The 914,078-nt window shown below is 66.1% G+C and carries 841 protein-coding genes, 8 tRNA genes, 3 rRNA genes, 4 pseudogenes, 1 riboswitch and 2 other annotated features (1 of these 859 cut by a window edge); of the genes and pseudogenes, 387 read left to right on the top strand and 469 right to left on the bottom strand.

The genetic code is table 11. The features are described from left to right. Positions 1-110 precede the first annotated feature (110 nt). Positions 111-1,577: an amidase gene (locus BXA00_RS22145; protein ID WP_076520548.1), complete on the bottom strand. Its 1,467-nt coding sequence runs from the start codon at positions 1,575-1,577 to the stop codon at positions 111-113. Positions 1,578-1,831: 254 nt separating this feature from the next. Here BXA00_RS22145 and BXA00_RS22140 point away from each other — a divergent pair, with 254 nt between their 5' ends. After that, entirely contained in the window at positions 1,832-2,194 is a 363-nt protein-coding gene (locus BXA00_RS22140; protein WP_076522068.1) for a group III truncated hemoglobin, read from the top strand. An 11-nt stretch (positions 2,195-2,205) separates the two neighbouring features. Here BXA00_RS22140 and BXA00_RS22135 read toward each other — a convergent pair whose 3' ends face one another. The 5 genes from BXA00_RS22135 to BXA00_RS22115 all read right to left on the bottom strand — a co-directional run bounded on the left by BXA00_RS22135 (position 2,206) and on the right by BXA00_RS22115 (position 10,143). Further along, entirely contained in the window at positions 2,206-4,479 is a 2,274-nt protein-coding gene (locus BXA00_RS22135; RefSeq protein WP_076520547.1) for an ATP-dependent DNA helicase, read from the bottom strand. Continuing rightward, positions 4,476-6,122 carry a VRR-NUC domain-containing protein gene (locus tag BXA00_RS22130; RefSeq protein WP_076520546.1) on the bottom strand — a complete coding sequence of 549 codons (1,647 nt, stop codon included), beginning with the start codon at positions 6,120-6,122 and terminating at the stop codon, positions 4,476-4,478. The genes BXA00_RS22135 and BXA00_RS22130 overlap by 4 nt, the downstream gene beginning before the upstream one ends. Before the next feature lie 188 nt (positions 6,123-6,310). Then, positions 6,311-7,639, bottom strand: coding sequence for a cytochrome c (locus BXA00_RS22125; RefSeq protein WP_076520545.1), 1,329 nt, complete (start codon positions 7,637-7,639; stop codon positions 6,311-6,313). Between the two features lie 12 nt (positions 7,640-7,651). Next, positions 7,652-9,427 carry a GMC family oxidoreductase gene (locus BXA00_RS22120; RefSeq protein WP_076520544.1) on the bottom strand — a complete coding sequence of 592 codons (1,776 nt, stop codon included), beginning with the start codon at positions 9,425-9,427 and terminating at the stop codon, positions 7,652-7,654. 2 nt (positions 9,428-9,429) lie between these two features. Further along, positions 9,430-10,143 carry a gluconate 2-dehydrogenase subunit 3 family protein gene (locus BXA00_RS22115; protein ID WP_076522067.1) on the bottom strand — a complete coding sequence of 238 codons (714 nt, stop codon included), beginning with the start codon at positions 10,141-10,143 and terminating at the stop codon, positions 9,430-9,432. 442 nt (positions 10,144-10,585) lie between these two features. On the opposite strand from BXA00_RS22115, the gene BXA00_RS22110 reads away from it, so the two are divergent. Further along, positions 10,586-12,199: an NAD(P)/FAD-dependent oxidoreductase gene (locus BXA00_RS22110; protein WP_076520543.1), complete on the top strand. Its 1,614-nt coding sequence runs from the start codon at positions 10,586-10,588 to the stop codon at positions 12,197-12,199. Positions 12,200-12,233: 34 nt separating this feature from the next. Here BXA00_RS22110 and BXA00_RS22105 read toward each other — a convergent pair whose 3' ends face one another. Next, on the bottom strand, positions 12,234-13,046 hold the full coding sequence (locus BXA00_RS22105) for an SDR family NAD(P)-dependent oxidoreductase (RefSeq protein WP_076520542.1): 813 nt from the start codon (positions 13,044-13,046) through the stop codon (positions 12,234-12,236). A 90-nt stretch (positions 13,047-13,136) separates the two neighbouring features. Here BXA00_RS22105 and BXA00_RS22100 point away from each other — a divergent pair, with 90 nt between their 5' ends. Further along, the gene (locus BXA00_RS22100; protein WP_076520541.1) at positions 13,137-13,934 is read left to right on the top strand and encodes an aminoglycoside adenylyltransferase family protein; all 798 of its coding nucleotides are present in this window, start codon (positions 13,137-13,139) and stop codon (positions 13,932-13,934) included. Between the two features lie 48 nt (positions 13,935-13,982). Here BXA00_RS22100 and BXA00_RS22095 read toward each other — a convergent pair whose 3' ends face one another. Genes BXA00_RS22095 through BXA00_RS22085 form a run of 3 tightly spaced genes read right to left on the bottom strand, consistent with a single transcriptional unit; the run spans position 13,983 to position 17,181 of the window. Next, on the bottom strand, positions 13,983-15,287 hold the full coding sequence (locus BXA00_RS22095) for a hypothetical protein (protein ID WP_231952132.1): 1,305 nt from the start codon (positions 15,285-15,287) through the stop codon (positions 13,983-13,985). Between the two features lie 25 nt (positions 15,288-15,312). Beyond that, positions 15,313-16,209, bottom strand: coding sequence for a methylenetetrahydrofolate reductase (locus tag BXA00_RS22090; RefSeq protein WP_076520539.1), 897 nt, complete (start codon positions 16,207-16,209; stop codon positions 15,313-15,315). 54 nt (positions 16,210-16,263) lie between these two features. Next, complete coding sequence (locus tag BXA00_RS22085; protein WP_076520538.1) at positions 16,264-17,181, bottom strand: LysR family transcriptional regulator; 918 nt, start codon at positions 17,179-17,181, stop codon at positions 16,264-16,266. A gap of 216 nt (positions 17,182-17,397) precedes the next feature. On the opposite strand from BXA00_RS22085, the gene msuE reads away from it, so the two are divergent. From msuE to BXA00_RS22065, 4 genes are all read left to right on the top strand, one after another. Beyond that, positions 17,398-17,979: an FMN reductase gene (gene msuE / locus BXA00_RS22080; RefSeq protein WP_076520537.1), complete on the top strand. Its 582-nt coding sequence runs from the start codon at positions 17,398-17,400 to the stop codon at positions 17,977-17,979. Positions 17,980-18,148: 169 nt separating this feature from the next. Beyond that, positions 18,149-19,132, top strand: a complete 984-nt coding sequence (locus BXA00_RS22075) for a DUF1852 domain-containing protein (protein ID WP_076520536.1) — start codon at positions 18,149-18,151, stop codon at positions 19,130-19,132. 27 nt (positions 19,133-19,159) lie between these two features. Beyond that, positions 19,160-20,188, top strand: coding sequence for a methionine synthase (locus BXA00_RS22070; RefSeq protein ID WP_076520535.1), 1,029 nt, complete (start codon positions 19,160-19,162; stop codon positions 20,186-20,188). A gap of 218 nt (positions 20,189-20,406) precedes the next feature. Continuing rightward, positions 20,407-21,168 carry a trans-aconitate 2-methyltransferase gene (locus BXA00_RS22065; RefSeq protein ID WP_076520534.1) on the top strand — a complete coding sequence of 254 codons (762 nt, stop codon included), beginning with the start codon at positions 20,407-20,409 and terminating at the stop codon, positions 21,166-21,168. Between the two features lie 147 nt (positions 21,169-21,315). Here BXA00_RS22065 and guaA read toward each other — a convergent pair whose 3' ends face one another. Both guaA and guaB read right to left on the bottom strand, forming a co-directional pair. Beyond that, positions 21,316-22,908 carry a glutamine-hydrolyzing GMP synthase gene (gene guaA, locus BXA00_RS22060; RefSeq protein WP_076520533.1) on the bottom strand — a complete coding sequence of 531 codons (1,593 nt, stop codon included), beginning with the start codon at positions 22,906-22,908 and terminating at the stop codon, positions 21,316-21,318. Positions 22,909-23,008: 100 nt separating this feature from the next. Continuing rightward, complete coding sequence (gene guaB, locus BXA00_RS22055; RefSeq protein WP_076520532.1) at positions 23,009-24,469, bottom strand: IMP dehydrogenase; 1,461 nt, start codon at positions 24,467-24,469, stop codon at positions 23,009-23,011. 202 nt (positions 24,470-24,671) lie between these two features. On the opposite strand from guaB, the gene BXA00_RS22050 reads away from it, so the two are divergent. The 4 genes from BXA00_RS22050 to BXA00_RS22035 all read left to right on the top strand — a co-directional run bounded on the left by BXA00_RS22050 (position 24,672) and on the right by BXA00_RS22035 (position 26,821). Beyond that, positions 24,672-25,292 carry a DUF2239 family protein gene (locus BXA00_RS22050; RefSeq protein WP_076520531.1) on the top strand — a complete coding sequence of 207 codons (621 nt, stop codon included), beginning with the start codon at positions 24,672-24,674 and terminating at the stop codon, positions 25,290-25,292. 147 nt (positions 25,293-25,439) lie between these two features. Further along, on the top strand, positions 25,440-25,649 hold the full coding sequence (locus BXA00_RS22045) for a hypothetical protein (protein WP_076520530.1): 210 nt from the start codon (positions 25,440-25,442) through the stop codon (positions 25,647-25,649). A 221-nt stretch (positions 25,650-25,870) separates the two neighbouring features. Then, entirely contained in the window at positions 25,871-26,248 is a 378-nt protein-coding gene (locus tag BXA00_RS22040; protein ID WP_076522066.1) for a DCC1-like thiol-disulfide oxidoreductase family protein, read from the top strand. Positions 26,249-26,320: 72 nt separating this feature from the next. After that, a complete protein-coding gene (locus BXA00_RS22035; protein ID WP_076520529.1) occupies positions 26,321-26,821 on the top strand; it encodes a hypothetical protein in 501 nt (166 codons plus the stop codon). A gap of 63 nt (positions 26,822-26,884) precedes the next feature. Here BXA00_RS22035 and BXA00_RS22030 read toward each other — a convergent pair whose 3' ends face one another. Beyond that, positions 26,885-28,000: a PHB depolymerase family esterase gene (locus BXA00_RS22030; RefSeq protein WP_076520528.1), complete on the bottom strand. Its 1,116-nt coding sequence runs from the start codon at positions 27,998-28,000 to the stop codon at positions 26,885-26,887. Between the two features lie 27 nt (positions 28,001-28,027). Continuing rightward, positions 28,028-28,450, bottom strand: a complete 423-nt coding sequence (locus BXA00_RS22025; protein WP_076520527.1) for a CopG family transcriptional regulator — start codon at positions 28,448-28,450, stop codon at positions 28,028-28,030. A gap of 186 nt (positions 28,451-28,636) precedes the next feature. Between BXA00_RS22025 and BXA00_RS22020 the strand changes: the two genes are divergently transcribed. After that, entirely contained in the window at positions 28,637-29,020 is a 384-nt protein-coding gene (locus BXA00_RS22020; protein WP_076520526.1) for a hypothetical protein, read from the top strand. 13 nt (positions 29,021-29,033) lie between these two features. Here the strand turns inward: BXA00_RS22020 and BXA00_RS22015 are convergent, their stop codons facing one another. Next, complete coding sequence (locus tag BXA00_RS22015) at positions 29,034-29,945, bottom strand: LysR family transcriptional regulator (RefSeq protein WP_076520525.1); 912 nt, start codon at positions 29,943-29,945, stop codon at positions 29,034-29,036. Positions 29,946-30,118: 173 nt separating this feature from the next. Between BXA00_RS22015 and BXA00_RS22010 the strand changes: the two genes are divergently transcribed. From BXA00_RS22010 to BXA00_RS21920, 19 genes are all read left to right on the top strand, one after another. Then, positions 30,119-31,114 (top strand): tripartite tricarboxylate transporter substrate binding protein, encoded by a 996-nt coding sequence (locus tag BXA00_RS22010; RefSeq protein WP_076520524.1) that lies wholly within the window; start codon positions 30,119-30,121, stop codon positions 31,112-31,114. Positions 31,115-31,170: 56 nt separating this feature from the next. Further along, positions 31,171-32,136 carry a 2-hydroxyacid dehydrogenase gene (locus BXA00_RS22005; RefSeq protein WP_076520523.1) on the top strand — a complete coding sequence of 322 codons (966 nt, stop codon included), beginning with the start codon at positions 31,171-31,173 and terminating at the stop codon, positions 32,134-32,136. A 129-nt stretch (positions 32,137-32,265) separates the two neighbouring features. Beyond that, the gene (locus BXA00_RS22000) at positions 32,266-32,559 is read left to right on the top strand and encodes a hypothetical protein (RefSeq protein ID WP_076520522.1); all 294 of its coding nucleotides are present in this window, start codon (positions 32,266-32,268) and stop codon (positions 32,557-32,559) included. Positions 32,560-32,784: 225 nt separating this feature from the next. Then, positions 32,785-33,003, top strand: a complete 219-nt coding sequence (locus BXA00_RS21995) for a hypothetical protein (RefSeq protein ID WP_076520521.1) — start codon at positions 32,785-32,787, stop codon at positions 33,001-33,003. Between the two features lie 81 nt (positions 33,004-33,084). Continuing rightward, a complete protein-coding gene (locus BXA00_RS21990) occupies positions 33,085-33,765 on the top strand; it encodes a class I SAM-dependent methyltransferase (RefSeq protein ID WP_076520520.1) in 681 nt (226 codons plus the stop codon). A gap of 169 nt (positions 33,766-33,934) precedes the next feature. Next, positions 33,935-34,912: a LysR family transcriptional regulator gene (locus BXA00_RS21985; protein WP_076520519.1), complete on the top strand. Its 978-nt coding sequence runs from the start codon at positions 33,935-33,937 to the stop codon at positions 34,910-34,912. Further along, positions 34,909-36,378: an NAD(P)/FAD-dependent oxidoreductase gene (locus tag BXA00_RS21980; protein ID WP_076520518.1), complete on the top strand. Its 1,470-nt coding sequence runs from the start codon at positions 34,909-34,911 to the stop codon at positions 36,376-36,378. The genes BXA00_RS21985 and BXA00_RS21980 overlap by 4 nt, the downstream gene beginning before the upstream one ends. Next, the gene (locus tag BXA00_RS21975; protein ID WP_076520517.1) at positions 36,375-37,349 is read left to right on the top strand and encodes an ABC transporter permease; all 975 of its coding nucleotides are present in this window, start codon (positions 36,375-36,377) and stop codon (positions 37,347-37,349) included. The genes BXA00_RS21980 and BXA00_RS21975 overlap by 4 nt, the downstream gene beginning before the upstream one ends. Next, positions 37,346-38,263 (top strand): ABC transporter permease, encoded by a 918-nt coding sequence (locus tag BXA00_RS21970; protein ID WP_076520516.1) that lies wholly within the window; start codon positions 37,346-37,348, stop codon positions 38,261-38,263. The genes BXA00_RS21975 and BXA00_RS21970 overlap by 4 nt, the downstream gene beginning before the upstream one ends. Continuing rightward, complete coding sequence (locus BXA00_RS21965; protein WP_076520515.1) at positions 38,260-39,273, top strand: ABC transporter ATP-binding protein; 1,014 nt, start codon at positions 38,260-38,262, stop codon at positions 39,271-39,273. The genes BXA00_RS21970 and BXA00_RS21965 overlap by 4 nt, the downstream gene beginning before the upstream one ends. Further along, complete coding sequence (locus tag BXA00_RS21960; protein WP_076520514.1) at positions 39,270-40,289, top strand: ABC transporter ATP-binding protein; 1,020 nt, start codon at positions 39,270-39,272, stop codon at positions 40,287-40,289. The genes BXA00_RS21965 and BXA00_RS21960 overlap by 4 nt, the downstream gene beginning before the upstream one ends. 75 nt (positions 40,290-40,364) lie before the next feature. Further along, complete coding sequence (locus BXA00_RS21955; RefSeq protein WP_076520513.1) at positions 40,365-41,936, top strand: ABC transporter substrate-binding protein; 1,572 nt, start codon at positions 40,365-40,367, stop codon at positions 41,934-41,936. Positions 41,937-41,939: 3 nt separating this feature from the next. Beyond that, positions 41,940-43,256, top strand: coding sequence for an acyl-CoA thioester hydrolase/BAAT C-terminal domain-containing protein (locus BXA00_RS21950; RefSeq protein WP_076520512.1), 1,317 nt, complete (start codon positions 41,940-41,942; stop codon positions 43,254-43,256). A 20-nt stretch (positions 43,257-43,276) separates the two neighbouring features. After that, a complete protein-coding gene (locus BXA00_RS21945) occupies positions 43,277-44,446 on the top strand; it encodes a peroxidase-related enzyme (protein ID WP_076520511.1) in 1,170 nt (389 codons plus the stop codon). Between the two features lie 231 nt (positions 44,447-44,677). After that, positions 44,678-45,526, top strand: coding sequence for an SAM-dependent methyltransferase (locus BXA00_RS21940; protein ID WP_076520510.1), 849 nt, complete (start codon positions 44,678-44,680; stop codon positions 45,524-45,526). Positions 45,527-45,552: 26 nt separating this feature from the next. Further along, positions 45,553-46,107, top strand: coding sequence for an SMI1/KNR4 family protein (locus BXA00_RS21935; RefSeq protein ID WP_076520509.1), 555 nt, complete (start codon positions 45,553-45,555; stop codon positions 46,105-46,107). A gap of 116 nt (positions 46,108-46,223) precedes the next feature. Continuing rightward, on the top strand, positions 46,224-47,051 hold the full coding sequence (locus BXA00_RS28945) for an RNase A-like domain-containing protein (RefSeq protein WP_076520508.1): 828 nt from the start codon (positions 46,224-46,226) through the stop codon (positions 47,049-47,051). Further along, a complete protein-coding gene (locus tag BXA00_RS28940) occupies positions 47,051-47,341 on the top strand; it encodes a contact-dependent growth inhibition system immunity protein (protein WP_156902849.1) in 291 nt (96 codons plus the stop codon). The genes BXA00_RS28945 and BXA00_RS28940 overlap by 1 nt, the downstream gene beginning before the upstream one ends. A gap of 107 nt (positions 47,342-47,448) precedes the next feature. Further along, positions 47,449-47,772 (top strand): hypothetical protein, encoded by a 324-nt coding sequence (locus BXA00_RS21920; protein ID WP_076520506.1) that lies wholly within the window; start codon positions 47,449-47,451, stop codon positions 47,770-47,772. A 2-nt stretch (positions 47,773-47,774) separates the two neighbouring features. Here the strand turns inward: BXA00_RS21920 and BXA00_RS21915 are convergent, their stop codons facing one another. Both BXA00_RS21915 and BXA00_RS21910 read right to left on the bottom strand, forming a co-directional pair. After that, positions 47,775-48,566: an IclR family transcriptional regulator gene (locus BXA00_RS21915; RefSeq protein ID WP_076520505.1), complete on the bottom strand. Its 792-nt coding sequence runs from the start codon at positions 48,564-48,566 to the stop codon at positions 47,775-47,777. Further along, positions 48,563-49,195, bottom strand: coding sequence for a flavin reductase family protein (locus BXA00_RS21910; RefSeq protein ID WP_076520504.1), 633 nt, complete (start codon positions 49,193-49,195; stop codon positions 48,563-48,565). Before BXA00_RS21910 ends, BXA00_RS21915 begins: the two co-directional genes overlap by 4 nt. 242 nt (positions 49,196-49,437) lie before the next feature. Here BXA00_RS21910 and BXA00_RS21905 point away from each other — a divergent pair, with 242 nt between their 5' ends. From BXA00_RS21905 to BXA00_RS21880, 6 genes are all read left to right on the top strand, one after another. Then, positions 49,438-50,406: a tripartite tricarboxylate transporter substrate binding protein gene (locus tag BXA00_RS21905; protein ID WP_076520503.1), complete on the top strand. Its 969-nt coding sequence runs from the start codon at positions 49,438-49,440 to the stop codon at positions 50,404-50,406. A 126-nt stretch (positions 50,407-50,532) separates the two neighbouring features. Beyond that, positions 50,533-50,913, top strand: a complete 381-nt coding sequence (locus BXA00_RS21900; protein WP_076520502.1) for a RidA family protein — start codon at positions 50,533-50,535, stop codon at positions 50,911-50,913. A gap of 12 nt (positions 50,914-50,925) precedes the next feature. After that, complete coding sequence (locus tag BXA00_RS21895) at positions 50,926-51,798, top strand: amidohydrolase (RefSeq protein WP_076520501.1); 873 nt, start codon at positions 50,926-50,928, stop codon at positions 51,796-51,798. Then, positions 51,795-52,682 carry a fumarylacetoacetate hydrolase family protein gene (locus BXA00_RS21890; protein WP_076520500.1) on the top strand — a complete coding sequence of 296 codons (888 nt, stop codon included), beginning with the start codon at positions 51,795-51,797 and terminating at the stop codon, positions 52,680-52,682. Before BXA00_RS21895 ends, BXA00_RS21890 begins: the two co-directional genes overlap by 4 nt. Continuing rightward, the gene (hpaH, locus tag BXA00_RS21885) at positions 52,672-53,454 is read left to right on the top strand and encodes a 2-oxo-hept-4-ene-1,7-dioate hydratase (RefSeq protein WP_076520499.1); all 783 of its coding nucleotides are present in this window, start codon (positions 52,672-52,674) and stop codon (positions 53,452-53,454) included. The genes BXA00_RS21890 and hpaH overlap by 11 nt, the downstream gene beginning before the upstream one ends. 8 nt (positions 53,455-53,462) lie before the next feature. After that, positions 53,463-54,239: an HpcH/HpaI aldolase/citrate lyase family protein gene (locus BXA00_RS21880; protein ID WP_076520498.1), complete on the top strand. Its 777-nt coding sequence runs from the start codon at positions 53,463-53,465 to the stop codon at positions 54,237-54,239. A gap of 57 nt (positions 54,240-54,296) precedes the next feature. Here BXA00_RS21880 and BXA00_RS21875 read toward each other — a convergent pair whose 3' ends face one another. The 3 genes from BXA00_RS21875 to BXA00_RS21865 all read right to left on the bottom strand — a co-directional run bounded on the left by BXA00_RS21875 (position 54,297) and on the right by BXA00_RS21865 (position 56,104). After that, the gene (locus BXA00_RS21875) at positions 54,297-54,512 is read right to left on the bottom strand and encodes a hypothetical protein (protein WP_076520497.1); all 216 of its coding nucleotides are present in this window, start codon (positions 54,510-54,512) and stop codon (positions 54,297-54,299) included. 130 nt (positions 54,513-54,642) lie between these two features. Next, complete coding sequence (locus BXA00_RS21870) at positions 54,643-55,251, bottom strand: hypothetical protein (protein ID WP_076520496.1); 609 nt, start codon at positions 55,249-55,251, stop codon at positions 54,643-54,645. A gap of 103 nt (positions 55,252-55,354) precedes the next feature. Next, complete coding sequence (locus BXA00_RS21865; protein WP_076520495.1) at positions 55,355-56,104, bottom strand: SDR family oxidoreductase; 750 nt, start codon at positions 56,102-56,104, stop codon at positions 55,355-55,357. Positions 56,105-56,322: 218 nt separating this feature from the next. Here BXA00_RS21865 and BXA00_RS21860 point away from each other — a divergent pair, with 218 nt between their 5' ends. Further along, the gene (locus tag BXA00_RS21860; protein WP_156902848.1) at positions 56,323-58,239 is read left to right on the top strand and encodes a DUF4157 domain-containing protein; all 1,917 of its coding nucleotides are present in this window, start codon (positions 56,323-56,325) and stop codon (positions 58,237-58,239) included. Between the two features lie 42 nt (positions 58,240-58,281). Next, the gene (locus tag BXA00_RS21855; protein WP_076520493.1) at positions 58,282-58,704 is read left to right on the top strand and encodes a hypothetical protein; all 423 of its coding nucleotides are present in this window, start codon (positions 58,282-58,284) and stop codon (positions 58,702-58,704) included. 13 nt (positions 58,705-58,717) lie between these two features. On the opposite strand, the gene BXA00_RS21850 is transcribed toward BXA00_RS21855, so the two are convergent. Beyond that, complete coding sequence (locus tag BXA00_RS21850; protein ID WP_076520492.1) at positions 58,718-59,746, bottom strand: NADP-dependent oxidoreductase; 1,029 nt, start codon at positions 59,744-59,746, stop codon at positions 58,718-58,720. A 111-nt stretch (positions 59,747-59,857) separates the two neighbouring features. Here BXA00_RS21850 and BXA00_RS21845 point away from each other — a divergent pair, with 111 nt between their 5' ends. The 3 genes from BXA00_RS21845 (at position 59,858) to BXA00_RS21835 (ending at position 62,387) form a co-directional block, all read left to right on the top strand. Next, positions 59,858-60,757, top strand: coding sequence for a LysR family transcriptional regulator (locus BXA00_RS21845; protein ID WP_076520491.1), 900 nt, complete (start codon positions 59,858-59,860; stop codon positions 60,755-60,757). A gap of 190 nt (positions 60,758-60,947) precedes the next feature. After that, a complete protein-coding gene (locus BXA00_RS21840; RefSeq protein WP_156902945.1) occupies positions 60,948-61,691 on the top strand; it encodes a DUF899 domain-containing protein in 744 nt (247 codons plus the stop codon). Between the two features lie 117 nt (positions 61,692-61,808). Further along, positions 61,809-62,387 (top strand): hypothetical protein, encoded by a 579-nt coding sequence (locus BXA00_RS21835; protein ID WP_156902847.1) that lies wholly within the window; start codon positions 61,809-61,811, stop codon positions 62,385-62,387. A gap of 3 nt (positions 62,388-62,390) precedes the next feature. Here the strand turns inward: BXA00_RS21835 and BXA00_RS21830 are convergent, their stop codons facing one another. Next, positions 62,391-63,443: a hypothetical protein gene (locus BXA00_RS21830; RefSeq protein WP_231952131.1), complete on the bottom strand. Its 1,053-nt coding sequence runs from the start codon at positions 63,441-63,443 to the stop codon at positions 62,391-62,393. Positions 63,444-63,614: 171 nt separating this feature from the next. On the opposite strand from BXA00_RS21830, the gene BXA00_RS21825 reads away from it, so the two are divergent. The 3 genes from BXA00_RS21825 (at position 63,615) to BXA00_RS21815 (ending at position 65,431) form a co-directional block, all read left to right on the top strand. Further along, positions 63,615-64,118, top strand: coding sequence for a nucleoside deaminase (locus BXA00_RS21825; protein ID WP_076520488.1), 504 nt, complete (start codon positions 63,615-63,617; stop codon positions 64,116-64,118). Positions 64,119-64,293: 175 nt separating this feature from the next. Next, positions 64,294-64,935, top strand: coding sequence for a hypothetical protein (locus tag BXA00_RS21820; RefSeq protein ID WP_076520487.1), 642 nt, complete (start codon positions 64,294-64,296; stop codon positions 64,933-64,935). A gap of 13 nt (positions 64,936-64,948) precedes the next feature. Then, positions 64,949-65,431, top strand: a complete 483-nt coding sequence (locus BXA00_RS21815; protein WP_076520486.1) for a hypothetical protein — start codon at positions 64,949-64,951, stop codon at positions 65,429-65,431. On the opposite strand, the gene BXA00_RS21810 is transcribed toward BXA00_RS21815, so the two are convergent. Beyond that, the gene (locus BXA00_RS21810) at positions 65,337-66,416 is read right to left on the bottom strand and encodes a GlxA family transcriptional regulator (RefSeq protein WP_231952130.1); all 1,080 of its coding nucleotides are present in this window, start codon (positions 66,414-66,416) and stop codon (positions 65,337-65,339) included. The genes BXA00_RS21815 and BXA00_RS21810 overlap by 95 nt on opposite strands. A 105-nt stretch (positions 66,417-66,521) precedes the next feature. Between BXA00_RS21810 and BXA00_RS21805 the strand changes: the two genes are divergently transcribed. Together BXA00_RS21805 and BXA00_RS21800 are read left to right on the top strand one after the other, a co-directional pair. Next, the gene (locus BXA00_RS21805; protein ID WP_076520485.1) at positions 66,522-67,217 is read left to right on the top strand and encodes a GNAT family N-acetyltransferase; all 696 of its coding nucleotides are present in this window, start codon (positions 66,522-66,524) and stop codon (positions 67,215-67,217) included. An 87-nt stretch (positions 67,218-67,304) separates the two neighbouring features. Then, on the top strand, positions 67,305-68,138 hold the full coding sequence (locus tag BXA00_RS21800; protein ID WP_083714306.1) for a TetR/AcrR family transcriptional regulator: 834 nt from the start codon (positions 67,305-67,307) through the stop codon (positions 68,136-68,138). Here the strand turns inward: BXA00_RS21800 and BXA00_RS21795 are convergent. From BXA00_RS21795 to BXA00_RS21780, 4 genes are all read right to left on the bottom strand, one after another. After that, entirely contained in the window at positions 68,082-68,927 is an 846-nt protein-coding gene (locus tag BXA00_RS21795) for an enoyl-CoA hydratase/isomerase family protein (protein ID WP_076520484.1), read from the bottom strand. The genes BXA00_RS21800 and BXA00_RS21795 overlap by 57 nt on opposite strands. Before the next feature lie 88 nt (positions 68,928-69,015). Continuing rightward, positions 69,016-69,753, bottom strand: a complete 738-nt coding sequence (locus tag BXA00_RS21790) for an SDR family NAD(P)-dependent oxidoreductase (RefSeq protein WP_231952129.1) — start codon at positions 69,751-69,753, stop codon at positions 69,016-69,018. Between the two features lie 23 nt (positions 69,754-69,776). Continuing rightward, positions 69,777-71,423 (bottom strand): AMP-binding protein, encoded by a 1,647-nt coding sequence (locus BXA00_RS21785; protein WP_076520482.1) that lies wholly within the window; start codon positions 71,421-71,423, stop codon positions 69,777-69,779. 63 nt (positions 71,424-71,486) lie between these two features. Continuing rightward, complete coding sequence (locus BXA00_RS21780) at positions 71,487-73,145, bottom strand: MFS transporter (RefSeq protein ID WP_076520481.1); 1,659 nt, start codon at positions 73,143-73,145, stop codon at positions 71,487-71,489. 353 nt (positions 73,146-73,498) lie between these two features. On the opposite strand from BXA00_RS21780, the gene BXA00_RS21775 reads away from it, so the two are divergent. After that, on the top strand, positions 73,499-74,800 hold the full coding sequence (locus tag BXA00_RS21775) for a UDP-N-acetylglucosamine 1-carboxyvinyltransferase (RefSeq protein WP_076520480.1): 1,302 nt from the start codon (positions 73,499-73,501) through the stop codon (positions 74,798-74,800). A gap of 15 nt (positions 74,801-74,815) precedes the next feature. Here BXA00_RS21775 and BXA00_RS21770 read toward each other — a convergent pair whose 3' ends face one another. Then, a complete protein-coding gene (locus BXA00_RS21770) occupies positions 74,816-75,280 on the bottom strand; it encodes a cupin domain-containing protein (RefSeq protein WP_231952128.1) in 465 nt (154 codons plus the stop codon). A 92-nt stretch (positions 75,281-75,372) separates the two neighbouring features. On the opposite strand from BXA00_RS21770, the gene BXA00_RS21765 reads away from it, so the two are divergent. Then, positions 75,373-75,786, top strand: coding sequence for a MarR family winged helix-turn-helix transcriptional regulator (locus tag BXA00_RS21765; RefSeq protein ID WP_076520478.1), 414 nt, complete (start codon positions 75,373-75,375; stop codon positions 75,784-75,786). A 111-nt stretch (positions 75,787-75,897) separates the two neighbouring features. Continuing rightward, a complete protein-coding gene (locus BXA00_RS21760) occupies positions 75,898-76,482 on the top strand; it encodes a YceI family protein (protein WP_076520477.1) in 585 nt (194 codons plus the stop codon). 24 nt (positions 76,483-76,506) lie between these two features. Here the strand turns inward: BXA00_RS21760 and BXA00_RS21755 are convergent, their stop codons facing one another. The 8 genes from BXA00_RS21755 to BXA00_RS21720 all read right to left on the bottom strand — a co-directional run bounded on the left by BXA00_RS21755 (position 76,507) and on the right by BXA00_RS21720 (position 86,013). Continuing rightward, positions 76,507-77,811: an acyl-CoA thioesterase/bile acid-CoA:amino acid N-acyltransferase family protein gene (locus BXA00_RS21755; protein ID WP_076520476.1), complete on the bottom strand. Its 1,305-nt coding sequence runs from the start codon at positions 77,809-77,811 to the stop codon at positions 76,507-76,509. Between the two features lie 25 nt (positions 77,812-77,836). Continuing rightward, on the bottom strand, positions 77,837-78,826 hold the full coding sequence (locus BXA00_RS21750) for a tripartite tricarboxylate transporter substrate binding protein (protein ID WP_076520475.1): 990 nt from the start codon (positions 78,824-78,826) through the stop codon (positions 77,837-77,839). A 230-nt stretch (positions 78,827-79,056) separates the two neighbouring features. Continuing rightward, a complete protein-coding gene (locus BXA00_RS21745; protein WP_076520474.1) occupies positions 79,057-80,718 on the bottom strand; it encodes a TRAP transporter large permease subunit in 1,662 nt (553 codons plus the stop codon). A 2-nt stretch (positions 80,719-80,720) separates the two neighbouring features. After that, complete coding sequence (locus BXA00_RS21740) at positions 80,721-81,383, bottom strand: TRAP transporter small permease subunit (protein ID WP_076522063.1); 663 nt, start codon at positions 81,381-81,383, stop codon at positions 80,721-80,723. 121 nt (positions 81,384-81,504) lie between these two features. Continuing rightward, positions 81,505-82,599 (bottom strand): TRAP transporter substrate-binding protein, encoded by a 1,095-nt coding sequence (locus BXA00_RS21735; RefSeq protein ID WP_076520473.1) that lies wholly within the window; start codon positions 82,597-82,599, stop codon positions 81,505-81,507. 359 nt (positions 82,600-82,958) lie between these two features. Beyond that, complete coding sequence (locus BXA00_RS21730) at positions 82,959-83,516, bottom strand: DUF1415 domain-containing protein (protein ID WP_076520472.1); 558 nt, start codon at positions 83,514-83,516, stop codon at positions 82,959-82,961. Further along, positions 83,513-84,982: a M20 family metallopeptidase gene (locus tag BXA00_RS21725; RefSeq protein ID WP_076520471.1), complete on the bottom strand. Its 1,470-nt coding sequence runs from the start codon at positions 84,980-84,982 to the stop codon at positions 83,513-83,515. The genes BXA00_RS21730 and BXA00_RS21725 overlap by 4 nt, the downstream gene beginning before the upstream one ends. Before the next feature lie 113 nt (positions 84,983-85,095). Beyond that, positions 85,096-86,013, bottom strand: coding sequence for a LysR family transcriptional regulator (locus BXA00_RS21720; protein ID WP_076520470.1), 918 nt, complete (start codon positions 86,011-86,013; stop codon positions 85,096-85,098). 161 nt (positions 86,014-86,174) lie between these two features. Here BXA00_RS21720 and BXA00_RS21715 point away from each other — a divergent pair, with 161 nt between their 5' ends. Further along, a complete protein-coding gene (locus tag BXA00_RS21715; protein ID WP_076520469.1) occupies positions 86,175-87,131 on the top strand; it encodes an alpha/beta fold hydrolase in 957 nt (318 codons plus the stop codon). 19 nt (positions 87,132-87,150) lie between these two features. Continuing rightward, positions 87,151-88,134 (top strand): tripartite tricarboxylate transporter substrate binding protein, encoded by a 984-nt coding sequence (locus BXA00_RS21710; RefSeq protein ID WP_076520468.1) that lies wholly within the window; start codon positions 87,151-87,153, stop codon positions 88,132-88,134. A gap of 117 nt (positions 88,135-88,251) precedes the next feature. Here the strand turns inward: BXA00_RS21710 and BXA00_RS21705 are convergent, their stop codons facing one another. From BXA00_RS21705 to BXA00_RS21680, 6 genes are all read right to left on the bottom strand, one after another. Further along, entirely contained in the window at positions 88,252-89,883 is a 1,632-nt protein-coding gene (locus tag BXA00_RS21705; RefSeq protein WP_076520467.1) for a methyl-accepting chemotaxis protein, read from the bottom strand. Positions 89,884-90,069: 186 nt separating this feature from the next. Further along, positions 90,070-91,020, bottom strand: coding sequence for an NAD(P)-dependent oxidoreductase (locus BXA00_RS21700; RefSeq protein ID WP_076520466.1), 951 nt, complete (start codon positions 91,018-91,020; stop codon positions 90,070-90,072). 15 nt (positions 91,021-91,035) lie between these two features. Then, the gene (locus BXA00_RS21695; RefSeq protein WP_083714303.1) at positions 91,036-92,463 is read right to left on the bottom strand and encodes an aldehyde dehydrogenase family protein; all 1,428 of its coding nucleotides are present in this window, start codon (positions 92,461-92,463) and stop codon (positions 91,036-91,038) included. Positions 92,464-92,497: 34 nt separating this feature from the next. Continuing rightward, a complete protein-coding gene (locus tag BXA00_RS21690) occupies positions 92,498-93,094 on the bottom strand; it encodes a thiamine pyrophosphate-dependent enzyme (RefSeq protein ID WP_076520464.1) in 597 nt (198 codons plus the stop codon). 15 nt (positions 93,095-93,109) lie between these two features. Further along, a complete protein-coding gene (locus BXA00_RS21685) occupies positions 93,110-93,625 on the bottom strand; it encodes a thiamine pyrophosphate-binding protein (protein ID WP_076520463.1) in 516 nt (171 codons plus the stop codon). A 76-nt stretch (positions 93,626-93,701) separates the two neighbouring features. Continuing rightward, a complete protein-coding gene (locus tag BXA00_RS21680) occupies positions 93,702-94,913 on the bottom strand; it encodes an ABC transporter substrate-binding protein (protein WP_083714302.1) in 1,212 nt (403 codons plus the stop codon). A 171-nt stretch (positions 94,914-95,084) separates the two neighbouring features. Between BXA00_RS21680 and BXA00_RS21675 the strand changes: the two genes are divergently transcribed. After that, positions 95,085-96,008, top strand: a complete 924-nt coding sequence (locus BXA00_RS21675) for a LysR family transcriptional regulator (protein ID WP_076520462.1) — start codon at positions 95,085-95,087, stop codon at positions 96,006-96,008. A gap of 111 nt (positions 96,009-96,119) precedes the next feature. Here the strand turns inward: BXA00_RS21675 and purL are convergent, their stop codons facing one another. Then, complete coding sequence (gene purL / locus BXA00_RS21670; protein WP_076520461.1) at positions 96,120-100,169, bottom strand: phosphoribosylformylglycinamidine synthase; 4,050 nt, start codon at positions 100,167-100,169, stop codon at positions 96,120-96,122. Between the two features lie 359 nt (positions 100,170-100,528). Between purL and BXA00_RS21665 the strand changes: the two genes are divergently transcribed. The 3 genes from BXA00_RS21665 (at position 100,529) to BXA00_RS21655 (ending at position 103,475) form a co-directional block, all read left to right on the top strand. Then, on the top strand, positions 100,529-101,071 hold the full coding sequence (locus BXA00_RS21665) for a TRAP transporter small permease (RefSeq protein WP_076520460.1): 543 nt from the start codon (positions 100,529-100,531) through the stop codon (positions 101,069-101,071). Further along, positions 101,068-102,366 carry a TRAP transporter large permease gene (locus tag BXA00_RS21660; RefSeq protein WP_076520459.1) on the top strand — a complete coding sequence of 433 codons (1,299 nt, stop codon included), beginning with the start codon at positions 101,068-101,070 and terminating at the stop codon, positions 102,364-102,366. Before BXA00_RS21665 ends, BXA00_RS21660 begins: the two co-directional genes overlap by 4 nt. Positions 102,367-102,446: 80 nt before the next feature. Next, positions 102,447-103,475, top strand: coding sequence for a DctP family TRAP transporter solute-binding subunit (locus BXA00_RS21655; protein WP_076520458.1), 1,029 nt, complete (start codon positions 102,447-102,449; stop codon positions 103,473-103,475). Positions 103,476-103,604: 129 nt separating this feature from the next. Here the strand turns inward: BXA00_RS21655 and greB are convergent, their stop codons facing one another. From greB to BXA00_RS21640, 3 genes are all read right to left on the bottom strand, one after another. Continuing rightward, a complete protein-coding gene (gene greB / locus BXA00_RS21650; protein WP_076520457.1) occupies positions 103,605-104,156 on the bottom strand; it encodes a transcription elongation factor GreB in 552 nt (183 codons plus the stop codon). Between the two features lie 68 nt (positions 104,157-104,224). Then, positions 104,225-105,070, bottom strand: coding sequence for a 3',5'-nucleoside bisphosphate phosphatase (locus tag BXA00_RS21645; protein ID WP_076520456.1), 846 nt, complete (start codon positions 105,068-105,070; stop codon positions 104,225-104,227). A 68-nt stretch (positions 105,071-105,138) separates the two neighbouring features. Next, complete coding sequence (locus BXA00_RS21640) at positions 105,139-106,005, bottom strand: alpha/beta fold hydrolase (protein ID WP_231952293.1); 867 nt, start codon at positions 106,003-106,005, stop codon at positions 105,139-105,141. 335 nt (positions 106,006-106,340) lie between these two features. Here BXA00_RS21640 and cfa point away from each other — a divergent pair, with 335 nt between their 5' ends. The 6 genes from cfa to BXA00_RS21610 all read left to right on the top strand — a co-directional run bounded on the left by cfa (position 106,341) and on the right by BXA00_RS21610 (position 117,164). Then, positions 106,341-107,531 (top strand): cyclopropane fatty acyl phospholipid synthase, encoded by a 1,191-nt coding sequence (gene cfa, locus BXA00_RS21635; protein WP_083714301.1) that lies wholly within the window; start codon positions 106,341-106,343, stop codon positions 107,529-107,531. 390 nt (positions 107,532-107,921) lie between these two features. Next, a complete protein-coding gene (locus BXA00_RS21630) occupies positions 107,922-110,771 on the top strand; it encodes a type VI secretion system Vgr family protein (protein ID WP_083714300.1) in 2,850 nt (949 codons plus the stop codon). 86 nt (positions 110,772-110,857) lie between these two features. Continuing rightward, entirely contained in the window at positions 110,858-115,729 is a 4,872-nt protein-coding gene (locus BXA00_RS21625) for an RHS repeat-associated core domain-containing protein (RefSeq protein ID WP_231952127.1), read from the top strand. A 5-nt stretch (positions 115,730-115,734) separates the two neighbouring features. Continuing rightward, complete coding sequence (locus BXA00_RS29520) at positions 115,735-116,121, top strand: Imm50 family immunity protein (RefSeq protein WP_076520454.1); 387 nt, start codon at positions 115,735-115,737, stop codon at positions 116,119-116,121. Between the two features lie 148 nt (positions 116,122-116,269). Continuing rightward, entirely contained in the window at positions 116,270-116,557 is a 288-nt protein-coding gene (locus BXA00_RS21615; protein ID WP_076520453.1) for an Imm53 family immunity protein, read from the top strand. A 79-nt stretch (positions 116,558-116,636) separates the two neighbouring features. Beyond that, positions 116,637-117,164, top strand: a complete 528-nt coding sequence (locus BXA00_RS21610) for an Imm15 family immunity protein (RefSeq protein ID WP_076520452.1) — start codon at positions 116,637-116,639, stop codon at positions 117,162-117,164. Positions 117,165-117,299: 135 nt separating this feature from the next. On the opposite strand, the gene BXA00_RS21605 is transcribed toward BXA00_RS21610, so the two are convergent. Next, entirely contained in the window at positions 117,300-118,925 is a 1,626-nt protein-coding gene (locus tag BXA00_RS21605) for a GMC family oxidoreductase (RefSeq protein ID WP_076520451.1), read from the bottom strand. 247 nt (positions 118,926-119,172) lie between these two features. Between BXA00_RS21605 and BXA00_RS21600 the strand changes: the two genes are divergently transcribed. The 7 genes from BXA00_RS21600 to BXA00_RS21570 all read left to right on the top strand — a co-directional run bounded on the left by BXA00_RS21600 (position 119,173) and on the right by BXA00_RS21570 (position 128,073). Continuing rightward, the gene (locus tag BXA00_RS21600; protein WP_076520450.1) at positions 119,173-120,105 is read left to right on the top strand and encodes a LysR family transcriptional regulator; all 933 of its coding nucleotides are present in this window, start codon (positions 119,173-119,175) and stop codon (positions 120,103-120,105) included. Positions 120,106-120,445: 340 nt separating this feature from the next. Beyond that, positions 120,446-123,007, top strand: coding sequence for a nitrite reductase large subunit NirB (gene nirB / locus BXA00_RS21595; RefSeq protein WP_076520449.1), 2,562 nt, complete (start codon positions 120,446-120,448; stop codon positions 123,005-123,007). Beyond that, positions 123,007-123,357, top strand: a complete 351-nt coding sequence (gene nirD / locus BXA00_RS21590) for a nitrite reductase small subunit NirD (protein WP_076520448.1) — start codon at positions 123,007-123,009, stop codon at positions 123,355-123,357. Before nirB ends, nirD begins: the two co-directional genes overlap by 1 nt. 50 nt (positions 123,358-123,407) lie before the next feature. Beyond that, positions 123,408-124,220 carry a formate/nitrite transporter family protein gene (locus BXA00_RS21585; protein ID WP_076520447.1) on the top strand — a complete coding sequence of 271 codons (813 nt, stop codon included), beginning with the start codon at positions 123,408-123,410 and terminating at the stop codon, positions 124,218-124,220. Positions 124,221-124,233: 13 nt separating this feature from the next. Beyond that, positions 124,234-125,979, top strand: a complete 1,746-nt coding sequence (locus BXA00_RS21580; RefSeq protein WP_076522058.1) for a bifunctional protein-serine/threonine kinase/phosphatase — start codon at positions 124,234-124,236, stop codon at positions 125,977-125,979. Between the two features lie 12 nt (positions 125,980-125,991). After that, positions 125,992-126,768: a uroporphyrinogen-III C-methyltransferase gene (gene cobA / locus BXA00_RS21575; RefSeq protein WP_197685551.1), complete on the top strand. Its 777-nt coding sequence runs from the start codon at positions 125,992-125,994 to the stop codon at positions 126,766-126,768. Positions 126,769-126,810: 42 nt separating this feature from the next. Beyond that, a complete protein-coding gene (locus BXA00_RS21570) occupies positions 126,811-128,073 on the top strand; it encodes a nitrate- and nitrite sensing domain-containing protein (RefSeq protein WP_076520446.1) in 1,263 nt (420 codons plus the stop codon). A 10-nt stretch (positions 128,074-128,083) separates the two neighbouring features. On the opposite strand, the gene BXA00_RS21565 is transcribed toward BXA00_RS21570, so the two are convergent. From BXA00_RS21565 to BXA00_RS21555, 3 genes are all read right to left on the bottom strand, one after another. Further along, entirely contained in the window at positions 128,084-129,610 is a 1,527-nt protein-coding gene (locus BXA00_RS21565; protein ID WP_076520445.1) for an MFS transporter, read from the bottom strand. A gap of 112 nt (positions 129,611-129,722) precedes the next feature. After that, positions 129,723-130,184, bottom strand: coding sequence for a MarR family winged helix-turn-helix transcriptional regulator (locus BXA00_RS21560; protein ID WP_076520444.1), 462 nt, complete (start codon positions 130,182-130,184; stop codon positions 129,723-129,725). Between the two features lie 97 nt (positions 130,185-130,281). Further along, a complete protein-coding gene (locus tag BXA00_RS21555) occupies positions 130,282-132,282 on the bottom strand; it encodes a transcriptional regulator (RefSeq protein WP_231952126.1) in 2,001 nt (666 codons plus the stop codon). 149 nt (positions 132,283-132,431) lie between these two features. Here BXA00_RS21555 and BXA00_RS21550 point away from each other — a divergent pair, with 149 nt between their 5' ends. Continuing rightward, positions 132,432-133,280, top strand: coding sequence for a class I SAM-dependent methyltransferase (locus BXA00_RS21550; protein WP_076520442.1), 849 nt, complete (start codon positions 132,432-132,434; stop codon positions 133,278-133,280). A 263-nt stretch (positions 133,281-133,543) separates the two neighbouring features. Here BXA00_RS21550 and BXA00_RS21545 read toward each other — a convergent pair whose 3' ends face one another. Continuing rightward, complete coding sequence (locus BXA00_RS21545; protein ID WP_076520441.1) at positions 133,544-134,605, bottom strand: LacI family DNA-binding transcriptional regulator; 1,062 nt, start codon at positions 134,603-134,605, stop codon at positions 133,544-133,546. Positions 134,606-134,717: 112 nt separating this feature from the next. Between BXA00_RS21545 and BXA00_RS21540 the strand changes: the two genes are divergently transcribed. The 6 genes and pseudogenes from BXA00_RS21540 to BXA00_RS21515 form a co-directional block, all read left to right on the top strand. Beyond that, a complete protein-coding gene (locus tag BXA00_RS21540) occupies positions 134,718-135,740 on the top strand; it encodes a TRAP transporter substrate-binding protein (protein WP_076520440.1) in 1,023 nt (340 codons plus the stop codon). Between the two features lie 11 nt (positions 135,741-135,751). Then, entirely contained in the window at positions 135,752-137,632 is a 1,881-nt protein-coding gene (locus tag BXA00_RS21535; RefSeq protein WP_076520439.1) for a TRAP transporter large permease subunit, read from the top strand. Between the two features lie 59 nt (positions 137,633-137,691). Next, complete coding sequence (locus BXA00_RS21530; RefSeq protein WP_076520438.1) at positions 137,692-138,231, top strand: VOC family protein; 540 nt, start codon at positions 137,692-137,694, stop codon at positions 138,229-138,231. 25 nt (positions 138,232-138,256) lie between these two features. Further along, positions 138,257-139,534, top strand: a complete 1,278-nt coding sequence (locus BXA00_RS21525; RefSeq protein WP_076520437.1) for a ribulose-bisphosphate carboxylase large subunit family protein — start codon at positions 138,257-138,259, stop codon at positions 139,532-139,534. After that, positions 139,531-140,862, top strand: coding sequence for a four-carbon acid sugar kinase family protein (locus BXA00_RS21520; RefSeq protein ID WP_076520436.1), 1,332 nt, complete (start codon positions 139,531-139,533; stop codon positions 140,860-140,862). Before BXA00_RS21525 ends, BXA00_RS21520 begins: the two co-directional genes overlap by 4 nt. 48 nt (positions 140,863-140,910) lie before the next feature. Next, positions 140,911-141,354, top strand: a pseudogene (locus BXA00_RS21515) (transposase); the annotation flags it as partial. A 384-nt stretch (positions 141,355-141,738) separates the two neighbouring features. On the opposite strand, the gene BXA00_RS28935 reads toward BXA00_RS21515, so the two are convergent. The 3 genes from BXA00_RS28935 to BXA00_RS21505 form a co-directional block, all read right to left on the bottom strand. Then, complete coding sequence (locus BXA00_RS28935) at positions 141,739-142,350, bottom strand: hypothetical protein (protein WP_156902845.1); 612 nt, start codon at positions 142,348-142,350, stop codon at positions 141,739-141,741. Between the two features lie 944 nt (positions 142,351-143,294). Beyond that, positions 143,295-143,636, bottom strand: coding sequence for a hypothetical protein (locus tag BXA00_RS28930; protein WP_156902844.1), 342 nt, complete (start codon positions 143,634-143,636; stop codon positions 143,295-143,297). 227 nt (positions 143,637-143,863) lie between these two features. Further along, the gene (locus BXA00_RS21505; RefSeq protein ID WP_231952125.1) at positions 143,864-146,317 is read right to left on the bottom strand and encodes a DNA internalization-related competence protein ComEC/Rec2; all 2,454 of its coding nucleotides are present in this window, start codon (positions 146,315-146,317) and stop codon (positions 143,864-143,866) included. A 137-nt stretch (positions 146,318-146,454) separates the two neighbouring features. On the opposite strand from BXA00_RS21505, the gene BXA00_RS21500 reads away from it, so the two are divergent. The 4 genes from BXA00_RS21500 (at position 146,455) to BXA00_RS21485 (ending at position 150,386) form a co-directional block, all read left to right on the top strand. Beyond that, the gene (locus BXA00_RS21500; RefSeq protein ID WP_083714299.1) at positions 146,455-147,378 is read left to right on the top strand and encodes a LysR substrate-binding domain-containing protein; all 924 of its coding nucleotides are present in this window, start codon (positions 146,455-146,457) and stop codon (positions 147,376-147,378) included. A gap of 154 nt (positions 147,379-147,532) precedes the next feature. Beyond that, a complete protein-coding gene (locus tag BXA00_RS21495) occupies positions 147,533-148,510 on the top strand; it encodes a tripartite tricarboxylate transporter substrate binding protein (protein WP_076520433.1) in 978 nt (325 codons plus the stop codon). A 47-nt stretch (positions 148,511-148,557) separates the two neighbouring features. Then, complete coding sequence (locus BXA00_RS21490; protein WP_076520432.1) at positions 148,558-149,844, top strand: M28 family peptidase; 1,287 nt, start codon at positions 148,558-148,560, stop codon at positions 149,842-149,844. Between the two features lie 92 nt (positions 149,845-149,936). After that, on the top strand, positions 149,937-150,386 hold the full coding sequence (locus BXA00_RS21485) for a PA2169 family four-helix-bundle protein (RefSeq protein WP_076520431.1): 450 nt from the start codon (positions 149,937-149,939) through the stop codon (positions 150,384-150,386). 53 nt (positions 150,387-150,439) lie between these two features. Here BXA00_RS21485 and BXA00_RS21480 read toward each other — a convergent pair whose 3' ends face one another. After that, positions 150,440-152,143, bottom strand: coding sequence for a hypothetical protein (locus BXA00_RS21480; protein ID WP_076520430.1), 1,704 nt, complete (start codon positions 152,141-152,143; stop codon positions 150,440-150,442). A gap of 270 nt (positions 152,144-152,413) precedes the next feature. Between BXA00_RS21480 and BXA00_RS21475 the strand changes: the two genes are divergently transcribed. The 3 genes from BXA00_RS21475 to BXA00_RS21465 all read left to right on the top strand — a co-directional run bounded on the left by BXA00_RS21475 (position 152,414) and on the right by BXA00_RS21465 (position 156,152). Further along, a complete protein-coding gene (locus BXA00_RS21475; protein ID WP_083714298.1) occupies positions 152,414-152,893 on the top strand; it encodes a DUF2846 domain-containing protein in 480 nt (159 codons plus the stop codon). 95 nt (positions 152,894-152,988) lie between these two features. Further along, a riboswitch (TPP riboswitch) is annotated at positions 152,989-153,115 on the top strand. A 29-nt stretch (positions 153,116-153,144) separates the two neighbouring features. Further along, positions 153,145-153,960 carry a hydroxyethylthiazole kinase gene (gene thiM / locus BXA00_RS21470; RefSeq protein ID WP_076520429.1) on the top strand — a complete coding sequence of 272 codons (816 nt, stop codon included), beginning with the start codon at positions 153,145-153,147 and terminating at the stop codon, positions 153,958-153,960. 74 nt (positions 153,961-154,034) lie between these two features. Beyond that, positions 154,035-156,152 (top strand): 5'-nucleotidase C-terminal domain-containing protein, encoded by a 2,118-nt coding sequence (locus BXA00_RS21465; protein WP_076520428.1) that lies wholly within the window; start codon positions 154,035-154,037, stop codon positions 156,150-156,152. Positions 156,153-156,203: 51 nt separating this feature from the next. On the opposite strand, the gene BXA00_RS21460 is transcribed toward BXA00_RS21465, so the two are convergent. From BXA00_RS21460 to BXA00_RS21440, 5 genes are read right to left on the bottom strand one after another with little or no spacing between them, the layout of a single operon-like run. Further along, positions 156,204-156,962, bottom strand: coding sequence for an ABC transporter ATP-binding protein (locus BXA00_RS21460; protein WP_076520427.1), 759 nt, complete (start codon positions 156,960-156,962; stop codon positions 156,204-156,206). Further along, entirely contained in the window at positions 156,959-157,942 is a 984-nt protein-coding gene (locus tag BXA00_RS21455; RefSeq protein WP_172805882.1) for an iron chelate uptake ABC transporter family permease subunit, read from the bottom strand. Before BXA00_RS21455 ends, BXA00_RS21460 begins: the two co-directional genes overlap by 4 nt. Next, on the bottom strand, positions 157,935-158,927 hold the full coding sequence (locus BXA00_RS21450; protein WP_076520426.1) for an ABC transporter permease: 993 nt from the start codon (positions 158,925-158,927) through the stop codon (positions 157,935-157,937). The genes BXA00_RS21455 and BXA00_RS21450 overlap by 8 nt, the downstream gene beginning before the upstream one ends. 28 nt (positions 158,928-158,955) lie before the next feature. After that, positions 158,956-159,906: a siderophore ABC transporter substrate-binding protein gene (locus tag BXA00_RS21445; RefSeq protein WP_076520425.1), complete on the bottom strand. Its 951-nt coding sequence runs from the start codon at positions 159,904-159,906 to the stop codon at positions 158,956-158,958. A gap of 41 nt (positions 159,907-159,947) precedes the next feature. Further along, positions 159,948-161,969, bottom strand: coding sequence for a ligand-gated channel protein (locus BXA00_RS21440; RefSeq protein ID WP_076520424.1), 2,022 nt, complete (start codon positions 161,967-161,969; stop codon positions 159,948-159,950). A 212-nt stretch (positions 161,970-162,181) separates the two neighbouring features. Between BXA00_RS21440 and BXA00_RS21435 the strand changes: the two genes are divergently transcribed. Next, a complete protein-coding gene (locus BXA00_RS21435) occupies positions 162,182-162,895 on the top strand; it encodes a response regulator transcription factor (RefSeq protein WP_076520423.1) in 714 nt (237 codons plus the stop codon). Next, positions 162,895-164,301 (top strand): ATP-binding protein, encoded by a 1,407-nt coding sequence (locus BXA00_RS21430; RefSeq protein ID WP_076520422.1) that lies wholly within the window; start codon positions 162,895-162,897, stop codon positions 164,299-164,301. The genes BXA00_RS21435 and BXA00_RS21430 overlap by 1 nt, the downstream gene beginning before the upstream one ends. Before the next feature lie 37 nt (positions 164,302-164,338). Here the strand turns inward: BXA00_RS21430 and BXA00_RS21425 are convergent, their stop codons facing one another. From BXA00_RS21425 to BXA00_RS21415, 3 genes are all read right to left on the bottom strand, one after another. Continuing rightward, positions 164,339-165,157 (bottom strand): TatD family hydrolase, encoded by an 819-nt coding sequence (locus tag BXA00_RS21425; protein WP_076522053.1) that lies wholly within the window; start codon positions 165,155-165,157, stop codon positions 164,339-164,341. An 87-nt stretch (positions 165,158-165,244) separates the two neighbouring features. Next, positions 165,245-165,958, bottom strand: coding sequence for an ABC transporter ATP-binding protein (locus tag BXA00_RS21420; protein WP_076520421.1), 714 nt, complete (start codon positions 165,956-165,958; stop codon positions 165,245-165,247). Continuing rightward, entirely contained in the window at positions 165,951-167,183 is a 1,233-nt protein-coding gene (locus BXA00_RS21415) for a lipoprotein-releasing ABC transporter permease subunit (RefSeq protein WP_231952292.1), read from the bottom strand. The genes BXA00_RS21420 and BXA00_RS21415 overlap by 8 nt, the downstream gene beginning before the upstream one ends. A 178-nt stretch (positions 167,184-167,361) precedes the next feature. On the opposite strand from BXA00_RS21415, the gene BXA00_RS21410 reads away from it, so the two are divergent. The 6 genes from BXA00_RS21410 to BXA00_RS21385 all read left to right on the top strand — a co-directional run bounded on the left by BXA00_RS21410 (position 167,362) and on the right by BXA00_RS21385 (position 173,872). Further along, positions 167,362-168,312: a hypothetical protein gene (locus BXA00_RS21410; RefSeq protein ID WP_076520419.1), complete on the top strand. Its 951-nt coding sequence runs from the start codon at positions 167,362-167,364 to the stop codon at positions 168,310-168,312. Beyond that, complete coding sequence (gene recJ, locus BXA00_RS21405; RefSeq protein WP_076520418.1) at positions 168,294-169,994, top strand: single-stranded-DNA-specific exonuclease RecJ; 1,701 nt, start codon at positions 168,294-168,296, stop codon at positions 169,992-169,994. The genes BXA00_RS21410 and recJ overlap by 19 nt, the downstream gene beginning before the upstream one ends. A 103-nt stretch (positions 169,995-170,097) precedes the next feature. Then, positions 170,098-171,202 (top strand): peptide chain release factor 2 gene (gene prfB / locus BXA00_RS21400; protein WP_139208535.1). Its coding sequence is split into 2 segments (ribosomal slippage): positions 170,098-170,178 and positions 170,180-171,202, totalling 1,104 coding nucleotides; the frame shifts between segments, so codons are not numbered across the junction. A gap of 43 nt (positions 171,203-171,245) precedes the next feature. Then, positions 171,246-172,001 (top strand): SDR family oxidoreductase, encoded by a 756-nt coding sequence (locus BXA00_RS21395; RefSeq protein WP_076520417.1) that lies wholly within the window; start codon positions 171,246-171,248, stop codon positions 171,999-172,001. Between the two features lie 11 nt (positions 172,002-172,012). Continuing rightward, entirely contained in the window at positions 172,013-173,536 is a 1,524-nt protein-coding gene (gene lysS / locus BXA00_RS21390) for a lysine--tRNA ligase (protein WP_076520416.1), read from the top strand. A 15-nt stretch (positions 173,537-173,551) separates the two neighbouring features. Continuing rightward, positions 173,552-173,872 (top strand): preprotein translocase subunit TatB, encoded by a 321-nt coding sequence (locus BXA00_RS21385; RefSeq protein ID WP_076520415.1) that lies wholly within the window; start codon positions 173,552-173,554, stop codon positions 173,870-173,872. Here BXA00_RS21385 and BXA00_RS21380 read toward each other — a convergent pair. The 8 genes from BXA00_RS21380 to BXA00_RS21345 form a co-directional block, all read right to left on the bottom strand. Next, positions 173,856-174,506 (bottom strand): TetR/AcrR family transcriptional regulator, encoded by a 651-nt coding sequence (locus BXA00_RS21380; protein WP_076520414.1) that lies wholly within the window; start codon positions 174,504-174,506, stop codon positions 173,856-173,858. The two genes, BXA00_RS21385 and BXA00_RS21380, sit on opposite strands and share 17 nt — an antisense overlap. Before the next feature lie 5 nt (positions 174,507-174,511). Further along, entirely contained in the window at positions 174,512-175,666 is a 1,155-nt protein-coding gene (locus tag BXA00_RS21375; RefSeq protein ID WP_076520413.1) for a thiolase family protein, read from the bottom strand. Continuing rightward, positions 175,663-177,531 carry a long-chain fatty acid--CoA ligase gene (locus BXA00_RS21370; RefSeq protein WP_076520412.1) on the bottom strand — a complete coding sequence of 623 codons (1,869 nt, stop codon included), beginning with the start codon at positions 177,529-177,531 and terminating at the stop codon, positions 175,663-175,665. Before BXA00_RS21370 ends, BXA00_RS21375 begins: the two co-directional genes overlap by 4 nt. Beyond that, positions 177,528-178,322 (bottom strand): ABC transporter ATP-binding protein, encoded by a 795-nt coding sequence (locus tag BXA00_RS21365; protein ID WP_083714458.1) that lies wholly within the window; start codon positions 178,320-178,322, stop codon positions 177,528-177,530. The genes BXA00_RS21370 and BXA00_RS21365 overlap by 4 nt, the downstream gene beginning before the upstream one ends. Positions 178,323-178,386: 64 nt before the next feature. Then, positions 178,387-179,568 carry an ABC transporter substrate-binding protein gene (locus tag BXA00_RS21360; protein ID WP_076520411.1) on the bottom strand — a complete coding sequence of 394 codons (1,182 nt, stop codon included), beginning with the start codon at positions 179,566-179,568 and terminating at the stop codon, positions 178,387-178,389. A gap of 52 nt (positions 179,569-179,620) precedes the next feature. Beyond that, a complete protein-coding gene (locus BXA00_RS21355) occupies positions 179,621-180,658 on the bottom strand; it encodes a branched-chain amino acid ABC transporter permease (RefSeq protein ID WP_076520410.1) in 1,038 nt (345 codons plus the stop codon). Between the two features lie 3 nt (positions 180,659-180,661). Continuing rightward, positions 180,662-181,540, bottom strand: a complete 879-nt coding sequence (locus BXA00_RS21350; protein ID WP_008159212.1) for a branched-chain amino acid ABC transporter permease — start codon at positions 181,538-181,540, stop codon at positions 180,662-180,664. After that, positions 181,540-182,364 carry an ABC transporter ATP-binding protein gene (locus BXA00_RS21345; protein ID WP_076520409.1) on the bottom strand — a complete coding sequence of 275 codons (825 nt, stop codon included), beginning with the start codon at positions 182,362-182,364 and terminating at the stop codon, positions 181,540-181,542. Before BXA00_RS21345 ends, BXA00_RS21350 begins: the two co-directional genes overlap by 1 nt. Before the next feature lie 253 nt (positions 182,365-182,617). Here BXA00_RS21345 and BXA00_RS21340 point away from each other — a divergent pair, with 253 nt between their 5' ends. Then, on the top strand, positions 182,618-183,421 hold the full coding sequence (locus BXA00_RS21340; protein WP_076520408.1) for an enoyl-CoA hydratase/isomerase family protein: 804 nt from the start codon (positions 182,618-182,620) through the stop codon (positions 183,419-183,421). A gap of 27 nt (positions 183,422-183,448) precedes the next feature. Here BXA00_RS21340 and BXA00_RS21335 read toward each other — a convergent pair whose 3' ends face one another. The 11 genes from BXA00_RS21335 to uvrB form a co-directional block, all read right to left on the bottom strand. Next, positions 183,449-184,333, bottom strand: a complete 885-nt coding sequence (locus BXA00_RS21335) for a methylglyoxal synthase (protein WP_076520407.1) — start codon at positions 184,331-184,333, stop codon at positions 183,449-183,451. A 170-nt stretch (positions 184,334-184,503) separates the two neighbouring features. Continuing rightward, the gene (gene iscX / locus BXA00_RS21330) at positions 184,504-184,698 is read right to left on the bottom strand and encodes a Fe-S cluster assembly protein IscX (protein WP_076520406.1); all 195 of its coding nucleotides are present in this window, start codon (positions 184,696-184,698) and stop codon (positions 184,504-184,506) included. Next, on the bottom strand, positions 184,698-185,039 hold the full coding sequence (gene fdx, locus BXA00_RS21325) for an ISC system 2Fe-2S type ferredoxin (protein ID WP_076520405.1): 342 nt from the start codon (positions 185,037-185,039) through the stop codon (positions 184,698-184,700). Before fdx ends, iscX begins: the two co-directional genes overlap by 1 nt. A gap of 9 nt (positions 185,040-185,048) precedes the next feature. Then, entirely contained in the window at positions 185,049-186,911 is a 1,863-nt protein-coding gene (hscA, locus tag BXA00_RS21320) for a Fe-S protein assembly chaperone HscA (protein ID WP_076520404.1), read from the bottom strand. A gap of 73 nt (positions 186,912-186,984) precedes the next feature. Beyond that, the gene (gene hscB / locus BXA00_RS21315; RefSeq protein ID WP_076520403.1) at positions 186,985-187,497 is read right to left on the bottom strand and encodes a Fe-S protein assembly co-chaperone HscB; all 513 of its coding nucleotides are present in this window, start codon (positions 187,495-187,497) and stop codon (positions 186,985-186,987) included. A 3-nt stretch (positions 187,498-187,500) separates the two neighbouring features. Then, a complete protein-coding gene (gene iscA / locus BXA00_RS21310) occupies positions 187,501-187,824 on the bottom strand; it encodes an iron-sulfur cluster assembly protein IscA (RefSeq protein ID WP_076520402.1) in 324 nt (107 codons plus the stop codon). A 2-nt stretch (positions 187,825-187,826) separates the two neighbouring features. Further along, positions 187,827-188,231, bottom strand: coding sequence for a Fe-S cluster assembly scaffold IscU (gene iscU, locus BXA00_RS21305; RefSeq protein ID WP_076520401.1), 405 nt, complete (start codon positions 188,229-188,231; stop codon positions 187,827-187,829). A 33-nt stretch (positions 188,232-188,264) separates the two neighbouring features. Continuing rightward, positions 188,265-189,476, bottom strand: coding sequence for an IscS subfamily cysteine desulfurase (locus BXA00_RS21300; RefSeq protein WP_076520400.1), 1,212 nt, complete (start codon positions 189,474-189,476; stop codon positions 188,265-188,267). 21 nt (positions 189,477-189,497) lie between these two features. Further along, a complete protein-coding gene (iscR, locus tag BXA00_RS21295) occupies positions 189,498-190,037 on the bottom strand; it encodes a Fe-S cluster assembly transcriptional regulator IscR (RefSeq protein WP_076520399.1) in 540 nt (179 codons plus the stop codon). Positions 190,038-190,228: 191 nt separating this feature from the next. Then, entirely contained in the window at positions 190,229-190,720 is a 492-nt protein-coding gene (locus BXA00_RS21290; protein ID WP_006386176.1) for a low molecular weight protein-tyrosine-phosphatase, read from the bottom strand. A gap of 251 nt (positions 190,721-190,971) precedes the next feature. Next, the gene (gene uvrB, locus BXA00_RS21285) at positions 190,972-193,038 is read right to left on the bottom strand and encodes an excinuclease ABC subunit UvrB (RefSeq protein WP_076520398.1); all 2,067 of its coding nucleotides are present in this window, start codon (positions 193,036-193,038) and stop codon (positions 190,972-190,974) included. Between the two features lie 75 nt (positions 193,039-193,113). On the opposite strand from uvrB, the gene BXA00_RS21280 reads away from it, so the two are divergent. Both BXA00_RS21280 and lexA read left to right on the top strand, forming a co-directional pair. After that, positions 193,114-194,313 carry an amino acid aminotransferase gene (locus BXA00_RS21280; protein WP_076520397.1) on the top strand — a complete coding sequence of 400 codons (1,200 nt, stop codon included), beginning with the start codon at positions 193,114-193,116 and terminating at the stop codon, positions 194,311-194,313. 151 nt (positions 194,314-194,464) lie between these two features. Beyond that, positions 194,465-195,115: a transcriptional repressor LexA gene (gene lexA, locus BXA00_RS21275; RefSeq protein ID WP_076520396.1), complete on the top strand. Its 651-nt coding sequence runs from the start codon at positions 194,465-194,467 to the stop codon at positions 195,113-195,115. A 143-nt stretch (positions 195,116-195,258) separates the two neighbouring features. On the opposite strand, the gene lon is transcribed toward lexA, so the two are convergent. From lon to BXA00_RS21250, 5 genes are all read right to left on the bottom strand, one after another. Further along, a complete protein-coding gene (lon, locus tag BXA00_RS21270; RefSeq protein ID WP_076520395.1) occupies positions 195,259-197,709 on the bottom strand; it encodes an endopeptidase La in 2,451 nt (816 codons plus the stop codon). Positions 197,710-197,966: 257 nt separating this feature from the next. Next, positions 197,967-199,265, bottom strand: coding sequence for an ATP-dependent Clp protease ATP-binding subunit ClpX (clpX, locus tag BXA00_RS21265; protein ID WP_076520394.1), 1,299 nt, complete (start codon positions 199,263-199,265; stop codon positions 197,967-197,969). Between the two features lie 102 nt (positions 199,266-199,367). After that, entirely contained in the window at positions 199,368-200,021 is a 654-nt protein-coding gene (gene clpP / locus BXA00_RS21260) for an ATP-dependent Clp endopeptidase proteolytic subunit ClpP (protein WP_076520393.1), read from the bottom strand. A 4-nt stretch (positions 200,022-200,025) separates the two neighbouring features. After that, complete coding sequence (gene tig / locus BXA00_RS21255) at positions 200,026-201,336, bottom strand: trigger factor (RefSeq protein ID WP_076520392.1); 1,311 nt, start codon at positions 201,334-201,336, stop codon at positions 200,026-200,028. A gap of 164 nt (positions 201,337-201,500) precedes the next feature. Beyond that, on the bottom strand, positions 201,501-202,256 hold the full coding sequence (locus tag BXA00_RS21250; protein WP_076520391.1) for a M48 family metalloprotease: 756 nt from the start codon (positions 202,254-202,256) through the stop codon (positions 201,501-201,503). Between the two features lie 259 nt (positions 202,257-202,515). Here BXA00_RS21250 and BXA00_RS21245 point away from each other — a divergent pair, with 259 nt between their 5' ends. Beyond that, positions 202,516-203,058, top strand: coding sequence for a TIGR00645 family protein (locus BXA00_RS21245; protein ID WP_076520390.1), 543 nt, complete (start codon positions 202,516-202,518; stop codon positions 203,056-203,058). A gap of 145 nt (positions 203,059-203,203) precedes the next feature. Here the strand turns inward: BXA00_RS21245 and BXA00_RS21240 are convergent, their stop codons facing one another. The 5 genes from BXA00_RS21240 to BXA00_RS21220 form a co-directional block, all read right to left on the bottom strand. After that, positions 203,204-203,410 (bottom strand): cold-shock protein, encoded by a 207-nt coding sequence (locus tag BXA00_RS21240; RefSeq protein WP_042794090.1) that lies wholly within the window; start codon positions 203,408-203,410, stop codon positions 203,204-203,206. A 301-nt stretch (positions 203,411-203,711) separates the two neighbouring features. After that, positions 203,712-204,275, bottom strand: a complete 564-nt coding sequence (locus BXA00_RS21235; protein WP_076520389.1) for a DUF924 family protein — start codon at positions 204,273-204,275, stop codon at positions 203,712-203,714. A gap of 138 nt (positions 204,276-204,413) precedes the next feature. Beyond that, complete coding sequence (locus BXA00_RS21230) at positions 204,414-204,617, bottom strand: cold-shock protein (RefSeq protein WP_006220190.1); 204 nt, start codon at positions 204,615-204,617, stop codon at positions 204,414-204,416. Positions 204,618-204,987: 370 nt separating this feature from the next. Beyond that, positions 204,988-205,308 (bottom strand): hypothetical protein, encoded by a 321-nt coding sequence (locus BXA00_RS21225; protein ID WP_076520388.1) that lies wholly within the window; start codon positions 205,306-205,308, stop codon positions 204,988-204,990. Positions 205,309-205,400: 92 nt separating this feature from the next. Beyond that, entirely contained in the window at positions 205,401-205,799 is a 399-nt protein-coding gene (locus BXA00_RS21220; RefSeq protein ID WP_076520387.1) for a hypothetical protein, read from the bottom strand. A 124-nt stretch (positions 205,800-205,923) separates the two neighbouring features. Here BXA00_RS21220 and BXA00_RS21215 point away from each other — a divergent pair, with 124 nt between their 5' ends. Continuing rightward, positions 205,924-206,223, top strand: coding sequence for a DUF2513 domain-containing protein (locus BXA00_RS21215; RefSeq protein ID WP_076522051.1), 300 nt, complete (start codon positions 205,924-205,926; stop codon positions 206,221-206,223). Between the two features lie 7 nt (positions 206,224-206,230). On the opposite strand, the gene BXA00_RS21210 is transcribed toward BXA00_RS21215, so the two are convergent. From BXA00_RS21210 to BXA00_RS21200, 3 genes are all read right to left on the bottom strand, one after another. Beyond that, positions 206,231-206,518, bottom strand: coding sequence for a hypothetical protein (locus BXA00_RS21210; RefSeq protein ID WP_076520386.1), 288 nt, complete (start codon positions 206,516-206,518; stop codon positions 206,231-206,233). A gap of 107 nt (positions 206,519-206,625) precedes the next feature. Continuing rightward, positions 206,626-207,012, bottom strand: a complete 387-nt coding sequence (locus tag BXA00_RS21205; protein WP_076520385.1) for a RidA family protein — start codon at positions 207,010-207,012, stop codon at positions 206,626-206,628. 25 nt (positions 207,013-207,037) lie between these two features. Further along, the gene (locus BXA00_RS21200) at positions 207,038-208,195 is read right to left on the bottom strand and encodes a DSD1 family PLP-dependent enzyme (protein WP_076520384.1); all 1,158 of its coding nucleotides are present in this window, start codon (positions 208,193-208,195) and stop codon (positions 207,038-207,040) included. Between the two features lie 124 nt (positions 208,196-208,319). Between BXA00_RS21200 and BXA00_RS21195 the strand changes: the two genes are divergently transcribed. Beyond that, positions 208,320-209,234, top strand: a complete 915-nt coding sequence (locus BXA00_RS21195; protein ID WP_076520383.1) for a LysR family transcriptional regulator — start codon at positions 208,320-208,322, stop codon at positions 209,232-209,234. 17 nt (positions 209,235-209,251) lie between these two features. On the opposite strand, the gene BXA00_RS21190 is transcribed toward BXA00_RS21195, so the two are convergent. Continuing rightward, the gene (locus BXA00_RS21190) at positions 209,252-209,650 is read right to left on the bottom strand and encodes a RidA family protein (RefSeq protein ID WP_076520382.1); all 399 of its coding nucleotides are present in this window, start codon (positions 209,648-209,650) and stop codon (positions 209,252-209,254) included. Positions 209,651-209,803: 153 nt separating this feature from the next. On the opposite strand from BXA00_RS21190, the gene BXA00_RS21185 reads away from it, so the two are divergent. Further along, the gene (locus tag BXA00_RS21185) at positions 209,804-210,112 is read left to right on the top strand and encodes a hypothetical protein (RefSeq protein ID WP_076522050.1); all 309 of its coding nucleotides are present in this window, start codon (positions 209,804-209,806) and stop codon (positions 210,110-210,112) included. Between the two features lie 37 nt (positions 210,113-210,149). Here BXA00_RS21185 and BXA00_RS21180 read toward each other — a convergent pair whose 3' ends face one another. Next, positions 210,150-210,407: a hypothetical protein gene (locus BXA00_RS21180; RefSeq protein ID WP_076520381.1), complete on the bottom strand. Its 258-nt coding sequence runs from the start codon at positions 210,405-210,407 to the stop codon at positions 210,150-210,152. 104 nt (positions 210,408-210,511) lie between these two features. Next, positions 210,512-212,161 (bottom strand): intermembrane transport protein PqiB, encoded by a 1,650-nt coding sequence (locus BXA00_RS21175; protein ID WP_076520380.1) that lies wholly within the window; start codon positions 212,159-212,161, stop codon positions 210,512-210,514. A gap of 160 nt (positions 212,162-212,321) precedes the next feature. On the opposite strand from BXA00_RS21175, the gene BXA00_RS21170 reads away from it, so the two are divergent. After that, complete coding sequence (locus tag BXA00_RS21170) at positions 212,322-212,807, top strand: GNAT family N-acetyltransferase (RefSeq protein WP_076520379.1); 486 nt, start codon at positions 212,322-212,324, stop codon at positions 212,805-212,807. 13 nt (positions 212,808-212,820) lie between these two features. Here BXA00_RS21170 and BXA00_RS21165 read toward each other — a convergent pair whose 3' ends face one another. From BXA00_RS21165 to BXA00_RS21145, 5 genes are all read right to left on the bottom strand, one after another. Next, positions 212,821-213,129: a carbohydrate isomerase gene (locus tag BXA00_RS21165; protein ID WP_076520378.1), complete on the bottom strand. Its 309-nt coding sequence runs from the start codon at positions 213,127-213,129 to the stop codon at positions 212,821-212,823. A 66-nt stretch (positions 213,130-213,195) separates the two neighbouring features. Then, complete coding sequence (gene kdsA / locus BXA00_RS21160) at positions 213,196-214,053, bottom strand: 3-deoxy-8-phosphooctulonate synthase (protein ID WP_076520377.1); 858 nt, start codon at positions 214,051-214,053, stop codon at positions 213,196-213,198. A gap of 90 nt (positions 214,054-214,143) precedes the next feature. Next, entirely contained in the window at positions 214,144-214,857 is a 714-nt protein-coding gene (aqpZ, locus tag BXA00_RS21155) for an aquaporin Z (protein WP_076520376.1), read from the bottom strand. A 286-nt stretch (positions 214,858-215,143) separates the two neighbouring features. Beyond that, positions 215,144-215,353, bottom strand: coding sequence for a cold-shock protein (locus BXA00_RS21150; protein WP_076520375.1), 210 nt, complete (start codon positions 215,351-215,353; stop codon positions 215,144-215,146). Positions 215,354-215,729: 376 nt separating this feature from the next. Then, positions 215,730-215,816, bottom strand: a tRNA-Leu gene (locus BXA00_RS21145). A gap of 47 nt (positions 215,817-215,863) precedes the next feature. Here BXA00_RS21145 and dapC point away from each other — a divergent pair. From dapC to BXA00_RS21120, 5 genes are all read left to right on the top strand, one after another. Continuing rightward, positions 215,864-217,060 carry a succinyldiaminopimelate transaminase gene (gene dapC, locus BXA00_RS21140; protein ID WP_076520374.1) on the top strand — a complete coding sequence of 399 codons (1,197 nt, stop codon included), beginning with the start codon at positions 215,864-215,866 and terminating at the stop codon, positions 217,058-217,060. Positions 217,061-217,084: 24 nt separating this feature from the next. Continuing rightward, complete coding sequence (gene dapD / locus BXA00_RS21135) at positions 217,085-217,906, top strand: 2,3,4,5-tetrahydropyridine-2,6-dicarboxylate N-succinyltransferase (protein WP_076520373.1); 822 nt, start codon at positions 217,085-217,087, stop codon at positions 217,904-217,906. Beyond that, positions 217,906-219,045 (top strand): succinyl-diaminopimelate desuccinylase, encoded by a 1,140-nt coding sequence (gene dapE, locus BXA00_RS21130; protein ID WP_076520372.1) that lies wholly within the window; start codon positions 217,906-217,908, stop codon positions 219,043-219,045. Before dapD ends, dapE begins: the two co-directional genes overlap by 1 nt. Positions 219,046-219,150: 105 nt before the next feature. Continuing rightward, the gene (prmB, locus tag BXA00_RS21125; protein WP_076520371.1) at positions 219,151-220,047 is read left to right on the top strand and encodes a 50S ribosomal protein L3 N(5)-glutamine methyltransferase; all 897 of its coding nucleotides are present in this window, start codon (positions 219,151-219,153) and stop codon (positions 220,045-220,047) included. After that, entirely contained in the window at positions 220,044-221,975 is a 1,932-nt protein-coding gene (locus BXA00_RS21120; protein ID WP_156902841.1) for an ABC-F family ATP-binding cassette domain-containing protein, read from the top strand. Before prmB ends, BXA00_RS21120 begins: the two co-directional genes overlap by 4 nt. Before the next feature lie 72 nt (positions 221,976-222,047). On the opposite strand, the gene BXA00_RS21115 is transcribed toward BXA00_RS21120, so the two are convergent. The 3 genes from BXA00_RS21115 to BXA00_RS21105 are packed head-to-tail and all read right to left on the bottom strand — an operon-like array spanning position 222,048 to position 225,858. Continuing rightward, positions 222,048-222,353, bottom strand: a complete 306-nt coding sequence (locus BXA00_RS21115; protein ID WP_076520370.1) for a chorismate mutase — start codon at positions 222,351-222,353, stop codon at positions 222,048-222,050. A gap of 5 nt (positions 222,354-222,358) precedes the next feature. Continuing rightward, on the bottom strand, positions 222,359-224,653 hold the full coding sequence (locus tag BXA00_RS21110) for a UvrD-helicase domain-containing protein (RefSeq protein ID WP_076520369.1): 2,295 nt from the start codon (positions 224,651-224,653) through the stop codon (positions 222,359-222,361). Continuing rightward, the gene (locus BXA00_RS21105) at positions 224,650-225,858 is read right to left on the bottom strand and encodes a fatty acid desaturase (RefSeq protein WP_076520368.1); all 1,209 of its coding nucleotides are present in this window, start codon (positions 225,856-225,858) and stop codon (positions 224,650-224,652) included. Before BXA00_RS21105 ends, BXA00_RS21110 begins: the two co-directional genes overlap by 4 nt. 364 nt (positions 225,859-226,222) lie before the next feature. Between BXA00_RS21105 and BXA00_RS21100 the strand changes: the two genes are divergently transcribed. Further along, positions 226,223-226,603 carry a hypothetical protein gene (locus tag BXA00_RS21100; RefSeq protein WP_231952124.1) on the top strand — a complete coding sequence of 127 codons (381 nt, stop codon included), beginning with the start codon at positions 226,223-226,225 and terminating at the stop codon, positions 226,601-226,603. On the opposite strand, the gene BXA00_RS29515 is transcribed toward BXA00_RS21100, so the two are convergent. Further along, the gene (locus BXA00_RS29515) at positions 226,587-227,927 is read right to left on the bottom strand and encodes an RsmB/NOP family class I SAM-dependent RNA methyltransferase (RefSeq protein ID WP_076522048.1); all 1,341 of its coding nucleotides are present in this window, start codon (positions 227,925-227,927) and stop codon (positions 226,587-226,589) included. The genes BXA00_RS21100 and BXA00_RS29515 overlap by 17 nt on opposite strands. Positions 227,928-228,813: 886 nt before the next feature. Then, positions 228,814-229,470 carry a phosphoribosylglycinamide formyltransferase gene (gene purN / locus BXA00_RS21090; RefSeq protein ID WP_156902942.1) on the bottom strand — a complete coding sequence of 219 codons (657 nt, stop codon included), beginning with the start codon at positions 229,468-229,470 and terminating at the stop codon, positions 228,814-228,816. 125 nt (positions 229,471-229,595) lie between these two features. On the opposite strand from purN, the gene BXA00_RS21085 reads away from it, so the two are divergent. The 4 genes from BXA00_RS21085 to coaBC all read left to right on the top strand — a co-directional run bounded on the left by BXA00_RS21085 (position 229,596) and on the right by coaBC (position 235,299). After that, positions 229,596-230,561, top strand: coding sequence for a bifunctional riboflavin kinase/FAD synthetase (locus tag BXA00_RS21085; protein WP_076520366.1), 966 nt, complete (start codon positions 229,596-229,598; stop codon positions 230,559-230,561). Further along, on the top strand, positions 230,551-233,412 hold the full coding sequence (gene ileS / locus BXA00_RS21080) for an isoleucine--tRNA ligase (protein WP_076520365.1): 2,862 nt from the start codon (positions 230,551-230,553) through the stop codon (positions 233,410-233,412). Before BXA00_RS21085 ends, ileS begins: the two co-directional genes overlap by 11 nt. Positions 233,413-233,414: 2 nt before the next feature. Continuing rightward, entirely contained in the window at positions 233,415-233,945 is a 531-nt protein-coding gene (lspA, locus tag BXA00_RS21075; protein WP_076520364.1) for a signal peptidase II, read from the top strand. 157 nt (positions 233,946-234,102) lie between these two features. Continuing rightward, positions 234,103-235,299: a bifunctional phosphopantothenoylcysteine decarboxylase/phosphopantothenate--cysteine ligase CoaBC gene (gene coaBC, locus BXA00_RS21070; protein ID WP_076520363.1), complete on the top strand. Its 1,197-nt coding sequence runs from the start codon at positions 234,103-234,105 to the stop codon at positions 235,297-235,299. A 173-nt stretch (positions 235,300-235,472) separates the two neighbouring features. Here the strand turns inward: coaBC and BXA00_RS21065 are convergent, their stop codons facing one another. The 6 genes from BXA00_RS21065 to BXA00_RS21040 form a co-directional block, all read right to left on the bottom strand. Then, positions 235,473-236,462 carry a tripartite tricarboxylate transporter substrate binding protein gene (locus BXA00_RS21065; protein ID WP_076520362.1) on the bottom strand — a complete coding sequence of 330 codons (990 nt, stop codon included), beginning with the start codon at positions 236,460-236,462 and terminating at the stop codon, positions 235,473-235,475. A 112-nt stretch (positions 236,463-236,574) separates the two neighbouring features. Continuing rightward, positions 236,575-237,264 (bottom strand): AroM family protein, encoded by a 690-nt coding sequence (locus BXA00_RS21060; RefSeq protein ID WP_076520361.1) that lies wholly within the window; start codon positions 237,262-237,264, stop codon positions 236,575-236,577. Next, positions 237,261-238,190 (bottom strand): DUF1177 domain-containing protein, encoded by a 930-nt coding sequence (locus BXA00_RS21055; protein WP_076520360.1) that lies wholly within the window; start codon positions 238,188-238,190, stop codon positions 237,261-237,263. The genes BXA00_RS21060 and BXA00_RS21055 overlap by 4 nt, the downstream gene beginning before the upstream one ends. Further along, positions 238,187-238,891 carry a dipeptidase PepE gene (gene pepE / locus BXA00_RS21050; RefSeq protein WP_076520359.1) on the bottom strand — a complete coding sequence of 235 codons (705 nt, stop codon included), beginning with the start codon at positions 238,889-238,891 and terminating at the stop codon, positions 238,187-238,189. The genes BXA00_RS21055 and pepE overlap by 4 nt, the downstream gene beginning before the upstream one ends. A 100-nt stretch (positions 238,892-238,991) precedes the next feature. Then, positions 238,992-239,759 carry an IclR family transcriptional regulator gene (locus BXA00_RS21045; protein WP_076520358.1) on the bottom strand — a complete coding sequence of 256 codons (768 nt, stop codon included), beginning with the start codon at positions 239,757-239,759 and terminating at the stop codon, positions 238,992-238,994. 137 nt (positions 239,760-239,896) lie between these two features. After that, entirely contained in the window at positions 239,897-240,937 is a 1,041-nt protein-coding gene (locus BXA00_RS21040; protein ID WP_076520357.1) for a metal-dependent hydrolase, read from the bottom strand. Positions 240,938-241,043: 106 nt separating this feature from the next. On the opposite strand from BXA00_RS21040, the gene BXA00_RS21035 reads away from it, so the two are divergent. The 3 genes from BXA00_RS21035 to BXA00_RS21025 all read left to right on the top strand — a co-directional run bounded on the left by BXA00_RS21035 (position 241,044) and on the right by BXA00_RS21025 (position 243,006). Next, positions 241,044-241,682 (top strand): DedA family protein, encoded by a 639-nt coding sequence (locus BXA00_RS21035; protein ID WP_076520356.1) that lies wholly within the window; start codon positions 241,044-241,046, stop codon positions 241,680-241,682. Between the two features lie 13 nt (positions 241,683-241,695). Further along, entirely contained in the window at positions 241,696-242,235 is a 540-nt protein-coding gene (locus BXA00_RS21030; protein ID WP_076520355.1) for a hypothetical protein, read from the top strand. A gap of 120 nt (positions 242,236-242,355) precedes the next feature. Beyond that, positions 242,356-243,006 carry a dUTPase gene (locus tag BXA00_RS21025; protein WP_076520354.1) on the top strand — a complete coding sequence of 217 codons (651 nt, stop codon included), beginning with the start codon at positions 242,356-242,358 and terminating at the stop codon, positions 243,004-243,006. A 114-nt stretch (positions 243,007-243,120) separates the two neighbouring features. Here the strand turns inward: BXA00_RS21025 and BXA00_RS21020 are convergent, their stop codons facing one another. The 6 genes from BXA00_RS21020 to BXA00_RS20995 form a co-directional block, all read right to left on the bottom strand. After that, positions 243,121-244,233 carry an NADH:flavin oxidoreductase/NADH oxidase gene (locus tag BXA00_RS21020; RefSeq protein ID WP_076520353.1) on the bottom strand — a complete coding sequence of 371 codons (1,113 nt, stop codon included), beginning with the start codon at positions 244,231-244,233 and terminating at the stop codon, positions 243,121-243,123. 94 nt (positions 244,234-244,327) lie between these two features. Continuing rightward, positions 244,328-245,098 (bottom strand): ectoine/hydroxyectoine ABC transporter ATP-binding protein EhuA, encoded by a 771-nt coding sequence (gene ehuA, locus BXA00_RS21015; RefSeq protein WP_076520352.1) that lies wholly within the window; start codon positions 245,096-245,098, stop codon positions 244,328-244,330. Beyond that, positions 245,095-245,766, bottom strand: coding sequence for an ectoine/hydroxyectoine ABC transporter permease subunit EhuD (ehuD, locus tag BXA00_RS21010; protein ID WP_076520351.1), 672 nt, complete (start codon positions 245,764-245,766; stop codon positions 245,095-245,097). The genes ehuA and ehuD overlap by 4 nt, the downstream gene beginning before the upstream one ends. Beyond that, a complete protein-coding gene (gene ehuC, locus BXA00_RS21005) occupies positions 245,763-246,416 on the bottom strand; it encodes an ectoine/hydroxyectoine ABC transporter permease subunit EhuC (RefSeq protein ID WP_076520350.1) in 654 nt (217 codons plus the stop codon). The genes ehuD and ehuC overlap by 4 nt, the downstream gene beginning before the upstream one ends. Before the next feature lie 9 nt (positions 246,417-246,425). Continuing rightward, on the bottom strand, positions 246,426-247,340 hold the full coding sequence (ehuB, locus tag BXA00_RS21000) for an ectoine/hydroxyectoine ABC transporter substrate-binding protein EhuB (protein ID WP_083714297.1): 915 nt from the start codon (positions 247,338-247,340) through the stop codon (positions 246,426-246,428). Positions 247,341-247,516: 176 nt separating this feature from the next. After that, positions 247,517-248,671, bottom strand: a complete 1,155-nt coding sequence (locus BXA00_RS20995; protein WP_076520349.1) for an ABC transporter substrate-binding protein — start codon at positions 248,669-248,671, stop codon at positions 247,517-247,519. Positions 248,672-248,950: 279 nt separating this feature from the next. On the opposite strand from BXA00_RS20995, the gene BXA00_RS20990 reads away from it, so the two are divergent. Both BXA00_RS20990 and BXA00_RS20985 read left to right on the top strand, forming a co-directional pair. Continuing rightward, a complete protein-coding gene (locus BXA00_RS20990; RefSeq protein ID WP_076520348.1) occupies positions 248,951-249,376 on the top strand; it encodes an OsmC family protein in 426 nt (141 codons plus the stop codon). Positions 249,377-249,515: 139 nt separating this feature from the next. After that, on the top strand, positions 249,516-250,805 hold the full coding sequence (locus BXA00_RS20985) for an Nramp family divalent metal transporter (RefSeq protein WP_076520347.1): 1,290 nt from the start codon (positions 249,516-249,518) through the stop codon (positions 250,803-250,805). A gap of 77 nt (positions 250,806-250,882) precedes the next feature. Here BXA00_RS20985 and BXA00_RS20980 read toward each other — a convergent pair whose 3' ends face one another. Both BXA00_RS20980 and BXA00_RS20975 read right to left on the bottom strand, forming a co-directional pair. Beyond that, entirely contained in the window at positions 250,883-251,104 is a 222-nt protein-coding gene (locus BXA00_RS20980; RefSeq protein ID WP_076520346.1) for an XRE family transcriptional regulator, read from the bottom strand. Between the two features lie 181 nt (positions 251,105-251,285). Beyond that, positions 251,286-251,909 (bottom strand): TetR/AcrR family transcriptional regulator, encoded by a 624-nt coding sequence (locus BXA00_RS20975; protein WP_076520345.1) that lies wholly within the window; start codon positions 251,907-251,909, stop codon positions 251,286-251,288. 123 nt (positions 251,910-252,032) lie between these two features. Between BXA00_RS20975 and BXA00_RS20970 the strand changes: the two genes are divergently transcribed. Continuing rightward, positions 252,033-253,316, top strand: coding sequence for an MFS transporter (locus tag BXA00_RS20970; RefSeq protein ID WP_076520344.1), 1,284 nt, complete (start codon positions 252,033-252,035; stop codon positions 253,314-253,316). Between the two features lie 46 nt (positions 253,317-253,362). On the opposite strand, the gene BXA00_RS20965 is transcribed toward BXA00_RS20970, so the two are convergent. The 13 genes from BXA00_RS20965 to clpS form a co-directional block, all read right to left on the bottom strand. Further along, on the bottom strand, positions 253,363-254,091 hold the full coding sequence (locus BXA00_RS20965) for an ABC transporter ATP-binding protein (RefSeq protein ID WP_076520343.1): 729 nt from the start codon (positions 254,089-254,091) through the stop codon (positions 253,363-253,365). After that, positions 254,088-254,891, bottom strand: coding sequence for an ABC transporter ATP-binding protein (locus BXA00_RS20960; RefSeq protein ID WP_076520342.1), 804 nt, complete (start codon positions 254,889-254,891; stop codon positions 254,088-254,090). The genes BXA00_RS20965 and BXA00_RS20960 overlap by 4 nt, the downstream gene beginning before the upstream one ends. Beyond that, complete coding sequence (locus tag BXA00_RS20955) at positions 254,888-255,976, bottom strand: ABC transporter ATP-binding protein (RefSeq protein ID WP_076520341.1); 1,089 nt, start codon at positions 255,974-255,976, stop codon at positions 254,888-254,890. Before BXA00_RS20955 ends, BXA00_RS20960 begins: the two co-directional genes overlap by 4 nt. After that, entirely contained in the window at positions 255,973-256,824 is an 852-nt protein-coding gene (locus BXA00_RS20950) for a branched-chain amino acid ABC transporter permease (protein WP_369825618.1), read from the bottom strand. Before BXA00_RS20950 ends, BXA00_RS20955 begins: the two co-directional genes overlap by 4 nt. 228 nt (positions 256,825-257,052) lie before the next feature. Beyond that, entirely contained in the window at positions 257,053-258,198 is a 1,146-nt protein-coding gene (locus BXA00_RS20945; RefSeq protein WP_076520339.1) for a branched-chain amino acid ABC transporter substrate-binding protein, read from the bottom strand. Between the two features lie 243 nt (positions 258,199-258,441). Further along, positions 258,442-262,263: a trifunctional transcriptional regulator/proline dehydrogenase/L-glutamate gamma-semialdehyde dehydrogenase gene (gene putA, locus BXA00_RS20940; protein WP_076520338.1), complete on the bottom strand. Its 3,822-nt coding sequence runs from the start codon at positions 262,261-262,263 to the stop codon at positions 258,442-258,444. Between the two features lie 169 nt (positions 262,264-262,432). Further along, on the bottom strand, positions 262,433-263,128 hold the full coding sequence (locus BXA00_RS20935; RefSeq protein ID WP_083714454.1) for a PqiC family protein: 696 nt from the start codon (positions 263,126-263,128) through the stop codon (positions 262,433-262,435). 6 nt (positions 263,129-263,134) lie between these two features. After that, positions 263,135-264,799: an intermembrane transport protein PqiB gene (locus BXA00_RS20930; protein WP_076520336.1), complete on the bottom strand. Its 1,665-nt coding sequence runs from the start codon at positions 264,797-264,799 to the stop codon at positions 263,135-263,137. A gap of 47 nt (positions 264,800-264,846) precedes the next feature. Then, positions 264,847-266,181: a PqiA/YebS family transporter subunit gene (locus tag BXA00_RS20925; RefSeq protein WP_076520335.1), complete on the bottom strand. Its 1,335-nt coding sequence runs from the start codon at positions 266,179-266,181 to the stop codon at positions 264,847-264,849. Beyond that, a complete protein-coding gene (gene clpA / locus BXA00_RS20920) occupies positions 266,181-268,493 on the bottom strand; it encodes an ATP-dependent Clp protease ATP-binding subunit ClpA (RefSeq protein WP_076522044.1) in 2,313 nt (770 codons plus the stop codon). Before clpA ends, BXA00_RS20925 begins: the two co-directional genes overlap by 1 nt. A 55-nt stretch (positions 268,494-268,548) precedes the next feature. After that, the gene (gene pbpC, locus BXA00_RS20915) at positions 268,549-270,759 is read right to left on the bottom strand and encodes a penicillin-binding protein 1C (protein ID WP_076520334.1); all 2,211 of its coding nucleotides are present in this window, start codon (positions 270,757-270,759) and stop codon (positions 268,549-268,551) included. After that, the gene (locus BXA00_RS20910; protein WP_156902840.1) at positions 270,756-275,978 is read right to left on the bottom strand and encodes an alpha-2-macroglobulin; all 5,223 of its coding nucleotides are present in this window, start codon (positions 275,976-275,978) and stop codon (positions 270,756-270,758) included. Before BXA00_RS20910 ends, pbpC begins: the two co-directional genes overlap by 4 nt. Positions 275,979-276,144: 166 nt before the next feature. Then, the gene (gene clpS, locus BXA00_RS20905) at positions 276,145-276,459 is read right to left on the bottom strand and encodes an ATP-dependent Clp protease adapter ClpS (RefSeq protein ID WP_008168033.1); all 315 of its coding nucleotides are present in this window, start codon (positions 276,457-276,459) and stop codon (positions 276,145-276,147) included. Between the two features lie 226 nt (positions 276,460-276,685). Between clpS and BXA00_RS20900 the strand changes: the two genes are divergently transcribed. Then, positions 276,686-276,931 (top strand): cold-shock protein, encoded by a 246-nt coding sequence (locus BXA00_RS20900; RefSeq protein WP_006220277.1) that lies wholly within the window; start codon positions 276,686-276,688, stop codon positions 276,929-276,931. Positions 276,932-277,029: 98 nt separating this feature from the next. Next, complete coding sequence (locus BXA00_RS20895; protein ID WP_231952122.1) at positions 277,030-277,575, top strand: DUF192 domain-containing protein; 546 nt, start codon at positions 277,030-277,032, stop codon at positions 277,573-277,575. Between the two features lie 98 nt (positions 277,576-277,673). Here the strand turns inward: BXA00_RS20895 and pcaF are convergent, their stop codons facing one another. The 3 genes from pcaF to BXA00_RS20880 form a co-directional block, all read right to left on the bottom strand. Beyond that, on the bottom strand, positions 277,674-278,879 hold the full coding sequence (pcaF, locus tag BXA00_RS20890; protein WP_076520333.1) for a 3-oxoadipyl-CoA thiolase: 1,206 nt from the start codon (positions 278,877-278,879) through the stop codon (positions 277,674-277,676). Between the two features lie 166 nt (positions 278,880-279,045). Continuing rightward, a complete protein-coding gene (locus BXA00_RS20885; protein WP_083714296.1) occupies positions 279,046-280,440 on the bottom strand; it encodes a chloride channel protein in 1,395 nt (464 codons plus the stop codon). Between the two features lie 111 nt (positions 280,441-280,551). Beyond that, positions 280,552-282,258, bottom strand: a complete 1,707-nt coding sequence (locus BXA00_RS20880) for a methyl-accepting chemotaxis protein (RefSeq protein WP_076520332.1) — start codon at positions 282,256-282,258, stop codon at positions 280,552-280,554. On the opposite strand from BXA00_RS20880, the gene BXA00_RS29425 reads away from it, so the two are divergent. Continuing rightward, positions 282,230-282,364: a hypothetical protein gene (locus BXA00_RS29425; RefSeq protein ID WP_255376812.1), complete on the top strand. Its 135-nt coding sequence runs from the start codon at positions 282,230-282,232 to the stop codon at positions 282,362-282,364. The two genes, BXA00_RS20880 and BXA00_RS29425, sit on opposite strands and share 29 nt — an antisense overlap. 171 nt (positions 282,365-282,535) lie before the next feature. Here BXA00_RS29425 and sodB read toward each other — a convergent pair whose 3' ends face one another. Further along, a complete protein-coding gene (gene sodB, locus BXA00_RS20875) occupies positions 282,536-283,114 on the bottom strand; it encodes a superoxide dismutase [Fe] (protein ID WP_056324270.1) in 579 nt (192 codons plus the stop codon). 224 nt (positions 283,115-283,338) lie between these two features. After that, a complete protein-coding gene (gene xseA / locus BXA00_RS20870) occupies positions 283,339-284,706 on the bottom strand; it encodes an exodeoxyribonuclease VII large subunit (protein ID WP_076520331.1) in 1,368 nt (455 codons plus the stop codon). A 351-nt stretch (positions 284,707-285,057) separates the two neighbouring features. On the opposite strand from xseA, the gene BXA00_RS20865 reads away from it, so the two are divergent. The 10 genes from BXA00_RS20865 (at position 285,058) to rpsT (ending at position 293,207) form a co-directional block, all read left to right on the top strand. Further along, the gene (locus BXA00_RS20865) at positions 285,058-285,681 is read left to right on the top strand and encodes a MotA/TolQ/ExbB proton channel family protein (RefSeq protein ID WP_076520330.1); all 624 of its coding nucleotides are present in this window, start codon (positions 285,058-285,060) and stop codon (positions 285,679-285,681) included. Further along, positions 285,678-286,091, top strand: coding sequence for a biopolymer transporter ExbD (locus BXA00_RS20860; RefSeq protein ID WP_076520329.1), 414 nt, complete (start codon positions 285,678-285,680; stop codon positions 286,089-286,091). The genes BXA00_RS20865 and BXA00_RS20860 overlap by 4 nt, the downstream gene beginning before the upstream one ends. Further along, a complete protein-coding gene (gene lpxK / locus BXA00_RS20855; RefSeq protein WP_076520328.1) occupies positions 286,088-287,176 on the top strand; it encodes a tetraacyldisaccharide 4'-kinase in 1,089 nt (362 codons plus the stop codon). The genes BXA00_RS20860 and lpxK overlap by 4 nt, the downstream gene beginning before the upstream one ends. A 69-nt stretch (positions 287,177-287,245) precedes the next feature. Next, positions 287,246-287,443 (top strand): Trm112 family protein, encoded by a 198-nt coding sequence (locus tag BXA00_RS20850; RefSeq protein WP_076520327.1) that lies wholly within the window; start codon positions 287,246-287,248, stop codon positions 287,441-287,443. Then, complete coding sequence (kdsB, locus tag BXA00_RS20845; protein WP_076520326.1) at positions 287,440-288,204, top strand: 3-deoxy-manno-octulosonate cytidylyltransferase; 765 nt, start codon at positions 287,440-287,442, stop codon at positions 288,202-288,204. Before BXA00_RS20850 ends, kdsB begins: the two co-directional genes overlap by 4 nt. A gap of 91 nt (positions 288,205-288,295) precedes the next feature. Beyond that, positions 288,296-288,952, top strand: a complete 657-nt coding sequence (gene adk, locus BXA00_RS20840; RefSeq protein WP_076520325.1) for an adenylate kinase — start codon at positions 288,296-288,298, stop codon at positions 288,950-288,952. 134 nt (positions 288,953-289,086) lie between these two features. Next, the gene (locus BXA00_RS20835) at positions 289,087-289,845 is read left to right on the top strand and encodes a 3-hydroxyacyl-CoA dehydrogenase (protein ID WP_076520324.1); all 759 of its coding nucleotides are present in this window, start codon (positions 289,087-289,089) and stop codon (positions 289,843-289,845) included. A gap of 105 nt (positions 289,846-289,950) precedes the next feature. Continuing rightward, on the top strand, positions 289,951-291,510 hold the full coding sequence (murJ, locus tag BXA00_RS20830; protein WP_076520323.1) for a murein biosynthesis integral membrane protein MurJ: 1,560 nt from the start codon (positions 289,951-289,953) through the stop codon (positions 291,508-291,510). A gap of 196 nt (positions 291,511-291,706) precedes the next feature. Then, a complete protein-coding gene (locus tag BXA00_RS20825; RefSeq protein ID WP_076520322.1) occupies positions 291,707-292,666 on the top strand; it encodes a FecR domain-containing protein in 960 nt (319 codons plus the stop codon). Positions 292,667-292,943: 277 nt separating this feature from the next. Next, positions 292,944-293,207, top strand: a complete 264-nt coding sequence (rpsT, locus tag BXA00_RS20820) for a 30S ribosomal protein S20 (protein WP_043542310.1) — start codon at positions 292,944-292,946, stop codon at positions 293,205-293,207. 125 nt (positions 293,208-293,332) lie between these two features. Here rpsT and BXA00_RS20815 read toward each other — a convergent pair whose 3' ends face one another. Further along, positions 293,333-294,250: a LysR family transcriptional regulator gene (locus BXA00_RS20815; protein WP_076520321.1), complete on the bottom strand. Its 918-nt coding sequence runs from the start codon at positions 294,248-294,250 to the stop codon at positions 293,333-293,335. Between the two features lie 114 nt (positions 294,251-294,364). Between BXA00_RS20815 and lysA the strand changes: the two genes are divergently transcribed. Beyond that, a complete protein-coding gene (gene lysA / locus BXA00_RS20810; protein ID WP_076520320.1) occupies positions 294,365-295,597 on the top strand; it encodes a diaminopimelate decarboxylase in 1,233 nt (410 codons plus the stop codon). 105 nt (positions 295,598-295,702) lie between these two features. Here the strand turns inward: lysA and garL are convergent, their stop codons facing one another. From garL to BXA00_RS20785, 5 genes are all read right to left on the bottom strand, one after another. Then, on the bottom strand, positions 295,703-296,470 hold the full coding sequence (gene garL / locus BXA00_RS20805; RefSeq protein WP_076520319.1) for a 2-dehydro-3-deoxyglucarate aldolase: 768 nt from the start codon (positions 296,468-296,470) through the stop codon (positions 295,703-295,705). Positions 296,471-296,553: 83 nt separating this feature from the next. Then, the gene (gene araD, locus BXA00_RS20800; protein WP_076520318.1) at positions 296,554-298,299 is read right to left on the bottom strand and encodes an L-arabinonate dehydratase; all 1,746 of its coding nucleotides are present in this window, start codon (positions 298,297-298,299) and stop codon (positions 296,554-296,556) included. Between the two features lie 71 nt (positions 298,300-298,370). Next, positions 298,371-299,483, bottom strand: a complete 1,113-nt coding sequence (locus BXA00_RS20795) for an Ldh family oxidoreductase (protein ID WP_076520317.1) — start codon at positions 299,481-299,483, stop codon at positions 298,371-298,373. Between the two features lie 48 nt (positions 299,484-299,531). Next, positions 299,532-300,248, bottom strand: coding sequence for a FadR/GntR family transcriptional regulator (locus tag BXA00_RS20790; RefSeq protein WP_076522041.1), 717 nt, complete (start codon positions 300,246-300,248; stop codon positions 299,532-299,534). A 188-nt stretch (positions 300,249-300,436) separates the two neighbouring features. After that, the gene (locus BXA00_RS20785; protein WP_076520316.1) at positions 300,437-301,366 is read right to left on the bottom strand and encodes a dihydrodipicolinate synthase family protein; all 930 of its coding nucleotides are present in this window, start codon (positions 301,364-301,366) and stop codon (positions 300,437-300,439) included. Positions 301,367-301,647: 281 nt separating this feature from the next. Between BXA00_RS20785 and BXA00_RS20780 the strand changes: the two genes are divergently transcribed. The 3 genes from BXA00_RS20780 to BXA00_RS20770 all read left to right on the top strand — a co-directional run bounded on the left by BXA00_RS20780 (position 301,648) and on the right by BXA00_RS20770 (position 304,770). Further along, positions 301,648-302,649 carry a tripartite tricarboxylate transporter substrate binding protein gene (locus BXA00_RS20780; protein WP_076522040.1) on the top strand — a complete coding sequence of 334 codons (1,002 nt, stop codon included), beginning with the start codon at positions 301,648-301,650 and terminating at the stop codon, positions 302,647-302,649. Positions 302,650-302,723: 74 nt separating this feature from the next. Next, complete coding sequence (locus tag BXA00_RS20775) at positions 302,724-303,695, top strand: tripartite tricarboxylate transporter substrate binding protein (RefSeq protein ID WP_076520315.1); 972 nt, start codon at positions 302,724-302,726, stop codon at positions 303,693-303,695. A 118-nt stretch (positions 303,696-303,813) separates the two neighbouring features. After that, positions 303,814-304,770 carry a 2-hydroxyacid dehydrogenase gene (locus tag BXA00_RS20770; protein ID WP_076520314.1) on the top strand — a complete coding sequence of 319 codons (957 nt, stop codon included), beginning with the start codon at positions 303,814-303,816 and terminating at the stop codon, positions 304,768-304,770. A gap of 177 nt (positions 304,771-304,947) precedes the next feature. Here the strand turns inward: BXA00_RS20770 and BXA00_RS20765 are convergent, their stop codons facing one another. The 3 genes from BXA00_RS20765 to radA all read right to left on the bottom strand — a co-directional run bounded on the left by BXA00_RS20765 (position 304,948) and on the right by radA (position 307,538). Next, on the bottom strand, positions 304,948-305,172 hold the full coding sequence (locus BXA00_RS20765) for a hypothetical protein (RefSeq protein ID WP_076520313.1): 225 nt from the start codon (positions 305,170-305,172) through the stop codon (positions 304,948-304,950). Positions 305,173-305,368: 196 nt separating this feature from the next. Beyond that, positions 305,369-306,148, bottom strand: a complete 780-nt coding sequence (locus BXA00_RS20760) for a sulfite exporter TauE/SafE family protein (protein ID WP_076520312.1) — start codon at positions 306,146-306,148, stop codon at positions 305,369-305,371. A gap of 28 nt (positions 306,149-306,176) precedes the next feature. Next, on the bottom strand, positions 306,177-307,538 hold the full coding sequence (gene radA, locus BXA00_RS20755; RefSeq protein WP_076522039.1) for a DNA repair protein RadA: 1,362 nt from the start codon (positions 307,536-307,538) through the stop codon (positions 306,177-306,179). Between the two features lie 417 nt (positions 307,539-307,955). On the opposite strand from radA, the gene BXA00_RS20750 reads away from it, so the two are divergent. Genes BXA00_RS20750 through hpaI form a run of 3 tightly spaced genes read left to right on the top strand, consistent with a single transcriptional unit; the run spans position 307,956 to position 309,950 of the window. Then, on the top strand, positions 307,956-308,606 hold the full coding sequence (locus BXA00_RS20750) for a hypothetical protein (RefSeq protein ID WP_076520311.1): 651 nt from the start codon (positions 307,956-307,958) through the stop codon (positions 308,604-308,606). A 29-nt stretch (positions 308,607-308,635) separates the two neighbouring features. Next, complete coding sequence (gene hpaR, locus BXA00_RS20745; RefSeq protein ID WP_076520310.1) at positions 308,636-309,103, top strand: homoprotocatechuate degradation operon regulator HpaR; 468 nt, start codon at positions 308,636-308,638, stop codon at positions 309,101-309,103. Between the two features lie 46 nt (positions 309,104-309,149). Beyond that, positions 309,150-309,950, top strand: a complete 801-nt coding sequence (gene hpaI / locus BXA00_RS20740; protein WP_076520309.1) for a 4-hydroxy-2-oxoheptanedioate aldolase — start codon at positions 309,150-309,152, stop codon at positions 309,948-309,950. Between the two features lie 100 nt (positions 309,951-310,050). On the opposite strand, the gene BXA00_RS20735 is transcribed toward hpaI, so the two are convergent. Together BXA00_RS20735 and BXA00_RS20730 are read right to left on the bottom strand one after the other, a co-directional pair. Further along, positions 310,051-311,028 carry a tripartite tricarboxylate transporter substrate binding protein gene (locus BXA00_RS20735; protein WP_076520308.1) on the bottom strand — a complete coding sequence of 326 codons (978 nt, stop codon included), beginning with the start codon at positions 311,026-311,028 and terminating at the stop codon, positions 310,051-310,053. A gap of 61 nt (positions 311,029-311,089) precedes the next feature. Beyond that, positions 311,090-311,983, bottom strand: coding sequence for an MBL fold metallo-hydrolase (locus tag BXA00_RS20730; protein ID WP_076520307.1), 894 nt, complete (start codon positions 311,981-311,983; stop codon positions 311,090-311,092). Between the two features lie 124 nt (positions 311,984-312,107). On the opposite strand from BXA00_RS20730, the gene BXA00_RS20725 reads away from it, so the two are divergent. Continuing rightward, positions 312,108-313,094, top strand: a complete 987-nt coding sequence (locus tag BXA00_RS20725) for a LysR substrate-binding domain-containing protein (protein ID WP_076520306.1) — start codon at positions 312,108-312,110, stop codon at positions 313,092-313,094. A gap of 19 nt (positions 313,095-313,113) precedes the next feature. On the opposite strand, the gene BXA00_RS20720 is transcribed toward BXA00_RS20725, so the two are convergent. Together BXA00_RS20720 and alr are read right to left on the bottom strand one after the other, a co-directional pair. Continuing rightward, on the bottom strand, positions 313,114-313,833 hold the full coding sequence (locus tag BXA00_RS20720; RefSeq protein WP_076520305.1) for an SDR family oxidoreductase: 720 nt from the start codon (positions 313,831-313,833) through the stop codon (positions 313,114-313,116). A 155-nt stretch (positions 313,834-313,988) separates the two neighbouring features. Further along, the gene (gene alr / locus BXA00_RS20715) at positions 313,989-315,116 is read right to left on the bottom strand and encodes an alanine racemase (RefSeq protein ID WP_076520304.1); all 1,128 of its coding nucleotides are present in this window, start codon (positions 315,114-315,116) and stop codon (positions 313,989-313,991) included. A gap of 150 nt (positions 315,117-315,266) precedes the next feature. On the opposite strand from alr, the gene hpnC reads away from it, so the two are divergent. From hpnC to hpnE, 3 genes are read left to right on the top strand one after another with little or no spacing between them, the layout of a single operon-like run. After that, a complete protein-coding gene (gene hpnC / locus BXA00_RS20710; RefSeq protein ID WP_076520303.1) occupies positions 315,267-316,097 on the top strand; it encodes a squalene synthase HpnC in 831 nt (276 codons plus the stop codon). A gap of 13 nt (positions 316,098-316,110) precedes the next feature. Further along, the gene (gene hpnD / locus BXA00_RS20705; protein WP_076520302.1) at positions 316,111-316,974 is read left to right on the top strand and encodes a presqualene diphosphate synthase HpnD; all 864 of its coding nucleotides are present in this window, start codon (positions 316,111-316,113) and stop codon (positions 316,972-316,974) included. Then, positions 316,971-318,293, top strand: a complete 1,323-nt coding sequence (gene hpnE, locus BXA00_RS20700; RefSeq protein WP_076520301.1) for a hydroxysqualene dehydroxylase HpnE — start codon at positions 316,971-316,973, stop codon at positions 318,291-318,293. The genes hpnD and hpnE overlap by 4 nt, the downstream gene beginning before the upstream one ends. 21 nt (positions 318,294-318,314) lie before the next feature. Here hpnE and BXA00_RS20695 read toward each other — a convergent pair whose 3' ends face one another. The 5 genes from BXA00_RS20695 to BXA00_RS20675 all read right to left on the bottom strand — a co-directional run bounded on the left by BXA00_RS20695 (position 318,315) and on the right by BXA00_RS20675 (position 323,146). Next, positions 318,315-318,770, bottom strand: coding sequence for a carboxymuconolactone decarboxylase family protein (locus BXA00_RS20695; protein ID WP_076520300.1), 456 nt, complete (start codon positions 318,768-318,770; stop codon positions 318,315-318,317). Between the two features lie 78 nt (positions 318,771-318,848). Then, positions 318,849-319,835: a tripartite tricarboxylate transporter substrate binding protein gene (locus BXA00_RS20690; RefSeq protein WP_076520299.1), complete on the bottom strand. Its 987-nt coding sequence runs from the start codon at positions 319,833-319,835 to the stop codon at positions 318,849-318,851. Positions 319,836-319,908: 73 nt separating this feature from the next. Beyond that, a complete protein-coding gene (locus BXA00_RS20685) occupies positions 319,909-320,913 on the bottom strand; it encodes a cyclase family protein (RefSeq protein WP_076520298.1) in 1,005 nt (334 codons plus the stop codon). A gap of 52 nt (positions 320,914-320,965) precedes the next feature. Beyond that, positions 320,966-322,195 carry a CaiB/BaiF CoA transferase family protein gene (locus tag BXA00_RS20680; protein ID WP_369825580.1) on the bottom strand — a complete coding sequence of 410 codons (1,230 nt, stop codon included), beginning with the start codon at positions 322,193-322,195 and terminating at the stop codon, positions 320,966-320,968. 105 nt (positions 322,196-322,300) lie between these two features. Next, positions 322,301-323,146, bottom strand: coding sequence for a CoA ester lyase (locus BXA00_RS20675; RefSeq protein ID WP_076520297.1), 846 nt, complete (start codon positions 323,144-323,146; stop codon positions 322,301-322,303). Positions 323,147-323,231: 85 nt separating this feature from the next. Here BXA00_RS20675 and BXA00_RS20670 point away from each other — a divergent pair, with 85 nt between their 5' ends. From BXA00_RS20670 to BXA00_RS20660, 3 genes are all read left to right on the top strand, one after another. Continuing rightward, on the top strand, positions 323,232-324,113 hold the full coding sequence (locus BXA00_RS20670) for a LysR family transcriptional regulator (RefSeq protein ID WP_076520296.1): 882 nt from the start codon (positions 323,232-323,234) through the stop codon (positions 324,111-324,113). 80 nt (positions 324,114-324,193) lie between these two features. Beyond that, positions 324,194-325,159, top strand: a complete 966-nt coding sequence (locus tag BXA00_RS20665) for a tripartite tricarboxylate transporter substrate binding protein (protein WP_076520295.1) — start codon at positions 324,194-324,196, stop codon at positions 325,157-325,159. Positions 325,160-325,184: 25 nt separating this feature from the next. Continuing rightward, positions 325,185-325,973: a GntR family transcriptional regulator gene (locus tag BXA00_RS20660; RefSeq protein ID WP_076520294.1), complete on the top strand. Its 789-nt coding sequence runs from the start codon at positions 325,185-325,187 to the stop codon at positions 325,971-325,973. A gap of 10 nt (positions 325,974-325,983) precedes the next feature. Here BXA00_RS20660 and crcB read toward each other — a convergent pair whose 3' ends face one another. Together crcB and BXA00_RS20650 are read right to left on the bottom strand one after the other, a co-directional pair. Beyond that, positions 325,984-326,376, bottom strand: coding sequence for a fluoride efflux transporter CrcB (gene crcB / locus BXA00_RS20655; protein WP_076522037.1), 393 nt, complete (start codon positions 326,374-326,376; stop codon positions 325,984-325,986). A gap of 5 nt (positions 326,377-326,381) precedes the next feature. After that, the gene (locus tag BXA00_RS20650; RefSeq protein WP_076520293.1) at positions 326,382-326,936 is read right to left on the bottom strand and encodes an HdeD family acid-resistance protein; all 555 of its coding nucleotides are present in this window, start codon (positions 326,934-326,936) and stop codon (positions 326,382-326,384) included. Between the two features lie 200 nt (positions 326,937-327,136). Here BXA00_RS20650 and BXA00_RS20645 point away from each other — a divergent pair, with 200 nt between their 5' ends. From BXA00_RS20645 to BXA00_RS20625, 5 genes are read left to right on the top strand one after another with little or no spacing between them, the layout of a single operon-like run. Then, positions 327,137-327,763, top strand: coding sequence for a PepSY-associated TM helix domain-containing protein (locus BXA00_RS20645; RefSeq protein ID WP_076520292.1), 627 nt, complete (start codon positions 327,137-327,139; stop codon positions 327,761-327,763). Positions 327,764-327,790: 27 nt separating this feature from the next. Beyond that, entirely contained in the window at positions 327,791-328,306 is a 516-nt protein-coding gene (locus BXA00_RS20640; protein ID WP_076520291.1) for a DUF2271 domain-containing protein, read from the top strand. Between the two features lie 47 nt (positions 328,307-328,353). Further along, the gene (locus BXA00_RS20635; RefSeq protein WP_076520290.1) at positions 328,354-329,154 is read left to right on the top strand and encodes a DUF4198 domain-containing protein; all 801 of its coding nucleotides are present in this window, start codon (positions 328,354-328,356) and stop codon (positions 329,152-329,154) included. Positions 329,155-329,169: 15 nt separating this feature from the next. Beyond that, the gene (locus BXA00_RS20630) at positions 329,170-330,198 is read left to right on the top strand and encodes an FAD:protein FMN transferase (protein ID WP_083714295.1); all 1,029 of its coding nucleotides are present in this window, start codon (positions 329,170-329,172) and stop codon (positions 330,196-330,198) included. A 6-nt stretch (positions 330,199-330,204) separates the two neighbouring features. After that, positions 330,205-331,581, top strand: a complete 1,377-nt coding sequence (locus BXA00_RS20625; protein WP_076520289.1) for a sulfite reductase subunit alpha — start codon at positions 330,205-330,207, stop codon at positions 331,579-331,581. 94 nt (positions 331,582-331,675) lie between these two features. Here BXA00_RS20625 and BXA00_RS20620 read toward each other — a convergent pair whose 3' ends face one another. Together BXA00_RS20620 and BXA00_RS20615 are read right to left on the bottom strand one after the other, a co-directional pair. Then, complete coding sequence (locus tag BXA00_RS20620; RefSeq protein WP_076520288.1) at positions 331,676-332,635, bottom strand: tripartite tricarboxylate transporter substrate binding protein BugE; 960 nt, start codon at positions 332,633-332,635, stop codon at positions 331,676-331,678. 29 nt (positions 332,636-332,664) lie between these two features. Next, the gene (locus BXA00_RS20615) at positions 332,665-334,122 is read right to left on the bottom strand and encodes an amidohydrolase family protein (RefSeq protein WP_076520287.1); all 1,458 of its coding nucleotides are present in this window, start codon (positions 334,120-334,122) and stop codon (positions 332,665-332,667) included. Between the two features lie 89 nt (positions 334,123-334,211). Between BXA00_RS20615 and BXA00_RS20610 the strand changes: the two genes are divergently transcribed. Continuing rightward, complete coding sequence (locus BXA00_RS20610; RefSeq protein WP_076522035.1) at positions 334,212-335,177, top strand: LysR family transcriptional regulator; 966 nt, start codon at positions 334,212-334,214, stop codon at positions 335,175-335,177. 61 nt (positions 335,178-335,238) lie between these two features. Here BXA00_RS20610 and BXA00_RS20605 read toward each other — a convergent pair whose 3' ends face one another. Continuing rightward, positions 335,239-336,069: a phosphoenolpyruvate hydrolase family protein gene (locus BXA00_RS20605; RefSeq protein ID WP_076520286.1), complete on the bottom strand. Its 831-nt coding sequence runs from the start codon at positions 336,067-336,069 to the stop codon at positions 335,239-335,241. 11 nt (positions 336,070-336,080) lie between these two features. Then, the gene (locus BXA00_RS20600; RefSeq protein WP_076520285.1) at positions 336,081-337,292 is read right to left on the bottom strand and encodes a Tm-1-like ATP-binding domain-containing protein; all 1,212 of its coding nucleotides are present in this window, start codon (positions 337,290-337,292) and stop codon (positions 336,081-336,083) included. 163 nt (positions 337,293-337,455) lie between these two features. Here BXA00_RS20600 and BXA00_RS20595 point away from each other — a divergent pair, with 163 nt between their 5' ends. After that, positions 337,456-338,103, top strand: coding sequence for a TetR/AcrR family transcriptional regulator (locus BXA00_RS20595; RefSeq protein WP_076522034.1), 648 nt, complete (start codon positions 337,456-337,458; stop codon positions 338,101-338,103). A 106-nt stretch (positions 338,104-338,209) separates the two neighbouring features. Further along, positions 338,210-339,871, top strand: coding sequence for an S-layer protein (locus BXA00_RS20590; protein ID WP_076520284.1), 1,662 nt, complete (start codon positions 338,210-338,212; stop codon positions 339,869-339,871). A 120-nt stretch (positions 339,872-339,991) separates the two neighbouring features. On the opposite strand, the gene clpB is transcribed toward BXA00_RS20590, so the two are convergent. Further along, on the bottom strand, positions 339,992-342,598 hold the full coding sequence (gene clpB, locus BXA00_RS20585; RefSeq protein ID WP_076520283.1) for an ATP-dependent chaperone ClpB: 2,607 nt from the start codon (positions 342,596-342,598) through the stop codon (positions 339,992-339,994). 139 nt (positions 342,599-342,737) lie between these two features. On the opposite strand from clpB, the gene BXA00_RS20580 reads away from it, so the two are divergent. The 7 genes from BXA00_RS20580 to BXA00_RS20550 all read left to right on the top strand — a co-directional run bounded on the left by BXA00_RS20580 (position 342,738) and on the right by BXA00_RS20550 (position 347,280). After that, complete coding sequence (locus BXA00_RS20580; RefSeq protein ID WP_076520282.1) at positions 342,738-343,172, top strand: gamma-glutamylcyclotransferase; 435 nt, start codon at positions 342,738-342,740, stop codon at positions 343,170-343,172. A gap of 97 nt (positions 343,173-343,269) precedes the next feature. Beyond that, a complete protein-coding gene (locus BXA00_RS20575; RefSeq protein WP_076520281.1) occupies positions 343,270-343,998 on the top strand; it encodes a helix-turn-helix domain-containing protein in 729 nt (242 codons plus the stop codon). 14 nt (positions 343,999-344,012) lie between these two features. Then, the gene (locus BXA00_RS20570) at positions 344,013-345,182 is read left to right on the top strand and encodes a hypothetical protein (protein ID WP_076520280.1); all 1,170 of its coding nucleotides are present in this window, start codon (positions 344,013-344,015) and stop codon (positions 345,180-345,182) included. A gap of 83 nt (positions 345,183-345,265) precedes the next feature. Further along, positions 345,266-345,703, top strand: a complete 438-nt coding sequence (locus tag BXA00_RS20565; RefSeq protein WP_076520279.1) for a helix-turn-helix transcriptional regulator — start codon at positions 345,266-345,268, stop codon at positions 345,701-345,703. Then, positions 345,604-346,053, top strand: a complete 450-nt coding sequence (locus tag BXA00_RS20560) for an SRPBCC domain-containing protein (protein ID WP_076520278.1) — start codon at positions 345,604-345,606, stop codon at positions 346,051-346,053. The genes BXA00_RS20565 and BXA00_RS20560 overlap by 100 nt, the downstream gene beginning before the upstream one ends. 107 nt (positions 346,054-346,160) lie before the next feature. Then, positions 346,161-346,862: a thioredoxin family protein gene (locus BXA00_RS20555; protein WP_083714451.1), complete on the top strand. Its 702-nt coding sequence runs from the start codon at positions 346,161-346,163 to the stop codon at positions 346,860-346,862. 25 nt (positions 346,863-346,887) lie between these two features. Further along, a complete protein-coding gene (locus BXA00_RS20550; RefSeq protein WP_076520276.1) occupies positions 346,888-347,280 on the top strand; it encodes a hypothetical protein in 393 nt (130 codons plus the stop codon). Here BXA00_RS20550 and BXA00_RS20545 read toward each other — a convergent pair. The 6 genes from BXA00_RS20545 to BXA00_RS20520 form a co-directional block, all read right to left on the bottom strand. After that, positions 347,261-347,593 carry a 2Fe-2S iron-sulfur cluster-binding protein gene (locus tag BXA00_RS20545; RefSeq protein ID WP_076520275.1) on the bottom strand — a complete coding sequence of 111 codons (333 nt, stop codon included), beginning with the start codon at positions 347,591-347,593 and terminating at the stop codon, positions 347,261-347,263. The genes BXA00_RS20550 and BXA00_RS20545 overlap by 20 nt on opposite strands. 24 nt (positions 347,594-347,617) lie before the next feature. After that, entirely contained in the window at positions 347,618-348,205 is a 588-nt protein-coding gene (locus BXA00_RS20540; protein WP_076520274.1) for an NUDIX domain-containing protein, read from the bottom strand. 93 nt (positions 348,206-348,298) lie between these two features. Continuing rightward, positions 348,299-349,552 (bottom strand): Hsp70 family protein, encoded by a 1,254-nt coding sequence (locus BXA00_RS20535; protein WP_076520273.1) that lies wholly within the window; start codon positions 349,550-349,552, stop codon positions 348,299-348,301. A gap of 74 nt (positions 349,553-349,626) precedes the next feature. Beyond that, entirely contained in the window at positions 349,627-349,944 is a 318-nt protein-coding gene (locus BXA00_RS20530) for a hypothetical protein (RefSeq protein WP_076520272.1), read from the bottom strand. A gap of 154 nt (positions 349,945-350,098) precedes the next feature. Beyond that, positions 350,099-350,323 (bottom strand): DUF3820 family protein, encoded by a 225-nt coding sequence (locus BXA00_RS20525; protein ID WP_076520271.1) that lies wholly within the window; start codon positions 350,321-350,323, stop codon positions 350,099-350,101. Positions 350,324-350,404: 81 nt separating this feature from the next. After that, positions 350,405-350,878, bottom strand: coding sequence for an OsmC family protein (locus BXA00_RS20520; protein ID WP_076520270.1), 474 nt, complete (start codon positions 350,876-350,878; stop codon positions 350,405-350,407). 201 nt (positions 350,879-351,079) lie between these two features. Between BXA00_RS20520 and BXA00_RS20515 the strand changes: the two genes are divergently transcribed. Further along, positions 351,080-351,505, top strand: coding sequence for a copper resistance protein NlpE (locus BXA00_RS20515; RefSeq protein WP_076520269.1), 426 nt, complete (start codon positions 351,080-351,082; stop codon positions 351,503-351,505). Between the two features lie 81 nt (positions 351,506-351,586). Further along, the gene (locus tag BXA00_RS20510; RefSeq protein WP_076520268.1) at positions 351,587-352,336 is read left to right on the top strand and encodes an ABC transporter substrate-binding protein; all 750 of its coding nucleotides are present in this window, start codon (positions 351,587-351,589) and stop codon (positions 352,334-352,336) included. On the opposite strand, the gene aliA is transcribed toward BXA00_RS20510, so the two are convergent. From aliA to badH, 4 genes are all read right to left on the bottom strand, one after another. After that, positions 352,333-353,988 (bottom strand): cyclohexanecarboxylate-CoA ligase, encoded by a 1,656-nt coding sequence (gene aliA / locus BXA00_RS20505; RefSeq protein WP_076520267.1) that lies wholly within the window; start codon positions 353,986-353,988, stop codon positions 352,333-352,335. The two genes, BXA00_RS20510 and aliA, sit on opposite strands and share 4 nt — an antisense overlap. A 46-nt stretch (positions 353,989-354,034) precedes the next feature. Continuing rightward, complete coding sequence (gene aliB, locus BXA00_RS20500; RefSeq protein WP_076520266.1) at positions 354,035-355,186, bottom strand: cyclohexanecarboxyl-CoA dehydrogenase; 1,152 nt, start codon at positions 355,184-355,186, stop codon at positions 354,035-354,037. 82 nt (positions 355,187-355,268) lie between these two features. Continuing rightward, the gene (gene badI / locus BXA00_RS20495; protein WP_076520265.1) at positions 355,269-356,051 is read right to left on the bottom strand and encodes a 2-ketocyclohexanecarboxyl-CoA hydrolase; all 783 of its coding nucleotides are present in this window, start codon (positions 356,049-356,051) and stop codon (positions 355,269-355,271) included. Between the two features lie 35 nt (positions 356,052-356,086). Further along, positions 356,087-356,854, bottom strand: a complete 768-nt coding sequence (badH, locus tag BXA00_RS20490; RefSeq protein WP_076520264.1) for a 2-hydroxycyclohexanecarboxyl-CoA dehydrogenase — start codon at positions 356,852-356,854, stop codon at positions 356,087-356,089. 172 nt (positions 356,855-357,026) lie between these two features. Between badH and BXA00_RS20485 the strand changes: the two genes are divergently transcribed. Continuing rightward, entirely contained in the window at positions 357,027-357,494 is a 468-nt protein-coding gene (locus BXA00_RS20485; protein WP_092580110.1) for a MarR family winged helix-turn-helix transcriptional regulator, read from the top strand. A gap of 88 nt (positions 357,495-357,582) precedes the next feature. On the opposite strand, the gene BXA00_RS20480 is transcribed toward BXA00_RS20485, so the two are convergent. Continuing rightward, positions 357,583-357,915: an FmdB family zinc ribbon protein gene (locus BXA00_RS20480; protein WP_076520262.1), complete on the bottom strand. Its 333-nt coding sequence runs from the start codon at positions 357,913-357,915 to the stop codon at positions 357,583-357,585. Positions 357,916-357,926: 11 nt separating this feature from the next. Beyond that, positions 357,927-359,156: a formamidase gene (fmdA, locus tag BXA00_RS20475; protein ID WP_076520261.1), complete on the bottom strand. Its 1,230-nt coding sequence runs from the start codon at positions 359,154-359,156 to the stop codon at positions 357,927-357,929. A 266-nt stretch (positions 359,157-359,422) separates the two neighbouring features. Here fmdA and BXA00_RS20470 point away from each other — a divergent pair, with 266 nt between their 5' ends. Beyond that, positions 359,423-359,791: a hypothetical protein gene (locus tag BXA00_RS20470; protein ID WP_076520260.1), complete on the top strand. Its 369-nt coding sequence runs from the start codon at positions 359,423-359,425 to the stop codon at positions 359,789-359,791. A gap of 105 nt (positions 359,792-359,896) precedes the next feature. Here the strand turns inward: BXA00_RS20470 and BXA00_RS20465 are convergent, their stop codons facing one another. Continuing rightward, positions 359,897-361,387, bottom strand: a complete 1,491-nt coding sequence (locus tag BXA00_RS20465; protein ID WP_076520259.1) for an aminotransferase class V-fold PLP-dependent enzyme — start codon at positions 361,385-361,387, stop codon at positions 359,897-359,899. 111 nt (positions 361,388-361,498) lie between these two features. Here BXA00_RS20465 and BXA00_RS20460 point away from each other — a divergent pair, with 111 nt between their 5' ends. Beyond that, entirely contained in the window at positions 361,499-361,972 is a 474-nt protein-coding gene (locus tag BXA00_RS20460) for an Lrp/AsnC family transcriptional regulator (RefSeq protein WP_231952121.1), read from the top strand. 328 nt (positions 361,973-362,300) lie between these two features. Here BXA00_RS20460 and BXA00_RS20455 read toward each other — a convergent pair whose 3' ends face one another. From BXA00_RS20455 to BXA00_RS20435, 5 genes are all read right to left on the bottom strand, one after another. Then, on the bottom strand, positions 362,301-362,684 hold the full coding sequence (locus BXA00_RS20455) for a barstar family protein (RefSeq protein WP_076520257.1): 384 nt from the start codon (positions 362,682-362,684) through the stop codon (positions 362,301-362,303). Positions 362,685-362,695: 11 nt separating this feature from the next. After that, positions 362,696-367,423: a hemagglutinin repeat-containing protein gene (locus BXA00_RS20450; protein WP_076520256.1), complete on the bottom strand. Its 4,728-nt coding sequence runs from the start codon at positions 367,421-367,423 to the stop codon at positions 362,696-362,698. A gap of 210 nt (positions 367,424-367,633) precedes the next feature. Continuing rightward, a complete protein-coding gene (locus tag BXA00_RS28925; protein WP_076520255.1) occupies positions 367,634-368,038 on the bottom strand; it encodes a hypothetical protein in 405 nt (134 codons plus the stop codon). Beyond that, positions 368,035-378,501 (bottom strand): hemagglutinin repeat-containing protein, encoded by a 10,467-nt coding sequence (locus BXA00_RS20440; protein ID WP_076520254.1) that lies wholly within the window; start codon positions 378,499-378,501, stop codon positions 368,035-368,037. The genes BXA00_RS28925 and BXA00_RS20440 overlap by 4 nt, the downstream gene beginning before the upstream one ends. A gap of 25 nt (positions 378,502-378,526) precedes the next feature. Beyond that, positions 378,527-380,200, bottom strand: coding sequence for a ShlB/FhaC/HecB family hemolysin secretion/activation protein (locus tag BXA00_RS20435; RefSeq protein ID WP_076522033.1), 1,674 nt, complete (start codon positions 380,198-380,200; stop codon positions 378,527-378,529). 433 nt (positions 380,201-380,633) lie between these two features. Between BXA00_RS20435 and BXA00_RS20430 the strand changes: the two genes are divergently transcribed. From BXA00_RS20430 to BXA00_RS20400, 7 genes are all read left to right on the top strand, one after another. Next, complete coding sequence (locus BXA00_RS20430; RefSeq protein WP_063641272.1) at positions 380,634-381,146, top strand: winged helix DNA-binding protein; 513 nt, start codon at positions 380,634-380,636, stop codon at positions 381,144-381,146. A gap of 9 nt (positions 381,147-381,155) precedes the next feature. Continuing rightward, entirely contained in the window at positions 381,156-383,009 is a 1,854-nt protein-coding gene (locus tag BXA00_RS20425) for a dipeptide ABC transporter ATP-binding protein (protein ID WP_076520253.1), read from the top strand. Positions 383,010-383,060: 51 nt separating this feature from the next. Further along, positions 383,061-384,587, top strand: coding sequence for an ABC transporter substrate-binding protein (locus BXA00_RS20420; RefSeq protein WP_076520252.1), 1,527 nt, complete (start codon positions 383,061-383,063; stop codon positions 384,585-384,587). Positions 384,588-384,832: 245 nt separating this feature from the next. Beyond that, entirely contained in the window at positions 384,833-385,756 is a 924-nt protein-coding gene (locus BXA00_RS20415; protein ID WP_008160703.1) for an ABC transporter permease, read from the top strand. Between the two features lie 5 nt (positions 385,757-385,761). Continuing rightward, positions 385,762-386,628 carry an ABC transporter permease gene (locus BXA00_RS20410; protein ID WP_076520251.1) on the top strand — a complete coding sequence of 289 codons (867 nt, stop codon included), beginning with the start codon at positions 385,762-385,764 and terminating at the stop codon, positions 386,626-386,628. A gap of 40 nt (positions 386,629-386,668) precedes the next feature. After that, positions 386,669-388,408, top strand: a complete 1,740-nt coding sequence (locus BXA00_RS20405; protein WP_076520250.1) for a peptidase M14 — start codon at positions 386,669-386,671, stop codon at positions 388,406-388,408. A gap of 46 nt (positions 388,409-388,454) precedes the next feature. Continuing rightward, the gene (locus BXA00_RS20400) at positions 388,455-388,892 is read left to right on the top strand and encodes an acetyltransferase (RefSeq protein WP_076520249.1); all 438 of its coding nucleotides are present in this window, start codon (positions 388,455-388,457) and stop codon (positions 388,890-388,892) included. Between the two features lie 32 nt (positions 388,893-388,924). Here BXA00_RS20400 and BXA00_RS20395 read toward each other — a convergent pair whose 3' ends face one another. The 6 genes from BXA00_RS20395 to BXA00_RS20370 form a co-directional block, all read right to left on the bottom strand. Further along, complete coding sequence (locus tag BXA00_RS20395; protein WP_076520248.1) at positions 388,925-389,158, bottom strand: oxidoreductase-like domain-containing protein; 234 nt, start codon at positions 389,156-389,158, stop codon at positions 388,925-388,927. A 31-nt stretch (positions 389,159-389,189) separates the two neighbouring features. Next, positions 389,190-389,735 (bottom strand): GNAT family N-acetyltransferase, encoded by a 546-nt coding sequence (locus BXA00_RS20390; protein ID WP_076520247.1) that lies wholly within the window; start codon positions 389,733-389,735, stop codon positions 389,190-389,192. Positions 389,736-389,823: 88 nt separating this feature from the next. Next, positions 389,824-391,320 carry a lytic murein transglycosylase gene (locus BXA00_RS20385; protein ID WP_076520246.1) on the bottom strand — a complete coding sequence of 499 codons (1,497 nt, stop codon included), beginning with the start codon at positions 391,318-391,320 and terminating at the stop codon, positions 389,824-389,826. A gap of 81 nt (positions 391,321-391,401) precedes the next feature. Further along, complete coding sequence (locus tag BXA00_RS20380; protein WP_076520245.1) at positions 391,402-392,760, bottom strand: MATE family efflux transporter; 1,359 nt, start codon at positions 392,758-392,760, stop codon at positions 391,402-391,404. A 9-nt stretch (positions 392,761-392,769) separates the two neighbouring features. After that, positions 392,770-393,141 carry a hypothetical protein gene (locus BXA00_RS20375; RefSeq protein WP_076520244.1) on the bottom strand — a complete coding sequence of 124 codons (372 nt, stop codon included), beginning with the start codon at positions 393,139-393,141 and terminating at the stop codon, positions 392,770-392,772. A gap of 44 nt (positions 393,142-393,185) precedes the next feature. Further along, entirely contained in the window at positions 393,186-393,791 is a 606-nt protein-coding gene (locus tag BXA00_RS20370) for a hypothetical protein (protein WP_231952120.1), read from the bottom strand. Between the two features lie 378 nt (positions 393,792-394,169). On the opposite strand from BXA00_RS20370, the gene panB reads away from it, so the two are divergent. The 6 genes from panB to BXA00_RS20340 all read left to right on the top strand — a co-directional run bounded on the left by panB (position 394,170) and on the right by BXA00_RS20340 (position 400,464). Further along, a complete protein-coding gene (panB, locus tag BXA00_RS20365) occupies positions 394,170-395,075 on the top strand; it encodes a 3-methyl-2-oxobutanoate hydroxymethyltransferase (RefSeq protein WP_076520242.1) in 906 nt (301 codons plus the stop codon). Between the two features lie 64 nt (positions 395,076-395,139). Next, entirely contained in the window at positions 395,140-396,075 is a 936-nt protein-coding gene (locus BXA00_RS20360; RefSeq protein WP_076520241.1) for a LysR family transcriptional regulator, read from the top strand. Between the two features lie 48 nt (positions 396,076-396,123). Further along, the gene (locus BXA00_RS20355) at positions 396,124-397,074 is read left to right on the top strand and encodes an adenosine deaminase (protein ID WP_076520240.1); all 951 of its coding nucleotides are present in this window, start codon (positions 396,124-396,126) and stop codon (positions 397,072-397,074) included. Between the two features lie 138 nt (positions 397,075-397,212). Beyond that, positions 397,213-398,481, top strand: a complete 1,269-nt coding sequence (locus BXA00_RS20350; protein ID WP_076520239.1) for a carboxylesterase family protein — start codon at positions 397,213-397,215, stop codon at positions 398,479-398,481. A 69-nt stretch (positions 398,482-398,550) separates the two neighbouring features. Further along, positions 398,551-399,504 carry a tripartite tricarboxylate transporter substrate binding protein gene (locus BXA00_RS20345; protein ID WP_076520238.1) on the top strand — a complete coding sequence of 318 codons (954 nt, stop codon included), beginning with the start codon at positions 398,551-398,553 and terminating at the stop codon, positions 399,502-399,504. 156 nt (positions 399,505-399,660) lie between these two features. Next, entirely contained in the window at positions 399,661-400,464 is an 804-nt protein-coding gene (locus BXA00_RS20340; RefSeq protein ID WP_076520237.1) for an aspartate dehydrogenase, read from the top strand. Between the two features lie 60 nt (positions 400,465-400,524). On the opposite strand, the gene BXA00_RS20335 is transcribed toward BXA00_RS20340, so the two are convergent. Both BXA00_RS20335 and BXA00_RS20330 read right to left on the bottom strand, forming a co-directional pair. Beyond that, a complete protein-coding gene (locus BXA00_RS20335) occupies positions 400,525-402,360 on the bottom strand; it encodes an ABC transporter ATP-binding protein/permease (RefSeq protein WP_076520236.1) in 1,836 nt (611 codons plus the stop codon). Positions 402,361-402,492: 132 nt separating this feature from the next. After that, on the bottom strand, positions 402,493-403,383 hold the full coding sequence (locus BXA00_RS20330) for a LysR family transcriptional regulator (protein ID WP_076520235.1): 891 nt from the start codon (positions 403,381-403,383) through the stop codon (positions 402,493-402,495). A 109-nt stretch (positions 403,384-403,492) separates the two neighbouring features. On the opposite strand from BXA00_RS20330, the gene BXA00_RS20325 reads away from it, so the two are divergent. The 5 genes from BXA00_RS20325 (at position 403,493) to BXA00_RS20305 (ending at position 406,581) form a co-directional block, all read left to right on the top strand. Further along, entirely contained in the window at positions 403,493-404,347 is an 855-nt protein-coding gene (locus tag BXA00_RS20325) for an amidohydrolase (RefSeq protein WP_076520234.1), read from the top strand. Next, positions 404,344-405,333 (top strand): tripartite tricarboxylate transporter substrate binding protein, encoded by a 990-nt coding sequence (locus tag BXA00_RS20320; protein WP_076520233.1) that lies wholly within the window; start codon positions 404,344-404,346, stop codon positions 405,331-405,333. Before BXA00_RS20325 ends, BXA00_RS20320 begins: the two co-directional genes overlap by 4 nt. 132 nt (positions 405,334-405,465) lie before the next feature. Next, positions 405,466-405,849 (top strand): RNA-binding S4 domain-containing protein, encoded by a 384-nt coding sequence (locus BXA00_RS20315; protein ID WP_076520232.1) that lies wholly within the window; start codon positions 405,466-405,468, stop codon positions 405,847-405,849. Next, complete coding sequence (locus BXA00_RS20310; RefSeq protein WP_076520231.1) at positions 405,849-406,211, top strand: translation initiation factor Sui1; 363 nt, start codon at positions 405,849-405,851, stop codon at positions 406,209-406,211. Before BXA00_RS20315 ends, BXA00_RS20310 begins: the two co-directional genes overlap by 1 nt. A 16-nt stretch (positions 406,212-406,227) precedes the next feature. Beyond that, entirely contained in the window at positions 406,228-406,581 is a 354-nt protein-coding gene (locus tag BXA00_RS20305) for a DOPA 4,5-dioxygenase family protein (protein ID WP_076520230.1), read from the top strand. A gap of 92 nt (positions 406,582-406,673) precedes the next feature. Here BXA00_RS20305 and ppk2 read toward each other — a convergent pair whose 3' ends face one another. Next, positions 406,674-407,933: a polyphosphate kinase 2 gene (gene ppk2 / locus BXA00_RS20300; RefSeq protein WP_083714294.1), complete on the bottom strand. Its 1,260-nt coding sequence runs from the start codon at positions 407,931-407,933 to the stop codon at positions 406,674-406,676. Positions 407,934-408,118: 185 nt separating this feature from the next. Between ppk2 and BXA00_RS20295 the strand changes: the two genes are divergently transcribed. Both BXA00_RS20295 and BXA00_RS20290 read left to right on the top strand, forming a co-directional pair. Beyond that, entirely contained in the window at positions 408,119-408,562 is a 444-nt protein-coding gene (locus tag BXA00_RS20295; protein ID WP_076520229.1) for a hypothetical protein, read from the top strand. Positions 408,563-408,618: 56 nt separating this feature from the next. Further along, on the top strand, positions 408,619-409,641 hold the full coding sequence (locus tag BXA00_RS20290) for a hypothetical protein (RefSeq protein WP_076522031.1): 1,023 nt from the start codon (positions 408,619-408,621) through the stop codon (positions 409,639-409,641). Positions 409,642-409,684: 43 nt separating this feature from the next. On the opposite strand, the gene BXA00_RS20285 is transcribed toward BXA00_RS20290, so the two are convergent. The 14 genes from BXA00_RS20285 to BXA00_RS20220 form a co-directional block, all read right to left on the bottom strand. Then, positions 409,685-410,110 carry a CopD family protein gene (locus BXA00_RS20285; RefSeq protein WP_231952119.1) on the bottom strand — a complete coding sequence of 142 codons (426 nt, stop codon included), beginning with the start codon at positions 410,108-410,110 and terminating at the stop codon, positions 409,685-409,687. A gap of 121 nt (positions 410,111-410,231) precedes the next feature. Then, the gene (locus BXA00_RS20280; RefSeq protein WP_076520227.1) at positions 410,232-411,116 is read right to left on the bottom strand and encodes a DUF2242 domain-containing protein; all 885 of its coding nucleotides are present in this window, start codon (positions 411,114-411,116) and stop codon (positions 410,232-410,234) included. A 110-nt stretch (positions 411,117-411,226) separates the two neighbouring features. Continuing rightward, positions 411,227-412,201, bottom strand: a complete 975-nt coding sequence (locus BXA00_RS20275) for an ABC transporter ATP-binding protein (protein WP_076520226.1) — start codon at positions 412,199-412,201, stop codon at positions 411,227-411,229. Further along, entirely contained in the window at positions 412,198-413,250 is a 1,053-nt protein-coding gene (locus tag BXA00_RS20270; RefSeq protein ID WP_076520225.1) for an ABC transporter ATP-binding protein, read from the bottom strand. The genes BXA00_RS20275 and BXA00_RS20270 overlap by 4 nt, the downstream gene beginning before the upstream one ends. After that, positions 413,247-414,143 (bottom strand): ABC transporter permease, encoded by an 897-nt coding sequence (locus BXA00_RS20265; protein WP_076520224.1) that lies wholly within the window; start codon positions 414,141-414,143, stop codon positions 413,247-413,249. The genes BXA00_RS20270 and BXA00_RS20265 overlap by 4 nt, the downstream gene beginning before the upstream one ends. 4 nt (positions 414,144-414,147) lie before the next feature. Then, entirely contained in the window at positions 414,148-415,101 is a 954-nt protein-coding gene (locus BXA00_RS20260; RefSeq protein ID WP_076520223.1) for an ABC transporter permease, read from the bottom strand. Between the two features lie 104 nt (positions 415,102-415,205). Then, positions 415,206-416,873, bottom strand: a complete 1,668-nt coding sequence (locus tag BXA00_RS20255; RefSeq protein ID WP_076520222.1) for an ABC transporter substrate-binding protein — start codon at positions 416,871-416,873, stop codon at positions 415,206-415,208. 269 nt (positions 416,874-417,142) lie between these two features. Continuing rightward, positions 417,143-418,417, bottom strand: a complete 1,275-nt coding sequence (locus tag BXA00_RS20250; RefSeq protein ID WP_076520221.1) for a Zn-dependent hydrolase — start codon at positions 418,415-418,417, stop codon at positions 417,143-417,145. A gap of 123 nt (positions 418,418-418,540) precedes the next feature. Then, complete coding sequence (locus BXA00_RS20245) at positions 418,541-418,936, bottom strand: type II toxin-antitoxin system VapC family toxin (RefSeq protein WP_076520220.1); 396 nt, start codon at positions 418,934-418,936, stop codon at positions 418,541-418,543. Further along, positions 418,933-419,172, bottom strand: coding sequence for a type II toxin-antitoxin system Phd/YefM family antitoxin (locus BXA00_RS20240; protein ID WP_076520219.1), 240 nt, complete (start codon positions 419,170-419,172; stop codon positions 418,933-418,935). The genes BXA00_RS20245 and BXA00_RS20240 overlap by 4 nt, the downstream gene beginning before the upstream one ends. 124 nt (positions 419,173-419,296) lie before the next feature. Continuing rightward, positions 419,297-420,487, bottom strand: a complete 1,191-nt coding sequence (blaAMZ, locus tag BXA00_RS20235; RefSeq protein WP_076520218.1) for an AMZ family class C beta-lactamase — start codon at positions 420,485-420,487, stop codon at positions 419,297-419,299. A 150-nt stretch (positions 420,488-420,637) separates the two neighbouring features. Further along, positions 420,638-421,954: an amidohydrolase family protein gene (locus BXA00_RS20230; protein ID WP_076520217.1), complete on the bottom strand. Its 1,317-nt coding sequence runs from the start codon at positions 421,952-421,954 to the stop codon at positions 420,638-420,640. Positions 421,955-422,027: 73 nt separating this feature from the next. Continuing rightward, entirely contained in the window at positions 422,028-422,813 is a 786-nt protein-coding gene (locus BXA00_RS20225; protein WP_076520216.1) for an alpha/beta fold hydrolase, read from the bottom strand. Next, positions 422,810-423,703, bottom strand: coding sequence for a fumarylacetoacetate hydrolase family protein (locus BXA00_RS20220; RefSeq protein ID WP_369825578.1), 894 nt, complete (start codon positions 423,701-423,703; stop codon positions 422,810-422,812). Before BXA00_RS20220 ends, BXA00_RS20225 begins: the two co-directional genes overlap by 4 nt. 257 nt (positions 423,704-423,960) lie before the next feature. On the opposite strand from BXA00_RS20220, the gene BXA00_RS20215 reads away from it, so the two are divergent. Further along, entirely contained in the window at positions 423,961-424,815 is an 855-nt protein-coding gene (locus BXA00_RS20215; protein WP_076520215.1) for a helix-turn-helix domain-containing protein, read from the top strand. A gap of 40 nt (positions 424,816-424,855) precedes the next feature. On the opposite strand, the gene BXA00_RS20210 is transcribed toward BXA00_RS20215, so the two are convergent. After that, on the bottom strand, positions 424,856-425,644 hold the full coding sequence (locus BXA00_RS20210) for a PhzF family phenazine biosynthesis protein (RefSeq protein WP_076520214.1): 789 nt from the start codon (positions 425,642-425,644) through the stop codon (positions 424,856-424,858). Positions 425,645-425,860: 216 nt separating this feature from the next. Here BXA00_RS20210 and BXA00_RS20205 point away from each other — a divergent pair, with 216 nt between their 5' ends. Next, positions 425,861-426,280 (top strand): hypothetical protein, encoded by a 420-nt coding sequence (locus tag BXA00_RS20205; RefSeq protein WP_076520213.1) that lies wholly within the window; start codon positions 425,861-425,863, stop codon positions 426,278-426,280. A gap of 5 nt (positions 426,281-426,285) precedes the next feature. Here BXA00_RS20205 and BXA00_RS20200 read toward each other — a convergent pair whose 3' ends face one another. Then, positions 426,286-427,911 carry a methyl-accepting chemotaxis protein gene (locus BXA00_RS20200; protein ID WP_076520212.1) on the bottom strand — a complete coding sequence of 542 codons (1,626 nt, stop codon included), beginning with the start codon at positions 427,909-427,911 and terminating at the stop codon, positions 426,286-426,288. A 252-nt stretch (positions 427,912-428,163) separates the two neighbouring features. On the opposite strand from BXA00_RS20200, the gene BXA00_RS20195 reads away from it, so the two are divergent. Beyond that, complete coding sequence (locus BXA00_RS20195) at positions 428,164-428,616, top strand: GNAT family N-acetyltransferase (RefSeq protein ID WP_076520211.1); 453 nt, start codon at positions 428,164-428,166, stop codon at positions 428,614-428,616. 10 nt (positions 428,617-428,626) lie between these two features. On the opposite strand, the gene BXA00_RS20190 is transcribed toward BXA00_RS20195, so the two are convergent. After that, complete coding sequence (locus BXA00_RS20190) at positions 428,627-429,601, bottom strand: GlxA family transcriptional regulator (protein WP_076520210.1); 975 nt, start codon at positions 429,599-429,601, stop codon at positions 428,627-428,629. A 171-nt stretch (positions 429,602-429,772) separates the two neighbouring features. Between BXA00_RS20190 and BXA00_RS20185 the strand changes: the two genes are divergently transcribed. Both BXA00_RS20185 and BXA00_RS20180 read left to right on the top strand, forming a co-directional pair. Next, the gene (locus BXA00_RS20185) at positions 429,773-430,129 is read left to right on the top strand and encodes a DUF1428 domain-containing protein (protein ID WP_076520209.1); all 357 of its coding nucleotides are present in this window, start codon (positions 429,773-429,775) and stop codon (positions 430,127-430,129) included. A gap of 67 nt (positions 430,130-430,196) precedes the next feature. Continuing rightward, entirely contained in the window at positions 430,197-430,694 is a 498-nt protein-coding gene (locus tag BXA00_RS20180; RefSeq protein WP_076520208.1) for a VOC family protein, read from the top strand. Positions 430,695-430,751: 57 nt separating this feature from the next. Here the strand turns inward: BXA00_RS20180 and BXA00_RS20175 are convergent, their stop codons facing one another. After that, the gene (locus tag BXA00_RS20175; RefSeq protein ID WP_076520207.1) at positions 430,752-431,276 is read right to left on the bottom strand and encodes a DUF1993 family protein; all 525 of its coding nucleotides are present in this window, start codon (positions 431,274-431,276) and stop codon (positions 430,752-430,754) included. A 185-nt stretch (positions 431,277-431,461) separates the two neighbouring features. Continuing rightward, the gene (locus BXA00_RS20170; protein WP_076520206.1) at positions 431,462-432,598 is read right to left on the bottom strand and encodes a PHB depolymerase family esterase; all 1,137 of its coding nucleotides are present in this window, start codon (positions 432,596-432,598) and stop codon (positions 431,462-431,464) included. Between the two features lie 386 nt (positions 432,599-432,984). Between BXA00_RS20170 and BXA00_RS20165 the strand changes: the two genes are divergently transcribed. After that, on the top strand, positions 432,985-433,629 hold the full coding sequence (locus BXA00_RS20165; protein ID WP_076522029.1) for a hemolysin III family protein: 645 nt from the start codon (positions 432,985-432,987) through the stop codon (positions 433,627-433,629). Positions 433,630-433,708: 79 nt separating this feature from the next. On the opposite strand, the gene BXA00_RS20160 is transcribed toward BXA00_RS20165, so the two are convergent. Further along, positions 433,709-434,476: a helix-turn-helix domain-containing protein gene (locus tag BXA00_RS20160; RefSeq protein ID WP_076522028.1), complete on the bottom strand. Its 768-nt coding sequence runs from the start codon at positions 434,474-434,476 to the stop codon at positions 433,709-433,711. A 121-nt stretch (positions 434,477-434,597) separates the two neighbouring features. On the opposite strand from BXA00_RS20160, the gene BXA00_RS20155 reads away from it, so the two are divergent. From BXA00_RS20155 to BXA00_RS20145, 3 genes are all read left to right on the top strand, one after another. Continuing rightward, entirely contained in the window at positions 434,598-435,413 is an 816-nt protein-coding gene (locus BXA00_RS20155; RefSeq protein WP_076520205.1) for a sulfite exporter TauE/SafE family protein, read from the top strand. Positions 435,414-435,626: 213 nt separating this feature from the next. After that, complete coding sequence (locus BXA00_RS20150; RefSeq protein WP_076520204.1) at positions 435,627-436,049, top strand: DUF4168 domain-containing protein; 423 nt, start codon at positions 435,627-435,629, stop codon at positions 436,047-436,049. 165 nt (positions 436,050-436,214) lie between these two features. Next, the gene (locus BXA00_RS20145; protein ID WP_076520203.1) at positions 436,215-436,925 is read left to right on the top strand and encodes a glutathione S-transferase family protein; all 711 of its coding nucleotides are present in this window, start codon (positions 436,215-436,217) and stop codon (positions 436,923-436,925) included. Between the two features lie 60 nt (positions 436,926-436,985). Here the strand turns inward: BXA00_RS20145 and BXA00_RS20140 are convergent, their stop codons facing one another. The 11 genes from BXA00_RS20140 to BXA00_RS20090 all read right to left on the bottom strand — a co-directional run bounded on the left by BXA00_RS20140 (position 436,986) and on the right by BXA00_RS20090 (position 445,571). Continuing rightward, positions 436,986-437,747 carry an ABC transporter permease gene (locus BXA00_RS20140; RefSeq protein ID WP_076520202.1) on the bottom strand — a complete coding sequence of 254 codons (762 nt, stop codon included), beginning with the start codon at positions 437,745-437,747 and terminating at the stop codon, positions 436,986-436,988. Further along, positions 437,744-438,667 (bottom strand): ABC transporter ATP-binding protein, encoded by a 924-nt coding sequence (locus BXA00_RS20135; RefSeq protein WP_076522027.1) that lies wholly within the window; start codon positions 438,665-438,667, stop codon positions 437,744-437,746. The genes BXA00_RS20140 and BXA00_RS20135 overlap by 4 nt, the downstream gene beginning before the upstream one ends. Before the next feature lie 97 nt (positions 438,668-438,764). Then, positions 438,765-439,001 carry a hypothetical protein gene (locus tag BXA00_RS20130; RefSeq protein ID WP_076520201.1) on the bottom strand — a complete coding sequence of 79 codons (237 nt, stop codon included), beginning with the start codon at positions 438,999-439,001 and terminating at the stop codon, positions 438,765-438,767. Positions 439,002-439,017: 16 nt separating this feature from the next. Next, positions 439,018-439,290, bottom strand: coding sequence for a nitrogen fixation protein FixH (locus BXA00_RS20125; protein WP_076520200.1), 273 nt, complete (start codon positions 439,288-439,290; stop codon positions 439,018-439,020). Positions 439,291-439,327: 37 nt separating this feature from the next. Further along, complete coding sequence (gene ccoG, locus BXA00_RS20120) at positions 439,328-440,821, bottom strand: cytochrome c oxidase accessory protein CcoG (protein ID WP_076520199.1); 1,494 nt, start codon at positions 440,819-440,821, stop codon at positions 439,328-439,330. A 72-nt stretch (positions 440,822-440,893) separates the two neighbouring features. Then, positions 440,894-441,859 (bottom strand): cytochrome-c oxidase, cbb3-type subunit III, encoded by a 966-nt coding sequence (gene ccoP / locus BXA00_RS20115; protein WP_076520198.1) that lies wholly within the window; start codon positions 441,857-441,859, stop codon positions 440,894-440,896. Then, on the bottom strand, positions 441,856-442,032 hold the full coding sequence (locus BXA00_RS20110) for a cytochrome oxidase (protein ID WP_076520197.1): 177 nt from the start codon (positions 442,030-442,032) through the stop codon (positions 441,856-441,858). The genes ccoP and BXA00_RS20110 overlap by 4 nt, the downstream gene beginning before the upstream one ends. 2 nt (positions 442,033-442,034) lie before the next feature. Next, the gene (gene ccoO, locus BXA00_RS20105) at positions 442,035-442,763 is read right to left on the bottom strand and encodes a cytochrome-c oxidase, cbb3-type subunit II (RefSeq protein WP_076520196.1); all 729 of its coding nucleotides are present in this window, start codon (positions 442,761-442,763) and stop codon (positions 442,035-442,037) included. 10 nt (positions 442,764-442,773) lie between these two features. Further along, complete coding sequence (gene ccoN / locus BXA00_RS20100; protein ID WP_076520195.1) at positions 442,774-444,261, bottom strand: cytochrome-c oxidase, cbb3-type subunit I; 1,488 nt, start codon at positions 444,259-444,261, stop codon at positions 442,774-442,776. Positions 444,262-444,435: 174 nt separating this feature from the next. Continuing rightward, positions 444,436-444,597: a cbb3-type cytochrome oxidase assembly protein CcoS gene (ccoS, locus tag BXA00_RS20095; RefSeq protein WP_076520194.1), complete on the bottom strand. Its 162-nt coding sequence runs from the start codon at positions 444,595-444,597 to the stop codon at positions 444,436-444,438. Next, complete coding sequence (locus tag BXA00_RS20090; protein WP_076520193.1) at positions 444,594-445,571, bottom strand: hypothetical protein; 978 nt, start codon at positions 445,569-445,571, stop codon at positions 444,594-444,596. The genes ccoS and BXA00_RS20090 overlap by 4 nt, the downstream gene beginning before the upstream one ends. 216 nt (positions 445,572-445,787) lie before the next feature. Here BXA00_RS20090 and BXA00_RS29420 point away from each other — a divergent pair, with 216 nt between their 5' ends. From BXA00_RS29420 to BXA00_RS20075, 3 genes are all read left to right on the top strand, one after another. Continuing rightward, the gene (locus BXA00_RS29420; RefSeq protein WP_255376735.1) at positions 445,788-445,913 is read left to right on the top strand and encodes a hypothetical protein; all 126 of its coding nucleotides are present in this window, start codon (positions 445,788-445,790) and stop codon (positions 445,911-445,913) included. 71 nt (positions 445,914-445,984) lie between these two features. Then, a complete protein-coding gene (locus BXA00_RS20080) occupies positions 445,985-446,236 on the top strand; it encodes a type II toxin-antitoxin system ParD family antitoxin (RefSeq protein ID WP_076522026.1) in 252 nt (83 codons plus the stop codon). Beyond that, complete coding sequence (locus tag BXA00_RS20075) at positions 446,233-446,562, top strand: type II toxin-antitoxin system RelE/ParE family toxin (protein WP_076520191.1); 330 nt, start codon at positions 446,233-446,235, stop codon at positions 446,560-446,562. The genes BXA00_RS20080 and BXA00_RS20075 overlap by 4 nt, the downstream gene beginning before the upstream one ends. 32 nt (positions 446,563-446,594) lie before the next feature. Here the strand turns inward: BXA00_RS20075 and BXA00_RS20070 are convergent, their stop codons facing one another. Next, positions 446,595-447,479 carry a LysR family transcriptional regulator gene (locus BXA00_RS20070; protein ID WP_076520190.1) on the bottom strand — a complete coding sequence of 295 codons (885 nt, stop codon included), beginning with the start codon at positions 447,477-447,479 and terminating at the stop codon, positions 446,595-446,597. A gap of 105 nt (positions 447,480-447,584) precedes the next feature. Here BXA00_RS20070 and BXA00_RS20065 point away from each other — a divergent pair, with 105 nt between their 5' ends. After that, the gene (locus BXA00_RS20065; RefSeq protein WP_076520189.1) at positions 447,585-448,649 is read left to right on the top strand and encodes an NAD(P)-dependent alcohol dehydrogenase; all 1,065 of its coding nucleotides are present in this window, start codon (positions 447,585-447,587) and stop codon (positions 448,647-448,649) included. A 182-nt stretch (positions 448,650-448,831) separates the two neighbouring features. Here BXA00_RS20065 and aceA read toward each other — a convergent pair whose 3' ends face one another. Next, on the bottom strand, positions 448,832-450,151 hold the full coding sequence (aceA, locus tag BXA00_RS20060) for an isocitrate lyase (RefSeq protein ID WP_076520188.1): 1,320 nt from the start codon (positions 450,149-450,151) through the stop codon (positions 448,832-448,834). Positions 450,152-450,504: 353 nt separating this feature from the next. Between aceA and queF the strand changes: the two genes are divergently transcribed. After that, positions 450,505-451,329 (top strand): NADPH-dependent 7-cyano-7-deazaguanine reductase QueF, encoded by an 825-nt coding sequence (gene queF, locus BXA00_RS20055; RefSeq protein WP_076520187.1) that lies wholly within the window; start codon positions 450,505-450,507, stop codon positions 451,327-451,329. A 51-nt stretch (positions 451,330-451,380) separates the two neighbouring features. On the opposite strand, the gene BXA00_RS20050 is transcribed toward queF, so the two are convergent. The 13 genes from BXA00_RS20050 to BXA00_RS19990 all read right to left on the bottom strand — a co-directional run bounded on the left by BXA00_RS20050 (position 451,381) and on the right by BXA00_RS19990 (position 467,896). After that, positions 451,381-452,382 carry a cytochrome-c peroxidase gene (locus tag BXA00_RS20050; protein WP_076520186.1) on the bottom strand — a complete coding sequence of 334 codons (1,002 nt, stop codon included), beginning with the start codon at positions 452,380-452,382 and terminating at the stop codon, positions 451,381-451,383. A gap of 211 nt (positions 452,383-452,593) precedes the next feature. Continuing rightward, positions 452,594-453,901, bottom strand: coding sequence for an MFS transporter (locus BXA00_RS20045; RefSeq protein ID WP_076520185.1), 1,308 nt, complete (start codon positions 453,899-453,901; stop codon positions 452,594-452,596). 159 nt (positions 453,902-454,060) lie between these two features. Then, entirely contained in the window at positions 454,061-454,633 is a 573-nt protein-coding gene (gene pgsA, locus BXA00_RS20040; RefSeq protein WP_076520184.1) for a CDP-diacylglycerol--glycerol-3-phosphate 3-phosphatidyltransferase, read from the bottom strand. Positions 454,634-454,940: 307 nt separating this feature from the next. Then, on the bottom strand, positions 454,941-456,767 hold the full coding sequence (gene uvrC, locus BXA00_RS20035) for an excinuclease ABC subunit UvrC (protein ID WP_076520183.1): 1,827 nt from the start codon (positions 456,765-456,767) through the stop codon (positions 454,941-454,943). Continuing rightward, complete coding sequence (gene nagZ / locus BXA00_RS20030; RefSeq protein ID WP_076520182.1) at positions 456,730-457,788, bottom strand: beta-N-acetylhexosaminidase; 1,059 nt, start codon at positions 457,786-457,788, stop codon at positions 456,730-456,732. Before nagZ ends, uvrC begins: the two co-directional genes overlap by 38 nt. A gap of 50 nt (positions 457,789-457,838) precedes the next feature. Next, positions 457,839-458,267, bottom strand: coding sequence for a holo-ACP synthase (acpS, locus tag BXA00_RS20025; RefSeq protein ID WP_076522025.1), 429 nt, complete (start codon positions 458,265-458,267; stop codon positions 457,839-457,841). Between the two features lie 47 nt (positions 458,268-458,314). Further along, a complete protein-coding gene (gene pdxJ, locus BXA00_RS20020; RefSeq protein ID WP_076520181.1) occupies positions 458,315-459,055 on the bottom strand; it encodes a pyridoxine 5'-phosphate synthase in 741 nt (246 codons plus the stop codon). After that, positions 459,052-460,545, bottom strand: a complete 1,494-nt coding sequence (locus BXA00_RS20015; protein ID WP_076520180.1) for an efflux transporter outer membrane subunit — start codon at positions 460,543-460,545, stop codon at positions 459,052-459,054. The genes pdxJ and BXA00_RS20015 overlap by 4 nt, the downstream gene beginning before the upstream one ends. Further along, complete coding sequence (locus tag BXA00_RS20010) at positions 460,542-463,772, bottom strand: efflux RND transporter permease subunit (RefSeq protein WP_076520179.1); 3,231 nt, start codon at positions 463,770-463,772, stop codon at positions 460,542-460,544. The genes BXA00_RS20015 and BXA00_RS20010 overlap by 4 nt, the downstream gene beginning before the upstream one ends. Before the next feature lie 65 nt (positions 463,773-463,837). Beyond that, positions 463,838-465,118 (bottom strand): efflux RND transporter periplasmic adaptor subunit, encoded by a 1,281-nt coding sequence (locus BXA00_RS20005; RefSeq protein WP_076520178.1) that lies wholly within the window; start codon positions 465,116-465,118, stop codon positions 463,838-463,840. A gap of 209 nt (positions 465,119-465,327) precedes the next feature. After that, positions 465,328-465,840 (bottom strand): winged helix-turn-helix domain-containing protein, encoded by a 513-nt coding sequence (locus BXA00_RS29275; RefSeq protein WP_231952117.1) that lies wholly within the window; start codon positions 465,838-465,840, stop codon positions 465,328-465,330. Between the two features lie 181 nt (positions 465,841-466,021). Beyond that, a complete protein-coding gene (locus BXA00_RS19995; protein WP_076520177.1) occupies positions 466,022-467,254 on the bottom strand; it encodes a patatin-like phospholipase family protein in 1,233 nt (410 codons plus the stop codon). Between the two features lie 45 nt (positions 467,255-467,299). Beyond that, positions 467,300-467,896 (bottom strand): DUF4136 domain-containing protein, encoded by a 597-nt coding sequence (locus tag BXA00_RS19990; RefSeq protein ID WP_076520176.1) that lies wholly within the window; start codon positions 467,894-467,896, stop codon positions 467,300-467,302. 200 nt (positions 467,897-468,096) lie between these two features. On the opposite strand from BXA00_RS19990, the gene BXA00_RS19985 reads away from it, so the two are divergent. Continuing rightward, positions 468,097-468,891: a TOBE domain-containing protein gene (locus tag BXA00_RS19985; protein WP_076520175.1), complete on the top strand. Its 795-nt coding sequence runs from the start codon at positions 468,097-468,099 to the stop codon at positions 468,889-468,891. Positions 468,892-468,936: 45 nt separating this feature from the next. Here BXA00_RS19985 and BXA00_RS19980 read toward each other — a convergent pair whose 3' ends face one another. From BXA00_RS19980 to BXA00_RS19950, 8 genes are all read right to left on the bottom strand, one after another. After that, positions 468,937-469,623, bottom strand: coding sequence for an ATP-binding cassette domain-containing protein (locus tag BXA00_RS19980; protein WP_076520174.1), 687 nt, complete (start codon positions 469,621-469,623; stop codon positions 468,937-468,939). Further along, positions 469,620-470,306, bottom strand: a complete 687-nt coding sequence (gene modB, locus BXA00_RS19975) for a molybdate ABC transporter permease subunit (protein ID WP_076520173.1) — start codon at positions 470,304-470,306, stop codon at positions 469,620-469,622. The genes BXA00_RS19980 and modB overlap by 4 nt, the downstream gene beginning before the upstream one ends. Positions 470,307-470,330: 24 nt before the next feature. Continuing rightward, positions 470,331-471,089 carry a molybdate ABC transporter substrate-binding protein gene (modA, locus tag BXA00_RS19970; RefSeq protein WP_076520172.1) on the bottom strand — a complete coding sequence of 253 codons (759 nt, stop codon included), beginning with the start codon at positions 471,087-471,089 and terminating at the stop codon, positions 470,331-470,333. 129 nt (positions 471,090-471,218) lie between these two features. Next, positions 471,219-471,569, bottom strand: a complete 351-nt coding sequence (gene speD, locus BXA00_RS19965; RefSeq protein WP_076520171.1) for an adenosylmethionine decarboxylase — start codon at positions 471,567-471,569, stop codon at positions 471,219-471,221. Next, positions 471,566-471,730 (bottom strand): hypothetical protein, encoded by a 165-nt coding sequence (locus BXA00_RS29115; protein WP_172805881.1) that lies wholly within the window; start codon positions 471,728-471,730, stop codon positions 471,566-471,568. Before BXA00_RS29115 ends, speD begins: the two co-directional genes overlap by 4 nt. A gap of 1 nt (position 471,731) precedes the next feature. Then, complete coding sequence (locus BXA00_RS19960) at positions 471,732-473,207, bottom strand: DUF4178 domain-containing protein (RefSeq protein ID WP_076520170.1); 1,476 nt, start codon at positions 473,205-473,207, stop codon at positions 471,732-471,734. Between the two features lie 6 nt (positions 473,208-473,213). Then, positions 473,214-474,224, bottom strand: a complete 1,011-nt coding sequence (locus BXA00_RS19955) for an SPFH domain-containing protein (RefSeq protein ID WP_076520169.1) — start codon at positions 474,222-474,224, stop codon at positions 473,214-473,216. Positions 474,225-474,263: 39 nt separating this feature from the next. Next, positions 474,264-474,650, bottom strand: a complete 387-nt coding sequence (locus BXA00_RS19950; protein ID WP_076520168.1) for a DUF350 domain-containing protein — start codon at positions 474,648-474,650, stop codon at positions 474,264-474,266. Between the two features lie 89 nt (positions 474,651-474,739). Here BXA00_RS19950 and BXA00_RS19945 point away from each other — a divergent pair, with 89 nt between their 5' ends. From BXA00_RS19945 to BXA00_RS19935, 3 genes are read left to right on the top strand one after another with little or no spacing between them, the layout of a single operon-like run. After that, positions 474,740-476,251 (top strand): polyamine aminopropyltransferase, encoded by a 1,512-nt coding sequence (locus BXA00_RS19945; RefSeq protein WP_076520167.1) that lies wholly within the window; start codon positions 474,740-474,742, stop codon positions 476,249-476,251. Further along, the gene (locus BXA00_RS19940; protein WP_076520166.1) at positions 476,251-477,894 is read left to right on the top strand and encodes an NAD(P)/FAD-dependent oxidoreductase; all 1,644 of its coding nucleotides are present in this window, start codon (positions 476,251-476,253) and stop codon (positions 477,892-477,894) included. The genes BXA00_RS19945 and BXA00_RS19940 overlap by 1 nt, the downstream gene beginning before the upstream one ends. An 8-nt stretch (positions 477,895-477,902) precedes the next feature. After that, positions 477,903-479,147 carry an FAD-binding oxidoreductase gene (locus BXA00_RS19935; protein WP_076520165.1) on the top strand — a complete coding sequence of 415 codons (1,245 nt, stop codon included), beginning with the start codon at positions 477,903-477,905 and terminating at the stop codon, positions 479,145-479,147. A gap of 7 nt (positions 479,148-479,154) precedes the next feature. On the opposite strand, the gene BXA00_RS19930 is transcribed toward BXA00_RS19935, so the two are convergent. The 3 genes from BXA00_RS19930 to BXA00_RS19920 form a co-directional block, all read right to left on the bottom strand. Beyond that, on the bottom strand, positions 479,155-479,949 hold the full coding sequence (locus BXA00_RS19930) for an ABC transporter ATP-binding protein (RefSeq protein WP_076520164.1): 795 nt from the start codon (positions 479,947-479,949) through the stop codon (positions 479,155-479,157). A gap of 1 nt (position 479,950) precedes the next feature. Further along, entirely contained in the window at positions 479,951-480,841 is an 891-nt protein-coding gene (locus BXA00_RS19925) for an ABC transporter permease (RefSeq protein ID WP_076520163.1), read from the bottom strand. 245 nt (positions 480,842-481,086) lie between these two features. After that, the gene (locus tag BXA00_RS19920) at positions 481,087-482,058 is read right to left on the bottom strand and encodes an ABC transporter substrate-binding protein (protein WP_076520162.1); all 972 of its coding nucleotides are present in this window, start codon (positions 482,056-482,058) and stop codon (positions 481,087-481,089) included. Between the two features lie 266 nt (positions 482,059-482,324). Here BXA00_RS19920 and BXA00_RS19915 point away from each other — a divergent pair, with 266 nt between their 5' ends. After that, entirely contained in the window at positions 482,325-483,281 is a 957-nt protein-coding gene (locus BXA00_RS19915) for an aldo/keto reductase (protein ID WP_076520161.1), read from the top strand. Between the two features lie 4 nt (positions 483,282-483,285). Here the strand turns inward: BXA00_RS19915 and BXA00_RS19910 are convergent, their stop codons facing one another. The 5 genes from BXA00_RS19910 to BXA00_RS19890 form a co-directional block, all read right to left on the bottom strand. Then, the gene (locus tag BXA00_RS19910; protein WP_076520160.1) at positions 483,286-484,257 is read right to left on the bottom strand and encodes a tripartite tricarboxylate transporter substrate binding protein; all 972 of its coding nucleotides are present in this window, start codon (positions 484,255-484,257) and stop codon (positions 483,286-483,288) included. Positions 484,258-484,473: 216 nt separating this feature from the next. Next, entirely contained in the window at positions 484,474-486,015 is a 1,542-nt protein-coding gene (locus BXA00_RS19905) for a malonyl-CoA synthase (protein ID WP_076520159.1), read from the bottom strand. Positions 486,016-486,019: 4 nt separating this feature from the next. Further along, a complete protein-coding gene (locus tag BXA00_RS19900) occupies positions 486,020-486,817 on the bottom strand; it encodes an enoyl-CoA hydratase/isomerase family protein (protein WP_076520158.1) in 798 nt (265 codons plus the stop codon). 51 nt (positions 486,818-486,868) lie between these two features. Next, on the bottom strand, positions 486,869-488,185 hold the full coding sequence (locus BXA00_RS19895) for a malonyl-CoA decarboxylase domain-containing protein (protein ID WP_076520157.1): 1,317 nt from the start codon (positions 488,183-488,185) through the stop codon (positions 486,869-486,871). Beyond that, a complete protein-coding gene (locus tag BXA00_RS19890; RefSeq protein WP_076522023.1) occupies positions 488,136-488,888 on the bottom strand; it encodes a GntR family transcriptional regulator in 753 nt (250 codons plus the stop codon). Before BXA00_RS19890 ends, BXA00_RS19895 begins: the two co-directional genes overlap by 50 nt. A gap of 237 nt (positions 488,889-489,125) precedes the next feature. Here BXA00_RS19890 and BXA00_RS19885 point away from each other — a divergent pair, with 237 nt between their 5' ends. Together BXA00_RS19885 and BXA00_RS19880 are read left to right on the top strand one after the other, a co-directional pair. Then, positions 489,126-489,407 (top strand): type II toxin-antitoxin system Phd/YefM family antitoxin, encoded by a 282-nt coding sequence (locus BXA00_RS19885; protein WP_076520156.1) that lies wholly within the window; start codon positions 489,126-489,128, stop codon positions 489,405-489,407. Next, on the top strand, positions 489,404-489,730 hold the full coding sequence (locus BXA00_RS19880; RefSeq protein ID WP_076520155.1) for a type II toxin-antitoxin system RelE/ParE family toxin: 327 nt from the start codon (positions 489,404-489,406) through the stop codon (positions 489,728-489,730). Before BXA00_RS19885 ends, BXA00_RS19880 begins: the two co-directional genes overlap by 4 nt. Before the next feature lie 6 nt (positions 489,731-489,736). Here the strand turns inward: BXA00_RS19880 and BXA00_RS19875 are convergent, their stop codons facing one another. From BXA00_RS19875 to BXA00_RS19850, 6 genes are read right to left on the bottom strand one after another with little or no spacing between them, the layout of a single operon-like run. Beyond that, positions 489,737-490,507, bottom strand: coding sequence for a spermidine synthase (locus BXA00_RS19875; protein WP_076520154.1), 771 nt, complete (start codon positions 490,505-490,507; stop codon positions 489,737-489,739). Positions 490,508-490,544: 37 nt separating this feature from the next. Next, the gene (locus tag BXA00_RS19870) at positions 490,545-491,564 is read right to left on the bottom strand and encodes an acyl-CoA dehydrogenase family protein (protein ID WP_076520153.1); all 1,020 of its coding nucleotides are present in this window, start codon (positions 491,562-491,564) and stop codon (positions 490,545-490,547) included. 6 nt (positions 491,565-491,570) lie between these two features. After that, on the bottom strand, positions 491,571-492,806 hold the full coding sequence (locus BXA00_RS19865; protein WP_231952288.1) for an acyl-CoA dehydrogenase family protein: 1,236 nt from the start codon (positions 492,804-492,806) through the stop codon (positions 491,571-491,573). A 10-nt stretch (positions 492,807-492,816) separates the two neighbouring features. Next, positions 492,817-493,785 (bottom strand): tripartite tricarboxylate transporter substrate binding protein, encoded by a 969-nt coding sequence (locus BXA00_RS19860; protein ID WP_076520151.1) that lies wholly within the window; start codon positions 493,783-493,785, stop codon positions 492,817-492,819. 32 nt (positions 493,786-493,817) lie between these two features. Next, positions 493,818-495,902 (bottom strand): acetate--CoA ligase family protein, encoded by a 2,085-nt coding sequence (locus BXA00_RS19855; protein ID WP_076520150.1) that lies wholly within the window; start codon positions 495,900-495,902, stop codon positions 493,818-493,820. After that, positions 495,899-496,777, bottom strand: coding sequence for an enoyl-CoA hydratase (locus tag BXA00_RS19850; RefSeq protein ID WP_231952116.1), 879 nt, complete (start codon positions 496,775-496,777; stop codon positions 495,899-495,901). The genes BXA00_RS19855 and BXA00_RS19850 overlap by 4 nt, the downstream gene beginning before the upstream one ends. A 148-nt stretch (positions 496,778-496,925) precedes the next feature. On the opposite strand from BXA00_RS19850, the gene BXA00_RS19845 reads away from it, so the two are divergent. After that, a complete protein-coding gene (locus tag BXA00_RS19845; protein WP_172805880.1) occupies positions 496,926-497,669 on the top strand; it encodes an IclR family transcriptional regulator in 744 nt (247 codons plus the stop codon). Between the two features lie 58 nt (positions 497,670-497,727). On the opposite strand, the gene BXA00_RS19840 is transcribed toward BXA00_RS19845, so the two are convergent. The 3 genes from BXA00_RS19840 to BXA00_RS19830 form a co-directional block, all read right to left on the bottom strand. Further along, entirely contained in the window at positions 497,728-498,909 is a 1,182-nt protein-coding gene (locus tag BXA00_RS19840; RefSeq protein WP_076520148.1) for an acetyl-CoA C-acyltransferase family protein, read from the bottom strand. 89 nt (positions 498,910-498,998) lie between these two features. After that, positions 498,999-499,799, bottom strand: a complete 801-nt coding sequence (locus BXA00_RS19835) for a crotonase/enoyl-CoA hydratase family protein (RefSeq protein WP_076520147.1) — start codon at positions 499,797-499,799, stop codon at positions 498,999-499,001. Positions 499,800-499,825: 26 nt separating this feature from the next. Further along, positions 499,826-500,794, bottom strand: a complete 969-nt coding sequence (locus BXA00_RS19830) for a tripartite tricarboxylate transporter substrate binding protein (protein WP_076520146.1) — start codon at positions 500,792-500,794, stop codon at positions 499,826-499,828. A gap of 271 nt (positions 500,795-501,065) precedes the next feature. Here BXA00_RS19830 and BXA00_RS19825 point away from each other — a divergent pair, with 271 nt between their 5' ends. From BXA00_RS19825 to BXA00_RS19805, 5 genes are all read left to right on the top strand, one after another. Then, on the top strand, positions 501,066-502,214 hold the full coding sequence (locus BXA00_RS19825; protein WP_076520145.1) for an acyl-CoA dehydrogenase family protein: 1,149 nt from the start codon (positions 501,066-501,068) through the stop codon (positions 502,212-502,214). Between the two features lie 11 nt (positions 502,215-502,225). Beyond that, complete coding sequence (locus tag BXA00_RS19820; RefSeq protein ID WP_076520144.1) at positions 502,226-503,230, top strand: acyl-CoA dehydrogenase family protein; 1,005 nt, start codon at positions 502,226-502,228, stop codon at positions 503,228-503,230. Positions 503,231-503,262: 32 nt separating this feature from the next. Further along, positions 503,263-504,498, top strand: a complete 1,236-nt coding sequence (locus tag BXA00_RS19815) for a CaiB/BaiF CoA-transferase family protein (RefSeq protein WP_076522022.1) — start codon at positions 503,263-503,265, stop codon at positions 504,496-504,498. 61 nt (positions 504,499-504,559) lie between these two features. Beyond that, positions 504,560-505,465: a LysR family transcriptional regulator gene (locus BXA00_RS19810; RefSeq protein WP_076520143.1), complete on the top strand. Its 906-nt coding sequence runs from the start codon at positions 504,560-504,562 to the stop codon at positions 505,463-505,465. Between the two features lie 129 nt (positions 505,466-505,594). Next, positions 505,595-506,035, top strand: a complete 441-nt coding sequence (locus BXA00_RS19805; RefSeq protein WP_076520142.1) for a CBS domain-containing protein — start codon at positions 505,595-505,597, stop codon at positions 506,033-506,035. 90 nt (positions 506,036-506,125) lie between these two features. Here BXA00_RS19805 and BXA00_RS19800 read toward each other — a convergent pair whose 3' ends face one another. Then, positions 506,126-506,890: a TSUP family transporter gene (locus BXA00_RS19800; RefSeq protein ID WP_076520141.1), complete on the bottom strand. Its 765-nt coding sequence runs from the start codon at positions 506,888-506,890 to the stop codon at positions 506,126-506,128. Positions 506,891-507,225: 335 nt separating this feature from the next. Between BXA00_RS19800 and BXA00_RS19795 the strand changes: the two genes are divergently transcribed. The 4 genes from BXA00_RS19795 (at position 507,226) to BXA00_RS19780 (ending at position 512,622) form a co-directional block, all read left to right on the top strand. Continuing rightward, entirely contained in the window at positions 507,226-508,104 is an 879-nt protein-coding gene (locus tag BXA00_RS19795) for an FxLYD domain-containing protein (protein ID WP_076520140.1), read from the top strand. Further along, positions 508,094-508,996 (top strand): FxLYD domain-containing protein, encoded by a 903-nt coding sequence (locus tag BXA00_RS19790; RefSeq protein ID WP_076520139.1) that lies wholly within the window; start codon positions 508,094-508,096, stop codon positions 508,994-508,996. Before BXA00_RS19795 ends, BXA00_RS19790 begins: the two co-directional genes overlap by 11 nt. A gap of 220 nt (positions 508,997-509,216) precedes the next feature. After that, positions 509,217-511,808, top strand: a complete 2,592-nt coding sequence (gene acnB, locus BXA00_RS19785) for a bifunctional aconitate hydratase 2/2-methylisocitrate dehydratase (protein ID WP_076520138.1) — start codon at positions 509,217-509,219, stop codon at positions 511,806-511,808. A 217-nt stretch (positions 511,809-512,025) separates the two neighbouring features. Beyond that, positions 512,026-512,622: a hypothetical protein gene (locus BXA00_RS19780; protein ID WP_076520137.1), complete on the top strand. Its 597-nt coding sequence runs from the start codon at positions 512,026-512,028 to the stop codon at positions 512,620-512,622. A gap of 93 nt (positions 512,623-512,715) precedes the next feature. Here the strand turns inward: BXA00_RS19780 and BXA00_RS19775 are convergent, their stop codons facing one another. Both BXA00_RS19775 and BXA00_RS19770 read right to left on the bottom strand, forming a co-directional pair. Next, positions 512,716-514,932 carry a TonB-dependent siderophore receptor gene (locus BXA00_RS19775; protein ID WP_076520136.1) on the bottom strand — a complete coding sequence of 739 codons (2,217 nt, stop codon included), beginning with the start codon at positions 514,930-514,932 and terminating at the stop codon, positions 512,716-512,718. 256 nt (positions 514,933-515,188) lie between these two features. After that, positions 515,189-516,127 carry a pirin family protein gene (locus BXA00_RS19770; protein WP_076520135.1) on the bottom strand — a complete coding sequence of 313 codons (939 nt, stop codon included), beginning with the start codon at positions 516,125-516,127 and terminating at the stop codon, positions 515,189-515,191. A 147-nt stretch (positions 516,128-516,274) separates the two neighbouring features. Between BXA00_RS19770 and BXA00_RS19765 the strand changes: the two genes are divergently transcribed. Together BXA00_RS19765 and acnA are read left to right on the top strand one after the other, a co-directional pair. Next, positions 516,275-517,183, top strand: a complete 909-nt coding sequence (locus BXA00_RS19765; RefSeq protein ID WP_076520134.1) for a LysR substrate-binding domain-containing protein — start codon at positions 516,275-516,277, stop codon at positions 517,181-517,183. A 249-nt stretch (positions 517,184-517,432) separates the two neighbouring features. Continuing rightward, the gene (gene acnA, locus BXA00_RS19760) at positions 517,433-520,138 is read left to right on the top strand and encodes an aconitate hydratase AcnA (RefSeq protein ID WP_076520133.1); all 2,706 of its coding nucleotides are present in this window, start codon (positions 517,433-517,435) and stop codon (positions 520,136-520,138) included. A gap of 121 nt (positions 520,139-520,259) precedes the next feature. Here acnA and BXA00_RS19755 read toward each other — a convergent pair whose 3' ends face one another. Beyond that, positions 520,260-521,033: a class III extradiol ring-cleavage dioxygenase gene (locus tag BXA00_RS19755; protein ID WP_076520132.1), complete on the bottom strand. Its 774-nt coding sequence runs from the start codon at positions 521,031-521,033 to the stop codon at positions 520,260-520,262. A 257-nt stretch (positions 521,034-521,290) separates the two neighbouring features. On the opposite strand from BXA00_RS19755, the gene BXA00_RS19750 reads away from it, so the two are divergent. The 3 genes from BXA00_RS19750 (at position 521,291) to efp (ending at position 524,301) form a co-directional block, all read left to right on the top strand. Continuing rightward, complete coding sequence (locus tag BXA00_RS19750; RefSeq protein ID WP_076520131.1) at positions 521,291-522,493, top strand: DUF2863 family protein; 1,203 nt, start codon at positions 521,291-521,293, stop codon at positions 522,491-522,493. Positions 522,494-522,499: 6 nt separating this feature from the next. Then, positions 522,500-523,612 carry an elongation factor P maturation arginine rhamnosyltransferase EarP gene (gene earP / locus BXA00_RS19745; protein ID WP_076520130.1) on the top strand — a complete coding sequence of 371 codons (1,113 nt, stop codon included), beginning with the start codon at positions 522,500-522,502 and terminating at the stop codon, positions 523,610-523,612. Positions 523,613-523,740: 128 nt separating this feature from the next. Beyond that, positions 523,741-524,301 (top strand): elongation factor P, encoded by a 561-nt coding sequence (gene efp / locus BXA00_RS19740; RefSeq protein ID WP_006220534.1) that lies wholly within the window; start codon positions 523,741-523,743, stop codon positions 524,299-524,301. A gap of 66 nt (positions 524,302-524,367) precedes the next feature. Here efp and BXA00_RS19735 read toward each other — a convergent pair whose 3' ends face one another. The 10 genes from BXA00_RS19735 to BXA00_RS19690 all read right to left on the bottom strand — a co-directional run bounded on the left by BXA00_RS19735 (position 524,368) and on the right by BXA00_RS19690 (position 537,617). Beyond that, on the bottom strand, positions 524,368-525,276 hold the full coding sequence (locus BXA00_RS19735; protein ID WP_076520129.1) for a hypothetical protein: 909 nt from the start codon (positions 525,274-525,276) through the stop codon (positions 524,368-524,370). Beyond that, a complete protein-coding gene (locus tag BXA00_RS19730) occupies positions 525,276-526,355 on the bottom strand; it encodes a type IV toxin-antitoxin system AbiEi family antitoxin (RefSeq protein WP_076520128.1) in 1,080 nt (359 codons plus the stop codon). Before BXA00_RS19730 ends, BXA00_RS19735 begins: the two co-directional genes overlap by 1 nt. A gap of 143 nt (positions 526,356-526,498) precedes the next feature. After that, on the bottom strand, positions 526,499-526,957 hold the full coding sequence (locus tag BXA00_RS19725; protein ID WP_076520127.1) for a DUF1178 family protein: 459 nt from the start codon (positions 526,955-526,957) through the stop codon (positions 526,499-526,501). A 109-nt stretch (positions 526,958-527,066) separates the two neighbouring features. Then, positions 527,067-528,758, bottom strand: coding sequence for an ABC transporter ATP-binding protein (locus tag BXA00_RS19720; RefSeq protein ID WP_076520126.1), 1,692 nt, complete (start codon positions 528,756-528,758; stop codon positions 527,067-527,069). Then, complete coding sequence (locus BXA00_RS19715; protein ID WP_076520125.1) at positions 528,755-530,266, bottom strand: ABC transporter permease; 1,512 nt, start codon at positions 530,264-530,266, stop codon at positions 528,755-528,757. The genes BXA00_RS19720 and BXA00_RS19715 overlap by 4 nt, the downstream gene beginning before the upstream one ends. 5 nt (positions 530,267-530,271) lie before the next feature. After that, entirely contained in the window at positions 530,272-531,249 is a 978-nt protein-coding gene (locus BXA00_RS19710; protein ID WP_076520124.1) for an ABC transporter permease, read from the bottom strand. Next, the gene (locus BXA00_RS19705) at positions 531,246-533,489 is read right to left on the bottom strand and encodes an ABC transporter substrate-binding protein (RefSeq protein WP_076520123.1); all 2,244 of its coding nucleotides are present in this window, start codon (positions 533,487-533,489) and stop codon (positions 531,246-531,248) included. Before BXA00_RS19705 ends, BXA00_RS19710 begins: the two co-directional genes overlap by 4 nt. A gap of 121 nt (positions 533,490-533,610) precedes the next feature. Then, positions 533,611-534,279, bottom strand: a complete 669-nt coding sequence (locus BXA00_RS19700; protein WP_076520122.1) for a thermonuclease family protein — start codon at positions 534,277-534,279, stop codon at positions 533,611-533,613. Positions 534,280-534,392: 113 nt separating this feature from the next. Then, positions 534,393-535,403: a magnesium and cobalt transport protein CorA gene (locus BXA00_RS19695; RefSeq protein ID WP_076520121.1), complete on the bottom strand. Its 1,011-nt coding sequence runs from the start codon at positions 535,401-535,403 to the stop codon at positions 534,393-534,395. Between the two features lie 84 nt (positions 535,404-535,487). Continuing rightward, positions 535,488-537,617 (bottom strand): ATP-dependent helicase, encoded by a 2,130-nt coding sequence (locus tag BXA00_RS19690; protein ID WP_076522021.1) that lies wholly within the window; start codon positions 537,615-537,617, stop codon positions 535,488-535,490. A 116-nt stretch (positions 537,618-537,733) separates the two neighbouring features. Here BXA00_RS19690 and BXA00_RS19685 point away from each other — a divergent pair, with 116 nt between their 5' ends. Next, on the top strand, positions 537,734-538,648 hold the full coding sequence (locus BXA00_RS19685) for a DUF72 domain-containing protein (protein ID WP_076520120.1): 915 nt from the start codon (positions 537,734-537,736) through the stop codon (positions 538,646-538,648). Between the two features lie 68 nt (positions 538,649-538,716). Here the strand turns inward: BXA00_RS19685 and BXA00_RS19680 are convergent, their stop codons facing one another. Beyond that, positions 538,717-540,234 (bottom strand): PLP-dependent aminotransferase family protein, encoded by a 1,518-nt coding sequence (locus BXA00_RS19680; protein ID WP_369825577.1) that lies wholly within the window; start codon positions 540,232-540,234, stop codon positions 538,717-538,719. Between the two features lie 96 nt (positions 540,235-540,330). On the opposite strand from BXA00_RS19680, the gene BXA00_RS19675 reads away from it, so the two are divergent. The 3 genes from BXA00_RS19675 to BXA00_RS19665 all read left to right on the top strand — a co-directional run bounded on the left by BXA00_RS19675 (position 540,331) and on the right by BXA00_RS19665 (position 544,170). Then, positions 540,331-541,593 carry a 4-aminobutyrate--2-oxoglutarate transaminase gene (locus BXA00_RS19675; RefSeq protein ID WP_076520119.1) on the top strand — a complete coding sequence of 421 codons (1,263 nt, stop codon included), beginning with the start codon at positions 540,331-540,333 and terminating at the stop codon, positions 541,591-541,593. Between the two features lie 145 nt (positions 541,594-541,738). After that, entirely contained in the window at positions 541,739-543,208 is a 1,470-nt protein-coding gene (locus BXA00_RS19670; protein ID WP_076520118.1) for an NAD-dependent succinate-semialdehyde dehydrogenase, read from the top strand. Between the two features lie 107 nt (positions 543,209-543,315). Beyond that, positions 543,316-544,170 (top strand): inositol monophosphatase family protein, encoded by an 855-nt coding sequence (locus BXA00_RS19665; protein WP_076520117.1) that lies wholly within the window; start codon positions 543,316-543,318, stop codon positions 544,168-544,170. Positions 544,171-544,354: 184 nt separating this feature from the next. Here BXA00_RS19665 and BXA00_RS19660 read toward each other — a convergent pair whose 3' ends face one another. From BXA00_RS19660 to BXA00_RS19630, 7 genes are all read right to left on the bottom strand, one after another. After that, complete coding sequence (locus tag BXA00_RS19660) at positions 544,355-545,173, bottom strand: NAD-dependent protein deacetylase (protein WP_076520116.1); 819 nt, start codon at positions 545,171-545,173, stop codon at positions 544,355-544,357. Between the two features lie 41 nt (positions 545,174-545,214). Beyond that, the gene (epsC, locus tag BXA00_RS19655) at positions 545,215-546,162 is read right to left on the bottom strand and encodes a serine O-acetyltransferase EpsC (protein ID WP_076520115.1); all 948 of its coding nucleotides are present in this window, start codon (positions 546,160-546,162) and stop codon (positions 545,215-545,217) included. Between the two features lie 211 nt (positions 546,163-546,373). Next, positions 546,374-547,426 carry a UDP-glucose 4-epimerase GalE gene (gene galE / locus BXA00_RS19650; protein ID WP_076520114.1) on the bottom strand — a complete coding sequence of 351 codons (1,053 nt, stop codon included), beginning with the start codon at positions 547,424-547,426 and terminating at the stop codon, positions 546,374-546,376. A gap of 12 nt (positions 547,427-547,438) precedes the next feature. Beyond that, complete coding sequence (gene pgi / locus BXA00_RS19645; RefSeq protein WP_076520113.1) at positions 547,439-549,106, bottom strand: glucose-6-phosphate isomerase; 1,668 nt, start codon at positions 549,104-549,106, stop codon at positions 547,439-547,441. A gap of 13 nt (positions 549,107-549,119) precedes the next feature. Then, entirely contained in the window at positions 549,120-550,517 is a 1,398-nt protein-coding gene (locus tag BXA00_RS19640) for a phosphomannomutase/phosphoglucomutase (RefSeq protein ID WP_076520112.1), read from the bottom strand. Between the two features lie 21 nt (positions 550,518-550,538). After that, a complete protein-coding gene (locus tag BXA00_RS19635; protein WP_076520111.1) occupies positions 550,539-552,800 on the bottom strand; it encodes a GNVR domain-containing protein in 2,262 nt (753 codons plus the stop codon). A gap of 67 nt (positions 552,801-552,867) precedes the next feature. Then, positions 552,868-554,004: a polysaccharide biosynthesis/export family protein gene (locus tag BXA00_RS19630; RefSeq protein ID WP_076520110.1), complete on the bottom strand. Its 1,137-nt coding sequence runs from the start codon at positions 554,002-554,004 to the stop codon at positions 552,868-552,870. Positions 554,005-554,246: 242 nt separating this feature from the next. Here BXA00_RS19630 and BXA00_RS19625 point away from each other — a divergent pair, with 242 nt between their 5' ends. From BXA00_RS19625 to BXA00_RS19565, 13 genes are read left to right on the top strand one after another with little or no spacing between them, the layout of a single operon-like run. Beyond that, complete coding sequence (locus BXA00_RS19625; RefSeq protein ID WP_076520109.1) at positions 554,247-555,656, top strand: undecaprenyl-phosphate glucose phosphotransferase; 1,410 nt, start codon at positions 554,247-554,249, stop codon at positions 555,654-555,656. Continuing rightward, positions 555,646-556,155, top strand: a complete 510-nt coding sequence (locus tag BXA00_RS19620) for a GDP-mannose mannosyl hydrolase (RefSeq protein WP_369825576.1) — start codon at positions 555,646-555,648, stop codon at positions 556,153-556,155. Before BXA00_RS19625 ends, BXA00_RS19620 begins: the two co-directional genes overlap by 11 nt. A 5-nt stretch (positions 556,156-556,160) precedes the next feature. After that, complete coding sequence (locus BXA00_RS19615; RefSeq protein WP_076520108.1) at positions 556,161-557,591, top strand: mannose-1-phosphate guanylyltransferase/mannose-6-phosphate isomerase; 1,431 nt, start codon at positions 556,161-556,163, stop codon at positions 557,589-557,591. A 34-nt stretch (positions 557,592-557,625) separates the two neighbouring features. After that, the gene (locus tag BXA00_RS19610) at positions 557,626-557,988 is read left to right on the top strand and encodes a VanZ family protein (protein ID WP_076520107.1); all 363 of its coding nucleotides are present in this window, start codon (positions 557,626-557,628) and stop codon (positions 557,986-557,988) included. A gap of 10 nt (positions 557,989-557,998) precedes the next feature. Continuing rightward, positions 557,999-559,108: a GDP-mannose 4,6-dehydratase gene (gene gmd / locus BXA00_RS19605; protein WP_076520106.1), complete on the top strand. Its 1,110-nt coding sequence runs from the start codon at positions 557,999-558,001 to the stop codon at positions 559,106-559,108. 6 nt (positions 559,109-559,114) lie between these two features. Further along, positions 559,115-560,068: a GDP-L-fucose synthase gene (locus BXA00_RS19600; RefSeq protein WP_076520105.1), complete on the top strand. Its 954-nt coding sequence runs from the start codon at positions 559,115-559,117 to the stop codon at positions 560,066-560,068. Positions 560,069-560,112: 44 nt separating this feature from the next. Then, complete coding sequence (locus BXA00_RS19595) at positions 560,113-561,417, top strand: lipopolysaccharide biosynthesis protein (RefSeq protein WP_231952115.1); 1,305 nt, start codon at positions 560,113-560,115, stop codon at positions 561,415-561,417. A 5-nt stretch (positions 561,418-561,422) separates the two neighbouring features. After that, positions 561,423-562,340: a glycosyltransferase family 2 protein gene (locus BXA00_RS19590; protein WP_231952114.1), complete on the top strand. Its 918-nt coding sequence runs from the start codon at positions 561,423-561,425 to the stop codon at positions 562,338-562,340. A 28-nt stretch (positions 562,341-562,368) separates the two neighbouring features. Then, positions 562,369-563,658 carry an O-antigen ligase gene (locus BXA00_RS19585; RefSeq protein ID WP_076520102.1) on the top strand — a complete coding sequence of 430 codons (1,290 nt, stop codon included), beginning with the start codon at positions 562,369-562,371 and terminating at the stop codon, positions 563,656-563,658. Next, on the top strand, positions 563,651-564,781 hold the full coding sequence (locus tag BXA00_RS19580; RefSeq protein ID WP_076520101.1) for a glycosyltransferase: 1,131 nt from the start codon (positions 563,651-563,653) through the stop codon (positions 564,779-564,781). Before BXA00_RS19585 ends, BXA00_RS19580 begins: the two co-directional genes overlap by 8 nt. Positions 564,782-564,794: 13 nt before the next feature. Further along, on the top strand, positions 564,795-565,682 hold the full coding sequence (locus tag BXA00_RS19575; protein ID WP_076520100.1) for a glycosyltransferase family 2 protein: 888 nt from the start codon (positions 564,795-564,797) through the stop codon (positions 565,680-565,682). Further along, the gene (locus BXA00_RS19570) at positions 565,679-566,239 is read left to right on the top strand and encodes a putative colanic acid biosynthesis acetyltransferase (protein WP_076520099.1); all 561 of its coding nucleotides are present in this window, start codon (positions 565,679-565,681) and stop codon (positions 566,237-566,239) included. The genes BXA00_RS19575 and BXA00_RS19570 overlap by 4 nt, the downstream gene beginning before the upstream one ends. Continuing rightward, positions 566,236-567,507 (top strand): glycosyltransferase WbuB, encoded by a 1,272-nt coding sequence (locus BXA00_RS19565; RefSeq protein WP_076522018.1) that lies wholly within the window; start codon positions 566,236-566,238, stop codon positions 567,505-567,507. The genes BXA00_RS19570 and BXA00_RS19565 overlap by 4 nt, the downstream gene beginning before the upstream one ends. A gap of 233 nt (positions 567,508-567,740) precedes the next feature. Here the strand turns inward: BXA00_RS19565 and BXA00_RS19560 are convergent, their stop codons facing one another. From BXA00_RS19560 to BXA00_RS19550, 3 genes are all read right to left on the bottom strand, one after another. Next, positions 567,741-568,406 (bottom strand): response regulator transcription factor, encoded by a 666-nt coding sequence (locus tag BXA00_RS19560; protein ID WP_076520098.1) that lies wholly within the window; start codon positions 568,404-568,406, stop codon positions 567,741-567,743. A gap of 358 nt (positions 568,407-568,764) precedes the next feature. Next, positions 568,765-569,514: a response regulator transcription factor gene (locus tag BXA00_RS19555; RefSeq protein WP_076520097.1), complete on the bottom strand. Its 750-nt coding sequence runs from the start codon at positions 569,512-569,514 to the stop codon at positions 568,765-568,767. 563 nt (positions 569,515-570,077) lie between these two features. After that, positions 570,078-571,682 (bottom strand): hypothetical protein, encoded by a 1,605-nt coding sequence (locus BXA00_RS19550; RefSeq protein WP_076520096.1) that lies wholly within the window; start codon positions 571,680-571,682, stop codon positions 570,078-570,080. Positions 571,683-572,059: 377 nt separating this feature from the next. On the opposite strand from BXA00_RS19550, the gene BXA00_RS19545 reads away from it, so the two are divergent. From BXA00_RS19545 to BXA00_RS19475, 15 genes are all read left to right on the top strand, one after another. Then, positions 572,060-572,743, top strand: a complete 684-nt coding sequence (locus BXA00_RS19545; RefSeq protein ID WP_076520095.1) for a TetR/AcrR family transcriptional regulator — start codon at positions 572,060-572,062, stop codon at positions 572,741-572,743. An 88-nt stretch (positions 572,744-572,831) separates the two neighbouring features. Then, the gene (locus BXA00_RS19540; protein ID WP_076520094.1) at positions 572,832-575,180 is read left to right on the top strand and encodes an acyl-CoA dehydrogenase; all 2,349 of its coding nucleotides are present in this window, start codon (positions 572,832-572,834) and stop codon (positions 575,178-575,180) included. A gap of 11 nt (positions 575,181-575,191) precedes the next feature. After that, on the top strand, positions 575,192-576,484 hold the full coding sequence (locus BXA00_RS19535) for an acetyl-CoA C-acetyltransferase (protein ID WP_076520093.1): 1,293 nt from the start codon (positions 575,192-575,194) through the stop codon (positions 576,482-576,484). Beyond that, entirely contained in the window at positions 576,481-578,448 is a 1,968-nt protein-coding gene (locus tag BXA00_RS19530) for a 3-hydroxyacyl-CoA dehydrogenase NAD-binding domain-containing protein (RefSeq protein WP_076520092.1), read from the top strand. The genes BXA00_RS19535 and BXA00_RS19530 overlap by 4 nt, the downstream gene beginning before the upstream one ends. A gap of 59 nt (positions 578,449-578,507) precedes the next feature. Further along, positions 578,508-579,830, top strand: coding sequence for an OmpP1/FadL family transporter (locus BXA00_RS19525; protein WP_076520091.1), 1,323 nt, complete (start codon positions 578,508-578,510; stop codon positions 579,828-579,830). Positions 579,831-579,884: 54 nt separating this feature from the next. After that, entirely contained in the window at positions 579,885-582,275 is a 2,391-nt protein-coding gene (locus tag BXA00_RS19520) for a 3-hydroxyacyl-CoA dehydrogenase/enoyl-CoA hydratase family protein (protein WP_076520090.1), read from the top strand. A gap of 16 nt (positions 582,276-582,291) precedes the next feature. Next, positions 582,292-583,491, top strand: coding sequence for an acetyl-CoA C-acyltransferase (locus BXA00_RS19515; RefSeq protein ID WP_076520089.1), 1,200 nt, complete (start codon positions 582,292-582,294; stop codon positions 583,489-583,491). A 16-nt stretch (positions 583,492-583,507) separates the two neighbouring features. Further along, positions 583,508-584,053, top strand: coding sequence for a DUF4442 domain-containing protein (locus BXA00_RS19510; RefSeq protein ID WP_076520088.1), 546 nt, complete (start codon positions 583,508-583,510; stop codon positions 584,051-584,053). Further along, entirely contained in the window at positions 584,017-584,607 is a 591-nt protein-coding gene (locus tag BXA00_RS19505) for a chalcone isomerase family protein (RefSeq protein WP_076520087.1), read from the top strand. Before BXA00_RS19510 ends, BXA00_RS19505 begins: the two co-directional genes overlap by 37 nt. Before the next feature lie 29 nt (positions 584,608-584,636). Further along, a complete protein-coding gene (locus BXA00_RS19500) occupies positions 584,637-586,346 on the top strand; it encodes an AMP-binding protein (RefSeq protein ID WP_076520086.1) in 1,710 nt (569 codons plus the stop codon). 310 nt (positions 586,347-586,656) lie between these two features. Beyond that, positions 586,657-588,744 (top strand): TonB-dependent siderophore receptor, encoded by a 2,088-nt coding sequence (locus BXA00_RS19495; RefSeq protein WP_156902936.1) that lies wholly within the window; start codon positions 586,657-586,659, stop codon positions 588,742-588,744. Between the two features lie 194 nt (positions 588,745-588,938). Next, the gene (locus tag BXA00_RS19490) at positions 588,939-589,925 is read left to right on the top strand and encodes a 2-keto-3-deoxygluconate permease (RefSeq protein ID WP_369825617.1); all 987 of its coding nucleotides are present in this window, start codon (positions 588,939-588,941) and stop codon (positions 589,923-589,925) included. After that, positions 589,922-591,139, top strand: a complete 1,218-nt coding sequence (gene dtnK, locus BXA00_RS19485; protein WP_076520083.1) for a D-threonate kinase — start codon at positions 589,922-589,924, stop codon at positions 591,137-591,139. The genes BXA00_RS19490 and dtnK overlap by 4 nt, the downstream gene beginning before the upstream one ends. Further along, entirely contained in the window at positions 591,136-592,188 is a 1,053-nt protein-coding gene (gene pdxA, locus BXA00_RS19480) for a 4-hydroxythreonine-4-phosphate dehydrogenase PdxA (protein ID WP_076520082.1), read from the top strand. The genes dtnK and pdxA overlap by 4 nt, the downstream gene beginning before the upstream one ends. A gap of 5 nt (positions 592,189-592,193) precedes the next feature. Beyond that, positions 592,194-593,114: a GntR family transcriptional regulator gene (locus tag BXA00_RS19475; protein ID WP_076520081.1), complete on the top strand. Its 921-nt coding sequence runs from the start codon at positions 592,194-592,196 to the stop codon at positions 593,112-593,114. A gap of 58 nt (positions 593,115-593,172) precedes the next feature. Here BXA00_RS19475 and gudD read toward each other — a convergent pair whose 3' ends face one another. Beyond that, the gene (gene gudD / locus BXA00_RS19470; protein ID WP_076520080.1) at positions 593,173-594,522 is read right to left on the bottom strand and encodes a glucarate dehydratase; all 1,350 of its coding nucleotides are present in this window, start codon (positions 594,520-594,522) and stop codon (positions 593,173-593,175) included. Between the two features lie 46 nt (positions 594,523-594,568). After that, complete coding sequence (locus tag BXA00_RS19465) at positions 594,569-595,540, bottom strand: tripartite tricarboxylate transporter substrate binding protein (RefSeq protein ID WP_076520079.1); 972 nt, start codon at positions 595,538-595,540, stop codon at positions 594,569-594,571. A gap of 284 nt (positions 595,541-595,824) precedes the next feature. Between BXA00_RS19465 and BXA00_RS19460 the strand changes: the two genes are divergently transcribed. The 4 genes from BXA00_RS19460 (at position 595,825) to BXA00_RS19445 (ending at position 599,588) form a co-directional block, all read left to right on the top strand. Further along, a complete protein-coding gene (locus BXA00_RS19460) occupies positions 595,825-596,799 on the top strand; it encodes a LacI family DNA-binding transcriptional regulator (RefSeq protein ID WP_255376734.1) in 975 nt (324 codons plus the stop codon). A gap of 163 nt (positions 596,800-596,962) precedes the next feature. Further along, complete coding sequence (locus BXA00_RS19455; protein WP_076522017.1) at positions 596,963-597,841, top strand: RNA polymerase sigma-70 factor; 879 nt, start codon at positions 596,963-596,965, stop codon at positions 597,839-597,841. A gap of 157 nt (positions 597,842-597,998) precedes the next feature. Beyond that, positions 597,999-598,433, top strand: a complete 435-nt coding sequence (locus BXA00_RS19450) for a cupin domain-containing protein (RefSeq protein ID WP_076520077.1) — start codon at positions 597,999-598,001, stop codon at positions 598,431-598,433. Between the two features lie 150 nt (positions 598,434-598,583). Further along, the gene (locus tag BXA00_RS19445) at positions 598,584-599,588 is read left to right on the top strand and encodes a LysR family transcriptional regulator (RefSeq protein ID WP_076520076.1); all 1,005 of its coding nucleotides are present in this window, start codon (positions 598,584-598,586) and stop codon (positions 599,586-599,588) included. Between the two features lie 49 nt (positions 599,589-599,637). Here BXA00_RS19445 and BXA00_RS19440 read toward each other — a convergent pair whose 3' ends face one another. From BXA00_RS19440 to BXA00_RS19430, 3 genes are read right to left on the bottom strand one after another with little or no spacing between them, the layout of a single operon-like run. Then, positions 599,638-600,132 carry an Ohr family peroxiredoxin gene (locus BXA00_RS19440; protein WP_076520075.1) on the bottom strand — a complete coding sequence of 165 codons (495 nt, stop codon included), beginning with the start codon at positions 600,130-600,132 and terminating at the stop codon, positions 599,638-599,640. A gap of 20 nt (positions 600,133-600,152) precedes the next feature. Beyond that, positions 600,153-600,908 carry an SDR family oxidoreductase gene (locus BXA00_RS19435; RefSeq protein ID WP_076520074.1) on the bottom strand — a complete coding sequence of 252 codons (756 nt, stop codon included), beginning with the start codon at positions 600,906-600,908 and terminating at the stop codon, positions 600,153-600,155. Between the two features lie 49 nt (positions 600,909-600,957). After that, complete coding sequence (locus tag BXA00_RS19430) at positions 600,958-601,437, bottom strand: carboxymuconolactone decarboxylase family protein (RefSeq protein ID WP_076520073.1); 480 nt, start codon at positions 601,435-601,437, stop codon at positions 600,958-600,960. Between the two features lie 200 nt (positions 601,438-601,637). Between BXA00_RS19430 and BXA00_RS19425 the strand changes: the two genes are divergently transcribed. Further along, positions 601,638-602,525, top strand: coding sequence for a LysR family transcriptional regulator (locus BXA00_RS19425; protein ID WP_076520072.1), 888 nt, complete (start codon positions 601,638-601,640; stop codon positions 602,523-602,525). Positions 602,526-602,550: 25 nt separating this feature from the next. On the opposite strand, the gene BXA00_RS19420 is transcribed toward BXA00_RS19425, so the two are convergent. Then, positions 602,551-603,219 carry a FadR/GntR family transcriptional regulator gene (locus BXA00_RS19420; RefSeq protein WP_076520071.1) on the bottom strand — a complete coding sequence of 223 codons (669 nt, stop codon included), beginning with the start codon at positions 603,217-603,219 and terminating at the stop codon, positions 602,551-602,553. Positions 603,220-603,416: 197 nt separating this feature from the next. Between BXA00_RS19420 and BXA00_RS19415 the strand changes: the two genes are divergently transcribed. Together BXA00_RS19415 and BXA00_RS19410 are read left to right on the top strand one after the other, a co-directional pair. Then, the gene (locus tag BXA00_RS19415) at positions 603,417-604,286 is read left to right on the top strand and encodes a fumarylacetoacetate hydrolase family protein (protein WP_076520070.1); all 870 of its coding nucleotides are present in this window, start codon (positions 603,417-603,419) and stop codon (positions 604,284-604,286) included. A gap of 73 nt (positions 604,287-604,359) precedes the next feature. After that, positions 604,360-605,331, top strand: a complete 972-nt coding sequence (locus BXA00_RS19410; protein ID WP_076520069.1) for a tripartite tricarboxylate transporter substrate binding protein — start codon at positions 604,360-604,362, stop codon at positions 605,329-605,331. A 46-nt stretch (positions 605,332-605,377) separates the two neighbouring features. On the opposite strand, the gene BXA00_RS19405 is transcribed toward BXA00_RS19410, so the two are convergent. From BXA00_RS19405 to BXA00_RS19385, 5 genes are read right to left on the bottom strand one after another with little or no spacing between them, the layout of a single operon-like run. Beyond that, on the bottom strand, positions 605,378-606,868 hold the full coding sequence (locus BXA00_RS19405; protein ID WP_076520068.1) for a class I adenylate-forming enzyme family protein: 1,491 nt from the start codon (positions 606,866-606,868) through the stop codon (positions 605,378-605,380). Positions 606,869-606,897: 29 nt separating this feature from the next. Then, positions 606,898-607,632 carry a CoA-transferase subunit beta gene (locus tag BXA00_RS19400; RefSeq protein WP_076520067.1) on the bottom strand — a complete coding sequence of 245 codons (735 nt, stop codon included), beginning with the start codon at positions 607,630-607,632 and terminating at the stop codon, positions 606,898-606,900. Further along, a complete protein-coding gene (locus BXA00_RS19395) occupies positions 607,625-608,458 on the bottom strand; it encodes a CoA transferase subunit A (protein ID WP_076520066.1) in 834 nt (277 codons plus the stop codon). Before BXA00_RS19395 ends, BXA00_RS19400 begins: the two co-directional genes overlap by 8 nt. Positions 608,459-608,487: 29 nt before the next feature. Further along, positions 608,488-609,210 (bottom strand): enoyl-CoA hydratase/isomerase family protein, encoded by a 723-nt coding sequence (locus tag BXA00_RS19390; protein WP_076520065.1) that lies wholly within the window; start codon positions 609,208-609,210, stop codon positions 608,488-608,490. Then, positions 609,207-610,376, bottom strand: coding sequence for a CaiB/BaiF CoA-transferase family protein (locus BXA00_RS19385; RefSeq protein ID WP_076520064.1), 1,170 nt, complete (start codon positions 610,374-610,376; stop codon positions 609,207-609,209). The genes BXA00_RS19390 and BXA00_RS19385 overlap by 4 nt, the downstream gene beginning before the upstream one ends. Before the next feature lie 304 nt (positions 610,377-610,680). Here BXA00_RS19385 and BXA00_RS19380 point away from each other — a divergent pair, with 304 nt between their 5' ends. Together BXA00_RS19380 and BXA00_RS19375 are read left to right on the top strand one after the other, a co-directional pair. Then, on the top strand, positions 610,681-611,649 hold the full coding sequence (locus BXA00_RS19380; protein ID WP_076520063.1) for a tripartite tricarboxylate transporter substrate binding protein: 969 nt from the start codon (positions 610,681-610,683) through the stop codon (positions 611,647-611,649). Further along, positions 611,646-613,295 (top strand): FAD/NAD(P)-binding protein, encoded by a 1,650-nt coding sequence (locus tag BXA00_RS19375; protein WP_231952112.1) that lies wholly within the window; start codon positions 611,646-611,648, stop codon positions 613,293-613,295. Before BXA00_RS19380 ends, BXA00_RS19375 begins: the two co-directional genes overlap by 4 nt. Here BXA00_RS19375 and BXA00_RS19370 read toward each other — a convergent pair. Together BXA00_RS19370 and BXA00_RS19365 are read right to left on the bottom strand one after the other, a co-directional pair. Further along, complete coding sequence (locus BXA00_RS19370) at positions 613,204-613,968, bottom strand: IclR family transcriptional regulator (protein WP_076520062.1); 765 nt, start codon at positions 613,966-613,968, stop codon at positions 613,204-613,206. The genes BXA00_RS19375 and BXA00_RS19370 overlap by 92 nt on opposite strands. A gap of 81 nt (positions 613,969-614,049) precedes the next feature. After that, complete coding sequence (locus BXA00_RS19365) at positions 614,050-614,664, bottom strand: cysteine dioxygenase (RefSeq protein ID WP_076520061.1); 615 nt, start codon at positions 614,662-614,664, stop codon at positions 614,050-614,052. A 180-nt stretch (positions 614,665-614,844) separates the two neighbouring features. On the opposite strand from BXA00_RS19365, the gene BXA00_RS19360 reads away from it, so the two are divergent. From BXA00_RS19360 to BXA00_RS19350, 3 genes are all read left to right on the top strand, one after another. Beyond that, complete coding sequence (locus tag BXA00_RS19360; RefSeq protein ID WP_076520060.1) at positions 614,845-615,660, top strand: NAD-dependent protein deacylase; 816 nt, start codon at positions 614,845-614,847, stop codon at positions 615,658-615,660. Positions 615,661-615,770: 110 nt separating this feature from the next. Beyond that, entirely contained in the window at positions 615,771-616,373 is a 603-nt protein-coding gene (locus BXA00_RS19355) for a helix-turn-helix domain-containing protein (protein ID WP_076520059.1), read from the top strand. 95 nt (positions 616,374-616,468) lie between these two features. After that, the gene (locus tag BXA00_RS19350) at positions 616,469-616,717 is read left to right on the top strand and encodes a hypothetical protein (protein WP_172805879.1); all 249 of its coding nucleotides are present in this window, start codon (positions 616,469-616,471) and stop codon (positions 616,715-616,717) included. A gap of 111 nt (positions 616,718-616,828) precedes the next feature. Here BXA00_RS19350 and BXA00_RS19345 read toward each other — a convergent pair. Then, positions 616,829-616,905 (bottom strand) — tRNA-Arg (locus BXA00_RS19345). 165 nt (positions 616,906-617,070) lie between these two features. Between BXA00_RS19345 and BXA00_RS19340 the strand changes: the two genes are divergently transcribed. Next, a complete protein-coding gene (locus tag BXA00_RS19340) occupies positions 617,071-617,289 on the top strand; it encodes a DUF3079 domain-containing protein (protein ID WP_076520057.1) in 219 nt (72 codons plus the stop codon). 117 nt (positions 617,290-617,406) lie between these two features. Here BXA00_RS19340 and BXA00_RS19335 read toward each other — a convergent pair. Both BXA00_RS19335 and BXA00_RS19330 read right to left on the bottom strand, forming a co-directional pair. Continuing rightward, a tRNA-Arg gene (locus BXA00_RS19335) sits at positions 617,407-617,483 on the bottom strand. A 125-nt stretch (positions 617,484-617,608) separates the two neighbouring features. Then, a tRNA-Arg gene (locus BXA00_RS19330) sits at positions 617,609-617,685 on the bottom strand. Between the two features lie 219 nt (positions 617,686-617,904). Here BXA00_RS19330 and acpA point away from each other — a divergent pair. Together acpA and mnmH are read left to right on the top strand one after the other, a co-directional pair. Further along, on the top strand, positions 617,905-619,641 hold the full coding sequence (gene acpA, locus BXA00_RS19325; protein ID WP_076520056.1) for an acid phosphatase: 1,737 nt from the start codon (positions 617,905-617,907) through the stop codon (positions 619,639-619,641). 55 nt (positions 619,642-619,696) lie between these two features. Then, entirely contained in the window at positions 619,697-620,743 is a 1,047-nt protein-coding gene (gene mnmH / locus BXA00_RS19320; protein ID WP_076522015.1) for a tRNA 2-selenouridine(34) synthase MnmH, read from the top strand. A gap of 14 nt (positions 620,744-620,757) precedes the next feature. On the opposite strand, the gene BXA00_RS19315 is transcribed toward mnmH, so the two are convergent. From BXA00_RS19315 to cysS, 7 genes are all read right to left on the bottom strand, one after another. Further along, positions 620,758-621,312 (bottom strand): ureidoglycolate lyase, encoded by a 555-nt coding sequence (locus BXA00_RS19315; protein WP_231952111.1) that lies wholly within the window; start codon positions 621,310-621,312, stop codon positions 620,758-620,760. A gap of 169 nt (positions 621,313-621,481) precedes the next feature. Continuing rightward, positions 621,482-621,574: transfer RNA gene (locus tag BXA00_RS19310), tRNA-Ser, on the bottom strand. Between the two features lie 90 nt (positions 621,575-621,664). Next, on the bottom strand, positions 621,665-622,930 hold the full coding sequence (locus BXA00_RS19305; protein WP_076520055.1) for an aspartate kinase: 1,266 nt from the start codon (positions 622,928-622,930) through the stop codon (positions 621,665-621,667). Between the two features lie 141 nt (positions 622,931-623,071). Then, the gene (tilS, locus tag BXA00_RS19300) at positions 623,072-624,046 is read right to left on the bottom strand and encodes a tRNA lysidine(34) synthetase TilS (protein ID WP_369825616.1); all 975 of its coding nucleotides are present in this window, start codon (positions 624,044-624,046) and stop codon (positions 623,072-623,074) included. A 143-nt stretch (positions 624,047-624,189) separates the two neighbouring features. Beyond that, positions 624,190-625,155: an acetyl-CoA carboxylase carboxyltransferase subunit alpha gene (locus BXA00_RS19295; RefSeq protein ID WP_076520053.1), complete on the bottom strand. Its 966-nt coding sequence runs from the start codon at positions 625,153-625,155 to the stop codon at positions 624,190-624,192. A gap of 36 nt (positions 625,156-625,191) precedes the next feature. Then, on the bottom strand, positions 625,192-625,836 hold the full coding sequence (locus BXA00_RS19290) for a DNA-3-methyladenine glycosylase (protein ID WP_076522012.1): 645 nt from the start codon (positions 625,834-625,836) through the stop codon (positions 625,192-625,194). Positions 625,837-625,856: 20 nt separating this feature from the next. Beyond that, positions 625,857-627,311, bottom strand: a complete 1,455-nt coding sequence (gene cysS / locus BXA00_RS19285) for a cysteine--tRNA ligase (RefSeq protein ID WP_076522011.1) — start codon at positions 627,309-627,311, stop codon at positions 625,857-625,859. Positions 627,312-627,546: 235 nt separating this feature from the next. Between cysS and BXA00_RS19280 the strand changes: the two genes are divergently transcribed. From BXA00_RS19280 to BXA00_RS19270, 3 genes are all read left to right on the top strand, one after another. Continuing rightward, the gene (locus BXA00_RS19280) at positions 627,547-628,230 is read left to right on the top strand and encodes a tetratricopeptide repeat protein (protein ID WP_076522013.1); all 684 of its coding nucleotides are present in this window, start codon (positions 627,547-627,549) and stop codon (positions 628,228-628,230) included. Between the two features lie 134 nt (positions 628,231-628,364). Beyond that, the gene (locus BXA00_RS19275; RefSeq protein WP_056324586.1) at positions 628,365-628,874 is read left to right on the top strand and encodes a peptidylprolyl isomerase; all 510 of its coding nucleotides are present in this window, start codon (positions 628,365-628,367) and stop codon (positions 628,872-628,874) included. After that, the gene (locus tag BXA00_RS19270) at positions 628,867-629,640 is read left to right on the top strand and encodes a UDP-2,3-diacylglucosamine diphosphatase (protein ID WP_076520052.1); all 774 of its coding nucleotides are present in this window, start codon (positions 628,867-628,869) and stop codon (positions 629,638-629,640) included. Before BXA00_RS19275 ends, BXA00_RS19270 begins: the two co-directional genes overlap by 8 nt. An 87-nt stretch (positions 629,641-629,727) precedes the next feature. On the opposite strand, the gene BXA00_RS19265 is transcribed toward BXA00_RS19270, so the two are convergent. The 3 genes from BXA00_RS19265 to azu all read right to left on the bottom strand — a co-directional run bounded on the left by BXA00_RS19265 (position 629,728) and on the right by azu (position 632,899). Continuing rightward, complete coding sequence (locus tag BXA00_RS19265; RefSeq protein WP_076522010.1) at positions 629,728-630,591, bottom strand: undecaprenyl-diphosphate phosphatase; 864 nt, start codon at positions 630,589-630,591, stop codon at positions 629,728-629,730. 31 nt (positions 630,592-630,622) lie between these two features. Continuing rightward, the gene (locus BXA00_RS19260; protein WP_076520051.1) at positions 630,623-632,209 is read right to left on the bottom strand and encodes a TerC family protein; all 1,587 of its coding nucleotides are present in this window, start codon (positions 632,207-632,209) and stop codon (positions 630,623-630,625) included. 240 nt (positions 632,210-632,449) lie between these two features. After that, positions 632,450-632,899 (bottom strand): azurin, encoded by a 450-nt coding sequence (azu, locus tag BXA00_RS19255; protein ID WP_076520050.1) that lies wholly within the window; start codon positions 632,897-632,899, stop codon positions 632,450-632,452. 363 nt (positions 632,900-633,262) lie between these two features. On the opposite strand from azu, the gene BXA00_RS19250 reads away from it, so the two are divergent. The 7 genes from BXA00_RS19250 to BXA00_RS19220 are packed head-to-tail and all read left to right on the top strand — an operon-like array spanning position 633,263 to position 642,045. Next, positions 633,263-635,491: a NosR/NirI family protein gene (locus BXA00_RS19250; protein WP_076520049.1), complete on the top strand. Its 2,229-nt coding sequence runs from the start codon at positions 633,263-633,265 to the stop codon at positions 635,489-635,491. Positions 635,492-635,544: 53 nt separating this feature from the next. After that, complete coding sequence (gene nosZ / locus BXA00_RS19245) at positions 635,545-637,458, top strand: TAT-dependent nitrous-oxide reductase (RefSeq protein WP_076520048.1); 1,914 nt, start codon at positions 635,545-635,547, stop codon at positions 637,456-637,458. Between the two features lie 6 nt (positions 637,459-637,464). Continuing rightward, entirely contained in the window at positions 637,465-638,766 is a 1,302-nt protein-coding gene (locus BXA00_RS19240; RefSeq protein ID WP_076520047.1) for a nitrous oxide reductase family maturation protein NosD, read from the top strand. After that, positions 638,763-639,665 carry an ABC transporter ATP-binding protein gene (locus BXA00_RS19235; protein ID WP_076520046.1) on the top strand — a complete coding sequence of 301 codons (903 nt, stop codon included), beginning with the start codon at positions 638,763-638,765 and terminating at the stop codon, positions 639,663-639,665. Before BXA00_RS19240 ends, BXA00_RS19235 begins: the two co-directional genes overlap by 4 nt. Further along, the gene (locus BXA00_RS19230) at positions 639,662-640,492 is read left to right on the top strand and encodes an ABC transporter permease (RefSeq protein ID WP_076520045.1); all 831 of its coding nucleotides are present in this window, start codon (positions 639,662-639,664) and stop codon (positions 640,490-640,492) included. The genes BXA00_RS19235 and BXA00_RS19230 overlap by 4 nt, the downstream gene beginning before the upstream one ends. Next, positions 640,489-640,989, top strand: coding sequence for a nitrous oxide reductase accessory protein NosL (locus tag BXA00_RS19225; RefSeq protein ID WP_076520044.1), 501 nt, complete (start codon positions 640,489-640,491; stop codon positions 640,987-640,989). The genes BXA00_RS19230 and BXA00_RS19225 overlap by 4 nt, the downstream gene beginning before the upstream one ends. Before the next feature lie 57 nt (positions 640,990-641,046). After that, positions 641,047-642,045 carry an FAD:protein FMN transferase gene (locus BXA00_RS19220; protein ID WP_076520043.1) on the top strand — a complete coding sequence of 333 codons (999 nt, stop codon included), beginning with the start codon at positions 641,047-641,049 and terminating at the stop codon, positions 642,043-642,045. A 64-nt stretch (positions 642,046-642,109) separates the two neighbouring features. On the opposite strand, the gene BXA00_RS19215 is transcribed toward BXA00_RS19220, so the two are convergent. Next, positions 642,110-642,895 carry an inositol monophosphatase family protein gene (locus BXA00_RS19215; protein WP_076520042.1) on the bottom strand — a complete coding sequence of 262 codons (786 nt, stop codon included), beginning with the start codon at positions 642,893-642,895 and terminating at the stop codon, positions 642,110-642,112. Between the two features lie 129 nt (positions 642,896-643,024). On the opposite strand from BXA00_RS19215, the gene BXA00_RS19210 reads away from it, so the two are divergent. Beyond that, a complete protein-coding gene (locus BXA00_RS19210) occupies positions 643,025-643,801 on the top strand; it encodes an RNA methyltransferase (protein WP_076520041.1) in 777 nt (258 codons plus the stop codon). Between the two features lie 110 nt (positions 643,802-643,911). Here BXA00_RS19210 and BXA00_RS19205 read toward each other — a convergent pair whose 3' ends face one another. After that, the gene (locus tag BXA00_RS19205) at positions 643,912-644,901 is read right to left on the bottom strand and encodes a tripartite tricarboxylate transporter substrate binding protein (protein WP_076520040.1); all 990 of its coding nucleotides are present in this window, start codon (positions 644,899-644,901) and stop codon (positions 643,912-643,914) included. A 161-nt stretch (positions 644,902-645,062) separates the two neighbouring features. Between BXA00_RS19205 and BXA00_RS19200 the strand changes: the two genes are divergently transcribed. Next, positions 645,063-645,824 (top strand): IclR family transcriptional regulator, encoded by a 762-nt coding sequence (locus BXA00_RS19200; RefSeq protein WP_076520039.1) that lies wholly within the window; start codon positions 645,063-645,065, stop codon positions 645,822-645,824. Between the two features lie 106 nt (positions 645,825-645,930). Here the strand turns inward: BXA00_RS19200 and BXA00_RS19195 are convergent, their stop codons facing one another. The 5 genes from BXA00_RS19195 to BXA00_RS19175 all read right to left on the bottom strand — a co-directional run bounded on the left by BXA00_RS19195 (position 645,931) and on the right by BXA00_RS19175 (position 651,957). Then, positions 645,931-646,767, bottom strand: coding sequence for a mechanosensitive ion channel family protein (locus BXA00_RS19195; RefSeq protein ID WP_076520038.1), 837 nt, complete (start codon positions 646,765-646,767; stop codon positions 645,931-645,933). Between the two features lie 193 nt (positions 646,768-646,960). Continuing rightward, a complete protein-coding gene (locus BXA00_RS19190) occupies positions 646,961-648,070 on the bottom strand; it encodes a DUF1513 domain-containing protein (RefSeq protein ID WP_076520037.1) in 1,110 nt (369 codons plus the stop codon). Next, positions 648,060-649,148, bottom strand: a complete 1,089-nt coding sequence (locus BXA00_RS19185; RefSeq protein WP_076520036.1) for an imelysin family protein — start codon at positions 649,146-649,148, stop codon at positions 648,060-648,062. Before BXA00_RS19185 ends, BXA00_RS19190 begins: the two co-directional genes overlap by 11 nt. Continuing rightward, positions 649,148-650,662, bottom strand: coding sequence for a di-heme oxidoredictase family protein (locus BXA00_RS19180; protein ID WP_076520035.1), 1,515 nt, complete (start codon positions 650,660-650,662; stop codon positions 649,148-649,150). Before BXA00_RS19180 ends, BXA00_RS19185 begins: the two co-directional genes overlap by 1 nt. Then, positions 650,659-651,957: an imelysin family protein gene (locus BXA00_RS19175; protein ID WP_076520034.1), complete on the bottom strand. Its 1,299-nt coding sequence runs from the start codon at positions 651,955-651,957 to the stop codon at positions 650,659-650,661. The genes BXA00_RS19180 and BXA00_RS19175 overlap by 4 nt, the downstream gene beginning before the upstream one ends. Positions 651,958-652,160: 203 nt before the next feature. Here BXA00_RS19175 and BXA00_RS19170 point away from each other — a divergent pair, with 203 nt between their 5' ends. From BXA00_RS19170 to BXA00_RS19160, 3 genes are all read left to right on the top strand, one after another. Continuing rightward, positions 652,161-653,087 carry a LysR family transcriptional regulator gene (locus tag BXA00_RS19170; protein WP_076520033.1) on the top strand — a complete coding sequence of 309 codons (927 nt, stop codon included), beginning with the start codon at positions 652,161-652,163 and terminating at the stop codon, positions 653,085-653,087. Positions 653,088-653,193: 106 nt separating this feature from the next. Continuing rightward, the gene (locus BXA00_RS19165) at positions 653,194-653,994 is read left to right on the top strand and encodes a class II aldolase/adducin family protein (RefSeq protein WP_076520032.1); all 801 of its coding nucleotides are present in this window, start codon (positions 653,194-653,196) and stop codon (positions 653,992-653,994) included. A gap of 80 nt (positions 653,995-654,074) precedes the next feature. Further along, positions 654,075-655,034 (top strand): tripartite tricarboxylate transporter substrate binding protein, encoded by a 960-nt coding sequence (locus BXA00_RS19160; protein WP_076520031.1) that lies wholly within the window; start codon positions 654,075-654,077, stop codon positions 655,032-655,034. Between the two features lie 24 nt (positions 655,035-655,058). Here the strand turns inward: BXA00_RS19160 and BXA00_RS19155 are convergent, their stop codons facing one another. Together BXA00_RS19155 and BXA00_RS19150 are read right to left on the bottom strand one after the other, a co-directional pair. Further along, on the bottom strand, positions 655,059-655,727 hold the full coding sequence (locus tag BXA00_RS19155) for a DUF4286 family protein (protein WP_076520030.1): 669 nt from the start codon (positions 655,725-655,727) through the stop codon (positions 655,059-655,061). A gap of 124 nt (positions 655,728-655,851) precedes the next feature. Next, positions 655,852-656,763, bottom strand: coding sequence for a LysR family transcriptional regulator (locus tag BXA00_RS19150; RefSeq protein WP_076520029.1), 912 nt, complete (start codon positions 656,761-656,763; stop codon positions 655,852-655,854). A 264-nt stretch (positions 656,764-657,027) separates the two neighbouring features. On the opposite strand from BXA00_RS19150, the gene BXA00_RS19145 reads away from it, so the two are divergent. The 6 genes from BXA00_RS19145 to BXA00_RS19120 are packed head-to-tail and all read left to right on the top strand — an operon-like array spanning position 657,028 to position 662,053. Further along, positions 657,028-658,035 carry an ABC transporter substrate-binding protein gene (locus BXA00_RS19145; RefSeq protein WP_076520028.1) on the top strand — a complete coding sequence of 336 codons (1,008 nt, stop codon included), beginning with the start codon at positions 657,028-657,030 and terminating at the stop codon, positions 658,033-658,035. 2 nt (positions 658,036-658,037) lie between these two features. Continuing rightward, entirely contained in the window at positions 658,038-658,886 is an 849-nt protein-coding gene (locus tag BXA00_RS19140; RefSeq protein WP_083714290.1) for an ABC transporter permease, read from the top strand. Further along, positions 658,887-659,708: an ABC transporter ATP-binding protein gene (locus BXA00_RS19135; RefSeq protein ID WP_076520026.1), complete on the top strand. Its 822-nt coding sequence runs from the start codon at positions 658,887-658,889 to the stop codon at positions 659,706-659,708. Between the two features lie 28 nt (positions 659,709-659,736). After that, complete coding sequence (locus BXA00_RS19130) at positions 659,737-659,919, top strand: DUF4089 domain-containing protein (RefSeq protein WP_076520025.1); 183 nt, start codon at positions 659,737-659,739, stop codon at positions 659,917-659,919. After that, positions 659,916-661,304, top strand: coding sequence for an AtzE family amidohydrolase (locus tag BXA00_RS19125; protein WP_076520024.1), 1,389 nt, complete (start codon positions 659,916-659,918; stop codon positions 661,302-661,304). The genes BXA00_RS19130 and BXA00_RS19125 overlap by 4 nt, the downstream gene beginning before the upstream one ends. A gap of 41 nt (positions 661,305-661,345) precedes the next feature. Next, positions 661,346-662,053, top strand: a complete 708-nt coding sequence (locus tag BXA00_RS19120; RefSeq protein WP_076520023.1) for a GntR family transcriptional regulator — start codon at positions 661,346-661,348, stop codon at positions 662,051-662,053. Positions 662,054-662,086: 33 nt separating this feature from the next. Here the strand turns inward: BXA00_RS19120 and BXA00_RS19115 are convergent, their stop codons facing one another. Beyond that, entirely contained in the window at positions 662,087-662,626 is a 540-nt protein-coding gene (locus tag BXA00_RS19115) for an antibiotic biosynthesis monooxygenase (RefSeq protein WP_076520022.1), read from the bottom strand. Positions 662,627-662,829: 203 nt separating this feature from the next. Between BXA00_RS19115 and hpxZ the strand changes: the two genes are divergently transcribed. Together hpxZ and BXA00_RS19105 are read left to right on the top strand one after the other, a co-directional pair. Further along, positions 662,830-663,204: an oxalurate catabolism protein HpxZ gene (gene hpxZ, locus BXA00_RS19110; protein ID WP_076520021.1), complete on the top strand. Its 375-nt coding sequence runs from the start codon at positions 662,830-662,832 to the stop codon at positions 663,202-663,204. Between the two features lie 93 nt (positions 663,205-663,297). After that, a complete protein-coding gene (locus tag BXA00_RS19105; RefSeq protein WP_076520020.1) occupies positions 663,298-663,852 on the top strand; it encodes an NADPH-dependent FMN reductase in 555 nt (184 codons plus the stop codon). Between the two features lie 154 nt (positions 663,853-664,006). Here the strand turns inward: BXA00_RS19105 and BXA00_RS19100 are convergent, their stop codons facing one another. Beyond that, complete coding sequence (locus BXA00_RS19100; RefSeq protein WP_076520019.1) at positions 664,007-664,825, bottom strand: helix-turn-helix transcriptional regulator; 819 nt, start codon at positions 664,823-664,825, stop codon at positions 664,007-664,009. A 279-nt stretch (positions 664,826-665,104) separates the two neighbouring features. On the opposite strand from BXA00_RS19100, the gene BXA00_RS19095 reads away from it, so the two are divergent. Together BXA00_RS19095 and BXA00_RS19090 are read left to right on the top strand one after the other, a co-directional pair. Continuing rightward, a complete protein-coding gene (locus tag BXA00_RS19095; RefSeq protein WP_076520018.1) occupies positions 665,105-666,778 on the top strand; it encodes a 2-isopropylmalate synthase in 1,674 nt (557 codons plus the stop codon). 66 nt (positions 666,779-666,844) lie between these two features. Continuing rightward, entirely contained in the window at positions 666,845-667,444 is a 600-nt protein-coding gene (locus BXA00_RS19090; RefSeq protein WP_076520017.1) for a YSC84-related protein, read from the top strand. A 719-nt stretch (positions 667,445-668,163) separates the two neighbouring features. On the opposite strand, the gene BXA00_RS19085 is transcribed toward BXA00_RS19090, so the two are convergent. Further along, a complete protein-coding gene (locus tag BXA00_RS19085) occupies positions 668,164-668,379 on the bottom strand; it encodes a dodecin (protein ID WP_076520016.1) in 216 nt (71 codons plus the stop codon). Between the two features lie 188 nt (positions 668,380-668,567). On the opposite strand from BXA00_RS19085, the gene BXA00_RS19080 reads away from it, so the two are divergent. Further along, positions 668,568-669,089, top strand: a complete 522-nt coding sequence (locus tag BXA00_RS19080; protein ID WP_076520015.1) for a DUF6496 domain-containing protein — start codon at positions 668,568-668,570, stop codon at positions 669,087-669,089. A 79-nt stretch (positions 669,090-669,168) separates the two neighbouring features. Here BXA00_RS19080 and BXA00_RS19075 read toward each other — a convergent pair whose 3' ends face one another. Beyond that, positions 669,169-670,071, bottom strand: coding sequence for a LysR family transcriptional regulator (locus BXA00_RS19075; protein ID WP_076520014.1), 903 nt, complete (start codon positions 670,069-670,071; stop codon positions 669,169-669,171). 120 nt (positions 670,072-670,191) lie between these two features. Between BXA00_RS19075 and BXA00_RS19070 the strand changes: the two genes are divergently transcribed. Together BXA00_RS19070 and BXA00_RS19065 are read left to right on the top strand one after the other, a co-directional pair. Continuing rightward, positions 670,192-670,986 (top strand): SDR family NAD(P)-dependent oxidoreductase, encoded by a 795-nt coding sequence (locus tag BXA00_RS19070; RefSeq protein ID WP_076520013.1) that lies wholly within the window; start codon positions 670,192-670,194, stop codon positions 670,984-670,986. A 28-nt stretch (positions 670,987-671,014) separates the two neighbouring features. Further along, on the top strand, positions 671,015-672,028 hold the full coding sequence (locus tag BXA00_RS19065) for a zinc-binding alcohol dehydrogenase family protein (protein WP_076520012.1): 1,014 nt from the start codon (positions 671,015-671,017) through the stop codon (positions 672,026-672,028). 26 nt (positions 672,029-672,054) lie between these two features. On the opposite strand, the gene BXA00_RS19060 is transcribed toward BXA00_RS19065, so the two are convergent. From BXA00_RS19060 to BXA00_RS29415, 5 genes are all read right to left on the bottom strand, one after another. Further along, positions 672,055-672,411 carry a hypothetical protein gene (locus BXA00_RS19060; RefSeq protein ID WP_076520011.1) on the bottom strand — a complete coding sequence of 119 codons (357 nt, stop codon included), beginning with the start codon at positions 672,409-672,411 and terminating at the stop codon, positions 672,055-672,057. A 75-nt stretch (positions 672,412-672,486) separates the two neighbouring features. Further along, positions 672,487-673,389: an aldose epimerase gene (locus BXA00_RS19055; RefSeq protein ID WP_083714449.1), complete on the bottom strand. Its 903-nt coding sequence runs from the start codon at positions 673,387-673,389 to the stop codon at positions 672,487-672,489. Positions 673,390-673,459: 70 nt separating this feature from the next. Further along, positions 673,460-673,852: an STY0301 family protein gene (locus BXA00_RS19050; RefSeq protein ID WP_076520010.1), complete on the bottom strand. Its 393-nt coding sequence runs from the start codon at positions 673,850-673,852 to the stop codon at positions 673,460-673,462. A gap of 101 nt (positions 673,853-673,953) precedes the next feature. After that, positions 673,954-674,247, bottom strand: a complete 294-nt coding sequence (locus BXA00_RS28915) for a contact-dependent growth inhibition system immunity protein (protein ID WP_076520009.1) — start codon at positions 674,245-674,247, stop codon at positions 673,954-673,956. Next, positions 674,244-674,819, bottom strand: a complete 576-nt coding sequence (locus tag BXA00_RS29415) for an RNase A-like domain-containing protein (protein WP_255376807.1) — start codon at positions 674,817-674,819, stop codon at positions 674,244-674,246. Before BXA00_RS29415 ends, BXA00_RS28915 begins: the two co-directional genes overlap by 4 nt. Before the next feature lie 451 nt (positions 674,820-675,270). Between BXA00_RS29415 and BXA00_RS19035 the strand changes: the two genes are divergently transcribed. From BXA00_RS19035 to BXA00_RS19010, 4 genes and pseudogenes are all read left to right on the top strand, one after another. Further along, positions 675,271-675,918, top strand: coding sequence for an XRE family transcriptional regulator (locus tag BXA00_RS19035; RefSeq protein WP_255376733.1), 648 nt, complete (start codon positions 675,271-675,273; stop codon positions 675,916-675,918). 377 nt (positions 675,919-676,295) lie between these two features. Continuing rightward, positions 676,296-677,327: a hypothetical protein gene (locus BXA00_RS28910; protein WP_156902836.1), complete on the top strand. Its 1,032-nt coding sequence runs from the start codon at positions 676,296-676,298 to the stop codon at positions 677,325-677,327. 2 nt (positions 677,328-677,329) lie between these two features. After that, the gene (locus BXA00_RS19020; RefSeq protein ID WP_076520004.1) at positions 677,330-677,893 is read left to right on the top strand and encodes a hypothetical protein; all 564 of its coding nucleotides are present in this window, start codon (positions 677,330-677,332) and stop codon (positions 677,891-677,893) included. Positions 677,894-677,950: 57 nt separating this feature from the next. Beyond that, positions 677,951-679,200, top strand: a pseudogene (locus BXA00_RS19010) (IS3 family transposase). Further along, positions 678,244-678,360 (top strand) — a sequence feature (AL1L pseudoknot). Its footprint overlaps the pseudogene before it by 117 nt. Positions 679,201-679,230: 30 nt before the next feature. On the opposite strand, the gene BXA00_RS19005 reads toward BXA00_RS19010, so the two are convergent. Then, positions 679,231-679,737, bottom strand: a complete 507-nt coding sequence (locus tag BXA00_RS19005) for a hypothetical protein (RefSeq protein WP_076520002.1) — start codon at positions 679,735-679,737, stop codon at positions 679,231-679,233. Between the two features lie 793 nt (positions 679,738-680,530). Here BXA00_RS19005 and mutS point away from each other — a divergent pair. The 3 genes from mutS (at position 680,531) to BXA00_RS18990 (ending at position 684,812) form a co-directional block, all read left to right on the top strand. Beyond that, positions 680,531-683,185: a DNA mismatch repair protein MutS gene (gene mutS / locus BXA00_RS19000; RefSeq protein WP_076520001.1), complete on the top strand. Its 2,655-nt coding sequence runs from the start codon at positions 680,531-680,533 to the stop codon at positions 683,183-683,185. After that, positions 683,182-684,375 (top strand): cupin domain-containing protein, encoded by a 1,194-nt coding sequence (locus BXA00_RS18995; RefSeq protein WP_076520000.1) that lies wholly within the window; start codon positions 683,182-683,184, stop codon positions 684,373-684,375. The genes mutS and BXA00_RS18995 overlap by 4 nt, the downstream gene beginning before the upstream one ends. 218 nt (positions 684,376-684,593) lie before the next feature. Beyond that, complete coding sequence (locus BXA00_RS18990; protein ID WP_076519999.1) at positions 684,594-684,812, top strand: endopeptidase; 219 nt, start codon at positions 684,594-684,596, stop codon at positions 684,810-684,812. Positions 684,813-684,903: 91 nt separating this feature from the next. On the opposite strand, the gene bamC is transcribed toward BXA00_RS18990, so the two are convergent. From bamC to BXA00_RS18970, 4 genes are all read right to left on the bottom strand, one after another. After that, the gene (bamC, locus tag BXA00_RS18985) at positions 684,904-686,028 is read right to left on the bottom strand and encodes an outer membrane protein assembly factor BamC (protein WP_076519998.1); all 1,125 of its coding nucleotides are present in this window, start codon (positions 686,026-686,028) and stop codon (positions 684,904-684,906) included. A 16-nt stretch (positions 686,029-686,044) separates the two neighbouring features. Next, entirely contained in the window at positions 686,045-686,950 is a 906-nt protein-coding gene (gene dapA, locus BXA00_RS18980; RefSeq protein WP_076519997.1) for a 4-hydroxy-tetrahydrodipicolinate synthase, read from the bottom strand. Between the two features lie 88 nt (positions 686,951-687,038). Then, the gene (locus tag BXA00_RS18975; RefSeq protein WP_076519996.1) at positions 687,039-687,686 is read right to left on the bottom strand and encodes a site-2 protease family protein; all 648 of its coding nucleotides are present in this window, start codon (positions 687,684-687,686) and stop codon (positions 687,039-687,041) included. Between the two features lie 69 nt (positions 687,687-687,755). Then, positions 687,756-688,382 carry an L-threonylcarbamoyladenylate synthase gene (locus BXA00_RS18970; RefSeq protein ID WP_076519995.1) on the bottom strand — a complete coding sequence of 209 codons (627 nt, stop codon included), beginning with the start codon at positions 688,380-688,382 and terminating at the stop codon, positions 687,756-687,758. Between the two features lie 86 nt (positions 688,383-688,468). Between BXA00_RS18970 and BXA00_RS18965 the strand changes: the two genes are divergently transcribed. The 3 genes from BXA00_RS18965 (at position 688,469) to BXA00_RS18955 (ending at position 690,864) form a co-directional block, all read left to right on the top strand. Continuing rightward, on the top strand, positions 688,469-689,320 hold the full coding sequence (locus BXA00_RS18965) for a neutral zinc metallopeptidase (RefSeq protein ID WP_076519994.1): 852 nt from the start codon (positions 688,469-688,471) through the stop codon (positions 689,318-689,320). Positions 689,321-689,566: 246 nt separating this feature from the next. Continuing rightward, complete coding sequence (locus BXA00_RS18960) at positions 689,567-690,103, top strand: hypothetical protein (RefSeq protein ID WP_076519993.1); 537 nt, start codon at positions 689,567-689,569, stop codon at positions 690,101-690,103. Then, positions 690,100-690,864 carry a DUF1828 domain-containing protein gene (locus BXA00_RS18955; RefSeq protein WP_076519992.1) on the top strand — a complete coding sequence of 255 codons (765 nt, stop codon included), beginning with the start codon at positions 690,100-690,102 and terminating at the stop codon, positions 690,862-690,864. The genes BXA00_RS18960 and BXA00_RS18955 overlap by 4 nt, the downstream gene beginning before the upstream one ends. A gap of 59 nt (positions 690,865-690,923) precedes the next feature. Here BXA00_RS18955 and BXA00_RS18950 read toward each other — a convergent pair whose 3' ends face one another. The 3 genes from BXA00_RS18950 to BXA00_RS18940 form a co-directional block, all read right to left on the bottom strand. Then, positions 690,924-691,199, bottom strand: a complete 276-nt coding sequence (locus tag BXA00_RS18950) for a hypothetical protein (protein ID WP_076519991.1) — start codon at positions 691,197-691,199, stop codon at positions 690,924-690,926. Positions 691,200-691,429: 230 nt separating this feature from the next. Beyond that, on the bottom strand, positions 691,430-692,086 hold the full coding sequence (locus BXA00_RS18945; RefSeq protein WP_076519990.1) for an N-acetyltransferase: 657 nt from the start codon (positions 692,084-692,086) through the stop codon (positions 691,430-691,432). A gap of 175 nt (positions 692,087-692,261) precedes the next feature. Continuing rightward, positions 692,262-692,990, bottom strand: coding sequence for a helix-turn-helix transcriptional regulator (locus BXA00_RS18940; RefSeq protein ID WP_076519989.1), 729 nt, complete (start codon positions 692,988-692,990; stop codon positions 692,262-692,264). Between the two features lie 76 nt (positions 692,991-693,066). On the opposite strand from BXA00_RS18940, the gene BXA00_RS18935 reads away from it, so the two are divergent. Then, positions 693,067-694,329, top strand: coding sequence for an MFS transporter (locus BXA00_RS18935; protein WP_076519988.1), 1,263 nt, complete (start codon positions 693,067-693,069; stop codon positions 694,327-694,329). A gap of 11 nt (positions 694,330-694,340) precedes the next feature. Here BXA00_RS18935 and BXA00_RS18930 read toward each other — a convergent pair whose 3' ends face one another. Next, positions 694,341-694,973, bottom strand: a complete 633-nt coding sequence (locus BXA00_RS18930) for an FMN-binding negative transcriptional regulator (RefSeq protein WP_076519987.1) — start codon at positions 694,971-694,973, stop codon at positions 694,341-694,343. A 125-nt stretch (positions 694,974-695,098) separates the two neighbouring features. Continuing rightward, positions 695,099-695,293 (bottom strand): hypothetical protein, encoded by a 195-nt coding sequence (locus BXA00_RS18925; RefSeq protein ID WP_076519986.1) that lies wholly within the window; start codon positions 695,291-695,293, stop codon positions 695,099-695,101. Between the two features lie 199 nt (positions 695,294-695,492). On the opposite strand from BXA00_RS18925, the gene BXA00_RS29105 reads away from it, so the two are divergent. Beyond that, on the top strand, positions 695,493-695,660 hold the full coding sequence (locus BXA00_RS29105) for a hypothetical protein (RefSeq protein WP_172805878.1): 168 nt from the start codon (positions 695,493-695,495) through the stop codon (positions 695,658-695,660). A gap of 34 nt (positions 695,661-695,694) precedes the next feature. Here BXA00_RS29105 and BXA00_RS18920 read toward each other — a convergent pair whose 3' ends face one another. From BXA00_RS18920 to nadE, 11 genes are all read right to left on the bottom strand, one after another. Then, complete coding sequence (locus tag BXA00_RS18920) at positions 695,695-697,089, bottom strand: amidohydrolase family protein (RefSeq protein WP_083714289.1); 1,395 nt, start codon at positions 697,087-697,089, stop codon at positions 695,695-695,697. Positions 697,090-697,118: 29 nt separating this feature from the next. Next, positions 697,119-698,939 carry an SLC13 family permease gene (locus BXA00_RS18915; RefSeq protein ID WP_076519985.1) on the bottom strand — a complete coding sequence of 607 codons (1,821 nt, stop codon included), beginning with the start codon at positions 698,937-698,939 and terminating at the stop codon, positions 697,119-697,121. Positions 698,940-698,969: 30 nt separating this feature from the next. Further along, entirely contained in the window at positions 698,970-700,400 is a 1,431-nt protein-coding gene (locus BXA00_RS18910; RefSeq protein WP_255376732.1) for a basic amino acid/polyamine antiporter, read from the bottom strand. Between the two features lie 96 nt (positions 700,401-700,496). Beyond that, positions 700,497-701,738 carry an arginine deiminase gene (arcA, locus tag BXA00_RS18905; RefSeq protein ID WP_076519983.1) on the bottom strand — a complete coding sequence of 414 codons (1,242 nt, stop codon included), beginning with the start codon at positions 701,736-701,738 and terminating at the stop codon, positions 700,497-700,499. 16 nt (positions 701,739-701,754) lie between these two features. Continuing rightward, the gene (locus BXA00_RS18900; protein WP_076519982.1) at positions 701,755-703,176 is read right to left on the bottom strand and encodes a basic amino acid/polyamine antiporter; all 1,422 of its coding nucleotides are present in this window, start codon (positions 703,174-703,176) and stop codon (positions 701,755-701,757) included. 96 nt (positions 703,177-703,272) lie between these two features. Further along, complete coding sequence (locus tag BXA00_RS18895; protein WP_076519981.1) at positions 703,273-704,265, bottom strand: AI-2E family transporter; 993 nt, start codon at positions 704,263-704,265, stop codon at positions 703,273-703,275. Further along, complete coding sequence (locus BXA00_RS18890) at positions 704,262-705,746, bottom strand: carboxylesterase (protein WP_076519980.1); 1,485 nt, start codon at positions 705,744-705,746, stop codon at positions 704,262-704,264. The genes BXA00_RS18895 and BXA00_RS18890 overlap by 4 nt, the downstream gene beginning before the upstream one ends. After that, complete coding sequence (locus BXA00_RS18885) at positions 705,743-707,284, bottom strand: efflux transporter outer membrane subunit (RefSeq protein ID WP_083714288.1); 1,542 nt, start codon at positions 707,282-707,284, stop codon at positions 705,743-705,745. The genes BXA00_RS18890 and BXA00_RS18885 overlap by 4 nt, the downstream gene beginning before the upstream one ends. Further along, entirely contained in the window at positions 707,281-710,457 is a 3,177-nt protein-coding gene (locus BXA00_RS18880; protein ID WP_076519979.1) for a multidrug efflux RND transporter permease subunit, read from the bottom strand. The genes BXA00_RS18885 and BXA00_RS18880 overlap by 4 nt, the downstream gene beginning before the upstream one ends. Before the next feature lie 11 nt (positions 710,458-710,468). Beyond that, positions 710,469-711,509 carry an efflux RND transporter periplasmic adaptor subunit gene (locus tag BXA00_RS18875; RefSeq protein WP_231952108.1) on the bottom strand — a complete coding sequence of 347 codons (1,041 nt, stop codon included), beginning with the start codon at positions 711,507-711,509 and terminating at the stop codon, positions 710,469-710,471. Between the two features lie 722 nt (positions 711,510-712,231). Next, a complete protein-coding gene (nadE, locus tag BXA00_RS18865) occupies positions 712,232-713,071 on the bottom strand; it encodes an ammonia-dependent NAD(+) synthetase (RefSeq protein ID WP_076522007.1) in 840 nt (279 codons plus the stop codon). Between the two features lie 130 nt (positions 713,072-713,201). Here nadE and BXA00_RS18860 point away from each other — a divergent pair, with 130 nt between their 5' ends. Then, the gene (locus BXA00_RS18860; protein ID WP_076519976.1) at positions 713,202-713,684 is read left to right on the top strand and encodes a DUF421 domain-containing protein; all 483 of its coding nucleotides are present in this window, start codon (positions 713,202-713,204) and stop codon (positions 713,682-713,684) included. Positions 713,685-713,747: 63 nt separating this feature from the next. Here BXA00_RS18860 and BXA00_RS18855 read toward each other — a convergent pair whose 3' ends face one another. After that, positions 713,748-715,298 carry a PAS domain-containing sensor histidine kinase gene (locus BXA00_RS18855; protein ID WP_076519975.1) on the bottom strand — a complete coding sequence of 517 codons (1,551 nt, stop codon included), beginning with the start codon at positions 715,296-715,298 and terminating at the stop codon, positions 713,748-713,750. Positions 715,299-715,466: 168 nt separating this feature from the next. On the opposite strand from BXA00_RS18855, the gene galU reads away from it, so the two are divergent. Both galU and BXA00_RS18845 read left to right on the top strand, forming a co-directional pair. Then, complete coding sequence (gene galU, locus BXA00_RS18850) at positions 715,467-716,300, top strand: UTP--glucose-1-phosphate uridylyltransferase GalU (RefSeq protein WP_076519974.1); 834 nt, start codon at positions 715,467-715,469, stop codon at positions 716,298-716,300. 136 nt (positions 716,301-716,436) lie between these two features. After that, positions 716,437-716,664 (top strand): hypothetical protein, encoded by a 228-nt coding sequence (locus BXA00_RS18845; RefSeq protein ID WP_076519973.1) that lies wholly within the window; start codon positions 716,437-716,439, stop codon positions 716,662-716,664. Positions 716,665-716,739: 75 nt separating this feature from the next. Here BXA00_RS18845 and BXA00_RS28905 read toward each other — a convergent pair whose 3' ends face one another. Next, the gene (locus tag BXA00_RS28905) at positions 716,740-716,886 is read right to left on the bottom strand and encodes a hypothetical protein (RefSeq protein WP_156902834.1); all 147 of its coding nucleotides are present in this window, start codon (positions 716,884-716,886) and stop codon (positions 716,740-716,742) included. 33 nt (positions 716,887-716,919) lie between these two features. Further along, complete coding sequence (locus BXA00_RS18840) at positions 716,920-717,435, bottom strand: DUF4142 domain-containing protein (protein ID WP_076522006.1); 516 nt, start codon at positions 717,433-717,435, stop codon at positions 716,920-716,922. 310 nt (positions 717,436-717,745) lie between these two features. Between BXA00_RS18840 and BXA00_RS18835 the strand changes: the two genes are divergently transcribed. The 3 genes from BXA00_RS18835 (at position 717,746) to hdeA (ending at position 719,019) form a co-directional block, all read left to right on the top strand. Next, complete coding sequence (locus BXA00_RS18835) at positions 717,746-717,973, top strand: CrpP-related protein (RefSeq protein WP_076519972.1); 228 nt, start codon at positions 717,746-717,748, stop codon at positions 717,971-717,973. Between the two features lie 210 nt (positions 717,974-718,183). Beyond that, positions 718,184-718,438: a hypothetical protein gene (locus BXA00_RS18830; protein ID WP_076519971.1), complete on the top strand. Its 255-nt coding sequence runs from the start codon at positions 718,184-718,186 to the stop codon at positions 718,436-718,438. 281 nt (positions 718,439-718,719) lie between these two features. After that, complete coding sequence (hdeA, locus tag BXA00_RS18825) at positions 718,720-719,019, top strand: acid-activated periplasmic chaperone HdeA (RefSeq protein WP_076519970.1); 300 nt, start codon at positions 718,720-718,722, stop codon at positions 719,017-719,019. A gap of 24 nt (positions 719,020-719,043) precedes the next feature. Here hdeA and BXA00_RS18820 read toward each other — a convergent pair whose 3' ends face one another. Together BXA00_RS18820 and BXA00_RS18815 are read right to left on the bottom strand one after the other, a co-directional pair. After that, entirely contained in the window at positions 719,044-719,484 is a 441-nt protein-coding gene (locus BXA00_RS18820) for a hypothetical protein (protein ID WP_076519969.1), read from the bottom strand. Beyond that, positions 719,459-719,851: a phage holin family protein gene (locus tag BXA00_RS18815; protein WP_076519968.1), complete on the bottom strand. Its 393-nt coding sequence runs from the start codon at positions 719,849-719,851 to the stop codon at positions 719,459-719,461. Before BXA00_RS18815 ends, BXA00_RS18820 begins: the two co-directional genes overlap by 26 nt. 271 nt (positions 719,852-720,122) lie before the next feature. Here BXA00_RS18815 and BXA00_RS18810 point away from each other — a divergent pair, with 271 nt between their 5' ends. After that, complete coding sequence (locus BXA00_RS18810) at positions 720,123-722,648, top strand: arylsulfatase (protein ID WP_197685550.1); 2,526 nt, start codon at positions 720,123-720,125, stop codon at positions 722,646-722,648. A 20-nt stretch (positions 722,649-722,668) separates the two neighbouring features. Here the strand turns inward: BXA00_RS18810 and BXA00_RS18805 are convergent, their stop codons facing one another. After that, complete coding sequence (locus BXA00_RS18805) at positions 722,669-723,559, bottom strand: LysR family transcriptional regulator (protein ID WP_076519966.1); 891 nt, start codon at positions 723,557-723,559, stop codon at positions 722,669-722,671. Between the two features lie 242 nt (positions 723,560-723,801). On the opposite strand from BXA00_RS18805, the gene BXA00_RS18800 reads away from it, so the two are divergent. The 6 genes and pseudogenes from BXA00_RS18800 to BXA00_RS29510 all read left to right on the top strand — a co-directional run. Then, positions 723,802-724,455 (top strand): hydrolase, encoded by a 654-nt coding sequence (locus BXA00_RS18800; protein WP_076519965.1) that lies wholly within the window; start codon positions 723,802-723,804, stop codon positions 724,453-724,455. 636 nt (positions 724,456-725,091) lie between these two features. Further along, on the top strand, positions 725,092-725,589 hold the full coding sequence (locus BXA00_RS18795; protein WP_156902833.1) for a hypothetical protein: 498 nt from the start codon (positions 725,092-725,094) through the stop codon (positions 725,587-725,589). 35 nt (positions 725,590-725,624) lie between these two features. After that, positions 725,625-726,287, top strand: a complete 663-nt coding sequence (locus BXA00_RS18790) for an SOS response-associated peptidase (RefSeq protein ID WP_076519963.1) — start codon at positions 725,625-725,627, stop codon at positions 726,285-726,287. A 142-nt stretch (positions 726,288-726,429) separates the two neighbouring features. Then, positions 726,430-726,651, top strand: a complete 222-nt coding sequence (locus BXA00_RS18785) for a hypothetical protein (RefSeq protein WP_076519962.1) — start codon at positions 726,430-726,432, stop codon at positions 726,649-726,651. An 83-nt stretch (positions 726,652-726,734) separates the two neighbouring features. After that, the gene (locus tag BXA00_RS18780) at positions 726,735-728,093 is read left to right on the top strand and encodes a hypothetical protein (RefSeq protein WP_076519961.1); all 1,359 of its coding nucleotides are present in this window, start codon (positions 726,735-726,737) and stop codon (positions 728,091-728,093) included. Between the two features lie 323 nt (positions 728,094-728,416). Beyond that, positions 728,417-728,560 (top strand): annotated as a pseudogene (locus BXA00_RS29510) (DapH/DapD/GlmU-related protein); the annotation flags it as partial. 283 nt (positions 728,561-728,843) lie between these two features. Here BXA00_RS29510 and BXA00_RS18770 read toward each other — a convergent pair. The 36 genes from BXA00_RS18770 to BXA00_RS18575 form a co-directional block, all read right to left on the bottom strand. Next, positions 728,844-729,257 carry a hypothetical protein gene (locus BXA00_RS18770; RefSeq protein WP_076519959.1) on the bottom strand — a complete coding sequence of 138 codons (414 nt, stop codon included), beginning with the start codon at positions 729,255-729,257 and terminating at the stop codon, positions 728,844-728,846. Next, complete coding sequence (locus BXA00_RS18765; RefSeq protein WP_076519958.1) at positions 729,254-729,688, bottom strand: hypothetical protein; 435 nt, start codon at positions 729,686-729,688, stop codon at positions 729,254-729,256. Before BXA00_RS18765 ends, BXA00_RS18770 begins: the two co-directional genes overlap by 4 nt. Next, positions 729,672-730,025 carry a hypothetical protein gene (locus BXA00_RS18760; RefSeq protein WP_076519957.1) on the bottom strand — a complete coding sequence of 118 codons (354 nt, stop codon included), beginning with the start codon at positions 730,023-730,025 and terminating at the stop codon, positions 729,672-729,674. The genes BXA00_RS18765 and BXA00_RS18760 overlap by 17 nt, the downstream gene beginning before the upstream one ends. Positions 730,026-730,027: 2 nt before the next feature. Next, positions 730,028-730,513 (bottom strand): glycoside hydrolase family 104 protein, encoded by a 486-nt coding sequence (locus tag BXA00_RS18755; RefSeq protein ID WP_076519956.1) that lies wholly within the window; start codon positions 730,511-730,513, stop codon positions 730,028-730,030. A gap of 56 nt (positions 730,514-730,569) precedes the next feature. Then, complete coding sequence (locus BXA00_RS18750) at positions 730,570-732,765, bottom strand: right-handed parallel beta-helix repeat-containing protein (protein ID WP_076519955.1); 2,196 nt, start codon at positions 732,763-732,765, stop codon at positions 730,570-730,572. Positions 732,766-732,820: 55 nt separating this feature from the next. Then, positions 732,821-735,697, bottom strand: coding sequence for a host specificity factor TipJ family phage tail protein (locus BXA00_RS28900; RefSeq protein WP_255376806.1), 2,877 nt, complete (start codon positions 735,695-735,697; stop codon positions 732,821-732,823). 368 nt (positions 735,698-736,065) lie between these two features. After that, a protein-coding gene (locus BXA00_RS18735) for an IS3 family transposase (protein WP_156902714.1) occupies positions 736,066-737,306 on the bottom strand; the annotation gives its coding sequence in 2 pieces (ribosomal slippage) (positions 736,066-737,021 and positions 737,021-737,306; 1,242 coding nt in all). After that, positions 736,906-737,022, bottom strand: a sequence feature (AL1L pseudoknot). It overlaps the preceding gene by 117 nt. 65 nt (positions 737,307-737,371) lie before the next feature. Further along, the gene (locus tag BXA00_RS18725; protein ID WP_076519952.1) at positions 737,372-737,887 is read right to left on the bottom strand and encodes a DUF1833 family protein; all 516 of its coding nucleotides are present in this window, start codon (positions 737,885-737,887) and stop codon (positions 737,372-737,374) included. Beyond that, entirely contained in the window at positions 737,880-738,368 is a 489-nt protein-coding gene (locus tag BXA00_RS18720; RefSeq protein ID WP_076519951.1) for a hypothetical protein, read from the bottom strand. The genes BXA00_RS18725 and BXA00_RS18720 overlap by 8 nt, the downstream gene beginning before the upstream one ends. 2 nt (positions 738,369-738,370) lie before the next feature. Beyond that, positions 738,371-740,770 carry a phage tail length tape measure family protein gene (locus BXA00_RS18715; RefSeq protein WP_076519950.1) on the bottom strand — a complete coding sequence of 800 codons (2,400 nt, stop codon included), beginning with the start codon at positions 740,768-740,770 and terminating at the stop codon, positions 738,371-738,373. A gap of 304 nt (positions 740,771-741,074) precedes the next feature. Continuing rightward, positions 741,075-741,404 carry a hypothetical protein gene (locus BXA00_RS18705; RefSeq protein WP_076519948.1) on the bottom strand — a complete coding sequence of 110 codons (330 nt, stop codon included), beginning with the start codon at positions 741,402-741,404 and terminating at the stop codon, positions 741,075-741,077. 2 nt (positions 741,405-741,406) lie between these two features. Then, on the bottom strand, positions 741,407-741,889 hold the full coding sequence (locus tag BXA00_RS18700) for a phage tail tube protein (RefSeq protein ID WP_076519947.1): 483 nt from the start codon (positions 741,887-741,889) through the stop codon (positions 741,407-741,409). Positions 741,890-741,946: 57 nt separating this feature from the next. Then, on the bottom strand, positions 741,947-742,312 hold the full coding sequence (locus BXA00_RS18695; protein WP_076519946.1) for a DUF3168 domain-containing protein: 366 nt from the start codon (positions 742,310-742,312) through the stop codon (positions 741,947-741,949). 2 nt (positions 742,313-742,314) lie between these two features. Further along, entirely contained in the window at positions 742,315-742,812 is a 498-nt protein-coding gene (locus BXA00_RS18690) for an HK97-gp10 family putative phage morphogenesis protein (protein ID WP_076519945.1), read from the bottom strand. Next, positions 742,809-743,363 carry a class I SAM-dependent methyltransferase gene (locus tag BXA00_RS18685; protein WP_076519944.1) on the bottom strand — a complete coding sequence of 185 codons (555 nt, stop codon included), beginning with the start codon at positions 743,361-743,363 and terminating at the stop codon, positions 742,809-742,811. Before BXA00_RS18685 ends, BXA00_RS18690 begins: the two co-directional genes overlap by 4 nt. Before the next feature lie 7 nt (positions 743,364-743,370). Further along, positions 743,371-744,201, bottom strand: coding sequence for a hypothetical protein (locus tag BXA00_RS18680; protein WP_076519943.1), 831 nt, complete (start codon positions 744,199-744,201; stop codon positions 743,371-743,373). An 11-nt stretch (positions 744,202-744,212) separates the two neighbouring features. Beyond that, complete coding sequence (locus BXA00_RS18675; protein ID WP_156902831.1) at positions 744,213-744,671, bottom strand: hypothetical protein; 459 nt, start codon at positions 744,669-744,671, stop codon at positions 744,213-744,215. A 34-nt stretch (positions 744,672-744,705) separates the two neighbouring features. Continuing rightward, positions 744,706-745,038 (bottom strand): phage head closure protein, encoded by a 333-nt coding sequence (locus tag BXA00_RS18670; RefSeq protein ID WP_231952106.1) that lies wholly within the window; start codon positions 745,036-745,038, stop codon positions 744,706-744,708. Then, positions 745,038-745,394, bottom strand: coding sequence for a head-tail connector protein (locus BXA00_RS18665; protein WP_076519941.1), 357 nt, complete (start codon positions 745,392-745,394; stop codon positions 745,038-745,040). Before BXA00_RS18665 ends, BXA00_RS18670 begins: the two co-directional genes overlap by 1 nt. Continuing rightward, complete coding sequence (locus tag BXA00_RS18660) at positions 745,391-746,182, bottom strand: hypothetical protein (protein WP_076519940.1); 792 nt, start codon at positions 746,180-746,182, stop codon at positions 745,391-745,393. The genes BXA00_RS18665 and BXA00_RS18660 overlap by 4 nt, the downstream gene beginning before the upstream one ends. Further along, on the bottom strand, positions 746,175-747,560 hold the full coding sequence (locus tag BXA00_RS18655) for a phage portal protein (protein WP_076519939.1): 1,386 nt from the start codon (positions 747,558-747,560) through the stop codon (positions 746,175-746,177). Before BXA00_RS18655 ends, BXA00_RS18660 begins: the two co-directional genes overlap by 8 nt. Next, a complete protein-coding gene (locus tag BXA00_RS18650; protein WP_076519938.1) occupies positions 747,557-747,757 on the bottom strand; it encodes a hypothetical protein in 201 nt (66 codons plus the stop codon). Before BXA00_RS18650 ends, BXA00_RS18655 begins: the two co-directional genes overlap by 4 nt. 66 nt (positions 747,758-747,823) lie before the next feature. Then, positions 747,824-749,863, bottom strand: a complete 2,040-nt coding sequence (locus BXA00_RS18645) for a phage major capsid protein (protein WP_076519937.1) — start codon at positions 749,861-749,863, stop codon at positions 747,824-747,826. A gap of 57 nt (positions 749,864-749,920) precedes the next feature. Continuing rightward, positions 749,921-751,756, bottom strand: coding sequence for a terminase large subunit (locus tag BXA00_RS18640; protein WP_083714284.1), 1,836 nt, complete (start codon positions 751,754-751,756; stop codon positions 749,921-749,923). Further along, entirely contained in the window at positions 751,701-751,961 is a 261-nt protein-coding gene (locus BXA00_RS18635) for a hypothetical protein (RefSeq protein ID WP_100220479.1), read from the bottom strand. The genes BXA00_RS18640 and BXA00_RS18635 overlap by 56 nt, the downstream gene beginning before the upstream one ends. An 847-nt stretch (positions 751,962-752,808) precedes the next feature. Further along, the gene (locus tag BXA00_RS28895) at positions 752,809-753,054 is read right to left on the bottom strand and encodes a hypothetical protein (RefSeq protein ID WP_156902830.1); all 246 of its coding nucleotides are present in this window, start codon (positions 753,052-753,054) and stop codon (positions 752,809-752,811) included. A gap of 109 nt (positions 753,055-753,163) precedes the next feature. Then, entirely contained in the window at positions 753,164-753,697 is a 534-nt protein-coding gene (locus tag BXA00_RS18620; RefSeq protein ID WP_156902829.1) for a hypothetical protein, read from the bottom strand. Next, positions 753,697-754,056, bottom strand: a complete 360-nt coding sequence (locus BXA00_RS18615; protein ID WP_156902828.1) for a hypothetical protein — start codon at positions 754,054-754,056, stop codon at positions 753,697-753,699. Before BXA00_RS18615 ends, BXA00_RS18620 begins: the two co-directional genes overlap by 1 nt. Before the next feature lie 70 nt (positions 754,057-754,126). Then, positions 754,127-754,660: a hypothetical protein gene (locus BXA00_RS18610; RefSeq protein ID WP_197685549.1), complete on the bottom strand. Its 534-nt coding sequence runs from the start codon at positions 754,658-754,660 to the stop codon at positions 754,127-754,129. Between the two features lie 16 nt (positions 754,661-754,676). After that, positions 754,677-755,018: a winged helix-turn-helix domain-containing protein gene (locus BXA00_RS18605; protein WP_076519932.1), complete on the bottom strand. Its 342-nt coding sequence runs from the start codon at positions 755,016-755,018 to the stop codon at positions 754,677-754,679. Positions 755,019-755,033: 15 nt separating this feature from the next. Continuing rightward, the gene (locus tag BXA00_RS18600) at positions 755,034-756,812 is read right to left on the bottom strand and encodes a toprim domain-containing protein (protein WP_076519931.1); all 1,779 of its coding nucleotides are present in this window, start codon (positions 756,810-756,812) and stop codon (positions 755,034-755,036) included. After that, entirely contained in the window at positions 756,809-757,780 is a 972-nt protein-coding gene (locus tag BXA00_RS18595) for a conserved phage C-terminal domain-containing protein (RefSeq protein WP_076519930.1), read from the bottom strand. Before BXA00_RS18595 ends, BXA00_RS18600 begins: the two co-directional genes overlap by 4 nt. 105 nt (positions 757,781-757,885) lie before the next feature. Next, positions 757,886-758,338, bottom strand: coding sequence for a hypothetical protein (locus BXA00_RS18590; RefSeq protein ID WP_076519929.1), 453 nt, complete (start codon positions 758,336-758,338; stop codon positions 757,886-757,888). Next, positions 758,335-758,745, bottom strand: coding sequence for a recombination protein NinB (locus tag BXA00_RS18585; protein WP_076519928.1), 411 nt, complete (start codon positions 758,743-758,745; stop codon positions 758,335-758,337). The genes BXA00_RS18590 and BXA00_RS18585 overlap by 4 nt, the downstream gene beginning before the upstream one ends. Next, positions 758,745-759,260 carry a hypothetical protein gene (locus tag BXA00_RS18580; RefSeq protein WP_076519927.1) on the bottom strand — a complete coding sequence of 172 codons (516 nt, stop codon included), beginning with the start codon at positions 759,258-759,260 and terminating at the stop codon, positions 758,745-758,747. Before BXA00_RS18580 ends, BXA00_RS18585 begins: the two co-directional genes overlap by 1 nt. Positions 759,261-759,354: 94 nt before the next feature. Further along, positions 759,355-759,573, bottom strand: a complete 219-nt coding sequence (locus BXA00_RS18575) for a Cro/CI family transcriptional regulator (protein WP_076519926.1) — start codon at positions 759,571-759,573, stop codon at positions 759,355-759,357. 69 nt (positions 759,574-759,642) lie between these two features. Between BXA00_RS18575 and BXA00_RS18570 the strand changes: the two genes are divergently transcribed. From BXA00_RS18570 to BXA00_RS18480, 26 genes and pseudogenes are all read left to right on the top strand, one after another. Then, entirely contained in the window at positions 759,643-760,752 is a 1,110-nt protein-coding gene (locus tag BXA00_RS18570) for a S24 family peptidase (RefSeq protein ID WP_076519925.1), read from the top strand. 139 nt (positions 760,753-760,891) lie between these two features. Then, positions 760,892-761,110 (top strand): hypothetical protein, encoded by a 219-nt coding sequence (locus tag BXA00_RS28890; RefSeq protein ID WP_156902827.1) that lies wholly within the window; start codon positions 760,892-760,894, stop codon positions 761,108-761,110. Next, on the top strand, positions 761,076-761,486 hold the full coding sequence (locus BXA00_RS28885; RefSeq protein WP_156902826.1) for a phage holin family protein: 411 nt from the start codon (positions 761,076-761,078) through the stop codon (positions 761,484-761,486). Before BXA00_RS28890 ends, BXA00_RS28885 begins: the two co-directional genes overlap by 35 nt. Before the next feature lie 108 nt (positions 761,487-761,594). Next, the gene (locus BXA00_RS29265) at positions 761,595-761,762 is read left to right on the top strand and encodes a hypothetical protein (protein WP_231952105.1); all 168 of its coding nucleotides are present in this window, start codon (positions 761,595-761,597) and stop codon (positions 761,760-761,762) included. Between the two features lie 448 nt (positions 761,763-762,210). After that, positions 762,211-762,621 carry a hypothetical protein gene (locus tag BXA00_RS18560; protein ID WP_076519923.1) on the top strand — a complete coding sequence of 137 codons (411 nt, stop codon included), beginning with the start codon at positions 762,211-762,213 and terminating at the stop codon, positions 762,619-762,621. A 119-nt stretch (positions 762,622-762,740) separates the two neighbouring features. Beyond that, positions 762,741-763,331, top strand: a complete 591-nt coding sequence (locus BXA00_RS18555) for a hypothetical protein (protein ID WP_076519922.1) — start codon at positions 762,741-762,743, stop codon at positions 763,329-763,331. A gap of 39 nt (positions 763,332-763,370) precedes the next feature. Further along, the gene (locus tag BXA00_RS18550; RefSeq protein WP_076519921.1) at positions 763,371-763,583 is read left to right on the top strand and encodes a hypothetical protein; all 213 of its coding nucleotides are present in this window, start codon (positions 763,371-763,373) and stop codon (positions 763,581-763,583) included. A 49-nt stretch (positions 763,584-763,632) separates the two neighbouring features. Further along, entirely contained in the window at positions 763,633-763,761 is a 129-nt protein-coding gene (locus tag BXA00_RS29410; RefSeq protein ID WP_255376731.1) for a hypothetical protein, read from the top strand. Positions 763,762-764,320: 559 nt separating this feature from the next. After that, entirely contained in the window at positions 764,321-764,521 is a 201-nt protein-coding gene (locus BXA00_RS28880) for a DUF551 domain-containing protein (RefSeq protein ID WP_156902825.1), read from the top strand. Between the two features lie 414 nt (positions 764,522-764,935). Continuing rightward, complete coding sequence (locus BXA00_RS18545) at positions 764,936-765,181, top strand: hypothetical protein (RefSeq protein ID WP_076515165.1); 246 nt, start codon at positions 764,936-764,938, stop codon at positions 765,179-765,181. Positions 765,182-765,190: 9 nt separating this feature from the next. After that, a complete protein-coding gene (locus BXA00_RS18540) occupies positions 765,191-765,463 on the top strand; it encodes a hypothetical protein (protein WP_076515167.1) in 273 nt (90 codons plus the stop codon). Between the two features lie 3 nt (positions 765,464-765,466). Further along, positions 765,467-766,033: an NUMOD4 domain-containing protein gene (locus BXA00_RS18535; protein ID WP_076515169.1), complete on the top strand. Its 567-nt coding sequence runs from the start codon at positions 765,467-765,469 to the stop codon at positions 766,031-766,033. Positions 766,034-766,299: 266 nt separating this feature from the next. Continuing rightward, a complete protein-coding gene (locus BXA00_RS18530) occupies positions 766,300-766,950 on the top strand; it encodes an AAA family ATPase (RefSeq protein ID WP_076515171.1) in 651 nt (216 codons plus the stop codon). 11 nt (positions 766,951-766,961) lie between these two features. Then, entirely contained in the window at positions 766,962-767,558 is a 597-nt protein-coding gene (locus BXA00_RS18525) for a hypothetical protein (protein WP_076515172.1), read from the top strand. A gap of 3 nt (positions 767,559-767,561) precedes the next feature. Then, positions 767,562-768,065 carry a siphovirus Gp157 family protein gene (locus BXA00_RS18520; protein ID WP_076515175.1) on the top strand — a complete coding sequence of 168 codons (504 nt, stop codon included), beginning with the start codon at positions 767,562-767,564 and terminating at the stop codon, positions 768,063-768,065. Positions 768,066-768,309: 244 nt separating this feature from the next. Further along, entirely contained in the window at positions 768,310-768,474 is a 165-nt protein-coding gene (locus tag BXA00_RS28875) for a hypothetical protein (RefSeq protein WP_156902696.1), read from the top strand. After that, entirely contained in the window at positions 768,474-768,632 is a 159-nt protein-coding gene (locus tag BXA00_RS29100) for a hypothetical protein (RefSeq protein ID WP_156902697.1), read from the top strand. The genes BXA00_RS28875 and BXA00_RS29100 overlap by 1 nt, the downstream gene beginning before the upstream one ends. A 4-nt stretch (positions 768,633-768,636) precedes the next feature. Beyond that, positions 768,637-769,383: a DUF551 domain-containing protein gene (locus tag BXA00_RS18515; RefSeq protein ID WP_076515177.1), complete on the top strand. Its 747-nt coding sequence runs from the start codon at positions 768,637-768,639 to the stop codon at positions 769,381-769,383. Continuing rightward, the gene (locus BXA00_RS18510) at positions 769,380-769,619 is read left to right on the top strand and encodes a hypothetical protein (RefSeq protein ID WP_156902698.1); all 240 of its coding nucleotides are present in this window, start codon (positions 769,380-769,382) and stop codon (positions 769,617-769,619) included. The genes BXA00_RS18515 and BXA00_RS18510 overlap by 4 nt, the downstream gene beginning before the upstream one ends. Continuing rightward, entirely contained in the window at positions 769,619-769,966 is a 348-nt protein-coding gene (locus BXA00_RS18505; RefSeq protein ID WP_076515181.1) for a hypothetical protein, read from the top strand. Before BXA00_RS18510 ends, BXA00_RS18505 begins: the two co-directional genes overlap by 1 nt. Further along, positions 769,963-770,961 (top strand): hypothetical protein, encoded by a 999-nt coding sequence (locus BXA00_RS29155; protein WP_197685548.1) that lies wholly within the window; start codon positions 769,963-769,965, stop codon positions 770,959-770,961. Before BXA00_RS18505 ends, BXA00_RS29155 begins: the two co-directional genes overlap by 4 nt. Beyond that, a complete protein-coding gene (locus BXA00_RS18495) occupies positions 770,958-771,242 on the top strand; it encodes a hypothetical protein (RefSeq protein WP_156902699.1) in 285 nt (94 codons plus the stop codon). The genes BXA00_RS29155 and BXA00_RS18495 overlap by 4 nt, the downstream gene beginning before the upstream one ends. 164 nt (positions 771,243-771,406) lie before the next feature. Then, entirely contained in the window at positions 771,407-771,733 is a 327-nt protein-coding gene (locus tag BXA00_RS18490) for a hypothetical protein (RefSeq protein WP_076515184.1), read from the top strand. A 25-nt stretch (positions 771,734-771,758) separates the two neighbouring features. Further along, positions 771,759-771,932, top strand: coding sequence for a hypothetical protein (locus BXA00_RS29095; RefSeq protein ID WP_172805834.1), 174 nt, complete (start codon positions 771,759-771,761; stop codon positions 771,930-771,932). Between the two features lie 8 nt (positions 771,933-771,940). Beyond that, positions 771,941-772,075, top strand: a pseudogene (locus tag BXA00_RS29505) (helix-turn-helix domain-containing protein); the annotation flags it as partial. Between the two features lie 14 nt (positions 772,076-772,089). After that, entirely contained in the window at positions 772,090-773,085 is a 996-nt protein-coding gene (locus BXA00_RS18480) for a site-specific integrase (protein ID WP_076515185.1), read from the top strand. Between the two features lie 26 nt (positions 773,086-773,111). Here the strand turns inward: BXA00_RS18480 and BXA00_RS18475 are convergent. From BXA00_RS18475 to ndk, 20 genes are all read right to left on the bottom strand, one after another. Then, a tRNA-Ile gene (locus BXA00_RS18475) sits at positions 773,112-773,189 on the bottom strand. A gap of 8 nt (positions 773,190-773,197) precedes the next feature. Beyond that, entirely contained in the window at positions 773,198-775,465 is a 2,268-nt protein-coding gene (rpoD, locus tag BXA00_RS18470) for an RNA polymerase sigma factor RpoD (protein WP_076519919.1), read from the bottom strand. A gap of 724 nt (positions 775,466-776,189) precedes the next feature. After that, positions 776,190-778,265, bottom strand: coding sequence for a DNA primase (gene dnaG, locus BXA00_RS18465; RefSeq protein WP_076519918.1), 2,076 nt, complete (start codon positions 778,263-778,265; stop codon positions 776,190-776,192). Positions 778,266-778,284: 19 nt separating this feature from the next. Further along, positions 778,285-778,497 carry a 30S ribosomal protein S21 gene (rpsU, locus tag BXA00_RS18460; protein WP_006218592.1) on the bottom strand — a complete coding sequence of 71 codons (213 nt, stop codon included), beginning with the start codon at positions 778,495-778,497 and terminating at the stop codon, positions 778,285-778,287. Positions 778,498-778,849: 352 nt separating this feature from the next. Continuing rightward, positions 778,850-779,392 carry a phosphoribosyltransferase gene (locus BXA00_RS18455; RefSeq protein WP_076519917.1) on the bottom strand — a complete coding sequence of 181 codons (543 nt, stop codon included), beginning with the start codon at positions 779,390-779,392 and terminating at the stop codon, positions 778,850-778,852. Between the two features lie 81 nt (positions 779,393-779,473). Then, positions 779,474-780,769 carry an adenylosuccinate synthase gene (locus tag BXA00_RS18450; protein ID WP_056315722.1) on the bottom strand — a complete coding sequence of 432 codons (1,296 nt, stop codon included), beginning with the start codon at positions 780,767-780,769 and terminating at the stop codon, positions 779,474-779,476. 76 nt (positions 780,770-780,845) lie between these two features. Then, positions 780,846-782,003, bottom strand: a complete 1,158-nt coding sequence (locus BXA00_RS18445) for an ATP phosphoribosyltransferase regulatory subunit (RefSeq protein WP_076519916.1) — start codon at positions 782,001-782,003, stop codon at positions 780,846-780,848. 279 nt (positions 782,004-782,282) lie between these two features. Beyond that, entirely contained in the window at positions 782,283-783,185 is a 903-nt protein-coding gene (gene hflC, locus BXA00_RS18440; protein ID WP_076519915.1) for a protease modulator HflC, read from the bottom strand. An 18-nt stretch (positions 783,186-783,203) separates the two neighbouring features. Then, entirely contained in the window at positions 783,204-784,502 is a 1,299-nt protein-coding gene (hflK, locus tag BXA00_RS18435) for an FtsH protease activity modulator HflK (protein WP_076519914.1), read from the bottom strand. Next, complete coding sequence (gene hflX, locus BXA00_RS18430; RefSeq protein ID WP_076519913.1) at positions 784,468-785,574, bottom strand: GTPase HflX; 1,107 nt, start codon at positions 785,572-785,574, stop codon at positions 784,468-784,470. The genes hflK and hflX overlap by 35 nt, the downstream gene beginning before the upstream one ends. 84 nt (positions 785,575-785,658) lie before the next feature. Continuing rightward, positions 785,659-785,895: an RNA chaperone Hfq gene (hfq, locus tag BXA00_RS18425; RefSeq protein WP_006218585.1), complete on the bottom strand. Its 237-nt coding sequence runs from the start codon at positions 785,893-785,895 to the stop codon at positions 785,659-785,661. 157 nt (positions 785,896-786,052) lie between these two features. Beyond that, positions 786,053-787,126, bottom strand: coding sequence for a histidinol-phosphate transaminase (gene hisC / locus BXA00_RS18420; RefSeq protein WP_076519912.1), 1,074 nt, complete (start codon positions 787,124-787,126; stop codon positions 786,053-786,055). A 3-nt stretch (positions 787,127-787,129) separates the two neighbouring features. Then, positions 787,130-788,482, bottom strand: coding sequence for a ribosome biogenesis GTPase Der (gene der, locus BXA00_RS18415; protein WP_076519911.1), 1,353 nt, complete (start codon positions 788,480-788,482; stop codon positions 787,130-787,132). A gap of 26 nt (positions 788,483-788,508) precedes the next feature. Next, positions 788,509-789,666, bottom strand: a complete 1,158-nt coding sequence (gene bamB / locus BXA00_RS18410; protein WP_076519910.1) for an outer membrane protein assembly factor BamB — start codon at positions 789,664-789,666, stop codon at positions 788,509-788,511. Between the two features lie 5 nt (positions 789,667-789,671). Further along, positions 789,672-790,310 (bottom strand): tetratricopeptide repeat protein, encoded by a 639-nt coding sequence (locus BXA00_RS18405; protein WP_076519909.1) that lies wholly within the window; start codon positions 790,308-790,310, stop codon positions 789,672-789,674. A gap of 3 nt (positions 790,311-790,313) precedes the next feature. After that, complete coding sequence (gene hisS / locus BXA00_RS18400) at positions 790,314-791,600, bottom strand: histidine--tRNA ligase (protein WP_156902824.1); 1,287 nt, start codon at positions 791,598-791,600, stop codon at positions 790,314-790,316. Positions 791,601-791,654: 54 nt separating this feature from the next. Then, entirely contained in the window at positions 791,655-792,941 is a 1,287-nt protein-coding gene (gene ispG / locus BXA00_RS18395; RefSeq protein WP_056315698.1) for a flavodoxin-dependent (E)-4-hydroxy-3-methylbut-2-enyl-diphosphate synthase, read from the bottom strand. A gap of 14 nt (positions 792,942-792,955) precedes the next feature. Next, positions 792,956-793,450, bottom strand: a complete 495-nt coding sequence (locus tag BXA00_RS18390; protein WP_076519907.1) for a RodZ family helix-turn-helix domain-containing protein — start codon at positions 793,448-793,450, stop codon at positions 792,956-792,958. Further along, the gene (gene rlmN / locus BXA00_RS18385; RefSeq protein WP_076519906.1) at positions 793,447-794,601 is read right to left on the bottom strand and encodes a 23S rRNA (adenine(2503)-C(2))-methyltransferase RlmN; all 1,155 of its coding nucleotides are present in this window, start codon (positions 794,599-794,601) and stop codon (positions 793,447-793,449) included. The genes BXA00_RS18390 and rlmN overlap by 4 nt, the downstream gene beginning before the upstream one ends. Before the next feature lie 109 nt (positions 794,602-794,710). Continuing rightward, the gene (ndk, locus tag BXA00_RS18380) at positions 794,711-795,136 is read right to left on the bottom strand and encodes a nucleoside-diphosphate kinase (RefSeq protein WP_076519905.1); all 426 of its coding nucleotides are present in this window, start codon (positions 795,134-795,136) and stop codon (positions 794,711-794,713) included. Positions 795,137-795,558: 422 nt separating this feature from the next. Between ndk and BXA00_RS18375 the strand changes: the two genes are divergently transcribed. Continuing rightward, complete coding sequence (locus BXA00_RS18375; protein ID WP_076519904.1) at positions 795,559-798,453, top strand: valine--tRNA ligase; 2,895 nt, start codon at positions 795,559-795,561, stop codon at positions 798,451-798,453. Between the two features lie 186 nt (positions 798,454-798,639). Here the strand turns inward: BXA00_RS18375 and trmD are convergent, their stop codons facing one another. From trmD to rpsP, 3 genes are all read right to left on the bottom strand, one after another. Next, the gene (trmD, locus tag BXA00_RS18370; protein WP_076519903.1) at positions 798,640-799,512 is read right to left on the bottom strand and encodes a tRNA (guanosine(37)-N1)-methyltransferase TrmD; all 873 of its coding nucleotides are present in this window, start codon (positions 799,510-799,512) and stop codon (positions 798,640-798,642) included. Continuing rightward, complete coding sequence (gene rimM / locus BXA00_RS18365) at positions 799,512-800,129, bottom strand: ribosome maturation factor RimM (protein ID WP_076519902.1); 618 nt, start codon at positions 800,127-800,129, stop codon at positions 799,512-799,514. The genes trmD and rimM overlap by 1 nt, the downstream gene beginning before the upstream one ends. A gap of 146 nt (positions 800,130-800,275) precedes the next feature. Further along, positions 800,276-800,536: a 30S ribosomal protein S16 gene (gene rpsP, locus BXA00_RS18360; protein WP_008165084.1), complete on the bottom strand. Its 261-nt coding sequence runs from the start codon at positions 800,534-800,536 to the stop codon at positions 800,276-800,278. Positions 800,537-800,977: 441 nt separating this feature from the next. On the opposite strand from rpsP, the gene BXA00_RS18355 reads away from it, so the two are divergent. Beyond that, the gene (locus BXA00_RS18355; protein WP_076519901.1) at positions 800,978-801,559 is read left to right on the top strand and encodes a hypothetical protein; all 582 of its coding nucleotides are present in this window, start codon (positions 800,978-800,980) and stop codon (positions 801,557-801,559) included. A 67-nt stretch (positions 801,560-801,626) separates the two neighbouring features. Here the strand turns inward: BXA00_RS18355 and BXA00_RS18350 are convergent, their stop codons facing one another. The 14 genes from BXA00_RS18350 to panD all read right to left on the bottom strand — a co-directional run bounded on the left by BXA00_RS18350 (position 801,627) and on the right by panD (position 818,017). Continuing rightward, a complete protein-coding gene (locus tag BXA00_RS18350; RefSeq protein WP_076519900.1) occupies positions 801,627-801,896 on the bottom strand; it encodes a sulfurtransferase TusA family protein in 270 nt (89 codons plus the stop codon). Then, positions 801,896-804,520 (bottom strand): alanine--tRNA ligase, encoded by a 2,625-nt coding sequence (gene alaS / locus BXA00_RS18345; protein WP_076519899.1) that lies wholly within the window; start codon positions 804,518-804,520, stop codon positions 801,896-801,898. Before alaS ends, BXA00_RS18350 begins: the two co-directional genes overlap by 1 nt. Positions 804,521-804,599: 79 nt before the next feature. Beyond that, positions 804,600-805,679: a prepilin gene (locus BXA00_RS18340; protein ID WP_083714283.1), complete on the bottom strand. Its 1,080-nt coding sequence runs from the start codon at positions 805,677-805,679 to the stop codon at positions 804,600-804,602. Further along, positions 805,676-806,293 carry a type 4 pilus major pilin gene (locus tag BXA00_RS18335; protein WP_076519898.1) on the bottom strand — a complete coding sequence of 206 codons (618 nt, stop codon included), beginning with the start codon at positions 806,291-806,293 and terminating at the stop codon, positions 805,676-805,678. Before BXA00_RS18335 ends, BXA00_RS18340 begins: the two co-directional genes overlap by 4 nt. A 63-nt stretch (positions 806,294-806,356) precedes the next feature. Further along, a complete protein-coding gene (locus BXA00_RS18330; RefSeq protein ID WP_076522000.1) occupies positions 806,357-807,493 on the bottom strand; it encodes a general secretion pathway protein in 1,137 nt (378 codons plus the stop codon). Further along, a complete protein-coding gene (locus BXA00_RS18325; RefSeq protein WP_076519897.1) occupies positions 807,486-809,237 on the bottom strand; it encodes an ATPase, T2SS/T4P/T4SS family in 1,752 nt (583 codons plus the stop codon). The genes BXA00_RS18330 and BXA00_RS18325 overlap by 8 nt, the downstream gene beginning before the upstream one ends. Beyond that, positions 809,234-809,749: a hypothetical protein gene (locus tag BXA00_RS18320; RefSeq protein ID WP_076519896.1), complete on the bottom strand. Its 516-nt coding sequence runs from the start codon at positions 809,747-809,749 to the stop codon at positions 809,234-809,236. The genes BXA00_RS18325 and BXA00_RS18320 overlap by 4 nt, the downstream gene beginning before the upstream one ends. After that, the gene (locus tag BXA00_RS18315) at positions 809,736-811,073 is read right to left on the bottom strand and encodes a hypothetical protein (protein ID WP_231952104.1); all 1,338 of its coding nucleotides are present in this window, start codon (positions 811,071-811,073) and stop codon (positions 809,736-809,738) included. Before BXA00_RS18315 ends, BXA00_RS18320 begins: the two co-directional genes overlap by 14 nt. A 2-nt stretch (positions 811,074-811,075) precedes the next feature. Next, entirely contained in the window at positions 811,076-812,665 is a 1,590-nt protein-coding gene (locus BXA00_RS18310) for a hypothetical protein (RefSeq protein WP_076519895.1), read from the bottom strand. Further along, complete coding sequence (locus BXA00_RS18305; RefSeq protein WP_076519894.1) at positions 812,662-813,528, bottom strand: TcpQ domain-containing protein; 867 nt, start codon at positions 813,526-813,528, stop codon at positions 812,662-812,664. Before BXA00_RS18305 ends, BXA00_RS18310 begins: the two co-directional genes overlap by 4 nt. A gap of 276 nt (positions 813,529-813,804) precedes the next feature. Further along, entirely contained in the window at positions 813,805-815,145 is a 1,341-nt protein-coding gene (locus BXA00_RS18300) for an extracellular solute-binding protein (RefSeq protein WP_076519893.1), read from the bottom strand. A gap of 4 nt (positions 815,146-815,149) precedes the next feature. Then, positions 815,150-816,406 (bottom strand): D-amino acid dehydrogenase, encoded by a 1,257-nt coding sequence (locus BXA00_RS18295; RefSeq protein ID WP_076519892.1) that lies wholly within the window; start codon positions 816,404-816,406, stop codon positions 815,150-815,152. A 126-nt stretch (positions 816,407-816,532) separates the two neighbouring features. Beyond that, entirely contained in the window at positions 816,533-817,579 is a 1,047-nt protein-coding gene (locus BXA00_RS18290) for a CDP-6-deoxy-delta-3,4-glucoseen reductase (protein WP_076519891.1), read from the bottom strand. 69 nt (positions 817,580-817,648) lie between these two features. Next, positions 817,649-818,017: an aspartate 1-decarboxylase gene (panD, locus tag BXA00_RS18285; protein ID WP_050446262.1), complete on the bottom strand. Its 369-nt coding sequence runs from the start codon at positions 818,015-818,017 to the stop codon at positions 817,649-817,651. Positions 818,018-818,225: 208 nt separating this feature from the next. Between panD and sugE the strand changes: the two genes are divergently transcribed. Beyond that, positions 818,226-818,543, top strand: coding sequence for a quaternary ammonium compound efflux SMR transporter SugE (gene sugE / locus BXA00_RS18280; RefSeq protein ID WP_076519890.1), 318 nt, complete (start codon positions 818,226-818,228; stop codon positions 818,541-818,543). Between the two features lie 19 nt (positions 818,544-818,562). On the opposite strand, the gene BXA00_RS18275 is transcribed toward sugE, so the two are convergent. The 6 genes from BXA00_RS18275 to BXA00_RS18250 all read right to left on the bottom strand — a co-directional run bounded on the left by BXA00_RS18275 (position 818,563) and on the right by BXA00_RS18250 (position 823,434). Beyond that, complete coding sequence (locus BXA00_RS18275; RefSeq protein ID WP_076519889.1) at positions 818,563-819,435, bottom strand: MOSC domain-containing protein; 873 nt, start codon at positions 819,433-819,435, stop codon at positions 818,563-818,565. Between the two features lie 123 nt (positions 819,436-819,558). Next, complete coding sequence (gene thpD / locus BXA00_RS18270) at positions 819,559-820,485, bottom strand: ectoine hydroxylase (RefSeq protein WP_076519888.1); 927 nt, start codon at positions 820,483-820,485, stop codon at positions 819,559-819,561. Positions 820,486-820,500: 15 nt separating this feature from the next. After that, positions 820,501-820,899, bottom strand: a complete 399-nt coding sequence (locus tag BXA00_RS18265; RefSeq protein WP_076519887.1) for an ectoine synthase — start codon at positions 820,897-820,899, stop codon at positions 820,501-820,503. Further along, entirely contained in the window at positions 820,896-822,203 is a 1,308-nt protein-coding gene (gene ectB, locus BXA00_RS18260) for a diaminobutyrate--2-oxoglutarate transaminase (RefSeq protein WP_076519886.1), read from the bottom strand. Before ectB ends, BXA00_RS18265 begins: the two co-directional genes overlap by 4 nt. A gap of 125 nt (positions 822,204-822,328) precedes the next feature. Then, positions 822,329-822,889 (bottom strand): diaminobutyrate acetyltransferase, encoded by a 561-nt coding sequence (gene ectA / locus BXA00_RS18255; RefSeq protein ID WP_076519885.1) that lies wholly within the window; start codon positions 822,887-822,889, stop codon positions 822,329-822,331. Further along, positions 822,886-823,434 carry a MarR family winged helix-turn-helix transcriptional regulator gene (locus tag BXA00_RS18250; protein ID WP_076519884.1) on the bottom strand — a complete coding sequence of 183 codons (549 nt, stop codon included), beginning with the start codon at positions 823,432-823,434 and terminating at the stop codon, positions 822,886-822,888. The genes ectA and BXA00_RS18250 overlap by 4 nt, the downstream gene beginning before the upstream one ends. A 294-nt stretch (positions 823,435-823,728) precedes the next feature. On the opposite strand from BXA00_RS18250, the gene BXA00_RS18245 reads away from it, so the two are divergent. The 4 genes from BXA00_RS18245 (at position 823,729) to BXA00_RS18230 (ending at position 829,970) form a co-directional block, all read left to right on the top strand. Continuing rightward, on the top strand, positions 823,729-824,661 hold the full coding sequence (locus BXA00_RS18245; RefSeq protein ID WP_076519883.1) for a MurR/RpiR family transcriptional regulator: 933 nt from the start codon (positions 823,729-823,731) through the stop codon (positions 824,659-824,661). Positions 824,662-824,711: 50 nt separating this feature from the next. Beyond that, a complete protein-coding gene (locus BXA00_RS18240) occupies positions 824,712-826,052 on the top strand; it encodes an aspartate aminotransferase family protein (protein ID WP_076519882.1) in 1,341 nt (446 codons plus the stop codon). 156 nt (positions 826,053-826,208) lie between these two features. Continuing rightward, on the top strand, positions 826,209-827,213 hold the full coding sequence (locus BXA00_RS18235; RefSeq protein ID WP_076519881.1) for a TAXI family TRAP transporter solute-binding subunit: 1,005 nt from the start codon (positions 826,209-826,211) through the stop codon (positions 827,211-827,213). A 138-nt stretch (positions 827,214-827,351) separates the two neighbouring features. Beyond that, positions 827,352-829,970 (top strand): TRAP transporter fused permease subunit, encoded by a 2,619-nt coding sequence (locus tag BXA00_RS18230; RefSeq protein ID WP_076519880.1) that lies wholly within the window; start codon positions 827,352-827,354, stop codon positions 829,968-829,970. 4 nt (positions 829,971-829,974) lie between these two features. Here the strand turns inward: BXA00_RS18230 and BXA00_RS18225 are convergent, their stop codons facing one another. The 4 genes from BXA00_RS18225 to parE all read right to left on the bottom strand — a co-directional run bounded on the left by BXA00_RS18225 (position 829,975) and on the right by parE (position 836,187). Beyond that, complete coding sequence (locus BXA00_RS18225) at positions 829,975-831,174, bottom strand: DUF418 domain-containing protein (protein WP_076519879.1); 1,200 nt, start codon at positions 831,172-831,174, stop codon at positions 829,975-829,977. Positions 831,175-831,250: 76 nt separating this feature from the next. Further along, positions 831,251-833,581: a DNA topoisomerase IV subunit A gene (gene parC, locus BXA00_RS18220; protein WP_076519878.1), complete on the bottom strand. Its 2,331-nt coding sequence runs from the start codon at positions 833,579-833,581 to the stop codon at positions 831,251-831,253. A gap of 45 nt (positions 833,582-833,626) precedes the next feature. Then, positions 833,627-834,226 carry a YcxB family protein gene (locus BXA00_RS18215; protein ID WP_076519877.1) on the bottom strand — a complete coding sequence of 200 codons (600 nt, stop codon included), beginning with the start codon at positions 834,224-834,226 and terminating at the stop codon, positions 833,627-833,629. Beyond that, entirely contained in the window at positions 834,226-836,187 is a 1,962-nt protein-coding gene (gene parE, locus BXA00_RS18210; RefSeq protein WP_076519876.1) for a DNA topoisomerase IV subunit B, read from the bottom strand. Before parE ends, BXA00_RS18215 begins: the two co-directional genes overlap by 1 nt. Positions 836,188-836,510: 323 nt before the next feature. Between parE and trxA the strand changes: the two genes are divergently transcribed. Further along, positions 836,511-836,837, top strand: coding sequence for a thioredoxin TrxA (gene trxA / locus BXA00_RS18205; RefSeq protein WP_006218534.1), 327 nt, complete (start codon positions 836,511-836,513; stop codon positions 836,835-836,837). A gap of 117 nt (positions 836,838-836,954) precedes the next feature. Further along, positions 836,955-838,214: a transcription termination factor Rho gene (gene rho / locus BXA00_RS18200; protein ID WP_043541410.1), complete on the top strand. Its 1,260-nt coding sequence runs from the start codon at positions 836,955-836,957 to the stop codon at positions 838,212-838,214. 107 nt (positions 838,215-838,321) lie between these two features. Here the strand turns inward: rho and BXA00_RS18195 are convergent, their stop codons facing one another. Further along, on the bottom strand, positions 838,322-841,957 hold the full coding sequence (locus tag BXA00_RS18195) for a YhdP family protein (RefSeq protein WP_083714282.1): 3,636 nt from the start codon (positions 841,955-841,957) through the stop codon (positions 838,322-838,324). 103 nt (positions 841,958-842,060) lie between these two features. On the opposite strand from BXA00_RS18195, the gene glnE reads away from it, so the two are divergent. Both glnE and BXA00_RS18185 read left to right on the top strand, forming a co-directional pair. Continuing rightward, on the top strand, positions 842,061-844,841 hold the full coding sequence (gene glnE, locus BXA00_RS18190; protein WP_076519874.1) for a bifunctional [glutamate--ammonia ligase]-adenylyl-L-tyrosine phosphorylase/[glutamate--ammonia-ligase] adenylyltransferase: 2,781 nt from the start codon (positions 842,061-842,063) through the stop codon (positions 844,839-844,841). Between the two features lie 48 nt (positions 844,842-844,889). Further along, a complete protein-coding gene (locus tag BXA00_RS18185) occupies positions 844,890-845,564 on the top strand; it encodes an epoxyqueuosine reductase QueH (protein ID WP_076519873.1) in 675 nt (224 codons plus the stop codon). Between the two features lie 123 nt (positions 845,565-845,687). On the opposite strand, the gene BXA00_RS18180 is transcribed toward BXA00_RS18185, so the two are convergent. Next, positions 845,688-846,677: a quinone oxidoreductase gene (locus BXA00_RS18180; protein ID WP_076519872.1), complete on the bottom strand. Its 990-nt coding sequence runs from the start codon at positions 846,675-846,677 to the stop codon at positions 845,688-845,690. 90 nt (positions 846,678-846,767) lie between these two features. Continuing rightward, positions 846,768-847,745: a DMT family transporter gene (locus BXA00_RS18175; protein ID WP_076519871.1), complete on the bottom strand. Its 978-nt coding sequence runs from the start codon at positions 847,743-847,745 to the stop codon at positions 846,768-846,770. Between the two features lie 69 nt (positions 847,746-847,814). On the opposite strand from BXA00_RS18175, the gene BXA00_RS18170 reads away from it, so the two are divergent. The 5 genes from BXA00_RS18170 (at position 847,815) to BXA00_RS18150 (ending at position 853,592) form a co-directional block, all read left to right on the top strand. Further along, entirely contained in the window at positions 847,815-848,711 is an 897-nt protein-coding gene (locus tag BXA00_RS18170) for a DMT family transporter (RefSeq protein WP_076521999.1), read from the top strand. Between the two features lie 31 nt (positions 848,712-848,742). Further along, positions 848,743-849,258, top strand: a complete 516-nt coding sequence (locus BXA00_RS18165; RefSeq protein ID WP_076519870.1) for a MarR family winged helix-turn-helix transcriptional regulator — start codon at positions 848,743-848,745, stop codon at positions 849,256-849,258. Positions 849,259-849,351: 93 nt separating this feature from the next. Further along, a complete protein-coding gene (locus BXA00_RS18160; protein ID WP_076519869.1) occupies positions 849,352-850,767 on the top strand; it encodes an efflux transporter outer membrane subunit in 1,416 nt (471 codons plus the stop codon). Positions 850,768-850,788: 21 nt separating this feature from the next. After that, positions 850,789-851,982 carry an efflux RND transporter periplasmic adaptor subunit gene (locus BXA00_RS18155; protein ID WP_076519868.1) on the top strand — a complete coding sequence of 398 codons (1,194 nt, stop codon included), beginning with the start codon at positions 850,789-850,791 and terminating at the stop codon, positions 851,980-851,982. Then, positions 851,979-853,592, top strand: coding sequence for a DHA2 family efflux MFS transporter permease subunit (locus BXA00_RS18150; RefSeq protein ID WP_076519867.1), 1,614 nt, complete (start codon positions 851,979-851,981; stop codon positions 853,590-853,592). Before BXA00_RS18155 ends, BXA00_RS18150 begins: the two co-directional genes overlap by 4 nt. 65 nt (positions 853,593-853,657) lie before the next feature. On the opposite strand, the gene BXA00_RS18145 is transcribed toward BXA00_RS18150, so the two are convergent. The 3 genes from BXA00_RS18145 to BXA00_RS18135 form a co-directional block, all read right to left on the bottom strand. Next, positions 853,658-854,617: a hypothetical protein gene (locus tag BXA00_RS18145; RefSeq protein ID WP_076519866.1), complete on the bottom strand. Its 960-nt coding sequence runs from the start codon at positions 854,615-854,617 to the stop codon at positions 853,658-853,660. A gap of 33 nt (positions 854,618-854,650) precedes the next feature. Then, the gene (locus BXA00_RS18140) at positions 854,651-855,718 is read right to left on the bottom strand and encodes a tartrate dehydrogenase (protein ID WP_076519865.1); all 1,068 of its coding nucleotides are present in this window, start codon (positions 855,716-855,718) and stop codon (positions 854,651-854,653) included. Between the two features lie 121 nt (positions 855,719-855,839). Further along, positions 855,840-857,378, bottom strand: a complete 1,539-nt coding sequence (locus BXA00_RS18135) for a helicase HerA-like C-terminal domain-containing protein (protein ID WP_076519864.1) — start codon at positions 857,376-857,378, stop codon at positions 855,840-855,842. A gap of 160 nt (positions 857,379-857,538) precedes the next feature. Between BXA00_RS18135 and BXA00_RS18130 the strand changes: the two genes are divergently transcribed. From BXA00_RS18130 to BXA00_RS18100, 7 genes are all read left to right on the top strand, one after another. Then, positions 857,539-858,270 (top strand): YebC/PmpR family DNA-binding transcriptional regulator, encoded by a 732-nt coding sequence (locus BXA00_RS18130; RefSeq protein ID WP_076519863.1) that lies wholly within the window; start codon positions 857,539-857,541, stop codon positions 858,268-858,270. Positions 858,271-858,417: 147 nt separating this feature from the next. Further along, complete coding sequence (gene purD, locus BXA00_RS18125; RefSeq protein ID WP_076519862.1) at positions 858,418-859,725, top strand: phosphoribosylamine--glycine ligase; 1,308 nt, start codon at positions 858,418-858,420, stop codon at positions 859,723-859,725. A 13-nt stretch (positions 859,726-859,738) separates the two neighbouring features. Then, complete coding sequence (gene hemF, locus BXA00_RS18120) at positions 859,739-860,650, top strand: oxygen-dependent coproporphyrinogen oxidase (protein ID WP_076519861.1); 912 nt, start codon at positions 859,739-859,741, stop codon at positions 860,648-860,650. Beyond that, positions 860,647-861,234, top strand: a complete 588-nt coding sequence (gene nadD / locus BXA00_RS18115) for a nicotinate (nicotinamide) nucleotide adenylyltransferase (protein ID WP_076519860.1) — start codon at positions 860,647-860,649, stop codon at positions 861,232-861,234. Before hemF ends, nadD begins: the two co-directional genes overlap by 4 nt. A 73-nt stretch (positions 861,235-861,307) precedes the next feature. Continuing rightward, positions 861,308-861,718 (top strand): ribosome silencing factor, encoded by a 411-nt coding sequence (gene rsfS / locus BXA00_RS18110; RefSeq protein ID WP_076519859.1) that lies wholly within the window; start codon positions 861,308-861,310, stop codon positions 861,716-861,718. A 7-nt stretch (positions 861,719-861,725) separates the two neighbouring features. Continuing rightward, positions 861,726-862,196, top strand: a complete 471-nt coding sequence (gene rlmH, locus BXA00_RS18105) for a 23S rRNA (pseudouridine(1915)-N(3))-methyltransferase RlmH (protein WP_076519858.1) — start codon at positions 861,726-861,728, stop codon at positions 862,194-862,196. Positions 862,197-862,227: 31 nt separating this feature from the next. Further along, positions 862,228-862,854: a nucleoside triphosphate pyrophosphatase gene (locus tag BXA00_RS18100; protein WP_076519857.1), complete on the top strand. Its 627-nt coding sequence runs from the start codon at positions 862,228-862,230 to the stop codon at positions 862,852-862,854. 127 nt (positions 862,855-862,981) lie between these two features. On the opposite strand, the gene BXA00_RS18095 is transcribed toward BXA00_RS18100, so the two are convergent. Further along, on the bottom strand, positions 862,982-864,325 hold the full coding sequence (locus tag BXA00_RS18095) for a dicarboxylate/amino acid:cation symporter (RefSeq protein WP_076519856.1): 1,344 nt from the start codon (positions 864,323-864,325) through the stop codon (positions 862,982-862,984). Between the two features lie 268 nt (positions 864,326-864,593). On the opposite strand from BXA00_RS18095, the gene BXA00_RS18090 reads away from it, so the two are divergent. Together BXA00_RS18090 and BXA00_RS18085 are read left to right on the top strand one after the other, a co-directional pair. Next, positions 864,594-866,570 (top strand): ATP-binding protein, encoded by a 1,977-nt coding sequence (locus BXA00_RS18090; protein ID WP_083714281.1) that lies wholly within the window; start codon positions 864,594-864,596, stop codon positions 866,568-866,570. Then, the gene (locus tag BXA00_RS18085; RefSeq protein WP_083714280.1) at positions 866,554-868,011 is read left to right on the top strand and encodes a sigma-54 dependent transcriptional regulator; all 1,458 of its coding nucleotides are present in this window, start codon (positions 866,554-866,556) and stop codon (positions 868,009-868,011) included. Before BXA00_RS18090 ends, BXA00_RS18085 begins: the two co-directional genes overlap by 17 nt. A 123-nt stretch (positions 868,012-868,134) precedes the next feature. On the opposite strand, the gene rrf is transcribed toward BXA00_RS18085, so the two are convergent. From rrf to BXA00_RS18060, 5 genes are all read right to left on the bottom strand, one after another. Next, positions 868,135-868,247, bottom strand: a 5S ribosomal RNA gene (rrf, locus tag BXA00_RS18080). Between the two features lie 200 nt (positions 868,248-868,447). Then, a 23S ribosomal RNA gene (locus BXA00_RS18075) occupies positions 868,448-871,332 on the bottom strand. Positions 871,333-871,625: 293 nt separating this feature from the next. Then, positions 871,626-871,701 (bottom strand) — tRNA-Ala (locus BXA00_RS18070). A gap of 24 nt (positions 871,702-871,725) precedes the next feature. Further along, positions 871,726-871,802, bottom strand: a tRNA-Ile gene (locus BXA00_RS18065). Between the two features lie 132 nt (positions 871,803-871,934). Beyond that, positions 871,935-873,465: ribosomal RNA gene (locus BXA00_RS18060) — 16S ribosomal RNA — on the bottom strand. Together the 16S, 23S and 5S rRNA genes with 2 tRNA genes alongside form the textbook arrangement of a ribosomal RNA operon. A gap of 890 nt (positions 873,466-874,355) precedes the next feature. On the opposite strand from BXA00_RS18060, the gene rng reads away from it, so the two are divergent. Further along, positions 874,356-875,819, top strand: coding sequence for a ribonuclease G (gene rng, locus BXA00_RS18055; protein WP_076521997.1), 1,464 nt, complete (start codon positions 874,356-874,358; stop codon positions 875,817-875,819). Positions 875,820-876,124: 305 nt separating this feature from the next. After that, on the top strand, positions 876,125-876,826 hold the full coding sequence (locus BXA00_RS18050; protein WP_076519854.1) for a DUF3053 domain-containing protein: 702 nt from the start codon (positions 876,125-876,127) through the stop codon (positions 876,824-876,826). Between the two features lie 97 nt (positions 876,827-876,923). Here BXA00_RS18050 and BXA00_RS18045 read toward each other — a convergent pair whose 3' ends face one another. The 4 genes from BXA00_RS18045 to msbA all read right to left on the bottom strand — a co-directional run bounded on the left by BXA00_RS18045 (position 876,924) and on the right by msbA (position 882,730). After that, on the bottom strand, positions 876,924-878,396 hold the full coding sequence (locus tag BXA00_RS18045) for a sensor domain-containing diguanylate cyclase (protein WP_076519853.1): 1,473 nt from the start codon (positions 878,394-878,396) through the stop codon (positions 876,924-876,926). Between the two features lie 221 nt (positions 878,397-878,617). Continuing rightward, entirely contained in the window at positions 878,618-878,848 is a 231-nt protein-coding gene (locus BXA00_RS18040) for a hypothetical protein (protein ID WP_076519852.1), read from the bottom strand. 134 nt (positions 878,849-878,982) lie between these two features. After that, positions 878,983-880,788 carry a monovalent cation:proton antiporter-2 (CPA2) family protein gene (locus BXA00_RS18035; RefSeq protein WP_076519851.1) on the bottom strand — a complete coding sequence of 602 codons (1,806 nt, stop codon included), beginning with the start codon at positions 880,786-880,788 and terminating at the stop codon, positions 878,983-878,985. Between the two features lie 166 nt (positions 880,789-880,954). Then, on the bottom strand, positions 880,955-882,730 hold the full coding sequence (msbA, locus tag BXA00_RS18030) for a lipid A export permease/ATP-binding protein MsbA (RefSeq protein ID WP_076519850.1): 1,776 nt from the start codon (positions 882,728-882,730) through the stop codon (positions 880,955-880,957). Between the two features lie 103 nt (positions 882,731-882,833). Here msbA and BXA00_RS18025 point away from each other — a divergent pair, with 103 nt between their 5' ends. The 3 genes from BXA00_RS18025 to BXA00_RS18015 are packed head-to-tail and all read left to right on the top strand — an operon-like array spanning position 882,834 to position 884,864. Then, positions 882,834-883,805 carry a glycosyltransferase family 9 protein gene (locus tag BXA00_RS18025; protein WP_076519849.1) on the top strand — a complete coding sequence of 324 codons (972 nt, stop codon included), beginning with the start codon at positions 882,834-882,836 and terminating at the stop codon, positions 883,803-883,805. 16 nt (positions 883,806-883,821) lie between these two features. Continuing rightward, on the top strand, positions 883,822-884,586 hold the full coding sequence (locus tag BXA00_RS18020; protein WP_076519848.1) for a YdcF family protein: 765 nt from the start codon (positions 883,822-883,824) through the stop codon (positions 884,584-884,586). After that, entirely contained in the window at positions 884,577-884,864 is a 288-nt protein-coding gene (locus BXA00_RS18015; protein ID WP_076519847.1) for a YkgJ family cysteine cluster protein, read from the top strand. The genes BXA00_RS18020 and BXA00_RS18015 overlap by 10 nt, the downstream gene beginning before the upstream one ends. A gap of 13 nt (positions 884,865-884,877) precedes the next feature. Here the strand turns inward: BXA00_RS18015 and BXA00_RS18010 are convergent, their stop codons facing one another. The 7 genes from BXA00_RS18010 to dnaE are packed head-to-tail and all read right to left on the bottom strand — an operon-like array spanning position 884,878 to position 894,045. Then, positions 884,878-886,026 (bottom strand): glycosyltransferase family 4 protein, encoded by a 1,149-nt coding sequence (locus tag BXA00_RS18010; RefSeq protein WP_076519846.1) that lies wholly within the window; start codon positions 886,024-886,026, stop codon positions 884,878-884,880. Then, a complete protein-coding gene (locus BXA00_RS18005) occupies positions 886,001-886,726 on the bottom strand; it encodes a polysaccharide deacetylase family protein (RefSeq protein WP_156902823.1) in 726 nt (241 codons plus the stop codon). The genes BXA00_RS18010 and BXA00_RS18005 overlap by 26 nt, the downstream gene beginning before the upstream one ends. A gap of 18 nt (positions 886,727-886,744) precedes the next feature. Then, positions 886,745-887,860 (bottom strand): glycosyltransferase, encoded by a 1,116-nt coding sequence (locus BXA00_RS18000; protein ID WP_076519844.1) that lies wholly within the window; start codon positions 887,858-887,860, stop codon positions 886,745-886,747. Continuing rightward, on the bottom strand, positions 887,857-888,609 hold the full coding sequence (locus BXA00_RS17995; protein ID WP_076519843.1) for a glycosyltransferase family 2 protein: 753 nt from the start codon (positions 888,607-888,609) through the stop codon (positions 887,857-887,859). The genes BXA00_RS18000 and BXA00_RS17995 overlap by 4 nt, the downstream gene beginning before the upstream one ends. Continuing rightward, positions 888,606-889,454, bottom strand: a complete 849-nt coding sequence (locus BXA00_RS17990) for a polysaccharide deacetylase family protein (protein WP_076519842.1) — start codon at positions 889,452-889,454, stop codon at positions 888,606-888,608. Before BXA00_RS17990 ends, BXA00_RS17995 begins: the two co-directional genes overlap by 4 nt. Continuing rightward, the gene (locus BXA00_RS17985) at positions 889,451-890,551 is read right to left on the bottom strand and encodes a glycosyltransferase family 4 protein (RefSeq protein WP_076521996.1); all 1,101 of its coding nucleotides are present in this window, start codon (positions 890,549-890,551) and stop codon (positions 889,451-889,453) included. The genes BXA00_RS17990 and BXA00_RS17985 overlap by 4 nt, the downstream gene beginning before the upstream one ends. A gap of 2 nt (positions 890,552-890,553) precedes the next feature. After that, positions 890,554-894,045 (bottom strand): DNA polymerase III subunit alpha, encoded by a 3,492-nt coding sequence (gene dnaE / locus BXA00_RS17980; RefSeq protein ID WP_076519841.1) that lies wholly within the window; start codon positions 894,043-894,045, stop codon positions 890,554-890,556. 103 nt (positions 894,046-894,148) lie between these two features. Here dnaE and lpxO point away from each other — a divergent pair, with 103 nt between their 5' ends. Beyond that, positions 894,149-895,048: a lipid A hydroxylase LpxO gene (gene lpxO / locus BXA00_RS17975; protein ID WP_076519840.1), complete on the top strand. Its 900-nt coding sequence runs from the start codon at positions 894,149-894,151 to the stop codon at positions 895,046-895,048. A gap of 65 nt (positions 895,049-895,113) precedes the next feature. Here lpxO and hrpA read toward each other — a convergent pair whose 3' ends face one another. The 3 genes from hrpA to BXA00_RS17960 form a co-directional block, all read right to left on the bottom strand. Continuing rightward, positions 895,114-899,136 (bottom strand): ATP-dependent RNA helicase HrpA, encoded by a 4,023-nt coding sequence (hrpA, locus tag BXA00_RS17970; RefSeq protein WP_076519839.1) that lies wholly within the window; start codon positions 899,134-899,136, stop codon positions 895,114-895,116. A 93-nt stretch (positions 899,137-899,229) separates the two neighbouring features. Continuing rightward, the gene (locus BXA00_RS17965) at positions 899,230-900,639 is read right to left on the bottom strand and encodes an FAD-binding oxidoreductase (protein WP_076519838.1); all 1,410 of its coding nucleotides are present in this window, start codon (positions 900,637-900,639) and stop codon (positions 899,230-899,232) included. A 7-nt stretch (positions 900,640-900,646) separates the two neighbouring features. Then, entirely contained in the window at positions 900,647-901,327 is a 681-nt protein-coding gene (locus tag BXA00_RS17960) for an aspartate/glutamate racemase family protein (protein ID WP_076519837.1), read from the bottom strand. Between the two features lie 161 nt (positions 901,328-901,488). On the opposite strand from BXA00_RS17960, the gene BXA00_RS17955 reads away from it, so the two are divergent. The 12 genes from BXA00_RS17955 (at position 901,489) to BXA00_RS17900 (ending at position 914,050) form a co-directional block, all read left to right on the top strand. Next, positions 901,489-902,430 (top strand): LysR substrate-binding domain-containing protein, encoded by a 942-nt coding sequence (locus BXA00_RS17955; protein WP_076519836.1) that lies wholly within the window; start codon positions 901,489-901,491, stop codon positions 902,428-902,430. Between the two features lie 120 nt (positions 902,431-902,550). Then, positions 902,551-903,477 carry a dihydrodipicolinate synthase family protein gene (locus tag BXA00_RS17950; RefSeq protein ID WP_076519835.1) on the top strand — a complete coding sequence of 309 codons (927 nt, stop codon included), beginning with the start codon at positions 902,551-902,553 and terminating at the stop codon, positions 903,475-903,477. 13 nt (positions 903,478-903,490) lie between these two features. After that, positions 903,491-904,270 (top strand): SDR family oxidoreductase, encoded by a 780-nt coding sequence (locus BXA00_RS17945; RefSeq protein ID WP_076519834.1) that lies wholly within the window; start codon positions 903,491-903,493, stop codon positions 904,268-904,270. Positions 904,271-904,298: 28 nt separating this feature from the next. Continuing rightward, complete coding sequence (gene hydA, locus BXA00_RS17940; protein ID WP_076519833.1) at positions 904,299-905,777, top strand: dihydropyrimidinase; 1,479 nt, start codon at positions 904,299-904,301, stop codon at positions 905,775-905,777. A gap of 22 nt (positions 905,778-905,799) precedes the next feature. Beyond that, positions 905,800-906,747, top strand: coding sequence for an N-carbamoyl-D-amino-acid hydrolase (locus BXA00_RS17935; RefSeq protein WP_076519832.1), 948 nt, complete (start codon positions 905,800-905,802; stop codon positions 906,745-906,747). Positions 906,748-906,757: 10 nt separating this feature from the next. Continuing rightward, the gene (locus BXA00_RS17930; protein ID WP_076519831.1) at positions 906,758-907,612 is read left to right on the top strand and encodes a transporter substrate-binding domain-containing protein; all 855 of its coding nucleotides are present in this window, start codon (positions 906,758-906,760) and stop codon (positions 907,610-907,612) included. A gap of 72 nt (positions 907,613-907,684) precedes the next feature. Beyond that, positions 907,685-908,431, top strand: coding sequence for an amino acid ABC transporter ATP-binding protein (locus BXA00_RS17925; protein ID WP_076519830.1), 747 nt, complete (start codon positions 907,685-907,687; stop codon positions 908,429-908,431). A gap of 20 nt (positions 908,432-908,451) precedes the next feature. Beyond that, positions 908,452-909,129 (top strand): amino acid ABC transporter permease, encoded by a 678-nt coding sequence (locus BXA00_RS17920; RefSeq protein WP_231952103.1) that lies wholly within the window; start codon positions 908,452-908,454, stop codon positions 909,127-909,129. A 189-nt stretch (positions 909,130-909,318) separates the two neighbouring features. Further along, positions 909,319-909,993 (top strand): amino acid ABC transporter permease, encoded by a 675-nt coding sequence (locus BXA00_RS17915; protein WP_076519829.1) that lies wholly within the window; start codon positions 909,319-909,321, stop codon positions 909,991-909,993. Between the two features lie 227 nt (positions 909,994-910,220). Beyond that, positions 910,221-911,579: an amino-acid N-acetyltransferase gene (gene argA / locus BXA00_RS17910; RefSeq protein WP_076519828.1), complete on the top strand. Its 1,359-nt coding sequence runs from the start codon at positions 910,221-910,223 to the stop codon at positions 911,577-911,579. A 104-nt stretch (positions 911,580-911,683) separates the two neighbouring features. Next, on the top strand, positions 911,684-911,956 hold the full coding sequence (locus BXA00_RS17905) for an oxidative damage protection protein (protein ID WP_076519827.1): 273 nt from the start codon (positions 911,684-911,686) through the stop codon (positions 911,954-911,956). A 141-nt stretch (positions 911,957-912,097) separates the two neighbouring features. Next, positions 912,098-914,050: a phosphocholine-specific phospholipase C gene (locus BXA00_RS17900; RefSeq protein WP_083714279.1), complete on the top strand. Its 1,953-nt coding sequence runs from the start codon at positions 912,098-912,100 to the stop codon at positions 914,048-914,050. A gap of 19 nt (positions 914,051-914,069) precedes the next feature. Here the strand turns inward: BXA00_RS17900 and phoU are convergent, their stop codons facing one another. Beyond that, positions 914,070-914,078, bottom strand: the 3' portion of a protein-coding gene (phoU, locus tag BXA00_RS17895) for a phosphate signaling complex protein PhoU (protein WP_076519826.1). It continues 720 nt past the right edge of the window; the window shows 9 of its 729 coding nt (coding positions 721-729); its start codon lies off the right edge, out of view; its stop codon occupies positions 914,070-914,072.

The raw sequence follows: 914,078 nt of genomic DNA, 5'->3' as shown, positions 1-914,078 counted from the left end.
AAAACGCAAAACATGGCTGACTTCGTCCGAAAAATGCAAATATCTATTACAAAAAATCAACCGGTATTTGTTAGCGCAGGTAGCACGAGTAGCGCAAGGTGCAAACCGCGTCACGCGGCGTCGGCCCACAGCGCCTGCGGCGGACGCGCCCGCACCCAGTCGCGCACCCCTTCGTAGGCGTGGGCCAACTGCAGCACCGCCAGGTCGCCCCGCGGCGGCCCGATGAGTTGCATGCCCATCGGCAGGCCCGCCGCGTTGAATCCCACCGGCACGCTGATGACCGGGCACCCCGCCAGCGTCCAGGGCGTCACGGTCTCCATCCAGCGATGGTAGGTGTCCATGGGCCGGCCCGCGATCTCCTTGGGCCAGTCCAGCGTTACATCGAACGGAAACACCTGCGCCGACGGCACGGCCAGGTAATCCACGTCGTCGAACATGCGCAGGACGGTCTGATACCAGGCGCTGCGCTCTTCGGTGGCCTGATACACCTGGCGCGCCGTCATGCCTTCCAGGCCTTCCACCTCCCAGATCAGGGCTGGCTTGACCAGCTTGCGGGTCTCCGGATCGTGGACCAGCGCATGGAACTGCCCGCCCACCATCAGGTGGCGATGCGCCAGCCAGATGCGCCAGAGCCGGTCGCCCGCGAACGGCACCTGGTAGTCGTCCACGCGGCAGCCCGCCGTCTCCAGGTCTTGCAGCGCCTGCGTGCACAGGTCCAGGATGCCCGGCTCCATGGGCAGGTAGCCGCCCCAGTCGCCCAGCCAGCCCACGCGCTTGCCCGACAGGTCCGCCTCCAGCGGCTGTGCGTATAGAGACGGGTCGTCCGTCAGCGACAGCGGCGCCCGGCGGTCGTGGCCGGCGATCACCGACAGCAGCCGGGCCACGTCGCGCGGCGTGCGGCCCATCGGCCCTTCATAAGAAAGCTGTTTGAGGAACACCTCGGGCGAGGGTCCGGACGGCACACGGCCCGCGGAGGGGCGCATCCCGTAGACGTTGCAGAACGCCGCCGGATTGCGCAGCGAGCCGCCGAAATCGCTGCCATCGGCCACCGGCAGCATGCGGGCGGCCAGCGCCGCAGCCGCGCCGCCGCTGCTGCCGCCAGCCGTCTTGCTGGCGTCGTAGGGGTTGCCGGTCGCGCCATAGACCTGGTTGTAGGTGTGCGACCCCAGTCCGAATTCGGGCACATTTGTACGGCCGATGAAGATGGCGCCGGCCGCGCGCATGCGCTCCACCAGAATCGAATCGTGCGGCGACACCACGTCCTTGTAGACCAGCGACCCCATCGACGTGACCATGCCCCGCACCGCGGTCAGGTCCTTGGGCGCCTGCGGCATGCCATGCAGCCAGCCCAGCCATAGCCCTGCGGCCAGTTGCGCATCCCGCTCGTCGGCCTCGCGCAGCAATTCGTCGCTGTCGCGGCGCGCGACGATGGCGTTCAGCTTGGGATTGACCCGGTCGATATGCGCGAGGTACGCCTGCATCACCTCGCGGCAGGACACCTTGCGGCCGCGAATGGCGTCCGACAGCGCGTGCGCGGGCATGGCCACGATTTCGTTCAGCGGGGCGGGGGTAGGCATGAGGGTTCGTCTCCTGAAGGCGTCCCGCGAATCCGCCGGGCGCACATATGGTGGTCAAGCGCGAGGCGGCGGCAGCCGTGCGCGCATGGCGACGATACTACCCAAATCAGCGCCGATGCGTCTGCTTGAGCCACATCAAACCGCCGCGGACCTCGCCCGTCCTAACATCGCCTCCTGCCCTTCCCCCGGAGACCCGCTTGACCACCCCCGCCCCCGCGCCCGCCGACCTCTGCACCGAAGCCGAAATCCGGGACATGGTCCACACCTTCTATGGCAAGGCGCGCGCGGACGACGCGCTGGGCCCCGTCTTCAACGGCATGGTCCACGACTGGGACGAGCACCTGGCCACGCTGTCGGATTTCTGGTCCGCCGTGCTGCTGGGCACCCGGCGCTTTTCGGGCATGCCCATGCCCAAGCACGTGGCCATGCCCAACCTGAGCGCTGCGCTCTTTGAACGCTGGCTGGTGCTCTTCGCGGAAACCACCGACGCCCTGCCCAACCGCGCCCTGGCCGACGCCGCGCAGGAAATGGCCGAGCGCATGGCGCGCAGCCTCTGGTACGGCTACCAGGTGTCGCGGAATCCGGACCAACCGCTGACCGAACTGCGGCCCGCGTAACGTCGGCCGGGTCAGTCCACCCGCCACCAGCCCGGCAACAACCCGCGCACCTTGGCGCGCCGGTAACGATCGTCGATGAGATGCACCGTGCCAACGTCGTGCTCCGTGCGGATGACCCGGCCCGCCGCCTGCACCACCTTCTGCATGCCGGGATACAGGTAGGTGTAGTCGTAGCCGTTCTCTTGGCCATAGCGCAGGTCCATGGCGCGCTTCATGTTTTCGTTCACCGGATTGACCTGCGGCAGGCCCAGCGTGGCGATGAACGCGCCGATCAACCGCCTGCCCGGCAGGTCCACCCCTTCCGAAAACGCGCCGCCCAACACCGCGAAGCCCACGCCCTGCCCCGTTTCCGTGAAGCGCGCCAGGAACGCCGCGCGGCCGGGCTCGTCCATGCCCGGCGTCTGCAGCCAGATCGGCACCTGCGGATGGCGCTCGCGCATCAGGTCGGCCACGCCCTTCAGGTAGTCGAAGCTGCTCAGGAAGCCCAGGTAATTGCCGGGACGCTCGGCATATTGGCGCGCGATCAGGTCGGCAATGGGCGCCAGCGAGCGCTCGCGGTCGCGATAGCGCGTGGATACATTGCCCACGACCCGCACCGCCAGTTGTTCCGCCTGGAACGGCGCGGCCACGTCGATCCACGGCGTGTCCTTGGGCAGCCCCAGCGTGTCGCGATAGAACTGCTGCGGACTCAGCGTGCCCGAAAACAGCACCGTGGCGTGCGCCCCCGCATAGCGCGCGGCCAGGTACGGGGCAGGTATCACGTTGCGCACGCACAGCGTGGACGGCGGCGTCTTGGCGCCGGCGAACCCCACGTCGCCCAACGTCACATCGAACAGCGCATGCGAGCCGAACTGCTCCGCCAGCCGCACGAAATGCAGCGCCTCGAAGTAAAAGCCAAGCAGCGGATCGTCCTGCGGCAGCGGCGTCTGGCCGATGTGCTCAGTGATGGCCGCGACCGCCTTCTGCACCGCCGCCAGCACGCCCGCCGGCGCAGCTTCGTACGCCTGGTAGCGTTCAGCCTGCTTCTTGTTCAACGCATTCCAGGACCGATGCAGCCCATCCAGCGGCTTCTTCAAGGCCTTGGGCGCGGCGTGGCGCGCGGCCGTGAGCCGGTGCTGGTCGAGCTCGCCCGTGTACATGCGGCGCGCGCGGTCCACCAGATTGTGGGCCTCGTCCACCAGCACCGCCACCTTCCATTGATGCGCCTGCGTCAGGGCGTAAAGCATCGCGGTGGCGTCGTAGTAGTAGTTGTAGTCGCCCACCACCACGTCGCTCCACCGGATCAGCTCCTGCGACAGGTAATACGGGCAGACGTCATGTTCCAGGGCAGTGGCGCGCACGGCCGGCGCGTCCAGCCGGGTATGACGCGCCAGCGCCGCGGCGCGCGCGTCGGGCAGGCGGTCATAGAAGCCTCGCGCCAGCGGGCAGGAATCGCCATGGCAGGCCAGGTCGGGATGCACGCAGCTCTTGTCGCGGGCCTGCAGGTCCAGGACGCGCAGGCCGGGCGCCGCAGGCTGCGCGTTGATCGTGTCCAGCGCCTCGACCGCCAACCCCCGTCCGGAACCCTTTGCAGCAAGGAAGAACACCTTGTCCAGGCCGGAACCCGGACTGGCCTTGAGCAGCGGAAATATCGTCCCGAGCGTCTTGCCGATGCCCGTGGGCGCCTGCGCCATCAGGCAGCGGCCGTCCCGCGCCGTGCGGTACACGGCCACCGCCAGATCGCGCTGTCCGGCGCGGAATTCGCCATGCGGGAACGCCAGCTTTTCCAGCGCCGCGTCGCGCGTCTGGCGATGCGCCAATTCCGTCTTTGCCCAGGCCAGGAACCGCTCGCATTGCTGCTGAAAGAAGGCGGCAAGCGCCGCGGCATCGTGCGTTTCCACCAGCACCGTCTCTTCTTCGGTCGCCACGTTGAAGTACACCAGCGCCACGCGCACGCTCTCCAGGCCCCGCGCCTGGCACAGCAGATGGCCGTAAACGCGCGCCTGCGCCCAATGCACCACGCGGTGGTTCTCGCGCACGCTGTCGAATTGACCGCGGTAGGTCTTGATCTCTTCCAACTGGTTGGCCACGGGGTCGTAGCCGTCGGCGCGGCCGCGCACCAGCAGGCCTTCAAAAGCGCCGGACAGGGAAACCTCGGTCTCGTATTCGGGGCCCCGCCGCCCCGTCACCACCGCATGCCCCGCCATGCCCTCCAGGCCGCTGGGCGCGGGCGTGAAGCGCAGATCCAGGTCGCCCGCCCGGGCCGTGAACTCGCACAGCGCGCGCACCGCCACCGCGTAGCTCATGCCGCATCCCCCTGCCAGCTCACGTGGCAGACACGCACCGGCATGCCGTGCGCGACGCAGTATTGCAGCCAGCGGATCTGGTTGTCCTGCAACTTGTCGCCAGGCCCCTTCACCTCGATCAGTTCATAGCGGCGCTCGGCCGGCCAGAAGCGCACCAGATCCGGCAGGCCGGTCCGGTTGCCCTTGACGTCGCGCAGCATGCGCGTGAAAAGCAGTTTCAGGTGCGCGGCGGGAACGCAGTCCAGCGCCTGCGCCAGCAAGGTTTCGGACAACGCGCCCCAGAACACGAACGGCGATTGCACGCCAGCCTTGTCGGCGTATCGCCGAAGGATGACGTCGCGATAGGTGTGCGTATCCAGGTGCGCAAGGCACGCGTCGAACTGCGCCTGCCGACGCGCGTGGAAGTCTGGCGATTCAAGATCGGCGGGGCCGCGCTGGAAGGGGTGGAAGAAAGCGCCAGGCAACGGCGCAAACACCGCGGGCCAACATAGCAGGCCGAACAGCGAATTGATCAGCGCGTTCTCGACGTAATGAACCGGGGCGTCGTCCTGATGCAGGTGATCGCGCGTCACGTACTCCACCGACGACGGCTGCACCGGGCGCGCGAGCGACAGGTCGGTGCGCGGCACGACCGGCGGGGCGATGCGCGCCGCCGCGCCCTGCCCCAGCCCGCGCCGCAGCCGCGGCATCATGCGCGCCACGCGCTGGCTCTCTTCCTCGCTTTCGGGCGCGCTGCCGGCCTGCAAGGCCAGCGCCATCGCTTCCTCGAACCGCTGCATCCGTTCATACACGCGGATGCGCCGATGCCGCGCGCCGGGATAATCGCAACACGCATAGGCGCGCTGCGCGGCCTCCCAGTCCTGCGCCCGCTCGCAGGCCTGCCCGATCCGCAGCAGCACCTTGGCGCGGCGCTTTTCGAGCCAGGCATTGCCGCTGGCGCACGCCTGCGCGGCGCGCAGCAGGTCGTCCACGGCCGCGCCTTCGTCCAGCGCCTGGCGGCAGGCATGCAAGGCCAGATAGCAATCGACGTCCTCGCGCGTCTGGAATGCCCGCGACGCGGCGTCGAACGGCACGGCTTCGTACTGGAACACGCCCAGGTCCGCCAGCACGAACTCCGACCAGTCCTGATGCAGATTGCCAAAGAACATGAGGCGCAGGCGTTCGCAGCGTTGCGACACCATCACGCGCCACACGGCTTCGGCGGAATCCGGGTCCCACTCGCCATAGGGCCGGGCCTGCGGCAGCTCGGCCCGCAACGCCTCCAGCAGATCGGCCTTGCGCATCCCCGGACGTACCGCGCCGCGCGACGCGAATACACGGCACAGCTCGGGCTTGGTCAGCAACGCAAACAGCTCGTCCAGCGACATCGGTGCGCGCGCGTCCAACCATCCCAGCGCCTCCAGCGGCCGGGCCGCCTCTTGGACCGCAGGGATTTCCTCGTAGACCAACCGGCTGGCCCGGAACCATGGTCCGCGCCGCATCAGCATCCGCACCATCAAGGCCTGCGACGCCTGCGGCATGGCAGCAAAATCCGCCAGGAAGCGGCAGTCGTCTTCGTCCAGCAGATCGGCGTAGCGGTCCGAGACCCACGCCAGCGCGCGCTGGAAATTGTGCAGGTAGTAGTAACGGTGCGGGGGCAACATCGGCGGCGGCCGGGGAGACTGTTTATTTATCCAGTAATCATAGCAGCCCTGCCGACGGATTCTGCCGGGCTTGGTGGACACGTCGCACACCCGCAGCAAAAAAAGAGGCGCCGGAGAGCCTGGACTCTCCGGCGCCTTTTGCCAGCCCGGCAGCAAGCCGCCGGGCTGGTCGTGCACGGGGCCGTCGTTTACTGCGCGCGCACCGGCTGCGGCGCCGCGCCGATCTCCTTGCGCACCTTGGCCACGTCGGACGCGGTGACCGTCGCGCCCTGGTTGCCCCAGCTCGACCGCACGAAGCTCACCACGTCGGCGACCTCCTTGTCGGTCATGCGCCAGTCAAAGCCCGGCATCGCGTACGCGGTCGGGGCGGACGCCGTGCCCGGCATCTGCGCGCCCTTGAGCACGATGTGGATCAGCGAGGCCGGATCGGCCGAGTTGACCGTCGAGCTCAGCGCCAGCTGCGGGAAGGTCTCGGTGTAACCCTTGCCCGTGCTGCGGTGGCAGGCCGCGCAGTTGTTCAGGAAGGCCATGGCGCCGTCGCTCTTGTCCTTGCCGGTGCGCAGCGCTTGCGCCACGGTCTCGTCATAGGCCAGGGGCTTGGTGGCGTCCTTGTTCACCGGCGGCAGGCTCTTCAGGTACACCGCAATCGCGTTCAGGTCGTCGTCGGTGAGGTGCTGCGTGCTTTCCTCGACCACCTGGGCCATCCCGCCGAAAGCCGCCGAATGGCCGTTGCGGCCGGACTTCAGGAAGGTCGCGATGTCCTCCTTGCTCCAGCTACCCAGACCGTCCGTGGCGTCGCCGCGCAGGTTCTTGGCCAGCCAGCCTTCCACCACGCCGCCCGACAGGAATGCGGCACCGTCCGCATCCGTCAGCGCCTTTTCCTGCAAGGCCACGCCGCGCGGCGTGTGGCACGTGCTGCAATGGCCCAGGCCTTCAACGAGGTACTGGCCGCGCAGCAGCGCCTGCTTGTCGGCGCCGCTGGCGTTTACCGTGACCGGAGCCGTCGCCACGTCGGGCGCGAACATCCAGCGCCACACCGTCAACGGCCAGCGCATGGACATGGGCCACACGATGTCGGTGTCCTTGTTCTCCTGCTTCACGGGCTCGACGCCGTGCATGAAGTAGGCGTACAAGGCCTTCACGTCCTCGGGCGTGACCTTGGCGTACGCGGTGTAAGGCATGGCCGGGTACAGCGAATGTCCGTCCTTGGCCACGCCGTGGCGCACGGCCTGGTCGAAGTCCTCGAGCGAATAGTTGCCGATCCCCGTTTCCTTGTCCGGCGTGATATTCGTGGAATAGATCATGCCCAGCGGCGAATCGATCCCCAGGCCGCCGGCAAAAGGCTTGCCGCCCTTGGCCGTGTGGCAGGCGATACAGTCGCCGGCGCGGGACAGGTACTCGCCCTGCTTGATCATCTGTGCATCGGTCGATGCCGTCGTGCCGTCGGCCGCGAACGCCGCGCTGGCAACCAGGGCCGACATGGCCGAGACGGCCGCAACAATGGTCTGCTTCAACATTGTTCCGTCTCCTTAAGCCTGGACCAGCGGGCCGGGGTTCTTCAGGTACTGCTCGCGGATCGCCTGCGCGGCCCAATAGGCCAAGGCGCCGACCAGCCCCGTCGGGTTGTAGCCCATGTTCTGCGGGAACACGCAGGCGCCCATCACGAACACGTTCGGCACATCCCAGCTCTGCAGGTACTTGTTGACCACGCTTTCCTTGGGATTGGAGCCCATGATCGCGCCGCCCGTGTTGTGCGTGCTCTGGTAGACGCGCGTGTCGTAGCGCGCGCCCTTCTTGCGCACCGCCACGAAGTGCTTCTCCGGATTCATGGCCTTGGCCACGGTCTCCATGCGCTTGCCCATGTAGCCCAGCATGTCGAACTCATTGTCGTGCCAGTCGAACGTCATGCGCAGCAGGGGCTGGCCGTAGGCGTCCTTGTAGGTCGGATCGAGCGACAGGTACGCGTCGCGGTACGACATCACCGAACCGGAAATGCCGATGGTCATGAAGCGCTGATAGGCGTCCTGCACGCCCGCCTTCCAGGCCGTGCCCCAGGTCGGGGTGCCCGGCGTCGTCGGCGTCTGCTTGATGGGACGGCCGCCGTAACGCACGTGGCGGATGCTGGCCCCGCCGACGAAGCCCAGCGGACCGTGGTCGAACTGGTCGCCGTTCAGGTCGTCCATGCCCACGCCGCCCGCGCCAGTACCCACGAACGGGTTCAACTGCGTGCCCTTGGGCAGCAGCACGTTGACCGCGCCGTTCATCTGGTACGCGTAGTTCTTGCCGACCACGCCTTCATTGGTCTTCGGGTCGTAGGGCTTGCCGATGCCCGACAGCAGCAACAGGCGCACGTTGTGCATCTGGTAGGCCGACAGGATCACCAGGTCGGCGGGCTGCTCGATCTCGCGGCCCTCGGCGTCGATATAGGTCACGCCCACGGCCTTCTTGCCGGTCGAATCCAGGTTGACCTTGATCACCTGCGAACGCGTGCGCAGCTCGAAATTCGGCTTCTTCAGCAGCACCGGCAGAATCGTGGTCTGCGGCGAGGCCTTCGAATACATGTAGCAGCCGTAGTTTTCGCAGAAGCCACAGAAATTGCAGGGGCCAAGCCGCACGCCGTACGGGTTGGTGTACGGACCGGATGCGTTGGCGGCAGGCGTGGGATAGGGATTGAAGCCGACTTCGCGCGCCGCCTTCTCGAACAGCGACGCGCCATAGGTCGTGGCCAGCGGCGGCAGCGGGAACTCCTTGCTGCGCTTGCCTTCCAACGGGTTGCCGCCTTCGACGATCTTGCCATCCAGGTTGCCGGCCTTGCCCGACGTGCCACAGACGTACTCGAACTTGGTGAAATGCGGCTCCAGCTCGTCATAGGTGACGCCGAAGTCCTGGATCGTCATGCCTTCCGGGATGAACTTCTTGCCGTAGCGCGTTTCGTAGCGCGTGCGCAGCTCCAGCTCTTCTGGCAGCACGCGATAGTGCATGCCGTTCCAGTGAAAGCCCGCCCCGCCCACGCCCGTTCCCAGCAGGAACGAACCATTCTGACGATACGGCACCGCCACGTCGTCCACGCCGTGGCGGATCGTCACGGTTTCCTTGGACAGGTCCTGGAACAGATAACCGCGCACCGAATACTTCAGCTCGTCGATCACCTTGGGATACTCGGCGTCCTTGGGCGTGTCCTGCATGCCGCCACGTTCCAGCGCCAGCACCTGCAGGCCCGCCTCGGTCAGCTCCTGACCCAGGATCGCGCCGGTCCAGCCGAACCCGACCAACACTGCATCAACTTTGTCTTTCTTGATCGCCATGATTAACCCTTCTCCCCAGAAATCGACACGGGGCCATAGGGGTACTTCACATTGGGCTGGTCCACCCAATCCATAAAGTCGGCGCGCGCGCCGGGAAAGCCCACCATCTTCCAGCCGACCATGCCCTTGTTGCCGCCATAGATCGGATCGGCAAAAAAGCCTTCCTTGGTGTTGGCCAGCAGGAAGCTGAAGAACGTCTTGGACGGCACCGACTCGAACACGATCTTGCCGGCCTGCAGGTCCTTCAGGATCTGCTCCTGCAAAGCCTTGTCGAGCTGCGCGAACACCTTGCCGTGCGTCTTCACGCACCAGGCGTCACAGGCCTCGATGCCATGGCGGTACACCTGGCGGGGATTCTGGTTCAGTTGATAGCCCAGTTCCGGCACCTGGTCGGTGTGGAACGGCCCATCCATGTACCAAAGCTTGCCGTGGCCGAAAGGCGTTTCCATCTGCCGATCAATGAACTCGGGCACGCCGGCCGCGATGGCGCCCGGACCGTATTCGTCGGCTGGAATCAAGTGATCCACCGCGGCAACGATGAAGGCCCATTCGGCCTGGGTGAAATAGGTGGGCTCGTAAGGCTTGGCCGCTTGCGCGGCGTTGCCGTCGGCGGCGTTGGTACAGCCGACCGTCAGGCCGCCGACCGCCAGCGTGGACGCTGGCACAATGGCCATCGCCTGCAGAAACCGCCGGCGCGGCTTTGCGTCATCAGTCATGGACATCTCCGTGAATACTCCAAGTTGTCCTAGCGCGCTACCGAACATGAAACCTGGAAACACGAACTGCCCGAGCTAGAGACAACACGCTCTTTTCTTGCTGAAAATCAAGACTGCTCTTTGAAAAGGGACGTAAGAGCAGGTGCGGGCATTATGCGCTTCTGATCCGCTCAATCGACCGTATCAGATGGAAATTCTTGACGTGGAAAAGTCTTTTGCATTAAGGACAAAGTAAGAACAAGAAAAACCGCAGGGTTTCTGACAGCCAGATGAACGAAAAGCCTTGATTCATGCGGGCGGCGGCGTCCGGACTGCGCCGACCGCTCCCCCGCATGCCGTTCACCTCGTCGCACGACCCGCCGCGCCCACTTTCGCCGCCCGCGGCTCCAGTACAATCCGCGTTTGGCGACGTTGTGATCGCCCATCTGTCTGGACCCCAAGCATGTTGCGTCTGTCTGAAATCAAGCTGCCGTTGAACCACACGCCCGAGGAACTGCCCGCGGCAATCCTCAAGAAGCTGGGCATTCCGGCCAGCGACCTGAACGGCTACACCATCTTCCTGCGCAGCTACGACGCCCGCAAGAAGCACAACATCCTGCTCATCTACACGCTGGATGTCGACGTCGCCAACGAAGCCGCGCTGCTCAAGCGCTTTCACGACGACCGCAACGTCAAGCCTTCCCCCGACACCGAATACAAATTCGTCGCCCAGGCGCCCGCGCAGTTGTCCAAGCGCCCCATCGTCATCGGCACCGGCCCCTGTGGCCTGTTCGCCGGACTGGTGCTGGCGCAAATGGGCTTCAAGCCCATCATCCTGGAACGCGGCAAGGCCGTGCGCGAACGCACCAAGGACACCTGGGGCCTGTGGCGCAAGCGCATCCTGAACCCCGACTCCAACGTCCAGTTCGGCGAAGGCGGCGCCGGCACGTTCTCGGACGGCAAGCTCTACAGCCAGATCAAGGACCCCAAGCACTACGGCGAAAAAGTCCTCAAGGAATTCGTCCTGGCTGGCGCGCCGGAGGAAATCCTTTACGTCAGCAAACCGCACATCGGCACGTTCCGCCTGGTCGGCATGGTCGAAGTCATGCGCGACACCATCACCAAGCTGGGCGGCGAAGTCCGCTTCTCCAGCAAGGTCGAAACGCTGCACCGCGAGAACGGCAAGGTCACCGGCGTCACGCTCTCCAATGGCGAACACATCGAAGCCGACCACGTCGTCCTCGCCATCGGCCACAGCGCCCGCGACACCTTCCAGATGCTGCTCGACCAGGGCGTCTTCATGGAAGCCAAGCCGTTCTCGATCGGCTTCCGGATCGAACACCCGCAATCCCTCATCGACCGCGCACGCTTCGGCCCCAACGCCGGCAACCCGATCCTGGGCGCCGCCGACTACAAGCTGGTGCACCACGCCAGCAACGGCCGCTCCGTCTACAGCTTCTGTATGTGCCCGGGCGGCACGGTCGTCGCGGCAACGTCCGAGCCCAACCGCGTCGTCACCAACGGCATGAGCCAATACTCGCGCAACGAACGCAACGCCAACGCGGGCATCGTCGTGGGCATTTCACCCGAGGTCGACTACCCCGAACACGTCCTCGCCGGCGTCGACTTCCAGCGCAAATGGGAATCCCAGGCCTTCGAATTGGGCGGCCGCGACTACAGCGCGCCGGGACAACTGGTAGGCGACTTCCTGGAAGGCAAGGCATCGACCGAATTCGGCTCCGTGCTGCCCTCGTACACGCCGGGCGTGCACCTGACCGACCTGGCAACCGCCCTGCCCGACTTCGCCATCACCGCGATTCGCGAAGCGCTGCCGGCGTTCGACAAGACCATCAAGGGCTTCAACATGCCGGATGCGGTGCTGACAGGGGTGGAAACGCGGACGTCCTCGCCGATTCGCATCAAGCGGGATAACGAGACGCTGCAAAGCATCAACACGCAGGGATTGTTCCCGGCGGGCGAAGGCGCGGGTTACGCCGGTGGGATTCTGTCGGCGGGGGTGGATGGGATCAAGATTGCGGAAGCGGTGGCGCTGAGCATCATGGGGCGTCAGGGATAAGTACGGATCGGCCCGGCCCAGGCCATCGCACGGTCTATTCCGACGGCCGCGTCTGCGTCAACCCAGTCGGCGGCCCGTCAATCGCCGTCCACCCGGCATCCACCGCCAGGCTGCTGCCCGAAATATAGCTGGCCGCATCCGACGCCAGAAACGCCACCGCCGCGCCCACCTCGGACGGCTGGCCCCAGCGGTTCAGCACGGTATGCCCGGCGTACGTGTTGTAAATGTCCGGACGCTCCTTCAGCGGTTCGGTCAGACGGGTCTCGATGATGCTCGGCATCACCGCGTTTACACGCACACCATAACCGCCGACCTCGGCCGCGAAGGCCTTGACCATCTGTTCGATACCGGCCTTGGTGGCCGCATAGATGCCCAGCCCGGGCTCGATCGTCACGGCGCGCATCGACGAACACAGGATCATGCTGCCCGCGCCCTGCTTCATCATCGGCCGGCCGAAGTGGCGCATGAAGTGGAAAGCGCCGCGCAGGTTCAGGTTCACGACCTGGTCGAATTCTTCTTCGGTGTAGTCCACGATCAGCTTGCGGATGTTCAACGCGGGCGTCGCCACCGCGATGTCTATCCTGCCTTGTTCGACCAGCACCTTGGCGGCCAGCGCCGCGATGGCCTCACCGCTGGCGGCATCGGTCTGCGCCCAGCCGGCCGAACCGCCTGCGTCAACGATCTGCGTCGCAGTAGCCTGCGCGCCGCACTCGTCGCGGTCGGCGCACATCACATAGGCGCCCATCGCGCCCAGTGCATGCGCGGATGCCTGGCCGATGCCGGAAGCGGCGCCCAGCACGACCGCGGTTTTGCCTTTCAGGCTGAATAGTTGGGGGTAGTTGGTCATGAAAACGTCGATGAAAACGGTTATGGAAGGGGCCGCCTCGCCACGGTCAACGGACTGCCCACTGTGATACGGCCAGGCTATCATCCTTGCATGACCCGCACGCTACCTGCCCCGATCGCTGTGCAGATCGACGAGGCCAGACGCCTCATCGAACGCCATCTCGGCACACGCCTTGTCGCCATCCATCTGTTCGGCTCAGCGGTGGATGGCGGGCTGCAACCGCACAGCGACATCGATCTGCTCGTCACCGTGGCTCAGCCGCCCGGCGAGGCAGCGCTCCGGGCGCTGGCGACGGCGCTCCTCGCCCTCTCGGCGCCCCCGGGCCAATCGCCGCAACTGCGCGCGCTGGAAGTCACCGTACTGGCGCTCGAACATGTCGTCCCGTGGCGCCATCCGGCACGGCGGGAACTTCAGTTCGGCGAATGGCTGCGCGATGACCTGATGGCGGGGACCGTGGAGCCGCCCCTGATCGACCACGACCTCGCCATTCTGCTTACCAAGGCGCGCGGCCACAGCATTGCGCTCGTTGGACCGCCGGCCGACCAGCTATTTGACCCCGTTCCCCATCACGACCTCACGCGTGCCCTGCTCGATACGGTCGCCCAATGGACCCGACCCGAGGACTGGGCGGGCGATGAGCGCAACATCATCCTCGCGCTGGCGCGCATCTGGTACACGGCGGTTTCTGGCGAGATCGCTTCCAAAGCGGATGCAGCGGCATGGCTGTTGCCGCGAGTGGAAGCGTCGTACCGCCCGATCCTCAGCAAGGCGCGCGCGATTTATCTTGGTCAGGCCGACGACGATCTGGCGGCACGCCATGCCGCCGAAACCGAGGCGTTCATCGCTCATGCGCGTGGCGCTATCGAGAGGATTTGCTCCACCGCCTGAACGGTGGAGCATGCCTTCAGCGCTCAGACTTTGAATCCCTATCCGTTCTTAGCGCGACGCGCCGATCTGCAGCAACGCAAGATCGCGCTGCATATAGCGAGTCATGATCTGGCTCAGGATCGGGTTGCCCGCAGTCTCGGCTTTCGCAGCGGTCAGGCTGACGACCGCCGCACACAGCTTGCCTGCCTGGACGGTGCTTCCCTTTACGTCGGCTTGCACTGCGCCGGCCATGGTTTGCTTCCAGGCGGCGGCGACGCCGTCAACAGCCTGCTGGGCAGCGCCACAATCCGCGTATGACAGGGAAATCACGACACCGGGCGCGTTCTTGACCTGCACGTCCGCGATGATTCCGGAAAAGTAAGGTGGGATGCCGCGACCGCTGGATGCCGCGATCGCTTCAAGCTTCTGCTTCGCGCTTTGCATGTCCCCGGGATCCGCAAACAACACCTTTGCCGGATCGACGCCTTGCAGGCCCAGCACGGGCGAAATGACGGCCGCTTGCACAATCCGGGCGCCGTCCGAGGGCACGGCTTGCTTGAGCCCCGCGATCGAAGCGGCAACGATCTCACTGTCGGCCACCGAGGGAGACGGTTTGGCCAGCGCCCGCATTCCGGTTGCGGATGACGCCTGGACCAGGGCCGTGTCCAGCGGCAGCACGAACGTGGGCATGCCCATCGTGCCTCGCCAAGGGTCTCGTCCGCTGGCCTTGGTCATGTCAGGTTTATTGGCCTCGCCGTTCGCCATTAGACCAGCCACATCGCCATTCACCGGCTTGAAATCGGACTGCACGAGGCGATCCACCAACGTCGCGGCGGATTCTTTGTCCTTCAGCCCCCAATAGGAGACATTGCCGGGCGACTGGCCAAACCCGCCGAAGTAGGACAGTTCATCGAAAGGGACTTTGGCGTGATCGGCCCACTGGTCCAGCCCGTATCCAATGGATTGAAGCGGGCTGATGGCCTGGGCGATGGAGAGCCGGCGCATGCCGTCGGCGGTTGGCCCGGATTTATCCAGGGCTCGCCAGGCTTGGACGTCGAGAAAGAAGAATTGCATCGCGTCAGGGGCGGTCAACACTACCTGGGGCACTTGCTGGAAGGCTTGCTGTAGTGTCCTGTTGCTGTCTTGGGCAGCGACCGACGTGCAGCAAACTGAAAACAGGCCGAGTGCAAGAGCCCTTACGCGCATTGAATATCTCCCGTTAACCAATTTTTCAGCCGGATATGGCGCCTTCGGCATCACTATCGCAGCCAATAGCATCCAGACAATGCGTTCGTCTTGGCCCTGAGCGGTGTGCACGGTGCCGATGAAGCATTCAATCTGGTTATCCTCAAATTCTGCCGGGGAGAATACCACTCCAAATACGGGAACTTCGCCCTTGTCATAACAGGGCTGCGCTGACCGGGCGCAGCTTCTCGGGGCGAGAGCGGTACTGCTCTATCCATTTCACGGACTGCGCAATGCCTCCAAATGGAAAGAAATGCAGGCTCACGTTTCCATGTGCTTGCGTCAGCCCTGCGGCCAGGCGATCCACAAACACATCGGGCCCCGCCGTGCCAAACAACTTGCCCAAAGAGATTCCGTACTTAGACCACATCGACGCGCATGCGCTGACGCCGCACAAGGCCGCATAGCGAGCAAGTACCGCGATCCCTGTAGGGCCGGGCACGCCCACCCGAACGGGATGTTCAATGCCACGCTCGCGCAGGGTTTTCAACCACGTCAGCACGATGTCGGCATCAAAACCAAACTGCGTGACGACCAGGGGCGTCATGCCGCGCATGCCGATGCCATGGCACTTGCGTTCGAGCACGTTCCATCGATCGGTCGCGCTCATGACCGGATGGCCTTCCGGATGTCCGCCTACGCCGACAACCTGGATGCCCGCGCGTTCGAAAACACCAGTTTCGATCAGCGAGGTGCTGTCGGGAAACGGCCCCAGCGGCGTCGGTGGATCTCCTGCGATCACGAAGCAGCGCTCAACGCCAGCCTCAGCGACCGCGCGCCCGACGAAGGAATCAAGCTCGGCAAGCGACGCGATACGGCGCGCGGAAAGGTGCGGCATCGGCTCCAAGCCCAGCGCCCGCACGGCTCGCGCTGCGGCCAGTCGCGCGTCATTGTCCTGGCCTGGCAGGTAAGGAATGGAAATGGTCGACCCTGGCGGTATCCGCGACGCCGTTGCGGCCAGCGCGGAAATGTCCCTCGCGCTGACTTCCAACGAATAGGCGTCGGTGATGTTGCCGGGGGAATGGTATGTGCTGGGATGAATCAAGGACATGACTGAAGGGCACGCCGAACGGCTCGGCAGGCGGTGGACGTTTGACGGTGGGCGTCATCCATTGGCTTTTTGCGCAATGGCAGGGGCAATTGCCGGCTGGCGAGCCAGTTCAATGAAGGCCCGCACATAGTCAATGCCAGTCTCCGCCTCGCGCGCGCCCAGGAAGATCTGCTTGGCAATGCCGCGCACCCCCAGCCTCACGGGCACCACGTCCATCCTGGCCGCGTATTCCTCGACCAGCCAGCGCGGCAGCGCTGCCACGCCGCGTCCGCTGGCCACCATCTGCACCATGATGTCGGTGGTCTCGATGGCCTTGTGACGCTTGGGCGTAACGCCGGCCGGCAACAGGAACTGGTTGTAGATATCCAGGCGCTCGATGTCAACGGGGTAGCTGATGAGCACTTCCTGGGTCAACTGCTGCGGCCTCACGTACGCCACAGACGCCAGCGGATGGCCCTTGGGCACGACCAGCACCTGCTCGTAGTCGAACACGGGCTCGAACTTGAGGCCCGGTTTGAACAGCGGGTCGGGCGTGACCAGGAGGTCGATCTCAAAACCGAAGAGCGCTCCAATCCCGCCAAACTGAAACTTCTGCTTGACGTCCACGTCCACGTCCGGCCATGCGGCCAGATAAGGAGAAACCACCTTGAGCAGCCACTGGTAGCAAGGGTGGCACTCCATGCCGATGCGCAGCGCCCCGCGCTCGCCCTGCGCGAACTGTCCCAGGCGCTCTTCGGCCAGATCCAGTTGCGGCAGCACGCGATTCGCCACCGCCAATAGATATTGGCCGGCCTGCGTCAGGCGCAGGCTTCGCCCTTCGCGCAGCCAGATGTCGGTGCCCAGCTGCTGTTCCAGCTTCTTCATGCTGTGGCTCAGGGCCGACTGGGTCAGGCTCAGCACACCAGCGGCGGCCGTCAACGACCCCTGCTTTTCGACCTGCTGAACGATGCTGAGATGGATGCGCTCAAGCATTCAGATGAATTTCGCTCATGGATTTGTGAAATAAAACCATTTTACTTCATCACTCCGGTCCCCTAGTATCCGTTCCCATTGATCGTTCGCATGTTTGCAACCGGACCTTGCCATTAATCAAGACTTGAATTCACGAGCACCCGCGCCGCTTCCGGCGGCGCACACGCATACGGCATTGCCGCAGCGGCGCGTGGATCCATCTTCATGAAGCCCAGAATGACACGCCCTCTCCATCTAGTCGCAGTTTCCGGCGGACTGCAACGCCCCTCCAAATCCGCAGCCCTGGCGGATCACCTGCTGGACCTGGTCGCTGACCAACTCCCGTGCGAACAACGCCTGGTGGAACTGGGCCAGCTTGCGCCGCAACTTGCTGGCGCGGTCTGGCGCTCCCACCTGCCCGAGACGGTGGAGCGCGAACTTGCGGCGGTCGAGCAGGCCGACGTCCTGGTGGTGACCACCCCGGTCTTTCGCGGCTCTTACACGGGCCTGTTCAAGCACTTCTTTGACTTCATTCACCAGGACGCCTTGATCGACAAGCCGATCCTGCTGGCTGCCACCGGCGGCAGCGAACGCCATGCACTCGTAATCGACCACCAACTGCGGCCTCTGTTCAGCTTCTTCCAGGCCCGCACCTTGCCGCTGGGCGTCTACGCGACCGACAAGGATTTCGCCGATTACCGCCTGCAGGACGCAGCCCTGATCGAGCGGGCCAGACTCGCAGTCCACCGCGCAATGCCTTTGATCGAAATGGCGCGCCAATCGGCAACGGCCGACGCCGAGGAAGCGGTCGCGGCCTGAAGCCATCCCGGCCCACGCAGCCTCCCCCCCGGCGGAGGTTGCAGGGTCTTCCAATCCGACTTATGCCCCTGAGCACCCACCGCAGGCGCGCTTCCCGCGTGTCGCGTCCGTTCAGAAAGCGGCCTTAACTCTCCGCACACTTTTCGCAAAATCAGCGCAGCAGACCACCATGAGCAACGCGTTCACATTCAATATCAAGAGCATCCGTTTCGACGAGAACTATCAGCCGTCGGACAGCACGCGCATCACGACCAACTTCGCCAATCTGGCCCGGGGAGCAAGTCGCCAAGAGAATCTGCGCAACACCTTGCGGATGATCGACAGGCGCTTCAACAACCTGGCGCATTGGGACAACCCGACCGGGGACCGCTACGCGGTCGAACTCGAGATCATTTCCGTTGAAATGAACATGGGCGCCGAAGGCGGCAACGACGCCTTTCCGCTGATCGAAATACTGCAAACCCATATCGTCGACAAGAAGCGCAACGAACACATCGAGGGCATCGTAGGGAACAATTTCTCCTCTTACGTGCGCGACTACGATTTCAGCGTGCTTCTGCCGGAGCATAACAACGACAAATCCACCTTCAGCACCCCGGACGATTTCGGGGTGTTGCACGGCAAGCTGTTCAAGCACTTTGTGAACTCAAGCGCCTATAAAGAGCGCTTCAGCAAGCCGCCTGTCATCTGCATCAGCGCGTCGAGCAGCAAGACCTACCATCGCACCGAAAACCACCACCCCATCCTGGGCGTCGAGTATCGGCAAGATGAGTTCTCATCGACGGATCAGTACTTCGAAAAAATGGGGTTGCAGGTCCGCTACTTCATGCCCCCGGGCAGCGCCGCCCCCCTCGCCTTTTATTTCCAAGGCGATCTGCTTGGCAGCTATACCAATCTGGAACTGATCAGCCTGATCAGCACGATGGAAACGTTCCAGAAGATCTACCGCCCCGAAATCTACAACGCCAATTCCGCGGCAGGCAGGCTCTATCGACCGAGCCTGAAGAACCCGGACTACTCCTTGACGCAGATTGTCTATGACCGCGAAGAGCGCAGCCAGCTCGCCGTCAAGCAAGGGAAATTCACGGAAGCGCACTTCATCAAGCCCTACAAGAAAGTGCTCGACAACTGGGCAGCCAACTCCGCTCTCTAAACACTCGACATACACGGAACACTGATCATGAAAAAACTCCTGCCCACTTCGACCGCCGGCAGCTTGCCGAAACCTTCCTGGCTGGCCCAGCCCGAAAAACTCTGGTCGCCCTGGAAACTGCAGGACGAAGAACTGGTCGAGGGCAAACAGGACGCCCTGCGCCTGGCGCTGCAAGAACAGCAACATGCAGGCATCGATATCGTCAGCGACGGCGAACAGACCCGTCAGCACTTCGTCACCACGTTCATCGAGCATTTGAGCGGCGTCGATTTCGAAAAGCGTGAAACCGTCCGGATCCGCGATCGCTATGACGCAAGCGTCCCCACCGTCGTCGGCGCCGTCAGCCGCCCAAAGCCGGTTTTCGTCGAAGACGCCAAGTTCCTGCGTCAGCAGACCAGGCAACCCATCAAATGGGCGCTGCCTGGCCCCATGACGATGATCGACACGCTGTACGACGCCCACTACAAGAGCCGTGAAAAGCTGGCCTGGGAATTCGCCAAGATCCTGAACCAGGAAGCCCGCGAACTGGAGGCTGCCGGCGTCGACATCATCCAATTCGACGAGCCGGCATTCAATGTCTTCTTCGACGAAGTGAACGACTGGGGCATCGCCACCCTGGAACGCGCCATCGAAGGGCTCAAGTGCGAAACCGCCGTGCATATTTGCTATGGCTACGGTATCAAGGCCAATACCGACTGGAAGAAAACGCTGGGTTCCGAATGGCGCCAGTACGAGGAGTCCTTCCCCAAGCTGCAGCAATCCAGCATCGACATCATCTCGCTGGAATGCCACAACTCGCATGTGCCGATTGATCTGATCGAACTGATTCGTGGCAAGAAAGTGATGGTGGGCGCGATTGACGTGGCGACCGATACCATCGAAACGCCGGAGGAAGTGGCCAATACCTTGCGCAAGGCGCTTAAGTTTGTGGATGCCGACAAGCTGTATCCCTGCACGAATTGCGGCATGGCGCCGCTGTCGCGTCGGGTTGCGAATGGCAAGCTGAGTGCGTTGAGCGCGGGTGCGGAGATCGTCCGGAAAGAGCTTGCGGGCTGATGCCGATCTGAAAAACTGAAAAAGAAACGGCGCTGATGCGCCTTTTCCTTTTTTACACAGCGGGCAGAATTGGCTGCAAGCCACTACGACGATCAATAAGTCTGCCTTAATCGCTTCGCTTTTTTCCGACCACACCAACCCCATCGTTGATCGCGGCAGATGCGCGGTATGCCCAAGGCATTTGCGGTAGCATCCCCGACTTGGCATGGAGAGCAAGAATGCAAAACAGGTACGGAAAACTCGCCTCTTGGATCTATCACCTGGATAAGCCCATTGGCCACTCCTTTGGCGATCTCGAGTACTACCAGCAGCGTCTGACCGATTGTGAAGGTCCCATATTGGAGCCGGCGGTCGGCAATGGCCGCATGTTCATACCCTTGCTTGAAATGGGCTTCGCCATCGAAGGCTTCGACGGCTCACAAGACATGCTCGAATATTGTCAGCAGGAATGCCGGAACCGGGGGCTTCTCAATACCCCTACACTTCAGACATTCGAGCAGTTCAGCTACGACCAACGTTTCGCGGCCATCATCATGCCTGCTGGATCGTTTCAGTTGATCACGGAAACCGCCTCGGCGATGACCGTACTCCGGCGGTTCTGGGATCACCTGCTCCCCGGCGGAAGACTCATCATGGACATCGACCCCGTCGAAAGCATCGTCGCAGAGGCAAATGCTGCACGCAGTTGGACGGTGGGCGGCGACAGTCTGCTCACGTTGACCAGTCATCGAGCCGATATCGATTACGTCAAACAAACGACGCTCTCCCATCTGCACTATCAGCACTGGCAAAGCGGCATTTTGCAGTCCGCAGAGATTGATCTGTTTCGCTTGCGCTGGTGGGGTGTCGACGAGTTGGCATTCGCAATGCGCGAGGCGGGTTTTGTGGATGTGGTGGTATCGGGTGATTATCAGCACGGCCGCCAACCCTGCAAGGGCGACCGGATCATCAGTTTCGAGGCGGGTCGACCAAGCCGGTGAGTTTTGAATTGGGCATCCTTGGTGAAACCGCCGGTACTGACATACGGCCCACGATCATCCTTGTGGCGGCCGCCAAGAACCTGGAACACGCCGTAAAAAAAGGCGCCGAAGCGCCTTTTTATTACCGCGAACTCAACTGCCGCAGGATCACTCCCACTCAATCGTCGCAGGCGGCTTGCTCGACACGTCATAGACCACCCGATTAATCCCACGAACCTCATTAATAATCCGCGAAGAAACCCGAGCCAGCAGCGGATGCGGCAGCGGCGCCCAATCGGCGGTCATGAAGTCAAACGTCTGCACTGCGCGCAGCGCCACGACATACTCATACGTCCGCCCATCGCCCATCACGCCCACCGACTTTACCGGCAGGAACACCGCAAACGCCTGCGAGGTCAGCTCGTACCAGGTCAAGCCGCTGGCCTCGTCCTTGGTGTTGCGCAGTTCTTCGATGAAGATCGCATCGGCGCGGCGCAGCAGTTCTGCGTACTCGTGCTTGACTTCACCCAGGATGCGCACGCCCAGACCCGGACCGGGGAACGGGTGGCGGTAGACCATCTGCGGCGGCAATCCAAGCGCCACGCCCAGTTCGCGGACTTCGTCCTTGAAGAGTTCGCGCAGGGGTTCCAGCAACTGCAGGTTCAGCGTGTCGGGCAGGCCGCCCACGTTGTGGTGCGACTTGATGGACGTGGCCTTGCCCGTCTTGGCGCCGGCGGATTCGATGACGTCGGGGTAGATGGTGCCCTGGGCCAGCCACTTGGCGCTTTGCTGCTTGCCGGCCTGTTCCTGGAACACTTCGACGAATTCGCGGCCGATGATCTTGCGCTTGGCTTCGGGGTCTGCCACGCCGGCCAGCTTGCCCATGAATTGGGCGGTGGCGTCGACGTGAATGATCTTCACGCCCATGTTTTCAGCGAAGGTCTGCATGACCTGCTTGCCTTCGTCCAGGCGCAGGAGGCCGTGGTCCACGAAGACGCAGGTGAGCTGGTCGCCGATGGCCTTGTGGATCAGCGCGGCGGCAACGGACGAATCCACGCCGCCGGACAGGCCGAGGATGACTTCGTCGGTGCCGACCTGCTCGCGGATGCGGGCGACGGCTTCAGATACGTAGTCGGGCATGTTCCAGTCGCCCGAGCATTCGCAGATTTCGTTCACGAAGCGGGCCAGCATGGCCTTGCCCTGGACGGTGTGCGTGACTTCGGGGTGGAACTGGACGGCGTAGAAGCGGCGGTCTTCGTCGGCCATGCCGGCGATGGGGCAGGACGGCGTGGACGCCATCAGCTTGAAGCCCGGGGGCAGCTCGGTGACCTTGTCGCCGTGGCTCATCCAGACCTTGAGCATGCCGTGGCCTTCGGGCGTGCTGAAGTCTTCCAGGCCTTCGAGCAGCTTGGTGTGCCCGTGGGCGCGGACTTCGGCGTAGCCGAATTCGCGGTGGTCGGAGAAGCTGACCACGCCGCCCAGTTGCTGCGCCATGGACTGCATGCCGTAGCAGATGCCCAGGACGGGGACGCCCAGTTCAAACACGGCGTGCGGCACGCGCATCGAGCCCTCTTCGTAGGCCGAAGCGTGGCTGCCGGACAGGATGATGCCCTTTAGGCCCTGCGCCATCTGTTCGCGCACGAAGGCGTCGTCGACGTCGCCAGGGTGGACTTCAGAATAGACGCCGGCCTCGCGGACGCGGCGGGCGATCAGCTGCGTGACTTGCGAACCGTAGTCGAGGATAAGAATGCGCTGGTGCATGGAAACTCTACCCGTTGGAAATAAAACCGCACCGGCAGACCCGCTGTTCGTTGCGGTTCTGCCGGTGCGCGATGCATGACATTGTAGTTGACTGTGCGGATCAGTCGGCGCGGTAGTTGGGCGCTTCCTTGGTGATCTGCACGTCGTGCACGTGGGACTCGCGCACGCCCGCGGAGGTGATCTCCACGAATTCGGCCTTGGTGCGCATGTCGTCGATGGTGGCGGCGCCGCAGTACCCCATGGAGGCGCGGATGCCGCCGACCAGTTGGTAAATGATGGCGAGTACGCTGCCCTTGTAGGGGACGCGACCTTCGATGCCTTCGGGCACGAGCTTGTCGGCGTTGTTGGACGGATCCTGGAAGTAGCGGTCGGCCGAGCCGTCCGTCATGGCGCCCAGGCTGCCCATGCCGCGGTAGGACTTGTACGAGCGGCCCTGGAACAGCACGACTTCACCCGGGGCTTCTTCGGTGCCGGCGAACATGCCGCCCATCATGCACGCGAATGCGCCGGCGGCCAGCGCCTTGGCGACGTCGCCCGAGTAACGGATGCCGCCGTCCGCGATCAGCGGAACGCCCGTGCCTTCCAGCGCCTTGGCGACTTCGGAGATGGCGTGAATTTGCGGCACGCCGACGCCGGCCACGATACGCGTGGTGCAGATGGAGCCGGGGCCGATACCGACCTTGACGCCGTCGGCGCCGTACTCGACGAGCGCACGCGCGGCAGCCGCGGTGGCGATGTTGCCGCCGATGACTTCAACCTTGGGGTAGTTCTGCTTGACCCAGCGCACGCCTTCCAGCACGCCCTTGGAGTGGCCGTGCGCGGTGTCGACGATGAGGACGTCGACGCCAGCGGCGACCAGCTTTTCCACGCGCTCTTCGGTGTTGCCGCCCACGCCCACCGCCGCGCCAACGCGCAACTGGCCTTGAGCGTCCTTGCTGGCCATCGGGTGTTCGGTGTTCTTGACGATGTCCTTGACGGTGGCCAGGCCACGCAGTTCAAAGCCGTCGTTGACGATCAGCACGCGCTCCAGGCGGTGCTTGTGCATCAGGGCCTGCGCTTCGTCGAGCGTGGCGCCTTCCTTCATGGTGACCAGGCGTTCCTGCGGCGTCATGATGTTGCGCAGGGGCTGATCCAGGTTTTCTTCGAAACGCAGGTCGCGGTTGGTGACGATGCCGACCAGCTTGCGGCCTTCGACGACCGGCAGGCCCGAGATGCCATGCTGGCGCTGCAACGCAATGGCGTCGCGCACTTTCATCTGGGGGGTGACGGTGACCGGATCGATCACGATGCCGAACTCGTGGCGCTTGACGCGAGCCACTTCACGCGCTTGGGCGTCGGCGGAGAGATTCTTGTGGATGATCCCGATGCCACCCTCTTGCGCCATGGCGATGGCCAAACGCGATTCGGTGACGGTGTCCATGGCGGCGGACACGAGGGGGATGTTCAGGCTGATATTGCGGGTAAGGCGCGTGGCCAGGGAGGTGTCGCGCGGCAACACCTCGGAATACGCAGGCACCAACAACACATCGTCGAAGGTGAGCGCTTTTTGAACGAGACGCATGGGTAACTCCGGGCGCAAAGCAAGATTATACGCCGTCAGCCCGATTTGACTAGGTGTTCTCCCTAGGTTTCGGACGGATATTTATCGCCTCGGCAGCGACCCTCGCTGTTCCGGATTAATTTTACCCGGATTATATTGACAGCAATTTTTACCCGGACAATAATTGAATCACGAAATTCACCCGGATATAAAAGATACAGCGATGAACCTACCCCTTCCCTCCGACCCGCACACCGCCTTTGAAGGCCATCGCATCCTGGCCGCCGGCGCACTTGCCGACGTGGCGCTGGCCGTCAAGCGCGCCATGGCGGCGCGCGGGGACCACACGATTCTTGTCTTCCAGGATTCGACCGGCAAGCAGGTGGACCTGGACCTGAGTGGCAACGAAGCCCAGATCGTCGAACGGCACACGCCAGCGGATGCCGCCGATACCGTCGCCCCGGACCAGGAGCCGGATGCGGAACCGGACAGCGCCCCCCGCGGCCGGGGCCGGCCCAAGCTGGGCGTGGTGCCGCGCGAAGTGACCCTGTTGCCGCGCCACTGGGAGTGGCTGGCCTCCCAGCCCGGCGGCGCGTCGGTGGCGCTGCGCAAACTGGTGGACCAGGCGCGGCGCGACAACGAGGCGCAGGATGCGAAACGCCAGCGCCAGGAAGCCGGCTATCGGTTCATGTCCAGCATGGCCGGCGACCTGCCCGGATTCGAGGAAGCCACGCGCGCCCTGTATGCGGATGACCGCGAAGCGTATGCGCGGCAGGTCGAGCAATGGCCGCGGGACGTGCGCGACTACGCGATGAGCCTGGCCTGGGGCGCGCCCGCGCAATGAGCATGCTTGCCGACCCGCGGCCGTTCGTTCCCCGCCACGGACCTGAACCGCCCGTCCGGCTGTTGCAATTGATCCCTGGAGAATCCCCAGGACCGGGCGTAACGTGAAAGCGCGGCATATGCCGCGTCGCCTTCGCAGGTACGCATCATGACGCCCAACACTCCCCGCCCCGATTCCCGCCATGCAGCGCCCGCCGCCGCGCCCGACCCCCGTGCGCCGCCGCAGGCGGACAAGGCGCGGGCCAAAGCCGAGCATCAGCATGAAGACGCGCGCCGCAAGGCGCTGGTCGGCTCGCAGCACAAGGAAAACACGCGCGCCGTGGCCGCGCCGCGCTATCACGGACACCGGGGCGGATAACCAGCGGCCCGCAGCGCCCGCGCTACGTGCCGTGCGCTTTCTTCGGACTCGATGCACGCGCGTCGGGCCCGGGACGCACGGCGCCCGCGCATCTCCAGACCTTGGAACTGCCTGAATACCGGATTTCCGGACTGCGGATTCGCCCCTTGTCCGGACTGCCAAACCGTCAAACCGGATTTATGAGGTATGTTCGTTCCTGGAACTACCGACGGATCCCGATGATGCAGTCCGACGACAATTACCTCCTCTACGACGGCGATTGCCCCTTCTGCTCGAACTACGTGCGGATGGTGCAGTTGCGCAAGGCGGCGGGCCCCATCGCCATGCTGAACATGCGCGACCATCCCGACCTGGCCGCACGGCACCGCGCGCAGGGCTATGACCTGAACCAGGGCATGATCCTGCACCTGGACGGCCGCGATTACTGGGGCTCGGACGCCATACACCGGCTGGCGTTGCTCAGCACGGGCAACGACCTGTTCAACCGCGTGAACGCCGCCATCTTCAGCAACGCCTGTCTGTCCAAGGCGCTCTACCCCTTCATGCGCACGGGCCGCAGCCTGACGCTGACGCTGCTGGGCAAGAAGAAAATGCCCTGATGCGCGCATCGTGCCGGCCGCGCGGGATGCGCGGACAACGCTTCTGTATCCCTTCAATCTGGAATTGACCCGATGCTCTACATCACTGGCGCCGTGCTTCTTGCGCTTACGCTAGGTTCCGTCGTCTATCGCCGCAGGCAGCGCAGGGACGGAGATACAGCCCGCGCCATTGGCCGCGACATGGCTGCCGGCGCCGCCATCTTTGCGTTCGTCGGGCCGCCCGTGGGCATTGCTGTCATTGCCCTGTTCATGGCCGTCGTCGCCTGGAGCTCGGATGGCCTGATGTTCGGGATTTTCGGGCTGCCCTGGGCTTATATCTTCGGCATCGTGCCGGCCATGTTTTGCGGGCTGACCGCGGGCGCCCTCAAGCCGCTCGCGCCCTCGTGGCTTGCCATTCTGCGCATGGGCGCGATTGGCGCGGTTTATGCCTTTGCGTTTCTGCTGACCTTCGGCGGACGCGACCTGTCCTGGTCGTCGACGCTGTTTCCCCTGTACATGGGCGCCGTGCCCGCCGCCGTCGCCGGACTGGCGTGCGCCCGGCTGCTCTACGGCAAGCCCGCGCCGGTTCGCTAGGCCGGTTCCGTTTCGGCGAAGGCGCGGCGTGTTTCCGCGCGCCGCGGTGGCGGGGTCAGCGGGTCAGTGCTTTCCGGCCGAGCCGCGCTCGAAGAAGAATCGCAGCATCTGCGCCGTGGCGTCCGGACCGGCGCCGTCCGTATAGGAGCCGTTTGGCGTCCCGCCGGCCCAGGCATGGCCTGCGCCATGGACGTCCCAGCGTTCGGCGACGATGTCGCCCGCCGCATTGCGGTACACGTGCCGCGTGCTGTGGCGCTTGCCGGTTGCGCCCGCCACCCGCTGGGTCTCGGCGCGCGCCCCCGCCCCCGCCCCCGCGCTGGCCGCGATCACGCTTTCGGCGTTGCCCGGATGCACGGTGGCATCGCGGTCGCCGTGGAAGACGATGGTCGGCACGCCGCTGCCCGCTTGCCCGGCGGGCGCCACGCCCGCGCCCTTCATGGCGGACAGCGCCGACGGAAGATCCGACGCAGCGCCCGCGGCCAGACCCGAATGCACGCCCGCCGCGGCATAGAGCTCGGGATAGGCGCCGGCCAGGATCGCGGCCATTGCCCCGCCCGCCGACAGGCCGGCGACATACACGCGCGCCGGATCGATGGGATGGGCCGCCATGACCTCGCGCGTCATGCCCGCCAGGATGGATGGTTCGCCACGGCCCTGCTGCTGGTGGTTGTGCTTGAACCAGTTCCAGCATTTCTGGGGATTGGCGCTGCGCGATTGAACCGGGTACAGCACGTAGAAGCCTTGCTCGCGCGCGGCCTCGTTCATGGCGGTGCCCGCCGCGAAATCATCGGCGTCCTGCGTGCAACCATGCAGCATGACCACCAGCGGACGCGGCGCGCCATCCGGATTGGGCGGCACATACAGCTTGTAGGCGCGCTGGCCGGATGAATTGCGGAAGGATCCCGCCGTGAACGTATCGGCCGAGACGGCGGGTCTGGGCGCGGGCCGGGCGGCATCGCCAGGAATGTCCGGCGCCTTATCGGGCGCGCGGGCGGAGTCCGGGACCTCCCAGGCTTGGACGTCGATGACGTCGCTGGCGTCCACATCGTCCTGCCTGCGCAGAACGGCAGGGGGACCGCCACGCAGCGCGGCCTGGATCGCGGCGGTGGCTGCCGCCAGATCGCCGGACCGGGTGAGCTGGGTGGCCTGATGCATGAGTTGCTGGAATTCAGGGTGCATGGTGTGTCCTTTTTGCGGCGTGTGGGATCAGCGGATGCGCTGACGCAGGGCGGCTTTGACGGCGGGGCTGGCATGCAGTGCGCCCAATACCGTCAGGGATTCGATGGTGGCAAGCGCGAGTTCAGGCGTGACATCGGACGCGATGGTCGCCAGGCCCAATACGCGGATCTGGAGCATTTCGCCCGCGGCCTGGACCGCAAGCAGATCCTGGGCGGTGTAGTGCTGGATACCCAGCACCAGCGTTTTTCGGCTGACGGCCTGGCGCACCGCGTCGCCATGGGTGGCAAGTTGGTTGCGGATCGCGGTGCGGATCAGGTCTGTCCGGTTGGCGTAGAACCCTTCCTGCACGAGCAGATCGATCTGGCCCAGGTCGACGTAACCCAGGTTGATCGTGATTTTCTCGTCGGCAGGCTTGGGGACGGAGGCGAGTTGTGAGGTGCGAGGCGGCATGAACGGAGAATAAAACCATCCACTTGGATGGTCTATGGATGTTTCAACTTGATATATCCGCCTCGATCCCGCGGGCCTGACCGGCCGAGAAAGCGGGAAATCAGCGGCCGATCACCCGCCCGGATTCACCGATGCACTACAGTCTGTCCAGGCACAACGCCCACCCAAGACCAAAAGGAACACATCATGGAAAATCCATTCGGCGACGCCGACGAGCCGGCTGGCGACCATCGGCAGTATCTGGTCCTGATCGCGGCGTCCAAAGACAATGCCGCGCTGGCGCAGAAAATCCTTGAGAACCTCAAGAGCCACGTGGACGAGCGCGCCGCGCCCTTATGGATAGACGCCAAGGGAATCGGCGTGCTGGTGACGACGGAACTGGTCGCCTCCGAGATCTGGCGCGAGATGTTCCAGAAGGCGCCGGGCCAGGACTATGGCGACACCCGCAACCTGCTCATTCTTGAAATCGGCAAGGACTGGGCCGCCCGCCGGGATGACAAGATCGAACACTGGCTGGCCAGCCACGTTGGCGCGCCGCTGACTCCGCCGCACCGCCCGAAGCGCCGCTAGGGCCGGCCCGGCATCACGCCGGTCCGCCGATACGGACAGCGCCCGGCCCGTCCACCTTCACCACGCGCTGCAGGAACGCGTCCAGCGCGGGATTGTCGTGCTGCGCATGCCAGGCCAGATACATGTCCGCGTAGAGATTGCGTTGTCCGATGGGCCGGAACGCCACCCCTTCAAAGCGCAGTTCGCGCGCCGAGTCCGGCACGATGCCCACGCCCAGGCCCGCCCGGACCAGCGCCAGCAGCGTGTGCGTCTGTCCGGCGCGCTGCACGTACTGCGGCTGCACGTCGGCCAGACCGAAAGCGCCGACGATGCGGTCGTAGAAGTACTTCCCTTCCCGGGGCGAATACAGCACGAACGGTTGCCCCTGCAGCAAGCGCAGCGGGACCGTGGCGTGCTCGCACAACGGCGAGTCCGCAGGCAGCGCCAGCACGAGCGGTTCGCGTTCGACCAGCCGGGATTCGATACCCGCCTGCTGCGGCACGCTGCGGGCCAGGATCGCGTCCAGTTCGTGTGCCAGCAGCAGTCGGCTCAGGTCCGTGGTCACGGTTTCACGCAGCTGGATCTCCACGCCCCCGAGCAGCTTGCGCGCCTGCATGATGAGAGACGGCATCAGCCGATACGCGGCCACGGCGGTGAAGCCCAGCGTGATGTGCCCGGCCTCGCCGCCGGACGTGCGGCGCGCGGTGGCGGCGGCCTGCGCCGAAAACTCCAGCAGATGTCGCGCATCGCGCAGGAAGCGCCGGCCCGCGGCGCTGAGCAGGACCTGACGGCTGTTGCGCTCGAAGAGGGTCACGCCCAGGTCCTGCTCCAGCAGCTGGATCTGGCGCGACAGCGGCGGCTGCGTCATGCACAGGCGCTCGGCGGCGCGGCCGAAGTGCAGTTCTTCGGCCACCGCGATGAAGCATTCGAGCTGGCGGAATTCCATCGATCCAATCCTTGAATTGATTGATGCTATTTATAGCTCGAACGGCTATCCATGGACACACCTCCCTATACTCGGTCGCAGGGTCGGAATCCGCCCCGTCAAGCATCAGGAGCCCGCCCCGCAGCACCCTTTTTTGCGGCCCCGCCGCCATCAACGCCATAAAGAGAAAATCCATGGAGACAAAGAACACCGCCCGGATCCGCGTCCGGCTCCTCGCCGCGGCGCTGGCCCTGGCCGCCACCGCCGCCCTGCCGCACGCAGCCAGCGCCGCCGGCTATCCGGAGCGCCCGATCAATCTCATCGTGCCCTTCTCGCCGGGCGGGGGCACCGACATTTCGGCGCGCCTGCTGGCGGCGGCCCTGGGCGAAAAATTCTCGTCATCGGTGGTGGTGGACAACCGGCCGGGCGCCGGCGGCCAGATCGCCGCCGACCTGGTCGCCCGCTCCCAGCCCGATGGCTACACGCTGCTGTTCGCCAACTCCGGGATGCTGGCGATCAACCCCTGGATCTACAAGCTGCATTCCGACCCGGTCAAGGCGTTTGCGCCCGTGTCGCTGTTCTCGGACCTGCCGTTCGTGCTGGTGGTGCCCGCCAGCCTGCCGGCCAAGAACGTTGCGGAACTGGTCTCGCTGACCAAGTCCCAGCCGGGCAAGCACACCTTTGCCAGCTCGGGCACCGGCGGCGCGCCGCACCTGTCCGGCGAGATCTTCCAACAGGCCACCGGCGTGGATCTGGTGCACGTGCCTTACAAGGGCGGCGGCCCGGCGATGACCGACCTGATGGCCGGCCGCGTCGACATGCTGTTCGCGTCGGTCCTGGAAACCATGCCCTACGTGACGGCCGGCAAGCTGCGCGCGCTGGCGGTCACGGGCGCCACCCGCTCGCCCGCCATGCCGGACGTCCCCACGATCGACGAAGCAGGCGTCAAGAACGCGCAAAGCGGCTCGTGGACGGCGGTGCTGGCGCCCGCCGGCACGCCGCAAGCGGTGATCGACAAGCTTTCCGAGGCGATCCGCGAGGTGGCTGCCGACCCCGCGGTCAAGGCCAAGCTCGAATCGCAGGGCGCGGTCGCGCATGGCTCCACGCCGAAGGAACTGCAGGATCTGGCGGCCCGCGAGCGCGAACGCTATGGGCAGATCATCAAGTCCCGTAACATCCAGACCAACTGACCTCGCTGTCCGGCCCGCCTCGGCGGGCCTCCTCTTACCCCCTATAAGCCGTATCCATGACCGCATCCCTACCCGCCTTCGCCGCCGACCTGCTGATGGTCGGTCCCTTGCTGCCCGAACTGACGGCCGACCTGGAATCCCGCTACCGCGTCCACCGGCTCTGGGAAGCCGACGACACCGCGGCGCTGCTGCGCGAACATGGCGCCGCCATTCGCGGCATCGCCACCAGCGGCCGCTTCGGCGCAAAGAAGGAACTGATCGACGCCCTGCCCGCGCTGGAAGGCATTTTCAGCTTCGGCGTGGGTTACGACACCATCGACATCGCGGCCGCCAAGGCCCGCGATGTCGTGGTCACCAATACCCCGGGCGTGCTGGACGCCTGCGTCGCGGACACCGCGCTGGCGCTGATGCTGGCGGTCTCGCGCCGCATAGCCGAAGCCGACCGCTTCGTGCGCGCCGGCCGCTGGCCCGCCGAGGGATTCGGCCTTGGGTCGCGCATGAGCAGCAAGCGCTGCGGCATCGTCGGCCTGGGCAACATCGGGCTGCAGATCGCCCGGCGCGCACAGGCGTTCGACATGGAAATCCTGTACACCAACCGCAAGCCGCGCCCCGATGCGCCCGCGTCCTACCGCTATTGCCCGGACATCGTGGAGCTGGCGTCGCAATGCGATTACCTGGTCCTGGCCGTACCGGGCGGCGGCGCGACGCGGCACATGGTGAATGCGCAGGTGCTGGACGCGCTGGGCCCCGACGGCTGGCTGATCAATATCGCCCGCGGCACGGTGGTGGACGAAGCGGCGCTGGTGGCCGCGCTGCAGCAAAGGCGCATTGCCGGCGCAGGCCTGGACGTCTTCGAGCATGAACCCGCGACGCCCCCTGAATTGAATGGCATGGACAATGTGGTGATGCTGCCGCACATCGCCAGCGGCACGCACGAAACGCGGCGCGCGATGGCGGACCTGATGCGCGCGAACCTGGACGGGTGGTTCCGCGAAGGCCAGGTGCAGACGCGGGTGGTGTAGGCGTATTGCAGGCGACGGCCGCCACGCGAGAGGGGGCACGACACCGGTGGGCGCAAGCTGACGAAACCCCTGATGACACGTCACCGTTTTAGGCGGACTATACTGGATATATAAACAGTATTTTCCGTCATGCCGTTCAAAGCCCCCCTCTCTCACGCCGACCTGCGCCTCATCCGCGAACGTCAGCCCTGGAACACCGACGTCATCTCCCTGCTCTGGGAGGTCAAGCGGCTGCGGTCGGTGCTGCTGCGCGCCTATCAACTATCCGGCGACTTCAAGCGCCCGGCGGGAATCACGGGCGAACTCTACGACGAATTCATGAAAGACCTGCGCACCGAGCCCTGCGTGCTTGAACGCGACGACATGACGGCCTCGCTGATGGAATCACCGGACAAGCTGCGCAAGGGGATGGTGCCGCGCTAGCTTTCCCGTATCCCGGCGGCCCCGCGCGGGCCGGGGCAGATCCCGGCGATGGCCCGGCGGCAAGAACTGGCTTGCGCGCATATCCAGGAGTATCGTCAAGACGCATTCTTGGCCCTTTCCTGGAGGCGCCCCATGCCTGACGTTCCAAACGTAGACCCGGATGTAGACCCAGCGACAGCCCCAGCGATAGCCCCGAACACAGAAATCGAGCCCGGCGCGTCCCAGATGGGCAACCTGGTGCAGTTCCTGCTGTGGATCGCGGCGCGGCCTCGCACCTATTCCGAAACCATGGAGGCGTGGCGCACCAATTGCCCGCGATTGTCGGCCTGGGAGGACGCCACCGCCAACGGGCTCATCGACATGACCCAGGAAGAAAGCCCCGTGCGCGGGGAGGCTGTGGTGGTGCTGACCGCCAAAGGCCGCGCGATGCTGATGGGGAAATAGCCCGCCCCCTGGGACAACTCCCATTCCTGGGGTCCCGGCGAGGCTGTAGCATTTTCAGGTCCTCGAAAGGAGCGCCAGGCGATGAGCGGGAAGGTTGATTTCGATGAGCACACCGAAAATTACAACAAGCTTCTGCGCGAAAGCGTCGGCTTCTTTTCGGAAAACGACGCGTACTTCGCCCGATACAAGGTCGAACTGGTCCACAAGGCCATCCCGGCGCCGCCGGCCCGCATCCTGGAATACGGGTGCGGCATCGGCCGCAACATCCCCTTCCTGAAGCAGTATTTTCCGGACGCCGTCATCGAAGGCTCGGACGTGTCGCCCGCCAGCCTGGACATGGCGCGCCAGGAGCACCCGGACAACACCTTCTTCCTGGAAGACGGTTCGTACGAAGGCGAAGGCTACGACTTGATCTTCGTTGCCAGCGTCTATCACCACATCCCCCCGGCCGAACGGCAGGCCGCCACCAACAGTCTGGCAAGGCGCCTGAAACCGGGCGGGTCGGTCTACGTCTTCGAGCACAACCCCTACAACCCGGTGACGCGGCGCATCGTGAATAACTGCATCTACGACTCCGACGCCGTCCTGCTCAAGCCCGCCGAGCTTAAGTCCCTGATCCGGAAGGCGGACCTGGACCTGACCGCCTTGGCGTACTGCCTTTTCATTCCACCGAAACTGTCGGCCCTCATGTGGATGGAAAAGCACCTGGGCTGGCTGCCGCTCGGCGGCCAGTACTGGGTCTGCGCCACGCGCCCGGGGTAGCCCGCCACAGCGCGCCGGCGCCCACGGTGCCGGCCAGCCGCCTGAAATAACTCGGCGTTATGAACTTCCCTAAGGTAAACCCCATTAGGGAATTTGCTTATGCGCTTTAATTATTTGCAAAGCGCATACTTGAGCCGCCAGAATTCGTCCTTGGCATAAATCAACACCCATGGAACTTCGTCAACTCGAGGCCTTTGCGGCCGTCATGTCCACGGGCAGCGTCACCGCCGCGGGACGGCTGCTTGGACGCTCCCAGCCCGCGATCAGCCGTTTGCTGCAAGAGCTGGAGGCCGAGATCGGCTACCCCCTGTTTGCGCGCAGCGGTCCCCGCGTGACGCCCACCGAGCAGGGCTTTCTGCTGTATGACGACGTTGAACGCGCGCTGGCCAGCCTGCAGCAGATCCGCAGCCGCGCGGAAGAAATTGCGCGCGGCCATGCCCAGCCGCTTCTGGTGGCCGCCACCTCCGCCCTGGCGGCGGGACTGGCGCCGGCCGCGCTCAAACGCATCGAAGACCGGGTCGGCGCCGCGCGCATCCAATTGCGCAGCGCATCGCCCGAACGCGTGGTGCACGCCGTGCTGTCAGGCGCCGCCCAACTGGGCGCGACCAGCCTGCCGCTGGAGCATCGCGGCCTGACGGTGCATTGGATCGGGCAGGCCCCCTGCGTGGTCGCCCTGCCCGACGATGATCCGGTCGCGCAACAGTCCGTCGTGCCGGTGTCGGCCCTGGCCGGACGCCGCCTCATCACCATGGCCAACCCCTATCGCCTGCGCCGCCGCCTGGACGCCGCGCTGGCGCAGAACGGGCGGGCCCTGGGCACCATCGAAACCAATTCGTCCATCAACGCCCTGGCCGCGGTACGCGCCGGCCTGGGCGTGTCGGTGCTGGAACCCGTGACCGCCTACGGCTCGCCCATGACGGGCGTGGCGATCCGGCCCATCGACCTGGACATCCCCTTCTTTTTCGGGGTCATCACCCCCCAGTCGCAAACGCTGACGCCGGCCTGCCAGGCCATGGCGGACGCGCTGGCCGACGCCGCCGCCGCGCTGCTGCCGGGCTTCGTGCTGCACGATGCCTCCGAGCATTCGGCGCTGTTGCAGTCGATCTACGGCGATGACGCCCCTGTCATGGAAACACCCGCACTATGAATCTTCCCCTCGCCACCCCGCCGCAAGGCCTGCCCGCCCTGGAGGCGCGCCTTCGGCAAGACCTGTCCTGGCTGGAACTGCCCGCCAAGAACTGGGTGACGCCCCGTCTGGTCGACGGGAATCAGGTGCTGGACGTGGCCATCATCGGCGGCGGCATGGCGGGTCTTGCGGCCGCCGCGTCGCTCAAGCACCTGGGCATCGATGCGCCGATCTTCGACCAGGCGCCCGAAGGTTATGAAGGCCCCTGGGCCACCACCGCCCGCATGGAAACGCTGCGCTCGCCCAAGCAGTTGACCGGCCCCGCGCTGGGCCTGCCCGCCCTGACGTTCCGCGCGTGGTTCGAAGCGCAATTCGGGCTGGACGCCTGGGAAGCGCTGGACAAGATCCCGCGCCTGCAATGGATGGACTACCTGCGCTGGTACCGCCGCGTGCTGGCGCTGGACGTGCGCAACGAACACCGCATCCTGTCGGTGCAGCCGCGCGCCGACAGCCTGGTCGCGCTGGACATCGAATCGCCCGCCGGACGCAGCACGGTGCTGGCCCGCCGCGTCGTGCTGGCCACGGGCCGCGACGGCCTGGGCGGCGCGTACGTGCCCGACTTTGCGAAGAAACTGCCGCGCGACCGCTGGGCGCACTCCTCCGACGTGATGGACTACAACACCCTGGCCGGCAAACGCGTGGGCGTCGTGGGCGCGGGCGCATCCGCCATGGACAGCGCCGCGACCGCGCTTGAAGCCGGCGCCGCCAGCGTGGACCTCTTGATCCGCCGCAACGACATTCCCCGCATCAACAAAGGCAAGGGCGCCGGCAACCCCGGCTTGACCCACGGCCACCTGACGCTACCCGACGAATGGAAGTGGAAGATCCGCCACTACATCAACGCCGCGCAAGTGCCGCCCCCGCGCGGCAGCACGCTGCGCGTATCGCGCCATCCGAACGCCTTCTTCAACCTGGGCTGCGGCGTGCAGGACCTGGCGCTGATCGATGACGAGATCCACGTCACCACGCCCAAAGGCGTGTTCGTGCTGGACTTCCTGATCTTCTCCACGGGCTTTCGCATCGACTGGACCGTGCGCCCGGAATTCGCGCCGCTGGCCCCGCACGTGCGCGCCTGGGGCGACCGCTACACCCCGCCCCCCGGCGAGGAAGACCAGGAACTGCATGACTCGCCCGACCTGGGCGCGGTCTTCGAACTGCAGGAAAAGGTCCCCGGCGCCTGCCCCGGCCTGGATCGGGTGCATTGCTTCTCGTACCCCGCCGCGCTGACGCAAGGCACCATCTCGGGCGACATCCCCGCCATCAGCGAAGGCGCCAAGCGCCTGGCGCAAGGCATTGCCGGCCTCCTCTACCGCGAAGACGTCGCCACGCACTACGCCAACATGGAAGCGTTCTCCGAGCCCGAGGTGTTCGGCGACGAGTGGACCCCGGCCCCCGCCCCGGCCGCGCAGGCGGAGACCGCGCAATGACCGCATGGCTGCTACGCCGCGTGGCGCAGGCCGCCGTGGTCGTGTTCCTGATGACGCTGATCGTCTTCGTGGGGCTGCACGCCATCGGCAACCCCGTGGACATCCTGATCGGCCAGGACGTGGACCAGGTGGACCGCGCGCGCATCATCGCCGAACTTGGCCTGGACAAGCCCCTGTGGCAACAGTACCTGGCCTTCCTGAACGGGGCGCTGCACGGCAACCTGGGCAACAGCTTCGTCTACAACATCCCCGCGATCGAGCTGGTGATCCAGCGCCTGCCGGCCACGCTTGAACTGGCCATCACCGCGCTGTCCTTCGCCGTCATCATCGGCCTGCCGCTGGGCCTTTTCGCCGGCCTGTATCCCGACAGCCGCGTGTCCAAGACGATCATGGCGGGCAGCATCGTCGGCTTCTCGCTGCCCACCTTCTGGGTCGCGCTGATGCTGATCATGGCGTTCAGCGTGTCGCTGGGCTGGCTGCCGGCCAGCGGCCGCGGCCAGACGGTCGAGTTCCTGGGCTTCCAGTGGTCGTGGCTGACGGCCGACGGCTGGCGCCACCTGATCCTGCCGGCGTTCAACCTGTCGCTCTTCAAGATCTCGCTGGTGATCCGCCTGACCCGCGCCGGCGTGCGCGACGTGATGCCGCTGGACTTCGTGAAATTCGCGCGCGCCAAGGGCCTGTCGCCTTTCCGCGTGGTCTGTGTGCACGTGCTGCGCAACACCATGATCCCGCTGGTGACGGTGCTGGGCCTGGAGCTGGGCTCGACCATCGCGTTCGCCGTCATCACCGAAAGCATCTTTGCCTGGCCCGGCGCCGGCAAGCTGATCCTGGACAGCCTGAACGCGCTGGACCGCCCGGTGATCGTGGCCTATCTGATCGTGGTGGTGTGCCTGTTCGTGACGCTGAACCTGATCGTCGACATTCTGTACAAAGTGCTGGACCCCCGGGTGCGGCTGGAGGCCACGGCATGAGTTCCGTATCCCAAACCGCGCAGGCGCCCGTCCTGCGCCGCGAGTCGCCATGGCGCCGCAACCTGGCCGAGTTCCTGTCGTCCAAGACGGCCGTGCTGGGCCTGGTGGTGGCGACGCTGCTGATCCTGGCCGCCGTGCTGGCGCCCTGGATCTCGCCGCAGAACCCCTATGACCTGCTGCAGATCGACGTGCTGGATTCGCGCCTGCCGCCCGGCACCATGAACGGCCTGGAGACCTTCCACTACTGGCTGGGCACCGACGGCCAGGGCCGCGACCTGCTGTCGGGCATCCTGTATGGCCTGCGCATCAGCCTGATGGTGGGCGTGGGCTCGGCGCTGATCGCCGGCGTCATCGGCACGCTGCTGGGCCTCCTGGCCGCCTACGCCGGCGGCAAGGTCGACGCCTTCATCATGCGCCTGGTGGACCTGATCCTGTCGTTCCCGTCGATCCTGGTGGCCATGATGATCCTGGCCTATCTGGGCAAGGGCGTGGGCAACGTGGTGCTGACGCTGGTGATCCTGGAATGGGCCTATTACGCCCGCACCGCGCGCGGCCAGGCCCTGGTCGAGCGCCGCCGCGAATACGTCGAAGCCGCCCGCTGCCTGGACATCCCCAACTGGCGGATCATGCTCAAGCACATCCTGCCCAACTGCCTGCCGCCGCTGATCGTCATCGGCACCTTGCAGATCGCGCGCGCCATCACGCTGGAAGCCACGCTGAGCTTCCTGGGCCTGGGCGTGCCCGTGACCGAACCGTCGCTGGGTCTGCTGATCTCCAACGGCTTCCAATACATGCTGTCCGGCGAATACTGGATCAGCTTTTACCCCGGCATCGCGCTGCTGATCACCATCGTGGCGATCAACCTGGTGGGCGACCGCCTGCGCGACGTGCTGAACCCGAGGACCCACAAATGACCGACCGCTCCGCCCCGGCTGGCGCGCCGGCCACGCTTGAAGTGCGCGACCTGCGCACCCACTTCCATACCCGCGCGGGCGTGCTGCCCGCCGTGGACGGCGTCTCCTTTACGCTGGAACGCGGCAAGATCCTGGGCCTGGTCGGCGAGTCCGGCTCGGGCAAGTCCGTGACGGGCTTTTCCATCATGGGTCTGGTCGACGCGCCGGGCCGCATCGTCGGCGGCGAAGTCCTGTTCCAGGGCCGCGACCTGACCAAGCTGCCCCCGCGCGAACTGCGCCGCCTGCAGGGCAACCGCATCGCCATGATCTTCCAGGATCCGATGATGACGCTGAATCCCGTGCTGCGGGTGGACGTGCAGATGATCGAGACGGTGCGCGCCCACAACAAGATGAGCAAAGAGCAGGCCCGCATCCTGGCGCGCGACACGCTGGGCATGATGGGCATTCCCAGTCCGGAGGAGCGCCTGCGGGCCTATCCGCATCAACTGTCCGGCGGCATGCGCCAGCGCGTGGCCATCGCGATTGCCATGCTGCACCGCCCGGACCTCATCATCGCCGACGAGCCGACCACCGCGCTGGACGTCACCATCCAGGCGCAGATCCTGTCCGAAGTGCAGAAGCTCGCGCAGCAACACGGCACCAGCCTCATCTGGATCACGCACGACCTGTCCGTCGTCGCTGGCCTGGCTGACGACGTGGCCGTCATGTACGCCGGGCGCATCGTCGAACACGGCAAGGTCGACGACGTGCTGGACCGGCCGCAACACCCGTACACGGTGGGGCTGATCGACAGCCTGCCCAGCAACAACGCGCGCGGCCAGCGCCTGCGCCAGATTCCCGGCATGACACCGAACCTGCTGCACCTGCCGGCCGGCTGTGCGTTCGCGGCGCGCTGCGCGCGCGCCACCGCCGCCTGCGGCCAGCAACCCGGCATCACCCAAGCCCTACCCGAACACAACGTGCGCTGCTTCCATCCTTCCATCCAGATCCACCGCGAGGTGGCGGCATGAGCGCGACCGCCCACGCCCCCACCCCGCTGATCGACCTGCGCCAGGTCAGCAAGCGTTTCGGCGAACGCAAGATCGGCGCCGCCGGCCGCGCCATGCAGTCGCTGGGCCTGTCCAAGCCGCCCGCGATCACGCGCGCGGTGGACCACGTGGACCTCATCGTGAATCCCGGCGAAGTCGTCGGCCTGGTCGGCGAATCCGGCTGCGGCAAGTCCACGCTGGGCCGCATCGCCGCGGGCCTGCTCACGCCGTCGGGCGGCGAGGTGCGCGTCAACGGCGTGCGCCCCGCCGACATGAATGCCGCCGAGGCCCACGCCGCGCGCCTGAAAGTGCAGATGATCTTCCAGGACCCCTACGCCAGTCTCAACCCGCGTCTGCGCGTGGACGAGATCGTGGGCGAAGCGGCCCGCATCCACGGCCTGGTCGGCAACGGCGACTTCGACGACTACGTCAGCGCGCAACTGGAACGCGCCGGCCTGGACCCCGCCCTGCGCCAACGCTACCCGCACCAGTTCAGCGGCGGCCAGCGCCAGCGCATCGGCATCGCCCGCGCGCTGGCCGTGCAGCCGTCCATGCTGGTCTGCGACGAGGCCGTGGCCGCGCTGGACGTGTCGATCCAGGCGCAGATCCTGAACCTGTTCATGGACCTGCGCGAAGAACTCAACCTGACCTACCTCTTCATCAGCCATGACCTGGGCGTGGTCGAACACCTGTCCGACCGCGTCGTCATCATGTACCTGGGCCGCGTCGTAGAGACTGCGACCGTGGAAGACGTCTTCCGCCGTCCCAACCACCCGTACACGCAGGCGCTGCTGGCCGAGATCCCCACCCTGAAATCGCGCCACAAGACCTTCACCGCGATCAAGGGCGAGATTCCCAGTCCGCTCAACCCGCCCGGCGGCTGCCATTTCCATCCGCGATGTCCGCATGCGATGCCGCGCTGCAAGACCGAAGTTCCCACGCTCAAGGGAATTGCCATCAACCACCTGAGCGCCTGTCACCTGAACGACATGGCCTGACGATCAATGGCCGCGGCCCCACCGCCGCGGCCGCTGGACCCACACCGTTCCCCCCTATACCAAGGACCCCGGACAATGAAACGCCTGATTCTCTCGACCCTGACCGCCGCCATCCTGGGCGCCTCGGCCGCCGCCTCCGCCGACAACCTGTCGATCGGCTTCGCCGACCCGTTGTCGTCGCTGGACCCGCAGTTGAACAACCACGCCGGCGACCGCTCGGTGGCGCTGCACTTCTGGGACCTGCTGATCGAAAACAAGTGGAACAAGCTGCAGCCGGGCCTGGCCGTGAGCTGGAAGCCGCTGGACAACACCACCTGGGAATTCAAGCTGCGTGAAGGCGTCAAGTGGCAGGACGGCACCCCGTTCACCGCCGACGACCTGATCTACTCCTACACCCGCGCCCGCGCCGTGCCGGGCAGCGTCGCCACCTACGCCGGCTACCTGCGCACCATCGACACGATGACCGCCAAGGACCCGCTGACCCTCATCGTCAAAACCAAGGCGCCCAACCCCGACCTGCCCCTGAACCTGGCGTCCGTCCACGTCGTCAGCAAGCACGTCGGCGAAAAGTCCTTCACCGAAGACTACAACTCGGGCAAGGCGATGGTCGGCACCGGCCCCTACAAGTTCGTCTCCTACACCCCCGGCGACCGCGTCCTGATGGAACGCAACGACGCCTACTGGGGCGACAAGCAGATCTGGGACAAGGTCAACTACCGCTACATCAACAACGCCGCCGCCCGCACCGCCGCGCTCCTGGCGGGCGACGTGGACGTGATCGACAAGGTCTCGGTGTCCGACCTGGCCAAGCTGCAAAAGGCCTCCAACATCTCGGTCTACCCGTACGACGGCCTGCGCGTCATGCTGCTGCAACCCAGCTTCAACCCCGCGCCCAACCAGTACATCACCGACAACAACGGCAAGCCGCTGGACAAGAACCCGCTCCTGGACGTGCGCGTGCGCCAGGCCCTGAACCTGGCCATCAACCGCAAGGCCATCGCCGACCGCATCCTGCAAGGCGCCGCCACCGAAGCCAACCAGTGGATGCCCAAGGGCACCTTCGGCTACAACCCCGACGTCAAGGACATCCCCAACGACGTCGCGCAAGCCAAGAAGCTGCTGGCCGAAGCGGGCTTTCCCGACGGCTTCAAGCTGACCATGCACGTGCCCAACGACCGCTACCCGCAAGGCCCGGAAACGGCCCAGGCGGTCGCGCAGTTCTGGACCCGCGTGGGCGTGAAGACGCAAGTGGAAGTCGTGCCGTGGGCCGTGTATTCGGGCCGCGCCAACAAGAACGAATTCGCCGTCAGCATGCTGGCGTGGGGCAATGGCACGGGCGAAGGCAGCTACGCGCTCGTCAACATCCTGGCCACCGCCGACGCCAAGAAGGGCCTGGGCGCGTCCAACTGGGGCCGCTACAGCAACCCCAAGGTCGACACCGCGCTGGAGCAATCCACCTCGGAATTCGACGTCGCCAAGCGTGAAGCCATCCTGCGTGACTCCGTCAAGATCGTGTCCGACGACGTCGGCATCATCCCGCTGTTCCACTACAAGAACATCTGGGCCACCAAGAAGGGCCTGAAGGTCACCCCGATGACCAGCGACCGCACGGCCGCCATGATGGTCACCAAGGTCTCGGACAAGTAAGCCATGGCGCCGACCCTGACCATCGCCCCCGCGGACGCCCTGATCGACGTCCCGCGCCAGATCCGCGTCGAACACGTCGCGCCCGGCGCGACCGTCGACATCACCGCCCTCACCCGCCGCAACGGCGTGCTCTGGCAAGCCCAGGCCACCTACACGGCAGGCGAAGACGGCGTCGTCGACCTGACCCGCGACGCGCCCGTATCGGGCGACTACGCCGGCCTGTCCCCGATGGGCCTGGTCTGGTCGCAGTCCCCCGAGGACGGCAAGAGCCGCGAATACTTCAACCAGCCGGTGACCGATGCCCTGGTCACCGACGTGGTGGCGCGCGTGGCGGGCGCCGAGGCGCGCGCCCGCTTCACGCAGCGCCTGGCGGCCGACGGCGTCACGCGCGTTGAAGTCCGCGAGGAGGGCCTGGTCGGCACCCTGTACCTGCCCGCCGGCAGCGCCCCGGGATCGCATCCCGCCGTCATGATCCTCAACGGCTCTGGCGGCGGCATCAACGAACCGCGCGCCGCCCTGTACGCCTCGCGCGGCTACGCCGCCTTTGCGCTGGCGTACTTCAAGGCGCCGGGCCTGTCGGACTACATTTCCAACACCCCGCTGGAGTACTTCCAGACCGGCCTGCGCTGGCTGCGCAAGAAGGTCCAGCCCAAACACGACTTCGTCGCCATCAGCGGCCAGTCGCGCGGCGGCGAACTGGTGCTGCTGCTGGGCGCCACCTTCCCCAAGGAAGTGTCGGCCGTCGTCGCCTACGTGCCCGGCGCCGTCGTCCACAGCGGCCAGAACGCCTGCGACCCCAAGATCGGCCGCGAAGGCCCCACGTGGCTGCTGGGCGGCAAGCCCATCCCCCACGTCTGGGAAACCAACCGCACGGCCACCTGGGCCCCGTTCGATGAAGGCCCCGCGCCCCATCGCCACGAAAGGGCCATCCTGACCGCCCTGCAAGACCCCGACGCCGTCGCCCGCGCCCGCATCCGCGTGGAAGACATCGAAGGCCCGGTCATGCTGCTGTCCGGCACCGACGACGGCTCGTGGCCGTCCAGCCTGTACTCGAAGATGGTGCAGGACAAGCTGGTAGAGGTGCAGCACCCGTATCCGGTGCAGTGGCTGGATTACGAGAACGGCGGACACTCCATCCTGTTCCCCTACGTGCCCACCACGCAGCTCGTCTACGCCCATCCGGTGTCCGGAAAGATCAGCACCAGCGGCGGCAATCCCAAGGACAACGCCCGCGCCGACCAGGAATCCTGGGAAGGCGTGAAGACGTTCCTGGACGCCGCGGTAAAGGCCAAGGGCGCGGCGGCAGCGCCCGCCCAATGACATTCAAGGAGACCTCCTCAATGGCACAACAACCCATCGTCTACGACATCAGCAAGGACGTCGTCGACCAGCTCGTGGGCCTTGCGCCCGGCAACCCCACTTTCGACGTGCGCCACAAACGCGACAAGGTCGCCGCCGCCACGCAAGGCAGCTACGACGCCCTGTTTGATCCGGCCCTGCCCGGCCTGTCGCTGGCCGACCGCCTGCTGGTGGGGCTGTATGCCACGCGCATCACCCCGTCGCCGCTGCTGGCGGCGCATTACCGCGCCCGCGCGGTGGAAGCTGGCGTTGCGGCGGCGGACATCGCCGTCGCGGAATCGGGCAAGCCGACTGACGCCGCCAACCCGCAACTGGCCGCCGTGCTGGAATACACGCGCAAGCTGATCGAAAACCCGGTCGAAGGCGACGAAGCCGCGCTGAAGACGTTGCCCGCCGCCGGCGTCTCCACGCCCGCCGTGGTCACCCTGTCGCAACTCATCGCCTTCCTGTCGTACCAGACGCGCCTGGTGGCGGGGCTGGCAGCGATAAAGGCGGCTGAAGGACAGCGTTCCGGTGCCGCCGCCGACGACGCGACCGCCGTGATCAACCCGGGCAACACCGAGCCCGGCGCCGTCATCAAGGCCCACGGCTTCACCAACGAAGTCCTGGAATGGAAGGCCTGGCTGGATGTGGTGAACGTCGACACCGCCACGCCCGAACAGATCGCCGTCCTGGAAGAAAGCCACCCCAAGGCCAAGGTCTCGGACTACTACCTGTTCCTGGTCCACCAGCCCGAAATCCTGCGCCAGCGCTCCACGGCCTTCAACGCCATCATGTACGCACCGGGCGGCATGTCGCGCGCCGAGCGCGAACTGGGCGCCACCGTCGTGTCGCGCGTGAACGGCTGCGTGTACTGCGCGTCCGTGCATGCGCAGCGGTTCGAGCAACTGGCCAAGCGCAATGACGTGATCGCACAGGTATTCGAGGATCCGCGCACGGCGGGCACCACCAAGCGTGAGCAGGCCATCGGCAAGTTCTCGATCCAGATCACCGAGGCGCAGGCCGAGGTGAATGCGGACAGCATCCAGGCGCTGAAGGATGTGGGTCTGAACGACGGCGAGATTCTGGACCTGCTGCATTCGGACGCGATCTTTGCGTGGGCGAATCGCTTGATGCTGAACCTGGGCGAACCGGTCCTCGTAACGGTCTGACGCGCCCCCCTGACCGAGGTGTCTGACACCCGTACGAGTTGACGGTAGCAATGCAACAGTGCCGCGCGGGTGTCAGACACCGGCCACCCAGATTCAGCCGGTGTCTGACACCCGCATACGCCTGCTGGAATTCACAGGCCTGCCCATGAGGGTGTCAGACACGCGGAGGGGTAGAATGGCCCTTCCCGCACCTCTACGCGCCCCGCCCCAGCGGGGCGCTTGCCTTTCCCCATGTCCGAAAAAACCCACGACATCCGCCCCGGCCAATCGATCGAACTCCTCAAGGCCCTGCACATCCTGACCCGCGACGGCAAGATGAACCAGGACAGCCGCCGGAAACTGAAGCAGGTCTACCACCTGTTCCAGTTCATCGAACCGCTGCTCAAGGACGTCCAACAACAACGCGGCGCCGTCACCCTGGCCGACCACGGCGCGGGGAAGTCGTATCTGGGGTTCATCCTGTATGACCTGTTCTTCAAGGAACAGCCCGAGGCGCTAAAGAACGGCTCCCACATCTACGGCATCGAAACCCGCGAAGAACTGGTGAAGTCGTCAGAGGAACTGGCCAAGCGGCTGGGGTTTGGCGGGATGTCGTTCTTGAACCTGTCGGTTGCGGAGTCGATTACCTCGGACAAACTGCCCGCGTCGATTGACGTAGTGACTGCCCTGCACGCCTGCAATACCGCCACCGACGACGCGATTCATTTTGCGCTGGAGAAGAAGGCGAAATACATCGTGGTCGTGCCCTGCTGCCAGGCGGAGGTGGCTTCGGTGTTAAGGAAGAACAAGGCGAAGGCCTTGGCCGATCCGCTGGCGGAAATCTGGCGGCACCCGCTGCATACGCGGGAGTTTGGTAGCCAGATCACCAACGTGCTGCGCTGCTTGCAGCTTGAAGCCCACGGGTATCAGGTCAGCGTGACCGAACTGGTCGGTTGGGAGCATTCGATGAAGAATGAGCTGATCATTGCGCAGTACAAGAATCTGCCGACCAGGAAACCTGCGGAGCGGTTGACGGAGATGCTGGAGCGGATTGGGTTGCAGGAGCTGAAGGACCGGTTTTTCTTGCCCCAAGCTGCATAGATCTGACAAAAGGACCGCACGCGTCAATGAATTTCTCCGACTACCTGGACCGCGTCCGTGCGGTCTACGACACGCATGCATCCGCGCTACCGCTCAACCCAGGCGCGGCGAAGGCGGCGGTGGAAGCGGTGGAGGCACAACTCGGCTTCCCTATTTCTGCGGACATCAGGCAGGCTTGGCTCCTGGCCGATGGAGGCGAAAGCGATGTACCGGTGTTCATGCGGCCGGGATATCTGACCGGCTATGATTTTTTGTCGTTGGAAGAAGCGATCGCCGAACGGGCGCGCATGTCCGATCGCGCGCCGCGATATGCCGGCTACGATGAACCGGCGTCGGCCGATGGGCGCATCAGGGAAGGCTGGTTTCATCAGGGCTGGCTGCCCTTTGCCAGCTTTGGCGCGGGAACGCTGCTGCTGATGGTCGATCACTCGCCGGGGGATGGGGGCACGATGGGGCAGATCATCGCGTTTAGCCATGACCCGGACCAGATCACTTGGGTGGCGCCGAGCTTTGCGGCGCTGCTGACGGGGTCGATTGTCGAGATTGAAAATGACCCGGAGGAGTTTCTGGGGGAGTATTAGGGCCTGGCTAAGGGTACACAATGCTGATTAATTCAGCGGGCTTCAGACCGCGCTGATCGACAGTCGGCCCGCTGCGGGTGACATTCATCGCTCCATCATCGATAAGAGCGAAGAGAATGTCCGAAGACTCGAGCCTACGCATTGTTCTCACGCCGGTGCAGTTGGCGGCGATACTGCACCGCGAGTCGATCACTAATGAAGCGACGCTTTCCAACCGCGTGTGGGGTAGCCTCACATTGGCGGCGGGTCTCGTGGAAATGGTCGGAGGGGCTACGCTGTGCGTGGTACCCGAACCTACCGGCCTTACCAAGGCAGGCTGCGTACTCCTCGGGGCGCATGGTTCAGATACCGCCGCAACCGGCCTGCGGGAAGCGTGGACTGGCCAGGAAACGCGATCACTGACAGAGCGAGGACTTGTTGAACTCGCCCAAAAGCTCGGTGCCACGCCCGGCTCAGGCCAGGCGCTTGGCTTGGCCGTTGAACTCGCCGTGCCATCGGGGTTTGCTGGGGTCATACGTGCCGCCCGGGTAACGGGAATTACCGCTGGCCGGATTTCACTGTCTCGGCATGAAGCGCGCGTGCACGGCGGACTTGGAGGCCATACGCTTTTCAAACACGTCGGGAAAACCAGGGCTTATCTCGAGGGAAGACTGCGGGCGGAACCTTGGCTGCAGCGAGCGTCGACATTTCATTCGATCGAAACGGCAGAAGCTGCGGTAAACGGCATATTGCTCCGCAACGCCGACCGGGTGAGCAATTGGGCTAAATTTGCGTCCAATGGGGAACGGCTGCCGCTAAGAGGAACCGTCGCGGAGGACTTGGGCGTCGTATTGGCTCGCGGCGCGACTGAAGTCGTCGCGGGCACAAAGATTGTTGTGACCCTCAAAAAGCAGACCTACAACGGTATGCCGTATTTCGTATTGACTGCTTACCTGGATTTCTGATGACTGAGCAAGAAAAATATCCCGAGCTCGAAGTACTGATCGCAGGATGGTTCCATCAGGACTGGGGGGCTTTTGGCGATACCGTTGAACACGTCGTCCAAGACTATAAAAATGCGGTCAATGACGAGCGGGTAAATCAGGTCTGCTTGGAGATGAACCAATTCATCGCTGAATACGGTCCTGAGGTTGAAACTGCATTCAAACAACGATGGGGTTGGCTCCGACCCGCAGGGTTGGGATACACGATCCCTGAATTCTTTGAGGAATTGAAGAGAATTCTGACTGGCTGAACAGCATCTATTAACAAGGCAGTTTCCGCTTCCAGCCGCGTTGCGCAGCCGGAGGCGATACTGCACCGAGTTTCCGGGAGTTATAAGGCCTAGGCCAAGCGTATCCCATGATGATGGTTCTTTTCTTCCCCCTTGTATTCCTCGGCGTCCTGGCGTTCTGGCTTGCTTACGTCTGGAAGAATCGCTCGGTAAAGTCGGCTCCATCCGCGATCACCACGGCGCTCCTCGCCTTGGTTTTTTGCTATGCCTTGAGTCTCATACTGATCTCCATGGACCCTTGGTACGACGACAACGGCGCGCCAGAGTTCATCTCCTGGCAATATCGTTGGGCATGGGCCGCGTGGCTGGCGGGCTGGCTCGCAATGCTAGTCCTGCCCGTCGTCTTTGGGCTGCGGGCATTCGTCCTCTCGCGCGCCAGCAGCCGCTCATAAATTCACCCCCGACTCGATACCTGCCCCCACCTCCCCGCAATCCCCCCCGCCGCCCCCCTCATCCTCTCCACCACCCCTTCAAACCGCTCCACCCCCAACCGCTCCGCCATCGCCGTCACCGTAATCGCCCCCAACGCCTCCCCTCGAGCCGACATAATCGGCACCGCCACCGCACTCGTCCCCGGCATCAACCCCGCCGGCGCATGCGCCAGCCCATCCCTTCGCGCCACTTCAACCCGCGCAATCACATCCTCCACCCGCTCCCCCAGCACCTCCAGCCGCGCCGCATTACTCCGCACCAGCCGCACACTCTCCTCCGCATCCAAACTCGCCAACAGCGCCACGCCGGACACCCCCACCCCGAGCGGCCGGCGAACGCCCACTTCAATCGACAACACCTGTATCGGATGCCGCCCAGTCCGCCGCCCGATGCAAATCGAATCATGCCCATGCCGGATACTGAGAAACACCGTATCCCCCACCTGATCCGCCAGCTCCGCCATATACGGGTCCGCCAGCGTCAATAACGGAAAGCGCCGCGTGCGCGCCAATCCGAGTAGCGTGATCTCCTGCCCAATCAGATACCGGCGCGTTTCCGGATCCTGTTCGACCGCCTCTTCCTGCACCAAGGTTTTCAGCAATCGATGCACGGTTGGCCGGTTCAGGCCAGACATGCGTTCCAGGTCCACCAGGCGCACGCCGCGCTCCTGACCGCAGGCAATCAGGCGCAGCAGCGCCAATGCTCGCCGAACGGTTTGCGCGCCAGACGCGCTTTTATCTTCGGGATCACTCATGCGACCTCCGGTTTCATGACGGATTTCGGTGTCTGCGCGATGCCGCGCTTGGTGATGATTTCGCCCAGCGACGCATAGTTGGGCCCGCCGATGCGGCAGATGGGGCGCAGCCTTCCGGTGTCGATCTTGCCGTCTTGCATCAGGCCGTCGCGGATGTGGAACATGACGACTTCGCCTACAAAAAACTCCGCACCGGTATTTCCGAAAGGCGTGACGCTATGGAGCCGGCATTCCAGACTGATGGGCGCTGCGGCCAAGCGGGGCGTGGCGATTACCGCGCCGGGCAGAACCTCCAGGCCAAGCAATTCGGCCTCGCTGATTTCGGGGGGATGTTCCTGGGCGCTTTCATGCAAGGGATCCAGCAGCGTCTCGTCGGCGATGTTTACGACGAAGTGGCCGTTTTCGATGATGTTGCGGCCGGTGTCCTTGCGCTCGCCGGCTTTTCTGCCGATGTTGATGCCGACCATGGGCGGCTGGTTGGACACGAAGGTGTAGCAACTGAAGGGCGCCAGGTTGACGACGCCGGCGGCGTTGATGGTGCTGATCCAGGCGATGGGGCGCGGCACGATGATGCCGCTCATCAGGCGGTAGGTCTGTTCGGGGTTCAGGTCGCTGGCGGGGAAGTGCATGGTTGTCTCGCTCCGTAGTCCGGATATTGAACATCAGATCTGGGCACATTCCTGCGTACACAGTGCGCCAAGCCTGATTTTCCGGTGCCGGGAGCCATATTCAGCAGCCGCTCTCGATCTGTCACCTTGAAAAAGTCCAATATCCGGAACTTTTTGAGAAATTGGCGTTGTTGGACGGGGCGCAAATTCCTAGAGTGTCATCAAACAAACAAAACGCGATGACACGCACAGGAGACTTGACCATGAACCGCACCGCGCTCCGCGCCTGCGCCACTGTGGCGCTGACTGTCCTTACCTCGATGGCGCATGCCGCCTGGCCCGAGAAGCCCGTGAAGATCGTTGTGCCCTACCCGCCTGGCGGGAATGTGGATGTGGCGGCGCGCCTGATCGCGCCGGGGTTGCAGGCGGCGCTGGGGCAGCCGTTCATCGTGGAGAACAAGCCGGGCGCGGGCGGGATGATTGCCGGTGAGCAGGTGGCGCGTTCGGAGCCGGATGGGTACACGCTGTTCATGGCGGCGAATGGCCCGCTGCTTTTCTCTCCGCTGATCTTCAAGCGCGACGCCTACAAATGGGACCGGGACTTTGCGCCGATCAGTTCGGTGTCCTATACGCCGCTCGTGTTGCAGGTGCGTCCTGAGCTGCCGGCGAAGACCCTGGCAGAGCTGCTGGCGCTGGCAAAGAAGGAACCGGGCAAGCTCAACATGGCCTCGCCCGGCGCGGGCACGACGAATCATCTGGTGAGCGAGTTGCTGCAGTCGCTGACGGGCGCGCGCTGGACGACGGCGCAATACAAGGGCAATGCGCCGGCGACGACGGATCTGCTGGGCGGCCAGGTGGATTTCAATTTCGACCAGATTTCGGTGGCGCTGCCGTACGTGAAGGAAGGCCGGCTGCGGGCGCTGGCGGTGACGACGGCCAAGCGGGTGCCGTCGATGCCGGATGTGCCGACGTTTGCGGAAGCCGGGGTGCAGGGCATGGAGGCGGCGACGTTTACCGGCCTACTGGCGCCCAAGGGCACGCCGCAGGAGGTGTTGGACAAGCTGAGCGCGGCGCTGACCAAGATCCTGGCGGAGCCGACGATCATCCAGCGCTTCGACGACCTGGGCGCGCAGGCGCGCGGCAGTTCGCCCGAGGAGTTCACGCGCTACCTGGCCGCCGAGGACGCGCGCTGGACGCCGATCATCAAGCGCGCGGGCATCACGGCCAATTGAACAGCCACGAGATCAGCCACGAGATCTGCCACAACAGCGGCCACAACAGCGGCCAGCCAAATCCCCGGGGCGCGGCAACACGACGCGCCCCCTCCCCCGACACATCGACCCCACACGGAAGACCCCATGAGCAGACGCAGCATCTATGCCGAAGGCTTCAGCCACAAGAACCCCATCCCCGCCGCCTGCCGGATCGGCCCGATGCTGTATTCCGGCAGCATCCAGGGCACTGACCCGGCGACGGGCGCTTACGGCGATACGCTGGAACGCCAGTGCGAACTGATGTTCGACCACGTACGACGCATCGTGGAAGCAGGCGGCGGATCGCTGGATCACATCGCGAAGATGACGGTGTGGATGCGCGACCGCAGCCAGCGCGCGGCGTTGAACACGGTGTGGCTGCGCGCGTTTCCGGATGCGCAGAACCGTCCGGCGCGCCACACCATGCAGGCGGACCTGGATGGCGACAAGCTCATCGAGTGCGATTTCGTGGCCGTGATCGGCTAAAGGAGCCTGACGATGGCGCAATACCAACCCTTCAATCCCAATCCGACCGCGCCGGGCTATCGCCTGCCGCCGCGCGCGTGCGACAGCCAGTTCCATGTGTTCGGCCCCGCGGACCGCTATCCGGTGCGCCCGGGCGCAGCCTATGAAATGCCCAGCGCGACCATCGAGACGGCGCTGGGCCTGCACCGGCTGCTGGGCATCGAGCGCGGCGTGATCGTGCAGGCAACCACATATGGCGCGGATCACCAGGTGGTGCTGGACGGCCTGGCGGCCGCCGGGCCGTCGTATCGCGGTTGCGCCAACGCCGTGGTGCTGGCCGAGCGCGACGACGCCTACATCCAGAAGCTGCACGACGCGGGCGTGCGCGGCGCGCGTTTCACGCGCCAGGGGCTGGGCATCAGCATGGCGCCCGACGTGTTCGACCGCGCCATCGCCCGCATCCGCGAGCTGGGCTGGTACGCCAAGTTCCAACCCGAGCCCGACGGGATGATGGCGCAGGCGGCGCAGTTCGAGAACCTGGATATTCCGGTGCTGCTGGATCACATGGGCCGCGCCGATCCGACGGCGGGCGCCGCCGATCCGACGCGCCGCAAGCTGGAGTCGCTGCTCAAGCGCGGCAATTTCTGGGTGATGTTGTCGCTGACGGAAAAGATCTCGCGCGCGGGCGAGCCCTGGGACGACGTGATTCCGCTGGCCCAGGCGCTGATCGCCGCGAACCCGGACCGCGTGGTGTGGGGCAGCGACTGGCCGCACCCGGTGTCGGTGAAAGCCACGCCCAACGAGGGCCGCCTGCTGGACCAACTGGCGCGCTATGCGGGCGACGAGGCCACGCTCAAGAAGATCCTGGTCGACAACCCCGCCCGCCTTTTTGGATTCGACGAATGAAACTGCTCAGCTTCACCCATGACGGCCGCGCGCGCTTTGGCGCGCTGCGCGGCCAGGACCAGATCGTTGCGCTGGACGGCCAGGGCCACGACAGCCTGCGCGCGGCGCTGGAAGCGGGCGACCTGCCCGCGCTGGCACGCATGGCCGAGACGCTGCCCGTCACACACAAGCTGCACCAGGTGCGCCTGCTGCCGCCCATCCCCGCCCCGGAGAAGATCATCTGCGTGGGCGTGAACTACGGCAAGCGCAACGAGGAATACCAGGACGGCAGCGCACCGCCCGCCTATCCCAGCGTGTTTCCGCGCTTTCCGGGGTCTTTCGTGGGGCATGGCGAACCCTTGCTACGCCCGCCGGAATCGGAACAACTGGATTACGAAGGTGAGATCGCCATCGTGATCGGCAAGGCCGGCCGCCGCATCGCCGCGCAAGACGCCTGGGACCATATCGCGGGCCTGACCTGCCTGAACGAAGGCACGGTGCGCGACTGGCTCAAGCACGGCAAGTTCAACGTGACGCAAGGCAAGAATTTCGATGCCAGCGGGTCGATGGGACCGTGGCTGGTGACGGCTGACGCGTTCGATCCGGACGCCCCGCTCACCGTCAGCACGCGCGTGAACGGCGAACTGCGCCAGCAGGACACCACCGACAACCTGATGTTCCCGTTCGCCGAACTGATCCGCTACATCTCCATCTGGACCACGCTCAAGCCGGGCGACGTGATCTCGACCGGCACGCCTATCGGCGCCGGCGTGCGCTTCACGCCGCCACGCTTCCTGAAACCGGGCGACGTGGTCGAGGTGGAAGTCGCCGGCATCGGCATCCTGTCCAACCCCGTGGCCGACGAAACGGCCGCACCCGCACAAGGAACCCGCCATGCTCAATGAAGCCGATCGCGACCGCGCCGCCGGCCTGCTGCTGGAAGCAGAACGCAGCGGCGTGCCCACCACGCAGCTCGACCAGGCCTTTCCCGGCATCGAGATCGCCGACGCCTACGCGATCCAGAAGCGCATCATCGACCAGAAGCTGGCCGCGGGCGCCAAGCTGCGCGGCCACAAGATCGGCCTGACGTCCAAGGCCATGCAGAGCACGGTCGGCATCGACGAGCCGGACTACGGCCATCTGCTGGACACGATGTTCTATCAGGATGGCGAGACCATTCCGACCGACAAGCTGATCGTGCCGCGCGTGGAAGTGGAGCTGGCCTTCGTGTTGGGCAAGCCGCTGCGCGGCCCCGACGTGAGCCTGTTCGACGTGCTGGACGCCACCGACTATGTGGTGCCCGCGCTGGAACTGATCGACGGGCGCAGCAAGTATCCGCGCCGCATCGTGGACAACATCGCCGACAACGCCGCGTGCGCGGGCATCGTGCTGGGCGGCCGGCCGGTGCGGCCGCTGGACATCGATCTGCGCTGGGTGGGCGCCCTGCTCCTGAAGAACGGCGTGATCGAGGAATCGGGCGTGTCGGCCGCCGTGCTGGGGCATCCGGCGCTGGGCATTGCCTGGCTGGCCAACAAGCTGGCGCAGCACGATACGGGCCTGGCCGCCGGGCAGATCGTGCTGGCCGGGTCGTTCACTCGGACCGTCGCGGTCAAGCGCGGCGACACGCTGCATGCCGACTACGGCAAGCTCGGCAGCATTTCGGTGCACTTTTCCTAGGACGGCGCATGGAACTCCCGATCAATACGTTCAAGCGCGCGCTGCGCGAGCAGCGCCACCAGACCGGGCTGTGGGTCACGCTTGGCCATCCGAACAGCACGGAACTGGTCGCGGCCAGCGGCTTTGACTGGCTGCTGCTGGACACCGAACACACGCCCGCGCTGCTGCCCACGGTGATGGCGCAGTTGCAGGCCGCGGCCGCGTACGGCAGCCATCCTGTCGTGCGGCCGTCCTGGAACGACAAGGTGCAGATCAAGCAGTATCTGGACATCGGCGCGCAGACGCTGCTGCTGCCTTACGTGCAGAACGCGGCCGAGGCCGAGAGCGCCGTGGCTGGCATGCGCTACGCGCCGCGCGGCGTGCGGGGCGTGAGCGGCACCATGCGCGCCACGCGCTACGGCCGGGTGCCCGACTACATGCGCCGTTGCGAAGAAGAACTGTGCCTGCTGGTGCAGGCCGAGACCGGCGAGGCGCTGGAGAACCTGGACGCCATCATCGCGGTGGATGGCGTGGATGGCGTCTTCATCGGGCCGGCGGACCTGGCGGCCAGCCTGGGCTATCCCGGCGAGCCGCAGCATCCGAAGGTCGTGGCCGAAGTGGAACAGGCCATTCGCCGCGTGCGCGCCGCGGGCAAGGCGCCGGGCGTGCTGACACCGGACGAGACACTGGCGCGGCGGTACATGGCGGCGGGAAGCCTGTACACGGCGGTGGGCGTGGACGCGGCGATCCTGGCGCGGCATTGCGATCAGCTGGCGGCGCGCTTTGCGGGCGCAGCCAAGGCGTAGGCATACGGCATCTTGCACAAGAGACGGCGTGCCGGGCGCACGCCGCTCACCCGCGAATCAATTGCCCGAACTGCGGCGCAACCGATCCGACGACTCTTGATTCAAGCGCTTCGCTTCGTCTTCGGCGTAGTCTTCCTCGCCCGATTCGTACTGCCCTTCATACATGCAACTGCTGCGAAGCCATCCGCATTCGCCGGCTACCGTCGAGCAACCTGCACTCAGCGCAGCAAGGAACAGCATGACACCGCATCGGCCTAACATTTGAATCGACATATCGCTCCTTCGTGATCGGTCTCGTGTCGGGATTTTTTCCAGGATGATCCAAGATGACAGGTTGCGCCCCACGCGGCGTGTCAAATTGTCTCTGGCTGTAGGGCGGCGGCGCTCGCGCCGATGCACGCCGTCACAAGTGCCGATGGCTGCATCCCATAACCTGCCCCGCCAGCTCGCCGATCAATGACGCAAGGCCTTCCGCGCTCGCTCGATCCAGCCCCTCGCAGCGCACCATCCGAAACCCCATCGCCAGGCTGTAGTGCCAATCCAGCTCAAGGATCCGGTAATACTGCCCGCTCCGCTCGCAATGCCATTGCACCGCCGGGTTTTCGTGGGCTTGGCCGATGAGGTCCACGTAGGCCTCGGACGCCATCGGACGCGCGGGTTCGTCCGATCCCGGGACTTGGGGCTCGCAGAGATTTTCGCCAACCATGACGCGGGGATGAGGGCCGTCGTAAGCCAGCAATTGCAGGGGAAAGTTTCTGGGATCGGCGTCATAGTTCGCTCTGACTTGCTCGCTCAGATACGGTCTGGCCGCGGGGCCAAGGCAGTATTGCGGGCTGTGCCAGGATGCGTCGTCCGCGTCGGCGCTATCGCCCCGGATGGCGCTGTAGGGGATGTTTTCGCCTTGCGGGGCCAGCACATAGCCGCCTTCCAATAGCCGGGCTTGCAGGGCCGGCCAGTCCGGCGGCGGCAAATGGAAGTCGCGGGGAAAGATGAATTGGTGGTGTTCAGACATGACCGGTCTATCCGAAGGCCGATAATCCGGCGACGCGGCGTCACGCGATGACGGACGCGCCGCCTGGCGGCGAAGTCCGCAGTATTGCAGAAACGGCCGGCCGTCACTTCACCGCGGAATTCCCCCCGTCGGCAAACAGGGCAGACCCGCTGACGAAGCTTGCCATCGGGCTTGCCAGAAACAAGGCGGCGCTGGCGATCTCGTCCGGTCGCGCGATCCGCTTCATCGCATGCAGGCCTGCCGCCCATTCCTTCTGTGCGCTATCGCCCGCCATGGCTGTGTCCACGCCGCCCGGCATGAGCGCGTTGGCGCGGATGCCCCGATGGCCATAATCCGCCGTGATTCCCTTGACCAGCCCCATCAATCCTGCCTTGGCGGCGCCATAGGCCGCCATCCCGGGAAGCCCCACGCTCGTGCCGACAAAACTGGAGGTAAAGAGGATCGCGCCGCCCCCGCGGGCCAGCATGGCGGGAATCTGGTGCGCGCTGCCAAGGAATGCCGCATGCAAGTTCACGGCGATCGTCTCCTGCCAATCGGCGAAGCTGAGGTCCGCCAGCGGTGCGATGGGTCCCGTCGCCCCGGCGTTGTTGAATGCGATATCCAGGCCGCCGAACGCCCCCACCGCTTCTGCAATCAGGCGCTCGTGCGTGGCGGGCTGGCTGGCGTCGCCCGCAACGGTGCGTACCTTTCCACCCCGGCCGCGAATGCTGGCGGCCACGTCATCCAAAGCGGATTCGCCCCTGGCATTCAGGACGACGGCGGCCCCTTCGGCGCTGAACAACAGCGCGGCGGCGCGGCCGATTCCCGACGACGCCCCCGTGATGATGGCAATTTTTCCCTGCAGCAGGCCCATGTTGGCTCTCCGGTGTGCGTAGTGAGCCGCCATTCTCTGCGGGGGCTGCCCGCCCAGCCATCCGGTTCTTGCGGTCTGATTCCGGTGTCGCCGTCGACTTGGGCCGTCAGCCTGCCGGCCCGTGGACGCCTTGCCGGGGTGAATGGTGGGCGTTGGAATTCACCCGCCCCGATAGGCGGGTCACCCATAAAGATGGACAATATCCCGGCATCAGACGTGTGAACGAACGGAGCGAAGCCATGCGCACTTTCGTACAGCAGTCGAAGGCGTCCACCCGCGCACCGGCCGTGCGCGGCGGACGAGGCAGCGCGTCAAGCCGGGTGGCATGGAGTACGCCTGATGGCGCGGCCTCGGAGGATCGCAAAGCGATCACCGCGCCGTCCACGGCCGCGCCTCCTATGCACGCGCTGGAGCGGATATCCGTGCATCCGCCGAGCGAGCCCCTCTCGATCAGCCAAGCGGGCGACCCGTCCGAGAAGCAAGCGCACCGGCTCTCCATGCAGGTTATGCAAGCGCCCGATCCGCGGCCGGACATGCCGCGCGGCGAACCGGCGCCGGGTCGTGCGATGCGCTCCCTTCGGCAGGTTGACGTGGCCGGCGCGGCATGGGCAAGCGGATCGCCCCTTCTGGGCGAGGTCCTGGCGTCGCCCGGACAACCCCTTGACACCTACACGCGGTCGTTCATGGAACCGCGATTCGGCACGGATTTCAGCGGCGTGCGCGTGCATTCGGACAAGCGGGCCATCGCGTCGGCGGACGCCGTGCAAGCCCGCGCATTCACCATCGGCCATCACATCGTCCTGGGTGACCACGAATATGCGCCCGGCACGCCTTCGGGCCTGGCACTGCTTGCGCACGAACTGGTGCACGTCATCCAGCAGTCCTCCTTGCCGGCCGGCGGCGCGATGCTGCTGCAGCGCGAGCCGCGCGGCCCAACCTACGGCAATCTGCCCAGGGACGCGCCCGCGTTCGGTTCTTCGCGCGATGTGATCCGGCTCAAGAACGTCAATGGCACATGGAAAGAGGTCGGCGGCCGGTATGGCAGGACGGCGCGCGGCAACTATGACTTTGTCGTGAAGGACGGCGAGATATTCGCTGTCAAGGCCAAGAACAGGATGGGCGCGATCGGCCACACCGAGGCGGCCCGCGGCGAACGCGTCAACTGGGCAGGACAGGTCGAGTTCGAGGGGGGCAAGGTCAAGTCCTGGAACGACGGCTCCGGGCATTACCGATCCCTGTCCAGCATGCGGCAACCGGCCGTGCAGGCCGGACTTCCCGACGAAAAGTTTGTCCAGCATCCCGAGACCGCCGGGCGCCCGCGCCCGAAGACGTCCCTGCCCCAGCTACCTGTCGAACAGCCGGCCACCAAGCCGCGCGTCCCTGGCGAGCCGCCGAAGGTGGGCGCCGGCCCTCCGCGCATGGCGGAATTCGAGCAGCGCTACGGGAAGGCGCCGGCGACCGTGCCCGCCACCGCCGCCAGCACCGTGGTAGCCCAGGAAGCGACATCGGTCCTGAAGGTCTCGGGCCGCACCGCCTCGGCGCTGGGCAAGATCGGCAGCGCCGCGGGCTGGGTGGCGAACTTCCTGATGCCCGGGCCGCAGGACGCGATCATGTTGATGGTTCAGTTCGCCATGACCTATGCCGAGGCGCAGGAGGCCGCGCGCGCGGACGGCATGCGTTCGGGGTTTGGCCAGGGGCTGTGCGCGGGGCTGCTGCGGCTGAGCCGCGGCTGGATTCGCGACAATCTGGCGCCCAAGGTCATCAGCCGCAGCGTCGCCAGCCAGGTGGCCGCCACGACGGGGTATCGCGAGAAGGGCTTTATCCAGGGCCTCGTGGCCGGCATTTCGTTCGCGGAGCGTCTTTCCGCCGATCAGCGCAAGGCCATGATCAAGGAGGCGACGCGCGCGATGCGGGCCAAGGGCGACGACATGACGTTGCGCGCGCGCTGGGAGCGCGGCTACACGGCAAACGACATTATCGATATGGCGGTCGCCCTGGCGCCTCGCGTCTCGGAGATTCTGGAGGAAGCGCAGAAGAACGAGGAACTGCGGCAGGCGGCGGAGAACTGGCGCAAGTTCAAGCAATACGGTCCTCTCATGCCGCTGGCGCCGCTGTTCGAGGGCACCGGGCAATAGCCGCACGCCCGTGCCGGCTGGCCGTTGGCTACACTGCCTTTCATGCGCAACCGGTCCGATCCCTTCGCCCCGCCCAGCAAGCAGCGCGCCGCGCGCCTGAATTCGCTGGCGTGGATACTTGAGCCCCTGGAGCGGGACGCGGGCTACATGCACCGCAAGATGTTCGGCGCCGATGCCGCCTACCTCGATGGCCTGCTGTACCTGATCGTCGCGGACCGCGACGATCCCTGGAATGGCGTGATGGTCTGCACGTCGCAGGAACGGCATGCGGCCTTGATGGCCGACATGCCGTCCCTGGTGCCGCATCCTGTGCTGGGCAAATGGCTGTATCTGCCGCAGACCGACGACGCGTTTGAAGCGACCGCGGCCGCGTTGGCCGGATTGGCGGTGGCCCGGGACCCGCGCCTGGGCGTGGCGCCCAAGCCAAAGGCGCGGCGCAGCAAGGCGCGCACCGTCGGCCAGTAAGGCGCCTCGGGCGTCAGTCCCCCACCCGCACCACCAGCTTCCCGAAGTTCTTCCCTTCCAGCAAACCGATCAGCGCTTCGGGCGCACGCTCCAGCCCGTCGACGACGTCCTCGCGCCAGCGCAGCTTGCCCTCGCGGATCCACTGCCCGGCCACGCGCAGGAACTCGTCTTCCTGCTCTTTCGGGAAGTCGAACACGATGAAGCCTTGCATGGTGATGCGGCGGGAAAGGATCTCGCGCATGGTCGCGGGCAGGCGGTCCGGACCGTTTCGGTCGGCCGGGCCGTCGTTGTAGTTGGCGATCGTTCCGCACACGGGCACGCGGGCAAAGTCGTTCAAGAGCGGCAGCACGGCATCCCATACATGGCCGCTGACGTTCTCGAAATACACGTCGATGCCGTCGGGGCAGGCCTCGGCCAGCTTTTGCGCGAAATCGGGAGCGCGGTGATCCACCACCACGTCAAAGCCCAGCGCTTCCTTGACGAAGGCGCACTTCTCCGGCCCGCCGGCAATGCCCACCACGCGAGCGCCCTGGATGCGCGCGATCTGGCCGACGACCGAACCCACCGCGCCGCTGGCGGCCGCGACGACGACGGTTTCGCCCGGCTTGGGCTGGCCGATGTTCAGCAATCCCACGTAGGCCGTGAGGCCGGGCATGCCCAGCACGCCCAGCGCGGTGGACGGCGGCGCAATGGCCGGATCGAGGCGGCGCAGATCGCTGCCGTCGGACAGCGCGTAACGTTGCCAACCGGCGGCGGACAGCACGATGTCGCCCTCGCGCCAATCAGGGTGGCGGGACGTTTTGACCCGGGCGACCGTGCCGCCGACCATGACGTCACCGATTGCCATGGGCGCGGCATAGGACTTCTCGTCGCTGACGCGCCAGCGCATGTAGGGGTCCAGCGACAGGGTCTGGACTTCCAGCAGCACCTGGCCTTCGGCCGGATCGGGAATGGGCGCGTGCTCGACGCGGAAATCACTGGCCTTGGGCCGGCCAACGGGGCGGGACGCGAGGACGACGCGCTGATTTTGGGGGTGTGTCATGGGGATGGCTCCTTGAATTGAGTCGGACATTTCGCGACAAGGGTCATCCTAGGCACGCCGGAGAGTTACAACTAGACTGATACCTCGTAAACCAGATTTCATGGATTGATAATGTCAGCCGACTTCGACCCTGCCCTGCTCCGCACCTTTGTCGCCGTCTGTCGTTACGGCAGCCTCAGCCGCGCCGCGGACCAGGCCGGCCGTGCGCAATCGGCGCTCAGTACCCAGATCCGCCGCCTGGAGGAAATGGTCGGCAAGCGCCTGCTGCATCGCACCGGCCGGGGCATGGCGCCCACGACCGAGGGGGAATTGCTGCTGAGCTACGCCAACCGCATCCTCGCGCTGGGCGAGGCCGCGGCGGCACGCTTGCGCGAGCGCGCGGTGGCGGGCAGCGTGCGCATCGGACTGTCCGAAGACGTGGCGGTGGCGGCGTTGCCGGCCGCGCTGGGGCGGCTGCGGCGTTCGTGTCCCAATCTGCATCTGGAGGTCGTGATCGACGACGGCGAGCGCCTGGCCGCGCGCTGGCAGGACGGCACGCTGGATGTAGCCGTCGGCGCCTGCGTGGGGTTCGTCGATGAACCCATCGAAACGTGGACCGTGGACCTGCACTGGGCATGCGGCATCGACGAGACCGTGGACCCGGACCAGCCGCTGGACGTGATCGTGTACGCCGAACCCTGCTCCTGGCGCCGGCTGGCGTTTGACGCGCTGACGGCGTCGGGACGTGATTTCCGGGTCTCGCTGACCAGCCACAACGTGGGCGCCACGATCGCCGCCGTCGAAAACGGCCTGGGTGTGGCCCTGCTGACGACCGAGTGCCTGCGGCCCGACACCATGCGCGTGATATCGATCGGCGACGAGGGCGCCCTGCCGTTGAGCGCGCAGTTTGGGCTGTACGCGGCGCATCGGCTGAACGAGAGCGGTCAGGCCGCCGTCGCGCTGCTGCGCGAAAGCCTGCGGGGGTGGACCGCGCAGGCGACCCCGCGCGAGGCCGCGTCGATACCCGCCTGACCAGGCTGACGCACGTGACGCACGTGACGCATTTACACGCCAGATTTGTTACTCCTGGCTGTGCCCCTCCCGGTGCCACACTGTTCCCACTCCCCGCGCCGCATCGCTGCGCCCTCGGGATCGAAGCCATCAAGAGGATCAAGCCATGACCACGCCCCCCGCATCCGCCGGCAATGGCGCCCGGCCCGCCATGCAGACGCCCCCGGTCGTCTCCGCTGAAGACTGGGAAGCCGCCCGCCAACAACTGCTGATCAAGGAAAAAGCCCTCACCCGCGCCCGCGACGCCCTGGCCGCGGAACGCCGCCGCATGCCGTGGACGGCGGTGGACAAGGAGTATGTCTTTGAAGGTCCGGCCGGCAGAGTCACGCTGCGCGATCTGTTCGACGGCCGCCGCCAGCTCATCGTCTACCGGGCGTTCCACGAACCGGGCGTGTTCGGCTGGCCGGATCACGCGTGCCGCGGCTGCTCGATGGTGGCCGATCAGGTCGCGCATCTGGCGCATCTGAATGCGCGCGACACGACACTGGTCTTTGTCTCGCGCGCGCCGCAAGCCGACATCGAACGCGTGAAGGCGCGCATGGGCTGGACGATGCCTTGGTTCACGATCGCCGACCGTTTCGACGCCGACTTCGGGGTGGACGAATGGCACGGCACGAATGTGTTCTTTCGCGACGGCGACCGCGTGTTCCGCACGTATTTCCTGAACAACCGCGGCGACGAGCAGATGGGCGGCACGTGGAACTACCTGGACATCACGCCGCTGGGCCGGCAGGAGCTTTGGGAGGATTCTCCGGAAGGCTATCCGCAGACGCCCACCTACAAGTGGTGGAACTGGCACGACAGCTATGAGCCGGATGCGCCGCCGGACCAGAAGTGGGTAGAGGTGTCAGACGCGGGTGAAAAGGCGTTCCGGAACCACTGCGATCCCACGTAGGCGCACAAGGCGGCAAGGCGCATGTCTTAAGATACGCGCTCGCAAATTCTGCAGCGCGCGTCATGAAAATCGACCAAGGCCCACGCAACCGCCCGCAACGTACCCGAGTCAGCCCGCATGAGCAGTGAACTGGCTGACTGGAAGCGCGCCTTCAGGCCTTGCCGCCTTCCTGCGATGGGTGCGCTCGTCCTCGTCGGCATCGCCATCTACTGCTTTAACGCGGCAAGCGACATCCGCCTGCCCTATGACCCCGCGAAGCTGCACACGATTCAATTGCGGGTGGACAAGGTGGCAAGCTGCGACGCCCAGGCTCGGATACGCGGACGGTGGCAATCCTACAGCGTGCCTTGCGTGTATTCGGGCAACTATCCCTACATGGTGTTCAAGTTCTTCGACGCGACCTACAACATCCGGTACACCGAGGGCGAGCGCGTGGAATTCATGGTGCTCGAAGACGAGGCGCAGCTTACCGACGGCAAGATCGCGCTTCAGTACAACGTGGCCATTCCCGTCCGGGTCTATGGGGTGCGCAGGAACGGTGAAACGTTGGTCGACGCCAAGCAGGTCCATGACTGGAACCATTCTCGCAAGGTAAAGCACAACATGACCGGCTGGATCGCGTTGATCCTGGCGGCCTGGCTGGCGGTGATCACTTTCAAGCGAGCCCGGAAAATCCTGCACGAAGAAATGTGGTGAGCCTCACGCGCGCGGCGGGGCTGCGTCGAACACCCGGTTCCAGGCCTGCACCAATGTCAGCGCGTCGTCTTCGGACACATACTGCGGCGCGGCCCGCGCCATCGCGGCAAACAGCAGCGCATCGCAGGCGCCCTGCCACAGCGGATTGAGCGTCTGTTCGGTCTCGCCGTCTTCCTCGACCAGGATGAAAGCGCCGTCGCCCTCCACGCGCGCGGCGCGCTGCCGCAACTGGCTGTGGATCAGCAGGAAACCGGAATGGATCGGCGAGCGGGCCTTGTCGCCGCGCCGGCTGGCGGCCAGCACGCCGCGCCATTCGTCGGCGTCGCCGGCGCCCGGCTCGCCCGCTTCGTTTTGCCGCGACCACCGCATCCAGGCCCGGCTGTAGGCCATCCAGGCGTCGTGCGGCACGTTGTCGGCCAGCGCCTGCGCCTGGGCGCGCGTCAGCGTGTCGATCTTCTGGATGATGTCCAGCACGGCCTCGCCCTGCGGCCCGAACAGGACGGACAAGGGCAACTCGTCCAGCAATTCCACCGTCACGGCGCGCCAGTAGCCGGGGTCGGCGACCAGGCCCGACATGTCGCCCAGCTTGACGACCCGCACGCGCCAGAGCTGCCCGGGCCAACGGCTGCCGATCACGATGGAATCCAGCGCTTGATCCACCACCAGCCAGGGCGGCTGCGCTTGCGCCCGGGTCACGCGGCCCGCGGTCCGCTTCAATTCGACCGAGGGGTTCAGGTCGTCGAACCAGTAGCCTTCGCGCACCACCGGAGGATCGGCCTGGCTCAACGCCTGCGTCACGTCGCCGCCACAGTGCCGGCACACGCGCGCCTCGCGCAGGATGCGCCCGCCGCACAAGGGGCAATCGATGTGCGAGGCCGGGATGGGTTGGCTCGCATGCGGTGACCGGTTGGCAATCGACATGAGGAACACGCCCGCCACCGGCGGGCTGATCAGGACGGCCAGCACGGTCCAGCCGAATCCGTTGCGGCCGCGCCCCTTGGCCATGACGCCGACCACGATGGCCAGCGCGATCCAGAGAAAGAGGATGAATAGCATCGCGCGATGTTAAACCGTGCGGGGCGGCCTATATTTGACGACGCACTCGCCAGCCGGCACCCGGTTGCGCCAAGCGAGGGGAATCGCCTGCCGCTGCGGTTGTCGTGTTGTAGTCCAATAGGCCGGTCAGGGCCGGCGGGCGCCGGCCCATTCTTTACAAGGAGATCGCGTGTGATTACCGAAACGGACAAGCAGCATCTGGCCCGATGCGTCGAGCTGGCCAGGCAGGCGCTCGACGCCGGAGACCAGCCTTTTGGATCGGTGTTGGTGTCCGGCGACGGCCAGGTGCTGTTCGAGGACCACAACCACGTTTCCTCCGGCGACCGCACGCGGCACCCGGAGTTCGAGATCGCGCGCTGGGCCGCGGCCCATGTGCCCGAGGCCGAGCGCGCGGCGTGCACCGTCTATACCTCGGGCGAGCATTGCGCCATGTGCTCGGCGGCGCATGGCTGGGTGGGCCTGGGCCGGATCGTCTACGCCGTGTCGTCGGCCCAATACGCGGCGTGGATGCGGGACTGGGGCGTGCCGCCCTCGCCGGTGCGTTCCTTGCCCATTGCCGAGGTCGTCGAAGGCATCGAGACCGTGGGGCCGGTGCCGGAGTTTGTGGAACAGGTGCGCCTGCTGCATGAAGAGAACGTCCGCAGGAAGGGGTGGGGACGCGGCGCCGGCGTTTGAAGCAATCTGTCTTTCGTTTCACGAATCGATACACCTGTGCGAAAGACGGCAATTATTTGCGCGCGGGCCCATGCTAAGTTGGCGCCCGTGCCGTAAATCGGGGTCAGGGCCAATCGGCCCGGTCCCATCGAGATCGAAAGACGGCGCATCCCCTTTCCCCTTCTTGATACAGACCATGCAAACCAACGTTGATCGCGGCGCAGCCGGCGTCTCGGGTATCAAACGCCAGTCCGGAAATCTGATTCTCGCGCTGGGCCTGGCCTTTGCCGCCGCCGCGCCCGCGCTGGCGGCCAAGGATCCTGGCGCGGCCATCCTGCCTCCGCGCGCGGGTTCGAACAACCCGGCGCCGGTTCAACAGGCGCCCGTCCAGCAAGCGCCCGCTCAGCAAGCCCCCGCCCAACCGAACGCGGCCCAGCAGTCCCCCGCCGGCGCGCTCGCGCCCGTGCAAAAGACCCGCATCAACGACCAGGTCGCTTACGAGCGCCTTCTGAACAACAGCGGCGTGACGCTGCAATGGCTGTGGTCCGCCAAACGCGGCAAGATGAACGCGATCGACGACAACGACGTGGTGCGCCTGGAGGGCACGCAGGCCAACCACGAAGGCACGCTGAAGGTCAAAGGCGAGGTCGTCTCGATCGACCGCGACCGCTTCGTGCTGCGCGGCACGATCCTGATCCTGGACGCGCCGGACAAGGGCCGCCGCTGCGAGCGCACCGGCGATTACGAGTTCAAGGCCACCGGCAAGCGCAAGTACTGGCGTCTGCAGCAGATGGAAGCCTGCGGCGGCCTGACGGACTACGTCGACATCTACTACTGATCTCCCGCGACCCATGCCCCCTACCGCGCTCAAGTGGCTTGCCAGCATTGTGTTCGGTCTGCTCATCGGCAGCGCGAGCTTCGGCATCACCAACCCGTTGCTGCAGGTCGTCTTCGGACTGAACCCACCCGCCGGCGAGCCGTACGTCCCCTTGGACCCCATCGCGCTGGAACGCATGCAGATCGCGGGCGCGGTCCTGTATGGCGTGATCGCGGTCGTCGCGGCCGTTGTGCTGGCGCGGATTTCCAACCTGCGGCGGCTGATGGGCTGGGGCTGCGCGGTGCTGGGCGTGATCTTGCTGTTGACCGTGCCGGTCGCCCTGCTGCAGATGGACCCCGCCCTCCACCAGGGCGGCGGCGCGGACGCGCGCGATGCCAACACCGCGCTGTTCTTCTTCCTGCTTATCTTTGGGCTGCCTTACCTGGGCGGCGGCCTGCTGCTGACGATCGTCGGGGCGGTGCTGGTTCGGAAGAATCGGGACAAGCCGGCGGCCTGACCGCGGCAGGTCCGGACCGGACTGCCCCCATCCGCAATTCCCTCACCCCCTTGCCCAGCCGGCGGCGCAGCAAGGTTCGCAGCGTAGCGCCGTCCTCGTAGCCCACCTGCGCGGCGATGGCGTCGATGCTCAGATGGCTGGTGCGCAGCAGATGCACCGCGCGCTCCACCCGCAGATCCTGGAAGTACGACAGCGGCGACTTGCCCAGCACCGCCTCGATGCGGCGTTGCAGGGTGCGCGTGCTGGTGGCCAGCGCATCCGCGGCGGCGTCCAGCGCGAAGCCCTGCGCGAGGCGCTCTCGCGCCCAGCGTTCAAAGCGCTCGACCAGCGGGTCGGCGCGCGCCAGGTGGTCGGGGATCATGTACGGCGCCTGCGATGGGCGCGCATCCACCAGCAGGTATCGCACGACCACGGCCGCGAGCGCGGGGCTCGCCTGGCCCAGCAGCCACAATGCAAGATCCAGGTGCCCCATTGCCGCGCCGGCGGTGGTGAAGTCGCCGGACGGCACCATCATCCGCGCGCTGTCCAGCTGGATTTGCGGATAGCGCTGGCGAAACAGCGGCGCCAGCCACCACGACGTCGTCGCCTCGTGGCCGTCGAGCAAGCCGGACTCCGCCAGTACGAAGGTGCCGATGCAGGCCGCCGCAATCCGGGCCCCGCCCGCGTGCGCGTCGCGCACCAAGGCCAGCGCATCCTTGACGTCGCGGCGTTCCAGCGCCGGCAGCAACTGCTCCGGCATCTTGGTGGCGATGGCCGGCAGCACCACCCAATCAGGGTTGCCCATCGCGCTCGCCGGCTTGACCGGCACGCGCATGCCCAGGCCGGTGCGCACCTCGCGCCGCACGCCGATGACGCTGATGTCAAAACGCGGTCCGGCGCCGGGCTGCTGCATGTCGGCCAACTCGTTGGCGGTGGTAAAGGCGTCCAGGATGGCCGACAGCCCCGTATCGAAGCATCCGTCCAGGGCCAGCACGGAGAGTTTCATGGCGGAAATGACTCCAAAAATGTCACTCGCGACAATAGAGCCCGCATGCGTTCCTGTCTACAGTGGCCTCACGCGCAACATGGCGCGGATCAAACTGGAACCGGCATGGATCAACAAGCACACAGTCTGGACAACCCGATCTGGACAGCACTGACGACCCACCACGCCCATCTGAGCGCAGGCGGGCCGCTTGCCCGCCGCTACTGTCCCGACGTGGCGCCGTTTGCCGCGATGGCGTCCGACGCCTCGCCCGACGCCTGGCTGGCACTGGCCCAGTTGCTGTCTGCGGGCGACCAGGTGGCGCTCCTGTCCTGCAGCCCCCTCAAGCCACCTGCCCGGCTACGCGCGCAGCCGGTCGGCAGGATCCATCAGATGGTTGCGACAAAGAGGGATACCCGCCTTGCAGTCCACGCCGACATCGTGACGCTTGGCGCGGCCGATGCGGCCGAAATGCTGGAACTGGCCTCCATGACCAAGCCTGGGCCCTTCTGCAAGCGGACGCACGAAATGGGCCGGTATATCGGCATCCGGTCAGAGGGGCGGCTGATCGCGATGGCCGGCGAACGGATGCATCCAGGCGGACACGTTGAGATCAGCGCCGTCTGTGTGGACCCGGCGTGGCGCGGCAAGGGCCTGGCGGGACGCTTGGTGCAGGGACTGGAAGCGCAGATCTGGAAACGCGGGGAATCGCCGTTCCTGCACGTCTTGAGCAGTAACGCCGGCGCGATCGCGTTGTATGAGCGGCTGGGATTTCGCCTGCGGCAGCAGTTTCACATGACGCGGGTTGAGCCGGCGGATTGACAGGTGCGCCAGCGCCCCCCTGCCGACACACAAATTGTGCAAAAATTGGAGCCGGGTTTTATCTTTTACACAGGGAGCGCTACCCCCATGGCGGATGAACGGCATTCTGCTGTCGGAGGTCGGATCAGCATCTATCGCCGGCCGAACAGCAGATTCTGGCAATGCCAAGGCACCTTTGACGGCAAGAGCCAGCGTGTCAGCACCAAGACTGACGATCTGACCCAGGCGCGGCACTTTGCGGAAAACTGGTATCTGGCCAAGACAGATGCCCCGTCGGTCGCTTTGGGGCAACCCACGGGACAGAGGAGCGGCCCGCGCGCGGCGCGGCCCACCTATAACCTGCCTCAGCACGACAAGCGCGCGCGATTTCTGGCGGCCGCCATCGATCTTGTCGCATCCGTGGGATTTCGCGAAACACAGGTCAATGCCATTGCCGAGCACGCGGGGATGTCGCCGGCGACGCTGTACCGATACTTCAAGTCGCGCGAAAGCCTGTTGGTGGAGGTTGTCGCCCATGTTTCGCAGCATGAAGTAAATGTCGTGGCCGGCGTTGCAATGGGCGAAGGTACGCCGGCCGAACTGCTGAAAGAGTGCGCTTACACCTTCGGCAGCCGCGCCATCCGCGCCAAACAGCTTGGCTATGCCTTGGTCGCGGAACCCGTCGATTCGGCAATCGAGATCGAGCGGCTCAAGTACCGGAGCAAGCTGATGCGCGTGTTCCAGACCATCATCGAGCGCGGCATCCGCGGCGGCGACTTTGCCGATCAGAACCCGGAAGTCTCGTCGGCGTGCATCGTCGGATCCCTATTTGAAGCGCTCGTGGGACCGCTTGCTCGAAACAACGACATCGGCGAGCGCCAGCGACTAGACCGCGTCCGGGACATTGCCGAGTTTTGCGTCCGAGGCGTTGCGCGGCGCTGACGCGTGGCGGCGGCCGATGAACTGAGCCAGTCCCGCCTGCATGGCCGGGGTACTGGCATGCGCTTCCAATGTCCTGATCTCGTTTTCCAGCGCGTCCGCCCTGCCTAGCGTAAAAGACGCGACGAGCAACGACTTCGCCCTTGCAAGCGTGTCCCGATGGGCGACTGACATCTCGCCCGCAAGCGCGATGGCGGCTTGCTTCAAGCGGTTTGCGGGCACGGCGGAATGCAGGATTCCCCAATCCACCGCCTGCGCCGCCGTGATGGATTGACCGGACAGGATCATCCATTTGGCTCTTTGCATTCCGATGCATCGCGGCAACCGAACACTGCTGCCGCCGCCGGGGAGCAGTTCGCGCAGCGCATGCGCGTCTCCAATCGTGGCGTCGTCGGACGCGATCGCCGCATCGCAACACAGCAGCAATTCCAAGCCACCCGCGCGCACCGCGCCCTGAACCATGGCCACGACGGGCAATACAGACGCCTCGAATCGGCGGCCCACTTCGCGAAACCGGTCCAGCAAGGCCCGAACAGCCGTTCGTCCGCCTTCCAGCAGTTCGCCAAGATCCGCGCCCGCACAGAAGTTTCGCCCAGCGCCAGAGAATACGATCGCCTTCACATCTGACGCAGACTCTGCCGCGTCCAGCGCCTCGAGCACGTCATCCAGCAGATCGGAACTCACCGCGTTCGCCTTCTCCGGCCGGTTCAGCGTGATCCAGGCTATACCGGCGTCCACGATGCAAATAGGCGTCAGCCGATGCCCGTTCCCATTCAATCCTGCGTTGTCCATCACATCACCTCGCCAGTCATCGGCATTTACGTTGCAGCGACCCATCGCGCCGCACCCACATTTCTTATCGCGCCTGCATAGGAACCCGTCACGGGGCGAACCGCGTGCCGCCATCCAGCCGATAGCACGTCCCGTTGATGTAGGAATTGGCCAGGATGGTCTGCACCATTGCGGCAAATTCCGCCGGAAGGCCGCTGCGCTTCGGACAAAGAAAGCCCTTTTCCATGGCCTCCATGCCCTTTTGCGGCACATTCATCGTGAGTTCCGTCTCAAAGACCCCCGGCGCGATTGCCATGCAGCGGATGCCGTATTCGGCCAGGTCGCGTGCAATCGGCAGCGTCATGCCGGCGATCGCGGCCTTGCTTGCGCTGTACGCGGCCTGTCCTTTCAGTCCGTCAAACGCGGCGATCGAACTTGTGTTCACGATCACGCCGCGCTCGCCTTGCGCGTCGACGCGGTTATGGATCATTTTTTCGGCCGCGAGGCGCAACACGTTGAAGGATCCCGTCAGGTTGATGGCAACGATGCGGTTCCATAGCTCCAGGTCGTGGGCCACTCCCCGCGAAACCGTCTTGGCAGCCGACGGCACGCCGGCGCAATTGACGACGAAACGCAACTCGCCGAACGCGGCCGCGCCAGCTTGCACCGCTGCCTTCACTTCCTCCGGATTGCATACGTCGGTTTGAAGGGCCAGGTGATTGCCGGGCAGGTCCGATCTGGCGCGCTCAAGCCCCTGCCCATTCATGTCCAGCAGGACCAGCCTGGCGCCCTGCTCCGCCAGCAACTCCGCGGTAGCGCGCCCCAGCCCGGACGCCGCGCCCGTCACGATTCCAGCCGCACCTGCAATGATCATGCCTTGACCTCCGCGCAGTCGCGCAGCTCTCTGCGCAATACGAAACGTTGGGTTTTTCCGGACGGTGTCTTGGGCAGTTCGTCCCGATAGTGAATGCGACGCGGATAGGCATGCGCCGCGTAATCCGTACGCACTTTCTGTTTGAGCGCCTCGGACAGTTCCTCGGTGGGGGCATAGCCCTGGTTCAAGACGACGACCGCTTCGAGCACTTCGCCTCGGATCTGGTCGGGCACGGCAACGACCGCCACGTCGCGCACTGCGGGATGCGACGCGATGACCGACTCCACGTCGAAGGGCCCGATGCGATAACCCGCCATGATGATCACGTCATCATCACGCGACGAAAAGCGGAAATATCCCTCGGGGTCATACGAAGCAAGATCTCCCGTCAGATACCACCGCCCGCAGGGCGTCAGCCGGTCACCGTTCTTTTCGGGAGAGTTGGCATATCCCTCAAACCATGCCAACGGACTGTCAGATAGGCGGGCTGCGAGCAATCCGGGTTGATCGGAGCCCAGTTCTTCATGCGTCGCCGGGTCGATGACGGTCATGTCCCAGCCCGGCAGCGCGCGCCCCATCGACCCCGGCTTGATTGGCATTGAGAGGTCGGGGTGGTGATGATTGTTGAGCAGCATCCCCGCTTCCGTCTGGCCGAAGTGGTCGTGAACCTGCGCCCCCAGACTGGCTGGCGCCCATTGGTTCACGTCCGGGGTGAGCGGTTCTCCCGCGCTGGAAGCACACCGTAAGGCGACATAACCGTCAGGGACGCCGTGCGCCTTCAGGCTGCGGTAAACGGTGGGAGCCGCGGTAAAGTTGGTCACGCCTTCGCGCTTGAGCACGGCCAGCGTGCCGTCAGGCGTGAATTTCTCGACATGCATAATGGATTCGACCCCCGTCGACAGCGAAACCAGCACGCCAAAATAGAGGCCATATGCCCAACCGGGGTCAGCGGCATTCCAGAAAATGTCGCTCGGGACGAGGCCAAGACCGAATTCGCCATATGCCTGAAAGCCCGCGACCGCTCGCAGCGGCACGACGACCCCCTTGGGCTTTCCGGTGGTGCCGGACGTGTACACCTCGATCACGGCGCCGTCGCCCGAAGTACGGTGAGCTCGAAATTCGCTTTCTCCGCTCATCTCGATGTCGGCCAACGTGAGGTCGCTTCCGCCCCCGGCGCCCGCGATTGCCAGCGCCAGCCCGGGAAGCGCGCCGACCAGCCCATCGAGCTTCGGCCTCTGGGCCTCGTCGCAGACCACGAGCTTCGCACCGCTGCTGGCCAGCCGCATTTCAATGGCTGGCTTCGCAAACGCGGTGAAAAGCGGTACGTACACGGCGCCCAGCCGCCAGATGGCAAGCAGCGTGACGAGGTAATCCTCGCCCTTGGACATCAGCGACGCGATGCGATCTCCCACGCCGTAGCCCCGGCTTTTCAGGCCTGCGGCCAGTCTTTCGGAGCGCTCACGCAGCCGGCCATAGGTGACGGCGGTGGCCTCCCCATCGCTTGTCACGATGCGATAGGCAATTTTCTGCGGGTCGTGGCGGTCGCACAGCAGGTAACTCGCGCACGCATCGTCTGCCCGGTAGGCGTTGATGAGGTCCGCAAGCCGACTTCTTATCAGCGGGCTGTATTCCCGTATTTTCATGGTTGTCTCCTTCTCTATGTCTCGTCCTGGGTAGGACTGCAATCCGGCATTCGGCCGTTGCCTTCACCCTCGGGAGATGTCCGTCCCTTTGGTTTCGCGCGCGAACACCAGACTCAGCACCGTGCAGGCCGCCGCAATGCCCACCGGGTAGTACAAGCCCGCGTAGATGTTTCCCGTGGCCGCCACGATCGCGAAGGCCGTCGCAGGCAGAAATCCGCCGAACCAGGCCGCGCTCAGGTGGTACGGAAATGACATTGCGGTGTAGCGGATGCGCGACGGGAACATTTCCAGCAGCGATGTCGTGGACGGGGCAAATGTGATGGTTCCGAAACTGAGCAGCACCATCAGCAGCACGACGATGACGGGGGCATTGACGTCCTGGGGATTGGCGGTGCCAAGCGGGTAGCCTTTATCGACAAGCGCGGCGCGCAACTCGGCATCGAACCGTTGCTTTTCCTGCGCCGCATTCGAGGCGTCCCCCCGATAAGACACGATCGCCTTGTCGCCTACCCGGATTTCGGCAAGGTTCGTGTCCGTGTTTGGCGTGCTCGTATAGTTCAGCCCCAGCGTCGTCATGGCATTGGTTGCAACGTCGCATGACGACGTGAATTTCCTCGTCCCCAGCAAGTTGAACTGGACCGAGCAATCAGCCGGATTTGCCGCGATCACGATAGGCGCGGCCTGCTGGGCGCGTTCCAGCGCGGGGTTTGCAAAATGCGTCAGCCCTTGAAAAACCGGAATCGTCAGCAACGCCGCGAGCACGTAACCGCCGATGTAGACGGGACGTCTGCCGATGCGGTCTGAAAGATTGGCAAAGACGATATAGAGCGGCGCGGTAAGCAGCGTCGCGACGATCAACATGAAGTTCGCCGTCAGCGTTTCGACCTTGAGCACCTTGGTCAGGAAAAACAGCGAGTAGAACTGGCCCGTATACCAGAGCACCGCCTGCGCTGGCAGGATGCACAGCGCGCCGATCAGGATGAGGCGTACGTTCTTCCAGGTGCCGAAGGTCTCGGCAAGCGGAGACTTCGACGCGCGGCCTTCCGCCTTCATTTTCTTGAACTCGGGAGACTCGTCCAGCTTCAGGCGGATCCACAGCGAGATGAGTAGCAGCAAGATGGAGATGATGAACGGAATGCGCCAGCCCCATGCGGCGAATGTCTCCTGTCCCATGGTGAGCCGAAGCGGGATGATGACGGCCACTGCCAGCAGGAAACCAACCGCCGCCGTCAGGATCACCCACGCCGTCCAGGTTGCGCGCTTGTTCGTCGGGGCATGCTCGGCGACGTAGATCATGGCTCCGCCGAATTCCCCGCCCAGCGCCAGGCCCTGGACCATGCGCATCACGACGAAACCGATTGGCGCGATGAGGCCGGCCGATTCGTAGGAGGGCAGCACGCCGATCAAGAATGTGGAGCCGCCCATCAGCACGATGGTGACGAGAAACGTGTACTTGCGCCCCACCAGGTCGCCCAGTCGGCCAAAGACAATGGCGCCGAACGGGCGAAGCATGAAGCCCGCCGCAAACCCGAGCAGCGTGAAGATGAATCCCGCCGTCGGATTCACACCCGAGAAAAACACGCGAGCGATCTCGGCGGCAAGAAGCCCGATCAGAAAGAAATCGTAGAACTCGAACACCGTGCCAAGGGACGCAGCGACGATGACGCGCTTGTCCCTTTTTGACATCGATGATGAACGTGGTGCAGTTGCGGTAGCTTCCATTTCCCCTCCTCCTGTGTGAAGGCCTTCGTCTGGTATTGCTGAGGTTTCACCCGTACGGCCCAGCGGATCGCAGCGTCGGAACGCTTTCCGCTTTATGTGCAAGAATCATATTTATAATTATCGTATTTGTCCATATATGTGAGAACCCGAATACCGTGTCCCCGTTGGCCGCAGCGGCGACGCGAACTGGACGATCGCTGGCCAATGCCGCGCGGCGACATCCGCGGACGCCCGGGTGCCGCGGTCGCTTTCAGATTGAAATGTCTTGGGGTGTTTGGTGGGGAATGGCGCCCGGGAGACCCCAGTACAATCGCGGCGCTCTCCCCTATTTCTTTCCTGGCGCGTCCATCCCCATGTCCAACCTCATCGTCCACGGCGGCACGCCCCTGCGCGGCCGCGTCGTCCCCTCGGCCAACAAGAACGCGGTGCTGCCGATTCTGTGCGCCACGCTGTTGACCGATCAGCCGCTGAAACTGCATGGGGTGCCGGACATCACCGATGTGCGCAAGATCCTGGACATCTTCCGCACGCTGGGCAGCGACGTCCGGCTGGACGACGCGACGCGCACGCTGGAACTGCATCACAAGAACACGGTTTTCGACGCGGCCAGGCACCGGCTGCCCGAGGAGATGCGGTCGTCGATCATGCTGGTGCCGCCGCTATTGGCGCGCTTTGGCGTGGCGCGGCTGGAGGACAACGTCAAGGGTTGCACGCTGGGCGTGCGCGAGATCGATCCGCACGTGGACATCTTCCGCTCGTTTGGCGGCGAGGTGGAACGCGCCAGCGGGTCGCTGCTGGTTCGCGCGGGCGGCCCGCTCAAGCCCACGCACCATTGGCTGGACTATGCGTCCGTGACGACGACCGAGAATTTCGTGCTTTGCGCGGCCGCGGCCGAGGGCGAGTCCACGTTGACCAATGCGGCCTCGGAGCCGCACGTGCAGGAGTTCTGCCGCTTCATGGCGATGATGGGCGCCGAGATCGACGGCATCGGCACGTCGCGCCTGGCGGTGCGGGGCGGCAAGCAACTGGGCGGCGGCGAATTCACCTTCGAGGAAGACTTCCACGAGATCACGACCTTCCTCGCGCTGGGCGCGATCACGGGCGGCGACGTGGTGGTGCGCAACAGCACGCCGGGCAACTTCCCCCTGATCGACCGCACGTTCGCCAAGTTCGGCGTGACGATCGAGCACAAGGACGGGTGGTCGCGCGCGCTGCGCTCGGGGCCGCTGAAGGTGCAGACGCCCTTCACCAGCAACGTGCTGACCAAGGTAGAGGCGGCGCCCTGGCCGTATTTCCCGGTGGACCTGCTGCCGATCTTCATTGCGCTGGGCGTGTGCGCCGAAGGCAATGCGATGTTTTGGAACAAGGTCTACGACGGCGCGCTGGGCTGGACGGGCGAGCTCTCGAAGTTTGGCGCGCACGTGTTCTCGTCGGACCCGCACCGCGTGGTGACCTTCGGCGGCAATCCGCTGACGCCCGCGGTGGTGGAAAGCCCCTACATCATCCGCGTGGCGATCGCGCTCTTCATGGTGGCCAGCAGCATCAAAGGCCGCTCCGAAATCCGCAACGCCACCCCGATCCGCCGCGCCCATCCGCAATTTGTCGAGAACCTGCGCAGCCTCGGTGTGCAGGTCGAATGGGCGAACGACGAGTAGGCGCCCCGCCGGCCATCATGCCGTTGGGGCAGGCGCGACCGGCGTCAATCCGAAACGCTTCATCGTCTCCAGCATCCGGGACCGGTCCGGCGGCCCGCCGCCGTTGATCAAGGCCGCCATTTCGCGAAAGTAATCGGCGCTGATTTCCGGCGTATTGATCACCAGGGCCCTGGCCGTCACGCCATGCGGATTGCTGAACGCGTGAGCCACGCCGGTCGGCGTGGTCATTGAATCGCCAGGGCGCAGGTCGCGCGTTTCACCGCCGACGGTAAATCGCAAGGTGCCTTCCAGCACGTAGATCAGCTCCTCGTTGGCATGGCTGTGCGCAGGCGGCACGTTGGAGGCCGGTGGCACGCGCAGTTCAAACGCGCCCATCTGGTTGCCACGGCCGCTTTGCTGCAAGTAGCGGATTTCCAGTTGTCCCACTCGAATCACGTCGTCGCCTTCAACGGCTTGGTCTTGGCTCATGGCATACTCCACGTAAAGGTTCTTTACGCACCAGTGTACAAATTTTTTACGCCATGTCCAGCAGAAAAAACAGCGCCAGATCCGACACGCAAGCCGCTCAGCCCATGATTGGTTCCTTGTTGCGGTTGCCGCGCGAGCATGTCGTCGCGCGCATGCTGGCGACCGTCAATGAACACGGCTTCGATGTGTCGCCAACTGAGCTTGGCGTCTTCATGTACCCCGGCCCCCACGGCCGCCGGCCGATCGAGCTTGCCCGCCAATGCAATGTGTCGCGGCAGGCCATGAACTATGTGCTGGCCGAATTGGAGCGGCGCGGGTATCTCCTGCGCCGGCCCGGGCCCGCATCCAATTCGACCGAGCTGCAGCTCACCGCCAAAGGCCAGGAGATGTATGCGCTGATGCGTGGCTGCGTCGCCGCCGTCGAACAGGAATGGAAGGCGCACTTGGGCGAACAGCGGTTCAACGCCTTGCGCGAGACTTTGCAGGACCTGTCGGCGTGGCTGGGCAAGGTGGATTGATGCCTTCGGGCGGTGAACGCCACCGCACCGCGGATTTTTGATTTAGGCCGCCTGCTGACAACGAACTGAATGTTATCTTCGTGCTTTCGCAGCCATCTCCAAGGAGCCGCAATGAAGTTGATCCCGTCCCTGCTGCTGGGCGCCGGCGCGCTGGCGCTGACCGCCGCCGCGACCGCCGCGCCGGTCACCTATGACCTGGATCCCTCGCACACCTACCCCAGCTTCGAGGCCGACCACTTCGGCGGCCTGTCGACCTGGCGCGGCAAGTTCAACCAATCGAGCGGCGTCGTCGTGCTGGACCGCCAGGCGCGCACGGGCACGTTGGAGGTCACCGTGGATATCGGCTCGGTGGACTTCGGCCATGACGAGATGAATAAGCATGCGGTCGCCCCAGACATCTTCAACGCGGCCAAATACCCCACCGCCACCTTCAAGGGCAAGTTCACCAAATTCGACGGCGACAAGCCCGAAGAGGCCACGGGCGACCTGACGCTGCGCGGCGTCACGCGCCCGGTGAAACTGGAGATCGACGACTTCAAGTGCATCGATCACCCGATGGTCAAGCGCGAGGTCTGCGGCGCCGATGCCTCCACGGAATTCAGCCGCAAGGATTTCGGCCTGGACTTCGGGCTGGACAAGGGCTTCAAGCCCGAAGTGAAGCTGAAGATCCAGGTCGAGGCGGTGCGCCGGAACTGATCGGCGCGGGCCGCCACGCCAGGGCTATTCGACCGCGCCCTGCCTCTGCCGCGCCTGCGCCAGAAAGTCCAGCGCCGCCCGGTACGACCCCTCATTGCCCGCCGCATTTGCCGACGGCGTGCCGCCCGCATCCAGCAGCAGGCCCGACATGGCGTGCGGTTTGTTGATCAGCGTGGCGGGCAGGCACGGATAGTGGACGTGGTGGCCGGCCCCTGCACACACGTAGTGGAACGTCGGCAGCCCGTGCGCCTGGCGCTGGCGCACCACCATTTCCGAATAGGCGGTGCTGGGCCAGAAGCCGTCGTCCGACGCGCTGACCAGCATGACCGGACCGGGATAGTTTTCGACCGGGATGCGCGCCCGCTCGAATGCCGAGGCATCGCGCGTGGCGCTCAGGAAAGCCAGGGTCTGCCGATATGGCGGCTCGGACGCATACGCGGCGTTCCAGTCTGCCGTGGCGTTGTCCTGCCACAGGTGCGGAAGCGGTTCGCCGTGGCGGGTCCAGACCTGGGCGTCGCGCCCCGTTCCGGGCGAACCGGCGCTGACCACGCCATGCATGACGGGCGACGGCACATAGGCGACGACGGCGCTCACCAGGTCGGGAAAATGCGAGGCGACAAGCAGGGAGGTCTCGCCGCCCCGGCTGATCCCCGACACCGCCACGAAGCCATCGCGCGGCTGCAGGGATCTGCGGATCCATTTCAGCGCCGACTCGAAGTATTCAAGCGGCATGTCGTTCAGGTATTTCGGCCGCCCTTCGTAGTTGAAGATCGCCAGCGCCAGGCACTGGTAACCGCGGGCGGCAAAGAGCGCGGCGCGCGGCGCATTGACGCCGCCCGACGAACCGTTCATGTAGATGACGGCCGGATGCGGGCCGGGACCGGCCGGGACGTAGAGCTCGCCGGACAGCATCATGCCGTCCACCTCTTCACGCACCGACCGGTGGGTGACGCCGGCCGCCAGGAACTCCTGGATCAAGGTGGCTTCGGCCGACAATGCCCCGTTCGTCGCGTGCAGGTGCACGGTGAGCGCGTCGGTGCTGTCGGGCGGAAACACCACCTGGTCCATGTCCTGGCACACCATGGACCAGACGATGCCCATCGCGGCGGGCTCGGCATAAGAGCCCGACACCGGGCAGTCGCGGCGCAGGTCCAGGCGGCCGTCGTGCCCGGCCACGAAGACGGCCTCCGACCGCCACGACGCGCCGCACATGCGCATGCTGGCCGTGACGGTAATGAAGGCGTAGGCGGGAAAACCTTCGATGCGGATGTCGCGCTCGACGTCGATCAGCGCGCGTTCGGGCGTTACGGTGATGCGGGGCTGGGTCACAGTCGTCTCCTTGGCCGCCGCGGCCTCAAGCCTTCAGGTCCGTCTTGGGCACGTTGTTGGCCTTGATGACCTGGGCCCACATGGCCGATTCGTCGGCGATGACCTTGTCCAGGTCGGCCGACGAGGTGAACTCGACGGCCACGCCCTGCTCCGCGAACTGCTGCACCAGGCTGGGGTCGCGCGTGCCCTCCCGCACGGCGTGCTCCAGCGTCCTGGCCACGTCGGCAGGCATGGCCGCCGGACCCGAGATCATCATGCGGGTGTAAAGCTCGAAGTCGTCGACACCCGCTTCTTTCATGGTGGGCACGTCGGGCAGGCTGGACAGCCGCTTGTCCGAGGTGACGGCCAGCACCTTGACCTTGCCCGCCTTGATGTGGGGCAGCGCCGACGTGGGAAAGTCGAACGTGCTTTGCACGGTGCCCGCCATCAGGTCCAGCAGCGCGGGACCGCTGCCCTTATAGGGCACGTCCTGGAACTGGGTGCCGGTCTTGGACTGGAAGTGCAGCAGCGCCAAATGGTTGATCACGCCGCGGCCGGCATGCGCGCAGGTAATGTCGTTGGGCTTTTTGCGGGCCAGCGCGACGAATTCCTGCACGCTGTTCACGCCCAGTTCGGGATGCACGATCAGCAGCATGGGGGATTTGCCCATCGATCCGAGCTGCTTGAAGTCCGAGGGCTGGTACGGCAGGTTGTTGTAAAGCAAGGGATTGAGGATCATGCCGTTGGTGCCGGCAAAGCCGAGGGTGTAGCCATCCGGCTCGGCTCGCGCGACGGCGACGGTGGCGATGATGGCCTGCCCGCCCGGCCGGTTCTCGACGACGACGTTCTGCTTGAGCGTCTTGCCCATGCGCTCGGCCAGCGCGCGGGCGGCGATGTCGGTCAGGCCGCCGGGCGCAAAGCCCACCAGCAGCCGCACCGGGCGCGTGGGAAAGGCGTTCTGCTGGGCCCAGGCGGGGCGGGAAATCAGCGGCAAGGCGGCGAGCGCGCCCAGGGCGCGGCGGCGGGACATACGCATTCGATTCTCCGAACAAGGCAACGGGCACACAGGCCACCTGACACCTGACGGGCGGATGCCGTCACGGTGACGGTATTCTGTATGCGATACAACGCGGGTGCCATTTAGGGATATCCCCAAATGAAAATGCCGGCATCGCTGCCGGCATTCCCTGTGGTGCGCACCTGACGTGCACACCTGTCTTCCGTTCCTATCGGACATGCCTGTGCTGCATGCCCGCGGATCGCCCGCTATTTGAAGCCGGCTCCCGGATCGTCGTTGCCATAGGTGCTGGTCCCGTAAGACGTGTCCACCTCGATTTTCACCTTGGTCGCATCGACCTTGGCCTCATCGCTCTTGTAGTGCATGACCAGTCCGGGGAACGCCATCACCGCTGCGACCATCGCCAGCTGGATGACGATGAACGGAATGGACCCGCGATAGATCTGCCCCGTCGTCACGGGCTCGATCATCTTGCCCGTGACCTTGTCCTTGTATCGGTCCTTGGGCGCGACGGACCGCAGATAGAACAGCGCAAAGCCAAAGGGCGGATGCATGAACGAGGTTTGCATGTTCACCGCGAGCAGGACGCCGAACCAGATCAGGTCGATGCCCAGCTTGTCGGCGACGGGCCCCAGCAGGGGCACGATGATGAAAGCCAGTTCGAAGAAGTCCAGGAAGAACGCCAGCACGAACGTCAGCACGCTGACGGCGATGAGAAAGCCCAGCTCGCCGCCCGGCAGGCTGACCAGCAGGTGCTCGACCCACAGATCCCCGTTGACGCCGCGGAAGGTCAGGCCGAAGACCGTGGAGCCCACCAGGATGAACACCACGAAGGTCGACAGCTTGGTCGTGGTGTCCATCGCCTGCTTGAGCAGGTTCAGCGTCAGGCGGCCACGGACCAGGGCCATGATGATGGCGCCCACCGCGCCCATCGCGCCCCCTTCGGTGGGTGTCGCCACCCCGATGAAGATCGTGCCCAGCACCAGGAAGATCAGGAACAGCGGCGGGATCATCACGAAGGTCACGCGCTCGGCCAGGGCCGAGAGCATGCCGATCTTGAACACCTTGTTGACGCCGGCGATGATGAAGGCGGTCAGGCCCCAGATCAGGAGCGACAGCACGATCTGCTCGTCCACGGGCGCCGTGTCGGTTTCGATGTACTGGCCGACGAAGTACGCCGACAGCGCCGAAATCACCATCAGCACCAGCAGGGACCGGCCGCCGCGCGTGCCGTTGTCTTCACGGAACGAGCGCGCCTCCTCGGGAAGCGCCGGCGCCGAGCCCGGCCGGATGTACGACATGATGACGACGAACAGCACATACGTGCCCGCCAGCAGGAAACCCGGCACGATGGCGCCGCGGTACATGTCGCCGATGGAACGGCCCAACTGGTCGGCCAGGATGATCAGCACCAGCGACGGCGGAATGATCTGGGACAGCGTGCCGGAGGCGGCGATGATGCCGCTTGCCAGCCTGCGGTCGTAGCCGTAGCGCAGCATGATGGGCAGGGAGATCAGGCCCATCGAGATCACCGACGCCGACACCACGCCCGTGGTGGCCGCCAGCATGGCGCCCACGAAGACCACGGCGATCGCCAGCCCTCCCCGCACGGTGCCAAACAACTGGCCGATGGTCTCTAGCAGGTCCTCGGCCATGCCTGACCGTTCCAGCACCAGCCCCATGAGGGTAAAGAATGGCACGGCCAGCAAGGTGTCGTTGGCGATGATGCCGAAAATGCGTTGCGGCAATGCCTGGAACAAGGCGACGTTCAGCAGGCCGAGTTCGATGCCCACCAGCGCAAAGAGAATGCCATTGGCCGCCAGCGCGAACGCCACCGGAAAGCCCAGCAGCAGGAACGCCACGAGCGTGGCGAACATGATGGGGGCCATGTTTGCAGTCAGAAATTCCATGGTCAGCGTCCGTCCTGTCCGTTCTTGTCGCGGCTGCCGCCGGGTCCTTCCGCGCGGTGCGCGCCCAGGGCGCGTTCTTCACGCTGGCGCGCTTCTTCGGCGATCTCCAGGGCCAGGGCTTCCTCGGCCGACATCTCGGTGGGGCGGGCGCCGGGGTCCGGGCACTTGCCCATCAGGAAACCGATGCACTTGATCAGGTGCGACAGCCCCGCCAGCACCAGCAGGCCGAAGCCGACCGGGATCAGCAGCTTCACCGGCCAGCGCACCAGCCCGCCGGTGTTCGACGACTGCTCGTTGGTCAGGAAGGAGTCCATGAACACCGGCCAGGACAGATACGTGATCAGCAGGCAGGCCGGCATGAGAAAGAAGATGACGCCGAAGATGTCGATGTAGATCTGCTTGCGGCGCGACAGCCGCGAAGACAGCACATCCACGCGCACGTGTTCGTTGCGCAGGAGCGTGTAGCCGGCGGCGAGCAGGAAGATCGCGCCGAACAAGTACCACTGCAATTCGAGCCAGGCGTTCGAACTGGTCTGGAATGTCTTGCGGATGATGGCATTGCCTGCGCTGACCACGACGACGACCAGCGTCAGCCACGTCACGCACCGGCCGACCACCGTGTTGATCGCATCGATCAACCGGGATAGGGCTAGAAGGGCATTCATGTTGGATTCCGGGACCGCGCGGCGCATGGCGCGCGGTCAATATGCAACTCGGGAGAGAAGAGAACCGGCAAGCGCGCGCGGATGCGGCACATCCGCGCGCGCCGGCAAGACCAGTGGCCGCTTACTTGCCGCGGTTGATCGTGCCCATGTAGCTGTCATAGCTGCCTTCGGCGACGCGGAACCAGGGGAGCTGGTCGTCGCGGAACTTCTTCATGCTTTCGTAGACCTTCTTGAAGGCAGGGTTCTTGGCGCCCATTTCTTCGTACAGCTTGACCGCTTCGGCGTAGCACGCGTCCATCACCGGCTTGGGGAACGCTTGCAGCTTGGCGCCCTGCGCGATCAGGCGGCGCAGCGCGGCCGGGTTCTCGGCGTCGTACTTGGCGATCATGTCGTTGGTCGCCGCGGCCGAGGCCTGCGCCAGGATGGCCTGGTACTGCTTGGGCAGCTTGTTGTAGGCGTCCTGGTTGACGTAGAGCGACACCTGCAGCGTGCCTTCCCACCAGCCCGGATAGTAGTAGTGCGGGGCGACCTTGTTGAAGCCCAGCTTTTCGTCATCGTAGGGGCCGATCCATTCGGCCGCGTCGATGGTGCCCTTTTCCAGCGCCGGGTAGATGTCGCCGCCGGCGATCTGCTGCGGCACGACGCCCAGGCGCGAAAGCACGGCGCCAGCAAAGGCGCTGACGCGGAACTTCAGGCCCTTCAGATCGTCGACGGTCTTGATTTCCTTGCGGAACCAGCCGCCCATCTGCGTGCCGGTGTAGCCGCAGGGGAAGTTGACGATGTTGTAGGCCTTGAAGACTTCGCGCATCAGCGTCAGGCCGTCGCCGTGACGCATCCACGAATTCATCTGGCGCGTGTTCAGGCCGAACGGAACAGCCGCGTCAAAGCTCAGGACGGGGTCCTTGCCGTAGTAGTAGTACGACGCGCTGTGGCCGCATTCGATCGTGCCGTTCTGGACGCCGTCCAGCACTTGCAGGGCCGGGACGATTTCGCCTGCGGGAAACACGCGGATGGAAAATTTTCCGCCCGTGGCTTCCGACACGTACTTGGCGACGCTTTCGCCACCGGAAAAGATGGCATCCGCGCTACGCGGAAAACTGGACGCCAGGCGCCAGTTCAGGGTGGGGGCCTCCTGGGCAATGGCGGGCGCCGCCAGGGTCGCGCCGCCGGCGGCAGCGCCCAGGGTGGCTTTTTTCAGAAAGGAACGGCGTTGCATCTAGTCTCTCCAACTTTGGGTAAAGTTCTCTCAATTCCGGGACGGATTGGTGGAGCCCCGACGCGCGATCCTGCGGGTAACAAACTGTCGCGCTTATTGATTTTCGGGGGGGATGCTAGCGGCAAACAGGGAGGGGACGTAGGGGGAAAACCCTTGCCGTAAGTTTCGTGAAATTTTTCTGCGCCGTATGGCTGGTATGACCAGCAGGGCCTCGGCGCACCATTATTCCCCTCAGAATGGCGCTGCGCAGGCGCACGGCAGCGCCTGGCACCGGTATAAAAAATCCGTACCTATATAACCAGAAAATATTTAGGGAACGTGTCCGGAAACCGCCCGCCCGCCGGCGCGGGCGGGGCCGGTCAGGAACGGGTCATCAGCTTTTTCCAGCCATCCAGGCCGAGCTTGTTCATCGTGCCGATGTTTTTCTCGTAGATCTCGGCCGCGTCCGGAAAGGACTCCACGGCGCGGTCGATGCTGTCTTCGCGCAACAGGTGCAGGATCGGATACGGCGAGCGGTTGGTGTAGTTTTCGATGTCGTCCGGCTGCGTGTCGGCGAACTGGAATTGCGGATGGAACGTGGCCACCTGAAGCTCGCCCACCAGGCGCATGCGCTTGAGCAGGCGGTCCGACAGGTCTTCGAAGTCGTTGAACTCCAGGAAGTCGTCCAGCGCGTCCGGGATAATGAGCAGCGTGGTGTCGATCTTTTCGGGATCGGTTTCGGCCAGCAGCGCCAGTTCGTCCTGCAGGTCGGTCAGCACGCCCTCGGCATCGGTGGCGTCGCTGACCGCAAAGCGGATCTGGTCCTTGACCTGTACCGCTTTGGCGAAGGGACAGAGGTTCAGGCCGATCACCGCCTGGTTGAGCCAGTGGCGGGTTTCCTCGACCACATTGGCGTAGGCATCAGAGGTGGAAATCATGCCGGCATCGCCGCCATGGTCTGGGCCACCGCTGCCGTCAGCTTCTTGCCATAGGGCACGTGCAGGAATTCATTGGGGCCGTGCGCGTTGGACTTGGGACCCAGCACGCCGCAGACCATGAACTGCGCCTGCGGGAAACCCTTTTGCAGGATGCTCATCAGCGGGATGGTGCCGCCCTGCCCGATGTAGCCGCACGGCGCGCCATAGTATTGCTGCGAGGCGGCGTCCAGGGCCTGCGTCAGCCAGGGCACGGTGGCCGGGGCGTTCCAGCCGGTGGCGGCGCCTTCGTTGGCCTTGAAGATGACCTTGGCGTTGTAGGGCGCGTCGGCTTCCAGCAGTTCCTTGATTTCCTGCGAGGCGGCCACGGCGTCCACCAACGGCGGCAGGCGCAGCGACAGCTTGAACGCCGTGCGCGGGCGCAGCACGTTGCCGGCGCTGGACAGCGGCGGCAGGCCTTCCGCGCCGGTCACCGACAGGGTCGGACGCCAGGTGCGGTTCAGGAGCGCCTGTTCGGGTTCGGTGGTCATGGGCAGCACAAAGCCGCCGTCGGCGCCGCAGCTCCAGGGGAACCGGCGCCAGACTTCGTCGCCCAGGATGCGGGCGGTGGCGGACACCTGCTCGATGCGTTCGGCGGGGATCTCGCAATGCAGGCTTTGCGGCAGGAGGCGGCCGGTGGCGCTGTCTTCCAGGCGGTCCAGCAGATGGCGCAGGATGCGGAACGACGACGGCACTACGCCGCTGGAGTCGCCCGAGTGCACGCCCTCATCCAGCACCTGGACTTCCAGCGTGCCCGACACCATGCCGCGCAGCGACGTGGTCATCCAGAGCTGGTCGTAGTTGCCGGCGCCGGAATCCAGGCAGACCACCAGGACCACATTGCCCAGACGGTCGCGCAGCGCGTCCACGTAGGGCAGCAGGTCGTAGCTGCCCGACTCTTCACAGGTTTCGACGATGCCCACGCAACGCGGACGGGGAATGCCCTGCTTGTCCAGCGCCATGATGGCGGTCAGGGAGGCGTACACGGCATAGCCGTCGTCGGCGCCGCCCCGGCCGTAGAGCTTGCCGTCTTCGTACTTGGGCGTCCACGGGCCCAGGCCCGCGCGCCAGCCCGAGAACTCGGGCTGCTTGTCCAGGTGACCGTAGAGCAGCACGGTGTCGCCGTTGTCGCTGCGGGTGGCGGGCGCGTCAAAGAAGATGACGGGCGTGCGGCCCGGCAGGCGCACCACTTCGAGCTTCAGGCCGGACACCTTCTGCGCTTCGACCCATTGCGCCGCATCGCGCACCACGCGCTCGATGAACGCATTCTTTTCCCAGTCGGCGTCAAAGGCCGGGCTCTTGGCGGGAATGGCGATGTAGTCGGTCAGCGCGGGGATGATCTCGTTGTCCCACTTGTCGTCCACAAAGTCCTGCAGGGCTTTCGGATCGAGGGTGGGCGGCAATGCGTCTTCGGGGATGCGTGCGTTCATGGCGCTGGCTTCCTGTGTGTGCGGGAAAGGGGCAAACGGCTATTTTATGCCTGCGCGGGGCGGCTGGCATCTTTTGTCCCCATGAAGGACCGGCCCCTGCCAAACGGGTGCCGCTACCGCGCCGCGTAGGCCTCGACGCGGCTCCAGACCTCGCGCGCCAGCGGCTTGGCGTTACCCACCGACTGGTACAGCCGGATCTCCATATGGATGTCGTTGCGCGCGCCGTCGGCGCGCACCAGCGTGCCATCGCGCAGGTCCGGATCGACCAGCGTGTGCGGCAGCCACGCCAGGCCAAAGCCCTGGCGCGCCATCGCATGCAGCGCGTCGGCCAGGTCCGATTCGTACATGGTCTGCAGCAGCGGCACCTCGCAGAGTCCGCGCAGCTTGTCGTGCAGGATGCGGCCGAGCGACATGCTGTCGGCATAGGCCAGGAATGGCACCGGCGGGTCAGAGGCCAGCTTGGGCACGGCATACCGGGGATGGCGGCCGCCGGGCGCGACCGGGGCGCTGACCGCCACCAGCTTGTCGGCGCCCACGCGCCGGCACCGGTAGTTCGGATTGTCGATCTTGGCGTAGAGCGGCTCGTGCGCATGGCACAGCAGGAAATCGACCTCGCCGTCCTGCAGCATGTCGACGCCGTAGTTGAGCGTGGTGGTGATCACCTTCAACTGGAACGCCGGCAGGCCCCGCTGCACACCGGCCATCAGGCCCGGCAGCACCGAATGCGCCAGCGTCTTGCCTGATGCGATGACGATCTTGCGGGCGCGTTCCTGCTCGGGCTTTTGCAGCGCTTCGCGCGTTTCGCGCAGGATGTCCAGCACGTCGATGGCGGCGGCCAGCAGGCTGCGCCCGGCCGCGTTCAGCGTCGACACCTGGTGGCCGCGCTCGACCAGCGGCACCCCGGCCCATTCCTCCAGCGCCTTGATGCGGCGCCCGAAGGCCGGGTGCGTCACGCTGCGCGCCTCCGCGGCCTGGAACAGGTTGCGCGACTTCGACAGCGCGACGAAGTCCTCCAGCCATTTGATGTCCACGTGTCTTCCTACACCTCGGGTCCGCCACCTGTCTGCCGGGGCTGGATCCCTGTTTATCGTCGGCTCATCGTCTGTGCGCATTCAGCACAGAGATTGCGCATTTTGCACAAGGTGGAAACACCTTGCAACTAAGATCCCCGTGTCCACCTCTGGAAAACCCTATGCCAGACGCTCCCGTCCTGCTCAAGTCCATCCGCAGCCATTACCTGGGCGGCGCCGAGTTCGTGGCCGGCGAACTGCCGATGCAGCAGCAGAAGGTGGTCGGCAATGCGATGCCGCGCCTCATCGACATGAACGGCGGCTACAGCGCCGGCCAGTTGTATGTGCAGGAGTACCGGCTGGCCCAGCCTACCCGCCCCTACCCCGTCCTGCTGTGGCACGGCGGCGGCATGACGGGCGCGCAATGGGAAAGCACGCCCGACGGCCGCGACGGCTGGCTGTGGCGGCTGCTGCAGGCGGGCTACGACGTGTTCGTGTCCGACGCGCCGGAGCGCGGCCGCGCCTCGTGGGCGATGTACCCGCAGGTCTACGACTCGGCGCCCATCTTCCGCTCCAAGGAAGAGGCCTGGCGCCTGTTCCGCATCGGGCCGGCCTCGGGCTATGCGCCCGCGGGCGAACCGCGCCGCGCCTATCCGGGACAGCAATTCCCGGTCGATGCCTTCGACACCTTTTCCAAGCAATTCGTCCCGCGCTGGCTGACGCACGGCGACATGGCGATGGACGCCTACCGCGCGCTGCTCGACCTCGTGGGGCCTTGCATCCTGATCGGGCACAGCCAGGGCGGGGGCTTCGCCACCCAGCTCGCCCAGGAATACGCCGCCACCGTGCGCGCCGTCGTGGCGGTGGAGCCCACCGGCACGCCGGCCCAGGCCTCGTGGCAGTTGCCGCCGCAACTGCTGGTCTGGGGCGATCACTTTGACGCGGACGACACCTGGCAGCGCTATCGCGCCCAGACCGATGCGTACTGGAATGCCCTGCGCGCGGCCGGCCAACGCGCCGACGTGCTGGACCTGCCCGCAGCCGGCATCGCCGGCAACTCGCACTTCTGCATGCTGGATCGCAACAGCGACCACATTGCCGGATTGATCGTCGATTGGCTGGACCGCAGCCTCGACTAACCTTCTCGTGGAGATAGAGATGACCCTGAAGAAAACCACCATCGCGCTGGCGTTGCTGACCGGCGCCACGCTGGCGGCCGGCGCATCGGCCCAGCAGTCCGACTACCCGAGCAAGCCGATCCGCATGATCGTGCCGTTCGCCCCGGGCGGCACCGCCGACATCATCGGCCGCGTCTTCGCCGCGCAGCTCGGTACCGAACTGGGCGTCACGGTGGTGGTCGAGAACAAGGCCGGCGCCGGCGGCTCCATCGGCACGCGCTACGTCGCCGATGCCGCCCCCGACGGCTACACCATCCTGCTGGCCTCCTCCAGCACCCACGGCACCAACCCGGCCGTCTACAAGACCCTGACCTACGATGCGTCCCAGGACTTCACCCCCATCACGCAACTGGTGACCGTTCCCGGCGTGCTGAGCGTGACCAAGGACTTCCCCGCCGCCGACCTGAACGCCCTGATCGCGGAGTCGAAGGCACACCCGGACAAGTACACCTATGCGTCCTCCGGCGCGGGCGGCCTGGGCAACCTGGCGATGGAACTGATGAAGTCGATGACGAGCGCCAAGCTCATGCACATCGCCTACCGCGGCGCAGGCCCGGCGTTCACGGACGTGATCAGCGGCCAGGTGTCGATGATCTGGGAACCGGTGCCGGCCTCCCTGCCCTACATCAAGAGCGGGCAGATCCGCCCCCTCGCGATCGCCGCCGATGCGCGCTCGCCGGAACTGCCGGACACGCCGACCTTCAAGGAAGCCGGCCTGGCGCGCTACGAAGCCAATGCCTGGAACGGCCTGCTGGCGCCCAAGGGCCTGCCCGACAACGTGAAGACGAAGCTGCACGACGCCTCGGTCAAGGCGCTGAATGCGCCTGACGTGAAGGCCAAGATGGCCAGCCTGGGCGGCACGGTGGTGGCCGGCTCGTCGGACGCCTTCCAGCAAGTCATCGCCAGCGATGTAAAGAAGTGGAAGCACGTCGCCAGCGACGCCAAGATCCAGCTCGACCAGTAATCCAAAGGCAAAAGACCCCGGCGCGCTGCGCAGCGGGGTCTTTGCCGCACGTCCCGGAACACCGGGATCCCGGGACGTGCAAGCCGGCCTTCATGGCCGGCCTTTTCATGGAATGGATCAGGCGCCGATGAGCGCCGGTTCGCCAGCCCGGCTTTCCAGCGCGGGCGCGTCGGCGTCGATCACGCGGCCCGATTGCACCTTGAAGACCGCCACCGCCTCGCGCAGGCGCTGCGCCTGGGTTTCCAGCGATGCGGCCGACGCCGCGGCCTCCTCGACCAGCGCCGCGTTCTGCTGCGTGACGCTGTCCATCTGCGACACCGCCTGGTTCACCTGCTCAATGCCCTGCGATTGCTCCTCGGAGGCGCTGGAAATCTCGTTGATGATGTCCGTCACGCGGCGCACCGACGCCACGATTTCCTGCATGGTGGCGCCCGCGGCTTCCACCTGGTCCGAACCCACCGAGACCTTCTGCACGGAATCGTCGATCAGCGTCTTGATCTCCTTGGCGGCGGCGGCGCTGCGCTGCGCCAGCGCGCGCACTTCGCTCGCGACCACCGCGAAACCCTTGCCCTGCTCGCCCGCCCGGGCCGCTTCCACGGCGGCGTTCAGCGCCAGGATGTTGGTCTGGAAGGCGATTCCGTCGATCACGCCGACGATGTCCGAAATGCGGTGGGAGCTGTCGGCGATGCCGCGCATCGTGCCCACCACGTCGCCCACGGCCTGGCCGCCGCGCGTGGCCACTTCGGACGCCGCCATCGCCAGTTGCGCCGCGCTGCGCGAGCTTTCGGCGTTGTTCTTCACGGTGGACGACAGTTCGTCCATGCTGGCGGCGGTTTCTTCCAGCGAGGCCGCCTGCTGCTCGGTGCGCGAGGACAGGTCGATGTTGCCCGCGGCGATCTCGCGCGAACCGGTATGGATTTCCTCGACGCCCACGCGCACGGCCGAGACGGTGCGCGCCAGGCTGTCCTGCATGCGCTTGACGGCGGCGTACAGCACGCCGATTTCGTTGTTGCCGCGCTGTTCGATGCGGTTGGTCAGGTCGCCGCTGGCGATACGGTCGAACAGGCGTCCGGCTTCGTGCAGCGGACGGAAGACCGCGCGGCCAAAGACCACGTACAGGCCCACGACCAGCGCCGCCACCACCGCCAGCAGACAGACCAGAACCACGATCGCGACGTTGATGCGGGCGGAGGATTCGCGGGCCACGCGCTGACCGATCTCGTCGGCGAAGTCGACATATTTCTGGATGGCCTGGGTGAACTGGGTGCCCAGCGGGCTGACCTTTTCCTGGTTGATGCGGCCGGCCTCCTTGGCGTTGCCGGCGCGGATGGCGCCGATCAACGGGACGATGGCTTCGCGCGTGTAGACGTCGTAGGCGGCCAGCGCTCCCTCGAACAGGGGCTTGCCCTGCCGCGACGTTTCCGGCAGCTTGCGCGCGGCGTCGATCTGGCTGGTGGCTTTGGCGACGTAGCTGTCCATGCGCTGCATGTTGCTGGCCGTGGTGTCCAGGCTCTTGCCTTCCAGCAGCGCGCTGTGCGCCGCCAGCAGCACCACGCGGGCGCGCAGCAGGTCCGACGCCGCGTCGTCCAGCGCGTTGGCGCGGACCAGGTTGGTGTCCAGCATCACCTCGATGGAGGTGCGGTTGGACGTCAGTTGCTGATACACCGCAATGCCGGTCACCAGAAAGAGTGCAAAGAAGACGCCCAAGGCGGTCGTCAGGATTGCGCGGATACTTAAATTCTTGAACATTGGAGCCACTCCGGGGGTTGCGTAACGCTATCCCTTTAACGGCCCGATGCAATGAAAAGTTAAATATCTCATTGGGTTACAACCTGGGTCTGCGCCCGCGTTACCGTCCGGGCACCGGTAAACCTGTCGTTTGCGCGGCTGCTCGCGCAGCCGCGCAAACGCAGTCCGGCCCGGTCCTGATGCGGTTCAACCGGGCTTCCAGCCGTCCGGCACGCGAGGCTTTTCGATCTGCGCGAAATGGCAGATGGCGTCCGCGATCCCCGAAAAATCCATCCCGCCGAACTCGCCTGCCCGCGCCAGGCTAAAGGACTCGTGTACGGCGGCGGCCACCGGCATCGGCACCTTGGCGGCATGCGCGGCAGAGACGATCAGCGACATGTCCTTGTGCGCCAGGTCGATGGTGAACCCCGGCGCCGTGTCGCCAACAAGCACCTTGTTGGGAAAGTTCATTCGCAATTGCCCGTTCGAGGCGGACGTGCCGTACAGCACCTGCAGCGTCTTGGTGATGTCCAGCCCGAAGCGCTGCGACAATGCAAGCGCCTCCGCGTTCACTTGGCACAGGGTGACCGCCACGTAGTTGTTCACCAGCTTGGTGCGCCCGCCCGCCCCCACCGGGCCGCAATGATACGTGGTGGTACCCATGGCATCGAGCAGCGGCCGGACCCTGGCAAAGTCGCTTTCGCTTGCCCCCACCATGAACAGCGACTCTCCCCGGTCGGCGTGCTCGGCAAGGCGGCCCACCGGCGCGTCCACCACGGTCAAGCCGAGGGCCAGCGCCTGTTCCTGAAGACGGTCGGTCGCCAGCGGGTCAATGGTGCTCATATCCATCAGCAGGCTGCCCTTGGCGGCGTTAGCGAAAACTCCGTCGCTGCCAAGCGCCACCTGCTCGACTTCCTTGGACGAGGGCAGCATCGTCACGATGACCCCGCATTGCCGCGCCACGTCGGCCACGCTTGCACCGGCCGCCGCGCCGGCCGAAACCAGCTCGTCCACTGCCTTCTGGTTGATGTCCAGCACCACCAGCTCGAATCCCGCACGGCGCAGATTCAGCGCCATGGGTTTGCCCATGCGCCCCAAGCCAATAAAGCCGATCTTTTCCATACCTGTCTCCTGCCGGCGTCTGTCGCGCCGGATCATCCTGCGGTTGAGGGATCAATAGCCGATATAAGCGGTCTTGGTGGACGTGTAGAAGTCCACCGCATAACGCCCCTGTTCACGCGGGCCGAAGCTGGAGGCCTTCACGCCGCCAAAGGGAACGTGATAGTCCAGGCCGGCGGTGGGCAGGTTCACCATCGTCAACCCGCTGCGCACATTGAGCCGGAAATGGTTCGCATGCTTGTGCGACGTGGTGCAAATGCCCGACGACAGACCAAATGGCGTGTCGTTGGCGACCTGCAGGGCCTCGTCGTAACCGGATACCCGGATCACGGCGGCCACCGGGCCGAAGATTTCTTCCCGGTTGATGCGCATCGCGTTGCTGCTGCCCGCGAACAGAGTCGGCCTGAGGAAGTGGCCAGCCGTGGGCGCATCGGCCCGCTTTCCGCCCTCAACCACGGTAGCGCCTTCGCTGCGCCCCAGTTCGATGTACCCCAGGATCTTTTCCAGTTGCGGCGCGTTGATGACCGGCCCGATCTGGGTCGCGGGATCCCGTGGGTCGCCTACCACCAGCTTGCGCATGCGTTCCGCCAGCGCCTCCACGAAGCGATCGTGTATGCCGTCGGCGACGATCAGGCGGCTGCTCGCGGTGCATCGCTGCCCCGCCGAATAGAAAGCGCCGTTCAGGGCGCATTCCACGGCCACGTCCAGGTCGGCGTCATCGAGCACCACCAGCGGATTCTTGCCGCCCATTTCAAGCTGCACCCGTATCATGCGCTCGGATGCGGCGGCGGCTATCTTGCGGCCGGTGGCGACGCTGCCCGTGAAGCTGACGGCGTCCACGCCCTCAAGCAAGGCCCGGCCCGCCGCCGCGCCTTCGCCGTTGACCAGGTTGGCGACGCCGCCAGGCAAGCCCGCGCGCTCAAGGATATTGAACAGTTCCCAGGCGGCGCCCGGGGTGTGCTCGGAGGGCTTGAGCACCAGCGTATTGCCGAAGGCCAGCGCGGGCGCGATCTTCCAGGCCGGAATCGCGATCGGGAAGTTCCATGGCGTGATCATGGACACCACGCCGACGGGATGCCTGCTGATCTGCACGCCGATATCCGGACGCACCGACGGCAGGTTCTCGCCGCCATAGCGCACCGCCTCCCCCGCGAAAAACTGGAATATCTGCCCGGCGCGCACGACTTCGCCCTGCCCTTCGGCTTGCGTCTTGCCGGCCTCGCGGGAAACCAGGGCGCCCAGCTCTTCCTTGCGCGCCAGGATCTCGTTCGCGGCGCGGAACAGGATATCGCTGCGCGCCTGCGTGGTGCTGCGTTCCCAGGCAGGCGCGGCCGCCCGGGCGGCCTCCAGCGCCTGCCGCATCTGCGCCTCGCTCGCGCAGGCGTAATGGCCGATGACATCCTGCGGATCCGCGGGATTCAGGTTCGCCATCGTGGTGTCGCCGTCCACCCATGCGCCATCGATGAAATTCGCTTTCTGCATCACTGTCCGCTCCTCGTCATGAATCGTCGTTGGATCATGCATGGCCTCCTTTTCCTTTACCCAGCACCGCCTCGCGAAACCGCGAGCGCAGGTAGGGACCATCGCGCGGCGGCAGGCTGCTGGGTTCTGGCGCCGCCGCCACCTTCAGCACCAGGCATTGCAGGCCCGGCTGGTACAGGCCAGGAATTCGTTCCTGGAGTTCGCGCTCGCTGCGCAGCGTGGCGCAATCGGCGATGCCGCAGGCCCGGGCGATGCCTGCGATGTCCACGCCGCGTCCCGAATGGGCTGGCTGCATGCCCGTTTCACCGTAGTGCTCGTTGTCGATGATGATGATCTTCAGGTTCGACGGCGCGCGCACGCCTATGGTGGCGAACGATCCCATACCCATCAGCATCTCGCCATCGCCCGCAAAGACCAATACCTGGCGCCGCGGCTGCGCCAACGCCAACCCCAGGCCCACCATGCAGGCGCCTCCCATCGCGCCCCACACATAGAAATTCCGGTCGTCGTCACCCGCGGCCGAGGTGTCATAGGTGGGATTGCCCAGGCTTGCCACCACCAGGGCATCGCCGCGTTGTTCGAGTATCCGGGCCACCGCCGCCCGCCGGTTCATTGTCGCGCTAGCGTTCATATCGGTTGCCTCGTCCTACTTGTTGAAGTTCTTGATGCCCAGGATGCTTTGGGAGATCACCACGGCCACGGCGCGGTTCGAGTTGAACGCCAGCAGGCTCGCCGCGCGCACGGTTTCCGGCACATCGCTGCCGCGTTCCACCCGCTGCACGAAAACGCCGGCCCCGCGCAGTGCGGCCTCGGTCGACTGGCCCATTGGACATTGCCAAGGATTGAATTCGCCCCATTCACCGCGCATGGTGATCAGGCACAGGAACGGCATGCGGCACTCCTGGACCAGGGCCAGCATGTTGATGCAGTTGCCGACCCCGCTGGATTGCAGCAGCAACACGCCCTTGGCGCCGCCCAGCCAGGCGCCCCCCAGCATCGCCACGCCCTCTTCTTCCGTGGTGAGGGAAATGGCTTCCACGTCCGGGTCCGCCTCGAACAGCTTGATCAATTGGCTATGCCCCGCATCCGGCACATACGCCATCTGCGTGATGCCGGCCTCCTTCAGGTTTTGATAGACCATTTCGGGCCAACTCTCTGCCATGATTCGCTTCCTCTGGTGTGGGGATGAAGACTGCTTGCGGCACAAGCCGGTAGCGGCCGGCTGGCGCCGCTTCGGATCAGATGCGTGCGTTGAGCTTGCAGATGCCGGGCTTGGTGGGCGCGTAGGCGTGCTCGCCGGGAATCGTTGCCACCTTTTGGTAGTAATCCCATTCGCCCTTGGATGTCGCGGCCGACTTGACTTGCATGAGGTACATGTCGTGCACCATGGCGCCGTCGGCCCGGATGTAGCCCTTGGTGAACATGTCGTCGATCGGCATGGACTTCAGTGCGTTCATGACGGCGTCCGAATCCGTCGTGCCGGCGCGCTCCACGGCCTTCAGGTAGGTCGTGACGGCGGAGTAGTCGCCCGCCTGGAAGGTGGTGGGCATTTTCTTGTTGCGTTCATAGAAGCGCTTGCTGAATTCGCGCGAGCGGTCGTCCAGGTCCCAGTACCAGCCGTCGGTCAGGTACATGCCCGCGGTCGTGTCCAGGCCCAGGCTGTGGATGTCCGTGATGAAGACCATCAGGCCGGCCAGGCGCATTTTGTCGCTGACGCCGAATTCCTTGGCGGTCTTGATCGAGTTGATCAGGTCTCCGCCGCCATTGGCCAGGCCCAGCACCTGTGCCTTGGATGCCTGCGCCTTCATCAGGTAGGACGAGAAGTCGGACGTATTGAGCGGATGCCGGGTCGATCCCGCGACGGAGCCGCCGTTGGCCTGCACGACATCCATGCTGGCCTTTTCCAGCGAGTAACCGAACGCATAGTCGGCGGTCAGCATGAACCAGCTCTTGCCGCCCTGCTCGACCATGGCGGCCGCCGTGCCGCGCGCTTGCGCGGAGGTGGAATAGGTGTAGCGCACCGTGTAGGGCGTGCAGGCCTCTTCGGTGAGGCTATCGGCGCCTGCGCCTGCGCTGATGAAGACCTTTTTCTTTTCGGCGGCGATCGTGCTGATCGCCAGCGAGGCCGACGAATTCGAGCCGCCGATCACCAGGTCCACCTTGTCCTGGTCCCACCATTGGCGCGCGCGGTTCGACGCGATATCGGCCCGGTTCTGATGGTCGGCCGAGAGAATCTCGATCGGCTTGCCCAGCACTTTGCCGCCGAAGTCCGCGACCGCCATGCGGATCGCGTCCAGCCCGCCCACACCGTCAAAGTCCGAATACGGCCCACTCATGTCAGTGACGAAGGCGATCTTCACCTTGTCGCTCTGGGCGCTTGCGCCCCCTGCCCCACATATGCCGACTACCGCCAACGCGACGGCACCTAACACTTTCGTACTGGTTTCCACGTCTTGTCTCCTCGCTATGTCGGCCTTGCCGCAGGATCGCCAAAGCCATCTCTTTTTTTAATAATATATCTACCTACAATCTATTATCTGCATATCGTTAACCCGTAGGGCGGGATCCGGACGCATGTCCGCCTCCCTATAATCCGCTTTTCCCACCCCACGCCACACACCATGGATTTGCGCCAGATCGAGTGCTTTCTTTGCCTGTACCGCAACGGCGGCATGACGCGCGCGGCAGCCGAATTGGGCATCGTCCAATCGGCCCTGAGCACGCAACTGGCCAAGCTGGAAAAGACCCTGAAGGTCCAGCTCTTCGAGCGCTCCAGCCGGGGGGTCACGCCTACCGCGGCGGGCGTCGACCTCTACAAAATGTTGTTGCCGCTGTCCAAAGAGGTCGAGAGCGTGCGCCAGCGCATGCTGGACCTGAGCGGCGGCACGTCGGGCCTCATCCGAGTGGGCACCGTGCCTTCGCTGGGCGCCAGCATCGTGCCGCGCGCCCTCTCTCTTTACACGTCCGAACACAAGGACGTCACCATCCGCTTGACCGAGGCCTACAGCGCCGGGCTGGTGGAACGTCTGGATGCCGGCGAGCTCGATGTCGCCGTCGTCAACCTGATCCAGCCGGTACGCAGCCTGGAAACCACGCCGCTCGTCAGCGAGGAACTGGTCCTGGTCACGGCGTCGGACAGCGCGCTTCGCAACGTCGAATTCGGCGACCTGCCCATCGACGCGCTGATCGTGCCGTCATTGGGCCAGGGCCTGCGCGCGATCATCGACCCGGTCTTGAAGAAACGCAGTCCCGGCTCGCGTCCCCGCCTGGAAATGGATGCACTGACCCCGACCCTGGAACTCGTTAAGTCGGGCGCTTGGGCCACCATCCTGCCCATCAGCGCCATCGCGCACGAGCTGGACGCGGGCGCCCTGTCGGTGCGGCGGATCCACGCGGACATGCAGCGGCAACTGGTGGTGGTCAGCCATCCCCGCCGCCCTCTCAGCCTGGCCGCGCAACGTTTCGTCGCCGCGCTGGCATCCGAAGCGCACGACGCCGTGTCGCGCGCGCAGCGCTTCATGAAGTCGCTCAAGACACGGAAATAAGCGCGGGGCGCGACGGCGCCCCAATGAAAAACCCCGCCGCCGGGCACGATGCCCAGGCAGCGGGGTGTGTGGCGCGTCCGCCGGGGATAACCCGCGGCGGAAGCTACAGGCTTACTTCAGCCAGGCGCGCGCATTGCGGAAGATGCGCATCCACGGGCTGTACGCGCCGCCCGTGTCCGCGTTGCCCCATTTCTCGGGCGCCCACGACATCATGACGTTGCGCGTCACGCGTTCCGGGTGCGGCATCATGACCGTGAAGCGGCCGTCGGCCGTGGTGACCGAGGTCAGGCCGCCCGGGCTGCCGTTCGGGTTGAACGGGTAGGCTTCGGTGGCCTGGCCGTTGTTGTCGATGAAGCGCGCGGCGACCAGCACGCGGCTGGCGTCGCCCTGCTGGGAGAAGTCGGCATAGCCTTCGCCGTGGGCCACGGCGACCGGCACGCGGGCGCCTTCCATGCCGGCAAAGAAGATCGACGGCGACTTGGGCAGCTCCACCATGGACAGGCGCGCCTCGTATTTTTCGGACTGGTTGCGCGTGAAGCGCGGCCAGAATTCGGCGCCCGGGATCATCGGGGCCAGCGCGGCCATCATCTGGCAGCCATTGCACACGCCCAGCGCGAAGGTGTCGGGACGCGCGAAATACGCGGCGAACTGGTCGGACAGCTTGCTGTTGAAGCGGATGGTGCGTGCCCAGCCTTCGCCGGCGCCCAGCACGTCGCCGTAGCTGAAGCCGCCGACGGCGACCAGGCCCTGCATCTGCGCCAGGTCCACGCGACCGGACAGCAGATCGGTCATGTGGACGTCGATGGCTTCGAAGCCCGAGGTGTCGAAGGCCCAGGCCATTTCGACCTGGCTGTTGCAGCCCTGCTCGCGCAGGATCGCCACACGCGGGCGCTTGCCGGTGTTGATGAACGGCGCGGCCACGTCTTCCTGCGGATCGAAGGACACGTTGGGGCTCATGCCCGGATCCTTGCTGTCGTTCCAGACGTCGAGTTCAGCCTGGGCGCACGCGGGATTGTCGCGGCGCGCCATGATGCGGTAGGACACTTCGGACCAGGCGCGGCCCAGGTCGGCGCGCGGCTGGCTCCAGACCTTCTTGCCGTCGCGGTAGAACTCGACCTCGTCGGCGCCGTTCAGGCCGCCGATGACGTGCGAGTGGGCCGACAGGCCGGCGCCGCGCAGCACTTGCATGACGGCGTCGCGCTGCGAGGCCGGCACCTGGATCACGGCGCCCGCCTCTTCCGAGAACAGGGCCTTGAGGGTGAGTTCGTCGCGCTGCACGGCGACTTGTTCCGGACGGATCTTGTAGTCGCCCCAATCCGCCGATTGCGGATCGAAGGTCAGCATGTCCAGGTTCACCGAGATGCCGGTGCGGCCGGCGAAGGCCATTTCGACCAGCGTGGCGAACAGGCCGCCGTCGGAGCGGTCGTGGTAGGACAGGATGGTGCCGGCTTCGGCCAGCGTGCGAATGGTGACGAAGAACGCGCGCAGGTCTTGCGGCGCATCGATGTCCGGCACGGTCTGGCCGACCTGGTTGTAGGTCTGCGCCAGGATCGACCCGCCCATGCGGTGGCGGCCGCGGCCCAGGTCGATGAGGATCAGGACGCTGTCGCCGGCGTCGGTGCGCAGTTGCGGGGTCAGGCTGGCGCGCACGTCGGCCACCGGCGCGAAGGCCGTGATGATCAGCGACACCGGCGCCACGACCTGGCGCTGCTCGCCGTCCTGTTCCCAGGACGTCTTCATGGACAGCGAGTCCTTGCCCACCGGAATGGACAGGCCGGTGGCCTGGCAGAGTTCGCTGACGGCGGACACAGTGTCGTACAGCGCGGCGTCTTGCCCTGCGACGCCGCAGGCGGCCATCCAGTTGGCGGACAGCTTGATGTCTTCAAGGCGCGCCACGTCGGCGGCGGCCAGGTTGGTCAGGGCTTCGGCCACGGCCATGCGGCCCGACGCCGGGGCATCCAGCATGGCGATGGGCGTGCGTTCGCCCATCGACATGGCTTCGCCGCGGAAGCCTTCGTAGTCAGCCAGCGTGACGGCGCAGTCGGCCACCGGCACCTGCCACGGACCGACCATCTGGTCGCGGCTGGACAGGCCACCGACAGTGCGGTCGCCGATGGTGATGAGGAAGGACTTGTTGGCGACCGTGGGGTGGCGCAGCACGCGGTAGGCGGCTTCGGTCAGGTCGATGCCGGCCAGGTCCAGGGGCTCGGACACGCCGGGCAGGCGGGTGACGTCGCGCGTCATGCGCGGCGGCTTGCCCAGGATGACGTCGATCGGCACGTCCACGGGACGCACTTCGGCGTCGCCTTGCGGGCGGATCGTGTCCAGGCCGGGCAGGCCTTCGCCGTCGACCACGCGCAGTTGGCGCTCTTCCGTGGCCACGCCCACCACCGCGTACGGGCAGCGTTCGCGGCGGGCGATGGCGTCAAAGCGTTCCAGGTCGCGCGGCAAAATCGACAGGACGTAGCGTTCCTGGGATTCGTTGCTCCAGATCTCGGCGGGCGACAGGCCTGACTCTTCGAGCGGCACGCGCTTCAGATCAAAGATGGCGCCGCGGCCGGCGTCGTTGACCAGTTCCGGGAAAGCGTTGGACAGGCCGCCCGCGCCCACGTCGTGGATCGCAATGATGGGGTTGTTCTCGGCCTGCTGCCAGCAGCGGTCGATGACTTCCTGGGCGCGGCGTTCGATTTCGGGGTTGCCGCGCTGGACGGAGTCGAAGTCCAGTTCGGCCGAGTTGCTGCCCATGCTGATGCTGGACGCGGCGCCGCCGCCCATGCCGATACGGAAACCGGGACCGCCCAGCTGGATCAGCAGCGCGCCGGGCGGGATGACGTCCTTGTGGGTCAAGCCCGCGTCGATGCTGCCCAGGCCGCCCGCGATCATGATCGGCTTGTGATAGCCCCAGCGCGTGCCGCCGGCGGTCTGCTCGAACGAACGGAAGTAGCCCAGCAGGTTGGGACGGCCGAATTCGTTGTTGAACGCGGCGCCGCCGATGGGGCCGTCGATCATGATGGACAGCGGCGAGGCGATGCGCTCGGGCAGGCCGTGATGGTCGGCTTCCCAGGGCTGCATTGCGTCGTCGAAGCGCAGGTGCGACACGGTAAAGCCCGTGAGGCCCGCCTTGGGCTTGGAACCGCGGCCGGTGGCGCCTTCGTCGCGGATTTCGCCGCCGTTGCCGGTGGACGCGCCGGGGAACGGGGCGATGGCGGTCGGGTGGTTGTGGGTTTCCACCTTCATCAGCGTGTGGACGGTGGTGTCGCGGCGGATGTACCTGGCGCCGTCGGCGCCCTCGCCCGTCACGCCCGGCACGCCGGCCTGGAAGCGCTGCGCGGGGCCGCCTTCCATAATGGCGGCGTTGTCCGAATAGGCAACCACGGTGCCCTGGGGCTGCGCCTTGTGCGTGGCGCGGATCATGCCGAACAGCGTGTTGGGCTGTTCCTGGCCGTCGATCACCCACTGGGCGTTGAAGATCTTGTGGCGGCAGTGTTCGCTGTTGGCTTGCGCGAACATCATCAGTTCGACATCGGTGGGGTCGCGGCCCAGGTCGGTGAAGGACTTGGCCAGGTATTCGATTTCGTCGTCGGACAGCGCCAGGCCGAGCGCGGTATTGGCTTCGACCAGGGCCTGGGCGCCGCGTGTCTGCACGTCGACCGTGCGCATCGGCTTGCCGGCCAGCGGCTGGAACAGCGCCTGGCCGTCAAAGCTGGCGTCCACCACGGTTTCGGTCATGCGGTCATGCAGGCAGTCGGCCGCGCGCGCCAGCATGGCGTCGTCGAGGGACTTGGCGCCCAGCAGGCCGCGCTCGGGCGTGATGACGTAGCGCACGCCGCGTTCGATGCGATGCACCGAGGACAGGCCGCAGTTGTGGGCGATGTCGGTGGCCTTGCTGGCCCACGGGGAGATCGTGCCCAGGCGCGGAATCACCAGCAGGGACACGCTCTTGGCGGGCGCCTCGGAGGTGCTGGGCGTGCCGTAGTCCAGCAGTTGGGTGAGTTGCTGCTGCTGTTCGGCCGTCAGGGCGGCGTCGGTGCTGACGAAGTGCTCGTAGCGGGCGGATATGTCGGCCACCGGCAGGCCGGCTTCCTTCAATTGCGCCAGGAGGCGATCACGTCGAAAGGAGGACAGGACGGAGGAACCAGGCAGATGCTGAACTAGGGACACGATGCGGGCGCCGTATAAAGAGGGGTGCAAAGATGGGATTTTACCCGTTTAAGGGGTTTTCCCGGAGCCGAGTTTCATCGGCCGCCCCGCCGGCTCAATCTGGCCATTGTTACAAAAGAATTCCGGGACGTTTGCACCCTCATGGTGCAAAGCAATATCGAGGCTTGGGCGTTAAGTTCGTCCCGTCCCGCCTCATGGCGGCCGCAGTTCATGCACGGCTGCTTGATGCAATGCAGCATGTTGCAGCGGCCCCGCATTGCGGGAAAACACGAAGACCGGCCCCGGCGACGCGACGGTAGGATGCAGCGACCCTATCCAACAAAAGAAAAGCGCCCCACGCGCGCTGGCCGTTGCCTCACATGTCCCGCTCAGAAGCCCCCGCCGAGCCCGTCGAACCGATCATCCCCGCAGAAACAGAACCCGCCGTGAAGGTGCCGCTGGCCATCGAGGACTGGCTGGCCGTCATCCTGCTGGCGACGCTGGCGATCATTACCTTCCTGAATGTACTGGTGCGCTACTTCACGGACCAGTCCTTCGCCTGGACCGAAGAAATTTCGGTGTTCCTGCTGATTGTGCTGACCATGGCCGGCGGCAGCGTGGCGTTCGTGCGCAATCACCACATCCGGATCGAGATCGTGGCCGACTCGGGTTCGCCGCGCCGCCAGCGCATCCTGGCGCTGATCTCCAATGGCTGCGTGCTGGCTTTCTTTGTGCTGCTGACCGTCCTGTCCGTGAAACTGGTGCTGGACGAGTACATCTACGAGGAAACCTCGCCGGCCATCGGCGTGCCCACCTGGTGGTATTCGATCTGGCTGCCGGTCATGGCCGCGGCGATCTCGCTGCGCACGATCGGCACGTTGCGCCGCCTTGCTCGCGGCACGGGCCAGGAAGCCCAGCGATGATCGCCGTCATCCTCTTTACCGTCTTCATCGTCCTGATGGTGATCGGGGTGCCCGTCGGCGTGGCGCTGGGCATCGGCGGCACGGTGGCGATCGTCCTGACCAACCTGGACACGCCCTGGTATGGCCTTCTGACCGTGCCGCAGAATTTCTATGCCGGCCTGGCCAAGTACCCGCTGCTGGCGATTCCCATGTTCGTGCTGGTGGGCTCCATCTTCGACCGCTCGGGCGTGGCCAAGCGGCTGGTGGACTTTGCCATCGCCATCGTCGGGCGCGGCCCGGGCATGCTGCCGCTGGTGTCCATTGCGGTGGCGATGTTCCTGGGCGGCATCTCGGGCTCGGGTCCGGCGTGCGCCGCCGCGGTCGGCGCGGTGATGATCACCGCCATGTCGCGCGCCGGCTACCCGGGCTCGTTCTCGGCCTCGGTGGTGGCCGCCGGCGCCGCCACCGACATCCTGATCCCGCCGTCGGTGGCCTTCATCATCTATTCCGTGCTGGTGCCGGGCGCCTCCGTGCCGGCCCTGTTCGCCGCCGGCATGGTGCCCGGCATCCTGGCGGGCTTCGCCCTGATCATTCCGGCCGTGTGGTTGTCGCGCAAGTACAAGATGGGCGCGCTGGAAGCGCACCTGCCCCGCCCGCCCTTCTGGAAGAGCCTGCGCGACGCGTCCTGGGGCCTGGCCGCGCCGGTGCTGATCCTGGGCGGCATGCGGCTGGGCTGGTTCACGCCCACCGAGGCCGCGGTCGTCGCGGTGTTCTATGGCCTTTTCGTGGGCGGTTTCATCCACCGCACGATCAAGCTGCGCGACCTGTACACCATCCTGCGCGAAGCCGCCGAACTGTCCGCCGTGATCATGCTGGTGGTGACGCTGGCCGGGATCTTCGCGTGGGCGCTGTCCACGCTCAGCGTGATCGACCCGATCACCCACGCCATCGTCAATTCCGGCCTGGGCGAGTGGGGCGTGCTGGCGCTGCTGATCCTGTTGCTGATGACCGTGGGCATGTTCCTGGACGGCATTTCGATCTTCCTGATCTTCGTGCCGCTGCTCATGCCTATCGCCAATGCCTACGGCTGGGACCCGGTGTGGTTCGGCGTGATCCTGACCTTGAAGGTGGCGTTGGGCCAGTTCACCCCGCCGCTGGCGGTGAACCTGATGGTGTCGTGCCGCATCGCGCGCGTGCCGATGGAATCGACCGTGCGCTGGGTGGTATGGCTGCTGGGCGCGATGTTCCTGGTGCTGGTGGCGGTGCTGGCATTTCCTGAATTGGCGCTGTGGCTGCCGCGCAAGCTGGGTTATTGAGAGAGGCGGGACGGGGCCGGCCCGCAAGGGACGACCGGCCATGGATGACAACAACAGAAAGCATAGAGAGGAGACGCAACATGAAATTCCGCAACCTGATCGGCGCCGCGCTGTGCGCCGCCGCCGTGGTGGGCATGGCGCCCGCGCACGCGCAGAACTACAAGCCCGAGTACAAGCTCTCCATCGTCGTGGGCACCACTTTCCCGTGGGGCCAGGGTGCGGTGATCTGGTCGGATCTGGTGCGCGAGCGCACCGAAGGCCGCATCAACATCAAGGTCTACCCGGGCACCTCGCTGGTCCAGGGCGACCAGACGCGCGAGTTCACCGCGATCCGCCAGGGCGTGATCGACATGGCCGTGGGCTCGACCATCAACTGGTCGCCGCAGGTCAAGCAGCTCAACCTCTTCTCCCTGCCCTTCCTGATGCCCGATTACGCGGCGATCGACGCGCTGGTGCAGGGCGACGTGGGCAAGGACATGTTCAAGCTCATTGAAAAGGCGGGCGTGGTGCCGCTGGCCTGGGGCGAAAACGGCTACCGCCAGGTCAGCAACTCCAAGCGGGAGATCAAGCAGCCTGACGACATGAAGGGCATGAAGCTGCGCGTGGTGGGTTCGCCGCTGTATATCGACACCTTCACCGCCCTGGGCGCCAATCCCACGCAGATGAGCTGGGCGGACGCGCAGCCCGCGTTGGCGAGCGGCGCGGTGGACGGCCAGGAGAACCCGTTGTCGATCTATACCGGGTCCAAGCTCTACACCGTGGGCCAGAAATACCTGACGCTGTGGAACTACGTGGCCGATCCGCTGATCTTCGTGGTCAACCGCGAAGTCTGGAACTCATGGTCGGAAAAGGACCGCGACATCGTGCGCCAGGCCGCGCTGGACGCCGGCAAGCAGCAGATCGTGATCGCGCGCAAGGGCGTCACGCCTGAAGATCCGTCCCTGCTCAAGGAAATCGCCGGCCACGGCGTCACCGTGACCACGCTGTCGCAGGCGGACCACGACGCGTTCGTCAAGGCCACCAAGCCCGTCTACGAAAAGTGGAAAAAGCAGATCGGCGAAGACCTGGTCAACAAGGCCGAAAAGTCCATCGCCGAACGCAAGAAGTAAACCCGCAGAAGATTCGCAGCAAGCCCCAGGGGAACCGGCGGCGCAAGCCGCCAACCGAGGCAGGGACGCCAGAATCCCGCCCACCGCACGGGCGCCGGCCACAAACCGGCGCCCGTTATTTTTTGCCCCTTACTCCGGATACCTGACTTCCAGGATTTCCAGTTCGTCGATCCCCGCGGGGGTGCGCAGCACGACCGTGTCGCCTTCGCGCGCCTTGATCAACGCGCGCGCCACCGGCGAAATCCAGCTGATCTTGCCAGCCAGGGGTTCGGCTTCGTCCACGCCCACGATGGTGACGGTGTGTTCCTCGCCCGCCTTGTCCAGATAGACGACGGTTGCGCCGAAGAAAGCCTGGTCGCGATTGGGCTGGGCCTTGGGATCGACGACCTCGGCGATGTCCAGCCGCTTGGTCAAAAAGCGCATGCGCCGGTCGATCTCGCGCAGGCGCTTCTTGCCGTAGAGGTAATCGCCGTTTTCCGAGCGGTCGCCGTTGGACGCGGCCCACGACACCACCTGCACGACGGCCGGACGCTCCACGTTCATGAGCTGCGTCAGTTCAGTCCGCAGGCGTTCGTAGCCCTCGGGCGTCATGTAGTTCTTGGTGCCGGCCGGCAGCGCCTGGGCCTGGGGCAGATCGTCGTCGTCCTCGTGGTCGGACTCTTTAACAAATGCTTTGTTCATGGCGGTTGCGTCGCGATGGCGCGATCACTGTCGATGGCTTGCAGGATGGGCGGCCAGGGCCGCCCGCGTCAGAACCAGTCGTGCCAGACCGGTTTCAGGTCGGATGGCAGGGGCGGCAGGCAGCCCAGGTCCATCCGGCTTTCCTTGGGACTGTGGAAGTCCGACCCGCGCGAGGCCAGAAACCCGTAGCGGCGCGCCACGTCAGCGTACTGGCGGGCCTCTTCGACGGTATGGCTGCCCGTGTTGACCTCGATGCCCACGCCGCCCAACTGCAGGAATTCGTCGAACAGCGCGGCGAACTGCAGCGGCGTGTACTTGTAGCGGCCGGGGTGCGCAATGACGGCCTGCCCACCCGCGCCGCGTATCCAGCCGACGGCATCGGCCAGCGTGGCCCACTGCATGGGCACATGGCCGGGGCAATCGTCGCCCAGGTGTTTGTTGAAAACGGTCTGCACGTCGGGGCAATAGCCGGCTTGCACCAGGTAGCGCGCAAAATGGGTGCGGCTGATCAGTTCGGGATTGCCGGCGAACGGCAGCGCGCCTTCGTAGGCGCCCGGCATGCCCATGTCCGCCAGGCGTTCGCCGATGCGGCGGGCACGCTCGGCACGGCCGGAGCGCGTCTTGCGCAGGCCTTCGATGAGCGTCGCGTTGTCGGGGTCGAAGCGCAGGCCCACGATATGCACGGTCAGGCCGGCCCAGGTGACGGAGATCTCGACCCCCGTGGCAAAGCGCATGCCCAGTTCCTGGGCCGCGGCGGCGGCCTCGGCGATGCCGCCGACTTCGTCATGGTCGGTCAACGCCCAGACATCGACGCCATTGGCGAACGCCCGCTGCGCCACGTCCCGGGGCGCGAGCGCGCCGTCCGAGACGGTGGAATGGCAATGCAGGTCTATGTTCAAGGTGGGCGATTTCATGCGGCTATTGTAGAGAAGGCCCGGCGGCACGCCTAGCGCCGTGCCGTCCCCACATTGCCGCGCGCCGGTCAGCCCAGCAGGAAATCCGCCACCGGGTCCACCTGCTCGTGCGCGATCAGCGTCGGCGCGTGGCCCACGCCGGCCACCTCGTGCGCGCGCGAGCGCGGGTTGCGCTTGAGCATTTCGTCGACGGTGGCGCGCGTCAGCAGATCGGAAAGTTCGCCGCGCACGACCAGGATCGGGCAATCCAGCGCATCATAGGACCGCCACAAGAGCTGTTCGCCCGCGGCCAGTTCTTCCGGCGTCTGCGCCGCCAGGGCCTGGGCGATCGCCAGGTCGTAATGCTTGACCCACTTTCCTCCCTGTTCCGGGTACAGGTGCCTGGCCAGTTCAGCCCACTGGGCATCGGTGTGCGGACCGAAGGTTTCGGAGTTGGCGCGCATCGTGGCCACCGCCTCTTCGAACGTGGCGAACTCCCCCGGCGCGCCCACGTATTGGCCAATACGCGACAGCGCGCCGTTCTCCAGGCGCGGCCCCACGTCGTTGAGCACCATCTTGTCCAGGCGCAGGCCCTGGGCGGGCGGCAACATCCCGGCGTGCGGGCGCATGGCCAGCATGGCCTTGGCAAAGGCGGCGGCGCCCGACAGCGCCATGCCGATCAGCCCGCCCATCGACGTGCCCACCCAGGACAGGTTGGCGGGCCGCAGGCGCGCGATGAGGGTCACCATGTCCGCCACATACTGCGGCACGGTGTAGAACGCCGGATTGACCAGCCAGTCCGACCGGCCGCGTCCCACCACGTCGGGGCAGACCACGCGGTAATGGCCAGCCAGCCGGCGCGCCAGCGCATCGAAATCGCGCCCGCTGCGGGTCAGGCCATGCACGCAGAGCAGCACGCGGTCGTTGGCGGGATCGCCCCACTCCCAATAGGCCATGCGATGCAGGCCGGCCGGGCTGGCGCAGTTGACGAAATCCAAACGGGGTTCCAGGCGGGCTTCCACTTCTATCGACTCCACGGATCTGCGCACGGCGGCGCGCTCTGGCCGCTATGTTATAGGAGCCCGGTACGGACTGCTCTGGACTATCGCGCCGGTCGTGGCTACGATCCTTGCAACCGCACCGCGCCCGGCTGGCCCCAGCGCGCCGGACATTGCCCTGGGCTATGGGCGCGATGCAATCATTAAATTGGAGTTGCACACCCTTCAGGGCGCACAGTAAAAAGCTTCAGGCATTGCCAGATCAGTCATCCCAAAATTGATATGGAGTCCGTATGCAGCAAAGCAGTCCCCTTTCTCCGCTGACCGACCAGCCTGCCGGTCAACCCAGCACCGCCTCCCCTCCCCCCGCCCCCCCCAAGGTCCTGCAGGACCTGATGGCGCGCGCCGACGTGCAGATCAACGGCTCGCGTCCGTGGGATATGCAGGTTCATGACAAGCACATGTACGAGCGGGTGTTCGCCAGTTGGTCATTGGGACTGGGCGAATCCTACATGGATGGCGAATGGGACTGCGACGCGCTGGACGAACTGTTCACGCGCCTGCTGCGCGCCGACATGGGATCGGCAGCCCTGGGCGTGGCGCGCATCAAGCTGATCGCCGAACACCTGCGCCACAAGCTGTTCAACCTGCAGTCCAAGCACCGGGCGTTCGAAGTCGGCGAACAGCACTACGACGCGGGCAACGACGTGTTCGAAGCCATGCTGGACAGCCGGATGATCTACTCCTGCGCCTACTGGGAACATGCCCAGACGCTGGAAGAGGCGCAAGTCGCCAAGCTGGACATGATCTGCCGAAAGCTGCAACTGAAAGAAGGCGAGACGCTGCTGGACATTGGCTGCGGCTGGGGGGGACTGGCCAAGTTCGCGGCCGAGCGCTATGGCGTCAAGGTCACGGGCGTCACCGTGTCCAAGGAGCAGCTTGCCCTGGCGCAGGAGCGCGTGAAGGGCCTGCCCGTGGAACTGCTGCTGCAGGACTACCGGGACCTGCAGGGCCGCTTCGACAAGGTGGTCTCGGTGGGCATGTTCGAACACGTCGGCCCGAAGAACTACGACACCTACTTCACCCATGTGCAGCGGCTGATGGCGCCGGAAGGCGTATTCCTGCTGCACACGATCGGCATCGCCGCCACCAGCCAGAGCACCGATCCGTGGATCGACCGCTACGTCTTCCCGAACGGCAAGCTGCCGTCGGCGCGCGAGATCACGACTGCCGTGGAAAACCGCTTCATCATCGAGGACTGGCACAACTTCGGCGCCGACTACGACCGCACGCTGATGGCCTGGTGGGAGCGCTTCGAGCGCGCCTGGCCCGCGCTGGAACCGCGCTACGGCACCCGGTTCTACCGGATGTGGAAGTACTACCTGATGTGCTGCGCCGGGTTCTTCCGGTCGCGCGAGGGCCAGCTCTGGCAGGTGGTGCTGACGCATCCGCAACGGCAGGAGACGTATCGGTCGTTGCGCTGAGGCGGGTGGCTGGCGCCTCGATCTGCCTGCAGGAGTGCGGCACGGGAATGCGATGACGGCAAGTTTCCAGACTCGTTCCGTGAATCCAGACGGGCCAGATTTGACCCGCCCGGGTCAAATCTGGCCCGCTGTGTTTTCTTATTTATCAATAACTTATCGAGGATCGGGTCAAATTTGGCCCGATTTTTCGTTCAGATCGCGGCTTTTCACGGGCCGCGATGCCGCAAGGCAGGCTGATTCGTGCCGGATTCAGCCCTAAGCCCCTGATTTCTCATTGGTTTTCCACGCGCCACGCAACCTGGCACGGATTTCGCGTATGTCGCCGCATTCCCTCAACCGGAATGCCTTGGGCCTCGTCTTCAGGCCCTGGCGTCGACACCGGACTCCGTCATGCGAAACCTGCGCGGCACCCACGCCCATCACGCCCCCCGATCATCGGATCTGCGGTTCACGTTTTCTCCGGCCGCCGCCGCCGTGGACTTCGACGTCATCGAGTTCACGCTGGACGAAGCCCTCTCCGAGACCTTTGTGCTGCGCGTGGCGTTGTCCAGCTTCGATGCGGCCGTGGACTTCGGTGCGCTGCTGGACCAGCCTGCGCTATTCACGATCTGGCTAGGCGAAACGGCTGTGCGCCACGTGCACGGCATCATCACGGGGTTTGAACAGGGCGACACCGGTTTCCGGCGCACCCGCTACCGCGCCGTGGTGGAACCGGCGCTGGCGCGTGCGGGACTGTGTTCCGACTGGCGCATCTTCCAGCAGCAGTCGGTGCCGGAGATCCTGGATCAGGTCATCAAGTCCCACGGCATCACGGACTATGAACAGGTCACCACCCACGAACACCTCCCACGCGAATACTGTGTCCAAGCCGGCGACACGGACCTGCGGTTCCTCGACCGGCTCGCAGCCGAAGAGGGATTCTTCTACCGCTTCAAACACACCGACAAGGGCCACCGACTGATCCACGGCGATCGGATCTACGTGCATGGCGCGATCGATGGCGGCCCGGTCATCTACAACCCCACACCAGGTGGAGACCAGCCCGAGCCCGCACTGCGCCGCTTCACGTATGCCGAACACGTGCGCACCGCGCGCCAGACGCAACGCGACTACACCTACACCCACCCGCAGTACGACCAGGAGCATTCGGCGTTAGCGCGCGAACTGGACCACCAGGACGCCCGCTACGAACGCTACGACTACCCCGGCCGCTACAAACGCGACGAGGCCGGCAAGCCCTTCACCCACAGCCGCCTCCTCGGCCTGCGGCGCGACGCCCGCATGGCCCGTGTCGAAGGGGACGACGCGCGCCTCGTACCCGGCGTGGCGTTCGATCTGACCGGCCATCCGCGCGAAGACTGGAACCACGGCTGGCGCCCGGTGCGGATGCAACACCACGGCATCCAGCACCGGAGCCAGCAGGAAGAAGGCGCCGACGCCGCGCAAGGCACCCAATACCGCTACACCGCCGACATCGTGCCGGACAAGGTGGACTGGAAGCCGGAACCGGCCCTTAAACCCCGCATTGACGGCCCGCAGATCGCCTCGGTCGTGGGCCCGGCCAATGAAGAGATCTATTGCGATGAATTTGGCCGCGTGAAGGTCCAGTTCCCCTGGGACCGATTGGGCCGCAATGACGAACACAGCTCCTGCTGGATCCGCGTCTCGCAGAACTGGGCGGGCGCGGCCTGGGGCCACATGGCCATCCCGCGCATCGGCCAGGAAGTGATCGTCGACTTTCTAGACGGCGACTGCGATCAGCCCATCATCACAGGGCGCACCTATCGGGCGACCAACCTGCCGCCGTATGCGCTGCCCCGCCACAACATCCTGAACACCGTCAAGACCAAGGAGCACAAGGGCAGCCGGGCCAACGAACTGCGCCTGGACGACACCTCGGGCCAGATCAGCGCCGCGCTGATGAGCGACCATGCGGCCACGGCGCTCAACCTTGGCTATCTGACCCACCCCAGGCCGTCGGGCGGCGTGCCGCGCGGCCAAGGCTTCGAACTGCGCACGGATGCGCACGGCGTGTTGCGCGCGGGCGGCGGCATGCTGCTCACCACCGAGATGCGCGCCAATGCCGGCGAACATCACAAGGACTTGCCCGAGACCGCCGAGCGCCTGTCCGTCGCGCGCGAGCAGCAGGACACCTTCGCCACGCTGGCGCGCGACGTGATGGCGCAGGAGCCCGGCGATCAGGACGGCGTGGCCAACGCCTTGCAGGCGCAGCACGCGCAGATCCCGGGACACGGTCCCGCCAATCCGCAGGCCAACCATTACCCCGAACTCAGCGCGCCGCACCTGGTGCTGGCCAGTCCGGCCGGCATCGCCACCAGCACGCCGGGCTGCACGCACATCGCCAGCGGCGGACACATCGCGCTCTCCAGCACCGGCCACACCAGCGTCTCGGCGGGCAAGCGGCTGCTGGCCAGCGCCAGCCGCGGCATGCGCTTCTTCGTGCAGAGCCTGGGATACCGCCTGATCGCCGCGGCCGGCGACATCGACATCAAGGCGCTCAAGGACAGCGTCAACGTGCTGGCCAAGCTGAACGTCACCGTCAGCGCCACCCGCATCACGATCAGCGCCAAGGAAGAAATCGAGATCAATGCCGGCGGCAGCGGCACGACCTACAACGCGGGCGGCATCACGCATGCGACCGGTGGCGCGTACAAGGTGCATTCGGCGGGAGCACGGTTCACCGGGCCCAAGAGCCAGGCGGGGACGTTTCCGGATGAGCCCAAGCCATCCAAGGGGAACCTGGAATTGTTCAACAGGTATCTCAGCGGCCTGGGCATTGCGAACGCGCCGTTCGAGGTCGAGGACGCCACGGGGCGCCGCTTCAAAGGCACGCTCGACGGGCAGGGATACGCCGCGGTGACGGGCGCTGCGCCCGGGCCCGCGAGCGTCAGTTTCGGCAAGGACCCGAACGACCCATGGGCCGAAATTAGCTTCATGGGGGCCAAGCCGTGGCCCTCCCGGGCGCCGGACGCAGTGCCAGCCCAGGTCCAGGCATTGGCGCGGACTCTGCATGCCAAAGCCAACGCGGTCCAAGACACGGGACAAGTGGTGCGAGCCATCGGCGCACTCGCTCTCCGCATGGATGACGCGGTGCGCGCGAGGACCTCAGGCCCATTGAGCGCGGCTGGCGCAAGCCTGGCGCAAGGGATATTGCCCGGATCTTCGACCAAGCTCGAAAGCCCGCCGACGCCGGCTTTAGCCAAGTCGCTCACCGGCTGACGCCGCGCCTCACCGATACGCATCCCATCCATAGCGCATCCCGCGCTTGTCGCGGAACCCCTTCGCCCACTTGTGAGAAATTCTTCATGCCCCCTCCTCCCGGCATACCGACTACCTCCCGCCTTCCCGCGAGCTATACGCCGCAAGAGTGGAACACCGTCATCGGCACGTCATGGCAAACCATCTCCCAAGGATGGGACCACGCGGTGCGCGAAGCGCGCAGCCTCGCCAATTCCGAGGCCGGCAAGACTGGCTTGCAGGCGGCGCGATTTTTGATGATCGGCGCCGTGGCGGCAAGCGTCGTCGTCGCGCCGCGCAACACCATCGAGGTGCGGGACGTCCAGGAAGGCGCGGCTGCGTTCGACGCCTGGCTGCGCAGCATCAGCGACAACTGGATCACCCTGGAACGGCTCACCCACGTCGCCAGCGCGATTCCTGTCATCACCAACATCATGGCGCTGGTTGACGTCGCCAACGACGTCACGCAGATGCTGACGCGGCAGGAAGTGATGGTGCTCGACTGGGTTGGGCTGGGCATCGACCTGATCGGTGTCGTGCCGGCGGCGGTCGGCTACGGAATGATACGCAGCAGTCTGCGCGCCGCATTGCACAGCGCCCGCCAGGAATTGATGACCCGCGGCATGGCGGGCGTGAGCCAGGTCCTGATCACCACGCTGGAAAACAACTTGAGCGCCAGCTTCAGGGGTGACCTGGAAACGTTTCTTCTAGGCACGATTGCCCGGCTCAACGACATCCTCGCCGCGGCGGCCGACACGGGCGAGCGGATCGTCCATAGCCTGGGCGATGGCCTGATCCGGCTGGCGAACGGCGAGCTTGGCGCCGCCGAGGACTATCGGGCAGCCGACCAGAAACTGCAGGCGCTGATGAACGACGGCTCGGTCAGCACGTTGGGGATGTTCACTCATCCCAATCTGTGGAGCGCGCTTGGCAGCCTGGCGTCCGGCGTCGTGAAGGATGGCGCGGGGCGCGGCGGCCAACTGGTCATGTCCGAGTCCTTCCGCTTGAATGTGTTGGAGATCGGCGCGCAGTTAAAGCGTCTTGCACCCCAGATCAAGACGCAGATCCTCAAGCTGACGGACGCGGGGACCCAGCAGAGTATCGGCTGGATGCTCGCGCAGCTTGTGCAGGCCATGGCCGCAAGAAAGCGTCTGGGGGGTTCTCGCTCGGCCAACGTGCGTCCCGACCAAACCAGCCAGGCGGCGCGCCAGGCAAGCGGCGCCGAGACCGACGCCATCCGGCGCCAGGCCCCGGCCAAGGCGGATCCCAAGCCGGGCAGCGGTTGCGGCTCGTGCAACAGCATCACATTCGCGCGCGGAGCCGAAACCCTCACCCATACCGACGTGATACTGCCCGGCCCGTTCGAATTGCGATGGGCGCGCACGTACCGCTCCGACCTGAACGCCTATGACGCGAGCCCGATAGGCGCGCGCTGGATCAACGAATTCACGACCCGCTTCGATGTGGTGTCCGGGCCCTTGGACGCAGATGCCTTGCGCTACCACGGCGCAGATGGGCGCAGCCATGACTATCCGTTGCCCCTGCCAGGACAGTCCCATTACGACCCGATCGAAAATCTGACACTGGTCAGAACGTCGGCCAACGAGGTGCGATTGGCCCAGGGGTATCGCCGCACCGAGACGTACCGCCGCCACGGACCGGGCTTCAGGCTTATACATATCGAGCTGCGGGGCGGCGCGCGCGTCTCGTTGCACTACGAACACGAGGTGCACGGCCGCCAGCTTCTCTCTGACCTGGTCACCTACCAGGACGACGAAGCGCTTCAGCATGTCGGCCTGGAAAGCGACCAAACCGGCCGCATCGCCGCGCTTTGGCTGATGGCCGATGGCAAGCGCCAGCGGCAACTGGCGCGTTATGAGTACGGCGAAGCCGGCGACCTGGCGCTCGCCCAAGACGCGCATGGCGCGCAATGGCGTTACCAGTATTGGCATCACCTGTTGACCCGCTACACCGACCGTACCCAACGCGGCATCAACCTGGAATGGGACGGCGATGGCCCCAACGCCCGCGCTATCCACGAATGGGCGGACGACGGCACTTTCGCGTTGCGGCTGGAATGGTCAAGCCAGATCCGGCAGACCACGGTGACCGATGCGCTGGGCCACCGGACGCTGTACTACTACGACATCCTTGGCTATCCCTATCGCATCGTGCATCCGGACGGCCTGTCGGAGTGGTTCTATCGCGATGAGGCGAAGAACCTCACGCAACACGTGCATCCTGATGGCAGCATCGACCGCTACGACTACGATGACCGCGGCAAGCTGCTGAAACACATCCGGCCCGACGGCAGCACCGAACATTACGCCTACGACGACCAGGACCAGCTCTACAAGATCCGCGACGCCGAAGGCGGCTTGTGGCAGCGCGACTACAGCCCGCGCGGCTATCTGACCGAGACCATCGATCCGCTGGGCAACAAGACCGAATACGCCTATGACGCGGCAGGCAATCCCGTTGCGATCCGGGACGCTCGGGGTGGAGAGAAGCTGCTGGCCTACAACGCCGCGGGCCAGATAACGCAGTACACGGATTGTTCGGGCAAGCGAAGCGCCTGGGTGTATGACGAACTCGGCCAGTTGCGTGAATACACCGATGCGGCGGGCAACGTCACGCACTACGGGTACGAGGCGGGGCACCTGGCCCACGTCACGCACCCGGACCAGACGGTCGAATACTTCGAGCGCGACGCCGAGGGGCGTTTGCTGGCCCACATTGACGCGCTGGGCCGGCGTACGCAGTGGACCTACAACGGCGCGGGGTTACTCGCCCAGCGCCGGGACGCGGCAGGGCGAACCGTGCACTACGAATGGGACAAGCTGGGTCGGCTCACCGCGCTCGCCAACGAGAACGACCGGCAGGCTAGATTCGCTTATGACCCGGCCGGGCGCTTGCTGGAGGAGCGAGGCTTCGATGATCTGGCCACCCGATATCGTTACGATCCGAACAGCGGCACCTTGCTGACCGCACAGGATGGTGACCGGGTCATCGAATTCACGTTCGACGCGCTGGGGCGTGTGACGCAACGATTGGCGCGGCCGTATGCGCCGTCAGCGCAGGCGGTGGGTCAAACGGCAGCACAGGCGTCGACACGCTCGGCGCCGGTTCGCGTCGAGGCGCAGACAGAGCGCTACGCCTACGACGGCAACGGCCGCCTCATTCTCGCCGAAAACACCGCCTGCCGGCTCCAATGGTTCCACGACGCCGCCGGCAACCTGATCCGCGAACACCAGCACTATCTGGCCCTGGCGCAGCCAGTCGTGGCGGTCTGGAAGCACGAGTACGACGAGCTGAACCAGCGCATCGCCACGCGCCGCCCGGACGGTCATCGCGTCAACGTGCTGACCTATGGTTCTGGCCACGTCCACGGCCTGATGTTCGACGACCATGAACTCGTCAGCATCGAACGCGACGACCTGCACCGCGAGACCACGCGCGTGCAAGGTAATGGCCTGGCGCAGACGCAATCGTGGGACGCGATGGGGCGCCTGAATGCGCAGAGCATCGCGCGGGGCGCGCAGCGCCTGATCCACCGCGGCTACCGCTACGATGCGGCCGGGCAGTTGGAAGCGATCCAGGACAGCCGCCGCGGCCCCTTGGCATACCGCTATGACCCGGTAGGACGCCTATTGGAGGCCACCAGCAGCCTCGGCAAGGAAACCTTCGCCTTCGATCCGGCAAGCAATCTCCTCGACCCGTCCAGCGACCCGGCCCACGCCAGCACCCTCGGCATGGCCGGCCCCGTCTACACCTACCGCCAGCGCTCGGCGCGCTTGGACAACCTGCTGCGCGAATACGCCGGCACCCACTACACCTACGACGCGCGCGGCAACCTCGTTGAGAAGCTGCACAACGGCCAGCGCTCGCGCTTCGAATGGGATCTCTTCAATCGCCTGACGAGCTATAGCAACGACCGCCTGCACGTGAGCTACCAGTACGACGCACTGGGCCGCCGCCTGCTCAAGCAATCCGAAGCGCACTGGCGCGAACGGCCGGGCATGACGCCTGCGCAGATCCGGGAAGACCAAGCGCGCGCGAATCGCGCGATGGGCTGCAGCACGACGCTCTACGGCTGGGATGGCGACACCCTGGCATGGGAAGGCGCCGATGACCAGACCACGCACTACCTTTACGAACCCGGCAGCTTCGTCCCGCTGGCTCAGGCAATCAGCCGCAAACCCGTACTGCTGCATCAGCAACCTGTTTACTCGGGTGCCTACGACATCGATCAGGACCCGCTATGGACAACCTCGCCCGACCCGGACCCGGTGGACGCCATGGCCTGGTATCACTGCGATCACCTTGGCACACCCCAGGAGCTGACCGACGCGCAAGGCGAGATAGTTTGGAGCGCCCAATACCACGCGTGGGGCGCGGCCAAAGAGGCCATCACCGACACCGCCCGCGCGGCGGGGATACGTAATCCGATCCGATTCCAGGGGCAGTATCTGGACCCGGAAACGGGCCTGCATTACAACCGCCATCGGTACTATGATCCGCAGATCGGACGGTTCATTGCGAAGGATCCGATCGGGTTTGCGGGTGGGTTGAATGTTTACCAGTATGCGGATAACCCGGTGGGGTGGGTTGATCCGTTGGGGCTGGCAGGTCGTAGCGGTGCTTTCAGGAACGCGAAAAGGGACGCTGGGATTCCAATGTCACAGCAACCTGATTCGATTGTTCGTGTACCGATGACTACCAGAGGCTGCCAAGTTATGTGCGGAAATAAACCCGTCCTCACCCGCGAATATCAGTATCGACGATCTGATGGCAGTGTCGTTGTGATTCAGGATCATGGCGCCGGTCACGATTTCGGCGCCGAAGGTATAGGGAATCAGGGCCCGCATTTCAACGTTAGGCCAATCAGCAACACTCGAACCGGTTCGGTTGACGGAACTTTTTCTCACTACCCCTATTAAAGAAAATGCATTCGGATAAATTTTTCCTGCAAAATTGCGAAGGACTACGCCGTATATATGGGTACCTTCCCACATTTTCTGAGGTAAACCTCCATAAATTGCAGCTGGATTGGAATGGACCAACTGCGTCACTAACGTTGGATTTGCAGGAATTTCCCGATAATCCGCCTTTGAAATGGGCAAAGTTCAACACAATTCAAGTTGAGCTTTCGATTTCCCCTCTAACCTCTATTCAACTTAGTAAATTTGGAACTGGGAATAAGTGTAGCTTTGCAATTTCTTCGAGTGACAACCACGACCTCGAAATTGTTTTGCACGGAGAGACAGAAGCGAGGCTGAGGGGGAAGTCAGCGTGGATATGTAAGATTTCCGCCTATCTTAATAACGGATAGGGCTGCCCGTTCCCTGGCATTCGCTTCCACATGCACGGATCCTGAATAGTCCTATTCACATTAGCGAGTTGGAAGCACTCGAGTTCGCTGTTGGCCTAGCGGCAGCAGTTGACCGATGCGAGATCGCTAAACGCAAGGGCTTGTGCAGATGACCAACTTAATTGAAACCCTACAGAATTGGTATACCAACAAATGTGACGATGTCTGGGAACATTCGTTTGGCATCGAAATAACCAACATCGACAACCCCGGTTGGAAGGTGAAAATTACCGGCACTACCAGCCATATCCCCTTCAACATCAATATTGAGCGATGCGAAACTGACTGGGTGATCGTGAATGCGTCCGACACGGTATTCGAGGCGTTTGGAGGCGCGGCGAACTTAAGCGAAATCTTGTCGCTCGCCGTGGAATGGATCAAAGAGGAAAAAACGTGAGTTTGCAATAAATTGCCGAAGCGGTAGGAACAGACGACCCAATCCGACGCAAAAAGCAGTAACTCCCAGGCAGGCCGCAATGAAGTTATCGGATATTTTTACGAAACTGATCAGGGATGAGCCTTATAACGACTTGAATGTCTTTGACTACTCATACGAAAGCTATGAGGAATTTCCAATAGTATCGAGGTACAAGAAGGTTGCTCATCTCAAAACAACCTACACCGCTAAAGAAGCCTTTGAAATTCTCATTTCCCTCGCTTGTTTTGTTCTGAGATGCGCCACCGTACATACCAGACGAAAAGACAGAGGAAAGTCAGATCGCAAAACTTTGCTTGGCCTCAGCTTTGATGGGTTTGATGATTTTGAAGAAAATTCGTTTGTCGTTCCGAAAATTTTTGTATTTCCGGGTACCGAGGGAGTCCGATTTTTATCTACGTTGTTTGGCAAACGCGGCATGAAAGCATCTTATGAAATGGATTTGATCAAGAACGCTTTCCATGACGCGGGCGTGCTTTCAAGCTTTGATTTCTATGAAAGCAGATTTTTTGACGATGCCTGCGGAGAGGAATTGGTCCGCATCTACGCCATCCCGACGACGCCATGAGCATTGACGCTGATCATGCTCCCTGCTCCCTGCCCCCCTGTTACCCAAGCGCGCCCTAGCCGCTCAGGCAGCCTGAGCGATGAAAAGGTCAACCTCATCACGACGCGGACGCTCCACATAGCAGGAATTACCGCATTAACCCCGCCCCATTCCCCCCTCTTCCCCAATCATCTCCGCCGCCCGCTCCGCGATCATGATCGTCGGGGAGTTCGTGTTCCCCGACGTGATCAGCGGCATGATCGACGCGTCGGCGATGCGCAGCCCCTGCAGGCCGTGGACCCGCAGCCGCGCGTCCACCACGGCCCCGCCGTCCGGGTCCCGTCCCATGGCGCAGGTGCCGACGGGATGGAAGATGGTGGTGCCGATCTTGCCGGCCGCCTGGCGTAGTTCAGCTTCGGTCTGGAAGGCCGGGCCCGGCAGCCACTCCTGCGGCTGGTAGCGCTGCAGGGCCGGCGCGGCGGCGATGCGGCGCACCAGGCGGATGGAGTCGGCCGCGACGCGCAGGTCTTCTTCGGTGCTCAAGTAGTTGGGGCGGATGACGGGTGCTTCGCTGCCCTGCTGGCCCGCGGGCCCTTGCGCATGGACGCTGCCGCGCGAAGTCGGGCGCAGGTTGCACACGCTGGCGGTGAAGGCGTCGAAACCATGCAGGGGCTCGCCGAATGCGCCCAATGACAGCGGCTGCACGTGGAATTCGACGTTGGCGCGGTCCTGGCCAGGATCGGATTTGGCGAATGCGCCCAACTGCGATGGCGCCATGCTCATGGGGCCGCTGCGGCTTACGAGGTATTCCAGTCCGATGCCCGCCCGGCCCAGCCACGTGGACGTGATGCGGTTCAGCGTCTTGACGCCGTTCACCTTGATGATGACGCGCAATTGCAGGTGGTCCTGCAGATTCTCCCCCACGCCCGGCAAGGCGTGGCGCAAGGTGATGCCGCTTTCGCGCAGGCGCGCGGGCTCGCCGATGCCCGAGACTTCGAGCAGGTGCGGCGAGTTCACCGCGCCGGCGGCCAGCACGACCTCGCGCCGCGCGCGCAGCGACGTGGCGCGGCCGCCGCGGTTGACGCGCACGCCGACGCAGCGCTTGGCATCGAATTCAAGCTGTTCGGCCAGCGCGCCAGTCATGACGTGCAGGTTCGGGCGCCTGCGCACCGGACGCAGGAAGGCCTTGGAGGTGTTCCAGCGCCAGCCACTGCGCTGGTTGACCTCGAAGTAGCCGGTACCGAAGTTGTCGCCGCGATTGAAGTCGGGCACGCGCGGAATGCCTTCCTGTTCGGCCGCGGCGGCGAAGGCTTCCAGGATGTCCCAGCGCAGGCGCTGGGATTCCACGCGCCACTCCCCGCCCGCGCCGTGGAATTCGTCCGCGCCGCGGTGGTAGTCCTCGCTGCGCTTGAAGACCGGCAGGACCTGGTCCCAGCTCCAGGCCGGGTCGCCCGACAGCGCGGCCCAGTCCTCGTAGTCCTGCTTCTGGCCGCGCATGTAGATCATGCCGTTGATCGACGAGCATCCACCCAGCACGCGGCCGCGCGGATAGATGAGGGACCGGCCGCCAAGCCCCGGTTCCTCGGCCGTGCGGTACATCCAGTCGGTGCGCGGGTTGCCGATGCAATGCAGATAGCCGACGGGGATATGGATCCAGTGGTAGTTGTCGCGCCCGCCGGCCTCCAGCAGCAGCACCTGCACGGCGGGATCGCGGCTCAGCCGGTTGGCCAGCACGCAGCCGGCCGAGCCCGCGCCCACGATGATGTAGTCGTATGTCTCCATAAGCTCTTCTTATCTAGTCGCGGGCCTGTCCAGGGCGTCCGCGCGGTGAGCCGGCCCCGGCTGCGGCGCCGGGCGCGCAGCGGGAATCTGCCATGACTCTGGCGCAGCCTGTCGCGGCTGTCCAATGAAATGTTGAAAAGCGCTTTATAAGCGCCTTTAATAATGCTCGACTGCCAGAGCGCGATGCCAAGGCTCGATTCCCCAAGGCTCGATTCCCTTCCCCCGCTGCCCCTTACCAACACACGCCATGGACCTGAAGCATATCCGCACGTTCGCCGCCGTTGCGCGCGAAGGCAACCTGACGCGGGCGGCCGAGCACCTGCACCTGACCCAGCCCGCGTTGAGCCTGCAACTCAAGAACTTCCAGGAGTCGCTGGACCTGACGCTGTTCTCACGCACGGCCCAGGGCTTGGCGCCCAACGCGGACGGGCGGGCGCTGCTGCCCCCGGCGCTGCGGGTGCTGGACGCCCTGGAGGATTTCCAGCGCGCCATCGGCGCCCTGCGCGACACCGTCCAGGGCGAACTGCGGATGGGCACCATCCTGGATCCCGAGTTCCTGCGGTTGGGCGCCACGTTGCAATACCTGGTTGAGCACTATCCCAAGATCCGCCCGACGCTGCGCCACGGGATGTCGGGATCGGTCGGCCGCCAGGTGCGCGCCGGCGAACTGGACGTGGGCTTTTTCCTGGGTCCGCAGGCACCGGAAGGCAGGTCACGGGAAAGCCACCCGCGGGACGGCCACCCGCGGGGCGGCCACCCGCCGGGGCTGCATGCGCAACCGCTGGCCTCGTTCGCCTATTACGTGGTCGCGCCCAAGGGCTGGAGCGCGCAAGTCGCGGGCCGGGGTTGGGCGGACATCGCGGCGCTGCCCTGGATCTGGACGCCGCCCGACTCCGTGCACCATCGCCTGCTGTCCGACAAGTTCGGCGCGCTGGGCATCGCGCCCCATGCGGTGGCCGAGGTGGACCAGGAAGCCTCGATGCTGGACCTGGTGCGCTCGGGTGTCGGGCTGTCCCTGGCGCGGGACGCCATTGCGCTGCGGGAATCGCAGGCCAGCGGCCTGCAACTGGTGAAGGGGCTGTCGATCCAGGCCGAGCTCTCGTTCATCACGCAGGCCTCGCGCCGCGAGGACCCGCTGGTTGCCGCCGCGTTTGCGGCCGTACAGGCGGCGTTTGCCTGAAACCGGCCATCGCGGCGGCCCGCCGTGATGTTGCGGTGCGCCAAACGGGTGCAGGCCGCACACGGATATGCACCGATACGAAGCATCCGAGCGGGCCGCGGCCGCCGCCCCGCAAGGGGCCGTGAGGGGCTGCCGCCCCCGTCCTTCCCTATGAATCGCAAGGGAAACCCGGCCGCAACATCGCCTTTCGACATTCCTGGCATGGACTTTGCTTGATATGTCGTGTGCGGGTGCGAACCCGCCAAGACAATTCGAGCAGTACCGGCAATGGCGCCCCGACCGCAAGGTCCAGGGCGCCTTTTGTCTTCTGAAAACCGACATCCAAGCCCGGGGAAATCCCATGAATGCAGCGGCCACATCCGATTCCTTGCAGACGCTGATTGTCATCGGCAACGGCATGGTGGGCCATCATTGCGTCGAGCAATTGATCGCCCGCGGCGCCCTCGAGCGCTATCGCATCACCGTTTTTGGCGAAGAGACCCGCCGCGCCTACGACCGCGTCCACCTGTCCGAATATCTCAACGGCCGCGACGCCGAATCCATGGCGCTGGGCGAGGCTTCGCTCTATGAACAGGAGGGCGTGAGCCTGCGCCTGGGCGAACCCGTACTGGAGATCGACCGCCACGCGCAGGAGGTCATCACCGCCAACGGCCGCACCGCCTATGACAAGCTGGTGCTGGCGACGGGCTCCTATCCCTTCGTGCCGCCGATCGCGGGCGCCGAGGGCACGTCGCGGCTGGTGTACCGCAGCATCGACGACCTGGACCTGATCCGCGAGGCGGCCAGCGGGGCGCGGCGCGGCGTGGTCGTGGGCGGCGGCCTGCTGGGGCTGGAAGCGGCCAATGCGCTCAAGTCGCTGAACCTGGAAGCCCACGTGGTGGAGTTCGCACCGCGCCTGATGCCCGTGCAACTGGACGACGCCGGCGGCGCGGCGCTCAAGGCGCGCATCGAGGCGCTGGGCGTGGGCGTGCATCTGTCGCGCGCCACGCAGGACATCAAGCCCGGCACGCAGTACCGCTACCGCATGCGCTTTGCCGAAGGCGCGCCGCTGGAAACCGACCTGATCGTGTTTTCGGCCGGCATCCGCCCGCAGGTGTTCCTGGCGCGCAAGGCCGGGCTGGCGCTGGCCGAGCGCGGCGGCGTCGCCATCGACGAGCGCTGCCTCACCAGCGACGCCAACATCTACGCCATCGGCGAATGCGCGTCGTGGAACGGCACCATCTTCGGCTTGGTCGCGCCGGGCTACCAGATGGCCCGCATCGTCGCCGCCGATCTCTGCGGCGCGCCCGAGCAGCCCTTCTCGGGCGCGGACATGTCCACCAAGCTCAAGCTGCTGGGCGTGGACGTCGGTTCGATCGGCGACGCGCACGGCGCGACGCCCGGCTCGCGCAGCTACCGTTACATCGACGAGGCCGGTTCCAGCTACCGCCGCCTGGTCGTCTCCGGCGACGGCAAGCGCGTGCTGGGCGCGGTCCTGGTGGGCGACAACAGCTACTACGACACCCTGCTGCAATACGCGCAGAACGGCATCGCGCCGCCCGCGGACCCGTCCAGCCTGATCCTGCCGCAAGGCCAGGGCGCGCCGCTGCTGGGCGTGGACGCGTTGCCCGCCACCGCCACCATCTGCTCCTGCCACAACGTCAGCAAGGGCGCCGTCTGCGACGCCATCGACGGCGGCTGTACGGACCTGGGCAGCGTCAAGGCTTGCACCAAGGCGGCCTCGGGCTGCGGCGGCTGCGCCGGCCTGCTCAAGCAGGTGGTCGAACACGAACTCGCCAGCCGCGGCGTCGCGGTGGACAAGAGCCTGTGCGAACACTTCGCCTATACCCGCCAGGAGCTGTATGCGATCGTGCGCGTGGGCGGTATCGAGACCTTCGAGGAACTGCTGGCCAGCCACGGACGCGGCCACGTGGGTTGCGAGATCTGCAAACCCGCCGTGGGCAGCATCCTGGCGTCCTGCTGGAACCGCCCCATCCAGGACCCGCATCTGGTGCCGCTGCAAGACACCAACGACACCTTCATGGCCAACATGCAGAAGAACGGCACCTATTCGGTCGTGCCGCGCATGCCCGCCGGCGAGGTCACGCCCGACGGCCTGATCGCGATCGGCGCCGTGGCCAAGAAGTACAAGCTGTACGTCAAGGTCACCGGCGGCCAGCGCATCGACCTCTTCGGCGCGCAATTGCACGAGTTGCCGTCCATCTGGTCGGAACTGATCGCCGCGGGCTTTGAGACCGGCCATGCCTACGGCAAGTCCACGCGCACCGTGAAGTCCTGCGTCGGCAGCACGTGGTGCCGCTACGGCGTGCAGGACAGCGTGAAGATGGCGCTGGACATCGAGCATCGCTACAAGGGCCTGCGCGCGCCCCACAAGCTGAAGTTCGCCGTGTCCGGCTGCACCCGCGAATGCGCCGAGGCGCAAAGCAAGGACATCGGCGTGATCGCCACCGAAAACGGGTGGAACCTGTACGTGTGCGGCAACGGCGGCATGCGTCCGCGCCACGCCGAACTGTTCGCCACCGACCTGGACGACGCCACCCTCATCCGCTACATCGACCGCCTGCTGATGTTCTACATCCGCACGGCCGACAAGCTGCAGCGCACGTCCGTGTGGCGCGAATCGCTGGAAGGCGGCCTGGACTACCTGAAGCAGGTCGTGATCGAGGACAGCCTGGGCCTGGCCGCCGAACTGGAGGCGCAGATGCAACTGGTGGTGGACCGCTACGAATGCGAATGGGCCAACGCCCTGAGCGACCCGGAAAAGCTCAAGCGCTTCCGCACCTTCGTCAACGACAGCCAGGGCGACCCCGACATCCAGTTCGTGCAGGAACGCGGCCAGCCCCGGCCGGCCCCGGCGCGCGCCGCCCAGCGCGTCATCCCGATTGCCGAGGAGATCGCCTGATGTCCGCACACAACGCTGAAACGCAGGCCTGGCGCCACGCCTGCCACCGCCAGGACCTGGTGGCCAACTCCGGCGTCGTCGCGCTGGTGGACGGCGCCCAGGTCGCCCTGTTCTACCTGCCGGACGCCGAAGGCCAGACCCTTTACGCCGTGTCCAACCGCGATCCGAAATCCGGCGCCAACGTCATCGGCCGGGGCATCGTCGGCCAGCTCGCCGGCGACGTGGTCGTGGCGTCTCCCCTCTATAAGCAGCACTTCCGCCTGGCGGACGGGAGCTGCGTGCAGTACCCCGACCAACGCTTGCGGACGTGGCAGGCGCGCTTTAACGGCGACGCGGTGGAAATCGCCTGACGGGCGCCACCGGATTCTTTTCAAACATCAGCACAGCAACAGGAAACAACATGTCCTACCTAGCTCCCTCCGAGTTCGTCACCAAGATGGTGGATGCGGGCGAATCCAAGCTCTACATGGCGACCCGCGACGTCCTGATACGCGCCTTCATGGCCGGCGCCATCCTGGCGATCGCCGCGGTCTTCGCCGTCACCGTCACGGTGCAGACCGAATCGCCCATCCTGGGCGCGGCGCTCTTTCCGGTCGGCTTCTGCATCCTGTACCTGATGGGCTTTGACCTGCTGACCGGCGTTTTCGTGCTGACGCCGCTGGCGCTCTTTGACAAGCGCCCGGGCGTCACGGTGGGCGGCATCCTCAAGCACTGGGGGCTGGTCTTCGTGGGCAATTTCCTGGGCGCGCTGACCGTCGCCGTCCTGATGGCCATCGTCTTCACCTACGGCTTCTCGGTGCCGCCCAACAAGGTCGGACAGGTCATCTCGCACATCGGCGAAAACCGCACGCTGGGCTACAAGGAATACGGCGCGGGCGGCATGCTGACCATCTTCATCCGCGGCGTGCTCTGCAACTGGATGGTGTCGCTGGGCGTGGTCGGGGCCATGATCTCCACGACGGTCAGCGGCAAGGTGATCGCGATGTGGATGCCAGTCATGCTGTTCTTCGCGATGGGTTTCGAGCACTCCATCGTCAACATGTTCCTGTTCCCGTCCGCGATGATCATGGGCGGCAACTTCTCGATCATGGACTACATGATCTGGAACGAAATCCCGGTCGTGCTGGGCAACCTGATCGGCGGCATCTCGCTGACGGGCCTGACGCTCTACACGACGCACATGAAGACCGCGCCCAAGCGCCGCTTCGTCTGATCGCCTCTTGCGCATGGACAGCCCTACGCCCATCGCGCCCGCCGCCTCGCTGAAGGTGGCGGTGGGCCAGCACACCGATCCCGGGGTCAAGTCCGTGAACCAGGACTTCCACGGCTTGTGCGTGCCGGGCGAGCCGCTGCTGGGCGCCAAGGGCATCGCCATCGCGCTGGCCGACGGCATCAGCAGCAGCAACGTCAGCCACATCGCCAGCGAAACCGCCGTGGCGAGCTTCCTGGAAGACTACTACTGCACGCCGGAAACCTGGTCCGTGAAGAAGTCGGCCCAGAAGGTGCTCAGCGCGGCCAACGCGTGGCTCCATTCGCAAAGCCGCCAGCGCCATGGGCAGGACCAGGACAGCGGCTACGTCTGCACGATGAGCGTGATGGTGCTCAAGGGCGCCACCGCGCACATCCTGCACATCGGCGATGCGCGCATCTACCGCCTGCGCGACGGCGCCGTGGAACAACTGACCGAAGACCACCGCGTCTGGGTGGCCCACGACAAGAGCTACCTGGGCCGCGCGCTGGGCCTGGCGCCGCACCTGGAGATCGACTACCACACGCAGGCGGTGGAAGCAGGCGACGTGTTCCTGCTGGCGACCGACGGCGTGTACGAACACGTCACGGATCAGGACCTGCGCGACGCCGTCGCCGCCCACGGCGACCACCTGGACGATGCCGCCCGCACCCTGGTTCAGCTGGCCCTGGAACGCGGCAGCGACGACAACCTGACGATGCAGATCGTGCGCGTCGATGCCCTGCCCGCCCGCCAGGCCGGCGAAATGGCCCAGTATTCCGGCAGCCTGCCCTGTCCGCCCCTGCTGGACGTAGGCCAGGTGTTCGAAGGCTTTCGCATCACGGACGAACTGCGCGCCAGCAGCCGCAGCCACGTCTACCTGGCCGAGGACCTCGACAGCGGCGACACCGTGGTCATCAAGATACCGTCGCTGGACCTGCGGCACGATCCGGCCTACCTGGAGCGCCTCCTGACCGAGGAATGGCTTGCGCGCCGCATCGACAGCCGCCACGTGGTGCGCGCCTGGCCGCGCACGCGCACGCGCCGCTCGCTCTACACCGTCAGTGAATACATCGCAGGCTGCACGCTGACGCAATGGATGGCCGCCAACCCGCGCCCGGCGCTGGAGCCGGCAATCGCCATCGTGGAGCAGATCGCGCGGGGCCTGCAGGCTTTTCACCGGCTCGAGATCGTGCATCAGGACCTGCGCCCGGACAACATTCTCATCACACCGGACGGCACGGCCAAGATCATCGACCTGGGGTCGGCCCGCACCGCCGGGATCCAGGAACGGGGCGCGGACGGCGACGAGCCCATGCCCGTGCTGGGCACCGCGCAATACGCGGCGCCCGAGTACTTTCTGGGCGAAGCGGGCACGACACGCTCGGACATCTATTCGCTGGCCGCGATCCTGTACCAGATGCTGTCGGGTCGCCTGCCCTATGGCGCCGACGTGGCCCGCGCGCGCAGCCGGGCCGCGCAACTGCGCCTGGCCTACGTGTCGGTGCTGGACCGCGACCGGGAGATCCCGGCCTGGGTCGACAGCGTCCTCAGCCGCGCCCTGCATCCCGATCCACAACTGCGCACGCCCGAGCTTTCCGAGTTCACGCACGCCCTGCGCCATCCGGCGGACGTGCGCGGCGGCGAGCGCCTGCCCCTGCTGGAACGCAACCCGGTGGCCTTCTGGAAAGGGCTGTGCCTGGTCCTGGCCATCGTGATCGTCATTCTTGCCTTCAACCCCTGAACCGAGGCGCCCATGCCCGACCTGAACCCCACCGTCTCCCTGATCGGCGCCGGTCCCGGCGACCCGGAATTGCTGACCCTCAAGGCGGTCAAGGCCCTGGGCCGCGCCGACGTCGTGCTGGTCGACGACCTGGTCAACCCGCAGATCCTGCAACACTGCCCGCGGGCGCGCATCGTGCGCGTGGGCAAGCGCGGCGGCTGCCGCTCCACCCCGCAGGACTTCATCCAACGCCTGATGCTGCGCTACGCGCGCCAGGGCCTGCGCGTGGCGCGCCTGAAAGGCGGCGACCCGTGCATCTTCGGCCGAGGCGGCGAAGAAGCCCAGTGGCTCAGCGACCATGGCGTCGCCTGCGAGATCGTCAACGGCATCACCGCCGGGCTGGCCGCGGCCACTTCTGCCGGCATTCCGCTGACGCAGCGAGGCATGGCCCAGGGCGTTACACTCATCACGGCCCATTCCCAGGACGGCGCGACGCCCGACTGGTCGGGCCTGGCGCGCAGCGGCACGACCCTGGTGGTGTACATGGGCGTGGCGAAGGTGCATGACATGAGCAGCCAATTGCTGGCCGCCGGCATGGCGCCCGACACGCCGGTAGCCATGATCGAGCGCGCCTCCCTGCCCGGCCAGCGGCTCTGTCCATCGACGCTTGCCGGCATGGCCCGGGACGCCCAGGCCTTCGGCTTGCGCAGTCCCGCCGTGCTGGTCATCGGCGAGGTCGCCGCCTGCCGGGTCTTCGGCCTCCTGGACGATAAGGCCGACGCCGATCCGCTGCCGCGCCGCATGGCCTGAGGTTCCGATTGACATCGCGCTTTTCACCGCATAGAGATTCCGATGGCTGAACGCCACATGCCGCCGCCGCTGCGCTTCCTGCTCGCCGCCCGCCGCAGCGAGCTCCATGGCCTAGAAGCCCTGGCCGCCACCTGCGATCTGGTGCTGCGCATCAGCGCCCTGGTTCACGCCCTGCAGAAGGAGCGCGGCTACTCCAACCTGACCCTGTGCAGCGCCGAAGACCGCCTGCAGCCCGCTCTCGCCAGCCTGTCGAGCGACGCCGAAGCCGTGGAAGCCGACGTGCGCGCCTTTCTGGACGGCCTTGAAGCGGACCCTGCCGCCGGCAGCGGGCGGGCGCGCCTGCTCAATTGCATCGCCTACGCGCTTTTGCGGCTGGACGAACTGCCCGGCCTGCGCCGCGCGGTCCGCGACCGTCGCGTGCCGGTCGAAGACGCCGACGTGCGCTTTACGCTGGTCATCGGCAGCCTGCTGGCGGTGGTGTTCGAAGCCGCCGATTCGTCGCTGGACCCGGGCGTCACGCGCCTGCTGGTGGCGCTGTTGAATTTCATGCAGGGCAAGGAACTGAGCGGCCAGGAGCGCGCCTGCGGCGTGATGGGCTTTACCGCCGGCTGGTTCGACGAAGCGCGCAAGGCGCGCATGCTGGGCCTGGCGGCCAACCAGGCGCGCAGCTTCGGCGTCTTTTCCCAATACGCGCAAGGCGCGCCGCTCCAGGCCTGGGACCTGGTGCAGCAGCAGGCCCAGCCGGTGCAGCGCATGCGCGACATGGCGCAGCACACCTCGGACGCGCAACGCGTCGACGGCGGCCTGGCCGAGCTGTGGTTCGACCTGTGCACGGCGCGCATCGACGCCATGCGCAACGTGGAAACGCAGCTGGCGCAGGAACTGGCGCAGCAGTGCGCCCGGCGCATCGCCGAGACCCGCCAGGAACTGGACGACCGCCGCCTATTGCTCAGCCGCTACACCGACCACGCCAGCGGCCGCGCGCCCAGCCTGGTGTTCAGCGTACAGAGCCGCATCCTGGACGTGCCGCCCGAAGACGGCGTGGGCAATGAGCTGGAACGGTCCATCCTGGACATGATGCGCGAGCAGACCCTGCGCATGCAGCGCGCCGACGACGCGCTGACCAGCGTGCGCGGCGCGCTGGACGAAAGAAAGCGCATCGACCGCGCCAAGCTGCTGCTGATCAGCCGCTATGACCTGACCGAGCAGGCCGCCCACGAACGCCTGCAGCGCGCCGCGATGGACGGCGGCCTGTCGGTGGCGGACGTGGCGCGGCAGATCATCGCGCAGTTGAGCGAACACTGACGCGGCGCGCCTATCGGAACACCCGCTGCACCAGGCTGACGGCCGCCGCGGCGACCGCCACGGCCGCGACGATCCGGAAGTGATCCAGGCTGGCCAGCAGCACCGCCTGCTGGTTGAGCCATTGCGCGATCTGCGCCATGGCGAGCTGTTGCGCCTGCGCCGGTCCCACGGACGTCGCGAAATAGGCCGACAACTGCGCCATCGCCGCCTCGAATTGCGCGTTGCCGGCAGCCACGCTGGCGTGCAGCACGGTGTAGTGCCGCGACGCGAACCACTGCTGGCCGATAGTGGCCAGCATGATGCCCAGCGCCTGCCCGATCTGCGCCAGCATGTTCTTGACCTGCTGCGCGTGGGCGAACACCGCCGGATCGCGCGTCAAGCCGGTGAAGGTCTGCATCGCGGTCGTGGGCATGAGCGTCATGATGAACACGCCATAGCAGGCCAGCGCCGGAAAGACGTCGGTCCACATGTTCGCGGTGGGCGTGAGGCGCGACATCAGCAGCCCGAAGGCCGCCAGCGCCAGGAAGCCGGTCACGAAGAATTTCCGGGGCGCGGGCCAGCGCGGCAGCAGTTGCGACATCACGGCCCAGGTCAGCACGCCCGCGCCCAGGCCCATCGCGAAAAACTCGCCCGCGGTGATCCACGCCAGTCCCAGCGCGCGCTGCAGCATCAACGGCACCAGGTAGCCGTTGGCGCCGAGCATCACGTAGCAGGCCATGAACAGGCCCAACCCGCAAAGGAAGCGCATCTCTTTCATGCCGCCCAGCCTGAGCAGCGGCGCCCCGTTGCGCGTCTCGGCCCACACGAACCAGCCCAGCGCCGCCACGCCCGCCGCGGCCGACAACGCCAGCAGGCCGCCGTCGCTGAAGAAGTCGTAGTAAGAGCGCTGCAAGGCATGCAGCACCAGGAAGCTGCCCGCGCCCAGGGCCGCGACCGGCAGGAGGCGCACGTTGCCGGCCAACACCGAGCCGGCTTCGCGGCCCGGCATGGCCAGCATGACCGGGGCCATCGCCAGCAGCGACAGCGCGGCGATCAGCCAGAACATCAACGGCCAGCCATCGTGCTCGACCGCCATCGCGGCCAGCCAGGGCGCCAGGGCCGTGCCCAAACAAAGACCCGAGGCCAGCGCCTTGATGCCCAGAAAGCGCGCCGGCCCGGGAGCAATCAGGTTGACGGTCAGCCGTGACGACGTGAGCATCGCCGCGCAGCCCAGCGCCATCAGCACGCGGCCCAGCAGAAAGCCCGCGGGGTCTTGCGCCAGCGCGCACACCGCCGCGCCAGCGCCCGCGGCGGCCAGCGACGCCAGCAGGTAGGCGCGCGGGCCCAGCCGGTGGGTCAGCCACCCCTGCAGGGCGATCATCACCACCGCCACGCAGGCGTACACCACGGCGATGTGGGTGTATTCCTCGGGGCTGGCGCCGATCTCCCCCATGATGGGCGCGGCGCCGAACGTGGCCATGCCGTTCTGCAGGAAGTCGATGAATGTCAGCGCGCCGATGACCAGCAGCAGCGAAAGCGGAGGTTTGGATGGGGACATGGAACCGCCTGGAAAGCGCTAGAAGAAGCCTGAACTTGCCCAGGCTGTATATGCCTAGGCAGATAAATAAATAAAAAAAAGGAAACGACCCCGGAAAAGAAGATGGCGTTCCCTACCCTTGGTCCGACCGCGCATTCATCAGCAGGCGCGACAGCAGCTTGTGCAGCATCTCCCCTTCGGCTTCCGAGAAGCCGGCCAACAACCGGCGAAACGCCACCTCCGTCGCCTGCCGCGCCTGCGGAAAGGCCGCCTGGCCCATCTCGGTCAGCTCGATCAAGTAACTGCGGCGGTCGGCTTCGTTTTCCACGCGGCGGATGAAGCCCTTGGCGGCGATGCGGTCCAGCAAACGGGTCATGGCGCCGGAGTCGTAAGCCAGCACGCGGCAGAAATCGCTGAGCGTGCGGCCCCACCCCTTGACGATGCAGTTCAGCACGACGTACTGCTGCACGGTGATCTGAAGCGGCGCCAGTTCGCGGTCCAGGGCCTCGTGGATGCCATTGCGCACGGACGTGACCAGAAAGCCGAGTTCGCCGGTGCAGAGTTCGTCCAGAACGGATGGGGAAGCGTTGCGCATGATGGGCCTGCCGCGCCGCGGCGGAATCGATCGACGCATATTAGCTGCCTAGGCAGCAACATGCAAGCCTTCGCTTTCTACGCAGGGCCGTCGCGCCTCATCCTATCCCGATCCGCCGCGCGCCTTCACGGAACAGCGCCTGCGTGTCCGGCGCCAGCCTGAACGCCGCCAGGAAATCGTCCACGCGGTACGCCGGCGCCGCCTTGCGGATGGCGGGCAGAAAGCCGAGCGCCTCGTCGATCCGGCCCGCCATCGCCAGACAGCACGCGGCGATGGCCAGGATGTGCACGTGGGCGTTGGGCCGCGCCGCCGCCTTGACCGCCCACCCCGCGGCTTCCTCGATGCGGCCCAGGCGCACCAGCGCCAGCGCGCGCACCGCCAGCATGCCGAACAGCAGCGGATCGAAGGGACTGAGGTGGCGCGAATGGTCCGACGCGCCGATGGCCGCTTCGGCGTCGCCCAACTGGCAGTCGACAAAGCCCAGCGTGTAATGTCCCAGGGCGAAGTTCGGGCTCAGGTCCACGGCGATCCGCAGTTCGCTGATCGACGGATCCTGGCTGCCGCGCAGCCACAGCGCCCGCCCCATTGCCCAATGCGCGGCGGGGTCGCGGTCGTCGGCGATCAGGCTTTGTCCGGCGGTCTCGAACGCCAGGTCGATGGCCGGCGCCTGCTCGCCCCAGCGCTGGAATGCGGTCTGCCAGTGGGTGAAGGACAGGCCCGCATAGGCCCGCGAGAACGTCGGATCCAGCCGCACCGCCAATTCGAAGAAATGCCGCGCCTGCTCGTTGTCGGTGCGGTTGAACCGGTACATGTGCCACAGTCCGCGGTGATGCGCCTGCCACGCATCCAGCGAATTGGGCGGCGTCAGGATGGCGCGGTTGCGCTCGGCGGCCTCGATCTCGATGTCGATCGACGCCACGATGCGATTGCCGATCTCGTCCAGGGCCAGCAAGGCGTCGTCAAACTTGTGGTCCAGGACGTCGGCCCAGACGATGCGCGCCGTGCGGGAGTCGACGAGCTGCACCTCGACGGCCAGGCGCTGGTCGTGCCGCCGCAGCGATCCGCTCACGACATAGTCCACGTTGAGCGTGCGGCCTGCCTCCTCCGGCCCCACGCTGCGCTGGTCCAGCGCGAACACGGTGCCCTGCGCGATGACGAAAAGGCTGCGCAGCTTCGCCAGCCGGGTAATGATGTCGAAGGCCAGCCCGTCCGCCAGGCCGCCCCGCACGCCCGCCTGCGCCGACCGGTCCACGAACGGCATGACGGCGATCGACGCGCGTCCCTGCCGTTCCGGAGCAGGGTCCGACTGGCCGGGCGGCGGTGCGTCGGCCGCGGACGGCACGCCGCCCGCCAGGCGGGCTCGCACCTCGCGCCATGCGTCGCGCAGCGGCCGCCCGTCCAGGCCTTCGGCCTCGAACGCCCGAACGGCCGCGGCCAGGTGTTCTTCGCCTTCGCGCCATTGCCCGCGCAATCCCAACGCGCCCAGCATCTGCTGGTGCGCCTGCGGGTCGAAGGGGGCGAGCCGCAGCCATTGGTCCAGGCACGCAAAGCTGTCCTCCGACCCCGCCGGCAGCGCCGCGGCCCGGCGCGCCAGCACGGCCGCATGGCAGGCCCGCAGGCGCCGCCGCTGCGCGGTCAGCCAGCTATGGAAGAACGGGCTGCGGCCGATCTCCAGCCCTTCCAGAAAGTCGCCCGCGAACAGCATCGACAGGTCGCGCAGCCGCTCCGGGCTCGCGTTATCGATCCCGGCCTGCATCGCCGCGTCGATGTCCAGGACGTCCACGCGGCAATCGGACAGGTCCAGGCGCACGCTGTCCTGCGCCGTCTCGACCCGACGCCTGCCGGGCTCGTCCAGCAGGCCCCTCGCCTTGCTCAGGCACCAGCGCAGTTCGCCGCGCGGATCGTTCGGAATGTCCCACAGCAATTCGCACAGGTGCGAGCGCATGACCGCATGGGGCGCCAGCGCCAGGTACGCGATCAGCGCGCGCAGCTTGCGCGAGGGCGGCAAGGCAACGGGTGCGCCCCCGCGCGTGATCGCCATCGGCCCCAGCATGCGCACGTGGATGGCCGCGCCGCCGGATTCCACCGCAGATTCCACGCCGGCTACCACGCTCGCCTCCACGCGCGGTTTCTATCGTGGTTTCCGGGGCGCACGGCACGCGAAAGCCTTCGCGGCGCTGGTTGCACCGCCCCGGCGCGCTGGTCATGGAGGCCGTCGCGCATCCCACGCTCTATCGGAGACACACCATGTCCATTTCCTCCCTTGCCACCAGAGACGTGCGCGACACCGCACAGCCCGACCTGGCCGCCTTGAAAACCCGCCAGCAGAGCACCTGGTCTTCCGGGGACTACGCCGTCGTCGGCACCACGCTGCAGATCGTAGGAGAACAGCTTTGCGAAGCCCTTGACGTGCGCGCCGGCCAGAAGGTGCTGGACGTCGCCGCCGGCAACGGCAATGCGACACTGGCGGCCGCGCGCCGCTGGTGCGACGTCACCTCGACCGACTACGTGCCCGCGCTGCTGAGCCGCGGCCGCGAACGCGCCGCCGCCGAACGCCTGAAGATCGAATTCCAGGAGGCCGACGCCGAGGCGCTGCCCTTCCCGGACGCGGCGTTCGACGTCGTGATGTCGACTTTCGGGGTGATGTTCACCGCCGACCAGGACAAGGCCGCGGCCGAACTGACCCGCGTGTGCAAGCACCGCGGCAAGATCGGCCTGGCCAACTGGACGCCGGACGGCTTCATCGGGCAGATCTTCAAGACCATCGGCAAGCACCTGCCCCCGCCCGCCGGCGTGAAATCGCCCGCCTTGTGGGGCACGAAGGCGCGCATCGAAGAGATGTTCGGGGCCGAGGCGTCGTCGATCCGATGCGAACCCCGCCACTTCGTCTTCCGGTACCGGTCGCCCGACCACTGGATGCAGGTCTTCAAGACCTATTACGGCCCGCTGCTCAAGGCGTTCGGCGCGCTGGAGCCCGCGGCGCAGACGGCGCTCACGGCCGACATCACGGCACAGATCGACAAGTTCAACCGGTCCGGCGACTCGACGATGGTGGTGCCCAGCGAGTACATGGAAATCGTGATCACCCGCCGGTGACCGCGCCCGGGTCCCCGCCTCGCAGGAGGCGGGGCCGGCCATTCGGACGGCGGACAGGAAGCGATCCATGGCGTAGCGCCTTCACAGCCGTCCGCCGGTGGGCGCCGGGGCGGCCGTTGTTGAACAACCCTGCGTTGAGGTTGGCAATGGCATGCCGACCACTGCCGGAGTGGGTGCGAGCCCATAGCGGGAATCATACGCCCGCGAATCTCCGATTGGCGCTTTCAGACGCCGCTGCCGGGCCGCCGGGCGCGGCCCCGCGCCTACGGCAGGTTCTCGCGGAAGATCACCTGGCTGCGCGCCAGCTCCACCCCGTTCATTGCGCTGCGCTTGTCGCGCAGATTGCTGAAGATGCGCACGCAGCTCATCAACGCCTCCATGGGGCTCTGCGTGATGACGGCGTCCATCGTGCCGTCGATCAGCAGCGCCCGCGTGTCGGGCGTGAGGCCATGCCCGATGAAAACGACCCGGTGCTGCTGCCCCGCCTCCTTCAGCGCGCGGGCCACGCCATCGGATGCGCCGCCGATGTTGTAGATGCCGGCAAGCTGCGGATACTGCTCCAGCAACTGGCGCGTCTGCTCGTAGTTGCGCTGCGCGTCGTCATAGCCTTCGCGCAGGTCCACCACCTGCATCGCCTGGAACTGCTCGGCATAGAGCTGCAGAAAGCCGCTTTCCCGTTCTTCGTGCGCCCGGTAGTGCCGTGACCCGGCGATCAGCGCCACATGCGCCGCGCGCAAGCCGATGAAGCGCGCGATGAGGTAGCCGGCCGTGCGGCCCGCGGCGCGGTTGTCCAGGCCCACATAGGCCACGCGGGCGCTGTTGGCGATATCCGAAATCAGCGTCACGGTCGGCACGCCCTGCTGCGCCAGCGCGTTCACGGCCTCGCGCACCACCGGATGCTCCAGCGCCATGAACGCGATGCCGTCGGCCCGCTTGCCATGCCGGGCCAGCGCCTGCGCCAGCGCATCGGGATTGAAGCTTTCCACGTAGTCGACCTGGCACTTCGCGTTCAGCGGGGCGAAGTGTTCGTGCGCGTAGCTGACGGTATCGCCCAGCATGCGCAGATAGCGATTGCTGCCGCGCGGCAGCAGGAACACCAGCCGCATCGGCTCGGGCGCGGCCGCCGCGTAGGCCGCTTCGTCGGGCAGGTAGTCCAGGTCGATGGCGGCCTTGAAGACTTTTTGCGCCGTCGCGGGGCGGACACCGGGGCGGCGGTTCAGCACCCGGTCGGCGGTGGCGGTGGACACGCCAGCGCGGGCGGCGACGTCGGCCAGACGGGCGAGCTTGCGGTCGGAGGCGGGTTTATTCACATCAAAAACCATCATGAATAAGATTTGACGATGATAGCGCCTATTCACTATTGTCCATTCTGCCGCATGGCTCAGGCGGTTTTGTGGCACATCAAAAAACATCATAACTACGACTATGGAGACAACCATGAAGCTGCTGACACGCCGCAGTGCCTTGCGCCGCCTTTGCGCGGTTCCCGCCCTTGCCGTCGCCGGCACCGGCTTTCCGCTGATCGCCCGCGCCGCTGATTTTTCGCTCAAGTACGGCAACAACCTGCCGGTGACGCATCCGCTGAACATCCGCGCGCAGGAAGCCGCCGAACGCATCCTCAAGGAAAGCAACGGCCGCGTCGACATCAAGATCTTCCCGAACAACCAGCTCGGCGGCGATACCGACATGCTGGCCCAGGTGCGCTCGGGCGGCATCGACTTCTTCACGCCGTCCGCCCTGGTGATCGCCACGCTGGTGCCGGTCGCCGCCATCAACGCCGTCGGCTTCGCGTTCAAGGACTACGGCCAGGTCTGGACGGCCATGGACGGCGCGCTGGGCGCCCATGTGCGCGCCGCCATCGCGCAGCGCAAGCTCTACGCTTTTGAAAAGATGTGGGACAACGGCTTTCGCCAGACCACCAGCAGCAAGGCGCCGGTCAACACCGCCGCCGACATGGACGGCCTGAAGATCCGCGTGCCCGTGAGCTCGCTGCCGATCTCCATGTTCAAGGGCCTGGGCGCTGCGCCGGCCAGCCTGCAGTTCAGCGAAGTCTATTCGTCGCTGCAGACCAAGGTGGTGGACGCGCAGGAAAACCCGCTGCCCATCATCCAGGTCGCCAAGCTGTACGAAGTGCAGAAATACTGCTCGCTGACCAACCACATCTGGGACGGCTACTGGTTCATCGCCAACGGCCGCATGTGGGAAGGCCTGCCCGCCGACCTGAAGACGGTCGTGGCGCGCGGCATCAACGAAGCGGGCCTGGCCCAGCGCGAAGACATCAAGAAGCTCAACGCCTCGGTGCAGTCCGACCTGGAAGCCAAGGGCCTCGTGTTCAACCAGCCGTCCGCCGACAGCTTCCGCGACCAGCTGCGCACGGTGGGCTTCTACAAGGAATGGCAGGGCCGGTTCGGCAACGAGGCCTGGGGCTTGCTGGAGCAGTCCGTCGGCAAGCTGGCCTGAGGTCGCACGCCATGTCCTCCCTGTCCGCTCCCCACGCCGCCACGCCTGCGCTGCCGGCCAATCCCCTGCGCCGGGCGGCCGGCGCGCTCGACAGCGTGCTGGGCAGCGTGGTCGAACACGTTGCCGCGGCGATCGTGCTGATCGAGATCCTGGTGCTCTTCGCCGGCGTCGTCTCGCGCTATGTGTTCCACAGCCCGCTGGTCTGGTCCGACGAACTCGCCTCCATTCTGTTCCTGTGGCTGTCCATGCTGGGCGCCGTGGTGGCGCTGCGGCGCGGCGAACACATGCGCATGACGGCGCTGGTGAACAACGTCAGCCCGGCGCGGCGCGCCCAGCTGGAAACCGCGGCGCTGGCGGCGTCGCTGGCCTTCCTGGTGCTGATCCTGGCGCCTGCCATCGAGTACGCGCACGAAGAGCACTTCATCATCACCCCCGCGCTGGAGCTGAGCAACGCCTGGCGCGCCGCCGCGATTCCCGTGGGCATGGGGCTGATGGGCGTCATCGCCGTGCTGCGCCTGCTGCGCACGCAGCCGCTGCCGCAGGTGGCGACGGCGCTGGCCGGGGTGGCCGCGATCGTGGGCCTGTTCTGGCTGGCGCAGCCGCTGTTCTCGGGCCTGGGCAAGCTGAACCTGGTGATCTTCTTCGTGGGCATCGTCGCGGCCACCGTGTTCTCCGGCGTGCCCATCGCGTTCTCGTTCGCGCTGGCCACGTTTTCGTACCTGGCGCTGACCACCAACACGCCGATGGTCGTCATGGTGGGCCGCCTGGACGAAGGCATGTCCCACCTGATGCTGCTGGCGGTGCCGCTCTTCATCTTCCTGGGCTCGCTGATCGAAATGACGGGCATGGCGCGCGCCATGATCCAGTTCCTGGCCAGCCTGCTGGGCCACGTGCGCGGCGGGCTGTCGTACGTGCTGATCGGCGCCATGTACCTCGTGTCCGGCATCTCGGGCTCCAAGATCGCCGACATGGCGGCCATTGCACCGGTGCTGTTCCCCGAAATGAAAAAGCGCGGCGCCAAGCCCGGCGACCTGGTGGCCCTGCTGTCCGCCACGGGTGCGCAGACCGAGACGATTCCGCCGTCCATCGTCCTCATCACCATCGGTTCGGTGACGGGCGTATCCATCGCCGCGCTCTTCACGGGCGGACTGCTGCCCGCCGTGGTGCTGGGCCTGGCGTTGTGCACGGTGGTCTGGTGGCGCTACCGCAAGGAAGACCTGAGCCTGGTGCAGCGCTTCACCTTCAAGGAGATCGGCCGCTTCTTCATGATCGCGCTGCCCGCGGTGGCCCTGCCCTTCGTGATCCGCGCCGCCGTCGTCGAGGGCGTGGCGACCGCCACCGAAGTCTCCACCATCGGCATCGTGTATTCCGCCGTCGTGGGCCTCTTGATCTACCGGCGCTTCGACTGGGCGCGCCTCAAGCCCATGCTCATCGAGACCGCCTCGCTATCGGGCGCCATCATGCTGATCGTCGGCTGCGCGACCGCCATGGCGTGGGCGCTGACCCAGTCGGGCTTCTCGGGCGACCTGGCCAAGCTGATGGCCGGCATGCCTGGCGGCAGCTACGGCTTCCTGGCGGTGTCGATCGTGGCCTTCATCATCCTGGGCAGCGTGCTGGAAGGCATTCCCGCCATCGTGCTGTTCGGCCCGCTGCTGTTCCCGATCGCGGTGCAGGCGGGCGTGCACGAAGTCCACTACGCAATGGTCGTGATTTTCGCCATGGGCATCGGTCTCTTCGCGCCGCCCTTCGGCGTCGGCTACTACGGCGCCTGCGCCATCAGCCGCGTCGACCCCAACGAAGGCATCCGCCCGATCTGGGGCTACATCGGCGCGCTGCTGATCGGCCTGATCGTGGTTGCCGCCTTCCCCTGGTTCTCCATCGGTTTTCTGTGACGCGACGCGGCCCCGCCCGGCGGGGCTGCGCACTCCACCTCCTTTAAGAAGATCCCAACATGAGTCGTTTCCTGGGCGAGATCCGCCAACTCGGTTATGTCGTGCATGACATCGAAGCCGCCATGGACTACTGGAGCACCACGCTGGGCGTGGGTCCCTGGTACTACAACCCGCGCGTGCCCATCGTGAACTACCAGTACGACGGCGCGGGCTACGAACCCCACAACTCGGTGGCCCTGGCCAACTCGGGCTACGTGCAGGTCGAACTGATCCAGACCCGCAACGACGTGCCTTCCATGTACCGCGACTTCCTGCAAGCCGGCCGCACCGGCCTGCAACACGTCGCCTACTGGACCGAAAGCTACGACGCCGACTTGGAGCGCCTGCTGGCGCAGGGCTTCAAGCCCAAGATGAGCGGCGAAGTCGGCGAAAAAGGCCGCTTCATCTACTTCGACACCGAATACCACCCCGGCACCGTCATCGAGCTGTCCGAAGTGGCCGGACCCAAGGGCCGCCTCTTCGACCTGATCCGCGAAAGCTCGCAGAACTGGGACGGCAAGGATCCGGTCCGCGCCTTCCCCGACCTGACCCGTCTCTGATCCGCCCTGCCGCCCCATCGCCACCATGAATTCCCAATCGTTTACCGCCACCTACCTGATCGAAACCCCCGTCGACCCCGCCAAGGTCGCGGAGGTCATGGCCGGCGAGCAATCCTGCGGCACCTTCACGCGCGTCCAGGGCGAGACGGACGAACTGCGTGCCCGTGCGCGCGCGCGCATCGAAGCCATCGAAATCCTGGAAACCGTCGACGCGCCCAGCCTGCCCAACGCCTACCTCGCGCGCCAGCCGGGCGGCATGCCGGGCAAATTCCACCGCGCGCGGGTGCGCATCGCGTTTCCCGTCGCCAACGTCGGCACCAACCTGCCCACGCTGGCGGCCACGGTAGGCGGCAACCTGTACGACCTGGGCGAAGTCACCGGCCTGCGGCTGGAAAGCATGGAGCTGCCCGCCAACTACCGCGCCCAATTCGACCTGCCCCAGGTCGGCATCGCCGGCACGCGCGCGCTGACCGGCGTGGACCAGGGTCCGCTGGTGGGCACCATCATCAAGCCCAACGTCGGCCTGTCGCCCGAGCAGACCGCGCACCTGGTCGCCCAGCTCTGCGCAGCCGGCGTGGACTTCATCAAGGACGACGAAGTGTGCGCCAACCCGGCCCACGCCCCGCTCGCCCAGCGCGTCGCGGCCGTGATGGCCGTGGTGCGCGCCCACCGCGACCGCACCGGCCGCAACGTCATGGTCGCCTTCAACATCAGCGACGAGACCGACGCCATGCGCCGCCACGCCGACCTGATCGAACGCGAAGGCGGCACCTGCGTCATGGCCAGCCTGAACTGGTGCGGCTACTCCGCCATCCAGACCCTGCGCCGCGGCACGCCGCTGGCATTGCACGGCCACCGCAACGGCTTTGGCGCGCTGTCGCGCCATCCGCTGCTGGGCATGGGCTTTCAGGCCTACCAGACGCTGTGGCGGCTGGCCGGCGTGGACCACATGCACGTGCACGGCCTGCAAGGCAAGTTCTCGCAGGAAGACAGCGAAGTCGTCGACTCCGCGCGCGACTGCCTGGCGTCGCTGACGCCCGGCATCGACGACGCCGTCATGCCTGCGTTCTCGTCCGGCCAATGGGCCGGCACCGTGCCCGCCACCTGGGCCGCCGTGCGCAGCGACGACCTGCTGTTCATGTCGGGCGGCGGCATTCTTGCCCACCCCGACGGCCCGGCGGCGGGCGTGCAGAGCATCCGCCAGGCGTGGCACGCGGTGCGCGACAACCAGGCGCTGGAAGACTACGCCCGCAACGCGCCCGAGCTGCGGCGCGCCCTGGACTTCTTCGGAAACCGCGCATGACGGGCGCTTCCGCGCCACAGGTCTGTTGGTATGGCGACGACTTCACCGGCGCCACCGACACGCTGGCCGAGGTCGCCCGCGCGGGCCTGCGCAGCCTGCTCTTCTTGAGCGTGCCCTCTTCCGCGCAACTGGAGCGTGCGGGTCCATTGGATGCCATCGGCATCGCCGGCGCCGCGCGCGGCATGGCGCCCGAGGAAATGGTCGCGGAACTGCGCGCAGTCGGTGAGTTCATGGCAAGCACCGGCGCGCGCGTGCTGCACTACAAATGCTGTTCCACCTTCGACAGCGCGCCGCACGTCGGCAGCATCGGGGCCGCCGTGCAGGAATTGCGGCGGCACCTGCCCAATCCCATCGTGCCCATCGTGGGCGGACAGCCCAGCATCGGACGCTATTGCAGCTTCGCGCAGCTATTTGCGCGCGCGGGCGCCGCGCCGGAAATCCACCGGATCGACCGGCACCCTGTGATGAGCGTGCATCCGGTGACGCCGATGCACGAGGCGGACCTGCGGCGGCATCTGGCGGCGCAGGGGTTGGCTGGCATCCGGTCGGTGCCGCACATTGACTATCCATCGGCCGCGGATGTGCCAGCGGTCGACGACTGGATCGACCGTCTTCTGGACAGCGCCGACGGCCCGCTGCTGCTGGACCTGGTGGACGAATCGCAGCTTGCCGTCATCGGCCGCCTGATCCGCCGCGCGGCCGACCGCGCCCCGCTGCTGGCCGTGGGCCCGAGCAGCGTGCAACAGGCGCTGGTCCGCGCCTCGCCGACCCCGCGCGAAGACATGGCCCCGCCGAGGCCGCTCGCCCCCGCCGACGGCCCGGTGCTGGTCGTGGCGGGCAGCCTGTCGCCCGTCACTGCACGGCAGATCGCGGCGGCTGAAAGCTATGCCCGCCAACCATTGGTGACCGAGCGCCTGCTGGCCGATCCCGACTACGCCGCGCAACAGGTCCAACAGGCAGCCGCCACGCTGGCCCAGGGCCGCAACGTGCTCGCGCACACCGACAAACCGTCGGGCGCCGTCAACGCCGAACAGACCGCCGCCACCGCACTCGCCACGGCCCGGCTCGTCGCCGACATCGTGCGCGCCAGCGCCCAGGCCGGCCGACGCCTGAACCGCATCGGCATCGCCGGCGGCGACACGTCCAGCCAGGCCACGCTGGCACTGGGGCTTTGGGGCCTGGCGTTTCGCTGCGTGCTGGCGCCGGGGGTGACCGTGAGCGTCGCACGTAGCGATGACCCCGTGACGGACGGGATTGAATTGATGCTCAAGGGTGGGCAGATGGGGGGGGAGCGGTTGTTTGATGAGCTGGCGGCGGGCGGGGGGTGAGACGGTAATCCTCCATTTTTAACGATCGCTTTTGCGGGGGGATTACCCAAGGTCTTCAATGACCTGAAGACCCGCAGCTGCCAGGGCATCCTGATCGCGGTGGTCGACGGCCTGAATGGCCTGGCCGATGCAATCGGCACAGTCTTCCCGCGCACGACGGTGCAGACCTCTATCGTGCATCTGATCCGCAACAGCTTGGATTACGCGGGATGGAAGGATCGCAAGGCCGTCGCCGACGCGCTGCGCCCAATATACGCGGCCGCCTGCACTCAGGCCGCCGAGCAGGCGCTACAGGCGTTGGCCGAAGGACCATGGGGGGCAAAGTGTCCGATGATCGTCGCCGCCTGGCCTGGGAGACCGTCGCGCCATTCCTCGTCTTCCCGCCTGACCAATATGCTGGCCGAGTCCGTGAGGGCGACCTTCGACTGGAAAGCCGCCATGAAACAGGTTGCTATCCTGTTCGGAGATCGCTTTACTGCTGCGCGTGGATAACAACTTTTAAAACGCCTCGCCCACAAAAATCCGGACGGGCTCTTACGGAACGCCCAACTGGTTTGATCCGTCCTAAGCCCTGCGATGGGTCGACCGCGACAAGGATTGGCTCAGTACCACGGCGAACTTGTCGTGTTGAAAAAGGGAGCCACTTCGAATGCAGCTACGGTTTTCATATTTCCGCGCGCACTGAACGGATCTAGTTGACAAAGCGAGTACGACGCGAATTTTGTTCATATTGCCCTACGAAGGGTGGCGCAAACCGAACTATCAAATAGGGCGGCTGCTCGTATTCGAAACCCATCACGAGCACCCTTAAATTCGAATCAATCACAACATGCCGGCGCTAAGAAAAAATAAATTCTTCGATGAGAATTCTCTCCTTTACCCTCCCACCTGACTACCCATTACATTCCTGGAACAGTTTAGCAACTCAATATATTCTCCGGCGTCACGCGGAATAATCTCAGTAGAGATAATACCCCCCTCATCGGATATTGACGTTAACAGCCCCAATTTGTTCGATCTACCCCACTCATCGAGAGAATAGCGGCGGACATCCGATCCATTCATTAGATTAAATGCCACGCGATCCTGCTCTCCTGCCCCGGGAAGGGTATCCCAGAAGTAGACGTCCGCCGGAAAAACTTGATCGGATTGTTCTCTCGAAAATATCTGAACGAGCGCATCAGCCCGGAGGCTAGATGCAAGCCACTTTCCATGCCACAGCGCATATGCAGTTGCCTCTGCATGATAAATCTCTGTGGCGAAATCAGACTCCGTTAATCCGAATGGACGCGAAGCGAGCAGGTCTGACTTGCACTCAAAATACGTATCTTTTTCTTTATACTTAACTAGCTGCTGAAATGCATGAAACTGCCAATAATAAACCGGCCCAATGGACACCCATCCTATCGTTGCCTTCCCAAACCCATGCGGATTCACGGTTCGCGCCATAAACGTCATCTCGAATGGGTCAAACCAAACATCATTCACTTGGGGGGCTCTTTGGGGGATACGCTGTTAAATAACATGAACAATTCGCCCAGGGCTCAGGAAGGGAAAAGTTACTCACGCAATCCCCCTTGCTTAAATAGTGAAACAGAGCTTTTGCCTGCAACGGTAGATTGTAGTTTTCAAGCGCTTTACACATCCCCTCCCCGCTAGACCCGGCCCCGCCTTCAGCCAGGTATTCGATATATTTGCTACAAAGCTCAATTAACGCATCCGCCCTAGCATTTTTTCTCATTCAACACCCGATCCTTCCAAATGATTTACATATCTACCCTAATCGTTCGCATCTTTATACGTGCGCGATGAAAAATCCAAGCCACCCGTCATGGGAAATTATCCAATATTTTTAATTGGAGCGGCGATCTAATCAAGCTGACTATTGCACACCTCTATCCATCAAGCTTTCAATAGGGCGTTGCGTTGACCGTCTGAATCCACATTTTTCTGGGACGGGAGTTCAGCTTGCGGCATCTGCATCAAGCTCGCACTGCGTATAGCTTGCTAATCCTGTTGTTTTTGGAAAGTACTGGCGTAGCAGGCCATCCGTATTTTCTTTGGTGCCTCGCTGCCAGGGGATGCCCAGATCGCAGCAGTAAACGACCATATTGATAGCAATTCTAAATTGCCTGTGCGCTGACAACTCAACCCAGCGGTCTCACCAGGTTGGGCGTTTCCTTAGTTGAGCAGGCAGCTGGCGCATCTGCCCAACAAGGGTTTGAGTGACCGCTTCGGCTCGCTAATCTTTGCTCCTGCAATTGCTTAAGCTCAAGTTTCTGCCTGACTACCCACAATGGTGAGGTTTAGCCATTCCAGCATGTGGGCGCTTTGAGCCAAATACTCAAACCCAAGCACTTCAATTTTATTAGGTGTTTTTCTTGATTCCACCAACACAGCGCACCCCACGATAATGTTTCTAAAACAACAAATTAGATAATACGAGGAACGCCAGGCACCCTGTCCTCGCAGCACTCACCGAGAAGAATAAGGTCAAATATAAACTCTATTTCATCGGCTACTTTGATTACCTCATCCGCCCCATTTTTAAGATACGGAATTTCCGCACGTAGAATCTTTTTCGTCATATGCAACTCTTTGAGAGCGTCCCGGGGAACAAGCTCGCATCCCTTCAGGGCTCGAGCCAATTCTTTAGCGCGAGAAATAACCTCTTGGGCCGCCAACAGGTCAACATCACGCTCCACTTGTATCGACAGGAGAAATCTCCCAGTCCATTCCTTGAGGCATTCATTGTCAAATTTATAATAATTCATGATGTTCTTATCGCAATTGCGTTGCTCGGAATTTGTTGAAATCGTCACGAAGCCGAATAGCAAGCCTGTCCACCATGTCACGAACTAGGTCGCCCTCGTCTGGATACCGCTCTGAATAGCTTGCGCAGACCTGCGACATGATATCCAGGAATTCAAGGCTCGAAATGATCGCCGATTCATTGAAGATTTCGAATCTCGCCCCTTCATGTATGCATTCCCAATGCGTTCTATCTCCCATGCCAGTACCGCCCGCCCCGCTCCCGTTGCCCCCAAACCTCCAACCCCTCCGGCCGCGACTGCGCCATCACCGCGCCATCCCTGTCGCTGCGCCAGAATCGCGCCCCCGCCCGCATCCATCTCAACTCCACGGCCCGTGCCGGATGCCGGAACCGGTTCAGATGCCCCGCCTGCGCGATGACGTGCGCCGCATTCACAGCCTCCACCAGCTCCCGGCCGGAGGATGACGCCGAGCCGTGATGCGGAGCCAGCACGACATCCGCTGGCTCCAACCCCTGCGCCACCATTTCCCGCTCCTGCGCCGTCCCCACGTCCCCCGTCAGCAGCAAGCTATGCCGCGCGCCCTTCACGCGCAACACACAGCTATCCGCGTTGCGGTCCTCGGCGCGCGCGTCCTTGACGCCACGGGGATGCAGAAACGTGAACTCCACACCGTCCGCCTCCCAACGCAACCCCCGTTCGCAGCGCGCCATCTGCCTGGGCAGGGCCGGCGGCGCTTGACCGGCATCCGGCCACATCCTTGCGTCGCGGCGCACGAAGGCGGGCAGGTCAAACGAAGCGTAGCTGCGCTCAACTGGCACCGCCGCCAGCACCGCGCGCGTTCCGCCGACGTGGTCCATGTCCGCGTGCGACAGCACCAGCTCGTCCAGCCGCGTGACGCCGCGCGCCTGCAGGAACGGCGCCACTACGCGCTCGCCTGCATCGCTGCCGCCGAAGCTGCGGGGACCGGCGTCGAATAGCAGCGACCGGGTTGCGGTTTCGACCAGGATCGCGCTGCCCTGCCCCACGTCCATCGCGCTCAGGCGCCAGTAACCGGGCTCCGGTCTGTCCGGCCGCCAGAACAGCAAGGGCAGCATGCAGGCCCATCCCAGATGGCGGCCCGGCCAGCCTCGCGCCTGCAACGCCCAGGCCATGCCCGCCACGGCCAGCAGCAGCCAGGGCCAGCCCGCCGCGGCGACCGGGACGCTGGCCCAACTGGCGTTGCCCACCCAGGCCACCGGCGCCATGGTCAGGTCGAAGGCCGCCAGCCCGGCCTGCCCCGCCCACGCGGCGAGCCCGTCCGCCCCCGGCACGCAGGACAACGCCGCGCACAGCAGCGCCAGCGGCGTCACGATGAAAGTCACCGACGGAATCGCGACGGCATTGGCCAGGGGCGACCCGAGCGACACTTGGTGCACCAGAAAGGCCAGCAACGGCATTAGGCCGACGGTGACCATGAGCTGCAGACGCACGGCCTGACCGGCTCGGGCCGCCCACCGCGCACGCCAGCCGGCCTGGGCGTCGATGGGCGCGGCCGCGATGCGCAGCAGTACGGCCACCGCGCCGAACGACAGCCAGAAGCCCGCCGACACCGGCGCCCACGGATCGAGCGCAACCACCGCCGCGGCCGCGCAGGCCAGCACCCGGTCGCCGGACAACGGCAGGCGCGACAGCGCCGCCGCCAGCACCACGAGCAGCATGAAGAAGGTGCGCCGGGCGGGCACGCCCCAGCCCGCGAGCAGGCAGTACAGCAGCGCGACCATCGCCGCCACGCACCCGCCCGCGACACGCGCTGGCATCCGCTCCGCCACGCCCACGCCGCGCCAGCGCAGGCGTCGCCACAGCGACGACGCGATCAATCCCGCAATGCCGGCGATCGACGTGACGTGCATGCCGCTGATCGAAACGAGGTGCGTGATGCCGCTGCGGTTGAAGATCCGCCAGTCCTCGCGCGACACGCCGGCCTGGTCGCCGATCGCCAGCGCGATCATCACGGGCGCATACCGGTGCCCATCCAACGCCGCCCGCATGCCTTCGCGCACATGGTGCCGCGCCCGCTCGATGGCGATGCCGGGCGTGGCCCATGGTCGGTCCGCCAGCAGGTCGGGCTGTCCGCGCACCGTGCCCACGGCGCGCACGCCCTCGGCGAACAGGCGCCCTTCGATGTCCGGCCCCGCGGGATTGAGCAAGCCGTGCGGCCGCCTCAGCACCAGCGCCATGCGCCAGACCTGGCCGGGCAACACCTGCGGCACGGTCTGGTTGGCTCCAGCGCCCGCCTGCCAGGTGACCTGGATGCGCGACGGAATGCCCGGACGCGCAGGGCCATCCAGCTCCGCCAGGAAGCGCTGGCGCTGTGCATCACCCTCGGGCAGCGCCGCCACGCGCACGACCAGGCGGGAGACTTCGTCCTGATGCATGTCGGCCAGCGCGTCGTCCATGCGAAGCTGGGCCTGCACCGCCGCGTTGAGCAGGCCAGCCGAAAATCCCAGCGCCAGCGCGGCGAGGATGCGCAGGCCAGGATGCCGGGCGCGCATGCAGACCGCACAGGCCGCGGCGGCGGCCGCCACCGCCAGCAACAGGATTAACGCGCCGGGCAGCGCCGGCAGGGTCTGTACCAGGCCCGCACCCGCCACGAACGCAACGCAGAACGACCGGCCCGTGATGTCTTTCTCCCGAAAGGACACAGCGTAGGCGGCGACCGCGCCCCGCGGACGGCAGGGTGAACTGTTTCATCCATGTCGGCCAACCGCGGGTTGCTTGCGCACGCCGTAAATGCGCACGCAGTAAATTACGGCCACCCCCATGCCCCTTCCCGATCCCCATGAAAGGCACCCGCAACTCGTTGTCCTCGCTGCGCATCTTCCTGACCGCCGCAGAAACGCTGAATTTCAGCCGCGCCGCCGAAGCGCTGAACCTGACCCAAAGCGCGGTCAGCAAGCACGTGGCGGCGTTGGAAGACCGCCTCGGCACGGCCCTCTTCAAGCGCATGCCCGCGGGCCTGCGTCTGACCTACGCCGGCGCCCTGTACCTGGAACGCATCAGCGCCGCGGTGCGCCTCATCGATGAGGCGGACGCGCTGGTGGCCAATCCCGCCTCGCGCGTCGCCCTCAACGTGGCGGTCTCTCCGTCCTTTGCCCAGTTCTTCCTGCTGCCGCGTCTGTCCGAATTCTTCGAGGCGCACCCCGAGATCCGCGTCAACATCCGTCCGCGCCTGTTGCATGGGCGTGACCGCGCGGAACGGTTCGACGCCGAAATCCAGCTTCACACCGGCTATGTGTCGGGCATGAGCGCGCAGTATCTGTGCGGCCGCGAGATGACGCTGGTGGCCGCGCCGTCGTTGCTGCAACGCCATCCCGTCAAATCCGTGGACGACATCGCGCAGTTGCCGTTGCTCAAGCGCGCCCAGCGCGGCTATGGCTGGGACGAATGGCGAGCCGATGTCGCGCCCCTGTGGTCGGGACCCGCCGCGACCGCGGCCGAGTACGAAGGCTTTTCGATCCTGCTGCCGGCCGTGATGAATGGACTGGGCGCGGGGATCATGCCGCTGTGCATGGTGCTGGACCAGTTGAAGTCTGGCCAACTGGTGCGCCCATTCAAAGAAACCGTGGAGGGCCGTTACGGCTATCACCTGATGCAGCCGCGCCCCAATGTGGGCGGTCCGTACTGCCAGGCGTTCTGCGACTGGGTCGTCGCGCGCGGGCAGGAACTCAATGCCCGGGCGCGCAGCTACGCGGGCCTGGCCTGACGCCCAAGCTCCAAGCCCCCCAGCCCCCAGCCCCCCCAGCCGGCCCGTCCGCGGCATTCCAACTTGGAATATCCCATGCGCATACTTCCTTTGCCTGGGGCCGCACGCACCCACCACAATGACGTGAAATTATTCATGGATCACCATAAAAATCATGTCCAAGTGGAAAAACACCCTGGCCGCCCTGGCCGCTCCCCTCTTCCTGGTCAGCGCGCAAACCGTCTCGGCCGCCTATCCCGATAAGCCGATCAAGATCGTCGTGCCCTATTCGGCCGGCGGCAGTTCGGACGTGGTGGCCCGCGCCATCAGCGATCAACTGGCCGCCCAGCTTGGCCAATCGGTCGTTGTCGAAAACCGCGCCGGCGCGGGATCGATGCTGGGCACTGCCTATGTGGCCACCGAGGCGCCCGACGGCTACACCCTGCTGCTGGCCGACGTGCCGTTCACCATCGTTCCGGCGCTGTACAAGGACCGCGTGAAATACGATGCGAAGCAGGATTTCGCGCCGATCACGCTCTTGGGACTGTCGCCCACGTACCTGTTCGTCAATCCCGCGTTTGAAGCCCAGGACGTCGCGTCGCTGGTTGCAGCCGCCACGGCCAAGCCCGACACGATTTCCATCGGGTCGGGAGGCAATGGGTCCTTGACCCACCTGATGGCCGAACTGTTCATGCTGACCACCAAGACCAAGCTCGCGCACATCCCCTACAAGGGCGCGTCCGCGTCGGTCAATGATCTGGCCGGCGGACAGATCCAGGCCAGCTTCACCACCATGCCCACGGCCGTCGCGCTGTACCAGGGCGGAAAAATCAAGCCGCTTGCCGTGTCTGCGCCCACGCGCCAGGCCGGCACGCCCGATGTGCCGACGTTTCAGGAACTGGGTTATCCGGGATTGACCGTGCAGAGCTGGTGGGGCCTGGTGGCGCCGTCCGGAACGCCCGCAGACGTGCAGAAAAAGCTGGCGGACGCGATGGCCAAGGTCATGCAATCGGACGCCGTCAAACAACGGCTGTCCAGCGTGGGCATGAACCTGCCGCCGGATACGAGCGCCGCTGCCCTGAAGGCGTTGTTGGCGCAGGATTTCCAGCGCTGGGCCGACGTCGTGCAGCGCGCCAACATCACGTTCGAATAACCACCGTTATATGCGCCGCCCAGCGATGCGCGGCGCCGGAGACATCCATGACATCCTGGCAACAGGCGGCGGCCGGCGACTCGGCCCTGATGAACGATTTTCAGACCATTTGCGGTTTTGGCGGACGCCTGTCCGGCACCGGGCAGGACGAGGCGGCCATGGAATGGGCGCTGACGCGCCTGCGGGAGATTGGACCCGATGTCCGGCGGGTCAGCGTGCCCTACGATGGCTGGCGCTGTCTTGCCAGCAGCCTGACCCTGCTGGGCGGCAAGCCGGCGAACCTGGAATGCGTACCCCTGTTGCGTTCGGCCTCCACCGCACCGGAAGGACTGGAAGGCACGGTCCTGGACCTGGGCGCAGGCCGTCCGGAAGACTTCGAGCGCGCCGGCGATGCCGTGCGCGGCAAGATCGTGCTCGTGCGCCACGAGTATCCGTTTTCCCAAGGCCATGTGCATCGTCGCCGCAAGTACGACATGGCGGTGGCGCAAGGCGCGGTCGCTTTCCTGATCGCCAACCCGCTGCCCGGGGCCGGTCCCTTGTCCGGATCCTCGGGCCGGCCGCGCGACGGCGCGGGCATTCCGGCGGCCTACATCGATCACGAAGCGGCCCTGGCATTGGCTGCCCAGCCCGGCGCACGCGTGCGCCTGCACATCCAGGGCGAGGAACTGCGCGATTCGATGGCCTGCGCCGGCATCCTGGACCTTCCCGGCGGACGCGACAGCCGGATCGTCATCAGCGCGCACATGGACGGCCACGACCTGGGCTGCAGCGCGCTGGACAATGCCACCGGCGTCGCCGTTGCGCTGGCCGCGGCGCGCATCCTGGAGCCCAGGCTGGGCCCCGGCACGCCAGGCCTGCGCATCTGCTTCTTCACCGCCGAAGAATGGGCGCTGGCAGGATCGGCCCGCTATCTGGCCGATATGCCGGCTACGGAACGCGACACCTTGAAGTTCAACATCAACCTGGACACTGTCGCGGGCGACGACACCCTGTGCGCGCTGATCAGCGAATATCCGGCGCTGGCGGGCGTGGTGGACGGCGCCGCCGCGCGGGCCGGCGTGGCGGTGTCGCACTGGCTGCCCTTCATGCCCAATTCAGACCACGCCAATTTTGCGAAACACGGCATTCCCGCGCTGCGTCTGGTGGCCGGTTTCGAAAAGCCCGAGTCACGCGTGCGCCACATCCTGTCGCGCGGCGACGTAGCCGGCATCATCCACGAAGACGAATTGCGCAACGCGTTGGCGGTGACCTGCGCCATGGCGTCGCTGGCCCTGGACATGAGCGACGACGACCTGGACGCGTTGAAGGCCGGATCGACCTGCCCGCGCGTCTGACCCGCCGGCGGCCAGCCCAGGCACGCGGCTTGCTGAGTCTCCTTCCTGACAGGCGGTAGCCGCCGCCTGGTATCCAAACCAAGGAGACCGATATGGCCGACCATGTGACCAAGGTGTTGAACGATCTCATCGAAATCTCGAAGGATGGCGAGAAGGGCTTCGCGGCTGCGGCCGAAGACACGAAGACCCCTGAACTTCGGGAACTCTTCGGGAACCGTTCGCGCGATTGCGCGGCGGGCGCTGCCGAGCTGCAGGCCCTGGTGGCCCAGTTGGGCGAGAAGCCGGAAGATAGCGGCACGGTGTCCGGCGCGATGCACCGGGGCTGGACCAACCTGAAGGCCGCCGTCGCAAGCCGCACGGACCTCGTGCTGCTCGAAGAGTGCGAGCGCGGCGAGGACGTGGCAAAAGCCGCCTACAGCAAGGCGCTGAAGGAAATGCTGCCGGAGAACATCCGCGCGGTGGTCGAACGCCAGTACCAGGGGGTGCTGCGCAACCACGATCAGATCCGCGACCTGCGCGACCGCTACCGCGCCGCGACTTGATCCCGCTTGCGGCCCCCGGCGACCCACTGGCGCCGGGGGCCGTCACGCGCCCATCACGCGTGTAGCCAAAATGCGCTTTCGGCGAATTCCTCGCCTTTCCACCAGTTCGCCCGCCCCCGGCCCCGTTTGAAGTTCGTGGCCCCCGCCTGGCTTTGCACAGGCGCGACCACCTCGCCGGTGGCATCCCGTTTGGCGGTGACGTCCGCCGTTTCCGGCACCACGATGACGATGTGGCCGGACTTTCCATCTTCCCTGCGCCGCGCCACGATGACGCCGATGGCCCCCTGGTTGGCTTCGGTCTGCAGCTTTGTCAGCGTGCCCGTCTGACGCCATCCAAACCCCGCCCCGAAATCGCGCAGCCACCGGAACAGGTCGTTCGCCCGCATCTCGAAAAGGGTATTGCCCAGCAGGGGCTGCACCGGTTTGCCCTGGGCCAACTGCATCAGCGCCTGACCGGACCACCACACCCTGGGAATGTAGGCGCCTGCGAGGCGGCAGAAGTCATGCGCATAGATATTGCAAAAGGTCGCGGTCCGGGTGGGCTGATATCGCAGGAAGTCGGGATTCTCGACATCCAGGTAGTCGACGATGGCGCCCAGTTCCGCGCGCAATTCGTCAGGCGTGGTGCCGGACCGCCCGGGTGCGCCCTTTTCGTTCAGCGAGCGCGCCGTGGCCCGGTCCTTGCGCCGGGTCACGACCCCGGCCTTCTCGGGCATATTGACCTCGACGACGCGCGAAGCCGCCGTTGCGTCGGCTGGCCTGCTGACGTCGATCTTCTGGTTGGACGGCCCGGCCACCAGGAATTTCGCCGAGGAGAATCCCTGGACCAGGGCGCCATTGAGGCTGGTCTCGATCTGGAAAAATCCTCTGGTCGGCCCCGCCAGGGCCCGCACGGGATGCCCGTCGGGCAGATGGGCCACGACGTTGGCCTGCGGCGGGTCGCTGATGCGCGGTTCGCTGCGGACCCTGAGCATGCCGTCGGTGATGGCCACTTTCATGGGCGTGCCATCGCGCGTGACCGGGGAAGGGGCGGCGATCAACGCCTGGCCCGCTGCGGGCGTCTCCAGCAAGGGCGCGTCCGCGCCCGGATCCGGCACCGTGTGCGCTAGCCGGATGAGATCGAAGAGCGCCTGCCCGTAGTGCTTGCCGCCTTCGGGTTGGAACCCCTGCTCCAGGCCCTTGGATTCCTTGTAGCCCCCGGTGTTGTAGACAATGCCCACCGTCGCCAGCTCAAAGTCCGAAAGACTGGACCGGCCCTCGAAGCCCCGCTTCTTCAAGGCGAACTGCAGCACGCCCATCGCCCGCCTGAGCGACCCATCGAACGTTGCCCATTGGCGCTGCAAAAAGTAGTCGGGCTCTTTCAGGAAATGCTGGATGTCCACCTGATACACGCCGAACGCATGGCAGTACTTCTTGGGGTTGCCGGCGACTTTCTTGTAGGTCCCCCCCACGACGTTGGCCATGTTGACCAGCGCCTCGCGGCCCATCTCGAACATGCGCTGTCCATCCGGCTTGCTCAGCAATTCCCCCAACGTCTTCGGGAAAGCGCCCCGGCCGTCGAGCGTGTCGCCCACGCACAGCGCCATCACCTCATCGACCGACGCGAGCTTCTTGCGGGCGATCGGCCAGATTTCCCCGCTTTCCTGGCAGGCCAGCGCCGTGAGGAAATCGACGGTCAAGGGCGTGCCCTTTGTCGCCGCGGTCATCTTGCTGAAAAAGTTCGACTTGAACCAGGCGATATCGTCTTTCGTGACCATCCGTGCTCTCCCCGAAGGCTGCGGCGAAAAACGGGCCATAAGCAATGCGCGTCGGCAACCTGAATCTGCATGGATGTTAGGGTCAGCGCCAGGAACGGCTATACCTCACATTGGGTATAGGCGCGTCGCATCGCGCCGGTCTGGACCGCCCTGGGCTGTGCGCGTGGACGTCCGATACAATTTATGACACACTCTGATATTTTTGGATACGCCTGCTTAAATCCGAGTACGGGCGGCTCGCAACCTCAGTCATCCATTGATATCCCGACCATGTATCGAACCCCGAAGAATGTGCTGAAAATGGCCGTTGCCTGCGGCGCCCTGCTTGCAGCAACCGGATGCGCCAATGTTCCGCTGGCGCCTGAAGAGAGCAACCAGAAGGCCAAGACCTTTGCGGCGCCTGACGAAGGCAAGTCCGGACTATTCGTTTATCGGGACAGCTACGTCGGCAAAGCGCTGAAGAAAGACGTGTATGTCGATGGAAACTGCATTGGCGAAACCGCCGACCGGGTTTTCTTCTACACCCAGGTCGAAGGCGACAAACCGCATAAGGTGTCGACCGAATCAGAGTTTTCCCCGAACGATCTCCTGGTGACCATGGAGGCGGGCAAAAACTACTTCGTGCGGCAGTTCATCAAAATGGGCGTATTCGTCGGCGGGGCCGGCCTTGAACAAGTCACAGAAGAAGAAGGAAAGCGCGTGATTTCCAAGCCGGAGGTCAAACTGGCCACGCAAGGTCAGTGCGGCTGATCATCCAGGCTTTTTGACCCAGCACGCCGGCGCGTCCGGGTGCCTGGTTTGAAGCGGGAGCTTGACACCTCCCGCTCCCCCCCGGGAACATACCCTCCATCCACCCGGGGAGCTTCGCCAAGAAGCTGAGAATCCGTTGGCCTGCGCATGCAGGCAATGCACGGCGACCCGTCGAACCTGATCCAGACAACACTGGCGTAGGGATGGTGCGTGTCCCGCGGCGCGCGTCCCCTGCGCAAGGAACGCCCGGCATGACACCCACCGATCTTCAGGCCCTCGCCCTCCCGTCCCAAAGCCTCCTTGCCGCCGTGCGCCGCGACGCGCCGCTCGTGCAGTGCCTGACCAATTACGTCTCCATGAACTACGCGGCCAATGCCGTGCTGGCCATCGGCGCGTCGCCCGCCATGGTGCATGCCGAAGAGGAAGCGCCAGAATTCGCGCGCATCGCCGGCGCGCTGGTCATCAATATCGGCACCTTGTCCGCGCCCTGGCTGCAAAGCATGCTGCTGACCGCGCAAGCTGCGAAAGCAGCGGGCACGCCCTGGGTGCTCGATCCCGTCGCCCATCACGCCACCGCGTTCCGGCGCGACGCCATCGCGCGGCTGCTCGACCTTGAACCCGCCATCATCCGCGGCAATGCCTCGGAGATCATTGCGCTGGCTGGCGGCCGCAGCGCCGGCCGGGGCGTGGACGCCCGCGACGCCGTGGCGCAGGCCGAGCAGTCGGCCCGGGACATCGCCGCGCACCGCCAGACCGTGGTGGCGGTGACGGGCGAGGTCGACTACGTCACCGACGGCGCGCGCGCGGTGCGGATCGCGGGCGGTTCGCCGCTGATGCCGCGCGTGACCGCGACCGGCTGCGCATTGAGCGCGGTCGTCGGCGCTTTTGCCGCCGTGTCGCGCGACGATCCCTACGTTGCCGCCGTGGCCGCCCTCTCCTGCTTCGCCATCGCGGGCCAGCGCGCCGCCGTCCACGCGGAAGGACCGGGGTCGTTCGCATGGCGGTTCCTGGACGCGCTGGCGGCGCTGGAAGTCGATTGCCTGACCCGCGAGTCGCCGCTGCGTTGATCTGACCCCGTGCATGTCACGCATGGGTCACACACTGTCCCCAAAATTCTTTCCTTCAACCTGGAGGAAAGACGGTGAAGCCACACCTACGCAAGATCTTTGCAGTGACGGCCAGCGTTGCGCTGGTCGCCGGCCTGTCCGCCTGCGGCGGCGATGACGATGACGACGACGCCGCGCCCGGCACACCGCCGCAGGCGAGCGTGCCGCAGGGCGCGACGCTCGACGTTGCGATCCTGGGCACCACCGACCTGCACGCCAACGTGCTGGGCTACGACTATTACAAGCTGGCCGAGGACAAAAGCTACGGCATGGACCGCACGGCCACGCTGATCGCCAATGCGCGCAAGCAGCATCCGAACACGCTGCTGTTCGACAACGGCGATACGGTGCAAGGCACCGCCCTGTCGGACTACCAGGCGCTGGTGTCGCCGGTGCAGTGTTCCGACATGATCGCGATCTACATGCAGATGAAGCTGCTGTCGTACGACGCAGCCACGATGGGCAACCACGAGTTCAACTACGGCCTGCCCTTCCTGTCGCAGATCACCAACGTGGACTTCGGGCTGGACGGCATCGGCAAGGGCACGGCGCAGACCAACCCGACGGGCGCGAAGGACTGCGCGGCGCCGGCGTTCCCCTTCGTGTCCGCCAATGTGGTGTCGGCGGCTTCCAAGCAGCCGATCTTCAAGCCGTGGGTGCTGCTGAACAAAACGTTCCAGGCGACGGACGCCAGCGGCAAGGCCATCGACGTGCCGCTCAAGGTGGGCGTGATCGGATTTGCGCCCCCGCCCATCATGCAATGGGACAAGGCCAACCTTGAAGGCCACGTGGAAGTCACGGGCTGGAAGGAGACGGCGGCGCGCTACGTGCCGGAAATGAAGGCCGCGGGCGCGGACCTGGTGGTGGCGCTGGCGCATGGCGGCATCGACCTCGCGACGGCGTACAGTCCGGATATGGAAAACGGCGCAGCCTACTTGACCCAGGTGGCCGGCATCGACGCGCTGATCACGGGCCACCAGCATCTGCTGTTTCCCGACACGAATGCCAAGTCGCGATTCGCCGGCCAGCCGGGCGTCGAGCTCGAAAAAGGCCTGATCAATGGCGTGCCGACCGTGCAGGCCGGCCAGTGGGGCAACAACCTCGGCCAGATCACGCTCAAGCTCACGTACGACCAAGGCTGGAAGGTGCAGAAGGACGCCACGCAGGTGCAGCGCATCTCGACGCGCCTGACGGCGCAAAGCGGCGCCACGCCCGCCACGTATGTGGAACCGGACAGCGCCGTGCAGCAACTGGTGCAGGCCGAACACGCCGCGACGATCGACTACGTCAAGACGCCGATCGGCCAGAGCCAGTTCGACATGGCCACGTACTACGCGCTGGCCGGCGACGTGTCGGCGCTGCAGATCGTGAACATGGCGCAGATCGATTACCTGACGGACTACATCGCGAAGAACAGCCCGTCGTATGCAGGACTGCCGATCCTGTCGGCCGCCGCGCCCTTCAAGGGCGGACGCAACGGCCCCGGCGACTTCACGTATGTGAAGCAGGGCAACGTCGCCATCAACAACGCGGCCGACCTGTACCTGTACCCCAACACGCTGCAGGTGGTGCGGGTCAGCGGCGACATCGTGCGCCAGTGGCTGGAAAAGACGGCCGAACAGTTCAAGCAGATCGACCCCGCCCAGGTCGCGCCGCAGGATCTGATCGACACCAGCTTCCCGACGTTCAATTTCGACGTCCTGTACGCGGCGGGCAATGCGCTGCGGTATGAAATCGACGTGACGCAGCCCAAGGGCTCGCGCATCACGGCGCTGACGTACAACGGCGCGCCGCTGGATCTGACCGCGCAATTCCTGGTGGTCACCAACAACTACCGCGCCAGCGGCGGCGGTGATTTTCCCGGCCTGGCCGGCGGCAAGGGCGACATCGTGCTGCAGGCTCCCGACGCAAGCCGCGACGTGCTGATCAGCTACATCAAGAAGAACCCGGTGCTGGATCTGGCCACCTTCGGCCTGGACCGCAGCTGGCGCTTCAAGCAGGTCAGCACGCTGGCCGGGCCCGTGGTGTTCTCGTCGGTGCCCGGCACGCTGGCGATGGCCACCGCGCATGGCGTGACCAACGTGTCGGTCTACGACGCCACGCCGGACGCCACGACGCAGCTTTCGCGCTACGCGGTCGATCTCAGCCAGTAAGCCGGCAACGCGGTCGAAGCGGCGGAGCGTCCTGCAACGGGACGCTCCGCCCTAGCGGTAGTAGACGCAGATGCGCTTGCCGCCGATCTCGTGCACGTCGATCGGCAGCTCGTACAGATCGCTCAGCACGTCCGGCCGGATCAGTTCGGCCGGCGTGCCGTGGCGCGCGATGCGCCCCTGCCGCATCGCCACGATGCGGTCCGCGTAGCTGGACGCGAAGTTGATGTCGTGCAGCACCAGCACCACCGTCTTGCCCAGTTCATCGGCCGCGCGCCGCAGGGTGCCCATCATGGCGACGGCATGCTTCATGTCCAGGCTGTTCAGCGGCTCGTCCAGCATGACATAGCGGGTGTCCTGGCACAGCACCATCGCGACGAACGCGCGCTGGCGCTGCCCGCCGGACATCTCGTCCAGGTAGCGGTCGGCCAGCGGCTCCAGGTTCAGGTAGGCGATGGCCTGGTCGATGTGGACCTTGTCATCCATCGTCAGGCGCCCGCCCGTGTGCGGATAGCGCCCGAAGGCCACCAGGTCCTTCACCGTGAGCCGCAGCGGCAGGTGGTTGTCCTGGCGCAGGATGGCCAGGCGGCGCGCCAGTTCCCGGCTGTCGGCGCGCGTCACGTCCAGGCCTTCCACCAGGACCCGCCCCGCGCTCATCGGCAGCAGCCGGCTGACCATGGACAGCAAGGTGGACTTGCCCGCCCCGTTGGGTCCGATGATGGCGGTGACGCCGCCGGCCGGCAGGTCCAGGCTGACGCCGTCGATCACCACCGTGTCGCCGTATTGTTTGCTGACGTTCTGGATTTCTATCATCGGCGCCCCTTGCGCAAGATCAGGACGAGGAACATCACGCCGCCCACGAATTCGATCACCACGCTCACCGTGGTATTGAGCCCCAGGACGCGTTCCAGCAACGTCTGGCCGCCCACCAGGAAGATGACGCTCAGCAGCGCCGCGGCCGGGACCGTGTGGCGGTGCCTGTCGGACCCCATGGCCTGGTACGCCAGGTTGCTGACCAGCAGGCCGAAGAAGGTCACGGGCCCGACCAGCGCCGTCGACACGGACACCAGCACGGCGATGGCCGCCAGGGTCAGCATGAGGGTGCGGCGGTAGTCCACGCCCAGGTTCAGCGCAATGTCGCGGCCCAGCGCCAGCACGTCGTAGCGGCGCCGCATCCGCCAGACCAGCAGGGACGCGGCGCACACCGCCGCGAACGCGATCGGCAACAGCCCCACCCGCACCGAATTGAAATTGGCGAACATGCGGTCCTGCAGCACCAGGAATTCGTTCGGGTCGATCAGGCGCACCACGAAGCCCGACAGGCTGCGAAACAGCAGGCCAAAAACGATGCCCACCAGCATCATCAGATGCAGGCTGCGCACCGCGTCGGAAAACAGCCAGCGAAACAGGAGGCAGGCGAACGCCGTCATGGCGCACACCTCCAGCAGGAAAGCGGCGACGGGATGGCTGACCGTGGCCGCGGCCTGCCCGAAACCGAACACCACCACCGCCTGGATCAGCAGGTACAGGGCATCGAAGCCCATGATGGCCGGCGTCAGGATGCGATTGTGTGTGATGGTCTGGAACAGCACCGACGACACCGCCACGGCATAGGCCACCAGCAGCATCGCCAGCAGCTTGCCGCCGCGAAAGGGAATGACGAACGACCACTGGCCGTTTGCGCCCAGCGTCATGAAGGCCACGGCGCAAAGCAGCGCCCCAGCCCCCAGCACCGCCAGGCGCCACGCCTGCGGAGCGCGCGCGGCCGCCGGGCAAATCGCGGTCTCAGCCAAGACGGTTCCTCCGCGTACGCAGCAGCCACAGGAACAGGATGCTGCCCAGCACGCCCACGACGGTGCCGATGGGGATCTCGTAGGGATGGATGACCAGCCGGCCGATGATGTCGCAGGCCAGCACGAACACGCCGCCCAGCAACGCCACCCATGGGATCGCGCGGCGCATGTTATCGCCCAGGACCAGGCTGACGGCATTGGGGACTATCAGGCCCAGGAAGGGGATGCCGCCGGCCGTCACGACGACCACGGCGGATATCGCGGAGACGATCAACAGGCCCGCCAGCGTCAGCCGCGCATGGTTCAACCCGAGGTTCGCGGCGAACTCGCGCCCCATGCCGGCCACGGTATAGCGGTCGGCGGCGGCATAGGCCGCGCAGGCCAGCGCAAAGCCGATCCACAGCAACTCATAACGCCCGCGCAGCACGCCGGAAAAATCGCCGGTCGTCCATGCGTGCAGCGATTGCAGCAGATCGAAGCGGTACGCCATGAAGGTCGTGACGGCGTGGATGACGCCGCCCAGGATCAGCCCGATCAACGGCACGATGAAGGGCGTGCGCAGCGGCACCCGGCGCAGCAGCGCCAGGAACAGCAAGGTGCCGGTCAGCGCGAAGGCCGTGGCCGTCAACATTTTTCCGATCACGGGCGTGTCGGGCGCCAGCAGCGTGACGACCAGGATGCCCAGCGTGGCGGATTCCACCGTGCCGGCGGTCGTGGGCTCCACAAAGCGGTTGCGCACCAGCATCTGCATGATGAGGCCGGCCACGGCCAGCGCCATGCCCGCCAGGAGCAGCGCCAGGGTCCGCGGAACGCGGCTCACCATGAGCAGGCGCCACGCGCGCTCGCCGTCCTCGCCCCCGTTCCAGAGTGCGGTCCAGGGCATCTGGCCCGCGCCCAGGCTGATGCTGGCCGCGCACAGCAGCAGCAGCGCCACAAACACCGCGGCCAGGCCGCCCCAACCGCTTAACGCGCGCCGCCAATTCACCGGCGGCCCTTTCCGTCTGGCATGCCGCTTACTTTCCTTGCGCCAGCGCCGCGGCGATCTGGTCCACGTTCTGCTGCATGGCCGTCAGGCCCGCGCTGCCCAGCAGATACCAGTTAAAGCCATTCAGGTAGACCACGCGCTGGTGCTTCCACGCCTTGGTCGGACGCACTAGTTCGTTGTCCAGCATGCGCTGGGCCGACACGCCTTCGCGGCCGATGGCGGCGTCGCGGTCGATCACGAACAGCCAGTCGGGATCGGTCTGCGCGATGAACTCGAACGAAATCGCCTGTCCATGGTTGGACACGTTCAGGTCCGTGGCGGCGGGCTTGACCCCGAAGGCGTCGTGGATGACGCCAAAGCGCGAACCGGGGCCGTAGGCGCTCATCTTGCCGCCCGTCGTCAGCACGATCAGCGCATTGCCGGCACCGGCGGCCTTGTCCTTCAAGGCCGCGATGGATGCGTCCAGCGCCGCCAGCTTTTCCTTGGCCTGCGCCTGCCTGCCGTACAGGGCGGCCAGGGTTTCGGTGTTGCGCCTGACGCTGCCGACCAGGTCCTTGGCGTCCACCGTCAGGTCGACCGTGGGCGCCAGCCTGGACAGCTCGTCATACTTGGGCGCGGAACGGCCCGCCACGAAGATCACCTGCGGCGCGGCCGCGTGGATGACTTCGTAATTGGGCTCGAACATCGTGCCCGCCTTGAGATAGCGCTTGTCGGCATACTGGCTCAGGTGCGGCGGCAGCTTGGCTGCGCTGGGCACGCCCACCGGGTCCACGCCCAGCGTGTGCAGGGTGTCCAGCACGGCCAGGTCCAGCACGATGGTCTTGGACGGGTTGGCCGGCACGGCGGTTTCGCCGCGCGCGTGCTTGACCGGCACCGTGGACTGCGCGGCGCACACCGCGGCCGCGGCGCTCAGCGCCAGGGCCACGCCGGCCCGGGTTGCCCAGCGGCGGGCGGCGCCCGCGTGTTTTCCATTGTTCATGCATACCTCTCTGTGTTGGGGCGCCGGGCGCCCCGTCATTCTCAGAACTTCACGCCCACGCCCAGCCAGTAGCGCCGGCCGTCTTCGACGTAGCCGAAGTCGTCGTAGGCAACCTGCTTGTCGAACAGGTTGTAGATGCCGGCATACACCGACACGGTCTTGTTCACGGCGTACGAGCCGCCCAGGTCCACGAAGGTGTAGGACGGGGCCACCAGCGCGTCCGAAGACGGGCCCGTGGTCGGCTGGCTTTCGCGGCCGCGGAAGTTCACGCGCGCCCAGGCCTGCAGCGCATCGGACGGCTGCCAGTTCACGGTGGTGGTGAACAGGTGCTTGGGCAACTGGTTCAGCGGCTCGCCCTTGTACTGGCCCGACTTCTGCTCGGACTTGGTGAAGGTGTAGCTGCTGGTCATGGACCAGTCGGCCGAAAGCGGCAGCTTCAGGCTGGCCTCGACGCCGCGCGACACGGCCTTGTCCACGTTCATGTACGTGGTGGGATCCGAGCCGAATTGGTTGGGCCCCTCCGTGCACTGCGTGATGGGGCAAGCCACGCGGGTGATCTTGTCCTTGAAGTCGTTGTTGAACAGCGTGACGCCGGCGCTCATGCCTTGGCCATCGTCATACAGCAGGCCGATTTCCTGGGTCACTGACTTCTCGGGCGTCAGGTCCGGGTTGCCGTACATATTGCCGCCGCGGCTGGTCTGGCCCCACCCGGCCACGGTGTTGCGCAGGTCGGGCGCGCGGAAACCGGTGGAGACGCCGCCCTTCAGGGTCCAGCGCTCGGCCATGTGCCACACGCCGTACAGGCGCGGGCTGAAGTGGCTGCCGAAATTCTCGTCCTCGTCCATGCGCAGGCCAGTGGTGACGGCAAAGCTCTCGGTCAGGCGCCATTCGTCTTCGGCGAACAGGGCCCACTGGTAGCGCTCGATCTTGCTCGGGCCGCCGGCAAGCTGGTTGCCGGTCTGGTCGTCCAGGCGCTGGTTCAGGTAGCTGCCGCCCAGCGTCAGCATGTGCGAGCCCAGCGGCAGCGACCAGCTCGTCTGCATGTCCAGGTTCTTGATCTTCATCTGGCGCGAACGGTTGTCGAATTCTTCCTGCTGGACATAGCTGTCCGACACGCCCCAACCCCAGCGGCCGGTGTGGGACAGCGCCCACTTGTTGCTGCGGTAGTCGGTTTCCGAGGATGCCGGGCAACCCGTGCGCGGGCACGCCGTGCCGGGCGGGAGCGGCTCGACCGTCTTGCCCAGCGTGTCCTGGAACTTCTGGCGCATCGTGGTCGCTTCCAGCACGATGTCGTGGTCCCGGTTGGGTGTCAGCGCCAGCTTGGCCGTCACGCTTTCTGCGTTGCGCTTGCGGTAGCCGTTATAGATGTCGTCTTCGTCCCGCTGCGTCGCCTGGCCGTAGATCTGCAGGCCCAGCAGGTCGTTCTTGATCGGGCCGGCCAGGTAGAAATTGCCCTGGTAGATGTCGCCGGACTTGCTGCTCTCCTGGATCGTCGTATCCATGCGCATTTCGCCGTGCCATTCGGTCGGGACCTTGCGCGTGATGATGTTGATCACCCCGCCCATGGCGTCCGAGCCGTACAGCGACGACATCGGCCCGCGCACCACTTCGATGCGCTCGATGGCCGACAGCGGCGGCGTCCAGCCGCCTTCAACGCCGGTCGAGTCCGAGTTGGTGCGGGTCTCGCGCGAGCTCTGGCGCTTGCCGTCGATCAGGATCAGCGTGTACTTGGGCCCCATGCCGCGCAGGCTGATGTCCTGGCGGTCGCCCCCGCCCGTGACGATGACGCCGGGCACGCCCACCAGCGCGTCATTCAGGTCGCGGTAGAACTTCTTGTCCAGGTCTTCGCGGGTGATGACGCTGATCGAGGCCGGCGCATCCTGGATGCGCTGCTCGAAACCGCTGGCGGTCACGACGACCGTATCCATCGTGGTCGCGGTGTCGGCGGCCTGCGCCCAGACCGCGGCCGGCCCCAGGCCGAAACCCGCGGCGCACAAGGCGGAGGCCAGTTGCGTGCGCGACGCGGCGATGCGCTGGCCGGCGGCCAGTTCTTTCCTGCTCATGATTCCAACTTCTCCCGTCCCAGGTCCGCGCCGCGCCCCACGCGCCACGCCGCCCCGGCTCTTCATTTATTAATGAAAACCATTCTCATATTAGAATTGGGGCTTGCTGGACGCGGCAACACGCTTTCCGCAACTTTTATCTTCTTTGCACTTCTTGACACTCCGGCGCGCGGCGTTCGGCCACACTGCCGGATGCACGACGTCCACCACGCATGCCTTTCACTCACTCAGCGGTCGCGCGCCGCATCCTGCTCATCGACGACGACGTCGAACTGGCGCAGATGCTGCGCGAATACCTGGAACCCAATCAATGCCAGCTCACGCTGGCCCACACCGCCACGCAAGGGCAGGCCCTGCTTGCGCAGGACGACTTCGAGCTGGTGCTGCTCGACCTGATGCTGCCCGACGGCAATGGACTGGACCTGCTCAAGCGCCACCGCCAGCGTTCGCGCCGCCCGGTCATCATGTTCACGGCCCACGGCGGCGAGACGGACCGCGTGCTGGGGCTGGAGTTCGGCGCCGACGATTACCTGGCCAAGCCGTTCAGCCCGCGCGAGCTCAAGGCCCGCATCACGGCCGTGCTGCGCCGCTTCGAGGACGCGCCCGCCCTCCCCGGCCCGTCGCTGACCCTGGGCGCGCTGACGCTGGACCCGTCCACGGGCCGCGCGCGCCTGGGCGCCGACGAGGTCATGCTGACGGGCGCCGAGCAACGCATCCTGGAGATCCTGATGCGCGCGCCGGGCCAGGTGATCGCGCGCGACCAGATCGGCCTGTACGCGCTGGGGCGCACGCCGGACCGGTACGACCGCAGCATCGACACGCACATCAGCAGCCTGCGCAAAAAGCTGCGCCTGGATCAACAGGCCGACACGCTGTCCATCCGCAATCTGCGCGGCCTGGGCTACGTGCTGGCGGGCGCCGCGTGATGGCCTTCCTGCCGGCCCGGTCGCTCTTCTGGCGCGCGTTCCTGACCTTCTGGGGCGCCATGGCCGTCATCCTCGTGTGCGGCATGGTGCTGACCGCCGCGGTGGCCTGGTACCGCTTCAATTCGCTCGATGGCCTGAATCCCGGCAACCTGACGCGCGACGCCGCGCAGGTCGCCCGAACCCAGGGTCGGGAAGGGCTGGAACGCTGGGTCCGCGCCATGGACGGCAATTACTCCGCGCTGAAGATCTACATCATGGACGCCCAGGACACGGACATCCTGGGGCGTCGTCTGCCCACCCGCCTGCACGACTGGCTGGTGGCCTACCGCGCGGGACCGGACAGGCCGCCCCAGACGGACTACGTGCCCGCCGATCCCGCGGGCGAACGCGTCTCGTGGTGGGAGCCTCAATTGCTGATTCTTCCGGACGGATCGGAATTGCTGATGCTGTTCCTGCCCTTCGATTCTTCGCGCTGGGAAGTGCTGGCGCTGTCGCCCGTCGCGCTTGCCCTGCTGCTGTTCGCGCTGGCGGTGACGGCGCCCTTCTGCTGGGCGCTGACCCGGCACATCACCGCGCCGCTGGCGCAGTTGCGCCAGACCACGCATGCGCTGGCCGCCGGCCGGCTGGACACCCACACGCCCACGAACCTGGCAACGCGCAAGGACGAACTGGGCCTGCTGGCGCGGGACTTCGACGCCATGGCCGTGCGCGTGAAATCCCTGCTCGACACCCGGGAACAATTGCTGCACAACGTCGCGCACGAACTGCGGTCGCCGCTGGCGCGCCTGCGGCTTGCCGCCGAACTGGCGCGGCGCAACGACGAGCGGCGCGACCTGCAGCTCGACCGCATCGAGCGCGAGTGCGAACGCCTGGACGCGCTGGTGGGCAATACGCTGCGGCTGGCGCGCATCGGCGCGCTGCCCGAGCCCTCGGAAACGCTGGACCTGTCGGAAGTCGTATCCGGCGTGGTGGACGATGCGCGCTATGAAGCCGAAGGCCGGCACCTGCGCATCGATTGGGATACGCCGCCTCCCGTCTTGATCGCGGGCGATCGCGGCAGCCTGGCCAGCGCCATTGAAAACGTGCTGCGCAACGCCCTGCGCTTCGCCCCCGCGCACAGCGTCATCCGCGTGCGCCTGTTGATCAGCGCCAGCGAAGCCAGCATAGAGATCGAGGACCGCGGCCCGGGCGTGGCCACGCAGGAATTGGCCTCGCTTTTCGAGCCCTTCTACCGGGCGGGATCGGCCGGCGCGGCCAGCGCGCCCGGCGGCGGTGCCGGCCTGGGCCTGTCGATCGCGCAGGCGGCGATCGCCGCTCACAAGGGATCGATCTCGGCGCGCAATGTGGCGCCGCAGGGGCTGAGCGTGCGCATGGACCTTCCGCTGCTGGCGGCGCCGCAGGCATAGCCTACGCCGGCCACGCGGGCGCCCCGCAAAGCCGCAGTCAGTCCGAATCGGCCAGAATCGCGGCGGGCAGTCGCGGCAGCACACGCATGGCGTTGGCGGACGTGGCGTGCGCCACTTTTTCCGGCGTGATGCCGCGCAGTTCCGACAGGACCGCCGCAATGCGGGCCAGTTCGCCAGGACGGTTGCGCCGGTCGGGCGCATGCAGCCAGGCCGGCGGGATGTCGGGCGCGTCGGTTTCCAGCACCAGGTGTTCCAGCCCCACGTCCACCGCGTGGCGGCGGATCTGCAGCGCCCGCTCGAAGGTCATGGCGCCGCCCATTCCCAGCGCAAAGCCCTGCTCGATGAAGGCCTGCGCCTGCTGGGCGCTGCCGTTGAACGCGTGCGCGATCCCGCCGATGCGCGCGTGGCGGCGCAGATGCTTCAGCAGGATGTCCTGGGACTTGCGCACATGCAGCAGCACGGGCAGGCCGAATTCCTCGGCGATGTCCAATTGGGCGGCATAGAACCGCTCCTGGCGCTCGCGCGGCTCGCCCGTGGCGATCTCCGGCACGAAGAAGTCCAGCCCGATCTCGCCGATGGCGACAAAGCGCGGATCGCCCAGCGCGTCCCTGACGGCGTCGCGCAGCGCGTCCAGGTCGGCGTCGTCGGCGCGCTGCACATACAAGGGATGGATGCCCAGCGCGTAGGCGCCGCCGGTGATACGGCCGGCCAGCTCGCGCACGACCGTGAAATTGGCTCGCTCGATGGCGGGGATGACGATGGCCTCTACGCCCGCCTCGGCGGCGTGATTGGCCACCGCGTCGCGGTCGGCGTCGAACTCGGCGGCATCCAGGTGGCAATGGGTATCGATAAGCATGGGCGCATCCTCCATGGGCGGATTATCCGCCCGCCTCCCCGCGCGGACCAGCGCCGGGTCGCCTGCCGTCGTCAACCGGCCTCCGGCCTAGCCTGACACCAGGCGGCCGTTTTCCATCAGCAACTGGCGGTCGGCGCGCGCGGCGAGTTCAGGATCGTGCGTCACGATGGCAAACGCCGTGCCCGACTCCTGGTTCACCCGCGTCAGCAGTTCGAACATGTTGTGGGCGGTGTGCCGGTCGAGATTGCCGGTCGGTTCGTCGGCCAGCACGCACACGGGCCGTGTCACCAGCGCGCGCGCCAGCGCGACGCGCTGCCGCTCGCCGCCCGACAACTGCCCCGGGAAGTGGCCTTCCCGGGCGGACAGGCCCACCAGCCCCAGGACCTCGCGCGCGGCCTCGCGCGCCTTGTCGCGGTTCTCGCGGCGCACGATCAGCGGCATCGCCACGTTATCCAGCGCCGAGAATTCCGCCAGCAGGTGGTGGAACTGATAGACGAAGCCCAGGCTGCGGTTGCGCACCGCGCTCTTTTTCGCCTCGGACAGCCCGACGGCCAGTTGCCCGTCGACGGACACCGAGCCGCTGGTGGGGACGTCGAGCAGTCCCAGGATGTGCAACAGGGTGCTCTTGCCCGACCCCGACGCGCCCACGATGGCGACCATCTCGCCGCGCGCGACCGACAGGCTGACATTGCTGAGCACTTCGATCCGGGCGGGGCCCTCGTCGTAGACCTTGACGATGTTCTCGGCCTGCAGGGCCGGCGTCGTCCCGGCCGCGGGGTCTTGCGTCAGGGTATCAATCATGGCGCAGCACCTGTGCGGGTTGCAGGCGCGAGGCGCGCCAGCTCGGATACAAGGTTGCCAGCAGCGACAGCACCAGCGAGGTCACGCCGATGGTGACGATGTCGCCGACCTGCGGGTCGGACGGCAGCGCGCTGATGAAATAGATCTCGCGCGGCAGGAAATGCACGCCCAGCATCCGCTCGATGAACGGCACGATCACGTCGACGTTGTAGGCGATGGCGATGCCGCCCGCCACGCCCAGCAAGGTGCCGATCACGCCAATCAGCGCGCCCTGCACCAGGAAGATGCGGGCCACTTCGCCCGGACCCGCGCCCAGCGTGCGCAGGATGGCGATGTCGGATTGCTTGTCCTTGACGGCCATGACCAGCGAGGACAACAGGTTGAATGCCGCCACCGCGACGATCAGCGCCAGGATCAGGAACATCATGCGCTTTTCGGTCTGCACCGCCGCAAACCAGGTGCGGTTGTTGCGCGACCAGTCGCTGGCCATGACGTAGGGCGGCAGCACGTTGCGCAGCTCGGCCGCCACTTCGGGCGCCTTCTGCATGTCGGCGATGCGCAGGCGCACGCCAGCGGTGCCGCTTTCGCGGAACACGCGGGCGGCGTCTTCGTTGTCCACGAAGGCCAGCGAGGAATCGTATTCATAGTGGCCGGAGGAAAACACGCCCACCACGGTGAACTGGCGCATGCGCGGCGCGAAGCCGGCGGGGCTGATCGAGCCCTGCGGCGCCATCATCAGCAGCGTGTCGCCCACCTTGACGCCCATGCCGTCGGCCAATTCGTTGCCCAGCACCACGCCAAAACCGCCAGGTTTCAGGTCGGTCAGCTTGCCCGTCACCATCTGCCGCGGCAGGTCGGACACGTTGCCCTCGGTGGCGGGGTCGATGCCCCTGACCTGCACGCCGCGCAGCGCCTGGCCCCGCACCAGCATGCCCTGCGCCGCCACGAAGGGCGCGCCGGCCTTGACCTCGGGATTGCGCTCGGCCGCGGTGGCGAACTGCTGCCACTGCTCAAGCACCCGTTCGGGCGATGCGCCGGGGATGTAGAGCTCGATGTGCGGCAGCACCGACAGCATGCGGTCGCGCACTTCTTTCTGAAACCCGTTCATCACGGACAGCACCACGATCAGGGCGGCGACGCCCAGCGCGATGCCCGCCATGGAGCTGGCGGCAATGAAGGAGATGAAGCGATCGCGGCGGCCGCGTCGCTGGCGGATTCGGGCCAACCCGGCATAGCGGGCGCCGATCCAGAGTTCGTAGGGTATTTTCAGCACGTGCGCATTATTGCATTAACCGCCCGCGTCTCGCCCCGCGGATGTGCGGATCCTAGACCAGGCGTGACAACGTATGGCAGCTCCGTTCGGCGCTAAGTTCCCCATCCCGCCGCGGACTACAATCGCGGCCATGCTGATCGTCATTCCGGGCGCCCTGCCCGCCCTTCCCGTCGCCGCCGAACTGGCCAAGCTGCTGCCCGAACGCGCGCCCACCCTGCACGGCTGGCTGCAGGCCGCCACCGCCCGCCCCCAGGCCTACGACCTGCGCGCGCATGGCTGCACGGCCTTTGAATCCTGGCAACTCGAACGCGCGGGCTACGTGCCCGAACCGGGGCTGCTTCAGGGCGCTGGCCTCGGGCCGCTGCTGGCCGGGGAGCAGGATGGCGCGGGGGCCGGCGAGCCGGTCTGGCTGGCCGAGCTGATCCACCTGGCCTTGGGGGCCGATCAGGCGACGCTCCTGGACCCCGCCGCCATGGACCTGCGCGACGAAGAAACGGCCGCGCTCCTGGAGACCGCCCGTCCCCTCTTCGAAGACACCGGCTTCTCGGTCGAGCCCCTGTCCGCCCAGCGTTGGCGTCTGCGCCTGCCGGCGGGCCTGCGCCCCCAGACCGCCAGCCCCATGGCCGTGGCCGGACAACGCCTGAACGATTGGTGGCGCCAGGATGCGGAAACGCGCCCGTGGCGCCGCCTGCTCAACGAAATACAGATGGCGTGGCATGAACACCCCGTCAACGACGACCGCGCGGCCCGCGGCCTGCCGCCCGTCAACGCGCTTTGGTTGTACGGCGGCGGCACCCCCTGGCCGGCGGCCCCGGCAGGCGCCGCGCAGGTGCTGACCGGACTGGACGCCCCGCAGCGCGCGGGCGACTGGGCCGCCTGGCTGGACGCGCTGGCCGAACTCGACGCGCAGCACCTGCGTCCGCTGGCCGCAGGCAAAGGCCTGCCCGCCACCCCCGTGCAGATGCTGCTCCTGGGCGACGACCGCAAGGTCGCCCTTGACCTGAAACCGCGCGGGGGCCTGCTCGGCTTGCTGCCCGCGCCCAAGAAAAACTGGAGCGCCTGGTGGTCTCACCCCGCTTAACGATCCGTCCGGCCGACCTGGCCGCCTGCCACGTCCTGGAAGCCTCGGGCATCCACCCCCTGCTGGCCCGTCTGTGGGCCGCGCGCGGCGTCACGCACCCCGATCAGACCCGGCTCGCGTGGCCCTCGCTGCTGCCCCCCGCCGGCCTGACGCATTCGGCGCATGCCGCCGGCGTCCTGGCCGACGCCATCCAGGCCGGCAAGAAGCTGCTGATCGTGGCCGACTACGACTGCGACGGCGCCACCGCCTGCGCGGTCGGGCTGCGCGCGCTGTCCGCCATGGGCGCGGACGTCGACTTCCTGGTGCCCAACCGCTTCGAGACCGGCTATGGCCTGTCGCCTGCCGTGGTCGAACTGGCCTGCCGGCACCGTGCCGGCAAACCCGACATCATCATCACGGTGGATAACGGCATTGCCAGCGTCGACGGCGTCGCCGCGGCCAACGCGGCCGGCATCGGCGTGGTCATCACCGACCACCACCTGCCCGGCGACACCCTGCCCGACGCCCTGGCCATCGTGAACCCCAACCAGCCAGGCTGCGGCTTTCCGTCCAAGAACCTGGCCGGCGTGGGCGTCATCTTCTACATGATGCTGGCGCTGCGCGCCGAACTGCGCCGCCGCGGCGTCTACGCCCCCGACGGCGGCCCGCGCCTGGACGCGCTGTCCGACCTGGTCGCGCTGGGCACGGTGGCCGACGTGGTCAAGCTGGACGCCAATAACCGCCTGCTGGTCACGCAGGGCCTGCAGCGCATGCGCAGCGGCCGGCTGCAGCCCGGGCTGCGCGCGCTGTTCGCCGTCGCCGGGCGCGAACCGCGCAGCGCCAACGGCTTCGACCTGGGCTTTGCGCTGGGTCCGCGCATCAACGCGGCCGGCCGCCTGGCCGACATGAGCCTGGGCATCGCCTGCCTGACCACCGACGACGAAGCGCAGGCGCTGGAAATGGCGCGCGAACTGGACAACATCAACCGCGAACGCCGCACGATCGAAGCCGAGATGCGCGAACAGGCGCTGGCCGCCATGGAAGCGCCCGACGCCGCCGCGGGCGCCACCGTCTGCGTGTTCGACCCGGGCTGGCACCAGGGCGTCGTGGGGCTGGTCGCCTCGCGCCTGAAGGAGAAATTCTGGCGCCCCACCCTGGCCTTCGCCCCGGCGGGCGACGACGAGATCCGCGGTTCCGGCCGCTCGATCCCCGACGTGCACCTGCGCGACGCGCTGGACCTCGTCTCCAAGCGCCATCCCAACCTGATCCGCAAGTTCGGCGGCCACGCCATGGCGGCCGGCCTGACCCTGGGCCGCGGCGACTTTCCGGCCTTCGCGCCCGCCTTCGACGCCGCCGTGCGCGAACTGACCGGACGCGACACCTTCGAGCCCGTCATCGAGACCGACGGCTCGCTGGAATCCGGCTACGCCAACGCCGACGTGGCCGGCATGCTGCAGCAGCAGGTGTGGGGTGCGGGCTTTGCCGCGCCGCTCTTCCTGGACGAGTTCGTGGTGCGCAACCAGCGCCTGGTCGGCGAAAAGCACCTGAAACTGTCGCTGGAACGCGGCCACCAGCGCTTTGACGCCATCTGGTTCGGCCACGACCAGTCCCTGCCCGAGCGCATCCAGGCCGCCTATCGCCTGGAGCAGAACGTCTGGAACGGGATGGTATCCGTGCAACTGGTCATCGAACACGCGGGCTAGGCAGGAACCCCGGCCTGCCCCTTTGCCACCGCGCGCCCGCGAACTTGGCCCATCCACGGTAAAATGCCAGGTTTCGCACAAAAGTCATCAGGACAGGATCATCATGGAAGCCGAACGTCAGAACCAGCTCGCAGCCCGCCTCGCCGATTACGCGGAGCGCGAACAGGCTCTACGGAGGTATCTTTGACTACGATGCCAAAGCTGAACGCCTCCAGGTCGTAAACGCCGAGCTCGAAGACCCGGCCGTCTGGAACGACCCCAAACACGCCCAGGACCTGGGCCGTGAAAAGAAATCCCTCGAGGACGTGGTGGAAACGCTCACGAGCCTGGGCTCGGGCGTTGCCGACTCCCTGGAGCTCTTCGAGCTGGCCGCCGCCGACGACGACGGCGCCACCCTCGAATCCATCGAACAGGACGCCGACGCGTTCCAGGCGCGGCTCGAAGCCCTGGAATTCCGCCGCATGTTCTCCAATCCGGCCGACCCCCTGAACTGCTTCCTGGACATCCAGGCCGGCGCGGGCGGCACGGAAGCGCAGGACTGGGCGTCGATGCTGCTGCGCCAGTACCTCAAGTACGCCGAACGCAAGGGCTTCAAGGCCGAGATCCTTGAAGAATCCGACGGCGAAGTCGCGGGCATCAAGTCGGCCACGATCAAGATCGAAGGCGAATACGCCTTCGGCTACCTGCGCACCGAAACCGGCGTGCACCGCCTGGTCCGCAAGAGCCCCTTCGACTCCTCGGGCGGCCGCCATACGTCGTTCGCCAGCGTCTTTGTCTACCCGGAAGTCGACGAGTCCTTCGAAGTCGAAGTGAACCCCGCCGACCTGCGCGTGGACACCTACCGCGCATCGGGCGCGGGCGGCCAGCACATCAACAAGACCGATTCGGCGGTGCGTCTGACGCACATTCCCACCGGCATCGTCGTGCAGTGCCAGAACGACCGTTCGCAGCACCGCAACCGCGCCGAAGCCATGCAGATGCTGAAATCCAAGCTCTACGAACTGGAAATGCGCAACCGCATGGCCGAACAGCAGAAGCTGGAAGACTCCAAGACCGACGTGGGCTGGGGCCACCAGATCCGTTCCTACGTGCTGGACCAGAGCCGCATCAAGGACCTGCGCACGAACGTCGAAATCTCCAACACGCAGAAAGTGCTGGACGGCGACCTGGATCCCTTCATCCAGGCCAGCCTCAAGCAAAACGTCTAAGTTCCGCGATTCTTCCCGCTCTCACGCACCCAGAGGTCCACGAATGTCCGACACCATTGCAATTCTCACCGGCGCATCGCGCGGCATCGGCGCCGCCATGGCGCGCGGCCTGGCCAAACCCGGCACCCGCCTGATCACCCTGGCGCGCCGCGAAGACCCCGAACTCGCCGCCCATGCGCGGTCGCAGGACGTGCAACTGGAACAACTGTCCGTGGACCTCTCGGACCTGGGCGCGGCCGCCGCCGCGGCCGAGCGCATCTGCGCCGCGCTGCCGCGCGACGCCAAGCGCTATCTGCTCATCAACAACGCGGGCACGGTGCATCCCGTGGCGCGCACCGACGAACTCACCGACGCGGCAGCCATCACCGCCGCGTTCAACCTGAACGTCACCGCCGTCATGCTGCTCACGGCGCGCTTCCTGGCCGCCGTGGCCGACATCAAGGCGGACCGCCGCATCCTGAACATCTCCTCCGGCGCGGGCCGCAACCCGAACGCCGGCTGGGGCGTGTACTGCGCCACCAAGGCCGCGCTCGACATGCACGCCCGCGTGGTCAAGCAGGAACAAGGCGCCGACGGCGCCCGCATCGTGGCGCTGGCCCCCGGCATCGTCGACACCGACATGCAGGCCGCGATCCGCGCCAGCTCCGCCGAAAGCTTCCCCGCGCTGGCCAAGTTCCAGGATTTCCACGCCACCGGCAAGCTGTCCTCGCCCGCCAACGTGGCTTCCCGCATCCTCGCCTACCTGGATCGCGAAGATTTCGGCACGACCGAAATCGACGACATCCGCAATTACGACTGATCCCCCCGACCATGACCGACCACTCGACCACTCCGGCTCCCGCCCAGGATGAAAACCGCTTGATCGCCGAACGGCGCGCCAAGCTGGCCAAACTGCGCGAAGCCGGGGTCGCGTACCCCAACGATTTTGTCCCGGACGCCCGCGCCGCCGCCCTGCATGACCAGTACGACGGCCAGGAGCAGGAAGCCCTCGCCGCTGCCGGCGTCACCGTGAAGGTCGCCGGCCGCATGATGCTCAAGCGCGTCATGGGCAAGGCCAGCTTCGCCACGCTGCAGGACAGCACCGGCCGCATCCAGATCTACCTGGACCGCGGCACGCTCGGCGAAGATGCCTACGCGGCGTTCAAGCAATGGGACATCGGCGACATCATCGCGGTCGAAGGGTCGGTCTTCAAGACCAACAAGGGCGAACTGTCGGTGCACGCCGCCTCGGCGCGCCTGCTGTCCAAGTCGCTGCGCCCGCTGCCCGACAAGTTCCACGGCGTGGCCGACCAGGAACTGCGCTACCGCCAGCGCTACGTCGACCTCATCATGACCGACGCCACGCGCCGCACCTTCGAGGCGCGCAGCAAGGCTGTGGGCAGCATCCGCCAGTTCATGCTGAACGCGGGCTTCCTCGAAGTCGAAACGCCCATGCTGCACCCGATCCCGGGCGGCGCCGCGGCCAAGCCGTTTGTCACGCACCACAACGCGCTGGACATGGAAATGTTCCTGCGCATCGCGCCCGAGCTCTACCTCAAGCGCCTGATCGTGGGCGGCTTCGAGCGCGTCTTCGAAGTCAACCGCAACTTCCGCAACGAAGGCGTCAGCCCGCGCCACAACCCCGAATTCACGATGATGGAGTTCTACGCAGCCTACGCGGATTACCGCTGGCTCATGGACTTCACCGAAGAACTGATCCGCCAGGCCGCCATCTCGGCCACCGGCAGCGCCGTCCTGACCTACCAGGAACGCGAACTGGATCTGTCCAAGCCGTTCGACCGCCTGACCATCTGCGAAGCCATCCTCAAGTACACGGACGGCTACACCCAGGCGCAGCTGGACGACCCGGCTTTCGTGCGCGCGGAACTCAAGAAGCTGGGCGCCGACGCCGACGGCCCGGTGCTGTCGCGCGCCGGCCTGGGCGCGCTGCAACTGGCCCTCTTCGAAGAGACGGCCGAAGCCAAGCTCTGGAACCCCACCTACATCATCGACTACCCGGTCGAAGTCTCGCCGCTGGCGCGCGCGTCCGACACCCGCGAAGGCATCACCGAGCGCTTCGAGCTCTTCATGACCGGCCGCGAAATCGCCAACGGCTTCTCCGAGCTGAACGACCCCGAAGACCAGGCCGAACGCTTCCGCTCGCAGGTCGAAGCCAAGGACGCCGGCGACGAAGAAGCCATGTACTACGACGCCGACTACATCCGCGCCCTGGAATACGGCATGCCTCCGACGGGCGGCTGCGGCATCGGCATCGACCGCCTGGTCATGCTGCTGACCGACAGCCCCAGCATCCGCGACGTCATCCTCTTCCCGCACCTGCGCCGTGAAGACTAAACCGCGGACGGCGTCATGATCTTCAAGATCCTGATGCTGCTGCTGGTCGTGGCGGGGCTGGTCTACTGGATCAAGCAGCCCCGCCGCATCCAGCCCGGCGCCCCTTACCCGTCCGTGCCCGCGCGCCGGCCGGCATTCATCGTGCTGTGCGTCGCCACGGCCATCTCCCTGGTCGCCGCCATCCTGACCGCGTTGCTCTGGATGGGAGGCGTCGCGGGCGGCGTCACCGGCGGCGGGTATCACGGCGAGGCCGATTTCCTGCTCCCCGTGTCGGGCTCGCTGCTGGCGCTGGCGGTGGCCTGCGCCGTGGGCGCATTCATCAAGCGTCGGGGCTAGGGCCCAGCGGCCACTTTCCGGCCCCCGCGGGCAGCGCCGGCAGGGACGCCTGCAGCATCGCATCGATGAACTCGGCGGGCGCCAGCCGGCCGCCCGGCTTGTACCATTGCACCGTCAGGTTCATCGCGCCCAGCACGCATCGCTTGATGATGCGCGCATCGCCGCGCAGCAGACCCGCCTCCACCGCCCCCGCCACCACCGACTGCCACATCGCCTCGTAGCGGTCGCTCAGCACCTTCACGGCCGCCTGGCTGGGCGCGGACAGGCTGCGCCATTCGTAGACCAGGGCGTTCATCGCATCGCCGCCGGCGCCGTGCAGCATGCTCCACATGTGGACGCGGAACAACGCCGCCAGCCGGTCCGCGGGCACGCCATAGCAGGCCAGCGCCTTCTCGCCAAGGTCGATCACTTCCTGGATGCCATTGTTCATGACCGCGACCAGGATCTCCTCCTTGCTGCGGAAATGATGAAAGAGGCTGCCCGACTGCAGCCCGACGGCCTTGGCCAGCTCGCGCACCGTCGTGCGCTCGTAGCCGTGCCTGCTGAACAGCCTGCCGGCCGCCAGGACCAGTTCCCGGCGCCGTTCCGACTCCGCGCCATCGTCCCGCGACGCGGGGGTCCCGGTCTTGTCCATGCGGCTCAGAGCCTCTGGATGATGGTCGCGGTCGCCATGCCGTGGCCGATGCACATGAGCTGCATGCCCAGTTCGCCTTCGGTGGCCTCCAGCCCCGCCAGCATCTTGGCCATCAAGCCGGCGCCCGTGGCGCCCAGCGGATGCCCGTGTGCAATCGCGCCGCCCCACGGATTGACGCGCGCCAGGTCCGCGCCCAGCTCGCGCTGCCAGGCCAGCACCACGCTTGCGAAGGCCTCGTTGATCTCGATCCAGTCGATGTCGTCCAGCGACAGGCCCGCGCGGGCCAGCGCCTGCCGCGCCGCGGGGATGACGCCCGTGAGCTGCATCACCGGGTCGGAGCCCACCGCCACGCGTGCCAGAAAGCGCGCGCGCGGCCGCAGGCCATCGGCGAGCGCGGCATCCATGTCCCCCAGCAGCACCGCCGCCGCGCCGTCCGCAAGCTGGCTCGCGTTGGCCGCGGTCACGCCGCCCTGCCCCGGTGCGCGCATGGCCGGCGCCATCGCTGCCATGCGGGCCGCGTCCGTGGTCTCGCGGATGCCTTCGTCGCGACGCGGCGCCCCCGGCTGCCCCGCCAGCAGCTCGGCATGCAGGCCGGCGCTGGCAGCCGCCCAGGCGCGGGCGTGGCTCTCGCGCGCCCACTGATCCATTTCCGACTGAGACAGCCCCCAATGGCTGGCGATGCGTTCCGCGCTCTCGATCTGGTGGATCAGCGGATAGCGTTCCAGCAAGGCCGGATTCAGCGATTCAAAGCCGCGGAACTCCGACTGGCCCAGCGTCACGTCCAGGAACATGGGCACCCGGCTCATGCTCTCGACGCCGCCCGCGACCACATAGCGCATATCGCCCGCGGCAATGGCCTGGGCGCCGAAATGCACGGCCTGCTGGCTGGACCCGCACATACGGTTCAGCGCCACGCCCGGCACGCTTTCCGGCAGTCCGGCCAGCATCGCCGCCAGCCGGCCGATATTGGCGCCCTGCTCGCCCGCCTGGCTGACGCAGCCGGCGATCAGGTCTTCGACCTTGTCCCCCGGCAGCGCCGCGCGCGCCAGCAACTCCTCCACGGTCCGGGCCAGCAGCGTATCCGGCCGCGTCTGCGCCCACCCGCCGCCGCGCCGCCCGAACGGCGTGCGCACGGCCTCCAGGATCACGGCTTGGTTCATGCCGTCGTCTCCTCATCAACGTAGAGCGTTTCGATTTCGTTTGCGTAGGTGCGGTAGATGCTGGCGCGCCGCACCTTCATCGTCGCGGTGACTTCGCCGTCGTCGTGATCCAGTTCCTTGGTCAACAGGTGAAAGCGCTTGATCTGCGCCACGGGCGCCAGCCCCGCATTGGCGCGCGCGACCTCCTGCTGCACCAGTTCGCGCACCTGCGGGCACTCGGCCAGCGACCGGAAGTGCGTGAAGGCAATGCGCCGAGACTCCGCCCACTTGCCCACCGTATCGAACTCAAGCTGGATCAAGGCGGACACATACTTCCTGCCGTCCGCGATCACAATGCATTCCTTCACGTAGGGGCTGCCCTTGACCGCATTCTCGATTTCCGACGGCGTGAGGTTCTTGCCGCCCGCCGTGATCATGATGTCCTTGAGCCGGTCGACGATGCGCACGCGGCCGTCGTCCTGCGCCACGACGTCGCCCGTGTGCAGCCAGCCGTCGCGCACGGCATCGGCCGTCGCATCGGGATTCTTGTAGTAGCCCTGGAACACCATATCGCCGCGCACCAGCAGCTCGCCAGCATCGCCGATGCGCCATTCCACGCCCAGGATCGGCTCGCCCACCGTGCCCACCTTCACGCGGTCCGGATGCTGCCCGAAGATCATCCCGGACGATTCCGTCAACCCGTAAACCTCGACCAGCGGCACGCCCAGGGTGCGGAAATACCGCACCACGTCCGGCGGTATCGGCGCGGCGCCCGTCATCGCCACCCCCACGCGGCGCAGTCCGATGAAATTCTGCAGCGCACGCAGCACCAGCCAGTACCACAGCCAATGCGTCAGCCGTTCGCCCACCCCATACTGCCCGGCGGACTTCTCCAGGAACGGCGCGCACCGCGCCAGCGCCTTGCGGTACAGCCACTGCTGCAGCCGCCCGGCCTCCTGCATTTTGATGGAGATCGCCGCGTGCAGCTTCTCCCAGATACGCGGCACGCCCAGGAAAATCGTCGGCGCCACTTCGCGCAGGTCCTCCTGCACGGTACGGATCGACTCGCCGAAATTCACCTGCGCGCCCAGGTAGATGGGCACGAACGTGGACAGCATCTGCTCGGCCACGTGGCACAGCGGCAGATACGACAGGTGCACGCTGGACGCGTCCATGGACAGGCGCTCGGCGATGCCCGGCGCCACGCCGCGCATGTTGCGGTAGCTCAGCATCGCCCCCTTGGGCTTGCCGGTGGACCCGGACGTATAGATCATCAGCCCGGTATCGTCCAGGCGCTGGCCGTCCAGCATCGTATTCAGCGCGGCCAGTTCCAGGGTCTCGCGCTCGCGCCCTCCGGCCTCGACCTCGGCAAACGTCACGATGCGCGAGCGGTCCTGCGCCGCGTAGGAACGCAGGCCCTTGGTCTCTATCATCACGATGCGCCGCAAGCGCGGCAGCCTGTCCGCCACCTGCAGCACCTTGTCGGTCTGTTCCTGGTCTTCGCACACTACCAGTTCGACGTCCGCGTGTTCCAGCACGTAGCCCATCTCCTCGGCCGGACTGGTGGAATAGACGCCCACCGCCACGCCCCCGACCGCGCCCGCGCCCATCTGCGCAAGCAGCCACTCCACCCGGTTGTCCGACACGATGGCCACCCGCCCGCCCGGGCTCAGCCCCAGCGCGCGCAGTCCCAGGCCGACGCGGCACGCGCGCTGCCAATATTCCGCCCAGGACAGGGGCTTCCAGATGCCGAAATCCTTTTGCCGGATGGCGACGGCTGACGGCTGCCGGCGCGCCTGCTCGCGCAGCATCTGCGGCAGCGTCAGCGCGGGCCAGCCGGCGGCGGCGTCGCGCGCGGCGCTCGGGTCTGCGGCGCCGTCCATCATGACAGCCAGCGCTTGCGGCGCTTGTAATGCTTGATGTCGCGAAAGCCCCGCGCCTCGCCGGACCCGCCGACGCCCAGGTAAAACTCGCGCACGTCCGGGTCCGCCGCCAGCCGGTCGGCCGACCCGTCGATCACCACTTTGCCGGTCTCCATGATGTAGCCGTAGTGCGCCACCGCCAGCGCCACGGATGCGTTCTGTTCCACCAGCAGCATCGACACCCCCTGTTCGATATTGATGCGCGCAATGATCGAGAAAATGCTCTCGACCAGCATCGGCGACAGGCCCAGCGACGGCTCGTCCAGCAACATCAGCCTGGGCTGGGCGATCAGCGCGCGCCCGATGGCTAGCATCTGCTGCTCGCCGCCGGACAAATACCCGGCCAGGCCGCGACGCCGCTCGAACAGCCGCGGGAAGTAGCCGTAGACCAGGTCGAAATCCGCGCGCGCCGCAGGCCTGCCGGTCAGCGCGTAGGTCGCGGCCACCAGGTTCTCTTCCACGGTCAGGTCCTCGAACACCCGGCGCCCTTCCATCACGTGCGCCAGGCCGGACCGCACCAGGTTCTGCGGCTTGACGCCCGCGGTGTCGCCGCCGCCAAAGACGATCTGGCCGCGCACCAGCTCGCCATCTTCCAGGCCCAGCAAACCCGACACCGCCTTCAGCGTGGTGGACTTGCCGGCCCCGTTGCTGCCCAGCAGCGCCACGATGCTGCCGGCCGGCACCGACAGGGACAAGCCGCGCAGCACCTGCACCGCCTTGTTGTAGACGACCTCGATGTTGTTGATGTCGAGCACCGCCTGCGGCGGCGCCGCGGCGCTGATATCCGCCCGCGCGTCATGTCCCGGATTCACGGCCGCCTCACTTCAGGACGATCCAGTCGGACGCGGGCACCATCTGCTTCTGCTTCACGTCCGCGCGATAGATCCGGCCCACGGGTATCGAATTGCCCTTGATGCTGATCGGCACGCCGATCAGCCCGCCCGTGTCGAAATCCTTGATGCCGTCCAGCGCGGCCTTCATGTTGGCGGCGTTCAGCTCCTTGCCGGCATCCAGCGTGCGCTTGGCCACTTCCGAGAACAGCATGGCCGCCAGGAAGCCCTGCATGTAGCCGGTGCTCTGGTAAGTCGGGCGCATTTCGCGGATCTTCTTGAGCATCGGCGCATCGGGCGCCGTGTCGTAGTAGTAGCGATAAGGCATCACGCCCATGAAGCCCTCGGCATCCTCGCCCATCTGCATTACGGTCGAGTTGTCCATCGTCCAGAACGTGCCCATGTAGCGCGTCTTCAGGCCCATGCGCTTGCCTTGTCCCACGAACTCGGGGATGGGCGCCAGCACATAGCCGTGGAAGATGGTGAAGTCCGGATCGGCGCGGCGCAGCTTGATGACCTCGGTCGACACGTCCACGCTGCCCGGCGGCGTCATGATCTCGGTGACCACCTTCAAGCCCAGCTTTTCCGCCACGGCGCGCGAGCTGGCGATGGGATCGCGCCCGAACTCCGTGTCCGAATACACGAAGGCGACCTTGGCGCCCGGCTGCTCCTTGGCGATGTAGCGCAGCAGGATGCCGAACATCTCGGTGTAGTCGGGTCCCAGCATGAACTGCGCGGGATACTTCGCGGGATCGTTCAGCTCGGTCGCGAACGAGGCGCCCGTCATCAGGATGTCGCCCGTGCGGTTGAGCTCCGCATTGATGGTCTTGGAAAAGCCGGTCGAATCCCCGTAGTAGAAATTCACCTTGTTCTGGCTGGTGATCTTCTTGAACGCCGCGACCGACGCGTCGACCTTGTAGGCCGTGTCCTCGGGCACATAACGCAACTTGCGACCCTTGATCCCGCCCTGATCGTTCACGATCTTTACGTAATCCGTGATGCCCGCATGAATGCCCTGCCCGGCGAAGGCGAACACGCCGCTCAGCGGAATCGAGCCGCCCAGCACCAGGTCCTCGGCCGCCTGCGCCGCCGGCGCCGCGGACAACGCCGCCGCCAGGCCCAACGGGGCCAACCACCTCGATAAACCGCTGCCTATCCGGATGCGCTTCATGGTTTGTCTCCTGGGTCTTATGGGTGGCCGCCGTCACGCCGCGCGCGTCGCGCTACGTGCGAAAAGGCCATAGGTGAAAGAATCGGCGCACGCGCCGCCAGATTTCCGCGAGCCCGTGCGGCTCGAAGATCAGGAAGCCCACGATCAGCAGGCCGAAAACAATGGTGCGCACGGGCGAAATCAGCCGCAGCGCGTCGCCGCCCACCGGCAGCCAGCCGACGACCAGCTTGAGGAACTCTGGCACCATTGTCATGAAGAGCGCGCCCAGGATGGATCCCAGGATCGATCCCATGCCGCCCACGATGATGGCCGCCAGGAAGAAGATCGACATGATGAGCGGAAAACTCTCCGGCGTGACCACGCGGAAGAAGTACGCCCACAGCCCGCCGGCCACGCCGGCATAGAACGAAGACAGCCCGAAGGACAGCAGCTTGTAGCGCAGCAGCCGGATGCCCAGCACTTCGGCCGAAATGTCCCGGTCGCGGATCGCGATGAAGGCCCGCCCGATGCGGGTGCGGAACAGATTCGCCGCGCCCAGCACCATCAGCACGGTCACGGGCACGATCAGCCAGTAGATCTTGAACGAGGTATCCAGGTCCATGCCGAGGATCCGCGCCGGCGGCACCTGCAGGCCGCTGGTGCCGCCCGTGAACTGCCAGTTCGCGAAAATGAAGTGGGCGATGAACGACGCCGCGATCGTGGAGATGGCCAGGTACAGCCCCTTGACGCGCAGCGAAGGAATGCCGACCAGCAGCCCGCCCACCATCGCGACGCCGCCGCCGGCAAGCAGGTTGACGAGGACCGGCGTGCCAAGGCGCATTTCCATCACCGCCACGGTGTACGCGCCCAGTCCCATGAACGCCGCCTGCCCCAGGCTGACCAGCCCCGTATATCCCGTCAGGATGTTCAGCCCCGTGGCGCTCGCGATATTGATCGCGACCAGGCAGGCAAGATACAGCCAATAGGCATTGGCCACGAAGGGAAACAGCACCAGCGACGCCGCCAGCAAGGCCAGCCACACGTGCTGCGTGCGCGTGTCGAAAAGCGCCTCATCGGCCAGGTACGTCTGCTTGGCGGTCGCGATACGCATGGATCAGAGCCTCTCGATTTCACGGGTGCCAAAAAGCCCATAGGGCCGGGCCATCAACACCACGACCAGCACGACAAACGTGGCCAGCAGCTTGTATTCGCCGCCCAGGTAGGCGCCGGCCCAGGCCTCCAGCAGGCCGATGAAGATGCCGCCGACCAGCGCCCCTGCCACGCTGTCCAGGCCGCCCACGATCACGACCACCAGCACCGACAGGCCAAACACCCCCATCGACGAAGAGATGCCGCCGATGGCGCCCACGATCACCCCCGACACCGCCGCGATCGCGCCCGCGGTCACCCAGGCCAGCGAAAAAACGCGCGGCACATTGATGCCCATGGCATAGGCCGCGCCCTGGTCCGACGCCGTGGCCCGCAGCGCGACCCCGCCGCGCCAGTAGCGGAACACCACCAGCACCAGCAGGGCCAGGACCACCGCCACCCAGAACCCATAGAACACCTTGGGCGCCACGAACGCCTCGCCCACCATGACAGGCGCGCGCGGCATGAACTCCGGCAGGCGGCGCTGGTCGGCCGTCCAGATGAGTTCGACGGCGCCCACCAGGATGGACGCCAGACCCACGGTAATCATGAAAACGGAGATCGGCGACTCGCCGAGCATCGGCCGTATCGTCAGGCGCTCGACCACGGCGCCCAGCGCGCCGGACACGACGACCGCGCCCACGATCGCCAGCCAGATCGGCCACGCCATGCCCGTGGCGAACGCATAAAACACGTAAGCGCCCAGCATCAGGAATTCGCCGATGGCGATATTGACCACGCGCGTCGCCTTGTAGACGATGACGAAGGCCAGCGCGGCCAGCGCATACAGGCCGCCGCTGCCCAGGCCCGCCAGCGAGACCTCCAGGAAGAACAGCCAGTCCATCAGGCCGCCTCCCGCAACCGGCGGCGCAGATCGCCGACATCGCCCGCGCCCAGGTAAGCCTTGATGACCTCCGGATTGGCCTGCACCTGCGCCGGCGTACCATCGGCAATGACCTGCCCGAAATTGAGCACCACGACGTGATCGGACAGGTCCATCACCATGCCCATGTCGTGCTCAACCATCAGCACCGTCACGCCCCACTCGGTCCGCGCATCCAGGATGAAGCGCGCCATGTCGTCCGTCTCTTCGCGGTTCATGCCCGCCACGGGCTCGTCCAGCATCAGCACCTTGGGCTGCATCGCCAGCGCCCGCGCCAGTTCCACGCGCTTTTGCAGGCCGTAAGACAGCGCGGCCACCGGCGCGTGGCGGATATGGTCGATTTCAAGGAAATCGATGATGCGCTCTTCGATGTCGGCGCGCAGCGCCATCTCCTCGCGGCGCGCACGTCCCAGATAAAGCAGCGCATCCAGCACATTGGTGCGCAGATGCGCGTGGCGGCCCAGCTTGATGTTGTCCAGCACCGTCATGCCGCGGAACAGCGCAATGTTCTGGAAGCTGCGCGCCAGCCCCAGCCTGGCGCGCTCTGGCGCGGCCACGCGCGTGATGTCGCGGCCTTCGAAACGGATCTGCCCGGAAGCGGGCTTGTAGAAACCGGAGATGGTGTTGAACAGCGACGTCTTGCCGGCGCCGTTCGGGCCGATGACCGTGGTGATGGAACCGGGCGCGACGCGAAAGCCCACGCCGGTCAGCGCCTTGACCCCGCCGAACGCCAGCGTCACCCCATCCGCCTCCAGCAAGGCAGGCCTGTCGGACTGATCCACCATTTGTCTCCCCGCTTGTTATGCGAAGTTTTCTTGCCGCCTGAGGCGGACATTTTTTGCGACGGTGAACCTGGCGAACCCGCGAGGCAGGAGATGCAACGAACCTGTCTTTACCTACGCCAGTACAGCGCCGGAAAATCGTTCTATGCGTTACGCTAAGCGTGCTTAAAACAAAACCAAGCAAGCGCTCGGTTCAGACCTTAGCATCGCGGTTTTTGGATCGACAGTTGGTATTTACCCGAAACGGAGACAAGCCATGAACCAGGAACTACCGACGTTCCAGACGCTGCTGCTGGAGACCGACGGCGCACTCGCCACCCTAACGCTCAACCGCGCGGACGCGCTCAACGCCATCGACGTCGCCATGGCGCGCGACCTGCAACGGGCCGCCCAATGGATCGAAACGCGCGATGCACTGCGCGTCGTGCTGCTGCGCGGCGCGGGCAAGGCGTTCTGCGCGGGCGGCGACATCGGCATGTTCACAGGCGACCCCGCGACCGTGCGCGCCACGCTGTCCGACCTGTTCACGCCCTTGAATGATTTTGTCGGCCGCATCCCGCGGATGGACAAGGTCTGGCTGGCGCAGATCCACGGCGTCGCGGCGGGCGCGGGCCTGTCGCTGGTCCTGGCGTGCGACCTCGCCATCGCCGACGCGGGCGCACGTTTCATGACGGCCTACCTGAAGCTAGGCGCCACGCCCGATGCCGGCATGACGCATGGCCTCATGCGCGCGGTGGGTCCCAAGCGGGCACTCGATCTATTGCTGCGACACGACGCGTTCACGGCCGATGAGGCGCTGGCATGGGGCATCATCACACGCACCGCCCCGGCGGGCGAGCTGACGGCCTCGGCACAAGCCTATGCGCAAGACATCGCCCGTCACGCGCCGCACGGCATCGCGGGCGCCAAGGCCCTGCTGCGTAGCGCGGCGCACGCCCCGCTAGAAACGCAATTGGCCGAAGAAACCGTGCGTTTTCTGCTTTCGGCCGGACGCGCCGACTTCGCCGAAGGCGTCGCGGCGTTCCGCGAAAAGCGCACTCCCCGGTTCACCGGCCAATAGCGCCCGCCGAGCGCGCCAGTCTGACGCTCAGACCACGCGCTTTTCCACCGCTTGCGCCCAGCGCCGCGCCACCGCGGGCGACGTCGCGCAGGTGGCGGACTCGGTGACGACACGGACCGCGCGCTCCAGCAGCTGGATGTCGGCCTCGTGCTGCCGCGCCACGTGCGGATCCTCGAAAAAGATCACCCGCTGGCATTGATGCTCCAGCACCAGTTCCGCGATCTGCGCATCGCCGCCCAGCGGCCCGCTCAGGTAACGATGCACCCAGGGCGTGTCTTTTGGCCAACCCCGCGACCAGGCCAGTTCGTTCAGGCGGCCGCCGGTCGTGCCGGTGGCCACGCGCCGCGCGAAGCGCGACAACACATCGAAGTGCTCGCTCGCAAACGCGACCATTTCGTCCTTGAGCGCATCGTGCGCGATCATCGCCAGCGTCTGCCCCACAAAGTTGAAATGGCGGGACACGGACGCATCCGGGACCAGCCCGGCATGGATGCGTTCGACTTCCATCCATTCGATGGCGCCGGCCAGCGTCGAGATGAACGGACGGCCATGCGTGATGCACTGGCGCTTGAGCGCCAATGCCTCGGGAAAAATCGAAGACGGGTCGACGGGATCAATCAGGTAGATCGCGCCGTCGAACGGCGCCTGCCCATCGCGGCCTTCGGTGACCCGCGCAACCAGCTTCATCAGTCCGCCCTCGCGGCCATACGGATAGCGGATCAGGCCGGGGTAGCTCTGCAGCATGCCCTCGCGCACGATGGCGTCATGGGTGCGCCCCACCGTGTGCAACTGCACGCCCAGCTCACGGATGGTGGACGAGCACGCACGCAGCCAGGTGAACAAGGCGGCATCGGGGGTTTCGTGGTGCAGGCGATTGGCGGCCAGGCCAAAACGCAATTGGGCAGCAGGCATCGGTAGACTCGGTCTGGAAAGGACAACGTACGGATACCCGATGATACCGTGGCCCGCGCGACGGCGGCATGTCAGGCGGCCAAGGACATGCCAAGGCGCTCGCCTCCTTGCCCGGCCCCAAAAAGAAAAACGCTCCGGGATGGAGCGTTCTTCGTTTTTGAAGCCGGCGGTCAGTCGGCCTCGTCGATCCAGGCCATCTGGATGGCCTCCAGGATCTTCTCGCCGCAATGCGCGGGATCGTCGCTGAAATCCGGCAATGCCATGACCCATTCGCGAAGCTGCGTGAACCGCAGCGTCTGGGGGTCGACATCAGGATGCGCGTCGTACAGCGCAGCGGCAATCTCGTAGGTGTCGGTCCACTTCATCAATGGCCCTCTTTGGCGTGATTGATCGTGTACTTGGGGATCTCGACCGTCAGGTCGGCATCGTTCACCAGCGCCTGGCACGACAGGCGCGACGTCGGGGTCAGGCCCCACGCCTTGTCCAGCAAGTCTTCTTCGTCGTCGGTCGCGTCTTCCAGCGAGGAATAGCCCTGCTTGACCACCACGTGACAGGTCGTGCAGGCGCAGGACAGTTCGCAGGCGTGCTCGATGTCGATGTGGTTGTCCAGCAGCACCCGGCAGATCGACACGCCCTTGGGCGCGTCTTCAATCACCGCGCCTTCCGGACAGTAATCGGGATGAGGCAATACAGTCAGTTTCGGCATAGCTTTTTATCAGGCGATTTCGTCAAGTTTGCGGCCGGCCAGCGCGGCGCGGATACTGCGGTCCATCCGGCGCGCGGCAAACTCGTCCGTGGCAGCGGACAGCGCCTGCACCGCTTGCGTCACGGTGTCCACGTCCTGCGCCTGCTGCGCTGCGATGGCGGCTTGCAGGCACTCGTCGACACGCTTGCGTTCTTCCGAGTCCAGCAGGTCGCCGTCGACGGCCAGCGCCGCCTGCACGGATTCCACCAGTTGGCGCGCGTCCACCTGCTGCTCGCGCAACATGCGGGCCTTGGCGTCGGTATCGGCCTGCGCCACGCTGTCGGCCAGCATCCGCGCGATCTCGTCGTCCGACAGCCCATAAGAGGGCTTGACGGACACCATGGCTTCGACGCCCTGGCTCTGTTCGCGGGCAGTGACACTCAGCAAGCCGTCCGCATCCACCTGGAAGGTCACGCGGATGCGGGCGGCGCCTGCCACCATGGGCGGAATGCCGCGCAGCTCAAAGCGCGCCAGCGAGCGGGAGTCCGCCACCAGATCGCGTTCCCCCTGCACGACGTGAATGCTCATGGCGGTCTGGCCGTCCTTGAACGTCGTGAATTCCTGGGCGCGTGCCACGGGAATGGTGCTGTTGCGCGGGATGATGCGCTCGACCAGCCCGCCCATGGTTTCCAGGCCCAGCGACAGCGGGATCACGTCCAGCAACAGCCAATCCTCGCCCGGAGCGCGGTTGCCGGCAAGCAGGTTGGCCTGCAGGGCCGCGCCCAGCGCCACCACCTGGTCAGGATCCAGGTCAGTCAACGGCTCCGTGCCGAACACCTTGGCCACGGCGGCGCGCACGACGGGCATGCGCGTCGCGCCACCCACCATCACCACGCCACGCACGTCGGCGGGCTTGAGCGACGCATCGCGCAGCGCGCGGCGCGCGCAGTCCAGCGTGCGTTCGATCAGCGGCTGGGCAAGCGTCTCGAACTCGGCGCGGGTCAGGGTCAGATCCACCTCGCGGCCGCCGAACAGCGTCAGCGTCAAGCTGGCCGTTTCGGCATCGGACAAAGCTTCCCGCGCGGCGCGCGCGGCCATCAGCAGGCCACGGCGTTCAGCCGGCGACAACGCTCCGGCGCCCAGCTTGGCCACCGCGTGATCGGCAATCAGCACGTCGAAATCGTCTCCGCCAAGCGCCGTATCGCCCCCGGTGGAAATGACCTCGAACACGCCTTGGGTCAAGCGCAGGATGGAAATATCAAAGGTGCCGCCGCCCAGGTCATACACGGCGTATACGCCTTCCGCGGCGTGATCCAGGCCGTAGGCAATCGCGGCCGCGGTCGGTTCGTTCAGCAGTCGCAGGACGTTCAGGCCCGCCAGCCGGGCCGCATCGCGCGTCGCCTGCCGCTGGGCGTCGTCGAAATACGCCGGCACGGTGATGACCGCGCCCACCAGCTCGTCGCCCAGCACGTCTTCGGCGCGCTGGCGCAGCACTGCCAGGATCTGCGCGGATACTTCGACCGGGCTCAGGTCGCCCTGGACCGTGCGGATGCGCACCATGCCGGGCGCTTCCACGAATTCATACGGCGCGCGCGTGGCGCGCGCCTCTTCCAGCGAGCGTCCCATGAAACGCTTCACGGACACGACGGTGTTCAGCGGATCCTCGGCCTGCTGGGCCAAAGGCTCGCGCCCGGTCGTGACCTTGCCGCCGGGAAAATAGCGCACCGCCGACGGCAGCAAGGCGTGGCCTTGGGCGTCGGGCAGCACTTCGGCAACGCTGCTGCGCACGGCGGCAACCAGCGAATTGGTAGTGCCCAGGTCGATCCCGACCGCCAGCTTGCGCTGGTGCGGCGCGGGCGATTCACCGGGCTCGGATATCTGCAATAAGGCCATGATTCTGCTTTTTCTGGTCAATGGGCCGCGCCGTGCAGGCGCCCATCTCGGGAACGCCCCAGCGCGCCGTTGGCTATCCCGCGGGCTGCACGTGCGCCAGCTCCTGAGCCAGCTTTTCCACGAACATCCACTCCCGCACCTTGCGACCGGCCGCCTCGAAATCGCGTTCGTCGTCCAGCAGGCGCGTCAGCGTGGCGCGCATCTCGGCGCGCGCCTCGTCCAGTTCGGCCTGCAACGTGTCCAGAATGCCGGGGTCGTCGCGCGCATCGTCCAGCATCTCGCGCCAGGTCATCTGCTGCATGAGGAAAGACGCATCCATGGACGTGTTGCTTTCGGTCTGCAGGTCCACGCCGGCCTGCTCGCACAGGTAGCGCGCGCGCAGCAGCGGATCCTTCAACTGGCGGTAGGCTTCGTTGGCACGCGCCGCCCACTGCATGGCCACGCGGCGTTCCGCGGGACTGGCCGTGGCGTAGCGGTCGGGATGCACCTGCGCGGCGACGGTGCGCCAGGCCTTTTCGAGGGCCTGGGCGTCCAGCTCGAAGCGCGCCGGAAAGCCGAACAGGCTGAAGTGGTCGTCACCAGCCAAGACTTACACCGTGAACGACTCGCCGCAGCCGCAGGTCGCCTTTTCGTTGGGGTTGCGGAACTTGAAGCCTTCGTTAAGGCCCTCGCGGGCATAGTCCAGCTCCGTGCCATCGAGGTACGCCAGGCTCTTGGGGTCGATGAAGACCTTCACGCCGAAGCTCTCGAAGACGACATCTTCCGCCTCCACCTCGTCGACGTATTCCAACTTGTAGGCCATGCCGGAACAGCCCGTCGTCCTAACGCCGAGCCGCAAGCCGATACCCTTTCCGCGCTTCTGCAAGTAGCGGCCGATATGGGTGGCAGCCTGTTGGGTCAGGGTAACGGACATGATCAGCCCGCCACAGCTTCGGCCGGGGCCGAGTGCTTTTCTTTGTAGTTCTGCACCGCGGCCTTGATCGCGTCTTCGGCCAGGATGGAACAGTGCACCTTGACGGGCGGCAGGGCCAGCTCTTCGGCGATCTGCGTGTTGCGGATGTTCATGGCTTGGTCCAGCGTCTTGCCCTTGACCCATTCGGTCACGAGCGAGCTCGAGGCAATGGCCGAACCGCAGCCGTAGGTCTTGAAGCGCGCGTCTTCGATCACGCCGGCTTCATTCACCTTGATCTGCAGCTTCATGACGTCGCCACAGGCGGGCGCGCCCACCATGCCGGTGCCCACCGAGTCGTCCGACTTGTCGAACGACCCGACGTTGCGCGGGTTTTCGTAGTGATCCAGAACTTTGGTGCTGTAAGACATGTTAATTCTCCACGTATATCCAGGCGCGGGCGCTTAGTGCGCGGCCCACTGCACGGTGTTCAAGTCGATGCCTTCCTTGGCCATTTCCCACAGCGGCGACATATCGCGCAGCTTGCCAACCCGGCTCTTGATCAGTTCGACGGCGAAATCCACTTCCTTTTCGGTCGTGAAGCGACCCAGCGTGAAACGGATCGAGCTGTGCGCCAATTCGTCGTTGCGGCCCAGGGCGCGCAGCACGTAGGACGGCTCCAGGCTGGCCGAGGTGCAGGCCGAACCGCTGGACACCGCGAGTTCCTTGATCGCCATGATCAGGGACTCGCCTTCGACGTAGTTGAAGCTCACGTTCAGGTTGTGCGGCACGCGCTGGTCCATGTCGCCGTTCAGGTAGACCTCTTCGATCTCCGACAGGCCTTTCCACAGACGGTCGCGCAGCATGCGGATGCGCTCGTTTTCGGTCCCCATTTCTTCGCGCGCCAGGCGGAAGGCTTCGCCCATGCCGACGATCTGGTGCGTGGCCAGCGTGCCCGAGCGGAACCCACGCTCATGGCCACCGCCGTGCATCTGCGCCTCGATGCGGATGCGCGGCTTGCGGCGCACGTACAGCGCGCCGATGCCCTTGGGGCCGTAGGTCTTGTGAGCCGAGAACGACATCAGGTCGACCTTCAGCTTTTGCAGGTCGATTTCCACCTTGCCGGTCGCCTGCGCGGCGTCGACGTGGAAAATGATGCCCTTCTCGCGGCAAATTTCGCCCAGCGTTTCCACGTCCTGGATCACGCCGATTTCGTTGTTCACCATCATCACGGACACCAGCACGGTATCAGGACGCAGCGCCGCCTTGAAAACGTCCAGGTCGATCAGGCCGTTGTCCTTGACGTTCAGGTAGGTGACTTCAAAGCCCTGCCGTTCCAGCTCGCGACAGGTGTCCAGCACAGCCTTGTGCTCGGTCTTGACGGTGATGATGTGCTTGCCGCGTTCGGCATAGAAGTTCGCGGCGCCCTTGATGGCCAGGTTGTCGGATTCGGTGGCGCCGGAGGTCCAGACGATTTCGCGCGGGTCGGCGTTGACCAGCTTGGCGACTTCCTCACGGGCGCGCTCGACGGCCTCTTCGGATTCCCAACCAAACGCGTGGCTGCGCGAGGCGGGGTTGCCGAAGTTTTCATAAAGCCAGGGCACCATCTTGTCCACGACGCGGGGGTCGACGGGCGTCGTGGCCGAATAATCCAGATAGATCGGACGGGTGGTCATTTCTACAACTCCTGATACTTCTTATACGGTGGCATTGGCGGCAACGGTGGTGGTCGGGGCATTGGCGGCAGGCGCGCCTCCCACCCGATTCACTCGCACCGCGCAGGCCTGCGCTTCATTGTTGGCTTCCTGCAATTGGCGCACACGCTGCTGATCGACCAGATCCTGCAGCGACACCGAATCCAGGTAATCCACCATCTTGCGATTCAACGTGGCCCAGAGTTCGTGCGTCATGCACTTGCCCGGCTTGCCGTCGTTGCCGCTCGTACAGTCCCGCTTGCCGCCGCAACTGGTGGCGTCCAGGGGTTCGTCGACGGCGAAAATGATGTCGGCGACCGTGACGTTGCGCGCAAGGCGCGCAAGCGAATAACCGCCACCCGGACCGCGCACGCTGTCCACGAGTTCGTGGCGACGCAATTTGCCGAAGAGCTGTTCCAAGTAGGAAAGCGAAATGTTCTGACGCTGGCTGATGGCCGCAAGAGTGACCGGCCCACTATGCTGCCGCATAGCCAGATCGATCATGGCAGTCACGGCGAAACGCCCTTTGGTAGTTAGCCGCATGGTGAATTCCCTGTGATTCGGCAATGGCCGCCAGCGAATCCAGCGGTCAATACCCGAGTAATTGGCTCAAGTATAGCCTATTCCCGACTAATTTGGTATGGCTCCCGGCTACAAAAAACCGCGCATCTGCGCGGCTTTTCACTGCCTTGTACCTTGAGAGCCGCTCTGCAGGCGGCCCCACACCCATGCAATCAAGCAGCCTGGTACTGGGTGGCGCGCTTGCGGACCAATTCGAGGACGCCCTGACAGGCATCTTCCAGATAGTCCAGCACCTTGCCGAAACCATCCGCGCCGCCATAGTAAGGATCAGGCACGGTGGCCTCTTCGAACTCATTGGCAAAGCGCATGAGCAGCATCAGCTTGTGCTGATAAGCCTTGGGGCATTGCTGCTGCATGGCGGACAGGTTGTCCCAGTCCATGGCGAGGATGAGATCGAAGTCGCGGAAGTCTTCCGCGGTGACCTGACGCGCCTCGCAGTGGGTGATCTCGTAGCCGCGCTTGCGTGCTGCGGCCTGCGCCCGGGCATCAGGCGCCTCGCCGATATGAAACGCGTGCGTGCCCGCGGAGTCGATGCGCACGACATCGCCCAAACCCGCGTCATTCACCAAATGGCGAAACACGCCCTCTGCGCTCGGCGAGCGACAGATATTGCCCATGCAAACGAAAAGTACCTTGGTCATCATGAAAGCAAGTGTGCGGGAAAACCCGAGATTAGGCAAGCTTTTTTTGCGCCTGCGCAATTGATTCAAAGCAACCCGACCACCTTACAATCACCTTGAAAATCATTGACTTGCAAGGTGTTGTTCAGGTAATCACTGAAAATATAGGGCGTTAAAAATCCGGAATCGTTACACCCTGATTGCAACGCAGCAGTTTCCACCGCGATTCAGCTAAATGTCAGCGCTTTGACATGAATTGAAACACACCGACGGACCTAGACTGCCCCATCCAGCAACACGCGTTGCTTCAACGCATTAAGCGAATCGCGGGCTGCCGCGGCCTGTTCGAACTCCAGGTTGCGAGCATGATCCATCATCAGCTTTTCCAGGCGTTTGATTTCGCGCGCCAGCGCCTTCTCGTCCTTGAGCAGCTCGGCGGGAACGGCAGCTTCCAGCGTGTCGTGCTGGGCCGGCGCCACGATGCCGTCGATCAATTCGCGCACAGCCTTGTGCACGCCGCGCGCGGTGATTCCGTGGTCCTCATTGAACTGCAGCTGCTTGGTCCGGCGGCGGCTGGTTTCGTCCATGGCGCGCTTCATCGAATCCGTGATGCGATCGGCGTAGAGGATGGCATGGCCATTGAGGTTGCGCGCGGCTCGGCCGATGGTCTGGATCAGGCTGCGCTCCGAACGTAGGAACCCTTCCTTGTCGGCATCCAGGATGGCCACGAGCGACACTTCAGGAATATCGAGCCCTTCGCGCAGCAGGTTGATTCCCACGAGCACGTCGAAGGTGCCCAGGCGCAAGTCCCGCAGAATCTCCACGCGCTCAACGGTATCGATGTCGGAGTGCAGGTAGCGCACCTTCACGCCATGTTCGCTCAGGAAGTCGGTCAGATCCTCGGCCATGCGCTTGGTCAGCGTGGTGACCAGCACACGGTCGCCCTGGGCAACGCGCGTTTTGATCTGGCCCAGCAGGTCATCCACCTGCGTGCGCGCGGGCAGCACCTGCACGATCGGATCGACAAGCCCCGTGGGCCGCACGACCTGCTCCACGACATTGTCGGTGTGCTCCTGCTCGTAGGCGGCCGGCGTCGCCGAAACGAAGACGCACTGGCGCATGCGGGCCTCAAATTCCTCGAGTTTCAGCGGGCGGTTGTCCAGCGCGGACGGCAGGCGAAAACCGTACTGCACGAGGGTTTCCTTGCGAGACCGGTCTCCCCGGTACATGGCGCTGAGCTGGCCGATCGTGACGTGGCTTTCGTCGATGAACATCAGTGCATCGGACGGCAGGTAGTCGATCAGTGTCGGCGGCGGCTCGCCCGGCGCGGCGCCGGACAAGTGGCGCGAGTAGTTTTCGATACCCTTGCAGAAGCCCAGCTCCTGCAGCATTTCCAGGTCGAAGCGGGTGCGCTGCTCCAGCCGCTGCGCCTCCACCAGATGGCCGTCATCGACGAAGCGCTTGACGCGTTCGCGCAATTCTTCCTTGATGGTTTCAATGGCGCGCAGCACGGTGTCGCGGGGCGTCACGTAGTGCGACCCGGGGTAGACCGTAAAGCGCGGCAGCTTCTGGCGTATACGGCCCGTCAACGGGTCAAAGAGCTCCAGGCTTTCGATCTCGTCGTCGAACAGCGTGACCCGCAGGGCGAGCTCGGCGCTTTCCGCCGGGAAGATGTCGATGGTTTCGCCGCGCACGCGGAATACCCCGCGCGTGAACTCGGCGTCGTTGCGCGTGTATTGCATGGCAACCAGCCGCGCCAGGATTTCACGCCGCGCGATCTGGTCGCCGGCGCGCAGGATCAGCACCATCGCGTGATAGTCGCCAGGATTGCCGATACCGTAGATGCAGGACACCGTGCCTACGATGATCGTGTCGCGGCGCTCCAGCAGGCTCTTGGTGGCCGACAAACGCATCTGCTCGATGTGTTCGTTGATCGACGAATCCTTTTCGATGAAAAGGTCGCGCGTCGGCACGTAGGCTTCGGGCTGGTAGTAGTCGTAATACGAAACGAAGTACTCGACCGCGTTCTTCGGGAAGAACTCGCGCATTTCGGCGTAGAGCTGCGCGGCCAGCGTCTTATTCGGGGCCAGGACGAGCGCCGGGCGGCCCAGCCGCGCGATGACGTTGGCCATGGTGTAGGTCTTGCCGGACCCCGTCACACCCAGCAGGGTCTGGAACATCAGGCCGTCTTCGACACCCTGCGTCAGCCCCTCGATGGCCGTGGGCTGGTCTCCCGCGGGCGGATAGGGCTGATAAAGATGAAACGGGCTGTCAGGGAAATCGACGAATCCCGGACCTGCGGCGGGAGCGCCCGCGCTCGGGTCTATTGCGCTCTTAGGCATGCTAGACTGTTCCAGGGTAAACCCCCCATTATCCACAGCACTCCGTACTGCGTCCACCCACCTCATCAGAGTCCCATGAGCACCCTTTTCGATTCCGTCGAACTCGCGCCGCGCGACCCCATTCTTGGTCTGAACGAACAATACAACGCGGACACCCGCCCCGGTAAAGTCAACCTGGGCGTGGGCGTGTATTACGATGATCAGGGTCGCATTCCCCTGTTGGGCGCAGTGCGCAAGGCCGAGGCCGCGCGCATCGAAGCCGCCGCCGCCCGCGGTTATCTTCCGATCGAAGGCATTGCCGGCTACAACAGCGGCGCCCAGGCTCTGCTGCTGGGCAAGGACTCCGCGCTGGCAGCCGCCGGCCGCGTGCTGACCACGCAGGCCCTGGGCGGCACCGGCGCGCTCAAGATCGGCGCCGACTTCCTGCGCCAGCTTCTCCCGGGCTCCAAGGTGCTGATCAGCGACCCGAGCTGGGAAAACCACCGCGCGCTGTTCGAGCGTGCCGGCTTTGAAGTCGGCACCTACGCTTACTACGACGCGACCACCCGCGGCTTGAACTTCGAAGCGATGCTGGCCGACCTGAAGGCGGCGCCCGCCAAGACCATCGTCGTCTTGCACGCGTGCTGCCACAATCCCACCGGCGCGGATCCCACCGCCGACCAGTGGAAGCAGATCGCCGCCGTCGTCAAGGAAAACAACCTGGTCCCGTTCCTGGACATCGCCTACCAAGGGTTTGGCGACGGCCTGACGGAAGACGCCTCGGTCGTGCGCCTCTTTGCAGACATGGACATGACCATGTTCATCAGCTCGTCGTTTTCGAAGTCGTTCTCGCTGTACGGCGAGCGCGTCGGCGCGCTGACGGTCGTGGCGGGCAGCAAGGAAGAAGCCACCCGCGTGCTGAGCCAGCTCAAGCGCGTCATTCGCACCAACTACTCGAACCCGCCCACCCACGGCGGCACGGTGGTCTCGACGGTGCTCAACACGCCCGAGCTGTTTGCCCTCTGGGAAGAAGAACTGGCCGGAATGCGTGACCGCATCCGTCTCATGCGCAAGCAGCTCGTCGACAAGATCAAGGAACACGGCGGCAAGCAGGACTTCAGCTTCGTGCTGAAGCAGCGCGGCATGTTCTCGTACTCGGGCCTGAGCGCCGCGCAGGTCGACCGCCTGCGTGAAGAACACGGCGTCTACGCCATCTCCAGCGGCCGGATCTGCGTGGCTGCGCTGAACAGCGGCAACATCGACAAGGTGGCCGCCGCCATCGCGGCAGTGCTTTAAAACCGCAGGCCGGCGCCACGCCGGCGGCAGCCAGAAACGGGACCCCGCGGGTCCCGTTTTTATTTGCGCCCGGCTCGGCTTGCTTTTTTGCGCTGCGTCCCCCAGAATGGCGCTGTATATATGTACAGTCCGCCCACAACGGATCATCGCCATGGCCAGCAAACTTACTGATCGCCAACAACAAATCCTGGATCTCATCAGGCAGACGGTTTCGCGCACCGGCTTTCCGCCGACCCGCGCCGAAATCGCCCAAGCCCTGGGTTTCCGTTCGCCCAACGCCGCAGAAGACCATCTCAAGGCGCTGGCCCGCAAAGGCGCCATCGAACTGACCGCCGGCGCTTCCCGCGGTATCCGCCTGAAGGATGCGGCGACCTCCCCCGCACAGGCCTCGTTGCCCATCCCTGCCCTGGCGCAGCTCCTCCTGCCCCTGGTTGGCCGTGTCGCAGCGGGCAGCCCCATCCTGGCGGCTGAACACGTCGAACGCGAAGTCGGCGTCGATCCCAACCTTTTCGCCCAGGCGCCGGATTACCTGCTGAAGGTGCGCGGCATGAGCATGCGCGATGCCGGCATCCTGGAAGGCGACCTACTGGCCGTCAAGAAAGCCTCCGAAGCCCGCAATGGCCAGATCGTGGTGGCCCGACTGGGCGACGACGTCACGGTCAAACGCTTGCAGCGCCAGAACGGCCATATCGAACTCCTGCCCGAAAACCCCGATTTCGAGACCATCGTGGTCAAGCCCGACCAGGAATTCGCACTGGAAGGCATTGCCGTAGGCCTCATCCGCACCCAGGCGCTGCACTAGGCGCGTCGGCGCAGCACCCTAAAAAAACAAACCCCGCTCAAACATCGAGCGGGGTTTTCGTATTGGGACGCCAGGGCTGGCCCGGGATATCCTGATCTGGATCGGGCGCCCTCTTTCGAAGGCGCCCGGCGTTCAAGCTGCCATCAGTGCTTCATGACCGGATCGGTCGAGCCCGGATCGGCCGGCTTGGCCACCAAAGACTCCTTGACGGCTTCTTCCTCGGCGAGCGGTTCGGGCAGACGCTCCAGGGCAAGCTCCAGCACCTTGTCGATCCAGCGCACCGGGACGATCTCGAGATGGTTCTTGACGTTGTCCGGGATCTCCGCCAAATCCTTGACGTTTTCTTCCGGGATCAGAACCGTCTTGATACCGCCACGATGGGCCGCCAGCAGCTTTTCCTTCAGGCCGCCGATCGGCAGCACTTCGCCGCGCAACGTGATCTCGCCCGTCATGGCGACGTCGGCGCGCACCGGGATGCGCGACAGCGCCGACACCATGGCGGTGGTGATCGCGATACCCGCGGACGGACCGTCCTTGGGGGTCGCGCCTTCCGGCACGTGCACGTGCATGTCGTGCTTTTCGAACACGCTGTCCGCAAAGCCCAGACGACGGGCCCGCGAGCGCACAACCGTGCGCGCGGCTTCGACCGATTCCTTCATCACATCGCCGAGCGAGCCCGTGCGCTGGATGACGCCCTTGCCGGGCATGTCCGCGACTTCGATCGTCAGCAGGTCGCCGCCGACTTCCGTCCACGCCAAGCCCGTGACCTGGCCGATCTGGTTTTCCTTCTCGGCCATGCCGAACGCGTAGCGACGCACACCCAGATAATCGCTGAGATTGTCTGCCGTGACGTTGACAGCCTTGACCTCTGGCGCCTTGCCTTCGGCCTTGGCGCGATCGCTCTGGGTCAGCAATTGCTTGATGACCTTGCGGCAGATCTTGCCGACCTCGCGCTCGAGCGCACGCACACCGGCTTCGCGGGTGTAGTAGCGCACGATGTCGCGCAGCGCGCTGTCATCGACAGTCAACTCGGTATCCTTCACGCCGTTGTTCTTCATCAGCTTGGGCAGCAGATGGTCGCGGGCGATGTGGATCTTTTCTTCCTCGGTGTAACCCGACAGGCGGATCACTTCCATACGGTCGAGCAGCGCCGGCGGAATGTTCAGCGTGTTGCTGGTCGCCACGAACATGACGTCCGACAGGTCGAAGTCGACTTCGATGTAGTGGTCCTGGAACGTGTGGTTCTGTTCCGGATCCAGCACTTCGAGCAACGCCGACGAGGGATCGCCGCGGAAATCCATGCCCAGCTTGTCGATTTCATCCAACAGGAACAGCGGATTGCGCACGCCGACCTTCGACATGTTCTGCACGATCTTGCCCGGCATGGAACCGATGTACGTACGACGGTGACCGCGGATCTCGGCCTCGTCGCGCACGCCGCCCAGCGCCATGCGGACGAACTTGCGGTTCGTGGCTTTGGCGATCGACTGGCCGAGCGAGGTCTTGCCCACGCCCGGAGGACCGACCAGGCACAGGATCGGCGCCTTCACCTTGTCCACGCGCTGTTGCACGGCAAGGTATTCCAGGATCCGTTCCTTGACCTTTTCCAGGCCATAGTGGTCGTTGTCCAGCACCGTTTCGGCGTTGCTGATCGAATTGTTGATCTTGCTCTTCTTTCTCCAGGGGAGATTGATGAGCGTGTCGATGTAGTTGCGCACCACGGTGGCCTCGGCCGACATGGGCGACATGAGCTTGAGCTTCTTGAGCTCGGCATCGGCCTTCTTGCGCGCCTCTTTGGGCATGTGGGCAGCGATGATCTTCTTTTCGAGCTCTTCGATGTCCGCGCCCTCTTCGCCTTCGCCCAGCTCCTTCTGAATGGCCTTGACCTGCTCATTCAGGTAGTAGTCGCGCTGGCTCTTTTCCATCTGCTTTTTCACGCGGCCGCGAATCCGCTTTTCGACCTGGAGGATGTCGATTTCGGTTTCGAGTTGCGTGAGCAGGCCTTCCAGGCGTTCGGAGGTGCCGACGATCTCGAGCATCTTTTGCTTCTGCTCGAGCTTCAGGGGAAGATGCGCGGCGATCGTGTCGGCCAGGCGACCGGCATCATCGATGCCAGCCAGCGAGGTCAGGATCTCCGGGGGGATCTTCTTGTTGAGTTTTACGTACTGCTCGAATTGCGCAACGATGGCGCGGCGCAGGGCTTCGGTTTCGGAGCCTTGCATGGCGTCCGGTTCGATCGGCGACACCTGGCAGGTGAAGTGCGAATCGGCATCTTCGATGCTGTTGATGCGCGCGCGCTGCGTGCCTTCGACCAGCACCTTCACGGTGCCGTCAGGCAGCTTGAGCATCTGCAGGATGCCGGCGACGCAGCCGATTTCGTAGACGTCTTCAGGCGTGGGGTCATCCTTGCCGGCGGATTTCTGGGCCACCAGCATGATGCTTTTGCCCGCTTCCATCGCAACCTCGAGCGCGCGGATGGAGCGCGGACGGCCGACGAACAGCGGGATGACCATGTGCGGGAACACTACGACATCGCGCAGCGGCAGCAGGGGGAGGTCGATCGGGTCGGAAGGCAGGGTCTGGCTGGCAGACATATGGGGTTCCTCGGTATGACTCGGCGTATGGGGACGGGACACCCGGGAATACCCGAGCAATCTCGTCAATTACGTCTGTTATGGGAACAATAGCCGAAAATTCAAGATCTCGGCCGCCTGGATCACCAAAAGGCCCCAAATAAGGCCCTGGAGCGCTTCCAGTATGCGGCCATGACAGCCGACTGAAAAGCGTGTTTTGGGATGGAGAAGCGCCCTAGGCAAAAAAACCCGTTACGAGAACGGGCTTTTTTGAAATATCAGGCGGCGGCGTCGCGGACTTCTCCGCGCTCCGGCTTCTCTGGCGCGGCGTTTTCATCCGAGTAGATCAGCAGGGGCTTGCCCTCGCCTTCGATGGCGTTCTCGTCGAGCACCACGCGCTTGACGTTGCCTTGGGACGGCAGGTCATACATGGTGTCGAGCAGTGCCTGCTCGATGATGGAGCGCAGCCCGCGCGCGCCCGTCTTGCGGCGAAGCGCCTTGCGGGCGATGGCCTTGAGTGCGGCAGGCCGCACGTCGAGCTCGGCGCCTTCCATGGCAAACAGCTTCTGGAACTGCTTGAGCAAGGCGTTCTTGGGCTCGGTCAGGATCTGGACCAGCGCGGCTTCGTCCAGCTCGTCCAGCGTCGCGACCACCGGCAGGCGACCGACCAGTTCAGGGATGAGGCCGAACTTGATCAGGTCTTCGGGCTCGACTTCGGAGAAGAGCTCGCCCACGCCGCGTTCGGACTTGGCGCGCACCGACGCCGAGAAGCCGATGCCGGACTTTTCCGTGCGGTCGCGAATGACCTTTTCCAGTCCGTCGAAGGCGCCGCCCACGATGAACAGGATGTTGGTGGTATCCACCTGGACGAAGTCCTGGTTGGGATGCTTGCGGCCGCCCTGCGGGGGCACCGAGGCGACCGTGCCTTCGATGAGCTTGAGCAAGGCCTGCTGCACGCCTTCGCCGGACACGTCACGGGTGATGGACGGGTTGTCGGACTTGCGGGAAATCTTGTCGATTTCATCGATGTAGATGATGGCGCGCTGCGCCTTCTCGACTTCATAGTTGCAGTTCTGCAGCAACTTCTGAATGATGTTTTCGACGTCTTCACCCACGTAGCCGGCTTCGGTCAGCGTCGTGGCGTCGGCCATCACGAAAGGCACGTTCAGCATGCGAGCCAGCGTCTGGGCCAGGAGCGTCTTGCCCGAGCCGGTGGGCCCGATCAGCATGATGTTGCTCTTGGAGAGCTCGACTTCGTCGCCCTTGATTTCGCCGTGCCGAATGCGCTTGTAGTGGTTGTAGACGGCCACGGCCAGCATGCGCTTGGGCGAGGTTTGCCCGATGACGTACTGGTCGAGGAAGGTCTTGATTTCGGCCGGAGTGGGCAGCTCGGAACGAATCGCCGCGCGCGCAGTGGCCTGCGCTTCCTCGCGGATGATGTCGTTGCACAAATCTATGCATTCATCGCAGATGAATACCGACGGACCCGCGATCAGCTTGCGGACTTCGTGCTGGCTTTTATTGCAAAACGAGCAATGCAGCACCTTAGCGTCTGCCGATCCCTTTTTTTCAGGCATATTTCTTTCGTATCTCAGGTAAAGATGCGCCAGGTCGGGCAAACGACCTAGCGCATGCGCTTACTCAAACATGATGGCAGCGGGTCAGAATCAACCGGGAAGTCAGCCTTCGGACCGGGAGGCCATGACCTTGTCCACCAGTCCATACGATACCGCATCTTCGGCCGACATGAAGTTGTCACGTTCCGTATCCTGCTCGATGCGCTCCATGCTCTGCCCCGTGTTGGCGGAGAGGATGCGGTTCAGGCGCTCGCGCAGGTCCAGGATTTCGCGGGCCTGGATCTGGATGTCCGACGCTTGCCCCTGGGCGCCGCCGGACGGCTGGTGAATCATGATGCGCGAGTTGGGCAGCGTGAAACGCTTGCCCTTCTTGCCAGCCGCCAGCAGGAACGCGCCCATGCTGGCCGCAAGGCCGGTGCACAGGGTGGACACGTCCGGCTTGACGAACTGCATGGTGTCATAGATGGCCATTCCCGCGTACACCGACCCGCCGGGCGAGTTGATGTACAGGGAAATGTCCTTGTCAGGATTCTCCGATTCCAGGAACAGCAACTGGGCCACGACCAGATTGGCCGTGGCGTCGTTCACCGGCCCCACCAGGAAAATGAGCCGTTCGCGGAGCAGACGCGAATAGATGTCGTAGGCGCGCTCGCCGCGCCCCGACTGCTCGATCACCATGGGAATGTAGCCCAGGCCGGTGGGGGTCACCGAAGACCCGCCATTCATTGCCGCATAGAAATCGGTGAATCTCTGCATAGTGTTACGCCATCCCCATCAACTGATCGAAAGGCACCTTTTCGTCGGTGACCTTGGCCTTTTCCAACACGTGCGCGACGACGTTGTCTTCCAGCACGATAGCCTCGATTTCAGCACGACGCTGGCGGTCTGCCAGGTAATAGCTGACAACCTGGGCGGGTTGTTCGTAGTTCTGGGCGAATTCTTCGATGCGCGCGCGGACCTGTTCCGGCTTGGCCTGGAGCTGGGCTTGCTTGACCAGTTCGGAGACCAGCAGGCCCAGGCGGACGCGGCGCTCGGACTCGGTCGAGAAGGCCTCGGCCGGGATCGGCACGGATTCGGCGTTCGGCACGCCGCGCTGCTTGAGCTCTTCGCGGGCAGCGGCGACACGGCTTTGCACGTCGTTGTCGACCAGGGCCTTCGGCACATCGAACTTGCCGGCTTCGACCAGGGCGTCCATGACGCTGGACTTGGTGCGGCCTTGCGAACGGACCTTCACTTCACGTTCGATGTTGCTGCGGATGTCGGCCTTGAGCTTTTCGACGTCGCCTTCGGCTTGGCCGAGGGACTTGGCGAATTCGCTGTTCAGTTCGGGCAGGACGCCTTCAGCCACTTCCTTGATGGTAATGGTGAATTCGGCGGTCTTGCCGGCGACTTCCACGCCTTGGTAGTCATCGGGGAACTTGAGCTGGAAAACCTTGGTTTCGCCAGCCTTCAGGCCGCGGGCGGCTTCTTCGAATTCCGGCAGCATGCGGCCTTGGCCGAGCACGAACGGGAAGTCTTCGGCCTTGCCGCCTTCGAAGGGCACGCCGTCGATGGTGCCGGCGAAATCCAGCGTGACGCGGTCGCCGTCGGCGCTGGCACGGCCTTCACGGACTTCGAACGTGGCGCGCTGCTTGCGCAGCACGTCCAGGGTCTGCTGCACTTCGGCGTCGGTGACGGCGGTTTCGTAGCGGGTGACGGCCAGGGTGGACAGCTCCGGCACCGCGACTTCGGGGTAGACCTCGAACGTGGCGGTGAACGCCAGCGTGTCGTCGGAGACGCCTTCCGTCTTGGGTTCGAGATTCGGGGCGCCAGCGACGCGCAGCTTGGCGCCGTCGATGGCTTGTTCAAAGGCACGGCCAACTTGGCTATTGATCACGTCGTAGCGGATGCTGGGGCCATGGCTGCGCTCGAGCATGGCGAGCGGCGCCTTGCCCGGGCGAAAGCCCGGAACCTTGGCGGTGCGAGCCACGCGCTTCAATTGCGCCTGGACTTCCTTTTCGACGTCGGCCACCGAGACGGCCAGATCAACACGGCGCTCCAGGCCGGAGAGGGTTTCAACCACAGGCTGCATTAAAAGACCTATTTTCCGAGAGATGAGATTACGGGCGGATAAACGCGGCATTTTACCGGAAACTTCCGGAACCCTGACGCAAAGAGGCGCGAGCCCCGGATTTGCCCGGATGCTCGCGCCCCATTTTTCGCCCAAAAAGCGAGGACGGACGCCTGGCTGCGAGGTTACTTGGCCTTGGCGATGCGGTCTTCGATGTGCTGTGCGCGCTTGGCCGAGGACGGGTGCGAGCTCATCATATCGCTCTTGCCGCCATCCAGCTCGGCGAGCTTCTGGAATGCGGTCACCAGGCCGCGGGTATTGAGCTTCTTGGATTGCAGCAGATCGAACGAATAATCGTCCGCCGCGCTTTCCTGCGACTGCGAGAATTGCGCGTTGATGAACTTTTCGGTCAGGTCGCCGAGCTGCGAGGAGCTGAGCGCCGCGACCGTCGAGCCGCCCGCCGCGCCCGCTGCGTCACGCGCGGCTGAAACCGTGTAGGCGGTCTGCATGGCCTTTTTGGAGTGACCCAGCGCCACGTGGCCGATTTCGTGGCCCACCACGCCCATCACTTCGTCGTCGGACATCATGTCCATCAGGCCGCTGTACACGCGGATGCAGCCGTTGGCCATGGCCCACGCGTTGACGTCCTTGGTCAGGTAGACCTTGTAGCTCGCCTTCTGGCCATTGACCGTCCCGCCCAGCGACTTTGCGATCTTCTGCAGGCGGGCGTCGTACTTGCTGCCCGGCGCCGCAATCTTTTCCTGCGAGTCGCTCTGCGCGCACGCCTTGTCGGACAGGGTCTTGATCTCGGCATCGCTCAGCGTGGCCGCCTGGACCACCTTGGCGCCGGCACCCACGAGCCCTCCGATGTCCAGGGCCTGTGCGGCCGAGTAAGGCGCGAGCGCAACTGCCAGCGCGGCGACGGTGTAGCGAATCTTCATGGGAACAAACTCCTATTGACTTGTTCTATGCAAACGAGGCGGCAATTCTATATACGCCCAAAGCTTTCGAAGTATTCCGGCACAGAGTTTCGCAAATGCGAATTTCGCTTACATAAAAGCCGAGCAATTCCGAGGGAGCCATGCTAGGCAGCTGGTGAGGCTGACGGAGTTCAGCTAAAACAGATGACCGCCTGTCTTGTGGCATTGATAGAATTGCCGCCGCGCTTTTTTTCGCAAACAACATCGGCTCGCACCCAATATGATCCCGAATTCCCCTCCTCGCCTGGGCCTGCTTCCCAGCCTGATCTTCAGTTCGCGCTGGCTGCAGTTACCGCTCTACCTGGGCCTGATCGTCGCGCAGGGCGTCTATGTCCTGCTGTTCCTCAAGGAACTGTGGCACCTCGTGACTCACGCCACCAGCTTTGGCGAAATGGAGATCATGCTGATCGTGCTGGGGCTCATCGACGTCGTCATGATCTCCAACCTGCTGGTCATGGTGATCGTCGGCGGCTACGAGACCTTTGTGTCCCGCCTGCGGCTGCAGAACCATCCCGACCAGCCTGAATGGCTTAGCCACGTGAACGCCAGTGTGCTGAAGGTCAAGCTCGCAATGGCGATCATCGGCATCTCGTCGATCCACCTGCTGCGCACCTTCATCGAAGCGGGCACCATCGGCATGCCGAACGCGCGCTTCACGGAAGCCGGCGTCATGTGGCAGACGATCATCCACGCCATCTTCATCCTGTCCGCCCTCGGCATCGCGCTCGTGGACAAGCTGTCGACCGGCAGCCCCAAGCACTGAGCTGCCGGGACAAAAAAAAAGCCCCACGCATAAGGTGGAGGCTTGACGAGAAAACCAACCCGATCCCCACGAAGCCGTGCGCTGAGTGGGGATTGTTCTATTCAGGGCTAGAACATTGGGAGCCCGGTGCGCGACCCTGGAGGCCTCAGGCCGCGACCTTGATGTTCTTGGCGCTGGGACCCTTGGGACCGGTTCCAACGTCGAACGTGACGCGTTGGTTCTCTTGAAGCGACTTATAGCCTTCGCTACGGATTTCGGAGTAGTGAGCGAAAAGATCCTTGCTGCCGTCGTCGGGCATGATGAAGCCATAACCCTTTTCGGCGTTGAACCATTTGACGATGCCGGTTGCCATGGGGATGTCCTTGACCTAAAAAAGCGATTGCTCGCGGGGCGCCAGATCATCAAGGATGGGAGAGGATAGCAACCGCGGCACCACTGACGGCGACCAAGGAGAACGCAGACCGCGTCGCTTGAGAATCTCGCTGAAATCAGTTTATTGGCGAACGTCGAAAAACGTCAAATAGCCGAAAGGGCTGCTTTAGCCCGCCCACAGCCGCTCCGCACCAGCAAAACAGGGCAAACCGCAAGCGGTTGGATGGGGAAAATTTTCAACTTGCCACCCACCGATACAGGTGGATACCGTGCGGTGCGGGCTACCCCGCAAACCCGCCCGAATCCAGGAACGCAAGCTCGGCCGGGGTCGTCTGGCGCCCCAGGGCCGCATTACGGTGCGGGAAGCGCCCGAAGCGCGCGATGATGTCGCGATGCAGGACGGCCCAGCGCAGGGACTCGGGGCCAAGCGGTTCCATCAGGGAGACGCCACGGTCCTGCGCGGCCAGGTTCTCGGCATGTTCAAAGGGAAGATAAAAGAACTGGCGGACGACGGCATCCACCTTGAGGTCGTGCCCCGCCGCAATCGCTCGCTCGGCAAAATGCAACGCGAGAGCATCGGTCGCAAACATGTGCCCGGTATCGCGATAGGCGTTACGGGGGAACTGGTCCAGGAGAATCATCAGCGCCAGGGCGCCCGTCGGGTCATCGAGCCAGCCATCCAACTGGCGCGCTGCGGCCGCCATGTGCGCCGGCTCGAAACGGGCTTTGAATTCCGCATCGAACTGCGCGCTTTTGTTGAACCACTGCTTGGGGCCGGCATCCAGCCAGAATTGCGCCACTTCCTGTGGCTGTGTGGCAATAGGCAGGTCGGATGTGGCGGTCATGGAGGCGGCGAGTCCTGAAAGCAAGAAAAAAAACAACGGGGTCGCACAACGCGCGGCGGACTTTTATCGGCCGCCGCGCATATCGACCAAAAACAAAAAAAGCCCCACGAGGGGGCTTTTTTGCGAAAAATCAGAACCTTACAGGACCTGAATCTTCGTGGCTTGCGGGCCCTTGGGGCCATTGGCCGTCACAAAGCTGACGCGCTGGTTCTCTTCCAGAGACTTGAAGCCCGAGCCCTGAATTTCGGAGAAGTGGGCGAACAGATCCTTGCCACCCGCTTCCGGGGTGATGAAGCCATAGCCCTTTTCCGAATTGAACCACTTAACGACGCCGGTTTCCATACTGTATTTCCTAGAGATAATGGGCAAATGCCCGGAGGTCACGAATCAATCAAGGAGGGGACAGTAGAACAATAACGCTGAGCCGGAAAAGGCACGGCACTGATCGAAAATCGCAACGCTTGTGATCGTGTGCCGATACTATCGTTATGTTCCCCTCACAAGTCAACATAATCCTAAAAAATACGTGCCAATAATGCAACAAAGAGAAACTGCGCAGTTATTTCGCACGTTTATTTAGGCAACAAGAAGCCCTGCATAGGTGTTAACACCCATACAACCAAAAAAACAAACAGGGCTTATATAAATGCCATCAAAAGTGCGCACAACCTTCAATACGCCGTTTGGATGACACCATGGTTTGCCGCCAGGCTTACTCTTCGATAGGTAAACCCAACAAGTCGAGCGCCGCACCAAATGCATCGGGGCCCGAGCAAAGGAAAACCGCCACGTCGCCGGGGTTCATATTTTCCAGGACTTGGTCGATCTGTTCTTGCGCATTATCAACATTGTCGACATTAGCAGCGTGTATGTCCGCTCCGGCGTCGACTTTTTCGCGCGGCACGATGTCTGCGATTGCATTGAGATCGGTGACGCCCATGACGACATAGGCGCTGATGCTCTCGCCATCCAGCGTGGTGTGCAGCTCTACGCCGCCCGCTACGTCGGCAACGTGCCGACTGAGTATTTCCATTTCCATCTTCCTTGATTTGCGGGCCTGGCCCGCCTGGGCACGCACCGCGCAGGTGCACTCGCACGCCCAGGCGCGACTATAACAGCCTTGGGCTATCGTTTCTTGACATTCGGACCAAGCGAAGGGCGCGCAGCACCCGAAGTGGCCGCCACGCTGCGGCAGCGCACCCCGGCGGCGGTCAGGACGCGGGCGAGCGGCTTCTGTGCCGCAAGGAATGCGGCCTTCTCGTCGCCCGCGAGTTTGCAGAGGAACAGTTGGGCCTGGAGCTGTGTGCGGCGGGCCTTGCGGTTGTCGGCCTCTTGGGCGAGCCAATCGCCCACCCAGGACGCCGCCGCGTCGGCGTCGCCCTGCTGCTTGACGTGCCCCAGCAGGTCGTAGACGGTCACCCCGTCGATGCGCTCATCCTCGCCGCGCGAGAGAAACAGCTTGGCGGCCTGGCCCGTGTAGCCGGGGACGACTGCCAGGCAGTCCCGTTCTGCGGGTTTTTTCATGGTGTATTCGCGTGTGGTTTATCGAGAACCCCGGACTGTAACGCAGGCGCGTGCGCAGACCTATTGCTGCAGCCGAAGTCTGCTATTGTCATCGTGTTCTTTTTATCCCTTCATGGTGGACATCATGCAACGCGATTTCGATCTGGTCGTCACGATCCTGGGTGCCCTGCGCGACGCTCCCGGCCCCAACCTGAGCACCCACGACATCAAGAATGCCGCGCTCGCGCCGCATCCCGAAGAACAGGGCCTGCAGCTCATCGCGCATCACCTGGACCTGCTGGAAGACGCCGGCCTGGTCAAGCAGATCAGCGAAACCGCCGCGACCGCGGGCGCGACGCGCTGGCGCATCACCTGGAAAGGCTACGACGCCCTCGAGCAGGACGAGGACGACGAAGAGGACGAGGATTACGACGCGGAAGAATGACGCGGTGTCAGGGATGATCCGCCCGGCGGCGCTGCAGGATGCGGCGCGTGAGCAGCGACGCCGCGGCGGCGATGACCAGGCTGAACATGAAGGCGGCGATCGACAGCATCGCCGCCAGATCGCTAAAACCGCCCTGGCGCGCCAGCAGCAGCACCGCCGCGAAGATGGCCGCCGCCAGGGCAACCACTCCCATCACCATGTGCTTGACTGCACGCAGCCGGCCGCACACGGCGCCGCCAGCCAGCGCGGCGGCGACCAGGGCAGCCATGGACCAGAACAGATACTCGTAGTGCATGTGGACGGTCTCCGCCGAGGGCATTGAGGCGCACGCATTATAGGCGGCGTCCGCCCCGCCCCTTTGCACTTCCCCACCCGCCGCGGTTCGCAGGACGACCGCAGCGCTCAGCCCACCGCCACCACGGCGATTTCCACCAGCGCCCCGTAATGGAGTTCCCGCGTGGGCACGATGACCCGGGCCGGACGGTGGCTGCCAAAGCAGGCTTCGTAAACCGCATTGACCTCGTCCCACAGGCTGACGTCCGGGATGTAGACCGTGACGTTGACCACCGAGGTCAGCGCCGAGCCAGCGGCCTCGAGGATCGCCTGCACGCTGCGCAGGGCTTGCCTTGTCTGCTCCGCCGCGCCAGATGCCAGGACGGGGCGCAGTCCGGGACCCGCGGGCGGCAGAAAGCCCAGTTGTCCCGAGACGAACACGAACCCATTGGCGCAAACCGCCTGGGAGTAATGCCCGGCGGGCGGGGTGGCGTCGTGCGTTTGAATGAATTGCATGCCGGATCCTTGGTGGCGGGGCGGCCTACCAGCCGCGAAAACGTTCCCAACGCGCCACCACGCCTGGTTCCCCAGGACGCACGACTTCATAGGCGTCGTGCTGCGCGCACGTGGCGCACGCATGATTCGGCACAATGCGCAGTTTGGCGCCGATGGGCAGATCGGGCAGGACGGCGGTGCTGCCGGCGCGCAGCTTGATGATGCCCTGCTCCTGGTTGGTTTCGGCCAGCAGCACATCCGGATAGACCTGGCCATCCACATCGCATACCAGCCCGTACAACTGATCCACCGGCTGCTTGGCGGTGCCCCGGTCGCGCGACATTGCCATCCAGCCGGCGTCGACCAGGATCCAGCCTTTTTCGGGCTGGTGGCCGATCACGGTGGTCAGCACTGTGGCGGCGATGTCGTCGACGCGGCATACGCCCAATCCGGCCATGACCAGATCGAAGAACACGTAGACCCCCGCGCGGACTTCGGTCACGCCGTCGAGATGGCGCGCGAAGTGCGCGGTGGGCGTGGATCCGACGCTCACGACCGGGCACGGCAGGCCCGCTGAGCGGATCGCCTGCGCACAGCTCACGGCGGCCAAGCGCTCCTGTTCGGCCATGTCGGCAATGGCCTCGACGCTGCGGCAGCCATAGGACTCACCGGCGTGCGTCATGACGCCGCGCAGGCAGCCGACGTCGTCATGCAATGCGCGGGCAATCGCCAGCAACTGGTTTGTGTCCTTGGGCTGCACGCCGGCGCGGTGCCCGTCGCAGTCGATTTCGATGAGCGCCGGAATGCACAGGCCGCCTGCTCTGGAGCGTGCCGCCACGGCCCGCGCCGCCTCGACGCTGTCCACCACCACGGTCAGGTCGACGCCGCGCTGGCGCAATGCCACTACGCGGTCCAGCTTGGCGGGCGACACGCCGACCGCGTACAGGAGGTCCGTGACGCCCGCGGCGGCGAATTGCTCGGCCTCCTGCAGGGTCGACACGGCGGCCGGCCCCTGGGGCGTTGCCATGAGCCGGCGGGCGACCTCGATGGATTTGGGCGTCTTCAGGTGGGGGCGCAAGGTGACGCCGTGCCTGGCCATCAAGGCATTCAGGCGTTCGATATTGCGCGTCATGCGCGCTTCGTCGAGCAGCAGGCAAGGCGTTTCCAGGGAGTCCAGCGTGCGCGTGGCGCTTTCCAGGTTCATGGCAGTCTCTTGGACGAAACAGTAAGGGCGGGCATCACGGCCCGCGCGAATCAGCACGGAGTATGGCGCGGATACAGCTTCCCATGTTTAATCCAATATTAATCTTCCATTAAGGGCTGCCTAAATGCTGACTACCGAGGACCTGCGCTTTTTCCTGTGCCTTGCAGCGGCCGGCTCGCTCGCCCAGACGGCGCGCTCGCTGGACGTGACCCCGCCGGCCGTCACGCAGCGGCTGCACGCGCTGGAAAGGCGTCTGGGAGTGCGGCTGGTCAACCGGTCCGCGCGCGGCATCGCGCTGACCGATGAGGGTCGCCTCCTGGCCATGCGCGCCGGGCAGATCTGCAACGAGCTGGGCGATCTGGCCGATGAGCTTGCGGGGCGCCGGGGCGTGGTGGCGGGCCATCTTCGTGTGGTCGCACCGCTGGGTTTCGGTCAGCGATTCATTGCCGGGCTGGTGGCGGACTTTCGTTCCGCCAGCCAAGACGTCACGGCGAGCCTCACGCTGTCGGACGGCCCTCCCCGCCTGGCCTCGGACGATTGGGACGTCATGGTGCATATCGGCGAGTTGCGCGATTCCGCCCTCGTCGCCCATCCCCTGGCGCCCAACCGGCGCATCTTGTGCGCATCGCCTGCCTACCTGGCGCGGCGCGGTGCGCCGGCCAAGCCGGAAGACCTGCGCAATCACGACTGCATCGCCTTGCGCGAAAACGACGAGGACGTGACGCTTTGGCGGTTCAGGCATGCGCACGGAGCCGCCATGGGTGTGCGCATTGCGCCGATCCTGTCCAGCAATGCGGGCGCGACGGCGCTGGAATGGGCGCTGGCCGGGCACGGCATCGTGGCAAGGTCGGAATGGGACGTGGCCGCACATCTGCGCACGCGCGCGCTCGTCCCCTTGCTGGCGGAGTGGAACCTGCCCGATGCGAATGTGGTGGCGCTGGTGAAGTCGCGGCAGGAGCTGTCCGCACGTACCGCCGGCTTCCTGGCGTGCCTGCGCGCCGCGTTCGCCGCGCCGCCCTGGCGGGAAGCGTCGGCCTAGCAGGCCGGCGCGGCTGGTCAGTCCAGCATTGCTTCCGCCTCGATCTCGATCAGCCATTCCGGCAGCGACAGGCCGCTGACGATGATCCACGAAGACGGGGGCGGGTCGACCTTGAAGCGGTCGCGCAGCGCCTGTGCGACGACCTCCTGTTCAGTGCGGACCGTGTCGCAGATGTAGATGCGCAGCATGATGACCTGCGCCAGGTTGCCGCCCGCGGCGGCCAGGACCCGCTCGATGTTGTCCAGGGCGGCTTCGGTCTGCACCTGCAGGCCCGGGCCAACCGTCCGCTCGTTGGCATCGACGCCAACCTGGCCCGACAGCAGCATCCGGCGCTGCCCGGTCACGATGACGGCCTGGCTGAAGCCGTACTGCACGGAATTGAAGACCGTATCGGGATTCACGACGGTTCGGGACATGATCGGCTCCTTGGACTGCCGGCGTTGCGCGGCGGGCCATTCTAGCAACAGGCGTTATCGACACACGGTGGCGGCGCGTCGACCAAACGCGGTATGGATTGACGTGCCCGCCTTTGCTACGCTGGTTTCACCTGATCAGCCAGGGTGATGGCCATGAGCAACAAGATCCGAGTCCTGTGCATCCAGCCCGCCTCGATGTCGGCGCGCTTCGCTTTCCTGGCCATCGCCTTGAAATGGTCGCTGGGCGTCACGCCCCGCCCTTCCCGTCTGCAGATCGGGCCGCATGATCTTGCGCCCGAGGGGTCGGAGGCGGCCTTCTGGCAGTTCGCGCTGCGCCACGCCTGCTCCAGTCAGTCCATTCTTGTCACCCGCGACGACCGTTGGGATGTGTCGGCGTCGGTGGATGGCGACGAGGTCAGAGCCTTCGGCCGGACCTTCGCGCTGCGGCAGTGCCTGTATTGACTCGCCCTTTGTTGACTCGCCCCCTTTGTCCCGCGCCTCAGGCGTCGAGCGGGGCCTTGCGGTGATATGCCGCCATTTCCTCGGGGGTCCAGCGCTGGCGCGCTTCGTCCTGGCAGCAGGTGCGGTACACCAGGGCGCCCACATCCAGGAAACGCTTCATTTCGGCTTCGGATAGTTTTCCCTGCACCTGCAACAGGCAGTCCGCCAGGGTAGAGAGCACGCCATCCCATCCGTCGAACCTGCCCGGCGCAACCGGCAGCGTAATCATGCGCGCCATCATCTCACTATGGTCCATGCTGAATCTCCCCTGTGACGCGGCGCCCTACCCAGACTGGCAGAGGGCTCCCCGGGATGCCCAGCAAGTGGCGTTCCCGGCCGGTCACGGCCGGTCAAGGCCGCTTAGCGAGAGGGCGCGCGCGCCGGCACGGTATCGGGCGCCCGGCCGCGCAACAAAGAGCCCGGATGGGTCTGCAGGTAGTCGGCCAATTCGCGCAACGACCGGGCCGTGCGGGCAAGCTCTTGCAGCAGCGTAGCCGTATTGACAGGCAGACCCGCGTCGGGGCTTAGCATTCCGCCCACGACGGCAAGCGATTTGCCGGCCTGACGCAACATGGCGGACGCCTCGGGCGCCAACTGCGTGTCCAGGCGCTTGACCAGCCTGGACGTCCCCTGCAGCAGGTTGCCCACCTCGGCGCCCAGGCCATCGAAGGGAATCCGGTCGAGCTTGGTAAGGATGCTGTTTAGCTGGAGCTGCAACTGATCCAGATTGTTTGGCACGGTCGGGATGAAGGGCGCTTCTTCCATTTTGAATGTGGCCGGATCGGCATCGGGAAACACCGCCATGGCGACATAAAGCTGGCCCGTCAGCAGATTGCCGATGCGCAACTGCGCGCGCAGGCCGCGCTCGATCATGGCCGCCATCAGTTTGCCGCTGGGATGTTCCAGCGAGGACCCCGAAAACTCCCGGATCTCTTCAAACGTCTTGGCGCCCAGTCGCTCGGGATAGAGGGTGGCGCCCACGAGCGCGTAGAACTGATTGGTTGTCCGATCGAGTTCCAGGCCGATGGAATCCACCTGGCCGACTGGGGCGCCGAATGCGTCAATGGGCGCGCCGACGGACAGCCCCCGCACCGACTGGTCAAACCGCATGCGTATGCGCAGCGGCAAGCCGTCTGGCTGCGCACGCGCGGCCGTTTCGGACGAGTAGATCGGGAAGGAGGCGTTGGGCTTGGCCGCGGCATGCAGACGCGTCTCGATGGTATCGAAAGCCACGCCGCCCACGATCACCGACAGCAGCGATTGCGACCGCACTTCCAATCCCCTGGAGTCCACCGAGAAATCCACGCCGCTCGCGTTCCAGAAACGCGTGCCTTCGTTGACATAGGCGTCATTGGGCGCATCGACGAACACCTGAATGTCGACCCCCTTGCCACTGCTGTCCAGGCGATAGCCCACCACCTGCCCAACCGAGATGCGCCGGTAATAGACAGGCGATCCGATGTCCAGCGAGCCGAGATCATGGGCCTTCAAGGTAAACCGCTTGCCCGGGCGATCCTGCGTCACTTCGGGCGGGACCTCCAGCCCGACGAAGGAAAACTTGGTGGCCTTCTCGGGTATGTCCTTGGCGTTGTGACCTGCCGGATCCAGGCCGATGTATGCGCCGGAGAACAAGGTGCTCAGCCCCGAGACGCCGCTCAGGGTAAGGCGCGGGCGCACCACCCAGAACACCGTTCCTTCCTGCAGGAGACCGGCCGCCTCCTTGTTGAGCCGTACCGTCGCCACGACGCCCGTGCGGTCCGGATTGAGCGCCACGCGCTGCACGATGCCTACATTCACTTCTTTGTAGCGGACCTGCGTCTTGCCAGACTCCAGCCCCTCCGCGGTCTGGAAGCTGATCGTGGCCTGCGGGCCCGCCTCCATCCAGACCCGCAGCACGAGCAGCAAGCCGCCAACCGCCGCAATGATCGGCACCAGCCAGATCCAGGAAAACCGCCGGCGGCTCCCGGCAGGCGGGGACGTTTTACCGGGGGCAGGAGCGATCTCGGGCATTGAGGAAACCCTCGGGAATGCGGAACCGGACTCTAGGCACAATCCCGATCAAGCGTCGCGCCAGGCGGCCCGCCGCGCAACAAGGGTATTCCCGACATGCCGGCCTGCCCTCGCACCCAATAGCGGGTAGGATAGCCATCCCCATAAACAGGAATGCTCCGTGAATATCGAAATCCGTCCCGCCGCTCCGTCGGACGCGGCCCAGATCCATGCTTTCATCACCGAACTGGCCGTTTACGAACGCGCCGCCCACGAGGTGATCGCCAGCGCCGAAGATGTCAGGCGCACCCTGTTCGCCGAAGGCGCGCCCGCGCGGGCGCTGATGTGCCTGCTGGATGGCAAGGCCATTGGCTATGCCGTCTACTTCTACAGCTATTCCACGTGGCTGGGAAAGAACGGCATTTATCTGGAGGATTTGTACGTCACGCCAGAGCACCGCGGCATCGGGGCCGGCCGCGACCTGTTGCGCCACCTGGCGCAAGAAGCGGTCGCCAATGGCTGCGGGCGGCTGGAATGGAGCGTGCTTGACTGGAACCAGCCCGCCATCGACTTCTACCAATCCATCGGCGCTCTGCCGCAGGACGAGTGGGTGCGCTACCGGATGGCCGGCGAGGCGCTGCGCAATTTCGCCGAGGGCCGACGCTAGGGCTGGCGGCCCGTCAGAACTCTGGCAGGTCGAACAGCGTGTGCAGCGTGGAGCTGGGCACCGGCACCGACGCAAGGTGCTCGCGCCCGCCGTCATCCACCAGCACGCGCACCGCGCGCGATGCGACGGTCAGGCCGTCCACGCTGATCGCCGTTTCGACTTCCGCGCCATCCTTGATGAGTTCGATGACTTCGGAAGCCGCGGCGGTCGTGGGTTCCGAAATCCATCCGGGCACGCCGCGCACGGCCTGCCCCCAGCGCACGTAGGCGATATGGCCGCTCACGGCCTCTTTGCGCACGGCGACGATCACATACAAAGACATCCAGGCCTCCCTATTGTGTGGCCTGGATCGTATAACAGCTTGGCGTATCCGAGATGACCGCCGATATCAAGGTTCGATGTCGATGGGCGCAAAGGACTTCACCAGATCGTCCAGCTGCTTGAGCTGGGTCAGGAAGGGTTCGAGCTTGTCCAGGGGCAACGCGCTGGGGCCGTCGCATTTTGCGTTCTTGGGATCCGGATGGGCTTCCAGGAACAGGCCCGCCAGGCCGACCGCCATGCCCGCGCGGGCCAATTCCGCCACCTGCTCTCGGCGCCCGCCCGACGCGGCGTCCAGCGCCGAACGCTGTTGCAGCGCATGCGTCACGTCGAAGATCAAGGGGCGGTTGCCGGACACTTTTTTCATGACGCCAAAACCCAGCATGTCCACCACGAGATTGTCGTAGCCGAAGCTGGTGCCGCGATCGCAGAGGATCAGCTTGTCGTTGCCGGCCTCGGTGAATTTCTCGACGATATTGAGCATCTGCGTGGGGCTCAGGAATTGCGGCTTCTTGATGTTGACGATGCGCTGCGTCTTGGCCAACGCCACGACCAGATCGGTCTGCCGAGCCAGGAACGCCGGCAGTTGCAGGACGTCGACCACTTCGGCGACGGGGGCCGCCTGCCAGGGCTCGTGCACGTCGGTAATGACGGGAACGCCGAACTCCTTTTTCACGGCCTCGAAGATCTTCATGCCCTCTTCCAGGCCCGGGCCGCGGTACGAATGGATGGACGAGCGGTTGGCCTTGTCGAACGAGGCCTTGAACACATAGGGGATGCCGAGCTTGGCGGTCACGCGCTGGTATTCCTCGCAGGCACGCAGGGCAAGGTCCTTGGATTCCAGCACGTTGATGCCGCCGAACAGCACGAAAGGACGATCGTTCGCGCAGGCGATCGAGGAAGAAATGACGACTTCTGGGGCGGTCATGATGGGCAATCCTGTAAAGATGAGGCAAGTGATAGTGCGTAATGTACAACCTGCCCCGCCCCTGCCTCATCTGCCGCCCGGCGGCCGCCCCTACGCCCGCTCTTCGGCTGGCACGCTGACCAGCCGATACGCGATGGCGCCGATGATCGCTCCCGCCACCGGCGCGACCCAGAACAGCCACAGTTGTTCCAATGCCCACCCGCCGACGAACAGCGCGGGCCCGGTCGAGCGCGCGGGATTGACCGAGGTGTTCGTGACCGGGATGCTGATCAGGTGGATCAGCGTCAGCGCCAGGCCGATCGGAATGGCAGCAAACCCCGCAGGGGCCCGCTTGCTGGTGGATCCCAGGATGACGAACAGAAAGCCCGCGGTCAGCACCACCTCGGTCACCAGCGCGGACAGCAGCGAATATTTGCCGGGCGAGAATGCGCCATAGCCGTTTGCGGCGAAGTGGCTACCTTTCAGGTCGAAGCCCAGCTTTCCGTTGGCGATGCACGCCAGCACCGCGGCCGCCGCGATGGCGCCTAGCACCTGGACGACGACGTAGGGCAAGATCTCCTTGGCGGGAAAGCGCCCCCCTGCGACCAAGCCGATGGTGACGGCGGGATTGAAATGCCCGCCGGAAATATGACCCACGGCAAAAGCCATGGTCAGCACCGTGAGCCCGAAGGCCAAGGCGACACCAGCGAAACCAATGCCAAGTTCCGGAAAGCCTGCAGCCAGCACGGCCGCCCCGCAACCGCCCAGCACCAGCCAGAACGTGCCGAAGAATTCGGCGCCGCAACGCTTGGATAGCGAGTACATGTCTACTCCTGGATTACGAAATCTAGAAGGTATCGCCAAGCGCGTATTGCAACAGTCAAGGATTGATAATCTTGACGATTCTTGTCTGCCATGCGCGAGCGGCCGTAGCCGGCCTCAACAAAATAGCCGCGCTTGAAAGTCCGGACGATCCGGCAAACGGGCGATGCGCAATGATGGAGACGGGGGCGTCAGGCCGCCCAAAACCAAAGGGCCGGATCCTTTGCTTCAAAGGATCCGGCCCTGCTACCTGCTACAGGCTGCTCGGCTATCGCGAGCAACCTGCCTATTAAATCGCTTTGATCATCGTCGCCGTGGGGCCTTTCTGGCCTTGGCCGGCAACAAACGAAACACGCTGGTTCTCTTCAAGAGACTTGTGTCCGTCACCCTGAATCTCAGAGTAATGGGCGAAGAGGTCTTTGCCACCCAGCTCCGGCATGATAAAGCCGAAGCCCTTGTCGTTGTTGAACCACTTCACAATACCAGTTTCAATCTTCAATGTAAGTCCTTGATGTACCGGGAAAATTATCCCTGGAGCCACTATGGACGAATACCTGCGACAAAGATATAGCAGTTTCAAATTGACACATTTAGCAGGGTGGCCGCGCGGTGGTTGCGGAAGGATGGTTTTGAAGGTGGCGGACGCGGATCGGCGCGCGCAATCGAGTCTTTGTGGAGCGGTGGGCGCCGAGAGGAAATGGGATCGCGATACGAACGCCAGGAAGTCGACCTGGGCTGGGAATCGGATCGCCGTGAACGATTTAAATATTTAAATGTCAGCTAGCGATACATCGAAGCGCCGCATCGTGAGACACATCGTTGATGTGCAAGGTATTGGCGATACCCGATCGGCGATTTGGAACGATGTAGAAAGTTGGTGCGAAGGAGGGGACTCGAACCCCTACACCTGTTACGGCGTCAGGACCTAAACCTGGTGCGTCTACCAATTTCGCCACCTTCGCAATAGGCCAAGCCCGCTATTGTAGCTTGCTTGTTAAAATCTTGCGTCATGAATCCGCGCCTCGATGCCCTACACCCCTACCCGTTCGAAAAATTGCGGGCTTTGCTGGCTTCTGCCAGTTCGCAACCGGACGGTCTTACGCCGATCAATCTGTCGATCGGCGAGCCCAAGCATGCCGCGCCCGAGCGCGTGGCGCAGGCCATCCGCGACAGTCTTGCGGGGCTGTCCGTCTATCCGTCCACCAAGGGCGACCCTGCCCTGCGCCGGGCGATCTCGGAGTGGCTGGCGCGCCGCTACAGCATCCCGGCGCCGGACGCCGAGACGCAGGTGCTGCCGGCGCTGGGCTCGCGCGAGGCGCTGTTTGCCTTCACCCAGACCGTCATCGATCCGTCGGCCGGCTCTGTGGTGATCTGCCCCAATCCGTTTTATCAGATTTACGAGGGCGCCACGCTGCTGGCGGGCGCCACGCCCTACTTCGTCAACGCCGATCCGGTGCGAAATTTCGGAAGCGACTGGAACCAGGTGCCGGACGAGGTCTGGAAGAAGACGCGCCTGGTGTTCGTGTGTTCCCCGGGCAATCCGGCGGGCAATGTCATGTCGCTGGACGAATGGGAGATGCTGTTCGAGCTGTCCGACCGTCATGGCTTCGTGATCGCGTCGGACGAGTGCTATTCCGAAATCTACCTGGACGAGGGCGATCCCCCGTTGGGCGGCCTGCAGGCGGCCCGGCGGTTGGGCCGCGACGGCTACCGCAACCTCGTGGCGTTTTCGAGCCTGTCCAAGCGCTCCAACGTGCCCGGCCTGCGATCGGGGTTTGTGGCGGGCGACGCGGCGCTGATCGGCCGCTTCCTGCTGTATCGAACGTATCATGGCAGTGCGATGAGCCCGCTGGTGTCCGCGGCAAGCGTCGCGGCCTGGACGGACGAGGCGCATGTGAAGGAAAACCGCCGCCAGTACCGTGAAAAATTCGACGCGGTCGTGCCCATCCTGCAGAAGGTGCTGGATGTGTCGCGGCCGCAGGCCTCGTTCTATCTTTGGGCGGCGACGCCCGGTTCGGATACGGCCTTCGTGCGCGACCTTTTTGGCCGCACCGGTGTTACCGTGCTGCCGGGAAGTTTCCTGGCGCGGGAAGCACACGGCGTGAATCCGGGCCAGGGCCGCATCCGCATCGCGCTGGTGGCGCCTCTGGCCGACTGCGTGCAGGCGGCCGAGCGCATCGCCCATTTTGTACATACTTCTGTTTGATCAACCTTTAAAAGCTGAGCCGCTATGACTCTCGACCTCCAGACCACCATTGAACAAGCCTGGGAAAACCGGGGCAACCTGTCGCCCACCGACGCCAGCGCGGAAGTGCGCGAAGCGGTTGAACAAACCATCGCCGGGCTGGATCTGGGCCGCCTGCGCGTGGCCGAGAAAATCAATGACGACTGGGTCGTGCACCAGTGGATCAAGAAGGCCGTGCTGCTGTCGTTCCGCCTGAACGACAACGCCATCATGGGCCAGGCTCCGCTGCAGTTCTACGACAAGGTGCCGCTCAAGTTCTCGGAATTCGGCGACAACGCCTTCAAGCAGGGCGGCTACCGCGTGGTGCCGCCGGCCGTGGCCCGCCGCGGCGCGTACATCGCGCGCAACGTGGTGCTGATGCCCTCCTACGTGAACATCGGCGCCTACGTCGATGAAGGCACCATGGTCGACACCTGGGCCACCGTCGGCTCGTGCGCCCAGATCGGCAAGAACGTCCACCTGTCGGGCGGCGTGGGCATCGGCGGCGTGCTGGAGCCGCTGCAGGCCAACCCCACCATCATCGAAGACAACTGCTTCATCGGCGCGCGCTCGGAAGTCGTGGAGGGCGTGGTCGTGGAAGAGAACTCGGTGCTGGCCATGGGCGTGTTCCTGTCGCAAAGCACCAAGATCTATGACCGCGCCACGGGCAAGATCACCTACGGCCGCGTGCCGTCGGGTTCGGTCGTCGTTCCCGGCTCGCTGCCGTCCGCCGACGGCACGCACAGCCTGGCCTGCGCCGTCATCGTCAAGCGTGTCGATGCGCAGACCCGCGCCAAGACCAGCATCAACGACCTGCTGAGGGCTTGATGAGCAATTCGGCCGTACTGGATCTGGTCAAGGACCTGATCGCCCGCCCCTCGGTGACGCCGGCGGATGAAGACTGCCAGGCGGCGATTGCCGCCCGGCTCGAACGCATAGGCTTCACGTGCGAGACCATCGCGCAGGGCGGCGTGACCAACCTGTGGGCCCGGCGCGGAAGCGCCGCGCCGCTGACGGTTTTCGCGGGTCACACCGACGTGGTGCCCCCCGGCCCGCGCGAGAAGTGGAACAGTGACCCGTTCGTTCCCACCGAGGTCGACGGCTGGCTGTACGGCCGTGGCGCGGCCGACATGAAAAGCTCGATCGCCGCCTTCGTGGTGGCGGCCGAGGAATTCGTGGCGGCCCATCCGCAGCATGGCGGTTCGATCGCCCTGCTGATCACGTCCGACGAGGAAGGCCCGTCCATCGACGGCACCGCCATCGTCTGCGACGCGCTGAAGGCGCGCGGCGAACAGCTCGATTACTGCATCGTCGGCGAGCCGACCTCCGGCGAGGTCCTGGGCGACACGTGCAAGAACGGCCGCCGCGGCTCCTTGTCGGGCAAGCTCACGGTCAAGGGCATCCAGGGCCACGTGGCGTACCCGCACCTGGCGCGCAACCCGGTGCACCAGTTGGCGCCGGCGCTGGCCGAGATCGTCGGCATCGAATGGGACCAGGGCAACGAGTACTTCCCGCCCACCACGTTCCAGGTGTCGAACCTGAATTCGGGCACGGGCGCCACGAACGTGGTGCCCGGCGAGGCCGTGGCGCTGTTCAACTTCCGCTTTTCGACGGCAAGCACGCCGGATAGCCTGAAGCAGCGCGTGCACGCGGTGCTGGACAAGCACGGTCTGGAATATGAACTGGACTGGGAATTGGGCGGAGAGCCCTTCCTGACGCCGCGCGGTTCGCTGACCGACGCCTTGGTGAAGGCGATCCACGCCGAAACCGGCGTCACCGCCGAACTCTCGACCACCGGCGGCACGTCCGACGGCCGGTTCATCGCCAAGATCTGCCCGCAGGTCATCGAATTCGGTCCGGGCAACGCCACGATCCACAAGGTCAACGAGCGCATCGAAGTCGCTTCGCTGGACCCGCTCAAAAACATCTATCGGCGCACGCTGGAAAACCTGCTGCTGCCCGCATGATGCCTGCGCCGGCGGGACGGAAACGCCCGCCGCGCGCGCTTTCAGCCCCCTTTTCCAGGGGGCGCTTTTCCGTTACCCCCTGGGGCGGTGATCCGAATGCCTGATATGAATCCAACCTCCCGCGAAGAACTGCAGACCGTGCGCGACCTGATCCGCTACGGCGTCTCGCGCCTGAACGGCGCCCAGGTGGCGCTCGGACACGGCAGCGACAATGCCTGGGACGAGGCGGTCTACCTGACCCTGCACGCGCTGCACCTGCCGCTGGACACGCTGGATCCCTTCCTGGACGCCCGCGTGGTCCGCGAAGAGCGCGAGCGCGTGCTGGACCTGCTGGACCGGCGCGTGACCGAGCGCGTTCCCGCCGCCTACCTGACGAATGAAGCCTGGCTGCGCGGCCACCGGTTCTATGTGGACAAGCGCGTGATCGTGCCGCGCTCGCCGATTGCGGAACTGCTGGACGCAGGCTTGTCGCCCTGGGTACAGGACGCACTGGCCGTGGAAAACGTGCTCGACATGTGCACCGGCTCGGGTTGCCTGGCGATCCTGTCGGCGCTGGCCTTCCCCTATGCGCACGTGGACGCCGTGGACGTCTCGGCGGACGCACTGGAAGTGGCGCGCCGCAACGTGGACGATTATGGTCTGGCCGACCGGCTGGACCTGCACGAAAGCAACCTGTTCGACAGCCTTCCCGCGTGCCAGTACGACGTGATTGTCTGCAATCCGCCGTACGTGAACAGCTGCTCCATGGACGTGCTGCCGCAGGAATACCTGCACGAGCCCCAGCTGGCTCTGGCCGGCGGCGAGGATGGCATGGATCTCGTGCGCCGCATCCTGGCCGCGGCGCCGCAATACCTGACGCCAAACGGCGTGCTGGTGCTGGAAATCGGCCATGAACGGGATTTCTTCGAGGCTGCCTTCCCGCAGCTTTCGCCGGTATGGCTGGACACCGAGGAAGCCTCGGACCAGCTTCTGCTGCTGACCCGCGAGCAATTGACCCTGTGATACGCGCTACTGGACTGACCCTGCGCCGCGGCACGAAGGTGCTGCTGGACGGCGCCGAATTCGTCGTGAACCCGGGTGAACGGGTGGGGATCGTGGGCAAGAATGGCGCGGGCAAGTCCTCGCTGTTCGCGCTGCTGACCGGCTCGCTGGACCCGGACGCCGGCACGCTGTCGCTGCCCGCCGGCTGGCGCATTGCCAGCGTCGAGCAGGAACTGCATGCCGACGACCGCCCTGCCCGCGAATTCGTCATCGACGGCGACACGCATCTGCGCGCGCTGCAGGCGCAGCGTGCCGCGCTGTCGGACGATCAGGGCACGCAGATCGCCGAGGTGGAATCCGCGCTGGTCGAGGCAGGCGCCTGGAGCGCGCCCTCGCGCGCCGAGCAACTGCTTGCCGGCCTGGGCTTCAAGCCCGCGGAATGGACGCAGCCAGTCGAGAACTTTTCCGGCGGGTGGCGCATGCGCCTCGCGCTGGCCCGCGCGTTGATGGCCCCGTCCGAACTGCTGCTGCTGGACGAGCCCACCAACCACCTGGATCTGGACGCGATGCTGTGGCTGGAGAAATGGCTGGCGGCCTACGAAGGCACCGTCCTGCTGATCTCGCACGACACCGAATTCCTGGACGCCGTCGCGCGCTCCATCCTGCACTTTGACCATGCCAAGCTGACGCGCTATCGGGGCGGCTACGGCGACTTCCTGACGCAGCGCGCCGAGCGCCTGCGCCAGTCGAATATCGCCTACGAACGCCAGACCCGCGAGACGGCCCGCCTGCAAGGCTTCATCGACCGTTTCAAGGCCAAGGCCTCCAAGGCCAAGCAGGCGCAAAGCCGCGTCAAGGCGTTGGCGCGCATGCAGGTGCTGGCGCCGCTGCAGGCCGAAGCCGGCATCGACATCCGCATCCCGTCGCCCGAGCAGGTGCCCGACCCCCTGCTGACGCTGGAACACCTGTCGGCGGGCTATACGGACGCCGAGGGCAACGCCGTGCCCATCCTGCGCGACGTGACCCTGATGGTGCGCGCGGGCAGCCGCGTCGGCGTGCTGGGCGCCAACGGGGCCGGCAAGAGCACGCTGATCAAGACACTGGCCGAAGAACTGCCGGTGCAGGCGGGCGAGCGCCGCGCGTCGCGGGGCCTGGCGATCGGCTATTTCCACCAGCACCAACTCGACATGCTGGACGTGGACAGCACCCCGATCGCGCACCTGGCCCGCCTGGCGCCCGAGGCGCGCGAACAGGAACTGCGCAATTACCTGGGGGGCTTCGGATTCTCGGGCGATACGGTGACCAGCAAGGTCGGCCCCATGTCCGGCGGCGAAAAGGCGCGGCTCGCGCTGTCGCTCATCGTCTGGCAAAAGCCCAACCTGCTGCTGCTCGACGAACCCAGCAACCACTTGGACGTGGAGACGCGCGAGGCCCTGGCCACGGCGCTGGCCGATTTCGGCGGCAGCATGCTGCTGGTATCGCACGACCGCCATCTGTTGCGCACGACTGTGGACAGTTTCTGGATCGTGGCGGACGGCGCGGTGCGCGAGTTCGACGGGGACCTGGAGGACTACCGGGACTGGCTGGCGGCGCGCAATGCCGATGAGCGCGCGGAAGCACGCGAAAGCGCCGACAGCGGCGAGCCCGTCGTCGACCGCAAGGCGCAACGGCGCGCGGAGGCCGAGCAGCGGCAGCGCCTGTCCGCCCTGCGCAAGCCCCTGGAATCCAAGCTGGCCAAGGTGGAATCCGAGATGGAAAAGCTGCGCGCCAAGCTGCACGCCCTGGATGCCATCATTGCCGATCCCGACCTGTACTCGGACGCACGCCGCGCCGAACGCCAGAAGGTCATGTCGGACCACGGCGAACACGGCAAGCGGATGGGGGAACTGGAAGAGCAGTGGCTGGAGCTGCAGGGCTCGCTGGAAGAGATAGACCAGAGCGAAGCCTGATCGGGACGGCGGCCGTCCAGAGGCCGCCGACGCCCGATGCCTGGCACGCCAAGCATCGGGCGCTGCCTGCAATTACGAGTACGGACGCTCGCGCAGGCGGGTGTGGTGGTCGATCACGGTGTCGATCACTTCGCGCAGGATGGCTTCGCCGAGGTCGGGCGGAACGCCGGCCTCCACCGCGAGACGGCGGATGCGCTCGATCTGCTGGGCTTCGCGCTTGGGATCAACCAGGTCCATGCCATGGTTCGTCTTCAGCTCACCGATCATGTCCGTGCAACGGAATCGCACGCCCAGCAACAGCATGATCTGCTGGTCGATCTCGTCGACCTCGGCGCGCAGCGACGCCAGCTCGGCTTTGGGGGAATCGTCGTTGGCCATATGTGTCACCCCTGAACAATGTCAAGCTTCGCGATGCCCAGCGCCAGGGTCTTGGCGCCGACGTCGCGGAAGTGGATTTCCGCCTGGGCGTCCTGTCCCGCGCCGCTCAGGCCGATGATCGTGCCGTCGCCAAACCGCGCATGACGGACGCCCTGACCTACACGATACTGCTTGTCGCCCACCGTGACGCCCGTCGCGACCCCACGGGGTTGACGCGGCGCAATGGTGTTGGTCGGCTTGCGGCCAAAGGCATCGCCGCGATTGCCGCCGCCCCAGCCCGCGCCCGTGGCGCTGACCGGCGCCAGTCCGGCCTTGGGTGTCAGCCACTTCAGGTGCTGCTCGGGAATCTCGTCCAGGAAGCGCGAACGCATGGCATAGCGCGTCTGGCCATGCAGCATCCGGCTTTGCGCCAGGCTGATGTACAGGCGTTGGCGCGCGCGCGTGATCGCCACGTACATGAGGCGGCGTTCTTCCTCGAGCCCCGCGGGTTCGAGGATGCTGTTCTCGTGCGGGAACAGGCCTTCCTCCAGGCCGGTGATGAACACGGCGTCGAACTCCAGGCCCTTGGCGGCATGCACGGTCATGAGCTGGACCGCATCCTGGCCTTGCTGGGCCTGGTTGTCGCCCGCCTCGAGCGCCGCATGCGACAGGAACGCAGCCAGGGGCGTCAGGCCCTCGCCCGCCACCGCCGGCGCATCGACCACGCCCGGCATGAGCGTGGACGAGGTGTCATGGTCGGGCACCACGCCGGCCGGCAGGCCGTCGTAGTTTTCCTCGGAGGCGAACACGGCTGCGGCCGTGATCAGTTCGTTCAGGTTTTCCAGCCGCTCGGCGCCTTCGCGCTCGGCCTTGTAGTGGGCGTTCAGGCCGCTGGACTCGAGCATGTGCTCGACCATTTCGGGTAGCGGCAGGTCGCGCGTTTCTTCGATCAGCCGGTGGATCATCTGCGCGAACTGCGCGAGATTGGATCCGCCCTTGCCGCCGACCAACGCCACCGCGCCATACAGGCTGGTGTCGTGCGCCCGCGCGGCATCGGCCAGCTGCTCCAGCGTGCGCGCCCCGATCCCGCGCGTGGGAAAGTTGACCACCCGCATCCACGACGTATCGTCGTGCGGATTGGCCATCAGGCGCAGGTAGGCCAGCGCGTGCTTGATTTCCTGGCGCTCGAAAAAGCGCAGGCCGCCGTAGACCTTGTAGGGAATGCCGGCGGAAAAGATGGCGTGTTCGATGACGCGCGACTGGGCGTTGCTGCGATACAGCACGGCGATCTCGCGGCGGTCGCTGCCTTCGTGGATCAGGGAACGGATTTCGTCCACGATCCACTGCGCTTCCATGCCGTCGGAGGGCTGCTCGATAACGCGGACCGGCTCGCCCTCGCCCTGGTCGGTCCAGAGATTCTTGCCCAGGCGGCCCGAATTGTGTCCGATGAGCGCGTTGGCCGAATCCAGGATGTGCCCGTAGGAGCGGTAGTTCTGCTCCAGGCGGATCACGGTGCCGTGCGCGTAGTCGCGCTCGAAGTCGGCCATGTTGCCGACGTTCGCGCCGCGGAAGGCGTAGATGGACTGGTCATCGTCGCCCACCGCGAAGATGGCCGCGCCGCCGCCCGCCAGCAGCCGCAGCCACTTGTACTGCAGCGTGTTGGTGTCCTGGAACTCGTCGACGAGGATGTGGCGGAACCGGCGCTGGTAGTGCTCGCGCACGGGCGCGTTGCGCGACAGCAATTCATAGGCGCGCAACAGCAGCTCGGCAAAGTCGACCACGCCCTCGCGCTGGCACTGGGCCTCGTAGAGCTGGTAGATCTCGATCAGGCGGCGGCGATGGGCGTCGTAGGCCTCGACGTCCGCCGGACGCAGACCTTCTTCCTTGGCGCCATTGATGAAGCGCTGCACATCGCGGGGCGGATACTTTTCGTCGTCGACGCCATTGGCCTTCATGAGGCGCTTGATGGCCGCAAGCTGGTCCGTGACATCGAGGATCTGAAAGCTCTGCGGCAGGCCGGCATCGCGATGATGCGCGCGCAGCATGCGGTTGCACAGGCCGTGGAACGTGCCGATCCAGAGGCCGCGCGTATCGATCGGCAGGATGGCCGACATGCGCGCCAGCATCTCGCGGGCGGCCTTGTTGGTGAACGTGACCGCCAGAAGCCCAAAAGGCGAAGCCTGGCCGGTTTGAATCAGCCAGGCCATGCGGGTGGTGAGCACCCGGGTCTTGCCGCTGCCCGCCCCGGCCAGGACCAGGGCGTGCTGCGGTTCTAACGTTACTGCGGCGCGTTGTTCAGGGTTGAGCTTCTCTAGCATCATGCCGCGTAGCGGCGCAGATGTTGAGCGAACTGCTCAAGCCCAGCGATGCCGCTTTGCTGGGCGCGCTGGCACCAGGCCTGCAGGTCGTGAAGAAGCTGTTCGCTGCTGGCGCTGGAGCTTTCCCAGATGCGGCCGAGTTCGCGGCGCATCTGCACCAGCGTCGACAGCGACTTGTTCTGGGCGATGGCCTTGTCCACGGCGGCCAGTTGCTCGGGCTGCAGGATTTCTTCGTTGCGGTGGATGGCACGGCGCACACGGTGCAGCTTGGTATAGCCACATTCGGCGTTGCCTTCCTGGCGCGAGGCCTTGAGCTTGGCCAGTTCTTCGCGGGCAGCGCTCTTGATCACGTCCGCGTAGCGGGCCATGACCTCGTAGCGGTGGGTGATGACGCCTTGCAGCGTGCGCAGGTCGATGCCCGTGCGGGAGTCGTCCAGCTTGAGCTTGGGCGCGACCTTCTTGACCTTGGCCAGGCCGAAGAACTTCAGGATGCTGATATAGCACCAGCCGATGTCGAATTCGTACCACTTGGCCGAGAACTTGGCCGACGTGCCATGGGCGTGGTGATTGTTGTGCAGTTCTTCGCCGCCGATCACGATGCCCCACGGAAACACGTTGGTGCTGGTGTCCGGGCTGTTGTAGTTGCGGTAGCCCCAGTAGTGGCCGATGCCGTTGACGACGCCAGCCGCCCAGAACGGGATCCATGCCATCTGGACTGCCCACACCGTGACGCCGATGGCGCCGAACAGGGCGATGTCGATCGCGAGCATGGTCAGCACGCCCCACAGGCTGTGCTTGCTGTAGACGTTGCGCTCGAGCCAATCGTCCGGCGTGCCGTGGCCGAACTTGGCCATGGTTTCCTTGTTGTTCGATTCTTCGCGGTACAGTTCCGCGCCGCGGAACAGGACCTTCCAGATGCCGAACAGCATGGGCGAGTGCGGGTCACCTTCCTTTTCGCATTTGGCGTGATGCTTGCGGTGAATGGCCACCCATTCCTTGGTGACCATGCCGGTCGTCATCCAGAGCCAGAAGCGGAAAAAGTGCATGACAGCCGGATGCAAGTCCAGACCGCGGTGCGCTTGGCTGCGATGGAGGAATACCGTGACCGCAACAATCGTGATGTGGGTCACGACCAAAGTGAAAACGACGATCTGCCACCAAGTCGCTTGGGTCAGGCCGCCGGCAATGAAGGAGAGGATGTAATCCATATAGCTGTTATGAGCCTCGCTTGAGAAGTGGCTGAAAGTTTAGCTTACCTTAGCCGTCTGATGACAATCTAGTTTCAAAATAGTTATTGAGAGAAATCAAGGACTAAGACGCGGTTTTGAGCAAAAAGCCGCACTCTGCGCGCCGGAAGCGCGCCCGGAACCTTGGCCAGTGCCGAGGCAAACGGGGTTTCGCCCCGCCCGAAACGCCCGGGCATTCGCATCGGCACCCTATTTTGGCTACATTGCGCGATTAAAGTTCCTGTCAGGCGGGGCGGCAGTCTTGAAGACGCCACGATACCGGGTCACACTGGCCCCTTTCGCCCGCCAAATTGTCTCATTTGCCCCACTGATGGCTGTCAATACAATGCGTCACTGTTTTTTCACCGCCCTGGCCGCGCTCGGCCTGGCATTGCCGGTCCTCGCCTCGGCGCAAACGCTGAAATCCGGGGACGTGGCGGTCCTGGCCTCTTACTATGAAATTCGCGGATCGGACTGTCTGGCGCTGCGGGCGCCGCGCGTGTCGATCACCCGGATGCCGACGCTGGGCAAGGCCAGCATCATGCAGACGCGCGGGCAATCCAACGACTCCGGGCGTTGCGCATACAAATCCGTGCCGGTGGCGCAGGTGGTCTACCAGGCGGACCAGCCGGGCTCCGATACGCTGTCCTGGGAAGTGAAGTACCAGAACAAGACGATCGGAACCCGCCGTTACAGCGCCACCGTGGGCGTCACGCCGGGTCCTTGACCCCGCTTTCGTCTTCAGCGGCGGCTTCCGTGCTGGCAGTTTCGGGCTCAGCTTCGGCCGCGGCGCCGTCGTCTGCTGCGGCAGCCTTTTTCCGGCGTTCGAACACGGCCGCAAAGAAGCCATCGGTGCCGTGCAGGTCGGGGCGCAGTTGCACGTACGGACCTTGCAGTTTCAAGGTCTCACAACGGGCGCCCAGGATTTCGGCCGCATCCAGGCGCTCGAAATCCGGGTGGCTGGCCAGGAAACGCTCGGCCTGCACCTCGTTTTCCTCGGCCAGCAGGCTGCACGTGGCGTAGACGAGGCGACCGCCCGGTGCGACGCAGCGCGCCGCGCTATTCAGGATGCGCTCCTGCAACTGGCCCAGTTCGGCCAGCGCCTCGGGGTGCTGGCGCCATTTCAGGTCCGGATTGCGGCGCAGCGTGCCGATGCCGCTGCAAGGCGCATCGACCAGCACACGCTGGGCCTTGCCGGCCAGGCGCTTGACGCGGGCATCGTTCTCGTTGTCGATGACGACGGGCACCACGTTCGACAGACCGCTGCGCGCAAAGCGCGGCTTGGCGCGCGCCAGACGGGCCGCCGACACGTCGAAGGCGTACAGCCGGCCCGTCGAACGCATCAACGCCCCCAGGAGCAGCGTCTTGCCGCCCGCGCCCGCGCAGAAATCAATGATCATCTCGCCGCGGCGCGGGGCGACCAACAGGGCCAGCAACTGGCTGCCTTCGTCCTGGACCTCGATGCTGCCGTTCTCGAACTGGGGCCAGCGATTGATGGCGGGACGGCCTTCCATGCGGATGCCCCAGGGGGAATACGGCATGGCGGTCGGCGCGTAGCGGCCCGCGCTTTGCTGCAATTCGGCCAGCATGGCGTCGCGCTCGGCCTTAAGCGGATTCACGCGCAGGTCCAGCGAGGCCTGGCGGTTCAACGCCTCGACCAGCGTCTCGGGGCTGTCCATGGCGCTCAAGCGCTCATCCAGCCAGTCGGGAATACTGCCGCGCACCGCGCGGGGCAAGGTGGCCACATCGATTCGCGCAACACGCTGGAGCCATTCGGCCTCGGCGCCGTCCATGCCCTCTTGCAGGGCTTCGGCGCCCAGCGTCGCATTCAAGCCCAGGATGGCCAGACGGCGCGAAGCCGGGCCGACGCCGCTTTCCGCATACTGGCGGTAGCGGCGCAGGTGGCGCAGCACGTCGTAGACGGCCTCGGCAACCTCGGAGCGGTCGCGCGCGCCAAGGTTCGGGTGCTGGCGCAGCCAGTGCGACAGCGACGCGTCGGCCGGATAGGTCCATTGCAGGATTTCTCCGAGGACACGCTGGACCTGATCGATGCGGATGGCTGCGTGGGACAGGCGCGGACGGTTGAATTGGGGCTTTTGCGGCGCGTGATCGCGGTCGCCGCCACGATGCTCGCCGCGCTGGCCGGCAAAGGCCTGGCGGGAATCCGGGCGGTCGTGGCCTTCGCGGCGATCCTGGCCGTAGGAACCGCGGTCGGTGCCGCGGCTGTCGCCGCGCTGGCCGCCGAAGGACGGGCGGGAGTCCGGGCGGCCCTGGCCTTCTCGGCGATCCTGGCTGTAGGAACCGCGCTCGCCGCCACGGCTGTCGCCGCGAGAGCCGCCGAAGGATGAACGGGAATCCGGGCGGCCCTGGCCTTCGCGGCGATCCTGGCTGTAGGAACCGCGATCGCCGCCACGGCTGTCGCCGCGCTGGCCGCCGAAGGAGAAACGAGAATCCGAGCGACCCTGGCCTTCGCGGCGATCCTGGGAGTAGGAACCGCGCTCGCCACCCCGGCTGTCGCCGCGCTGGCCGCCGAAAGACGGGCGGGAATCCGGACGGACCTGGCCTTCGCGACGATCCTGGCTGTAGGAACCGCGCTCGCCACCGCGGCTGTCGCCGCGCTGGCCGCCAAAGGATGGGCGGGAATCCGGGCGGCCCTGGCCTTCGCGCCGGTCTTGGGCGTACGAGCCGCGCTCGCTGCCGCGGCTGTCGCCGCGCTGGCCGCGCTCTTCGCGGGCGCGGTCCGCGGGCTCGGCCCGATCGCGCGACACCGGTTTGCGGGCATCGCCCTTGGGGCGCGAGAAAAAGGACCGGCCGTCGCGCCCTTCCGTGGCGGCTCCGAAGGAACCGGCCGGGCGGGAACGCGGGGATTGGGGTTTAGTCATGGTGTATTCCAGTGGGACGGAGGTGTTCCGTCCGATAAATGCGATTCTGGGCCGATCAGGCGGCCGGCGACCAGGAGAATAAGCGGGCTGGGTCGCCCTTGACGTCCACGCGATGGTCGCTGGTCAGGGTAACCCGGCCTTCGGCCAGCCAGCGCACGGCTGCCGGAAAAGCCTTATGTTCCACAGCCAGCACGCGCGCGGCCAGCGATTCCGGCGTGTCCCCCGCCAGCACCGGCACGCAGCCCTGGGCGATGATGGGACCGTGGTCCAGGACCGGCGTGACGAAATGCACGGTGCAGCCATGGACGCGCACACCGGTCGCCAGGGCCTGCGCATGGGTGTGCAGGCCCGGAAATGCCGGCAGCAGCGACGGATGGATGTTGACCAGCCGGCCGGCGTAATGATTGACGAACCCGGGCGTCAGGACCCGCATGAATCCGGCCAGGATGACGTAATCGGGCGCGTAGCGGTCGACTTCAGCGGCGAGCGCGGCGTCGAAGGCTTCGCGGCTGGCGTAGTCCTTGTGATACAGGGCTGCCGTGGGGATGCCCTGCCCCGCGGCCCAATCGAGGCCGGCGGCGTCGGGACGGCTGGCGATGACCGCGGCAATTTCCGCCGGCCAGCCCTCGTCGCGACAGGCCTGGGCCAGCGCCTGCATGTTGCTGCCCCGTCCCGAAATCAGGATGACGAGACGGCGCTTGGTAGAAGATATTTCCGGCAAGATGAACAATTCCAAGGCAATTCGGACGGGTCCGCCGCGGTTCGCCGGACGCGCGGAACGGCCGGCGCGGGCGGGATAGGAACAAACCCGTAATCCAAAATTGTAAACTCTCGCTCGTGAAACCATCGCTGCGCATCTACCGATCCCTTCCCCCGCCTGACCGGCGCGCCCCTTGCGCGCTGACAATCGGCAATTTCGACGGCGTCCATCGCGGACACCAGGCCATGCTCGCCCGCGTCTGCCAGGTCGCGCGCGAACGGGGGCTGGCGCCTGCGGTGATGACCTTCGAACCGCACCCGCGGGAGTATTTCGCTGCCCTGAACCAGCGCCCCGAACTGGCGCCCACCCGCATTTCCGGCCTACGCGACAAGCTGTCCGCCCTGGCGCGCTACGGCATTACGCAGGTCGTGGTGGAGCGGTTCAATGCGCGGCTGGCCGAGATGTCCGCCAACGCCTTCATCGAACAGCTGCTGGTGCAGGGCCTGCAGGCCAAGTGGCTGCTGGTCGGCGAGGACTTCCGCTTCGGGCACAAGCGCAGCGGCGATATCGACCTGCTACGTGAAGCCGGCATGATGCACGGCTTCGAGGTGCAGACGCTGGCGGACGTGACGGACCGGCAGGGCCATCGCATTTCCAGTTCCGAGGTGCGCACCGCGCTGGCGGTCGGCGACCTGGAGCGCGCCCGCCATCTGCTGGGACACCCTTTCCATATCAGCGGCCACGTCATCCACGGCCAGAAGCTGGGCCGCACATTGGGCTATCCCACCATGAACCTGCGGGTGGCCGAAAGATGCGCGGCGCGCTCGGGCATCTACGTGGTGCAGGTCCACGGCCTGGCCGACCGGCCATTGCCCGCCGTGGCAAGCCTGGGTGTGCGCCCGACGGTCGAGGACCGCGGCCGCGTGCTGCTCGAGACGCACTTGCTCGGCGAGACCCTCAATGCATACGGTAAACTCGTACGCGTCGAATTCCTGCAAAAGTTGCGGGACGAAGAAAAATTTCCTGACCTCCCTTCCCTGACTGCCGCCATCGCCGAAGACGCGCGAAACGCGCGCGCCTATTTTGCCGTTCATGGACTATAAAAAGACCCTCAACCTGCCCGATACCCCCTTCCCCATGCGGGGCGACCTCGCCAAGCGCGAGCCCGCCTGGATTTCGCAATGGGAGGAAAACCACGTCTACCAGGCGATCCGTGCGGCCAGCCGCGGCCGGCCCCGCTTCGTGCTGCACGACGGCCCGCCCTATGCGAACGGCGACATCCACATCGGCCACGCGGTCAACAAGATCCTGAAGGACATCATCGTCAAGAGCCGCAACATGGCCGGCTATGACGCGCACTACGTGCCAGGCTGGGACTGCCACGGCATGCCCATCGAAATCCAGATCGAAAAGAAGTACGGCAAGCACCTGCCGGTGGCGGAAGTGCAGTCCAAGGCCCGCGCCTACGCGCTCGAGCAGATCGACCGCCAGCGCAAGGACTTCAAGCGTCTGGGTGTGCTGGGCGAATGGGATCGTCCGTACATGACGATGAACTACAGCAACGAGGCCGACGAAATCCGCGCGCTGGGACGCATCCTGGACAAGGGCTACGTGTTCCGCGGCCTGAAGCCCGTGAACTGGTGCTTTGACTGTGGTTCGGCGCTGGCCGAGGCCGAAGTGGAATACGCGGACCGCGTGGACCCGGCCGTCGACGTCGCCTTCCCGTTTGCCGACCATGCCAAGCTGGCTGGCGCGTTCGGCCTGGACTCGGTGGACGACGGCGCCATCGTCATCTGGACGACCACGCCCTGGACCATCCCGTCCAACCAGGCGCTGAACGTGCATCCGGAAATCGAATACGCCCTGGTGCGCGTGTCGCCGGCGCCTAAGTTCGGTCCCCTGCTGCTGATCGCCAAGGAACGCGTCGAAGCCTGCCTGAAGTCCTGGGAGCTGGAAGGCGAAGTCATCGCCACGGCGCCCGGCGAGGCGCTGTCAGGCATCGAATTCCGCCATCCGCTGGCGCAGTTCAATGCGGCCTACGATCGCAAGGCGCCCGTCTACCTGGGCGACTACGTGACGGCCGACTCCGGCACCGGCGTGGTGCACTCGGCGCCCGCCTACGGTATCGAGGACTTCGTGTCGTGCAAAGCGCACGGCATGAAGGACACCGACTTCATCAGCCCGGTGATGGGCGACGGCAAGTACGTGGACAGCCTGGCGCTGTTCGGCGGCCTGTCGATCTGGGAGGCGAACCCCAAGATCGTCGAGGCCCTGAAGGAAGCCGGCGCGCTGATGCACGTCGAAAAGCACAAGCACAGCTACATGCACTGCTGGCGCCACAAGACGCCGATCATCTACCGCGCCACCAGCCAATGGTTCGCGGGCATGGACGTGGCCCCCAAGGATGGCGGCCCCACGCTGCGCGAATCGGCGCTGGCCGGCATCGACGCCACGGCGTTCTACCCCGCCTGGGGCCGCGCGCGCCTGCACGCCATGATCGCCAACCGTCCGGACTGGACCCTGTCGCGCCAGCGCCAGTGGGGCGTGCCGATGGCCTTCTTCGTGCACAAGGAAACCGGCGAACTGCACCCGCGCACCGCCGAGCTGCTGGAGCAGGTGGCGCAGCGCGTCGAGCAAGGCGGCATCGAGGCCTGGCAAGGCCTGGACCCGCGCGAGCTGCTGGGCGACGAGGCCGACATGTACGAAAAGAACCGCGACACGCTGGACGTGTGGTTCGATTCGGGCAGCACGCACGCCACGGTGCTGGGCGGCAAGGACGGCGAATTCGCCGGTTCGCACGGCGCCGAGCTGGGCTGGCCCGCCGACCTGTACCTGGAAGGCTCGGACCAGCATCGCGGCTGGTTCCATTCGTCGCTGCTGACCGGCTGCATGCTGTATGGCCAGCCGCCCTACAAGGCCCTGCTGACGCACGGCTTCGTGGTGGACGGCCAGGGCCGCAAGATGAGCAAGTCGGTGGGCAACGTGATCGCCCCGCAAAAGGTGTCCGACTCGCTGGGCGCGGAAATCCTGCGCCTGTGGGTGGCGTCCACCGATTACTCGGGCGAGCTGTCCATCTCGGACGAGATCCTCAAGCGCGTGGTGGAAGGCTATCGCCGCATCCGCAACACGCTGCGCTTCCTCTTGGCCAACCTGGCTGATTTCGACGCGGTGTCGCAGGCCGTGCCCTACGGCGAGCTCTTCGAAATCGACCGCTATGCGCTCGCCATGACCGCGCAGATGCAGTCCGAAGTGCAAGCCTTCTACGAACGCTACGACTTCCATCCGGCCGTCTCGCGCCTGCAGACGTTCTGCTCGGAAGACCTGGGCGCGTTCTACCTGGACATCCTGAAGGACCGCCTCTACACGTCGGCCCCCGACAGCCGCGCCCGCCGCTCGGCGCAGACGGCCCTGCTGGACATCACGCAGACGCTGCTCAAGCTGATGGCCCCCATCCTGTCGTTCACGGCCGAAGAAGCCTGGAAGGAACTGGTGGCTTCCGCGCTCAAGAATCAGGCCGACGCGGCCCGCACGACGATCTTCACCGAGGTCTACCACGCGCTGCCGCCGTTTGCCGACGCCGAAGCCCTTTCGGCCAAGTGGACGCGCCTGCGCGCCATCCGCGCCGACGTCCAGCGCAAGCTGGAGGAAGTGCGCACGGCCGGTGACATCGGTTCGTCGCTGCAGGCCGAAGTGGACCTGTACGCAAATGGCGAAGACCAGCTGTTGCTGGCCAGCCTGGGCGACGACCTGCGCTTCGTGCTGATCGTCTCGCGCGCTACCGTGCACGCGAGCGAAGGCGAGACCCGCATCGAGGTCACGCCGTCGGCCCACAAGAAGTGCGAACGCTGCTGGCACTGGCGCCTTGACGTGGGCCAGGACGCGGATCATCCCGAGATCTGCGGCCGCTGCGAGTCCAACCTGTTCGGCTCGGGCGAAGCCCGCGACAAGGCTTGAACATGGCCCGCCCCTCCGAACACGGGGTGACGGGCGCCGCCCCCGCCCGGCCCGCGCCGGCGCGCGTGGGCGGCTGGCTGGCGCTGGCCTTGCTGATCATCGTGCTGGACCAGTTGACCAAGGTCTACTTCAACACGGCATTCCAGTACGGCGAACGCGTCAACGTCCTGCCCTTCTTCGACTTCACGCTGGTGTTCAACCGCGGGGCTGCGTTCAGCTTCCTGGCGTCCGAAGAAGGCTGGCAGCGCTGGCTGTTCACCGGGCTGGGCAGCGTGGCGGCGGTCGTCATCGTCTGGATGCTGCGCCGCACGCACGGACAGCCGCGCTTCAGCCTGGCGCTGACGCTGATCCTGGGCGGCGCCATCGGCAACGTCATCGACCGCGTGGTGTATGGCCACGTGGTGGACTTTCTGCTGTTCTACTGGAAAGACTGGCAGTTTCCCGCCTTCAACCTGGCGGACGTCGGCATCACCTGCGGCGCGGTGCTGCTGGTGCTGGACGAATTGCTGCGCGCCCGCAAACCGCAGGCCTGACGGTCGCAAGGCGGGCCGGCGCCCTGCCCGGCCCCCTGCGGCTTTTGTCCGGCTTGATGCCCCCTGAAGGCATGACGAACGGCGCGATGCGGCAATGCAGAATAAAATCCCTCTCAATTCCTCGATTTCGCGGCGCTGAACCCGTCGCCCCGTCCTCATGCTCGATCTCGCCCGCAAACGCATCGTCCTCGGACTGACCGGGGGCATCGCCTGCTACAAAATCGCCGAGCTCGTGCGGCGCATGACCGAACAAGGCGCCACCGTCGACGTGGTGATGACCGAGGCGGCCACGCACTTCATCACGCCCGTCACCATGCAGGCGTTGTCCGGCAGGCCCGTGTTCGTGGACGCCTGGGACGCGCGCGTGCCCAACAACATGGCGCACATCGACCTGACGCGGGGCGCGGACGCCGTGTTGATCGCGCCCGCCAGCGCCGACTTCATGGCCAAGCTGGCGCACGGCATGGCCGACGACCTGCTGTCCACGCTGTGCCTGGCGCGCGCCTGTCCGTTGCTGGTGGCGCCCGCCATGAACCGCGAAATGTGGGCCAACCCGGCCACGCAGCGCAACGTCGAACAGCTCCGCGCTGACGGCGTCACCGTGCTGGGCCCCGCGGCGGGCGAACAGGCCTGCGGCGAAACCGGCGACGGCCGGATGCTCGAGGCCCATGAGCTGCTGACCGACCTGATCGCCTTCTTCCAGCCCAAGCTGCTGGCCGGCCGCCACGTGCTGCTGACCGCCGGCCCCACGTCGGAACCCGTGGACCCCGTGCGCGTGCTGAGCAACCGGTCTTCCGGCAAGACAGGCTACGCCCTGGCGCGCGCCGCGCGCGAGGCCGGCGCCCGCGTCACCCTGATCACCGGCGCCACGTTCCTGCCCGTTCCGCGCGGCGTGACCGCGCTGCCCGTCACCACCGCCCGCCAGATGCACGATGCCGTCATGGCCAGTGTCGGCGACGCCGACATCTTCATCGCCGTGGCCGCGGTGGCGGACTGGCGCGTCAAGAACGTCAGCACGCAGAAGCTGAAGAAAACCAGCGAAGGCGGCGGCGCCCCGTTGATGGAATTCGAACCCAATCCGGACATCCTGGCCGAAGTGGCCAAGCTCGAAAACGGCCCGTGGTGCGTGGGCTTTGCGGCCGAAACCGAAAAGCTGGCCGAACACGCGGAAGCCAAGCGCGCGCGCAAGGGCATCCCGCTGCTGGTCGGCAACCTTGCGCACAAGGTCATGGACGCCGACACCACCGAGCTGGTGCTGTTCGACGCGCAGGGCACGCACCCGCTGCCGGCCGGCGACAAGCTGGACGCCGCGCGCCGCCTCATCGCGGAAATCGCGGCGCGCATGCCGGTTTGAACGGAACACGCATCGGATCGCTGCGCCAAGCCGACACCCGCCCGCGTTTGCCGGCGCGCCCGGCATCGTCAGCCGGATCGACATGAAAAAACGCCAGACCCGTAACGGGTCTGGCGTTTTGCCTTGCAGCGCGTGAACCGGCTTGAACCTGCCTGAACCGGCTTGCGGCGTGTTTACTGCTCCAGGCTGATGTTCGCGGCCTTGACGATGTCCGCCCATTGCTTGCGGTCGTTTTCCAGGAACGCGGAGAACTTTTCCGGCGCCATCCCGGTGACGGGCTCGGAGCCCAGGCCGGACATCTTCTCCACGACAGCGGGCTGCTTCAGCACGTCCTGCAGGGCCGCGTAATAGGCGGCCAGCACGTCGGCGGGCAGGCCGGCCGGGGCGAACACGCCCTGCCACGTGGGCATGTCAAAGCCCTTCAGTCCCTGTTCGTCCAGCGTGGGGACGTTGGGCAACTGGGCGGCGCGCTTGATCGACGCCACGGCGATGGCTTTCACCTTGCCTTGCGAGGCCAGCGGCGCGGCGGTGGAGATGTTGTCCATCGTCATGGCGATGTGGCCGCCGAGCAGGTCGGTGATCACGGGCGCCGCGCCACGGTAGGCGGCGTGGGGGACCTTGACGCCCAGCTTGTACAGCATGGTCTCGGCGATCAGGTGGTTGGAAATGCCCACGCCCGCGGTGCCATAGGTGGCGGTCGGGGTCTTCTGGAAGTACTCCTTCAGTTCGGCCAGGTTGTTGGCCGGCACGTCCTTGTTCACGATGACGACGTTGGGCTGCACGGCGGCCAACGTGATGGGGGTGAAATCGGCGGGCTTGTAGTTCGTGCCCTTGGGATTGAGGACATGGGTGATGGCCATGGAACCGGCCGCGGCGATGCCGATGGTGTAGCCGTCGGCGGGCGCCTGGCTCAGGCGGTAGGCCATGATGTTGCCGCCGGCGCCGGCCAGGTTTTCGACCACGACCGGCTGGCCCAGGCGCGCGGAGAGCGGCTCGGCCAACAGGCGGGCCAGCGTATCGGCCGAGCCGCCCGGGGCAAAGCCGACGAGCAGGCGCACCGGCTTGGCGGGCTTCCAGGCGTCGGCGGCATGGGCGGAGGTGGCCGCCAGCGCGGTGACGGCAAACAGTGCGCCAGCGGCGCGGTGCAGGGTACGGCTGAACATGAAAAAACTCCCAACAATGATTGACGAAGTCGGCTTCGTCTCCTCTCGCCGCTCGCCCGGACCGACCGCGCGAAAGGACGCGGCCGGGGCTTCGGGATTGCGTCCGGCGGCGTTATTCCAATAGTTGCGCAAGCGCCTGCGCGACCAGGCGGTTGGACAGCAGCACGGGACGGCCCGATGCCTCGGCCACCGCCTGGCGCATGCGCTGCGCATAGCCCATGCAATGCATGACGATCAGGTCGCACGACGCCAGCGCCCGGCCCGCGGCCTCGAAGTTGCGCGCGGCCTGCTGCGCGTCGGGCTCATAGGGCGAGGCATGCACCACCTGCGTCTCGCATTCCAGCGGCACGGCCATGTGAAACGCGTCGACCTGTGCTTGCAGCGGCACCACCAGCCCCACCTTACGGCAGTGCTGCGCGAGGCCCGCGACGAGGTGGTCCACGACTTGCTGCGGCTCCACCACAAGCGTGCGCATCGGCGCGATCGCCGTGCCGGTGCACAGCGGCACCAGGACGTCGTAGCCCTGGCCGTCCGCCTGCCGCATCACGTCCGCCAGGCGCGCCTCGGCGGCGGCCGCGTCCAGTTCGATCTGGGAGCCGTCGCGCATGCGCGTGGCGAAACGGTATTCGCGCGGACGCGGCGCCAGCGCGGCCAGGCCCGCGGCGTCCAGCCCGTCCAGCGCGCCGAACTCATCGATGCGCACGTGCGCGCCCAGCACGGGCGCCATCTCGGGCACGACGTCGCTGCGCGGCGATTGGCCGATGGTGAAGAACGCGACGCGGCGCGGCGTGCGCACGCTCATGGCGTGGCTCCGTCTTCGCGGCCCACGGTCTGCAGGTGCGCCATCGACCCGTAGCGGGCCTGCAGCGCGCGCCATTCGGTGTCGTCGAAGAAGGTCATGGCGCCCTGGCCGTAGAGCTTGGCGATCTCGATGCAGAAGCGCATGGCGACATCCGCGTCCACGGCGTTGGTGACGCCGGTGGCGCAACCGGGCACGGTGGTCTGCGCCGTCAGCGCCACGCCGACCACCGGCGCGTCCGTGACGATGGCCGGCTGCATCAGCGAGTTCACGTGCCACAGGCCGTTCTCGTAGGGCGTGATGTCCTGGGTGGTCAAAGGCAGCGTCACCGGCAGTTCGCCGCTGACCCAGCCCATCACGTCCAGCATGGTCTCGGGGATGCGCAGCAGGTAGCCCTGCTTGGCCACGGGCGTAAGCGCCACGCCGCGCTTGTTGACCAGGCGGTTGCCGCGCGTCGTGTCCACCGACAGGATCGCGTCCATGCGCGGGTCGACTTCGTGCGACATCATTTCGCGCATGGGAAACGGCGAGCGCATCATCGGCACCGGATGATGCGGCCGGGTGCCGGCGCGCGGGCAGATGTGCGTGCGGATGCGGACCGTGCCGGGCAGCACGTCGCCCTGCCGTGCCATCGCCATCAACTTGAGCGCGGCCGCGATCGCGACCACGGCGCCGTCGCTGTCGGAGACCAGGCCCGTCACGGCGGGGCGCGCGCCGATGCCGCCCAGCCGCCCGACGATGCCCAGTTGCGGCGCCGACGCGTCCGCGCCCGGGATGACGATGGACAGGAAATCCGTCGACAATCCGTCGCGCTCGAGGCGCGTCACTTGCACATCGCAATTGCCGGCGTCGCGCAGCACCTGCGCAACCGCCTCGCCCGTGACATGCGCGGACGACAGCAATTCGATGACGTCGATCACCTGCTTCATGCCGGGATCTCCACCGGACCGGGGCGGAACACGCGCGGTTCGCCCGTGCCCAGGAAGAGCGGCGCATCGTGCGGGCCGACCAGGGCGATCTTGTCGCCGCGCACGCGCAGCGCGGCGCCTTCGGGCAGCCCCAGCACGGGCATGGCGGGATTCAGGGTGCAGAACTCCGCCAGGCGCTGGGCGCGGGTTTCTCCGCGATGCCCGGGCGGGTGGGCATTGGTGTAGTGCGGGTTGATCTGGAAGGACACCAGGCCCAGCGCATCGAAGCCCTGCGGGTCCGTGATGGGCATGTCATTGGTGGTGCAGATGGTGGGGCACGTCAGGTTGGAACCTGCGCTCCAACCCAGGTAGGCCGCCCCCGCGCGCACGCGGCGCGCCACGGCCTCGAGCAGACCCTGGCGTCGCAACTGGCCCAGCAGGTTGAACGTGTTGCCGCCCCCGACGATGATGACCGCCGCCGCTTCCAGCGCCGCGACCGGATCCTGCGCGCGGTGCAGGCCCTGGATGTCCAGCCCCGTGTCCGCCAGCGCCGAAGCGACCAGCGCGGTGTAGTCGTCCCAGTTGCGCGTGACGCCCGCGTAGGGCACGAACACCGCGCGGGCGCCTTGCGGCAGGGATTCGATCAGCTCGCGGATGTCGGGCATGGCGTGCACCAGATAACCGGCATCGCTGCTGGAGTTGCTGAGGAGCAGAAGGTTCATGGAAAAGGTCCGATAGGTAAAAGGTTCTGGAAGCGGGTGGCGGGAAGCGGGCCTGAAAGCCGGTCTGGCGCGGCCGATGCCGTCGCGTCCCGGAAATCGGTCAGGTGAGCCAGTAGGGATCGTTGAGCTCGCGGCCCAGCGCCCCCACCTGTTGCAGCACGGATTCGCGCAGCACGGCAACGCGGGCGGCGTCGGCCTGGAACGACACGAACGACAGGCACAGGCCGCGCAGTTCGCCGGTGGCAGGGTCACGGACCGCCGCGGCCACGGCGCCGATTCCGGGCATGGCCTCGTCGATCGCGACGGCGCAATGGTCCGCGCGCGTCCGCGCCAAGCGGTGCGCCAGATCGCCGACGGTGGCCGGGCAGTCGCGCCCTTCGACGGGCAAGGGCTGCGCGGGGTCCGCGCCATACAGGGCCTGGAATTCAGTGTCGGTCAGGCGCGACAGCAACGCCCGCCCCATCGCCGTGCCCGAGGCGGCGCGGCGCGAACCGGGCGGCGACAGCACCTGCACGGGATGCGAGCCGTTCAGCCGCTGCAGCACGACGGTTTCGCGCTGGTTCAGCGTGGAGAGATAGGCCGTCAGCCCGCTGTCGTCGGACAGGCGGGCGAGCACGGCGCGGCAGGCCTCGTCCAGCGGCGTGGCGGCCATGCCGGCGCGCACGGCCTGCGCCAGCATGGCGCCCGGCCGATAGCGGCGCGTGGCCGCGTCCTGGTCGAGCAGCCCGTAATGCTGCATCTGGTTCAGCAGACGCGAGGCCGTGCTTTTGGGCATGGCCAGGCGGGCCGCGACTTCGGTGAAGCTCAGCTCGGCCGCGCCTTCCGCATAGAGGGAAAGCACGCGTTGGACGCCATCGAGAATACTCATGCTTGTTCCATAAAACGGAACATAAGTTCCTTATTAGTGAACAAGAATAATGCAAGCGATGGAAACCGGTCAATACGCGCGGCGCAAGAAAAAGCCCCCTACTCACGGGGGCCTGCATCGGGTGGCGCGGGCGCGGCCTACTTTGTCGCCTGCTCTGCCCATTGCGCCAGGGGCAGCGGCGGTTGCCCGTCCAGGATGCGGGCCAGGACCAGCTTGAATTCATTCCAGCCGCCCCGGTCGCTCGGCCAGACGGAGGGCGTGACTGCCGCCCAGGCGCCGTCCGGCGCGCGCTGGGCCATCTTGAAGCGAAACGTGTAATGCCCGGCCATGCCCATGCGCAGGTCCGAGACCACCAGAGCGTCGCCCACCACGTCATACCGCAGCCAATCGTCCGTGAACCAGCGCAGGCGCTCATGCAGGGGCACGCCCGCCAGGACGCGGCCTGTCTCGGGATTCAGAGGCAGGCGCACCCATTCCGGCGGACCGCGGTCAAAGAGGCTGCTGACCGCTTCGTAATAGTTGCCGTTGCCGTCCTTGGCGATCACGCGCCACACCAGGGTATTGAACGGCATGGGAATGGCGCGCAATTCCCCCACGGTGATGCCCTGTCCCTGCAGCGCGTCGCGTACGCGCTGCTCGGCCGCCATGCGTCCCGCCAGTCCGAACCCCAGGTACGCGGTGCTGAATGCAAGCGTGGCCACCAGCACGCGCCGCGCGGTAAGCGTCATGCCGGCGGCAAAGGCGAACAGGACCCCCAGCAGGAGCGGCACGGTATAGACCGGATCGATGATGAAGACGGCCGACCAGCTTTCCGGCGTCAGCGCGAGCGGCCAGAACAACTGGGTTCCGTAGACCGTGAACGAATCCAGGATGGGATGCGTCACCAGCACCAGCCATAGCGTCAGGAACAACCGGCGCCCGCTGTAGCCCGGGTTGGGCCGGAATTTGCGGATCAACCAGGCCAGCACGATGGCCACGGCGGTCAGCACGAAGACCGAATGCGAAAAGCCCCGGTGATAGGTCATGAGCGATACCGGGTCCGGGTAGCTCATCAGGACGTCCAGATCGGGCACGGTGGCCAGCGCCGCGCCATAGAACAGGGCCCGTCGTCCCTGCACGCGCCCCAGCATCGCGCCCTGAATGCCTGCGCCCAGCACCGCCTGTGTAACTGAATCCATGTTTCTCCAACGTTGAGCCTGCGCCATATGGCCGAGGCGTCTTTCGGCCGGCCGCGCAGGCGTTAACATACCCGATTGCGTTCAGCTAATTTTCAACTTTGCATCCATGGATGAATACATCACCCAGATCGGCCAGTTCATCGAAGCCAATCAGGCCTGGGCCGGGCCGATTACATTCCTGCTCACGTTGGGCGAGTCCATCGTACTCCTGGGCCTGTTCATTCCCGCCACGGCCCTGATGCTGCTCACCGGCGGCCTCATCGGCTCCGGCACCTTATCGCCATGGGGCGTGGTGGCCTGGGGCGTCGCGGGCGCCATCGTCGGCGATGCCCTGTCGTACTGGCTTGGGCGCTGGGCGGGACCGGGGGTGCTGCGGCGCTGGCCCCTCAAGCAGCAGCGGACCGCCGTGGCGCGTGCCCGCCTGTTCTTTTACCGCTACGGCTTTGCGTCGGTGCTGATCGGCCGCTTCCTGGGCCCCATCCGGTCCACCATTCCCACCGTGGCCGGCGTGATGGGCATGACGCAAGCCCGCTTCCAGTTGGCGAACGTGCTGTCGGCCGTGCTCTGGATGCCGCTAATGCTGGCGCCCGGCTACATCACCGCGCGCAGCCTGGGCGCGGCGGAGAACGCCCAGCAGATCGGCATGATGATCGGCGCCGGGCTGTCGGTTTTGCTAGGATGCGGGCTACTCCTCGCCATGGTGCGCAAGCGCCGCCAACCGGTGCGCGTGCGGCGGGGCAATTGATCCGGAGAGCCTCATGGCCATCGATGCCGAGCCCAAGAACGGCGATTTCGCGCGCTATATCGAAGAGCTGACCCGCGCAGGCGGGTCGCCCGGCCACATCGCAAGCCGACGGGAAGGCCGCAGGCCGGCCCAGCAGGCGCCCGCGCCCGTCCCGGCTACGCCGTCCGCCACGCCCGGCTCGCTGTCCGATGCCCCCTGGGGCAATACCGCGTCCCCTGCTCCCCACTCGCGCACCACGCACGCGCCGGTGGCGTCCGTCCCCGGCCAGCCGGACGACGTCACGCTCACGCTCGCCCGGCGCGCGCGCCAGCGCAAGATTGGCGTCGTGCTGATGATTGCCGGCATCATGGCGGGCTGGGCCGCCGCGAACATCGCCTTCCGGGCGCTGCACAGTCCTGAATTCGAATTCGACGAGTTGATGCCCGCACTCTTCCTGGCCTTCTTTGCCTTCATGCTGTTCAAGGCGGCCAGCGGCGCGCGCAATCCGCGCAAGACGCCCCTGGACAAGCTTCCGCCGCTGACGCCTTCGTCGTACCGCAAGGACGGCGGCTGAGGCCCGGGGGGTGGTGCCAGGCGGGGTTGCCAAGCGATGGTGCCAGGCGATGGTGCTAACATTTCCGCCCATTGAACAGCCCCCACGTCTCCCGGAGTGAAAGTGAACAACGTAGTCGGATTGAACCAGGCCCAGGCGGCCACGATGCTGAAGCTGCAAGGCCACCTGAACAGCATGATCAATCCGGACTGGGTCAATGGCGGCGCCCGCTTCCTGCGCGCCGCCTTCGTCGAATCGGCCGAGGCCCTGGAACACTACGGCTGGAAGTGGTGGAAAAAGCAGACGATTGACCTGCCGCAGGTGCAGATGGAGCTGGTCGACATCCTGCACTTCTACCTGTCGCACACCATCGTCGCAGCTGGCGGAGACGTCGAGGCGGCCGCGCGCGCCCTGGTCGCCGATCTGGCCTCGCCCGCCAGCGTTACGCTGGACGGCAAGACCCACGCCCTGGACGCGCTGAACGTGCCCGAGCTGCTCGAGCTCATCGGCGGACTGGCGGTGTGCGGGCGCGCCAGCTTCAAGGTGCTGGAACAGACCATGCGCGCGTGCGAGATGAGCTGGAACGACGCCTACACGCAGTACGTTTCCAAGAACGTTTTGAACATCTTCCGGCAGCAGCACGGCTACAAGGAAGGCACCTACATCAAGATCTGGAACGGCGAGGAAGACAACGTCGTCCTGGCCCGCCTGCTGTCGCAGCAGGACCCGGCCAGCCCAGACTTTGCCGGTATCCTGCATCGCGAGCTGGAAGCGGCGTATTCGCGCCTGTAGGATGCCGTCGGCGGGCGCTTTGGCTTGCGCTTTGGCCCGCCCTTTTTGCCCGCCCTTTTGCCCGCCCTTTTGCCCGCCCCTTCAGCCCGGCGCATCCGGGCCGGCGTTTCCCGCCTACCGCTGGCCGAAACGCGTTTCCCCGAACAACGACTTCAACTCGCGCGGCTGCGACCGCCAATATTGGCGCGGTGCGTCGACCTGGCCGCCCAGCTGGGCCGCGGCATGCCACGGCCAGCGCGGGTTGTAGAGCATGCCGCGCGCCAGCGCGACCATGTCGGCCTTGCCCTGCGCCAGGATGTCCTCGGCCTGCTGCGCCTCGGTGATCAGGCCCACCGTAATCGTCGGCATGCCGATCCGGCGCTTGATCTCCTCGGCGAAGGGCACCTGGTAGTTCGGCCCGACCGGAATCTTCTGCTGCGGCGACACGCCGCCGCTGGACACGTCGATGAACTCGCAGCCGCGCGCCTTCAGCGCCTGCGCAAACGCCAGGGTCTGCTCCAGGTCCCACCCGCCCTCGACCCAGTCGGTCGCCGAGACGCGCACGCCCAGCGCCACGGACGACGGCGTGACCTCGCGCAGCGCCTCAAACACTTCCAGCGGAAAGCGCATGCGGTTTTCCAGCGAGCCGCCATAGGCGTCGTCGCGCCGGTTGGACAGCGGCGACAGGAACTGATGCAGCAGATAGCCGTGCGCGGCATGCACCTCGATGGCGTCGAATCCCAGGCGCAGCGCGCGCTTCGCGCTGGCGACATAGGCGTCTCGCACGCGCGCCAGACCCGCCGCGTCCAGTGCGCGCGGCGCGGGCTCCTGGTCGTTGTGCGGCACGGCGGAAGGCGCCCAGCCCAGCCAGCCGCCGGCGCTTTCGGGTACGAGCTGGCCGCCATTCCAGGGCGCGTCGCTGGACGCCTTGCGGCCGGCGTGCCCAAGCTGGATGCCCAGCTTGATCGGCGAATAGCGGCGTACGGCGGCCACCACCTTGCCCAGCGCGGCTTCCGTTTCGTCGGACCACAGGCCGAGGTCGCCCGGCGAAATGCGGCCATCGGCCTCCACCGCGGTGGCTTCGACGAAGAGCAGCCCGGCGCCCGACAGGGCCAGGTTCCCCAGATGGATCATGTGCCAATCGGTGGCACAGCCTTCTTCGGCGGAGTATTCGCACATCGGCGCGATGACGATGCGGTTGGGCAGGGAAACATTGCCGAGGGTCGTGGGGCTGAACAGGTGACTCATGCGTGGGGCTCCGAAGCGTTGGACGCCACAGCATAGCGCCCGCGAAAGCCGGCACCGCCAATCCCAACGCCCCCGGCAGGGTTAAACCGGGCGGCTACTGCCCCTCGATCACCGAATCCAGGAACTGGCGCGTGCGCGGCTCCTTGGGCTGGCTGAACAGCACCGACGATTCCGCGTCCTCGACGATGTTGCCCTGATCGAAGAACAGCGTCCGGTCCGAGCTGCGTTCGGCGAATTTCATCTGGTGCGTGACGATGATCATCGTCATGCTGCGGCGCGCGGACAAATCGCGCAGGATCTGCAGGATCCCGCCCACCAGCTCCGGATCCAGCGCGGACGTGACCTCGTCGAACAACATGATCTCGGGACACATCGCCAGCGCTCGCGCGATGCCCACGCGCTGCTTCTGGCCCCCGGACAGTTGCGCCGGATAGACGTCCAGCTTGTCGCCCAGGCCAACCATGTCCAGGTATTCCACGGCGCGTTCGCGCGCCTGGCTGCGGGTCATGCCCAGCACATGCATGGGCGCTTCCATGGCGTTGCCCAGCGCCGTCATGTGCGGAAACAGGTTGAAGTGCTGGAACACCATGCCGATCTTGCCGCGCACCTTGCGCAGGTGGTCGGAATTGGGGCCGACGGGGCGGCCCTGCGCGTCCGTCCACATCGACTCGCCGTCGATCTCGATATCGCCGCTGGTGGGCTGGTCCAGCGTCATCAGCACGCGCAGCAAGGTGGACTTGCCCGACCCCGAGGGGCCGATGACGGCCACCGTCTGGCCGGCGGGTATCTCGAGATTGATGCCGCGCAGGACTTCCAGGTCTCCGTATTGTTTGTGCAGATTCCTGATGTTCAGGCTGGCGCTCATCGCTTTCCTCCATATCGTTGCAGGCGGGCCTCCAGGCCGCGCACACCCCACGCCGCGACCAGGCTCAGCGCCAGGAACAGCAGGCCCACCAGGGTCAGGGGTTCGGTGTACCGGAACGTCGACGAACCGATCATCTTGCTTTGCTGCAGCAGTTCGACCACGGTAATGGCCGACAGCAGCGGCGTGTCCTTGAACATCGCCACCAGGTAGTTGCCCAGCGCCGGCACCACGGGCGGGATCGCCTGGGGCAGCACCACGCCCACCGCGGTCCGCCAGCGCGACATGTTCAGGGCCGTGGCCGCCTCCCATTGGCCACGCGGCACGGCTTCGATGCCGGCGCGGTAGACCTCGGCGCAGTAGGTCGCATAGTGCAGGCCCAGCGCCACGATCCCGGTCATGAGCGGCGACATCTGGACGCCGGTCAGGGGCAGCACGTAGAACAGGAAATACATCTGCACCAGCAGCGGCGTGCTGCGCACGAACTCGATGAAGAACGCTGCGGGCAGCGACACGACGCGCAGCCGGGAACGGCGCAGCATCGCAAGCACCAGGCCCAGCGTGACCGCCACCAGCATGCCCAGCACGGTGGCCTGGATCGTGATGACCAGCGCCGACCCCAGCGTGGGCAGGATTTCCAGTGCGAAAGACCAATCGAAAATCGGCGTCATCGGATCCGGACCCTCCGCTCAAGCAGGCGCACGCCCGCGGTGATCAGCAGCGCCACCGCGAAGTACATCAGCAGCATCAAGGTGAAGATCTCGGTCGTGCGCAGGGTTTCGCTGCGCAGCAATTGGCCGCGGAACGTCAGGTCGGTGATCGTGATCAGCGACACCAGCGCGGTGTTCTTCAGCAGTTCGATCAGCAGGTTGCCCGCGGGCGGCAACATTGCGGGCACTGCTTGCGGCAGCACGATGCGCCGCATGATCTGCCGGCGGGTCAGGTTCAGCGCCACGCCGGCTTCGCGCTGCCCGGGCGGAACCGCCCGGATGGCGCCCCGCACCACTTCCGCGCCATAGGCGCCCGCATTCAGCGCCAGCACCACGATGCCCACCAGCATGGCCGGCAACTGCACGCCGAACAGCGGCAGCACGAAGTAGAACCAGAATAGCTGCACCAGCGCGGAGGTGCCGCGGAAGACTTCGACATAGACCGAGGCCAGCCACCGGACGGGGCGCACGGCGGACAGGCGTCCCAACCCGGACAGCAGCGCCAGCGGCACGGCCAGTACCACCGCCCCCGCCAGGATCTGGAGCGTGACGCCCAGCCCCTCAAGGAGCGGCGGGACGAGCTCCGCGATAGGTTCCGAAAAGAACGGCATCGGCGCCCCTTACTGTCCGGCGCAGAGCTTTTCTGCGGTCACGCCCTGGGGCAGCTCTTGGGCGGTGAAGCCGAACGGCTCGACGAGCTTCTTGTGCTCGTCGGTGCCGATGAACTTGGCCAGTTCGGCATTGAAGGCGTCGGCAAACGCCTTGTCATCTGTGCGGAAGGCATAGGCGCCATAACCGCGCACGCCCTTGCCGTCGATCACCGGGTCGGTAAACGGATCGGCCTTTTCCAGCCCGCTGCCCTCTTGCGTCTTGACCATCAGGTCGTTGATGGTGAGCGCGGTCGCCGCGTACGCGTCGGCGCGGCCGGCCTGCACGCCCGACAGCGCGCTGACGGCATCCGGAAACACCACGACCTGGTCCGAGGGGATCTTGACCTTCTCGGCATACTCGCCTTCGATGGCGCCGACCACCACGCCCAGCTTGGCGTCGGGGTTCTTGGCCACGTCTTCATAGCTGTGCAGTTTTTTCGGATTGCCTTCCTGGACCAGGAACGCTTCGCCCACGCCATACGTCGGGTCCGAGAAGGCCACCTGTTTGCAGCGTTCCGGCGTGACGTACATGCCGGCCGCGATGATGTCGAAGCGCTCGGCGGCCAGGCCCGGGATCAGCGAGCCAAATTCCGTCAGCACGCCTTCGACCTCATTGATGCCCATGCGCTTGAGCACCACGCGGGCAATTTCGACGGATTCGCCGGTGACCTTGGCCTCTTTGCTGTCCATGTAGGCGAACGGCGCTTCATTGGCGTAACCGATCCGGATCTTGCCGGCCGCCTTGGCGGCCTCGAGAGTGCTGGTGCCGGTCCCGGCCGCGCCGCCGGCCGCCGCCGAGGTCTTGTCGGCGCCGGAGTCGGAGCAAGCCGCAAGAATGCCCAGGCTCAGGGCCAACAGCAGACGTCTGGAACGGATCAAGGTCATGGAAATTTCTCCCGTATTTATTTCTAGGTACATGGCTTCACTAAAAATAATACGCTATTAAATGATTTCTACACGAATGATGTGTCCGAAAAAAAGCAGGCCTAAGCCTGCTTTTGCCGCCCTTGCCCTATGGGGCGTCAGGACATGTTACGAACTGTAGGGGTATATGGCACCCTTTATTGCGCGTAGGAGAACCGCCCGTTCTTGACCGTGCCCATGACGCGGGCGCGCTCGTCGAACCCCTGGTGGTTGTCCTTGGTGATGTTGAGCACGCCGTTGGGCACCACCAGGTCGCGCGTCTGTTCCAGCGGATCGCGCAGGGCCAGGCGGAACTCCGGCGTGCCGGGCTTGGCGCCCGTCTTCAAGGCGCGCGACACGGCCGAGTCCAGCAGCATCCAGGCGCCGTACGCGTCGCCCGCAAACTGCGTCAGGGTGTTGGGGCCGTATTGCTGCTCGTACTTGTCCGCGAATTCCACGGCCACCTTCTTGACCGGGTTGGAATCGGGCAATTCCCGCGCGACGACGCCGGGCCCCGTCGGGAACAGGGTGCCTTCGACGTCCTTGCCGCCCACCTGCAGAAACTCCAGCGTGCCGATGCCATGCGTCTGGTAGATGGCGCCCGTGTAGCCGCGTTCCAGCAGCGTCTTCTGCGGCAGCGCCGCCGGCGTGCCCGAGCCGGCGATCAGCACCGCGTCCGGCTTGGCCGCGATGACCTTCAGCACCTGGCCGACGACCGAGGCATCGGTGCGCTGGAAGCGTTCCTGCGCCACGAGCTTCAGATCGGAACCGGCCGCGGCCGAGAATTCCTTCCACCAGCTGTCACCATAGGAATCCGCAAAGCCGATGAAGGCCACGTTCTTCAGGCCCTTTTTCTTCATGTCCTCGACCAGGACCGTCGCCATCAGCGAGTCGTTCTGCGGCATCTTGAAGGCCCAGGCGCGCTTGGGATCGGACTGCGGCTCGACGATGACGCTGGAGGCCGCGAGGGCGATCATCGGGGTCTTGGTTTCGGCCAGCACGTCCAGCGCGGCCAGCGCGGACGCCGTGATGTTGGGGCCGACGATGGCATCGACCTTGTCTTCGGAGGTCAGCTTGCGCATGTTCTTCACCGCGCGGCTCACGTCGGTGCCGTCGTCCAGCACCACATAGCGCGCGGGCTCGCCGCCCAGCGTATTGGGCCAGAGCCGGATCGCGTTGTTGGTCTGGATGCCAATGGCGGCGGCGGGGCCCGTGGTGGACACGTCCACGCCAATCACGATTTCGGCTTGTGCGGACAGGGCGGGAACGGCCAGCGCGACGGCGCAGGCGTAGCGGGCAAGGATGCGAGGCATGACTACGGCTCTTGGGAGGAAGTGAAGGAGATGCCGCTATTTTGCCTGATGCGCAAGCGGCGCCTTTTGACCAGATCGGCCTGTTGCGGCGGCCCCGGCGCCGGCCGCGCCCCCCGTTACATCGGCTTGCCGTTGCGTACCGGCTTTTTCAGCGCCCAGGCGGGTGGCGGGCCGTATCATCGACGATGCCGCCTGAGGCAAGGCGCGCCGTCCCGGCGATGGCGCGTCCCCCACCCCGGACGCGCCCGCACGCGGCCGCGTCCCAACCAGGAGTCACGTATGAAGAAAACCGCAACCGCCGCCTGGACCGGCGATCTGAAGACTGGCAAAGGCACGATTTCCACGCAGAGCGGCGCGCTCAAGAGCCAACCCTACGGTTTCAACACCCGGTTCGGCGACACCCCCGGCACCAATCCCGAAGAACTGCTGGGCGCCGCGCACGCCGGCTGCTTCACGATGGCGCTGTCCAACATCCTGTCCGAGGCCGGCATGGTCGCGCAAAGCCTGGACACCAAGGCGGAAGTCACGCTGGACAAGGTCGATGACGGCTTTTCCATCACCGCCGTCCACCTCACCGTCGAAGCCGTCATCCCCGGGGCGTCGGCCGAGGCTTTTGAAGAGGCCGCACGCAAGGCGGAAAAAGGCTGCCCGGTATCCAAGGTGCTGAACGCGAAGATCTCGATGGACGCCAAGCTGAAATCCTGATCACCGCGCCTACGCGCACACAGGATCCGGCCTTTGAGGGGGCCGGATCATTGGCCCGCCCTATCCCGGGCTTGGCCAAAATCAATTTGACGGTCCGCGGCTGCTTCCGGAAGATGAGAACTATTCTCAGGAGCAGCCCATGACCCGATTCATTTACGCGATATCCGGCGGCAATGCCGTCCTGGCGCAGGATGCGCGGGTGTCCGCCAACCTGCGCCGGATGGTCGGATCCGGCATCCTGGTGGCCGTCGGCTACATCGATCCGGGCAACTGGGCCACCGACATCGCGGGAGGCAGCGGCTTCGGCTACGGCCTGCTCATGGTCGTCATCACGTCGGCCTTTCTGGCGCTGGGTTTCCAGGTGCTGGTGTCGCGCCTGGCGCTGGCCACGGGCCAGGACCTGGCCACCCTCACCGCGCGCCACCTGTCGCCGCGTCTGGCCAAGGCGGCCTGGCTGGCCGGCGAGGCCGCGATCCTGGCCACCGCGCTGGCCGAACTGATCGGCGGCGCGATTGCGCTGCGGCTGCTGTTCAATCTGCCGCTGATTGCGGGCGTCGCCGTCACGGGCATCGGCACCTTTGCCGTGCTGGCCCTGACGCGCGGCAACGCCGACCGGCACGAGCGCGTGATCGCGCTGCTGCTGTCGGTGGTGGCGCTGTCATTCGTTTTCCTGCTGTTCAAGGCCAATCCGGCCTGGACGGAAGTGGCGCACGGCGTGACGGAAACCGGCAAGGCGTTGCGCGACCCGCAGGGCTTCCTGATTGCGTTGGGCATCCTGGGCGCCACCCTCATGCCGCACAACCTCTACCTGCATTCCGGTTCGCTGGCGCAACGGGCGCGGGATCTGCCGCCCCAAGCGCGAGACATGGCGATGCGGGTGGCGCGCAACGACACCATCGTGTCGCTGGGCGTGGCCATGCTGATCAATTCGGCCATCATGATCGTGGCTGCGGCGTCACTTTCCGGGTCAGGCATGGTCGTGTCCAGCCTGGACGACGCGCACGCGGTGATTGGACACACGCTGGGCGTGGGCGCGGCAATCGTCTTTGCCGTGGCGCTCTATGCCGCGGGGCAAAGCTCCACCATCACGGGCGTGCTCGCCGGCCGCATCCTGTCGCAGGGTTTCCAGGTGGGCAGCAATTGGTCGGACCGGCGCCGTGCGCTCATGACGCGCCTGGTGGCGGGCGCCGCTGCCGTGGGCCTGCTGGCCGTGACGGGCGGCCAGGATCCCGATGGATTGCTGGTGCTCAGCCAGGTCATCCTGAGCCTGGCCCTGCCCTTCGCATTGGGTCCGCTGGTGGTCCTGGCCTGCCGCAAGGGCCTGATGGGCCGCTACGTGTTGCGCGGCGCCTGGGCATGGGCGGCCATCGGCGCAACCGTGGGAATCATCGTGCTGGATGGGTATCTGCTGCTGGACATCGTGGCCTGAACGAAGCCGGGGCGGGCCCGGCCAGGCACAAAAAAAACGCCAGCGATCAAAGCTGGCGTTTTTTCTGGCGTAGTACTTCAGTGGTACGCGGAAACGACCGGGTGCTGGCGTCGGCCGGCGTCCATGTTGTGCAGGATCTCGCCGACGGCGCCGCCGAATCCGGCCATGCGCACCTTCAGGCGCAACCAGCGCGAGGCCGTGGACGAACCGGACAGGGTTTCCGCCTTGATGGCCTCGCGGATCAAGGACCGCTCCAGCGCATCCGACATACGGGCATTTTTCAACGCGGTATCGCTCATGATTCTCTCCTTGAGAAAGCGCGATGTGGAACAACGTGAATCCATCTTAGATCCGCGTATGCTGCGTTGCAATAAAAAAGCCAAACATTTTTTTCTTCGTTGTGCAATGGGTACAAACACCACCACAACGGTGCATGCGGCACCTGTTTGCGCACCGGTTTTGTGCGGATTAAGCCAAGAATCAGCCAGGCATGTGCGCCTGGATCAGCTTATGGGCCATTTCGGCGACCCTGCCGGCCGGCCCGCCCTGGCCAAACAGCTGGCTTGACACGAAGGCGCCCTCGATCAGCAGCAGCAGACCGTCGGCCAGGGCCTCGGGATCGGACGCGCCCATCCCGGCCGTCATGGCGTTCAACCGGCGGCGCAATTCCTGCTTGTGCGCCACGGCCACGGCACGCGCCGGATGGTCCGAATCCGGATACTCGACCGCCGCGTTCGTCAGGCCGCAGCCGCGGTAGCCGTTCTGGACGGCGCGAGCGGCCATGCCCCTCAGGTACTCCAGCAATTGGGCGCGCGGATCGCCGGGATGGGCAGCGCAGGCCGCGTCAAAGCGCGCCCAGAACTCGGCGTCATAGTCGCGCAGGTAGGTTGCCGCCAGTTCGTCCTTGGACGAAAAGCTGCGGTACAGGCTGGGCTTGGTCACCCCTGCCTGGGTCACGATCGCATCGACGCCGACGGCGCGGATGCCGTCGCGGTAGAACATCTCGCGCGCCGTTTTGCGGATGCGGTCGGCCGCCGGCAGTGGCTTGGCAGCCGAGTTTCCGGTCGCCGGCGCGGAGGTGGGGGGCTGGGTCTTGCTGGCCATGCTCGGCTCCTTTTCTGCGGGATGCGCGCGGCATGCCCGAAAACAGGGTCGCCAAGAAATGCTTGACGATGTTACTGACCGGTACGTACTATGCGCAAACCGCAATACGTACCGGTCAGTCACATGAGTATAGCCCGCCCTCCCTTCCCATTCCGCGACGCCGGCCAGAAATATGCGTTCGTCGTCGTCGGGGTGATTTTTCTGTCGCTCCTGGTGGCCGCAGGGCTGAGGTCCTCGCCCAGCGTGCTGCTGGTGCCGCTGGAGGAAGCCTTTGGCTGGAGCCGCAGCGCCATTTCCTTCGCCGCGGCCCTGGGCATCTTTCTCTACGGCCTGGTGGGACCCTTCGCCGCCGCCGCGATGGAGCGCTTCGGGCTGCGGCGCGTGCTGATCGGCGCGCTGATCCTGATGTCGGCGTCCAGCGCGGTCAGCGCGTACATGACCGAGCCCTGGCACCTGATCATGACCTGGGGCGTGTTCTCGGGCCTCAGTTCGGGCGCCGTCGCCATTGTGATGGGCGCGACCGTGGTCAATCGCTGGTTCGTCAAGCATCGCGGGTTGATGATGGGCTTGCTGACCGCCAGCGCCGCCACCGGCACGCTGGTGTTCCTGCCCGTGCTGGCCGCGCTGGCCTCGTCGGGCGACTGGACGCGCGTGGTCTGGACGGTCGCTGGCGCCGCCGCCGCGCTGGTGCCGCTGGCCTGGTGGCTGGTTCCCGACCGACCGTCCAGCGTCGGCGTCGCGCCGTTCGGCAGCGATCCGCTGGCCCCGCCCGCGCCTGCCGCGCCGCGCACCGGCATGCTGGCGGCCACCTTCGGCACGCTGGCCCGCGCCGCCAGGACGCGCACGTTCTGGTATCTCTTTGCCACTTTCTTCGTGTGCGGCTTCACCACGAACGGCCTGGTCGGCACGCATCTGATCGCGCTGTGCGGGGACCACGGCATGCCCGAGGTGCAGGCGGCGGGCCTGCTGGCCATGATGGGGATCTTCGATCTGCTGGGCACCACGGCGTCCGGATGGCTTACCGACCGCTACGATCCGCGCAAGCTGCTTTTCGTTTACTACGCGCTGCGCGGCCTGTCGCTGATGTACCTGCCCTATTCCGATTTCTCGTTCTACAGCCTGTCGATCTTCGCGATCTTCTTCGGACTGGACTGGATCGCCACCGTGCCGCCGACGTTGCGCCTGACGACCGAAGCCTTTGGCGAACGCGACGCCTCCATCGTGTTCGGCTGGATCGTGGCGGGCCACCAGATGGGCGCGGCCAGCGCCGCGTGGATGGCGGGCGCGCTGCGCGAGGCGCAGGGCAATTACCTGATGGCCTTCGTGATTTCTGGCGCAACAGGCATCATCGCCGCCGTGCTGGCCCTGATGATCGGCCGACGGCGCGCAGTGGCGCAACCGGCCTGAAGCGACGCGGCGCAGGGCGGCAGAGACCGCCCCGCGCCGCCCGGGGTCACTCGACTTCGCCCAGGTACGCCGCGCGCACCTTGGGATCGTGCAGCATGTCGCGCGCGGGACCGGACAGGGTGATCTCGCCCGACTCCATCACGTAGCCGCGGTGGCTGTTCTCCAGCGCCAGCCGCGCATTCTGCTCGATCAGCAGGATCGTCACGCCTTCGCTGGCGATGGTGCGCACCACGTCGAACACCTTTTCCACCATCAGGGGCGCGAGCCCCATCGACGGCTCGTCCAGCAGCAGCAGTTTCGGACGCGCGATCATGGCGCGGCCCATGGCCACCATCTGCTGCTCGCCGCCGGACAGGGTGCCCGCGGCCTGCCTGCGCCGCTCGGCCAGGCGGGGGAACAGCGTGAAGACGCGATCGGTGTCCTGGCGGATCTGCGCCGCATCGCGGCGGACATAGCCGCCCATGGCGAGGTTTTCCTCGATGGTGAGCTGTCCGAAGATGCCGCGGCCCTCGGGCACCATGACCAGACCCTTGCGGACCAGCTCGTGCGACTTCTGTCCGCCAATGGACTGCCCGGCGTAGACGATCTCGCCGCCGGCCAGCGGCACCAGGCCGCAGATGGCGCGCAGCGTCGTGCTCTTGCCGGCGCCGTTGGCGCCGATCAGGCAGACCAGTTCGCCTTCGTCCACGCACAGGTCGATGCCGCGCACCGCGCGGATGCCGCCATAGGACACCTGCAGGCCCCGCAGCTCCAGTAGGGGTTGGGATGCCGTCATGTTGCCTGGCCCTCTTTGTGGATGTTCGGATCCTGGGCGGCCCCGGCGCCCAGATACGCTTCAATGACCTTGGGGTCGCGCTGCACCTGGGCGGGCTTGCCCATCGCCAGGACCTTGCCGTATTCCAGCACCAGCACGCGATCGCACAGGCCCATGACGAGCTTCATGTCGTGTTCGATCAGCAGCACGGTCACGCCGTCCGCGCGGATCTTCTCGACCAACTTGCGCAGCACCACCGTTTCCGATGCGTTCATGCCCGCGGCGGGTTCGTCCAGCGCCAGCAGCTTGGGATCCGTCGCCAGCGCGCGCGCGATCTCCAGGCGCCGTTGGTCCCCGTAGGGCAACGAGCGCGCCACGTCATTGGCGCGGTGCCCGATGCCGACGTAGTCCAGCAGTTCCTGCGCGCGCGCCTCGATGGCGGCCTCTTCGGCGCGCGTGGCGCGGGTGCGCAGCACCGCGCCCAGCACACCCGCGCGGGTGCGCAAGTGGCGGCCGATCATCACGTTCTCGATCGCGCTCAGGTTGGCGAAGAGGCGGATGTTCTGGAAGGTGCGCGCCAGGCCCGCATACGCCACCTCGTGCGGCTTTTTGCCCGTCATGGACTCGCCATTGAAGGTGCAGGTGCCCTCTTCGGGGATGTACAGACCCGTCAGCACGTTGAACAACGTGGTCTTGCCCGCGCCGTTCGGACCGATGAGCCCGTAGATTTCGCCCTGCTCGATGTCGAAACTGACGTCCGACAAGGCCTGCAGGCCGCCGAAGCGCTTGCCCAGGCCCTGGGCTTGCAGCAGTTTGCTCATGCCGCGCCTCCTTGGGTCTTGGTGGCAAGTTCGCGCTTGCGCACCGCCGACGGCCACAGGCCGGCCGGGCGGAACAGCATGACGCACACCATGGCCAGGCCGAAGAGCAGCATGCGGATGCCTTCCGGATCCAGCACCACTTCGCCGAACACCATGTGCTGGACGGGTTCGACCACCGCGCGCAGGAATTCCGGCAGCGCGGCCAGGATCAGCGCGCCCAGGATGACGCCCGGAATGTGGCCCATGCCGCCCAGCACCACCATGCACAGGATCGAAATGGATTCCATGAGCGAGAAGCTTTCGGGACTGACGAAGCCCTGCATCGACGCGAACAACGCGCCCGCCACGCCGCCGAAGGACGCGCCCATCGCAAAAGCCAGCAGCTTGATGTTGCGGGTGTTGATGCCCATCGCCTTGGCGGCGATCTCATCCTCGCGGATGGCCTCCCAGGCGCGGCCGATGCGCGAGTTCTGCAGGCGCACGCACACCACGATGATGATCAGCGTCAACGCGAGCAGCAGGTAGTAGTACTTCTCGGGCCCGGTGAAGCGGATGCCCAGCAGGCTCTGCGTGCGTCCAAACGCAAACTCGCCCACCTTGAACGTATCGATGCGGTTGATGCCCTGCGGCCCGTTGGTGATGTTGATGGGCGCGTTCAGGTTGTTCAGGAAGATGCGGATGATCTCGCCAAACCCCAACGTCACGATCGCCAGGTAGTCGCCTCGCAGCTTGAGTGTCGGCGCCCCCAGCAGCACGCCGAACAGGCACGCCACCGCCAGCGCGATCGGCAGGATGGCCCAGAACGGCAGGTGCAGGCCGAAATGCGGCGACGCCAGCAGCGCCCACGTGTAGGCGCCCACCGCATAGAAAGCGATATAGCCCAGGTCGAGCAGGCCCGCAAAGCCCACCACGATGTTCAGGCCCAGCGACAGCATGACGTAGAGCAACGCGAAGTTCAGGATGCGGACCCAGCTCTGCCCGGCCATGCCGATCACGAAGGGCAGCACCGCCAGCACGATGCCGATGAGGGCGATGCCGATCAGGTTGCGAGTCGAGAACCCGCTGTTTTTCAGGTGCGTGTTCATGCGCGATCCCCCACGCGTTCGCCCAGCAGGCCCGAGGGACGGAAGATCAGCACCAGCACCAGCACGAAGAACGCAAACACGTCCTGGTAATGGCTGCCCAGGAAGCCGCCCGTCAGGTCTCCGATGTAGCCCGCGCCCAGCGATTCGATGATGCCCAGCAGCAGGCCGCCCGCCATCGCGCCGACCAGATTGCCGATGCCGCCCAGCACCGCGGCAGTGAACGCCTTCAGGCCCAGCATGAAGCCCATCGTGTATTGCGACACGCCGTAATACGTGGCGACCATCATGCCCGCCACGGCGGCCAGCGCCGATCCGATCAGGAAGGCCGCGGAAATCACCGTGTTGATGTTCACGCCCATCAGGCCCGCCACCTCGCGGTTCTGCGCCGTGGCGCGCATCGCGGTGCCCAGGCGGGTCTTGTGCACGACGGCCAGCAGCCCGCCCATGATGAGGGCGGCGATCACCACGATGGCGATCTGCAGCGTGCTCATGCGCGCGCCGGCAAACTCAAACACCTGCGGCGACAGCACCTGCGGGAAGTTCAGGTAGTTGCGCCCCCAGCCCATCATCGCGAGGTTCTGCAGGATGATGGACACGCCAATGGCCGTGATCAGCGCCGCGAGACGCGGCGCGCGGCGCAGCGGCCGGTAGGCCACACGCTCGGCCGTCCAGCCCACCGCCATGCACAGCGGCACGGAGACGAGCAGGCCCACGCCGAGCACCACGAAGGCGGAGGCGCCGGGGTCGCCGCCCACCAGCGAAATGGCGACCGTCGTGGCCGCCATCGCGCCGATCATGACGACGTCGCCATGCGCGAAGTTGATCAGCCCGATGATGCCGTACACCATGGTGTAGCCAAGGGCGACCAGGGCGTACACGCTGCCGAGCGTGACGCCGTTAATCAGTTGTTGAATGAAGATATCCATAGGGGCCGCTGAATAAGCCTGGAAAATCGCGGGCGGCAACCAGGGCGCAAAGGCCTGGCCGCGCAACGCGCGCCGCAGCGCCGGACGGCGCCTGCGGGAAGAAGCGGGCGGACCGTGGCGCAGCCAGCGTCCGCCCTCGTTCAAGCCGGCTTAATTAGCCTGGCTGACCATCGTCTCAACCATCTCCCACTTGCCGTTCTTGACTTCGTAGATGGTGACCGAGATTTCCTTCAGGTCGCCCTTGTCGTCGTAAGAAATGTGCTCGCTGGTCGCGCCCTTGCGGTTCAGCTTGGCCAGCTTGGGCAGGTATTTTTCGGGGTCGGCGGAACCCGCCTGCTCGATGGCGGTGATCATGTTCCAGGCGCCGTCGTAGGCGTAGGGCGCGTACACGCCGGGCGCCTTCTTGAAGCGCGCCTGGTACTTCTGCTCGAAGTCCTTGCCCGCGGCCATCTTGTCCAGCGGCACGCCGGCCAGCGAGGCGTAGGTGCCGTCGGCGGCATCGCCCGCCAGCTTGATGAAGGTGTCGCTGCGCGTCATTTCGCCCGACACCAGCGGCGCCTTCAGGCCCAGCGTGGCCAACTGGCGCTTCATCGGGCCCGACTGCGCGTCCAGGCCGCCGTAGAAAATGGCGTCGGGCGCGGAACCCTTGATGTTGGTCAGGATGGCCGTGAAGTCATTGGCCTTGTCGGTGGTGTATTCGCGGCGCACGACCTGGCCGCCGGCGGCCTTGACCGCCTTTTCGACTTCGTCCGCCAGGCCCTGGCCGTAGGCGGTGCGATCGTCGATGATCGCGACCTTCTTGGCCTTCAGGTTCTGCACGATGAACTTGCCGACCGCGGCGCCCTGCTGGGTGTCGCTGGTCATCATGCGGAACGTGGTTTCGTAACCCTGCTTGGTGTATTCGGGCGACGTCGCCATGGCGATCTGCGGCAGGCCGGCTTCGTGGTAGACGCGCGACGCGGGAATGGTGGTGCCCGAGTTGAAGTGCCCCAGGATGCCCACGACTTCCTGGTCGACGAGCTGCTGCGCCACCTGCACGCCCACGCGCGGGTCGGCCTGGTCGTCGCGCGACACGAGCACGAACTTGGCCGTCTCTCCGTCGACCTTGATGCCCTTTTTGTTGGCTTCTTCCAGGGCCAGGTTCAGCCCGTTCTGCATGTCTTCGCCGTAATGCGATTGCGGACCGGTGAGCGGGGCTGCAAAGCCGAATTTGACGTCGGCGGCGTGCGCGGCCGCGGTCATGCCAGCGGCGGCGATGCTGGCGGCAAGAAGCTTCAAAGTGGTGCGGAACTTCATGGGGGTATCCTCCGGAATGTCGGACCTAAGGCCTGTTATACCTGAGCTTTTAGCCAGGGGTTTTGGTTTTTTCACTACCGCGGGCCCGGTGATCGCCGGGTCCCGCGCATGCATTTTCTGCAGTGCCTGGATGCCGGATTGCGGCAGCCAGGCCAGAGGTGCGACCGGATTTTCGTTCCAGTGCAACCTAGCCCGATATTGGAGATAACCCTTGGGTGGCCAAGGGTTACCCCTTGGCCGCGCTCAACCGATGGTCATGAGGCTGGCGTTGCCGCCCGCCGCCGCGGTGTTCACGCTGATCGAACGCTCGGTCAACAGGCGCTCGGGGACATAGCTGGCCCCTGCCGCCAAGGCGTCCGAGGTCAGGCCATGCACCGCCAGGATGGCGCCCGGGCGCTGCGCGATGCGTTGGTTCAGCGCCTTCAGCGCGTCGCCGTCGCCTTCGAACAGCACGGCCTGGTAATCCGCATCGTCGACGTCGGTGTCCGCCAGGATGCCCGCCTGGCCCTGCTGCTCGGCGTCCAGCGTGGCCAGCAGCGCCTGCGCCGCAGGCGTGTCCGCGAACCAGGCATGGTTGCCCGTCAGGCGGGCCGCCGACCATTGCGCGCGCGCACCGGCCTCGGTGGCCGCCACGCAATAGACCGCGCCGCGCGGCTCGACCAGGTACGTATTGGTCTCACCCGTGGGACCGGGCAGCGCGATCCGCTGCGGCAGCGGCGCCGCGGCGTCCAGGGCCGGCGGCAGACCCGCGGGGCGCGTGCCCAGCAGGCGGTACATGTACAGCGGACCGCCCGCCTTGGGACCGGTGCCCGACAGGCATTCGCCGCCGAAGGGCTGCACGCCCACCACGGCGCCCACGATGTTGCGGTTGACGTAAACGTTGCCGGCGTGGACCTGGCCGGTCACGTGGGCGATGGTTTCATCGATACGGGTATGCACGCCGAAGGTCAGCCCGTAACCCGTGCCGTTGATCGCATCGAGCAAGGCGTCCAGTTCGTCGCGCTTGTAGCGCACCACGTGCAACACCGGCCCGAAGACTTCGCGCGTCAGTTCGCTGATGTGGTCGATCTCGATGATGGTCGGCGGCACGAAGGTGCCGTGGCGGCATTCGCCGTTCAGTTCGACCTGATCGATGCGGTGGCCGGCGGTGCGCATGGATTCGATGTGGCGCTGGATGCCGTTGCGCGCTTCGGTGTCGATGACCGGGCCGACGTCCACCGACAGGCGGTCGGGGTTGCCCACGGCCAGTTCGCGCATCGCGCCGCGCAGCATCGTCAGCACGTGGTCCGCATTGTCTTCCTGCACGCACAGGACGCGCAGTGCCGAGCAGCGCTGGCCGGCCGAATCGAACGCGGAACTGAGCACGTCGAACACGACCTGCTCGGACAGCGCCGACGAGTCCACCACCATCGCGTTCTGGCCGCCCGTTTCCGCGATCAGCGGAATGGTGTGGCCGTTGTCGTCCAGGCGGTCGGCCAGGGTGCGCGCGATGATGCGGGCCACGTCGGTGGACCCGGTAAACATCACGCCGCGCACGCCGGCGTTGGCAACCAGTTGCGCGCCGATGGTCTCGCCGCGGCCCGGCAGCAACTGCACGGCGCCGGCGGGCACGCCCGCCGCGCGCAGGACGGCCACGGCCTGCGCCGCGATCAGCGGCGTCTGCTCGGCCGGCTTGGCCAGCACCGTATTGCCCGCTGCCAGCGCCGCGGCGACCTGACCGGTAAAGATGGCCAGCGGGAAGTTCCACGGGCTGATGCACAGCACCGTGCCCAGCGGGCGATGCGTGTCGTTGCTGAATTCCTGCTCGGCCTGGTCGGCGTAGTAACGCAGGAAGTCCACGGCCTCGCGCACTTCGGCGATCGCGTTGGGCAGCGACTTGCCGGCTTCGCGAACGATCAGGCCCAGCAGGGTCTGCATCTGCTCTTCCAGCAGTTGCGCGGCGCGGCGCAGGCATTGCGCCCGCTCGGCCACCGGCGTGGACTGCCAGATCGGCGCGGTATTGGCGGCCGCGCGCAGCGCGAGATCCACGTCCGAAGACTGGGCCTCGATGACATGGCCCACCACGTCACGCAGATTGGCGGGATTGCGCACCTCGATTGCGCGGGCGGCGTCCCAGGGCTCGCCCTCTTCGCCCAACATCGGGCCGGCGCGCCACGGCGTGCCGGCGCTGGCCAGCAGCGCGGCCGACAGCGAACCCAGGCGATGCTCGTTGCTCAGGTCCAGGCCCGCGGAATTGGCGCGGGCGCCCTCTTGCGGGTTGCCGTAAAGATCGCGCGGCAGCGGAATCTTCTCATGCGGCGCGCCCAGCGGCACGATGCGCGAGGCGGCTTCCACCGGATCGGCGACCAGGGTCTCGACCGGGATGGTTTCGTCGCCGATCAGGTTCACGAACGACGTATTGGCGCCGTTTTCGAGCAGGCGGCGCACTAGGTAGGCCAGCAGCGTTTCGTGCGTGCCGACCGGGGCGTAGATGCGGCAGGGACGATTCAGCTTGCCCTGGGCCAGCGGTCCCACCACTTCTTCGTACAGCGGTTCACCCATGCCGTGCAGGCACTGGAACTCGTACTGTCCGGGGTAATAGTTCTGTCCGGCAAGCTGGTAGATCGCCGCCAGGGTGTAGGCATTGTGCGTGGCGAACTGCGGATACACGGCTTCCGGCGCGGCCAGCAGCTTGCGGGCGCACGCCAGGTACGCCACGTCCGTGTACACCTTGCGGGTGTAGACCGGATAGCCCTCCAGGCCGTCGACCTGCGCGCGCTTGATTTCGCTGTCCCAGTAGGCGCCCTTCACCAGGCGCACCATCACGCGATGGCGGCTGCGGCGGGCCAGGTCGATGACGTAGTCGATGACGAACGGCGCGCGCTTCTGGTAGGCCTGGATCACGAAGCCGATGCCGCTCCAGCCCTCGAGCTCGGGCGTAAAGCACAGCGCTTCCAACAGGTCCAGCGAGATCTCCAGGCGGTCGGCTTCTTCGGCGTCGATGTTCAGGCCGATGTCGTAGCTGCGCGCCAGGATGGTCAGCGCCTTCACGCGCGGCAGCAGTTCGGCCATGACGCGCTCGCGCTGGCCGCGCGAGTAACGGGGATGCAAGGCAGACAGCTTGATCGAGATGCCGGGGCCTTCGTAGATGCCGCGGCCCGCGGCGGCCTTGCCGATGGCGTGGATGGCCTGCTCGTAGGATGCGTAGTAGCGTTCCGCGTCCTGCGCCGTGGTGGCGGCTTCACCGAGCATGTCGTAGGAATAGCGGAAACCGCGCGATTCCATCTTGCGGTTGTTGGCCAGCGCCTCGGAGATGGTCTGGCCCGACACGAACTGCTCGCCCATCATGCGCATGGCCATGTTCACGCCCTTGCGCACCAGCGGCTCGCCGCCCTTGCCGATCAGGCGCGTCAGCGCCTTGGACAGCGATTGCTCGCTGCTCACGGCGACCAGCTTGCCGGTGATCATGAGCCCCCAGGTGGCGGCGTTGACGAACAGCGATTGCGAGCCGCCCATGTGCGACTTCCAGTCGCCGCGGGCGACCTTGTCGCGGATCAGCGCGTCGCGCGTGGCGCGGTCCGGAATGCGCAGCAGCGCTTCGGCCAGGCACATCAGCGCCACGCCTTCCTGGCTGGACAACGAGAATTCCTGGATCAGGCCTTCCACCCCGCCGCCGGTGCGCTTGCCGCGCAGTTTCTTGACCAGCCCGGCGGCCATGGCATGCACCTTTTCCAGGTTGGGCACGCGGGCCTGGCCCAGCAGAAGCGGCACGCATTCGGGCTCGGGGCGGCGGTAGGCCGCCGTGATGGCCGCGCGCAGCACGGACTGCGGCTGCACGTCCTGGCCAAACTCGTAGAACGGCGGCGTGGGCGCGGAATGGAGTTCGGCGGGATCTTCGTCGCCAGCGGAGTCGGCGCCCAGGTGGGACATCTCCGCGGGAAGATGGCCGCGCTCGATCTTGTCCAGATAGGAAAGAATCGCCTGCTTGTGCAGCCAGTGCGGCGTGCAGTTGAGCTTGTGGGCGGCGGCTTTCAGGCGGTCGCGGAGTGCGTCATCGACTTTGACGCCGAGGGTCGTGCTGGCCATAAGAGATTGCTTCCTGTCGCATGGCAAAGGTGTAACTGGGCTCGATCGAAACCCAGTAGGGGTAGGACCGTATGCTAGACAGGTTGCAACCGCGTTTGTATTAAGGTTAACCCTAGGTTGCCCCTGAGTTAACCACTTGAGAACGCAAGCTTATGCCGCCGCGGGCACGTCATTCCTTGAGCGCGGAGCACCCCATCATCTGGACGGAGGCCGAACCGGCGGGCGCCTGACCCCGGATCGCATCGGCCATGACGCCCGCCAGGCTGACGACCGCGCGCTGCTGCGCGGCGATCAGGCTGGGGACTTCGCTGTCCGTCACGGTCTCGGTGACGACGCTGCGGCACAACACGCCAGTCCCCTTGGCGTTGACGGGCCGCACGCGCCACGTGGCGTCCAGTTGCGCCATGCTGCCCGACACCATCTCGAAGCGCTGCACATCGGTCTGCACGCGCCAGATGGGAGCGCCGGGACCGGGCTTGACCATCTGGACGTCCAGCGCGCCGAGGTCGCGCTTGAGCGCATCGGACAAGGCGTTGCGCAGCTCATCGCCCAGCGGCGAGCTCCAGCGCTCCGAATACAGGGCCGAGATGCTTCCGTCGCCGGTGCGCACCATGAGCTGCGGCTGGTCGGCCTGCATGGACAGGGACACGGGCTGCACTTCGAGCAGGAACGAGGCGGAGCCCGCGGCGGGGCCGCCTGGCTGTGACGCCGCGGGCGTCTGCAACGTGTAGTAGTGAACGGGCGGCGAGGAGCCGCACGCCGCCAGCGCACCGGACAGGGCCAGCACGGCCAGCGCAGCGCGCGAACGCCGCAAGGCAAGCCCGTCCCGGGCCTGGAGCGCAACGTGTGAGGGTCGGCTATTCATGAGCATCTAGTTCCTGACTGGGCCGGCGCCCGGAATGGGATCTTCGCCCCTGCCGCGCAACAGGGCTTCGGGGTTGGACTGCAGGAAGTCGGCCAGCGCGCGCAACGACCGTGCCGCGCGGCTCAGTTCCTGCATCGCCTTTTCGGCGTTGACCGGCAAGGAGGCGTCCGAGGCCAGCAGCGAATTGATGTTGGCCATCGAATCCTTGGCCTGCTTGAGCGCCTTCTGCGCCTCCGGCGCCACCTGCTTGTCCAGGCGGTTCATCAGCTTGGACGTGCTGGCCAAGGTCGCGCGCAGGTCCTCGCCGATCTTGTCGAACGGGATTTTTTCGATCTTCGCAACGATGTTGGTGACCTGCTGCTGGAGCTGATCCAGGTTGCCCGGCACCGTCGGGATTATCGCGGGCGTCGACATTTCGAACTCCACCGGCTTGGCGTTGGGCACATTGTCCAGCACCACATACAACTGGCCGGTGAGCAGGTTCGCCGTGCGCAGTTGCGCGCGCAAGCCGTGCTTGATCATCACGCCCAGCAGGCGGCCGCCCGCCACGTCGCCGTCCTTGAGCGCGCGCTCGCGCACTTCTTCGTAGACGCGGCCCAGGCGTTCCGGATACAGCGTCGCGTCCACCAGCGAATAGAAGCGCTTGGTCTCGGAATCGAAGTCCAGCGTGATCTGCGTGACATCGCCCAGCGTGATGCCGTTGAAATCAACGGGCGCGCCGACGGCCAGGCCACGGATCGACTGGTCAAAGCGCATGCGGATCGGGAAGGCCTCGCCGTCCGGATTGGCCTTGGCGGCCGCTTCTGTGGGATACAGGTCGAATTCGGCGTCGGCCGGCGCGGCCGCGGCCCCGTCGCGCGCGGTCTGCACCGGCGCGAAGGCCACGCCCCCCACCGCCATGGACACGAGCGATTGCGTGCGCACCTTCAGGCCATCGGCGTTGACGCTGAAGTCCACGCCGCTGGCATTCCAGAAGCGCGTACCGTTGGTGACGAACTTGTCGTTGGGCGCGTCCACGAAAACCTCGACGCTTACGGCGCTGCCGTCCTCGTCCAGGGCATAGCCGATCACGCGTCCCACGTTGATGCGGCGAAAGTACACCGGCGATCCGATATCCAGCGAGCCCAGGTCCGACGCCTTGAGCATGAAGCGCTTGCCCGCGCGGTCATGCGTGACGGCGGGCGGGACTTCCAGGCCCTCGAAGGACAGCTTGGTAGCGCGGTTGGTGCCGTTCTTGCCCTCTTCGGCATCCACGCCGATGTAGGCGCCCGACAGCAGCGTGCCCAGCCCGGATACGCCACTCACGTCCAGGCGCGGCCGCACCACCCAGAAATTGGTGCCTTCCCGGGCGAGGTCCGAGACTTCCTTGGCCAGTTCGGCCTGCACGACCACCTTGCTGCGGTCGGCGTTGAATCCGATGGACTTGACCGTGCCGATGGTCACGTCCTTGTAGCGCAACTGGGTCTTGCCGACTTCCAGCCCCTCGGCGGTGTTGAACGAGATGGAAATATCGGGGCCAGCCTGCATCCAGGTACGCACGACCAGCGACAGGCCCATCAGTGCGGCCACCACGGGCACCAGCCAGATCCAGGAGATCCGGCCCTGTTTCTTGCGCGAGATCGCGGGCGACGTGAACTTCTCGTCACTGGACCCGGGGGCTTGCTCGGACATCTACTCTTTCCTTTTTTTGAGCGGAAAACTACGGCTGAAGGCCTTTCCTAGCCCACTTGCTTGCCGGGGACGGGGTTTCCGGCGACGGACGCCGGCGCGTGCCGGGCCTCTACCGGCGCTGATTCAATGATCTCGGCCTGCCCCTCCAGGTCCCAGCTGCGGCGCAGGTCAAAGCTCATGGCCGCCAACATGGTCAGGATGACCACCACGCCGAACGCGGCGGCGCCCGCGCCAGCGCTGATCTCCATCAGTCCCTGGAAATCGGCCAGGGCCGCCAGCAATATAACGACAAATACATCCAGCATCGACCATTGGCCGATGAATTCCACCATCTGATACAAACGCGTGCGCGGCCGCAGATTGGTCGTGCTGCGCCATTGCTCGGTCAGCAGCAGCAGGATGAGCGCGAGCAGCTTGGTCAGCGGCACCGCCACGCTGGCGATGAACACGATCAGCGCGATGTCCCAGGAGCCCATTTCCCAGAGCTCCACGACGCCGCCCAGGATGGTGTGCGCGCTGTCGCCCAGCAGCGAATTGACCTTCATGACCGGCAGCACATTGGCGGGGATGTAGAAGACGATGGCCGCGAGCAGCAGCGCCCAGGTGCGCGCCACGTGATCGGGCTTGCGGTAATGGACCACCGCGTGGCAGCGCACGCAGTGATGGTGCGCCTCCGGGTCGGCGTCGCGCGGCAGGGCCTGGACCTGGCCGCAGACGTGGCAACCGGTCAATACCGAGTCAGGATTGCTTTCGGGCACGTGCACCGGCACCACATGCACGGCTTCGGCATAGCGCCACAACACGTGGGGCGACAGCCGGCCCAGCATCGTGAGCAGCACGGTCAGCACGCCGAATGCAATCAGGCCGATACCCGGCGACACCGCCGCCATGCCCGCCAGCTTGACCACCGCGACCAGCACGCCAAGCAGAAACACCGGGATCATGCACCACGGCCGCAGCGCGCCCAAGAGGCGCATGGCGCCATGGAACCCTGCCGGCTCGCGGTGCCGGGACAACGGCCCCAGCACCCACAGCAGCACCGAGAGCTGCAGCAGCGGCAGCGCAAAACCGGCCAGGCCGGTCATGATGGCGACCACCCAATGGCCCTGGCGCCAGGTAATGGAAATGGCGTCCAGCAGGGAAGCCTGCTGGACCATGCCCTGCACGGACATCGAGGCGACCGGGTAGGCGTTGGCCACCCCGAAGACGATCAGGGCAGTGAGGGCGAGCGCCAGCCAATTGGACAAAGTAAGCCCGCTGTAGCGCCAGAGCACGGCGCCGCAGCGGGCACAATTGGCAGTCTCGCCAGGTTCAAGCTGATGTCGGCGATAGATGCTGGCGCAGTGCTCGCACTCGATCAGCGGCTGGCGGTCCGCGGTCATCAGTCGACGAGTTCGACTTCCTGCTTGTCCGGCGCGTCCGACGAAGGCGGCTTGCCGCTGTCGTCAAAATCCAGCGTCACCTTGCCCGACTCGTCCAGATCCACCGTGACCGAGCCGCCATCGACCAGCTTGCCGAAAAGCAGCTCGTCGGCCAACGCGCGGCGGATGGTGTCCTGGATAAGGCGTTGCATGGGACGCGCGCCCATGAGCGGATCGAACCCCTCCTTGGCAAGGTGTTCACGCAGGCGCGTGGTGAATACGGCTTCCACGCGGCGCTCGTGCAACTGGTCTTCGAGTTGCATGAGGAACTTGTCCACCACGCGCATGATGACCTCGTGGTCCAGCGCGGCGAAGGGGATGATCGCGTCCAGGCGATTGCGGAATTCGGGCGTGAACATGCGGCGGATTTCCGCCATTTCGTCGCCCACCATCCGCGAATTGGCAAAACCGATGGACGGACGGTTCAAGGTCTCGGCGCCCGCGTTGGTCGTCATGATGAGGATGACGTTGCGGAAGTCTGCCTTGCGCCCGTTGTTGTCGGTCAGCGTGCCGTGGTCCATGACCTGCAGCAGGATGTTGAACACATCCGGATGCGCCTTTTCGATTTCGTCGAGCAGCAGCACGCAATGCGGCTGCTTGGTGATGGCTTCGGTGAGCAGGCCGCCCTGGTCGAAGCCCACGTACCCCGGCGGCGCGCCGATCAGGCGCGACACCGCGTGACGCTCCATGTATTCGGACATGTCAAAGCGCAGCAGCTCCACGCCCAGCGTGAACGCCAGTTGGCGCGCGACTTCGGTCTTGCCAACCCCAGTGGGTCCGGACAGCAGGAAGGCGCCGATCGGCTTTTCCGGCTTGCCCAGCCCGGAGCGCGCCATCTTGATGGCGGCGGCCAGCGCATCGATGGCGCCGTCCTGGCCGAACACCACGGTCTTCAGGTCGCGGTCCAGCGTGGCGAGCTTGCTGCGGTCGTCGTTGGAGACGGACTGCGGCGGAATGCGCGCGATCTTGGAGACGATGTTCTCGATGTCGACCTTGCCGATGACCTTCTTCTGGCGCGAACGCGGCAGCAGGCGCTGCGCGGCACCGGCCTCGTCGATGACGTCGATGGCCTTGTCCGGCAGGTGGCGGTCATTGATGAAGCGGGCCGACAGTTCGGCGGCCGCCGACAGCGCCGCGGCCGAATAACGCACGCTGTGGTGCTCTTCGAAGCGGCTCTTCAGGCCGCGCAGGATCTGCACGGTCTGCTCGATGCTGGGCTCGGCCACGTCGATCTTCTGGAACCGGCGCGACAGCGCGTGGTCCTTTTCGAAGACGCCGCGATATTCGGTGTAGGTGGTTGCGCCGATGCACTTCAACTGCCCCGACGACAGGGCCGGTTTGAGCAGGTTGGACGCATCCAGCGTGCCGCCGGATGCCGAACCGGCGCCGATCAGCGTATGGATTTCGTCGATGAACAGGATCGCATCGGGGTTGCCGCGGATCTGCTTGAGCACGCCCTTCAGGCGCTGTTCGAAATCACCGCGGTACTTGGTGCCGGCGAGCAGCGCGCCCATGTCCAGCGAATAGACCTGGGCCGCCTGCAGGATTTCCGGCACTTCGCCGCGCGTGATGCGCCAGGCCAGGCCTTCGGCGATGGCGGTCTTGCCCACGCCCGCTTCGCCCACCAGCAGCGGGTTGTTCTTGCGGCGGCGGCACAACACCTGGATGACGCGCTCGACCTCGTGTTCGCGCCCGATCAGCGGATCGATGCGCCCGGCAAGGGCGGCGGCGTTCAGGTCGGTGGCGTACTGGTCCAGCGGCGACTGACGGGAATCGCCCTGCTCTTCGCCATTGGGTTGTTGCTCTTTCTGCACGGCGGCGGACTCCACCTGCGGCTGTTTGGTGATGCCATGAGACAGGAAATTGACGACGTCCAGGCGCGTGACGCCCTGCTGCTGCAGGTAGTACACGGCATGCGAGTCCTTTTCACCGAAAATGGCGACCAGCACGTTGGCGCCGGTGACGGGCTTCTTGCCCGTGCCGCCCGCCGAAACGTGCATGATCGCGCGCTGGATCACGCGCTGGAAACCCAGCGTCGGCTGCGTGTCGACTTCGGCGCCGCTCGGGATCACCGGCGTGTTTTCCGATACGAACTGGCGCAGGTTGCGGCGCAGGTCATCCAGGTTGGCGGCGCATGCGCGCAGGACCTCGACCGCCGAAGCGTTGTCGAGCAACGCCAAGAGCAGGTGCTCGACGGTGATAAATTCGTGCCGGGCCGAACGGGCCTCGACAAAAGCCATATGCAGGCTGACTTCAAGCTCTTGAGAAATCACGCTTCCTCCGTAACGCATCGAAGCGGGCTAATACACGATTCATATTCTATGCCGATCATGGCGTAACGCCAGCGATTTCAAAAACCACGCTGTCGTGGCGGCCATGTGTATCCATGACGGTTAGCGTATACCGGCCGTCGTGCGCCAGCACCAAATTAAACGGATGACCCGCGGCGACATGACTTGCGACACGACCATCGAGCATCCACCATACCTCGCCCTGCGCACCCTGGACGTCCACGTCCAGGGCTACCTGCCGCATGCCGGGCACGGGCCGCAGCACCGAGCCGTTGGCCACGCCGCCCAGACGAAGCGGCCCCTGCGTGGCGTCGGCATACCCGGCAAACGAGGGCGGCGCCGTGTCATTGAGCATCCAGGCTGCCCGCTGTTCGGGACACGCGCCCGAAGGCACGCTGCCCAGCCTGTAGCCCAAGGGCCAGCATGTCACCACCGCCTGCACCGTTTCGGGCCTGACGCGGACCTGCTGGGCGCCTTCCGGCAATGCCGCCACGATATCCTGCAGTAGCGGCGCCGCCACATTCGCCCCGAAAAATCCGGGATTCGGCGTACCGTCGGGCCTTCCGACCCATACGCCGATCGTCCATCTGTCGGTCACACCGACCGCCCACGCGTCCCGGAATCCGAAACTGGTCCCGGTTTTCCAGGCCAGTTGCCGGCCCGGATTGCCCGACTGGTAGAACGGCCGGTCGGGATGACCGCCGCCTTCGAGAATATCCCGAACGATCCAGGCCGCGCCAGGACTCATCATACGGGACTCGACCATGGGCTGCTCCGCCCGAAGGCGAGGCCGTCCCGAGACGCCGTCCCGGGCCAGCGCGCGATAAGCGCCCACCAGTTCTTCCAATGTGGTGCCACCCCCGCCCAAAATCAAGCTCAGGTTCGGCTCGGCCCCGGCAGGCAGGCGCAACTTCACGCCTCCCGCCAGCATACCCGAGGCAAAACTGGCCGGCCCGACACGGTCTAGCAGGTCCACGGCCGGCACGTTCAGCGACCGCTGCAAAGCTTGCGCGACGCTGACGGGGCCGGAGAACGCCGCCTGGAAATTGCCCGGCGCGTAGCCGCCAAACGACATGGGCGCGTCGATCAGCAGGCTTTCCGAATGAATCAGCCCCTCGTCCAGGGCCTGGGCATAAAGGAAAGGCTTGAGCGTCGAACCCGGCGAGCGCACCCCGCGCACCATGTCCACATGGGAATAGCGAGAATCGTCGGAAAAATCCGCCGAGCCGGCGTAGGCCTTGACCTCCAGCGTGTCGTTGTCCATGACGAGCACGGCCATCGACACCTTGGGCGGCAGGTTATCGACCCGATCCAGCAACATTTGTTCCACCGAGGACTGCATGTCCGCGTCCAGCGTGGACGTTACCAGGGGCGGCCGCCCGCCCGCGCGGCGCTCGCCGCCCGCTTCCTGCAGCAGGCGCTGCGCCGCCAGGGGCGCCAGCCAGCGCGCGCGCAGCGGCGGGGCGATGACGGTCTCGATCTTTGCGTCAGCCACCTCGGCCGGGGTCCAGCGGCCCAGCTCGGCCATGCGGTCCAGTACCTTGTCGCGCGCGGCCTGCGCGGCCTCGGGATGGCGGTCGGGGCGCAGCCGCGACGGCGCCTGGGGCAAGGCCGTCAGCATCGCGGCCTCGGCCGGCCCCAGGTCGCGGGCCGGCTTGCCCAGCCACAGGCGCGCGCCCATCTCCACCCCTTCCACGATGCCGCCCATGGGCGCATGGGTCAGGTACAGGGAAAGAATCTCGTCCTTGCTGTAGTGCATTTCAAGCTGCACGGCGCGCCATGCCTGCCGCAACTTCGCGGAAAGGGTGCGCGAGGGCTTGCCCGCCAGCTCCGGATCGATCAGCCGCGCGACCTGCATGGTCAGCGTCGATCCGCCCGAGACGATGCGCCGGTTGGTGGCCCATTGCCAGCCCGCGCGCGCGAGCGCCACGGGGTTGACCCCGGGATGCCAGTAGAACCAGCGGTCCTCGTAGGTGAGCAGGGTTTCCAGATAACGGGGCGATACCTGGCCGGGCTGCACCGGATAGCGCCAGATGCCGTCGCGGCTGGGATAGTTGCGCAGCGGCGTGCCGTCGGCGGCCACGACCACCGCAGCCCCGCCCGAATCGATGGGAGGCAATGGATACAGACGGTCCAGCGCGAATAACAACGCGGCCAGCGCCGACAACGCGCTGGCCGCGAAGATGCCGCGCCGCCGCCAGCGGCGGGCGCGCGAGGCGCCCGCCGCGGGGGGAGCGCCGGCGTTCAAGGACGCTTGGCGCCGCGATCGCGGATTTCGACCGTGCTCCATTGCTCACCCACGCCGCGGATTTCGGGCCGGTACATGTCCTCGGCCACCGTCGACGGCACCGCGTAACGGCCCGGCGTCACGACGCGCACCAGATAGAACACGTCCACCTTGCCGCGCCCCAGCGACACCGCGGCCACATAGCGGTCATCGCGGAACTCGCGATGCTTGATGTTGGAGTCCGACATGGCATCGGCCACACGGCGTCCGCCGATCGTCCAGTCCTGCATCTCGGGGCTTTGCGAAAGGTTCAGGTTTTCGACTTCGAAACCCGCCGGCACGCGGTCGACCAGCAGCCCGTCGGGGATGTTCTGGTTGGCGCTTGCCTGCACCCAGACCACCAGCATGTCGCCGGTCTGCAACGTACCGCCGTCCCACGGACGGCCGTCCGGACGGTACCAGCCGCGCTTGAGCTGGATGATGTCGTTGCGCGGCGCCGGGGTGGCGGTCGGGCTGCCCTGGATGTCGTACTCGACAAAGAGCGACTGGCTGCCCGTGTTCTGGAGCTGCGTGCCCGCCAGGTCCGCCGCGGTGAGCGCGACCGTCTGGTCGCTCTTGCCGCCGGACAGCGGCTTGCGCTCGCCATTGACCGTCAGCGTGGCTTCCCACGGCGTGCTCTTGCTGCCGCCCGCGGCGCGCGCGGCCAGCAGCAGGGCCATCTGTTCCTGCGTCGACAGGTAGGAACGATTGCCCAGGCGGCCGGCGAGCTGCGTCAGCAGGTTTTCACTGCGCTCATGGCGAAGGTCGTACTGCGAGACCAACGCGTAGGCCAGCGCGTAATCGCGCACACTGCTGCCGTAGTCGCCCATCCACTCGTCGTAATAGGCGCTGCTGCGGTTGTTGATGTTGATGCCATAGGCGCGCGTCATGGCCAGGTCGAGCGCCTGCTTCATGCGCGCTTCATCGCCCATCAGCTTGAAGGCGGCAGCCAGCTGCACCAGGGGCAGCGGCGAGCGCGCGCGTTCCTGGTAGTTGTCGAAGAGCTGGCGCACGGTCGACAGCGGGGCCTTCTTGTCGCGGGCCAGCGCCAGCGCGGCGGTGGCCAGGCCGGCGAAGCGGCGATGGTCCTCGCGCAGGATGTTGGCGTCGCTGCTGTCGATGCGGTTCGCCTCGACGTTGCGGCGCAGGTTGGCCGACCAGGTGCCGAATGCACCCGTGCTTTGCTGCACCTGTTCAAGCAGCCAGGTCCGCGAACGATCCAGCGACGCGTCCGGCACCTCGAAGCCCCGGTCGCGCGCATCCTGCATGAAGCCCACGGCATACGCCGTCAGCCACACGTCGCGCGACGAGGCGCCGCTCCAGAGGTTGTAGGAACCGACGGCATTGCGCATGCCGGACAGACGGCCGATGGCGCCTGTCACCTTCGCGGCGCGCTCGGCCTGCGTGCGCGGCTTCAGGCCGAACTGCTTGGCGGTGTCCTCGTCCAGCATCACCCAAGGCAGGGTCGCGCTGATGGTCTGCTCGGTGCATCCGTACGGATAGTTGAGCAGGCCTTCGACCAGACGGTTGACGTTGAACGGAGGACGGTTGGACACGGTCAGGCTGACGGTCGTGGAGTCCGGATAGTAGGACGCGACCCACGATGCCTGGGGCGACTGCGTCTCGCCCGGATTCAGGCGCAGACGGCGCACCTGGCGCTCCGGCGCATGGGCCGGCTGCACCTGCAGCACGGACTCGCGCACGATATGCACCGGCTTGTCGCCGCCCTGCCCGTCCACGGTCAGGCGCATCAGGCCCAGCCCATACGAGCCCGTCGTCGTCGCAGTGAAGCGCAGGGTCGTGCGCTGCTTGTCCTTGAGCGTGACCGTGCGCACACCGTCGACGATGGCCAGCGGGTCCAGCGCCTCCAGCTTGACCGACACCTTCTGCTCGGCGCCGCTCAGGTTGGTGACGTCCAGCGCGATGGCCGCCTGGTCGCCCGGCGTGATGAAACGCGGGGTGTTCAGTTCCGCCACGATGGGCGCGGCCACCACCATTTCGGTGTCGGTGCTGCCGTAGTTGTCCGGCGTGAAGGCCACGGCCATCAGGCGCAGCGTGCCGTTGAAGTCCGGCAGGTCCAGCGGGATGTCGGCTTCGCCTTGCGCGTTGAGCGCGACCGGGCCCGAGAACAGGTCCACCAGCTTGACCTTCTTGGGCAGGCTCTTGCTGTCGCCGCGCATCGCGGCGTCGCCGCCCCACTTCAGCTTGCCCTTGGTGCCGTCCATCTTTTCGATGAGCTTGCCGTACATGTCCAGCAACTCGGGCGCGTAGCGGTGCTTGCCGAAGAAATAGTCCAGCGGATCGGGCGTGGCGTACTGGTTGATGTTCAGGATGCCGACGTCCACGGCGGACAGCGTCACCGTGGCCTGCTTGCCCTGGGCGCCGTCGACCTTGACGCGCACGGTCGTCTTGGTTTCGGGCACGGCCTTGGGCGCGGCCGTCAGCTTGACGTCCAGCTTGCGGTCGGCGCTGGCGATCGGCAGGAACGCAAGACCCAGCGCGCGGGCCGGCGTGACCCGGTCGCCCTCGCTGCCCGGGCGGAACACCGCCGCGGCCACATACAGGTCGTGGCGCTTCCATTCCTTGTCGACGGGAATCTCGACCTCGGTGCCGGTGGCCTTCACCGCCACCCACTTGGACCACAGCATGCGATCGCCTTCCACCGTGATGAGCGCCTGCCCATCATGCGGCGGCGTGAGCGTCAGCTTGACGTTGTCGCCCGGCTTGGCCGGCACGCCTTCCAGCTTCATCTGCACGCGGTCGGGACGATTGCCCATGGCATCGGCGTCCTGCGCGTTCCAGCCAGCATAGAAGCGATAGCGCATCGTTTCGCCGGTTTCCGGATCGGCGATTTCCAGGCGGTAGCGCCCCCACTTGACCGGCACGGTCAACTGGCTGCGGTCAGTGAGCGCGATCTCGCGCGAATCGACCAGTTCCTCGGTTTCGGTGTAGCCGCTGTTCCAGCCGCGCTGGTCGTCGAAACGCCAATAGTATTGGCGCTCTTCACGGAACAGTCGCATCTGGGCCTGGGCCAGCGGTTCGATCTTGCCTTGCGCGTTGGCGCGGATCACCTCGAACGCCGCAGGCGCGTTTTCACGGGCCACGTCGCTGTCGAACTGCGGACGGACGGCGATCAGTTTGTCGGCGGGCCAGACGCTGCGCTCGATCGAGCGCACCACCGGACGGCCGCCGGATTCCAGCAGACTGGCGGACACCCGGACCTTCATCGGCGAATGCGTGCCGGCCGCGTTGGGACTGACCTCGAGCTGCGCGCGGCCCTTCTCGTCCAGCGCGGACTCCGGCAGTTCGCCGAAGCTGCGGCGGGTGTCGTCGGCCACGTCGCCGAAGATGAAGCCCGGCCATTGCTGGGCCAGCGCGTAACGGTCGCGCTTGACCTGGAAGGTCGCCAGCAGGCGGTTGCCCGCCGCGGGCGCGCCATACAGGTAGTCGCCCTGCACGTCGACGGTCAACTCCTCGTCGGGCGACAGCACGTCCTGGCCGGACGTCAGCGTCATCTTCATGCGTTCGGGCAGGAATTCTTCGACCTGGAATTTCCAGGATGCGTCGGGCGCGCGGGACGACGGATCGACGCGCAGCTCGAGCAGCCAGGTGCCGGTCTGCGCATCCAGCGGCAGATCGATGGCGCGTTCGACATAGCCCGGAAGATCCTTCTGGGGCTGCCAGAGCGCGGTCTGCACGGTGCGGCCGTCGGGGCGCTTGATGGTGGCGGTGAGCGGCGACGGCGTCAGCACGCGGCCGTCCAGGTCGCGCGGCAGCACCGACACGGTGAAGGTTTCGCCGGGACGGTACAGGTTGCGGCCCGCGTAGACGAACAGATTGTTGGCGCGCGACGCATGGCCGCCCGTATCGAATTCCGACAGGTCCAGCGCCGGTTCGCCCAGCGCGAGCACGGTCATTTCCTTGTCGCGCGCGGCGCGGATGACGCGGGCATTGGCGAAGCTGCCGTCGAAACGGACATGACCTTGCCCATCGGCCGCGGCCTTGGCCAGCGCCTTGCCGGCGCCGTCGACCAGCTCGAAGACCGCGCCGGAAATGGGCTGGCCGGTCTTGAGGGAAACGGAATAGGCCTCGATGCGGTCGCTGTAGCGGCGCGCGTGCAGGCCGATGTCGCTGACGTAGAAATACGTGACCTGGTATTCGTAGCGGAAACGCCCCGGCTGGCTCATGACCGCGACGTAGATGCCCGGCTCCTGCAATTCCTTGATGCCTTCGACCGGCAGGAACGTGACGTGGCGCCGGTTGGGCTTGTCGTCGGTGATGAAACGGCCTTGATAGACGCTGGTGGTCAGGGAATTCAGACGGTCCAGGTCCCAGTTGCTGACCGAGCCCTTCAGGCTGCGGTTGCCGGCATAGCGCCAGTCATTCTCATCGTAGTTGCCGTCGTCTTCCTCATCGGAAGCGGCCGCGCCGCGGCCCACGCCCAGCACGGTGTCGAAGAGTTCCGGCACGCGCTCGGGCGACACGCGGAGAAACTGCACGTCGACTTCAGGCACGTTCACCGTGGCCACCGGCAAACCGCCGTTCTGGCCGGCCGGCAGCACCACGCCGCGGCTGGCGAAATAGAACGACGGGGGCATGGCCTGCGTGCTGACCTCGCAATGCGAGGCTTCGGTCAGCGCGACTTTCTCACCCGCGCCGGGCAGACCCGAGCGCACGGCGATGGCGTAGGAGCGCTGCGGCTGCACATAAGGGAAGTAGATGACGCGAGGATTGTCGCCGACCACCCAATTGCCCTTGACGATCTTGCCCTTGGGCGCGGAGTCGCCCGGACGCACCGAGGCCGGCTGCTGGCCCGCGGCGGCAGCCGATTCGCTGTCCTCATCCGCCTTGCCGGCGGTCGAGCCCGTATCGGTAACCTGCAGGAAAGCATCCAGATTGCTCTTGGCATCCACGGGCTGCGTGAACGTCACGGCCAGGGACAAGGCATCGTTGTACTGGCGGGGCTGGCAATTCAGCGCCGCGAAGGGATCGGCGGCGCCCACCGTGGCGCTGGCGGGCAGCGCGGGCGCCGCGCCGCTGGACGCCTGCGCGGCCGCCGTCGTCGCCGTCTGTGCCGCAGGCACTGGGGCCGGACCTGCCGGCTGCCGCTCCTTGCCCATCCACCAGCCCACGCCTATGGCGCCGGCCAACACCGCGACGCCGGCTACCGCCAGCCAGCCCTTGCTGATCTTTCCACTCACAGCGAACCTCCCCGCCTACTCGAACGCAACGCTCCTTAGCGGCGGAGCTGCCGACCCGCATATGCCGCGCGCTTCCCGGTACGCGGCAAAATCGTTCAACCCGGAACCCGGCATACCACCGGCAGCACAACGCCGCCATTGCTGGCGGCGTTGTTTCTTGTTGATGTCAAACCGGTTCCATCACACATTGCAAAGGATGCTGGCGCGCCCGCGCATACTGCCCGACCTGGGCAATTCGCGTGGCAGCGAGGTCGCGCGGGTATACCCCGCAAACCCCACGTCCTTCGTGGTGGACCTGCAGCATGATCCGCGTGGCCTCTTCCTGATTCTTATTGAAGAACTTCTGCAGCACCTTCACGACGAACTCCATCGGGGTGTAGTCGTCATTGAGCAACAGCACCTGATACATCGGCGGTGGCGCAGCGCGAGCCGGCGCCTTCTCGACGACCAAATCATGCTGGGTATCCAAGGTAGAACTCATAGGGCGGGTATTCTATTTAAACTGGGGACGGCAACCACTCAACTTACTGAAAATTACACGCAGAAATACGTAGTATCCATACTTGACGCAGCGGAGAAAAGCGGCGCATTATCCACGCATTCTGGGGTTTTCAATTCACCGAAAATCTGCCAGGAAGCCGGAGGGGGGACAGAGGTCTAGACCGCGATGCCCTTCTGTCAACATACGATTCAATGAGGCAGGCCGCATGTCTGATACGACCGCAACCGCCGTCCAAGGGGACAATCCCAAATCGACGGGCACCGTCAAATGGTTCAACGATGCAAAGGGGTTTGGCTTCATTACGCCCGACGACGGCGGTGAAGATCTGTTCGCCCATTTCTCGTCCATCCAGATGAATGGTTTTAAAACCCTGAAGGAAGGCCAGAAAGTGGCCTTCGAGATTATCCAGGGGCCTAAAGGCAAACAGGCGCTCAATATTACGGCTGCCTGAGTTACCCTTTAAAGCGCAACGGTATAGTTGCGCCATTATCCAGGCGGGGCTTTCGGGCCCCGCCTTTGTTATTTCCTTAATACTTACCGCGCCGGGCCATGCCGAAGATTGCCGTTTTGTTTTCCACTATTCATACGCTGTTCAAAACAACATTCACCAAGGCTGGCTCTGCAGGCGGCGCCACCGGGCGCACGGTTTCGGCAGCGGCTGCCGCGGCCATCGCGCTGGCGGCGCTGGCGCTGCCCTTGCCTGCCGGCGCCCAGCAGCAGACGCGAGCCCAGCCGCGCCTGCCCATCACCCAGCTGTCGGCCGGCATCCATATTATCCGCGCAGAAGTGGCCAACACCGACGCCACGCGGCGCGACGGCCTGATGTTCCGCACGGAACTGCCCGGCAACGACGGCATGCTGTTCATGTTCGAACAGCCTGACGTGCAGTGCTTCTGGATGCGCAACACGCTCCTGCCGCTCTCGATTGCCTTTATCGCCGACGACGGCACGATCGTCAACATCGAGGACATGGCGCCCCAGACCGAAGATCCGCATTGCGCGAAGAAGCCGGTGCGCTACGCGCTGGAAATGTCGCAAGGCTGGTTCACCGCCCATGGCATCGCGGCGGGCAAGAAGCTCGACGGGCTGCCCTGAACCGCTGCGTCTGGACACCTGGCCGGGACCCTTCCCCCCGGACCATGACAAAGGGAGCCCGAGGGCTCCCTTGTCGTTTCCGGCGCGGCAAGCGCGGGTTACACGCGCTCGACGATGAGCGCGATGCCCTGGCCCACGCCGATGCACATCGTGCACAGCGCGTAGCGGCCGCCGGTGCGATGCAGCTGATTGATGGCGGTGGTGGCCAGGCGCGCACCGCTGGCGCCCAGCGGGTGGCCCAGGGCGATCGCGCCGCCGTTGGGGTTCACGCGCGGATCGTTGTCGGCGATGCCGAGCTGGCGCAGCACGGCCAGGCCTTGAGCGGCAAACGCCTCGTTCAGTTCGATGACGTCCATTTGGTCCAGCGTCAGGCCGGTCTGGGCCAGCACCTTGCGGGTGGCGGGCGCCGGGCCGATGCCCATGATGCGCGGCGCGACGCCGGCGGTCGCCATGCCGACCACGCGAGCGCGCGGGGTGAGGCCATGGCGGGCGGCGGCCTTTTCGTCGGCCAGCAGCAGCGCGGCGGCGCCGTCGTTCACGCCCGACGCGTTGCCGGCCGTGACGCTGCCGCCTTCACGCACCACGCCCTTCAGCTTGGCCAGCGATTCCAGCGACGTTTCACGAGGATGCTCGTCCTTGGAGACGACGATGGGGTCGCCCTTTTTCTGGGCGATCGACACGGGCACGATCTCGGCGTCGAAAAAGCCTTCCTTCTGCGCGCGCGCGGTCTTTTCCTGGCTGGCCAGCGCGAACAGATCCTGGTCGGCGCGGCTGACGTTGAAATCGTCGGCGACGTTCTCGGCGGTCTCCGGCATGGAATCCACGCCATACTGGGCCTTCATCAGCTTGTTGACGAAACGCCAGCCGATGGTGGTGTCATAGATGGCGGCGCTGCGCGAGAAGGCGCTGTCGGCCTTGCCCATCACGAAGGGTGCGCGGCTCATGCTTTCGACGCCGCCGGCCAGCATCAGGCCGGCTTCACCGGCGCGGATGGCGCGCGCGGCGGTGCCGATGGCGTCCAGTCCCGAGCCGCACAGGCGGTTGACGGTGGCGCCCGGCACTTCGATCGGCAGGCCAGCCAGCAGGGTCGCCATGCGGGCCACGTTGCGGTTGTCTTCGCCGGCCTGGTTCGCGCAGCCCATGATGGCGTCGTCGAGTTCTTCCCACCGCACGCCAGGGTTGCGCGCCACGAGGGCCTTGATGGCTACGGCAGCCAGGTCGTCAGGACGCACGGAAGCCAGCGCCCCGCCGTAGCGGCCAAAGGGGGTACGGATCGCATCACAGATAAAGGCATTCACGGTCATGGGAAGCTCGGAGTGAAGTGAAAGAACTCGGGATCGACTGATCTTAACGCAGCGCTTTCGCGCCAAGTTGGTGCGTCGCCGGGATGTCCGCAGCACGGACAGTGTCCAATGGACGTTCACATCGCGGCGCGCACGCCTGCACGAAAGCGGGCGCCAGCGCCCGCTTTCAGTGCGCCGAGGACTTGGCCGCGCGGCCAGCTTCCACGATCGCCTGCCTGCGGAACCGTCCCGCCGCCAGATGGTAGAAAGGTTGCGGGCAGAACTGGCGCGACACCCCGGACGCCAGCAGCGACCCCAGCAGCAACCAGAACAGCATCGGCTGGCTGCCCGTCATTTCCATCACCACAACGCTGGCCGTCAACGGCGCCTGCGTGGCGGCCGCAAGAAACGCGGCCATCGACAGCAGCACGAGCACGCGCTGGTCGACGCCGTCGCCCGCGAGCTCCCAGATGTGATGGCCGATGCCCGCGCCGGTGGTCAACGCCGGCGTGAAGATGCCGCCCGGAATGCCGGCCCAGTAGGAAGCGACCGTCGCCGCGAGCTTGGCGATCCCGAAACCCTCGGGCACCGAGTTCTTGCCGTTCAGCAGATCGGCCGCCGCGGCGTAGCCGGTCCCGTACACGCTGCCCGCGGTGCACAGGCCGATCACCGCCAGGGCCAGACCCATGATGAACGCGGTCCAGATGGGATGGGCGCGGATCCAGGCGCGCCACGATTGCGGCGCCGCGCCCACCGGCCCCTTGCCCAGCAAGCGGGCGAAAACGCCGCCCAGCGCGCCATTGAGCGCGCCGCAGATGACGATCCACATCACCATGTTGTGAGACAGTTCGGCGCCGCCGAACACGCCGAAGTAAGGATTGTTTCCCTCCACCGCCACGACCAGGAAACCGGCGGCCAGCACGCCGATCAGCACCAGCCGCTGCCAGCGCAGCACCGTGCCGCGTCCGAGCTCCTCGATGGCGAAGATGACGCCCGCGAGCGGCGCGTTGAACGCCGCCGCGAGCCCGCCCGCCGCGCCGGCCGCGATCAGTTCGTTTGCATGGAAGCCGCGCAGCTTCACACCGCGGCGCTTCCAGAAGTCGCCCCAGGCAAGCATGAGCGCCGCGCCGACCTGCACGGACGGCCCTTCGCGGCCGATCGAGGCGCCGGCCAGCATGCCGAAGAACGCAAGCGGAATCTTCCAGAGACTTTGCGCCAGCGACACCAGGCTGCTCTGGCTGGGGCCCGGCGGCAGCGACAGCGCGCCGATGACCTGCGGGATGCCGCTGCCCGAGGCGTTGGGCGCAAAGCGCATGGTGAGCCAGCGCAACGCGGCCAAGCCGAAGGGCAGCACCAGCAGCGCCAACCAGCCGTTGTACGCCACCCATTGCCGGTTCCAGGCCAGCGCCTTGTCGGCCAGGTATGCGAACCCCAGCGACATCAGCGCCACCAGCCCCGCGCCACCGAGCAGCAGTCCCAGTTGCACGCTTTTGCGCGACAGGCGGTTGATCTGGCGCACCTTGCGGCGCGCCACCCGGCGCGTTCGGGCGATGAGGCGGCGGACGGGGGCGGGCAGATTCATGGGCTGGAGGTTGGACGGCGGTTGGGCAGGTTGTGCGGGACGAGGTTGCTAACCTTACCATCCCGTCCTGACCCGCAGCCGAAAGCCCGCTCACTTCCGGACCGCCCGGCGTCAGAAGGACGACCAGTCGTCCTGTGCCGCGCTCGCCAGCGCGGGCCGGGCCTGCGCGGGCCGCGCCGCGGGCTTGGCGGGCTTGGGCGCCGCGATCGGCTCGGCCGGCATTAGCCGCGCCTGGGCCTGCCGCGCGGAGCCGCCAGCCGCTTCCACCTTGAAGCGGCGCACTTCCTGCGCCAACCGGTTGGCCTGCTCCTGCATGCTGCCGGCGGCCGCCGCCGCTTCCTCGACCAGGGCGGCGTTCTGCTGGGTCACCGAGTCCATCTGCGAAACGGCCTGATTGACCTGCCCGATGCCGGTCGACTGCTCTTCCGACGCGCCCGCGATCTCGCGCACCAGGGTCGCGACCTGGCGCACGCTGTCGACCACTTCGCGCATGGTGCGCCCGGCTTCGTCGACCTGGCGCGTACCGCCTTCAACGCGCGTCACGGACTCGTCGATCAGGGCCTTGATCTCCTTGGCGGCCACCGCGGAGCGCTGCGCCAGCGTGCGCACCTCGCCTGCCACGACGGCAAAGCCGCGTCCTTGCTCGCCCGCGCGCGCCGCTTCCACGGCGGCGTTGAGCGCAAGAATGTTGGTCTGGAAGGCGATGCCGTCGATCACGCCCGTGATATCGGCGATGCGGCGCGAGCTGTCAGAAATCGCGCTCATGGTCTGCACCACGCCCTGGACCACCTCGCCGCCGCGCACGGCCACGTTCGATGCCTGATTGACCAGGCGATCGGCCTCACTGGCGTTGTTGGCATTCTGCTGCACCGTGCTGGTGAGCTCTTCCATGGACGCGGCGGTCTCTTCCAGCGAAGACGCCTGCTCCTCGGTGCGCTGGGACAGGTCGGCATTGCCCTGCGCGATCTGCGACGAGGCCGAGGCGATGCTCTCGCAGCCGTCGCGCACGTCGCGCACGATGCGCGCCAGGCTTTCGTTCATGGCCTTGAGCGCGCCCATCAGATCGCCGGTCTCATCGCGCGTGGAGACGCGGATATCGGCCGTCAGGTCGCCCGCCGCCACCTGGCGCGCCGCGGACACCGCCTCGCCCAGCGGCCGAACGATGCCGCGCGTCACCAGCCAGCCCAGCAGCATGCCGATGGCCACGCCCGCCACCGCCAGGGCAATCATGATGGCGCGAACCGTGCCGTAGAGCTCCGTGCCTTCCTGCACAGAGGCCTCGGCGGACTTTTCCTTGCTGACCGCCAGATCGGTCATCAGGTCGTCGAGCTTCTGCGAGGACGCGATCAAACGCTTTTCGATCTCGGCCACGCGCGGGTCGTTCTGCGTCAGGGGCTGCGACTTGGCCGCCTCGAAAAAGGCGCTGACCTCGCGCTTCCACACCTGTTCGGTTTCGCCGAACTGCGCAAGCAATTGCCTGGTCTGCTCCGCGTCGAACGTGGCGGCAGCCTTGTCGCGCAGCGCATCCATGTTCCTGACCGCATCGTCGAACTGCTTGCGCAGCGCCTGCCGCTCCTGCTCGGAGGACGCGGCCAGGAAGGCGTTGCGCGCGCGGCCTGCGTAGATGAGGTGAAGGTTGGCTTCCTTCAAATCCGAGATGCCGCGCAGCTCGGTGTCGTAAAGCCTGTCGTTCATGGCATTGATGCGCGCCAGCCCCCAGACGCCAAAGGCGCCAATCGCACCGCCAATTACCGCAACCAGTAAAAACGCGCCCGTCAGGCGAGCGCCGATGCGCATCCCCGAAAATAACCGCAACATGCTTTCTTTCCCTGTGGTAACCCCGGCGTGTCGCGGCGTTGCCGCAGCCATGCGCTCCGAGGTGCAGCCGCTGGCCGACGGCAAAGATATCGACCCTTTGACCTAGGGCTAACCCTAAAGAAAAGCCTGTTACCGGTTCAGTTCCCTGTAATGAAATCAACACGCAAGGGGGTTTTCCGAAACTGAATTTCTCCTGAATGAAAAACCCCTCGCCAGGGCGAGGGGTTTTGGTCACGGGACGCAGCGCCAGCGGCGCGGCGAGGTCCGCAAATGCCGTTCAGGCAAAGTTCTTGGCGGCGAAATCCCAGTTCGCCAGGGCCCAGAAATTCTCCAGGTACTTGGGACGCGCGTTGCGGTAGTCGATGTAGTACGCGTGTTCCCAGACATCACAGGTCAGCAGCGGCTTGTCGGCCGTCGTGAGCGGGGTGGCGGCGTTGCTGGTGTTGACGATGTCGACCGAGCCGTCGGCCTTCTTGACCAGCCAGGTCCAGCCCGAACCGAAGTTGCCGGCGGCCGACTTGTTGAAGGCTTCCTTGAAGGCGTCGAAGCTGCCCCACTTGGCGTTGATGGCGTCAGCCAATGCGCCCGTCGGTGCGCCGCCGGCCTTGGGAGCCAGGCTGTTCCAGTAGAAGGTGTGGTTCCAGACCTGGGCTGCGTTGTTGAAAATGCCACCCGAGGACTTCTTCACGATGTCTTCCAGCGACAGCGTTTCGAATTCCGTGCCCGGGATCAGGTTGTTCAGATTCGTGACGTACGTCTGGTGATGCTTGCCGTAGTGGAACTCCAGCGTTTCCTTGGAGATGTGCGGCGCCAGGGCGTCGAGTTCGTAAGGCAGGGGGGGAAGAGTATGTGCCATGTGAGGGTTCCTTCTGTTGAGAGCACGATCAAGCCGTTCAATTGTATCGGCAACTAATGAGGATACCGTGTTAACCCCGCGCTGGCGCGGGGTTAAGGGACACATGGTTATGCGTTCGGTGACCGAGTCTTCGCAAACGCTACGGCGCTCGGCCTGGTACGAAGGCCCCGCGCGGCACACGGCGTGAAGACGCACCGCTTTCGGGCCGCAGGCCGCCCGGCGCGTCAGCCGGCGTCGCGTGTCTTGCGGGTCTGCTGCACGAGCACCTGGGCGCCGCCTTGGGCAAAGCTCAGATCCAGCGGCTGGCCGGCCGACAGGGTCGCTGCGTCTCGCACGATGCGGCCCTCGGCGTCGCGCGCAATGGCGTAGCCGCGCGCCAGCGTGTTGCCCGGATCGAGGGCGCGCAGCTGCGCGCCGGCGGCGGCCAGCCGGATGCGGCCCTGGGTAAGCAGGCGCGCCTGCGCCAGGCCCAATTGCCGCACGGCGCCCGCCAGTCGATCCGCGGCGCGGGCCGTGTCGGGAACACGATGCGCAAGGCGCTGGGCAAGCAGGTTGACGCGCGCGGCGCGCCGGCCTTGCGGCGCCGCCCAGGCCGACGCCAGCCGGAACCGCAGGCTGTTCAGCCGTTCGCGTTGATGCTCCAGCCGCTGGGCGGGAGACACCAATTGCCCGGCCGCGCGGTCCAACCGCTGCGCGGCGCGCTCCAGCCGCCGCTGCTGGCCGCGCGCCATGGACTGCGCGGCCTGCAAGACCTGCCCCAGCAGCTCCGACCGCGGCGCGCAGGCCAGTTCCGCCGCGGCGGTAGGCGTGGGCGCGCGCAGGTCGGACACAAAATCCACGATCGTGAAGTCGGTCTCGTGCCCCACGCCGCTGATGACGGGAATCTCGCTGACCGCGACCTGGCGGGCCAGATCCTCGTCGTTGAAACTCCAGAGGTCTTCGATGCTGCCCCCGCCGCGCACGATCAGCAGCGTGTCCACCTCGGCCCGCTGATTGGCCATGCGCACCTGCGCGGCCAGCCGGGCGGCGGCATCCGCCCCCTGCACCGGGGCCGGGTAGATGATGACGGGCACCTGGGGCGCGCGCCGGGCCAGCGCGGAAAGGACGTCCCGCAACGCCGCGGCATGCAGCGACGTGATCACGCCGATCGCCCGCGGCAGGCGTACGGGCTCGCGCTTGCGGGCCGGATCGAACAGGCCCTCGGACGACAGTTGCTCTTTCAGGCGCAGGAACGCCTCGTACAGATTCCCTAGTCCGGCCCGCCGCATGGCGTCAGCCTGCAACTGGAAGTCGCCCCGGGGTTCGTACAGCGACACTCTCGCCCGGATTTCGACCTGGTCGCCCGCACGAGGCACGAAACCCACCGCGCTGGCGCGGCTGCGGAACATGACGGCCCGCACGGCGGCGCGGCTGTCCTTGAGCGTGAAGTACCAATGCCCGGAAGCCGCCTGCGTGAAGTTGGATATCTCGCCGCGAACCCACAGCGCCGGGATGCTCCGCTCCAACAACTGCCCCACTGCTTGATTAAGCTGGGCAACTGTAAGGATATCCCGCGCGAATGCGTTGTTTGTGACTGAGAATTCAATTGTCATGGGGCTTTCCGATGCGAACCTGTCCACAGGGCAAGCGTAGCGGGCCGCAATGATACCGCGTCACCAGGAATTTGCAGCAACGGCCCCGAAAGCAAGCATTTTCGGTGCAAGTATCTGATTTTTATACGTTATTTATCAAATGAAAGCTGCACGCATTTGAATCAAACAAGCGCAAGCCCTGTGCCCATAAGCCTTCCGGCTGAGTTCTACACAGAATTATCCACAGTTTCTGTGGATAGTTTCGGGATCACCCCGCCTTGCCACGCGGGCGCGGCGCCGTTACAGTTTCGGCTTGTTCAGATGCCACTGCGCGCCCCCACGGCGCCTTCGGCTCCTCAGGAGTTGACCGCTTTGCTTTCCATTCTGCGCGAGGCCGGCTGGCCCATCTGGCCCCTGCTGGCGACATCCGTGCTGGGCTTGGCGCTGATCTTCGAGCGCTTCCTGTCCCTGCGCCGCAACCTGGTCCTGCCGCGCGGCCTGAATGACCAGGTCGCCGACATGCTGCGCAATCACCAGGACACGCCGGAATCGATCCACCGGCTGGAGCGCAATTCGCCGCTGGGCCGCGTGCTGGCCGAGGTGATGCGTCACCGGCACCTTCCCCGCGAAGAGCTGCGCAACGTGGTCGAGGACGCCGGCCGCGCCGTCGCGCACGACCTCAGCCGCTACATCTCCGCCATCGGCACCATCGCCGTCGTCGCGCCGCTCATGGGCCTGTTCGGCACGGTGGTCGGCATGATCGAAATCTTTGGCTCGTACACGCCGGGCGGCGGCGACCCGGCCCAACTGGCGCGCGGCATCTCGATCGCGCTCTACAACACCGGCTTCGGCATCCTGATCGCCATTCCCGCCATGATCGCCCACCGTTATCTGCGCAGCCGCGTGGACGGCTACCTCAGCGCCATGGAACAGGCGGCGTCGCGCCTGATTCGCGCTGTCGCGCCGGCGCGCGCTCCCCGCGAGGCACGTCCATGAATTTCCGCGGATCCCGGGGCGACCGCGACGAGCTCGACATCAATCTGATTCCGCTCATCGACGTCCTGTTGGTCATCCTCATCTTCCTGGCGGCCACCACGTCCTTCACCCGTTTCACGCAGTTGAAGGTGACGCTGCCGCAGGCGTCGTCCGAACAGGACACGCCCCCCGCCCTGGAAGTGGCGGTCAGCCAGGATGGCCGCTACGCCCTGAACGGCACCCTCATCGACGTCGCGACGCCGCCCGAGATCGCCGACGCCCTGCGCCAGGCCGCGGCCGGCAAGACCGAGCCGCTCGTCATCATCAACGCCGACGCCCAGGCCACCCACCAGTCCGTGATCAACGTCATGGAAGCCGCCCGCCTCGCCGGGATCGGCCGCGTCAACTTCGCCGCCCAGACCAACCGGTGAACACCAGACGCGCATCACTGCTGGCCCGCCAATGGCAGCGCGGCGGCTGGCTGTCCACCGCCTTGCGTCCCCTTTCCGCGCTCACCGCCTGGGCGGTCGCGCGCAAGCGGGCCCGCTATGCCAGCGGCGCCAAGACCCCTTACCGGGCGCCGGTGCCCGTGGTCGTGATCGGCAACATCTACGTGGGCGGCACCGGCAAGACCCCGATGGTGATCGCCACCGTCGAAGGCCTGCGGGCGCGCGGCTACACGCCGGGCGTGGTCAGCCGCGGCTACGGGGTCAAGGTCGGCCCGCACCCGCGCGTGGGACTGGGCGAACTGGAAGCGGCGCGCTTCGGCGACGAACCCGCGTTGATCGCGCGCGCCACGGGCGCGCCCGTGTCCATCCACCCCAAGCGCGCCCTCGCCGCGCAGGCGCTGCTGCAGGCACACCCCAGCGTGGACGTCATCGTCTCGGACGACGGCCTGCAACACTTGGCCCTGGCGCGCGACATCGAAATCGTGGTGCAGGACCAGCGCGGCGTGGGCAACAGCCGCCTGCTGCCCGCCGGCCCGCTGCGCGAACCCGCCAGTCGCCTGGCCGACGTGGATGCCGTGGTGACCAATACGGGCACCCCGCCAGACGCCCCTGCCCCGCTGGCCGCCGGACGTCCGCGCCAGGTGCACATGTGGCTGGAACCGGGCGAGGCCCGGCATCTGGAAGGACGCGCCACGCGGCCCTTGTCCGCGTTTGCCGGGCAGGCACGCGTCGCGGCCGCGGCGGGAATCGGCAATCCCGAACGCTTTTTCGCCACGCTGCGGGCCGCCGGCATCACGCTGTCGTCGACCCTTCCCCTGCCCGACCACCACGCCTACGCCACGTCGCCCTTCCAGGGCCTCTCGGCCGACGTTATCCTGGTGACGTCCAAGGACGCCATCAAATGCGGGGCGCTGAACGACGCGCGCCTGTGGGAGGTCCCGGTGCGGGCCGCGTTTTCTGATCCGGGCCTCTTCGACTGGCTGGCCGATGCCCTGCAAGCGTGCAAGCGCGGCGCCAACGGGAGGCAGAATGAGTGCCGGAACGGCGGCCGCAAGTCCCAGGGCTGACGCGCGGCAGTGGACCCTGCCCGCGCGCGGGGCGCTGTCCAGGCGCAAAACTGTTTTAGAATCGCGGTCATGGAATCCCGCCTTCTCGACATCCTCGTTTGCCCCTTGTGCAAGGGCCGCCTAGAACACGACCGGCAACAGGCCGAACTGATCTGCCGTGCAGACCGGCTGGCCTTCCCCGTGCGCGACGGCATCCCGGTCATGCTGGAGTCGGAAGCGCGCGCGCTGGACGACGCCGCAGCCCCCCCGCTGAACGCCGCATCGTGAGCTTCATCGCCATCATCCCGGCGCGTACCGCCTCGACCCGCCTGCCCGACAAGCCGCTGGCCGACATCGCAGGCAAGCCCATGGTCGTGCGCACCGCCGACCGTGCCGCGCTGTCGCGCGCCTCGCAGATCCACATCGCCACCGATGATGTCCGCGTCCAGCAGGCCGCCCAGGCGCATGGCCTGCACGCGCTCATGACCCGCGGCGACCATCCCACGGGCACCGACCGGCTGGCGGAAGCGGTCGAGCAGCTCGGCCTTCCGGACGACGCGATCGTCGTCAACGTGCAAGGCGACGAGCCCCTGATCGAGCCCGAGCTCATCGATGCCGTGGCTGCCAAGCTGCAGGCCTACCCTCAGGCAGACATCGCCACCTGCGCGTGCCCGTTGGCCGACGCCGAGGCGCTCTTCAATCCCAACGTCGTCAAGCTGGTGTGCGCCGCCGACGACCGCGCGCTGTATTTTTCGCGCGCACCCATCCCCTGGGCGCGCGATGCGCTGGCTGGCGGCGAACGCGTGCTGGCGCAGGGCCTGCCCGCCTGGCACCACATCGGCCTTTACGCCTACCGCGCGTCGTTCCTGCGCCGCTTTCCGACCTTGCCGCAAGGCGCGCTGGAACGGTTCGAATCGCTCGAGCAGCTGCGCGCCATGGAACACGGTCACACCATCGTCGTACACCGGGCGTCGACGCCTCCTGCCGGCGGGGTAGATACCCCGGCGGACCTGGAGCGCGTCCGCTTGATCTACAGCAAACCGATATAAGGGTTATTTCGCATGGCGCAGCCCCGCATTGGCTGCTGCGTTGCGGCATAATCCCCCGGATCACAAAAAATAAACCCCTTCAGGAGCACTCATGCGTCTCATCTTGCTCGGACCCCCCGGCGCCGGCAAAGGCACCCAGGCCGCGTTTCTTACGCAGCACTTCGGCATTCCCCAGATCTCCACCGGCGACATGCTGCGCGCCGCGGTGAAGGCGGGCACCCCGCTGGGTATTGAAGCCAAGAAGGTCATGGACGCCGGCGGCCTGGTTTCCGACGAGATCATCATCGGCCTGGTGCAAGACCGCCTGAAGCAGCCCGACTGCGCCAACGGCTACCTCTTCGACGGCTTTCCCCGCACCATCCCGCAGGCCGACGCGCTCAAGAGCGCCGGCGTCAAGCTGGACTACGTCGTGGAAATCGCCGTGCCTGAAGAAGACATCATCGAACGCATGAGCGGACGCCGCGTGCACCAGCCCAGCGGCCGCAGCTACCACGTGCGCTTCAACCCGCCCAAGACCGAAGGCAAAGACGACGTCACCGGCGAAGACCTGATCCAGCGCGACGACGACCGCGAGGAAACCGTGCGCCACCGCCTGTCGGTGTACCGCGAGCAGACGCGCCCCCTGGTCGACTACTACTCGGCCTGGGCGCAGCAGGACTCCGCCGCCGCCCCGAAGTACCGCAAGATCTCGGGCGTGGGCGCGGTCGACGAAATCAAGACGCGCCTGTTCGAAGCCGTTCAAAGCTGATCGGCGCCTCGATGGCCCACAGGCCTTCGGCGCCGGCCGGACGCACCGCGTTCCGGCCCCGGCCCGAAGGCCTTGTCGCATCCGGCGCCCGGCGCGCCGCCCTCCTTCCCTTGAACTGATCTGGTGGTACACACATGGAAATCGCGAACAAGGTATTCATCGTTACCGGCGGCGCATCCGGCCTGGGCGCCGGCACCGCGCGCATGCTGGTCGAAAATGGCGCCAAGGTCGTCATTGCCGACCTGCAGGACGAGCCGGGCGAAGCCCTGGCCAAGGAACTCGGCCAGCGCTACGTGCATTGCGACGTGACGCAGGAAGCGGACGGCAAGAAGGTCGTGGCCGCCGCCCTGGAACTCGGTTCGCTGTTCGGCCTGGTCAACTGCGCGGGCGTCGCACCCGCCGCGAAGATCGTCGGCAAAAATGGCGCGCATTCCCTGGACCTGTTCCAGAAGGTCGTGTCGATCAACCTGATCGGCAGCTTCAACATGATGCGCCTGGCCGCCGAGGCCATGAGCGCCAATGCGCCCGAGCCCACCGGCGAACGCGGCGTAATGATCAACACCGCGTCGGTCGCCGCTTTCGACGGCCAGATCGGCCAGGCGGCCTATGCCGCCTCCAAGGCGGGCGTGGCCGGCATGACGCTGCCCATCGCGCGCGATCTGGCCAAGACCGGCATCCGCTGCATGACCATCGCCCCGGGCATCTTCGGCACGCCGATGATCTTCGGCATGCCGCAAGAAGTGCAGGACTCGCTGGCTGCCAGCATCCCCTTCCCCGCGCGCCTGGGCCGCCCGGAAGACTACGCCAAGCTGGTCCACAGCATCATCACCAATGACATGCTCAACGGCGAAACGATCCGTCTGGACGGCGCCATCCGCATGCCGCCCAAGTAATGCAGGTCCGAGGCCGGCCCACGTCGTGGGCCGCCTTTCGGGCGGCCGGCATTCCGTCCCCCTGGTCGCGGCGACCCGGCCCGCCTTTTCTCCAGTAGTACATCCATGAGCCTGTTTCGTTCGGCGGCCACGGTCAGCAGCTTCACGTTGCTGTCCCGCATTTCCGGCTTGGTCCGCGACATCCTGGTGGCCCGCGCGTTTGGCGCCGGCCCCATTACCGACGCCTTCTGGGTTGCCTTCCGCATTCCCAACCTGCTGCGGCGCCTGTTTGCCGAGGGCGCCTTTGCCCAGGCCTTCGTGCCCATCCTGGGCGCCGCGCGCAACAACCGATCCGAAGAGGAAGTGCGCACGCTGCTCGACCGCGTGGCCCTGCTGCTGACCGCCGCCCTGATGCTAGTCACGCTGATCGGCATCGTCGCGGCGCCCTGGGTGGTGTCGGCCATGGCCAGCGGCCTGCGCGGCGCGGCGCGCGACACCGAATTCGGCGCGGCGGTCTGGATGACGCGAATGATGTTTCCCTACATCCTCTGCATGTCCCTGATAGCCTTCGCGTCCGGCGTGCTCAACACCTGGCGCCGCTTCGCCGTCCCCGCATTCACGCCGGTGCTGCTGAATCTGTCCATGATCGGCGCCTGCATCTGGCTTGCGCCGCGCATGGACGTGCCGGTCTATGCCCTGGCCATCGGCGTCATGATAGGCGGCGTGGCCCAATTGGCGGTGCAATGGGCGGCCCTGGCGCGCCTGGGCCTGACCCCGCGTTTTTCGCTGCGCTTCGGCCAGGCCTGGGCCGACCCCACCGTGCAGCGCATCCTCAAGCAGATGGCACCCGCCACGCTGGGCGTGTCCGTGGCGCAGATATCCCTGCTCATCAACACCAACATCGCGACCTGGCTCACGCCGGGCAGCGTCACCTGGCTATCGTTCGCCGACCGCCTGATGGAATTTCCCACCGCGCTGCTGGGCGTAGCGCTGGGCACGGTCCTGCTGCCCAGCCTGTCCGCGGCGCACGCGCGAGACGACCATGGCGGGTACAGCGCGCTGCTGGATTGGGGCCTGCGCCTGGTGCTGCTGCTGGGCCTGCCCGCCGCGGTCGGGCTGGCCATGCTGTCCGATGGACTGGTCGCCACGCTGTTCCACTATGGCGCCTTCAACGCGCAGGACGTGCTGCAGACGCGGCTGGCCGTCATTTCGTATTCCGCCGGCCTGATCGGCCTGCTGTCGGTCAAGATCCTGGCGCCCGGGTTCTACGCCAAACAGGACATCCGCACGCCGGTGAAGATCGCCATCATGGTGCTCGTGGTGACGCAGTTGCTGAACCTGGCGCTGGTGCCGGTCCTGGCCCACGCGGGGCTCGCCCTGGCCATCGGCCTGGGCGCCTGCCTGAACGCGCTGGCCTTGCTGATCGGGCTGCGCCGCCGCGCGGTCTATGTGCCCCAGGCCGGGTGGCTGGCGTTCACCCTGCGCCTGGTACCTGCCCTGGCGGGGCTGGCCGCGCTGCTGTGGTACGCGGACTCGCGGATCGACTGGATTGCGCTGCAGGCGCACGCCGCCCAGCGCGCGGCCCTGCTGGCCGGCGTGCTGGCCGCCAGCGGCGTCGTGTACTTCGGATTGTTGTTACTGTTTGGATTTCGCCCCAGGGACTTCGGGCGACGTCCAAAGCAGTAATTCCGCCCGTTCGGCTTACATTCCGCTTGAAAAGCCGGCCAAACGCCGGCTTTTCGCATTAATTTCGTCAAGAATTGACAACCGGGCCGTAATCTTTGGTAAAAAACCTTTATTATTTAAAAATTGCCACTGAGAGGACCCCCCCGCGGCCCCCGGCCTGCGGGAACATGAAGTGAAGTACGCCCAAGGACAACCCATGGCGGACCAGGTGATCAATTGGCTGCTGCTGCTGCGCTCCGGCAAGGCGACGGCCCAAGACTACAACGACTTTCTGGCTTGGCGAGCGGCCGATCCTGTCCATGAGAACGCCTGGCAGCAATTGACCGGCACTCTGGCAGGATCGTCGTTCGGCCGGCTTGGCGACGCCTACGCCACCGGCAGCGGGGGGGGTGCCCCCCAACCGTTGATCCCTCCTGCGCCGACCCTCGTGCCCCCGCGCCGCCGTTTCCTGGCAGGCACGCTTGCGCTCGTCGGTACCGGCGCCTGCGCCGCCTATGTCGGCAATGCCTTCTACCCCCTGAACAACGTGGCCGCCGACGCCGCCACCGCCACGGGAGAACGCCGCCGCTACCTGCTGTCGGACGGCAGCCAACTGTTGCTGGACGCCCGCAGCCGCGTCAACCTCGATTTCACGCCCGCATACAGGCAGGTCCGGCTGCTCGACGGCGCGGTCACGGTGTCCGTGGCGCCCGACGCCCGGCGCCCCTTCCTGGTCCAGACCGCGCAGGGCACGGTACGTGCCCTGGGCACGCGCTACATGGTGCGCCAGCAGGCCCAGCGCACGGTGGTGGTGGTCCACGAACACGAAGTCGAGGTCGAGACCATGTCGGGCGCCCACGGCACCGTGCGCGCCGGCACCGGCGCCCGCTTCGACAACGCCCGGATGGACACCCCGCGCGCCGAACTCATGGCCGAGGCCGCCTGGGAATCCGGCTGGGTCGAAGCCCGCGGCCGTCCGCTGGCCGAGGTCGTCGCCGCCTTGCGCCCCTACCGCAGCGGCTCGCTGCGCGTCTCCATGGCGGCCGGCGGACTGCCCGTGTCCGGCCATTTCCCGCTTGACGACACCGACGCCGCGCTGGACAGCCTGCAGGACCAGATGCCCATCCAGGTGCGCCGGTTTACGCCCTGGTTCGTGTCGATCAACGTCGCCGCCTGACAACGGCAACGCGGGGCGGCATCCCGCCGGGCCCGCTTCCGTTGTATAATCCGCACGGTGTTTTTATCCAGTGTTTTTACCCAGTAGGCGCCGCGCACTTTCCTCAAGGTTTCAAGAGGATCAGACGCAAGGGTTCTCCAACCCGGGAATTCTTCCCAGCAGCGCCCTCCCGCCCGGTTGACGGGCGCTCCATCGGTCAAAGCAACATTAAAAGCTTGCATTCCCCTCGGGACTTGCTACAATGTTCGACTTTGCCGAATTCAACTTACAAAGCAACATGGCCAATACCGCCCAAGCCCGCAAGCGCGCTCGCCAATCCGTTGAGCGCAACAAGCACAATTCCAGCCTGCGCTCGATGCTGCGCACCGCCATCAAGCGCGTTCGCCAATCCATCGCCGCTGGCGATAAGGCTGCGGCTGGCGAAGTGTTCCAGAAGGCCACCAGCGTGATCGATCGCGTGGCCGACAAGAACATCATCCACAAGAACAAGGCCGCTCGCCACAAGAGCCGCCTGGCTGCCGCCATCAAGGCGCTGGCCTAAGCCATTCTGCCGCCCCGCTTTCGGGGCGTCACGAATACGGCAAATGAAGAAGGATGCCCACGGGCATCCTTTTTTGCTGTCTGCGCGCTGCGGGCGCACCATCGGCGCCCGCCCTGCCCATTCCGCTACGTACCTTCCTCTGCCGCGAGCCTGGCTTCGATGGCGGCGGCGGCTTCGCGCAGCGAGGCCATGAAGGCGACGACGGGCGGATTGCCTGGCCGGTGTTCCGGAAACACCACGTTGACGCGAAACGGAAACGACCGCGTCAACGGCCGGATGTGCAGCCCGCGCCCGGCAAAGTCCAGCGCCGTGAGCGGATTCACGATGGCCAGCCCGAGTCCCTGGCGCACGAACGTGCAGACGGACACCGCGGTGGGGGTTTCGACGATGGATCGGGGCAGCACGCCCGCCTGACCGAAGGCTTCGTCGATCTGGATGCGGTAAGGGTCGCTGGCGGACAGACTGACGAAGGCCTGGCCTTCGAAATCCTGCAGGTCCAGCGCCTTCCGGGCCAGGAGCGGATGGCCGTCCGGCAGCACGCAGACCTCGTCCACCTCCAGCAGCAATTCCAGCCGCGTGCCTGCGGGCGCCGTGTCGTGCTCGGTGAGGCCCAGGTCATAGCGCTGCGCGGTCAGCCATTCTTCCAGCAGCGGCGATTCCTGTGTTTCCACGGACAGGCTCACGCCGGGATGACGGCCATGGAAGCGCCGGAACGCATCGGGCAGGATGGAATGGGAAAACGCGGGCAAGGTGATCACCGACAATTGCCCTTCTCGGAAAGCTCTTAGGCGAACCGCGGCGGACGCCACCCGCTCCAGGCCGGCGTAGGACTGCCGCACCTCTTCAAAGAGCGCCAGCGCCGGCATCGTGGGCCGCAGGCGCCCCGCGATGCGCTCGAACAACGCAAAGCCGATGGTCTGCTCCATGCGGGCCAGTTCGCGGCTCACGGTTGGCTGCGAGGTGCTGAGCAGGTCGGCCGCCTTGGTCACGCTGCCAGTGATCATCACCGCGCGGAAGACTTCGATGTGTCGATGCGTCAGCATCGCTCGCCCCATATCAGGAATGAATGGATCTGGAAAATCAAAGCATTTTACTGGATGACCTGATTTAGGCATCATGCCGCCTTTGCTTCCATTTCCTCAAGGTTCCGACACGCCATGGCTTTCGATCCGCGCCAACTCACCCAACTTGCCGCCGAACATGGCACGCCGCTCTGGGTGTACGACGCCGCCGTCATCCGCGAACGCATCGCGCAACTGCGCCGCTTCGACACGATCCGCTACGCCCAGAAGGCGTGCTCAAACCTGCACATCCTGCGCCTGATGCGCGCGGAAGGCGTGGTGGTGGATGCGGTGTCGCTTGGCGAAATCGAGCGCAGCCTGGCCGCCGGTTTCGACCCGCGCAGCGAGCCGGAAGGCATCGTCTTCACGGCCGACCTCATCGACCACGTCACGCTGGCGACCGCGCTCAAGCACGGCATCACCGTGAACGCGGGGTCCCTGGACATGCTGTCGCGCGTGGGCCAGGCCTCGCCCGGCCATCGCGTCTGGCTGCGCATCAACCCGGGCTTCGGGCACGGCCACAGCAACAAGACCAACACCGGCGGCCCGCAAAGCAAGCACGGCATCTGGATCGGGGACGTGACCGAGGCGGTCGCCATCGTCCGGCGCCACGGGCTCAAGCTGGTCGGCGTGCACATGCACATCGGGTCGGGCGTCGACTACGGCCACCTGTCCAGCGTGTGCGATGCGATGGTGGACGTGGTGAAGTCGCTGGACCACGACATCGAAGCCATTTCCGCGGGCGGCGGCCTGTCGATTCCGTACCGCGACGGCGAACCGCGCATCGATTGCGACCACTACTTCGAGCAATGGGATGCCGCACGCCAGCGCATCGCGCAGTATCTTGGCCACACCATCCGGCTGGAGATCGAACCGGGGCGCTTTCTCATCGCCGAATCCGGCGCGCTCGTCGCCGAAGTGCATGCGATCAACCGGCGGCCGGAGCGCGACTTTGCGCTGGTCGATGCCGGCTTCAATGACCTGATGCGGCCGGCCATGTATGGCAGCTATCACAGGATTTCGGTGCATGCGCCGGACGGCAGCGCCCCGCAGGACGCGCCCGAGACGCGCATCGCGGTGGCCGGCCCGCTGTGCGAGTCCGGCGACGTGTTCACCCAGAATGAAGGCGGCGTCATGTCCGACCAATTGCTGCCGCGCCCGCGCATCGGCGACTTCATGGTGTTTCACAACGCGGGCGCCTACGGCTCGTCGATGTCCTCGAACTACAACAGCCGGCCGCTGGCGCCGGAGGTGCTGCTGGACAAGGGCGAGGCGCGGCTGATCCGCCGCCGCCAGACCATTGCCGAATTGCTGGCGCTGGAAGCCTGAGGCGTCCGATCGCCTTGCCCCGAAGGCCGGACACGTCGAATGTCCGGCCGGGCGCAGGGCCTGCCCCCAGCGCCCGCCACAGCGCGGGCCATGGCAGGCGGCATGCTAGGTCGGAAACGCCTCGCGCAATGCGAAGGTGGCCTGCTTGAACACCCCCAGGTCGGTTCCGACGGCCACGAAGTGCATGCCCATGTCCAGATAGCGGCGCGCATCGGCGTGGACCGGCGCGAGAATGCCCACGGCCTTGCCCTGCGCCGTCACGCGCTGGTAGAGATGACGGATCGTTTCCTGCACCTCGGGGTGGCCCGGATTGCCGATATGGCCCAGCGCCGCGGCCAGGTCGGACGGGCCGATGAACACGCCGTCCACGCCTTCGACCGAGGCGATCTCATCCACGGCTTCGATCCCCGGCCGGCTTTCGATCTGCAGCAGCACGCAGATGTTGTCGTTGATCGTCTGCAGGTAGTTGGGCACCGTTCCGTAGCGGTTGCTGCGCTGCGCGCCCGCGACGCCGCGCATGCCTTGCGGCGGATAGCGCGTGGCGGCCACCGCACGGCGCGCGTCCTCTTCGGATTCGATGAAGGGAATCAACAGGTTGTAGAACCCGATATCCAGCAGCCGCTTGATCTCGACCGGGTCGTTCCAGGACGGGCGCCCGACGGCGGCGCTGGCGCTGCCCTGCAGGGCCTGGAGCTGTTGCAGGAACATCGGCACTTCATTGGGCGAATGCTCGCCATCCAGGAGCAGCCAGTCGAAATCCGCCAGCCCGACGAGTTCGGCGGTGATGTGGCTGGACATGCACATCCAGAATCCGATGAGGCGCTCGCGGGCCAGGATGCGTTGCCGGAAGCGATTGGGTAGAGGGGAGTTCATTGCCGCCTTCTTGTCAGGAATAACAGGAAAAGTGCCGCTGATGCGATGGCCGGACCGCCGGTGACGGGGTGCGGCCATCCCGGTCAGTGGATTTCGGGCTCGCCCGCGGGCGCCGCGCGCTCCTCGGACTGAAGAAAATCGAAGTCGCAGCCGGTGTCCGCCTGGCCGATGTGCTTGAGATACAGGACGCCATATCCGCGCTCGAAACGCGGCGGCGGCGCCTGCCAGGCGGCGCGGCGCTCGGCCAGTTCCGCGTCCGGGACCAGCAGGTCCAGCCGGCGGTTGGGCACGTCGAGCGCGATCCGGTCGCCGTCCCGCACCAACGCCAGCGGCCCGCCCACATAGGCTTCGGGCGCGACGTGCAGCACACAGGCGCCGTAGCTGGTGCCGCTCATGCGCGCATCCGAGATGCGCACCATGTCGCGCACGCCTTGCTTGAGCAGTTTCTGCGGAATCGGCAACTGCCCCCATTCGGGCATGCCGGGCGCGCCTTGCGGCCCGGCGTTCTGCAGCACGATGACGCTGTCGGCATCCACGTCCAGATCCGGGTCGTCGATGCGCGCGGCCATGTCGTTGTAGTCCTTGAACACGACGGCGCGCCCCGTATGCACCTGCAGGCGCGCTTCCATGGCGGGCGGCTTGATCACCGCCCCGTCGGGCGCGAGATTGCCGCGCAGCACCGCGAGGCCGTCGCGTTCGATGAGCGCCTGCGCGCGCGGGCGGATCACGTCTTCATTGAAGACGCGCGCGCCCGCGATGTTCTCGCCCAGCGTGCGTCCATCCACCGTGCGCTGCGCCGTGTCCAGCAGGTCGCCAAGCTGCGCCAGCAGCGCGCGCAGGCCGCCCGCGTAGTAGAAGTCTTCCATCAGGTATTTGCCTGCCGGGCGCAGGTTGGCCAGGACCGGCGTGGTGCGCGCCAGATGATCGAAACGATCCAGGTCCAGGCCGAAGCCGCTGCGGCGCGCCATCGCGATCAGGTGCACCACGGCGTTGGTCGACCCCGCCAGCGCCAGCACGGTGCGCACCGCGTTGTCGTACGAAGCCGCGGTCAGCAGGTCCGACGGCTTCAGGTCTTCCCAGACCATCTCGACGATGCGCTTGCCCGTCAGGCTGGCCATCTGCGCGTGGCGCGAATCGGGCGCGGGGATCGACGAGGCGCCCGACAGGCACAGGCCGAGGGCCTCGACCGCGCCCGTCATGGTGGACGCCGTGCCCATGGTCATGCAATGGCCCGGCGACCGCGCAATGCCGTCCTCCACGCCCTGCCAATCTTCCTCGGTGATGTTGCCGGCCCGCAACTCGGCCCAGTACTTCCAGGTGTCGGAGCCCGACCCCAGCGTGTTGCCATTCCAGTTGCCGCGCAGCATGGGCCCGGCCGGCACGAAGATCGTGGGCAGGTCCATCGACACCGCGCCCATGATGAGCGCGGGCGTGGTCTTGTCGCAGCCGCCCATCAGCACGCAGCCGTCGGCCGGATACGAGCGCAGCAGCTCCTCGGTCTCCATGGCGAGCAGGTTGCGGTAGAGCATGGTCGTGGGCTTCTGGAAGGGCTCGGACAGGCTCATGGCCGGCATTTCCACCGGAAAGCCGCCCGCCTGCCAGATGCCGCGCTTGACCTCTTCGACGCGCTGCTTGAAGTGGCTGTGACAGGGGTTGATGTCGCTCCAGGTGTTGATGATGGCGATGACCGGCTTGCCGGCGTAATCGGAGCGGTGATAACCCATCTGGGCGGTGCGCGATCGGTGGCCGAAGGACCGCAGGTCCTTCACGCCATACCAGCGGTGGCTGCGCAGGTCTTCGGGTTTCTTGCGCTTGTCGGAATGGCTCATGTCTCGTTTCCTCTGCTCTTGGGCGGGGTCAATGCATGTTCATACCATAAGACGCCGAATCAGACGCCGAATCAGGCGGGATCCAGCAGGTACGGCGTGCCGGCGCGCTCGCAGATGCCGCGCAGGCGCTCGGCCAATGCCGCGGAGATCGGGATGCCCTCACGCAGCCGGCGCGCGCGCTCGGCGGCTTCGGGCTCGCCCGCCACCAGCACGGGCTCGGACGGATCGGCCGGAGGCGTGTCGTGCATCGCGTCGATCATGTCGTCCATGTCGGATTCGAAGGAACCCGAGGCGCGGAAGGCATCGGGATTGAGCGCAAGGAAAAAATGGCCGACGTCGTCGGGTTCGCCGGGACGGCGCGTGGCCGAGCGCCGGGCCGCGAACGCGCTGCCGCTGAGCGTGCCGCCCAGGATCTGCGCCATCATCGCCAGCCCGTAGCCCTTGTGGCTGCTCATGGCGGCCGTGCCGCCCAGCGGCGTGAGCCCGCCTTCGGGATGCTTGAAGATGAATTGCATGGCGGCGTTCGAGTCGGTGACCGGCGTGCCCTGCCCGTCCACCGCCCAGCCCGGCGGCAGGGGCTTGCCCAGGAAGTCGTAGACCTTGACCTTGTTGGCCGCCACGGTCGTGGTGGCCATGTCCAGCACGAAGGGTTCGTTGTAGGCGGCCGGCGCGCCGAAGGCGATGGGGTTGGTGCCCAGCATCGGCATCGCGCCGCGCGTGGGCACCATGATGACGCCGTTGGCGCTGCTGGTGACCAGTCCCACCACGCCGCGTTCCACGGCGATACGCGCGTACACGCCCGCCGCGCCGAAATGATGCGAATTGCAGACGGAGACAGCGCCCACGCCGTGTTCCAGCGCCTTGTCCACCGCCAGGTTCATGGCCTGGGCGGCAACCGGATAGCCCAGTCCGCCCATGCCGTCGATCAACGCGCTGGCGCCGCCGTCGCGCACCACGCGGGCGCGCGCATCGAGCCGCAGCGTGCCCGCGCGCCACTTTTCCTCGTACGCGGGCAACATTGAAATGCCATGCGAATCGATGCCCAGAAGGTCCGTGCGCGCCATCAGGCCCGCCGTCGTATGGGCCAGGTCCTCGGCCATGCCCCAGGCCATCAGCACCTGCAAAATCTGTTCGCGCACCTGCTCCACCGGCACGGCCGTGACGCTTGCTCCGTTCCCTGGCACTGTCTGTCTCCTGTTGTCGTTGTTGGGTGGCGGGCGGCGGCAACGGCGTCAGTCTCGGTCGCGATCGACCAGCCTGTGCCGGGCCTGGCCCAGATGGAATTGCATGGCGACGCGCGCGCGCTCGCCGTCCTGTTCGCGGATGGCGTCCAGGATGGTGGCATGCTCGTCCACGACGCGCTGCGCGCGCTGGCGCGAGCCGGTGCGCGTCAGGTTCAGGGTGAGCCGCATGAAGCCGCTGATGGATTCATGGATGCTTTCCAGCACGCCCAGGTAGAAGTCGTTGCCGCTGGCCTCGGCGATGCTGGCGTGAAATGCGAGGTCCGCTTCCGCGGATACCTGTCCGCTTGCCAGCGTGGCGGCAAAGGCCGCATGCGCCTCGGCGATCCTGGCGAGCTGTTCGTCGGTGCGCCGCAGGGCCGCCAGGCGGGCCGCGTCGCCTTCGAGCGCCACGCGGACTTCCTGGGCACGCAGATAGGCGCCCACATTCTGCACGTCGTTGAAGGCCTTCAGGCGCGGCGCGGGCTGATGGCTCACGAACGTGCCCAAGCCCTGGTGGGCGGTGATGAGGCCATCGGCGCGCAGCCGCAGCAAGGCCTCGCGCACCACCGGCCGCGACACGCCGTGGCGTTCGGATATTTCGTTTTCGGACGGCAGCTTGTCGCCGACGTTCAGCCCGCCGGACACGATCTGTTCGAAGATCTGGCCGTAAAGCTGGTCCGCCAGCCGCACCCGGTGGCCGCGCTCCAGCGCCGGCGCGGCGGGCAGCTCCGGCTCGTCGGGCGCGTGCGGCGCGGGCTGCGGGGATGCTTTGGGTCGAGCCACGTAACCTCCTGGTAGTAGGGCCTGTCCACGCGCGGGGAACAGGCCCTGGGCACTGCGGCGACGCGCGGACGGCGCTCATCGTACCGTCATTGCGCCTCGCCCGCGACGCGGCCAGGCCGCGCCGCGCCGGCTCAGGCCGTGGCGGCCTCGCGGTCCCAGGCGGCGAGCGCGCGTGCCACGGGCGCGACACGCTCGCGCTCGGTGCTCGAAATGCCGGTCAGGAGCGGCAGCATCGGCCCCATGTCCGCCACGCCGGACAGCGTCACGGCGTCGTGCAGCACGCGAATCGGGCTGATGCTGTCGCGGCAATCTTCCAGCCCGAGGTACTGCTCGCGCACGGCCTCCGCTTCATCGTAGCGGCCCTCGCGCAGCAGATGCAGCAGTCGCATCGAGCCGCGCGGCGCCACGCACACCGAACCCGAGGTAAAGCTCTTGAGCCCGAATTCGCGGTAGTGGACGACGGCGGGGCGCTCGCCGATGCCGCTCACGACCCAGCGCGAATCCACGGCCTGCAACAGGGCCGACAGGTAGGCGTCCTCGGCCGGATCGTCGCGCACGACCGCGTACTTGAAGGCCACCAGGCGCCCTTCCTCGATGAGGCGCGCCGCGGTTTCCGGGGCCAGGTAGTCGGCCGACTTGATGTACACCACGGCCGGCTTGCCCAATGCATCCGTGAAGCGGCGCACGCCATCGGCCAGCCCGGCGTCGGTGTACGGAAAGGACATGGGCAGCAGCATCGCCGTCGGGAAGGCGCGCGAACGCAGGATCGCGGCCTGGTCCATCATCTTGCCGTAGTCGGGGCCGACCGAAGGCAGGATCCACGTGTCCGCGCCCGCCAGGCCGGCCAGCATGTCCACGATGCGCGCGTATTCGCTCACGCCCACGTTGTAGAAGTTGGCGTTGCCGCCGTACATGACGTTGCGCACGCCGCCCGCTTCCAGGTGGCCCAGCAGCGTCTTGTTGGCCGCCTCGTTCAGCGACAGGTCGGCGTTGCGCGCCAGGGGCGGCACGGCGATGACCGAACGCTGCAGGTCCTGGACGGTGACCGGGGAAGTTTTCATGGACGGGCTCCTGGCTGATGGGGTGAAAGCGGTTGGATGCGGTTGAAAGCGGGTGAATCCGGATGGATCCGATTGATCGCGCTTGTCAGATAAGTAGGGTGAAAAAAGTATACTTGGTTGACAAGCAATAGCTCAATACCTATATTTGTTTTACAAGTTGATCGGCAGCATCCAGTCGCATGAGGCGCGGGCCGCATGCGGCTTCAAGCTCCCGGCACGCCGGGAGCGGAATACCCCCAGAAACGATGCGCGGCCACGCGCACACCGAGGAGACGAATTCCATGCATGCAGCCCCTGTGCGAGGCCGGTTCTTTGCGGCCGCCCTGCTGACGGCCACCGCCTTTGTCCTGCCGGCCGCGCCGGCGCTGGCGGACTACCCCGAGCGCGAAGTCAGGATCGTCGTGCACTTCCCCGCGGGCGGCACCGCGGACATTGCCGCGCGCGTCGTGGCGGCGGAACTGGGCAAGCGCTGGAACAAGCCCGTGGTCGTGGACAACAAGGCTGGCGCGGGCGGCAACGTCGGGACGGCCGAAGCCGCCCGCGCCACCCCCGACGGCTATACCCTGCTGATGGGCACGGTCAGCACGCACGCCATCAACCAGTCCGTCTACGCCAAGCTGCCCTATGACCCCGTCAAGGATTTCGTGCCGGTGACCCTGGTGATTCCGGTTCCCAACATCCTGGAGCTCAACCCCAAGTTCGCCGACAAGCACGATATCCGCACCGTGGCGGACCTGATCAAATACCTGAAAGCCAATCCGGGCAGCGTCAACATGGCGTCCACCGGCAATGGCACGTCCACGCACCTGTCGGGCGAACTGTTCCAGAGCATGACCGGCACGCGCATGACCCATGTTCCCTATAAAGGGAGCAGTCCCGCGCTGACCGATGTGATGGCCGGGTCGGCCGACCTGATCTTCGACAATCTTCCGTCTTCCATGGGTTTCATCAAAGGCGGCAAGCTGCGTCCGCTGGCCGTGACCACGCCCCAGCGGTCGCCGGCGCTGCCCGACGTGCCCACGATGGCCGAGGCCGGCGTGAAGGGGTACGAGGCATCGAGCTGGTTCGGCCTGCTGGCCCCGGCCGGCACGCCGCCGGACATCGTCCAGAAGGTCCAGGGCGACGTGGCCGCCGCCTTGCAGCAGGAGTCCGTGCGCGCACAGCTCCAGGCCCAGGGCGCGACGCCATCGGGCAACACGCCCGCTCAATTCAAGCAGTTCATGGCCCAGGAAACCGTCAAGTGGGCCGACGTTGTGAAGAAATCCGGCGCCAAGGTCGACTGACCCGGCGCCGATCCGGGCCCGTGCGCAACGCGTGAGCGGCGGGCTCTTCATCATTACGCGAACCAGGAGACACCATGAACAAACTGATCAGCGCCGTATTCGCGGCGGGCGCCATTGTGCTTGGGTCGCCGGCAGCCCACGCTGCCGGTTACCCAGAAAAGCCCGTGACCATGATCGTGCCCTTCGTGCCCGGCGGGTCGTCGGACATCACCGCGCGTTCGGTCACGCCGGCGCTGTCGAAGATCCTGGGACAGACCTTCGTGGTCGAGAACAAGGCCGGCGCCAACAGCGCCATCGGCGCGCAGGCGCTGGCCCGTTCCACGCCCGACGGCTACACCATGATGGTGGGATCCATCGGCACCTTCGCCATCAATGAGGCCCTGTACAAGAACCTGGCCTACAACCCGAGCAAGGACTTCACGTACCTGACGCAGGCGGTCCGCAATCCCAACGTGCTGGTCGCGGCCACGTCCTTCCCCGCCAACACGGTGGCCGAACTGGTCGACTACGCGAAGAAGAATCCCAACCGCGTGTCGTACGCCTCGTCGGGCACGGGTTCGTCGGATCACCTGTCGGCCGTGCTGTTCCGCCAGCGCACGCAAAGCACCGGCGTCGACGTGCCTTACAAGGGCGGCGGCGCAGCCATCGCCGACCTCATCGGCGGACAGGTCAATGTGTCCTTCCAGAACCTGGGCGCGGTGCAGAATCACATCAAGGCAGGCAAGCTCAAGGCGCTGGCGATCACCGGCGATACCCGCGCCAAGGACCTGCCCGACGTGCCCACGCTGGCCGAGACCGGCATCAAGGACATGGTCGTGTATTCCTGGCAGGGCTTTGCCGTGCCCAAGGGCACGCCGCAGGCCGTCGTGGACAAGCTGGCCGATGCCCTGCGCACCGCCCTGCGCGAGCCGAAAACCGAGCAGACGCTGCAGGGCCTGGGCTTCGAAGTGGTGGCCAACACGCCGCAGCAGTTTGCCGATTTCCAGCAGGCGGAAGTCAAGCGCTGGAAGGACGTGATCCAGAAAGCCAACATCCAGCTGGAATGAAGCGTGGGATAGTCCGCGCGGCCCCGGGTCCGATCGCCTGCGATCGCGGCCCGGGGCCTGCAAAACCCGCGCTTGAATCAAGTAGCATGAAGCCTTCGCCACCCAACCGTACGACAACATGACCACCAAGCAACGCATCATCCAGGTCGGCTCGCTGGCCGGCTCCCCTTCCGCCAACCAGCGTCTGGCCGACGGCTACGACGTCATCGAACTGTGGAAGTACCCGGATCGCAAGGCCGCGCTGGCCGAGCATGGCAAAGGCGTCACGGCCGTCGTCACGTCCGCCAATTTCGGCGCCAATGCCGAGCTCATCAACGCGCTGCCCGACCTGAAGGCCATCTGCAGCTGGGGCGTGGGCTACGAGACCATCGACGTCGAGGCGGCGCGCAAGCGCGGCGTGCTGGTGAGCAATACCCCCGACGTGCTGACCGACTGCGTGGCGGACCTGGCCTGGGGCCTGCTGATCGCGGGCGCCCGCCGCATGGGCCAGGGCGAACGCTTCGTGCGCGCCGGCCAATGGGGGCAGGTGCATGGCAGCATACCCCTGGGCCTGCGCGTCAGCGGCAAGAAGCTCGGCATCGTCGGCCTGGGCCGCATAGGCGAAGCCATCGCCAAGCGCGGCACGGGTTTCGACATGGACGTGCGTTATCACAACCGCAGGAAGCGCGAGGACGTTTCGTACGGCTACGAAGCGTCGCTGACGGACCTGGCCAAGTGGGCCGACTTCCTGATCGTGGCCACTGTCGGCGGCCCCAGCACGCGCCATCTGGTGAACCGCGAGGTGCTCGAGGCGCTGGGTCCCAAGGGCATCGTCGTCAACATCGCGCGCGGGCCGGTCATCGACGAGGCCGCGCTGGTCGCCGCCCTGGAAGCCGGCAAGCTGGGCTGCGCCGCGCTCGACGTGTTCGAGCATGAGCCCAAGGTGCCCGAGGCACTGATCAACAGCGACAAAGCCGTGCTGCTGCCGCATATCGGCAGCGCCACCGAGGAAACGCGCCTGGCGATGGAAAACATGATGCTGGACAATCTGCGGTCGTTCTTCGAAACCGGCAGCGTGATCACGCCGGTGGAATAAACCGCGCGCGGCTTCGCGCCCCGATCCGTGGCCGCCCCGGCGGCGCGGAGGCGCGCTCGAAGCGGATACGAAAAAGCCTCTCGGCGCCCATACCGAGAGGCTTTCGACTTTCCGGCCCCCGCGTGTCCGGTCAGTCCATATTGCGCAAAGGAACGTGGGCGTTGCCGCCCGGTGCGCTTACTTCGTCGGCGCCGTGGCGCCGGACTTGTTCATGCTGGCTGCGCCCGACTTGTCCGCCGAGTGCTTGGCGGAAGACTTGTCGGATTTGTGATGCTTGTGGTGTGCCTGGGACTTGGTTTCGCCGGACTTGGCGCCGGCCGCAAACGCCGAGGGCGCCGCAGCAAGGCCAAGGCACAAGGCCGAGGTGGAAAGAAACGCAGCGATGCGGGAGTGAGTCGTCATTTGGTGTACTCCTGGTTGGTGAAGGCCTGTGGCCTTTTGCCGATACGGGGCAGCAAGGTTGCCGCAATTCCCGTATGCGGTTTGAAGCTGGCCGGTCCAGAAGGTTCAACGCGGAAAAGATTTGTTGCCCGACGCTGCGCGCGCTTGCTGCCCGAAGCGGCCGCCCGGCCTAACAGGACCGGGGAGCGGGCGGCCATCACCCCTCGAACGCGAGCAGCGCAACCGTTGCGAACAGCATGAGCGCGAAGCAGGCTCTCAGCTTGCGTTCAGGAAGCCGGTACGCAAGCCGCACGCCGATGGGCACGAAGATGAGGCTGCCGATGGCGAGCGGCGCGCCGATCATCCAGTTGGCCTGCCCCGCCCAGGTGTACGTGATGAGCGCGATGGTGGAGCCCGGGATCACCATGCTGAGCGCGAGCGCCTGCGCGGCAGTCTGGGGCAGGCGGAAGACGGACGTGATGATGGGCACGGCCAGCACCGCGCCGCCCACGCCGAAGAATCCGCCCAGCGTGCCGCACAGGATGCCCAGCACGCTCGCGCGGCGCGGCGTGAAGGCGGGCGCGGCATGCGTGGCCGGCGGCGCGCGGCGCGCGGCCGGGCGCGATGCGCGCCACGTCTGCCAGACGTAGAACAGGGCGATGAAAAAGAGGAACACCGCGAAGCTCTGGCGCAGCAGGGTCGAATCGATGCCCAGCGCCAGTTGCGCGCCCACCCACGTGAACACCACGGCGCCGGCGGCGCCCGCCAGCGCGACGCGCTTGTCGATGCGCGTCTGCTGGTTGTACTTGCGCACCGCCATCATGATGGTCGGCAGGACCATGATGAGCGCGGTGCCCTGCGCAAGCTGCTGAGACATCCCCATCAGCAGGACCAGCGCCGGAATGGCGATCAGCCCGCCTCCGATGCCCAGCACGCCCCCCATGAAACCGATCAGGCCGCCGGCGGCCAGGCACGCGGCGATAACGAACAGACTCACTTATTGCTCCAGCAAGCGGCGCCGCGCTTCAGCGCAGCTTGTCCAGCGCCGCGTCCAACCGGTCCACCGCCCAGATCTCCAGCCCTTCGATGGGCTGGCGCGGGGCGTTGGCCTTGGGAATGAGCGCAATCGAGAAGCCCAGCTTGGCAGCCTCGCGCAGGCGCTCCTGGCCGCGGGGCGCGGGCCGGATCTCGCCCGCCAGGCCCACTTCGCCGAACGCGATCAGTCCGCGCGGCAGGGGCCGGTCGCGCAACGAGGACATGATGGCAAGCAGCACCGGCAAATCGGCTGCGGGCTCCGTGATGCGCACGCCGCCCACCGCATTGACGAAGACGTCCTGGTCGAACGTGGAAACGCCCGCGTGCCGGTGCAGGACCGCCAGAAGCATCGCAAGGCGGTTGCCTTCCAGGCCCACCGTCAGGCGGCGCGGATTGGGCGCGTGGGAGCTGTCCACCAGCGCCTGGATCTCGACAAGCAAGGGGCGCGTGCCCTCTTGCGTGGCCATCACGCAGGACCCCGCCACCTGTTGTTCATGCTGCGACAGGAACAAGGCGGACGGATTGGCCACGCCCCGCAGGCCGCGGTCCGTCATCGCGAACACACCCAGTTCATTGACCGCGCCGAAGCGGTTCTTGAAGGCGCGCACCAGGCGGAACGACGAATGCGTGTCGCCTTCGAAATACAGCACCGTGTCCACGATGTGCTCAAGCACGCGCGGGCCGGCCAGCGCGCCGTCCTTGGTGACGTGCCCGATCATCACGATGGCGATGCCCGTCTGCTTGGCAAGCCGCGTGAGCTGCGCCGCGCATTCGCGCACCTGCGACACCGAACCGGGCGCGGCGGTGAGCTCGCCGCTGTACAGGGTCTGGATCGAGTCGATGACGGCGACCGAGGGCTTCTGTTCGGATACCGCGGCCTGGATGGCTTCGAGCCGGATCTCCGCGAGCAGGTTGACGTTGCCGGTCTGCAGGCCAAGCCGGCGCGCGCGCAGCGCGACCTGTTCGGCCGATTCTTCGCCGGTCACGTACAGCACGTTGGTGGTTTCGGACAGCGAGGCCAAGGCCTGCAGCAGCAACGTCGATTTACCGATGCCGGGATCGCCGCCGATCAGCACCACGGCGCCCGCCACCAGGCCGCCGCCCAGCACGCGGTCGAATTCATCCAGGCCGGTGGGCTGGCGCGGGGTTTCGCGGGCTTCGATTTCGGACAGGCTGCGCACCGGGCTGGATGACGCCAGCGGCGCGTAGCGGTGCGCGGAAGCCGCCGGCGCGGACGACTCCACGGTTTCTTCCAGCGTGTTCCAGGCGTTGCAATGCGGGCATTTGCCCTGCCACTTCGGGGTGGTGCCGCCGCAGTCGGCGCACACATAGACGGTTCGGGTTTTGGCCATGCGCGAAAGTGTACCCGGCAACCCGCGCTGCCCGTCCGCCGCGGCGCCGGCCATGGCGCGCTTTTCGGACACATCGCGGCAGGAGCTTTCAATCTGCTTGCATAAACAGGGACGCGCCGCAGTTACATGATGCAAAGACAAGAAATTTACTGCCCGATTCGTTTCAAATCGCGCATAATCGCCAGGAGCAGCGACAGATTGCCTGGCCGTCCTCACCGGACGGCGTGCGCCACGACGCGCGTCCCGGTGACGCGCCGCGCGGGCAATCACGGCGCCATCATCCGCGGTCTTTCGATATGCCGCGCAAACCGGAACACGACCCCAGCACGACGAGACGCCGGCACACCGGCGCGGCGCACGCAAAAGGTCAAACGCGGATACGCCGTGCCACCCGGCGTATGTGCGAGGAGTACGCGCATGAGCATCACCTATCGCCCCCCTTTTGACGAAGACGACGAACGGGATCTGCGCGCCCTGTATCGCAAGCCGGGCCCCGGCGCCAATCCTGAACTGGATGCGGCCGTGCGGCGCAGATGGCATCCCGGCCATAGCTGGCATCCCGGCTGGGGCGCGGCCGTGTGCGCCGTGATGGTCGCCGGCCTGTTCGCCTGGACGGACATGCGCGAAGCCGTGGACGAACCCGAATCCCAGATGCAGCTGGTCGCCGTCCACGAGACCGAGAAGGCGCAAGGCGACACCGCCCCGCCGCCGTCCGCAGCCAACGATGCGCCGCCCCTGCGCCGCGTCATTGCGCTGCAGCCCGAGCCCGTCGCCGCGTCTGCGCCCGCGCAGGCACAGCCCGCCATGGCGCCCGCCGCCGCCGTCGCGCCCGAGGCCGCCGCGGCGGAACCTGCCCAGGCGGCCGATCCAGCACCTGCCGCCGAAATGCAGGCCGTCGTAGCCTTCACGGAGCAGGACATCGAAGCCCGCGTGGCCCAGATCCGGGGCCTGATCGTGGACGACCGCGAGGAAGAGGCGGTACAGGCGCTGCGCCAATTGCAGCAAGGCGCGCCCGACTTCGCCTTGCCGGACGACCTGCAGGAGCTGTCGCGGCAGAACCCGGCTTAGCCGGGCAGCTTCTTGCTAACATAGCCGCCATGAGTCCGAGCTTCCACCACCGCAATCTTCCCCATTTGCTGCTCTATGCGCGCGAGACGCTGATGGCGCATTTCCGCCCGGTGCTCAATGCGGCCGGCGTCACCGAACAGCAATGGCGCGTGCTGCGCACGCTGAGCGAAGTCGGTGCCCTGGAGCCCAACCAGATCGCGCGCGCCTGTCAGATCCTGAGCCCCAGTCTCACGCGCATGCTGGCGGGCATGGAAGAACAAGGACTGATCAAGCGCACGCGCTCCAGCGCCGACCAGCGCCGCCAGGAAATCTCCCTGACCGCCAAGAGCCACAAGCTCATCGACCGCATGCGTCCGATGGTGGACGCGAAGTACCAGGAAATCGAAGCGAAGATCGGCAAGGAACTGCTGGACCGCCTGTACCGCGATGTGGACGCCATGGTTGACCTCATCAAGCGTGACGCCCCCCCCCTCCCGCGCGATGCCGCCCGGCCGTAAGCGCGGCCTCCAATACACCTCTCCCCTCCACGCGATCCGCTCCCCCATGGACCTTCTGACCAATACCTTCAAGCAGGCCTTGCGCGACGGCAAGCCCCAGATCGGCCTGTGGGCCGGCCTGGCCAGCGCCTACACTTCGGAAATCCTTGCGGGCGCCGGCTTCGACTGGCTGCTGATCGACGGCGAACACGCGCCCAACACGCTGGATTCCACCCTCGCCCAATTGCAGGCGGTGGCGCCCTATCCGGTCGCGCCCGTGGTGCGGCCCGCCTGGAACGACCCGGTGCAGATCAAGCAGATCCTGGACACCGGCGCGCAGACGCTGCTGGTGCCCATGGTGCAGTCGGCGGCGGAAGCGGCCGCCGCGGTGGCGGCCGTGCGCTATCCGCCGCAAGGCATACGCGGCGTGGGCAGCGCGCTGGCGCGCGCGTCGCGCTGGAACCGCATCCCGAACTACCTGGAACGCGCCAACGACCAGATGTGCGTGCTGGTGCAGATCGAAACCCCGAGCGGCATCGAGGCGCTGGACGAGATTCTTGCGGTCGACGGCGTGGATGGCGCTTTCATTGGTCCGGCGGACCTGTCGGCCAGCATGGGCTATCTGGGCCAGCCGGAGCACCCCGTGGTCGAGAAGACCATCGATGACGCCATCGGCCGCATCGTGCGGTCAGGCAAGGCGGCCGGCATCCTGCATGGCGGCATGGCCCAGGCGAAGCACTATCTGGCGCTGGGCGCCACCTTCGTTGCGGTGGGCGTGGACGCGGTGCTGCTGGCGCGCGCGGCCGAAGCGCTGGCCGGCGAGTTCAAGGAACTGAGCGCGGTCGCCGCAAGCAAGGGACCGTACTGAGCGGCGCAGGCGTAGCCGCGCTGCACTCCATGACCCGCGATGCGGCGCCCCTGGGGCGCCGTTTTCTATTGCGCCCTCAGGAATTCACGAGCGGCGGGCCCTAGTTGTCCAGAACCACGCCCGACTCGTGCACTACCGCTTCCCATTGCTTCGCCTCCTCGCGCCAGGCCGCGCCGAACGTCGCCGGCGAGTCCTGGCCGGGCACGAAACCGCTGGCAAGATACGCCTGCTGCACCTCGGGCAGGCCCAGCACGTCGCGCAACGCCTCGGCAAAGCGCGCAATGCGGTCTGCCGGCGCGCCCTTCGGCGCGGCGAACCCCCACCAGTTGCCCTGCACCGCGTCGGGCATGCCGGCCTCTTTGGCGGTCGGCACGCCGGGTAGCGCAGCGAACCGCTGGGGCGCCGCCACGGCCAGCGCCCGCACCTTGCCCTGTGGCACATACGCCGCCGCGATGCTGTAGCCCCCGATATAGAGCTGGATTTCGTTGGCCAGCAGCGCCTGCACGGCTGGCGCCGCCCCCCGGTAGGCAATGTGAGTCATATTCGCGCCCATCGCCTTCGATAGACGGTAGGCCGACAGGTGCGGCGTCGTGCCCATGCCTGGCGAACCGTAGTTGAGCTTGCCGGCCTGCGCGCGCGCGTACGCCTGAAACTGCGTCCAGTCCGCCGCCGGCACGTCGGCGCTGACGTACACGAAGGCGGGCACATCCGCCAGCTTGCCCACCGGCTCCAGGTCCGTCAGCGGATCGAAACCCAGCTTGCGATACAGGAACTGGTTGATGACGAAGTTGTTGGCGGCGCCGAGCACCAGCGTATAGCCGTCGGGCTTGGCGCGCGCCACGTCCTGCATGCCGATGTTGCCGCCGGCGCCGGTCTTGTAGTCCACCACGACAGGCTGGCCGAGCCGCTTTTCCAGCAGCGGCTGGATCTGCCGCAAGGCGATGTCGCCCGCGGCCCCCGGCGCATAGGGCAGCACCACACGGATGGGATGTTCGGGATACTGGGCGCTGGCGGCCGGCGGCATCAGGGCCGGGGCCAGCGCGGTCAGGACGGATACGGCACAAGCTCGATACGGCATCGTGTTCTCCCTGGCCACCGGGCGGCGTTGCCCGGCGGCCGGCCATGCGTCGTCGCGGATGCTACAGGTCGATACGCATCAGATCATGGGCCAGACGCAGCGGACCCGGATAGTGTTTGCGAATGTCGGCCACGATCTCGTCCATCAGGTGCGGTCCCATGAGCTCGACGGGAAGGTGCTTGGCCGCCGCGCGCTTGAGCACCGGACTGGTGGAATCGAAATGGCCGAAGTGCGTCGCCACCAGACTCTTCACATTGGCCTCGCGCGCGATCTTGCCCAGGTCCGTCGGACTGGTGTGGGCGTAGGTGCCCACGCCCGTCTTGGCGCGATGCGCGATGAACGATTCCGGGAAGGTGCATTCGTGGATGAGCAGGTCGGCATCCTTCGCCAGACGCACCATCGCCTCACAGGGCGCGGTGTCGCCGCTGAATGCGATGACCTTCCCCTCGGCTTCGACGCGCACGCCGAAGCACTCGCAGACATCGCGCGGGATGTGTTCGACCCAGTCGACGGAGATGCGCACGTTGTCGTCCTCGAAGACGACGCCGGGGCTCACTTCGCGCACCTCGGGCCGCATGGCTTCCAGGTTGCGCTGCCGGACCGGATAGGCGGCGCGCGCCTGGAAATCGGTGTGATAGGCGCCGTTCTCGAACAGGTGATCCACGAAGTGCTTCGTGCCCTTGGGGCCCAGCACCAGCGGCGAGCCCTCCTTGTTGAGGATCCAGCTCGAAATCACGAAGTACGGGTAATCGCAGATGTGGTCGTGGTGCAGGTGGGTCAGGAACACGAAGCCCACCTTCGCGGGGTCGACGTTGGCGCGCACCATCTGCCGGGTGGCGCCCTCTCCGCAATCGAACAGGTAGTGCCGGTCGTCGTCCAGCGTCAACAGAATGGCGGACTGGGCCCGGTCAGGATCCGGCAAGGCCGCGCCAGTCCCCAGCATGGTGATCTTCATTGGCAACCCCCTCTCTGGTCAGATGCATTGGCTCGCAAGAGCACCAGGCCAGTATAGGAATGGAGTGCATACGATTTGATCAATTATTAGAATGCTGTGAAAACCGCAAGGAATCACCTTCGCCATGCCTGCCAGTTCCAGCATTCCCGACCTGCGCCACATCAGCGGACGCCTGCGCCTGCGTCACCTGGATCTGCTCCAGGCGCTGCACACGCTGGGCAGCGTCCACAAGGCTGCGGCGCGCCTGGGCATGACGCAGCCCGCGGCCAGCAAGCTGCTGCTCGAGCTGGAGGACATGTTCGGCGTGGCGCTCTTCGTGCGGTCGCGGCGCGGCATCACGCCCACGGCGTTTGGACAGGCCCTGGCGGCAAAAACGCATGTGCTGCTGGCCGACCTGGCCGGCGCCCGCAATGAGATCGCCGCGCTGGCGGCCGGCGCCAGCGGGCGCATCCGCGTCGGGGTGCAACCCGTCGCGCTGCCTGTGCTGGTGCCGCGCGCGATCCAGCGCATGCGCATGCATCATCCGGGCGTCACGGTCATGCTCCACGAGGGCGCGCACGACGCATTGATGGACGGTCTTGCGCGCGGCGAACTCGATTGCGTGCTGGGGAGGCTGATGCTGAATGCGGCGCAGGCCGTGTTCAGCACGGAAATGCTGTACGAGGAACCGATCTGCGTGGTGGCGCGACGGGGCCATCCGCTGGCGCGTTCATCCCGCATCACCGCGGCGGCGCTTGCGCGCCAGGACTGGATCCTGCCGCCGCCCGATGCGCCACTGCGCCAGCGCATCGATGCCTACTTCGCGCAACAGGGCCTGGCCCTGCCGGCACCAGTCGCCGAATCGGTCTCGCTGCTGGCCAACGAGGTGTTGCTGCGCGGCGCAGACATGCTGGCGGCCATGCCGCGCGCCGTCGCCCACCATTACGCCGAACTGGGGGTGCTGGCGGTGCTGAAGTTCAAGCCGGATTGGAGTCTGCCCGCCGTGGGCGTGGTGCAGCGGGCGCACGTGGAACCGACCCCGGCGCTGCTGCGGTTCCTGGAGGCCTTGCGCAGCGAGGCCCAGACCTTGCAGCGCGAATCCAACGTGGACGCCTCCGCGCCGGAAGGATGAACGGCGATGCCGATCCGGACTAGGACCGGCCGGCCAGGCTGCCGCCGCCATCCACGCCCAGCACCTGCCCGGTAATGAAACCGGCGTCGTCGGACAGCAGGAAGGCGATGGCCGCGGCCACTTCGGCCGGGGTGCCCAGGCGCTTCATGGGCACGGAGGCCAGCGCGCGCTTTTCGTTTTCGCTGCCGGCGGGCCGGGTGGCGCGGAACATTTCGGTTTCGATGGGACCCGGCGCGACCGCGTTGGCGGTGACCCCGTATTCGGCCAGTTCCAGCGCCCAGGTGCGGGTGCAGCCCACCAGCGCGCTCTTGGCGGCCGAATAGGCGGTGCGCTCCAGGCCGCCGTGGATGGCGCGGCTGACGACGTTGACGATCCGGCCGGCGCGGCGCACCTTCATGGATTCGATGAAGGCCTGCGTCACTTGCACGGCCACGCGTACGTTCAGGTCCAGCACGTTGTACAGGGTGGCCAGATCGATCTCGCCGAGCGGCTGGGGCGAGGCGATGCCCACGTTGTTGACGACGGCATCGACGGGGAATTTCTCGCGGATTTCGCGCAGGACTTCTTCGGTGCGGCCGGCGTCCGCCAGGTCACAGGCGTACAGGTAGCCGGGGAAATCGACATCGGTGGTGTTGCGCGCGATGCCAACCACGTGACAGCCCATGTCGGACAACCGCTGAGTAAGCGCCCAGCCTATGCCTTTGGTGGCGCCCGTAATGAGCACGCATTTGTCCTTCATGGATGAAACCTCGCAGTCTGTTTTCTTGGTCAAAAACGGGCGCCTGAGCGCCCGGTTTCCAAAGTAGACACCATCCGGCGTCCCCTGTCTTGTAAATTGCGTAGCAATTCTTGCCCACCGGACGCCTCGGCTTGCCGCAGGCGGCGGGGCCGGGCTCAGGCGTCCCGGGTGACCGGGACGCGCGGCGCCAGGGCGCAGAGCAGTTCATAGCCGATGGTGCCGGCGGCGCTGGCGACCTCGTCGACCGAGGGGCCGTCTTCGCCCCACAGCGACACGGGCGAGCCGACGCCCGCGGCGGGCACGGGGTCCAGGTCGACGACCAGCATGTCCATGGACACCCGGCCAAGCAACTGGGTCCGGATGCCGGCCACCACGACCGGCGTGCCGGTTGTGGCGTGGCGCGGATAGCCGTCGGCGTAGCCGCAGGCGACGATGCCGATGCGCATGGCGCGTTCGGCGCGAAAGAGCGCGCCGTAGCCGACCGAATCGCCCGCCTTGATCTCCTGCACGGCGATGATTTCCGAGTTGAGCGACATGGCGGGCCTCAGGCCGAACGAAGACGCTTCGGCGTCGGCAAAGGGCGATGCGCCATACAGGCAGATGCCGGGCCGCACCCAATGCGCCTGGTTTTCGGAGCCCACGGCGATGTCGGCAAAGCGCAGCGTCGCGGCCGAATTGCACACGCTGACCGCGCCCGGCAGCTTATGCGTCACCGAATTGAAGACGCTCAGTTGCTCGTTCACGCCCTGCGGCCCGTCCGCGCAGGCGAAGTGGGTCATCTTGCCCACCGAGCCCAGCGTGCCCTGCTGCTGCAGCAGCGCCGCGCGCTCGTAGGCGGCGGGATAGGACGCGGGGCTGAACCCCAGCCGGTTCATGCCGCTGTTGAGTTTCAGCATGATATCGACCCGGCGCGACAGGCGGGCGCGGGCCAGCATGTCGAGCTGGTCGCGATGATGGACCGTGCTGCTGAGGTGGTAGCGATCGACGATGTCCAGGTCGGACGGGTCGAAGAAGCCTTCCAGCAGCAGGATCGGCCCGCCCCAGCCCGCCTCGCGGCAGCGCACGGCCTCGTCCAGGTCCAGCATTGCGAGGCCCTGCGCGTGGGAAAAACCGGCAACCGCCTGTTCGATGCCGTGGCCGTAGGCGTTGGCCTTGATGACCGCCCAGATCGACGGCGGCAGGCCGCCGGCCGCGGCGGCGGTCTGGTCCAGGTGGCGGCGCACGGTGGCAAGATTGTGCGCAAGGGCGGAAACGGAAACGGTGGCGGTAATTGGACGCGGCATGATGTGAGATCCTGTGGCGTCCAAGTCTAACTGATCGCCGCCGTCGGCGGCATCGCGCCGGATCAAGCCGGGATGCTTACTCTAAAATGACGCGAACCCGCCGCTTTGCGCCGTATCCACAGACCTAGTTCTGTCAACAGGCTTCTGTCCATGTCCATCGATCACTACGAGAATTTTCCCGTCGCCTCGCTGCTGCTGCCGCGCAGGCTGCGCGGCGCCGTGACCGATATCTACCGGTTCGCCCGCGCCGCGGACGACATCGCCGACGAAGGCAGCGCGACCGACGAGGAGCGCCTTGCCCAACTGGCGGCGTTTCGCACCGAGCTGCACCGCATCGGCGCCGAACCCGGCACGCCGCCGGCCCCGGGGCTGCCCCCGCTGGCCGACATCTTCGCGCCGCTGGCCCGGACCATCGCCCGGCACCAGCTTCCCATCACGCCCTTCTACGACCTGCTGTCCGCCTTCGAGCAGGACATCGCCGTCAAGCGCTACGAGGACTACACCGCCCTGGCGGATTACTGCACACGGTCGGCCAACCCCGTAGGCCGGCTGATGCTGCACCTTTACGAGGCCAGCACCCCGCAGAACATCGCCGAATCCGACGCCATCTGCACCGGGCTGCAGCAGGTCAACTTCTGGCAGGACGTGCGGGTGGACTGGCACAAGCACCGGGTATACCTGCCCCAGGAAGACCTGCGCCGTTACGGCGTCTCGGACGAAGACCTGGCCGCGTGCCGCCTCACGCCCGCATGGCGCGAGCTCATGGCCTTCGAGGTCGAACGCACGCGCGCGCTGCTACACTTCGGCGCTCCGCTGGCGCGCCGCCTGCCGGGCCGCATCGGCCTGGAGCTGCGCATGGTGGTGCAAGGCGGGCTGCGCGTCCTGGAGCGGATCGAGGCGTGCGGCTACGATGTTTTCATGAATCGCCCCGAATTGGGCGCCAAAGACTGGGCCATCATGTTGTGGCGCTCCATCAAGTAACAGGCCGTGCCTAATGACCCCTGACGAGTATTGCCAGGAGAAAGCCGCCAAAAGCGGCTCCAGCTTCTACTATTCCTTCCTGTTCCTGCCACCCGATCGCCGGCGCGCCATCACGGCCCTGTACGCATACTGCCGCGAAGTGGACGACGTAGTCGACGAATGCACCGACCCGTCCCTCGCGCGCATCAAGCTCGCCTGGTGGCGCACGCAGGTCGACCAGATGTATGACGGCAAGCCCGACCATCCCGTCACGCGCGCGCTGCAACCGCACCTGGAAAGCTGTTCGATCACCCGCGACCGCCTGCTGGCCGTGATCGACGGCATGGAAATGGACCTGGACCAGACCCGCTACCTGGACTGGCCGGGCCTGCGCAAGTATTGCTGGCATGCGGCCGGCGTGGTCGGCGAATTGTCCGCCGGCGTGTTCGGTTATTCGGATCCCAAGACGCTGGTGTATGCCGAGAAACTGGGCCTGGCGTTCCAGATGACCAACATCATCCGCGATGTGGGCGACGACGCGCGGCGGGGCCGCATCTACATCCCGGTCAACGACATGCAGCAGTTCCAGGTCAAGGCATCGGACATCCTGAACGGCGAGTATTCCGACCGTTTCAGCGCGCTGATGAAATTCCAGGCCGACCGCGCGCGCGAGCTGTACCGCGAAGCGATGAACAACCTGCCCGAGGCCGACCGCCGCGCCCAGCGACCCGGACTCATGATGGCCGCCATCTACCATGCGCTGCTCGACGAGATCGAACGCGACAACTGGCAGGTGCTGCACCAACGCATTTCGCTCACGCCCCTGCGCAAACTCTGGCTTGCCTGGAAAACCTGGGTGGGCGGCGGACGCGGACTGGTCCGCCGGTTGGCCCGGTGAAGGCCGCGGTCATCGGCGCGGGCTGGGCCGGCCTGGCCGCCAGCGTCGCCTTGCGCGAAGCCGGCGCCAAGGTCACGGTGTTCGAAGCCGGCCACACCCCCGGCGGGCGCGCGCGCCGCGTCTTTCATGGCGACTTCGACGCGCCGCTGGACAACGGCCAGCACCTGCTGTCGGGCGCCTACAAGGAAACCCTGGCGCTGATGCGCCGCGTGGGCCGCAACCCGGACGCGCTGCTGATGCGCCGTCCCTTGCGGCTCGCCAGCCTGGACGGGCGCTTCCACCTGTCCGCTCCGCGCGTGCCGGCGCCCCTGCACATGGCCCTGGCCGTGCTGCGCGCGCGCGGCCTGTCCTGGGCCGACCGGCTGGCCATGCTGCGCCTGATGCGCGGCCTGAAGACCATGTCTTGGATGCCGCCGCGCGATTGGACCGTGCTGCAGCTGCTGCACTATCACGCGCAGTCCGACCTGCTGATCCGCCAGGTCTGGGAACCGCTGTGCCTGGCCGCGCTGAACACGCCGATCGCCACGGCCAGCGCCGTGCTGTTCGCCCGTGTGCTGCGCGACAGCCTGGCCGGCGCGCGCGAGGACAGCGACCTGCTGCTGCCCTGCACCGACCTGTCGGCGCTGTGGCCGGACGCGGCCGCGCGGCAGGTCACCATGCGCTACGGCAGCACGGTGCGCCAGCTCCATCCCTCGGTCCATGGCATCGACATCAACCAGGAACGCTTTGACGCCGCCGTGCTGGCCGTGCCGCCGACATTCGCGGCGCGCCTGCTGGACGCGCCGCTGCGCGAAGCCGGCGCCACCGGCCTGCTCGATGCGCTCAAGGCCTTCGATTACCTGCCCATCGCCACGCTGAATGTGCGCCTCGCGGATCCGTGGCGCCTGCCCGAGCCCATGATGATGCTGCGCGAGGACGCGGCCCGCGGCCATGCGGGCCAATGGCTGTTCGACCGCGCCCAGCTGGCCGGCAACGCCAAGGCCGGGGAACTGGCCGTGGTGGCCAGCGCCGCCGTGGGCATGGGCGAGCGCAATCGGCGCCAGGTGATCGAGGCCCTGATCGACCAGGTGGCCGAGCAGGCCGCTGCCCACCCGCTGCGGCTGCCGCCGATGCCGGAGGTCGCGGCAGCGGAACTGTTCATTGAAAAACGCGCGACCTTCGCGGCCGTGCCCGGCCTGACGCGGCCATTGAATACCACGCCGTGGCCCACGCTGGCGCTGGCCGGCGACTGGACCGACACGGGCTATCCCGGTGTGCTGGAAGGCGCGGTGCGCAGCGGCCTGCAGGCCGCGCGCGTGCTCAATCCGCGGGCGGACTGAGGCGGCGCGCGCCAGGCAGGATCAGTCCTGTCCGGCGAACAGATCGGCCTGGCGCGGATCCGCGGGAGCCAGCTCGTAGCCGATCTGCGCCGCCACCTCGCGCAAAATGGCCTGGGCCAGATTGAAGGCGGTGTTGGCCGCCGGCACGCCTGCATAGATGGCGTTCTGCAGCAGCACTTCCTTGAGTTCATCGGGAGTCAGGCGCGATTCGTCCGGCGCCGTGAGCGCGGCGCGCACGTGCAGCTCGAACTCTTCCCAGCGGCCCAGCGACAGGGTCACGGCCAGCACCATCATCCGCCTTGCCTTGTGGGGCAAGCCCGGGCGGCTCCAGATGTCGTGCCACGCGTAGCGCGTGATCATGTTCTGGTAGTCGGCGGTAAACACGGTTGCGCGGTCCAGCGAACGTTGGACCCATTCATCGCCCAGCACGGCGCGGCGGTTGGCCAGGCCACGCTCAAAATCGTCTTTGCGGCTCATCCGAGGCATCTCCTTTCGACGGGGCCAGGCGGGCGCGAAGGCGGGCCGCCAAGCCCGCCCCCGCTGCCCGCCCGAAGATCAGTTCACCGTGATGCTATTGGTTTTCACGACTTCCGCCCAGCGCTGCTGTTCAGAGGACACGAACTTCGCGAAATCCGCCGCGCTGCTGCCGACGGGCGTCAGCCCCAGCTTGGAGAGCTTCTCGCGGGTGTCCGGACGCGCAAGCGCCTTCTGCACCAGGTCCTGCAGTTTGGCCACCACCTCCGGGCTGGTGCCAGCCGGCAGGAAGAAGCCGTTCCATTCAACCACGTCGAAATTTTTGATGCCGCCCTCGCCCACCGTCGCGACGTTGGGCAGTTCCGGCATGCGCTTGCCCGACGAGACGGCAAGCGCCTTCAGCTTGCCGCCGCTGACATAGTTCAGGCTGGAGGCCGCGTTGGCGAAGTAGACGTCGACCTGGCCACCCATCACGTCGACGATGGCGGGCGCGCCGCCTTTGTAGGGGACGTGCACGATGTCCACGCCGGCATCCTTCTTGAGCAGTTCGCCCGCCATCTGCGCCAGGCTGCCCGGACCGTACGACGCGTAGGTGTACTTGCCCGGGTTGGCGCGCGCGGCCTTGATGAAGTCAGCCAGGTTGTTGAACGGCGAACCCGGCGCGGCCACCAGGATGTTGGGCACGCTGACGGCCTGCGATACCGGGATGAAGTCCTTGTTCGCGTCGTACGGCAGCTTGCGCAGCGCGGGGTTGATCGAGAAGGCCGAGGCATCGTAGAGCACCGTGTAGCCATCCGGCTTGGCGCGCGCCACATAGGCCGCGCCGATGGCGCCGCTGGCCCCGCCCTTGTTCTCGATCACGACGCTCTGGCCGGCGACTTCGCCCATGCCCTGCGCAATGATGCGGGCGGCGTTGTCGGCGCCGCCGCCCGCCGAATAGGGCACCACCAAGGTGATGGGCTGGTCGGGATAGCCGGCGGCATGGGCCGCGCCGAATGCGCCGGCCAGGGCGATGGCGGCGGCCAGCGGACGCAGTGCGGCAACGGCCGCGTGACGGGTTTTTTTCATGTGTGCTCCTCTCGTCTCCCCTGTGGGGATGTTCAGGTCGATCAGGGATCGTGACGCGATCCGTCCGCAGGATTCAGACGGTCGCGATGGGGTTGACCGGCGCGCCCACCAGCCCCGGCACGTACATTGGCGCCGCGGTCAGGAAAAAAGCGTGTCGGTGGTGCTGGCGCAGCCATTGCGCCAGCGGGGTCAGATGCCAGAGCTCGCCCAGCGGCAGCCCCAGCTTGAACAGGCAGTGTTCGTGCAGGGGCAGCAACGGCCCGCTGGCGCCCTGCAGGTGGTGATTGCGCAATTCGACCGCATGGTTGTCGGCCGCGATGGCCGCGATGCGGCTGCGCGTGATCCACGCGAGCAGTTCCGGGTCGGCGCCGTCCAGCACGCAGCAGCGGGTCTTGAGCAACTCCTGCTCGTCGTCGCCCAGCGTCAGCGCCAGATCGGCCAGCCCCGTGTGCAGGCACAGCACATCGCCGGGCCGGACCTGCACGCCGTCGGCTTGCATCGTGTCCATCAGGTCGCGGTAGGAGACCTTGCGCTGCGCGTCGCCGTAGCGGGCCCGCAGGTCCACCATGACGCCGCGACCCTGGATGCCGTGGCGCGCCATCGGTTCAATCGACAGGTCGCGCGTGCCGGCGAAGTTTTCCGCCCGCGCCTCGCTGACCGTGAAGCCGTTGTAGCCCGTCGGTTGCGCCTGCCCGGCGCCCAGCACGTCGACCATTGCGCCGACGTGGCCCAGCGCGTCCCATTGCGTCGAATACTGCGGCGACAGCGTGACGGCGTCGTCGCTCACCACGTCGGTGGCGCCGGGTACGTCGCGCCCGAGGCAATAGCGGTAAACCGGGACGCCATTCTTCTGAGCGGGCTGGATGACCGGGCCCTTGCGGCGCGGGTTGAGCACGGGCGCGCGCGGCACCGTCAGCGGCAGGCTCAAGGAAAACGAAATGCCCTCCCGGATCTCGGCCACGGCCGCCAGGCGCGCCTGGCGGTCCAGGTAATTGAGCGTGCCGAGCTGGTCGTCGTGCCCGAATTCTCCCCAGTTCGAGCCCTCTGGCCGCTGAACGTATCGTTGCGCTTGACGCATGGTTCTTGTCTCCTCGTCCGGCTCGGACGATTGCTTTACTTATTGTTGCGGGCTATTGCACCACGGCCGATTGCAGCAGTTGTGCGATTTCATCCTCGGTGTATCCCAGCGTGGACAGTATTTCTCGACTATGTTCGCCCAGGGCCGGCGCGCCCCGGCCGGGCGCGGCCGCCACGTCCTGCCCGCCGCCGGATGACGGCTCGCAGTCGCCCGCGTCGAACCGGGCCCACTGCGCCAGCCCCAGATACCCGCCGGCCTGCGTGCTGCGGTAAGGACGCAGATGTCCCATCGCCAGCACCTGCGGATGGTCGAACATGTCTTCGACGCGCATCACTTCCGCGCAAGGCACGCTCTGTCCGAAACGCTCCGCCCACTCGCGCGCCGACGCGCGCGCCAGCGCCTGCCGCACCATCGGCACCAGCACCGCCGCCTGGGCCGCGCGCTTTTTCACGGTGTCGTAATCGGGATGGTCGGCAAGTTCGGGCAGATCCAGATGGCCGCACAGGGCGCGCCAGAAGTGCGGCGTATTCGCGGACAGGTACAGGTGCCCCTCGCGGGTCGGATGAATGCCGGTGATGCCGCCCGAGCGCATGTCCCGCTCGATGTGGCGCGGCTCGCCGTCGGCCCACACCAGCCGCGCCGACTGCATCGCAAGGGCGCTGCCCAGCAGCGACACCTCGATGGCCTGGCCCCGTCCGGTCTTCTCGCGCCGGTACAGCGCGGCCGACACGCTATTGGAGATCAGCGAGGCGCCGTAGTAGTCGACGACCGACCCGTACAGCACTTCGGGCGGTCCATCGGCCTTGGCCTGCGCGGCGCACATCCCGGTCATGGATTGCAGCACCTGGTCGTAGCCGGCGTGGCGCGCCATCGGCCCCGCCGCCCCATAGCCCGTCATGGCGCAATACACCAGGCGCGGATTGATGGCCGAGAGCGTGGCAAAGTCGATCTTCAGCCGCTCCGGCACGCCGGGCCTGAAATTGTGGACCAGCACGTCGGCCTCGCGCGCCAGGCGCACGAGCACCTCGTACCCGGCCGCGTCTTTCAGGTTCAGGCAGATACCCTGCTTGTTGCGGTTGATGCCCAGGAAGGCGCGGCTTTCGGCCGCCAGCGTGGAGGGGTACTTGCGCAGGTTGTCGCCTTCGGGCGGCTCCACCTTGATCACTTCCGCGCCCATGTCGCCCAGCAGCGCGCAGCCGTAGGGCCCTGCGATGTAGGCGCTCAGGTCCAGGACTTTGATGCCGGCCAGCGGCAGGTGCGGTGGGGTGTCGTGTTCCATCATGGCATTCACTTGAACTTGTTTGGGGCGGGATATTGAGGCGTGACGTTGCGGCGTGACGTTGAGTCGCGCCGTTGACGCGCAAGGCAGCGCCAGAGCCCGCGCGTTTCAGGCTGCCGCGCCGACCGCGCGCAGCACGTCCTCGGCACGGCGCACGAAGGGGGCATCGATCATCTTTCCGTCCAGCAGAAAGGCGCCCACGCCCTCGTGCCGGCGGCTGGCGGCCACGATCCGCCGCGCCTGCTCCACCTCGTCGGCGTCAAAGCCGAACACCTCGTTGGCAATGGCGATCTGGCTGGGATGCACGCAGGATTTGCCCAGAAAGCCGAGCGAGCGCGCCAGCCGCGACTCGGCGCGAAAGCCTTCGGCATCGCCCACGCGGGCATAGGCGGCGTCCATCGCGTACTTGCCGGCGCAACCCGCGCCCAGGCGCAGCGACAGCATCACCGCCCGCAGCGTCTCGGGCTGGTAGCGGTCGACGCCGAGCGGCTCGAACAGGTCGGCCAGCCCCAATTGCAGGCCGGCCACCCGCGGATGCGCCTCGGCCAGCTCGGCTGCCCGGGCGAGCGCGCGCGGCGTTTCGACCGTGACCAGGAATTCACCCGCAAAGCCCGCCGCGATGGCCTGATCGACCGATGCCTGCAGCGCGTCGGCGTGCTCGACCTTGGGCAGATTGATCATGTCGATGGGCAGTCCGCCCAGGGCCTGCAAATCGCCGGCAAAATGGGGCGAGTCGTCGGCGTTCACGCGGACGATAATTTTCTTGGCATGTCGAGCCTGCCCGGCCTCGAAGGCGGGCGAGGCGAGCCACGCGGCCAGAGCGTCGCGCGCCGCTTGCTTGCGCGCCGGCGCGACGGCGTCCTCCAGATCGAAGGACAACGCATCGGCCTCGCTGGCCATGGCTTTATCGAACAGTTCCGGGCGCGATGCCGGAACAAAAAGCTTGCTTCTCATTGATGTCTCCTGGGCGCATTGTGTCGCGGAGCAGGCGTCCCAGGGGAAAGCCGCCATACGATAAGAAGATAGAATATCTATCATCATGAACACCGACTTTCTGAACACGCTGGCCGCGGTCGCCCAATACGGCTCCATGGCGCAGGCTGCCCGCCGGCTGGGCCTCACGCACGGCGCGGTGGCCCAGCAGGTGCGCAAGCTGGAGCAGGAACTGGGCGTACCCCTGGTCGCGCGGGCCGGGCGCACGGTGCACCTGACCGCCAAGGCAACCGAACTGATCGGCCCCATGCGCGAGGTCCTGGAGAGGATCGAAAAGATCCGGCATCTGGCCCGATCCGACGAAATGATGGGAGAACTGCGGCTGGGCGCGGGCAGCACGGCGCTCAACTCCATGGTGCCCGCCATCCTGGAACACCTGGTGCGGCGGCATCCGCTGATCAGCGTGGAAATCCAGCCCGGGCATTCGGCGCGCTTCTATCCGGCCATCGAAAGCGGCGAACTGGATGCGGCCATCGCGCTTGAAGCCCCCTACCCCCTGTCCAAGAGCCTCGGCTGGCAACTGCTGCGCGAGGAAACCTACGTGCTGGCGGCGGCGCCGCGCCATGCAGGCCGCGACGCGCACAGCCTGCTGACCGGCGAGCCCTTCATCCGCTATCGGCGCAGCGACTGGAGCGGACGCCACGTCGAGGACTATCTGCGGCGCGTCGGCATCACGCCGCACGACCGCTTTGAACTGAACGCGATCGAATCCATTGCCATGATGGTGAGCCGCGACCTGGGCGTGGCGATCCTGCCCAGGTCGACCACCGGCGCGATTGAACGGCTGGGCCTGCTGGCGCTGCCGCTGCCCGTGCATTGCGAGCCGCGCCGCTTCGGCCTGATCTGGTCCCGGGGATCGCCGCGACTGGCCCTGATCCAGGCGTTCCGCGACATCGCCATGGCGCAGTACGCCGCGGCGGCCCGGTAATTTGCGCCGCCGGCGTATCGCCTTTTGCCCGCCTTCCCTATACTTGTATTGTCCTCAATACAACATATCAGGAGACAACCATGTCGGGACGACTTCGGATCGCCGCGGGCTGCGCGCTGCTGGCTGCGCTGGCCATGCCCCTTACCCCCGCCCTCGCGCAGGGCGACGCCATCAGGCTGGTCGTGGGCGCGCCCCCGGGCGGCACCACCGACACCGTCGCCCGCAGCATCGCCCAGCACATGGCGGTGGACTTGAAGCGGCCGGTGGTGGTGGAAAACAAGCCCGGCGCGGGCGGCAACATTGCCGCCGACTACGTCGCCAAGAGCAATCCCGACGGCAACACGCTGCTGGTCACCTTCACCAGTTTTTCCATCAACGCCACGCTGTACCGCAACCTGCCGTTCGATCCCGTGGCGGATTTCACGCCCATCAGCATGCTGGCCAACGTGCCCAGCGTCCTGGTCGTACGCAAGGACTTCCCGGCCCGCACCATGCCGGAGTTCGTGTCGCTGGTGAAGGCCAGCCCCGGCAAGCACACTATGGCGCTGGGCGCCATCGGGTCCTCGCTGCACATGGCCGGCGAGCGCATGAAGATGATGGCGGGCCTGGATATCCTGAACGTGCCGTACAAGGGCACGGCGCCCGCCATCACCGACCTGCTGGGCGGCCAGGTGGACATGATGTTCGCCAGTTCGCTCAATGCCCTGCCGCACATCAAGAGCGGCGCGCTGCGGGCGCTGGGCGTGAGCAGCCCGCAGGCGCTGCCCCAGTTCCCCGGCGTGCCGCCGATCGGCGACACGATCAAGGGCTTTGAATCGAATGCGTGGTTCGCGCTCTTCGGGCCGGCCAAGCTGCCGGCCGATAAACTGGCGACGCTCAATGCCGCGGCGCGCAAGGCGGTCGACACCCCCGCATTTCGCCAGCTTCTCGAACGCGAGGCCGCCAGCGCGGTGAGCAGCAGTCCGGAAGAACTGGACGCTTTCGTGCGGCAGGACATCGAACGCTATGCCGAGATCGTCAAATTCACCGGCGCGACGGCCGACTGACCTTGCTTCCAGGAGCCCCCAAGCCGTGTCCGACAGCCCATTGCCGCTTTATCACAAGGTCTATCTGCTGCTCAAGCAACGGCTGGAGGCCGGCGGGTTCGCCCCGGACAGGGCCATGCCGGGCGAGAACGCGCTGGCGGCCGAATACGGCGTGTCGCGCCTGACGATCAGACGCTCGCTGGATGCGCTGGCGGCCGACGGGCTGATCGAGCGCCGCCAGGGGCGCGGCACGTTCGCCGCCCAGCCCGCGCAGTTTCCCGCCGCGCAGCATGGCGCGGGAATCGACGCCCTCATGGCGCATCTGGCCCGCATGGGGATGCACACCCAGGTGCGGCTGCTGGAACTGGAGACCACGCCCGCCACGCCGCAGGTGGCGGCGCGGCTGGAGCTGGCGGTGGGCGCCCCCGTCCAGCGCGCCGTGCGGGTGCGCAGCCACGAAGGGCAGCCGTTTTCCTGCCTGACCACGTTCGTGCCGGACGACATCGGGCGGCGCATCCGCCGCGAGGATCTCGGTTCCAAGCCGCTGCTGGCCATCTTCCGCGATCTGGGCGTGCACGTGGCGCGCGCCGAGCAATCGATGTCGGCCGTGCTGGCCGAGCCCGGCGTGGCCGAGCTGCTGGACGTGCCGGTGGGATCGGCCCTGCTCAGTCTGCATCGCGTGGTGCGCGATGAATCCGGGCGGCCGGTCGAATGGCTGCACGCCCGCTACCGCCCCGACCGCTACGAATACCGCATGGACATGCAGGCGCACGACATGCCCGGCCAGCCCACCTGGCTGCCCGCGGCGTCCCCGGCGCCCGAGGGCGAGAAGTGAGCTGGAGCGCCTAGCGCAGCAGACTGACGGTGGCCAGGCCCGCCGCCGTCAGCGCCAGCGAGCCGGCCAGGCTGAAGCCGGCATACCCCACGGCGCTGGCGTAGGCGCCGCGTTCCAGCATCGCCACGGTTTCCGCCGAGAAGGTGGAGAACGTGGTCAGTCCGCCCATGAACCCCGTGATCGCCCCCAGCCGCACCCAGGCGGGCCATTCGGGATGACCGGCCACCAGGGCCAGCGCCACCCCGATCAGATAGCCGCCCACCAGATTCACCGCCAGCGTGCCCCAGGGCCAGGAGCCGACATTGAGCCAAAGGCCGAGCAGCCAGCGGGACCAGGCGCCCAGCATCGCGCCCAGGCCCACGGCCAGGAAATTCAGGGGTACCAGCGTTTGATAGGCAGACATGGACATCAGGTGGCGCCGTGTTGTTTGAGACGCAGGGAAAAGACCAGCAGGAGTATGCCGAAAAAAACGGCGTAGATGCCAATCACCCACACCAGCGCCAGCGCCCCGGCGCCGGGCTGCATGATGAGCATGGCGCCAAAGGCGACCGACACCAGGCCCGCCAGGCCAAGCAGCCATTCGTTGCGGATGGCCTTGCGAAAGCGCACGGCGGCGATGATCTGGAACACGCCCGCCACCACGGCCCAGACGGCGATGATGTAGAGCAGGATCAGCGCGGTGAGCCCGGGCCACAGGAAGGTGACGATCCCCGCCGCCACGCCCAGCAGGCCCACGACGATCAGCGCCCAAAGCGGCTTGCCGTTGTCGCGGATGCGAAACCCCGCGATCAGCGCCAGCACGCCATCCACCAGCGCAAACGCGCCCCACACCAGCACCAGCGCCGACAAGGTGATGGCCGGCATGAACATGGCCATGAAACCGAACAGGATGGCGACGACGCCGCGAAGCGCCACCCATCCCCAATGACGACCGATCTGATCCACCACTTGCTGTTGCAGCATGACGACCTCCGGTGTTTGCAAAGGGTGGCCTATCTTAGCCCCGGAAAGGATGCCGGCGCACGCCGCATGCGCCGCGGCGCCGCGCCAGGCCGTCGTTCTCGCCCGAAATCGATTGAAATTTCCGCGCGCGCGGCAGCCCGGCTTTTTTAAGAGTAATTCTCATTAAATGCTAGAATCCGCCGCTTCCCGACCGATATCCCATGGACACCCAATCCGTTCCTCGCCGCCGCGCCTACTGGCTCAAGACACTGCATCAGTGGCACTGGATCAGCTCTGCGCTCTGTCTGTTGGGGATGCTGCTGTTCGCCGTGACGGGGCTCACCCTGAACAATGCCTCGCTCATCGAATCGAAGGCGGTGGTGACCAGCCGCCAGGCCCGTCTGCCTGACGCCATCCTGAACCAGCTTGCCGCGGCGCCCGCGCAAAAACAGGCGCCGCTGCCCGCGCCCGTGGCCGAGTGGCTGGACGAGGCGCTGGACGCTTCCACCGCTGGAAGATCCGCCGAGTGGTCGCCCGACGAGGTCTACCTTTCCCTGCCCCGCGCGGGCGGCGACGCCTGGCTGTCCATCGACCGCGCCAGCGGCGACGTGGAATACGAACGCACCGACCGCGGCTGGATTTCCTACCTGAACGACCTGCACAAGGGCCGCAACACGGGCCTGGCCTGGCGCTGGTTCCTGGACGTGTTCGCCGTCGCCTGTCTGGTGTTTTCGCTGACCGGACTGGTGCTGCTCAAGATGCACGCCGGCAACCGCAGCGCGACCTGGCCCATGGTGGGGCTGGGCCTGGTGATTCCGCTGGTGCTGGCCCTGCTGTTCATCCATTGATTCCATCGATACGCCCTGGAGATTTCCATGCGCAAGCTGCTGTTGCCGGCCCTCTTGGCCGGCCTGATCGCCCGGACGGCCCATGCGGCCGACATCGGCCTGTCCATCGAGGTGCCGCGCCTGGACGTGGCCGAATACCACCGCCCCTACGTGGCGATCTGGATCGAGAACCCCGACCAGAGCGTCGCCACCGATCTGGCCGTCTGGTATGACGTGGCCAAGAAGAACAACGAAGGCACCGAATGGCTCAAGGACATGCGCCAATGGTGGCGCCGCAGCGGACGCAACCAGCAATTCCCGGTGGACGGCGTCAGCGGCGCGACCAAGCCCGTGGGCAAGCACGCGCTGTCCTTTGACGCGGCCAGCAAGCCGCTGTCACAGCTCAAGCCCGGGCAGTATGCCCTGGTGGTGGAAGCGGCGCGCGAAGTCGGCGGCCGCGAGCTGCTGCGCATCCCCTTCCAGTGGCCGCCGCAAAAGGCCGAGCACTTGACGGCGCGCGGCGAACACGAACTGGGCGCGGTCGCGCTCGACCTCAAACCCTGATCACGTCCTTCAGTCCTTCAGTCATTCAGTCCTTTAGGAACGCAACGATGAAATCCGCCGCCAAACTGGCCGCCGCCCTCGCGCTGAGCCTGCCCTTTGCCGCCCATGCGCATGACGTCTGGATGGTGCCGTCCTCGACGGTGCTGTCGGGCGCCGATAGCTGGATCACCGTGGATGCCGCCGTCGGCAACGACAAGTTCTACTTCAACCACGCCCCGCTGCGCCTGGACGGCCTGACCGTGACCGCGCCGGACGGCTCCGCCGCCGAGGCCGAGAACGTCAACCGCGGCAAGCTGCGCAGCACGTTCGACCTGCAGCTCAAGCAGAGCGGCACCTACCGCGTGGCCGTGGTCAACGACGGCGTGTTCGCCCGCTGGAAGGAAGACGGCAAGAACAAGCGCTACTTCGGCAAGGCCGAAGGCCTGGCGCAGGCCGTGCCCGCCAAGGCGGACGAACTGGAAATCTCGCAGAGCCTGGGCCGCGTCGAGACCTTCGTGACGGCCGGCAAGCCATCGGCCGTCAAGCCCGTGAGCCGCGGCCTGGAGCTGGCGCCCGTGACGCACCCGAACGACCTGTTCACCGACGAAGCCGCCACGTTCCAGATGCTGCTGGACGGCAAGCCCGCCGCGGACCTGGAGGTGAACGTCGTGCCCGGCGGCAGCCGCTATCGCGACAAGGTCGGCGAGATCGCGCTCAAGACCGACCAGGACGGCAAGTTCTCGGTGAAGTGGCCGCAGCCCGGCCTGTACTGGATCGAGGCCGGCATGGAAGACGCCAAGGTCAGCGTGCCGCAGGCCAAGAAACGCCGCCTGTCGTACGCCGGCACCGTGGAAGTGCTGCAACCCTGAACCGCAGGCGCACGCGTGGCCACATCCCCTTCCTACGCTCCGCGCGGCGCGGCCGCCCCGGCCGTGCGCGTCGGCTATGGCGCCATGCCTGCGCGCCCGGCCGCGCAGGCCGCCGCGCTGGCCGGCGCAACCATGGGCACGACCTGGTCCGCGCGCATGGCCTTGCCGGCCGGCGTCGCCGAAGCGACGGCGCGGCTGGCCATCCAGACCGCGGTCGACGAGGTGGTCACGCAGATGAGCACCTGGGAAGCGGACTCGGACATCACGCGCTACAACCGCGCCGGGCCCGGCTGGCAAGCGCTTCCGGACGGTTTCTTCCATGTGCTGCGCCACGCGCTGCGGCTGGCCGAGGACTGCGGCGGCGCCTACGATCCCACGGTGGGTCCGCTGGTCAACGCCTGGGGCTTCGGGCCGCACCAGCGCGCGCATGAACCGCCCTCCGCCGCCGCCATCCAGGCCGCCCGCGACCGCTGCGGCTGGCGGCGCGTGCGGCTGGACGAAGACCGCCAGGCCGCCTACCAGGCCGGCGGCACTTACCTGGACCTGTCCTCCATCGCCAAGGGCTACGGCGTGGACCGCGCCGCGATGGCCCTCGATGCGCTGGGCATCACGGACTACCTCGTCGAAGTGGGCGGCGAACTGCGCGCCCGCGGCAGGCGCCCGGACGGGCAGCCCTGGCGCGTGGCCATAGAGGTACCCGACGCCAGCGACGCCCACGCCCTGGCCCTGCCGCTGGCCGACTGCAGCATCGCCACGTCGGGCGACTACCGGCGCCATGCCGGCGACGGCGATGCGCGCTACGCCCACACGATCGATCCGCGCACCGGCCACCCCGTGCGCAATGCCCTGGCGTCGGTCACGGTGCTGCATCCGGTCTGCATGCAGGCCGACGCGCTGGCCACCGCGCTGACGGTGCTGGGCGAGGCCGAGGGGCTGGCCTATGCCCGCCGCCATGCGCTCGCCGCGCTGTTCATCGTGCGCGAGCGCGACGCCTGGCGCGTGGTCGCCACCCCGCCGTTCGAAACCCTGGCGCTCGCGCGCTGACCCCTTATGTCCCAACCCCGATTGATCGCGGCGGCGTGCGTGGTGCTGACCTGGGCGCTGCTGTGCCTGTGGGCCTGGCGCCGCGCGCGGCTGCAGCAGGCGCAGCATGCCCTCGCGCAGCAGGCCCTGGACGCGCCCGCCCCCGACGACGCGCTGCTGGTGGCCTACGCCAGCCAGACCGGCTACGCCGAAGCCCTGGCCGCGCAGACCGCGCAATCCCTGCGGGCCGGCGGCCTGACGGTGCGCGTCGCCGCGCTGGACCAGATCGACGCCGCGCGCCTCGCCGACTACCGGCGCATGCTGTTCGTCGTCAGCACCTACGGCGAAGGCGATCCGCCGGATGCGGCGGCGGCCTTTGCCGGGCAGATGCAGCAGATCCCCGCCGGCACCTTGCTGGCGCGCGCGCAGTACGCGGTGCTGGCGCTGGGCGACAGCGAATACGCGCACTTCTGCGGTTTCGGCCGTCATCTGGACCACTGGCTGCACGCGCAAGGCGCGGCGCCGCTCTTCGATCTGGTCGAGGTCGACAACGGCGACCCGGCCGCGCTGCGCCATTGGCAGCACCACCTGGGCCTGTTGGCCGGCCGCAGCGACCTGCCCGACTGGGAGGCGCCGGTCTACGAATCCTGGCGGCTGGCGGACAGGACCCTGCTGAATCCCGGCAGCCAGGGCGGCCCCTGCCTCCTGATCACACTGACGCCGCCTGCCGAAGGCTCGCGCCCGTGGCAGGCCGGCGACATCGCCGAGATCGGCCCCCGGCGTGAACGCGGCGGCGCCTTGCAGGCGCATCGCGAATACTCCATCGCCTCGCTGCCCGAAGATGGCGGCATCCAGCTCCTGGTGCGCCAGATGCGCGGCCCGGACGGCGCGCTGGGCCTGGGCAGCGGCTGGCTCACGCACATCGCGCAGCCCGGCGACGAGATCGCGCTGCGCGTGCGCGCCAACCGCAATTTCCACGCGCCCGCGGACGACCGCCCGATGATTCTGGTCGGCAACGGCACCGGCCTTGCCGGCCTGCGCGCCCTGATCAAGGCGCGCCGCGCCGCCGGCCATCGCCGCAACTGGCTGATCTTTGGCGAACGCAATGCCGCCTGCGACGCGTTCTGCGGGGAGGACATCGCGCAGTGGCGGCAAGACGGCACGCTGGAGCGCGTGGACACCGTCTTTTCGCGCGACCAGGCCGAGCGCCGCTACGTCCAGGATTGCCTGCGCGAACAGGCGCACGCCGTGCGTGCCTGGGTGGACGCGGGCGCCGCCGTGTATGTGTGCGGCAGCCTGCAAGGCATGGCGGGCGGCGTGGACGAAGCCCTGCAGGACATCCTGGGCGCCCAGCGTCTGCAGGACCTGCAGCAAGCCGGCCGCTATCGGCGCGACGTGTACTGAAAGAACATGCCCGCGACGCGGCGCACGGGCGCGCCGGCGCGGGCAGGCGGATCGATCCGGCCGGATCAATGCCGCATGGCGGCGGCCGCGGGGATCACTGCAGCTTGATCTGCGCCTTCTCGATCACCGCCTTCCATCGGTCGCGCTCGGTGCGGATCTGCTCGCCGAACTGCGCCGGCGTGTTGCCCAGCGGGAAAGCGCCCGTCTCTTCCATCTTGGCCGCGGTGGCCGGATCGCGCACGGCGCGCGCGAAGGCGTCCGCCAGCTTGTCTCGCACATCGGCCGGCATGTCGGCCGGACCCACCACGCCGTACCAGGCCGTCACGTCGTAATCCTTGTAGCCCTGTTCAGCGAAGGTCGGCACGTCCGGCAGGCGCGGATTGCGCGCCGTGCCGGTGATCGCCAGCGCCTTCAGGTGGTTGCTCCTGACGTAGGGCAGCGACGACGGGAAGTTGTCGAAAATCACCGGCACCACGCCGCCCACCGTATCGGTCAGCGCGGGCGCCGAGCCGCGATACGAAATGCTGTTCATCTTGCCGCCGATGATCTGCAGAAACCAGATCATGCCCAGGTCGTTCACGCCGCCCGCGCCAGCGTTCGCGTACCCGTCCTTGCCGGGATTGGCGCGCACGTAGGTCACGAACTCGGCCAGCGTCTTGGCCGGAAAGCCCGGGTTCACGCTGAGAATGTTGGGGCTGGTCACCAGGTTGCTGATGGGCGTGAAATCCTTGACCGGGTCGTAGGCCAGGTTGGGGAACAGGTGCGGGGCCGTGCCGTGCGTGCTGACGGTGGCCAGGCCCACGGTGTAGCCGTCCGGCTTGGCGCGGGCGGTGGCCGTCATGCCGATCGTGCCCGAAGCGCCCGTGCGGTTCTCCACCACGATCTGCTGGCCCAGGATCTCGCCCGCCTTGGCGGCGGCCACACGGCCGACGATGTCGGTGGGACCGCCCGCCGGGAACGGCACGATCAGGGTGATGGGCCGGTCGGGAAAGGCGGCGTGGGCGGCCGGCAGCGCGGCGGCCAGCGCCAGGGCGGCGAAAGTCTTGCGGAACATGATGGGGGATCTCCTGGAAATTGCTGTTGTTATCGAAGGGGTGGCGCCGCGTCCCCGACGCGGCGAAGAATCCTGCCGGGTCGCGGCATGTCCGCGGCGGCCGGGAATACGGGCGTGCCATTGACCAGCACGTGTTCCACGCCGGCCGAAGCCAGCGTCGGCGCTTCCCAGGTGGCGCGGTCCACGACCGTGTCGGCATCGAACACCACGATGTCGGCCCACGCGCCCACGCTGATCTGGCCGCGGTCCGCCAGTCCGAAGACGCGCGCGGGCAAGGCCGTCATCTTGGCCACCGCCGCCTCCAGGGTCACGAGCCGGGCTTCGCGCACATAGCGGCCCAGCACCCGCGTGAAGCTGCCCCACAGCCGGGGGTGCGGATGCGCGTCGTTGGGCAGCCCGTCCGAGCCCACCATGCAGCACTCGTGCTGGAAGATGCGGCGCACTTCGTTCTCGTCCATGGCGAAGTAGATGGCGCCCGCCGGGCACAGCCGCTCGGCCGCCGTGGTCTTGTCGCAGCCCCAGCGGGCCGCGATGTCGCTCAGGTACTCGCCATTGCACTCGGGATGCGGCGTGGACCATGTGATGCGGATGTCGTCGATCGTCTCGGCGCGTTCCGGGATCAGGATGGTGGAGCTGCCCGGATAGGGATAGATGTCCAGCGCCACGTCCACGCCTTCGGCGCGGGCGCGGTCGACGTTGGCCAGCGTGGCGGCGCTCTTGCCCCAGTTGCGCGGCATCATGCATTTGTGATGCGACAGCACGGTGGCACAGCCGGTGGCGCGGCCGATGGCCAGCACCTCGTCGACGGCCGCCTCGACGTCGTCGCCTTCGTTGCGGATATGGCTGGTGTGCATCGCGCCGCGCGCCGCCGCCACGCGGGCCAGGCCCTCCAGTTCCGGCGGTTGCGCCACCCCTCCCGGCTGATAGGCAAGTCCTGTGCTGAAGCCCACGGCGCCCGCGTCCAGCGCGTCGGCCAGCATCTGCTGCATGGCCGCTTGTTCATCCGGCGTGGGCTGCGCCGCCGGATCGCGCATCGCGGCAAGGCGCAGGTTCGCGTGGCCCACCAGCGCGGCTACGTTGATGACCGGCTGACGCTCGCGCAGCTCGGCGAAATAATGCGTCATGCTGGCAAAGAGCGGCGTCTCGCCCAATAGCGCCAACGCGGCGGCGGTGTTGCCCGCCAGCGGCGCGGGCGCGCCGCTGACGCCGCAATTGCCCACGACGACCGAGGTGATGCCCTGGCTGGTCTTCCAAGCCAGATCCGGCTTTTCCACGAACATCAGATCGTCGTGGCCGTGCACGTCAATGAAGCCGGGCGCCACGATCTTGCCGGCCGCGTTCACGCGCCTGACCGCGGCCACGGCTGACAGGTCGCCGATGGCCGCGATGCGTTCGCCCGCCACGCCCACGTCGGCGCGCCGCCGCGGGCCGCCCAGCCCGTCGATGAGCCAGCCGCCTTCGATGATCAGATCCAAAGTCCCCTGCATGGTGTTCCTGCCTTGATGAAGGCCCTAGTATCGTCCGCGGGATCAATCTGGAAAAATTGTTTTTATTGATCCATCTATCGCGTTTTGAAATGCATCGCCTGCCCAAGCACGTCACCTTGAAGCACCTGACCGCCTTTGTCGCGGTGGCCCAGGAGTCCAGCTTCACGCATGCCGCCAAGCGCCTGTTCCAGACGCAATCGTCGGTCACCAGTCTGGTGCGCCAGCTTGAAGACGGGCTGGGCACCCAGCTCTTTGCCCGCACCAGCCGGCGCGTGCTGCTGACGCCGGCCGGCGAGGAATTCCTGCCGCGCGTCATGCGGCTGCTGGCGGACTTTGACGGCGTGATCGAGGACGTGGTGCGCTTTGGCGCGCTGGAGCGCGGCCGCGTGGGCGTGGCGGCGGCGCCGTCGGCCATCACGCAGCTCATCGCGCCGGCTGCCGCTGTGTTCGCAGCGCACTATCCGGCGGTGCGGCTTTATCTCAGCGACGACAACTCCGGCCGCATCCAACGCAAGGTGGCTGCGCGCGAGGTCGATTTCGGCCTGACCAGCCGCTGGGCCGACGCCCCCGGCCTGCACTTCGACGCCCTGCTGGAAGACCGCTTCGGTGTGCTCTACCGGCAGGACGACGCCACCCTGCGCCCAGGACGTGACGGCGCCATGCGCTGGTCCGACCTGACCGGCCGCAAGCTGGTGGGCGTGGTGGATGAAACGGGCATCATGGCGCTGCTGCGCGCCCGCGCCGATCTGCCGATCGAGGCGGCAACGCCCTTCTATGAAGCGTCGAGCACGACGTCGCAAGCGGCGCTGGTCAAGGCCGGCATGGGCGTGGCCGTGCTGCCGGCGCTGGCCGCGCAACGTGTGATGGAGCCGGGCCTGGCCTACGCGCTGCTGGCGCGGCCCACGGTGGTGCGCACGCTATGCATCATTCGCAACAAGGAATATCCGTTGAGCCCGGCCGCGCAGGCATTGATCGCATCCATCCACGACTACCTGCGCACGGCCCAACTGCCCGCAGGCTGCCGCCGCCTGCCCGCTGCGCGGCAGAAGCACTAGGCGTGCGGGCGTCACCACCGAGCTGATCGGTGTCGCGCGAACAGGCACTTCGGCGACAGGGTCAGAAGGTCAGGTTCTTGAATTCGCGCGTGGCGGCGGTCAGCGCCTGCTCGGTCGGCAGGCGCTCCATGGAGCTGGCGCCGTAGAAGCCATGGCAATGCCTGCACGCGCGCAGCACGTGGGCGGCATCGGCCGGCGTGGCGATCGGGCCGCCATGACACAGCACGATGATGTCCGGGCGCACCGCCAGCGCCGCCTCGGCGATGCGGTCGATCGCGCGCACGCAGTCGTCCAGGGTCAGGGCCGTCTCCGCGCCGATGGAGCCGCCGGTGGTCAGCCCCATGTGCGCGACGATGAGGTCCGCGCCGGCCTGCGCCATGGCCACGGCGTCGTCCTCATTGAAGACGTACGGCGTCGTCAGCATGTCCTTCTGGTGCGCCAGCCGGATCATGTCGACTTCCAGCGCGTAGCCCATGCCCGTCTCTTCCAGATTGGCGCGGAAATTGCCGTCGATGAGCCCCACTGTGGGAAAGTTCTGCACCCCGGCAAAGCCCTGCCGCTTCAGGTCGTCCAGGAACACGTCGAAGTCGCAGAAGGGGTCGGTGCCGTTCACGCCGGCCAGCACCGGCGTCTTCTTGACCACCGGCAGGACTTCGCGGCCCATGTCCACGACGATCTCGTTCGCATTGCCGTAGGCCAGCAGGCCCGCCAGCGAACCGCGGCCTGCCATGCGGTAGCGGCCCGAGTTGTAGATCACGATGAGGTCGATGCCGCCCGCTTCCTCGCACTTGGCCGACAGCCCGGTGCCCGCGCCCCCGCCCACAATGGGCGTGCGGGCGCGCACCATGGCGCGGAACGTGTCCAGCAGTTCGTGACGGTCAAAACGCGGCATGGCGGCAATCCTCAATGTGCGGCAATTTCAAGAAAGTGGTCGACCGCCGTCCTGGCGAACAGGGGGTCGTTGATATGGCAGGGCACGCGGATCAGCCGGCGGTCGGCCGTCTGGCGCAGATTGGCCTCCAGCGCGGCGAACAGCGCGGCGTCGGCCTCTGGGTCCCAGAACGCCTGGCCTGGCGCATCCAGCGCGGACACGCCGCCCTCGGGGATCAAAAAGCGCACCGGCCCGTCGCAGCGGTTCAACCGGTCGGCGATCCATTCGCCCTGGCGGGCGTTTTCCTCGATGGTCGTGCGCATCAGCGTGACCTGGGGGTTGTGGGGATAGAACCGCCGGCCGCGGTAGCGCTCGGGCACGGTGTCCATCGCGCCGAAGTTCACCATGTCCAGCGCGCCGCACGACCCGACGTAGGGCGCGCCGGTGCGCGCCACCGCGCCGAAGCGGTCGTCGGTGCAGGCCAGCACGCCGCCGAACAGGAAGTCGCAGACTTCGGTGGTGGTCAGGTCCAGCACGCCGGCCAGCAGGCGGCTGTCCAGCAGCTTTTCCATGGACTGGCCGCCCGTGCCCGTGGCGTGAAAGACCAGGCAGTCAAAGCGCGATTCCAGCAGCGGCGCAACCTGCTGCACGCAGGCGGTGGTGACGCCGAACATGGTGACGCCCACCGCGGGCCGGTCATCGTGGTCGGCAGCGGCCTGGGCCTGCCGGAACGCGCCGCCGATCGCGCCGGCCGCATTGGCCAGGACGCGGCGCGAAATGCGGTTCAGCCCCGCCACGTCGGTCACGGAGTACATCATGGCGATGTCCGACGGGCCCACATAAGGGGCGACGTTGCCCGAGGCCATGGTGGACACCATCACCTTTGGCGTGCCGATGGGCAGCGCCCGCATGGCGGGCGTGATAAGCGCGGTGCCGCCCGAGCCGCCCAGGCCCAGCAAGGCGCCGATTTCCGGGTTCTTGGCCGTGTAGCGCTCGAACGCCAGGGCCATCGCCGCGATGGCGGTGCCGCGGTCGCCGGTGAAGACCGCGCCGGCGCCCTCGGGGTGGCTCCGGGCCACCTCCTGCGCCGACACCTGCGCCGCGCTGGGCGCGGCCGAGGTCGACACGTCCACCGACACCACGTCCAGCCCCTCGCGCCGAAGCAGGTCCACCACGTACTCGGCCTCTTGGCCCTTGGTGTCGTAGGTTGCGGCGACAAACACCCGCTGCCTGGTATGCGTCATGACTCCTCCGCGGGCGGCTACACTGCGTGCGCGCCTCGATATGTGGGGCCAAAGGCCCGTAGAATCTACAGAAATGAGACGAAAGAATCATACTGAGACGCCTGTCTCACGTCAAACCCGCACGCCTGCAGAAAAGGCGCCCGCCCCGGCCGCCGGCACACGGCTGATCGCCCCCGCCAGCCCGCAGGCGGCCGCCAGCGGCGAACCGCCGCACGGGCCGCGCGCCCGCATGCGCAAGACGCTGCTCGACGCCGCCCATCGATTGATGGCGCAGGGCGTCACGCCCTCGGTCGCGGAACTGGCCGAACACGCGCAGGTGTCGCGGGCCACGGCGTACCGCTACTTTCCCAGCCAGAGCGCGCTGATCGCCGCCGTGGTCGACGAAAGCCTGGGCCCCATCCTGGCGTGGGACTCCGATGCGCCCGACGCCGCCGCGCGCGTCGATGAACTGCTGCGCTTTGCCTATCCCCGACTGGAAGCCCACGAGGCCCCGCTGCGCGCCGCCATCCTGGTTTCCTTGCAGCAGCACGCGCAGGCCAGCGCCGGCAAGGGCGGCGCCGAACCCAGGCTGGTGCGCGGCCACCGCGTCGACATCCTGAAGCGCGCCATCGCGCCACTGGCCGCCGACCTCACGCCGGCGCAACAGGACCGTGTGGCGCAGGCGCTGTCGCTGGTCTACGGCACCGAAGTGTTCCTGGTGCTCAAGGACATCTGGAAGCTCGATCTGCCCGAGGTCACCGACGTGGTGCGCTGGACCGCCAACGCCATCATCAAGCAGGCCCTGGCCGAGGCCGCGCCGAAAAAGAAATAGTTGCCCGGCGCGCTGCGCTGTCATTCCCCCGTCATTGCCCGTCTGCATAGTTGCGCCCTTCGCGGCATTGCGTGTTGCATGCCGCCATGACGTTGGAGTGTTGCAGATGCAGTTCGAAGTATCCCGCTTGCGGCGGGCCATCATGCCCTTGTCGCTGGCTTGCGTCACCTTGTTGAGCGCCTGCGGCGGCAGCGATGACGACGACGAGGTCGCGCCCGATCCCGCGCCGCCAGTGGTGACCGACCCCACGCCGCCCGAAGAGCAGCCCAAGCCGGTCGAGACCGGCGCGTGGTCCACGGGCGACCTGCACGTGCACACCTACCAGTCGGACGACGCGCAGGTCAGCCTGGAAAGCGCGTTGGACCAGGCGTTCGACCGCTACAAGCTGGACTGGGCCGCGATTTCGAATCACCTGCGCCTGTCCGCACGCGACCACACCGGCGTGAACCTGGCGGGCGGATCGATCCCGTTCTCGCAAGGCATGGCGCAGTACGAAGTGCCCTACATCAAGCAGGCGCAGGCTGCGGGCCGCTATGCCGGCAAGATCATCTTCTCGTCGTTCGAATGGGACATGCCCACGCACGATCACGTGAACATCGGCATTGGCTACGACGATCCGCAGTCGGCCAAGTCGCTGGAGGCCGTGGCCGAGTTCGAATACCTTTTCACCAACCGCGATCCCAACCTGTTCGACCCGCTGCTGGTCTCGCGCCTGTCCGGTGAAACGCGCGCCTACACCACGCACGCCGACTCGCTGGCCGCGCTGAAGTGGCTGCGCGACAAGCATCCCGACAGCTACATGCTGCTGAACCACCCGTCGCGCTATGCGGGCAAGTACACCGTTGCCCAACTGCGCGAAATGCACGACCTGGCCCCGACCGTGTTCTTCGCGATCGAGGGCATGGTGGGCAACCAGATGGAGCCGGACCGCGGCGGCTACGCCACCGCCTACACCAACGCCTTCCTGCCCAACCGCACCTACGGCGGCGCCGACTACCTGGTCGCGCACCTGGGCGGCACCTGGGACGCGCTGCTGGGCGAAGGCCGCCGCATCTGGAACGTGGCCGACTCGGACTACCACTTCCGCACGGCCTCGGGTCTGTACAGCAGCGGCTACGCGCCCGGCGAATACGCCAAGACGCACGTCTGGAAGGACGGCGACGACATGGCCGCCGTGGCGGCGGGCCTGAAGAGCGGCCGCATGTTCGGCGTGTTCGGCGACCTGATCGACGCGCTGGACTTCCAGGCCAGGGGCGCGGCAGGCGCGGCGCACATGGGCGGCGAACTCAAGGCGGCCAAGGGTGAAGAAGTGGAAGTCACCATCCGCTTTCGCAGCCCCGAGCGCAACAACTACGAGTACCCGATCGAAAGCGGCAATCCCACTTACGTGAAGCCCACCGTGCACCACGTGGACCTGATCGTGGGCGACGTGACCGGGCGCGCCGAGCCGGGCACCGCCGCGTACGAAAGCGACACCAACCCCACGACGCGCGTGCTGGCCCGCTACACCAGCGCCGACTGGACGGTGGACGAGGAAGGCTACAACGTCATCAAGACCACCATCACCGCCGACAAGAGCCAGTACCTGCGCCTGCGCGGCACCAACCTTGGTGTGGCCGTGGCCGGCGAAACCGCGGCGGGCGAACCGCTGCCGGACGCAAAGATCGACCTGGCCGACAACGTGGCGCGCTTTAACGCCATCAATGCCCGCAACTACAACGACCTGTGGTTCTATTCGAACCCGGTGTTCGTGACGGTCGAGCAGTGACCTGACGGACGCGCGGCGGCGTCGCATCTTGCGGCGCTGCCGCGCCGCGGCGCAGGCAAAAAAACGCCCGGCAGTGTGAGCCGGGCGTTTCGTTCAGGGCAACGCTTCAGCGCAACCCGATCACTGCAGCGTGCGCGTGAAGACGAACTTTCCATCCTGCCAATCCACCGGCACCACGTCGCGCGGTCCGAACCGGCCTTCGAGGATGAGACGCGCCACCGGGTTCTCGATCTGCTGCTGGATCGCGCGCTTCAAGGGGCGCGCGCCGAACACCGGATCGAAGCCCGAGCGGGCCAGTTCCGCCAGCGCCGGCTCCGTGACTTCCAGCCGCATCTCCTGCTTTTCCAGGCGTTCGCCCAGGCGGCGAAGCTGGATGCGGGCAATGGACTCGATGTGCTGCGCTTCCAGGCCATGGAACACAACCACTTCGTCGATGCGGTTCAGGAACTCCGGCCGCAGCGTCTGCTTGAGCTCGTCCCACACCACTTCCTTGACCACGTCGTAAGGCTGCCCCGCCAGGGACTGGATGTGGTGCGACCCCAGGTTCGACGTCATGACGATGACGGTGTTGCGGAAGTCGACGGTGCGGCCCTGCCCATCGGTCAGGCGGCCGTCATCGAGCACTTGCAGCAGCACGTTGAACACGTCCGGGTGCGCCTTTTCGACTTCGTCCAGCAGCACCACGCTGTAGGGCTTGCGCCGCACGGCCTCGGTCAGGTAGCCGCCCTCTTCGTAGCCCACGTATCCGGGCGGCGCGCCGATCAGCCGCGCCACCGAATGCTTCTCCATGAACTCGCTCATGTCGATGCGGATCATGTGCTCTTCGGAGTCGAACAGGAACTCGGCCAGCGCGCGCGTGAGTTCGGTCTTGCCCACGCCGGTCGGGCCCAGGAAGAGGAACGAGCCATACGGCCGCGCCGGATCCGCCAGGCCCGCACGGGAACGGCGAATGGCGTCGGACACCAGGCGCACGGCCTCGTCCTGCCCCACCACGCGCTTGTGCAGGAATTCTTCCATGTGCAGCAGCTTTTCGCGTTCGCCCTGCATCATCTTGGACACGGGAATGCCCGTGGCGCGCGAGACGACTTCGGCGATTTCCTCGGCGCCGACGCGCGTGCGCAGCAGGCGGGGACGGGACTCGTCGCCCTCGGCGTTCTCCGCGGCTTCGGCGGCGCCCACTTCGGCGGCCTTCAGGCGCGCTTCAAGATCCGGCAGCTTGCCGTACTGCAGCTCGGCCAGCTTGTCGAACTGTCCCTTGCGCTGCAGCTCCGCCATTTCGGCGCGCACGCTGTCGATCTCTTCCTTGATGGCCTGGGTGCCCTGCACCGCGGCCTTCTCGGCCTTCCAGATTTCCTCGAAGTCGTTGTACTCGCGCTGCAGCTTTTGCAGCTCGTCCTCGATGACGGCCAGGCGGCGCTTGGAGGCGTCGTCCGTCTCCTTCTTGACCGCCTCGCGCTCGATCTTGAGCTGGATGATGCGGCGGTCCAGCTTGTCCATCACTTCCGGCTTGGAGTCGATCTCCATGCGGATGCGCGCGCCAGCCTCGTCGATGAGGTCGATGGCCTTGTCCGGCAGGAAGCGGTCGGTGATGTAGCGGTGCGACAGTTCCGCCGCGGCCACGATGGCCGGGTCGGTGATCTCGACGCCGTGGTGGATTTCATAGCGCTCCTGCAGCCCGCGCAGGATGGCGATGGTGGATTCCACGTCGGGTTCGTCGACCAGCACCTTCTGGAAGCGCCGCTCCAGCGCCGCGTCCTTTTCGATGTACTTGCGGTATTCGTCCAGCGTGGTGGCGCCGATGCAGTGCAGCTCGCCGCGCGCCAGCGCCGGCTTGAGCATGTTGCCCGCGTCCATCGCGCCCTCGGCCTTGCCCGCGCCCACCATGGTGTGCAGTTCGTCGATGAACACGATGTTGCGGCCGTCGTCCTGGCCCAGCTCCTTGAGCACGGCCTTCAGGCGTTCCTCGAATTCGCCGCGGAACTTGGCGCCCGCGAGCAGCGCGGCCAGGTCCAGGGACAGCACGCGCTTGCCGCGCAGGGTTTCGGGCACTTCGTCGTTGACGATGCGCTGCGCCAGGCCTTCGACGATGGCGGTCTTGCCGACGCCGGGCTCGCCGATCAGCACCGGGTTGTTCTTGGTGCGGCGCTGCAGGATCTGGATGGTGCGGCGGATTTCGTCGTCGCGGCCGATGACCGGATCCAGCTTGCCCTGGCGGGCGCGCTCGGTCAGGTCCAAGGTGTACTTGGCCAGGGCTTCACGGTTGGCCTCGCCTTCCGCGCCGGAGACGTTCTCGCCGCCGCGCACGGCGTCGATCGCGGCTTCCAGGGCCTTCTTCTGCAGGCCCGCGTCGCGCAGGATGCGGCCGGCCTCGCCCTTGTCGTCGGCCAGGGCCAAAAGGAAGAGCTCGCTGGCGATGTAAGTGTCGCCACGGCGCGCGGCTTCCTTGTCGGTCCGGGTCAGCACGCCCTGCAGGTCGCGGCCGACCTGCACGTTGTCATCGCCTTGCACCTGCGGCAGGGCCTTGAGGGCCGTTTCCAGCGCCGGGCCAAGCCGGTTGACGGCCACGCCGGCGCGAGCCAGGAGGCTGCCGGCGCCGCTGTCGGCGTCCGACAACAGGGCGGACAACACGTGGATGGGTTCGATGTAGGGATGGTCGTTGCGGGCGGCCAGACTTTGCGCGTCGGCCAGCGCTTGTTGGAACTTGGTGGTGAGTTTGTCGAATCGCATAGTGGTCGTAGTGGCTTGTGGGGAGCCTGACCGATACGTGCCGGCTGGCTCGATAACCTGAATATGCGGCCGGATGAGACAATTTCAACACCCCCGGCCGCCCCATGGTCGTCTTCGACGTGCAGCAGCGAACTAAGCAATGAGCATATACGTTTTTGTGTACGGAACCCTACGCGCGGGCGAAATCAACGACCTCGCCCGGGCCGCCGCTGCGCGGGGACTGCCGCCGGCCCGCCATGTCGGCCCGGCCACCGTGCCCGGCATGCTGGTCGATTTTGGCGACTGGCCCGGCCTCATCCCGGTGGACGATGGCCGGCGCGTCCGGGGCGATGTATTCCAGGTGGAACCGGCGCTGGTCGCGCTGATGGACGAGATCGAAGAATACGAGCCCGGCAAGCCCTGCTGCTTCGTGCGCCGGACGGTGTGCGCCCGCCTGGAAGGCCCCTGCCGCACCGGGCTGCTGCCCTGCGAGTATTACCCCATCGACCCCGCGTGGCGGGCCTTGGCCGTCGATATTCTCGGGGACGACTGGATCGCCCACCGGCTTTCTAAGACCAGCTCCGAGGCCCGGTAAGACACCCGTAGTAACAACGGACTACAATAGACGCCTGTCTCGTGCTCCACACCCGTTCCGGCGCCCGCCGCGCAATGGGCACTCTAAAGGTCATCGTATGCAAAAACGGGTACCCATTGCCCCTGATGCCGCCCACTGTTCCACGTGCATGCTGGGCCACGTCTGCGTTCCCGTGGGCATGGCAGCCGCCGAAGTCGAAAAGCTGGACGAACTGGTGAAAGAGCGTGTCCGCGTGGAAAAGGGCAAGACGCTTTATTCGCTGGATCATCCGCTGGACGCCGTCTATGGCGTGCGCTTCGGCAGCCTCAAGACGCAGCTCGAAGACGCCACCGGCCAGATCCAGATCACCGGCTTTCACCTGCCGGGCGAAATCGTCGGCATGGACGGCATGCTGGACGGCAAGCACGTGTCGGCCGCCGTGGCGCTCGAAGATTCCGAGGTCTGCGTCATCCGCCTGAACGAAGTCGACCGCGTCGCCTCGCACCTGCCGTCGCTGCAACAGCAGTTCCGCCGCCTCATGAGCCGCGAGATCACCCGCTCGCACCAGATGCTGGCCTCGCTGGGCTCGATGCGCTCCGAGCAGCGCCTGGCCGCCTTCCTGCTGAACCTGTCGCAACGCTACGCCTCGCTGGGCTACTCGTCCACCGAATTCGTGCTGCGCATGAGCCGCGAAGAAATCGGCAATTTCCTGGGCCTGACGCTGGAAACGGTGAGCCGCCTGTTCTCGCGCTTTGCGCGCGACGGCCTCATCAAGATCAACCAGCGCGAAGTCCGCATCCTCGACCTGCCGGCGCTCAAGCAACTGCTGGGGCACGAAGGCTGCTGAGCGGCCGCCGCGCCATGCGCCGCGCGCCCGCCGCGTTCCTCTCCCGCGCCGCCCGGGCGGCATCCCTGTCGATCGTTGCCCTGCTGACGTGCGCCGCGGCGCACGCGCAGGTGCCGCTGCCCGATCCCTACGACTACGACGAGGCCACGCCCACGCCCCGGCGCGCGGCGCCCCTGCGCTGGCAGGCGGTTGAGCTGGGCCGCCCGGGCCACCGCTACAGGATGCCGGTCTACGCCAACCGGGACCTCGCCAAGGACGACCTGCGCGGCATCCGGCAGGTGCTTATCGTCATCCACGGCGTCAAGCGCGACGCCGACCAATATTTCGAGACCGCCGCGGCCCTGGTCGCCGCCAATCCCGCCCGCGCACGCGATACGCTCGTGCTCGCCCCGCGCTTTTCGGGCGCGATCGACTCCGGATTCGCCGGCATGGCGGCCTGGCGCAAGGCCAGTTGGGAAGACGGCGAAGACAGCGTCCAGGCCGCCGGCCGGCCCGCGCCGGTCAGCTCGTTCCAGGTGCTCGACGACCTGCTGCGCAGCCTGGACGACCGCAAGCGCCTGCCTGCCCTGGCCGGCCTGGTGCTGGCCGGACATTCCGCGGGCGCGCAGCTCGTGCATCGCTACGCGGTGCTGAACAACGTGGACGGATCGCTGCGCCGCGACGGGCTGGCGCTGCGCTATGTCATCGCCAATCCGTCCTCCTACCTGTACCTGACCAACGAACGGCCGCGGCCCGACGGCAAGGGCTACGCCCGCTACGAACGCGGCATTTGCCCCACCTACAACCAGTACAAATACGGCACGGACAAGCTGCCCGCCTACGCGCGGGAGACCGACGATTCGCGGCTCTTCGTGCGCTACGCGGCGCGCGACGTGGTCTACCTGCTGGGCGGCGCCGACAACAACCCGGAGCACCGGCTGCTGGACAAGGCCTGCGGCGCCGAAGCCCAGGGCGCGACGCGCCTGGCCCGGGGCACGGGCTACGTGCAGTACGAGCACGTGCTGGCGGCGCGCGGCGCCAAGCCGGTCGCGCTGCGCCACACCAGCTTCGAGGTTGGCGGCGTCGGCCACGACGGCAAGCGCATGTTCGGGTCGATCTGCGGGGTGCGGGCGCTGCTGGGCGAAGACGCCGAGGCTGGCAGCGCGGCCGCGGCCTGCGACATCATCAAGCCGCGCGGCAAGTAGCGCCGCCGCCATACCATTACCTAGGGAAACTCCGGAGCCTGCCGGCTTGACACCCGCTCGCTGCAGGCCTAAAAGTTAACCTTATGGTTAAGTTAAATGACGACAGGCTGGATGCCATCTTTTCCGCGCTGGCGGACGGCACGCGGCGCCGGGTGCTGGCGGACCTGGAACGGGGGTCGGCGTCGGTCAGCGCGCTGGCCCAGCCCCACGCGATGTCGCTGCCCGCGTTCATGAAGCACCTGCGGGTGCTGGAAGCGGCCGGCCTCATCGCCCGGGCCAAGGATGGCAGGGTCGTGAGCTGCACCTTGTCGGCCGAACCCATGCGCGCCGCCGCCGATTGGCTCGCCCGCTACGAAAAGTTCTGGACAGGACAACTGGATTCACTGGCGCGGTATCTCTATCACGAAGAGGAAGTCCACCCATGGAAAACCGAATCTCCCCCCTCGAACTGCGGCTCCAGCGACGGTTCGACGCCCCCGTCGAGCGTGTCTGGCGCGCCTGGACCGACCCGCAAGCGCTGATGCGCTGGTTCGGTCCGGCGGGCACCCAGCGCGTGCTGCTGGCCGAGACCGACGTCAGCGTGGGCGGCGCCTACCAGGTGGGTTTCGTCACCGCGGACGGCGGTGAACACTACGCCAGCGGCCGCTATCAGGAAGTGGAGCGCCATCGCCGCCTGGTGTTCACCTGGGCCTGGCGCGACACGCCGCAGGAAGTGTCGCTGATCACCTTGGAATTCACGGTCGACGGGACGGGCACGGCGCTCGCCTTCCTGCAGGCCCCATTCGTCGACGAGGCCACGCGCGACGGCCACGAGGACGGCTGGTCGGGCGCCATGGACCGCCTGGCAGAGCACCTGGCAAGCGCGGACTGACACCGGCCGTGAAAGGCGGGTCCGTCGCCGGCCTCGCATGCGGGCCTGACGCGTCCGCCGTTCGCGCCTATCCGGGCCCCGGGCCCGACACGCAAAGGAGCCGTATGATGCAAACCGATCATCCCGTCGTATCCCGCCACGAATGGACTCTCGCGCGCGACGCGCTGCTGCGGCGCGAGAAAGAACTGACCCGCGCCGAGGACGCGCTGACGCGCTCGCGCATGGCCCTGCCCTGGGTCAGGATGGACAAGGCCTACACCTTCGACGGCGCGCACGGCCCCCAAGGCCTGGCGGACCTCTTCCAGGGGCGCAGCCAGCTCATCGTCTATCACTTCATGTTCAGCCCCGATTGGGAGGACGGCTGCGTGGGCTGCTCGTTTCTGGCCGATCACCTGGACAGCGCGCTGATGCACCTGCGCCACCATGACGTCTCGGTGGTCGCCATATCGCGCGCCCCGCAGGCCAGGCTGGCGGCCTTCAAGCAGCGCATGGGCTGGGAGTTCGACTGGTATTCGTCCGAGCGCAGCGATTTCAACTTTGACTTCCAGGCGTCCGTGGCGCAGGCGGACGGCGCCGTGGAAGAACGCCCCGGCGCCAGCGTCTTCTTCCGCGACCCGGACGGCGAGATCTTCCACACCTACTCGGCCTTCGAACGCGGCGTGGAGCGGCTGTCCGGGGCCTACAACTACCTGGACATCGCGCCGCTGGGCCGCAACGAAAACGGCCCGTACTTCGATGTGCGCGACTGGGTGCGCCACCATGACCGATACGGCGAAACCGCGCACGGTACGTGCCGCCACCAGGCCTAGGCGCGGGGCTGCGCCGGGCGCGGGCATGGCGAGCCTGTGGCTGGCCTGCATGGCCGCGATGGCCGCCGGCCTGCTGGTCGACACATGGCGCACGCCCGCCGCGCTGCTGGCCAGCGAATGCGGCGCGCCCGGCACGCTGGCGCAGCTTGCGTGGCGGCATGCCGCGCTGATGCCGGCGAGTTCCGCGGCCATGGCGTTGGCCGCCCTGCTCCCTTGGCCCGGTTCGCAAGCCAGGCTGGGCGAGCGCGCGCTGTGCGCCGTCCTCATGGCGATCGGAATGGTGCTGGGTGCGCGCCTGGGCGTTCAGACCGCGCTGAATGTGGACGCGTCGCCCTTTGCGGGCATGGTGCTGGGCATGGTGGCGGGCATGACGGCCGCCCTGATGCCCGTCGGCGCCCTCAGCGCCTGGCGCCGGTAAGCGGGCGCACGGGCGCGGCCGCCGGTTCGATGGGCGCGGCGCCCGGCGCCTGGATTTCCAGCGCGCCCGTGGCCTGCGCCACGCACGGCAGGATCCAGCCTTCTTCCTTCTCGTCGCGCGACAGGCCGGGCCATTCGATGGCGTACGCCACGGAACCCTCCAGCATCAGGCACATGCAGGCCCGGCACGTGCCATTGCGGCACGAGCTGGGCAACTTGATCCCAGCCGCCTGCGCCGCCATCAGCACCGACGTGCCCGCCGGCGCGTCAAAGCGCAGGCCGGACGGCTGGATGAGCACGGGATGGGAAGCCATGGCCGTCGTGTCGGCGCGCGCCGCTCAGGCGGCGTGGTCCTGCCAGTCCAGCTTCCAGGCGCCGGACAGCACGTTCTGCATCCACAGCACGCAAGTCAGCGTCTTGGCGTCGGTGACCTCGCCTTTGCCGCAAGCCTGGACCAAATCTTCGGGCCGCGTGCTGATCACGTCCAGGAACTCGTCCTGGTCGAGCTGGCGCTCTCCCGCCCGCAGGCCGCGCGCAAAGAAAATGTGGATGATTTCGGTGGAATAGGCGATGGCCAGGTGCAAGGCGCCCGCATGGGCCCACTGGCCGGCGGTGTAGCCCGTTTCCTCGAGCAGCTCGCGCTTGGCGCACACCAGCGGGTCCTCGCCCGGATCGAGCTTGCCCGCGGGGAATTCGGTCATCACGCGGCCGATGGGATAGCGGAACTGGCGTTCGAGCAGGACCCGTCCGTCGTCCAGCAGCGGGATGACCACCACCGCGCCCGGATGCACCACGTATTCGCGGATGCCGGTGTGGCCGTTGGGCAGGCTGACGGTGTCGCGGCGGATCTTCAGGAAGCTGCCGTCGTACGGCGCCTCGCTGCTCAGCAGCGTTTCGACGAGATGGGTATCGGTTGGGCGGGTCATGAGGACGTCTGGATCAGGGGTATGCGCGGGGCCGGCGCGGGCACGCCTGCGAGCTTACCATCGGCCCGCCGAACGCCGCGCAGCCGACCCCGATCAGCCGAACTTTCGCGCCGCGTCCAGCGCCAGGCCGGCGCCGATGCTGCCGAAGAGATCGCCCTCGACGCTGCGCGCCTCGGGCACCAGCCGGGACACGCTTTCGCGCAGGCGCAGTACGCGGCTGGAGCCGCCCGTGAAAAACACGGTATCCACGTCCGCCGTCGACACCCCCGCGTCGCGCAGAAGCTGGCCCACGGTCGTCTCGACTTTGTCGATCAATCGCCCCACGCAGGCGTCGAAAGACGGGCGCGTCACCTCCACGCTTAGCTCGGGCGCGACGCGCGACAGATCGATGCGCGCGGCCGGCGCGTCCGACAGCGCGATCTTGGCTTCTTCCACTTGCACCGCCACCCAATGCCCTGCCCGCTCCTTGACCAGGTTCAGCAGCAGGTCGATCTTCTGGCGGTCGCCGGCCTCGGCGCGGATATAGGCGAAGTGTTCGGCCGCCTTGCGCGTATAGGCCTGGTTGATGGTGTGCCAGCAGGCCAGGTTGCCGTACTGGGTCGACGGCACATCCTTGCCGCTGCGCAACTGGCTGCCCAGCCCCAGCAGCGGCATGACGTGCGCCAGGCTCAATTGCTTGTCGAAATCCACCCCGCCGATGTGCACGCCGCCGTAGGCCAGGATGTCGTCGCGGCGGTCGGGCTTGGCCGCGCGGTCCGGCCCCAGGCGGATCAGCGAGAAGTCCGACGTCCCCCCGCCGATGTCGATCACCAGCACCAGTTCCTCGCGGCGGATCTGCGACTCGTAGTCGAATGCGGCCGCGAGCGGCTCGAACTGGAACTCGATGTCGGTGAATCCCACGCTGCGCGCGATCTCTTCCAGCGTGTCCTGGGCGGTCTGGTCCGCAGCCGGGTTGTCGTCCACGAAGAATACCGGCCGGCCCAGCACGGCGCGGGTAAAGCCACGCCCGGCGGCCGTCTCGGCGCGCGCCTTCAATTCGGCGATGAAGCGCGTGAGCAGCACGCGGAACGGGATCGAGCGGCCCTGCACTTCCGTCGAACCGTCGATGAGCGAACTGCCCAGGAGGCTCTTCATCGAGCGCATCAGGCGGCCGTCATAGCCCGCCAGATAGTCGGAGATAGCCGCGCGGCCATAGCTGACCTCGGCGTCCTCGTCGTGAAAGAAGATGGCCGACGGCAAAGTGGTCTTGCCGTCTTCCAGCGCCAGGAGCGCGTGTTGGTCGGGACGGCTCCAGCCGACGGTGGAATTGGAGGTGCCGAAGTCGACGCCGCAGGCGGTGGGAATCATGGGAATTCAGGCGCTGAAAGCAAAACGGCGCACAAGTGTACCCGCTTCGGCCCCGCGCCCGGTCTTCCCCGGGGCTATTGCTGCTGGCGGCGCTGCTCCAGTTCCCGCAGGCATTGCTCCACGCCGGCCTGCATCTGCGCGTTGGACACCGCGGCCCGGTCCGACACCTGGCGGCAGCGCTGGAACTCGGCCTGGCTGGCCGGCGTGTCGCGGATCACCACCGGCGGGGTCTCCGGCGTCACGGTCATGCGCAGCGTCGATGGCGGCGACAGGCTGCCCTCGCGGGAGGGGAACTGCATTTCCTGCGTGGCGGGCGCGGCGTTCTGGGCCTGCGCGGCGCCCGCCGCGCACAGGGCGGCAAGGAGGAAAGCGGTGATGTGGCGTTTTTGCATGGCGACCTCCGTTCGATAAGACGGCGCCCCGGGCGGCGGGCCGACGGCCGGCCCCAGGGCGCGCCGCTTATGGTAGCCCCAGCCGCCCCGCGGCGTCGTGCCAAGACGCTACATGAGGCGCGCCAGATGTTTCCTGCCGTTTCCGGGACGCAGATCAGCGCCGGCGCGGGGTCTTGCGCAGCGGATCCAGCAGCGAAGACAGGCCGTTGTGGTCCAGTTCAAGCATGAGGGCCAGCAGGCGCCCCAGTTCACCGGGCGGAAATCCCTTGCGCGCGAACCACGCCAGATAGGCCCCCGGCAGATCGGCGATCAGCCGCCCCTTGTACTTGCCGAAGGGCATCTCGCGGGTCACCAGCAGGGAAAGCAGTTCCGGATCCATCGCATTCACCGCGGCGAGGTTTCGAACAGCGCGCGTTGGACGTCGATGATGAGGGCGGAGGTCATGGGGAATTCCATGCGCTCATCCCACCGTCCCAATGCGCGGCTCGCACCGCACCGGGAAATTCACCGAGTTGGCGATGAAGCAGAAATGATGCGCGCGTTCGTGCAGTTTTTCCGCCAGCGCGACGTCGTCGCCAGCGCGGATCGTGACCTGGGGCCGCAGCGTGACCTGCGAAAATGCGCCGCCGCGCTCGGGGTCTTCGATCATCACGCCCTGCGCTTCGTCGCGGTATGCCTCGACCGTCACGCCCTCGACCGCGCACAGGTGCAGATACCAGAGCTTGTGGCAGGCCGAGAGCGAGGCCACCAGCATGTCCTCGGGGTTCCAGCGCGACGGGTCGCCTCGGAACGCCGGGTCCGATGACCCCGGCACATCGGGCTTGCCCGCGGACTGGATGAGGTGGTCGCGGGAATAGGCCGCGTAGCCGGACGTGCCGGCGCCGGTATTGCCGGTCCAGTCCACGGTAACGGTGTATTGGTGTTCGCCCTTCATGCCTGTCGTCCCAGTCGGCGCGCCGGCGGCCCCATGCCGCCCTGTGCGCGCAAAGCAGGCCGAGCTTAGCGCAGGCGCGGAGCGCGCGGTAGCGGTTGGCGTGGCGTCGTCGCCTTACATCCCGTTTCAGCACGCCCCGGTTACTGTCCGTATCGTGGATACGCGTCTAGCCGCCAATCACCCGCCACAGAGGAGCTCGCCATGATGAAAACCACCCTGACCTGCACCCTGAGTCTTGCGTTGCTTGCCGGCTGCGCCCCGTCCAAGCCCATCACCGCCCGCTCGGTGCCCGTGGACAATCACACCGCGCGCAACTCCCTGGACTGGGAGGGCAGCTACGACGGCACCCTGCCCTGCGCCGATTGCCCGGGCATCCGCATGCGCCTGACGCTCATGAAGGACGGCCGATACGAAAAGCTGACCCAATACCTGGACCGCCAGCCCGAACCGGAGATCGTGACCGGCACCTTCAGCTGGGAGTCTGACGGCAGCACGATCCGGCTCGACGCGGCGGGCGACAGCCAGCGTTTCTTCGTCGGCGAGAACCAGGTCACGATGCTCTACCGCGACGGCACGCGCCCCACCGGCCCGCTCGCCGGGCAATACATCCTGCGCCGCGCCCAATAGGCCATCGCACCGCAGGGGGCTTTGGCGCTATCCTCTGGCATCGACCGCGCCCGGCGGCGCGTCCCCTCCAGCAAGGAAGCCATGAAGACCGAATCCGAAATGCTCTCCGCCTTTGCTCCCACGGGCGTGCTGCGCGCGTCCATCAACCTGGGCAACCCCATCCTTGCCAACACCGATCCCGCCACCGGCCAGCCCGGCGGCGTGTCGGTCGACCTGGCCACGGAGCTTGCGCGCCGTCTGGACGTGAAGCTGGAACTTGTCGTGTTCAAATCCGCCGGCGAGTCCGTCAACGCCGTCGCGGCGGAGCAGGCGGACGTGGGCTTTTTCGCGATCGACCCGCTGCGCGGCGAGCAGATCGCCTTCACCGCGCCGTATGTCGTGATCGAGGGCGCCTACCTGGTGCGCGAGGATTCGCCCATCAAGAGCCGGGACGAGGTCGACAGCAAGGGCCAGCGCGTCGTCGTAGGCAAGGGCAGCGCCTATGACCTGTATCTGACCCGCGAACTCAAGCAGGCCGAGATCTTCCGCGCCCCCACGTCGCCCGCCGTGGTCGACACCTTCCTGCAGGAAAACATGGAAGTGGCCGCGGGCGTGAAACAGCAGCTCGAAGCGGATGCCCGGCGGCTTGGCGGACTGCGCCTCCTGGACGGCCATTTCATGCTGATCCGCCAGGCCATGGGCGTGCCCAAGCGCCGCGGCGTCAAGGCCAGCGCCTACCTGTCGGCGTTTGTCGAGGCCATGAAGCAGTCGGGCTTCGTCGCCGATGCGTTGGCGCGCCACAAGATCCAGGGCGCCGCCGTGGCGCCGCTAGAGGCTGAGGCGAAGGCCTAGCCCCCCGCTGCAGGCGAGGCGTCAGCCAACATCTGGCGCAGCCGGAACTTCTGCACCTTCCCGCTGGGCGTCGTGGGCAAGGCGTCCCGGATCTCCAGGCGTTCCGGAATGTACTGAACCGCGACGCCAAGCCCCTTCAGAAAGCCCACCAGTGCGGCCAGCTCCAGTTGCTGGCCGCGCTTCAACGTGACGACGGCGCACGCCCGCTCGCCCAGCCGCTCATCGGGATAGGCGACGATGGCGGCGCTTTCCACCGCCGGATGCCGATACAGCAGCGCTTCGATCTCCACCACGGGGATGTTCTCGCCCCCGCGGATGATGACGTCCTTGCTGCGGCCCGTGATGCGCAGATACCCGTCCGCATCGATGCGCGCCATGTCGCCCGTGTCGAACCAGCCGTCGGCGTCCGTCGCGTTGAGCTGCGGCCGCTTCAGGTAGCCGCCGAAGTTGGAAGCGGATCTCAACCACAGGCAACCTTCCTGGCCCGCCGGCAGCACAGTCCCCGACGCGTCCGTGACCTTGATCTCCACCCCGGGCAGCGGCCGGCCGTCGGTGGTGCAGGCGCGCTCGTCCGCGTCCTCCGGCAGCGTCAGCGTGACCGCGCCGTTCTCGGTCATGCCCCAGGCCGAAATGATCTTGGCGCCCAGCGTGCGGCTTGCCTGTTCAACCAGGGGTCCCGGTATCGGCGCGCCCGCGCACAGAAAGGTGCGCAGCGTCGGCACCGGATTACCCGACTGCGCCACCTCGCGCGCGATGTCGGTCAGGAAGGGGGTGGAGGCCATGCTGAAGGTGACGCCGTGCTCGCGCATCAGCCGCGCGGCCGTCGCCGCGTTCCAGATATCCAGCGTCACGGCGCTGGCCTGAAGGTAGAAAGGCATCATCAGCCCGTACATGAAGCCGGTCTGGTGCGCCATGGGCGAACCCATCAGCACCACGTCGTCCGGCCCCAGGCGCAGGCGCTCGGCATAGGCGGCGATGTTAGACAGGCACGTGTTGGCGGTGTGCATCACGCCCTTGGGCTCGCCTGTGGTGCCCGACGTGTACATGAGCTGCGTGACGTCGTCCGGACCGGGCCGGGAACGGGTCAGGATGGCGCGCGCGTCCGGCTCGCGCTCCCAGGCCGGGTCGCTCAGCCGGGCCTCGAAGCTGTCGGGCCCCGCGCCGCCCACAACGATCACATGTTCCAGCGCGGGCACGGCCGCGCGCAGGCCCTCGACCATGCCGGGGTAATCGAAACCGCGAAAGCGATCCGGAATGAGGAGCACGCGGGCTTCGCTGTGATGCAGCATGAACGACAGCTCGCGCTGTCGGAAGATGTGCATCAGCGGATTCATGACCGCGCCGATGCGCGAACACGCCAGGTACGTGACAACGAACTGCCAGCCGTTCGGCAACTGGCAGGCCACCACGTCTCCCCGCCCCACGCCCAGGCGCGCCAGCCCGACGGCCACCCGATCGGCCAGCGACGCCAGCTCGCGGCTGGTGAACTGCCTTGCCACGCCCTGTTCTGCCTGCACCGCGGTCAACGCAATCTTCTCCGGCCGCGACGCCGCGTAATCGTCCAGCAGATCGTTGATCGTGCGGTCCGGCCACCAGCCGCGCGCGATGCTCTCGGCCCGGCGCGGCGCAATCAGTACGGCGTCGAATTCCATGGCTACGTCTCCCTTATGGTTGTGATGTCCGCTGTCACCCGCCCCGCTATGCCGGCACCGCCCCGCGTCCGGCCCGATGGCGCGCGATGATGAGTTTCATGATCTGCGCGGTACCGTCCCCGATCTGAAAGCCCAGCACATCGCGCAGCCGCTGCTCCATCACGCCGCGGTCGTAGCCCCCGTGACCGAACGTCAGCAGGCACTGGTGCACCACGTCGTACGCGAGCTTGGGCGCCCACCATTTGCACATGGCGGCCTGCGAGCCGTGCGGCTGGCCCCGGTCCTTGAGCCACAGCGTCTGCAGGCACAGCAGCCGCGCCGCCTCGACCTGCGTGTCGCCCTCGGCAAGCGGATGCGACACGCCCTGGAACGCGGACAGCGGCTTGCCGAACGCCTCGCGCTGCGTCGCGTAGTCCCAAGCCTCGTCCAGCGCGGCGCGCGCGACGGCCAGGACCTGCAAGCCGATGAGCGCCCGCGAATAGTCAAAGCCCTGCATCACCTGCGCAAAGCCCCCTCCCTCCTCGCCCAGCACGTGGTCGGCGGGCACACAGACGTTCTCGAAGAACAGCGACCCGCGCCCGATCGCGCGCTGGCCATGGCAGTCGTAGCGGTTGCGGGTGACGCCAGGCAGGTCCAGCGGCACGAGCACCGCGGTCACGCCGCGCGCGCCCGAGTCCGCCGCGCCGCTGCGGCCGAACACGACTGCGGCGTCGGCCTGGTCGGCTGCGGAAATGGATGCCTTTTCCCCGTTCAGCACGTAATGGCCGTCCACGCGCTCTACGCGCAACTGCAGATTGGCGGCATCGGAGCCGCCACGCGGCTCGGTCAGCGCAATGGCCAGCAGCGCCTCGCCTTGCGTCAACCGTGCCAGCCAGGGTCTGGCGACGTCGGGACGGCCATGCTGCGCCAGGATCTGCCCGTTCAGGGACGCCAGCAGATTCACATACGACATGCTGAGGTCAGCGCGCGCCACCGCTTCGTGGATGACGCCCGCCGCGAGGCACCCCATGCCTTGCCCGCCGCAAGCCTCGGGCAGTTCGGGGGCAATAAAGCCCATGGCGCCCATTTCCCGCATCAGGCCGCGGTCCAGCACGCGCGTCCGGTCACGCTCCTGGCAACCAGGCGCGATGCGCCCGTCGGCAAAACGCCCCGCGTGTTCAGACAACGCGGACAGGTCCTCGTCGATATACGGATTCATGCCGTCTCCTTCGGGCTCGCCCTTCCGGGCGGCCCGCTGTTATTCGTCGCCCGTACCCGACGGGCGCGTGGCCGCGGTGCGCCTACTTCGCGAACTGGCGGAAATCGGGCTTGCGCTTTTCCTGGAACGCGCGCACGCCTTCGCGCGACTCGTCGGTGTCGTAATAGAGCTTGAGCGCATACATGCCCATGCCGGCGATGCCGGCCTGGTGCGCCGTGTCCATGTTGAAAGACCGCTTGGCGATCGCGAGCGCGGTGGGGCTTTTTTCCATGATCTCGGCGCACCACCTTCCGATCTCTTCGTCGAGCTGCTCATGCGGCACCACCGCATTGACCAGCCCCATGGCCAAGGCCTCGGAAGCGGGATAGCGGCGGCACAGGTACCAGATCTCGCGCGCCTTCTTCTCGCCGACCACGCGCGCCAGGTAGGCGGTGCCGTAGCCCGGGTCCACCGAGCCGACCTTGGGTCCGACCTGTCCGAATACCGCTTTTTCCGATGCGATCGTGAAATCGCAGATGGTGCACAGCACGTTGCCGCCGCCAATGGCATAGCCCTGGACGCGGGCGATCACCGGCTTGGGCACGTCGCGGATGGCATTGTGCAGTTCCTCCATCGGCAGCCCGATGGTGCCGCGGCCATCGTATTGGCCGGCATGGGCCGACTGGTCTCCCCCCGTGCAGAAGGCCTTTTCTCCGGCGCCGGCCAGCACGATCACGCCGATCTCGGGCGCATAGCCTGCGCGGTTGATGGCGTGGATCAGCTCGTCGCAGGTCCGGCCGCGGAACGCGTTCATTTTCTCGGGGCGGTTGATCGTGATCCAGGCGGCGCCGCCGCGCACGTCGTACAGAATGTCTTCGTAGTTCATCATGGCTCCATGAAGGGAAGGTGGGCCGCGCGGCCTCAGCCGTTCATCGTCAGTCCGCCGGACACGCTGAGCACCTGCCCCGTGACGTAGGCCGCGTCGTCGCTGGCAAAGAAAAGGATTGCGCCGGGCAGATCATCGGGCTGACCGATACGGCCCAGCGGAATCGCGCGCGTAAAGGCTTCGAGGAGCTTTTCGGGGTTGCCCGCGCCCTCCTTGTAGTCGGCAAACAGCGCCGTATCCGTCGGCCCGGGGCAAACCACATTCACCGTGATGCCCTGCCGCGCATGTTCGCGCGCGATGGTCTTGGAAAACGCCACGATGCCTCCCTTGCAGGCGGCATAGACCGCCTCGCCGGACGACCCGACGCGCGCCGCGTCCGACGCGATGTTCACGATGCGCCCGGCCTTGCGTGCGGCCATGCCGGGCAGCACCGCGTGGTGCAGGTGCAAGGCGCCCAGCAGATTGATCGCGATGAGCCGTTCCCATTGCGCGGGCTCGGTCTTGGTGAAAGGCTTGAACACGTCCCATCCTGCGTTGTTGACCAGGATGTCGACCGGCCCCAGCGCCGACTCTGTTTGCGCGACGGCGGCATCCACCTGCGCGCGCCGCGTGATGTCGCAGGCAATCGCCAACGCCCGCCCGCCGGCCGCTGCGATGTCGTCCGCCACGCGCTGCGCGTGCTCTGCGTTGAGATCCAGGACCGCCACGGCGGCGCCTTCCTGGGCGAAGCGCCGGCAGGTAGCCCCGCCGATACCGCCACCGCCGCCCGTCACGATTGCCGTTTTGCCCGCCAGTCTTTGCATGATTTCCTCTGCCCAGGTTGCTGGCTTGGTATCCTTGTCCCACCGATACGGAATCAAGCCAATATACGTAAACATGTTTACGCATATTAGAAGCAGCCCTACCCGCGATCAAGCACCGGACGCGCAAATAAGACCTATGACAAACCCTAATAAAAACACCGAAATAGCCCGAATGGAGCTGGCCAACAGGCTATTCTTCCGACTGTATCAATGTGCAAACATGCTGCATAAAACGGGAAGCCGCGCAGTCGAACACCTGGGGCTCACCACGCAGCAATGGGCCGTGCTGGGCGCCTTGTCGCGCCCCGAAGCCGAAGGCGGCATGAGCGTGGGCGATCTGGCGCGCTACCTCATGGTCAGCCGCCAAAGCCTGTCTGGACTGATCAGCCGCATGGAGCGGGACGGTCACATTGCCAGTGCCCCCGACGGCCGCGACCGGCGCTCTCGCCTGGTCACCATGACCGAACGCGGCCGCAAGGTGTGGACGCAGGACGCCACGCCCCGCATCCACGACTACTACGAAGGCGCGCTGGCGGAATTCTCGATGGGCGACCTCAGCCATACCCTGCACTACCTGCTCAAGCTGCTGGACAACATGCAGCAACTGGACCGGGACGCGGGGCAGGAAGAGGCTCAGTAGCGGCCGGCACGGGTTCCACGAAGCGCAGCCGGCAGGCCCGCGCGACGCGGGGCCTGCCGACACGCTTGCCGGCGCACTGATCGCCAGGCTAGTGGCTGATCATCCACGGCCGCGCGCCCGCGAATGACTTGGCGCCGTCCGCGGACGTGCGGGTCTTGCCGCGCGAACGCGGGCCGGCGCAGCACCCGCAGTTCATGCCGTGCCCGCCGCGCGTGCTGCGCGGCTCGTTCGCGTTGCGCTCGTTGGCCGCCCGCGCCCGATTGACCGCGGAGGACAGCGCCGAAATCGCCGGCGCCCCGCCCACGATGCGGCCGGCCATCGCGCCGCACTGCGGGCACGGCGCCGGATCTCGCCACTGCGCCAGCGGCCGCAACGCGGCGAATTCCCCGCAATCCCCGCACGCATAGTCATACATCGGCATCGTCGCGTCTCCTAACGGTCGCGAGACAGCGGCATGTCCACGCCGCCCTGGATGTGCTTGACGGGGCCCGACGCCGACGGCTGGATATCGAAATCGAAAATCTCCGTGGGCAGCCAGAGCGTGGCGCACGAGTTGGGAATATCGACGACCCCGCTGATGTGCCCCTGCACCGGCGCGCAGCCCAGCAGCGAATACGCCTGCGCGCCCGAATAGCCGAACTTCTTCAGGTACTCGATGGCGTTCAGGCACGCCTGACGGTAGGCCACGTTCACGTCCAGGTAATGTTGCTTGCCCGCTTCGTCGACCGAAATGCCTTCGAAGATCAGGAAGTCCTTGTAGGCCGGCGTGATCGGGCTGGGCTTGAAAATCGGATTCCTGATGGCGTACTTGTCCATGCCGCCCTTGATCAGCGACACACGCATGTGCACCCAGCCAGCCATTTCGATCGCCCCGCAGAACGTGATCTCGCCATCGCCCTGCGAAAAATGCAGATCGCCCACCGACAGCCCGCCGCCCTTCACATACACCGGGAAAAACACGCGCGCCCCGCGCGACAGGTCCTTGATGTCGCAATTGCCGCCATGCTCGCGCGGCGGCACCGTGCGCGCGCCCTCGCCTGCCGCCTTGTCGCGCTCCGCGCCTTGCAGCGCGCCCATGTGCGCCGTCTTGGGCGCGGGGGGATTGGCCAGCGGCGGCACGCGATTCGGATTGGTGTCGATCAGCGCCTGCTCGCGCCGGTTCCACGCGTCCAGCAGCTTCCTGTCCGGCAGGCAGCCGATCAGGCCCGGATGGATCAGGCCCGCGAAACTGACGCCGGGAATATGCCGCGACGACGTGAACATGCCATGGAAATCCCAGATGGATTTCTGCGCATGCGGAAAATGATCGGTGAGGAAGCCGCCGCCATTGTTGCGGCTGAAAAAGCCATTGAAGCCCCAGAGGCTGTCGGGCTTGGCGCCGATATCCAGCAGATCGACCACCAGCAGGTCGCCCGGTTCCGCGCCTTCGACGCCCACGGGTCCGGACAGGAAATGCACGGTGGACAGATCCACATCGCGCACGTCGTCGGCGCTGTCGTCGTTCTTGATCGCGCCGCCCGTCCAGTCATAGGTTTCCAGAATGAAGTCGTCCCCCGGCTTCACCCACACGGCCATCGGAATATCCGGATGCCAGCGGTTGTGGATCTGCTTGTTGTCGTAGGGGGATTGTTCCAGATCGACACTGATAAGCGTGTTGGTCATTCTCTTTCATCTCCGTCGTGACGAGTTGATAAAACAGAACTTCAGCCGATACAGGTCCAAATGCACGTCCAAATACGCGTCCAAATCCCGTTGCGGGTTGGATCTCGGGATCGATTGAACCGTCAACGATGGTAGACGCGTTCACGTGTTTGGACATACTGGTTTTCCATGCAGTGGCAGCGCGCGTGCCGCCCCGCGCAACGGGGCCATTTCGCAGCAGTTATCATGCAAGCCACGCTTTCACGCACTACCAAGGTTTCATACGCATGGCTGCCATCCACCGCCCGTCATTCGCCGCCCTCCTGATCGTCGCCGCCTGCGCCAGCGCGCCCGCGATTGCCGCCGATGACTGCATCGCGCGGGTGGACGCGGAATTGGCCCGCATCGATCAGGCGCAGGACATCCAGCGCACGCGCGAGGCGGCCAATAACCTGGAGCTGAATCGGGAGTTGTGCCAGGGCCGGCTGGACCTGCTGGATGCGCGTTTTGCGCTGAGCGACGACTTCGAGGCATGCCGACGCAAAGGCGTGCAGTTCTCGGGTCAGGTCACGCGCACGCTGACGGGCGCCTCCGACGATCTCACGGACATGAAGGCCTCGTGGATCCGGGTCTGCGGTCTGCAGATGAAGGACTGATCGGGGAGCGGGACGCAGCCCAAAAAAGGGCTGCGAAGATGATGGCAAAGGTTGCGATTGCGGCTGCAAAGGCAGCCACCGTCGCGATCGGCGCCCGACGCCGCTTTACGCGGCCTTCTTCTCCACATCGCGCGGAAAGAAGATCGCGCGGCTCGGATCGAAGCCGTACAGATGCTCGTACTCCGGCGCGTCGGCCGCCAGCGCAAGCACCGATTCCAGGATGAAGTCCGCCTTGTCGTCCGACAGAAGCGCGCTGAAATTCAGCCGCACAAAGCCGGGCTTTTCGATCTCGCGTCCATCCAGAATGGCTTGCCGCATCTGGAGCGACTGCGCATCGTCGATATCCAGCAGGCGATGCACATAAGGCCCCGCGCACGCGCAACCGCCGCGAGCCTGGATGCCAAAGCGATCGCTCAGCATCCGCGTCACCAACTGTTGATGCACGAAGCCGCCCTTGCCGTCGCGAACCCGGAACGAGAAGATCGGCAGACGATGCGCGGTCAGCGAGCCCAGCAGCTCCAGACGCTCCGCGCCCTGCCACGCCGCCAGCGCGCGCTGCACGAAATGCGCATGGCGCTGCTGCATGAAATCGGCGCCCAGCGCTTCCTTCACCAGGACGACCAACGCGGCGCGGATGTCTCCCACCACATTCGGCGTGCCCGCTTCCTCACGCGATTCCAGGCTGCCGCTGTAATCGTGCCCCACGGGCGACACGAACTTCACGGTGCCGCCGCCGGGCCAGGTCGGCGTCGTGTCGCGCACCGCATCGCGGCGCACGATGAGCACGCCCGACGCGCCGGGACCGCCGATGAACTTGTGCGGTGAAAACACGATGGCGTCGATCTGCGCGTCGGCCGCCGGCGACATCCGGACCGGCAGGTACGGCGCGCCGCCCGCATAATCCCACAGCATCTTCGCGCCACTGGCCTTCACGAGCCGCGTGATGCCCTCGACGTCCGCCACGATGCCTGTCACGTTCGACGCCGCCGACAGCGCACAAACGACCAGCGTGTCCTCAGTCGTTTTCAGCGCTTGCGCCAACTGCGCCAGATCGGGACCGCCTTCCGGGCTTTCTTCCAGCTCGACGATGTCCGCGCCGCATTCGCGCCACGGCAGGATGTTCGAATGATGCTCATAAGGCCCGATGATGACCCGCACCTTCCGGCCCGCGGCCACCGCCGCGTCCACGCCGAACAGATGCACAAGCCGATTGATGCCCGCCGTTGCGCCCGATCCCGAGAAAATCACCGCATGCGCATCGCTCGCGCCACAGCACCGCGCGATCGCCGCGCGCGCCTCGCGCCGCAGGCGCGTGATGAAGCCGCCGCAGTACGAGGCTTCGGTATGCGAGTTCGCGTAGAACGGAAGCACCTGTTCAAGCACGAAGCGCTCGACCTGCATCAACGCGCGGCCAGAGGCAACGTAATCCGCATAGACCAGGGGCTTGGCGCCGAACGGCCCGTCAATGCAGGCGTCCTTGCCGATCAATCCGTCAGCAAGCGCCGCGGCCACATCCGGGGTTTTCAGGCTGTCTTGGAATTGCTGCAACGGCGAAACGGAAGTGCGCACCGGAGCCGCGGGGAGAGGCGTATTCATGGGGAGATCACATCTGGAACAGTTCGCAACTATCATACGATGGAAGCCCCAGATGAAACATCACCGTTTTTTTGCTTAAATTCAGCCGATACGGGTCAAATGAACGACGCAATGGAAAAAATAGACCAACTCGATCTAAGCATCATCGCCTGCCTGCAAAAAGACGGATCCCTGTCCCAACGCGAGCTTGCCGATCGGGTCGGCCTGTCGCAGAACGCCTGCTGGCGCAGACTCCAGCGCTTGAACGCCTGCGGCATCATCCGCGGTACGCGCGCCGAGGTCAGCCTGGTCGAACTGGGCCTGGACCTCACGGTATTCGTCATGATCCGCACCAGCCACCACGCCAAGGCCTGGGCCGACGGCTTCCGCGAGCACGTCGAACGCCTGCCCGAAGTCACGGAGTTCTATCGCATCGGCGGAGACTGGGACTACCTGATCAAAGTCGTCTGCCGCGGCATGGCGGGGTATGACCGCTTCTATCAGAAGCTGATCACGGATTTCGAGTTGTCGACGGTGACGGGGTTTTTCAGTATGGAGGCCATTATTGAAAACCGGCCGCCGGATCTGCGGATGCTGGGGGAATGAGGCCGGGTCCCTCTAAACCCTGCTACAGATTGCCGCTTGCGTCTTGCGCAACGTTGACTGGCCATCTCGTCACGGACATTAATGTTAATCGTGGAAGCTTGCGGGTTCGCAGCATTAGTCCCGTGGACCTATCCAGCGTTGCAGGCGATAGCATAACCGCCAGGGCCATGGGGGGAGACCTTCACCTATCTCAGCGCCCTATCGACATAGCTGGAACTTACTAAGTTTCGAGAAGCTTGAATCAGGCCAATGTCTAAGGCGCCTCGATTTTGTTGGCCCCGGCAGAGCTTTGATTGCGTCATCTGCGACTCCCACCGCTCCAGTTCCCTTAACACCTAGCATTAACTAATAACTTTTCCACCCTCCTCCTATCAGCAGACCGGAAGAAAACCTCCAACTCGTGTTCCTGATCGCCGCCCCAATCAAGAGCGGAGTCTCGCAATATTTCAAGATAAACCTTCAAATCTTCTTCTGGCAAGCTTGGCAAAGCTTCATGTACGAGAACGAGCTTGCGATATGGAATCCATGCGAGATCCCTCAAACAGTCATACAAGGCATCCCAATTAAAACCAAAATACCCCGGAAACCAAAGAAGGTAATACAGGGACTTCAAAAGTTCATCCGAGATAGAGAGATTTGGATCAACACGTACATAGAAAACTTCCGCCGCATCATACGACGGAGATTTATCCAAGAATTTGAATGGCAGCATTTTCACAACTCTCAATTTTTTATCGGAATAAATGTCTTGTAGTGATCGGCTGTGTAATACATTTCACCACCTTTCCCAACGACTATTCGCTGAGGGCCTGGGCCCGAGACACCAGGAGTTGGATGTACGTACTCCGTATAATATCCCGCTGGCTTTTTCGGCAAGTCTCCACCGCGATTCTGAAATATAGAACCATCATTTCGATGCGGGAACGATCCACCTGACTTTATCCTATCCAAGGTTGGACCAAGATCAACAGTCCCTTGGAATACCTGGCCCGTTTTTTGATCAACGACCTTAACGCCATCGATGAAGCGAATTGGCTCTTTTGCACCGCCCACCTTCGAAATATCAAGCGCCTTATCCGCCTCCGCGAATACATGTATCGCTTCACCGCCCTTCTTGAGCATGCCACCAACCACCGGCACAAGACCGATCGCAGCAAAATAGCGATTGGCCTCGTCTCCTGTCGCCGCCTTACCGGTCACCAGTTCATACAGCGCACTGGCGTTTGACACACCCGGAGCCAAATCTAACACCGCCTGCGCAAGCGCGTCGCCTTTCTCCTTGGTCAGGTCGGGATAATGGGCCAGCGTAAGCACCTCGTCGTACGACGCCGTCATTCGATCAGCGTCTGCCCAACCTGCCTGCAAGCAGCTCGTGTCATTGCCGCATTGCGCTTCCAAACGCCCCACAAGCTCGGCCTTCATCCGGGCGACCTTGTCGCGGTTCCTGTACTGGCTGTTGTTCTCCACCTCTATGCGCGCCGCGATCTCTGCCGGCACCGCTGCCGCGGGATCAATCGACGCAGCAATGCCCGCGACGATGCTACTTATCAGGTTGACGCGCGCTTGTGCTTCCTCAGGAGACAGGTCCTTGCCGTTAGCTCCATCCATGCTCTCCAACAGTTTGCTTAGCACAACGCCCGAAAGTGCGCCTGCGCCGCCAGCGCCGCACGATGTGCCTTGCGCGGCTGCCCCTGCGCAGCCCAATATCGCATGCAGCGCGGCATGGCCGGCTGAGCCCTCGCCGCCTAGCACACCGCTCAACTCCTTGACCTTGGCTGCGCCCAGGGTTTGCAGGTAATTGACCGCGGCGGCCTGGATGAACTGGCTGGTGCCACCGGTCACATTTCCACTGGCCGCCCCCAGAATGACCGTCGCCCACTGGCTGTAGGTGCCCTGCGCGCCCCAATTGCTTTCCAAATCCGCGTATTCCTGAGCCGCTTTAGCGCGCTCCGCGTACGAAAGAGACTCGTCTTCCGAACGCTCCTTCGCGTCTTGGATTTCCTCGGCGCGATTCGCCATGAACTGCCCGACCTGCCGACTAGCCTCCCCGACAACCTCAAACCCCGTCCGAATCTCCTTCTCATCAAATATCGGATCCAGGCTGTTCAGCGTGTCTTTGGTGTCACGGTTCAACCCCGCAATCACCTCCGCCACCGTCTGCCCCGTCAGCGCCTTCTGCCCCGCCTCGTCAGCGATCACGATCGTGCCGCCGCTGATCCCGCTAAGCGTGGTGGAGCTGGCGTCTCCACTGGCTCCCGCCACCACCGGCGCGCCCATGCTCACGCCGTTCGAGCTGGGCAGGTTGGAGTTGGGCGTGGCCTTGCTTCCGCCCGCGACTTCGCCCTTGCCGTCGGTGCCGATGTTGCTCTTGTCCTTGCCATCGTCGTTGGCGCCGCCAAAGCTCACGCCACCGCCTAGTTGGATGGACTGGCCTTCGTAGCTGGCGTGATTCTCGACGTCGCGGTTGGTGAGGGTGCCGGTGATCAGGACGTTCTTGCCGTCGGCGACCGCTTTGTCGCTGCTGGCGATGACGCCGCCGATCAGGCCGGTGTTCTTGGCGACATCGAGTTGGAAGCCGCCGTCGCCCGCCCACAGGCCTGACTGCTCAGTAACGCTGGCGTATTGGCTGTTGATCTTGGTGTTGCCGTAGTTGCCGCTGACCGAGCTGGCGCCATGGCAGATGGGAGGAATGCACAGGCTTACCTGCACGCCCACGCTGCGGTCGCGCGCCGTGTAGTTGCTGATGTCCTGCAGGCTTTCGATGGTGAGGTCACCGCCCACCGTGGCCAGGATCCGGTCGGCGCTCGCTTGCGCGCCGCGCAGGACCGTGTCGCCGCCGGAGTTCATGGTCAGCGCATTGCCGGCCTGCACGTGCGTGTTGTTCCACGTCAGGTCCTCGCCATTGCTCTTGCTCTTGCTGCCGCCCGCGCCCAGGTTGATGCTGAAGCCGGTCTGGGTTCCCCCAATCGAGAAACCCACGCCAATGCTGGCGCTGCTGCTCTTGCCGTCGGTCTTTTGGCTGGCGGTGTTCTGCTGGGCGGTGAGCAGGATGTCGCCTTGCGCATCCAGGACAATGTTGCGGCCCGCGGCCAGGTCAGAGCCCGACACGATGATGTCGGACTTGTCGCCCTTGCCGGCAGCGATGATCGTCATATCACGGCCGGCCGAAATGGCAGCGCCGCTTGCGGTACTGCTTTGGCCGGTGCTGGTCTGGCTGGCGCTGCTGGCGCCCAGGTCGACGTTGATGTTGATGCCGCCGACCTTGGCGGGGTCTTTGGCTACCGCGTCGTAGGCATTCTTGGCCGCCAGGCCCGCCGCGACTGCCGCGATGGCCTGGAGGCGGCCATTGTTGGTCTCCTGGGCGGCCTCGCGCATGCGGTTGGTGCTCTGCACGGCGCTGACGACCGGATTGCTGGCGCTGATGGTTACGCCGATCTGGCTGCTCTCCTGGAACTGGCGATAGACGCTGGTGTCGTAGCTGCCTTCGATGGCGACTGACTGACCGGCCATGAGCAGATCCCGGCCTGCGCGGATATCGCTTCCGCGCACCAGTACGTCCTCCATGGCGACGATCGAGACGTCGCCCAGATGGCTGGTAATGGTGCTGCCGGCTGCGCTTGGCGTGCTGCTGCGCTCATCCAGGCTGCCGCTGCTACTGCGCACCCCAACGGAAAAGCCGCTGCCCTCACGCCCCAGATCGCCCACCGTCTTGTTGCTATAGCTGCTGCTGTGGTCGCGCGTCGCGCTGCCCGTGTCGATGACGATCGATCCGCGGTTGGCCAAAAGGCCCACGTTGTTGATGGCGTCGATGGCCGATCCGGCGATGCGGATGTCGCCGTCACGGCTGTTCAGATGAACGCTGTTCCCGGTGATGAGCGATGAGGTCTGCCACGTGCCGGAGGACAATTCATCGGAGTGCGCCGATTCGCTGCCGTAGGGGAACACCTTGACGCCGCTGGAATTGGGCCCGCCATCGATCGCGCGTCCGATGTCGCCCAGGCTCATGCTGCCTATCGAGAAGCTGGTGCTCTTGCTCGATTCCTCGCTGGTCTGATTCTGACGATTGTCGGAACCGACGACGGCGATGTTGCGCTGGGCATCCAGTACGACACCGCCCTGGGCGCGCAGGGTGGAACCGGAGATCAGGATGTCGCCATCCTGCGCCCGGCCCGAGGCATCGCGCGAGCCGTTCCCGGTCGCACGAATCACGATATCGCCCGCGGCGCTCAGCGAAGAACCGCTACTTACCTGGCTGTACGAGTCGAACGAGCCGCCGCTCTTGCTGCTGCTGTAGGACAGCGACACCCCCGGCGTCGTAGCCCCGCTGTGACCGAGCTCTTGCGCCTTGGATTTGGCGGAACCTGCTGCGGACACGTTCTTGACAGTGTCCATCAAGGTGCCGACAACGGAAACTCCGAAGCCGCTTTGCTTGAGCGAGTACTCGCTGTGGGTGTTCTCGATATCGCGGCCGGCCACGATTGCAACGTTCTCGCCCTGGATATCGATGTTGCCCGTGCTGCCTGCGATATCGCCTGCAGCCTTGCCCGCCACGACGTCGCTGCCGGCAACCAGGACGTCCCGGCCAGCCGTCATGATGACGTTTCCGCCCGTGGTGCCCAGGAGGCTGCGCGCGTCGCTCTGCGTCATCCCGTCGACGGTCTGCAGTGTCTTGGAATCGCTGCTCTTGTATGAAATGCCAAAGCCGCCAGAGGACAGGCCGCTTTTCTTCACGCGTTCGTAGTGGCTTTCTCCGTAGGTGTTGGTTCCCGCCGTCACCGACAGATCGCGGCCCGCGTCGACGATGAGATCCTTGCTGGCAAGAACCTGCGAGGCGTTGAGCGAGAAGTCCCTGCCGGCCTGGAAAACCGCCTCTTCCCCGCTGAAGGTCGACCCTTGCGCTTGAGTCCAGGCCATCGAGTCGGCCTGATGCGTGGTCTTGCTGGAGAGAAATCCGCGGGTTTTGTAGTGCACCTCGTCGTGGGCGGAGGCCGAGGCCTCTCCGGCGCCGATGTTGATGTCGCGGCCTGCTACGACACCCAACCGATTGCCGGCCATGACATCCGCTGCACGAGCGTTGAAGTCCCGCTCCGCAATCAGCGTGAGATTGCCGTCAGCGGCAATGACCGTCCCGACTTCGCTGCTGGTGCTCAGATCGTGGCGGTTCTTGCTATTGCGCACAAGCGATTCGTTATGGCTCTGCGTAAGCGTGGCCAGGTTGATATCCCGTCCCGCCTGCAGGCGCGCGTCTTCCGTGGCGGTGACTTGCGCCGCCGTAAGCTTGACGTCGCGGCCGGCCATGAGGGTGCCGTCGCCCTTCAGGTTGCCTTCGCGCACCAGGAGGTAGACCTGCGGGACCAGCACGGTCTCGGTGGTGCCGTCGGGCAGCGTGACGGTCTGCTCGACCAGCCAGACGAGGTCGGTGGTGAGCTGGCGCTGCTGCGCTTCGGTCAACGCCGCGCCCAGCTTGATGCCGTTGGTCAGCGCGAACTGGGCGCCGTTGATGACAAGCTGGGCGAGCGACCCCGCTAACTCACATGCCGCGGGACAGCTTTCAAATTCATACGGGCTCCAGTAGGCCTAACGGAGCGCACATCTTCGCGCCTCTCAACAAGCACCGGCCTGGGACGATGCAAGCGAAGTTCATTAATCCTTCAACCTTGGTTAAGATCTATCGCCACGGCAACCTGCCCGAGCCGGCGACCAGAAGCTATCTTGGCGCACAAGTGAAAACCACAGTCCGTCATGATCCGGGGCGAGCTTTGAAGACCTCCATTCACGGACAATTTGGTTTGCTATGTCTTCGTGAGGTCCTCGGTACGCCAAATCAGGCACCCATCCAGGAGCGCCTTTTATTGCTCTAACAGGAACAGCCCCTTTTTGAAGCAGAGCCATGATGCATCTGTATGCAAATAGATCAAGATCGTTTCCTTCCAAACCAAAACTATCCATACCAACTGGAATAATTTGCCACAGGCCGACAGCATCCACATCCAACTCATTTGGAAGTCGTTCTATCCAGTCACTCAATCGAATGCCAAAATACTTATCAACCGGTTCTCGAGTCATTGATGGTGAACCTTAAACCCCTTGGGATAACCTGGAATATCAATATCCAGCGTTTCCCCCGAAATGTCAGACATCCGAACCCCGACACGCCCCCCAGTTGGAAGGTCGTACCAGGTACCCTTACCGCCCGCATATGTACCAGCTATGGACGCACCGTCCAAAAGGTCTACTTTCATTGCTTCGAAGTCATGCGATGAAACGGTTCTAATGTTGGGCGTAGCGCCTTTATCGACAATTCCGATATATTCCCCGTTAGGTTTCAGAATGTCGTCAACATGCTTGAATAATAAACCTGGCCCCTGCTCCTCCGGCAGCGGCGAAGTGATAATGGTCCCACCCACCGGCCCATTATTCTCCTGCCCCGGCACCCCGCCAACGTCCGGCACGTGCCCAGATTGACCCGGCAACTGCGTGTCAGGCAAATTTCCAACACCACTACCAGGCGGTATAGCCTCAGGCGGAATGGGCTCTCCAGGCTTACCAGGCAGACCTACAGGCAATTCACCTGCCAGGAATTTAGTCACCGCCAGCAATAGCGCTTGATCTTCGTCCAACCCAGGGGTCTTCGCTATTGCCTCGGCCGCCAGCGCCGTAATCGCCGAGTATTGTGCGCGTGTAAGGGCCGTTTCATAGCACACAGGCAAACGGAGACAGGCGCTTATTGCCGGTATCCCTGCTCGCTTCAACGCAGTACCAAGCGCATTGTTCTCCGTCTCTAGTCGTCCGCTGTTTACCACCGCACTAACATCTGCCCCCAACCCGAGCGCCACCCCAGCCAACAACGAGGACACCAGGTTGTTGCGCGCCTCCTTGTCCTCCGGCGACAACGTCGAGCCGGTTTTGCCGCTCACGGCGTCCAGCAGACCGTTCACCACGGACGCTGCACCAGCCCCCAATGCGGACGCTCCGCATCCATCGCCGCGGGCAGCACCCGCCGCGCAACCCACCACCGTGTGCAACGCGGCACGGGCAGCCTGCGCCTCGGGACCGTCTCCCAACATATCGGCGTACAGCTTGACCTGCTGAGTGGTCAATCCCTGCAGGTAATTGACCGCGCTGGCCCGAGCAAAGTCGGAAACGCCGCCTGTGACATTGCCTGCCGCCCCGCCCAGGATGGCTGTGGCGACCAAACGATATTCCCCGCTTGGCCCCCACTTGGCCGCGTCAGCCAAAGAGTCGTTGATCGAGAGAATGCGCGCAGGATTGCCGCCTCCGGGTTTCTTCTTTTCATTTTCCAGTTCAAGCTCTAATGCCTTCGCCTCCTTCGCCCGATTCGTCAAAAACTGCCCCATCTGCCGCTGGGCTTCCGACGCAATCTCAAACCCCGCCTCGATCTTGTCCTTATCAAAGATCGGTTTCAGCGCATTCAAGGTATCCGACGTATCTCGGTTCAAGGACGCGATCATCTCAGCGGCCGACTTTCCGGTCAGGGCAAGCTGACCCTCGCCGTCTCGAATGATCACGGTGCCACCGCTGATAGCGCTGTGCGTAGTCGAGTTCGCGTTCCCAGACGCTGCGGCGACCACGGGCACGCCCACGGATGTTCCGTTATCACTTGTCGGTAAGCTTGTGCCGGGCACTTTGTCCGCACCGCCGGCTGCTTGCCCTTTCGAGTTTGTGCCTACGTCGCTATTCTTCGCTTCTCCTCCCCCGCTTCCGCCCCAACTGTATCCCCCGCTCAGCGCGACCTGGTCGGCCTCGTAGCTTGCCGAGTTCTTCAAGTCTTTGACGATCAACGTGCCTGTATCCAGTCGGTTCAGACCATCAACCACAGCTTGATCGCCGCTCGATATGACGCCACCGATCAACGTGGTGTTCTGGCCAACGCTCACCAGGAAGCCGCCGTCGCCCGCCTTCAGTCCCGCCTGTTGCGTAGCGGACTGGAAGTTACTGTCCATCCTGCCTTGCGAGACATTGCCGGATACTGAGCTTTTGCAGTATCCATAAATGCAGATATTGGCTTGAAGGCCGGCACTCTGCTGTTTGGCATCGTAGGTACTGATGTCCTGCAGAGTCTCGATCCGAAGATTCTTGCCGACCGAAGCGATGATCTGATCTGCGCTTCCTATTGCGCCGATCAGCGAGGTGTCGCCGCCCGATTGCAATGCCAGCACATTGCCGGCGGTCACATCTGCGTATGTCCAGTTCGTGTCTTTGCCGTCTGCGCGTCCGCGACCGCCGCCTGCACTGACGTTCAACATCACGCCGACACCATCTTGGCTGTTCGCCGAGACCCCAATGCCAACGCTGCCGCTGTAGCTTTTGTTCTTCGTATGCTGCTCAAAGGTGTTTTGCGCAGCCTGCAGCAGAATGTCGCCGTCCGCTTTGATGATGGCATTGTTGCCTGCCGACAAGCGCGATCCCGTCACAGTGACGTCGGAATCGGCAGCCGCACCCGCAGCGAGAATAGTCAGATCTCCGCCGGCCGCGATGGTAGATCCCGAAACGGAGGAAGACGCTCGATCCGTCGTGCTCTGACTCTTGCTGACGCCAAAATTGATACTGAGGCTCACACCCCCTGCGCTCTTGGGATCAGCCGCAACAGCGTCGTAGGCATTGACGGCGGCAAGGCCGGTAGTAGCCAGAGCCAGACCCTGCATTACCTTGTTGTCCGTTTTCCCCGCCGCATCTCCCATCCTTCCAGCGGTTTGCATCGCATCGACCAAGGGCGTGCTCGCATTAATGCTCAGCCCCGTCTGCTTGATCTCATGGAATTCCCGCTCCTGCGTGGTGTCAAGCGCCGCGCCGATGTTCACGTCTTTGCCGATCAGCGTGACGTCGCCCTGCCGCGCGATGACGTTGCTGCCCGTGATGTTCAGGGAGCCGCCGGCGTTGATGAGCACGTCGCCTTCGACGCTGCCGACGGTGCTGGCATTGTGGAAGACCTTCTTGCTGTCCAGCGAGTCCGTCTGCTTGCTGGAGCCATAACTGAAACCGCCCATCGCCCCGAAGCCGGACTTCTTCACCATCTTGTAGTCATAGCTGTCCTGGGCGTTCTGGCCCGGCAGGATATTGACGTCGCGCTCGGCCGACATCACGAGGTCCTTCTGCGCGCCGACGTTCGAGCCCGAGACGGTCAGGTCGCGGCCCGCCATCAGCACAGCCGTATCGCCGGTGAAGGTGGTGGCCAGGGACTGTTCCCAGTCGACGGCCGTTTTGGTGTGCGTGGTCTTCGACGACATGAAACCACTGGTCTTGTAGTGCGTTTCGTCGTACGCCGACCCGGTCTGCACGCCGGACGTCAGGTTGATGTCGCGCCCCGCCCCCACGGCAAGCTGTTGGTCCGCCGTGACTTCCGCTGCACGCGCATTGACGTCCTGCCCTGCAATCAGCGTGACGTTGCCGTCCGCCGCAATGGTCGACCCGACTTCCGTGCTGGTGGCGAGGTCATGCCGGTTCTTCTTGTTGCGCACTAGCGATTCGCCGTGGCTTTCTTCCAGCGTGGCCAGGTTGATATCCCGTCCCGCCTGCAGGCGCGCATCTTCAGTGGCGGTGATTTGCGCCGCCGTCAGGTTGATGTCGCGGCCGGCCTGCATGTTGAGGTTGCCCGCGTCCACACGCGATACCCCGGAGATGTACGAGCCCCACGTAGCGCCGTGGTTCTCGGATGCCGACGTGGAGGTCAGCGCGATGTCGCGGCCCGCGGACAGCGCGACGTTGTCGCCCTTGATCAGCGACACCAGATTGATCAGGTCTTCGCGCGCGGCCAGGTCGACAACGGAACCTTGGATCAGTCCTCCGGCCTGGTTGACGATGTTGGCCGCCGTCATGACGGTGGCGTCGCGCGCGCCGATGGTGCCGCTGTTGTTGATGTCGCCGTCGGCCGCGAGCTTGACGTCGCGGCCGGCCATGAGGGTGCCGTCGCCCTTCAGGTCGCCTTCGCGCACCAACAGGTACACCTGCGGGACCAGGACGGTCTCGGTGGTGCCGTCGGGCAGCGTGACGGTCTGCTCGACCAGCCAGACGAGGTCGGTGGTGAGCTGGCGCTGCTGCGCTTCGGTCAACGCCGCGCCCAGCTTGATGCCGTTGTTCAGCGCGAACTGGGCGCCGTTTGCGAGGAGCTGCTTGTACTGGCTGTCGTTGTCGCCGAAGCCTTCCAGGAAGCGCTGGCCGGTGGTGGCCAGGATCTGGTCGGCGACGAGCTTCTGTTCGTAGAAGCCGTCGCCCAGGCGACGGGGCTGACCGGACGGCGTGAGGAATTTTGCGCCGGCGGGGATCAGGGCGTTCAGGCCGCCGGGGTTGTTGCCCAGGCCGGCGTTGACGGAGCCGGAAGCGCCGCTGTTGCCGACGGGCGCGCCGGGCTGCTGCAGCAGGTCGAACAGGTAGTCGCTGGAGACGGTCGGGCGGTTGCCGACAAAGCGGGGGTCGGTGGCGACGACGTAGGGCGCATCGGGCGTGCCGTTGACGGCGAAGAGTTGGCTGTCCGGGATGGTGGCCGGGTTGGAGACCGTGCGCACGACGTTGCCGCCGGGCAGGCCGATGCTGGCGATGAGAACCGGGCCGGGCGCGGTGGCGCCGCTGGCGCCGGGCGCGCCGCCACTGAGCGAAACAGACAGGTTGCCGCCGGAAGTGCCCACAGGCAATTCGATGGATTCCGCGGCCAGGGTTTGCGTGTAGGCGCTGGCGTATTCCTTGCGGTCGCTGTCGCGGGCCTGGGTGACAGTGGCGGTGCCGTTGCGGACGACGACGCGCTCGCCTGCGGCGCCGATGTTGTTGATGGCGGGACCGCTGACCGACAATGTGCCGCCAGCCGCGATCTGGCTCTTGTCGTTGGTGACGGTGCCGGTAAGCGTCATGGCCCCGCCCGACAGAATCTTGGCGGGATCCGATGACACCGTGCGGGTTTCGGTGACGGTTTCTTCGACTTCGTAGTAGGTGAAAGTGCCTACGAGACGGCTGTCGAAGTCGGCGTTGAATTCGCGGATGCGCTGGTCCAGCTCGATGTGCGGAGCTCGGAATGCTGCATAGGCATCTTCGTATGCCTGGCGACGCGCTGCCTCCGCCGCGCACGCTTCCGCGCCAAAGCATTCGCGCAGCGGCGGTTGCCACACCGGCATGGGTCCGGACGGCGGGGTTACGCCAAAAACGGCCCAGACTGGCGCATCGTTGCTGTAGAAGAACGACTCAGGAACGTCCCAACAATCGCCGCCGTTGTCTCCTCCCGAACACGCAACGGTCTGGGGGGTGAAGGTGACAGGGATGGGCGCAGTCTCGCCAGCCCGGCCTTTCTTGCTCGGCACGTAATCAAACGGCGGCCCATAACGCGACGCGGGATACTTGTCCGAAGGCAACAGGAAGCGGCGCTCGGGATCGTCGTCCAACCATTCGGGAACCTTGCCGCACATGGGCGTTACCTGGTCGCAGAACCAGTTGGTTTCCATGTCGTACATGTCCGTCGACCCCTCCGGCGTCACGTACAGTTTGGGGACCGTGAGAACCGGCAACGTCTGGCTGACGAAGTTGGTGTTGACGTTCTGCAGCGACGCGGCCGAGATTGCCGCATTGCCCGCTGCTTCGATGGTGGCCGACGCGTTCAGCAGCGATACGGCCTGGCCGATGGCCTGGCCGTTCGTATCCAGCGCGCCGCCGATGCGCAGGTCGGCGCCTGCGTAGATCAGTCCATGCTCGCGATTGACGAGCGATCCGATGCCCAGATCCAGGTCGCCGCGCGATGCGATGACGGCGCCGCCGCCGGGGCCCGCGCCGTTGACCAGTTCGCCCGCGCGAATCGAGAGGCTATTGCCGTAGATGCGCCCGAAGTTGTCGACGCGGCCGGCGGTGATGTTGGTGACGCCGCCGTCGATGAGGCCCGAGTTGGTCAGGCCGTTGGTGACGTTGATGGTGTTGTTGCGCCCGGCCAGCAGCTCGCCGCTGGCCTGGTTGTTGAGCGAGGCGGCCGTGATGGTCAGGTCGCGGCCGGCGCTGACGGTGGCGCTGTTGTCCATGGCGCCGCCGACGGACATGCTCAGGTCGCGGCCGGCGGCGATGTCGCCAGTCTGGCTGAGCGAGCCCGTGTAGGTGAAGGACAGGTCCTGCGCGGATTGCAGGGCGCCCAGGCCTTGCAGGGCCTGGATCATGATGGCGAGGCGTTCGCCCGCCATCACCTTGCCCTGGCTGTTCTTGAGCAGTGCGGCGTCTATCGTCGCGTTGCGCTGGGCGGCGACTTCGCCGCCGGCGTTGTCCAGTTCCCCGGTGGCGATCGTGAGGTCCTGGCTGGCGCTGAGGGAACCTCCCTGGTTGTTGACGCGGTCGGCAACGATGGTGACCAGCTTGCCCAGCACGCCCTTGGGTGGGGCGGAAGCGGCGGTCAGCGTGGCGCTGTTGTCCAGGCTGGCGGCGTTCAGGGTCAGGGTTTCGTCGGCCTGGATGAGGCCCCCGCGGTTGTCGACGGCGCCGGCCGTGGCCAGGGTCAGGTCCCCGCCCGCCAGCGTGCCGGCGGCGTTGCCGATGCGGGCCGCTTCGATCTGCACCTTGCCGGCGGCGGCGATCAGTCCGGTGGCGTTGTCGAGTTCGCCGCCCAGTTTCAGCACGGCGTCGCCGGCGGACGTCAGTTTGCCGCCCTGGTTGCGGAGGGTGGCGGCGGAGATGCCGAGGCTGCCGCCGTGCAGCACGGCGTTGCGCGTGGCGATGTCGCCAGGCGAGGCCAGCGCGAGTTTGCCGATGGAAGACAGGTTGCCGGCGGACAGGTCCATGCCGCCCGCAGACAGGGTCATGTCCTTGCCGGCCGCGCTGACGCCAGGGTGGGTGATGAAGGCGGCGGTCAGCTTGACGCTGCCCGGCAGACTGAGCGCGCCGTCTTCGCCGACGCCCGCGATGAAGCGGCCGGCGTTGCTGAGCGCACCCGATGCGGTGGCGTTGGCGTCGCCGCCCGCCAGCACCGAACCGGTGTTGTCGAGGGTGGTTCCCGCCAGCAGCGTGGCTGCGCCTGCGGCCGACAGAATGCCGGCGTTCTGCAGCGCGCCGCCTGCCTGCAGGTCGATGGCGTCGGCGGCCTGGATGCGGGCGTCGGCAGTGGTTGTCAGATTCCGGTCGGCGATGACGGCGACGTTGCCGGCCTGCGCGGCGGCGATGCCGCCCAGCGTGGCGTCCGTGCCCGCGCGCAGCGCCAGCCCTTGCCCGGCGGCGGCCGATCCCAAGGCTTGCAGCGCGCCGCCGGCGGTGGCGGCCAGCGCCCCGCCCGCCTGCTGGTTCGATGCGGCGCCCAGGACCAGATTGCCTCGCAGCGTTTCCAGCGTCAGGTCGCCCTGCAATGCCGCGACGGTGCCGTCCACGGTCATGTCGTCGCCGGCCGTGAGCGTCTGCGTGACGCCCGCCAGCATGCTGCCTGCGGCGAGCAGCGTGCCTTGCGCCGTGGCGGCGAGCGTGCCGGCGGCTTGCGCCAGGCCCGCCGCGCCCACGGCCACGTTGCGGCTGGTCAGCGACAGGTTCGCGTCACTGGCCGCCGTGCCATCCACGCGCGCATCGCGCGCGGCGGTCAGCATCATGTCTTCCACCGAGGCGAGCGCGCCGGCGGCAACAAGATCCCGCCCGGCTTGCGCCGCCAGCGTTCCCGCAGCCTGCACTTGCCCGCCCTGCTTGATGGTCACATCGCGTCCGCCCAGCAGCAGATTGCCCGCAGCGGTGTCGCCCAGCGCGGCCGCGGTGCCGCCCAGGCGCGCATCGCCCGTGGCCGCCAGCGTCAGGCCGCCGCCCGCGACAATGACGCCGTCCGAGTCCAGGTCACCGCCGGATCGGGCGGTCAGGTTCTGCGCGGCCTGCATGCGGCCCGCTGCGCCGACGCGCAACTGCGCGCCGGCGTGTGCCGTCAGGCCGCCCGCCAGCGCCGCCACCGTGCCGTCGATGCCGAGGTTGCGCGTGGCGGACAGGCTGGCGGGCGTGCCCGCCGTCACGACGCCGGTTACGAAGAAGTCCCGCGCCGCCTGGGCCTGCAGAAAGCCCTCGGCCCCCTGCCCCATGTCCGCGGTTCCTGCCGTCCCCGCCACGCGCAGGTCCCGGCCCGCGCCCAGGAACAGCTTGCTGCTGCCTTGCGCCAGGCCGGCCTGTCCGATGGTCAGGTCCGCGCCGGCTTCGGCGCGCAGGGCGCCGTTGGCGACCGTGGTGCCATTCAGTTCGGCGTGGGTCCCCGCGGCAAGCCGGATGTCTGTTTCACCGGAGAGGGTGCCGTCCGCCAGCAGCTTGCCGCCGGCCTGCGCGTCCAGTTGCCGGCCCGCCTGCAGCACGCTGTCGCTGCCCAACGTCATGTCGCCGCCGCTGACGGCCTTGAGCGTGCCTGCGTCGGCCAGCATCGTGCCGTCCACGTGCAGGCCGTCCCGCGTGTTCACTTGCACGGATTGGCCCGCGATGAGCAGGCCCGCCAGCGATGCATTGCCCGCGGCAGCCGTCACCGAACCGTCCGCTTGCAGCCGCGACGCGGAAGCCGCAGCCAGGGCCTGGCCCGCCTGCAAGCGCAGATCGCCGGTGGCGAGCGTCTCGCCGTCCAGCGAAAGGTTGCGCGCCGCCTGCAGCGACAGGTCTTTCAGCGACGTGACCTTGCCGAAGCTTTGCAGATCGCCGCCGGCGTTCAGGCCGACGGGGCCGGCCGCGGCCACCTGCGCCTGCGCGCCCACGGACACATCGCCGCCTGCGGAGACGTTCAGGCCGCCGGACGCGGCCGAGACCGCGCCGTCGATCGCCAGCCTGCCGCCGGCCGTGAGGGCCGTCTCGCCGTTGGCGCGCAGCGCGCCGGCCAGCGCCATGTCGCCGCCGGCATTTGCGGCCACGGCGCCTTCGGCGTCCCATTGCGCGGGCGCGTCAAGGCGCAGGTTGCGCTCGGCGTCCATGGCGAGGCGGCCCGTGGCCGCGCCCTTGCCGGACACCTGGGCGTCGCGTCCCGCCATCAGCGACACGTCGCCGCGCGCGCCGACCAGGCCGCCCACGCGCAGGTCCGCGCCGGCGCGTATCGTCGCCGGTCCGCCCGACTGCAACTGGGCGGTGGCGCCCGTGGTCAGGTCCGCGCCCGCCTGCGCATGCAGCGCGCCGGCCGCCGTCACCTGCGCGGGCAGCGTCATGTCGCGCCCGGCCTTCAGGGCGATGCCGCCTTTGGCGGTCACCAGCCCGCTCGAATCGGCGCCGGCCTGCGCCGCGCCCCCGGAGGCGCCAGACGCCCCGCCGTCCGTGGCCGGACCGCCCGCGCCAGCGCCGCTTCCTGCCCCCGCGCCCCCCGACGGCGTTTCGCCGCCCGCCTCGGGCCCGGAGCCCGAGCCGCCGATGACCGGCGGCGTCGCGCCCGGCGTGGACGCATCGCCGCCGATCCGCACATGGCGTCCGGATTCCATGCGCACGTCCTGGCCGCCCATCAGCAGGGAACCGCCCAGCGTCAGGTCCTTCCCGGCCGTTACGCGAAGCGCGCCCTGGGTCTGCAGGGCGCCTTGCGCGGCGACAATCACGTCGCCAGGAGCGTCCACATCGACTGACCCGCCGGCGCCGACCGCGCCCCGGATCTGGGCGTCGCGTCCTGCCGAAAGCGCGACGCCGCCCGCAGCCTGCGCGACGCCGTCCACGGCCAGATCGCGCCCGGCCGCCAGGCGCAGATCGCGCGCCGCCTGGATGGCGGCGCTGGGCGCGATGCGCACGTCACCCGACGCGCTGACCTGCAGGTCGCCGGTCAGGGCCACCAGGTTGCCGCCCACGTTGACGCCCACGCCGGCCTCGGTGCCGATCAGCCGGATGCTGTTGGCGTACATGCCGCCCAGCGCGGCGGTGTCCAGCGCCACCTCGGGCGCCGGGCCTTCGCCCGCCTGGGCCGACGCCGCGCCGGTCGCATAATCCACGCGCGCGGCGCCCGCCGTCACGTTGAGGCGATCGGCCCAGACGCCCGCGTTGATTTCCAGGGTGCGGGCGATCAGGTCGACCTGACTGGCGCTGGTTCCGTTCAGGCCCTCGCCTTCGACGCGGATCTTGCCCGCGGCCACCTCCAGCGCGATGCTGCCGTCAGGCCCGACCTGGGGCCGTCCGGTGGTCAGGGTCGCGCGGTCCGAGTTCAGGAAGCCGCAGCCGTTGCAGGTAATGCCCGCCGGGTTCGCCACGATGACGTTGGCCCGGTTGCCCGCGACTTCCAGCGTGCCCATCAGTTGCGACGGATTGGGCGCGGTGACCTGGTTCAGGATGGTGGTGGCGCGCTGGTTGCCCAACATGACATTGCCGGCCACCTGGCCGGCAAGCTGCGTCTGGCTGGCGCCGCCGCTGTTGTTCAGCACCACGCCCGACGGGCCCACGTTGAACTGGGTGTAGCGGTTGTTGGAGACGCCTCCGGCCGAGGGCGGCGCGATGTTGACGACGGGAACGCCGTTGCTGATGCCCACGACAGGCTTCGGGCCGGACACGCCCTTGTCGACTGAAATCGGCAGGGTCTGCGCCAGCACGGGCGTCCAGACCTGCGTATAGACGAGGGACCAGACAATCAATGAACGGAGCTTGGACATCATGCGCACCTGATGAGCAACATCTGATTTAGAACTCGAACATCACGGCCATCGCGAAGACGGTGGATGCGGTTTCGAGCGATTCGGGTTTCTTCAGCGGCCAGCCGGCCGACAGGTCATAGCTGGCATTGACGTAGGGAATGGAGAAACGGCCGCGGACCCCGGCGACAGCCCCGACCAGCGTGCGGCCGGACAGGTAGGCGGCGGATGGGCCACCCACGCGTCCCACGTCCAGGCCGGCGTAGAGCTGCTGCCCGGGCAGGCCGGTCACCGCATCCAGGTTCCACGACAGGTCATTGCGCAATGTCCAGCCGTCTTCGGCGGCCAGCGTCATCTGCCCGTCGAAGCCGCGCACGGCGTAGCGGTTGCCGATGGTGAAGTAGTCGGCGGGCACGATGGCGGTCTTGGCGTGCTGGATCTGCCAGTTGGCCTGGTAGGCGAAGGGCTGGTCCGCCACCTTGAAGGGCAGGTACAGGCCGGCGTTGGCGGTGTAGAGGGTGCTGCGGCCGTTCCAGTCCGGGTCGCCGTAGACGTAGCCGGGCTGGTCGGAGAACTGCGGCAGCGTGCCCCGCACGCCACCACCGATGTCCAGCACGGCCTGGCCCACGTAGTGGCGATGCCCGACGCCGATTTCATAGCCGGTGACGTCGCGGCGCTGTACGTCGATGGAAACGTCGTTCAACGTGCTTTCTGTGCGCTTGCGCAACACGCTCACGGACAGGTTGCCTTTGTAGGCCGTGCCGCGATACGGCACGACCGATACGCCCGCCTGGATCTGCTTGGTGGTGCCGCCATAGATGATGGGATCTTCGAAGCCCGCGACAGTCTGGCGGTAGGTGGACTTGCTGGCCCCTGTGAAGAAGGTCCAGTAGCCGAAGGGAATGCTGTAGTTGATGGACGCCGCACGCGTGTGGGATTGCGCGTCGCGCCAGTGGGCGTTGTTGTTCCAGGAAACCGACAACTGGTCGTACAGGAAGAGCGGCGAGTCGAGGGTCAGCCCGGCGTTGATCTGGTACTTGCCGACGCTGTCCATGCCGCCGTTGTCGCCGCCCAGGTAGCCATGCCAGCGTTTGCCCGTTCCGGGCTTGATGAGGATGTCGGAGTCGCCCAGTTCGGGACCGGGCGCGATGTCGATGGCCGCGTCGGACTGGCTGCCCAGGCGTCGGATGTTTTCAAGCGCCTGATCCAGGTCGCGCTGGTTCAATTCGCCGCCAGGTCCCGTGGGCAGCGCGGTGCGCCACCAGCCGACGGTTCCCTCCCCCTTGACGGCCGAAATGCGGCCGGGCAGGTAGCGCAGCGTGACGGTGCCGGCCGCCAGGGACTGCTCCGGCACCACGACGCGCGCAGTGACCTGGCCATTGTCGATGAGCCGACCGATCAGGTGTTCCTGCAGGGCGCGCAACCCCTGCCCGCCCACGCACTGTCCGACGACGTCCTGGGCAGCCAGGGCCAGCTCGCGGGGAGGCGAAGCGCCTTCCCAGGCGACTTCGCGCAAAGGGAAGCAAGGGGTTTCGGTTGGAAGATCAAGCCCGCGCGCGCGCTGCGCGGGCGAGGAGGACAGCGCGTCGGGGCGCTCGGCGGCCCGGGCGCGCTGGGCATCGACTTCCTGTTCTTGCCGGCGCAGGAGTTCCGTGGCCCGAAGCACGGCGTCCGGCGCCGTCTGCGCCACTGCGGGCCCGCCGACCGCCACCGCACACAACATGACGGTCCACTGCAACGGCCAGAGCCTAGCCGCACGACAGGGCGCACCCGAACATCCGCTAAGGCGCCGCCTGCGGGGCGCTCGGTCGGCCAGCAACCCTGCTTTCGGCAATTCCCCTGCTCGAAGGCACAACCCAGTTAACTGTTTTATCTGCCTTATCTGTCTTATCTGTCTTATCTGTTCGACGACGAATCGGATTCGCTTTATTTGTTGCATGCACGCATTCTTCGGACGTTTTTTGATGGAGCTGCGTGCTGTCGCATGCCGCCCCGCGGAGCCGCTGGCTTTGTAGACGGCCGCCCACCCCGACAAAAATCAGAACAATCCGAAAATGCGCCCCACTCCGGGTTATCCCGTATGTCCCCTAAATCAACAAATCATCAATAATTCGCCAACGTTTTATCGTCGATCCGTCCTTTTGCCTGTCTGCCCCATGCCTGTATCCGTCCGGGACGCCATCGTTTCCTCTTCCCATCTGGCTTCGTCCGCGCCCGAACTGTCCGAAGTCGAATTCGGCCTGATCATCGCGTCGCACGCCTTCAATCGCTGGATGGTGCGGTGCATGGCCTGTGCGGGCCTGCCCGAGCTGACGTCGCTGGACATCCTGGTGCTCAACCACGTGTTCCACCGCGGCCGCGGCAAGAAGCTGGCGGACATCTGCTTCACGCTGAATGTCGAAGACACGCACCTCGTCAACTATTCGCTGAAGAAGCTGGAACGGCTGGGCGTGGTGCAAAGCGCCAAGACCGGCAAGGAAGTGATCTACACCACGACCGACGCTGGCGCGGCCGCGATCCAGCGTTATGCCGAAGTGCGCGAGCAATGCCTCGTCAAGCCCTTCATCGACTCCCCCGCCGCGGATGAGGCCAGCCATCAACTGGCCAATACCCTGCGCGCCCTCTCGGGCCTGTACGACCAGGCCGCCCGCGCCGCCACCTCGCTGTGAGAATCCACGTTGTCTAGCACTACTGTTTCTTCTACCGCCCCGCTGCTGTCCGTGCGGGGCGTCTCGGTCGACTTCACCACCGAGACCGGCGAGTTCCGCGCCGTCGACAACCTGGATTTCGATGTGCGGCCCGGCAGGACGCTGGCCATCGTCGGCGAGTCCGGGTCGGGCAAATCGGTGACGTCGATGGCGATCATGCGCCTGACGGACTACAGCGGCGGCCGCATCTCGACGGGACAGATCCTGTTTTGCGACGGCGAGGACCGCGAGGTGGACCTGACCCAGGCCAGCGACGAGCAGATGCGCGCGATCCGCGGCAACGACATCGCGATGATCTTCCAGGAGCCGATGACGTCGCTGAACCCGGTGTTCACCATCGGCGACCAGATCGTCGAGGCGATCATGCTGCACCAGCAGCTATCGCGTTCGGCGGCCCGCCAGGCCGCGCGCAAGCTGCTGGAGAAAGTGCGGCTGCCGGACGCCGAACAGTTGCTGGACCGCTATCCGCACCAGTTGTCGGGCGGCATGCGCCAGCGCGTGATGATCGCGATGGCGCTGTCGTGCCAGCCGCGCCTGCTGATTGCCGACGAGCCGACCACGGCGCTGGACGTGACGATCCAGGCGCAGATCCTGAACACCATCCGCGAATTGCAGCGCGACCTGGGCACGGCGGTCATTTTCATCACGCATGACATGGGCGTGGTGGCCGAGATGGCCGACGATGTGGTGGTGATGCTGCGCGGCAAGAAGGTGGAGCAAGGCAACGTCGAAGACATTTTCAAGGCGCCCAAGCATCCGTATACGCGCGCGCTGCTGGCTGCCGTGCCGCGCCTGGGCAGCCTGACGGGCCGCGACCTGCCGCTGCGCACGCCGCAGACCGTGCTGGAAGGCGAGACGCTGCGCGAAGTGGGCGAGACCCGCGAGCAGGACACGGCCCGCTACGATGAGCCCGTGCTGCGCGTCGACAAGCTGACCACGCGCTTTGACGTGGGCCACAACCTGTTCGGCCGGGTCACGCATCGCGTGCACGCCGTCGAAGAAGTGAGCTTTGACGTCTACCCCGGCGAAACACTGGCCCTGGTGGGCGAATCGGGCAGCGGCAAGTCCACCATCGGCAAGACCCTGCAGCAGCTCGTGGCGCCCACGTCTGGCGCGGTGCGCTACAACGGCCAGGACATTTTCTCGATGGACAGCGCCGGCCGCCAGCGCCTGCGCCAGGAAATCCAATACATTTTCCAGGACCCGTACGCGTCGCTGGATCCGCGCAAGACCGTGGCCTTCAGCATCGCCGAGCCGATCCGCACGCACGGTCTGCTGTCCGGCGAGGACGCGATTGCGCGGCGCGTGGGCGAATTGCTGGAGCAGGTGGGCCTGAAGCCCGAACACGCCCGGCGCTATCCGCACGAGTTCTCCGGCGGCCAGCGCCAGCGGGTGTGCATCGCGCGCGCGCTGGCCAGCAATCCCAAACTGATCATCGCGGACGAGTCCGTGTCGGCGCTGGACGTGTCGATCCAGGCGCAGATCCTGAACCTCTTGATGGATCTGCAGAAGGACCGCGGACTGTCCTATCTGTTCATCACGCACGACATGGCGGTCGTGGAGAAGGTGAGCCACCGCGTGGCGGTGCTGTACCTGGGCCAGATCGTCGAGCTGGGCACGCGCCGCCAGATCTTCGAATCGCCGCAGCATGCCTACACCCGCAAGCTGCTGGCCGCGGTGCCGGTGGCCGAACCCGGCCGCCACATCGACACGTCCCTGATCGAAGGCGAGATTCCCAGCCCGGTGCGCCGCGTCGGGGATGAGCCCGCCATCGTTCCCCTCTTTGAAGTCGCGCCCGGCCACCAGGTCGCACGCGCCGCCTGAACCCCTTTTTATCCGTCGGTCCGACCCGATTCCCCGTCCCTGGAGGCGACCATGCAGTTCCTACGCACCACTTTCACCGCCACCGCCCTGACCCTGGCGCTGGGCGCCGCGCTGCCCTTTTCGACGGCGCACGCCGCCGGCACGCTCAACGTCGCCATCAACCAGGATCCGGGAAGCTGGGATCCGATCGACACCTTCGTGACGTTCTGGGGCTCGGTCGGCAGCAACCTGTACGACGGCCTGACCATGCGCGGCGCGGACCTGAAGCTGCAGCCGGGCCTGGCCACGAGCTGGGAATACCAGGACGACAACAAGCGCCTGCGCTTCAAGCTGCGCGAAGGCGTGAAGTTCCATAACGGCGAGCCCTTCAACGCCGAGGCCGTGAAGTTCACCTTCGAGCGCCTGCTGGGCGCGGAAGGCGCCAAGGGTCCGCAGAAGTCCAACTACGACTCGATCGGCGAGGTCAAGGTGGTGGACGAGTACACGGTGGACTTCATCCTGAAGCAGCCCGATCCGGTGCTGCTCACCAAGCTGGCCGGCTACGGCGCGATGATCGTCCCGCCCAAGTACATCAAGGAAAAGGGCGAGGATTTCTTCAACACGAACCCGGTCGGCACCGGCCCGTTCAAGTTCGAGAGCTACCAGCCCAAGGTCAACGTGACGCTGGCGCGCAACGACGACTACTGGGGCGGCAAGCCCAAGCTGGACAAGGTGGTGTACCGCTTCATCGGTGAACCGGGCACGCAGGTCGCCGAGCTGCAGGCCGGCCGCATCGACATCGCCACGCTGATCCCGCTGGGCCTGATCGAAACCGTGAAGAAGTCGGGCAATGCCGATGTCATCTCGACGGGTGGTCCGGTGGCCTTCGCGCTGCGCTACAACACCAAGAACGGCATCACGCAGAGCCGCGACGTGCGCCGTGCGCTGATCATGGCGGTCGATCGCGACGCCATCGTCAAGCAGCTGCTGCTGGGCCAGGCCAAGACCATCGCCAGCTTCCAGGGTCCGCAGTCGTTCGGCTACAACCCCGAGCAAAAGCCCCTGCCCTTCAACCCCGCCGAAGCCAAGAAGCTGCTGGCCGCCGCGGGCGTGAAGCCGGGCGCCACGGTGCAGATCGACGTGCGCGGCAGCGATTCGAACTTCCGCGAAGTGGCCCAGGCCGTGTCGGGCTACCTGCAGGGCGTGGGCGTGCGCGCCACCATCAAGCCCTACGAAACCGGCGTGCTGCTCAACGACATCATCCCCGGCGGCAAGACCGGCGAGATGTGGCAGAACCAGTGGGGCGGCTGGACGTACGACTACGACAACACCGCGTACCTGATGTACCACTCGGGCCAGAAGTGGAACCCGTACGACAACGACGCCAAGCTCAATCAGATGCTGGAAGCGCAGCGTACCGTCTACGACGTGAAGAAGCGTGAAGCGATGCTGCAGGAGATCGCCGCGTACGTCGCCGACCAGGCGCTGGAGCTGCCGCTGTACAGCCTGAACACGATCGTGGGCGTGAACAAGCGCGTGAAGAACCTGGAGGTTCCGGGAGACATCCGCTTCCGCTTCGTGAACGCCAGTGTGGACTGAATCCCCCCCCGAAGCGCTGCGCGCTTCCCCCCAGGGGGCATGCCTGCGGACCGGCAAAGCCGGATCCGCGAAGGAGACGCCCCCCCCGAAGCGCTGCGCGCTTCCCCCCAGGGGGCATGCCTGCGGACCGGCGGAGCCCGGATCCGCGGCATCCCACTGGGATAGCGCCTCGTTGAAGCATTGACGATGCTCGTTACAGCATTAACATTACCGATCCGCGACGGCGTAAGCCGGCGCGGCGCCTTATGACCGGATTTCTCATCAAACGCGTGTTGCAGGCGATCTTCGTGATCGTGGCCGTGACGCTGCTTGTCTCTTATGCCGTGCGCCTGACCGGCGACCCCGCGCTGATGCTCAGCCAGGGTTCGGGCAGTGTGACGGAGCAAGACCTGGCCAACATCCGCCAGGCGCTCGGGCTGAACCGGCCGTTCCACGAGCAGTACCTGTCGTACATGCAGGGCCTATTGCACGGCGATTTCGGGCGCAGCTTCATGGGCGGCACGTCGGTGGCCAAGCTGATTGGCGATGCCCTGCCCGCCACGCTGATGCTCGCGTTCACGTCCCTGATCGTGTCGATCCTGATCTCGCTGCCGCTGGGCATCCAGGCCGCCATCAAGCGCGGCAAGCCCACGGACCAGGCGATCCGCATCCTGTCGCTGGTGGGACTGTCGTTTCCCAACTTCTGGCTGGCGCTGATGCTGGTGCTGCTGCTGTCGATCACGTTCCCGCTGCTGCCGCCTTCGGGATGGAGCGGGCCGGCGAGCCTGGTGCTGCCGTCGCTGACCATGGCGATCATCCTCAGCGCCACCAACATCCGGCTGGTGCGCACGACGATGCTGGAGACGCTGTCCGCGCAGTACATCATGGTGGCGCGCAGCAAGGGCCTGAAGGAACGCGTGGTGCTGTACAAGCACGCGCTGCGCAATTGCGCCATTCCGCTGATCACCTACCTGGGCCTGCAGTTCGGCGGCCTGATCGGCGGCATCGTCGTGATCGAGATGGTCTTTAACTGGCCGGGGCTGGGCACGCTGGCGTTCGACGCCATTTCCGGCCGCGACTATCCGGTGCTGCAAGGCACGGTCACCGTGCTGGCCACCGTCATCGTCCTGGTCAACCTGATCGTCGACATCGCCTACGGCATCGTCGATCCCCGTATCCGCACGCGCTGAGCATCATGCAGACAACCACTTCCCCCGCGGCCCCGAAGGCCGTCAAACCGCGCAGCCGCTACCGCTCGCTGGAATTCGTGCTGGGCGCGCTGTTGACCGGCGTCATGGTCCTGCTGGTGCTGGCCTCGGGCTGGCTCTTTCCGGATGGCGGCGAATCGATGGACCTGGCCGGCCGCCTGATGGCGCCTTTCGCGTCCGCCGCCCATCCCTTCGGCACCGACCCGCTGGGCCGCGACGTGCTGGCGCGCGTGATCGTCGGCGGCAAGATCTCGCTGCTGGTGGGCTTTGCGTCCGTGCTGGGCGGCGCGCTGCTGGGCATCGTCATGGGCCTGATCGCGGGCTACTACCGCGGTTTCTGGGACATGATCGTCATGCGCTTTGCCGACGTGCAGCTCGCCCTGCCCTTCATCCTGGTCGCGATCACGTTCATCGCCATCCTGGGCGGGGGCCTGTTCAACGTCATCTTCTTCATGATCGTGTCGCAATGGGTGCAGTACGCCCGGCTGGTGCGCGCGCAGGTGCTGGCCCTGCGCGAGCGCGAGTTCGTGCTGGCCGCGCGCGCCTTCGGCGTGCGCGACCTGGCGATGATCCGCCACCACATCGTGCCGAACCTGCTGGGGCCGCTGGTGATCCTGATGACCCTGAACGTGGCCAACAACATCCTGCTGGAAAGCAGCCTGACCTTCCTGGGCCTGGGCGTCGATCCCATGATCCCGAGCTGGGGCGGTATGCTTGCCGACGGCCGCACGTATATGCAGACGGCCTGGTGGGTCAGCGTCTTTCCCGGCCTGGCCATCATGTTGACCGTGCTGGGCCTGAATCTGCTGGGCGACTGGCTGCGCGACCGCCTGGACCCGACCGGCAAGGTCTGAAATATCGATCCGGCCCGAGCGGCCGGAAGGAACACCGAGCATGACGTTGCTGGAAAAGACATTCGACCGCACGCTGGACGCGTGGACGCACGCCTACCTGTCGCCGGCCTGGCGCGGCGCGGTCGTGGAAGGCTGGCTGTTCGAGGACGTGGCGGCCCGCCGCGCGGCGCAGGCCCGGCTGGAACAGGCTGGCGTCAAGGCGCGCTTTCGCAGCGCCTACAAGCCCTTGCTGCATTACTTTCTTGAAGAGGTGGAGCGCGAGGGGCTGTTGTCGGCCGAGATCCGCTATCCGCTGCACGAACATGCGCAGGCCAAGCGCTTCACGCTCGAGGCGTATCCGCTGGTCGCCCTGCTGCAGGGCGTGCGCGTGACCCTGCTGCCCGGCGCCGACGACCTGCACTACGACGTCAGCCTGACGTACGCCGACGGCCGCAAGGTCGACACCCGCGTGTTCGCGCCCAACGCGCTCGGGCACGCGCCCGACGGCACGCCGGAACTGTCGCCCACGGGCTGGCTGCGCGTGCGCGATGCGGACGGCGTCGTGCGGACCGATGCCGCGCAGGCCACCGAATACCAACTGCTCTTTCGCAGCATCATGGACACCGTGCGCAACCATGCGTGGGGCGCGCACGAGCCTTACTTCGACCGGCTGGAAATCCGCGTGGACCTGCCAGGCATCGACTTCGCGCTGCCGGTGGACGAGGAAATCGTCAGCACCTTCGAGGCGCTGCACGAGGACATCTATTTCTCGCTGCTGGAGCACTTCCAGCAGCACTCGGGCCGCCCGTCCGGCGATCGCGGCCTGCAGCCCGGCCAGATCATTCCCGACATCCGGCGCCACGACGGCGCGGCGCGCGTGCAGATCTCGGTGGAGACCTTCGCGCCCGTGGCGCCCGTGATCCCGTCGCTGCCCGCGCAGCCGCTGGCGCAGGCGCGCGAACCGCTGTCGGCCGCGCAGATCGCCGGATGCATGGCGGCATTCGGCGGCGACACCTTCCAGGCGATGTCCCGCCAGGGCCGTCCGGTGCTGGGCACCTACGTGCGCGGCCCGGGTCCGGCCGTCTTCATTTCAGGCGCGCAGCACGCCAACGAGACCTCGGGCGTCGTGGGTGCGCTGCGCGCGGCGCAGACCCTGGCCGCGCGCGGCGATGCGCATTTCGCGCTGATCGCTTCCGAGAACCCCGATGGCTACGCGCTCTTTAACCGGCTGCGCGAACAGCATCCCCGCCACATGCTGCACGCGTCGCGCTACAGCGCGCTGGGTGACGACATCGCGTACCGCGAGCGCGCGCCGTTCTTCGAACGCGATGGCCGGCACCAGGCGCACGCCATCAGCGGCGCGCAGCTTCACATCAACCTGCACGGCTATCCCGCGCACGAATGGACGCGCCCGCTGTCGGGCTACCTTCCGCGCCACTTCGAGCTGTGGACCATTCCCAAGGGCTTTTTCCTGGTGCTGCGCCATCATCCGGGATGGGCTGAACGCGCACGCCGCCTGATCGAAGGCGTCACCGCGCGCCTGGCCCGCAACGTGCCGGACCTGGTGCGGTTCAATGCCCGCCAACTGGAACTGTTCCACGCGCATGCGCTCGAAACGGGCTTTGACGTGCTGAACGGGATTCCGGTGCAGATCACGGAAACCGACCGCGAAGACCTGCCGATGGCGCTGATTTCGGAGTTTCCGGATGAAACGGTCTACGGCGACCGTTTCGTTTTCGCGCATACTGTGCAGATGGAAACCGTCCTGGCGGCCACCGACATCTATCGCGCAGGGCTTTAGCGGCCAAGGACCGCCATCGGCACACGACCTACAGAATCAATAAGAAATGAACATCCGAGAACGCAACCACGGCGACGATCTGGCCTTGGTGGATATCTGGCTCCGCTCGGTACGCCCCACCCATACTTTCCTTTCCGAAAAGGAAATCCAGGCCATGTACCCTCAGGTGCTCAACACCTACCTGCCATCGGTGAGGGTCTGGGTCTGCGAGGACGATGCCGGCGAGGTGGCCGGCTTCATGGGCCTGGCCGGCAACAAGGTCGAGATGCTGTTCGTCGATGCCAACAAGCGCGGCAAGGGCGCCGGCCGGCGCCTGCTGAATTTCGCGCGCTCGCTGCACGGCACGCTGCTGGTCGACGTGAATGAGCAGAATCCGCAGGCGCACGGCTTCTACAAGCACTACGGTTTCGAGGACGTGGGCCGCTCGGCCTACGACGACGCGGGCCGTCCGTTTCCCATCATCCACATGAAGCTGCCGAGCTGATCGCTGCGGGGCGTTCAGGGCGCTCGGGGCGTTCAGGGCTGCTGCGGCTCGTGCCGGGCGCGCCAGGCCTTCAACGCGTCCCGATAGCGGTCCATGGCTTCGTCGTAGAGGTCATAGACGCAGGGGATGCAGCCGCTGTGGCAGCATTCGTCGGGCGCGGGGCGCTCGGGCGCAACGGGCGGCGGGTCGTCGGCGGGAACGGCAACGGGCGTTGCCGTGGCGCGGCCGGCGCCGGATTTGCCGGCAGTGGATTTCCTGGTGCTCATCGCGCCATGTTAGCGCCGCGCGGCTGGCGGCTCACACGCCTTCCAGCCTGCGCCAGTCCACGCGCCGGATTTCGTAGCAGACCTTGGGCTCGGGCGTGTCGCCGGTCATGCCGACGTAGCGCAGCCCGGTCTTTTCCATGACCCGCTGCGACGCCACATTGGACCGCAGCGCCACGGCGCCCAGCACATCCACCGGCAGCAGGCGGAATCCCAGCGCGATCAGCGCGCGGGAAATCTCCGGCGCAAACCCCTTGCCCCAGCAGTCGGGATGCAAGGCATAGGCCAGCTCGACGCCCGCGCGACCGGGCGACGTCGAGGCTTTCAGCCCCGCCCGGCCGGCGGGCAAGCCGGTGTCGCGGTCTTCCAGCACATACATGCCGTAGCCGTGCTCGGTCCAGTGCACGATGTTCTGCGCCACGTAGCGGCGGCTGGACGCCGCGTCGCGCGTGCCGCCCATGGACTGCATCAGGTCGGCATTGGCGTGCATTTCGATCATGAATGGCAGATGCGCCTGGGACATGCGGCGGGCGCGCAGGCGCAGGGTCTGGAAATCGTCGGGAAACTCGGCGGACGGCATGGTTGTCGAGAGCGGTGGCGGACCTGCCGATCATACCGGCCAGGACGGCGCCACGCACTCCAGCCTAACCCTCATCCGCGCGGCCCGCTCATTGCGCCGGATAGGCCCGCATGGCCGCGGGCTGGTCGGCCTTGAGCGCATCCAGGATGCGCTTGCCGACGCGGCCGTCCTGCGGCAGGTTGAGCCGCGCCTGCTCGGCGCGCACCGCGTCCCGCGTCTTGGCGCCGGGAATGCCGTCGGCCACGCCGATGTCATGGCCGCGGCCGTAGAGCTGTTCCTGGAGCTCCTTGATCTGCGCCCGCGACAGGCCGGGATCGTCGGTGGGCCAGGCGGTCGCAAGCGCCGGGCCGCCCTGCAGGCGGTTCAGCAGCAGCGACACGGCCAGGCCGTAGCGGCGCGACTGGTTGTAGTGCAGGATGGCGTCGAAGTTCACGGTGGCCAGGAACACCGGGCCGCGCGCGCCGGTGGGTGCGAAAAGGTACGCCTGCTGGTCATTGCCCGAGGGCAGTTTCAGCACCGAGCCGTCGCCCTGCTTGACGCCGGCCTGTGCCCACTGGGCGATGGTGCGGCGGTCTTGCGAGCCGACGTATTCGGCGTCGGGCTCGGGCGGAATCGCGGCGGCCAGTTCGGCGGGCACGCGCACCTCGACCACGGCCGGCAGGCCGTGCGTCCACTGGGCGCGGCGCTTGCGCAGGTGGTTGGCCGTGGAGGCCAGCGCATCGGGCAGCGAGTTGTAGAGATCGATGCGGCCGTCGCCGTCGCCGTCGGCGGCCAGTTCGTAGAACGAGGTCGGGATGAATTGCGTCATGCCGAAAGCGCCGCTCCAGGAGCCGACGAACTTGTCGGCGGGCACGGTGCCGTCGCGCAGCAGGCGCACGGAGGCGTAGGCGTTCTTTTCCCAGAGCGTCTTGTTCTCGGTGCACGCGCGGGTCAACCACGCGTTGAGCACGTCGGTCTTGCCGACCTGGCGGCCGTAGTTGGTTTCGATGCCGAAGATGGCGACCAGCGTCGCGGGATCGACCTGGTACTGCTGGCTGATGGCGCCAAGCTGGGCGCCGTATTTGGCCAGCACGGCCTTGCCGTCCTGCACGCGCTCGTCGTCCACCGTCTTGGCGATGTAGTCCCACCAGCTTTCACGGCCTTCGGGCTGGCCCTTGGCCGAGGCGACGGTCGTGGGCAGCAGCGTGGCGTTGGCGGTGTACTTGTCCCAGTCGGCGACGGTCAGGCCGTTGGCCGTGGCGCCCTTGCGCAGCTTGGCGATGCAGGCCTTGGTGTCGAGTTCGGTGGGGACGATGACGGTGGGCGCGGCGGCCGCAGCCGCGGGGGCAGCAGGCGCGGCCGCGGGTGCGGGCGTGGCTGCGGCGGCGGGCGCAGCTGCGGCGGCCGGGGCCGGGGTGTCGTCGAAGCTGCGCTTGGGCTTGAGGACCGGCTGCGGCTGTTCCGGCGCGGGCGTCTGGACGCGCGACCCGGTCGCCGACCCGGGCGACTGCGCGTGCGCGGCGCCCGCGGCGGCGGCGCTCAACGCAGCGGCCAGCAGCACGCGGGAAAAGCTGTCGATTCGAGGACGTAGGGAACTCTGGCGCATGGCTTTCCTGAAAAATCGAAGTCAGCCGGGATCGTACCGCGACCGGCGGCCGAAATCGAACCGGCGCCGGCCCGGCGCGGCTCAGGTCGGCGCGACCGGCGCGAATCCCGCGGGCGGCGCGCGCAGCACGCGCCGGCACAGCGCCATCGCGATCAGGCTGAACAGCGCAAAGCCGCCCATCTGCCCCAGCATCACCCCTTCCGGCCCGCCCAGGCGAGCGCCCAGCCAGACGAAGGGCACGGTGCCGATCGTGGCGCGCAGCCAGCCGATGACAGTTGAATACGTGGCGTATCCCAGGTTGTTGAACACGGCGATCGACACGAAGAACAGCGCATTCAACGCCCAGGCAAAGCTGCCGTAGCGGCAGAAAAAGACGATCAGGTCGCGCCCCGGTCCGGTGACCCGGAAGATATCCGGCATCCACGGCGCCAGGATCGCCAGCCCGACCGCCGCCGAAAACCCGTACAGCAGCGCCCAGCGCGCCGCCAGGCCGGCGGTCTGCCTGACGCGGTCCCACTGGCCGGCGCCCAGGTTCTGTCCGAGTATCGGCCCGATGGCGCCGGGCAGCACGAAAAACAGCGAATACGCCAGTTGCAGCAGCCGGTCCACGACCGTGGCGCCGGCCAGCACGCTGGGGCCGAAGCTGGCATACGTGGACACGGTGAAGATCACCGCCGCCGGCGTGGCCAAGGTGGTCAGCGCGGCCGGCAGGGCGATGGCGCCGATCGCGGCCAGGTGCTCACGCAGTTGCCCGAGCGCCGGCCATGCGACCAGCCGGTGCTTGCGAAACACCAGCCAGGCGCCCAGCGCCACGGTGGCCAGGCGCCCCGCGCCGCTCGCCCATGCGATGCCCACCATGCCGCCGTCCAGCACGAAGATGACGATGGGATCGAGCACGGCGACCGTGCCGGTGCCCGCCAGCAGCACCCACATGGATTGCCGTCCATGGCCCGCCGCGCGCAGCAGGTTGGACAGCATCATGCCGATGCCCATGACCACCGCGAACGGCGTGGTGATGAGCACATACGACAGCAGATGCGCGCGCACGTCCTCGGCCAGGCCGTTGGCGGCGGTGAACGGACCGATCGCCGCAAGAAACACCGCGCCGGCCGCCAACGCGGTGGCGGCCATCAGGATCAGGGACGCGCCCGCCAGCGCGCGCGCCCGGGCCACGTCCTGCGCGCCCAACGCCCGCGACACCAGGGCCGCGCCGCCCACCGTCACGCCGATGCAGACGGCGATGATGGTGAACTGCGTCATGGACCCGAATCCCACCGCGCCCAGCACCGCCTCGTCCTCCAGCGTGCCCAGGTACAGCAGCGACAGGAATTCCACGGCAAACACGGCCAGCATGCTTGCCCAGCCGGTCAGGATCATTTCGAGGACGTGCCCGCCGAGCGGGCCGGACACGAAACGGGCGTGTTGCGCGGTCGCGTTCAAAGGGAATCGCTATTGCGCGGACGCGGACGCGGGTGCCTGCCGCAACGCCTCAAGACGCTGCGCCGCCAGTTCGTAGCCCTGCGCCGCGGCCGCCTCGTACCAGCGCAGCGCCTCCTTCATGTCGTAGTGCTCCATGATGAGGCCCTGCATGTACTGAGCGCCCGGATTGCCGCGTTGCGCATCGGCCAGCAGCGCGCGGTCGGCCATGCCGTCGAGCCGCGGCGACTCGCCGTAGATGTGCGCGTCGCCGCCCACCGGGTGCCCGCCCAGCTCGCGCAGCGACGGCGGCGTCTGATCAAAAAGCTGGCGCCAGAACAAGGCCACCAGCACGACGAACAGCGCGAAGAAGAAAGTCCAGGTGAAAAGTCGCTTTGCGGTCATGAGGCACTCGGTGATGCAGGCGCACGCCTGCGGGGTTGAAGATTTCAAGCGGGGTCGGCGGCGGGCGCAAACCAGTATTGGAACAAATCGCTGTCGTTGGTGTACCAGGGCAACAGCATGCCAAGGGTGTCGGACTCGCGCTGCACGGTCACCAGCAGGCCGCCCGCCTCCTTGCGCAGGATCGCAACGTGGCGGCGCACGCCGATGGATTCATGCTGCCGCCAGTCCTGGCGCACGCTGACCCATAGACGCCCTTGCGTGCAGCCCGCCGCGCGCTGGACCGTGTCGCGGGACGGAAGGCCCGCCTCGTCCGCCGACGCGCCCGGGATTGGACCGGCTTGCCGCAACGGCAGGCGCCCCACGGCCCGCGCGCCTTGGCCGTCCAGCGCCAGCACGTCCCAGCCCGCCACGGTCCGGGAAAACGACACGGTGGCTTGTGGCGACGCGCGCCAGGGCGTGGGCGTCTCACGCAGGCCCGGCAGGTGCAGGGGGTAGGCCAGAAAGTCGCGCAGGTCGGCAAGCGATGCCGATCCGGCCTCCCCCGACCGGCGCTCGCCCTGCGCGCGGTAGGTACCGGCCAGGTCAGGGCATTGCGCCGCGTCCGCGGGCAAGGTCGCCAGCGTGCCTTCCTTGAAGGGTGGCCATTTCACGGCGACGCCGTCCACCCGGGAGACGCCGCATGCGCTCAACGTTGCTGCGGCCAACACGGCGCCCGCGCATCGGATTGCACGTTGCGCGCGGCGCATCCTGGCATTCATGGCTTGTTCCTCCCGTTGCAGACCGATGCGTGATCGCCGGCTGGCCGGCGGGCGAGGAACTATATCCGACTCCCGCAATGCCGCGGCCCGCGCCGCAATCCCGGACACACGGAAGGCGCATGGTCCGCGCCGGGCAAGCCGGACTGTACTACGATGCGCCAACCGCCCATGCAGGCGCCCAGGCCGGTGGGCCAGGCATCCGCGCAGACATCGACACCGGCTGGCCGCGCCTGCGTCCGACCCTTCCTTGCGACAACCCAGAGACCAGACATGAACCAGCCGAACGTTCCTTCGCCCTCGACCCCGCAGGACGCCGCCGCCCCGCCCTACGGCGCGGCGCCCCGGTCCGGCGCGCCGGACGGCCGCAGGAAGGTCACCGTCAGGACCCTCGCCGACATGCGCCAGGCCGGCGAAAAGATCGCCATGCTGACCGCCTACGACGCGACCTTCGCCGCGGCCGCCGATGCCGCCGGCATCGACAGCATCCTGGTCGGCGACTCGCTCGGCATGGTCTGCCAGGGCAGGACCAGCACGGTCGGCGTATCGCTCCAGGACATTGCCTATCACACGCAGTGCGTGGCCCGCGGCCTGGACAAGGCGAACGGCCGCGCCTTGCTGGTGGCGGATCTTCCTTTCGGGTCCTACCACCAGTCGACCGACCAGGCGATGGCCTCCGCCGTGCGGCTCATGGAGGCGGGCGCCCATATGGTCAAGCTCGAGGGCGGCGGCTGGACCACCGAGATCGTCCGGTTCCTCGTCGAGCGCGGCGTTTCGGTATGCGGCCATCTGGGACTCACCCCTCAGACCGTTTCCGCGCTGGGCGGCTACCGCGTGCAGGGACGGGACGACGACGGCGCCGCCAGGCTCTTGCGCGACGCAAGCGAGCTCGACCAGGCCGGCGCCTCGATGCTGGTACTGGAGATGATCCCGGCCCGATTGGCCGCCGAACTCACACGCACGATGACGTCCTGCGCCACCATCGGCATCGGCGCCGGCTGCGGCACCGACGGCCAGGTGCTGGTCATGCACGACATGCTGGGGCTCAACCTTGGCAAGATGCCGCGGTTCGTGCGCAACTTCGCGCAAGGCGCCGACGGCATCCAGGACGCGTTCGCCGCCTACGTGCGCGACGTCAAGGCAGGCGCGTTTCCGGTGGACGCGCAGCACGCCTGGTAGGCGGCGCGTTGCCAAGCGGCGGGCACCGGAGAATAATCGGCACATCATCCCTGTCGCCCGCGCCATGACACCGTTCCGAGGCAAACTCCGCATCCGTCACCTGGAAATCGTGCTGACCGTCTCCGAACTGGGCAACCTGTCCAAGGCGGCCGCGCAGTTGCACAGCACGCAATCGGGCCTGTCCCGCGCGATCGCCGAGATCGAGGAATTGGTGGGCGCGCGGCTGTTCGAGCGCACCGCAAAAGGAACGACCTGCACGCCGCTGGGCGACGCCATGTGCCGCCACGCGCGCCAGCTTCTGACCGGTTTTCGCAAGGCAGAGGTCGATCTGGCGGCGGTCTCGCGCGGCGATGAAGGCAGCCTGACGGTGGGCTGCTTCTCGATGTTCGCGGGCTGGCCCGTGGCGCAGGCGGCGCGCGACTACCGCGAGGCCCATCCGCGCATCACGCTGACCATCGAGGTCGGCACGCACGAGCGCCTGATCGAGGACCTGGACACCGGCGCGCTGGACGTGCTGATCAGCCGATTTTCGTCCACCGTCAATCCGCAGATATACCGCTCGACCACCCTGCTGGAGGATCCGGTGGTGCTGGCCTGCGCGCCGCAGCATCCGCTCGCCCGGCAACCCGGCGCCACCCTGGCCGACTGCGTGTCCTACCCCTGGATCACCGCCCTGCCCGGCAGCCGCATCCGCGGCGAGCTCGAACTGTCCCTGCGCCAGGCTGGCCTGGCGATTCCGGATATGATCGGCGTCCTGTCGCTGGAATTCGGCCGCGAACTGCTGCTGGACGGGCAATACCTGTGGATGCTGCCCGGCAGCGTCGCGGCCGTCCGGCAGGCGCGCGGCGAACTCGCCGTGCTGCCGGCGCGGCCCGCCCTGCGCAAATCGCCCCTGGCCGCCATCTGGCGGCGCGACCGCCCCAGCACGCGCCAGGCGCGCGCCTTCGCAGCCCAGCTCGAACGCACCATCCAGGCTGACGGCATCGCGCTTGCCGCCTGAGCCGCGCGCCGTCTTCCGACCACGCACCTTCTTTTTTCCGGAGCTCCCATGTACGACTGGCTCAACGCATTGCCCAAGGCGGAACTGCACCTGCACCTGGAGGGCACGCTCGAACCCGAGCTGCTGTTCCAACTGGCGCAGCGCAACGGCGTCGCGCTGCCCTGGCCCGACATCGAGGCCCTGCGCGGCGCGTACAACTACAACAACCTGCAGGAGTTCCTGGATCTCTACTACATGGGCGCGGACGTGCTGCGCACCGAGCAGGACTTCTACGACCTGACCTGGGCCTACCTGCTCAAATGCCGCGAACAGAACGTGGTGCATACCGAGCCCTTCTTCGATCCGCAGACCCACACCGATCGCGGCATCCCCTTCGAGACCGTGCTCAACGGCATCAGCCAGGCGCTCGACGACGGCCGCAAGCAGCTTGGCGTGAGCAGCGGCCTGATCCTGAGCTTCCTGCGCCACCTGCCCGAAGAACAGGCGATGCGCACGCTGGACCAGGCGCTGCCCTACCGCGACGCGTTCATCGCGGTGGGCCTGGACAGCAGCGAACAGGGCTTTCCGCCGCGCCTCTTCCAGCGCGTCTTCGACCGCGCCCGCGCGCACGGATTGCCGGCCGTGGCGCATGCGGGCGAGGAAGGCCCGCCCGAGTACATCTGGGAGGCGCTGGATCTGCTGAAGGTGCGGCGCATCGACCACGGCGTGCGCGCCGCCGAAGATCCCAAGCTCATCGCGCGGCTCATCGACGAGCAGATCCCGCTGACCGTCTGTCCGCTGTCCAATACCCGCCTGCGCGTATTCAGCCACATGCGCGAGCACAACATCCTGTCGTTGCTGGACGCGGGCGTGAAGGTCACCGTCAACTCCGACGATCCGGCGTACTTCGGCGGCTACGTCAACGAGAACTTCCACGCGCTCTACGAGCACCTGGGCATGACGCGCGAGCAGGCGCAGGCCCTGGCGGACAACAGCCTGGACGCGCGCATCGCCCGCTAGCCCGCATGGCCATGCGCATTGCGCATGGCTATGTTCAAAACCGGAATGCCCGGCGCGGCGCTTTCCTCCCTACCATAGTCCGGCGGCTGCGGCGCCCGCCACGGCCGGACGATGCACAACAATGCAAGGGGGAAGCTCATGCGTGAACGCGTGAAGGCAACGCTGCGGGATGGCACGCTGGTCGGCGTGCGCGAGGGCGGCGTGTGCCGCTATGGCGCCATTCCTTATGCGCAGGCGCCGGTGGGCGACCTGCGCTTCGCGCCGCCGCAACCCGCGGCGTGGCGCGGCGAACTGGACGCCACGGGCACGGGGACCGTCGCGCCGCAGCTTGCGTCGCGGCTGCGCGGCGCCATGGGCGACTTCGACGCCCAGCAATCCGAAGACTGCCTGCACCTCACGGTGTGGACGCCGGCGGCCGATGGCAAGCGCCGCCCGGTCGTCGTGTGGCTGCATGGCGGGGCCTGGCAGAGCGGCGGCGGCGCCCTGGACTGGTACGACGGTTCCCGCCTCGCACAGCGCGGCGACGTGGTCGTCGTGGCCGTCAATTACCGGCTCGCCGCGCTGGGCTGGCTCTACGTGCCAGGACAGACGGCCAATGTGGGCCTGCTCGACCAGGAGGCGGCGATCGACTGGGTGTGCGCCAACATCCAGGACCTGGGCGGCGATCCGGAGCACATCACGGTCATGGGCCAATCGGCGGGCGCATCGTCGATCTGCGCCATGCTGGCGCGCAAGCCGCGCTTCTCACGCGCCATCCTGCAGAGCGCCGCGCTGGGCCGTGGCTTTCGCAGCGCGCGGCAAGCCGATGCGCTGGGGCAGGTCTTTCTGCGCGCCGCCGGCGCCGATTCGTTTGCCGCGGCGCGCGCGCTGCCCGTTTCGGCGCTGTTGGCGGCGCAGCAGGCGCCCGAGGTCGTGCAGGCGCTGCGGGACGAAGGCAGCAGCCGCAGCCTGTTCGGCCCGGTGCTGGACGGCCAGGTGCTGCCTCAGGACATCGCACCCGCGCTGCTGAAGGCCGCGGGCCGCGCCGACGTACTGGCGTGCTACACGCGGGACGAGATGGCCGCCTTTCCCGACCACGGCACGGATGCCGCAAGCCATCAAATGGGCGACGCGGTGTTCGGCGCGCCATCGCGGCTGTGGGCCCGGCAGGCCCTCGCCCAGGGCCGCGATGCCTGGCTGGCACGATTCGACGTTGCGCCCACGGACCGTTTCGGCGCCTGCCACTGCATTGAACTGCCCTTCGTGTTCGGCACCTTGCGGGCGTTTGCCGGCGCCCCCATGCTGGCCGGCCTGTCCGCCGCGCACGGCGAGCAGTTGGAAAACCGGACACAGGCCGCATGGCTGGCGTTCATCCGGGGCGAGGCGCCGGACTGGCCCCAGGCGCCGCACCTGCAGATCCTGGCCTGAGGCGACTCGCCAGCCCGAGGCGCCGGCCTTGCCGCCGCGCCTTCTCAACAACGACACAAGGGGAATTCCATGTTCAAGCAAACCGTATTCGCACTTACGCTCGCGCTGCTGATGCCACTGGCCGCCACGGCCGCCTATCCCGACAAACCCGTCAAGATCATCGTGTCCAATCCGCCCGGCGGCCCCGTGGACGTCATGCTGCGCGTCCTCGCCAGCAAGCTTGGCGCGGCCTGGGGCCAGCCCGTGGTCGTGGAGAACCGGCCTGGCGCGTCGGGCATCATCAGCACCGGCGCGCTGGTGAAATCCGCGCCCGATGGCTACACGCTGGGCATGGTGGTGGCGTCGTCCGTCACCATCGTGCCGTTCGCGGTGGACAGCCTGCCGTTCGATACGCAAAAGGACCTTCAGCCGATCTCACTGGTGGCGCGCACGCCGTTCATCTTCATCGTGCCCCAGGACAGTCCGCTCAAGACCTGGGAGGACTTCGTGCGCGAAAGCCGGATGCGCAACCTCAGCGTGGGCTCCTTCTCGATCGGCACCGCGTTTCATCTGGTGTGGGAGCAGACAGCGCGCCGCGCCGGCATCAAGGCGCTGTACGTGCCTTCCTCGTCGTCCGGCAAAACGCAAAACGACCTGATTGGCGGGCAGCTCGACGTGGCCCTGGACGCGCCGTCCAGCTCCAGGGGCCTCATCGACAGCGGGCGCCTGCGCGCCCTGGCGATCACCAGCCCGCAGCGCTTCGGCGGCCTGCCCGACACGCCCACGCTGAAGGAATCTGGCCTGGACTATGCGCCGCAGCCATGGATCGGCCTGATGGGCCCGGCGGGCATCCCCCGGGACCGCGTCGCGCAGATCCAGAAGGACGTGGCGGACATCCTGAAGGACCCGGCGATGAAAGCGCAGATGGAAACCCTGGGCATGATCCCGATCGGCAGTACTCCCGAGGAACTGGCGGCCACGATAACGGCGGACCGCGCCGAGATGGGACCGCTCATCAAGGAGCTGGGCATCCGGCTGCAGTGACGGCAAGCGCCGCGCGCCAAGCGGTCCTGCGGGCATCCCGCATTGACGCGCGGCCGGGCGCTCGCCTACAGTGGCCGGCAGCCTCGCGCGGCGCCCGCCGCGCCGCGCTTTCGAACCGCCTGCGGTCCGTCCGCCGGCCCAACTTTCCGGATACCCATGAACAGCTACCGTGTCGGCATCGCCGGCTTCGGCGCCATCGGCCAGGCCGTGGCGCAATCCCTGGATGCCGGGCTGCCCGGCCTGACGCTCGCCGCCGTCGCGGTGCGCGATCCCGCCGCCCCGCCCGCCTTCACCTGGAACAACGGCGCGCCCACGTTCACCACCCTGGACGCCCTGGCCGAGCACTGCGACGTCGTCGTTGAATGCGCCCCCGCCGCCGTGTTCCGCGACATCGCCGAACCCGTGCTGCGCGCCGGCAAGAAAATGGTGGTGCTCAGCTCCGGCGCGCTGCTGCGCCACGAAGACCTCATCGACCTCGCGCGCCAGCATGGCGGCCAGGTCATCGTGCCGTCCGGCGCCATCCTGGGGCTCGATGCCATCACCGCCGCGGCCGAAGGCGTCATCCATTCCGTCACGATGATCACCCGCAAGCCGGTGCGCGGCCTGCTGGGCGCGCCCTACCTCGTCGACAACAACATCGACATCGAAGGCATCACCGAGCCGCGCCTGATCTTCCGCGGGTCGCCGCGCGAAGCGGCCGTGGGCTTTCCGGCCAATCTCAACGTGGCGGTCAGCGTGTCGCTGGCCGGCATCGGGCCGGACCGCACCACGCTGGAAATCTGGGCCGACCCCTCGCTGGAGCGCAACCTGCACCGCGTCGAAGTCGTGTCCGACGCCGCCTCGTTCTCGATGGAAATCCAGAACATCCCGTCGGCCAACCCCAAGACCGGCCGCATCACCGCGCAAAGCGTCGTGGCCGCCCTGCGCAAACTGACCGGACCGCTGCGCGTCGGCACCTGAGGCCGCTTCCCACGAAAGAACGGCCGCGGGCAGCGGCCGGTTTCCTCCTGCGCCTGCCCCTCACGCCGCGGCGCGCTGCAGGGCATCGGCTTGCCGCGCGGCCGGCATCGGGCCGACCTGCCAGCGGCCCGCGCCCTGCAGGTCCAGCCGGTGCGTATGAAACCCATCCAGCGTGCTGCGATGCCCCACGCTGACCAGCATGCAGTCCGGCAAGGCGCCGCGCAGCAGGCTGTACAGCATGTGTTCCAGGCCTTCGTCGGTGGCCGAGGTGGCCTCGTCCAGGAACACGATCGCGGGCCGGTTGACCAGCACGCGCGCAAAGGCGATGCGCTGCTGCTCGCCCAGCGACAGCACGCGCGACCAGTCCTGCACCTCGTCCAGCCGCCCGGCCAGGTGGCCCAGGTTGACCTGGCGCAGGGCATCGGCCAGGCGCGCGTCGTCGGCCGGCTGCGCGAGGCCGGGGTATGCGACCGCGCCGCGCAGGTCGCCCAGCGGCAGATACGGGCGCTGGGACAGGAACAGCGCGGACTCGCCCTGCGGCCGCCTCACGGTGCCCCGCGCATACGGCCACAGGCCCGCCAGCGCACGCAGCAGCGTGGTCTTGCCGCTGCCCGACGGCCCCTTGATCAGCAAGGCCTGGCCCGGGTGCAGCCGCAGGTTCAGGTTTTCCAGCAGGCAGGCGCCATCCGGGCGCGACACGTCCAGGCCGTCGATCTCCATGCCGTCGGACTTGGCCTGCGTCTGCACCTGCGGCAGCGCGCGCGCCGCCTCGTTGGCATCCAGGAATCCGTTCAGGCGGTCCAGCGTGGCGCGGTACTGCGCGAACGCGTCATAGGAACTGCGAAAGAACGACAGCGAATCCTGCACCTGCCCGAATGCCTGCGAGGTCTGCATCACGTCGCCCAGCTTGATCGCGCCGCTGAAGAACCGCGGCGCCTGCAGGATGAACGGAAACACCACGGCGATCTGGCTGACCGACAGGTTGAAGCCGTCGAACTTCAATCCCCGGTACACACGGGCCCACAGGTTGGCGATGTAGGACGTGAAGCGGGTCCACAAGGTGGCGCGCTCGACTTCCTCGCCCCGATAGAACGCGACGTTCTCGGCGTTTTCGCGCAGGCGCACCAGCGCATAGCGGAAATTGGCCGTCAGGCGTTCGGACAGGAAGTTCAGCTTGATCAGCGGCCGGCCGATCTTGAACGCCAGCCAGGTCGCGACGATGACGTAGAGGTAGACCACGAACACCATGGCGCGCGGAATTTCCACGCCGCCCAAGGACAGCGGCCCGGACAGGCCCCACAGGATGGCCGTGAAGGCGACCAGCGACACGATGGCGCTGAGCGCGCCGATGGCGAGCGAGCGCGAGCCGGTCACGAACTGGGCAATGTCCTGCTCGATCCGCTGGTCGGGGTTGTCGACGGGCTCGTCCAGGAAGTGGCCGCGGTAGTAGGCGCCGTTGCCCAGCCAGTCGCGCGTCAGGCGTTCATTCAGCCAGACCCGCCAATGGATGTCGAAGGCCTGGCCCACGTAGCTGTCGGCCAGGCTGCGCACCACGTGCACGGTGGCCAGCACCGCGAAGATGCCCAGGAAGCGCCAGAAGGCCGTCTGGTCCAGCGCCTGCAGCGAACTGTAAAAGCCGTTGTACCAGAACGAAAACAGCACGGTCATGCGCACCGCGAACATCGCCAGGAACAGCAACAGCGCCAGCGTGAGCAACGGCCGCCAGGAGCGGCGCGGCGTCAGATAGGGCCAGGCCAGGCGCCAGAACTTGCGTCCCCAGACCGTGGTGCGCGCCAGCACCAGAGTGGCCAGCGCCAGCGCGACGGCCGACATGCCAAACGCGCGCGCAAGCCACCAGGCGCTTTCCGCAAGTTGCTGCTGCCAATTCAGATCCATGAGCCGGAACCCCACCAAGACGTTCCCGGTTAGACCCCATGGTCATGCCAAGTTCCGGCCGAAGGGCGGCCTTAAGCCTGGCTTAAGTCTTTTTGAAGGAAGTTGAAGGCAGGATGAAAGGAGTTCGGCGCATCACCCCCGCTGCCCCAGGTCGAGATTGGCAAACATGTCCGCCAGCGTGGGCACGCTGCGCGCGGGCCAGATCGCGCTCAGATCGAAACTGGGCAGGCGTTCGCCGTCGCGCACTTCGCAAAAGCGCACGCCGCGAAAGTCCATCGACCGGATCCAGCTTGGCAGCAGGGCCACGCCGCACCCGCCCGCCACGCAGGACAGCACCGTCAGCGTGCGGTTGGCCTCCTGCGCCACGTGCGCATCGTGGCCGCCCTTGCGCATGGCGTCCAGGATTTCCGCATAGAAGTTGGGCAGTTGCGACTGCGGGTACATCACCAGTCCCGCCTGCGCGATCTGCGCCATGGACACCTGGCCGTCGGCGCCCACCTCGAATTCGTCGGGCACCGCCGCGACCAGCCGGTCGCGCAGCAACTGACGCTCGCGCATGCGCCCGCCCACCGCCACGGGCGTGTGCATCAGGCCGATGTCGATCTCTCCGGTCTGCAGGGCTTCGGCCTGTTCGGCGTTGCTCATCTCGCGCAGGATGATGCGCACGCCGGGCGCCTGCCTGCGCATCTCGCGCAGCGCGCGGGGCAAGGTGTCGAACAGCGCCGAGGACACCAGCCCGACCGTCAACTGGCCCGCGCTGCCGCGCCCGATCTCCCGCGCACGCCGGGCCGCCGCGTCGATGCGCGCCACGCTGGCGCGCACGTCCTCCAGGATGGCCTGCGCGGCGGGCGTGGGCGTGGTGCCCTGGCGCGAACGCTCGAACAGCCGCACGCCCAGGTCCTTCTCCATGCGGGTCAGCGCCTGGCTCAGCGCGGGCTGCGCGATGCCCAGCCAGTCCGATGCGCGGCTGACGCTGCCGTGGTCGACCACGGCCAGAAAGTACCTCAGGTGCCGGGTTTCCATATTATTTCAATATATAAAATGCGATTTTCCAGAATGGAAAACTATACATCGACTTCCTAGAATGCCGACAAAAGAGCATGACAACGTGCATCGCCGGTTCTGATCCGGCATGCATAACGAGGAGACCGATTTGCCCTCGCCCATTGCAGGCGCCGTCGATACCCACGCGCACGTCTTTCACCAGGGACTGGCGCTTGCCGACGCGCGCCGCCACACGCCGGACTACGACGCGACGCTGGCCGAATACCTGGACCTGCTGGATACGCACGGCCTGACCCATGGCGTGCTGGTCCAGCCCAGCTTCCTGGGCACCGACAACCGCCACCTGACCGAGGCGCTGCGCGCCTGTCCCGCCCGCCTGCGCGGCGTGGCCGTGGTGGCGCCGGACGTTGCCGAATCCGAATTGCAGTCCCTGTCCGAGGCCGGGGTGGTCGGCATCCGCCTGAATCTCATCGGTCTTGAGCTTCCCGCCCTGCAGACGCCGGCCTGGCAGACGCTGCTCGCCCGCGTCAACGCGCTGGGCTGGCATGTGGAAGTGCACCTGCAGGCGGCGCGCCTGGACGGCGTGCTGCCCGCCCTGCTGGCGGCCGGCTGCCGCATCGTGGTGGACCATTTCGGGCGCCCGGATCCGGCGCTCGGCGTCCTGGACGCGGGCTTCCAGTACCTGCTCAAACAGGCGGACAGCGGCCGCGTCTGGGTCAAGCTGTCGGCGCCTTACCGCAACTGGACGGCCCCGGCCTGCGCCGCGTCGGGCCGGCTTGCCACGCAGCAACTCCTGGACGCCTACACCCCCGAAAGACTGATGTGGGGCAGCGACTGGCCCCACACCGAACATCGCCACCTCGCGTCCTACCCCGCGGCCACGCAGTGGCTGGACGCCTGGATCGACGACCCCGCGCAACGACGCGCCGTGCTTGCCGACACGCCGTTGCGGCTATTCCAATTCCAAGGAGACACACCATGACCCATCTCTTCAAACGCCTGGCGCGCCGCAGCGCCCTGTGCGCCGCGGCGGGCCTGCTGGCCGGCGCGGCCGGCGCCGCGCATGCCGCCTACCCCGAGCGCGCGGTGACGCTGGTGGTCACCTATCCGCCCGGCGGCACCGTGGACGTGGTGGCCCGCCTGATCGGCCCGAAGCTCGCGGCCGAACTCGGCCAGCCCGTCGTCATTGAAAACCGCGGCGGCGCGGGCGGCATGATCGGCGGCGCGGTGGTCGCCAAGGCCAAGCCCGACGGCTACACGCTGATGCTGGATGCGTCCAACCACGCCCAGAACCCCGCCCTGCACAAAAAGATGCAGTTCGACACGCTGGCGGACTTTGCGCCCGTGTCGCTGCTGCTGCGCGTGCCCAACGTGCTGGTCGTCACGCCCTCGTACGAAGTGAAGACCGTGGCCGACCTGATCAAGCTGGGCCAGCCCGGCGCCAAGGAGCCGGTGTACTTCGCCTCCGCGGGCCCCGGTTCCGCCCAGCACCTGGCGGGCGAACTGTTCAACCTGCTCGCCAAGACCCAGTTGCAGCACGTCGCCTACAAGGGCGGCGGCCCGGCCATGATCGACGTGATGTCGGGCCAGGTCCCGGTCATGTTCGCCAGCATGGGCTCGGCCTGGCAGCACGTGAAGAACGGCAAGCTGCGCGCCGTGGCCGTCGGCGGCACGCAGCGCTCCAAGACCGCCCCCGACCTGCCCACCATCGCCGAGTCCGGCGTGCCGGGCTACGAAACCTACGAATGGAATGCGGTGTTCGCCCCGGCCGGCACGCCGCCAGCCATCGTGGACCAGGTGTCGCAGGCGCTGGCCAAGGTCCTGAAGGACCCCGCCATCGCCGAACAACTGGCCGGCATCGGCGCCGAGCCCATCGGCTCCACGCCCGCCGAACTGGACACGTTCCGCCGCGCCGAGATCGAAAAGTGGCAGCGCGTCGTGAAGGAAGCCGGACTGAAGCTGGATTGAGTACTGCCGGGCCAGCACGGCCCGGACACCGCGTAGCCGGTTTGCGGCGCTCCTCGGGGCGCCGTTTTTTTTGGGCCGCGAGCGCGGGGCTATCATGGCGGCTTGGACAGCTTTACCGCAGGAAATCGCAGGATGGACAAGATCCGGCTCGACAAATGGCTTTGGGCGGCGCGCTTCTACAAGACGCGCAGCCTGGCCTCGCAGGAAATCGGCAAGGGCCGCGTGTTCGTGAACGGGCAGCCCGCCAAGCCCGCGCGCGAAGTCGGCGCGGGCGACGTGGTCGCGGTGCGCAAGGAAGATCCCGCCGTGCAGGTGCGCGTCGTGGCCGTCAGCGGCGTGCGCGGGCCCGCGCCGGTCGCGCGCCAGCTCTATGAGGAAACCCCGGAAAGCATCGCCGCGCGCGAGCGCGCCGCGGAAATGCGCCGCCTCGCGCCGGAGCCGGCGCTGGGCATCGAGGCCGGGCGCCCCACCAAGCGGGACCGCCGGCTCATCGACCGGATGCGTGGAGAAGGCTGATGAAGCGCAGCGCCGCCGGCGGCCTGGTCTATTCCACCGAGTCCGGGCGCATGTGCCCGCAGTGCCGCCAGCCCATCGCACAATGCCTGTGCCAGCAGGCCGCGCGCGCGGCGCCCGCCGGCGACGGCGTGGCGCGCGTTTCCCGCGAAACCAAGGGCCGGGGCGGCAAGAGCGTGACGCTGGTCCGCGGCCTGGCGCTGGCGCCCGACGCGCTTAACGCGCTGGGCAAGCAGCTACGCACCGCCTGCGGCTCGGGCGGCACCGTCAAGGACGGCGTGATCGAGGTGCAGGGCGACCACTGCGACCGCATCCTCGACGCGCTCGCCAAACAAGGCCACCGCGCCAAGCGCGCGGGCGGCTGAACCGGATCGACCCGAGATGATGGATATTCCCGTGACCGATGTCGCCAGCTGGCACGCCCATGTGTACTTCGACGCCGCCACCCGCGACGCCGCGTTCGCGCTGCGCGAACGGGTGGTCGCAAGATTCGGCGGCAAGATGGAAATGGGGCGCTTCCATGAGCGCCCCGTGGGCCCGCATCCGCAGTGGAGCTACCAGATCGCCTTTGCGCCGGAACACCTGGCCGAGATCGCGACCTGGCTCACGCTGAACCGCGGCGCGCTCGACGTGTTCATGCATCCGAACACCGGCGATGCGCTGCGGGACCACCGCGACTGCGCCGTGTGGATCGGACGCAGCCATGTGCTGAATCTGGCGGCGCTGGGCGGGTGACCGCCCGAGCGCCTCACCGCCAGATCGCTTGATCGCCCGACCGATTGACCGATTGACCGCTTGATCGCTTGATTGCGCGGTCGCCTGGTCCGCTACAGCGCCCGCCCCACGATCAACGAATCGATCGCCATCTGCGGATCGTCGCTCTTGCCTTCGTACGGCACGCGGCTCAGCACATAACGCATGGCGTTCAGCCGCGCGCGCTTCTTGCAGTCGGACTTGACCACGATCCAGGGCGCGTCCGCGGTGTCGGTATGCGCGAACATGGCTTCCTTGGCGCGCGTGTAGTCGTCCCACTTGTCCAGCGACGCCAGGTCCACGGGGCTCAGTTTCCATTGCTTGAGCGGATGCACCTTGCGCTGCATGAAGCGGCGGCGCTGCTCTTCCTGGCTGACCGAAAACCACAGCTTGATCAGGATGATGCCGCTGCTGACCAGGTGGCGCTCGAAATCGGGCGTCTGCCGCAGGAACGCAAGGTATTCGTCCTGCGTGCAAAAGCCCATCACGCGTTCAACGCCCGCGCGGTTGTACCAGGACCGGTCGAACATGACGATCTCGCCGGCGGTCGGCAGGTGCTGTACGTAGCGCTGGAAATACCATTGGCCCTTTTCGGTGTCGGACGGTTTTTCCAGCGCGACCACGCGCGCGCCGCGCGGATTCAGGTGTTCCATCATGCGCTTGATGGTGCCGCCCTTGCCTGCCGCATCGCGGCCTTCAAAGAGGATCACGACGCGCTGGCCGGTGGCCTTGACCCAGGCCTGGAGCTTGAGCAGCTCGACCTGCAGCTGGTACTTCTGCTTTTCGTAATTGCGGCGCAGCATGCGGTGGCGGTAGGGGTAGATGCCTTCGCGCCAGTCCACCGCCAGTTCGTCGTCGGGATTGCGGCGCGAGCGGGGCGCCTGCCTGTTGGCCTCGAGCAGCGCGCGATGCACGGCCTGCGCGTCGTCGGCAGAGAGCTCGTCGATGACGCTGCGCAGGGCCTCATGGGCCTGCCCGGGCTCGCCGACCCGATAGCGGCCCGCAATGTCGGCCAGCACCGCCACGGTCTCCTGCCGCGCCGCGTCCTGGCGTGCGGCCACGCGCTTGCGGATTTCGACGACGGGTTCTGCGGCGGCCTTGGCGACGGTCCCGGCGTCGGCGACGGTCCCGGCGGCGGACTGCCCCTCGGGCGCGGCGTCAGGCGCCGCCGCGGCCTTCAAGGCCGCTTGGCTCCCGGCCACGCCCCCCGCGGAACGCTTGGCGGGCGCGCGGCGGCCGCTCGCCGTGCGCTTGGCTGCGCCCGCGGTACCGGCGGCGCGCTTTTCTGCGGTGGCGGCGTCTTGTTCGGGGGCTTGAGATGTCTTGTCGGTCATTGATCCTGTCCTTGCTGCGCATGATTGCCGGGCCGGGGCGGCCAGTCGCCGGCGACCCGTCAGGCAAAACTCCAACCCTAACGCGCCGCTGGGCGCGCGGCGTTGATGGGGATCAATGGTTGTAACATTTTTGCACCGACCCGCCCCCATTACACTGCGCGTTTCGTCACTCAGTTCGCACCGCCATGTGGTTATTCATCAGAAAATGGCTGGCCGGCCCGCCGGCGCCCGAGGATCCCTTGCGCGAAACCGTGCGGTTCGATGACGCCGGCCTCACCCGGTCGGGCGAGCTCGCGCGCGCCATGGGGCTGCAGGAGTTCTGGCCGTGGAGCGACATCCACGAATTCGGATTCCTGTTCACGCAGGCGATCTATCCGGACCCCTGGTTCGGCGATTACATGGAAAGCCTGTGGTTCGTGCGCGTGCCCAGCGACGGCGGCGGACTGATGCGGATGGATTTCGACGCCGACGTGCTGGACATCGACCATCTGCCCCCCGCCCTGCTGCGCAACCTGCCGGGGCTGGACATGGAAGTCCTGCGGGCCGGCCTGGCCACCGCCGCGCGCGGCCCGCGCCACTTCGAGGGCGAGGGCGAATGGGTCGCCTGGCGGCGCGCCGGCGCCGATTGACGGGGCTGGAACGAGTCTTTACAGTCCAAGGGCCATATCCCGTTTTCGTGCGCGACATGACCCATCCGCAAGCGCCCGCCTCGACCGCCGGCCCGGCGGCCCCGGCAGCGAAGCCGCCTGAACCGGGCTGGCTCCTGAAAGCCGCCACCTGTCTGGTGTATTCCGGGATGCTGGCGTGGACGGTCTACAGCCGCCGTCCCGGCACCCTGCAGGAGGTCGCCATGCTGGCCGTGGGCAGCGCGCTCGTGGTGGCTGTCTTCCTGCTCATCGTCCTGGGCGTCTTTTCTCTCTGGAAGCGCTTTCGCACGCCGCGCAACCGGCTGCGCATCGTGCTGGGCACGGGCGTGTTCCTGCTGGCCGCCGTGGCCGCGCCCCTTGCCGAGCGCCATCACCAGGACCGGCAGCGCAACATCGCCAATGCCGAAATCCGCAAAGCCATCGACGCGTTGCGCCTGCAGGCGGGCGGCGGCAGCGGCGCGCCCGAGGACGTGCCCGACATCGACCCCGCGCCCAAGGCCTCTGGTCCCTACGGCGAAATGGAGCGGGCCCTGAAGACCGTGGCCGGCGAACGGCTGGCGCAGCATCGCGCCTATCTGCAGGAACTGAAGGAGATCGGCCTGCCGCGGCTCTTCGACGCCAGCCGGCTGGCGCGCGACTCGGGCCTGATTGAAAGCCGCCTCATCCTGGAACAGGCGGAAAAACTCGTGCCTGGCTACCGCCAGCGCAGCCTGGAGGTGTTGAACGCCATGCCCGCGCTGGTGCGCTCGCTGTCGATTTCCGATTCCGAAAAGGCCAAGATCCTGAAAGCGCTGCAGGACTCCCGGGCGGCCAGCACCGAAAAACTCACCCGCGTCTGGGACCTGGAGACGCAGATCCTGCACGAGTTCGGCCTGATGATCACGCTGCTCGATGACAACCGGCAGTTCTGGTATGCGGACCGGACCGAGCTGATGTTCGGCCGCGACGACGACCTGCGCCGCTTTCACCAGCACCAGGACGCCGTCAACCGCATGGCCCGCGAGCAGGAGCGGCTGGCGACCCAATCCCTGGCCGCCATGCCGCAGGCGCAGTTGCGCTGATCCCCGCGGCCCGCCGGCCGCGCGCCGCGCCTTGCGCCGCAGGCTAGAAAGGCTTGACCACCACCAGCGTCACGATGGCCGCGGCCGCCAGGACGGTGAACGGCGCGTGCAGGTCCAACATGGGCGGGCGGCGGTCGCTGCCGCCGGCCATGCGACGCAGCGATGCGCTTTGCATGCCCAGCAAGGCCGACAGGCTCAGCGCAAAAGCCACTTTGACCCAGATCCAGTTCATGGCGAACCAGCCGAAAGTCATGGCCAGGTGCAGGCCGATGAGCCAGGTGATGACCATGGCGGGGGTGGTGACATAGAGCGTCCAGCGGCGCAGGACGTGCAGCATCCTGCGCTCCTTGGGCGCCTCGTCGCCGGACTGCGGCTGCGAGGTCAGGAGGAACATGGACACGAAGAGCGAGCCCGCAAGCCAGGCCACGGCGGCCGCGACGTGGGCCATTTTCAGAAGTTGGTAGGTCATGGCCGGCATTATCGCCGCCCGCGGCCAGGGCGGCGCGCCGGGCCGGCGCGGGCGGCTTGCGCTACGGCAAACCCGCGCGCGTTCTGCGACGGGCGCGGGCCAAAGGCTTCCCGCGCGCCAGTCAGTTCGCCGTCTGCGCGGCAGGCGGATTTTCGGGCGATCCTGCGGCCGGCGCTCCGGCGGCAGGCGATCCTGCGGCAGGCGCTCCCGCACCAGGCGCCCCCGCGGCTGACGATCCCTCGGCAGGCGTTGCAGCCGGAGATGCCCCCGCCTCGGGCGACCCGGCCTTTGCCGCGCCATCAATGGACGGGGCCGGCGCCGCCGCAGGCGCGGCTTTCTCGCCGTCCGCGGCCGCCGGATTCAGCGTGTCCGCGGGCGCATCCGGCGACGCGACGGGTTCGGCCGGCGCGGGCGCCGGCTTAGGCGCGGCGGTCTTGCCGCGAGTGGGCGGGGGCTGGTGCGGCGCGGCGGCGGCCTGCGCATCCGGCAGGAAACGCTGCAGCAACTGGAAGAAGCCGTCATAGAACTTGGGCCGCGTCACCGTCTGGCTGGCGGTCTTGACCAACGAGTCGTCGCTGCCGCCGAACGGCATGGACACCTGGCCCAGGACGCTCACGCCGACGCTGGCCGAATTGCCGGTGCGCTTGATCGAATAGCGGTCCTGCACGGCATTCGCAAAAACGGTCGCGCGCTCGTTCGAGCTGGCGTCCGACGCGCACTCGACGTTGAAGCTGATCTGCGTATGCTGCCCGTCCTCGCCTTCGAAATTCTTGTGGCCCGTGACGCGATTCGGTTCGTACTTGTCGATGTTGTATCCCTGGCTGAGCAGGGCTCGGCGCCCCGCGTCGCAGGCCGCGCTGCTGGCGGCCGGGAAACTGCGCGAGTAGGTGTCGCTCTGCGCGAAGTCCTCGCGCTCATAGACGGGCTTGGGGCTGGAACATCCGGCCAGGACGGCCGCCGCAAGGGCGGCCAGGGGAAAGGCAATACGGCGGGTGACGCGAGGCATGACGGGTCCTGCTCTGGGCAACGAGGTGCATTATGGGCCAGGATACAGGACCCGTTATTGGGGACGGGCCGCGTTGGAGACAGGTTGAAACAGATTCCAGGGCGTCGGTTTCACACCCTCACACAGCGCACCTCATGTCCCGGCGCGACCGGCACGATGCCGGGCACGGCCTCCCGGCAGCGCGCCTCGGCATAGCTGCAGCGCGGCGCGAAGGCGCAACCCGGCGGCAAGGCGGCCAGGTCGGGCGGCGACCCCGGAATGGTCTGCAGGCGTTGGCCCTTTTGCATGGCGCCGTGCGCCCGGCCGTGCAGCAGGGCCTGCGTGTACGGATGGCGCGGCGCACGCAGCAGGTCCGCCAGCGTGCCCTGCTCCACGATGCGCCCGCCGTACATGACGGCGACGCGGTCGGCGATCTCGGCCGCCGCGCCGATGTCATGCGTGACGAAGACGATGGACAGCCCCAGCTCGCGTTGCAGTTCCCGCAACAGCAGCAGGATCTGGATCTGCACCGTGGCGTCCAGCGCCGTCGTGGGTTCGTCCGCCAGCAGCACCTTGGGCGAACACGACAAGGCCAGCGCGATCATCGCCCGTTGCCGCATGCCGCCGGACATTTCGTGCGGATAGGCCTGCAGCCGCCGTTCCGGACTGGGAATGCGCACGCGCTCGAACAGCGACAGCGCCCGCGCGCGCGCCTCGGCCGCGCTCTTGCCGGTGTGCCGCCGGACCATTTCCTCGATCTGCCGGCCCAGCGTGTAGACGGGGTCCAGCGCCAGCAGGGGCTCCTGAAAGACCATGGACACCACCGGGCCGCGCATCGCGGCAAGCTCGCGCGCGTTCATGCCCAGCACGTCGCGCCCGTCGACGATCATCTCGCCGCGCATGCGGGTGCGGCGTGGCGGATGCAGGCGCATCAGCGCGCGCAGCGTGACGCTCTTGCCGGAGCCGGACTCGCCGATGAGCGCCACGGCCTCGCCGCGCGCGACGTCCAGGCTGACGCCGCTGAGCGCCTGCACCGTCTTGGCGCCCGCCTGGAAGGCGACCTCCAGGTTCCGGATGCTGACCAGGGGTTGTGCGGCGGGCGTCATGACAGGGCTCCAGAGGCGGCGTAGCCGGAATCGGGCTGATGCATGAGGCAGCGCACGGCGTGGCCGTCGTTCTGCGTCATGACGGGCGCCTCGCGCGCGCACGCGGCCCGCGCCTGCGCGCAGCGCGTGTGGAAGCGGCAGCCCGAGGGCGGATCGATGGGATTGGGCGGATCGCCCGACAGCGGCGCGGTCTCGGTGCGCACGCCGGGTTCGGTCGATGGCATGGACCGCAGCAGCGCCTGCGTATAGGGATGGCGCGGCGCGTCGAACACCTGGTCCACCGGCCCCAGTTCGACGACCTGGCCCAGGTACATGACCATGACGCGATCCGAGATGTACCGCACCACGTTCAGGTCGTGGCTGATGAACATATAGGTCAGGCCGAAATCGTCCTTCAGGTCCAGCAGCAGGTTCAGCACCTGCGCTTCCACGGACTTGTCCAGCGCCGACACCGCCTCGTCCAGGATCACGAGGCGCGGGTTCAGGGCCAGCGCGCGCGCGATGTTGACCCGCTGGCGCTGCCCGCCGGACAGCTCGTGCGGATATCGGCCCGCAAAGCGCTGCGCGTCGAGCCCCACCCTGCCCAGCAGGCTGCGCGCGGCGGTGATGGCCTCGCCCGCGCGGCTGCCGTGCACGCGCGGCCCGAAGGCAATGGAGTCCTCGATGGTCATGCGCGGATTCAGCGACGAATAGCTGTCCTGGAACACCATCTGCGTCTGCCGCCGGAATTCGCGCAGCGCCAGCGCGCGCGATCCGACCGCCACGCCGTCGAACACCAGCTCGCCGCGATCCTGCCCGATGAGCTGCATGACCAGCCGCGCCGTGGTGGATTTTCCGCAGCCGGACTCGCCCACCACGCCCAGCGTTTCGCCCTTCTTCACGTCGAAATCCACGCCGTCGACCGCGCGCACGGCGCCGCCGCCGCGTCGCGACAGAAAATCGCGCTTGAGCGGAAAATGCTTGACCAGGCCGCGCACGCTGAGCAGCGGCTGCGCCGGTCCGCCCAGGTCCGGGTGCGCGGGAGGCCGCGCGTCGATGAAATCGTTCATTCCTTGACCTCCATGGCGGAGCGCAGTCCGTCGGACAGCAGGTTGAAGGACATGGACGTGATGAAGATCATCACGCCCGGCAGCGCGGCCACCCAGGGCTGGGTGTAGATCGCGGTGCGCAGGGTGTTCAGCATCAGCCCCCACTCCGGCTCCGGCGGCCGCACGCCCAAGCCCAGGAACGACAGCCCGGAGGCCAGGATCATCGACACGGAAATGAGGCTGGTCGAATACACGAAGATCGGGCCCAGCACGTTGGACAGCACATGCGCCCGCACGATGGTCAGCGGCGCCGCGCCGGAGGCCCTGGCCGCATCCACGTAGTCGCTGCGCCGCACCTGCGTGGTGACGCTCTCGGCCACGCGCACGATCTGCGGCACGAACACGATGGTGAGCGAGAGGATCGCGTTGAAGATGCCGGCGCCCAGCGTGCCGGACAGCGCGATGGCCAGCAGCACCGACGGGAACGCATAGAACACGTCCACCACGCGCATGATGAGGGTGTTGGTCCAGCCGCCCGCATACCCCGCCAGGATGCCGATCGCGCTGCCCACCACGAAGGCGGCGATGACCGGGACGATGCCCATGAAGAGCGACAGGCGCGCGCCCAGCATCAGGCGCGAGAGCATGTCGCGCCCCAGTTCGTCGGCGCCCAGCGGATAGCCTTCGGTGCCGATGGGGCGCAGGCGCTTGAGCATGGATGCCTGGAAAGGATCGGCCGGCGCGATCCACGGCGCCAGGATCGCCATGACGATCAGGGCCAGGATAAGCGCGCCGGCGGCCAGGGCTACGGGGTCGCGGCGCAACCGGCGCACGACGTTGGACCAGTAGCCGGGAGAGCGCGCGATGGGCGCCGCGTTCGCGGGCGCGGCCAGGCTTGCCACGGAATCGGTCATGATCTCAGTTCCTTTCGATGCGCGGGTCGAACAGGCCTTGCAGGATGTCGACCACCAGGTTCAGGACCACGAAGAACAGCGCCAGCACCAGGATCGTGCCCTGCAACAGCGGCAGGTCGCGCTGGAAAATGGCCGCATTCAGCAGAAAGCCCGTGCCGGGCCAGGAAAACACCGTCTCGATCAGGATGGAGCCGCCCAGCAGGTAGCCCAGCTGCAGGCCCATCACGGCCAGCGCCGTGGGCGCGCAGTTCTTCACGACGTGCAGGAACACGCCCAGGTCGGTCAGGCCGCGCGCGCGCAGCCCCACGACGAATTCCTGCGACAGGGTCTCGGCCACCAGCGCGCGGACGGTGCGCGCGATGATGCCCATCGGGATCACGGACATCGTGACCGCAGGCAGGATCATGTGCCTGAAATGCGCCCAGTCCGCCACCCATTCGCCCGAGCCGCCCGGCCCCGCGCCGGTTGGCGGCAGCCACATGAGCTGCGTCGAAAAGACGATGACCAGCACCATGCCCAGCCAGTAATGCGGCACGCTGACGCCGACGACCGACATGAACGAGGCGACGCGGTCCAACGGCGAGTTGCGGTAATAGCCGCCCACGAAACCCAGGAACGCGCCCACGACAAAGCCCAGCAGCGTCGCCAGACAGGCGAGCCGCAAGGTGTTGCCCACGGCGTTGAAGACTTCGGCGGCAACCGGCCGGCCGCTGGCAATCGACGTGCCCAGGTCGCCATGCAGCGCGCGCCACAGCCAGCCCGCGAATTGCTCGACCAGCGGACGATCGAAGCCGTAGAGCTGCATCAGCTGGCGCTGCAGGTCCGCCGACGCATCGGGCGGCAGGATGGAGACCAACGGATCGCCAGGCGCCAGGTGGATAAGCAGGAAACAGAGCAGCGCGACCCCCACCATGATGGGCAGGGCATACACCACGCGCCGGAAGATGTAAGACAGCATAGGCGTCACCGGCTAGGGTCCGAAGACCGCTGGAGGAGCCGCGCGCGGCCCCCCGGGAGAAATGTGCCGGACACCTCGTGGCGAGGCATCCGGCGCGTTCAAGGTCAGTCCATGGACATCGTGGCGATGTCGATGAACCAGCTCTTGGGCTGCACCACGCCCTTGACCTTCGGCGAGATGGCGCGCGGACCCACGTCGTGCGCGATCCAGACAAAGGGCGCCTCTTCCACCACGCGCGCATGCAGCTTGGCCAGGGCGGCGTCGCGCTCGGCGGGCGTGAAGGTCGTGCGCGCATCCTTGATCAACCCGTCGATCTCGGCATTGCCGAAATAGCCCCAGTTGTTGGACGCGGGCGGGAAGGTCTTGGTGCTGACGAAGCGCACGATGGCGAAGAACGGATCCATGGCCGCGAAGCTGACGTTGATCGCATCGCTGCCATTGGCGGACGGATCCTTGGCGCCCTTGCGCCAGTTGGTAAAGAGCGTGTTCCACTCCACCACGTCAAAGCTCACGTCGAAGTAGCAGTCCTTCAGGTTCTGCTGCACGAACTCGTTCATGGGCAGCGGCTGCATCTGGCCCGAACCGGACGCGGACGTCTGCACCTTGACCTTGATGGGCTTGGCCTTGGAGTACCCCGCCTCGGTCATCAGCTTGCGCGCGGCGTCCGGGTCGTACTTGATGTCGAACTTGGGATTGCCCCACCACGGGTGGCCCGGCGGCACCGTGCCCTTGGGTTCACCCATCATGCCGCCCAGCAGCTGCTTGAGCTCGCCGCGGTTCACGCACAGGTTGGCGGCCTTGCGCACGCGGGCGTCCAGCCAGGGCGAGCCTTCCTTGAACGACAGTTGCCACGGCCACACATGCGGCTGCTCGTTGGAGTAGACGATGAAGCCGCGGCCCTTGATGGCCTCGAACGCATCCGGCGCGGGCGCCTCGATCCAGTCGACCTGGCCCGACATCAGCGCCGCGGTGCGCGAGTTGGCCTCGGGCAGCGGCAGCATCACCACGCGGTCGATCTTCGGCCGGCGTTTTTCGTCCCAGTAGCCGTCGAACTTCACGACTTCCAGGCGCTCGCGCGGCACGAACTTCGACATCTTGAACGGACCCGTGCCCGAGGCATCCGCCGCGAAGGCGGCCCACGCCTTCTGCGAACGTTCGGCCGCATCGGTCACCGACGCCGGCACCTCGGCCAGCTTCTTGTTCCATTGCGCGGGCGAGGCCATGTACAGATTGGTCAGGTTGATGGGCAGGAACGAATCCGGCTCGGACGTCGTCAGCTCCACCGTCATGTCGTCGATCTTGCGCGCGGATCTCAGCGTCGGCATGCGCGAGGCCGTCACGCCGACCTGGCTGGGATCGAATTGCGGCGCGCTCTTGTCCAGCACCTTGCCCACGTTCCACACCACGGCGTCCGCATTGAAGTCGGAGCCGTCATGGAACTTCACGCCGGGACGCAGCTTGAAGACCCACTTGGTCTTGTCCGCGCCGTCCACTTCCCACGACACCGCCAGCGCGGGGATGAGCACGCTGGGCTCATCCTTCTTGGAGAGGTCCCATTGGGTCAGACCGTCGTACATCGGAATGCCGGTAAAACGATTGCCCTCGAAGCCCTGGTCGGGCTGGCCCAGCGTGCGGGGGATGTCGCCCGCCGTCATGCCGATGCGCAGCACCTTTTCGGCGTGCGCCGCGACGGGCGCGAGCGCCCCGGCGCCTGCGGCGGCCAGCGCGATGGCGGCGGCCAGGGTTTTGATGCGGATACTCCGTGTCTGCATTGTGATTCTCCAATGTCTTGCATGGGGTAAAGCCGTGGGAGGAATCCAACTCTGGCGCGGCGCCTGCCCGCGAGCGCGCGGCGCACGTGCACAGAGTTAGTACACAAAATTTGTGTAAGCAATATCCATGCCAATTCGGAAGCCATCCGGACGACCCGGGCGTCCCGAGACAAGGCAGACAAGCGGTCAGGGAATACCAGAACGCCGCGCGAACCCGGCAGCGGCACCAAGGCGGCGCAGCGTGCGCCGCCTTGGTGCAGGCCCGCGAATCAGGGGGCGATGCCGGCCTGCGCCAGCATGGCGCGCAGCAGGACGTTGCATCCCGCTTCCAGGTGTTCGGGGCGCGCGTCCTCGATCTCGTTGTGGCTGATGCCGTCCTTGCACGGCACGAAAATCATGGCGGTCGGCGCCACGCGCGCCAGATAGACCGCGTCGTGCCCCGCCCCGCTGACCACGTCCATGGCCGACAGCGACAGGTCGCGCGCACCGTCGCGCACGGATTGCACCAGGGCGGGCGCAAAGGGCTGCGGCGCAAAGTACACCACCTGCTCGACCTGCGCCGCCACGCCGCGGGCCTGCGCCGCCTTCTCCGCCGCCGCCCGCAGGGCCGCGTCCATCGCCGACAGCGTGGCGTCGTCGGCCGCGCGCAGGTCCACGGTCATGCGCACGCGGCCCGGAATGACGTTGCGGGAATTGGGGAACACGTCCATCCAGCCCACCGTGCCGCGCGCATCGGGGGCATGCGCCAGCGCGATCTCGTTCACGGCATGCACCAGGTCGGACGCGGCCAGCAGCGCATCGCGGCGCAGCGGCATCGGCGTGGGGCCGGCATGCGCCTCCACGCCGGTCAGCACCACGTCGTACCAGCGCTGGCCCAGCGCGCCCGTCACGACGCCGATGACGGTGTCGGCGGCTTCCAGCACCGGCCCCTGCTCGATGTGCGCCTCGAAATACGCGCCCACCCCGCCCGGTTGCGCGGGCGGCACGGCGTGCGCGCCGTCGTAGCCGATCGCGGCCAGCGCGTCGCGCACGCTCACGCCTTCCCGGTCCTGCTGTTCCAGCGCGTGGGCCAGCGTGAACGCGCCCGCATAGACCCCGGATCCCATCATCACCGGCACGAAGCGCGAGCCTTCCTCGTTGGTCCACACCGCCAGTTCCAGCGGCGCCTCGGTCTGCACGCCGGCGTCGTTCAGCGTGCGCAGCACCTCCAGGCCCGCCAGGACGCCATAGTTGCCGTCGAACTTGCCGCCCGTGGGCTGCGTGTCGATGTGGCTGCCCGTCATCACGGCGGGCAGCGCGGGGTTGCGCCCCGGGCGCCGGGCAAAGATATTGCCGATCGCATCCACGCGGACCTCACAGCCGGCTTCGCGCACCCAGCGCACGAAGAGGTCGCGTCCCTGGCGGTCCAGGTCGGTCAGCGCAAGCCGGCAGACGCCGCCTTTTTCGGTCGCCCCGATGCGGGCAAGATCCATCAGGGACTGCCACAGGCGCGCGCCATCGATGCGCAGGTCGGCCAAGGTCTCGGATGCGGGGGCAAGGCTCATGTGAACTCCTGGAAGGGAAACGGCCGCGGCGCCGCGGCCAGGCATGCGCACGATTCTGGGCTGTGTACCAGCGCCTTGCAAATACCGGCCGTCTCGCGGCCTTTCTCCTTGGAACCGGGGGCGTTACCAGATGGTCTGAACGTGCGGGTAATCGCGAACCTTCATGTCGGCAGAGATCAAAGGCACCGAATGATGCCGCGCCGTCGCCACAATGATGCGGTCGGCGGGATCCTTGTGGAAGTCCCCGGGCAGGTCCACGGATTGGACCGAAATTCGCACATCCACCGGAACAAACCGAATCGCTGGCACCTGGGCAACCGTCTCCAGCCAAGCCTCAACTTCCATGGTCAGTGCCAGACGTCCCGCCTTGGTCAACATGGCCACTTCCCAGGCGCTGATGGCCGAAACCAGGATTTCACCATCCTGCAGCTCAGCTTCGATCGCGTCGCGTGCGGGGCGACTCAACTGCGAGTCGCCCGCTGCCCACCACACCAGCGCATGGGTGTCCAATGCGATCATTGCGCAGCCTCCCACGCATCGTCGCCGACCGGAGACAAAGGGTCGTCAAACCGTATGACCGAGCCGCGCAGCACATCCAGCGGATCGCGCTTCGCCACGGCCCGATACGGCCGAATTTCAAGGGCAGGCCTGCCGTGGTCGGTCACGACAATGGGCTCCCCCGTTGCTTCGACCTGCCGGAAAAGTTCAAGCGCACGCGCTTTGAACTCGGTTTTGGAAACGTGCTGGCTGTGCATGGCGCCCACTCAGAAAATGGTCAGTTCAGGCGGTCATTTTATCAACAAATGACTATAACAAATAGTCATTTTATAGCCATCGCCCAGCCGGGCGTCGTCGTCACAGGCCGGATCCGCGCCCCCTTCAGCGCGCGGCACGGCCCGGGGCCGGCGGTTTGTCCAGCGCCCCCAGGATCTCGGCCGCCAGCCGCACCCGGGCCTCGTTGGGATAGTTGCGGTTGGCCAGAATGACGATGCCAAGCTTGCGCGCGGGCACGAAGGCCACATAGGCGCCAAAGCCGTTGGTCGAACCCGTCTTGTTGATCCAGGTGTCGGCCTGCGGCGCCAGCGGCGGCAGCAAGGCCTTGGCCGGATGGCTCTGGCTGTTCAAATTGCCGGCGTTGGCGGTCAGCAGGGTATCCAGCGCCACCGGATACGGAAACTGCTCCCACGCCATGTCCTGCGTCATCCCGCCCACCTGGTAATAGCCGACGTGGGTATCCGCGATGGCGCGGCGGACGTCCTTGTCCAGCACGTCCATGTCCATGCTGGCCTCGACGTAGCGCAGCATGTCGCGCGCGCTGGATTTCACGCCATAGGCCTCGGCCGCCAGCACGCCCGGATTCACGCGCACGGGCGCGCCCTGTTTGTTGTAGCCCTGCGCATACCGCGACGCCTTGGCCGCGGGCACGTTGACGTAGGTGCTGGACAGGCCCAGCTTCGGAAAGAGGTCTTTTTCCAATGCCTGGGCGAACGGCTGCTTCATGCTTGCCGCGGTAGCCACCCCCAGCATCCCGATGCTGGGATTGGCGTAGGTGCGCGTCGTGCCGGGCGCGTCTTCAGGCTTCCATGCCTTCAGGTACTGCATCAGCTGCGCGTCGTCGCGCACCGCGTCCGGCACCTGCAGGGGAAACCCGCCCGTCGTGTGCGTGGCCAGGTTCAGCAGGGTCAGCTTGGCAAAGTCGGTGCCGGCCAGCTCGGGCAGGTGCTTGGCCGGACTGTCCGTCAGCGCCAGCAGGCCCTTGGCCTGCGCGTAGGCGGCCAGCGTCGCCGTGAAGGTCTTGCTGATCGAGCCCAGTTCGAACAACGTGTCCCGGTTGACCGCGCGCCGCGTCTCCAGCGATTCCACGCCATAGGTGAAGAAGCGTTGCCGCCCCTGGTGCGTGACGGCGATCACCATGCCCGCGATGTCATGCTGGCGGATGACCGCGCGGGCCGCCTCGTTGATAACGCTGTCGATGTAGGGCAGTTCGGAGCGCCCGAAGGCCGGGCCGGACACGGCGGCAAGCAGGCCGGCGCAGACGACGCCGGCGCAGAAGTGTCTGCGGATGTTCATGCAAGGTTCTCGGGGTGGCGCCAGACAGCCGGCGGGACGCGCGGCGCGGCAATGCGGAATCGTACCGCGCCAACGCCCCCCCTGATTGCGCGCACCATGAAAGCGGGCGAAGCGACGCCCCCTGCCCTGAACGCCGCCCGGACCCTTGCCTCACGCCAGCGCAGGCTCGGCAAGCGGGACGGTGGCGGCATCCAACCCCGCCGCGCCGCCCTGAACCGCTGCCCCGGTGTCCTTGTAGACCTTGCCGTCCTTCATGACCAGGACGATCCGGTCCGGATCGGCCAGCAACGCAAGGTTCTGTAGCGGATTGCCATCCACCACGACGACATCCGCCATGTAGCCCGGCCGCAGCATGCCCAGCTCATCCGGCCGCTGCATGATCTGCCCGCCCAGTCGCGTTGCCGCCACCAGCGCCTCGACCGGACTCATGCCGATGTAGTCGACGAAATACTGGAGATCATTGGCATTCGTGCCATGCGGCATCCAGGCAAAACCGTAGTCGCCGCCAGGCAGGATGCGTATGCCCCGTTTGTGCATCTTGCGCAGGCTCTCGGCCGCGATCTCGAGCTCGCGCTTGTAGCCCATGCGCTCGGCGACGGCGGGCGTGATGCCGTAGTCGGACGCGTGGTAGGCGGTGCGCACCAGCCAGCCGATACCCGGGGCGACGAAGTGCTTGTCCTTGTTGGCCTCCAGCATGTCCAGCGCCTCGTCGTCCGCGAAGCTGGCGTGATAGATCATCTCGATGCCGTGGCGCACGCATTGCTTGACCGATTCGCTGGACCGCGCGTGCGCGGCGACGCGTTTGCCGTACCGCTTGGCCTCGTTCGCCAGCATGGCGATCTCGTCCTCGGCGAACGGCGACATCTCGGCCGGCAGGCCGGCGATGTACTCGCCCGAAAGGTTGATCTTCAGATGGTCGACGCCGTACTTGATGAAGGTGCGGACCGACCGGCGGATTTCCTCCGGGCCGCTGCACACGCTGCCAAAGCTCAGTTCCTCGAAGTGCATGTGGGGCAGCGTGTTGTCGCCCAGCGCGCCGATGGTCGTGATCTCCTGGCTGCCAGCCAGGTAGCGCGGACCCGGACATTCTCCGGCCTCGATCGCGTTGCGCAGCACCACGTCCAGCCGGGGCTTGGCGGCGGCGGCGCCGATCGCAGAGGTCCATCCCATCTCGAGGTAGCGCTTGGCGACCCGCACGCACCAGAGGATATGTTCTTCAGGCGGCATGAACTGGATGGCCGCCAGCGTGGGCTGGTCGTTCCAGGAAAAGTGCGTGTGCGCCTCGGTCATCCCGGGCATGATGAACCGGCGCTTGCCGTCGATGACGCGCGCGCCGTCGCGGCTGACCCGCTCGGGCAGGCGCGCGACCTCGGCGATGCGCGCGCCGTCCACCAGGACTTCGCCGTCGAAGACATCCTCGCCGCTTCCATCGAAGATGACGACGTTGGTGATCGCAATTCTGGACATGAATAGTCTCCTCGCGGCCCGTCGGGGGCCGGCATTCTTATGGGTGGGAACGTCGGGGTGATTCGGGAGGGACCTAGCCGGGCCGGGCCGCGTGAAATGCCGCGAATGCCTCGGCGCAGGCCTGCGGCTGCTCATACGTGGTCCAGTGGCCGCAGCCCTGCAGGATCGTGTGACGGCTGCCGGCGATGCGCGCCGCCATGGCCTGCACGTTGGCGGGCGGCGCAACGGCGTCTTCGTCGCCCGTAACCAGCAGCACCGGCAGGCCGAGGCGTTCAAGGTCCGCCGCCTGCGCGTCGGCAAGCGCTGCGCAGCTCTGCGCATACCCCTCCGGCGGCTGGCGCATCACGCTTTCGCGCACGAGCGCCAGGACGGCGGGCTGTTGCGCCTTGGTGCGGCTGCTGGTGGCGCCCTTGACGATGGCGTCGGCGATCTCCTGCAACGCCGCCGGCCCCTCCCTCGCGAGTTGCGCCCGCGCCCGGATGCCAGGCCTGCCCGCATCGGGCGGCGCGGCTAGCGGGCCGAACAGAGCCAGCGAACGGACCTTCGCCGGGTGCCGCAGGGCAAGATGCTGGGCCACGATGGTGCCCAGCGAGTGCGCCGCGACGTGCACGGGCTCGCCGCCCAGTTCCTCGATCAGGCGCGCCATCGATTCGACATACCCCTCGATGGACAGGGGCTGGCCCGGCAACGCCGACCTCGCGCTGCCCGGCAGGTCCGGGCGGATGACCTGGAAACCGGAAAAGGCGCCCATCATGGGGGTCCACGTATTGGAGGACCCGCCCAGCCCATGAATGCACAGCAGCGCGGGGCCTGCGCCGTCGATTTCGACCGAGAGGCCGTTGATGTGGCGTGTGGTCATGCCTGCTCCTGGACAAATGCGTTTTCGATGGCCCCCAGGCCATCGATCTCCACCCGCACCACGTCGCCTGCCGCCAGATAGCGCGCCGGCTTCATGCCCATCCCGACGCCAGCTGGCGTCCCGGTGGCGATCACGTCGCCCGGGTAGAGCGTGATGCCGCGCGAAATCGTTTCGATCAGGGTGGGAATATCGAAGATCATGTTTTCGGTGAGGCCGTCCTGCCTGAGTTCGCCGTTGACCCAGCAGCGCACCCGCGTCCTCGTCCCATCGAACTCATCCGCCGTGACGATCCACGGTCCCATCGGACAGAACGTGTCGAACGATTTGCCCATGTCCCATTGTTGATGCCGCATCTGCACGTCGCGCGCGGTGACATCGTTAATGACGGTGTAGCCGAAGACGTAGTCCAGGGCCGCGCCACGCGATATGTTCTTGCCCGCCTTGCCGATGACCACGCCCAGCTCGGCTTCGTAGTCGATCTGTTCCGACACGCCGGTTGGCAGCAGGACCTGCGCCCGAGGCCCCACCACGCATTCCGGCACCTTGGTGAACACGATGGGCCAGGATTGCGGGTCCGCATCGTTATCCTTGAAAACCGACTCGGAGAGCTCCTTGGCATGCGCATGGTAGTTGCGTCCGACGCACCAGAGATTGCGCCGCGGACGGGGCAAGGGCGCGCGCAGGACCACGTCCGCCAGCGGCAGGGGCGCGCCCGCCTCCGCAAGCCTGCCGCCCGCCGCAAGCAGGTCGATCACGGCCTGCACGCCGATCTGCCTGCCCGCGTCGTCAAGCGCCAGCGGCGTCACCGACAGGCCATCGCCCGACACCAGCCCGACGCCGGGCTCCCCGTTGAATACGTAACTTGCAATGCGCACCGCAGTCTCCTTCATGCCTTTGAAAATCGGTCGGCAGACTTTCGCCACACCGGTAGGCACCACTGTAAAGACGGCACGGGGCCGGCGCTTATCGCCGAGTGCGGGAACTTATCGCAGAGTCAGATGGCGTGCTAGGTGAATACACCTAGCCCCTGCGGGTACCTGAAAACGTGTCAAGCGCCCCTAAAATTCCCGAAAAAGGCCGGGGCACAACGAGGCTCCCCGACGGCGATGAACGCGCTCATCGTCCGACCAGAACCATGGAGACAATCATGCAAGAGACGTATGCCTTGCACGAAGGCGCATTTGGCCGCGCGGTCGTACTCGAATTGCGGGGCGACCTGATCGCCCACGCGCATGCCGAGGTGCAGCTCGCGCTTTGGCTGGGCGGCTCCAGAGCCGAGGCCCGAGTCGGTTCGAAGCTGGTGCGCTACAGCGAGCACCTTGCGCTGGGCACGAACACCTATGAATCCCACGACGCGCGATTGCTCGATCGCTCGGGGCCGGCGGTGTTCCTCGTCTTGTACATTGCCCGGCCGTGGCTGGACGAACGCCGCGCCGCCACCGGCCGGCCGTTTCAGTTCGCCACGCCTGGCGTGCCCATCGACGCAGCTGTCCGCCAGAGCTGCTGGAGCCTCCTGGACAAGATCGTCGCGCCGCTAGGCCACACGCGCGACGATATCGACGCCGGGGTGCAGGCGCTGCTGCAGGCGGCCATCGAATCCTCCTCGCAGGCCGGACGGCCGCCCGGCGTGGCGCCCCGGCCGCAAACGCTGGATCACCGGCTGCGCAGCGCCATTTCCTACATGCGCGAAAACGTCCACGAACCCGTTGCAGTGGAAGACATCGCGGCCAAGGTCGGCCTGTCGCGCGGCCATTTTTTTGCGTTGTTCCGCGACCAGCTCAACACCACGCCCCAGGTGTTCTGGAGCGCGGTCCGCGTGGAAGAAGCCGTACGCAGGCTTGTGCATCAGGAACAGCCGCTCACGTCGGTCGCCATGGACCTGGGCTTTTCCACTCCCGGCAATTTTTCGCGGTTCTTCCGCGATCACATGGGCGTTTCGCCCTCGCGCTTTCGGCGCGCGGCCTCAGGCGCGGCGCCGCACCTGCTGACCGGCGTTTCATGACGCGGGGCAGGTGGCAATGCCCCGCGGTGCACGGCGGGGCTCAGAGATGAATAGTCCCGCGCAGGTACAGCGCCGCCTGGCCGCTGATGACCACGCGCCCGTTGTCCTGCACCTCGCACACGAGCTGGCCCTTGCGCGCCCCGCCCTGCTGCGCGGTAAGCGTGCGCTTGCCCAGCCGCTGCGCCCAGTACGGCGCGAGCGAGGTGTGCGCGGAGCCGGTCACGGGGTCTTCGTTCACGCCCACGCGCGGGCCGAACCAGCGCGACACGAAGTCGAAGCGCGACGACGGCGCGGTGACGGCCACGCCGCGCACGTCGAAGGCCGCCAGCGCCGCGAAGTCCGGCTGCAGGCCGGCGATGAGCGCCTCGTCCTCGATCACCACCAGGTAGTCGTCGGTGCGGTACAGAGCTTGCGCAGCCGGCAGGCCCAGCGCCTGCAGCAGTCCGGGCGGGATCTCCTCGGCCTGCGGCTGTTTGGCCGGAAAGTCCATCGCCAGCCGGTCGCCCGCGCGGCGCACGCGCAGCTCGCCGCTGCGCGTGGCAAAGCGCAGCACGTCCTGGCCGGCGTTCAGTTGCTCGAAGAGCACATAGGCCGATGCGAGCGTCGCGTGACCGCACAGGTCGACCTCGACCGCGGGCGTGAACCAGCGCAGTTCGTACCCCTCGCCGTTGCGGACGAAGTAGGCCGTTTCGGACAGATTGTTTTCTTCGGCGATGCGCTGCAGGATGTCGTCGGGCAGCCAGGCATCCAGCGGCACGACCGCCGCGGGGTTGCCGCCAAAGGGCGCGGCGGAGAAGGCGTCTACTTGATAGAGATCGAATTGGGGCATGATGAATCCGGGGAATGTGTCGCGCGCGCGGCACCAGACCGCATTTTGCTACATTTGAGGCCCCTGCCCGGGCGCGTGCCACGACCGCCGTGTTCACCGGGCGGGCGGCAGAAGAAAACCGCTTTCGACCACGGACCAACCATGCGCCTACCGTTTGCCGTTTTTGCTCGCCCTCCCGGCCTCCCGGGTCTGAACGCCCGCCGCCTGCTGCCCGCAATGGCTGCGTTCGCCGCCACGGCCACGCTATTGGCCAGCGCGGGCGCGCAGGCGCAGCAATGGTTCGACGTGCCGCCGCGGCCGGACCACCCCAACGTTTCCATCCGGATCGGCGCCCTGCCCGACAGCCGGCAGGCGTCCGGCAACGCCAGGGGCAAGATGGAACTGCGCTACACCGCCGCCCAGACCATTCCCGGCGCGGACAAGGGACGCGGCCGCTTCAACCGGTCGGTGACGGACGTGCTGTTCAATTGCCGCCAGTCGCGCGTGGGCTTTTTGCCGACGACCAGCTACTACATGGACGAAAGCCTGGTCGCCGCCATCAAGGACGAAGGCCTGGACGAAAGCCAGGTGCAATTCGTGCGCTTTCCCGACGGCAGCCCGCAGATGAAGGCATTGCAGGCCGCCTGCGGCAAATAGCCCGCCTACGCCAGCCTCAGCGTGCCGGGCGCGCGCAGCGGCGCCGCGTCCTGCCCGCGCCGCGCGCCATCCTCGGCCAGCCGGAACACCCCCACCGCCCGCACCAGTTCGCGGGCCTGGTCCTGCATGGAGCCCGCGGCGGCGGCCGCTTCTTCGACCAGGGCCGCATTCTGCTGCGTCACCTCGTCCATCTGCGCGACGGCGCGGTTCACCTGGTCGATGCCGCTGGCCTGTTCGTGCGATGCGGCCGCGATCTCACCCATGATGTCGGTCACATGCCGGACGGCCGTGACGATCTCCTGCATGGTCGCGCCGGCGCCTTCGACCTGGCGTGCGCCCTCGCCCACCTTGCCGGCGGACTCCTCGATCAGGGCCTTGACCTCGCGCGCGGCCTGGGCGCTGCGCTGGGCCAGCGAGCGGACCTCGCCCGCCACGACCGCGAAGCCCTTGCCCTGCTCGCCCGCGCGGGCCGCTTCGACCGCCGCATTGAGCGCGAGGATGTTGGTCTGGAACGCGATGCCGTCGATCACGGACACGATGTCGGAGATCTTGTGCGAACTGGCCGAAATGTCCTGCATGGTGCCCACCACGGCGGACACCGCGGCGCCCCCGCGCACGGCGATTTCTGATGCGCTGGCCGCAAGCTGGTTGGCCTGGCGGGCGTTGTCGGCGTTCTGCTTCACGGTGGAAGCCAGTTCCTCCATCGAGGCCGCCGTCTCTTCCAGCGATGCCGCCTGTTCTTCCGTGCGGCTGGAGAGGTCGGCATTGCCCGCGGCGATCTGGCCCGAGGCGCTGGAGATCGTTTCAGACCCATTCCTGATGGCGCGCACCGCGCCCGCCAGCCTGTCCTGCATGTCCTGCAGCGCATGGAGCAGGCGCCCGGTCTCATCCTTGGAACCGGCCTCGATGCGCTGGCCCAGGTCGCCCCCCGCCACGGTTTCGGCTGCCTTGACCGCGCGCGCGAGCGGACGGGTGATCGAACGGCTGACCTGCCACGCAAACAAGGCGCCCAACGCCAGCGCAAGGCCCGACAGCGCGAGGTTCAGGCGCTCGGCCTCCTCGATGACCGCGCGGCCGGCGAGGCCGGCTTCGTCCATGTCGGCGGACTGCTGGCGCGACAGCGCGATGATGTGATCCTGCAGGCTGTCCAGGGTGGGCAGGGTCTCCTGCAGCAGGCGCTGGCGGGCGGCCTCGCGTTCGCCGCCGCGCAGCATCGCGCCCACTGACTGGAACGACTTCACGTAGCGGCCCCGCGCCGCTTCCAGCGTGCGCAGCCGGTCGCTGGCGTCCGGCGTCTTCATCAAGGGGCGCAGCGTGGCCAGCGCCTCGTCGATGCGCTGGCGGTTGGCGTCGATCTGCTGGAACAACTTGTCGGCGGCCGCCGGATTCGCGTTGACGAACAGTTCCAGGTTGAGCCGCGCATTGGCGCGCGTCGTCACGTCGACCGTCGAGATGGCGCTGGCCTTGATCCAGGTCTCCTGGGTGATCGTGCGGTTGATGTTGCCGATGCGTGTGAGTTCGTAGTGCGAAACGCCGGCCAGGGCCAGCAACAACGCCAGCACGGCGCCAAAGCCCAGGGCCAGGCGCGAGCCGATGGCCAGGTTGACGAAATAGGTGCGGAGGGTCTTCATGGGGTCTTTCGTCCAGGAGCGTCGATCTCCCGTCATCGCCGTGCAATCAGGCACAGCGCCAGCACACGGAAATGTCATAGGTCATCGAACAAGGGAAAACCCTAGTGTATTGTTCCTGACACATTTAGCAAACATTTACGTGGCGATTGTTTGCGCTCGGACAAAGACAACCGTCTGCCTGCGCGCCACGGTGACATTGCTAAGATCGGCACAACGTCCCGCACCGCGCGGTGCAGCACTGGGAGACCCCGCATGAAACCCTTGGAAAATGGCGTGGACGTCGCGCTGGCGACGCAGGCGGACGACAGCCTGGTGCAGGCGTTCGCGCGCCTGCTGCCCCAGTTGTCACAGAGCGCGCCGCCCCTGTCCAAAGCGGACCTGGATGAAATCATTCATGCCCCGTGCAATCACCTGTTCATCGCCACGATGGGACCTGACCGGCGCATCGTGGGCACGCTGACGCTGGTGCACTTTCGCATTCCCACAGGCGTGCGCGCATGGATCGAGGATGTGGTGGTGGACACGCAGGCGCGCGGGCTGAAGGTTGGCATGGCGCTGACGCGCGCGGCCATTGCCAAGAGCCGCGAACTGAAGGCCCGCACGCTGGACCTGACCTCCAATCCGGGACGGCTGTCGGCGCACCACCTGTATGAGTCGGCCGGCTTCGTGATGCGCGACACGCGCGTTTACCGCTACCAGGGCTGAACCGTCGCGGCTATTGGTAGCGTTCGCGATAGCCCACCGGCGACATGCCGCAGTACTTGTTGAAGATGTCGCGAAAGGCCTTGGTGTCGTTGTAGCCGACCTCGTACATGACCTCTGCGACGCTCTTGCGCGAGGTCTCCAGCCGCTGCTTGGCGGCTTCGACGCGCACGCGCTGCAGGTATTCGACGATGCTGTTGCCCGTGGCCTGGCGGAACCGGCGTTCCAGCGTGCGGCGGCCCAGGGCGTGGCGGCCGGCAAGTTCCTCGACCGTGATCTTTTCCGGATAGCGGCCTTCGATGTATTCCTGCACCGCGCGCACGATGTCATCGGCATGCGACTTCTGGCCCATGAAGACGGAAAACGGCAGTTGGCTCTGGCGGCTCCAGTCCAGCTGGAAGTACTTGGCGCACCAGATCGCGGTGTCGCGGTCGGTGTATTTCTCGACCAGGTGCAGCACCAGGTGCGCCGCCGAAAACGCGCCCCCGCTGGTGTAGACCCCGTTTTCGGCCAGCACCACGCGGTCGCTGGTCCACTGCACCGAGGGAAACAGGCTGGCATAGAGGTTCTGCGCCACCCAATGCACGACCGCCTGCTGGCCGTCGAGCACGCCGCCCGCCGCGAGCAGCGCGGCGCCAACGCAGAGGCTGGCGACCTCGCCCCCGTTGCGGTGATGGCGCGACAGCCATTCGATGAGTTCGCGATTGGACAGCACGGCGTCCGACACCGACCCCAGCAGCGGCGGCGCGATGCAGATGTCGATGTCGGTGGCGTCGGCCAGCACCATGTCGGCCACCACCTTGATGCGTCCTTCGTCCAGGCTGACCTCGCGCGTCAGGGCCAGCGTGCGCACGTGAAAGCGCGGCTCGCGGCCATGGGCGCGCAGGTATTCGTTGGCCACCATGAATCCGTGGCGCGCGGTTTCCAGGGACGCAATATTGGCCCCTTGTGGCAGCAGGAACGCGACGTTTTTCATGTCGCCAAGCATACCGCCGCAGGCTGACGCAATCCACCCGCAAGATTGTCGCAATCTCCTATCTGAAAGCGGCGCCGATCCCGATACAGTGGCACCAGCCGGTCCAGAAATCCGGACGGCGGCCCGGACGGCTTGCGGGCGTCCCGGCTCGAACCAGAACAACACGGACGTGAGGAGTGATCGATGGACAAGTACATAGACGGTTTCCTGCTGTGCGTACCCAAGGCCAACCTGGAGACGTACAAGAAAATGGCGCAGCAAGCCGAGGGCATCTGGCGCGAACACGGCGCGCTGGACTACCGCGAAGGCGTGGCCGACGACATCGACGGCGAAGGCTTTGCGTCGTTCAGCGCGGCGGCCGGCGCGCGCGAGGGCGAGGTCGTGGTGTTCGCCTGGATCCTGTATCCCAGCAAGGACGACCGCAACCGGATCAACGCCAAAGTCATGGCCGACCCGCGCCTGGCGGACATGTGCTGCGAAGGCGTGTTCGACGTCAAGCGCATGTGCTGGGGCGGATTCGCCACCCTGGTCGGCAACTAGCACAACTCGTACGCAAGGCCCGCGCCGCGCACAGCGCCGCCGCCGCGTGACAACCTGGAGACACATCATGGCCACCCAAGCAGTCAAGCCCATCCCCGACGGCATGCACACGCTGACGCCGCACATCGTGTGCGAGGGCGCGTCCGACGCCCTCGCCTTCTACAAGGAAGCGTTCAACGCCGAGGAGCTCATGCGGCTGCCCGGCCCCAACGGCAAGATCATGCACGCGGCCGTGCGCATCGGCGACTCGGTCCTCATGCTGATGGATGATTTTCCGGAATGGGGCAGCCTGGGGCCGAAGGCGCTCAAGGGCACGCCCGCCGTCCTGCACCTGTACGTGCCCGACGCGGACGCCGCCATCGCGCAGGCTGTTGCCGCCGGCGCGCAGGTGACGATGCCCGCGGCCGACATGTTCTGGGGCGACCGCTATGGGCAGGTGGTGGATCCGTTTGGCCACCGCTGGTCGATCGCCACCCACAAGCAGGACCTCACGCCCGAGGAAATCCAGCAGAACATGGCGAAGATGGGCGCAATGGAAGGCTGCGGCGACCCGGCCAAGCGATAAAAGAATGCGGAGCGGCCCGGCCAGGCGGCGCGCGCCGACCGGCCGCCCCAGGGTCCGCTACTTGGGCGCGGGTTGCGGATACGCGCCCAGGAAATCCAGCTTGCCGATCGGCACGCCCGCCTGGCGCAGGATGCCGTAGGCGGTCGTCACGTGGAAGTAGAAGTTCGGCAGCGCGAACGTCAGCAGGTAGTCGTCGCCCTGGAACTCGGGCTTGAATTCGCCGAAGCTCAGCGTGATGCGGCGGCCTTCGGCGCCCTCGATCTGTTCCGGCGTCACGCTTTGCAGGTAGGCGACCGTGTCGGCGATGCGCTGCTGCAGTTGTGCAAGCGTGGTCTCGTTGTCCGGAAACTTCGGGGCCTCGCCCTGCGATAACCGCTGCGCGGCGAATTTCGCGGCGTCGCTCGCGCGCTGGATCTGGCCCGACAGCGGATACATGTCGGGCGCGAGGCGCGCGTTCACGAGCTGGGCAGGATCGATGCCCGCGGCCTGCGCGTGCGCGGCGGCTTTTTCGAGCAGCGCCGCCAGCACATTCAGGCCGCGGAGAAAGACAGGCACGGACGCCTGGTACATGGACAGGGGCATGGCGATGATTTCCGTCAGGGTGATGGGCCCGGCGCGCCGCGCTCCGGACGCCGCGGGACTGCCGCGATCTTACGCCGCCCCAGGGCTCGCTGGCCACCGGCGGGGTCGACATGACCTTTCTTCGCGTCCGAACAATGGGCCGGGCCGTTCGGGCGCCGGCGGGAAAGCCCTTGACCCTGACCCCGTCACCCTGGCATTCCTGCACCCGCCGTGACCGCCGCGCCCACGCGGCGCTGGGTCTGGAAGAACCGCCACACCAGCGCGGAGGCATCCGGCCCGGTACGCGCGTGATACCGCACGGCGGGGTCGCCGCCGCTCCACGCATGCTCCAGCCGCGTGATCTCGCACAGGCGCAGCACCGTCTTGCGGCCGCGCATCAGATCCACCCGGCGGTAGGCCTTTTCCGTCCCCAACCCCATCACCCGCTCGATTGGCAAGACATGCGGGTCAGGAACATTCACGGCGCGGAACTGCTCGAACAGCTGCTTCGCATTGCGCGGGGCGACGGCCGGATCGAGCTGGCCGTGCAGGATCAGCGCGGGCATGCCGAGCTGGAACACGGCGGGGTCCGCCACCGACGCCAACAGCGGCACCAAGGGCTTGATGCTGCCCCGGCGCATCGTGCCGATCCCGCCCGCCGCGCTGTGCGCATCGCCCACGACCGGCCCCGAGTGCATGGCCACAGCCGCGATCAGGCGGGGATGCCGCAAGGCGACCAGCGCGGCCATGCCCGCGCCGGCCGACAGGCCCGCCACGTAGACCCGCTCGGGGTCCAGGCCATGGCGCTCGACCTCGTTGCGGATCATGGCCGCGATCAGGTCGGCCTCGGCGCCGCCGTGATCGTCGTTCGGCTGAAACCAGCGCCAGCAGCGCTGCACCTGGCGCGTCAAGGACTGCTGCGGATACAGCACCATGAAACCGCCGGCGTCTGCCCACTGGTTCATGCGCGACCCTTGCGCGAACGCCGACGACGTCTGCCGGCAACCGTGCAGCATCACGACCAGCGGCCGGCCGCCGGGCGTTTCCGTCACAGGGGTATAGCGGGCGAAGGCCAAACGGCGTCCCGCGCCGTCGGAGAATTGGCGCGAGGCTTCCCAACGCCCGGCGCCCAGCGCGGCCGCGGCGGGCACTGCCGCCCGCCCCGCCCCGGGCGCACGGGCCGTCTTGACTGCTTTGACTGCTTTGACTGCCTTGGCCGCCTTGCGCGCCGTCGTCGCGCGCTTGCGCGGCGGCTTGGGCGTGGCCATGCGCATCGCCGCGCGCTGCAGGCGCGAGATCTTTTTTGCCGCTTTGAAAAACAGACTGCTGAAACTGCGCGCCATGGCTGGGGCCTGTTCGGTAGATGCTGTTTGCCGCACGGCCCGGCGGGCCAAGGGGCGCGGCGCCGGACGGCAGTCGTCGCGGCCAGGCCGCTCCGCAAGGCGGATGCCTGGCGCCGGATGTGGGCGCCACGCCGGCGATGCAGCCCGGGCGCCGTCTCTGCCACGGCGGTCCGCGCGGCTGTCCGCCAGGCCGGCCGCCAGGTCGTTCGCGTGTTAAATGTATCACAGAGTAACTAGTCGGCCGCCCCGTGAACGGACGGTCACGGCCCGCGCCGTTTGCACCAGATCAAACCCGCGCCGCATCCGTCGGCGCCATGCCGCGCGCGCCCTTGAGCGCCCGCGGCAAAAGGCCTATGGTGGACGACTTGTTCCAAGCAGGCGCCGATATGTTTCCCAACGACCGTCCCCAGACCCTGGGCGAAGAAATCGCCAACAGCATCAGCCACGGGCTGGGCGCCGCCGGCGCGCTGGCCGGCACGCCGCTCCTCATCGCGGCCGCCGCGCGCCAGGGCGATGCGGCCTTCATCGCCGGCGCCGCGGTGTTCGCGGCCTCGATGTGCCTGCTGTACCTGGCGTCCGCCATCTATCACGCGCTGCCCCGCTGCCGCGCCAAGCAGATCTTCAACGTGCTGGACCACTCGGCCATCTACCTGCTCATCGCCGGGACCTACACGCCGTTTGCGCTGGGCGCGTTGCGCGGGCCCTGGGGCTGGACGCTGTTCGGATTGGTCTGGGGGCTGGCCCTGCTGGGCGTGGGCCTGAAGGCCAGCAAGCGGCTCAACCGGCCTGCGCTGTCCACCGGGCTGTACCTGGCGATGGGCTGGATCGTCGTGATCGCCGTCAAGCCCTTGCTGGAGCGGGTGCCCTCGGGCGGCCTGTGGTGGCTGGTGGCGGGCGGCCTGGCCTACACGGGCGGCGTGGTGTTCTTCGTGTTCGACAACCGCTGGCGCTACAGCCATTTCATCTGGCATCTGTTCGTGCTGGCGGGCACGGTCTGCCACTTCTTCGCGGTCTTCTGGTACGCCGCCTGACGCGCGGCCGCCGCATCCGGCGGACGTCGGGGACACGCTCGGCGACGCCGTCCACCGCGCGTTCGCCTATCCCGTCAGCCTATCCCTGACGCAGGTATTCCTTCGGCGGCCGGCCCAGCACGCGCCGGAACATCGTGGAAAACGCCGCGGGGCTCTGATACCCGAAGTCCAGCGCGATCGCCGTGACCGGCTCCCCGGCTGCCAGACGGGCCAGGGCCAGCGCCACGCAGGCGCGCTGGCGCCATTCGGAATACGCCATGCCCGTCAGCCGCCGGAAGGTCCGGCTGAACGTACGCGCGCTCATGTGCAGGCGGTCCGCCCACGCCTGCGGCGGCAGGCGCGCATCGGGCGCGGCGATGAAAGCGCGGCATAGCGGCGCAAGCCGCTTGTCGCGCGGCAAGGGGATATGCAGCGGCAGCACCGCCGCGCGCTCGACCTCGTGCAACAGCAAGGCAGCCAGCGCCCCGTCGCGGCCCCGCGGGTCATAGGCGGCGGGCATGTCCACGGCCTCCAGCAGCAGCGCGCGCAGCAGCGGCGACACCTCGATCACCTCGCAGGACTTGCTGCCCGCGCGCGCCGCGCCCGGTTCGATATAGGCGCTGCGCGTACTGACGCCCAGCATGCGGACCCGATGCGTCACGCCTGCCGGAATCCAGACGGCGCGTTGCGGCGGAACCACCCAATTGCCGTCGCGCGTGGCCACGTGCATGACGCCGGTGGCGCCGTAGAGCAACTGCGCCCGCCGATGGGCGTGGTCGGGCAGCAGTTCTCCCCGGGGATAGTCGTTGCCGATCGCGACCACCGGACGGGCGAGGCCGTCGTGCCGGTCGATATGGGTGTTGCGCATGGTGCATGCCGCGTTCGCAAGGCGGCGGCTTGGCCGAAACGAAAACATCATTGTCCCATCCTCGAAAGCGGGCCAGGCGCGGCGCCCCTATCGTGGCGGCTTTCCTGCAAGGAATGGCGGCATGTTCTATCTGGCGTTGGTCTTGATTGGCGGCCTTTGCGGCATCACCACGGTGCTCTTCGGCTTTGGCGGCGGCTTCGTGGTGGTGCCCGCGCTGTACGGGCTGCTGACGGCCATGCATGGCGCGGATGACGCAATTGGCCAATCAGCGATGCACATCGCCGTGGCGACCTCCACATGCGTCATGATCGTCAGTTCGGCGTCTGCCACGCACAGGCACCTGCGCGCGGGCAACATCGTTCGCGACTATGTGTGGCCGCTGGCGGGCTACATCGCGGCGGGCGCCCTGCTGGGCGCGTTGGCCGCCACCCGCGTCGATGGCGGCTTCGTGCGCCATGCCTTCATCGCCTACCTGGGCGTGACGATCCTGGATTGCCTGTTGCGCCAGGGCTTCATGTCGCAAGGCGCTGGCGCGGCGCCCCGTGCGCTGGGCCGTGCGGCCACGATGGCCGGCGGCCTGGGCATCGGGGCGATTGCCGCCTTCCTGGGCGTGGGCGGCAGCGTCATGACCGTTCCATTGCTGCGCCGGCGCGGCTTGCCGATGGCCAAGGCCGCCGCCATGGCCAACCCGCTGACCCTGCCGGTCGCGCTCGCGGGCACGCTTGCCTACCTGGCTGCGGCGCGCCAGGCGCCGCAGGCGCTGCCGCCATGGATCGTGGGCTATGTGGACCTGCTGGCTTTCGCTGCGCTGGCGCTGGGATCGCTGGCCGGCATCCGGCTGGCCGCGCCGTTGATTCCGCGCATTGCCGACCGCCTGCACGCACGCGTCTACGTGCTGCTGCTGATCCTCGTGATGATCGGCATGATCGCGCTCTAGCCGCCCTTTTCGCATAAACCTGCGGACACATCGCCGCCAGCAGCGACTACCAAACCGCGCAAAACGTTTCGGACGCGTGTCCTGGGGCCGCCCTGCAAGGGCTTGCCCGGCAAATGGTGGCCTAGCGACACAGGAAAACACATCGCGAAACTTGTGCCCGTCCCGCCCCGCTCGTCATCATGGTCGGACTTTCAACCGGAACTAGGAGATTTCATGCAGCGTTCCACCTATGGATTCCTGTCCGCCGCCATCCTGACGACGGCGCTGTCCGGTGCCCCTGCCCTGGCCCAGCAGGCCAGCCAGCCCCAGGCGCAGAGCCAGGCGCAGACCCAGGCTCAACCCGGCATGGCCCCCGCCGTGCGGCAGCCCACGGACCAGCAATTGCAGAAGTTCGCCTCGGCTTCGCAGAAAATCTCGGGCGTCGTCAACGAGTACCGCCCCAAGGTCGATGCCGCCAAGACCGACGACGCCAAGCAGAAGGTCGTCCAGGAAGCGGACGCAAAGATGGTGCAGCTGGTTCGCGCCGACGGCCTGACCGTCGAAGAGTTCAACGGCATCGGACAGGCCGTGCAGCAGGACCCGCAGCTTCGTGAGCGGCTCATGAAGATGGGCCCGGGCACGCCCGCGCGTCGCTAAGCGGCCTGCACACGCCGCCGTGTGCCCCGCCGCGGCAAGGCGACGCGACCGCCTGCCCGGGGTACGCGGCGCCTCGCCCAGGGCGGGACGCGTTTGCCGGCGATGGCCGAGCGGTTATCCTAGGCGCCAGACCCTTGTTTGGACGCCCTCCAGGAGCACCGCAACTTGACCCCGGAACTCACCCTCTACGATCTGGCCGGCGCGGATGCCGCGTTGCGCTTCAGCCCGCATTGCTGGAAGACGCACATGGCGCTGGCCCACAAGGGCCTGACCGCCGAGACCATCCCCTGGCGTTTCACCGAAAAGGAAGCCATCGGCTTCTCCGGCCAAAAGCTCGTGCCGGTGCTGGTTCACGGCGAGCACGTCGTGAGCGACTCCTGGCAGATCGCCTGCTACCTCGAAGACACGTTTCCTGAGCGGCCCTCGCTCTTTGGCGGCGATCACGCCCGCCCGCTCAGTCAGTTCGTGAATGCGTGGGCCGACACCACGCTGGTGCCCGTGCTGGCACGCCTGCTGCTGCCCGAGATCCACGGCCTGATCCACGACAAGGACAAGGACTATTTCCGTGCGACGCGCGAGAAGCGATTCGGCCGGCTTGAAGACCTGCCGGCCGGCTACGCGGACCGCATCGCCGAGCTGCGCGCCGCGCTGCTGCCCCTGCGCCAGACGCTGGGCAAGCAGCCCTATCTGGCGGGCAGCGCGCCCGGCTACGCGGATTATTCGGTCTTCGGGATGTTCATGTGGGCCCGTTGCACCAGCCCCTTGGCGCTGCTGGACGCGGACGACCCGGTGTACGCCTGGCGCGAGCGGCTGCTGGACGCATTCGGCGGGCTGGCGCGCCGCGCGGCGGTGAGACCGGCGACGCAGGCGGCCTGAGCGCGGCGCGGTGCGCTCAGGCCTCACGCCGCGGGTCTTGACGCCGCAGGTCTTGACCCTTCAGGTCTTGAGCCGATAGCCCGTCTTGAAGATCCAGCGCACGCCCACCAGGCAGGCCAGCAGGAACGCCACCGTCATGCCCACGCTGATCTCGACGCTGACGTCGGAGACGCCAAAGAATGCCCAGCGAAAGCCGCTGACCAGGTACACGACCGGATTGAACAGCGTGACGGTCTGCCAGAACGGCGGCAGCATGTTGATGGAATAGAACGTGCCGCCCAGGAAGGTCAGCGGCGTGATGATCATGAGCGGAATGATCTGCAGCTTTTCAAAGCCGTCGGCCCAGATCCCGATGATGAAGCCGAACAGGCTGAACGTCACGGCGGTCAGCACCAGGAAGGACAGCATCCAGAGCGGATGCGCCACCTCGAACGAGACGAACAGCCTCGCGGTCGCCAGCATGATGAGGCCCAGGATGATGGACTTGCTGGCCGCCGCCCCCACGTAGCCCATCAGGATTTCGACGTAGGAGATGGGCGCCGAATGGATCTCGTAGATCGTGCCGGAAAAGCGCGGCATGTAGATGCCGAACGAGGCGTTGGCGACGCTTTGCGTCAGGAGCGACAGCATGATCATGCCCGGCACGATGAACGCGCCGTAGCTGACGCCGTCGATCTCGACCATGTGCGAACCGATGGCCGATCCGAACACGACAAAGTAGAGCGAAGTGGAAATCACCGGCGAGAGCACGCTTTGCATCAGCGTGCGCCAGGCACGGGCCATTTCAAAGAGGTAGATGGCGCGAATGGCGTAGAAATTCATGATTGACCGTGCACCAGGCTGACGAAGATGTCCTCGAGTGAGCTTTCCGAGGTGTTGAGATCCGCGAATTCGATATTCAGGCGGCTCAGGTCCTGCAGCAGCCGCGAGATGTCGCCGCCACGCTCGTTGTCGTAGGTATAGACGAGCTTGTAGCCGTCGGCGGACAGGTCGAGCTGGTAGGCGTCCAGCGCCGTCGGGATGCCCGGCAGCGGCGCCTTCAACGTCAGCGCGAGCTGGCGCTTGCCCAGCTTGGCCATGAGCGCATTCTTTTCCTCGACCAGGATGATCTCGCCGCGGCGGATCACCCCGATCCGATCCGCCATCTCCTGGGCTTCCTCGATGTAGTGCGTGGTCAGGATGATGGTGACGCCGCTTTCACGCAGCCGCCGCACCATTTCCCACATGCCGCGCCGCAGCTCCACATCGACGCCCGCGGTGGGTTCGTCCAGGAACAGGATGGCCGGTTCGTGCGACAGCGCCTTGGCGATCATGACGCGCCGCTTCATGCCGCCCGACAGCGCCATGATGCGGCTGTCCTTCTTGTCCCACAGCGACAGGTCGCGCAGGACTTTTTCGATGTAGGCGGGATCGGCCGGCTTGCCGAACAGGCCGCGGCTGAAGGTAACGGTGTTCCAGACGCTTTCGAAGGCGTCCGTGGAGATTTCCTGCGGCACCAGCCCGATCTTGGAGCGGGCCGCGCGAAAGTCCGTGACGATGTCGTGGCCGTCGGCCAGCACCGTGCCGTGGGTGGGATTGACGATGCCGCAGATGATGCTGATCAGCGTGGTCTTGCCCGCGCCGTTCGGCCCGAGCAAGGCAAAAATCTCGCCGCGCTGGATGTCCAGGCTGACGTTCTTGAGCGCCTGGAACCCCGACGCATATTGCTTGGATAAGCCTTGTACCGATATGACTGGCTGCACGCGAGCCCCCAACTTGACCATAGCCGGGGGATTTTACCCGCCGCGCAGCCCCCGCTTGTTCAACGTGGCGGAACGGTGTGTTTGGTTTTTGAGAAAACTAGAAGTCTTCGTCTTCTTGCACCTTGGGCATCAGGTAGGCCGTCAGCGCGCTGGACAGGCCGGCCATCACCCACAGGACAAAGAACGACACGGTGTAGAAACCCATCCGGCCCGTGGGGACATGTCCGAAGATGGTCACGTCCAGCGGGTCGATCAGGGCGAAGATCAGTGCGCTTCCCACGGCGGCGGCCAGAAAGGACGGCCACAGGATCCACATCAAAGATCGCAGTCCCATGCGTGAACTCCCCGGTTCAAGGTTTGGCGGCGGCCGGGCTGGCGTTCGGCGCCGCCCGCCCCTCGGCCGCGCTGCCTGCGACCTGTTCGATGACCAGTCCGCGCTTGACCACGCCCTCGCCGATGGGCTGGTCGGCAAACTGGGCCATGGCCAGATAGATCGTGATGAAGCAGCCCACCATCGCGGCGAACGGGCCGGCCATCAGGATCCACGGCCATGGCTCGCGGTACCAGGGCTTGACGGGAGGGGCCGCATCCGCGGGGTCCAGGGTGATTCGTGCAGCGTTCATGAAGATATCCTTGTGGCGTTCAGGGCAAAGGGCCGCCCTACTCGGGCACATAGAAACTGGCGGGCTCGTCGGTTTCGACCGGCTGGTTGTCGCCGTCCTGCCCCCTGGCGCGCAGGGTGATGGGATGGGCGCCGGGCGTCGAGTCCGCCGGGGCGCGAATGACCATGGGCACCAGCTTGTTGGCGGCGGCTTCGACCTCGACCACGTCCGACCCCTGCTGGCCGGCCAGCACGGCCAGGTCCGGCATGCCCTCGGCCGACAGGCGCAGGCGCATCGGCACGTCCGACGTGTTGATGATCTGCAGCCGGTAGACGTTTTCGATCAGGCCGCCGGCGACCTCGCGGCCCAGCGCGCCGCGGTCCCGGATGACGTCGACGCGCAGCGGATTGCGCACGGCCAGCGACACCACGAAGGCCACCGCCAGCGCCAGGATCAGCGTGCCGTAGACCAGGACGCGCGGCCGCAGCAGGTGCGACCGTGCGCTCTTGGTGGACAGGCCATCCAGCATGGCGCGCTCGGACGTGTAGCGGATGAGGCCCGGCTCGTACTGCATTTTGTCCATCACCTGCTCACAGGCATCGATGCAGGCGCCGCAGCCGATGCACATGTACTGCAAGCCGTCGCGGATGTCGATGCCGGTCGGACAGACCTGCACGCACAGGCTGCAGTCGACACAGTCGCCCAGCCCCGCGGCCTTGTGGTCCACCTTGCGCGACCGGCTGCCGCGCGGATCGCCCCGGCGCTTGTCGTAGGTGACCACGAAGGTGTCCGGGTCGACCATCACGCTCTGGAAGCGGGCGTACGGGCACATGTACTTGCACACCGATTCGCGCATGAAGCCGGCGTTGCCCCACGTCGCAAAGCCGTAGAACAGCATCCAGAACCACTGCCAGCCGCCAAGTTGCAGGGCGAACAGCTCGTGCCCCAGCTCGCGGATGGGCGCGAAGTAGCCGATGAAGGTCGAGCCCGTCCACCATGCCAGCGCGATCCACAGGAAATGCTTGGTGAATTTCAGGCGGAACTTGTGCCAGGACCAGGGCGATTCATCCAGGCGGATACGCGCGATGCGGTCGCCTTCGACCTTGCGCTCGATCCACATGAAGATTTCGGTGTAGACGGTCTGCGGACAGGCGTAGCCGCAGAACAGACGCCCGGCCACGGCGGTGAAGAGGAACAGCGCCAGCGCGGAGATGACGAGCAGCACGGCAAGATACACGACGTCCTGCGGCCACAGCACCAGGCCAAAGAGATAGAACTTGCGCGCCCCCAGGTCGAACAGGACGGCCTGGCGGCCGTTCCATTGCAGCCATGGCAAGCCGTAGAAAATGAGCTGGGTAAGGAAGACGAACGCGATGCGCCAGCGGGCGAAGATGCCGCTGACGGACCGCGGATAGATCTTGCTGCGCACCCCCGCCAGCGTCTGTTCCAGGGTTTCCTGGCCCGGACGCGGCGGCCGCGTATGCGGCCGCCAGGGCGGCGGGTCACCGCCAGGCGAACTGCCGCCGACGCTTGCGGTTGACCCATCATTCATTTGCTGCTCCGTACGGTAAGTGCTGGCGGTATGGGGGGCCGCCGCGCGGCCCCCCACCTACGTGCTGCGGTTTCACTGCTGGGCGGCGCCGGCGTCGGCGGGCGCCGCGGCGGCCTGCTTCTGCGGCTCGGCCTTGTTGGAAAGCCCCCAGACCCAGGCCGTCAGGATCTTGATCTGCTCCGGCGTCAGGACGTGTTCGTGCGCCGGCATGCGGTTGTCGCGGCCTTCGAGAATGGTCTTGACGATGGTCGCCTCCGAACTGCCATACAGCCAGACGTCGTCCGTCAGGTTGGGCGCGCCCATGAGCTGATTGCCCTTGCCATCGACACCGTGACAGGCCACGCAGAAGTTGGCGAACTCGCGCTTGCCGCGGAACACGCGCACCGGATCGGCCGTCAGGCCCGACAGCGAGCGCACGTATTGCGCGATGTCGCCGGCCATCTTGGGATCGATCGAGTCCTTCCAGGGCGGCATCACGCCATGGCGTCCTTCCTTGATGGTCTGCATGATGGTTTCGGGCGAACCGCCATGCAGCCAATCGCCGTCCGCCAGGTTGGGAAAGCTGGGGCCGCCCTTGGCATCGGAACCGTGGCACTGTGCGCAGGTGTTCAGGAAGAGGCGCTGGCCGATTTCTCGCGCGCCCGGATCCTGCGCGATCTGCGGGACCGACATGGTCTCGAAGCGCGCATAGATGGGGCGAACGGCTTCGGCCATCTTGGCCTGTTGCTGCGCCACTTCCTGCGCGCTGCTGAAGCCCAGCTTGCCCTGGTAGGCGCCCAGCCCAGGCATCAGGAACAGATAGCCCAGCGCGAACACGCAGGCCAGCAGGTACATCCAGGTCCACCAGGTGGGGACCGGATTGTTGAGCTCGGTCAGGTCGCCGTCCCAGACGTGGCCGGTGTCCTCGACCTGGCCGTTGGCCGGCGTCGCGCTGAGCCAGCGGCGCTGCGTGTACAGCAGCCACACGCACCACACCACCCCGCCCACCGCGACGATCGCGATGAAATACCCCCAGAAGCTATTGACGAAATCGCTCATGACCGATTCGCTCCATCTTGTTGTGCCTGACCGAATTCATCGGGCAGTGCGAACGGCAGCATGGCCGATTCGCGGTTGGCGCCCTGGCGGCCGCGCGAGCAGGCCCACCAGACAATGCCGAAAAAGGTTGCCATCGAGATGGCGGTGATGATTGCGCTCAGGTAGGCGACCATGGTCAGCCTCCCGTGGCCGCTTGCGCGGCAGGCTGCACGGCGGACTGCTGGGCCTTCTTGGCTTCTTCGGCCTTCTTGGCCTCTTCGGCCTGCTTGGCAAGCTGCGCCTTGCGCACACCCACGCCCAGCCCTTGCAGGTAGGCCACGAGCGCGTCTTCTTCCGTCTTGCCCTCGATGGCCTTGGGCGCCGCGGCGATTTCCTCGTCGGTGTACGGCACGCCCAGGGCGCGCAGGGCGCGCATGCGCTGGTCCACGTTCTGGCCCGTGAGGACCGTCTTTTCCAGCCAGGGATAGGCGGGCATGTTGGATTCCGGCACCACCTTGCGCGGATCGCGCAGGTGGATGCGGTGCCAGTCATCGGAATAGCGCTCGCCCACCCGCGCCAGGTCGGGACCGGTACGCTTGGAGCCCCACAGGAAGGGGTGATCGAAGACCGATTCCGCGGCGACCGAGTACGACCCGTAGCGCTGGACTTCCGCAGCCAGCGTACGCACCTGCTGCGAATGACAGCCCACGCAGCCCTCGCGGATGTAGACGTCGCGGCCCATCAGCCGCAGCGGGCTGTAGGGTTCGACGCCCGGCGCGGCCTGGGTGGTGCTGTGCTGGAAGAACAGCGGGATGATCTGGACCAGGCCCGCGAAGGAGACCACCAGGATGCTGGCGATGATCATCCAGCCGATGTTCTTCTCGAGGGTCTGGTGGGAAAAGAAGCCATGATTCTTGTTGGCCATGATGTCCTCGTCAGGCAGTGGCCGGCACGGCGGTCGCGGGAACCGGCGCACGCGCGGCTTGGGGTTCGTCTTGCGGAATGGCGGGGTTGACCGACTGCGCGCCGCGCACCGTCTTCCACACGTTCCAGGCCATGACGAACACACCGCACAAGAACAGGGTTCCACCCAGCAAACGGATCAGGTAGTACGGAACGCGCGTCTTCAGTTCCTCGACGAAGCTGTAGACCAGGGTGCCGTCCGGGGCCGTGTCGCGCCACATCAGGCCCTGCTGCACGCCGGCGATCCACATGGCGGCGATGTACAGCACCACGCCGATGGTCGCGATCCAGAAGTGCAGTTCGATGGCCTTGACGCTGTACATCTTTTCGCGGCCGTACAGGCGCGGGATCAGGTAGTAGAGCGAGCCGAAGGAGATCATGGCGACCCAGCCCAGCGCGCCGGAGTGCACGTGGCCGATGGTCCAGTCCGTGTAGTGCGACAGCGAGTTCACCGTGCGGATCGACATCATCGAGCCTTCGAAGGTGGACATGCCGTAGAACGACAGCGCCGTGACCATGAACTTCAGGATGGGATCGGTGCGCAGCTTGTACCAGGCGCCCTGCAAGGTCATGATGCCGTTGATCATGCCGCCCCACGACGGCGCCAGCAGGATCAGCGAGAACGTCATGCCCAGCGACTGGGTCCAGTCAGGCAGCGACGTGTACAGCAGGTGGTGCGGACCCGCCCACATGTACGTGAAGGCCAGCGCCCAGAAGTGGACGATGGACAGGCGGTACGAGTAGATGGGGCGGCCGGCCTGCTTGGGCACGAAGTAATACATCATGCCCAGGAAGCTGGTCGTCAGGAAGAAGCCCACCGCATTGTGGCCGTACCACCATTGCACCATGGCGTCCTGCACGCCCGCGTACGCGGAGTAGGACTTCCACAGCGTCACCGGCATCTCGATGTTGTTGAAGATGTGCAGGATGGCGATGGTGAGGATGTACGAGCCGAAGAACCAGTTGGCCACGTAGATGTGCTTGGACCGGCGCTTGATGATCGTGCCGAAGAACACGATGGCGTAGGCGACCCAGACCAGGGTGATCAGGATGTCGATGGGCCATTCGAGTTCGGCGTATTCCTTGCTGCTGGTAAAGCCCATGGGCAAGGTGATCGCGGCTGCGACGATGACGGCCTGCCAGCCCCAGAACGTGAAGGCGGCGAGCTTGTCGCAGAACAGGCGCGCCTGACAGGTGCGCTGCACGACGTAGTACGACGTCGCGAAAAGTGCGCTGCCGCCGAAGGCGAAGATCACGGCGTTGGTGTGCAGCGGGCGCAGGCGGCCGTAGCTGAGCCATGCGGTGTCGAAATTCAACTGAGGCCAAATAAGCTGCGCGGCCAGAAACACGCCCACAGCCATGCCGACTATGCCCCAGACTACCGTCATGAGCGCGAACTGCCTCACGACCTTGTAGTTGAAGGTATCGGACTTGCTTGCGATTGCGGCGCAATCGTTCATCACCCTTCCCCTAAAGTAACAAGAACTTCCAGGCTTCGATGATGGGACTAGTCACAGGAGTCGGCGTTGATTTGGATCAACCGGGATGCGACGCCCCGAACTTCGGCGCATAACCGCAACGGTTGAAGGGGTATCGGGGGGGCGCAGCGGCGTTTCCGGCGCCGCGCAGACGCTTCAGCGGCGGCCCGCGGCGGCGCTGTCGTCGTCGCGCAGGATGGCCGTGCCGGCATCCTCGGTATCGTCGTACTGGCCGTTGAAGACCGCCCACCACAGCGACACGCCGATCGCCAGCACGAAGAGCAGCGACAGCGGCAGGAGCAGATAAAGAATGGTCACGGCGCCGCCCCGAACGCGGCGCCGGGCGCCACGCCGCCCGACCAGTCGCGGCGGCACAGGCGCCACGAGTTGTAGGCAACCGCCAGCGACGACAGCAGCATGGTGATCGCGGCCAGCCAGGGCGTGACCCATCCGGCGAGCGCCAGCGGGGTCATCAGCAGATGCCAGACCAGCGAGCCGTACAGGTTCTGCCGCGCCTTGCGCCGCGCCTCGGCGAGCAAGGCATCCAGCGCCGCGTCCGGCAGGTCCGGATGCGCCGCCAGCGCGCTGTGCGCGGCAGCCATCGCGGTGGGCACGGCCATGGACATGGCGCAGGGACAGCTCATGACCAGCAGCGCCACCATCACGGGGATGCTGTGGGCCGGGTCGATGTAGGCCCAGCCCGCCGCGGCGGCCAGCGCCAACGCGACCTGGATCATGACGAAACGCGACGCCACGCGGTCGGCGCGCGCGCCCAGCCGCAGCCGTTGTTCTTCCACGCGGGCGTGGCGGCGGCCTGCGGAGCCCGCGCCGCCGAAAGACTGGCGCGCGCACAGTTCGAGGTAACGCGCGGTCAGCAGGAACGCCACGAACATCGTGACCGAATCGAAATAGACTTCGCCCCGGCCGGTCCATGTGGCGAGGACGCTGGGAATGAAGGCGGCGACGATGCCCAGCGCCACCGGCACGTCCATGCCCGCGCGCCCCGCGCGGAGATTGGCGCCGGCATGGCGCCAGATGGGCCATGCCGAATACAGCACCACCGGCACCGTCAGCGCAAAGCTGGCCCAGTTCATGAGGACGATGGCCCAGTCCAGGGTCTCGAGCGCATCCGCCGGCATGCTTTCGTGGCGCAGATAACCCGGCCACGCGAACATCATGACCTGCATCATCGCCAGCCAGGCGAGCGACAGGCGCACCAGCGCATGGCGGCGCTGCTGGCGGTCGGCATCGGGCAGGTTGGCCGGGACGGCGAAAATCGATTTGGCTCGCATGTGCCGATGGTAGCCAGGGCGGGTCCCGGGCGTCTTGATCTGAATCAAGGCGCCCGGGGCGATTTGCCGGCGCCCCGGGGGCCGATGCACCGGGGGCCGACGCACCGGGGGCTACTGGAAACCGGTGCAGACCGGCGTGGCCGAGGAACCCGGCGACACGGACACCGTGGCGCAACTGGCCCGCCTGCCGCGATCGAGCGCTTCGGCGGCGTGCGCGTGCTGGCCGAGATCCCGCCGCTGCCGCGCGTCGACGCCGAGGCCGTGGACGCGCTGGCGCGGGACATCGCGCCGCTGGCCGACTGCCTCGCGGCGCTGGACGGTGCGCCGGCCGAAGCGGGTTGATCGCGCGGCGCCGAGCAGGCTGCGGCAACTACGTTCTTGCCAATTTTTGCCAAGCCTCCTAAGCTATGGCGATGGGCACCATGAACATTTCTTTGCCGGACTCGCTGAAATCCTTCGTTGACGAACAGGTCACCGAGCGGGGCTACAGCACGAGCAGCGAGTACGTCCGCGAACTCATCCGCAAGGACCAGGATCGGCTCCAGCTCCGAGGGCTGCTGCTGGCGGGCGCCTCGTCCGAACAGGCTGCCCCGGTCGACACCGCTTATTTCGCCGGCCTGCGAGCCCGCGCCAGTAAGAATTCGGGCCCCGACTCCCAAGCGTGAAGGCCAAACCCGTCATCCCGCGTGTGCAGGCGAACGCGGATATCGACACCGCGATAGCGTATTACCTGAGCACGGCGTCCGAGCAGATTACGCTCGGGTTCATCGATGCCCTGGAACGGGCGTACCTGCATCTGGCCCGCCACCCCGCGACAGGATCCATCCGATACGCGCTGGAACTGAACCTGCCCGGCCTGCGCTCCTGGCCGTTGACTCGCTACCCCTATCTGGTCTTCTACGTGGAACACCAGGACCATATCGATGTCTGGCGCATCCTCCATCAGCAACGGGACATCCCCGCGTGGCTGGAAGGCCCCGGCGCGGTGTAAATGCCACGCCGGGCAGGCCGGGACCCGCGCGCTCACTGCCGCGCCATGTCGATGAACGCCCGCAGCGCCGACGACACCCTGCGCTGCTTCGGGTAATACAGCATGAAGCCGGGGATCGTCTGGCACCAGTCGTCCAGCAGCCGCACCAGCGTGCCCGCCGCAAGCTGGGCGGTCACGTAGTTCTCCGGCACGTAGCCGATGCCGATGCCGTCGGTGGCGGCGCGCACCTCGGCGTGGACGTCGCTCAGGGCGATGCGCCCGGGGAAGTCGAATTCCAGCGTCTCGCCGTCCTTCGTGAACTCCCACTTGAAATAGCGGCCGCTGGGAAAGCGGTAGCGGATGCATTCGTGACGCATCAGGTCGGCGGGATGCTGCGGCGGTTCGCGCCCTTGCAGGTAGCCGGGCGAGGCCACCACCACCGAACGCAGCGGCGGGCCGATGGGCACCGCCACCATGTCCTCGGGCACCGCTTCCAGCAGCCGCACGCCCGCGTCATAGCCCGATCCCACGATATCGACGAAGCTGTCGTCTTCGCCGATTTCCAGGCGGATGTCCGGATAAGCCGCGAGGAATCGCGCCGCCATGGGCATCAGCAGCAGGTACGAGGCCGCGCGCGAGGTATTGATGCGCAGCGTGCCGGCGGCCGCGCCGCGGAAGTGGTTCATTTCGTCCAGCGCATCGCCCAGGTCATGCAGCACGGGCTGCAGACGTTCGGCCAGGCGCTGGCCGGCGTCGGTCAGCGCCACGCTGCGCGTCGTCCGGTTGAACAGGTTCACGCCCAGACGTTCTTCCAGGTTGCGGATGGCGTAGCTGACCGCCGACGTGGACAGGCTCAGTTCCTCGCCGGCCTTGCGAAAGCTGGCGAGCCGGGCAACGGCCGAGAAGGCGGCCAGGTGGGACAGGTTGTCGAGCGGCATGATTATGCAAATTCATTCAATAAATCATGCCGAAATTCTAGCTTGAACCCCCACAATCGCCGATTTATTGTTGCCGTCTGCTCAACAAATTCGCAAGAGGCCGTCATGATCCAAGCCCAAGGCTACGCCGCCCACAGTGCCGACACTCCCCTGGTCCCCTTCAGTTTCACCCGCCGCGAACCGGGCGATGACGATGTGCTGATCGACATCCTGTACAGCGGCATCTGCCATTCGGACCTGCACCAGGCGCGCGGCGACTGGGGCAATTCCATGTACCCCATGGTGCCCGGCCACGAGATCGTCGGCCGCATCGCGCAGGTCGGCAAGAACGTCTCCCGGTTCAAGGTGGGCGATTACGCCGGCGTGGGCTGCATGGTCGACTCGTGCCGCCACTGCAAGGCCTGCCGCCTGAACCTGGAGCAGTACTGCGAGGAAGGCGCTACCCTGACCTACAACGACAAAGCGCGCGGCAGCGACCAGCTCACCTTTGGCGGCTATTCCGACCGGATCGTGGTGCGCGAGCATTTCGCCGTGAAGGTGTCCGACACCCTGGACCTCAAGGCCGTGGCGCCGCTGCTGTGCGCCGGCATCACCACGTATTCGCCGCTGCGCCACTGGAAGGTCGGCCCCGGCATGAAAGTCGGCGTCATCGGGCTGGGCGGCCTGGGCCACATGGGCGTGAAGTTCGCGCACGCCATGGGCGCGCACGTCGTGATGATCACCACCTCCGCCGACAAGGCGCGCGACGCGAAACGCCTGGGCGCGGACGAGGTGCTGGTCTCGCGCGACGCCGACGCCATGGCGGCCCACGCCAACTCCTTCGACTTCCTGTTGAACACCGTCCCCGTCAGCCACGACGTCAATCCCTACATGGCGCTGCTTGCGCTGGACGGCACCATGGCGCTGGTGGGCGCGCTGACGCCGCTGGATCCGATCCCTGGCGCCAACCTGATCATGGGCCGCAAATCGCTGGCCGGCTCGGCGATCGGCGGCATGGCGGAAACGCAGGAGATGATGGATTTCTGCGCCGAGCACGGCATCGTCAGCGACGTGGAGATCGTGCCGATCCAGGCCGTCAACGAGGCCTACGAGCGCCTGGTGAAAAACGACGTGAAGTACCGCTTCGTGATCGACATGGCGACCCTGAAGGACACGCGCGCCGCGGCGTAGCGGGCGGGTGCGCGGCCGGGCGGTACAAAAAAAAGAGGGTGCCCGCAGGCACCCTGAATCCACCCTACAACAGCACCTGCAACTACACACCTGCAAACCGCAGTCAACAGCAGAAAAAAGGCGCCCGGCGTTCCGCGAAACGGGCCGGGGCGGCCTGCCCCGGCCGCCGGGCGCCGCCGGCTTTACGCCGCCTTCTGCGACTTGCCGTGTTCGAACTGCGCTTCTTCCGTCGAGCCGGTCAGAGCGGTCGTGGACGACTTGCCGCCTTCGATCGTCTGGGTCACGGCGTCGAAGTAGCCCGTGCCCACTTCGCGCTGGTGCTTCACGGCGGTGAAGCCCATTTCGGCGGCGGCGAATTCCTTCTGCTGCAGTTCCACGAAAGCGCTCATCTGGCGGCGGGCGTAGCCGTGGGCCAGCTCGAACATGCCGTAGTTCAGCGCGTGGAAACCGGCCAGCGTGATGAACTGGAACTTGTACCCCATGGCGCCCAGCTCGCGCTGGAACTTGGCGATGGTGCCGTCGTCCAGGTTCTTCTTCCAGTTGAAGGACGGCGAGCAGTTGTAGGCCAGCAGCTTGCCCGGGAACTGGCGATGGATGGCGTCCGCGAACTTGCGGGCGTATTCCAGGTTGGGCGTGGAGGTTTCGCACCAGATCAGGTCGGCGTACGGCGCGTAGGCCAGTCCGCGCGAGATGGCCTGGTCGATGCCGGCGCGGGTGCGGAAGAAGCCTTCCACGGTGCGCTCGCCGGTGATGAACGGACGGTCGTTTTCGTCGACGTCGCTGGTCACCAGGTCGGCCGCGTCGGCGTCGGTGCGCGCCAGCAGCACGGTCGGCGTGCCCATCGTGTCGGCGGCCAGACGGGCCGACACCAGCTTGGACACAGCTTCGCGGGTCGGAACCAGCACCTTGCCGCCCATGTGGCCGCACTTCTTCACGGACGCAAGCTGGTCTTCGAAGTGCACGCCCGAGGCGCCGGCCTCGATCATGGCCTTCATCAGTTCATAGGCATTGAGCACGCCGCCAAAACCGGCTTCGGCGTCCGCCACGATGGGCGCGAAGAAGTCGATGTAGCCTTCGTCGCCGGGGTTCTTGCCTTCCATCCACTGGATCTGGTCGCAGCGCGTCAGCGAATTGTTGATGCGGCGAACCACCTGGGGCACGGAGTTGGCGGGATAGAGCGACTGGTCGGGATACATTTCACCGGCCAGGTTGGCGTCACCGGCGACCTGCCAACCGGACAGGTAGATGGCCTTCAGGCCAGCCTTGACCTGCTGCATGGCCTGGTTGCCGGTCAGGGCGCCCAGCGAGTTCACGAACGGTTCGCTGTGCAGCAAATCCCAGAGGCGGGTGGCGCCGCGGCGGGCCAGCGTGTGTTCGACGCTGATCGAGCCGCGCAGGCGGATGACGTCTTCGGCGCTGTAGTCGCGCTTGATGCCTTGCCACCGGCTGTTTTCAGCCCAGTCTTTTTGCAGGTTGCGGATTTCGGTTTCGCGATTGCTCATTGTGATGCTCCTGGTCAGTGATGTGAGAACGGTTGGAACTTCAGAGAACGTCTTAGAACTTAAAAAACGATTCGCGTCTGGCGTTGCGTGAATCGTTGGAGAAAGTCTATGCCTCTGCTGCGGAGCAATGTGATGGGGAGTCTTATAGAAGACAAAAAATATTCGCTATAAAAATCAATAGCTTGCGAAGACGATTTTGTATAATGAAACGCGATTGTCGTTTGTGAAATGGCGTGGCGCTGCTGCGCAGCAGGCGCTTTCACAATACGAGGGTTACATTTCACATCGCGGAAAATTGGGCCTTTTCCAAGCGCCTACAATGCCGTCATCCTCCCGGACTCCCCTTCTTTGCTATGACCCTGTCTCACGGCCCGCTCGGGCAGAGCGTGGCCTATGCCTCGCAATACGATCCCTCGCTGCTTTTTCCCATCGCGCGCGCGCACAATCGCGCGGCGCTGAATCTGCGCGACGACAACCTGCCCTTCAAGGGCGTGGATCTGTGGAACGCCTATGAGCTGTCGTGGCTGGACGCCAAGGGCAAACCGCGCGTCGCCATGGCGACGTTCTCGGTGCCGGCCGACAGCCCCAACATCATCGAATCCAAGTCGTTCAAGCTGTATTTGAATTCGTTCAACCAGACCCGCCTGGTGAATTCGGCCGCCCTGCGCGGCCGGCTGGAACGCGACCTGAGCGCGGCCGCCGGCGCGCCGGTCGGGCTGGACTTCTTCCTGCCGCAGCGCTTTGCCGAGTTGCAGATGGGCGAGATGGACGGCATCTATATCGACAAGCTGGATATCGAGATCGACACCTACGAGCCCGCGCCCGAGCTGCTGCGCACCCGGCCGGGCGACGTGGTCGAGGAGACGCTGGCCTCGCGGCTGCTGAAATCGAACTGTCCCGTGACCGGCCAGCCCGACTGGGCCACGGTCCAGATCCGCTACCGCGGCGCCCCGATCGACCGCGAATCGCTGCTGCGGTACGTGGTGTCGTTCCGCCAGCACGCCGAATTCCACGAGCACTGCGTCGAACGCATCTTCAGCGACATCATGCAGGCCTGCGGGCCCGAGCAGCTGACGGTGTATGCGCGCTATACGCGCCGAGGCGGGCTGGACATCAACCCGTGGCGCAGCAATTTCGAGGCCGCGCCGCCGGCGGACAGGCGCACCGTCCGCCAGTAACGCAGGCCCCGCCCAGCCAGACGGCCGCCCGAAGAGGCGGCCGCGTTGTTTCTACTTGAGGAACGGCTCGGGCCGCGGGGTGCCGTCTTCGGACGGCGGCAGCACGGGGTATTGGATGACCGGCTGGTCGCCCGTGAGGGTCTTCAGGAAGGCCACGATCTGGCCGTTCTCTTCGGGCGTGAACGTGCGGCCCAGTTGCAGGCGGCCCATCACGTCCACGGCCTGCGTCAGCGTCGCGGCTTCGCCGTCGTGGAAGTACGGGTAGGTCAAGGCGACGTTGCGCAGCGTCGGCACCTTGAAGTTGAAGCGGTCCGCGTCCTTGCCCGTGACCGCGGCGCGGCCTTCGGCCTTGTTCTCGGTGACGTAGGGCGTGACGAGGCCCATCTTCTGGAACGAGTTGCCGCCCACCGCCACGCCGTTATGGCAGGCCACGCAGCCGCTGTTCTTGAAGAGCGCGTAGCCGGCCGCTTCGCGCACGGTCAGCGCCTTCTCGTCGCCCTTGAGCCACTGGTCGAAGCGCGAGTTCGGCGTGACCAGCGTCTCCTCGAAGGCGGCCAGCGCGCTGGTCACCTCGCCGATGGTGATCTGGTCCTTGCCGAAGACCTGCTTGAACTCGGCGCGATAGCCCGGGATGGAGTTGAGCACTTGCACCGCCAGTTCGTGCGACGAGGCCATTTCCATCGGGTTCTCGATCGGGCCGCCCGCCTGCTCGCGCAGGTCCTTGGCGCGGCCGTCCCAGAACTGGGCGATGTTCAGGCTGGCATTGAGCACGGTCGGCGAGTTGATGCCGCCCTGCTGCCATTTATGGCCGATGGACGCCTTCAGGTTGTCAGAGCCGCCCATGGCGAGGTTGTGGCAGGAATTACAGGAGATCGCGCCGGAACGGGACAGGCGGGGATCGAAAAAGAGCTTCTTGCCCAGTTCGACCTTGCCCGGGTTCTTGACCACGGCCGGTTGGATCGGCTGGATGGGTTCCTGCGAGGCGCTCCAGGCCTGCCCTGCCCACAGCGCCATGACGATGCCCGCCGCCAGCAGCATGCTTTGCTTTCTCATTTGCTTCTCCTGTGAATAACCTATTCGTGCTCAGGGTTATTACAGCGAGCAAGCGCCGCGGCGGCCTTGCGGGGCGTCAAGCCGCGCCGGCCACCGCGTGCGGGCAAAACTGAAGTTTGACCGCGCGCAAGAAAACGCCCGCGCGGGCGGCGCGGGCGGAGGTCAGGCGTCAGCAGTCAGGGGCGGGGTGTACGACACCGGGTGCCGGGCGTCAGGATCGCGCCATCGCCGCCGGCGCCGGCGGTTCGGCGCGGCGCGCCTGCACGGCGATCCACTGGGCCAGGAAGGCCGCGACCGCGAAGGCCACGCCTGCGCCCACCCACGGGCCCTGGCGCAGCCCGGCGTCCAGCAGCAGGCCAAAGGCCAGCGGCCCCAGGGCCGAGCCCACGTCCATGCCGGAGTACACCAGGCCGTAGACCGATCCGGTCGACCCTTTGGGCGTCACGCGGCGGATCAGCATGTCGCGCGACGGCGCGGCCACGCCCGAGCAGAACCCCGCCAGGCCGACGACGGGCGCGGCCAGCACGGCGGGCACCATACCCAGCGCCAGCACGACCAGCGTCAAGCCCGCCAGGATCAGCGCCACCATGACGGTGCGCTCGGTGCGCGGATTGGCCGACACCAGGAAGCCGCCCGCCGCCATGCCCACGGCCGAGGCGACCATATAGCCCGACAGCGCGGAGCTGGCGGTGACCTTGGACAGGTCGTAAAGCTGGCCCAGCAGCGGAATCGTGTAGTTCTGCACCGACGACAGCGCGATCGACGTGCAGGCAAAGAACAGGAAGGCGCCCCACAAGGCGGGGCGGGACAGCAGCGCGGCCAGCGTGGCCAGCACCCCCTCCTGCGGCTTGGCGGCGGGCTTCGCCGCACTGCCCGCGTCCCGGGCGTCGTCCCGGGCATCGGCCGGCGACGGGCCGCCCAGCAGGTCGCGTCCCAGCACCGTCAGCAGCAGCACCAGCGCCACCAGGCCGGCGGCGCTATAGGCCGCGACGCGCCAGTTGGCGAGCAGCGTGATGGTCGTGATGAAGACCGGTGTAAGCGCCCAGCCGAGGTTGCCGGTCAATCCGTGCGTCGAGAATGCATGGCCCAGCCGCGGCGCGGTGATGCGATGGTTGATGATGGAATAGTCCGCCGGGTGGAAGACCGAGTTGCCGATGCCGCCCACGACGGCCGCGGCCATCAGCATGGCGTAGCCGGTGGCCGACCCGATCAGCACGCCGGACAGCACGAAGCAGCCCAGGCCGAACCACAGCACCGGGCGCGCGCCGATCCGGTCGACCACGAAGCCCGAGGAGGCCTGGCCGATGCCGGACACCACGTAAAAGGTGGACACCAGCAGGCCCAGCCGGGCGAAGTCCAGCCCGAATTCCAGGCCCAGGGCGCCGTAGAGCGACGGCAGCACCAGCTGGAAGAAGTGGGACGAGGCATGCGCCACGCCGATGAGCAGGATGATTTTCCAATCGCGCCGGCGTACGGCGGCATCCGAGAGCAAAGTGTTGGCGGCGGTGGCGGTGTTCATTGCAAAAAGCCGCGGGGACGCGGCAGGATGCGCTCCGCCAGGGGCGGACCGCGGGTTGTCTCCGGCGACGCGCGGACTTGCGCCCGGGCGTCGTGTTCGAGGCGATTGCGGCGCGCGCGCCGTGCCGGATCGAGCCGGCGTATCGCTCTTGGATCGGTGTTACAGGGCCTTTTCACGAATGGCGGGCCAGGCGCGCTGCAGGTAATACAGCATCGACCAGACCGTCAGCACCGCCGCGACGATGATCAGGATGTCGCCCAGCAGCTTCGTGTTGACGCCGTAGATCGACTGGTTGTACAGCAGGCACGGAATGGCGATCATCTGCGCGGCCGTCTTGAACTTGCCCAGCCGGTGCACAGCCACGCTGGCGCTGGCGCCGATCTTGGCCATCCATTCGCGCAGGGCGGAAATCGTGATTTCGCGGCCGATGATGATCAGGGAGATGAAGGCGTCGACCCGGCTGAGGTCGAGCAGCACGATCAGGGCGGCGCAGACCATGAGCTTGTCGGCCACCGGATCGAGGAATGCGCCAAATGCCGACGTCTGGTTCCAGCGCCGGGCGAGCCAGCCGTCGAACCAGTCGGTCAGGGCGGCGATGATGAAGGCCCATGCGGCCAGGGTGTCGCGCGTCGGGACAGCCATCCAGCTTTCGGGCAGGTAGAACAGCCCGACCACCAGCGGAATCATGGCGATGCGCAGCCACGTCAGGATTATGGGAACGTTAATTGGCATAGTGTCCGTATGCTAACAGCTGGATGGGTCCCCCCCCCGAAGCGCCTGCGGCGCTTCCCCCCCAGGGGGGCGCCGCAGCGGACCGGCGGAGCCGGATCCGCGCGGCCCGGGTCGCTTGTAGGGACGAGGGTCTGGAATGCGGAAGCGTCCGGGAAAGGGGACTGCGTGGGTTGGATTGTATGTCCCGCTTGCCTTGTAAAGGCCTGCGTGCCCGGCATGGACTTGTCTGGCCGGGAGGACGGCGCGGGTGAATTCGCAGATATGAACTGCCTGAGGACGTGGGTTTGAGGCATCTGGTTTGCTGTCTTCAGCGCAGCGCCTCGTAAATGCGGATGGCCAGGTCCTGGGAGATGCCGTCCACCGACGCCAGGTCTTCGATGCTGGCGCGGGCGACGCCGGAGAAGCCGCCGAAGCGGGCCAGGAGGCGTTGGCGGCGGCGGGCGCCGACGCCTTCGATTTCTTCCAGGCGCGAGACGTTGCGGGTCTTGGCGCGGCGGGCGCGCATGCCGGTGATGGCGAAGCGGTGGGCTTCGTCGCGTACCTGGGCGATCAGCATCAGGGCGGCGGACTCGCCGCCCAGCGCGACTGGCGGGCGGCCGTCGGCAAAGACCAGGGTTTCCAGGCCGACCTTGCGCCCTTCCCCCTTGGCCACGCCCACCAGCGCCTGGATGTCCAGGCCCAATTCCGCGAACACCTGGCGCGCGACTTCGACCTGGCCCTTGCCGCCGTCGATGAGGACGAGCCCGGGCATTTGCGCGTCGCCGTCCGCCACCTTGGCGAAGCGGCGCGTCAGCACCTGGCGCATCGCCGCGTAGTCATCGCCGGGGGTAATGCCGGCGATGTTGTAGCGCCGGTACAGCGAGGGCTGCATGTCGTGGTGTTCGAAGACCACACAGGACGCCTGGGTCGCTTCGCCCGCGGTGTGACTGATGTCAAAGCATTCGATGCGCAGCGCGTCGAGCGCGGCTTCATCCGTGTCCAGGTCCAGGGCTTCGGCCAGCGCCAGCGTGCGGGCCGCGCGGGCGCCGGATTCGGTCAGCGCGCGGGCCAGCGCCATCTCGGCGTTCTTGGTGGCCTGCTCCAGCCACGACCGGCGGGTGCCCTGCGGCCGCGTCAGCACCCGCGACGGCCGGCCGCCCGACTGCTCGACCAGCAGCGCGATCAACTCGGGATCGGGCAAGGTGTGGGAACAGACCAGGATGGGGGGCATCGCGTTGTCGGTGTAATGCTGCGCCACGAAGGCTTCCAGCACCTGCGGCGCGGCCTCGCCCTCGGCGTGCGAAGGAAAGAACGGCTTGTCGCCCAGGTGGCGGCCGCCGCGCACCATCGCCAGGTTGACGCAGACCTTGCCGCCGGCAATGGCCACCGCAATGATGTCGGTGTCCTCGCCGCTGACGTTTTCCATGGTCTGCTGGTGCAGCACGCGCGCCAGCGAACCCATCTGGTCGCGCAGCGCGGCGGCTTCCTCGAACCGCAGTTCGCTGGACGCCTGCAGCATGCGAGCCTCGATCTCGCCCATGACGTCCTTGGCCTCGCCGTTCAGAAAGCGCACGGCGCGTTGCACGTCGCGCTCGTACTCGGCGGCTTCGATCGCGCCCACGCAGGGCGCCGAACAGCGCCCGATCTGGTGCAGCAGGCAGGGACGCGAGCGGTTGGCGAAGACGCTGTCTTCGCAGGTCCGCAGGCGGAACACCTTCTGCAGGATCTGGATGGTTTCGCGCACCGCCCAGGCGTTGGGAAACGGGCCGAAGAACTGTCCGCGTTTGTTGGTGGCGCCGCGGTAGTACGCGATGCGGGGCCAGTCGTGGCCGGTGATGTGCAGGTACGGATAGGACTTGTCGTCGCGGAACAGGATGTTGTAGCGCGGCTTCAGGCTCTTGATGAGGTTGTTTTCCAGGATCAGCGCTTCGGCCTCGGAGCGCGTCACCGTCACTTCCAGCCGCGCCACCTTCGCCACCATCTGGGCGATGCGCGGGCTGGACAGGTTCTTCTGGAAATACGACGAGACGCGTTTCTTCAGGTCGCGCGCCTTGCCGACATACATGACCTCGCCGGCCGCATCCAGGTGCCGGTATACGCCCGGCAGATGCGGCAGGTCAGACAGGAACGATTTGAGATTGAAGTCGTCGGGCATTCTGGTAACGGCTTTCGGCTTGCAGGGTGTCCCAGTCGGGCGCGTCGAAACGCGGCATCAGGCGCCGGATGCGCGCCACGGACTCGGGCGCGTGATCGAACGTCAGGCGCGACAGCAGGTCGTCCGCCAGGTCCGGGCGGTTGCACACCAGCACCATGTCGCAGCCCGCCCGCAGCGCGGCGTTGGCGCGGTCCAGGATATCCCCGGCGACCGATGCGCCTTCCATCGTGAGGTCGTCCGAGAACACGACACCATCGTAGCCCAGGCGCTTGCGCAGGATCTCCTGCACCCAGCGCTTGGAGAATCCGGCGGGATGCTTGTCGACCTTGGGGTAGATCACGTGCGCGGGCATGACGGACGGCAGCACGGCGTCGCCCAGCCAGGCGTAGGGCGCGGCGTCGTCCTTCAGGATCTCGTCCAGCGTGCGCGGGTCCACCGGGATCTCGTGGTGCGAATCGGCGCCCACGTAGCCATGGCCCGGGAAATGCTTGCCGCAGGCCGACATCCCGGCCAGCGCCAGGCCCTGCACCAGCGCGCGCGACAGCATGGTGACCACCCGCGGATCGTGGTGAAAGGCCCGGTTGCCGATGACCTTGCTGACGCCGTAGTCCAGGTCCAGCACCGGCGTGAAGCTCATGTCCACGCCGCAGGCGCGCAGTTCGGCGGCCAGGACGTAACCGGCCTCGGTCGCCAGGCGCATCGCCTGCAGCGGATCGCGGTCCCACAACTCGCCCAGCGCGCGCATCGGCGGCAAGGCGGTGAAACCGTCTTCGCGGAACCGCTGCACGCGGCCGCCTTCGTGGTCTACCAGGATCAGCAGCGGCTCCTTGCGGGCCTTGTGGATCTGGCGTGTCAGTTCCGTGAGCTGGGCGCGGCTTTCAAAATTGCGGGCAAAGAGGATGACGCCGCCGACCAGCGGGTGGCGCAGGCGCTTCTTTTCCGCCTTCGTGAGCGTATATCCCGCCACATCGACCATCACGGGGCCGGGGGGCAGGACCGCCTTGTTTTGCTTCTTGGCCATGGAGGCTGTCCTTGTATGTGTGCGGCAAGCCGGCCGGGACGGACCCGGACTCAGGGCTTGCGTTCGACCACCACGTACGCGGCGGCCATATCGGATTCATCGGTAATGGAAACGTGGGCCGCCCCGAATCGCTCGGCATACCAGGCCAGCAGTTCGGGCGCGATCACCAGCACCGGACGGCCGCCCGGCGCGTTCAGCGTCTGCACGCGCCGCCACGTCATGGGCATGCGCATGCCCAGCCCGATCGCCTTGGAAAACGCTTCCTTGGCCGCAAAGCGGGTGGCCAGGAAACGCAGGCCGCGCACGGGATCGCGCGCGCGGCGGGCGTGGAACTTCTGGAGTTCCTCGGCGCCCAGGATCTTTTCGGCGAAGCGGTCGCCGTGGCGTTCGAGGGCGCGTTCGATGCGGTCGATCCGCAGCAGGTCCATGCCGATGCCGGCGATGGCCCCGGCGGGCGTGGCGGGGGAAGTGTCAGACATGGGCGTCGTCGGCAGGCTGGCGGTCAAAACGCGTCATGGGCCCGCGTTCAAAGCCCGCGCAGCGCTTGCAGGCGCGCTTGCACCATCAGCGCCTTCATGTCGCGCACGGCCTTTTCCCAGCCGTCGAAGATCGCCTGCGCCACGATGGCGTGGCCGATATTGAGCTCGGAAATGCCGGCCACCGCGGCCACAGGCTTGACGTTGCCGTAGTGCAGGCCGTGTCCGGCGTTCACGCGCAGGCCGTGGCGCAGCCCTTCGACCACCGCCAGGCGGATGCGCTGCAGTTCCGCCTCGGCGGCCTCGCCTTCGGCTTCGGCATAGGCGCCGGTATGCAGCTCGATCACGGGCGCGCCGGCCTTGGCCGCGGCGGCGATCTGCACGGGGTCCGGATCGATGAACAGCGACACGCGGATGCCGGCTTCGGTCAGCAGGGCCACGGCGTCGGAAACCGGGCCCATGGCGCCCGCCACTTCCAGCCCGCCCTCGGTCGTGAGCTCGGTGCGCTTTTCGGGCACCAGGCAGACGTCACTGGGTTTGACCGCGCAGGCGATTTCCAGCATTTCAGGAGTGACCGCGCATTCGAGGTTCATGCGGGTGCGCAACTGCGGGCGGATCGCATAGACGTCGGCGTCCTGGATGTGGCGCCGGTCTTCGCGCAGATGCAGCGTGATCAGGTCGGCCCCGGCGTCTTCGGCGCGCAGCGCGGCGGCGATCGGGTCGGGATACGCCGTGTGGCGCTGCTGCCGCAGCGTGGCGACGTGATCGATGTTTACACCAAGTTCCATCATTGCACTTTCGTTGTTTCTTCCCAGCCGCCGCCCAGCGCCTTGTAGAGCTCCACGCGGTTGATGAGCGCGGCCAGGCCGGTCTGCACCAGCGACAGTTGGGCGTTGAAAAAGTCCACCTGCGCGGTCTGGACCTGCAGGTAGCTGTCGATACCGTTGGTATACCGCAAATTCGACAACTCCAGCGTGCGCGCCGAGGAATCCTGCAACGCGCGCTGGGCGTCGAGCTGCGCCCCATACGTGGCCTCGCCCGCCAGCGCGTCCGACACCTCGCGGAATGCCTGCTGGATGGTCTGTTCGTATTGCGCCACCGCGATATTGTCGCGCGCCTTGGCCAGGCTCAGTCCCTCGCGGATGCTGCCGCCGGCAAAGAGCGGCGTCGTGATGGACGGCGAGAAGCTCCAGTAGCCCTGGCCGCCCTTGAACAGGTCGCCCAGCGACGGACTGGCCACGCCCAAGAGGCCCGTCAACGAGATGGTCGGGAAAAACGCCGCCCGCGCCGCGCCAATGTTGGCGTTGGCGGAGAGCAGCTGGTTTTCGGCCGCCGCGATGTCGGGCCGGCGTTCCAGCAGGTCGGACGGCAGGCCGGACGGCACCGAGGCCAGCAGCTGGTCGCGTCCGAATTCGGCGGGCGCAGGCAGCGTGTCGGGCAACGGCGTGCCTACCACCAGCACCAGCGCGTTCATGGCCTGCGCGCGGGCGCGGGCCAGTTGCGCCAGGTCCGCCGAGGCCGTGTCCAGCAGGGACTTGGACTGGTTCAGGTCCAGCTCGGAGGCCACGCCGCCGTCGAAGCGGCGCTTGACCAGGTCATAGGATTCCTGGCGCGACGCCAGCGTGCGCTGGGTGAGGTCGAGCTGGACTTCGGCCGCGCGCAGGTTGAAATACGACTGCGCGACCGAGCCGACCAGCGAGATCTGCACGGTCTTTTGCGCCTGCTCCGTCGACAGGTATTGCTGATACGCCGCCTCGGACAGGTTGCGCAGGCGGCCGAACAGGTCGATCTCGAACGTGGTCAGGCCGATCCCGGCCTGGTACGAACTGCTGATCGAACTGGCGTCCGAGCCGCCCTGCCGCATGTTGGCCGGCAGATGCTGGCGCTGGCCCTGGATGCCGGCGCCGATGCTGGGCCATTGCGCCCCGCGCTGGATGCCGTACTGCGCCCTCGCCTCTTCGACGCGCTGCACCGCCACGCGCAGGTCGCGGTTGTTGACCAGCGCCAGTTCGATCAGGGCTTGCAGGCGCGGATCGCGGAAGAACTCGCGCCAGCCCAGGTCCGCGGCCGGCGTGCCCGCTTCCGGCACGACGTCGGAGGCCGGCTGCGTGCCCAGCGTGGTCGAGCGCGAGTACGCGCCGAACTGCACCTTGGGCTGGTCGGGCCACGTCGCGCTGATGGGCGCCTCGGGCCGCTTGTAGTCGGGAGCCAGCGAGCAGCCGGCCAACGCCACCGCCACCAGGGCGGACAAGGCGGTCTGTTTGAACATCAGGGCTTTCATTCCTTGCCCTCCTGGCCACCGGTGGGTTGTGCGGTCTGCGGCGTCGCGGGGGCAGCGGCCTGTTCGGCCTGCGCCTTCTTGGCGGCCTGTTCTTCCTCGAAGGCGCGCAGCTCGGCGCCCAGCAGGCGCGGGCGCGTCTTGAAGAGGCCCAGCACGACCACAAAGAACGTCGGGACGAAGATCACGGCGAACGGCGTGGCGGCCAGCATGCCGCCCAGCACGCCCAGGCCCACCGCGCGTTGGCTGGCCGCGCCCGCGCCGGTGGCCATCGCCAGCGGGATCACGCCCAGGATGAACGCCAGCGAGGTCATCAGAATCGGCCGGAACCGCAATCGCGCGGCCTCGACCGCGGATTCGTACAGGCCCATGCCGCGCGCGTACTGGTCCTTGGCGAATTCCACGATCAGAATCGCGTTCTTGGCCGCCAGCCCGATCACGGTCACCATCCCGACCTGGAAGTACACGTCGTTGGACATGCCCAGCGCGCTGACCAGCGCCACCGCGCCCAGCATGCCCAGCGGCACCACCAGCATGACGGAGATGGGGATGGCCCAGCTTTCATACAGCGCGGCCAGCACCAGGAACACGACCAGCAGCGACAGGCCCATCAGGATGGGCGCCTGGTTGCCGGCTTGCCGCTCCTGGTAGGACAGGCCCGTCCACTCGTAGCCGAAGCCCTGCGGCAACTGTCCGACCAGGCGTTCCATTTCCGCCATGGCCTCGCCGGTGGTGTAGCCCGCGGCCGAGCTGCCGCCGATACGCATCGACTCGTAGCTGTTGTAGCGCACGACCTGCACCGGGCCCTGGACCCATTCGGCCGTCACGAACGTGGACAACGGCACCATCCCGCCCTGCGTGTTGCGCGCGTTCAGCTTGAGCACGTCGGAAAGCTGCATGCGGTACGGCGCGTCGGCCTGGACCCAGATGTTCTGCATCCGGCCCATGTTCGGGAACTTGCTCAGGTAGGCCGAGCCGACCGCCGTGGAGATCAGCGACGCGGCCTCGTTGAAGTCCACGCCCAGGGCGGCCGCCTTGTCGCGGTCGATGTTCAGGCTGAGCTGCGTGCCCGCCGCCAGGCCCGTGATGCGGACCTGCGACAGCACCGGGCTCTTCATGGCTTCGCCCATCAACTGGGCCGTGGCCGCGGCCAGCGCGTCGGTGCCGGCCGAACCGCGATCCTGCAGGCGCAGGTCGAAGCCGGTGGCGTTGCCCAGCGACGAGATGGCCGGCGGCACCAGCGTGAACACCTGCGCGTCATGGATGCCCATGAGCTGCTTTTCGAACGCCGTGAAGGCGATTGCGCCGGCGGAATCCTTGCGTTCCTTGCGGTCCTTGAAGTCCTTGAGCGTGGTGAACGCGATGGCGGCGTTCAGGCCGTTGCCGTTGAAGCTGTAGCCCTGCACGGCGATGATGTTTTCGACCGCCGGGATGCTCTGGAAGTACTTTTCGACCTGTTCGATGACCTCGACGGTGCGGTTGGCGCTGGCGCCGGTGGGCAGTTCGATGTTGCTGACCACATAACCCTGGTCTTCCTCGGGCAGGAACGACGACGGCAGGCGCAGGTACAGCCAGCCCAGCAGCAGGACCAGCACCAGGAAGACCAGCATCATGCGGCCGCCCTTGTGCAGGATGCGCGACACCCAGTTCTGGTAGCCGTGGGTGGTGGCATCGAACTTGCGGTTGAACCAGCCAAAGAACCCCTTCTTGTCCTCGTGGTGGCCCTTGGGCACCGGCTTGAGGATCGTGGCGCACAGCGCCGGCGTGAAGGTCAGCGCCAGCAGCGCCGAAAAGAAGATGGACACGGCCATGGCGACCGAGAACTGCCGGTAGATCACGCCCACCGACCCGCTCATGAAGGCCAACGGCAGGAACACGGTCACCAGCACCAGCGTGATGCCGATGATGGCCCCGCTGATCTGCGGCATCGCTTTCTTGGTGGCCTCCTTGGGCGGCAGGCCCTCGGTGGCCATGATGCGCTCGACGTTCTCGACGACCACGATGGCGTCGTCCACCAGGATCCCGATCGCCAGCACCATCGCGAACATGGTCAGCACGTTGATCGAGAACCCGAACGCCAGCATCACCGCGAACGACCCCAGCATGGCCACCGGCACCACCAGTGCCGGGATCAGCGTGTAACGCACGTTCTGCAGGAACAGGTACATCACCAGGAACACCAGCACCATGGCTTCGGCCAGGGTGTGCAGCACCTGCTCGATCGACACCTTCACGTAGGGCGCGGTGTCATACGGCACGGAGTACTGGATGTTGCCCGGGAAGTACTTGGACAGCTCTTCCATCTGCTGGCGCACGCCTTGCGCCGTGGCCAGCGCATTGGCATTGGGCGACAGCACGATGGCGAAGGCCGCCGTCGGCTTGCCGTTCAGGCGGGCGCCAAACTGGTAGTTGTCGGCCCCCACTTCGATCCGGGCGACGTCGCGCAGCAGCACCTTGGAACCGTCGGTATTGGCGCGCAGGACGATCCTGCCGAATCCGTCCACCGTGCTGAGCTGGCCGTTGGCCGTGACGGTGGCGGTGATGCGTTGCGATTCCGGATTGGGCGGCGCGCCGATGCTGCCGCCGGAGATCAGCACGTTCTGGCCGGCGATGGCGTTGTTGACCTCGGCCATGCTGAGGTTAAAGCCCACCAGCTTGGCCGGGTCCACCCAGATGCGCATTGCGCGCGGCGCGGCGAAGAGCTGGAACTGGCCCACGCCCGGCACGCGCGAAACCGGGTTCTGCACGTTGCGGGTGATGTAGTCGGCCAGCGCCGTCTGGTCCAGCGAGCCGTCGGGGGACGACAGCGTCACGATCATCAGGAAGCCGGTACTCGTCTGCTCGTACTGCAGGCCCTGCTGCTGCACCGCGCCGGGCAATTGCGCGATCACGTTGGACACGCGGTTCTGCACGTCCACCTGCGCCAGGTCGGGATTGGTGCCCGGCGCGAAGGTGGCGGTGATGGTCGAGGTGCCGTAGGAATCGCTGACGGACTCGTAGTAGATCAAGCCCTTGGCGCCGTTGAGCTGGTCTTCGATGATGCTGGTGACCGACTCGGCCACTTCCTTGGCCGAGGCCCCGGGGTAGGTGGCGGTGATCGTGATGGCCGGCGGCGCCACGTCCGGGTACTGCGCGACCGGCATGTTCGGGATGGCCAACACCCCCGCCAGCAGAATGAATAGGGCAACTACCCAGGCGAAAATTGGTCGATCGATGAAAAATTGCGGCATGTGGGCTGACTCTGAAAGCGATGCTCACCAAAGAGGAACGCGGCGCCTGCTGCGCCGCGTGCCGCTTACGATTTCTGGCCTGCGGCCTTGTCCTGCTGGGCAGGCTCGGCCGGCTTGGCGCCGGGCTGGGGGGTGGATTCGGCGGGCTTGGTGCCGGCTTCAGCGGGCTTGGCGCCGGCTTCAGCAGGCTTGGCGCCCTGTTCTGCGCCTCCCCGGTTCCATTGGCTGACCTGAACCGGCGCGCCGGGACGAATCTTCTGGAACCCTTCCACCACGACCACATCGCCGGCCTTCAGGCCGCTGGTGACCAGCCAGTTGTTGTTCAAGGCGCCGCCGGTGGTGACGGGCACCTGCGCAATCTTGTTGTCGCGCACGAGCATCAGGCTCTGCTTGCCATCCGCCGTGCGCTGCAGCGCCTGCTGGGGAACCATCAGCGCGCTGTCGTCGAAGCCCTGCTCCAGCCGCACCCGGACATACATGCCGGGCAACAGGATGGCGTCGGGATTGGGAACTTCGGCGCGCAGGTTCACCTGGCCCGTGGTCGGATCGACGGTGATGCCCGTGAACAGCAGCTTGCCGGGGTGGTCGTATTCGGTGCCGTCCTCGAGCACGACGGTTGCGCGAGCCGCATCCTGGCCGACCTGCTGCAGGCGGCCGCTGGCGAAGGCGCGGCGCAGCGCGGCGAGGTCCGTGGTGGATTGCGTGAAGTCGACGTAGATGGGGTCGAGCTGCTGCACCGTGGCCATCTGCGTGGCGGAGGTGGATTCGACCAGCGCGCCTTCGGTCACGAGCGGCTTGCCGATGCGTCCGGTGATGGGCGACGTGACGTCCGTGTAGCCGAGGTTGATGGCGGCGTTGTCCTGCGCGGCCTTCGCGGCCGCGACGGCCGCGTCGGATTGGCGATAGGATGCCACGGCGTTGTCATATTCCTGCTTGCTGACGGCGTTGGCCTTGACCAGCGGCGCATAGCGGTCGGCCAGCAGCTTGGCGCTGAACAGGTTGGCCTGCGCCTGCTTCAACTGCGCCGTCGCCTGATCGTAGGCGGCCTTGTAGGGCGCCGGGTCGATCTTGAACAGCAACTGGTTTTCCTTGACGTCGCCGCCCTGCTCGAACGCGATGCGTTGGACGATGCCGGTGACGCGGGCGCGGATCTGCGCGTCGCGCACGGCGTCCACGCGGCCCGGCAATTCGGAGACGATGGGCGCGCGCTGGGGCTGCACGGTGATGACGCTGACCTGTGGCATGCCCGGGTTCATTTGGGGTCTTTCACCGCACCCCGCCAACATCAGCGCGAGGACGCCACCGGAAAAAGCCAGACCCGAAAATCGTTTAGGCGAAAACCGCATTGAAACCCCCGCGTAGCGAAATGAACCGCGTCGTGAAATTGCGTCAAGTCATGGCAGCGGTTCGATCGTGCCGGCAGGCAGGGATCAAAACATGACCAAGCGTCACCAACGACACGTGAATAGCCCAGTAATGTAACTCAGTTATTGGGGAAATCACGTACTTTCGGGCGTTTCGGGGGAACTTTCAGAAGTAAATCCGCAACAATTTTCTAGTCGGTGGACAGCTCCCGAAGGTTGCCGAGAAACGCGTAGCCCACCCCATGGACGGTGTGCAGCGGCAGCCGCAAACCGGCCTGCCGCACCTTGCCGCGCAGCCGGCAGATCGCGACGTTGAGGGACCGCATGTTCAGTCCGCTGCGGATGGCCTTGAGTTCATCGCGCACCAGTTCGCGGCGCGGATTCTTTACCAGGCAGGCGAAGCAGGCGCGTTCGATCTCGGTGAGGTCCAGGCGCGCGCCGCTGGGCATCTGCAAGGTCCAGCCCCAGTAGAGCAGGCTCCACCAGCCATCGCCGGGATCATGGCCGGCGCCGGTCCGCCGGCGGGCTGGCGTCTGGATTCGACAGGCATCGCCGGCGGGCGCGTGCCGCCGGGCGGAACGCGGGCCCGCGAGACCGGAGGCAACGTCGGGGGCAAGATCGGCAGCAACATCGAGGGCAACATCGGGAGCAACATCGAGCGCAACAACGGCGGCAAGAACGGGTGCAAGAACGGGGGCATCCAAGACGGTTCTCCAAGGGGACGGCTGCCGGCATGCGGTGGCGGACGGTCCCGAAACAAGGTTGCGGTTTGTCCCGCAAGACTACCGCCAAGGCGCGGTCCCCAGCCTGCCGACGCTCACCTTTCAGACCAATCCTACAAACCGCCCGCAAGTAGCGGTGGCGCCCCCCGCGCCGTCATGAATGTCATGAATGCTTGGTGCCGTTGCGATGGATATCGTGCGTGACAAAACAGCTGTCCTGCGTGGGCCGGGCCAGGATGCCCGGTTTCTGCAGGGTGCGGCGGATGTCGGCGAGTCCGGATTCCCAGTGCTCGCGCATCGCCTCGGTGCCGAATTCGTAGTCCTTGGAGTAGCGCTCCAGGTGCTTGGCTTCGTAGATGAGGTTGATGATGTTGGTGGCCGGCGTGTGCGACAGCTTGCGGATGTCGGCAAGGTCCGGCGCCGCGCGATCGGCTTCGGGCAGACGTTCAAGCAGACGCTGCAGGCCATGGCGCAGCTTGAGCACACGCCGCAACTGGTCGGTGACCAGCCGGGTGCGGCTGGAATACTGGATGTCCTTCTGCCGTTCGGCCACCTCTTCCAGCGACGTGGGCAGGGCGCCGCGCGCGGGCCAGAGGTCCACCTGGAAGGCCAGCGTGTCGCGCATGTTTTCGGTGGTCAGCACCTGCGCGAGCGGCGTATTGGACACGACGCCGCCGTCCCAATAGTGCTGGCCCTCGATCTCCACTGACGGAAATCCCGGCGGCAAGGCGCCCGAGGCCATGATGTGCTCGGGTCCCAGCGTGCGCTCGGTGCTATCGAAGTACGCGAAATTGCCCGACTGCACGTTGACGGCGCCAAAGCTGGCCCTCACCGCGCCGCTGTTGAGCACATCGAAGTCCACGAACTGGCGCAAGGTATCGGCCAGCGGCGAGGTGTCGTAGAAACTGGTGGAGGCGGCCCCGCGTCCCCGGACCATGTAGGGCGGCGGAAAGCGCGGCTTGAAAAAGCCCGGCTGGCCCGTCAGCAGCGCCTGCAGCGCCGACACCTGCCCGTTCATGGCAGGCGAGCCGAAGCCGAACGGAACGCCCTCGAACATGCGCCCCAACGACTCGCCCCACGGCATCGACGCAAACCCGCTGGGCCGGCAGATGCTTTCCCAGAAGCCGCGCAGGCGGTCGACCCGCTCGTCTTCCGGCGAACCGGCGATGATGGCCGCGTTGATGGAACCGATGGAGATCCCGGAAATCCAGGTGGGCCGGATGCCGGCCTCGTGCAGGCCCTGGTACACCCCCGCCTGGTACGACCCGAGCGCCCCGCCGCCCTGCAGCACGAGCGCAACGGTGTCGTAGTGCGGCATTTCCTGGGAGTCTTTGGGGTCTTTGGCGTTTTCGGTGTCTTTGGTGTCTTCGTTGCGGGCCTTGGGGCGTACAGTCATGCGGCGTCCTATCACACTTGGTCCAACGCGGGATCCGATGCGGGTCTAGCGTTTAGTCTTGTCGGGAACCTGCGGCGCGGCAACGCCGGCGCGGAAGGGGTACTTGGCGAAGACTTCCGCCACGACCTTGTTCACGTTCTCGGACGACCCGGCGCTGGAGGGGTTCTGGATTTCACCCACCGCGACGCCTTCCCAGACCAGTTGCCGGCGGCGCGCGTCCACGAGATCGATGCTGAGCGTGCCTTCGGTATATTGATAGACGTCGTCGCCCCACCCGTAGCCTGGCCAGCCGCCGTAGAAGCCCGCGCGGTAGCCGTAGTAGGGACCCATGGGCGCGGGTCCGGGCACGACCTCGGTCTGTTGCTGGAGCTTGGCGCCAAAATTGACCAGCAGGTCGGGATTGGTGGCACTGTACGTATAGCCGCGCATTTCCATCTGGCCGCGCGTGGCGCTCTTTAACCGTTCGGTCAGCAAGGTGTTGTAGCCCGCCTTGTCCGTACCCAGCGGCGTCATGTAGCCGAAAGTCCGGTACTGCGCAAAATCAGCCTGGTGGTCATAATCGCTCTTGACCGTGGGGCCAGAGGCGCAGGCCGCCAGTAATGCCGTCATGGAACCCGCCGTCAGCAATTTCAACGCTTTCATGTCGATCTCTCCGTGAGTTCAAGGCCAGAACATAGTGCCGCGAAGCCACCAAAGTTTCAACAGAATCTCATTCGCAACCCCGGCCACCGCGCAAGGGGTTGCGAAATGGCCGGTTCATGAGCACCCCGGCCGCCCTCGCTCGCGCCGGTCCATTACACTTCCCGACGCTCCCTGCCATGGATAACGACACCCCCCACACCATGCTCGAACTCGACGGCTCTATTTGGTTTCGCTCCGGCGCCCAGACCTGGGGCGGAAAGAACCGCATCGACCTGCTGGCGCAGATCGATGCCACCGGTTCGATCACGGCGGCGGCGCGCGCCGTGGGCATGAGCTACAAGGGCGCGTGGGACGCGATCGACGCCATGAACAACCTGGCCGGCGAGCCGCTGGTGCTGCGGGCGGCGGGCGGCAAGGGCGGCGGCGGCACGCGGCTGACCGACAGGGCGCGCCGCCTGATCGCGACCTTCCGGGCGCTCGAGGCCGAGCATCGCAAGTTCATGGACAACCTGACGCGCGCGGGGCAGGATGCCAGCGGCGACATCGACCTGATGAGGCGATTCATGCTCAAGACCAGTGCACGCAACAAGTTCCTGGGCACCGTCATCGAGATCCGAGAAGGCGCGGTGAACGACGAAGTGCTGCTGCGCATCGCCGGCGGCCATGCCGTCACGGCCACCATCACGCGGGAAAGTACGAAAGAGCTGGGCCTGGCGGTGGGCAAGGAAGCCATTGCGCTGGTCAAGGCGTCGTCGGTCATCGTCGGCGCCCCCGGCCCCGGCCTGCGGCTCTCGGCCCGCAACCAGTTGCTGGGCCGCATCGCCGAGCTGCGCCCGGGCGCGGTCAACACCGAAATCCTGATCGACATGGACGGCGGCGCCACGCTGGCGGCCATTGTCACGAACGAGAGCGCAACGGACCTGCAGCTCGGCGTCGGCGCGCCGGCCGTGGCCATCTTCAAGGCATCCAGCGTGATCCTGGGCGTGCTGGACTAGCCCCTTCCCGCAGGCAGCCAGAGGGCCTTGCGCCGCCCGGGCCGGTCAGAGGCCCACGCGTTCGTCGCCGCGGCCCACCCTGCCCTCGCGCACCTGGAACACCTCATCAGCCAGCGCCTCCACATCGGCCGGATCGTGCGTAATCAGAAGCATCGGCACGTCCAGCTGCCGTTGCAGCGCGTCCAGTTCCTGGCGCATCTTGCCGCGCAGTTGGGAGTCCAGCGCGGAAAAGGGTTCGTCCAGCAACAGGATGTCGGGCTGCAGCATCAGCGCCCGCGCCAGCGCCACGCGCTGCTTCTGCCCGCCCGAGATTTCGTTGGGATAGCTGCCCACGATGGCGCCCAGCTCGAACGCATCCACCCAGCGCCGCGCCTCGCGCGTCGCCTCGCGTCGGCGCGGATTGAGCCAGCCGCGGCGCAGGCCGAAGGCGATGTTCTGCGCCACGGTCAGGTGGGGAAACAACGCGTAGTCCTGGAAAAGGTAAGCCACGCGGCGCGACCGGGCCGGCAGGCAGATGCCGGCCTGGCTGTCGAACAGCACCCGGCCGTTGATCTCGATGCGCCCGGCGTCCGGACGCAGCAGCCCGGCCACGGCCCGCAGCGTCAGGCTCTTGCCCGCGCCCGACGGGCCGAAGAGCGCGATGCGCTTGGCGGACGAACTGAATTGCACGTCCAGGTCGAATCTGCGGTCGCCCGACACCATGGTCTTGCGCACCTGGATGTCCACGCTCATCGCCCGCCTCCGTTGCGCTGGCCGGCGCCGATCGGCACGAGCTTGCCCGCGGCCAGCAGCACGACGACGCAGGTCACCGAGGTGACCAGCACCAGCATGTTGGCGGTGGCATCGTCGCCCGCCTGCACCGCTTCGTAGATGGCGACCGACAAGGTCTGCGTGCGGCCCGGCAGGTTGCCGGCGATCATGAGCGTGGCGCCGAACTCGCCCAGCGCGCGCGCAAACGCAAGCAGCACGCCGGCGGCGATGCCGCGGGCGGCCAGCGGCAGCGTCACGCGGAAGAACACCCCGGCCTCGCCCACGCCCAGCACCCGGGCCGCGTTCTCGAGCTGGCCGTCGACGTTTTCAAACGCGGCGCGGGCCGACTTGAACACCAGGGGAAAAGCCACCACGGACGCCGCGATCACGGCGCCCTGCCAGGTGAAGACCAGCTCGATGCCCCAGCCCGCCAGCGTCTCGCCGAGGATGCCGCGCCGGCCCAGCAGCACCAGCAGGTAATAGCCCAGCACGGTGGGCGGCAGCACCAGCGGCAACGTCAGGATGGCATCGAGCAGGTCGCGGCCGGGCCAGCGCCAGCGCGACAGGCCATAGGCCACGGCCGTGCCGGCAATGGCTGCCAATAGGGTGGCCCACCCGGCCACTTTCAGGGAAAGCAGCAGGGGAACCCAGACCGGATCACTCATCGATGCCTACGATTGAACAGGGACTCAAGGCTTCTGGAAGCCGTAGCGCGACAGTATCGCCTGGCCGGCGGGCGACAGCACATAAGCGACAAAGCTTTCGGCTTCCTTGGATGCGGCCTCGCGCGTGGTCAACGCGATGGGATAGGTCACCGGCGTCTGCGAGGGCACGCGCACGGCGATCTTGACCTTGCCCGGCATGATGGCCGCATCGGTCGCGAAGACGAAGCCGGCGTCGACCTCGCCGCGCGCCACGTAGTCCAGGCTCTGGCGCACGTTCTGGGCCAGCACGCTCTTGGCCTGCACCGCGTCCCACAGGCCCGCGGCCTGCAAGGCCGCCTGCGTGTAGCGCCCCACCGGCACCGAGGCGGGATTGCCATAGGCGATGCGTTTCACCTCGGCGCGCTCCAGATCCTTGAGCGCCGTGATGTTGGCCTTGCTGTCGGCCGGCACGATCAGCACGATCTGGTTGGCCGCGAAGTCCACGCGCGAGGCGGGCTTGACGGCCTTTTCCTCGACCGCCTTGTCCATCGCCTTCTGGTCGGCCGAGGCGAACACGTCCGCCGGCGCCCCCTTCACGATCTGCTGCAGCAGCACGTCGGACGCGCCGAAGTTCAGGATCACTTTGGTGCCCGCGTGCGCTTTTTCAAAGCCCTGCGCCACTTCCTTGAACGCGTTGGTCAGGCTGGCGGCGGCCGATACCACCAGCTCGCCGGCGCTGGCATGGCCGCTCCATGCGGCGGCAAGCGCCAGAGTCAGCGCAACGAGCGGGCGTTTGTACAACATGTCGTTCTCCTGGGGATAGGGGCGGTTCAGGATCGAAATATATCCAGGTATATAACGGTAGTCAATTTGCAGGGCGTGGCGTTTATGAAATATCAAGGGCAGTGTTTAGCCGAACGGCGCAGTGCGATGTCAGCCGCGCGCCACGGTAGTGACGCGCACCGCTTCGGGGGCCAGCGCGGCGCGCAGGAAGTCCAACGCCGCTTCGGGCCGGGCGGCGCCGCACATGAAGATGTCCAGGGCCGCGAACCGGTGCTCCGGCCAGGAATGGATGCTGATGTGGGATTCACTGAGCAGGATCACGCCCGTGACTCCCGCCCCTTCGCCGAAATGATGGAAATGCGCGCTCAGCACCTGCGCGCCCGCCGCGCGCGCCGCCGCGGTCATCTGCCGTTCCAGGGCGGGCGCGTCGGCCAGCAGGCCGGCCTCGACGCCGCGAAAGTCCGCCAGCACGTGCCGGCCCGGGGTGGCGTGCCCCGTCACTTGTGGGATCCGCCCGACGACCAGCCGGACCCGCCGGAATAACCGCCGCCCCAACTGCTGCCGCTGCCGCCGCCGACCAGGCGCGAGCCTGGCCCGCTGGCGCTGGTGGTGGCCAGCACGACCACCACCGCATAGATGGCATACAACACCTTGCCCTTCATGCTATTCGTCCTCGCCCATCAGCGTGTCGGCCAGCAGCGCCGGCACCCACAGAAACGCCATCCCGACCAGGACCGGAATGAAACGGCCGTCGAAGATGTTGTCGAAGTTCAGGAACACCATGGCGATCAGCGCCCCCTTGGCCCATTTGCGGTAGCCCCCGGCGGCCTTGGCGGTAGCGCCGGCCATGGCCTTCTGCCGGTTGAGTTCGGGCCGGTTGAACCATTGGGCCAGTTGCGCCGGCGACACCGGCGCCGACGCCGACCACCCCAGTTCCTTGTCGCCCAGCTCGCGCGTGAGCTTCAGCGTGCCGACCTTGTAATCGGTGATGCGCGTGCTGTCGCCGACCTTGACCCGCCAGTTGAAGGCGCCCAGCGCCATTTCCACGCGCGAGGTGTAGTCGTACAGCTTCTGGTACAGCCGGTTGCGCCACCGCACGCTGGTGGCGTTGTTGTGGCTGGGCCAGGTGTCGCAGACCTGCACGCGCTCCCACCCCTCTTCGGACTCCACCAGCCAGACGAATCCCTTGGCCGGATTGAACAGCAGGTACTCGGTCCAGCTGGAGGGCTCTTCGGGATCGGGGTCGGCGCACTTCATGAGGCCGATGAGGGTGCAGTCCACGCCCTCCATCTTTGCGACCGAGCCCAGCGCCAGCGTGGCCCGGATCTTCTGTACCCGGCGCGCCTTTTCGATGACTTCTGCCGTGGGGCCCGAGCAATCGACGGCCGCCGCGCACGAGGGGCAGACCACGTTCGTGGCCATCGCAGCGACAAAGGTGATCGGCGCGCCGCAATTGGGGCAATCCAGCGCCTTGATCTGGCCGCGGAAACGCCCGGCGGTCTCCTCGACCTGCTCCTTGGTGCGCAGCGACCCGGCCTGCATGGCCGCCAGGTCGAACGCCTTGCCGATGTAGAGCTCGGGCTGCGGGCCATCGGAAAAGTCCAGCGTCAGGAAGGCGTCCAGGCTCCGGTAGTCGGCCACCTTGGCCTGCCAGCCGTCGCCCGGCACGAACGGCAGCTCGCCCTGGGCGCCGCCGGCCTGGCTGGTGCGCACGTCCGCGGCCACGAAGCGCTGTCCGTCCAGCTTGAACTCGTCGCCCGGCGCGATGTCCTCGAACGCCGGCAGACTTTGCGTGGTCTTGGCCTGGCGCCGCCGCGTGACGGCGTACTGGCCCGAGGCGTCCGACAGCCAGCCATCGGTGCCATCCTCGAACCACAGATACCACTCGTTCCAGAAGCCTTCGTCAAAGCGCAGCTGGATGCGGCCGATGACGTCGAAGCGCTTGCCGTCGTGGACGCCCGCCGCGCCCAGGCACAGCGGCGAATAGTCTTCCAGGACGTCGGCCGCCTCGCCGATGCGTTTGACCGACTCGGCATCCTTGAGCAAGGTGCTGCGGCACGCGCCGCAGACCGCCATGACGGAAGCCGCGGACGTGAACTTGACTGGGGCGCCGCACTGCGGACACAGAACCTGCTGCATGGGGCCTTAGCTGGTGAGTTTCTTCAGCACGTCGGCCTTGGCCGTATCGTAGTCCGCCGCGGTGATGAGGCCCTTGTCCAGCAATTCCTTGAGTTGCTGCAGGCGCTGCACGGGATCGGCCTGCGCGGGCTGGGGCTGTTGGGGCGGCTGCCCGGGCTGCGGCTGGCCCAGCCCCTGCGCCATGGTCTGGCCCAGGGCGGCGCCCGCGGCCAGGCCAGCGCCGATGCCCGCGATGCCGCCTTCGTTCTGCGCGGCCAGCGGGATGGACGTCGCGGTCTGGTACTGCGTGAACTTGCCCAGGTCGCCGGCCATGCCCATCGAGATCCGGGTGTCCAGCGCCTTCTGCAGTTCTTCGGGCAGCGACACGTTCTCGACGGTGAAGTTGTCGAGCTTGACGCCGTAGCGGTCGAATACGGGCGCGAGCTGCTCGGCGATGCTCTGCGACATCAGGCCCTGGTTGGCGGCCATGTCCAGGAACGGCACTTTGGCGCCGCCCAGCGCGGTCGTCATGGCGGCCACCACCATGTTGCGAAGCTGCGCCTCCAGGTCGTCCACGGTGTAGACGTCGCGCGTGCCGCTGATTTCGCGGTAGAACTTGCCGGGGTCGGCGATCTGGTACGAGTACACGCCGAAGGCACGCAGGCGCACCATGCCGAATTCGCTGTCGCGCAGGGTCACCGGCTGGGCCGTGCCCCAGCGGCGGCCAAGCTGCAGGCGCGTGCTGAAGAAGATCACGTCCGACTTGAAGGGCGACTCGAAGAGCTTGTCCCAGTTCTTCAGGTAGGTCAGGATCGGCAGCGTCTGCGTGGTCAGCTTGTACATGCCGGGGCCGAACACGTCGGCCACCTTGCCTTCGTTGACGAACACCGCCATCTGCGATTCGCGGACGGTCAGGCTGGCGCCGTACTGGATTTCAAAATCCTGCATCGGATGGCGCCAGGCGAGCACGCCGTCGCGATCCTCGTTCCATTGCAGGATGTCGATGAATTGCTTGCGAATGAATGAACCGAGACTCATGGAAAGTCCTCCTGTGTCGGATCGGATGGCGCGGCGGCCTCAGGTCAGGCAGGCGGCGTTGACGATGCCCGCCGCCAGGGAAATCGCGCCGAGCAGGCCGCCCATGGCGATGTTGTTTTCCACGATGGCGTCGTTCATGCCGCGTATGGCATTGGCCACGACGACGTAGACGACGATCTGCACCACCATCGCCGCCACGCCCCAGACCAGGAACATGACGAAGCTGGCGTGGATCGCGATGCTGGACGCCAGCGTGAGGCTGAAACCGACCAGCGCGCCGCCATAGGACATGGCCGCGGCGATATTGCCCTCGCGGACGAGGTCGAACTCCTTGTAGCGCGTGACGGCCGTGTAGACCGCCGTAAACACGCCCAGCATGACGAGCGCCGAAACGATATAGATCAGATAGGTCACCGCCGGATGCATTGCTTCTCCCATTGCCAGCCTCCCAATTGCGCGCAGTATATACGTGGCGTTCGATATACTGCGAACGCATTTTTCGGCTCGGACACTCCATGCGCGACCGCGTTCTCATTCTCTCGGTATTAATCGTTGCATCCTGCGGTTTGGGCTACGAGCTCATCAGCAGCGCGCTCGCCAGCTATTTACTGGGGGATTCGATCCTGCAGTTCTCGTCGGTGATCGGGTGCTATCTCTTCGCCATGGGCATCGGTTCATGGTTGTCAAAATATGTAAGAGACGAAGACGTTCTGAATCGCTTCATCGACGTGGAGCTGCTGGTCGCGCTGCTGGGCGGGGTGTCCGCCGCGGTGCTTTTCCTGGTGTTCGCGTGGCTGTCCGCGCCCTTTCGCGCGGCGTTGTATGTCGGCGTCTTCATCATCGGCCTGATGGTCGGCATGGAGATCCCGCTGGTGATGCGCGTCTTCAACCAGCGCAAGGCGGAGTTCCGCGAAATCGTCAGCCGCGTGCTGACCTTCGACTACCTGGGTGCCCTGGCGGTGTCGCTGGTCTTCCCCCTGCTGCTCGCGCCCAAGCTGGGGCTGCTGCGCACGAGCTTCCTGTTTGGCATCCTGAACGCCAGCGTGGCGCTGTGGACGACCTGGCTGTTCCGCGCCGAGGTCACCCGCCCCGGCGAAAAGGCCATGCGCGCCGGCGTGGTGATCGGCATCCTGGGGCTGGGCTTCGTGTATTCGGGCAGCATGACCGCCTGGGCCGAGAAGGGACTATATGGCGATGACGTCATTCATGCCGAGACCACGCAATACCAGCGCCTGGCCGTGACGCGCTGGCACGACGACCTGCGCCTGTACATCAACGGCAATCTGCAGTTCTCGTCGCGCGACGAACATCGTTATCACGAATCGCTGGTGCATCCCGGCCTGCAGGCGCTGCCCTGGGCGCGCAACGTGCTGGTGCTGGGCGGCGGCGACGGCCTGGCCGTGCGCGAGATCCTGAAATACAAGCACATCGAGCACGTCACGCTGGTGGACCTGGACCCCGCCATGACGAATCTCTTCTCGCGCTCCGAGCCGCTGGTCAAGCTGAACGAAGGCGCCTTGAAAGACCCTCGCGTGACGGTCATCAACGACGACGCGGGCCGCTGGCTGGAGACGCATGCCGAGGTCTACGACTTCATCGTGGTGGACTTTCCCGATCCGTCCAACTTCGGCCTCGGGCGCCTGTACTCAGTGCCCGTCTATCACCTGATGGCGCGTCACCTGGCCGAAAACGGCTACCTGGTCGTGCAGTCCACGTCGCCCTACTTCGCGCCCCGCTCGTTCTGGAGCGTGGACGCCACCCTCAAGGAAGCCGGCCTGAACACGTGGCCGTACCATGTGTACGTGCCGTCGTTCGGCGACTGGGGCTTCATCCTGGCCAGCAAGCGGCGCGACTACACGCCGCCCGAGACGCTCACCGTGGCCACGCGCTACCTCGACCCGGTCACCGTGCGCGAACTCTTTCACTTTCCCGCCGACATGCCGGCGCTGGCCATGCCGCCCAACCGCCTGAATGAGCAATCGCTGGTGCGCTACTTCGACGAGGACTGGCGCAAGGTGATCCGCTGATGCGGCGCCGCAGCTTCCTGCTGGGCGCCGCCACGGCCGCCGCCGCGGGCTCCGTCGGCTACTGGCGCTCGCGCATCGTCGAGACCACGCCCGACGTGCGCTATCCGGGCATGCAGGCCGGGCACGCGCTGCGCGATGGCGCCGCCCTGCCGCAGCCGTCCGCCACGCGCCGGCATGAGGTCGCAATACTGGGCGCGGGGGTCGCCGGACTGTCCTGCGCCTGGAAACTGGCACGAGAAGGCTTTACCGATTTCGTCGTGGTGCAGGGCCCGGAATTCGGCGGCAACGCGGCGGCCGGCCAGCGTGACGGCCTGGACTATCCGCTGGGCGCGCATTACCTGCCGCTGCCCTCGCTGGCGTCCTCCCACGTGCGCGAGATGCTGGCGGACTTTGGCCTCATCGAACACGGCGCGGGCGAGGTGCGTCCGTACTACGACGAGTCCGTCCTGGTGCATTCGCCGCAGGAACGGCTGCTGCGCAACGGCCGCTGGGAAGAGCACCTGCTGCCCATGACCGGCGTGCCCGAGGCCGACGCCGCGCAGCATCGCCGGTTCCTCGAATACATCGAACGGCTGCGCACGCAAGTGGGCAGCGACGGCCGCAAGGTGTTCAGCATCCCGCTCGTCCTGTCGTCGCGCGATCCGGCCTGGCGCGCGCTGGACAACCTGACCTTCAAGCAGTGGCTGGATCGCGAAGGCTATACCTCGCCCGCCCTGCACTGGTATCTGAACTACTGCTGCCGCGACGACTACGGCGAACGCCACGGCGTGGTGTCGGCATGGGCCGGACTGCATTATTTCGCCAGCCGCGACGGCCATGCGGCCAACGCCGGCGAAGGCGCCGTGCTGACCTGGCCCGGCGGGCTGGCGGTCCTGGCCGACCGGATGCGCGACGCCATCACGCAACGGCTCGGCCACGCCGGCTGGCTGCTGCCGGGCACGGCGGCGCGCGTCCAGGAGCTGCCGGCCGGTCCGCGGGTCACGTGCCTGACGCCCGGACCGCAGGGCGACCCCCGCGCCTACGCCATCCAGACCCGCCGGACGGTCTGCGCCATGCCGCTCTTCGTGGCGCAGCACCTGCTGCCGGACATCCGCGCGTATGGATACGACCCCGCGGCGCACGCCGCCCCGCACGCGGCCTGGATGGTGTCGAACTTCGTCATGGAAGGCTATCCCGTCGAAGCGCCCGGCGAGCCCCTGTCGTGGGACAACGTGGTCTACCAGGGCGAGGCCCTGGGCTATGTGGTGTCCACCCATCAGTTGCTGCGGGTGGCGCGGCCCCCGCGCAGCGTCTTCACGGCCTATCACGCGCTGAGCGGCCAGACGCCGCGGGCCGCGCGCGACTGGCTGACAAGCGCCAGCCCGCAAGCGCTGCGCGACATGGCGGCCGTGGACCTGGTCGCGGCGTATGGCAAGGACTTCTGGCGCCACGCCCGCCAATTGGAAATCACCGTGCGCGGCCACGCCATGGCTACGCCAGTCTGCGGCTACCTGTCCAATCCAGGGCTGGCCGCGCTGCGGGCCGTGGACGGGCCGGTGCTGTTCGCGCACGCCGACCTGTCGGGGTATTCGGTCTTCGAGGAGGCCTCATGGTGGGGCGTCCAGGCGGCACGGCGTATCCTGGGGCACAAAGAACAAGGATGAAAAAAGACATGGGCAATCACGTCATCGTGCTGGGCGCGGGCATCGTCGGCGTCTGCTGCGCGCTCGAACTGCGCCGGCGCGGCATGACGGTCACACTGGTCGACCGCCAGGAACCGGGCATGGAAACGTCAATGGGCAACGCTGGCGTACTGGCCCGCAGTTCGCTGATGCCGTTCAACCATCCGGGGCTGTGGGGGCAACTGCCGCGCCTCTTGAAGAACGACACGGTCCAGTTCAGGTATCGCTGGCAGTATCTGGCCGCGAACCTGGGTTGGGCGACGCGCTTCCTGCTAAGCGCGCGGGCGTCCGTCTTCCAGGAAACCGCGCGCGCGCTGGACGGCCTGATCCGGCTGTCCGCGCCCGAACACATCAAGCTGCTGGACGAGAGCGGCGCGCGCCACCGGCTGCGCGATACTGGCTGGATCTTCCTCTATCGCACAGAAGCGGCCTGGCAGGCCGGCGCGCTGGCGCGCCGCACCTTCGCGCAGTACGAGGTGCCGACGCGCGAACTGGCTCCCGCCGACCTGGCCGGACTGGAACCCGCGTTGTCGCCCATCTTTCCCCGCGCGCTGTGGATACAGGGCTCGTACTCGGTGGACGATCCCCATGAGGTCGTTGCGGCCTACGCCGACCTGTTCCGGCGCGAGGGCGGCGCATTCCAACGCTTGACCGCCAGCGCCATCCGCCGCGACGGCGCAGGCTGGACGGTGCAAGGGACGAACGCATCCGAATCCGTATCGGCCGACCGCCTCGTCGTCGCGCTGGGACCGTGGTCCAAGGCCTTGTTGAAAACGACCGGCATCGACCTGCCGATGGCGTTCGAACGCGGCTATCACATGCACTACAGCGGACGCGAAGGCGCGCGCGTCACGCGCCCGGTGTACGACACGGGTGGGGGCTACGTGCTGTCGCCCATGGCGCGCGGACTGCGCCTGTCCACGGGGGTCGAGCTGGACGCCTGCGACGCGCCTGCCCGCCCCGTTCAGTTGGACCTGGCGGAACAGCGCGCGCGCGAAGCCTTGCCATTGGGAGAGCGCCTGGACGCCGCCGCCTGGCTGGGCCGCCGCCCCACCCTGCCCGACAGCCGCCCGATGATCGGCGAGGCGCCGCGCCATCCCGGGCTATGGCTGGCGCTGGGTCACCAGCACATCGGGTTCAGCACGGCGCCGGGCACCGCGAAGATTCTGGCCGAGCTGATGCGGGGCGGCGGCGCCGACCGCCATCGCGCTTTCCGGCCCGGCCGGTTTATCTAGCGCGCGATCACCCCAGCAAGAGCGCGTCGTCCGACAGCTTCTCGCCGCGCACGCGCTCGAACATGGCAAGCAGGTCCGGCACGTCCATGCCGCGGCGCTCGTCGCCGGACACGTCCAGCACGACCTGGCCCTGGTGCAGCATGACGGTGCGGTCGCCGACGTCCAGCGCCTGGCGCATGCTGTGCGTGACCATCATGGTGGTGAGCTGGTTCTCGGCCACGATGCGCGCCGTGAGCTGCAGCACGAAGTCCGCGGTGCGCGGGTCGAGCGCGGCGGTGTGTTCGTCCAGCAGCAGGATGCGCGAGGGCTGCAATGCCGCCATCAGCAGGCTGACCGCCTGGCGCTGGCCGCCGGACAAGAGACCGATGCGGTCGGTGAGCCGGTTCTCCAGGCCCAGGCCCAGCGTGGCCAGACGCTCGCGAAAGCCGTCTTTCATCGAGGCCTTCACGGCGCGGCTGTAGCCGCGCGATGCGCCGCGCATCTGCGCCAGCGCCATGTTTTCCTCGATGGTCAGGTCTTCGCAGGTGCCCGCCATGGGGTCCTGGAACACGCGGGCCACGCTGCCCGCGCGCGCCCAGACCGGCTGGCGCGTCACGTCCACGCCGTTGATGTCGATGCGGCCGGAGTCGACCGGGAGGTCGCCCGACACGGCGTTCAGGAACGTGGACTTGCCCGCGCCGTTGGAACCGATCACGGTCACGAACTGGCCCGAGGGGATCTCCAGCGACAGGCCGCGCAGCGCGCGGGTCTCGATGGGCGTGCCCGCGTTGAAGGTGATTTTCAGATCTTTTGCGGACAACATATCAGCGCCCCTTCTTGCCGACCAGGCGGCGCTTGAGCATCGGGATGACCAGGGCGATCGTGACGAGCACCGCGGTGACGAGGTTCAGGTCCTGGGCCTTCAGGCCGATGAAATCGCTATTGAGCGCCAGGGCGATGAAGAAGCGGTAGACGATGGCGCCGATGATGACGGCCAGCGTCGCCAGCATTAGCTTGCGCGACGGCAGGATGCTTTCGCCGACGATGACCGCGGCCAGGCCGATCACGATGGTGCCGATGCCCATCGAAATGTCCGATCCGCCCTGCGTCTGCGCGAACAGCGCGCCCGCCAGCGCGACCAGCGCGTTCGACAGCGCCATGCCGCCCAGGATCATGCGGCCGGTATTGACGCCTTGCGCCCGCGCCATGCGGCCGTTGGAACCGGTGGCGCGCACGGCCAGACCCGTCTGCGTGGCGAAGAACCAGTCCAGCGCCAGCTTGCACAGGATGACGATGACGATCAGGATCAACGGGCGGGCGACGTAGTCGGCAATCCCGCCCGGTTGCAGGATCGTAAAGACGGTAGGCTCAGTGATGAGCGGCACGTTGGGCTTGCCCATGATGCGCAGGTTGATCGAATACAGGGCGATCATCATCAGGATGCTGGCCAGCAGGTCCATGATCTTGAGCTTGACGTTCAGCCAGCCGGTGACCAGCCCCGCGGCCGCGCCGGCGATCGTGGCGATGATGGTGGCCGAAAACGGATCGGTGCCCGAGGCGATCAGCGTCGCACAGACCGCGCCGCCCAGCGGGAAGCTGCCGTCCACGGTCAGGTCCGGAAAGCGCAGCAGGCGAAAGGAGATAAATACGCCCAAGGCCACCAGGCTGAAGATCAGCCCGATCTCCAGCGCGCCTAACAACGAGAACAATGACATGGGTCAGATCCAATCAGGTAAGAAACGAGCATATTAAAGAAGTGAAACGTGGGATTTCTTGCGTTCCAGGGTCAGTTTTACCCGAGCTTTCGCAACAAACGTTTCCCGCAACGCATTTTCTCCCGTTTCCCGCCCAGGCGTCCGCGCGCCGGCGGCGCCTGCGGATGCACGGACTTTCCCAGGGAAAAGCGCAAGAAAAACCCCGCCACGCCGGCTAGGCATGGCGGGGCGGATGTCGCGCCGGATTATTTCACGACCACCGCGGCCGACTTGATCAGCGCCTCGGGCAGCGTGACGCCCTGCTTGGCGGCGGCGCCCGGATTCACGTAGAGCTCCAGCTTGGAGCTGGTTTCAGACGGAATCGCGCCGGGCTTTTCGCCCTTCAGGATGCGCACGACGACCTTGCCGGTCTGCACGCCCAGGTCGCGGTAGTTGATGCCCAGGGCCGCGATGCCCCCGCGCTTGACGCTGTCGGTGTCCGACGCGATGAGCGGGATCTTGGCGTCGTTGCCCACTTTGACCAGCGATTCGTAGGCCGACACGACGTTGTTGTCGGTGTTGGTGTAGATAACGTCGACCTTGCCGATCAGGCTGCGCGCGGCGGAAGCCACGTCCACCGAGCGCGGGGCGGCGGCTTCGACCAGGCTCATGCCCGACTTGGGCAGGATTTCCTGCAGCTTCTTGACGACCACGACCGAGTTCGCCTCGCCCGGGTTGTAGACGATGCCCACGCGCTTGGCGTTGGGGACGATCTTCTTGATGAGTTCGACCTGCTTGTCCAGCGCCAGCAGGTCTGACACGCCGGTCACATTGGTGCCCGAGGCGTCCATGCTGGACACGAGCTGCGCGGCGACCGGGTCGGTCACGGCGGAATACACCACCGGCACGTCCTTGGTGGCCGCGACGACGGCCTGGGCCGACGGCGTGGCGATCGCGACGATGGCGTCGGGACGGTCGCCGACGAACTTGCGCGCGATCTGGGCGGCGGTGCCGTTGTTGCCCTGCGCGCTTTGATACTGCCACTTCAGGTTCTTGCCCGGCTCGTAGCCGGCTTGCTTGAGGGCGTCCTGCACGCCGTCACGCACGGCATCCAGCGCCGGGTGCTCGACGATGGCGGTGACCGCGACGGACTTCTGCTGCGCGGCGACCGGCGCGGCGATAGCCATCGCCAGCGCCATCGCGCCAACCGTCAGAAAATGTTTTTTTCCGATCAGCATATGTTTGCTCCTTGAACCCTGGTAATGCTTGTTGAATGTGCCGGTATCTTCATGGCCGGCCGCGGAATGTGCCATCCGTTCAGCCTGCCATAAAGCCGTATAGTCTAACGTGCCGCCTGCCAAATGGCGTGGGGGGAATCCCTGTAATGGTGCATGCATACAGGCTCGCCCCGCCATGGGTCAGCGGCGTGAATATACTGAAAGCCGCCGGTCAAACGCCGTTCATCCCGTTTCGCGCGCCTGCCGGCGGTATCCCGAGGCCAACCATGATCAAACGCGCATTGGGCCGATCCGGCCTGCAGGTTCCCCCGCTCACCTTCGGCGGCAACGTCTTCGGCTGGACCGTCGACGAGGCCGGCACCTTTTCGCTGCTGGATGCGCTGGTCGACGCGGGGCTGAATTTCATCGACACCGCCGACGTGTATTCCCGCTGGGTGCCTGGCAACCGGGGCGGCGAATCCGAAACGCTGATCGGCAAGTGGCTCAAGCGCTCGGGCAAGCGCGACCAGGTCCTGATCGCGACCAAGGTCGGCATGGAGATGGGGCCGGGCGAAAAGGGCCTGTCCCCCGCCTACATCCGGCGTTCGCTGGACGCGTCGCTGGCCCGCCTGCAGACGGACCACGTGGATCTTTATCAATCCCACCAGGACGACCCGGACACGCCGCTGACCGACACGCTGGGCGAATACGCCAAGCTGATCGAAGCGGGCAAGGTGCGCGCGATCGGCGCGTCCAACTACACGGCCGTGCGCCTGTCCGAAGCGCTGATCGCCAGCGAGCGGCACAGCCTGCCGCGCTACGAAAGCATCCAGCCCGAGTACAACCTGTACACGCGCGAGCCCTTCGAATCCGGACTGCAAAGCCTGGTGAAGACGCAGCAGATGGGCACGATCAATTACTACGCGCTGGCCAGCGGCTTTCTCAGCGGCAAGTACCGCGGGCCCGATGACGCGGCTAAGAGCGCGCGCGGCGCGAAGATCGTCGAAAAATACCTGAACGACCGCGGCTACCGCATCCTGAAGGCGCTGGACGAAGTGTCCGAGGACGCCGGCTGCACGCCCGCGCAGGCCGCGCTGGCCTGGCAGATCGCGCAGCCGGGCATCACCTCGCCCATTGTCAGCGCCACCTCGCTCGCCCAGCTGGACGAACTGGTCAAGGCGGCCAGCCTGACGCTGACGCATGACCAACTGGCCCGGCTCAGCCAGGCCAGCGAGTGGCGTTGAGGCTTCAGTCCAGCGTGACGCCGGAGTCCTTGACCACCTTGGCCCAGCGCGTGACCTCGCTGTCGACGAACTTGCCGAACTCGGCGCCCGTCAGCGTGGGCACGCCCGAACCGTTGCCCGCCCAGGTCTCCTTCAGCTTGGGCGTGTTCAGGGCCTTGGTGATCTCGGCGGCCATCCTGTCGACCGCTTCCTTGGGCGTTCCCGCGGGCGCCCAGATCGCGTACCAGGTCGACACGGTGTAGTTGGGCACGCCCGCCTCGGCGGCGGTGGGCACGTCGGGCAGCGAGGGCGAGCGTTCCTTGGCGGCCACGGCCAGCGGCTTGATCGCGCCGGCGCGGATGTGGCCGGCCGACGAGCCCAGGCCGTCGAACGCCAGGTCCACCTGCCCGCCGATCAGCGCCGACAGCATCGGGCCCGCGCCCTGGTACGGCACGTCCACCAGCTTGATGCCCGTCTGCATCGCAAACAGTTCGCCGGCCAGGTGGTGCGTGCTGCCCTTGCCCGCCGTGCCGAAGTTGATTTCGCCGGGGCGCTTCTTGGCGTAATCGATGAACTCCTGCAGGGTCTTGACCGGCAGCTTGCCCGCGTTGATGACGACGACCTGCGGCGGCTGGGCCACCAGGGCGACCGGCACGAAATCCTTCTGGATGTTGTAGCTCAGGTTCTTGTAGAGGGAAGGCGCCAGCGCATGGTGCGCGCCGCCCATGAAGAAGGTGTAGCCGTCGGGCTTGGCCTTGGCCGCAACGCCGGCGCCCACGGTTCCACCCGCGCCGCCCTTGTTGTCGATGACCACCGTCTGGCCGAGCTGCGTGGTGAGCTGCGCGGCCAGCGGACGGGCGAAGGTATCCGTGCCGCCGCCCGCGGGGAACGGAACGATCAGCGTGATGGGCCGCTCGGGCCATTGCGCGGCGGCAACGCCGCCGAAACCCAGGGCTGCCACGGCGAACACGGCCGCGGCGGTGGTGCGATATTTCATTTTGTCTCCTCGTGCTGCATCGGGGGACGGCGCCTGTTTTTTGGCGTCTCGTCGCTGGAATATTTTTCTTGTTGAATGCGGCTGGCAGGTCTTGCGGGGCACTGGATGGGGATGGGTCTCCTTGCTGTCGTCGGGTCGTCGGTCGTCGGGAATCGGGAATCGGGCTGCAAAAAAAGCTGAAAAAATGCCGGTCCCGCGGGACCGGCATGAACGGAGCTACAGCGCCTTGTAGGTCTCGCGCAGCACGTTCTTCTGCACCTTGCCCATCGTGTTGCGGGGCAACTGGTCGATGATGTGCACGCGCTTGGGCACCTTGAAGTTGGCGATGCGCGACTTCAATTCGGCCTGCATGGCCGACGCGTCCAGCGACGCGCCGTCCTTGGGCACCACCACCGCCACCACGGCCTCGCCGAAATCCGGGTGCGGCACGCCGATGACCGCCGACTCCGCCACGCCGGGCATGTCGTCGATCAGCGTCTCGATTTCCTTGGGATAAACGTTGTAGCCGCCGGAAATGATGAGGTCCTTGCTGCGGCCCACGATGGACAGGTAATCGGCGGGCACGTCGCGGCCGGCCGACTCGCCGCCCCAGCGGCCCACGTCGCCGGTCTTGAACCAGCCGTCGTCGGTGAACTCCTCGCGCGTCTTTTCCGGCATGCGCCAGTAGCCCGAGAACACATTGGGACCGCGCACCTGCACGTTACCGATCTCGCCCGGCGCCAGCGCGACGCCGGCATCGTCGACCACCCGCACCTGCACGCCCGGCAAGGCGCGGCCCACGGTGCCCGCCAGGCGTTCGCCCTGCGCGGGATCGTAGGGATTGGAGGTCAGCATGACGGTTTCGCTCATGCCGTAGCGTTCCAGGATGGCGTGGCCGCTGCGCGCCTTGAAGTCCGAGAACGTCTCGGCCAGCAGCGGCGCGGAGCCCGAAATGAAGAGGCGCATGTTGGCGCAGACCTCGCGGTTAAAGCGCGGGTCGGCCAGAAGGCGCACGTAATACGTGGGCACGCCCATCATCACGGTGCTTTGCGGCAGGTAGTGCAGCGCCTGGTCCGCATCCAGCTTGGGCAGCCAGATCATCCGCGCGCCCGCCAGCAGCGCGCCGTGCGATGCGACGAACAGGCCGTGCACGTGGAAGATCGGCAGCATGTGCAGCAGCACGTCGTCCTCGCGCCAGCCCCAGTACTCATGCAGGACGCGCGCATTGGCGGCGAGGTTGCCATGCGAGAGCATCGCGCCCTTGCTGCGGCCCGTGGTGCCCGAGGTGTACAGGATCGCGGCCAGGTCGTCCGGCTTGCGCGGCACGGTCTTGAACGTCTGCGACAGGCCGCCCGCGGCGTCGAGCAGGCTGCCGGTGCGGTCCTCGTCCAGCGTGTAGACGTGCGCGCAACCGGCCTTGTCGGCGGCCCGCTTGACCCAGTCCAGGTTCTTGCTGGCGCAGACCACCACCGAGGGCTCGGCGTTGCCCAGGAAGTATTCGATTTCGGATTCGCGGTAGGCCGTGTTGAGCGGCAGGTACACCAGGCCCGCGCGCAGCGTGGCCAGGTACAGCAGCAGGGCTTCGGGCGACTTTTCGACCTGGACGGCGACGCGCGCGCCGTCGGGCAGGTTCAGCGATTCCAGCAGGTTCGCCAGGCACGCGGTCGCGCGGTCGATGTCGTCCCAGGTGTATTGGAGGTCGGGCGTTTCCAGCGCGACTTTGCTGCGGTCTTTGGGAAAGCCGCCTTGCAGGACAGCATATAGGTTGGCGTTGCTCACCTGTCTAGTCTCCGGAAAAGGAAGGGTCTTCGCCGGCCAGGAAGGCGCGCACGCCTTCTCTGTGGTCCCGGCTTTCGGCATAGGAGAAATAATCGCGATACTCGTCCTCGGTCAAGGCGGCGCCGGTGGCGAGCCTGGCGGACAAGCGCTTGTTGATGCGGGCGGCCAGCGGCGCGCCCTGGGCGATACGGTCGGCGCTGCGGCGGGCCGCCTCGGCCACCTGGCCGTCGTCGACGATACGGGTCAGCAGGCCCAGTCCGCGCGCCTCTTCGGCGCCGAACACGCGGCCTTCCAGCAGGATGGCCAGCGTCGCGGCCCGGCCGGCCAACGCCAGCAGGCCGCGCATTTCATCGGGCGCCATGGGAAAGCCCAGCCGGTTGATCGGCACGCCGAAGCGGGCCGACGCGCCGGCGATGCGCAGGTCGCACTGGCTGGCGATTTCCAGCCCGCCGCCCACGCAAACGCCCTCGATCTGCGCAATGACCGGCTGCGGGCATTGCGCCACGGCCTGCAGGGCGGGCGCCAGGATCTCGCGGTGGTAGCGCTGCACGCCGGCCATGTCGGCGCGCACGGCAGGAAACTCGCGGATGTCGGCGCCGGCGGCGAAGTTGCCGCCTTCGCCGCGCACGATCACGCAGCGCAAGGCGTCCTCCTGCGCGATGCGCGTGAAGACCTCGCGCAGTTCGCGCCACATGCCTACCGTGATCGCGTTCAGGCGCCCCGGGTGCGATAGCGTCACCCAGGCCAGCGGCCCCTCGCGCTCAAACCGCACCTGGCCGTGGCCAGCCACGTTCTCCGTCATGTCCCCTGCCCTTGTTGTGGTTGATATTGTCTGCCGCCGTGTTTCCGGCGGTCAGGCCACGCGCCCCACGCCGCGGCTGATCTGCGGCTTGCCGTCGTTCAGGCGCTGAAGATTCGTGTCCAGTTCGTCCAGGTCATACAGGTAATTGACCATCATGGCGCAGGACTGCTTGAGCCCCTTGGGCGACGTGTCCGCCGCCCAATTCAGGCGCTCGATGCGCGCGCCGTTGCCCAAGTGAAAGCGCGCCACCGGGTCCACCGGCAGCCCGTTCTTCATGGATTGCAGATAGGTGGCGGCCAGGCGGAAGCCCGCGCGCTTGACCACGTCGGACGTCTGGCCCTGCGCGGCCTTGGCCAGGCGCGCAACCCAGCGCTGCCCGTCCGGCACGCCTGCGCGCTTGCTGTCCTTGGCGCGCGTCTTGTCGTCGCGCACGATGGCCTCCACCGCTGCCGCATCCAGCTTGCCCAGCCAGTCGGTGAATCCCGGAATGGGCGACAAGGTGGCGAACGCCTTCAACTTGGGCAGTTCTTCGAGCAACTGCTCGACTACGCGCTTGAGCAGGAAGTTGCCGAAGCTGATGCCCTTCAGGCCGGGCTGCGTGTTGGAGATGGAATAGAAAATCGCCCAGCGCGCCTTGTCCAGGTCCTGCGGCGGCAGGGTGCTGTCCAGCAGCACCTGCACGTTGTCGGCCATCTGGCTGGCGAAGGCCACTTCCACGAAGATCAGCGGCACGCCCGGCATCTGCGGGTGGAAGTACGCATAGCAGCGGCGGTCGGGCGCCACGCGGTGGCGCAGGTCGTCCCAGGATTTGATCTCGTGGACGGCCTCGTAGAGGATCAGCTTTTCCAGCAGCGACGCCGGCGAATCCCAGGTCAGCGGACGCAGTTCCAGCAGGCCCACGTCAAACCAGGCCGAGAGCAGCCCTTCCAGTTCCTTGTCCAGCGCCTGGATGCCCGCCACCTGCTTGCGCCAGCGCAGCATGTCCGCGCGCAGGTCGACCAGGAAACGCAATCCCTGGGGCTGGGCGTTGAATCGCTTGAACAGGCGCACGCCTTCGCCGCCCTCGCCGGCGTAGGTGGCGCGGATCTGCGCCAGCGCGGCCAGCATCAGCCGGCGGTCCTTGCCGTCGGCGGCGGCGTATTGCTCGCACCAGCGGCGCGCCAGCTTGTTGGCGGCGACGTCGGTCAGGCGGGCCTCGAACAGGCGCCGCACTTCGGATTCGCTGGGCAGGCGTCCGCGGTCCCACAGCCGTCCCAGCCGGGTGATGAGGCTGGCGCTTTCGGCCGCGGCGGCGGCGTCGACGAGGTCGGCTTCGGGCTCAGGCGTGCGTGCGCCGCGCGCGGGCGCGAGATTGGCGGGTGCGGACATGGGCGGGCTCCTCGATAACGATGGGATCGGACGGCGCCGCATCCGCGGCGTCTTCGTTGCTTAGTGCGCGCAGCGCTTCAAGCTGGCGCATCAGGTGCGTGTGCGCCAGCGCCTGCGCGGCGTCGGGGTCATGGGCCTTCAGGGCCTGGAAGATGGCGAGGTGTTCGGCGCAGGATTGGTCGATGCGGCCGGGCCGCGACAGGCTGCGATGGCGCGACAGGCTCAGGACCTTGCGCAGGTTGCCCACCATGTCGGACAGCCATTGGTTGCCGGCGAGGGCCTGCACGGCCTCGTGGATCAGGTAATTGGTCTTGTAGTAAGCGTCGATGCGCCCCGCCTTGGCGTGACCCGCCAGCGCGGCATGCAGCGGCTCCAGCTCGGCAAGCTGCGCGTCGCTGGCCTTGCGCGCCGCTTCGAAGGCGCAGCGCCCTTCCAGCATGGCCATCAGCGGGAAGATGTCTTCCAGATCCTGCAAGGACAGCTCATTGACGAAGCAACCGCGCCGCGGTTCCAGCCGGACCAGGCCTTCGGTGGCCAGCACCTTCAGGGCCTCACGCAAGGGCGTGCGCGAAATGCCCATTTCGCCGGCCAGCCGCAATTCGTCGATCCATTCGCCGTTTCGGAGCGCGCGCGCATGAATCATGCCGCGCAGGCGGTCCGCGACTTCCAGGTACAAGGCTTGCCGGACGATGGGATGGCTCATGCTCATGGGTTGACGGCGCGGGTGACGCCGTAATTCATAATTATGAATAAGGCCATGATAGACCTGGGCAGGAAGAAAGGTAAACCCCGGGCGCCTCGGTACCTTCCCTAACAGGAAGCTGACAATCCGGGATTAAGACGCCAACCCAGAACCCGTGATACTGAAAATCGGGCGGAAGTAGGACTGAATTAAGACTAAACTCAGTCCGATCTCGCCTAACATGCCGGAGTCCAGTCCATGAAATACTCCACCCAAGTGAAGCCTATCTCCTACCTCAAGAGTCACGCGGCTGAAATTGTGACCACATTGACCGCGACCCGGGAGCCGCTGCTCATCACCCAGAACGGAGAGGCCAAGCTCGTCGTCATGGACGTGCAGAGCTTCGAAGAGCAGGAGCAGGCCATGGCGCTGCTTCAACTGCTGGCGGGCGGCCGTAAAGACATCGAAGAAGGACGCGTCAGGCCGGCGACGGACGTGTTCGCGCAGATTGAAACGTTGGACCGGGATGATGCGGAATGAGCCGGACGGTGGTCTTTCTGCAATCGGCCGCCGATGATCTGCACGAAATCCGCCACTACGTCAGAAAGCACTTTTCCCATGCGGTGTGGTTGGATTCCTATGCCAAGATCAAGACGGCGATTCTGAATCTCGAACAGTTCCCGCAAGCGGGGCATCCACTCCCGGAGCTGCCTGCGACCCACTTCCTGCAAATAATTGCCGTCAAAAATCGGGTTATCTACGAAGTCGTGGGAGACAAGGTGTACGTCCACCTTATCTGCGACAGTCGCCAGGACTTCAAGATCAAGCTTGCCCGGCGGCCGCTCAGGACCCTGCGCCCCTGAAATCCTCTAGAAATGCAGAACCCCGTCGACCGCGTGGCGCGTCAGTGAGCGCGCCCACCGGCGGGCCGGCAGCCCGTACTTGCTCTCCACCACCTCCGCGCGGGCCAGCAGTTCGGCCGGCGTGATCGCCAAGCGCGGGCCGGAAAAGGCAAGGACGATCTGGTTGCCGGCTTCGACCTCGGGCAGCAGCACGATGCGGTCCTCGAAGGCCTTGGACAGGTTGTCGATGTTCTTGCCAAAGCTTTCATGACGGCCGAACAGGTTCACGGCCAGGATGCCGACCTCGCCCAGCACGCGGCGGCAGTCGCGGTAGAACTTCACGCTGTCGCGCACCGGTCCTTCAGCGGCGGCGTCGTACAGGTCGACCATCAGCACCGGGCAACGGCCGGCGTTGAGCGGATCGGCCACCCACGCGCCAGCGTCGGTGTGCTCGACCTGCAGCCGGTTCGCGCCGGGCAGGCGGAAGAACATGTGGCAGGCGGCCGTCACGCGGGGATTCCATTCCACCGCCAGCAGCGGGCCGCGCGTGTGCTTGGCGCAAAAGCGCGCGAGCGATCCGGCGCCCAGGCCCAGCATGCCGATGGCCTCTTCCTTGGGCGGTTCCAGGAACAGCAGCCAGGCCATCATCTGGGCGGTGTACTCCAGCACCAGGTCGGCCGGGCGCTTGATGTGCATCGCGCCCTGCACCCATTCGGTGTTGAAGTGCAGATAGCGCACGCCGTCGACTTCGGAAAGCGTGGGCTGGTCGAGTTCGGAGGGAAAGTTGGATTTATGCATGGGCGCGATTGTAGGCCCGCCGCCCCGGGGCCGGCGGCTACGCCGCGGTTTCCCAGATGCGCTCCAGCAGGTCCGGGCCGGACACGTCGGCTTCCAGGCTGGCCGACAGGCGCAGGACGCGCTTGAGGTACAGGTGCGCGTCGCACTCCCAGGTCACGCCCAGCGCGCCGTGCGCCTGGATCGCGTTCTGGGCGGCGCGCTGGCTGGCCTGCACCGCCAGCAGCGGCGCAAACAGGACATCGCGCGGCGCGGACGGCGCGCGCGCATCCATCGAGGCCGCCGCCGCCCAGCCTGCCAGGCGCGCATCGTCCAGGCCCATCCAATCTTCGGCCAGACGGTGCTTGATGGCCTGATTGGCGCCGATGGCGCGGCCGAACTGCTGGCGTTCACGCGCATACGCCGCGGCCATGTCCAGCGCCGCGGACGCCGCGCCCAGCATCTCGGCCGAGCGCAGCAGGCGCAGCCGCGTGCGCATCAGATCCCACGTCCCTGGATCGACCGTCACTTCCACGCTTTCCACGATCTCGGGATGGGCCGCCATCGCGACGGGCATGGTCGGATCCAGGCCTGCCGCACCGGCAACCGGCGCCAGCAGTTCTACCCGCAGGACGGTGGAGGCCTGCGCGCGCACGGCCAGCGCACGCACGTCGCCGCCCGCGCCCTCGATGAAGGCCGAGCCGTCCGGGCGCAGGTCGGCATCGGCGTACCAGGTTTCGCCCGCCATCATGGGATCGGCCCACCGCGCCACCCCGCCGCCCGCTTCGCACAGGGTCGGCAGCCGCGCCATGTTGGCCGCCAGCGGCAGGCTCAGCAGATGCCGGCCCGCCTCCTCGGCGACGATCCAGGCCTCTTGCATGCCCAGGCCAAGTCCGCCGTGCGCTTGCGGCGCCAGCAAGGCGGGCCAGCCCTGATCGGCCAGTTCGCGCCACAGCGCCTGGCGCGCCGGCGCGTCGTGACGCGCTGCGGCGCGCGCCACGGCGGCCGGGTGGCGCTGCGAAAGAAAGCGCTGGGCGGCATCGCGCAACATGCGCTGGTCTTCGCTGAGGTGCAGATTCATGGGACGTCAGGCCTTGGGCAGGCCGAGCATCTGCTCGGCAATGATGTTGCGCTGGATTTCGGAGGTGCCGGCCAGGATGGTTTCGGCGCGCGACCAGAGATAGGCGTGCGTGAGTTGCGCCGCGCCCGCCGCGCCCGCCTCGGCCGCATCCGGCCCCAGGCAGGCGTCCTCGCCCAGCAATTGCAGGGACAGTTCAAGCAGGCGCTGGTGCGCCTCGCTCCAGTGGATCTTGGTCGACGATCCTTCGGGACCAGGCGGATCGCCCCGCATCGCGCCCGCCAGCGCGCGCTGCGACTTGAGCGCCAGCACATGGCTGTCCGCCGCCAGGCGCGCCCAGCGGTGGCGCACCGAGGCCGACGCCGCCGGCACGCGGCCGCGCGCGTCCGGGCGCAGCGCAAGCTCGCGCACCTGGCGCAATTCCTGCGCGAAGCGCACCAGGCGCGGGATGAAGTACGTGCCGCGCTCGAAGCTGGCGGCCGCCATCGCGATCCGCCAACCCTGGTTCAGTTCCCCCAGCAGCGCGTCCGAGGGCACGAACACGTCCTCGAAGAACACCTCGCAGAATTCGGCCTCGCCCGTGATCTGCCGGATGGGCTCGACCCGCACGCCGGGGCTGCGCATGTCCACCAACAGGAAACTCAGGCCCTTGTGCCGGGCCGCATCGGGGTCGGTACGCGCCAGCACGAAGCACCACTGGGCCCGGTCCGCGAAGGACGTCCAGATCTTGTGGCCGTTCAGGCGAAAGCCGCCCGGCGCCGGCTCGGCCCGTGTGCGCACGGCGGCCAGGTCCGAGCCCGCGCCCGGCTCGGAATACCCCTGGCACCACACCTCGCGGTTCGAAAGAATGCCCGGCAGAAAGCGCCGCTTCTGCGCCTCGCTGCCGAAATGCAGCAAGGTGGGCGCCAGGATGCCGTGGCCGATCAGGTTCACGCCCAGCGGCGCGCCGCAACGCGCGTGCTCTTCGTGAAAGACGGCCTGGCGCGACAGCGGCAGCGCCTTGCCGCCGTAGGCCTCGGGCCAGCCCAACCCGGACCAGCCATGGGCGCACAGCGTGTCTTCCCAGGCGCGCCGGTAGTCCAGGTTGCGCGGATCGGCGCCGCCCGGCCAGGCGCGTGCGAAATCGGCGTAGGCCGTTTCGAGCCAGCGGCGCAGGTCCAGGCGGAAGGCCTGATCTTCCTGCGCCCCGCCATCCTGCTGCGTACTGGCCCGCCCTGCATCCGCCGGCGCGAACGTTTGCTGCATCGTCATGCGCTCACTCCAGGCGGATATTTGAATCGCGCGCCACCTTGGCCCACGTCGCCACGTCCTGCCGGAGGAAGGCGCCGAAGGCTTTCGGATCGCTGCCAATGATGTCCAGCCCCAGGCCCACGAACTGCGCCTTCACCTCCGGCTGCTGCAGGATCTGCGCAAGGTTCTGGTAGAGCTTGTCGATCACGGGCTGCGGCGTACGCGCCGGCGCCACCAGGCCCAGCCACGGCATGGCCGAATAGCCCGGCAAGCCGGAGGAGGCCACCGTGGGCAGTTCGGGCACCGACGCCGAAGGCTGGGCCGTCGTGACCGCCAGGGCGCGCAGCTTGCCGTCCTTGACGAAGGGCCCGGACGACGCCCACGCGTCGAACATCACCTGCAGGCGCCCCGCCACCAGGTCGTTCAGCGCCGGCGCGCTGCCCTTATAGGGGATGTGCGCCATCTGCACGCCGGCCATGCTGTTAAAGAGTTCGGCTTCCAGATGCGTGGAGCTGCCCGTGCCCACCGAGCCATAGCTCACCTTGCCCGGATTGGCCTTCAGATAGGCGATCAGCTCGCCCACGTTCTTGGCCGGCACCGACGGATGCACGCCCAGCACGTGCACCACGGACGCCACCTGCGTGACGGGCGCGAAATCCTTGATCGGGTCGTAATTCACTTTGGGGTAGATGCTGGGCGCGATGCCCAGCGACGACGCGGCCATCAGCAAGGTGTAGCCATCCGGCTCGGCGCGCGACACGTAGTCCGACGCGATCATGGTGCCGCCCCCTGGCTTGTTCTCCACGATCACCGGCTGCCCGAGCTTGCCGCTCAGCTTTTCCGCCAGCAGACGGCTCATGATGTCGGTCGCGCCGCCCGGCGAAAACGGCACCACGATACGCACGGGGCGGCTCGGATAATTGTCCTGGGCCTGGGCAGCGCCCGTGGCGCCAAAGCAGGCCAGTGCGACGCCGGCCAGTATTGTCTTGATCATGCTTGTCTCCTCCTGGGATTTGCGCGGTCGCGCTACGGGGTTGCGGGCAGGATCAGCGCGTCCAGCACCGCGACGCCCTGCCCCGCCTCTTTGATCAGCAATGGATTCACTTCTATCTGCGACACCTGCGCCGGCGCGGCGAGCAAGGCGTTGCCGACGGCCACGATGCTTCTGCAGGCCGCCGCCAGATCGCCCCGGGGCTTGCCCCGGAACCCATCCAGCAGCGCGAACGCCTTGAGCTCCCGCAACATCTCCAAGGCGATGTCCTCGTCCACCGGCAAGAGGCGGTGGCTGGTGTCCTGGTAGATCTCGGTCAGCACGCCGCCCAGGCCCACCGTCAACACGGGGCCGAAGACGGGGTCGCGCGTGGCGCCGACGATGATCTCCGCGACGCCGCGTTCCATCCTCTGCACCAGCACGCCGTCGATGCGCGCATCGGGCTGCGCGCGCGACGCGGCCTCGGTCACCTGGGCATACGCGCCGCGCACCGCCTGCTCGTCCGCCAGATTCAGCGCCACGCCGCCCGCTTCGGTCTTGTGGGCGATGTCGGGGCTCAGGACCTTCAGCGCCACCGGATATCCGGCGTGGCGCGCGGCGCGCACGGCCTCGTCCGCGCTGCGCGCCACGTCGGCCGCGGCCTCGGGCAGGCCGCAGGCGGCCACATAGGCACGCGCCTGCGCTTCGTTGCACGGCAGGCCGGGCGCGGACGCGGCCTTAATGGCGGGCAGGGCCGCCTGCCGTTTTTCCCCGCGCGCGGCGCACCACAACAGATAAGGCGCCAACGCCTCGACCGCCTGGCCCAGATCCTCGAACACCGCCACCTCGGCCTCGCGCAGCGCGGCGCGGCTTTGCGCCAGGCCGGTATCGATCGCGACGAAAAGTCGCCGATGCTGGCGCGAGGCCTCGGCCAAGGCATCGGCCATGCGGTCCAGCATGTAGCCGGGCGCGTACACCACGACGGCGTCAATGGCGGCGGACGTGGCCAGCGCCTGCAGCACGGTGCGCACAAAGGCCGGATCGTTGACCACATTGCCGGTCACGTCCACCGGATTGCCGACCATGCCGTAATCGGGAATGCCGCCGCGCAGAATGTCCTGCAGATCGGGCGGCAGGTCCGGCAGCGCCAGCCCGGCGCCGATGAACTTGTCCGCCAGGATCGCCCCCAGGGCGCCGGACATCGTCAGCACCGCCACGCGCTTGCCGGCCGTGCGGTGCCGCAGGGTCGCCAGGCTGGCCAGGTGCGCCATCTGCGCAAAATCGTGGGCCTCGATGACATTCAGTTGGCGGAAAGCCGCCGCGTACACCCGGCGGTCGCCGGCCAGCGCCGACGTGTGGGACTGCACGGCCTGCGCCCCCTTGTCCGTGGCCCCGGCCTTCAATGCGATCAGCAGCTTGCCCTGGCGCTCCAGCTCGCGGCAGGCGCGCACGAAGCGGTCGCCGTCGCGCAGTTGTTCGATATAGCCCAGCACGATCTGCGTCTGCGGATCGGCCGCCAGGTATTCCAGGTATTGCGAAAAGTCGATGCAGGCTTCGTTGCCCGTGTTGATGAAGTGGGAGAACGGCAGCCCCAACCGGCGGGCGATGGCATATACCGCCGCGCACACGTTGCCGCTCTGGGTGAGCAGGCTGACCGACCCCGGCCCCGCCTGAGCAGGCGCGGTCTTGAAGACGGAGGCGAATGCGGTGTGGGCCTGCGTGTTCAGGTTTGCAAAGCCCATGCAGTTGGGCCCCGCCACCGCCATGCCGCTTTCCGCCACGAAGGCCTCCAGCTCGTCCTGCAGGCGCGCGCCCTCGCCACCGGCCTCGGCAAAGCCGGCGGCGTAGACGATGGCCGCGCGGATGCCCTTGGCGTGGCAGCGCCGCAGCATGGGCGTCACGTCGGCCGCGCCAATCGCCAGCACCGCCAGATCCACCGCGTCGGGCACGGCTTCGATGTCGGGCCAGCAACGCAGGCCGAAGACTTCCTGGTACTTCGGATTGACCGGATAGATGCCGCCCTTGAAGCCGAATCGGGTCAGCAGGTCCAATGGCATGCCGCCGATGCGGCCCGGGTTGGAACTGGCGCCGATCATGGCGATCGAGCGGGGGTTCAGCAAAGGATCGAGGCGGGCGATCATGCGGGCTCGCCCTTGTTGCCACCGGCCGGGCTCGCGTCGCCTGGCGCCTCCTCGGCGAGCGGCGCGCCCGCATCCCGTGCGGGCAGATCCTTGTTCCGTTGAATCGCCTGCGCCAGGCCGCGCTGGCGAACCGCCTGGAATTCTTCGCTCAGGTGAGACAACTGATGCGTGTCGAAGTGCGCCGACAGCGCCGTGCGAAAGCCCTGCGCGTCGGCGGTGCGATTGAGCGACCGCTTGATCAGACGCAGCCCGAAAGGCGGCGCCTGCGCGATGCGCTGCGCCAGCGCCAGCGTCGCGGCGTCAAGCTCCGACTCGGGCACGACCCGGTTCACCATGCCGATGCGCAAGGCCTCCTGCGCATCGACCTTTTCGCCGGTGTAGAGCATTTCCTTGGCCTTGCGCAGCCCCATCACCCACGGATGGATCAGCACTTCCGTGGCGGCGGCAGCCAGCGTGTGGCCCACCGGATCGGAGAAGTACGCGGTGTCCGAACACACCACCAGGTCGCACATGTTGGCGATCATGAAGCCGCCCGCCACGCAGGCGCCCTGCACCTGCGCCACGGTGGGTTTGGGGAAATCCCATATGCGCAGGCAGTAGCCGTAATAGCGGCGGGATTCGTACTCCCAGCGTTCTTCGACCGTGAAGTCGGCCCGTTTGGCCTGCGCTTCCTTTAAATCGTGACCGGCCGAAAAATGCGCGCCGCGGCCGGCCAGGACGACGACCCGCACGGCGTCGTCCTGCTCCGCCCGCGACAGCGCGTCGTCCAATTCGTCCAGCATCTGCTGGCTCTGCGCGTTGCGCGCGGATTCGCGGGCCAGGCTGATGCGGCATACCGCGTCGTGCCGTTCGACGGCCAGGGTGGCGTATTGCATGGTCTCCTCGTCCTTGTCATGCCGCGCCATCGAATGCGGCGCGATCCCATGCATTGAATTAACGCACCTCAAATCCTAAACTACAAAATATTCATGGACTTTTTCCCACAATATGAACAACCCATCACCGACCGCCGGAACCCAGAGCATGCGGCGCGCGCTTGGCCTGTTGCGTGTGCTGGCGCAGCACCAGGAAGACGGCATCGATCTGCAGGGCGTCATGGCGGCCACCGGCCTGGAACGCTCCACCGCCCACCGCCTGCTGAGCTGCCTTCTGGAAGAGCAGTTCGCGGAACGCGACCGCGCCACCCGCCGTTATCGGCTGGGCGTGGATTCGATGCAATTGGGATTTGCCGCCTTGCGGCGCACGCCGCTGCTGGACGCCCTGCGTCCGTTCGCGCAAAAACTCGCGCGTCTTTCCGGCGATACCGTGTTCCTCGTGATCCGCCAGGGCGATTACGCGCTGTGCCTGCTGCGCGAGGCCGGATCGTTCCCGGTCAAGGTCTTTACCATCGACCAGGGCGAGCGCCGGCTGCTCGGCGTGGGCGCGGGCGGGCTGGCGCTGATGGCGGCCCTGCCGGATGAAGAGATCGCCGCGCTCTACGCACGGCATGCGGCCAGCTACGCACACATCCGCGTCTCCAGCCCGGCGCTGATGAAGGCGGTGCGGCAGACCCGCAGCGCAGGCTACTCGGAGATCGTGGACACCATCACGCCGGGTGTGTCTGGCGTGGGCGTGGCGTTTCCGGTGTCGGAGCTGACCTGGGTCGCGTTCAGTTTCGGCGCGATCAGCAGCCGGCTCGACGCCCCGCGGCGGGCGCAGATGGGCGCCTTGCTGCACGCCGAATGCCAGGCCTGGGCCAAGGACTACCTGGGCCAGGACGCCCAATGAAAAACCCGCGAGCCCCCGGCGTTGCCGGGACCTCGCGGGCCGATGCGCGCCGGGCGGATCAGATCCGCTCGAAGATCGCGGCGATGCCCTGGCCGCCGCCGATGCACATGGTCACCAGCGCATAGCGCCCGCCCACGCGCTGCAGCTCGTGCAGGGCCTTGGTGGCAATGATGGCGCCGGTGGCGCCGATCGGATGGCCCAGGCCGATGCCGCTGCCGTTGGGGTTCACCTTGGCCGGATCCAGCTTCAGTTCACGCGACACGGCGCACGCCTGCGCGGCGAATGCCTCGTTGGCTTCGATGACGTCAAGCTGGTCGACGGTCAGGCCGGCCCGCTTGAGCGCGGCCTGCGTGGCCGGCACGGGGCCGATGCCCATGATGTCGGGATCCACGCCCGCATGCGCGTAAGCCACCAGGCGCGCCAGCGGCTTGACGCCGCGCTTGGCCGCCACCGACGCGTTCATCAGGACCAGCGCGCCCGCGCCGTCGTTCAGCCCGGAGGCGTTGCCTGCCGTGACCGAGCCGTTTTCCTTCTGGAACACGGGCTTGAGGGTGGCCAGGGTGTCGACCGTGACGTCGCGGCGCACGTGCTCGTCGGTGTCGAACACGATCTCGCCCTTGCGCGACTTGATCTTGACCGGCACGATCTGGTCGCGGAAGTGGCCCGCGTCGATCGCCGCGGCGGCACGGCGATGCGATTCGGCGGCCATGGCGTCCTGGTCCTGGCGATTGATGCCGAAACGCGCCGCCACGTTCTCGGCCGTGACGCCCATGTGCATCTTGCCGAACGGATCGGACAGCGCGCCAGTCATCATGTCCAGCATGACGCTGTCGCCCATCCGCGCGCCCCAGCGCTGGGCCGGCGCGATGTACGGCGCGCGGCTCATGCTTTCGGCGCCCGCGCCCACCGCGATCTCGGCGTCGCCCAGCATGATCGTCTGCGCCGCGGACACGATGGCCTGCAGCCCCGAGCCGCACAGGCGGTTGACGTTGAAGGCGGGGGTTTCCTTGGAGATGCCGGCATTCATGGCGGCCACGCGCGACAGGTACATGTCGCGCGGCTCGGTGTTGATGACGTGGCCGACGGCGACGTGGCCCACCTCATCGCCCGAGACGCCCGCGCGCTCGAGCGCGGCCTTGATGACGGTGGCGCCCAGATCGCAGGGCGGCACGTCTTTGAGCGCGCCCCCGAAATCGCCGATGGCGGTGCGGACGGCCGAAGCAACGATGACTTCATTCATGGTGTTTCCTCCTTGTGGTGCGTTTCGTATGGTGCAATGCATTCGATGACGTGCATTCCATCATACTGCCCGCCCCTTGCGCGCCGGCCTCATCCTTGCGGCTTGCGCGCGGCGCGGCGCGCGATGAACTGGTCCACGGCGTCGGCGTGCGCCTGCGTCTTGTGGGCCAGCGCCTGATAGGCCGCCGACAGTTCCAGCAAGGTGTCCAGCCGCACATGCTGGCTTTCGCGCAGCAGCCGCTTGGTCAGCCGCACCGCGTCCGGCGAATTGGCCGCCATGCGCGCCGCCAGCGCATGCGCGGCGGGCAGCAGCTCGCCTGACGGCACCACGCGCGATACAAGCCCCCATTGCAGCGCCGTGGCCGCATCGATCGCGTCGCCGGTAAAGGACATCTCCGCCGCGCGCGCCTGCCCGATCAGCCGCGGCAAGAACCAGGCGCCGCCGTCGCCCGGCACGATGCCCAGCTTGACGAAGCTTTCCGCAAACGTGGCCTCCTGCGCCGCGATGCGCACATCGCACATGCACGCCAGGTCGCAGCCCGCGCCGATGGCCGGGCCATTCACCGCGGCGATGGTCGGCACCTCCAGCGCGTACAGCGCCAGCGGCAGGCGCTGGATGCCGTGACGGTATTCCTGGCGCAGCGCCGCGCTGCCCACCTCGGGGCCGATTTGCCGCTGCATGTCCTTGACGTTCCCGCCCGACGAAAACACGCTGCCCGCGGCGGTGATGATCAGCACGCGCACCGAGTCATCACGTTCGATGCGCGCGAATTCGGCCAGCAGTTCATCGACCATGGCGCTGCCCGTGAGCGCGTTGCGGGTCGCCGGATCATTCAAGGTCAGGGTGACCACCCCGTCGGCGCTCTGTTCAACCTGTACCAACTCTGCCATGCCTGCTCCTTCTTCAATCGCAACAATCACTGTTTCGGGATGCCGGCGCGCTGGGCGGCCTCGTCCCATTTGCGGATCTCCTGGCGCTGGAACTCGCCCAGCTCCTTCGGGCCCACCGGAAACACCTCCCAGTTGGTGCGCGCCAGGAACTCGGCGGCGTCGGGGGTGCGATAGATATCCAGCAAGGTGTCGGCCAGCGTATCGATGATGGGCGCGGGCGTTTGGGCCGGCGCGAAGGCGGCCGTCCAGTTCACCATGTAGTAGCCCGGAAAGCCCGATTCCTGCAAGGTCGGCGTGTCGGGCGAACTTTTCAGCCGGCTGTCCCCGGTGACGGCCAGCAGCCGCATGCGCCCGCTCTGCACGAAGGGGATCACGGCGCCATAGTCCGCGAACACGAAATCCACCTGCCCGCCCGCCAGGTCGGTCAGCGCGGGCGCAGCACCCCGATACGGCACGTGGTTGGCCTTGACGCCGCCCATCGACAGGAACAGCTCCGTGGCGATCTGGTACGAGGCGCTGCCGCTGCCATAGTTCAACACCCCCGGCCGCTGGCGGGCGGCCTCGACCAGGTCCTTCACCGACTGGTAGGGCGCGTCGGACTTCACCGCCAGCGCCATCGCGCCATAGCCCAGCCGCGCCACGGGCGCGAAATCCTTGACCGGGTCGTAGGGCAGGTTCTTGTACATGGCGGCGTTCGTGGCCACCGGCGAATTGCTGGCCAGCAGCAGCGTGTAGCCGTCGGCCGGCGCCGTGGCCACGGCCTGCGCGGCGATGAAGCTGTTGCCGCCGGGCCGGTTCTCCACCGTGACCGCCACGCCCAGCTTTTCCTCCATCTTCCTGGCCACGTAGCGCGCGTTGCTGTCCGTCCCGCTGCCCGGCGGGAACGACACGATCAGCCGGATCGGCTTGTCGGGGTAGGCGGCCTGCGCCACTGTTGCGGGCTGCGCCAGCCACACGGCGCCTGCCAGCGCCGCCAGGCGTATCACCTTGTTCATGCTGTCTCCTTTGTTGTGTGCCGCCCGGTCCGCGCGGGGCGCGGCAGGGCGTGGCATGAAGCGTAGGCACGCAGGCAGGTGACGTCTAATATTAATTTTTGCGCGGGTGATATCCCTGCCGTATCGGCGCCCCGCCGCGCCCCTGGGCGCGGGCGTCGATACGAAACGCATATCGCAAATCCAAAAAATAATATTGGACAGCTTTCAGCGCGCTCCCGGATAGTGAGCCCCGGCGCCTGTCGCGGCGCCTTTGTCCGACCCGGAGCGCCCGATGATCGATACGCTGGAACTCACCGCCATTCCCCCCGAGGACGAAGCCTTGCGCGCCGAGGTGCGCGCCTTCCTGGCCGATACGCTGGACGGCCTGGAACCCGACGAACGCGCCCGCTCCTGGATGGGCTTCGACGCGGGCTTCAGCCGCCAGCTTGCCGAGCGCGGCTGGCTGGGCCTGACGCTGCCGCGCGAATACGGCGGCGCGGCGCGCGGCCACTTCGCGCGCTTCGTGCTGTCCGAGGAACTGCTGGGCGCGGGCGCCCCCGTGTCCGCCCACTGGATCGCCGACCGCCAGAGCGCGCCGCTCATCCTGAAATACGGCACGCCCGCGCAAAAGGATTTCTACCTGCCGCGCATCTGCGCCGCGCAGGCGTTCTTCTGCATCGGCATGAGCGAACCGGGCTCCGGCTCGGACCTGGCCAGCATCCGCACGCGGGCCACGTCCGTGTCCGGCGGCTGGCGCCTGAACGGCAGCAAGATCTGGACCACCAACGCGCACCGCTCCCACTACATGATCGCGCTCGTGCGCACGTCGGGCACCGCCGACGACCGGCACCAGGGCCTGTCGCAGGTCATCGTGGACCTGTCGCTGCCCGGCGTGTCGGTGCGCCCGATCGAGGACCTGGCGGGCGACGCGCATTTTTCCGAAGTCTTTTTCGACGATGTCGCGCTGGCCCCCGATGCGCTCATCGGCGAGGAAGGCGCGGGCTGGGCGCAGGTCAATGCGGAGCTGGCCTTTGAACGCAGCGGACCCGAGCGCCTGTACTCCAGCATCGCGCTGCTGGAATGCTGGCTGGCGCACTGCCGCGAGGCCGAGGCCGACGCCGCCGACCGCGCCGCGCTGGGCAGCATCCTGTCGCAGATGGCGGTGCTGCGCGCCATGTCGCTGGCGGTGGCGGGCAAGCTGGCGGCCGGCCTCAGCCCCGCCACGGAAGCCTCGCTGGTGAAGGACCTGGGCACCGAACTGGAACAGGCCATCCCCCGCCTCATCGGCGATACGCTGGGGCGGCATCCGCAGCGGCCCGTACCCTTGCCGCTCTTGCGCACGCTGGCATACCTGGACCAGGTGGCGCCGACGTTCTCGCTGCGCGGGGGCACCCGTGAAATCCTGCGCGGCATCATCGCCCGCGGCCTTGGCCTTCGATAAGGACGACCGTCATGGACAACATCTTTGGCGACGCCGCCGAACGCCTCTTCGCCCAGACCTGCACGCCGGACGTGATCCGCGGCGCCGAGCAGGGCCGGCCGCAGACCGCCGCCTGGCAGGCCTGCGAGGACGCCGGCTTCGCGGATGCGCTGGTGCCTGAGGAACAGGGCGGCGCCGGACTGGGCCTGGCCGACGCCCTGCCCATCGTGCTGGCGGCCGGCCGGCACCTGTGCCCCTACCCCATCGCCCACACCCTGCTGGCCCGCGCCTGGCTCGCCCGCGCGCGGCGGCCGCAGGCGTCGGGCGCCATCGCGCTCGCCCCGCACGGCCTCGCGATCGACGGCCAGCGCATCGCCGGCCTCAGCGTGCCCTGGGCACGCTGCGCCGATTACGTGCTGGCCGGCATCGATGGCCAGGCCTGGCTGCTGCCCATGCAGGCGGCGCGCGCGGAGCCCGACGGGGTGCACGGCAGCCTGGACGCGCAGGTTTCCTGGGCGCGGGCCGATGCCGAGCGCATCGACGGCGCCGCGCCGCTGGACACGCTGGCGGCGGCCGCCTGCGCGGGCCTCATCGCCGGCGCCATGGACCGGGTGCTGACGATGACGCTGGACTACGCCAACCAGCGCGCCCAGTTCGGCAAGCCCATCGGACGCTTCCAGGCGGTGCAGCAACAGATCAGCGTCATGGCCGAACAGGTGTGGGCCGCGCGCATGGCGGCGCAGTTGGCCTTCCAGGGCGAGGACGGCCTGCCGCGCCCCCTGCTCGCCGCGCTGGGCAAGGCCCGCGCCAGCCAGGCCGTGCCGCCGGTCGCCGACATCGCGCACGCCGTGCACGGCGCCATCGGCGTCACCGAGGAATACGACTTGCAGCTTTACACGCGCCGGTTGCGTGCATGGCGTCTTGCGGCCGGATCGGAATCCCATTGGCACGAACGCATCGGCGCCGATGTCCTGGCCAGCAACGCGGACGCGCTGACCTACCTGCGCACGGCGCTGACCGCCAAGGAAGCGCAATGAGGGCGGAGATCGGTGACGAGATGCGCGACGAAATGGGCCTGAACATCGGCGCGGACCTGAGCCAGGACCCGCGCGGTGACCTGCCGCTGTCCGGCGTCCGCGTGCTGGACCTGAGCCGCGTGCTGGCCGGTCCCTGGTGCACCCAGACGCTGGCCGACCTGGGCGCGGAAATCTGGAAGATCGAAGCGCCCGGCCAGGGCGACGACACGCGCGGCTGGTCGCCGCCCGACGTCGACGGCGAATCCACCTACTTCATGTGCGCCAACCGCAGCAAGGCGTCGATCGCCGTCAACCTGAAGCACCCGGAAGGCCAGCGCCTCGTGCGCGAGCTGGCGCGCGAAGCCGACGTGCTCGTCGAGAACTACCGGCTCGGCGCCCTGGACGCCTTTGGCCTGGGCTATGAAGACCTGTCGGCGCTCAACCCGGGCCTCGTGTATTGCTCGATCAGCGGCTACGGCAGGACCGGACCGCGCGCGGACGAGCCGGGTTACGACTTCGTGATCCAGGCCGAAAGCGGACTGATGTCGATCACCGGCGAGCCGGGCGGCGCGCCGATGAAGCTGGGCGTGGCCATCACGGATCTCGTCACCGGCATGAATGGCGTGCAGGCGATCCTGGCCGCCCTGCTGGCGCGTGCGCGCAGCGGGCGCGGGCAGCACATCGACCTGGCGCTGCTGGACGGCGCGGTGTCCGTGCTGGCCAACGTCGGCGCGGGCTATCTGGCGGCGGGCCACGCGCCGCGCCGGCTGGGCAACGCGCACCCCACGGTCGTGCCCTACCAGATCTTCGCGACCCGCGACGGCTCGTTCGCCCTGGCGGTGGGCAACGATGCGCAGTTCGCCCGGCTTTGCGATCTGGTCGGCCGGCCGGAATGGCGCGACGATCCGGCCTATGCCACCAGCCGCGCGCGCGTGCTGAACCGCGAGCGGCTGATCCCCGAACTGGAGCGCATCTTCGCCGGCGAGGACACCGCGCATTGGCTGCGGACCGTGCGCGCGGCCGGCATTCCCGCCGGCGCGGTGCGCAGCGTGGGCGAGGCGCTGGATGCGCCCGAGATCGCCGCGCGCGGGCTGGTGGCCGACACGCCGGACGCCCGCCATGGCACGCTGCGCCTGCTGCGCTCGCCCCTGCGCCTGCTCGGCACGCCGCCGCGCGAACCAGCCGCGCCGCCGCGCCTGGGCGAACACACCGACGCGGTGCTGGCGCGCGTGCTGGCGCTGGACGACGCCGCGCTGGACCGCCTGCGCGCGCAAGGCGCCATCGCCTGACCCGATCGGGATCCGCCGCCCCGCCGTATCATGCGGCGTCTTCCCCGCCTGGACTTCCGCCATGGATTTGCGCCATCTCCAGCAGTTCCTCGTCCTTGCCGAAACGCTGAACTTCCATCGCGCCGCGGAAAAACTGCACATGTCGCAGCCGCCGCTGTCGGTGTCGATCCGCAAGCTCGAAGCGCAGGTGGGCGCCGCGCTGTTCGTGCGCGGCCGCCAGGGCGTCAAGCTCACGGAGGCCGGGCTGGCCGCGCTCGATGAGGCGCGCCGCGCCCTCTTCCACGCTGAGCAGTTCCGGCTTGCCGCCCGCGCCGGGGCGGCAGGCGAAGGCGGCACGGTGCGCATCGGATTCGTGGGGTCGGCCACGCACGACGTGCTGCCGCGCATCCTGCCGCGCTTTCGCGAACGCTATCCGGGCGTCACGGTGGTGCTGCGCGAGGCCACATCGATCCGCATCATGCAGGAGCTGGAGGAAGACACGCTGGAAGTCGGCATCGTGCGCGTGCCGGTGGCGATGGGATCGAGCGTGCGGCTGTCGCCGCTGACGACCGAGACCTTCGCGCTCGCCGTGCCCAAGGCGCACCCGCTGGCGCGGCGCAGCCGCGTGCGCCTGACCGACCTGGCGCAGGAGCCGTTCATCATGTACACGGCCACCGAAGCCGCGGGACTGCGCATGGCGGCGATCAATGCCTGCCAGTTGCGTGGCTTCACCCCGCGCATCACGCAGGAGGCGGTGCAGGTGCAGACCCTGCTGAGCCTGGTCGAAAGCGGACTGGGCGTAGCGCTGGTGCCCGCGGGGGGCCGGCGCCATCCCGGCACCGGCGTGGTCTACAAGGCGCTCGCCGACTTCCCCGCCGGGGCATCCATCGGCATTTCGCTGGCCTGGAATCCCGCCACCGAGCGCAGCGCCACGCGCAATCTGCGCGAGATGGCCGGGCTGGCGTTTCGCGACAAAAACCCGAAATAGCCGCCCCGCTTGCGGCAATGCCGCGGGCAGGCTTAGGATGGAGCATGGTCACGCGGCGGCAACCGGCCGGATTTCCGGTCCGGCGCCAGGGCGGACGTTAGAACCTCGTCACCGATTCGGGAGCACATCGTGAAGACAGTTGCTGAGCTTCTCAGGGAAAAAGCCAATCACGCCGTCGTGACGGTGTCGCCGGACTCGTCGGTGTTCGACGCCGTCAAGACGATGGCCGACCGCAGCATCGGGGCGGTGGTGGTGGTGGAAGGCGAGGTGGTGCTGGGCATGCTGACCGAACGCGATTACGCGCGCAAGATCGTGCTGCAGGACCGGTCATCGCGCACGACCAAGGTGCGCGACATCATGACCGACTCGGTGTATTACGTCAGCCCCTCGGATACGCGGGAACACTGCATGGCCATGATGACCGAACGGCACTTTCGCCACCTGCCGGTCATCGAGAACGACAAGCTCATCGGCCTGCTGTCCATTGGCGACCTGGTCAAGGACGTGATGAGCGAGCAGAAATTCATCATCCACGAACTCGAGCGCTACATCACGGGCGAACGCGGCTGACGGGGTGTTGCCTGGCGTGTTGCCTGGCGTGTTGCCTGCATGAAGGCCGGCGGCGCACGCCTTTGCGCGTCCCGCCGGGCTGCGCCGCACCTAGCCCGCCGTCAAGATCCTCGACGCCGGCACGATCAGGCCCAGGCCGGCGGCCAGCAGCAGCACGAACACCATGCGCTTGACGGTCTTCATCGAATTCTCGGTGCTGTAGCGCCGCGCAAACCACGTCACCCCGATGACGATCGGCAGCGCCTGCAGGCTCAGCCAGAACGACGACGCCGTGAAAGCCCCCTGCCCCGTCACCAGCGCCAGGCGCACCGTGGCGTTGAGCGAGAACAGGATGAGCAGGCTGTTGCGGATGGTGGCCAGCGGCAGCGGCTGGCGGTACAGGTGATAGACCATGGGCGGGCCGGCGCTGGAAAAAAGGCCGCCCAGCACCCCCGACACGCCGCCGAAGAACACGCTGGAAGCGCGGGAGGAAAGCTGCGCCAGCGGCTGGGTGCGGGCCACGAGCAAAATGGCGCACGCCAGGATGGTGATGCCCAGGAGCAACTGCAGCAGCACCGCCATGGACCCGCTGATCCATGTCAACGCGGCCACGCCCACCCCGACACCCGCCAGGCTGCTGATCGCGGCGGGCGTCAGCAAGGACCAGTTCACCTGCGGCCGGGCGCGCAGCAGCGTCACGGCGGCATTTGCCAGCGACAGCACGCTGACCACGTTGGCCACTTCGGACACGGTGGCAAGCTGGAACACGCCCGACAGGCCCAGCAGCACCAGGCCGAACGCAAAGCCGGTCATCGTCTGCGCATAGGTGGCAAGCGCCACGCAAGCCAGAAACAGCAGATGTTGATAGATGCTCATGCGGGGGAGCCAGACCTCGGCTCTGCCCGGCTGCGCGCCAGGGCGGCAGTGAGCGGATCGACGGGAGACGGCGTGGTAACGGGTTAACGGGTTAACGGATTTTTGACGCCGGGCATCATAGCACTGGCCGCGGGGGCCAACCGAAACGCCCCCTTGCCCCCGCATCGGGGTTGCACGGACGGGGCGATTGCACACATTTGGTCACAAGCTGATGCGCTCCCGCACCGCCTCCACATCGGGACGCCGCTATCCTTGCCGCCCGGCTAGCCCGACATGCCCGCCCCCGCCGCGCCATCCCGGCCCGCGCCTGGGGACCGCACGCCCGCCCCGCGAGAATGACGCCCAAACAGACCACGATCAACACGGTGACGCTGACCTGCTCCACCTGCGGCAGCGCCCAGTTCACCAAGCTGGACACCAACGAATACCAGTGCAGCCACTGCCACGCGGTCACGCTGGTCGAAGACAACGTCGCGCAGCGGCTGGAAAAGATCCTGCGCAACATCCAGAAGCCGCCTTCCGCGCCCATGAAGCCCATCGCGGTCGCGGCGATCTCGGTGGCGATCGTGGCCGGCGTCCTGGTTCCCCTGGCCGTCGGGTTGCTGGGCTCGCGCCCGTCGCCCTCGCCCGGCCGCAGCGCGGAACCGCCCATCGACGCCGCGCGGGTCAAGCTGACCGACGTCCAGGAAATCAAGGCGCGCGGCCGCACGCAACTGGTCATGATCGTGCGCAACGAGACCGGCCGCAAGATCGACGTGCCGCGCGTCACGGCGTCGTTCTTCCAGGGCGACCTGTCGCTGGCGACGGTATCCGGCTCGGCGCCCGCCCGCTCGCTGGAGCCGGGCGAATACACCCCCCTGACGATATCCGCGCCCGCCAAGGCGTTCAGCCGCTACGACCTGCAGGTCGGCACGCCGTCGCCCGCCCGCGGCAGGAACAATGACGTGGCCGCCAGCAAGGTGCAACTGGTCCGCAATGACGGCACTTACCGTCTGGTCGGCCTGATTCGCAACCGGGGGTCCAGCCCGGCCGGCAGCACGCAGATCACCGTGATGCTGTACGGCGCCGACGGCAGCCTGATCGGCACGGGCAACGGCTACGCCACGGCCAGCCCCCTGGCCCCGGACGCGCTGACGTCCTTCGACGTGCGCTGCGAGATGCTGCGCGATGGCGAGGTGGCCTCCTACGACTACATGGTGCAAAGTGAAAGCTGACCAGAACGCTGCCCCCGGCACGCCCCGGCGCCTGGCGCGGCCCGCCCTGGCCGGCCTGGCGCTGATCCTGTTTGCCGCCGGCGGATACGCCGCCTGGAAGTACACGGCCCTCGGGCCCGCGCGCCAGCCGTCCGGGGCCGCGGTCACGGCCAGCGCCGCGCCGCCGGCGGCCGAGCCGCCCGCCACCCGCATCGTGCGCGTCAGCCCCGCCAATACGCGCGTCATCGACCACGTGCGCCTGACCACCGAAGAGCTGCTGGACCCGGATTTCGCCCTGTTCGACGCCGGCGCGCTCAAGCTGTCGGCGCCGCGCCGGCTGCTTGACGAAATCGAGCGTCCCGTCCTGTATGCGGAACTGGTCAACACCAGCGACCGGTACGTTGCCCTGTCGCCCCGCGCCGAAATCGCGGTGTTCGACGGGTCGCGCCAGCTCGACCTGCGCCAGTCCTGGTCCCTGCCCACCCACCTGTACCCCGGCGAGCGCGTGCCGGTGGCGCTGACCGGACGCGTGGAACGCTATTCGGAAGTCAAGACGAACTGGCTGCCGGCCAAACGCGCCGCCCTGCCCGGCCCCAGGCCCGCGCTTGCCGTGACGGTGGAAAACACCGAGGCCGGCATCGGCACCGGCACGCTGAACTTCAGCTACCGCTTCCGTTACAAGTACGTGACCGTCCACGGCCGGGTTCGCAACGACAGCGCCGACGACGTCGAAACCGTGCGCGTGTGGGTCAGCCTGTACGACGCCCAGGACCAGATCACGGGCGCCACGTTCAAGGAGCTGCGGCTGCCACGCCTGCCGCCCGGCGACAGCGCGCCCTTCGAGGTCGACGTCAAGCAGTACGGGGGCAATTTCGCCCGCGTGGGCGTGGTCTACGACGCCAGCACGCCCTGAGCGGCCGGCCGCCCCCAACCGGTCAGGAGGCCCTGATCCCCCGGCGGCCCGCGCGGCCGCCGTTTTGCGCGGCGCCCCGCCGGCCGCGCCGTCGCCCCCGAGCAACAGCGGCAACGAGCAAGTCTTATATAAGATATAAGACATTTGCTTGCCGCCCCCACTTGCTTCTACAATTCCGGCCGACAACCCTTCTTCCAACCCGACTTTGAGCAGGCCTCACATGCTGGATACTTACCGCCAACACGTTGCCGAACGCGCGGCTCTGGGGATCCCCCCGCTGCCCCTTACGGCCAAACAAACCGCCGAACTGATCGAACTGCTGAAGAACCCGCCCGCCGGCGAAGAACAGAACCTGGTCGAGCTGCTGACGCATCGCGTGCCGGCCGGCGTGGATGACGCCGCCAAGGTCAAGGCTTCCTACCTGGCCGCCGTGGCCCTGGGCAAGGAAGCTTGTGCGCTGATCAGCCGTGCCAAGGCGACGGAACTGCTGGGCACGATGCTCGGCGGCTACAACATTGGCCCGCTGGTCGAACTGCTGGACGATGCGGAAATCGGCACCATCGCCGCCGATGCGCTCAAGAAGACCCTGCTGATGTTCGACGCCTTCCACGACGTCAAGGAAAAGGCTGACAAGGGCAACGCCAACGCCAAGTCCGTGCTGCAAAGCTGGGCCGACGCCGAATGGTTCACCAGCCGTCCGGAACTGCCGGAAAGCCTGACCATCACGGTCTTCAAGGTCCCCGGTGAAACCAACACCGACGACCTGTCGCCCGCGCCCGACGCCACCACCCGTCCCGACATCCCCATGCACGCGCTGGCGATGCTCAAGAACAAGCGCGACGGCGCCGCGTTCGAACCCGAAGAAGACGGCAAGCGCGGCCCGGTCAAGTTCATCGAATCCCTGAAGGAAAAGGGCCACCTGGTCGCCTACGTGGGCGACGTGGTCGGCACGGGTTCGTCGCGCAAGTCGGCCACCAACTCGGTGCTGTGGTTCACCGGCGAAGACATCCCCTTCGTCCCGAACAAGCGCTTTGGCGGCGTGTGCCTGGGCAACAAGATCGCCCCGATCTTCTACAACACCATGGAAGACGCCGGCGCCCTGCCGATCGAACTCGACGTGTCCAAGATGGAAATGGGCGACGTGGTCGAGCTGCGTCCCTATGAAGGCAAGGCGCTCAAGAACGGTGAAGTCATCGCCGAATTCGAAGTCAAGTCCGACGTGCTGTTCGACGAAGTGCGCGCCGGCGGCCGCATTCCGCTGATCATCGGCCGCGGCCTGACCGCCAAGGCGCGCGAGGCCCTCGGCCTGGCGCCGTCCACGCTGTTCCGCCTGCCCAAGGATCCGGTCGACTCCGGCCGCGGCTTCACGCTGGCCCAGAAGATGGTCGGCCGCGCCTGCGGCCTGCCGGAAGGCCGCGGCATCCGCCCGGGCACCTACTGCGAACCGAAGATGACCTCGGTCGGGAGCCAGGACACCACCGGCCCCATGACCCGCGACGAACTCAAGGATCTGGCCTGCCTGGGCTTCTCGGCCGACCTGGTGATGCAGTCGTTCTGCCACACCGCCGCCTACCCCAAGCCCGTGGACGTCAAGACGCACCACACGCTGCCCGAGTTCATCAGCACCCGCGGCGGCGTATCCCTGCGCCCGGGCGACGGCGTGATCCACTCGTGGCTGAACCGCATGCTGCTGCCCGACACCGTTGGCACCGGCGGCGACTCGCACACCCGCTTCCCCATCGGCATCTCCTTCCCCGCCGGCTCGGGCCTGGTGGCGTTTGCCGCCGCCACCGGCGTCATGCCGCTGGACATGCCGGAATCGGTGCTGGTCCGCTTCAAGGGCAAGCTGCAACCCGGCGTCACCCTGCGCGACCTGGTCAACGCCATTCCGCTGTACGCCATCAAGCAAGGCCTGCTGACCGTTGCCAAGCAGGGCAAGAAGAACATCTTCTCCGGCCGCATCCTGGAAATCGAAGGCCTGCCCGACCTGAAGGTCGAACAAGCCTTTGAACTGTCGGACGCTTCCGCCGAACGTTCGGCCGCCGGCTGCTCGGTGCGCCTGAACAAGGAACCGATCATCGAGTACATCAACAGCAACATCGTGATGCTCAAGTGGATGATCGCCAACGGCTACGAAGACGAGCGCACGCTGGGCCGCCGCATCAAGGCCATGGAAGCCTGGCTGGCTGATCCCAAGCTGCTGGAGCCGGACGCCGACGCCGAGTACGCCGCCGTCATCGAGATCGACCTGGCCGACGTGCACGAACCCATCGTCGCCTGCCCGAACGACCCCGACGACGTCAAGACGCTGTCGGAAGTCGCCGGCGCCAAAATCGATGAAGTGTTCATCGGCAGCTGCATGACCAACATCGGCCACTTCCGCGCCGCCTCCAAGCTGCTCGAAGGCAAGCGCGACATCCCGGTCAAGCTGTGGGTCGCTCCCCCGACCAAGATGGACGCCACGCAACTGACCGAGGAAGGCCACTACGGTGTCTTCGGCACCGCCGGCGCCCGCACGGAAATGCCGGGCTGCTCGCTGTGCATGGGCAACCAGGCGCAGGTGCGTGAAGGCGCCACCGTCATGTCGACCAGCACCCGCAACTTCCCGAACCGCCTGGGCAAGAACACCAACGTGTACCTGGGTTCGGCGGAACTGGCCGCCATCTGCTCCAAGCTTGGCCGCATCCCGACCAAGGACGAGTACATGGCCGACATGGGCGTCATCAACAAGAGCGGCGACCAGATCTACCAGTACCTGAACTTCGACAAGATCGCCGACTACAAGGATGTTGCCGACGTGATCGAAGTCTGATCGCTGCGCGCATCGCAGGCCTGACGGCCTGACGACGGCCCCGGTGCAAACGCCCGGGGCCGTTTTTTTTGCCTCTGTCCGGCGATTTAGGGTCGGCGCGCGGCCTGTATAACGAAACGTTTCAATACAATCCTCCCACGCGGCCGCGACTCGGCCGCGACCCGGCCGCCACGGCCGGGGAAGCCCTGGCGCATTTTTTCCTGGAGGAAGCCTGCCAATGATCCGGCTATTGCCGCCGACGCTGTTGCTGACGCTAGCCGGCTGCGCCACCGCGCCGCCTTCGAACCCCGACAATATCTGCGCCATCTTCCGCGAAAAGCCGGAATGGCACGATGCGGCGCTGAACGTGCAGAAGAAATGGGGCGCGCCGGTGCCGGTGCCCATCGCCATGATGTATCAGGAGTCCTCCTTCAAGCATGACGCGCTGCCGCCGCGCTATTACTTCCTGGGCATCATCCCGTGGGGCCGCGTGAGCTCGGCGTATGGGTATGCGCAGGCCAAGGATGAAACCTGGGCCGACTACAAGCGCGAAGCGGGCGGGTGGACGTCCAGCCGCGACAACTTTGCCGACGCGCTGGACTTCATGGGCTGGTACATGAGCAAGACGCAGCGCATCAACGGCATCTCGAAATGGGACGCCTACGGGCAGTACCTGAACTACCACGAAGGCTGGACCGGCTACCGCAACCGCAGCTACGACCGCAAAGCGTGGTTGAAGACCGTGTCGCAAAAGGTGCAGGCGCGCGCCGAGAAGTTCACGGCGCAGTACAAGAGCTGCGAAGCCAGCCTGTCGCGCGGGGGGTGGTTGTGGTGAGGCGCGCCGCTCACCCGCTGACGACGCAAAAAAATCCCGGCGCGGGGCCGGGATCGGTGAAGCGATGATGCGTGCGGGCCAGGCCCGCATCGATCAGAAGTCCATGCTGGCCGAGAGCGAGAACGTGCGCGGGCCACCCAGGACGAGGTAGCCGTTGCCCGGATAACCGCCCACCGACGACCAGTAGTTGCGGTTGGCGATGTTGTCCACGCGGGCACGCAGGGTCACGACGTGGCCGTCCACGTCCATCATGTAGCGCAGGCCGGCGTCAAAGCGGGTCCAGCCGGGAACCTTGAGCGTGTTGGCGTCGTTCGCATAGGACGAGCCCGTGTAGACCACGCGGCCGTCGATCGCCAGGCCTTCCACGCCCGGGATATCCCATTCCACGCCCATGTTCGCCTGGAAGCGCGGCACGCCGATGACGCGGTTGCCGTCCAGCGAGGCCGTGCCGGTCGAAACCTGCTTGGCGTCCAGCCACGTCAGGCCGCCCAGCAGGCGCACGCTGCGCACGGGCTCGCCGAACACGGTCAGTTCCACGCCTTGGTGGCGGTCCTTGCCCGAATTGGTCAGCTCATTGTTGGCGTTGTAGGCCGCGCGCGGCTTGTCCGTCGAGAAGTACGCCAGGCCGGCGCCCAGGCCTTCCCGCTCAAACTTCACGCCGACTTCCTTCTGCTTGGACACGAAGGGCGGCAGGCTCTGGCCCACGTTGGGCACCGGCTTGCCGCCTGCAGTCGCGGGCGCGGTCGGACCGGCGACCAGGGCTTCGATGTAGTTGGCGTACAGCGAAACGCTGGGCGCGACCTTGACCACCAGGCCAAACGCCGGCGAGTTGTGGCTGGCGTCGTAGGCGCCGCTTTCATTGCCGGTGTTGTACGCGTAGTCGCGCTGCGACATGCGTTGATGGCGGATACCGGCCGTGAACAGCACCTTGTCGTCCAGGAAGGACATCGTGTCGCCGATGGCGTAGCTGCTCAGGCGCGTGCGGCCCTGCAGCGCGGGGTTGTCCAGGTCGTTGCCGCGCAGCGCGGAAGCGCTGAAGGCAGGCTTGTCGTAGGAAATAGGATCGTAGATGTTCGTGGGGAACGTGTTGCGAAAGTCCATCACGTACGCGTTCTTCTTCTTCAGGTCGAAGAAGGAGGCGGACACGACGATCTCGTGGCCCACGGGGCCGGTCTGCGCCTTGGCGCGCAGGCCCAGTTCACCGGTGTTGACGCTGTCTTCGCGCGTGTTGTCGAAGCGGTAGAAGGTCCCGTCGCCGGTGCTGCCATTGGTGAGCGTGATGTTGCCCAACGAGTTGGCTTCATCGCTGCGGCGCATGCCGAAGGCGCCATATACCGTCAGCCTGTCGCTGAAATCGTGTTCGGCGCGCACGGTGCCGAAGACGTCGCGCTCATTGGAATAGGACCAGGGCTGCGCGTAATTGGAGCTGGCATCCGGGGCGTCGGGCACCGTCGTGACGCCCGCGCCCAGGGTCACGTTCGGCCGCGGGCGCTTGAGCTTGTTTTCCTGCCAGCCGATGTCGGCGGACAGGCGCGTATCCGCTGACCGCCAATCCAGTCCCAGCGACACCACGCTGGTGCGGGAATGCTCATCGTCGATGCCCGTGTCGCCGCTGCGCTGCGCTGCGTTCAGGCGAATCCCGGTGCTGTCGTCCGGGCCGAAGCGGCGGGCGATGTCCGTGGACAACAGGAACTGGCCGCCGCTCGACACACCCGTGGTCACGCGGGTCAGCGGTTCGTTGGGCGCGCGCTTGGGCACCAGGTTGATCACACCGCCAATACCGCCGCCGCCAGGCGTCGCGCCCGTCAGGAACGCCGTCGCGCCGCGCAGCACTTCCACGCGCTCGAACAGCTCGGTGGCGATGTACTGGCGCGGCAGCAGGCTGTACAGGCCGTTGTAGGCCACATCGTCGGAGCTCAGGATGAAGCCGCGGATGAAGTACGACTCCTGGAAATTGCCGAAGCCGCGCGCCACGCGCACGCCCGCATCGTTCTGCAGCACATCCCCCACGCTCTTGGCCTGACGGTCCTGGATCAGTTCGTTCGTATAGCTGGTGACGCTGAACGGCGTGTCCATGAAATCTTCCGTGCCCAGAATGCCGACACGGCCGCCGCGCGCCACCTGCCCGCCCGCGAAGGGCGCCGACAGGCCACCGGCCGACGCATCCGCGCTGGCCTCGACGCGGATGGCGTCCATCGAGGTCACCGGGCTGGCGGTAGTGGCGGAAGGGGTCTGGGGGGCGGTCTGGGCGTGGACGGCGCCGAAGCACGGCAGCGCGGCTGCCATGCATGCAAGAGTTCGAATTTTCATAACGGGATGCTGGTAGGGCGGAGAGGATCCGCGTTGCGGGGCAGATCCGCAAAATCCCGCGCTGAACCGACGTGGCGTCCGGAAGAACCGGCACCAACAAAGCCCGTTCGCCCTGGGGTCTTGAGGTCTAACGCAACAGATGTTACCAAAAGAGAATCGTTCTCATTGATTCTTTTATGAAGAAACAGCCCTCGCCCGTTGCGGCACGACAACAGAATGCCCCGGCGGGCTGATGCGGCGCCCGCCGCCCGAACCGCTAGGCCGCCGCGTCCTCGCGCTCCAGCTCGGCCTGGATCTCGGCTTGCGCTTGCGCCTCTTCGGCCTGGTAAGCCGCCAACGCCTGCTCCAGCGACCCCAGTCCCTGCTGCGCCGGCATGCCCTGGCCCGCGGCGGGAAGGTCGACCGCCGGGCCAGCGATCAGCACGAAGTGCGAAGGCGCGCATCCCGCCATCAGCAGCAGCACCCCTTCTTCGCCGTCCGGCTGTGCAGTGGCGGCCACAGCCCAGCCCGTCCGGACTACCGCGAAGTCCGGATCGCCGCCCGCCACCTTGGGCAAGGGACTCGCGCCCCGGCGGCAATGCCTGGCGCGAACGCCCAGATCGCCGTGGATCGCGGTGATCCAGGCGTTCCAGCCTGGCTGCAACGGCACCAGCGTGGTCGCCCCGGGGCGCAATTGGCCGTCCAGGATCAGCAGCGGCGCGGGCGTTCGCAGCGGCGACTCGCTTTCCCCGTGCTGGCCCGACACCACGCGTATGCGCCCCGAAGGGCTCTGGATCACGGGAATCTCCGCGGTGCGCAGGAGCGAGGTCGAGGGCGCCTGCGATTTCAGATCGCCAGGCAGGTCCATGAAAATCTGCAGACCGTGCAGCCTGGCTTCTCCCACGGGACGCTGCGCATGCACGAGGCCGCGCCCCGTCTGCGCCCAGTACAAATCGCCCGCGCGGATGTCGCGGCTGTCCGCGGCGCCCTCCAGGTTCTGCAGAACGCCCGTGCTGTCATCGAGCAGCAGCGTTGCCGCGCTGATGCCCGCATGCGAGTGCGGGCCGAACGCCGGCCCCGTCATGACGAAATGATCCACCAGCACGACCGGCGACACGCTCGTCGAAAAATCGGTATGGCGAAACTGCCGGATCTCGCACGAGTCGCCCTGGGACTTGATGGCGCCGGGGACAACGGCGCTGAGCTTAAGAGTCAAAAAAAACGCTACCTGAGTAATGGCTGAATGCGGCCACAGCTTATGCGCTCCCACAATCGGACAGTAGAGGCTGATTTCAGGAATAATTGTCCTGTCCGTCAGGACAATTGCCACAATCCAGCCCCGTTTTCCCTATTAAAACGCTGTATGCCTACCTACATTCACCGCGTCGATGACCTGCTTTTATTCAATGAAGTCGTCGAAAAAGGCGGCTTTTCCGCGGCCGCACGTGTGTTGAATATGCAACGTTCCAAGCTCAGCCGCCGGGTTGCGGACCTGGAAACCCGGCTGGGACTGCGGCTGCTCCAGCGCAACACGCGCCGCGTCTCGCTGACGCCGATGGGCGAGCAGGTCTACGCCCATGCGCAGGCCCTGGCCCGGGAAGCGCGCACCGTCTATGACCTGGCTGCGACCGTGGGCGACGCGCCTGCCGGTTTTCTGCGCATCACCGCCCCCTCGCCCCTGGCGGTCACCTTGGTGGGCAACCTGGTGGCGCGCTTTTGCCAGGCGAATCCCAACGTGCGCGTCCTGCTGGACACGCGCGACCAGATCATCGATCTGGTGGGCGAAGGCTACGACCTTGCGTTCCGCGCCCAGGCATCGTCGCTGACCGACTCCCGGCTGAACGCGCACGAGATCGCGCCGGTTGCCCTGGTGCTGGTCTGCGCCCCCGCCATGGCGAAGGCCGGAATCCGGCATCCGCGCGACCTGGCCGCCCTGCCCCTCTTGGCCCACGCCACGCAGGACGGCCCGCGGACGTGGCGCTTCACGGGGCCGTCGGGCGAAACCGAAACGGTGGAATTCCAGCCGCGGTGCCTGAGCAGCAACATGGACGCCCTGCGGGCGATGGCCTGCGCGGGCCTGGGCGTGGCGCTGGTGCCCCGCTACCTGTGCGCCGCCCAATTGGACTCGGGCGAACTCGTGCAGGTCCTGCCCGCCTGGGTCGCGCCGCCCGCGCGCATCTACGCCGTCATGCCGGCGCGCGGCGGCGAGCCGCTGGCGCTGCGGCGCTTCCTGGAATATGCGGCGGCGGAACTTCCCGCGCGCCTGGCCTGAGCCCCGATTGCGGACACGGGGTATTGCAGGCTTTGCGCGCGTCCGCCAAAGTAGGGGCTTCGCCATATCCGGGCCTGGCCGGCGCGAAACCACGGGCCGGAACTTTTGACGCGCCAGACAAGTCTTATATAAGATATAAGACACAAACCAAGATATAGCCCCTCGGCAAACTTGTCCCTGAGACAATGACAAACGCGCCGAAACGCTTGAAAATGCCGCCTTCAGCTGGGCAAAACCACGGAGTCCATCATGCCGCACAACACCCTAGACACACTCAAGAATTTCAAGATCGGCAACAAGTCCTGTCAGTACTACTCGCTGCCGGCGCTGGGCAAATCGCTCGGCATCGACGTGCAGCGGCTGCCGGTCTCCATCCGCATCGTGCTGGAGTCCGTGCTGCGCAACTGCGACGGCAAGAAGGTCACTGAAGAACACGTCCGGCAGCTCGCCAACTGGCAGGCCAACGCCAAGCGCGAAGATGAAATTCCCTTTGTGGTCGCCCGGGTCGTGCTGCAGGATTTCACCGGTGTGCCGCTGCTGGCCGACATCGCCGCCATGCGTTCCGTGGCCGACAAGATGGGCAAGAGCCCCAAGAGCATCGAGCCCCTGGTGCCGGTGGACCTGGTGGTGGACCACTCGGTCATGATCGACTACTTTGGCACCAAGAACGCGCTGGACCTGAACATGAAGCTGGAGTTCAAGCGCAACCAGGAGCGCTACCAGTTCATGAAGTGGGGCATGCAGGCGTTCGACACCTTCGGCGTCGTGCCCCCGGGCTTCGGCATCGTTCACCAGGTCAACCTGGAATACCTGGCGCGCGGCGTGCACCAGGACAAGCAGAACAACGTCTACTACCCGGACTCGCTGGTGGGCACCGACAGCCACACCACCATGATCAACGGCATCGGCGTGGTCGGCTGGGGCGTGGGCGGCATCGAAGCCGAAGCCGGCATGCTGGGCCAGCCCGTCTACTTCCTGACGCCCGACGTGGTGGGTGTCGAGCTCAAGGGCCAGTTGCGCGGCGGCGTCACCGCCACCGACCTGGTGCTGACCATCACCGAAATGCTGCGCCGTGAAAAGGTCGTGGGCAAGTTCGTCGAATTCTGCGGCGAAGGCACCGCCAGCCTGACCGTGGCCGAACGCGCCACCATCGGCAACATGGCGCCGGAGTATGGCGCGACCATGGGCTTTTTCCCGGTCGACGAACGCACCATCGACTACTTCCGCGGCACCGGCCGCACCGAAGAGGAAATCGCCGCCTTCGAAGCCTACTTCAAGGCACAGAGAATGTTCGGCATTCCCTCGGCGCAGGACATCAATTTCACCAAGCTGCTGACGCTGGACCTGTCCACCGTCGCGCCCTCGCTGGCCGGCCCGAAGCGCCCGCAGGACCGCATCGAAATCGGCAACGTCAAGAACACCTTCATCGACCTGTTCTCCAAGCCGGTTGCGGAAAACGGCTTCAACCAGCCCGCCGAAAAGCTGGACCAGACCTTCACCACCAGCGCCGGCACCAAGATCAAGAACGGCGACATCCTGATCGCCGCCATCACGTCCTGCACCAACACGTCCAACCCCAGCGTCCTGCTGGCGGCCGGCCTCTTGGCCAAGAAGGCCGTGGAAGCCGGCCTGACCGTGCCCAAGCACATCAAGACCTCGCTGGCGCCTGGCTCCCGCGTGGTCACCGAGTACCTGACCAAGACCGGCCTGCTGCCGTACCTGGAAAAGCTGGGCTTCGACGTGGCGGCCTATGGCTGCACGACCTGCATCGGCAACGCGGGCGACCTCACCCCGGACCTGAACGAAGCCATCACCAGCAACGACCTGATCTGCTCGGCCGTGCTGTCGGGCAACCGCAACTTCGAGGCCCGCATCCATCCGAACATCAAGGCCAACTTCCTGGCCTCGCCGCCGCTGGTCGTGGCCTATGCGCTGGCCGGCACCGTCACGCGCGACCTGATGACCGAACCGGTCGGCCGCGGCAAGAACGGCGACGTGTGGCTGGGCAACATCTGGCCGACCACCGAGGAAATCAACGCCCTGCTGAAGTACGCGCTGGATCCCGAAGCCTTCGAGGCCAACTACGGCCAGGTCAAGAGCAACCCCGGCAAGCTCTGGGAAAACATCAAGGGCGTCACGGGCGACACCTACAACTGGCCCGATTCCACGTACATCGCCGAACCGCCCTTCTTCGAAGGCTTCGGCATGACGCCGGGCGCGATGCCCACGGTCAAGGGCGCGCGCGCGCTGGGCGTCTTCGGCGACTCGGTCACCACCGACCACATTTCGCCGGCCGGTTCCATCAAGGAAACCTCGCCCGCGGGCAAGTGGCTCAAGGAGCACGGCGTCATGAAGGCCGACTTCAACAGCTACGGTTCGCGTCGCGGCAACCATGAAATCATGATGCGCGGCACCTTCGCCAACGTGCGCATCAAGAACCTCATGATCCCGTCGCTGCCCGACGGCAGCCGCTTCGAAGGCGGCGAGACCCTGTTCCAGCCCACCGGCGAACAGATGTCGATCTACGACGCGGCCATGAAGTACGTGGCTGCCGGCACTCCCACCGTCGTGTTCGGCGGTGAAGAGTACGGCACCGGCTCCTCGCGCGACTGGGCCGCCAAGGGCACCCAGCTGCTGGGCGTCAAGGCCGTCATCGCCCGCAGCTTCGAGCGCATCCACCGCAGCAACCTGGTGGGCATGGGCGTGCTGCCCCTGCAGTTCAAGGGCGGCGACAGCGTCCAGTCGCTGGGCATCACCGGCGAAGAAACGTACGACATCTCCGGCCTGGAAAACGGCATCAAGCCGATGCAGGACGTGACGCTGACGATCACGCGCAAGGACGGCTCCAAACAGGACGTGACCGTGCTGCTGCGCATCGACACGCCGATCGAGGTCGATTACTACCAGCACGGCGGCATCCTGCCCTTCGTGCTGCGCCAGTTGCTCGCGGCCTGATCCTCGACGGTTGCAGCGAAGTACAAGCGCCCCGGGACCTTGCGGTTCCGGGGCGTTTTTCATTGATGGCATGGGTGTCAGACACCCATCGGACGACACCCCTTCGACGCCCGGCGCCCGATCAATCGAACTGATACGCGTCCATCGCCAGCGCGCCGTAAGACACTTCATCGTTCAGTCGCGTGGCCACCGGCCCGCCCGCCCCCAGCGCCACGTACAGCGGCATCAGGTGGTCGTCGTGCGGATGCGCCTGCAGGGCACCCGGCGCCTGCGCCTGCCAGTCCAGCAGCGCGGGCACGTCATGCCCGGCCAGCTTCTCGGCATACCACGCCTGAAAGCCCGGCACGTAGTCCACCGCCGGCGCGTTCTGCGGCATGCGGATGTGGCGCAGGTTGTGCGTCAGCGATCCCGACCCGATGATGAGGATGTCTTCGTCGCGCAGCGGCGCGAGCGCGCGGCCCAGTTCCAACTGCCCGGCCGCATCGCGGCCCATGTCCAGCGAAAGCTGCACGACGGGCACGTCCACGTCCGGATACAGGTATCGCAGCGGCACCCACGCGCCGTGGTCGAGCGGACGCCGCGGATCCCGGTCCGCCGCGATGCCGGACTGCGACAGCAGGGCCTGCACGCGCGCGGCCAGTTCCGGCGAGCCCGGCGCGGCGTATTGCAGGGTGTAGAGTTCGGGCGGAAAGCCGCCAAAATCGTGCCAGGCGACTTGCTGGTCGCGGGTGGACAGCGCCAGGCCCTCGCCCATCCAGTGCGGCGAGATCACCAGGATGGCGCGGGGCTTGCGGCCCTGCGCGGCGCTCCAGTCCGCGAGCGCGGGGCCGGTCTTGCCGGGTTCGACGGCCAACATGGGAGAACCATGGGAAACGAAAAGCGTAGGCCAGCGCATGGCGGTGCCTCCAGGAATGTATCGATGCCCTCATTTTCGGCCGATTCAATCCAGCAATAAACCCCCGGCACGGAGATAATCTGTTGCCAACACAGCATCAATGCAGCACCAATCAGGCGCGAAGCGGCCGCCGCGCGGTTGAGGCGACCCAGCCGGCAAGACCGCAGCCACCCGCCAAGGGAAGGGCGGCCGCCCCGCCGCAGGTGCCGGGCGTTAAACTACGTCGTTACACACTGAATGGACGTTCCCCGAAAGTTATGGCCCGATCCCGCAGCCAATCCGCTCCCCGCATGACCCGTGAGGCCACTCGTCTGGTCGCGCTTGCCCAGGCGTTGAACCGCTCGGGCAGCCGTGTCGAAGACGTGTTCTGGGAGACCCAGCTTGGCGAAGCGATTCCGAAGCTGCTCAAGGCAAGCCAGGATGCCCCGCTCGAAGCGGCGCTGGACCACCTTGCCCAAAGCGACGTGGGCGCCTACGAGGTCTTGATCGAACAGGCCGAAACCTTGTCCGAATCGATGAAGATCGAAAAAAACGGCGTCCGTTACGACGTGCTGCTGATCGTCGCGCCCATCGTCGCCTGGACCCGCTACGCCATTCCCACCGGCCCCATTTCCGCCAGCGCCCAGCAAGCCCTGCTGGCGCAACTGCATGGACACGTCCTTTCCAGCACGGCCCGCACCGCGCTGATGCCCGTGCTGGTCAGCGTGGACCAGATGCCGCGCACGTTCTCCGAGACCTGGCAATGGCTCCAGCGCCTGGGGTCGCAGGCACTGGGGGCAGAAACCACCAAGCCGGCGCTCAACACGGACACCGAGACCGCCAACATGCTGGCCGACACGCGCTACATCGTCGGCGCCGTGGCCGTGGCCGAAGGCGCACCGATCTTCCGCTGGCAGGAACACCTGGGCGACGCCGAGGCAAGCCGCGACGCCTGCCTCGCGCAATGGGCCGCCCAGGCGCAGCCCACCCTGGCCGCCCTGCTTCCCGGCTGCGGCTTCGAAACCCTGCTGCCCGACGCCTACTACGTCAGCAACCGCGAAGCCGATCGCCAGGTGCGTCCGCTGTCGCTGCGCGCGGCGGTCAGCTGGCTGGAGGGCGCCGTCAACCTGGAAGCCTCGCAATTGCGGGCCGTCGTGGCCGGCTGCGGCGAAGGCCGTATCGACGAATACCGCATCGGCTTCACGGCGCGCAACAGCAACGACGTGTACTACGGCTGCGTCTGGCCCCTGTACGGTCGCGAGGAAGACGTGGTCATGGACGAAGGTCAGCCGGACGTGGTCGACGAGATCGCGGCCCTGCTCAAGGAATACGGCGTCACCGACGTGCGCCGCATCCCCGGGGTGCTGCCGCCCGAGTACTGCGAAGACTGCGGCGCGCCCTACTTCCCGAATCCCCTGGGCGAACTGGTGCATGCCGAATTGCCCGAGGACGCCGAAGCGGCCCCCGCGCAGTTCCACTGAGCGGCCATGCAAGCGGACATCTTCTGCCGCGTCGTCGACAACTACGGCGACGTCGGCGTGTGCTGGCGCCTGGCGCGCCAGCTTGCGCGCGACCGCGGCTGGGACGTCCGCCTGTGGGTCGATGACCTTGAAAGCTTTGCGCACATCCAGCCCGGCCTGGCCCCCACGGCGCCCCGCCAGCGGCTGGCCGGCGTGGACGTCCTGCATTGGACCGACGCGCCCGATCCGGCGCTCTGCGCACGCGACGTGGTGATCGAAGCCTTCGCCTGCGATCCGCCCGCGACCTTCATCGCGTCGATGCGCCGCACCCACCCGGTCTGGATCAACCTGGAATACCTGAGCGCCGAATCCTGGGTCGAAAGCTGCCACGGGCTCCCGTCGCAGCGGCCGGACGGCCTGGTAAAGCATTTCTTCTTTCCTGGCTTCACGGCCGCCACCGGCGGCCTGCTGCGCGAGCCCGGGCTGTCGGCCGAACGCGATGCATTGCAGGCGTCGGCTCCGCTTCAGGACAGCTTCCTGCGCGCGGTGGGCGTGCCGGAAGATGCGCTCGCCCTGCGGCAGGCGGGCGCCCGCACCGTGTCCCTGTTTTGCTACCCCTCCGCCCCGGCCGCCGAACTGGCCCAGGCCCTGGCGGCCGACCCGCGTCCGACCGTCCTGCTGGTCCCGCAGGGCGTGGCCCCGGCCCTGGAGTCGGCCTGCGGGGCGCCCGGCGCGCCCCGCGTGGTCCGCCTGCCCTTCATCGCCCAGCCGGACTACGACCGGCTGCTGTGGTGCGCCGACCTCAATTTCGTGCGCGGCGAAGACTCCTTCGTCCGCGCGGCCTGGGCCGCGCGTCCGCTGGTCTGGCAGATCTATCCCCAGGAAGAAAACGTCCACCTGGAGAAGCTGGACGCCTGGCTCGCCCGCTATCCGGCCCCGGAACCGGCGCATGCGCTGATCCGGGCCTGGAACCAGCCCCAGCCCGGCCGCACCGCCGCCGCCTGCGCCGACGCGCTGGCGCCGGCGGCGTGGCAGGCCTGGCTCGACGCCGCCCGCCAGTGGGACGCCTGCCAATCGGCGCTGCCCGGCCTGGCCGAAAATCTGGCCGTTTTTTGCACAGAGTTAGCCAAGAAACGCTAGAATAGAGAGTTTTCCGAGTTGCCCTGAATCTGTCGGGCCTCAACTATGACGCCTCCCGGGGTGTGCACAAGTCCATTGCGGCTTTTGCTAGCACGGCGAGCGCACCCATCACCCCCGGAGTTTTATCGATGAAAACCGCTCAGGAATTGCGAGTCGGCAACGTGGTCATGGTCGGCAAGGATCCCCTCGTGGTCCAGAAGGCCGAATACAACAAGTCGGGCCGCAACGCGGCCGTCGTCAAGCTGAAGTTCAAGAACCTGCTGACCGCCTCGGCCAGCGAATCGGTCTACAAGGCTGACGAAAAGTTCGAAGTCGTCCAACTGGATCGCAAGGAATGCACGTATTCCTACTTCGGCGACCCGATGTACGTCTTCATGGACGAAGAGTACAACCAGTACGAAATCGAAGCCGAAAGCATGGGCGACGCCCTGAACTACCTGGAAGAAGCGATGCCCGTGGAAGTGGTCTTCTACGACGGCCGCGCCATCTCGGTTGAACTGCCCACCACCATCGTTCGCGAAATCACCTACACCGAACCCGCCGTCCGTGGCGACACCTCGGGCAAGGTGACCAAGCCGGCCAAGATCAACACCGGCTACGAACTGAACGTGCCGCTGTTCTGCGCCATCGGCGACAAGATCGAAATCGACACCCGCACGAACGAATACCGCAGCCGCGTCAACAACTGATCCGGCCCAGCGCAAAAAAGCCAGACCTTGCGGTCTGGCTTTTTTTTCGGCCGGCGGACGGCCACGCTAAGTGAGTGCCGGGCCGATTCGAGAAAGAAGCCGTTCGATCACGTCGCTGGCCTGCCGCTGCCGCAACATCCTTGCCTCGCGCTGCTCTGGCTCGTCGCCCTCACCCAGCTCGAACTTAGCGACCGACACGGGACCGTCCTTGCGATAGCCTTCGGCGGTCGCATCGCTCGCGAAGCGACTGCGCAGGATCGCCAAAGAGGCCTCCACAACGCCCCTATGCCTGCCCTCGCGCTCCTTGTGAAACGCCGCAGCCACGGCATCCAGTCCTTCGGACGCATGCTCGATGCAATAGACCAGATCGTGGGCATCCTTGCGTTCGAAGCGCTGATCGAATGCAAACACCTTCAGACAGGTAAAGCTCACCAGGTTCGCATGCTTGATCCGTTCTGTGGCGATTCCATTGCCGCCCAATAGTTCGGCCTGAATCTCGGTGACTTGATGAAGGTCGAAAACAATGGACAAATAGGGAATATTCAATGCAGAGATCGTGCCATCGGTCGGCAATGGCTGTACCTTGCCGCCGGCGATCTCCGGCGCGTCCGCCAGCAACTCCAACACCATCAGCGCGCCATGTTCAGTGCGGGTCTGCCACCGCCAGGACAACTTTGCACCGGCGGCGTTCTCGGCTCGCTCGAAGCCCATCTTCTTCAGGTTGTCTTCGAGTGTGTGATACGCATCGGTGTCGGCCAGGATCTGCAGGTCGATCACGAGGTCCACGTCCAGCGTTCCAGCGTGCGCAGGCACAACCGGGGGACGAGCCGCAACGAGATATCGCGGCGTCAGCCCCCCGATCAGATAGATCGAATCTTTCCACGGTCCCAGTCCCCGCAGCAACGTCACGAGGAGACGTTCGCAGTCCGTCGTGTACTGGTCGCTATAGCCATCCAACGTCGCGGGCTTTGCCATCAGAAACCGATCCTCTCCTGGCGCAGGTGCTGGGCCATTTCCTTGGCGCGGCCTTCTGCCTGCAGCAGATCGAGATACACCTGGACCGGACTGGCCAGCCAGACATCGCCAACGTGTCGCCGGAAAAGCAGCGCTCCGGCCGAGGTCGAATCGACGACCGCGAGGTTAGCGCCTTCATTGACGACACGCGCGCCCAACTCGGCCATTGCCAACTCGGCGCCAGGTCCGGGCTGCAGTCGAACGCGCACCTGGGAAATACCGGACAAGAACGGCGCATAGCGCTGCGCAGCCGCTTCGTAGCTCACCGCGTAATCCACCTGATGCGCATCGCAAGACTGAGCGAGCCGTTCGATCAACGCCTCGGACTTCAGAGCGGGCACAAAATACCGGCGCTGCGCCGGCGCCGGCTGCGTGGCGACCTGTTTTGCCCACGCATCGAGCAACGCAGCCGGTTCGCGGAGATGGCGCGTCTTATTGGGCCCTTGCCCACGCGACTCCAGCCAATCGAACCGCTCCAGCTGACTTAACACGTCCGAGGCGGTAGATGGCGCCACCTGCGCACGACCAGCCACGTCGTTAACGCCAAACCATTTATCGTGATCGTCCAGGAGGGCGTGCAAGACCTGGGCACGCCGCGACGAGAACAGCGACCGGACCGACTTGTCCAGCACCTTCGGCGCCGGCCTGTCGATGTAGATGAAGGCACCCGCGGCCGGCAGGAACAGGCTTCCGCCGCTATCGAAGTAGCCGACCCGCTCGCTTCTGAGCAGTTCTTTCGCCCCGCTTGAAAGCGACTCCGCCACCAGCAGAGGCTGGACATCGGCGTTTTGGCCCGGCTGTAGCGACCTCAATTGCCACAGCCATTGACGCGCATCCCGGGGATAGACGGACTTCTTGACCTCGACCAGCAGAACGACCGACTTGCCCGCGACCCGCAGATCGATCCTGGCATCGACAGGGTTGGCGCCCTGCACCCCAGGTGCTGCCCGGGTCGACGCCACGCGCACGTCAGGCAACGCCTGGAGTGACTCCAGGAGCTGTCCGATCAACGCCTGTTCCGGCACGGTAGTTTTCGACATGAGGGCCGCTGTTCTCAACTGGGCGAAAATCAGGAATGTCGGGAGAATATAGCGAATATTCGGCGAAATACATATATTCGCTGCACAGCGAAAAAGCCAAAATCACTGCATAAGCCGGTCCCACGCCTCCCGCAGCCGGCCCCTTACTGCAGGCGTTCGTCGTCCAGGAAGTCCGGCACGGCCATGACGTCGATGCCGTCTTCGGCCAGGGATTCGCGTTCTTCGCGGGTGGCGGTGCCACGGATGGGGCGGTCGTCGGCGTCGCCTTCGTGGATGCGACGGGCTTCCTCGGCGAAGCGGGGGCCGACGTTTTCGGTGTTGCGCACCAGGGCGCGCACCTGGCGCATGACGGCGGCTTGCAGGGCCGCCATTTTTTCGGCGTCGGATCCGCCGGCGGGCGCGGGCGGCTGGGCTGCCGGCGCGTGCAGGTGGGCCACGTTCAGGCGGGGCGCGGACAGGCGCTTGGTAATGCTGGCCGACCCGCAGACCGGGCACGTGACGAGGCCACGCGCCTGTTGCGCGTCGTAGTCGTCGTGCGACGAGAACCAGCCTTCGAAGACGTGGCTGTGGTCGCACTGAAGGTCAAAAACTTTGAGGGCCATGGCAGGAATATGAGGTTCTGTACGCAGAATACAAGATCCTGCGCCGCCCAGGCAGCCCGCCGGGGCCTGCGCGCCCGGGCGGCTACCGGAAGCGGTCTGAAAACTGCGTTCAGGCAGTTTCGGGAGGCCCGAAATGCAGCCGCGGCACCGCGGCCAGCAACCGCCTCGTGACCTCCTGGCGCGGCGCCAGCAGGACCGATTCGGCCTGGCCCAGTTCGACGATGCGGCCCTTGTCCATGACCGCGATGCGATCCGCCAGGTACTCGACCACGCCGAAATTGTGCGTGATGAACAGGTAGGCGATGCCCAGCTCGGCCTGCAGCTCGCGCAGCAGGTCCAGGATCTGCGCCTGCACCGAGACATCCAGCGCGGACGTGGGCTCGTCGCAGATCAGAACCTTGGGTTCGACGGCCAGCGCGCGCGCGATGGCGATGCGCTGGCGCTGGCCGCCCGAGAACTCATGCGGGTAGCGCGTCAGCGTGTTGGCGGGCAGCCCCACCCGCTCGATGAGCTGGGCCGCGTGCTTCTCACGGGCCTGGCTGCTCATGTCGCGCTTGAGCGATGCCAGCCCCTCGTCCAGGATTTCTCCGATGCGCATGCGCGGGTCCAGCGACGCGTACGGGTCCTGGAACACGATCTGAATGTCCTGCCGCAGCCGCTGGAGCTGGCGACGGTCGGCGGACAACAGGTCCTGCCCCTGCAGCATGGCGCGACCGGACACGTGCGCGCCGTCGATCAGGCGCAGCAGCGCCTTGCCCGTGGTGGTCTTGCCGCAGCCGGATTCGCCCAGGAGCGCCAGCGTTTCGCCGGCCCGCAGCGTGAACGTCACGCCGTCCACGGCCTTGACCCAGGACACGATGCGGCGCAGCGGCCCCTTGCGCACCGGGTAGTGGACCTTCAGGTCTTGCACGTCCAGCACCACGCCCGCGGGGCGCGGCTGCGTGCCCTGCCGGCCTTCCTGCGCGGCGGCCGCGCGTCCCTGTTCGGTCAGCGGCACGCCGCGCTTGTCGAACGTGGGAATGGCCTCGAAGAGCTGGCGGGCGTAGGGATGCCGCGGCGCGCGGAAGAATTCCTCGGCGCTGGCGCTTTCGACGATCTCGCCGCCGCGCATCAGCGCGACATGGTGCGCCACGTTCTTGACCACCGCCAGGTCGTGGGTGATGAGCAGGACCGCCATGCCCATTTCCTGCTGGATGCTGGCCAGCAGGTCCAGCACCTGCGCCTGCACCGTCACGTCCAGCGCGGTGGTGGGCTCGTCCGCGATCAGCAGCACGGGCTCGGCCGCCAACGCGATGGCGATCATGACGCGCTGCTTCTGGCCGCCGGAGAACTGGAAGGGATAATCGTCGATGCGGCGCTCGGGCTCGGGGATCCCGACCCGGCGCAGCCAGTCGATGGCGCGGGCTCGCGCCGCGGCGCCGCGCAGGGGCGTGTGCGCGGTGAGCGTCTCGATGATCTGATCGCCCACGCGCATGACCGGATTCAGGCTGGTGGACGGCTCCTGGAAGATGATGCCGATGCGTCCGCCGCGCACCCCGCGCATGGCGCTTTCAGGCAGGCGGTTCAGGTCTTCGCCGTCCAGGTCGATCTGCCCGCCGACGATGCGGCCCGCATCCGGCAACAGGCGCAGCAGCGCCAGCGCGGTCATGCTCTTGCCGCAGCCGGATTCGCCGACCAGCGCGAAGGTCTCGCGCTTTGATATGGCCAGCTGCAGGCGCTTGACCGCATGCGTCATGCCGCTTTCGCCCGCGACGTCCACGTCCAGGCCCTGCACGGTCAGCAATGGCGTGTCGTGGCTCATGGCGCCTCCCCGGTCTTGGAGGCGCGCGCGTCCGCCGCCAGCATCGTGCCCGGACGGCGGCCCATGAAGCCCAGGCGCGCCAGGCGGCTGGGCTTGAATCGCCGGGTGCGCGGATCGAACGCGTCGCGCACCGCGTCCGCGAACAGGTTGGCGGCCAGCACCAGCGCCAGCATGAAGATGAAAGCGGTCATCAGGTTCCACCAGATCATGGGGTCGCGCGACATTTCCAGGCGCGCGCCGTCGATCATCGAGCCGAAGGAATTCATGCTGGGATCCACGCCGATGCCCAGGTACGACAGCACGGCCTCGTACAGGACGAGGCCCGAGAATTCCAGCACCACGGTGATCAGCACCAGGTGGGCCACGTTGGGCAGCAGGTGGCGCGTCATGATGCGCCAGTGCGAGACGCCGAAGGCGCGCGCGGCCTGCACGTATTCCAGCTCGCGCAGCTTGAGGGTTTCAGCGCGCAGCAGGCGGCACAGGCCCGCCCAGCCCGTCAGCCCGAGGATCATGCACAGCAGGAACAGGCGCAGGTCGGCGCGGGCGGCGGAGGTGTCGAAGAGGTCCGAATGGTTGTCGATGTACACCTGCATCATCAACGCGCAGGCGGCCACCAGCAGCACGCCGGGGATCGAGGTGATGGTGGTGTACAGGTACTGGATGGCGTCGTCGACCTTGCCCTTGAAATAGCCGGCCGCGATGCCGAAGACGATGGCCGGCGGCAGCATCGCCAGCGTGGTGAGGCTGCCGATGACCAGCGCCGTGCGGATGCTTTTGAGCGCCTGCCACAGCACGTCGTTGCCGATGCGGTCGGTGCCCAGCGCGTGATAACCACTGGACAGGCCGGCCAGCGCGCCCACGGCCAGGCACAGCAGGGCGAAAGTGATCGTCATGGCGCGCCAGGGGATGTCGGCGCGGCCGGCGAGCAGTTCCTCGGCCGCATGGGAGGCCGAGCCGGTGGCGCGCGTCAGGCACGCGAACAGCAGGACCGCGCCCGCCAGCGCGACCCCCAGCCCGGCGGCCAGCCCCCACCCCAGCCGCATGGCGATGTCGCCGGCGCGCTCCTGGCCGGGATCGGTCAGGTGCAGGGCGGCGCCGCGCAGGCGCGGAAAATCGCGCACTGGCTTGTCGTTCACCAGCATGGTCTCTTTGGTGAACTGGTGGGCGGCCAGCGGTTCGGAATAGGTTTTCTCGGGCCGGGTCAGCACCGTGCCGGCCAGCAGGCCGTCCAGCGCGGATTGCACGGCCGGCGCGTAGACCGGCGGGGCGTCGGCCGCCGCGCCCGGCGCGGGCGGCAGCAGCGGGCGATAGTGCACCGAGTCCAGCAGGCCGACCACCGAAAAGGCGACCAGGATGACGGCCGAGCACATGGCGGGCGTGTCGCGGGCCACGCGCGCCCAGGTGGCGCGCAGGTTGGCGCTGCGGCGCACGCGCCAGATGTAAGCCAGCGCGCCCGCCACCATCAGCCACAGCGCGATATCGGTCCAGAGGAAGACGAACTTGGGCATGGCGGCTACTCGAAACGCACGCGGGGGTCGGCCAGCGTGTAGGAAATGTCGGCCAGGATCAGCCCCACGATGTAGAGCGCCGCGCCCAGGAACACCATGGCGCGCACGATGGAGAAGTCTTGCGCGTTGATGGCGTCGATGGTGTAGCTGCCCAGCCCCGGAATGCCGAAGAAGGACTCCGCGATCAGGCTGCCCATGAACAGCAGCGGCAGCGCGGCCACCGTGCTGGTCAGGATGGGCAGCATGGCGTTGCGCAGCACGTGGCGAAACAGCACGACGCGCTCGGCCAGCCCCTTGGACCGCGCGGTGCGCACGTAGTCCTTGCCGATTTCCTCAAGAAACAGGGTGCGGTAGAAGCGCGCTTCGGGCCCCAGCCGCGAGACGATCGCGACCAGCACCGGCAGCGCCAGGAACTTGACGACATCCAGCCCGCCCGAGTAGCCCGAGAACGGCACCAGCCGCAGCAGCTTGGCAAAGACCCATTGGCCCGCGATGATGTAAAACAGGCTTGATATCGAAAGCAGCATCACGCACAGCACGACGCCCCAGAAGTCCAGCCGCGTGGCCCGGAAATACACCAGCGTGAGCGAAAAGACGATGCTGGCGAACAGCCCCAGGAAAAACGTGGGCACGGCCAGCGCCAGGCTGGGCCCCATGCGCGTCTTGATCTCGCGGCCGATGTCGCGGCCGCCGTCGGACGAGCCGAAGTCCATGACCAGCAGCGGCACCGAGCGCTGGTAGAACACGGTCTCGGTAAGCCGCCCCGCGCCCTGGGCCTGGGCGTTGAAAAAGAGCGGCTTGTCGTAGCCGCGCTCAGCCTTCCATTTTTCGACGGCGTCCTGGCTGACGCGCTGCCCGCCGATGGCCAGCCGCGCCATGTCGTCCGGCGTGTTGACCGCGAAGAACAGGATGAAGGTAAAGAGATTGACGCCGATCAGAATCAGCACGCCATACAACAGCCGGCGTATCACATAGCCGATCATGATTGATGCTCCTTGCGTTCAGGCGGCACGAACGCCGTCTGGCGCTCGCGCCGCTTGAGCGCCACGTACGAAGGCCAGATCGCCAGCACCAGCAGCAGGATGAAGACGCCGATGGGCCACCAGATGGGCGAGTTCCATTCGTCGATCTTCTGCTGCCGCAGCGCCGGGTCGATCTTCATGTATTGCAGGGTATTGCGCACCATCTGCGTGGGCTTGGCGTTGCCGACCCACTGCTGGTAGGCGCCGCCGGACATCGGGAAGTAGCCGAACATCCACGGTGCGTCGCGCTGCACGATGGCGATCATCTCGGCGATCAGCGCGGCCTTTTCGGGGCCGTCGTCCAGGAATTTCATCTGCTCGAACAGCCGGTCGAACTCCGGGCTGGAATAGTTGGCGGCGTTCTCGCCCCCGCCCTTGGCCTTGGCGTTCGGGCCGTAGAGCAGGAAGAGGAAGTTCTCGGCGTCGGGGTAGTCGGCGTTCCAGCCCCACAGGAAGAGCTGCGCGGACCCGCGCAGCATCTTGTCCTGGAAACGGTTGTAGTCGGTGGCCCGCACGTCCAGCTGCACGCCGATCTTGGCGAGCTGGCGGCGCATCCAGTCGAACTGCGGGTTGGACCCGCCGCCGGACATGGAATCGAAATACAGCACCAGCGGCGCCCCTGTCTCGGCATTGCGGCCGTCGGGATAGCCGGCCTCGGCGAGCAGGCGCCTGGCAACGTCGATGGACTTGCGCACCGGCTTGCCGTCGACCAGGTCATAGACCACCGGGTTGATGCCCTCGGGCGGCTCGCGGTAGCCCAGCACGCCCGGCGGCACCGGCCCGTAGGCCACGGACGCCTGGCTGTTTTCGAACACCGCCACGTATTCTTCCCAGTCGAAGGCGATGCTGATGGCCTGGCGCAGCTTGCGGTTGCGCGCCTGCTGCTCGGGCGTGTCGCCCTTGCCCACCACCGGGTCCAGCCAGTTAAAGCCCATGTACCAGTTCGCGGTCTCGACCGTGGTGGGCAGCTTGATGCCGTGCTCTTGATACTTGCGCGCCTTGTCCTGGCTGTCGCCGGCCGCCACCAGCATGGCAACGCCGTATTCGCCGCGCTCGATCTGCGGCACGTCGTAGTAGCCCTGCATGAACTTGCCGGTCAGCGGAATGGCTTCCTTTTCGACGCTGAATTCCGCGCGGTCGATGAAGGGCGTGGGCTTGCCGCAATCGGCCAGCAGGCCCGCCGCCTGGTCGCCGGGCTCGCCTTCGCAGGGATAGGGTTCGCCGTGGTAGTTGGGATTGCGGCCCAGCACGTGGCGGCGGTTCTGCAGCGACTCCACCAGCATGTACGGCCCGGTGCCCACCGGCCACGTGTTCAGCGAGAGGTCGTGCGCGGCCATGCCGGGCTGGCTGTAGAAGCGGTCGGCCTCCCACGGGATGGGCGCGGTGAACGTCATGGCCAGCCAGTACTTGAACTGCGGGTACTTGCCATCGACGCGGATGCGCAGCGTGTGCGGATCCAGGGCCTCCACGCCTTTGAAGCCGTCGTCTTCGCGCAGATCCAGCCACGGCGGCGTGCCGGCGCCGCCGGGCATGTCGCGCCGCAATTCCTGGTCGCGCTTGCGCAGGCGGTCGCCGTAGTCTTTCAGGCCCTGCACGTGCTCGGACATGAGCGAATAGATGGGCGACACCACGCGCGGGCTGGCAAGGCGGCGGAAGGCGTAGACGTAATCGTCGGCCGTCAGCTCGCGCGTGCCCGTCAGCGGGAAATCGGGAATGTAGAACTTGTCGTCCAGTTCGCCGGGGGCCAGCGGGTAGTACGCATAACTGCCGTCCGGCTTGCGGGCAAAGGCGGGATGCGGCGCGAAACGGATGCCGGGCCGGATCTTGATGTCGTAGATGCTTTGCGCGATCTGCTCGCCGGGCGCGTCCGCGGGCAGCGTGTTGCCCTGGGCGTCCAGGTACACCGGCGGGTCGATCGAGGCCGCCGCGCGCGGCACCAGTTCATACGGCCGCTTCAGGTAGTGATACCCGTAGAGCGGCTCGTAGATGTTGTAGGTGTAGGGGGTTTCGTCGCCGGAATAGGAGCTGGCCGGGTCCAGGTACTTGGGAGAGCGTTTGACGAACGCGGAATAAAGCGTGTTCTGGCTTTCTGCGCCGGATGGATACGGGCTGTTGATGGGGCTTTCCTGCGAGCAGCCCGCCAACGCCAGCGACAGCGACAGCAGCATGGCCGACGCCCAGAGCCGCTTCATTACACCCATGGAAACCTTCCGTTCGTTTCGTAGCGTCAGAGGATAGCAAACGCGGGGCCCCGCCAGTACCCTGGCATCCACCTAGGGCCGGCGCCCGACTGGCTGGCGGCGACGGCCCGGCTGGCCGCTTTCAGCCGCATTGGCGCTGCCGCCAGCAGTCATAGCGCCATTTCCAGGGCTGCGTGGCGTCCGGACGCGCCCACAGCCCGCGGCCGGCCGCCTTGGCCTGGCGTTGCAGGTCGGGCATGGCCTTGTCGCGCAGATAATCACCCTTGCGGGCCGTGTAGGCCCAGGCGTAGCCGGCCTCGACCTGTACCCGGTTGGCGGAGCGGCCGTCCTCCAGGATCAGCGCGCAGACGTCGCGGCCATACTGGTCCTGTTCATAGCATTGGGCGGTGAGCGTCTTGCCGGCCACGAGGCTGGCCAGGTGCTTGCGCGCGGCCTCGGCGTCGGGCTGGCCGGGCTGGTCGGCGCCGTGGCCTTCTTCGGGCGCGTCGATGCTGTCCATGCGGATGCGCCGCTGGCCGTCCGGCGCGCGCAGCGTCACGGTATCGCCGTCCGCCACGTTGACGATCGTGCCGGTGAGCGTATAGCTGCCCTGCGGCACCCCGCCCGCCGCCGCGCCCGGGGCTTTGCCCGGCGCCGGGGACGCGGGCGCCTGCGCGCGCCCGGCCGGGCGCTGCGTAGCGGGATCCTGCGGCTGCAGCCAGTTGATGAGGGCGCCGGCCGCCGCGAGGATCAGGGCAACGACGAGGGCGGTCAGCTTGCCGCCGCCGCGAAAGGGAGGTTTGCCACGCACCGGCCGGACTCCATATTCAAGAACGCAGGGAGTTTGCCACAAGCCGGCTGCGGTATCGGGGGCACCGTGACGTTCGGGGCGTCAGACACCGGGTCAGACACCGGGAGAGAGACTCAAAGCCAGCCGGATTTCCGGAACCGCCAATACAGCACCGAGCATACCGACGCGATCACGCCCAGCGTGATGGGATACCCCCACGGCGACTTCAGTTCGGGCATGAACTCGAAATTCATGCCGTAGATGCCGGCGATGGCGGTGGGCACCGCCAGGATGGCGGCCCAGGACGCCAGCTTGCGCGTCGTGTCGTTCTGCGCGGCCTGCCCGATCATCAGGCTGGCTTCGAATGCGAAGGCCAGCGACTCGCGCAGCGAATTGAACAGCTCGTCCACGCGCAGCACGCGGTCGGCCACTTCGCCAAAATAAGGCCGCGCGTGTTCATCGACGGCGGACATCTCCACGCGCGCCAGCCGGCGGCAGATCTCGGCCAGCGGCGACACGACGGTGTGGATGCGCAGGAGGTCCCGGCGCTGCCGGTACAGCCTGCGGATGTCGGCGTCCTTCGCGCCGCGGATCAGCAGCTTCTGCTCCGCGCCTTCGACCACGCTTTCGATCTTGACCGCCGCCGCGACATAGCGGTCCACCAGCCAGTCCAGCAGTTCGGACGCCACGTAGTCGCTGCCGCGCTTGAGCAGGTCGGGCGAGGCCTCCAGGCGCTCGCGCAAGGGGCTGTGGCCGGCGGTCGCGCCGCGCCGCACCGTGACCAGGAAGCCGTCGCCGATGAGGAACTGCGTCTCGCCGAAGATGGGGCGCTCGGCCTCGACCTCGACCGTGGCGGCGACGATCAGGATCATGTTGCCGTAGTCGATGATCTTCGGGCGCCGGTGCGCTTCCAGCATTTCTTCCTGGTTCTTGTCACAGGCGCCCAGCTCGCGCGCCACCTTGGCCAGCGTGTCCGGATGGGGATTGCGCAGGCCGATCCACAGCATGCTCTGCCCCTGCCGCTGGCTGACGTACTGGCCGGCTTGTTCGATGGGAACTTCGCGGTCACGCCGTCCGTTCACGTAGGCGATCGACGCCACCACTTCGCCCTTGGGCGCGTCGGCGGGCTGCTCTTCAATAGACATAGACATCCTCGGACAAATCGATCCCTGCCGCATAGCATGTGTTGATCGGCCGATGATAGCCCAGCCCGCCCGCGGACCGCGGGTTCAGAAGAGGTTGCGCACCCGTTTGGCCACGTCGATGCGCGGGGCCTGCGGTTCGCGCGGTTCGGCCCGCCCGGGGGGCAGGTCGGGCAGCTTGGGCAGGTGGTCAAAGAGCGGCAGCATGGCGTTGGTGATGAAGCGCGTGCGCGACCCGTAGACGTGGCGGTCGCCCATGCCGGTCTGCTGGTGCACGTAGAAGCGCTGCGGCACGACCAGCTGCAGCCGTTCCCTGGCCCGCGTCATGGCCACGTACAGCAGCCGGCGCTCTTCTTCGATCTCGTCGGCGGTGCCGGTGCTCATGTCGGACGGAATGCAGCCGTCCACCACGTTCAGCACGTAGACCGCCTTCCATTCCTGGCCCTTGGCGGAATGGATGGTGGACAGGATCATGTAGTCCTCGTCGCGCAGCGGTGCGCCGGATTCGTCGCTGGTGGCGTCGGGCGGGTCCAGCGTCAGCTCGGTCAGAAAGCGCTCGCGCGACGGATAGCCCGAGGCGATGCGCACGAGCTGGTCCAGGTCGGTCTTGCGCACCCGCGCATCGTCGTACAGGCGTTCGAGCTGGCCGCTGTACCAGCGCAAGGCCAGGTCCACGTCGGCGGGCCACTTCAACGTCGGGTCGCACAGCGCGGCGTACGTGTCGGCAAACGCGCCCCACTCTTCCTGGGCTGCCGCCCCCGGCTTGAATTCGCGCAGCGTGCGCAGCGGTTCGGCGGACGCGGACATCGCGTCCATCAGCTTGCCGGCCGTGGCCGGCCCGATGCCGGGCATCAGCTGCGCGACCCGGAAGCCCGCCATGCGGCCGCGCGGGTTCTCGGCCCAGCGCAGGATCGACAGCAGGTCCTTGACGTGCGCCGCTTCCAGGAAACGCAAGCCGCCGAACTTGACGAAGGGGATGTTGCGGCGGGTCAGCTCCAGTTCCAGCGCGGCGCTGTGGCTGGCGGTGCGAAACAGCGCCGCCTGCGACTTGAGCGTGGCGCCGCCCTCGCGCTGGGCCAGCACCTGGTCGGCCACCCAGCGCGCCTGCCCGGCTTCGTCGCTGACCGTCACCAGCTCGGGAAGCTGCGAGGATTTGCGGTCGGTCCACAGGTCCTTGGCGTAGCGTTCGGTCGCCTGCGCGATCACGGCGTTGGACGCGGTCAGGATGGGCTGGGTGGAGCGATAGTTGCGATCCAGCGTGATGACGCGCGCGGGCGCGGGAAACTGGTTGGGAAAGTCCAGGATGTTGCGCACCGTGGCCGCGCGGAAGGAATAGATGGACTGGGCATCGTCGCCCACCACCGTCAGGCCGCGGCCGTCGGGCTTCATGGCCAGCAGGATGGCGGACTGCAGGCGGTTCGTGTCCTGGTATTCGTCCACCAGGACGTGATCGAAGCGCGCGCCCACGTCGCCCGCGATTTCCGGGTCCGACATCATTTCGGACCAATAGAGCAGCAGATCGTCGTAGTCCAGCACCTGCTGGTCCTGCTTGGCCGCGACGTACGCGCGGAACAGGGTCTTCAGTTCGTCTTCCCATTGGGCGCACCACGGAAAGGCGGTCTTGAGCACGTCGCCCACCGGCGTCTGGCTGTTCACCACCCGCGAATAGATGGCCAGGCACGTGCCCTTGAGCGGAAAGCGCGACTTGGTGGAGGACAGCCCCAGTTCATGGCGCACCATGCCCATCAGGTCCTCGGCGTCGCCGCGGTCGTGGATGGTGAAGGCCTCGGACAGGCCGATGCGCTGCGCGCAATCGCGCAGCAGCCGCGCACCGATCGCGTGGAAGGTGCCCGCCCACGGCAGCGACGGCGCCTGCTGCGAGGACCGCAGGTTCATCACCCGCTGCAGCACCGAGCCCACGCGCCGTTCCATTTCCAGCGCCGCGCGGCGCGAGAAGGTCAGGAGCAGCATGCGCTGCGGATCCGCGCCGTTCAGGATGAGGTGCGCGACGCGGTGGGCCAGCGTGTTGGTCTTGCCGGACCCCGCCCCCGCGATCACGAGCAAGGGGCCGTCATCGCCCGGCGCGCCGGCCACGCCGAACTCGGCCGCCTCGCGCTGGGCGGGGTTCAGGTCGGCCAGCGGGTCGGGACGTTCGGCCGGGCGGCCGGCGGGCCGTTCGTTGTCGGAGGATTCGGTGAGATGAGCTTGGTCTGGCATGTCGCGGTGCCGCAGCGCTACGGCCGCAAAAAAGGAAGGAGCCAGGGTCTGGCTCCGGATGAACACTGTATATTTATACAGAAATTTTGGATTTTCGTCTGATACGCCCCGGCGCCATGGCTGATTTCCCCCGCATCCTGACCGGCACCGCCTCCTGGACCGACCCCACCCTGCTGGCCTCGCGCCGCTTCTATCCCCCCGAGGCGCGCAGCGCCGACGCGCGGCTGCGCTTTTACGCGTCGCGCTTTTCGCTGGCGGAGGTCGATTCCAGCTTTTACGCGCTGCCCACGCCGGAAAACGCCTACCTGTGGGCCACCCGGACGCCGGACGACTTTGTCTTCAACATCAAGGCCTTCCGGCTGTTCACCGGCCACCAGACGCCGCTTTCGGCCCTGCCCGGCGACATCCGGCGCGAGCTGGCGGACTGGCCGGAGCCGGTGCTCTACCACGACCAACTGCCGCCCGACCTGCGTGACGAACTCTGGCGGCGCTACCAGCTCGCGCTGGAGCCGCTGCGGCTGCCGGGCAAGCTGGGCGCGGTGCATTTCCAGTTTCCGCCCTGGATCCGGCGCGATGCCCGCGGCAAGGCGCGCGTGGCGGACTGCGCGCGGCGCATGCAGGAGCATCTGGTCTCCGTGGAATTCCGGCACCGCAGCTGGTTCGACAGTCCCGCCGCCACCGCGGACACGCTGGCCTTCGAACGCGACCTGGGCGTGGTGCATACGGTCGTGGACGCACCGCAAGGCTTTGACAACACCGTGCCCGCCGTCTGGGAAAGCACGCATCCGGATCTGACGCTGCTGCGGCTGCACGGGCGCAACGCGGCGACCTGGAACGCGTCGGGTCCGGCGTCGTCGGGACGATTCCAGTACGAATACTCGGAAGAAGAGCTGGCCGAACTGGTGGCCCGGTTCACCCGGCTGGCGTCACAGTCGGCCCAGGCGCACGCCGTGTTCAACACCAACTTCGAAGACCAGGGCATGCGCAACGCCGCGGCCTTCGCGTCGGCGCTGCGGCTGCCAGGCGTGTAGCCGGGCATTAGGTAGGTGTCTGACACCCGCAGAGCCCATCTTCAATCCACGCCGGTGCCACAAGGGGGTCAGACACCGGTCGCACCCATCGCCGCGGCCAGCGCTGGCTTTCGCGCCACTTCCGCCAGACTTTCCAACAGCACCTCGAATTTGCGCGCGATGTCGTGCTCGGGGACGCAGGCGTAGCCCAGCAGCAGGCCCGGCCGCCGCCCCTCGTCGTTGACGTAGTAGCGCGACAGCGCCCGCGTCAGCACGCCCTTGCTGCGCGCCACCTCCACCACGCGCAGGTCGTCCATGTCCGGCGGCAGCGTCAGCACCAGGTGCAGGCCAGCCATGCTGGCGTCGCGGTGCAGCCAGTCCGACCCCAGCCGCCGTTCGATCAGGTTGACCAGCATGGCGCGGCGGCGCCCGTACAGCATGCGCATGCGGCGGATGTGGGCCGCGTAATGGCCTTCGGAAATGAAGGTCGCCAGCGCCGCGTGCGTCATCAGGTGCCCTTCCCGGTACAGCTCCGCGTGCGCGGCCTGGAACGCCGCCGTCAGGGCCTTGGGCAGCACCAGGTAACCCACGCGCAGGCCCGGGTACAGCGTCTTGCTGAAGGTGCCCATGTAGATCACCGGGGCGTCGGGCTCCAGGCCCAGCAGCGAGGCGATCGGCCGGCCCGAGAAGCGGAATTCGCTGTCGTAGTCGTCTTCGATGATCCAGCTTGCGCTCTGGCGCGCCACCGCCAGCAACTGGCGCCGGCGCGTCAGCGACATGACGGGCCCCAGCGGGTACTGGTGCGACGGCGTCACGAAGATGAAGCGCGGCGGCGTGCCGGGGGTATCGGGCAGGCGCATGCCCTCTTCGTCCACCGGCAGGTGCACGGTGCGCAGGCCGTTGGCCTGCAGGATGGTGCGCGCGCCCCAGTAACCGGGGTCTTCGACCCACGCGGTCTCGCCCGCCTCGCCCAGGATGCGGGTGGTCAGGTCGATGGCCTGGTGGGAGCCTTCGGTGATGATGATCTGCTCGGGGTCGCAGTCGATCGAGCGCGTCAGCGCCAGATGCTGCGCCAGGGCCTCGCGCAGCGCGGGCAGGCCGCCGCCATACGAATAGGTCAGCAGGTCCGGCGACGGATTGCGCCACAGCGCGCTGTGGATGCGGCCGAACTTCTTGTGCGGGAACTCGGTCAGGTCGGGCACGCCCGGCATGAAGGCGCCCCACTGGTAGGGCGAGGCCGACGCGCCGTCCACGATGGCCGCGCCGCGCGGCGACAGGGCCGGACGCGCCTGCGCCTGCTGCGCCTGGCGCGCGCGCCGGCCGCTGGCCAGGTAGGAATCGGGCACCGACGCGTTGACGAAGGTGCCGTTGCCCTGCCGGCTGCGGGTATAGCCTTCGGCCAGAAGCTGGCTGTAGACGTGGACGACGGTGTTGCGGGCGATGCCCAGCTCGGCCGCGAGGTCGCGCGTGGCGGGCAGGCGCGAGTCGGCGGCAATGGATCCATCCAGGATGGCTTCGCGGATGCCGTGGTACAGCCGCTTGTTCATGGGCTCGCTGGCGCCGTCGGCCAGACGCAGCAGCAGCAGATCACCGACGATGGACCGCAATTGGTTCTACCTGATTTATCAAAGTGGTTCCCACAAGTGGGGCCATCGTAGCATTAAATAGGTGCTTTACCGCCCATCACTCTCATCGAGACCGAGATGAAGAATCAGGATCTGAATACCCGCCGTTCCCTGGCCACGCCGCGCGGCGTTGGCGTCATGTGCGACTTCTATGCCGTGCGCGCGGAAAACGCCACGCTGTGGGACGCCGAGGGCAAGGAATACATCGATTTCGCGGGCGGCATCGCCGTCCTGAACACCGGCCACCTGCACCCGAAGGTCAAAGCCGCGGTCGCCGCGCAACTGGACAACTTCACGCACACGGCCTACCAGATCGTGCCGTATGAAGGCTACATCTCGCTGGCCGAGCGCATCAACCGCCTGGCCCCCATCGACGGCCTGAAGAAGACCGCCTTCTTCACGACCGGCGTCGAAGCCGTCGAAAACGCCGTCAAGATCGCCCGGTCGGCCACGGGCCGCTCCGGCGTCATCGCCTTCTCGGGCTCCTTCCATGGCCGCACGATGCTGGGCATGGCGCTGACCGGCAAGGTCGCCCCCTACAAGCTGTCGTTCGGTCCCATGCCCGGCGACATCTATCACGTGCCGTTCCCCAACGCCACGCAGTCCATCAGCGTGGCCGATTCGCTCAAGGCGCTGGACCTGCTGTTCAAGGTGGACATCGATCCCAAGCGCGTCGCGGCCATCATCATCGAGCCCGTGCAGGGCGAAGGCGGCTTCAACATCACGCCGCCCGAACTGATGACGGCGCTGCGCAAGGTCTGCGATGAACACGGCATCCTGCTGATCGCCGACGAAGTCCAGACGGGCTTTGGCCGCACCGGCAAGCTGTTCGCCATGGAACACCACAGCGTGCAGGCCGACCTCATCACCATGGCCAAGAGCCTGGGCGGCGGCCTGCCGATCTCCGGCGTGGTCGGCCGCGCCGACGTGATGGACGGCCCCGCCGCGGGCGGCCTGGGCGGCACCTACGCCGGCAACCCGCTGGCGGTCGCCGCCGCGCATGCCGTGCTGGACGTGATCGCCGAGGAAAAACTGTGCGAACGCGCCACCCAGCTGGGCGACAAGCTGCGCGCGCACCTGGAAGGCCTGCGTGGCAAGGTGCCCGGCATCGCCGACGTGCGCGGTCTGGGGTCGATGGTGGCGCTGGAACTGAACGACGCGGCCGGCAAGCCCGATGCCGAAGCGGTCAAGCGCGTGCAACAGCGCGCCATCGAGAAAGGCCTGATTTTGCTAAGCTGCGGTGTGTATGGGAACGTCCTGCGCTTCCTGTATCCCTTGACCATTCCCGACGCCCAGTTCGCACGCGCGCTGGACATCCTGTCCGAGGCGCTGGCCGCCTGAGGCGACAGGCCCTGAATAACCGGTTATTCGGCCGGCAGGAACAACGATTGCGGGCGTAGCAGGCAAGGCGGCTTGATAACCAGGCCGCACGCCTGCCGCGCCCGCAGTCGCTTGGCCCGCCGCGCCTTTCAAGGAGACTCCCGACATGACAGCATTGACCCATCCCCTCTCGCGTCCCGACCTGCTGCGCGACGCCTGCTACATCGACGGCAAGTGGGTAGGCGCCAACGGCGGCGCATCCATTCCCGTGGACAACCCCTCCACCGGCAAGACCATCGTGTCGGTGCCCAAGCTGGGCCGCAAGGAAACCGAGCAGGCCATCGCCAGCGCCCAGGCCGCGCTGCCCGCCTGGAGCGCCAAGACCGGCAAGGAGCGCGCCGCGATCCTGCTGAAGTGGGCGCAGCTCATGATGCAAAACCAGCAGGACCTGGCCGCCATCATGACGTCCGAACAGGGCAAGCCCGTCACCGAAGCCGCGGGCGAAATCGCCTACGCCGCCTCGTTCCTGGAGTGGTTCGCCGAAGAAGCCAAGCGCATCGACGGCGACATCCTACAAAGCCCCAAGGCCGGCCAGCGCCTGATGGCGCTCAAGCAGCCCATCGGCGTCACCGCCGCGATCACGCCCTGGAACTTCCCCGCCGCCATGATCACCCGCAAGGTCGGCCCCGCGCTGGCCGCCGGCTGCACCATGGTGGTCAAGCCCGCGCAGCAGACGCCGCTGACCGCGCTGGCGCTGGCCGTGCTGGCCGAGGAAGCCGGCGTGCCGGCCGGCGTGTTCCACGTCATCACCGGCAGCTCGCGCGACATCGGCGCGGCCCTGTGCGAAAGCGACGTCGTGCGCAAGCTGAGCTTCACCGGCTCCACCGAAGTCGGCCGCACGCTGATGGAGCAATGCGCCCCCACCATCAAGAAGCTGTCGCTGGAACTGGGCGGCAACGCGCCCTTCATCGTGTTCGACGATGCCGACCTAGACAAGGCGGTCGACGGCATCCTCGCCTCGAAGTACCGCAACGCCGGCCAGACCTGCGTGTGCGCCAACCGCATCTACGTGCAGGCCGGCGTCTACGAAGAAGTCGCCAAGCGCCTGGTCGCCAAGGTCAACGCCATGAAGGTGGGCGACGGCTTTGAAGATGGCGTGACGCAGGGCCCGCTGATCGACCGCAACGCCGTGGAAAAGGTGCAGGAGCACATCGCCGACGCCACGGCCAACGGCGCCAAGGTCATCGCCGGCGGCAAGCCGCACGCCAAGGGCGGCACGTTCTTCGAACCCACCGTCGTGCGCGACGTGACCCAGTCCATGCGCTTTGCCAGCGAAGAGACCTTCGGCCCGGTGGCGCCGCTGTTCCGCTTTGACGCCGAAGACGAAGTCATCGGCATGGCCAACGACACCATCTTCGGCCTGGCCGCCTACTTCTTCACCCGCGACTACGCCCGCATCTGGCGCGTGTCCGAGGCGCTGGAATATGGCATCGTCGGCATCAACACCGGCCTCATCTCCAACGAGGTCGGGCCCTTCGGCGGCGTGAAGCAATCGGGCCTGGGCCGCGAAGGCTCCAAGTACGGCATCGAAGAGTACCTGGAGATCAAGTACCTCTGCGTCGACCTGGGCGCATGATGTCCGGCGCGCGCGTATCGGCCACGCCATGTGGCCGATACGCGCGCGTGCTTCATTCGGATACGCTCCAGGCATGGTAGATTTGCGCGTTCCCTGGACGAGTCCGTATGAGCAGAACCTTCACCCTTGAGGACACCCGCAAGCTGGCGGCCATCCTGGCGGAAACCGCGCAAACCGAGGTCATGCCCCGCTTTCGCAACCTGCCCGAAGGCTCGGTGCGCGGCAAAAGCTCCGTGCGCGATCTGGTCACCGACGCCGACGAAGCCGCCGAACGCCTGATCGCATCGCGCCTGGGCAAGCTGCATCCCGGCGCCGTGCTGATCGGCGAGGAAGCCTCCGCGCGCAATCCCGCCCTCTTGAACATGCTGGTCGACGCCGACCTGGCCTTCCTCATCGATCCCATCGACGGCACGCGCAATTACGTCGCCGGCCTGCCGCTCTTTGGCATGATGATCGCGGCCTGCCATCGCGGCGACGTGATCGCCGGCGTGATCTACGACCCGGTCAGCCGCGACAGCGCGCTGGCCGTGCGCGGCGAAGGCGCCTGGCTCGAATACGAAGGCGGCCGGCGCGTCCCCCTCACCGTCGCGCCTCCCGCGCCCCCCGAAGACATGGACGGGTTCATCGCCACCGGCGCCCTGCCCGAGCCGCTGCGCACCACCGTCAACGGCAACCTCTCGCGCCTGGGCAGCACGGCCAGCCTGCGGTGCGCCGCGCACGAGTACCGCATGCTCGCGGCGGGCCACTGCCATGTCTCGCTGTACAACCAGCTCACCGCATGGGACCACGCCGCCGGCTGGCTGCTGCACCGGGAAGCGGGCGGCTACGCCGCGCATTTCGACGGCTCCCCCTACAAGCCCACCCATCGCAGCGGCGGACTGCTGTACGCGCCGGACGCAGGAAGCTGGCACGCAGCGCGCAAGGCGCTGCTCGGGGACGCATCGGAAGGCATCGAAACGTGACAAAGGCTTGACAGACCCGCATCGGCCACCCCTCAAAATATGGGGTTATCCCTAGGAGTTATCCCCAGTTCCTGTGGACAACCCTATGGAAAGGTCTGTAACCGGCCGAAAAAAACGTTGCCCGGCAAGCACTTGCTTAGACCGGTCAACAACTTCCCGCCCCGCCCTGCCGGGCGCCGGCGCCCTACAGCGACTCCAGCGCCAGCGCGCAGGGCTGCTCCACCTTGAGGGTCAGGAGGCTGTCGGCGCGGGTGCGGCCCAGGTTGATGGCGGCAATGGGAATCCCGCTGCGCGAGGCGGCGGTCACAAAACGGTAGCCCGAATACACCATCAGCGACGAGCCCACCACCAGCACGGCGTCGGCGCCTTCCAGGCCCGCGTTGGCCCGGTCCACGCGCTCGCGCGGCACGGTTTCGCCGAAGAACACCACATCCGGCTTGACGATTCCGCCGCAGCGCGGACAGGGCGGCACGGCAAAGCGCGAAAAGTCGTGGCCATCGAGATCGGCGTCGCCATCGGGCGCATCGCTGGCCTCGAACTTCAACCAGTCCGGGTTCAGCGCATGCAGGGCGTCCTGCCAGTCGTGGCGGCCGCCGCGCCAGTCGCAATTCATGCAGCGCACGGCGTCCAGCCGCCCGTGCAGATCCACCACGTCGTGGCTGCCGGCGGCCTCGTGCAGGCCGTCGACGTTCTGCGTCACCAGGATGGACACATGGCCGCGGGCCTGCAGGCGCGCCAGCGCAAGGTGCGAGGCATTGGGCCGCACCTGCCCGAAACGGCGCCAGCCCACCATGCTGCGCGCCCAATAGCGCGACCGGGCCAGCTCGCCGCCCATGAAGGTCTGCAGCGTCATGGGCTGCTGGCGCTTCCACTCGCCGTCCGTGTCCCGGTAATCGGGGATGCCGGAATCGGTGCTGACCCCTGCTCCGGTCAGGACGAACAGCCGGGGGTGGCGGTCGATGAAGCCGCGCAGCGCGGCCAGCTCCGAATGTGCGGTATCCAATCCTCGATTCTCCCCGTTGCGCCCGCCGCGGCGGGCGGTGTTCAGCCGCCCAGGCCGCAATCCGGCATGTCGCTGACCAGGCTGGCCTGCGTGACGTTGCTGCCCGGCGGCACGCTGCGCGTGAGCCAGACGTTGCCGCCGATGGTCGAGCCCTTGCCGATGGTCACCCGGCCCAGGATCGTCGCGCCCGCATAGATGACCACATCGTCCTCGATCAGCGGGTGGCGCGGCAGGCCCTTCTTGAGTTCGCCGTTTTCGCCGGGCGGAAAGCGCTTGGCGCCCAGCGTGACCATCTGGTAGAGCCGCACGCGGTCGCCGATGATGGCGGTCTCTCCGATCACCACGCCGGTGCCGTGGTCGATGAAGAAGCTGCGGCCGATGGTGGCGCCAGGGTGGATGTCGATGCCGGTATCCGCGTGCGCGATCTCGGCCACGATGCGCGCCAGCATCGGCACGCCCAGGCGGTACAGGACGTTGGCGAGGCGGTGATGGATCATGGCCACCACGCCCGGATAGCACAACAGGACTTCGTCGACGCTGTGCGCCGCGGGATCGCCCTGGTAGGCGGCCATCACGTCCAGGTCGAGCGCCGCGCGCAGCGCGGGCAGCTCGGCGCCGAACTGCCGCACGATGTCGATGGCGCGCTGCTGCGTGTGCGCCAGCAGGGTGGGGTCGTCGCGGTTCACGTACTGCAGTTCCAGCCCGACCTGGTGCAGCAAGGCATCCAGCGCCGCGCCGATGGTGTGGCCCACGTAGAAGTCCTCGACCTCTTCGCGCAGGTCGATGGGCCCCAATCGCATGGGGAACAAGGCGCCACAGAGACTCTTGACGATCTGGCGCAGGCTTTCCTGCGACGGGAATTCACGCGCGCCGGCGTCGTCGCGCAGGCGTCCGCGCGGGCCGCGCCAGGCGACGCGCGCCTCGCGCAGGCCGGACACGATGCTGTCCAGGTTCCAGTGCGCGGTGGGCAGGTAGGTGGGGCCGTTCATGGCCGAGCTCCCGAAAGGGGGCCGGCGGATCGGACGGAGGGATGGATCTCGAACATGGAGTTTGCCTCGCTGACGATGCGAAGCCCCCGGCCGGTGCGCCGGGCAATGCTGCTTCGCAATATTTCCGTCAACTGTAACCGCTCCGGCGCATCGGCTGGAAGTCATCCGATATGGCGTTGGGGTTTTGCGGCGTGCGCGCTCGGTGTGCGCATCATGCGGCGGCCGGTTCCACCTCGTACCCCTGCGGGTTGCCCTGTTGCCAGCGCCAGCCGTCCGCGCACATGGATTCCACGTCGTAGGTGCTGTGCCATCCCAGCAGCGACGCCGCCAGCGCGGGGTTGGCCCACATGCGCTCGACATCGCCCGCGCGCCGCGGCAGGACGCGCAGCGGGATCTTGCAGCCGTTGACCCGTTCAAACGCGCGCACCAGCTCCAGGACGCTGGTGCCCTGCCCCGTGCCCAGGTTGACGGCGACAAAGCCGGGATGGGCGTCGGCATAGGCCAACGCCTGCACGTGTCCGCGCGCCAGGTCCATGACGTGCAGGTAGTCGCGCACGCCGGTGCCGTCAACGGTGTCGTAGTCGTCGCCGAACACGCGCAGGAAGGGCTGCCGTCCCACCGCCACCTGCGTGATGAATGGAAAGAGATTGTTGGGCAGGTCGCGCGGACTTTCACCGATCAGGCCGCTGGGGTGGGCGCCGATGGGATTGAAATAGCGCAGCGTGACGACGCTGAACGCGGGACTGGCCACGCACAGGTCGCGCAGCATGTCCTCGACGATCAGCTTGGTCCGGCCATAGGGGTTGGTCGGCGCCAGCGGATGGGCCTCGGTGAACGGCAGGTACTGCGGTTCACCATAGACCGTCGCCGACGAGCTGAACACCAGCCGCGACACGCCGGCCTCGCGCATGGCGCTCAGCAGCACGAGCGACCCCTGCACATTGTTGTCGTAGTACTTGAGCGGGTCCGCCACCGACTCGCCCACCGCCTTGCAGCCGGCCAGGTGCAGCACGGACTGCACCGGCCTGCCCCGGGCCGCGGCATCCGCCAGCACCGAGGCCACCAGGCCCGGCGTGCGGATGTCGCCTTCGATCAACGGGATGGGCGCGCCGCAAAGCTGCTCCACGCGGCGCACGGCCTCGCGGCTGCCGTTGCTGAAGTTGTCCAGCACCAGCGGCCGCAGGCCGGCCGCGAGCATCGCCACCAGGGTATGCGTGCCGATGTAGCCTGCGCCGCCCGTCACCAGCACGTGCGTGTCCGGCATGTCCGCGCTCCGTCAGAGATGAGCCGTCATGCCCGGCACCCACGCATGGCGGGGACGCGGCGCCTGCGCGTGGCTGCGGTAGCGGTCGATCCAGTACGACGTCGACGCATCGTGGCCCCAATCGACCACGCCCGCCGACACCGGCACCGCCAGTTCGCGCTCGATGCCGCTGGCCAGCCGCTTGCCCAGTTCCACGCCATATTGGTCGAACGGGTTGATGCCCCAGACCACGCTCTGCACGAACACCTTGTGCTCGTAAAGGGCCAGCAGCGCGCCCAGGCCGCGCGGATCGAGCTGGCGCAGGACGATCAGGGTAGACGGCCGTCCGCCCGGGTGCACCATGTGGTGCGCCAGGCTGAGCGCGCGCTCCTGGTCGTCGATGTGCGCCACGTCCAGCAGCGCCTGCTCCAGGCTCTTGCCGCGCAGCAGCGCCTGGCGCTGCGCCAGGCAGTTGGCCAGCAGCATGCGGTGCGCGTCGGGACTGTCGGCGTGGCCCTGCAGGCTGGCGATGAAGTCCACCGGCGCGCCTTCCTCGCTCTGGTGCAGCCACTGGAAGAAAGTGTGCTGCCCGTCGGTGCCCGGCATGCCCCAGATGATGGGCGCCGTCGGCACGCCGACCGCGGCGCCATCGCCCGCGACCCGCTTGCCCAGCGATTCCATCTCGAGCTGCTGCAGGTAGGTCACCAGATGCAGCAGGCGCGCGCTGTAGGCGGCGACGTTCAGCGAATTGAATCCCAGCACGCTGCAATTGACCAGCCCGGCCAGCGCCAGCTGCACCGGCGCGTTGGAGGCGAACGGGGCCTGCTTGAAGTGCTGGTCCATGGCCTCGGCCCCGGCGCGCATGCCGATCAGCACGTCGGCGCCCACGGTGAGCGCAATCGACAGGCCGGCGACCGACCACACGGAATAGCGTCCGCCCACCCAGTCGCACATCTTGAAGACCTGGCTGGACGGCACGCCGAGCGCACGGGCGGCCGGGGCGTTGGCGGTCACCGCCGCCAGGTGGTCGGACACGTCGGCCACGCCGCCCTGCTTGAGCCACGCGATGGCCGCGCGGGCGTTGTGCAGGGTCTCGGACGTGGTGAACGATTTGGACGACACGACCACCAGCGTGCGGCGCGGGTCCAGCCCGGCCACCGCGTCATGGAAGGCATGGCCGCAGATATTGGACACGAAGCGGATCTGGCGGCGCTGCAGCGGTCCGCCAAAGGCCTGCACCGCCAGGCGCGGCCCCCAGTCGCTGCCGCCGATGCCGATGTGCAGGACGTTGGAAAAATCGGCCGTCTGGTCCACGCGCCGCACGAAGTCGGTCATGCGCGAATACTCGCAGACGGAGTCCGCGTCCTGCCCTTCCGGCTGTTCGCGCGTGCGTCCGGCCCGCAACGCGGTATGCCATGCCGCCCGGTTTTCGGTCCAGTTGACCGGCTCCCCGGCAAACAGCGCGCGTCGCGCCTCGTCCAGTCCACGCGCCTGCAGCAGCGCCTGCCCGGCGCTGTCCAGCGCCGCAGACTGGCGCTGCATGGTCAGGTCCACGCACAACCCTGCCGCTTCGATCACCTTGAGCGCGCTGGCGTCCAATTCGGCGCTTTGCGCGGCCTGCGCGAAAGCCACCCACTCCGGGCTGTCCGCCAGCCCGGAGTCTGCCCTTAACGCCTCAATCGCCTGTTGAGCCTTTCCCATCGCGTGATGCTCCTTAGAACGGTAAACGAATGTGAGGTGCAATGCGCTTGAACGCCTTGCGGAAGTCCTCCTCGATACGAGCCAGTGCGGCCACGTTGTCTCCTTCGAACCGGAGTACCACCGTCGGCGTGGTGTTGGACGGACGCGCGAGGCCGAAGCCGTCGGCGTAGTCCACACGGATTCCATCGAGCTCGTTGATCGACACTGCACCGGGGAATTCCCCTTGATCGCGCAGCGCCTGCACCAGCTCGACGCCTTCGGTGGTTTCCAGTTTCAATTCGGGGGTGGCGCAGGACTGCGGCAAGCTTTCCAGCAAAGCCGAGGGGTCCGGCGCCGACGACAGGATCTCCAGCAGGCGGGCGGCGGCATAGATGCCGTCGTCAAAGCCATACCAGCGCTCCCTGAAGAAAATGTGGCCGCTCATCTCCCCAGCAAGTAGCGCTCCCGACTCGCGCATCTTGGCCTTGATCAGGGAATGTCCCGTCTTCCACATGATGGCCTTGCCGCCCGCCTCGGTGATGGCGCGGGCCACATGGCGGCTGCACTTGACGTCATAAATGACCTCGGCGCCCGGGTTGCGCGCCAGCACGTCGCGCGCAAAGAGGATGAGCTGGCGGTCCGGCCAGATGATCTGTCCCGATTTTGTTACCACCCCGAGGCGGTCGCCGTCGCCGTCGAACGCCAGGCCGACCTCGCAGTCCGAATAACGCAGGCAATAGATCAGGTCCTGCAGGTTGTGCGGGTCGGCGGGATCGGGATGGTGCCCGGGGAAGGAACCGTCCACCTCGCAGAACAGCTCCGTCACTTCGCAGCCCAGCGCGCGGAACAGCGCCGGCGCCACCGCGCCCGCCACGCCGCTGCCGCAGTCGATGGCGATCTTCATGGGGCGGGCCATGCGGATGTCGCCCACCAGGCGCGCCGCGTAGCAGGGCGTGATCTGCATCTGCGTGCGGCCGCCGGGCGTGGCCGCCGCCTCGATCGGCAGGCGCATGGCGTCGCGCAGGGCGGTCAGGCCCTCGCCATACAGCGACCCGCCTTCCATCACGATCTTGAAACCGTTGTGCGCGGGGGGATTGTGGCTGCCCGTCACCGCGATGCCGGTGCCGGTGTCCATCAGCCGCGTCGTGAAATACACCATCGGGGTGGTCGCCATGCCGATGTCGATGACGTGCATGCCGGCCGAGCGCAGCCCGGCCTGCAGCGCCGCGGAAAGCTCCACGCTGCTCAGCCTGCCGTCCCTGCCCACCACGATCGACCGCGCCCCCTGCTCGCGGGCCTTGGTGCCCACCGCCATCCCCAGGCTGTGGGCAAACCTTGCATCCAATTCGTCCGGCACCGTCCCGCGTATGTCATAAGCCTTGAAAACCGCATCCAGGATTTGCGGCGTTTCCCACCCAAAAGTTCCATGCATGCCAGTTTCTCCGGGTGGCGTTCACTTGGGACCGTTCTGTTTCAAATCGCCGTAGTACGCCGCGCGGGAGTATCGATAACCACCGTACTTGGAGCGGAAGCCGAAGCGCTCGGGCAGCAGCTTGAGACCGTTGAACAGCACGCCGTCCACCGGCGCGCCCGCCTGGATCAGGCGCTTGGCCGTCTCGCGGATCTCGCCCACCGTGTTCATGCCCGACCGCACCACCACCATGACCGCGGCGGCATGCGTGCCCACCACGGCCGCGTCCGGAGACGACAGCACGGGCGCCGTGTCCAGGATCACCATGTCGTACTGCGTCGCGAGTTCGCGCAGGGTCTCGCCGAACACCGGCGAGGCCAGCAGCTCGGAAGGATCGAAGGTGACGGCGCCCGTGGCGATGAAGTCCACGCCCTCGGACACGCTGTGCTTTCTGACGCGGCTGAGCGGGATCGTGCCGGTCAGCACTTCGAACAGGCCGTCCTCCTTCGGCACGCCGAAGTAGCGGTTGAGCTGCCCCTTGCGGAAGTCCGCATCGATCAGCAGCACGCGCTTGCCCACGCCGCCCTGGATGAAGGCGAAATTGGCGGACAGGAAGGACTTGCCCACGCCCGCCACCGGACCGGTGAACATGACCATGTTGTTGGTGGACTGGCGCAGCGACGCCTGCAGCACGTTGCGGAAGGACCGCAGGCTTTCGATGGGCGGCGAGTTGCCCTGGCTCTGGGCCAGCAGCGCCGGCACGGTGGCGTTCTTGCGCCGGCTGCGGCGCCACAGCTTGTCCTGCACGTCGCTGTACGGAATGGCGGCCAGCACCGGCAGGCCCGTATGGCGCTCGACGTCTTCCGGCTCGGACAGGCCGCCGAACAGCGCGTTGCGCACGAACGCGCACAGCATCGCGAAGATCAGCCCGGCGGCCGTGGCCACGCCGATGATGATCGCGGCCTTGGGGCGGACCGGCTTGTCGGGCTGCACGGCCGCGTCCAGGATGCGCACATTGCCCACCTTGCCGGCGCGGATCAGCTTGAGCTGCTGGGTGTTGTTGAGCAGCGCGGTGTAGAGCTCGGTGTTCACGCGCACGTCGCGCACCAGGCGCACCACGTCCTGCTCCAGGTCCGGAAGCTGCCTGATGTTGTTGCCCAGGCGGTTGACGTCGCCCGTCAGGGACGCGATCTGGCGATCGATGCCCACGATGCTCGGGTGCGTCGGCGCAAAGCGCGTGATGAGTTCCTGGCGCTTCTGGCGCAGTTCCATCACCCGGGTCTGCGCGTCCACCGATTGCGCAAGGATCAGCTTGGCCTCTTCGCTCAGGTCGATCGTGCCGCGCTTGTTGCGCAGCGCGTTGTACTTGGTTTCCGCGGCATCCAGTTCGGACTTGAGCTGCGGGAGCTGCTGCTCAAGAAAGGCCAGCGACTTCTCGGCCTGCGCCGACTTGCGGTTCACGTTCTGCTGGACATATTCCTGGCCGATCTGGTTGAGCACCGCCGTAGTCAGCGCGGGATCGTTGCCTTCCAGCGTGACGCCGATCACGCCCGAGGCGCGGCCGCGCTCGAAGATGCCCATGCGCGCCTGCACGTTCTCGATCGCCGCCAGGCGCGAACTGCGCGACACCGTGAACTCGGTGCCCGGCCGCCCCGACAACGCATCGACGTGCACATCCATCGCCCCGCCGCCCGGCAGCAGGAAGCGCTCGGGCTTGCCGACCGTGCCGGTGAAGGTGGCGCCGGTCAGCTTGTCGCTCAGCGTGTAGCGGCCTTCTCCCAGCGTGGTCACGCGAAACGGCTTGCCCAGCCATTCATCGGGCACGTCCAGTTGCGAGATCGCGATGGACTCGCCGCCCCAGGCGTAGCCCCCGCGCGGCAAGCCGGACGGATACGGCAGGCTTTCATAACGCTGCGCCAGCCACTCGCCCACCACCGGGAAGTAGCGCGGCTTGGCGTGGATGTAGAGCAGGAACTTGTCGACGGCCGGGCCGACGACCATGCGCGAGCGCAGCACTTCCATTTCACCCGACGTTTCCGCCTTGGTATCGAACATCGACGACACATCGCCCAGCAGGCTGCGCGCCTGCCCGTTCGGAAGCTCCTCTTCAACCTGCACGATGATGTCGGCCGAATAGACTTTCGGCGTCACCATCACATACGCCAAAGCGCCGAGAAACGCGAGCAGGGTGATCCCAATGATCATCCATCGGTTGGAGAAAATGGCATCCACGTGGGACGACAAGGGGGTTTCCTGTTGACGGGCCGGGACGGACGGCTCGAACGATTCGATGGGCAACGACATGCAGCTCTCCAGGAGAGGGCGCCGCCGCGGTTGCGGCGCCCCCAAAGGCGGGTTTTGAGGCGGACTACTAATCGATGGACCGGACGGTCTGTACGGTTTGCGCGCTCGGGAACAGGTTGCTGATGAAGCGGTTCCACCGCACCAGGCCGGCCGAATCCACGAACACGACATCCTTGGGTTGCAATTCAAACTTGGCGCCCACGGCCAGGGCCTGCGGCGACGCGGCATTCAAGTGGTAGACCAAAGGCTTTGCCTCCTCCGTGCCGCGCACGACGAAAATTTGTGAGGTATCGGCCGTGATCTGGTTCGGCCCGCCTGCCAGGCCCAATGCCTCGGTCAGCGACATGCGTCCATCACGCATGACGGAAGCACCGGGGATGAACACTTCGCCCATCACGAATACTTTGCTGTCGTCGCGCGGCGTGACTCTCACGATGTCCCCTGGCTTGAGCATTACCTGGTTCAGGTCCTGGCCGCGCTCGATCAGCGCGGGAAGGTTCACGCGAGTACGCCGGCCATCGCGGATCACATAGACCGCGCTGCGGTCGCCGGTCGGCAGAATGCCTCCGGCCCGGTTGAGCGCCTCCAACAGGGTCATGGGAACATCGTTGATCGCAACCGTGCCCGGCGTTGTCACCTCGCCATCGACAAAGATGCGCTTGCTGCGATATCCCAGAACGCGTACGGTGATCTGCGGGTCCTGTATGTACTTGCTCGAACTATTCACTATGAGATTGCGAGCCTGAAGTTCCGTCAACCCCGCCACTTTCAGCAGTCCCGTATACGGAAACTGGATATATCCCGTGGATGAGACCGTATAGCCCGGAATGCCCGAGGCGGTATCCCCGATGGCTAGTTCCGTTGCCCCGGACCCGATGGCGTAGGTTTGCGTCGGAAGCACGAGTTCGGGGTGATCCCACACGACGATGGAGAGGATGTCTCCCGGCCCGATAAGGTAGGGTCCCGGCTTGCCGATCAGGTGGCTGACGCCTTCGTTGTCCAGCAGCGCTTCACGCGCGCGCTGCTCTTCGAGAACGAGGGAGGGCGTGATCTCCTTGATGACGGCCTTGGAGTCCGGATCCAGCGGGTCCGCGAGGTGGTTCGCGCTGAAAGTCATACCGGGAGACAAGGCGCAAGCGCCCAGCGAGGACACGAGCGCAATAGCGGCTATGGCTCGGCTCAACGTTCCGAAAAATGTAGTCATGGCAAATCCACAGTGAATGACTTCGTTGCTTGGAAAGGAGCCCGATGCGTAACGGGTTGCGACATTCCACACTCTTTTCCTAGGCCCGCACATTCGACGGATGCCTTAAGCCTTCTCCTACACCGTTTGGAGGTTTCGGGTAGGCGGCGCACTCAATAAGATTTTGTCGGTAGCCACATGCTTTGCGGCACTGCACAGTTTTTGCTTGGCGCAAAGCGCTCCCTTCCGAACAGGAGTGCGCGATGGACCCGTCCCAAACGGACACGTCGGCAAGATTCAGCGGGACAAGCTATCTCTATCGCTTGCTCGACGCCGCGATCGTCATCACCTGCGGCCTGACTGCCACCGGCTTGAAATTCTCGGATGAAGCCCTGGCGGATCCTCCGCAGATTCATCTGTTCCTGATCTACCTGTGCGGCCTGGGCGCGATCGCGATCTTTCCGGCGTTCCGCCTGTACGTGTCCTGGCGCGGGCGCCTGCTGACCGATCTGCTGGTGCGCAGCATCGCCGCGTGGGCCACCGTGTTCGCGCTTGGCATCTTCGTCAGTTTTCTCATGCACCAGACCGGCGCGATATCCCGCTTATGGGCTGCAACCTGGTTCGGCATGACGGCGCTGGCGCTGGCCGGCGTGCGCGTCGCCGTCTATACGGCGCTGGGCGCGGCGCGCGATCGCGGCCTGGACAAAAAGCGCGTGCTGCTCGTGGGCTTTGGCGCGCTGGGGCACGACATGTGGCGCCGGGTCGAGAAGTACCGCGAGGCCGGCTACCAGATCTCGGGTATCTACGCCGAACCGCATGAGATCCTGCCGCCGCAGGTCCGCCGTCTGCATGGCCTGGAAAACCTGAGCGACTTCGTGCGCGAGAACAAGGTGCGCGAAATCTGGATCGTGCTTCCGATGGAGGCGGGCCAGGAACTACGCGAAGTGCTGTATCACCTGCGCAACGACCTGGTGGATATCCGCTGGATTCCGGATGTGATGTCGATCCAGCTGTTGGGCCACCGCATCGGCGAATTCCTGGGCCTGCCCGCCATCCAGCTCAACAGCCTGCCCGCCGCGGGCGTGCGCGGCTGGGCCAAGGAGGCATTCGACCGCAGCTTCGCGCTGTGCGCGCTGATCGGCCTGGCGCCGGTGATGCTGACGGTGGCCCTGCTGATCAAGCTGACCTCGCGCGGCCCGGTCTTCTTCACGCAGCCGCGGCTGGGCGTGGACGGCAAGGTGTTCCATGTCTACAAGTTCCGCACCATGACCGTGCACCAGGAACAGGGCGTGGTCACGCAGGCCACGCGCAACGACAGCCGGGTCACGCGCATCGGCGGCTTCCTGCGCCGGACCAGCCTGGACGAGTTGCCGCAGTTCCTCAATGTGCTGCGGGGCGACATGTCGGTGGTGGGCCCGCGTCCGCACGCGCTGGAGCACAACGAAATGTACAAGGACCTGGTGCAGCGATACATGATGCGCCATCGCGTCAAGCCGGGCATCACCGGCTGGGCGCAGGTCAACGGCTTTCGTGGACAGACCGACACGCTGCGCAAGATGAGCGACCGCGTCGAGCACGACATCTACTACATCCAGCACTGGACGTTCAGGATGGATCTGCTGATCATCGCCCGCACGGCGATCTCGGGATGGACGGGCCGCAATGTCTACTAAGCCGTTGGGATGGCCCGTGCATGAAGCGCCGGCGGCGCGCGGCGGCATGCTGGCCCGCTCGGACTTCCGCCAGGCGGTGGAGATGCTGCCCCTGGTATCGATCGACCTGCTGCTGCGCGACGGGGCCGGCAACTACCTGACCGGGCTGCGCGCCAATCCCCCCGCCCAGGGCGCGTGGTTCGTGCCTGGCGGGCGGATCCGCAAGAACGAGCCCCTGCGCGAGGCGCTGCGCCGCATCGTCCAGGACGAGCTGGGCCTGTCGCTGCCCGATCTGGCCTGGACGCCGCGCGGCGTGTACGAGCATTTCTACGGCACCAACTTCGCGGGTGAAGCCGGACGCTCCACCCACTACGTCGTCCTCGCGTACGAGGCCGAGCTTTCCCTGGATACCGCAAGCCTTCCCCTGGCCCAGCACCGCGGCTACCGCTGGCTGCCCGGAGAAGCGATCGCCGCCGATCCCGGCGTGCATCCCTACACCCAGGCCTACTTCAAGGAGTGAGCGCCATGACCAACCCCCCTCCCCCGTACCGGGCAGTCATTCTTTGCGGCGGTTCAGGCTCGCGCCTGTGGCCGTTGTCGCGCGAACTGCTGCCCAAGCAGTTCATCCGTTTGACCGATGACCGCAGTCTGCTGCAGAACACCCTGCTGCGGCTGGGTTCGGCGGGCGCGCAGGCGCGGCCCATGCTCGTCTGCAACGAAGCGCACCGCTACATCGCGGCCGAACAGTCGCAGGAACTGGGGATCAAGGATGTCGAAGTCATCCTGGAGCCGTTCGCGCGCAACACGGCGCCCGCCATCGCCGCCGCCACGCTGCGGGCGATGCAGGATGGCGAAGACCCGGTCATGCTCATCATGCCGTCCGATCATGTGCTGGAAGACGGCGAGGTGCTCAGCGCGGCCTTCACCCAGGCCTACGACGCCGCCCGCCAGGGCGCGCTGGTGACGTTCGGCATCAAGCCGACGGCGCCGCTCAGCGGCTACGGCTACATCCAGGCCGACGAGCCGGGCGCCATGGCCCCGGCGCGCCGCGTGCGCCGCTTCGTCGAAAAGCCGTCGCCCGAGGTCGCCCAGCGCTTCATCGAGGACGGCGGCTACTACTGGAACAGCGGCATGTTCGCCTTCCAGGCGTCGGTCTTCCTGGCCGAGCTGGGACGGCTGGCGCCCAAGATCCTTGAACACGCGCAGGCGGCCGTGGCCACCGGCCATGGCGACAACGGGCTGTTCCACCTGGACGGCCCGGCGTTCGAAGCCTGCCCCAGCGACTCGATGGACTACGCCATCATGGAGCGCACCGACAGCGCCGTGGTCATCCCGCTGGCCGCCTCGTGGAGCGACGTCGGGGCCTGGGACGCCGTCTGGGGCATCGCCCAGAAGAGCGTGGAGGGCAATTCCACCACCGGCGACGTCATGGTGGAGGACTCGCGCAACTGCCTCATCCATTCGACCAGCCGGCTGGTGGCGTCGGTGGGGCTGGACGACATCGTGGTCATCGAGACGGCCGATGCGGTCCTGGTGGCGCACAAGTCGCGTTCGCAGGACGTCAAGCGCCTGGTGGAGACGTTCAAGACCCAGCACCGCGCCGAACTCAACCACCACCGCGAGGTCCAGCGGCCGTGGGGGTCTTACGACTCGGTCGGCCAGGGGCCGCGCTACCAGGTCAAGCGCATCACCGTGAAGCCGGGCGCGCGCCTGTCGTCGCAGATGCACCACCATCGCGCCGAACACTGGATCGTGGTGTCGGGCACGGCGCGCATCTACAACGGCGACAAGCAGTACCTGCTGACCGAGAACCAGTCGACCTACATCCCGCTGGGCGAGATCCACAGCCTGGAGAACCCGGGGAAGATCCCGCTGGAGATCATCGAAGTCCAATCGGGCGCGTATCTCGGCGAAGACGACATCGTCCGTTTCCAGGACATCTACGGCCGTGTCTGAAAGGAAGGATTCGGTCCCATTCTGGCGCCCGGGCATGGCAAGGATCTGCCTGCCCGTGGCGGCCGTGTTCTTCATCGTCCTGATCACCGTCGGCAACCTGCCCGGCCTGGCGGCGGACATGTCCGATGCGTTCGGCGACAAGCGGCTGCACCTGGCCGCCTACGCCTTCCTGACCGGGCTGATCTACGTATCCGTCAACCGGCGCCCCGCGCTGGTGGCCATGCTGGCGGTCACCACATTGGGCGTTGTAGACGAAACCATCCAGTCTCTTTTTCCCTACCGAGAGGCTGAACTCTTAGACCTTTTGGCCGATATCTCAGCGGCTGGTGCAACAGTAATCTCATTGCACATTGGTACCGCAGCCATCGGCTCCTTTCGTGCAGTCACTAAGTCTTAAGGACACAACCATGCCAAAACGGGCACTGATTACCGGCGTAACTGGCCAAGACGGGGCCTATCTGGCGGAGCTTCTGCTGGCCAAGGGCTATGAGGTCCACGGCATCAAGCGTCGCGCTTCGCTGTTCAACACCGCGCGGATCGACCACCTTTACCAGGATCCGCACGACCAGCCCCGCAATTTCGTGCTGCATCACGGCGACATGACGGACTCGTGCAGCCTCATCCGCATCGTCCAGTCGGTGCAGCCCGACGAGATCTACAACCTGGCCGCGCAGAGCCACGTGGGCGTCTCGTTCGAGGAACCGGAATACACCGCCAACGCCGACGGCCTGGGCACCCTGCGCCTGCTGGAAGCGATCCGCATCCTGAAGCTGGAGAACAAGACGCGCTTCTACCAGGCGTCCACCTCCGAGCTGTACGGCCTGGTGCAGGAAACGCCGCAGAAGGAAACCACGCCCTTCTATCCGCGCAGCCCCTACGCGGCGGCCAAGCTGTATGCCTACTGGATCAGCGTGAACTACCGCGAAGCCTACGGCATGTATGCCTGCAACGGCATCCTCTTCAACCACGAGTCGCCCAAGCGCGGCGAAACCTTCGTCACGCGCAAGATCACGCGCGGCCTGGCGCGCATCGTGCTCGGGCTGCAGGAATGCCTGTACCTGGGCAACCTGTCCGCGCTGCGCGACTGGGGCCACGCGCGCGACTACGTCGAAATGCAGTGGCTGATGCTGCAGCAGGACACGCCCGAGGACTACGTCATCGCGACGGGCATGCAATACAGCGTGCGCGAGTTCATCAACACCGCCGCGCGCGAGCTGGGCATCCTGCTGGCCTGGGAAGGCGAAGGGCTGGAAGAAACCGCGACCGTGCTGTTCTCGCCGGTGCACGACGTCAAGGCCGGCCAGGTCATCGTGCGCGTCGATCCGCGCTACTTCCGTCCGACCGAAGTCGAAACGCTGCTGGGCGATCCCACCAAGGCCCGCGAGAAGCTCGGCTGGTCGCCCCGCACGACGTTTGCGCAACTCGTCAAGGAAATGGTCGAAGCCGACCTGCGGGATGCGCGGCGCGATGCGCTGGTCGAACAGAACGGCTACGAAATCTACGCCTACAAGGAGTAGCCCGCCATGACGAACCTGGACCAACGCGTGTTCGTCGCCGGCCATCGCGGCATGGTGGGCGCGGCCATCACCCGCGAACTGCACCGGCGCGGCTACAACAACGTGCTGACCCGCAGCCGGGCGGAGCTGGACCTGGAGAACCAGAACCAGGTGCACCGTTTCTTCTCGACCACGCCGGTCGACGTGGTGTACCTGGCCGCCGCCAAGGTGGGCGGCATCCTGGCCAACAATACCCATCCGGTGGACTTCCTGTACAAGAACCTGATGATCCAGTGCAATGTGATCCGGGCCGCCTACGCGGCCGGGGTGCGCAAGCTGCTGTTTCTGGGTTCGTCATGCATCTACCCGCGCGAGGCGCCGCAGCCGATCCGCGAGGACGCGCTGCTGACCGGTCCGCTGGAATCGACCAACGAACCCTACGCCATCGCCAAGATCGCCGGCCTGAAGCTGTGCGAAGCCTATCAGCGCGAGCACGGCGCGCGTTTCATCTGCGCCATGCCCACCAACCTGTACGGCCCGCACGACAACTACGACCTGCACAGCAGCCACGTGCTGCCGGCCCTGATCCGCAAGTTCCACGAAGGCCGCGAGACCGGCGCGCAAACCGTGACGATCTGGGGCACGGGAACGCCGCTGCGGGAATTCCTGTACGTGGACGACCTGGCGCAGGCCAGCGTCATGCTGATGGAGCATCCGGACGCCGAGGGCATCTACAACATCGGCGCCGGCCAGGACATCTCCATCGCGGACCTGGCCCGGCTGGTGGCGCGCGTAGTGGGCTATGAGGGCAAGATCGTGTACGACACGTCCAAGCCCGACGGCACGCCGCGCAAGCTGATGGATTCCTCGCGCGTGCAGGCGCTGGGCTGGCGTCCGGAGATCTCCCTGACGCACGGCATCACGCTCGCCTACGGCCATTTCCTGCGCGAGCGCACGCAACAGCCGCTGCCGGTGGCCTGACGGCCGCGCCAGCATGACAGACAGGGTTTCCGATGCTTGGATTCGTGAAGAAACACATCGCCGGCAATGCTTCCTTCTGGGGGCTGGTGGAGTACGGCATCGGTCCCGTCGCGGCGCTGGTGGCGCTGCCCATCCTCTTTCGCGAGCTCGGCACGGTGGGCTTCGGCCAATATTCCATGATCATCGCGCTCGCCGGCTTCGGCAACGCGGCGAACCTGGGCGCGGCCGTCACCGCCACCAAGCTGGTCTCCGAAAGCATGCACGAGCCCGGCGGCGCCTATCGCGCGGCCGGCGTGAGCGTGTCGTTGATCGGCTGTGCGCTGGGCGTCGTGACGCTGGCGGCCATGCTGCTGTGGGGCGCCGTGTGGCTGGGCTGGCCCGAGGCCACCTTCGGCGGCGTGGCGGTGACGATGCTGGCGATGCCCGCGCTCGCCATCTACCTGACCCAGCAGTATGACCAGCTCTTCTCCGGCTGCCTGAAAGGCCGCGAGGACTTCCGGGCCACCGCGCTGTGCGAAGTCTTCAGCCGCACCGGCACCATGGCGCTGGCCTGCGCGGCCGCCTGGTACACGGCCTCGCCCACCTGGACCGGGCTGGCGCAGGCGGTCGGCCTGCTGATCGCGGGCAGCGTGAAGATGCGCGTGTTCGCGCGCGCCTACGATCGCTTCATCGTGCGCCCCGTGCGCGACCGCGGCGCCATGATGGCCGCCTTCCGGTTCTCGCGCTGGTCGTGGCTGAACAGCCTGAGCGCGCTGGCCTTCGGCTCGGTCGACCGGGTGCTGGTCGGCAGCCTGATGGGGCCTGCGGCGCTTGCCATCTACACCGTGGGCGTGCAGGTGGGCCAGATCATCCACACGGCGTCGGTCGCCATCTTCCAGAAGGCGATGCCGCGCGTGACCCGCCTGTCGGTCTCGCCGCCCTTTCCCGGCGCCGCCGAACGCGAGATCCGCCGCATGATGCTGTGGAACCTGGCGTTGTCGGCCAGCGCCACCCTGGCCGTGCTGGCGGTCAGCCAGCCGCTCCTTAACCTGCTGCTGGGCGACAACGTCGCCAGCGGCCACCTGGGCACATTCCAGTTGCTGATCGTGGCATCGGGCCTGCTTTCCCTGAATGCCGCGGCGCACTTTTCCCTCCTGGGGCTCGGCAACTCCCGCGCCGTCGCGATCCTGAACGGACTGGGCGGCCTGGCGATGCTGTGCGTCATGGCGGGACTGGTACACGTGGCGGGGGAACACGCCGCAGCTTGGGGCCGCATGGCCTACGCGGCGATCACGCTGGCCGGCGTGGCCCTCGCCATCCGTCAATCCCGCCCCGACTTTCCGGGCGCCATGCCTGCGGCCACCCGATAACCAACATGCTGAGGTCCTACATGCGCAAGCGCCATAACGAGTATTCACGCCAGCTCATCGACTTCGTCCGCGAGCTCCGCCCGCCAGCGCCCATCGCCAGCGGTCTGCTGCCCAAAGTGACCATCGTGACGCCCTCGTTCAACCAGGCCAAGTTCCTGGAGCGCACCATCCTGTCCGTCCTGAACCAGGGCTACCCGCGGCTGGAGTACATCATCATCGATGGCGGCTCCACCGACGGCAGCGTGGACATCATCAAGAAGTACGAGCGTTACCTGACGTACTGGGAAAGCACCCCGGACCGCGGCCAGTCGCACGCCATCAACAAGGGCTTCGAGCGCGCCACCGGGGATTACGTGGGGTGGCAGAACTCGGACGACCTGTACTTTCCGGGCGCGCTGCGCAAGCTGGGCGCGGCGGCGGCGCGGGGCCGCGCGCCCATCGTCAGCGGCAACCTCTTCGTCGCCGACGCGGACAACCACATCTTCCGCAAGATCCACTACACCCCCGTCAACCGCGGCACGCTGACGGTGGTGAAAGCCTCGATCCCGAACCAGTCCGCCATCTTCCGCCGCGACCTGCTGCGCAAGTACGGGCTGCTGCAGGAGAGCATGCGCTATTGCATGGACCTGGAGCTGTGGAGCCGGCTGCTGCGCGAGGGCAAGAACCTGATCGTGCCGGACGCGCTGGGCGTGTACACCGCCCACGACGAGACCAAGACCGCGCTCATGCAGGACGTGCTGCTGGAAGAGCGCGAACAGATCGTCAGCCGCATCCGGCGCACCGAGCCGGGCCTGGGACGCCTGTTCGAGCTGTCCTGCCGCGCGTCCAAGGTGGCCGCGCATGCCCGGCAGGGGGACCTGACCTACCTGCTGGAAAAGCTGACGACCAAGATCTTCGGACGCGACGACTGGGCCTCGCACTAGGCCCGGCCATCAACGACACGGAACTGCAATGACCACGCGCCGCCGACTCTCCACCCTCCACCTCCTGGGCCTGTTCGTGTTCACCGCGCTGGCGCTGAACGACGACCGGTTCATCGTGGGGGTGGGCAGCTTCAAGCTGTCGCCGTTCGACCTGCTGTTCGTCGCCATGCTGGGCGTCAAAGCGCTCCGGCTGGCCGACCCGGGCGCCTACGCGCTGCCGCGCGGGGCGCTCGGCGTGCTGCTGGGCATCCAGGCCATCTCGGTGATCTACCTGCTGCTGGTGTCGATCGACCATCCCGGCATCCAGACCGGCGACGTGGCGCGCGACCTGCGCATCGTCTTCTACTTCCTGTGCACGCCGTTCCTTTGCTACAAGGACATCGACAGTCCCGGGGCGTACGCGGTGCTGCAGAAGTACATCGTGGCCGCCGGCCTGGCGGTGGCCACGCTGATGCTGCTGGAGCAGGCGCAGGGCTTCAGCGTGTCCAATCCGCTGCGCAACGTGCGCCTGGGGGTGTGGGCCATCCCGATGGCCGTGGTGTCGCTGCTGTACTTCCGGCGCACGCTGAACGTGACGGGCCCCAAGGCCTATTTCCTGATCCTGTTCATGGTGATGGCGCTGGTGTTCTCGCTGAACCGCAGCCAGTACCTGCAGCTGGCGGTGTCCGTCATCATCGCCGTGCTGCTGGCGGGCAACCCCGAGATCCGCCGCCGCGCGATCATGATCTTCGCGCCCGCCACCATCGCCGGGGTGCTGATCTTCGCCAGCATCGGCTACCTGGACGTGCTGACCGAGCGCATCTTCAGCGTTGAACGGCTGGACGAAGATTCCAGTTACGGCGCGCGCGTCCAGGAAATGGAAGGCCAGATGGACTACTTCGCCGAAAGCCCGGTCTTCGGCAAGGGAGCCGGGTTCCGCAGCTGGGTCATGGGCGAGAACGGCTTCGAGCTGAGCACGTTCGCGCACAATTCCTGGGCCTTCTACCTGATGAAGTTCGGGGTGGTGGGCACGACCATGATCATGCTGCCGCCCCTGCTCATCCTGCTGACCCTGTTCAGGCGACGCGAGCATCCCGGCCTGGAGATGCACCGGCGCTACCTCCTGGCGACGGCGCCGATCTATATCTTCATCGACTCGATGTCGGGCGGGCTGGCCTACGCGCCCAAGACCGCCTTTACCGGATTTCTGCTGTGCTATGCGCTGTCGCTGATGCGCAATGCGCAGATCATGCCCGTGCCCCGTAACGAACCGCCCGTTCCCAGCCCCCGCCCGGACGTCGTTCGCCGGGCGCCACCGCGAGTAATACCCCATGCCTGATGTCCTGTTTGTCGCACCGGACTTGCACGGCGGCGTCGGAAGATGCGTCGCCTTCATTGTGGACGCGTTGCCGGAACAGGGGGTGGACTCCGCCCTGTTCCTGCTGCGCTCCCGCAATCGCGAGTACCCCATCGCCAACCCCAAGGTCACCCGCGCCCTGCCCATCATCGAGTCCCCCACCAAGCTGCGGCTGATGCTGCCCGTGGCCTTTTTCAAACTGCTGCAGCATATCCGCCGCGACAAGCCGGCCATCGTGTGCTCGCACGGCCTGCTGTGCAACATGCTGGTCGTGCTGGCCAGGACGATCCTGCGCGGCAATTTCAGGACTGTGGCGTTCGAGCACAGCAGTCCGGCCATCCATTACGGCGCCTCGAAGATGCGGCGCCTGAAATGCTGGCTGGTGAGCCAGACTTACCGCCGGCACGACGCGGTGGTGGGCGTGTCGCGCGGCGTCAAGGAAGACCTGGTGAGCATGTTTCCGCCGCTGCGCGGCAAGGTGCACACCATCTACAACGGCGTGCCGCTGGATAACGTGCGGCGGCAAGGCGCGCGGCCGCAGCCGGCCGGCGATGGAGATTCGCCGTATCACGTGGTCGCCGTGGGCCGCCTGGAAGCCGTCAAGGACTACGCCACGCTGATCGACGCCGCGGCCCTGCTGGACGATCCCCGCATCGCCTTCACGATCCTGGGCGAAGGCTCCGAGCATGCCGCCCTGCAAAAGCGCATCGACGAGAAGCCGTCGCGCACGCGGGTCAAGCTGGCGGGCCATATCGACAATCCGTTTCCGGTGATCGCCGGCGCCGGCGCGTTCGCGCTCACATCGGTGCGCGAAAGCTTCGGGAACGTGCTGGTGGAGGCCCTGTGCCTGGGCGTGCCGGTGATTTCGACCGATTGTCCGCACGGCCCCGCCGAGATCCTGGACGCCGGCCGCTATGGCCTGCTGGTGCCGGTCGGCGACGCCGCGGCGCTGGCCGAGGCGGTGCGGCGCCTGGCCTACGACGGCGAAATGCGCGAGAAACTGGCGGCCCAGGGCCCCGAACGCGCGGACGCCTTTTCCCTGGAGCGGCACTGCCGCAACGTCATCGAGCTCTTCCAGCCGCTCATGCAGCGCGGAACGCCCTGAACAGGACAGCATCATGCAGAAGATACCGGTTTCCGTCGTGGTGATGACGAAGAACGAGGAACGCAACATCGCGAAGTGCCTGAAGGCGCTGGTGGAATTCGACGAAGTCTTCGTGGTGGACTCCAACAGCACGGACGCCACCTGCTCGATCGCGACGGCGATGGGCGCGCGCGTGTCGAATTTCCAGTGGGACGGCAAGTACCCGAAGAAAAAACAGTGGTGCCTGGAACAGTTGCCGTTCACGCATCCGGTCGTGCTGTACGTGGACGCCGACGAAGAGATGACGCCGGGCCTGGCGGCCGAGATACGCGAGGTGCTTCCGCGTTTTGCCGCGGGCGCCGGCGGCGCGTTCGTGCCCTTCGACTACGTGTTCTGCGGCAGGAAGCTCGAGCACGGCCACCGCGTGTACAAGCTGGCGCTGCTGGCGCGCGACCGCTCCCGTTTCCTGGACTATGACGACCTGGACGTCGCCAACATGTGGGAAGTCGAAGGCCACTACCAGCCGCAGGTCGAGGGCGAGACCTTCGCGCTGCGCCAGCGCATGGTGCACAACGACCACGATTCGCTCTATCACTATTTCGACAAGCACAACCGCTATTCGGACTGGGAAGCGAACCTGCGCACCAAGGGCCTGATGAACGATCCGCGCGAGGCCAACGTGGGCGGCCGCGCCCTGCTCAAGCGCATCTTCCAGGCCATGCCGTTCAAGGCCCCCATCGCCTTCCTGCATTCCTACGTCTTCCGGCTGGGCTTTCTGGACGGCAAAGCCGGCTATGACTATGCGGTGGCGCGCGCCATGTACTACTGGCAGATCCGCATCAAGACCGAGGAAATCCTGAAGGCGCGCCAGGCCAGCGCGGCCGCCTCCCAGCGCGACGCGGTCGCGGGAGCTGCCAAATGAGCACATTGCAACGGCTGGACCAGTTTTCGCTGGCCCCGGGGCAGCGCGGGCGGTCGGCGCTGACCGTCCAGTTGTGGTGGATGGTGCAGGGCACCCTGTTCCGCTGGTCGCCGCAGGTGGCCTACGGCTTTCGCCGGTGGCTCTTGCGCTGCTTCGGCGCGCGCGTGGGCCACAAGGTGCTGATCCGGCCCACGGCCACCGTGACCTATCCCTGGAAGGTCGAGATCGGTGATTACGCCTGGATCGGCGACGACGCCGTGATCTACAGCCTGGGACCCATCCACATCGGCGCGCACGCCGTGGTGTCGCAGCGCAGCTACCTGTGCGCCGCGGACCACGACGCCGGCCGGCCGGATTTCCCGCTGCGCGAGCGCGCGGTGCGCGTGGAAGAAGGCGCCTGGGTGGCGACCGACGTGTTCGTGGGACCAGGGGTGACGATCGGGCGCGAGGCGGTGATCGGCGCGCGCAGCTCGGTATTCCGCAACATGCCGTCCGCAATGGTGTGCCATGGAAACCCTTGCCGTCCCATCCGGCCCCGCACCGCCACGCCGACATGAAAGTCCTCATCTATGGGATCAACTACGCGCCCGAACTGACCGGCACCGGCAAGTACACGGCCGAACTGGCCGAGTGGCTGGCCGCGCGCGGCCACGAGGTCAGCGTGGTGACCGCGCCGCCCTACTATCCGCAGTGGAAAGTGCATGAGGGCTACCGCGGATCGCGTTACGCGAAGGAGACGCGCCGCGGCGTGACCGTGCGGCGCGCGCCCTTGTGGGTGCCTGAAAGACCAGGCGGCGCCAAGCGCCTGGTGCACCTGGCAAGCTTTGCGCTGTCCAGCCTGCCGTCGCTGCTGCGCGCCGCGATGCGCCGGCCTGACATCATCCTGGTGGTCGAGCCCGCCCTCTTCTGCGCGCCCGGCGCGTGGCTTGCGGCGCGCCTGTGCGGCGCGCGCGCGTGGCTGCACATCCAGGACTTCGAGGTGGACGCGGCGTTCGAGCTGGGCCTGCTCAAAGGCGCGGGCCTGCGGTCGCTGGTCAAGCGCGCCGAACGCTGGCTGATGCGCCGCTTCGACCGCGTGTCGACGATCTCGAACCGGATGCTGGACCTGGCGCTGGCCAAGGGCATCGACCCGGGCCGCGCCGTGCTGCTGCCCAACTGGATCGACGTCAACGCGATCACCCCGCTTGCCGAAGGCGGGGATTACCGCGGCCAGCTCGGCATTCCGGACAACGCCATCGTCGCGCTGTACTCCGGCAACATGGGCGGCAAGCAAGGCCTGCAGATCCTCGCGGACGTGGCCCGCCGGCTGAACCGCGAAGACCGGCTGTGGTTCCTGTTCTGCGGCCAGGGCCCCGAGCGCGCGGCGCTCGAGGAACGCTGCCGCGGCCTGACCCGCGTCATCTTCCTGGACCTTCAACCGGCTGAACGGCTGGGCGCCCTGCTGAGCACCGCGGACATCCATCTGCTGCCGCAGCGCGCCGGCGCCGCCGACCTGGTCATGCCGTCCAAGCTGACCGGCATGCTGGCCAGCGGCCGGCCGGTGGTGTGCGGCGCGGCGCGCGGCACGGAGCTTGCCAGCGTGGTGTCGCATTGCGGCCTGCTCACGCCGCCCGAAGACGCCCTGGCCATGGCCGAGGCCGTGCGCAAACTGAGCTACAACGCCCAGATCCGCGAAACCCTGGGCGCGGCCGCGCGCCGGTATGCGATGGAGCACCTGCACGTGGACGCGGTGCTGGGCGCCGCGGAACGCGAGTTCGCCGCGATCGCGAAGTCCAAGGGCCGTACGGCGCCGGCTGGCACGCAAGCGAGCGAAGGCGACGTTTGAGGTTTTTTTTTGAGTCGGGGCCGCCTGCGGAAGTGTCGCAGGCGGCCTTTTTAATTGCGGTTTGCTTCACACGCGCGGCTGCGCCTTCACACGCGCAGCTGCGCCTTCACACACGCGGCTGCGCCTTCACACACGAGGCTGCGCCTTCACGCCTGCGCCTGCGCCTGAAATAAGCCAGGGCCTGTGCGGGCGGCGCCGCCACCCGCACAGGCCCTGCCTCGCACCCTGCGCGATCAGCTTGCGTCGCCCTTGTCCGGCGTCGGTTGCCCGTTGGTGTTTCTGACCAGGCCCATCTGCACCGCGATATAGGCCGCCTCGGCCTGATTGCGCGCGTTCAGCTTCCAATAGAGCGTGCGCGCATGGCTCTTGACGGTCGCGACAGATATGCCCACCTGCTGCCCGATCTCGCGCATGGTCTTGCCCTGCACGAGCAACTGCAGGATTTCCTCCTGCCGCTGCGTCAGTTCGCGCAGCTCCTGCACGGACGCATGCGTCGTGCCGGGCGGCCTGCCGGCGGGCTGGGGATAGCATTCCCCGCCGGCGATCACCAGGCTGACGGCCGCGGCCAAGGCATCGGGACTTGAGGCCTTGGGCAGGTAACCGGCCACGCCCGCCCGCGCGCAGGCGGCCATCACGCTCGGGTCCAGCGCGGAATACAGGACCAGCACCAACCTGGGCATGAAAAAGGCCATGGCCTGCGACAGGAGCCCTATGTCCTGCTCGGCGGACCCGCTGCAACCCACCACCAGCAGTTCCACTGGCTTGTTGATCGAGCTTGACATGGTGAGCAGATGGGCTGGCGAGATGGCCAGGATGTCGTCGGCGTTGCGCACACGTTCCAGCACATGCTGAATGGCGACACGAAGCAGAGCGTAGTCTTCGATCAGTACGGTTGTCATCCCGGGAAGAACCTTGTGACGCATGGCCCATTACGGTTCCCACGACGCTGGCGCAATGCCGCGCAACGCACGGGTCCACGCGCATCGCCAGGTTCGGGGGAATCCTGTCCGCGGCCTTGGGATTGCGCTGGCGAGATTAAGTGATTCGCCCTATCAATCCATGCTTGCGGACACAACCCATGCTATCAGCGGCTACGTCCGCTGAATCTCGTTCAGGAGGATGATTGGTGGCGGAAAGCGAGGCGGCAGCGACGTTTGACACCTGCTTTCTATGCCTTAGCCGTATTGGCTATGCGCAACCCCGGCAGCATCGGAACTGGGCGTTCCAGGCTGCCGGGCAGGCAGCGCAAACCTTCTACTACCCGAGCTTGCGCCCATAGATCTGCCCGGCGTCCACTTCGCGGCCATTCGGTTCATGCCATTCCAAGGTTGCGCCGCGTTGCAGCGCCGCGTAGACGGCTTCGCCCTTGTTCTTGACATGCAGGCGTTGATACAGCGTGCACGCGTGCGTTTTGGCGGTCGCTACCGAGATATTCAACATCCGGCTGACGGTCTTGATCGGATAGCCCCTGGCCAGCAGCACCAATACCTCATATTGGCGCGGCGTGATCTGGAGCAGTTGTGCGCCCGCGCTGACGGGCATGGCGCCCTTGGAGCCGGCTTCGTCCGCGTCCCGCGACGGCAAGGCGCATACGGTCGAGGCCGGAGCCTGCAGCGCCTGTTCGCTCGGAAAGCATTGCCCGCCCGCCATGACCAGGCGTATGGCGGCCTCGAGGATTTCGACCGAGGCCGTTTTCATCAGGCATCCGTACACGCTGGCGCCAGGCAGGCCTTGCACCGGCATGGGCAAGGGCATGACGTCCGTCAAAAGCAGAATCCGCTTGGGCGTCAGCACGCGCTGAATCTCGTGCAAGGCGCTCCATGCTTCATCGGTATCCACCGGCAACCCGTAGATCAGGAGATCGGCGCCCGCGTGTACGCCGTCGGCCTTGGATACATCCGCAAGGCCCATTCCCTCGATTTCCCACACATCATCCAACTTGCTAAGAATCTGCCACAAACCCAACCGCAGGAGCGGATGGGCTTCAATCAGGACCATCTTGGCCATGGTGTCCTCCCGGTTTTTCGACGGGCCTCGAAGGGATCTTCGCTGTGCTGAAGACTATTATTTTCCAGCCCCTGCGGTGGGTGGTCCGCATATCCCGGAATATCTAATGAAGCTGAACCGGGACATTTGGGCTGGGCGACTTTGGTAGCCAACATAACGGATGGCATGGAACCCATCTTATGGTTCGGATTTGTCAAAATCAAGACGTTTCCGGGCGATATAATCCGATAAAATCAGAAATCAATCGTTAGCCTTAATCACGTTCGTAAATATGGATGAGAAACCCCTCTCGTCCTTTTTTACGCTAGGGTTTTCACCAGCCTCGCGCAGGGCGCCACCCCGGCTCCCCTATGAAAAGGGGCTGCCGGGCGGCGTGGATAGGGCTTCAGGCTTGTGTTACAGACGAAAAAAAGCCGCGTCGGGGCATCGGCCGGACGCGGCTTCGAACAGCCGGATCGAGGGGGAAATCTGTCAACTTGTATCCGTAGACACATCCAGCCCGTGAACAGTCCCTGTATTCGAAATAACGGTAACATTTTTTATGTTGCCGCCTGGCGGCGGATTTACTCCATATAGGCGAAGTCAAATACCGTGTGCCCCCCCTGATGATGCCAATGGTGCATTGAAGCATGGCGTTTTCTCAGGAAGTTTGCGTAGTGGATTTCGCCGTCGGTTTCGATGTACGTGGTGGGTGTCAGCTCGTCGATCCGATTCAGCGACACGCCCTTGCCGTAGTGACAGAAGCCCTGGTACTGGGCGCAGCGGATCACGTCCCCGCCAGGAGACACAACGATTCCGGCGTTGCGGGCGCGCATCGGGTTGCGCACGATCGGGTTGCAGGCGTGCGGCGTCCAGGTCGTGGAGCGCGGCGAATCGGAAAAAAATGCAAATAATTCATCGCAATGGCTCTGGCCGTCGGTTCGGTCGATATTTGTTAATAACCACCAGTATTCTCCGTGTTTAAAAATAATGGTGTCGACCGCAGAAATATTCGTCATCAGATTAACGTCGAGCTCCCATTTCAGCGGAAATTCAGTGCATTTCCATAGCTCTATACTGCGATTTCCGCAGGTTTCCGGGACCATGTACGTTACGCCATCGTGTTCGAAAATATACGGAAATGAAAGGTGATACGGCAGGTTCAGCGCAGTGCCCAGCAGCCGGAAAGCCCCGTCGGAGTAGGTCGCGACCGAGATCGTGCCTTTGCGGGACGTAAAATCATAATCCTCGAAAAATATATACGGCTTTTTATCGTGCGTATAAACAAAGGGGTCGGCGAAAAACCTGCCCTTAGGCGGCTGCAATACCATGGCCTCGGACACCACGGCCTGTTGGCGCGCGGAGGGAAACATACCGATCCGCCAGCGAATATTGCGTTTCATGATGCGCCGCACAACCAGATCCGACATTAACCATGCCTGGCGCGCGATATATGCCGCGCTGTCCCACTCCGCGGGATCGGCGCGGCGCGGCCCGCTCATGATCTGCATGGCCGGCGGCGCGACGCCAGGCCGATCGCGGGCCAGCGCCTGCAGGGCGTCGTACACCATGAAATTTCCCAAACTGAATGCGCGCGCCTGGTTCTTCAGCCAGAACACCTCGGTGTTGAAACTGCGCTGGTCCAGCAGCTCGTCGTCTTCCTCTTTTTCGCCGACGCGCCACAGTTTCACGGTGGTGTGGTCTTCGCGTTGAAAGACTTCCCAGAAGCCTGCATAACGGCTCGTCGACACCGCGATATCGGAATAGCTCAACTGCCACACGCCCAGCCGCGACCAGCTCGCCAGCTGCGCGCGCGTGGCGAGCGACGCGCCCAACGTGATCACCAGATCCAGGCCCAGCGCCTGCACCTCGGCGCGCGCCTGCGCGTCCTCGTCGCCGGGCGCGAGCGCGATCACCGATGTGCCCGACTGCGGCAGGTGTTCGCGCATGTCCCGGCATGCCAGCATGGCGCGCTGTTTCTGCGGCAGCAGCTTGCCCTCGAGACGGGACAGGGTGCCGAACAGCGCCTTCACGCCCAGCCGCGGCGCGCTGTCGGGCGCCTCCCCGTCCATCACCAGCAAGGCCGCAAGCTCGAAGTCCTGGCTATGGACGAGCCACTCAACCATCTCATGCATCCAGCCGGGTTGCTCATACCCGTCAACCAGCAATCCCACCTTGTACGTCTTCATTTCTCGTGCTCCTGTATCAGGGCGATTGGCCTGCCGCGCCGTGTCTGCGTAGGGCCTCGCCCGGCACGCAGCCGGGGCAATGCATTCACGTTCTCGCGCTGATACTGCGGTGTTTTCCGCGTGCGTTCCAGAGCACATTCATCCTAGGGCCGGTGTCCGAGGCCGTTCGGCCAATTCTCAGCCAGGGGCTCAGGGAGCCCCTCATCCTTAATCCCGGCCGGGTCTCGTTCTTACGCCCGATGCGGCGGGCTCGTCCCGCAAAACCGACACATGGGACATGGATGGTTAGGGGTAAACCCTATTGGGGATAGCCGAGGCTCGCCTCTCCTCCTTCCCTCACGCATAATGCTTTAAAACAAACGTTTGAATTCAACCATATGCAAGAAATCAAATCCACGTCCACGAGGGAAGCCATCCTGGACACCGCCGAAGCCCTGTTTGCACAACAAGGGCACGAAGCGACGTCCATGCGCCAGATCACCGGCGCGGCCGGCGTGAACCTCGCGTCGGTGAACTACCACTTCGGCTCCAAGGAGTCACTCGTGCAGGCGGTGCTCAAACGCCGCCTCGAGGTGCTGAACCGCGAGCGCATGCGTCTATTGGACGAACTGGAGGCGCAATCCGCCGGCAAGCCCCTGAAGCCCTCGCAGATCGTGGATGCGTTCTTCGGCACCCTGCTGCGCCTGGCTGCCGATCCCGCGCAGGCCGGCAGCACGTTCCTGCCGCTCCTGGAACGCACGATGACCGATCCCACGGATTTCATCCGCGCGCTGTTCGCCGAGGAGTACGCGGACGTGCTCGAGCGCTACCGCAACGCCCTCTTCGCCGCGCTGCCCGATGTGCCGCGCGCCGAGATCATCTGGCGCTTTCAGTTCATGCTGGGCGCGACCTCGTACGCCATCATGGGCACCGATCTCCTGCGCTCGGTCACCGGCCTGGGCGGCGACGAGGCCGACCAGCCCAACGACCGTGAACTGCTGCTGCCGAGACTGATGAGTTTCCTGCTGGGCGGGCTGCGCTCGCCCTTGCCGCACCTGGCCCCGAGCCCCGGAGGCGCCTGACCCGCCTGCCCCGTCCGACCAGACCGCCGCCCGGCAAGCAACGCCAGACGGTCGCCAGACACCTGAAGAAAACCGAGGAGACAAAGAAATGGTCGCAGTCATCGTCACGCTGGTTGTCATTGCGCTCCTGGTCGCAGTGCTGCTGGGCGTGCGCCCCCTCCGCAGGGCGCTGCTGTCGGCGCCGATCTTCAACCTGTATCGCAAGGTGCTGCCGCAGATGTCCGACACCGAGCGCGACGCGCTGGAGGCCGGCACGGTCTGGTGGGAGGGCGAGCTGTTTCGCGGGCGGCCCGACTGGAGCCGCCTGCTGGCCTATCCCCGGCCGCGCCTGACCGACGAAGAGCAGCGCTTCCTGGACAACCAGGCCGAGACCGCCTGCCGCATGGTCAATGACTGGCACGTCACGCAAGAGCGCTTCGACCTGCCCGCGGACGTCTGGAACTACCTGAAGGCCGAGGGCTTTCTGGGCATGATCATCCCCAAGCAATACGGCGGCCTGGCGTTCTCCGCGTATGCCCACTCCGAAATCGTGACCAAGCTGTCCACGCGGTCCTCCGCGCTGGCCGTGTCGGTCATGGTGCCGAACTCGCTCGGCCCCGCGGAGCTGCTGCTGCACTACGGCACCGAGGAACAGAAGAACCACTACCTGCCGCGCCTGGCGCGCGGCGAAGAAGTGCCCGCCTTCGCGCTGACCAGCCCCTGGGCCGGGTCCGACGCGGCGGCCATTCCGGACAGCGGCATCGTCTGCAAGGGCGAATGGCAGGGCCGTGAAGTGATCGGCATGCGCGTCACCTGGGACAAGCGCTACATCACGCTCGCGCCCGTCTGCACCCTGCTGGGCCTGGCGTTCCGCCTGTACGACCCGGACGGGCTGCTGGGCGGCAAGAAGGACCTGGGCATCACCTGCGCGCTGGTGCCGCACGATCATCCTGGCGTGGACACCGGCCGCCGCCACTTCCCGCTGAACGCCATGTTCATGAACGGGCCCACCCGCGGCACCGACGTCTTCATGCCGCTGGACTTCATCATCGGCGGTCCGGCCATGGCCGGACAGGGCTGGCGCATGCTGATGGAATGCCTGGCCGCGGGCCGCTCGATCTCGCTGCCCTCGTCCAATACCGGCATGTCCAAGCTCACGGCCCGCGCCGTGGGCGGCTATGCCCGCGTGCGCAGCCAGTTCCGGATGCCGGTCGGCAAGTTCGAGGGCGTCGAAGAAGCGCTGGCCCGCATCGGCGGACACACCTACATGATGGACGCCGCGCGCACCATGACGGCGGGCGCCGTGGACCTGGGCGAAAAGCCCTCGGTCGTGTCGGCCATCGTGAAGTACCACGTCACCGAACGCGCGCGCCAGGTCGTCAACGACGGCATGGACGTGGTCGGCGGCAAGGGCATCTGCCTGGGACCGTCCAACTTCCTGGGCCGCGCCTATCAGCAGATCCCCATCGGCATCACCGTGGAAGGCGCCAACATCCTGACGCGCAGCCTCATCATCTTCGGCCAGGGCGCGATCCGCTGCCATCCCTACGTGCTGGCGGAAATGCGGGCCGCGCAGTCGCCGGACCGCAAGCAGGGGCTCGACGATTTCGACGCCGCGTTCTGGGGCCATGCGGGCTTCGTGGTCCGCAACACGCTGCGCGCGCTGGGCACCGCCCTGACCGGCGCGCGCTTTGCCGCCGTGAATGCCGACGTCGCGCCCGGCATGAAGCGCTATTACCAGCTTCTCTCGCGCTATTGCGCCGCGTTCGCGCTGCTGGCCGACACCTCGATGCTGGTGCTGGGCGGCAGCCTGAAGCGCCGCGAGCGCCTGTCCGCGCGCCTGGGCGACGTGCTGTCGCAGATGTACCTGATCAGCGCCACGCTCAAGCGCTTTGAGGACGAAGGCCGCCAGGCGGCCGACGCGCCGCTGGCGCACTGGTCCGTCCAGGACGCGCTGTACAAGGCGCAGGAAGCCTTTGACGGCGTCCTGGACAACTTCCCCAACCGCCCCGTCGCATGGATCCTGCGCCGCATTGTGTTCCCGTGGGGCCACAGCCAGGTCCCGCCCTCGGACCAGCTTGGCCAGGACGTGGCGCGCCTGCTCATCAGCCCCAGCGCCACGCGCGACCGCCTGACCGCCGGATGCCACCTGCCCGACACCGCCGACGAACCGGTGGGCGCGATCGAGCTGGCGCTGGCGGCCACGCTGGACGCCGAGCCGATCGAAGCCAAGATCCGCGAGCTGGAAAAACGCGGCGTGCTGGACGGCAATCCGCAAGCCAACGTGCGCGACATCGCCGACGCGGCGGTGGCCATCGGCGGCATCACCGCGGAGGAATACGCCGTCGTGAAGCGCCGCAACCGCTTGCGCGATGCCGTGGTGAAAGTGGATGATTTCCCCTTTGATCTGGGCGCCGCCGGCGCGGACCGGCCCACGGCCGAACGCAAGGTCGCCTGAGGGGGGAACGGATGGCATTCAAACCGGTTTACGTCATCGACGGATCGCGCACGCCCTTCCTGAAGGCGCGCACGGGCCCCGGGCCCTTCTCCGCCGGGGACCTGGCGGTGCAGGCCGGCCGCGCCCTGCTGCTGCGCCAACCCTATGCGCCCACCGACCTGGATGAGGTCATCGTGGGCTGCGCCGCGCCTTCGCCCGAGGAAGTGAACATCGGCCGCGTGATCTCGCTGCGACTGGGGTGCGGCGACAAGGTGCCCGGCTGGACCGTCATGCGCAACTGCGCGTCCGGCATGCAGGCGCTGGATTCCGGCATCGCCAACATCCAATCGGGCCGCTCGCACCTGGTGCTGGCCGGCGGCACCGATGCGCTGTCGCGCGCGCCCGTCCTCTTTTCCGACGACATGGTGCGCTGGCTGTCGCGCTGGTATGCCGCGCGCGGCGTGGGCGCCAGGCTCAAGGCGCTGGGCGGCTTCCGGCCAAAGCATCTGGCGCCCGTCATCGGTCTGCTCAAGGGCCTGACGGACCCGGTCGTGGGCCTGTCGATGGGCCAGACGGCCGAAAACGTCGCCACGCTGTTCGGCATCGACCGCGCCGCGATGGACGCCTACGCGGCGCGCAGCCATCAGCGCGCGCTGGCTGCCCGCGCGGCCGGCATGCCTGAGATCACGCCGCTGATCGACACGCAGGGCAAGCTGCATGCCGAGGACGACGGCGTGCGTGAAGACTCCACGCCCGACAGGCTCGCCAAGCTCAAGCCCGTGTTCGACAAGCCCTGGGGCAACATCACCGCGGGCAACAGTTCGCAGGTCACGGACGGCGCGGCCATGCTGGTGCTGGCGTCCGAAGAGGCCGTGCAGCAGTGGAACCTGCATCCGCTCGGCCGCATCGTGGATACGCAGTGGGCCGGCCTGGATCCTGCGATCATGGGCCTGGGTCCCGTGCACGCCGCCACCCCGATCCTGCAGCGCCACGGCCTGGGCCTGAATGACCTGGACTTGTGGGAAATCAACGAAGCCTTCGCGGCGCAGGTGCTAGGCTGCCTGGCCGCGTGGCGGGACGAGGCCTATTGCCAGGAAAACTTCGGCACGCCAGCATGGGGCGATCTGGACGCGGCGCGGCTGAACGTGGACGGCGGCGCCATCGCCATCGGGCATCCGGTGGGCGCCTCCGGCGCGCGCATCGTGCTGCATCTGCTGCATGCGCTCCGGCGCCGCGGCGCCAGGCGCGGCATGGCGGCCATCTGCATCGGCGGCGGCCAAGGCGGCGCGATGCTGGTCGAAACCCTGGACGAGGACCGCCCATGACGACGATGCAAACGCTATCCCACTGGCGCCTGGACCGCGACCCCGACGGCGTGGCGTGGCTGACATTCGACCGCGCCGGCAGCGCGGTCAATGCGCTGTCGGCCGACACCCTGGCCGAGCTCACCGTCGTGCTGGACGCGTTGGACGCCGATCCGCCCAAGGGGCTCATCATCCAGTCCGGCAAGGCCACCGGCTTCATCGTGGGCGCCGACGTCAACGAATTCGCCAGCCTGGACACGCCCGAGCAGGCGCGCGGCCTGGTGGCGCGCGGCTGGAACCTCATGAACCGCCTGGCCGGCGTGCGCTACCCCACCCTCGCGCTGATCCAGGGCCATTGCCTGGGCGGCGGCCTGGAACTTGCGCTGGCCTGCCGCTACCGGCTGGTCGCGGACCAGCCTGGCACGTCGCTGGCGCTGCCCGAAGTCATGCTGGGCATTTTCCCCGGCTGGGGCGGCATGCTGCGCCTGCCGCAGGTGATCGGCGCGCCCGCCGCGCTGGACATGATGCTGACCGGCCGCGGCGCCGATGCCCGCCGCGCGGCCGCGCTGGGCCTGGCCGACGCGCGCGTGCCGCCGCGCCTCTTGCTCGCCGCAGCGCGCCAGACGGTGCTGTCGCGCAAACCTGCCCGCCGCGCGCGCGGCCTGGGCGGTTTGCTGAACCGCTGGCCGCTCAAGGCCATCGTGGCCAAGCGCGCGCGCAAGCAGATCACCGCCAAGGATCCGCTGGGCCATTACCCCGCCGCCCCCGCCATCGTCGACATCTGGGAAAAGCACGGCGGCAATGCGCTCAAGGCGCCGGACCTCATCGACCGCATCATTTCGTCCGGCACGGCGCGCAATCTGCTGCGGGTGTTCCGCCTGCAGGAGCGCCTGAAGGCCAACGGCAAGCAGCCCGGCGTCGCGCCCGCGCGCCACGTGCACGTGGTGGGCGCCGGCGTGATGGGCGGCGACATCGCCGCCTGGTGCGCGTACAAGGGCATGACGGTCACGCTGCAGGACCAGGACATGGCGCGCATCGCGCCCGCCATCAAGCGCGCCGGCGAGCTCTACGCCCGCCGCCTGAAAGATCCGCGGCTGGCGCGCGCCGCGTTCGACCGCCTCGTGCCGGACCCGGACGGGCACGGCGTGCCGCTGGCGGACGTCGTCATCGAGGCCATCAGCGAACAGCCCGAGGCCAAGCGCGCCCTGTACCAGTCGCTCGAACCCCGCATGAAGCCCGGCGCGCTGCTGGCCACCAACACGTCCAGCCTGTCGCTGGAAACGCTGCGCGCGGGCCTGGCCCGGCCGCAGCGCCTGGTGGGCATCCATTTCTTCAATCCCGTCGCCAAGATGCCGCTGGTCGAGGTCGTGCACGCGGACGGGGACGATCCCGCCGAGCAGGCGCGCGCCTGCGCCTTCGTCGGCCAGATCGACAAGCTGGCGCTGCCGGTCAAGAGCGCGCCGGGCTTTCTGGTCAATGCCGTGCTCGCGCCCTACATGCTGGCCGCCATGCGCAGCGTGGACGACGGCGTCGCGCCGGAAACCGTGGACGCCGCCATGGTGGCCTTCGGCATGCCGATGGGGCCGCTGGAACTGGCGGACACGGTGGGGCTGGACATCGCGCGCGCCGCGGGCGCGGAACTTGCAGGCGGCGCCGAGCCGCCGCGCTGCCTGGCCGACCGGCTGGCGCGCAAGGAACTGGGCAAGAAGAGCGGAAAGGGCTTTTACACCTGGCGCGACGGCAAGCCGGTCAAGCAGCGCGGCACGGACGCCGCCGCCGCGCCGGCCGGCCTGGCGCAGCGCCTGATCCAGCCGCTCATCGACGCCACGCGGCAACGCGTTGCCGGCGGCATCGTGGCCGACGCCGACCTGGCCGACGCGGGCGTGATTTTCGGTACGGGCTTCGCGCCTTTTACAGGCGGCCCTTTGCATTACCAGGAAAGCAGCACCATGCAGCACCGCAGCACAGCGGCTAGCGCCGATTAGACCGGGGCAACTCGGCAGTGGAAGAGAGAGACACACATCCAACTCGAGGAGGCAGTACCATGCGCAGACGTCCATTGTCCCTGAGCACTCTGTCGGCCGTATTGGTCGGCCTGGGCGCGTCCGCAACGTCCTACGGCGCCGGCTTTCAGCTCTTGGAGCAGAACGCCAGCGGTCTGGGCAACGCGTATGCGGGCTCGGCGGCAAACCCGGAGAATGCCAGCATCATGTATTACAACCCGGCAGGCCTGACCTATCTGCCGGGCCTCAATTTCTCCGGCGGGGTGAGCCTGGTCAGGCCATCGTTCAAGTTCTCCGACAACGGCAACAGCCGCAATCCCAGCGTTCCCGGCATTCCCGGATCGGGCCTGAACGGGTCGGTGCCCACCGGCGGCAACGGCGGGGACGCGGGCAACCTGGGCGTCGTGCCCAACATCTACGGCTCCTGGCAACTGAACGAGCAGTGGTACGTCGGCCTGGGCATCGGCGCGCCGTTCGGCCTGATGACCGAGTACGACGACGGCTGGGTGGGCCAATACCACTCCAACAAGTTCGACATCAAAACCATCAACGTCAACCCGTCCATCGCCTACAAGGTCAACGAGAAATTCTCGATGGGTTTCGGCGTGAACTGGCAGCATATCGACGCCAACTACAAGAAGAAAACCGTGGTGCCCATCGCCGGCCTGCCGCTGGCCACGACCGGCGACGCGGACCTGAACCTGAAGGGCGATGCCTGGGGCTGGAACGTCGGCTTCATGCTGCAACCCACGGAAGACACGCGCATCGGCCTGTCCTACCGCTCGAAGATCAAGCACTCGGCCACGGGCGACACCGACATCGACAACATCGCCCCGGGCGGCCGGTCGGTGTCGTTCGACGCCAAGGCCAACGTCGACCTGCCCGACACGCTGATCCTGAGCGCCACGCACCAGCTCAATGAAAAATGGGAGCTGTTGGGCGACGTGTCGTGGACCGGCTGGAGCAGCATCCCCGAGCTCAAGATCAAAAACTCGGGGACGGGCGCGCGCGATGACGTGCTGCCGCTCAACTTCCGCGATACGTGGCGCGTCGCGGTGGGCGCGAATTACAAGTTCGCCCCGGCCTGGAAGTGGAAGTTCGGCCTGGCGTTCGACCAGTCGCCGGTGCACGACGCCGCCGACCGCCCGACCTCCCTGCCCGACAACGACCGCTACTGGTTCTCGACCGGCGTGCAATGGGCCGCCACGAAAGACACCACCATCGACGTCGGCTATACCTACCTGTACCTGCGCAAGACGGACATCGACACCACGTCCGGCAGCCAGGCCACCAAGGGCCTCGTCGCGGGCACGTACGACAGCAACGCCCACATCTTCGGGCTGCAGCTCTCGTCCCGCTTCTAGCCGTGAACGGGCGGGCGGCCGCGCGCCGCCCGCCCGCTTTTTCAGGAGACTTCCTTGAGCAAGTTCGTCGTCAAACACGTCGCCGTGCTGGGTGCCGGCGTCATGGGCGCGCAGATCGCCGCCCACCTGGCCAATGCCGGCGTGCCGGTCACGCTGTTCGACCTGGCCGCCCGCGAAGGCGACCGCAACGGCACCGTCAAGAAAGCGCTGGCCGGCCTGAAGAAACTGGAACCCGCGCCGCTGGCCGGCGCGGCGCGCCTGGCCCTGATCACCCCGGCCAACTACGATGACGACCTGGATCGCCTGCGCGGCTGCGACCTCATCATCGAAGCCATCGCCGAACGCATGGACTGGAAGACGGCGCTGTACGAGCGCATCGCGGGCCACGTCGCGCCCGGGGCCATCGTGGCGTCCAACACGTCCGGCCTGTCCATCGATGCGCTGGCCAACGCGCTGCCCGAATCGCTGCGCGACCGCTTCTGCGGCATCCACTTCTTCAATCCGCCGCGCTACATGCGCCTGGTGGAAATCATCGCCACCTCGCACACGCAGCCGGCCGTGCTGGACCAGCTTGAAACCTGGCTCACGTCGGCGCTGGGCAAGGGCGTCATCCGCGCGCTGGACACGCCGAACTTCGTCGCCAACCGCATCGGCGTGTTCTCCATCCTGGCCGCCATGCACCACACCGCGCGCCTGGGCCTGGCCTTCGACGAAGTCGACGCGCTGACCGGTCCCAAGATCGGCCGCCCCAAGAGCGCCACGTACCGCACCGCCGACGTGGTCGGGCTGGACACGCTGGCCCATGTCGTGGGCACGATGGAAAAGAATCTGCCCGACGATCCCTGGCACACGTATTTCGCGCTGCCCGAGTGGCTGAGCGCGCTGATCGCCAAGGGCGCGCTCGGCCAGAAGACCGGCGCCGGCGTCTACCGCAAGCAGGGCCGCGAGATCCAGGTGCTGGACCTGAAGACGCAGAATTACGCGCCTGGCACGGGCAAGCTGGCCGACGAGGTCGCCGCGATGCTCAAGGAACGCGACCCGGCCAAGCGCTTTGCCGCGCTGCGCGCCAGCGCGCATCCGCAGGCGCAATTCCTGTGGAGCCTGTTCCGCGACATCTTCCATTACAGCGCCGTGCAACTCGAACACGTGGCCGACAATGCGCGCGACCTGGACCTGGCCATGCGCTGGGGCTTCGGCTGGTCGCAAGGCCCCTTCGAAACCTGGCAGGCCGCCGGTTGGCAGGCCATCGCGGCCGCCGTGGCCGAGGACATCGCCGCGGGCCGCGCCATGAGCAACGCGCCCCTGCCCGCCTGGGTGCTGGAACCGGGCCGCCAGGGCGTGCATGCGCCCGAGGGCTCGTATTCGGCGCGCACCGGCGCCCTGCACCCGCGCTCCACGCTGCCGGTGTACGCGCGCCAGTTGTTCCCGGAACGCGTCTTCGGCGAAGCCGCCGACGACCGCGGCGTCACGGTCTGGGAGAACGAAGGCGTGCGCCTGTGGAACCTGCCGCAGGTCGATGCCGGCATCGCCATCCTGTCCGTCACCTCGCGCAACCACACCCTTGGCGCCGAGGTGCTGGAAGGCGTGCTGCAGGCGGTCGCCAAGGCTGAACGCGAATTCGACGGCCTGGTCATCTGGCACGACGCGCCCTTTGCCGTCGGCGCCAACCTGCAACAGGTGGTCGAAGCCTGCGCCGCCGGCCAATGGGACATGCTGGAAGCGACGGTCGAGAAATTCCAGCGCGCCTCGCAATCGTTCAAGTACGCGCAGATCCCCACCGTGGCCGCCGTGCAGGGCATGGCGCTGGGCGGCGGGTGCGAATTCCTGATGCACGCCTCGCACCGCGTGCTGGCGCTGGAAAGCTACATCGGGCTGGTCGAGGCGGGGGTGGGGCTGATTCCCGCGGGCGGCGGCAGCAAGGAATTCGCCGCGCGCGCCGCGGCCCTGGCGGCCAGGACCGCCACGCCGAGCGAGGTCTTCCCGTACCTGCAGCCGGTCTTCCAGACCATCGCCATGGCGCAGGTGGCCAAGAGCGGCCTGGAAGCCATCGACGCCGGCTTTGCCCGCGAGCACGACATCGTGCTGTTCCATCCGGGCGAACTGCTGTTCGTGGCCATCGGCCAGGCGCGCGCCGCGGCGCAGGCGGGCTACACCCCGCCGGCGCGGCTGCAGGGCATTCCGGTGGCGGGCCGCAACGGCATTGCGAACTTCGAGATGGTGCTGGTGAACATGCGCGAAGGCGGCATGATCAGCGCGCATGACTACCGCGTGGCGCGCAGCGCGGCCGTCGCGCTGTGCGGCGGCGAGATCGAGACCGGCACGAAGGTCGACGAAGAATGGCTGCTTGCGGTGGAACGCAAGGAATTCGTGGCGCTGCTGCGCACGCCCGAGACCCAGGCCCGCATCCGCCACACCCTCGAAACCGGCAAACCCCTGCGGAATTAGCCTAAAGGAAATGGATATGAGCAAGCAGATCCAAGACGCCTACATCGTCGCCGCCACGCGCCTGCCGGTGGGCAAGCGCAACGGCGCCTACGTCACTACCCGTCCCGATGACATGCTGGCCGCGGCGCTGAACGGCGCGCTGGCGCAGGTGCCCGGCCTGGATGCGGCGCGCATCGATGACGTGATCGCCGGCTGCGCCATGCCCGAGGCCGAGCAAGGCATGAACGTGGCCCGCATCGGCCTGCTGCTCGCGGGCCTGCCGCAGAGCGTGGCGGGCGTCACCGTCAACCGCTTCTGCGCGTCCGGCCTGCAGGCCGTGGCCGACGCCGCCGCCCGCATCCGCATGGGAGAGGCCGACATCATGATCGGCGCGGGCACCGAATCCATGAGCGCCATGCCGCAGATCATGGGCAACAAGGTGTCCATGAACCCGGCCATCTTTGCCCACGAAGAAAACATCGGCATGGCCTTCGGCATGGGCCTGACGGGCGAAAAGGTCGCCGAGCGCTGGAAGGTATCGCGCGAGGACCAGGATGCGTTCGCGCTGGCCTCGCACCAGAAGGCCTGCGCCGCCATCGCCGCCGGCCATTTCCGCGCCGAGACCACGCCTTTCGAGGTGGTCTCGCACCTGCCGGACGGCGCCAGCGGCGCGGTGCGCGTCGCGCGCCGCCTCGTCGAGGTGGACGAAGGCCCGCGCCCCGACAGCAGCGCAGAGGCGCTGGCCCGCCTGAAGCCCGTGTTCTCGACGCGTGGCAGCGTCACGGCGGGCAACAGCTCGCAGATGTCCGACGGCGCGGCGGCCGTGATCCTGGTGTCCGAACGCATCCTGCGCGAGTTCAACCTCAGCCCGCTCGCCCGCTTCGCCGGGTTTGCCGTCGCGGGCGTGCCGCCCGAGGTCATGGGCATCGGCCCCGTCGCCGCCATTCCCAAGGTGCTGGAGCGCGCCGGCATCAAGCAGGACGCGCTGGACTGGATCGAACTCAACGAGGCCTTCGCGGCCCAGTCGCTCGCCGTGATCCGGGAACTGAAGCTCGACCCCGCCAAGGTCAATCCGCTGGGCGGCGCCATCGCGCTGGGCCACCCGCTGGGCGCCACGGGCGCGATCCGCACCGCCACGATCACGCACGGGCTGCGGCGCACCGGCGGCAAGTACGGGCTGGTGACGATGTGCATCGGCACCGGCATGGGCGCCGCCGGCCTGTTCGAAGCCATGTAGTAGCGCGGCGGCCAGCGTGAAGCCCTACTGGTTCAAGAACCTGGCGCCCGAGTGGCGCGCGCGCCTGATGCGGGTGGGCTTCAACCTGCATCCGGCCTTTCGCGCCACCGGCGGCCGCGTGATGCACGTGTCGCCGGACTTCCAGCACATCCGCATCAAGCTGCCGCTGCTGCGCCGCACCCGCAACATCGTGGGGTCCATGTACGGCGGCTCGCTGTTCGCCGTGACGGACGGCGCCCACCCCACCATGCTGATGTCGGCGCTGGGGCCCGACCACATCGTGTGGGACAAGGCCGCGTCCATCCGCTTTCGCAAGCCGGCCTACACCACGCTGTACGCCGATTTCCGGCTGCCGCCGGGCGAAATCGCCGAAATCCGCCGCCTGCTCGCCGCGCATCACGAAACGACCCGCCTCTACACGGTCGAACTGAAGGACAAGGACGACGTCGTCTACGCCGTCGTGGAACGCACGATCTACATCGCAGACAAGAAGTTCTACAAGCAGAAGAACACTGGAGGAGACAAATGCGTTTCAACCCCGGAGGGCGCGCCGCCGCCCTGAGCCTGATTCTTGCTGCCAGTCTGGCGGGCGCGCCCGCCGTGGCGGCCGACGCCGAGGTCGCCGGCGTGCGCGTGCCCGAGCAACTGGCCGAGGGCGGCCCTGCGCTGGTGCTCAACGGCGCGGGCCTGCGCACCCGTTTCGTCGTGAAGGTCTACGTGGCCGCGCTGTACGTCACGGCGAAAACCCATGACGCCGCCACGCTCATCGACAGCACCGAGCCGCGCCGCATGCGCCTGCGGATGCTGCGGGACGTGGACAGCAAAAGCCTGGACGGCGCGCTGCAGGACGGATTGCGCGACAATACGGCCCCGCAGGACCTTGCCGCGCTCAGGGAATCCGCCGAGCGCCTGTCGCGCCTGATGGCCGACATCGGCGCCGCGCGCGAAGGCGACGTCATCGACCTGGACTTCGATGCCCGCGGCGTTGCGATCGCCAGCAACGGCAAGCCGCGCGGCCGCATCGACGATCCGGCCTTCGCCCGCGCCCTGCTGCGCGTCTGGCTGGGCGACAGCCCCGCGCAGGCATCCCTCAAGAAAGCCCTGCTGGGCAACTAGGGCCAGGCGCCCCAACGGAGCCGCAAGACATGGAACGAATCTGGCACAAGAGCTACCCCAGCGGCGTGCCCGCCGAGATCGAGACCGGCGGCGAGACGACGCTGGTGACGGTCATCGAGGAAAGCTTCCGGCGCTTTCCGGACAAGACCGCCTACATCAGCATGGGCAAGTCGATCACCTACGCCGAGCTTGACGCGCTGACGCGCCGCTTCGCGGCATGGCTGCACGCGAACGGGCTGGGCCGCGGCGACCGCGTCGCCCTGATGATGCCCAATCTGCTGCAGTATCCGGTGTGCCTCTTCGGCGCCCTGCGGGCCGGATGCATCGTGGTGAACTGCAACCCGCTCTATACCACGCGCGAACTCGAACACCAGTTGGCCGACGCCGGCGCCCGCGCCATCGTGGTCGCGGAAAACTTCGCGGCGACCCTGCAAAAGGCCCTGCCCGGCACGCGGGTCGAACGGGTGCTGGTCACCTCCATCGGCGAGATGCTGGGCCCGGTGAAGGGCCGGCTCGTCGACTTCGCCGTCCGGCGCGTCAAGCGCATGGTGCCCGCGTGGTCCCTGCCCGGTGCGCAGCGCCTGGGCGACGCCTTGCGCGCCGCGCGCGCAATGCCATTCACGCCCACCGCCCTCGCCCCCGCCGACCTGGCGTTCCTGCAGTACACGGGCGGCACGACCGGCGTGGCCAAGGCCGCGATGCTGTCGCACGGCAACCTCGTCGCCAACGTGCGCCAGGCCCATGCCTGGGTCAAGCCCCTGGTCAAGGACGGCGAGGAATGCATCGTCACGGCCCTGCCGCTCTATCACATCTTCGCGCTCACGGCGAACTGCCTGACCTTCATGAAGCTGGGCGCCAGCAACCTCCTCATCGTCAATCCCCGCGATATCGCGGGCTTGATCAAGGAAATGGGCAAGGTGCCGTTCTCGGCCTTTACCGGCGTGAACACGCTGTTCAACGCCCTGCTCAATCACCCCGAGTTCGCGAGCCTGGATTTTTCGCGCCTGCGGCTCACCATGGGCGGCGGCATGGCGGTGCAGCGGTCGGTCGCGGACCGCTGGCGCGCGGCGACCGGCGTGTCCATCGCGCAAGCGTATGGCCTGACGGAAACGTCGCCCGCCGTCACCATCAACCCGTTGGACACCAAGATATTCAATGGCTCGATCGGATTGCCCGTGCCCTCGACCGATCTCTCGATCCGCGACGACGCGGGCCGTGAAGTGGCCGCCGGCGACACCGGCGAGATCTGCGTGCGCGGCCCGCAGGTCACGCAGGGCTACTGGAACCGGCCCGACGAGACCGCGCTGGTCATGTACCCGGACGGCTTTCTGCGCACGGGCGACGTCGGCTACGTCGACGAATCGGGCTATGTTTACCTGGTGGACCGCAAGAAAGACATGATCCTGGTCTCCGGATTCAACGTGTATCCCAACGAGGTCGAAGACGTGGCGGCCCTGCATCCCGGCGTGCGGGAAGTCGCCGCGGTGGGCGTGCCGGACGAACGCTCCGGCGAGGCAGTCAAGCTGTTCGTGATTCGCAAGGACCCGTCGCTGGACGCCGAAACGCTGATCGCGCATTGCCGCAGCCAGCTCACCGGCTACAAGGTGCCGCGCTACATCGAGTTCCGCGACGACCTGCCGCGCACCAACGTGGGCAAGATCCTGCGGCGCGAACTTCGGCCCGACGCGCCCGGCGCTGCCCAACCCCAACCCGTCAGCCCCTCCCCCGGCCAGCCCTGACCCCCGCGCGCGGGGCCTGCACGGCCCCGGCGCGTCCTGCAGTGTCGCGCCCGGCCAACAGCCCGCGCAACCGGCCTCTCGCAACGCCAGGCGTCTCAAGCGCCTGAATTCACGGGACTTTCCAGGCCGATTCGCCCGGCGGGGCGCAGCCGCCGGGCCTTCTTTTACATTTTTGGCCCGCCCGCCCTATTGGCCCCATGTATCGCCGCAATTAATAATAGTTATCGTTGCTATTTCTATACGTAACTGGCCGCACTCGAACGCCGCCAGTGGGGAGATCCTGTTGAAACGCCACCACACCCCAGCCGCATTGCGTGCGCGGCTGCGCCCCCGTGTTCCCGCCGCCGCGCTGGCCGCCTGCCTGAGCGCAGGCGCCGCGCAGGCCCAGCCCGAACAGCCCGCCACCCTGCCTGCCGTGCAGGTGCTGGGCACTGGCGAAACCGCCACCGGTCCGGTGGACGGCTACGTCGCCCGGCGCAGCGCGACCGCCACGAAGACGGATACGCCGCTGTCGGAAACGCCGCAGGCCATCACGGTGATCCCGCGCGACCAGATCATCGACCAGGGCGCCCAGAACGTGCAGGACACGATGAACTATGCGGCCGGCGTGCGCCCCAACGCCTACGGCGTGGACAACCGCGGCGACTATGTGCGCGTGCGCGGCGTGGAGCCGGTGCAGTACCTGGATGGCCTGCGCCAGTTCTTCAATTACAACAACCCGCGCACCGAGGTCTATGGCCTGGAACGGGTCGAGGTGCTGCGCGGCCCCTCGTCGATGCTGTACGGCCAAGGCAGCACCGGCGGCATCGTCAACCTGGTCAGCAAGCGCCCGCAGGCCGAACAGCAGGGCGAGATAGGCGTACAGCTGGGCAACTTCAATCGCCGTGAAATCCAGGCCGACATCACCGGCCCGCTGACCGAAGACGGCCAGTGGCTGTACCGTGTCGTCGCGCTGGGACGCGACAGCGACACGCAGGTGCAATACGCGCCGGACGACCGCCTGTTCCTCGCGCCGTCGCTCACCTGGCAGCCCAGCGCGGCCACGTCGCTCACGCTGCAGGCCTCCTGGCAGAAGGACAAGTCGGGCACGACGCAATCGTTCCTGCCTTGGAGCGGGACTGTCGCGCACAACCCGAACGGCCGCATTCCGACGCGCCGCTTCGCCAGCGAGCCGGGCTTCGATGCCTACGACACCGAGCAATTCAACGTGGGCTGGCTGTTCGAGCACCAGTTCAACGACACCTGGAAATTCCGCCAGAGCTTTCGCAACACGGTCAGCAGCGTGGATTACAAATCGCTCTACCCGAACGTGTATGGCGACCGGCGCGGCGATTCCTTCATCGATCCCGAACAGACCACCGTCGACCGCTATTACTACATCAACAAGCCCCGCATGCGCACGCTGCTGGCCGACCAGAACCTGGAAGGCAAGCTGAACTGGGGCCGCACGCAGCACACCGTGATCGTGGGCATGGACTACTCGCGCTACCGCGAAACCAGCAGCGCGGACAGCGGCCTGGGCTCGCCGCTCAACCTGTACCACCCGATCTACGGCAATGCGCCGGACTACACGTTGACCGACGCGCCCAAGCAGCGCCAGCAGCAACTGGGCTTTTACGCGCAAGACCAGATCGCGTTCGACAAGAACTGGATCCTGCTGGCCGGCATCCGGCGCGACCGCGTCGAAAGCACGACCGACGGCCAGGACAAGGAAACCGACCAGGCCACCACCAAGCGCTTCGGCCTGATGTACGCGGCCGACAACGGCTGGTCGCCGTACGTGAGCTACAGCGAATCCTTCACCCCGATCGCGGGCGCGGACTTCTACAACCAACGCTGGAAGCCCATGCGCGGCAAACAATGGGAAGTGGGCCTGAAGTACATGCCCGCCGACGCCGACCTGGAATTCACGGCCGCCGCCTACGACCTGCGTGAAAGCAACCGCCAGACCAACGATCCGGACAATCCCAACAACCAGATCCAGGCCGGCAAGACGCGCACGCGCGGCGTCGAACTGGAAATGCGCGGGCGCGTCACCAAGGACGTGGACGTGATCGCCAACTACATCTACACCGACATCGATCCGCAGCTGGAGGCGATGCCCAAGCACATGGTGTCGCTGTGGAGCAAGTATCGCTTCGCCATCGCGAACCAGCCGGGCTTCGCGGTCGGGGCCGGCGTGCGCTACCTGTCCAAGTTCCGGGACGGCGGCGCCCCCGAGACGCCGTCGGTGACCCTGTTCGACGCGATGGTCAGCTATTCGAACGGCCCGTGGCGCTATGCGCTGAACGTCAACAACATCGCGGACCGCACGTATGAAGTCGTCTGCCTGGACCGCGGCGACTGCTTCTACGGCGCCCGCCGCACCGTGATGCTGAGCGGTGCCTACCGCTTCTGACAGGGCGTTGCGTCCCTGAATGCGGGACTCCAGCACGGCGAACACCTGTACGTACAGCATGTACGTACAGGTGTACACTACGATTTTTTCAACCGCCTGACAGACGCGCGCATGAACGTCTGCACCCCAGAAAAATCGTCCTGGAGACCCCGATAGTGTCGACCGCAACTACCCGCTCGCCCTTTTTTGGCACCATGCAGAAAATCCCCGGTGGATTGATGCTCGTGCCGCTGATCCTGGGTTCCCTGATCGGCACCTTCGCCCCCGAGGCCCTGGCCATCGGCGGCTTCACCACGGCCCTGTTCAAGAACAGCGCGCTGCCGCTGATCGCGCTGCTGATCTTCGCGACCGGCACGCACGTCAACGCCCGCACCGGCGGTCCCATCCTCGCGACCGCCGGCACCATCCTGCTGATGAAGACGCTGGTGCCCGCCACCCTCATCATCATCCTGGGCAGCTACGTCGGCCTGGACGGCGTGTGGGGCGTGTCCATCCTGGCGCTGCTCGCGGCGTTCGACAACAGCAACGGCGGCCTGTGGCTGGCCTACACCGGCCAGTACGGCGACGCCCGCGACCGCGGCGCCTATGTGGCCAGCGCGGTCAACGACGGCCCCTTCTTCAGCCTGCTGTTCCTGGGCGCCTCGGGCCTGGCCGACATCCCGATGATCGCCCTGGTGGCGGCGCTGGTGCCCTTCCTGCTGGGCGTGGTCGTGGGCAACCTGGATCCCAAATGGCGCGACGTGCTCAAGCCCGTGCCCAACATCGTCATCCCGTTCTTCGCCTTTGCGCTGGGCACCGGCATCAACCTGGGCGCGGTCGTCAGCGGCGGCGTCAGCGGCCTGATCCTGGGCCTGATCATCAGCCCCATCACCGGCGGCCTGGTCTACCTGGGCTATCGCATGATCCTGCGCCGCGGCGGCAAGAGCGGCCTGGGCTTCGCGGCCGGCACCACGGCCGGCAACGCCATCGCCACGCCCGCCGTGGTCGCGGCGGCCGACCCCAACTTCCAGCAGTACGTGTCCACCGCCACCGCGCAGGTCGCCGCGTGCGTGCTGATCAGCTCCATCCTGGCGCCCGTGCTGGCCTCCTGGTTCCTCAAGCGCGCCGGTGAGCTCAAGTCCGAGGATGCCGACGCCACCGTCGCACCGCCCCTGACCCAGGCGCGCGGAGAGGCCTTGTGAAACCTGCCATCGCCATCGTCGCCGACGACCTGACCGGCTCCGGAGACACCGCCGTGCAATTTGTGCGCGCCGGTTGGAACACGCACCTGTCGATCGGCGGCGCCGATGAGGCCCTGGCCGGTCCGGCCCACGACGACGTCGAGGTGCTGGCCGTCACCACCCACAGCCGCGCGCTGGCCGCGTCCGACGCGGCCGCGGTGATCCGCCTCAACGTGCGCCAACTGCGCGAGGCCGGCGTGTCGCGCCTGTACAAGAAGGTCGACTCGACCCTGCGCGGCGCGTTCAAGGCCGAGATCGACGCCGCGCGCGACGCCTGGCGCGACAATGCGATCGCGGTGATCTGCCCCGCGTTCCCGGCCACCGGCCGCACCGTCCAGCAAGGCATCCTGTATGTGAACGGCAAGCCGGTCACCGACACGTCGGCGGCCACCGATCCGGTCACGCCGGTGACCGAAAGCCATATCCCCACCCTGCTGGGCTGCGCCCACGTCGCGCCCGTGGCGGACGACACGCCGGAATCGCTGGCCGCGCGCATCGCGCAGGCCGGCAATACGGTGGTGGTCGACGCGGCCACCGACGCCGATCTGGAACGGCTGGCGCGCGCCATCGGCCTGCTGGGCGAACGCGCCCTGCCCGTGGGCGCGGGCGGCCTGGCCGTGCCGTTGGCCCGCGTCTGGGCCGGCGCCGACCAGACCGCGCCCGTCGTGGTCGTGGTCACCTCGCAGCACAGCGCCGCGCGCGCGCAGGCCGCCGCGCTGCAGGCAGCCGGCGCCGACACCTGGAGCCCGTCGCTCGAGCAGCTTGCCGACGACGCGCAATGGCAGGCCTGGAGCCAGCCCCTGCTGCAGGCGCACGGGCAGGCGCCGCTCGAGGCGGGCACCATCCTGCTCCTGGCCCCCGAGGGCCAACGCGACGGGCTGGATTCCGATACGGTCGCCGACCGCCTCGGGAGCCTCGCCGCGCAATTGATTGCCGCCTCCCGCGCCGCGGGCGTGGTCGCCACCGGCGGCGACGGCGCGCGCAGCGTGCTGGTGGCGCTGCAAGCCAACGGCATTGCGCTGGTGGATGAAGTCATGGGCGGCGTGCCCCTGGGCACGCTGACCGGAGGCACGGCCGCAGGCCTGCCCGTGGTGACCAAGGCCGGCGGCTTTGGCACCGAAGACGTACTGGTTCGCGCGGTGCGCGCGATCCGCGACAGGAGATTCAAGCGATGACACAAACCCCTACCGCGAAGCTGCCCCTGCTGGCCGTGACCTTGGGCGACGTAGCAGGCATCGGGCCGGAAATCACGGCCAAGATGCTCATGGGCCACGACGAACTGCGCCAGAAGGCGCGCCTGTTCGTCGTCGGCGACGTGGACGTCATGGCCAACGCGGTGCGCAACCTGGGCGGCGACCCCGCCATCGTGCGCAAGCTGGACCGCGCGGCCGACGCCACCAACACGCCGGGCACGATCGAAGTGCTGCAGGCCGGCCCCTCGCTGGCCCACGTCAAGCTGGGCGAAATCAGCGCCGACGCCGGCGACGGCTCGGTGCGCTTCGTCACCACGGCCTGCGCCCTGGCGCGCGCCGGCGAGATCGACGGTATCGTCACCGCCCCGCTGAACAAGGCGGCCATGCACGCCGCCGGCCACAAGTGGCCCGGCCACACCGAGCTGCTGGCCCATGAGTTCGGCGTCAAGACCTTCTCGCTGGTGCTGTCCGCCGGCGATCTCTACATCTTCCACGCCACGACGCACGTCTCGCTGCGCCAGGCCATCGAAGACGTGAACCCGGCCCGCATGCGCGCCGTCCTGCGCCTGGCCGGTTCGTTCGCCACGGCCCTGGGACGCGGCGACGAGCCCGTGGCCGTCGCCGGGCTGAACCCGCACGCCGGCGAAAACGGCATCTTCGGCAGCGAAGACGCCGACATCCTGGCGCCCGCCGTGGCGGAAGCCAACGCCGCCGGCATCCTGGCCGCCGGCCCCATCCCGGCCGACGCGCTGTTCCCGCAGGCCGTGCGCGGCAAGTGGAAGTTCGTGGTCGCCTGTTACCACGACCAGGGCCACGCGCCCTTCAAGTCCGTGTACGGCGACGACGGCGTCAACATCACCGTCGGCCTGCCCGTCGTGCGCGTGTCCGTGGACCACGGCACCGCCTTCGACATCGCGGGCAAGGGCATCGCGCGCGAAGACAGCCTCATCCTGGCCGCCGAGCGCGCCGCGCATCTGGCCCCGGGCTGGACGCATGTATGGGAAACTGCGCGGGCACAAACCGGAGGTTGATTCCCATGGCGCCCGCCACGCACGACGCATTGCCCGATCTTGACCGCGCGGGAGACATCCCGCTGCACGCCCAGGTGGCGTCGCGGTTGCGCGGATACATCCGCTCGAACAAGCTCGCCGCAGGCGCCGTGCTGCCCAGCGAGGCCGCGCTGTGCGACCGCTTCGGCGTGGCGCGCAGCGTGGTGCGCCAGGCCCTGGCGGCCCTGGCCGCCGAAGGACTGATCCAACGTGAATCCGGGCGTCCCGCCACCGTGGCGGCCCCCCAGGAACACCGGCGGCTGGTGCAGCGGTCCACCGGCCTCTACGAACAGTTCGCCCAGTCGGGCGTATCGCTGCAGACCCGCGTGCTGGCCCTGGGGCCAGCAACGCCCCCCGCCGAAGTCGCCGAGTTCTTCGGCACCACTCGCCTCCTGATGCTCGAACGCCTGCGCCATGTCGCCGAGGCGCCGCTGGCCTACGTGCGCACCTGGCTTCCCGCCGACGCCGTGCCGGGCCTGCGCGCCGAGCATCTGGTCGATGCCTCCCTGCACGGCGTGCTGACGCGGCAATTCGGCCTGCGCCCCGGCGCCGGCCGCAACCAGATCCGCGCCGTCGCCGCCGACGACAAGCTCGCCGCCCTGCTCGACACGCAGGCGGGCACGCCGCTGCTGATGCTGCAGGGCCAGGGCATGGACCAGCACGGCAAGCCGCTGGAATGGTTCACCACCTGGCACCGCGCCGAACAACTCGTGTTCGACGTGGACGTCAGCATGGGACATGAAAGCGTGCACCCCCGCTTGCACGACACCGCCAGCGAATCGCCGGCGCCGTCCAATGGACACGACGCGCCGGGCCACGATCCACAGGGACACGACCCGCTGGCGCGCGCGCAGGCGCTTGTGGCGGAGCTGTCGGCCGAGCTGGCCCGGTTGCGCCGGCAGTCCTGAGCTATCCGGGCCTGTCGAGGCGAAGTGACGCGGCCAGCCCGTCGCCGGCCGCTATCAATCAACGCACCATGCAGGGCCGCTTGTTGTCGAACTGCCAGCCCGGGATCAGATACTGCATCGCCGTCGCGTCGTCGCGCGCGCCCAGGCCGTGCTGAAGGTAAAGCTGGTGCGCCTTGTCGACGGCGTCCATGTCCAGTTCGATGCCCAGGCCGCCGGTCTGCGGCAGGTCGATGTAGCCGTCGCGGATCTGCAGCGGGTTGCGGGTCAGGTGCTGGCCGTCCTGCCAGATCCAGTGCGTGTCGATCGCGGTGACCTTGCCCGGCGCCGCGGCGCCCACGTGCGTGAACATCGCCAGCGACACGTCGAAATGGTTGTTGGAGTGCGACCCCCAGGTCAGGCCGAATGCCTGGCAGGTCTGGGCGACGCGCACCGAGCCCTGCAGCGTCCAGAAATGCGGGTCGGCCAGCGGAATGTCGACCGATTGCAGCGACAGCGCATGCGCCATCTCGCGCCAGTCGGTGGCCACCATGTTGGTGGCGGTGAGCAGGCCGGTGGCGCGGCGGAATTCGGCCATGACCTCGCGGCCGGAGAACACGCCTTCGGCGCCGCAGGGGTCTTCGGCGTAGGCCATCACGCCATGCAGGTCGCGGCACAGGCGCACGGCGTCCTTCAACAGCCAGCCGCCGTTCGGATCGAGCGTGATGCGCGCCTCGGGGAAGCGCTCGTGCAGCGCGCGGATGGCCTGGACCTCTTCTTCGCCGCGCAGCACGCCGCCCTTGAGCTTGAAATCCTGGAAGCCGTAGCGGTCATAGGCCGCTTCGGCCAGGCGCACGATGGCCTCGGGCGTCATCGCCTTTTCATGCCGCACGCGCAGCCAGCCCTCGGCGTCGGGGGCCTTCTGGTAAGGCAGCGGCGTTTGCGCCGAGTCGCCCACGTAGAACAGATAGCCCAGCATCTGCACGGACGTGCGCTGTACCCCCTCGCCCAGCAGCGCGGCGACAGGCACGCCCAGATGCTGGCCCAGCAGATCGAGCAGCGCCGATTCCACCGCCGTCACGGCATGGATGGCCACGCGCAGGTCGAAGGTCTGGGCCCCGCGGCCCGCGCTGTCCAGCCCGGCGAACGCCTGGCGCATGCGGTTCAGCGTGTGCTGGTAGTTGCCGATGGAGCTGCCCGCGACGAGCGCGCGCGCGTCTTCCAGCGTGGCGCGGATCTTCTCGCCGCCGGGGACTTCGCCCACGCCGGTATTGCCGGCGCTGTCGGTCAGGATGACGAGGTTGCGCGTGAAGTAAGGCGCGTGGGCGCCGCTCAGATTGAGCAGCATGGAGTCCTGGCCGGCGACGGGCACGACCCGCATGTCGGTAATCGTGGGCGTCTGGCGTGAGGCTTGCGATGCGTGGAGAGTCATGATTGCTTCTTGAAATAGCCCGGCCGGGGCGGCCGGGCGCGTTGCGTCATTGCACGGAGATGCCGCCGGTCTCGATGACCTGCTTCCAGCGCGCGCTTTCCTGCTGCTGGAACTTGGTGAATGCGTCCGGCGAGTTGGCGACGATTTCCAGGCCGATGTCGGTAAAGGGCTTGCTGAGCGACGGGTCCTTCAGCGCGGTGGTGAGCGCGGCGGACAGCTTGTCGCGCACGTCGGCCGGCAGGTTCTTCGGCGCCACGACCGCCTGCCACGCGTAGACATCGACGCCCGGAACATTGACCTCGGCAAACGTGGGCACGTCGGGCAGCACGGGCGAGCGCTTGGACCCCGTGACCGCGATGGCCTTGAGCTTGCCGGCCTTGATGTGCGGCAGCACGGCGTTCACGTTCTGGAACGACATGTCCACCTGGTTGCCGAGCAGATCGGAGATGGCCGGGGCGCCGCCCTTGTAGGGCACGTGCAGGCCCTTGGTGCCGGTCTTCTGCCAGAACAGCTCCGCGGTCAGATGATCCGACGACCCCGCGCCCGACGTGGCGAAGCTGATGCCGCCGGGCTTGGACTTCAGGAGCGCCAGCACGTCCTGCACGCTGTTGACCTTGGAGGCGAGCTGCGGGCTGACCACCAGCACGTTCGGCGTCTGCACGGCCACGGTGAGGTACGTGAAGTCCTTGGCCGGATCGTAGGGAATGCCTTTCATGAGGTGCGGCGCCACGACCAGGGGCGCCAGCGACGTGACCAACAGCGTGTAGCCGTCCGGCGCGGCGCGGGCCACCTGCGAGGCGCCGATGGTGCCGGTGGCGCCAGCCTTGTTTTCCACGACGAAGGACTGCTTGAGCTGCTCTCCCAGCTTGTTGGCCAGCGCGCGCGCCACCGAATCGGTCGCGCCCCCGGGCGGGAACGGCACCACCATGGTGACGGGCTTGTCGGGCCAGGCGTGCGCCACGCCGGCCGCCGCCATCAGGCTCAATCCAACTATCCACTTGCGCGCGTTGCGAGTCATTGTTTGTCTCCGGTCTGGTTTGTATTTTGGACGTATACGAAAACGTTAACGTTAACATTTTTCCTGTTAACGTTAACATCACGGCTTTTTTAGAGTATTTCCTGGCCGACCGCCGTCACCATCCGGATAAACCCTGATCTTGCCTGCCCCGCAAAACGGGGGACAGCGGTTAGGCTTGATGCTTGGTTCACCCGGTTTTTTCCTCTCCCCCTTACCCGATGCGCGCGTCCCGAATCCCCTCTGCCGGCTCCCCAGCCCGATCCTCCGGACGCGCCAGCGTCACCGTGCGGGAGGTCGCGCAGGCGGCCGGTGTTTCCATGATCACGGTGTCGCGCGCGATCAACACCCCGCAGCAGGTGTCTCCCGCCACGCTGGACAAAGTCACCGCCGCGATCCAGGCGCTGGGCTACGTGCCCAACCTCATGGCCGGCAGCCTGCGCCTGTCGCGCAGCAACCTGGTGATGGTGCTGGTGCCCTCGATCACCGGCTCGCTCTTTGGCGGCATGCTGACCGAACTGACCCGGTCCCTCGACGCCAAGGGCTTTCAGCTCATGGTCGGCCAGAGCGGCTACGACTCGCCGCGCGAAGACGCGCTGCTGCGCGCCATCATCGGGCGCCGTCCCGACGGCATCGTGCTGACGGGCGTGATGCATTCGCCGCAGGGCCGGCAGTTGCTAAAGGCATCCGGCATCCCCATCGTCGAAACCTGGGACACCACCGACGCGCCGATCGACATGCTGCTGAGCCTGTCGCACGAGGCGATCGGCGCCGCCGTAAGCCATTACCTGCGCGATGCGGGCAAGACCCGGCAGGCCGTGCTGAGCGGCGACGACCCGCGCGCCCGGCTGCGCGCCGAAAGCCTGGTGCGCGCCGCCCTGGAATCCGGCCTGCCCGAACCGCTGGTGCACTACCTGCCCGCGCCCACGACCCACGCGCAGGGCCGCGAAGGGCTGCGCGCCCTGCAGCGTTCGGGACAGGGCATCGACGCGGTGTTCTGCAGCTCGGACCTGATGGCCGCCGGCGTATTGACCGAGGCGGCCGTGCAGGGCCTGGACGTCCCCCGGCAACTGGCCGTGGTCGGCTTCGGCGACATGGACATCGCCGCCTCGATGTCGCCTGCCATCACCTCGGTGCACGTGGACGGCGCCGCCATCGGCGCGCAGGCCGCCGAGATGATCGGCCTGCGCGCCAACGGCCAGCGCCCCGCGCAATCGGTGGTGGAAATCGGCTTTCGCATCGTGGCCCGCGACAGCGCGTAGTCGACGCGCCGTGGCCGCCCCGGTGCTCGAATGACATCGTGCGATAGCCCACTCGGGACGGCATCGGAGACGGGCCGGGCGGTCCCGCGTGCTTGTTCCAGCCTGGCCCCTGCGGCAAAATACCTGCCTTCCTCCCCGCTTGCCCTCGGCGCTGGCCCTCCCCATGTCCGACTCCGTCGCCCTCTTCGACCAGCACCGTCCCCGCCTCTACGCGATCGCCTACCGCATGCTGGGCGCCGTGGCCGAGGCCGAAGACGTGGTGCAGGAGGCGTGGCTGCGCTGGCACGGCGCCGACCGCGGCGTCATCGCCAATCCGGAGGCGTGGCTCGTCACCGCCACCACGCGGCTGTCCATCGACCACCTGCGCGCCGCCAAGGCCGAGCGCGACAAATACGTGGGCGTGTGGCTGCCGGAGCCCATGCTGATGGCCGCCCCCGCCACGCCGGAACAGATCCACGAACAGGCCGACGACGTGTCGGTTGCGTTCCTTTTCATGCTGGAGCGCCTGTCGCCCGAGGCGCGCGCGGCGTTTCTCATGCGCGATGTGTTCGACGCGGACTACGAAGACATCGCGCAGACGCTGGACAAGACCCCGGCCGCCGTCCGCCAGATGGTGCGCCGCGCCCGCCAGCAGTTGCGCCAGGGCGCGCCGCGCGATGCCGTGCCGCGCGCAACGCTGCAGCGGCTGCTGCAGGCATTCGCCGACGCGATGCAGCGCAGCGACTTCCATGGCCTGCTCGCGCTGCTGAGCGATGACGCCGAGCTCATCGGGGACGGCGGCGACAAGGTCTCCGCGTTTGCCCGCCTGGTGGGCGGCAAGCGGCTGGCGCAGCTTTTCTACGCCGGCAAGCGGCGCTATCGCGACGCCCTGGATGTCAAGGTCGTCCAGGTCAACGGCCAATGGACGCTGCTGCGCTTCATCGACGGCGAGCTGGAATCCGTGCAGTCCTACGAAACCGACGGCAAGCGGCTGACCCGGGTGCTGGTGCAACGCAACCCGGACAAGCTCGCCGGCATCGCCGCCGCCCTCGCGCGGCAGTGACATGCGGCAGTGACATGCGGCAGTAACACGCGGCGCGCTGGCGCATTGGTCCTTTTGGTGCGTGGCAGGCAACACGGTGATCCCCTGCGCGGTGCTACCGCCCCGACTTCCTCGCTTCTACGATGGACCCGTCATCACTTCCAGCCAAGGACAGGTCATGTCAAAGATCACGAAGTTCGGATTGCCCTTTATCGCCGCCGCCGCGCTGCTCGGCCAGCCCGCCCATGCCGCGTCCCATCCCGCGTCATCCTCCGCCAGGCCGGCCGATCCCATCGTCACCGAGCTGATGGCCAAGGACCTGCCGGACATCGGCAATAAGGATGCCGTGATGCTCATCGTCGACTATCCGCCCGGCGCGGCAGACCCGATCCATCGCCACGACGCCCACGGCTTCGTCTATGTGCTGGAAGGCAGCATCGTCATGCAGGTCAAGGGCGGCAAGGAAGTCACCCTGACGCCCGGCCAGACCTTCTACGAAGGCCCGGACGACATCCACACCGTGGGGCGCAACGCCAGCCAGACCCGGCCCGCCAAGTTCCTGGTCGTGCTGATCAAGAAAAAAGGGGCGCCCGCCCTGACTCCGGTTCAATAGGGGCGCGCCGAAGGACGGCGCACCCGGGCCGGATGCCGGCCCGCCAGCAGGCCTTCCCCCATGGGAAGGCCTTTTTTTACGCGCGATGTCACAGGATTGCCCGGCGCAACGTCTTAGCAGTAGGATCAACTTACTTGCCGCGCCGCCACCATGTCGACACCCTCCCCCGCCCCCGCGGATCTCCCTTCTCCGAACGGACCGGACTCCCTGGCTGACAGCTTTGCCACCAGCTACGCCGGTGTCATGGCCTTCATTGCCGTCGCCGCCGAAGGCAACTTCGCAAAGGCCGGCGACCGGCTCGGCATCGGCCGCTCGGCCGTCAGCCGCAGCGTGCAGAAGCTGGAAGACCAGCTCGGCACGCGCCTGTTCGTGCGCACGACGCGCAGCACGTCGCTGACGCCCGAGGGCCAGCGCTTCTACGAACAGTGCCATCCCGGCGTCGAGCGCATCATCCAGGCCCTGGACGACATGCGCGAGCTGCGCGAAGGCCCGCCCTCGGGGCAGCTGCGCGTGTGCGCCACCGTGGGCTTCGGCCGCAAGATCGTCGCGCCGCTGCTGAAAGGGTTTTGCGAGGCCAATCCCGGCATCTCGGTCGAGCTGCTGCTGGACGACGGTCCCACCGACTTCACCACGGACCGGGTCGACGTGTCCTTTCGCAACGGACGCATGGAAGACAGCCAGGTGATCGCCAAGAAGGTGATCCCGATGCAGATGCTGCTGTGCGCCTCGCCCGCCTATGCCGCGCGCCACGGGCTGCCGGCCACCGTCGACGACATCGACCGCCATCGCTGCGTGAACTTCAAGCTCGCGTCGGGACGGGTCTACGAATGGGAGTTCAAGGTGTCGGGCCATCTGCGCAAGGTCGCCCCGGTCGCCATGCTGACCTTCAACGACGCTGACCTGGTGCTGCAATCGGTGCTGGACGGCCATGGCATCGCGCAGATGGCCGCCTACCAGGTCTGCGACCACCTGCGCGCCGGCAGGCTGGTCGCCTGCCTGCCGCAATACGCGCCCGACGACCGCGGGCATTACCTGTGCTTCCTGAGCCGCCAGCATTTGCCGGTGCGCATGCGCGTGTTCATCGACTACATGACCGAACAGATCCGCGCGATGGATCTGCAGATTCTGGACAGCCTGCTGGCGAAGCCGGTGTGAGGCCGGTGCATCGCGCAACGGCGCGACAGGCTCCCGGGCCTGCGCCGCCCTACTGCGTCAGCGCCACCACACTTTCGATGCCGCCCTGCGCCATCTTGGAATAGGGACAGAGGCGTTCGGTGTTGCGCACCAGTTCCTCGGCAATGGCCTTGTCCAGTCCCGGCAGGTGGATGTTGATGTCGGCGGTCAGCGCGAAGAGTCCGTCCACGGGATCGCGCCCGAACGAGATGGTGGCCGTGACCGACGCCTCGGGAATCGACAGGCCGGACCGCTCGGCCAGCATGCTGAGCGCGCCATGGAAGCATGCGGCATAGCCCGCGGCAAAGAGCTGCTCGGGGTTGGTGCCTCCGCCCGTGCCGCCCAGTTCGACGGGCAGGCGCAGTTCCACGACCAGTTCGCCGTCGTCGGAGATGGCGATGCCCGAGGCGCGGCCGTGCGCCGCCTCCCCGCCGCGCACCGTCACGCTGGTGGTGTACAGGGGACGGAAGTCGCCGCCCCGGTACTTTTCCAAAAGGGTCTGGGAAGGAGGCCGCAGTTTGCTCATGAGGGTCCTTGTGCCCGCCGCTACTTTCTTGTGCCTGAACGGCTGAACCAGGTTTCGAAGTCGATCTCGCCCAGGCGCGCGCCCGGTCCCGGCACCAGCGTATCGTCGTCCAGCAGCGCGCCGAAATAGCGCACGCCGGCGTCCGCGTGCACGGTGCGGGCGTCGCCGATTTTACCCATGTAGCGCTGGGCCAGTTCGGCCAGGCGCACCTTCCGCGGACCGGCGATCTCCACGATGCCGTTCACCGGCGCGCCCAGCGCCGCGTCGGCCATGGCCAGGGCCACGTCGTCGGAGGCGATGGGCTGCACATACGCGGACGGCAGCCGTACGTCGTCGCCCTGCGCGCCCGACTGCACGATGCCGCCCAGGAACTCGAAGAACTGCGTGCTGTGGACGATGGTGTACGGAATGGCGCCCGCCTCGATCAGGTCTTCCTGCACGATCTTGCCGCGGAAGTAGCCGCTTTCGGCCAGGCGGCGCGTGCCCACCACCGACAGCGCGACGTGATGGCGCACGCCGGCGCGCTTCTCGGCGGCCAGCAGGTTGCGGCCGGCGGCCTGGAAGAAATCGAGCACAGCCTGGTCTTCGAAGGACGGCGAGTTGGCGACGTCCACCACCACGTCCACGCCGGTCAGCGCGGCATCCAGGCCTTCGCCCGTGACGGTGTTCACGCCGGTCGCGGGGGACGCGGCGACGGCCTCATGGCCGCGCCCGGTAAGCAGTTTGACGAGCTTGGAGCCAATCAGGCCCGTGCCGCCGATGACGAGGATTTTCATGATCGATCCTTGATTGCTGGGTTGCTGGGTTGCTGGGTTGCTGGGTTGCTTAGCTGAATTGCGCCTTGTCCAGGCCGTAGGCCTTGTCCGCGGAGCCGGGAACGGTCTGGAAGCCCACGTTCAGGCGGTTCCAGCCATTGATGGCCATGATCGCGAAGCTGAGGTCCGACAGTTCCTTTTCCGACAGTTCGCCGCGCACGCGCTCGTACACCTCGGTGGGCACGCCGTGCGCGCCCAGCGTGGTCAGGGCTTCGGTCCACGCGAGGCACGCGCGTTCGCGCGCCGAGAACTGATTGGATTCGCGCCAGATGGCGACGTGGTGCAGGCGCAGTTCGCGTTCGCCGGCGATCTTGGCCTCCTTGACGTGCATGTCCAGGCAGAAGCCGCAGCCGTTGATCTGCGACGCGCGGATGTCGACCAGGGTCAAGATCGACTTTTCGATGGCGCCGGACTTGGCCAGCATGGTGAATTCGACCAGCTTCTTGAACAGGTCCGGCGATTGGGCAAAGGCGTTGATGCGTTGGGTCATGATGGCTCCTCTGGGGTGGGCGCTTCCCGGCGGATCGGCCGGGGCTGCGCAGGCTTGAACGACGCCCAAATCGTAGGTCGGCTCGAACGGCGGCAGTAGATCCTGCCCAGGGAGCACGGTGTTGCCGCAATGGCAACAATCTCCCGGGACGAACGCGCCGACAATGAACGGGCACTGACGGCTCGCGCCCGGAACACACCATGAACAGAAACGATATCTCGATGCAGGACCTCCACTACTTCGTCGAAGTCGCCAAGCGCGGGAAGCTGTCCGCCACCGCCGCCGGCCTCGGCATCCCGGTGGCCACCCTGTCCCGCCGCCTTACGCAGCTGGAACAGACGCTCGGGTACAAACTGCTGAACCGCACCACGCGCAGTGTCAGCCTGACGGCGATCGGCCAGCGATACTTCGACGAATGCGCCGCGCACGTCCAAGGCGCCCTGTCCGCGCACGAGGTCATCAACGCCAGCCTGAATCACCTGGCCGGGACGCTGCGCGTGTCGGTCATGCCCGGGCTCACGACGATCCTGCCGGCCGTGCTGAAGGAGCTGCGCGCCACCTATCCGCAGATCTCGTTCGAGGTGGAGTTGGGCACGTCCGACATCGCGCGCAATGGCCAGCAGTTCGACCTCATGCTGCGCACCGGCGACCTCGAGGATTCCGCGCTGATCCAGAAGCACGTGGCCCAGGTCCACTGGGTGCTCGTCGCGGCCAGCAGCTACCTGGACCGCTTCGGGCGCCCGACCTGCCCCGAAGACCTGGGCCTGCACGAGCGCATCATTACGGGAGACCTGCCTGACTGGACGCTGGGCGAAGGCGAGGGCCTGCTCAACGTCCGGGGCCCCGCCCACATCGGCACCAACAGTTCGGCGCTGGGCGTGCAACTGGCCACGGCCGGGCTTGGCATTGCCTGGATGCCGAGCCATCTGGCGTTGTCGCAGACCCTGCGGGAGCTGGCCCTGGAGCAGATCCTGCCGGACTGGAAACTGCCGCCGGCCACCGTCTACGCGCTATCGGACAACCGCGTCACGCCAGCGCGGGCAAAGGTGTTCATCGATACGCTGCAGCGCCATCTGCAGGTGAACTGACCCCTGCTGCGCGCCCGCCGGCGCCCTATCCCAGCAGGTTGTCCCGGACGTGCAGCAGGTGGCGGCGCACGGCCGCCATGGCGCGGTCGGCGTCGCGGTCGTGCAGCGCCTCGACGATCTCGCGATGTTCGGCCTGATACGCCGCGCGCCGCTCAGGCGTGAGGCTCTTGCGCTTGAGCGCGCCCCACGTGGCCTGCGAGCGCGCCGCGGTCATCAGCGCAAAGACCTTTTCAATGAACAGATTGTGGGTGGCCGTGGCCATCAGCGCGTGCAGCCTGGCGTCCCACACTTCGAACGCCTCGAAGCTGGTCGCGGCCTCGGCTTGCTCGCACGCATGCTGCATGGCGGCGAAGTCGGCGGGCGTGCCGTGCTGCACCACCAGCGCGGCGATGGCCGGCTCCAGCACCAGGCGCGCGGCCATCAGTTCGGCCGGGCTGGTGGACAGCACTTCGCCGCGCAACAGGGCCTCGGTCTGCGCCAGCGTGGAAGGCGGATTGGCATAGGTGCCGCTGCCCACGCGCTGCGAGATGAGGCCTTCTTCCTTCAATTGCGAGAGCGTGCGGCGCACGGTGGACCGGCTCAGGCCGAACTGCTCGCTCAACGCGCGCTCGGTCGGCAGGCGATGGCCGGCCGGCCATGCGCCGGATTGAAGGTTTTCGACGATGACCGCGCGCATGGCGGAGGCTTTGTCCATGGGGACTCCGATTTGGATCACCGCGCGATGATACCAAATCAGTCCAATAAAGGCGCGTCAGCCTGGAAACAACCCATTCGCCGGGAGCGATTTTTGGTTTATCCTGGCCAACAACCCGAAATTGGGCCGATCAATAGGTCGCATTGGTATCTTTTGGTACATCATCAAGGGCGGCCGCGGCCGCCGTAGGAGCAAGCATGAAAATCGCGGTATTTCGAGTCAACGGCGAGCGGCGCGTGGGCGTGGTAACGGGCGACGGCAGCGCGGTGACCGCGCTGGACTTTCACCCGGCGCTGGCGGCCGCCGGCGCGCTGACGGCCGTGCAATGGCTGGCCGAGGGCCGCGCCCTGCCCGCGCAGACGGGTCCGTCCTATCGCTGGGACCAGGTCGAACACGAAGCCCCGCTGCCGGCGCAGCCGCGCAACCTGTTCTGCGTGGGCCGCAATTACCACGCGCATGCCAAGGAACTGCGCGATTCCGTATTCAAGGACAACGACGCCAACCCGGAATCCTGGCCCATCGTCTTCACCAAAGTGCCGCAAACCGTGGTCGGCCCGTGGGCTGATGTGACGCTGCCCACCGGCATCTCCGACAAGATCGACTACGAAGCCGAACTGGCGGTGGTCATCGGCAAGGGCGGGCGCAACATCTCGCGCGCCGAGGCAATGAGCCATGTGGTCGCATACACCGTCGTCAACGACGTCACGGCGCGCGACGTGCAGATGCGCCATCAGCAATGGGACCTGGGCAAGTCCTTCGACACGTTCTGCCCGATGGGCCCGTGGCTGGTCACGGCCGACGAGCTGGACGGCCAGAAGACACGCGTGCGCTGCTGGGTGAACGGCGAGCTGCGCCAGGACGGCAACACGGAAGACCTGATCTTCGACATCCCGACGCTGATCGAAACCTGCTCGCGCGGCATCACCCTGTATCCGGGCGACGTCATCGCCACCGGCACGCCGGCTGGCGTGGGCCAGGGCCTGAATCCGCCGCAGTTTCTGAAAAGCGGCGACACGGTTCGGATCGAGATCGACGGCATCGGCAGGATCGAAAACCGGTTTGTCTGAAGCGGGGTAGAAAGAGCGCCGGTCACAAGAAACCGGCGCCGCGCAGCACACCGCATATCAACAGGAGTGAGACATGAATCTGCGCTGCAAACAGGTGGCCGCGGCCGCCCTGCTATGCCTCGGGACGGCGGCCGCATCCGCTGCCGGCTATCCCGAGCGCCCGGTGACCCTGGTGGTGCCCTTCCCGCCCGGCGGCGTCGCCGACACCATCGCCCGTCCGCTCGCCCAGGCCCTGGGCGACAAACTGGGCCAGCCCATCGTGATCGAGAACAAAGGCGGCGCCGGCGGAGCCATCGGCATCGGCCAGGCGGGCCGCGCCAAGCCCGACGGCTACACGCTGCTGATGAGCCTCTCGTCTATTTCCATCCTGCCGGCCGCCGACCGCCTGCTCGAACGCAAGCCGGCCTATCAACTGGACCAGTTCGTGCCCATCGCCCGCATCACGGCCGATCCCACCGTGCTGGTGGTGCGCGCGGATGCGCCCTACAAGACCTTGGATGAATTCATCGAGGCGGCCAGGAAACAGGGCGGTAAGCTGAGCTATGGGAGTTCGGGCATCTACGGCACGATGCACGTGCCGATGGAGATGCTGCAGAACGCGGCCGGCATCAAGATGATGCACGTGCCGTTCACGGGCGCGGGGCCGGCGGTGCAGGCGCTGGTGGGCGGCCAGGTCGATGCGCTGGCCACCGGGCCGTCCAGCGTCATGCCGCTCATCCAAGCCGGGCGTGTCAGGCCGCTGGCGCACTGGGGCGAGGGCAAGCTGGACAGCCTGCCGCAGGTGCCCTCCCTGAAATCGCGCGGGTATGACGCGAGCTTCGTGCAGTGGTCCGGCGTCTTCGCGCTGGCGGGCACGCCGCCCGCCGTGATCGACACGCTGCGCCGGGCCGTCAAGCAGATCGCGGATGACCCCGCGCTGCAGGCCCGCATCGCCGGCACCGGCAGTCCCGTGCAATACCTGGACGCGCCGGACTTCGACGCCTACTGGAAAAAGGACTCCGCATCGCTGGAGGTGGCGGTCCAGCGGATCGGCAAGGTCGAGTAAGACGCTCGGCCAGGCGCGTGCGCGCGGTGCCGGGCATCCCCCAGCGTCACACCGTTTCCCGCGCCGCCGCCTGCCGCGCCAGCGCCTTGCGGTCCACCTTGCCCACCGCGTTCTCGGGCAGGCGGTCCACAAAGAACACCTCGCGCGGCACGTAGATGCGGCCCAGCCGCGCCAGCACCTCGGCCTGGATGCCCGCCGCGTCGGGCGCGGCATCCCCCTTGCGTTGCACGAAGATCACGGGGGTCTCGCCCAGGTCCTCGTCGGGTGCACCCACCACGCAGCACGCGGCCACGCCCGCCAGGCCCGTCACGACGCCCTCGATCAGGGCGGGCGAGAGGTTCTCGCCGCCCCGGATGATCACGTCCTTGATGCGGCCGGTGATGGCCAGGTATCCCTGCGCGTCGAATCGTCCCAGGTCGCCGGTGCGCAGCAGCGTGGGCGTGCCCGCATCGGCGCTGTCCACGCCCAGGTAGCCCAGCATCAGGCTATCCCCCGCGATGCAGATCTCGCCCTCCGCGCCCGGCGGGGCGAGGCTGCCGTCGGGCAGGCGCAGGCTGACGTCCTGCCCCTGCAGCACCGTGCCCACCGAGCCGACGCGCCGCGCCGCGGGCGGATTCATGGTGGACGTGCAGGTGGCCTCGGACAACCCGTAGGACACGACCAGCGGGCAGCCCAGAAACGCTTCGATGCGCCGGTGCAGGGCCTCGGTGATGGGCGCCGAACCGCAGCGCGCAAAACGCAGCCCGGCGAGGCTGTCCGGATCGAAGGCAAGGTCCAGCATGCGCGCATACATGGTCGGCACGCCGGTGATGATGGTGGGCCGGAAGGCGGTCAGCAGTCCGGGCATGTCTTCGGCGCGGAACCGGCCGGCCAGCGCCACGCTGGCGCCCGCCAGCAGCGGCGCGAAGATCTGGTTGTTCAGCGCGTTGGTGTGGTGCAGCGGCATGACGTGCAGCAGCCGGTCGGCGGGCGTCAGTTCCGTGTGCGCCAACACGCCGCGCGCATTGTTTGCCAGGCCACGATGGCTGAGCAGCACGCCCTTCGGGTTGCCGGTGCTGCCCGACGTGAACAGCAGCAGGCCCGGCGCCTCGGCGGCCACGCCGGCGCCGGACCAGTCACACGCGCCCTGCGCGGCCTGCGCCGCGTCCAGCAGGCGCGCGGCAGGTAGCCCGCAGGCCTGGACGACCGCGGTATTGGGTTCGTCGGCCAGCATCCAGGTCAGGCCCACGGCGGCCACCCGCCGGGCGGTTTCGTCGGCCGACAGGCGGGGCTCCAACGGACACGGGCACGCCCCCGCGGCCATCGCGCCCAGGATGGCAAGGACTTGCGCGAGCGACCGCTCCATCGCCACGCCGACGTAATCGCCCTGGGCAACGCCGGCGGCGCGCAGGCTGCCCGCCACCTGGCCCACACGACGATGCAAGTCCGCATAGGTCAACGTTTCCTCGGCGGTCACGATGGCGGGCAGCGCCGCCCGGTCCGGCTGCATCCACAGGCGTGCAAACGCCGCCACGACCGTGGCATCGGCTTTCGTCATGAGGTTTCCCCTTAGGTGTGGAAGCGGCGTCAACGCAGCGCGACGGCGGCGTCGCGCTCAAACTGCCCGTCGGCGTCCAGCTCGCGCAAGGCGCGGGCTTCGCTTTCCGTGGGCGGCTCGGTCGGACCGGCGCCCGTGGCGTCGAACTCGAAACCCGTGCGCTCGCGCACCTCGGACAGGCTGGATTCCGGATGCCAGGACTGCAGCGCCAGCCGGCCCTCGCGCTTGACGAACACCGCAATCGGGGTCACCACGCCATGAAAACCGCCCCAGGAGGTCATGAAGTCCAGCTTGGGCACGAAGGTGCGGCGCGAATGCTCGGTGCGCCAGGTGCAGGCGCGCCGGGCCGTGGGCAGCATCACCGCCCCGCCCCCGCCGCCCGGCAGGCGCACCTTGGGTTCATGCCAGTCGCCGATGCAGGAATTGTTGGCGCAGCCCGCGCCGTCGATCTGCGCGGCCCCGAGAAACGTCAGGTCCATGCGTCCGCGCGTGCACAGATCGTAGAAGTCTTCGTTCGAGAAGATCGATGCCGTGTGCTCGGCCAGCACCGGATCCGAACTGGAAAGCGGAATATGCGAGGGCCGCGGGTTCACGCCCCCGGCCACGTTGATATAGACGAAGTCCCAGTCGTAGGCGCGCTTGGCCAGCAGGCAGGCCAGCATGGGCATGGTGGAATTCACGCCGCTGAAGGTGATCTCGTCCGGGCGGATGAAGCGCGCCAGATTGGTGACGATGTATGAAAAGCCCGACCATTGTTCAGCCATGATTCCCCTCCCGCGCTTCAGGCGCCGCGGCCATGTGCGCCTGCAGATCGCTGTTCTTGTCCATGTAGGTTTCCACCGCCGGATAGTCGATGGCGTAGGCGGGCCAGCACGACCCCGGCCAGGCGCCGCCCGGCACCACCGCGTAGGCCTGCACCATGAAATACGGCACCAGCGTGGATTCGGGCTGGGCCTCGAACACCGCGCTGTCCACGACCTTCTCGGCCACCACCAGCACGCTGCCCGCGGCGCGCGACATGATGCGGTCCCAGTGCGCCGTCCCCGCCACGCGCACGTTGCCCTGCGCGTCGACTTCGGAGGCCTGGATCACGGCGAAATCCGGCCGTATGGCCGGGACCACCCAGGTCTTCTCGCCGCTGCCATAGGGATCGTCCAGGCATTTCCAGCCATTGAGTTCCGGCAGGCCGCTGCCGTGCAGGCCCCCGCAGGGCTGGAACGGCACGCCGAAGGCGGCCGCTCGCAATCCCGCCGTGAGGCTGGCGCAGGCGTGTTCTTCCAGTTCGATCTCATGGCGTTCCACGGCGCGCCGATACCAGGGCGCGAGGCCGAAGTTGCCTTCCATTGCGACGATGCCCGCGCGCACGCGGCGCAGCACGCCCGCGCGGCACAGGATGTCCACGTCATAACCGGGCGATTGCTTGATGAGTTCGAGGTTGCGCTTTTCCTGGCGGATGAGCTCGCGCACGAAGGCGAACGGTCCGCGATGCAGGAAGCTGCCGCCCAGCGCGATCGATGCGCCGTCGGGCACCAGCGCAGCCAGTTCCTGCAGCGAGCATTGCTTGTTCTTTTGGTTGAATCCTGAAGCCATTGTCTTCCCTCCTGCTCCATGGGGCGCGGCTAGCGCGCCTGCAGATATGCCGCCACGCGGTCTTTCAAGCCGGGCGCCGATGCCGAGCGCACCAGCCGCGCCAGGTCGGTATCCGGCGCCTCCTGCGACAGGGCCGCATAAAGCTGCGCGCGGCTCTCGTCCGTCAGGGCGGCGGCCGTCTCCAGCGCCTGCTCGCCGATCTGCGCCCATTCCTGGGGCGGCGCAAGCCGGCTGGCGAATCCGTCGCGCAAGGCGTCTTCGGCGTTGAACGTCGCGGCCTGTTCAAGAATCGTGCGCGCACGCTCCGCGCCGACCAGCGCCGCAAAGCGACGCGTGCCCAGCACCAGCCCGAATTTCAGGCCCGGCATGCGGAACGTCGCGTCCGGCGCGCTGATGCGCCACTTGCAGGCGCCGAACACGTCGACGCCCGCACCGAAATTGCGGCCGTGCGCGAGCGCCACCGTGAGGCACGGCGATGCCGCCAGTAGCTGCAGCAGGGTTTCGATGCGCACGAAGCGCAGCAGCAGGTCGCCTTCGCTCTGTGACTGCCAGTCGCCGAAGTCAAAGCCCGCGCTGAAGTTCTTGCCTTCGCCCTGCAGCACGATGACCTTGGCGCGCTGCGCCTCGGCCTCGTCCAGCGCCGCGATCAGGGCCTCGACCAGGTCCGCCGACAGCGCGTTCATCTTCTCGGGCCGCGCCAGCGTCAACACATGCCGCGGCCCCTGGCGGTCGATACGCAGGACGCCGCTCATGCCGCCGCTCCCTTGGCGGCGGCGCGCAGCGGTCCCAGCACGTCGTCGTTGTGCTCGCCCAGCGCGGGAGGACGGCGCCGCAACGCCGTGGTTTCGCCATCGAATCGCACCGGCAGCCCGAACGTGCGGGTCTGCACGCCATTGGGCAATTCCAGCGGCTGCACCCAGCCCATGTGCTCGACCTGCGGATCGGCCAGCACTTCCGAATAGGTGTTGATCGGCGCGCAAGGCACGCCGGCCGCGCGAAAGCGCGCCAGCCACGCTTGCGCATCGTGTTCGGCGAAGATGGCCTCCAGGATGTCACGCAGCGCGGTCTGATTGCGCGCGCGCGCGCTGGTGTCCGTGAAGCGCGGATCCGCCAGCAGGTCGTCGCGTCCCACCGTCGCGCATACGGCCTTCCATAGCGCCTGGTTGCCCGCGGCCATGCCGAAGTAGCCGTTCTTGCAGCGAAACGCCTGGTACGGCGCGTTGCGCGGATGCGCCGAGCCCAGCTTGACCGGGTCCTTGCCGCTGCCGAAGAACTCGGACGTCTGCAAGGCGGCGATGCCCAGCGTGGCGCCCAGCATCGGCACGTCGATGTGCGTGCCGTGGCCGCTGGCCTGGGCCGCGCGCAGCGCCGACGCGATGGCGAAGGCGCCGTACAGGCCCGCCGAGAAATCCGCCAGCGGCACGCCGCATTTGACGGGCTCTCCGCCGGGCTCGCCGGTCACGCTCATGATGCCGCTCATGGCCTGGATGGTGAGGTCGAAGCCGCCTTCCTGCGCGCGCGGACCCGACTGGCCGTAGGCCGAGATCGAGCAGTACACCAGCCTGGGATTGGCCTCGCGCAACTGGACATAGCCCAGGCCCAGGCGGTCCATCACGCCCGGGCGGTTGTTCTCGATGAGCACGTCGGCGCGCAGCGCCAGTTCACGCGCGAGGGCGAGATCGCCGGGGTCTTTCAGGTTCAACGTCACGGACCGCTTGTTGCGGTTGAGCGAGGCGAAGTTTTCGCTGTAGCCATCGGAAATGGGCGGCCAGCTGCGCAGCGTGTCGCCGCCCTCCGGGTTCTCCACCTTGATCACGTCCGCGCCCATGTCCGCCAACAACATGCCGCAAAAGGGTCCCGCTGCAACGTTGCAAATCTCCAGCACCGTGATGCCGGCCAGCGCCGAACTGGGTGTCATGTCTGACCTCTCGTTATGAAAATTCAATATTTGGGATGCGAAAAACAATCTAAGTATCGACGATGAAGGATGGCATGATCCAGCCCTGTGAGGGCAAGAATCGGCATTTCCTGGCGTATTCCTAGTGCAATCCCTTAGTCCATCGGTTAATTGTTGACCAGCATAGCACCGTGTGGAATTCTAGGTAAACCATTTATTGGAAACGCAATCCTATATTTTAGGATTTATAAAAAGGACCGCAGCACGGCCGCCCGTCCCAGGGAAAGGCCCACGCATGCCGGCCCGCCCCACCGAGGAGACTTGCATGAAACTGTTTTGGCGTATTGCCCTGGCCAGCACGATGCTGGCGCTGGGAGCCCAACCGGCGGCCGCCGACACCTGGCCCACGAAACCGGTGCGCATGGTGGTTCCGTTTCCGCCGGGCGGCGCGACCGACGCCGCGGCGCGCATCTACGCGCAGCACCTGGGTGACTATCTGGGCCAGAGCGTCGTGGTGGAAAACAAGGCGGGCGCGGGCGGCGAAATCGGCGCGGAGTTCGTCGCCAAGTCGGCCGGCGACGGCTACACGCTGCTGATGGGCGCGGTGGGCAGCCATGCCATCCACGCGGCCATGCCCGACAAGCCAGGCTACGATTTCGGCACCGCCTTTGTCGGCGTGTCGATGGCCACCAGCATGCCGATGGCCGTGGCGGTGAACAGCAGCAAAATCCCGGCCAAGAATGTGCAGGAGCTGATCGCGCTCGCCAAGAGCAAGCCCGGGTCGATCACGTTCGGATCGGCCGGCCCCGGCACCTCGCAGCACATGGCGGGAGAACTCTTCCAGGCGGTGACCGGCACGCGGCTCATGCACGTGCCGTATCGCGGCAGCGGGCCGGCCATCACGGATCTTTTGGGCGGCCAGATCGATATGGTCATCGAAACGCTGCCCGCGCTGCTGCCGCAGGTAGCCAGCGGCAAGATCCGCCTGCTGGGCGTCACGACCGCCAAGCGCGCCACGGCCCTGCCCGACCTGCCCACACTGATGGAACAGGGCGTGAAGGATTACTCGGTTGCCACCACCTACGCCCTGCTCGCGCCGGCGGGCACGCCGCCCGCGGTCGTCGAGAAGTTGTCGGACGGCATGCGCAAGGCCGCCGCGATGGATTCCGTGCAGCAGGCCGCGTTGAAGCTGGGTGCGGACGCCATCGCCACCTCGCCCGCCGACACCAGCCGCATGCTCAAGCAGGAGGTCGCGCGATGGGCGGACGTGGTGCGCCTGTCGGCGGCGAAATGATGGCGGCCCCCTCGGCGGGCCGGCAGGCCGCAACCGACCTGGCCATCGTGGGCGGCGGCTCGGTCGGCGTCAGCTTCCTGTATCAGTTCCTGCTGGCGCTTCAGGCGGCGCCGGGCGCGGGCGCGTTGACGATCCACCTTTTCGAGCCCCAGTCCGAGCCCGGCCCGGGCGCCGCCTACCAGGACGACTTGCGCAGCAACCTGCTCAACATCCCGGCCGGCAACATGTCGGCGCGCGCGGACCGCAGGCTGGACTTCGTCGACTGGCTGCGTGAACAGGATCCGGGCTGGCTGGCGGGGTACGGCGTCGGGTCCATCGACCCTGCGGACTTCCTGCCCCGGCCGCTGTTCGGCGCCTACATGCGCGCGGTTTACGCGCGCTGCCGCCAGCTTGCGCAGGCGCTGGGCGCGACCCTGTCGCACGTGCCCAGCCGTGTCGGCCGCGTGGCGCCCCTGGCCGACGGACGCGTACGCGTCGAACCCGAAGCCGGCACGCCGCTGCTGGCGCGCCGCGTCGTGCTGTGCAACGGCAATCTGCCGTCGCAGGCATTCCCCTCGCTGGAAGACGCGCCCGGCTATTTCAACAGCCCGTATCCGGTTTGCACCCTGACGGCCGGCATCGCGCCCGATGCGTCGGTGTGCGTCGTCGGCACCAGCCTGAGCGCGGTGGACGCCGTGGCGGCGCTGCAGCAGGCCGGCCACCGCGGCCCCATCCTGTGCGCCTCGCGCAACGGGCGCCTGCCTTCGGTGCGCAGCCCGCACAACCGCGCGCCCGACGCCCTGCAGCGCCTGAGCCGCGACGGCGCGGTGGCGCTGGCCGCCCGCCACGGCGGCGCGCTGACCCTGGACGTCGTCTGGCAGGCGCTGCGGGACGAGGTACTGGCGCTGAACGGATCGCTGGAAGACGATGACCTGCTCGGACCGGACCGCGATGCGCGGTCCGCGCTCGAAGAGGAAATCCAGCGCTCGGCCGCGGCGCCGCGGCCGTGGCAGGCGGTGGCGGCGGCCACCAATGCAGCGGTGGACCAGATCTGGCATCTGATCCCGGATGCCGAACGGCGCCGCTTCCAGTCGCAGTGGCGATCGCTCTGGATGGCGCGCCGTGCGACCTTCCCGATGCGCAACGCGCTCAAGCTGCAGGCCTTGTTCGACACGGGCCAGCTTGCTGTTGCCGCGGGCTATTGCGGCAGCGTCCACGACGCCGCCAGCGGCCTGTTCGTCACGCGCCTGCGCACGCCGCGCGGCCAGGTCGAACATCGCAGCCGGTATCTCATCAACGCGACCAGCTTCTCGGTGGATGCGCAGCGTACGCAAGATCCGCTCGTGTCCGGCCTGCTACGCGAGGGGCATGCCCAGGCCGATCCCCACGGCGGGCTGGCGCTCGACTACGGCACCGGCTGCGTCAAAAATGCCAGCGGCCGGGTCCAGGCAGGCCTTTCCGTATTGGGCAGCCTGGCGGGCGGCACCTACTTCTGGACCACGTCCATGGACGTGAATGCCCGCCTGGCGCGCGACCAGGCCGTGCGTATCGCGGCCGACCTGCGCGCCGCGCCCGCTACTGATCCAGAAAGCCCCGGCGATATCCCATCCCCTGCGAAATGGACTGCGCACAGGCCGCCACATCCGGCGCAAGCTGCTTCATCCTAGCGGCGCTCAGGCGGTCCAGCGGGCCCGAAATGCCGACCGCCGCCACGGGCTGGTCCAGGCTGTTGAACACGGTCACGGCCAGTCCGCCCACCCCTTCACGCCATTCGCCGCGATTGACCGCGTAGCCCGCGCGGGCAATCTTGCGCAGTTCGTCCTTCAACAAGGCCATGGACACGATGGTGGACGGCGTGTGGCGGACCAACTGGTCCTCATAGCGCTCGACGTAGCCTTCGACCTGGTAGGCCAGCAGCGCCTTGCCGGTCGCCACCGCGTAAGCGGGCGCGCGCCCGCCCACCATGGAATACGCACGGATGGGCTGCGGGCTGTCGATCTTGTCCACGTAGACCACATCAAAGCCGTCCAGCACCGACAGGTGCACGGTTTCGCCGGTCTGGTCCGCCAGCGTGCGCATGTGCGGCGCGGCAAGCTTGCGCACGTCCAGTTGCGCCAGTTGCCGTGCCGCCAGTTCAAACAGGCGCACGGCGCCGCGATAGCCCCCACCATCGTCATCCTTGATGACATAGCCCGCGTGGATCAGCGTCTGCAAGGTGCGATGCGTATTGCTGCGCGTCAGCCCCACCCGCGCGGCCAGCGCATCGATGGTGCGCGGCGGATTGTCCACATCGGTCACCGCTTCCAACACCATCAGGCCTTTGAGCAGCGTCTTGTCCATTCGTGATTTTTCCTAATATTTAGGACGCGAACATAGCATGAGACGCGGCGCGCGAACAGCGCTTTCATGGCGTCGGCGACGCTACCCCAGCGCGGCGCGGACCGCGGCGGACCTGTCCCACAAATTGGGCAGCGTGGCCGACGAGTAGCCGGAGACAAAAGGCTTGGCCTGTCCGGTTTCCACATCGAAGACGTGGCGCGACACGGCCCCGATATTGCCGCCATACAGATGCACGCTGATGGAGACCTGGTCCGGATAGGCATTGGAAACGCGATGGATGTCGCCCTCGGCCGGAGACAGACGCTCGACGTCGCCGGGCCGCAAGGTCGTGGGCTCTCCTGCGGGGGCCAGCCGGCCGTCGGCGGCACGCACGTAACGCTGATTGATCTCGGCCCCGCGCAGCATGCCCACGTAGCCCCAGACCTCGTGATCGTGCACCGGCGTGAACTGGCCCGGCCCCCAGACAAAGCTCACCAGCGAAAAACGCTCCAGCGGATCGCAATGCAGCAGATATTGCCGGTAGTACTGCGGGTGCGGCACGGTACAGGCCTCGGGCAGCCAGTCATCGTGGCCCACCAGGTCGGCAAAGGCGGTGGCAAGCTCAGGAGTCTGCGCCAGCGCCTGCGGCGAGGCCAGCCGCGTCGCGATGGCGATAAAGCTGCGCAGCCGTTCCAGGCCGGTGATCGATTCGGGCATTGCACATCTCCAAGGCGAATTGAAATCCCAGATTGAAATCCCAGATTGAAAAAGCAGTATCCACCATTCAGGACGCAGGCGCACGCCCTCCCCACTCATGACCCGGGAAATGGCCACACGCCGCCCTTGACAGGTCCTTGGCGGGAGGGGCAGCGTAGTGGACTGTCTGCAAGGTTGGAAATGAAAAACACGCATCACGATATTGCTCCCGCATTGGCGCGGGCGCTGCGCGCGGCGCGGCGCGTCGTCGTCTTCACGGGCGCGGGGGTGTCCGCGGAAAGCGGCATCGCCACCTTCCGCGACGCCCTGACGGGCCTGTGGTCGCGCTTCGACGCCCAGGCGCTGGCCACGCCCGAGGCCTTCCGCGAGCATCCCGACATCGTGTGGGGCTGGTACGAATGGCGCCGCGCGCAGGTCCTGCGCGCCGCGCCCAACGCCGCCCACCATGCCATCGCGGCCCTCGCGCACCACGTGCCGGAACTGGCCGTCATCACCCAGAACGTGGACGACCTGCACGAACGCGCCGGCAGCCAGGACGTCACGCATCTGCATGGCAGCCTGCATGCGCCCCGCTGTTCGCGCTGCGCCGCGCCCCAGGCCTTCGCCTCGCCCACGCCCGACGAGCCCGACGCCGGCCGGCGCATCGCCCCGCCCCTGTGCGCCGCATGCGGCGCGCCCGTGCGGCCGGGCGTCGTGTGGTTCGGAGAAAGCCTGCCCGCCCAGGCATGGCGCGACGCCACGCTTGCCGCGCAGCAGTGCGACCTGCTGTTCAGCATAGGCACCTCGTCCCTGGTGTACCCCGCCGCCGAACTGCCCCGCCTTGCGCTGGCCGGCGGCGCCAAGATCGTGCAGGTCAACCCCGCCGCCACGCCGCTGGACGCGCTGGCGCATCACAACCTGCGCGGCGCCGCCGCCGACGTGATGCCCCGGGTGCTCGCGGCCGCGTTTTCCGCGGGGATGGCGCCGCCGGCGTCCGGCCAAGGCGAGGATTCGTGAGGATCCGGCCAGGCGCTGGCACCGTCTGATGACACGGCGCGACAGTCGAGGGGAAACCCCAAATCTCACCATCGCACCAGGGCGATACAGTGGTGTAATGGGTTTCGAATGTGGAGATGATCATTCCGTTTTCCTGGAGACTTCCTGACGTCTTCGTACGTTCGCCGGACGGGGTGCTGCACCGTGTTGTGCGCCATGCCACGACGACGGAAACCATCGCCCAGCTTGAAGGCATGCCCAGCAATACTCACCTGGATTGCGAATGCAAGCTCGACAACGGCGAAACCCTTTGCTGGATAGGCAATGACAGATACCGCCAATTGAACGGCGGCGCGATTTTCATTGCCGTTTCGGCAAACACGACACCCCGGGGCGACGCGCGCAAGCGTGGCGATGCCTTGGGCCAAGAAAAGCCGGCGAGCGCACCGCCCCCCTTGCGCAAGCAGCTTGCCGGGGCGCAAGCGCATCTGCCGCCTGCTGTAGTCAATCTGAAAACCGGCAACGATTGGAGCCTGATACGAGCCTGGCGTGAGCATCTGAACATCAGCACCGCGGACATGGCGGCGCGGCTGGGCGTGGATCACTCCATCTATATCGAATTGGAACGGCCGCGCCCGCGGCCCCGGCAGGTCATCCTTGACCGCGTGTCGGAGGCCCTGGGCGTATCGCCGGACCAGCTCGATGATTCATTGTTTGGAGGACACTTTCATTAGCGCAGCGCGCAGCGCATGCCATCGCGCCTGTGCCATGAATTGTTCAAACGACTTTGGCGCCGACACCTGACGGCCCGCGCATGGAGGTATTGAATATGCTCGGCACCGCAAGACGATTGACCGACGTGCTCGCCACATCGCCGGATGGCACGTTGTATCGCATTGAACGCTTCGTTTCCGACCCATGCGCGTATTCCGCCCTGGGAACGCCACGCTTCGACCCAAAGACGCATTGCATCTGCCGCACCAGTTCCGGCGAAAAAGTCACGTGGCTGGGCGGACAGACCTACCAGCTCCTCAAATCCGGCACTTCCCTGACGGCGGTGGACCGACGACGCATTTGATGGCTCCGGACAAAAGAAAAGCGGCTTGATGAAATTCATCAAGCCGCTATTCATGTACGCATGACTGCGATTTTTTTAGACCACGCGGTATTGGCGTGATCTCGAATAAGTTGGCGCGCCCGGCAGGATTCGAACCTACGACCCCCTGGTTCGTAGCCAGGTACTCTATCCAGCTGAGCTACGGGCGCCCCGAAAGAGGCGTGTTTATAACACGAAAAAACCAAGCCTTGCAAATCGCCCCGCCTGAATCGGCCCTTGCGGCGCACCACGAACCGGCGCTTGCGCCAGGTCAATGAAACGCATGGGCGCCGCGCAGTACCCTGAACGCAAGAAGAACACGTCAGGCAGACAGCATGGCCAAGAAGTTTCCCCTGCACCCCAAGCACCCCGAACGCATCTGCTGGGGCTGCGACCGATACTGCTCAACCGATTCCATGGCCTGCGGCAACGGCTCCGGGCGCACGATGCATCCGGCGGAGTCGCTGGGGGAAGATTGGTATTTGTTTGGGGACTGGGGATTCGACGACGCCGACGAAAAGCCGCAATCGACAAAGGAAGAGGCAGGCCACTGACACCGAATCGCGCATAAGTGAATCTGCGCGGGTGAATCTGCCCGGGTGAATCTGCGCGGCAAAACAAAAAGGCCTTCGATGCAAGATCAAAGGCCTTTTCATTTTCTTTGCGGTTAGTGGCGCGCCCGGCAGGATTCGAACCTACGACCCCCTGGTTCGTAGCCAGGTACTCTATCCAGCTGAGCTACGGGCGCTCCGGCAAAGAGGCAAAATTATATCAGAATAATCGTGCCGTTGCTTTTACTACGACTGCATTCGCATCTTTCAATGCACTTGCGTTTTTCAATCGATCTGCATCTTTCAATGCATTTGCAATCTTTGGCGCGCCCGGCAGGATTCGAACCTACGACCCCCTGGTTCGTAGCCAGGTACTCTATCCAGCTGAGCTACGGGCGCTTGAAAAAGCAAGCCTTGAATAATAGCGTTGTTTCAAAAGATGCGCAAGTCAGGAAGGCTTGCCCCATCGTGGCGTACAGCTTGCCGACAGCGGATCGTCACACCGATAGCACCTTCCCTCTTTAGCCTAGCGGCCGTTACCGATGCCGGCTGTCATCCGGCGTTTCTGTGACGCAATGACAGTGCGCCACGTCATCCGCTAGCCAAAGAGACTTCCACATGTCCGACAAAGACAAACGCCCTGGAGAACCTTCCCAGGAAGCCACGGGCGCAACGCCGTCCGTGCGCGCCACCCGCCGCGGGTTTCTGACCGGCATTGCCGCGCTGGGCGCCAGCGCGGCCGCCATGGGCGCGCTTCCTGGCTGCTCCAACGACAATGACGATGACGACGACAGTTCCGCCACGCCCGCTCCCGCGCCAGAACCCGCCCCCGCGCCGGACCTGACCGCGCAACTGCGCGAGAACGTGAAAACGCTGGTCGTGATCTTTGCCGAGAACCGCAGCTTCAATAACCTGTTCGCCAATTTCCCCGGCGTGGAAAAACCCCTGTCTGCGCTGACGCCGGCCGATTACACGCAGCTCGACCGCGACGGCACGCCGCTGCCCGTGCTGCCGCCCGTGTGGAATGGCATGGTGCCTACCGCGCAGCAAGCCAATCACATCTCCTACCAGGTCGACCAGGCCGCGGCCTACATGAACAACCTGCCCAACGCGCCCTTCGCGCTGCTGGGACCGCAAGGCGAACCCCTGCCCCAGGGCCTGGTCACGCGCGATCTCTGGCACGTGTTCTACCAGAACCAGATGCAGATCAATGGCGGCAAGAACGACAAGTTCGTCGCCTGGGCCGATTCGGGCGCGCTGGTGATGGGCCATTACAGCGACGCCGCGTACAACCTGCGGCTGTGGAAGCTGGCTCAGGAATTCGTGCTGTGCGACAACTTCTTCCAGGGCGCCTTCGGCGGGTCTTTCCTGAACCATCAGTATCTGGTGGCGGCACGCCCGCCCTTCTATCCTGACGCGGCCGACTCGGTCGCCAAGACCCAGATCGCACAGCTGCAGAGCGCCGATCCCACGGACCCTCGCCTCGAGCCCAAGCCGGCATCGCCGGCCAGCGCGCTCGCGGGCATTCCCCAATTCGGCGCAAGCGCGCTCACGCCCGACGGTTACGGCGTCAATACCATGGCCCCGCCCTACTGGCCGTCGTTCAGCCGCGACGCGACCGACCCGACGTTGGCCGATCCCACCAGTCCGCAGACCATGGTGCCGCAGTCGCACGCCAACATTGGCGATCTCATGAGCGCCAAAGGGCTGGATTGGGCCTGGTACGCGGGAGGCTGGCAGGCCGCCGTGGATTCCACGGCCAGCACTGGCTTTCCGTCGTCGCCCAATTTCCAGGCCCATCACCAGCCATTCAACTATTTCAAGAGCACCGCGCCGGGCACGGCCGCGCGCACGGCCCACATACGCGACGGCGGCCTGGGCGACCTCAACACCACCAACAAATTCCTGGCCGACGCCGAAGCCGGCGTCCTGCCCCCGCTGACCTTCTACAAGCCGCAGGGAAACCTGAACATGCATGCCGGCTACGCCGACGTGGACTCTGGCGACCGCCACATCGCGCACATCGTCGACAGCCTCAAGAAAAGCCCGCAGTGGGAAAACATGGTGGTGGTGATCACCGTCGACGAGAATGGCGGCTGGTGGGATCACGTCGCGCCTCCGCAGGGCGACCGCTGGGGGCCGGGCACGCGCGTCCCGGCGATCATCGCGTCGCCGTTCGCCAGGAAGGGCACGGTGGACCACACCATCTACGACACGGGCTCCATCCTGCGCCTTGCCACGCGGCTCTTCGATCTGCCCCTGCTGGAAGGGCTGAAAACACGCGACGACGCCATGGCCGCGCGCGGTCAGGCGCCGATGGGCGACTTGACCCATGCACTGACCTTCAGCGCCTGACGGCCCCGGGCGGGGGCATGCGAAAATCGTGCATCGATACACCGGGGCGATTTTCGTGAACCACCTGCTCGCCGGGCTGGACAAGCTGCATGATTTCGACGAAATCATCGACGTGCGCACGCCGATGGAATACGCCGACGATCACATCCCGGGCGCCTGCAACGCGCCCGTCCTCAGCAACGAGGAGCGCGTGCTGATCGGCACCATGTACAAGCAGGTCTCGCCCTTCGAGGCGTCGCGCGCGGGCGCCGCCCTCGTCGCGCGCAACATCGCGCGCCACCTGGAGACCACCTTCGCCGACCGCCCGCAGCGCTGGCGCCCGCTGGTGTACTGCTGGCGCGGCGGCAAGCGCTCCGGCTCCATGACGCTGATGTTCAACATGATCGGCTGGCGCGCCCGGCAACTGGACGGCGGCTACAAGCAATACCGCCGCGCCACGCTGGACGCGCTGCAGACCCTGCCGCGCGCCCTTCGCTACGTGGTGCTGACCGGTCCCACCGGCAGCGGCAAGACGCGCCTGCTGCACGCGCTGCGGCAAGCCGGCGCGCAGACGCTGGACCTGGAGGAACTGGCCGCTCACCGCGGCTCGCTGCTGGGCGCATTGCCCGACGCGCAGCAGCCCACGCAAAAGCGCTTCGATACGCTGCTCGCGGCCCGGCTGCGCGAGTTCGACGCGCACCGGCCCGTGTACGTGGAGGCGGAAAGCCGCAAGATCGGCGCGCTGGAACTCCCGGCCGCATTGCTGCAGGCCATGCACCAGGGAGAATGCATCGACGTGCGTTGCAGCCGCGACGATCGCACGCGCTTTCTGCAGCAGGACTACGCGCGGCTCTTCGACAATCCGGACTGGCTCAAGGCGCAATTGCAGCGCATGGTGGGCCTGCACAGCCGCGACACCATCCAAGGCTGGATCGCGCTGGTCGATGAGGGCCGGCGCGAAGACCTGGCGCGCGAACTCATTGACCGCCATTACGACCCCGCCTATGCGCGCAGTTCGCGCTCGCACTTCACGGGCCTGACGCAGGCGATGCGCGTGGACTTCCGCCCCAATGATGAAGACATCGCAGAGCAGGCGCTTGCCCTGATACGCCGGCGGCAATGAGGGCCGCGCAACGGCTAGACGCCTTGCGCCACCCACACACCGGCCGGCATGTCGACGACCTCGCAATCGACCTGCGGCCCCTTGCGCTCCAGCACCACGAAGTCGCCTGCCGCCAGCGCCAGCAAGGGGTGGTGCCACACATCCGGCGCCAGCGTGATCCCGCAACTGCCGTCCGCCAGAAACGCCTTGAGGGTGGACATGTCCGGCCTGTCCGCGCCCAACGCCACCAGCACGACGAACGGCGTGCCCATCATGGGCACGAAGGTCTGGCTGCCCACGCGATGACGCTCCATCATCTTCATCTCGAAAGGCAGCGCGCCGGCCAGGGCGCGGAACACGCTGAGCGAAGGCCGCCCGCCCTCGCGCAGGATGTCGGGCTCGGGCATGTCCACGCGCAACGTCGTGCCCGCATTGATCTCGCGGCCATCGCGGCCGGCGCTGGTGATGACCGAGCCATAGGGCGCAAACGCGTCGGGCGTGAGCACGTTCAGGAGCAAGGGGTTGTGCGGCATGGGAATGGCGGCGTTGAGCGTTCGGATGATCCGCCCGGTGTGATTGGAATCGCGCATCAGGATCGCACATAAGGATCGCGCGGCGGAATCCCGTACGGTAGCCGCCATGGCGGCGGACCAGCAAGCGCGCGTATTCCCCAAGGCGGCACCCGGAAAACAAAAAACCCGCAGAGCAATTAGCTATGCGGGTCTTGAGGCAACCTTGGTTCACTGGTGCAAGTGTCTTTGGCGGAGACGGTGGGATTCGAACCCACGATGCAGTTTTTAGCCACATACTCCCTTAGCAGGGGAGCCCCTTCAGCCTCTCGGGCACGTCTCCGAAAAGAGAACGAGATTCTAGCACGATTTTTTTCGGTCTTGCCCGCGATGCGGGCCTTCCATCAAAAAAATCGTGCCGGACCCGTTGCCTTTACACCTTCGTGGCGGGCGCCTGGTCCAGGCCGAAGGCCTTGTGCAGCGCGCGCACGCCCAGTTCCATGTACTTGTCGTCGATGATCACCGAGGTCTTGATTTCGCTGGTGCTGATCATCTGGATGTTGATGCCTTCTTGCGAAAGCGTCTGGAACATCAGGCTGGCGACGCCGACGTGCGAACGCATGCCGATGCCGACGATGGAGACCTTGGCGACCTTTTCGTCGGTGGACAGTTCGCGCGCGCCCACGGCGGGGATGACTTCGCGCTTGAGCAGGTCCACGGCGCGCCCAAATTCGTTGCGGTTCACGGTGAACGAGAAGTCGGTCGTGCCGGCCACGGACTGGTTCTGCACGATCATGTCGACGTCGATGTTGGCGGCGGCGACCGGGCCCAGGATGGAGAAGGCGATGCCGGGCTTGTCGGGAACGCCCAGCAGGGTGATTTTGGCTTCGTCGCGGCTGAAGGCGATGCCGGAGACAACGGCGGCTTCCATTTTTTCGTCTTCCTCAAAAGTAATCAGCGTGCCCGAGACCATTTCTTCCTCGAGCGGGATAAGGGGGTCGGTCAGCGAGGACAGGACCCGGACCGGCACACGGTATTTGCCGGCGAATTCGACCGAACGGATCTGCAGGACCTTGGAGCCCAGCGATGCCATTTCCAGCATTTCCTCGAAGGAAACAACGGACATGCGGCGCGCCTCGGGCACCACGCGCGGATCGGTCGTGTAGACGCCGTCCACGTCGGTGTAGATCAGGCATTCGTCGGCCTTGATGGCGGCCGCCACGGCCACGGCCGAGGTGTCGGAACCGCCACGGCCCAGCGTGGTGATGTGGCCGTCGGGGTCGATCCCCTGGAAGCCCGTCACGATGACCACGCGGCCGGCATCGAGGTCGGCGCGGATGCGCGCGTCGTCGATGGACGAAATGCGGGCTTTCGTGAACGACGAATCGGTGCGCACGGGCACTTGCCAACCGGCATAGCTGCGCGCGGACACGCCCTCGGCCTGCAAGGCAATGGCCAGAAGGCCGCTGCTGGCTTGCTCGCCGGTGGCGGCGATCATGTCGAGTTCGCGGCCGTCGGGCTGGGGCGTGATTTCGCGCGCCAGACCCAGCAGACGATTCGTTTCGCCCGCCATGGCGGACGGGACAACAACAACCTGGTGGCCGGCGGCATGCCACTTCGCGACGCGACGCGCCACGTTTTTGATGCGCTCGACCGAGCCCATCGAAGTACCGCCATATTTGTGAACGATCAGGGACATCTCGTGCTCTGGCTGGACACCCGCCGCAAGTGTTGACGGGCAAAACCATATATTCTAGCGCGACGATAAAAATTTGCGCAGATTGCGCGGATTTATGTCCATTTTGGGGTCAGAAATAAGAAAAAAACCCCGCCGTGCCGTCTACGGACGCCGCTCCACCCACACCCGGCCGCGATGACAGCGGATGACGTGGCCCGCCTGCTCGACCCGCAACTGGCGGTCGTGGCCCAGGCTGTGCAGGCCGCGAAGCTGCCGCAAGAGATCGGCCATGCGCGCGTCCGTGGGCATGCGGGCGCCGTTGCGCTCCAGCCAGTGCCTGAGCACCTGCGCCTGGCGGGCGGGCGAGAGACGCCGCCACGCCTGCAGCGAAAAGCTCACGCCGTCAGGGCTGGGATCAAGTCCCGCAAAATCTTCACGGGCCACTTCGTCCAGGATCTCGGCGGCTTCGGCCATGTGCCGCGCGTGGCGCGCGACGATGGCGCGCCAACCGGGCCAGCGCGCGTCCAGCACCGGCGCCAGCAGTTCACGCAGCGCGGCGCGGGTATAGCGCGGATCGGCATTGGTGGGGTCCTGCACCGCGCGCCAGCCGGTGGCGGCCTCGACCGCGTCCGCCGCTTGCAGGATCGCGCCGCGGTCCTGGTCCAGCCAGGGACGCAGATAGGCCACGCCATCGCGCCGCGCAACCGGCGCCATGGCCGCCATCCCCGCCAGCCCGGTGCCGCGCAGCAGGCGCAGCAGCACGGTTTCGGCCTGGTCGTTGCGATGGTGGGCCAGAAGGATGTGGGCCACGCCGTGTTCCCGGGCCAGGCGCGCCAGCGCCGCATAGCGCGCGTCGCGCGCGGCGGCCTCGATGCCCTTGCCCGCCGCCGGCTCCACCTGGACGCGGGCCTCGACGAGCGGCACGGCAAGCCTGGCCGCCAGCGCCTGCCCATGCCGCGCCCAGGCGTCGGCCTGGGCCTGCAGCCCGTGGTGCACATGAAAGAGCAGGACGTCGATGCCGAGCGCCGGCGCGACGGCGGCCGCATGCACGGCCAGCATGGCCGAGTCCGCGCCGCCGCTGAATGCGACGGCGACACGGGCCGGACGTTCGGGCAAGGCCTGGAGCGCCCGGCGCAACGCGGCCGCGAGCGCGGGGGAAATGGGAAGGGAGGGACCGGGACCCGCGTCGGCCCCAGGGGTGCTGTCGGGCGGCGGGACGTCGGTCATGGACGATGGCGCGTGGGCCGCGGCGCCGGCGGTCGGCCGGCGCCCTGCCCGCTTTACGCGCGCACTTCCTGGTAGGCGCCGTAGGACAGCAGGCGCTGGACGCGCTGTTCCACGAGCTGCTCGGGCGTCATGTCCTGGAGCTGGCGCAGGGCGTCGCCCAGCGCGCGGCGCAGCAGGCGCGCCATGACGCGGGGGTCGCGGTGTGCGCCGCCCACGGGTTCGTTGACGACGCGGTCCACCAGGCCCAGATCCTTGAGGCGAGGCGCGATGATGGCCAGCGCCTCGGCGGCGTCGGGGGCTTTCTCGGCGCTGCGCCAGAGGATCGAGGCGCAGCCTTCGGGCGAAATCACCGCGTACGTGGCGTATTGCAGCATCAGCACGGCGTTGCCCACGGCGATGGCCAGGGCGCCGCCCGAGCCGCCTTCGCCGATGATCGTGCAGATGATCGGCACCTTCAGTTCGGCCATGGCATACAGGTTGTGGCCGATGGCTTCGGACTGGCCGCGCTCTTCGGCGCCGATGCCGGGATAGGCGCCCGGGGTGTCCACGAAGGTGAAGACCGGAATGCCGAATTTTTCAGCGAGGCGCATCAGGCGCAGGGCCTTGCGATAGCCCTCGGGGCGCGGCATGCCGAAGTTGCGCGCGGCGCGTTCCTTGGTGTCGCGGCCCTTCTGGTGGCCGATGACCATGCAGGGCGTGCCGTTGAAGCGCGCCAGGCCGCCCACGATGGACTGGTCGTCGGCGTACATGCGGTCGCCATGCAGTTCATGGAAGTCGGTGAACATTTCGCGCACGTAGTCCAGCGTGTAGGGACGCTGGGGATGGCGCGCGACGAGCGCCGTCTGCCAGGGCGTGAGCTTGGCGTAGATCTCCTTGGCGAGCGTCTGGCTCTTCTGCTGCAGACGTCCGATTTCATCGGAGATGTCTACTGCCGAATCGGCCTGCACATAGCGCAGCTGCTCGATCTTGTTCTCAAGCTCGGCGAGCGGCTGTTCAAATTCCAGAAATGTATTGCGCATGTAGTGTGGTTCCGTAGATGGGCTGCCTGGAGTGCGTCAGTATTGGACCGGCGTCGGTTCCAGACTGCGCCACAGATACCAGGTTGCCACGGTACGCCAGGGTTGCCACGCCAACGAGACTTCGCGAGCCTCGAAGCGCGAGACAGGCTCGCCGCTGAAATAGTGTAGCGAGATTGCCTTGAGCAACCCAGGATCATCCAGCGGCAGGACGTCAGGCCGCTGTAGATTGAAAATCAAAAACATCTCCGCCGTCCAGCGCCCGATGCCGCGGATGGCGACCAGCTCGGAAATGACGGCCTCGTCGTCCATGGCCGCCCATTTCTCGGGATGGACCCGGCGCTCGCCGAAATGCACGGCCAGGTCGACCACGTATTCGGCCTTGCGCTGGGACAGTCCGGCCTTGCGCAGGCCGTCCAGGCCCACGCGCAGCACGGCCACGGGCGTGGGACGCTTGCCCACGGCGTCGATGAACTTGGTCCAGACGGCGTCGGCCGCCTTGGGGGAAATCTGTTGGCCGATGATCGCCCGCGCCAGCGTGATGAACGGCGTGCCGCGCGAGGTCAGCCAGACCTCGGGGTGCTGGGGGATGATCTTTTTCAGGATGCGGTCGCGGCGCATCAGGTGCGCTACGGCGGCTTCCCAATAATCAGGCTTGGGAATCTCGAGATCTGCAGTGGACATGTCCGGCGTATCCTGCGGCGTCACGCTCGACGCCATTGCGTCAGGCCGCCCGGTTTGTCGTCCAGCTCGATGCCCGCTTCGCGCAGTTCGGCGCGAATACGGTCGGCCTCGGCGAAATTGCGGGCGGCCTTGGCCGCCGCGCGCGCGTCGATCAGGGACTGGATGGCATCGGCGTCCAGCGTGCTGCGCACGCCCTGCTCGATGGCGGCCGCGGAGTAGCGGGTGGGCGACTGGAAGTACGCGGCGGGCTCCTGCTGCAGCAGGCCCAGCAAGGCGGCGAGCGCCTTCATCTGGCCTGCGCTGCGCGCGCTCTTGGTGCGGTTGGCTTCGGAGGCGAGCTCGAACAGGGCGGCGACAGCGCCCGAACTGTTGAAATCGTCGTCCATGGCGGCCTTGAAGGCCTGGGCCTGCGGCTCGTTCCAGTCGATGCCCTGCCCGTCGGCCGGCACGTTCTGCAAGGCCTGGTACAGGCGATCCAGTGCGTTCTGCGCGTCGATGAGGTTGTCGGGCGTGTAGTTCTGCGGGCTGCGGTAATGGTTGCGCACAATGAAGAAACGCACCATTTCGGCTTCGCGCGGATTTACCGGGTAGTCGGACTGGTCGGCCGCCGGATCGCTTTGCGCGACCGTCTGGCGGATGGTGCGGAAGTTGCCCAGGGACTTGGACATCTTGTCCGAATCGACCATGAGCGGGCCGCAGTGCATCCAGATGTTGGCCAGCGTGCCGCCGAACGCGCCCTCGGTCTGGGCGATCTCGTTCTCGTGGTGCGGGAATTTCAGGTCCGGACCGCCGCCGTGGATGTCCAGCGGCAGGCCCAGGAGCGACTTGCTCATGGCCGAGCACTCGATGTGCCAGCCCGGGCGGCCCAGGCCATAGGGCGATTCCCACTTGGTGTCGGCGGGTTCCTCGGCCTTGGCGGACTTCCAGAGGACGAAATCGAGCGGATCGCGCTTGCTGGAGCCGACCGCCACGCGCTCGCCGGCGCGCAGGTCGTCCAGCGTTTTGCCGGAGAGCTTGCCGTAGCCGGAAAAACCGCGCACGGCGTAGTTCACGTCGCCGTCCTCGGCCTGGTAGGCCAGGCCGTTCTTTTCCAGCTTGCCGATGATGTCGAGCATCTCGCCCACGTACTGCGTGGCGCGCGGCTCGCGGTCGGGGGATTCGACGCCCAGCGCGCGTTCGTCGGCGTGCATGGCGTCGATGTAGAACTCGGTGACTTCGCCGATGCGGCGACCGGTTTCGACGGCACGGCGGATGATCTTGTCGTCGATGTCCGTGATGTTGCGCACGTAATCCACAGCAAGGCCGCTGGCGCGCAGCCAGCGCTGGACGACGTCGAACGACACCAGCATGCGGGCGTGGCCGAGGTGGCAGAAGTCATAGACGGTCATGCCGCACACGTACATGCGCACCTGGCCGGCCTGGGCCGGTTTGAACGGTTCTTTGGTACGCGATAACGTATTGTAGATTTGCAGCATGGCGCGATAGGCTTTGTCTGGTTTTCCGTGGCGGTTGCGGAAATGGTTGCTGTCGTCCCGGCGCATCCGGTCCTGGATCTGCGCCCGTGAGGTATCTCCGGCTTTTGAACACGATTCGGAGCGCGATGATCGAGCCAAAAACCTAACCGGGGCTAAAATGGCGGTCGTCAAGTATAGCAAGCGGCCCGCTCGCGCGCGTAAGCGCATGACGGCCAAGACTTTTAACGGAACCCACGTGACCATCAAGCCGCGTTTTTGCGTTGCCCTGCTCGCGCTGGCCCTGGCCGGCGCACCGGCCGGGGTCGCCCTCGCCCAGTCGATGAGCGGCGGCGGGGGAGAAAACCCCAACTCCAGCCGCACCACCCTGGACCCGATTCCGCCGGAAGGCGGCTGGGACGCCCTGGCCAACCTGCTGGAAGCGGCCAAGCCCAGCGTGGACACGCGCCTGATCCCCTCCGCCTCGCAGATCACCACGCACATCGAGCGCATGCTGAACCGCGGCGAAAACCAGGAAGCGCTGGAGATGATCGAAAAGCGCCAGGCCGAGATCAAGGACCAGCGCGGCACCGACGTGCAACTGATGTTCCAGCACGCGCGCGCCCTGGCCGCCCTGAACCGCACCAACGAGGCCATCGACGTCTACAACGAAATGACCACGCGGTTTCCCGAATTGCCGGAACCCTGGAACAACCTGGCGGCTCTATATGCCAGCCGCGGCGAACTGGACCGGGCGCAGGATGCCTTGCAGATGGCACTGCGCGCCGACCCGGGCTACGCCGCCGCGCGCGCCAATCTGGGCGACCTGCAACTGCTGCAGGCCTTGCGCACCTACAAGAAGGCCGCCGGCGACGGCGTGCCCGGCATGAAGGAAAAGGTCCGCGAAGTTGAAACAATGTTGAAGGATAAACAAGGCAAATGATGTCCCGTTACTCTCCTCTACACCTGCTGCGCCTGACGGCGTGCTCGTTCGCGCTGGCGGCATTCGCCCCGGCCCTCGTCAGCGCCGCCCCCGCGGCCACTTCTTCCAACTCCACCTCCGAAGGCACAAAAACCATGAGCACCAATCCCCGCGTCAAGCTCCAAACGAACCAAGGCGACATGGTCATCACCCTGGACGCCGCCAAGGCGCCCAAGTCCGTCGAAAACTTCCTCACCTACGTCAAGGAAGGCTTCTACAACGGCACGGTGTTCCATCGCGTGATCGACGGCTTCATGATCCAGGGCGGCGGCTTCGAACCCGGCATGAAGCAGAAGCAGACCCACGCCCCGATCGAAAACGAGGCCAACAACGGCCTGAAGAACGACAAGTACACGCTCGCCATGGCCCGCACCAGCGACCCCCACTCGGCCACCGCGCAGTTCTTCATCAACGTGTCCAACAATGACTTCCTGAACTTCACGTCGCCCACGCCGAACGGCTGGGGCTACGCCGTGTTCGGCGCCGTCACCGAAGGCCAGGACGTGGTCGACAAGATCAAGGGCGTGAAGACCGGCAACAAGGGCTTCCACCAGAACGTGCCCAACGAAGACGTCATCATCGAGAAGGCCGAAGTTCTTGAATAAGATCACCCTGTCCGGCCCGATCTGGCTGGCGTCCGACCTGCACCTGGGGCCGGCCACGCCGGCCACCTCGGAGGCTTTCGTGGCCTTCCTGCAGGCGGCTCAGGAAGAGGCCGCCGCCCTGCTTCTGCCGGGCGACATCTTCGACGCCTGGATCGGCGACGACGTGATCCGCGCCGCGCCGCCGTGGCTCGCCACGGCGCTGACGGCGCTGCGGGACACCGCCGCGCACATCCCGGTCTGGCTGGGACGCGGCAACCGGGACTTCCTCATCGGGGAAGAACTGGCCAAGGCCGTGGGCGCCCGCCTGTTGCCCGAGCCCGCGTTGCTGGAGACCGATTTCGGCCAGATCCTGCTGACGCACGGCGACGAATTCTGTACCGACGACACCGCTTACCAGCAGTTCCGCACGATGGTGCGCAACCCGCAATGGCAGGCCGAGTTCCTGTCCAAGACCATCCCCGAGCGGCTGGCCATGGCGCAGCAGGCGCGCGGCGAAAGCCAGGCGGCCAACCAGATGAAGTCCATGGAGATCATGGACGTGAATGCGGCCGCGGTGGAGTCGATCTTCCGCGACACCCATGTCCGCGTGCTGGTGCATGGCCACACGCACCGCCCCGCCCGCCACGTGCTGGAGGTCGACGGCGTCAAGCGTGAACGCTGGGTGCTGCCCGACTGGGATTGCGACCACGTGACGCCGCCGCGCGGCGGCTGGCTGGTCATCGACCGCGACGGGCTGCAGTTCTACGACCTGGAAACCGAAGCGTAGCCGCCTGGCTTGCAGGCAGCGCAAAGAACGAGGGCCGCTTGGAAAAGCGGCCCTCGTTCTTTTGGCGCCCGCCGCGGCGGGCCCCGATCAGCGCGTGAAGATCCAGGCGGCCACGATGCCGCCGAAGATGATCCGGTACCAGGCGAACACCCGGTACGTGTGGTTGGCGACGAAGCGCAGCACGGCGCGGACCACCACCATGGCGCTCAGGAACGCGGCGATGAAACCCACCGCGATGCCGGAGAGATCGTGCTGGGTGAGGAGGCCGAAGTTCTTGTACATGTCGTAGGCCGCGGCGCCCAGCATGGTCGGCATGGCCAGGAAGAACGAAAACTCGGTGGCCGTCTTGCGCTGGATGCCGGCGATCATGCCGCCGATGATGGTGGCGCCCGACCGCGAAGTGCCGGGAATCATCGCGAAGCACTGGGCCACGCCCACGCCCAGCGCCTGCTTCCAGGTGATCTGTTCCAGCGTGTGGGCCGACGCGCGCTCGTCCGACGCGGTGTCGTCCGAGGCGCCCGGCACGTCGCCGGGCGTGTGGCGGGTGCGGCGTTCGACGTACAGCATGATCAGCCCGCCCAGGACCAGCGTCACCACCACCACCGCCGGGTGGTAGAACACCGACTTGATGGTCTTGATGAAGATCGCGCCGATCACCGCGGCCGGCAGGAAGGCCAGCAGCAGGTTGCGGGTGAAGGCGACCTCGCTGGGCACGCCGGTCAGCGTGCCGCGGATCAGCTTGAGCAGCCGGGCGCGGAAGACCCACATTACCGCAAGAATGGAGCCGAGCTGGATGACCACCTCGAACACCTTGCCGTCGCCCGAATCGAAATTGAGCCAGTCGCCGACCAGGATGAGGTGGCCCGTGCTGGACACGGGAATGAATTCCGTCAGGCCTTCCAGGACACCCAGGATGAATGCTTTGATCAGATAGAGCGCGTTCTCTGTCACGGGCAAGGTTCTCTCTCTGTATGAGTCTGTCTTAGTCGTTGGCGAGGGATGCTTCGTCGGAGAAATGCTCGTCGGGGCGTTTCTCCACGCGCACCAGTGCGATGCGGCGGCCATCCATTTCCAGGACTTCGAAGCGGAAATGCTGGTGATGGATCGTATATTCGCAGACGTCGCCCGGCTTGGGCAGATGTCCGAAGCGCGACAGCAGATAGCCCGCCAGGGTGGAGAAGTCCTGGGCGTCATCGACCAGGCCTTCGGTTTCAAGCACCTGCTCGACGTGGTGCAGGTCGGCCGCGCCGTCGATCTTCCAGGTATTGTCGCCATCGGCCACGATGTCGGGCAGTTCGTCTTCGTCGGGGAACTCGCCCGCGATCGCCTCGAAGACGTCGATGGGCGTCACCAGTCCTTCGATGGCGCCGAACTCGTCGGCCACCAGCACGAGCTGGCCGCGCGAGCGCTTGAGGGTGTCCATGAGGCGCAGGATGCCGATGGACTCGTGCACGATGATGGGATCGCGCAGGCGGTTGCGGCGCACGCGGCCCTCGGTGATGAGGTCCGCGATCAGGTCCTTGGCCCGCCCGATGCCCACGACCTCATCCAGCGAACCGCGGCAGACCGGAAAGAAGCTGTGCGGCGCGTCGGTAAGTTGGCGGCGGATGTTGTCGGGATCGTCGTCGATGTTGATCCACGACACGTCCGTGCGCGGCGTCATGATGGATCGGATGGACCGTTCCGCCAGGGTCAGCACGCCGCTGACCATGTTGCGCTCTTCCACCCCGAAGGCCTGGACGGCCGGGCCGTCGGCATGGGGCAGGTCGGGCTCGTCGCTGGCGGGCGGGCGCTTGCCCAGCATGCGCAGCACGGCGGAGGCGGTGCGCTCGCGCATCGGGCGGCGAGCGTCCAGCTTGAGCAGGTTGCGGCGGGCCACCTGGTTGAGCGCCTCGATGGCCACCGAGAAACCGATGGCGGCATACAGGTAGCCCTTGGGGACCTTGAAGCCGAAGGCTTCGGCCAGCAGCGAGAACCCGATCATGAGCAAAAAGCCCAGGCACAGCACCACCACGGTGGGGTGGGCGTTGACGAAGCGCGTCAGGGGCTTGGACGCCAGCAGCATGATGCCGATCGCGATCACGACCGCAATCATCATGATGGCCAGGTGATCCACCATGCCCACCGCCGTGATGACGGAGTCCAGCGAGAACACCGCGTCCAGCACCACGATCTGCGTGACGATCACCCAGAAGCTGGCATAGACGCGCGGGCCGGAAGAGCCCGCGTGCACGCCGCCTTCCAGGCGTTCATGCAGTTCCATGGTGCCCTTGAAGAGCAGGAACAGGCCGCCCACCATGAGGATCAGGTCGCGCCCAGACGGGGAAAGGGGTCCGATGTTGAACAGCGGCGTGGTCAGCGTGACCAGCCATGACATGACCGACAGCAGGCCCAGGCGCATGATGAGCGCCAGGCTCAGGCCCATGATGCGTGCGCGATCGCGCTGCGCGGGAGGCAGCTTGTCCGCCAGGATGGCGATGAAAATCAGGTTATCAATGCCCAGGACGATCTCAAGGACGACCAGGGTAAGCAAGCCGACCCACGCAGCGGGGTCCAGCAGCCACTCCATCAGGAGCTCCAGAAGTTACACGACCGGTAATCGTACATGGAAAATCCGTGACATGCCGGTGACGCATCCCGTCCGTAAGCCTGATGGACAGCGGCTTTGCGCCGTAAGGACTAAGGCTTGCAAGCGCCTGAACACGGCCAGGCGCGGCGGGTCGCGCAGGGTCCGCGGCCGGCGCGGCGGGCAAGAAAAAGCCGGCCCCCCGGCCGGCTCGTGCTTGGCTCAACAGACCTTGTCGGGGAATCAGGCGCCGACTTTCAGCGTGCCCTTCATGATGGCCCAGTGGCCGGGGAAGGAGCAGAAGAACGCATAGTTTTCGCCTGCGGCGAGCTTGGACACATCGAATTTGACGGAGTCGGATTCGCCGCCGCCGATGACCTTGGTGTGCGCGATGACGCGGGTGTCGCCCGCCTTGACGTAGTCCTGGGCCAGGCCGGCGCCCATGCCATCCGTGGCGACGCCCTGCTTGTCGGCTTCCTTCGTGAGCACCCAGTTGTGGCCCATGGCGACCTTGGCCATCTTGCCGACGTGCTTCAGGTTGACGGTGAATTCCTTGCAGCTCTTGTCGACGACGATTTCCTTGACGTTGAACTGCATGGCGTCGTTGCTTTCGACGGTGGCTTCACATTGCGCGGCCAGCACGGGCAGGCTGGTGGCAGAAAGAAGGAGGGCGAGGGTGGCTTTTGCCAGCATGAATTTCTCCGATGACACAGCGGTCGATGCACTTGCGCCAGCCATATGCAGACGCCGTTGCCGCCGCGGACCAGTGTAGGAGCGCCCTGCTCCGGCGCCCTTGACCTTCATCAAGCCTCCCCCCTCATTTCACTGGAAAATCCGGAACATCCCCTACGTTTCGTAGGGGTATTCGCCGTTGAAATGGCGCGATTGACAAACCGCAATCCCCCGCCTGTTGCATGTTCGTAGGATGCCTGCACGCAAACACGACAAGCAGAGTTCAGCATGCGCGGCAGTACGGCAGCAACGGCAGCGGCAACATCCACAACGACAGCCATAAACAACCGGTTCGCTCGATGCCTGCTGGCCGCGCTGCTTGCGATGTGGCTTTCCTGTCTGGCCGTCGCGCAGGACGCGCAGGCGCAGCGCCTGCGCGAGTTCCTGGCGGCCACGCCCATCGGCGAGGTGTTCCCCGGCGCCGACCGCACCGGCCCCGTCGAAGGCAAACCGGCGGCGGCGCGCGTCTACGCGGGCAACCGGCAGCTGGGCCTGGTCTACCTCACCACCGACGTGGTCAACACCCGGGGCTATTCCAGCAAGCCGATCGACGTGCTGGTCGGCCTGGCGGCGGACGGGCGCATCGTGGGCGCCAAGCTCGTGGAGCATCACGAGCCCATCGTGCTGATCGGCATCCCGCAGTCCAAGGTCGACCATTTCATCCAGGGCTACGTGGGCCTGAACTTCGTCGATGCCCCGCCGCGCCACGGCGCGCCGCCGCCCGTGGATATCGTCAGCGGCGCCACCGTCACGCTGATGGTGATCGGCGACACCATCACCCGCTCGGCCATCGCGGTGGCGCGCGCCCATGGCATCGGCAAGGCGGGCGCGCCGCGCCAGACCGCGCCGCCCGCAGCCGCGCGCGTCCTGGACGAAGACAGGAACGATGTGCAGAACTGGCAGGCACTGCTCGATTCGGGCGCGGTCAAGAACCTGCGGCTCACGCCCGAAGACGTGAACCAGGCGTTCCTGCGCTCGGGACGGCAGGACGCGGCCGAGCACGGCGAAGGCGGCCCGGACGACACCTTCATCGACCTCTACGCCGCGCTGGTCAGCGCGCCGTCCATCGGCCGCAGCCTGCTGGGCGACACCGGCTGGCAGCGCCTGAAGGAACGGCTCAAGCCCGGACAGCAGGCGGTGCTGGTCGCGGGCAATGGCCTGTATTCGTTCAAGGGCTCGGGCTATGTGCGGGGCGGCATCTTCGATCGCATCGAGGTCGTCCAGGACGAAAGCGCCTTCCGCTTCCGCGACCGCAACCACCAGCGCCTGGCGGACGTGAGCGCCGCGGGCGCGCCGGCGCTGCGCGAGGTCGCCCTCTTCGTCGTGCCCGAGGACGCTGCGCTGGACCCCGTCAAGCCCTGGCGCCTGCAGCTCATGGTGCAGCGCGTGCTGAGCGTCTCGGACAAGGCCTTCGTCACGTTCGACCTGCCCTATGAACTGCCCGCGGCCTATACCCGCGCCGTCGCCGCCGGCCCCACGCCGGTGCAGGCCGCGGCCGCCGATGCGCCCACCGCCCCGCCGGCCGGGGAAGCGGAAGCCGAAGCAGTAGCCGAAGCCGAAGCCGAAGCCGCCCAGCCCGCCCTGTGGAAGCAGATCTGGCAAGGCAAGGCCGGCCAGATCGCCATCCTGACCGTGGCGCTGTCGGTGCTCGTCGGCATCTTCTTCTTCCAGGACCAGCTCACCGCGCGCCCCCTGCTGCACGACCGGCTGCGCCTGGCGTTCCTGGCCTTCGCGCTGTTCTGGATCGGCTGGTATGGCCAGGCGCAACTGTCCATCGTCAACGTGCTGACGTTCTTTTCCGCGCTGCGCACCGATTTCCGGTGGGAATACTTCCTGATGGACCCGCTGGTGTTCATCCTCTGGTGCGCCACCGCCATCTCCATGGTGTTCTGGAACCGGGGCGCGTTCTGCGGCTGGCTCTGCCCGTTCGGCGCGCTGCAGGAATTGACCAATCGCATCGCGCGGCGCCTGGGCGTGCGCCAGTTGAAGATCCGCCATGGCGTGGCCCAGCGGCTGTCCACGCTCAAGTACGTGATCTTCCTCCTTCTTTTCGGGTTCTCGCTGTATGACCTGGCGGTCGCCGAACAGCTCGCCGAAGTCGAGCCGTTCAAGACAGCGATCATCCTGCGCTTCGTGCGCCACTGGCCCTTCGTGCTGTTCGCCGTCGCGCTGCTGGCCGCGGGCCTGTTCATCGAGCGCTTCTTCTGCCGCTACCTCTGTCCGCTGGGCGCCGCGCTGGCCATTCCCGCCCGCCTGCGCATCTTCAACTGGCTCAAGCGCTATCGCGACTGCGGCAATCCCTGCCAACGCTGCAACATCGAATGCCCCGTGCAGGCCATCGACCCGTCCGGCGAGATCAATCCGAACGAGTGCATCCAATGCCTGCACTGCCAGATGCTTTACCACCACCAGGAGAAGTGCCCTCACCTGATCCAGAAACGGTCCAGGCGTGAGCGGCGCCCGGCTCCGCCTCCCGAGCCGGCGGTGCAGGAAGTCGTGCTGCACCGCATGCCCAGCTTGACCCCGGCGAATCGCCCCAACCCGGAATCGTGAAACACGGTTTCCGTACCGCGGCGCCCCGCGCCGTCACAAACCAGGAGTTATCCATGACCGACAAGACCCCCGAAAAAGCCGGCCTCAGCCGCCGCAGCTTCCTGGGAACCGCCGCCATCACCGGCGCGGCCGGCCTCGTGGCCGGCGCGCAGATTCCCACCGCCCACGGCAAGGAGGGCAAATCCGGCGGCGGCGTGCTGGGGCATGTCGCGCCGGGCGAGCTGGACGAGTACTACGCGTTCAACTCCAGCGGCCAGTCCGGAGAGGTCCGCGTGCTGGGCCTGCCCTCCATGCGCGAACTCGTGCGCATTCCGGTGTTCAACCAGTGCAGCGCGACCGGATGGGGCCGCACCAACGAAAGCCGCAAGATCCTGACCGAAGGCCTGACGCCCGAAACGCGCGAATTCCTGAAGGACAAGGGCGGCGTGTTTCCCAACGGCGACGCGCACCACCCCCATCTGTCGTTCACCGACCAGACCTACGACGGGCGCTATCTCTTCATCAACGACAAGGCGAACAACCGCGTGGCGCGGATCCGCCTGGACGTGATGAAGACCGACAAGATCACCGAACTACCCAACGTGTCGGGTGTGCACGGCCTGCGCCCGCAGCGCTACCCGCGCACCGGCTATGTGTTCGCCAACGGCGAGCACATCTCGCCGCTGCCCAACAATGGCAAGGTGCTGGACGATCCCAAGAAGAACTTCTTCGCCGTCTACACGGCCCTCGACGGCGACACGATGAAGGTCGCCTGGCAGGTGCTGGTGGACGGCAACCTGGACAACGGCGACGCCGACTACCAGGGCAAGTACTCCTTCGCCACCTGCTACAACTCGGAAAAGGGCGTGACCGTCGAGGAAATGTCGGCCAACGAGCAGGACTGGGTCGTGGTCTTCAACCTCAAACGCATCGAACAGGCGATCAAGGACGGCGACTTCAAGACGATGGGCGGCGTGCCGGTCGTGGACGGCCGCCACGGCTCCAAGTACACGCGCTATATCCCGGTGCCCAACTCGCCCCACGGCTGCAACGCCGCGCCCGACGGCATCCACCTCATGCTGAACGGCAAGCTGTCGCCCACGGTGACGGTGATCGACGTGCGCAAGCTGGACGACCTGTTCGCCGACAAGATCAAGCCGCGCGATTGCGTGGTGGCCGAGCCGCAGCTTGGGCTGGGCCCGCTGCACACTGCCTTCGACGGCCGCGGCAACGCCTACACCACGCTGTTCATCGACAGCCAGATGGTCAAGTGGAACATCGATAAGGCCAAGCGCGCCTACCAGGGCGAAAAGGTCGACCCGATCATCCAGAAGCTGGACGTGCACTACCAGCCGGGCCACAACCACTCCACGATGGGCGAAACCAAGGAAGCCGACGGCAAGTGGCTGGTGTCGCTGAACAAGTTCTCGAAGGACCGGTTCCTGAACGTGGGTCCGCTCAAGCCCGAGAACGACCAGCTCATCGACATCTCGGGCGACGAGATGAAGCTCGTGCATGACGGCCCCAGCTTCGCCGAGCCGCACGACATGTGCCTGGTGCACCGTTCCAAGATCAACCCGGTCAGCGTCTGGAAGCGCGACGACCCCATGTGGGAAGACGCCCGCCAGATCGCCAAGAAGGACGGGGTGACGCTGGAAGACGCCGCCAAGGTGGTGCGCGACGGCAACAAGGTCCGCGTATACATGATGGCCGTCGCGCCCATGTTCAGCCTGAAGCAGTTCGAGGTGAACCAGGGCGACGAGGTCACGGTGTTCGTGACCAACATGGAGGTGATCGAAGACCTGACGCACGGCTTCACGCTGGAAGGCCACGGCATCGCCATGGAGATCGGGCCCCAGGCCACCTCGTCCGTCACGTTCAAGGCCGACCGGCCGGGCGTGTACTGGTACTACTGCCAGTGGTTCTGCCACGCGCTGCACATGGAAATGTCCGGCCAGATGATCGTGCATCCCAAGAAATCCGCGTAAAGATCCATGGCTGTCATCGCAACCTTGCGAAGCGCGGTGCGGGCCGCGGTTGGCCTCGTGCTGGCGGGCTTCGGGCCGGCCCTGCACGGGGCCGCCGCGGCGGCCACCATTGAAATCGAGGCGGGCGCGGATCTGGCGCAGGCCGTCGCCGCGGCGCAGCCCGGCGACACGCTGCGGCTGGCGCCGGGGTCCTACGCCGGCGCCATCGTCATCGACAAGCCCCTGACCCTGGAAGGACCGCGGGACCGCAGCGCCATCATCGAGGGCACGCGCAACGGACGCACGCTGTGGGTGCAGGCCGCCGACGTGGCGCTGCGCAACCTGACCGTCACGCGCTCAGGCCTGGACCTGCCCGCGATGGACGCGGGCATCTTCCTGGACCGTACGGCGCACCGCGCCGTGGTGGAACGCAACGACATCCTGGACAACCTGTTCGGCGTCTACGTGTGGGGCCCGCGGGACGCGCTGGTGCGCGGCAACCGCATCGTGGGCAACCAGGAGTTGCGCGTGGCGGAGCGCGGCAATGGCGTGTCCTTGTGGAATACGCCGGGCAGCGCGGTGGTCGACAACGACATCTCCGCCGGCCGCGACGGCATCTTCGTGAACACCAGCAAGCAGAACCGGTTCATCGGCAACCGGCTCCATGACCTGCGCTATGGCGTGCATTACATGTACACCAACGACAGCGAAATCAGCGGCAACGCGGCCACGCGCAACGACATCGGCTACGCCATCATGTATTCGCACCGGCTCGTCGTCACGGACAACGTGGCGCTGGACAACGTCGAACAGGGCCTGATGATGAACTACGCCAACAACTCGGACATCTCGGGCAATACCGTGGATGGCGCCGGCAAGTGCGTATTCATCTACAACGCCAACAAGAACCGCTTTGCGGACAACCATTTCTCCAACTGCGACATCGGCATCCACTTCACGGCGGGCTCCGAGGGAAACCGGATCTCCGGCAACGCGTTCATCAACAACCGCAACCAGGTCAAGTACGTGGGCACGCGCGTGCTGGAGTGGTCGGACGAGGGACGCGGCAACTACTGGAGCGACAACACGGCCTTCGACCTGGATGGCGACGGCATCGCCGACACGGCCTACCGCCCGAACGACGTGGTCGACCAATTGCTGTGGCGCGCCCCGGCGGCGCGCATCCTGCTCAACAGCCCGGCCATCTCGGTGGTGCGCTGGGCGCAGTCGCAGTTCCCCGCGATATTGCCGGGAGGCGTCATCGACAGCGCGCCGCTGATGAACCCCGCCCGGCAGAACGGCGCGAAACGCGCCGAGGTACTCCAATGAGCAATGCACTGGTAACGCTGTCCGGCGTCAGCAAACACTATGGCGCCCACCGCGCGGTCAGCGTCCTGGACCTGGACCTGCGCGAAGGCGAATGCGTGGCGCTGGCCGGTCACAACGGCGCGGGCAAGAGCACGCTGATCAAGCTGATCCTGGGCCTCATCCGTCCCACGCAGGGCCGCGTGATGCTGTTTGGGCACGACGCCCACAGCCCCGCGGCCGCCCGGCAGCGCGCGCGCATCGGCTACCTGCCCGAAACAGTGGCCCTGCACCCGGCCATGACCGGCGCCGAGACGCTGGCGTTCTACGCGCGGCTCAAGCGCCAGCCGCTGTCGCGCAATGCAGGGCTGCTTGAAAAAGTGGGCATATCCAGCGCCGCGCACCGGCGGGTCGGCGGGTACTCCAAGGGCATGCGCCAGCGGCTGGCGCTGGCGCAGGCGCTGCTGGGAGAACCCCGCATCCTCTTATTCGACGAGCCCACGACGGGCCTGGACCCCGCGTCGCGGCTGACGTTCTATGAAATCGTGCACGAGCTGCGCGCCAGCGGCGCGACCATCCTGCTCAGCACCCACGCTCTGTCGGAACTGGCCGGCCACGCCGACCGCATCGTGGTCATGAAGGCCGGCGTGAAGATCGCCGACGGCGCCATGTCGGCGCTGCGGCGGGATACCGGCCTGCCCATCCGCATCAGCGTGTCGCTCTGCCAACCGGGCGCTGCCGCCCCCTCCCCCGCGTGGCGGCCGGTCGAACCCGGCCGCTACGAACTGCTGTGCCACGAGGCGGACAAGGTGGACGCCATCCGCAGCATCGGGGCCATCGCCTCGCCCATCCGCGACCTGGACATCCAGGTGCCCGGCCTGGATGACATCTACGCCCACCTGCTTGAACGGGAGGACGCATGAACGCGGTAAGCACCATCATCGGCAAGGAAATCCGCGACGGCCTGCGCAACCGCTGGGTGCTGGCCACGTCGCTGCTGCTGGCCGCGCTGGCCCTGGCGCTGGGCTTGTTGGGCAGCGCGCCCACGGGCGCGGTCAAGGTCGACCCGCTGACCGTCACGGTGGTCAGCCTGTCCAGCCTGTCCATTTTCCTGGTGCCGCTCATTGCGATGCTGCTGGCGTACGACGCCATCGTCGGCGAGGTCGACCGCGGCACCATGGCGCTCCTGCTCAGCTACCCCGTGTCGCGCGGGCAGGTGATCATGGGCAAGTTCATCGGACACCTGGCCATCCTGGCGATCGCCACCGGCGCGGGCTACGGGTCGGCCGGCCTGGCGCTGCAATGGGTCTATGGCGGCATGGACGCCGGCGCCTGGCGGCCCTTCGCCATGCTGATCGGCGCCAGCGTGCTGCTGGGCGCAAGCTTCTTGGCGATGGGCTACCTCATCAGCACGCTGGTGCGCGAGCGCGCCACCGCGGCGGGCATCGCGCTGGGCGTGTGGCTGTTCTTCGTCGTCATCTACGACATGGGCCTCTTGGGCGTGCTGGCCGCCGACCAGGGGCGGCATGTGACGCCGGGCCTGCTCAATGCGTTGCTGCTCGCCAATCCGTCCGACGTGTACCGGCTGCTGAACCTGACCGGGTTCGAGAACATATCGATGTACTCGGGCATGGCCGGCGTCAGCGACCAGGCCCAGTTGCCGCTGCCGCTGCTGGTGGCGGCGCAATTGCTGTGGATCGCGGTGCCCTTCGGGCTGGCGGCCGTCTGCTTCCGGAGGAAACAGCTATGACCCCGCAACGCTTGGCAAGCCTGCTGGTCCTGGCGGTGGCGCTATCGGCCTGCGGCGGCGAGGACACCGCCGCGCCGCCGCCCGCGCCGCAGGCCGTCAGCGCCGACGCCGTTGGCCATTACTGCGGCATGACGCTGCAGGACCACGCCGGGCCCAAAGGCCAGATATTCGTGAAGGGACGCGCCGCGCCCGTGTGGTTCTCGTCCATCAAGCAGGTGTTCGCCTACACGCTGCTGCCGGAAGAACCCAAGGGACTGGCCGCCATCTACGTCAACGACATGGCTGCCGCGGGCCCCGACGGCGCCGCCGATCTGCGGGTCTGGGTGGAGGCGCGTCTGGCCTTCTACGTGATCGGTTCGAGCTTCGTCGGCGGCATGGGCGCCGAAGACGCCATGCCGTTCTCGGACCCGGCCCAGGCGCAGGCCTTTGCCCAGACCCACGGCGGCCGCGTCGTGCGCTTTGCCGACGTGCCCGAGGACTACGTTTTCGCGCAGTAGGGCCATCGGCCTTCGCCGCGCCCATTGCGCCTTTCCCATCTTCCGATCGATAACGCCATGACCCATCCCAACCGCCGCCGCTTCATCGGCATCGTCGCCGCGTCCTCCGTGCTGGCGCTCGCCCCTTCCCTGCTGCGCCGCGCGCACGCCGCCATCGCGCCCACGCGCTGGCAGGGCGTGGCGCTGGGCGCGGACGCGGAACTGCGCCTGTACCATCCGGACCGCCGGGCCGCCGAACAGCTCATCGACCGGGCGCTGCGAGAGCTGCGCCGGCTCGAGGGCGTGTTCAGCCTGTACCGCGAGGACAGCGCGCTGTCCATCCTGAACCGCCAGGGGTTCCTGGCCGCCCCGCCCGCCGATCTGGTGCGGCTCCTGAGCGAAAGCCGGCACTACGCCGAGGTCACGGACGGACTCTTCGACCCGTCCGTGCAACCGCTGTGGCGCGTGTACGCCGACCACTTCGCACAGCCCGGCGCATCGCCAGACGGCCCCGCGCCGGCCGACGTGGCGCGCGCGCTGGCGCATGTGTCGTACCGGAACATCGACGTCGATCCGCAGCGCATCCGGCTGCGGCCCGGCATGGCCTTGACGCTCAACGGCATTGCGCAGGGCTACATCACCGACCGCGTGACGGACCTGCTGCGCAGCGCCGGCCTGGAGCGGGCGCTGGTCGACCTGGGCGAAATTCGCGGCCTGGACGCGTCGGCCCGTGCCGAGGGTTGGCGGGTCGGCCTGGCGGACCCCCTGTCGCCGGACCGGATCCTGGCGCAGGTGCCGGTCAGCAACCAGGCGCTGGCCACGTCCGGCGGCTACGGCACGCCGCTGGACGCCGCGGGACGCCATTCGCATCTCTTCGACCCGCACAGCGGCCGCGCGAGCCCGCGCTATCGAAGCGTGTCGGTCATGGCATCCACGGCGACCGCGGCCGATGCGCTGTCCACCGCATTCTCGAACATGCCGCTGGCGCGCATCGAGACGCTCGTGCGCGCGCTGGGCGTGCGCGCCTGGATGGTGCTGCCGGATGGGAAACTGATCGCGCAGGGCGGCGGCGCCTGAGGGCAACTGCCACTATCAAAAAAAAACCGGCCTCGCGGCCGGTTCTTGCATTGCGTGGCGCCGATCAGGCCGCGGACGGCGGATTCAGCGTGGCGAGCATCTGCGTAAAGATCTTCGGGCTGGCGGCCAGCACGTTGCCGCTGTCCATCCAGCCTTGCTCGCCGTCGAAGTCGGCAACCAGGCCGCCGGCTTCCAGGACCATCAGGCTGCCCGCCGCCAGATCCCAGGGCTTGAGGCCCACGCCGCAGAAGCCGTCGAGGCGGCCGGTGGCCACGTAGGCCAGGTCCAGCACGGTGGAGCCCAGGCGGCGCACGCCGGTGGCGCCTTCGGCCATCTGGCGGAAACGCTGCGAGCCGGTTTCGGGATCGCCGGCGTTGGGCCAGTGGGCACCCAGCAGCGCGTCATGGTAGCGGGTGCGGCCCGAGACGCGCACGCGGCGGTCGTTCAGGAAGGTGCCGCTGCCGCGGCTGGCGGTGAAGAGTTCGTTGCGCGAGGGGTCGTAAATGACGGCCTGCGTGACCTGTCCCCGCTGCGTCAGCGCGATCGACACGGCGTAGTTGGGCAGGCCGTGGATGAAGTTCGTGGTGCCGTCCAGCGGATCGATGATCCACTGGAATTCGGCCTGGTCGGGACCCTGCAGTCCGAATTCCTCGCCCAGCACGGCATGGTCCGGATAGGCGGCATGCAGCGTTTCGACGATGGACTCCTCGGCGGCGCGATCGACTTCCGTGACATAATCGCGCGGCCCCTTGCGTGCCACGCTGAGTCGTTCCAAATCCATGCTGGCACGGTTGATAATGGTGCCGGCACGCCGGGCCGCCTTGATGGCGATATTGAGCATCGGGTGCATAAAATTCCGTACGTATGCGATGAGTTGGCTTGATGGTAGGCCGCTTGCCGCCCCCCGGCGCGCCGTCGCCCCCACGGGGAAATCGACCCAAAAAACCAGGAAGGCACGAAGCCAAACGTGCCATTTTAAATGACTCAAGCATTTTCACGTGTTCGCTTCGTAATGGTGAACCCCAGCCACCCCGGAAACGTCGGTTCCGCGGCCCGCGCGATCAAGACGATGGGCTTCTCGGAACTGGTCCTGGTGGAGCCCAAATTCGCGGATGTAACAACCCAGCCGGAGGCGGTGGCGCTGGCCAGCGGCGCGCTGGACGTGCTGGAGAACGCCCGGATCTACCCGACGCTGGAAGAAGCGCTGGCGCCGGTCACCCTGGCCTTCGCGCTGACCGCGCGAGTCCGGGACCTGGGTCCTCCGCCCTGCGACATCCGCCAGGCGGCCGACCTGGCCTGCGAGCACCTGGCCGGCACTGCCGAAGGCGTGGCCGCGGTGGTGCTGGGCACCGAGCGCGCGGGGCTCACGAACGCCCAGATCGCGCTGTGCCACCGCATCTGCCATATCCCCGCCAACCCCGAGTACAGCTCGCTGAACGTCGCCCAGGCGCTGCAATTGGCCGCCTGGGAGGTGCGTTATGCGCTGCTGGCGGATGCCGGGGCCGAATTGCTGCCCAGGTCCACCGCGCAGGAACCCGCGCGCGGAGCGGCGCCGGCCTCCAGCGAGGCGGTCCAGGCGTTTCTCGCGCACTGGGAAGAAGCGCTGGTCGGGGTGCAATTCCTGGATCCGGCCCACCCCAAAAAGCTGATGCCGCGCATGCGGCACCTGTATTCCCGGCTGTCGCTGACGCGCGACGAAGTGGACATGATGCGCGGCGTCTGCACGGCGATGCTGAACGCGGCCAAGAAGAAATAAGAAATAGCAAGCCAGGAGCGGCCGGCGCACAAATAAAAAGGGACAGGCAAATATGCCCGTCCCTTTGTACTAAACCGTGCCGCCGGTGTTTCACCCGGCAGCGGCGTGTATCAGTCCACCTTGGCGCCCGAGGCCTTGACCACGGGGGCCCAGCCATCGACTTCCGACTTGATGAACTGGCCGAATTCGGCCGGCGTCGTCTTCACGCCCACGGCGCCCAGCTTTTCATAGCTGGTCTTGACGGCAGGATTGTCCAGCGCCTTCTGCATGGCGGCGTTGAGCTTGGTGATCACTTCCGGGGGCGTGCCGGCGGGAGCCAGCAGGCCGAACCAGGAGGACACGTCGAAGCCCTCAAAGCCCGATTCCTGCATCGTGGGCAGGTCAGGCGCGCTCGTGGAGCGTTCCTTGGTGGTCACAGCCAGGGCGCGCAGCTTGCCCGATTGGGCATGCGGCCATGCGGACGGCATGTTGTCGAACATGAACTGCACCTGGCCGCCGATCAGGTCGGTCATGGCCGGGGCGCTGCCCTTGTAGGGCACGTGCAGCACGTCGATGCCCGCCTTCATCTTGAACAGCTCGCCCGCCATGTGGATGGAGGTGCCGCTGCCCGACGAGGCGAAAGCCAGCTTGCCCGGGTTCTTCTTGGCGTAGTCCACCAGTTCCTTCACGGACTTGACGGGAACCTGGGGATTGACGACCAGGATGTTCGGCACCTTGGCGCCCAGGGCGACAGGCGCGAAGTCCTTGGTCAGGTCGAACGAAACGTTCTTGTACAGCGTCTGGTTGATCGCGCTGGTGACGGCCACGAACAGCAGCGTGTAGCCGTCGGGCGCGGCGCGCTGGACGTAATCGGTGGCGATGTTGCTGCCGGCGCCCGGCTTGTTCTCGACCACGAAAGATTGGCCCAGGGTCTCGGTGAGTTCCTTGGCCATGATGCGGGCGATCACGTCCGTGGTGCCGCCAGCCGAGAAACCGACCACGATACGGACGGGCTTGTCGGGATAGGCTGCGTGGGCGGAACCCATTGCAAATGCGCTTGCGGCGGTGGCCAGAAGGGTGGCGGCGATACGCCGCAGGCCAGGCTTTTGACCTGTAGTCATAGAGTCTCCGTGCAGGTACTGTCCATTAAATGGACGATTTGAATTATTGGATGGACGCATTCTGCGCTATACACGCGGTTTGCATCAAGGTAGAGTCCACCCTACGGACGATGGTTTTCCCTTGTCCGTTCCTTGATAACCCTTAGTTTTCAGAGATTTGCATGCAAGACAGCGACACCGCGGCCGCGGGCCCACGCACGTTGCGGCGCGGTCTGGCGGTTCTGGCCGCCCTGCGAGACCAGGGGCCGGACGGCCTGAGCGTGACGGACATTGCCCGCCTGACGGGCATACAGCGTCCGACCATCTACCGCCTGCTGGCCGCCCTGCTCGATGCGGGCCTGGTGCTGCCGGTGGCGGGCACCAAGAAATATCGCGCCCAGCTTGCCGTCGATCCGGACACGCGTTCGCGCGATCCGCGCGTGCGGCAGCTCCTGCCCGTGCTGCGCCGCCTGGCCGACCGCACCGGGGACGCCGTGTTCCTGGTGGTGCGCGACGAGGACGATTCGATCAGCCTGCATCGCGAGATCGGCAGCTATCCCGTGCAAATCCTCGCCACCTACGCCGGCAAGCGCCAGCCGCTGGGCGTGGGCTCGGGCGGCATGGCGTTGCTGGCCGCGCTGCCCGACGACCTGGCGCGCGGCATCGTCGAGCGCAACTCGGGCAGGCTGGACGAATACGGCGGCATGACGCCGCAGGAGATGTTCCGCCTGATTGAAAACACCCGCGCGCGCGGCTATTCCGTGGTGGGCAACCACGCGGTGCGCGGCGCGCTGGGCGTGGGCTGCGCGCTGCTGGACGCGCATGGCGCACCGCTGCTGGCGGTCAGCGTCACCGCCATCATCGACCGCATGCCCGCGCAGCGACAGCGCGAGATCGCGGGCTGGATCAAATCGGAACTGGCCCGGCTGGCCACGCCGGCCTGATTGCCGGATTGCCGGCAGGCTTCGCGGCGCGCACGCCGCGCGGCGAAGACGCAAGAAAATGGGCGCCGTAGCGCCCATTTTCGTGGCCATCGCGATGACGCCGCGATCAGCTTGCGGCCGCGCCGGCCTTGGGATTCTGGATCTCGCGCAGCGGAATCGGCGCCTGGAAACCGGCCTCTTCGAGCGAGCGGCGGATCTCCTGGTACAGGTCCCAGCGCAGGTCCCAGTACTTGCTCGACTCGGCCCACACGCGCACGTTCACCGTGACGCCGTTTTCCTTGTAATCGAATACCTTCACCTGCGGCGCCGGATCCTTCAAGGCATCGGGACGCGCATCCACGATTTGTTGCAGCTTCTTGACCACCGCGTCCAGGTCGTCGCCATAGCGGACCGGCACGGGGATGTCCAGGCGCCGCGTCTTGTTGCGGCTGTAGTTGGTGATGGTGGCGTTCCACACCGTGCTGTTGGGCAGCGTGAGATGGATGCCATCGCCCTGGATCAGGCGGGTCAGGAACAGGCCCACTTCCTCGACCGTGCCATCGGCGCCCGAGCTGAGCGCGATGTATTCACCCGCCCGGATGGGACGCAGGATCAGCAGCATGATGCCGGCGGCGATGTTCTGCAGCGTGCCCTGCAACGCCAGGCCGACGGCAAGGCCGGCTGCGCCCAGCACCGCGATCAGGCTCGCCGTCTGCACCCCGAACCGCGCCAGCACGGCGATCACGGTGAAGATGCGCACCGCCCAGATCACCGTCGTGGCGAACATGGGCACGATGGTGGGATCGATCTTGGGGGACCGCGTGGCGGCCCGGCGGACCCAGCCGCCCAGCAGCGACGACACCCACCAGCCGATGCCCAGTATCAACAGGGCGACGAGCAGATTGATGCCCATATCCATCAGCCTGGGCGCCCAGACATAGAACTCTTTTACGGCCTCATCCATGGAACCTCCTACAAAAAAACGACGACGACTGTATCAGAAGCGGCCTGCGCGAAGGGGCGCGGCGCGCGGCTGGAATGTCAGGCTTTGTAAGGAGATGGCGCCCGGCACTCACGCAGCATAGGCCCTGCGGTGCCGGCTGGCAAAACGGTCGGCGCCACGCGGCGCATTGCGCGCATTGCGCGCATTACGCGCATTACGCCGGCACGATGCGAAAGTGGTTGTCCCACGACACGTCGCGCGAGGGCGGCAGCACCGGCTGTTCGGCGCCTTGCGCATCGGTGCGAAGCATCGCGCCCAGGCCGCTGCTGACCAGAAAGCCGCCTTGCGGAGCGGGCGCGACGCCGCAGCCGTCGGCGAGCGCCGTGACGCCCAGGCATTTGCCGCTGGCCGCGTCCCAGTAGATCACCTGACCGCCCACGGGGCTGGAGGTGGCGACTATCCCGCCCGCGGCGTCGACCGCCACCGATCCGACATAGTTGCGCATGTTGCGCAGCGTCTCGCTGGGCGCGTCGAACAGTTCCAGCGCGGCGCCGCGGCGGTGCCGCCCGACCAGCGCGGGACGGTCGGCCGCCGGTCCCATGTACTGGCAGCCGAACCACACCGCGCCGTCCGCCGCCACGGCCAGATGCCGGATCGACAGCCGATGCAGCGCGGGCGCAAGTTCGACCTTTTCCAGCAGGTCCCCGGTCTTTGCGTCGATATAGGCGAGAGACGGCCGCATGGTGTCCAGATTGAGTTCCAGCTTGCCGTAGTCGGGATGCGTCAGGATGCCGCCATTGGCCACGCACAGCGTCCTGCCGTCGGGCATCAACACGACTTCGTGCGGTCCGATGCCGCCGCAATCGAATTCCCCCACACGGCGGTAGCCGCCGCCGGGCGTCGCGTCGTACAGGCCCAGCACGCCGCGTCCCGCCTCGAAGTCGTTCTCCGTGGCGGCCAGCAGGCGGCCGCCCTGCACATAGGCGCCGTGGCCAAAGAAATGCCTGTCCTCGGGCAGCGGCAAGGCCACGGGCTCGCCGCCTGCCAGCGAAAAGCCCAGCGCGAAGAAACCCGGCTGGCGGCCGAAGACGACCGCGCGCTGCGCGGCTGAGTCGATCGCGAAACTATGGCCGCGCGCCGGCATGGGGATGGCCAGGCGATCCTGGCCGGTCTCGTCCAGCAGCACCGCTTCGTCGCGCCCGCCGCGCTTGCGCGCGGCCAGGTACAACGGTCCGCCCCCGGCCGCAAACGCGGCGCGGGCCGCGGCCGCGGACAGGCCCGCCGCCGCAGCCAGGGCCAGGAAGCGGCGCCGGTCAATCGCCATCGAGCGCATTGAAGCCGATGGTGACGCCCAGGGCGGGCGCCAGGTTCTCGTCGACGATGGCCTTGGCGTTCTTGATGGTCAGGGACGCCAGGACCAGCAAGCGGCGGCCTTCGTCGCTGGCCAGCGCCTGTTCCAGCGGAACAGGCACGGCGCGCAGCGCCTGCGCGGCGCTGGTCAATTCCCCGCGCACCGACGCATCCATCCACGCCTCGCCCGCGGGCAAGGGATAGCCGCCGGCGGCATAGAACGCCTTGAGCGCATCCAGATTGGCCGCCAGCAGGCTCGTCGACAGTCCGCTGCGCCAGAACGCCGCGCGCTTGGGCCGCGCGGCCTGCGGTGAGTCGCCCAGCACTGGCTCGATCTTGACGTCGCGCGCGAACTGCAGGCCGGTGGACAAGGCCTTCATGGCTTCGGCCGCCACCTCTTGCGGGTCCCGGTACAGGTCGTTGCCCGGCTGGGGCCGCGCGAACTGCCGGCCGAACTCGCCCTGCGCGCTCCAGGCCTGCCCCACGTCGCGCGAGATCGACGCCACGTTGGCCGACACCGCGCGGGCGTAGCCGCAGGCGTAGGAGAAGCCGGGCGCGCCGGTCTGCTTGAGCAGGTCCGGCTCGCCGTACAACACATATTCCAAGGCGGGCAGCCCCTGCACCGCCACGCTGCGCCCGGCCAGGGCGCCGGGCTTGAGCAACGCGTCGTCCTTGGCGGCGATCAGCGCCTGCACCTGACGGGGCATCACCCCGCGCGTGTCCGGCCAGAACGCCAGCCGCTCGAAGCGGTTGGCCTGCACCAGCGGGCCGAAGCGCAGGATCTCGACGCCCGACCACGCGTGCGCCAGCGCCGCGAAAGCGTCGCCGACACGCGTGGCCCCGGCCGCATCGGGCGCGGCGCACCAGCCGCCCAGTGCGCTTTCCAGCGCGGCGGCGGCGTCCGTCATCTTCGCCACGGCGGGCCGGGCGTAGTCGCGCGCCAGGCGTTCGCCCAGGTCGGCGGGCAAGGCCGCCTGCGCGGCGAGCGGCGCCGCCAGGATCACCACCGTGGCCGCGGCGCGCGTAAACAGAAGGCGGATGGAATGCGCCATCACAGGGACTCCAGAAAACGGATCAGGTCCGCCCGCTCGTCGGGCGTCATGTCCACGACGCGGTCGCGCGCGGGCTTGGCCGCGCCGCCATGCCACAGCACGGCCTCCAGCAGCGTGCGGGCGCGCCCGTCATGCAGCCAGGTCGCGTTGGGATTGACGGTCTTGGTCAGGCCGATGCCCCACAGCGGCGGCGTGCGCCATTCGCGGCCCGTGGCCATGCCGTCGCTCACGCCATCGGCCAGGTCTTCGCCCATGTCGTGTACCAGCATGTCGGTATAGGGCCAGATGAGCTGGAAGCGGTGTTCCGGCTGCCTGGCGTTGCGGCTGGTCACGTATTTGGGCACGTGGCAGGCCACGCAATTGGCTTCGTAGAAGAGCTTCTTGCCCGCCAGCACGCGCGCGTCGTCCGCGTCGCGCCGCTGCGGCACGGCCAGGTTGGTCGAATAGGTGGTGACGAAGTCCATCAGCTTGGCCGGCACTTCCTCCGGCCCGAAGCGCGGCTGCGCGCCATGCGGCATGTCCAGACACTGCGCCTGCGCGGCCGTGCATTCGCCCGAATGCCTGGGGAAGAGCGGCGTGGACAGGCCCATGTCGTTGGAGAACGCCGCGGCGCTCTGCTGCTCGACCGTCGGTTGCCCGGCCTTCAGATTGAATCGCCCCAGCACGCGCTTGCCGGTGCGCGCGTCGGTGACCCAGTTGGCCTTGCCGACGATGCCGTCGCGCTTGTCGGCCCCCACGTTGGCCAGGATGTCGGACTCGTGGATCGATTCCAGCAGGCCCAGGCCGATCATCGGCGGCGCGAGCCGCGGCGAAATCTGGGTGTCCGCGCGCATGGGCCCGTAGCCCGGGTTTTCGATCCGGTAGGTGGGTTTCATCAGCGTCGCGGTCTCGCCGCCGCGCAGGGCCACGGGCACAGGCTCGTACTCGATCTCCATGCGCCCTTCCGCCGGCAGCCCGGCCACCGCGAAGTTCTGGAGCTGCAAGCCATAGACGGGCTCGGGCAGCGCCGCGATCTCATCGGCGCCCAGCTTGGGATGGCCGCGGTCGGGCCCCTCGGGGACGGCCAGCCGCAGCAGCAGCGCCACGGCGTCGGTGCGTTCCAGCGGATCGAACCCGGGCACCGTGCCGCGGCCGTCCTTGGTGTGACAGGCCTGACAGGAGCGCGCGTTGAAGAGCGGCCCCAGTCCGTCCGATGCCTGCGTGGACGCGGGCGCGGAGACCCAGTCCTTGCGGAACAGGCCGTTGCCGACCTGGAACTCCTGGCGCCGTTCAAAGCTCATGTTGGCCGACGGCTGCGAAAAGATGTCGGCGTTGATGAGCTTGGTGGTGGTGGCGGCCCCGGCCTGCATGATCTCGAACGACTCGGTCTTCGAGAAATCCCGGGTGGGAGCGGTGATGGCGGTGACGCGCTGGCGGTCTTCGGGCGTCAGGTCGTCACGCCCGCCAGGGGCGGCGGGCTCGGCGGCGGCGGCGTGGGCCGACGCCGCCAGTACGGCGGCTAATACGAGTTTCACTTGAATACGGCGTCAGGTTTGTCCAGGCTGTCGGAACCTTCGATCGCGACCTTGCCCAGGTCCAGCAGCGTGATCACGCGCTCCAGGCTGCGGGTCTGCGCGACCAGGCTGTCGATGGCCGCCTGCACCACCGCATTGCCCTCCTTGTTGCCGTCCGCGATCATCTGGTCATAGGTCTCGACCGTTTCGGCGCGCGTCTTCATGGCCTGCATGGCGGCGACCGTGGCGTCCAGCTTGGCGCGCACCTCGGCGTCCAGCTTCGGATCGCGGGCCTTGACCAGGTCCGACAGGCTCGCGCCCGACACCGTCTTGCCGTCGATGCGCGTGTACGAGCCCAGGTAGACGTTGCGGATGCCGATCTGGTCGTAGTAGTGCGAGTTGTGCGTGTTGTCCGAGAAGCAATCGTGCTCTTCCTCGGGATCGTGCAGCATCAGGCCCAGCTTCATGCGCTCGCCCGCCAGTTCGCCGTACGACAGGCTGCCCAGCCCGGTCAGCATAGCGATCAGGCCGGCCTTGGGGTCTTCTTCCACGGACTTGCGCGCCGCGCCGTCCTTCTTCCAGTTGCCCACCATTTCCTCCAGGTCGGTCACCAGCAGATCGGTCACGGCCTTCAGGAATTCGATGCGGCGTTCGCAATGGCCGCCGGTGCACTGCTTGGGGTCGAAGTCCGTGTGCGGACGGTTGCCCGAATGCCGCTCCTGCGGCGTGCCCTTGCGGTCCGCGGGCGCGGCGCCGGTGCCGTTCAGGTCCTGGCCCCACAGCAGGAATTCGATGGCGTGATAGCCGGTGGCCACGTTGGCTTCGTTGCCATCGGCCTCGTGCAGCATCTCGGACAGCAGTTCGGGCGTGATCTTGCTGACGTCCACCGTCTTGCCGCCCACCGAGATCTTGGAATTGGCAATGACGTTGACCGCGTAGAACGCGTTCTGGTCGTTCTCGGTGCCGTAGGAAGCATCGACGTAGTCGATCAGGCCTTCGTCCAGCGGCCATGCGTTCACGCGGCCTTCCCAGTCATCGACGATGGGGTTGCCGAAGCGCCAGGCCTCGGTCTGCTGGTAGGGCACGCGCGCCACGATCCATGCCTCGCGCGCGGCCTTCAACGTGGCGGCGCTGGGCTTTGCGATCAGCGCATCAATGGCCTCGCGCAGCGTCTTGGCAGCCTTCAGCGAATCCTCGTACCCGGCCAGCGCCAGATCAGAATAGGTGGCGACGACGGCCTTGGGTTCGACGGCGGCGTGCGCCGTTCCGCCAAATACCGCGGTGGCCAGCACCGCACCCAAAAGCAACTTGCGCATCGACTTTCTCCCGTAATGCGGACGGCCCGCCCCCGTGGCGGGCCGTTCCGGCTTGGCTTTGTTTGTGGATGCGAGTGTAAACAATTTTCGTTTGATGTTCAGGCAGGATTCAGATAGCTGACGTTCTTTTGAACGGAAAAAGTATGCTGCGGCAAGTCAGGTACGCCCTGCCGCCCTCCCCTCATTGCCTGGAAGCCCGCCTCATGGAACTGCGCCAACTCCGTTACTTCGTCCGCGTCGCGGAACTGGGCAGCATCGGCCGCGCCGCGCGCGATCTGGGCGTGGTCGCATCGGCGCTGAGCCAGCAGATCAGCCGGCTGGAAAGCGAACTGGCCACGCGGCTGCTGACGCGCAGCCCCACCGGCGTGACCACCACGCCCGCCGGCGCGGCCTTTTTGCGCCAGGCCCAGTTGACGCTGCGGCACGCGGAAAGCGCCGTGGCGGCCGCGCGCGAGGCGCGGCTGGCCGGAACGGTGAGCGTCGGCTTCGCGCCCACCACCGCCTCGCTCCTGGCCCGCCCCTTCTACGCGGCCATGACGGAACGCTATCCGAACGTGCGCCTGCATCTGGTCGAGGGCCTGTCCGGCAACCTGGGCGACCTGCTGAACGCCCGGCGGCTGGACCTGGCGGTGCTGTTCCAGAACGACAGCGCGCAGGGCCGCAGCGTGGTGCCCGTGCTGGACGAACGGCTGTTCCTGCTGGCCCCGCGCGGCATGATCGAACAATCGGATGGCGAACCCGTCGGCATGGCCGATCTGGCGGGCCTGCCGCTGGCCGTTACCAGCAAGGCGCACGGGCTGCGCGCCTGGGTCGAGGCGGCCTTCGAGCGGGCCGGCATCGAACCCTGGATCGGCGTCGAGGTGGACGGCCTGACCACGTTGATGGACCTGGTGCAGGCCCATCGCATCGCCACGATCCAGCCGGGCGCGGCCGTCGCGCGGGTCGAGACCGGTGTGCTCAGCATGCACCCCATCGACGACCCCTATCTCTTTCGCCGCAACCAGATCTATTGCATCAGCGACGACGAGCTGTCGCCCGCCGCCCTGGCGGCGCGCGTGGTGCTCCGCGATGCCATGCGCGGATTGGTCCGGCACGGCGGCTGGCCCGGCGCCACCCTTCTCGATTCGTGATGCCCCCATCCGCCCGGGATGCCTAGGCGGTCGGATTTTCTGAAGATAGATTGACCCTCATCAAGTCGCCGCATGGTGCGGCGGCGATCTACCTTCACGAAATCCGATGACAACTTCCACGCCACGTCCAGGTCGCCTGGGCATTTCCTCCATGCGGCCGCATTGTTCCGACGCGGAATGGCAGGCCCGGGTGGACCTTGCGGCCTGTTATCGCCTGGTCGAGCTCTACGGCATGGCCGACATGATGGCCAACCATATCTCGGCCCGCGTGCCCGGCGAGGACAACGCCTTTCTCATCAATCCGTACGGCATGATGTACGAGGAGATCACGGCGTCCAGCCTGATCAAGGTCGACGTGGACGGCACCATCCTGTCCAAGCCCGATTTCGGCGAACTGGACTACGGCATCAACAAGGCCGGCTACGTGATCCACAGCGCCGTGCATGCCCACCGGCACGAGGTGGATTGCGTCATCCACACGCACAGCTGGGCCTCGATGGCGGTGTCCTCGCTGGAATGCGGCCTGCTGCCGCTGACGCAGACGGCGATGCGCTTTCTGAAGATCGGCTATCACGACTACCAGGGCGTGGTGCTGGGCGTGGAGGAACAGGCCTCCCTGCTCGCCGACCTGGGCCAGGGCGAGGCCCTGATCCTGCGCAACCACGGCGCGCTGACCGTGGGCCGCACCGTGGGCGAGGCCTTCAACTGGATGCATCGCCTGGAACTGGCCTGCCGCTCGCAACTGGCGGCCATGGCGACGGGCGCCCGCCTGCAGGACGTGCCCCAGCCGGTCCTGGAGGCTACCTGGAACAACTACCAGCCCGGGACCCGCCGCCCGTATGGCGTCATGGAGTGGCCCGCGCTGCTGCGCAAGCTGGACCGGATCGATCCCGGCTTCCGCGACTGAATCCCCCCGATTTCGAACGCGCCAGCCGGCGTGGCGGCACGGCGCCCCATCACACGACAACAACCACGCGAGGAGACATCATGAATACTGCCCAAGCCTTGCTCGCTTGCGCGGCGCTGGCGGGCGCCTGTATCGCCCCGCCTGCCCGCGCCGCCGACTATCCCGACCGGCCGGTCAAGGTCATCGTGGCCTTCTCGCCCGGCGGCACCACGGATACGCTCACGCGCAGCGTCACGAACACGCTGACGCAGAAGCTGGGCCAGCCCTTCGTGGTGGAGAACAAGCCCGGCGCCGGCGGCAATATCGGCACCGAATACGTGGTGCGCGCCGCGCCCGACGGCCACACGCTGATCGTGAACTCCGTCGGTCCCATCGCCGTCAATCCTTCCCTGAACAAGCTGCCCTATGACCCGCTGACCGATCTGGTGCCCATGGTGCAGATCGCCACGGTGCCGAACGTGCTGGTGGTTCCGCCGTCCTCGCCCGCCAAGGACATCCAGGGCTTTCTGAAATACGTCAAGACGGCGCGCAACCTGAACTACAGCTCCACGGGCGTGGGCACGTCCTCGCACCTGTCCAGCTACATGCTGATGGACGAGCTGAAGGTGAACGCCACGCACGTGCCCTACAAAGGCGCGGACGCGGTCAACGACCTGCTGGCCGGCCGCATCGATTTCATGTTTGCGACCATCCCGTCGGTGATCGGGCACATCCGGGCCGGCAAGCTGCGCGCGCTGGCGGTCAGCACCGCGCAGCGATCCGCCACCCTGCCCGAACTGCCGACCATCGCCGAGTCCGGCTATCCGGGTTTCGACGCCGGTTCGTGGTTCGGCTTCTTCGCGCCCAAAGGCACGCCGCAACAGGTGGTGGACCTCGTCAACCGCGAGGTCAACGCCACCCTGCCCGCGCTGAACGCGCAGATGCTGCGCGAGGGCGCCGAGCCGGTCGGCGGCACGCCGGCCCAGTTCGCCTCCTTTATCAAGGGCGAGCACGACAAATGGGCAGTGCTGGTGAAGAAGTTCGACCCGCAGGCGCAGTGACCGCTGGACCGCGCCTGGCGCGGCCTAGCCCAGCGCCGAGGCCTCCAGCGCCCACCCCAGCTCGTAAAGCCAGGCCGACGCCGGATCGGCGTCGAAGGCGGCCGCAGCCCCTGCCCGCAGGGCCTGCGCAGCCGCCCGCGTGCTGGCCTCGACCACGAACATCGGCGTCAGCGCGCGGCCCTCGGAGGATTCGCGCGGCAGCGGGGTGCTGAGCGCCGCATCCGGCACCAGCAGGAACGACCGCACGAAACCGTCCACCGCCTGCAGTTCGGCCCCGGCGTTGCGCGCCCTGGCCAGCGGCGCGCCGGCGCAACTGGCCGGCAGGGGCAGCACCACGAGCTGGCTGCCGGTGCCCATGCCGGTCACGGCTTCCACCGCGCACACGCGGCGCATCGGATCCCGCATGCGGTCCAGGTTGGTCACGGACCATGCCGTCTGGCGTTCGAATGCGGCGCGGTAGGCAACCGTACCGAACGCCGCCAGCGACTGCGTGCGGTACAGGCCCAGATACTTGCGCCCGCCCTGCACCGACATGTAGCGCGCGCCCGACAGGAAGCCGGGGATGCGCACGCGTTCCTCGATGTGCTCGCGGTCGTACCAGCGGTTGAAGTCGGGCTCATCGGCGGGGTCCACGTCGGTCGCGACGAAAAGCATTCCATTGGTGGCGGACGGGAACACGGGATCGAATGTCATGGGGCAAGAATGGTCGGGATGGCGGAAGGCCCCATCTTCGGCCGCCGTCCCGCCGGCGACAAATCAATAATTCTTGGGCCAGCCAACAGAATTACTGAAAGCCGCCCCCGGGATAACACCGTTGCTAGTGCGCGGAGCCCATGTCCGGCGCCACGACCGCGGCGGTGAACCGATCCGATGCGCGACAGGCCAGTTCAGCCACCAGCCGGATGGCGTCCGAACCGCCGCTTTCCAGATAGCTCACGACCAATAGCTGCGGCGGCACGGGCAGGTCGCTGCGGACCACCTGGATCTCGCCGCGCGCGACATACTCGTAGATGGGCGGCAGCGGCACCAGCGCATGGCCGAAGCCGCTGCGCACCAGCCGCGCCAGCGCCGAGATCGAGCTGACGAAGTGCACCTTGCCCTGCGGCATGCCGACTTCGCGGTACAGGGCCTTGAGCGCCTCGTGCGGCTGCGAACCCGGACTCATGGTGAGCACCGGCTCGCTGAGCAGTTCGTGCGTGGTCATGGCGTCCTCGCCGCCCGCCGGGCCGACCCAGCCCATGTCCATCGGCAGGCACGGCATGCTGATGATGCCCGTGTCGTTCAGCACGTCGGTCTGGAACGCGATGTCCAGCGTGCCTTCGCGCAACCCGCGGTGCAGGGCGCGCGTGGTCTCGGAGGTGAGCTGGACTTCGATGCCCGGATACGTGGACCGCAGATTGGTCAGAAAACCGATCAACCAGGTATGCACGACGGTTTCGATGGCGCCGATCCGCACCAGCCCCGCGACCTCGTCGCCACGCTTGCCCAGCGACAGGATCTGCTGGCGGATCTCGAGCAGGCGCTCGCCGTAGTCCAGGAGGCGCGTGCCGACGGCGGTGAGCTTCAGTTCCTTGGCATCGCGCTCGAACAGGCGCGCGCCGATATCTTCTTCCAGCGATGCGATGCGGTTCGCCACGGCCGCCTGCGTGATGTGCAGGCGGTCGCTGGCCGCCCGGAAACTGCCCAGGCGGGCGGACCACAGAAAGGCTTCGACAAAGCGCGTGTTCATGGGCAGATGCTAACGCCATACGGGACGGGAAGGGACCGGGGGGACCGGCGCGGCGGCGGGATGGGCGGCGCAGCCCCCCGCCCTGTCCCCTTATCTGGTGCGCCATGCACCAAGATGGTTCACGAGTAGCACCAGCCTGAGGCCCTCCGGGCGCGTCCCCCGGGGAACCCCGCACTGCACAAAAGCTGGCACGGGGTTTGCTTGATGACTGGTATGCAAGCTTGTCTACAAGCGCACCCCACTCAAGCCGACCAGGAGCCTCACATGATTCATCGCAACGCGCCCTACGCCTTCAACGCCACCCGCCGCCGCCTGATCCAGGGCGCCGCCATGGGGGCCGCGACGCTCGCCGCCCCGGCGCTGGTGCGTGCGCAATCGGGCCCGGTCATCCGGATCGGCTTCTGGCCCGTCGCGGCCGGCCTGCCCTTTTACGCCGCCGTCGAAAAAGGCTATTTCAAGGAAGCCGGCCTGAACGTCGAGCCGCTCAAGTTCGCCGGTGCGCAGCAGGTCATGGAAGCCATGCTGGCCGGTCGCGCCGACGGCAGCGCCAACGGCACGGGCTCGGCCAACCTGGCCATCGGCGAAATCGCCTCGCCCGGCCTGTTCAAGATTTTTGCGTCCAACCCCAGCAACGTTAAGAACGTGCTGGATGAGTTCATCGTCGCGAAAGACAGTCCCATCAAATCCATCGCAGACCTCAAGGGGAAAAAGGTCGGTTCTGGTCCCGGCATCCAGAATTCCACGCTGGCCAAGGCAGTACTGGAGCGCGCCGGCGCAACCGGAGCAACCGTGGTCGAGTTGGCGATCAGCCAGCACGTCGCCGCGGTTGCCGCCGGCCAGTTGGATGCATGCTACACGCTGGAACCCACGGGCACCGTCGGCCGCCTGAACGGCACGACTCGCGTGCTGGAGACCGGCGTCATCGCCAAGTACGTGCTGGGCGATCCCATGGCGCCGTGGTTCGGCGGCTCGGCGTCCCTCACCACCGCATTCCTGAAGAAGCACCCCGAGGAAAGCAAGAAATTCATCGCCGCCTATGCGCGCGGCATCGAACTGATCCGCACCAAGCCCGCCGAGGCCCGCCCCTTCCTGAAGGGCTACACCGCCATCGAAGGGCCGATGACCGAGGAAGTGCCGCTGGCCGCCTACACGCTGCATAACGAGTTCACGCCAAGCGACGTGCAGTACTTCCAGAAGTTCTTCGACCTCTTCACCGACAAGGGCGTCTTCGCGCAAAAGGTCGACGTCTCGACCATGCTTTACAAGGGCTGACCATGACCGTATCCACGGCAACGGGCGCCGCGCCCGCCTCCTCCCCGGCCTCCCCGGCCGCCCCGCCGCAGGCGGGGATGTCCAAGCCGCCGCGCAAGTTCGACGCCTCGCGCCTGCTGCCGCTCGTCGGCCCGCTCGCGCTCTTCGTGGTGTGGGACCTGGTGGTCCGCCTGCAACTGGTCAGCCCCGTGCTGCTGCCCACCCCCAGCGCCACCATCGTGGCGCTGGTCAAGGGCATGGCCGGCGGCGCGCTGCTGGGCGACTTCCTGTCCTCGCTGAACCGCACCGTGCAGGCCTTCCTGATCGCCGGCATCATCGGCGTGCCGCTGGGCGTGCTGCTGGGCAGCAACGAAAAGGCCTACCGCAGCGTGGAGTTCCTGGTGGACTTCTTCCGGTCCACGCCCTCTTCCGCGCTGATCCCGCTGTTCCTGATGATCTTCGGCGTGACCGACATGAACAAGATCGCCATCGCCGCCTTCGCGGCCGTGCTGGTGATCCTGTTCAACAGCGCCTACGGCGTCATCAACGCCCGCAAGCAGCGCGTGATGGCGGCGCGCGTCATGGGCGCCTCGCGCTGGCAGATCTTCAAGGACGTGCTGATCTGGGAAAGCCTGCAGCCCACCTTCGTCGGCCTGCGCAGCGGCGTGTCGATGGCGCTGGTCATCGTGATCGTGGCCGAGATGTTCATCGGCTCGGACAGCGGCCTGGGCAATCGCATCATCAATTCGCAGCAGGTGCTGAACGTGCGCGAGATGTACGCCTCCATCCTGGCCGCCGGCGCGCTGGGCTATGTGCTCAACATTCTCTTTCTCGTGCTGGAAAAGCGCGTGGTTCATTGGAGCGGCCGATAAATGTCCACCGTCATCAATCCCGTCATCGCCCCCACGCCGGCCGCCGCGCCGTTCCAGCCCGGCCCGCTGGGCACGCACATCACGATCCGCGGCCTGACCAAGTATTTCGCCGGCTGGCCGCTGTATGAAGACTTCAACCTGGACATCCCCAAGGGCAAGATCGTCTCGGTCTTCGGGCCCAACGGCTGCGGCAAGTCCACGCTGATCAACATGATCGCGGGCCTCATCCCCATCGATTCCGGCGAGATCCTGTTCGACGGCAAGTCGCTGGCGCAGACCAAGATCGGCTACGTGTTCCAGAACTACCGCGAAGCCATGTTCCCGTGGTTGCGCACCATCGACAACATCGCCTATCCCTTGCGGCTGGAAGGCCGCAGCAAGGCCGAGGTGGACGCCCGGGTCGAGGAACTGGTCGCCTCGTTCGACGTGAAGTTCGACCTCAAGCGCTATCCCTATGAACTGTCGGGCGGACAGCAGCAGACCGCATCCATCATGCGCGCGCTGGCCCCGGGACCCGAAGTGCTTTTCCTGGACGAGCCCTTTTCCGCCCTGGATTTCGAGATGACGCTGTTCATCCGCGAAAAGCTGCAGGAGGTCTTCATGCAGACCGGCACCACCATGCTGCTGGTCTCGCATGACCTGGAAGAAGCCGTGTACCTGGCCGACCAGGTGCTGCTGCTGACCAAGCGCCCCACGCGCGTCGCCGAGATCCTCGACTACACCGACGCGCGGCCGCGCACGGTCGACACGCTGTCCGAACCCAGCTTCATCCAGATGAAGAAACTGAGCCTGGAAATCTTCCAGCGCGAAGTGCGCAAGTAATCCAACGCCGCCCACGGGAGCATCCGCCATGACACAGGAAACCATCGACCAATACGTGCGCAGCGCGCTGGCGCTGTCGGGGTATGCCTTGCGCGATTCCGCCACCGAGCAGGTCGTGCAGCAGTTCTCGCGCATCCACGACATCGCGGCGTCCTTCGCGGACGAGCCGCTGCCGGTGGAACTCGAATCCGCTTCGGTGTTCCGTCCGTGAGCGGCCCCGCCCACGACATCGCCCGCCAGGTCCGCAGCGGCGAACGCAGCGCCACCGCGGTGCTGGACGCCACGCTGGCCCGCGTGCGCGAGCGCGACCCCCGCTACAACTGCTTCACCGCCATCACGGAAAGCCGCGCGCGGCAGGAGGCCTCGGCCATCGATGCGCGCCGGGCACGTGGCGAACCGCTGCCGCCGCTGGCGGGCGTTCCCTATGCGGTGAAAAACCTGTTCGACATCGCCGACGAGGTCACGCTGTCGGGCGGACGCGTCAATGCGTCCAACCCGCCGGCGCGCGGCGACGCGCGGCTGGTGGAGCGGATGCGCGACGCCGGCGCGGTGCTGATCGGCGCGCTCAACATGGATGAGCATGCCTACGGCTTCACCACCGAGAACACGCATTACGGCGCCTGCCGCAACCCGCACGACACGTCGCGCATCGCGGGCGGGTCGTCGGGCGGCAGCGCCGCCGCCGTGGCGGGCGGGCTCGTGCCGCTGACGCTGGGTTCGGACACGAACGGCTCGATCCGCGTGCCCGCCTCGCTGTGCGGCGTCTTCGGACTGAAGCCCACCTTTGGCCGCCTGCCGCGCACGGGCTCCTATCCGTTCGTGGGCAGCCTGGATCATCTGGGTCCGTTCGCGGCCAGCGCCAGCGACCTGGCCGCGGCCTACGACACCCTGCAGGGCCCCGACCCGGCAGACGTGGCGTGCGCGCAGCATTCGACCGAGCCTGCCCTGGCGGGCCTCGCCGAGGGCGTGGGCAACCTGCGCATCGCGGTGCTGGGCGGCTACTTTTCTGAATGGGCGAGCCCGCAGGCGCGCCGCGCCGTGGAGATTGCCGCGCGCGCCCTGGGCGCCGTCGACGTGGTCGAGATGCCGGCCGCGGCGCAGGCCCGCGCGGCCGCCTTCATCATCACCGCGGCCGAAGGCGGGGCCTTGCATCGCCGCCGGCTCGTCACGCACTACGACTACTACGAGCCGCACTCGCGCGACCGCCTGGTGGCGGGCAGCCTGGTGCCCGCGGCCTGGGTGCAGCAGGCGCAGCGCGTGCGCCACCGCGCCTACCTCGAGGCGCTGGCCCTCTTTGACCAGTACGACGTGCTCATCGCCCCCGCCACCCCCGTCAGCGCCACGCCGATCGGCGCGGACTGGCTGACCCTGGCGGGCAAGCAGTTGCCGGCCCGCGCCAGCATGGGCGTGCTGACGCAGCCCATTTCGGCCATCGGCCTGCCCGTCTGCACCGCGCCGACGTGGCCCGAACTGGACGAGGACGGCCACCTGCCGCTGGGGGTGCAACTGATAGCCGCGCCCTGGCGCGAGTCCGCCTGCCTGCGCGCCGCCTACGCGCTGGAACAGGCCGGCGCGGCGCGTGTCCGGCCGGTCTGATCCCCTCAACAGTACCCATCGCAACGCCTGGAGGTCCAGACATGGAATCCGCTTTTGCCGCCATCGACATGCCGCGCACGCTGGCCGACTCCGCGTACAGTTCGCTCAAGCGCGACATCCTGGACTTCCGGCTGGCCCCGGGCGACCGGTTCACCGAGACCGAGATCGCGGACCGGCTGCAGGTCAGCCGCACGCCCGTGCGCGAAGCCCTGTTCCGTCTGGAGCGCGAGGGCTACCTGGAGGTGCGGCAACGCAACGGATGGCTGGTCAAACCGCTGGATTTCGAGACGCTGGACCACTTCTATGAACTGCGCAGCGTGCTGGAATTGGCGGCGGTGCACGCGCTGTGCGCCCCCGACCCCTCGCCCGGTCCGCAGCACGCCTTGCGCTCGCTCGCGCAGACGTGGCTGGTGGACGAAAGCGAGCGGTCCAACGATTGCGAATGGCTGGCGGACCTGGACGAACGCTTTCACGTCGATCTGGTGGCGGCCGCGGGCAACCCCGAGATCGCCCGCGTGCACCGCGCCGCCACCGAGCGCATCCGCATCGTGCGCCGCCTGGACTTCACGCAGCCGGACCGCATCCGCACGACGTATGAAGAGCATGGCGCCATCCTGTCCGCGCTGCTGGCGCGCGACGCGGACGGCGCGGCCCGGCTGCTGCGGGCGCATATCCAGGATAGCCAGGATGCCGTGCGCAAGATCACGCTGCACCGGCTGTACGCCACGCGCCGCGCCAAGGCCGCGTAGCGGCGGCCGCGCGCCGCGCGGGGCCGCCCGGCCCTAGCCGGCGCGCAGCCAGCGCTGCAGCAGGCGAGAGATGACAGGGATGCAGACAAACACCATGATGGGCGTCAGGATCACGCTGGTGATCAGCACGCGCCAGAAAACCGGCAGGATGCTCAAGTGCTCGCTGACCAGGATCGAAAACACCAGCAGCACCGGAAAATAGGCCAGCCAGATGCTGACCGCCTGCTTCCAGCGTGGCGGCGTGCTGGCCTTGGGCGCGAACCAGCCTTCCGTGCCGCTCACGCGGTGTTCGCGGCTCGCGCGCACCAGGGTGGCTCCGCGTTCCAGCCACATGCGGCGCGGCAGCGAATTTTCCCAGCGGTTCAGGCTGGCCTCGTCGGTAAACCGCAGCACGATCTGGTATTCGTCGCCGCCCTCGGGCGGCTGCAGCACGCCCGACCCCAGAAAACCGGGGAAGCCCGCCGCCAGGATTTCGCCCTGGCGCATCCAGGACAGGAAATCGCTATAGCGCTCGGGCGCGATGTGCCGCGTCACCAGCATGGTGACCGGAACGGAAATGGCGGAACTGGACATGGCGGAACTCCTGGGGCAGCGTGCAGCGTGTTATGCATGGTTAACCCTAGCAAGCCGTGTGCCAGCTTTGCAGCGCAACATCTCCCTCTGGAGAGTCATGCCGCGCCGGCGACGCGACAGAAATTGCGCACCGCAACACACCCCATATTGGTGATTACCCCTACATGACGCACCAACCTGGTGCATTACGGAGATGAAAAGCGATGGACATCAATCTGCCCGACGTGGTGGCCGAAGTGACGGCGGCCCTTGAACGCTACGAAACCGCGCTGGTGTCGAATGACGTCCAGGAGCTGGACACCCTGTTCTGGAACAGCCCCCATACCCTGCGCTACGGCGCCGGCGAAAACCTGTACGGCTACGACGCGATCCGCGCCTTCCGGGCGCAACGTTCGCCGCAAGGCCTGGCGCGCCGCGTGCTGCGCACCGCCATCACGACCTACGGCCGCGACTTCGCCACGGCCAACCTGGAGTTCCAGCGGGACGGCAGCGAGCGCATCGGACGCCAGAGCCAGACCTGGATGCGCACTCCGCAAGGCTGGCGCGTGGTGGCCGCCCACGTCAGCCTGATGGGCTGAGGCTTGAGGCCTTGGCCCCGTAACCGGGATTGAGCGCCGGGTTATGCAGGTCTACACTGACTGTTCCTTTTTTCCCCTTTGGAGCCCCCGTCCATGAGCACCTACAAGATTGCAGTTTTCGTCGGAAGCCTGCGCGCCGCCTCGATCAACCTGCGTTTGGCGCGTGCGCTGGAAAAGCTGGTTCCGGCCGACTTCAAGTTCGAGTATGTGAGTCTGGGCGACGTGCCGCTCTACAACCAGGACAACGAAAACAATCTGCCCGCCCCGGCGGCCAAGCTCAAGCAGCAGATCGCCGACGCGCAAGGCATCCTGTTCGTCTCGCCGGAGCACAACCGCTCCGTGCCCGCCGCCATCAAGAACGCCATCGACTGGGGTTCGCGTCCGTGGGGCCAGAACTCGTGGACCGGCAAGGCCGTGGGCATCCTGGGCGCGTCGCCCAGCGCCGCGGGCACCGCGATGATGCAGCAGCACCTGCGCAACATCCTGGCCGCCGAAGGCGCCAATGCGCTGACCACGCCGGAGGTCTTCCTGCAGTACGCCGAAGGCCTGGTCGACGACCAGTTCAACATCACCAATGAAGGCACCCGCAAGTTCCTGCAGGGCTGGGTGGACCGTTACGTCGACTGGATCAAGAAAATGCACGCCTGATCTGATCTGCCGCCGACGCCGGCCCGGCCCCAAAGCCAAGCCGGCGCGCATCGCCCGACCTACCTCCGGGCGATCAAGCCCCTCGATTCGTCGAGGGGCTTTTTTGTTGCACGATGACGCCTGGGCCGGGATGACGGTCGCGCCTTTGCCTGTGCTACGTATTCGCGGCAAACGCGGAAGGTGGCTGTCCGAATTGCTTGCTGAACGCCGTGGTGTAGGCGCTATGACTATCGTAGCCACTGGCCAGCGCCACCTGCGTGATCGGGATTCCCTGCATCAACAGGGTCAGCGACGACATGAGCCGCAGTTGCTGGCGCCACTTCCCGAAGGTCATGCCGGTCGATTGCAGAAAGCGCCGGTGGAAAGTCTTGCCGCCCATTGCCAGCCTGCCGGCCCACTCGGCTGCGGTGGCCGCATCGCCCGGATTGTCCAACAGCGCCTGGCACACGTGCCGCACCTGGCTGTCCGCGCCGCTTCGCGGCCACGGCAGATGGAGCGGAAGAACCGGCGGAGCCCGCAATTCGTCGATCAAGAGCGCGCCTAGCAAACGCATGCGCCTGGAGGATGCGGCCTTGTTGTTGGCCTTGTTATCGGCCCGGGCCAGCGCCATGATCAGCTCGCGCACCAGACCGGACACATGCACGACGCAATCAGCCGCCGGCAGGCGGGCGCACACATCCTCGCGCACGAACAGGCCGTGTGCTTGCAGCGCCACGGGCGCCGTCAACTGGTGCGGCACGCCCGATCGAAGCCAGACGGCGGCCGTGGGCGGCACCAGCCATTGCCCGCTTTCGGCTTCCACGCGCAACAAGCCGCGATCCGCGTAAATCAGATGGCCATACGGATGCTCATGCCGGGGCACGACATGGCCCGCCGGGTAGCGCAGCGCCACACCGAACACCGGCAGACCGCGGGCGGCTCCCGCACTCAGATCGAGCGCATGGCCGCCATCTTCGGGAGAGGTAAAGCCCATGCTCGCGCGTTCTGTCCAAATAGATAAAGAATTTGTCCATTTTTATGTAGATGGACCATTCCCGCAAGCCTAATATCCCAGGCAACGCAATCTGCCTGATCCATGTCGCTCATGTCCACCCTCGGTCTTTCGCAACGGCTACTACCGCTGACTCCCGGTCGGGGTCTGCGCGCGTCCATCCGTGCCATGACCCATCCTGATTCCCCCTGACCCCGACCCTCGTCAGCTTGTTCCAAGCCAGGGGAATCGGGTGCCAACGATTCCCCTGGAGTGAGCGTCATGCTGACCGATCCTTCCCAGAAATACCGCCCCATTGCCCCGGTCGATCTTGCCGACCGCCAATGGCCGTCACGCACCCTGACCCAGGCCCCGGTCTGGCTGTCCACCGACCTGCGCGACGGCAATCAGGCGCTGTTCGAGCCAATGAACCGCGAACGCAAGCTGCGCCTGTTCCACGAGCTGGTGCGCATCGGCTTCAAGGAAATCGAGGTCGGTTTTCCCGCGGCGTCGCGCACCGACTTCCAGATCGTGCGCCACCTCATCGACGCCGGACAGATCCCCCACGACGTCACTCCCATGGTCATGACGCAATTGCGCGATTACCTGATAACCGAAACCGTGCGCGCCGTGGCGGGTGCGCGGCGTGTGATCGTGCATTTCTATAACGCCATCGCGCCCGCGTGGCGCGACATCGTGTTCGGCATGAGCGTGCCGCAGATCATCGACATGGTGGAGCATCACATAGCGCATTTCAGGCGGCTGACGGCAGCGCACCCGGAAACCGAATGGGTGCTGCAATACTCGCCCGAGACGTTCTGCATGGCCGAGCTGGATGTGTCGTTGACCGTGTGCAATGCCGCCATTCAAGCCTGGGATGCCGGGCCGCAGCGGCCGATGATCATCAACCTGCCGACCACGGTGGAGGTGTCCACGCCCAACGTCTTCGCCGACCAGATCGAATGGATGGATCGGCGGCTGGCGCGGCGCGAGCACATCGTCCTGTCCGTGCATCCGCACAATGACCGAGGCACGGGCGTGGCCTGCGCCGAACAGGCCATGCTGGCCGGTGCGCAACGTGTCGAAGGCTGCCTGTTCGGCAATGGTGAGCGCAGCGGCAACGTCGATGTGGTGACGCTGGCGTTGAACCTGTATACGCAGGGCATCGCGCCGGGGCTGGACTTCTCGGACATCGTGGCGGTTGCCCGCGTGGCCGAGGAATGCACCGCGTTGCCGATCCACCCGCGTCACCCGTATGTGGGCGATCTGGTCTTCACGGCATTCTCCGGCTCGCACCAGGATGCCATCGCCAAGGGCTTTTCCGCGCAGCAGGCCGATGCGCCCTGGCGCGTGCCGTACCTGCCCATCGACCCGAAAGACCTGGGCCGCACCTACGACAGCATCGTGCGCGTCAACAGTCAGTCGGGCAAGGGGGGCATCGCCTTCTTGCTCAACCGCGACCACGGCATCGTCATGCCGCGCCGCATGCAGGTGGAGTTCAGCGCCATTGTCCAGGCGCTGGCCGACGCCAGCGAAACGGAGCTGGCCAGCGAGCAGATCTGGGCCGTGTTTGAGCGCACGTACCTTGCCCCGGTACGCGACCAGCCCGGCTTCATGTACCGCGGCCACCGCCTGTTCGAGCACGCGGACGGTCAAGGCATCGCGCTGGAACTGGCGGATGCCAACGGCAACGTAACGACCTTCGATGGGACAGGCAACGGCCCGATCGCCGCGACCGTGGCGGCGCTGGGCCTGCCGCTGCGCATCGACAGCTACGAGGAACGCAGCTTGGGCGCAGGCTCCGATGCCGTGGCGCTGGCCATTGTGGAGGCCGCCATGCCCGGCGTGCCCGGCTCACGCTTTGGCGTAGGCCGACATGCAAACATCGCTTGCGCGTCGGTCCTGGCCGTGCTGAGTGCGGCGGCCCGCCTGTCTCTGGCTGTGCCATCACATTGATGTGTTCCGCGCCCTGATTGTGCCGTACAGTACCTGAGGGAAGACACACCCAAAAAGGAGAGTTCCATGTTCGACACTTTTCCTGCACTGCGCCGTACCGGTATGGCCGCCATCGCGATCAGTGCCGCCGGCCTGCTGCTGGCGGGCTGTACCACCACGCCGCCGTCCAAGCCGTCTGCCGCGGCCAAAACCGATACACGGCAGGCCCTGGACAGCGCGGCCAGCGCCACCCTGGCCAAGCTCTACGAAGCCGCCCCGTCATCCAGGGAGCTTGTCGCTCGCGCGAGGGGCGTGCTGGTTTTCCCCGATGTGCTCAGCGGGAGCTTCATCGTCGGCGCCGAACACGGCAAGGGCGTGCTGCGCGTGGGCAACTCGGCCGCCGGTTATTACCAAACCACGTCCGGTTCGATCGGCTTTCAGGCAGGCGCGCAATCGAAGGCCATGGTCCTGCTGTTCATGACCGATGACGCCTTGAACAAGTTTCGCAACAGTAGCGGCTGGACCGTAGGCGCCGATGCCACCGTGGCTATCGTCAATGTCGGCGTCAACGGACGCATCGATACCAACACGGCCAAGCAGCCCATCGTCGGCTTTGTCATGAACAATGGCGGGTTGATGGCGGGCGTGTCGCTCGAAGGCACCAAGATCTCGAAGTACGAGCCCTGACCGCGCCTCGGGCATGCAGAACGCCGCGGTGTGCCGCGGCGTTTTGCTGCCCGGTCGGGACGGCGCCGGACATCGGGCGCCACTTATCCCCGCCAACTGTGGAGAAAGGTGAGGACAGCCTTGGGGCAGGTCCAAAATCCCCATTCGCGCCAAGCACTTGCGAGGCACGAGCAATCATTGCTCAATCCTCCGTATGGGCGGTTTGCGGCGCAGTTATCCCCGTTTTGCAGGGCTGCCGGAGGGGGATCGACCGCGCCAGCCGCCGCCGTGTGGATTTGTCCCCGTCTTCTGTGGAAAAGGATGAGGACAGTATGAGGGCAGCTTGAAAATCCTGTTGCATATCAAGGCCCTGCAAGCGGTGGTCAAGAAAGGCCCAAACGCTGTTCGCGCGGGCCTGTGTTGTCCCCCGCAAATGTGGATAAGCCTGAGGACAGCCTGCGGGAAGCCTGCAAAAACCCTTTTCCGCCAAGGACTTGCAGCGTGCGGGCAAGAAAGGCGCAGCGTCCTGGCCGGGCGGCGTCGCGGCAGCGCCCCGCGCGGCGTTGGGGAAAAGCGGGCGGGCTTGTCCCCACGGAATGTGGACAAGCCTATGAACAGTCGGACAACAAGTCCTGAAAGTCCTTATCCGACAGTCACTTGCGAGGCGCGGTCACTGATTGACCAGGGCCGCGCGCTCACGCGCCGCCCGATCACCCACCGCCCGATCACGCATTGCCTGGTCAGCTATTGCCTTCAAGGCGCATGCCGATCTTCAACCCCACCTGCCAATGCGCCACTTTTCCGTCCTTGATGTGGCCGCGCACTTCGGTGACCTCGAACCAATCGAGATTGCGCAAGGTCTCGGACGCGCGCGCGATGGCTTGGGCGATGGCATCGTCGGTGGACTTGGTGGAAGAACCCACCAACTCGATCTGCTTGTAGACATGATTCGACATAGCTTGTCTCCGCTCTGGGGGTGAGTCGCGAATCGTCGGTGCGCTCGCCGTGTTCCGGCGCTTACGACCGGCAATCCATTCGAACACACAGGATACCCGCGCAGCGATAGAGTGGTGTTACGAGTTCCGTCGCGCGGTCTCGACTGGCGACGGAACCGCTTTTGCAACGCCAAGCAAAGGAGGTCACCATGCCTGAACGAAAGACCCTGGATCGCGCCAAGCGCGACAAACAAGCAGGCAAAGCCCCATCGACCCAAGCCGGCGAGTTCGTGCGCGAGGAAATCGAGCATGTGCGCGAAGGCAAACACGGCGTGCGGTCCACCAAACAGGCCATCGCGATCGGCCTTTCCAAAGCGCGCCGGGCGGGCGTGAAGGTGGGCACGTCAAAGCAGGCCAGCGCCGAAACCAAACGCCGCGCGCAGCAGGACAGCCATGCGGCGCACGACAGCCACGCCAAGTCGGGCACGCGGGCCAAGGCCGCCACCCAGGCCCTGAAGAAGGAAAGCGCCACACCCGCGTCAAGGCCCGCGCTGTCGCGCAACGCCAAGAAGACCGCCAGCCAGCGCACGGCCGCGGATCGCTCCGCCGCAGCGCGCAAGGCCGCCGCCACCAAGGGCGCTGCAGGCCGCTCGGCTGCCGCGAAGAAGGCGGCGCGCACCCGCGCCGCGAACCGGCAGGCGGCGGGCGGCCAACCGCACGCCGGACATTGATGGCGCACGCGCGGTGCCAGTCGGCCGAAGCTGAAGTTGGCCGCGGGGGCCCGCGCCCATCGCGCGGCGGGCCGCGCTCCTATCCCGCGTCGAAAGTCCTGAAGCGATCATGCAGGAACTCGCGCAGCCGCTTGACGGCCGGCGACAGCAGCATGCGGTGTACGCACAGCAGATACAACGGCGAGGGCTCGCTGACGTACCCGGGGAGCAGCTCCACCAGCCGCCCGGCGCGCAGGTCCGCCAGCACGTCATAGCGCGACTTGTACGCCACGCCGTGCCCCGCCAAGGCCCAGCGGCGCACCAGGTCGCCGTCGTCGGCGACGCGGTCGCCCTTGACCGGCACCACGATGCTCGACCCCTCGCGCTCGAACGTCCAGCGGTCATGCAGCGTCTCGCCCAGCACGAACGACAGGCAGTTGTGGCGGCGCAGGTCGGCGGGCGCCTGCGGCACGCCGTGCCGCGCCAGGTACGCGGGCGCGGCACAGACCACGCGGCGGTTGTGCTCGGCCAGGGGCAGGGCCACCAGCGCCGAATCGTTAGGCGAGCCATAGCGCACGGCGATGTCGACGGGCTGACGGTACAGGTCGGCCAACCGGTCGCTGATGCGCAACTGGAACCCGACGCGCGGGTGCTGGCGCTGGAATTCGTCCAGCCAGGGCAGCAGCACGTGGCGGCCCAGATCCGACGGGACCGACACCGACAGCGTGCCGGCGATATCGGTCTTGTCGCGTGCCATCGCATTTCGGCCCGCCTCCAGCGAGGCCAGGGCCGAGCGCGCATGTTCCAGATAGCGCTCGCCGTCGCTGGTCAGGCGCAGGCTGCGCGTGGACCGGACGAACAAGCGCGTGTCGAGCGCCTGCTCCAGCCGTTTGAGGGCGGCGCTGGCCACGGCCGGCGTCAGGTCCAGTTCACGCGCAGCCGCCGAAAAGCTGCCCAGGTCGGCTGCCGCGATAAAGATTCTCAAATCCTCGAACCGCACCATGTCCGCCTCATTTTCAAAAAATTATTGAAACTGACTGCGATGCTAGCCGGTTTTTCAACGTCCGGGACTGGGTAATCATGCATGCATACCCCGCCCACCCGACACGCAAGGAGTCTCCGCATGAAAATCGAATTGAAGGGCAAGAAGGCGCTGGTCACCGGATCGTCCGGCGGCATCGGCCTGGCCATCGCCACCGGGCTGGCCGAAGCCGGCGCCCAGGTGGTGCTGCACGGGCGCAATGCCGGCAAGCTGGCGCAGGCAGCGCAGGCCCTCACGCAGAAGTTCGCCGGCGTGCAGGTCTCCACGGTGCAGGCGGACCTGGCCACTGCGGACGGCGCGGCTTCGGTCTGCGCCGCGCATCCGGACGTGGACATCCTCGTCAACAACGCCGGCACGTTCACGCCAAAGTCCTTTACGGAAATCACCGACGACGACTGGCAGTCCATGATGGACACCAACGTCATGAGCGGCATCCGCCTGTCGCGCTACTACCTGCCGCGGATGCTGGCCGCCAACTGGGGCAGGATCGTGTTCATTTCCAGCGAATCCGCCGTGCAGATCCCCGCCGAGATGATCCATTACGGCGTGAGCAAGACCGCGCAACTGGCCGTCTCGCGCGGACTGGCAGAACTGACCGCCGGCACCGGCGTCACGGTCAACGCCGTGCTGCCCGGCCCCACGCGGTCCGAAGGCGTGGCCGACTTCTTCGCGGAAATGGCCAAAGAACAAGGGGTGTCGCAGGCGCAGATGGAGCAGGACTTCATCGCCCAGCACCGCCCCACCTCGCTGCTGCGGCGGCTGGCCACCGTGGATGAAGTGGCCAACATGGTGGTCTACACCTGCTCGACCCAAGCGTCGGCCACCAACGGCGCCGCGCTGCGCGTGGACGGCGGCGTGGTCCGCTCCATCCTCTGACACCCCTTATCCCTGTGAATCCCGCACCATGAAAGCTATTGCCTACTTCAAGAACCTGCCCGCCGACAACGCCGACGCCTTGCAGGACATCACCGTGCCCGAACCCGTTCCGGGCGACCACGACCTGCTGGTGGACGTGCATGCCATCTCGGTCAACCCCGTGGACGTCAAGATCCGCGCCAACCGCAAGCCCCGCGACGGCCAGCCCGAAATCATCGGCTGGGACGCCGCCGGCATCGTGCGCGCGGTGGGCGCGCGGACCAGCCTCTTCAAACCGGGCGATCGTGTCTGGTATGCCGGCGCCTTGACCCGGCCGGGCGCCAACAGCGAACGCCACGTCGTGGACGAGCGCATCGTCGGCCACATGCCCAAGAGCCTGGATTTCGCGCAGGCCGCCGCCTTGCCGCTCACCACCATCACCGCGTGGGAATTGCTGTTCGACCGCCTGCGGGTCCTGGACAACGCCGCCCCCAGCCAGCACAGCCTGCTCGTGATCGGCGCGGCGGGCGGCGTGGGCTCGATCCTCGTGCAACTGGCGCGCCAGCTCACCGGCCTGACCGTCATCGGCACGGCCTCGCGTCCCGAGACCCAGGCCTGGGTGCGCGAACTGGGCGCGCATCACGTCATCGACCACACCAAGCCGCTGACCGATGAGCTCAAGCGCATCGGCTTCGAGAACGTGAGCTATATCGCCGGCCTGACCCACACCGACAAGCATTTCCCGCAAATGGCCGAGGCCATCGCGCCGCAAGGCAAGATCGCCCTGATCGACGACCCTGCGGCCATCGACGTGCGGCTGCTCAAGGGCAAATCGGCTTCGCTGCACTGGGAATTCATGTTCGCGCGGCCGCTGCACAACACGCCCGACCTCATCGCCCAGCACGCGCTGCTGAACCAGGCCGCCCGCCTCATCGACAACGGCACGCTGCGCACCACGCTGGGCGAGCACTACGGCACGATCAATGCCGAAAACCTGCGCCGCGCCCACGCCTTCATCGAAAGCGGCAAGGCGCGGGGCAAGATCGTGCTGGAGGGGTTCTAGGAAGGCGGCGCGGGGCCGCGGCGTCCTTAGCCGCGCCCTTCGCGCTTGGCGCGGGCGTGCGGGTCGTTGATTTCCGCTTCCAGTTCGGCGATCAGCCACTCGAACCAGCCGTTCTCGGTGCGGGCATAGACAACGGCCGCGGGCGTCTTGCCTTCGCGCCAGCCCGGCTGGTGCGTGTCCATCCAGGACGACAGGCTCTTGTGCGGCGCCAGCAGGCCGGACAGCCAGGACCACACGTAATCAGGCACGTTGCGGCGAAAGCCCTTGGCGCTGGCGTAAATGGTCGGTTCCAACGGCAGGTTGCCCGCGCGAGCCAGCTTGGCCTGGGTCCGGCGCAACGTCTCGACGGCGGCCTGCAGTTGTTCGGTGCTGAGCTTTTTCACGTAACGACTCCTGGTTCCTGGTTTGCAGCGGATTATCGCCGCAGGCCGCGGCGCTTACCAAGCCCTGCGCGTCCCTCAGGGTTTCCGCGCCGGCGCCAGGGCCAGCAGCAGCGTCGCGCTGAAGCGCTCGCCGGGTTCCAGCACCTGCATGCCGGTACGGGTCTCGCCGGCCGCCGCCAGGTTGAAGGCGTCGGCCACGTTCGTGACCGGCTCCACGCACAGAAAATCAGCCCCCGGCGCCGTGTACACCACCAGATGCGCGAATGCCGGATCGGCATGCAGCGCCAGCTCGTGGCCATCAGGCCAATGCAGCGTCGCGCGGCCCTGCCACTGCGACAGATAGGTATCGCAGCCCTCGGCCGACTGGCGCAACGCGCGCACATTCGCCGCCTGGCTGCCGGTCGGCAGGCCGTCGGCGTCCGACGGCCAGAGGCGGCGCGCATGCAGGGTCACGCGCTGGGCAGTGAAATAAGGATGAATGCCCAGCCCGCACGGCATCGGCGTGTCGCCCCGATTAGTAATGGCCAGCTTCAGGCTGAGCCCGCGGCTGTCCAGGCGCCAGCGCTGCTCGCATTCGAACGGCCAGGGCCAGCCCAGCACGCCCGCGGGTTGGTCCAGCACCAGATCGACACTGTCCGCCGCCAGGTTTCGGACCTGCCAGGCTTGGAACAGCCCCGCGCCATGAATGGCTTGCGGGCGGTTGGGCACGGACTGCAGGACGTGGCGCGCGCCATTGAAGGTGAACACGCCATCGCGGATACGGTTGGAATACGGCGCCAGCGGATACGAGCCAGCGCGCGGCCATTTTCCGGCAGGCCATTCGGTGGCCGTCAGCGGGACGATCCAGTCATGCCCTCCGGTGGACAACCGCGTCAGCCGCCCGCCCCCGCCCGGCGCGAACTCGGCGTGGTGATCGCCGCTGGCGATGGAAACGCGCTCGCTGGCGTCAAGCGGGTCGGCAAAAGGAAAATCCGGCACGGGCTGCTCCCGCGGCATGAACAAGGGCCGCGCGCTGCGATTGTGCCGTCCGCGCCGCGCACCGGCAAGTTCAGGAGCACGATGCCTGGAAGAGCCGCTTGCCGTCGGCTGCCTTGGCGATACAGCGCTTGGCGTCCTCGGCCACCATGACCAGATAATGCCGCGAGCCCTGGTAACGGCATTTCATGTAGGGCGTCGCGCCGGCGTCCACCTGCCAACGCATCGTGCCGGGCGCGCCGGAGGATGTCTCGGGCACCAGGGCGACCCGGTTCTCGATCGGCCCCTCGAAGACGTTCAGGCCGGACAAGGATAGTTGCGCGCCATCCACCTGGATCTGAGCCGGGCACTGGAACACGCGGGAATCCGCCAGGGCGGTCTGGCTGTGGGAAAGCGATAGCAGCAGCGTGACCGCGGCGAACCCGGCCGATGCAATCCATCGGGATGATCGTTCGTTCGACGACATTAAAGGCTTCCCCATCGCTGGATACATAACCGCTGCGGAGAAATAATCAGCTCGAAGCGCCCGCGGTTTTTCGCAGGAATCTGAGTCAACCGCACACCACGCTAGCTGTTCAGAATCCGTTTCAATGCTTCAAAAAACTCAGGGATTGTGTATCCGCCGCCGCCAGGATCAAATGATCGCCAATTTGCAGCAAACACCGCTGCAGAGTGCTCCCCAAATTCGGCGATGAACGCATCCATTTCCCGACAAGCCTGCGCCCTCACTTCTGGGCTTGTTTCCTGCTTATAGCAAAGGGCAACTTCCTCAACGGTGTCTCCGTAGAGGTCATAGTCCTGATGAAAATATCCTCCCATCAATGAACTTAGCGCGGGATAACGCTCTCTGATCTCACTCATATGAGCTCCAGATAGGAAGTTAAGATGAAATATGGCATACCGTTGTAAGGCTGCTTCTTAAGCACAACCTTGACCGCACGCCCCGGTGCGAGGACCGTCGCGCCTCGGACTAGCACCACGCCAAGATCCCCTGCGGCTGGGCCAACGAGTTCCAGCGTTTCTCTATAAGGCGCTGAACCAGCCCACCGCGCCACTTGGTCTGATCTGAGACGCAGGACGGAGTTTATGCCTCGCTCGGCATCTTGGACGGAATGGAACGTCGACACTTCCCGCAAGAATGGGTTGGCAGCCAATCGAGCTTCGAGCATCTCCTTTGTTTTCCCCACGTGCTGTGCCAGCGTATGCCCTCCAAGCCCACCCCGAACTGCAGCTTCATGTCTGGAGAGAAATATTCTCCCCGCTATGATGCTCGAAGCGCGCACTGCTCTTATGGATCCCGCAAATCCGATCGGCACCGCAATTTCGGCAGCTAAACCAACTGCCTGCCCTGAACCCGGTGTCGCACCGAGTCTTGTGGCAAGTTCGGTAAAACCTTTATCCGTGAGCGAACGGACCTGCTGCCCCGTCCACATTTCGCGCAACCCAGTTGACGCAGTATCCGTCCCATGAGCGCCAACCACCACGCATCCCACCTTTGTCGCCCCGGTTGGCTCCGGCGCAGCGCACAAGGCGGCAGCGCCCACCATTTCCGCGAAGCCCGCGACTAGAGTAAGACCACCCCACATCCGGTTGGAAAGCGTTGCTTGGTCGCTGATCGACTCGCCCTGCAATATTGCCGTCAACTGCACAGGCGTTAGCACAATCGTTATGCTCGAATCTTCCGGCATCCGTTCGCTCCATCTCCAGTGATGAAGCGTCGAATCTCCCGGAATTCGGACGTCCCGTCGATCAGCTTTGTCCTAAATCCGAGCAAAGTATCAGTAGCGAAGGCCGCTAAAAAACAATATGCATCGAACCGAAACAAATGCCATTTGAGCGTGTCTGCTATGGACACTAGTTCCTACAGGCCAACCTCCCATTCTTGTGGGCAACGTCGCTAGCATGTCAACGATTCATAAACGCATCAAAGACCTGAGAGAGAAGCTTGGATTGTCAATGGAACAGCTCGCCGAGCGCGTGCCCGTTTCCTGGCAGACGGTTCAACAGTGGGAAAACGGCAAGACTGCTCCCAAGCGCGCCAGATTGGAGGCCGTTGCAAAGGCGCTGAATACGACTTCAGAGTATTTGGCCGTAGGCGCCGCTAAACATCTGGGTGCCGACGAGTTCGTTGCCGTCCGTCACCTAGGTGTGCGCCTGTCCGCCGGTCATGGTAAGACCTTTCTGTCGGAAGATGAGAAGAGCCGCCTGTTGTTCCGCGCGGACTTTCTGAGAACTGCTGGGGTTTCACCGGAACAGACCGTTTCCGTATCGGTAAAGGGCGCCGGGATGGAGCCGTTGATACCAGACGGCGCAACTGTCCTTGTGAACCGCGCAGCGACCTCAATCATCAATGGTCAGGTCTACGCCTTTCTCCAGAACGACGAGGTTAGGGTCAAGCGACTGCACAGGGGCAATGGCGGCTTTATAACCAGGTCCGAAAACGGTGTCGGCAAGCCTGATCCACGCCAGGACTTCGAAGACTCCAAAATCGAAATCATTGGCAGGGTCTTCTGGGTCGGATTCCGCTTGTAAGCCTTGTCTGAAACGGTTCCGCGGACTGAACATGAACTACCTGCGCCACAATCGACAAGATCGCGCCGACTGGCAGGCTGCCCGCTGGCATGCGGCTGCACAGCCTGGCTCTCCGCTCCACCGTTGACCAATCTCCCTGGGCACGGCGACCTTTCGCCCGCCCCGATACAATCCCGGGCATGAATTGAGCAACACAAAACAACGCCGCCGACGCCCGCGCGGGCCACACCCCCATGATGCAAAGGGACCTTCCTTAGCGGTTCGACCACACCCCACAAAAAAGTTAAGCTAGATACTACGCCTTCCAAACCCTCGTTAAGCCGGTTACAGAACGAAATATGCTACCGTTGCCCGGATCAAAACAATCCGGATAAGAGATGGCAACGGCGACAAAACGAAAACTGCTGCAAAAAGAATTTCACTACAAGAAGGCAGTTTTTCTAAATAAGTGCCCGACAACGCTTCAAGATCTTCTGAGTGCTGCACTAAAAAAGCTGGACGCCACACAGCGTCATGAAGAAGTGAGCGACATAAATATGGGGAGCGGAAATGTCCCCACTGTCGTTCAAAGGTTTGTGCGCCTAATCAATTCGCCCCGAGAGTTTCAAGGCTTTCAGTTCGGCGTGCTGGTGATGTTCACTCCCGGTGTTCATCATCTTGTGATTGATTCGACAAAGCGCGAGGCCAAGGAAGGTGAACGTGTTGGCGAATTGGACGTTGAGAAGCACGCCCCCCCCGAGGGCAAGCACTATCTCGAAACGGTCTTGCACTTTGCGGTTCGGGATAACCACGTCGTGGTCATCCAATCAATGTCCCTGCGCGCTCGACACCTCCAAGATCACCTGAACTGGTTGTTGCGCGCTGCGGGCGGCATCGGCGACGAGCAAGCTGTGTATCTTCGAGATGAAATCAGCGAGGAGACGAAGCGAAAGCTTCGAAGCTCTCCAATCAAGAAAATTACCGTCGAAACATCTATGGCGACGAGCCTTGAGAGCGTTGACACGCCTGGGGGAACCGCGCCAAAATTGGGTATCGTGGGACGCGGATGGGATGCAGTCAAAGGACTTCTTCCAAGCACTCGGACTACGCCCATTTCGGCCAAAGATTTTGACGACGTTCCTGACATCGGCGTTAAAATTGAGATGAACGTTCGCGGTAGAGCCCCTGCCGGCACGACGAATGACAACCTCATGAAATCGGTCATGAGCGCATTGCAGGGCGCAGACGGATTGAGGTTCCACGCCAATCTCAAGAATGTCGGCACCTTGAGGAACGAAGACTTCTACATTCATGTGAGAAAGTCGATTGGCAGCTTTGACGGCCAATTGGTGCAATCCGAGGTGTACGACGAAATGGCGAAGTGGTTGGAGAATCTAATCCATAGTGGCCAAATCAACGTCGAAGATTAGCTATGAAAATTTTCGGCGTCGCTGCCGCCCTTCTGCTGTGTCTGGCGCTCCATGAGTGGGCGCCAGACATCGCTATTGACGTGGCGTCGGGACGATTACCGACAACGGCGCTAGCGACATTCGCAGGCGCTTTAACGGTGCTCTGGGCGACCGCTTATGGGCGCCTATCGTCCTTTGAAAAACTAGACGATCTACGCCAGACCCAGCGCGACCTAGTTTTAAGGAAGACCTCCAGCTTTAAGCGATTGATCATTCGGTCGATTGCACTCAATGCCCTGCTAGCGGCAGCGACGCTCGGTGCGAACGAGTTCGTCAAGCTGCCGTCCGGCGCACAACACGCGGGACCTTGGCTTGCCTACCTGATATTTGCGGCTTGCGGCTTCTGGCTTGGTGGTCTTGCTCAATCGAAGGTGCTTTTAACAAGCATCGAGACGAGCCGCGACGCTATGCATCACGCCCAAGCCGCCGAGCGGGCTCGCGCCAAGTATCTTCAACAGATCCGAAGCGACGCCAAATCCAAACCGGTCGACCATCACGACAAACATCTGGCCGGCTACTCAACGTAGTCATACTCATGGATATGAATCGCCCCGGGTTTTGCGGAGGCTCCTACTCTTGAGAGAATGCGAGCCATGAGCAAAAACAACGCGAACAAGTTTTCCCCTGAAGTGCGCGAGCGTGCGGTGCGCCTAGTACAGGAGTCGCGCAGTGAGTACCCATCCCTGTGGGTGGCAGTCGAGTCCATCGCGCCCAAGATCGGCTGCTCGGCGCAGACGCTGCTGACCTAGTTCAAGCGCCACGAAGTCGACAGCGGACAGGGCGAAGGCGTCACCACCAGCGAGCGAGAACGCATCAAGGAGTTGGAGCGGGAGAACCGAGAGCTGCGCCGCGCCAACGACATCCTGCGCACGGCCAGCGCTTTTTTCGCGCAGGCGGAGCTCGACCGCAAACTGAAGTCGTAAACACCTATATCGACCGGCACCGGGAGGTTTACGGGGTCGAGCCGATCTGCAAGGTGTTGCAGGTTGCCTCGTCGGCCTATCGGCGCCATGCCGCGCGGCTGCGCGATCCGGCGCGGCGCAGCGACCGTGCGCGGCGTGACGAACAGCTCATGCCGCACGTCCAGCGAGTCTGGCAAGAGAACCATCGCGTCTACGGCGCCGACAGGGTCTGGCGGCAGTTGAACCGCGAAGGCGTGATGGTGGCCCGTTGTACGGTCGAACGACTGATGCGCGCTCAGGGCCTGCAAGGCGTGCGGCGCGGCAAGCGGCTGCGAACGACCATCACGGATGATGCGGCCAGCCGTCCAATGGATCGGGTCAACCGGCAGTTCCGGGCCGAGCGGCCGAACCAGTTGTGGGTCTCGGACTTCACCTACGTCTCGACCTGGCAGGGCTGGCTGTACGTGGCCTTCGTCATCGACGTCTACGCCCGGCGCATTGTCGGCTGGCGCGTGAGCAAATCCATGACGACGGACTTCGTGCTTGATGCGCTGGAGCAGGCTCTATACGCCCGCCAGCCTGGCAACGATGGTTCTCTGACCCATCACTCCGATAGGGGATCGCAGTACGTCAGCATCCGCTATAGCGAACGCCTAGCCGAAGCGGGCATCGAGCCGTCTGTGGGTAGCCGTGGTGACAGTTACGACAACGCCTTGGCCGAGACCATCAACGGCTTGTACAAGGCTGAACTGATTCACCGCCGCGCACCCTGGAAAACCAGGGAATCTGTCGAGCTGGCAACGCTGGAATGGGTCGCCTGGTTCAACCATAAGCGCCTGCACTCATCCATCGGCTATATCCCGCCGACCAAGGCTGAGGCAAACTACTACAACCTACTCGGCACGTCCGCCGGTGAGGCTGTTTTACTTTAACCAAACAGCCTCCGCGAAAACCGGGGCGATTCAGGCGAGCTTTTCCCGCTTGCCTTTGGGCGCATTCACATCCCACGCGGCCACGAATGAGGCGAGCTCATCAAGTGCATTCTTTAGCTTATTGAGCTCTAGTACTCGCCGTCGAAATGCCTCTCCCTGCAGCTCGTCTATGGCCTTTGGCGACTCCTCAGCACAACTACTAACCAACTGCTCACCAATGAGGATAGTGGTCAATGTTGCGTCGAGAGAGGTCGAATCTGGAAACGAAAAGAGTGTTCCTGTCCTCATTTGAACAAGAAGATCTGCCGATGTTTTTAATTGCCACCCGTTCAGGACGTGGTGAGGAGCTTCTTCCACAAGCCGCGCGAGATGTCGGCCAACCACCACCATGCTGCCGATCGTTCTATAGAAGCTCTCATCGGCTGCATCATCGGCTATTCGCGCATGAAGTTGTGGTTGATGAAGACTGGCCCACAGCGCGAAACACATCGCAAACAGGGCGATGATGGTCTGAAAGAGGCCGATGAACTGTGCCATGTCAAATGGCTTTTTTGATCCCGTGGCTAATGCGATCACCCCCAGAAAGTAAATTGCAAGCACAAATGCAAGCGCTACTGCGACAGCGCCCTTCCGAGTTTGGCTCCGACGCCTCACCCGAACCGAGTTTCGCGAAAACAAGTAAGCCTTCGACTTTGGACTCATGTGCTGTCCGTCCATGGCACCCCCCATAAGCAAAAAACTCACGATTCGAGACTTTAACGGCACCGCTTTCCGCATCTGAACCCAAGAAAGGGTGTATTCCTCCCACTGGCTTCCTTCAGACAAAGATCAAGTACCGCACGAACAAAAGCGCCTACGCAACAAAAGTCAGCTATTCCGATATCCGCGTGAAAGCGTGTTGTGACCTCCGGCAATCCGGATGATGAGTATGAGGCAGGCATCGAACCCCTGAATCGCTCAAGCGGGGGGATGTTCGGCTCGTAAGATGAACATTTAAGCCAGTCCCCCAACATACCCAGGGCCGGCGCGGTCAAGATCTAGCGGAGGGTAAACCGCGCGGGATTCATCTCATGCGTGCAACCACGAGGGCAAACGCTGCCCCAACGGAGGATGACTCGCAGTTTTCTGGATCGCGGCCAGCCTGACTATCAGCCTCGTCCGAACTAGCCCAAGAAGCTGAACGTCAGCCTCCCGCGCCACAATTGGCAGAATCGCCCCGTCCGACGGGCTGCCAACTAGCTGCAGCGGCGCAGTCTGGTTCGCCGGCGCGTCCTTGATCGAACTCCCCCGCGCAAGGCGACCTTTCGCCCTCCCCGATACAATCACGGGCATGAATTCAGCAACACAAAACACCGCCGCCGACGCCCACGCGGGCCACACCCCCATGATGCAGCAATACCTGCGCCTCAAAGCCGAGGCCGGGCCGTTGCTGCTGTTCTATCGCATGGGCGACTTCTATGAAATGTTCTACGAAGACGCGGAGCGCGGCGCGCGTCTGCTCAATCTGACGTTGACCAAGCGGGGTTCGTCCAACGGGGTGCCGATCCCCATGGCCGGCCTGCCCGTGCATGCCATGGAGCAATACCTGGCGCGTCTCGTGGCCATGGGGGAGTCCATCGCCATCTGCGAACAGATCGGCGACCCGGCCGCCTCCAAGGGGCCGGTCGAGCGCCGTATCGTGCGCATCGTGACGCCCGGCACGTTGACCGATGACGCCCTCTTGCCCGCCAAGGCCGACCGCGCACTGGCGGCGGCCTTCGTGGGCGGCAGCGCGCGCGCGCCGCGCGCGGGCCTGGCGTGGCTGAATCTCGCCAGCGGCGAGTTCCGCGTGACCGAATGCGCGCCCGCGCAGTTGGAATCGGAATTGCACCGCATTGCGCCGGCCGAGATCGTGTGCGCCGACAGCGCCGAGTTCGATTTCCCGTTCGAGGGCGCCCGCTCCCGCGTGCCGGACTGGCACTTCGAGAGCGACGGCGCGCGGGCGCACCTGCTGGCGCATTTCAAGACGGACACGCTGGCGGGCTTCGATATCGAGGACATGCCGGCCGGCATCTGCGCGGCTGGCGCCCTGCTGCGCTATGCCGCGCGTACGCAGTCGCAGGCGCTGGCGCACGTGCAAAGCCTGTCGGCCGAGCGGCCCGGCCAGTTCGTGCTGCTGGACCCGGTCACGCGCCGCAACCTGGAACTGACGCAGACGCTGTCGGGCGAAGACTCGCCCACGCTGTTCTCGCTGCTGGACGGCTGCCGCACGCCGATGGGCAGCCGCCTGCTGCGCCGCTGGCTGCATCACCCCTTGCGTGAAAACGCGCAGGCGCTGGCGCGTCAGCAGGCCATTTCGGCGCTGCTGGCGGGCCGCATGGACGTCGAGCAGACGTTCGGGTCCGCCGGGCTGCTCGAGTCCCTGCGCGCCGCGCTGAACGCGTTTCCCGACATCGAGCGCATCGCCGCGCGGCTGGCGCTGCGTTCGGTGCGCCCGCGCGAACTGGCCAGCCTGCGCGACGCGCTGCAGGCGTTGCCCGCGCTGGCCGATCTGGTCGAACCCATGTCGGCCTCGCCGCGCATCGGCGAGTTGGTCGCCCACCTGTCGGTGGATCCCGCGCTGGCCGCGCTGCTGATGCGCGCCATCGCGCCCGAGCCTGCCGTGGCCATCCGCGACGGCGGCGTGCTGGCCACGGGATTCGACGCGGAACTGGACGAACTGCGCGCGCTGGCGGCCGACGGCGGCGACTTCCTGGTGCAACTGGAAGCGCGCGAGCGCGAGCGCACGGGCATCAGCAACCTGCGCGTGGAGTTCAACCGCGTGCATGGCTTCTACATCGAGGTCACCAAGGGCCAGACCGCCAAGGTGCCCGAGGACTACCGGCGCCGCCAGACGCTCAAGAACGCAGAACGCTACATCACGCCCGAGCTCAAGACCTGGGAAGACAAGGTGTTGTCCGCGCAGGACCGGTCGCTGGCGCGGGAAAAATGGCTGTTCGAGCAATTACTCGATGTCCTGGCCGAGCACGTGCGCCCGCTGTCGGACTGCGCCGCCGCGCTGGCCGAGCTGGACACGCTGGCCGCCCTGGCCGAGCACGCGCAGCGCCATGACTGGATCGCGCCCGAGCTGTCCGAGCAGGCCGACATCGACATCGAGGCCGGCCGCCATCCGGTGGTCGAGCGCGCCATTGAACGCTTCACGCCCAATGGCTGCCGCCTGGACCCGGCGCGGCGCATGCTGCTGATCACCGGCCCGAACATGGGCGGTAAATCGACGTATATGCGGCAGGTGGCGCTGATCGTGCTGCTGGCGCGCATCGGCAGCTTTGTGCCCGCCTCGCGCGCCCGGATCGGCAAGATCGACCGCATCTTCACCCGGATCGGCGCCGCCGACGACCTGGCGGGGGGACGCTCGACCTTCATGATGGAAATGACGGAGGCTGCCGCCATCCTGTCTGCCAGCACGCCCAACAGCCTGGTGCTCATGGACGAAATCGGCCGCGGCACGTCCACCTACGACGGCTTGGCGCTTGCCTGGGCCATCGCCTGCCGCCTGCTGGCGCACAACCGCGCGCTGACGCTCTTTGCCACGCACTACTTTGAATTGACGCGCCTGCCGGCCGAGCAGCCCACGGCGGCCAATGTCCACCTGGCCGCCGCCGAATCGGCCGGCGGCATCGTCTTCCTGCACGAAGTGCGCGAAGGCCCGGCCAGCCGCAGCTACGGGATCCAGGTGGCCCAACGCGCGGGCGTGCCCGCGGCGGTCATCCGCCAGGCGACGCGCGAGCTCGAACGCCTGGAAGCCCAGGGCGCGCCCACCCCGCAGCTCGGCCTGTTCTCGGCCGCGGCCGAGGCGGACGCCCAGGCCTATGCGCAGGCCGAGCGCTCCGACGCCATCGAGGCGCTGGACGCCCTGCGCGAAGAACTCTCCGCCATCGACCCCGACAGCCTCACCCCGCGCGAAGCGCTGGATGCCCTTTACCGCTTGAAGAAGCACCTCCAATGAACCTCGATCACCCCCTGCCGCTCCTGGGCAACCAGAGCCCCAACGACTTCATGCGCCGCTATTGGCAGAAGAAGCCGCTGCTGATCCGCCAGGCCATCCCCGCCTTCAAGCCGCCGGTCACCATCGCGGCGGTCAAGAAGCTGGCGCGGCGCGACGACGTGGAATCGCGGCTCATCTGGCGCGAGAACGGCGAATGGCAGATGGAAAACGGCCCCTTCGCGCGCCTGCCCAAGGACAACGAGGGCGACTGGACGCTGCTGGTGCAGAGCGTGGACCTGCACAGCGACGCGGCCGCCGAGCTGATGGCCCTGTTCCGCTTCATTCCGGATGCCCGCCTGGACGACGTGATGATCAGCATCGCGAGCCACGGCGGCGGCGTGGGCCCGCACTTCGACAGCTATGACGTGTTCCTGCTGCAGGCTGCCGGCGAGCGCGAATGGCGTTACGGGCGTCAGAAGGACCTGTCGCTCGAGCCGGACCTGCCGCTCAAGATCCTGAGCAACTTCCAGCCCGAGGAAAAGGCGGTGCTGGCGCCGGGCGACATGCTGTATCTTCCGCCGCAGGCCGCCCACGACGGCGTCGCCATGGGCGACGGCTGCATGACGATCTCCATCGGTTTTCGCGCGCCCACCCAGGCGACCCTCGCGCGTGGCCTGCTGGAAGCGGCCGCCGACCAGGTCATGGCCCGCGTGGGCCTTTTGGGCGGCCCGTATGGCGAACCGCCCCTGCCCGGCCCGAAGCTGTCGGCCGTCTATCGCGACCCGGCCCAGCCGGCGGTGGACACGCCCGCGGCGCTGCCCGACGCGCTGGTCGCCGCCACCCTGGAAACCGTGGATAAGCTGCGCTTTGACGACGCCCTGGCCTCTCGCTTCCTGGGCTGCTGGCTGACCGAGCCCAGCAACCTCAGCGTGTTCGACGCGCCCGAGGACGTGGACCTGGACCTGGAAGAGGATTGGCCCGCCACCGGCCGTCTGGTGCTGGATCGCCGCAGCCGCATGCTGTATCGCGGCAAACAGCTCTTCATCAACGGAGAAACCGCCATGGCGCCCGCGGACGCGGCGTTGCGGATGTTGGCGGATATGCGTACCCTGGACTGCGGCCACCCCGCCTGCGCTCGCCTGTCTGACGAAGCGCGCTCCTGCCTGGCGGACTGGCTGGATTCGGGATGGATCCATTACCGCGCTGCGTAGTAACTGGAAACGCCTGCGTATCCGTGTCGCACAGAAAGAAATCAGGTCTGTAATCCGGGTCACATCAAGAAAGACATAACACGAAGCTGAAAGGTTTGTTGCCTTTGGGATGCGACCTATTTAACTTTCATACGCGATGCGGTCGAACCTTCCTGTAGCCTGACTTCTGGTTTCCCCTAACGGGGTTTCAAGAGTCGTCATCTACAGGAGTCCAAATAATGATGAGCAAAACCTTGATTATTGCCTCGGTGCTGGCCGTTTCGCTCAGCGCTTGCAACAAGAAGGAAGATGCCGCGGCGCCGGCGACCAGCCCCGCTCCCGCCACGACCACGCCCGCCCCGAGCAGCACGCCGCCGGCGGCGCCCGCCCCGACCCCGGGCACCACGCCGGGTTCCGGTTCCACCACCCCGGGCGGCTCGACCACCCCCGCGTCGTAATCATTCAGGCACGAACCCCCGCACTGAAGACGCAAAAAAAACCCTGGCATCGAAAATGCCAGGGTTTTTTTGCGTCTTGCGGCGCTGCTGATTACATCTTGTCCTTCAGGACGCTCAGCAGACGCTGCGCCGTGGCGGTGTTGTCGGGCGCGCCATTCGCGTCCAGCACCGTGACCGTGGTCTGGTCGCCGCTGCCCGTGAGGTGGATGCGGTACTGCGGCGCCTGGGCCTGCTTGTCGCCGGAGAACATGCGGCTGAAGAAGCCCGGTTGTTCCATCTTTTCGCCGGTGTCGGTGTCGACATAGCGGACGAAGTAGTCGCCGGCCGAACGGTCGCGGTCTTCGACGGCAAAGCCGCCGCCATCCAGCGCCACGCCGACGCGGCGCCACGCACGGTCGAAGGATTCGCTGATGATGAGCGTTGCGCCCTGGGCACGGACAACCTGCTGCACGGCGGGCTTTTGCGGCGAGGCTTCGGCCTGCTGCACCAGCTTGCGCGCGTTGTCGACGTCGGTTCCCAGGTAGACCATCATGCGCGCCAGCATGGCGGCGTTCAGGCCGGGATCTTCCTTGCCGTTCTGCCACTGCACCTGCGCGCCGTCGTAGCCCACGCGCTTTTCGAGCATCTGGCGATGGCTGACGTAGATTTCGGTGTGGCCGTTGACGCGTTCGACGCGGGTGCGGAATTTCTCGCGCTCGCCGCTATCCCAGGCGGTTTCCAGCACGGCGCCCAGCGCCTGGCGCAGCCAGCTTTCGGGGATCTTGGCGCGGTTTTCGGCCCAGTCCGTTTCGATCAGGCCGGCGCCGGGATTGTTGGTGGCGACGGTGAATCCGTTTTCGGTCCAGAAGTCGACCAGACGGGGGAAGACCTGCTCGGGCGGACGCTCCACGACCAGCCAGCGCAGGTCGCCGTCGCGCTCGACGCGCATGTCCTGGCGGTTGGGCAGCACGTTGCTCGTCTTAGGAGCGCTGGCCTGGGCCACGCCCTGCTGCTGGAACTCGGAGAAGGTGGTCGACCCGGAAGCGGGCGCGCGATAGCGCGGATCGCTGTTGGCCTGGGTCAGGTCGGGCGGGATGCTCAGGGGCTCTCCGCGTTGATTGACTGCGCTCTTGTAATCGACCGATTCTTCATTGCCCAGGAATTGGTTGACCTCGGAGCATCCGGCCAGCAACACCAGAGACATCAATGCCGACAAACCGGCATGACGTTTGTTCATACGTTTCCTCACGATATTAGAGCAGTCCCGTTTCCTGGAGCGCAGCGCGCACCGTTGCGTGATGCTGCGAGCCCAGTTCAACCAGCGGCAGCCGGTAGCCGAGCGCGCTGCGGCCCATTTCGGCCAACGCCCACTTGACGGGGATGGGGTTGGCTTCAACGAACAAAGCCTTGTTCAGACGCGCCAGGAACGCATTAAGTTCACGAACCTTGGGCACGTTGCCAGCCAGGGCGGCGGCACAGAGATCGCGCATGAGCCTGGGCGCCACGTTGGCCGTGACCGAAATGTTGCCGCGCGCGCCCAGCAGGATCAGGGCCGCGGCGGTGGGATCGTCCCCGCTGAAGACCTGGAAGCTGGCGGGCGCCTCGCGCAGCAGCAGGCCGCCGCGGGCGATGTCGCCGGTGGCGTCCTTGATGCCGATGATGCCCGGCACCTGCGCCAGGCGCAGGACGGTTTCGTTGCTCATGTCGGCAACGGTACGGCCCGGCACGTTGTACAGAATGGTGGGCAGGTCGACGGCTTCCGCGATGGTGCGGAAGTGGCGGTACAGGCCTTCCTGCGAAGGCTTGTTGTAGTACGGGACGACGGACAGCCCGGCCTGCGCGCCCACGGCCTTGGCGTGGCGGGTCAGGTGGATGGCTTCGTCGGTGGAGTTGGCGCCCACGCCAGCAATGACCGGAATGCGGCCGGCGGCATGTTCGACGGCAACGCGGATCAGTTCCGCGTGTTCTTCCATGGAGACCGTGGGCGACTCCCCGGTGGTGCCCACCACCACCAGCGCATCGGTACCTTCCTGGACGTGCCAGTCGATCAGCGACCGGTAGGCAGCGTAGTCCAGGCTGCCATCGGGTTGCATTGGGGTGACCAGGGCCACCATGCTGCCCTGGAAATTAACGCCTGCGGCGGTAGCAGGGGATGCCATAGATGAAGGGCTCCAAAACCCCGCAGCGGGATTGCCCCGGGGCCAAATTCAGTGAAACAGCTGAGTTTAACGGATATTGGCTGGAATCTTACAGAAACCACTGAACGATTGTCGTTCCCAACCCGAGCACCGGCTGCATCAATAACCAGAGCACATCGGTGACGAGCAGGACGATGACGATTACCAGTCCGTAGGGCTCGATTTTGGAGTATTGCCAGGCCAGCCGGTTGGGCAGCAGGCTGAACAGAACGCGTCCGCCGTCCAGCGGCAGGATGGGCAGCAGGTTCAGCGCCATCAGCACGAGGTTGACGTTCACGCCCGCCACGGCCATCTCGAACCAGAAGCTTTCGTGCAGGCCGCTTTCCATGAACAACCGCAGGGACAGCGCCCACAGGATGGCCATGAAGAGGTTGGCGGCCGGGCCGGCCAGCGCGACCCAGGCCATGTCCTTCTTCGGGCGGCGCAGGCGGCCGAAGTCCACCGGAACCGGCTTGGCCCAGCCGAAGAGCAGGCCGGGGCTGCCCATGAGCTTGGACGCCAGCAGGATGGCGACCGGCACCAGCAAGGTGCCGACGGGGTCGATGTGGCGCGCCGGGTTCAGGCTGACCCGTCCGGCCTCGTAGGCGGTCGGATCGCCCAGCATGCGCGCCACGTAGCCGTGCGCGGCTTCGTGCAGGGTGATGGCGAAGATGACCGGTATCGCGTAGACCGCAATGGTTTGGATGATGTCATTCATGGCGAACCGGATTGTAGATGAGCCGCACGCCGGCGCGGCGTGTCTCGCATGGCGAGGCGATGGACGGGATCAGACTAGACCCAGGGTGGCGGGATCGCCGCGACCCACGCGCACCACGACCGGGTCGTCGCCGGTCAGGTCGATGACGGTGGTGGGCGATTGCGGGCAGGCGCCCGCGTCGATGATGGCGGCTAGGTCGTGGTCGTAGCGCGCGCGGATTTCCTCGGCGTCGTTGAGCGCGTCGGTTTCGTCCTTGGGGATCAGCGTGGTGGACAGCAGGGGCGATCCCGCCTGCTCCAGCAGGCCCAGCAGGACGGCGTGGTCCGGCACGCGGATGCCGATGGTCTTGCGAGACGGGTGCGAAACGCGCCGCGGCACTTCCTTGGTGGCTTCCAGGATGAACGTCCAGGGGCCGGGCGTCGCGGCTTTCAGCAGACGGTATTGCTTGTTGTCGACGCGCGCGAAATGGCCGATTTCAGCCAGGTCGCGGCATAGCAAGGTGAGATGGTGGCGTTCGTCCAGCCCGCGCAGGCGGCGCAGCCCGTCGGCGGCGGCCTTGTCGTCCAGCCGCGCCACGACGGCGTAACTGGAATCGGTGGGCACGGCCACCAGGCCCCCGTCGTTGAGCCATTGGGCGGCTTGCTTGAGCAGCCGCGGCTGGGGATTTGCGGGGTGGACGGAGAAGTACAAAGCCATGGGTTTATCCTAACATCCTTGAAGGCCGCTCAAAATAGCGCGGCGATGCAAAATGGCGGTAACGCCGAACCGCCCGGAGAACCAGTATGCGCCTCGATCGATCGCGCCAGAGCGAAAATGTGGAAGACCGCCGTTCCAGCGGCCCCCGAATCGGCGGACGCGGCACCATCGGCATAGGCACGATAGTACTTGCCCTGGTCGCCATGTATTTCGGCGTGGACCCCAGCGTGGTCCTGCAGATGGCCGAAGGCCCGCCCACGCAGCAGGAAGCGCCCGCCTCGCGCCCCCCGGCCAATGATCCGCAAGCCGTCTTCGTGTCCAAGGTCCTGGGCGAAACCGAGGACGTCTGGACGTCCATCTTCCAGAATGAACTGAACCGCCAGTATGTCGAGCCCAAGCTGGTGCTGTTCCGCGGCGCCACGCCCACGGCCTGCGGCACCGGCCAGTCCGCCATGGGCCCCTTCTACTGCCCTGGCGACAGCAAGGTGTACATCGACCTGTCGTTCTTTGACGAACTGCAGAGCCGTTTCAAGGCGCCGGGCGATTTCGCGCAGGCTTACGTGATCGCCCATGAAGTGGGACACCACGTGCAGCACCTGCTGGGCATTTCGGATCAGGTGGACAATCTGCGCCGCCGCAATCCGGCGCAGGCCAATGCGCTGTCCGTGCGCATGGAGCTGCAGGCGGACTGCTTTGCCGGCCTGTGGGCGCAGCGCGCGGATGCGGCGCGCAATATCCTCGAAGGCGGCGATGTGGAAGAAGCCCTGGCGGCCGCGACCGCCATCGGCGACGACCGTCTGCAGAAGCAGACCCAGGGTTACGTGGTGCCGGACGCCTTCACCCACGGCACGTCCGCACAGCGCGTGCGCTGGTTCAAGCGTGGCCTGGAAAGCGGCAGCCTCAAGCAATGCGACACCTTCGGCGCCTCGTCTCTGTGAGGTCCGGGGTGAAGTCCCTGCATGAAGTCCTGCATGAAGTCTGGCATCCGCCCCACCCTGTGTTTTCCCGGAGCGCGACATTGACTGTATATCCATACAGCAATCCAACCCGCCCGGTCTTCATCTTGTAAGATTACGCCCCCTCGCAATGCTGCGCGCGCGTGTCTGTCCCGCGGCGCGGCGGGGCGCAGCGCATGCATGGCGCAAGACGTCACCGCGCAGTCCCAAGACCCTAACTCTGTTTCCATGGCCAACAAGTTCGAACCGCTGATCACCGTTGATGAGGTGCAAGAGATCCTTGCCGAACCCAAGGAAACCGCCAAGCCGATCCTCTGGACGCCGAAGCCCGGCGCGGGCAACGTCCAATGGATGGAATTCAGCAGCCCCTGCAAGGTCAAGGGCGACGTGCGCGAGGATGTGATCTTCCGCACCTTCTACCGGGGCGCGCGCACGGCGGTGCATGGCCAGGCCACCATTTTCCTGACGGAAGCGTTCTGTGCCAGCCTGTTCGTGGGTCCGCACCGCGTATACGGCGTGGACACCGACGACTCCTTCCACACCAGCCTGGTGGGCTCGGACCGGCCCCATTACCGCAAGCCGCTCGCCGACCGCAGCCATGAACACATCTGGGTCGAAGAAGGCGAAGGCTATGCCGAACCCGTCGTGCCCGCCCTGGACACCATCGGCGCCCTGATGCAGTATTTCCTGCCGCGAGCGAACCTGACGCTGGCCGGCGGCTTTGCGCATCCCCTCAAAGGCCGCCAAATCGAACTGATCCTATGAGCAATTTCCTGGAAGCCTCCGGCTGGACTGTCCTGCCGGCGGGCGAACACGCCATCCGCGCCGTGTCTCCCATGACGCTGGGCCTGGATGGCCAACATGCCGCGTTCTTCATCGCGCATCCCGACGAGTCCTCGTTCTACCTGACCGACGCCGGTGAGACGGCGATGCACGCGTCCAGCTTCGGCATCGAGGTGGCGGCCAAGCGCATCGATATCCTGAACGAGACGCCGGGCGTCACCCTGGCGCAATTCGACCGGTCCGGCGCCATCGTCGCGTCGGGGCCCAACGAACAACTGCAGGAAGCCCTGTGGGACGCCGTGAAGCTGGCGATGGCCCTGTCGTTCCAGTGCGCGAAATGGATGCCCCGCTTCAGCCAGTTGCGCTTTCGCGCCCAGGTGGGCCGGGCGCTGGCGGAAGGGGTGGGCGTGAACCGCATGGTCAAGGGCGCGCGCGCCAAGGGCAGCAGCGGCCACACCGCCGACTTCGCGTATGCGGTGCGCGCCGCGGGCAGCACGGCGCTGACGTACATCGAGCCCATCGCCCTGAAGGCCGGCAAGAAAATGGATTGGACGCAGGTCTACCAGACCCACGGCAAGATGTCCGACGTGAAGATGGCCGATGCGCGCAACTCGCGCATGGTGATACTGGAAGACGGCGCGTCGGCCGAGGAATTCAAGAAGGCCGTGACGATTCTGGAACAGTCCGCCACCGTGCAGACGCTGGCCAAGACCCGCGACTGGCGGGAAGTCTTTTCCGCGTAACGGCGAACAGGCCAATAGGCGAACAGGCGAAAGGCAAAAAGCGCCAGGCGGCAAGTCCGTCAGGACGGCACGTTCGTCAGGCCGTCCACGATCTCCCGTCCGTGCAGGATGGCTGCATGGACGGCCTCGCGCGGGCTGTAGACGAAACCGCCCTCGGCGAATTGCGGAACCGGGTATTCGTCGCCGCCTTCTAGGATGGCGCCTGCCTGGACGACCATCACCGAGGCGGTAAAGACGGGGCCGCTGGCTTGGGCCTGAAGCTCGATAGTGCCGTCGCCCCGGGAAACCTTGGCCGTAAGGCGGTATCCCTTGTAGATCAAGTTGTTTTGATGCACTTCGGTAGTCCTCTATCTACCGTCGAGCATACTCCGCGATTCATGACAACCCGGATAAGTTTTGTAACTCCAGCAGAAACTGGAAACACTGTTGCGCCCAATTAGTAGCGTCCCCGTTTCTCATATTTTGAGAAGCGCCGCTGGGCGGCGGCGCGATATTCAGTGTTGGCGCGGCTTTCGAGCCAGCGCCGGGCTCGCGGCACGCGACGCCCGGCACGGAAATCCGGGGATTACCCTAGGGTGTGTTGCGAAAGCGCATCCTGGGACGCAATCATCCCTGTCGCGCGCATGTAAGCGTCCAGCGTCCAGCCCTTGCCCAGCAGGATCATGCGGGTGTGCAGATCCTCCCGCACGCGGGGACTTACCTCGCGCCCCAGGTAGGTCAACTGCTTGCGGCGCAGGTCCACGAAGCCCAGCGCGTAGTCGCGCGCCAGCCCCATCCACAGGCGGTGCGCGCCGATCGACTGGCGAGCCCCGCTCAGGATGCACAGGCCCGCGTCCAGCGCCCACCGGTACACCGCGGTGGCCAGGCCCATGCCCTGGTACGGGGCGGCGTACTTGGAATGCGGGGCGCGCACATAGGGATCGGCGCGCCGGCCCACTTCGATCAGGCGGTTGAAAACGGTGTAGCCCGCCAGCCGGTCCCGCCGCACGTCCACCACATACACGTAATACTCGCCGTCAGCCTCGCGATAGCGAAGCACGATGCCAGGGATGTCGGTCTTGACCTCCGGCAGTCCATGCAGGCGGTCCATGGGACGATTCATGCGGTTGTGGATGACATCGAGTTCCTTGTCCACTTCCTGCGGGCAATGGTTAACGTCGATGCGCAGTTCCGTCACGATCTGCAAGACGTGACGGAAAGCGTGCAAGGCCAGCGTAGGCAAGGCCACCTCCTGTACAGGGTAGTAAAGCGGTCCGCGAGGGACGGGAAGACGTAAAAAAAGCCGCATCCGCGGCTCAAAGGGTTGTGGGCGGGTGCGCCGCCTGCTTGGACGGCATATTGGCGGCATATCGGCGGCGATCGGCGGCATGTTCGGGCACATGGCGGCGGGGAAACGGTCAGGCTGCCGCATGCGCGTCCCTCCGCGCCGCGGGCTGTGCGTCCGCAGGGCCGAAAAAAGCCGGGAACTGCCGCTCGCCCTTGGACGTGACGCGCAACGCGCGCGAGTCCAGGTCCTTGCTGACCCAGCCGCGCGCCAGCAGCGCGTCGAACAGCGCCGCCCCGAGGGCGCCGCCCAGATGCGAGCGCCGCTCGCTCCAGTCCAGGCACGCGCACGCAAAGCGCCGGCGCCGCAGGCGCGCCTGCGCGACGTCCACGCCCACCTGCGCCAGCGAGGCTTCGCCCAGCGGAGTGAGCGCATAGTCGCGGCCGTCGGGCAAAAGCCAGCAGCGGGCGAGCATGGCGTCATGGATGCGCACGGCCAACGTGCCCGCCATGTGGTCATAGCAGGTGCGGGCGTCGCGCAACAGGGATGGCGTGCTGGGCTTGAACGGCGCGCGATCGGCGCCCGCGACCACCAGCAGGGCCTCCAGCGCGCGGCCGACCTCGGCGCTCGCCAGCCGGAAGTACCGGTGCTTGCCCTGCACCGCCATCTCGACCAGGCCCTGCTCGCGCAGGCGCTGGAAATGGCTGCTGGCCGTGGACGCGCCGATGTCGGCGGCCGCGGCCAGCTCCGTGGCGGTGCGCGCGCGCCCATCCAGCAGCACGCACAGCATGCGCGCGCGCGCCGGGTCGGCGATGGCGCCCGCCACGGCGGACAGGTTGATGTCGGCGAATCCGGATTCCATGATTCGGGGTGGACCAAAGTGTTGTGTGTCAGGCGTAAGCATACTTCGACTCACCAAAACTTGCCCCCCGCTGCTCATGCCCTCCTCTGCCCCCTTCTTCGGCTGGAAAGTCCTCTACGCCACCTTCGTGCTCGCCATCTTCGGCTGGGGCGTGGGCTTTTACGGACCGCCCGTGTTCCTGCACGCCGTGGTCCAACGCACCGGCTGGAGCGTCGCCTTGGTGTCAGGGGCCGTCACGCTGCACTTCCTGGCGGGCACGGTGGTCGTGGCCAACCTGCCGCGCCTGCACCGCCGCATCGGCGTGGCGCGCACGACCGCGGGCGGCGCGGTGCTGCTGGCGCTGGGCGTGGCGGGCTGGGCCCTGGCGCAGGCCCCATGGCAATTGTTCGCCGCTGCGGCGCTCAGCGGCATGGGCTGGGTCACGCTGGGCGCCGCGGCCGTCAATGCGCTGATCGCGCCGTGGTTCGTGCGCCGGCGCCCTGCCGCCCTGGGCATGGCCTATAACGGCGCCAGCGTGGGCGGCATCGTGTTTTCGCCGCTGTGGGTGTTCCTGATCGCGCAGGCCGGCTTCGCGCAGGCCGCGCTTTGGGTCGGCCTGGCGATGGTCGCCGTCATCGCCGTCCTGTCGCGCAGCGTCTTCTCGGTGACGCCGCAGCAGCTTGGGCAGGAGCCCGACGGCGACTCGCCCGCCAAGGCAAAGCCTGCCGCCGCAACGGCGCCCGCGCGCGTCGGCAACCTGTGGCGCGACCGGGCCTTCCTGACGCTAGCTGCCGGCATGGCGCTGGGCCTGTTTGCCCAGATCGGGCTGATCGCGCATCTGCTGTCGATGCTCGCGCCGCTGCTGGGCGCACAGACGGCGGGACTGGCAATGGGGCTGGCGACCGCAAGCGCCATCGCGGGACGCGCTGCCGTGGGCTGGCTGATGCCGCCGGCGGCGGATCGCCGCAAAGTGGCCTGCGCGGCCTATGCCGTGCAGATAGGCGGATCGCTGGTGCTGATGCTGGCCGCGGACCATGCCTGGGCGGTGTGGGCCGGCGTGGTGCTGTTCGGGTCGGGCATCGGCAACGCCACGTCCCTGCCGCCGCTGATTGCCCAGACGGAATTCGCCCGCGAGGACGCGGCGCGCGTGGTGCCGCTCATCGTCGCGCTGTCGCAGGGCGCCTACGCCTTCGCGCCGGCGGCGTTCGGGGCGCTGCGAACCGTGCTGCAGGCGTCGGGACTGGCGCTCTTCGGGTTCCTGGCGGCGGCAGCGCTGCTGCAGGCGGCCGCCATCGTCTGTTTTGCGGCCGGACGCGGCGCGCGCGGGGAACGGGCGCACGCCGCGCCGGGCGCGGGTTGACCCAGCCGGCGTCAGCCGCCCCCGCCGCGCCGCGCCACCAGGCCGGCCATGACCGCATCGCCGCGTTCGCTGACCAGGCCCTCGGCCACGCCATGGCGATCGGCCGCCGAACGGTTCTGGCTGACTTTCCATTTGCCTTCGATGCGCGAGATGGGAATCTCGACGCCGACAATGGCGCGCATCTGCGCGGCGATGAAGTCGGTGGGCGCCTCGTCCACGGTCCAGGGCTGGACGCGGGCCTTTTCCTGTTGCGCGGTCAAGGCATCGAGCTGGGCGCGCAGCCAGGCCGGGTCGTCCTGGATCACCGGCGAGCCCCACACGTGGACGGCCACGAAATTCCAGGTCGGCACGACCTTGTGCGTTTCCGCCTTGGTGGCGTACCAGGAGGGCGTGATGTAGGCCTGCGCGCCATGGAACGCCACCAGGCATTCGCCGCCCGCGGCCAGCTCGGCCAGCTGCGGATTGGCGCGCGCCACGTGCAGGCGCAGGACGCCGCGCGGGCCTTCCGGATAAAGCAGACAGGGGATGTGGTTGGCCATCAGCCCCCCGTCGCCGCTGGTGATGAGCACCCCCAGCGGATGGGCGCGGATGAACTCGTGCTGGACATCCAGGGAATCTTCGCGAAAGGCGGCGGGCAGATACATGATGGCGGCGCGACAGGTCGGGGAAAAGCGACAACATACCGCCATCGTGGCACCACTGAAAGAGCCACCGAATCCGCGATTCATGGAACCAGGGCGGCTTGCTCGCCGCGCTCGCCGCGGGGCCGCTATCGTCGCGAGCGCTCGTAGGCGTCGTTCATCCGGTCGCGGGCCTGGGTCTCGTGCGCGTAGGCGCGATCGTAGTTTTCCAGGCAGCCCGGCGTGGGATTGGGCCACTTGATCGCGGCAATCGCCGCGGTGAGCTCGTCGCGCGCGCGCTGCCATTCCTTGACGGCGGCATACCATTCGTTGGCGGTGTCCATAGATGTCTCCTTCTATGTGCACACACCGATCGTAGTCCCGTCCGATCCGCCAGAACAACGATTTTGCATGGCACGCAAGGATGACGCGCGCCGGAAATTTCCGCCCGCATATCACGATGTAATGAATATTGACGTCAACCCTCACTTACCCAGGGCCACGGCTAATGCTACTGTTCCGCCTGTGCAAGGAGTACATGCAATGGATCAGAAAACGAAGCCCTGGGCATTTCCCAAACCCCACCCCGAAAACACCCCTCGCGGCGAGCGCAATAAACAAGAGTTCGACACGCCGCCCCAAGACCAGAAGCCCGCGGCCAAACCGCGCGCCAAGAAGCAGACCCCTGCGACCGGACGGGCGCGTCCGTGACGCTGCCGTCCGTTCCGGCCGTCCGGCGGCGATCTCACCGGGCGGGCACGCTGTCCTTGTAGATCACGCCGTCCTTCATGATCACCAGGAAGTTCCTGTCCGGATCCCCGATCAGCTTGATGTCCTGCAACGGATCGCCGTCGACCAGGATCAGATCGGCCAGCGCCCCTTCCCGCACCACGCCCAGGTCGCCGCGATAAGGGTTGCGCTTGCCCGACAACTTCAACAGTTGCGCATTCGTGCCCGTCGCCATGATCAGCGCCTGCGCGGGCGTATACCACCGCGTCAGGCTCGCCAGAATCATTCCCTGCTGCTCGGCCAGCCGGCTTGAAAACAGGATGTCGGTGCCGAACGCCGTCTTCAGCTTGTGCTTGATCGCAAGCTGGTAGGTGCGGTCGGTGCCGGCAAAGACCTCCTGCGCCTTCAACCACTGATCCGAGCCCCGCGGGAACGCGTTGGCCAATTCATCGGGAAACGGCTGCGTGCTTAGCCAGACGCCCGCCTTGGCCATCGCCTGCGCCGTGTCATCGTCCATCAGGCTGCCGTGCTCGATGCTCAGCACGCCCGCCTTGACTGCCCGCTGGATCGCCGTCGGCGTGTAGGCGTGCACGGCCACGTAGGTGCCCCAGTCCGTGGCGGCGTCCACCGCCGCCTTCAGCTCGGCCTCGGTGAAGGTCACCACGTCCAGCGGGCTGTGCGGCGACGACACGCCCCCGCCGCCCGTCAGCTTGATCTGCGTGGCGCCCTGCATGAGCTGCTCGCGCGTGCGCAGGCGCACTTCGTCGGGACTGTCGGCGATGGTGCTGTCGCCGGCAACATCATGGCGCGACCCCGGCGCGCCCAGGGTGCGCGGCAGGTCAGCCATGGACCGGAAATCGCCATGCCCGCTGGTCACGCTGATCATCGCCCCGGACGGATAGATGCGCGGGCCGGGAATCACCCCCTGGTCCACCGCCTGCTTCAGGCTGAAGGCCGACCCGCCCAGGTCGCGCACGGTGGTAAAGCCGCGCATCAGCGCCTTGCGCGCCTCCACGCCGGCGACGATGTTCAGGTAAGCGGCATCCTGCGTCAGCGCCACCGCCAGCGGCACGCCCACGAACATGCTGTGCCAATGCATGTCGATCAGCCCCGGCATCAGCGTGCGGCCGCCGCCGTCGACGACGCGTGCGCCCGGCGCGGAAAGCGCGTCCCGCGACACTTTTTCGATCAGGTTCCCGTTGACCAGCACGTGGCTCGCCGGACTCAGCTCGGCGGACACGCCATCGAAGATGCGCACGTTCTGGAACAGGATGCGGGCATCCGGCGCGGGTTGCGCGCTGGCAGGCGTTTGCGCCGGGTCCGGCGCGGCCGGCAGTTCGTGGGAAAACACGGCCGGAACGCCAAACAGCAGCGATGCCGCGGCGATTGCAATGCCAGTCCTGACAGCCATAAGCGCGCCTCTCGGTAGGGATTCCGCCCTCAGGACGGGAACAGGATCGGGATCAGCGTCACGCTGACCACCAGCGAAAACAAGGTCAATGGCGTTCCGACCTTCAGGTAGTCGGCAAAGCCGAAGCCGCCCGCCACGCTGACCAGCGCATTGGACGGCGTTGACACCGGCGACATGAACGCCGCGGACGACGCGATGGCCACGGTCATCGCGAAGGCATAGGGCGACGCGTGCAGGCTTTCGGCGATGCTGATCGCGACGGGCCCCATCAGCACCGCCGTGGCCGTGCCGGAGACGACCATGCCCAGCGTGACCGTCGCCACGAACACCAGGGCAAGCTGCCCGTAGATGCCCCAGTCCCCCGAATAGTGCAACAGGAACTGCGCGGCCAGATCCACGCCGCCGCTGCGCTTGAGCGCCAGCGCGAACGGCAGCATCCCCACGATCAGGATCAGCGCCCGCCAATTGATCGAGCGGTACGCCACGTCCAGCGTCACGCAGCCGAAAAGTCCCATCATGAGGCCGCCGATCAGGCCCGCCATCACGTTGGGCACCCAGTCCGTCAACATCAGGAAAATGACCGTGGCCAGCGACAGCAGCGCATGCAGGGCGCGATTGGGCACGGGCACCAGCGAATCGGCTTCGACCGGCATCGCCAGGCTGACCAGGTCGTGTTCCTCGGCCTGCAGGGAAAAAATGCCGGCCCACGGCCCCACCACCAGCAGCGTATCGCCCACCCGCATCTTGGTGTCCTGCACGTCGCTCAGCGCCTTTGCGCCGCGCCACAGGCCCACGATGAACAGCCCGTGCCGCGCCAGGACGACCGAATCGCGGGCGCTGGCGCCGACCAGCCGCGATTCGGACGGGACGATGACCTCCACCATCCCCACGTCGCGCGCCTGGTCGGTGAAATACACCCCGGACATCGCCAGCCGCTTGAGCACATGTCGGCCGCAGAAGCCGTCGATGTCGAACCCCTCGGCGTCCATGTCCAGCAGCAGGACGTCGCCGGGTTCCACCACGTCATCCGCCGTGGCGCGCATCACCGACCGCGCAAAGCGCGAACTGCGTTCGATGGCGATGACGCGGGCCGCCTTGCCCAGCTCGTCCGCGCAGACGCCAAGGCGCCGCCCGACGAGGTCGGAGTGCTCGCCCACCAGGAGGCGATAGGCCCGGTTCTGCAGGGAGTACTTCGTCGCCCAATCGCCCAGGCTGGGCCGGTTCGCGGCGCGCGGGCCCTGCCCCGCGTCGATCAGCCGCCGGGCAAACAGCATGTAGGCCAGGCCGCCCGCCAGCACCACCACCCCGATCGGCGTGAAATCGAAGAACCCGAAGCCCTCATAGCCCGCATAGCCCAGCGCGCTGTTCAGGACCAGGTTGGGCGTGGTGGCCACCAGCGTCAACATGCCGCTGATGGCGGCCGCCGTGCCCATCGGCATCAGGATGCGCCGGCTGGCCATGCCCGATTTGCGCGCAATTCGCAGCACGATGGGGATGAAAATCGCGACCACGGCGGTGGAACTCATGACCGCGCCCATCGACCCGACCGCGCCCATCACCAGCAGGACCAGCCAGCCTTCGCTCTTGCCGCCATGCCGCAGCAGCAGGTCGCCCACCGCCTGCGCGACGCCGGTGCGCACCAGTCCTTCCCCGACGACGAACAGGCACGCGATCAGGATGATGTTGGGATTGGAAAACCCAGCCAGCGCCTCGCGGTAGGTCACCGTGCCGCTAAAGGGAAGCAAGACCATGACCAGCAGCGCCACGGCGTCCGACCGGGGACGCCCGATGACGAACAGCACGACGGCCGCGCCCAGGATGGTGAGGACTATCGCCAGTTCGCTGCTCATCGCGCTGCTTTTCCCTGTCCTTGTGCGCGCCTAGAACGCGGTGTTGCCCGTGCTGATCGCCCACACCCCGATGCCGCACGAGACCAGCACGAGCAGCAGGATCGGCCATTCGTAAGGGGCAAAAATGTTCCCGCGCTGCTCGCGCCGCGAAATCAGGAAGAGGATCGTGCCCGGCGCGTAGATGACGCAGGAAAGAATGAAATACCGGAAGCCCCCCGAGTACACCAGTCCGGCCGCATAGACCGTGGCCACCACCGCCAACGCCAGTTCCACCTTGCGGCGCCGGGTCCAGCCGTCATAGGTCTCGCCGCGCAGCGCCAGCATCAGCCCGAACGCCGCCACGAAGAAATACGGGATCAGGCTCATGGAACTGGCCATGTTCTTCAGGAGCACGAAGGTGTCCTCGGTGAAGAGCGTGACGATCAGAAAGAGCTGCACGATGCCGTTGCTGAGCCACAGCGCGGCGGCGGGGACGCCGTGGCGGTTCTCGCGGCCCAGGAACGACGGCATGATGCCCGCGCCGGCCGCGGCGCGCAGGACTTCGGCCGCCAGCAGGATCCAGGCCAGGTAGGCGCCCGCCACCGACACCATCAGCCCCACGCTGACCAGCAGGCTGCTCCAGGGACCGACGGCCGCCCTCAGCACGCCGGCCATCGATGGATTGCGCAGCGATGCGATTTCCGCGCGCGGCAAGACCCCATACGACAGCATGGTGACCAGCACCAGCAGCGCAAGCACCAGCAGGAAGCCGACGATGGTGGCGACAGCTACGTCCTCCCGGCGCTTGGCGTAGCGCGAATACACGCTGGCGCCTTCCACGCCCAGGAACACGAACACCGTGACCAGCATGGTGTTGCGAACCTGTTCGAACAGGCTGCCCTTGCCTTCCCCGTCCAGGCCCTCGGCGATGTTGGCGCGCAGGACGTCAAGGTCGACGGCCATGGCCGCGAACACGATGAAGATCGCGATCGGCACGATCTTGGCGATGGTGACCACGGTGTTCATGCCCGCGGCCTGCCGGATGCCGCGCAGGATCAGGAAATGCGTGGACCACAGCAGCACCGAGGAGACCAGCACCGCCGGCACCGTGTCGCCGTCGCCAAAGAATGGCAGCACGGCGCCCAGCGTCCCCTTGAAGATGACGAAGTAGCTGACGTTGCCCAGGCAGGCCGCCGTCCAGTAGCCCAGCGCCGCCAGGAACCCGATATACAGCCCGAAACCGGCCTTGGCATAGGCGAAGATGCCGGCATCCAGGTCCGGCCGGCGGCGCGCCAGGAACTGGAAGACCATCGCCAGCGTCAGCATGCCGGTGCCTGCAATCGCCCAGGCCACCAGGCCGCCTACCGGACCGGTATTGCGGGCAAAGATGCTGGGCAGCGAAAAAATCCCCGCGCCCACCATCGAGCCGACCACCATGGCGGCCAGCGCCATGCGAGAAAGTTTGGCAGTTTCCCCGCTCACGTTGTTCTCCCGAAAGCGATCCGGTTTTTTCGCGTGCGCGCGGCCGCCGCCCCAGGCAGGGCTGCGGCCGCGCGGCCTGCCGCGCGCCCGCCTGCGTCAGGCGGGATCACGCGAGATGGGGCACGTCATGCAGTGCCCGCCCCCGCGACCCCGGCCCAGTTCGGCGCCGACGAAAGTGACGACCTCGATGCCCGCCTTGCGCAGCAGCGTGTTGGTGTACACGTTGCGGTCATAGGCCAGCACCACCCCCGGCGAGATGCAGACCAGGTTGGCGCCGCTGTCCCACTGCGTGCGCTCGCGGACATAGGCGTTGCCGCCCGTCTGGACGACGCGCATTTTCTTGACGCCGAGCGCGCCGCCGATCACGTCGACCAGCGAGCCCTTGTCCTTGTGCAGCTCCAGCGTGCCGGGCTTGCTGCCCGGCCGGTAGGAGAACGCCTGGACGCTGTCGACGATGTCCGGGTACATCAGCACGCAATCGCGGTCCGCGAAGGTCAGCACCGTGTCCAGGTGCATGGCCGCGCGCAGCTTGGGCATGGCGGCCACGATCACCCGGTCCGCCGCCTCTTTCTCGAACAGGGTGGCGGCGAGCTGGCTGATGGCCTGGCGCGAGGTCCGCTCGCTCATGCCGATCATCACCGTGCGGTTGCCGATGGGCATGACGTCCCCGCCTTCCAGCGTGGCCAACCCATGGTCGGCCGTGGGGTCGCCCCACCAGACGTTGACCTTGCCGGCAAAGCGCGGATGGAACTTGTAGATCGACGAGGTCAGGATCGTCTCTTCGTGCCGCGCGGGCCAGTACAGCGGATTGAGGGTCACGCCGCCGTAGATCCAGCAAGTCGTGTCGCGCGTGTACAGCGTGTTGGGCAGCGGCGGCAGCAGGTATTCCGTGACGCCCGCCGCCTCCTTGATCAGCGCAAGCTGCTCGCCGCCGATCGACTCCGGAAACTCCTCGGTCGACAAGCCGCCGATCAGCGTCTCGGCCAGCTTGCGCGGCGGCAGGCCGTCCAGGTAGCTGCGGATCTCGTCGAGCAGCCCCAGGCCCACCTGGTTGGCGACCACCTGGTTGTCCAGGATCCATTTCTTCGCCTCGGGGACCGCGACGGTTTCAGCCAGCAGATTGTGCATTTCCAGGACGTCCACGCCCCGGTCCCGCATCTTGGTCATGAAGTCGAAATGGTCGCGCTTCGCGTTGTCGACCCACATGACGTCATCAAACAGCAGCGCGTCGCAATTGGACGGCGTCAGCCTTTCATGGGCACGTCCCGGCGCGCAGACCATCACCGTGCGCAGTTGCCCGACTTCTGAATGCACTCCAAATTCTTCGGTATCAGCCATGACTAGCTCCCAGACGTTAAATGGTGATCCAGCCGGAGACCAGGCCAACGATGGCGGCCACGGCTCCAATGGATGCCACGATGAAAACGGTCAACTCCCAACCGGTGAAGAATGACCTGCCCTGCTCGCGCCGGGCCCAGAAATACAGGACCGATCCGGGCGCGTACAACAGTGCCGACAGCAGCAGGAACTTCAATCCGCCGGCAAGAATCATGAAGATGGTGTAGATGGCCGCGATGCCGGCCACGATCAGGTCGCGCTTGCGGTCCTTGTCGTCGATATAGGTTTCGCCCCGCTTGGCAAGTAGGTAGCCGAATCCCGCGACCAGCAGGTAAGGCACCAGGGACATGGCGCTGGTCAGGCTAAGCATCAACGCGAAGGCGTCGCGCGACCAGTACGTGCTGATGACGAAGAGCTGCACGATGATGTTGGTCACCCACAGCGCCACGACAGGCACGCCGTTCTTGTTTTCGCGGGCGAACGCGCGCGGCATGTCTTCGTTCTTGGCGGCGGCGTGCATCACTTCGGCGCAGATCAGCGACCAGGCGAGGTACGCGCCCAGCACCGAGATCAGGAGGCCCACGCTCACGAACACCGCGCCCCACGGCCCCACCACGGACTCCAGCACCCCGGCCATCGACGGCTGGCGCAGCGCGGCGATATCGCTCTGCTGCATGGCCGCATACGGCAGCAGCGTCACCAGCACCATCAGCAGCAGCGCGGTGACAAAGCCGATCAGCGTGGCCACGCCCACATCCGACCGCTTGGATGCGAACCGGGAGTAGACGCTCGCCCCTTCGATGCCCAGGAACACGAATACTGTCACCAGCATCGTTCGCCGCACCTGCTCGAACAGGCTGTAGCCGCTCATCTCGCCCCAGAAGTTGATGCGGAAGAGATCGACCTTGAACGCCACGAACAGGACGATGATGAACACCACGATCGGGATGATCTTGGCCACCGTCACCACGGCGTTGATGAACGCCGCCTGCTGCACGCCGCGCAGGATCATGAAGTGGAACAGCCAGATGCCGACGGAGGCGACCGCGATCGCGATCACCGTGTTGCCGTCCCCGAACACCGGGAAAAAGGCGCCCAGCGTGGACTTGATCAGCACCCAGTACGACACGTTGCCGATGCAACTGCCAATCCAGTAGCCAAACGCCGAGAGAAAGCCCAGATAGTCGCCGAACCCCGCCTTGGCGTAGGCGAAGACACCGGCGTCCAGGTCGGGCTTGCGCTCGGCCAGCGACTGGAACACCCGCGCCAGCGTATACATCCCCGCACCCGCGATGATCCATGCGATGACGGCGCCGACCACACCCGTCGCGCCGCCAAAGGTCCTGGGCAGCGAGAAGATCCCGGCGCCGATCATCGACCCCACCACCATGCCCGTCAAGGCGAGCAATCCTAGCTTCTTGGGAGTACTGCTTTCCATCATGCACCTCCAGTAATGAGCAAAGACGTGAGCAGATTGGCCGACGTCCCTTTTTTCTGCCCCGGGACGGAAGGCTGTGACGCAGGTACCGCGCGATCAGGTGTTGGCCGCCCCCCGTTTGAGATTTGCGGTCGCGCCATACACCGTCGTCATGACGATGAGCAGCGGAACGCCGATGAAGGTGCCGGGAATGCCCCACACCAGCCCCCAGAAAAACACCGCAACCATCACCATCAGCGGCGACAGCGAAAACGCGCTGCCGGCAAGCCGGGGTTCGAGATAGCAGCCGTAGACGATCTGAATGCAGTTCAGCACCACCAGCACGGCAATGCTCGTCTGCAGCGATCCATACTGGACGAAGGCAAAGAACGCGGGGAATACCGTGGCCACCAGCGGCCCCAGGAACGGGATGTAGTTCAGCAGGAACGCGAGCCCGCCCCAGGCGGTCGCCAGCTCCAGCCCGGCATAGATGGCGAACAGCCAGACCGTCACGCCGGTCAACACGCTGGCCACCGTGCGGATCACCATGTACCAGCGCAGCTTGCCGGCGACCTCGCGGGCGACCGAGATCCAGCGCCGCGCGCGGGCCTCGCCCATCAGGCGCGTCAGCCGGCCCGGCGCCTCGTCCAGTTCAAACAGGCCCAGCGCAATGAAGACAAACGCCAGGAAGATCATGCCCAGCATGCTGTTGATCCGCAGCGCCACCTCCTGGATCGCGCGCACCAGCCACGACACGTTGAAGCTGTCCTGGAACATCTGGATCGCCATGGCGCCGTGCGGATGCAGCGTCTCGGTCTCCAGCGTGAACAGGTTCTGGAAGCGGGCGGCATTGGCCATGACCCATTGCGCGACCAGGCTGAAGCCCCAGGCCGCCAGCGACAGGAACACCATCGACACGACCAGCGCCACGATCAGCACCAGGATGGCGGCCAGCGGGGCGGGCATTTTGCGGCCCAGGTACTGCCGCAGCGGCGCGACCAGGCAGATCAGGAACAGCGCGAACGTCAGCGGAACGAAGACCGGACTGGCCAGGTACAGCAGGCCCAGCAGCAGGATCGCGAAAATGCCGGACAGTGCAAAAGACGTCATCTTGGAATCACCCCATCAACGCGCCCGACCAGATAGGCATAGAACGGATTGGACGTAAGCCGGGTCAGCGTATCCATGCCGATCACGAAGGCGCCGACCTCGCCGCGCATGGACATGGCGCCCAGGCTGATGCCGAATTCCTCGATGTTCCCCGGGTGGGTGCCGTACAGCGCATCGTCGGTCGGAAAAGGCAGCGCCACGTGCGACAGCGAATAGACCTCGCGCGGGTAGTCCATGCCGATGGCGCGCTCCACGACCTGCGTGGCGTTCGGCTCGATCACGCGTTCGATCATCGCGCTGGACGTGGGACTGGCGTTGGTCACGAAGGTCAGGCGGTAATTGCGCTTTTCGCCGGGTAGCGTGCCGGCCAGCGACCACGCCACGCCGCGCCGGAACAAGGGGCCGAGCTTGGTCGCGCGGTTCAGGTCGAAGAGCACCAGGTCGCTGCCATTGGCGGGCAGGCGGGCATACAGGGCATTGATGAGCGCGCGCGTGCTGACCGTGAAATCCAGCACTGAATGGAACGTGATGATGGGCGGCAGCCGCTCCAGCCCGCCGGATCGCTGCTGCGCGACCAGCCGGTCCTGCAGGGTCTGCGTCAGTTCGAAGGATTGGCGGGCCGCGTGGACCGGAAAGGAGTTGTACTTGAAGGGGTTGAATTCGGGAACGATGCTGAGCCAGGCGGCCTTGGCGAACGCCGGCAGCACGGCGGGCAGCCCGGCCACCCCCGCGAAGCGCGCAAACGACGTGATGCCCACCATCGGCGAGATCAGCACCAGGCGGTCGGGCTTGGCGATGTCGGGGTTATCCAGCGCATCCAGCGTGTGCATCAATGCCAGCGCGCCGCCATTCGAAAACCCCACCAGGTGCAACGGGCGCGGCGCGGGGACGCGGTGGCGCGCCTCGCGCACCGCCAGCCGCGTGGCGGCCGCCCAGTCTTCCCAGTGCGCGTCCGTCAGCCCGCCAGGCACCGTGCCGTGCCCGGGCATCCGGATCGCGATCGCCACGTAGCCGACGGACTGGTAATGGGCGGCGATGTGGCGAAGGCTGTAGGGCGAATCGGTCAGCCCATGCAGCAGGACGGCCACGCCCTGGGGCTCGCCCGCGGGCAGCAGGACGAACGACCGGTTCCAGTCATGGGCGAAATGCTCGGGATACACCTTGGCACCCGCGAAATAGCGGTTGCTGTCCACCTTGTCCTCGGGCAGCAGCTTGTCGCCGACGTTCTGCCGGACCAGCGCGAACAGCTTTTCCTCGTGGGCCAGGTAGTCGGCCCAGGTGCTCTGGTCCAGCCGTTCTGCGTCCATCTCCTGCGGCACGTAGGTGTGCCAGGCCGCCAGCGGCGGGCCCTGCTGCAGGTCGTAAAGGCGAACGCCCATGAGCGTGACGACCACCAGCAATGCCACGGCCACGGCGATGAGCGCCGCCTTTCTGAGCCGCCGCCACAACGGGCGGGGACCGGAAGGCTGGCCGGCGTTCATGGCTGGGCTCCTGCGCCGGGCGGTGGGGCGGCGGGCGCGGGGGGGGCCGTCGTGGGAATGCCGGACGCAGCAGCCTCGCCCGCTGCAGCGCCGCCCGCCGGAGCGCCGGCCGCCACGAACACCTCCGGCTCGTCGTCGCCGCCCCCCAGCGCCACATACAGCGACACCCCGTTCTGAAGCTGCGAGGCCCGCAGCGACAGCATCTGCTGTTCGGCCGTGAACAGCCCGCGGCGGGCGTCGACGACTTCCAGGTAGATCGAGATGCCGTTCATGTAGCGCAACTCGGCGGTCTCGGCCAGCCGCCGCTGGGCCTGGATCGCCGTCTCCTGCGCCACCACCTGCTCCTGGAACCGCTTGCGGTTTTCCAGCGCCGTCGCCACTTCGCTGAACGCGGTCTGCACGGTCTTGCGGTAGGTGGCGACCAGCTCGTCGCGTTGCGCCGTCGCCAGGTCCACGGCCGCCCGCCGCTGTCCGTAGTCGAAGATCGGCCACCCGATCCCCGCGCCGATGTTCCAGATCTGGCTGGGCGAGCTGAACAGGTCGGACAGCTCGGTGGACGCATAGCCGAACGAACCGGTCAGCGCGATGCGCGGGAACAGCGCCGCGCGCGCGGCGCCGATGTTCGCGTTGGCGCTGCGCAGCCGGTTCTCGGCCTGGCGGATGTCGGGCCGGACGATCAGCAGGGTCGACGGCAGGCCCGGATCCAGGGCGTCGAACTGCCCCGCCGCCTCGATGGGCCGGCTGGCCGTCATCTCGTGCTGCAGGTTTTCGCCGACCAGCACCCACAGGCGGTTCCAGTGCGCCGCGGTGGCGCGCTGCCACTCCGCAAGCTGGGTCTGCGCCTGGGTGAGCAGAATGGCGGATTGTTCGAAGTCGACGCGCGAGGTGACGCCGGCGTCCAGCCGGTCCTTCGCGACGCCCAGCGCGTAGCTGCGCGTCTCGACGGTGCGCTGGGCCAGCGCGATGCCCTCTTCGCCCGCCAGGGCGTCGTAATACGTGGAAGCCACGTTCGCGATCAGGGTCAGGCGAAATGCGCGCCTGCCCTCCACGGTTGCCAGGTATTGCTGCAGCGCCGATGCGGTCAGGTTGCGCACCCGCCCCCAGAAGTCCAGTTCAAACGACGAGACCATCACCTGCGCGCTGAACTGATTGAACTGCACCGTCTGCCGGCTGCCCGCCAGCGCCGGATCCAGGATGGTGAGCGGCGCCTGGTTGCGCGAGGCCGCCGCCCCGGCGTCGAGCTGCGGCAGCTGGTTGGCGCGCTCGATGCGGTAGAAGGCGCGCGCCTGCTCGATCCGCGCCGTGGCGGCGGCCAGGTCCTGGTTCAGCTCCAGGGACCGCGCGATCAGGCGCTTGAGCTGGTCATCGCCGAAGAACTGCTGCCAGGTCACGTCCTGGGCGGCCACGGCATCCGCTGGCACCTCGCCCGGGAACGTGGGCAGCGTCGCGACCTCCGGCCGGCGATGCTCCGGCGCCATGTTGCAGGCCGACAGCCCCAGGCCCAGCAAGGCCGCCGCGGCGATGCGGGCCGGCTTCATGGGTTCTCTCCCTGTTCTCCGGTCTTGGCCGGTCCCGCCGGCGGGACCTTGGGCACGTCCGCGCGGCGTCCCGACCAGCGCCTGGCAACCATGTAGAACAGCGGCGTGAAGAACACACCGAACAGCGTCGCAGTCAGCATGCTGCCCATCACGCTGGTGCCCACCGCCTGCCGGCTGGCCGCGCCCGCGCCGGTGGCCAGCACCAGCGGCAGCATGCCCAGCACGAACGTGACGCTGGTCATGATGATGGGACGCAGGCGCTGGCGGGCGGCGTCGATCACCGCCTCTTTCCGGTCGCGGCCTTCCAGCTCTTCCTTGAGGGCGAACTCCACGATCAGGATGCCGTTCTTGGCGGCCAGGCCGATGATGGTGACCAGCCCGATGTTGAAATAGATGTCCGCCGACATGCCGCGCCCCAGCGTGAACGCGGCCGCGCCCAGAATCCCGAAGGGCAGGATGAGCAGCACGGACACCGGCACGGACCAGCTCTCGTACAGCGCCGACAGCAGCAGGAACACCACGACCAGCGACAGCGCCAGCAGCAGCGCCACCTGGTTGCCCGCCTGCTGCTCTTCGAATGCCGTGCCGGTCCATTCGTAGGTGATGCCCTGCGGCAGGACGCGCTCGGCAATGGCCTCCATCTCGGCCAGCGCCACGCCGCTGGAGCGGCCGGCGGCGGCTTCGCCCGAAATCGTGATGGACGGAAAGCCGTTGTAGCGTTCGAGCTGTTGCGGGCCGTCGATCCAGCGCATGCGCGAGAACGCCGAAAACGGCACCATTTCGCCCCGGTTGTTGGGAAGCTGCAGGGCCGAGATGTCCTGCGGCAGCATCCGCTGGTCGGCTTCGGCCTGGATGAAGACGCGCTGCACGGAACCGTCGTGCAGGAAATCGTTGACATAGTTGGAGCCGAAAGCAAGGGTCAGCGCCTGGTTGACCTGCGCCACCTGCAGGCCCAGCGCGCGGGCGTGCACGCGGTCGATCTCCACGTACAGGCGCGGCCCCGGCGGCATGCCGTCCAGCCGCACGCCTGTCAGCACGGGGCTGGCCGCGGCGGCCGCGATCATCGCCGCGCCGGTGGCGGCCAGGCCCGCGCCGCCCTGCGCCGTGCGGTCCTGCACCTTCATCGAGAACCCCGACGCATTGCCCATCGACGGAATGGGCGGCGGGTTCAAGGCAAAAATCATGGCCTGCGGAATCGACCGGAAGGCCAGGTTGCTGCGCCCCACCAGCGCGTCGACCGCCTCGCTGCGATCGGTGCGCTCGCTCCACGGATACAGGTCCACGAACGACAGCGCCGCCGTCTGCCCCTGCCCGAAGAAGTTGAAGCCCACCACCGACGCCACGTTGCGCACGGCGCGTTGCTCGCGCAGCATGCTTTCGGCCTGCTGCACCGCCACTTCCGTTTGGTCGGCCGTGGTGCCGGGCGCGCCGGTGTACGACACGAAGAAATACCCCTGGTCCTCCAGCGGCAGGTAGCCGCCCGGCAGGCGCGAAAACAGAAAGACCGTCAGCCCGCAGACGCCCAGAAAGATCAGCATCCAGCGCAGCGGCCGCAGCAGCATGTACTCGACCGCCCGCACGTACTGGCGCGTCATCGCGTCAAAGCCCGCATTGAATTTGTCGAATACCCATTGCTTCGCCTTGGACACGCGTCCCTTGGGCGGCGCGTCGTCCTTGAGCTTGAGCAGCGTGGCGCACAGCGCGGCGCCCAGCGACAACGCCAGCACGGTGGACACGACAATGGCCACCGACAGCGTGATGGAGAACTGGCGGTAGATGGCGCCGCTGGAACCGGGAAACATGGCCATCGGCACGAACACCGCCACCAGGACCAGCGTGCTGGCGATGATCGGCCCCCACACCTGCCCGACCGCCTTGCGCGTCGCCTCGGGCGCCGACAGTTTTTCGTCCTGCATGATGCGGGCGACGTTTTCCGACACCACGATGGCGTCGTCGTTCAGCACCCCGATCGCCACCACCATGCCAAAGAGCGACAGCAGGTTGATGGACGCGCCGAAAAGAAACAGGCCGGCGCAGGTGCCCACCAGCGCGATCGGCACGATCAGGGTCGGGATCAGCGTGCTCCGCCAGCTCTGCAGGAACAGGAACACCATCGCCGTCACCAGCAGCAGCGCCTCGACCATCGTGACCAGCACGGAGCTGATGGACGTCGTGATGAAGGGGGTCGTGTCAAACGGCACCGTCCAGCCGACCCCGGCCGGGAACACGGTCTCCAGTTCCGTCATGCGCTGGCGCACCTGGCGCGCGACGTCCAGCGCGTTGGCGTCGTTGGCAAGCTGGATGGCGATGCCCGCGGCCTCCTTGCCGTTGACGCTGAGCCGGAAGTTGTAGCTTTCGTTGCCCAATTCCACCCGCGCCACGTCGCCCAGCCGCACCAGCGAGCCGTCGTTGTTGACGCGCAGGATCACCTGCCGGAACTGCTCGGGGGTCGAGAACCGGCTCTGCGCGACGATCTGGGCGTTGAAATCCGCCCCCAGGGCCAGCGGCAGGTCGCCCAGCGACCCGCCGATGGTCTGCGCGTTCTGTTCCTGCACCGCGCGCATCGCGTCGCTGGCCGACATCTGGAAGCTGGCCAGCCTGCGCTCGTCCAGCCAGATCCGCATGGCGTAGGACGAGCCGAAAAGCTGCACGTCGCCCACGCCCGGGATGCGGCGCAGTTCATTGAGGATATTGTTCGAGGCAAAGTTGCCCATCTGGACCGCGCTGACGTCGCCGGTCTCCGATTGCAGCGCCAGCAGCATCAGAAAGCCGGACGACGCCTTGGTGACCGCCACGCCCAGTTGGCGGACTTCCTGCGGCAAGCGCGGCTCGACCCGGCTCAACCGGTCCTGCACCTGGCTGCGCGCCACGTCCAGGTCGGTGCCGGGCTTGAGCGTCACCGTGATCTGCGAGGTCCCGTTGGCGCGGCTGACCGACGCCATATAGAGGAAGTTGTCGACCCCGTTCATTTCCTCTTCGATGATCGACGTGACCGTGCGGTCGATGGTGGTGGTGTCCGCCCCCCGGAAGGTCGACTGGATCGTGATCGACGGCGGCGCGATGTTCGGATACTGCTCGACCGGCAACAGCACCAGCGAGATCACGCCGAACAGCAGGACGAACAGCCCCACCACCCAGGCAAACACCGGCCGCGCCACAAAGAATGAGCCCATCGCCGACTCCGCTAGGGTTTTGCGTTTTGCTGCTCGACAGCCTCGACCTGCTGGCCGGGCCTGATCCTGTGCCAGCCGTCCACCACGATCCGCTCGCCCGGCTCCAGGCCGCGGCGCACCAGCCAACTGCCCGCAATCTGCTCGCCGACCTCGATCTGCCGGGGCTGGGCCGTGCCGTCGGGGCCGACGACGAAGACGGTGGCCGTGTCGCCGCTCAGCCGCGCCGCCCGCGCCGGGATCAGGATGCCGTCCTGGCGCACGCCGACAAGGATCTGGCCCGTGACGAACTGCCCGGGCAGCAGTTCCCGGTTGGCATTGTCGAAACGGGCGCGTATGGTCTGGGCGCCGGTGGTCCGGTCCACGCTCAGGTCCGCAAAGTCCACCACCCCGGTTTCGCCAAACTCGCGGCCATTGGCAAGCGTCAGGCGCACCTGGAAGGTATTGCCCTGCGCGGTGGCCAGCGCGCCGGACCGGGCGTAGTCCGTCAGGTCCATGATGGCGGTGTTGGACTTGGTGAAGGTGGCGCTGATCGGCGACAACTGGTTGACCTGCGCAAGCAGCGTGGCCGCCGATGCGCTCACCAGCGCGCCTTCGGTGACCAGCGCGCGTCCGACGCGCCCCGCGATGGGCGCCCTGACCGTGCACCGGTCCAGCCGCAACTGCGCCAGCGTGACGGCCGCTTGCGCGTCCGCCACATTGGCCTGGGCCTGGCCCAGCGCCGCCAGCGCGGCTTCGTACTCCTGCGCGCTGACCGCCTGGCGCTTGACCAGCGGGCGAAACCGCTCCGTGACCGAGCGGGCGTTGGTCTGCACCGCCTGCGCGCGCTGCAGCATGGCATTGGCCTGCGCAAGCTGCGCCTGGTAGTCGGCGGGATCAATCTGGAACAAGGGGTCGCCGGCCTGGACGTCGCTGCCCTCGGTATAGAGCAGCTTTTCCACGATGCCGTCCACGCGCGCCCGGACTTCGGCGGTGCGGATGGGCTCGATCCGGCCGGGCAGGTCCACATTCAAGTCCACGGGCTGGCGCCCGACGGTGACCACTACGACTTTCATCGGCGGAATCGTGACGGCCGACGCGTCGTTCCGATCCCCACACCCCGCCAAAGCCAGCGTCCAGGCGCCCACGGCATGCAACAGGACACGACGGACATTGCAGCTACTTTGCGTCATCCACTACTCCCAGGCGGTCGGACTCGAGGTCTCGCGCTGCCCTTTGCCCCGCGCCGGCGGAAAGGGCCCAACTTGCACTGATCAAAGGCGCGACTAGCGCGCCGGACTGGCGTTGATGTTCTGGTATCCCGGCGCGACGAAGCGCCGGGGGGACATTGAGTCGAGGACGGGAGGAGACGCCGACCGGGAGAAATCCGTTCGGGGGAGCGCCTGCCTGGCAGGGCAGCGCCGGTTCTGGCCCGGCATTGGCCGGGCGCTGCATAGAACCATCGAGACCATCGAGACCATCGACTTTCGCACAGGCATCCTTTATGTCGTTGACAAGGGAAACTGGCAGAAAAAGTGCTACGTGGTCGTAAGCGGGCAAGGCAGCGGTCCGCCTGCGGGCGCGGGCACGGTTCATGCTGGGTCCGCGCGCAAACACAGCTTAAGTAGGGACGGCGCTTAGCGCAAGTTTTTATCGTTCAAACGCCTTAGCCGGCGCGTACGACGGTCAAGGTGTCAGCGACGCATCGGTGCAACAATTGTCAGAAAGGACGATGGCGCGCCAGCGGCAAGGTGGCGCGCGTCGAGGGAAATGCCGGCGAGCCTGCACGCCGCGCGAGTCAGTCCGGCGGCCCCGGCGGCAGCGCCCGCTTGTGGGCAGTGACGGAGAATTGGCGCTCGATCCGCGCAACCGCTTCCTGGCTGACGTCGTCTCCTTCCAGGTAGCCGTCGATCTGCGCATATGACACCCCGAACGCCTCCTCGTCCGGAAGCAAGGGCCGAAGCGATTCCAGATCGGCGGTCGGCACCTTGAGCACCAGTTGCTCCGGCGCGCCCAGCATCGCGGCCAGCGCGCGCACGCGCCGCTTGGTCAAACCGCGCAACGGCAGCACGTCCGCCGCGCCATCGCCATGCTTGGTGAAGAACCCCATCAAGGCTTCGGCCGCCTGGTCCGTGCCGATGACCAGGCAATCGAGCGCCCCCGCAATGGCGTACTGCGCGATCATGCGCTGGCGCGCCTTGATGTTGCCCGCCACGAAATCCTCGGCCGCGTCGTCCGCATACGACAGGCCGGCGTCGCGCAGCGCGGCGCGCTGCGCGTCCACGGCCGGCTTGATGTCGATCCGCATGCGGCGATCGGGCGCGATGAAGTCCAGCGCGCGCGCCGCGTCTTCCTCGTCCCGCTGGTCGCCGTAGGGCAGGCGCACGGCGACGAACCAGGCCGCCGCGGCCTGGCCGCGTACGCGCTCCACGGCAAGCTGCGCAATCCGCGCCGCCACCGTGGAATCCACCCCGCCGCTAACCCCCAGGACATAGCCCGCCCGGCCGGATCGAGTCAGGTAGTCCGCAAGGAACGCAATCCGCCTTTCCAGCTCGGCGGCCGCGTCGAAGTCCGGGGTCACGCCCAATTCGCGGGCGATGGCGTCCCGCCGAAGAGGCGTCGTATTGGCTTGTTCCATGGTCATTTGTCCTGTTGCTTTGGATGCCGGGCGCAGCAAACCATGTTCCCATGCTGCGGCGCGCCGGGCACGCCGCTTGCTTGGGGCGAGGCATGGCGCGCTAGGCCACGGTACGCCGGGAGGACAAGCGATGCATCCGGATTGGTCGACCATGTTCACGTTTTCCGTCGCGCCGCTGGAGATATTCATCCGCGGAACGATCGTCTACTGGTTCATTTTCATTCTGCTGCGCGTCGCCGGCAGGCGCGACGTCGGCTCACTGGGCGTGGCCGATATCCTTGTGCTGGTCTTGATCGCCGACGCCGCCCAGAACGCCATGGCGGGCGAATACAAGTCCATCCTGGACGGCCTGGTGCTGATCGCCACGATCTTCGGCTGGACCGTGGCGGTGGACCGGGTGAGCTTTTTTTACAAACCGCTCGGCCGTCTGCTGCAATCGGACCGCGTCTGCCTGGTGCGCGACGGCGTGATCGCCAAGCGGGCCTTGCGGCGCGAATACCTGACGGAGGACGAACTCATGAGCCAGCTTCGGCTCAAGGGGGTGCTCGATCTGTCTGAAGTCCGGCGCGCCTACATGGAGCCGGACGGCGACGTGAGTGTCATCAAGCGCTAGCTGGCGCGGGACCCGCGTGCGCCGACCAGTCGAAGCGCCGCCCCCTGCCGGCGCAGGCGGCACTCAGGGAAGCGTGTGCGCGTCCTCGGTCAGCACCTGCATCAGGGCTTCCACCGAATACGGCTTCTGCATCACCGGGAAGCCCAATGCGCGCGGTCCCGCCATTGCGTCGCTGTAGCCGCTGGCCAGCACGATGCGGATGGCGGGCCAGCGTTCCCGTATCCGGCGCGCCAGATCCATGCCATTCATGCCGGGCAGCACCAGGTCCAGGATGGCCAGGTCGAAGCCGCCGTCGCGCTTTTCCAGCTCGCGCAGGGCCTGTTCGGCGTCGACGGTCCAGGTCAGCTCCTGCCCAAGCTCCTCCAGCCACGCCGAGACCACTTCGCCCACCATGCGGTTGTCTTCGACGAGCAGCACCTCGCGGCGCACCGGAGCATTTGCCGTGGCGTCTGAGGCCGACGGGTCGGGCGCCGCGGCGGCCGGTCTGGCGGCCGGCAGGAACAGCGTGAACGTCGCGCCCTGCCCCGGCACGCTCTCCACCGTGACGTCGCCCCCGGATTGCTGCACAAAGCCCTGCACCTGGCTCAGTCCCAGACCCGAATTCTCATGCTGGCCCTTGGTCGTGAAAAAGGGCTCGAATACGTGCGCCAGCACGCCCGGCTCGATGCCGGCGCCCGAGTCCTGCACCGACAGCGCCACATACGGCCCCGCGAGGTTCTTCCTGCCTTCCTGCAGCGCCGGGTCGCGCACGACCTGGGCCGATATCCGGATCTGGCCGCCGGAAGGCATGGCATCCCGCGCGTTGATGACCAGATTGAGCAAGGCCGATTCAAGCTGGGCCGGGTCGGCGAAGATCATGCAATTGCCAGGCCCGAACTCGTAGCTGATCGCCACGGACGAGCCCACCGACGTCTCGAACAGTGGGCGCAGCGACGCCAGGCTGTCCCGCACGTCGAACGCGTGCGGCTGCAGCGGCTGCTTCTTGGCATAGGCCAGCAGTTGCCGGGTGAGCTGGGCCGCCTTTTCGGTCGTGTCGATGATGATGCCGACGTAGCGCATCAGCGATGCCGGCAGGTCGGGATAGCGCTTCACGAACTCGGCGGAGAACCGGATCGCCGTCAGGAAATTATTGAAATCGTGGGCCACGCCGCCTGTCAGGCGGCCGATCGCTTCCATGCGCCGGGCGTGGTGCATCGAGTCGCGGGCTTCCTGGAGCTGCTCGTGGCGCTCTTTCTGCTCGGTGATGTCGCGGGTGATCTTCGCATAGCCCACAAGCGCGCCGCGATCATCGTGGACGGGATCGATCACCACGCTGCACCAGAAGGTGCTGCCGTCCTTGCGCACGCGCCACCCTTCCGCCTCGAAACGCCCTTCAAGCCGCGCGGTCTCCAGCGCGTGCCGGGGCACCTGCGCGATCCGGTCGCTCTCCGTGTAGAAAACGGAAAAATGCTGCCCGATGATCTCGTCCGCGGTGTACCCCTTGAAGCGCTCGGCGCCGGGATTCCAGCTACTGACGCGGCCTTCCGCGTCCAGCAGGTAGATGGCGTAGTCCCGCACCGCCCCCACCAGCAGGCGATAGCGGTCCTCGGACGGAAAATCCGGTAAAGAAGTCATGCAATGTCCCCACCTGCATATTGGATCAAGCCCAGGTTGTCGTCAGCAAACGGCGTGCCAGGGTCAAAGGAGGGACTTTACCAATGTTGTGCCGGGCACGGAATTTGCTGGAAACCCGTCCATAGGCGGCCCATCCCTGGCGCCGCCCGGGTACAGAGGGCATTAGCAATGCAACCCATACGAAAAGCTGTATTCCCCGTCGCGGGCCTGGGCACCCGCTTTCTTCCGGCCACCAAGGCCATGCCCAAGGAAATGCTGCCCATCGTCGACCGGCCCTTGATCCAGTATGCCGTCGAGGAAGCCGTCGCGGCCGGCATCACCGAACTGATCTTCGTCACGGGGCGCAACAAGCGCGCCATTGAAGACCATTTCGACCGCGTGCCGGAACTGGAATACGACCTGGAAGCCAAAAACAAGAACGCGCTGCTGGAAACCGTGCGCAACGTGATCCCGGACAGCATCAAATGCGTCTACACGCGCCAGCCGGCCGCACTGGGACTGGGCCACGCCGTGCTGTGCGCGGCGACCATCGTCGGCAACGAGCCCTTCGCCGTTCTGCTGGCGGACGACCTGATCGACGCCGACGCCCCCGTCATCGGCGAGATGATGAAGGTCGCCCGCGAATTCGAGGGCAGCGTCCTGGCCGTCCAGCAGGTTCCCAAGGCCCATACCAACCAGTACGGCATCGTGTCCGGCGACCGCAAGGCGCACGGCGTCCTGAGCCTGACGGGCATCGTGGAAAAGCCCAAGCCCGAAGACGCGCCAACGGACCTGGCAGTGGTCGGGCGGTACATCCTGGAGCCCGAAATATTCGGTCTGCTCGAAAGCACGCAGGCCGGCGTGGGGGGCGAAATCCAGTTGACCGACGGCATCGCCGCCCTGCTCGCGTCGCGCAAGGTGTACGGCTTCGAGTACGAGGGCGTGCGCTACGACTGCGGCAGCAAGGAAGGCTTTTACCGCGCCACCATGGAGATCGGGCGCAAGTATCACAACCTGGCCTGACGTGGCTTAGCCCTTCATCGTCGCAAGCACCGTCGCACGCGCACGCCCCGTGCGCGCGCGACATGCTGCGATGCGTATTGACCGTGCAGGATCGCCATGTCCCAATACCTTTGCGCGATCAACACAGGAGGCGAACATGCCCAACCATGCCTACAAGCGCGTCATGGAAGTGGTGGCCGCTGCCGACGATGGCACGACTTACCGGATCGACCGCTATTGCCGCTCGCAATCCGAAGGCGACGACTCGACAAATTCCTATTGCTGCCTGCCCGATGGCCAGCGGGTACTCTGGCGCGGCGACGGTCATTACCAGTTGCCTGACGGCACCATCGTCGCGACCGTCGCGTCGCGGCTCTGCCAATAGGCCCTGCCAATATGCCCTGCCAATAGACAGCCAGCCGCGGCCCACCTGCTTCTCCGCCTTGGGCCGCGGCTTCGGCTACATGTTGCGCAGCATCAGGCCCACCAGGAACAGGACGGCCACGACGGCGATCCAGATCGCCAGCATCAGCCAGGGTCCGCGGCCCGTCCTGGCGCCGCGGCGCGCCGGCCGCACGGGGGGTTGGGAATCATCGGCCGGTTTCATGGTGCCCTCCTGGCGCGCGGCGCCGGGGAAAGATTACTTCGCCTTCGCGGACACGCTTTGCTGCAGGGCCTTGGCGGCCTGAAGATGCTGCTGCAGGCTGGGAAGCGTTTCGATGGCGAACTGCTTGACCTCCGGATCCTTCACCTCCTTGGAGGCCTTTTCGAACAGCTTCACCGCAGACTCGTGCGCGTCCACCCCGATCTCGTCGGCATACGCCTTGTCGAACCCTTCATCGCGCAGCCCCATCGCCTTGAGCTTGGCCGTCTGCATCAGGGAAGGTTCCTTGGGCGGCTCATAGCCCTTGCTCTTGGCCAGGGCTTCAAGCTGCTGGCCGACCTTGGTGTGATCGTCGATCATCTTCTGCGCAAATTGCTTGACCTCGGCATTTTTCGACTTCTCCAGCGCCATCTTGCTGCCGGCGATCTCCATATGACCGGACTCCGCGGCATCGGTCAGAAAGCCGCGGGCTTCGCTGTCCAGCTTGTTCGTTGCAGCGGGCACCTGGCCGCCAGAGGTTGCCGGCGTCTGCGCCAGCGCAACCGACCCCATGCTCAACACGATCGCGGCGCCAAGCCCCAGCTTCAAAAGATTGTTCTTCATGCAGTCCTCCTGTAAGAAACTCGTCTCGCCGAATGACGGCCTGATGCCGCCCGGCGAGTGCCTACCATTCAGCAAGAATCAGCAAGCGTCATGCCCGCCCCTGGCAGGCGCGCCGCTTCGGGGTGGCCAGTCGCTGTCGTGGGTCGTTACCGCAAGTTTTACGTCGATGTAACAAAGAAACGCAGCGTTACACGCACTTCGTTGCATGCGCGAAGTGCGCTGGGCAAACTAAGCGCTCGCATCTTTTGGGAGAGTTGCCATGCAAGTGGATATCCAGAAGCTGGGAGCAGACGCCGCGCGCCAGGGATTGACCCTTTTGGATTGCCCCTACCTTCGCACCGCAGCCATGCCTGCGCAAACCGGCGAATCCGTCACGGAATGGCGCAGCCGTGTGGAAATGTGGAAAGCGGGCTGGAAGGCCGGAGTCAAATCCCGCGCCGTCGTGAGCCGCGCCCCCTCGTCCCCCTTCATGAGCGCGCGCAGGTAGCCACTGCCTGCCGCGAGAGTACCCGGCCAGGGCCCTGGACATCGTCCAGGGCCCTTTCTCTTTGCCTGGGCTTCATCGTTCTGGCCTCGCACTTTGGGCGTGCCGGCACTGGTCGAAAACTTTTGCACTTTGTTGCACCGCGACCCCGCGGTTTCCGGAAAATGCTGCCCGCAGGGCGATTCCTGTGACCCCCATGCTTTGGAGCGCACGATGAATACTGAATCAGGTATTTGCGTAGATGGATTCAAAGTCCACTGCGATGTCATTGAGTTGCCGAGCGGCCAGTACCGCCTGGACGTCAAGACCCGGCGCGACGGCGACCAGACCGAAGGGCAATCTGTGTGGCCGATCCCGAGCGGCAAGCTGTTCTCCGCGCAGCATGAAGCCGAACGGCACGCGAAATGGATTCTCAAGGGGATCCGGCGGGTCGATGCGAGCGGCGCGCCTCAGTTCTGCCTGACCTGACGGCGCCCGTACTGCGAACGACCGGGAGCGCCTGCGGGCGCTCTCTTCTTTTTCCGGTCATTGCCGCGGTCGAACCGCTCCTACATCCTGGAGGCCATTCAACCGGACCGGTACTCATGCGCCATTCCTCGCATTTATTCGCCGGCTGCGTTGACGGCGCCCGTTCCTATTCAGTACCGTAAAAAAGTGAGTTCAAGCTCACGATTTATCAATAAGGCATTTCTCAGCAAGCCATTTCTCAATAAGCCATTTCGTCTGCAAGCCAACCCAGGAGCTCGAACATGAAGAAGCACCTAGTGATGATTGGTCTGCTTGGATCGTTGACCTTCTCGGTCACGGGCCAGGCAGCGGACGCGAAAAAGCCTCTCGCCATGTGGCAATGCCAGGATTTCCTGGGCGTGCAAGAGTCCTTTCGCCCCGTTGTAGTGAGCTATGCAGAAGCGCTTAACCACAAAGGCAAGCCGGAAGAGGCCGTACTGGACGTGGAGGGCATCAGCTCCCGCACGCCGCTACTGGTCAAGCAGTGCAATGAAAATCCGAAGCTCATGCTGCGCGACGCCCTGGCCGGCCTGAAGAAGTAATCGCCCCTGCCCCTGGGGCTCGCCTCAGGGGTTCGTCTCCCCACCCCGCAAGGTGCGCAGCCGATGCACCTGCTCGTCAAGCTGCGCCCGCAACCGCTCAAGCTCCGCCAGGTCCGCGGACTGCGCGGCCGCGGCGCGGACCTGCGCGACCATCGTGGCCAGTTGCGCGAGGTCGGGGTCGGGCAAGGGGTCGCTCACTCGCCGCACCTGCAGGCGGCGCATCAATTCGGCAACCCGGTCGCGCATCGCAATGGCCGCCATGGCTCTGAGCGGCTGGCGCAGGAAGCGCGGCCATCCCAGCGCCCCGCCTGCGGCCAATGCGGCCGTCCTCACCCACGCCCCGCCCGGTCCGCCCGACCTCCCCGCCGGCACGCCGCGCGGCAAGGCAATGGCGAGCGCCTGGCGGTCGCGCTCCATCTTGGCCAGCAGCGCCTCTTTGTCAGCCAGCGTGGTGGTCTTGGACATAATGGCTCCGGGCGGCGGCGGTATCCAGGCGCACCTGGTGGCTCAGCTCCGCAAATGGCGACCCCTTGGGCGCGCTGCGGGTCGAAATGGCCAGCGAAATCAACGTGATGAGCAGCCACGCGCCCGCCACCAGCCAGGCGGCCAGCTTGCGATGCTCGGTATCCCAGAAGCTCACGATGGCGGCCACCGACACGAATCCCAAGGTGCCCAACGCGCAGAACACGAGCGCAATGCTGCTGATCACGGTTGCGACCAGCGCGGCACGGTACAGCGACAACTCGATGCCGATGAGCTCCACATAATCCCCCGAGCGTTCCGCGGCAAACGCCGCGATGCGGCGCAATCTGCGCAATCGTTCCGAAATCATGGCGTCTCCTTGGGGCGATGACGCGTGAAGTCAGCAATTGCCATACCCGTCTTTCAAGACGGCTACGGGATGATGGTCGATACCGGCCTTTTTCATGACTTTTGTCAATTTGCACCACGATTCGAATGTTAGGGTGGTTCGACGCAGTTGCGCTGTAACGACACGGGACGGCACACCCGGTAGAAAGGGAGTGCCGATGTTCGGGACGTTCGGGCGGATCGCCTCGTGATCGCACGCCCCATCGCCTTTGCCGCAAACTGGAGAGCCTGTCATGACTATCAATCGTGGAAAGCTCATGCAGTGTCCATGGCGCCAGATCGCTACGGCGTTGATGACTGTTCTTGCCACAGCGGGAATTGCCGCCGCGCAGCAGACCAACGCGCCGCTCGGTTCCCCCGCTGCCACCCGAGCGATCGACGGACTTCAGCTACCTGCGCCCGATGTCCCCTTTGGCGGCAAGATAGAACGCAACGCGATGCAGTCGACCCCGTTCTGGCAGCCTCGCATCGTTCCGCCCAACGGGGCCCCGAACGTGCTCTTGATCATCACCGACGACGTGGGTTTCGGCGCGCCGGCCACCTTTGGCGGCGTCATCCCGACGCCAGCGCTCGACAAGATCGCCGCGATGGGCTTGCGCTACACCAACATGCATTCCACCGCCCTCTGTTCGCCCACCCGAGCCGCGCTGATAACCGGGCGCAACCACCATTCGTCCGGCTTTGGCGTGATATCGGAACAGGCGACCGGATACCCCGGCTATGACAGCGTCATCACCAAGGACAAAGCCACCGTCGGCACGATCCTCAAGAGCAACGGGTACAACACGTCCTGGTTTGGAAAGAACCACAACACGCCGGGCTACCAGGTCAGCATGGCGGGGCCCTTCGATCAGTGGCCCACGGGCATGGGCTTCGACTACTTCTACGGCTTCATGGGCGGCGACACGAGCCAGTGGACGCCGGGAAACCTGTTCCGCAACACGACGCAGATATACCCGTATGAATCCCGCAAGGGGTACAACCTGATCACCGCTATGGCTGACGAGGCGATCGACTACATGTCCCAACTGAACGCGCTGGCGCCCGACCAGCCGTGGCTGGTCTACTACGCGCCGGGCGGCACCCACGCGCCGCACCATCCCACGCCGGAATGGATCAAGCAGATCGAAGACATGCACCTCTTCGACGACGGCTGGAACAAGCTGCGGGACACGATCTTCGCCAATCAGAAAAAGCTCGGTGTCATCCCGCAGACGGCGGAGCTTACCCCTTGGCCGTCGGACCTATTGAAGAACTGGGACCAGTTGACCGATGACGAAAAGAAGATGTTCATCCGGCAGGCCAATGTCTACGCCGCATACCTCGCCTACACCGACGCCGAGATCGGGCGGGTCATCCAGGCCGTCGAAGACGCCGGCGAATTGGACAACACGCTCATCATCTACATTTCTGGCGACAATGGTTCGTCGGCCGAAGGCACGCTACTGGGAACGCCGAACGAAGTGGCGATGTTCAACGGCGTCGAAGTGCCTGTCAGCGCGCAACTGAAGCATTTCTACGACCTCTGGGGCTCGGAACACACCTACAACCACATGGCCGTTCCGTGGTCCTGGGCTTTCGACACCCCCTTCAAGTGGACCAAGCAAATTTCGTCCTACTTTGGCGGTACCCGGCAAGGCATGGCGATCGCCTGGCCCAAGGTCATCACCGACAAGGGCGGCATACGCAACCAGTTCGCCCATGTCATCGACATCGCCCCGACGATACTGGAGGCCGCGGCCATTCGCGAACCCTCGGTGGTGGACGGCATCGCGCAAAGCCCAATGGAAGGTTCAAGCCTGATGTACACCTTCGATGCGGTCAACGCCAAGGTCCCTGCTCGGCACCTGACTCAATACTTCGAGATGTTTGGCAATTACGCCATCTACCACGAGGGCTGGATGCTGGTGGACAAGATCAGCCGTCCGTCATGGGTGACGGCAGGTCCGCAAGACGTCAACCCGGCCAAGGCGGATTGGGAGCTTTACAACATCAATACCGACTGGACCCAGAACCACGACGTGGCCGCGCGCCATCCCGAGAAGGTCAAGGAACTGGAAGCGGTTTGGTGGCGGGAAGCCAGGAAGTACAACGTGATGCCGCTCGACGCCTCGGTGGTGAGCCGTCTGGTCACGCCACGTCCGTCCAGCACCGCCGGGCGCTCGGATTTCACATTCCCCGGCAGGATGACCGGCATCTCGAATGGCGTCGCCCCCTCCATCCTGAACGCCTCCTACACCTTCACCGCCGAGGTGACGGTGCCCGAGGGCGGCGGCGAAGGCATGATCATCACGCAGGGCGGCCGCTTCACCGGCTACGGCTTGTTTCTCCGCAAAGGCAAGCCCACCTTCGTCTGGAATCTGTTCGGCCTGCAAAAAGTGGCCTGGGAGGCGCCCGACGCGCTGGCGCCCGGCAAACACACGCTAGTTTTCGACTTCAACTATGACGGGCTCGGCGCGGCGACGCTCGCCTTCAACGACTTCAGCGGCATCGGCAAGGGCGGCACGGGCGAATTGAAGGTCGACGGCGCCGTCGTGGCGAAGCACAAGATGGAATACACGGTCCCGCTCATCCTGGCCTGGGACGAGAACATGGACATCGGCTCCGACACCGGCACGCCGGTGGATGACGCGGCGTATGCGGTGCCTTTCGCGTTCACGGGATCCATCGACAGCTTGAACCTGATCGTCAACCGGCCAGTGCTGAGCGACGCCGACAAGGCCAGGCTTGAAGAGGCCATGAAGAAAGCCTCGGACTAGGCGGTAAGGCCAACGTCGGCTTACCCTTGCCCCGCAAAATGCGGCGACTGGCCGAAATGCTCGATCAACAGGTCCGTCAGCACCCGTATCTTTCGTGCAGGATGCTGGCCAGGCGGGCGAATGACGTAGGCGCCTGCGGGCGGCGGCGGATAGCGGGTCATGATGGGCACCAGCGCGCCGGCATCGACATGCTCGTGGGTAAGGCAATCAGGCAGGTATGCGACCCCAATTCCGGCCGTTGCCGCTGAGATCAAGGCCGCGCCATTGTCGGCCTTGAAGCGCCCTTGCGGACGCACCGTAATAATCTTGTCGCCATCCATGAACTGCCAGGTTTCGGTGCCCTGCATCAGGGCTTCATGGGCGACGAGTTGCTCTGGCGATTCTGGCGCCCCATGGGCCTTGATGTAGTCCGGGCTGGCGAGCAGCTTGCCGTGGATGGGACCGACGCGTCTTGCGATCAGGTTGGAGTCCGGCAGGTAGCCCACCCGTATCGCACAGTCGTAACCCTCTGCGATGAGGTCGACGAAGCGATCGCTATAGCAGGTCTGCACATGCAGTTGCGGATGGCGCCGCGCCAATTCGGCGACCACGGGCGCGAAATGCGTCAGTCCGAATGACACGGGCACAGCCACTCGCAAGCGACCGCGCAGTTCGCCAGAAGGCATGATCGTCTCCCGGGCCATGTCGATCTCGGCGCAGGCCCTGGCCGCGTGGTTCCGAAAAATTTCTCCGGCTTCCGTCAGCGCCGCGCCGCGTGTGGTGCGCGCGAGCAACTGGATGCCCAGCTCCGATTCCAACCGCAGCAACCGACGGCTGACAATGGACTTGGACACCCCCAGCCGAAGCGCTGCGGGCGACACGCCCCCCGCATCGGCGACTTCGATGAAGGTCTGAAGCGCTTCGATATCCAATTTGATGCCCCCCCGGTTTCGCGACGCAGTTCGCCGCAGGATAGCACCGCCGGACCGTGCCAATGCGCCTGCCGCCGGCGTTCCTGATCGTGCGACACAGATCCGCCTGAAATGGAACTACCGCATCAAATTCGACGAAAACATAATGGTGTAGCCGGGTGGCGGCGCGACAAGCGCACGCGTTCCGGGAAGGCGATTTGCCATCGCAACTTTCTCAAACCACCGCAAACCAGGGATCACTAATGACCTTTCGAAATGGCCTCGATTCGCTTCTACGTCCTGAGGATTCGTTACTCGTCCTGATCGACCACCAACCCTACCAATTGACCAACCTGAACAGCCACGACCCGCACGCCGTCGTCAATAACTCGACGGCGTTGGCGAAGGCGGCAAAGGTCTTCGGCGTGCCGACGATATTGACCAGCGTGATTGCCGATCGCGGCGGCCGGATCTTCCCCCAGATCACCGATGTGTTCCCCGGCCAGGAAGTCATCGACCGCACGTTCATCAACACGTGGGAAGACCCCAAAGTGGTCGACGCGGCCAAGTCCACGGGCCGCAAGCAGTTGATCATTGCCGGGCTGTGGACCGAAGTCTGCGTCGCCATGCCGGCGATCCAGGCCGCGGGCGAAGGCTGGGACGTGACGGTCATCACCGATGCCTCGGGCGGCGTGTCGGTCGAGTCGCACGAAGTCGCGCTGCAGCGCATGGCGGCGGCGGGCGTGAACCTGATGACGTGGATGGCGCTGGCCGCCGAATGGCAACGCGACTGGGCGCGCGCCGAGACCGCCGCCGGGCTGACCGACATTCTCGTTCAGCATGCCGCGGGTAGCGGCATTGCGTATCTATGGGAGCAGCAATTGTTGAACACGCCGGTGCCCGCTGCGGCCGCCTGATCCGGCGCAGGCACGGCAACGCTGCGACGATGAGCGGGGTGTGGGACCGGCGGCGTGTCGTGGTGGGAAAGGGCGCCTGATGCCGCCAACGGGCGCGCTTGCCACCATTGAGACAGAGAAAAAGGCACCTCGCTTTCGAGTAAGTGCCATTTTTTTCACAAAATTCTTGGGTTGGCTGATGGGACTTGAATCCACGACAACCGGAATCACAATCCGCGCCTAAATCTCGTATTGGCGAAGCTCTCGGGCCATCTATGATGACACGGAGAGCCTAGAAACTCCTATCTTGAACGGGGGCAGCTTTCGCTTGTCACCAGCGACACTCGAGCGGCCTAACCTTCATGCAATGCCGCGTTAATTCCTGGCCCTCCGAGAGTCGAACTCGGCACCAACGGATTATGAGTCAATGGGCGCAAAGGGAGAACCACCCTAACGCGTTGATTTTTAAGAACTTCCGTCTCGCGCCCAGAGCGTCCATTACGCGCTTTTGCGAGCGTTTTGCCAAGAAATCCCCCAACGGACATTGCTGTACGTATATACAGCCCTGTCCTACTTCATCCGCCTATTCGAGCGCCCCGGAGGCTGCTGGACCTGTACCCATTGGCACGGCAAGAAGGCATGCCTTACGCTTGGGTGATGAACGCACTCAATACCTATCAGCACTCCCTACTCAGCGAGCTTATTGCTCGCCACATTCCGTTCCTAGTCGTGGGCGGATGGGCCGTTTACCTCCACGGCATCCCCGAAAGGGTCGTCCCAGATTTGGATATTTGGATTTCGCCCAAGCAGCTGGATCCGGGAGAGATGACCGAGGCTCTTGTAGCTTGCAACGTTCCCGAGGATAAAGCGCGGGCCTTTTGCCGTCGGCTCCAGGATGAAGGTGATGAGCGGCCCAAGGGTTGCATGAAGCCACCATTTTCGATCGACATCATTGTTAGGGATTTGGAGGGCGCGAAATTTTCCCTGGCAATATCTCGTCAAGCGTCTTTCAAAGTGCAGGGGCTAACCCTTCCCGTGATCGGCTTTGACGACTTGCTAGCCGTGAAGTCAGCTACCGAGGGGGCCAAACACCAGAACGACGCGCAAGCTCTTAGAACACTACGCGCGACAGATCAATCGTCAGACGCAATGTGATGCCCCTATACTGATCGTCCTCGACGGGAGGGTCAATGTGTAGCCACTACCAAACGCTGAAGGACGCCGAACTGCTGTTGAAGAAGTTCGGCGTGACGCGGCCGGGAGTTCTCGGCAAGTACGACATGTGGCCGCGATATCAGGGCGTGTTCGTGCGGCGCCCACCGGAGCATGACGCGGGCGACGAAGCGGTGGCGGACATCGAAGCCGTCACGGGCCGTTGGGGGCTGATCTCGGGTTCCACCCGCCCGGATGCGCTGGCCGGCGCGGAGAAGCTGTCCACCTTCAACGCCCGCGACGACCGAGTTGCGAACGCCTTCACCTTCCGGAACGCCTGGCGCCGGGCACAGCACTGCATCATCCCGGCCGATGCCATTTTTGAGCCCGACTGGCGATCTGGCAAAGCCGTCGCGACGCGCTTCACTCGAGCCGATGGCGCGCCGCTAGGCATCGCTGGCCTGTGGGACCGCTACCGGGACGCGGCCGGCCAGTGGCACGAAAGCTACACGATGCTCACCATCAACGCCGACCAGGATCCGCTCTTCCGCGACTACCACCAACCCAACAAAGAAAAACGCATGGTGGTGATCCTACCCGAGGGCGCCTACGGTGACTGGCTGACCGCCAGCGCCGATCAAAGCCGCGACTTCCTCGTGCCTTTTCCCTCAGAAAAGATTGTCGCAACCCCGATGAACTGACCCCATTTCTGCCGCAATATACTGTATATCCATACAGCTATCTTGCAGCAGAATCATGCGTTGCTCAGTCGTCCGTACCCACTATCTTGGCCAACAGCGCCGAGACAATGACCCCGCGCCTGCGGTCGTAGGGACAGTCCGCATGTACTCGATCACCAGAGACGACATGCGGCGGCAGATCGCGGTGATGACCATGGACGGCTTGGCCAAGTTCGGCGCGACGGAGAAAAGCCCCATCCCTGATCTGCTTGAACCCGAGCTGCTGACGTTCTCATCTGACCGGGGAATGATGGTCTGCGGCTTCGAAGAAATCGACGGACGCCGCTACTACCAGGGCTGGTGGATGAGGTGGCTAGAGATCTGAACGGCCCCTCCTTGTCCACAAAATGAGACAATCGCGCCTTCGTCAAATATGCGGCTCTGACATTCCGCTTAAAAACCGGCCCTATGTCCATTCACACTGAGCATTTCGACTACATTTGTTCGCTGGGGTGCAGCGCACAACTCGGCGAGTACTTTAAGACGTTGCAGTATTCGCCCATAAACACCGCGGTGGCGGGGATCCCCGCGCATTCCGAGGGGATACAGAATTGGGCTTCTCAGCTGGATGGCACGACCGGTGAATACAGCGATTTTTTCTCTGGCAATCATCCTGGCCGAGTTCTGCTCGTCTATCTGAGTGGATTTGACGACGCCTCCGAATACGCTGACTCGAGCGAATTAGATGTGTTCTGCGCGGCCCTGGAACGCCAATACCCCGGCCTAGACTTCCGGGTGCTGCTGCTTAGCCCTTCCAGCGGGCCTCGGCCTTCGCACCAAAGGCTGACCCGGATTTCCCTCCCGGCCGGAGCGAATCATCGGAACTACATCCTCCGCCATGTTGAAAAGGTCATCGAAAACCAGCCTGCGATGGTCAAAGCGTTGGCGGGCAAACGGGGGCCGGTCGACAAGGGCGAGTACAACGCTACCAAGGTGCGCCTCGCCCGGCCCCAAGACATGCCCGCGGACACATCTGCCGAATTTGTTATCAACCGTCGCGGTATCGATTTTGAGTTTTATGGGCGGCTCCGGGGGGCCGGGGCCCCGCTGGTGGTATTCGGGCAATCCGCAATTACCCGCCCAGCGTCGAAGCCACCGGTCTTTCATCGCTGGTCTTGGATCGATGATCTGCCCTACTCCTGCATGGTCTTGAACGATCCGACCCTCTACCTATCCGATGAAATGGAAGGAGGATGGTTCCAGGGAACTGAAGACCATTTCTACATGGAGACGGCGGCGCAGCTGATCCGTGAAATTGCCGACGCGAACGACATCGCGCCACGCAAGATCCTATTTTTCGGATCTTCGGCCGGCGGCTTCACCTCAATGCAAATGGCGACGATGGTGAAAGGGTCCCATGCGCTGGTGCAGATACCCCAGGTGGATATGTCGGACTACCACGTCGCCGCTGCGGTCGACCACCTGCTGACACACTGCTACGGCGGCAAAGACCTTCAAGAAGCGAAGCGGCTGTATCCCGATCGCTGGTCCGTTATAGAGACGTTCAGAAAGTACCGGCATATTCCGAACATCTGGTATCTACAAAACTCCCACGACGCAAACCATTTGAAGCGGCACTTCTCGAAGTTCGTCTCTGGAGTCTCCGACCTGATGATAGAAACCCCACAGCTGCGCGATTCCCAGGTTCTAACTGAGTTCTACTCGTTAAACCATCCTGTCAGAGGTGGGCACACGGTTCTTGGAAAAGACGACACACTGAGGTTTATAGATCGCGCGATCGCCAGGTTCATTGAGGGTGCGGCATGAAGATCCAGAAGTATGCAGAAATGGGGCTGACCGCTGTCGAAGGATATGTGCCATCGAAGTTCCGCTTCGAAAAAGGCGTGAACCTCGGGAAGTGCGAGATCTTGCCCGGCGTGGCGTTTGGATTTCAGTCTTACATGAATAGCGGCTTTGTCCGAAGCGCTGTCATCGTAGGTAGGTATTGCTCGATCGGCCGCAACGTCACGCTGGGATCGGGGGTTCACGACTTGAACGCCTTGTCTACCAGCCCGTTCTTCAAGAACAACAGCAACGGCCCTATCCTAAAGCTCGCGGACCCCGTACGCAGAATCCGCGTCCTCATCGGGCATGACGTCTGGATTGGAGATAACGCATACATCATGTCTGGGGTGACGGTGGGAGACGGAGCTGTCGTGGCGGCCGGGTCCATCGTCACACACAACGTGGAGCCGTATTCGATCGTTGTGGGGACACCTGCCAGGCATTTGAAGTGGCGTTTTGAAGACGAGACGATCCGGCAAAGGCTAACCGCACTACGCTGGCACGAGTTCGATCCCGAAAGGCTGCGGACGCTTGATATCGGCCAGATTGAAACCGCCATTGACGAGATGGAAACTTGGCCGGCATCCGCGCGCACCCATAGAGCGGTGAACTATCAGACAACCTGATCAGTCGGCCCATGCGCGCACCACTGAGTAGTGCCGAGCGGCGCACTCGGCGTATTGGAATGCGAGGGCCGCATGCGCCTGCGCCAGGTCGTCCCAGGACGGAGAGTCAATGCGAGGAATCGGCGGGCACGCCGCGCTGAGGTTGACGGGCAGCGTTGGCCGCGTCGATGGCGTCGTTGGTTGCGCGCACCCTGCTAGGGTCGCGCACACAGTCAGCAGGCAAAGGGCGCTGAACGATTTCACGGGTGTACCTCTCGATGACCTGGGGCCGCGACGCGGCGAGCTGATCGATGCGGGCCTGCAGGTCACCGGACAGGCCGGTGAGCCGTTCGGCTTCGGACTTGAACTCTTCCAGGCCGGCGACCCGGTGGGCTTCCTGACACTCGGCCCGCCCGGCTTCCCGCTGGCTATGGCCGTACCAGGCGATGCCCGCGCCAGCGAGGCTCAGCACCACGGCGCCCGCAGCACTAGCCACTAGATAGCCCTTCCAGCCGGCCAGCATCCTGATGGCGGCGATCATGGCGTATTCAGCCAGTCAGGGACGCGCGCACGCGCTGGCGTCGGAGGATCTAGCACTTCCTCCACCTTCTTAACCGCGGTGTTTGCAGATTTCGCCGCTGCGGTGGCCTTGTTGGCGGCGGTGCCGGCCTTGGACGCTGCACCCTTTGCCGCCTGAATGGCTGCATCCGCCTGCTTCACGATAGGTGGCAGCCTGTCTTTAATGACCACCATCAGTTCTTGATTGACGGTCTGCATGCGGGCGATTTCCTGCTGATGGGAGGCATCCGCAGAGGTCAGGGAGCGGTCGAACCAGACATACAGCGGCGCGCTGAAGATCATGCCCCCCAGACACAGGATCCCCAGGTAGGCGGCCCATGCCTTGAGGCATCGCACCAAGTAGTTCGCCCGCTCAGCGTCGCAGCGGCACAGCCGCTCAATGACTTTTCCCATAGTCCTCTCCGATTTCATCTTCGCTAGCCGGCGGCGGCTCTCCCGTCAATTGGGCAATCCGCACGCGTGCCTCGTGAAGCTGATACTTGATCAGGCGCATGTCCCCTTTCATCGATGCCCAGTCTGCGCGCATTTCCTGGAGCTGCCTGTCCAGTTCAATCGCGCGCATCTTCCATTGGTCGCGCTCGGCGATGATGGTTGCCAGCGCACCGCCTGATGCCGTGGCGTTGGCGACGCTGTTGTCCAGGGTCCGAAGAAGCAGCGGCACGAGCCACTTTCCCACGAAGCCGGTAATCAGCACCGCCAAGCCCGCATAAATCCCCTTTTCTAAATCCATCGCTACCCCGCGAGCGTGCCGCCAGCGCGCACGTAAGCGTCGCGCAGCCGCTCGATCTTCTGTTCGTGTTGTTGGTACCCGGCGCCAGGCAAAGAAGCCCAGATATTGCGCACCTTGGAGACCGCCTCATCAAACCGTCCGGCCTGGATGTCGGCGATGGCGCGCCGCTCCTTGAGTTGCTGAATGGCGTAGCGATCCTGGGACATCGGCCCGAAGTCGGGCAGTTTCAGCAGCTCCTTGTAGTGCATCCAGTACCGGTACAGGATCTGGTAACGCCCGGCGGCGGTGGACGATAGCGAGGCGTTCAGTCTCACCAGCACGTTCGGGTGATCGTCGTAACCCGTGAACAGCTTGCCGCCCACCAGCACGTCATAGCCGTCATCCTTCGTCGGCTGCCGCCCGTCGTCGGTCCCCTCCGAGGCCGCCAGCATATCCAGGAACGCCAGCACGTTGCGCCCGCCAGCTTCCTTCTCGCTAATCCTTGCCATAGTTACTCCAGGCGTAAAAAAGAGCCCACCGAAGTGGGCTGCCAGATTGGCTAGGGTCAAAACCCCTTCGCATCGAAGAAGAATGCGGTGTCCACGGCGGCGCCGGCCTGATCTCGGCATGTCACATCCACGGTCCTTTCGTCAATAATGGCGCACGCGACTTGACGTGCTGACGTACCTTTCACCACCGCACTTGGGATGAAGGTCCCGGTGGAGGTCGCCGGCTCGGTCATGACCACGCGTACAACCCCTACCGCGTTGCGAGTCACCGACGCAATGCCTTTGCCCGAGGCCAAAGATGCGGAGCCTCCGTTATTCACATTCGCCCAAGCTAGTGTCTTAGATAGAAACGGACTGTCGTGCCGAATGAAGGCACCCGTGGAATTGAACGGTGTCACATTGCCGAAGAATGAGAGGTTCGTCCCGACTTTAGGACCGAATCCAGCACTGAGGCCTGCCGAACTTATAGCAATCATGACGTCCGCAGTGTTCGACTTTCGGAAGACTGCGCCGTCAATGACACCGCGCTGCGTAGCAGCTTGCAGATTTATGCCGACGCAAGTTCCGGCGGACGTGATGCCAACGTCCTGAATGATTCCAGAGCCAATCGTGTAGTCCTCGACCGAATTCTGAAAGTTGATACCGCTACGCAATCCGCCGACGATCGTGTAATCGTCCACCACGACTCGCCGGTAGTTGCTGACCACGACGTTCCCATCGCGGTTCTGCTCGCCGAAACCCTGGACGTGGTTACCCGAGATCTCAAGATCCTCGCCGAAGTTCTGCTCCGTCGCATCATGCGCCACGGCAAAAATTCCTGCACGGTTTCCCGCTGTGTTCGACGGGTCAGCAATGAGGGTGTTGCCACGAATCTTGATTCTCCGTGGCGGCGCATATCCTTGGGCGGCAGAGAAGCCGCCTTTGTCGATACCAATACCGATATGCGCACCCCGGGACGTGTTGTTGGCGAAAGTGATGTCCGTCCCCCCGTGCGTATCGAGAGCCTTCCACGTTAGGCAGTAATTCACCGAATTCAACGCAATCAACCCAAATGCGCAGTTTCGATAGTCCGTCAGCGAACCATCGCCAGCAGTGCTGTGATAAACCCGGGTAGCAGTAATGCCATAGACGTTGTTGTTAGGGTCGATCCCCTCAGTAGGAAATCCCGGAGCCATATACTCGACTTTGTTGTTCGTGACGTCAAAGTCTCGGCAGCCATACATCCGAACGCCGTCGCGGCCGCAGTGCCGGATGCGGTTGAAGTTCGCAGAGAACCGGTCGATCTGATCGGCGATGATTCCCGACTGGCCCCATCCCTCGATCACGCAGTGGCGCACCACGATGTCCGAGGACGTGCCAGAGACAGGCGTCGGTGGGTTGGCCGGATAGTTGGGGTTGTTGTAGAAATACTGGTCGTAGCGGCCCGAGATGCTAAGCGCGATGGACCGATAGATCGGCAGGACCGTCATCCCGTAGAAGGGACCACGCAGCTCCAATCCGTTGAACTCGATCCCGGTAGAGCCTGGCTCGACACGCAGGCCGCAGTATTCGGTACCGACCGAGCTAGTCGCCGTCGCATCGTAGTTCTGTTGCACGATGACGGCACCGCGGCCGATCACCTTCGTGCCAGATCGGACAGTCGGGCCGTTTCCCGCCCAGCGATACGTGCCCTTCGGAAAGATCACAACCGGGTGCCCGGCGTCCAGAGCCTTCTGCACCGCGCCGGTGTCGTCGGTCACACCATCCCCAACGGCTCCGAAGTCCTTGACGCTGACGCTGTCGCGCATCTTAGCGAGCGCCGTGCGCTCTTCAGCTCCGGTTCCCGCTTGTAGAAAGCTAACGAGTGAAGCCCCCCCTCCGCTATCTGTTGCATTGGCAAGTTCTTGACGTAAGGCGGCGTCTCCCACCGAAACGAACAAGGCCCCTTCCTCAACCCAGTCCCCAGAGGTCGTGTACGGCAGGTCGAGAGATGCGCTGGCACGCCACAGCTCACCGTCCTTTCGAAATACCTGATTTCGTGCGATGACCTGCAACCCTGCGGCGTAATCCCCGAGGTCCTCATACCCAGAATTCAAAAGGAATTCTTGAAACTGTGCATTCAGATCTGCCAGGAATTTCGCATAGTTCGGTTTTGGACCGCCTAGCCTGGTCGGGATCATAGCCGGAGCGTCATCATTGACGTAGTGCTCGAGATCGATAGCATCCTCAGATGCGTTCCGAAGCTGCTGGAGGGAAATCGGATCAGTTGCCATTTGAGCACCCATAAAAAAACCCTGCCGAAGCAGGGTCTAACTTGATGAAATTTAATTACGCGAAGTCGCGGTCGTTCTGGTAGTAGCGGTCGTCGTAGTTGATTGCCGTGAGCGGAATGGTTCCGTCATCGTTCGGCACTTCTTTCTCTGTCAACAGGAACGGCTGCGCCTGTCTAGCGTTTACATTCGAGGTGATAACGTAGGCTGTTGCGTTGTAGCCCTCACCACGAACGACGAGCGGCGTGCGAGGGTCGCGCTCCAGCAGAGCGAGTCTGCTTGACCCGCCAGAAGACACGCCCATAGCCTCTACGACCGCGTCACGGTTCTGCAGAAATATCGTGAATGAAGCCGCGGCAGACCAATCAAATGCCTGCGATAGTGTGACTAGTCGAGGATTCTCAGAATCTACGGAAATGATGTCCCCATCCTGGATCTGACCCCGGGTGTTATCCGCGCATAAAATCCGTTCGCTAATGGTCAGTAAGTTGGCCTCGGGCAGTGCGTCAAACTCCGTCACCAGGTCTTGGAACCTAAGCTTGTTCCATTCGCGATATGCATGGATGTGCGCCTGCGCTTCAATGCGGACTCCCACTGATTCAATTCTCTTTGGATTGACTGCAGATCGGTCGGCCGGCAGATAGATCGTTTCGGCTGCGTCATTCGCAGGGTTGATCCACTGGTACTCGACCCCATCGTTCTCTGCCGCGCTTCCCTCGGTACGTTGCTCCGATCCAGGAAGCTTATTGCGGTGATTGAACAAGATCGACGAATCGTCGGTCTGTCGTTCGAAGAACAGCCTGATAACGCTGCCACGACGGTATGCTCGACAGTAGACAGCCTCGGCGATCATCGATATCGTTTCCTCGAAAGACAGGTTATCGCTGTCTATCGTGTAATTGAATTGCGCGATGTCAACGCCGAAGTACTCGATGATGGCCTGCTGCGTCTGGTAGAAATTGTCGAAGTCAATTTCAGATGCCGGCCGATTCCCTATCTGCGGGTCCAAGCAAACTGCCGAGAGAATGTCAGCCACACTCCTTGTCGGATACAGCTCGGTGGTGAACGAAGACCCGGAGATTCGCTGCGGCAACTTTCGGGTCACTAGCAGATTCAGCTTTCTCTCTTTGATCGCGAGCGCGCCATCCGTAGCGAAGTTGACCGACTGTACCGTGGTCACATCGCCAAAGTGCGCTTGATCCACCGAACTGCATGCGTAAAGGTCACGCCATTTAATCTCGTCGACGACCGAGCCTTCGAACTCTGTATCTGAGTCGGTCAGGCGTCTGGCGCGGAAACGCCATCTGGTACTGCCGTCTCCTGGAAGCACCGCATCTAGCGTATCAGCACGAGTCGATCGACTGACGGCCGACCCTGTTATCGTGCGTTCAAATGCAGCCACCGCACCAAACGGCACGCCAGCCTCATCGACTCGCTGGGCCTCAATGCGGTACGTCACATCACGGCGATACTGTTGACGGCCGTTGTCTTTGTAGAGGCCATTCAAGGCGACGACATTGGAGATGATGCGGCTAATCGGACGAATAGACTCAACCGTAAACCAGCCGACCCAACGCTCTCCAGTCGTCGTAATAGTAGGATTCAGAACTGCAGAAACACCGCCATAGTCGCCTTCCAAAACGTCCCAGTCTGCGTTCACCGCGGATGGGTTGTTCAACGTCATCAGGGCAGAAGTGACGGTCGTCACCGAATAGACGCCGGACAGATCAAATAGCACCACCCCGGAAGTTCGAGAAAAGGTCGGTGTTCCGGTTCCTATCCCCGCACTTGCCCCTCCTATGGGAACGCCCCAAGCGCTCGAATTGCCTTGGATGTCAATCCTTATCGTAGTCGCGTCTTCAATTGCGTCGTAACTAGAGGACAGAATCTCGTAGTTGCCGGCAACATTGGTGGAAAACCCTGAACCAGGCTCGCCATCTCCCGGCCAATATACGGTTGCGTTAGACAAGATCAGCAGTTGTGTGGCCGCCCAATCAGCAGAGTGGTCTCCAGCAAACGTTATTTCTCCCCACGTAGGATCAACAATAGGTCCGCTATCAAACGTGGCGCCTGCTGGGGGGGTATACGTAAACATACCGTCAGTCTGGGTGGCGAACTGCACGGATATCGAATCGCCAGGGATGAAGAAGTCTGCGAAGTCGACGTCTGGATCTTGCGACAAAATCTCATTCGGCGATCTGAAAATCATGCCGCGCCGGACCACGCTACCGACGTCCTGGGGTTGAAGCACCTGACCGTTGACGCTGTTAACTCTCTTCGCAGTGATGACAGGCAGGTTGATGGCATTGCCAATGCGCAATTGTGGCTCAGAACCGCTATTCGGAGATGTAAACGGCGCATAGACCTCGACAGATGCTCCCGCAATCTCTGTGACCTGCGTGGTGTCGTCACGAGCGTCATGGATTTCATAGGCCCCTCGGCCTATGCACATGTACGCCACTTCTTTTTCTACGTGATTCTCAAAAATCTTGTAAGGCGGCGCCAACAGATCCGGGGTAGATCGAACCTGGCCATAAATATCCGGCACACGCCCATTTACTCGGACCTTGTTCGTGCGCTCGGAAAGGCCGTTATTTGGAGATTCCTGCTGAACATTCCGAGCTGTCGAATTAGGAGGCTCCTGGGCGAAGATAGACGCCAGGATCATTGACGCCGTAGAAGATGCTACCGCGACGGCCAGAGCCGTCCAGAAGCCAATCTCACCCGGGGCAACCTCCACTACGAACGGTCCTGCCATTCCCTGCAGGGCCTCGATATCTTCAGGCGTCTTGGGCGTGACATCCTGTCCACTGGCCCCGTCCGTAATACGAGTGCCGGGGGGAAATCGCGCGCCGAGTTCCGACTTCAGAAACGCCAGGAAATCCGGCACACGATGCGTCTCAACCTGCGCATCAGGCGAACGGATAAGCTGCACGATGATCAAGAGTAGAACCTCATATTTTTGTAAAGGGGCCGCACCGCGTCAACGAGCAAGAACTGGCAGCCAGCCTCGGAAATGTGCAATAGCCTACGGCGATAGCAAACCCCGATGTGCAGCAAGCCATCCAACGTGTCCATGAGCACCAGCGATGGCTCATCTGTGGCGGCAGAGTGCCGTTTCATCCCCCGGAACATCTCCACAAGCCTGCCAGTTTGAAGGTCATCTTCCCGAACCCTACGCAGTCGCTCGTCACCCGTTAAGTGATGCCATGAGTCGGCCGCGAAGTGCAGGCAGTTGTATGTCTCTCGGTCGTACTGCTTATCCAGCAGTGAATCGCCCCGGGTTTCGCGGAGGCTGTGTGGTTAAAGTAAAACGGCCTCGTCGGCGGTTGTGCCGAGTTGGTTGTAGTAGTTTGCCTCAGCCTCGGCTGGCGGAATATAGCCGATCGATGAGTGCAGGCGTTTATGGTTGAACCAGGCTACCCATTCCAGGGTGGCCAGTTCGACCGATTCCCGGCTTTTCCAGGGCGCCCGACGATGGATCAATTCGGCCTTGTACAAACCGTTGATCGTCTCGGCCAAGGCGTTGTCGTAACTGTCACCACGGCTACCCACGGACGGCTCGATGCCCGCTTCGGCCAGGCGTTCGCTATAGCGGATGCTGACGTACTGCGATCCCCTATCGGAGTGATGGGTCAGAGAACCATCGTTGCCAGGCTGGCGGGCGTATAGGGCCTGCTCCAGCGCATCAAGCACGAAGTCCGTCGTCATGGATTTGCTCACGCGCCAGCCGACAATGCGCCGTGCGTAGACGTCGATGACGAAGGCCACGTACAGCCAGCCCTGCCAGGTCGAGACGTAGGTGAAGTCCGAGACCCAGAGCTGGTTCGGACGGTCGGCGCGGAACTGTCGATTGACTCGATCCAGCGGACGGCTGGCTGCGTCATCGGCAATCGTCGTTCGCAGCCGCTTGCCGCGCCGCACGCCTTGCAGGCCCTGGGCGCGCATCAGGCGTTCGACCGTGCAACGGGCGACCGTCACGCCTTCACGGTTCAGTTGCCGCCAGACCTTGGCGGCACCATAGACGCGATGGTTCTCCTGCCAGACTCGCTGGACATGCGGCTTCAGATGTTCGTCACGCCGGGCGCGGTCGCTGCGCCGAGACGGTTCGCGTAGCCGCGCGGCGTGGCGCCGATAGGCCGACGGGGCAACCTGCAACACCTTGCAGATCGGCTCGACCCCGTAGACCTCCCGGTGCCGGTCGATGTAGGTGTTTACGACTTCAGTTTGCGGTCGAGCTCCGCCTGCGCGAAAAAAGCGCTGGCTGTACGCAGAATGTCGTTGGCCCGCCGCAGTTCGCGGTTCTCCCGCTCCAGCTCCTTGATTCGCTCGCGCTCGCTGGTGTTGACGCCTTCGCGCTGCCCGCTGTCGACTTCATGGCGCTTGACCCAGGTCAGCAGCGTCTGCGCCGAGCAGCCAATCTTGGGCGCGATGGACTCGACTGCCACCCACAGCGACGGATACTCGCTGCGGGACTCCTGCACCAGACGCACGGCGCGCTCGCGCACTTCCGGGGAAAACTTGTTCGCGTTGTTTTTGCTCATGGCTCACATTCTCTCAAGAGTTGGAGCCTCCGCGAAACCCGGGGCGGTTCACAGAGAGTCGACGCTCACAGGAAACCTTGCAGCATAGGGAAGATGTCTGATCGGTACAGAACGCCGGTCTTATTGGCGTTCGCTTCCGGAGCCGTTGCATTGAACTTCGCTCCTTCACCCGTCCTAGCAATTTGTCTAGCTTGGAGAGACACAGGGCCAAACATAGGCGCTTCCAGATCGTCATTTCTGTAGGCTCGGTACTTCACTATAGGTGGGTTGCTTTTAAGCGTCCCAGCCGCTCTTGCACGTTGGATCTCGTCGGGGAGTATTTCACCCAAGTCCCCCAGCGTTACCGTTAGTCCGAAGTCTAGATTCGCACGCTCGTCAAGGGGCTTGATTCGCATTGGCACATAGATAAAGCTAACCTGTTCACCGGTTTCTAGCCTAGCTGTCAGACCGTTTCGATAGGAGGACTGCAACCGCCAAACCTGCGAAAAACTTGGCTGGCTGATTTCAATCGTCTGAATCTCGGCCACGCTCGAAGGCGCCCCAAAGAAAAAGTCGATGTATTGGGACGAGGCGTCAGTCATTTGGCCAATCCACGTTAACCAGTTTCTCCAGCAGGTTCATCATCCGGCGAACATTCTCTACGCTCCCGTAGTACGGGATCAGATCGAGGATGTACTCGTACGGGTCCGTTTCAGGGTCTTCATACTTCGCCAGCGGGTAGACCCACATTGACGCAGTAACAGTGAAGACTGGCCCGCTCTTCGACGTGAGCCGGAACGAACCCGCCTGAAAGGTTGCCTCGTAGCGCTCAAGGCCAGAGGTATCCAGAACCAAATCAGCCAGGAATCCAGCAAAGCCGCTTCTTTTCTGACGCCGGTAGAAGCCCTGAAGCAATGAGTAGTCATCTTCCTGAACGACCCACTGAACATTGATAGAGTAGGCCCCCCCAGGTATATCAACACGGGACCGGGGCGATCCACCATCTAGCGATATCTGAATGATGCCGTCGCGGAAATCTGCGCCGTAACCAGCCTGCGTCGGACAAATCGGTAGAAGATCCATCGTTACCGCCTACGCTGCGCGTCGGTGCTACGACCAAGCTGCCGGGATGCTCGGCTACTCGGGTTCGCGATTTCTCGTTGCATCAAGCCCGGCGTTTCGGCATACACGGTCTGCCTGGCAATCAAAGACATCTCGTTGCGGCGAGCTTCCACCACCTCTATGTCAACGCCACGAGTCTCAATGTTCAGGTTCATCCCGCCGCCCATCCCCAATCCGACCGGGCCACGGTCAGCGCCAACATAACCACCATCAGCGTAACCATTGAGCCGATCCAAGAAGCCACGGCCGAGACGCTTGGTCGCGTCAGAATTCAACACATACTCGCCTCGGTGGACGATGCCGGCCACGTCGTACTTGCCGCCCGGCCCTGTGTACCCACCGTCTGCCAGGTACATCAACCCTCCACCCGCGTTATAGACGTCAGTCGCTGTCGCCGATCCAATGCCGCCGCCTGTGCTGCCAGCAAGTCCGCTGAACAAGGCGCCAAATATGCCGCCCACCCCACCGCCCGAATCAAAATCTCCAAACAGCTTTTTCGCAAGCTGGGCAGCCAGGGCATCAGCGGCCATCTTCTGCAGCATCTGGAGGAAGGCAGTACCGATGTTCTTGAAATTGCCCTGCATGATCTCGTACAGACCATCTCCCAGAGAGTTCTGTATTCCCCGGGCAGCCTCCTTGGCGAACTCCCCCATCTCCCCAGTGTCTTTCTCGAACTCCTGGTTCAGCTTGTCGACTGCATCTGCGTACTGGTAGGCATTGATCCAGCCTTGCTCCAGAGCATTTGATAGTAGAGTGAGCTGAGCAATGAACTGATCGCCCTCCGCCTTCTCGGGATAGAGGTCGTTCATCAGCTTGGCGAATTCAGACGCCTGCTTCTGCGATTCCTCATACGCCTTGTTCTGCTCTTTGATGAAATCCAGGGTCTGGGCCGAAGCTAGCGCTTCATCTTTCTGGGCCTGGCTCTTGAACGTCACCGAGCCTAGCCGGATCTTCTCCAAGAGCTTTTCGTACTCGGTCAGTTCGCCAGTGAGAGCGATCTGCTGGTTAAGCTGGTCGATTAGCTTCTGGCCCTGATCGACACTATTCTTTAGATTCTTGGGCCCTGTAGGCGGCGAGTCTCCGGTGACGACAATAGGATCCAAGCCCGAAGTTGGTATCCCCCCCGTCTCGCCTATACCCGAGAAGCCTTCAAGAAGCGCCTTGTCCTGGCTCTTTAGTTGGCTATTTAATCTACCTTGAGCGAAAACTAGTCGTGCCTCTCCTGCCTTAATAGCAGACTCAATTACATTGATACGTTGCTGATAGTTCTCGTTTTGCTCGAAGCCGAACATATTCGTCGACTTACCGGAAGGATTGGCAGCCTGCGCAGCGCGCAGCTTCTCAACGGCTTCCCGGTTCTCATTCAGCCGCTTTGTAATTGTCTCGACTTCCTTGGCAGCATCCGAGTCACCAAAGATGGTGTCAGCGACCTTGACGTTGATTGCCTCCAACCAACTATCCGCCGCTCGCGCAGCCTTGGTAAATTCGTTGATAACAGTAACGAGACCAGTCGCAATCTCAGCCAGGAATTGCGTGAAAGTGGCGAATGTCTCCTTGGTCTCGGATGACCCTAGCAGGTCCGTGAAATCGTTTACTGCTTGGGTAAGCCCATTAACGCTGCCGTCGTCCCCTGTCATCAGGTCATCGATCTGGTTCTGGAGAGCTTGAAGCGCGCCGCCCAACGTGTCCCGCGCAGCCTCAGCAGCCCCGCCGTAAGCCGATTCCAGAGCGCCAAGAATGATGCCTTGCGCTTCGGCAGTCTTACCAGCCGCCTCCAGCTGCTCAACCAGCTTCTTCTGGTCTTCGGTAAAGCGGAAACCCTGCTTAGAGAGCGCCGTAAGTCCCTGGCTAGGAACATCCAGCGCCTTGCCGATTGTCTCGGCCGATTGCTCAACTGAAGTTCCCAGACGCGCGGACATATCAATGACCGCCTGGAGCGCCCTCGGGAACTCTTCGCCAACGACGCCGGTATAAGACAGCAGCCGCGTTTGCGCCTGGTTGATATCCCCCTCACTGAAGACGCTGGCATTAGAAAGGCCAGACGCCATCTTGTTCAGCTGGTCGAGGGAGTACCCGGCAGCCTGCCCCGTCGAGCGAAGAACCGCGGCCAACTGAGCCTGCTCGTTCTGCGCATTTCTCGTCTCTTCGATGAACTTGCCGAAGACCGAGCCGAACCCAATTCCGAAAAGGGCGCCGGACAGCAATCCAGCAAACGCCTTGTTGACGCCATCAGCGGCGGACTGGGCTTGGCGCTCAATCTCCTTGAAGTTCTTCTGGGCCGCCCGGGACGCACGTTGGGCGTCCGTTTCGAACGACCCAGTCTTCATGAGCAGGTCCACCACGATACTGCCGGCTGTAGTCATTACTTATCCCGAGGTGAGAAGCCAAAAGCCTTCATGGTTCTGATATCCGCGTCCGTTGGGTCAGTGATGAAAGGTCGAGCCAGCCATTCGATCTTGTCGCTGATATCGCCACCAGAGGACATTGATTGCGAGATCAAAGCCGCGGGCCGGTAGTGAAGGTGGGTGTGGTCAAAGGGGAAACGCCCATAGAAGTCGCGCCACCTTTCGAATTCGCGCTGTGTCATGCTGCGCTGAAGCTCGGCAACTGTCCGGCCACCTAGGCTCAACGCAAGCGTGAACCACAACCACTCGTCACTCCCGGCCTCTATGCGTTTTTTTCGCCTTCGCCTTCTTTCTTGACGCCGTTGACCTCCATCACCTTCGCAAAGATGGCCTGCATGACTTCAGGCTTCAGTTCGCAAGCGCGCTCGAAGGTGATCGCCTCAGAGCCGTCGGCCTCGCAGAGACTGGCGGCGATCAGGATCGCCATCCCGACTGCCTTTTCCTTCAGATCCTTCGACCGAATCGCCAGGGCGTATTGGGTGAAAGCCGCACCGGAATACTCCTTGAAGTAGAGCCGGTGCTTCTTACCATCGGAAAGCTCGACGTCTCGGGGTTGAACCCCGCCCGACACGAAGAAAGACGAATCGAGCATGCTCACGCCTTCCAGGTCGGGATAACGCGGCCCGAACGCTGCAGCGTCAGGGTGCCCTTCACGACGTCGTTCGAAGCGATATCGATGTTCACGTCTGCGATGTAGGCGTAGAACATGAACGACGTTCGGTCGGCAGGCGGCTGGATGCTATCGGCCGAGTTGAGCGTCGGCGCGGCAGTACCGTCCGACAGGCAGGCGATCCATTCCAGAGTTTCGCCTTCGTCCTTCAGGGCGAATAGTTCTTGATGGCTGACAGCCATCGGTTTTAGGATGAACGGCACCGAGACCTGACCGGGGTTACCGAGTCCGCGGACGAAACTGCGATCGACGGTCTCGCTCAGGCACGTATCATCGATCTGGTCGGCTGGGCCGCCCAAACCGCTAATGCCGGTGGGGCATTCCATCAAGACGAGGGTCGCGCCGCCAGAGTCCACCATACGCAGGTAGAGGGCGGTGCCTTGGCTCTTAACGCTTCCATTGCTCATTGCTGGCTCCAAAAACAAGTAGCCCGCTCGAGGCGGGCTGTGTGAAAGTAGGTGGGGTTAACGGCTGGAGTTGATGAAATCGGCCTGGAGGCCGATGCGATACAACTTGGTGTCAGGGTCGCGGTGGTTGATGACCAGACGATTAGAGAACCCAGCGGCGTCCACTGCGTCGCGCACGGCTCTCGCCAGGCTTTCAACCTGGGTGTCGTCCATGGACCAGCAATCGATTTGCACGCTGTCAAAGTCTCCGCACGGCGTACCGCTGATTTGGTCATACGGCTGACCGGTCACCTCGAACCATGTGACGTACGGCTTGGCCGTGTCCTGCGGCGCGGCACCGTGCCGGAAGATTCGGACTGGATTTCCGCCAACAATGGCAAGCACTGCAGGCGTCGTTAGAACTGGGAATACCTTGGGCAGCATGACTACCTCGCCCCTTTCTTGGCAAGATCGGCGACTGTCTTGTCGATTCGCTTCTTCAGGTCTTCTGTGATAACACTAATTGCGCGCTCTCCGTGCTGAGTCACCGCCGGGCGCAACCAAGGACGCGCGGGTTGGTGTTCAGATCCATACTCCATCAACTGCGCCGACTTCCGGACGGTCGGGATTCCTCCCCCGGTCTCTGGCTTACGCCCGGGGTACGCCTTCCGACGCACCCGCACCAAATAGCGCTCGCCCTTACCATCGGCTGGCGCTTTACCACGGCTGGAGATTACGTTTTGAAGCAGCAAGCCCGTCGACTCATCCCCGTTCTCAGCGATGGCTGCGCGAAGGTTCTGGCGCGCGGCGTCACGGATCAGCCGTGCGCCCTTGGCTAGCGCCAGCTTCACAGGACCACCGCGCTTCGATACAACTTCTGGCGGAAGGCTCTTCAGCAGATCCAGCACGCCATCGACACCCGTGAGCTTGACCTCTACCTTCATTTGATTCTCATGAAGGCGTAGCTGCGGATGCCTTCTCGTCCAAGTTCGGTCTCGGCGTCGTTATGCTCCATACACGCGAACCCTTGCGCCTTCATCCAATCCACCAAGCCGCGGTGGCTGAAGTACCAAATGTGTTCGCCCGGCTTGTAATGACGGCTGCCAGGCACACCATCACCCTCTTCGAAGATAGGAATAGCAATGAACGCCCATTCACGGACCTGAGCCAACAGCGCGGCTGGATCCGGGATGTGTTCCAAGCTGTCCCAGCAGGTGATGGCGTCGACAGGACGTGCATAGGGATCGCAAAACGCTTCACGTTCCCTCAGCCATTCGTTGGCCTCGGCATTGACGTCGTAGCCCTGTGCCGCCGCATACTCGACGAACCGACCGCCACCGATGCCGATATCCACGACCTGGCCGGCGTAGTGGCGACGAACCAGAGCCAGGCGAGCTTCGGTCAGCAGTTCGCCCATTGGCGAGGCATCACGCTGGCGGAATTCCTCCCAGTAGCTCGTCGTGTAGTCCATCGCAGGGCGGGGATGGAACCCCATGCCACGCTCAGGCCACCAGATCAGGGAGTCTTCGTAGCCAGTCGGCAAAGTCACTCGCATGGTTCTTGATTCGCTTGTCGCAGTTATGTTGTCTCTGCCGGCAGCGGCAAAAGTTGTCCGGGACCGCGAACCGAATACGGCTCAGGTCCATGTACTTCTCATCGGTGATCAGTTCCGGGGCGTTGAATCCGCCCTGCCCCCCGCATATCACCCAAGCGGGAACCTTCATCGCTACGGCGGCCGGTAGAATCCAACCGATCCCGCCAATAACCGCCGCGGAGTTCCGCACCAGAGCCATTAGCTGGCGCACGTTGAACTCTCCCGCGTGGTACACCTCGTCCGCTGGCGGCAACTTCCCCACCGGCCACTCTTTTCCCGGCTCCAGGTCCGCCACCGAGATAACCCGGTACCCAGCCGCCCTGGCCGCCTCAGCCGCCTCAGCGATGTACATGGTCAGCGGGTTCCGCGCTTCTGCCACCCACTCAGCCCGCACCGTCGCCGGCCGGACCACGATGTACCGCCCTGCAATCGGCGACGTCCCGAAATCAGGCAGATCGAACGACCCTGGCGCCACACCGAAGCAACGACGCATTCCGGTCACAATCCCAGCCGTCCCGTACTGCACTGTCACCACCGATTCCCTGGGCGGCGCTTCCCAGCGCGAGGCCAGCTGCAGCGCCATGTTCTTGGCTTGCGTCCGTAGCGGCGTTTCAGCCTTTACGAACTTCACCCCGGGCAGGTCTTCGTACAGCTCTGGCCATGGCGTCTCCAGGTACACCGGCCCCGGCAGCCGCTTCACGAAGGCCCGCTGGTAGATGTTGTCTCCCAGCCCCTTCATACCTCGTACTATCAAGCTTCCTCCATGGGGAAGCAGTCCAACGCCGACCCGGGCGTACAGTTCACCACCTCGACCTTCGGGTTGGCCCGCGCCCAGTCCCGGAACTGCTGCAGGTGAACGGCTCGGCGGTAGGGCTTCGTGTTGACCAGCCCATTCGTGTACTCACCGAAGTAATGCGACCCGTGCATGTCGAATCCGTACAGCCGGATCCGGCTAGCGCCCAAGTTCACCGCAACCTGCAGCGCCAGGACGCCGCTCGCCCACTGCGTATTTCCGGGGCGGCACCTCTCAACCCCAGGGAACTCACTGCTGGAGAACCTGCGTCCTGCAAAATTCACTGCTTCTGGATAGGCTCGCCACCAGGCCCGATCATTCGCAGCCAGGAAGTCAGCCCACGGGGCCAGCTCGAACACATTGCTGACCACACCGACGCGCTCACCGCGCATTGATTCGGCCAGGGCACGGCTCATGCTCGGACCCGGCGCCAACAACACAAACTCCAACTTAGCCCTCGTTTACCCCGGCCGCGACCGGAAGGGTGATGTATTCCAGCCCGCTATCCTTGTCGGCAAGCACGCCGCGGATGTTGTAAACCGTGCCACGATGGATGATTCGATCGGTGGCCAGAATGTCACGGGTGCGGATCGTGATGCGCGCCGTCACCTCAGACTGCCCCGCTGCCGATTGCACAAATTCCCGAGCGGAAAGCGGCTCAACAGCAGCCCAGACTTTGGCGATTTCCGTCCACGTTTCAGCAATCGCGCCAGTAACCGGATCTTGGGTACGCTCGACGCGCTCAATCGAGACGCGATGACGGAGCTTTCCAGAATCCAGCATCACACCACCGTCGGCTTGCGCAGGCTGTAGATCAAAGCGGTTGCCGCCTTGGGCAGGGCATATCCATATCCCCACTGGTCGCCCACCGCGAACTCCTGAGATCCGTCGCGTTCACGGTACAGATAGGCAACGGTCAGGATAGTCGCTTGCTGCACCCGGGCAGGAACACCCACGGGATCACCGTTCGAATCCACTTCGACAAGGCCAGAAGAATCAGTAAAGGTGGCGCCGTACTCGCCCAGATAGTCCATAACGGCGTCGCTGGCGGCTTCAATCTTCAATTCCAGGTCAGCGTCGTCAGCGTCCGAGTCTGATCGGATATTGTCCCGGCACTGCTGCAGTGTGACGAGCTTCATAGATTCACCGGTGCGGTCTTATCGATACCGTTACGGCCATCCTTGCCGTCGCGGCCCTTCTTGACCGCCAAACGCCACCCACTTTCGGCGCTGTCAGGCTTCGCGCCGGTTTCCTTTTGGGCGATCCAGTAGGATCCGGCCCAGGTCACCGAGTCGCCAGGGGTGTAGATGTGGCCATCCTTGAATACGCCGCAGTCGACAACGACCGGCATCGTCAAATCGAATTGCTTGGTGACGTCGCCCCGGACCAACTTGAAAGTGACGGTCTTCGAGCCGTCATACTCAACCTCTAGGTCTTCAAAGCCGACGCCATCGCGACCGTCTTTGCCGTCCTTCGGCACAGGCATCTTGTCGATGGCCTTCTGCAACGTGTCCTGAGCGCGGCGCTCGAACTCCAAGGCCCACTTGGCTACTTGAGTTTCAAGCACCGGGGCTACGTCCTCGGCGGTTATGGACTTCCCGTCAGCAGGCCGCGGCATCTTGTCCACCAGTTCAGTTAGGTGTTTGCGCAGCGCATCCATATCCGCCGGCGCACCATCTTTCGGAATTGGCAGCGCCTCGACAGCCTTGGCAACGAGCGCTTCTACCTCTGCCATATCGACGTCCTTACCATCCTTAGCCTTCGGAATAGCGTCGACTGCTACCTGTACTGCGGCTTTAATCTCCGCGCCGAAATCAGGCTTCTCGGCCAGCTTCTCCTTCAGCAGGGCGATCTCTTTCTGCAACGGCTCGACGGCCTGGCGGATGGCCTCACCCATCGCTTGGCCGAACTTCTCGGGGTCAAACATGGACGGCCTCCGGTTGTGCGGCTTTGCGCATAGCTTCTATCGCCTTCTGCGTTGCAATGATGGATTTCGCCTCCAAGATCAACGACTTGTCTTCGTCTGAAACGTCCGCTGGCTCCGGGACAGTGGCAGGCGCGGGGGAAGGCTGAACAATCTTGTTTTGCCGCACCTGGTCCAGCGGGAAGTCCTGCTGTTGCATGTAGACCGTATCGCCACCATCCAGCGGCGGCAGGTTGACCTGCTTGCGGCCTTCGTTCGGAGCGATGATTCCGGCGTCCACGCCAATCTTCAGCGCTTCCATCTGGGTCTTCGTGTCCATGCGCATCAAGCCGTCCAGATCCAGGTCTACGCCCTTCGTCACCCCATCCAGACCCAGGCCGTCGTCAAGGCACGCCTCCATCTCTTCAATAGGGGACTGCAGACAGCCAGAGTAGTAGCCGCGGTCAAGCGCTTCGATGTTGTTGTAGCTGGGGGCTTGCCCAACGCCGACCTTGTATCCGGGGACATGAAACACCGAGCAGATCCGCTCGTCAGACCAGTTAAGAATCTGGATAAGCTGAGAATCTGTGGCATTCCGGCTCATGGGCTCAAACTTCATCCCATCGCCAAGAACTGCCACCTTGCCTGCGTTCACTCCGGAGTAGCCCGTCTCCCATGCGGCCTTAATAGCGGCCGCGTTCTCTGCAGTGATGTTGCCAGGAGCGACAAGGATCCCGCCCGGGTTGGCGTTGTTCCCGAAGAACGTCGCGGTGTTGCGTTGGATCTTGATGCCAATACCGGCGGCGATGGCCGCTGCGTACAGCGGCGAGATGCCAACGAGCGGGTGGTACAGGCAGTTCATCCGGTCGTGGATGATCTCGCTAGCCGGAACCGTTTCGCTAACCGTAGGCACCCCGGCAAGGTTGTCCTGGCTCAGTTGGTAGTAAACCGATCCGTCATCTGACACAAGCGGCGTCACTCGGCATGGGTCCAGGACGTATAGGCGAGTGACCACGCCTCGAGCGTCTCGCTCCTTCAGGACATAGGTGTTGCCATGCCGAAGCTTCGACATGATCCACCACTGCTTGAACTGGATGTGGTTCTGATAGCGATTGGGATGGCGTAGCACCGGCCAGAAGGGAGAGTTCCCCTCTACTTCCGACCAGATGCCATTTGAATCCCGAGCCACCAGTCGCGCACGCAGTTTCCCGATGTCGTTGGCGATCAGGGTTACGCACGCGTAGACAATCGGCGAACAAAGCAGATCTTCCGCGGCCCATTCATCGTTTTTTTGCCAGGCCCCGCTATACGGCTCACGGACGAACGGCCACCAACCGCCCCTGCCACGCCCGTCCACCGGCGCAAGCCACTTCGAAAGAAGCGAACGAACGCCGAATTTCATTCCTTGGCCTTGTCTTGGCGCGTGTATTTGCGCTTCGGCTTTGCGACCTCACTCTCGGCCATCGGGGCTGGAGAACGGCCGGCAATCAAATCGCGAGTCAAATAGGTGCCGTGCCCAAGCGCCTGCAGGATGTCGGCGTCGCGCTTCGACATCAAGCGCTCTCGTCCGTTCTTGTAGGTAAACGTGACTCTGTTCATCGCTATTCCTTTCCTTCTTGTAGAAAGGGCTTCCCCTTCGGAAAGCCCCTTGAACCAGACGGCTAGTTATGCACCCCAGCTAACGCCGGTCAGGTAAGCCACGCCGGAGGCACGGCGGCGCGCCCAGTTGATGTAACGCTCAGCACGGAAGGCCGTGCTGTTGGTCTGGAACATCGAGACCATCGACGTCGCCGTACCGGTGGCGCTGTTGTTGGTCGGGTTGTCCAGCATCTGCAGGGAAGCCTCCTGCGACGCGTCCACCGTCACTTGGCCGTCGTCAGCGAGCCAGATGTCCGACGCATTCGCCAGTACCACGATGCCCCCCGCGGAGCTGGCGGGCAGGTAGTCAGAGACGATCACCGGGACGCCCATGAAGGTGCCGCCATTCATGGTGATGCCGGGGAACTCGGATTGACCGAGGGGGTTTTGCATCAGGCTGAGGGCCAGGGCCGTCGTGCTGTCCATGATGTAGACAGCGTTGCGCGGAGCGTTCCGGGCGGCGATGAACGGAGCCCAGAGAGCCTGGATATCCGCACGGATTGCCGCAGCGTCCGAACCGGACGAAGCAATGGCCGTGGCGCCGTTGGTGATCGACGCGGGCGACACGTTGGCGACCGCAGTTTTGGCCGGATCGATGAAGTCGATATCGATACGCTCGATGACCGCAGCGGCCAGACCATCGCGAACCAGGCGCTCGGCGCTGGGGTTGCTGAAGCGGATCAGCTCGTTCGTCAGAACGCTGATCGCGGCGACCTTGTTCCAGCGCAGTTCGGTAGCCGTGAAGTCGAACGACGTCAGGGGCTTCGGTGCACCTTCGCCCACCCAGTAAGCGCTACCGCCAGTCGTTTGGCCGGCAATCCGGACGTTGAACGGGATGCGGTTCAACGAAGGGACAGAACCTTGGCCGAACTGGCCGATGATGGTGCGGGGACGCAGGAACTCGACGAAATCACCGGCGAAGTTCTGGTAGTCGACCAGCGGACCTGCCCACGTCGTGTCCAGGGTCGTACCGGCTTCGACGGTCGCCTTCATCAGCATGCCCAGGTTCATGCCGTTGGCCTGCAGTTCCAGAGCCTTCACCACACGCTCGTTCTGCGGATAGTGGTTCTTGGCCAGCTTCAGGGCCATTTCGGCATTGCCCTTCGCTGCCAGTTGGCACATCGCGAACCGGGCGAACTCGATGCCCTTTTCGAGCTTCGTGGTGTCCTTGACGGAGACCGGCAGCGTACCGCGAGAGTCGGACGCTTCCTTCTCGGTTTGACCCTTGACCGGCTTGGCAGTGGCGGCCAGGTCCTTTTCCATCACACGCAGGTCGACCAGTTCCTTGTCGATCGCGTCGACTTCGGAGGTGATCTCGGCGAAGCGTTCCTGCTCCTGAGCGTCCTTGGTTCGACCTTCGTCGACAGCCTTGGACTGGATGGTGGTGCGCTCGTTCGTGAGCGCGACGCGCTTGTCTTCCAGCGCCTTGATCTGTTCTTGCACGTTCATGGTGTTCTTCCCTTTCGTTCGGGCATAAAAAAACCCGCCAGTGGCGGGCTGTTTCTTGGTTCCCGAGACGCCGGGAGGTTCGGGCTTTCGCCCTGCTTCTTCATCGCCTTGCGCTTCAATGCCGGACGCGGCGCGCAGAGCGGTGTCGATACTTTTGATGCTGTGAATGGACGCGGACGCGTTGGCGGGGATCGTCACGAGGCTTAGCTCGAAGATCTCCGTTTCCGAGAAGCGAACGCCGCCGTTCTCGATAAAGCTGTACTCGATTGCGCGAAATCCGATGGAGACGCCGCGGACGAGCTTGGCCTTCACCGACTGCCAGGCCATGTCGACCAGATCCTTCAGCGCGCCTGGCTCGTCGATGATCGGGAGCGTCGCGGTGAACGGAATGCCCGTCTTCGTGGGCTTGCCGAACTTGGCCGTGCCGACCGGTTTGTCATGCTGGTGCTGCCACAAGAGCGGCAATTCCGAGGCGAACTTCGCGCCCATCGGCTCTACCACGTCGCCAACTCGGTCAGGCTCCGGGGTGGTGGCAATACCGGTAATCTCGCGCTTCGATTCGTCCAGCGCCTTGATTTCCAAGAGGCTGTATGCGCGGTTATTGAGCTTGTCAGGCATGCAGGCCTCCCAATGCAAAAAGCCCGCTCGAGGCGGGCTTGGTTGTGTAGGTCATCGTCAGACGAAGAAGACGCTATAAGTCTTCTGCTTCAAAACACCGGTACTAGCGGCACCGATTGCCATGGCCAGAGCCACAGCGGCGTCAATCTTGTTAATGGATCGGGTCTTGGCCAACCAGTGGTTGCCCCATTTGTCCTCTTCGGTCACCGCAGACATCATTGCGGAGATCAGGACCGGGTTTTTTCGGAGCCTGATTCGCCCCTCCAGCAGAGCGTCTTCCAGCAACCGAACGGACCCCGGCATCCACAGCCCCTCAGGCGTTTCCTGATTCGCCTTGGCTGCCTCGACCATTGCTTCGTTGGGCTTACCCTTTTTCAGACCACCTTGCGGGTGTTCGATGAATTCCAGGCTTAGGCCAATTTCTGCGACATCTTCCTCGAAGCGCTTGAACGCAAAGCGGTCGTACGCCACCAGCTGCACGTCGTACCGCTCAGCGTATTCTGCAAGCGTCTGGGCGACGTGCCGGTAGTTGATGCTCTCACCTGGCGGCGCGTGGATGAACCCTTGCTGCTTCCACACCGTATACGGGATCTTGTCCCGCAACTCACGAGCCGCAATCGTATCCCCCGGGGTCCACGCTTCAATCCAAGCATCGAAGAGAGGCTTGTTCTGCGCATTGACGCCAGTCTGCGTCACTGCCGCCAGAGCGGTAATGTCGCGGTTCTGGGACAAATCCAGACCGATCCAAACCTGTTCACCTGCATGAACCTTCGGGTCAAACTCAACCAGTGCCGGATCCAATGTGGCCCGGGTCATCCAAGCCGTCTCAGCATCCGTCCAGATGCAGAAGTGCAGACGGAGGATCCCGTTCAACTGACCAGGGATCGACTTAGCCTGCGCCACAACATCAGCCAAATACGTCTCGGTGATCGTCACCCCCAGCAGCGGGTTCGCCTTCACCCAGCACGTCGGGTCCGTCAGAGGGTCGTCGCCCTCATCCAGCGCACACACGTAGCTGAAAGTGTTGTCGTCTAGGGCTTCACCAACAAACACGGGGTCATTCACCGCTTCGGTGTGCCCTGCCGCCACCTTCACCGCATGTTCATGCTCTTCCCAGGCCACCGAGTTTCGATCCGACCCGCTGTTCGTGATCATGAACAGCAACGGCTGCCGGCGGAACTTAAAGCCCCGCTCCAGCATCTCGATGATCTTCCGGTCCGGCAGCTCGTGGACCTCATCAGCCAGCACGAAGTAGGGGCGCGGCCCCGATCCCGTCTTGCCGGTATCCCTCGACACCGGCCGGAAGAAGCTCGAATTCCGGTGGTAGGCGATGTTGTATTCACGCCCTTCCCCGCCCGAGAACTCCAGGCGCTTCTTCAGGCTGGGCGACGCCTTCACCATCTTGACGGCGTCGGCGAACAGAATGCCGGCCTGCTCTTTCTTCGCCGCGGCGGCGTAAATCTGGGCGCCAGCCTCACCGTCAGCAGTCAGGCCGAGCAATCCAATCCCACCAGCCAACGGCGACTTACCGTTGCCTTTCCCCTGCTCGATGTAGGCTCGACGGAACCGCCTGGTCCCATCAGCCCGCTTCCAACCGAACAGCGACCCGACGATAAACGCCTGGCTGGGGTGAAGCTCGAAATCCTTGCCTTCGAACTGACCTTCTGACAGCTTCAGCACGCCCTCGAAAAAATCGAATGCGTACTCGGCGGCAGCGTGGTCGAAATACAACCCGCGCTCTCCGCCCTTCTCCAGATCCAGCAAATGCCGCTTGCAGCTGTTGCGCACATGGGGACCGGCAACGATCACCCCAGCGACTACAGCCTCCGCGTACTCCTTAGTGCGGTCGGCCAAAGAACTTGTCAGCGGGGTCTTCTTCTTCGCCGTCGCCATGGTTCACTTTGGTTTCGTCAACAGGAGTCGCGCCTAGCTTCGAGAGAATCGAACTGAGCGCCTGCGTTGCCGAAACTCCGAAATCGGCGTCGTCCATCCGCGCCGTCCAGATACAGGCCAGGCGCAACAGCGGTCGGTGGGAACTGTTCAACCAAGGCAGTTCAGCGCGGTATTCCTCCCACGCCACTTTCTGCTCGTCGGTCATCTTCACGTAGGGTTCGCCAAGCGGGCGGGTTCCCTTCGGAGCCTTCCGATCCTTGAACCGTTGCGGGTCATGGACAGCGGCGCCGGAGACCTCCGCCTTGCTGGCCGGGAGCCTCGGTCGAGCCATTTGTTACCTCGTCTTGTGAATTGCGGATGAGAGAAATTAAGTGAGCGGCCGGTCTTGGTCGAGAAGGGGCTTTCGAATTTTCCCCTCCCCCCCTACCCGTATCGCCATTTTTTTGCCCCCAGCCCTCTCCGTATCGGCATTTTTTCGCCGATGGTTGTGCCGAAGTTTCGGGTTCTTATTCTTATCCCGCTCGTGTAACAGAGACCGGGTAGCCGTCAGTGCCTATCTGCACCTTGCGGCGACCGGACTTCTCCAGCCTCTGCTTGTCCGAGTCATGATGCGCTTTGCATAGTGACTGAAAGGGGCCGTTCCAGAACTTCTCCGGGTCACCCTTGTGCGGCTCGATGTGATCGCACACCTTTGCCTCTGTCACTCTTCCCTCTGCCTGGCACATCACACAGAGAGGATTCGCTCTTAGGTGGCGTTCCCTTAGCTTCTGCCAGCGCCAGGTCTTGTACCAAGCGCTCCAGGGTTGGCTGCTCATAGCGGCTGGGAATCGTCCCGCTCGCCGCCTACTGCCTCGCCATCCAGTGTGAGTGCCGGCCTCTCCATCTCTTCGCCTTCATCAGCCAGAGCTTCTAGGAGAGCGTCTAGCTTGGCTTCTATGCGGTCGAGCTGGGTAGGCTCAGCAGGCTCACACCATCCACCGTTAGCCCGGCGCTCCTGGTCTCGCTTCAGACTTCCCGGGTACCCGCGACGGTCTTGCACCATCTGGACCATATCAACCGAAGGCAATCTCAACGTTGCCGTACTGACGGAAGCGCTTCGCATCAGTGCGACGAGCGTTCACAATCGCTTTGCCCTCTGCATCTTCCTGGTAGGCCAAGACGAATCCCCGCTTGGTATCCGCCGTGACAACCCGCTTCACACGAACTCCATTCAGTAAGACGTGAATCGGGCGTTTGTGACCGCCGCGCAGCTTCCACGCCTTGTAACCAGGGTCATCCCGATCTACAGAAAACCGCATGGCAGCTCCAAAGCAAAAAGCCCCGGCGGGTGCCGAGGCTTCGATTCCTATGGACGAGCGCCGTCCACTTGGATTGCATGGTACCTAGCCCAGTACGCAATGCAACACTTCACGCGATCACCTGGATCATGTCTCGCTTGCGCAACATGGGCAGCAGTGATTCCTTTGCCTGCTGGTAGCGCTGGTGCTGTTCATCGGGGCTGCAACGCGGGTTGCGGAACACCTGATTCGGCACATCCTTGTTGCGCATGTTTATCCCGACAGCGGCGCGCAGGTCAACCGGCAGCGTACTCAGGCAGACGTCGACCTGTTCCGCCACATACCGGTTCAGCTTCGCGTCGGTGTCGTCGTCATCCCCGTAGCCGTCCAGGTCCGAGACGCCTTGGAATCCCGGCGCCACTCGGCTATGCCCCAGATGCTCTCGATGCGCCTTGGCCCAGTGGTACCAGGTCATGAGCAGTTCTTCCAGTTGTTCGCTTTCGTCTTTCGTCATGTGATCCTCGCTGAATAGCTGCTCCAATCCTTGTCTTGCAATCTCCTGCCGACTGAGCCGGGATTTCTGTGGTCGACTTCGGAGTTCTTCCAACCGCTCGTACACGATTGCCGGGTCACCCATCGCCCACTTCGGCAGAAGGGCGCCCATTACGCGAACTCCGGGCTATACAGCACCTTGCTGCTCATGCTGACCGGGGTCGGCATACGCATCGCCTGCAAACGAGCCGCGGCATGGCGCATATCCCGGCCAAACTTGTACTCGCGCCCCGTTTCGGAAAGCAGGCGCGACGGCACCACGTCAGAAGGCTTGATAGCGACCCAGGCCCGGATCACAGTCATGGGATCGCTTGATTGCAGACCAGGTTCGATCCTTCGAATGGCGTCCGCAATCCTGGGTGCGCAGTTGTCGTGCGCGCTTATCTTCACCCCGAACTCCAGGCGCAGCTTCTCTACCGCAGCCCGGCGCATTTGCTTGTTCGAATCTTCAACGCTTCTTGGAATTGCCATGTTCATACCCTTGGATTGGACGGTTTATCTCCGCATCCCATGCGGCGAATAGGGGTCGTAATCTCCGCATTCATGCTTGCGGCCGTTGCGCTTGAACGGTGAGAGCCACGCCGATTGCGGGCCATGCATGACTGGAAACTCCATACAAAGGCCCGGGCTTGGCTTTGATGCCGATTTGCGGAGTCGCGCCGCCTCCTGTTGCTGGGTACAGATCGATGATTGCCTGCCTCACATTTGAGTCTTTAGCGGTGTTAGTGCCACATAAATGCATCTTTACGTCCTTGCGGTAGACCAGCCGGACTGTCATCGGGTTGTGCCACGCTTGGACGTATCTACCAATCCAAAGGCAGGTCTCGAAAACGTCCTTCCCGACGGGCATGCCATAGCTGGCGATCATCTCAACCGCCAGCCGAGTCGGATTTATCTGGAACTGGCGGTGCTGGACGAAGTCAAGCATGTCCTCGTTCGTCCACACACCGGAATCCAAGAGTTCGTTTCCGCGCATGTAGCACCAGCCTGACTGCTGAGGGCCGGGATCAATTGCAAGAGTGGCCATGCGGCCCGTTCCGGCCATCGGATCCAGAGCGACGTCCATTTGCTTCATGCCGTCACCTGGGCAATCAGGTAGAGAATGGGTTGGCTTGGCACTCCGCCAGCTTTTGACGCATTGCACGCGCCTTAACCCAGGCCAACTTCTTGAGGTTCCGGTCCTCGTTGCTTTGAACAACCTTATTGGCGTCTCGTCCATATCCGTAGCGATAGACCGGCGTCCGTGGCCCCTTCCCTTTCGGCGGCAGCCAGTCGCAGATATGGATCTTCCCGTCGTCGCGAAGCTTGCGCAGGTTGGCGTGAACCGTTACAGGGCTGCATTTCAGATCCTGGGTCAGCTCGCGGTGCGTCATGTCGCCGCGTTCTTCGAGGGCTTCCAGGATCGAGGGGTAGGTGTAGTTTCTCGGGGGCATGTGGATCTCCCAGGCTCAAACCATTTCCGGTACGCCCGAGTATTGGACGTAGGTGTATGGCCGCCGCTGCGGGTTGGTGGTGAACTGCATGGCTTGGCGGTTAAAGAACAGGTACAGGCTGCGCGCCTGGGTCTCGCCGTTGCGCTGCTTGGTAAGCTCCAGCTTCGCGTCGGGAGTGTCCGGGTCTTCGCCATCTTCCTTCTGCGCCGACCAGACCGAAAACACGTTGTCCGCGGCATCGGTCAGCTTTGAGCTACCAGCGACGTCCATCTTTCCAGGATTCTTCTTTTCGTTCTCACCCTTGCGCGGATGAGCCACCAGGTGCAGGTGAACACCGAATTCGCGGCAGAACCCTGCCAGTTTGCGCATGGCTTCCTTCTGGGCAGACATGGCGCCCGCTCCGTCTTCCGGGACATCGGTCATCATCAAGCTGTCGATGACGAAATGGCGAATGCCGTAGCGCTTAAATCCGTATCGGAACACTTCCAGCAGGCGGTCTATGCTCGCGGTACCGGTCAGGTTGAACAACCATGCCTTGTCCTGCAGCCATTGGCCGCAATGGTCGAAATATGCCTGGGCCGGGCGGTCTTGGCCGGTCAGTTGCTTCGTCATCCGACGCCCTTGATTCACTGGCGTCATTTCGCCGGAGAACACGCAGACTCGTTCGCCCTGGCACATCAGCCCGATCAGGACCTGGTTCAGCAGGAGCGACTTGCCGTGGCCGTTGTAGCCGGTCCAGACCGATAGCTCTCCTTGGCGAAACTGAAACCATGTCTGGTCGGTGCCGTTGAAGGTCAGGCACGGGTCGACGACCTTATCTCCGCTCGGCCAGAACGACGCTTTCACCTGTCCCCAAAAGTCAGACAGCGGGCGCAACTCTTCCGGATCGAACGGACGCGCTGCCCGGAAGCAGTGGTCGAAGTCAGCCGCTTCTGCGCCACCCAGCATGTAGTCGTTGGCGTCCTTGGCCTTGTCGAACAGCACGACCTTGCAGCGCTCCAAGCCCAGGCGGTTCGCCACTTCACGAGCGCCCTTCTGCCCGGCTTCGTCGTTGTCGTAGCAGAGATAGATTTCCGAGAAACGCTGCAGGCGCTCCCAATCGTTGTCCAGCCACTGGTGATTTCCGGCGCCAGCGTTAACCGACAGGGACGGGATCCCCATCTGGTGGCCGGTCATGGCGTCAATCTCGCCTTCGAAGATCGCAACGCTGCGGGTCTTCGGATCGATCAACTGCCAGCCGAACAGGCACGGTTCCGCCCCGCCCTCCTGGCGCATGTCCTTCTTGTCCGAGACACAGCGGTACTTGGCGTTGATGAACTCGCCTTCACGCAGGTACGGGAAGACAGCGTAGGCTTTGCCGTTGCGCTCCTGCTCAGCGATCTGGAAGGCCACGATGGTCTCTTCGGTCAGCCCGCGGCTCATCAGCCAGTCCCGAACGGGTTGCTTCGGCTTATGGGCGGCAGGCTTAGCCGGACGCTTGTAGGTCGGCAGATCCTTCTTCGGCATGCTGTCTCGGATACCGAGGAATGCCTTGGCTTCTGCCATAGCCTGGCCGATGGACAGGATTCGGACGGCAGCCCACAAGTCCAGCAGGTCTCCCGATTCGCCCGTGTTGAAGTCCTTCCAGACGCCTTTCTTCGTGCCAGTCAGGCGGACGGACAGAGAACCGCCCGCGTCGCCGGAAACACTCCCGGCCTTCCACTCGCCGGAGGCCTTCTTGCCACCGGGCAGGAGGTATTCCGCGATACGCAGGGCGTCATCTGCCAGGCGTTGACTCAGTTCTTGGGCGTTCATGCTGTTGCCTCCATGCGGTGGCCATCACGCCACAGGTACGCGGTCTTCTCGCTGCAGCCAGCGTTTTCCGCCTCAAACGGGGTGCCGAATCCGGCCTTGATCCACCAGCCAGCGCCTGGAGCGGTTCGCTCAACCTGGCCGACATAGCCGGAGAACTTGCGGGCACCGAAAAGGGTCTCGGGTCGCAGGTACTTGGACATTTCGTCGTCTGCTCCCCACTCGGCCGCCTTGGTGTCAATGACGGCCTTCACATCCGCGACGGAGTAGCCTTCGGCCAGGCGAGCACGGATGAGTGAAAGGTTCGACTCAACCGCCCGATACGAACATCCGGTTCGGTCGTTCAGATGGGACAGGATTTCGCGAGCATCGGCATTCGAGGCCTTCACTTCTTCGGATTCCGGTTTTCTGGGATCCGCGGAGTCGGGCTTGCCCGACAAAGTGTTTTCTTCTTTTTCTTCTCTTCTCTTCTCTTCTCTGCGGTCACGCGTTACGTCACATGTGACGTCACCGATTTCGTCACGGTCAGACGCCTTTTTGCGCTGCCGATACTCGCGCTGGCGCTCCGCTCCAGACTTGGCATTAGCGGACCGAGAAGCCCCAGAAGTGTTGTATTCAGTGAAGTTAGGCAGCGTTACGCTGTACGACTCATCATCAAAGTCCGCCCAACCCACAGCTTGCATTGCCTTGCCAAAACCAGGGATTCCAACCATGTCGTCGATGTCTGAAAGATCGGCGTTGGTGAAAACTCCGTCTTTGGTGTGCTCATTCGCGGCTCCCCAAACCACCAATAGTGACGACACCGTTACGTGACGCATAACGTTACGCGTAACTATTTCGTTCATGGTTCCGCTGTAACCCGTCGAAAGAGACTGCGCGACGTCTCTGGAGTCTTCCAGATACCGTGCGATCCCATTGACCTTTGGGTTGGTCAGCAGAGACGTCCTCATCTTGATCCAATCGCCAGCCATTTCAGTACCCCCTCAGCCGCAAGGCCGAGAAAACAACCCGCACAAACCATGCGGGGATAAAGCCACTGCAGTAGCCTTCCATCAGGTGAGACTTGATGAACGTCTTCATTCCGCAGCCCTCTTCAAAGGTTCGTAGGCAGCCCGGTAAGCTGCTTCGATTTCCGGGGTCCAGAGGCTGCGCGAGATCAGTTCGGCCCGGGTGCGGTCGACGTAGACCACCTCAAGCTTGCGACGCGCTTCTTTGCTTATCCCACCGCTGTCGTGAAGGCGATGGCAGTCCGGGCAAGCGGGGAACGTTTGGGAATCACACGCCTTCAGGCCCAGCCCTTTGCCAAAGTTGGCGTGCGCGCACTGCGAAGGGCCAAAGCGACCACACACGACGCAATCCAAGCTGGCGACATTCCGGCGATGTTTCTCCGAACGCATAACCGAGCTGGCCTTCATGCCAAGAGGACGCAGGAAACCAAGGTGAGCAGCAACCTTCTGACCGAGGCCTTGGCCGCGATCCGACTTAGCCCGCAGCGGCGCCGAGCGCTTGAGGGTGGAATTCCAGGTCATGCTTCCCTCCCGATAGAGGTTTGGGACCACTGGACGCCCCTCTCATCGCCCACCGAGTGCGCGAAGTTGATGAGTTCGCTCATCTTGCGAACGCCCATCTTGCTCGTGCGGCGCCCAAGCATCACGAAGCCACCGCGGATGCCTTCAGCAATGCGGTGTTCCTGATCCAGGCTGGCGGTCAGAATGTCTTTCCAGTCTTCCGGCGACAGCTTTTCCAGCTTGCCGTTGATGGACCAGTCAACCTGCTTGGACAGATCCGTCAGGATCGACCACAGCAAGTCGTTTTGATCGAGGGTCCTGGTGCGCTCCTTGATCTCCACCCGATAGCCGTCAGGAGCGACCGCGCAAGCATGAGCCGCATTGCGACGTGCCAGCGGGTGAGAAAGGATGAACACCTGGCGTTCCATTACTTGCTCGCAGCGCGCAGGACGTTGCGCTCAAGGCGGTGGCACATGGTGCGCAGGTCGCGGACGAACTCGACGATCCGGTCAGCTTCGGACTGGTCGATCTTGCCGTCTGCAACCGTCTCAGCCGTCACGCCAAGCACGCTGCCCGTAATGGCGCCGATCTGCATGACCTTGGACTGGATCGCGGTCAGTTCGCAGGCCCAACCGTTCGTAGGTGCGGGAGGAATCGAGTCGACCGCCAAGCCCTGCTCTGCAGCAAAGGCCAGGAACCAGTCGTGCGCGTATTCCACGCCGCCCTCTTTCTCTTCCATCCACTCCGACAGCAGACCAGCCATTTCCACGCTGATCGCATCGCCCTCGGAACGCTTGAGCTTGGCGCGCAGGCTTTCCGGGTGGATCGACTTGCCACGGCGCTCCGTCAGGAAGCGGGCCGCATCAGCAACACCACCCGGCGTCTTGCGCACGCAGTTGTACAGAACGTCGAGCCAGTCAGTGTTGGTATAGCGGCAGGTCATGCGTCACCTTGAAATCTGATTTCTTTCAGCCTTTCGGCCCTTGTGCGGTGCAACTAAGATTCACCACATGGAAAACAACAACCCAACTTTGTCTCTAAGAAGCAACAGCGACGGAGCTGTTAGCTCGGGCCTGCTGGTGGAGGTGCTTAAAAACCTTGGGTCGTGCGAGCCTCAAAAACATCAATCGAGGCTTGGGAATTCCTTCCGTCTTCCACTGGGAAACGGCCCCAGGTGTGACCTCACATAGCCGAGCTACCTCGGAGGTACCGCCTAGGGCATCGATGATTTGCGCGTCGGTGATGTGTTCGTCCATACACAAATCTTAGATGACTAAGACTCTAAATGCAAGCCATCTAAGATGTTTTTTGTTTAGCATCCTAAGATGACCTTTCAGGAACGAATCAAGCAGGCCTTCAATGAAGAAGCGGCCCGCCGTGCGGACGCGGGCGAGCCTCGCCTGACGAAAACCGACATATGGAAGGCTGCTGACGCTTCGTCCGGCGCCGCGACCCACTGGTTCAATGGGTCAAATGGCATGGATATGGCGACGTGCATGAAAGTCGCGCCGCTGCTGAGAGTCAATGCACAGTGGTTGTATGACGGTACCGGGCCCAAGCGAAACGGCCCTGATGGAGCGGCTGATGCTCCCGTTGTTCCGCCTACGGCGCCGTGGCCTTTCCCGGATATTTCAGAACAGGACGTACGAGCCTTAACGCCCTCGCAATTGAGCGCCCTGCAAGGCGCTTTGGCATTGGCCATCGCCCAACTGAAGCTAGGGATCAAGGTGTCGCATCCCGCCCCTTCCGCGGCCGGTGCGAACATCACGCCACTGCGGCAGCACAAGCCTGGGGGCCTGGTCGACATGGATACCGCCGAAGACGTGTTCCCTATGCGGATTGGCGGAATGCCTCCAGCTCCTTGGGATGGTGGCCAGACGACACACCAAGCTGAAAAGGCTGCTCCTGTCCGTATCAGCACGCAGGTTGGCGTTATCGCAAATGTCGGTCCCGGCGAGCCGCACGCTGCGAATGACAAATTTGAGAAGGTTCCCGAGCTGGCCGACGTCCGGTTGGCCGCTGGTGATGGGATTGAGAACCAGACCGAAGAACAGACCGGCATGATCCAGTTCCGGCGCTCGTTCCTAAAGGAAGTTGGCGCTGACGGCGGTAAGGCACGCGTGGTCTATGCCAAAGGCGACAGCATGGAGCCGGTGATCCGCGACGGCGCCGCCCTGCTTGTGGTGCCGAATGAAAACCTGACCATCCGCGACTTGGCTGCGGGTGGCGTCTACGCCATCAACTATGACGGCAAGATGATCGTGAAGACCGTGGCGCGCGACAAGTTGACGCAACGATGGGTAGCACGGTCGTTCAATCCCGCCTACCCCGATATCCCGCTAGAGAACGGCCACCCAGTACGCGTGCTGGGCCAGGTCGTGTGGGCTGGCGCCCGCCTGCGGGATGATGAAGCGGGACAGTGGGTGAGGTCGTAACAGGCCCCCACGTGTAACATCGTTTCGTCAACAGTGTGAAACAGTGTGCCCCGGTGGGATACAGTGTGATGCAGCGTGACTTTGTGGGATGTTGGGTTATATTATGGGGCTTGACACCAACCCATCCCAGGAGCATCACATGAAGCATCTAGTGAACCTGCTGATAGGCGTCGGATCGATCATGGGTGCGTTTGGCGCCTTTGCTAGCTATGACCGTCCCAAGATCGGCGACCGCGCCAGGGACATGAACAACCTGCGTGCGGACGTCCGTTCTTCCGGTAAAACACTAAGAAATCAAGCTGAGAAGGCGGAGAAACACGCACATGGGTCGATCAACAACCGCGCAGTTGCGCGATAAAGACCGGCATCTAACAGTTTCGCAGCACGACACCGACGCGCCCATCCTCCCTGTTGAGCAAATTGCTCGATTGCGAGAGATTCACCCTGAGCGAGTCGATTGGGTATTTCAGGAAGCCACCAAAGAAGGCGATTTCCGTCGGTCAGAGACAAAGCGGGTCAATACCTTCGTGTTCATCGAGCGCGTTGGGGGTATCGTCGCAGGCTTGTCTATCGGACTCTACGCCCTTCACATTGCCTACTCACTCGCCATGGCAGGGCATTATTGGGTCGCGAGCATTGTTGGTGGCACCACTGTTCTGGGGCTTGTGTCTGCCTTCGTGATTGGTGCCAAGCGCAAAGCAAAGCAGCAATCCGACCCGCCTCAGCGAAAGTGACCAAAGAAGCCACCTCCGGGTGGCTTTTTTGTTGGTACTCACCCGTCTACCCTTACAATCAGCAAACAGTTCAACAGGGGGGATAGAGTGATACCGATAATCGGCTTGATGATGGGGGCCTACATCTTCACCCGCATGGTGGACATGCTTGGCCGTGGCGAAGTTTCAATGATCGCAAAGGTCTTCTCCGTGGTGACGATCCTGGTGGTTCTGTTTGGTTGCTTCGTGCTGATGTTCGGGAGCGCGATGCCTTCCATTCCGCCACGACTGAGGTAGCCGCTAAAGATCCATCGGCCCGCTATGAGCGGGTCTTTTTTTGCCCGTCAATCTTAGTCTTCTAAGTTTTTCTTGACAGCACGACTCTTAGTCGCCTAAGATTTATTCAACGCAGCAAACCACACGCAGCCCTTGAGCCAAAGGCCCGGCAGGCGGATCGGATGTAGCAAGACCGCTCTTTAACAACCAGAAAGCCATGGAATACGCCTAAAGCCGCAAGGCCGTTAAGCGCAGGTGGCAATCCCCCACGCCTGAATGCATAGACCGGGGGCTATCACCGACACGCCTTGATCCCAAGTGGGGATCGCACAGGGCGTGCACGGGATTGAAGAGGCAGCGCACTATCTGGAGCCGCGATGAGCGGGAGTAGCCAGGTGGTGCGTTGCCCCAGATTCTTCTGAATGCCAACCCATCCGGGTTCTGGCAGTTTCAAGAACCTGGAGAAATGATGAAGAAGCTCTTAGTGGTGCTGCCGCTGGTTGCCTTGCTTGCAGCTTGCGACGATGACGCCCGAGTCGCCAGCCGCAACCTGTCCAAGGCTGCTGACAACTTCGAAGTGAACCGGCGCATCGTCTTCTACAACGGCATCACCGACCAGTACATGCTGACTGTCGAGGGCCGTTGTTCGATTGACACCAGCTCGACCGGCAAGACGTTGCATGTGATCTGCATGACCGGCCCTGGTGAATACAAGAAGCACTTCCTCGGCCTGTCGGACAACGTGACCTTCTTTGCCGAGCAGCTGGAATCCGTGAAAGCGAGCGCGTACCACTACCGCGTCACGTTCAAGCCCCAACAGATCATCCCGGATATCGATTTCCGCGGCAGCACCAAGGCGCTTAAGGATCTGGCGAACTAACTCTGCCTGCGCCGCGACAGGACGCAGACACGTGAATCCTGAAAGAAGCGGAACAGTTCAGCCGGCCGAGTCCGGCCCGCTTCTTTCAGGATTCATACCGATTAACAAGGAGAACGAGCATGGATATCAAGACTTTGGAAGCCCTCGGCGTCAGCATCGAGGATTTGGCCGATCGGATCGTGGATCAGGCCGTCGACACACTGCTGTCGAGCACTGGCTTCAACCCCGACACGGAAGAAGAGACGCGCTATGCATCCCGCTTTAAGCGTGAGATAGAGGCGCGCGTGCAGAAGGCGGTCGATGAAAAAATTGCCGCTCTTGCCGCCGTGCATATCGTGCCGCGTGTGGGCGAGATGATCGAACAGGCGAACATGCGCAAGACGAACGGCTACGGCGAGCCTAAGGGGCCTTCGCTGACGTTCAAGGAATACATCGCCCATCGCGCTGAGGTCTATATGACCGAAGAAGTGGACTACCACGGCAATTCCAAGGCGGATCTCGAAGCCAAATCAGAGTCGACCTACAACTGGCGCAATTGCGGCCCACGCCTGACGGTGCTGATGCGCAACTACATCGCGGATTCGCTCAAAAAGCATGCCGAGGCTGCTGTAAACGATGTCAACAAGGTCATCGCCAAGAACATCGAGAACGCCGCAAAGGACGCCATCACTGCCGCCGCTAACTCAATCAAGGTAAACATAAGCGCCTAACCCCTCCCTATTAGCATCCCGAATGGCAAAGGAGAAGATATGACCGAGAACCTCAACGCCGACGACTTGGTGCAACTGGACCCGGGAAAAGTTGGCAACCCGCTGTTTGCAGGCTGCGTCATGGTAGTTACGGAACCGAAGTCGTGGGGCGCGCAAGGCTACGTTCAGGCTCCGGGCGGCGGACAGGCTTACTACCGGGCAAAGCATGAAGAAATGGAACTGGTTGGCCGCGCCGTTTGGGTAGCTGACTGAGGGAGCCGACATGACAACCACCCACTACGCAGCATCCGCCAGCAATGCAATGGCTAGCTGGTACCAGATGTGGGACCACGCCGCCGCTACGTACTGGGTGACGCTAGGACGTGACGGCTGGTACTCGTACGGTCTTGGCGTGATGGACGACTTTGGCAATCTGGTGAAGGTGAAGTAACGCGCTCAGGGCCGCGCAAGCCCTGAACCTCCAAGGATGCGGAGCCTTTTATTCATTCGTTCCGCGAAAAAGCGCATGAGTCCCACAGCAGTACCGGTGGCTCCGCATCCTTGGGGGTTGTGAATAAGGCAGTACAGGGTTGCAGCCCTGCGGTAATAGCTCCTTGACCCAGTGGGAGTCTGCCGAAATAGATTGGGCACCTTCACGAGGCGCAATCGTTAACTGCGATGACGGGCGGAGAAAATTAGCGTGCCGCTGACCACCCCGGGAAAGTAGCGGGGGTCCTCATAGAAGCGGCAGCACGGATGGACGTGCAGGACCGAAGTGGTGGACACCGTTCGTAGCGGCAAGGGAAGCCTTCGCCGCAAGCCTACAGGTAGGAAGTCAAGATGCCCGAGCATTTGGCACGGTGAGCGGACAAGCAACCACGAGCCGGTATCAAGCCCGGTCCGCTTCTATGAGGGCACACCCCTCACCCCTCAAGCCCCCACTATTCCCCCTAATTCTCCCGTGCAGGGTATGCCGGGGGAGAGCGGGGGCTTACCTGATTGGAGATCGTATGAGCGAATGGAAACCCATTTCTGAGCTGCCGCCGCTTCACAAGGCCGTCCTGCTTATCAGTGTTGGCAGCGTACCGAACTACGTGACCGACCAATATGTCGGCTGGAGAACGTTGTCCGGTGAGTTTGCGCGTTGGGTTCATCCGTTCCCGCCAACGCATTGGATGGATCTTCCTGAACCTCCCAAGGACCGCTCATGACCTCCCCTGTGAAACTCCCGCCGCTGCCTAAGGGCGTATCTCCGCACCAAGGGATCGGAAAGGCAATGCTTGAGTACGCCGAGCAAGCGGTGCGCCAGGCTCTGGCGGCACAGGAGCCGGTGGCGTGGATTCCGATGGTAAACGGCAAGCCTGTTGATCGCCCGTCGAGAGACCTTTGGCTCATGGAGAGGTCAGCCTTGTCTTGGGAAGGAGGGAAGGTCTTCGGACTGGCACTCATCTCGGGCGACGACTCTGGACATAAGCCCGCGCCTATGGACACAAGCTCTGGACATAACGCCGACAAGGAGCCTCCATGCTCACCAACCTCAAGTACTGGGCAATCCCAATAATCATTCTATTCGCCGCCCTGGGGTATCACGTGGGGTGGTAGGACTTCTCTGATTTGGAGCTTACATGAAGCAAGCATTGATTCTTGTCGTGGCGTTGTTGGCTGGATGTACGAACGCTGACGATGCGACCCGGGCCTTAAAAGCGGCTGGATACACCGATATCCAAATCACCGGCTACCGCTGGTTTGGATGCAGCAAAGACGACAGCATACATACCGGGTTCATTGCGACAGGCCGTGACGGATCCAAAGTCACCGGCATCGTGTGCGGCGAGTTGTTCTTCAAAGGAAACACCATCCGCACTGACTAGGAGGCTGACATGGACCGTTGGCATGGAGACGAACAATACGAAGTCCTCACCGCCACCGTGCAGGACGTATGCGAGACGCTGGGCAACCCTGCTAGCTGGGACGCAGACGGGCATGACGCGATGTGGTGGACCAAGCGGCTTGAGGATGCGGACTTCTTCGCAAATCTCGGGCATGCGGATCATCTGGCGATCTTGCAGGCGGTGATGAACAGCAATTCGCAGTGGGTGATTTCCTTGCAAAGGGATATCAAGCACGCTGTACACATCGAACTGGAGGGGTAGCCAATGGATGAAGAATGGCGGGACGTTCTTGGCTATGAGGGTCACTACATCATCAGCAATTTTGGAAGGATTGTTAGCGTTCGCCGCGTTGTGAAGGGCAAAAAGCGCCGAACCGTAGGCGGCCAGGTAATGAAGCCGCGTCTGAACAACGGATACGCCCTGGTAACGCTGAGTCTAGATAAAAAAATGAAGAACGCTAGCGTCCATAGGATGGTGGCCATGGCATTTTGTGATGGCGCTCGCCCTTGGTTAGTGGTCAACCATAAAAACGGCAACCGCAGCGACAACCGGGCGGACAACTTGGAATGGGTGACCATTTCTCAAAACTGCATCCACGCATTCAGGGTTCTTAATCGAAAGCCCACCTCCTTGGGGAAGCGGGGAGCGAAATGCCCGTTTAGCAAACCTATTGTTGCCATTTCACCCGACGGCACAGAAACCCACTATGCCGGGATTTCTGAAGCCTCAAGGCAACTCGGGATAGTTAACCAAAGCATAAGCAATTGCTGCCGAGGAAAACAACGCACAAGTTGCGGATATAGGTTCCGTTACGCTGGAGTTCAAGTATGAAACGATTCCTAGCCTTTCTACAAACCCACGGCCTCACGATCTTCTTCGGGGCCGTTTTTCTTACTGCCACCTGCATTCTGCGTCCCACGCTCGACAAGTACGAAGAGGACCGGATTGCGAAGGAAGGGGGCACCCGATACGCGAGTCGGCAATGAAAGCCGAAGACTTCTTCGCCCCTGGTCTGCCTGACCAATACCTACGCGCCCAGCGTGGCCGGGCAGTAGCAATCATCAAACCCAAGTCGCCCGAGTCTCAGGAGAACGAAATTGAGTATCGCCATTATGGTCTTAGGACCGTCAGGGAGCGGGAAGTCGTACAGCCTGCGCAACTTCGACCCGACCCAAGTAACCCTGATCCAACCGATCAAAAAGCCCCTCCCCTTCAAGTCTGCTGACTGGACGCTGCGAACCAAGGAGAACACCAGCGGTGCGCGGTTTGTCACCGACGACAGCATCTTGATCGAGAAGGCCATGCGCAAGACTGATCGGGATGTGGTGATCGTCGACGACTACCAGGCTGTCCTGACAAACGAGCTGATGCGCCGCAGCACCGAGACCGGGTTCCAGAAGTTCGCAGACATCGGCCATGGGGCCTGGAGCATCTTCCAGGCGGCTGGCGATCTGCCGGAACAGAAGCGCGTTTACATCATGGCCCACACCCAGACCGACGATTACGGGAACGTCCGCATGAAGACGGTGGGGAAGATGGTGGACGAGAAGCTGGTCCCCGAGGGCTATTTCACCATCGTCCTGCGGGCCGAGCAGATCAACGGACAGCACGTCTTTGCCACTCAGAGCAACGGGCAGGACTGCTGCAAATCCCCCCCCGGCATGTTTGACGGCATGCACATCCCCAATGACCTCGCAGCCGTCGACGCTGCTATCTGCGAGTTTTACGGCCTTACCCAACCCGCCTGAGAGTATCGAAAATGCGCAAATACGAGTTCAACGAAGAATCCGCCCGTCAAGCTGGTGCCAGCAACTTCATCGACGCCACCGGCAAGTACAAGGGAACCTTCACCCAAGCCAAGCAGGTCATCAGCACGAAGGGGACCGAAGGTATCGAGTTCAGCTTTGAGGCCGAAGATGGCCGAACGGCCAACTACCTCCAACTCTGGACCTTCAACAAGGAAGGCAAGCCACTGTATGGCAAGAAGGTGCTGGATGCGCTGATGTGCTGCGCCCGCATCAAGACCCTCACGCCCCAGAAAGGCACCATTCAAGGTAAGCACGGCCAGGAAGACGCGGTGCTGTTCCCAGGCCTGCAAGGTCGTCCCATCGGTCTTCTGCTGCAGCGTGAGGAGTACCAGAAGGACAACGGCGACACCGGCTACAAGTTCAACATCTACGCCCCGTTCCACGCTGAAACGGAAATGATGGCGGTGGAACTGCTGGACAACAAGACCGCACCGGAAATGCTGCCGAAGGTGCTGGAAGGCCTGCAGGACAAGCCGCTCCAAAACCGCTCCCGCCCGGCTGCCAGCCACCACGCGCAGAGCGAGAACCCCGCCGATCCCTGGGACTAAACCATGACGAACGTATCCCTGTATTCGCTGGCCGCTGAGTATCGCGGCCAACTCCAAGCTCTGGAGAACCTGGACCTGGATGAGAAGGCCTTGGCCGACACCCTGGAAAGTCTAGGCGGCGATTTGGAAGTGAAGGCCCAGAACGTCGTCTGCTTTCTGCGCAACCTGGAAACTACTGCCGCGGCGATCAAGGAAGCCGAGGCAAGCATGGCGGCGCGGCGCAAGGCTATCGAGAACCGCGTAGACGGCCTCAAGCGCTACGTGCTGGACTCCATGCAGAACAACGGCATCCAGAAGATCGAATGCCCCCTGTTCTCCATCAGCATCGCCAAGAACCCGGCAGCGGTGGAGGTGTTCGACGAGAAGCAAATCCCCGCTGACTACTTCGTCACGCCTCCTGCACCTCCTCCTCAGTTGGACAAGAAAAAGGTAGCTGAGGCGCTTAAGGCTGACATCGACGTTCCTGGCGCGAAGCTGCGCCATGGCGTCAGATTGTCCATCAAATAGTTCCCCGGCAGCTCCCAGCACAACCCACCTGGAGCCCGCAGCATCCGCTGGGGGCTGCCACCCTATTCCTTGGAGACACGAATGAAGAACCACGTTTGGGTAGTTGAGGCCCGCAGACTCGATGGCCGTTGGACTGCCTTTGCCTTACGGAATACCCGTCTCGAAGCGCGCGTATTCAAACTTGAGCGGATCTACCCCGAGAATTTCCGCATCCGCAAGTACGTCCCCGCCTAACGGAGCAGATATGGACCTCGCGCAACAACTCGAGCAAGCCGACGCAGACCGCGTTGACGGCATCACGACCGACAAGCAGTACCTGGAGCGCCGTGCCGAGATTGTGGCGCGGGCCGTGGACTACGACTACTTGATTATGCAAGACAAGGAGCGTGCGCTCCTGAGGGGGATGTGATGGAAATCGACGATATGCCGGACGATGATGAACTCGCCATAGAGCGCGCCCTGATTAACTGGGGTCTGTTAGGGGTCGTCTCTGGCCTCGCAACTATCTATGTCGGCATCTTCCTTCTGTGGCGATACGCCCTGTCCTTCTTCTACCCTGGAGCGTGAACAAATGACCCAACAATGGAAGCCGATTGAATCAGCGCCGAAGGATGAACTGATCCTGGTCGGCCCGACCAAGCGCATGGGCATCTGCGTTGCGATGAACCACAGCCGAGACGGCTGGGTGACCGAGACGTGCAACGAATGGTTCAACATCTACACGCCCACGCACTGGATGCCGCTGCCCGCCGCTCCTGGAACCCCTCCCGCCAGCGCACAGCCCGAACGGGACTGGGAACTGTCCTGCGACCACTGCGATGGCGACGGCTTCGTTTATGTCGAGCGCCGGGTTGGACCGTGCGCCACCGACATTCAAACGTTCAAGGAGGAATGCGAGTGCTGCGAGGGTCGCGGCTTCACCATCGCGTTCGAGGATATCCCGGGCATTGCGGAATATGTGCGCAAGAGCCGTCCGGTCGCCAGCGCACAGGACGATGCGAAGGACGAGCGGCAGGCGTTCGAAGCGTGGGGAATGGCTGGCTGCGAAATGGTCGATGACCCGCAAAGCGGCCGGTTCGATATCGCACGTCATTGCGCGTGGGAAGCATGGAAGGCCCGCGCTTCCCTTGCCGCTCCCGCTGCTGGCGATGCGCGGGATGTGGCACGGTATCGAGAAGTGCGCAATAACGCCTGGGTCGCAGGTACTGAATTCCGAATTATGAATCCCAAATTGGGCTACGTCGCGCCGCGCGCGGATGTCGAATTTGATGCATTCATCGACGCCGCCATTGCAGCCAAACATAAGGGAGACGCATGATGGCCCTGACCAAAAAGGAGCGCGACGACTACGAGCGCATGCGTACCGCCCTGAAGCGGATAGCAACAGGCTACATGACGCTTAAGCAAATCGAACGCGACGCCGAGAAGCGCATTGGCCTGTCCTACCGGGAGGTACTGGAAATGGCCTACGAGAATATCCGGGATGACGCACGGGATGCTGTTCGCGGTGTCCGGGCGGCGTCTGGTGCAGCCTCTCAGCAGCAGGAGGGGTGATGGAACTCGTACTCGAAGAATCCTACGCCATGGACGATTCGTGCCAGCTCCAATACTGGGCGCGTGGTCACTGGTCCTGGGGCGAATTCGTCACGGCCGTGCAGGACAGGATCGCGCGGGAGGAACGAGACATCCCGAATTGGGTAGTCGTTCAAGCGCCCGTGAAGCAGCTCTACCAGCGCGCCGTCCCGTGCCGCGATTCCATCGTCGGCGATACCCGCTACGTGCATTCGGACAAGCCGGGGCGCGGTGCTACCGCCGTCACCGTCATGGATTTCTGGTTTCCGATGCACGCCTACCTGCCGCCCAAGCCGCAGCCGTACCGCTTTCCCAAGGAAGGGACATGACACGAAAACGCGAAGTTCTCGCCAGCGAAGATATCTCTGCCCTGCCCCCGCCGTCGCACCGTCACCCGATGAGCGGCGAGCCGATTTGGGATCAGCACGCGGTACGCGCCCTGCTGTCCAAGCTGCGCGCCCCTGTAGCCGACAACTGGCAGCAGTACGCATTGCCCGGAGAGACGACCGCCGAGCAGGTATGCGAACGGATGAATGCCGAAGTCACCCGGCGCACCGTTGCGGCCATGCGGGCAAGCGCCCCTGTAGCCGGGGAGGCGCAACACCCTGACGATGTGGCCGTTGAACGGTTCGCCATCGCAATGAAGGCCAAGTTGGCCGAAAAGCGCAAGCAGGGTTACGGCGGCTGGGACGATGAGGAATGCCCCGCGCAATGGCTTTCTCAACTACTGCGCGCCCATGTGGAAAAGGGCGATCCACTGGACGTGGGCAATTTTGCCATGATGTTGCACCAGCGCGGCGAGCGCATCACCGATGCCGCGCCCCAGGCCAGCGAGGCGCAATGTTCCTGCTCCAGCGGCGACGGCTCCCTACGCCATCCGTGCGCGGTTCATGGTGGAGACCATTTCCGTGACGCCACGCAAATGGTTGGTGCCAGCGAGGCGGTGCGCGATGCGCTGATGGCTTTCGATGAGGCCATGAAGCTATGCGACGACTTCCCCGAACTGCAACACCATCGCGATGCGCTGCGGTTTGCCGTGCAGAAGGCCCGCGCCGCCCTGTCCGCGCAACCGGGCGCGCAGAAGTACTGCCAGTGGCAACCGATCGAGACGGCGCCCAAGGATGAGGTGATCCTGCTGTTCGGCGGCCTGAAGAAGGACGGCAAAGTCTACGCTCCGCATATCAATGTCGGATATTGGACGGAGCAATTCGGGTGGACATGCCTCGTCCACTCCCACCAAGAGTTCGCCCATATCGAGCCGACGCACTGGATGCCGCGCCCTCCGTTTCCTGCCCAGGCCTACCCCGACAACAAGGAGCAATGATGAACAAGCAAGACTTGGACGCCATAGCCACCCGCGAGGCGCACTGCAAGCCCTATGGCTCTGCGGTGACGCTCAGTATTGGAGAGCGCGACGAGCTGGTGGCGCTGGCGAGGGATGGGATGCGGTATCGGTGGCTGCGCGTACAGCCAAATGACACCCAGACTCCACGGATTGACGTGGTGCATTGGGTAGAAGAAGGCGACGTGAACGCCGGATCAGGCTTGCGCATGGAAGAGCTGGACAGCGCCATAGACGCTGCCATGGCTAAGGAGGGAGCATGAGCTGGCCTGAAGCATTCTTTGGCGCTGTTTTCATTATCTGCGTGGCATGGGTCTACGTTACCGCCATCAAGGATAAGGATGACTGACCAAATCCAGCGCGTGCTGGAAGTAACCCGCAAGTATTGGATGCCCGCCTAGCGCGGGCTTTGTTTTGGAGAAAGCAGATGGGATACCGCACCGTTGTGATGCTCTACAACGATCAGGCTGGGCAGTGGACGAACGACCCGGACCTGGGAATGAAGATCTCCAGGAAGATGAACTTCGCCATGGGTACGGTCACCAATCCGCGGGAAGTCGATCTTTCCTACGGCCGGATCATCCAGTGCCACCATGCCGACTGCCTGGACCTTGGCATCTTCAACAGCTACCAATTCGTTCCCCTGGCGTCTGGAGCTTGGCAACCTGGCGAGGAAGCCGACGCGATGGCCCTGCGCATGCTCAAGGAAGCTGCGGAGAAGCTTGGCTACCGACTGGTAAAACGCCCTGCTTGATGCAGGGCTTTGTTTTGGAGGCGATATGAAATCCACAGAATTTATCGGCGCTGGACTGATCCTCTGGGTCGTCCTGGCCTGGTTCACACACATCTTTGTTTGCCTGAAAACCGCTTCCTGGGGATTCCTGATCGCCGGGGCTATCTTCTTTCCGGTCGCTTTCGTCCACGGCACCGGAATCTGGTTTGGCGCTTTCTAGGAGGCGATATGCTTTCAGTCCCCGAGGCCGCCCAGCATTTGGGGGTCTCCCCTCGCACCGTCTATGATCTGGCCGCCCCGGGTGGCCCGATCCCCTGCCACCGCGTCGGGCGCCGAATCCTGTTCTCGCCCGAAGACCTTGCCGAGTACCTGCAATCATGCCGATATACCGAGACAAAGCGCGCGGTTGCCTCGTCTTTGAGTTCGACCGTCTCATTGAAGGGAAGCGGGTCCGCGCTCGAAAAGCTCTTCCAAAGTCGTGGAGTAAAGCCCAGGCTGACGCCTACGACCGCCAAGAATCGGCGAGACTCTACGCCCTTGCATCTGGTGTCGAACGCCCGCAGTTCCTGATTGAAGACGCGATTGCTATCTATCTCAAGGAGCGCACCCCGGACCTCAAGTCTGGGGACAACATTCAGCGCGAATTGGGGATGATGATGTGGGCCTACAAGGGCAAGCCCATTGGAGCGCTCGCCGAAGTCTGCCGGGACTACGTAGAGAAAGCGTTCAATGAGCAGACCGGCGAGCCACTGTCGGCCGCCACCAAGCGCAACCGCATTCGGTACCTAACCAGCGCGTGCAGATGGGCCTGGAAGCGCCACGGGATGCACGACCGGGACCCGGCTGAGCGTGTGATAGCCCCAGAGGTCAGGAACGAGCGGAGGCACTTTGTAGACCGCGCCGAGATGCTGGCCATCGCCCGCGCCTGCAGGTGCAAGAAGTCTCGCGCAGCCATCCGCATTGCCTTCTACAGCGGAATGCGCCTGAGCGAGATCCTGGAAGCCGAGCGGGTAGGTGGGATGTTCGTTCTGGACGACACCAAGAACGGCGAACCCCGCCACGTCCCGATGCATCCGAAGATCCGGGCTGCGTCCAAGGTCGCCCCGCGCAACAAGTGGAACGTGTCCAAGGAGTTCAAAGCCGCAGCGGTCGCCGTGGGCATGGGCCATTTGCGCTTCCACGATCTACGCCACAGCGCCGCCAGCGCCATGATCAATGCGAAGGTCGACCTGTACACCGTGGGCGCGGTCCTGGGGCACAAGTCCGCAGCCAGCACCAAGAGATACAGTCACCTGGCAACCGAGGCGATCCGAATGGCCCTGGGGGAGATTGGCAAAAAATCCCCCACACAAAAGAAAGCGCGGGTTGCGTGAACTGCCCGCAAACCCGCGCCGTTACTTGGTAGGCCCCCGAGAGTCGAACTCGGCACCAACGGATTATGAGTCCGCTGCTCTAACCAGGCATGAGCTAGAGGCCCGGGAAAATTTACTGCCCTTCCAGGAAGCTCTTCAGCTTGTCGGCCCGGCTAGGGTGACGCAGCTTGCGCAGCGCTTTAGCCTCTATTTGGCGAATGCGCTCGCGCGTGACGTCGAACTGCTTGCCCACTTCTTCCAGGGTCTGGTCGGTGCTCATTTCGATGCCGAAACGCATGCGCAGAACCTTGGCCTCACGCGGGGTGAGAGAGTCTAGCACTTCCTTGACAACGTCGCGCATGGAACCGTGCAGCGCCGCGTCCGAAGGCGCCAGCGTGGACGTGTCTTCGATGAAATCGCCCAGGTGCGAATCGTCGTCATCGCCGATGGGCGTTTCCATGGAGATCGGTTCCTTGGCGATCTTCAGGATCTTGCGGATCTTGTCCTCGGGCATGTCCATCTTTTGCGCCAGGGTCGCGGGATCCGGCTCGGCGCCGGTTTCCTGCAGGATCTGGCGGCTGATGCGGTTCATCTTGTTGATCGTTTCGATCATGTGAACCGGGATACGGATGGTGCGCGCCTGGTCGGCGATGGACCGCGTGATGGCCTGGCGAATCCACCACGTGGCGTAGGTCGAGAACTTGTAGCCGCGACGGTATTCGAACTTGTCCACGGCCTTCATCAGGCCAATGTTGCCTTCCTGGATCAGGTCCAGGAACTGCAGGCCGCGGTTCGTGTACTTCTTGGCGATCGAGATCACGAGACGCAGGTTGGCCTCGGTCATTTCGCGCTTGGCCTTGCGAGCTTTGGCTTCGCCGGTGGCCATGCGCTTGTTGACGTCCTTCAGGTCCTTCAGCGGCAGCACGACGCGGGTCTGCAGGTCGATCAGCTTTTGCTGCAATTCCTGCACGGCGGGGATCTGACGCTCGAGCGTTTCAGCGTACGGATGGCCGGCGGCCACTTCGTCGACGACCCACTGGAGGTTGGTTTCGTTGCCGGGGAACACCTTGATGAAGTGCAGGCGCGGCATGCCGGCACGGTCCACACACGTGTGCAGGACGGCCCGCTCGAGCTGGCGCACTTCTTCGACCTGGTTGCGCAGCGTATCGGCCAGCTTCTCCACCATCTTGGCGGTAAAGCGGATACCCATAAGCTCGTTCTGGATGGCTTCCTGGGCGCGCACGTAGATGTCGGACTTGTAGCCGTCCTTTTCGTACGACAGGCGCATCTTGTCGAACTGCTTGCCGACCTCGTCGAACTTGGCCAGGGCCTTGACGCGCAGGTCTTCCAGCTGCTTGCTGGACATCCCGCCCGCCGGGCCGTCATCGCTCTCGTCTTCGTCGGCGGTCACGCCGGCGCCGGCATATTCTTCGCCGTCTTCCGGATCGACCAGGCCATCGACCACTTCGTCGATCTGCGCCTGACCTTCACGCACACGCGTGATGTGGGCGAGGATTTCGTTGATCGTGGTCGGGCAGGCCGAGATGGCCATGACCATGTGCTTCAGGCCGTCTTCGATGCGCTTGGCGATCTCGATTTCGCCTTCGCGGGTCAGCAGCTCGACGGAACCCATTTCGCGCATGTACATGCGGACCGGATCGGTCGTGCGGCCGAAGTCGGAATCCACCGTGGTCAGCGCGGCTTCGGCTTCGTCTTCGACGTCGTCGTCGTTGGAGGCCACCGGCGCGTTTTCGCTCATCAGCAGGGTTTCGGCGTCGGGGGCCTGGTCGTAGACCGCGATACCCATGTCGCTGAAGGTGCTGATGATGCCGTCGATCGCTTCCGCGTCGACCAGGTCATCCGGCAGATGGTCGTTGATTTCCCCGTACGTCAGGTAGCCGCGGTCCTTGCCCAGCTTGATGAGCTGCTTCAGGCGGTTGCGGCGGGCTTCGTACTCTTCCGGCGTGACGGGGCCGCGGGCGATCAGATCCTTGGGATCCGCCTTGCCGCGCTTGCCGCCGCGCTTGGGCGGCTTCAGGTCGGGCAGGACTTCGCCTTCGCCGTCCATCGGATCGTCGAAGCCGTCGGAATCGTTGTTGGCGTTCTTGGCGGGGCGGCCCGGGCGGCGGCCGCTCGGGGCGGGACGCGCACTGCCGACCAGGTCGGCCAGCTTGTCTTCGGCCTTCTTGGCGCGGGCCTTCGTCACCTTTTCAGGCTTGTCCGCGGCAACAGCCGTTTTGGCCGCCTTTTTGACAGCCGTCTTGGCAGCGGGCTTGGCGACCTTCACCGCCGTCTTGGCGGGCGCTTTTTCCGCGGCCATGCTGACGGCGCGCTTGGACGCCACAGCCTGGGTTTCGGCCGCTTCAATTGCAGAGGAGGATTTGCCGGTGGATTTGGTCATAGTCGCTTCCGTGGTCGTCGCAACCCGTTCGGGCATGTTGCACCGCATATCACCCCGCCGGGCAAGGACCCGGCGCGGCATGAAATACGGGTAAATCTGGTGGATCGGCAGAGATCACGCGGCTGCGTTGTTCACAGCGCCAGCTCTTGCGAGCCCGCCGGGCGCCATCCTACGGTTCAATACCGTTATGGCGCATGGCGTGCATGACCTCATTCATCGACGGGGTTCCGGACATCGGGGGGGGCTGCCTGCCTATAAATAGGCTTTGCTCGCTTATCGGGCCATTGCCCCAAGCGGCTACGTATACACAGCACCCGAACCACTAACGCCACACGGAACTACCGCCGCTGAACTGCTCGATTCACCGCTCAGCTATATTAATTAACTATGTAACAAAATTGACGCACGCGTCCCGTTTTTTTAAGCCATTACGAAAAAGAAGGCTTTCCTCTTTTTTCTGGTCGGCGCTAGCGCCAGGGGCTCAACTAATTACCGGGAACTACTGGGGTGCCCGAGCATCAATCCAACATCCGCTCGCATCGATGGGCACGCCAATTGCCACAATAAATTGCCACAATAATTATTAGATTACGGCATCCAAAATAGATTCCGGATACCACCCTACATTTTTCACGTCCCTGCTACTGCTGGTCATCCAGAAGGCCCCTGCTCTTGCCTGCCGGGCCTCTCGCAACGTGGCGGACAACCTTTGATTTTAGCGCATTTAGCGCATGCCGGCACCTTTCAAGACGGTCATGCGGCGGGACAGCTCAAGATAGCGTTTGCGGGCCTCGTCCGTGGCCAGGCCCGCAGCTGCCAGCTTGGCCATTTCGGCCTTGGCCGAATCAAACTCGATGCGCCGCAGCGCGTCATCCCATTCCGTCTGCGGGTCCGGCAGATCCTCTTGCGACAAGATGTCCGCCCTCAGGCCTTTCAGCACAGTGGCAAGGTCCGAATCCGGCTCGGCCGCCTCCAGCAAGGCGCCGACGTGGCGTGCCCCGCTGGATTGCGCCAGCATGATCAGGTCCCTTACAAGACCTAGATGGGGGCCGTGGTCGATGACTTCAAGCTGCTGGTCTCCCATGGAATCGACCAACTCGGGATGGGCCAGCAGCAGACTGAGGAGGCGCTTGGCCAGCGACGGCATCGTGCGGCGGCCTTCGAAGCCACCGACGTCGTTGTCACGGCGCCCCTTCCAGTTGCCCTTGCCGCCCTTCCAATCGCCCTTGCCTTTCCAATCGCCCTTCGACTTCCAGTCGCTTTTGGCCTTCCAGTCCTGCTTTTCACCCTGCTGCCAGCCGCCGCCGCCGGGGATGGACTCGTCGCCGTGCGAGCCATACTGGCCATAATCCGTGAATTCGGATTCGTCTGCCGGAATGTCGTGGAATTCGTGGCCGCCGAAGTCATATCCCATGTCGGGCGCGCCGCCCTCGGAGCCCGGCGAGCCGGCTGCAGCCGCGTCGCCCGCGCCCTGCGCCGGCCGGCCGGCGGGCGCAAAGGGTTTGGCGGGCTGCTGCGCCAGGACCTGGGCCATCTCCTCGGGCGTGAGCTGCACCAGCTTGGCCATCTCGCGCTCAATCTGCACGCGCAGCGCACATTCGGGGATGGCGGCCAGCAGGGGCTTGGCTTCGTGCAGGCAACTGGCACGGCCTTCGGCCTCGGTCATGTTGTGACGCGACGCCAGCTCTTCCAGCAGGAAGCGCGACAGCGCCACGGCTTCGGCCAGGCAAGCCCGGAACGCCTCGGCGCCGAGTTCGCGCACGTAGGAATCCGGATCGTGCTCGGCAGGAAGGAACAGGAACCGGATCGCAATATCGTCCCTGAGCACCGGCAGGCACGCCTGCAGGGCGCGCCACGCAGCCCGCCGCCCGGCCTTGTCGCCGTCAAAGCTGAAAATCACCTTGTCGCTGGCGCGCAAGAGCTTCTTGACATGGTCCGGCGTGGTGGCGGTGCCAAGCGTGGCGACGGCATTGGCGATGCCCTGCTGGGCCAGCCCGACCACGTCCATGTAGCCTTCGACCACGATGACCTGGCCTTCCTGGCGGATGGCCTGGCGCGCTTCCCACAGTCCGTAGAGCTCCTGCCCTTTCGAAAACAGCGGGGTCTCGGGCGAGTTCAGGTACTTGGGCTCACCCTTGCCGATGATCCGGCCGCCGAATCCGATGAGGCTTCCCCGCGCATTGCGAATCGGGAACATGACGCGCTCGCGGAAGCGGTCGTAACGGCGCCCGTCTTCGGACTCGATGACAAGCCCGGACTCCACCAATGTGGGGTCTTCGTAATTGGGAAATACCTGAGACAGGCCATGCCTGTCCGTGCCGGACCACCCCAGGCCGAAATGCGCCGCGATTTCGCCGGTGAGGCCACGTTGCTTCAAGTAGCGCACGGCAGCGGGCGACGCGCGCAACTGCTTGAGGTAATGCGCCTGCGCGGCGTCCAGCACTTGCGTATGCCGGGATTCCTCGGCCTTGCGGCGCGCGGATTCCTGCTGCTGACGGGGACTGCGGTTTTCTTCGGGGACCGTCATTCCCGCCGATGCCGCGAGCGTACGCACGGCATCGGGGAAACTGGCGCCCGTATGTTCCATCAGGAAGGTGATGGCGCTGCCATGAGCTCCGCAGCCGAAGCAGTGATAGAACTGCTTGGTGGGACTGACAGTGAACGAGGGACTTTTTTCGTTATGAAAGGGGCACAGGCCAAGCAAGTTGGCCCCACCCTTTCGCAACTGCACATATCGCCCGACTATGTCGACGACGTCGACTCGGGCGAGCAAATCCTGGATGAATGATTCTGGAATCAATAGATTCGGGAATCAGAAATCAATACAGGCGCGGGGGCAGTTGTTGGCTACGGATGCGCTTGTAGTGGCGCTTCACGGCGGCGGCATGCTTGCGCTTGCGCTCGGCGGTGGGCTTCTCGTAGAACTCGCGCGAACGCAGCTCGGTGAGCAAACCGGTCTTTTCGATGGTGCGCTTGAAGCGGCGCAGAGCGGCTTCAAACGGTTCGTTTTCCTTCAGTCGAACGATAGGCATAAAGTAATTGGCCTGCTTGTAGGGTAACAAAAGTTGATGACAAACCTGGCTTGCTTTCCAGCAACGCTGCGCGGACCCAGGTACGCGAAGACGGCCTTTGACGACGGGGCCTGACAACCAGGCCAGCCCACCACCAAAGGCAAGTACCGCGAGAACTAGGAACCTTGAAAGCGCAACCCAGGCATGCATTCACCCGGGTTTAAGCTGGCTGTTTCCGTTACCCAAAGACTACCCAGAGAGTAACAAGCCAAGTTCGGTTTAGCGATAACCAGCGATTCTAGCATGGTCATAGGCGGTTTGACTACTGAAAGGGCGCCCCAGCGCGCTGGGACCGCCCTTCGACCAAACCAGCCTAGCCCTGGGAGCCCTTGCGGATCCAGGCTTCCAATTGATGGGGACGCAAGCTGTCGTAGTCTTCGAACGGCTGGTGGATCCAGGGATTGGTGGGCAGCTTTTCGACGTAGTAGTCGGGCGTGGCCAGGGAATGGCCTTTCCACCACAGCACGGCGCTGCGCAGTTCGGTGATGTCGGCAAACTGGCTCTTCAGGTGGTCGTAGACCTTGCTGAACGTCTTGCCGGTATCGACCATGTCGTCCACCAGCAACACTCGCCCGGACAGCGTGCCTCGGGTGATGGTGATGAACTGGGCGATATCCATGTCGCCCTGCTTGGTGCCCGCCGCCTCGCGATAGCTGCTGGTGGCGAGGATGCCGAGCGGCACGTCAAAAATGCGGGACATGACGTCGCCCACGCGCATGCCGCCGCGCGCCAGGCAAAGAATCTTGTCGAACTTCCAGCCAGACTGGTGCACCTGCAAAGTAAGGCGCTCGATCAAGCGGTTGTAATCGTCCCACGTTACCCACAGATGGCTATCGTCACTGGTCGGCGTGCTCATAGGCAAGCATCTCCTGCACAAAAATACGAAAAGGCCGCCGCCGGTATGACCGGCGGCGGCCTCGGGAATAATAACCCGATGTCAGCCCTTCAGGGGATGACGCAAAACAATGGTCTCGTTGCGGTCCGGGCCAGTGGACACCAGGTCGATCGGAACACCGCAGACTTCCGCCACGCGTTCCAGGTAGCGGCGGGCCGCGGCGGGAAGCTTGGCGTACTCGGTGATGCCGACCGTCGACTCGCTCCAGCCGGGCAGTTCTTCCAGGACGGGCTGCGCCTGGGCCACGGCGTGCGCGCCATAGGGCAGCACGTCGCGGAACTCACCGTTGACGCGATAGCCGACGCCGAGCTGGATGGTTTCCAGACCGTCCAGCACGTCCAGCTTGGTGATGCACAGGCCGGAAATGCCGTTCAGGCGCACCGAGCGCTTCAGGGCGGCGCCGTCGAACCAGCCGCAGCGACGCGGACGGCCGGTGACCGAACCGAATTCCTTGCCGATCGTGGCCAGGCGCGTGCCGATCTCGTCGACCAGTTCAGTGGGGAACGGACCGGAACCGACGCGCGTGGTGTACGCCTTGGTAATGCCCAGGACGTAATCCAGTTGCTGGGGACCCACGCCCGCGCCGGCCGAGGCCGCGCCCGCCACGCAGTTGCTGCTGGTGACGAAGGGGTAAGTGCCGTGGTCGACATCCAGCAGCGCACCTTGGGCGCCTTCGAACAGCAGGCGCTTGCCTTCCTGTTGCATGGCATACAGGTTGCTGGAGACGTCCTTGACCATCGGGGCGATGGCCGGGGCGAGCGCCATGGCCTGATCGCGCACTTCGTTGGCCGACACGGCTTCGGCGCCCAGGTACTGGGTCAGCACGAAGTTGTGGTAATCCAGCACTTCGGCGAGCTTTTCGTCGAACAGCGCGGGATTGAAGAGGTCTTGCACGCGCAGCGCGCGGCGGGCGACCTTGTCTTCGTAGGCCGGACCGATGCCACGACCGGTCGTGCCGATCTTGCCCTCGCCCTTACGGGCTTCGCGTGCCTTGTCGATGGCGACGTGGTACGGGAGGATCAGCGGGCAGATCTCGGAGATTTGCAGGCGCGAGCGCACGTCCAGGCCGGCCGCCTCAAGCTCTTCGATTTCCTTGAGCAGGGCTTCGGGGGACAGCACGACGCCATTGCCGATGAAGCAGGTGACACCGGGATGCATGATGCCCGACGGAATCAGGCGAAGAATCGTCTTCTTGCCGTTGATCCACAGCGTATGGCCGGCGTTGTGACCGCCCTGGAAGCGGACCACGCCCTGGACGGATTCCGCCAGCCAGTCGACGATCTTGCCTTTGCCCTCGTCACCCCACTGGGTGCCGATTACGACTACGTTCTTGCTCATGTTACGAATCAATATCGAGTTTCTCGGGAAATCCGGAAATCTCCCCGCGGCCCCCTCGTTTCCGAGAGGGAGTTAGTCACAGCGTTCTGACCGTCCAGACGCCATCCTGCAGCGCCAGCTCGCGATCGCAAACGAATTCGTCCTGATCCTGCTCGTGACCGGGCAATACCTGAACGACGATTTCCCCTGACCGGCGCAGGCGGCGAACCGCCTCGGTCAGGGCGGGGGCCTGCCCCCAGGGCGCGCGAACCGCTCGCGCCCTTTCCGCCGGCGGCAGACCCGCCGCCAGCTTGCGTAAATCCAGACTGAAGCCCGTCGCCGGACGCGCCCGGCCGAATGCACGGCTGACGTCGTCGTAGCGGCCGCCGCTGACCAGCGCGTCGTGCCAACCTTCGGCGTACAGGGCGAACTTCACGCCCGAGTGGTAGGCGTAGCCGCCGACATCGGCCAGGTCCACGCTGAACGACACGTTGGGCATGGCATCCACCAGCGACTGCAGCGCGTTCAGCGCCTCGGCCACGCCCGGCAGCGACGGCAGTTCGCGGCGAGCGGTCTTCAGCACGTCCGGACCGCCGTACAGGGTGGGCAGCAATTGCAGCGCCTTGAGCGTTTCCGGTCGAATGCCGGGCGCCCGCGATGCAAGCTCGCCCAACCCGGGCACGTCCTTATCGCGCATCAGCTGGATGGCGTCCTGCGCCAGCTCGGCAGCCGCCGGGTCGGACTTCAGGAGGGCCCGCAACACGCCCGGATGGCAGAGATCCAGGCGCGGATTGCGCACTCCGGCGATTGCAACGGTTTCCAGCACGAGCTGGATGATTTCGAGATCGGCTTCGAATCCGGCGTGGCCGTAGATTTCGGCACCGATCTGCAGCAATTCACGGCTGGACAAGAGGTCCGAAGGCCGCGCATGCAACACGTTGCCGCAGTAGCACAGGCGGGTGACGCCCGCGCGGTTCAGCAAGTGCGCGTCGATGCGCGTGACCTGGGGAGTCATGTCCGCGCGCACGCCCAGCGTGCGGCCCGAGAGCTGGTCCACCAGCTTGCAGGTGCGCAGATCCAGATCGCTGCCGGTGCCCGACAGCAATGAATCGATGTACTCGACCAGGGGCGGCGCGACCAGCTCGAACCCGTAAGTACGGTAAAGATCGAGAAGTTCGCGGCGCAATTCCTCGATGCGCCGGGCCTCGGCCGGAAGTACGTCGGCAAGGCTCTCGGGCAGCAACCAGTTACCCATGAATGTTTACCTGAATAACGCCAAGTGATGCGTGGGCGTCGCCCAAACGAAAAAGCGGCTGAGGGGGCGTAAGCCCGCTCAGCCGCTGCGGAATGTTTTCTAGCTTACGCGGTATTGTACATGGTTCGGCCGACAGCGCCAGCCGGGGGACGCACGCATGGCGGCAACCCGTCCCCAATACGGACGTACGATACGGCGCGCCTGCCAGATGCAGAAAAGCCCCATGGAGAACCAGGGGGCTTTTCGTGCCTGCGGCGCGTGGACGCTACCGCTTGCCTATCACTTGGCCGGCACGGTGACGGGCGCCAGCGCGGCGCCAGCCGGATCCTTCATGAACTGGAAGAAGCTGGAGCTGGGGTCGACCACCAGCACGTCGCCCGGCCTGGAGAACGAGGCGCGATAGGCTTCCAGGCTCTTGTAGTACGTGTAGAAGTCCGGGTTCTTGCCATAGGCCTGGGAGTAGATCGCTGCCGCAGCGGCATCGCCCTCACCCATGATGCCCTGAGCCTTGGCGTACGCCTGGGCGACGATGACTTCGCGTTGGCGGTCGGCTTCGGCGCGGATCTTCTCGCCTTCGGCGGCGCCGATGGAACGCAGCTCGTTGGCGACGCGCGTGCGTTCGGCCTCCATGCGGCGGTACACCGATTCCGAGATCTCAGGCGCGAACTCGATCCGGCGCAGGCGCACGTCGACGATCTGCACGCCAAGGGGCTCGGCGCGCTTGGCGACATTGGTCAGGATTTCCGCCATGATCTTGTCGCGCTCGGTGGAGACGACATCCCGCACCGTGCGCACGTTGACCGACGCGTTCAGCGCGTCGCGGATCTGTGCTTGCAGGCGCTCTTGCGCCGCACGCTCATTGCCGCCGAACGTCACGTAGAACAGGCGGGGATCCGCGATGCGCCACTTGACGTAGGAATCGATCAGGAGGTTTTTCTTTTCCGAGGTCTGGATACGCTCGGCTTCGTTGGTTTCGATGGTCAGAATGCGCTTGTCGAGCGTGACGACATTCTGGAACGGCGGCGGAAGCTTGAAATACAGGCCAGGTTCGCTGATGACCTTGCGGACCTCGCCGAGCGAGAACACCAGTGCGTAGTCGCGCTCGCGCACGACGAACACGCTGGAGGAAAGCAGGGCCAGCACGATGAGCAGGCCGACCAGGATGGGCATAAGACGATTCATGTTCGGGACTCCTCCGGATTAGCGCGACATACGGTCGCGGGGCAGCGTGTTGCTCGTGCTGCTGCCGGAAGGCTGCGGCGCCGGCGTGGCAGTGCCACGCGGAGGCTGGACAGGCGGAGAGACCAGAGCGGGCGAACCGGGATTGCCGACATTGGACTTGCCCCCGTCCTGAGCGGCCAGGTGCATGATCTTGTCCAGGGGCAGGTACAACATGTTGTTGTTGCTCTTGGTGTCGACCATGACCTTGCTGGCGCGCGTGAAGATGTCCTGCATGCTTTCCAGGTACATGCGCTGACGCATGACCAGGGGCGACTTCTCGTACTCGCCCAGGATGCTGGTGAAGCGCGACGTATTACCCTGCGCGTCGCCGACGACCTTGGCCTTGTAGCCTTCGGCCTGTTCGACCATGCGCGAGGCCTGGCCGCTTGCAAGCGGCACGACCTGGTTGGCGTAGGCTTGGCCTTCGTTGATCTGGCGCTCGCGATCCTGGCCCGCCTTGACGGCGTCGTCGAACGCGGCCTGGACCTGCTCGGGCGGCTGCACGTTCTGGATGGCGACGGTGCTGACCTGCACGCCGGTCTGGTAGCGATCCAGGATCTGCTGCATCAGCGCCTGCACCTGCGAGGCGACGGTCGTACGGCCTTCGTACAGCACGAAGTCCATGGACTGCTTGCCCACGACTTCGCGCATCGCGGTTTCGGAGGCCTGGCGGACGGATTCGTCCGGGTCGCGCGTCATGAAGAGGTAGTCAGGCGCGCCATCGGCGCGCAGACGGTACTGGACCACGAACTGCATGTCGACGATGTTCTCGTCCGTGGTGAGCATCAGCGCTTCGGGGAGGACCTTGTTGCGCGCACCGCCGCGGAAACCGACTTCGAACGTGCGCAGTTGCGACACGTTGACGATTTCATGGCTTTGGATCGGATACGGCAGGCGCCACTGGAAACCGGCTTGCGACGTGCTCTTGTATTTGCCGAATTGGGTCACGACCGCGACCTGGCCTTCTTGCACGATGTAGAAGCCGCTGGCCAGCCAGATGCCCGCCGCGACCAGGGCGATGACGCCCAGGCCGATGCGCGTGCCACGCGGGGAAGGCGGCGTCATGCCGCCACGATTGCCGGGCCGGTTGTTGCCGCCCCCGCCCTTGCGGCCGAACAGGTTGCCGATGCGATTATTGAAATCGCGCCAGACCTCGTCCAGGTCGGGTGGGCCGTCTCCGTCGCGCTGAGGCCGCTTGGGCGGCGGCTCGGAGCCATTGTTGTTTCCGCGACCCCAGCCGGGGTCATTCAGATTGAAGAGTTTGATAATTCGCGGCATTGTTTCCCACAATCTGTCCGGTCTCCGCAATTGCCCCGCGCAACGCGTCCAAACCGGCGCGCTCGGTGGCGCTTACAAATACTCGCGCAATCGTACCATGTGCATCGCGCTCGACCCGCGGTTCCAGTCCCGCCCGATCTATCTTGTTGTATACCAGAATGGTCGGAATCGCGGCAGCGCCGATTTCGGCGAGCACCTTGTTCACCTCGAAGATCTGCTCATCCCGTTGCGGACTGGCCGCATCCACCACATGCAGGAGCAGATCGGCGTGCACGGTTTCTTCAAGGGTGGCCCGGAAGGCGGCGATCAGGTTGTGGGGGAGGTCGCGGATGAAGCCGACCGTATCGGATATCACCACCGAACCCGCCCCTTCGACCCAGATGCGCCGCGTGGTCGTGTCCAGCGTGGCGAACAACTGGTCAGCGGCGTAGGCGTCTGCCCGGGTCAGGGCATTGAACAAGGTCGACTTGCCGGCGTTGGTATAGCCGACCAGCGACACCGACAGCGCCCCGCCCCGCGCGCGGGCGCGGCGTTGCGTGACGCGCTGGCGCTCGACCTTGTCCAGCCGCTCACGCAGCGTCTTGACCTTGGCGCCGATCATGCGGCGGTCCATTTCGAGCTGGGATTCGCCGGGGCCGCGCATGCCGATGCCGCCGCGCTGGCGCTCCAAGTGGCTCCACATGCGCGTCAGGCGCGTGGCCAGATGCTGGAGCTGCGCCAGTTCGACCTGCAGTTTCCCTTCGTGGCTCTTTGCGCGCAGCGCGAAGATGTCCAGGATGAGCGCAACGCGATCGACGACGCGCAGGTTGAAGGCGCGCTCGAGGTTGCGTTGCTGGGCCGGCGACAGGGGCTGGTCGAAAAGGACGATATCCGCAAGCAAAGCCTGCGCCATCGCAACCCCCTCGTCGGCTTTGCCCGAGCCGATGAAGAACTTGGCGTCGGGACGGTCCCGACGGGCGGTCAGGGTGCCGACGATTTCGGCGCCCGCACCCTTGGCCAGCATGGCGAATTCCTCGGCATGGGCCGTGAAGTCTGGGTCACCCAGATCCACGCTGATGATCAGAGCGCGCATACATGCACCATATTGGAGCCAAAGCGAAAATGCCCGCCGACGAGAACCGTCCGGCGGGCAATAAAAGGTAAAGCTGGAGCGAGATTACTCAGCAGGGACTTCCACTTGAAAATTGACGGCACGCGCGGGAACGACGGTGGAGATGGCGTGCTTGTAGACCATTTGGGTGACGGTATTGCGCAGCAACACGACGTACTGGTCGAAAGATTCGATTTGCCCTTGAAGCTTGATGCCGTTCACGAGATAGATCGACACGGGCACATGATCCTTGCGCAGCGTGTTGAGGAACGGATCTTGCAGAGTTTGCCCTTTATTGCTCATTGGCCAGGCTCCATTTGTTTGTTATTGAGTGGTGGCGTGCTTTTTGTACTGGTGGTGCACGCCGAAACACGTACTCTACAGGGTTTTCCCGGCCCGTGCTACTTGGCCGGGAAGCAAAAATGAGACCAGAGTTTTCCAGCCCAAACGCCCCTGAAAATCACGCCTTCAGTACCTGCGCAAGCGCTTCCAGCAGCAGGTCGCACTGCGTGTCGGTACCCACCGTGATGCGCAGGAACTGATCGATGCGCGCATGACGGAAATGTCGAACGATGATGCTGCGCTCGCGCAAGGCCGCGGCCAGCATCGCGGCGTCTTTCGAGGGGTGCCGCGCGAACACGAAGTTCGCGGCGGACGGCAGCACTTCGAAGCCCAGCGATTCCAGCCCCGTCGTCATGCGTGAGCGGGTTTCGATCACGGCGCAGCGGGTTTTCTCAAAGTACTCCGTATCTTCCAGGGCCGCTACTGCGCCGACGGATGCCAGCCGGTCGATGGGGTAGGAGTTGAAACTGTTCTTTACCCGCTCGAGTCCGTCGATCAGCGCGGCGCTGCCGACAGCGAACCCCACCCGCAGGCCCGCGAGCGAGCGGGACTTCGAGAGCGTCTGCACGACCAGCAGGTTGTCGTAGCGCGAGACCAGCGGGATGACCGATTCCGCGCCGAAATCCACGTAGGCTTCGTCGACGACGACCACCGTGTCGGGATTGCCGGCGACGATGCGTTCGACCTCGGCGGCGGCAAGCGCTCGGCCGGTGGGCGCGTTGGGATTCGGGAAGATGATGGCGCCCGCCTGTCCGTGGCGCGCGGGCAGGTAGTCTTCCACATCGATGCGGAAGTCCGCGGTGAGCGGCATCGTTTCGAAATCGATGCCGTACAGCCCGCAATACACCGGATAGAAGCTGTAGGTGATGTCCGGGAACCGCAGAGGCCGCTCATGCTTGAGCAGGGCCAGGAAAGCGTGCGCCAGGACTTCGTCGGAACCGTTGCCCACGAACACCTGCCCCGGCTGCACGCCGACGGTCGAGGCGATGGCCTGGCGCAGGCGATCGGAGGAAGGATCCGGATAAAGCTTGAGCGTGTCGTCGCAGGCCTCGCGGATCGCATCGAGCACCTTGGGCGAAGGCCCGTAAGGATGCTCGTTGGTGTTCAGCTTGACCAGGTTCTGAAGCTTGGGCTGCTCGCCCGGGACATAGGGACTGAGCGTCCCGACAACGGGACTCCAGAAACGGCTCATGGATCAGCTTTCCTGCGCGTAGGGGTTGTGCGAAGACTTGAATTCGATGCGCAGCGGCGTGCCGGCCAGGTCGAACGCATTGCGGAATCGCGTTTCGAGGTAGCGGCGGTACGAGTCGGGAATCGCGTCCAGCGCATTGCCGTGGATGACCACCAGCGGCGGGTTCTGGCCGCCCTGGTGCGCGTAGCGCATCTTGGGGCGGAAGATGCCCTTGCGGGGAGGCTGCTGCTGCTCGACCGCAAGCTGCAGCTCGCGCGTGAGCTTGGGCGTGGACAGCTTGGCGAACGCGGCGGCATGCGCGGCATTGATGGACTTGAGCAAAGGCTTGATGCCCTGCCCGCGCAGCGCGGAAATCGTGTGCACGCGCGCGAACGACAGGAAGCGCAGCTTGCGATTGAACTCGCGCTCGATGCGTTCCTTTTCTTCGCTGTCCAGGCCGTCCCACTTGTTGACGGCCACCACTACGGCGCGGCCGGTTTCCAGCACGAACCCGGCGATGTGCGCGTCCTGCTCGGAGATTTCGGTCTGCGCGTCCAGCATGAGCAGCACGACGTTGCTGGCTTCGATGGCCTGCAAGGTCTTGATGACGGAGAACTTTTCGACCGCCTCGAACACCTTGCCGCGCTTGCGCAGGCCGGCCGTGTCGATCAACGTGTAGCGCCGGCCGTCGCGGTCGAAATCGATTTCGATGGCGTCGCGCGTGGTGCCGGGCATGTCGAAGGCGATGACGCGCTCTTCGCCCAGGAAGGTGTTGATCAGCGTGGACTTGCCCACGTTCGGGCGACCGACGATTGCCAGCTTGATGCGGTGATCGTGCTCGCCTTCTTCGGCAGGCTCGGCTTCAGCGGGCGGTTCGGCCAGGTCCTTGAGCGCCAGCTCGATCAGGTCGACGATGCCGTCGCCGTGCGCCGCCGAAATGGGATAGGGCTGACCCAGGCCGAGCTCGTGGAACTCGGCGATGGCGGGCCCCAGGCCCATGCCTTCGGCCTTGTTCACGGCCAGCAGGACGCGTTGCTGGCCCGACTTGCGCAGGAGCTTGGCGATTTCGTGGTCGTGCGCATTGAGACCGGCCCGCGCGTCCACCAGGAACACGACGACGTCCGCCTCGGCGATGGCCTGGCGCGTCTGGCGGGCCATTTCCAGCAGGATGCCGTCCTTGGCGACGGGCTCGAAGCCGCCCGTATCGATGGCGATGAACGGAATATCGCCCACCCTGCCCTCGCCGTAATGGCGATCGCGGGTCAGGCCGGAATAATCGGCCACCAGCGCGGCGCGCGATCGCGTCAGGCGATTGAAAAGGGTCGATTTCCCCACATTGGGGCGGCCGACCAGGGCAACGACAGGCTTGAAAGACACGGTGTAAGGGTTTTGCTTTATGGGTTTCAGTTGGTGCCGATCATGACGAGATTGCCATTGCCCGTCTGGACCAGCACGCCTTGGGGGGTCGTTTGCGGCGGCGAAACGATGGCGCCTCCGCCCACGGACAGGCGCGCCATCAGGCTGCCGTCACTGCGCGACAGGAAGTGCATGTATCCGTCCAGATCGCCCACGGCCAGCGCTCCCCCCAGCATAGCCGGTGCGGTGAGCTGGCGGTTCTTCAGGGCGGCCTGTTTCCAGAGATTGCCCCCATTATCCAGCGCAAATGCGTTCACCACACTGTTCTGGTCGGCGGAATAGGCAAATCGGTCGTCCAGCGTAAGGCCGCTGACGCTGGAGAAGTCCTTCGCCCAGAGCGGACGGCCGCCGGCGGTGACGTCGAAGCAAACAATGCGTCCCTGATAGGCGACCGCGCACAGCAGGTTGCCGGCGATGCGCGGGGCGCCGACCACGTCGGTCAGCCGCTCCAGGTCGCTGGCGCCGCGGGGGGTGGCCACGGTGCCTTCCCATTGGACGTTGCCGCTGTTGGAAGCGATGGCCATGAGCTTGCCGCCGGGCAGGCCGGTGATGACCAGGCCTTCGGCCAGCACCATCTGCGACACGCTGCGCAAGGCGAGCGAGGGACCGGGGCGCTGCACGCTCCAGACGCGTTCGCCGCTGTTGGCGTCGAATGCCTGGATGCGATAGTCGCCGCTACGCACGACGACGATGCCATAGCCGACGACCGGGGGAATGCTGACGTCGCTGGTGGCGCGGACCTTCCACTTGACCTTGCCCGTGTCGTCGAAAGCGATGACGTCGCCATTGGGCGAGGCCACGGCGGTGGTGGTGCCGTCGCTGCCGGCGCCGGCGGACAACTTGCCGTCGACGTCAGCCTTCCAGATGACGCGGCCGCTCTGCAGATCGAACTTGCCCACGGAGCCGTCAGGCGTGGCGGCGTAGATGGCGTCCCCGAGCACGGTGGGCGCGAAACCCAGGCCCGAGCCGCTGCCGATCGACGTGGACCAGACCTGGCGCACGGACATGCCGGCCTTGTATTCGGTCAGGGGAGCGGGGTCGTAGCGGCCGTCGTCATGGGAAAACATGCCGCAACCGCCCAGGGCCAGCAGGCTGGCCAGCAAAACGGCGCCGCGCCACGTGCGGCCAGGTGCAAATTTACGCATTACAGTCACGCTCCGCTCAAGGCATCCAGTTTCAGTTGCACAACCTGGGTCAGGGGATTGGCCTGGCCCAGGCCATCGATGGCGCTCTGCCATGCCGCGCGGGCCTCGTCACGCTTGCCTTGCGCAGCCAGGACATCGCCACGGCGGTCGGCGAACAAGGCGGCAAAGGCTGCCGGCGGGTTGTTCAACTGCGCCAGGGCGGCATCGTATTGCTTCTGGTCCAGCATCATGCCCGCCAGGCGCAGGCGCGCCACGGCCTGCATGGACGGATTCTTGTTCTGGCCAGCCAGCCATTCGAGTTGTTCGCGCGCGCCGGCGTCATCTTTCTGGGCCTGCAGCGCCTGGGCCGCCACGAGGGCGCCGCGGGCGGCATAGCCGGTGTTCGGATATTTTTCGCGCAGCGTCGCGGCGGCAGTCTTGATGCGCACCGCGGAATCGGCGCCACCCAGGCGGGCCGCGTCTTCGAGGGCTTCGAAGTAACCCATGGCCTGGTTGGCGCGGTGCGATTCATACGCCTTCCAGCCCCACCAGCCGCCCCAGGCCAGGAGCACGACCGTCACCAGCGTGAGCACGAGCGTCCCGTAGCGGGCCCACCACGCCTTGATCGCGTCGAGTTTTTCCTGTTCTTCCAGATCGTATGCCATGCCTTAACCCTTGTTGTTCAATGCGTCGGCCAGCTTCGCCAGCGGCACCTGCTGCTGGGCCGCCTCGCCCTGTTCCTGCGCGCGCAGGAACTTGACGCTGGCGGTCTGCGTAGCCACTTCGTCGGCGCCAAGAATAACCGCAACGCGGGCGCCGCTGGCGTCCGCGCGCTTGAATTGCGACTTGAAGCCCGCCGATCCGGCATGCACGATGACCGACAGAGCCGCGTCGCGCAGGTCTTCGCCGACGCGCGCGGCCAGGCGCTGCGCCTCTTCGCCCTGGTGCACGACGTAGACATCGCACTCGGCGGGCGCGGCGATGTCGACGCTCTGTTCCCACAGGTCGAGCAGGCGTTCCATGCCGATGGCAAAGCCCACGGCGGGCGCCGGCTTGCCGCCCAGCAGTTCGACCAGGCCGTCGTAGCGGCCGCCGCCGCAGACCGTGCCCTGCGAGCCGAGGCGATCCGTGACCCACTCGAACACGGTGAGGTTGTAGTAGTCCAGGCCGCGAACCAGACGCGGATTCAGGCGGTACTCGATGCCGGCGTCGGTCAGGCGCTGGCACACGCCTTCGAAGTGCGCGCGGGATTCTTCGCCCAGGAAGTCGAACAGGCGCGGCGCGCTGTCGGCCATCTCCTGCATGGCGGGATTCTTCGTGTCCAGCACGCGCAGCGGGTTGCTGTACATGCGGCGCTGGCCGTCTTCGTCGAGGACGTCGCGGTGCTTTTCCAGATGCTGGATCAGGGCGGCGCGATGCGCGGCGCGCTCGGCGGGCTGGCCCAGCGAATTCAGTTCGAGGCGCACGTCCTTCAGGCCCAGCAGTTTCCAGAGACGGGCCAGCATGACGATGAGTTCCGCGTCCACGTCGGGACCGGCAAAGCCAAGCGCTTCGACGTCGATCTGGTGGAACTGGCGGTAGCGGCCGCGCTGCGGGCGCTCGTGGCGGAACACGGGGCCGATGGAGTAGACGCGCTGCGGGCGGTCGTAGAGCAGGTTGTGCTCGATGGAGGCGCGCACGATGCCCGCGGTCATCTCGGGGCGCATGGTCAGCGACTCGCCGTTGAGGGCGTCGGTGAACGTGTACATTTCTTTTTCGACGATGTCGGTGACTTCACCGATGCCGCGCGCGAACAGGCGCGTATGCTCAAGCACGGGCGTACGCACGTTGCGATAGCCATAGCCGCGCAGCCAGCCGCGCACGATTTCCTCGAATTGCTCCCAGCGGGCGCTCGCCCCCGGAAGCAGGTCATTCATGCCGCGTATCGCGGCGACTTTCTGGAAAGCTTGAGTCATCTTGATCATGCCGCGCCGCGCGCCGGGAAGCGCGCCAGCGGCTACACCCTTACTTTAGTGAGAGGCGAGCGCGCCATAGCGGCGCGCAACGTATTCTTCAACGATGGCCTGGAACTCTTCGGCGATATGGTCGCCCTTGAGCGTGACCGTCCGCTCGCCGTCGACGAATACCGGCGCGGCCGGCACTTCGCCGGTGCCCGGCAGGCTGATGCCGATGTCGGCGTGACGGCTTTCGCCCGGCCCATTGACCACACAGCCCATCACCGCGACGTTCATGCTCTCGACGCCGGGGTACTGCGTGCGCCACACGGGCATCTGCCGGCGCAGGAACGACTGAATGCTGTCGGCCAATTCCTGGAAGAACGTGCTGCTGGTGCGGCCGCAACCCGGGCAGGCGACGACCATGGGCGTGAAGGCGCGCAGGCCCATGGTCTGCAGGATTTCCTGCGCGACGATGGCTTCGCGGCTGCGCTCGCCGCCCGGTTCGGGCGTGAGCGAAATGCGGATGGTGTCGCCGATGCCCTGCTGCAGCAGCACGGCCAGCGCGGCCGTGGAAGCCACGATGCCCTTGCTGCCCATGCCGGCTTCGGTCAGGCCCAGATGGAGCGGGTAGTCGCAGCGGGCGGACAGGTCGCGATAGACGGCGATCAGGTCCTGGACGTGGCTGACCTTGCACGACAGGATGATGGCGTCGCGCCGCAGGCCGAGTTCTTCGGCGCGCTGGGCATTGCTGATGGCCGACACGACCAGCGCGTCGCGCATGACGGCTTGCGCTTCCCACGGCTGGGCGCGACGGCTGTTTTCGTCCATCTTGCGCGCCATGAGTTCGTGATCGAGGCTGCCCCAGTTGACGCCGATGCGCACCGGCTTGTCATAGCGGCAGGCGACTTCGATCATTTGCGCGAAGTTATCGTCGCGGCGTTTGCCGCCGCCCATGTTGCCGGGGTTGATGCGGTACTTGGACAGCGCCTGGGCGCACTCCGGGAATTGCGTCAGCAGCTTGTGGCCGTTGTAGTGGAAGTCCCCTACCAGCGGCACGTTCACGCCCATGCGGTCGAGCTGTTCACGGATGGCGACGACTTCGCGGGCCGCCTCGGGCGTGTTCACCGTGATGCGCACCAGTTCGGAGCCGGCCTGGGCCAACTCTTTGACCTGGATGGCGGTGGCGATGGCGTCCGCGGTGTCGGTGTTGGTCATGGACTGGACCACGACCGGGGCGTCGCCGCCCACGGTGACGACGCGATCGCCCCACTTCACCGCGACGGAGCGCGTGGCGCGGCGCGCCGCAGCCCCCACCGGGGGAGGCGGCGCATCCTGGCAAGGCAGAGAAGAATCTTGCATCGGGTGGAACCGGGTTACTTGGTCGGTTTGGGCAGCCAGTCGGCCGGCAGCCAGTGCTGCGGCAACCAGCCTTGCCAGAAGGCATACGCCACGCCAGCGGCCAGCACCAGCACGATGGCGATGAGCCATCCCCAGGACGTCGTGGACGAGCGGTCGTCGTCGGCGCTGGATTGCGGAATGGAATGCGCCGAGTGCAGAGAACTCGGGCTCAGCTTGGCCGGGCCGGTGGCGCGGGCCTTGGGATCGAGCGAATCGACGATGGCCTGCGCATCGGCGCCCAGCAGGCGCGCGTAGTTGCGGACCAGGCCGCGCAAGGAAACGCCGGTGGGCAGGTTGTCCCACTGCTCGTTTTCAAGGGCTTCGATCTGCTTGGTGGAAAACTTGATGCGGCTGGACACTTCGTCGAGCGACCAGCCCTTGGACTGGCGCAAGCCGCGCAATGCGGCGCCCACGCTGCCCGAGGCGCCGGCGGACGGTTCGGAAACTGCAGAAGCGATATCCTGCGTCATGCGTGCACCTGTCTGATTGGTATGGTCTGGCGCTGTGCGGCGTTGCGCTCGGTGATCCGAGTGCGGTCGCGCACCTCTCCGGCCAGTTGGCCGCAAGCCGCATCGATGTCGTCGCCCCGGGTCTTGCGGACCGTCGTGATGATGCCGGCGTCCATGAGACGCTGGGCAAACACTTTCACCCGCGCCGAGCTCGAGCGCTTCAGGCCGGACGCGGGGAAGGGGTTGAACGGGATCAGGTTGAGCTTGCAGCGCACCTGGCGTGCAATGTGGATCAGTTCCTTGGCGTGCTGGTCGGTGTCGTTGATGCCGTCCAGCATGCAGTATTCAAATGTGATGAAGTCGCGCGGGGCGAACGCCAGGTAGCGTTCGCAAGCGGCCAGCAACTCCTTCAGCGGGTACTTCTTGTTCAGCGGCACCAGTTCGTCGCGCAGCGCGTCGTTGGGCGCGTGCAGCGATACGGCCAGCGCCACGGGACAGTCCTGCGACAGGCGGTCCATCATGGGGACCACGCCGGAGGTGGACACCGTGACGCGGCGGCGCGACAGGCCATAGGCGTTGTCGTCAAGCATGAGACGCAGGGCCGGCAGGACCTGGTCGTAGTTGAGCAGGGGTTCGCCCATGCCCATCATGACGACGTTGCTGATGACGCGGGTGTCTTCGGTGGCGCGGGCGCCTTCCAGGCGGGCGGTGCCGATATCGGCTTCGAGCACGCGCTTGGCCCACCACAACTGGCCGATGATCTCGCTGGTCTTCAGGTTGCGGTTGAAGCCCTGGTGCCCGGTCGAGCAGAAGCGGCAGTTCACCACGCAGCCAGCCTGGCTGGAAATGCACAGCGTGCCGCGGTCGTCTTCGGGAATGAAGACGGTTTCGATGGCATTGCCCTGCCCCACGTCGAACAGCCACTTGCGGGTGCCGTCGGTCGAGCGCTGCTCGATGTTGACGGGCAGCGCCTCAATGCGGCAGTGCGCGGCCAGTTGGCCGCGGAATTCGCGGGCCAGGTCGGTCATGGCGTCGAACGAATCGGCGCCGCGCTGGTGCATCCAGCGCTGCAACTGGCGGGCACGAAACGGCTTGCCGCCCCACTGTCCGACCAGTTCGGACAGGGCGGAGCTGTCCAGCCCCAGCAGATTGATTCGTTCGACGGATTCCATAACCAGGTAAAACCAAAACAGAAGCTAGAGCTAAAGCCAGAGCCAAGACAAAGACTGACGCCGAGGCCTGGACTGAAGCTGAAGCGATCTCAACAACTCAAGCCAAAAATCAACGGCTGTGGATGTTGATTTCGGGGAAGAAGAAAGCCACTTCGACGGCAGCCGTTTCCGGGGCATCCGAGCCGTGGACGGCGTTGGCGTCGATGCTGTCGGCGAAGTCGGCGCGGATGGTGCCCGGGGCGGCCTTCTTGGGGTCGGTGGCGCCCATCAGGTCGCGGTTCTTCTGGATGGCGTCTTCGCCTTCCAGGACTTGCACGAACACGGGGCCCGAGATCATGAAGTCGACCAGGTCCTTGAAGAAGGGGCGTTCCTTGTGCACGGCGTAGAAACGCTCGGCGTCGGCGCGCGACAGCTGGGCCAGGCGGGCGGCGATGACCTTCAGGCCGGCTTGCTCGAAACGGCCGACGATCTGGCCGATCACGTTCTTGGCGACGGCGTCGGGCTTGATGATCGAGAGGGTGCGTTGGATGGACATAAAAGACTCCGAAAACTGATTTCTGACGGGTTTCTAGTTAATTGCCTGGCGGGGCTCTGCGCTTGGCGATGCCGCCCTTCGATGCCACCGTTCGGTGCCGTCTACGAGCGTGTCGCGCCCTTGGCGCGCAGGCGATCCGAAACGAATGGGTGCCTCGGGCCGCTCTGTTCCACCTACCAGGACAGGATTCGACACTGCCGACCTGTCGGAGGCGTCCCGGATTGCCTGCGGGATTCCGGATGCGGGTGAATCTGGACGATTCTGCGCGCATTTCCGAAGGAATCCTCAATGAATTCAGGGACTTCTAAAAGGTTTACAGTAACCCGGTATTCTAACACGCTGAGAAGACCGCATTACATCTTAAAATGAGCGGTTTGCTGCCCGCGTCCTATCCGGGCGCCCCTGTCTGCCGGAACTTAGTAATGACTCAAGCTGCTCCCCCGAACGCCGCGCCCATCGCCGGCGAAACCCCGGAACTCTCCAAGAGCTTCGAACCCTCCGAACTGGAATCCCGCTGGTATGCCGAGTGGGACAAGCGCGGCTACTTCGCCGGCGGCCAGCACGTAGAAACGGGGACGGAAAGCCAGCCCTACGTCATCCAGTTCCCGCCGCCCAACGTGACCGGCACGCTGCACATGGGCCACGCGTTCAACCAGACCATCATGGACGGGCTGATCCGCTACCACCGCATGTCCGGCGACGACACCGTGTTCATCCCGGGCACCGACCACGCCGGCATCGCCACGCAGATCGTCGTTGAAAGACAGCTCGACGCGCAAAAGGTTTCGCGCCACGACCTGGGCCGCGAAAAGTTCGTCGAGAAAGTGTGGGAATGGAAGGAAAAATCCGGCAGCGCCATCACCGAGCAGGTGCGCCGCCTGGGCGCGTCAGCCGACTGGCCGCGCGAGTACTTCACCATGGACGAGCGCATGTCGCGCGGCGTGGTGGAAACCTTTGTCCGCCTGCATAAACAGGGACTGATCTACCGCGGCAAGCGCCTGGTCAACTGGGACCCCAAGCTGCTGACGGCCGTTTCCGACCTGGAAGTCCAGTCCGAAGAGACCGATGGCCACATGTGGCACATCCTCTACCCCTTTGTCGATGGCCCGCAAACCATCGTCGACAAGGACGGTCAGACGGTCACGCTGCGCGGCATGACTATCGCCACCACCCGCCCCGAGACCATGCTGGCCGACGGCGCCCTGTGCGTCCACCCCGACGATCCCCGTTACAAGCACCTGGTCGGCAAGGAAGTCGAACTGCCGCTGTGCGACCGCAACATTCCCATCATCGCCGACGATTTTGTCGACCCGGCCTTCGGCACGGGCTGCGTGAAGATCACCGGCGCGCATGATTTCAACGACTACGCCTGCGCGATGCGCCACGATCTGCCGCTGATCGTGATCTTCACGCTGGACGCGCACATCAACGAGAACGGCCCAAAGCAGTTCCAGGGCATGGAACGCTACGAGGCGCGCAAGGCCGTTGTTGCGCAACTGGAAGCCGAAGGCTATCTGGTCAAGGTCGAGCCGCACAAGATGATGCAGCCCAAGGGCGACCGCACCGGCGTCGTGCTGGAGCCCATGCTGACCGATCAGTGGTTCGTGGCCATGAGCAAGCCCGCGCCGGAAGGCACGCTGAATCCCGGCAAGAGCATCACCGAGGTCGCGCTGGAAGTCGTGGCCGACGGCCGCATCCAGTTCTACCCCGAGAACTGGACCACCATCTACAACCAGTGGCTCAACAACATCCAGGATTGGTGCATTTCGCGCCAACTCTGGTGGGGCCACCAGATTCCGGCGTGGTATTCGGAAGACGGCCAGGTGTTCGTCGCCCACGACGAAGCCGAAGCCATCGAACAGGCCCGCGCCGCCGGCGTGTCGGGCCCGCTCACGCGCGATCCGGACGTGCTGGACACCTGGTTCTCGTCGGGCCTGGTGCCCTTCACCACGCTGGGCTGGCCGGAAAACACGCCGGACCTGCAGCGCTATCTGCCTTCCAGCGTCCTGGTCACGGGCTTTGACATCATCTTCTTCTGGGTGGCGCGCATGGTCATGCTGACCACGCACATGACCGGCCAGATTCCGTTCAAGCACGTCTATGTGCACGGTTTGATCCGCGACGCCGACGGCCAGAAGATGAGCAAATCCAAGGGCAACACGCTGGACCCGGTGGACCTGATCGACGGCATCGACCTGGACGGCCTGGTGGCCAAGCGCACCTACGGCCTGATGAACCCCAAGCAGGCCGGCGCGATCGAAAAAGCGACACGCCGCCAGTATCCGGACGGCATCCCCGCCTACGGCACCGACGCGCTGCGCTTCACGATGGCCGCCTACGCCACGCTGGGCCGCAACATCAATTTCGACCTCAAGCGTTGCGAGGGCTACCGCAACTTCTGCAACAAGCTGTGGAACGCCACGCGCTTCGTGCTGATGAACACCGAAGGCCACGACCTGACGGTGGCGGACGCCGGCGAGCTGTCCTTCGTCGACCGCTGGATCGTCAGCCAGATGCAGACCCTGGAAGCCGACGTGGCGCGCGGTTTTGCCGACTACCGCTTCGACAACATCGCCAACGCGCTCTACCGCTACGTGTGGGACGAGTACTGCGACTGGTACCTGGAACTGGCCAAGGTGCAGATCCAGACCGGCACGCCGGCCCAGCAACTCGGCACGCGCCGCACGCTGATCCGCGTGCTGGAATGCGTGCTGCGCCTGGCCCATCCGATCATTCCGTTCATCACGGAAGAGCTGTGGCAGAAGGTGTCCGTCGTGGCGGGCAAGCGCAAGGAAGGCGTCGCCGACAGCGTCAGCGTGCAGCCCTATCCGAAGGCCAACCCGCAAGCCGTGGACGCGGCCGCCGAGGCCGCGGTGGCCGAACTGAAGGCGCAGGTCGAGGCCGTCCGTGCGCTGCGCGGCGAGATGAACCTGTCGCCCGCCCAGAAGGTGCCGCTGTGCGCCCAGGGCGACGCACCCATGCTGACCCGCAACGCGCCGTACCTGGCCGCGCTGGCCAAGCTGAGCCAGGTTGAGGTGCTGGACGCCCTGCCCGACGCCGGCGCCCCCGTGCAGGTCGTGGGTTCCAGCCGCCTGATGCTGCACGTTGAAGTCGACGTGGCGGCCGAGCGTGTGCGCCTGGACAAGGAAATCGCGCGCCTGACCGGCGAGATCGCCAAGGCCCAGGGCAAGCTGTCCAACGCCAGCTTCGTCGAACGCGCTCCCGCGGCCGTGGTCGAACAGGAGAAGGCGCGCATGGCGCAGTTTGGCGAGACCCTGCAGAAGGTGCAGGAGCAGCGCGCCAAGCTGGGGGACTGATCTCCGCTTCGCTCGCAGCAACCCAGAAGCCCCGGACACGTTCCGGGGCTTTTGTTTTGCTTGCCGCGCAGACCGGCGTCCCGCGCATCGCGGGCGCAGCCGCGTGACGGCGACGAGCGGCAGATGGCGGACAGGCGGGGCGGAGACCCCTGCGGAAACATCAGGGGGAAACGGCCGGCGGAGACGTCAGGCGGCGTCGGTCGGCTTGGAAGCGCCGGCCGTGGAAGGCGCGGTGTCGGCGCCTGACGCCTTGCGCGGCCGGCGGCGGCGGGAAGGCGTCGTATCGGCAGGAAGCGGCGACCCGGCCAGCTCGGCCAGGAAACGCTCGTCCAGCTTGTTCAGCCAGCCCTTGGCTCGGGCTGCATCGATGAGCTCGGGCCGTCGCGCCGCGGTCAACGCCAGCGAGCGCTCACGGCGCCAACGCGCGATATTGGCATGATGCCCGCTCAACAAGGGAGCCGGCACCGGCTCGCCCTCATAGACTTCCGGGCGCGTGTAGTGCGGGCTGTCCAGCAGACCGGACAAGGTGTCGTTGAACGAATCCTGCAGGGCGGAATCGCCATCATTGAGCACGCCGGGCAAGAGGCGCACGGCGGCATCGATCACCGCGAGTGCGGCGATCTCTCCGCCGGACAGCACGAAGTCGCCCAGGGAGATTTCATGGGTGACGCAGCGATCGATGAACCGCTGGTCGACGCCTTCGTAGCGGCCGCAGATGAGGATGAGGCCATCGCTGGCGGCCAGGGCTTCAGCGCCCGCCTGGTCATAGCGCCGGCCCACGGGGGCCAGCAGCGCGACCGGCGCGGGACTTAGGCCTTGCTCGGCGCGGGATCGCTGAGCCGCACTGACGGCGGCCTCCAGGGGACCGGCCATCATGACCATGCCAGGCCCCCCGCCGTAGGGGCGGTCGTCCACGGTGCGATGCACGTCGTGGGTGAAATCGCGCGGATTCCAGGTGCGCAACTGCCACCGGCCCTGGGCATGGGCCCGGCCGGTGACGCCGAGGTCGCGCACCACCCCGAACATCTCGGGGAACAGCGTAACGACGTCGATACGCATCAGAAATCCGCGGGCCAATCGCTGTCGATGCGGCGGGCAGCCAGATCGACGGCGTGGATGTGCGCGCGTACGAACGGAACGAGCATTTCGGCGGGCCGGCCTTTGGCGTCCAACAGGGTCTCGGGACCTTGGTCCCCAGCCTTCTGGAGCTGGACCTTCAACACGGCATGCGCGCCGTTGTCGAGGACCTCGCTTACCACGCCTATCAGCGCGGGTTCGCCGTTGGCGCTGGAATACAGCGCGCAACCGATGAGATCGACCCAGTAGTATTCGTCTTCCTCGGGCGCGGGAAATGACCCGCGCGGCGCCTGCACGGTATGCCCGCGCAGCGCCTCGGCCTGGTCGCGATCCGTGATGCCCTGCAGTTGCGCCACCACGGTGGCGCCCTGCGAACGGGCTTGCAGGACCTTGAATGCGACAGGTGCAGACGCGACAGCGCCCCGCGCCAATTCAGGCACAGGGCGAGTCAACCACCATTGAGACGCTGAGAGCAGCACTTCGGCGTTGGCCGAATGCGGCTGCACTTTAACCCAGCCTTTCACACCGTAGGCTGCAGTGATGCGGCCAAGCTCGACCAAATCCGTGGGCGCCGCGTTGGAGGTTGCGGCATCAGGCATGTATCGTGCTCTTTATCGGGCTTAGATAGCTATGAATCAGCTATGAATGGTAGCTTTCAAGCGTGTAGCTTTCAGCGTGGAAAAACCAGCAGTTCGCGTATCAGCATCAGCCAAGAGTATCAGCCAAAAATACGCGACGCGGGCAATCAGGCCGCAGCGGAAACCTTGGCCGAGTATTCCTTGACCAGACGCTCGACGGCGGGCGACAGTTGCGCGCCGGTGCCGGTCCAGTACTGCACGCGATCCAGCGCAATGCGCAGGTTTTCCGTGCCTTCGCTAGCCACGGGGTTGTAAAAACCCACGCGCTCGATAAAACGGCCATCGCGACGGTTACGCGAATCGGTGGCCACCAGGTTGTAGAACGGACGCTTCTTGGACCCACCGCGGGCCAGGCGAATCACCACCATAGGTAATCCCTTGAATTAGTTGTGAAAAACGGGAAATTCTAGCACTGATTAAAGCCTGCTGGCAAATGGGAGTGCTGAATTCTGCGATGCGGCGCGATTTATATCCTAAAACACCACATCCGGGTATTCTACAAAACAAGGCCCCAGGCCCGCCGCAGCCCGAAGTGTAGCCTCCCCGCGCTGCTTGTGCCTGCAAACAGCCCGTTTTAATGCGTTTGAGCAGTTGTTGCGTCTGAAGAGCAATCTGATTGGAGCGATCGGATTCATGTCGACCCGCGCAAAACTCTACGCCACGTCTTTGCTGGTCGCCGTCCAGCGACCGCTTTCTCCCCCTCCCCGCCTCCCTGCCCGGCGTCCGGACTTATCGGACCATGCGGCCACGTCCCTGCTTTTTGCCCCACTTCCCCCCCACGAACTACCTTTCACTGGAGTGTGCACACCATGAAGAACCAAAAATCAGTCTTCGCTCCCGTCGCGCGCCTGGCTGTGGCTGGACTGCTGGCGGGATCACTTGCGTTGCCCACTGGCACATCCGCGCGGGTGATCGGCGCCGCACTGACCACGGCCTCGGGCCAGGTCACGGCGGTGGACCCGGCCAGCCGGACGATCACGCTGCGGGGCGCCGATGGGAACACCGTGGAAATCGTTGCAGGGCCGGACATTCGCAACTTCCAGCAAATCAAGCCGGGGGACACATTGACGCTGGACTATTACGAGTCCGTGGCGGTGGACGTGCGCCCGGCGGGCTCCGGCGCGCCGGAGGTCGTGACCGAGACCGCGGCCACCCGCGCGGCCAAGGGCGCGATGCCGGGCGGCGCCATCGGCCGGCAGACCACGATCACGGCCGAGATCTGGCATATCAATCGCAGCGCGAATCTGGTCATATTGAAGGGGCCCCAGGGCGGCAGGCGCACCATCCAGGTCCGAGACCCGGCCCTGCGCGAGAAGCTTCAGCAGCTCAAGGAAGGCGATCTGGTGGACTTCACGGTCACCCAGGCGGTCGCCGCGGCCATCCACAGATAGACGGCGCGGCATGAAACAAGGCCCGCGATGAGCGGGCCTTGACGTTTGGGCGCGGGAGGTCGGCGGACTAGCGTCGGCGCAGGAAATGCACGCAGCGCCCCTCGGCCTCTTGCTGCGCGACCAGCGTGTTGCCGGTCTGGCGGGCAAAGGCCTGGAAATCGCGGAGGGCATTGCGGTCGGTGGTGATGACGCGCACCACCTGTCCGCTTTCCATCTGCGCAAGCGCCTTCTTTGCCCGCAGAATGGGCAAGGGACAGGTCAGGCCGCTGGCATCGACCTCTTGCTCGAAGGCCGGCGCCTGGGCGCCGGCATCGAGGCTGGAATCGACGTCGCTCATCAGAGGCGCTCGTCCACCCACTTCTGCACCCCGGCGATGGCCGCGGGGAGCGCGGCGATGTCCGTGCCGCCGCCCATGGCCATGTCGGGACGGCCGCCACCCTTGCCGCCCACCTGGCCGGCGACAAAGCCCACCAGATCACCGGCCTTGATGCGGTCGGTCAGGTCGGCCGTGACGCCACCCACGACACTGATCTTGCCATCGGCAGAACCGGTGGCCAGCAGCACGACAGCGGGTTTCAGGCGGTCTTTCAGGTTGTCGACCATGCCGCGCAGCGCCTTGGGATCGACGTCGCCGATGCTGGCCGCCAGGACCTTGATGCCCTTGACGTCGACAGCGGCGCTGGACGCCAGATCGTTGCCGGCGCTGGCAGCGAGCTTGTTGCGCGATTGCTCCAGTTCCTTTTCGAGCGTCTTGACCTGATCCTGCACCTGCGCGATGCGCGCGGGCAGATCGGCGGGCGTGGTGCGCAGCATGCCGGCGACCTGGGTCAGCAAGGCGTTCTGGTTCTGCACCCATGCGAGCGCGTTATCGCCGGTGATGGCTTCGATGCGACGTACGCCCGCCGCCACGCCGCCTTCGGAGACGATCTTGAACAGGCCGATGTCGCCGGTGCGGCTGACGTGCGTGCCGCCGCAGAGTTCACGCGAAAAGCCGATATCGAGGACGCGGACCGTATCGCCGTATTTTTCGCCGAACAGCGCCATGGCGCCGCCCTTGACCGCGTCGTCATAGCCCATGACCTGGGCAACGGTGGGCTGGTTGGCCAGGACTTCGGCGTTGACGATGGCTTCGACGCGAGCGATCTGCTCGGCCGTCAGCGGTGCGTCCTGCGCAAAGTCGAAACGGGTCTTGTCGGGATCGACGAGCGAGCCGCGCTGTTGCACGTGCGCGCCCAGCACCTGGCGCAGGGCCTTGTGCATGAGGTGCGTGGCCGAGTGGTTGCGCACCGTGCGGGCGCGGCGCACGGCGTCCACGCGCGCCAGCAGCGTATCGCCGACCGACAGCGATCCGGATTCCAGCACGCCATGGTGGCCGGACACGCCAGCCTGGATTTTCAGGGTGTCGGCGACGGCAAAACGCACGCCATCGGCTTGCAGCAGACCGGTGTCGCCCACCTGGCCGCCGGACTCCGCGTAGAACGGGGTGGCGTCCAGCACGACGACCGCGCTCTGGCCGGCCTTCACTTGCTGGACCTGCGTGCCATCCACGTACAGGGCCGTGACCTTGACGTTGTCCAGTTCAAGTTTTTCGTAGCCTTCGAAGCGCGTCTCGGCGCCTTCGTAGCTGAGGCCTTCGGCCATCTTGAACTTGCCGGCGGCTCGGGCCTGGTCGCGCTGGCGCTCCATGGCGACTTCGAAGCCGGCCATGTCGACCTCGACTTCACGTTCGCGGCAGATGTCGGCGGTGAGGTCGACCGGGAAGCCATAGGTGTCGTAAAGCGTGAACAGCGTGGTGCCGTCCAGCACGCCGCCCTTGGGCACGTTGGCCAGGGCGGAGTCCAGGATGCGCATGCCGTGTTCGAGGGTTTCGCCGAAGCGCTCTTCTTCCTGCTTGAGCACCTGGGCCACGCGCTCGGCCGCGGCGGCCAGCTCCGGATAGGCCTCGCCCATTTCGGCGACGAGATCCGGCACCAGGCGATGGAAGAAAGGCTTGGTCTGGCCCAGCTTGTAGCCGTGGCGCAGGGCGCGGCGGACGATGCGGCGCAGCACGTAGCCCCGGCCTTCGTTGCTGGGAATCACGCCGTCGACGATGAGGAACGAGCAGGCGCGGATGTGGTCGGCGATGACCTTGAGCGAGTTGTCTTCCAGATCCTTGATGCCGGTTTCGCGCGCGGCGGCCGCAATGAGGTGCTGGAAGAGGTCGATTTCGTAGTTGGAATGCACGCCCTGCAGCACGGCGGCGATGCGTTCGAGACCCATGCCGGTATCGACACAGGGACGCGGCAGTCGCGGCATGTTGCCCGCGGCATCGCGTTCGAACTGCATGAACACGAGGTTCCAGATTTCGATGTAGCGGTCGCCGTCTTCTTCGGGGGATCCCGGAGGGCCGCCCCAGATCTCGGGGCCGTGGTCAAAGAAGATTTCCGAGCACGGACCGCAGGGGCCGGTGTCCGCCATCTGCCAGAAGTTGTCGGAGGCGTAGCGCGCGCCCTTGTTGTCGCCGATGCGGATGATGCGCTCGGTCGGCACGCCGACTTCCTTGGCCCAGATGTCATAGGCCTCGTCGTCTTCCTGGTAGACCGTGACCCAGAGCTTTTCCGCCGGCAACTTGTAGACCTGCGTCAGCAGCTCCCATGCGTACTGGATGGCGTCGCGCTTGAAGTAGTCGCCAAAGCTGAAATTGCCCAGCATTTCGAAGAACGTATGGTGGCGGGCGGTATAGCCCACGTTCTCCAGGTCATTGTGCTTGCCCCCGGCGCGCACGCTGCGCTGCGACGAGGTTGCACGCGTATACGACCGCGATTCCTTGCCCGTGAAGACGTCCTTGAACTGGACCATGCCCGAATTGGTGAAGAGCAGGGTCGGGTCGTTGCCGGGGACGAGCGACGACGAAGGGACGATGGTGTGTCCCTTGGACTTGAAGAATTGCAGGAACTGCTGGCGAATCTCGGAGGATTTCATCGTGGATGAAGCAGAATTTAGGGCGAATCGCCAATTATAGAGGGTTGGCGGGAAACCGCGGGAACGGGTTGGGGCGGGCTTAGCGGACGCAGACATAGCCGGTGGTCCAGCCTTCGGTTTCCGTCCATTTGCCGCCCGCCGACACAATGACGCCTGCGTAGCCTTCGGGGCACGAGCATTGGCCCGTGCGGGGATTGGCCGTGGAGACGCCGGTGTAATGAAAGCAGCCCAAGGGGTAATTGATGCTGAAGGCGCCGCCGAAGCCCCCGCTCGCCTGCATCCAGGCGCCCGACTCGCAGGAGAGCAGTTGGCCGACGGCGGACGTGGCCAGCGCCCCCGGTTGCGCGCCGCAGGCATGTCCGGGGACCTCCCGCGCGCCCACGGTGACGTGGCCGCCCGCATTGAGATCGCCCGCCACGGACAGCTTGCCTTGCAGGTCCGGGTCGCGGGTGTCGCGCAGCTTGACGTAGCCGCTCAGATCGGGCTGTCCGCTGCCCGCCCCCGCCCACAAGGCCAAGGTGCCGGGTGCGTAGGTGGGCGCCCCGGCGGCCGGGGGATTGGGAAAACTGTACGCGGCGCCCCGGATCTGCGCGGGCGCTTGCGGCCACACCGCCCCGCCGTAGCCCCCCGCCGCCTCGATGACGGCGGCCATGGCAAGAGGGTCTGGAACTTGCGTCCCCTTTTTCAGCAAAGGCTTGTCGGCATAGACGACGCCGTCCAGGCGACACGGCTCGCCCGGACACGTCGGACCGCGCCAGATCCGGATATCGGCGCCGAAACCCAGGGCCGACTGGTCGGGGAAATCGGCAGGCAGATGACCCTGGCCGCGCAGTTCGGCCAGGGTGGGCCGCAAGGCGTCGCCGAACAACGGCCGGCCCTGGTCGTCCGTAGGCGCCTCGCCCTTGGACAGTGCGTCGGCATGCCGCGACAGCACGCCGGCCACCGCCAGTCGAATCTGGGTCATCCATACGCCCGTGGATCGCGCCGCGGACGCCTCGATGACGTGGACGACTTCGTTGGAGGCCCAAATGGCGACTGCGGTGGTGATGGCCAGGGCCACGACCATCCCGACCAGGGAAAAGCCCGGCTGGCGCGCGCGGCTGCCGGCCCGGCACCAGTCGCGCCCCGGGACGCCGGGGCTGCGCAGGGGCGCGCTCATCTTGCGGTAAACACGAATGTGTTCACGTCGCCCTGGCTGCACTGCGCCTGGGCCTGCGCGGCGCGATAAGGCGTGGCGGGCTGGGCGATCGAGTCCTTGACGACCTTGGCGCCGCTGCTCCCGGTGATGGAGATGATTTCCGACACCCGCTGCAGCACGGAAGCCAGTGCCGGGCATGCCGCATGGCTGACGCTGGTGAGGGTGAGCGTGAACGCGGAGCCCATGCCCGCGCCATCGACGGCCGCGGGCTCGACCTCGACGGTGCCGCTGCCGCCGGTTCCACTGCCTCCCAGGCCGTGCGCCACGCTGGCCGCCGCACCCGTTCCCTGCACGGCAAGCACCGTCGAATCGCGCAGCGCGTTGGCCAGGGCGCCGGTATCGAGACCGATATAGGGCGTCACGCCGCCGCCCTGCGCATTGATCTTCATGCTGGCGATGAATCGTTGCAGTTCTTCGCCGACTTTGGGCACCTTGTTCTCGATGACGTAACCGCCGATGGCGGGGATGCCGACGATGGCGATGAGCAGGACGATGGCGGTGACGATGGACACTTCCATCAACGAAAACCCTTGCTGGCGCGCGGCGCCGAATCGAGACTTCCCGATTTCTTTCATGACTACCCTCTTTGAATAAAGCGCGCAGCGCGAGCCGCGCCGTTGTCGCCAACCCGTGATGCCCTACTGGCTGGCATAGAAATTCGTCAATGCCTGGCGTAGCTGGTCTATCACCGCGTAATGCCAGAGCGTGATGCCCAGCACCGTGGCGAGCGACGAGATCAGCAATGACCAGCGCAACACGAGCGCCTGTCGCCGCACCCGCGCCAGGAGCCGCGACTCGACGCGCAGGCGCACGCGAGCCAGGCCGGGCTCCACGCCCAATGCGTCCATCATGTCGGCCATGTACCACCAGGTTTCGGGATCCAGCAGCCCGGTGCCGAATATGTCGGCGCCGCTGGCGCCGGCGTCGATGCGGCTCAGCATGGCCTGCAGATGGGCGTGCAGCCACGGCGGCGCGTCCCGCCCCTGCACCGCCAGCGCGCGGCGCAACCGTGTGTCGGCCGCGCCGTGCTGCCTGATGAGCACCGCAAGCAACGACAGGAAGCGGATCGCCTGAAAATCGCGGTACAGCCGCCAGAGCAGCCAGCGTTCGAGCACGGCACGGCAATCGCCCGTGAGATTGGCCAGCGACCACAGGACCAGCAAGACGGCGCCGAAGATCAGGACAACCCATAGCGCGAGCCATTGCTTCAGTCCGCTGGCCAGCGCGAAGAGCGCACGGGTCAGCGGCGCGTAGTCTTCGGCAGGTACGACCTGGAAAACCTGCTGCAGCCGGGGAACGCTGAAGAACGGGATGGCGCACAGCAAGGCGAAGGCCACGATGGCCGCGACCACGCCGGTGGCGGCCGCCGACACCAATGCCCCCCAGGCCTCGGACGCGAGCCTGACGGCGCGGGCCAGATCCCGCAATGCCGCGGCCAGGTCGCCGCCCTCTTCCTGTACGCAGCTCAGCAACTGGCATTCGTTGTGCGGCAGCGTTTCCGACCACGCCACACCCAGATAGCCGCCAGCGTCGAGATAGGCGACCGCCCAGTGCTGGCAGAGACGGCCGCGCACCGTGTCAGGCCCGTAGCGGCGCGCGTCGTCCTCGAAAATGTCGCGCAGGCTCTTGCGCCCCTGCGTGCCTTCGACGACGTCGGCGAGGTAGTCGTAGTAGTCGGCACGCTGCGCGCGAAAGCGCAGCGCATCCCAGCGCAGGCGATGCTGGCCGCCGAAACGCGGCAACCAGGGGGAAGCACGTGGCGTGAGGTCAGGCATGGCGCCCCCCCACGGGCGCCGCCGCATGGATATCCGCATGGCTCAATGAGGCACCGATGCGTGGCGCGACGGGCAGTTCGAATCTGCGCAACAGCGTGCGGGGATCGATTTCGCCGAGACTGACCCGGTACACGGCGCAATCGAGCGCCCGCACGCCGTGCGCGGCGGCGTCGCGCCAGGCCGTGCCCGTTGCCTGCTGAAATTGCTGCTTCAGCCCCAGGTTGTCGCGCCGTCGCACCAGGTCCAGAAAGCCCTGCGCCCGCTCGGGTTCGATCATCTCGGCGGCGACGCAGCGGCCCGACGTGCCATTGAGTTCCGGCATGTGAGGGCGCCGGCAATAGGAACAGCCGGCCGCGTTGCGGACCTTGAGCGCATTGGCGTCCAGGCCGAAAGCCGCTTGCAGGCCATGCACCCAGCCGCGCCAGTCCCAGCCGCCCGCCTGCAGCGCGGCGCCGCGAGACCACAGGCTGTCGACCGGCAAGGCGCAGCCCTCGCAAAGCCTTGGCAGCAGGGTCTGGTAGACGAGCAGCTTCAGGATGCCGGGCGACGCAAGTAATTCGCGCGAGACGCCGATCGCATCGGAAGCCAGCCGCTCGGGGATCATCGCGGCCGAAGCGGCGTGCGTCGTCGCATACAGGCTGACGCCCGAACTGGCGAGGTCCATGAAGGCGCGGCCGGTCTGGATGTCGCGGATTTCGCCGATCAGCAGGTCATTCATGGCGGACCGCTTGATAGTCTTGAGCTTGGCGTCCAGCGTGGGCCAGGCCGAATCCGCGAGCGCCCCCGACAGCGTGTTCTGCAGCGCATTGCCGATGTGGTATTCCACCGGGTCTTCAAGCGTGATGACCTTGCGCGTCGGTGCGATGCCGCGCATCAATGCGGCGATGGTGGTGGACTTGCCGGAGCCGACCACGCCCGCCAGCACGATCGCCCCGCCCTCGCGCTCGCGCGCCCGCAAGAGGGTTTCGGCTTGCCCCGGCAGGTAGCCCAGCGCCTGCAGGTCGCCATTGACGGTGGCGTCCAGGCGCAGGATGCGCAGGCACACCGAGGGTCCCGCATCAGCGGCCAGCGAGGCCCAGCGCAAGACGATGGGCGCCGAGTCGACGTCCAGCGAGATGCGTCCCTGTTGCTCGACCGCCGGATCGAACACGGCGCCGTTTCCGCCGCGCACGTCCATCCATGCCACGGCCAGGACTTCGAGCAAGGTGGCGCTGGACAGGCCGGCGAACCGATCGGTGCCGACATATTCGCCGTGAATGGTGTAGCGGATTTCTCCCGTGTCGCGCCGTTGGTCGACGTTGATGTGGACATCGCTGGCGCCCTGCATGACGCCCCAGCGGACGATGTCGAGAAACAAGGCCGCCAGCGCCGAGGCGCGCTCGGCCTGATTGGCGCGGGCCAGGCGCCCCGGTCCCGACGGCACGAACTGGCCGCGCGCGATCATCAGCAGGAGCGGCGCGGGTAGCATGTAGCGCGCGGGCTGCGCCAGGCGGTACCCCGCCGCCCTGACCATGCGTTCGACCTCGTCGATCTGGTCGCCCACGGTGTATTCCTTCACGGCGAAGATCGCGGCCTCGCCGCCTTCGAGCAGGACCGGGCACAGCCGGCCGGCAAGCGAGGCCAGGTCGAACTGGCGGCCCAGCGCGCGGACGAATGCCGGATCCAGGCTCGCGACGTCTTCAGGCGTGTGCAGTTCGGGGACGCGCTCGCCCGCCCCGGCGGGAAGCAGGGTTTGGTTCGTCATGGCCGCGGGCCTCGCGCTTCCAGGCATGCAGTCTGGTCGCGGCCGTCTCGATGCAGGCGCACGCAGGCGCCATCGATGGCCAGCAGCCGATACGGCTCCAACGCGGCGCTTCCCGCCACGGGATCGGCGCGCCCCGCCCGGTAACGCAGCAGCGACCCGTTGACGACAATGTCGACGTTAAGGCTGCGCGCCGTGCCGAATATCGCGGCCACCCGGATGTCGTCGCGCAAGCGCGCGGGCGCGGGCGGCTCGGACGCCATGTCGGCTCCGTCGCCCGCGGCGCAGATGCCCGGCACGCGGCAAGCCGCCAGCGCGGCGGCGGCATCCGCGCGCAGCAGCGTGCGCACGGTTTCGGCTTCCGGCCAGGGCTGCAGGTCCGTTGCCGCGGCCGACCCGGCCTGCGATGGTGCCGGCGAGGCTGCCGTGGCGGTCAACGTCAGCCCGATGACGAGACCGAAGAATGTCCGTCCGACGACGCGGCGGCGATCGAAGCGATGTTTAGTCCATTTCATAGAGATCTCCCTGCAATTCGGCGACGAGCGCGCTGGCCGCCAGACTCGGCCGCGCCTGCGGCTGCACGTCCACCACGAGGCGCGACCAGCGGACCGCGGAGACGGGGCCGGGCATCAGCGCCATGGAGCGCAAGGGCCCGTGCAGCACGAGGCTGCGGCGCCGGATCGCGGGCATGTCCGGCGCCGCTGCGCCGGCTTGCGCGGCAGAGGCGCGCCCCGCCGCCGGCACGCTCGGCATCCGGGGCACGAGCGGCGTGGACGGCGACAACGTCACGGAAGCGAATGCCGGCCGCAGCCCTTGCAGCCCGCCGGCCACCCGCGTGTCGACCTGCAAAGCGGTAGGCAGCGTCATATCGGCCAGCCGGATCGGGGCCGACGCCACTTGCCACGCCAGCGTGGCTTCCTCGAGCGGTTTGAACGACACCTGCCAACCGGCGGGGCGCAAGGCGTAAAGACCGTCATTGGTGGCGAGCGGATGGGCCCTGGCGTACACGGCGGTGCAGTGCCAATGCTGGGGTCCGGCTTCGCACTGGGCGCGGCGCAAGGCCCAGCCCTGCACCTGCACGGGCAGCGCGGCCACCCCGGCCAGCAGGCGCATGAGGCCCGCGGCCGGATGCAGGGTCGTACCGCGAAGCATGGCGTGGTACGCATCGACCACCGGGTCCCGGACCTGAACCGGCTCGGGCCGGACGGCCTCTTTGCGCCAGAGCGGCTTGACGGTGCCGTTCCACACCAAGGGCGCCCCGGCGGCCAACCCGAGGCAGGCAAGAAAGAGACGCAACGCGACGGGCAGTTCGGCCCAGCGCGTGGGCAACGCCGTCAACGCCGCGCCCGGTTCCACAGCCTGCACCAGCGCGGTCCAGACCTGGTCGGCGGGGTGCTCCTGCAAGGAAGGACGTTGCGCGATCAACGCGCGCCGTTCCTGCTGCGCGTCGTCGAACGAACCGAACACCCGGTCCGTCTGCGACAGGACCGCGCCGCCCTGCGCGGCCACCAGCCAATGCCGCCCATCCGGCAGGCGGACCAGGCTATGGCCGCCCTGCGGGTACAGCAAGGCAAACAGCTGCGCGGCCGACTGCAAAGGCGCCGCGTCCCCGCCCTGCGCGCGGCGGCCCCGGCGCAGGCCCGGACGCGCGCGCCCATAACCGGCCACCATCGCGGGGGACCCGCCCACCACGTAATGCGTTGCCCGCAAGCGACGCCCGCGTGACCGCGCCAGCCGGGGGACGTTGGAGCCGATCAGCGCGAACCAGCGCAGGCCGAACGCCAGCATCCGCTCCGAGCCTGGGCATTCGATCAGCAGGAAATGGGGAGCGCGGTTCACGTTCAGTACCCTTCCTCGACCTGGGCCGTTACCAGGACCAGGGTCGTCAGGCGCTCGGAGGCGGCGCTGTCCATGCCGCCGGCAAGCAGCGGCATGCCGGGCGCGAGCCGTTGGCGATCATGCTGGTCCTGCTTGCGATCAAAGCCCGCAACGATCATGGGCTGCCCCGGGCGCAGCTCGATCTGCTGCACGGTGCCGCTGCCGTCGATGGTGATCTGCTGCACCTGGACCTGGTTGGCGTTTTCTCCGAAGGTGATGGTCTTCAGGGGTTGCGCGACCGCGTTGTCATAGGCGATCGACAAGAGGATCTGTCCGTCTTCCTGGACGTCCGGCACCAGCGTCAGGAACGAGCCGACGGTTTCCTCTTTCTGACTGATGGATACGGCGGGCAGCGAACCGTTCGCGCCCGCGGACGTCATGCCCGGGACGGCGGTGCTCTGCACCCGATCGATGTAGGAAAACGTGGTCCTGACCGCATGGGTGACCGGACGGCGGTTCAGGGTGAGGACCGGAATCTTGCTGTGCCGCACGACCGCCCCCATGGCGCTGAGCGCCGATACGATGGCCTGCGAGCCCTGGAACGGCCCCGTGCCGGCCGCCGCCTGCAACAGCCCGGCGCCGGTGGCGGGCGTGCCGGGCACGGCGAGCCGCGCCGTGGCGCCGGCCGCCGCATACAGGGCGTTCCAGTCGATGCCGGCCGAGGCTTCGCTATTGGCGATGAGCGTGATTTCTTCGAAGACGAGGCGAACGCGCCGGGTCAGCGCCTTGTTTTCGCGTTCGAGGTAGCGCGCGACGCGGTCCAGCGCGTCCGGCGTATCGGTGACGACCAGCGCGGCCGCGCCTTCGACGGGCTCGGCGATCACGCCGGACCGGGTGAGGAACGGCAGGATGTTCGCGCGCAGGATGGCCAGCGCGTTGTGCTCGCCCGCCGACAGCGTGGTGTTGGAGGTGCTTTCGAAGCCCTCGCCTTCCGCGCTGCCCGACCGGCCCAGGCGCACGTCGACCTTGCTGGCCAGCGTCAGGGCCCGCAGGTCGAAGACGCGCGTTTCGGTCCGGTAGAACTCGAGCGCATTGTGTTCGTAGCGCCAATAAACAGAAAAGCGCGCGGCCAGCGCGTCGAGCAGATCAGCGAGCGGCTGGGGATCGGCGCGCACCTCGATGCGCGCGGGCGCGGCCAGGGCGATCGACCCGCTGATGGCAAGCCGCGGCAGGAACTGATCCTGCGGCAGCAACGCGTCCGGACGCACCCGAACCGCGATGCCCGTGGCGGCGGTCAGGCGCTGGGCGAGCGTGGACAGGTCGGCGTCGTCGGCCAGCATCAGCGTGGTCTGCACGTTTTCGCGCAGCGCCGGGGGCAGCACGACCTCGCGGGCAAGCGGTTGCGGCTTGCCCGCGAGCCAGGGCGTCGATACTTCCTGCGCGGCAAGGCGCGCCTGGCGATCGGACAGGCCGTCGGCATACGCCTGATGGCGTGCGGCGACGTCGGCATGCCGGCCTTTGGCGCTGCGATGCATGTCCGAGACCTGCCCGGTGACCGAGCAGCCGGCCAGCATGCCGGACAACGTGGCGAACGCTAGCAGTCTCGGGCTCATGCCGCGGCTCCTTGTGGCGTTGCCGCGCGCGAGCAGGACTGTGCCAGCGGCACGACGCGCAGCACGCGATTGCCGTAGAAGCAGGGCTGCAGGGGCCGGTCGGCCAGTTCCGTGGCGCCGAGCAGTCCGCGCACCGCAGTCTTGAAGTCGCCGGAGAATTCAGCGGTGGCGGCCAGTGGAATGTCGACGTCCACGGCCCAGTGCTGGGGCTGGAACGTCCAGCCTGCCGCATCGGCCCAGCGCGCGAGCACCGCCCGCAACGTGGCGTCGGGCGGCGCCGCGCGAAACAGGGATGCCTGTGCGGCATCAGGCGCGCGCCTGGATGCGGCTTCGTTGACGGCGGCGTCCTTGACTGCGGCGTCCTTGTACGCGGCGGCCGGCGACTCTGCCGCAAGCGCGGCAGCCGCCGCCAGATCCGTCCGCGGGTGCGTCGGGTCGGTAGCGACAGGCGCCGGCAATGCGGCGCCGGTCTGCGGACCCTGCGCCGAAACAGCAGCCAAGGACGTCGCGCGCAGCGCCCTGGCGGTCAGCCGCCCGCCGCGAAACGCCAGCCCTTTCCACGCGCCACCGACCACGACGTAGGGGTCGCGCCGCACGTACGGCAAGGCGTGTTCGCCGTCGGCGCCGACGCCAAAGATGGCCGGCAGCGGCTGGCCGGGCTGGAACTGCAGCCAGGTCTCGCGCCCATCGTCGAAGACCTGCAGGGGCGCGACGGCGGGATCGCCGGATAGCTGCCAATCAAAGCGGAAGCCTTGCGCCGACGGACGGGCCGCCTGCCAGGAGGGTGCGCCCGGGCCGGGGCCCGACCACGAGCATGCGCCGAGACAGGACAGCCCGGCCGCCAGGAAGAAGATTCGTACCATGCCTCACCGCGAGCAAAAGGCGCATCGGAAGCGACACGCATGAGCGGCATGTTGGCCGAGCGCTTGAGGCGCCGCCAGACTGGCATGTACGCATGGATGGATTCATCCACCCGGCCGACGACGCATCAACGCATCGACGGATCAACGGATCAACGCATCGACGCATCAACGGATCGCCGAATCGACGAATCGGCAGGCGAAAAAAAGCCCGGTCCGAAGACCGGGCGATTTCACTGCGTCACGCGGCGCGCGCGAGAGCGGCGCCGCGTGCGGCGTTCAGCGCTGCGCGGCGATGCTGCGCGCCTGCGAGGCGGCGTTGTTCAGCGCAGCGACGGGCGGCACCTTGCCTTCGAAGGCATCGGTGAGCTCCTTGTTCAGCACGGGCTCGATGCGCTCGTAGTTGGCCATGCGGAAGCCGCGGCTGTTGGCCACGGGCTTGGCGCTCATCGAGGCGATCAGCGTCTGCGCGCCCGGAATGCGGCTGTAGAACGACACATCGGACGCGCGGAACGCGGCTTCCGTCAGCGGCAGGTAGCCCGTGCGCTGATGCCATTCAGCGGCGACGACCGGCTTAGACAGCCAGGCCAGGAACTGGGCCGTGGCTTTTTCCTGCGCCTGGGGATGGCCTTGCAGCGCCCACAGGGCCGAACCGCTCACGAAGGGCTTGCCGCCTTCCTTGGTGGCCTGCTCGTAGTAGGGCAAGGGAGCCACGCCGAAGGACAGCGACTTGGTGGCCAGGAACTGGCCGAACGCGCCCGAGTTGGACGTCAGCACCGCGCATTCGCCCTTGGCGAACAGCTTGTCGCTGGCGTTGTCGCCCGAGTGCGCCATGAACAGCAGCGACCGCTTCCAGCTCACCATCATCGAGATGTGGCGCATGTACAGCGTATCGAACTGCATGGCGGGCGCGACGGACTTCTTGGAGACCGCGTCCAGGCCGTTGTTGTTGCTGGTGAACTGCTGGTTGTTGATGGGCGCCAGATTTTCGAGGTGGACCGAGACCTGGTCGCTGGACGCGTAGGGGCAATCGATGTCGGCCACGTCGCGCAGCTTCAGGAGATCGGCCTGCAAGGCGGTCCAGGTGCGGGCCGGCTTGTTGGGATCGAGGCCGGCCTTCTTGTAGGCCGCGGTGTTGTAGAACATCACCGGGACTTCGGCCATCCAGGGGAACGCCAGGATGCGGCCCTTGCTGTCGCGCGTGAAGCTGCTGGTGGCCGGGATGAACCAGTTCAGGTCCTTGATCGGGTATTTGGCCAGCAGTTCATACAGCGGGAGGACCGCCTTGTGCTGGGCCACGACTTCCGGCGAGTGGTTGTCCGACAGTTGCAGCAGGTTCGGGCCCTTCTTGGCCTTCACCGCGGACACGGCCTCTTGTTCCAGGGCGCCCGGCGTCGCGAAACCGCGAAGCGTCACCCGGACGTCGTCCTGTTCCTTGTTGTATTGCTTGGCGAGCTTTTCGAACTCGGCCTTGTTTGCGTCGGTCAGGGTGTGCCAGACCTGGATTTCGACGGGTGCGGCGTTTGCCACGCCTGCCATCGCCATCGCGGCGCCGAACACCCATGCTCGCCGGCTGGCGAACATCGCGCGGGCAACGCCCGCCAATTGCAGTTTCTTCATAGGTTCACAGACCAAGAAAAGGGAATTCCGGTTCTGGCCGCCGTCCACTGAGCAGATCGGCCAATGCCCGGCCCGAGCCAACACCCATCGTCCAGCCAAGCGTACCGTGTCCTGTATTGATATACAAATTCGGAATGCGGCTGCGGCCGATGATGGGCACGTTCGAGGGAGTGGACGGGCGCAAGCCCGCCCAATAGCTGACGCGCTCGAAATCGAGCGCGTCGGGAAAGAGCGATCTGGCGAGGCGAGTCATGGCTTCGCAACGACCAGAATTGAGACTGCGGGAATAGCCGGACAGTTCCGCCGTGCCCGCCATGCGCAGCCGGTCGCCCAGGCGCGAGAAAACGACCTTATGGCTGCTGTCGGTGAGGCTGACGGTCGGGGTCGCATCCGGATTCAAGACCGGGAACGTGGCCGAATAACCCTTGGCCGGATACACGTTGCACGGAATGCCCAGCGGACGCAGCATCACCGGGCTGAAGCTGCCCATGGCCACGACGTAGGCGTCGGCCGACAGGCTGGTGTAGCGGCCGTCGGGCTGAATGAGTTCCACGCCCGTGACGGCCCCGCCCTGCGTGAGCAGCCGGGTCGCGCGCGTGCTGTAGCGGAACTCGACCCCGGCACGCTCGCAGTGCTGCGCCAGCGCGACGGTAAATAGGTGCACGTCCCCGCTTTCGTCCTCGGGCGTGTAATCGCCCCCGACGATCGTGGCGCGATGCGGCGCCAGCGCGGGCTCGATGGCCACGACTTCGTCGGCCGTGACGACGCGGCGCTCGACGCCAAAGTCGCGCATCAGGCCGGCGGCGCGCTGCGAGTTTTCGAATTCGTGGGGATCGCGATAGAAATTCAGGATGCCGCGTTCAAGGTGGTCGTACTGGATGCCGAGCTCGGCGCGCATGCCGCGCAAGGTAGCGCGGCTGTACTCCGCCATGCGCACCATGGCGCGGATATTGGGGGCAAGCCGGCCGGGCATGCATTCGCGCAGGAATGCCAGGCCCCACATCCATTGCCGCCAGTCCAGTTGCGGACGGAAAAGCAGCGGCGCGTCGTCGCGGAACATCCACTTGAGCAGCTTGAGCGGCGCCTGGGGATTGGCCCAGGGCTCGGCGTAGGAGACGGAAATCTGCGCGCCATTGGCGAGGCTGGTTTCCTGCGCGGGACCGGTGCAGCGGTCTATGACCACGACGTCATGACCGGCCTGGCTTAGCCACCAGGCGCTGGAGATGCCGATAATGCCGCTACCCAATACCGCTACTTTCATGCCCGCATCGCTCCTTGCATGCCGGTTCTGGGGGCGGACCCGATGTCCGCGCAGCCCGGCAAGCCGCTGCCAAAGCAGTTTACCTTGCCGTTTTGCAGCCGCCTAAGTAATAAAAAAACATACGACTTACGACCCGGCCTTCGCCAGATCGGCCTCGGACGTGAAGGCGTCCGCGTAGAACTCTTCCGGCGGCAGGCCGTTCTGCGCGCTGAACTCGCGGCGCGCCGCATCGACCATCAAGGGCGTGCCGCAGGCATAGACCTGGTGGCCGGACAGGTCGGCGATGTCTTGCATGACGGCTTCGTGGACGAAGCCGGTGCGGCCAGTCCAGTTGTCTTCCTGCAGCGCGTTGGACACCACGGGCACGTAGCGGAAGTCCGGAAGCTGGGCCGACCAGGACTGCGCCAGCGCGTCCATGTAGAGGTCTTGCGGACGGCGCCCGCCCCAGTACAGCGCGACGGGGCGGCTGATGTTCTTGTGGATCATGTGTTCCACGATGGCCTTGACCGGCGCGAAGCCCGTCCCGCTGGCCAAGAGGACGATGGGCTTGTCGCTGTCTTCGCGCAGGAAGAACGATCCGAACGGCCCTTCCAGGCGCAGGATCTCGCGTTCCTTCATCTGCGTGTCGCCGGCGCCGAACACGTGGTCGGTAAACAGGCCCCCGGGCATGTGGCGAATGTGCAGTTCAAGCGGGCTGCCGGTGTGCGGAGCGCCCGCCATCGAGTAGCTGCGGCGGCGGCCGTCCTTCAGGATGATTTCGACGTACTGCCCCGCGTAGTAGCGGAACTGCTCGGAGGCCGGCAGTTGCAGCTTGAGCACCGTGACATCCGGCGCGACGCGCTCCATGGTCTGGACGCGCGACGGCAGCTTGCGGATCTGGATGTCGCTCGCCAGCCGGACCTCGGTGGACTCGACCACCAGGTCGGACTGGGGCCGGGCCTGGCAGAACAGGGTGAAGCCGTCGGCCAGTTCTTCCGGCGACAGGATCTGCGCGGGGTACTGGCCGGCGTCGAACTCCCCGGACACCACTTTGCCCTTGCAGGTGGAGCATGCGCCATTGCGACAGCTATAGGGCAGGACGATGCCCGCCGCCAGCGCGGCGTCGAGCACGGTCTGGCCGGGCTCGACCGGGAATTGATGCTTGCTGGGTTGGATGATGACCTGGAAGCTCATGATGAAACGGTTCAGAGGCGACGAAGCGCTATCCGGCCGAGCCGGCATGGCGCTTCGCCCGGCCCGGCGTCACGCCGGGAACTTGCGGATTTCCTTGACGCGGTTGGCGTCGTCGACCAGCACCACCTGGGGCTTGTGCGTGGCCGAATCTTCTTCGGACATCGGGCCGTACGTGCAGATGATCAGCAGATCGCCCACCTGGGCCCGGCGCGCCGCCGCGCCGTTCAGCGAGATGGCGCCGCTGCCGCGCGCAGCCTTGATGATGTAAGTGTCGAAGCGTTCGCCATTCGTCACGTTGTAGAGCTCGATGCGTTCGAACTCGCGCATGCCGGCAGCGTCGAGGAGGTCTTCGTCGATGCCGCAAGATCCTTCGTAGTGAAGGTCGGCTTCCGTGACCGTGACGCGGTGCAGCTTTGCCCGCAGCATGATGCGTTGCATAAAAATATCCTGGTTTCGCGGCCCGGAACGCGAAGTGTTGCTAGGTTGATGCCCGGCATCCGGATCTGCCGTCGAAAGCCGGTATTCTATAATTTTTGCCGCAACGGGACGGCCCGTTGCTGCGCCCGGTCAAACGGCCGGCGCCTTTTCCGGGGACGACCCCATTTATGTCGGCATCTCGCCGGCATCGCAATCTTGGGAGTCGTGCATGACCTGGATCATCCTGGTGTTGGCTGGCCTGTTTGAAATCGTCTGGGCGGTCGGCCTGAAATACACCAACGGCTTCACCCGGCTGTGGCCGTCCGTCGTGACCGTGGCGGGCATGCTCATCAGCTTCTGGCTGCTGGCCCTGGCCATGAAAAGCCTGCCGCTGGGCACCGCCTATGCGGTGTGGGTGGGCATCGGCACGATCGGCGCCTTCGTGGCGGGCATCGTGCTCTTCGGTGAGTCGGCAAGCTGGCTGCGCATTGCCAGCGTTGCCTTCATCGTGCTGGGCCTGGTTGGCCTGAAGCTGTCCTCGCCGTGACGCCGCGGCGGGCGGCGGGTCAGAAATCCAGTTCGATGTCGACCGCGTCGCCCACTTTCAGCCGCGCGCCGGCCGGCGCATCCACGATGGCGTTCTGGCCGAATACGACGCCAATATCCAGATTGCGGTAGCCCGCCAGCGTGCGGCCCGGCTCTTCATATTGCTGGGCCGTGCGCTGGTCGATGTCGGGAATCGAGCAACGGGTGCACGGCTTGACGAACGCCATCCGTACGCCGCCCGCCGTGATCATGGCCGTGTGGTCTTCGTCGAAGGCCTCCCATTCGCCCTGGACCACGATGTTGGGACGGAACCGGTCCATCGGCACCGGGGCCGCCCCTTTGGCCTGCAGGCGGGCGTTCAGGTCGTCCAGCGAGGCCTGGTTGGCGATCAGGAGCGGAAAGCCGTCGGCAAAACCGAAGTGGTGTTCCCCCACGAAGGCATCGGCCAGATCGGGATGCGCGTCGGCCCAGCGCGATACCCAGTCGGGCTTGGCGTTGCGGCGCGCGGCGGCATCCACCTTGAGCAGGCGGCACGGCGTCTTGACGAATTCGGACAGCCACCGTTCCGCGGCCGCGCCTTCGCGCCGGGCGGAAATGGTGTCGCTCCAGACGCCCACCGTTTGCCCCTCGCCTTCCAGTCCAGATCCGTCCAGGGCGACCTCCAGGTCCGCCATGCCCGGGGCCGACAGGCGCAGCGCGTCCGCCGAGAGCGCCGTGCGGATCAGCGCCATGGCCGGCCATTGCCGCTGCGTCATGAACTGGCCGCCGTCATCCACGACCATCCAGCGCCGGTCATGCGCCAGGCCCGCGCGGTCGATGGGAGATTCGGTCAGGTCGATGCCCGCGCAGGATTTGACGGGATAGATGTGCAGGCTGAGGATACGGGCAGACATGGCGGCGATGGCTCAACGGGTTGCGAATGCCGCAGAGAATACAAGAAATGCGGCGCGCCGGGCCGCCGGCAAGAGACAAAAAAGGCCCGGGACGGGCCCGGGCCAGGTGTGGACGGCGGATGCTCAACCGCCAACCAGCTTCAACGCATCCAGCGGCGTGACCGCCTTGAATCCCTTGCGCGTCGCGATGTGCTCGGGACGCGGGGTCAGCCCGTACTTGGGCGGGTTCAGGGTGTTCTCCATGCTGTTGTAGACCATGAAGACATTGGCGCGCGGCCACGGCGAAATGTTGCTGTTCGAACCATGCATCGTGTTGCAGTCGAAGAACACCACGGAGCCGGCCTTGGCCGTCATCGTGCGGATGCCGCCCTGCTCCACCAGCAGTTGCAGGCTGACAGGATCCGGCACGCCGTATTCCTGCTTCTTCAGCGATTGCTTGTAGTGCTCGTTCGGCGTCTCGCCGACGCACGAGATGAACTGGCGGTGCGAGCCCGGCACCAGCATCAGGGGGCCATTGCACTCGTTGTTGTCGGTCAGCAGCACCGAGCAGCTGAGCGCGCGCATCGAGGGCATGCCGTCCTCGACGTGCCAGGTCTCGAAGTCCGAATGCCAGTAGAACTCCTTGCCCTTGAAGCCCGGCTTCATGTTGGCGCGCGACTGGTGGATGTAGACCTCGGAACCGAGGATCTGGCGCGCCACGTTGACCAGGCGCGGATCGCGCACCAGGCGGGCCAGCATGGGGTTGAGCACGTGCACCATGAAGATGGAACGCACGGCGTTGCTGCCCGGCTCGGTGATGGCCTCTTCGCGGCGCACGATCGACGGATCGCGCGTCATGCGCTCGACCTCGCCCGACAGGGCGCGCACTTCGGCTTCCGAGAACAGGTTTTCCAGCAGCAGGAAGCCGTCGCGGTCATACTGGCCGACCTGCTCGTCGGACAGCGCGCTGGCGTACTTGCCGTCTTCATAGACGACGGGATCCTGGCGGGAAATGATGGCGGAACCACGATCCGTACGGGAGGCGTACGGATCCTTCGCGGGTGAGATCATGCGAACCTCCTATTTTCAGGCCGCGACGGCGTCGGGTAGCGCGTAGACACCATGCTCGTCGTGCACTTCCTGGCCGGTCAGCGGCGGATTGAAGACGCAGATGACGCGCAGCGGCTCCTTGCCGCCGCACAGCCAGTGCTCGTCGTGTTCGTTCAGCGCGTAGACCACGCCGGGGCCCAGTTCATACTTTTTGCCGTCGGCAATGGTCTCGATCGAACCGTCGCCCTCGATGCACCACACCGCTTCAAGGTGGTTCTTGTAGTGGATGTGCGTGCGGCCGCCCGGAAAAATGGTGGTCTCATGGAAAGAAAAGCCCATGCCATCCTTCTTGAGCAGCACGCGGCGGCTGACCCAGGTGTCGGTGCGGACTTCGTCGGCGGTGCCGATCACATCTTTGACATTGCGTACGATCATTGACGTTTTCCTCCAAATTTCAGGATGCGGGCGGACTGCCCCTCATCGGCCAGCGCTTCGGCCACGCTGGCCTCGATCAGATCCAGGCCCTTGGCCAGCAGGTCTTCCTCGATCGTCAGCGCGGGCAGCAGCTTGAGCACTTCGTCATGCGCGCCCGAGGTTTCGATCACGACGCCCTTCTTGAACGCGCATTGGGCGATGCGGTTGGACAGCGCCGGGGTGGTGTTGGACACCAGGCCCTGGATCAGGCCGCGGCCGCGCGCCGACAGGCCGGCGTTGGGATAGCTATGCACCAGGTTTTCGAGCCAGTCGCCCACCAGGCGCTCCTTGCGCTGGATGTCGGCGGTGAACGCGGTGTTGGTCCAGTAGGTTTCCAGTGCCTGGGTCGCGGTGACGAAGGCAAGGTTGTTGCCGCGGAACGTGCCGCTGTGGGCGCCCGGCTTCCAGATGTCCAGCTCGGGCTTCATCAGCACTAGGGACATCGGCAGGCCAAAGCCCGAGAGCGACTTCGACAGCGTGATGATGTCGGGACGGATGCCGGCGGCCTCGAAGCTGAAGAACGTGCCGGTGCGGCCGCAGCCGACCTGGATGTCGTCCACGATCAGCAGCATGTCGTGCCGCTTGCACAGCTTTTCCAGCTCTTTCAACCAGCGCAGCGTGGCCACGTTGACGCCGCCTTCGCCCTGCACCGTTTCCACGATGACGGCGGCCGGCTTGTCCAGGCCGCTGCTCGGATCTTCCAGCATGCGTTCCAGGTACGACATGGTGTCCACGTCCGGACCGAAGTATCCGTCGTAGGGCATGAACGTCGTGTTGCCCAGCGCGTAGCCGGCGGCGTCGCGAAACTTCATGTTGGCCGTGGCGGCCAGCGAGCCGCCGGTGACGCCGTGAAAACCATGCGTGAACGAGATCACATTGGGACGGCCCTTGACCTGGCGCGCGATCTTCAGCGCGGCTTCGACGGCGTTGGTGCCGGTCGGGCCGGTGAATTGCAGCGTGTACTGCCAGTTGCGCGGCTTGAGCAGCACGCGATCCACCGTCTCAAGGAAACGCTTCTTCGCGCTGGTGGCCATGTCCAGGCCATGGACGACGCCGTCCGCCTGCACATACTCCAGCAGCTTTTCCTTGAGAACAGGATTGTTGTGGCCGTAGTTCAGCGTGCCTGCGCCGCTGAAGAAGTCGATGTATTCGGCGCCATCCTCATCGATGAGCGTCGAGCCCCGGGCCTGATTGAATATCACGGGAAACGACCGGATGTAGCCCCGCACTTCAGACTCCATACGGTCAAAGATCTTCAAGTCCATGATTAATCCTCCCTTTTCATCTCATAAATTGACAGACGGCCAGCTCCCCTCCGGGTGCGTCAGGCGCATCCGGACGGTGTGAACCATCCCGGTAAATCGATAAGCCCGACCGGCTTGCGGCGTCCCTAGGGGGACGGCAAGGTGAACGGACCTATCCTCAACAGCATCTCGTCGTCGTGATCCGCGCCGCCGAAGAGTTGCCGGTCGAAGAACGGCTGCTCGGAGACATGGGCGCCCACCTCGGCGGCCAGGCCGGCGAAGGTGCGGCGCGAAGCCTGGTTGTCAGGCCCCACCGTGGTTTCAAGATAGCGGACATGCGCCAGGTTCTTGCGCTGCAAGAGCTCCCGGAGCATGGCGCGGCCAAGGCGATGGCCGCGAGCGCGGGCGTGCACCGCAACCTGCCAGACGAACAGCACGTCTGGACGGGACGGGTCCACATAAGCGGAAATAAAACCATTGATGCGTCCCCCGGCGCTTTCAGCCAGGACGCAGGTGTCGCGAAAGTGCTCGCACAGGAGCAGGTACGCGTAGAGGGAATTCAGGTCGAGTGGCGGGCACTCGGAAATGAGGCGGTGGATGGCGGCGCCGTCTTTGCGGTCGGGCAGACGCATGGTGTGGGTCTGCGCGCTGACCGCCGGCGCCACGGCACTTGAGAGTGTGGGGGTGTCCAGTTCGTTTTTCTTCATGCAACGATTCCCGATTCTGGTGGTGCCCCGCCCGTGGGCACTTCAAGGATGGGCGACGACACGTCGCCATGCGTGTCGACTGCGGCCTGACCATCCTGTTCCATGAGCGCCACGATGCGCTCCAGGGACAGGGTGATGGTGGCCTGTTCCAACTCCGGCAAGGCATTGAGCGCGTCGGCCAGGTGCTTTTGCAGCGGCGACGGCGCGCCTTGCGCCAATTCACGTCCCGCCTCGGTGGCGGTGACGAACACGATGCGGCGGTCTTCACGACCGCGCTCGCGGCGGATCAAGGCCTTGTCTTCAAGGCGATCCAGGATGCCGACCACGGTGCTGGGACTGACGTGCATCTCGCGGCTGATCGCCGTGGCCGTCATGGGCCCGTTGGCGATCACCGTGCGCAGGCACATCAATTGCGGCGCGGTGATGTGGCTGACCGCGGACAACTGGCGCGAATGCAGGGCGATCGAACGCGTGATGCGGCGCAGGGCTCGCAAAATGCGCAGGTCGTACTGCTGTGAGGTTTCGATTTTCGCGGCGTCAGTCATGGTTGCGGGTGGTTCGGACAAAATCATTTCTACACGAATCATATGCGCCCAATTAATTCGAGTCAAACAAAAAGGCGCCGCGCGATGTAAATAAATGAACGCGGATTTGCCGAGGATCGCTGCAGTATGGGCGCACTTATGGGGTGCCGGCGGGGTTGCCGGGGCGGGTGCCGGGCTGTCGCGACAGGGGCCGGACGCAGCGCAGCACAGGGGGAAGCCCCTATAAAAAACATATGTTTTGTTTCATTGATTTTATTTATCATATGTTTTTTAACGCCCCCTCTCCCCGCCCTCATGTCCCTGCCGTCATCCCTGCTCGCCACACTTCAGGAAAAGCTGGAGCAATTGCCCCCCGAGCTGCAGCGGGCAGCGCATTGGGTGGTGGCGCATCCCGCGGAGGTGGGCCTGTGGTCGATGCGGCGCCAGGCGCAGGCACTGGGCGTGGCGCCGGCCACGATGCTGCGACTGGCGCGCGCGGTCGGCTACGCCAGCTACGAAGACTTCCGCCAACCCTTTCAACAGGCGCTGGTGGGGCACGGACAGCCCGGCCTGCGCGACCGCGCCGCCGCGTTGCAGGCCGCGGCGGGCGACCCCGCCGAGCCCGGCCCCGATGTCCTGACCGACTACCAGGTCCAGGCCATGTCCTCGGTGTGCACGCTGAACCCGCCCGCCGCGTTCGACGCGGCGGTGCAGACACTGCTCGAAGCCCGGCAGGTCGGATTCCTGGGAACGCGCTCGGCCTTCGGCATCGCGTTCCAGATGCGCTACGCCTACCAGCTTGTGCGGCGCAACAGCGTCCTCATCGACGGACTGGGCGGCGCGCCCGCGGAGCAGACCGACAACCTGGGCCCGGAAGATGCGCTGATCGTCATCTCGCAGGCGCCCTACCCCACCGCGACGGTCCAGCTCGCGCGCCAGGCGGCGCAGCGCGGCGTCGCCCTCGTTGCGCTGACCGACGACCCGCTCTCGCCGCTGGCCGTGGACGCGCGCCACACGCTGCGCTTTGCGCCGCCCGACCGCGACGGCGTGCAGGCGCGCCCCGCGCGCCAGGGCCCGGGCTCGTTTTTCCACACCACCGCGGGCCTGCTGGGACTGGCTGAACACCTGATCGCCCGGCTGACCGCGCGCGGCGGCGATGCCGTCCTGAACCGCCTGACCGAGGTGGAGGCGCGCCTGCGCGCGGACAACGTCTACTGGAGCGGCGCGCCTGCGCGCCGGCCCGGCTGAGGCCCGGGGCCGCAGCCGTTCTCAACCCTTGATCCATGGAAAACCGCAGCATGAGTCAGACACACGTCCTGCATCGTTCCCTACGCCAAACCCCTCCCGTCGCCGTGCGCGGACAGGGCGTCTGGATCCATGACAGCGCTGGCCGCGCCTATCTCGACGGCTCGGGCGGCGCCGCGGTGTCCTGCCTGGGTCACAATCACCCGGACGTGCAGGCCGCCATGCATGCCCAGATCGATGCGCTGGCCTACGCCCATACCGGCTTTTTCACGACCGACGTCGCCGAACGGCTGGCCGACCGTCTGGTGGCGGATGCGCCGGCGGGCACCTCGCACGCCTACTTCGTCTCCGGCGGCTCCGAAGCCGTGGAAGCGGCCTTGAAGATGGCGCGCCAGTATTTCGTGGAAATCGGCCAGCCGCAGCGCCGGCACATCATCGCGCGCCGGCAGAGCTATCACGGCAACACGCTCGGCGCCCTGGCGGTCGGCGGCAATGCGTGGCGCCGCGCGCAGTTCGCGCCGCTGCTGATCGACGTGGCGCACGTGTCGCCCTGCTACGCCTACCGCGACCAGCGCGACAACGAAAGCGCCGAACAATACGGCGAACGGCTGGCGCAGGAGCTGGAGGAAACGATCCAGCGGCTGGGGCCCGACAGCGTGATGGCGTTCGTGGCCGAGCCGGTGGTCGGCGCGACCGTCGGCGCCGTGACGCCGGTGCCCGGCTACTTTCGACGCATCCGCGAGGTCTGCGACCGCCACGGCGTGCTGCTCATCGCCGACGAGGTGATGTGCGGCATGGGCCGCACCGGCACGCTGTACGCCGTCGAACAGGAGGACGTGACGCCCGACCTCATCACCATCGCCAAGGGCCTGGGCGGCGGCTACCAGCCGATCGGCGCGGTCATGGCGCAGGGTCGCATCGTCGACGCCATGCAGCAGGGCAGCGGCTTCTTCCAGCATGGCCATACCTACCTGGGCCATGCGATGGCCTGCGCGGCCTCGCTGGCGGTCCAGGACGTGATCCGCCGCGACAACCTGCTTGAACGGGTGCGCGTCCAGGGCGCCGGCCTGCGGCAACGGCTGGAGGCCGCGCTGGGCAACCATCCGCATGTGGGCGATATCCGCGGACGCGGCCTGTTCATGGGGGTGGAACTCGTGCGGGACCGCGCCACCAGGCAGACCTTCGACCCGGCGCTGGCGCTGCACGCGCGCGTCAAGCGCGAAGCCATGGCCCGCGGCCTGATGGTGTATCCGATGGGCGGCACCATCGACGGCCGCCAGGGCGACCACGTGCTGCTCGCGCCTCCCTTCATCATTTCCGACGATGAACTGGACCAACTGACGGAAAGGCTCGCCGGCGCGATCGACGCGGCGATAGCCCACTCCGGCGCCTAGGCGCCGCCTGCGCGCGCGACGGCGGGTTCCGCGCGCGCCGCCCGCCGACAGCGGGCACGTGATGATTCAGCACAGGGCAATCCGCGGCTCGCGGGCTGCCAACACCGCCGGCACAGACCGGCAATCACACGGGGAAAACCCCCAAAAGGAGTTTGCATGACCAGGTCTTTCAAACACCCCTTGGGCCATCGCAATGCCTGGACGCTCGCCGCGGCGGGCCTGGCGACGGCATTGCTGTCCACGGCGCCGGCTCCGGCCGCCGCCCAGCAGAAGTTCGTCAGCATCGGAACGGGCGGCGTCACCGGCGTCTACTATGCGGCGGGCGGCGCCATCTGCCGCCTGGTCAACAAGGACCGCGCCAACCACGGCATCCGCTGCTCGGTCGAATCGACCGGCGGTTCGGTCTTCAATGCCAACACCATCAAGGCCGGCGAGCTTGACCTGGGGGTCGTGCAATCCGACGTCGGCTTCAATGCCTACAACGGTGAAGGCCAGTTCAAGCAGGCAGGCGCCTTCACCAAGCTGCGCTCGGTCTTTTCGATCCATCCCGAGCCGTTCACCGTCGTGGCGCGCAAAGAGTCCAACATCAAGGGATTCGAAGACTTCAAGGGCAAGCGGTTCAACGTGGGCAATCCGGGATCGGGCACGCGCGCGTCGATGGAAGAGCTGCTGGCCACGATGGGCTGGACGATGAAGGATTTCTCGCTCGCGTCGGAGCTGCGCCCGGACGAGCATGGCTCGGCGCTGTGCGACGGCAAGATCGACGGCTTCTTCTATGGCGTGGGCCACCCGTCCGCCAACATCCAGGATCCCACGACGAGCTGCGGCGCGAAGCTCGTGCCGTTGACCGGCCCGGCCGTGGACAAGCTGGTTGAAAAGTACCCCTACTACGCCCACGCCACGATTCCAGCTGGGCTGTATCCGGGCAATCCGCAAGCGACCCAGACCTACGGCGTCACCGCCACCTTCGTCACCTCGGCCGACGTGCCCGAGGCCACGGTCTACATCGTGGTCAAGGCTGTCTTCGACAACTTCGACGATTTCAAGAAGTTGCATCCCGCCTTCGCCAACCTGAAGGCCGCCGACATGGTGAAGAACGGCCTGTCCGCGCCCCTGCATCCGGGCGCCGCGAAGTACTTCAAGGAAAAGGGCCTGCTCTAAGGCCCGTCGCAGCCGCGCCCGCGGCCCCGGAGGCATCCGCCTCGGGCCGCGGGCGCCGTCCTTGCGCGCGCCTGGCGCGCGGGGCGGCTCATCGCGCGCCAACGCGTCGGCGCGCGCCACGATACGCAGGGGAATTTCATGACAAACGAGTCGCACACGCCGACCCCGAACCTGGAACAGCTGGTCGCCGACGCGGACCGCGGCGGCCGCGACGCGCGCGGCATGGCCGGCGCCACGCTGGCCGCCGGCGCGCTGCTCTGGTCCTTCTTCCAGCTCTGGTACGCCTCGCCGATCCCGTTCTCGTTGAACTGGGGCATCTTCAACGACACCGAGGCGCGCGCGCTGCACCTGGGCACCGCCATGTTCCTGGGCTATCTCGCCTATCCGGCCAGCAAGCGCTCCGCCCGCGACCGCATGCCCTGGTATGACTGGGTGCTGGCCCTGGCGGCGGGCTTTTGCGGCAGCTATCTTTATGTCTTCTACAACGAGCTGGCGGCCCGGCCCGGCCAGCCGACGCCGCTGGACGTGGGCACCGCCGTGATCGGCCTCGCGCTGCTGCTGGAAGTGACCCGCCGGGCGCTGGGCCTGCCCATGACGGTGCTGGGCCTGGTGTTCGTGGCCTATGCGCTGGCCGGTCCGTGGCTGCCCGACGTGCTGGCTCACCGCGGCGCATCGCTCGAACGGCTGATGTCGCACATGTGGCTCACCACCGAAGGCGTCTACGGCGTGGCGCTGGGCGTATCGGTGTCGTACATCTTCATCTTCGTACTGCTGGGCTCCATGCTCGACAAGTGCGGCGCCGGCAACTACATGATGCAGGTGTCGTTCGCGCTGTTGGGCCACCTGCGCGGCGGGCCCGCCAAGGTGGCGGTCATGTCCTCGGCGGTGAACGGCCTGGTGTCCGCATCGTCCGTCGCCAACGTGGTGACCGGCGGCATCTTCACCATCCCGCTCATGAAGAAGGCGGGCTATGGCGGCGTGCGCGCCGGCGCGATCGAAACGGCGTCCTCGGTCAATGGCCAGATCATGCCGCCCGTCATGGGCGCCGCCGCGTTCCTGATGATCGAGTACGTGGGCATCCCCTATGCCGACATCATCCGCCACGCCATCCTGCCCGCCGCGATCTCGTACGTCGCGCTCTTCTACATCGTCCACCTGGAAGCGCTGAAGCTGGGCATCCAGCCGATGATGGCGTCGGGCCCCGCCCGCACGCCGCTGCAAAAGCTGGCCGGTTGGGGCATGGGCATCAGCGGCACGCTGCTCGTGATGGGCGCGGTCTACGGAATCGGCACGGGCGTGCAGGCGCTGGCCGGGCAGGCGGCGACGCCGATCCTGCTGGTCCTCCTGGCGGTCCTTTACGTGTGGCTGCTGCGCGTGGCCGCCCGCCACCCCGACTTGCCGCAGGACATCGACATCAATCATCCCGTGCGCCCCCAGCCGTGGCCCACGGTGCGCGCCGGCCTGTACTTCCTGATTCCGATCGGCATCCTGGTCTGGTGCCTGAGCGTGGAGCAGTTGTCGGCCGGCCTGTCGGCCTTCTGGGCCGCGATGGCGATGCTGTTCCAGATGGTCACGCAGCGTCCGATCCTGGCCTGGTTCCGCAAGCAGCCGGCCGCGCCCGCCTGGCGCCAGGGTTGGCGCGACGCCGTCGGGGGCCTGCAGGACGGCGCGCGCAACATGATCGGCATCGCCATCGCCTGCGGCACCGCCGGGCTGATCGTCGGCGCCATCACGCTGACCGGGCTGGGCCTGCGCATGACGGCCTTCGTCGAACTGGTGTCGATGGGCAATGTGCTGCTGATGCTGATCTTCACCGCGGCGGTCTGCCTGGTCCTGGGACTGGGCATGCCCACGACGGCCAATTACATCCTGATGGCGACCCTGATGGCGCCCGTGGTGGTGGAGTTGGGCGCGCAGAACGGCCTGGTCATTCCGCTGATCGCCGTGCACATGTTCGTGTTCTATTACGGCATCATGGCCGACATCACGCCGCCGGTAGGGCTGGCCACCTTCGCGGCCGCCGCCATCTCCGGCGAGGACCCGATCAAAACGGGCATCCAGGGCGTTACCTACGCGGCGCGCACGGCCATCCTGCCGTTCATGTTCGTCTTCAACCCCACGCTGCTGCTGATCGACGTGAACTACGGCTGGGAGCTGGCGCTGGTGGTCGCGGGCGCCACGCTGGCGTCGCTGACCTTCGCCGCCGCCACCATGCGATGGTTCAGGGTCCGCTGCACCCTGGCGGAAGTCGCGGTGCTGCTGTTGGTCACGTTCATGCTGTTCCGGCCCGACTGGTTCATGGACCATTTCGCGCCCAGCCATGAAAGCCGGCCGGCGTCCGAGATCCAGGCCACGGCAGCCGCCCTGCCCGACAACGGCCGGCTGACCGTGGTGCTCAAGGGTCTGAACCTGGAAGGCGACGAGTTGACCAAGACGGTGGCGGTCGCCCTGCCCGCGCTTGAAGCGGGCGGCGGCGGCGCCGACGCCGGGCGCAAGCGGCTGGCCGAAGCCGGCTTGACGCTGATGCGCCTGGGCGACCAGATCCAGATCGGCGGGGTGCGCTTCGGCAGCCGCGCGCAACGCGCAGGCTGGGAACAGGGATGGGACGTGGTCAGCGTGAAGGCGCCCAACCCGCACCGCTGGTCCGATTTCTGGGTCTACCTGCCCGCGATGGCGTTGCTGGCGGGCATGTGGGCCTGGCAGGGCCGGCGCGACGGCGGCACGCCGCAAGGCCGGTTGCGCACCCGGGCGGTCTAGACGGTCAACCCTGCACGCGCCGCCAGGCCGGCCACGCGCCGATGGTGAGCGCGCGCAGGAACCACTCCACGGGGCCGTAGGCGTGCCGGCGCAGCCACCAGGCGGACAGCGGCATCTGCACGGCGCAGATCGCGACGGCGATGACAAACGCGGCCAGCGGCGAGACGGCGGCGTACAGGCGCAGCCCCCATGCCGTGAAAAGCCAGGCGCAGACCACGGACTGCATCAGGTAATTGCTCAGGGCCATGCGGCCCGCGGGCGCCAGCCACTCGCCCAGGCGCCGGCCTGGGCCCGTGCGCAGCGCGAGCAGGAACGCCGCTGCGTAGGAAAGGCTCAGTAACGGCGCGGTGAAAAGGCCCACGGCCAGCCCCGGCAGTTCCCACACCACGCGGGCCTGGGGCAAGGCGCTGGTCGCGTAGGCCGCGGCCCCCGCCAGCCCGGGCAACAGGCCCAGCGCGCACAACAGCCCCAGCGCGCGGGGCGAACGCCAGGGATCCGCCAGCGCATTGCGCCGGCCCAGCGCGTAGCCCGCCAGGAACATGGCAAAGGCGAACGGCCCCTGCACGAACAGCAACGTGAACCAGACGGTCTCGGAGAGCTCTTTGATGTGTTGCGCGATCGTGGTGCCGATGGTGCCGCGGTATGCCTGGATCGAGGCCAGCGCCTCGGCCTTGTATTGGGCGCCATAGTCCGCCGGCGCGGGCCCCAGCAGGCTCAACGCGCCCAGGATCAGCCACGCCGCCGACGCCAGCGCGATCAGCCACAGGGCGCGGCGCAGCGCGCGGCCCGGGTCCATGCGCCGGCATAGCAGCAGCGCCAGGCCCAGCAAGGCGTAGGTCACCAGGATGTCGCCCTGGTAGAAGAGGATCGCGTGGGCCAGGCCCAGCACGGCCAGTCCGACAAGCCGGCGCAGGAAACGCGGCGCGAACGCCGCGCCGGCGTGTTCGGCCGCCGCCATCTGCAGCGTGAAGCTGTAGCCGAACAGGAAGGAGAACAGCAGGTAGAACTTGGTCTCGAACAGCCAGGCGACGAACCAGCGGACCGTCACGTCCAGCGGACTGGACCAGGCCGGGTCCGGCACGCCCGCGCCATAGAACGGAAACGCGAGCACGCCGATGTTGACGACGAGGATGCCGAAGAGCGCAAAGCCGCGCAGGGCATCGACATGCGCCAGCCTGGGCTGGCGGGCAGCCGCGCCGCTCATGCGTGCCCTTGGCGGCGCGGGCGGCGCAAGGGGCGCGCGCCGCCTGCCGGCTCGGGCATCAGGCGGCGCGCCCGGTTCAACCCAGCACCGGGGACAGCAGCGGCTGCTTGGGCCGCACGTCCAGCGCCCGGCCCTTGCGCGCGCGCTTGCCGACGTAGACCGCCAGCGCGGCGCCGACCAGGATGTCTTCGGTCATCTTGTTGCGGTAGATGCCTGTGGCGCGCAATCCCAGCGGACCGATGGGCACAGTCTGGTCGAGCTTGTCCGCGCCGTCCAGCCCCATCAGGATGGTGCCGCGTCCGCCGCCAGACAGCGACTTGACCTCGTCCAGCCCGAACACCAGGAACTTGCCCTTCTGCGACAGCAGCGCCAGTTGCACGGCGCCTGCAAACAGCGGCACCGGACGCAGCAGTTCGTCGCCCTCTTCGAGCGTGATGAACTGCTTGCCCGCCCGCTGGCGGCTGACCATGTCCGACAGCTTGGCCGCGAAGCCATAGCCGCCGCGCGTGGCCAGCAGCCAGCGGCTGTCGCTGGCGGCCGCGATCGTATGGACGATGCGCGTGCCGGATTCGAGGTCGATCATGGTGGTGACCGGCTGGCCGTCGCCGCGCGCGGACGGCAGGCCGGACACCGGGACCGAATAGACCCGGCCATTGTCGCCCACCGCGATCAGCGTGTCGGTGGTGCGGCACTCGAAAGCGCCGTAGAGGTCGTCGCCCTGCTTGAAGCCGAATTGCGCGGCATCGTGGCCGTGGCCCTGGCGGGCGCGCAGCCAGCCCTTCTGCGAGACGATCACGGTGACCGGCTCGTCCAGCACCTTGGTTTCGAGCACGGCGCGCTCGGCGGTCTCGATCAGGGTGCGGCGGTCGTCGCCATACTGCTTGGCGTCGGCCTCGATTTCCTTGACCAGCAGGCGCTTGAGCGTCGTGGGGTTGTCCAGCAGCTCCTGCAGGGAAACCTGTTCCTTGCGCTTGTCAGCCAGCTCCTGTTCGATCTTGAACCCTTCCAGGCGCGCGAGCTGGCGCAGGCGCATTTCCAGGATGTCCTCGGCCTGGCGCTCGGACAGCTTGAAGCGTTCCATCAGCGCGGCGCGCGGCTCGTCGGATTCGCGGATGGTCTGGATGACCTCGTCCACGTTCAGGTAGACGACCATGCGCCCTTCCAGCACGTGGATCCGGTCGATGACCTTGTCCAGGCGAAAGCGCGTGCGGCGCACCACCGTGTTGGTGCGGAACGCCAGCCATTCGACCAGGATGTCGCGCAAGCCCTTCTGGCGCGGCCGGCCATCGGTGCCGATGCACACCAGGTTGACGGACGAACTGCCTTCCATGCTGGTCTGCGCCAGCAGCGTGTTGACGAATTCGTCGCGGTCCACACGCGAGGTCTTGGGTTCGAAGACCAGGCGCACCGCAGCGTCCTTGCCGGACTCGTCGCGCACGGCGTCCAGCAGGTTGAGCATGACGGCCTTGGACTGCGTCTGCTCGGGCGTCAGGCTCTTCTTGCCCGTCTTGACCTTGGGGTTGGTGATTTCCTCGATTTCTTCCAGCACCTTCTGGCAGGAGGTGCCGGGTGGCAGTTCGTTGACCACGAGCTGCCACTGGCCGCGCGCCAGTTCCTCGAATTGCCAGCGCGCGCGCACCTTGAGCGACCCGCGGCCGCCACCGTAGATCTGCGCGATGTCGGCCGCCGGCGTGATGATCTGGCCACCGCCCGCGAAGTCCGGGCCGGGGATCATTGCGTACAGTTCCTCGTCCGGCAACTGCGGCTGCTTGATGAGCGCCACGCACGCCTGGGCGACTTCACGCAGGTTGTGCGGCGGGATCTCGGTGGCCATGCCCACGGCAATGCCCGAGGCGCCGTTGAGCAGCATCACCGGCAGCCGCGCGGGCAGCATCTGCGGCTCTTGCTGGCTGCCGTCGTAGTTGGGCACGAAATCGACGGTGCCTTCGTCCAGCTCGTCGAGCAGCAGCTTGGCGATGGGGGTCAGGCGCGCTTCCGTGTAACGCATGGCGGCGGCGTTGTCGCCGTCGCGCGAGCCGAAGTTGCCCTGGCCGTCGATCAGGGGATAGCGCAGCGAAAAATTCTGCGCCATGCGCACCATGGCGTCGTAGGCGGCCTGGTCGCCGTGCGGATGGTATTTACCCAGCACGTCGCCGACGACGCGCGCGGACTTCACGGGCTTGGCGCCGGCGCCCAGTCCCATCGCCTGCATGGCGAAAAGGATGCGGCGCTGGACGGGCTTTTGTCCGTCGCCCACGTCGGGCAAGGCGCGGCCGCGCACCACGGACACCGCATAGTCCAGATAGGCCTGCTCCGCGTAGCGCGCCAGCGTGATGGCGGCGTTGTCATCGCCATCGCCGCCGGGCGGGTTGGAGTCGAACAGGCCGGGTTGATTGCTGTCGGTCATGATGGTTTCAGGTAGACAATTTCATCGAAACGGCGCCAATGCGCCTCAGGCGGACGCGGCCATGAGCTGCGTGTCGGCGACGTGCGCGCGCAATTGGGCGCGCACCGCCTGCAGCGTGGTGGCGTCCTGCCCGCGCTTGGGAATGATCACGCCCTGCAGGGTGCCGAGGATGACGTACAGGTGTTCCGGGGTTTCCTCGACCCGGCGCACGTCGGTCCAGTCCATGCGCCCGGAGGCGGTGGCTGTGGTGTCCGTGACGCCCTCGGGGCCGAAGTCCAGCTCGTGCCGGCCGAGATACAGCGTGTCGGGCTGCCTGGCCAGCATGCGGCGCGTGTTCATCCTCACGAGGCCGGGCAGCAGGTATTCATAGGACAGCGCCAGCAAGGCCAGGATGCCCAGCCCCACCGCCAGCCCCTGGAAGTACACGGGCAGCAGCAGGCCCCAATTGGGCCCCTTGCCGTCCCACGTCTGCCACATCAGGTAGGCAAGCAGGGCCACGATCATCAGGATCGCAAAGCGCAGATGGGACCGGTAACGGCGGCGGCGCAGTTCCGGCCGCTTGTACACATAGGCGGCAAAATCCGCGTAGTCGTCGGCGGTCAGGTCGACGACCATGCGGGCTTGCCCGGGCGCGGACGGCGTCATCAGATGTCGAGCTCCGCCAGGTTGCCCTTTTCCTCGATCCACGCGCGGCGTTGCGAGGATTCGCCCTTGCCCATCAGCATGTCGAACATGCGGGTGGTGTCGTCGGGTGTCTGGTCGCCGTAGCCCACCGGCAGCAGGCGGCGCGTGTCGGGGTTCATGGTGGTTTCCCAGAGCTGCTCGGGATTCATTTCGCCCAGGCCCTTGAACCGGCTGACCGACCAGGCGCCTTCGCGCACGCCTTCCTTGCGCAGCTTGTCCTGCGCGGCCTCGAGTTCGCCTTCGTCAAGACAGTAGATCTTGCGGGCGGGGCGCTTGCCCTGCGCCGGCACGTCCAGGCGGAACAGCGGCGGCTTGGCGACGTAGACGTTGCCCGCCTCGACCAGCTTGGGGAAGTGCTTGTAAAAGAGCGTCAGCAGCAGCACCTGGATGTGCGAGCCGTCGACGTCCGCGTCGGACAGGATGCAGATGCGGCCATAGCGCAGGCCGGACAGGTCGGGGGTATCGCCGGGACCGTGGGGGTCCACGCCGATGGCGACCGAGATGTCGTGGATTTCATTGTTGGCGAAGAGACGGTCGCGATCGACCTCCCAGGAGTTCAGCACCTTGCCGCGCAGCGGCAGGATGGCCTGGAACTCCTTGTCGCGTCCCATCTTGGCCGAGCCGCCGGCCGAGTCGCCCTCGACCAGGAACACTTCGGTGCGGGTGGCGTCGCTGGATTCGCAGTCGGTCAGCTTGCCGGGCAGCACGGCCACGCCGGAACTCTTGCGCTTTTCGACCTTTTGCGCCGACCGTTGGCGCGCCTGCGCCTGACGGATGGCCAGCTCCGCCAGCTTCTTGCCATATTCGACGTTGCTGTGCAGCCACAGGTCCAGCGCGCTCTTGGAGAAACCGCCGACCAGACGCACGGCGTCGCGGCTGTTCAGGCGCTCTTTGATCTGGCCCTGGAATTGCGGATCCAGCACCTTGGCCGACAACACGAAGCTGGCGCGGGCGAACACGTCTTCGGGCAGCAGCTTCACGCCCTTGGGCAGCAGGCTGTGCAGCTCGGCAAAGCCCTTGACCGCGCCGAAGAGGCCTTCGCGCAGCCCGGATTCATGGGTGCCGCCCGCGGGCGTGGGAATGAGGTTGACGTAGGACTCGCGCACGGCGTTGCCGTCCTCGGTCCAGGCCACCACCCATTGGGCGCCCTCGCCTTCGGCGAAGTTCTCGTGGTCGGCGCCGGCGTACTGTTCGCCTTCGAAGAACGGCACCATTAGTTCCGCGCCGGCCAGGGCCTCGGCCAGGTAGCCGCGCAGGCCGTCCTGGTACTGCCAGGTCTTGGTGTCCCCGGTTTTCTCGTTGACCAGCGTGACCTTCACGCCCGGCAGCAGCACGGCCTTGCTGCGCAGCAGGTGCGTCAGTTCGCCCAGCGGGATGTTCGGGCTGTCGAAATATTTGGCGTCGGGCCAGACGCGCACGCGAGTGCCGGACTTCTTGCGGCCGCCCTGGTCGTAGGGCGCCAGGGGTTCGGCGACGTCGCCGCCCTTGAACACCAGGCGGTTCACGGCGTTGTCCCGCCAGACGACGACTTCCAGACGGGTGGCCAGCGCGTTCGTGACGGACACGCCCACGCCGTGCAGGCCGCCGGAGAAGGCGTAGGCGCCGCCGCCGGCCTTGTCGAACTTGCCGCCCGCGTGCAGGCGCGTGAAGACCAGTTCGACGACGGGCGCGTTCTCTTCGGGATGCAGGCCGACGGGGATGCCGCGCCCATCGTCCTCGACGGACACGCTGCCATCGGCGTGCAGCGTGACCTGGATCTGTTTGCCGTAGCCGGCCAGGGCCTCGTCTGCGGCGTTGTCTATGACCTCCTGCACGACGTGCAGGGGGTTTTCGGTGCGGGTGTACATGCCCGGGCGCTGGCGCACGGGCTCCAGCCCCTTCAGGACGCGGATGGACGCCTCGTTGTAACGTGGAGTGGCCAAGTTATCCCCAACATCTGTGGAAAAAAACCGACATTTTACGGACAAGCCTAGATTCTGCGCGGCTCCGGGTGGGATGCGCACGACCTGACCAAGTCCGATTTCGGTAGGATGATGACAGTCACGACCGGCACACCGGGGTTCAGTGACCCGGATCGCGACGGCCGCGCCGCAACATCCTACACAAATCCAGCAAACCCTGTTGTTATTAACAGTGGTATGCCTGTTGTTATTGACAGTGGTATGCTTGAGCCCATTCCACAAACAAGAACAACGGCAAGGCGCGTCTTAACGCGCCTTTTGCTGCCGAACCGAGAATCACCATCATGAGCGACCAAATCAAGAACGTCAGTGACGCGAGCTTCGATGCCGATGTGTTGAAATCCGGCCAGCCGGTGCTGGTGGACTACTGGGCTGCCTGGTGCGGCCCCTGCAAGATGATTGCCCCGATCCTGGAAGAAGTCGCCACCGAATACGCGGGTCGCCTGACGATCGCGAAACTGAACGTGGACGAAAACCAGGGCACGGCCACCAAGTACGGCATCCGCGGCATTCCTACCCTTATGCTCTTTAAAGACGGCCAGGCGGCCGCCACCAAGGTTGGCGCGCTGTCGAAGTCGCAACTCACCGCATTCCTGGACGGCGCGTTGTAAACCGCGTGCTGTAAACGAAGGCGCCGCCGCTGAGGCGGCGCTCATTCAGTACCGCGCGAGCCCGTCCGTGGCGCGCCGCCAGAGCCCTCCTTTACTTTTCCCCCAACACTCACCGCGATGCACCTCAACGAACTGAAGGCGCTGCACGTCTCGCAGCTGCTCGAAATGGCCGCTGGCCTGGAAATCGAGAACGCCAACCGCCTGCGCAAGCAGGAACTGATGTTCGCCATCATGAAGCGGCGCGCCAAGCAAGGCGAGCAGATCTTCGGCGACGGCGTCCTGGAAGTCCTGCCCGACGGCTTCGGTTTCCTGCGCTCGCCGGAAACCTCGTATCTGGCCAGCACCGACGACATCTACATTTCTCCGTCGCAGATCCGCCGTTTCAACCTGCACACCGGCGACTCCATCGAAGGCGAAGTGCGCACCCCCAAGGATGGCGAGCGCTATTTCGCGCTGGTGAAGGTGGACAAGGTCAACGGCGTGGCGCCCGAGGCGATCAAGCATCGCATCATGTTCGAGAACCTGACGCCGCTGCACCCGAACCGCGTCATCCGCCTGGAACGCGACATCAAGAGCGAGGAAAACCTCACCGGCCGCATCCTCGACGTCTTCGCCCCCATCGGCATGGGCCAGCGCGGCCTGATCGTCGCCAGCCCCAAGTCCGGCAAGACGGTGATGATGCAGCACATCGCGCACGCCATCACCACCAATTACCCCGACGCGGTCATGATCGTCCTGCTGGTCGATGAGCGCCCCGAGGAAGTGACCGAAATGCAGCGCACGGTGCGCGGCGAAGTGGTGGCCTCCACCTTCGACGAGCCCGCCACCCGTCACGTGCAAGTGGCCGAAATGGTCATCGAAAAGGCCAAGCGCCTGGTCGAAATGAAGAAGGACGTCGTGATCCTGCTGGACTCGATCACCCGTCTGGCCCGCGCGTACAACACCGTCGTGCCGGCCTCCGGCAAGGTGCTGACCGGCGGCGTGGACGCCAACGCCCTGCAGCGCCCCAAGCGCTTCTTCGGCGCCGCGCGCAACCTGGAGGAAGGCGGCTCGCTGACCATCCTGGGCACCGCGCTGATCGAAACCGGCAGCCGCATGGATGAAGTCATCTATGAAGAATTCAAGGGCACCGGCAACTCCGAAGTCCACCTCGAGCGCCGCCTGGCCGAAAAGCGCGTCTACCCGTCCATCAACCTGAACAAGTCGGGCACCCGCCGCGAAGAGCTGCTGATCGCCCCCGACCTGCTCCAGAAGGTGTGGGTGCTGCGCAAGTTCATCCACGACATGGACGAAGTCCAGTCCATGGAGTTCATCCTGGACAAGATGCGCGCCACCAAGACCAATGCCGAATTCTTCGACATGATGAAGAAGAAGTAAGCAGGCCGTCCGCGCCCGCAAGCGCCGAAGCCGCCCTCGCAGGGCGGCTTTTCATTGCGCGCGACATTTGCAGGGGAATGCCCCGCCCGCCCCCGCTGCGCACCGCTTCAGTGCTCGATGAACTCCGGCATCCGGCGCGGCATCGAATCGGCCGGCCGCGGCGTCTGCTTGGGCGGCTCCTTGCCTGAGCTTTCGATGGGCTCGACGCGCGGGTCGTCCCAACTGCCCGTCACGGAATATTCCATGGTCATCGCGCGCGCGAGGGGCTGCTTGAGCAGCCACTGCGTCACGAAAGCCCCCAGGCCGATCAGCGGATTGACGGCCAGCGCGGTCACCATTGCCGCGCCGCTCGCATCCAGGTTGGGGATGACCACCGCCTTGAGGTCCCAGCGCTCCTTGATCAGGTTCACCCCACCGGCCAGCACGATGGCGGCGACCGGCCCGTTGATCTTGTAGCCCTCGGTGGTCAGCAAGCCGTCTGCCACCTTGACGTGGCCGCGGATGGTGTCGAAGGGAAACCCGTCGCGCAGCAGGTTGGTGGGATTGACGTCCAGGCGCGCCAGCCGTTGCAGCGATTGCAGCGACAGCAATTCCAGCAGGCGCGCCGTGCGCGAGTTCACGTGCATGAAGCGGCCGTTGTCCAGGCTGACGATCACGTCGCCCTGGACGTCCGCGATGTTGTGCGTCCAGGGCAGGTTGCGCCAGGTCGCCTTGCCCTGGACGGTGCCCTTGCCGTTGGACACGACGTTCTGGAAGCCGAGCCGGTTCATGAGCTCGCCGATGTTGTCCAGCTTTAGGGCCGCGTCGACGGCCAAGCCGCGATCCGGTCCTTCCAGGCGCCAATTGCCCGTGGCGTTCAAGGCCGCCGAATCATTGGTGATGGACAGCTTGTCCAGCCGCCAATGCCGCCCGCGCTCGAGATTCGTGCCGGTCACCTGCAGCACGCCCAGATTCTTTCCATACAGCAGGAATCGGTCGGCCTGCAGGTCGATGGCGGGAATGTCCGACAGGTCATTGCCCGACGCCAGCGCCTTGTCGGCCTCATTGGCGTCGCCCTCTCCGCCGAACGACAGGTGCTTCAGGCGCGCGGTGATCTGCCCCGCAATGGCGCCCGACGCCTCCCGCCACGCCAGCGTGCCCGCCGCCTGGCGCGATTCCAGGTCGACGCGCCACTGCGCCGGCGCGGGACGCGTCGCGTACAGCGTCAGGTCATTGAGCGTGTAGCCGCTGGCGCGCAGGACGCCGGCCGCCAGGCTGACGCGCTCCGGCTGCGGCAGGATCGGCTTGGAAGGGGCCCGGCCCTTGGCCGGCGCCACGCTGAATCCGTCCGACACCGCCTCCCATCCGTCCATGTCCAGTTCCGGAAGGCTGGCATTCAGGCTCAGCCCGCGCTCCGGCAGGCTGGCCGGCCGCCCGATGCCCAGGGCGCCGCGCGAGAAATAGGACGCCGAGCGATCGGCCGGATCCCGTTCGAACAGCGCGTTCACGTTTTCGCCCAGGTTGGCCGTCAGCCAGCGCCGGTCGCGCGCGCCGCGGTCCTGCGCCGGCGCCCATTGCACCTTCAGCGGCTGGGCGGACTTGGCGGACTTGCCCGCCGGCGCCGGCATGTCGATCGCCATGCCCACCAGGTCGGATTCGGCCGAAATGTCGATGGCGCCGCCCTTCTGGTAGCTCAACCGCCCCTTGTAGGCCGCCCGGCCCGAAAAGCGCGACATCGAGGGGGCCCGGCTCAACTGCGACAGTCCCTCCCCCGTCAACGTGCCGTCAAAGCGCAGGACGTCCGAGCCCTTCGCCAGCGCGCCCAGGATGGTGACGGGTCCGCCCAGGAATTGCGCCCGGAGGCCCTTGGTCTGCACCCCTTTTTCGGAAAACTCCAGGTCGCCGTGGATCTGGCTGAGCAGCGGAATCTCGGGCATGAAGGTGAAGGAATTGTCCGAGAACCTGATGGTCCCCTGCACCTGCGCGTCGTCCGTATGCAGCAGCGGCACCTTCAAATCCAGCGGCATGCGCCAGTCGCCCGTGCCGTGCGCCTCGTCCAGCGCGCCGTCCAGCAGCTCGCCCAGCGGCGAATTCGCGGCCAGGGCCAGATAGGCCGCCACCGGCCCCGCGGTCTCGCCCGTGAGCTGGAGCTGCGAGTTGTTTTCCATGTCGGGAATGGACGCCTTCACGGTGCCCAGCGTGATGGTGTGACCGGGACCCGTATGAGCCACGGCGCCGCCCGCGCTGTCCAGCGACAGGCTCACCTTGTCGATGCGGAAATTGCCCGACAGGTTTTCCAGCATCGGCCAGCCCTTGCTGTGCGGCCGGGCCGGCGCGTAGTCGACCTTGGCGCCGGAGTAGCCCCCGACGATGACGAATTCGCCCGCGGCGTCCGGGGCGCCAAACGGAAAGTCGTCCAGATCGCCCTTGAGGGTGATCGCCGCCGAATGCATCTGCCCGGCCGGCAGCCCGGTCGCCAGCCATTCCCGGGCATCCGCGTTGACCTCCAGCGGCAGATAGCGATGGATGGCCGGCATGGAGCCGCGGACCATCGTGCCGCGTACGTCGGCGCTGCCGGCGGCGGTCTTGCCTTCCCGGCGCCATTGGCCCTGCAGGCGCACGTCCAGGTCGTCGTTGGCCACGCGCAGCTGGGCCACGTCCACGAACCAGCTTTTCGGATCCGGGCCCTTGACCCGGGCGTCGAGCTCCAGGTCGTTCGCCAGCAGCGTGGGCGTTTCGAAAACACGCGGCACCGTCACGCGCAACTGATGCAGCGCCCCCTTGACCGCGACATCCGGCGCGCCCGCGCTGCGCGCCAGCGGCAGGCCATCGATCTGCACGAAATCGCCGGGCAGCGCCGACATCCGCACCTGCCCCGAGCCGCCCTGGACCGCGGGCCCGTCCGGCCCGGACGTCCAGGAAACGCCGCGCATCGCGACGTCGCTCGTTACCGTGGTGAACTTGCCATGGTCGAACTGCCACCACGCCCGCGCGGCCAGCCGCCCGGCCACCGGCGGCACGTCCACCCAGTGTGCCCAGGCCAGCGGCTCCACGTCATCGGCCTGGACAAAGAGCTGGCCGCTCCAGTTGGCCGGCTTTTTGGCGTCCGTCGCGAACAGGCTGCGGTTGAATTCGCCGCGCAGTTCCAGCTTGTGGGCAAGCGCGGCGCCCGCCGATGCCTGCAGCACGAAACGGTGCGACAGATTGCCGTTGCGCACCAGAAGGTCCACGCCGTCCAGCGTCAGCTCGGGCGCCTGGCGCAATTCGTCCTGCCAGCGCAGCGTGGCGTCGCGCACCAGCAGCTCGCGCTGCGCCGCCAGCCAGCGCAGGCCGGGATGATTCAGGTCGGAGGCATGGTCGCTGGTGTTGAGGTCGATGTCCTGCCCGGCCACCCACAAATGATTGGATGGGTCGCGCCGCAGGATCAGCTCCGGCCTTTCCACCCGCAGGCGCACCAGCGTGGGCGACAGCGACAGAATGCTGCGCCAGGCCACCACCGCGGACACGGACGGCAGGCTCAATACCGGACCGGCCTCGTCGTCGTGGACCTGGACGGAGGCAAGATCGAGCCTGGGATTGAGCCCCTGCCAATTCGCGTCGATCGCGCCGATCGTAACTCGGGCGCCCAACGCCTGGCTGGCGTAGGCTTCGATCTGAGGGCGCCATTGGTCCACCCGCGGGAGAACCCAATAGCGCACGCCCAGAAACCCGATGGCGACAACGCCATATACGATCAGCGCGGCCCAGAACAGGCTGCGGAGCACTTTTTTTGGAACAGACACGGATCAGTGGGCAGGAGGAGAGGTCTTGCAGTATCGTCCCCACTTATACCTGAAACACGTCCATCCGTCTGCCGCCCTTTGCACCATGTCGAATCCATCCCCCCTCGCCCCCGCCCTCGCCTGGTCCGGCCATCTGCGCCGCCGGCTCGACGCCCATCCGGACCTGGCCGCCTGGCTGGCCGAAGCCGTGAAGCAACCCGTCACGCCGGCCCTGATGGCGCAATGGCAGGCCGAACTCGCCGGCCCCGCCGCCGCGTCCGACACCCTGCCGGTGGACGTGTGCCGCATGGTGTTGCGCAAGCTGCGCGAACGCGTTTTCAGCGTGCTCATCGTGCGCGACCTGGCCGGTCAGGCCGCGCTTGAGGAAGTGGTCGGCGCCATGACCACGCTGGCGGACATGGCGGTGGCAGCCGCGTACCGCAGCGTGGCGGCGGAGCTGGCGGCGGTGCACGGCGTCCCGCGCGATCCCGCCACCGGCAAGCCGCAGGAAATGCTGATCGTGGGCATGGGCAAGCTGGGCGGCTGCGAATTGAATGTGTCGTCCGACATCGACCTCATCATGCTCTATGGCGAGGAAGGCGAAACCGACGGCCCCCGCCGCATCAGCCACCACGAGTTCTACGGGCGCCTGACGCGCCGCATGATGCCGGTGCTGTCCGAGGTGGACGCCAACGGCCAGGTGTTCCGCACCGACCTGCGCCTGCGCCCCGATGGCGATGCCGGCCCGCTGGCCTGGAGCCTCGATGCGCTGGAGCATTACCTGATCGGCCAGGGGCGCGAATGGGAACGCTACGCCTGGCTGAAAGCCCGGCTGATGCCCGCGCAGGCCTTTGAGGGCAGCGACAGCGCGGCCCAGGCCTCGCAACTGGAAAGCCTGCGCGTGCCCTTCGTCTATCGCAAGTACTTTGATTTCGACGCGCTGGCCGCCCTGCGCGCGCTGCGCGAGCGCATCCGCCAGGACTGGCAGCGCCGCGCGTCGGCGCGCAATGGCATCGACAGCGCCAACAACATCAAGCTGGGCGACGGCGGCATCCGCGAGATCGAATTCGTGGTGCAACTGGCGCAGCTCATCCGCGGCGGGCGCATGCCCGCCCTGCAAAAGCGCGGCCTGCTGGAGGCGCTGCACGCCGAATGCGTGGCCGGCCTGGTGCCCGAGGACGACGCCCGGCGCCTGGAAGACGCCTATCGTTTCCTGCGGCGCACCGAGCACGCGCTGCAATACCGGGAAGACGAGCAGACCCACCTGCTGCCCGGCGACCCAGCCCAGCGCGCCGCCCTGGCCGCGGCGCTGGGTTTCGCCCCCGACGACTTCGAAAGCACGCTGGCCGCGCACCGGGATTTCGTGTCGCAGACCTTTCGCAACGTGTTCCGCATGGTGGGCATGGGCGAGGAGGACGCCGCGCCGGCCCCCGCGGGCAGCGACGCGCCGTCCGGCCAGGACGAACCCGACAGCGAAAGCGAACTGAGCGACCAGATCCGCCAGGCTTTCGGCGACGACGCGGACGACCTGCTGCGCCGGGCCCAGACGCTGTCCGGCAGCCACCGCGTGCGCAGCCTGCCCGAAAGCAGCCGCCGCCGCATGGAGATCCTGCTGCCGGCCGCCCTGCGCGCCGCCCTGCAGACGCCGGCCCCGCGCGACGCCGCGGTCCGCCTCTTCGACCTGATCGAGAAGATCGCGCAGCGCAGCGCCTATCTGGCGCTGCTTGCCGAGTATCCGGACACGCTGGCCCGCGTGGCGCGGATGGTGGCCGCCAGCCCCTGGGCCGCGCAGTACCTGACGCAGCATCCGCTGCTGCTCGACAGCCTGATCGACTGGCGCACTCTCTTCGAAGCGCTGGACTTCAACCAGATCGCCCGCCAACTGACGGCGGACCTGGATGCGTGCCGCCTGCCGGACGGCAGCCCGGACATCGAGCGCCAGATGAATCTGATGCGCGACGTGCAGCGCCAGGCCAGCTTCCAGCTCCTGGCGCAGGACCTGGAAGGCGAACTGACGGTCGAAAAGCTGGCGGACCAGTTGTCGGCGCTGGCCGACCTGCTTCTGGCCGAAACCATCCGCCGCGCCTGGCCGCTCGTGAACAAGGTCGAGGGCGCCGAACCGCACTTTGCCGTCATCGCCTATGGCAAGCTGGGCGGCAAGGAATTGGGCTACGCGTCGGACCTGGATCTGGTCTTCCTGTTCGACGACCCGCGCGAGGACGCTGCCGAGGTCTATGCCAAGCTGGGCCGGCGCATGACGTCCTGGCTGTCGACCATGACCTCGTCGGGCCGGCTCTATGAGATTGACCTGCGCCTGCGGCCCGACGGCGACGCGGGACTGCTCGCGGTGTCGCTCGAGGCCTTCGAGCAATACCAGCACAAGCACGCCTGGGCCTGGGAACACCAGGCGCTCACCCGGGCGCGCTTTGCCGCCGGCGACGCCAGCGTGGGCGCCCGCTTCGAGAAAATCCGCGAGGACATCCTGGTGCTGCCGCGCGATACGGCGGCGCTGCGCGACGAGGTCTTGGCGATGCGCGAAAAAATCAACGCCGGCCATCCGAACACCACCGACCGATTCGACCTGAAACACGACCGCGGCGGGATGGTCGACGTGGAGTTCGTCACGCAGTATCTGGTGCTGTGCCACGCCGGCACGCATCCGGTGCTGGTGCGCAACCTCGGCAACATCGCGCTGCTGCGGCTGGCCGGCGAAGCTGGCCTGATCCCGCCGGAACTGGCGGCGCGCTCGGGGGACGCCTACCGCACCCTGCGGCGCGTCCAGCATCAGTTGCGCCTGCAGGGCGTGGAAAAGGCGCGCGTCGCGCCCGAGCAGTTGCAGGCCGAGCGGGCTGCGGTGCGCGAACTCTGGACCACGGTGCTGAGCTGACGGCAACTCGTCGTAAAATAAGGGTTTTTCCGCTTTTGCCTGCCAGCCATGTCTGAACTCGTCCGCCCCAAACTCGACCTGCCTGCCGGCCGCAGCAAGGTGCTGATGCATTCGTGCTGCGCCCCCTGTTCCGGCGAGGTCATGGAGGCCATGACCGCCTCCGGCATCGATTACGCGATCTACTTCTACAACCCGAACATCCATCCGGTCAAAGAGTACGAAATCCGCAAGCAGGAGAACATCCGCTTCGCTGAAAAGCACGGCATCGAGTTCATCGACGCCGACTACGACATGGACAACTGGTTCGAACGCGTCAAGGGCATGGAAGACGCCCCCGAGCGCGGCGAACGCTGCACGGCGTGCTTCGACATGCGCTTCGAGCGCACGGCGCTGTACGCCCACGAGCACGGTTTCGACACCATCACCAGCTCGCTCGGCATCTCGCGCTGGAAGGACATGAACCAGATCAACGGCTGCGGCGAACGCGCGGCCGCGCGCTACGACGACCTGGTCTACTGGACCTACAACTGGCGCAAGGGCGGCGGCTCGGCCCGCATGATCGAAATCAGCAAGCGCGAGAACTTCTACCAGCAGGAATATTGCGGCTGCGTCTATTCGCTGCGCGACACCAACCGCCATCGCCGCGCGCAGGGCCGCGAACGCATCCACATCGGCGTGAAGTTCTACGGCAAGGAAGACCTCATCAACGAGGAACAGCTCTGACCGCCCGCTGAGCCTGTCCCGGCGGCGCACCGCCGCCAATGAAAAAGCCTGGCAGTCCGCGCGCCGCGCGTCCTCCAGGCCTGCATCGGCGCCCCACGGGGCGCCGTTTCTCTTATGGGGCGATCAGTCCAGCGTGAGCACCGTCGCGCCCGTCGTCTTGCGCGAAGCCAGCGCGGTCTGCGCCTCGCCCGCCTGATCCAGCGAATAGCGCTGGTCGATGCGAACCTTGATCTTCTTCTTGAGCACCAGGTCGAAGAGCTCTTCGGACGCCGACTGCAGTTTTTCCAGCGTATTGACGTGGATGCCCAGCGACGGGCGCGTCACGTACAGGCTGCCCTTCTGGTTCAGCACGGCCAGGTTGACGCCGGCCACCGGACCGGACGCGTTGCCGAAGCTGACCATCAGGCCGCGCGGCTCGATGCAGTCCAGCGAGGTTTCCCAGGTGTCCTTGCCCACGCCGTCATACACCACCGGCACCTTCTTGCCGCCGGTCAGTTCCAGCACGCGCTCGACCACGTTTTCGCGCGAATAATCGATGGTTTCCCAGGCGCCGTTGGCGCGCGCCAGTTCGGCCTTTTCGGGGCTGGACACCGTGCCGATGAGCTTGACGCCCAGCGCCTTGGCCCATTGGCAGGCGATCAGCCCGACGCCGCCGGCCGCGGCATGGAACAGGATGGTCTCGCCGCCCTGCAGACGATAGGTCTGGCGGAACAGGTACTGCACCGTCAGGCCCTTGAGCATCAAGGCTGCGGCCTCGTCGAACGCGATGCCCTTGGGCACCTTGACGACCTGCGCGGCAGGCACGTTGCGCGCCTGGGCGTACGCGCCCAAGGGGCTCTGGCCGTAGGCGACGCGGTCGCCCTTCTTCAGGTGCTTGACGTCGGCGCCCACGGCGGTCACCACGCCGGCGCCTTCGAAGCCCAGGCCATGCGGCAGCGGATGCGGATACAAGCCCGTGCGGTAATAGATATCGATGAAGTTCAGCCCGGCAGCGTGCTGCTCGATCGTGACTTCGTTGGCGGCCGGCGGCGGAACTTCCACCTCAACCAGCTTCAGGACTTCGGGACCACCGTGCTGCTCGATACGAATTGCCTTGACGAGATTGCTGGCCATGCTGGCCTCCTTTCATTGGAAATTGGAAATAACGCGAACTGATCCAAAAATGCCGACCTTACCCCGGGGGAGCCACAGCGTTCACAGCGTTCACCGCGGAGATTGCCGGTCGTCCTGCCTCGCGGCCGGCCGGGCCGCGCCGCCGCCCATCAATGCGAACACGCCCGCCAGCACCAGCACGGTTCCGGCCATCTGCCACACCGTAATGGGCTCGTCCAGGAACCATGACGCCAGGAACAGCACCGATACCGGCCCGACCATGCCCAGCAGCGATGCCGTCGGCGCGCCGATCAGCGATACCGCCCACATCAGCATGAACACCGGCACCACGGTGTTGAGCGTGGCATGGATGATCGAATATTTATAGACCGCGGCAGGCTGGATCAGCATCGACGGCGGATGCACGACGAAGAACTGGATGATGCACGCCACGCACGACACGAGCATCGCGTACGCCACCAGCCGCGTCGGACCGATCCGCTTGATCAGTTCCCCGGAACAGATGAGGTACACAGAATAGCTCGCGGCGGAGCCGAAAACGAACAAAGACCCTAACAGCACCTCGCCGCCCCCGCCGAACGACAGGTCGTGCGCGAACACCAGCACCACGCCGGCGTAGGACAGCACCATGGCCAGCCATTGCCGGCGCTCGATCGGACGCTTGAACCAGATCGCGGACAACAGGACGACGAGCGAGGGAGACAGGAACAGGATCAGGCGTTCGAGGCTGGCCGTGATGTAGCGCAGGCCCAGGAAGTCCAGGAAACTGGAAAGGTAATAGCCCAGGAGGCCAAGCACGCACACCTGCACGCGCTCTTTGGTGGTCATCACGACGATTTCGCCCCGCGCCGCGCGGCGGGACTGGTGCCAGGCCACCGCCGCGAAGAACGGCATGGCGAACAGCATCCGAAAGGCGATCAGGGTGACCGCGTCGATGCCGTAGCGGTAGGTGAATTTGACGACGATGGCCTTGGCGGAAAAGAGGATCGCGCCAAGCACGGCCATGGCGATTCCGGCGGCGCGGCCGGAGGCCAGCGGAAGCGCCGTAAGCTTGGCAATACGATTCATGCGATGATTTTAAGTTCACCGCGAAAATATTTGCACACCTTCCATGACGCATTCTGCCTTTTCCGCCGCATGACCCGACACCGCGCCCTCACCTACATCCATATCGCCGCCGTGCTGTTCGGGCTGACCGGAGTCTTTGGCGAACTGATCCAGGCGAGCGCCGCGGTCATCACGCTGGGCAGGGCGGCGTTCGCCGTCATGGCGCTGGGCATCTTCGCGCGCATGCGGCGCAAGCCGCTCCTGGGCGTGCTCACCCCGGCGCAATTGTTCGTCCTGGTGATCGCCGGCGCGCTACTTGCCGCACACTGGGTCACGTTCTTCATTTCCGTGAAAGTGGGCGGCATCGCCATCGCGACGCTTGGCTTTGCCAGCTTTCCGGCGTTCATCACCCTCTTTGAAGGCCTGTTATTCCGCGAACGCGTCCGCCTGGCCGAATGGCTGCTGCTGGGGCTGGTCACCGCGGGCCTGGTGCTGGTCACCCCGTCGTTCGACCTGGCCGACCAGGGCACCATCGGCCTCGCGTGGGGCCTGCTGTCGGGCCTGAGCTTTGCGCTGCTGGCGTTGAGCAACCGGCGGTCGGCCTCGGGCATGGACCCGATGCAGGTGTCATGCTGGCAGAACCTGGTGGTTGCGCTGGTGATGGTGCCCTTCGCGGTCGGCCAACTGCCCGCCGTGCCCGCGCTGGACTGGTTCTGGCTGGCGCTGCTGGGTATCTTCTGCACCGGGCTGTCGCACTACCTGTTCGTGTCCAGCCTTACGCGCCTGAATGCCCGCAGCGCCGGCCTGGTGATCGCGCTGGAACCCGTCTATGCGATTGCCTTCGCCTGGGTGCTGTTCAGCCAGCAGCCCACGCCGCGCATGCTGGCGGGCGCCGCGCTCATCGTGGCCGCCATCGTGTGGTCGGGGCTGCGCAAGCAGACGCCGCCGTCCTCCGCCGCCGAAGCGCCCTCGAAGATACAGCCTTGACAATAACTGACTAGGCAGTAAAATTCGCCGCATGACTGCCGCGCCTTCCCCCTCCACGTCCGAACCTTCCGAGTCTCCCGTTCATTACCGCAGCGACACGCGCAGCATGGCGGACGACAACGCGGGCTTCCTGATCAAGCTGGTCTATCACTCCCTGACCCGCATGCTGGACCAGGAAATGGCGCCGCTCGATCTCACCGCCATGCAGTGGCGGCCGCTGGCCATGGTGTTCCTGGGCCGCGCCGACACGCCTGCCGAACTGGCGCGGCTCAACGACATGGACACCGGCGCCATGACCCGCGCCCTGGACCGCCTGGAAGCCAAGGGCCTGCTGCGCCGCAACCGCTGCCAGGAGGACCGCCGCGTGGTCAAGATCGAACTCACCGAACTGGGCGAAACCAAGGCCCGCCAGATCCCCGCGAACATCGCCCGCGCCCTCAATCACCACCTGCGCGGCTTCTCCACCGACGAAGTCGCCCAGCTCATGCATTTTCTGCGGCGGATGATCGCCAACGGGTCCGCATCCGGCTCGCCCGCCGAACGCTGACCCGCCGCCCCGTACCGAACCGGGGCTTTTATTTGGCATAATCTTTGCCTAGGCAAATACAGATTAATCAATTACTTTCAGCTAACAGTCAGGATGAAACGCCTTTTATCTACCGTAATGGTGCTGGCCCTCGGCGGTTGCGCGCTGATGGAACCGGCGCCGCAGCCCGTCGCGGCGCTGGACGCGGCCAAGCTTGGGCTGACCGGCCAGACCGCCGACTGGCCTGCCACGCATTGGTGGGAGCGCTACGGCGATCCGCAGCTCAATGCCCTGATGGCCGAAGCGCTGGCAAACAGTCCGTCGATGAGCGCCGCGCAGGCGCGCCTGGCCAAGGCCAACGCAGCGGTCGGCATCGCGCGCGCGCCCTTGTTGCCCCGCGTGGACGCGGGCTACACGCTCACCCGCGAGCATCTGTCCAAGGACTACATCTACCCCGCGCCGCTGGGCGGTTCCGTCGTCAGCGACAACCGGCTGGCGCTGGACTTCAGCTATGAACTGGATTTCTGGGGCAAGAACCGCTCGCGCCTGCAGTCCGCGGTGTCGCAGCAGGAAGCCGCCAGCGCCGACGCGCAAGCCGCGCGCAACCTGCTGGCCAGCGCCACCGTGCGCGCCTACCTGAACCTGCAGAACGCCTTTGCGCAGCGCGACGTGCTGAACCGGGTGATTTCGCAGCGCGCCGAAGTGCTGTCGCTGACCCAGGGCCGCTACACGGCGGGGCTGGACACCCAGGTCGAGGTCAAGCAGGCGGAATCGTCCCTCGCCTCGGGCAAGGTCGAACTGACCCAGATCGAAACCACGCTGGCGCAATTGCGCAACCAGGTCGCCGCGCTGGCGGGCGCCGGTCCGCAGCGCGGGCAGGACCTGGTCCAGGTCACGCTGACCGCGCCTTCGGGCAGCATTCCGTCCAGCGTTCCGCTCGATCTGCTGGGGCGTCGTCCCGACGTAACGGCCGCGCGCTGGCGCGCCGAGGCCGCGCGCCACGCCATCGACACGGCCAAGGCCGAGTTCTATCCCAACGTGAACCTGGCCGCTTTCGTGGGCTTCCAGGCCATCGGCACCGGCAACCTGCTGGGCGCCGACGCCCGCATGGCCGGCTTTGGCCCGGCCATCACGCTTCCCATCTTCCACGGCGGCGAGCTCAACGCCAACCTGGCAGGCCGCCGCGCCGATGCCGACCTGGCCGTGTCGGACTACAACCAGACCGTGCTGGACGCCGCGCATCAGGTCGCCGACGCGCTGGATGGCCTGCGCCTGCTGGACCAGGAAAAAGCCCAGCAACGCCAGGCGCGGGAGGCCATCGAGGCGGCCTACGCCCTGGCCGTCGATCGCTACAAGGCGGGCATGGGCAACTACATCACCGTGCTGATCGCGCAGACGGGCGTCCTCACCCAGGCTCGCCTGGACACCGATCTGCGCATCCGCGCCTACCAGCTCGACGCCAACCTGGCCACCGCCCTGGGCGGCGGCTACGCGCCCCCGGCCGAGCCCGCCCCGAACTCCATTCATTGAACGATCCCGGATTCAGACGTCATGAACGCTGCCACTCCCTCGACCCATCCCGCCCGTAAACGCCTGCTGCTGATGGCGACCGGGGCCTTTATCGTTGTCGCCATCGCCTACGGCATCTGGTGGGCGCTGTTCGGCGCGCACTTCGAAAGCACCGACGATGCCTACGTGCACGGCAACCTGGTGCAGATCACGCCGCAGGTGCCCGGCACCGTGGTGGCCATCGAAGCCGACGACACCGAAACCGTCACCGCCGGCCAGCCGCTGGTGCGACTGGATCCCGCCGATACGGACATCGCCCTGCAGCAGGCGCAGGCCAAGCTGGCCCAGACGGTGCGCCAGGTGCAGACCTATTACGTGCAGAACGATGCGCTCGCCGCCGACGTCGACCTGCGCAATGCCGACATCCTGCGCGCCCAGGCCGAGCTGACCCGCGCGCAGAGCGACGTGAAGCGCCGCCAGCAGCTCGCCAAGTCGGGCGGCGTCAGCGGCGAGGAAATCCTGCACGCCGAGGTGGCCCTGAAGTCCGCCCAGTCCGGCGTCGCGCAGGCCAAGGCGGCGTTGGCCGCCGCGAAGGCCAAGCTGGCGACCAACCAGGCCTTGACGCAAGGCACTTCCGTGGCCGAGCACCCCGATGTGCGCCAGGCGGCCGCCGAGCTGCGCAACGCCTGGCTGGCGCAATCGCGCACCGTGCTGCCCGCGCCCGTCGGCGGCGTCATCGCGCGCCGCAGCGCGCAGGTCGGCCAGCGCGTCGCCCCCGGCGCCGCGCTGATGACCGTCGTGCCGCTGGACCAGGTCTGGGTCGAGGCCAATTTCAAGGAAGGCCAGTTGCGCAAGATGCGCATCGGCCAGCCGGTCAAGATGGTGGCCGACCTGTACGGCAGCTCCGTGACCTACCACGGCACCGTCGCCGGCCTGGACGCCGGCACGGGCAGCGCCTTTGCCCTGCTCCCCGCGCAGAACGCCACCGGCAACTGGATCAAGGTCGTGCAGCGCGTACCCGTGCGCATCACGCTCGATCCCGAAGACCTGAAGCAGCATCCGCTGCGCGTGGGCCTGTCGATGGACGTGGAAGTCGACGTGGGCAAGGACGACGGCGCGCCGCTGGCCCAGGTCGCGCGCAAGGAACCGGCATGGTCGACGCGCGCGTTCGAGCCCGCGCATAAGGAAGTCGACGCCATGATCGGCAAGATCATCGCCGCCAACCTCGCATCATGAGCACCGCCGCCCAGCCCGCGGGCGCAGGCGCGCCCGGTGACGCCGCCCGCCCGCCGGGCACCTACCCGCCCCTGGAGGGCGCGACCCGCATCATCGGCTCCATCGCGCTGTCCACCGCCGTCTTCATGAACGTGCTGGACACCTCGATCGCGAACGTGTCCATCCCCACGATATCCGGCGACCTTGGCGTGAGTTCCAGCCAGGGCACCTGGGTCATCACGTCGTTCGCGGTGGCCAACGCCATCACCGTGCCGCTCACGGGCTGGCTGACGCAACGCTTCGGCCAGGTGCGCCTGTTCCTGATTTCCACCCTGCTCTTCGTGGTGGCCTCCTGGCTGTGCGGCTTCTCGCCGTCGCTGGAGGCGTTGATCGCCTTTCGCGTGCTGCAAGGAGCGGTGGCGGGCCCGATGATTCCGCTGTCGCAAGCGCTGATGCTGGCCAGCTTCCCGAAGGCCAAGGCGGGCATGGCGCTGGCGATCTGGTCCATGACCACGCTGGTGGCCCCAGTGGCCGGGCCGTTGCTGGGCGGATGGATCTCGGACAACTACACCTGGCCCTGGATCTTCTACATCAACGTGCCGGTGGGCCTGCTGGCCGCCTGGATCAGTTGGCGCATCTACGGCAAGCGCGAATCCCTGACCCGCAAGCTGCCCATCGACAAGCTCGGCCTCGTCCTGCTCGTGGTCTGGGTGGGTGCGCTGCAGATCATGCTGGACAAGGGCAAGGAACTGGACTGGTTCGCCAGTCCGACCATCATCGCGCTGGCGGCGATCGCCTTCGTGGCCTTCGTGTTCTTCCTGATCTGGGAACTGACCGACGCCCACCCCGTGGTCGACCTGCGGCTGTTCAAGATCCGAAACTTCACGGTCGGCGCGTTGACGCTGGCGGTGGCCTATGGCGTCTTCTTCGGCAACGTGGTGCTGCTGCCCCTGTGGCTGCAAAGCAATATGGGCTACACCGCGACCTACGCGGGTCTGGTGACCGCCCCCGTCGGCCTGCTCGCCATCCTGCTCACGCCCATCGTGGGCAAGATGCTGGCCACGCGTGATCCCAGGCAGATCGTGACCGTCGCCTTCCTGATCTTTGCGCTGGTCTGCTTCATGCGCTCGGGCTTCAACACCCAGACGGACGTGCGCACGCTGATGATCCCGACCATCATCCAGGGCGCGGCGATGGCGGCGTTCTTCGTGCCGCTCACCTCCATCACGCTGTCCAGCATCGAGCCATGGCGCATCCCGGCGGCGTCGGGCCTGTCGAACTTCCTGCGGTTGACGGCGGGCGCGTTCGGCACGTCGATCTCCACCACGCTGTGGGAAAACCGCGCAACCCTGCACCACGCGCAGTTGACCGAGGTTGCCAAGCCGGGCCAGCAGGCGTTCGACCAGACCATGAACACCCTGCAGAACGGGCTGGGCGTCACGCATCAACAGGCGCTCACGATGGTCGACGGCCTGATCAACGCGCAGGCCTTCACGATGTCGGCGACGGACGTGTTCTATGCGTCCGCGCTCATCTTCCTGCTGCTGACGGGCCTGGTCTGGTTCGCCCGGCCCCGGTCGGCCAAGGCGGGCGGCGACGGCGCGGCGGAAGCGGCGGCGGGCGCCCACTGAGCCGCCCTGTTGCCAGACGCAAACAAGGCGCCTCGCGGCGCCTTGTCCTTTTGGCAGCGTGCCCGTCAGTCCCTGAGCAGCGTTTGCCAGTCCCGGCGTTCGATGATGTCGGCCGACAGCGCACTGATCGGAGACAGATTGAACACGGACACCCCTCGCGCGCGCCAGAGCGCCGATGCAAAGCGGAACGACGGTTCGATGAGGCGCGGAAAGTTGCGTGTCAACCGGCTGGTCTGGGGCTTTCCCCCCTCGTCGTAGAAACGCAATCCGCCCTGCAGGGTCAGGTCCAGCCCGTGCACGTAGACCTCGCGCGCGCCGCCGGACACCAAAACCTGCAAGGCGGCGTAGGCGACGGTATCGGCATCGAAGACCCCGAGCGAGGCGTCGAAGCTGTAGCCCAGTCCCTGCTTGGCGTCCAGCAGTTGGACGTCGGGCGAAGCGGCGGCAATGCGCTTGAGCACGGCCGGCGCCACGCTGCGCTCGTAGGCCCGCCTGGAGATCAGTTCGATGATGCAGATGCGGCAGCGGATCTGCTCCTGGGGAATGCCCTGCATGATGTAGCGCAGCACCTCGGGGAACACATACAGCGTGAGGTCCCGCGCCACGATCTCGCGCACCAGGTCGATGCGGTCGCGCACGAAATTCTGGTCGATGATGCAGTAGTACTTGAATTGCAGATCGAACTTGCGCGACAGCGCGATGGCGCCATTGACGCCCATCGCGACGCCGATGTTCATCCGGTCATAGGGAATCTCGGCGATCGACGGGCCACTCAGGATCAGGTGCACCACCTTGTCGGCAGGGTCGTAGCCCTGCGACAGGGGCGTGACGGGCAGAGAACGGCCGAAGGCGCGAAAACCGCTGATCGCGCCGTCCTTGTCCCGCCAGATTCGTACGAACGGCCACAGGTGTTGATTGTGCCGCTGAGTGCGCGAGCGCAGCATGCGGAAAAGCTTGCGCACGAAGCGGTCGGCCCGCCCGCCGCCCACGTGGTCGGAGGGGGGAGAAAAAATCGAGTCGTTCATCTACCAATCGGACAGGCCTGCCCGCCAAAGCACTCAACCAGCCTTGACCAGCGACGCGATTGCGTCGCCGACTTCGGCCGTCGAGGCGTTGCCTTTCATATCCCGCGTCCGCGGCCCGTCAGCCAGCACGGATTCGATCGCCTTCACGACCGCGGCCGAAGCGTCGGGATACCCCAAGAAATCCAGCATCAATGCCCCGCTCCAGATCTGCCCGATCGGGTTGGCGATGCCCTTGCCATAGATGTCGGGCGCCGAACCATGCACCGGTTCGAAGAGCGACGGGAACTTGCGCTCCGGGTTCAGGTTTGCAGACGGGGCGATACCGATCGTGCCGGTGCATGCCGGTCCCAGGTCGGAGAGAATGTCTCCGAACAGGTTGGAGGCCACCACCACGTCGAACCAGTCGGGATGCTGCACGAAGTGCGCGCACAGGATATCGATGTGATATTTGTCCCAGCGCACGTCCGGATAGTTCCCGGCCATCTCGGCGACGCGCTCGTCCCACCAGGGCATCGAAATCGAAATGCCATTGGACTTGGTGGCCGCGGTCAGGTGCTTGCCGCGCTTTTGCGCCAATTCGAACGCGAACTTCAGCACGCGCTCGGCGCCAATGCGCGTGAACACGCTTTCCTGGATCACCACCTCGCGGTCGGTGCCCTCGAACAGGCGGCCGCCGCTATTGGAGTATTCGCCTTCGGTGTTCTCGCGCACGATGAAGAAATCGATCTCGCCGGGCTGACGGTTGGCAAGCGGCGACGGCACGCCAGGCATCAGGCGCACCGGGCGCAGGTTGATGTACTGGTCGAATTCACGGCGGAACTTGAAGAGCGAGCCCCACAGCGCCTCGTGGTCGGGCACCGTGGCGGGCCAGCCGATCGAGCCGAAGAAAATGGCTTCGTGCTGGCCGATCTGCGCCTTCCAGTCGTCGGGCATCATCTTGCCATGCTTGGCGTAGTAGTCGCAGCTCCAGTCGAAGTGGTCCCACTGGAACGCGATATCGAACCGCGTCGCCACCGCATCGAGCACCTTCAACCCTTCCGGCACGACCTCCTTGCCGATCCCGTCTCCTGGAAGCACTGCAATCTTGTGTTTCTTAGCCACCACGTTTTCCTTTGGTTTTCATTGGTTCAACGCCCGCAATCTTAGGCATAAATGCGGGCAACACAACACCCCCCGTTACAAAACCAACGGGAGGCGAGGCGTCGATGACTGCCGATGCGGCTCAGCGACGGCCTTTCGAGCCCAGCAGCGACCCCAATATCCCGCGCGTCAGTTCGCGGGCAATGGAGCGCGCCGAGCTCTTGGCGAAGGTCTGCACCACCCCGTCGCGCTTGCCGCCGCGCGGTCCGGTCGATCCGAACAGCACGTCCTTCAGGCTGTCCATCAGGCCGCCGCTCTCTTCGGCAGGCGGCTGGCCGGACCGGGCAGACGGCTGTCCAGGCCTGGCCGGATCATCCTGCGCCACCTGGGGATCGGCCGGCACGGCCGCGCGACCGGCCAGGATTTCATAGGCGGACTCCCGGTCCACCGCCTTTTCATACTTGGCCGCCAGGGGATTGCCCTGGCGCAGCGCCTGCCGCTCGGCATCCGTGGCCGGCCCGATGCGGCTGCCAGGGGGCACGATATACGCGCGCTCGGTCGGCATCGGCCGCCCCTTGGCATCGAGCAGCGACACCAGGGCCTCGCCAACGCCAAGTTCCGTGATGGCGGCCTCGATATCCAGGCCGGGATTGGGGCGCATGGTCTGGGCGGCCGTTTTGACGGCCTTCTGGTCGCGCGGCGTGAACGCACGCAAGGCGTGCTGCACGCGGTTGCCCAACTGGCCCAGCACGGTATCGGGGATGTCCAGGGGGTTCTGCGTCACGAAGTACACGCCCACGCCCTTGGAACGCACCAGGCGCACCACCTGCTCGATCTTGGTCAGCAGCGCCTGGGGCGCGTCGTTGAACAGCAGGTGCGCTTCGTCGAAGAAGAACACAAGCTTGGGCTGGTCCATGTCGCCCACTTCGGGCAGCTTTTCATACAGGTCGGCCAGCAGCCACAGCAGGAAGATGGCATACAGGCGCGGCGCCTGCATCAGCTTGTCGGCGGCCAGGATGTTGACGATGCCGCGCCCCTGGGCGTCCGTGCGCATCAGGTCGGCGACGTCCAGCATCGGTTCGCCGAAGAACTTTTCGGCGCCCTGGGATTCCAGCGCCAAGAGGCCCCGCTGGATGGCGCCGACGCTGGCCGAGGACACATTGCCATACCGCGTCTTGAGCTCGGCCGAGCGGTCGGCCACGTTCTGCAGCATCGCCCGCAGGTCCTTCAGGTCCAGCAGCAGTTGCCCCTCGTCGTCGGCCACCTTGAAAACCAGGGTCAGGACCCCTTCCTGCGTGTCGTTCAATTCCAGGATGCGCGACAACAGCAGCGGGCCCATGTCCGTGATGGTGGCTCGCACCGGCAGGCCCTGCTCGCCGTAGACGTCCCATAGCGCAACGGGGCTGGCGCCCCAGGCCGGTTCGGCCAGGCCCAGGTTCTTGAGGCGTTCCTGCAGCTTCGGGCTGGCCACGCCCGCCTGCGAAATGCCGGTCAGGTCGCCCTTGACGTCGGCCATGAATACCGGCGTGCCGATCCGGGAAAAGGATTCGGCCAGGACCTGCAAGGTGACGGTCTTGCCGGTGCCGGTGGCGCCCGTGATGCACCCGTGGCGGTTGGCCAGGGCCGGCAGCAGCCCCAACTCGGTCTGCGCGTTCTTGGCGATGACAAGGGGGTTGGACATGTGCGGCTCCGGACCAGGGATTCAAAAGGATGCCCAAGTGTAGAGCCTGCCGCCCGCCTTGTGCGCGTGGCTATATGGACACATGCAGCCCTCTGGCCGGACGCGAGGGCCGCCGGCACGGTAAAATGCCGTCTTTGCAGACACATTTTCCTGGGAAGCCATGGCCGGACACAGCAAATGGGCCAATATTCAGCACCGCAAAGGGCGCCAAGACGCCAAGCGCGGAAAGCTCTGGACCAAGATCATTCGTGAAATCACCGTGGCGGCGCGCGCCGGCGGCCCCGACCCGGACAGCAACCCGCGCTTGCGCATGGCCTGGGACAAGGCAACCGACGCCAACATGCCCAAGGACAACATCCAGCGCGCCATCCAGCGCGGCGCCGGTGGCGCCGACGGCGAAGCCTACGAAGAAGTCCGCTACGAAGGCTACGGCATCGGCGGCGCGGCCGTGATCGTCGACTGCATGACCGACAACCGCACCCGCACCGTGGCCGAAGTCCGCCACGCCTTCTCCAAGAACGGCGGCAACCTCGGCCAGGAAGGCTCCGTGGCCTTCATGTTCAAGCACTGCGGCCAATTCGTGTTCGCCCCCGGCACCCCGGAAGACAAGGTCATGGAAGCCGCCCTCGAGGCCGGCGCCGAAGACGTCACCACCGACGAAGAAGGCGTGATCGAAGTCGTCTGCGCCCCGTCCGACTACGCCGCCGTGCGCAAGGCGTTCGACGACGCCGGCCTGAAGGCCGAAGTCGACGGCATCGTCATGAAAGCCCTGAACGAAACCGAACTGGCTGGCGACGACGCCGCCAAGATGCAGAAACTGCTCGACGCGCTGGAAAGCCTGGACGACGTGCAGGAAGTCTATACAAACGTCGTTTTCGACGAAGCGCAGTAAATCCCCCTTTTCCTGGCGCGCAGGCGGCACCGCCCGCCGGCGCGCCAGGGTGTAATCCGGATCCGCGCCGTATCGGATCCGTTGCCTTCTCCACGGGCCAGGGCCCCTCACGGATCCTGGCGTGGCAACCACTCAGACTCACGCAACATGAAACTCCTGGTAATTGGCTCGGGCGGCCGCGAACATGCCCTCGCCTGGCGGCTGGCCCGCTCCCCGCGCGTACACAAGGTGTACGTCGCCCCGGGTAACGGCGGCACGCAACGGGCCGAGCAGATGGAGAACATCGCGCTCACCAATGCCGAGGAACTGGCTGATTTCGTCCAGCGCGAGGGCATCGCCCTGACGGTCGTCGGCCCCGAGGCGCCGCTGGCCGCCGGCGTCGTCGACGTCTTCCGCGCCCGCGGCCTGAAGATCTTCGGGCCCACCAAGGCCGCCGCGCAGCTCGAAAGCTCCAAGGACTACGCCAAGGCCTTCATGGTCCGGCACAACATCCCGACCGCGCGCTACGAGACCTTCACCGATCCGGCCAAGGCCCATGCCTACATCGACCAGGAAGGCGCCCCCATCGTGATCAAGGCCGACGGCCTGGCCGCCGGCAAGGGCGTCGTGGTCGCCGCCACGCTGGAAGAAGCGCACGCCGCCGTCGACGCCATGCTGGGCGACGGCTCCATGGGCGTGGCGGGCGCCCGCGTCGTCATCGAGGAATGCCTGGTCGGCGAGGAAGCCAGCTTCATCGTCATGTGCGACGGCCGCAACGTGCTCGCCCTGGCCACCAGCCAGGACCACAAGCGCCTGCAGGACGGCGACCGCGGCCCCAACACGGGCGGCATGGGCGCCTATTCGCCCGCGCCCATCGTCACCCCCGAACTCCACCACCGCATCATGCGCGAAATCATCCTGCCCACCGTGCAGGGCATGACGCGCGACGGCATCCCCTACACCGGCTTCCTGTACGCCGGCCTGATGATCGCCCCCGGCGATGATCCCGACCGCGACATCAAGACTCTGGAATTCAACTGCCGCATGGGCGACCCCGAAACCCAGCCCATCATGATGCGCGTCAAGAGCGACCTGCTGGATGCCCTGGAGCATGCGGTGGAAGGCACGCTCGACCAGGCCGACATCGTCTGGGACCGCCGCACCGCCCTGGGCGCCGTGCTGGCCGCGCACAACTATCCGAACACCCCGCGCACGGGCGACGTCATCCGCGGCCTGCCCGCCGACGCCGAAGACTGCATGGTCTTCCATGCGGCCACCAAGCTCGACGGCGACGAAACCAAGACCACGGGCGGACGCGTGCTGTGCGTCACGGCGCTGGGCGATTCCGTCAAGATGGCGCGCGACCGCGTCTACGAAGCCATCGACGGCATCCACTTCGACGGCCGCCAGTACCGCACCGACATCGGCTGGCGCGCGCTCAAGCCGTCGCAGCAAAAGCCCAAGTCCAACGCGTAATCCGGAACCGCCCATGACCGCTCTGCCCGTCTCCGCCGTCCGGGACTACCTCACCGGCCTGCAGGCCCGCATCGTGGGTGCGCTGGAAGCCGCCGAAGGCGGCCCCTTCCGCGCCGACGAATGGGTGCGGCCCGAGGGCGGCGGCGGGCTGTCGCGCCTGCTCGAAGGCGGCCAGCTCTTCGAACGCGCGGGCGTGCTGTTCAGCCATGTCCAGGGCACCAAGCTGCCTCCGTCCGCCAGCGCGCACCGTCCCGAGCTTGCCGGCCGCTCCTGGGAGGCGATGGGCGTGTCCATGGTGCTGCATCCGCGCAATCCCTACGTGCCCACCACGCACATGAACGTGCGCATGTTCGTCGCCGCGGCCCGGCCCGGCCATGACGAGGCCGATGTCTTCTGGTTCGGCGGGGGCATCGACCTGACGCCCTACTATCCTTTCGAGGAAGACGCGCACCACTTCCACACGGTATGCCGGGATGCGCTGGCGCCCCACGGGCCCGATTACTACCCGCGCTTCAAGCGCTGGTGCGACGAATACTTCTTCCTCAAGCATCGCAACGAAACCCGCGGCATCGGCGGCGTCTTCTTCGACGACCTGAACGCCCCCGGCTTCGATGCCTCCTTCGCCCTGACCCGGTCCGTCGGCGACGCCTTCCTGGACAGCTACCTGCCCATCGTCGAAAAGCGGCGCGGCATCGCCTACACCGAGCACGAACGCGATTTCCAGGCCTATCGGCGCGGCCGCTACGTCGAATTCAACCTGGTCTTCGATCGCGGCACGTTGTTCGGCCTGCAATCCGGCGGGCGCACCGAATCGATCCTGCTGTCCATGCCGCCGCTGGCCCATTGGCGCTATGACTGGCAGCCGCAAGCCGGCACGCCCGAGGCCGAACTGGCCGCGTTCCTCAAACCGCGGGACTGGGTTTGAAGCGCATCGGCCTGCTGGGCGGCAGCTTCGACCCCGTCCACGTCGCCCACATCGCCCTGGCGCAGAACGCCCTGCAATCGCTCGGCCTGGCCCAGGTGCAACTCATCCCCGCCGCCAATCCCTGGCAGCGGGCCGCGCTGAACGCGACCGGCGAACAGCGCCGCCAGATGCTGGAACTGGCCATCGCCGGCCACCCGGGCCTGGCGGTCAATCCCATCGAAATCGAGCGCGGCGGCGCCACGTACACCATCGACACGCTGCGCGCCCTGCCGCAGGACGCGCGCTATGTGTGGCTGCTGGGCGCCGACCAACTCGCCAATTTCTGCACCTGGCGCAACTGGCGCGACATTTCCAGCCTGGTCGACCTGGCCGTGGCCACCCGCCCCGGCACGGCCCTCAGCGCACCGCCGGAACTGGCGCAATGGCTGCGGGAACAAGGCCGCGAACTGCAGGAACTGCCTTTCCCGCCCATGCCGGTCTCGGCGTCCGACATCCGCCGGCGGCTGGCGCAGGGCGAATCCACCGACGGACTGCTCGACGCTCGCGTCGCCGCGTATATTGCAGCGCACAAACTCTACCGATAAACCCCTTCCCGCCCGGCGCCACCGGCCAGCCTGCGCTGCCATCGCGCGCATCGAGCGGGTTATATTTGCAGCTATGGATATACAGAAACTCCAACGCGCCGTCATCGACGCCCTCGAAGACGTCAAGGCGCAAGACATCAAGGTCTTCAACACCACGCATCTGACCAGCCTGTTCGATCGCGTCGTGATTGCAAGCGCCACCTCCAACCGCCAGACCCGCGCGCTCGCATCCAGCGTCGCCGACCGCGGCCGCGCCATGTCGCTCACCGGCATCACCATCGAAGGCGAAGACACCGGCGAATGGGTCGTCGTCGACCTGGGCGATGTCGTCGTGCACATCATGCAGCCGGCCATCCGCCAGTACTACAACCTGGAAGAAATCTGGGGCGGCAAGCCGGTGCGCGTGAAGCTGCTGCCCGAGTCCTCCCGGCCCGCCCCTGTCGCCAGCGACAGCGGCAACGGCTACGACGACGCCGACGACTGAGCGCGTCGTGAAACTGATCGTCGTTGCGGTGGGCACGCGGATGCCGGACTGGGTGCAGACTGCCTGGGACGACTACGCGAAACGCCTTCCCGCCGACTGCGCGCTGGAACTGCGCGAGATCAAGCCCGAACCCCGCACCACCGGCAAGACGCCGGCTCAGATGATGGCGGCCGAAGCCAAGCGTATCGAGGCGGCCCTGCCCGCCAATGCGCTGCGGCTGGCGCTGGACGAGCGCGGCCGCGACCTCACCACCATGGCGCTGTCGCAAAAGCTCGAACAATGGCGCGCGGGCGGACAGGATGTCGCGTTTCTCGTTGGCGGGCCCGATGGGCTGGACCCCGGCCTGAAGGCCTCCGCCAGCGGCCAACTGCGCCTGTCGTCGCTGACATTGCCGCACCCCATGGTGCGTGTCGTCCTGGCCGAACAGCTCTATCGCGCCTGGGCCATCATGACCAACCATCCCTATCACCGCGCCTGACCGCTCCGGCGGCGCCCGCCCTGTGCACCGCATGACCGACACCGCCGACACTTCCCTGCCCGCCCCACGCCTCTACCTGGCCTCCGCCAGCCCGCGCCGGCGCGAACTGCTCACGCAGATCGGCCTGGCGCACGAAGTCCTGCTCGTGCCCGCGCCGCCTGGCGAAGACGAGCCGCAGCACCCGGGCGAGCGCGCCGCCGACTACGTCCTGCGCACGGCCCGCGACAAGGCCGTGCGCGGCCGCGACTGGATGCGCTCGCAAGCCTTGCCCGCCTTGCCCCTGCTGGCGGCCGACACGACGGTCATCCTCGCCGGCGAAGTGCTGGGCAAGCCGGCCGACCGCGCCGACGCCCTCCGCATCCTGCGCGCGCTGTCCGGCTCGACGCATGAAGTCCATACGGCGGTCGCGGTGTGGACCGGCGATCGCTTGCTGGACGCCGTCTCCATCACCGAGGTCCGCATGCGCGAACTGGGAGACGACGAAATCGGGCGCTACTGCGACAGCGGAGAACCCTTCGGCAAGGCTGGCGCCTACGGCATCCAGGGCTTGGCCGGCGCCTTCATCTCACATATCTCGGGCAGCTACACGGGCGTGATGGGCCTGCCTTTGTTTGAAACGGCCAATCTGCTTCGCGAAGCCGGCATCCCGGTGCCTTGAACGCGGCGTCGCCCCAATGAAAAATCCCCCGGCGCCTCGCGGTGCCGGGGGATTTTTTTCAGGCCGTGCGCGGTTATGCGCCAGCCGGGTTTGCCGCGCCGAAGTACCATCCCCGGCGCGATCGCGTTCAGCTCTGCCGCACCGGCTCGCCAAGGGCGACCTGCGGCGGTTGTGCGCCGCCGGGCGTCCCGGCGCTCTCCAGCGCAGTGTGCAACTGCTCCTGGTCCAGCTCGCCTTCCCAACGCGCCACGACCACGGTGGCGGTCGCGTTGCCGACCAGGTTGGTCAGCGCGCGGCATTCCGACATGAAGCGGTCCACGCCCAGGATCAACGCCATGCCGGCCACCGGCACCGACGGCACCACCGACAGCGTCGCGGCCAGGGTAATGAATCCCGCGCCCGTCACGCCGGCCGCGCCCTTGGAGCTCAACATCGCCACCAGCAGCAGCAGGATCTGGTCGCCCAGCGACAGCGGGATATCGCAGGCCTGGGCAATGAACAGCGCAGCCATCGTCATGTAGATGTTGGTGCCGTCCAGGTTGAACGAATACCCCGTGGGCACCACCAGGCCGACCACCGACTTCGAGCAGCCCGCCCGTTCCATCTTCTGCATCAGCGTGGGCAATGCGGCTTCGGACGAGCTCGTGCCCAGCACCAGCAGCAGTTCTTCGCGGATATAGCGCACCAGCTTGAAAATCGAAAATCCGTTGTAGCGGGCCACCAGGCCCAGCACGACCACGACGAACAACACCGACGTCGCGTAGAACGTCCCCACCAGCATCGCCAGGTTGATGACGGACTTGATGCCGTACTTGCCGATGGTGAAGGCCATCGCGCCGAACGCGCCGATCGGCGCCGCCTTCATCAGGATCGCCACCATCTTGAAGATCGGCTGCGCCAGCGCGGTCATGAAATTCAGGATCGGCTTGCCGCGCTCGCCCACCATGGCCAGCGAAATACCGAACAGCACCGCCACGAACAGGACCTGCAGGATGTCGCCACCGACGAACGGGCTGAAGATCGTCGTCGGAATCACGTTCATCAGAAAGCCGGTGATCGTCGAGTCGTGCGCCTTCGCGACGTAGCCTGACACCGCCTTCTGGTCCAGCGTCGCCGGGTCGATGTGCATGCCGGCGCCCGGCTGCACGACATGGCTCACGATCATGCCGACGATCAACGCCAGCGTGGAAAACACCAGGAAGTACAGCATGGCCTTGCCAGCCACCCGTCCAACCTTCTTCAGGTCGCTCATGCCGGCGATGCCCGTCGCGACGGTCAGGAAAATGACCGGCGCGATGATCATCTTCACCAGCTTGATGAACGCGTCGCCCAGCGGCTGCATCTGCTGGCCCAGCTCGGGCTTGAAGGCGCCTAGCAGGATGCCGACCACGATGGCGAAAATAACCTGGACGTACAGGATTTGATAGAACTTGAGCTTGCGCGCGGGCGCGCTGTGATCCACTTCGATCATTGGGATTGTCCCCACCTGGGCCCCTTGCTCCGCGCGGGTTGACGCGGGCGACGTCGGGGCGTTATCTGTTTTATGGCCATGCGTTCCAGCTGCCAGCCGATTTCACCGCGCGTGTGCCGGGCGGCTTGCGGGTATATATGCAATAGCCGTGCCAAGATCGGCACAGGGCAGGCATCCCCACAACCCATTGATATTCATGGGCTTTTGGAATCTCCCCGCGCCTGCGCCCGGCGTTTCTCGGCGGAATTCCGCACAGAAACCGGCTAGAATGTGCGGAAAATCGCACGCCATGAACGCTTCCCCTCCCGCCTCCGCTCCCCCCTCTCCCCCATCCGCCCGCCAGCGCCGGGGGGCATGGCCATGGCGAGCCGCGTGGGTATGCGTGGCTGTCGGGTTCGCCGCCGTCGCGCTGTACGCGGCCACGCAGTGGGCCCGCGACCGCGCGCTCGGCGAAGCCGCCATCCAGGCCCGCAGCGCCGGCCAGATCCACGCCGCCCTCCTGCGCAACAACCTCGACAAATTCAAGGCGCTGCCATTCGTGCTGACCCAGGACGTGGATCTGCGCGCGGCCCTGCAAGGGGCCGGCAAGGCACAGATCGAAGCGCTCGACCAAAAACTCGAGGCCCTCAGCCGCGGCGTAGGCGCGTCGGCGATTTACGTGCTCGACAAAAAGGGCCTGGCGATCGCCGCCAGCAACTGGCGCGAGCCCGCGACCTTCGTCGGGGTCGACTACGAATTCCGGCCGTACTTCCAGGGTTCGGTCAACCGCGGCTCGGCCGAGCATTTCGCGCTGGGCACGGTCAGCCACGAAGCCGGCCTCTACCTCGCGCGGCGCGTGGACGGCCCGCAAGGCGCCATGCTGGGCGTCGTGGTGCTGAAGGTCGACTTCCGGGATCTCGAATCGGACTGGCGGCAGGCCAACGCCGCCATCTTCGTGACCGACGAGCACGGCGTCGTGCTGCTCGGCAACCTGCCCGACTGGCGCTTCAAGGTGCTGGCGCCGCTCGCGCCCGCCCTCGCGCAATCCCTGCGCACTAGCCTGCAGTTCGGCGATGCCAGGTTCCAGCCGCTGCCCGTCACGCCGCCGCTCCAGACCGCCAGCAACGGCCAGCTCGTGCGCACCGAAGACGCCTTGCCGCGCGCCGCCGCCGGCACCGCGTTGCTGCACACCACCTTGCCTGTCATCGAATCGCCAGGCTGGACGCTGCACCAGTTGTCGCCCGTGCAAGCGGCCGTCAACCAGGCCACCGCCAACGCCCAATTGGGCACGGCGCTGGCGCTCAGCATGCTGGCGGCGTTGGTGGGCATGGTGCTGTACCGCCGCCACCGCAACCTCGAACGCGCGGAGCAGCAAGCCGCCATCCAGCAACAGCTGGCGGCGTTGGTCGATCAGCGGACGGCGCAATTGCGCGACGTGAACGGACAGCTCGTCCAGGAAATGGACGAGCGCCAGCGTGCCGAGTCCCAGCTTCACACCATGAAGGATGAACTGGTGCAGGCCAGCAAGCTCGCGCTGCTGGGCCAGGTGGCGGCGGGCGTGGCGCACGAAATCAACCAGCCCGTGGCCGCCATCCGCGCCTACGCCGACAACGCCGCCGAATTCCTGCGACGCCGCGACGAGGGCGCCGTCCAGGAAAACCTTGGCACCATCGCTGCCCTGACCGACCGCATCGGCCACATCACCGGCGAGCTCCGCGCCTTTTCGCGCAAGGCGGGCGCCTCGGTCGGGCCGACCGACCTGATGGAAGCGTTGGAAGGCGCGCTCTTGCTGGTGGGCCCGCGCGCCCGGCGCCAGGGCGTCGTCCTGCAGAGCCCGCCCCGCAACACGCCCTGCAGCGTGCAGGCCAACCGGGTCCGATTGGAGCAGGTGCTGGTCAATCTGCTGCAGAACGGCCTGGAAGCCCTTGAAGGCCTGCCGGAGGGCAGGATCGTCCTGACCCTGCACGATGCGGGGGAAACCGTGCTGCTATACGTTCACGACAACGGTCCGGGGCTGTCGGACGCGGCGCGCGCGCACCTCTTCACGCCATTTCACACCACCAAGCCGGACGGCCTGGGCCTGGGCCTGGTCATCAGCCGCGACATCGTCTCCGAGTTCGGCGGGGAGCTGCGCGCCGCCGATCCCCAGCACGCCGGCTCCTCCTCCCCCGCGGCGCCTGACCGCGGCGCCCTGTTCATCCTGACCCTGCGCAAGACGCCGGCTCAACATCCTGCATCGAGCAACAGCCATGACCCGCGCTCCTGATTCCCAAACGCCCGCCAATGGTCCGCCCGCCGCAGGGTCGACTGCCGCAGGTTCGTCCGACGACAGCCTGCCCCGGCCTGCCGCTCCGCGCGTCGTCTTTATCGACGACGACGAAGCGCTGCGCCGTGCGGCCGTCCAGACCCTCACGCTTCACGGCATCCTGACCGATGCACACGCCCGCGCGCGCGCCGCGCTGCCCGCATTGGACCGCGACTTCGACGGCGTGGTCGTCACGGACATCCGCATGCCCGACATGGACGGGCTCGAACTCTTCCAGCGACTGCGCAACGTCGATGCCGACATCCCGGTCATCCTCATCACCGGCCATGGCGACATCGCCACGGCGGTTCAGTGCATGCGCGAGGGCGCATACGACTTCCTGTCCAAGCCCTACCCCGCCGACCGCCTGGTCGCGGCCATCCGGCACGCTGCCGAAAAACGCCGTCTGGTCCTCGAAAACCGACGCCTTCGCGAAGCCGCATTCGCCGTCGAAGCCGATGAAGTGCCATTCATCGGCACCACCCCCGCCATGCAACGGATCAAGCAGACCTTGCGCCACATCGCGGACGCCGACGTGGACGTGCTCGTCGAAGGAGAAACCGGCACGGGAAAAGAGGTCGTCGCCACAGCACTGCATCGCCTCAGCCGCCGCAGGCACCGCGCGCTCGTCGCCATCAACTGCGGCGCGCTCCCCGAAAGCGTGATCGAAAGCGAGCTCTTCGGGCATGAAGCCGGCGCCTTCACCGGCGCCCAGAAAAAACGCATCGGACGCATTGAACACGCCAGCGGCGGCACCCTGTTCCTCGACGAAATCGAAAGCATGCCGCTCGCCTTGCAGGTCAAGCTGCTGCGCGTGCTCGAATCGCGGCAAATCACGCCACTGGGCAGCAACGAAGTGCGCAACCTCGACCTGCGCGTCGTCGCAGCGACAAAGGAAGACTTGGGCAGCCCCGCCATCCGGGCCAAGTTTCGCGAAGATCTGTTTTACCGTCTGAACGTCGTCACGATACGGCTCCCCCCGCTGCGCGAGCGCCGGGAGGACATTCCCCTGCTCTTCGCCCACTACCTGGGCCACGCCTCCCGCCGCTTCCACCGAGACATTCCCGACATGCCCGCGGCGATCCGCCAGCACCTCATGACCCACGATTGGCCGGGCAACGTGCGCGAACTCGCCCACTTCGCAGAACGCTTCGTGCTGGGCGTCTTGAACGATCCGCCGCTGGAGCCCGTTCCGGCGCAAGCCAGCTCGCTCAGCCTGCCCGAGCGCATGGAACGGTACGAAGCCCAAGTCATCCGCGACGCGCTCGCCGCGCACCAAGGCGACATCAAAGCCACCCTCGACGCGCTCGGCATCCCCCGCAAAACCTTCTACGACAAACTCCAACGCCACGGCATCGACCGCCAGGAATACGTCGGCACGCAGCCCCGAGCCCCGCTGTAACCGGAGAACGTCTGTCCAAATAAAAAACCCCTCGCGGCGCAAGCCGCGAGGGGTTCAATCAATTCACTCTGCACAAAAAACAAACCCCCGCAGGGTATCCCTGCGGGGGTTTGCACAATAAAAGCCTGACGATGACCTACTTTCACAGACGTCCGTCCACTATCATCGGCGCAAAGGCGTTTCACTGTCCTGTTCGGGATGGGAAGGAGTGGTACCACCTTGCTATGGTCGTCAGGCGTAACGGGTTGAGCGGTTGCGGGTTAAGGCAACGGCTCCAATCTTGGAAGAAGCGCAACGTGTGGTGGTCAGAGCCTGGGCTCGATGATCACCCACAGTGGGTGTAATTGGTGTTGGCTGGCTGCTGACGGGGCAGCCAGTAATTTGTATTGAACGACACTTGGAACGCTATACACCAGGTCATAACCATCAGTGTTATAGGATCAAGCCTCACGGGCAATTAGTATCGGTTAGCTTAACGCATTACTGCGCTTCCACACCCGACCTATCAACGTCCTGGTCTCGAACGACCCTTCAGGGGGATCAAGTCCCCGGGATACCTAATCTTCAGACGAGTTTCCCGCTTAGATGCCTTCAGCGGTTATCTCTTCCGTACTTAGCTACCCGGCAATGCCATTGGCATGACAACCGGTACACCAGAGGTACGTCCACTCCGGTCCTCTCGTACTAGGAGCAGGCTCCGTCAAGTATCCAACGCCCACGGCAGATAGGGACCAAACTGTCTCACGACGTTTTAAACCCAGCTCACGTACCTCTTTAAATGGCGAACAGCCATACCCTTGGGACCGGCTACAGCCCCAGGATGAGATGAGCCGACATCGAGGTGCCAAACACCGCCGTCGATATGAACTCTTGGGCGGTATCAGCCTGTTATCCCCAGAGTACCTTTTATCCGTTGAGCGATGGCCCTTCCATTCAGAACCACCGGATCACTATGTCCTGCTTTCGCACCTGTTCGACTTGTCAGTCTCACAGTCAAGCACGCTTATGCCATTGCACTATCAGCACGATTTCCGACCGTACCTAGCGTACCTTCGAACTCCTCCGTTACACTTTGGGAGGAGACCGCCCCAGTCAAACTGCCCACCATGCACTGTCCCCGATCCGGATAACGGACCAAGGTTAGAACCGCAAACAAACCAGGGTGGTATTTCAAGGATGGCTCCACGTGATCTGGCGACCACGCTTCAAAGCCTCCCACCTATCCTACACAGGCCGGTTCACAGTCCAATGCAAAGCTACAGTAAAGGTTCATGGGGTCTTTCCGTCTAGCCGCGGGTAGATTGCATCATCACAAACACTTCAACTTCGCTGAGTCTCAGGAGGAGACAGTGTGGCCATCGTTACGCCATTCGTGCAGGTCGGAACTTACCCGACAAGGAATTTCGCTACCTTAGGACCGTTATAGTTACGGCCGCCGTTTACCGGGGCTTCGATCAAGAGCTTGCACCCCATCACTTAACCTTCCGGCACCGGGCAGGCGTCACACCCTATACGTCGACTTTCGTCTTTGCAGAGTGCTGTGTTTTTAATAAACAGTCGCAGCCACCGATTCTCTGCGACCCCATCATGCTAAGCGCGCAGGCGCTTCACACTACCGGGGTATACCTTCTCCCGAAGTTACGGTATCAATTTGCCGAGTTCCTTCTCCTGAGTTCTCTCAAGCGCCTTGGAATATTCATCCCGTCCACCTGTGTCGGTTTGCGGTACGGTCTCGTACAGCTGAAGCTTAGAGGCTTTTCTTGGAACCACTTCCAATCACTTCGCAAGCAATGCTCGCTCGTGCCATACCCTTGATTTACGCGCCCGGATTTGCCTAAGCGCCATCTTCGATACAGCAACAGGGACATCCAACACCCTGATGATCTTCCGCGATCCGTCCCCCCATCGCACTGTACGACGGTGCTGGAATATTAACCAGCTTCCCATCAGCTACGCATCTCTGCCTCGCCTTAGGGGCCGACTCACCCTGCGCCGATGAACGTTGCGCAGGAAACCTTGGACTTACGGCGAGGGGGCTTTTCACCCCCTTTATCGCTACTCATGTCAGCATTCGCACTTCTGATACCTCCAGCAGCCTTTACAAGCCACCTTCGCAGGCTTACAGAACGCTCTCCTACCGCGTGCACTAAAAGTGCACACCCGCAGCTTCGGTTTATCGCTTAGCCCCGTTACATCTTCCGCGCAGGACGACTCGATCAGTGAGCTATTACGCTTTCTTTAAAGGATGGCTGCTTCTAAGCCAACCTCCTGACTGTCTATGCCTTCCCACTTCGTTTCCCACTTAGCGATAATTCGGGACCTTAGCTGGCGGTCTGGGTTGTTTCCCTCTTGAGTCCGGACGTTAGCACCCGGTGCTCTGTCTCCCAAGCTGTACTTGCGGGTATTCGGAGTTTGCCATAGTTTGGTAAGTCGCCATGACCCCCTAGCTATAACAGTGCTCTACCCCCCGCAGTAATACTTGAGGCACTACCTAAATAGTTTTCGGAGAGAACCAGCTATTTCCAGATTTGTTTAGCCTTTCACCCCTATCCACAGCTCATCCCCTAATTTTTCAACATTAGTGGGTTCGGTCCTCCAGCACGTGTTACCGTGCCTTCAACCTGGCCATGGATAGATCATCTGGTTTCGGGTCTACACCCAGCGACTGAATCGCCCTATTCGGACTCGCTTTCGCTACGGCTTCCCTATTCGGTTAACCTTGCCACTGAATGTAAGTCGCTGACCCATTATACAAAAGGTACGCAGTCACCCCACAAGGAGGCTCCTACTGTTTGTATGCATACGGTTTCAGGATCTATTTCACTCCCCTTCCGGGGTTCTTTTCGCCTTTCCCTCACGGTACTGGTTCACTATCGGTCGATCACGAGTATTTAGCCTTGGAGGATGGTCCCCCCATCTTCAAACAGGATTTCACGTGTCCCGCCCTACTTGTCTTACGCTTAGTTCCACACACAAAATTTCATCTACAGGGCTATCACCTGCTACGGCCGGACTTTCCATTCCGTTCGATTATCTTGCGTGCTAAAACGTAAAGGCTCTTCCGATTTCGCTCGCCACTACTTTCGGAATCTCGGTTGATTTCTTTTCCTCGAGCTACTGAGATGTTTCAGTTCACCCGGTTCGCTTCCACTAGCCTATGTATTCAGCTAGGGATACTGCATTGCTGCAGTGGGTTTCCCCATTCGGATATCTGCGGATCAAAGCTTGTTTGCCAGCTCCCCGCAGCTTTTCGCAGGCTACTACGTCCTTCATCGCCTGTGATCGCCAAGGCATCCACCATATGCACTTAGTCGCTTGATCCTATAACGCTGTAGGCTATAGGACCTGAGTATTAGCGTTTGTGCCGTTCATAAGTTTCAAAGCAGTCTGAGGTTATTCACCCCAGTCTTGAGAACTTGGAACAAAATTAATGCAATCACAACCCGTGCCCATCTTCATCAGCAACGCTGATTACTCGATGAACACATTTTCGTTGTGCTTCTTCCAGATTGTTAAAGAACAAATATAGCTGTTGGGTAAAACCCAACTCATAGGATCGTTGATGACGACACTATGAGTTGGCCTCTACATCTACCAGGCGACTTGAAAATCGATGGTGGAGGTGAACGGGATCGAACCGATGACATCCTGCTTGCAAAGCAGGCGCTCTCCCAGCTGAGCTACACCCCCATACTTCGCTTGCCGCGAAATACCTGGTGGGTCTGGTTGGATTCGAACCAACGACCCCCGCCTTATCAAGACGGTGCTCTAACCGACTGAGCTACAGACCCAAAACCTTCTCGGATCAGCAGTCAGGAAGCTGAAGACCCAGGGAAGATTCCCTCGACCCAAGCCTACAACTGATCCCAGCTATATCAAACAACCGATAAGAGTGGACGCTTAACACGAGCACATAAGCTCTGAAAGGAGGTGATCCAGCCGCACCTTCCGATACGGCTACCTTGTTACGACTTCACCCCAGTCATGAATCCTACCGTGGTAATCGCCCTCCTTGCGGTTAGGCTAACTACTTCTGGTAAAACCCACTCCCATGGTGTGACGGGCGGTGTGTACAAGACCCGGGAACGTATTCACCGCGACATGCTGATCCGCGATTACTAGCGATTCCGACTTCACGCAGTCGAGTTGCAGACTGCGATCCGGACTACGATCGGGTTTCTGGGATTGGCTCCCCCTCGCGGGTTGGCGACCCTCTGTCCCGACCATTGTATGACGTGTGAAGCCCTACCCATAAGGGCCATGAGGACTTGACGTCATCCCCACCTTCCTCCGGTTTGTCACCGGCAGTCTCATTAGAGTGCCCTTTCGTAGCAACTAATGACAAGGGTTGCGCTCGTTGCGGGACTTAACCCAACATCTCACGACACGAGCTGACGACAGCCATGCAGCACCTGTGTTCCGGTTCTCTTGCGAGCACTACCAAATCTCTTCGGCATTCCAGACATGTCAAGGGTAGGTAAGGTTTTTCGCGTTGCATCGAATTAATCCACATCATCCACCGCTTGTGCGGGTCCCCGTCAATTCCTTTGAGTTTTAATCTTGCGACCGTACTCCCCAGGCGGTCAACTTCACGCGTTAGCTGCGCTACCAAGGCCCGAAGGCCCCAACAGCTAGTTGACATCGTTTAGGGCGTGGACTACCAGGGTATCTAATCCTGTTTGCTCCCCACGCTTTCGTGCATGAGCGTCAGTGTTATCCCAGGAGGCTGCCTTCGCCATCGGTGTTCCTCCGCATATCTACGCATTTCACTGCTACACGCGGAATTCCACCTCCCTCTGACACACTCTAGCTCGGTAGTTAAAAATGCAGTTCCAAAGTTAAGCTCTGGGATTTCACATCTTTCTTTCCGAACCGCCTGCGCACGCTTTACGCCCAGTAATTCCGATTAACGCTTGCACCCTACGTATTACCGCGGCTGCTGGCACGTAGTTAGCCGGTGCTTATTCTGCAGGTACCGTCAGTTTCCCAGGGTATTAGCCCGGGACGTTTCTTTCCTGCCAAAAGTGCTTTACAACCCGAAGGCCTTCATCGCACACGCGGGATGGCTGGATCAGGGTTTCCCCCATTGTCCAAAATTCCCCACTGCTGCCTCCCGTAGGAGTCTGGGCCGTGTCTCAGTCCCAGTGTGGCTGGTCGTCCTCTCAAACCAGCTACGGATCGTCGCCTTGGTGAGCCGTTACCCCACCAACTAGCTAATCCGATATCGGCCGCTCTAATAGTGCAAGGTCTTACGATCCCCTGCTTTCCCCCGAAGGGCGTATGCGGTATTAGCTACGCTTTCGCGTAGTTATCCCCCGCTACTAGGCACGTTCCGATACATTACTCACCCGTTCGCCACTCGCCACCAGACCGAAGTCCGTGCTGCCGTTCGACTTGCATGTGTAAGGCATCCCGCTAGCGTTCAATCTGAGCCAGGATCAAACTCTTCAGTTTAATCTCTGTATTTGTTTCGTATTCTTGGTCCGTCTTGGCTTACGCCAATTCAAACCAGGCCATACGTCGCTACTCAAAGGAAGTGAGGTATGTTCTTAAACTTGACGTCTAAGGTACTTCACTTCTAGTGAGCACTTGATTTCTTGTGCTTGCGATTCAGGCCGAAACCCAAATCGCTGCACTCGCATCAAGCGCCCACACTTATCGGTTGTTTAATTGTTAAAGAGCGGGTACTGCTAAATTCTGTACTGCTTCTGCCTTCAACTTCGGCTAACTTCGCTTTTGCGTCGTCGCTGTCGTTGCAGCAGAGAAACGAGATTATGAAGAAGTTTTTATCGCTTGTCAAGTCAGCGTCGTTTTTAACTTCGCTTTCTTGCCGCGACCTCTTCAGGTCTCGCCAGGGCTTCTGCCCTGCCTTAGCAGCTATCGAAAAATCAGGGTAAACCCTAAATTTTAGGCAACTGCCAAGCCCGAAACTATAGCACAATTTTTGCAGATCTTGCAACTGGCTTCTGCCTGATTTGCGTCGATCCTTGCAATAACCGCTTGGCGCTCATGACTGATTGCCTTCGCGGCAGGCGGTGGTGGGTTGCCCCGTCCGCCTGTTGCACTTGCTTGGCTTCGCGGTTCAGAACTGCTTGAACTGCGAAGGAGCGAGACTATAGCACAGATTTTCTGACTGTCATGCACATGTCGCAAATTCATTGTTGGCGCGGCGGGGCCGTGACGCGGGTGCGCCAAGATTGGGGAGCGCAATGGCGCGCCTGTCGTCTTCCCTATATATATAGACGTCGCGTGCCCCCTGCTCGGGAGACTAGTATGTACGTTTACTATTCGCCTGCACGCCGCAGCTTATTGGAGACGAACCCCTTATGCCCCCCGCGATCGCCCTGAGCGAAGACATCCTGATCAACGTCACCCCTTTTGAGACCCGCGTCGCGCTGGTGGAACAGGGGTCGGTCCAGGAACTGCATGTGGAACGAAGCATCCAGCGGGGCCACGTGGGCAACATTTATCTGGGGCGGGTCGTGCGGGTGCTGCCCGGAATGCAGAGCGCCTTCATCGACATCGGATTGGAGCGCGCGGCGTTCATCCATATTGCGGATCTCCGAGAGAATCGTGCCGAGCGCAGCCAGGGACTCACGCCGACCCCTATCGAAAAGCTGATTTTCGAGGGACAGACCCTGATGGTGCAGGTGGTCAAGGATCCTCTGGGCACCAAGGGCGCGCGGCTTTCCACACAGATCAGCATGGCGGGGCGCATGCTGGTGTATCTGCCCCACGATCCGCACATCGGCATTTCGCAGAAGATCGATTCCGAGTCCGAGCGCATTCAGTTGCGGGAGCGGCTGCAGGCCCTGATGCCCACGGATGAGAAAGGCGGCTTCATCGTCCGCACGCAGGCCGAGGGCGCCAATGATGCGGAACTGACGGCGGACGTGGAGTATCTGCGCAAGCTGTGGACGAGCGTCCAGGCTGCCGCCCGCACGCAGCCCGCCCCTGCCCTGTTGCACCAGGACCTGACGCTCGCGCAGCGGGTGCTGCGCGATATGGTGGGGCCGGAGACCGGATCGATTCTGGTGGATTCACGCACGACCACGGCGGCCATGCTGGAATGGGCGCGCATTTACACGCCGTCGGTGGTGGACCGCATCCAGCACTACAGTGGTGAACGCCCCCTGTTCGATACGGCCAACGTGGACGACGAGATTGCGCGGGCGCTGTCGCGCCGGGTGGACCTGAAGTCGGGCGGCTATCTGATCATCGACCAGACCGAAGCCTTGACAACGGTTGACGTCAACACCGGCGGCTTCGTGGGCGGCCGCAATTTCGACGATACGATCTTCAAGACCAATCTTGAAGCCGCGCAGGCCATTGCGCGGCAGCTCCGGCTGCGCAACCTGGGCGGGATCGTGATCCTGGACTTCATCGACATGGAGGAACAGGAGCATCGCGATACCGTGCTGGCGGAGTTGAAGAAAGCCTTGTCGCGAGATCGCACCCGCATGACGGTCAACGGATTCACGCAACTGGGCCTGGTGGAGATGACGCGCAAACGCACGCGCGATTCGCTGGCGCATCAGCTTTGCGAGCCCTGCCCCATGTGCGAGTCGCGCGGCAATGTGCGCACACCGCGCACCGTCTGTTATGAAATCCTGCGCGAGATCCTGCGCGAGGCCAGGCAGTTCAACCCCAAGGAATTCCGCATTCTTGCTTCGCAGGAGGTGGTGGACCTGTTCCTGGAAGAGGAAAGCCAGCACTTGGCGATGCTGGGGGACTTTGTGGGCAAGCGGGTGTCGCTGGAAGTGGAAGCGACGTATTCGCAGGAAAAATACGACATCATCCTCGTCTGATCTCCCTGGATGGAGGAACCGGCATTGCACTCGGTGGCCCGGGGGGTGACCCGAGGCGTGACCCGAGGCGTGACCCACGGGCTGTGCGGATGCTCACGCGACGCGCGACCGCCGGCGCGCAAACGCCTACTCGATTCCCGGCCGCCAATCAACCCGAGTTGTGTAGATTGTGTGACGTAACGATTCGATTGAAATGAAGTTTGAAAGCAATGGCGGCTCGGAAACGATGCCGATAAGCTGCGGGCGCTTTGCCGGGTCGAGGACCGTCCTGGCGTTTTCCCCTAGCTTTTCCGGAGGTCATTGCAATGAAGTCCCTATTTCGTCCGTTCGTGGCGCTGATCGCGGCCTTGCCGCTGGTGCTGGCCGCATGCGGCGACAAGGAGCCCGAACAGCGCGCCGCGTTCACGCAGTTCCTGCAGACGCGCATCGTCGACAAGCCCGGCGTGCGTGTGCCGAAATTGACGGACGAAGAGAAGAAGTCCTTTGGCGACTACGCTGCCCAGTATGCCGTGATCACCGACTTCAATGCGGGCATGGACGCATCGGTCAAGCCGCTGTCGGGCATCATGCAGAAGGGCGCGATGCGCTCGCTGAACGATATCGTGAGCCGGCGCGACGATCTGAAGACGGTGCAGGCCGCGCTCAACGACATGAACACCTCGCTGAAGGAACAGCAGGCCAAGGCCGACGCGGCCCGCGCGCAGCTTAAGCAGCCGGAAGACCTGAAGGTCGTTTACGACAAGGCCTACGAAAAGACCGTCAGCCTGCCGGCCGATACGTTCCGCGACGTGCTGCCGCAGCTCAACGCCACGTTCGACAGCAGCCTGAAGATCGCGGATTACGTCGAGGCGCACAAGTCGCAGATCGAGATTTCGGGCCCCATCGTGAAGGTGAAGGACCCGGCCGTGCAGGATGAGCTCAACAAGCTTCTGCAAGACCTGAACACGCAGGCAAAGCAGGTGCAGCAGGCCCAGACCCGTCTGCAGGCCGTGATGCTGGGCCGCTGAGCCCCCCCACCGCAACACTGCTCCCCGCCCCGTCTCACGCCAGCGTGAAACGGGGCGTTTTTTTTGGGGCCGAGGAAACGGACGGCCATCGCGGCGCTCACGCCGGCGCTGCCGCGACACGATTGCGGCCGGCCTCCTTTGCCTGATAGACCGCCGCGTCGGCAGCCTCCACGAGACCCGCCGCCGATTCATCGTCCTGCGGGATCGCGGTGGCCACGCCGATACTGACCGTGACGATGCCTCCCTCGTTGTCCTCATGCAAAATGGCCTGCTCCGCGACGGCGCGCCGGATGCTTTCGCCGATGGCGGCTGCCCGCTGGCGGCTGGTATTGGGCAGCAGCACCACGAACTCCTCGCCCCCATAGCGAGCCGCCAGATCGCGGGGCCGGCGGGCCTTGTCCTTGACCGCAAGGGCCAGCCGCTTGAGCAGCACGTCGCCTTCCTGGTGTCCGTATCGGTCGTTGTAGCGCTTGAAGTGATCGGCATCCAGGAACAGCAGCGATAGCGGCGTGCGATCGCGACGCGCGGCGGCCCACTCGGTCTGCAGCGCCTCGTCGAAGGTGCGGCGATTGGCGATGCCGGTCAGTCCGTCCGTCTGCGCCTGCAGCGCCAACTGCGCTTCGAACGCCTGCCTCCAGCGCATCTCGCGCCGGAAGAGGACGATCTGCGCCAGCACGGACGCGAACAGCGCCAGCGTCACGGGCACGATCAGCGCAACGCGCCGCACCCAGGGTTCGAGGAGGTCATCCACGGCCAGCGCAACATCGATCACCAGCGGCGCGCCGTCGATCGCGTCGAACGCATACAGCCGATTGACGCCGTCGGGCGACAGCATGCCGACAAACGCCCCTTCGCGCCCGATCAGGTATTGCTGGAAGTCGGGCGGCACGTCGACCTCGCTGTCCGCGTCCGCGAGCGAATAAGGATTGCGCAGCAGGACGGCGCCATCGTTGCGAAATACCGTGATGGCGTCGCGCGGACCGATCGACACTTCCGCGAAGCGGTCGCGGAAATACGCCGTGCGCAGAGACCCGACCACCACGCCCGCAAAACTGCCATCCGGATTGGATATGCGCCGGCTGATGGCGATGCTTTCGTCGCCGCCGCGCAGGCGGCTATGGTACGAGCGGCTGACGAAGAGGCCGACGCCGGCCGCGTCGCGGTGCACCTGGAAGTAATCCCGATCCGCGAAATTCAGCGCGGGCGGGGCGATGGCGCCCGAGTGGTAGAGGATGTTGCCCTCGGGGTCGAGCACGACGATGGCGCCCAGGTAGGCCGCCGAGGCCGAGCGGTCGAAGAGGAAACGATGCCGGGTTTCGGGGTCGAGGTTCGCGATACCGGGCTCGCGCAGGCGTTCGACCACGCCCTGCAGTGACAGGTCGTAGACGTGCAGCGTCCTGCCGATGTCCGCCGCAAGCACGCTGGCCAGGTTACGCGCCGAGACGTAGGCCGAGTCCCAGGTGACGCGGCGGTCCATCCATAACAATGCGACCGCCGCCGCACAGATACCGATGCCGACCAGGCCGGCCAGCGCATACAGGGTTCGGTGCACGATCCCACGGGAATTCAATACGGCGCTCCTTCGCGATGGCGGGCGGGGTGGCGTAGGTCTGATCCGGTCCAGCATGATGATGCCGGTGTCCGATGCCAGGCGCAAGACATCGCCGCCCGGGGCGGCAAGCCACGGGCGACGGTCGATCGCGGGGAAGCGGGTCTGGGTGTGCGGCGTCCGCCGGCGTGCCGGACGGGCGTGGCGGATGGAGCGCCGGGCGCGGCGGGCCCGGCCGGGCGTCAGGACGCCGCGGTGGCGGCGATACGGAAGGGAAAGGCCTTGGCCCCGCGGGCCTTGTCGGTTTCGCGATGGGCGCCGATGGCCCACGCCGGCCCTACCCGGCCGGCTTGCGACATCAACTGGCGCGTCAGCACGCCCGAGAATCCGCAACGAAGCGTCAAGGCCTGACGCCGGGCAAGCTCGATTCCGATCGCGTGCGACGTGGTCGTATTACGGTCCGTAAGCAGCATGGCAGCCCCCTGGCAAATGCGCTTCCTGAATGAAGCGTCGATGCAGATCAATCTACCTTAGCCGTTCGGGTTTGCGCATGAAATGATGCGTAAAGTAATGCAAAGATACGGAAATGCAGGGCCAAAAATGGCCGTCAGGGGGATGGACTGGGGGCCGCATCCTCCGTTTCGCGGTCCGGGCGGTCGTTTCTGCCATCCGGTTGGCTAGTCATATTTCCGTATAGCAGCGAACGTCCCGCGAACAGGCCGCCCGCCACTTCGAGTTCGAACCGTTCGGAGTCGCGCTGCCGAACGTCCAGGATCACTTCTTCGGCCTCATTCGCGGGAACGCCAATGGCGCGCAGCGCCGCTTCGCCGAAGACCAGGGCCGATTCCAGGGTTTCACGGACCTGGAAGTCCACGCCTTCCCTGGCCAGCACCAGCGAATGAATGCGATCGTAAGCCCGCACCACCACTCGCACGAGCGGAAATTCGGACTTGATCAACTGCACCATGCGCGTCGCCGCGCGTGGGTCATTGATACAGATGAGAATGGCGCAGGCATTTTCCGCCCCCGCGGAACGCAGCATGTCGATGCGGGTACCGTCCCCGTAATACACCTTCACGCCCCACTTGTCCGCCGCGCGGATGGCGTCGGTGTCGGTATCCAGGATGGACACCTTGATGCCGCGGGCCAGCATGGCCTGGGTCACGATCTGGCCGAAGCGGCCGAACCCCACGATCAGGGCGCAGCCGTCCAGGTCGCGGGCGACGTCCACCCCATCCATGGACGGCGCCGGCTTGGGCAGCAGCCAGCGCAGGGCCAGCACGCACAGCGGGGTGAGCGCCATGGAGATGATGACGATGGCGGTCAGCATCGCCCCGGTATTCGCGTCGAAGATGCCTTTGTCGGCGGCGGTGCTGTACAGCACGAAGGCGAACTCGCCGCCCTGCGCCAGCAGCGCGGCGCGGGTCAGGGCTTCGGCGTGCGAGGCGCGCAGCAGACGCGCCACGACGTAGACCCCGACGGACTTCACCAGCATGAACACCACGACGCCCCCCAGGATGAGCGGCCATTCGCGCGCCACGGCGAACAAGTCCAGCGACATGCCCACGCCCAGGAAGAAAAGGCCGAGCAGGATGGCGCGAAAGGGCTCGATCTCCGCTTCGAGCTGATGCCGGAAGGTGGATTCGGACAGCAGAACGCCGGCAAGAAAGGCGCCCATCGCCATGGACAGCCCGCCCAGTTCCATCAGCAGCGCCGCGCCCAGCACGACCAGCAAGGCGGCCGCGGTCATCACTTCGCGGGCGCGCGCGTCGGCCAGCAGCCGGAACAGCGGGTTGAGCAGCCAGCGGCCCGCCGCCAGCAGCGCGAGGATGCAGCCGACCGCAATGGCCGATTGCTGCCAGGGATCGCCCTGGCTGTCGCCGCCGGCGGGGGCCAGCAAGGCAGTCAGGGCCAGCAGCGGCACGATGGCGAGGTCTTCGAGCAGCAGGATGGACACGATGCGCTGCCCCTGCGCGCTGGTCGTTTCGTCGCGTTCGGCCAGGATCTGCATCACGATGGCCGTGGATGACAGCACGAAGCCCATCGCGGCCATGAATGCCGCGGCGCCCGACATGCCCGCCAGCAGGCCCACGCCCATGAGCAGCGCGCCACAGGCCAGGACCTGCGCAACGCCCAGTCCGAAGATTTCGCCACGCATCATCCAGAGGCGCGAGGGCTGCATTTCCAGGCCGATGATGAAAAGAAACATCACGACGCCCAGTTCGGCCACGTGCAGGATGGATTTCGGATCGGAGAAAAAGCCGATGCCGAACGGGCCGATGGCCAGCCCCGCCGCCAGATATCCCAGGACAGTTCCCAGCCCGAGGCGCTTGAACAGGGGGACGGCGATCACCGCTGCGCCTAGCAGGACGACGACATTGAGGACTTGATTGCCTTCGGAAAGCGGGGCCATGGCGCGCTCCTGGTTGCACGGCGGGCCGAAGCGCGTGGGACGCGGCCCCGCCCGCTACGCGCGGGCTGAGGCCATTTTCAGGCAATCCGCGGGATTGGCAAACAGGAACTTCGGCACTGAAAACCACCCCGAGGGGCGATGGCTGGAGAAAGCGGGGCGCGGCGGCTCAGTCTTCCCGGAACTGCATTTTGTAGAGCGATGCGTACAGGCCGTCGGCCGCCAGCAGGTCGGCGTGCGGGCCCTGTTCGACGATCTTGCCGGCGTCCAGGACGATGATGCGGTCGGCATTCTGCACGGTGGAGAGGCGGTGGGCGATGACCAGGGTGGTGCGGCCCTTCATCAGGCGCTCCAGCGAGGCCTGCACCTGGCGTTCCGATTCGTTGTCCAGCGCGGAGGTCGCTTCGTCCAGGATCAGGATGGGCGCGTTCTTGATGAGCGCGCGGGCGATCGCCAGGCGCTGGCGCTGGCCGCCGGACAGGCGGGCGGCGTTTTCGCCCACCGGGGTGTTGATGCCTTGCGGCAGGCCCTCGACGAACTCGAGCAGGTTGGCGGCTTCGAGGGCATCTCGCACCTTTTGCTCGCTGGACTTGCCCAGGGCGCCGTAACCGACGTTGGCGGCGATGGTGTCGTCGAACAGCACCACGTCCTGGCTGACCAGCGACAGGTGCGAGCGCAGGCTGCGCAGCGTGAGGTCGTTGATCGGCACGTCGTCCACGAGGATGGTGCCGCTGTCGGCCAGCACAAAGCGAGGCAGCATGTTGACCAGCGTGGTCTTGCCGCTGCCCGAGCGGCCCACCAGGGCGACGGTCTGGCCCGGCTCGACCACGAAGGAAATGTCTTTGACCGTGTCGCGGTCGGCGTCGGGGAAGCGATGCGACACGTTGCGGAATTCGACCTTGCCGCGCACGGGCTCGGGCAGTTCCTTGGTGCCGGTGTCGTTTTCCGGCACCTGATCGATCAGGGTGAATACGCTTTCGGCCGACACCAGCATCTTCTGCATGCGTGCGGCCACGTTGGTGAGGCGCTTGATGGGATCGAAGATCTGGGCGAGCGCGGCCATGAACGACGCGAAACTGCCCACGGTCAGCGAGCCGCTGTTGGCCTGGCTGAGCGCCACGGCGATCACCGCGCCGACGGAGATGGAAATGCAGACCTGCGTGAGCGGCGTCAGCGCCGCGTCGGCCGTGGCCGTGCGCATGGCGAAGCGCCGCAGGCGCCGGCTGACGAAATCGAAGCGGCCGCGTTCGACTTCGTAGCCGTCGAACAGCTTGATGACGCGCTGGCCGTCGATGCCCTCGCCGACCACGCGGGTCAGCTCGGCGTTCATGTTGACGGTCTCGCGGTTGATGCGGCGCAGGCGCTTGATGAAAAAGCGCGAGATCATGACCGACACCGGCAGCATGACCAGGATGATCAGCGTCAGCACCCACGACATGTACAGCAGCACGCAGATCAGGGCCAGCACCACCAGGGTTTCGCGGACCAGGACGGTGATGACATCGGTGGCGTAGCCCGTGACGTTGCCGGCGTCGATGGTGAAGCGGTTCAGCAGGCGCCCGGTGTCGCCGCGCTTGAAGTCGGCGTCCGGCAGGCCCAGCAGGCGTTCGAACATGTCGCGGCGCATGCCCAGCAGCACGTTGTTGGCCACCCAGGCAAGCAGATAGTCGCTGAAGAAGTTGCAGATGCCCCGCAACAGGATCAGCCCGACGACCGCCAGCGGCAGCGCCCAGACGTAATAGGGTTTGGCGCCGGAGAAGCCGCCGTCCAGCAGGGGCTTCATGATGACCGCCAGCACCGGCTGGGTGGCGGCGGCGCCTGCCATCAGCAGGACGGCCGCCAACAAGCCTTTCCAGTAGGAACCCACGCGGCTGTAGATCCGGGTCCAGAGTTCGGATTTCACGGGTTGGGAACCCGCTGGCGCATTGCGTGCGGCAGAATTCAAAGGGATCACTCGCTTTTATACAATTGTGCCCAGGATTGTACCGGCTGCGCGCGTGCGCGCCGTCCCCTGCCCCTTAGCCCTAGCCGCGCCTTTGCGCCCTCCCATGTCCGATATCAGTTGCTTGTACGTCCGGTTACCCAATTGGGTGGGCGATGTCTGCATGAGCCTGCCCAGCCTGCGCACCCTGCAGGCCAGCGGCCTTCCCTTGGTGATCTGCGCACGCCCCTGGGCCCGCGACCTGCTCGATGGCGTGGACAAGCAGGATTTCATTCCGATGCGCGGCAAGGTGGGACCGGACCGGGCGGCGGTCAGCGCGCACCGGCGCGGCCTGGGCGCACAGGGCCGGCGCGCCCGGGGCCTGCTGCTGCCGGACTCCCTGTCCAGCGCGCTGGTGTTCCGGCTGGCCGGCCTGCCGTCGGCGGGCTACCGCGACGACGGCCGCAGCTTCCTGCTGCGCTGGCCGTTCGCCAAACCCGTCCAGCCGCTGCACGCGGTCGAATCCTGGCATCACCTGACCCGCGAAGCCCTGAACCGCTGGGGCCTGCCCGGCGGTCCGGCCAAGCCGGGGCCGACGCTGGATCTGCCCCTGACGGCGGCGCACGAACGCGCGGCCGGCGAGGCGCTGGCCGCGGCCGGGCTGGAAGGCCGGCCGTTTGTCCTGATCGCGCCGACCGCGACCGGCCTGCACAAAGGCAGGATCAAGGTCTGGCCGGGATTCGATACACTCACGCGCGCCCTGCAGGCCCGCGGCCATACCGTGGTAATGTGCCCCCCTCCGGCCGAAACCGACGAAGCCCGCCGCAATGCCCCGACGGCGCAATTGCTGCCCCCGCTGGGACTGGGCGCCTTCGCGGCCTTGACCGCCCGCGCGACGCTGGTGATTTGTAACGATTCCGGCGTGTCGCACGTGGCGGCCGCCGCATCGGCCCGGCAACTCACGCTGTTCGGCGTGACGCAGCCGCAGCGGACCGGTCCCTGGTCCCCCCGCGCCGTCTGCGTCGGAACCGACCACGCGTGGCCATCGCCGGAAGAAGTGGAACGGCAGGCCAACCGCCTGCTGGATGGTACGCAGTAAACAGGATTGTCTTGAAATGACCTTTTCCAGCTATCTCACGAATCTGATCATTCCCTACAACTTGTGCATCACCCTGGTGGTCGTCGGCCTGGTGCTGGGGCTGCTCCGGCTGCGCAAGACGGGCCTCACGCTCGTCGCCGCGGGCCTGCTCTGGGCATTGGCCTGGTCCTTGCCGGTGACGTCGCTGTGGGCCGGCGGCGCGCTGGAAAACCGCTATCCGCACAAGCCCGCCGCCGAGATGCCGACGGCCGACGCGATCGTGGTGCTGGGCGGAAATACCGCGAATGGCCGCGCCAACTGGTTCCTGCCCTATGACAAGGACACGGCCGTGGTGCGGGTGGACGCCGCCGCCGAGCTGTACCTGGCCGGACGCGCGCCCAAGGTGGTGCTGTCGGGCGGCGCGCTGGAAGGCGACGTCAGCGAAGCCCGCGGGATGGCGCATGCGATCCGCCAGCAAGGCGTGCCGGAATCGGCGTTGATCCTGGAAAACGCCAGCCGCACCACTTATGAGAATGCCACGCTGACCGAAGACCAGCTCAAGGCGCGCGGGATCGGCAAGGTCCTGCTCGTGACCTCCGCGCTGCACATGCCCCGCGCCATGGCGGCCTTCTCCAAGCAGGGCGTGGAAGTCATCGCCGCCCCCGCGCCGCCGCAGATCGTGCTGCCAGCGGACGGGTCCCTGCCCTTGTGGCTGCCCGACGAGCGCACGTTCGACGCCAGCCGCTCGATCCTGAAGGAATACGCCGGGCTGTTCGTGTACTGGCTGCGCGGATGGGTCTGAGCCAGGCCGACGCGGCGCTGGACTGCCGGCCGGGATGCGGCGCGTGCTGCATCGCGCCGTCGATCACCCGGCCGATTCCGGGCATGCCGCAGGGCAAGCCTGCCGGCGTGCCCTGTATTCAATTGCTGCCGGACATGCGGTGCGCGATTTTCGGCCACCCTTCCCGTCCGGACTTCTGCGGCGGCTTGCAGCCCCAGCGCGACATGTGCGGGCCGGATCGCGCGCATGCGATCCATTGGCTGGCCGACCTGGAACGGGCGACGGCGCCCGGGCACTGACGCCGCGCCGCCTTCAATTGCGTTCCCGCAGCACCTTTTCGTACAGCGCCTCGTAGCGCGAGGCCACGGTTTCCCAGCTCTGTTCGCGGGCGATCTCCAGCCCGCGCGTCTTGAGCGACGCGCGCAGTTGGGGATCCGACCCCAGGCGTTCCAGCGCCTGCGCCAACTGCGCGCCGTTGCGCGGATCCTGCAGGATGAACGCGTCCTGGCCGTCCGTCAGGTATTGGGCGAACCCGCAGTAGACCGGCGAACTGACGACCACGGGCAGGCCGTGCGACATCGCTTCGAGCGGCGCCATGCCATAGCTGTCGTTCAGCGTCGGGTGCGCGTAGATGTCGGCCGCATCGAAGTATTGCGCCACGTCGGGCGTGGGGTCGATCAGCGTGACGCGACCGGCGACGGGACCCGCGGCGCGGACGCGCTCGCGGGTGGACGCGTCCGCGCCCACGACCAGCAGGGTGTAGTGCGGCGGAAGCTGCGCCAGCGCGTCCAGCAACGCCGGCAGGCCCTTGCGCAAGGGATTGCGCGCCACCAGCAGGCAACCGATGGTGTGGGCGTCCCAGCCGAGCCGCGCGCGCGTCGCGGCCCGCCTGCCGTCCCGGTCAGGGGGAGGCAGTTTGACGCCGGGCGCAATGATGTCGACCTGCAGCTGCTCGCCATAGCTGCGGTGCAACTGGTCCATGATGAGGCCGGACACCGCGACCACGCGCCGCCGGGGCGTCCTGCGGACACGCAGCTTTTCCAGCAGCAGATAGGTGGCCAGCCGCGGGCTGAGCCAGGCGGTCACGCGATGCAGCGGCTTGACGCGGGTGACGCGGTTGTAACGCACGGGCGTGACGTGCATGACCTGGATTTCGCCCGCCCAGCCGTTCATGTGGGAGTGGACGATGTCGAAGCGGCCGCGCGTCAGGCGGTCCGCGCGCCAGGCGAAGTACAGCACCCGCATCCAGCTTGGCAGCCAGCCGGGAAAGCGCACGGGCAGGTATTCAAACGGCAGGTCGCTGTCGAAATCGCGCGCGACGACGGCCACGTCGTGCCGCTTGCCGAGCACCCGCATCAGCTCTACGCCATAGGCCTCCGCGCCCCCGAAACGATTGCCGAAGCGGTCGACCAGCAACGCAATGCGGAGCCTGCGATCACGGGCGCCGGCGGTGGTCTTCATACCGGGTGAGGCACTTCTGGAGGAAGCGGATGATGTTGGTGGAGCGCGCCACCGTCACCCGCGGCAGTCCGAAGGGATCGTCGGACGCCGCCGCCAGTCCGCGCTTGGTCAGCGTGGCGTTGTCGTAGCCGGCTTCGCGCGCCATGGCCTGGTGTTCCGGGCCGTGGTCGCCATAGGGATAACAGAACGCCGTGACGGGCGCGCCCAGCGCCTGCTCCAGCTCCTGGCGGGACTGGACGATCTGGCGCCGCGCTTCGTCGGGCGGCAGTTCAGGCAGGTGGACGTGGTCCAGCGTATGCGACCCGACCTCGTTGCCGGCCTGGGCCCATTCGCGCATTTCCTGCACGCTCATCAGGGGCGAGAAGGGAATGCCTTTCTGCAGGTCCCAGACGTTGCCGCCATCGAACTGGCGCGCAACGAAATAATTGGTGGCGGTGAATCCCAGCTCGCTCAGGACCGGCATCGCGTTGTGATGCACATTGCGGTAGCCGTCGTCGAACGTGATGCCGAACACCTTGCCCTGGCGCTCGCCCCGCACGTAGGGCATGACGTCGCGCATGGACAATCCGCGGTAGCCCAGCCGGCGCATCCAGCGCATCTGGCGCGCGAAGCTGTCGGGGGTCACCGTCAGGCCACGATACGGCGTGCCCTTGGGATTGGGCTCGCCGATCTGGTGGTACATGAGGATTGGGATAGACATAGGAGCGGATTATAGGACTCAGTGTCCGGCCAGCGTTCGTTGGTAGACGTCCAGCGTGGCCGCGGCGAAACGTTCCAGGTTGAAGTCGCGCAGGCTGGTTTCGCGCGCCTTCTGGCCCATCGCCCGCACGGCGTCCGGGTTGTCCAGCATGAAACGCAGTTTCGCGGTCATGGCGGGGACATCCCGCATGGGCACGATCCAGCCGTCCACGCCGTCGGTCACGTTTTCCGGCAGCCCGCCCGCGTTGCTGACCAGCACCGGCAACCCCAGCCCCATCATCTCGCGGCAGGCAAACGACAGCGCCTCGCGGTAGGACAGGACGAAGCCCGCATGGCAGGCCGCCAGCGCCGCCCGCACGTCGTCGAGCAGGCCGGGAAACTTTACCTGGTCGATCATGCCCAGTTCACGCACGCGCGCCAGCTTGGCCTCGGACGGCGGATCGCCCGCGACCATCAGCAAGACGCGTGCCTTGTCGGCGGGCGGCAGCGCCGCCGCGGCGGCCACCAGGTCGAGCCAGCCCTTGTCGTAGTCGGTGCCCCCGGCGCTGCCCAGCAGCAGCTTGCCGCGCCAGTCCGAGCCGAAGAAGATTTCGCGCAGCTTGTCCAGGCTTTCGGGCGGCGGCGGCGCGAAGAAATTCGTGTCGATGCCGTGGCGGATGGTGGTGATGGGTCGCTTGCGGTAAGGCGACTGTTCCATCATGCCGCGGATGTAGTCGCTGACCGCGATCCCGTGGTCGGTCGCCAGCGCCACGCGCAGCTTGTGCCCGAAGCTGGAAAGCGGGTGATCGTTGTGCTTGGTGAACACGATGCGCGGCCGGCGCGCCATGCCCAGGGTGGCCAGCATGACCTGCTTGTGGTCGGCCGAGCCGTTGGCGTGGATGATGTCGAACTTGCCGTCCACGATCAGGCGGCGCAGCCGCGCGCGGTCCTGGAACCAGGACGACGGGCGCGTCGTGTAGCGCATGTCCACCACCGTCACGCCGGGAATGGCCTTGGCATAGCGATGCAGGCGGCTGGTGCCGGGCGCCGCCACGGTGACCTGGTGATCCCGGGCCAGCGCCTTGGCCAGGTTGATGATGTACGTGACGTGCCCCCCACCGTTGCCGGTGTGGAAGTTCGTATAGAGGATCTTCACTTTTTGTTTTCCGCCAGGAACATCAGCTTCGAGTAGCGGAAGAAGCTGCCGGCTGCCGCCGTCACCGCCAGGACGAGCCCATGGCGCCCGTCGAGGAAACCGCGCCGGATCAGGTAGATGCGCACGAAGGTCCAGAACCCGTGGCCCAGCGCCCCGAAGACCGAGGTGCGCTTGCCCTTGGCGTACATCATGGCCGCGGCGTCGGAGGAATAGCGGTTGACCTTGTTGATCAGCGCGTCCAGGTTGTCGTAGGGGTAATGGTGGAAATAGCCGCGCAGTTGCAACGCCCGGCCGCTGGCCGGCACGACGCGTTCATGCACGGCGGCGTCGGTGAAGCGCGCCGTGCCGCGCTTGAAGAGGCGCAGCACGTAGTCGGGCCACCAGCCGCTGTGCCGGATGTCGCGGCCGCAGAAGTTGGACAGCCGGGCGATTTCATAGGCGTCGGCCTGCGGGGCGCGCAGCACTTCCTGGATTTCCTGGGCCAGTTCGGGCGTGACGCGCTCGTCCGCATCGATCGACAGGACCCAGTCGCCGGTCGCCAGGTCCAGCGCGCGGTTTTTCTGGGGGCCGAAGCCCGGCCAGTCGGCGGTCACCTCGACCCGGGCGCCGAGGGCCTGCGCCAGCTCCACGGTGCCGTCGGTGCTGCCCGAATCGACCACGATGAATTCGTCGGCGAAGGACACGGATTTGAGGCAGGCCGCGATGTTCGCGGCCTCGTTCTTGGTGATGATGATGACTGATAACTTCATCCGCGATTCCTAAGACGCTTTTTCCAGGCCTTCCAGGCGTGATAGCGCGGGCCCCAGAACGGGTCGCGCGACAGCCAGATCCGGCGGTTCAGCCAGGATCCGCCCTGATTGCGCACCGCGAAGCGATAGATGTGTCCGGGATCGGCGCCCGGGGTGTTCTGGCCGAAAGGGTCGGTAGTGTACAAGTGCCGGAAACCGGCCTGCCGGGCGGCCGCCACGTAGTCCGCGTCGAAATATCCCTGGGGCCAGCAGAGGTGGTCGCTGACCGCGCCCAGCCGGCGCACCAGCGCGTCGCGCGAATCCTGCAGGTCCTGCGCGATGCGCTCGCGCTTGGCGTTCACGTCCGCGCCGCAGACCTTGTCCCAGCGCGTATGCGTGTTCGTATGGGAATGGAATTCGAAGGTGCCGGCGGCCTGCATCGCCTCGATTTCGCTCCAGCGCAGCATGGCCTCGTCGGCGCGGCCTGCGGCCACGAGTTCCTTGCAGGCGTTGTGGTCGGGCGTGGCGGGCAGCGGTCCCGCCTGCCCCGCGTGCGGCCGCACGGGACCGTCGCCGATCCAGCCGGTGATGGTGAACAGCACCGCGCGCATGCCGTGCCGCGCCAGGACGGGGTGCGCATGCACCCAGTTGTTCAGGTAGCCGTCGTCGAACGTGATGAGCACCGACCGCTCCGGCACGCTGCCGCCCGCCAGGTAGGCGGCAAACTGCGCGGCGGTCAGCGACTGGTAGCCGGCGCGGGCCAGGCGCGCCACCTGGGTCTCGAAGACGTCGGGCGTGGCGGCGATCATGCCGCCGGCCGGCGTGACGTGGTGATACATCAGCACCGGGACGTTGGGCGCGTTCATGGGCGGCGCTCCGCCAGCCAGCGCGTGTAGATGGCTTCGGTGGTTTCCGCGAGGCGCGCGGGTGAGAACACCCCTTCTTCCCAGACCATCTTGCGGCCGGCCTCGCCCATGGTCCGGCGCAGCGCCGGATCGTCGATCAGGCGTTCGAGCGCCGCGGTCAGCGCCGCCGGGTCCTTGGGCGGGACCAGGATGCCGGTCACGCCGTCGCGGAACATCTCGGACACGCCGCCGACATTGGTGCCCACCACCGGCAGGCCGCTGGCCTGCGCCTCGACATAGACCGTGCCCGACGCTTCCTGCTGCGTGGCCAGCGCGAAAAAGTCGAACCCCGCCAGCAGGTTGGGCACGTCGCGCCGCGTGCCCATCAGGTGGATGCGGTCTTGCAGGCCGCGCTGGGCCACGTAGGCCTGGGTCTGCTCGAAGACCGGCGAGCCGGCGCCGACGAACACCAGGTGCAGCTTCGGGCGCACGGCCATGAGTGGCGCGATGGCGTCGATCAGGTCCTTGTGCCCCTTGGTGGCGCGCATGACGGCCACGCAGCCCACGACGATGTCGTCGTCGGCGAGACCCAGCTCGCCGCGCAAGGTGGAGTGCTCGACCGGCGCGGGCAGCACAATGGGCGAATACACGGTCGCGACCTTGTCCGCCGCCACGCCGCGGCTGATGAGGTAATGGCGCACGTGGTCGCTGACGGTGGTGACGCGGTGCGGCAGGATGGTGTAGGACCACATCGACCCGACCTTGTTGGACAGGTGGCGGGTACGGACGATCAGCGGCGTGCCGGCGATGCGCCCGGCCAGTGCCGCGATCACCGTGTCGCGGCGGCTGTGGGTATTGAGCACGTCGAAACGGCCAGCCTTCAGGATGCGGCGCACGGCGGCCACGCCCTTCACGTAGTTCACGGGTCCCGCCATGTCGACGGCATGCACGGTGAAGCCCGCATCGCGCAGGCGTTCCGTCAGTTGCGCGTGCGGCTGGCATATCGCTTCGACATGGTGCCCGCGCGCGCGCATGGCATGCATTTCCTTGAAGATGCGTCCTTCCTGTCCGCCAAAGCTGGTGGCGGCCTCCGAATGCACGATACGCAGGGGGGGCATCATCAGTAAGTGACCTCCACGCCGTCCGGCTTGGTCCAGTCGTTCAGGTTGGCAAGCAGCGTGTCGGCCATACGCACGCGCCATTCTTCCCCGAGCCTGACCGTGCACAGGAAATTGTTCTTGGTATAGACGATGTCGACGGGCACGCCCGCAATGCCGTTCTCGGGTTCGGCGCGGAACGGATTGAGCATCTGGCGCAGCCGGGCCGCGTCGGCGGTGCCGTTGAGCTTGACGCGCAGGGACTTGGCGCGCGCCTCGCGCGCCAGCTGCAGGTCGTAGAGCTGTTCGGCGACGATGCGCATGCCGCCGGAATAATCGTCGTTGCTGACCTTGCCCTGCACGATGACGAGCTGGTCCTCGCGCAGGCGGTTGCGGTGTTTTTCGTAGAGATCGTTGAAGACCGAGATCTCGACCTGCGCCGTGCCGTCGTCCAGCACCGCGAAGACCATCTTGCCGCGGCGGGTCATCATGACGCGCACGCTGGCCAGCACCCCGCACATCCATTGCAGGTCGCGCTGCGGCTCCACGCGCGCAAGCTGCATCGGCACGATGCGCCGCACCTCGTCGCGCCAGGCGTCAAAGAGGTGGCCGCTGTAGTAATAGCCGAGCGCGGACTTTTCTTCCGTCAGCTTCTTGTGCAGGTCCCAGGGCGCGACCTTGGCCAGCTCGCCGGCCACCACGTCGCCACTGTCGTCGCCGAACAGCGAAGCCTGGTTGGCGCTGCGGGCAGCCTGTTCGGCGGCTTCCATGGCGGTGGGAACGGAAGCCAGCATGGCGGCGCGGTTGGGTTCGATGGTATCGAACGCGCCGGCCTTGATCAGGGCCTCGATGGTGCGGCGGTTGACGGCCTGCTTGCTGACGCGGCGGCAGAAGTCGAACAGGTTGAGGAACGGGCCGCCCTCTTTGCGCGCGCGCAGGATGTCTTCGACGGCGCCCTGGCCGGTGCCCTTGACGGCGCCCAGGCCGTAGCGCATGGTGCGCGGCGGCTTGCCTTTTTCGGTGTGCTTGTCGGCGACGGGTTCGAAGCGGTAGCCGGAATGGTTGACGTCGGGCGGCAGCACCTCGACGCCGTTGTCCTGGGCGTCGCGGCAGAAAATCTGGACCTTGTCCGTGTCGTCCATGTCGGACGACATGGTGGCGGCCAGGAATTCGGTCGGGTGGTAGGCCTTCAGCCAGGCGGTCTGGTAGGAGATCAGCGCGTACGCGGCCGAGTGCGACTTGTTGAAGCCATAGCCCGCGAACTTCTCCATCAGGTCGAACAGCTTGACCGCCAGGTCCGGGTCATGGCCTTTTTCCTTGGCGCCCTGCTCGAACAGCTCGCGGTGCTTGGCCATTTCCTCGGGCTTTTTCTTGCCCATGGCGCGGCGCAGCAGGTCGGCGCCGCCCAGCGAGTATCCCCCGATGATCTGGGAGATCAGCATCACCTGTTCCTGGTAGACGATGACCCCGTAGGTGCTCTTGAGGGTGGCTTCCAGGTCCGGGTGGAAGTAGTCCACCGCCGCGCGACCGTGCTTGCGGTTGACGAAGTCGTCCACCATGCCCGATTCCAGCGGCCCCGGACGATACAGGGCCAGCATGGCGATGATGTCTTCGAACGTGTTGGGCCGCAGCTTCTTGAGCAGCTCTTTCATGCCGCGCGATTCCAGCTGGAACACGGCGGTGGTGTTGGCGTCGCACAGGATCTTGTAGGCCGCCGGATCGTCCAGGGCCAGCGCCATGACGTCGAAGTCGCGCTTGTCCGCGTTGAACTGGCGCACGTAGCGCACGGCCCAATCCAGGATGGTCAGGTTGCGCAGGCCCAGGAAGTCGAACTTCACCAGGCCGGCGGCTTCGACGTCGTCCTTGTCGAACTGCGAGACCGCGCTGTTCTCCTGCCCCGGCTGGCAATACAGCGGGCAGAAGTCGGTGAGCTTGCCGGGCGCGATCAGCACCCCGCCCGCGTGCATGCCGATGTTGCGGGTCAGGCCCTCGAGCGGCTTGGCCAGGTCGACCAGCGAACGGACCTCTTCTTCCTGTTCGTAGCGATCCTTGAAGGCGGGCTCGTCCTTGAGCGTGCGCTCCAGCGTCCAGGGATCCATCGGGTTGAACGGGATCAGCTTGGAGAGGCCATCGCAGAACATGTAGGGCATGTCCAGCACGCGGCCGGCGTCGCGCACCACGGCCTTGGCGCCCAGCGTGCCGAAGGTGGCGATCTGGCTCACGGCCGCGCGGCCGTATTTTTCCTTGACGTAGTCGATGACCCGTTCGCGGTTGTCCTGGCAGAAGTCGATATCGAAGTCGGGCATGGAGACCCGCTCGGGATTCAGGAATCGCTCGAACAGCAGGTCATAGCGGATGGGATCGAGGTCGGTGATGCCCAGCGCGTAGGCCACCAGCGACCCGGCGCCCGAACCGCGGCCCGGTCCCACCGGCACGCCGTTGTTCTTGCCCCAGTTGATGAAGTCCTGCACGATCAGGAAGTAACCGGGAAAGCCCATCTGGATGATGGTCTTGCACTCCCAGCGCAGGCGGTCGTAATACTGCTCGCGCTTGGACTCGCGCTCGGCCGGGTCCGGGAACAGGAACTCCATGCGCTTTTCCAGGCCCTGTTCGGACAACTGGACGAGGTAATCGTCCAGCGTCACGCCGTCGGGCGTGGGGAAGTTGGGCAGGCGCGGCTTGCCCAGCACCAGGCTCAGGTTGCAGCGCTTGGCGATTTCGACCGTGTTGGCCAGGGCCGAGGGCACGTCGGCGAACCGGCGCGCCATTTCCTCGGAGCTGAGCAGGTACTGTTCCTTGGAGAACCGGCGCACGCGGCGCGGGTTGGCCAGGATTTCGCCTTCGGCGATGCAAACGCGGGCCTCGTGGGCCTGGAATTCGAATTCGTCCAGGAACTGCACGGGATGGGTCGCGACCACCGGCAGGCCGGCCTCGGCAGCCAGCCGCATGGCGGCCTGGCAGTAGCCTTCGTCGCCGTCCATGCCGGCGCGCTGCAGTTCGATGTAGTAGCTGCCCGGAAACACATGGGCCCACTGGCGGGCCAGCGCCAGCGCCGACACGGCATTGCCGGCTTCCAGCGCCTGCCCCACGTCCCCGCCCCGGCCGCCGGACAGCGCGATCAGGCCAGCCTGCCCCTGCAGCCATTCGCGGCGGATTTCCGCCCGGCCCTTGCCCTGGTTCGTCAGGAAGGCCTTGGACAGCAGTTCACAGAGGTTCAGATAGCCCTGATGGTTGCGCACGAGCAACAACAGGCGGAAGGGCTTGGCGGGATCTTCGTCGTTGGAGATCCAGACGTCGCAGCCCGCGATGGGTTTGACGCCCGCGCCGCGCGCGCCCTTGTAGAATTTGATCAGGCCGAACAGGTTGGACAGGTCGGTCAGCGCGACGGCGGGCTGCCCCAGCTTGGCCACGCGCTTGATGAGATCGGGAATACGCACCGTGCCATCCACGACCGAGAACTCGGAGTGGACGCGCAGGTGGACAAAGGGGGTCGGGGTCGTTACGGCTTCGGACATAGCGGAATTGTACCCAGCGCCCCGGTCCGGCGGGAGGCCGCCAAGGGGCTTGTGGGACAATACCGGGGTTTTCGCACCACCCGTAGCAATACGAGATATACCTATGAAATGGTTAGTACCCGGGATCTGGCTTGCCGCCATCCTGTTTGCGCACTTCCGCGGCCGCGTCAAACTGCCATTGGGACGCCAACTGCTGGATCATTCCGTACTGCTGGCCCCGATCAATGCCTTCATGGTGTTGGCCTCCCGGGTGCCGACCACCCCCTACCTGACGACCAGCGAGATCGCCGAACTGAAGGTGCTGGACGACAACTGGGAGACGATACGCGAAGAAGCCATAAAAATGGCCGAGCTTCGCCGGATCAAGGCGGCCGAAGCCCACAACGACATTGGCTTCAACTCTTTCTTCAAGTACGGTTGGAAGCGGTTCTACCTGAAGTGGTATGACGCCCGCCACCCCTCGGCCGAAGAGCTCTGCCCCAAGACCGTCGCCATCCTGAAGGGCCTGCCCAAGGTCAAGGCCGCGATGTTTGCCGAGCTGCCCCCGGGCGGCCAACTGAACCCGCACCGCGACCCGTTCGCCGGATCGCTGCGCTACCACCTGGGCCTGGCCACGCCGAACGACGACGGCTGCCACATCATCGTGGACGGCGAGCATTACAGCTGGCGCGACGGCGAAAGCGTGGTGTTCGACGAAACCTACGTGCACGAGGCCTACAACAAGACAGGCGAGAACCGGATCATCCTGTTCTGCGACATCGAGCGCCCGCTCAAGTGGCGCTGGGCCGAAGCCTTCAACCGCTGGTTCGGCCGCAAGGTCATGTCCGCCGCCAGTTCGCCCAACGACGGCGGCGACCAGACCGGCGCCATCAACCGGCTGACCCATGCGCACTGGGTGATCGACCAGAAGCGCAAGGCCTTCAAGAACTGGAACCGCACGGCGTACAAGGCCACCAAGTACGGCCTGATCCTGCTGGTGATCGCCGGGTTCCTGGCCCTGTAAGCCAGCCAGATAGAACAAGGGCCGCAAGCGTCAAGCGTTGCGGCCCTTTTTTCATGCGGCGCCGGCTAGCGCTGCAGGGATTCCCAGCTTTTCATCAGGCGCTTGACCGACACGGGCATGGGCGTGCGCAGCTCCTGCGCGAAGAGCGCCACCCGCAGCTCCTCAAGCAACCAGCGGAACTCGTCCAGCCGGGGGTCGGGCGCCCCTTTCAGCGCCGCCCTCGCCCGCTGGTATTGCGTGACCAGCGGCGCCATCTCCGCCACCAGCTTCGCATCGCGCGCCGGATCGGCGCGCAGCTTGTCGATGCGCGCCACCGCCGCCTTCAGATACCGCGGGAAATGCGAGAGTTGCGCATAGGGCGTGTCGCGGATGAACCACTTTGGCATCAGCGCGCCCAGTTGCTGCTGCAGGTCCGCGTAGGCGGCCGCATGCGGCTTGGCCTGCGGCAGCTTGCGCTGCAGGGCGGCGTACTCGGTCAGCACCGCGCCGGCCAGCCGCGCGACTTCCTGCGCCAGCAGGCCCAGCCGCCCCTTGCCCTCGGCGCGGCGCGCTTCGAACTGCTGCTCGTTGACCGGCCACGGTTCGGCCAGGCAGGCCTGGCCCAGCGCGCAGTCGATGATCTGGTCGCGCAGTTCTTCCTGCGTGCCCAGCGTCATGTAGAGCATGCTGATCTTCGTCAGGTCCGTCAGGTTCTTTTCCAGGAACTTCACCTGCTCGCGCAGGCCCAGCCGGAACAGCTTCAGGAGACCCGCGCGATGATGCTTGCGGGCCTCGTCGGGATCGTCGAAAACGTCCAGGTCGCAATGCGCGCCCCGGTCCACCAGCGCCGGATAGCCGATGACGGACTGGCCGCGCCGCTTGATCTCCATGATCTCGGGCAAGGGGCCGAACGACCAGGAGGTCAGGTTTTCGTGCGCCAGCGCCTGCGCGACCTGCGTGTCGCTGGCGGCCAGTTGCTGGAACGTGGCCTGGGCCTGCTTGCCGAATTCGGCGCGCAGCTGCGCCAGGTTGCGTCCGGCGGCCAGCATGCGGCCGTGCTCGTCCACGACGCGGAAGTTCATGAACAGATGCGCCGGCAGGGTCTCCAGCTTGAAGTCGCCCACCGCCGGACGCACCTGCACCTGGTCCCACATGTCGGCGATGATGGCGTCCACCAGGCCCTGCTGCGGATCGGCCAGGCGGTCGAACCAGCGGTCGTAGAAACCGGCCGCATAGTCCGGCAGCGGCACGCAATGGCGGCGCAGTTTCTGCGGCAGCGACTTGAGCAGCAGATGCACCTTTTCCTTCAGCATGCCGGGCACCAGCCACTCGCAGCGCGCCGGATCGATCTGGTTCAGCGCGAAGAGCGGCACCGACAAGGTCACGCCGTCGCGCGGGGAACCCGGCTCGAAGTGGTAATCCAGCGCCATCGACACGCCCTGCCACTCGACCTTCTTGGGAAAGACATCGGTCGTGACGCCGGCCGCCTCGTGGCGCATCAGTTCGTCGCGGGTCAGCATCAGCTTGGCGGCCGATGCCTTGTCCAGGCCGCCCACCCACTTTTCCAGTGTCGCGGTCTGCGAGATGTCGGCGGGAAGCTGGCGGTCGTAGAACGCGTAGATCAGCTCATCGTCCACCAGGATGTCAGGCCGGCGCGTCTGGTGTTCCAGCTTTTCGATGCCGGCGATGAGCTTGCGGTTGTGCGCCACGAACGGCAGGCGCGTGTCGATTTCGCCGGGCACCAGCGCCTGGCGGATGAAGAGTTCGCGGGCATGCGTGGGATTTACGCGGCCGTAATGCACGCGCCGGCCGGTGTAGATGGCCAGCCCGTAGAGCGTGGCGCGCTCGTTGGCCACGACCTGCCCGGCCTTCTTCTCCCAGCGCGGGTCGGACCAGTTCTTGCGGATGAGATGCGCGCCCACTTTTTCGAGCCACACCGGGTCGATGCGCGCCACGCAGCGCGCGTACAGGCGGGTGGTCTCGACCAGCTCGGCCGCCATGATCCAGCGGCCGGCTTTCTTCACCAGGCGCGAACCCGGATGGATGTGGAAGCGAATCTCGCGCGCGCCCTGGTACATGCCGCCTTCTTCACTCTTGAAGCCGATGTTGCCCAATAGGCCGGACAAGAGCGCCATATGGAGCTGTTCGTAGGTGGCTTCAGTCTGGTTGACGCGCCAGCCCTGCTCGCCCACCAGCGCCGCAAGCTGGGTGTGCACGTCATGCCATTCGCGCAGGCGGACCGGCGACAGGAAGTTCTGGCGCAACAGGCCCACCAGCTTGCGTTGCGACGCCTTGTGCTGCACCTGCTCGCCGTACCAGCGCCACAGTTTCAGGAAAGAGATGAACTCGGACTTGTCGTCGCCGAACTTGGCGTGCGCCGCTTCGGCGGCCTCGCGCTCCTGCATGGGCCGGTCGCGCGGGTCCTGCACCGACAGCGCCGAGGCGATGATCAGCATTTCGGCCAGGCACTGGTGCTCGCGCGCGGCCAGGATCATCCGGCCGATGCGCGGGTCCACGGGCAGCTTGGCCAGCTCGACGCCGGTGCGGGTCAGGACGAAGGCCGCGCCGGTGCGTCCGGCGTCCGCGTCGTCATCGGCCGCCGAGGCCAGCTCGATGGCGCCCAGTTCCTGCAGCAGGTGGTAGCCGTCGGCCACCGCCCGCCCCGGCGGGGCCTCGACGAAGGGAAATTGCTCGATGTCGTCAAGCTTGAGCGACTTCATCCGCAGGATGACCGAGGCCAGCGACGAACGCAGCACTTCCGGATCCGTGAACGGCGCCCGGTTGTTGAAATCCAGCTCGTCATAGAGCCGGATGCAGACCCCGGGCCCCACCCGGCCGCAGCGGCCGGCGCGCTGGTTGGCCGAGGCGCGGCTGATGGGCTCGATGCGCAGTTGCTCGACCTTGTTGCGCCATGAATACCGCTTGATGCGGGCCAGGCCGCTGTCGACGACGAAGCGGATGCCGGGCACGGTCAGCGAGGTTTCCGCCACGTTGGTGGCCAGCACGATGCGCCGCGCGTTGCCGCGCGGGCGGAAGATCTGTTCCTGTTCGGCCTGCGACAGGCGCGCAAAGAGCGGCAGCACCTCGGTGCCGGCCGGATGCCGCTTGCGCAGGGCTTCGGCGGATTCGCGGATTTCCCGCTCGCCGGGCAGGAACACCAGCACGTCGCCGGGGCCGTGGCGGGCGCACTCGTCGACGGCGTCGACGATGGCGTCGATCAGGTCGCGCTCTTCGTCGCCGGACATGCGCTCGCGGTCGCGGCCGGGTTTGCTGGCCTGCGGCGCGTTCTCGTCCGCGGCCGGCTCTTCGCGCACGGGCCGGTAGCGCACCTCCACCGGATACAGGCGGCCGGAGACTTCGATGACCGGCGCGGGCTTGTCCTCGGACGCGGCGAAGTGCTTGGCGAAGCGTTCGGCGTCGATGGTGGCCGACGTGATGATGAGTTTCAGGTCCGGGCGGCGCGGCAGCAGCTGCTTCAGATAGCCCAGCAGGAAGTCGATGTTCAGGCTGCGTTCGTGCGCCTCGTCGATGATGAGGGTGTCGTAGCGGCGCAGCAGCGGATCGCGTTGCGACTCGGCCAGCAGGATGCCGTCCGTCATCAGCTTGATCGACGCGTTGGGGCCCGTGCGGTCGTTGAACCGCACCTGGTAGCCGACGACTTCGCCCATGGGCGTGTTCAGTTCCTCGGCGATGCGCTTGGCCACCGAGGTCGCCGCCAGGCGGCGCGGCTGGGTATGGCCGATCATCTTCTGGCGGCCGCGGCCCAGCTCCAGGCAGATTTTCGGAAGCTGGGTGGTCTTGCCCGAGCCGGTTTCGCCGCTGACGATCACGACCTGATGGCCGGCGATCGCGCGCGCGATCTCCTGCCGCCGTGCGCTGACGGGCAGGTCTTCGGGGTAGGTGACGGCCGGAATGGGCCGTTCGGGCCGTTCCGGACGTTCGGGACGGGGTGCGGCGGGGCGGCCTTCGGGCCGGGCCCGGGGCGCTTCCCGCGGGGCTTCCCGGGGTCCTTCCTGGGCATTTTCCCGGGCTGCTTTGCGGGATGCTTCCCGGTCACTGGCGCGCGGCGCCGGAGGTTTCGGCGCCCGCGGGCTGGAGGATTCAGGCATGTAGGATTTATCCGATTAGCCCGCCATTATAAATTTCCGGCGGACTTCACGCGCACAGCCCCGGCCTGCGCGCCCCCCAGCTGCTTCGCGCCCCTACAGCAGCTTGCCCGGATTCATCAGTTGATTCGGGTCCAGCGCCCGCTTGATCATCAGCATCAGGTCCATTTCCACGGGCGACTTGTAGCGCCGCAGTTCATCGCGCCGCAGTTGGCCGACGCCATGCTCGGCGCTGATGCTGCCCCCGCGCTGCGCGACCAGGTCATGCACGCGGCGGTTCAGCGCCGCCGTGAGGCGGGCGTATTCCGCGGGCGTCACGTCGGGCGGCAGCAGCACGTTGTAGTGCAGGTTGCCGTCGCCGATGTGGCCGAAGTTCACGATGGGCAGGCCGGGGAATTCGGAGACCAGCGCCAGGTCCGCCTCTTCGACGAACGCCGCGAGGCGGGAGATGGGCAGCGCGATGTCGTGCTTGACCGCCTTGCCCGCGCGCACCTGCGCCTGCGAGATCCCCTCGCGCAGGCGCCACAAGGCCTGCACCTGCGTGTCGTTCATGGCAAAGGCGCAGTCCTGGATCACCCCCGCTTCCAGCGCCGCGCCCAGTGCTTTTTCCAGGGCCGCGGACAGGCCCGAGGGCTCGGTGTCCGACAGTTCCAGCAAGGCATGATAGGCATGGCGGCCGGCGAGCGGGCTGGCCGCGCCGCTGACGTGCGCCACCACCAGATCGAGGCAGCGCGCGGACATCATCTCGAAAGCCGTCAGGCGGTCGCCGCAGACGGCCTGCAGGCGGCTGAGCAGGTCCACCACCTGGGCGGGGGTGTCTGCGCCCACCCAGGCCGCGACGCGGCCCGCCGGCGCCGGATACAGCTTGAGGACCGCGCCCGTGATGATGCCCAGCGTGCCCTCCGAGCCGATGAACAGGCTTTTCAGGTCGTAGCCGGTGTTGTCCTTGCGCAGGCCGCGCAGGCCATTCCAGACGCGGCCGTCCGGCAGCACCACTTCCAGGCCCAGCGCCAGATCGCGCGTGTTGCCGTAGCGCAGCACCGCGGTCCCGCCGGCATTGGTGGCCAGGTTGCCACCGATGGTGCAAGTGCCCTCGGCGCCCAGGCTCAAGGGGAAAAAGCGGCCCACGTCGCGCGCCGCGGCCTGCACGTCGGCCAGCAGTACGCCGGCGTCGGCGCACAGCGTGTTGTTGACCGGATCGACTTCGCGGATGCGTTTCATGCGGTTCAGGCTGAGGATCACCTGCGCGCCGCTGCCGTCCGGCGTGGCGCCGCCGCTCATGCCCGTGTTGCCGCCCTGCGGCACGACCGGCGTGCGCGTCTGGTGGCACAGCCGCATGACCGCCGACACTTCGGTGGCATTGCGCGGCCGCACCACGACGGGGGTGCTGCCCTGCCATTTGCCCAGCCAGTCGCGCACGTAGGGCGCCTGGCCTTCGGCATCCAGCACCAGTCCGCCGTCGCCGACCAGGTGCGACAGCCGCTCGATCAGTTCATGGTTGCGCATGGGGACCTCAGGCGCCGTGCCAGTTGAGCCGGATGCGGCCGATCGCCATCGCCGCGGCGGCCTGGGTCGGCTCGACCACGGGCAGGCCCAGCTCGCCCTGCAGCCAGCCCCGGTAGGCGGCCATGCCGGCGCAGCCCAGCACCAGCACATCGGCCTGGTGCTCGTCGCGCAGCCGCTTGCCGACCTGCAGCAGGCGCTCGCGCGTGCGGGCGGCGTCGGACAGCTCCACCACGCCCAGGTCCAGGGGCAGCTCGGCCGCCACGCGGCCGGCCAGGCCGATCGCGCCGAACATCCGTCCGTGGCGTGGCAGCGACTGGCGCAGGATCGCGATCACGCCCACGCGCTGGCCCAGCGTCAGGGCGGTGAGCATCCCGCATTCGCTGATGCCCAGCACCGGCTTGGGGGTGGCTTCGCGCACCGCGTGCAGGCCCGGATCGCTGAAGCAGGCGATGACGTAGCCCGCGGCGGCGGCGCCATGCTCGGCGTCCAGCCTGCGCACCAGGCTGGCCAGCGGCAGGGTCACGCTTTCGACGTCGAGCTGGGTCTGCACCCCGGCCGGCCCTTCGGCCAGCGTCAGGCATTGGATGCGGGGGCCGCCGGCCATGCGCAACGGCTCGAGCGCGGCGTCGAACGCGTCCGTCACGGCCTGGGTGGAATTGGGATTGATCACGAAAAGGGTCTGTTCCATTCGTCCGTCCTGGAGGTGGCGACGCCGACGCCGCGCAGGAGCGCGGCCCGGGGCAAGGTACGGCGCCAGTCTAGCCGCCAGCGGCCTGAGCATACATTGTCAATTTGTGCGCTGCCCTTAACCCTTTGTTATGCTCTTCGCGTCAATTCGGAGCGGGCGCGATGCAACTGAATCTGCGGCAAATCGAAGTCTTCCGGGCGGTCATGACCACGGGTTCGATCAGCGGGGCGGCCAAGCTGCTCTTCGTCTCCCAGCCCGCGGTCAGCCGCCTCCTGTCCCACACCGAGCAGCGCCTGGGTTTTGCGCTGTTCGAGCGCATCAAGGGCCGGCTCTACCCCACGCCCGAGTCCCGCCAGCTGTTTCGCGAGGTCGAGGCCGTCTATGCCGGCGTGCGGCGCGTGGGCGAACTGGCCGCCGAACTCTCCGAGCGCCGCAGCGGCATCCTGCACCTGGTGTCCAGCCCCAGCATCGGCCACATGCTGGTTCCGCTGACGATCGCGCGCTTCCGGGAATCGCACCCCGACGTCAAGATCACCTTCCAGCCGCTGACCCAGCAGCCCCTGACGCAGATGCTGCTGGACAACCGCGCCGAACTGGGCGTGGTGATCCTGCCGGTCCAGCACCCCAACCTGCTGACCCAGCCCATCGGGCAGGCGCGGCTGGTGTGCATCTGCCCCTACAACCATCCGCTCGCCCATCGCTCGCTGCTGTCGATCAACGATCTGCTGCCCTACCCGCTGATTTCGTACGGCGGCGACACGCCGTTCGGCATGCTGGTCGAGCAGATGTACCAGGAGGCCGGACAGACCCGGCGGCTGGCGGTGGAAGTGAGTTCGCCGCAGAACGCGTGCTCGCTGGTGCAGGCCGGCGCGGGCATCGCCATCGTCGACGAATTCTCGGTCAAGAGCCGCACGCAGGGCGACTTCGTGGTGCGCCCCATCGACCAGGCCAAGATCCTCACCGCGAGCCTGGTGCAGTCGCGATTCGAGCCCTTGTCGCAGCTTGCGCAAGCCTTCGTGGACGTGCTGCGCCACACGCTGCGCGAGCAGGGTTTCGAGCTGTCCGCGCAGGCCCAGGCAAACCCTGCCAAGGGTAAACCTTGACTTAACCGGCTGTTATACCAAGGCAATAAAAAAGCAAGTGGAGTTCTAAAACTTCCGGCTTAGGATGACACCGAAACGTCGTTCCCGATTTCGGTTTTCACGCATCCTGACGGAGAAAAGATGGCAGCCTCCATCGACGCCAAAGGCGTCTTCACCATTTGCCCCACGCCGTTCGACGACGCCCTGCGGGTCGATGCCGACAGCATCCGCACCCTGGTCGATTTTCTGCTTGAGACCGGCGTGACCGGCCTGGCCATCCTGGGCTTTCTGGGCGAGCTGCACAAGCTGTCCAACGCCGAGCGCCGGCTGGTCCTGGAGACCTTCGTCAAGCACACGGACGGACGCGTGCCGGTCTGGGTCGGCGTGCGCGCCCACGGCATCGCCGGCGCCATCGAACAGGCCCGCGAAGCGCAGGAGCTGGGCGCGTCCGCCGTGTTCGCGGCGCCCCTGGACAACGCCGGCGACGCGCTGCTGTTCGACTACTACAAGGCGGTTGCCGAGGCCGTGTCGATTCCGGTCGTGATCCACGATTTCCCGGATTCCTTCGGCACCGAAATCCGCCCCGAAGTGGTCGCCCGGCTAGGGCGCGAAGGCGGCGTGCACATGATCAAGATGGAAGAACCGCCGGTGGGCCAGAAGATCAGCCGCATCCGGGAGCTGGTGCCCGATGCGGACATGGCGATCTTCGGCGGCCTGGGCGGCGTGTACTTCCTGGAAGAACTGCAGCGCGGCGCGGTCGGCACCATGACCGGCTTTGCGTTCCCCGAAATCCTGGTGGCCATCTACGAACGCTACGCCAGCGGCGACCACGCCGGCGCCGCCGCGATCTTCGACCGCTACTGCCCGCTGATCCGCTACGAGTTCCAGCCCAAGATCGGCCTGGCGCTGCGCAAATACATCTACCAGCGCCGCGGCGCCATCAAGAGCCACGCGCTGCGCGCGCCCGGGATGCGCATCGACCCGGTGACCGCGGCCGAACTGGAAGCCACGGTCGCGCGCGTCGGGCTGTCGCTGGCCGCCACCGGCCGCCAACCCGTGCAGGGCTGAGAGGAGCAAGCGCATGGATCTCGGAATCAAAGGCAGGCGCGCGCTGGTGTGCGCATCGAGCAAGGGCCTGGGCTACGCCTGCGCGCTGTCGCTGGCGCGCGAGGGCGTGGAGCTGGTGATGGCGGCGCGCACCGCGGCCACGCTTGACGCGGCGGCGGACGCGATCCGCCGCGAAACCGGCGCCACCGTCGTCACGGTGGCCGCCGACGTCACCACCGAGGCCGGCAGGCAGGCGCTGCTGGCGGCGTGCCCCGAGCCCGACATCCTGGTCACCAACGCCGGCGGACCCAAGCCCGGGGATTTCCGGGAATGGTCGCGCGAGGACTGGATCGCCGCGCTGGACGCCAACATGCTCACGCCGATCGCGCTGATCCGCGCCACGGTGGACGGCATGATCGCGCGCCGCTTCGGCCGCATCGTCAACATCACCTCCGCCGCCGTGAAGATGCCCATCGACATCCTGGGCCTGTCCAATGGCGCGCGCGCCGGGCTGACGGGTTTCGTCGCCGGACTGGCCCGCCAGACGGTGCGCCATGGCGTCACGATCAACAACCTGCTGCCGGGCCCGTTCCTGACCGACCGCCTGCGCCAGACGGCCGAACGCGGCGCGCGCGACAGCGGCAAGACGGTGGATGACGTCCTGGCCGCCCGCCTGGCCGGCATCCCGGCCGGACGCTATGGCGACCCCGCCGAATTCGGCGACGCCTGCGCCTTCCTGTGCGGCGCCCGGGCCGGCTTCATGACCGGGCAGAACCTCGTCCTGGACGGCGGCATCTATCCCGGCACGCTCTGACCCACCTTTTGCGCACCAAACCCATCCCATGACCGATACCGCCGCTTTCGACCTGACGATCCGCAATGGCCGCATCAGCACGGCCACCGACACCTTTTACGCAGACATCGGCGTGCGCGACGGCGTGATCGCCGCGCTGGGCCAGGGCTTGGCGCCCGGCGCGCGGGACATCGACGCGGCGGGGCGATGGGTGCTGCCGGGCGGCATCGACAGCCATTGCCACGTCGAACAGCTCTCCGGCATGGGCATCATGTGCGCGGACGATTTCTACAGCGCCACGGTGTCGGCGGCGTTCGGCGGCACCACCACCATCATTCCGTTCGCGGCCCAGCACCGCGGCAACGCGCTGCCGGAGGTGGTGGCCGACTACGCCCGCCGCGCCGAGGAAAAGGCGGTCATCGACTACGGCTTTCACCTGATCCTGTCGGATCCCACGGAACAGGCGCTCAAGCACGACCTGCCCGAACTCATCAAGAACGGCATCACGTCCTTCAAGGTGTTCATGACCTACGACCGCCTGAAACTGGACGACTACCAGTTGCTGGACGTGCTGGAGGTTGCCGACCGCGAGGGCGCGCTGGTCATGGTGCATGCCGAGAACAACGACATGATCCGCTGGGTGGCGCGGCGCCTGGCCGAACGCGGCATGACGGCGCCCAAGTACCACGCCGTGGCCCACACGCCGCTTGCCGAAAGCGAGGCGACGAATCGCGCCGTGACGCTGGCCCGCCTGATGGACGTGCCGATCCTGATCGTGCACGTGGCCGGGCTGGAAGCGGTGCAGGTGGTGCACTCGTCGCAGGCGCTGGGCCTGCCCATCCACGCCGAAAGCTGCCCGCAGTATCTGTTCCTGACCGCCGAGGACATCGACGCGCCGGGCCTGGAAGGCGCCAAGTTCTGCTGCAGCCCGCCCCCGCGCGACGCCGCCTCGCAAGCGGCCGTCTGGCAAGGGCTGGTCGACGGCACCCTGCAGATCTATTCGTCCGACCACGCGCCTTACCGCTTCGACGCCAGCGGCAAGCTGCCCAAGGGCGACGCGACCACTTTCAAGGACGTGGCCAACGGCGTGCCGGGGCTGGAGGTCCGCATGCCCCTGCTCTTTTCCGAGGGCGTGCTGGGCGGCCGCATGTCGATCGAACGCTTCGTCGCCCTGACCGCCACGAATCACGCCCGCACCTACGGCCTGTACCCGCAGAAAGGAACCATCGCGGTGGGCGCGGACGCCGACATCGCCATCTGGAATCCGGAACGCCAGGTGACGATCTCCGCCGCCATGCTGCACGACAACGTCGGCTACACGCCCTACGAAGGCCGGACCGTGCGCGGCTGGCCGGAAGTGGTCATCAGCCGTGGCCGCATCGCCGTCGAGGACGGGCAATTGCACGTCGCGCGCGGCAGCGGCCGCTTCATCAAGCGCGGCACGCCCGAGCCCGTGCTGCGCCAGCGCCTGACCGGCAACCCGAACGCGCTGGTGCGCAAGTACTTTTCGGCCACCAGCGCCGAGTGAATTTCCGCATGAGGATCACGGCATGAGCAAACGTCCCTTCGGCCTGGCGGTCGCGCAGATGGGCCCGGTGCAACCGCAGGAGTCGCGCCGCCAGGCGGTCGCCCGGCTCCTGGCCATGATGCGCGAGGCGCACGCACGCGGCGCGCGCATGGTGGTGTTTCCGGAGCTGGCGCTCACGACCTTTTTTCCGCGCTACTGGATGACGGAAGAAGAGGCGATGGAACGCTACTTCGAAAAGGAGATGCCCGGTCCCGAGACCCGCGTGCTGTTCGACACCGCGCGGGAACTGGGCATCGGCTTTTACCTGGGCTATGCCGAGATCGCCACGGACGGCCGGCGGTTCAACACCAGCATCCTGGTCGACGCCAACGCGCGCATCGTCGGACGCTACCGCAAGATCCACCTGCCGGGCCACAGCGACCACAAGCCCCAGGCACCGTTCCAGCACCTGGAAAAGAAGTTCTTCGAGGTCGGCAACGAAGGCTTCAACGTCTGGGAGACGATGGACACGCGCATCGGCATGTGCCTGTGCAACGACCGCCGCTGGACGGAGACCTGGCGCGTGCTCGCGCTGCAGGGCGCCGACATCGTGGCGCTGGGATACAACACGCCGTCATTGAATATCCACTGGAACGAACCGGTCCACTTGCGCATGTTCCACCACCTGCTCAGCTTGCAGGCGGCCGCGTACCAGAACGCGGTCTGGGTGGCCGCGGCAGGCAAGGCCGGCGTGGAAGACGGCAGCCACCTGATCGCCGGATCGGCCATTGTCGCGCCCACGGGCGAGATCGTGGCGCAGGCGCAGGGGGAGGAGGACGAGGTGATTTTCTGCCAGGCCGATCTGGCGCTGGGAGACACCTTCAAGCAGCACATCTTCAACTTCGCCGCCCACCGGCGTCCGGAACACTACGGCTTGATTCTCGAGCGCGTAGGCGCCGGCCCCGCCCTGGGCAAGACGCCTCTTCCCTAAAGGACCCGCCATGACCCGATTTACCCGCACCCTGATCATTGCCGGCCGCTGCGGCCTTGCGCTGTGCCTGGCCGGCGCCAGCCTGGCCGCGACCGCCCAGCCCCTCACGACCGGCGTGGACGCGACGTTCGCGCCGCACGCCATGCCCAAGCTGGGCGGCGGCCTGGACGGCTTCAACATCGAGCTGGGCCAGGCGCTCGCCAAGCAGCTGGGCACCACCATCAAGATCGAAGGCACCGAGTACGCCGCGCTGATTCCGGGGCTGAACGCCAAGAAATACGACTTCGTGCTGGCGCCCACCACGGCCACCGAGGAACGCGCCCGGGCGCTGCTGTTCTCCGAGGGCTACCTGAACACCGACTACACCTTCGTGATCGGCAAGAACGCCAAGGACATCTCGGGCCTGGAGGATCTGAAGGGCAAAAAGCTGGCGGTCAACAAGGGGTCGGCCTACGAGAACTGGGCACGCGACAACGCGGCCAAGTACGGCTTTTCGTATGACGTGTACGCCTCCAACGCGGATGCGGTGCAGGCGGTGCAGGCCGGCCGCGCGGACGCCAACCTGGCGGGCAACACGGTGGCGGCCTGGGCCGCCAAGCAGAACCCGGCGGTGCGCACCAGCTACACCATCAAGACGGGCCTGGTCTGGGCGCTGGCGTTCCGGCTGGACGACCCGGCGGGCCGCGACCGGGTGTCGATGGCGCTCAAGTGCCTGAAGCAGGACGGCACGGTCTCCAAGCTGGCGCAGAAGTGGTTCGGCTTCACACCCGCCCCCGGTTCCGCGGCCGTCACGGTGACGCCCGGCCAGGGCGTGCCCAACCTGCCCGGTTACGACGCCAAGCCGGTCGCGCTGCGCTGCAGCTGATCGCCCGACGCCAACGCCAACGACATGGGACGGGTCGCTTGCGGCCCGCGCCCGCGCACCGAGGAGCTTCCAATGGAAACGCCGATCCTGAAAATCGCCGGGCTGCACAAGTCCTATGGCGACAACGCCGTCCTCAAGGGTATCGACCTGGACGTGGGCAAGGGCGAGCTGGTCTTCATGATCGGCCCGTCCGGCTCGGGCAAGAGCAGCCTGCTGCGCTGCTGCAACCGGCTCGAGGAGCCGTCCGCCGGCACCATCCACGTCGATGGCGAGGAAATCACCGCGCCTTCGGCCGAACTGAATCGCATCCGCCAGAACATCGGCATGGTGTTCCAGCACTTCAACCTGTACCGCCACATGTCCGTGCTGTCGAACATCACGCTGGCGCTGCGCAAGGTGCAGAAGCTGGCGCGCGCCGAGGCCGACCGCCGCGGCATGGAGGCGCTGGACCGCGTGGGACTGGCCGACAAGGCAAAGGCTTACCCCGACCAGTTATCCGGCGGCCAGCAGCAGCGCGTGGGTATTGCCCGTTCGCTCGCCCTGCGTCCGAAGGTGGTGCTGTTCGACGAGCCCACCAGCGCGCTCGACCCGGAGCTCGTGGGCAGCGTGCTGGCCGTGATGCGCGAACTCAAGCGCGACGGCATGACGATGATGGTGGTCAGCCATGAAATGGGGTTTGCCCGCGCGGCGGCCGACCGGGTCGTCTTCATGGACGGCGGCGTGATCGTCGAGCAAGGCCCGCCGCAGGACGTCTTTGGCGCCCCCCGTCAACCCCGCACGCAGGCCTTTCTGGCCCGCATGGCGGAACATGCCGCGTAAGGCGGCCCGGTGAGCGCTCCATGGATCTGAAAGCCCTGCTGTTCTCATTTTTCAACGCCGAGGTCGCCTGGCGCTATCTGCCCGACATCCTGGCCGGCATGTGGGTCACGCTGCAACTGGGCGTGGCCGTGGCCGCCACGGGCGTGGCGCTTGGCCTCGCGCTGGCCATGACGCGCGCGCTGCGCATCCGGCCGTTGAATTTCCTGATCATCTGCTTTGCCGACATCCTGCGCGCGCTGCCGCCGCTGGTGGTCATCATGGTGCTGTTCTTCGCGTTCCCGTACATCAACCTGTCGATGTCCGCCTTCGTGGCGTGCTGGCTGTCGCTGTCGCTGGTGCTGGCCGCGTTTGCCGAGGAGATCTTCTGGGCGGGCATCCTGTCGGTGCCGCGCGGCCAGGCCGAGGCGGCGCGCTCAACGGGGCTGAACTGGCTGCAGAGCATGGTCTATGTCGTGATGCCGCAGGCGTTGAGACTGACCGTCGCGCCGCTGACCAACCGCGTCATCGCCATCACCAAAAGCACGGCGCTGGGCTCGGTCGTGGGCTTGAGCGAAGTGCTCAACAATGCGCAGTCGGCCAGCAGCAACGCAGGCAACGCCACGCCGCTGACCTTGGCGGCCGTGGCCTGCCTGCTCATTTTCCTGCCGGTGGTGGTGCTGGGACGCTGGACCGAAACGCGGTTCAAGTGGAAGCACTGACCTGGAAGCACTGATCTGGAAGCGCGGACCACGAAGCTCGGACCTGGAAGCTCGGACCTCGGGCCGGAAAGGACCTCAAACGATCGGCACAGCCCGCGCAATGCCACGCAAGGCCACGCAAGGCCACGCCGGGCCGCGCAGGCCGGCTAAACACAACAAGGAAGCCCGCAATGGGCCCAGGGGAACCGCATGGACGAAATCCTGCAGAATTTCTTCAATCTGAACGTCTACGCCAACGTCGCGCCCTACCTGCTGCAGGGCCTGGGCCGCACGCTGATGCTGTCGGCCATGGTGATCCCGGTGGGGCTGGCGTCGGGGCTGCTCATCGGCGTGCTGTCCGTCACGCTCAAGGCCCGCTGGGCGCGCGTGCTGCTGGCCATCTACATCGATTTCTTCCGTGCCCTGCCGCCGCTGGTGCTGCTGATCTTCATCTACTTCGGCGCGCCGTTCCTGGGACTGGACCTGCCCAAGCTGCTGGCGGTGGCGGTGGGCTTCATGCTGAACAATTCCTCCTACTACGGCGAGGTCTTCCGCGCCGGGCTGGAAAGCGTGCCGCGCGGACAGGTCGAAGCGGCGCGGTCCACGGGCCTGTCCGCCTGGCAGACGATGTGGCATGTGCAGATCCCGCAGGCCACGCGCAACGTCATGCCGGATCTCATCAGCAACACGCTCGAAGTGGTCAAGCTGACCACGCTGGCCAGCGCCGTCGCGCTGCCGGAACTGCTGCGGGTGGCGCGCGACGCCCAGTCGCTGGTCTACAACCCGTCGCCCATCGTGCTGGCGGCGCTGTTCTACCTGGCGCTGCTGTGGCCCGTCGTGCGCCTGCTCAGCCGGCTGGAACACCGGCAGCTTTCCCGGCATTGAGGCCGCGGGCGCCGGCAACGCGGGCCGGGGGCCGGGGCCCGGCGCCGCGGACGCCGGGCGGGGGCCGCCTGTGGGGCGTCCGCCACAATGCGGCGGACCGGCGCCGGTGGCCGTCCGGGCGCGGCCATATAATTCCGCGTAGCGCCGCCCCCCCTCGGGCGGCGCGCGCGGCCAGGCCCTTCCGCCTGCGCCGTCCCGCGACCCATAGGATCAAAGCAACACTCATCATGCCCGACCTGGAACCAGACACCGTCTCCGCCCTTGAAGCCCCTGAATTTGCCGCCGCGCAGTTTGTGCGATGGTTCCGAGACGTGGCGCCGTATGTGCATGCATTCCGAGGCAAGACGTTCGTGGTGGCGTTTGGCGGCGAACTGGTGCAGGCCGGCGCGCTGAATGCCCTGGTCCAGGATCTGTCCCTGCTGTCCTCGCTGGGCATCCGGCTGGTGCTGGTGCACGGCTCGCGGCCGCAGGTCAACGAGCAATTGCGCCTGAAGGGCTACACGCAGCAGTTCGACCGGGGCCTGTCCCCCACCGACGCCGCCGCGCTCGAATGCGCCAAGGAAGCCGCCGGCGAGATCCGCCTGGACATCGAGGCGGCCTTCAGCCAGGGGCTGCCCAACACGCCCATGTCGCACGCCCACATCCGCGTGATCTCCGGCAATTTCGTCACCGCGCGCCCCGCGGGCGTGCTGGACGGCGTGGACTACAAGCACACCGGCCAGGTTCGCAAGATCGACGTGGAGGCGCTGAAGTTCGCCATCGAGAAAGCCTCGTCGGTCGTGCTGCTGTCGCCGCTGGGTTTCTCGCCGACGGGCGACGCCTTCAACCTGGCCATGGAAGACCTCGCCACCAGCGTGGCCGTGGCGCTGCGCGCCGAAAAACTGATCTTCCTGTCGCGCTCGCAGGGCGTGCTGAACGACGACGGCACGCTGGACACCGAGCTGGCGCGCGTGGATGCCGACGCGCTGCTGGCGGGCGGCGAGCTAGACGAAGAAACCCATTCCTTCCTGCAATACGCCTCGCTCGCGGTCAAGCGCGGGGTGGCGCGCGCCCACCTGCTGCCCTTCGAACTGGACGGCAGCGTGCTGCTCGAGATCTTCACCCACGATGGCGTGGGCACCATGGTGGTCGAAGACACGCTGGACGACCTGCGCCCCGCCACGATCGACGACGTGGGCGCCATCCTCAGCCTGATCGAACCCCTGGAAGCCGACGGCACGCTGGTGCCGCGCCCGCGCAGCGTAGTCGAGCGCGACGTCGAGAACTTCACCGTGCTGGAGCACGATGGCGTCATCTACGGCTGCGCGGCGCTGCATGCCTTCCCCGACGAGCAGATGGCCGAAATGGCCTGCCTGATCGTGCACCCCGAATGGCAGGGCTCCGGCGAAGGCGAGATCCTGCTGCGTCACATGGAATCGCGCGCCCGTGCCGCGGGCGCCAAGCGGCTGTTCGTGCTGACCACCCGCACCTCGCACTGGTTCATGAAGCGCGGCTTCGTGCAGGGCGGCATCGCCGACCTGCCCCGCGAAAAGCAGAACAACTACAACCGCTCCCGGAACAGCCTGGTCTTCATCAAGAAGCTCTGACACCCGCTCCCCGCGCCAATCCGCGGAGGATAAAAGGGGCTTGGCGCCCGGCGCGCGCCAAGCCCGCTAAAATGTGGCGTTATTCATTTTTCCGGCAGCGAACCATGGCCCGTATCGTCAACTGTGTGAAATTGAAGCGTGAAGCAGAAGGGCTGGACTATCCGCCCTATCCCGGCGAAGTCGGCACGCGCATCTGGCAAAGCATTTCCAAGGAAGCCTGGGAAGACTGGAAAAGCGTGCAGACGCGCCTGGTGAACGAAAACCGCCTGAACCTGGCCGACGCCCGCGCGCGCAAGTACCTGCAGCAGCAGATGGAACGCTACCTGTTCGAGGACGGCAGCGTCGAAGCCGACGGCTACGTCCCGCCCTCGGCCTGACCCGATACGCCGCGCCCGCGGCGTACGGCATCGCAAAGCCCCTCGCCCCGCGAGGGGCTTTTGCCTTTTCGCATGCACCCTCAAGATCTCGGCCTCCCAAGACCTTAAGATTCACAGACCGCTGACCGTATTAACGCTGTCATGAAAGAAGAATCGCGCCTGCCCATCGCACCTGACCCGTCCCCCGTCATCGAGCGCGCGCTGCGGATCGAGCCCGACCGCACGACCGGCACGCTGCGAGACGTGCGACACGTCGTCATCCTGATGCAGGAAAACCGGTCCTTCGACCATTATTTCGGCACGCTGCCGGGCGTGCGCGGCTTTGCCGATCCGCATCCGGCCCCCACCCCGGCGGGCACGGTCATGACGCAGGCGGACGGCCAGGCCCGCTGCCGTCCCTACGACCTGCGGCCGGAGTACGCCAGCGACACGCCGGTGGGCTACATCACGCCGCACACCTGGGACGACGCGCAGCGCGCCTGGAACGACGGCCGCATGGACCAGTGGCTGTCCGCCAAGAGCCGGCTGGGCATGGGCGCCTACCAGGGCGCTGACGTGCCGTTCCAGACGGCGCTGGCGAACGCCTTCACGGTGTGCGACGCCTATCACTGTTCGATCCAGGCCGGCACCAACCCGAACCGGCTGTTCCTGTGGACGGGGACCAACGATCCGCAGGGCGCGGCAGGCGGGCCGGCGCTCGTCAACACCTATGACCGGCTCGGGCCGGCCACCGAGGGCTACGCCTGGACCACCTATCCGGAGCGGCTGCAGGCGGCGGGCGTGGACTGGCGCATCTACCAGGACATGGCGGACAACTACAACGACAACCCGCTCGCCGGCTTCAGGCAGTACCGCAGCCAACACGCGAGCGCGGCGGCCGAGGCGCCGCTGCGCGACCGCGCGCTGGCCACCCGCACCCTGGACGATCTGGCCCGCGACGTGGCCCAGGGCACGCTGCCCGCCGTGTCCTGGATCATCGCGTCCGCGGCGGATTCGGAGCACCCCGAAGTGTCCGCGCCCCGCCAGGGCGGCGCCTACACCGAGCGCGTGCTGGACATCCTGACGCGGGACCCCGAAACATGGAGCCGGTGCGTGCTGTTCGTCACCTATGACGAAAACGATTGCTTCTTCGACCACATGCCGCCGCCCGCACCGCCCGCGCGCCATCCGGACGGCGAATCGGGCGGCCTGTCCACTGTCGAACTCGACGGCGAATACCACGACGCGCGGCACGGCCCCAGCGCGTCCACGCCGGACGATCCCGCGGCCCTGCACGGCCGCGCCTTCGGGCTGGGTCCGCGCGTGCCCATGCTGGTGGTTTCGCCCTGGAGCCGGGGCGGCTGGGTCAATTCGCAGGTGTTCGACCACACCTCCGTGCTCCGATTCCTGGAAGCGCGCTTCGGCATCGCCGAACCCAACATCAGCGCCTGGCGCCGCACGGTGGCGGGCGACCTGACGTCGGCCTTCGATTTCGCGGGCGACCGGGGGCCGCATCATCCCGACAGCAACCGCCACGCCTGTCCCTTGCCCTATGCGCTGGAGGCCGTGGGCAAGATGGCGGCCGATGGCGAACATTACCGGCTGACGCTGCGCAATCCGGGCAGCGCGGGCGCCGTGCTGCACGTCTATGACCGTCTTGCGCTGGCGCGGGCGCCCCGGCGCTACACGGTGGGCGCGGGTGCGCGGCTGGACGACGGCTGGCGGCTGGCGCAAAACGGCGCATATGACCTGTGGCTGCTGGGGCCGGACGGGTTTCACCGCCAGTTCCGCGGCGATGCGCAGGATGCGGGCATGCTGGAAGCGCAGCTCGTGCCCGTGACCTCGGGCCTGCGCCTGCGGCTGGTCAACCACGGCGACACGCCGCAACCGGTCAGGGTCGAATCGCACATGCAGGACGGCTGGCGCGCCATGGCGCACGTGCCCGCGGGCGGCGCGGTCGAGCTCAAGTACGCGGGCTGCGAGGGATGGTACGACCTGGAGGTGGGTGCGCCGGCGATGCCGGGCTTCGGACGCCGGCTTGCCGGTCGCATCGACGGCGGCAAGCCGGGTGTGCCGGATCCCCGGCTGTGCCAGGGATCGGCGCTACCGCTTTGAGGCGGCAGGCGGTGGGCGCTTACTGGTC

This window comes from Achromobacter sp. MFA1 R4 (assembly GCF_900156745.1).
GTDB lineage: Bacteria > Pseudomonadota > Gammaproteobacteria > Burkholderiales > Burkholderiaceae_B > Achromobacter.
The sequence above is the reverse complement of the archived record's forward strand: the minus strand, read 5'-3'. Positions and strand labels throughout refer to the sequence as shown.

Bases quoted from the DNA above. Each gene is read 5' to 3' on its own strand.
- BXA00_RS21445 (WP_076520425.1), bottom strand. From the start codon at position 159,906: ATGAACAATGGAAAACACGCGGGCGCCGCCCGCCGCTGGGCAACCCGG.
- BXA00_RS19440 (WP_076520075.1), bottom strand. From the start codon at position 600,132: ATGAGCAAACTGCGGCCTCCTTCCCAGACCCTTTTGGAAAAGTACCGG.
- rho (WP_043541410.1), top strand. From the start codon at position 836,955: ATGCACCTCAACGAACTGAAGGCGCTGCACGTCTCGCAGCTGCTCGAA.
- iscA (WP_076520402.1), bottom strand. From the start codon at position 187,824: ATGTCCGTTACCCTGACCCAACAGGCTGCCACCCATATCGGCCGCTAC.
- BXA00_RS20960 (WP_076520342.1), bottom strand. From the start codon at position 254,891: ATGAGCAAACTGCTGCAAGCCCAGGGCCTGGGCAAGCGCTTCGGCGGC.
- BXA00_RS21870 (WP_076520496.1), bottom strand. From the start codon at position 55,251: ATGTCTGAACACCACCAATTCATCTTTCCCCGCGACTTCCATTTGCCG.
- pepE (WP_076520359.1), bottom strand. From the start codon at position 238,891: ATGAACCTTCTGCTCCTCAGCAACTCCAGCAGCGATGCCGGTTATCTG.
- BXA00_RS21895 (WP_076520501.1), top strand. From the start codon at position 50,926: ATGGCGCAATACCAACCCTTCAATCCCAATCCGACCGCGCCGGGCTAT.
- BXA00_RS20770 (WP_076520314.1), top strand. From the start codon at position 303,814: ATGACCACCAAGCAACGCATCATCCAGGTCGGCTCGCTGGCCGGCTCC.
- BXA00_RS21030 (WP_076520355.1), top strand. From the start codon at position 241,696: ATGGCCATCGATGCCGAGCCCAAGAACGGCGATTTCGCGCGCTATATC.
- BXA00_RS21205 (WP_076520385.1), bottom strand. From the start codon at position 207,012: ATGCAATTCATTCAAACGCACGACGCCACCCCGCCCGCCGGGCATTAC.
- ccoN (WP_076520195.1), bottom strand. From the start codon at position 444,261: ATGAACGATTGCGCCGCAATCGCAAGCAAGTCCGATACCTTCAACTAC.
- BXA00_RS18090 (WP_083714281.1), top strand. From the start codon at position 864,594: ATGTGCGGAAAATCGCACGCCATGAACGCTTCCCCTCCCGCCTCCGCT.
- BXA00_RS21585 (WP_076520447.1), top strand. From the start codon at position 123,408: ATGTCCTACCTAGCTCCCTCCGAGTTCGTCACCAAGATGGTGGATGCG.
- BXA00_RS20850 (WP_076520327.1), top strand. From the start codon at position 287,246: ATGGAATCCCGCCTTCTCGACATCCTCGTTTGCCCCTTGTGCAAGGGC.
- dnaE (WP_076519841.1), bottom strand. From the start codon at position 894,045: ATGTCCGAAGCCGTAACGACCCCGACCCCCTTTGTCCACCTGCGCGTC.
- BXA00_RS21715 (WP_076520469.1), top strand. From the start codon at position 86,175: ATGCCAGACGCTCCCGTCCTGCTCAAGTCCATCCGCAGCCATTACCTG.
- BXA00_RS22135 (WP_076520547.1), bottom strand. From the start codon at position 4,479: ATGAGCTACGCGGTGGCGGTGCGCGCGCTGTGCGAGTTCACGGCCCGG.
- BXA00_RS21810 (WP_231952130.1), bottom strand. From the start codon at position 66,416: ATGAAACTCTCCGTGCTGGCCCTGGACGGATGCTTCGATACGGGGCTG.
- BXA00_RS21745 (WP_076520474.1), bottom strand. From the start codon at position 80,718: ATGGAATTTCTGACTGCAAACATGGCCCCCATCATGTTCGCCACGCTC.
- putA (WP_076520338.1), bottom strand. From the start codon at position 262,263: ATGGCCAGCACGACCCTCGGCGTCAAAGTCGATGACGCACTCCGCGAC.
- BXA00_RS21350 (WP_008159212.1), bottom strand. From the start codon at position 181,540: ATGGACTGGCTGTTCTTCCTGGAGGTCTCGCTGGCGGGCCTGGGCAGC.
- pgi (WP_076520113.1), bottom strand. From the start codon at position 549,106: ATGGGAAAGGCTCAACAGGCGATTGAGGCGTTAAGGGCAGACTCCGGG.
- BXA00_RS20240 (WP_076520219.1), bottom strand. From the start codon at position 419,172: ATGCACAGCCAGCACGTTTCCAAAACCGAGTTCAAAGCGCGTGCGCTT.
- BXA00_RS21035 (WP_076520356.1), top strand. From the start codon at position 241,044: ATGGATGAATACATCACCCAGATCGGCCAGTTCATCGAAGCCAATCAG.
- BXA00_RS20225 (WP_076520216.1), bottom strand. From the start codon at position 422,813: ATGACCACACGCCACATCAACGGCCTCTCGGTCGAAATCGACGGCGCA.
- clpB (WP_076520283.1), bottom strand. From the start codon at position 342,598: ATGCGATTCGACAAACTCACCACCAAGTTCCAACAAGCGCTGGCCGAC.
- BXA00_RS17955 (WP_076519836.1), top strand. From the start codon at position 901,489: ATGCAACTGAATCTGCGGCAAATCGAAGTCTTCCGGGCGGTCATGACC.
- hemF (WP_076519861.1), top strand. From the start codon at position 859,739: ATGACCGCTCTGCCCGTCTCCGCCGTCCGGGACTACCTCACCGGCCTG.
- BXA00_RS19835 (WP_076520147.1), bottom strand. From the start codon at position 499,799: ATGGCAGAGTTGGTACAGGTTGAACAGAGCGCCGACGGGGTGGTCACC.
- BXA00_RS19990 (WP_076520176.1), bottom strand. From the start codon at position 467,896: ATGAAAGCGTTGAAATTGCTGACGGCGGGTTCCATGACGGCATTACTG.
- BXA00_RS18880 (WP_076519979.1), bottom strand. From the start codon at position 710,457: ATGGGCTCATTCTTTGTGGCGCGGCCGGTGTTTGCCTGGGTGGTGGGG.
- BXA00_RS28905 (WP_156902834.1), bottom strand. From the start codon at position 716,886: ATGAAACCGGCCGATGATTCCCAACCCCCCGTGCGGCCGGCGCGCCGC.
- BXA00_RS19600 (WP_076520105.1), top strand. From the start codon at position 559,115: ATGACGAACCTGGACCAACGCGTGTTCGTCGCCGGCCATCGCGGCATG.
- BXA00_RS22130 (WP_076520546.1), bottom strand. From the start codon at position 6,122: ATGTTGCCCCCGCACCGTTACTACTACCTGCACAATTTCCAGCGCGCG.
- BXA00_RS18595 (WP_076519930.1), bottom strand. From the start codon at position 757,780: ATGGCTGGCGATTGGATCAAGATGAGGACGTCTCTGCTGACCAACCCA.
- BXA00_RS20340 (WP_076520237.1), top strand. From the start codon at position 399,661: ATGAACAGCTACCGTGTCGGCATCGCCGGCTTCGGCGCCATCGGCCAG.
- BXA00_RS22090 (WP_076520539.1), bottom strand. From the start codon at position 16,209: ATGTCCTTGATTCATCCCAGCACATACCATTCCCCCGGCAACATCACC.
- epsC (WP_076520115.1), bottom strand. From the start codon at position 546,162: ATGAACGGCCCCACCTACCTGCCCACCGCGCACTGGAACCTGGACAGC.
- BXA00_RS20565 (WP_076520279.1), top strand. From the start codon at position 345,266: ATGGTTAAGTTAAATGACGACAGGCTGGATGCCATCTTTTCCGCGCTG.
- BXA00_RS19445 (WP_076520076.1), top strand. From the start codon at position 598,584: ATGTCGACACCCTCCCCCGCCCCCGCGGATCTCCCTTCTCCGAACGGA.
- BXA00_RS22145 (WP_076520548.1), bottom strand. From the start codon at position 1,577: ATGCCTACCCCCGCCCCGCTGAACGAAATCGTGGCCATGCCCGCGCAC.
- BXA00_RS28875 (WP_156902696.1), top strand. From the start codon at position 768,310: ATGGACCTCGCGCAACAACTCGAGCAAGCCGACGCAGACCGCGTTGAC.
- BXA00_RS20185 (WP_076520209.1), top strand. From the start codon at position 429,773: ATGGACAAGTACATAGACGGTTTCCTGCTGTGCGTACCCAAGGCCAAC.
- BXA00_RS19850 (WP_231952116.1), bottom strand. From the start codon at position 496,777: ATGCAATACGCCACCCTGGCCGTCGAACGGCACGACGCGGTATGCCGC.
- BXA00_RS19290 (WP_076522012.1), bottom strand. From the start codon at position 625,836: ATGTCCACTGCAGATCTCGAGATTCCCAAGCCTGATTATTGGGAAGCC.
- BXA00_RS18330 (WP_076522000.1), bottom strand. From the start codon at position 807,493: ATGCCTGACCTCACGCCACGTGCTTCCCCCTGGTTGCCGCGTTTCGGC.
- BXA00_RS18925 (WP_076519986.1), bottom strand. From the start codon at position 695,293: ATGGACACCGCCAACGAATGGTATGCCGCCGTCAAGGAATGGCAGCGC.
- BXA00_RS19350 (WP_172805879.1), top strand. From the start codon at position 616,469: ATGCTCGGCACCGCAAGACGATTGACCGACGTGCTCGCCACATCGCCG.
- BXA00_RS19665 (WP_076520117.1), top strand. From the start codon at position 543,316: ATGAGCAGAACCTTCACCCTTGAGGACACCCGCAAGCTGGCGGCCATC.
- BXA00_RS19105 (WP_076520020.1), top strand. From the start codon at position 663,298: ATGAGCACCTACAAGATTGCAGTTTTCGTCGGAAGCCTGCGCGCCGCC.
- BXA00_RS19720 (WP_076520126.1), bottom strand. From the start codon at position 528,758: ATGAGCCACGACACGCCATTGCTGACCGTGCAGGGCCTGGACGTGGAC.
- BXA00_RS21845 (WP_076520491.1), top strand. From the start codon at position 59,858: ATGTCAGCCGACTTCGACCCTGCCCTGCTCCGCACCTTTGTCGCCGTC.
- BXA00_RS21835 (WP_156902847.1), top strand. From the start codon at position 61,809: ATGAGCAGTGAACTGGCTGACTGGAAGCGCGCCTTCAGGCCTTGCCGC.
- BXA00_RS22085 (WP_076520538.1), bottom strand. From the start codon at position 17,181: ATGCTTGAGCGCATCCATCTCAGCATCGTTCAGCAGGTCGAAAAGCAG.
- BXA00_RS19250 (WP_076520049.1), top strand. From the start codon at position 633,263: ATGTGGCTTTCCTGTCTGGCCGTCGCGCAGGACGCGCAGGCGCAGCGC.
- BXA00_RS18510 (WP_156902698.1), top strand. From the start codon at position 769,380: ATGATGGCCCTGACCAAAAAGGAGCGCGACGACTACGAGCGCATGCGT.
- BXA00_RS19080 (WP_076520015.1), top strand. From the start codon at position 668,568: ATGCCTGAACGAAAGACCCTGGATCGCGCCAAGCGCGACAAACAAGCA.
- BXA00_RS18590 (WP_076519929.1), bottom strand. From the start codon at position 758,338: ATGACCTGGAATTCCACCCTCAAGCGCTCGGCGCCGCTGCGGGCTAAG.
- BXA00_RS21960 (WP_076520514.1), top strand. From the start codon at position 39,270: ATGAGCGCGACCGCCCACGCCCCCACCCCGCTGATCGACCTGCGCCAG.
- purD (WP_076519862.1), top strand. From the start codon at position 858,418: ATGAAACTCCTGGTAATTGGCTCGGGCGGCCGCGAACATGCCCTCGCC.
- BXA00_RS19070 (WP_076520013.1), top strand. From the start codon at position 670,192: ATGAAAATCGAATTGAAGGGCAAGAAGGCGCTGGTCACCGGATCGTCC.
- BXA00_RS21430 (WP_076520422.1), top strand. From the start codon at position 162,895: ATGGCCTTCCTGCCGGCCCGGTCGCTCTTCTGGCGCGCGTTCCTGACC.
- BXA00_RS18005 (WP_156902823.1), bottom strand. From the start codon at position 886,726: ATGTCTATCCCAATCCTCATGTACCACCAGATCGGCGAGCCCAATCCC.
- BXA00_RS19795 (WP_076520140.1), top strand. From the start codon at position 507,226: ATGACGCCCAAACAGACCACGATCAACACGGTGACGCTGACCTGCTCC.
- BXA00_RS21765 (WP_076520478.1), top strand. From the start codon at position 75,373: ATGATTGGTTCCTTGTTGCGGTTGCCGCGCGAGCATGTCGTCGCGCGC.
- BXA00_RS20320 (WP_076520233.1), top strand. From the start codon at position 404,344: ATGACCCATCTCTTCAAACGCCTGGCGCGCCGCAGCGCCCTGTGCGCC.
- BXA00_RS21750 (WP_076520475.1), bottom strand. From the start codon at position 78,826: ATGCGTATGTCCCGCCGCCGCGCCCTGGGCGCGCTCGCCGCCTTGCCG.
- hydA (WP_076519833.1), top strand. From the start codon at position 904,299: ATGACCGATACCGCCGCTTTCGACCTGACGATCCGCAATGGCCGCATC.
- BXA00_RS22045 (WP_076520530.1), top strand. From the start codon at position 25,440: ATGACGCCCAACACTCCCCGCCCCGATTCCCGCCATGCAGCGCCCGCC.
- BXA00_RS20580 (WP_076520282.1), top strand. From the start codon at position 342,738: ATGAGCATATACGTTTTTGTGTACGGAACCCTACGCGCGGGCGAAATC.
- BXA00_RS19840 (WP_076520148.1), bottom strand. From the start codon at position 498,909: ATGAATGAAGTCATCGTTGCTTCGGCCGTCCGCACCGCCATCGGCGAT.
- BXA00_RS18135 (WP_076519864.1), bottom strand. From the start codon at position 857,378: ATGTCCAACCCCCTTGTCATCGCCAAGAACGCGCAGACCGAGTTGGGG.
- BXA00_RS20460 (WP_231952121.1), top strand. From the start codon at position 361,499: ATGGAAAAAATAGACCAACTCGATCTAAGCATCATCGCCTGCCTGCAA.
- BXA00_RS19725 (WP_076520127.1), bottom strand. From the start codon at position 526,957: ATGGCCCTCAAAGTTTTTGACCTTCAGTGCGACCACAGCCACGTCTTC.
- queF (WP_076520187.1), top strand. From the start codon at position 450,505: ATGACCCTGTCTCACGGCCCGCTCGGGCAGAGCGTGGCCTATGCCTCG.
- BXA00_RS20885 (WP_083714296.1), bottom strand. From the start codon at position 280,440: ATGAATCTGCCCGCCCCCGTCCGCCGCCTCATCGCCCGAACGCGCCGG.
- BXA00_RS18610 (WP_197685549.1), bottom strand. From the start codon at position 754,660: ATGAAGCAAATGGACGTCGCTCTGGATCCGATGGCCGGAACGGGCCGC.
- BXA00_RS20130 (WP_076520201.1), bottom strand. From the start codon at position 439,001: ATGGGACTGCGATCTTTGATGTGGATCCTGTGGCCGTCCTTTCTGGCC.
- BXA00_RS20680 (WP_369825580.1), bottom strand. From the start codon at position 322,195: ATGATGGAACACGACACCCCACCGCACCTGCCGCTGGCCGGCATCAAA.
- BXA00_RS20645 (WP_076520292.1), top strand. From the start codon at position 327,137: ATGGACACCCAATCCGTTCCTCGCCGCCGCGCCTACTGGCTCAAGACA.
- BXA00_RS19845 (WP_172805880.1), top strand. From the start codon at position 496,926: ATGCGGCGCGCGCTTGGCCTGTTGCGTGTGCTGGCGCAGCACCAGGAA.
- BXA00_RS20005 (WP_076520178.1), bottom strand. From the start codon at position 465,118: ATGCGGTTTTCGCCTAAACGATTTTCGGGTCTGGCTTTTTCCGGTGGC.
- BXA00_RS21020 (WP_076520353.1), bottom strand. From the start codon at position 244,233: ATGAGTCACCTGTTCAGCCCCACGACCCTCGGCAATGTTTCCCTGCCC.
- BXA00_RS18175 (WP_076519871.1), bottom strand. From the start codon at position 847,745: ATGAATCGTATTGCCAAGCTTACGGCGCTTCCGCTGGCCTCCGGCCGC.
- lon (WP_076520395.1), bottom strand. From the start codon at position 197,709: ATGTCTGCCAGCCAGACCCTGCCTTCCGACCCGATCGACCTCCCCCTG.
- BXA00_RS22020 (WP_076520526.1), top strand. From the start codon at position 28,637: ATGGAAAATCCATTCGGCGACGCCGACGAGCCGGCTGGCGACCATCGG.
- BXA00_RS21705 (WP_076520467.1), bottom strand. From the start codon at position 89,883: ATGTTCAAGAATTTAAGTATCCGCGCAATCCTGACGACCGCCTTGGGC.
- BXA00_RS21385 (WP_076520415.1), top strand. From the start codon at position 173,552: ATGATCTTCAAGATCCTGATGCTGCTGCTGGTCGTGGCGGGGCTGGTC.
- BXA00_RS21740 (WP_076522063.1), bottom strand. From the start codon at position 81,383: ATGAATGCCCTTCTAGCCCTATCCCGGTTGATCGATGCGATCAACACG.
- BXA00_RS20730 (WP_076520307.1), bottom strand. From the start codon at position 311,983: ATGAAGATCACCATGCTGGGGACTGGCGCGGCCTTGCCGGATCCTGAC.
- gudD (WP_076520080.1), bottom strand. From the start codon at position 594,522: ATGACTCTCCACGCATCGCAAGCCTCACGCCAGACGCCCACGATTACC.
- BXA00_RS21600 (WP_076520450.1), top strand. From the start codon at position 119,173: ATGGACCTGAAGCATATCCGCACGTTCGCCGCCGTTGCGCGCGAAGGC.
- BXA00_RS18675 (WP_156902831.1), bottom strand. From the start codon at position 744,671: ATGAGCCGTGCCCTGGCCGAATCAATGCGCGGTGAGCGCGTCGGTGTG.
- acnA (WP_076520133.1), top strand. From the start codon at position 517,433: ATGCCGCACAACACCCTAGACACACTCAAGAATTTCAAGATCGGCAAC.
- BXA00_RS19295 (WP_076520053.1), bottom strand. From the start codon at position 625,155: ATGCGCAATACATTTCTGGAATTTGAACAGCCGCTCGCCGAGCTTGAG.
- BXA00_RS19410 (WP_076520069.1), top strand. From the start codon at position 604,360: ATGAATCTGCGCTGCAAACAGGTGGCCGCGGCCGCCCTGCTATGCCTC.
- BXA00_RS19565 (WP_076522018.1), top strand. From the start codon at position 566,236: ATGAAAGTCCTCATCTATGGGATCAACTACGCGCCCGAACTGACCGGC.
- BXA00_RS18575 (WP_076519926.1), bottom strand. From the start codon at position 759,573: ATGGACGAACACATCACCGACGCGCAAATCATCGATGCCCTAGGCGGT.
- BXA00_RS29100 (WP_156902697.1), top strand. From the start codon at position 768,474: ATGGAAATCGACGATATGCCGGACGATGATGAACTCGCCATAGAGCGC.
- BXA00_RS18305 (WP_076519894.1), bottom strand. From the start codon at position 813,528: ATGGTACGAATCTTCTTCCTGGCGGCCGGGCTGTCCTGTCTCGGCGCA.
- BXA00_RS19160 (WP_076520031.1), top strand. From the start codon at position 654,075: ATGAATACTGCCCAAGCCTTGCTCGCTTGCGCGGCGCTGGCGGGCGCC.
- BXA00_RS21210 (WP_076520386.1), bottom strand. From the start codon at position 206,518: ATGCACTACGAGTATCTGTTCTGGTCCATGGCTGCCCTGGTCGCCGCC.
- BXA00_RS18350 (WP_076519900.1), bottom strand. From the start codon at position 801,896: ATGAGCGACGTCGATTCCAGCCTCGATGCCGGCGCCCAGGCGCCGGCC.
- BXA00_RS21525 (WP_076520437.1), top strand. From the start codon at position 138,257: ATGAATTCCCAATCGTTTACCGCCACCTACCTGATCGAAACCCCCGTC.
- lexA (WP_076520396.1), top strand. From the start codon at position 194,465: ATGGCCAGCAAACTTACTGATCGCCAACAACAAATCCTGGATCTCATC.
- hpaR (WP_076520310.1), top strand. From the start codon at position 308,636: ATGAGTCCGAGCTTCCACCACCGCAATCTTCCCCATTTGCTGCTCTAT.
- BXA00_RS18680 (WP_076519943.1), bottom strand. From the start codon at position 744,201: ATGAAGGGGCTGGGAGACAACATCTACCAGCGGGCCTTCGTGAAGCGG.
- BXA00_RS28895 (WP_156902830.1), bottom strand. From the start codon at position 753,054: ATGCGGTTTTCTGTAGATCGGGATGACCCTGGTTACAAGGCGTGGAAG.
- badI (WP_076520265.1), bottom strand. From the start codon at position 356,051: ATGAACTACGAAGACATTCTGTACGACGTGCGCGGCGGCGCCGCCTGG.
- BXA00_RS18145 (WP_076519866.1), bottom strand. From the start codon at position 854,617: ATGAACGACTCGATTTTTTCTCCCCCCTCCGACCACGTGGGCGGCGGG.
- BXA00_RS17960 (WP_076519837.1), bottom strand. From the start codon at position 901,327: ATGGAACAGACCCTTTTCGTGATCAATCCCAATTCCACCCAGGCCGTG.
- BXA00_RS19545 (WP_076520095.1), top strand. From the start codon at position 572,060: ATGCAAGAAATCAAATCCACGTCCACGAGGGAAGCCATCCTGGACACC.
- cysS (WP_076522011.1), bottom strand. From the start codon at position 627,311: ATGCTGCAAATCTACAATACGTTATCGCGTACCAAAGAACCGTTCAAA.
- ccoO (WP_076520196.1), bottom strand. From the start codon at position 442,763: ATGGCCAACAAGAATCATGGCTTCTTTTCCCACCAGACCCTCGAGAAG.
- BXA00_RS18795 (WP_156902833.1), top strand. From the start codon at position 725,092: ATGAACGCACTCAATACCTATCAGCACTCCCTACTCAGCGAGCTTATT.
- BXA00_RS18975 (WP_076519996.1), bottom strand. From the start codon at position 687,686: ATGAATGACATCATCCAAACCATTGCGGTCTACGCGATACCGGTCATC.
- BXA00_RS20970 (WP_076520344.1), top strand. From the start codon at position 252,033: ATGAGTATAGCCCGCCCTCCCTTCCCATTCCGCGACGCCGGCCAGAAA.
- BXA00_RS29410 (WP_255376731.1), top strand. From the start codon at position 763,633: ATGGCTAGCTGGTACCAGATGTGGGACCACGCCGCCGCTACGTACTGG.
- coaBC (WP_076520363.1), top strand. From the start codon at position 234,103: ATGCTCGATCTCGCCCGCAAACGCATCGTCCTCGGACTGACCGGGGGC.
- BXA00_RS19380 (WP_076520063.1), top strand. From the start codon at position 610,681: ATGAAACTGTTTTGGCGTATTGCCCTGGCCAGCACGATGCTGGCGCTG.
- aqpZ (WP_076520376.1), bottom strand. From the start codon at position 214,857: ATGTACTCGCTATCCAAGCGTTGCGGCGCCGAATTCTTCGGCACGTTC.
- BXA00_RS20395 (WP_076520248.1), bottom strand. From the start codon at position 389,158: ATGAGCACCAGGAAATCCACTGCCGGCAAATCCGGCGCCGGCCGCGCC.
- BXA00_RS19860 (WP_076520151.1), bottom strand. From the start codon at position 493,785: ATGATCAAGACAATACTGGCCGGCGTCGCACTGGCCTGCTTTGGCGCC.
- BXA00_RS19340 (WP_076520057.1), top strand. From the start codon at position 617,071: ATGGCCAAGAAGTTTCCCCTGCACCCCAAGCACCCCGAACGCATCTGC.
- BXA00_RS20950 (WP_369825618.1), bottom strand. From the start codon at position 256,824: ATGGTGTACGGCATCATCGGGCTGATCAACTTCGCGCATGGCGACGTC.
- pdxJ (WP_076520181.1), bottom strand. From the start codon at position 459,055: ATGATGGAACTTGGTGTAAACATCGATCACGTCGCCACGCTGCGGCAG.
- BXA00_RS22075 (WP_076520536.1), top strand. From the start codon at position 18,149: ATGAGCAACGCGTTCACATTCAATATCAAGAGCATCCGTTTCGACGAG.
- BXA00_RS18355 (WP_076519901.1), top strand. From the start codon at position 800,978: ATGAAGAACCAAAAATCAGTCTTCGCTCCCGTCGCGCGCCTGGCTGTG.
- BXA00_RS20205 (WP_076520213.1), top strand. From the start codon at position 425,861: ATGGCTGCGTTCGCCGCCACGGCCACGCTATTGGCCAGCGCGGGCGCG.
- BXA00_RS18155 (WP_076519868.1), top strand. From the start codon at position 850,789: ATGAACGCTGCCACTCCCTCGACCCATCCCGCCCGTAAACGCCTGCTG.
- BXA00_RS22040 (WP_076522066.1), top strand. From the start codon at position 25,871: ATGCAGTCCGACGACAATTACCTCCTCTACGACGGCGATTGCCCCTTC.
- BXA00_RS19815 (WP_076522022.1), top strand. From the start codon at position 503,263: ATGGGCCTGAACATCGGCGCGGACCTGAGCCAGGACCCGCGCGGTGAC.
- BXA00_RS18520 (WP_076515175.1), top strand. From the start codon at position 767,562: ATGACGAACGTATCCCTGTATTCGCTGGCCGCTGAGTATCGCGGCCAA.
- pgsA (WP_076520184.1), bottom strand. From the start codon at position 454,633: ATGCCAATTAACGTTCCCATAATCCTGACGTGGCTGCGCATCGCCATG.
- clpX (WP_076520394.1), bottom strand. From the start codon at position 199,265: ATGCCTGAAAAAAAGGGATCGGCAGACGCTAAGGTGCTGCATTGCTCG.
- BXA00_RS20420 (WP_076520252.1), top strand. From the start codon at position 383,061: ATGCAGTTCCTACGCACCACTTTCACCGCCACCGCCCTGACCCTGGCG.
- BXA00_RS28940 (WP_156902849.1), top strand. From the start codon at position 47,051: ATGACTGAGCAAGAAAAATATCCCGAGCTCGAAGTACTGATCGCAGGA.
- msuE (WP_076520537.1), top strand. From the start codon at position 17,398: ATGACACGCCCTCTCCATCTAGTCGCAGTTTCCGGCGGACTGCAACGC.
- BXA00_RS19385 (WP_076520064.1), bottom strand. From the start codon at position 610,376: ATGACACCCAGTTCGGCGCTGGCCGGCATCACGGTGCTGGAGATTTGC.
- BXA00_RS19435 (WP_076520074.1), bottom strand. From the start codon at position 600,908: ATGAAAATCCTCGTCATCGGCGGCACGGGCCTGATTGGCTCCAAGCTC.
- BXA00_RS18265 (WP_076519887.1), bottom strand. From the start codon at position 820,899: ATGATCGTACGCAATGTCAAAGATGTGATCGGCACCGCCGACGAAGTC.
- BXA00_RS22125 (WP_076520545.1), bottom strand. From the start codon at position 7,639: ATGTTGAAGCAGACCATTGTTGCGGCCGTCTCGGCCATGTCGGCCCTG.
- BXA00_RS28925 (WP_076520255.1), bottom strand. From the start codon at position 368,038: ATGACTCGAGAACCGGTTGATAAGTATTTTGGCATTCGATTGAGTGAC.
- BXA00_RS19230 (WP_076520045.1), top strand. From the start codon at position 639,662: ATGAACGCGGTAAGCACCATCATCGGCAAGGAAATCCGCGACGGCCTG.
- BXA00_RS18855 (WP_076519975.1), bottom strand. From the start codon at position 715,298: ATGACTTCTTTACCGGATTTTCCGTCCGAGGACCGCTATCGCCTGCTG.
- BXA00_RS22000 (WP_076520522.1), top strand. From the start codon at position 32,266: ATGCCGTTCAAAGCCCCCCTCTCTCACGCCGACCTGCGCCTCATCCGC.
- BXA00_RS28890 (WP_156902827.1), top strand. From the start codon at position 760,892: ATGAAGCATCTAGTGAACCTGCTGATAGGCGTCGGATCGATCATGGGT.
- BXA00_RS20325 (WP_076520234.1), top strand. From the start codon at position 403,493: ATGCATAACGAGGAGACCGATTTGCCCTCGCCCATTGCAGGCGCCGTC.
- BXA00_RS20600 (WP_076520285.1), bottom strand. From the start codon at position 337,292: ATGACGCATACCAGGCAGCGGGTGTTTGTCGCCGCAACCTACGACACC.
- BXA00_RS21535 (WP_076520439.1), top strand. From the start codon at position 135,752: ATGTCCTCCCTGTCCGCTCCCCACGCCGCCACGCCTGCGCTGCCGGCC.
- BXA00_RS20625 (WP_076520289.1), top strand. From the start codon at position 330,205: ATGTCCCAACCCCGATTGATCGCGGCGGCGTGCGTGGTGCTGACCTGG.
- BXA00_RS22140 (WP_076522068.1), top strand. From the start codon at position 1,832: ATGGTCCACACCTTCTATGGCAAGGCGCGCGCGGACGACGCGCTGGGC.
- BXA00_RS19260 (WP_076520051.1), bottom strand. From the start codon at position 632,209: ATGGAGTGGCTGCTGGACCCCGCTGCGTGGGTCGGCTTGCTTACCCTG.
- BXA00_RS21795 (WP_076520484.1), bottom strand. From the start codon at position 68,927: ATGGACAACGCAGGATTGAATGGGAACGGGCATCGGCTGACGCCTATT.
- BXA00_RS17965 (WP_076519838.1), bottom strand. From the start codon at position 900,639: ATGCGCAACCATGAACTGATCGAGCGGCTGTCGCACCTGGTCGGCGAC.
- BXA00_RS20605 (WP_076520286.1), bottom strand. From the start codon at position 336,069: ATGCCGCGTTTTGACCGTCACGAACTGCTGGACACGTTCCGCGCCATG.
- BXA00_RS18770 (WP_076519959.1), bottom strand. From the start codon at position 729,257: ATGATCGCCGCCATCAGGATGCTGGCCGGCTGGAAGGGCTATCTAGTG.
- BXA00_RS22005 (WP_076520523.1), top strand. From the start codon at position 31,171: ATGACCGCATCCCTACCCGCCTTCGCCGCCGACCTGCTGATGGTCGGT.
- azu (WP_076520050.1), bottom strand. From the start codon at position 632,899: ATGCTGGCAAAAGCCACCCTCGCCCTCCTTCTTTCTGCCACCAGCCTG.
- BXA00_RS21565 (WP_076520445.1), bottom strand. From the start codon at position 129,610: ATGTCCCCATCCAAACCTCCGCTTTCGCTGCTGCTGGTCATCGGCGCG.
- hflX (WP_076519913.1), bottom strand. From the start codon at position 785,574: ATGCGCGCTCTGATCATCAGCGTGGATCTGGGTGACCCAGACTTCACG.
- panD (WP_050446262.1), bottom strand. From the start codon at position 818,017: ATGCAACGCATCATGCTGCGGGCAAAGCTGCACCGCGTCACGGTCACG.
- BXA00_RS19505 (WP_076520087.1), top strand. From the start codon at position 584,017: ATGCGTTTCAACCCCGGAGGGCGCGCCGCCGCCCTGAGCCTGATTCTT.
- BXA00_RS18635 (WP_100220479.1), bottom strand. From the start codon at position 751,961: ATGACCGACGAGCAGAAAGTGGCGTGGGAGGAATACCGCGCTGAACTG.
- BXA00_RS21165 (WP_076520378.1), bottom strand. From the start codon at position 213,129: ATGTCTTTGTATGTGATCGTCGCCGTGCGCAAAGAGGCCGTGAGCGGC.
- BXA00_RS20725 (WP_076520306.1), top strand. From the start codon at position 312,108: ATGCCTGCCAGTTCCAGCATTCCCGACCTGCGCCACATCAGCGGACGC.
- thpD (WP_076519888.1), bottom strand. From the start codon at position 820,485: ATGATCTCACCCGCGAAGGATCCGTACGCCTCCCGTACGGATCGTGGT.
- BXA00_RS21915 (WP_076520505.1), bottom strand. From the start codon at position 48,566: ATGAGTGATCCCGAAGATAAAAGCGCGTCTGGCGCGCAAACCGTTCGG.
- BXA00_RS18085 (WP_083714280.1), top strand. From the start codon at position 866,554: ATGACCCGCGCTCCTGATTCCCAAACGCCCGCCAATGGTCCGCCCGCC.
- BXA00_RS21640 (WP_231952293.1), bottom strand. From the start codon at position 106,005: ATGGCCTATTGGGAGTGGGGCGATCCCGCCAACGACCGCGTGCTGCTC.
- BXA00_RS21520 (WP_076520436.1), top strand. From the start codon at position 139,531: ATGACGGGCGCTTCCGCGCCACAGGTCTGTTGGTATGGCGACGACTTC.
- BXA00_RS21230 (WP_006220190.1), bottom strand. From the start codon at position 204,617: ATGGAAACCGGCGTCGTTAAGTGGTTCAATTCGGAAAAGGGCTATGGC.
- BXA00_RS21240 (WP_042794090.1), bottom strand. From the start codon at position 203,410: ATGGCAACCGGCATCGTCAAATGGTTCAACGCCGAAAAGGGTTATGGC.
- BXA00_RS18955 (WP_076519992.1), top strand. From the start codon at position 690,100: ATGAGCAATTTCCTGGAAGCCTCCGGCTGGACTGTCCTGCCGGCGGGC.
- BXA00_RS22110 (WP_076520543.1), top strand. From the start codon at position 10,586: ATGTTGCGTCTGTCTGAAATCAAGCTGCCGTTGAACCACACGCCCGAG.
- BXA00_RS20785 (WP_076520316.1), bottom strand. From the start codon at position 301,366: ATGAAAACTTCCCCGGTCACCGTCCAGGACCTGCAGCGTTCGGTCATC.
- BXA00_RS19530 (WP_076520092.1), top strand. From the start codon at position 576,481: ATGACGACGATGCAAACGCTATCCCACTGGCGCCTGGACCGCGACCCC.
- BXA00_RS20550 (WP_076520276.1), top strand. From the start codon at position 346,888: ATGGCGAGCCTGTGGCTGGCCTGCATGGCCGCGATGGCCGCCGGCCTG.
- BXA00_RS19690 (WP_076522021.1), bottom strand. From the start codon at position 537,617: ATGCCAGACCAAGCTCATCTCACCGAATCCTCCGACAACGAACGGCCC.
- BXA00_RS19615 (WP_076520108.1), top strand. From the start codon at position 556,161: ATGACCAACCCCCCTCCCCCGTACCGGGCAGTCATTCTTTGCGGCGGT.
- BXA00_RS20665 (WP_076520295.1), top strand. From the start codon at position 324,194: ATGTCGGGACGACTTCGGATCGCCGCGGGCTGCGCGCTGCTGGCTGCG.
- BXA00_RS18245 (WP_076519883.1), top strand. From the start codon at position 823,729: ATGTCCCTGCCGTCATCCCTGCTCGCCACACTTCAGGAAAAGCTGGAG.
- BXA00_RS18780 (WP_076519961.1), top strand. From the start codon at position 726,735: ATGTCCATTCACACTGAGCATTTCGACTACATTTGTTCGCTGGGGTGC.
- BXA00_RS17990 (WP_076519842.1), bottom strand. From the start codon at position 889,454: ATGAACGCGCCCAACGTCCCGGTGCTGATGTATCACCACGTCACGCCG.
- BXA00_RS18750 (WP_076519955.1), bottom strand. From the start codon at position 732,765: ATGGCAACTGATCCGATTTCCCTCCAGCAGCTTCGGAACGCATCTGAG.
- BXA00_RS21345 (WP_076520409.1), bottom strand. From the start codon at position 182,364: ATGGTGGATCAGTCCGACAGGCCTGCCTTGCTGGAGGCGGATGGGGTG.
- BXA00_RS19750 (WP_076520131.1), top strand. From the start codon at position 521,291: ATGGCCCGATCCCGCAGCCAATCCGCTCCCCGCATGACCCGTGAGGCC.
- BXA00_RS20610 (WP_076522035.1), top strand. From the start codon at position 334,212: ATGCATCGCCTGCCCAAGCACGTCACCTTGAAGCACCTGACCGCCTTT.
- BXA00_RS19895 (WP_076520157.1), bottom strand. From the start codon at position 488,185: ATGTCCGCACCCGCCAATCTCGCGCCCGCGCGCGGCGCACGCACGCCT.
- ispG (WP_056315698.1), bottom strand. From the start codon at position 792,941: ATGCAAGATTCTTCTCTGCCTTGCCAGGATGCGCCGCCTCCCCCGGTG.
- hfq (WP_006218585.1), bottom strand. From the start codon at position 785,895: ATGAGCAATAAAGGGCAAACTCTGCAAGATCCGTTCCTCAACACGCTG.
- cfa (WP_083714301.1), top strand. From the start codon at position 106,341: ATGCAGCAAAGCAGTCCCCTTTCTCCGCTGACCGACCAGCCTGCCGGT.
- BXA00_RS18690 (WP_076519945.1), bottom strand. From the start codon at position 742,812: ATGAAGGTAGAGGTCAAGCTCACGGGTGTCGATGGCGTGCTGGATCTG.
- BXA00_RS19630 (WP_076520110.1), bottom strand. From the start codon at position 554,004: ATGACTACATTTTTCGGAACGTTGAGCCGAGCCATAGCCGCTATTGCG.
- BXA00_RS21605 (WP_076520451.1), bottom strand. From the start codon at position 118,925: ATGGAGACATACGACTACATCATCGTGGGCGCGGGCTCGGCCGGCTGC.
- BXA00_RS21645 (WP_076520456.1), bottom strand. From the start codon at position 105,070: ATGAAATCGCCCACCTTGAACATAGACCTGCATTGCCATTCCACCGTC.
- BXA00_RS21055 (WP_076520360.1), bottom strand. From the start codon at position 238,190: ATGAAGCAGGTGATCGACGTCATCGAATTGCTGTCGTCCGCGCATGTC.
- BXA00_RS20160 (WP_076522028.1), bottom strand. From the start codon at position 434,476: ATGCGCAACACCCATATCGACCGGCACGACGGCCTCGCCCGTCCGGTG.
- BXA00_RS21985 (WP_076520519.1), top strand. From the start codon at position 33,935: ATGGAACTTCGTCAACTCGAGGCCTTTGCGGCCGTCATGTCCACGGGC.
- BXA00_RS19120 (WP_076520023.1), top strand. From the start codon at position 661,346: ATGGAATCCGCTTTTGCCGCCATCGACATGCCGCGCACGCTGGCCGAC.
- murJ (WP_076520323.1), top strand. From the start codon at position 289,951: ATGAGCCTGTTTCGTTCGGCGGCCACGGTCAGCAGCTTCACGTTGCTG.
- hpaH (WP_076520499.1), top strand. From the start codon at position 52,672: ATGCTCAATGAAGCCGATCGCGACCGCGCCGCCGGCCTGCTGCTGGAA.
- BXA00_RS18695 (WP_076519946.1), bottom strand. From the start codon at position 742,312: ATGCTGCCCAAGGTATTCCCAGTTCTAACGACGCCTGCAGTGCTTGCC.
- BXA00_RS19075 (WP_076520014.1), bottom strand. From the start codon at position 670,071: ATGGTGCGGTTCGAGGATTTGAGAATCTTTATCGCGGCAGCCGACCTG.
- BXA00_RS20530 (WP_076520272.1), bottom strand. From the start codon at position 349,944: ATGCAAAAACGCCACATCACCGCTTTCCTCCTTGCCGCCCTGTGCGCG.
- BXA00_RS21335 (WP_076520407.1), bottom strand. From the start codon at position 184,333: ATGCCTGCTGCCCAATTGCGTTTTGGCCTGGCCGCCAATCGCCTGCAC.
- BXA00_RS21690 (WP_076520464.1), bottom strand. From the start codon at position 93,094: ATGAACGCTAGCGCGACAATGAACCGGCGGGCGGCGGTGGCCCGGATA.
- BXA00_RS19090 (WP_076520017.1), top strand. From the start codon at position 666,845: ATGTTCGACACTTTTCCTGCACTGCGCCGTACCGGTATGGCCGCCATC.
- BXA00_RS18845 (WP_076519973.1), top strand. From the start codon at position 716,437: ATGCCCAACCATGCCTACAAGCGCGTCATGGAAGTGGTGGCCGCTGCC.
- BXA00_RS21735 (WP_076520473.1), bottom strand. From the start codon at position 82,599: ATGCAACGCCGTTCCTTTCTGAAAAAAGCCACCCTGGGCGCTGCCGCC.
- BXA00_RS18095 (WP_076519856.1), bottom strand. From the start codon at position 864,325: ATGATCGAAGTGGATCACAGCGCGCCCGCGCGCAAGCTCAAGTTCTAT.
- BXA00_RS18860 (WP_076519976.1), top strand. From the start codon at position 713,202: ATGCATCCGGATTGGTCGACCATGTTCACGTTTTCCGTCGCGCCGCTG.
- BXA00_RS20170 (WP_076520206.1), bottom strand. From the start codon at position 432,598: ATGGCGCGCAGTTTCAGCAGTCTGTTTTTCAAAGCGGCAAAAAAGATC.
- BXA00_RS20525 (WP_076520271.1), bottom strand. From the start codon at position 350,323: ATGGATCCGGAACTGCTTTCCCTGCTGGTGACCCGCGAGATGCCCTTC.
- BXA00_RS20355 (WP_076520240.1), top strand. From the start codon at position 396,124: ATGTACGACTGGCTCAACGCATTGCCCAAGGCGGAACTGCACCTGCAC.
- rsfS (WP_076519859.1), top strand. From the start codon at position 861,308: ATGGATATACAGAAACTCCAACGCGCCGTCATCGACGCCCTCGAAGAC.
- BXA00_RS21190 (WP_076520382.1), bottom strand. From the start codon at position 209,650: ATGTCCCGAACCGTCGTGAATCCCGATACGGTCTTCAATTCCGTGCAG.
- BXA00_RS18015 (WP_076519847.1), top strand. From the start codon at position 884,577: ATGGGTCTGAGCCAGGCCGACGCGGCGCTGGACTGCCGGCCGGGATGC.
- alr (WP_076520304.1), bottom strand. From the start codon at position 315,116: ATGCCGCGTCCAATTACCGCCACCGTTTCCGTTTCCGCCCTTGCGCAC.
- BXA00_RS18800 (WP_076519965.1), top strand. From the start codon at position 723,802: ATGACCTTTCGAAATGGCCTCGATTCGCTTCTACGTCCTGAGGATTCG.
- BXA00_RS19175 (WP_076520034.1), bottom strand. From the start codon at position 651,957: ATGCGCAAGTTGCTTTTGGGTGCGGTGCTGGCCACCGCGGTATTTGGC.
- BXA00_RS22115 (WP_076522067.1), bottom strand. From the start codon at position 10,143: ATGACTGATGACGCAAAGCCGCGCCGGCGGTTTCTGCAGGCGATGGCC.
- BXA00_RS21905 (WP_076520503.1), top strand. From the start codon at position 49,438: ATGAACCGCACCGCGCTCCGCGCCTGCGCCACTGTGGCGCTGACTGTC.
- BXA00_RS20685 (WP_076520298.1), bottom strand. From the start codon at position 320,913: ATGCGTCAAGCGCAACGATACGTTCAGCGGCCAGAGGGCTCGAACTGG.
- BXA00_RS17945 (WP_076519834.1), top strand. From the start codon at position 903,491: ATGGATCTCGGAATCAAAGGCAGGCGCGCGCTGGTGTGCGCATCGAGC.
- araD (WP_076520318.1), bottom strand. From the start codon at position 298,299: ATGAGCCATTCCGACAAGCGCAAGAAACCCGAAGACCTGCGCAGCCAC.
- BXA00_RS21700 (WP_076520466.1), bottom strand. From the start codon at position 91,020: ATGATCCGGCGCGACAGACGCCGGCAGGAGACAGGTATGGAAAAGATC.
- BXA00_RS20990 (WP_076520348.1), top strand. From the start codon at position 248,951: ATGAAGAAAACCGCAACCGCCGCCTGGACCGGCGATCTGAAGACTGGC.
- BXA00_RS20535 (WP_076520273.1), bottom strand. From the start codon at position 349,552: ATGATTCCCACCGCCTGCGGCGTCGACTTCGGCACCTCCAATTCCACC.
- BXA00_RS19365 (WP_076520061.1), bottom strand. From the start codon at position 614,664: ATGCCCGAATCGATCACCGGCCTGGAACGGCTGCGCAGCTTTATCGCC.
- BXA00_RS21410 (WP_076520419.1), top strand. From the start codon at position 167,362: ATGCTGATCGTCATTCCGGGCGCCCTGCCCGCCCTTCCCGTCGCCGCC.
- BXA00_RS20335 (WP_076520236.1), bottom strand. From the start codon at position 402,360: ATGGATCTGAATTGGCAGCAGCAACTTGCGGAAAGCGCCTGGTGGCTT.
- uvrB (WP_076520398.1), bottom strand. From the start codon at position 193,038: ATGCCTAAGAGCGCAATAGACCCGAGCGCGGGCGCTCCCGCCGCAGGT.
- BXA00_RS21955 (WP_076520513.1), top strand. From the start codon at position 40,365: ATGAAACGCCTGATTCTCTCGACCCTGACCGCCGCCATCCTGGGCGCC.
- BXA00_RS20270 (WP_076520225.1), bottom strand. From the start codon at position 413,250: ATGAACGATTTCATCGACGCGCGGCCTCCCGCGCACCCGGACCTGGGC.
- BXA00_RS20010 (WP_076520179.1), bottom strand. From the start codon at position 463,772: ATGCCGCAATTTTTCATCGATCGACCAATTTTCGCCTGGGTAGTTGCC.
- BXA00_RS18250 (WP_076519884.1), bottom strand. From the start codon at position 823,434: ATGACTGACGCCGCGAAAATCGAAACCTCACAGCAGTACGACCTGCGC.
- BXA00_RS20305 (WP_076520230.1), top strand. From the start codon at position 406,228: ATGATGGATATTCCCGTGACCGATGTCGCCAGCTGGCACGCCCATGTG.
- BXA00_RS19830 (WP_076520146.1), bottom strand. From the start codon at position 500,794: ATGAACAAGGTGATACGCCTGGCGGCGCTGGCAGGCGCCGTGTGGCTG.
- BXA00_RS19980 (WP_076520174.1), bottom strand. From the start codon at position 469,623: ATGAGCGTGGACATCCAGGTGCGCAAGACCATGGTGTCGGGCGACCGC.
- rpsU (WP_006218592.1), bottom strand. From the start codon at position 778,497: ATGCCTATCGTTCGACTGAAGGAAAACGAACCGTTTGAAGCCGCTCTG.
- BXA00_RS19390 (WP_076520065.1), bottom strand. From the start codon at position 609,210: ATGAGCGGCGTCCTGCGTATCGACCGCCAGGGGCCGCGGCATGTGTTG.
- BXA00_RS21780 (WP_076520481.1), bottom strand. From the start codon at position 73,145: ATGGAAGCTACCGCAACTGCACCACGTTCATCATCGATGTCAAAAAGG.
- BXA00_RS18650 (WP_076519938.1), bottom strand. From the start codon at position 747,757: ATGAACAGAGTCACGTTTACCTACAAGAACGGACGAGAGCGCTTGATG.
- BXA00_RS21490 (WP_076520432.1), top strand. From the start codon at position 148,558: ATGACATCCTGGCAACAGGCGGCGGCCGGCGACTCGGCCCTGATGAAC.
- BXA00_RS20540 (WP_076520274.1), bottom strand. From the start codon at position 348,205: ATGACCCGCCCAACCGATACCCATCTCGTCGAAACGCTGCTGAGCAGC.
- BXA00_RS18585 (WP_076519928.1), bottom strand. From the start codon at position 758,745: ATGGAACGCCAGGTGTTCATCCTTTCTCACCCGCTGGCACGTCGCAAT.
- BXA00_RS20310 (WP_076520231.1), top strand. From the start codon at position 405,849: ATGAAGCGCAGCGCCGCCGGCGGCCTGGTCTATTCCACCGAGTCCGGG.
- BXA00_RS18785 (WP_076519962.1), top strand. From the start codon at position 726,430: ATGTACTCGATCACCAGAGACGACATGCGGCGGCAGATCGCGGTGATG.
- BXA00_RS18840 (WP_076522006.1), bottom strand. From the start codon at position 717,435: ATGGGGTCGGTTGCGCTGGCGCAGACGCCGGCAACCTCTGGCGGCCAG.
- BXA00_RS19555 (WP_076520097.1), bottom strand. From the start codon at position 569,514: ATGGCCAAGATGGTCCTGATTGAAGCCCATCCGCTCCTGCGGTTGGGT.
- ehuD (WP_076520351.1), bottom strand. From the start codon at position 245,766: ATGACGCCGATTTTCGATTGGTCTTTCGCACTGGAAATCCTGCCCACG.
- BXA00_RS20720 (WP_076520305.1), bottom strand. From the start codon at position 313,833: ATGAAGGACAAATGCGTGCTCATTACGGGCGCCACCAAAGGCATAGGC.
- BXA00_RS20955 (WP_076520341.1), bottom strand. From the start codon at position 255,976: ATGAACACGCACCTGAAAAACAGCGGGTTCTCGACTCGCAACCTGATC.
- BXA00_RS18875 (WP_231952108.1), bottom strand. From the start codon at position 711,509: ATGAAAGTCGTAGTGGTCACCGTCGGGCGCCAGCCCGTGGACTTGAAT.
- BXA00_RS21725 (WP_076520471.1), bottom strand. From the start codon at position 84,982: ATGAACGCACGCATCCCCGAAGACGCATTGCCGCCCACCCTCGATCCG.
- BXA00_RS21495 (WP_076520433.1), top strand. From the start codon at position 147,533: ATGTCCAAGTGGAAAAACACCCTGGCCGCCCTGGCCGCTCCCCTCTTC.
- BXA00_RS19635 (WP_076520111.1), bottom strand. From the start codon at position 552,800: ATGTCGTTGCCCATCGAATCGTTCGAGCCGTCCGTCCCGGCCCGTCAA.
- BXA00_RS19550 (WP_076520096.1), bottom strand. From the start codon at position 571,682: ATGAAGACGTACAAGGTGGGATTGCTGGTTGACGGGTATGAGCAACCC.
- hpaI (WP_076520309.1), top strand. From the start codon at position 309,150: ATGGACCTTCTGACCAATACCTTCAAGCAGGCCTTGCGCGACGGCAAG.
- BXA00_RS18525 (WP_076515172.1), top strand. From the start codon at position 766,962: ATGCGCAAATACGAGTTCAACGAAGAATCCGCCCGTCAAGCTGGTGCC.
- BXA00_RS19215 (WP_076520042.1), bottom strand. From the start codon at position 642,895: ATGCACCCGATGCTCAATATCGCCATCAAGGCGGCCCGGCGTGCCGGC.
- BXA00_RS20780 (WP_076522040.1), top strand. From the start codon at position 301,648: ATGCATGCAGCCCCTGTGCGAGGCCGGTTCTTTGCGGCCGCCCTGCTG.
- guaA (WP_076520533.1), bottom strand. From the start codon at position 22,908: ATGCACCAGCGCATTCTTATCCTCGACTACGGTTCGCAAGTCACGCAG.
- BXA00_RS17995 (WP_076519843.1), bottom strand. From the start codon at position 888,609: ATGAAGTTATCAGTCATCATCATCACCAAGAACGAGGCCGCGAACATC.
- BXA00_RS29155 (WP_197685548.1), top strand. From the start codon at position 769,963: ATGACACGAAAACGCGAAGTTCTCGCCAGCGAAGATATCTCTGCCCTG.
- BXA00_RS19985 (WP_076520175.1), top strand. From the start codon at position 468,097: ATGCTCGAACTCGACGGCTCTATTTGGTTTCGCTCCGGCGCCCAGACC.
- aliA (WP_076520267.1), bottom strand. From the start codon at position 353,988: ATGGAATTCGACGCCGTACTGATTGCGCCGCGCCGGGCCGAGAGCATC.
- BXA00_RS19955 (WP_076520169.1), bottom strand. From the start codon at position 474,224: ATGAGTCTCGGTTCATTCATTCGCAAGCAATTCATCGACATCCTGCAA.
- mutS (WP_076520001.1), top strand. From the start codon at position 680,531: ATGAATTCAGCAACACAAAACACCGCCGCCGACGCCCACGCGGGCCAC.
- pdxA (WP_076520082.1), top strand. From the start codon at position 591,136: ATGACACAAACCCCTACCGCGAAGCTGCCCCTGCTGGCCGTGACCTTG.
- BXA00_RS20290 (WP_076522031.1), top strand. From the start codon at position 408,619: ATGACCCATCCGCAAGCGCCCGCCTCGACCGCCGGCCCGGCGGCCCCG.
- BXA00_RS29520 (WP_076520454.1), top strand. From the start codon at position 115,735: ATGCATTCGGATAAATTTTTCCTGCAAAATTGCGAAGGACTACGCCGT.
- bamB (WP_076519910.1), bottom strand. From the start codon at position 789,666: ATGCGTAAATTTGCACCTGGCCGCACGTGGCGCGGCGCCGTTTTGCTG.
- BXA00_RS18790 (WP_076519963.1), top strand. From the start codon at position 725,625: ATGTGTAGCCACTACCAAACGCTGAAGGACGCCGAACTGCTGTTGAAG.
- BXA00_RS20245 (WP_076520220.1), bottom strand. From the start codon at position 418,936: ATGATCGCATTGGACACCCATGCGCTGGTGTGGTGGGCAGCGGGCGAC.
- BXA00_RS19735 (WP_076520129.1), bottom strand. From the start codon at position 525,276: ATGGCAAAGCCCGCGACGTTGGATGGCTATAGCGACCAGTACACGACG.
- BXA00_RS18545 (WP_076515165.1), top strand. From the start codon at position 764,936: ATGAAGCAAGCATTGATTCTTGTCGTGGCGTTGTTGGCTGGATGTACG.
- BXA00_RS19005 (WP_076520002.1), bottom strand. From the start codon at position 679,737: ATGGCACAGTTCATCGGCCTCTTTCAGACCATCATCGCCCTGTTTGCG.
- BXA00_RS21710 (WP_076520468.1), top strand. From the start codon at position 87,151: ATGACCCTGAAGAAAACCACCATCGCGCTGGCGTTGCTGACCGGCGCC.
- ndk (WP_076519905.1), bottom strand. From the start codon at position 795,136: ATGTCCATCCAACGCACCCTCTCGATCATCAAGCCCGACGCCGTCGCC.
- BXA00_RS18660 (WP_076519940.1), bottom strand. From the start codon at position 746,182: ATGTTTGACCCCGAGAAGTTCGGCCAAGCGATGGGTGAGGCCATCCGC.
- BXA00_RS21180 (WP_076520381.1), bottom strand. From the start codon at position 210,407: ATGGACCATAGTGAGATGATGGCGCGCATGATTACGCTGCCGGTTGCG.
- BXA00_RS20405 (WP_076520250.1), top strand. From the start codon at position 386,669: ATGACGTTGCTGGAAAAGACATTCGACCGCACGCTGGACGCGTGGACG.
- BXA00_RS18815 (WP_076519968.1), bottom strand. From the start codon at position 719,851: ATGATTTCGGAACGATTGCGCAGATTGCGCCGCATCGCGGCGTTTGCC.
- BXA00_RS19200 (WP_076520039.1), top strand. From the start codon at position 645,063: ATGCAAGACAGCGACACCGCGGCCGCGGGCCCACGCACGTTGCGGCGC.
- BXA00_RS19890 (WP_076522023.1), bottom strand. From the start codon at position 488,888: ATGAGCCATCCCATCGTCCGGCAAGCCTTGTACCTGGAAGTCGCGGAC.
- BXA00_RS19185 (WP_076520036.1), bottom strand. From the start codon at position 649,148: ATGGCGCATTCCATCCGCCTTCTGTTTACGCGCGCCGCGGCCACGGTG.
- BXA00_RS18010 (WP_076519846.1), bottom strand. From the start codon at position 886,026: ATGAAGACCACCGCCGGCGCCCGTGATCGCAGGCTCCGCATTGCGTTG.
- BXA00_RS20555 (WP_083714451.1), top strand. From the start codon at position 346,161: ATGCAAACCGATCATCCCGTCGTATCCCGCCACGAATGGACTCTCGCG.
- BXA00_RS21065 (WP_076520362.1), bottom strand. From the start codon at position 236,462: ATGTTCAGCCGTACCCTGCACCGCGCCGCTGGCGCACTGTTTGCCGTC.
- BXA00_RS18515 (WP_076515177.1), top strand. From the start codon at position 768,637: ATGACCCAACAATGGAAGCCGATTGAATCAGCGCCGAAGGATGAACTG.
- BXA00_RS18760 (WP_076519957.1), bottom strand. From the start codon at position 730,025: ATGGATTTAGAAAAGGGGATTTATGCGGGCTTGGCGGTGCTGATTACC.
- BXA00_RS20080 (WP_076522026.1), top strand. From the start codon at position 445,985: ATGGGCACCATGAACATTTCTTTGCCGGACTCGCTGAAATCCTTCGTT.
- hrpA (WP_076519839.1), bottom strand. From the start codon at position 899,136: ATGCCTGAATCCTCCAGCCCGCGGGCGCCGAAACCTCCGGCGCCGCGC.
- BXA00_RS18320 (WP_076519896.1), bottom strand. From the start codon at position 809,749: ATGAAATGGACTAAACATCGCTTCGATCGCCGCCGCGTCGTCGGACGG.
- BXA00_RS21540 (WP_076520440.1), top strand. From the start codon at position 134,718: ATGAAGCTGCTGACACGCCGCAGTGCCTTGCGCCGCCTTTGCGCGGTT.
- BXA00_RS28945 (WP_076520508.1), top strand. From the start codon at position 46,224: ATGTCCGAAGACTCGAGCCTACGCATTGTTCTCACGCCGGTGCAGTTG.
- BXA00_RS18755 (WP_076519956.1), bottom strand. From the start codon at position 730,513: ATGGCAAGGATTAGCGAGAAGGAAGCTGGCGGGCGCAACGTGCTGGCG.
- BXA00_RS18885 (WP_083714288.1), bottom strand. From the start codon at position 707,284: ATGAAGCCGGCCCGCATCGCCGCGGCGGCCTTGCTGGGCCTGGGGCTG.
- BXA00_RS21655 (WP_076520458.1), top strand. From the start codon at position 102,447: ATGAAATTCCGCAACCTGATCGGCGCCGCGCTGTGCGCCGCCGCCGTG.
- BXA00_RS19535 (WP_076520093.1), top strand. From the start codon at position 575,192: ATGGCATTCAAACCGGTTTACGTCATCGACGGATCGCGCACGCCCTTC.
- BXA00_RS21195 (WP_076520383.1), top strand. From the start codon at position 208,320: ATGCTGACTACCGAGGACCTGCGCTTTTTCCTGTGCCTTGCAGCGGCC.
- BXA00_RS20775 (WP_076520315.1), top strand. From the start codon at position 302,724: ATGAACAAACTGATCAGCGCCGTATTCGCGGCGGGCGCCATTGTGCTT.
- BXA00_RS19855 (WP_076520150.1), bottom strand. From the start codon at position 495,902: ATGATCGCCCGCCTCGATCCTTTGCTGAACCCCCGCTCGATCGCCATG.
- BXA00_RS19825 (WP_076520145.1), top strand. From the start codon at position 501,066: ATGATCGATACGCTGGAACTCACCGCCATTCCCCCCGAGGACGAAGCC.
- ectB (WP_076519886.1), bottom strand. From the start codon at position 822,203: ATGGACTTGAAGATCTTTGACCGTATGGAGTCTGAAGTGCGGGGCTAC.
- BXA00_RS18040 (WP_076519852.1), bottom strand. From the start codon at position 878,848: ATGCTGCTTACGGACCGTAATACGACCACGTCGCACGCGATCGGAATC.
- BXA00_RS19620 (WP_369825576.1), top strand. From the start codon at position 555,646: ATGTCTACTAAGCCGTTGGGATGGCCCGTGCATGAAGCGCCGGCGGCG.
- BXA00_RS21855 (WP_076520493.1), top strand. From the start codon at position 58,282: ATGCGCAACCGGTCCGATCCCTTCGCCCCGCCCAGCAAGCAGCGCGCC.
- glnE (WP_076519874.1), top strand. From the start codon at position 842,061: ATGTCGAATCCATCCCCCCTCGCCCCCGCCCTCGCCTGGTCCGGCCAT.
- BXA00_RS20015 (WP_076520180.1), bottom strand. From the start codon at position 460,545: ATGAAAGCCCTGATGTTCAAACAGACCGCCTTGTCCGCCCTGGTGGCG.
- BXA00_RS22050 (WP_076520531.1), top strand. From the start codon at position 24,672: ATGAACCTACCCCTTCCCTCCGACCCGCACACCGCCTTTGAAGGCCAT.
- BXA00_RS21900 (WP_076520502.1), top strand. From the start codon at position 50,533: ATGAGCAGACGCAGCATCTATGCCGAAGGCTTCAGCCACAAGAACCCC.
- BXA00_RS19730 (WP_076520128.1), bottom strand. From the start codon at position 526,355: ATGTCGAAAACTACCGTGCCGGAACAGGCGTTGATCGGACAGCTCCTG.
- BXA00_RS18215 (WP_076519877.1), bottom strand. From the start codon at position 834,226: ATGACGCCGTCCGCGCCCGGGCAAGCCCGCATGGTCGTCGACCTGACC.
- BXA00_RS18665 (WP_076519941.1), bottom strand. From the start codon at position 745,394: ATGAAGCTCGTCACACTGCAGCAGTGCCGGGACAATATCCGATCAGAC.
- BXA00_RS18100 (WP_076519857.1), top strand. From the start codon at position 862,228: ATGACCGACACCGCCGACACTTCCCTGCCCGCCCCACGCCTCTACCTG.
- BXA00_RS18295 (WP_076519892.1), bottom strand. From the start codon at position 816,406: ATGAAAGTAGCGGTATTGGGTAGCGGCATTATCGGCATCTCCAGCGCC.
- BXA00_RS20165 (WP_076522029.1), top strand. From the start codon at position 432,985: ATGTTTCCCAACGACCGTCCCCAGACCCTGGGCGAAGAAATCGCCAAC.
- BXA00_RS19540 (WP_076520094.1), top strand. From the start codon at position 572,832: ATGGTCGCAGTCATCGTCACGCTGGTTGTCATTGCGCTCCTGGTCGCA.
- BXA00_RS29095 (WP_172805834.1), top strand. From the start codon at position 771,759: ATGAAATCCACAGAATTTATCGGCGCTGGACTGATCCTCTGGGTCGTC.
- BXA00_RS20825 (WP_076520322.1), top strand. From the start codon at position 291,707: ATGGCGGACCAGGTGATCAATTGGCTGCTGCTGCTGCGCTCCGGCAAG.
- BXA00_RS28915 (WP_076520009.1), bottom strand. From the start codon at position 674,247: ATGAGTGAGATCAGAGAGCGTTATCCCGCGCTAAGTTCATTGATGGGA.
- BXA00_RS20620 (WP_076520288.1), bottom strand. From the start codon at position 332,635: ATGTTCCGCAAGACTTTCGCCGCCCTGGCGCTGGCCGCCGCGCTGCCG.
- BXA00_RS20435 (WP_076522033.1), bottom strand. From the start codon at position 380,200: ATGTTGTGTGCGGTGGCGGTCGGCGGGCCCGCAGTGGCGCAGACGGCG.
- hpnD (WP_076520302.1), top strand. From the start codon at position 316,111: ATGACCCCTGACGAGTATTGCCAGGAGAAAGCCGCCAAAAGCGGCTCC.
- BXA00_RS19915 (WP_076520161.1), top strand. From the start codon at position 482,325: ATGATCAAACGCGCATTGGGCCGATCCGGCCTGCAGGTTCCCCCGCTC.
- BXA00_RS29115 (WP_172805881.1), bottom strand. From the start codon at position 471,730: ATGAAGGGCAAGGTGTTGTATGCCATCTATGCGGTGGTGGTCGTGCTG.
- BXA00_RS17985 (WP_076521996.1), bottom strand. From the start codon at position 890,551: ATGCCCCCCCTGCGTATCGTGCATTCGGAGGCCGCCACCAGCTTTGGC.
- BXA00_RS21545 (WP_076520441.1), bottom strand. From the start codon at position 134,605: ATGATGGTTTTTGATGTGAATAAACCCGCCTCCGACCGCAAGCTCGCC.
- arcA (WP_076519983.1), bottom strand. From the start codon at position 701,738: ATGGCTGATACCGAAGAATTTGGAGTGCATTCAGAAGTCGGGCAACTG.
- sugE (WP_076519890.1), top strand. From the start codon at position 818,226: ATGACCTGGATCATCCTGGTGTTGGCTGGCCTGTTTGAAATCGTCTGG.
- BXA00_RS19085 (WP_076520016.1), bottom strand. From the start codon at position 668,379: ATGTCGAATCATGTCTACAAGCAGATCGAGTTGGTGGGTTCTTCCACC.
- BXA00_RS18645 (WP_076519937.1), bottom strand. From the start codon at position 749,863: ATGCCTGACAAGCTCAATAACCGCGCATACAGCCTCTTGGAAATCAAG.
- BXA00_RS22030 (WP_076520528.1), bottom strand. From the start codon at position 28,000: ATGCACCCTGAATTCCAGCAACTCATGCATCAGGCCACCCAGCTCACC.
- BXA00_RS22015 (WP_076520525.1), bottom strand. From the start codon at position 29,945: ATGGAATTCCGCCAGCTCGAATGCTTCATCGCGGTGGCCGAAGAACTG.
- BXA00_RS19130 (WP_076520025.1), top strand. From the start codon at position 659,737: ATGACACAGGAAACCATCGACCAATACGTGCGCAGCGCGCTGGCGCTG.
- BXA00_RS19020 (WP_076520004.1), top strand. From the start codon at position 677,330: ATGAAAATTTTCGGCGTCGCTGCCGCCCTTCTGCTGTGTCTGGCGCTC.
- BXA00_RS20895 (WP_231952122.1), top strand. From the start codon at position 277,030: ATGCCGAAGATTGCCGTTTTGTTTTCCACTATTCATACGCTGTTCAAA.
- BXA00_RS21675 (WP_076520462.1), top strand. From the start codon at position 95,085: ATGGATTTGCGCCAGATCGAGTGCTTTCTTTGCCTGTACCGCAACGGC.
- rlmN (WP_076519906.1), bottom strand. From the start codon at position 794,601: ATGGAATCCGTCGAACGAATCAATCTGCTGGGGCTGGACAGCTCCGCC.
- BXA00_RS20045 (WP_076520185.1), bottom strand. From the start codon at position 453,901: ATGAACACCGCCACCGCCGCCAACACTTTGCTCTCGGATGCCGCCGTA.
- BXA00_RS19575 (WP_076520100.1), top strand. From the start codon at position 564,795: ATGCAGAAGATACCGGTTTCCGTCGTGGTGATGACGAAGAACGAGGAA.
- BXA00_RS21480 (WP_076520430.1), bottom strand. From the start codon at position 152,143: ATGGTCACGAAAGACGATATCGCCTGGTTCAAGTCGAACTTTTTCAGC.
- BXA00_RS20545 (WP_076520275.1), bottom strand. From the start codon at position 347,593: ATGGCTTCCCATCCCGTGCTCATCCAGCCGTCCGGCCTGCGCTTTGAC.
- BXA00_RS21570 (WP_076520446.1), top strand. From the start codon at position 126,811: ATGGCTGAACGCCACATGCCGCCGCCGCTGCGCTTCCTGCTCGCCGCC.
- BXA00_RS22100 (WP_076520541.1), top strand. From the start codon at position 13,137: ATGACCCGCACGCTACCTGCCCCGATCGCTGTGCAGATCGACGAGGCC.
- BXA00_RS28885 (WP_156902826.1), top strand. From the start codon at position 761,076: ATGGGTCGATCAACAACCGCGCAGTTGCGCGATAAAGACCGGCATCTA.
- BXA00_RS18725 (WP_076519952.1), bottom strand. From the start codon at position 737,887: ATGACTGACGCCTCGTCCCAATACATCGACTTTTTCTTTGGGGCGCCT.
- BXA00_RS18050 (WP_076519854.1), top strand. From the start codon at position 876,125: ATGAAGTCCCTATTTCGTCCGTTCGTGGCGCTGATCGCGGCCTTGCCG.
- iscX (WP_076520406.1), bottom strand. From the start codon at position 184,698: ATGAAGTGGACCGACACCTACGAGATTGCCGCTGCGCTGTACGACGCG.
- BXA00_RS18450 (WP_056315722.1), bottom strand. From the start codon at position 780,769: ATGAGCAAGAACGTAGTCGTAATCGGCACCCAGTGGGGTGACGAGGGC.
- BXA00_RS19810 (WP_076520143.1), top strand. From the start codon at position 504,560: ATGGATTTGCGCCATCTCCAGCAGTTCCTCGTCCTTGCCGAAACGCTG.
- BXA00_RS19170 (WP_076520033.1), top strand. From the start codon at position 652,161: ATGGAACTGCGCCAACTCCGTTACTTCGTCCGCGTCGCGGAACTGGGC.
- BXA00_RS19885 (WP_076520156.1), top strand. From the start codon at position 489,126: ATGAAATACTCCACCCAAGTGAAGCCTATCTCCTACCTCAAGAGTCAC.
- galU (WP_076519974.1), top strand. From the start codon at position 715,467: ATGCAACCCATACGAAAAGCTGTATTCCCCGTCGCGGGCCTGGGCACC.
- BXA00_RS19100 (WP_076520019.1), bottom strand. From the start codon at position 664,825: ATGGGCTTTACCTCTCCCGAAGATGGCGGCCATGCGCTCGATCTGAGT.
- BXA00_RS21280 (WP_076520397.1), top strand. From the start codon at position 193,114: ATGAGCACCCTTTTCGATTCCGTCGAACTCGCGCCGCGCGACCCCATT.
- efp (WP_006220534.1), top strand. From the start codon at position 523,741: ATGAAAACCGCTCAGGAATTGCGAGTCGGCAACGTGGTCATGGTCGGC.
- BXA00_RS20350 (WP_076520239.1), top strand. From the start codon at position 397,213: ATGCGTGAACGCGTGAAGGCAACGCTGCGGGATGGCACGCTGGTCGGC.
- BXA00_RS19590 (WP_231952114.1), top strand. From the start codon at position 561,423: ATGCTGAGGTCCTACATGCGCAAGCGCCATAACGAGTATTCACGCCAG.
- BXA00_RS20835 (WP_076520324.1), top strand. From the start codon at position 289,087: ATGGAAATCGCGAACAAGGTATTCATCGTTACCGGCGGCGCATCCGGC.
- BXA00_RS20285 (WP_231952119.1), bottom strand. From the start codon at position 410,110: ATGACCTACCAACTTCTGAAAATGGCCCACGTCGCGGCCGCCGTGGCC.
- BXA00_RS20980 (WP_076520346.1), bottom strand. From the start codon at position 251,104: ATGAGCGATACCGCGTTGAAAAATGCCCGTATGTCGGATGCGCTGGAG.
- BXA00_RS19820 (WP_076520144.1), top strand. From the start codon at position 502,226: ATGGACAACATCTTTGGCGACGCCGCCGAACGCCTCTTCGCCCAGACC.
- BXA00_RS18605 (WP_076519932.1), bottom strand. From the start codon at position 755,018: ATGCCCCCGAGAAACTACACCTACCCCTCGATCCTGGAAGCCCTCGAA.
- BXA00_RS20860 (WP_076520329.1), top strand. From the start codon at position 285,678: ATGAATTTCCGCGGATCCCGGGGCGACCGCGACGAGCTCGACATCAAT.
- BXA00_RS21910 (WP_076520504.1), bottom strand. From the start codon at position 49,195: ATGCACTTCCCCGCCAGCGACCTGAACCCCGAACAGACCTACCGCCTG.
- BXA00_RS19925 (WP_076520163.1), bottom strand. From the start codon at position 480,841: ATGTCATTGTTCTCGTTGTTAGGCGCGCTGGAGATCGGGCTGATCTTC.
- BXA00_RS18670 (WP_231952106.1), bottom strand. From the start codon at position 745,038: ATGCTGGATTCTGGAAAGCTCCGTCATCGCGTCTCGATTGAGCGCGTC.
- BXA00_RS20345 (WP_076520238.1), top strand. From the start codon at position 398,551: ATGTTCAAGCAAACCGTATTCGCACTTACGCTCGCGCTGCTGATGCCA.
- BXA00_RS20255 (WP_076520222.1), bottom strand. From the start codon at position 416,873: ATGCAGACACGGAGTATCCGCATCAAAACCCTGGCCGCCGCCATCGCG.
- ileS (WP_076520365.1), top strand. From the start codon at position 230,551: ATGGACTATAAAAAGACCCTCAACCTGCCCGATACCCCCTTCCCCATG.
- BXA00_RS21440 (WP_076520424.1), bottom strand. From the start codon at position 161,969: ATGAGCAGGAAAGAACTGGCCGCCGGCCAGCGCATCGCCGCGTCGCGC.
- BXA00_RS18405 (WP_076519909.1), bottom strand. From the start codon at position 790,310: ATGGCATACGATCTGGAAGAACAGGAAAAACTCGACGCGATCAAGGCG.
- radA (WP_076522039.1), bottom strand. From the start codon at position 307,538: ATGGCCAAAACCCGAACCGTCTATGTGTGCGCCGACTGCGGCGGCACC.
- BXA00_RS20215 (WP_076520215.1), top strand. From the start codon at position 423,961: ATGCAAGAGACGTATGCCTTGCACGAAGGCGCATTTGGCCGCGCGGTC.
- BXA00_RS18685 (WP_076519944.1), bottom strand. From the start codon at position 743,363: ATGGGGTTCCATCCCCGCCCTGCGATGGACTACACGACGAGCTACTGG.
- BXA00_RS20985 (WP_076520347.1), top strand. From the start codon at position 249,516: ATGACCCGATTCATTTACGCGATATCCGGCGGCAATGCCGTCCTGGCG.
- BXA00_RS20315 (WP_076520232.1), top strand. From the start codon at position 405,466: ATGGACAAGATCCGGCTCGACAAATGGCTTTGGGCGGCGCGCTTCTAC.
- BXA00_RS21100 (WP_231952124.1), top strand. From the start codon at position 226,223: ATGCGTCACTGTTTTTTCACCGCCCTGGCCGCGCTCGGCCTGGCATTG.
- BXA00_RS21730 (WP_076520472.1), bottom strand. From the start codon at position 83,516: ATGATTTCCACCTCTGATGCCTACGCCAATGTGGTCGAGGAAACCCGC.
- BXA00_RS20750 (WP_076520311.1), top strand. From the start codon at position 307,956: ATGAGCATCACCTATCGCCCCCCTTTTGACGAAGACGACGAACGGGAT.
- BXA00_RS18310 (WP_076519895.1), bottom strand. From the start codon at position 812,665: ATGAGCCCGAGACTGCTAGCGTTCGCCACGTTGTCCGGCATGCTGGCC.
- BXA00_RS21040 (WP_076520357.1), bottom strand. From the start codon at position 240,937: ATGGATTCAGTTACACAGGCGGTGCTGGGCGCAGGCATTCAGGGCGCG.
- BXA00_RS20200 (WP_076520212.1), bottom strand. From the start codon at position 427,911: ATGAAGACCCTCCGCACCTATTTCGTCAACCTGGCCATCGGCTCGCGC.
- BXA00_RS21970 (WP_076520516.1), top strand. From the start codon at position 37,346: ATGAGTTCCGTATCCCAAACCGCGCAGGCGCCCGTCCTGCGCCGCGAG.
- BXA00_RS21340 (WP_076520408.1), top strand. From the start codon at position 182,618: ATGAACCAGGAACTACCGACGTTCCAGACGCTGCTGCTGGAGACCGAC.
- BXA00_RS18890 (WP_076519980.1), bottom strand. From the start codon at position 705,746: ATGAACGCCGGCCAGCCTTCCGGTCCCCGCCCGTTGTGGCGGCGGCTC.
- BXA00_RS20520 (WP_076520270.1), bottom strand. From the start codon at position 350,878: ATGAAGGGCGAACACCAATACACCGTTACCGTGGACTGGACCGGCAAT.
- BXA00_RS18600 (WP_076519931.1), bottom strand. From the start codon at position 756,812: ATGAACGCCCAAGAACTGAGTCAACGCCTGGCAGATGACGCCCTGCGT.
- BXA00_RS20275 (WP_076520226.1), bottom strand. From the start codon at position 412,201: ATGACGCCCGCCGCACAACCCCTGGTCAGCATCCGGAACCTGGAGGTC.
- BXA00_RS18655 (WP_076519939.1), bottom strand. From the start codon at position 747,560: ATGAAATTCGGCGTTCGTTCGCTTCTTTCGAAGTGGCTTGCGCCGGTG.
- ccoG (WP_076520199.1), bottom strand. From the start codon at position 440,821: ATGAATGATGGGTCAACCGCAAGCGTCGGCGGCAGTTCGCCTGGCGGT.
- BXA00_RS18340 (WP_083714283.1), bottom strand. From the start codon at position 805,679: ATGAGCGCGCCCCTGCGCAGCCCCGGCGTCCCGGGGCGCGACTGGTGC.
- BXA00_RS19880 (WP_076520155.1), top strand. From the start codon at position 489,404: ATGAGCCGGACGGTGGTCTTTCTGCAATCGGCCGCCGATGATCTGCAC.
- BXA00_RS21890 (WP_076520500.1), top strand. From the start codon at position 51,795: ATGAAACTGCTCAGCTTCACCCATGACGGCCGCGCGCGCTTTGGCGCG.
- BXA00_RS21360 (WP_076520411.1), bottom strand. From the start codon at position 179,568: ATGAAGCGCATCCGGATAGGCAGCGGTTTATCGAGGTGGTTGGCCCCG.
- BXA00_RS20195 (WP_076520211.1), top strand. From the start codon at position 428,164: ATGAAACCCTTGGAAAATGGCGTGGACGTCGCGCTGGCGACGCAGGCG.
- BXA00_RS18700 (WP_076519947.1), bottom strand. From the start codon at position 741,889: ATGAGCAATGGAAGCGTTAAGAGCCAAGGCACCGCCCTCTACCTGCGT.
- BXA00_RS18375 (WP_076519904.1), top strand. From the start codon at position 795,559: ATGACTCAAGCTGCTCCCCCGAACGCCGCGCCCATCGCCGGCGAAACC.
- hisC (WP_076519912.1), bottom strand. From the start codon at position 787,126: ATGAGCCGTTTCTGGAGTCCCGTTGTCGGGACGCTCAGTCCCTATGTC.
- alaS (WP_076519899.1), bottom strand. From the start codon at position 804,520: ATGAAATCCTCCGAGATTCGCCAGCAGTTCCTGCAATTCTTCAAGTCC.
- BXA00_RS17930 (WP_076519831.1), top strand. From the start codon at position 906,758: ATGACCCGATTTACCCGCACCCTGATCATTGCCGGCCGCTGCGGCCTT.
- BXA00_RS19405 (WP_076520068.1), bottom strand. From the start codon at position 606,868: ATGACGAAAGCCGATGCCACGGTCGTGGCGGCGTTTGCACGCCTGTGG.
- BXA00_RS21215 (WP_076522051.1), top strand. From the start codon at position 205,924: ATGCAACGCGATTTCGATCTGGTCGTCACGATCCTGGGTGCCCTGCGC.
- BXA00_RS19315 (WP_231952111.1), bottom strand. From the start codon at position 621,312: ATGCGCGATTCCAATCACACCGGGCGGATCATCCGAACGCTCAACGCC.
- BXA00_RS21950 (WP_076520512.1), top strand. From the start codon at position 41,940: ATGGCGCCGACCCTGACCATCGCCCCCGCGGACGCCCTGATCGACGTC.
- BXA00_RS21115 (WP_076520370.1), bottom strand. From the start codon at position 222,353: ATGGCCAACGACGATTCCCCCAAAGCCGAGCTGGCGTCGCTGCGCGCC.
- fdx (WP_076520405.1), bottom strand. From the start codon at position 185,039: ATGCCGAAACTGACTGTATTGCCTCATCCCGATTACTGTCCGGAAGGC.
- gmd (WP_076520106.1), top strand. From the start codon at position 557,999: ATGCCAAAACGGGCACTGATTACCGGCGTAACTGGCCAAGACGGGGCC.
- BXA00_RS20250 (WP_076520221.1), bottom strand. From the start codon at position 418,417: ATGAGCCTTGCCCCCGCATCCGAGACCTTGGCCGACCTGCGCATCGAT.
- BXA00_RS20175 (WP_076520207.1), bottom strand. From the start codon at position 431,276: ATGCCCCTGTCCATGTACCAGGCGTCCGTGCCTGTCTTTCTCCGCGGC.
- iscR (WP_076520399.1), bottom strand. From the start codon at position 190,037: ATGCGGCTAACTACCAAAGGGCGTTTCGCCGTGACTGCCATGATCGAT.
- BXA00_RS17920 (WP_231952103.1), top strand. From the start codon at position 908,452: ATGGATCTGAAAGCCCTGCTGTTCTCATTTTTCAACGCCGAGGTCGCC.
- BXA00_RS19415 (WP_076520070.1), top strand. From the start codon at position 603,417: ATGAAAATCGCGGTATTTCGAGTCAACGGCGAGCGGCGCGTGGGCGTG.
- BXA00_RS21225 (WP_076520388.1), bottom strand. From the start codon at position 205,308: ATGGAAATACTCAGTCGGCACGTTGCCGACGTAGCGGGCGGCGTAGAG.
- BXA00_RS19525 (WP_076520091.1), top strand. From the start codon at position 578,508: ATGCGCAGACGTCCATTGTCCCTGAGCACTCTGTCGGCCGTATTGGTC.
- BXA00_RS19210 (WP_076520041.1), top strand. From the start codon at position 643,025: ATGACTCAAGCATTTTCACGTGTTCGCTTCGTAATGGTGAACCCCAGC.
- BXA00_RS18920 (WP_083714289.1), bottom strand. From the start codon at position 697,089: ATGGCTGTCAGGACTGGCATTGCAATCGCCGCGGCATCGCTGCTGTTT.
- BXA00_RS20945 (WP_076520339.1), bottom strand. From the start codon at position 258,198: ATGAAGTTCCGCACCACTTTGAAGCTTCTTGCCGCCAGCATCGCCGCC.
- BXA00_RS20065 (WP_076520189.1), top strand. From the start codon at position 447,585: ATGATCCAAGCCCAAGGCTACGCCGCCCACAGTGCCGACACTCCCCTG.
- BXA00_RS20900 (WP_006220277.1), top strand. From the start codon at position 276,686: ATGTCTGATACGACCGCAACCGCCGTCCAAGGGGACAATCCCAAATCG.
- BXA00_RS21990 (WP_076520520.1), top strand. From the start codon at position 33,085: ATGAGCGGGAAGGTTGATTTCGATGAGCACACCGAAAATTACAACAAG.
- thiM (WP_076520429.1), top strand. From the start codon at position 153,145: ATGACACCCACCGATCTTCAGGCCCTCGCCCTCCCGTCCCAAAGCCTC.
- BXA00_RS20260 (WP_076520223.1), bottom strand. From the start codon at position 415,101: ATGCTGTCTTACATCTTCCGGCGCGTGGTGTATGCCCTGCCCATCATG.
- BXA00_RS21530 (WP_076520438.1), top strand. From the start codon at position 137,692: ATGAGTCGTTTCCTGGGCGAGATCCGCCAACTCGGTTATGTCGTGCAT.
- BXA00_RS28910 (WP_156902836.1), top strand. From the start codon at position 676,296: ATGGCAACGGCGACAAAACGAAAACTGCTGCAAAAAGAATTTCACTAC.
- BXA00_RS18490 (WP_076515184.1), top strand. From the start codon at position 771,407: ATGGGATACCGCACCGTTGTGATGCTCTACAACGATCAGGCTGGGCAG.
- BXA00_RS19585 (WP_076520102.1), top strand. From the start codon at position 562,369: ATGACCACGCGCCGCCGACTCTCCACCCTCCACCTCCTGGGCCTGTTC.
- galE (WP_076520114.1), bottom strand. From the start codon at position 547,426: ATGCCGGACACGCACGTGCTGGTGACGGGCGGCGCAGGCTACATCGGC.
- BXA00_RS20965 (WP_076520343.1), bottom strand. From the start codon at position 254,091: ATGACGGCATCCCAACCCCTACTGGAGCTGCGGGGCCTGCAGGTGTCC.
- BXA00_RS18025 (WP_076519849.1), top strand. From the start codon at position 882,834: ATGTCCGATATCAGTTGCTTGTACGTCCGGTTACCCAATTGGGTGGGC.
- lysA (WP_076520320.1), top strand. From the start codon at position 294,365: ATGGCTTTCGATCCGCGCCAACTCACCCAACTTGCCGCCGAACATGGC.
- BXA00_RS21695 (WP_083714303.1), bottom strand. From the start codon at position 92,463: ATGCAGAAAGCGAATTTCATCGATGGCGCATGGGTGGACGGCGACACC.
- BXA00_RS21935 (WP_076520509.1), top strand. From the start codon at position 45,553: ATGAATTTCTCCGACTACCTGGACCGCGTCCGTGCGGTCTACGACACG.
- BXA00_RS20995 (WP_076520349.1), bottom strand. From the start codon at position 248,671: ATGCCTCGCATCCTTGCCCGCTACGCCTGCGCCGTCGCGCTGGCCGTT.
- BXA00_RS19500 (WP_076520086.1), top strand. From the start codon at position 584,637: ATGGAACGAATCTGGCACAAGAGCTACCCCAGCGGCGTGCCCGCCGAG.
- BXA00_RS18150 (WP_076519867.1), top strand. From the start codon at position 851,979: ATGAGCACCGCCGCCCAGCCCGCGGGCGCAGGCGCGCCCGGTGACGCC.
- nadE (WP_076522007.1), bottom strand. From the start codon at position 713,071: ATGGAACAAGCCAATACGACGCCTCTTCGGCGGGACGCCATCGCCCGC.
- BXA00_RS18505 (WP_076515181.1), top strand. From the start codon at position 769,619: ATGGAACTCGTACTCGAAGAATCCTACGCCATGGACGATTCGTGCCAG.
- acnB (WP_076520138.1), top strand. From the start codon at position 509,217: ATGCTGGATACTTACCGCCAACACGTTGCCGAACGCGCGGCTCTGGGG.
- BXA00_RS19940 (WP_076520166.1), top strand. From the start codon at position 476,251: ATGCGGCGCCGCAGCTTCCTGCTGGGCGCCGCCACGGCCGCCGCCGCG.
- cobA (WP_197685551.1), top strand. From the start codon at position 125,992: ATGCCCGACCTGAACCCCACCGTCTCCCTGATCGGCGCCGGTCCCGGC.
- BXA00_RS19610 (WP_076520107.1), top strand. From the start codon at position 557,626: ATGGCAAGGATCTGCCTGCCCGTGGCGGCCGTGTTCTTCATCGTCCTG.
- BXA00_RS18230 (WP_076519880.1), top strand. From the start codon at position 827,352: ATGACAAACGAGTCGCACACGCCGACCCCGAACCTGGAACAGCTGGTC.
- BXA00_RS21235 (WP_076520389.1), bottom strand. From the start codon at position 204,275: ATGACCGCCACATCCGACCTGCCTATTGCCACACAGCCACAGGAAGTG.
- aliB (WP_076520266.1), bottom strand. From the start codon at position 355,186: ATGAATCCGTATATCGACGAGGACCTGTCCGCGTTGTCTGAACACGCG.
- BXA00_RS18970 (WP_076519995.1), bottom strand. From the start codon at position 688,382: ATGGCTTTGTACTTCTCCGTCCACCCCGCAAATCCCCAGCCGCGGCTG.
- BXA00_RS20430 (WP_063641272.1), top strand. From the start codon at position 380,634: ATGCCTGTATCCGTCCGGGACGCCATCGTTTCCTCTTCCCATCTGGCT.
- BXA00_RS18165 (WP_076519870.1), top strand. From the start codon at position 848,743: ATGACTGCCGCGCCTTCCCCCTCCACGTCCGAACCTTCCGAGTCTCCC.
- BXA00_RS18555 (WP_076519922.1), top strand. From the start codon at position 762,741: ATGGATATCAAGACTTTGGAAGCCCTCGGCGTCAGCATCGAGGATTTG.
- panB (WP_076520242.1), top strand. From the start codon at position 394,170: ATGAACCAGCCGAACGTTCCTTCGCCCTCGACCCCGCAGGACGCCGCC.
- BXA00_RS20415 (WP_008160703.1), top strand. From the start codon at position 384,833: ATGACCGGATTTCTCATCAAACGCGTGTTGCAGGCGATCTTCGTGATC.
- lysS (WP_076520416.1), top strand. From the start codon at position 172,013: ATGACCGACCACTCGACCACTCCGGCTCCCGCCCAGGATGAAAACCGC.
- BXA00_RS19400 (WP_076520067.1), bottom strand. From the start codon at position 607,632: ATGGCTGAACAATGGTCGGGCTTTTCATACATCGTCACCAATCTGGCG.
- BXA00_RS20590 (WP_076520284.1), top strand. From the start codon at position 338,210: ATGCAGTTCGAAGTATCCCGCTTGCGGCGGGCCATCATGCCCTTGTCG.
- BXA00_RS20670 (WP_076520296.1), top strand. From the start codon at position 323,232: ATGAACACCGACTTTCTGAACACGCTGGCCGCGGTCGCCCAATACGGC.
- BXA00_RS20190 (WP_076520210.1), bottom strand. From the start codon at position 429,601: ATGCTTGGCGACATGAAAAACGTCGCGTTCCTGCTGCCACAAGGGGCC.
- BXA00_RS20440 (WP_076520254.1), bottom strand. From the start codon at position 378,501: ATGATGTCCAAGCTCCGTTCATTGATTGTCTGGTCCCTCGTCTATACG.
- BXA00_RS19935 (WP_076520165.1), top strand. From the start codon at position 477,903: ATGGGCAATCACGTCATCGTGCTGGGCGCGGGCATCGTCGGCGTCTGC.
- BXA00_RS20975 (WP_076520345.1), bottom strand. From the start codon at position 251,909: ATGGCCAGCAAGACCCAGCCCCCCACCTCCGCGCCGGCGACCGGAAAC.
- BXA00_RS18835 (WP_076519972.1), top strand. From the start codon at position 717,746: ATGCAAGTGGATATCCAGAAGCTGGGAGCAGACGCCGCGCGCCAGGGA.
- hisS (WP_156902824.1), bottom strand. From the start codon at position 791,600: ATGACTCAAGCTTTCCAGAAAGTCGCCGCGATACGCGGCATGAATGAC.
- BXA00_RS18965 (WP_076519994.1), top strand. From the start codon at position 688,469: ATGCGCCTCGATCGATCGCGCCAGAGCGAAAATGTGGAAGACCGCCGT.
- BXA00_RS21300 (WP_076520400.1), bottom strand. From the start codon at position 189,476: ATGACCACCCGTCCGATCTATCTGGATTATTCGGCCACGACGCCCGTC.
- BXA00_RS19675 (WP_076520119.1), top strand. From the start codon at position 540,331: ATGAAGAATCAGGATCTGAATACCCGCCGTTCCCTGGCCACGCCGCGC.
- BXA00_RS19420 (WP_076520071.1), bottom strand. From the start codon at position 603,219: ATGGACAAAGCCTCCGCCATGCGCGCGGTCATCGTCGAAAACCTTCAA.
- BXA00_RS19950 (WP_076520168.1), bottom strand. From the start codon at position 474,650: ATGCATCCGGCGGTGACCTATCTGATCTATATCGTTTCGGCGCTCGTC.
- BXA00_RS21560 (WP_076520444.1), bottom strand. From the start codon at position 130,184: ATGCGCAACGCTTCCCCATCCGTTCTGGACGAACTCTGCACCGGCGAA.
- BXA00_RS19580 (WP_076520101.1), top strand. From the start codon at position 563,651: ATGCCTGATGTCCTGTTTGTCGCACCGGACTTGCACGGCGGCGTCGGA.
- BXA00_RS20695 (WP_076520300.1), bottom strand. From the start codon at position 318,770: ATGAGCCGCAAAGACGATTTTGAGCGTGGCCTGGCCAACCGCCGCGCC.
- BXA00_RS21865 (WP_076520495.1), bottom strand. From the start codon at position 56,104: ATGGGCCTGCTGCAGGGAAAAATTGCCATCATCACGGGGGCGTCGTCG.
- BXA00_RS18290 (WP_076519891.1), bottom strand. From the start codon at position 817,579: ATGAGCTTCCAGGTCATCATCCAACCCAGCAAGCATCAATTCCCGGTC.
- BXA00_RS20110 (WP_076520197.1), bottom strand. From the start codon at position 442,032: ATGGTCGCCTACCTGAGCGCAATCATCACCGCCATCTCGATGGCAACC.
- parC (WP_076519878.1), bottom strand. From the start codon at position 833,581: ATGACCGACAGCAATCAACCCGGCCTGTTCGACTCCAACCCGCCCGGC.
- BXA00_RS19900 (WP_076520158.1), bottom strand. From the start codon at position 486,817: ATGACGGAGAACGTGGCTGGCCACGGCCAGGTGCGGTTTGAGCGCGAG.
- BXA00_RS21370 (WP_076520412.1), bottom strand. From the start codon at position 177,531: ATGATGGACGGCGCCGCAGACCCGAGCGCCGCGCGCGACGCCGCCGCC.
- clpS (WP_008168033.1), bottom strand. From the start codon at position 276,459: ATGAGTTCTACCTTGGATACCCAGCATGATTTGGTCGTCGAGAAGGCG.
- BXA00_RS19695 (WP_076520121.1), bottom strand. From the start codon at position 535,403: ATGTCTATTGAAGAGCAGCCCGCCGACGCGCCCAAGGGCGAAGTGGTG.
- BXA00_RS20485 (WP_092580110.1), top strand. From the start codon at position 357,027: ATGGAGCTGGCCAACAGGCTATTCTTCCGACTGTATCAATGTGCAAAC.
- BXA00_RS19960 (WP_076520170.1), bottom strand. From the start codon at position 473,207: ATGCAGCAGGTTCTGTGTCCGCAGTGCGGCGCCCCAGTCAAGTTCACG.
- BXA00_RS18960 (WP_076519993.1), top strand. From the start codon at position 689,567: ATGGCCAACAAGTTCGAACCGCTGATCACCGTTGATGAGGTGCAAGAG.
- BXA00_RS20650 (WP_076520293.1), bottom strand. From the start codon at position 326,936: ATGCTGCAACAGCAAGTGGTGGATCAGATCGGTCGTCATTGGGGATGG.
- acpA (WP_076520056.1), top strand. From the start codon at position 617,905: ATGTCCGACAAAGACAAACGCCCTGGAGAACCTTCCCAGGAAGCCACG.
- BXA00_RS20925 (WP_076520335.1), bottom strand. From the start codon at position 266,181: ATGACCGCGGACCGCCAGCCGCTGATCGAGTGCGAGCACTGCGCCAGC.
- BXA00_RS21395 (WP_076520417.1), top strand. From the start codon at position 171,246: ATGTCCGACACCATTGCAATTCTCACCGGCGCATCGCGCGGCATCGGC.
- BXA00_RS20090 (WP_076520193.1), bottom strand. From the start codon at position 445,571: ATGCGAGCCAAATCGATTTTCGCCGTCCCGGCCAACCTGCCCGATGCC.
- BXA00_RS21420 (WP_076520421.1), bottom strand. From the start codon at position 165,958: ATGATTGATACCCTGACGCAAGACCCCGCGGCCGGGACGACGCCGGCC.
- BXA00_RS20690 (WP_076520299.1), bottom strand. From the start codon at position 319,835: ATGAAAAAAACCCGTCACGCGGCCGTTGCCGCACTGCGTCCGCTGGCC.
- BXA00_RS18020 (WP_076519848.1), top strand. From the start codon at position 883,822: ATGACCTTTTCCAGCTATCTCACGAATCTGATCATTCCCTACAACTTG.
- BXA00_RS18535 (WP_076515169.1), top strand. From the start codon at position 765,467: ATGGATGAAGAATGGCGGGACGTTCTTGGCTATGAGGGTCACTACATC.
- BXA00_RS19865 (WP_231952288.1), bottom strand. From the start codon at position 492,806: ATGCAGCAAACGTTCGCGCCGGCGGATGCAGGGCGGGCCAGTACGCAG.
- BXA00_RS21425 (WP_076522053.1), bottom strand. From the start codon at position 165,157: ATGCTTATCGATACCCATTGCCACCTGGATGCCGCCGAGTTCGACGCC.
- BXA00_RS19240 (WP_076520047.1), top strand. From the start codon at position 637,465: ATGGCTGTCATCGCAACCTTGCGAAGCGCGGTGCGGGCCGCGGTTGGC.
- BXA00_RS21660 (WP_076520459.1), top strand. From the start codon at position 101,068: ATGATCGCCGTCATCCTCTTTACCGTCTTCATCGTCCTGATGGTGATC.
- BXA00_RS21460 (WP_076520427.1), bottom strand. From the start codon at position 156,962: ATGATAGAAATCCAGAACGTCAGCAAACAATACGGCGACACGGTGGTG.
- BXA00_RS29425 (WP_255376812.1), top strand. From the start codon at position 282,230: ATGCGCATCCCCGAAAATAACCGCAACATGCTTTCTTTCCCTGTGGTA.
- BXA00_RS21945 (WP_076520511.1), top strand. From the start codon at position 43,277: ATGGCACAACAACCCATCGTCTACGACATCAGCAAGGACGTCGTCGAC.
- guaB (WP_076520532.1), bottom strand. From the start codon at position 24,469: ATGCGTCTCGTTCAAAAAGCGCTCACCTTCGACGATGTGTTGTTGGTG.
- BXA00_RS18570 (WP_076519925.1), top strand. From the start codon at position 759,643: ATGACCTTTCAGGAACGAATCAAGCAGGCCTTCAATGAAGAAGCGGCC.
- BXA00_RS19930 (WP_076520164.1), bottom strand. From the start codon at position 479,949: ATGTTGTCCGCAAAAGATCTGAAAATCACCTTCAACGCGGGCACGCCC.
- crcB (WP_076522037.1), bottom strand. From the start codon at position 326,376: ATGTCTGCCTATCAAACGCTGGTACCCCTGAATTTCCTGGCCGTGGGC.
- BXA00_RS19065 (WP_076520012.1), top strand. From the start codon at position 671,015: ATGAAAGCTATTGCCTACTTCAAGAACCTGCCCGCCGACAACGCCGAC.
- BXA00_RS18995 (WP_076520000.1), top strand. From the start codon at position 683,182: ATGAACCTCGATCACCCCCTGCCGCTCCTGGGCAACCAGAGCCCCAAC.
- BXA00_RS20180 (WP_076520208.1), top strand. From the start codon at position 430,197: ATGGCCACCCAAGCAGTCAAGCCCATCCCCGACGGCATGCACACGCTG.
- clpP (WP_076520393.1), bottom strand. From the start codon at position 200,021: ATGCAGAGATTCACCGATTTCTATGCGGCAATGAATGGCGGGTCTTCG.
- BXA00_RS19195 (WP_076520038.1), bottom strand. From the start codon at position 646,767: ATGGATGAGGCCGTAAAAGAGTTCTATGTCTGGGCGCCCAGGCTGATG.
- dapD (WP_076520373.1), top strand. From the start codon at position 217,085: ATGACTCTCGACCTCCAGACCACCATTGAACAAGCCTGGGAAAACCGG.
- BXA00_RS18170 (WP_076521999.1), top strand. From the start codon at position 847,815: ATGACCCGACACCGCGCCCTCACCTACATCCATATCGCCGCCGTGCTG.
- BXA00_RS21200 (WP_076520384.1), bottom strand. From the start codon at position 208,195: ATGAACCTGGAAAGCGCCACGCGCACGCTGGACTCCCTGGAAACGCCT.
- BXA00_RS19490 (WP_369825617.1), top strand. From the start codon at position 588,939: ATGCAGAAAATCCCCGGTGGATTGATGCTCGTGCCGCTGATCCTGGGT.
- BXA00_RS21850 (WP_076520492.1), bottom strand. From the start codon at position 59,746: ATGACACACCCCCAAAATCAGCGCGTCGTCCTCGCGTCCCGCCCCGTT.
- hpxZ (WP_076520021.1), top strand. From the start codon at position 662,830: ATGGACATCAATCTGCCCGACGTGGTGGCCGAAGTGACGGCGGCCCTT.
- BXA00_RS18895 (WP_076519981.1), bottom strand. From the start codon at position 704,265: ATGACGTCTTTTGCACTGTCCGGCATTTTCGCGATCCTGCTGCTGGGC.
- BXA00_RS19155 (WP_076520030.1), bottom strand. From the start codon at position 655,727: ATGACATTCGATCCCGTGTTCCCGTCCGCCACCAATGGAATGCTTTTC.
- BXA00_RS21550 (WP_076520442.1), top strand. From the start codon at position 132,432: ATGTCCATTTCCTCCCTTGCCACCAGAGACGTGCGCGACACCGCACAG.
- tig (WP_076520392.1), bottom strand. From the start codon at position 201,336: ATGCAGCCTGTGGTTGAAACCCTCTCCGGCCTGGAGCGCCGTGTTGAT.
- BXA00_RS20155 (WP_076520205.1), top strand. From the start codon at position 434,598: ATGTTCTATCTGGCGTTGGTCTTGATTGGCGGCCTTTGCGGCATCACC.
- ectA (WP_076519885.1), bottom strand. From the start codon at position 822,889: ATGAAGAAAAACGAACTGGACACCCCCACACTCTCAAGTGCCGTGGCG.
- BXA00_RS17950 (WP_076519835.1), top strand. From the start codon at position 902,551: ATGGCAGCCTCCATCGACGCCAAAGGCGTCTTCACCATTTGCCCCACG.
- BXA00_RS18225 (WP_076519879.1), bottom strand. From the start codon at position 831,174: ATGAGCGGCGCGGCTGCCCGCCAGCCCAGGCTGGCGCATGTCGATGCC.
- BXA00_RS21785 (WP_076520482.1), bottom strand. From the start codon at position 71,423: ATGAAAATACGGGAATACAGCCCGCTGATAAGAAGTCGGCTTGCGGAC.
- BXA00_RS19465 (WP_076520079.1), bottom strand. From the start codon at position 595,540: ATGACTCGCAACGCGCGCAAGTGGATAGTTGGATTGAGCCTGATGGCG.
- BXA00_RS21880 (WP_076520498.1), top strand. From the start codon at position 53,463: ATGGAACTCCCGATCAATACGTTCAAGCGCGCGCTGCGCGAGCAGCGC.
- iscU (WP_076520401.1), bottom strand. From the start codon at position 188,231: ATGTCTTACAGCACCAAAGTTCTGGATCACTACGAAAACCCGCGCAAC.
- rpsP (WP_008165084.1), bottom strand. From the start codon at position 800,536: ATGGTGGTGATTCGCCTGGCCCGCGGTGGGTCCAAGAAGCGTCCGTTC.
- hscA (WP_076520404.1), bottom strand. From the start codon at position 186,911: ATGGCCTTATTGCAGATATCCGAGCCCGGTGAATCGCCCGCGCCGCAC.
- BXA00_RS20140 (WP_076520202.1), bottom strand. From the start codon at position 437,747: ATGAATTTCTACGCCATTCGCGCCATCTACCTCTTTGAAATGGCCCGT.
- BXA00_RS22035 (WP_076520529.1), top strand. From the start codon at position 26,321: ATGCTCTACATCACTGGCGCCGTGCTTCTTGCGCTTACGCTAGGTTCC.
- BXA00_RS20815 (WP_076520321.1), bottom strand. From the start codon at position 294,250: ATGCTGACGCATCGACACATCGAAGTCTTCCGCGCGGTGATGATCACT.
- BXA00_RS19800 (WP_076520141.1), bottom strand. From the start codon at position 506,890: ATGAGCATCTATCAACATCTGCTGTTTCTGGCTTGCGTGGCGCTTGCC.
- BXA00_RS21805 (WP_076520485.1), top strand. From the start codon at position 66,522: ATGGATCAACAAGCACACAGTCTGGACAACCCGATCTGGACAGCACTG.
- BXA00_RS21220 (WP_076520387.1), bottom strand. From the start codon at position 205,799: ATGAAAAAACCCGCAGAACGGGACTGCCTGGCAGTCGTCCCCGGCTAC.
- BXA00_RS19775 (WP_076520136.1), bottom strand. From the start codon at position 514,932: ATGAAAATTCGAACTCTTGCATGCATGGCAGCCGCGCTGCCGTGCTTC.
- BXA00_RS18715 (WP_076519950.1), bottom strand. From the start codon at position 740,770: ATGACTACAGCCGGCAGTATCGTGGTGGACCTGCTCATGAAGACTGGG.
- ppk2 (WP_083714294.1), bottom strand. From the start codon at position 407,933: ATGACCGACAAGACATCTCAAGCCCCCGAACAAGACGCCGCCACCGCA.
- prmB (WP_076520371.1), top strand. From the start codon at position 219,151: ATGAATCCAACCTCCCGCGAAGAACTGCAGACCGTGCGCGACCTGATC.
- ehuA (WP_076520352.1), bottom strand. From the start codon at position 245,098: ATGAGCGCCAGCCTGAACATCAGGAATCTGCACAAACAATACGGAGAC.
- garL (WP_076520319.1), bottom strand. From the start codon at position 296,470: ATGAACTCCCCTCTACCCAATCGCTTCCGGCAACGCATCCTGGCCCGC.
- BXA00_RS22105 (WP_076520542.1), bottom strand. From the start codon at position 13,046: ATGACCAACTACCCCCAACTATTCAGCCTGAAAGGCAAAACCGCGGTC.
- BXA00_RS19165 (WP_076520032.1), top strand. From the start codon at position 653,194: ATGACAACTTCCACGCCACGTCCAGGTCGCCTGGGCATTTCCTCCATG.
- hdeA (WP_076519970.1), top strand. From the start codon at position 718,720: ATGAAGAAGCACCTAGTGATGATTGGTCTGCTTGGATCGTTGACCTTC.
- BXA00_RS19275 (WP_056324586.1), top strand. From the start codon at position 628,365: ATGAGCACCAATCCCCGCGTCAAGCTCCAAACGAACCAAGGCGACATG.
- BXA00_RS18235 (WP_076519881.1), top strand. From the start codon at position 826,209: ATGACCAGGTCTTTCAAACACCCCTTGGGCCATCGCAATGCCTGGACG.
- BXA00_RS22120 (WP_076520544.1), bottom strand. From the start codon at position 9,427: ATGGCGATCAAGAAAGACAAAGTTGATGCAGTGTTGGTCGGGTTCGGC.
- BXA00_RS21775 (WP_076520480.1), top strand. From the start codon at position 73,499: ATGTCCAACCTCATCGTCCACGGCGGCACGCCCCTGCGCGGCCGCGTC.
- BXA00_RS22010 (WP_076520524.1), top strand. From the start codon at position 30,119: ATGGAGACAAAGAACACCGCCCGGATCCGCGTCCGGCTCCTCGCCGCG.
- BXA00_RS20150 (WP_076520204.1), top strand. From the start codon at position 435,627: ATGCAGCGTTCCACCTATGGATTCCTGTCCGCCGCCATCCTGACGACG.
- BXA00_RS20330 (WP_076520235.1), bottom strand. From the start codon at position 403,383: ATGGAAACCCGGCACCTGAGGTACTTTCTGGCCGTGGTCGACCACGGC.
- BXA00_RS28930 (WP_156902844.1), bottom strand. From the start codon at position 143,636: ATGAATTATTATAAATTTGACAATGAATGCCTCAAGGAATGGACTGGG.
- nirD (WP_076520448.1), top strand. From the start codon at position 123,007: ATGTCCGCACACAACGCTGAAACGCAGGCCTGGCGCCACGCCTGCCAC.
- BXA00_RS19235 (WP_076520046.1), top strand. From the start codon at position 638,763: ATGAGCAATGCACTGGTAACGCTGTCCGGCGTCAGCAAACACTATGGC.
- BXA00_RS18900 (WP_076519982.1), bottom strand. From the start codon at position 703,176: ATGGAAAGCAGTACTCCCAAGAAGCTAGGATTGCTCGCCTTGACGGGC.
- dapA (WP_076519997.1), bottom strand. From the start codon at position 686,950: ATGGCATCCCCTGCTACCGCCGCAGGCGTTAATTTCCAGGGCAGCATG.
- BXA00_RS17900 (WP_083714279.1), top strand. From the start codon at position 912,098: ATGAAAGAAGAATCGCGCCTGCCCATCGCACCTGACCCGTCCCCCGTC.
- BXA00_RS29265 (WP_231952105.1), top strand. From the start codon at position 761,595: ATGATGGGGGCCTACATCTTCACCCGCATGGTGGACATGCTTGGCCGT.
- BXA00_RS18550 (WP_076519921.1), top strand. From the start codon at position 763,371: ATGACCGAGAACCTCAACGCCGACGACTTGGTGCAACTGGACCCGGGA.
- BXA00_RS19375 (WP_231952112.1), top strand. From the start codon at position 611,646: ATGATGGCGGCCCCCTCGGCGGGCCGGCAGGCCGCAACCGACCTGGCC.
- BXA00_RS19430 (WP_076520073.1), bottom strand. From the start codon at position 601,437: ATGACCCAACGCATCAACGCCTTTGCCCAATCGCCGGACCTGTTCAAG.
- BXA00_RS29415 (WP_255376807.1), bottom strand. From the start codon at position 674,819: ATGTGGACGGGGCAGCAGGTCCGTTCGCTCACGGATAAAGGTTTTACC.
- fmdA (WP_076520261.1), bottom strand. From the start codon at position 359,156: ATGACCAACACGCTTATCAGTGTCGATCTGGAACAATCCCCCTACGAC.
- BXA00_RS20470 (WP_076520260.1), top strand. From the start codon at position 359,423: ATGGCTGCCATCCACCGCCCGTCATTCGCCGCCCTCCTGATCGTCGCC.
- BXA00_RS18185 (WP_076519873.1), top strand. From the start codon at position 844,890: ATGTCTGAACTCGTCCGCCCCAAACTCGACCTGCCTGCCGGCCGCAGC.
- BXA00_RS20390 (WP_076520247.1), bottom strand. From the start codon at position 389,735: ATGCCGTCCGCCGAGTTTCCCGACGATTTCCAGACCCTGCGCCTGCGC.
- pcaF (WP_076520333.1), bottom strand. From the start codon at position 278,879: ATGACCGTGAATGCCTTTATCTGTGATGCGATCCGTACCCCCTTTGGC.
- BXA00_RS19945 (WP_076520167.1), top strand. From the start codon at position 474,740: ATGCGCGACCGCGTTCTCATTCTCTCGGTATTAATCGTTGCATCCTGC.
- BXA00_RS20560 (WP_076520278.1), top strand. From the start codon at position 345,604: ATGGAAAACCGAATCTCCCCCCTCGAACTGCGGCTCCAGCGACGGTTC.
- BXA00_RS19370 (WP_076520062.1), bottom strand. From the start codon at position 613,968: ATGGACAAGACGCTGCTCAAAGGCCTGATGGTGTTGGAAGCGGTGACC.
- BXA00_RS18990 (WP_076519999.1), top strand. From the start codon at position 684,594: ATGATGAGCAAAACCTTGATTATTGCCTCGGTGCTGGCCGTTTCGCTC.
- BXA00_RS18445 (WP_076519916.1), bottom strand. From the start codon at position 782,003: ATGGGTAACTGGTTGCTGCCCGAGAGCCTTGCCGACGTACTTCCGGCC.
- BXA00_RS21800 (WP_083714306.1), top strand. From the start codon at position 67,305: ATGGCGGATGAACGGCATTCTGCTGTCGGAGGTCGGATCAGCATCTAT.
- BXA00_RS20210 (WP_076520214.1), bottom strand. From the start codon at position 425,644: ATGCCCCAATTCGATCTCTATCAAGTAGACGCCTTCTCCGCCGCGCCC.
- BXA00_RS18300 (WP_076519893.1), bottom strand. From the start codon at position 815,145: ATGAAGAAACTGCAATTGGCGGGCGTTGCCCGCGCGATGTTCGCCAGC.
- BXA00_RS19755 (WP_076520132.1), bottom strand. From the start codon at position 521,033: ATGCGCTGGCCTACGCTTTTCGTTTCCCATGGTTCTCCCATGTTGGCC.
- BXA00_RS18540 (WP_076515167.1), top strand. From the start codon at position 765,191: ATGGACCGTTGGCATGGAGACGAACAATACGAAGTCCTCACCGCCACC.
- BXA00_RS18830 (WP_076519971.1), top strand. From the start codon at position 718,184: ATGAATACTGAATCAGGTATTTGCGTAGATGGATTCAAAGTCCACTGC.
- BXA00_RS18560 (WP_076519923.1), top strand. From the start codon at position 762,211: ATGAAGAAGCTCTTAGTGGTGCTGCCGCTGGTTGCCTTGCTTGCAGCT.
- BXA00_RS18765 (WP_076519958.1), bottom strand. From the start codon at position 729,688: ATGGGAAAAGTCATTGAGCGGCTGTGCCGCTGCGACGCTGAGCGGGCG.
- kdsA (WP_076520377.1), bottom strand. From the start codon at position 214,053: ATGACCGCCCCAGAAGTCGTCATTTCTTCCTCGATCGCCTGCGCGAAC.
- BXA00_RS19140 (WP_083714290.1), top strand. From the start codon at position 658,038: ATGACCGTATCCACGGCAACGGGCGCCGCGCCCGCCTCCTCCCCGGCC.
- BXA00_RS20615 (WP_076520287.1), bottom strand. From the start codon at position 334,122: ATGCAGGGGACTTTGGATCTGATCATCGAAGGCGGCTGGCTCATCGAC.
- BXA00_RS21500 (WP_083714299.1), top strand. From the start codon at position 146,455: ATGAAAGGCACCCGCAACTCGTTGTCCTCGCTGCGCATCTTCCTGACC.
- BXA00_RS19765 (WP_076520134.1), top strand. From the start codon at position 516,275: ATGCCTACCTACATTCACCGCGTCGATGACCTGCTTTTATTCAATGAA.
- BXA00_RS21380 (WP_076520414.1), bottom strand. From the start codon at position 174,506: ATGGACAAGACCGGGACCCCCGCGTCGCGGGACGATGGCGCGGAGTCG.
- BXA00_RS21105 (WP_076520368.1), bottom strand. From the start codon at position 225,858: ATGGATTACATCCTCTCCTTCATTGCCGGCGGCCTGACCCAAGCGACT.
- BXA00_RS20360 (WP_076520241.1), top strand. From the start codon at position 395,140: ATGACACCGTTCCGAGGCAAACTCCGCATCCGTCACCTGGAAATCGTG.
- BXA00_RS19115 (WP_076520022.1), bottom strand. From the start codon at position 662,626: ATGTCCAGTTCCGCCATTTCCGTTCCGGTCACCATGCTGGTGACGCGG.
- BXA00_RS22065 (WP_076520534.1), top strand. From the start codon at position 20,407: ATGCAAAACAGGTACGGAAAACTCGCCTCTTGGATCTATCACCTGGAT.
- BXA00_RS20575 (WP_076520281.1), top strand. From the start codon at position 343,270: ATGCAAAAACGGGTACCCATTGCCCCTGATGCCGCCCACTGTTCCACG.
- BXA00_RS19910 (WP_076520160.1), bottom strand. From the start codon at position 484,257: ATGAAATATCGCACCACCGCCGCGGCCGTGTTCGCCGTGGCAGCCCTG.
- bamC (WP_076519998.1), bottom strand. From the start codon at position 686,028: ATGAACAAACGTCATGCCGGTTTGTCGGCATTGATGTCTCTGGTGTTG.
- BXA00_RS29105 (WP_172805878.1), top strand. From the start codon at position 695,493: ATGGATCAGAAAACGAAGCCCTGGGCATTTCCCAAACCCCACCCCGAA.
- BXA00_RS20125 (WP_076520200.1), bottom strand. From the start codon at position 439,290: ATGAACGCTGCACGAATCACCCTGGACCCCGCGGATGCGGCCCCTCCC.
- BXA00_RS20280 (WP_076520227.1), bottom strand. From the start codon at position 411,116: ATGCCTCGCGTCACCCGCCGTATTGCCTTTCCCCTGGCCGCCCTTGCG.
- BXA00_RS18240 (WP_076519882.1), top strand. From the start codon at position 824,712: ATGAGTCAGACACACGTCCTGCATCGTTCCCTACGCCAAACCCCTCCC.
- BXA00_RS20230 (WP_076520217.1), bottom strand. From the start codon at position 421,954: ATGTCCAGAATTGCGATCACCAACGTCGTCATCTTCGATGGAAGCGGC.
- xseA (WP_076520331.1), bottom strand. From the start codon at position 284,706: ATGACAATTGAATTCTCAGTCACAAACAACGCATTCGCGCGGGATATC.
- BXA00_RS19560 (WP_076520098.1), bottom strand. From the start codon at position 568,406: ATGACAACCGTACTGATCGAAGACTACGCTCTGCTTCGTGTCGCCATT.
- BXA00_RS20570 (WP_076520280.1), top strand. From the start codon at position 344,013: ATGCGCCGCGCGCCCGCCGCGTTCCTCTCCCGCGCCGCCCGGGCGGCA.
- BXA00_RS19305 (WP_076520055.1), bottom strand. From the start codon at position 622,930: ATGTCCCTGATCGTTCACAAATATGGCGGTACTTCGATGGGCTCGGTC.
- BXA00_RS20070 (WP_076520190.1), bottom strand. From the start codon at position 447,479: ATGCCGCTCGACAACCTGTCCCACCTGGCCGCCTTCTCGGCCGTTGCC.
- greB (WP_076520457.1), bottom strand. From the start codon at position 104,156: ATGAACAAAGCATTTGTTAAAGAGTCCGACCACGAGGACGACGACGAT.
- BXA00_RS22070 (WP_076520535.1), top strand. From the start codon at position 19,160: ATGAAAAAACTCCTGCCCACTTCGACCGCCGGCAGCTTGCCGAAACCT.
- BXA00_RS20640 (WP_076520291.1), top strand. From the start codon at position 327,791: ATGCGCAAGCTGCTGTTGCCGGCCCTCTTGGCCGGCCTGATCGCCCGG.
- rimM (WP_076519902.1), bottom strand. From the start codon at position 800,129: ATGCCTGATGCCGCAACCTCCAACGCGGCGCCCACGGATTTGGTCGAG.
- BXA00_RS21290 (WP_006386176.1), bottom strand. From the start codon at position 190,720: ATGATGACCAAGGTACTTTTCGTTTGCATGGGCAATATCTGTCGCTCG.
- BXA00_RS18820 (WP_076519969.1), bottom strand. From the start codon at position 719,484: ATGTCCAAGACCACCACGCTGGCTGACAAAGAGGCGCTGCTGGCCAAG.
- BXA00_RS19145 (WP_076520028.1), top strand. From the start codon at position 657,028: ATGATTCATCGCAACGCGCCCTACGCCTTCAACGCCACCCGCCGCCGC.
- BXA00_RS19995 (WP_076520177.1), bottom strand. From the start codon at position 467,254: ATGACTGTACGCCCCAAGGCCCGCAACGAAGACACCAAAGACACCGAA.
- BXA00_RS18930 (WP_076519987.1), bottom strand. From the start codon at position 694,973: ATGTATCTGCCCGCCGCCTTTCGCGAAGATTCCCTGGATGTCCAGCAC.
- BXA00_RS17915 (WP_076519829.1), top strand. From the start codon at position 909,319: ATGGACGAAATCCTGCAGAATTTCTTCAATCTGAACGTCTACGCCAAC.
- BXA00_RS18620 (WP_156902829.1), bottom strand. From the start codon at position 753,697: ATGGGCGCCCTTCTGCCGAAGTGGGCGATGGGTGACCCGGCAATCGTG.
- BXA00_RS20265 (WP_076520224.1), bottom strand. From the start codon at position 414,143: ATGACCGATTCCGTGGCAAGCCTGGCCGCGCCCGCGAACGCGGCGCCC.
- BXA00_RS18035 (WP_076519851.1), bottom strand. From the start codon at position 880,788: ATGGCCCCGCTTTCCGAAGGCAATCAAGTCCTCAATGTCGTCGTCCTG.
- BXA00_RS19450 (WP_076520077.1), top strand. From the start codon at position 597,999: ATGTCAAAGATCACGAAGTTCGGATTGCCCTTTATCGCCGCCGCCGCG.
- ccoP (WP_076520198.1), bottom strand. From the start codon at position 441,859: ATGAGCGATTTCGTCAATAGCTTCTGGGGGTATTTCATCGCGATCGTC.
- trxA (WP_006218534.1), top strand. From the start codon at position 836,511: ATGAGCGACCAAATCAAGAACGTCAGTGACGCGAGCTTCGATGCCGAT.
- BXA00_RS21485 (WP_076520431.1), top strand. From the start codon at position 149,937: ATGGCCGACCATGTGACCAAGGTGTTGAACGATCTCATCGAAATCTCG.
- BXA00_RS18640 (WP_083714284.1), bottom strand. From the start codon at position 751,756: ATGGCGACGGCGAAGAAGAAGACCCCGCTGACAAGTTCTTTGGCCGAC.
- BXA00_RS20455 (WP_076520257.1), bottom strand. From the start codon at position 362,684: ATGCTGCCATTCAAATTCTTGGATAAATCTCCGTCGTATGATGCGGCG.
- BXA00_RS21665 (WP_076520460.1), top strand. From the start codon at position 100,529: ATGTCCCGCTCAGAAGCCCCCGCCGAGCCCGTCGAACCGATCATCCCC.
- BXA00_RS21045 (WP_076520358.1), bottom strand. From the start codon at position 239,759: ATGAGTATTCTCGATGGCGTCCAACGCGTGCTTTCCCTCTATGCGGAA.
- BXA00_RS20635 (WP_076520290.1), top strand. From the start codon at position 328,354: ATGAAATCCGCCGCCAAACTGGCCGCCGCCCTCGCGCTGAGCCTGCCC.
- BXA00_RS19870 (WP_076520153.1), bottom strand. From the start codon at position 491,564: ATGAATCTGCACCTCAGCGAAGACCAGCGCATGTTGCGCGATGCCGCC.
- BXA00_RS20480 (WP_076520262.1), bottom strand. From the start codon at position 357,915: ATGCCGATGTATGACTATGCGTGCGGGGATTGCGGGGAATTCGCCGCG.
- BXA00_RS19205 (WP_076520040.1), bottom strand. From the start codon at position 644,901: ATGACTACAGGTCAAAAGCCTGGCCTGCGGCGTATCGCCGCCACCCTT.
- BXA00_RS18915 (WP_076519985.1), bottom strand. From the start codon at position 698,939: ATGAGCAGCGAACTGGCGATAGTCCTCACCATCCTGGGCGCGGCCGTC.
- BXA00_RS21625 (WP_231952127.1), top strand. From the start codon at position 110,858: ATGCCCCCTCCTCCCGGCATACCGACTACCTCCCGCCTTCCCGCGAGC.
- BXA00_RS19640 (WP_076520112.1), bottom strand. From the start codon at position 550,517: ATGCATGGAACTTTTGGGTGGGAAACGCCGCAAATCCTGGATGCGGTT.
- BXA00_RS21245 (WP_076520390.1), top strand. From the start codon at position 202,516: ATGATCCCGAATTCCCCTCCTCGCCTGGGCCTGCTTCCCAGCCTGATC.
- BXA00_RS20515 (WP_076520269.1), top strand. From the start codon at position 351,080: ATGATGAAAACCACCCTGACCTGCACCCTGAGTCTTGCGTTGCTTGCC.
- BXA00_RS20880 (WP_076520332.1), bottom strand. From the start codon at position 282,258: ATGTTGCGGTTATTTTCGGGGATGCGCATCGGCGCTCGCCTGACGGGC.
- BXA00_RS19670 (WP_076520118.1), top strand. From the start codon at position 541,739: ATGACAGCATTGACCCATCCCCTCTCGCGTCCCGACCTGCTGCGCGAC.
- BXA00_RS20050 (WP_076520186.1), bottom strand. From the start codon at position 452,382: ATGAGAAAGCAAAGCATGCTGCTGGCGGCGGGCATCGTCATGGCGCTG.
- BXA00_RS21060 (WP_076520361.1), bottom strand. From the start codon at position 237,264: ATGAGCGTGCGCACGCCGCGCCGCGTCGCGTTCTTCACCATCGGCCAA.
- BXA00_RS21975 (WP_076520517.1), top strand. From the start codon at position 36,375: ATGACCGCATGGCTGCTACGCCGCGTGGCGCAGGCCGCCGTGGTCGTG.
- hflK (WP_076519914.1), bottom strand. From the start codon at position 784,502: ATGCCGCGAATTATCAAACTCTTCAATCTGAATGACCCCGGCTGGGGT.
- BXA00_RS21760 (WP_076520477.1), top strand. From the start codon at position 75,898: ATGAAGTTGATCCCGTCCCTGCTGCTGGGCGCCGGCGCGCTGGCGCTG.
- BXA00_RS20930 (WP_076520336.1), bottom strand. From the start codon at position 264,799: ATGTCCGAGCAAGCCCCCGGGTCCAGTGACGAGAAGTTCACGTCGCCC.
- BXA00_RS21820 (WP_076520487.1), top strand. From the start codon at position 64,294: ATGCAAACCAACGTTGATCGCGGCGCAGCCGGCGTCTCGGGTATCAAA.
- aceA (WP_076520188.1), bottom strand. From the start codon at position 450,151: ATGAGCAATCGCGAAACCGAAATCCGCAACCTGCAAAAAGACTGGGCT.
- BXA00_RS21630 (WP_083714300.1), top strand. From the start codon at position 107,922: ATGCGAAACCTGCGCGGCACCCACGCCCATCACGCCCCCCGATCATCG.
- BXA00_RS18390 (WP_076519907.1), bottom strand. From the start codon at position 793,450: ATGACGCAGGATATCGCTTCTGCAGTTTCCGAACCGTCCGCCGGCGCC.
- BXA00_RS21920 (WP_076520506.1), top strand. From the start codon at position 47,449: ATGATGATGGTTCTTTTCTTCCCCCTTGTATTCCTCGGCGTCCTGGCG.
- acpS (WP_076522025.1), bottom strand. From the start codon at position 458,267: ATGTCTGACACTTCCCCCGCCACGCCCGCCGGGGCCATCGCCGGCATC.
- ehuC (WP_076520350.1), bottom strand. From the start codon at position 246,416: ATGCCGTTCTTTTCGGAACCTATCGCGGAGCTCGTCCCGCCGCTCCTT.
- BXA00_RS21435 (WP_076520423.1), top strand. From the start codon at position 162,182: ATGCCTTTCACTCACTCAGCGGTCGCGCGCCGCATCCTGCTCATCGAC.
- nagZ (WP_076520182.1), bottom strand. From the start codon at position 457,788: ATGGCCAAGAAGCAAAACAAGGCGGTCCTGCCCCCCGGCCCCGTGATG.
- BXA00_RS21965 (WP_076520515.1), top strand. From the start codon at position 38,260: ATGACCGACCGCTCCGCCCCGGCTGGCGCGCCGGCCACGCTTGAAGTG.
- BXA00_RS18615 (WP_156902828.1), bottom strand. From the start codon at position 754,056: ATGGCAATTCCAAGAAGCGTTGAAGATTCGAACAAGCAAATGCGCCGG.
- BXA00_RS18810 (WP_197685550.1), top strand. From the start codon at position 720,123: ATGACTATCAATCGTGGAAAGCTCATGCAGTGTCCATGGCGCCAGATC.
- BXA00_RS18180 (WP_076519872.1), bottom strand. From the start codon at position 846,677: ATGGCCAGCAATCTCGTCAAGGCAATTCGTATCGAGCAGCACGGTGGT.
- adk (WP_076520325.1), top strand. From the start codon at position 288,296: ATGCGTCTCATCTTGCTCGGACCCCCCGGCGCCGGCAAAGGCACCCAG.
- BXA00_RS20375 (WP_076520244.1), bottom strand. From the start codon at position 393,141: ATGACCGCAAAGCGACTTTTCACCTGGACTTTCTTCTTCGCGCTGTTC.
- badH (WP_076520264.1), bottom strand. From the start codon at position 356,854: ATGCAAAGACTGGCGGGCAAAACGGCAATCGTGACGGGCGGCGGTGGC.
- BXA00_RS20400 (WP_076520249.1), top strand. From the start codon at position 388,455: ATGAACATCCGAGAACGCAACCACGGCGACGATCTGGCCTTGGTGGAT.
- BXA00_RS20410 (WP_076520251.1), top strand. From the start codon at position 385,762: ATGCAGACAACCACTTCCCCCGCGGCCCCGAAGGCCGTCAAACCGCGC.
- sodB (WP_056324270.1), bottom strand. From the start codon at position 283,114: ATGGCACATACTCTTCCCCCCCTGCCTTACGAACTCGACGCCCTGGCG.
- BXA00_RS18705 (WP_076519948.1), bottom strand. From the start codon at position 741,404: ATGCTCGATTCGTCTTTCTTCGTGTCGGGCGGGGTTCAACCCCGAGAC.
- BXA00_RS19150 (WP_076520029.1), bottom strand. From the start codon at position 656,763: ATGAACACGCGCTTTGTCGAAGCCTTTCTGTGGTCCGCCCGCCTGGGC.
- BXA00_RS20220 (WP_369825578.1), bottom strand. From the start codon at position 423,703: ATGAAGGAGACTGCGGTGCGCATTGCAAGTTACGTATTCAACGGGGAG.
- uvrC (WP_076520183.1), bottom strand. From the start codon at position 456,767: ATGCCCGACGACTTCAATCTCAAATCGTTCCTGTCTGACCTGCCGCAT.
- BXA00_RS19220 (WP_076520043.1), top strand. From the start codon at position 641,047: ATGACCCATCCCAACCGCCGCCGCTTCATCGGCATCGTCGCCGCGTCC.
- BXA00_RS19625 (WP_076520109.1), top strand. From the start codon at position 554,247: ATGGACCCGTCCCAAACGGACACGTCGGCAAGATTCAGCGGGACAAGC.
- BXA00_RS19875 (WP_076520154.1), bottom strand. From the start codon at position 490,507: ATGCATAAATCCAACTTTCCCTCCGAACTCGACCAGCCCACGCTTTCC.
- BXA00_RS19920 (WP_076520162.1), bottom strand. From the start codon at position 482,058: ATGCTGATCGGAAAAAAACATTTTCTGACGGTTGGCGCGATGGCGCTG.
- modB (WP_076520173.1), bottom strand. From the start codon at position 470,306: ATGAGTGATCCGGTCTGGGTTCCCCTGCTGCTTTCCCTGAAAGTGGCC.
- BXA00_RS18480 (WP_076515185.1), top strand. From the start codon at position 772,090: ATGCCGATATACCGAGACAAAGCGCGCGGTTGCCTCGTCTTTGAGTTC.
- BXA00_RS21685 (WP_076520463.1), bottom strand. From the start codon at position 93,625: ATGGCAGAGAGTTGGCCCGAAATGGTCTATCAAAACCTGAAGGAGGCC.
- BXA00_RS19095 (WP_076520018.1), top strand. From the start codon at position 665,105: ATGCTGACCGATCCTTCCCAGAAATACCGCCCCATTGCCCCGGTCGAT.
- lspA (WP_076520364.1), top strand. From the start codon at position 233,415: ATGGCCCGCCCCTCCGAACACGGGGTGACGGGCGCCGCCCCCGCCCGG.
- blaAMZ (WP_076520218.1), bottom strand. From the start codon at position 420,487: ATGAACATCCGCAGACACTTCTGCGCCGGCGTCGTCTGCGCCGGCCTG.
- BXA00_RS20735 (WP_076520308.1), bottom strand. From the start codon at position 311,028: ATGCCGTATCGAGCTTGTGCCGTATCCGTCCTGACCGCGCTGGCCCCG.
- BXA00_RS28880 (WP_156902825.1), top strand. From the start codon at position 764,321: ATGAGCGAATGGAAACCCATTTCTGAGCTGCCGCCGCTTCACAAGGCC.
- BXA00_RS19515 (WP_076520089.1), top strand. From the start codon at position 582,292: ATGAGCAAGCAGATCCAAGACGCCTACATCGTCGCCGCCACGCGCCTG.
- lpxO (WP_076519840.1), top strand. From the start codon at position 894,149: ATGAAATGGTTAGTACCCGGGATCTGGCTTGCCGCCATCCTGTTTGCG.
- BXA00_RS21475 (WP_083714298.1), top strand. From the start codon at position 152,414: ATGTATCGAACCCCGAAGAATGTGCTGAAAATGGCCGTTGCCTGCGGC.
- BXA00_RS19710 (WP_076520124.1), bottom strand. From the start codon at position 531,249: ATGATCGGCTATGTGATACGCCGGCTGTTGTATGGCGTGCTGATTCTG.
- rpsT (WP_043542310.1), top strand. From the start codon at position 292,944: ATGGCCAATACCGCCCAAGCCCGCAAGCGCGCTCGCCAATCCGTTGAG.
- BXA00_RS18580 (WP_076519927.1), bottom strand. From the start codon at position 759,260: ATGACCTGCCGCTATACCAACACTGACTGGCTCGACGTTCTGTACAAC.
- BXA00_RS18720 (WP_076519951.1), bottom strand. From the start codon at position 738,368: ATGGATCTTCTACCGATTTGTCCGACGCAGGCTGGTTACGGCGCAGAT.
- BXA00_RS21110 (WP_076520369.1), bottom strand. From the start codon at position 224,653: ATGATGCTAGAGAAGCTCAACCCTGAACAACGCGCCGCAGTAACGTTA.
- BXA00_RS21875 (WP_076520497.1), bottom strand. From the start codon at position 54,512: ATGTCGATTCAAATGTTAGGCCGATGCGGTGTCATGCTGTTCCTTGCT.
- BXA00_RS20510 (WP_076520268.1), top strand. From the start codon at position 351,587: ATGAAGACCGAATCCGAAATGCTCTCCGCCTTTGCTCCCACGGGCGTG.
- BXA00_RS21815 (WP_076520486.1), top strand. From the start codon at position 64,949: ATGCCCCCTACCGCGCTCAAGTGGCTTGCCAGCATTGTGTTCGGTCTG.
- BXA00_RS19705 (WP_076520123.1), bottom strand. From the start codon at position 533,489: ATGGGTGTAATGAAGCGGCTCTGGGCGTCGGCCATGCTGCTGTCGCTG.
- rpoD (WP_076519919.1), bottom strand. From the start codon at position 775,465: ATGACCAAATCCACCGGCAAATCCTCCTCTGCAATTGAAGCGGCCGAA.
- nirB (WP_076520449.1), top strand. From the start codon at position 120,446: ATGAATGCAGCGGCCACATCCGATTCCTTGCAGACGCTGATTGTCATC.
- BXA00_RS19395 (WP_076520066.1), bottom strand. From the start codon at position 608,458: ATGGCTTCAGGATTCAACCAAAAGAACAAGCAATGCTCGCTGCAGGAA.
- BXA00_RS21940 (WP_076520510.1), top strand. From the start codon at position 44,678: ATGTCCGAAAAAACCCACGACATCCGCCCCGGCCAATCGATCGAACTC.
- BXA00_RS22025 (WP_076520527.1), bottom strand. From the start codon at position 28,450: ATGCCGCCTCGCACCTCACAACTCGCCTCCGTCCCCAAGCCTGCCGAC.
- BXA00_RS18160 (WP_076519869.1), top strand. From the start codon at position 849,352: ATGAAACGCCTTTTATCTACCGTAATGGTGCTGGCCCTCGGCGGTTGC.
- BXA00_RS17905 (WP_076519827.1), top strand. From the start codon at position 911,684: ATGGCCCGTATCGTCAACTGTGTGAAATTGAAGCGTGAAGCAGAAGGG.
- hflC (WP_076519915.1), bottom strand. From the start codon at position 783,185: ATGAATCGTCTTATGCCCATCCTGGTCGGCCTGCTCATCGTGCTGGCC.
- BXA00_RS21995 (WP_076520521.1), top strand. From the start codon at position 32,785: ATGGGCAACCTGGTGCAGTTCCTGCTGTGGATCGCGGCGCGGCCTCGC.
- BXA00_RS20935 (WP_083714454.1), bottom strand. From the start codon at position 263,128: ATGAATAGCCGACCCTCACACGTTGCGCTCCAGGCCCGGGACGGGCTT.
- BXA00_RS21980 (WP_076520518.1), top strand. From the start codon at position 34,909: ATGAATCTTCCCCTCGCCACCCCGCCGCAAGGCCTGCCCGCCCTGGAG.
- BXA00_RS19685 (WP_076520120.1), top strand. From the start codon at position 537,734: ATGGCTGATTTCCCCCGCATCCTGACCGGCACCGCCTCCTGGACCGAC.
- modA (WP_076520172.1), bottom strand. From the start codon at position 471,089: ATGTTGTACAAACGCCCGCTCGTTGCGCTGACTCTGGCGCTTGCCGCC.
- BXA00_RS19050 (WP_076520010.1), bottom strand. From the start codon at position 673,852: ATGTCGTCGAACGAACGATCATCCCGATGGATTGCATCGGCCGGGTTC.
- BXA00_RS21830 (WP_231952131.1), bottom strand. From the start codon at position 63,443: ATGCTATTCATCCTCTTTCTCTGGATCGCGCTGGCCATCGTGGTCGGC.
- ehuB (WP_083714297.1), bottom strand. From the start codon at position 247,340: ATGACCTTGATCCGTTCCAGACGTCTGCTGTTGGCCCTGAGCCTGGGC.
- BXA00_RS21615 (WP_076520453.1), top strand. From the start codon at position 116,270: ATGACCAACTTAATTGAAACCCTACAGAATTGGTATACCAACAAATGT.
- BXA00_RS21610 (WP_076520452.1), top strand. From the start codon at position 116,637: ATGAAGTTATCGGATATTTTTACGAAACTGATCAGGGATGAGCCTTAT.
- BXA00_RS21580 (WP_076522058.1), top strand. From the start codon at position 124,234: ATGGACAGCCCTACGCCCATCGCGCCCGCCGCCTCGCTGAAGGTGGCG.
- BXA00_RS19455 (WP_076522017.1), top strand. From the start codon at position 596,963: ATGTCCGACTCCGTCGCCCTCTTCGACCAGCACCGTCCCCGCCTCTAC.
- BXA00_RS21355 (WP_076520410.1), bottom strand. From the start codon at position 180,658: ATGCGTATCGCGACCGCCAAGCAGACGTACCTGGCCGATGAGGCGCTT.
- BXA00_RS21175 (WP_076520380.1), bottom strand. From the start codon at position 212,161: ATGCCCGAGATCGCTCCTGCCCCCGGTAAAACGTCCCCGCCTGCCGGG.
- BXA00_RS19225 (WP_076520044.1), top strand. From the start codon at position 640,489: ATGACCCCGCAACGCTTGGCAAGCCTGCTGGTCCTGGCGGTGGCGCTA.
- hpnC (WP_076520303.1), top strand. From the start codon at position 315,267: ATGTCCATCGATCACTACGAGAATTTTCCCGTCGCCTCGCTGCTGCTG.
- BXA00_RS19190 (WP_076520037.1), bottom strand. From the start codon at position 648,070: ATGGCGATTGACCGGCGCCGCTTCCTGGCCCTGGCTGCGGCGGCGGGC.
- BXA00_RS20295 (WP_076520229.1), top strand. From the start codon at position 408,119: ATGTGGTTATTCATCAGAAAATGGCTGGCCGGCCCGCCGGCGCCCGAG.
- BXA00_RS19570 (WP_076520099.1), top strand. From the start codon at position 565,679: ATGAGCACATTGCAACGGCTGGACCAGTTTTCGCTGGCCCCGGGGCAG.
- BXA00_RS19425 (WP_076520072.1), top strand. From the start codon at position 601,638: ATGAACAGAAACGATATCTCGATGCAGGACCTCCACTACTTCGTCGAA.
- BXA00_RS21840 (WP_156902945.1), top strand. From the start codon at position 60,948: ATGCAGACGCCCCCGGTCGTCTCCGCTGAAGACTGGGAAGCCGCCCGC.
- BXA00_RS20765 (WP_076520313.1), bottom strand. From the start codon at position 305,172: ATGACGACTCACTCCCGCATCGCTGCGTTTCTTTCCACCTCGGCCTTG.
- BXA00_RS21250 (WP_076520391.1), bottom strand. From the start codon at position 202,256: ATGAAGATTCGCTACACCGTCGCCGCGCTGGCAGTTGCGCTCGCGCCT.
- BXA00_RS18335 (WP_076519898.1), bottom strand. From the start codon at position 806,293: ATGAAAGAAATCGGGAAGTCTCGATTCGGCGCCGCGCGCCAGCAAGGG.
- BXA00_RS20385 (WP_076520246.1), bottom strand. From the start codon at position 391,320: ATGCGCCAGAGTTCCCTACGTCCTCGAATCGACAGCTTTTCCCGCGTG.
- BXA00_RS20675 (WP_076520297.1), bottom strand. From the start codon at position 323,146: ATGAGAAGCAAGCTTTTTGTTCCGGCATCGCGCCCGGAACTGTTCGAT.
- BXA00_RS18275 (WP_076519889.1), bottom strand. From the start codon at position 819,435: ATGTCTGCCCGTATCCTCAGCCTGCACATCTATCCCGTCAAATCCTGC.
- BXA00_RS21375 (WP_076520413.1), bottom strand. From the start codon at position 175,666: ATGAACCAAGCCGTGATCCTGGAGGCCGTGCGCACGCCGTTCGGGCGG.
- BXA00_RS18495 (WP_156902699.1), top strand. From the start codon at position 770,958: ATGATGAACAAGCAAGACTTGGACGCCATAGCCACCCGCGAGGCGCAC.
- trmD (WP_076519903.1), bottom strand. From the start codon at position 799,512: ATGCGTATCGACGTCGTTACGCTGTTCCCCGAGATGTTCGGGGTGGTG.
- BXA00_RS18940 (WP_076519989.1), bottom strand. From the start codon at position 692,990: ATGGAATCCGGATTCGCCGACATCAACCTGTCCGCCGTGGCGGGCGCC.
- dapC (WP_076520374.1), top strand. From the start codon at position 215,864: ATGAATCCGCGCCTCGATGCCCTACACCCCTACCCGTTCGAAAAATTG.
- nosZ (WP_076520048.1), top strand. From the start codon at position 635,545: ATGACCGACAAGACCCCCGAAAAAGCCGGCCTCAGCCGCCGCAGCTTC.
- BXA00_RS18130 (WP_076519863.1), top strand. From the start codon at position 857,539: ATGGCCGGACACAGCAAATGGGCCAATATTCAGCACCGCAAAGGGCGC.
- BXA00_RS18935 (WP_076519988.1), top strand. From the start codon at position 693,067: ATGCCCTCCTCTGCCCCCTTCTTCGGCTGGAAAGTCCTCTACGCCACC.
- BXA00_RS19780 (WP_076520137.1), top strand. From the start codon at position 512,026: ATGATCCGGCTATTGCCGCCGACGCTGTTGCTGACGCTAGCCGGCTGC.
- BXA00_RS21185 (WP_076522050.1), top strand. From the start codon at position 209,804: ATGAGCAACAAGATCCGAGTCCTGTGCATCCAGCCCGCCTCGATGTCG.
- BXA00_RS19715 (WP_076520125.1), bottom strand. From the start codon at position 530,266: ATGCCCAAGTTCGTCTTCCTCTGGACCGATATCGCGCTGTGGCTGATG.
- BXA00_RS19360 (WP_076520060.1), top strand. From the start codon at position 614,845: ATGAAAAACACGCATCACGATATTGCTCCCGCATTGGCGCGGGCGCTG.
- argA (WP_076519828.1), top strand. From the start codon at position 910,221: ATGCCCGACCTGGAACCAGACACCGTCTCCGCCCTTGAAGCCCCTGAA.
- BXA00_RS19475 (WP_076520081.1), top strand. From the start codon at position 592,194: ATGGCGCCCGCCACGCACGACGCATTGCCCGATCTTGACCGCGCGGGA.
- BXA00_RS18455 (WP_076519917.1), bottom strand. From the start codon at position 779,392: ATGAGCACGCCGACCAGTGACGATAGCCATCTGTGGGTAACGTGGGAC.
- BXA00_RS18325 (WP_076519897.1), bottom strand. From the start codon at position 809,237: ATGACGAACCAAACCCTGCTTCCCGCCGGGGCGGGCGAGCGCGTCCCC.
- BXA00_RS20465 (WP_076520259.1), bottom strand. From the start codon at position 361,387: ATGAATACGCCTCTCCCCGCGGCTCCGGTGCGCACTTCCGTTTCGCCG.
- BXA00_RS19135 (WP_076520026.1), top strand. From the start codon at position 658,887: ATGTCCACCGTCATCAATCCCGTCATCGCCCCCACGCCGGCCGCCGCG.
- BXA00_RS17935 (WP_076519832.1), top strand. From the start codon at position 905,800: ATGAGCAAACGTCCCTTCGGCCTGGCGGTCGCGCAGATGGGCCCGGTG.
- BXA00_RS17925 (WP_076519830.1), top strand. From the start codon at position 907,685: ATGGAAACGCCGATCCTGAAAATCGCCGGGCTGCACAAGTCCTATGGC.
- earP (WP_076520130.1), top strand. From the start codon at position 522,500: ATGCAAGCGGACATCTTCTGCCGCGTCGTCGACAACTACGGCGACGTC.
- dapE (WP_076520372.1), top strand. From the start codon at position 217,906: ATGAGCAATTCGGCCGTACTGGATCTGGTCAAGGACCTGATCGCCCGC.